The organism is Paraferrimonas haliotis (genome assembly GCF_002282895.1).
Classification (GTDB): Bacteria; Pseudomonadota; Gammaproteobacteria; order Enterobacterales; family Shewanellaceae; genus Paraferrimonas; species Paraferrimonas haliotis.
Genome location: NZ_NRRB01000001.1, coordinates 1 through 827,417, shown reverse-complemented (window position 1 = coordinate 827,417; position 827,417 = coordinate 1). Strand labels below are relative to the sequence as shown.

At 47.7% G+C, this 827,417-nt stretch carries 752 protein-coding genes, 15 tRNA genes, 2 rRNA genes, 1 other RNA gene, 2 pseudogenes and 1 riboswitch; of the genes and pseudogenes, 303 read left to right on the top strand and 469 right to left on the bottom strand.

The annotated features are described in order from the left end of the window. From CLC91_RS03840 to alaS, 5 genes are all read right to left on the bottom strand, one after another. Positions 1–77 (bottom strand) — tRNA-Arg (locus tag CLC91_RS03840). Between the two features lie 54 nt (positions 78–131). Beyond that, positions 132–208, bottom strand: a tRNA-Arg gene (locus tag CLC91_RS03835). Positions 209–213: 5 nt separating this feature from the next. Next, positions 214–306 (bottom strand) — tRNA-Ser (locus CLC91_RS03830). 177 nt (positions 307–483) lie between these two features. Beyond that, the gene (gene csrA, locus CLC91_RS03825) at positions 484–681 is read right to left on the bottom strand and encodes a carbon storage regulator CsrA (protein WP_095499652.1); all 198 of its coding nucleotides are present in this window, start codon (positions 679–681) and stop codon (positions 484–486) included. Positions 682–939: 258 nt separating this feature from the next. After that, positions 940–3,543 (bottom strand): alanine--tRNA ligase, encoded by a 2,604-nt coding sequence (gene alaS / locus CLC91_RS03820; protein WP_158220690.1) that lies wholly within the window; start codon positions 3,541–3,543, stop codon positions 940–942. A 305-nt stretch (positions 3,544–3,848) separates the two neighbouring features. Here alaS and CLC91_RS03815 point away from each other — a divergent pair, with 305 nt between their 5' ends. Together CLC91_RS03815 and CLC91_RS03810 are read left to right on the top strand one after the other, a co-directional pair. Then, on the top strand, positions 3,849–4,388 hold the full coding sequence (locus CLC91_RS03815; protein ID WP_095499651.1) for a DUF4136 domain-containing protein: 540 nt from the start codon (positions 3,849–3,851) through the stop codon (positions 4,386–4,388). A gap of 27 nt (positions 4,389–4,415) precedes the next feature. Continuing rightward, complete coding sequence (locus tag CLC91_RS03810) at positions 4,416–5,141, top strand: hypothetical protein (RefSeq protein ID WP_198950898.1); 726 nt, start codon at positions 4,416–4,418, stop codon at positions 5,139–5,141. Positions 5,142–5,159: 18 nt separating this feature from the next. On the opposite strand, the gene CLC91_RS03805 is transcribed toward CLC91_RS03810, so the two are convergent. Together CLC91_RS03805 and recA are read right to left on the bottom strand one after the other, a co-directional pair. After that, positions 5,160–5,756, bottom strand: coding sequence for a regulatory protein RecX (locus CLC91_RS03805; RefSeq protein WP_095499650.1), 597 nt, complete (start codon positions 5,754–5,756; stop codon positions 5,160–5,162). Between the two features lie 18 nt (positions 5,757–5,774). After that, on the bottom strand, positions 5,775–6,809 hold the full coding sequence (gene recA / locus CLC91_RS03800) for a recombinase RecA (RefSeq protein WP_095499649.1): 1,035 nt from the start codon (positions 6,807–6,809) through the stop codon (positions 5,775–5,777). A 218-nt stretch (positions 6,810–7,027) separates the two neighbouring features. Between recA and mutS the strand changes: the two genes are divergently transcribed. Then, positions 7,028–9,547, top strand: a complete 2,520-nt coding sequence (gene mutS, locus CLC91_RS03795) for a DNA mismatch repair protein MutS (protein WP_095499659.1) — start codon at positions 7,028–7,030, stop codon at positions 9,545–9,547. A gap of 168 nt (positions 9,548–9,715) precedes the next feature. Here the strand turns inward: mutS and hypD are convergent, their stop codons facing one another. The 29 genes from hypD to rlmD form a co-directional block, all read right to left on the bottom strand. Next, positions 9,716–10,822, bottom strand: a complete 1,107-nt coding sequence (gene hypD, locus CLC91_RS03790) for a hydrogenase formation protein HypD (RefSeq protein ID WP_095500017.1) — start codon at positions 10,820–10,822, stop codon at positions 9,716–9,718. Continuing rightward, a complete protein-coding gene (hypC, locus tag CLC91_RS03785) occupies positions 10,819–11,118 on the bottom strand; it encodes a HypC/HybG/HupF family hydrogenase formation chaperone (RefSeq protein ID WP_095500016.1) in 300 nt (99 codons plus the stop codon). Before hypC ends, hypD begins: the two co-directional genes overlap by 4 nt. Next, entirely contained in the window at positions 11,109–12,185 is a 1,077-nt protein-coding gene (gene hypB / locus CLC91_RS03780) for a hydrogenase nickel incorporation protein HypB (RefSeq protein ID WP_095499646.1), read from the bottom strand. The genes hypC and hypB overlap by 10 nt, the downstream gene beginning before the upstream one ends. A 2-nt stretch (positions 12,186–12,187) precedes the next feature. Further along, positions 12,188–12,523: a hydrogenase maturation nickel metallochaperone HypA gene (hypA, locus tag CLC91_RS03775; RefSeq protein ID WP_095499645.1), complete on the bottom strand. Its 336-nt coding sequence runs from the start codon at positions 12,521–12,523 to the stop codon at positions 12,188–12,190. A gap of 4 nt (positions 12,524–12,527) precedes the next feature. Next, a complete protein-coding gene (locus CLC91_RS03770) occupies positions 12,528–13,487 on the bottom strand; it encodes a hypothetical protein (protein ID WP_095500015.1) in 960 nt (319 codons plus the stop codon). After that, complete coding sequence (gene hypF, locus CLC91_RS03765; RefSeq protein WP_095499643.1) at positions 13,480–15,813, bottom strand: carbamoyltransferase HypF; 2,334 nt, start codon at positions 15,811–15,813, stop codon at positions 13,480–13,482. Before hypF ends, CLC91_RS03770 begins: the two co-directional genes overlap by 8 nt. Before the next feature lies 1 nt (position 15,814). Then, on the bottom strand, positions 15,815–16,057 hold the full coding sequence (locus tag CLC91_RS03760; protein ID WP_095499642.1) for a HypC/HybG/HupF family hydrogenase formation chaperone: 243 nt from the start codon (positions 16,055–16,057) through the stop codon (positions 15,815–15,817). Positions 16,058–16,066: 9 nt separating this feature from the next. After that, positions 16,067–17,788, bottom strand: coding sequence for a hypothetical protein (locus tag CLC91_RS03755; protein WP_095499641.1), 1,722 nt, complete (start codon positions 17,786–17,788; stop codon positions 16,067–16,069). A gap of 3 nt (positions 17,789–17,791) precedes the next feature. Further along, positions 17,792–18,328 (bottom strand): HyaD/HybD family hydrogenase maturation endopeptidase, encoded by a 537-nt coding sequence (locus CLC91_RS03750; RefSeq protein ID WP_095499640.1) that lies wholly within the window; start codon positions 18,326–18,328, stop codon positions 17,792–17,794. Between the two features lie 6 nt (positions 18,329–18,334). Further along, on the bottom strand, positions 18,335–19,009 hold the full coding sequence (gene cybH / locus CLC91_RS03745; RefSeq protein WP_095499639.1) for a Ni/Fe-hydrogenase, b-type cytochrome subunit: 675 nt from the start codon (positions 19,007–19,009) through the stop codon (positions 18,335–18,337). Between the two features lie 9 nt (positions 19,010–19,018). Continuing rightward, on the bottom strand, positions 19,019–20,719 hold the full coding sequence (locus CLC91_RS03740) for a nickel-dependent hydrogenase large subunit (RefSeq protein ID WP_095499638.1): 1,701 nt from the start codon (positions 20,717–20,719) through the stop codon (positions 19,019–19,021). After that, a complete protein-coding gene (locus CLC91_RS03735; protein WP_095499637.1) occupies positions 20,716–21,861 on the bottom strand; it encodes a hydrogenase small subunit in 1,146 nt (381 codons plus the stop codon). Before CLC91_RS03735 ends, CLC91_RS03740 begins: the two co-directional genes overlap by 4 nt. A gap of 35 nt (positions 21,862–21,896) precedes the next feature. Continuing rightward, on the bottom strand, positions 21,897–22,061 hold the full coding sequence (locus tag CLC91_RS14965; RefSeq protein ID WP_158220689.1) for a hypothetical protein: 165 nt from the start codon (positions 22,059–22,061) through the stop codon (positions 21,897–21,899). A gap of 19 nt (positions 22,062–22,080) precedes the next feature. Continuing rightward, positions 22,081–23,103 (bottom strand): hydrogenase expression/formation protein HypE, encoded by a 1,023-nt coding sequence (gene hypE, locus CLC91_RS03730; protein ID WP_095499636.1) that lies wholly within the window; start codon positions 23,101–23,103, stop codon positions 22,081–22,083. 283 nt (positions 23,104–23,386) lie between these two features. Beyond that, a complete protein-coding gene (locus tag CLC91_RS03725) occupies positions 23,387–24,598 on the bottom strand; it encodes an alginate export family protein (protein WP_095499635.1) in 1,212 nt (403 codons plus the stop codon). A 281-nt stretch (positions 24,599–24,879) separates the two neighbouring features. After that, positions 24,880–25,524 (bottom strand): MBL fold metallo-hydrolase, encoded by a 645-nt coding sequence (locus tag CLC91_RS03720; RefSeq protein WP_179287589.1) that lies wholly within the window; start codon positions 25,522–25,524, stop codon positions 24,880–24,882. A gap of 154 nt (positions 25,525–25,678) precedes the next feature. After that, positions 25,679–26,707, bottom strand: coding sequence for an RNA polymerase sigma factor RpoS (gene rpoS, locus CLC91_RS03715; protein WP_095499633.1), 1,029 nt, complete (start codon positions 26,705–26,707; stop codon positions 25,679–25,681). Positions 26,708–26,810: 103 nt separating this feature from the next. Then, the gene (locus CLC91_RS03710; protein WP_095499658.1) at positions 26,811–27,707 is read right to left on the bottom strand and encodes a peptidoglycan DD-metalloendopeptidase family protein; all 897 of its coding nucleotides are present in this window, start codon (positions 27,705–27,707) and stop codon (positions 26,811–26,813) included. A gap of 10 nt (positions 27,708–27,717) precedes the next feature. Next, positions 27,718–28,356, bottom strand: a complete 639-nt coding sequence (locus CLC91_RS03705; protein ID WP_095499632.1) for a protein-L-isoaspartate(D-aspartate) O-methyltransferase — start codon at positions 28,354–28,356, stop codon at positions 27,718–27,720. Continuing rightward, entirely contained in the window at positions 28,353–29,090 is a 738-nt protein-coding gene (surE, locus tag CLC91_RS03700; protein WP_095499631.1) for a 5'/3'-nucleotidase SurE, read from the bottom strand. Before surE ends, CLC91_RS03705 begins: the two co-directional genes overlap by 4 nt. Then, positions 29,071–30,150 carry a tRNA pseudouridine(13) synthase TruD gene (gene truD, locus CLC91_RS03695; protein ID WP_233132565.1) on the bottom strand — a complete coding sequence of 360 codons (1,080 nt, stop codon included), beginning with the start codon at positions 30,148–30,150 and terminating at the stop codon, positions 29,071–29,073. Before truD ends, surE begins: the two co-directional genes overlap by 20 nt. 1 nt (position 30,151) lies before the next feature. After that, entirely contained in the window at positions 30,152–30,640 is a 489-nt protein-coding gene (gene ispF, locus CLC91_RS03690; protein ID WP_095500014.1) for a 2-C-methyl-D-erythritol 2,4-cyclodiphosphate synthase, read from the bottom strand. Then, positions 30,640–31,374 (bottom strand): 2-C-methyl-D-erythritol 4-phosphate cytidylyltransferase, encoded by a 735-nt coding sequence (gene ispD / locus CLC91_RS03685; RefSeq protein WP_095499629.1) that lies wholly within the window; start codon positions 31,372–31,374, stop codon positions 30,640–30,642. Before ispD ends, ispF begins: the two co-directional genes overlap by 1 nt. Before the next feature lie 31 nt (positions 31,375–31,405). Beyond that, the gene (gene ftsB, locus CLC91_RS03680; protein WP_095499628.1) at positions 31,406–31,693 is read right to left on the bottom strand and encodes a cell division protein FtsB; all 288 of its coding nucleotides are present in this window, start codon (positions 31,691–31,693) and stop codon (positions 31,406–31,408) included. A gap of 275 nt (positions 31,694–31,968) precedes the next feature. Continuing rightward, the gene (eno, locus tag CLC91_RS03670; protein WP_095499626.1) at positions 31,969–33,261 is read right to left on the bottom strand and encodes a phosphopyruvate hydratase; all 1,293 of its coding nucleotides are present in this window, start codon (positions 33,259–33,261) and stop codon (positions 31,969–31,971) included. 99 nt (positions 33,262–33,360) lie between these two features. Then, a complete protein-coding gene (locus CLC91_RS03665; RefSeq protein WP_095499625.1) occupies positions 33,361–34,995 on the bottom strand; it encodes a CTP synthase in 1,635 nt (544 codons plus the stop codon). A 164-nt stretch (positions 34,996–35,159) separates the two neighbouring features. Further along, the gene (mazG, locus tag CLC91_RS03660) at positions 35,160–35,978 is read right to left on the bottom strand and encodes a nucleoside triphosphate pyrophosphohydrolase (protein ID WP_233132564.1); all 819 of its coding nucleotides are present in this window, start codon (positions 35,976–35,978) and stop codon (positions 35,160–35,162) included. Then, positions 35,978–38,194, bottom strand: a complete 2,217-nt coding sequence (gene relA, locus CLC91_RS03655; protein ID WP_095500013.1) for a GTP diphosphokinase — start codon at positions 38,192–38,194, stop codon at positions 35,978–35,980. Before relA ends, mazG begins: the two co-directional genes overlap by 1 nt. Positions 38,195–38,203: 9 nt before the next feature. After that, positions 38,204–39,547: a 23S rRNA (uracil(1939)-C(5))-methyltransferase RlmD gene (gene rlmD / locus CLC91_RS03650; RefSeq protein ID WP_095500012.1), complete on the bottom strand. Its 1,344-nt coding sequence runs from the start codon at positions 39,545–39,547 to the stop codon at positions 38,204–38,206. 106 nt (positions 39,548–39,653) lie between these two features. Here rlmD and barA point away from each other — a divergent pair, with 106 nt between their 5' ends. Beyond that, the gene (gene barA, locus CLC91_RS03645; protein ID WP_095499622.1) at positions 39,654–42,449 is read left to right on the top strand and encodes a two-component sensor histidine kinase BarA; all 2,796 of its coding nucleotides are present in this window, start codon (positions 39,654–39,656) and stop codon (positions 42,447–42,449) included. 2 nt (positions 42,450–42,451) lie between these two features. Next, positions 42,452–43,060, top strand: coding sequence for a DUF416 family protein (locus CLC91_RS03640; RefSeq protein ID WP_095499621.1), 609 nt, complete (start codon positions 42,452–42,454; stop codon positions 43,058–43,060). Between the two features lie 9 nt (positions 43,061–43,069). Here the strand turns inward: CLC91_RS03640 and CLC91_RS03635 are convergent, their stop codons facing one another. From CLC91_RS03635 to ettA, 10 genes are all read right to left on the bottom strand, one after another. Continuing rightward, positions 43,070–43,570 carry a phosphatidylglycerophosphatase A family protein gene (locus tag CLC91_RS03635; RefSeq protein ID WP_095500033.1) on the bottom strand — a complete coding sequence of 167 codons (501 nt, stop codon included), beginning with the start codon at positions 43,568–43,570 and terminating at the stop codon, positions 43,070–43,072. Beyond that, complete coding sequence (gene thiL, locus CLC91_RS03630; protein ID WP_095499620.1) at positions 43,554–44,516, bottom strand: thiamine-phosphate kinase; 963 nt, start codon at positions 44,514–44,516, stop codon at positions 43,554–43,556. Before thiL ends, CLC91_RS03635 begins: the two co-directional genes overlap by 17 nt. A 49-nt stretch (positions 44,517–44,565) precedes the next feature. Further along, on the bottom strand, positions 44,566–44,970 hold the full coding sequence (nusB, locus tag CLC91_RS03625; RefSeq protein ID WP_095499619.1) for a transcription antitermination factor NusB: 405 nt from the start codon (positions 44,968–44,970) through the stop codon (positions 44,566–44,568). Positions 44,971–44,972: 2 nt separating this feature from the next. Next, the gene (gene ribH, locus CLC91_RS03620; protein ID WP_095499618.1) at positions 44,973–45,449 is read right to left on the bottom strand and encodes a 6,7-dimethyl-8-ribityllumazine synthase; all 477 of its coding nucleotides are present in this window, start codon (positions 45,447–45,449) and stop codon (positions 44,973–44,975) included. Positions 45,450–45,554: 105 nt separating this feature from the next. Further along, positions 45,555–46,658, bottom strand: coding sequence for a bifunctional 3,4-dihydroxy-2-butanone-4-phosphate synthase/GTP cyclohydrolase II (gene ribBA / locus CLC91_RS03615; protein WP_095499617.1), 1,104 nt, complete (start codon positions 46,656–46,658; stop codon positions 45,555–45,557). Between the two features lie 31 nt (positions 46,659–46,689). After that, positions 46,690–47,343, bottom strand: a complete 654-nt coding sequence (locus tag CLC91_RS03610) for a riboflavin synthase (RefSeq protein WP_095499616.1) — start codon at positions 47,341–47,343, stop codon at positions 46,690–46,692. Continuing rightward, the gene (gene ribD / locus CLC91_RS03605) at positions 47,343–48,476 is read right to left on the bottom strand and encodes a bifunctional diaminohydroxyphosphoribosylaminopyrimidine deaminase/5-amino-6-(5-phosphoribosylamino)uracil reductase RibD (protein WP_095500011.1); all 1,134 of its coding nucleotides are present in this window, start codon (positions 48,474–48,476) and stop codon (positions 47,343–47,345) included. Before ribD ends, CLC91_RS03610 begins: the two co-directional genes overlap by 1 nt. Positions 48,477–48,514: 38 nt before the next feature. After that, complete coding sequence (gene nrdR / locus CLC91_RS03600) at positions 48,515–48,967, bottom strand: transcriptional regulator NrdR (protein ID WP_095499614.1); 453 nt, start codon at positions 48,965–48,967, stop codon at positions 48,515–48,517. 178 nt (positions 48,968–49,145) lie between these two features. Continuing rightward, entirely contained in the window at positions 49,146–50,402 is a 1,257-nt protein-coding gene (glyA, locus tag CLC91_RS03595) for a serine hydroxymethyltransferase (RefSeq protein ID WP_095500010.1), read from the bottom strand. 244 nt (positions 50,403–50,646) lie between these two features. Further along, positions 50,647–52,314, bottom strand: a complete 1,668-nt coding sequence (gene ettA / locus CLC91_RS03590; RefSeq protein ID WP_095500009.1) for an energy-dependent translational throttle protein EttA — start codon at positions 52,312–52,314, stop codon at positions 50,647–50,649. Positions 52,315–52,772: 458 nt separating this feature from the next. Between ettA and CLC91_RS03585 the strand changes: the two genes are divergently transcribed. From CLC91_RS03585 to CLC91_RS03555, 7 genes are all read left to right on the top strand, one after another. After that, complete coding sequence (locus CLC91_RS03585; protein WP_095500008.1) at positions 52,773–54,020, top strand: HlyD family efflux transporter periplasmic adaptor subunit; 1,248 nt, start codon at positions 52,773–52,775, stop codon at positions 54,018–54,020. Continuing rightward, entirely contained in the window at positions 54,020–56,275 is a 2,256-nt protein-coding gene (locus CLC91_RS03580) for a peptidase domain-containing ABC transporter (RefSeq protein WP_095500007.1), read from the top strand. The genes CLC91_RS03585 and CLC91_RS03580 overlap by 1 nt, the downstream gene beginning before the upstream one ends. A 291-nt stretch (positions 56,276–56,566) precedes the next feature. Continuing rightward, a complete protein-coding gene (locus CLC91_RS03575; RefSeq protein WP_095499609.1) occupies positions 56,567–56,785 on the top strand; it encodes a class IIb bacteriocin, lactobin A/cerein 7B family in 219 nt (72 codons plus the stop codon). Positions 56,786–56,815: 30 nt separating this feature from the next. Continuing rightward, the gene (locus CLC91_RS03570; protein WP_095500006.1) at positions 56,816–57,751 is read left to right on the top strand and encodes a peptidoglycan DD-metalloendopeptidase family protein; all 936 of its coding nucleotides are present in this window, start codon (positions 56,816–56,818) and stop codon (positions 57,749–57,751) included. Between the two features lie 126 nt (positions 57,752–57,877). After that, positions 57,878–59,305: a phosphohexomutase domain-containing protein gene (locus tag CLC91_RS03565; protein WP_233132563.1), complete on the top strand. Its 1,428-nt coding sequence runs from the start codon at positions 57,878–57,880 to the stop codon at positions 59,303–59,305. A gap of 129 nt (positions 59,306–59,434) precedes the next feature. Beyond that, positions 59,435–60,901, top strand: coding sequence for a capsule assembly Wzi family protein (locus CLC91_RS03560; RefSeq protein ID WP_095500005.1), 1,467 nt, complete (start codon positions 59,435–59,437; stop codon positions 60,899–60,901). 140 nt (positions 60,902–61,041) lie between these two features. Further along, positions 61,042–62,517: a capsule assembly Wzi family protein gene (locus CLC91_RS03555; RefSeq protein ID WP_233132562.1), complete on the top strand. Its 1,476-nt coding sequence runs from the start codon at positions 61,042–61,044 to the stop codon at positions 62,515–62,517. A gap of 74 nt (positions 62,518–62,591) precedes the next feature. On the opposite strand, the gene cysN is transcribed toward CLC91_RS03555, so the two are convergent. The 6 genes from cysN to CLC91_RS03525 are packed head-to-tail and all read right to left on the bottom strand — an operon-like array spanning position 62,592 to position 69,449. Further along, positions 62,592–64,001 (bottom strand): sulfate adenylyltransferase subunit CysN, encoded by a 1,410-nt coding sequence (gene cysN / locus CLC91_RS03550; protein WP_095500003.1) that lies wholly within the window; start codon positions 63,999–64,001, stop codon positions 62,592–62,594. After that, positions 63,991–64,974, bottom strand: coding sequence for an acetyltransferase (locus tag CLC91_RS03545; protein WP_095500002.1), 984 nt, complete (start codon positions 64,972–64,974; stop codon positions 63,991–63,993). The genes cysN and CLC91_RS03545 overlap by 11 nt, the downstream gene beginning before the upstream one ends. 1 nt (position 64,975) lies before the next feature. Then, positions 64,976–65,608 (bottom strand): adenylyl-sulfate kinase, encoded by a 633-nt coding sequence (gene cysC / locus CLC91_RS03540; RefSeq protein WP_095500001.1) that lies wholly within the window; start codon positions 65,606–65,608, stop codon positions 64,976–64,978. Then, a complete protein-coding gene (gene cysD / locus CLC91_RS03535) occupies positions 65,609–66,517 on the bottom strand; it encodes a sulfate adenylyltransferase subunit CysD (RefSeq protein ID WP_198950904.1) in 909 nt (302 codons plus the stop codon). It abuts the gene before it with no gap. Positions 66,518–66,540: 23 nt separating this feature from the next. Continuing rightward, positions 66,541–68,280: an SLC13 family permease gene (locus CLC91_RS03530; RefSeq protein ID WP_095499999.1), complete on the bottom strand. Its 1,740-nt coding sequence runs from the start codon at positions 68,278–68,280 to the stop codon at positions 66,541–66,543. Further along, positions 68,280–69,449, bottom strand: a complete 1,170-nt coding sequence (locus tag CLC91_RS03525; RefSeq protein ID WP_095499998.1) for a nucleotide sugar dehydrogenase — start codon at positions 69,447–69,449, stop codon at positions 68,280–68,282. The genes CLC91_RS03530 and CLC91_RS03525 overlap by 1 nt, the downstream gene beginning before the upstream one ends. Positions 69,450–69,681: 232 nt before the next feature. On the opposite strand from CLC91_RS03525, the gene wecA reads away from it, so the two are divergent. Continuing rightward, positions 69,682–70,737: a UDP-N-acetylglucosamine--undecaprenyl-phosphate N-acetylglucosaminephosphotransferase gene (wecA, locus tag CLC91_RS03520; protein ID WP_095499997.1), complete on the top strand. Its 1,056-nt coding sequence runs from the start codon at positions 69,682–69,684 to the stop codon at positions 70,735–70,737. A gap of 1 nt (position 70,738) precedes the next feature. On the opposite strand, the gene CLC91_RS03515 is transcribed toward wecA, so the two are convergent. The 17 genes and pseudogenes from CLC91_RS03515 to rfaH all read right to left on the bottom strand — a co-directional run bounded on the left by CLC91_RS03515 (position 70,739) and on the right by rfaH (position 89,060). Beyond that, the gene (locus CLC91_RS03515) at positions 70,739–71,959 is read right to left on the bottom strand and encodes a glycosyltransferase family 4 protein (RefSeq protein WP_095499996.1); all 1,221 of its coding nucleotides are present in this window, start codon (positions 71,957–71,959) and stop codon (positions 70,739–70,741) included. 155 nt (positions 71,960–72,114) lie between these two features. Beyond that, positions 72,115–73,146 (bottom strand): SDR family oxidoreductase, encoded by a 1,032-nt coding sequence (locus CLC91_RS03510; RefSeq protein WP_095499995.1) that lies wholly within the window; start codon positions 73,144–73,146, stop codon positions 72,115–72,117. 28 nt (positions 73,147–73,174) lie between these two features. Continuing rightward, the gene (gene tviB / locus CLC91_RS03505; RefSeq protein WP_095499994.1) at positions 73,175–74,455 is read right to left on the bottom strand and encodes a Vi polysaccharide biosynthesis UDP-N-acetylglucosamine C-6 dehydrogenase TviB; all 1,281 of its coding nucleotides are present in this window, start codon (positions 74,453–74,455) and stop codon (positions 73,175–73,177) included. 381 nt (positions 74,456–74,836) lie between these two features. Continuing rightward, positions 74,837–75,943, bottom strand: a complete 1,107-nt coding sequence (locus tag CLC91_RS03500) for a glycosyltransferase family 4 protein (RefSeq protein ID WP_095499993.1) — start codon at positions 75,941–75,943, stop codon at positions 74,837–74,839. Then, positions 75,940–76,107 (bottom strand): annotated as a pseudogene (locus tag CLC91_RS15215) (DapH/DapD/GlmU-related protein); the annotation flags it as partial. The pseudogene CLC91_RS15215 and the gene CLC91_RS03500, both read right to left, overlap by 4 nt. Positions 76,108–76,194: 87 nt before the next feature. Beyond that, positions 76,195–76,437: pseudogene (locus tag CLC91_RS15210) on the bottom strand (hypothetical protein); the annotation flags it as partial. Positions 76,438–76,517: 80 nt separating this feature from the next. Next, a complete protein-coding gene (locus tag CLC91_RS03490) occupies positions 76,518–77,684 on the bottom strand; it encodes a hypothetical protein (protein WP_095499991.1) in 1,167 nt (388 codons plus the stop codon). Next, positions 77,671–78,708, bottom strand: coding sequence for a glycosyltransferase (locus CLC91_RS03485; protein ID WP_095499990.1), 1,038 nt, complete (start codon positions 78,706–78,708; stop codon positions 77,671–77,673). The genes CLC91_RS03490 and CLC91_RS03485 overlap by 14 nt, the downstream gene beginning before the upstream one ends. 15 nt (positions 78,709–78,723) lie before the next feature. Next, entirely contained in the window at positions 78,724–79,980 is a 1,257-nt protein-coding gene (locus CLC91_RS03480; RefSeq protein ID WP_158220688.1) for an oligosaccharide flippase family protein, read from the bottom strand. Between the two features lie 75 nt (positions 79,981–80,055). Continuing rightward, on the bottom strand, positions 80,056–81,345 hold the full coding sequence (gene wecC / locus CLC91_RS03475; protein ID WP_095499988.1) for a UDP-N-acetyl-D-mannosamine dehydrogenase: 1,290 nt from the start codon (positions 81,343–81,345) through the stop codon (positions 80,056–80,058). A 17-nt stretch (positions 81,346–81,362) separates the two neighbouring features. Further along, positions 81,363–82,484 (bottom strand): non-hydrolyzing UDP-N-acetylglucosamine 2-epimerase, encoded by a 1,122-nt coding sequence (gene wecB / locus CLC91_RS03470; RefSeq protein WP_095499987.1) that lies wholly within the window; start codon positions 82,482–82,484, stop codon positions 81,363–81,365. A 15-nt stretch (positions 82,485–82,499) separates the two neighbouring features. After that, entirely contained in the window at positions 82,500–84,695 is a 2,196-nt protein-coding gene (locus CLC91_RS03465; protein WP_095499986.1) for a polysaccharide biosynthesis tyrosine autokinase, read from the bottom strand. 50 nt (positions 84,696–84,745) lie between these two features. After that, positions 84,746–85,189 carry an arsenate reductase/protein-tyrosine-phosphatase family protein gene (locus CLC91_RS03460; protein ID WP_095499985.1) on the bottom strand — a complete coding sequence of 148 codons (444 nt, stop codon included), beginning with the start codon at positions 85,187–85,189 and terminating at the stop codon, positions 84,746–84,748. Between the two features lie 14 nt (positions 85,190–85,203). Continuing rightward, entirely contained in the window at positions 85,204–86,343 is a 1,140-nt protein-coding gene (locus tag CLC91_RS03455; RefSeq protein ID WP_095499984.1) for a polysaccharide export protein, read from the bottom strand. Positions 86,344–86,556: 213 nt separating this feature from the next. Next, positions 86,557–87,390, bottom strand: a complete 834-nt coding sequence (locus CLC91_RS03450; protein ID WP_095497542.1) for an alpha/beta hydrolase family protein — start codon at positions 87,388–87,390, stop codon at positions 86,557–86,559. Positions 87,391–87,489: 99 nt separating this feature from the next. Beyond that, complete coding sequence (locus CLC91_RS03445; protein WP_158220687.1) at positions 87,490–88,299, bottom strand: AAA family ATPase; 810 nt, start codon at positions 88,297–88,299, stop codon at positions 87,490–87,492. A 263-nt stretch (positions 88,300–88,562) separates the two neighbouring features. Continuing rightward, positions 88,563–89,060 carry a transcription/translation regulatory transformer protein RfaH gene (gene rfaH, locus CLC91_RS03440; protein ID WP_158220686.1) on the bottom strand — a complete coding sequence of 166 codons (498 nt, stop codon included), beginning with the start codon at positions 89,058–89,060 and terminating at the stop codon, positions 88,563–88,565. A gap of 452 nt (positions 89,061–89,512) precedes the next feature. Here rfaH and CLC91_RS03435 point away from each other — a divergent pair, with 452 nt between their 5' ends. Then, positions 89,513–90,976, top strand: a complete 1,464-nt coding sequence (locus CLC91_RS03435) for a peptide MFS transporter (RefSeq protein ID WP_095499982.1) — start codon at positions 89,513–89,515, stop codon at positions 90,974–90,976. A 28-nt stretch (positions 90,977–91,004) separates the two neighbouring features. Here the strand turns inward: CLC91_RS03435 and CLC91_RS03430 are convergent, their stop codons facing one another. Next, the gene (locus CLC91_RS03430) at positions 91,005–91,640 is read right to left on the bottom strand and encodes a transposase (RefSeq protein WP_095497538.1); all 636 of its coding nucleotides are present in this window, start codon (positions 91,638–91,640) and stop codon (positions 91,005–91,007) included. Between the two features lie 358 nt (positions 91,641–91,998). On the opposite strand from CLC91_RS03430, the gene CLC91_RS03425 reads away from it, so the two are divergent. Further along, positions 91,999–93,141: a hypothetical protein gene (locus CLC91_RS03425; RefSeq protein ID WP_095497537.1), complete on the top strand. Its 1,143-nt coding sequence runs from the start codon at positions 91,999–92,001 to the stop codon at positions 93,139–93,141. 69 nt (positions 93,142–93,210) lie between these two features. On the opposite strand, the gene CLC91_RS03420 is transcribed toward CLC91_RS03425, so the two are convergent. Further along, positions 93,211–94,767, bottom strand: coding sequence for a sigma-54 interaction domain-containing protein (locus CLC91_RS03420; RefSeq protein WP_095497536.1), 1,557 nt, complete (start codon positions 94,765–94,767; stop codon positions 93,211–93,213). 301 nt (positions 94,768–95,068) lie between these two features. On the opposite strand from CLC91_RS03420, the gene CLC91_RS03415 reads away from it, so the two are divergent. The 3 genes from CLC91_RS03415 (at position 95,069) to CLC91_RS03405 (ending at position 98,801) form a co-directional block, all read left to right on the top strand. Continuing rightward, a complete protein-coding gene (locus CLC91_RS03415; RefSeq protein WP_095497535.1) occupies positions 95,069–96,715 on the top strand; it encodes an HAL/PAL/TAL family ammonia-lyase in 1,647 nt (548 codons plus the stop codon). Positions 96,716–96,823: 108 nt separating this feature from the next. Further along, positions 96,824–98,386, top strand: a complete 1,563-nt coding sequence (locus CLC91_RS03410; protein ID WP_095497534.1) for a flavocytochrome c — start codon at positions 96,824–96,826, stop codon at positions 98,384–98,386. Positions 98,387–98,408: 22 nt separating this feature from the next. Next, positions 98,409–98,801, top strand: a complete 393-nt coding sequence (locus tag CLC91_RS03405; RefSeq protein WP_095497533.1) for a cytochrome c3 family protein — start codon at positions 98,409–98,411, stop codon at positions 98,799–98,801. A gap of 92 nt (positions 98,802–98,893) precedes the next feature. Here CLC91_RS03405 and CLC91_RS03400 read toward each other — a convergent pair whose 3' ends face one another. The 6 genes from CLC91_RS03400 to CLC91_RS03375 form a co-directional block, all read right to left on the bottom strand. Continuing rightward, positions 98,894–100,198 carry an inosine/guanosine kinase gene (locus tag CLC91_RS03400; protein ID WP_095499981.1) on the bottom strand — a complete coding sequence of 435 codons (1,305 nt, stop codon included), beginning with the start codon at positions 100,196–100,198 and terminating at the stop codon, positions 98,894–98,896. Positions 100,199–100,328: 130 nt separating this feature from the next. Then, positions 100,329–101,324: a ferrochelatase gene (gene hemH / locus CLC91_RS03395; protein ID WP_095497531.1), complete on the bottom strand. Its 996-nt coding sequence runs from the start codon at positions 101,322–101,324 to the stop codon at positions 100,329–100,331. Between the two features lie 6 nt (positions 101,325–101,330). Next, the gene (gene adk / locus CLC91_RS03390; RefSeq protein WP_095497530.1) at positions 101,331–101,975 is read right to left on the bottom strand and encodes an adenylate kinase; all 645 of its coding nucleotides are present in this window, start codon (positions 101,973–101,975) and stop codon (positions 101,331–101,333) included. Between the two features lie 165 nt (positions 101,976–102,140). Beyond that, positions 102,141–102,734, bottom strand: coding sequence for a transposase (locus CLC91_RS03385; protein ID WP_095497529.1), 594 nt, complete (start codon positions 102,732–102,734; stop codon positions 102,141–102,143). 138 nt (positions 102,735–102,872) lie between these two features. Further along, on the bottom strand, positions 102,873–104,783 hold the full coding sequence (htpG, locus tag CLC91_RS03380; RefSeq protein ID WP_095497528.1) for a molecular chaperone HtpG: 1,911 nt from the start codon (positions 104,781–104,783) through the stop codon (positions 102,873–102,875). A 177-nt stretch (positions 104,784–104,960) separates the two neighbouring features. After that, positions 104,961–105,752: a DUF4344 domain-containing metallopeptidase gene (locus CLC91_RS03375; protein WP_158220685.1), complete on the bottom strand. Its 792-nt coding sequence runs from the start codon at positions 105,750–105,752 to the stop codon at positions 104,961–104,963. Positions 105,753–105,973: 221 nt separating this feature from the next. Between CLC91_RS03375 and CLC91_RS03370 the strand changes: the two genes are divergently transcribed. Beyond that, entirely contained in the window at positions 105,974–106,876 is a 903-nt protein-coding gene (locus tag CLC91_RS03370) for a glucosaminidase domain-containing protein (protein WP_095499979.1), read from the top strand. 75 nt (positions 106,877–106,951) lie between these two features. Here the strand turns inward: CLC91_RS03370 and CLC91_RS14955 are convergent, their stop codons facing one another. The 3 genes from CLC91_RS14955 to CLC91_RS14950 form a co-directional block, all read right to left on the bottom strand. Further along, positions 106,952–107,095 carry a hypothetical protein gene (locus CLC91_RS14955; RefSeq protein ID WP_158220684.1) on the bottom strand — a complete coding sequence of 48 codons (144 nt, stop codon included), beginning with the start codon at positions 107,093–107,095 and terminating at the stop codon, positions 106,952–106,954. A gap of 238 nt (positions 107,096–107,333) precedes the next feature. Beyond that, the gene (locus CLC91_RS03365) at positions 107,334–107,942 is read right to left on the bottom strand and encodes a lysozyme inhibitor LprI family protein (protein WP_095499978.1); all 609 of its coding nucleotides are present in this window, start codon (positions 107,940–107,942) and stop codon (positions 107,334–107,336) included. 3 nt (positions 107,943–107,945) lie between these two features. Further along, entirely contained in the window at positions 107,946–108,104 is a 159-nt protein-coding gene (locus CLC91_RS14950; protein ID WP_158220683.1) for a hypothetical protein, read from the bottom strand. Positions 108,105–108,242: 138 nt separating this feature from the next. On the opposite strand from CLC91_RS14950, the gene CLC91_RS03360 reads away from it, so the two are divergent. Both CLC91_RS03360 and CLC91_RS03355 read left to right on the top strand, forming a co-directional pair. Further along, entirely contained in the window at positions 108,243–109,241 is a 999-nt protein-coding gene (locus tag CLC91_RS03360; protein ID WP_095497524.1) for an HlyD family secretion protein, read from the top strand. A 3-nt stretch (positions 109,242–109,244) separates the two neighbouring features. Beyond that, on the top strand, positions 109,245–110,747 hold the full coding sequence (locus CLC91_RS03355; RefSeq protein WP_198950897.1) for a DHA2 family efflux MFS transporter permease subunit: 1,503 nt from the start codon (positions 109,245–109,247) through the stop codon (positions 110,745–110,747). An 8-nt stretch (positions 110,748–110,755) separates the two neighbouring features. Here CLC91_RS03355 and CLC91_RS03350 read toward each other — a convergent pair whose 3' ends face one another. The 7 genes from CLC91_RS03350 to purL form a co-directional block, all read right to left on the bottom strand. After that, the gene (locus CLC91_RS03350; protein WP_095497523.1) at positions 110,756–111,325 is read right to left on the bottom strand and encodes a MarC family protein; all 570 of its coding nucleotides are present in this window, start codon (positions 111,323–111,325) and stop codon (positions 110,756–110,758) included. 129 nt (positions 111,326–111,454) lie between these two features. Next, positions 111,455–112,744, bottom strand: coding sequence for a cation:proton antiporter (locus CLC91_RS03345; RefSeq protein ID WP_095497522.1), 1,290 nt, complete (start codon positions 112,742–112,744; stop codon positions 111,455–111,457). Positions 112,745–112,926: 182 nt separating this feature from the next. Next, positions 112,927–113,817 carry a cation transporter gene (locus tag CLC91_RS03340; protein WP_095497521.1) on the bottom strand — a complete coding sequence of 297 codons (891 nt, stop codon included), beginning with the start codon at positions 113,815–113,817 and terminating at the stop codon, positions 112,927–112,929. 202 nt (positions 113,818–114,019) lie between these two features. Continuing rightward, positions 114,020–114,904: a LysR family transcriptional regulator gene (locus tag CLC91_RS03335; protein ID WP_095497520.1), complete on the bottom strand. Its 885-nt coding sequence runs from the start codon at positions 114,902–114,904 to the stop codon at positions 114,020–114,022. A 73-nt stretch (positions 114,905–114,977) separates the two neighbouring features. Then, positions 114,978–115,499, bottom strand: a complete 522-nt coding sequence (locus CLC91_RS03330) for a lipocalin family protein (RefSeq protein ID WP_095497519.1) — start codon at positions 115,497–115,499, stop codon at positions 114,978–114,980. Positions 115,500–115,530: 31 nt separating this feature from the next. Then, positions 115,531–115,902, bottom strand: a complete 372-nt coding sequence (locus CLC91_RS03325; protein ID WP_095497518.1) for a VOC family protein — start codon at positions 115,900–115,902, stop codon at positions 115,531–115,533. Between the two features lie 509 nt (positions 115,903–116,411). After that, complete coding sequence (gene purL / locus CLC91_RS03315; protein ID WP_095497516.1) at positions 116,412–120,308, bottom strand: phosphoribosylformylglycinamidine synthase; 3,897 nt, start codon at positions 120,306–120,308, stop codon at positions 116,412–116,414. A 141-nt stretch (positions 120,309–120,449) separates the two neighbouring features. On the opposite strand from purL, the gene mltF reads away from it, so the two are divergent. Together mltF and CLC91_RS15160 are read left to right on the top strand one after the other, a co-directional pair. Continuing rightward, positions 120,450–121,859 (top strand): membrane-bound lytic murein transglycosylase MltF, encoded by a 1,410-nt coding sequence (mltF, locus tag CLC91_RS03310; RefSeq protein WP_095499977.1) that lies wholly within the window; start codon positions 120,450–120,452, stop codon positions 121,857–121,859. A 159-nt stretch (positions 121,860–122,018) separates the two neighbouring features. Next, positions 122,019–122,144 (top strand): hypothetical protein, encoded by a 126-nt coding sequence (locus CLC91_RS15160; RefSeq protein ID WP_269844418.1) that lies wholly within the window; start codon positions 122,019–122,021, stop codon positions 122,142–122,144. A 36-nt stretch (positions 122,145–122,180) separates the two neighbouring features. Here CLC91_RS15160 and tadA read toward each other — a convergent pair whose 3' ends face one another. The 3 genes from tadA to guaB form a co-directional block, all read right to left on the bottom strand. Further along, positions 122,181–122,708, bottom strand: a complete 528-nt coding sequence (gene tadA, locus CLC91_RS03305; RefSeq protein WP_095497514.1) for a tRNA adenosine(34) deaminase TadA — start codon at positions 122,706–122,708, stop codon at positions 122,181–122,183. Between the two features lie 51 nt (positions 122,709–122,759). Continuing rightward, positions 122,760–124,337 carry a glutamine-hydrolyzing GMP synthase gene (gene guaA, locus CLC91_RS03300; protein ID WP_095497513.1) on the bottom strand — a complete coding sequence of 526 codons (1,578 nt, stop codon included), beginning with the start codon at positions 124,335–124,337 and terminating at the stop codon, positions 122,760–122,762. Positions 124,338–124,417: 80 nt separating this feature from the next. Next, positions 124,418–125,881 carry an IMP dehydrogenase gene (gene guaB, locus CLC91_RS03295; protein WP_095497601.1) on the bottom strand — a complete coding sequence of 488 codons (1,464 nt, stop codon included), beginning with the start codon at positions 125,879–125,881 and terminating at the stop codon, positions 124,418–124,420. A 109-nt stretch (positions 125,882–125,990) separates the two neighbouring features. Here guaB and xseA point away from each other — a divergent pair, with 109 nt between their 5' ends. The 4 genes from xseA (at position 125,991) to CLC91_RS03275 (ending at position 129,432) form a co-directional block, all read left to right on the top strand. Then, positions 125,991–127,331, top strand: coding sequence for an exodeoxyribonuclease VII large subunit (gene xseA, locus CLC91_RS03290; protein WP_095499976.1), 1,341 nt, complete (start codon positions 125,991–125,993; stop codon positions 127,329–127,331). A gap of 66 nt (positions 127,332–127,397) precedes the next feature. Further along, a complete protein-coding gene (locus CLC91_RS03285) occupies positions 127,398–127,949 on the top strand; it encodes an RNA polymerase sigma factor (protein ID WP_408634189.1) in 552 nt (183 codons plus the stop codon). Further along, positions 127,946–128,455 carry a hypothetical protein gene (locus CLC91_RS03280; RefSeq protein ID WP_095497511.1) on the top strand — a complete coding sequence of 170 codons (510 nt, stop codon included), beginning with the start codon at positions 127,946–127,948 and terminating at the stop codon, positions 128,453–128,455. The genes CLC91_RS03285 and CLC91_RS03280 overlap by 4 nt, the downstream gene beginning before the upstream one ends. A 41-nt stretch (positions 128,456–128,496) precedes the next feature. Continuing rightward, positions 128,497–129,432 (top strand): DUF4097 family beta strand repeat-containing protein, encoded by a 936-nt coding sequence (locus tag CLC91_RS03275; protein WP_095497510.1) that lies wholly within the window; start codon positions 128,497–128,499, stop codon positions 129,430–129,432. A gap of 14 nt (positions 129,433–129,446) precedes the next feature. Here the strand turns inward: CLC91_RS03275 and CLC91_RS03270 are convergent, their stop codons facing one another. The 3 genes from CLC91_RS03270 to punC form a co-directional block, all read right to left on the bottom strand. After that, positions 129,447–130,073, bottom strand: coding sequence for a hypothetical protein (locus CLC91_RS03270; RefSeq protein WP_095497509.1), 627 nt, complete (start codon positions 130,071–130,073; stop codon positions 129,447–129,449). Between the two features lie 253 nt (positions 130,074–130,326). After that, positions 130,327–130,758, bottom strand: a complete 432-nt coding sequence (gene ndk / locus CLC91_RS03265; protein WP_095497508.1) for a nucleoside-diphosphate kinase — start codon at positions 130,756–130,758, stop codon at positions 130,327–130,329. Positions 130,759–130,974: 216 nt separating this feature from the next. Next, positions 130,975–132,183, bottom strand: a complete 1,209-nt coding sequence (gene punC / locus CLC91_RS03260) for a purine nucleoside transporter PunC (RefSeq protein WP_095497507.1) — start codon at positions 132,181–132,183, stop codon at positions 130,975–130,977. Between the two features lie 102 nt (positions 132,184–132,285). Here punC and punR point away from each other — a divergent pair, with 102 nt between their 5' ends. Next, complete coding sequence (gene punR / locus CLC91_RS03255) at positions 132,286–133,191, top strand: DNA-binding transcriptional activator PunR (protein ID WP_095497506.1); 906 nt, start codon at positions 132,286–132,288, stop codon at positions 133,189–133,191. Here punR and CLC91_RS03250 read toward each other — a convergent pair. Beyond that, the gene (locus CLC91_RS03250; RefSeq protein ID WP_095497505.1) at positions 133,186–133,545 is read right to left on the bottom strand and encodes a hypothetical protein; all 360 of its coding nucleotides are present in this window, start codon (positions 133,543–133,545) and stop codon (positions 133,186–133,188) included. The two genes, punR and CLC91_RS03250, sit on opposite strands and share 6 nt — an antisense overlap. Before the next feature lie 122 nt (positions 133,546–133,667). On the opposite strand from CLC91_RS03250, the gene CLC91_RS03245 reads away from it, so the two are divergent. Further along, positions 133,668–135,497, top strand: coding sequence for an ABC transporter ATP-binding protein (locus tag CLC91_RS03245; protein ID WP_095497504.1), 1,830 nt, complete (start codon positions 133,668–133,670; stop codon positions 135,495–135,497). Positions 135,498–135,557: 60 nt separating this feature from the next. Here CLC91_RS03245 and fdx read toward each other — a convergent pair whose 3' ends face one another. The 8 genes from fdx to trmJ all read right to left on the bottom strand — a co-directional run bounded on the left by fdx (position 135,558) and on the right by trmJ (position 141,846). After that, complete coding sequence (fdx, locus tag CLC91_RS03240; protein ID WP_095497503.1) at positions 135,558–135,896, bottom strand: ISC system 2Fe-2S type ferredoxin; 339 nt, start codon at positions 135,894–135,896, stop codon at positions 135,558–135,560. 2 nt (positions 135,897–135,898) lie between these two features. Further along, the gene (hscA, locus tag CLC91_RS03235) at positions 135,899–137,761 is read right to left on the bottom strand and encodes a Fe-S protein assembly chaperone HscA (RefSeq protein WP_095497502.1); all 1,863 of its coding nucleotides are present in this window, start codon (positions 137,759–137,761) and stop codon (positions 135,899–135,901) included. A 7-nt stretch (positions 137,762–137,768) separates the two neighbouring features. Then, entirely contained in the window at positions 137,769–138,296 is a 528-nt protein-coding gene (gene hscB / locus CLC91_RS03230; RefSeq protein ID WP_095499975.1) for a co-chaperone HscB, read from the bottom strand. A gap of 40 nt (positions 138,297–138,336) precedes the next feature. Next, positions 138,337–138,660 carry an iron-sulfur cluster assembly protein IscA gene (gene iscA, locus CLC91_RS03225; RefSeq protein ID WP_095497500.1) on the bottom strand — a complete coding sequence of 108 codons (324 nt, stop codon included), beginning with the start codon at positions 138,658–138,660 and terminating at the stop codon, positions 138,337–138,339. Between the two features lie 11 nt (positions 138,661–138,671). Next, a complete protein-coding gene (gene iscU / locus CLC91_RS03220) occupies positions 138,672–139,055 on the bottom strand; it encodes a Fe-S cluster assembly scaffold IscU (RefSeq protein WP_095497499.1) in 384 nt (127 codons plus the stop codon). Positions 139,056–139,095: 40 nt separating this feature from the next. Then, positions 139,096–140,310 (bottom strand): IscS subfamily cysteine desulfurase, encoded by a 1,215-nt coding sequence (locus CLC91_RS03215; protein ID WP_095497498.1) that lies wholly within the window; start codon positions 140,308–140,310, stop codon positions 139,096–139,098. Positions 140,311–140,406: 96 nt separating this feature from the next. Then, positions 140,407–140,874, bottom strand: a complete 468-nt coding sequence (gene iscR, locus CLC91_RS03210; RefSeq protein WP_095497497.1) for a Fe-S cluster assembly transcriptional regulator IscR — start codon at positions 140,872–140,874, stop codon at positions 140,407–140,409. Between the two features lie 231 nt (positions 140,875–141,105). Then, positions 141,106–141,846 (bottom strand): tRNA (cytosine(32)/uridine(32)-2'-O)-methyltransferase TrmJ, encoded by a 741-nt coding sequence (gene trmJ, locus CLC91_RS03205; protein ID WP_095497496.1) that lies wholly within the window; start codon positions 141,844–141,846, stop codon positions 141,106–141,108. A gap of 218 nt (positions 141,847–142,064) precedes the next feature. On the opposite strand from trmJ, the gene suhB reads away from it, so the two are divergent. Continuing rightward, positions 142,065–142,871: an inositol-1-monophosphatase gene (gene suhB, locus CLC91_RS03200; protein WP_095497495.1), complete on the top strand. Its 807-nt coding sequence runs from the start codon at positions 142,065–142,067 to the stop codon at positions 142,869–142,871. A gap of 87 nt (positions 142,872–142,958) precedes the next feature. Here suhB and CLC91_RS03195 read toward each other — a convergent pair whose 3' ends face one another. Together CLC91_RS03195 and CLC91_RS03190 are read right to left on the bottom strand one after the other, a co-directional pair. Beyond that, entirely contained in the window at positions 142,959–143,738 is a 780-nt protein-coding gene (locus CLC91_RS03195; protein WP_233132561.1) for a thiol:disulfide interchange protein DsbA/DsbL, read from the bottom strand. 153 nt (positions 143,739–143,891) lie between these two features. Further along, a complete protein-coding gene (locus tag CLC91_RS03190; protein WP_095497494.1) occupies positions 143,892–144,362 on the bottom strand; it encodes a CreA family protein in 471 nt (156 codons plus the stop codon). A gap of 153 nt (positions 144,363–144,515) precedes the next feature. On the opposite strand from CLC91_RS03190, the gene CLC91_RS03185 reads away from it, so the two are divergent. After that, on the top strand, positions 144,516–144,947 hold the full coding sequence (locus CLC91_RS03185; protein WP_095497493.1) for a phosphate-starvation-inducible protein PsiE: 432 nt from the start codon (positions 144,516–144,518) through the stop codon (positions 144,945–144,947). A 42-nt stretch (positions 144,948–144,989) separates the two neighbouring features. Here CLC91_RS03185 and CLC91_RS03180 read toward each other — a convergent pair whose 3' ends face one another. Then, on the bottom strand, positions 144,990–145,232 hold the full coding sequence (locus CLC91_RS03180; RefSeq protein ID WP_095497492.1) for a YecH family metal-binding protein: 243 nt from the start codon (positions 145,230–145,232) through the stop codon (positions 144,990–144,992). Positions 145,233–145,285: 53 nt separating this feature from the next. On the opposite strand from CLC91_RS03180, the gene CLC91_RS03175 reads away from it, so the two are divergent. The 3 genes from CLC91_RS03175 to CLC91_RS03165 are packed head-to-tail and all read left to right on the top strand — an operon-like array spanning position 145,286 to position 148,223. Beyond that, the gene (locus CLC91_RS03175) at positions 145,286–146,965 is read left to right on the top strand and encodes a sensor histidine kinase (RefSeq protein WP_095499974.1); all 1,680 of its coding nucleotides are present in this window, start codon (positions 145,286–145,288) and stop codon (positions 146,963–146,965) included. Next, positions 146,962–147,675, top strand: a complete 714-nt coding sequence (gene btsR / locus CLC91_RS03170) for a two-component system response regulator BtsR (RefSeq protein ID WP_095497490.1) — start codon at positions 146,962–146,964, stop codon at positions 147,673–147,675. The genes CLC91_RS03175 and btsR overlap by 4 nt, the downstream gene beginning before the upstream one ends. An 11-nt stretch (positions 147,676–147,686) precedes the next feature. Beyond that, a complete protein-coding gene (locus CLC91_RS03165) occupies positions 147,687–148,223 on the top strand; it encodes a YaeQ family protein (RefSeq protein WP_095497489.1) in 537 nt (178 codons plus the stop codon). Between the two features lie 56 nt (positions 148,224–148,279). Here the strand turns inward: CLC91_RS03165 and CLC91_RS03160 are convergent, their stop codons facing one another. The 16 genes from CLC91_RS03160 to CLC91_RS03085 form a co-directional block, all read right to left on the bottom strand. After that, complete coding sequence (locus tag CLC91_RS03160) at positions 148,280–149,746, bottom strand: carbon starvation CstA family protein (protein ID WP_095497488.1); 1,467 nt, start codon at positions 149,744–149,746, stop codon at positions 148,280–148,282. 130 nt (positions 149,747–149,876) lie between these two features. Further along, positions 149,877–150,854, bottom strand: a complete 978-nt coding sequence (locus tag CLC91_RS03155; protein ID WP_095499973.1) for a precorrin-2 dehydrogenase/sirohydrochlorin ferrochelatase family protein — start codon at positions 150,852–150,854, stop codon at positions 149,877–149,879. 9 nt (positions 150,855–150,863) lie between these two features. Then, a complete protein-coding gene (locus tag CLC91_RS03150; protein ID WP_095497486.1) occupies positions 150,864–151,178 on the bottom strand; it encodes a putative signal transducing protein in 315 nt (104 codons plus the stop codon). Positions 151,179–151,323: 145 nt separating this feature from the next. After that, positions 151,324–152,271 (bottom strand): protein translocase subunit SecF, encoded by a 948-nt coding sequence (secF, locus tag CLC91_RS03145; RefSeq protein WP_095497485.1) that lies wholly within the window; start codon positions 152,269–152,271, stop codon positions 151,324–151,326. A 12-nt stretch (positions 152,272–152,283) separates the two neighbouring features. Then, a complete protein-coding gene (gene secD / locus CLC91_RS03140) occupies positions 152,284–154,128 on the bottom strand; it encodes a protein translocase subunit SecD (protein ID WP_095497484.1) in 1,845 nt (614 codons plus the stop codon). An 18-nt stretch (positions 154,129–154,146) separates the two neighbouring features. Beyond that, positions 154,147–154,479 (bottom strand): preprotein translocase subunit YajC, encoded by a 333-nt coding sequence (yajC, locus tag CLC91_RS03135; protein ID WP_095497483.1) that lies wholly within the window; start codon positions 154,477–154,479, stop codon positions 154,147–154,149. 44 nt (positions 154,480–154,523) lie between these two features. Continuing rightward, a complete protein-coding gene (gene tgt, locus CLC91_RS03130; protein ID WP_095497482.1) occupies positions 154,524–155,654 on the bottom strand; it encodes a tRNA guanosine(34) transglycosylase Tgt in 1,131 nt (376 codons plus the stop codon). Between the two features lie 108 nt (positions 155,655–155,762). Beyond that, the gene (gene queA / locus CLC91_RS03125; RefSeq protein ID WP_095497481.1) at positions 155,763–156,800 is read right to left on the bottom strand and encodes a tRNA preQ1(34) S-adenosylmethionine ribosyltransferase-isomerase QueA; all 1,038 of its coding nucleotides are present in this window, start codon (positions 156,798–156,800) and stop codon (positions 155,763–155,765) included. 163 nt (positions 156,801–156,963) lie between these two features. After that, a complete protein-coding gene (gene aceA / locus CLC91_RS03120; RefSeq protein ID WP_095497480.1) occupies positions 156,964–158,268 on the bottom strand; it encodes an isocitrate lyase in 1,305 nt (434 codons plus the stop codon). 15 nt (positions 158,269–158,283) lie between these two features. Beyond that, positions 158,284–159,912, bottom strand: a complete 1,629-nt coding sequence (gene aceB / locus CLC91_RS03115; protein WP_095497479.1) for a malate synthase A — start codon at positions 159,910–159,912, stop codon at positions 158,284–158,286. A 643-nt stretch (positions 159,913–160,555) separates the two neighbouring features. Further along, a complete protein-coding gene (locus tag CLC91_RS03110) occupies positions 160,556–163,675 on the bottom strand; it encodes an efflux RND transporter permease subunit (RefSeq protein ID WP_095497478.1) in 3,120 nt (1,039 codons plus the stop codon). 12 nt (positions 163,676–163,687) lie between these two features. Then, complete coding sequence (locus CLC91_RS03105; protein ID WP_095497477.1) at positions 163,688–164,821, bottom strand: efflux RND transporter periplasmic adaptor subunit; 1,134 nt, start codon at positions 164,819–164,821, stop codon at positions 163,688–163,690. Positions 164,822–164,944: 123 nt separating this feature from the next. Then, entirely contained in the window at positions 164,945–165,643 is a 699-nt protein-coding gene (phoU, locus tag CLC91_RS03100; RefSeq protein ID WP_095497476.1) for a phosphate signaling complex protein PhoU, read from the bottom strand. Positions 165,644–165,655: 12 nt separating this feature from the next. Beyond that, positions 165,656–166,474, bottom strand: a complete 819-nt coding sequence (gene pstB, locus CLC91_RS03095) for a phosphate ABC transporter ATP-binding protein PstB (protein ID WP_095497475.1) — start codon at positions 166,472–166,474, stop codon at positions 165,656–165,658. A gap of 32 nt (positions 166,475–166,506) precedes the next feature. Beyond that, entirely contained in the window at positions 166,507–168,159 is a 1,653-nt protein-coding gene (gene pstA, locus CLC91_RS03090; protein WP_095497474.1) for a phosphate ABC transporter permease PstA, read from the bottom strand. 19 nt (positions 168,160–168,178) lie between these two features. Further along, entirely contained in the window at positions 168,179–170,437 is a 2,259-nt protein-coding gene (locus CLC91_RS03085) for an ABC transporter permease subunit (RefSeq protein WP_095497473.1), read from the bottom strand. Positions 170,438–170,534: 97 nt separating this feature from the next. On the opposite strand from CLC91_RS03085, the gene CLC91_RS03080 reads away from it, so the two are divergent. Genes CLC91_RS03080 through CLC91_RS03070 form a run of 3 tightly spaced genes read left to right on the top strand, consistent with a single transcriptional unit; the run spans position 170,535 to position 174,594 of the window. Further along, on the top strand, positions 170,535–171,032 hold the full coding sequence (locus CLC91_RS03080; RefSeq protein ID WP_095497472.1) for a glycine cleavage system protein R: 498 nt from the start codon (positions 170,535–170,537) through the stop codon (positions 171,030–171,032). Between the two features lie 18 nt (positions 171,033–171,050). Next, the gene (ppk1, locus tag CLC91_RS03075) at positions 171,051–173,141 is read left to right on the top strand and encodes a polyphosphate kinase 1 (protein ID WP_095497471.1); all 2,091 of its coding nucleotides are present in this window, start codon (positions 171,051–171,053) and stop codon (positions 173,139–173,141) included. Further along, a complete protein-coding gene (locus tag CLC91_RS03070) occupies positions 173,131–174,594 on the top strand; it encodes a Ppx/GppA phosphatase family protein (RefSeq protein WP_095497470.1) in 1,464 nt (487 codons plus the stop codon). The genes ppk1 and CLC91_RS03070 overlap by 11 nt, the downstream gene beginning before the upstream one ends. Here the strand turns inward: CLC91_RS03070 and CLC91_RS03065 are convergent. The 5 genes from CLC91_RS03065 to CLC91_RS03045 form a co-directional block, all read right to left on the bottom strand. After that, the gene (locus tag CLC91_RS03065; RefSeq protein WP_095497598.1) at positions 174,587–175,588 is read right to left on the bottom strand and encodes a PstS family phosphate ABC transporter substrate-binding protein; all 1,002 of its coding nucleotides are present in this window, start codon (positions 175,586–175,588) and stop codon (positions 174,587–174,589) included. The genes CLC91_RS03070 and CLC91_RS03065 overlap by 8 nt on opposite strands. A gap of 11 nt (positions 175,589–175,599) precedes the next feature. Further along, positions 175,600–176,928, bottom strand: coding sequence for a phosphate regulon sensor histidine kinase PhoR (gene phoR / locus CLC91_RS03060; RefSeq protein WP_095497469.1), 1,329 nt, complete (start codon positions 176,926–176,928; stop codon positions 175,600–175,602). Next, entirely contained in the window at positions 176,925–177,614 is a 690-nt protein-coding gene (gene phoB, locus CLC91_RS03055) for a phosphate regulon transcriptional regulator PhoB (protein ID WP_095497468.1), read from the bottom strand. The genes phoR and phoB overlap by 4 nt, the downstream gene beginning before the upstream one ends. 117 nt (positions 177,615–177,731) lie before the next feature. Beyond that, on the bottom strand, positions 177,732–177,938 hold the full coding sequence (locus CLC91_RS03050) for a hypothetical protein (RefSeq protein WP_233132560.1): 207 nt from the start codon (positions 177,936–177,938) through the stop codon (positions 177,732–177,734). 183 nt (positions 177,939–178,121) lie between these two features. Further along, positions 178,122–179,084 carry a porin gene (locus tag CLC91_RS03045; protein WP_095499972.1) on the bottom strand — a complete coding sequence of 321 codons (963 nt, stop codon included), beginning with the start codon at positions 179,082–179,084 and terminating at the stop codon, positions 178,122–178,124. 228 nt (positions 179,085–179,312) lie between these two features. Here CLC91_RS03045 and rdgC point away from each other — a divergent pair, with 228 nt between their 5' ends. Beyond that, positions 179,313–180,221 carry a recombination-associated protein RdgC gene (gene rdgC / locus CLC91_RS03040; protein WP_095500030.1) on the top strand — a complete coding sequence of 303 codons (909 nt, stop codon included), beginning with the start codon at positions 179,313–179,315 and terminating at the stop codon, positions 180,219–180,221. A gap of 99 nt (positions 180,222–180,320) precedes the next feature. Here the strand turns inward: rdgC and CLC91_RS03035 are convergent, their stop codons facing one another. Further along, on the bottom strand, positions 180,321–182,090 hold the full coding sequence (locus CLC91_RS03035) for a M61 family metallopeptidase (protein ID WP_095499971.1): 1,770 nt from the start codon (positions 182,088–182,090) through the stop codon (positions 180,321–180,323). A 171-nt stretch (positions 182,091–182,261) separates the two neighbouring features. Here CLC91_RS03035 and ppnN point away from each other — a divergent pair, with 171 nt between their 5' ends. The 3 genes from ppnN to CLC91_RS03020 are packed head-to-tail and all read left to right on the top strand — an operon-like array spanning position 182,262 to position 185,061. Further along, positions 182,262–183,605 carry a nucleotide 5'-monophosphate nucleosidase PpnN gene (ppnN, locus tag CLC91_RS03030; RefSeq protein ID WP_095497465.1) on the top strand — a complete coding sequence of 448 codons (1,344 nt, stop codon included), beginning with the start codon at positions 182,262–182,264 and terminating at the stop codon, positions 183,603–183,605. Continuing rightward, complete coding sequence (gene xni, locus CLC91_RS03025; RefSeq protein WP_095499970.1) at positions 183,605–184,372, top strand: flap endonuclease Xni; 768 nt, start codon at positions 183,605–183,607, stop codon at positions 184,370–184,372. Before ppnN ends, xni begins: the two co-directional genes overlap by 1 nt. Beyond that, on the top strand, positions 184,369–185,061 hold the full coding sequence (locus CLC91_RS03020; protein WP_095499969.1) for an SDR family oxidoreductase: 693 nt from the start codon (positions 184,369–184,371) through the stop codon (positions 185,059–185,061). The genes xni and CLC91_RS03020 overlap by 4 nt, the downstream gene beginning before the upstream one ends. 67 nt (positions 185,062–185,128) lie before the next feature. Here CLC91_RS03020 and CLC91_RS03015 read toward each other — a convergent pair whose 3' ends face one another. Together CLC91_RS03015 and CLC91_RS03010 are read right to left on the bottom strand one after the other, a co-directional pair. Beyond that, positions 185,129–185,479, bottom strand: a complete 351-nt coding sequence (locus tag CLC91_RS03015; RefSeq protein ID WP_095497462.1) for a putative quinol monooxygenase — start codon at positions 185,477–185,479, stop codon at positions 185,129–185,131. Positions 185,480–185,481: 2 nt separating this feature from the next. After that, positions 185,482–188,232, bottom strand: a complete 2,751-nt coding sequence (locus CLC91_RS03010) for a S9 family peptidase (RefSeq protein WP_233132559.1) — start codon at positions 188,230–188,232, stop codon at positions 185,482–185,484. 237 nt (positions 188,233–188,469) lie between these two features. Between CLC91_RS03010 and CLC91_RS03005 the strand changes: the two genes are divergently transcribed. Beyond that, the gene (locus CLC91_RS03005) at positions 188,470–189,477 is read left to right on the top strand and encodes an isocitrate dehydrogenase (RefSeq protein ID WP_095497461.1); all 1,008 of its coding nucleotides are present in this window, start codon (positions 188,470–188,472) and stop codon (positions 189,475–189,477) included. 62 nt (positions 189,478–189,539) lie between these two features. Here the strand turns inward: CLC91_RS03005 and rlmM are convergent, their stop codons facing one another. The 11 genes from rlmM to hemA form a co-directional block, all read right to left on the bottom strand. Then, on the bottom strand, positions 189,540–190,622 hold the full coding sequence (gene rlmM, locus CLC91_RS03000) for a 23S rRNA (cytidine(2498)-2'-O)-methyltransferase RlmM (RefSeq protein ID WP_095499968.1): 1,083 nt from the start codon (positions 190,620–190,622) through the stop codon (positions 189,540–189,542). Then, positions 190,619–191,005 (bottom strand): DUF423 domain-containing protein, encoded by a 387-nt coding sequence (locus tag CLC91_RS02995; protein WP_095497459.1) that lies wholly within the window; start codon positions 191,003–191,005, stop codon positions 190,619–190,621. The genes rlmM and CLC91_RS02995 overlap by 4 nt, the downstream gene beginning before the upstream one ends. Next, complete coding sequence (locus CLC91_RS02990) at positions 191,002–191,673, bottom strand: alpha/beta family hydrolase (protein WP_095497458.1); 672 nt, start codon at positions 191,671–191,673, stop codon at positions 191,002–191,004. Before CLC91_RS02990 ends, CLC91_RS02995 begins: the two co-directional genes overlap by 4 nt. Further along, on the bottom strand, positions 191,648–192,565 hold the full coding sequence (locus CLC91_RS02985; protein ID WP_095497457.1) for a transcriptional regulator GcvA: 918 nt from the start codon (positions 192,563–192,565) through the stop codon (positions 191,648–191,650). The genes CLC91_RS02990 and CLC91_RS02985 overlap by 26 nt, the downstream gene beginning before the upstream one ends. A gap of 131 nt (positions 192,566–192,696) precedes the next feature. After that, a complete protein-coding gene (gene kdsA, locus CLC91_RS02980) occupies positions 192,697–193,542 on the bottom strand; it encodes a 3-deoxy-8-phosphooctulonate synthase (protein ID WP_095499967.1) in 846 nt (281 codons plus the stop codon). A 10-nt stretch (positions 193,543–193,552) separates the two neighbouring features. Beyond that, entirely contained in the window at positions 193,553–194,824 is a 1,272-nt protein-coding gene (locus CLC91_RS02975) for a DUF819 family protein (protein WP_095497455.1), read from the bottom strand. A gap of 29 nt (positions 194,825–194,853) precedes the next feature. Continuing rightward, positions 194,854–195,651, bottom strand: a complete 798-nt coding sequence (locus CLC91_RS02970) for a transglutaminase family protein (protein ID WP_095497454.1) — start codon at positions 195,649–195,651, stop codon at positions 194,854–194,856. 29 nt (positions 195,652–195,680) lie between these two features. Further along, positions 195,681–196,076 (bottom strand): SirB2 family protein, encoded by a 396-nt coding sequence (locus CLC91_RS02965; RefSeq protein WP_095497453.1) that lies wholly within the window; start codon positions 196,074–196,076, stop codon positions 195,681–195,683. Positions 196,077–196,121: 45 nt separating this feature from the next. Beyond that, a complete protein-coding gene (gene prmC, locus CLC91_RS02960) occupies positions 196,122–196,991 on the bottom strand; it encodes a peptide chain release factor N(5)-glutamine methyltransferase (protein WP_095497452.1) in 870 nt (289 codons plus the stop codon). Further along, complete coding sequence (prfA, locus tag CLC91_RS02955) at positions 196,978–198,069, bottom strand: peptide chain release factor 1 (RefSeq protein WP_095497451.1); 1,092 nt, start codon at positions 198,067–198,069, stop codon at positions 196,978–196,980. Before prfA ends, prmC begins: the two co-directional genes overlap by 14 nt. 15 nt (positions 198,070–198,084) lie before the next feature. Further along, complete coding sequence (gene hemA / locus CLC91_RS02950; RefSeq protein ID WP_095497450.1) at positions 198,085–199,335, bottom strand: glutamyl-tRNA reductase; 1,251 nt, start codon at positions 199,333–199,335, stop codon at positions 198,085–198,087. A 159-nt stretch (positions 199,336–199,494) separates the two neighbouring features. On the opposite strand from hemA, the gene lolB reads away from it, so the two are divergent. The 6 genes from lolB to CLC91_RS02920 all read left to right on the top strand — a co-directional run bounded on the left by lolB (position 199,495) and on the right by CLC91_RS02920 (position 205,592). Beyond that, positions 199,495–200,091, top strand: coding sequence for a lipoprotein insertase outer membrane protein LolB (gene lolB, locus CLC91_RS02945; protein ID WP_158220682.1), 597 nt, complete (start codon positions 199,495–199,497; stop codon positions 200,089–200,091). A 4-nt stretch (positions 200,092–200,095) separates the two neighbouring features. Next, the gene (ispE, locus tag CLC91_RS02940) at positions 200,096–200,965 is read left to right on the top strand and encodes a 4-(cytidine 5'-diphospho)-2-C-methyl-D-erythritol kinase (RefSeq protein ID WP_095497448.1); all 870 of its coding nucleotides are present in this window, start codon (positions 200,096–200,098) and stop codon (positions 200,963–200,965) included. 150 nt (positions 200,966–201,115) lie between these two features. Continuing rightward, positions 201,116–202,063: a ribose-phosphate pyrophosphokinase gene (locus CLC91_RS02935; protein ID WP_095497447.1), complete on the top strand. Its 948-nt coding sequence runs from the start codon at positions 201,116–201,118 to the stop codon at positions 202,061–202,063. 138 nt (positions 202,064–202,201) lie between these two features. Continuing rightward, positions 202,202–203,497 (top strand): flippase, encoded by a 1,296-nt coding sequence (locus tag CLC91_RS02930; RefSeq protein ID WP_095499966.1) that lies wholly within the window; start codon positions 202,202–202,204, stop codon positions 203,495–203,497. A 161-nt stretch (positions 203,498–203,658) separates the two neighbouring features. Further along, positions 203,659–205,179, top strand: a complete 1,521-nt coding sequence (locus CLC91_RS02925) for a flavocytochrome c (protein ID WP_095497445.1) — start codon at positions 203,659–203,661, stop codon at positions 205,177–205,179. Between the two features lie 26 nt (positions 205,180–205,205). Continuing rightward, positions 205,206–205,592 (top strand): cytochrome c3 family protein, encoded by a 387-nt coding sequence (locus tag CLC91_RS02920; RefSeq protein WP_233132558.1) that lies wholly within the window; start codon positions 205,206–205,208, stop codon positions 205,590–205,592. A gap of 347 nt (positions 205,593–205,939) precedes the next feature. Here the strand turns inward: CLC91_RS02920 and CLC91_RS02915 are convergent, their stop codons facing one another. Further along, a complete protein-coding gene (locus CLC91_RS02915) occupies positions 205,940–206,803 on the bottom strand; it encodes a LysR family transcriptional regulator (RefSeq protein WP_095497594.1) in 864 nt (287 codons plus the stop codon). A 116-nt stretch (positions 206,804–206,919) separates the two neighbouring features. On the opposite strand from CLC91_RS02915, the gene CLC91_RS02910 reads away from it, so the two are divergent. Then, positions 206,920–207,558 carry a hypothetical protein gene (locus CLC91_RS02910; RefSeq protein WP_095497443.1) on the top strand — a complete coding sequence of 213 codons (639 nt, stop codon included), beginning with the start codon at positions 206,920–206,922 and terminating at the stop codon, positions 207,556–207,558. 54 nt (positions 207,559–207,612) lie between these two features. On the opposite strand, the gene CLC91_RS02905 is transcribed toward CLC91_RS02910, so the two are convergent. From CLC91_RS02905 to fdhF, 7 genes are all read right to left on the bottom strand, one after another. Further along, positions 207,613–207,687: transfer RNA gene (locus CLC91_RS02905), tRNA-Gln, on the bottom strand. A gap of 6 nt (positions 207,688–207,693) precedes the next feature. Then, positions 207,694–207,778: transfer RNA gene (locus CLC91_RS02900), tRNA-Leu, on the bottom strand. 33 nt (positions 207,779–207,811) lie between these two features. After that, positions 207,812–207,888 (bottom strand) — tRNA-Met (locus CLC91_RS02895). Between the two features lie 42 nt (positions 207,889–207,930). Then, a tRNA-Gln gene (locus tag CLC91_RS02890) sits at positions 207,931–208,005 on the bottom strand. 6 nt (positions 208,006–208,011) lie between these two features. Next, positions 208,012–208,096, bottom strand: a tRNA-Leu gene (locus CLC91_RS02885). 29 nt (positions 208,097–208,125) lie between these two features. Further along, positions 208,126–208,202 (bottom strand) — tRNA-Met (locus CLC91_RS02880). A 187-nt stretch (positions 208,203–208,389) separates the two neighbouring features. Next, on the bottom strand, positions 208,390–212,586 hold the full coding sequence (gene fdhF, locus CLC91_RS02875) for a formate dehydrogenase subunit alpha (protein ID WP_095499965.1): 4,197 nt from the start codon (positions 212,584–212,586) through the stop codon (positions 208,390–208,392). A gap of 316 nt (positions 212,587–212,902) precedes the next feature. Between fdhF and CLC91_RS02870 the strand changes: the two genes are divergently transcribed. Next, entirely contained in the window at positions 212,903–213,451 is a 549-nt protein-coding gene (locus tag CLC91_RS02870) for a hypothetical protein (RefSeq protein ID WP_095497441.1), read from the top strand. Between the two features lie 16 nt (positions 213,452–213,467). Here CLC91_RS02870 and cysK read toward each other — a convergent pair whose 3' ends face one another. After that, positions 213,468–214,451: a cysteine synthase A gene (gene cysK, locus CLC91_RS02865; protein WP_095499964.1), complete on the bottom strand. Its 984-nt coding sequence runs from the start codon at positions 214,449–214,451 to the stop codon at positions 213,468–213,470. Between the two features lie 171 nt (positions 214,452–214,622). On the opposite strand from cysK, the gene CLC91_RS02860 reads away from it, so the two are divergent. The 3 genes from CLC91_RS02860 to CLC91_RS02850 all read left to right on the top strand — a co-directional run bounded on the left by CLC91_RS02860 (position 214,623) and on the right by CLC91_RS02850 (position 218,072). Next, the gene (locus tag CLC91_RS02860) at positions 214,623–215,081 is read left to right on the top strand and encodes an Lrp/AsnC family transcriptional regulator (RefSeq protein ID WP_095500027.1); all 459 of its coding nucleotides are present in this window, start codon (positions 214,623–214,625) and stop codon (positions 215,079–215,081) included. 96 nt (positions 215,082–215,177) lie between these two features. Beyond that, complete coding sequence (locus CLC91_RS02855) at positions 215,178–215,882, top strand: peptidylprolyl isomerase (protein WP_095499963.1); 705 nt, start codon at positions 215,178–215,180, stop codon at positions 215,880–215,882. A 153-nt stretch (positions 215,883–216,035) separates the two neighbouring features. Then, positions 216,036–218,072, top strand: coding sequence for a M13 family metallopeptidase (locus CLC91_RS02850; RefSeq protein WP_095499962.1), 2,037 nt, complete (start codon positions 216,036–216,038; stop codon positions 218,070–218,072). 50 nt (positions 218,073–218,122) lie between these two features. On the opposite strand, the gene CLC91_RS02845 is transcribed toward CLC91_RS02850, so the two are convergent. Next, positions 218,123–218,407 (bottom strand): DUF1840 domain-containing protein, encoded by a 285-nt coding sequence (locus CLC91_RS02845; RefSeq protein WP_095497437.1) that lies wholly within the window; start codon positions 218,405–218,407, stop codon positions 218,123–218,125. A gap of 135 nt (positions 218,408–218,542) precedes the next feature. Between CLC91_RS02845 and CLC91_RS02840 the strand changes: the two genes are divergently transcribed. Both CLC91_RS02840 and CLC91_RS02835 read left to right on the top strand, forming a co-directional pair. Then, a complete protein-coding gene (locus tag CLC91_RS02840) occupies positions 218,543–219,160 on the top strand; it encodes an NAD(P)H-dependent oxidoreductase (protein ID WP_095497436.1) in 618 nt (205 codons plus the stop codon). Further along, positions 219,157–221,136, top strand: coding sequence for a monovalent cation:proton antiporter-2 (CPA2) family protein (locus CLC91_RS02835; RefSeq protein WP_095499961.1), 1,980 nt, complete (start codon positions 219,157–219,159; stop codon positions 221,134–221,136). The genes CLC91_RS02840 and CLC91_RS02835 overlap by 4 nt, the downstream gene beginning before the upstream one ends. On the opposite strand, the gene CLC91_RS02830 is transcribed toward CLC91_RS02835, so the two are convergent. After that, a complete protein-coding gene (locus tag CLC91_RS02830; RefSeq protein WP_095499960.1) occupies positions 221,079–221,981 on the bottom strand; it encodes a LysR family transcriptional regulator in 903 nt (300 codons plus the stop codon). The genes CLC91_RS02835 and CLC91_RS02830 overlap by 58 nt on opposite strands. A 148-nt stretch (positions 221,982–222,129) precedes the next feature. Here CLC91_RS02830 and CLC91_RS02825 point away from each other — a divergent pair, with 148 nt between their 5' ends. The 3 genes from CLC91_RS02825 to CLC91_RS02815 all read left to right on the top strand — a co-directional run bounded on the left by CLC91_RS02825 (position 222,130) and on the right by CLC91_RS02815 (position 224,833). Further along, positions 222,130–222,633 (top strand): lactoylglutathione lyase family protein, encoded by a 504-nt coding sequence (locus CLC91_RS02825; RefSeq protein ID WP_095497433.1) that lies wholly within the window; start codon positions 222,130–222,132, stop codon positions 222,631–222,633. 179 nt (positions 222,634–222,812) lie between these two features. Beyond that, entirely contained in the window at positions 222,813–224,114 is a 1,302-nt protein-coding gene (locus CLC91_RS02820; protein WP_095499959.1) for a L,D-transpeptidase family protein, read from the top strand. Between the two features lie 230 nt (positions 224,115–224,344). Continuing rightward, complete coding sequence (locus CLC91_RS02815) at positions 224,345–224,833, top strand: DUF882 domain-containing protein (RefSeq protein WP_095497592.1); 489 nt, start codon at positions 224,345–224,347, stop codon at positions 224,831–224,833. Positions 224,834–224,948: 115 nt separating this feature from the next. Here CLC91_RS02815 and CLC91_RS02810 read toward each other — a convergent pair whose 3' ends face one another. Then, positions 224,949–227,774 carry an FAD-binding and (Fe-S)-binding domain-containing protein gene (locus CLC91_RS02810; RefSeq protein WP_095499958.1) on the bottom strand — a complete coding sequence of 942 codons (2,826 nt, stop codon included), beginning with the start codon at positions 227,772–227,774 and terminating at the stop codon, positions 224,949–224,951. A 34-nt stretch (positions 227,775–227,808) separates the two neighbouring features. Beyond that, on the bottom strand, positions 227,809–229,485 hold the full coding sequence (locus CLC91_RS02805) for an L-lactate permease (protein WP_095499957.1): 1,677 nt from the start codon (positions 229,483–229,485) through the stop codon (positions 227,809–227,811). Between the two features lie 410 nt (positions 229,486–229,895). Here CLC91_RS02805 and CLC91_RS14945 point away from each other — a divergent pair, with 410 nt between their 5' ends. Then, the gene (locus tag CLC91_RS14945) at positions 229,896–230,054 is read left to right on the top strand and encodes a hypothetical protein (RefSeq protein WP_158220681.1); all 159 of its coding nucleotides are present in this window, start codon (positions 229,896–229,898) and stop codon (positions 230,052–230,054) included. A 6-nt stretch (positions 230,055–230,060) separates the two neighbouring features. On the opposite strand, the gene CLC91_RS02800 is transcribed toward CLC91_RS14945, so the two are convergent. Continuing rightward, a complete protein-coding gene (locus CLC91_RS02800) occupies positions 230,061–231,983 on the bottom strand; it encodes an alkaline phosphatase D family protein (RefSeq protein WP_095497428.1) in 1,923 nt (640 codons plus the stop codon). Positions 231,984–232,098: 115 nt separating this feature from the next. Here CLC91_RS02800 and CLC91_RS02795 point away from each other — a divergent pair, with 115 nt between their 5' ends. After that, positions 232,099–233,046: an aldo/keto reductase gene (locus CLC91_RS02795; RefSeq protein WP_095497427.1), complete on the top strand. Its 948-nt coding sequence runs from the start codon at positions 232,099–232,101 to the stop codon at positions 233,044–233,046. Positions 233,047–233,070: 24 nt separating this feature from the next. On the opposite strand, the gene mmuM is transcribed toward CLC91_RS02795, so the two are convergent. Next, positions 233,071–233,988: a homocysteine S-methyltransferase gene (mmuM, locus tag CLC91_RS02790; RefSeq protein WP_158220680.1), complete on the bottom strand. Its 918-nt coding sequence runs from the start codon at positions 233,986–233,988 to the stop codon at positions 233,071–233,073. Positions 233,989–234,208: 220 nt separating this feature from the next. Here mmuM and purE point away from each other — a divergent pair, with 220 nt between their 5' ends. Continuing rightward, entirely contained in the window at positions 234,209–234,691 is a 483-nt protein-coding gene (purE, locus tag CLC91_RS02780) for a 5-(carboxyamino)imidazole ribonucleotide mutase (protein WP_095497424.1), read from the top strand. After that, positions 234,691–235,785, top strand: a complete 1,095-nt coding sequence (locus tag CLC91_RS02775; RefSeq protein WP_095497423.1) for a 5-(carboxyamino)imidazole ribonucleotide synthase — start codon at positions 234,691–234,693, stop codon at positions 235,783–235,785. Before purE ends, CLC91_RS02775 begins: the two co-directional genes overlap by 1 nt. Before the next feature lie 69 nt (positions 235,786–235,854). Here the strand turns inward: CLC91_RS02775 and CLC91_RS02770 are convergent, their stop codons facing one another. Then, complete coding sequence (locus tag CLC91_RS02770; RefSeq protein ID WP_095497422.1) at positions 235,855–236,655, bottom strand: SDR family NAD(P)-dependent oxidoreductase; 801 nt, start codon at positions 236,653–236,655, stop codon at positions 235,855–235,857. Between the two features lie 240 nt (positions 236,656–236,895). Here CLC91_RS02770 and CLC91_RS02765 point away from each other — a divergent pair, with 240 nt between their 5' ends. The 3 genes from CLC91_RS02765 (at position 236,896) to yghU (ending at position 240,058) form a co-directional block, all read left to right on the top strand. Next, on the top strand, positions 236,896–238,002 hold the full coding sequence (locus tag CLC91_RS02765; RefSeq protein ID WP_233132557.1) for a BamA/TamA family outer membrane protein: 1,107 nt from the start codon (positions 236,896–236,898) through the stop codon (positions 238,000–238,002). Positions 238,003–238,201: 199 nt separating this feature from the next. Further along, a complete protein-coding gene (gene focA, locus CLC91_RS02760) occupies positions 238,202–239,098 on the top strand; it encodes a formate transporter FocA (RefSeq protein WP_095497420.1) in 897 nt (298 codons plus the stop codon). Positions 239,099–239,221: 123 nt separating this feature from the next. Next, complete coding sequence (gene yghU, locus CLC91_RS02755; RefSeq protein ID WP_095497419.1) at positions 239,222–240,058, top strand: glutathione-dependent disulfide-bond oxidoreductase; 837 nt, start codon at positions 239,222–239,224, stop codon at positions 240,056–240,058. A gap of 76 nt (positions 240,059–240,134) precedes the next feature. Here yghU and CLC91_RS02750 read toward each other — a convergent pair whose 3' ends face one another. The 6 genes from CLC91_RS02750 to CLC91_RS02725 all read right to left on the bottom strand — a co-directional run bounded on the left by CLC91_RS02750 (position 240,135) and on the right by CLC91_RS02725 (position 247,982). Beyond that, the gene (locus tag CLC91_RS02750; protein ID WP_095497418.1) at positions 240,135–241,391 is read right to left on the bottom strand and encodes a Kelch repeat-containing protein; all 1,257 of its coding nucleotides are present in this window, start codon (positions 241,389–241,391) and stop codon (positions 240,135–240,137) included. A 191-nt stretch (positions 241,392–241,582) separates the two neighbouring features. Then, on the bottom strand, positions 241,583–244,282 hold the full coding sequence (locus CLC91_RS02745; protein WP_095499956.1) for a PKD domain-containing protein: 2,700 nt from the start codon (positions 244,280–244,282) through the stop codon (positions 241,583–241,585). Positions 244,283–244,429: 147 nt separating this feature from the next. Then, positions 244,430–244,627 carry a DUF2061 domain-containing protein gene (locus CLC91_RS02740; protein WP_198950896.1) on the bottom strand — a complete coding sequence of 66 codons (198 nt, stop codon included), beginning with the start codon at positions 244,625–244,627 and terminating at the stop codon, positions 244,430–244,432. Positions 244,628–245,057: 430 nt separating this feature from the next. Then, positions 245,058–246,422, bottom strand: a complete 1,365-nt coding sequence (locus CLC91_RS02735) for a TrkH family potassium uptake protein (RefSeq protein ID WP_095497415.1) — start codon at positions 246,420–246,422, stop codon at positions 245,058–245,060. Between the two features lie 3 nt (positions 246,423–246,425). After that, entirely contained in the window at positions 246,426–247,079 is a 654-nt protein-coding gene (locus tag CLC91_RS02730; RefSeq protein WP_095497414.1) for a potassium channel family protein, read from the bottom strand. Between the two features lie 165 nt (positions 247,080–247,244). After that, a complete protein-coding gene (locus CLC91_RS02725) occupies positions 247,245–247,982 on the bottom strand; it encodes a class I SAM-dependent methyltransferase (RefSeq protein WP_095499955.1) in 738 nt (245 codons plus the stop codon). 257 nt (positions 247,983–248,239) lie between these two features. Between CLC91_RS02725 and CLC91_RS02720 the strand changes: the two genes are divergently transcribed. The 5 genes from CLC91_RS02720 (at position 248,240) to glpK (ending at position 255,978) form a co-directional block, all read left to right on the top strand. Further along, complete coding sequence (locus CLC91_RS02720; RefSeq protein WP_095497412.1) at positions 248,240–248,800, top strand: VC2662 family protein; 561 nt, start codon at positions 248,240–248,242, stop codon at positions 248,798–248,800. 121 nt (positions 248,801–248,921) lie between these two features. Further along, positions 248,922–248,999: riboswitch (cyclic di-GMP riboswitch) on the top strand. A 168-nt stretch (positions 249,000–249,167) separates the two neighbouring features. Next, a complete protein-coding gene (locus CLC91_RS02715) occupies positions 249,168–250,886 on the top strand; it encodes a type I secretion system permease/ATPase (protein ID WP_143812001.1) in 1,719 nt (572 codons plus the stop codon). Beyond that, positions 250,883–252,187, top strand: a complete 1,305-nt coding sequence (locus CLC91_RS02710) for an HlyD family type I secretion periplasmic adaptor subunit (protein ID WP_095499953.1) — start codon at positions 250,883–250,885, stop codon at positions 252,185–252,187. The genes CLC91_RS02715 and CLC91_RS02710 overlap by 4 nt, the downstream gene beginning before the upstream one ends. A 49-nt stretch (positions 252,188–252,236) precedes the next feature. After that, on the top strand, positions 252,237–254,378 hold the full coding sequence (locus CLC91_RS15155) for a calcium-binding protein (RefSeq protein ID WP_095499952.1): 2,142 nt from the start codon (positions 252,237–252,239) through the stop codon (positions 254,376–254,378). Positions 254,379–254,478: 100 nt separating this feature from the next. Further along, a complete protein-coding gene (gene glpK / locus CLC91_RS02700; RefSeq protein WP_095499951.1) occupies positions 254,479–255,978 on the top strand; it encodes a glycerol kinase GlpK in 1,500 nt (499 codons plus the stop codon). A gap of 73 nt (positions 255,979–256,051) precedes the next feature. Here the strand turns inward: glpK and CLC91_RS02695 are convergent, their stop codons facing one another. From CLC91_RS02695 to CLC91_RS02685, 3 genes are all read right to left on the bottom strand, one after another. Next, the gene (locus CLC91_RS02695; protein WP_095497407.1) at positions 256,052–256,246 is read right to left on the bottom strand and encodes a DUF1059 domain-containing protein; all 195 of its coding nucleotides are present in this window, start codon (positions 256,244–256,246) and stop codon (positions 256,052–256,054) included. A 69-nt stretch (positions 256,247–256,315) separates the two neighbouring features. Further along, the gene (locus CLC91_RS02690; protein ID WP_095499950.1) at positions 256,316–256,657 is read right to left on the bottom strand and encodes a hypothetical protein; all 342 of its coding nucleotides are present in this window, start codon (positions 256,655–256,657) and stop codon (positions 256,316–256,318) included. Positions 256,658–256,785: 128 nt separating this feature from the next. Beyond that, on the bottom strand, positions 256,786–257,571 hold the full coding sequence (locus CLC91_RS02685; protein WP_095499949.1) for a hypothetical protein: 786 nt from the start codon (positions 257,569–257,571) through the stop codon (positions 256,786–256,788). Positions 257,572–257,720: 149 nt separating this feature from the next. On the opposite strand from CLC91_RS02685, the gene CLC91_RS02680 reads away from it, so the two are divergent. Next, positions 257,721–258,206, top strand: a complete 486-nt coding sequence (locus CLC91_RS02680) for a Fur family transcriptional regulator (protein ID WP_095499948.1) — start codon at positions 257,721–257,723, stop codon at positions 258,204–258,206. Positions 258,207–258,225: 19 nt separating this feature from the next. Here the strand turns inward: CLC91_RS02680 and CLC91_RS02675 are convergent, their stop codons facing one another. The 7 genes from CLC91_RS02675 to CLC91_RS02640 form a co-directional block, all read right to left on the bottom strand. Further along, complete coding sequence (locus CLC91_RS02675; protein ID WP_095500025.1) at positions 258,226–260,337, bottom strand: TonB-dependent siderophore receptor; 2,112 nt, start codon at positions 260,335–260,337, stop codon at positions 258,226–258,228. A gap of 137 nt (positions 260,338–260,474) precedes the next feature. Beyond that, positions 260,475–260,963, bottom strand: coding sequence for an Sbal_3080 family lipoprotein (locus tag CLC91_RS02670; protein WP_095499947.1), 489 nt, complete (start codon positions 260,961–260,963; stop codon positions 260,475–260,477). A gap of 114 nt (positions 260,964–261,077) precedes the next feature. Further along, positions 261,078–262,304: a M28 family peptidase gene (locus tag CLC91_RS02665; RefSeq protein WP_198950895.1), complete on the bottom strand. Its 1,227-nt coding sequence runs from the start codon at positions 262,302–262,304 to the stop codon at positions 261,078–261,080. 1,677 nt (positions 262,305–263,981) lie between these two features. Continuing rightward, positions 263,982–265,427: a sigma-54-dependent transcriptional regulator gene (locus CLC91_RS02655; RefSeq protein ID WP_095499944.1), complete on the bottom strand. Its 1,446-nt coding sequence runs from the start codon at positions 265,425–265,427 to the stop codon at positions 263,982–263,984. A 2-nt stretch (positions 265,428–265,429) separates the two neighbouring features. Continuing rightward, positions 265,430–266,962 carry a phospholipase D-like domain-containing protein gene (locus CLC91_RS02650; protein WP_095499943.1) on the bottom strand — a complete coding sequence of 511 codons (1,533 nt, stop codon included), beginning with the start codon at positions 266,960–266,962 and terminating at the stop codon, positions 265,430–265,432. A gap of 12 nt (positions 266,963–266,974) precedes the next feature. After that, positions 266,975–268,084, bottom strand: a complete 1,110-nt coding sequence (locus CLC91_RS02645) for a hypothetical protein (protein WP_095499942.1) — start codon at positions 268,082–268,084, stop codon at positions 266,975–266,977. Continuing rightward, complete coding sequence (locus CLC91_RS02640) at positions 268,081–270,810, bottom strand: DEAD/DEAH box helicase family protein (RefSeq protein ID WP_095499941.1); 2,730 nt, start codon at positions 270,808–270,810, stop codon at positions 268,081–268,083. Before CLC91_RS02640 ends, CLC91_RS02645 begins: the two co-directional genes overlap by 4 nt. A 673-nt stretch (positions 270,811–271,483) precedes the next feature. Between CLC91_RS02640 and CLC91_RS02635 the strand changes: the two genes are divergently transcribed. After that, positions 271,484–272,074 (top strand): GIY-YIG nuclease family protein, encoded by a 591-nt coding sequence (locus CLC91_RS02635; protein WP_198950894.1) that lies wholly within the window; start codon positions 271,484–271,486, stop codon positions 272,072–272,074. A gap of 175 nt (positions 272,075–272,249) precedes the next feature. Here CLC91_RS02635 and gcvP read toward each other — a convergent pair whose 3' ends face one another. From gcvP to CLC91_RS02605, 6 genes are all read right to left on the bottom strand, one after another. Further along, positions 272,250–275,147 carry an aminomethyl-transferring glycine dehydrogenase gene (gene gcvP, locus CLC91_RS02630; protein ID WP_095497393.1) on the bottom strand — a complete coding sequence of 966 codons (2,898 nt, stop codon included), beginning with the start codon at positions 275,145–275,147 and terminating at the stop codon, positions 272,250–272,252. A 3-nt stretch (positions 275,148–275,150) separates the two neighbouring features. Next, positions 275,151–275,540: a glycine cleavage system protein GcvH gene (gene gcvH, locus CLC91_RS02625; protein WP_095497392.1), complete on the bottom strand. Its 390-nt coding sequence runs from the start codon at positions 275,538–275,540 to the stop codon at positions 275,151–275,153. Positions 275,541–275,570: 30 nt separating this feature from the next. After that, positions 275,571–276,665: a glycine cleavage system aminomethyltransferase GcvT gene (gcvT, locus tag CLC91_RS02620; RefSeq protein ID WP_095497591.1), complete on the bottom strand. Its 1,095-nt coding sequence runs from the start codon at positions 276,663–276,665 to the stop codon at positions 275,571–275,573. A 115-nt stretch (positions 276,666–276,780) separates the two neighbouring features. Continuing rightward, positions 276,781–278,001, bottom strand: coding sequence for an FAD-dependent monooxygenase (locus tag CLC91_RS02615; protein ID WP_095499940.1), 1,221 nt, complete (start codon positions 277,999–278,001; stop codon positions 276,781–276,783). Further along, positions 278,001–279,248: a 2-octaprenyl-6-methoxyphenyl hydroxylase gene (gene ubiH / locus CLC91_RS02610; protein ID WP_095499939.1), complete on the bottom strand. Its 1,248-nt coding sequence runs from the start codon at positions 279,246–279,248 to the stop codon at positions 278,001–278,003. The genes CLC91_RS02615 and ubiH overlap by 1 nt, the downstream gene beginning before the upstream one ends. 8 nt (positions 279,249–279,256) lie before the next feature. Continuing rightward, positions 279,257–279,829: a UPF0149 family protein gene (locus CLC91_RS02605; RefSeq protein WP_095499938.1), complete on the bottom strand. Its 573-nt coding sequence runs from the start codon at positions 279,827–279,829 to the stop codon at positions 279,257–279,259. A gap of 131 nt (positions 279,830–279,960) precedes the next feature. On the opposite strand from CLC91_RS02605, the gene CLC91_RS02600 reads away from it, so the two are divergent. The 8 genes from CLC91_RS02600 to CLC91_RS02565 all read left to right on the top strand — a co-directional run bounded on the left by CLC91_RS02600 (position 279,961) and on the right by CLC91_RS02565 (position 286,494). Then, a complete protein-coding gene (locus CLC91_RS02600) occupies positions 279,961–280,278 on the top strand; it encodes a cell division protein ZapA (RefSeq protein ID WP_233132571.1) in 318 nt (105 codons plus the stop codon). 7 nt (positions 280,279–280,285) lie between these two features. Beyond that, a non-coding RNA gene (gene ssrS / locus CLC91_RS02595) (6S RNA) lies at positions 280,286–280,467 on the top strand. A gap of 21 nt (positions 280,468–280,488) precedes the next feature. Beyond that, the gene (locus tag CLC91_RS02590; protein ID WP_095499937.1) at positions 280,489–281,058 is read left to right on the top strand and encodes a 5-formyltetrahydrofolate cyclo-ligase; all 570 of its coding nucleotides are present in this window, start codon (positions 280,489–280,491) and stop codon (positions 281,056–281,058) included. Positions 281,059–281,163: 105 nt separating this feature from the next. After that, the gene (gene rpiA / locus CLC91_RS02585) at positions 281,164–281,817 is read left to right on the top strand and encodes a ribose-5-phosphate isomerase RpiA (protein WP_095497387.1); all 654 of its coding nucleotides are present in this window, start codon (positions 281,164–281,166) and stop codon (positions 281,815–281,817) included. A gap of 10 nt (positions 281,818–281,827) precedes the next feature. Next, positions 281,828–283,612, top strand: a complete 1,785-nt coding sequence (locus CLC91_RS02580; RefSeq protein ID WP_095499936.1) for a glycerophosphodiester phosphodiesterase family protein — start codon at positions 281,828–281,830, stop codon at positions 283,610–283,612. Positions 283,613–283,738: 126 nt separating this feature from the next. Further along, positions 283,739–284,287, top strand: coding sequence for a glutathione peroxidase (locus tag CLC91_RS02575; RefSeq protein WP_095499935.1), 549 nt, complete (start codon positions 283,739–283,741; stop codon positions 284,285–284,287). Between the two features lie 159 nt (positions 284,288–284,446). Next, on the top strand, positions 284,447–285,880 hold the full coding sequence (locus CLC91_RS02570) for a coniferyl aldehyde dehydrogenase (protein WP_095499934.1): 1,434 nt from the start codon (positions 284,447–284,449) through the stop codon (positions 285,878–285,880). Between the two features lie 14 nt (positions 285,881–285,894). After that, a complete protein-coding gene (locus CLC91_RS02565; protein ID WP_158220678.1) occupies positions 285,895–286,494 on the top strand; it encodes a TetR/AcrR family transcriptional regulator in 600 nt (199 codons plus the stop codon). Positions 286,495–286,503: 9 nt separating this feature from the next. Here CLC91_RS02565 and CLC91_RS02560 read toward each other — a convergent pair whose 3' ends face one another. Together CLC91_RS02560 and CLC91_RS02555 are read right to left on the bottom strand one after the other, a co-directional pair. After that, positions 286,504–287,913, bottom strand: coding sequence for a BCCT family transporter (locus tag CLC91_RS02560; RefSeq protein WP_269844419.1), 1,410 nt, complete (start codon positions 287,911–287,913; stop codon positions 286,504–286,506). A gap of 139 nt (positions 287,914–288,052) precedes the next feature. Next, the gene (locus tag CLC91_RS02555) at positions 288,053–288,739 is read right to left on the bottom strand and encodes a response regulator transcription factor (protein ID WP_158220677.1); all 687 of its coding nucleotides are present in this window, start codon (positions 288,737–288,739) and stop codon (positions 288,053–288,055) included. A gap of 220 nt (positions 288,740–288,959) precedes the next feature. On the opposite strand from CLC91_RS02555, the gene serA reads away from it, so the two are divergent. From serA to CLC91_RS02515, 8 genes are all read left to right on the top strand, one after another. After that, complete coding sequence (gene serA / locus CLC91_RS02550) at positions 288,960–290,189, top strand: phosphoglycerate dehydrogenase (protein WP_095499932.1); 1,230 nt, start codon at positions 288,960–288,962, stop codon at positions 290,187–290,189. 60 nt (positions 290,190–290,249) lie between these two features. Next, entirely contained in the window at positions 290,250–291,116 is an 867-nt protein-coding gene (gene ygfZ / locus CLC91_RS02545; protein ID WP_095499931.1) for a CAF17-like 4Fe-4S cluster assembly/insertion protein YgfZ, read from the top strand. 107 nt (positions 291,117–291,223) lie between these two features. Beyond that, positions 291,224–291,952, top strand: coding sequence for an ABC transporter ATP-binding protein (locus CLC91_RS02540; RefSeq protein WP_095497378.1), 729 nt, complete (start codon positions 291,224–291,226; stop codon positions 291,950–291,952). A gap of 1 nt (position 291,953) precedes the next feature. Beyond that, positions 291,954–294,446: an FtsX-like permease family protein gene (locus CLC91_RS02535; protein WP_095499930.1), complete on the top strand. Its 2,493-nt coding sequence runs from the start codon at positions 291,954–291,956 to the stop codon at positions 294,444–294,446. Further along, positions 294,443–295,522, top strand: coding sequence for a lipocalin-like domain-containing protein (locus CLC91_RS02530; RefSeq protein WP_095499929.1), 1,080 nt, complete (start codon positions 294,443–294,445; stop codon positions 295,520–295,522). Before CLC91_RS02535 ends, CLC91_RS02530 begins: the two co-directional genes overlap by 4 nt. A 168-nt stretch (positions 295,523–295,690) precedes the next feature. After that, on the top strand, positions 295,691–295,942 hold the full coding sequence (locus tag CLC91_RS02525; protein WP_095497375.1) for a chaperone NapD: 252 nt from the start codon (positions 295,691–295,693) through the stop codon (positions 295,940–295,942). A gap of 10 nt (positions 295,943–295,952) precedes the next feature. Further along, complete coding sequence (napA, locus tag CLC91_RS02520; RefSeq protein WP_095499928.1) at positions 295,953–298,433, top strand: nitrate reductase catalytic subunit NapA; 2,481 nt, start codon at positions 295,953–295,955, stop codon at positions 298,431–298,433. A 14-nt stretch (positions 298,434–298,447) separates the two neighbouring features. Next, positions 298,448–298,867, top strand: coding sequence for a nitrate reductase cytochrome c-type subunit (locus tag CLC91_RS02515; protein WP_095497373.1), 420 nt, complete (start codon positions 298,448–298,450; stop codon positions 298,865–298,867). Between the two features lie 60 nt (positions 298,868–298,927). Here CLC91_RS02515 and CLC91_RS02510 read toward each other — a convergent pair whose 3' ends face one another. Both CLC91_RS02510 and CLC91_RS02505 read right to left on the bottom strand, forming a co-directional pair. After that, a complete protein-coding gene (locus tag CLC91_RS02510) occupies positions 298,928–299,479 on the bottom strand; it encodes a cytochrome P460 family protein (protein ID WP_158220676.1) in 552 nt (183 codons plus the stop codon). 39 nt (positions 299,480–299,518) lie between these two features. Further along, positions 299,519–300,256, bottom strand: a complete 738-nt coding sequence (locus CLC91_RS02505) for a ferredoxin--NADP reductase (protein ID WP_095497371.1) — start codon at positions 300,254–300,256, stop codon at positions 299,519–299,521. A 130-nt stretch (positions 300,257–300,386) separates the two neighbouring features. On the opposite strand from CLC91_RS02505, the gene CLC91_RS14890 reads away from it, so the two are divergent. Beyond that, entirely contained in the window at positions 300,387–301,166 is a 780-nt protein-coding gene (locus CLC91_RS14890; RefSeq protein WP_158220675.1) for a YbaY family lipoprotein, read from the top strand. A 14-nt stretch (positions 301,167–301,180) separates the two neighbouring features. Here the strand turns inward: CLC91_RS14890 and aroG are convergent, their stop codons facing one another. The 5 genes from aroG to prfB all read right to left on the bottom strand — a co-directional run bounded on the left by aroG (position 301,181) and on the right by prfB (position 307,645). Beyond that, positions 301,181–302,233 (bottom strand): 3-deoxy-7-phosphoheptulonate synthase AroG, encoded by a 1,053-nt coding sequence (gene aroG, locus CLC91_RS02495; protein ID WP_095499927.1) that lies wholly within the window; start codon positions 302,231–302,233, stop codon positions 301,181–301,183. A gap of 164 nt (positions 302,234–302,397) precedes the next feature. Continuing rightward, positions 302,398–303,645, bottom strand: a complete 1,248-nt coding sequence (locus CLC91_RS02490) for a dicarboxylate/amino acid:cation symporter (RefSeq protein ID WP_095497369.1) — start codon at positions 303,643–303,645, stop codon at positions 302,398–302,400. Positions 303,646–303,993: 348 nt separating this feature from the next. Next, complete coding sequence (locus tag CLC91_RS02485; protein WP_095497368.1) at positions 303,994–304,674, bottom strand: hypothetical protein; 681 nt, start codon at positions 304,672–304,674, stop codon at positions 303,994–303,996. A 354-nt stretch (positions 304,675–305,028) separates the two neighbouring features. Next, on the bottom strand, positions 305,029–306,513 hold the full coding sequence (lysS, locus tag CLC91_RS02480; RefSeq protein ID WP_095497367.1) for a lysine--tRNA ligase: 1,485 nt from the start codon (positions 306,511–306,513) through the stop codon (positions 305,029–305,031). 33 nt (positions 306,514–306,546) lie between these two features. Continuing rightward, positions 306,547–307,645, bottom strand: a protein-coding gene (prfB, locus tag CLC91_RS02475; RefSeq protein ID WP_179287518.1) for a peptide chain release factor 2 whose coding sequence is annotated in 2 segments (ribosomal slippage) — positions 306,547–307,569 and positions 307,571–307,645 — 1,098 coding nt in all. Because the reading frame shifts where the segments join, the coding sequence is not laid out codon by codon here. A 343-nt stretch (positions 307,646–307,988) separates the two neighbouring features. Here prfB and CLC91_RS02470 point away from each other — a divergent pair. Both CLC91_RS02470 and CLC91_RS02465 read left to right on the top strand, forming a co-directional pair. Beyond that, on the top strand, positions 307,989–309,776 hold the full coding sequence (locus tag CLC91_RS02470) for an aminopeptidase P family protein (RefSeq protein WP_095497366.1): 1,788 nt from the start codon (positions 307,989–307,991) through the stop codon (positions 309,774–309,776). Positions 309,777–309,906: 130 nt separating this feature from the next. Beyond that, positions 309,907–310,536 (top strand): energy transducer TonB, encoded by a 630-nt coding sequence (locus CLC91_RS02465; RefSeq protein ID WP_095497365.1) that lies wholly within the window; start codon positions 309,907–309,909, stop codon positions 310,534–310,536. 19 nt (positions 310,537–310,555) lie between these two features. Here CLC91_RS02465 and recJ read toward each other — a convergent pair whose 3' ends face one another. The 4 genes from recJ to brnQ all read right to left on the bottom strand — a co-directional run bounded on the left by recJ (position 310,556) and on the right by brnQ (position 315,384). Then, a complete protein-coding gene (gene recJ / locus CLC91_RS02460; protein ID WP_095497364.1) occupies positions 310,556–312,280 on the bottom strand; it encodes a single-stranded-DNA-specific exonuclease RecJ in 1,725 nt (574 codons plus the stop codon). A 14-nt stretch (positions 312,281–312,294) separates the two neighbouring features. Continuing rightward, positions 312,295–313,029, bottom strand: coding sequence for a bifunctional protein-disulfide isomerase/oxidoreductase DsbC (gene dsbC, locus CLC91_RS02455; protein ID WP_095497363.1), 735 nt, complete (start codon positions 313,027–313,029; stop codon positions 312,295–312,297). A 156-nt stretch (positions 313,030–313,185) separates the two neighbouring features. After that, positions 313,186–314,085 carry a site-specific tyrosine recombinase XerD gene (gene xerD / locus CLC91_RS02450; RefSeq protein ID WP_095499925.1) on the bottom strand — a complete coding sequence of 300 codons (900 nt, stop codon included), beginning with the start codon at positions 314,083–314,085 and terminating at the stop codon, positions 313,186–313,188. A 15-nt stretch (positions 314,086–314,100) separates the two neighbouring features. Beyond that, on the bottom strand, positions 314,101–315,384 hold the full coding sequence (brnQ, locus tag CLC91_RS02445; RefSeq protein ID WP_095497361.1) for a branched-chain amino acid transport system II carrier protein: 1,284 nt from the start codon (positions 315,382–315,384) through the stop codon (positions 314,101–314,103). A gap of 316 nt (positions 315,385–315,700) precedes the next feature. Between brnQ and CLC91_RS02440 the strand changes: the two genes are divergently transcribed. The 5 genes from CLC91_RS02440 (at position 315,701) to CLC91_RS02420 (ending at position 324,467) form a co-directional block, all read left to right on the top strand. Then, entirely contained in the window at positions 315,701–316,411 is a 711-nt protein-coding gene (locus CLC91_RS02440) for a tRNA1(Val) (adenine(37)-N6)-methyltransferase (protein WP_095497360.1), read from the top strand. Between the two features lie 41 nt (positions 316,412–316,452). Continuing rightward, on the top strand, positions 316,453–317,676 hold the full coding sequence (gene srmB / locus CLC91_RS02435; RefSeq protein ID WP_095497359.1) for an ATP-dependent RNA helicase SrmB: 1,224 nt from the start codon (positions 316,453–316,455) through the stop codon (positions 317,674–317,676). Between the two features lie 144 nt (positions 317,677–317,820). Beyond that, the gene (locus tag CLC91_RS02430; protein ID WP_095497358.1) at positions 317,821–319,014 is read left to right on the top strand and encodes an efflux RND transporter periplasmic adaptor subunit; all 1,194 of its coding nucleotides are present in this window, start codon (positions 317,821–317,823) and stop codon (positions 319,012–319,014) included. Position 319,015: 1 nt separating this feature from the next. After that, positions 319,016–322,153 (top strand): efflux RND transporter permease subunit, encoded by a 3,138-nt coding sequence (locus tag CLC91_RS02425; protein WP_095497357.1) that lies wholly within the window; start codon positions 319,016–319,018, stop codon positions 322,151–322,153. A gap of 115 nt (positions 322,154–322,268) precedes the next feature. Further along, positions 322,269–324,467 carry a PAS domain-containing protein gene (locus CLC91_RS02420; RefSeq protein WP_095497356.1) on the top strand — a complete coding sequence of 733 codons (2,199 nt, stop codon included), beginning with the start codon at positions 322,269–322,271 and terminating at the stop codon, positions 324,465–324,467. Between the two features lie 10 nt (positions 324,468–324,477). Here CLC91_RS02420 and CLC91_RS02415 read toward each other — a convergent pair whose 3' ends face one another. The 5 genes from CLC91_RS02415 to tkt all read right to left on the bottom strand — a co-directional run bounded on the left by CLC91_RS02415 (position 324,478) and on the right by tkt (position 330,826). Beyond that, positions 324,478–325,242: a DUF481 domain-containing protein gene (locus CLC91_RS02415; RefSeq protein ID WP_095497355.1), complete on the bottom strand. Its 765-nt coding sequence runs from the start codon at positions 325,240–325,242 to the stop codon at positions 324,478–324,480. A gap of 150 nt (positions 325,243–325,392) precedes the next feature. Beyond that, the gene (gene fba, locus CLC91_RS02410) at positions 325,393–326,460 is read right to left on the bottom strand and encodes a class II fructose-bisphosphate aldolase (protein ID WP_095497354.1); all 1,068 of its coding nucleotides are present in this window, start codon (positions 326,458–326,460) and stop codon (positions 325,393–325,395) included. A 139-nt stretch (positions 326,461–326,599) separates the two neighbouring features. After that, entirely contained in the window at positions 326,600–327,778 is a 1,179-nt protein-coding gene (locus tag CLC91_RS02405; RefSeq protein ID WP_095499924.1) for a phosphoglycerate kinase, read from the bottom strand. Between the two features lie 27 nt (positions 327,779–327,805). Then, a complete protein-coding gene (gene epd / locus CLC91_RS02400) occupies positions 327,806–328,828 on the bottom strand; it encodes an erythrose-4-phosphate dehydrogenase (RefSeq protein ID WP_095499923.1) in 1,023 nt (340 codons plus the stop codon). 3 nt (positions 328,829–328,831) lie between these two features. Beyond that, positions 328,832–330,826: a transketolase gene (tkt, locus tag CLC91_RS02395; protein WP_095499922.1), complete on the bottom strand. Its 1,995-nt coding sequence runs from the start codon at positions 330,824–330,826 to the stop codon at positions 328,832–328,834. Positions 330,827–331,105: 279 nt separating this feature from the next. Between tkt and metK the strand changes: the two genes are divergently transcribed. The 3 genes from metK (at position 331,106) to CLC91_RS02380 (ending at position 333,686) form a co-directional block, all read left to right on the top strand. Next, a complete protein-coding gene (gene metK, locus CLC91_RS02390; RefSeq protein WP_095499921.1) occupies positions 331,106–332,257 on the top strand; it encodes a methionine adenosyltransferase in 1,152 nt (383 codons plus the stop codon). Positions 332,258–332,371: 114 nt separating this feature from the next. After that, positions 332,372–333,184: a hypothetical protein gene (locus CLC91_RS02385; protein ID WP_095499920.1), complete on the top strand. Its 813-nt coding sequence runs from the start codon at positions 332,372–332,374 to the stop codon at positions 333,182–333,184. A gap of 61 nt (positions 333,185–333,245) precedes the next feature. Next, entirely contained in the window at positions 333,246–333,686 is a 441-nt protein-coding gene (locus CLC91_RS02380; RefSeq protein WP_095497348.1) for a DUF3010 family protein, read from the top strand. A gap of 3 nt (positions 333,687–333,689) precedes the next feature. On the opposite strand, the gene CLC91_RS02375 is transcribed toward CLC91_RS02380, so the two are convergent. Beyond that, complete coding sequence (locus CLC91_RS02375) at positions 333,690–334,142, bottom strand: YHS domain-containing (seleno)protein (protein WP_095497347.1); 453 nt, start codon at positions 334,140–334,142, stop codon at positions 333,690–333,692. Positions 334,143–334,237: 95 nt separating this feature from the next. Beyond that, the gene (locus CLC91_RS02370) at positions 334,238–334,570 is read right to left on the bottom strand and encodes a DUF2750 domain-containing protein (RefSeq protein ID WP_233132556.1); all 333 of its coding nucleotides are present in this window, start codon (positions 334,568–334,570) and stop codon (positions 334,238–334,240) included. A 197-nt stretch (positions 334,571–334,767) separates the two neighbouring features. On the opposite strand from CLC91_RS02370, the gene CLC91_RS02365 reads away from it, so the two are divergent. From CLC91_RS02365 to CLC91_RS02350, 4 genes are all read left to right on the top strand, one after another. Further along, complete coding sequence (locus tag CLC91_RS02365) at positions 334,768–335,613, top strand: HAD-IIB family hydrolase (RefSeq protein ID WP_095497345.1); 846 nt, start codon at positions 334,768–334,770, stop codon at positions 335,611–335,613. Positions 335,614–335,615: 2 nt separating this feature from the next. Further along, positions 335,616–336,857, top strand: a complete 1,242-nt coding sequence (locus CLC91_RS02360) for a glycosyltransferase family protein (protein WP_095497344.1) — start codon at positions 335,616–335,618, stop codon at positions 336,855–336,857. Further along, entirely contained in the window at positions 336,857–338,584 is a 1,728-nt protein-coding gene (locus tag CLC91_RS02355; RefSeq protein WP_095499919.1) for a sugar phosphorylase, read from the top strand. Before CLC91_RS02360 ends, CLC91_RS02355 begins: the two co-directional genes overlap by 1 nt. Positions 338,585–338,659: 75 nt before the next feature. Further along, positions 338,660–339,466, top strand: coding sequence for a LicD family protein (locus tag CLC91_RS02350; RefSeq protein WP_095499918.1), 807 nt, complete (start codon positions 338,660–338,662; stop codon positions 339,464–339,466). A 35-nt stretch (positions 339,467–339,501) separates the two neighbouring features. Here CLC91_RS02350 and CLC91_RS02345 read toward each other — a convergent pair whose 3' ends face one another. Then, positions 339,502–341,583 carry a M13 family metallopeptidase gene (locus CLC91_RS02345; protein ID WP_095497341.1) on the bottom strand — a complete coding sequence of 694 codons (2,082 nt, stop codon included), beginning with the start codon at positions 341,581–341,583 and terminating at the stop codon, positions 339,502–339,504. 214 nt (positions 341,584–341,797) lie between these two features. Between CLC91_RS02345 and CLC91_RS02340 the strand changes: the two genes are divergently transcribed. From CLC91_RS02340 to CLC91_RS02305, 8 genes are all read left to right on the top strand, one after another. Beyond that, positions 341,798–343,633: a GGDEF domain-containing protein gene (locus tag CLC91_RS02340; RefSeq protein ID WP_095497340.1), complete on the top strand. Its 1,836-nt coding sequence runs from the start codon at positions 341,798–341,800 to the stop codon at positions 343,631–343,633. Between the two features lie 71 nt (positions 343,634–343,704). Next, positions 343,705–344,868, top strand: a complete 1,164-nt coding sequence (locus CLC91_RS02335; protein WP_233132555.1) for a hypothetical protein — start codon at positions 343,705–343,707, stop codon at positions 344,866–344,868. Beyond that, complete coding sequence (locus tag CLC91_RS02330) at positions 344,858–345,352, top strand: SprT family zinc-dependent metalloprotease (protein ID WP_158220674.1); 495 nt, start codon at positions 344,858–344,860, stop codon at positions 345,350–345,352. The genes CLC91_RS02335 and CLC91_RS02330 overlap by 11 nt, the downstream gene beginning before the upstream one ends. 48 nt (positions 345,353–345,400) lie before the next feature. Then, positions 345,401–346,153 carry an endonuclease gene (locus CLC91_RS02325; protein WP_269844416.1) on the top strand — a complete coding sequence of 251 codons (753 nt, stop codon included), beginning with the start codon at positions 345,401–345,403 and terminating at the stop codon, positions 346,151–346,153. 49 nt (positions 346,154–346,202) lie between these two features. After that, positions 346,203–346,934 (top strand): 16S rRNA (uracil(1498)-N(3))-methyltransferase, encoded by a 732-nt coding sequence (gene rsmE, locus CLC91_RS02320; RefSeq protein ID WP_095497338.1) that lies wholly within the window; start codon positions 346,203–346,205, stop codon positions 346,932–346,934. Between the two features lie 10 nt (positions 346,935–346,944). After that, positions 346,945–347,898 carry a glutathione synthase gene (gene gshB, locus CLC91_RS02315; protein WP_095497337.1) on the top strand — a complete coding sequence of 318 codons (954 nt, stop codon included), beginning with the start codon at positions 346,945–346,947 and terminating at the stop codon, positions 347,896–347,898. After that, on the top strand, positions 347,895–349,289 hold the full coding sequence (locus tag CLC91_RS02310) for an alkaline phosphatase (RefSeq protein ID WP_095499917.1): 1,395 nt from the start codon (positions 347,895–347,897) through the stop codon (positions 349,287–349,289). Before gshB ends, CLC91_RS02310 begins: the two co-directional genes overlap by 4 nt. Continuing rightward, the gene (locus CLC91_RS02305) at positions 349,289–350,323 is read left to right on the top strand and encodes a class I SAM-dependent methyltransferase (protein ID WP_095499916.1); all 1,035 of its coding nucleotides are present in this window, start codon (positions 349,289–349,291) and stop codon (positions 350,321–350,323) included. Before CLC91_RS02310 ends, CLC91_RS02305 begins: the two co-directional genes overlap by 1 nt. On the opposite strand, the gene CLC91_RS02300 is transcribed toward CLC91_RS02305, so the two are convergent. Further along, on the bottom strand, positions 350,320–350,730 hold the full coding sequence (locus tag CLC91_RS02300) for a hypothetical protein (RefSeq protein WP_233132554.1): 411 nt from the start codon (positions 350,728–350,730) through the stop codon (positions 350,320–350,322). The two genes, CLC91_RS02305 and CLC91_RS02300, sit on opposite strands and share 4 nt — an antisense overlap. Positions 350,731–350,786: 56 nt before the next feature. Further along, positions 350,787–351,554 (bottom strand): glycosyltransferase family 25 protein, encoded by a 768-nt coding sequence (locus CLC91_RS02295; RefSeq protein ID WP_095497333.1) that lies wholly within the window; start codon positions 351,552–351,554, stop codon positions 350,787–350,789. A 177-nt stretch (positions 351,555–351,731) separates the two neighbouring features. Between CLC91_RS02295 and CLC91_RS02290 the strand changes: the two genes are divergently transcribed. Next, on the top strand, positions 351,732–352,922 hold the full coding sequence (locus tag CLC91_RS02290) for a DEAD/DEAH box helicase (RefSeq protein ID WP_095497332.1): 1,191 nt from the start codon (positions 351,732–351,734) through the stop codon (positions 352,920–352,922). A 4-nt stretch (positions 352,923–352,926) separates the two neighbouring features. Here the strand turns inward: CLC91_RS02290 and CLC91_RS02285 are convergent, their stop codons facing one another. After that, positions 352,927–354,021 carry a glycosyltransferase gene (locus CLC91_RS02285; protein ID WP_095497331.1) on the bottom strand — a complete coding sequence of 365 codons (1,095 nt, stop codon included), beginning with the start codon at positions 354,019–354,021 and terminating at the stop codon, positions 352,927–352,929. A 170-nt stretch (positions 354,022–354,191) separates the two neighbouring features. On the opposite strand from CLC91_RS02285, the gene yfcC reads away from it, so the two are divergent. Beyond that, positions 354,192–355,661 carry a putative basic amino acid antiporter YfcC gene (gene yfcC, locus CLC91_RS02280; RefSeq protein WP_198950893.1) on the top strand — a complete coding sequence of 490 codons (1,470 nt, stop codon included), beginning with the start codon at positions 354,192–354,194 and terminating at the stop codon, positions 355,659–355,661. 2 nt (positions 355,662–355,663) lie between these two features. On the opposite strand, the gene CLC91_RS02275 is transcribed toward yfcC, so the two are convergent. Both CLC91_RS02275 and CLC91_RS02270 read right to left on the bottom strand, forming a co-directional pair. Continuing rightward, on the bottom strand, positions 355,664–356,635 hold the full coding sequence (locus CLC91_RS02275; RefSeq protein WP_095497329.1) for a glutathione S-transferase family protein: 972 nt from the start codon (positions 356,633–356,635) through the stop codon (positions 355,664–355,666). A gap of 47 nt (positions 356,636–356,682) precedes the next feature. Next, positions 356,683–357,558 carry a pirin family protein gene (locus CLC91_RS02270; RefSeq protein WP_095499915.1) on the bottom strand — a complete coding sequence of 292 codons (876 nt, stop codon included), beginning with the start codon at positions 357,556–357,558 and terminating at the stop codon, positions 356,683–356,685. A 118-nt stretch (positions 357,559–357,676) separates the two neighbouring features. Here CLC91_RS02270 and CLC91_RS02265 point away from each other — a divergent pair, with 118 nt between their 5' ends. Beyond that, positions 357,677–358,579, top strand: coding sequence for a LysR family transcriptional regulator (locus tag CLC91_RS02265; RefSeq protein ID WP_095499914.1), 903 nt, complete (start codon positions 357,677–357,679; stop codon positions 358,577–358,579). Between the two features lie 66 nt (positions 358,580–358,645). Beyond that, positions 358,646–359,566 (top strand): manganese-dependent inorganic pyrophosphatase, encoded by a 921-nt coding sequence (locus CLC91_RS02260; RefSeq protein ID WP_095499913.1) that lies wholly within the window; start codon positions 358,646–358,648, stop codon positions 359,564–359,566. Between the two features lie 99 nt (positions 359,567–359,665). Here CLC91_RS02260 and CLC91_RS02255 read toward each other — a convergent pair. After that, positions 359,666–359,750: transfer RNA gene (locus tag CLC91_RS02255), tRNA-Leu, on the bottom strand. A gap of 211 nt (positions 359,751–359,961) precedes the next feature. Between CLC91_RS02255 and CLC91_RS02250 the strand changes: the two genes are divergently transcribed. From CLC91_RS02250 to CLC91_RS02240, 3 genes are read left to right on the top strand one after another with little or no spacing between them, the layout of a single operon-like run. Next, positions 359,962–360,468 (top strand): RDD family protein, encoded by a 507-nt coding sequence (locus CLC91_RS02250; protein WP_095497325.1) that lies wholly within the window; start codon positions 359,962–359,964, stop codon positions 360,466–360,468. Between the two features lie 3 nt (positions 360,469–360,471). Further along, positions 360,472–361,587, top strand: coding sequence for a non-hydrolyzing UDP-N-acetylglucosamine 2-epimerase (gene wecB / locus CLC91_RS02245; protein ID WP_095499912.1), 1,116 nt, complete (start codon positions 360,472–360,474; stop codon positions 361,585–361,587). Further along, positions 361,584–362,702 (top strand): glycosyltransferase family 4 protein, encoded by a 1,119-nt coding sequence (locus CLC91_RS02240; protein WP_095499911.1) that lies wholly within the window; start codon positions 361,584–361,586, stop codon positions 362,700–362,702. Before wecB (CLC91_RS02245) ends, CLC91_RS02240 begins: the two co-directional genes overlap by 4 nt. Here the strand turns inward: CLC91_RS02240 and lptG are convergent. Together lptG and lptF are read right to left on the bottom strand one after the other, a co-directional pair. Next, positions 362,699–363,757 (bottom strand): LPS export ABC transporter permease LptG, encoded by a 1,059-nt coding sequence (lptG, locus tag CLC91_RS02235; protein WP_095497587.1) that lies wholly within the window; start codon positions 363,755–363,757, stop codon positions 362,699–362,701. The two genes, CLC91_RS02240 and lptG, sit on opposite strands and share 4 nt — an antisense overlap. Further along, positions 363,757–364,899, bottom strand: coding sequence for an LPS export ABC transporter permease LptF (gene lptF / locus CLC91_RS02230; RefSeq protein ID WP_095499910.1), 1,143 nt, complete (start codon positions 364,897–364,899; stop codon positions 363,757–363,759). Before lptF ends, lptG begins: the two co-directional genes overlap by 1 nt. Before the next feature lie 234 nt (positions 364,900–365,133). Here lptF and pepA point away from each other — a divergent pair, with 234 nt between their 5' ends. Further along, positions 365,134–366,642 (top strand): leucyl aminopeptidase, encoded by a 1,509-nt coding sequence (gene pepA / locus CLC91_RS02225; RefSeq protein ID WP_095497321.1) that lies wholly within the window; start codon positions 365,134–365,136, stop codon positions 366,640–366,642. 105 nt (positions 366,643–366,747) lie between these two features. Here pepA and CLC91_RS02220 read toward each other — a convergent pair whose 3' ends face one another. Next, on the bottom strand, positions 366,748–368,025 hold the full coding sequence (locus tag CLC91_RS02220; protein WP_233132553.1) for a cytochrome-c peroxidase: 1,278 nt from the start codon (positions 368,023–368,025) through the stop codon (positions 366,748–366,750). A gap of 130 nt (positions 368,026–368,155) precedes the next feature. Further along, positions 368,156–369,088: a permease gene (locus CLC91_RS02215; protein WP_408634199.1), complete on the bottom strand. Its 933-nt coding sequence runs from the start codon at positions 369,086–369,088 to the stop codon at positions 368,156–368,158. A gap of 89 nt (positions 369,089–369,177) precedes the next feature. On the opposite strand from CLC91_RS02215, the gene CLC91_RS02210 reads away from it, so the two are divergent. The 5 genes from CLC91_RS02210 (at position 369,178) to CLC91_RS02190 (ending at position 374,298) form a co-directional block, all read left to right on the top strand. Continuing rightward, a complete protein-coding gene (locus tag CLC91_RS02210; RefSeq protein ID WP_095497320.1) occupies positions 369,178–369,471 on the top strand; it encodes an ArsR/SmtB family transcription factor in 294 nt (97 codons plus the stop codon). 97 nt (positions 369,472–369,568) lie between these two features. Further along, a complete protein-coding gene (locus CLC91_RS02205) occupies positions 369,569–372,424 on the top strand; it encodes a valine--tRNA ligase (RefSeq protein ID WP_095497319.1) in 2,856 nt (951 codons plus the stop codon). A gap of 255 nt (positions 372,425–372,679) precedes the next feature. Then, positions 372,680–372,979 carry a type II toxin-antitoxin system RelE/ParE family toxin gene (locus CLC91_RS02200; RefSeq protein ID WP_095497584.1) on the top strand — a complete coding sequence of 100 codons (300 nt, stop codon included), beginning with the start codon at positions 372,680–372,682 and terminating at the stop codon, positions 372,977–372,979. A gap of 2 nt (positions 372,980–372,981) precedes the next feature. Further along, a complete protein-coding gene (locus tag CLC91_RS02195; RefSeq protein ID WP_095497318.1) occupies positions 372,982–373,260 on the top strand; it encodes an addiction module antidote protein in 279 nt (92 codons plus the stop codon). Positions 373,261–373,569: 309 nt separating this feature from the next. After that, on the top strand, positions 373,570–374,298 hold the full coding sequence (locus tag CLC91_RS02190) for a lipid-binding SYLF domain-containing protein (RefSeq protein ID WP_095499909.1): 729 nt from the start codon (positions 373,570–373,572) through the stop codon (positions 374,296–374,298). A gap of 2 nt (positions 374,299–374,300) precedes the next feature. On the opposite strand, the gene CLC91_RS02185 is transcribed toward CLC91_RS02190, so the two are convergent. After that, a complete protein-coding gene (locus tag CLC91_RS02185) occupies positions 374,301–375,059 on the bottom strand; it encodes a glycosyltransferase family 25 protein (RefSeq protein WP_095497316.1) in 759 nt (252 codons plus the stop codon). Continuing rightward, positions 375,056–376,264 (bottom strand): tyrosine--tRNA ligase, encoded by a 1,209-nt coding sequence (gene tyrS, locus CLC91_RS02180; protein WP_095497315.1) that lies wholly within the window; start codon positions 376,262–376,264, stop codon positions 375,056–375,058. Before tyrS ends, CLC91_RS02185 begins: the two co-directional genes overlap by 4 nt. Before the next feature lie 130 nt (positions 376,265–376,394). Here tyrS and CLC91_RS02175 point away from each other — a divergent pair, with 130 nt between their 5' ends. From CLC91_RS02175 to CLC91_RS02165, 3 genes are read left to right on the top strand one after another with little or no spacing between them, the layout of a single operon-like run. Beyond that, positions 376,395–377,762: a peptidoglycan DD-metalloendopeptidase family protein gene (locus CLC91_RS02175; RefSeq protein ID WP_095497314.1), complete on the top strand. Its 1,368-nt coding sequence runs from the start codon at positions 376,395–376,397 to the stop codon at positions 377,760–377,762. After that, positions 377,759–378,877 (top strand): anhydro-N-acetylmuramic acid kinase, encoded by a 1,119-nt coding sequence (locus CLC91_RS02170; protein WP_095499908.1) that lies wholly within the window; start codon positions 377,759–377,761, stop codon positions 378,875–378,877. The genes CLC91_RS02175 and CLC91_RS02170 overlap by 4 nt, the downstream gene beginning before the upstream one ends. Before the next feature lie 54 nt (positions 378,878–378,931). Next, the gene (locus CLC91_RS02165; RefSeq protein WP_095499907.1) at positions 378,932–379,726 is read left to right on the top strand and encodes a class I SAM-dependent methyltransferase; all 795 of its coding nucleotides are present in this window, start codon (positions 378,932–378,934) and stop codon (positions 379,724–379,726) included. A 12-nt stretch (positions 379,727–379,738) separates the two neighbouring features. On the opposite strand, the gene CLC91_RS02160 is transcribed toward CLC91_RS02165, so the two are convergent. From CLC91_RS02160 to CLC91_RS02145, 4 genes are all read right to left on the bottom strand, one after another. Continuing rightward, entirely contained in the window at positions 379,739–382,867 is a 3,129-nt protein-coding gene (locus CLC91_RS02160; RefSeq protein ID WP_095499906.1) for an efflux RND transporter permease subunit, read from the bottom strand. 4 nt (positions 382,868–382,871) lie between these two features. After that, positions 382,872–383,972, bottom strand: a complete 1,101-nt coding sequence (locus CLC91_RS02155) for an efflux RND transporter periplasmic adaptor subunit (RefSeq protein ID WP_095497310.1) — start codon at positions 383,970–383,972, stop codon at positions 382,872–382,874. A gap of 159 nt (positions 383,973–384,131) precedes the next feature. Next, positions 384,132–384,482, bottom strand: a complete 351-nt coding sequence (erpA, locus tag CLC91_RS02150) for an iron-sulfur cluster insertion protein ErpA (protein WP_095497583.1) — start codon at positions 384,480–384,482, stop codon at positions 384,132–384,134. A 1-nt stretch (position 384,483) separates the two neighbouring features. Then, positions 384,484–385,254, bottom strand: coding sequence for a DUF6776 family protein (locus CLC91_RS02145; protein ID WP_125828469.1), 771 nt, complete (start codon positions 385,252–385,254; stop codon positions 384,484–384,486). Positions 385,255–385,340: 86 nt separating this feature from the next. Here CLC91_RS02145 and CLC91_RS02140 point away from each other — a divergent pair, with 86 nt between their 5' ends. The 5 genes from CLC91_RS02140 (at position 385,341) to CLC91_RS02120 (ending at position 390,067) form a co-directional block, all read left to right on the top strand. Continuing rightward, entirely contained in the window at positions 385,341–386,999 is a 1,659-nt protein-coding gene (locus CLC91_RS02140; protein WP_408634185.1) for a chloride channel protein, read from the top strand. A gap of 166 nt (positions 387,000–387,165) precedes the next feature. Next, a complete protein-coding gene (gene hemL, locus CLC91_RS02135) occupies positions 387,166–388,458 on the top strand; it encodes a glutamate-1-semialdehyde 2,1-aminomutase (RefSeq protein WP_095499905.1) in 1,293 nt (430 codons plus the stop codon). 366 nt (positions 388,459–388,824) lie between these two features. Further along, complete coding sequence (locus CLC91_RS02130; protein ID WP_095499904.1) at positions 388,825–389,271, top strand: hypothetical protein; 447 nt, start codon at positions 388,825–388,827, stop codon at positions 389,269–389,271. A 230-nt stretch (positions 389,272–389,501) separates the two neighbouring features. Further along, a complete protein-coding gene (locus CLC91_RS02125; protein WP_095500022.1) occupies positions 389,502–389,672 on the top strand; it encodes an acetyltransferase in 171 nt (56 codons plus the stop codon). Then, positions 389,672–390,067, top strand: coding sequence for a type II toxin-antitoxin system death-on-curing family toxin (locus CLC91_RS02120; RefSeq protein WP_095499903.1), 396 nt, complete (start codon positions 389,672–389,674; stop codon positions 390,065–390,067). Before CLC91_RS02125 ends, CLC91_RS02120 begins: the two co-directional genes overlap by 1 nt. A gap of 55 nt (positions 390,068–390,122) precedes the next feature. Here CLC91_RS02120 and CLC91_RS02115 read toward each other — a convergent pair whose 3' ends face one another. Further along, entirely contained in the window at positions 390,123–390,335 is a 213-nt protein-coding gene (locus CLC91_RS02115) for a helix-turn-helix transcriptional regulator (protein WP_095497302.1), read from the bottom strand. Further along, on the bottom strand, positions 390,335–390,760 hold the full coding sequence (locus CLC91_RS02110) for a hypothetical protein (RefSeq protein ID WP_095499902.1): 426 nt from the start codon (positions 390,758–390,760) through the stop codon (positions 390,335–390,337). The genes CLC91_RS02115 and CLC91_RS02110 overlap by 1 nt, the downstream gene beginning before the upstream one ends. 191 nt (positions 390,761–390,951) lie before the next feature. Between CLC91_RS02110 and CLC91_RS02105 the strand changes: the two genes are divergently transcribed. The 3 genes from CLC91_RS02105 (at position 390,952) to CLC91_RS02095 (ending at position 394,701) form a co-directional block, all read left to right on the top strand. Then, entirely contained in the window at positions 390,952–391,512 is a 561-nt protein-coding gene (locus CLC91_RS02105) for a dihydrofolate reductase family protein (RefSeq protein WP_095499901.1), read from the top strand. Between the two features lie 151 nt (positions 391,513–391,663). Beyond that, the gene (katG, locus tag CLC91_RS02100; protein WP_095499900.1) at positions 391,664–393,829 is read left to right on the top strand and encodes a catalase/peroxidase HPI; all 2,166 of its coding nucleotides are present in this window, start codon (positions 391,664–391,666) and stop codon (positions 393,827–393,829) included. 194 nt (positions 393,830–394,023) lie between these two features. Next, the gene (locus CLC91_RS02095) at positions 394,024–394,701 is read left to right on the top strand and encodes a type 1 glutamine amidotransferase domain-containing protein (RefSeq protein ID WP_095499899.1); all 678 of its coding nucleotides are present in this window, start codon (positions 394,024–394,026) and stop codon (positions 394,699–394,701) included. Positions 394,702–394,932: 231 nt separating this feature from the next. On the opposite strand, the gene mrcB is transcribed toward CLC91_RS02095, so the two are convergent. Continuing rightward, a complete protein-coding gene (gene mrcB / locus CLC91_RS02090; protein ID WP_095499898.1) occupies positions 394,933–397,248 on the bottom strand; it encodes a penicillin-binding protein 1B in 2,316 nt (771 codons plus the stop codon). A 65-nt stretch (positions 397,249–397,313) separates the two neighbouring features. Continuing rightward, positions 397,314–399,860, bottom strand: a complete 2,547-nt coding sequence (gene hrpB / locus CLC91_RS02085; protein ID WP_095499897.1) for an ATP-dependent helicase HrpB — start codon at positions 399,858–399,860, stop codon at positions 397,314–397,316. An 86-nt stretch (positions 399,861–399,946) separates the two neighbouring features. Here hrpB and sfsA point away from each other — a divergent pair, with 86 nt between their 5' ends. From sfsA to CLC91_RS02040, 9 genes are all read left to right on the top strand, one after another. Continuing rightward, on the top strand, positions 399,947–400,651 hold the full coding sequence (gene sfsA / locus CLC91_RS02080; RefSeq protein WP_095499896.1) for a DNA/RNA nuclease SfsA: 705 nt from the start codon (positions 399,947–399,949) through the stop codon (positions 400,649–400,651). Positions 400,652–400,827: 176 nt separating this feature from the next. Next, positions 400,828–401,271 carry an RNA polymerase-binding protein DksA gene (dksA, locus tag CLC91_RS02075; protein ID WP_095497294.1) on the top strand — a complete coding sequence of 148 codons (444 nt, stop codon included), beginning with the start codon at positions 400,828–400,830 and terminating at the stop codon, positions 401,269–401,271. Positions 401,272–401,295: 24 nt separating this feature from the next. Continuing rightward, on the top strand, positions 401,296–402,198 hold the full coding sequence (gluQRS, locus tag CLC91_RS02070) for a tRNA glutamyl-Q(34) synthetase GluQRS (protein WP_198950889.1): 903 nt from the start codon (positions 401,296–401,298) through the stop codon (positions 402,196–402,198). Between the two features lie 55 nt (positions 402,199–402,253). After that, complete coding sequence (gene pcnB, locus CLC91_RS02065) at positions 402,254–403,663, top strand: polynucleotide adenylyltransferase PcnB (protein ID WP_408634184.1); 1,410 nt, start codon at positions 402,254–402,256, stop codon at positions 403,661–403,663. 4 nt (positions 403,664–403,667) lie between these two features. Then, positions 403,668–404,153 (top strand): 2-amino-4-hydroxy-6-hydroxymethyldihydropteridine diphosphokinase, encoded by a 486-nt coding sequence (folK, locus tag CLC91_RS02060; RefSeq protein ID WP_095497292.1) that lies wholly within the window; start codon positions 403,668–403,670, stop codon positions 404,151–404,153. A 24-nt stretch (positions 404,154–404,177) separates the two neighbouring features. Then, a complete protein-coding gene (panB, locus tag CLC91_RS02055; protein WP_095497291.1) occupies positions 404,178–404,972 on the top strand; it encodes a 3-methyl-2-oxobutanoate hydroxymethyltransferase in 795 nt (264 codons plus the stop codon). 13 nt (positions 404,973–404,985) lie between these two features. Next, positions 404,986–405,831 (top strand): pantoate--beta-alanine ligase, encoded by an 846-nt coding sequence (gene panC, locus CLC91_RS02050; RefSeq protein ID WP_095497290.1) that lies wholly within the window; start codon positions 404,986–404,988, stop codon positions 405,829–405,831. Between the two features lie 78 nt (positions 405,832–405,909). After that, positions 405,910–406,290, top strand: a complete 381-nt coding sequence (gene panD, locus CLC91_RS02045) for an aspartate 1-decarboxylase (RefSeq protein WP_095497289.1) — start codon at positions 405,910–405,912, stop codon at positions 406,288–406,290. Positions 406,291–406,423: 133 nt separating this feature from the next. Beyond that, positions 406,424–406,963 carry a hypothetical protein gene (locus tag CLC91_RS02040; protein WP_095497288.1) on the top strand — a complete coding sequence of 180 codons (540 nt, stop codon included), beginning with the start codon at positions 406,424–406,426 and terminating at the stop codon, positions 406,961–406,963. Here the strand turns inward: CLC91_RS02040 and trmB are convergent. The 5 genes from trmB to mpl are packed head-to-tail and all read right to left on the bottom strand — an operon-like array spanning position 406,930 to position 411,348. Then, positions 406,930–407,595: a tRNA (guanine(46)-N(7))-methyltransferase TrmB gene (gene trmB, locus CLC91_RS02035; RefSeq protein WP_095497287.1), complete on the bottom strand. Its 666-nt coding sequence runs from the start codon at positions 407,593–407,595 to the stop codon at positions 406,930–406,932. The two genes, CLC91_RS02040 and trmB, sit on opposite strands and share 34 nt — an antisense overlap. A gap of 16 nt (positions 407,596–407,611) precedes the next feature. After that, the gene (locus CLC91_RS02030) at positions 407,612–408,382 is read right to left on the bottom strand and encodes an ABC transporter permease (RefSeq protein ID WP_095497286.1); all 771 of its coding nucleotides are present in this window, start codon (positions 408,380–408,382) and stop codon (positions 407,612–407,614) included. Beyond that, positions 408,379–409,317 (bottom strand): ABC transporter ATP-binding protein, encoded by a 939-nt coding sequence (locus CLC91_RS02025; RefSeq protein WP_095497285.1) that lies wholly within the window; start codon positions 409,315–409,317, stop codon positions 408,379–408,381. Before CLC91_RS02025 ends, CLC91_RS02030 begins: the two co-directional genes overlap by 4 nt. A 29-nt stretch (positions 409,318–409,346) precedes the next feature. After that, positions 409,347–409,997, bottom strand: a complete 651-nt coding sequence (locus CLC91_RS02020; protein WP_095497284.1) for a flavin prenyltransferase UbiX — start codon at positions 409,995–409,997, stop codon at positions 409,347–409,349. 1 nt (position 409,998) lies between these two features. Next, positions 409,999–411,348: a UDP-N-acetylmuramate:L-alanyl-gamma-D-glutamyl-meso-diaminopimelate ligase gene (gene mpl, locus CLC91_RS02015; RefSeq protein WP_095497283.1), complete on the bottom strand. Its 1,350-nt coding sequence runs from the start codon at positions 411,346–411,348 to the stop codon at positions 409,999–410,001. A gap of 199 nt (positions 411,349–411,547) precedes the next feature. Between mpl and CLC91_RS02010 the strand changes: the two genes are divergently transcribed. Both CLC91_RS02010 and CLC91_RS02005 read left to right on the top strand, forming a co-directional pair. Then, positions 411,548–412,867 carry a Na+/H+ antiporter NhaC family protein gene (locus CLC91_RS02010; RefSeq protein ID WP_233132552.1) on the top strand — a complete coding sequence of 440 codons (1,320 nt, stop codon included), beginning with the start codon at positions 411,548–411,550 and terminating at the stop codon, positions 412,865–412,867. 100 nt (positions 412,868–412,967) lie between these two features. Beyond that, entirely contained in the window at positions 412,968–413,930 is a 963-nt protein-coding gene (locus CLC91_RS02005; protein ID WP_095497281.1) for a class 1 fructose-bisphosphatase, read from the top strand. Positions 413,931–413,936: 6 nt separating this feature from the next. Here the strand turns inward: CLC91_RS02005 and CLC91_RS02000 are convergent, their stop codons facing one another. Further along, entirely contained in the window at positions 413,937–415,076 is a 1,140-nt protein-coding gene (locus CLC91_RS02000) for a tetratricopeptide repeat protein (protein WP_095497280.1), read from the bottom strand. A 165-nt stretch (positions 415,077–415,241) separates the two neighbouring features. Here CLC91_RS02000 and CLC91_RS01995 point away from each other — a divergent pair, with 165 nt between their 5' ends. Then, complete coding sequence (locus CLC91_RS01995) at positions 415,242–416,375, top strand: MFS transporter (RefSeq protein ID WP_095497579.1); 1,134 nt, start codon at positions 415,242–415,244, stop codon at positions 416,373–416,375. Between the two features lie 3 nt (positions 416,376–416,378). On the opposite strand, the gene CLC91_RS01990 is transcribed toward CLC91_RS01995, so the two are convergent. From CLC91_RS01990 to CLC91_RS01910, 17 genes are read right to left on the bottom strand one after another with little or no spacing between them, the layout of a single operon-like run. After that, complete coding sequence (locus CLC91_RS01990) at positions 416,379–417,608, bottom strand: beta-ketoacyl-ACP synthase (protein ID WP_095497279.1); 1,230 nt, start codon at positions 417,606–417,608, stop codon at positions 416,379–416,381. Continuing rightward, positions 417,608–418,333, bottom strand: coding sequence for a 3-ketoacyl-ACP reductase FabG2 (locus CLC91_RS01985; protein ID WP_095497278.1), 726 nt, complete (start codon positions 418,331–418,333; stop codon positions 417,608–417,610). The genes CLC91_RS01990 and CLC91_RS01985 overlap by 1 nt, the downstream gene beginning before the upstream one ends. A gap of 18 nt (positions 418,334–418,351) precedes the next feature. Further along, a complete protein-coding gene (locus CLC91_RS01980) occupies positions 418,352–418,816 on the bottom strand; it encodes an ApeP family dehydratase (protein ID WP_095497277.1) in 465 nt (154 codons plus the stop codon). After that, complete coding sequence (locus CLC91_RS01975; RefSeq protein WP_095497276.1) at positions 418,809–419,975, bottom strand: beta-ketoacyl-ACP synthase; 1,167 nt, start codon at positions 419,973–419,975, stop codon at positions 418,809–418,811. The genes CLC91_RS01980 and CLC91_RS01975 overlap by 8 nt, the downstream gene beginning before the upstream one ends. A 3-nt stretch (positions 419,976–419,978) precedes the next feature. Next, the gene (locus tag CLC91_RS01970; RefSeq protein WP_095497275.1) at positions 419,979–420,536 is read right to left on the bottom strand and encodes a DUF3261 domain-containing protein; all 558 of its coding nucleotides are present in this window, start codon (positions 420,534–420,536) and stop codon (positions 419,979–419,981) included. Then, on the bottom strand, positions 420,523–422,808 hold the full coding sequence (locus CLC91_RS01965; RefSeq protein WP_095497274.1) for an MMPL family transporter: 2,286 nt from the start codon (positions 422,806–422,808) through the stop codon (positions 420,523–420,525). The genes CLC91_RS01970 and CLC91_RS01965 overlap by 14 nt, the downstream gene beginning before the upstream one ends. Then, positions 422,795–423,421 carry a LolA family protein gene (locus CLC91_RS01960; protein ID WP_158220673.1) on the bottom strand — a complete coding sequence of 209 codons (627 nt, stop codon included), beginning with the start codon at positions 423,419–423,421 and terminating at the stop codon, positions 422,795–422,797. Before CLC91_RS01960 ends, CLC91_RS01965 begins: the two co-directional genes overlap by 14 nt. Further along, positions 423,400–423,837 carry an acyl-CoA thioesterase gene (locus CLC91_RS01955; RefSeq protein ID WP_095497272.1) on the bottom strand — a complete coding sequence of 146 codons (438 nt, stop codon included), beginning with the start codon at positions 423,835–423,837 and terminating at the stop codon, positions 423,400–423,402. Before CLC91_RS01955 ends, CLC91_RS01960 begins: the two co-directional genes overlap by 22 nt. After that, entirely contained in the window at positions 423,822–425,366 is a 1,545-nt protein-coding gene (locus tag CLC91_RS01950) for an HAL/PAL/TAL family ammonia-lyase (protein WP_095497271.1), read from the bottom strand. The genes CLC91_RS01955 and CLC91_RS01950 overlap by 16 nt, the downstream gene beginning before the upstream one ends. Then, positions 425,356–427,020, bottom strand: coding sequence for a glycosyltransferase family 2 protein (locus CLC91_RS01945; protein ID WP_095497270.1), 1,665 nt, complete (start codon positions 427,018–427,020; stop codon positions 425,356–425,358). The genes CLC91_RS01950 and CLC91_RS01945 overlap by 11 nt, the downstream gene beginning before the upstream one ends. Beyond that, on the bottom strand, positions 427,020–427,370 hold the full coding sequence (locus CLC91_RS01940; protein ID WP_095497269.1) for an ApeI family dehydratase: 351 nt from the start codon (positions 427,368–427,370) through the stop codon (positions 427,020–427,022). The genes CLC91_RS01945 and CLC91_RS01940 overlap by 1 nt, the downstream gene beginning before the upstream one ends. Then, positions 427,363–428,706, bottom strand: a complete 1,344-nt coding sequence (locus tag CLC91_RS01935) for an AMP-binding protein (protein WP_158220672.1) — start codon at positions 428,704–428,706, stop codon at positions 427,363–427,365. Before CLC91_RS01935 ends, CLC91_RS01940 begins: the two co-directional genes overlap by 8 nt. Then, entirely contained in the window at positions 428,703–429,251 is a 549-nt protein-coding gene (locus CLC91_RS01930; RefSeq protein ID WP_095497267.1) for a COG4648 family protein, read from the bottom strand. Before CLC91_RS01930 ends, CLC91_RS01935 begins: the two co-directional genes overlap by 4 nt. Further along, positions 429,251–429,499, bottom strand: coding sequence for an acyl carrier protein (locus CLC91_RS01925; protein WP_095497266.1), 249 nt, complete (start codon positions 429,497–429,499; stop codon positions 429,251–429,253). Before CLC91_RS01925 ends, CLC91_RS01930 begins: the two co-directional genes overlap by 1 nt. Then, a complete protein-coding gene (locus CLC91_RS01920; RefSeq protein ID WP_095497265.1) occupies positions 429,499–429,774 on the bottom strand; it encodes a phosphopantetheine-binding protein in 276 nt (91 codons plus the stop codon). The genes CLC91_RS01925 and CLC91_RS01920 overlap by 1 nt, the downstream gene beginning before the upstream one ends. Positions 429,775–429,791: 17 nt before the next feature. After that, positions 429,792–430,565: a lysophospholipid acyltransferase family protein gene (locus CLC91_RS01915; RefSeq protein ID WP_095497264.1), complete on the bottom strand. Its 774-nt coding sequence runs from the start codon at positions 430,563–430,565 to the stop codon at positions 429,792–429,794. Continuing rightward, positions 430,550–431,242, bottom strand: coding sequence for a beta-ketoacyl synthase chain length factor (locus tag CLC91_RS01910; RefSeq protein ID WP_158220671.1), 693 nt, complete (start codon positions 431,240–431,242; stop codon positions 430,550–430,552). Before CLC91_RS01910 ends, CLC91_RS01915 begins: the two co-directional genes overlap by 16 nt. A 146-nt stretch (positions 431,243–431,388) precedes the next feature. Between CLC91_RS01910 and CLC91_RS01905 the strand changes: the two genes are divergently transcribed. From CLC91_RS01905 to CLC91_RS01885, 5 genes are all read left to right on the top strand, one after another. Further along, on the top strand, positions 431,389–431,724 hold the full coding sequence (locus tag CLC91_RS01905; protein ID WP_095497262.1) for a hypothetical protein: 336 nt from the start codon (positions 431,389–431,391) through the stop codon (positions 431,722–431,724). A gap of 3 nt (positions 431,725–431,727) precedes the next feature. Next, positions 431,728–432,795: a methyltransferase gene (locus CLC91_RS01900; protein WP_095499894.1), complete on the top strand. Its 1,068-nt coding sequence runs from the start codon at positions 431,728–431,730 to the stop codon at positions 432,793–432,795. 3 nt (positions 432,796–432,798) lie between these two features. Further along, positions 432,799–433,317 carry a 4'-phosphopantetheinyl transferase family protein gene (locus CLC91_RS01895; RefSeq protein WP_095497260.1) on the top strand — a complete coding sequence of 173 codons (519 nt, stop codon included), beginning with the start codon at positions 432,799–432,801 and terminating at the stop codon, positions 433,315–433,317. Then, a complete protein-coding gene (locus CLC91_RS01890; RefSeq protein ID WP_095497259.1) occupies positions 433,314–433,850 on the top strand; it encodes an acyloxyacyl hydrolase in 537 nt (178 codons plus the stop codon). The genes CLC91_RS01895 and CLC91_RS01890 overlap by 4 nt, the downstream gene beginning before the upstream one ends. Positions 433,851–433,913: 63 nt before the next feature. Further along, the gene (locus CLC91_RS01885) at positions 433,914–434,441 is read left to right on the top strand and encodes an SRPBCC family protein (RefSeq protein ID WP_158220670.1); all 528 of its coding nucleotides are present in this window, start codon (positions 433,914–433,916) and stop codon (positions 434,439–434,441) included. 4 nt (positions 434,442–434,445) lie between these two features. Here the strand turns inward: CLC91_RS01885 and cobA are convergent, their stop codons facing one another. Beyond that, positions 434,446–435,273, bottom strand: a complete 828-nt coding sequence (gene cobA / locus CLC91_RS01880) for a uroporphyrinogen-III C-methyltransferase (RefSeq protein ID WP_095497257.1) — start codon at positions 435,271–435,273, stop codon at positions 434,446–434,448. 174 nt (positions 435,274–435,447) lie between these two features. On the opposite strand from cobA, the gene CLC91_RS01875 reads away from it, so the two are divergent. Together CLC91_RS01875 and CLC91_RS01870 are read left to right on the top strand one after the other, a co-directional pair. Continuing rightward, on the top strand, positions 435,448–436,335 hold the full coding sequence (locus CLC91_RS01875; RefSeq protein WP_095497256.1) for a phospholipase A: 888 nt from the start codon (positions 435,448–435,450) through the stop codon (positions 436,333–436,335). Beyond that, on the top strand, positions 436,322–436,843 hold the full coding sequence (locus tag CLC91_RS01870) for a L,D-transpeptidase family protein (RefSeq protein ID WP_095497255.1): 522 nt from the start codon (positions 436,322–436,324) through the stop codon (positions 436,841–436,843). The genes CLC91_RS01875 and CLC91_RS01870 overlap by 14 nt, the downstream gene beginning before the upstream one ends. Positions 436,844–436,853: 10 nt before the next feature. Here CLC91_RS01870 and CLC91_RS01865 read toward each other — a convergent pair whose 3' ends face one another. From CLC91_RS01865 to CLC91_RS01855, 3 genes are read right to left on the bottom strand one after another with little or no spacing between them, the layout of a single operon-like run. Continuing rightward, on the bottom strand, positions 436,854–437,609 hold the full coding sequence (locus CLC91_RS01865; protein WP_095497254.1) for a phosphoadenylyl-sulfate reductase: 756 nt from the start codon (positions 437,607–437,609) through the stop codon (positions 436,854–436,856). 10 nt (positions 437,610–437,619) lie between these two features. Further along, positions 437,620–439,314, bottom strand: a complete 1,695-nt coding sequence (cysI, locus tag CLC91_RS01860) for an assimilatory sulfite reductase (NADPH) hemoprotein subunit (protein WP_095497253.1) — start codon at positions 439,312–439,314, stop codon at positions 437,620–437,622. Next, entirely contained in the window at positions 439,314–441,152 is a 1,839-nt protein-coding gene (locus tag CLC91_RS01855; protein WP_095497252.1) for an assimilatory sulfite reductase (NADPH) flavoprotein subunit, read from the bottom strand. The genes cysI and CLC91_RS01855 overlap by 1 nt, the downstream gene beginning before the upstream one ends. A 360-nt stretch (positions 441,153–441,512) precedes the next feature. On the opposite strand from CLC91_RS01855, the gene CLC91_RS01850 reads away from it, so the two are divergent. From CLC91_RS01850 to CLC91_RS01835, 4 genes are all read left to right on the top strand, one after another. Continuing rightward, positions 441,513–442,676: a Re/Si-specific NAD(P)(+) transhydrogenase subunit alpha gene (locus tag CLC91_RS01850; protein ID WP_095497251.1), complete on the top strand. Its 1,164-nt coding sequence runs from the start codon at positions 441,513–441,515 to the stop codon at positions 442,674–442,676. Further along, the gene (locus CLC91_RS01845) at positions 442,676–442,954 is read left to right on the top strand and encodes an NAD(P) transhydrogenase subunit alpha (RefSeq protein ID WP_095497250.1); all 279 of its coding nucleotides are present in this window, start codon (positions 442,676–442,678) and stop codon (positions 442,952–442,954) included. Before CLC91_RS01850 ends, CLC91_RS01845 begins: the two co-directional genes overlap by 1 nt. Positions 442,955–442,960: 6 nt before the next feature. Further along, the gene (locus tag CLC91_RS01840; protein WP_095497249.1) at positions 442,961–444,337 is read left to right on the top strand and encodes an NAD(P)(+) transhydrogenase (Re/Si-specific) subunit beta; all 1,377 of its coding nucleotides are present in this window, start codon (positions 442,961–442,963) and stop codon (positions 444,335–444,337) included. Positions 444,338–444,585: 248 nt separating this feature from the next. Then, positions 444,586–445,005: a hypothetical protein gene (locus CLC91_RS01835; protein ID WP_095497248.1), complete on the top strand. Its 420-nt coding sequence runs from the start codon at positions 444,586–444,588 to the stop codon at positions 445,003–445,005. Positions 445,006–445,017: 12 nt separating this feature from the next. Here CLC91_RS01835 and CLC91_RS01830 read toward each other — a convergent pair whose 3' ends face one another. Further along, positions 445,018–445,863 (bottom strand): hypothetical protein, encoded by an 846-nt coding sequence (locus CLC91_RS01830; protein ID WP_095497247.1) that lies wholly within the window; start codon positions 445,861–445,863, stop codon positions 445,018–445,020. Further along, the gene (gene hldE / locus CLC91_RS01825; protein ID WP_158220669.1) at positions 445,864–447,291 is read right to left on the bottom strand and encodes a bifunctional D-glycero-beta-D-manno-heptose-7-phosphate kinase/D-glycero-beta-D-manno-heptose 1-phosphate adenylyltransferase HldE; all 1,428 of its coding nucleotides are present in this window, start codon (positions 447,289–447,291) and stop codon (positions 445,864–445,866) included. It lies immediately after the preceding gene. Between the two features lie 110 nt (positions 447,292–447,401). Between hldE and lpxL the strand changes: the two genes are divergently transcribed. Next, entirely contained in the window at positions 447,402–448,325 is a 924-nt protein-coding gene (lpxL, locus tag CLC91_RS01820) for an LpxL/LpxP family Kdo(2)-lipid IV(A) lauroyl/palmitoleoyl acyltransferase (protein ID WP_095497245.1), read from the top strand. 132 nt (positions 448,326–448,457) lie between these two features. Here lpxL and glnE read toward each other — a convergent pair whose 3' ends face one another. Continuing rightward, positions 448,458–451,316: a bifunctional [glutamate--ammonia ligase]-adenylyl-L-tyrosine phosphorylase/[glutamate--ammonia-ligase] adenylyltransferase gene (gene glnE, locus CLC91_RS01815; RefSeq protein ID WP_095497244.1), complete on the bottom strand. Its 2,859-nt coding sequence runs from the start codon at positions 451,314–451,316 to the stop codon at positions 448,458–448,460. Between the two features lie 79 nt (positions 451,317–451,395). Between glnE and CLC91_RS01810 the strand changes: the two genes are divergently transcribed. The 10 genes from CLC91_RS01810 to CLC91_RS01765 all read left to right on the top strand — a co-directional run bounded on the left by CLC91_RS01810 (position 451,396) and on the right by CLC91_RS01765 (position 461,368). After that, on the top strand, positions 451,396–452,325 hold the full coding sequence (locus CLC91_RS01810; protein ID WP_095497243.1) for a hypothetical protein: 930 nt from the start codon (positions 451,396–451,398) through the stop codon (positions 452,323–452,325). Positions 452,326–452,343: 18 nt separating this feature from the next. After that, positions 452,344–453,237 (top strand): DUF350 domain-containing protein, encoded by an 894-nt coding sequence (locus CLC91_RS01805; protein ID WP_095497242.1) that lies wholly within the window; start codon positions 452,344–452,346, stop codon positions 453,235–453,237. After that, entirely contained in the window at positions 453,234–454,937 is a 1,704-nt protein-coding gene (locus tag CLC91_RS01800) for a polyamine aminopropyltransferase (RefSeq protein ID WP_095497241.1), read from the top strand. Before CLC91_RS01805 ends, CLC91_RS01800 begins: the two co-directional genes overlap by 4 nt. Positions 454,938–455,000: 63 nt before the next feature. Beyond that, entirely contained in the window at positions 455,001–455,414 is a 414-nt protein-coding gene (locus tag CLC91_RS01795) for a YjfI family protein (RefSeq protein ID WP_095497240.1), read from the top strand. Positions 455,415–455,455: 41 nt separating this feature from the next. After that, the gene (locus tag CLC91_RS01790) at positions 455,456–456,151 is read left to right on the top strand and encodes a PspA/IM30 family protein (RefSeq protein ID WP_095497239.1); all 696 of its coding nucleotides are present in this window, start codon (positions 455,456–455,458) and stop codon (positions 456,149–456,151) included. Positions 456,152–456,154: 3 nt separating this feature from the next. Continuing rightward, a complete protein-coding gene (locus CLC91_RS01785) occupies positions 456,155–456,796 on the top strand; it encodes a hypothetical protein (RefSeq protein WP_095497238.1) in 642 nt (213 codons plus the stop codon). Next, positions 456,793–457,131 carry a hypothetical protein gene (locus tag CLC91_RS01780; RefSeq protein ID WP_095497237.1) on the top strand — a complete coding sequence of 113 codons (339 nt, stop codon included), beginning with the start codon at positions 456,793–456,795 and terminating at the stop codon, positions 457,129–457,131. The genes CLC91_RS01785 and CLC91_RS01780 overlap by 4 nt, the downstream gene beginning before the upstream one ends. A gap of 18 nt (positions 457,132–457,149) precedes the next feature. Further along, positions 457,150–457,974, top strand: coding sequence for an ion transporter (locus CLC91_RS01775; RefSeq protein ID WP_095497236.1), 825 nt, complete (start codon positions 457,150–457,152; stop codon positions 457,972–457,974). 64 nt (positions 457,975–458,038) lie between these two features. Continuing rightward, positions 458,039–460,447 carry an ATP-binding protein gene (locus CLC91_RS01770; protein ID WP_095499893.1) on the top strand — a complete coding sequence of 803 codons (2,409 nt, stop codon included), beginning with the start codon at positions 458,039–458,041 and terminating at the stop codon, positions 460,445–460,447. Next, a complete protein-coding gene (locus tag CLC91_RS01765) occupies positions 460,448–461,368 on the top strand; it encodes a mechanosensitive ion channel family protein (RefSeq protein ID WP_095497234.1) in 921 nt (306 codons plus the stop codon). It abuts the gene before it with no gap. Here the strand turns inward: CLC91_RS01765 and CLC91_RS01760 are convergent. From CLC91_RS01760 to CLC91_RS01750, 3 genes are all read right to left on the bottom strand, one after another. Then, a complete protein-coding gene (locus CLC91_RS01760) occupies positions 461,352–461,969 on the bottom strand; it encodes a TIGR04211 family SH3 domain-containing protein (RefSeq protein ID WP_095497233.1) in 618 nt (205 codons plus the stop codon). The genes CLC91_RS01765 and CLC91_RS01760 overlap by 17 nt on opposite strands. A gap of 109 nt (positions 461,970–462,078) precedes the next feature. Continuing rightward, positions 462,079–463,350 carry an inorganic phosphate transporter gene (locus CLC91_RS01755; RefSeq protein WP_095497232.1) on the bottom strand — a complete coding sequence of 424 codons (1,272 nt, stop codon included), beginning with the start codon at positions 463,348–463,350 and terminating at the stop codon, positions 462,079–462,081. Positions 463,351–463,380: 30 nt separating this feature from the next. After that, a complete protein-coding gene (locus CLC91_RS01750; RefSeq protein ID WP_095497231.1) occupies positions 463,381–464,061 on the bottom strand; it encodes a TIGR00153 family protein in 681 nt (226 codons plus the stop codon). 227 nt (positions 464,062–464,288) lie between these two features. On the opposite strand from CLC91_RS01750, the gene CLC91_RS01745 reads away from it, so the two are divergent. Beyond that, positions 464,289–465,755: a CYTH domain-containing protein gene (locus CLC91_RS01745; protein WP_095497230.1), complete on the top strand. Its 1,467-nt coding sequence runs from the start codon at positions 464,289–464,291 to the stop codon at positions 465,753–465,755. 16 nt (positions 465,756–465,771) lie between these two features. Here the strand turns inward: CLC91_RS01745 and CLC91_RS01740 are convergent, their stop codons facing one another. Beyond that, positions 465,772–466,254, bottom strand: coding sequence for a DUF2947 family protein (locus CLC91_RS01740; protein WP_095497229.1), 483 nt, complete (start codon positions 466,252–466,254; stop codon positions 465,772–465,774). Positions 466,255–466,257: 3 nt separating this feature from the next. Then, positions 466,258–467,271, bottom strand: coding sequence for a tRNA dihydrouridine(20/20a) synthase DusA (gene dusA / locus CLC91_RS01735; protein ID WP_198950888.1), 1,014 nt, complete (start codon positions 467,269–467,271; stop codon positions 466,258–466,260). 154 nt (positions 467,272–467,425) lie between these two features. Between dusA and CLC91_RS01730 the strand changes: the two genes are divergently transcribed. After that, a complete protein-coding gene (locus tag CLC91_RS01730; protein WP_095497227.1) occupies positions 467,426–468,526 on the top strand; it encodes a tyrosine-type recombinase/integrase in 1,101 nt (366 codons plus the stop codon). A 191-nt stretch (positions 468,527–468,717) separates the two neighbouring features. Here the strand turns inward: CLC91_RS01730 and CLC91_RS01725 are convergent, their stop codons facing one another. The 33 genes from CLC91_RS01725 to CLC91_RS01565 all read right to left on the bottom strand — a co-directional run bounded on the left by CLC91_RS01725 (position 468,718) and on the right by CLC91_RS01565 (position 492,333). After that, on the bottom strand, positions 468,718–469,416 hold the full coding sequence (locus tag CLC91_RS01725; RefSeq protein ID WP_095499891.1) for a hypothetical protein: 699 nt from the start codon (positions 469,414–469,416) through the stop codon (positions 468,718–468,720). 2 nt (positions 469,417–469,418) lie between these two features. Continuing rightward, on the bottom strand, positions 469,419–469,766 hold the full coding sequence (locus CLC91_RS01720) for a hypothetical protein (protein WP_095499890.1): 348 nt from the start codon (positions 469,764–469,766) through the stop codon (positions 469,419–469,421). Further along, positions 469,766–470,176 (bottom strand): hypothetical protein, encoded by a 411-nt coding sequence (locus CLC91_RS01715; RefSeq protein WP_095499889.1) that lies wholly within the window; start codon positions 470,174–470,176, stop codon positions 469,766–469,768. Before CLC91_RS01715 ends, CLC91_RS01720 begins: the two co-directional genes overlap by 1 nt. A gap of 8 nt (positions 470,177–470,184) precedes the next feature. After that, the gene (locus CLC91_RS01710; protein ID WP_095499888.1) at positions 470,185–473,775 is read right to left on the bottom strand and encodes a phage tail protein; all 3,591 of its coding nucleotides are present in this window, start codon (positions 473,773–473,775) and stop codon (positions 470,185–470,187) included. A 2-nt stretch (positions 473,776–473,777) separates the two neighbouring features. Further along, positions 473,778–474,323 carry a hypothetical protein gene (locus tag CLC91_RS01705; protein WP_095497223.1) on the bottom strand — a complete coding sequence of 182 codons (546 nt, stop codon included), beginning with the start codon at positions 474,321–474,323 and terminating at the stop codon, positions 473,778–473,780. Further along, a complete protein-coding gene (locus tag CLC91_RS01700; RefSeq protein WP_095497222.1) occupies positions 474,320–474,913 on the bottom strand; it encodes a hypothetical protein in 594 nt (197 codons plus the stop codon). The genes CLC91_RS01705 and CLC91_RS01700 overlap by 4 nt, the downstream gene beginning before the upstream one ends. Beyond that, on the bottom strand, positions 474,913–476,670 hold the full coding sequence (locus CLC91_RS01695; RefSeq protein WP_143811999.1) for a phage tail tape measure protein: 1,758 nt from the start codon (positions 476,668–476,670) through the stop codon (positions 474,913–474,915). Before CLC91_RS01695 ends, CLC91_RS01700 begins: the two co-directional genes overlap by 1 nt. A gap of 224 nt (positions 476,671–476,894) precedes the next feature. Further along, positions 476,895–477,236 (bottom strand): hypothetical protein, encoded by a 342-nt coding sequence (locus CLC91_RS01690; RefSeq protein ID WP_095497220.1) that lies wholly within the window; start codon positions 477,234–477,236, stop codon positions 476,895–476,897. A gap of 56 nt (positions 477,237–477,292) precedes the next feature. Continuing rightward, positions 477,293–477,805 (bottom strand): phage tail tube protein, encoded by a 513-nt coding sequence (locus CLC91_RS01685; RefSeq protein ID WP_095497219.1) that lies wholly within the window; start codon positions 477,803–477,805, stop codon positions 477,293–477,295. Continuing rightward, positions 477,795–478,172 carry a hypothetical protein gene (locus CLC91_RS01680; protein ID WP_095497218.1) on the bottom strand — a complete coding sequence of 126 codons (378 nt, stop codon included), beginning with the start codon at positions 478,170–478,172 and terminating at the stop codon, positions 477,795–477,797. Before CLC91_RS01680 ends, CLC91_RS01685 begins: the two co-directional genes overlap by 11 nt. Then, positions 478,169–478,573, bottom strand: a complete 405-nt coding sequence (locus CLC91_RS01675; RefSeq protein WP_095497217.1) for an HK97-gp10 family putative phage morphogenesis protein — start codon at positions 478,571–478,573, stop codon at positions 478,169–478,171. The genes CLC91_RS01680 and CLC91_RS01675 overlap by 4 nt, the downstream gene beginning before the upstream one ends. Further along, positions 478,566–478,895, bottom strand: a complete 330-nt coding sequence (locus CLC91_RS01670; RefSeq protein WP_095497216.1) for a phage head completion protein — start codon at positions 478,893–478,895, stop codon at positions 478,566–478,568. Before CLC91_RS01670 ends, CLC91_RS01675 begins: the two co-directional genes overlap by 8 nt. Positions 478,896–478,903: 8 nt before the next feature. Then, entirely contained in the window at positions 478,904–479,248 is a 345-nt protein-coding gene (locus CLC91_RS01665; RefSeq protein ID WP_095497215.1) for a head-tail connector protein, read from the bottom strand. Continuing rightward, entirely contained in the window at positions 479,229–479,564 is a 336-nt protein-coding gene (locus tag CLC91_RS01660) for a hypothetical protein (protein WP_095499885.1), read from the bottom strand. Before CLC91_RS01660 ends, CLC91_RS01665 begins: the two co-directional genes overlap by 20 nt. Positions 479,565–479,618: 54 nt before the next feature. Beyond that, positions 479,619–480,809, bottom strand: a complete 1,191-nt coding sequence (locus CLC91_RS01655; protein ID WP_095497213.1) for a phage major capsid protein — start codon at positions 480,807–480,809, stop codon at positions 479,619–479,621. A 71-nt stretch (positions 480,810–480,880) separates the two neighbouring features. Beyond that, positions 480,881–481,480 carry an HK97 family phage prohead protease gene (locus tag CLC91_RS01650; protein ID WP_095497212.1) on the bottom strand — a complete coding sequence of 200 codons (600 nt, stop codon included), beginning with the start codon at positions 481,478–481,480 and terminating at the stop codon, positions 480,881–480,883. Beyond that, positions 481,467–482,657 (bottom strand): phage portal protein, encoded by a 1,191-nt coding sequence (locus CLC91_RS01645; RefSeq protein WP_233132551.1) that lies wholly within the window; start codon positions 482,655–482,657, stop codon positions 481,467–481,469. Before CLC91_RS01645 ends, CLC91_RS01650 begins: the two co-directional genes overlap by 14 nt. Before the next feature lie 178 nt (positions 482,658–482,835). Continuing rightward, on the bottom strand, positions 482,836–484,566 hold the full coding sequence (locus CLC91_RS01640; RefSeq protein WP_095497210.1) for a terminase large subunit: 1,731 nt from the start codon (positions 484,564–484,566) through the stop codon (positions 482,836–482,838). Positions 484,567–484,568: 2 nt separating this feature from the next. Beyond that, positions 484,569–485,012, bottom strand: coding sequence for a phage terminase small subunit P27 family (locus tag CLC91_RS01635; protein WP_095497209.1), 444 nt, complete (start codon positions 485,010–485,012; stop codon positions 484,569–484,571). A gap of 141 nt (positions 485,013–485,153) precedes the next feature. Further along, positions 485,154–485,336, bottom strand: coding sequence for an HNH endonuclease (locus CLC91_RS15065; protein WP_233132569.1), 183 nt, complete (start codon positions 485,334–485,336; stop codon positions 485,154–485,156). A gap of 38 nt (positions 485,337–485,374) precedes the next feature. Further along, positions 485,375–485,548 (bottom strand): hypothetical protein, encoded by a 174-nt coding sequence (locus CLC91_RS15060; protein ID WP_233132574.1) that lies wholly within the window; start codon positions 485,546–485,548, stop codon positions 485,375–485,377. Between the two features lie 99 nt (positions 485,549–485,647). Beyond that, positions 485,648–485,902: a hypothetical protein gene (locus tag CLC91_RS01625; RefSeq protein ID WP_158220668.1), complete on the bottom strand. Its 255-nt coding sequence runs from the start codon at positions 485,900–485,902 to the stop codon at positions 485,648–485,650. A gap of 66 nt (positions 485,903–485,968) precedes the next feature. Then, entirely contained in the window at positions 485,969–486,292 is a 324-nt protein-coding gene (locus CLC91_RS01620) for a hypothetical protein (protein ID WP_095499883.1), read from the bottom strand. A gap of 10 nt (positions 486,293–486,302) precedes the next feature. Further along, a complete protein-coding gene (locus CLC91_RS01615; protein WP_095499882.1) occupies positions 486,303–486,704 on the bottom strand; it encodes a hypothetical protein in 402 nt (133 codons plus the stop codon). Beyond that, positions 486,694–486,921, bottom strand: a complete 228-nt coding sequence (locus CLC91_RS01610) for a hypothetical protein (protein ID WP_095499881.1) — start codon at positions 486,919–486,921, stop codon at positions 486,694–486,696. The genes CLC91_RS01615 and CLC91_RS01610 overlap by 11 nt, the downstream gene beginning before the upstream one ends. Before the next feature lie 569 nt (positions 486,922–487,490). Continuing rightward, positions 487,491–488,012: a hypothetical protein gene (locus CLC91_RS01600; protein WP_143811998.1), complete on the bottom strand. Its 522-nt coding sequence runs from the start codon at positions 488,010–488,012 to the stop codon at positions 487,491–487,493. Next, positions 488,002–488,217 carry a hypothetical protein gene (locus CLC91_RS01595; RefSeq protein ID WP_095499878.1) on the bottom strand — a complete coding sequence of 72 codons (216 nt, stop codon included), beginning with the start codon at positions 488,215–488,217 and terminating at the stop codon, positions 488,002–488,004. Before CLC91_RS01595 ends, CLC91_RS01600 begins: the two co-directional genes overlap by 11 nt. Before the next feature lie 395 nt (positions 488,218–488,612). After that, positions 488,613–489,161, bottom strand: coding sequence for an outer membrane beta-barrel protein (locus CLC91_RS01590; RefSeq protein WP_095499877.1), 549 nt, complete (start codon positions 489,159–489,161; stop codon positions 488,613–488,615). Positions 489,162–489,182: 21 nt separating this feature from the next. Next, entirely contained in the window at positions 489,183–490,154 is a 972-nt protein-coding gene (locus CLC91_RS01585; RefSeq protein ID WP_095499876.1) for a hypothetical protein, read from the bottom strand. A 166-nt stretch (positions 490,155–490,320) separates the two neighbouring features. Continuing rightward, positions 490,321–490,725: a hypothetical protein gene (locus tag CLC91_RS01580; protein ID WP_095499875.1), complete on the bottom strand. Its 405-nt coding sequence runs from the start codon at positions 490,723–490,725 to the stop codon at positions 490,321–490,323. 10 nt (positions 490,726–490,735) lie between these two features. Continuing rightward, a complete protein-coding gene (locus CLC91_RS01575) occupies positions 490,736–491,878 on the bottom strand; it encodes a tyrosine-type recombinase/integrase (protein WP_095499874.1) in 1,143 nt (380 codons plus the stop codon). Next, on the bottom strand, positions 491,875–492,084 hold the full coding sequence (locus CLC91_RS01570) for a hypothetical protein (RefSeq protein WP_095499873.1): 210 nt from the start codon (positions 492,082–492,084) through the stop codon (positions 491,875–491,877). The genes CLC91_RS01575 and CLC91_RS01570 overlap by 4 nt, the downstream gene beginning before the upstream one ends. 9 nt (positions 492,085–492,093) lie before the next feature. Beyond that, on the bottom strand, positions 492,094–492,333 hold the full coding sequence (locus CLC91_RS01565; RefSeq protein WP_143811997.1) for a hypothetical protein: 240 nt from the start codon (positions 492,331–492,333) through the stop codon (positions 492,094–492,096). A 235-nt stretch (positions 492,334–492,568) separates the two neighbouring features. Between CLC91_RS01565 and CLC91_RS14885 the strand changes: the two genes are divergently transcribed. Then, positions 492,569–492,736: a hypothetical protein gene (locus CLC91_RS14885; RefSeq protein ID WP_125828465.1), complete on the top strand. Its 168-nt coding sequence runs from the start codon at positions 492,569–492,571 to the stop codon at positions 492,734–492,736. Positions 492,737–493,034: 298 nt separating this feature from the next. Next, on the top strand, positions 493,035–494,201 hold the full coding sequence (locus tag CLC91_RS01560; RefSeq protein ID WP_095497194.1) for a polymorphic toxin type 44 domain-containing protein: 1,167 nt from the start codon (positions 493,035–493,037) through the stop codon (positions 494,199–494,201). A gap of 442 nt (positions 494,202–494,643) precedes the next feature. On the opposite strand, the gene CLC91_RS01555 is transcribed toward CLC91_RS01560, so the two are convergent. The 7 genes from CLC91_RS01555 to CLC91_RS01525 all read right to left on the bottom strand — a co-directional run bounded on the left by CLC91_RS01555 (position 494,644) and on the right by CLC91_RS01525 (position 498,584). After that, positions 494,644–495,426 carry a hypothetical protein gene (locus CLC91_RS01555; RefSeq protein WP_095497193.1) on the bottom strand — a complete coding sequence of 261 codons (783 nt, stop codon included), beginning with the start codon at positions 495,424–495,426 and terminating at the stop codon, positions 494,644–494,646. Between the two features lie 3 nt (positions 495,427–495,429). Further along, a complete protein-coding gene (locus tag CLC91_RS01550) occupies positions 495,430–495,633 on the bottom strand; it encodes a hypothetical protein (RefSeq protein WP_095497192.1) in 204 nt (67 codons plus the stop codon). A 554-nt stretch (positions 495,634–496,187) separates the two neighbouring features. Next, positions 496,188–497,114 carry a plasmid replication initiator RepA gene (gene repA / locus CLC91_RS01545; protein WP_095497191.1) on the bottom strand — a complete coding sequence of 309 codons (927 nt, stop codon included), beginning with the start codon at positions 497,112–497,114 and terminating at the stop codon, positions 496,188–496,190. 8 nt (positions 497,115–497,122) lie between these two features. Next, positions 497,123–497,437: a hypothetical protein gene (locus tag CLC91_RS01540; protein ID WP_095497190.1), complete on the bottom strand. Its 315-nt coding sequence runs from the start codon at positions 497,435–497,437 to the stop codon at positions 497,123–497,125. A gap of 177 nt (positions 497,438–497,614) precedes the next feature. Continuing rightward, the gene (locus CLC91_RS01535) at positions 497,615–497,941 is read right to left on the bottom strand and encodes a hypothetical protein (RefSeq protein ID WP_095497189.1); all 327 of its coding nucleotides are present in this window, start codon (positions 497,939–497,941) and stop codon (positions 497,615–497,617) included. Beyond that, positions 497,941–498,126 carry a hypothetical protein gene (locus tag CLC91_RS01530; protein WP_095497188.1) on the bottom strand — a complete coding sequence of 62 codons (186 nt, stop codon included), beginning with the start codon at positions 498,124–498,126 and terminating at the stop codon, positions 497,941–497,943. The genes CLC91_RS01535 and CLC91_RS01530 overlap by 1 nt, the downstream gene beginning before the upstream one ends. 134 nt (positions 498,127–498,260) lie before the next feature. Then, the gene (locus CLC91_RS01525; RefSeq protein ID WP_095497187.1) at positions 498,261–498,584 is read right to left on the bottom strand and encodes a helix-turn-helix domain-containing protein; all 324 of its coding nucleotides are present in this window, start codon (positions 498,582–498,584) and stop codon (positions 498,261–498,263) included. Between the two features lie 187 nt (positions 498,585–498,771). Here CLC91_RS01525 and CLC91_RS01520 point away from each other — a divergent pair, with 187 nt between their 5' ends. The 7 genes from CLC91_RS01520 (at position 498,772) to CLC91_RS01490 (ending at position 501,803) form a co-directional block, all read left to right on the top strand. Then, a complete protein-coding gene (locus CLC91_RS01520) occupies positions 498,772–499,350 on the top strand; it encodes a LexA family protein (RefSeq protein ID WP_095497186.1) in 579 nt (192 codons plus the stop codon). A 324-nt stretch (positions 499,351–499,674) separates the two neighbouring features. Continuing rightward, the gene (locus CLC91_RS01515) at positions 499,675–499,878 is read left to right on the top strand and encodes a hypothetical protein (protein WP_095497185.1); all 204 of its coding nucleotides are present in this window, start codon (positions 499,675–499,677) and stop codon (positions 499,876–499,878) included. A 4-nt stretch (positions 499,879–499,882) separates the two neighbouring features. Further along, positions 499,883–500,149 (top strand): PapB/FocB family fimbrial expression transcriptional regulator, encoded by a 267-nt coding sequence (locus CLC91_RS01510; RefSeq protein ID WP_095497184.1) that lies wholly within the window; start codon positions 499,883–499,885, stop codon positions 500,147–500,149. A gap of 16 nt (positions 500,150–500,165) precedes the next feature. Beyond that, positions 500,166–500,597 (top strand): YopX family protein, encoded by a 432-nt coding sequence (locus CLC91_RS01505; protein WP_095497183.1) that lies wholly within the window; start codon positions 500,166–500,168, stop codon positions 500,595–500,597. After that, positions 500,594–500,809, top strand: coding sequence for a hypothetical protein (locus tag CLC91_RS01500; RefSeq protein ID WP_095497182.1), 216 nt, complete (start codon positions 500,594–500,596; stop codon positions 500,807–500,809). The genes CLC91_RS01505 and CLC91_RS01500 overlap by 4 nt, the downstream gene beginning before the upstream one ends. Next, entirely contained in the window at positions 500,806–501,060 is a 255-nt protein-coding gene (locus tag CLC91_RS01495) for a pyocin activator PrtN family protein (RefSeq protein WP_095497181.1), read from the top strand. Before CLC91_RS01500 ends, CLC91_RS01495 begins: the two co-directional genes overlap by 4 nt. Before the next feature lie 305 nt (positions 501,061–501,365). Next, complete coding sequence (locus CLC91_RS01490; RefSeq protein ID WP_095497180.1) at positions 501,366–501,803, top strand: hypothetical protein; 438 nt, start codon at positions 501,366–501,368, stop codon at positions 501,801–501,803. A 51-nt stretch (positions 501,804–501,854) separates the two neighbouring features. Here the strand turns inward: CLC91_RS01490 and CLC91_RS01485 are convergent, their stop codons facing one another. The 7 genes from CLC91_RS01485 to CLC91_RS01455 form a co-directional block, all read right to left on the bottom strand. Next, on the bottom strand, positions 501,855–503,051 hold the full coding sequence (locus tag CLC91_RS01485; protein ID WP_095497179.1) for a helix-turn-helix domain-containing protein: 1,197 nt from the start codon (positions 503,049–503,051) through the stop codon (positions 501,855–501,857). A 3-nt stretch (positions 503,052–503,054) separates the two neighbouring features. Further along, positions 503,055–503,726, bottom strand: a complete 672-nt coding sequence (locus CLC91_RS01480; RefSeq protein WP_095497178.1) for a hypothetical protein — start codon at positions 503,724–503,726, stop codon at positions 503,055–503,057. A 412-nt stretch (positions 503,727–504,138) separates the two neighbouring features. Then, entirely contained in the window at positions 504,139–505,032 is an 894-nt protein-coding gene (locus CLC91_RS15015; RefSeq protein ID WP_179287505.1) for a hypothetical protein, read from the bottom strand. Between the two features lie 263 nt (positions 505,033–505,295). Then, positions 505,296–506,441 (bottom strand): tetratricopeptide repeat protein, encoded by a 1,146-nt coding sequence (locus CLC91_RS01470; protein ID WP_158220667.1) that lies wholly within the window; start codon positions 506,439–506,441, stop codon positions 505,296–505,298. A 153-nt stretch (positions 506,442–506,594) separates the two neighbouring features. After that, a complete protein-coding gene (locus CLC91_RS01465) occupies positions 506,595–507,041 on the bottom strand; it encodes a GNAT family N-acetyltransferase (protein WP_095497176.1) in 447 nt (148 codons plus the stop codon). Between the two features lie 12 nt (positions 507,042–507,053). Further along, on the bottom strand, positions 507,054–507,554 hold the full coding sequence (locus tag CLC91_RS01460) for a protein disulfide oxidoreductase (protein WP_095497175.1): 501 nt from the start codon (positions 507,552–507,554) through the stop codon (positions 507,054–507,056). 38 nt (positions 507,555–507,592) lie between these two features. Then, positions 507,593–508,474, bottom strand: a complete 882-nt coding sequence (locus CLC91_RS01455) for a LysR family transcriptional regulator (protein ID WP_095497174.1) — start codon at positions 508,472–508,474, stop codon at positions 507,593–507,595. Positions 508,475–508,592: 118 nt separating this feature from the next. Here CLC91_RS01455 and CLC91_RS01450 point away from each other — a divergent pair, with 118 nt between their 5' ends. Next, the gene (locus CLC91_RS01450; protein WP_095497173.1) at positions 508,593–509,588 is read left to right on the top strand and encodes a linear amide C-N hydrolase; all 996 of its coding nucleotides are present in this window, start codon (positions 508,593–508,595) and stop codon (positions 509,586–509,588) included. Between the two features lie 82 nt (positions 509,589–509,670). On the opposite strand, the gene CLC91_RS01445 is transcribed toward CLC91_RS01450, so the two are convergent. Further along, positions 509,671–510,753, bottom strand: coding sequence for an MBL fold metallo-hydrolase (locus CLC91_RS01445; RefSeq protein WP_095497172.1), 1,083 nt, complete (start codon positions 510,751–510,753; stop codon positions 509,671–509,673). Between the two features lie 148 nt (positions 510,754–510,901). On the opposite strand from CLC91_RS01445, the gene CLC91_RS01440 reads away from it, so the two are divergent. Then, the gene (locus CLC91_RS01440) at positions 510,902–511,504 is read left to right on the top strand and encodes a TetR/AcrR family transcriptional regulator (RefSeq protein ID WP_095497171.1); all 603 of its coding nucleotides are present in this window, start codon (positions 510,902–510,904) and stop codon (positions 511,502–511,504) included. A gap of 37 nt (positions 511,505–511,541) precedes the next feature. Here the strand turns inward: CLC91_RS01440 and efpL are convergent, their stop codons facing one another. Both efpL and CLC91_RS01430 read right to left on the bottom strand, forming a co-directional pair. Next, a complete protein-coding gene (efpL, locus tag CLC91_RS01435) occupies positions 511,542–512,108 on the bottom strand; it encodes an elongation factor P-like protein EfpL (protein ID WP_095497170.1) in 567 nt (188 codons plus the stop codon). A gap of 135 nt (positions 512,109–512,243) precedes the next feature. Further along, positions 512,244–513,119, bottom strand: coding sequence for a LysR family transcriptional regulator (locus tag CLC91_RS01430; protein WP_095499871.1), 876 nt, complete (start codon positions 513,117–513,119; stop codon positions 512,244–512,246). Positions 513,120–513,254: 135 nt separating this feature from the next. Here CLC91_RS01430 and CLC91_RS01425 point away from each other — a divergent pair, with 135 nt between their 5' ends. After that, positions 513,255–514,319: a linear amide C-N hydrolase gene (locus CLC91_RS01425; RefSeq protein ID WP_095497168.1), complete on the top strand. Its 1,065-nt coding sequence runs from the start codon at positions 513,255–513,257 to the stop codon at positions 514,317–514,319. Between the two features lie 142 nt (positions 514,320–514,461). Next, the gene (locus tag CLC91_RS01420; protein ID WP_095497167.1) at positions 514,462–515,259 is read left to right on the top strand and encodes an MBL fold metallo-hydrolase; all 798 of its coding nucleotides are present in this window, start codon (positions 514,462–514,464) and stop codon (positions 515,257–515,259) included. A gap of 68 nt (positions 515,260–515,327) precedes the next feature. Here CLC91_RS01420 and CLC91_RS01415 read toward each other — a convergent pair whose 3' ends face one another. Then, complete coding sequence (locus CLC91_RS01415) at positions 515,328–516,872, bottom strand: AbgT family transporter (RefSeq protein ID WP_095499870.1); 1,545 nt, start codon at positions 516,870–516,872, stop codon at positions 515,328–515,330. 246 nt (positions 516,873–517,118) lie between these two features. On the opposite strand from CLC91_RS01415, the gene napA (CLC91_RS01410) reads away from it, so the two are divergent. From napA (CLC91_RS01410) to CLC91_RS01375, 8 genes are all read left to right on the top strand, one after another. Continuing rightward, positions 517,119–519,608: a nitrate reductase catalytic subunit NapA gene (gene napA, locus CLC91_RS01410; RefSeq protein ID WP_095499869.1), complete on the top strand. Its 2,490-nt coding sequence runs from the start codon at positions 517,119–517,121 to the stop codon at positions 519,606–519,608. A gap of 69 nt (positions 519,609–519,677) precedes the next feature. Beyond that, on the top strand, positions 519,678–520,118 hold the full coding sequence (locus CLC91_RS01405) for a nitrate reductase cytochrome c-type subunit (RefSeq protein WP_095497578.1): 441 nt from the start codon (positions 519,678–519,680) through the stop codon (positions 520,116–520,118). Positions 520,119–520,137: 19 nt separating this feature from the next. Then, complete coding sequence (locus tag CLC91_RS01400; RefSeq protein ID WP_095497164.1) at positions 520,138–520,713, top strand: NapC/NirT family cytochrome c; 576 nt, start codon at positions 520,138–520,140, stop codon at positions 520,711–520,713. A gap of 17 nt (positions 520,714–520,730) precedes the next feature. Then, positions 520,731–520,856 carry a TIGR02808 family protein gene (locus CLC91_RS01395; protein ID WP_095497163.1) on the top strand — a complete coding sequence of 42 codons (126 nt, stop codon included), beginning with the start codon at positions 520,731–520,733 and terminating at the stop codon, positions 520,854–520,856. A gap of 305 nt (positions 520,857–521,161) precedes the next feature. Beyond that, positions 521,162–522,019, top strand: a complete 858-nt coding sequence (locus tag CLC91_RS01390; RefSeq protein ID WP_095499868.1) for a virulence protein — start codon at positions 521,162–521,164, stop codon at positions 522,017–522,019. A gap of 1 nt (position 522,020) precedes the next feature. Beyond that, complete coding sequence (locus tag CLC91_RS01385; protein WP_095499867.1) at positions 522,021–522,947, top strand: alpha/beta fold hydrolase; 927 nt, start codon at positions 522,021–522,023, stop codon at positions 522,945–522,947. Continuing rightward, entirely contained in the window at positions 522,940–524,247 is a 1,308-nt protein-coding gene (locus tag CLC91_RS01380) for a DUF4056 domain-containing protein (protein WP_095499866.1), read from the top strand. The genes CLC91_RS01385 and CLC91_RS01380 overlap by 8 nt, the downstream gene beginning before the upstream one ends. Continuing rightward, positions 524,244–525,398, top strand: coding sequence for a BamA/TamA family outer membrane protein (locus tag CLC91_RS01375; protein WP_095499865.1), 1,155 nt, complete (start codon positions 524,244–524,246; stop codon positions 525,396–525,398). The genes CLC91_RS01380 and CLC91_RS01375 overlap by 4 nt, the downstream gene beginning before the upstream one ends. Here the strand turns inward: CLC91_RS01375 and CLC91_RS01370 are convergent. Continuing rightward, the gene (locus tag CLC91_RS01370) at positions 525,395–525,673 is read right to left on the bottom strand and encodes a peptidylprolyl isomerase (protein WP_095497158.1); all 279 of its coding nucleotides are present in this window, start codon (positions 525,671–525,673) and stop codon (positions 525,395–525,397) included. The two genes, CLC91_RS01375 and CLC91_RS01370, sit on opposite strands and share 4 nt — an antisense overlap. A gap of 203 nt (positions 525,674–525,876) precedes the next feature. Here CLC91_RS01370 and CLC91_RS01365 point away from each other — a divergent pair, with 203 nt between their 5' ends. Further along, a complete protein-coding gene (locus CLC91_RS01365) occupies positions 525,877–527,229 on the top strand; it encodes an MATE family efflux transporter (protein WP_158220666.1) in 1,353 nt (450 codons plus the stop codon). Here CLC91_RS01365 and galU read toward each other — a convergent pair. The 4 genes from galU to dnaB form a co-directional block, all read right to left on the bottom strand. After that, positions 527,197–528,123 carry a UTP--glucose-1-phosphate uridylyltransferase GalU gene (gene galU, locus CLC91_RS01360; RefSeq protein ID WP_095499863.1) on the bottom strand — a complete coding sequence of 309 codons (927 nt, stop codon included), beginning with the start codon at positions 528,121–528,123 and terminating at the stop codon, positions 527,197–527,199. The genes CLC91_RS01365 and galU overlap by 33 nt on opposite strands. Before the next feature lie 47 nt (positions 528,124–528,170). Beyond that, positions 528,171–529,568 (bottom strand): undecaprenyl-phosphate glucose phosphotransferase, encoded by a 1,398-nt coding sequence (locus CLC91_RS01355; RefSeq protein WP_095497155.1) that lies wholly within the window; start codon positions 529,566–529,568, stop codon positions 528,171–528,173. Between the two features lie 280 nt (positions 529,569–529,848). Further along, positions 529,849–530,925 carry an alanine racemase gene (gene alr / locus CLC91_RS01350; RefSeq protein ID WP_095499862.1) on the bottom strand — a complete coding sequence of 359 codons (1,077 nt, stop codon included), beginning with the start codon at positions 530,923–530,925 and terminating at the stop codon, positions 529,849–529,851. A 21-nt stretch (positions 530,926–530,946) separates the two neighbouring features. Continuing rightward, positions 530,947–532,362 carry a replicative DNA helicase gene (dnaB, locus tag CLC91_RS01345; protein ID WP_095497153.1) on the bottom strand — a complete coding sequence of 472 codons (1,416 nt, stop codon included), beginning with the start codon at positions 532,360–532,362 and terminating at the stop codon, positions 530,947–530,949. Between the two features lie 83 nt (positions 532,363–532,445). Here dnaB and CLC91_RS01340 point away from each other — a divergent pair, with 83 nt between their 5' ends. The 3 genes from CLC91_RS01340 (at position 532,446) to CLC91_RS01330 (ending at position 536,012) form a co-directional block, all read left to right on the top strand. Beyond that, on the top strand, positions 532,446–534,641 hold the full coding sequence (locus tag CLC91_RS01340) for a S46 family peptidase (RefSeq protein ID WP_095499861.1): 2,196 nt from the start codon (positions 532,446–532,448) through the stop codon (positions 534,639–534,641). Positions 534,642–534,769: 128 nt separating this feature from the next. Then, the gene (locus tag CLC91_RS01335; RefSeq protein WP_095499860.1) at positions 534,770–535,585 is read left to right on the top strand and encodes a hypothetical protein; all 816 of its coding nucleotides are present in this window, start codon (positions 534,770–534,772) and stop codon (positions 535,583–535,585) included. A gap of 160 nt (positions 535,586–535,745) precedes the next feature. Further along, a complete protein-coding gene (locus tag CLC91_RS01330; RefSeq protein WP_095497150.1) occupies positions 535,746–536,012 on the top strand; it encodes an Lpp/OprI family alanine-zipper lipoprotein in 267 nt (88 codons plus the stop codon). A gap of 146 nt (positions 536,013–536,158) precedes the next feature. Here CLC91_RS01330 and CLC91_RS01325 read toward each other — a convergent pair whose 3' ends face one another. The 7 genes from CLC91_RS01325 to rpsF all read right to left on the bottom strand — a co-directional run bounded on the left by CLC91_RS01325 (position 536,159) and on the right by rpsF (position 546,322). After that, positions 536,159–540,487, bottom strand: coding sequence for an alpha-1,6-glucosidase domain-containing protein (locus tag CLC91_RS01325; RefSeq protein WP_095499859.1), 4,329 nt, complete (start codon positions 540,485–540,487; stop codon positions 536,159–536,161). 77 nt (positions 540,488–540,564) lie between these two features. Then, entirely contained in the window at positions 540,565–543,507 is a 2,943-nt protein-coding gene (locus tag CLC91_RS01320) for a TonB-dependent receptor (RefSeq protein ID WP_095497148.1), read from the bottom strand. Between the two features lie 305 nt (positions 543,508–543,812). Beyond that, positions 543,813–544,754, bottom strand: coding sequence for a L,D-transpeptidase family protein (locus CLC91_RS01315; RefSeq protein ID WP_332888998.1), 942 nt, complete (start codon positions 544,752–544,754; stop codon positions 543,813–543,815). A 126-nt stretch (positions 544,755–544,880) separates the two neighbouring features. Then, the gene (rplI, locus tag CLC91_RS01310; RefSeq protein ID WP_095497147.1) at positions 544,881–545,330 is read right to left on the bottom strand and encodes a 50S ribosomal protein L9; all 450 of its coding nucleotides are present in this window, start codon (positions 545,328–545,330) and stop codon (positions 544,881–544,883) included. 40 nt (positions 545,331–545,370) lie between these two features. Then, the gene (rpsR, locus tag CLC91_RS01305) at positions 545,371–545,598 is read right to left on the bottom strand and encodes a 30S ribosomal protein S18 (protein ID WP_095497146.1); all 228 of its coding nucleotides are present in this window, start codon (positions 545,596–545,598) and stop codon (positions 545,371–545,373) included. 11 nt (positions 545,599–545,609) lie between these two features. Beyond that, positions 545,610–545,918: a primosomal replication protein N gene (priB, locus tag CLC91_RS01300; protein ID WP_095497145.1), complete on the bottom strand. Its 309-nt coding sequence runs from the start codon at positions 545,916–545,918 to the stop codon at positions 545,610–545,612. Positions 545,919–545,926: 8 nt separating this feature from the next. Continuing rightward, positions 545,927–546,322 carry a 30S ribosomal protein S6 gene (gene rpsF, locus CLC91_RS01295; protein WP_095497144.1) on the bottom strand — a complete coding sequence of 132 codons (396 nt, stop codon included), beginning with the start codon at positions 546,320–546,322 and terminating at the stop codon, positions 545,927–545,929. Positions 546,323–546,569: 247 nt separating this feature from the next. Between rpsF and CLC91_RS01290 the strand changes: the two genes are divergently transcribed. Further along, a complete protein-coding gene (locus CLC91_RS01290; protein ID WP_095497143.1) occupies positions 546,570–547,313 on the top strand; it encodes a DUF481 domain-containing protein in 744 nt (247 codons plus the stop codon). A gap of 34 nt (positions 547,314–547,347) precedes the next feature. Here the strand turns inward: CLC91_RS01290 and rlmB are convergent, their stop codons facing one another. Both rlmB and rnr read right to left on the bottom strand, forming a co-directional pair. Beyond that, positions 547,348–548,085: a 23S rRNA (guanosine(2251)-2'-O)-methyltransferase RlmB gene (rlmB, locus tag CLC91_RS01285; protein WP_095499857.1), complete on the bottom strand. Its 738-nt coding sequence runs from the start codon at positions 548,083–548,085 to the stop codon at positions 547,348–547,350. 28 nt (positions 548,086–548,113) lie between these two features. Continuing rightward, positions 548,114–550,525, bottom strand: a complete 2,412-nt coding sequence (rnr, locus tag CLC91_RS01280; protein WP_095499856.1) for a ribonuclease R — start codon at positions 550,523–550,525, stop codon at positions 548,114–548,116. A gap of 147 nt (positions 550,526–550,672) precedes the next feature. Here rnr and CLC91_RS01275 point away from each other — a divergent pair, with 147 nt between their 5' ends. Next, positions 550,673–552,493: a DUF885 domain-containing protein gene (locus CLC91_RS01275; RefSeq protein ID WP_095499855.1), complete on the top strand. Its 1,821-nt coding sequence runs from the start codon at positions 550,673–550,675 to the stop codon at positions 552,491–552,493. A gap of 163 nt (positions 552,494–552,656) precedes the next feature. Here CLC91_RS01275 and CLC91_RS01270 read toward each other — a convergent pair whose 3' ends face one another. The 18 genes from CLC91_RS01270 to orn all read right to left on the bottom strand — a co-directional run bounded on the left by CLC91_RS01270 (position 552,657) and on the right by orn (position 566,434). Beyond that, complete coding sequence (locus CLC91_RS01270; RefSeq protein ID WP_095499854.1) at positions 552,657–553,955, bottom strand: adenylosuccinate synthase; 1,299 nt, start codon at positions 553,953–553,955, stop codon at positions 552,657–552,659. 66 nt (positions 553,956–554,021) lie between these two features. Then, positions 554,022–554,210: a DUF2065 domain-containing protein gene (locus CLC91_RS01265; protein WP_095499853.1), complete on the bottom strand. Its 189-nt coding sequence runs from the start codon at positions 554,208–554,210 to the stop codon at positions 554,022–554,024. 62 nt (positions 554,211–554,272) lie between these two features. Next, positions 554,273–555,166 carry a protease modulator HflC gene (gene hflC / locus CLC91_RS01260; protein WP_095497137.1) on the bottom strand — a complete coding sequence of 298 codons (894 nt, stop codon included), beginning with the start codon at positions 555,164–555,166 and terminating at the stop codon, positions 554,273–554,275. A 3-nt stretch (positions 555,167–555,169) separates the two neighbouring features. Continuing rightward, positions 555,170–556,327 carry an FtsH protease activity modulator HflK gene (gene hflK, locus CLC91_RS01255; RefSeq protein WP_095497136.1) on the bottom strand — a complete coding sequence of 386 codons (1,158 nt, stop codon included), beginning with the start codon at positions 556,325–556,327 and terminating at the stop codon, positions 555,170–555,172. A 40-nt stretch (positions 556,328–556,367) separates the two neighbouring features. Then, a complete protein-coding gene (hflX, locus tag CLC91_RS01250; RefSeq protein ID WP_095497135.1) occupies positions 556,368–557,678 on the bottom strand; it encodes a ribosome rescue GTPase HflX in 1,311 nt (436 codons plus the stop codon). A gap of 50 nt (positions 557,679–557,728) precedes the next feature. After that, positions 557,729–557,989, bottom strand: a complete 261-nt coding sequence (hfq, locus tag CLC91_RS01245; protein WP_095497134.1) for an RNA chaperone Hfq — start codon at positions 557,987–557,989, stop codon at positions 557,729–557,731. 77 nt (positions 557,990–558,066) lie between these two features. Further along, positions 558,067–558,987 carry a tRNA (adenosine(37)-N6)-dimethylallyltransferase MiaA gene (miaA, locus tag CLC91_RS01240; RefSeq protein ID WP_408634197.1) on the bottom strand — a complete coding sequence of 307 codons (921 nt, stop codon included), beginning with the start codon at positions 558,985–558,987 and terminating at the stop codon, positions 558,067–558,069. Next, complete coding sequence (gene mutL / locus CLC91_RS01235; RefSeq protein WP_095499851.1) at positions 558,987–560,780, bottom strand: DNA mismatch repair endonuclease MutL; 1,794 nt, start codon at positions 560,778–560,780, stop codon at positions 558,987–558,989. The genes miaA and mutL overlap by 1 nt, the downstream gene beginning before the upstream one ends. A gap of 4 nt (positions 560,781–560,784) precedes the next feature. Further along, positions 560,785–562,104, bottom strand: a complete 1,320-nt coding sequence (locus CLC91_RS01230; RefSeq protein ID WP_095497131.1) for an N-acetylmuramoyl-L-alanine amidase — start codon at positions 562,102–562,104, stop codon at positions 560,785–560,787. 1 nt (position 562,105) lies between these two features. After that, entirely contained in the window at positions 562,106–562,567 is a 462-nt protein-coding gene (gene tsaE / locus CLC91_RS01225) for a tRNA (adenosine(37)-N6)-threonylcarbamoyltransferase complex ATPase subunit type 1 TsaE (protein WP_095497130.1), read from the bottom strand. 4 nt (positions 562,568–562,571) lie between these two features. Further along, on the bottom strand, positions 562,572–564,068 hold the full coding sequence (locus tag CLC91_RS01220; protein WP_095499850.1) for an NAD(P)H-hydrate dehydratase: 1,497 nt from the start codon (positions 564,066–564,068) through the stop codon (positions 562,572–562,574). 95 nt (positions 564,069–564,163) lie between these two features. After that, positions 564,164–564,652, bottom strand: a complete 489-nt coding sequence (locus tag CLC91_RS01215) for a DUF4442 domain-containing protein (RefSeq protein ID WP_095497128.1) — start codon at positions 564,650–564,652, stop codon at positions 564,164–564,166. Between the two features lie 74 nt (positions 564,653–564,726). Further along, the gene (locus CLC91_RS01210; RefSeq protein WP_095497127.1) at positions 564,727–565,182 is read right to left on the bottom strand and encodes a hypothetical protein; all 456 of its coding nucleotides are present in this window, start codon (positions 565,180–565,182) and stop codon (positions 564,727–564,729) included. Between the two features lie 214 nt (positions 565,183–565,396). Then, positions 565,397–565,472, bottom strand: a tRNA-Gly gene (locus tag CLC91_RS01205). A 20-nt stretch (positions 565,473–565,492) separates the two neighbouring features. Beyond that, positions 565,493–565,568: transfer RNA gene (locus tag CLC91_RS01200), tRNA-Gly, on the bottom strand. Positions 565,569–565,596: 28 nt separating this feature from the next. After that, a tRNA-Gly gene (locus CLC91_RS01195) sits at positions 565,597–565,672 on the bottom strand. A gap of 29 nt (positions 565,673–565,701) precedes the next feature. Then, positions 565,702–565,777, bottom strand: a tRNA-Gly gene (locus tag CLC91_RS01190). Between the two features lie 111 nt (positions 565,778–565,888). Then, positions 565,889–566,434 carry an oligoribonuclease gene (gene orn, locus CLC91_RS01185; RefSeq protein ID WP_095497126.1) on the bottom strand — a complete coding sequence of 182 codons (546 nt, stop codon included), beginning with the start codon at positions 566,432–566,434 and terminating at the stop codon, positions 565,889–565,891. 90 nt (positions 566,435–566,524) lie between these two features. Between orn and rsgA the strand changes: the two genes are divergently transcribed. From rsgA to CLC91_RS01150, 7 genes are all read left to right on the top strand, one after another. After that, positions 566,525–567,562, top strand: coding sequence for a small ribosomal subunit biogenesis GTPase RsgA (rsgA, locus tag CLC91_RS01180; RefSeq protein ID WP_095497125.1), 1,038 nt, complete (start codon positions 566,525–566,527; stop codon positions 567,560–567,562). 11 nt (positions 567,563–567,573) lie between these two features. After that, complete coding sequence (gene asd, locus CLC91_RS01175) at positions 567,574–568,458, top strand: archaetidylserine decarboxylase (RefSeq protein WP_095497576.1); 885 nt, start codon at positions 567,574–567,576, stop codon at positions 568,456–568,458. Further along, positions 568,436–569,308 carry a DMT family transporter gene (locus CLC91_RS01170; protein ID WP_095497124.1) on the top strand — a complete coding sequence of 291 codons (873 nt, stop codon included), beginning with the start codon at positions 568,436–568,438 and terminating at the stop codon, positions 569,306–569,308. The genes asd and CLC91_RS01170 overlap by 23 nt, the downstream gene beginning before the upstream one ends. Positions 569,309–569,390: 82 nt before the next feature. Then, on the top strand, positions 569,391–572,612 hold the full coding sequence (locus CLC91_RS01165) for a mechanosensitive ion channel domain-containing protein (RefSeq protein WP_095497123.1): 3,222 nt from the start codon (positions 569,391–569,393) through the stop codon (positions 572,610–572,612). Positions 572,613–572,631: 19 nt separating this feature from the next. Continuing rightward, the gene (locus CLC91_RS01160) at positions 572,632–573,357 is read left to right on the top strand and encodes a glycerophosphodiester phosphodiesterase (protein ID WP_095497122.1); all 726 of its coding nucleotides are present in this window, start codon (positions 572,632–572,634) and stop codon (positions 573,355–573,357) included. A gap of 77 nt (positions 573,358–573,434) precedes the next feature. Beyond that, the gene (locus tag CLC91_RS01155; RefSeq protein WP_095497121.1) at positions 573,435–574,361 is read left to right on the top strand and encodes a D-2-hydroxyacid dehydrogenase; all 927 of its coding nucleotides are present in this window, start codon (positions 573,435–573,437) and stop codon (positions 574,359–574,361) included. Positions 574,362–574,525: 164 nt separating this feature from the next. After that, the gene (locus CLC91_RS01150; RefSeq protein ID WP_095497120.1) at positions 574,526–574,711 is read left to right on the top strand and encodes a ubiquitin family protein; all 186 of its coding nucleotides are present in this window, start codon (positions 574,526–574,528) and stop codon (positions 574,709–574,711) included. An 82-nt stretch (positions 574,712–574,793) separates the two neighbouring features. On the opposite strand, the gene groL is transcribed toward CLC91_RS01150, so the two are convergent. Next, positions 574,794–576,437, bottom strand: coding sequence for a chaperonin GroEL (gene groL / locus CLC91_RS01145; protein ID WP_095497119.1), 1,644 nt, complete (start codon positions 576,435–576,437; stop codon positions 574,794–574,796). A 28-nt stretch (positions 576,438–576,465) separates the two neighbouring features. Further along, a complete protein-coding gene (locus tag CLC91_RS01140; RefSeq protein ID WP_095497118.1) occupies positions 576,466–576,756 on the bottom strand; it encodes a co-chaperone GroES in 291 nt (96 codons plus the stop codon). 216 nt (positions 576,757–576,972) lie between these two features. Here CLC91_RS01140 and CLC91_RS01135 point away from each other — a divergent pair, with 216 nt between their 5' ends. Further along, positions 576,973–578,340: an MATE family efflux transporter gene (locus tag CLC91_RS01135; RefSeq protein WP_095497117.1), complete on the top strand. Its 1,368-nt coding sequence runs from the start codon at positions 576,973–576,975 to the stop codon at positions 578,338–578,340. A gap of 9 nt (positions 578,341–578,349) precedes the next feature. On the opposite strand, the gene CLC91_RS01130 is transcribed toward CLC91_RS01135, so the two are convergent. Continuing rightward, positions 578,350–578,823, bottom strand: a complete 474-nt coding sequence (locus CLC91_RS01130; protein WP_095497116.1) for an FxsA family protein — start codon at positions 578,821–578,823, stop codon at positions 578,350–578,352. Between the two features lie 339 nt (positions 578,824–579,162). Here CLC91_RS01130 and CLC91_RS01125 point away from each other — a divergent pair, with 339 nt between their 5' ends. Continuing rightward, positions 579,163–580,977, top strand: a complete 1,815-nt coding sequence (locus CLC91_RS01125; RefSeq protein ID WP_095499849.1) for a protein-disulfide reductase DsbD — start codon at positions 579,163–579,165, stop codon at positions 580,975–580,977. Between the two features lie 30 nt (positions 580,978–581,007). Further along, positions 581,008–581,511 (top strand): energy transducer TonB, encoded by a 504-nt coding sequence (locus CLC91_RS01120; protein ID WP_095499848.1) that lies wholly within the window; start codon positions 581,008–581,010, stop codon positions 581,509–581,511. Between the two features lie 87 nt (positions 581,512–581,598). Here the strand turns inward: CLC91_RS01120 and CLC91_RS01115 are convergent, their stop codons facing one another. After that, the gene (locus CLC91_RS01115) at positions 581,599–582,939 is read right to left on the bottom strand and encodes a YjiH family protein (protein WP_095499847.1); all 1,341 of its coding nucleotides are present in this window, start codon (positions 582,937–582,939) and stop codon (positions 581,599–581,601) included. A 411-nt stretch (positions 582,940–583,350) separates the two neighbouring features. Here CLC91_RS01115 and CLC91_RS01110 point away from each other — a divergent pair, with 411 nt between their 5' ends. Continuing rightward, on the top strand, positions 583,351–584,973 hold the full coding sequence (locus tag CLC91_RS01110) for a cation:proton antiporter family protein (protein ID WP_095499846.1): 1,623 nt from the start codon (positions 583,351–583,353) through the stop codon (positions 584,971–584,973). A 104-nt stretch (positions 584,974–585,077) separates the two neighbouring features. Next, on the top strand, positions 585,078–586,247 hold the full coding sequence (gene galK / locus CLC91_RS01105; protein ID WP_095499845.1) for a galactokinase: 1,170 nt from the start codon (positions 585,078–585,080) through the stop codon (positions 586,245–586,247). A 10-nt stretch (positions 586,248–586,257) separates the two neighbouring features. Here galK and CLC91_RS01100 read toward each other — a convergent pair whose 3' ends face one another. Both CLC91_RS01100 and CLC91_RS01095 read right to left on the bottom strand, forming a co-directional pair. Further along, positions 586,258–586,842 (bottom strand): LON peptidase substrate-binding domain-containing protein, encoded by a 585-nt coding sequence (locus CLC91_RS01100; protein ID WP_095499844.1) that lies wholly within the window; start codon positions 586,840–586,842, stop codon positions 586,258–586,260. Between the two features lie 73 nt (positions 586,843–586,915). Beyond that, the gene (locus CLC91_RS01095) at positions 586,916–587,971 is read right to left on the bottom strand and encodes a patatin-like phospholipase family protein (RefSeq protein ID WP_095499843.1); all 1,056 of its coding nucleotides are present in this window, start codon (positions 587,969–587,971) and stop codon (positions 586,916–586,918) included. A 105-nt stretch (positions 587,972–588,076) separates the two neighbouring features. On the opposite strand from CLC91_RS01095, the gene folE reads away from it, so the two are divergent. Then, positions 588,077–588,631, top strand: coding sequence for a GTP cyclohydrolase I FolE (gene folE / locus CLC91_RS01090; RefSeq protein ID WP_095499842.1), 555 nt, complete (start codon positions 588,077–588,079; stop codon positions 588,629–588,631). Between the two features lie 86 nt (positions 588,632–588,717). After that, positions 588,718–590,313 (top strand): ABC-F family ATPase, encoded by a 1,596-nt coding sequence (locus tag CLC91_RS01085; RefSeq protein WP_095499841.1) that lies wholly within the window; start codon positions 588,718–588,720, stop codon positions 590,311–590,313. Positions 590,314–590,406: 93 nt separating this feature from the next. On the opposite strand, the gene CLC91_RS01080 is transcribed toward CLC91_RS01085, so the two are convergent. Further along, positions 590,407–593,097, bottom strand: a complete 2,691-nt coding sequence (locus CLC91_RS01080) for a TonB-dependent receptor plug domain-containing protein (RefSeq protein ID WP_095499840.1) — start codon at positions 593,095–593,097, stop codon at positions 590,407–590,409. 577 nt (positions 593,098–593,674) lie between these two features. On the opposite strand from CLC91_RS01080, the gene CLC91_RS01075 reads away from it, so the two are divergent. Beyond that, the gene (locus CLC91_RS01075; RefSeq protein ID WP_095499839.1) at positions 593,675–594,526 is read left to right on the top strand and encodes a class I SAM-dependent methyltransferase; all 852 of its coding nucleotides are present in this window, start codon (positions 593,675–593,677) and stop codon (positions 594,524–594,526) included. Positions 594,527–594,584: 58 nt separating this feature from the next. On the opposite strand, the gene nrfA is transcribed toward CLC91_RS01075, so the two are convergent. Then, entirely contained in the window at positions 594,585–595,976 is a 1,392-nt protein-coding gene (gene nrfA, locus CLC91_RS01070) for an ammonia-forming nitrite reductase cytochrome c552 subunit (protein WP_095499838.1), read from the bottom strand. A 259-nt stretch (positions 595,977–596,235) separates the two neighbouring features. On the opposite strand from nrfA, the gene narQ reads away from it, so the two are divergent. After that, positions 596,236–597,927 carry a nitrate/nitrite two-component system sensor histidine kinase NarQ gene (gene narQ / locus CLC91_RS01065; protein WP_158220665.1) on the top strand — a complete coding sequence of 564 codons (1,692 nt, stop codon included), beginning with the start codon at positions 596,236–596,238 and terminating at the stop codon, positions 597,925–597,927. Beyond that, positions 597,924–598,553, top strand: coding sequence for a response regulator (locus tag CLC91_RS01060; protein ID WP_095499836.1), 630 nt, complete (start codon positions 597,924–597,926; stop codon positions 598,551–598,553). The genes narQ and CLC91_RS01060 overlap by 4 nt, the downstream gene beginning before the upstream one ends. Here the strand turns inward: CLC91_RS01060 and CLC91_RS01055 are convergent. Together CLC91_RS01055 and CLC91_RS01050 are read right to left on the bottom strand one after the other, a co-directional pair. After that, on the bottom strand, positions 598,547–598,909 hold the full coding sequence (locus CLC91_RS01055) for a YacL family protein (RefSeq protein WP_095497101.1): 363 nt from the start codon (positions 598,907–598,909) through the stop codon (positions 598,547–598,549). The genes CLC91_RS01060 and CLC91_RS01055 overlap by 7 nt on opposite strands. A 64-nt stretch (positions 598,910–598,973) precedes the next feature. Continuing rightward, positions 598,974–599,729, bottom strand: a complete 756-nt coding sequence (locus CLC91_RS01050; protein ID WP_095497100.1) for an FKBP-type peptidyl-prolyl cis-trans isomerase — start codon at positions 599,727–599,729, stop codon at positions 598,974–598,976. A gap of 188 nt (positions 599,730–599,917) precedes the next feature. Between CLC91_RS01050 and CLC91_RS01045 the strand changes: the two genes are divergently transcribed. Genes CLC91_RS01045 through lpoB form a run of 3 tightly spaced genes read left to right on the top strand, consistent with a single transcriptional unit; the run spans position 599,918 to position 602,104 of the window. Then, the gene (locus CLC91_RS01045; protein ID WP_233132550.1) at positions 599,918–600,136 is read left to right on the top strand and encodes a SlyX family protein; all 219 of its coding nucleotides are present in this window, start codon (positions 599,918–599,920) and stop codon (positions 600,134–600,136) included. 3 nt (positions 600,137–600,139) lie between these two features. Further along, entirely contained in the window at positions 600,140–601,492 is a 1,353-nt protein-coding gene (locus tag CLC91_RS01040) for a COG3014 family protein (RefSeq protein ID WP_095497099.1), read from the top strand. A gap of 18 nt (positions 601,493–601,510) precedes the next feature. Continuing rightward, a complete protein-coding gene (gene lpoB, locus CLC91_RS01035; RefSeq protein ID WP_095497098.1) occupies positions 601,511–602,104 on the top strand; it encodes a penicillin-binding protein activator LpoB in 594 nt (197 codons plus the stop codon). 49 nt (positions 602,105–602,153) lie between these two features. Here lpoB and CLC91_RS01030 read toward each other — a convergent pair whose 3' ends face one another. Beyond that, a complete protein-coding gene (locus CLC91_RS01030; RefSeq protein WP_095497097.1) occupies positions 602,154–602,348 on the bottom strand; it encodes a YheV family putative zinc ribbon protein in 195 nt (64 codons plus the stop codon). A gap of 72 nt (positions 602,349–602,420) precedes the next feature. Here CLC91_RS01030 and CLC91_RS01025 point away from each other — a divergent pair, with 72 nt between their 5' ends. Both CLC91_RS01025 and CLC91_RS01020 read left to right on the top strand, forming a co-directional pair. Further along, complete coding sequence (locus tag CLC91_RS01025; protein WP_095499835.1) at positions 602,421–604,322, top strand: ABC transporter ATP-binding protein; 1,902 nt, start codon at positions 602,421–602,423, stop codon at positions 604,320–604,322. After that, a complete protein-coding gene (locus CLC91_RS01020) occupies positions 604,309–604,725 on the top strand; it encodes a TIGR02444 family protein (protein ID WP_158220664.1) in 417 nt (138 codons plus the stop codon). Before CLC91_RS01025 ends, CLC91_RS01020 begins: the two co-directional genes overlap by 14 nt. On the opposite strand, the gene CLC91_RS01015 is transcribed toward CLC91_RS01020, so the two are convergent. Then, positions 604,708–606,300: a GMC family oxidoreductase gene (locus CLC91_RS01015; protein WP_095499833.1), complete on the bottom strand. Its 1,593-nt coding sequence runs from the start codon at positions 606,298–606,300 to the stop codon at positions 604,708–604,710. The two genes, CLC91_RS01020 and CLC91_RS01015, sit on opposite strands and share 18 nt — an antisense overlap. Continuing rightward, the gene (locus CLC91_RS01010) at positions 606,300–606,809 is read right to left on the bottom strand and encodes a TAT leader-containing periplasmic protein (RefSeq protein ID WP_095499832.1); all 510 of its coding nucleotides are present in this window, start codon (positions 606,807–606,809) and stop codon (positions 606,300–606,302) included. Before CLC91_RS01010 ends, CLC91_RS01015 begins: the two co-directional genes overlap by 1 nt. Positions 606,810–606,904: 95 nt before the next feature. Here CLC91_RS01010 and CLC91_RS01005 point away from each other — a divergent pair, with 95 nt between their 5' ends. The 5 genes from CLC91_RS01005 to CLC91_RS00985 are packed head-to-tail and all read left to right on the top strand — an operon-like array spanning position 606,905 to position 609,671. Then, a complete protein-coding gene (locus CLC91_RS01005) occupies positions 606,905–607,870 on the top strand; it encodes a hydrolase (RefSeq protein ID WP_095499831.1) in 966 nt (321 codons plus the stop codon). Positions 607,871–607,876: 6 nt separating this feature from the next. Continuing rightward, positions 607,877–608,116, top strand: a complete 240-nt coding sequence (locus CLC91_RS01000; RefSeq protein ID WP_095499830.1) for a YheU family protein — start codon at positions 607,877–607,879, stop codon at positions 608,114–608,116. A gap of 55 nt (positions 608,117–608,171) precedes the next feature. Further along, positions 608,172–609,056, top strand: a complete 885-nt coding sequence (locus tag CLC91_RS00995) for a phosphoribulokinase (protein ID WP_095497091.1) — start codon at positions 608,172–608,174, stop codon at positions 609,054–609,056. Between the two features lie 11 nt (positions 609,057–609,067). Next, a complete protein-coding gene (locus tag CLC91_RS00990) occupies positions 609,068–609,286 on the top strand; it encodes a DUF4177 domain-containing protein (protein ID WP_095499829.1) in 219 nt (72 codons plus the stop codon). Position 609,287: 1 nt separating this feature from the next. Beyond that, complete coding sequence (locus CLC91_RS00985) at positions 609,288–609,671, top strand: TM2 domain-containing protein (RefSeq protein ID WP_095499828.1); 384 nt, start codon at positions 609,288–609,290, stop codon at positions 609,669–609,671. Here CLC91_RS00985 and CLC91_RS00980 read toward each other — a convergent pair. Beyond that, positions 609,652–610,437 (bottom strand): tetratricopeptide repeat protein, encoded by a 786-nt coding sequence (locus tag CLC91_RS00980; RefSeq protein ID WP_095499827.1) that lies wholly within the window; start codon positions 610,435–610,437, stop codon positions 609,652–609,654. The genes CLC91_RS00985 and CLC91_RS00980 overlap by 20 nt on opposite strands. A 376-nt stretch (positions 610,438–610,813) precedes the next feature. Here CLC91_RS00980 and crp point away from each other — a divergent pair, with 376 nt between their 5' ends. The 3 genes from crp (at position 610,814) to CLC91_RS00965 (ending at position 616,349) form a co-directional block, all read left to right on the top strand. Then, complete coding sequence (gene crp, locus CLC91_RS00975; protein WP_095497088.1) at positions 610,814–611,449, top strand: cAMP-activated global transcriptional regulator CRP; 636 nt, start codon at positions 610,814–610,816, stop codon at positions 611,447–611,449. 382 nt (positions 611,450–611,831) lie between these two features. Continuing rightward, positions 611,832–614,012, top strand: a complete 2,181-nt coding sequence (locus CLC91_RS00970; RefSeq protein ID WP_095499826.1) for an OmcA/MtrC family decaheme c-type cytochrome — start codon at positions 611,832–611,834, stop codon at positions 614,010–614,012. A gap of 366 nt (positions 614,013–614,378) precedes the next feature. Next, entirely contained in the window at positions 614,379–616,349 is a 1,971-nt protein-coding gene (locus CLC91_RS00965; RefSeq protein WP_095499825.1) for a multiheme c-type cytochrome, read from the top strand. Positions 616,350–616,462: 113 nt separating this feature from the next. On the opposite strand, the gene CLC91_RS00960 is transcribed toward CLC91_RS00965, so the two are convergent. The 9 genes from CLC91_RS00960 to CLC91_RS00920 all read right to left on the bottom strand — a co-directional run bounded on the left by CLC91_RS00960 (position 616,463) and on the right by CLC91_RS00920 (position 629,301). Beyond that, positions 616,463–617,260: a DUF1338 domain-containing protein gene (locus CLC91_RS00960; protein WP_408634196.1), complete on the bottom strand. Its 798-nt coding sequence runs from the start codon at positions 617,258–617,260 to the stop codon at positions 616,463–616,465. 11 nt (positions 617,261–617,271) lie between these two features. Next, complete coding sequence (astD, locus tag CLC91_RS00955) at positions 617,272–618,732, bottom strand: succinylglutamate-semialdehyde dehydrogenase (protein WP_095499823.1); 1,461 nt, start codon at positions 618,730–618,732, stop codon at positions 617,272–617,274. A 10-nt stretch (positions 618,733–618,742) separates the two neighbouring features. After that, positions 618,743–619,765: an arginine N-succinyltransferase gene (gene astA, locus CLC91_RS00950; protein ID WP_095499822.1), complete on the bottom strand. Its 1,023-nt coding sequence runs from the start codon at positions 619,763–619,765 to the stop codon at positions 618,743–618,745. Between the two features lie 10 nt (positions 619,766–619,775). After that, on the bottom strand, positions 619,776–620,996 hold the full coding sequence (locus CLC91_RS00945; RefSeq protein WP_095499821.1) for an aspartate aminotransferase family protein: 1,221 nt from the start codon (positions 620,994–620,996) through the stop codon (positions 619,776–619,778). A 316-nt stretch (positions 620,997–621,312) separates the two neighbouring features. Beyond that, complete coding sequence (locus CLC91_RS00940; RefSeq protein WP_095499820.1) at positions 621,313–622,233, bottom strand: alpha/beta hydrolase; 921 nt, start codon at positions 622,231–622,233, stop codon at positions 621,313–621,315. Between the two features lie 63 nt (positions 622,234–622,296). Beyond that, entirely contained in the window at positions 622,297–624,771 is a 2,475-nt protein-coding gene (locus CLC91_RS00935) for a S9 family peptidase (RefSeq protein ID WP_095497080.1), read from the bottom strand. 53 nt (positions 624,772–624,824) lie between these two features. After that, entirely contained in the window at positions 624,825–625,433 is a 609-nt protein-coding gene (locus CLC91_RS00930) for an anthranilate synthase component II (protein ID WP_095497079.1), read from the bottom strand. 57 nt (positions 625,434–625,490) lie between these two features. Next, complete coding sequence (locus CLC91_RS00925) at positions 625,491–626,999, bottom strand: S10 family peptidase (protein ID WP_095497078.1); 1,509 nt, start codon at positions 626,997–626,999, stop codon at positions 625,491–625,493. 148 nt (positions 627,000–627,147) lie between these two features. After that, positions 627,148–629,301: a M3 family metallopeptidase gene (locus tag CLC91_RS00920; protein WP_095497077.1), complete on the bottom strand. Its 2,154-nt coding sequence runs from the start codon at positions 629,299–629,301 to the stop codon at positions 627,148–627,150. A gap of 271 nt (positions 629,302–629,572) precedes the next feature. Between CLC91_RS00920 and CLC91_RS00910 the strand changes: the two genes are divergently transcribed. The 3 genes from CLC91_RS00910 to CLC91_RS00900 all read left to right on the top strand — a co-directional run bounded on the left by CLC91_RS00910 (position 629,573) and on the right by CLC91_RS00900 (position 632,150). Beyond that, positions 629,573–629,974, top strand: coding sequence for a hypothetical protein (locus tag CLC91_RS00910; RefSeq protein ID WP_095497075.1), 402 nt, complete (start codon positions 629,573–629,575; stop codon positions 629,972–629,974). 81 nt (positions 629,975–630,055) lie between these two features. Next, the gene (locus CLC91_RS00905) at positions 630,056–631,192 is read left to right on the top strand and encodes a BamA/TamA family outer membrane protein (RefSeq protein WP_095497074.1); all 1,137 of its coding nucleotides are present in this window, start codon (positions 630,056–630,058) and stop codon (positions 631,190–631,192) included. 61 nt (positions 631,193–631,253) lie between these two features. Beyond that, positions 631,254–632,150 (top strand): LysR family transcriptional regulator, encoded by an 897-nt coding sequence (locus CLC91_RS00900; protein ID WP_095497073.1) that lies wholly within the window; start codon positions 631,254–631,256, stop codon positions 632,148–632,150. 79 nt (positions 632,151–632,229) lie between these two features. On the opposite strand, the gene CLC91_RS00895 is transcribed toward CLC91_RS00900, so the two are convergent. The 10 genes from CLC91_RS00895 to zapE form a co-directional block, all read right to left on the bottom strand. After that, a complete protein-coding gene (locus tag CLC91_RS00895; RefSeq protein WP_095500020.1) occupies positions 632,230–635,358 on the bottom strand; it encodes an efflux RND transporter permease subunit in 3,129 nt (1,042 codons plus the stop codon). Positions 635,359–635,361: 3 nt separating this feature from the next. Then, positions 635,362–636,432, bottom strand: coding sequence for an efflux RND transporter periplasmic adaptor subunit (locus tag CLC91_RS00890; RefSeq protein WP_158220663.1), 1,071 nt, complete (start codon positions 636,430–636,432; stop codon positions 635,362–635,364). 244 nt (positions 636,433–636,676) lie between these two features. After that, a complete protein-coding gene (locus tag CLC91_RS00885) occupies positions 636,677–637,144 on the bottom strand; it encodes a ClpXP protease specificity-enhancing factor (RefSeq protein ID WP_095497071.1) in 468 nt (155 codons plus the stop codon). 2 nt (positions 637,145–637,146) lie between these two features. After that, complete coding sequence (gene sspA / locus CLC91_RS00880) at positions 637,147–637,776, bottom strand: stringent starvation protein SspA (RefSeq protein ID WP_095497070.1); 630 nt, start codon at positions 637,774–637,776, stop codon at positions 637,147–637,149. 93 nt (positions 637,777–637,869) lie between these two features. After that, complete coding sequence (locus CLC91_RS00875) at positions 637,870–638,565, bottom strand: cytochrome c1 (RefSeq protein ID WP_095497069.1); 696 nt, start codon at positions 638,563–638,565, stop codon at positions 637,870–637,872. Further along, complete coding sequence (locus CLC91_RS00870; protein WP_095497068.1) at positions 638,565–639,776, bottom strand: cytochrome b; 1,212 nt, start codon at positions 639,774–639,776, stop codon at positions 638,565–638,567. Before CLC91_RS00870 ends, CLC91_RS00875 begins: the two co-directional genes overlap by 1 nt. Further along, entirely contained in the window at positions 639,776–640,369 is a 594-nt protein-coding gene (gene petA / locus CLC91_RS00865; protein WP_095497067.1) for a ubiquinol-cytochrome c reductase iron-sulfur subunit, read from the bottom strand. The genes CLC91_RS00870 and petA overlap by 1 nt, the downstream gene beginning before the upstream one ends. 309 nt (positions 640,370–640,678) lie before the next feature. Beyond that, the gene (gene rpsI, locus CLC91_RS00860; RefSeq protein WP_095497066.1) at positions 640,679–641,071 is read right to left on the bottom strand and encodes a 30S ribosomal protein S9; all 393 of its coding nucleotides are present in this window, start codon (positions 641,069–641,071) and stop codon (positions 640,679–640,681) included. 14 nt (positions 641,072–641,085) lie between these two features. After that, a complete protein-coding gene (gene rplM, locus CLC91_RS00855) occupies positions 641,086–641,514 on the bottom strand; it encodes a 50S ribosomal protein L13 (protein ID WP_095497065.1) in 429 nt (142 codons plus the stop codon). A 218-nt stretch (positions 641,515–641,732) separates the two neighbouring features. Then, positions 641,733–642,842, bottom strand: coding sequence for a cell division protein ZapE (gene zapE, locus CLC91_RS00850; protein WP_095497064.1), 1,110 nt, complete (start codon positions 642,840–642,842; stop codon positions 641,733–641,735). A gap of 102 nt (positions 642,843–642,944) precedes the next feature. On the opposite strand from zapE, the gene CLC91_RS00845 reads away from it, so the two are divergent. The 5 genes from CLC91_RS00845 (at position 642,945) to CLC91_RS00825 (ending at position 649,611) form a co-directional block, all read left to right on the top strand. Beyond that, positions 642,945–643,334, top strand: a complete 390-nt coding sequence (locus CLC91_RS00845) for a YhcB family protein (protein ID WP_095497063.1) — start codon at positions 642,945–642,947, stop codon at positions 643,332–643,334. Between the two features lie 179 nt (positions 643,335–643,513). Continuing rightward, positions 643,514–644,863 carry a Do family serine endopeptidase gene (locus tag CLC91_RS00840; protein WP_095499819.1) on the top strand — a complete coding sequence of 450 codons (1,350 nt, stop codon included), beginning with the start codon at positions 643,514–643,516 and terminating at the stop codon, positions 644,861–644,863. Between the two features lie 147 nt (positions 644,864–645,010). Further along, positions 645,011–646,072, top strand: coding sequence for an outer membrane-stress sensor serine endopeptidase DegS (degS, locus tag CLC91_RS00835; protein ID WP_095499818.1), 1,062 nt, complete (start codon positions 645,011–645,013; stop codon positions 646,070–646,072). Positions 646,073–646,254: 182 nt separating this feature from the next. Beyond that, a complete protein-coding gene (locus CLC91_RS00830) occupies positions 646,255–648,381 on the top strand; it encodes a TonB-dependent siderophore receptor (protein ID WP_095499817.1) in 2,127 nt (708 codons plus the stop codon). 15 nt (positions 648,382–648,396) lie between these two features. Continuing rightward, positions 648,397–649,611 carry a PepSY-associated TM helix domain-containing protein gene (locus tag CLC91_RS00825; RefSeq protein ID WP_095497059.1) on the top strand — a complete coding sequence of 405 codons (1,215 nt, stop codon included), beginning with the start codon at positions 648,397–648,399 and terminating at the stop codon, positions 649,609–649,611. A 41-nt stretch (positions 649,612–649,652) separates the two neighbouring features. Here CLC91_RS00825 and murA read toward each other — a convergent pair whose 3' ends face one another. From murA to mlaF, 7 genes are read right to left on the bottom strand one after another with little or no spacing between them, the layout of a single operon-like run. Beyond that, positions 649,653–650,909 (bottom strand): UDP-N-acetylglucosamine 1-carboxyvinyltransferase, encoded by a 1,257-nt coding sequence (gene murA / locus CLC91_RS00820; RefSeq protein ID WP_095497058.1) that lies wholly within the window; start codon positions 650,907–650,909, stop codon positions 649,653–649,655. 4 nt (positions 650,910–650,913) lie between these two features. Beyond that, positions 650,914–651,165: a BolA family protein gene (locus CLC91_RS00815; RefSeq protein WP_095497057.1), complete on the bottom strand. Its 252-nt coding sequence runs from the start codon at positions 651,163–651,165 to the stop codon at positions 650,914–650,916. 21 nt (positions 651,166–651,186) lie between these two features. Continuing rightward, entirely contained in the window at positions 651,187–651,489 is a 303-nt protein-coding gene (locus tag CLC91_RS00810) for an STAS domain-containing protein (protein WP_095497056.1), read from the bottom strand. Next, positions 651,489–652,157 (bottom strand): MlaC/ttg2D family ABC transporter substrate-binding protein, encoded by a 669-nt coding sequence (locus CLC91_RS00805; RefSeq protein WP_095497055.1) that lies wholly within the window; start codon positions 652,155–652,157, stop codon positions 651,489–651,491. The genes CLC91_RS00810 and CLC91_RS00805 overlap by 1 nt, the downstream gene beginning before the upstream one ends. Further along, a complete protein-coding gene (mlaD, locus tag CLC91_RS00800) occupies positions 652,157–652,630 on the bottom strand; it encodes an outer membrane lipid asymmetry maintenance protein MlaD (protein ID WP_095497054.1) in 474 nt (157 codons plus the stop codon). Before mlaD ends, CLC91_RS00805 begins: the two co-directional genes overlap by 1 nt. A 4-nt stretch (positions 652,631–652,634) precedes the next feature. Continuing rightward, the gene (gene mlaE, locus CLC91_RS00795) at positions 652,635–653,414 is read right to left on the bottom strand and encodes a lipid asymmetry maintenance ABC transporter permease subunit MlaE (RefSeq protein ID WP_095497053.1); all 780 of its coding nucleotides are present in this window, start codon (positions 653,412–653,414) and stop codon (positions 652,635–652,637) included. Next, positions 653,407–654,222 carry a phospholipid ABC transporter ATP-binding protein MlaF gene (mlaF, locus tag CLC91_RS00790; protein WP_233132549.1) on the bottom strand — a complete coding sequence of 272 codons (816 nt, stop codon included), beginning with the start codon at positions 654,220–654,222 and terminating at the stop codon, positions 653,407–653,409. The genes mlaE and mlaF overlap by 8 nt, the downstream gene beginning before the upstream one ends. 151 nt (positions 654,223–654,373) lie before the next feature. Here mlaF and CLC91_RS00785 point away from each other — a divergent pair, with 151 nt between their 5' ends. From CLC91_RS00785 to mgtE, 12 genes are all read left to right on the top strand, one after another. Continuing rightward, positions 654,374–655,351, top strand: coding sequence for a calcium/sodium antiporter (locus CLC91_RS00785; protein ID WP_095497051.1), 978 nt, complete (start codon positions 654,374–654,376; stop codon positions 655,349–655,351). Between the two features lie 25 nt (positions 655,352–655,376). Continuing rightward, positions 655,377–656,357: a KpsF/GutQ family sugar-phosphate isomerase gene (locus tag CLC91_RS00780; RefSeq protein ID WP_095497050.1), complete on the top strand. Its 981-nt coding sequence runs from the start codon at positions 655,377–655,379 to the stop codon at positions 656,355–656,357. Next, positions 656,357–656,908, top strand: coding sequence for a 3-deoxy-manno-octulosonate-8-phosphatase KdsC (gene kdsC / locus CLC91_RS00775; RefSeq protein ID WP_095497049.1), 552 nt, complete (start codon positions 656,357–656,359; stop codon positions 656,906–656,908). The genes CLC91_RS00780 and kdsC overlap by 1 nt, the downstream gene beginning before the upstream one ends. Continuing rightward, positions 656,905–657,465 carry an LPS export ABC transporter periplasmic protein LptC gene (lptC, locus tag CLC91_RS00770; RefSeq protein WP_095497048.1) on the top strand — a complete coding sequence of 187 codons (561 nt, stop codon included), beginning with the start codon at positions 656,905–656,907 and terminating at the stop codon, positions 657,463–657,465. The genes kdsC and lptC overlap by 4 nt, the downstream gene beginning before the upstream one ends. After that, entirely contained in the window at positions 657,455–658,006 is a 552-nt protein-coding gene (lptA, locus tag CLC91_RS00765; RefSeq protein ID WP_095497047.1) for a lipopolysaccharide transport periplasmic protein LptA, read from the top strand. Before lptC ends, lptA begins: the two co-directional genes overlap by 11 nt. Before the next feature lie 3 nt (positions 658,007–658,009). Continuing rightward, a complete protein-coding gene (gene lptB / locus CLC91_RS00760; protein WP_095497046.1) occupies positions 658,010–658,741 on the top strand; it encodes an LPS export ABC transporter ATP-binding protein in 732 nt (243 codons plus the stop codon). An 82-nt stretch (positions 658,742–658,823) separates the two neighbouring features. Next, positions 658,824–660,323 (top strand): RNA polymerase factor sigma-54, encoded by a 1,500-nt coding sequence (locus CLC91_RS00755; protein WP_095497045.1) that lies wholly within the window; start codon positions 658,824–658,826, stop codon positions 660,321–660,323. 23 nt (positions 660,324–660,346) lie between these two features. Further along, positions 660,347–660,634: a ribosome hibernation promoting factor gene (gene hpf, locus CLC91_RS00750; protein ID WP_095497044.1), complete on the top strand. Its 288-nt coding sequence runs from the start codon at positions 660,347–660,349 to the stop codon at positions 660,632–660,634. 1 nt (position 660,635) lies between these two features. After that, a complete protein-coding gene (gene ptsN / locus CLC91_RS00745) occupies positions 660,636–661,082 on the top strand; it encodes a PTS IIA-like nitrogen regulatory protein PtsN (RefSeq protein WP_095497043.1) in 447 nt (148 codons plus the stop codon). After that, entirely contained in the window at positions 661,079–661,921 is an 843-nt protein-coding gene (gene rapZ / locus CLC91_RS00740; protein ID WP_095497042.1) for an RNase adapter RapZ, read from the top strand. The genes ptsN and rapZ overlap by 4 nt, the downstream gene beginning before the upstream one ends. Next, positions 661,918–662,196 carry an HPr family phosphocarrier protein gene (locus tag CLC91_RS00735; RefSeq protein ID WP_095497041.1) on the top strand — a complete coding sequence of 93 codons (279 nt, stop codon included), beginning with the start codon at positions 661,918–661,920 and terminating at the stop codon, positions 662,194–662,196. The genes rapZ and CLC91_RS00735 overlap by 4 nt, the downstream gene beginning before the upstream one ends. 80 nt (positions 662,197–662,276) lie before the next feature. After that, a complete protein-coding gene (gene mgtE, locus CLC91_RS00730; protein ID WP_095497040.1) occupies positions 662,277–663,638 on the top strand; it encodes a magnesium transporter in 1,362 nt (453 codons plus the stop codon). A 16-nt stretch (positions 663,639–663,654) separates the two neighbouring features. On the opposite strand, the gene pmbA is transcribed toward mgtE, so the two are convergent. Further along, on the bottom strand, positions 663,655–664,989 hold the full coding sequence (gene pmbA, locus CLC91_RS00725) for a metalloprotease PmbA (protein ID WP_095497039.1): 1,335 nt from the start codon (positions 664,987–664,989) through the stop codon (positions 663,655–663,657). A gap of 130 nt (positions 664,990–665,119) precedes the next feature. On the opposite strand from pmbA, the gene yjgA reads away from it, so the two are divergent. The 5 genes from yjgA to accC all read left to right on the top strand — a co-directional run bounded on the left by yjgA (position 665,120) and on the right by accC (position 668,903). Then, positions 665,120–665,644: a ribosome biogenesis factor YjgA gene (gene yjgA / locus CLC91_RS00720; protein ID WP_095497038.1), complete on the top strand. Its 525-nt coding sequence runs from the start codon at positions 665,120–665,122 to the stop codon at positions 665,642–665,644. Between the two features lie 26 nt (positions 665,645–665,670). Beyond that, positions 665,671–666,447 carry a serine O-acetyltransferase gene (cysE, locus tag CLC91_RS00715; protein WP_198950901.1) on the top strand — a complete coding sequence of 259 codons (777 nt, stop codon included), beginning with the start codon at positions 665,671–665,673 and terminating at the stop codon, positions 666,445–666,447. 167 nt (positions 666,448–666,614) lie between these two features. Next, a complete protein-coding gene (gene aroQ, locus CLC91_RS00710; protein ID WP_095497036.1) occupies positions 666,615–667,073 on the top strand; it encodes a type II 3-dehydroquinate dehydratase in 459 nt (152 codons plus the stop codon). Positions 667,074–667,083: 10 nt separating this feature from the next. Next, entirely contained in the window at positions 667,084–667,539 is a 456-nt protein-coding gene (gene accB / locus CLC91_RS00705; RefSeq protein WP_095497035.1) for an acetyl-CoA carboxylase biotin carboxyl carrier protein, read from the top strand. A gap of 17 nt (positions 667,540–667,556) precedes the next feature. After that, positions 667,557–668,903, top strand: a complete 1,347-nt coding sequence (gene accC / locus CLC91_RS00700; RefSeq protein WP_095497034.1) for an acetyl-CoA carboxylase biotin carboxylase subunit — start codon at positions 667,557–667,559, stop codon at positions 668,901–668,903. Between the two features lie 89 nt (positions 668,904–668,992). On the opposite strand, the gene glk is transcribed toward accC, so the two are convergent. After that, positions 668,993–669,961: a glucokinase gene (glk, locus tag CLC91_RS00695; protein ID WP_095497033.1), complete on the bottom strand. Its 969-nt coding sequence runs from the start codon at positions 669,959–669,961 to the stop codon at positions 668,993–668,995. 83 nt (positions 669,962–670,044) lie between these two features. Here glk and CLC91_RS00690 point away from each other — a divergent pair, with 83 nt between their 5' ends. Then, positions 670,045–671,055: a LacI family DNA-binding transcriptional regulator gene (locus CLC91_RS00690; protein WP_095497032.1), complete on the top strand. Its 1,011-nt coding sequence runs from the start codon at positions 670,045–670,047 to the stop codon at positions 671,053–671,055. Here CLC91_RS00690 and CLC91_RS00685 read toward each other — a convergent pair. The 5 genes from CLC91_RS00685 to CLC91_RS00665 form a co-directional block, all read right to left on the bottom strand. Beyond that, complete coding sequence (locus CLC91_RS00685) at positions 671,052–672,698, bottom strand: alpha-amylase family glycosyl hydrolase (protein WP_095497031.1); 1,647 nt, start codon at positions 672,696–672,698, stop codon at positions 671,052–671,054. The genes CLC91_RS00690 and CLC91_RS00685 overlap by 4 nt on opposite strands. A 12-nt stretch (positions 672,699–672,710) precedes the next feature. Next, positions 672,711–674,207 carry an MFS transporter gene (locus CLC91_RS00680; protein ID WP_095497030.1) on the bottom strand — a complete coding sequence of 499 codons (1,497 nt, stop codon included), beginning with the start codon at positions 674,205–674,207 and terminating at the stop codon, positions 672,711–672,713. Positions 674,208–674,234: 27 nt separating this feature from the next. Further along, entirely contained in the window at positions 674,235–676,592 is a 2,358-nt protein-coding gene (locus tag CLC91_RS00675; protein ID WP_198950886.1) for a glycoside hydrolase family 31 protein, read from the bottom strand. Between the two features lie 10 nt (positions 676,593–676,602). Continuing rightward, entirely contained in the window at positions 676,603–678,471 is a 1,869-nt protein-coding gene (locus CLC91_RS00670; protein WP_095499815.1) for an alpha-amylase family protein, read from the bottom strand. 174 nt (positions 678,472–678,645) lie between these two features. After that, positions 678,646–681,438 carry a TonB-dependent receptor gene (locus CLC91_RS00665; protein WP_233132548.1) on the bottom strand — a complete coding sequence of 931 codons (2,793 nt, stop codon included), beginning with the start codon at positions 681,436–681,438 and terminating at the stop codon, positions 678,646–678,648. 532 nt (positions 681,439–681,970) lie between these two features. Here CLC91_RS00665 and CLC91_RS00660 point away from each other — a divergent pair. Beyond that, positions 681,971–683,599 carry an alpha-glucosidase family protein gene (locus CLC91_RS00660; protein WP_095497026.1) on the top strand — a complete coding sequence of 543 codons (1,629 nt, stop codon included), beginning with the start codon at positions 681,971–681,973 and terminating at the stop codon, positions 683,597–683,599. 18 nt (positions 683,600–683,617) lie between these two features. Here CLC91_RS00660 and CLC91_RS00655 read toward each other — a convergent pair whose 3' ends face one another. Beyond that, entirely contained in the window at positions 683,618–684,244 is a 627-nt protein-coding gene (locus CLC91_RS00655) for a glutathione S-transferase family protein (protein ID WP_095497025.1), read from the bottom strand. A gap of 580 nt (positions 684,245–684,824) precedes the next feature. On the opposite strand from CLC91_RS00655, the gene CLC91_RS15150 reads away from it, so the two are divergent. The 5 genes from CLC91_RS15150 (at position 684,825) to CLC91_RS00635 (ending at position 688,193) form a co-directional block, all read left to right on the top strand. Continuing rightward, positions 684,825–684,959: a hypothetical protein gene (locus tag CLC91_RS15150; protein WP_269844412.1), complete on the top strand. Its 135-nt coding sequence runs from the start codon at positions 684,825–684,827 to the stop codon at positions 684,957–684,959. Beyond that, positions 684,956–685,759: a hypothetical protein gene (locus CLC91_RS00650; RefSeq protein ID WP_095497024.1), complete on the top strand. Its 804-nt coding sequence runs from the start codon at positions 684,956–684,958 to the stop codon at positions 685,757–685,759. Before CLC91_RS15150 ends, CLC91_RS00650 begins: the two co-directional genes overlap by 4 nt. Positions 685,760–685,822: 63 nt before the next feature. Further along, on the top strand, positions 685,823–686,767 hold the full coding sequence (locus tag CLC91_RS00645) for a leucine-rich repeat domain-containing protein (RefSeq protein ID WP_095499813.1): 945 nt from the start codon (positions 685,823–685,825) through the stop codon (positions 686,765–686,767). Positions 686,768–686,908: 141 nt separating this feature from the next. After that, a complete protein-coding gene (locus CLC91_RS00640) occupies positions 686,909–687,871 on the top strand; it encodes an LbetaH domain-containing protein (protein WP_125828464.1) in 963 nt (320 codons plus the stop codon). Positions 687,872–687,899: 28 nt separating this feature from the next. Next, entirely contained in the window at positions 687,900–688,193 is a 294-nt protein-coding gene (locus tag CLC91_RS00635; protein WP_095497021.1) for a DnaJ family domain-containing protein, read from the top strand. Between the two features lie 14 nt (positions 688,194–688,207). Here the strand turns inward: CLC91_RS00635 and CLC91_RS15010 are convergent, their stop codons facing one another. After that, complete coding sequence (locus CLC91_RS15010) at positions 688,208–688,960, bottom strand: hypothetical protein (protein ID WP_095497020.1); 753 nt, start codon at positions 688,958–688,960, stop codon at positions 688,208–688,210. A gap of 51 nt (positions 688,961–689,011) precedes the next feature. Beyond that, a complete protein-coding gene (locus tag CLC91_RS00625; protein ID WP_095497019.1) occupies positions 689,012–689,740 on the bottom strand; it encodes an SDR family oxidoreductase in 729 nt (242 codons plus the stop codon). Positions 689,741–689,874: 134 nt separating this feature from the next. Here CLC91_RS00625 and CLC91_RS00620 point away from each other — a divergent pair, with 134 nt between their 5' ends. After that, positions 689,875–690,864: an NADP-dependent oxidoreductase gene (locus tag CLC91_RS00620; protein ID WP_095497018.1), complete on the top strand. Its 990-nt coding sequence runs from the start codon at positions 689,875–689,877 to the stop codon at positions 690,862–690,864. A gap of 92 nt (positions 690,865–690,956) precedes the next feature. Here CLC91_RS00620 and fusA read toward each other — a convergent pair whose 3' ends face one another. Beyond that, positions 690,957–693,041 (bottom strand): elongation factor G, encoded by a 2,085-nt coding sequence (gene fusA / locus CLC91_RS00615; RefSeq protein ID WP_095497017.1) that lies wholly within the window; start codon positions 693,039–693,041, stop codon positions 690,957–690,959. A 310-nt stretch (positions 693,042–693,351) separates the two neighbouring features. Here fusA and CLC91_RS00610 point away from each other — a divergent pair, with 310 nt between their 5' ends. From CLC91_RS00610 to CLC91_RS00595, 4 genes are all read left to right on the top strand, one after another. Further along, entirely contained in the window at positions 693,352–693,954 is a 603-nt protein-coding gene (locus tag CLC91_RS00610) for a DUF899 family protein (protein WP_095497016.1), read from the top strand. A 5-nt stretch (positions 693,955–693,959) separates the two neighbouring features. Continuing rightward, on the top strand, positions 693,960–694,469 hold the full coding sequence (locus tag CLC91_RS00605; RefSeq protein WP_095499812.1) for a GNAT family N-acetyltransferase: 510 nt from the start codon (positions 693,960–693,962) through the stop codon (positions 694,467–694,469). Between the two features lie 286 nt (positions 694,470–694,755). Continuing rightward, positions 694,756–695,343: a hypothetical protein gene (locus CLC91_RS00600; RefSeq protein ID WP_095497014.1), complete on the top strand. Its 588-nt coding sequence runs from the start codon at positions 694,756–694,758 to the stop codon at positions 695,341–695,343. Positions 695,344–695,376: 33 nt separating this feature from the next. Beyond that, positions 695,377–696,186 carry a hypothetical protein gene (locus CLC91_RS00595; RefSeq protein WP_095499811.1) on the top strand — a complete coding sequence of 270 codons (810 nt, stop codon included), beginning with the start codon at positions 695,377–695,379 and terminating at the stop codon, positions 696,184–696,186. Between the two features lie 47 nt (positions 696,187–696,233). Here CLC91_RS00595 and CLC91_RS00590 read toward each other — a convergent pair whose 3' ends face one another. The 3 genes from CLC91_RS00590 to CLC91_RS00580 are packed head-to-tail and all read right to left on the bottom strand — an operon-like array spanning position 696,234 to position 699,643. After that, on the bottom strand, positions 696,234–696,962 hold the full coding sequence (locus CLC91_RS00590; RefSeq protein WP_095499810.1) for a fumarate reductase iron-sulfur subunit: 729 nt from the start codon (positions 696,960–696,962) through the stop codon (positions 696,234–696,236). After that, entirely contained in the window at positions 696,959–698,932 is a 1,974-nt protein-coding gene (locus tag CLC91_RS00585) for a fumarate reductase flavoprotein subunit (RefSeq protein WP_095499809.1), read from the bottom strand. The genes CLC91_RS00590 and CLC91_RS00585 overlap by 4 nt, the downstream gene beginning before the upstream one ends. Before the next feature lie 12 nt (positions 698,933–698,944). After that, complete coding sequence (locus tag CLC91_RS00580) at positions 698,945–699,643, bottom strand: fumarate reductase cytochrome b subunit (RefSeq protein ID WP_233132547.1); 699 nt, start codon at positions 699,641–699,643, stop codon at positions 698,945–698,947. 258 nt (positions 699,644–699,901) lie between these two features. On the opposite strand from CLC91_RS00580, the gene prmA reads away from it, so the two are divergent. The 4 genes from prmA to CLC91_RS00560 all read left to right on the top strand — a co-directional run bounded on the left by prmA (position 699,902) and on the right by CLC91_RS00560 (position 702,861). Continuing rightward, complete coding sequence (gene prmA / locus CLC91_RS00575) at positions 699,902–700,786, top strand: 50S ribosomal protein L11 methyltransferase (protein WP_095499807.1); 885 nt, start codon at positions 699,902–699,904, stop codon at positions 700,784–700,786. A gap of 205 nt (positions 700,787–700,991) precedes the next feature. Beyond that, entirely contained in the window at positions 700,992–701,960 is a 969-nt protein-coding gene (gene dusB, locus CLC91_RS00570; protein WP_095499806.1) for a tRNA dihydrouridine synthase DusB, read from the top strand. Between the two features lie 19 nt (positions 701,961–701,979). Further along, a complete protein-coding gene (fis, locus tag CLC91_RS00565) occupies positions 701,980–702,282 on the top strand; it encodes a DNA-binding transcriptional regulator Fis (protein WP_095497007.1) in 303 nt (100 codons plus the stop codon). Positions 702,283–702,465: 183 nt separating this feature from the next. Continuing rightward, positions 702,466–702,861, top strand: a complete 396-nt coding sequence (locus CLC91_RS00560; protein WP_095499805.1) for a hypothetical protein — start codon at positions 702,466–702,468, stop codon at positions 702,859–702,861. A gap of 142 nt (positions 702,862–703,003) precedes the next feature. Here the strand turns inward: CLC91_RS00560 and CLC91_RS00555 are convergent, their stop codons facing one another. The 15 genes from CLC91_RS00555 to zntR all read right to left on the bottom strand — a co-directional run bounded on the left by CLC91_RS00555 (position 703,004) and on the right by zntR (position 716,453). Further along, the gene (locus tag CLC91_RS00555; protein ID WP_095499804.1) at positions 703,004–703,846 is read right to left on the bottom strand and encodes a DUF1566 domain-containing protein; all 843 of its coding nucleotides are present in this window, start codon (positions 703,844–703,846) and stop codon (positions 703,004–703,006) included. A 150-nt stretch (positions 703,847–703,996) separates the two neighbouring features. Further along, positions 703,997–704,191, bottom strand: coding sequence for a carbon storage regulator (locus CLC91_RS00550; RefSeq protein ID WP_095499803.1), 195 nt, complete (start codon positions 704,189–704,191; stop codon positions 703,997–703,999). Positions 704,192–704,488: 297 nt separating this feature from the next. Next, positions 704,489–706,915: a DUF3987 domain-containing protein gene (locus CLC91_RS00545; protein WP_095499802.1), complete on the bottom strand. Its 2,427-nt coding sequence runs from the start codon at positions 706,913–706,915 to the stop codon at positions 704,489–704,491. A gap of 74 nt (positions 706,916–706,989) precedes the next feature. Next, positions 706,990–707,445 (bottom strand): hypothetical protein, encoded by a 456-nt coding sequence (locus CLC91_RS00540; protein ID WP_095499801.1) that lies wholly within the window; start codon positions 707,443–707,445, stop codon positions 706,990–706,992. Beyond that, on the bottom strand, positions 707,442–707,636 hold the full coding sequence (locus tag CLC91_RS00535; RefSeq protein ID WP_095499800.1) for a helix-turn-helix transcriptional regulator: 195 nt from the start codon (positions 707,634–707,636) through the stop codon (positions 707,442–707,444). Before CLC91_RS00535 ends, CLC91_RS00540 begins: the two co-directional genes overlap by 4 nt. Positions 707,637–707,725: 89 nt before the next feature. Next, positions 707,726–708,250, bottom strand: coding sequence for a hypothetical protein (locus CLC91_RS00530; RefSeq protein WP_095499799.1), 525 nt, complete (start codon positions 708,248–708,250; stop codon positions 707,726–707,728). Beyond that, positions 708,240–709,436: a tyrosine-type recombinase/integrase gene (locus CLC91_RS00525; protein ID WP_095499798.1), complete on the bottom strand. Its 1,197-nt coding sequence runs from the start codon at positions 709,434–709,436 to the stop codon at positions 708,240–708,242. The genes CLC91_RS00530 and CLC91_RS00525 overlap by 11 nt, the downstream gene beginning before the upstream one ends. 959 nt (positions 709,437–710,395) lie before the next feature. Then, positions 710,396–710,908 (bottom strand): YgjV family protein, encoded by a 513-nt coding sequence (locus CLC91_RS00520; RefSeq protein WP_143811995.1) that lies wholly within the window; start codon positions 710,906–710,908, stop codon positions 710,396–710,398. Between the two features lie 271 nt (positions 710,909–711,179). Beyond that, positions 711,180–712,103, bottom strand: a complete 924-nt coding sequence (locus CLC91_RS00515; RefSeq protein WP_095499796.1) for an SPFH domain-containing protein — start codon at positions 712,101–712,103, stop codon at positions 711,180–711,182. Continuing rightward, complete coding sequence (locus CLC91_RS00510) at positions 712,100–713,017, bottom strand: SPFH domain-containing protein (protein WP_095497004.1); 918 nt, start codon at positions 713,015–713,017, stop codon at positions 712,100–712,102. The genes CLC91_RS00515 and CLC91_RS00510 overlap by 4 nt, the downstream gene beginning before the upstream one ends. A 42-nt stretch (positions 713,018–713,059) precedes the next feature. Beyond that, on the bottom strand, positions 713,060–713,512 hold the full coding sequence (locus CLC91_RS00505; RefSeq protein ID WP_095497003.1) for an NfeD family protein: 453 nt from the start codon (positions 713,510–713,512) through the stop codon (positions 713,060–713,062). A 97-nt stretch (positions 713,513–713,609) separates the two neighbouring features. Beyond that, positions 713,610–714,365: a uridine phosphorylase gene (gene udp, locus CLC91_RS00500; protein WP_095497002.1), complete on the bottom strand. Its 756-nt coding sequence runs from the start codon at positions 714,363–714,365 to the stop codon at positions 713,610–713,612. Between the two features lie 31 nt (positions 714,366–714,396). Beyond that, complete coding sequence (locus CLC91_RS00495) at positions 714,397–714,849, bottom strand: GNAT family N-acetyltransferase (RefSeq protein ID WP_095499795.1); 453 nt, start codon at positions 714,847–714,849, stop codon at positions 714,397–714,399. Positions 714,850–714,859: 10 nt separating this feature from the next. Further along, a complete protein-coding gene (locus tag CLC91_RS00490) occupies positions 714,860–716,047 on the bottom strand; it encodes an SO_0444 family Cu/Zn efflux transporter (protein WP_095499794.1) in 1,188 nt (395 codons plus the stop codon). Continuing rightward, complete coding sequence (gene zntR, locus CLC91_RS00485) at positions 716,034–716,453, bottom strand: Zn(2+)-responsive transcriptional regulator (RefSeq protein ID WP_095496999.1); 420 nt, start codon at positions 716,451–716,453, stop codon at positions 716,034–716,036. Before zntR ends, CLC91_RS00490 begins: the two co-directional genes overlap by 14 nt. 340 nt (positions 716,454–716,793) lie before the next feature. On the opposite strand from zntR, the gene purH reads away from it, so the two are divergent. The 3 genes from purH (at position 716,794) to CLC91_RS00470 (ending at position 720,711) form a co-directional block, all read left to right on the top strand. After that, the gene (gene purH, locus CLC91_RS00480) at positions 716,794–718,377 is read left to right on the top strand and encodes a bifunctional phosphoribosylaminoimidazolecarboxamide formyltransferase/IMP cyclohydrolase (protein ID WP_095496998.1); all 1,584 of its coding nucleotides are present in this window, start codon (positions 716,794–716,796) and stop codon (positions 718,375–718,377) included. Positions 718,378–718,394: 17 nt separating this feature from the next. Beyond that, entirely contained in the window at positions 718,395–719,684 is a 1,290-nt protein-coding gene (gene purD / locus CLC91_RS00475) for a phosphoribosylamine--glycine ligase (RefSeq protein WP_095499793.1), read from the top strand. 118 nt (positions 719,685–719,802) lie between these two features. Further along, positions 719,803–720,711, top strand: a complete 909-nt coding sequence (locus CLC91_RS00470) for an aldose epimerase family protein (protein WP_095499792.1) — start codon at positions 719,803–719,805, stop codon at positions 720,709–720,711. Here CLC91_RS00470 and cysQ read toward each other — a convergent pair whose 3' ends face one another. Together cysQ and nudE are read right to left on the bottom strand one after the other, a co-directional pair. Next, positions 720,712–721,530, bottom strand: coding sequence for a 3'(2'),5'-bisphosphate nucleotidase CysQ (gene cysQ, locus CLC91_RS00465; RefSeq protein ID WP_095499791.1), 819 nt, complete (start codon positions 721,528–721,530; stop codon positions 720,712–720,714). It lies immediately after the preceding gene. Between the two features lie 15 nt (positions 721,531–721,545). Further along, positions 721,546–722,100, bottom strand: coding sequence for an ADP compounds hydrolase NudE (gene nudE / locus CLC91_RS00460; protein ID WP_095499790.1), 555 nt, complete (start codon positions 722,098–722,100; stop codon positions 721,546–721,548). Between the two features lie 217 nt (positions 722,101–722,317). Between nudE and CLC91_RS00455 the strand changes: the two genes are divergently transcribed. Continuing rightward, positions 722,318–723,595, top strand: a complete 1,278-nt coding sequence (locus CLC91_RS00455) for a peptidoglycan DD-metalloendopeptidase family protein (protein WP_095496993.1) — start codon at positions 722,318–722,320, stop codon at positions 723,593–723,595. 45 nt (positions 723,596–723,640) lie between these two features. Here CLC91_RS00455 and CLC91_RS00450 read toward each other — a convergent pair whose 3' ends face one another. From CLC91_RS00450 to gspC, 14 genes are all read right to left on the bottom strand, one after another. Beyond that, complete coding sequence (locus CLC91_RS00450) at positions 723,641–724,213, bottom strand: outer membrane beta-barrel protein (RefSeq protein WP_095499789.1); 573 nt, start codon at positions 724,211–724,213, stop codon at positions 723,641–723,643. 408 nt (positions 724,214–724,621) lie between these two features. Further along, positions 724,622–725,038, bottom strand: a complete 417-nt coding sequence (locus CLC91_RS00445) for a hypothetical protein (RefSeq protein WP_095499788.1) — start codon at positions 725,036–725,038, stop codon at positions 724,622–724,624. Between the two features lie 160 nt (positions 725,039–725,198). Then, complete coding sequence (locus CLC91_RS00440) at positions 725,199–725,960, bottom strand: type II secretion system protein N (RefSeq protein ID WP_095496990.1); 762 nt, start codon at positions 725,958–725,960, stop codon at positions 725,199–725,201. Positions 725,961–725,971: 11 nt separating this feature from the next. Beyond that, on the bottom strand, positions 725,972–726,442 hold the full coding sequence (gspM, locus tag CLC91_RS00435; RefSeq protein ID WP_095496989.1) for a type II secretion system protein GspM: 471 nt from the start codon (positions 726,440–726,442) through the stop codon (positions 725,972–725,974). A gap of 2 nt (positions 726,443–726,444) precedes the next feature. Beyond that, on the bottom strand, positions 726,445–727,647 hold the full coding sequence (gene gspL, locus CLC91_RS00430) for a type II secretion system protein GspL (protein ID WP_095496988.1): 1,203 nt from the start codon (positions 727,645–727,647) through the stop codon (positions 726,445–726,447). Beyond that, a complete protein-coding gene (gene gspK / locus CLC91_RS00425) occupies positions 727,644–728,645 on the bottom strand; it encodes a type II secretion system minor pseudopilin GspK (protein ID WP_095496987.1) in 1,002 nt (333 codons plus the stop codon). The genes gspL and gspK overlap by 4 nt, the downstream gene beginning before the upstream one ends. Continuing rightward, positions 728,645–729,391, bottom strand: coding sequence for a type II secretion system minor pseudopilin GspJ (gspJ, locus tag CLC91_RS00420; protein WP_095499787.1), 747 nt, complete (start codon positions 729,389–729,391; stop codon positions 728,645–728,647). The genes gspK and gspJ overlap by 1 nt, the downstream gene beginning before the upstream one ends. Then, positions 729,372–729,740 (bottom strand): type II secretion system minor pseudopilin GspI, encoded by a 369-nt coding sequence (gene gspI / locus CLC91_RS00415; RefSeq protein ID WP_095496985.1) that lies wholly within the window; start codon positions 729,738–729,740, stop codon positions 729,372–729,374. Before gspI ends, gspJ begins: the two co-directional genes overlap by 20 nt. Further along, complete coding sequence (gspH, locus tag CLC91_RS00410) at positions 729,737–730,378, bottom strand: type II secretion system minor pseudopilin GspH (protein WP_095496984.1); 642 nt, start codon at positions 730,376–730,378, stop codon at positions 729,737–729,739. The genes gspI and gspH overlap by 4 nt, the downstream gene beginning before the upstream one ends. A 3-nt stretch (positions 730,379–730,381) precedes the next feature. Next, the gene (gspG, locus tag CLC91_RS00405) at positions 730,382–730,819 is read right to left on the bottom strand and encodes a type II secretion system major pseudopilin GspG (RefSeq protein WP_095496983.1); all 438 of its coding nucleotides are present in this window, start codon (positions 730,817–730,819) and stop codon (positions 730,382–730,384) included. A 28-nt stretch (positions 730,820–730,847) separates the two neighbouring features. After that, positions 730,848–732,068: a type II secretion system inner membrane protein GspF gene (gene gspF / locus CLC91_RS00400; protein WP_095496982.1), complete on the bottom strand. Its 1,221-nt coding sequence runs from the start codon at positions 732,066–732,068 to the stop codon at positions 730,848–730,850. 3 nt (positions 732,069–732,071) lie between these two features. After that, a complete protein-coding gene (gene gspE, locus CLC91_RS00395) occupies positions 732,072–733,673 on the bottom strand; it encodes a type II secretion system ATPase GspE (RefSeq protein WP_095499786.1) in 1,602 nt (533 codons plus the stop codon). Beyond that, the gene (gene gspD, locus CLC91_RS00390) at positions 733,666–735,789 is read right to left on the bottom strand and encodes a type II secretion system secretin GspD (RefSeq protein WP_408634194.1); all 2,124 of its coding nucleotides are present in this window, start codon (positions 735,787–735,789) and stop codon (positions 733,666–733,668) included. Before gspD ends, gspE begins: the two co-directional genes overlap by 8 nt. Before the next feature lie 60 nt (positions 735,790–735,849). Continuing rightward, positions 735,850–736,734 carry a type II secretion system protein GspC gene (gene gspC / locus CLC91_RS00385; RefSeq protein ID WP_095496979.1) on the bottom strand — a complete coding sequence of 295 codons (885 nt, stop codon included), beginning with the start codon at positions 736,732–736,734 and terminating at the stop codon, positions 735,850–735,852. Between the two features lie 198 nt (positions 736,735–736,932). On the opposite strand from gspC, the gene hslR reads away from it, so the two are divergent. The 4 genes from hslR (at position 736,933) to CLC91_RS00365 (ending at position 740,506) form a co-directional block, all read left to right on the top strand. Continuing rightward, on the top strand, positions 736,933–737,331 hold the full coding sequence (gene hslR / locus CLC91_RS00380) for a ribosome-associated heat shock protein Hsp15 (protein WP_095496978.1): 399 nt from the start codon (positions 736,933–736,935) through the stop codon (positions 737,329–737,331). Positions 737,332–737,347: 16 nt separating this feature from the next. After that, positions 737,348–738,208, top strand: a complete 861-nt coding sequence (gene hslO / locus CLC91_RS00375; RefSeq protein ID WP_095496977.1) for an Hsp33 family molecular chaperone HslO — start codon at positions 737,348–737,350, stop codon at positions 738,206–738,208. A 138-nt stretch (positions 738,209–738,346) separates the two neighbouring features. Then, complete coding sequence (locus tag CLC91_RS00370) at positions 738,347–739,891, top strand: phosphoenolpyruvate carboxykinase (RefSeq protein ID WP_095496976.1); 1,545 nt, start codon at positions 738,347–738,349, stop codon at positions 739,889–739,891. A 138-nt stretch (positions 739,892–740,029) separates the two neighbouring features. Further along, positions 740,030–740,506, top strand: coding sequence for a hypothetical protein (locus CLC91_RS00365; protein ID WP_095496975.1), 477 nt, complete (start codon positions 740,030–740,032; stop codon positions 740,504–740,506). Between the two features lie 5 nt (positions 740,507–740,511). Here the strand turns inward: CLC91_RS00365 and CLC91_RS00360 are convergent, their stop codons facing one another. The 7 genes from CLC91_RS00360 to greB all read right to left on the bottom strand — a co-directional run bounded on the left by CLC91_RS00360 (position 740,512) and on the right by greB (position 746,648). After that, positions 740,512–740,793 (bottom strand): GIY-YIG nuclease family protein, encoded by a 282-nt coding sequence (locus tag CLC91_RS00360; RefSeq protein WP_095496974.1) that lies wholly within the window; start codon positions 740,791–740,793, stop codon positions 740,512–740,514. Continuing rightward, positions 740,793–742,106 (bottom strand): sugar MFS transporter, encoded by a 1,314-nt coding sequence (locus CLC91_RS00355; RefSeq protein WP_095496973.1) that lies wholly within the window; start codon positions 742,104–742,106, stop codon positions 740,793–740,795. The genes CLC91_RS00360 and CLC91_RS00355 overlap by 1 nt, the downstream gene beginning before the upstream one ends. Before the next feature lie 136 nt (positions 742,107–742,242). After that, positions 742,243–743,094: a 23S rRNA (adenine(2030)-N(6))-methyltransferase RlmJ gene (locus CLC91_RS00350; RefSeq protein ID WP_095496972.1), complete on the bottom strand. Its 852-nt coding sequence runs from the start codon at positions 743,092–743,094 to the stop codon at positions 742,243–742,245. Positions 743,095–743,199: 105 nt separating this feature from the next. Continuing rightward, positions 743,200–743,937 (bottom strand): Yip1 family protein, encoded by a 738-nt coding sequence (locus CLC91_RS00345; RefSeq protein ID WP_158220662.1) that lies wholly within the window; start codon positions 743,935–743,937, stop codon positions 743,200–743,202. Between the two features lie 54 nt (positions 743,938–743,991). Continuing rightward, complete coding sequence (gene envZ / locus CLC91_RS00340; RefSeq protein WP_095496970.1) at positions 743,992–745,311, bottom strand: two-component system sensor histidine kinase EnvZ; 1,320 nt, start codon at positions 745,309–745,311, stop codon at positions 743,992–743,994. A gap of 9 nt (positions 745,312–745,320) precedes the next feature. After that, a complete protein-coding gene (gene ompR, locus CLC91_RS00335) occupies positions 745,321–746,043 on the bottom strand; it encodes an osmolarity response regulator transcription factor OmpR (RefSeq protein ID WP_095496969.1) in 723 nt (240 codons plus the stop codon). A gap of 116 nt (positions 746,044–746,159) precedes the next feature. Then, complete coding sequence (gene greB, locus CLC91_RS00330) at positions 746,160–746,648, bottom strand: transcription elongation factor GreB (protein WP_095496968.1); 489 nt, start codon at positions 746,646–746,648, stop codon at positions 746,160–746,162. Positions 746,649–746,798: 150 nt separating this feature from the next. Here greB and CLC91_RS00325 point away from each other — a divergent pair, with 150 nt between their 5' ends. Next, complete coding sequence (locus tag CLC91_RS00325; RefSeq protein WP_095496967.1) at positions 746,799–749,114, top strand: Tex family protein; 2,316 nt, start codon at positions 746,799–746,801, stop codon at positions 749,112–749,114. Here CLC91_RS00325 and bioH read toward each other — a convergent pair. Beyond that, positions 749,098–749,901, bottom strand: a complete 804-nt coding sequence (bioH, locus tag CLC91_RS00320) for a pimeloyl-ACP methyl ester esterase BioH (protein ID WP_095496966.1) — start codon at positions 749,899–749,901, stop codon at positions 749,098–749,100. The two genes, CLC91_RS00325 and bioH, sit on opposite strands and share 17 nt — an antisense overlap. Between bioH and CLC91_RS00315 the strand changes: the two genes are divergently transcribed. Beyond that, positions 749,900–750,682: a ComF family protein gene (locus CLC91_RS00315; protein ID WP_125828461.1), complete on the top strand. Its 783-nt coding sequence runs from the start codon at positions 749,900–749,902 to the stop codon at positions 750,680–750,682. The genes bioH and CLC91_RS00315 overlap by 2 nt on opposite strands. Here CLC91_RS00315 and CLC91_RS00310 read toward each other — a convergent pair. After that, positions 750,656–753,169: a M14 family zinc carboxypeptidase gene (locus CLC91_RS00310; RefSeq protein ID WP_095496964.1), complete on the bottom strand. Its 2,514-nt coding sequence runs from the start codon at positions 753,167–753,169 to the stop codon at positions 750,656–750,658. The genes CLC91_RS00315 and CLC91_RS00310 overlap by 27 nt on opposite strands. A gap of 241 nt (positions 753,170–753,410) precedes the next feature. Here CLC91_RS00310 and nfuA point away from each other — a divergent pair, with 241 nt between their 5' ends. Continuing rightward, a complete protein-coding gene (gene nfuA, locus CLC91_RS00305; RefSeq protein WP_095496963.1) occupies positions 753,411–753,989 on the top strand; it encodes a Fe-S biogenesis protein NfuA in 579 nt (192 codons plus the stop codon). A gap of 15 nt (positions 753,990–754,004) precedes the next feature. Here nfuA and CLC91_RS00300 read toward each other — a convergent pair whose 3' ends face one another. Together CLC91_RS00300 and CLC91_RS00295 are read right to left on the bottom strand one after the other, a co-directional pair. Beyond that, a complete protein-coding gene (locus CLC91_RS00300; RefSeq protein WP_233132546.1) occupies positions 754,005–754,865 on the bottom strand; it encodes a methylated-DNA--[protein]-cysteine S-methyltransferase in 861 nt (286 codons plus the stop codon). A gap of 74 nt (positions 754,866–754,939) precedes the next feature. Then, positions 754,940–756,286, bottom strand: coding sequence for an MATE family efflux transporter (locus CLC91_RS00295; RefSeq protein ID WP_095496961.1), 1,347 nt, complete (start codon positions 756,284–756,286; stop codon positions 754,940–754,942). Between the two features lie 40 nt (positions 756,287–756,326). On the opposite strand from CLC91_RS00295, the gene CLC91_RS00290 reads away from it, so the two are divergent. After that, positions 756,327–757,373, top strand: coding sequence for a polysaccharide deacetylase family protein (locus tag CLC91_RS00290; protein ID WP_233132545.1), 1,047 nt, complete (start codon positions 756,327–756,329; stop codon positions 757,371–757,373). A 2-nt stretch (positions 757,374–757,375) separates the two neighbouring features. Here CLC91_RS00290 and CLC91_RS00285 read toward each other — a convergent pair whose 3' ends face one another. The 5 genes from CLC91_RS00285 to CLC91_RS00265 are packed head-to-tail and all read right to left on the bottom strand — an operon-like array spanning position 757,376 to position 761,181. Then, positions 757,376–758,038, bottom strand: a complete 663-nt coding sequence (locus tag CLC91_RS00285; RefSeq protein ID WP_095496960.1) for an SCO family protein — start codon at positions 758,036–758,038, stop codon at positions 757,376–757,378. Further along, positions 758,035–758,949, bottom strand: a complete 915-nt coding sequence (gene cyoE, locus CLC91_RS00280; RefSeq protein WP_095496959.1) for a heme o synthase — start codon at positions 758,947–758,949, stop codon at positions 758,035–758,037. Before cyoE ends, CLC91_RS00285 begins: the two co-directional genes overlap by 4 nt. Before the next feature lie 12 nt (positions 758,950–758,961). Then, complete coding sequence (locus CLC91_RS00275) at positions 758,962–759,948, bottom strand: COX15/CtaA family protein (protein WP_095499785.1); 987 nt, start codon at positions 759,946–759,948, stop codon at positions 758,962–758,964. Further along, positions 759,949–760,491: a hypothetical protein gene (locus CLC91_RS00270; protein WP_095496957.1), complete on the bottom strand. Its 543-nt coding sequence runs from the start codon at positions 760,489–760,491 to the stop codon at positions 759,949–759,951. Positions 760,492–760,500: 9 nt separating this feature from the next. Continuing rightward, positions 760,501–761,181 (bottom strand): SURF1 family protein, encoded by a 681-nt coding sequence (locus CLC91_RS00265; RefSeq protein ID WP_158220661.1) that lies wholly within the window; start codon positions 761,179–761,181, stop codon positions 760,501–760,503. Between the two features lie 37 nt (positions 761,182–761,218). On the opposite strand from CLC91_RS00265, the gene CLC91_RS00260 reads away from it, so the two are divergent. Beyond that, positions 761,219–761,428: a DUF2909 domain-containing protein gene (locus CLC91_RS00260; RefSeq protein WP_095496955.1), complete on the top strand. Its 210-nt coding sequence runs from the start codon at positions 761,219–761,221 to the stop codon at positions 761,426–761,428. 6 nt (positions 761,429–761,434) lie between these two features. Here CLC91_RS00260 and CLC91_RS00255 read toward each other — a convergent pair whose 3' ends face one another. The 6 genes from CLC91_RS00255 to lexA all read right to left on the bottom strand — a co-directional run bounded on the left by CLC91_RS00255 (position 761,435) and on the right by lexA (position 767,401). Further along, positions 761,435–762,310 carry a cytochrome c oxidase subunit 3 gene (locus tag CLC91_RS00255; protein WP_095496954.1) on the bottom strand — a complete coding sequence of 292 codons (876 nt, stop codon included), beginning with the start codon at positions 762,308–762,310 and terminating at the stop codon, positions 761,435–761,437. Then, positions 762,303–762,869 carry a cytochrome c oxidase assembly protein gene (locus tag CLC91_RS00250; protein WP_095496953.1) on the bottom strand — a complete coding sequence of 189 codons (567 nt, stop codon included), beginning with the start codon at positions 762,867–762,869 and terminating at the stop codon, positions 762,303–762,305. Before CLC91_RS00250 ends, CLC91_RS00255 begins: the two co-directional genes overlap by 8 nt. 4 nt (positions 762,870–762,873) lie before the next feature. Continuing rightward, on the bottom strand, positions 762,874–764,478 hold the full coding sequence (gene ctaD, locus CLC91_RS00245) for a cytochrome c oxidase subunit I (RefSeq protein WP_095496952.1): 1,605 nt from the start codon (positions 764,476–764,478) through the stop codon (positions 762,874–762,876). A 12-nt stretch (positions 764,479–764,490) separates the two neighbouring features. After that, positions 764,491–766,011, bottom strand: a complete 1,521-nt coding sequence (coxB, locus tag CLC91_RS00240) for a cytochrome c oxidase subunit II (protein ID WP_095500019.1) — start codon at positions 766,009–766,011, stop codon at positions 764,491–764,493. Between the two features lie 257 nt (positions 766,012–766,268). Continuing rightward, positions 766,269–766,784, bottom strand: coding sequence for a SulA-like leucine-rich domain-containing protein (locus CLC91_RS00235; protein WP_158220660.1), 516 nt, complete (start codon positions 766,782–766,784; stop codon positions 766,269–766,271). Next, complete coding sequence (gene lexA, locus CLC91_RS00230) at positions 766,781–767,401, bottom strand: transcriptional repressor LexA (protein WP_095496950.1); 621 nt, start codon at positions 767,399–767,401, stop codon at positions 766,781–766,783. The genes CLC91_RS00235 and lexA overlap by 4 nt, the downstream gene beginning before the upstream one ends. 523 nt (positions 767,402–767,924) lie before the next feature. Between lexA and CLC91_RS00225 the strand changes: the two genes are divergently transcribed. Continuing rightward, positions 767,925–768,668, top strand: a complete 744-nt coding sequence (locus CLC91_RS00225) for an energy transducer TonB (protein WP_095499783.1) — start codon at positions 767,925–767,927, stop codon at positions 768,666–768,668. Positions 768,669–769,336: 668 nt separating this feature from the next. Here the strand turns inward: CLC91_RS00225 and CLC91_RS00220 are convergent. Then, positions 769,337–769,822, bottom strand: a complete 486-nt coding sequence (locus CLC91_RS00220) for a hypothetical protein (protein WP_095499782.1) — start codon at positions 769,820–769,822, stop codon at positions 769,337–769,339. 1,228 nt (positions 769,823–771,050) lie between these two features. Between CLC91_RS00220 and CLC91_RS00215 the strand changes: the two genes are divergently transcribed. Genes CLC91_RS00215 through CLC91_RS00205 form a run of 3 tightly spaced genes read left to right on the top strand, consistent with a single transcriptional unit; the run spans position 771,051 to position 777,960 of the window. Continuing rightward, positions 771,051–773,303: an McrB family protein gene (locus tag CLC91_RS00215; protein ID WP_095499781.1), complete on the top strand. Its 2,253-nt coding sequence runs from the start codon at positions 771,051–771,053 to the stop codon at positions 773,301–773,303. Further along, complete coding sequence (locus CLC91_RS00210; RefSeq protein WP_095499780.1) at positions 773,303–776,002, top strand: hypothetical protein; 2,700 nt, start codon at positions 773,303–773,305, stop codon at positions 776,000–776,002. The genes CLC91_RS00215 and CLC91_RS00210 overlap by 1 nt, the downstream gene beginning before the upstream one ends. 11 nt (positions 776,003–776,013) lie before the next feature. After that, a complete protein-coding gene (locus CLC91_RS00205; protein WP_095499779.1) occupies positions 776,014–777,960 on the top strand; it encodes a hypothetical protein in 1,947 nt (648 codons plus the stop codon). Here the strand turns inward: CLC91_RS00205 and CLC91_RS00200 are convergent. From CLC91_RS00200 to CLC91_RS00175, 6 genes are all read right to left on the bottom strand, one after another. Beyond that, positions 777,957–778,115, bottom strand: a complete 159-nt coding sequence (locus CLC91_RS00200; RefSeq protein WP_233132566.1) for a phage integrase N-terminal SAM-like domain-containing protein — start codon at positions 778,113–778,115, stop codon at positions 777,957–777,959. The two genes, CLC91_RS00205 and CLC91_RS00200, sit on opposite strands and share 4 nt — an antisense overlap. Then, entirely contained in the window at positions 778,109–778,747 is a 639-nt protein-coding gene (locus tag CLC91_RS00195; RefSeq protein WP_143811994.1) for a cytochrome c3 family protein, read from the bottom strand. Before CLC91_RS00195 ends, CLC91_RS00200 begins: the two co-directional genes overlap by 7 nt. Positions 778,748–778,922: 175 nt before the next feature. Next, a complete protein-coding gene (locus CLC91_RS00190) occupies positions 778,923–779,684 on the bottom strand; it encodes a sugar-binding protein (RefSeq protein ID WP_095499777.1) in 762 nt (253 codons plus the stop codon). Then, a complete protein-coding gene (locus tag CLC91_RS00185) occupies positions 779,681–780,211 on the bottom strand; it encodes a gluconokinase (RefSeq protein ID WP_095496947.1) in 531 nt (176 codons plus the stop codon). Before CLC91_RS00185 ends, CLC91_RS00190 begins: the two co-directional genes overlap by 4 nt. Then, positions 780,204–782,591 (bottom strand): GH36-type glycosyl hydrolase domain-containing protein, encoded by a 2,388-nt coding sequence (locus CLC91_RS00180; protein ID WP_095496946.1) that lies wholly within the window; start codon positions 782,589–782,591, stop codon positions 780,204–780,206. Before CLC91_RS00180 ends, CLC91_RS00185 begins: the two co-directional genes overlap by 8 nt. Continuing rightward, entirely contained in the window at positions 782,588–783,958 is a 1,371-nt protein-coding gene (locus CLC91_RS00175; protein ID WP_095499776.1) for an MFS transporter, read from the bottom strand. The genes CLC91_RS00180 and CLC91_RS00175 overlap by 4 nt, the downstream gene beginning before the upstream one ends. A 419-nt stretch (positions 783,959–784,377) precedes the next feature. Between CLC91_RS00175 and CLC91_RS00170 the strand changes: the two genes are divergently transcribed. From CLC91_RS00170 to CLC91_RS00160, 3 genes are all read left to right on the top strand, one after another. Next, positions 784,378–787,356: a TonB-dependent receptor gene (locus CLC91_RS00170; RefSeq protein ID WP_095496944.1), complete on the top strand. Its 2,979-nt coding sequence runs from the start codon at positions 784,378–784,380 to the stop codon at positions 787,354–787,356. A 141-nt stretch (positions 787,357–787,497) separates the two neighbouring features. After that, positions 787,498–789,051 carry a tryptophan halogenase family protein gene (locus CLC91_RS00165; protein WP_095496943.1) on the top strand — a complete coding sequence of 518 codons (1,554 nt, stop codon included), beginning with the start codon at positions 787,498–787,500 and terminating at the stop codon, positions 789,049–789,051. Beyond that, positions 789,048–790,535 (top strand): tryptophan halogenase family protein, encoded by a 1,488-nt coding sequence (locus tag CLC91_RS00160; RefSeq protein WP_095496942.1) that lies wholly within the window; start codon positions 789,048–789,050, stop codon positions 790,533–790,535. The genes CLC91_RS00165 and CLC91_RS00160 overlap by 4 nt, the downstream gene beginning before the upstream one ends. A gap of 18 nt (positions 790,536–790,553) precedes the next feature. On the opposite strand, the gene CLC91_RS00155 is transcribed toward CLC91_RS00160, so the two are convergent. Further along, positions 790,554–793,157 carry a glycoside hydrolase family 3 protein gene (locus CLC91_RS00155; RefSeq protein WP_095496941.1) on the bottom strand — a complete coding sequence of 868 codons (2,604 nt, stop codon included), beginning with the start codon at positions 793,155–793,157 and terminating at the stop codon, positions 790,554–790,556. A gap of 183 nt (positions 793,158–793,340) precedes the next feature. On the opposite strand from CLC91_RS00155, the gene CLC91_RS00150 reads away from it, so the two are divergent. From CLC91_RS00150 to CLC91_RS00115, 8 genes are all read left to right on the top strand, one after another. Continuing rightward, positions 793,341–794,675, top strand: coding sequence for a GH1 family beta-glucosidase (locus CLC91_RS00150; RefSeq protein WP_095496940.1), 1,335 nt, complete (start codon positions 793,341–793,343; stop codon positions 794,673–794,675). A gap of 10 nt (positions 794,676–794,685) precedes the next feature. Next, a complete protein-coding gene (locus CLC91_RS00145) occupies positions 794,686–796,014 on the top strand; it encodes a glycoside-pentoside-hexuronide (GPH):cation symporter (RefSeq protein ID WP_095496939.1) in 1,329 nt (442 codons plus the stop codon). A 56-nt stretch (positions 796,015–796,070) separates the two neighbouring features. Next, the gene (locus CLC91_RS00140) at positions 796,071–797,069 is read left to right on the top strand and encodes a LacI family DNA-binding transcriptional regulator (protein WP_095496938.1); all 999 of its coding nucleotides are present in this window, start codon (positions 796,071–796,073) and stop codon (positions 797,067–797,069) included. A 132-nt stretch (positions 797,070–797,201) separates the two neighbouring features. After that, positions 797,202–798,296 carry an alkene reductase gene (locus CLC91_RS00135; protein WP_095499775.1) on the top strand — a complete coding sequence of 365 codons (1,095 nt, stop codon included), beginning with the start codon at positions 797,202–797,204 and terminating at the stop codon, positions 798,294–798,296. 262 nt (positions 798,297–798,558) lie between these two features. After that, a complete protein-coding gene (gene plsB / locus CLC91_RS00130; protein ID WP_095499774.1) occupies positions 798,559–800,970 on the top strand; it encodes a glycerol-3-phosphate 1-O-acyltransferase PlsB in 2,412 nt (803 codons plus the stop codon). Between the two features lie 6 nt (positions 800,971–800,976). Next, the gene (gene mtr, locus CLC91_RS00125; RefSeq protein ID WP_095496935.1) at positions 800,977–802,230 is read left to right on the top strand and encodes a tryptophan permease; all 1,254 of its coding nucleotides are present in this window, start codon (positions 800,977–800,979) and stop codon (positions 802,228–802,230) included. Positions 802,231–802,430: 200 nt separating this feature from the next. After that, positions 802,431–803,180: a division plane positioning ATPase MipZ gene (locus CLC91_RS00120; RefSeq protein ID WP_095497569.1), complete on the top strand. Its 750-nt coding sequence runs from the start codon at positions 802,431–802,433 to the stop codon at positions 803,178–803,180. After that, positions 803,134–803,541, top strand: a complete 408-nt coding sequence (locus tag CLC91_RS00115; RefSeq protein WP_125828459.1) for a hypothetical protein — start codon at positions 803,134–803,136, stop codon at positions 803,539–803,541. The genes CLC91_RS00120 and CLC91_RS00115 overlap by 47 nt, the downstream gene beginning before the upstream one ends. Positions 803,542–803,565: 24 nt before the next feature. On the opposite strand, the gene CLC91_RS00110 is transcribed toward CLC91_RS00115, so the two are convergent. The 13 genes from CLC91_RS00110 to argC form a co-directional block, all read right to left on the bottom strand. Next, positions 803,566–806,700: an efflux RND transporter permease subunit gene (locus tag CLC91_RS00110; protein WP_095496933.1), complete on the bottom strand. Its 3,135-nt coding sequence runs from the start codon at positions 806,698–806,700 to the stop codon at positions 803,566–803,568. An 11-nt stretch (positions 806,701–806,711) separates the two neighbouring features. After that, positions 806,712–808,085, bottom strand: a complete 1,374-nt coding sequence (locus CLC91_RS00105) for an efflux RND transporter periplasmic adaptor subunit (protein ID WP_095496932.1) — start codon at positions 808,083–808,085, stop codon at positions 806,712–806,714. Positions 808,086–808,192: 107 nt separating this feature from the next. Then, the gene (locus tag CLC91_RS00100) at positions 808,193–808,591 is read right to left on the bottom strand and encodes a hypothetical protein (RefSeq protein ID WP_125828458.1); all 399 of its coding nucleotides are present in this window, start codon (positions 808,589–808,591) and stop codon (positions 808,193–808,195) included. A gap of 93 nt (positions 808,592–808,684) precedes the next feature. Beyond that, on the bottom strand, positions 808,685–809,245 hold the full coding sequence (locus CLC91_RS00095; RefSeq protein ID WP_158220659.1) for a chorismate--pyruvate lyase family protein: 561 nt from the start codon (positions 809,243–809,245) through the stop codon (positions 808,685–808,687). Between the two features lie 60 nt (positions 809,246–809,305). Continuing rightward, positions 809,306–810,157 (bottom strand): rhomboid family intramembrane serine protease GlpG, encoded by an 852-nt coding sequence (glpG, locus tag CLC91_RS00090; RefSeq protein WP_095496929.1) that lies wholly within the window; start codon positions 810,155–810,157, stop codon positions 809,306–809,308. A 1-nt stretch (position 810,158) separates the two neighbouring features. Beyond that, a complete protein-coding gene (glpE, locus tag CLC91_RS00085; RefSeq protein WP_095496928.1) occupies positions 810,159–810,464 on the bottom strand; it encodes a thiosulfate sulfurtransferase GlpE in 306 nt (101 codons plus the stop codon). Between the two features lie 83 nt (positions 810,465–810,547). Further along, on the bottom strand, positions 810,548–811,573 hold the full coding sequence (gene tdh / locus CLC91_RS00080) for an L-threonine 3-dehydrogenase (RefSeq protein ID WP_095496927.1): 1,026 nt from the start codon (positions 811,571–811,573) through the stop codon (positions 810,548–810,550). 10 nt (positions 811,574–811,583) lie between these two features. Further along, positions 811,584–812,780, bottom strand: coding sequence for a glycine C-acetyltransferase (locus CLC91_RS00075; RefSeq protein ID WP_095499773.1), 1,197 nt, complete (start codon positions 812,778–812,780; stop codon positions 811,584–811,586). 161 nt (positions 812,781–812,941) lie between these two features. Further along, positions 812,942–814,831: an argininosuccinate lyase gene (gene argH, locus CLC91_RS00070; RefSeq protein ID WP_095496925.1), complete on the bottom strand. Its 1,890-nt coding sequence runs from the start codon at positions 814,829–814,831 to the stop codon at positions 812,942–812,944. Position 814,832: 1 nt separating this feature from the next. Then, positions 814,833–816,041: an argininosuccinate synthase gene (locus CLC91_RS00065; RefSeq protein ID WP_095496924.1), complete on the bottom strand. Its 1,209-nt coding sequence runs from the start codon at positions 816,039–816,041 to the stop codon at positions 814,833–814,835. 10 nt (positions 816,042–816,051) lie between these two features. Next, positions 816,052–816,957 carry an ornithine carbamoyltransferase gene (locus CLC91_RS00060; RefSeq protein WP_095496923.1) on the bottom strand — a complete coding sequence of 302 codons (906 nt, stop codon included), beginning with the start codon at positions 816,955–816,957 and terminating at the stop codon, positions 816,052–816,054. Then, positions 816,957–817,745, bottom strand: a complete 789-nt coding sequence (argB, locus tag CLC91_RS00055; RefSeq protein ID WP_095496922.1) for an acetylglutamate kinase — start codon at positions 817,743–817,745, stop codon at positions 816,957–816,959. Before argB ends, CLC91_RS00060 begins: the two co-directional genes overlap by 1 nt. A 3-nt stretch (positions 817,746–817,748) precedes the next feature. After that, positions 817,749–818,756, bottom strand: coding sequence for an N-acetyl-gamma-glutamyl-phosphate reductase (argC, locus tag CLC91_RS00050; protein ID WP_095496921.1), 1,008 nt, complete (start codon positions 818,754–818,756; stop codon positions 817,749–817,751). Between the two features lie 243 nt (positions 818,757–818,999). Here argC and argE point away from each other — a divergent pair, with 243 nt between their 5' ends. The 3 genes from argE to CLC91_RS00035 are packed head-to-tail and all read left to right on the top strand — an operon-like array spanning position 819,000 to position 823,384. Continuing rightward, a complete protein-coding gene (gene argE, locus CLC91_RS00045; protein WP_095496920.1) occupies positions 819,000–820,157 on the top strand; it encodes an acetylornithine deacetylase in 1,158 nt (385 codons plus the stop codon). A 32-nt stretch (positions 820,158–820,189) separates the two neighbouring features. Beyond that, positions 820,190–822,826: a phosphoenolpyruvate carboxylase gene (ppc, locus tag CLC91_RS00040; protein ID WP_095496919.1), complete on the top strand. Its 2,637-nt coding sequence runs from the start codon at positions 820,190–820,192 to the stop codon at positions 822,824–822,826. 9 nt (positions 822,827–822,835) lie between these two features. Continuing rightward, on the top strand, positions 822,836–823,384 hold the full coding sequence (locus tag CLC91_RS00035) for a DUF1439 domain-containing protein (protein ID WP_095496918.1): 549 nt from the start codon (positions 822,836–822,838) through the stop codon (positions 823,382–823,384). A gap of 6 nt (positions 823,385–823,390) precedes the next feature. Here the strand turns inward: CLC91_RS00035 and CLC91_RS00030 are convergent, their stop codons facing one another. Further along, on the bottom strand, positions 823,391–824,662 hold the full coding sequence (locus tag CLC91_RS00030) for a competence/damage-inducible protein A (protein WP_095496917.1): 1,272 nt from the start codon (positions 824,660–824,662) through the stop codon (positions 823,391–823,393). Positions 824,663–824,970: 308 nt separating this feature from the next. Here CLC91_RS00030 and CLC91_RS00025 point away from each other — a divergent pair, with 308 nt between their 5' ends. From CLC91_RS00025 to CLC91_RS15005, 3 genes are all read left to right on the top strand, one after another. Next, complete coding sequence (locus tag CLC91_RS00025; protein ID WP_095496916.1) at positions 824,971–825,567, top strand: NapC/NirT family cytochrome c; 597 nt, start codon at positions 824,971–824,973, stop codon at positions 825,565–825,567. 211 nt (positions 825,568–825,778) lie between these two features. Further along, positions 825,779–825,928, top strand: a complete 150-nt coding sequence (locus CLC91_RS00020; protein ID WP_095496915.1) for a class IIb bacteriocin, lactobin A/cerein 7B family — start codon at positions 825,779–825,781, stop codon at positions 825,926–825,928. 10 nt (positions 825,929–825,938) lie between these two features. After that, entirely contained in the window at positions 825,939–826,097 is a 159-nt protein-coding gene (locus tag CLC91_RS15005) for a hypothetical protein (protein WP_179287506.1), read from the top strand. An 837-nt stretch (positions 826,098–826,934) separates the two neighbouring features. On the opposite strand, the gene rrf (CLC91_RS00015) is transcribed toward CLC91_RS15005, so the two are convergent. The 3 genes from rrf (CLC91_RS00015) to rrf (CLC91_RS00005) all read right to left on the bottom strand — a co-directional run. Continuing rightward, a 5S ribosomal RNA gene (gene rrf / locus CLC91_RS00015) occupies positions 826,935–827,050 on the bottom strand. A 136-nt stretch (positions 827,051–827,186) separates the two neighbouring features. Continuing rightward, positions 827,187–827,262 (bottom strand) — tRNA-Thr (locus CLC91_RS00010). Positions 827,263–827,308: 46 nt separating this feature from the next. Next, positions 827,309–827,417 (bottom strand): 5S ribosomal RNA (rrf, locus tag CLC91_RS00005); the annotation flags it as partial.

Genomic DNA, 827,417 nt, shown 5'->3' with positions numbered 1-827,417 from the left:
TGGCGCGTCCGGGAGGATTCGAACCTCCGACCGCCTGGTTCGTAGCCAGGTACTCTATCCAGCTGAGCTACGGACGCCCTGTTAAAATCATTACACCAACGTTTCGCCTTCGACAAAAGCCATTTAAAAAATGGCGCGTCCGGGAGGATTCGAACCTCCGACCGCCTGGTTCGTAGCCAGGTACTCTATCCAGCTGAGCTACGGACGCGTCGATGGCGGTGAAGGAGGGATTCGAACCCTCGATAGGGCTACAAACCCTATACTCCCTTAGCAGGGGAGCGCCTTCAGCCACTCGGCCACCTCACCGTCGATGTGGCGCACATATTACTGGCTGCAGAAAATATGTCAAACCCTTTTTGGGTAATTAAGTTTAGTTGTTTTGTTTTTAAGCGTTAAGTCGGGGTTTTAGCCAAAATCCATTAAATCGATACCCACTTCGCTCCCGCTTAAAACAAAAAAGCCAGCATTTCTGCTGGCTTTAGTTTACGAGTTTCCGCTTTGCGGTTCGTCGCTGGATTTCTCAGACTGGATGCGTTGATAAATCTCTTCGCGGTGTACTGATACTTCCTTGGGTGCATTTACACCAATTCTTACCTGGTTGCCTTTTACTCCAAGAACGGTGACGGTTACTTCATCTCCAATCATTAGAGTTTCGCCTACGCGGCGAGTTAAAATCAGCATTCGTTAGCTCCTCTTTTACGAATTTTGCCAGCCAGCCCATAATTACCCTGGTCAGGTTTTAACCTAGTATAAGGTTAGCTTAGTACAAAAGCACCGCTTTAAATGAAATAATCATGGAAAAACCCACACTTACCTACTTAAAGTACACAATTTAATAACCTAAGCCCACCAAAAAGAACAAAAACTGACGGCTTTCGTCGTTTGAAAACGATATTTCTCTAACCGTCTGTTCTTATTTATCTTTTCCTAAAGTAAACGCTACAATCGTTCCTCTAGCCAAGCACTCACTGAGGCTAAGGCCTTGGGCAAGTTTTCAGGCTGTGAACCACCTGCTTGAGCCATATCTGGCCGACCGCCACCTTTACCGCCAATTTGTGCTGCAACCATAGCGACCAATTCCCCGGCTTTTACTTTACCGACCAAGTCTTTGGTTACACCTGCGATCAAGCTTACCTTATCACCTTTACTTATCGCCAGAACAATAATGCCATTAGAGAGTTTTTGCTTCAGTTCATCAACCATGCCGCGAAGAGCTTTTGGGTCTCCACCTTTAAGCTCGTGCACCACAACGTTAACGCCGTTAATTTGCTGCGCCTTAGTGGCTAAATCGCTGCTTTCGGCAGCAGCCAACTTATCTTGCAGTTGTTGCAGTTGCTTCTCTAATTGTTTAGTACGCTCAACATGGCCTTCTAGTTTAGTAAGCACGTTAATTGAGTCGCCTTTTAGTAGAGTTGCGATGCGATTCAGCGTGGTTTGCTCTTCAGCTACCTTGTCCAGCGCTAACTGTCCAGTGACCGCTTCGACTCGACGAACGCCAGCGGCAATGCCACTTTCCGACGTAAACTTAAACAAACCAATGTCGCCTGTACGTTCGACATGACAACCACCGCACAGTTCCGTTGAAAAGTCGCCCATGGTAACCACACGAACCTGATCGTCGTATTTTTCACCGAATAAGGCCATGGCACCCGCTGCTTTCGCTTGCTCAAGCTCCATCAACTCAGTAGACACCGAGTGATTGCGACGTATCTGACGGTTAACTTCGTCCTCTACCTTTTGCAGCTGTGCTTTAGTCACGCCTTCAAAATGAGAGAAGTCAAAACGCAAGTACTCCGGTTTTACAATCGAACCTTTTTGAGTAACGTGCTCACCGAGTTCGTTTCTAAGAGCAGCGTGTAATAAGTGGGTAACCGAGTGGTTTAAAGCGGTACGGTGACGAGCCGGCTTATTGACTTGAGTGGTTAGACTCTGGCCAAGCTTAATTTGCCCAGAAGTAACACGACCGATGTGGCCAATGGCATTGCCGTACTTTTGAGTGTCGGCAACTTCAAAGGTTACCCCCTCAGCAATCAACAGCCCTTGGTCGCCCACCTGTCCACCGGACTCTGGATAAAATGCCGTAGAATCAAGAACAACAACCGCTTCACTACCCGCTTCCAAAGTTTGAACCGACTCAGCACCTTGGAATAGGTGTTGTACGAGGCCAGTCTGCTCTAACTTGCTATAACCACAGAATTCGCTGGCGCCATCTACTTTGATGGCTTCGTTATAGTCGGTACCAAACTGGTTGGCTGCTTGCGCTCTTGCTCGCTGTGCTGCCATATGACTTTCAAAGCCATCCTGATCGACTTTAATATTGCGCTCACGACAAACGTCGGCGGTTAAATCAACAGGGAAACCATAGGTGTCATAAAGCTTGAAAACAGTCTCGCCGTCTAGGGTGTCGCCCGCCAAGTTATCTAAAGCACCATTTAACAGGGCCATGCCGCGATCTAGAGTACGGGCAAACTGCTCTTCTTCTGCCTTAAGCGCTTTCTCGACGCTCGCTTGTTGCGGTGCTAACTCCTTCGCCGCACTGCCCATTACTTCAATAAGCTTACCGACAAGGGTATAGAAAAACGGAGCCTCAGCGCCGAGCTTATTGCCGTGTCGCACGGCTCGACGAATGATGCGTCGCAGCACATAGCCTCGCCCTTCATTAGACGGCAACACGCCATCACTGATCAAAAAGGCGCAAGAACGAATGTGATCGGCAATAACACGCAACGAAGCATGCTCTAAATCGGAAACATTAAGCTTATTCGCTATGTGCTTAATAAGGTCTTGAAACACATCGATTTCATAGTTGGAGTGTACACCTTGCAAAATGGCGGCAATACGCTCTAGCCCCATACCGGTGTCCACTGATGGCTTGGGTAAAGGCTCCATGCTGCCGTCACTTTGACGATTGAACTGCATAAACACCAAGTTCCAAATTTCGATGTAACGATCACCGTCTTCTTCTGGTGTCCCTGGAGGACCGCCCCAAATGTGTTCACCGTGGTCATAAAAAATTTCTGTGCAAGGACCACAAGGGCCTGTGTCACCCATCTGCCAGAAGTTATCTTTGGCACCAATGCGCGACAAACGCTCTGGGTTTACGCCAATTTTATTGATCCAGATATCCGCGGCTTCATCATCATCTTCAAACACGGTGACCCACAGCTTATCTTTAGGAAGTTGCAGCTCTTCGGTCAAAAAAGTCCAGGCAAAGTTAATGGCCTCTTCTTTGAAATAGTCACCAAAACTAAAGTTGCCCAACATTTCAAAAAAGGTATGGTGGCGCGCCGTATAACCCACATTGTCGAGGTCGTTGTGTTTACCGCCCGCTCGAACGCATCGTTGAGAAGTGGTCGCACGGGTATAACCGTTGTCTTGTTGCCCAAGAAACACATCTTTAAATTGATTCATTCCGGCGTTCGTAAAGAGTAACGTCGGATCGTTGTGTGGAACCAATGAGCTGGAATCAACTCGTTGGTGACCGTGTTGGCCAAAATAGCCCAAAAACGCTTCGCGAAGCTCGGCCGTGGTCATATTTCGCATGAAATCATCCTGAAGTAAACACTGAAAAACCGCCTCTGGTTGACCTTCAATAACTGAATCACAGGGCGACTGGTATACAAAACAGTTTATTATAAGGAGCGACACATCACTTCGCTAGCCCAAAAGTCAAGATTCACGACCAAATTTTGTCTCGACACCTTCAAACTCGCAAAAAGACATCGAATCTGAACCTTACCTTAACGATTTCTTAACCCTTGCTGAACCACCTTCCGATATCGCTAACTGGTTAGTTTCTTTATGATAATCTGCCTGCATCGAGATCAATCAAACCCGCAGGAGGTCCTATGTTCCGTCGAATTTTGTTAATTAGCTTCGCGCTACTCATGAGCGGATGCGCCACTAAATATACTGCTCAACAAGACTACAGTGACGATTTCGACTTTGAAGCCATTGAACGCTTTGCGTTTATTGATACAGAAGCATCTGTAAATGCTCAGCTTAGCGGTATGGACAGGGACCGGCTTAATACTGCGATAACCAGCGAACTCATAAGCAAAGGCAAGCAACCGGTTGCAGTTAATGAATCCGATGTGCTGGTCACTTATTTCTTGGTAACTAAAGATAAGACTAAGGTGACTTCAAGCAATACCGGTGGCTATCATGGCTACTACCGCAGAGGCCACTATATATACGGTGCTGGGGTTAACCACGTCCATACCAAAAACTACGTAGAAGGCACCTTAGTTATCGACTTCATCGATACTAAAACCAATAAAGCCGTATGGCGTAGCTCCTTGAAAAAACCATTAGAAAAGCTCGACACCCCGCAACAACGTCAACAAAGTATCGATGCGGCAGTAACCGAGCTCTTTAAAACCTTATAACCAAAGCCAATGAGTCTGGAGAATCTTATGAAAAAATTTGCTGCGATATTGTTGACCCTGTTTCCACTGCTAAGCGCATCCGCAGTCGCTGACGTGTTGGCATTAAGTGACGGTCAAACCATACATGGCAAGCTCATTTCTCAAAATGCTGACACAGTCGAATTTGAAGTCGCAGGGCAAACACTGTCGTTTGACAGCGCCCAAGTCGCCAGCATTTCCTTTGAGAACAAGGTTGCAGTAGCCGACTCTCAAGCATCCCCGGCCACCACCGAGTCAAACCTGCTACCCAGTGGAACGCCTATCACCGTAACCATGACCAGCGGCGTAAACACGCGTCAACACAGCGCTGGGCATCGCTTTACTGCAGTTCTTGAACACGACTTAAGCGCAGACGGCCAAACCATTGCCAAACGGGGCGACAAAGTGTTCGGCGTTGTGGCTGATGCAGGGCAATCTCGACGTGTTGCTGGCACATCCAATCTGACCATTGAATTTACCGAACTGCTCATCAATAACCAAATGCATTCGATATCGTCCACAGCAATCAGTGCCGTAACCGACAATACCGCAAAAGATACGGTGGGTCGCTCAGCACGCTTTGCGGCGGTAGGTGGATTAGCTAACGGCTCTAAAGGAGCCAAAGATGCGGCGAAAGTAGGTTTAGGTGTATCAGTATTAACCAGTGGCAATGGCATCAACATCCCTGAAGGTACATTGCTTGAGTTTCAACTCGCGGCGCCACTTGCACTGTAATGGCCGTAAAAATAGGTTTTAGTCTTGAGCATACTTAATTTGTTCATGGCTAAAACCTCGGCGACTTAGCCTTCCCCGAAGTTTTTGCTGCTGTTGAAATGAAAGCGTATTCGCCGCAAATTTTCTTCGCTCTTTTTGGTAACGGCTTTTACACAGCTCAAACCAATCACAGTCGCACTCGTCCATTCCCCACTGTATGTCGACATTCATTAATCGGTGTTGGGCACTAAGCTGCTGAGCAATATAACTTGGGCCATAGCCTTTAGCAGCCTTTGAACGAATAAACACCTCGGCGAAGCGACGCTGACTTTGCCAATTTTGCGCGTGACATTCGTCGATAGCCAGTTCGATGTCCGCTGGTTCATGACCTCGTTCTCGCAACTTGCGGCGCAGCTCAAATTGGCTGTGTTCTCGATAGCTAAGTAATTGCACACACGCCTTTAGGCAAGCTTTACGTTGCTTTTGTTGCAGTTCCTGCAGCAGTGCTTGAGATTCATTGTCTAGCGTTTGAGGTTGGTTATCTACGGAAGAAGAATCGCATTGTGCTGATTCAGAAACACAAAGACTGGTGCCGCTATCGACACCAGTCTTGTTTGAAGTATAGCTTCGATTCAAAAGTCGCGAGCGCCGAGCTTAAACGTGCTCGCCTTCGCTTTGTTCTTGTTGCTCTGCAGGTTTTGCTTTCAACAATAAGCGGTTGCGAATTTCGGTTTCAATTTCTTGAGCTACCGCCGGGTTCTCTTTAAGGTAGCGAATAACGTTGGCTTTACCCTGACCGATTTTATCACCTTGATAAGCATACCAAGCGCCCGCTTTATCAATGAGCTTTTCTTTTACACCAAGGTCGATTAACTCACCCTCTTTAGAAGTACCTTGGCCGTAATAGATTTGGAATTCCGCCTGCTTAAATGGTGGCGCTACTTTGTTTTTAACCACTTTGACTCGAGTCTCGTTACCAACGACCTCATCTCCGTCTTTAATGGCGCCAATTCGACGGATATCCAAACGAACAGAAGAATAGAATTTTAACGCGTTACCACCGGTAGTAGTTTCTGGCGAGCCAAACATGACGCCAATCTTCATCCGAATTTGGTTAATGAAAATGCAAAGCGTGTTCGATTTTTTAATATTAGCAGTAAGCTTTCGCAGGGCTTGAGACATCAAACGAGCCTGCAAGCCAACGTGGCTGTCACCCATTTCACCTTCAATTTCAGCTTTAGGCGTTAAGGCTGCTACCGAATCCACAATAACCACATCAACGGCGCCTGAACGCACCAACATGTCACAGATTTCTAAGGCTTGTTCACCCGTATCCGGTTGAGATACCAACAAGTCATTAATGTTAACGCCTAACGCTTCAGCATAAACAGGGTCTAAGGCGTGCTCTGCATCGACGAATGCACAAGTCTTACCAGCTTTTTGCGCTTCAGCAATCACCTGCAGTGTCATGGTGGTTTTACCGGAAGACTCTGGACCGTAAATTTCTACCACACGACCCATTGGAAGACCGCCAATGCCCAACGCGATGTCTAACGTCAGTGAACCCGTAGATACCGATTCAATGTCCAACGCAGAGGCATCGCCTAGCTTCATGATGGAGCCTTTACCAAACTGCTTTTCAATTTGACCTAACGCCGCACTAAGGGCGCGTTGCTTGTTATCGTTCATGAATGCTCTCCGCTTGAACTTTTTTAATTCGGTTTAGATGCTGATTAGTATACTGTACAATCATACAGTATCAACCCCTGTATAAAAATTTTTTCGACACCCTAATACTATTGGGTTAGTAAGCCCGTTAGAGTATCATTGACAGTTTCATCATCCATCACACCTTAGGAAGCCCTGTGAGCCCAAGCGCTAACGTTGACCTCGAAAAACAGACGCCCATGATGCGGCAGTACCTCAAAATAAAAGCCGAGCACCCCAACCAATTGTTGTTGTACCGAATGGGCGATTTTTATGAGCTGTTCTTTGACGATGCTAAAAAAGCAGCCAAGCTGTTAGACATCTCTCTGACTGCTCGAGGCAAAAGCGGCGGTAATGCCATTCCCATGGCTGGCGTTCCCTATCACGCTATCGAAGGCTACTTAGCTAAGCTTGTGCAACTTGGCGAATCCGCCGCTATTTGCGAGCAAATCGGCGACCCCGCCACATCCAAAGGCCCGGTGGAGCGAAAAGTAGTTCGCATTATTACCCCAGGAACCCTAACTGATGAGGCCCTGTTACCCGAACGCCAAGACAGCTTATTAGCGGCGGTTTATCAAGAGCAACAACATTTTGGCTACGCCACTTTAGATTTAAGCTCGGGACGCTTTGTGGTAAACGAGCTGGAAAGCGAAGAAGCGCTAGAGGCCGAGCTGCAACGCACCAATCCCGCTGAGTTGCTCTACAACGAAGACTTTCAAGCCAGCCATGTATTGCAGCGCTATCAAGGTAAGCGTCGCCGGCCGTTATGGGAGTTTGAGCTAAGCTCCGCTCGAAAGCAGCTAAACCAGCAATTTGGCACCAAGGATCTGCAAGGATTTGGGGTGGAAGAGCTGACTCTTGCGTTATCCGCAGCCGGCTGTTTGATTAACTACATCAAAGATACTCAGCGTACGGCGCTACCTCATATTCGTGCCATAATAGCCGAACCCCAATCTGATTTTGTTATCTTAGACGCTGCGACGCGCAGAAACCTCGAGTTAACGGTTAACCTATCGGGCAGCGAAAGCAATACACTGGCGAGTGTGCTGGATAAAACCACCACTGCAATGGGCAGTCGCTTGCTAAAGCGCTGGCTGCATCAGCCCCTAACCGATCGCAGTCGAATCAACCACAGACTCGATGCGGTTGACGATCTTATCCAAAATCAGCAAATACCTTTGTTTCATGCACCCCTTAGAAACATTGGTGATATGGAGCGCATCCTCGCTAGGGTCGCGTTACGCTCAGCACGACCAAGAGACATTGCACGGTTGCGACTGGCACTTGAAATGCTGCCGGAAATCCAATCTCTACTGAGTTTACAAAATAGCATCTTGATTAAGCGCTTAAGTGACGCCATTGGTGAGTTTCCAGAATTGGTGTCACTGCTGCAAAATGCCGTCATAGAAAATCCACCGGTTTTAATACGCGATGGAGGGGTTATTGCGCCCGGTTACAGTGCTGAATTGGATCAATGGCGGGATTTAGCTGAAGGGGCGACAGGTTACCTCAGTGAGTTGGAAAACCGCGAACGAGAAAGCACCGGAATTAGCACCTTAAAAGTGGGTTATAACAGAGTTCATGGTTACTTTATCGAAGTGTCTCGAGCTCAATCCGATCTGGTTCCGGCTCACTACCAGCGTCGCCAAACGCTCAAGAACATGGAACGCTACATCATACCTGAGCTGAAAGAGCACGAAGATAAGGTACTGTCGAGTCAAGGCAAAGCACTTGCACTTGAAAAGCAGCTGTGGGAGCAGCTGTTTGACAAACTGTTACCCCACATCGGTACTTTGCAAGCGTGTGCTTATGCGCTTGCCGAGCTCGATGTGTTGGTCAATTTTGCTGAGCGTGCTGAAAGCCTTAATTATCAACGTCCGCATTTGAGCGACAACATAGGCATTGATATTCAACAAGGCCGTCATCCTGTTGTCGAAAAGGTTACCAGCGAGCCGTTTATCGCTAACCCAACGCAACTGTCACCACAGCGCCGAATGCTGGTTGTTACAGGCCCCAATATGGGTGGTAAATCCACCTATATGCGACAGACCGCGCTGATCGTGTTAATGGCTCACATCGGATGCTTTATTCCTGCAGAGCACGCCACCATTGGCCCTATCGACCGCATATTTACTCGAATTGGAGCGTCAGATGATCTTGCCTCTGGTCGTTCAACCTTTATGGTGGAGATGACTGAAACCGCCAATATCTTACATAATGCCAGCAACAATTCGTTGGTGTTAATGGATGAAATAGGACGAGGAACCTCGACCTATGACGGTTTGAGCTTAGCATGGGCCGCGGCGGACTATTTAGCGAATAAGCTTAACAGCTTAACCCTCTTTGCAACGCACTATTTTGAGCTGACTCAAATGCCAGAAAGCAATCCAAATGTCGCCAATGTGCATTTGGATGCAATAGAGCATGGTGACAGCATCGCCTTTATGCACTCGGTGGAAGAAGGCCCTGCAAGTCGCAGCTACGGTTTGCAAGTGGCAGCGCTCGCGGGAGTACCTGCGAAAGTAATTAACAACGCAAAAGCGAAACTGCATCAACTAGAGTCGAGCTCATCAAGCAACCAAAGCCTCCCAATGGAGCCTAGCCAGCCAAGCTTGCTGCAAGAGTCGCAAGTAGAACAAGCGCTGGCCCAATTGGATCCAGATAACCTGACCCCAAAACAAGCGCATCAGCTGCTCTATCAGCTAAAAAGCCTCCTATAGGGGGGACGTACCCTTCTTCTCATGCGATAGGGGACGTACCCCTATTTTTCTGGGGACGTACCCTTAAAGCCTAACCGACTGAAAATATTAGAATTGTTGGGGTACGTCCCTTTTTAGGGGTACGTCCCCAATTTGGTGAGTTTGGGGTACGTCCCCAAAGCACGAAAGCTAGAGCTGGCGATACTGATAGTATGCCGAGCAAGCGCCTTCGCTGGAAACCATCAGCGCGCCTATGGGTTGCTGCGGTGTGCACTGGCTGCCAAACAGGGGGCAGTCGCCGGGTTTAGCTAGGCCTCTAAGCACATTGGCACAGGCACAGCCCTCTGGCTCTTCGATTTGCGCACTGACCAAGCCAAAGCGCAACTTGGCGTCAAAACTGCGAAATGCGCCATTAAGCTGCAAACCAGAGTGCTCTATAGCACCCAGGCCTCGCCAATCCTGACTGTCTGCCAATTCAAAAACCTGCTCCATCGCTTCCTGAGCAGCGGAATTACCGGCATCATTAACCGCGCGCTTATAAGCGTTTTCAACGCTCGGCTGACCAGAAGCGATTTGCTTAATAACACCAAGCAAGGCGGTTAAAAAGTCAATGGGCTCGAAGCCAGCGGTAACCACAGGCTTGTCGTAATCGTCGACAATAAACTGATAGATCTGCTGGCCAACAACCATAGAAACATGGCCCGGCGCAATCAAACCATCAAGACGGACTTGAGGGTCATCCAAAATCGCCTTAAGCGGAGGACCAATGGTAATGTGATGACAAATCACACTGAAATTTGCCACCTTAAGCGCTCGCGCTTGTAATAAGGTGATCGCAGTTGCCGGTGCCGTTGTCTCAAAGCCAATGGCAAAAAACACCACCTGCTTATCCGGATGCGCTTGCGCCAATTTAAGCGCATCCAGCGGCGAGTATACAATCCGCACATCAGCACCGTTGGCTTTCGCATCCAGCAAGCTCCCCCGCTCCCCTGGCACCCGAACCGCATCGCCATAACTGCACAAAATGGTGTCGCTATGGTTGGCAATGGTAATAGCCTCATCAATGCGCCCACGTGGCAAAACACACACAGGGCAACCGGGTCCATGAACAAATTCAATGGCTTGCGGTAAAAGCTTATCGAGTCCAAAACGGAAAATAGCATGGGTATGGCCACCACACACTTCCATAATTTGCAGAGGCTTTTTAGCATCGTCAACGGCAGTTAAGGCCGTCTCAATTTCACTAATTAACGCTCGAACGGCAGCTGGATCTCTAAATTCGTCAACGTACTTCACGAGTCCATCTCCTTGATGTTAGCGGCTTGATTAAGTCCCGCAAAATCCTCCATTTCATGCTCACTCGCACCCAACTCGGCCAACGCAGCTAACGTTTGCTGCGCTTCATCATCCGACAAAAGTGACATTGCAAAGCCAACATGTATCAGTGCCCAGCGTCCAACCAGGGCTTGAGGGTTTTCAGTCCAAACGCAACTGCCGTTAACTTCTCTCTTAATCCCATTAAGCGAGACCTGCAATGTGTGTAGCTCATTGTCAACCACTTCAATGATTTGTGCTGGCACCCCTAAACACATGCTAAACCTCGCTTAGCCATCCACTCGAACCAAAGATCCATGCCCTCTCCTGTGGTCGCCGACAAACATATAATTTCAATGTTCGGATTCACTTGACGGGCGGATTCAATGCAACGGTTTACATCAAAGTTCAAATGCGGCAATAGGTCCGTCTTGTTAAGAATCATTAATTCTGACGCAGCAAACATATCGGGATACTTCAACGGCTTATCTTCACCTTCAGTGACCGATAAAATCGCCACCTTAGCGCTTTCGCCTAAATCAAAACCGGCGGGACACACTAAATTACCCACGTTTTCAATGAACAAAACGCCGCCTTTTTCCATACCTAAACGATGATAAGCGGTATCCACCATGGCAGCGTCTAAATGGCATCCTTTACCAGTATTAACCTGAATCGCTTGAGCACCACTGTCTCTAATTCGCTGGGCATCGTTTGCGGTTTGCTGGTCGCCTTCGATAACCGCAACTGGAACCTTGCCGCCCAAACGCTCGATGGTTTGTGTAAGTAAGGTGGTTTTACCTGAGCCAGGACTTGATACCAAATTCAGAACTAATAGTTCATCTTGCTCAAAGTGACTGCGATTATGGCTGGCAATGGCGTCATTCTTAGCCAAAATACCCTGCTCAATTTGAACCATTTTTTGCTGACTCATCCCAGGCGCATGAGCATGGGCGGCACCCTTGCCATAATGCAAGTCATCGCCCTCAGATTGAGGCTCAAAAGCACGCTCGGCAACAGCCGATGAAGCATGGCTATGACTGTGACTGTGAGCATGGTCATGAGAATGCCTATGGGAATGGGAGTGTCCATGGGAGTGAGCGCGAGACTCGCTCGATTGACTTGAACCCGCCATATTAGGCACACTCACAGCAGCTGAACCGTGATAATGAACATGCACATCACCTTGATGATGGTAATGGTGATGAACAATCATTGTCGCCGGGGTCGCTTCACCATGATGACCATGACTGTGGCCATGGTCATGACTGTGCCCGTGATCATGACTGTGGTCATGACCTTCAATTTGAGTTTCCCCTTCCGCGCATCCGCAAACTGTACACATACCTACGCAATCTCCAAATATTTTACTTTCATTTGATCACCTTCAACCACGGTTAACTTGTGGCCATTGCAACGCTCACAGGCGTTACTGCGATCATGATGGGGCACTTGAGCGAGGCAGTCATAACAAAAGGCACTGCCCGGCACCCGTTCAATAATAAGTTCCGCTTTATCAGCAACACTGTCGCGTGTTACCACATCAAAGCAAAACGTTAACGATTCAATTTCAACACCGGCCAACTCGCCAATGCTCAGGGTTACCGACGTAACTTTATCGGTAGCGCTAACTTGTTCTTCAATAATTTGCAAAATGCCTTCTGCTAGCGACATTTCGTGCATAATTTTATCCTAATTTTGTGTTGCTATCCGTGACCTCAGACGACCATTGCACATTCACTTCCAGACAGGGCGAGTGCGACAACAACCATTGGTTTAGTAACAATTGGTTCGCAAACAGCGACGACCACTCCAGGCCCGATAACGAGTGACACAGACTTTGTAAAATGGACTTGGTGGGGATTTCAATCCGATAATCACTCACCTGTTGGCCAGCTTTAAGGCTGGCTTGGTTACGCCAGTGACCGCTGTGTTGCAATTGTCCACGCGCCGCCTTAACCAACCCCCTGACGGGATTAAGCTCGGGTAATACGCCGCTGTCGCACAGTGCTGCACTTGCTAACCAAGCTTCATCCCACAGGCTCGTTAAGCGAGCACTAAAGCTGCCATCAGCGCCGCCAACTCGCACCAGTGAGCCGGTTTCGTATCGAGCGACAGCCTCGAATTCAGGTTGAAATAAACCATTTAGTTGATCGGACTCGGATTGCTCTAATAGCGGCTGGTAAACCAACTCTCGCCATTGTTGTTGCCAGTCAAGCAAAGGCGCCAAGGAACACGCCTGGACCCGGTCATTAACCAGCCAACGCTTGTCTGGTAGGGCCTGCTTGCGAGACAGCAACTCCGCTCGCCAGCGACTCAGTAGCTGCATGCGCGCTTTATCCGGCCCCAACCAATCGTGCGCCAAGCGCCACATTTGCCAACTGTGTTCGCTGAGCCACTCTAATGCCAACGCTTGCTCTCGTACTCGATAAAGCTCAGGGGAACAGTCCCCAAGCGCCAATGAACTGGCGGCCCACGATTGCGCTTCTGGGCATTGACGATAGATTAAGTTCACTCGAGCAATCAATTGCGCTAACGACAAGCCATTAAAGGACTGAGCGATATCCGGCAAGCGCAGTTGATAGCGGGCTTCAACCAGACCACTGTTGTTGGTTAGGTTAAGTTGAGCACTGGGCAAACTAATCATGGTTATACTCACTTGCTGAGGTTTGAACCTCGGTCGAGACGTTTGCCCAAGCGATAACCGCTTGTCCCACGGCAAGTCCGCCATCATTGGCGGGAATATCGCTGTGCACGAGTACGTTAAAGCCCAATTGGCTCGCACCGCTCACCAGCAACTCATGCAACAGTCGGTTTTGCATCACTCCGCCGCTTAACACCACGTCACCTCGGCGATCACCGGCCTTGTCCAACAGCATCCCTAATAGCAAATTGGCTAAATTGCGGTGAAATCCGAGCGCTCGTTCAGCCTTTGACGATGAGCAACCGACCAAAGCTTGCCATAACCGCTTCATGGCAAGCCGTTGATCGAATTCCAATTCAAGCTCTAACTTTAGCTCCGCCGCGCTAGGTAACGCTTGCCAAGCCAAGCTTTCTAAAGCCATGGCCGCTTCACCTTCAAAACTTTGCCACTCAAAGCAATCCGTCAGCAGTGCCGCCGCCGCATCAAACAAACGACCACAACTTGAGGATTGAGGACAATTTATCTTCGATGTCAGCGCGCTGCGTAACAACGTTAGAGGCTTGGTTTGCAACAAAGAAATAGGCAAGCTGCTGCTGGACTGCTCCCAATTCTCGACATAGACGTCTAAGTAAACGAGCAAGTTACGCCAAGGCTCTTTGGCGGCCTTATCGCCCCCTAACAATGGCATTGGCGAAAGCCCGCCTAGGCGTTGGCACTGGTGGTAATTGCCAAAAAGTATCTCGGCGCCCCAAAAGTCATGTTCACTGGAGTCATCGCCCCATCCAATACCATCAAGCACTAAGGCAAACACCGGCTCATGATTAAGGGCTTTATCGTTGTCCACCAAGCAGGCGGCTAAATGGGCATGATGGTGTTGAATAGCCTCGACGGGATACCCATGCTTTTGGGCAAAAGCGTGGCTCAAGTAGCCAGGATGAGCATCGCAGCAACCCAATTGCGCTGTAAAGTCGTATAACTGCGAAAAATAGCCAATGTTTTCTTGATAGCTGTTAAACAAATCGGCATCCGCTAGGTCACCTAGGTGTGGTGACAACAAAGCCGCGCCATCTTTGAGCAGGCAAAAGGTATTTTTTAAATCAGCGCCAAAGGCCAGTACCCCATTCGCCGCCTCAAAACCGCTGGGCAGCGAAATGGGTGTGGGGACGTACCCCCGTGCTCTGCGAATAACCTGCACTCTCTCGCCATTGTGCTGGACAATGGAATCATCTACCCGATTATTGATATCACGATTATGAAGCAGCCAATCGTCAGCAATGTCCGCCAGCTCTTTCAGTGCTTGCTCATTGGTAATGCAGGGAGGACGGCCACTGGCATTACCTGAAGTCATGACTAAGGGAGTGTTAAGTCGCGACAGTAAGCAATGCTGCAACGGATTCGATGGCAACATAACGCCCACTCGATGTTGGCCTGGCGCCACACCCGGAGCAAGCCCGGAGCGCTGACGAGCAGTAAGCAACACAATGGGAGCCGCTTGGCTTGTTAATGCATCTTCCTGAGCAGTGTTTACTTGCGCTAAGTTGCACGCTTGCGCTGCATTGGCCACCATTAACGCAAAAGGCTTCGACGGCCGCTGTTTGCGTTCACGCAAGCGCTCCACCGCCTGAGCATTGCTGGCGTCCACCGCCAAATGAAAACCGCCCAGCGCTTTAATGGCAACAATGCGCCCTTGTGCTAACGCCTGCGCCGCAGCGGTTAACGCCTCATCTTCTTCAGCGGTTACACTGCCACCACTGTCAACAAATTGCAGCTTAGGACCACACTCGGGACAGGCATTAGGCTGAGCGTGAAAACGGCGGTTGGCCGGATGTTGGTATTCCTGTTGGCAATCATCGCACAAAGCAAATGGCGCCATCGTAGTCGCTTTGCGATCATAGGGTACCGATTTAATGATCGAAAAACGCGGTCCGCAATGGGTGCAGTTGATGAAGGGATACTGATATCGTCTATCGGTTGTGTCGAACAGTTCGGTTAAACAGGCGTCGCATGTTGCGCTGTCCGGCGCCACCCGCGTGTTGGTCACCCCAGCTTGCGACGCAGTAATCAAAAAGTCAGTCGGCAGTGTTGAAAAGTAAGCCTCGCTCACCGCAATCTCATCAATGGCGGCAAGCGGCGGTAACCGCTGTTGCATGACTTCTATAAAGGCATCAGCATCCACCGGACACAACAACTTAATCAAAACCCCATGGTTGTCGTTAAGCACCTCACCCAGACACTCCAGCTCTTTGGCTATTTGCCAAATAAAGGGGCGAAAGCCGACCCCTTGCACCTGCCCTTTGACTCGAATCGCAAGCGCCGCATAAGAAGCCATATTAAATCGCTCCCTGCTCCATTTTGGTCACGATTTCTTGATACAACTCTAAGCTGTCTAAGGCGCTTTGCTCATCGATGGTTTGCATGGCAAAACCGCTTTGCACCAAGACATAATCCCCCACAGCGACCTCGTCACCGAGCAAGTGAATACTGGTATGACGCTCTTGACCTAAGGTGTCGATGGTCGCGATTTGATTGTCGCTATCAATCGCAACAACTTTTGATGGAATCGAAAAGCACATAATCTTGACCTATGCTGCTGAAAATACACAATCGCTGCTTGCCAACTGAGGCACGTATAGCGCCCCCATAGCAATGCTAAGTTCGTCAAAATCTAAAGGCTCAGGCAAACGCAGCTTGGTGTTTTTACCTAATCTTAGACGCAAGCGCTCAAGCAATACATTGTTGTCAAACTCGTCGCCAGCAATTATTACTTCATCTAAGCCGATATCCATATCCAGCTGCTCAACCCAGTTACAAACAAAATCACAGAAACTGTCGATAAAGCCATAGCCTAAGGCAACTTGTTGCGATTCATCCGCTAAGGTATAACTCATCAGGGCTCTAAATGCGGCTCGATAATCCACTTGCAAATAGGCACTGCCTTGCTGTTCAAGTTTGTTCACCTTAAAGTCAATGCGCTGACTGACTTTGCCTTGATACTGCTCTACTGCGCTAATCATTTTTTGCGCCGCCAATTCTTCGCTATCACTCGGTGTTGCGATGCCCACAAGGTAACTGGCTTGCGCCAAAGCCTGACTGAACTGGCAAATACCATGAAAATCGCGCTCAAGGACGGTTGCACGTTCAGGATAGCGCTTACTGAAATTAGCCACCAACTTTGGTGCATTATGGTCCAATTGAGCAATGGCTTCGGCTACGGATAATTGCGCACCACCGTCTAAACCAGTGTGCGGCAGTTGTACCAACCAAGGGTATTGTCCTTGGTCGTCTTTGTATAATAATCCCGAGTAATGCTGGCGCGACAAATACAACACCGCACTGCGGCGCTGGAATCGGTCTAACTGACGAATCGCTTCTAAGGTGCAGGCCGCGCCCCAAGGCGCTAACGCTTGAGTGTCAGTCCGCAGATCTTGTTCGGCGGTCGCTGCGCTAAAGTGGATTTTACCCTCTACATAGCACGCCTGAACGCCAGAGTAAGTCGCCTTCGCATTAACTGGCTCAAAAGCCGCTAATGGTGCCGGCATTCGCTGCGGGCGTAACACTACCGGGCGCTCGCCAAATTGGCTTAATAGCATCGCCGGGCGAGCTTGAGAAATCGCAACGGCTGTAACGCCTGTTTTATACAAGGCTTTTGATAAGGCATAACCAATTTTGTCCGCAGCCAACTGCACAGGGTAGCGGCGATGTTCAATATTATGCTGGTTAGCAAAGGCCTCGCGCACACTCAATAATAGTGCTGGCTTTTCAATACTGCCCAAGGTTTTGATACCGTCGTTGCTAATGTGTAACGACTCATTAAGAGCCTTAGCATCACAAAAAAGTAGGCCGCTGCCTTGCAGCGCATCATTTGACAAATGCGACCAGGTCACCGCGCCATTAGCCGACTGATAACTAACGCTGCCTTGCTCGATAAAGGTTTGGGCAAGTGCATCAATGTCTTGTTCAACTTCAGCAGCCGAGCCGCAGTGCTTACAAGCAAGGCTTGCCTGTTCGACACAATGACGGCAATAAGGCAAGGCTAAAGAGTCCACCTCGAGCTCGGTAGCGCTGCCACTAAACGCCTCAATCGCTTCGATGTGACTGCCTTTAACAAAGCAAGACAACGGAAAAGCGCTGCCAATGAGCTCAGCTAAGTCAGATAAGGCTTGCTCATCGCCTTCCGCTTCTAAAAAATAGCCGTTATCGTCAAAACCGAACCCGAAAACCAGCGGATGAACCGCAAACTGGTTACACAAACGGGCATAAATGCCGATGGGCCTATCGCTAACAAAACTGAATTTAAGCTTCATGGTTCAGGACTCCTGACAGCAAGATTGCTGGGCAATCTCTAAAATATCCGGCGACGCTTGCTGCTTGCAGGTCAACCCGTGCTCGGTTAAGTGCTTAACCAATGCCTGTTCCATCAGGGGCACACCTTCAAGAATGGGATCGGTTAACTCAAAACTCATCGATTCCAATACCTGAGGAATAATGCCAAGAATAAAGGTTTGGGGTCTGTCCCCAACCATGTCCATCATATTAAGGGTATGCAGCATTTCGACTTCATGGGCGCTGCCTTGAAAATCGACATCACCTGGGGTTCTATCAAAGTCAAAAAAGTACACCGCCCCAACGCGGGCCTCGGTTGAGTGAACCGTATCCACTACAACAATTTGATCATACTCCGACATCATGGGTATCAGAGCATGAGCGAGTGTGCCACCATCGACGATATCAACTTGATGCTGGCCTGAAATCTTATATTTTTGCTGGAAATAATTGACAAAATGTACGCCGATACCTTCATCGGCGTACAGTACATTGCCAATTCCCAGGATGAGAATTTTCATCTAACGTTACTTTTCTTTTTTCAGTTTGTGGTAGTCGTAACCCGAAACAATGCTATCAACAGCATTGTGGCGGAAACGAACGCCACTGAAGATTGCCATGTACACATGAACCACCACAAAAATAACAAACACCCATGTTAAAAAGTGGTGCACTTCTCTAACCGGCGCTAACCCACCAAAGGCCACAACAACCCATTCTGCAAACGGATACAGCATTCCACCCATGCCTTCATGATAAACATGGGCATGAAGTGCTAATCCGGTCACACACATAACTATGATGACCATGGTCAACATGAAATAGGTGACGAACTGCAAAGGATTGTAGACCCCGGTTTGTTCTTTCTTCGAAATATAGGCGTAGGCCTTTAATACTTTTATCCACATTCGCGGACTAATAAGGTCTTTAAAGGATCGACGCTCAATATCGCTCTTCGAGAAAAAGAACAAATAGGCTCGTGCTAGGGTTATGGCTACCAAAATAAAGCCGAACACAAGGTGAGCAAAACGCACCCACCCTTGCATCAAGTTATCGGTACCACCGTAAGCCACTAAAAATGGCCAAGAGATGTAAAAGCCGGTGATCACCAGCATGACAATGGACAACGCCCGCAGCCAGTGAAAAACACGAATGGCGGTGCTAAATACGTAATCTCTTGAGTAAGAACTCGTATTAGACATAGCTCCTCCTTAGCAGGCTGCTTTCACTTCAAACTCGCCCAAATCTTGGCCTTTGAAGTCCATTACGTGAACCGCACAAGCCATACATGGGTCGAAGCTGTGAATAATTCGAATGATCTCCAGAGGTTGTTTCGGATCCTCTAATTTCACCCCAACCAAGGCTGCTTCGTATGGTCCTTTTTTACCATTAGCATCCACCGGACCGGCGTTCCAAGTTGTCGGCACCACGGCTTGGTAGTTTTCGACTTTACCGTCCTTAATGCGGATCCAGTGACTTAACAAGCCTCGAGGCGCTTCGATCATCGCGTGACCAACATACTCTTTGCTCGGATCGAGCACCGGCTCAACGAAGGTGTCGTCATGCACCACAATGTTTTTAACCAAAGCATCAAAGGTTTCTAGACCGGCTTCGGCAACAATCATGGTTTGCACTAAACGAGCCGCGGTACGTCCAAGGGTGGTAAATAAAGCTTCAACCGGCAAGCCCGTTGCGGCAAGCAAGTTGTCGATAGCCGCCACAACTTTTGGGTTACCTTGAGCGTAGTTCACCAACAAACTGGCAAGCGGCCCTACTTCCATAGGCTCACCGTCGTAACGAGGTGATTTCACCCAGCTGTACTTGCCATCACCGTCAACCGTTGGTAGTTCGCCATAAACGGTATCGCGCTCGGTAAAGCCAGTGTAGTTAGGCTTGGTCTCACCATCGTAGGGGTGCAGCGCATCGCCATCTTCATACCAAGCATGGGTAACGTCTTCTTTGAACAAGTCTGGGTTTACAGGCTCAACGTTCGCAAGATCGCCATTGCGAATCACGCCACCGCGGAACAAGTGCTGATTACGGCCAATCACGAAATCATCAGTAGCGAGGAAGTTTTTAACAGCCAAGCCCGCTAAAACCGATGGCTCTGCTTTATAGGCTTCAGCCGCCATTAACACGTCAGGCAAATAAGCGCGGTTAATAAAATCGTTAACTTGAGCGTGTTTTTGCTTCCACTCTTGCAAACGAGCCGGGCTGAGCATGTCGCGTACTGAGGTTACACCGCCCACCACAAGCGATTGCGGATGCGGCTGCTTACCACCGAAGATGGCTAACATTTCCGCCGCAACGCGCTGAATTTCCAACGCTTTTAGGTAGTGAGATACTGCAATCAAGTTTTGCTCAGGGCTTAGCTGATAAGTTTTAGCACCCCAATAAGCGTTAGCAAAAGGTCCAAGCTTACCGCTGTCTACCAATTTTTGAACACGCTCTTGTGTGGCTCTAAGCTCACCTTCACCAGCGGCAATCGGCTTGTCGCTGTACTTCATGGCAACCTGAGCAGCCGCAGCCGGATCAGCCGACAGTGCGGATACCACATCCACCCAGTCAAGCGCATGCAGGTGATAGAAATGAACAATGTGATCGTGCATGTACAGCGAGGTTTGCATTAAGCTTCGCAGATACTGGGCATTTAAAGGAATTTGCACACCCAGAGCGTTCTCTACCGCTTCGGTGGCGCAGCGATAATGAGAGTAAGTACACACGCCACAAATGCGTTGATTGATAAGGCCCGCGTCCATTGGACTGCGCCCTTTCATAATGACTTCGATACCACGCCAAAGCGTTGAAGAAGACCAAGCATTGGTAATGACATTATTCTCATCCACTTCCACTTCAATGCGCAGGTGACCTTCAATCCGAGTAATGGGATCGACTACGACACGTTTACTCATTCTTCAACTTCCTCAATGTTTTTGGCAAAAATACCTGCAACTGCGTGTGCTGTAATACCGACGGCTGTTGCACCTAATAACGCGCCACCTATGTAGTCAGCGGTCTTATCTAAGCTGTGTAATTCGCGGCGGCCCAATGGCTTTTCGAAATCCGCCATGGTGTCCCAGAAATCCGGCTCTGAGCAGCCAATACAGCCATGGCCGGCTAATACGGGCCAACTGGTGTGGTGATTAAAACGCTCGGTAGGACAGTTGTTGTATGCATACGGGCCTTTACAACCCACTTTATATAAGCAGTAACCTTCTTTAGCGCCGTGATCGCCAAAGGTTTCCACAAACTCACCCGCATCAAAACGGCCGCGGCGTTCACAATTGTCGTGAACTCGCGCACCGTAAGCCCATTTGGGTCGGTCGTACATATCAAGGGGTGGCAAATGGCCAAACATGATGAAGTACATAATGGTACCCACAATGTTCTTCTCACTTGGCGGGCAACCACCTAAGTTAACCACCGGCTGATTAATAACTTTATTAATACCCTTAGCACCGGTTGGGTTTGGCGCAGCAGCTTGTACTCCGCCAAATGCAGCGCACGTGCCGACAGCTACAATGGCAGCTGCATTGGCGGCGGTTTCTTCGATAATTTCAACACCGGTATGGCCTTTACAGCCAACCGTTAAGAAGTGTCCACCGTTGGCAGTAGGAATCGCTCCTTCAACCGCTAACAAATATTGGCCTTTATAGGCTTCCATAGCGTGTTCTAGATTCTCTTCCGCTTGCCAACCCGCTGCCGCCATCAAGGTCTCGTGGTATTCCAACGAAATGTGGTCGAATAATAGGGTATCGATGTTTGGTGTATCGGTACGAATAAGAGATTCCGAACAGCCGGTACATTCAGCCATATGCAACCAAATGAGTGGCACTCTATCGGCGAGTTCGGCCGCTTGCGCTACCATGGGTGCAAATTGCAGTGGCAGTGATAATGCGGTCGCTGTAACTGCACTCCATTGCATAAACTCACGGCGGCTAATGCCGCTATCTTCTAAGCGCTTTTCTAGCGAAGTGCTTTTGATTGCAGTTTGCTTAGAAAGCTCCTCCAATCGCTGCTCGCAGCGTTTCATTAGTGCTTGATGTTTAGACACGAGACGTTCTCCTTAACTGGACCTAAGTCTTATTTCTATTTTTTAAGTAATTTCCAACCGAGCCCTATCGCCAAACCCACCGCCGCCATGATAAGAAAATCGCTGGCGTGGAAGTGATAGTGGCCAAATGCGCCGTGACCTTCGTGAGCCATGGCAATGCCTGGAGTTGTTATGGCGACTAGTGTTAAAAGTTTTTTCATTGTGTGCTCCATAATTGAATTAACAAATTCGAGGTAATTGTTCGCCCACCGGCATTTGTAACTGACGATGAGTGCCATAAAGCCCTTCCACTACAACTTGAGGAGTCGTTGCGTCACTCACCTCGCCGATACATGCAGCTTGTTTGCCTAATGGGTGTGATTGCATGGCGGCCAACACAGCGTCGGCATTTTCAGCGGCAACGAAAGCCACTAATTTGCCTTCATTCGCCATAAGTAAGGGGTCAAGTCCAAGCATTTCCGATACCGCTCGAACTTCTTGATGAATGGGCAGTTGGGTTTCTTTTAAACAGATAGACAGTTGGCTGGATTCGCTGATCTCATTACAAACCGCAGCTACACCACCGCGTGTTGCATCACGCATTGCGTGCACCTTGCCAGCAACTTGCATGAGCTCTGTAAGTTCATTGAGCGCGGCGCAATCGCTGCTAATATCGCCCGATAAAGCGAGCTCTCCGCGGGCTTGCAATATGGCGGTGGCATGATCCCCTAAGGTCCCATTAACAAGGACTTTATCCCCCGCTTGCACTTGGGACACCCCCAAACAGCGATTTTCTGGAATTACGCCAATACCACTGGTATTAATAAACAGCTTGTCACAAGCCCCCTTATGCACCACTTTGGTATCGCCGGTAACAATACTGACGCCCGCTCGTTCAGCTTGTTGCGCCATGGATTTCACAATGAGCTCTAGAGTCGCCAAATCTAAGCCTTCTTCAATAATGAAGCCAGCGCTAAGATATTTGGGTATGGCACCGCCCACCGCTAGATCGTTAACGGTTCCGCATACAGCGAGTTTACCTATGTCTCCACCATTAAAGGTGATGGGGTCAATCACGAAGGAGTCGGTGGCAAATGCCAGTTTGTCGGTGCTGTTGGAAAAAGAAGCTAAAGAAAGCTGTGCCTGATCTTCCATCAAGCTAAGGTGCGGATTATTAAAGTACTTAACAAATAAGTCTTTAATCAGCTGTTGCATAGCGAGGCCACCACTGCCATGAGCTAAGGTTATTTTCGTGCCTGTCATAGGGTCACTTTTTATTTTGTGTTACGTCTTACTACCGAAATCTACAGTGACTATGTCACACCTCACCACCTCAAAAGTTGATCTAAATCATCGCTGTTACGTGTATAGCAACCGCCGCGACGGTTGCCGACAATATTGTGACAAAACTCTCATTTTTAAGCCTGTTTAGAGGGGGAATGAAGTGTTCCCGTTAACTAGTTTTGTTAAAAATTTACAGACTTGTTAACGCTAAAAAACAAAAAAGCCACTCAAACGAGTGGCTTTTGGTATCAGTAAAGTGCTTTTAGAAGGTTAGCCCTGCCCAAACCCAAACTTTATCAGTATCAACTTTACCAGCGCCTTTATCACCGGCCATGTAGGCCGCATATTTGATACCGCCGCTAAGGTTATCAGTAAACTTAGTGGTTAGTGAGGCGTTAATCTCTTTACCAAGATCTTTAACATCCATGGTTTCTTTGTCGGCACTGAAATCGTGGTAGGTTACCAACCAATTCACTTTCATAAACTGGCCTGAAACCGTGGCATACAGATCTTTAAGACCTTGCTTAGGCGTACCTAAGAATTGATCTGACCAACCGTTAAATTTATGCAAGGTGGCCAGCGGCGTCGAGAAGCCGTAGTTGCCGTCGTCCGAACCCAATACTTCGTAGCCAAGCGCTACCGAAACCGGCTTAAAGCCCGCTTTTGCCTCAAGGAAGTAGTAGTTTGCATCGTAGCTCATGGTGTCCATGGTCGACTTCTGTTGAGCATACTCTGCTTGGTATCCTAGCTTGAATGCATCCAAGTCTTGAGCACCGGCGAAGCGAACACCGTAGGTGTCGAGGCCATTCTTCATGGCTTTGTCTTCTTCCAGCAAGTAACCGTAACCGCTCACTTTACCAAACGGCGTATTGTACGACGCGTTCAATACGTGGTCTTTAGAATCCACATCTTTCACGTCAGCAAAAATACGATTGCGTTTAGTAATGTAGGCGTACTGTAGGCTTAGATCTTTAATGGGCGTCACCACTAGGTTTGCTGCATCAAAGGTTTGACGATCTTGACGCCAGCCCACATGACCAATAAACCGTTGATTGTCGATGGCCAGCACTTGACGACCTACGCGGCCAAGAAGCATGTCATTTTTGTACTGAACAAACGCTTGGTCGACTTCAGTAACCTTAGGATCGGCAATCACAGAATAGTGCGTATCACCATTAATGGTGTCGTTGTAATTGTTGACACCGAAGGCTGGGCGAGAATCTTCAAATTCAACCATTGCACTAAATCCGCTAAAGTCAGCGGTGGTGTAACCCAGTCGAGTACGAATCGTTAGAGCTTGTGCATCTTTAAGGTCATTGTCTTGAGAAACTCCTTCAAAGCGCAGACGTACATCGCCTTTTACCGAGCCTTGGGTCAAAGCTTCAGTAACGCTTGTTGCTTCCGCCAGGGTTGGCGCTGAAAAACCAACTAACGCGGCCGCGATGGTTAAGCTAATTGAAGATTGTTTTAGCATGTCATTATCCTATCAGGCTATGTGATTATTATATTGGGTTGCTTATTTGCAACATGTTGACAGCAATCCTATGAAAATCATTTACAAAAAATTTTGATTTAGATCACGTCAAACCCCAAATACCTACATAGGGTTACACACTTGTCACGATTGCGTCACAAAAGACGCTTCAACCAAAGCCTGAAACGTGACCCCGATCACGTTTAGATGGCGGGAGGACGCGTAAAAGCCGCTAAGAGGCGGCTTGGCTGAAGATTAGTGAAGAGAAGTACTGGCTTAACTTAGGAAAATAGTTGATCTGCCACAAACGGGTTATTTTTCCGTTCATTGGCAAACGTACCATTAGGACCATGCCCGGGTACAAAGGTAACGTCATCGCCAAGGGGCCACAACTGATGTCGAATCGAGTGAATCAAAGCTTGATGGTCTGACTGAGGAAAATCGGTGCGCCCAATAGAGCCACAAAACAGTACATCGCCTACCCACGCTATATTGGCTTGTTGATTGAATATCGCCATGTGACCAGGGGTGTGGCCCGGTACATGCACCACTTTAAACGTCAATTGTCCTAACGATAAAGTGTCACCATGCGCTAAGTAGCGCGTAGGAGTGAACGACTCTATGGTGTCAAAACCAAACATTTGGCTTTGCTGAGCCAAGCCATCCAACCAAAATTGGTCTTGTTTGCCAGGCCCAATGATATCAACCTTATATTGAGTTGCTATCGCGCTCGAGGCTCCAACATGGTCTAAATGACCGTGAGTTAACCAAATGGCGGCCAGTTGCACCCCTGTTTGACTAAGCGCTTCTTCGATGCGTTGAGGGTCACCACCCGGATCGACTAATGCGGCTTGATTGGTTACATCACACCAGATCAATGAACAATTTTGCTGAAAAGGGGTTACTGGAATAATTTTGTATTGCAATGCCATAACGAGGATGTCGCTCCAAATGCGTCTAGATTGACAGAATAGCGCCCAGCATAACCGAATTTGTGGGTTCATGCATAAAAAAAGCAAGGGCGAACCCTTGCTTATTGCGATGTTGCGATGTTGCGATGTTGCGATGTTGCGTCAATGACTATTGTTGACGAAACAGAGTTTCAACATTAAGCCCTTGCGAGCCAAGTGAATCTTTCAATCGACGTAAGGCCTCGACCTGAATTTGACGTACTCGCTCACGAGTTAACCCGATTTCTCGCCCGACATCTTCTAAGGTGGATGGCTCATACCCCATCAACCCGAATCGGCGCGCTAAAACTTCCCGTTGTTTGCTATTAAGCTCTTCCAACCAACGCACAACTGAGTTCTTAATATCTTGATCTTGCACACAATAATCTGGGCCAACCTTGTCGTCATCAGCAATAATGTCCAATAACGCTTTGTCCGATTCGCCGCCGATTGGCGTGTCCACCGAGGTGATTTTTTCATTCAGTTTAAGCATGCGACTCACGTCTTCAACCGGCTTATCCAATTTCTCAGCAATCTCTTCGGCGGTTGGTTCATGGTCTAATTGATGGGCTAATTCTCTCGCCGTACGCAGATAAACATTAAGCTCTTTAACCACATGAATGGGTAGCCGAATGGTACGGGTTTGGTTCATGATGGCCCGCTCAATGGTTTGTCGGATCCACCAAGTGGCGTAGGTAGAAAAGCGAAAGCCTCGCTCCGGATCAAACTTCTCTACCGCACGAATAAGTCCTAAGTTACCCTCTTCTATAAGATCCAGTAACGCCAATCCTCGATTGTTGTATCGACGCGCAATTTTAACCACCAATCTCAAATTACTCTCAATCATGCGGTTTCTTGACTTCTCGCACCCTTTCAATGCTTTGCGCGCAAAAAACTTTTCTTCGTCGGCGCTCAGCAGTGGCGAAAATCCAATTTCACTTAGATACATCTGGGTCGGATCTAGATTCTTTTGCAGATCTTCTTTGGTGCGCTTGTCGCTTGGCACCTTGGTGGTTGAGGTAGCTTTGGTTTGTTGTGCCGTTTTAGCAGCTTTACTGGCTTCAAGCTCCACTGCGGCTTCGATAACGGCTTGATCAAGTTGATCGGTATCTAGCGAGGTAGTTACGGCCTCCGCCGTATTAGTTGTAGTGTGACTCATGGTAAGTGTCTCCCGTACGCATTACCCAAATTTTCAATTGCACCTTTCGGCCTCCGTGTTCCTTTGCATAAAAAAGTTACCAAACAAATGTGACAAAATTCCTTCACTGCTTTGGTAAAAAGTTTAGGGGGTCCACTGATTGTCCGCGGTAACGGATTTCAAAGTGAAGCATGACCTGGTTTGTACCAGAGCTCCCCATATCGGCAATGCGTTGCCCTTGTTGCACGTTTTGCCGATCTTTAACCAAGATCCGATCATTGTGAGCGTAAGCACTGAGGTAATCGTCATTGTGTTTAATAATAATCAGATTACCGTACCCTCTTAGCGCGCTGCCGGCATACACTACTCTACCGTCCGCAGACGCCAAAACCGCGGAACCCCGCGTTGCAGAAATTTTTATTCCATTTCCACTTTGCTCACCAGAAGTATATCGTCCGACCAACTTGCCCTTAGCTGGCCAAATCCACGCACTGACTTTCTGTGTCTCTTTAGTCGGGCCAGTTTTGTGGATAACTTGATTAACATTTTGTTTACTTCTTGTCTCAACATACTCCCCGGAGCCATCCTTAGCAAGATCTTTTTTAGGAGTTGCTAATGTACTATTGTTACGGTTTGTGTTTTTGGCTTGGGAAGCGCTAGCGCCCGCTGTTACTGGAGCTGAGGTCACAACATGCTTTGGTGAAGATTTAGAATTTTTGCTCGAGTTTTGAGCTTTTCTGGTTTGACCAGAAAGAGCCAGTCGTTGACCCGGATGAATAATATAAGGTGGGGATAAGCTGTTGATTGTTGCTATTTGACGGTAGTCTTTACCGCTAGCAAAAGCAATGGAATACAAGGTGTCTCCCCGCTTAACCGTGTAGTGCGAACCACTATAACTGCCCCGTTCTTCGGCACGATATACTGCCGTGGGGTTGAGCTCGGTAACGGGCGCTGGTCGTTGCGCCTCGAATGCACAAGCCGTTAGCAAGAAACTCAGTCCAGTTAGCGCAATCAGTCGCATCATCGGCTGGCTATTCCAAATCACCATTAATCAGCGGCACGAACCTGACCGCTTCGATTTGAGCGCTGACAAAACTGTCTCCATGTCGCGTGATCACTTGCAGCGTTTGCTGCTCACTGCCCACAGGAATAATCAAACGCCCCCCTTCGGTTAATTGATGCAACAATTCTTGGGGTACGTGAGCCGCTGCTGCGGTCACCATTATCGCGTCAAAAGGTCCTTTGCTCGGCCAGCCATTCCAACCATCACCGTATTTAAAATTTACGTTGTGCAAATCAAGACTTTTCAATCGACGCCGGGCTAAAATTTGCAGGCTTTTGATGCGCTCTACCGTCGCTAACTTAGGAACAAGCTGAGCTAAAATAGCGGCTTGATATCCAGATCCAGTACCAATTTCCAACACTGATTGCGGCTCGCTTTTCAACAGTAGCTCGGTCATTCGAGCCACAATATAGGGCTGCGAGATGGTTTGCCCCTGACCGATTGGCAGAGCCGTATTTTCATACGCTTTCATGGCCAAAGCATCGTCAATAAACAAAGCTCGAGGCGTGGCGGCAATGGCATTAAGTACCCGCTCATCAACGATGCCAGATTGCGCCAACATAGCGGCTAGACGTTTACCTGCTGCAGAAGCGAGTCCTTTATTCATCGTTCAACCCAATCTGCAAGTGCCGACATGCGTTCGTAGGCGGTTAAGTCGACCCACAAAGGCGTGATGGATACATAGCCTTGAGCAACCGCTTCAAAATCGGTGCCCTCTCCTGCATCTTGTTGAGCCCCCGGTGGTCCAAGCCAAAATATCTCTCGACCTGCGGGGTCTTGAGTACGAACCATGCCTTCCGCTTTGTGACGGGCCCCCAAGCGGGTCACTCGGATCCCTTTAATTTGCTCATATGGAATATCGGGCACATTGACGTTGAGAATTTGGTCTTTGCCTAACGGCGCCGATTTGAGTTTCTCTACCAGCTGTTTGGCAACGATCGCCGCCGTCTCATAGTGCGTTTTCCCGACCAAGGAAATGGCCAACGCCGGTAAGCCAAGAAAGCGCCCTTCCATCGCAGCAGCAACGGTTCCTGAGTAGAGGGTGTCATCACCCAAATTTGCACCATCATTGATTCCAGACACTACAATTTCCGGCTCATCTTGATACAGTTCACGAATCGCTAAATGCACGCAATCCGTTGGCGTTCCATTGACTGAGATGTATCCATTTTCCAGCGTGTGAATGCGCAACGGATTGGTTAAAGTTAGCGAATTACTCGCCCCTGAACAGTTGCGATCCGGCGCCACCGTTAGCACTTCTCCAAGCTCGCTAAGCGCATCTGACAGCGCTTTGATTCCAACGGCGTTAACGCCATCATCATTACTGACCAGAATTTTCATTAGGTGCTTCATCCTGCTTTAACTGCTGCTCCATTGCTTGAGCATCTTGATAACCGGTGAGTTCTCTCACCACACTGGTCGCAAAAGCGCCACTCGGGAGCACGAACTCTAGGATAATGGTATTGTTTTTTGCATCAAGCTCGTAACGCAATTGCTGTGGTCGCAATAGCAATCCTTTGCGCTCTTGTTTGAGATCGTACGATTCAAGCCCTTGGCACAAATCGCTATGCTGTTGGCAAACAGACAACTCGAAGTCACGAGCTTGCCCCTGAGAAGCCAATTCGCCTTGCCCCCACAGAGGACCAGAAAAACCGATATCGTTCGTTTGTAATCGTTGCTCTAGGGTTTCATCCCAAGCGTCGGTTTTAAAGTAGCTGTTGCTGCCGGCTAGTATCATGGCATCGCCCGCAAGCGGTGCTAACCCGAATTGCTGCAAACGCTCACTTAAGCACAGATTGAATAAAAATGACCGTGCCGCCGATAGGTACATAGAGCGCTTGTGACGATCTTTCGCTTTTTTACCGGCAAACATCTGTATTGCTCTGTCAACGTTGGCGCCGCCATGACCAAAGCGTTGCTCGCCATAATAATTAGGTACGCCGGTTTTCTCGATTTTTGCGATACGCTCAACAATATCCTGACTGTCGCTAATGTCCCGTAGACAGAGTTTGAATTGATTGCCAAGCAAAGCCCCAGTTCGCAGTTTACGACGATGGCGTTTTACATCCAGTACCTGGATTTGGTCGGTATTGATGTCGGTCCAAGAAGGGGTTTCTTTACCCGGTAGTCGAACGCAAAACCATTGCTCTGTAACCGCGTGCCGGTCTTTTTGCCCGGCCACTGATACATCCCGTGGCGGTACACCGGCAAAACGCGCGATGACCTTAGCGACATAAGCGGTGTTTTGCCCTATTTTGCGAACGTACAAATAGAAATGCTCGCCCTCGCCGTCAAATTCGATGGGAAGCAATTCCGTGACCTGAAAATCTTCGGGTTTAGCTCTTAAAGTGGCTTGGCTTGAAGGTTTTCCATGCAAGTAGGTTAAGCTCGTCATATCCATATCAGCAGCACTCTCTGGTTTGACTTACCAAGACTACGGCTTCGCAGGCAATGCCTTCTTTACGGCCGGTAAAACCAAGCTTTTCGGTGGTGGTCGCCTTAACGTTAACTTGCGATACGTCGATGTTACAATCCGCCGCAATCACCGCTCGCATGGCGTCGATATGCGGTCGCATTTTAGGCGCTTGTGCAATGATGGTGCTATCTAAGTTATTAATCTTATAACCGTTATCCTTGACAAGTTTTACCGCATGGCGAAGCAGAGCTCTACTATCAGCTCCTTTCCATTGGGTATCGGTGTCAGGAAAGTGCAGCCCAATGTCGCCTTGCGCAATACTGCCTAGCAAAGCGTCCGTTAGCGCGTGCAACAACACATCACCATCGCTATGGGCGAGTAACCCGTGTTCATGCTCAATTGCAACGCCACCGATAATAATGGGGCCTTCACCACCAAACTTATGTACGTCGTAACCGTGACCGATTCGATTCATTATCGTGCCTTAATTATTAATTCCGCCAGCGCTAAATCTTGCGGATGGGTAATTTTTAAATTGCTCATTTGTCCTTCAACCAAACCAACGTATCCGCCAAAACCTTCTATCGCAGAAGCTTCATCGGTAATCGTAGCATCGCGTTCAAACGCTTGTTGCAAGGCTCGATAAAGCGTCATTAATGGGAAACACTGAGGCGTTAGAGCATGCCATAAATGTTGTCGTTCTTCCGTGTGGGACACCCAGTTTTGGCCGTTTTCAGTGCTTGCTCGCTTCATGGTATCTCGCACCGGCGTAGCTAAAATGGCGCCATGCCCCTGGTGCTGCACAAAATCAATGAGCGCATCGATATCCGCACCACTTAAACAGGGACGAGCGGCGTCGTGCACCATAACCCAAGTGCATTCAAGCTCAGCCTTTGGAAGATGGTTAGTCAGATAATGAAGGCAATTAAACACCGAGTCAGCCCGCTCAACACCGCCGTCTACGCGAGTAACCTGCTGATGATGCGCAAACACACTGTCGCCAAAATAACCATCGTCGGGACTGATGGCACATACGATTCGCTTAATGCGAGGGTGACTTTGTAATACCGACAAGGTGTGGTCTAGAATGCTTTTATTGTCGATGCTTAGGTATTGCTTGGGACAGGCCGCCTGCATTCTGGCGCCAACACCAGCCGCAGGAACAATGGCAATAAACTGTTGTGGATTGAATGAGGATTGTTGGGTCATAAACGAAACTCTGCTTTAGGAGATCAGTGGATTATTGTTGCCGCAACGGTCGATTTATCACTCGATAAAAAGATTCGTTTTTCTTAATCATGCCTAACTCATTGCGAGCTCGCTCTTCAAGCGCTTCAGAGCCCTCTTTCAAATCTTCAATCTCACTGTAGAGAACTTGATTGCGCTCCACCAGCTTATCATTGCTTAGCTGTTGAGCCTGAATTTGGCTTTGTAACTGGAAATATTGGGGCAAAGAGTTGTTACCAAACCACAATCGGTATTGGAGTAACCCCAAAAGTACCAACAAAATCACCAATAAGCGCTTCATGCCATTCTCGTTATTATTATCACTTCGCTATGATCACTCAATTCCAACAAAAAATAAAGCCCAAACCCAAGCTCCCAAGCTTATCCACAGGGGACGTACCCCTACCTTGGGGACGTACCCCTGCAGAAATTGCGACAAAATGGGTACATTTTTTAGGGGGGGTACGTCCCCAAAAAGCGGAGGGGTACGTCCCCAGCAGCGAAAAGCTGGAGGCTGAGCAGCAAAAAGCCCGCGCTAGGCGGGCTTCGATTGAGCGGGTAGCGCTGCGCTTAAGCCTACTGGCCTTTCACTTCCGCTAAGCCGCGAAACGGCGCTTCGCCGCCTAACTGCTCTTCGATGCGAAGCAGCTGGTTGTATTTAGCTACACGGTCGGAGCGACATAGTGAGCCGGTCTTGATCTGCCCAGCCGCGGTGCCTACCGCCAAGTCAGCAATGGTGGCGTCTTCTGTTTCACCTGAGCGATGTGAGATAACCGCAGTAAAACCAGCGTCTTTAGCCATTTTGATGGCATTCAACGTTTCTGTAAGCGAGCCAATCTGGTTGAACTTAATCAAGATAGAGTTAGCGATGTTATTCTCAATACCGCGTGACAAAATCTTAGTATTGGTTACGAACAGATCATCGCCTACCAGCTGAATTTTATCGCCAAGAATCTGAGTTTGATAGGCCCAGCCGTCCCAATCAGATTCGTCCAAACCGTCTTCAATGGACACAATCGGGTATTGCTCAGTCAATGCCGCAAGGTAATCAGAGAAACCATTAGCATCAAACGATTTGTCTTCGCCACTCAGCACATACTGGCCGTCCTTGTAAAACTCAGAGGCGGCACAATCCAGTGCTAAGGTTACGTCTTTACCTAACTCATAACCCGCGTTCGCCGTCGCTTCTTTAATGACGGCGAGCGCTTCAGCGTTTGATGCTAAGTTTGGCGCAAAACCGCCTTCATCACCGACCGAAGTGCTAAGGCCACGGGCACTCAATACCTTTTTCAATGAGTGGAAAATCTCAGCACCCATACGCAGTGCTTCACGGAAGTTTGCAGCGCCCACTGGCTGCACCATAAACTCTTGAATATCTACGTTGTTATCCGCGTGCTCGCCACCGTTCAAAATGTTCATCATAGGTAGTGGCATGGAGTATTGGCCAGCGGTTCCGTTCAGTTCGGCAATGTGAGCATACAAAGGCATGCCTTTTGCCGCTGCAGCCGCTTTGGCCGCGGCCAGTGACACAGCTAAAATCGCATTAGCACCGAGCTTTTCTTTATTTTCGGTGCCATCAAGATCAATCATGATTTGGTCCAACGCCGCTTGCTCAGTAGCGTTTTGACCCAGCAGCTCCGGTGCAATTAAATCGTTCACGTTGGCAACCGCAGTTAACACACCTTTACCTAAGTAGCGAGCTTTATCGCCATCACGTAACTCAAGCGCTTCACGAGTACCGGTTGAGGCACCACTTGGCGCACACGCCATACCAATAAAACCGCCTTCAAGATGAACTTCTGCTTCAACGGTTGGGTTGCCGCGGGAGTCCATGACTTCACGTCCTAACACTTTAACGATGTTTGCCATCTTGTTCTTAAACCTTTTAATAATTACTGTTCGATTGGTTGTTATTGAAAAATGCCGCCACAAATTCTAACTTGCGACGGCACTCTTGTTGATTGATATTTACTCATCATCTCCTGAACTGAAATGATTTGCTGCAGCAACAAATCCTTCAAACAGAGGATGTCCATCTCGCGGCGTCGAGGTAAATTCAGGGTGGAATTGGCCAGCAATAAACCACGGATGACCTGGTATTTCGATCATCTCAACCAATTTCTTGTCCGTCGATAACCCTGAGAATACCAAACCCGCTTTTTCTAACTGATCACGGTATGTGTTATTCACTTCATAACGATGACGATGACGTTCAACACAAGTATCGCCATAAATGTCATGGGCCTTAGTGCCTTTCACTAAGTGACATAATTGAGCACCAACTCGCATGGTGCCGCCTAAATCCGATGCCTCATCGCGCTTTTCAACATCACCGTCAGCATCTAACCACTCGGTAATTAAGCCAACCACAGGGTAAGGCGTATCCGCATTAAACTCGCTGGAGTGAGCACCTTCCATGTTAGCCACATTGCGGGCAAACTCAATCAAGGCTACCTGCATGCCCAGACAAATACCAAGATAAGGCACCTTGTTTTCACGAGCATAACGAGCAGCCATAATTTTGCCTTCAACACCGCGCTCACCAAACCCGCCAGGTACCAAAATGCCATCGAGTCCGGCCAACACTTCATCGCCTTTTGCTTCAACATCTTGAGAGTCTACATAGCGAATTTCTACCGAAACGCGATTCTTAAGTCCCGCATGCTTCAAAGCTTCGTTAACCGACTTATAAGCGTCCGGCAATTCAATGTATTTACCCACCATGCCAATCACAACTTCTTTGGTTGGATTGGCTTCTTCATAAATAACCGTTTCCCACTCTTTGAGATCGGCTTCTGGGCAATCTAAATGGAAGCGACGAACCACCAAGCTGTCGAGGTTTTGCGACTTTAATAAGGCAGGAATTTTGTAGATGCTATCCACATCTTTCATTGAGATAACCGCACGCTCTTCAACGTTGCAGAACAAAGCAATCTTGGCCCGCTCGTTAGAGGGCACAACGCGGTCACTGCGACAAATCAGAATGTCTGGCTGAATACCGATTGAGCGCAACTCTTTTACCGAGTGTTGAGTTGGCTTAGTTTTAACTTCACCGGCTGCACCCAAATACGGCACTAAGGTCAAATGCATGTACATGGCACGCTCGCGACCCAGCTCTACGCCCAATTGGCGAATCGCCTCTAAAAATGGCAAAGATTCGATGTCACCAACGGTACCGCCAATCTCAACAATGGCCACGTCGTTGCCTTCGCCACCGGCAATAACACGCTCTTTAATCGCGTTAGTAATGTGAGGAATGACTTGAATGGTAGCGCCAAGGTAGTCGCCACGACGCTCTTTACGCAAAACATCGGCGTAAATTGCTCCGGTGGTAAAGTTGTTACGACGGCTCATTTTGGTGCGAATAAAGCGCTCGTAATGCCCCAAGTCTAAGTCAGTCTCTGCACCGTCTTCGGTTACAAAAACTTCACCGTGCTGAGTTGGGCTCATGGTGCCCGGATCCACGTTAATGTATGGGTCCAATTTCATGATGGTGACTTTTAAGCCGCGAGCTTCGAGGATAGCCGCTAAGGATGCCGCCGCAATCCCTTTTCCTAATGATGAAACAACGCCACCAGTAACGAATATATATCGTGTAGTCATTTTGAACCTGAGAATCTAAGAGACATTGAGATGAGAGGCGCCACAAATAAAAAACCCGCCTCTCGGACGGGGAATTAGTATAACAAAAGCCGTTAATCGCCACAATTAGCAATTTACTAAAATGCGCTAAAAGTCATCGTACGTCAGTTGCTTAATAGCGCAAATTATTCTTGTTTTGCTCGCACCCAATAGGCTTCTAACTCATCTAAGCTGTGCTCATCAAAACCGCGCTGCGATTGAGCTACCTGAGTTTCTACTGAGCGAAAACGCTCACTAAACTTGCGATTAGCATGTCGCAACGCCTGTTCTGGGTTCACCTTAAGATGACGAGCGAGGTTAACCGTTGCAAACAACAAATCACCCATTTCATCCAATACTCTCTGGGAATCTACCTCTGTCTGCTCAACCTCGGCCATGACTTCTTCAATTTCTTCGTGAACTTTGGCGACCACCGGCGCTAATATTTGCCAATCAAAGCCAACGCTGGCCGCTCGCTTTTGGATCTTGTTCGCCCGAGTCAACGCAGGTAACGCCAGAGGAATATCGTCCATTAACGAATATTGCTGGCGCTTCTCACGCTCTTGTGTCTTTAACGCTTCCCACTGGCTTAATGCTTGCTCAGCGTTACGAGAATCCGGTGTCGTTAATCGGCTATCACCGTATATATGAGGGTGGCGCTGCTTCAGCTTAGTCACCAACTGCGTGGCCACAGAAGCAAAATTAAACTGCCCTTGCTCTGCCCCTAATTGACAGTAAAATACCACCTGAAACAACAAATCACCAAGCTCTCCGGGAAGCGCCTGCCATTGCTGCTGTTCAATGGTCTCAGCCACCTCGTAAGCTTCTTCTAAGGTGTGAGGTACAATGGACTCGAAACTTTGCGCCTTATCCCAAGGGCAGCCGTCAGGCCCTCTCAAGCGAGCCATCAGCTCCAACAGGTCTTCTAACGCCATAGCCGTTTGTTGCTTGTCCGGCATCGTCATTATTTTCGTATACTCTCTATGACCCCTGGAACCTGCTCAAGCTTATGCAAAATGCGAGATAAGCCGTCGATATTAGTGAACTCAAGCTCCAATTCAATTTTAGCCACTTGGCGTTTGCCATCTACTTTATGGCTCATGTTCAACACGTCTATTTTCTCATTAGCCAGCAGCAAGGTAACGTCTCGCAATAACCCCGCTCGTTCATTTGAAACAACCTGCACTCGGACTCTAAATCCGCCACTGCAGTTTTCCCCCCAAACCACATCCACCATGCGTTCTGGTGATTTTTCCAACAGCTCTTTTAACTGCGAGCAGTCTTGACGATGCACGCTGATGCCTCGCCCTTGGGTAATAAAGCCCTGAATGCTGTCTCCGGGAACCGGATGGCAACACTTAGCGATTTGGGTCATTAAATTACCAACGCCATCCACCTCAATCAGGCCTTTGTTCGGCTTCTTATTCGCCGGCGACGATTTTTTAAGTAAACGCTCAACCTGTTCCTGTTCGGGTTCAGGCTGCTCTTGTCGTAACCGACTTTGAACGTGATTAATAACCTGGTTAATGCGAACATCACCACCGCCAACTGCCGCCATTAAATCGTCTAAGCTGTGAACATTAAACCGCTCAATAGCGCTAGCAGCGTCCTTAAGGTGTAAGCCCACTTTACCAAGCTCTGTTTCTAAGATTTCCTTACCCGCAACTAAGTTCTTATCGCGATCTTGTTGCTTGAACCAATGGGATATCTTAGAGCGGCCGCGCTGCGAATTAATGTAGCCGAGATTGGGATTCAGCCAATCGCGCTTGGGGTTGGGTTGCTTAGAGGTAATGATTTCCACGCGCTCACCGGTGGCAACCTGATAAGTAAAGGGTACAATGCGGCCATCAACTTTGGCACCAATGGCTTTGTGCCCCACTTGCGAGTGAATGTAATAAGCAAAATCCAACACGGTTGAGCCCAAAGGCAAATCAACCACTTCACCGCCCGGGGTAAACACGTACACTCGGTCTTCAAAAACTTGTGAGCGGATTTCTTCCACCAAGTTACCGGATTCGGCCACGTCTTCTTGCCACTGCAAAATTTTGCGCAGCCAGTTAATGTTCTCTTCGTAGCCAGAAGGCTTACCGCCGCCACTGCCCTCTTTGTATTTCCAATGAGCCGCCACCCCTAATTCAGCATCTTGATGCATGGCATCGGTGCGAATTTGAATTTCTACGGTCTTTCCTTGTGGACCTAGCACCACGGTATGAATCGATTGATAACCGTTCGGCTTAGGGTTAGCCACGTAATCATCGAATTCTTGCGGTATGTGCTTAAAGAGTGAATGCACCACTCCTAATGAGGCGTAACAGTCTTGCAAGCGCTCGGTAACAATGCGCACCGCTCGCACATCAAACAACTCATCAAACTGCAGCTGTTTGTTTTGCATTTTTTTCCAAATGGAATAAATGTGCTTGGGGCGACCGTATACCTTGCCTTTCACCTTATCGGCATCCAGTTGCTGTTGGACACTCGCCACAAACGCTTCTATGTAATCTTCTCGGGCAATGCGCTTTTCGTCGAGCAGCTTGGCTATGCTTTTGTAGGTTTCTGGGTGCAAGTACCGAAAGGCCAGATCTTCCAGTTCCCACTTTAACTGACCGATACCTAAGCGATTCGCGAGCGGCGCAAATACGTCTGAAATCTCTCGAGCCAGCAACACCCGCTCCGTCTCTTCGAGATGTTTGGCTTCGCGCAGCAGCACCACTCGCTCGGCGAGCTTTATCACCACCGCACGCACGTCTTCCACCATGGCCAACAGCATTCGCCGCAAATTATCGATTTGTCCGGGGTTAGAAGAAGATTGTGATAAGTTCAACGTGCGGATAGCATCCATCGCCTGTACGCTCTGCACCAGCGTTGCCAGACTTTTGCCAAACTGCTCTTCAATGCCTGCTATGTCTATCCAGTCAGCTTCATGAGCAACAAACAATACCGACGCCTGCAAGGTTTCAAGATCCATGTTAAGCGGCGATAATATTTCAATGAGCTCGCGACTGTGGGCCGAGCAACGTTTAAGCTGTGCATCGTCACTGCTTTGTTTCTCAGCAATGGCCAGCACCCCTTTTATCGTTTCAAGCAAGGCTTGGCTCTGCTCTTCATCCGATGTATGCCGTTGTACCCATGACGTTAAATCAACATTAGGACCGGTAAAATGCGCCTCGCGTACTGCTACCATGTGCTTTCGCTATCCTTTTTTTTCCAGCAGAGCCATTGATTCTAAATGATGTGTTTGTGGAAACATATCCACCAAGCCCAATTTTTTCAGTCGATACCCTTGTTTGGCCAGAATTTGACAGTCTCGAGCCAAGCTTGCCGGGTTACACGATACGTAAACAATGGCCTTCGGCTCCATTTTCTTTAGCTGCTCCAGCACCTCGCCTGCGCCAGCTCGTGCCGGATCAAGCAAAAGCTTATCCACTTTTTGTAGCCACGGCCGCGAGCTCGCAAAGTCTGACAGATCTTCATGATAAAAGAAGCAGTTATCCACCCCATTAAGCTCGGCGTTGGCGCGCGCTTGCGCAACCATCTCAACAACGCCTTCAACCCCTATCACCTCACAATTCGGGGCTTGTTTTGCCAGCGCTAACGTAAAATTACCCACGCCACAAAACAAATCCAACACTCGTTCGCCGGCTTGTATGTCTAGCCACTGCAGCGCTTGCTCAACCATGCGTTGATTAACGGCTTCGTTCACTTGAATAAAGTGGTTGGGTGCAAAAGCTAAATTCAAATCATAACGGGGTAATGGATACGACAAACCGAACTGAGCCTGCGCAAGCCCATGGTGGCCACCTTGATTGTCTCTAAAAATCACGCCCACCTGAAACCGATCGGCCAGCTCAGCCAATAAAGCTTTGTCGCCACTGAGAAAAGGTTTCAATTGTCGCAATATCAATACGGTCTGCTCACCGGCTTGCAACAGCTCCACATGGCCAACCCGAGTGATGTCATCAAATTGCTCAAAGGTTTGTCTCAAGGGGGTAAGCATTGCCGCCAACGACGCGTCCATCACCGGGCACTCACTAATGTCGATGATGCGTTCAGACGCACTGGCTCTAAACCCTAAATGAAAGCCGGTAGCATCGCTAAACGGTTTTAATGACAGACGCGCTCGGCGTCGATAGCCCCAATCGCTGCCAGCAATAACCGGGCTTAACGGCACCTTTTCCATCTGCGAATACTTGTCCATTAAACTTTCGAGACTGGCTTGCTTGGCTTGTTGTTGCTGGTCGTTGTTTAGGTGTTGCATGTCGCAGCCGCCGCATTCTTGGTAATGGGGGCACAAAGGATTAATCCGATGCGAGCTGGCCTCAATCACGTTAAGTAATTGCCCTTTTGCGTATTTGCTCTTTACCTCGGTTAGGCTAATCTCAACCTTCTCTCCCACCAGCGCACCGGCGACAAACACCACTTTGCCTTGGTGTTGGGCGATTCCCGCGCCTTTATGATCTAATCGCTCGATCACAACTTTTAGTTTGCGTGACAAGCCTTTTCGAGACTTTGGTTTTGCTTTAAAAAATTGCGCCATGACAAGCCTTTATCGGATGATTACAACGCTTCAAGAGCGTGTTATTCTGGGTAAATAATTCTTACTAATGCGGCAATTTGCCTGAAACCCATGCAATTGTCACCTGATGATGATGAAAAGCAACTATAGCCTACGAACTTGGGTTCTACTACTTGCGTTAGCACCGTCCATTTTGCTAGGAGTAATGTTAGGCGGCTACTTCAGCAACGAGCGCATAGAAAACTTAGATCACGCGCTGAAAGTGCAAGCTATGAACATTATTGAGCCGCTGGCGCTCGCCAGTGAAGCCGGTTTTACCTATTCCAATCGTGAGCACATTAAGCGCATCATCAATATGGCTCACCAACGTCAAAGTGAGTTGGTTAAATCCATCGCCGTCTTCACCGAAAAGAACATTCTTCACGTAACTACCTCATACCACCGCGATTTTGAATTAATGCGACTGCCGGCGCCTGTGCGCACCTTAGATAAATCAGAGGTTCAGCACATCGGCACCACCATGATTGTGCGCAGCCCGATTTTTTCACCGGACTATGACCACAGCGGCCCGGCCAGAACTCAAGACATCATTGGCTATGTGTCGATGGATATGAACAAAGAACACGTGCTGTTGGAGCAACATAAACTTGCCATAACCACCTTCGTTATCATTTTGATAGGGATCCAACTGAACTTGTTCTTTTCGTTCAAATTAGTGCGAGGCATGACCCGCCCGATACAAGAGATGGTAACCCAGATGGACGCCATTCGCAGAGGCCAGTTAGCCAGCCGTGTTGAAGGCGAAACCATCGGTGAACTTGAAGAACTGCGACTGGGTATTAATGGCATGGCACAAACCCTTGGCGACTATCATCGAGAAGTACAAGCCTCGGTGGAACAGGCCACATCAGACATGCGACAAACCATTGAGCAGGTGGAAATCCAAAACATTGAGCTGGACATCGCCAAGCGCAAAGCTGAAACCGCCAGTCAAATAAAAACCGATTTTCTGGCTAACATGTCCCATGAACTTAGAACCCCGCTTAATGGCATTATTGGCTTTTCAAGACAACTGCAAAAATCACAGTTGCATCGCAGTCAGCGCGATTATTTACGTACCATTGAGCACAGTGCCTCTAGTTTGCTTAACATCATTAACGACATTCTCGACTTATCAAAACTTGAAGCCGACAAAATGGCCATCGAACACCTGCCCTTCTCTGTTTACGAGTGCGTTGAAGACTCCCTTACCTTGTTATCCACGGCAGCGGCGGACAAAGGCTTAGAATTAGTGGTGGACATCGACCCAAACATTCCAGAGAGTTTGTCTGGCGACGCCATGCGTTTAGGACAAATACTGTCTAATTTGGTGGCCAACGCCATTAAATTCACAGACGAAGGCGTAGTGCGCATTCAAGTTGAGCAGCTGGAGCAAAAAGGCGACCGACTGAGCATTAAAGCACAGGTACATGATTCCGGCATTGGCATCTCGGCGGCTCAACAAGAAAAGCTGTTCCAAGCCTTTAACCAAGCCGACTCTTCCATTAGCCGTAAATACGGAGGCACCGGCTTGGGCTTGGTCATCTGTCGCCGTTTGGTTAAAAAAATGGGGGGTGAGATTGGATTCAGCTCGAAACCAGATGTGGGCTCAACCTTCTGGTTTACTTTGCCGCTTACCACCAGCCCTTACGCCATTCGCGACTTAATGCCTACGGAGTTATTACAACATAAGAGCGTGCTTTTATATCAGCCGCTTGCGCAAACCCGTAAGGTCATGGAAAAGGCCTTAAACCACTATCAATTGGCCGTTACCTCTTGCCCAGATTTAGACAGTTTTTATGAACACATAAACAAGCAACAAAGCTACGACTTTATCATCAGCGCTTGCTGTGAAACCGCCATGGATAAAAAACAAGAGCCCTTGGCCATACAGCAGCTACAAGCCCTAACGCCGCGGTTAATCATCACCCATGGTAACCAAAACTTAGAAAGCATCGAGCCGTTAATGCGCAACAATGCTGATAACCTGTTGGCCATGCCTATTGTCCACAAACGCTTACTGCAGTGTCTGCTATACCCAAATGGCGAGCCGAGCGAGTCGCACGAAGCCAAATCGGCACCCCACGACGAACCTTCGTCCTTGTATCAAACCATGGCTGAACTAAGGCATGCGAAAGTATTGGCGGTGGACGATAACCCTTCAAATTTAAAGCTTATCAAAACCTTATTAGAAGAAAATGTTACCGAAGTAGTGTCGGTTAACTCTGGCACTCAGGCCATTAGAGAATGCCGAGAGCAAGCCTTCGACGTTATCTTCATGGACATACAAATGCCAGGCATTGACGGCTTAAGCGCTACTCGAATTATTCGCAGTAACGGTTTAAATCAGCGCACACCCATCATTGCCGTGACCGCTCACACCCTGTCAGAGGAGCGTCACAAGTACATGCAATCCGGTATGGACGGTTATTTAGCCAAGCCCATTATGGAAAATGAGTTGGTGGCCAGCTTGTCCACTTGGTTGGCAAAAGGCGAAACCGAATCCAAGCTGCAACTGCCCTGCATCGATTGGAAATTAGCCCTAAGTCAGGCCAATAATAACGCCGAGCTGGCCAAAGAAATGATCCAAATGATGCTGGATGACCTGCCCAACGCTCACACCAACATACGTCGAGCCATGACACACAATGATAACAGCTTGGCTCAGCAAAGCGTTCATAGGCTTCACGGTGCCGCCTGCTATGCCGGTGTAGTGTCTATGCAACGACAATGTGCCGACATCGAAACCCAACTGAAGCAAGGCGTTACCCTTGCGACTCTAGAGCCGGAAATACTGCAGTTACTTGACGAAATAAATAAGGTAGAATCGGCGGCTATTGAATTGCTACAAAGCCAACCTCAGCTAGAGAGTTCCAGGAGATAACCATGGCCAATGTCGCCGGCTTTTTTCAACGCGTTAAAGATCTGAGCTTCTCGCAAAAACAATTGTTTGCCATCGCCTTGTGTCAACGCATGCAACCTAACTTCAACTTCTTTTGGCGAGAAAAAGGTGGCGAACTCAGCGAAAAAGCACAGAAACAATTCGATATCACCTTAGGCCTGTTGTGGCAAAAACTCTACGACCGCAAATTAAAAGTCAATTACGAAGTGCACATTGAGCGTTTAGAAGCGGTTACGCCAGACATTGATAACGAAGACTTATACGCCGCTCGCCCTGCCATGGACGCTTGCGTAACCTTGGTGGTTATTCTAAATGCACTGGAAACCAAAAATGACGAAGAATTGATAAACGTCAGCCGCATTTCAAACTCTACCGTAATTACCTATTTAGAAGCCTTCGACGACAACGAGCTAAGCGGTGAGGCACTGACGAAACACATTATGTCGCACCCAATGTTGAACGACGAAAAGCAACTGCAAGCCAGCCTATTAGAATGGGCAGAACAGGCCAATCCAGCCGATGCAGAACAAACCAAAGCCTTGCGAGCCGAGTTGGTAGCCACCCCGGTCAGCAATTTAGGCATTGAGTTGTAACCGAGAAAACTAGCCGATTAAGCCGCTGTAGGCCAGCGCTTGTACGCAAGCAAGCGCGAAAAAGCCGGCAATAATATCATCCACCATAATGCCAAAACCACCATGAACTTTGGCGTCTAACCAGCGGATTGGCCACGGTTTTACTATGTCGAATAGACGAAACAGCGCAAACCCGATAAGCCACCAAATCCAGCCGCTTGGCAGCAAAATAAAGGTAATTAACAGCCCGGCAATTTCATCCCAAACAATGGCGCCGTGATCATGCACCCCCATGTCCTTAGAGGCTCTATCGCAAATGTATACCCCTGCCCCGCACACCAGCGCTGTGATGGCGAGATACCCGATCAGTGGCAAGTCCATCATCAAATAAAACAAAGGCAATGCTGCTAACGTGCCAAAGGTACCTGGCGCTTTTGGCGCAAGACCGCTGCCAAAGCCTAACGCCAAGAAATGGATGGGATTCTTCAATGACAATTTGTCGATAGGATTCGGCTTATTCAAAGTGCTGATACCCTTTTGCTTCAGAGTGCCAACGTTTGCCATCGAGCTCGTAGGTAAGCTCAGGCGACGACATCACCTGACCAATACAAGTGTAGCGAACGCCGGCTTCCGACATTGCCATATCCAGTGCTGCACTTTCTGAGCGTGGCACCGTGAACAACAATTCGTAATCCTCACCGCCGGCAAGCGCCATTTCGCGGGCGTTGTCTTCACCTACCGCCTTTACCAAGTTATCCGATAACGGCAAGGCACCCACATCAAGCAGCGCTCCCACTTTAGAGCTGCTCAGCAAGTGGCCTAAATCCGAGGCCAAACCATCGGAAATGTCCAAACAGGCTGACGCAATTCCTCGTAACAATTGCCCAGCATGAACGCGTGGGCTTGGGTAGTAGTGGGCTTTAATGGCTTGTGCGGTAACATCGGCATCAAACTCGTGCTCACCTAAAATGCACTGTAAGCCTAAAGCCGAATCGCCCAAGTTGCCGGTCACATAGATATTGTCACCAGGACGGGCACCGCTGCGAGTTAACGCGGTCCCGGTAGGCACGTAGCCTGCTATGGTAATACTCAAGGTAACTTGATCACCTTTACAGGTATCACCGCCAATTAGCTGCACATGATAATAATCACAGACGCTTTTAAGGCCGTTGCTAAACGGCTCTAACCACGCCTCATCGCCTTCTGGCATTACAATCGCAAGGGTTAACCAAGAGGGTATAGCGCCCATAGACGCCAAATCCGAAAGGTTAGCAACCACGGCTTTATGGGCCAATGCTTCGCCTGGCATGTCAGCAACAAAATGGGTGCCTTCAACTAAGGTATCGCAAGACACCACAATTTGATGTTCGATTCGAGATTGCACAATGGCGCAATCGTCGCCCACACCAAGAATCACATCTTTACGACGCGGACCTACGTTTTCGAAATAGCGATGGATGATGTCGAATTCTTTCACAAATAAAGCAAAGGCGACCCTGTGGTCGCCTTCCTCAAGTCAGTAGCAGTTAGCGAGAAGCAGCGAGTTTATCTAAAGCGCCATTAACGAACTTATGAGCATCTTCGGCTCCAAAAGCTTTAGCAAGCTCGATGGATTCGTTAATAACCACCTTATAAGGCACATCTTTACGATGAATTAACTCGAATGCACCCAGTCTAAGCACCGCTTTTGCTACCGGGTCTACCTCTTCAACGCTGCGATCCAACCATGGCTTAATGGCATCGTCTAGCTGGCTGGCGTTATTCGCCACCCCAACAAATAGCTCGCGAAAATAGTCGACGTCAACGCCTTTGGTTTCTTGCTCAGTTAAAATATTTAACTCAACATCAGCGATGGCGTTACCGCTTAGCTGCCATGAATAAATGGCTTGAACAGCAAGGCGACGAGCCTTACGGCGCTCAGATGGCTTCATAATTACAGTTGCTCTTCCAAATTCTGTAGCACGTTGATCATTTCTAGTGCGCCAAGGGCAGCTTCGCCACCTTTATTACCGGCTTTGGTGCCAGCGCGCTCAACGGCTTGTTCTATGGTATCGGTGGTCAGTACACCGAATGAAACAGGAGTATCAAACTCCAACATGACTTGCGCCAGTCCTTTGTTACATTCTCCAGCAACGAAATCGAAGTGAGGCGTACCGCCACGAATGACCGCACCCAATGCGATAATGGCGTCGTACTTACCCGATGCCGCCACACGGCGTGCTGCTAGTGGCAATTCGAAAGCGCCAGGAACACGGACAACGGTGATGTTTTCTTCGCTCATATCGCCAAAACGTACCAAGGTATCTTTAGCGCCTTCTAACAAGCTTTCAACGATAAAGCTGTTAAAGCGGGAAATTACAATCGCGACTTTCGCGTCTTTTGCGGCAATATTGCCTTCAATAACTTTCATTGTATGTCCTTTGTTGGTGGACTTGTTGAAACACAACAAGCCATTCCAAGTCAATGCGGCGCTATGATAGCAAAAATCTAAGCGCCCTGCGTAAATTTATTTAGCTTACTCTTCGACGTATTCAGTCACTTCAAGACCGAAGCCAGACAAGGCGTGATATACCTTAGGGGAGCTGAGTAAACGCATATTAGAAACACCCAAATCCGCCAAGATTTGTGAGCCAATACCAACGGTACGGCTAGTGCCTTGCCACTTCGCTGGGATTTGGGCCTCACCGCGGTCTTGAGCTTCAAAGGCTTTCAGCTTCTCAAGCAACTGCTCGGAGCGTTCTTCATTACCTAAGATGACCAATAATCCACCTTCATCGCCAATGCGTGCCAGCGCTTTGTCTAACGGCCAACTGCGAGACTGGTCGCGCTCCGAATAGAGCAAATCATTGAAGGTGTTTTGCAAGTGCACTCGCACCAGAGGATTATCGCCAAGTTCGCCTTTTTGCATCACGTAGTGCAATTGGTTGTCGATGGTATCGCGGTATGTAATGAGCTCAAACTCGCCATAGCGTGTTGGCATTTTGCACTGAGCTTCTTTAACCACAGTGGTTTCTTTGTGATTGCGATATTCAATTAAGTCGGCAATGGTGCCAATTTTAATGTCGTGTTCTTTGGCAAAGATCTCCAAGTCGGGACGACGCGCCATGGTGCCGTCTTCCTTTAGAATCTCAACAATAACACTGGCCGGTTGGTGACCCGCTAAACGCGCTAAGTCGCAACCCGCTTCGGTGTGCCCTGCACGAACCAGTACCCCGCCTTCTTGCGCCATAAGTGGGAAAATGTGTCCCGGCTGGACCAAATCCGCCGCCACTGCATTTTTGGCAACTGCCGCTTCAACGGTGCGGGCTCTGTCCTGCGCTGAAATACCCGTGGTTACGCCTTGTGCAGCTTCAATCGATACGGTGAAGTTGGTTGAGTATTGAGCATTATTGTTGGTCACCATCAGTGGCAAACTCAATTGTTCACAGCGCTCACGAGTTAACGTTAAGCAAATTAGACCGCGTCCGTATTTCGCCATAAAGTTAATCGCTTCCGGAGTCACTTTATCGGCGGCTAGAATCAAATCGCCTTCATTCTCTCGATCTTCATCGTCCATCAAGATGACCATCTTGCCAGCGGCCATGTCTTGGATCAGTTCTTCAATATTATTCAGTGCCATGGGGCATCCTTAACATCTTGGGTAATTTGAGTTAACGGGTGAAGCCTGCTTTGGCCAACGCGTCAAGTGATAATCCTTGGGGCTGAGTCGGCTGCTGTGCGCTCATCAGCTGCTCTAAGTAGCGAGCAATTAAATCCACTTCTAAATTCAGTTCATCATTAACTTGCAGGTGCTCTAAGGTGGTTTCGAGTGCCGTATGAGGGACAATGGTCAGTCTAAAGCTACCGGCTTTTAATTCGTTAACCGTGAGACTAACACCGTCTACGGTAACCGAGCCTTTATAGGGTATGTAGCGTGCTAATGCCGCCGGTGGTTGAATCCAAAACTCGATGGCGTCACCAACTTGGTTGCGCTCAATGCAGGTCGCTTTACCGTCCACATGACCCGAGACCATGTGCCCCCCTAAGCGGGTGTTTGGGGTGACCGCCCGCTCTAGATTTACTCGTTGGCCAATTTGGTAATCACTGAATCCGGTGAGTTTCACGGTTTCAGCGGAGACATACGCGCTAAAGCCTTGAGGGTGCAATTGGGTAACGGTTAGGCAAACGCCATTGGTGGCGATGGAGTCGCCAAGCTGGGTGCCTTCGAGAGGTAGTTTGCCGCTGTTCACTTGTAGCGCCAGCCCTTGTTGGTGACGCTGGATTTGACAAATCGTGCCTGTGGCCTCAATGATTCCTGTAAACATTAGTCTCGTTTCAATATTAAGCGGGTATCCACGCCAAATTGACGGGATTCGATGCATGTTAACAATGACACTTGTTCCATTCTGCTAAGCGCATCATGTTTTAGCAAGTCTCGACCGTCATTGCCTATCAATTTAGGCGCTTGATATAAAATCAATTCATCCACCAGCTGCTGTTGAACAAATGCCCCTGCAAGGGTAGCGCCAGCTTCCACAAGCACTTCGTTAATGCCTTGCTTAGCCAGTAATTCTAGCAGCTGCTTAAGGTCATCAGGATCCGATTGGCTTAATTGTTCAGTTTTGACCCAGTCGGGCCATTGGCAGCGATAATCTTGCTGTGATACCAGCAACAACGGCTGCTTATCCTGAGCCATCTGAATGCTCGGAGTGAGCTTGGCTTGCCTGTCGAGCACTACTCTCAATGGCGCTTGTAACTGGCTGAGCTGCTGCAGGTCGCGGCCATAGGCAGCCCATTGCTGCGGTCGAACGGTGAGCGAAGGGTTGTCACGCTGTACCGTGCCTCGCCCGGTAATCACGGCGCAGCTTAAAGCGCGCCAATCCTGCACATCTGTGCGCGCTTGCGGGCCGGTTATCCACTTAGATTCGCCATTGGCCAGCGCGGTTTTACCGTCTAGGGTAGCGGCGAGCTTAACCCGTACATAAGGAAGCCCGGTTTCCATGCGCTTGAAAAAGCCTGGATTGAGCGCCCGAGCTTGGGTTTGCAAGACTCCGGTGACGACCTCAATGCCCGCTTGCTGAAGCATAGCGATGCCCTTGCCGGCGACTTGTGGGTTGGGATCCACCATCGCCACCACCACTTTGCTCACCTTGGCGTCGATTAACGCTTGCGCGCATGGCGGAGTGCGACCAAAGTGACTGCAAGGCTCTAAGGTTACGTAAGCACAGGCGCCTTGCGCCTTATCGGCCGCTTGCGCTAGCGCGTGAACTTCGGCATGAGGACCGCCCGCTTTGATATGGTAGCCCTCTCCTACCACGTGTCCATTAGCAACAATGACACAGCCGACTTTGGGGTTGGGACGAGTGGAATAACGGCCCTTGCGCGCCAAACGAATAGCGCGCTGCATCATTTCGATATCTACAGAAGAAACATGGGGTGTAGCAAGATCTTGAGTCATTTAAGCGATCTCATTAACGCGTCGAGACAATGGCGCTATCAAATCTTTTCCAAGCTGGCGATGACCTCGCCGAACTGACTGACGTCTTCAAAAGCTCGATAAACACTGGCGAAGCGAATGTAAGCGACTTTGTCCAACTCCTTGAGCTGATCCATAACCAAGTTGCCTACCATGGAGCTGTCCACTTCTCGCTCGCCGGTAGCACGCAGTTCCGACTTGATGCGGCTAATGCTTTTTTCAATTTGCTCCATGGAGACAGGGCGCTTTTCAACAGCACGTTGAATGCCATTTCTAAGTTTATCTTCATCGAATGGCTGGCGCGAACCGTCGTGTTTAATGATGCGCGGCATCACAAGCTCCGCAGTTTCAAACGTGGTGAAGCGCTCGCTGCAAACATTACAACTGCGCCTTCTACGCACTTGGTGGCCATCAGCAACCAATCGCGAATCGATGACTTTCGTATCGTTAGCAGCACAAAAAGGACAATGCATAACTACCTAAACCTCTAAACTCGGGGACGTACCCTCTTAGCTGTTTGTCTATTGGGGACGTACCCTTTTAGCTGTTTGGCTATTGGGGACGTACCCTTTTCTACCTTCGGCTATAGGGGTACGTCCCCAAAGGCGCTGGGGTACGTCCCTTTTAGCGTTTAGTTGCGCAGAGGAGCTTTTATGCGTAAACGGGGAAGCGGCCACAAAGCTCGACCACTTGCCCTTTCACTTTTTCGATGACCGCTTGGTCACCCATACTCTCTAGAATGTCGCAAATCCAATTGGTAAGCAGCTTAGCTTCCGCTTCGCTAAAGCCTCTGCGTGTAATTGCTGGTGAGCCGATGCGCAAACCCGAAGTAACAAACGGCGAGCGCGGATCGTTAGGAACTGAGTTCTTGTTAACCGTTATGTTAGCCGCACCAAGAGCTGCATCCGCGTCTTTACCAGTGATGTCCTTATCAATAAGATCCAGCAGGAATAGATGGTTGTGAGTGCCACCGGAGACCACATTGAATCCTCGTTCGATAAAGGTAGCTGCCATCGCTTGAGCGTTTTTAACAACCTGAGCTTGGTAGGTCTTAAACTCTGGCTCTAGCGCTTCTTTAAAGGCAACGGCTTTAGCTGCGATAACGTGCATGAGTGGCCCGCCTTGGCCCCCTGGGAATACTGCTGAATTTAGCTTTTTATATAAAGTCTCATCGCCTTCCGCAGACAAAATCAATCCACCACGAGGACCCGCGAGTGTTTTATGCGTAGTTGTAGTCACGACGTGAGCATGCGGAACAGGATTTGGGTACACACCCGCTGCAATCAAGCCTGCAACGTGGGCCATATCAACGAATAAGTATGCGCCGGTAGCATCAGCAATTTCACGCATCTTTGCCCAATCAACAACGCCAGAATAAGCTGAAAAACCACCAATGATCATTTTTGGTTGATGCTCTTTTGCCAGCGCTAGAATCTCATCGTAATCCAATTCTCCGGTCTCAGAATCGATACCATATGGAATGGCGTTGTAGTGTTTTCCAGAGAAGTTCACCGGAGAACCATGAGTAAGATGCCCACCATGGTCAAGGCTCATACCTAAAACCGTGTCACCTGGCGAAATCAGTGCCATAAACACAGCCGCATTTGCCTGTGAGCCAGAATGCGGTTGTACGTTGGCATACTCTGAACCAAACAGTTCATTGGCGCGACTGATGGCTAATTGCTCAGCAATGTCGACGTACTCACAACCACCGTAATAACGTTTACCTGGATAACCTTCCGCGTATTTGTTTGTCAGCTGAGAACCTTGAGCCTCTAGCACTCTAGGGCTGGTATAGTTCTCTGAAGCAATTAACTCAATATGCTCTTCTTGACGGCGGGTCTCGTTAACAATCGCTTGGTGCAACTCGGGATCGAAATCGGCAATATTCATTGCTTTGTTCAGCATTCGTCTCTCCTGACGCAATTAAAGTTGTTTTGGGAAGATTAGGGGTTGGCCGCATTCTATCGAAAACTGTGAGCTAACACTAGCGATAACGCAAAAACCTAGGGGACGTACCCTTGTGGATAACTCCCATTTGGGGACGTACCCTTTTTTCGAAAAGAGCGAATGGGGACGTACCCCTGTGGATAACTAGCGAAAAGGGACGTACCCCTCCGGCAAACTGCCAAAAGGGTACGTCCCCAAGCTGTTACTTGCTCATGCGCTTGTACTTTAAGCGATGCGGCTCGATGGCTTCTTTACCTTGAGTTTCTTTCAACCAAGCGGTGTATTCGTTGTAGTTACCTTCGAAGAAGTTCACTTGGCCTTCATCGCGATAGTCCAAAATGTGAGTTGCAATGCGATCTAAGAACCAACGGTCATGCGAAATCACCATGGCACATCCAGGAAACTCTAACAACGCTTCTTCCAAAGCTCGTAAGGTTTCCACATCCAAGTCGTTGGTTGGCTCATCGAGCAATAACATGTTGCCGCCCGCTTTAAGCAATTTAGCCAAGTGCACGCGGTTGCGCTCACCGCCCGACAGCTCGCCGATGATCTTTTGCTGATCCGAACCGCGGAAGTTAAAACGGCCAACATAAGCGCGCGACGGGATCTCAGTTGCATTAATACGCAAAATATCCTGACCTTCGGAGATTTCTTGCCATACGGTATTGCTATCCACCATCGAATCGCGGAACTGATCCACCGACGCCAGCTGCACGGTATCCCCAAGCTCAATAGAGCCGCTATCCGGCTGCTCCGAGCCGCTCAGCAGTTTAAACAGCGTCGATTTACCGGCACCATTAGGGCCAACAATTCCTACAATCGCACCTTTGGGTATTGAAAAGCTCAAATCATCAATAAGCACTCGATCGCCAAAGGATTTAGTTAAGTTATTTACTTCCACCACTTTGTCGCCAAGACGCGGTCCTGGTGGAATGAACAGCTCATTGGTTTCATTACGCTTTTGACGGTCAGTATTGTTCAGCTCTTCAAAACGAGCCATACGCGCTTTCGACTTAGCCTGTCGACCCTTAGGATTCGAGCGAACCCACTCAAGCTCTTTCTCAATGGATTTCTGACGCGCCTTCTCTGAAGAAGCTTCCTGCGCCAAACGAGCGTCCTTTTGCTCCAGCCAGCTCGAGTAGTTACCTTCCCAAGGAATGCCTTCACCGCGGTCAAGCTCCAAAATCCAGCCAGCAACGTTATCTAAGAAATAGCGGTCGTGAGTAATGGCCACCACAGTTCCCGGATAATCATCCAAGAAGCGTTCAAGCCAGTTCACAGACTCAGCATCCAAGTGGTTCGTTGGCTCATCGAGCAGCAGCATGTCCGGCTTTTCAAGCAACAAGCGACACAAAGCCACCCTACGACGCTCACCACCAGACAGTACGCCAATTTGAGCATCCCACTCCGGCAGACGCAACGCATCGGCTGCTCGCTCCAACTGAGTCTCAATATTATGACCATCGTGTGCTTGAATAATGGCCTCAAGCTGCCCTTGCTCCTTAGCAAGCGCATCAAAATCCGCATCCGCCTCAGCATACAAGGCGTAAACTTCATCCAAGCGTTTCAGCGCATGGGTCACCTCGCCTAAGGCCTCTTCTACTGCTTCTCTCACGGTTTGCGATTCGTCTAACTGCGGCTCCTGCGGTAAATAGCCGATTTTAATGCCCGGCATAGGGCGCGCTTCACCTTCAATTTCGGTATCAAGCCCTGCCATAATTTTAAGCAGCGTCGACTTACCAGCACCGTTAAGACCCAGTACGCCGATCTTCGCACCAGGAAAAAAGCTAAGAGAAATATCTTTTAAGATTTGACGCTTAGGCGGGACTATCTTCCCAACCCTTAGCATCGAATAAACAAATTGCGCCATAACAAAGCACCGTTTCTGTGGTTACCAAAATTGGCGGCTATTTTGTCATATTGCACGGAAAAACTCACGACAGTTAACGCATTTCAACGCCAAGTTAATCAAAAATTCTTCGTTTTTGACGTTAATCACCACTTTAAATATAAGTTTTAGGAATACCTTATAACCAAAATTCTTAAATCATTTAAATTCATAAAGTTACCAAAATAACTCGCAAAATAAAGACGTCAGCTAAGCAATAAACCTATCAAAAAGTAGTAGTAAAACGCCAACAAACGAGCCCTAAATCAAGCCAAATAATTCCCTACATTTTACAAGGGAACTTGCCAAAATCAGAATCAACTTCTAACTTTCTCAGGGTGCCACGTAGGGAACAGGAATGCCGAACAGCAGCAGCTAATTTCAGCGGCTTTCTAAGGCTAAAAACGGATGCAAAAAAAACTACAGGGAGTAGTAACAACATGAATGGACTTTTCAGAAAGCAAGCGGTCACTCACCAGCAACAACGCTTAGAAGGCGAAGTTTGCTTACTACAACCGCTAGCACTCACCACCAGCATTGCCATCACCCTTGTCACCTTTCTAGCCATCGCGGTATTTGTTATCAGCCAAGATTACGCCCGAAAAGAAACCGTGTTTGGCTATTTGCGTCCTAACGCTGGCCTCATCAAAGTCTATCCGCCCCAAAACGGCACCCTAACCGAGTTGCTGGTTACAGAAGGCCAGCTGGTAGAAAAAGGCCAAGTGCTCGCCAAGCTCCAATTACACACCTCCGCCGCGAGCAATCCCGCCTTAGCCAAGCAAATAACCCAAGCGCTGCAACAACAATTGGCGCAACGTCAACAAGAGCGAACCCATTTACGCCAACTGCACAACCAACAGCTTCAGCGTGCACAACAACAGAAACAAGAGCTCACCCAAGCGCTAGAAACCCATCGCCACACCGGCCAACTGCTAGCGCAGCGCGCACAATTGCACAAAAGCCAACTTCAGCAACATCAAGCGCTTGCTCAACAAGGCTTTATTGCTAAAACCCAGATAACCGCTCAGCAAGATCAGCTATATCAGATCCGCCAAGAGCTGAGCCACAACCAAAGCCAACAGCTAAGCCTCGAACAACAAATCAGCCAGCTCAGCAGCGATATTCGCCAATTGCCCATTAGCCAAGCCATGACGCTGTCCAACAACCAACAGCAAATCTCAGAGCTCGAGCAGCGCCTATTGCACAATCATGCCCAGCTGCAAAGCACTATTACTGCCAGTGCCAGTGGCCGAGTTACCACCATTCGTAGCCACACCGGCCAATTTAGAACCAGCAATCAACCGCTACTGAGCATTTTACCCAGCGACAGCGAACTTATTGCTGAATTGCTATTACCTACCCGCAGTGCCGGCTTCATTGATAAAGGCCAACAAGCGCGGATTAGACTCGACGCTTTTCCCTATCAAAAATACGGCTTCATCGACACCGAAATCGTAGAGCTGGATCAGTCGCTGCTATTGCAAAATGAAAGCATGGGGCCGTATTCGTTATCTGAGCCGGTTTACCGAGTGCGAGCCAAACTCGAGCAACAAAGCATCAACGCCTTTGGCAACGAGTTTCCACTGCGCTCAGGCATGCTGTTTCAAGCCGACATTATTTTAGAGCAACAAAGCCTTTTGCAATGGCTGCTCAGCCCAATTAGCAGCTTGCGTGGGAGAGTAAGCTAATGACTAAGGCTGCCAATCAAAGCCAAACCTGGGTGTTGCCCAGTTGGCAGCACGCTTCTCCTGTTGAGGCGCACGCTGGGGAGTCAACCTCCTCTGCCTCGGCGAGTGCCGCAACGGGAGCTTTATCGCCACAGCAGCCGCAATCTCTGCTGCAAAAGCTTAACTTCAGTGGCAACAACCGTCTGCCAGTGATCCGTCAAGACGAAATCGCCGAGTGCGGACTGGCTTGCTTAGCCATGATAGCCAACTACCACGGTCATAAAATGGACCTAGCGGCCATTCGCCAACTCAGTAGCAGCTCGCTTTCAGGCACCAACTTAAAGCAGCTCATCGAATTAGGTGCGCAACTGCAGCTTAATTCTAGAGCGCTTAAGTGCCCGCTAGAGCAGTTACACCAATTGCAGCTACCCGCTATTTTGCATTGGGATCTCAACCACTTTGTGGTACTCGCTCAATGCAAAGCCCACAGCTTAGTGATTCACGATCCCGGCCGTGGCAAAGTCAAACTGACACTTGAGCAAGTAGCTAAACACTTTACCGGCATAGCATTAGAGCTATCACCCCAAAAGGACTTCAAAGCCAAACAGCAACGTCAGCAACTGCAATGGCGGCAACTGTGGCAGCAGCTGATTGGCTTTAAACGCGCTTTGGCTAAACTCATTGCGCTAAGCTTATTGCTGCAAGTCATCAGTTTACTCGGCCCCTATTACATGCAATGGGTGGTGGATGAAGTTTTAGTCAGTCACGACCAAGCGCTGTTAATGGTGCTTGCCATCGGCTTTGCGCTTATTAGCGTCTTTAAAGCCATTAGCCACTGGTTGCGCGGCTATTTAGTTTTGCGAGTAAGCGCTTTGTTTAATCTGAGCCTAGGCAGCAACTTACTCGGCCATTTGTTGCGTTTGCCAATGAACTACTTTATGACGCGCCACATTGGCGATGTGGTTAGCCGTTTTGGCTCTTTGCATCAAGTGCGTGAACGCCTAACCACAGGTCTTTCCGAAACCTTAGTCGATGGCATAATGTCCATTGCGGTGCTGGTATTCATGCTGATGTATTCAGCACAGCTTACGTTGGTCGTAGCCATTGCCATTGCCTTGTATAGCCTCATTCGCCTGTTAAGCTACTCAGCGCTGCACCAAGCTAATGAGCAGCAGATACACGCCAGCGCCAAAGAGCAAAGCCACCTGCTTGAATCCCTAAAAGCCATGCAAACCTTAAAGCTGTTTGCCCAAGAGCAGCGTCGGCACGCCACTTGGCAAAATCGATATGCCGATGTCATTAACGCCGACATTCGCGTAGGCAAGCTAAAAATAAGCCTTGATACCGCCAACAAGCTATTGTTTGGGTTGGAAAATGTTGTGGTTATTTATCTTGCAGCAATGGCTGTAATGGCCTCAGAGTTAAGCGTAGGTATGCTTTTGGCGTTTATGGCCTACAAAGCTCAGTTTATCGAGCGCATCAGTATGCTCATTGAGCAAGCCATTCAGTTTAAAATGCTGCGCCTTCACTTAAATCGCATCGGCGATATTGCCTTAAGCCCAACAGAATCAAACCTTAACGCGCAAATAGCTCAAGTTAATCAAGCACAAATGCGCTTGCAACTAGTAGACGTCTGCTTTAGCTACCCAAACGCCAAGCGTCCACTGCTCAACGGCATCAATTTAACCGTTAAACCAGGACAAAGTATTGCCATCGCCGGTGCTAGTGGCAGCGGTAAAACAACTCTGATGAAAATTCTTTTAGGACTGATTCGTCCCACCAGCGGCCAAGTGCTAGTGAACGGCCAAGACATCGAAGCCATTGGCCTTAGCCAGTACCGTCGCCAAGTGGGTGCGGTGATGCAAGACGACACCTTATTAAGCGGCAGCATTATCGACAATATCGCCGCCTTCGACCCACAACCGAATCTGTCTGCTATAACCGCCGCCGCACAAACCGCGCACATTCATCAAGACATTGAAGCCATGCCCATGGGTTACAACAGCCTAGTGGGCGACATGGGCAATCAGCTATCCGGCGGACAAATTCAGCGGCTCATGCTGGCCAGAGCTCTGTACCAGCAGCCCAAGTTACTGTTGCTCGACGAAGCCACCAGCCACCTCGACGCCAACAACGAAACCCTGATAAACGACCAAATAAAACGGCTCGATCTCACCCGGATCATCATAGCCCACCGAGCCACAACCATAGCGTCTGCAGACCAATGCTATCGCTTAGAGCACGGTCAATTGCACAAGGAGGGCAAACACAGTTAATGAATGTTCAGCTCAACAGAGAGTAACTACAGAAGCCCGAAGCAAAGTGATTTATTTTGGCCAAGCGACACGCACCATCGCAACGCCAATAAGGACAGCATACAGGAAGGCCGCTTAAGTCATCAGGGACGATGAGCCGTATTAAGCACGCCAAGCTTAGCAAGGACGCTGAGCGCTAGGGAAAGCACACACTTTGACGCGGTATTCGGACTTCTTTAGTTGCTTTTTGGCACCACCATAAGCAACACAGCGAGCTAATGGATAGCTCAATATTTTATAAGGAGATTAATTATGTACGAATTACAACAAAGTGAACTTGAACAGGTGAATGGTGGAATTGTACCGATTATCGCAGCTGGTATTGGCGCTGCGGGTGCAATTATCGCTGCGGTTATTGTCGTATCATCTGGTAGCGAATCAGCCTCCCACGAAGGCCCAGATGGAAGCAAGACAACCTGTGCTCCTGGACAGGATTTGACCGTTACCGCCGAAGCTGTCTCCTGTAATTAACGATATTTCCCTCTTTAAGGTGAGCATCAAATGAGAAACTTAAAGCTGTTAGCAAGTATCGCCGCTATTGCATTTGTAATGGTCTTTGGCACGCTTGTTTACGCATTTAATTTGTTCCCTACCGATAACGCCCCAAAGGGAGTTAAAGGTAAAAAAAATGAACAACTAGCCATTGGCTTTTCTCACGATCCCCTTAAAGGGGGCTTTTCAGCCAGCGCTACGAACTTAACGACACAACCGATGCAGCTGCAACTTGAGTTTGTCGAACCCACCTCTACCCACTATCAAATAAACTGGACCGAGCCCAGCAATCTAGGGTTAATATACATTGCGCCCAATCAGAACAAACAGCTCGCAACCCTAATAAGACAATCCACACCAGATAAAAAGTACAGTTTTAGAGTGCGCTCAAGCTTTGCCGCAAATACAGATAATGACTGGGTTAATCGATTTCCCTTACCCATTAAAAGCGAAGCGAAAGTTATTCAATCGCCATCAAAACCAAAATTCTCAATAACAAATTTCCGATATCGCAGTCACTCTGGCTTTAATCAAAATGCAATCGACTTCTTGGTTCCAACCGGCACGCCCGTATACAGCATTAGAAGTGGGCGCGTGGCGTACGTTAAAGAGGACTCTGACTTTGGCTGCCCCGATAAGTCCTGTGTAAAATGGGGCAACATTGTCTCCATATTGCACCACGATGGCACCTTAGCCAGCTACTCTCATCTCAAATTTAACTCAGTGATTCCAGTTGAAGGGCAAATCGTTGAACAAGGCGAGCTCATTGCCTTCAGTGGCGCAACCGGTGGTGGTGGTCTCCCTCACCTACACCTGCAACTTGAAGCCATTGAACATGCCGATAACGGCAAACAACAACTAATCACCGTTGAGCCGTTATTCATCGATCAAAACGGTAGCACCATTCCCATTGTTCAAGGAACCTGGCTCGCATCACGCCGTTAAAATTGCTCAATAATACCCAGGGCCCCAAAAATGCCAAAACCTCAAAAAGCAAACCGCAAAACTCCTGCTAAGATTAAAGTACAAAGGCAATTATATGTCGCTAATTCTATGATTTTGGGGAAAATCGTGCCGCATACTTCAGGAAAACTAACCTGCTTTAAGGCTTATGACATTCGGGGAAAATTAGGTGAGGAGCTTAATGAAGACATCGCCTATCGCATTGGTCGGGCTTTTGGGCAGCATTTAAGCCCTAAAACCGTGGTGCTTGGCGGCGATGTTCGCGAGTCGTCAGAGGCGCTTAAGCTGTCGTTAGCGCTGGGGCTACAAGACGCCGGCGTTAACGTGCTCGACATTGGCATGGTGGGCACCGAAGAAATCTATTTTGCCACCGCACATTTAAAGCTCGATGGCGGCATTGTGGTTACCGCATCTCACAATCCAATCGACTACAACGGCATGAAACTGGTGCGCGAGCAGAGCCGGCCCATCTCGGGAGACTCGGGGCTTTTCGATATTCAAGCACTGGCTGAGTCTAATCAGTTCAGCATAGTGTTGCCAGAGGAACGCGGTGTTTATCGAAAAACCGACATTCAACAGGCTTACGTTGATCACCTACTTAGCTATATTAATGTGTACGATTTAAAGCCGATGAAAGTTGTTGTCAATGCCGGCAATGGTGCAGCCGGTCACGTTATCGATGCCATAGAAAGTCTGTTCAACGACAAAAAAATTCCAATCCGATTTATCAAGGTGCATCACCAGCCCGATGCAACCTTCCCTAACGGCATCCCCAATCCGCTGCTGCCGGAAAATCGAGCCGATACCGCTAATGCTGTTATTAAGCATCAAGCTCACCTAGGTATCGCTTGGGATGGCGACTTTGATCGCTGCTTTTTGTTTGATGAAAACGGCGAATTCATTGAAGGCTACTACATTGTGGGTTTGCTGGCGGAAGCATTTTTGCAACAGCAACAGCAGCAAAAACAACAGCAACCAGAGCAAGCCTCACCCGCTAAAATCATCCACGACCCAAGACTCATTTGGAACACTCAAGACATAGTCCAACAAAATAACGGCCAAGCCATCATGAGTAAAACCGGTCACGCCTTCATCAAAGAGCGCATGCGCGAAGAAGACGCCATTTATGGCGGTGAAATGAGCGCTCATCATTACTTCAAGCGCTTTAATTATTGCGATTCCGGTATGATCCCATGGTTGCTGGTCATCGAGCTGCTTTCAAACAAAAACCAGCCCTTATCCGAGCTGGTCAAAGAGCGTATTCGCGCTTATCCAAGTTCCGGGGAAATCAATTCCACCTTGGCAGAACCCAAAAACAGCATAAATAAAGTGAGCGCCTACTACCAAAAAAGCGCCTGTCAAACCGATCATACCGATGGCCTATCAATGAGCTTTAATGAGCCGCAAGGCCAATGGCGCTTCAACTTGCGCAGCAGCAACACCGAGCCTGTGGTACGACTCAACGTTGAATCCATAAACAACGTTAAACTGATGCAACAAAAAACCGCTGAAATACTGGAGATATTACGTAGCTGATCTGTGCAAATACACTTTTATGCGCATAAAAATCCGCACAAACGCTTTGTGCTGCTACCTCAGCTGCTGCTAATATAGCCCCCCTAAATCAGCTCAAAAATAATACCCATATAGAAGTCGGGACCGTTTATGAAGTCGAAGCTGCTGTTAAGTGCTCTGTTGTTATCCAGTTTTTCCGTGAAAGCCGCTTGGTGGGTCGAGCCCACCGATTTGCCACTACGAGCCGACATCCAATTGTTGGCGGATAGCGGCATCATCACCCACCCGGTAACCACTTACCCGCTTATGTGGGCCCGCATTAAAAACGATCTCGACCAAGCTCAACAACAATCACTTACCACCAACCAGCAACTGGCTTATCAAAGGGTAGTAGCCGCTTACCAGCGCGACCATCAAGCCATTCACAGTAAAATCGAACTCAATGGCGCTACCGACCAAACCCGCTTTATTGGCTTTGGCCAAGACTATCGCGACAAAGCGGCCCTAACAGCCAACGTTGAAGTCACTCAAGACTGGTTTAGTGGACGCTTGGCCGCCAGTTATCATTACGACGCTCAAGATGGCAACCCCAGCCGCCTCGATAACAGCTTCGCTGCGGTCAAACTGGGCAACTGGATAGTAACCGGCGGTGCAGTACAAAAATACTGGGGGCCGGGCTGGGACTCTGGGCTCATTCAAACCACCAATGCCCGTCCCATGCCAGGCATCAGCTTCACAAGAAACGACTCCAGCGCCTTTGAAAGCCCTTGGCTTAACTGGATAGGCCCGTGGACATTCACCACCGCCTTTAGCCAAATGGAAAGTGGCCGTTACGTGCCAGACGCTAAACATTGGGGCGCTCGCGGTACCTTAAAACCCGTCAGCAAATTAGAAATTGGCTTTTCGTGGACCATGCAATGGGGTGGCGAAGGTTACGGCAACAGCCTTAAAGACTGGTGGAACGGCTTATTCAATGGCGGCGTCAGCGAGGGCGACGTTAAAAACGGTCAAGAAAACATGCTGGCAGGCTATGACTTTAGGTGGTCAGACACCGCCTGGGGCGTACCCTATGGCATATACTACGAGCGCATTCACGAAGACTTTCATAACGGCAAAAACCGCTTAATTAACTCAGCCAACATGGGCGGTATCGACGTCTATATAGCCCAGTTTAACACTCGAGTATTTGCCGAATATTCAGACACCGCAGTGGCCTGTGGCATCGACTCCAGTATTTATAACTGCTTGTACGAACATGGTTTTTATCGCGACGGTTATCGCTACTATGGCCGCAGTCTCGGCAGTACCTACGACAACGACTCTCGAGTGTTTGTGTTGGGAGCCATTACCCAGCTAAGCCACGGCCAAAGCATTACTAACAAGTTTCGCTGGGCCCGCTTAAACACCGACGGTAATGATAGAGGCGAGCCCGGTGGCAATCCGGTATCGCCCGGTCGCTACGAACGCTTATATCAAGTCGACAGCAGCTATCATAGGCCCTTTTATCACGGCAAGCTCAAGCTTGGTGGAACCTTGGGCTACAGCGAATACCCAATCACTGACCATAGCAGCCATTGGGACGCCACGGTATACGCCGGTTGGGAACGGCGCTTTTAAGCGCCCTTTTGCGGTAACAGGCTCATAAGATCTGCCGCAAGCACTGATTATCTGATAACATCAGGCTTACCAAAAAATAACATTGCGACGCACCTAAAAAGGATTGTGTGATGCTTCGAAGTTTGCGAACGGTTTGCCTTTTGGCTGTTACAAGTCATGCTTTTTTCACTGTACCCAAGGCTCACGCCGAGCCATGGATAGACACCAGCGATCAATTTTTACGCGCCGACATCCAGCGTTTGGCCGATGCGGGCGTAATCACAGTCCCCATAAACACTTATCCGCTCATGTGGTCTGGTATTACCAGAAACCTAAAGAGTGCGGATATCAGCGAGCTCAGTCCAGATATCGCCGAAGTGGTCGCTCGAGTAAACTACCGCTATCAGCAAACCCAAGAGCAACCTTTTAAAAGCGAAATTAAAGCGGCTGCCACCAGCAAAGACAAGCGCTTTACCAGCTTTGGTGAGCCCCATCGTGAGCGCGCCAGCCTTAGCGTATCAAACAGCGGCAGTAGCGATTACTTTGCCTATAAGGTTGCAGCTTCGGCGCACTACGACGCCTCCGACAACCACACTTATCGGCTGGACGATTCCTACGCAGCCTTGCTTTTAGGCAACTGGGTTGTGTCGGCTGGCTTGGTCAGCTCTTGGTGGGGCCCGGGTAACGATCAAAACCTCCACCGCACCAATAACGCACGCCCCCTTCCCGGCCTCACCCTTTCTCGAAACGACCCTCAAGCGTTCGAAACGCCATGGTTAAGCTGGCTGGGTGAGTGGAATTTTACCGGCAGCATGTCTCGCCTAGAGAGTGATCGCGCCATTGCCAATCCATACCTGTTACAAATGCGCGGTACCTTACGACCACTGCGGCAGTTAGAACTGGGGTTTAGTTTAACCAACCAAATGTGTGGCGAGGGCATTGATTGCAGTTTAAGTGACATTTGGGATTCACTGGTTGGCGGAGGTAATTGCACCGACGGCACCAATGATTGCGACAGCAGTACTAAAAGCCATAAAGGGAATAAGATAGCGGGGTTTGATGTTCGCTACAGCGATACCTGGTTCGGCCAGCCAATAGGTATTTACTTCGAAAGAACCTGCGAAGACAACGCCGGCCCCTACCCATGGCAAATTGCCGATTGCGGTCGTCAACTTGGAGTGGACACCTGGCTTAACATTGGTGATTCAGTGAACAAGGTTTACCTCGAAGCAAGCGATACCTTAGTGGCCTGCGGCACCAACGCAAATGTTTTTAACTGCTTTTATGAGCACTCAGAGTATTTGGGCGGATACCGTTATTACCAGCGTTCAATCGGCAGCAGTTACGACAGCGATGCCCGCACACTGGTGTTAGGCGTTATCAGCCAAACCCCAACCTACCAAGTTGAAACCAAAGTGCGCTGGTTACAGTTAAATAAAGACGGCGGTCATCGCAACCCCGACTACACCCCTTATCAGCCTAAAGAAAATTTGGTGAGTATCTCAAGTCAAGTCGGTCGAGAAACCTTTATGGGGCGAGTAAACCTCGGAGCCGAGGTGCGTCAAAGCGAAATAGCCGAAACGGCTAAGCGCAGTACCCAAGCCTTGATCTTTGCGGATCTAACTTACCCATTCTAAAGAATTACAAAGTACAGAAACGAGCAGAGGAGCCAATGACAAAAGTCGTCGCTCCTCTAAACAACATAGAACAACTAAACCTCGCTACAACCCCACTCCGGATAGTGCTTGCGTACATAAGCGTTGAGCTCGCGCTCGGCTTGGCTGTATTCCCGCACAACCTCAATGTCGTTAGCGGCAATGCTGCTCACCATACCCGCGCCAACGGTAACATTGGTATGACGGTCAATTACGACAAAGGCACCGGTTTGCGGCAGCGCTTGATAGGCATCCACTGCCACCTTGTCGTTAAGCGCCACTTGGATTAACGCAATTTCGTTAAGCTCTAGCGTGTCACTGTTGTGAGCATGCTCATCTAAGGTGTTTACGTTAATTTTATGGGGCAGCTCCACCACTTTGCCAAAGCACGATTTAGTGGCAAATTTAAAGGTGTATTCTTTGTGGGTGCGCAGCGGCGTTTCGCCCATCCAAACCAGGTGTGCGCTAAACTGATTAGACAACTCCGGCTCATGACCTGTGTGCACCAGCATGTCACCGCGAGACACGTCAATTTCGTCTTCAAGGGTTACGGTAATGGCTACACCCGGGCGTGCCGATTGCAGTTCACCGTCGTAGGTAAAAATCGACTTAACTCTCGAGGTTTTGCCCGATGGCAGCGCGGTCACTTCATCGCCCACTTGCAATATGCCAGAGGTTAAGGTGCCACAAAAACCACGGAAGTTTAGATTCGGGCGATTAACGTATTGCACCGGGAAGCGCATGTTTTCGGTATCGACGTCTTTATCGACTTTAACCGTTTCTAAGAGCTTCATTAAGGTGGCACCTGGGTACCAATCCATATTTTCACTCGGCGTCACCACGTTGTCGCCTTTTAGCGCCGAAATGGGCACGAAGCGAATGTCATCGATGTTAAAGTTCTTGGCCATCTCGCGGTATTCAACTTTAAGCTTTCTAAACACTTCGCGGTCATAGTCCATCAAATCCATTTTATTGATGGCAACAATGATGTGCTTAATACCTAATAGGCTGCAAATAAAGCTGTGGCGGCGGGTTTGATTTTGAATGCCATGGCGGGCATCCACCATCACAATGGCCAGCTCACAGGTAGAGGCGCCGGTCACCATATTACGGGTGTATTGCTCGTGCCCAGGAGTGTCGGCAATAATGAACTTACGCTTTTCGGTGGAAAAATAGCGATAGGCCACATCAATGGTAATGCCCTGCTCTCGCTCCGACTGCAAACCATCCACTAGCAGCGCCAAATCAAAGGTCTCGTCGGTGGTATTAAACTTTTGCGAATCTTTTTCAATGGCGGCCATTTGATCTTCGTAGATCAATTTCGAATCGAACAACAAACGACCAATTAAGGTTGATTTGCCATCGTCCACGTTGCCGCAGGTTAGGAAGCGTAACAAGTCCTTATTTTCATGAACCTTTAAATAGCCCTCAATATCGGTGGCGATGAGATCTGAGCTATGAGACATGATTTGCTCCTAAATGCTTATAATAGTTAGACAAAGCATCGATAAATGTCGACACTTCAGCCTTTGGTAATTGATTAATGCCGGCGGCCGCTTTGCGCCCCCCGCCTGTGGCAAACTGACAACACACGTCATCGGCGCCAATGCGATTATTAAGCGGTGCTCGAACGCTTACTGTGTAGTCATTACCGCTTGGGTTAAGGGTTATAACCCCATGGGCCAACTGCGCATTTTGATTGGCCAATTGATTGCCAAACACGCCGCTTATGCGCCGTGCCCACGCTTCACAAGGCAGCTCGTAAACTTGGCAAGCGTTGTCTTGGAAGCTGGGCTTAAGCTCGCCCACCAACTGACTGTCTTGCTTATAAGCGGCTTGCAGCTCAGTAAACGGAGACTCTTCAAGCGCCATCATGGCCAGTGGATCTGAATAGCTCAGCAGCTCTTCGAACAGCTGCGTCGGTTCAAAGGTTAAATCCGCCAACGACGCACCATAGCCGTTGTAATTAATTAAAGTACCCAGCTCCTTTAAGAACTCGATTTGCGCATTGCTTAACCCACACTGGTTCGCTAGTTGCTGTGCCGGCACCAAGAGATTATCGCCAAAAGCGCCGGCTATGGCCCAGTGGGCAAACTGTCCCTGCAAATGCTGGTTAATCAACAAGCTGGTGCAGGTTTCTGGGGCCAAATCAATGATGGCTTGTAGGTGTTCGCTTTTTGGAATGTCACCGCTGCGATGGTGGTCGCAATAAAACACCTCTATATCATTAGCCAGCAATTGCGCTAAAGCCGGCTGGTTTTTCTCCATAGAGATATCCAGCACAGTCACCGATTGAGCGTTTTCAATATCCACTTGCTGCAGCAATTGGATATCGCGCTTTACCCCACTGATTAGCGTGGACTCTCGTGGCTGGCTCAGTCGCAACTGAAGCAAGGCGCATATGCCATCTGCATCGCCATTAAATACGTCGTAATGCATGCTACTGAGCCTCTGAGTGTGCTTGCTCTGAGTGCGCTTGTTCTAAATAGCCCTGTTGAGCTAAATAGTCCACCACCTGCTGAGCACAACGCTCAACCGAATGCTCTGCGGTTTTCAGCCAAATATTAGGATTAACCGGTGCTTGGTAGTCGGAATCTATGCCCGTGAAATGCTTAATTTCGCCGGCACGAGCTTTTTTATAAAGCCCTTTAGGATCACGCGCTTCGCACACGTCAATGGGAGTATCAACGAAGACCTCAATAAACTGACCTTGCGCCAGCAATTGTTTTACCTGCTCGCGGTCGCTTAAAAAAGGCGAAATAAACGCGGTTAATACTAAACAACCCGAGTCCACAAACAGCTTGGCCACCTCGCCTATGCGACGAATGTTCTCAACTCTATCGGCGTCGGAAAAACCTAAGTCGTTGTTTAGGCCATGGCGAACGTTGTCACCATCCAACAAATAACTGTGCTTATGCAGTGTTAACAGCTTGAGCTCAACCGCGTTGGCAATGGTGGACTTGCCCGAACCGCTGAGTCCGGTAAACCAAAGTACGGCGGGCTTTTGCTGCTTAAGCGCGGCGCGCTGCCCAGGGTTAACCGAAGCCTTATGCCAAACAATGTTATCGTTCATTTAGAAATACCCTTCGCGCTTCTTTTTCTCCATAGAGCCTGAGCTATCGTGGTCAATGGCACGCCCTTGTCGCTCTGAGGTAGTAGTAAGCAGCATTTCTTGAATCACTTCTGGCAACGTAGTGGCTTGCGATTCCACCGCACCGGTGAGCGGATAACAACCTAAGGTTCTAAAGCGCACCATCTTCTCTTCAATCACTTCGCCATGTTTCAGCTCCATGCGCTCGTCATCCACCATAATCAGCATGCCATCACGCTCAACCACTGGTCGTTTCGCAGACAAATAAAGCGACGGAATTTCAATTTCTTCCAGATAAATGTATTGCCAAATATCAAGCTCAGTCCAGTTAGACAAAGGGAATACACGAATGCTTTCGCCTTTATTAACCTTACCGTTATAGATGTTCCAAAGCTCTGGGCGTTGATTTTTAGGGTCCCAACGGTGGTGTTCGTCTCTAAATGAGTACACTCGCTCTTTAGCGCGAGACTTCTCTTCGTCGCGACGGGCGCCACCAAAGGCGGCGTCAAAACCGTGCTTGTCCAGCGCCTGCTTTAAACCTTGAGTTTTCATGATGTCGGTATGCATGGCACTGCCATACACAAAGGGATTCATGCCCATTTTCAACCCTTCCGGGTTTTGATGCACAATCAGTTTCATGCCCAGTTTTTTGGCCATGTAATCGCGAAACGCGATCATTTCTTTGAACTTCCAGGTGGTGTCGACGTGCATAAGCGGGAATGGAGGAATACCAGGAGCGAAAGCTTTTCTGGCCAAATGCAGCATTACCGATGAGTCTTTACCCACGGAATACAGCATTACTGGGTTGTCAAACTCCGCCGCCACTTCGCGCATAATGTGAATTGATTCAGCTTCCAATTGCTTAAGGTGAGTCAAGCGTTCTAGCGAAATGGTCAAAGTTTACAACTCCTATATTATATTCCTATAAACAAGGGAATAGTGGCGATTACTATAGCTCCGTAAAGTAAGGCGATGGGCACCCCGACTTTAACAAAGTCTTTTAATTGGTATTGTCCGGCATTAAACACCATTAAGTTGGTTTGATAGCCATAGGGGCTAATAAAACTGGCACTGGCGCCAAACGCGACCGCCAATATATACGCGTGCGGGTTGGCACCTAAGCTCGATGCCAACTCTAACGCCAATGGGAACACTAAGGCCGCCGCAGCATTATTGGTTACCAACTCAGTGAGCAGCCATGATAGCAAATACACAATAACCAACCCAGCAAACGGAGTAATCAAATCGCTATATGATGTGCCAATATAATCTAACCAACGAAACACGCCACTGGCGTTAAGTGCTTGAGATAACACCAAAGCCGAGGAAATAATAAGCCAAATATTCACCGGCAATCGCTGCAACGCTTCATTAGGTTTCAGCGCCCCAGACAGCAACAACACGCACAAAAACAAGAATACGCTTTTGAACAATGTGGTCACTCCGATAGCCGCAAGCCCAATGGCTGCGACAAAACCAAATACCGCCAGCTTTTCTCGCCAACCGCCCAGTAAGTGTTCGGTTTTGACGTCGCTTAACATGAAAAAATTCTTAGTTAAATTATGACGTTGGTTAAAGTCGTTACCAATTGCCAGTGCTAAGTAGTCGCCCGAACGCAATTCAACATCACCTAACTTGCCCGAAATTGCCTCTCCATCACGCTTAATGGCCACCACAGCGGCATCAAATAAGGCTCGAAAGCCAGACTTTTTAAGGGTGCTGCCCACCAAACGACTTTCAGGGCGAATTACCACTTCTGATAAATTGCTCAGTGGTAAGCCGCTATCATCGGCAAACAAAGACAAACCTTGAAACTGCGCCAGCACGGTCACTTTTTTAATGTCACCACTAAAGAGCAAGCGATCATCGGCTTGAATAACCTGTTCCGGACTCACAGGCGAAATTAGCCGCCCATCTCGAATGATTTCCACCAAAAACAAGGATTCCAAGTTACGCAAGCCGTTTTCTTCAACGCTTTTGCCTACAAGCTCAGAATCTTTGGTGACTTTCGTGCCTATTAAATAAGCCTGAGGCTCTATGGGTATCGATTGCCCTTGAGGTAACAGTGAACTTAGAAAAAACAGCAAACCGCCACAGCCAAGCACCAAGCAAAGCCCTACGAGGGTGAAATCAAAGAAGTGTAAGCTTTCCATGCCGTTATCCAGCACTAAGCTATTCACAATAAGGTTGGTAGACGTACCCACAAGGGTTAAGGTGCCACCAAGAATAGCGGCATAGGACAAGGGTAATAGCAGCTTACTGGCGCTATGAAAGCGATTACTGCGAATGGGGGCTAGCATGGTAGACACTACTGCGGTGTTATTAAGCAAGCCTGAAAATATTGCGGTTAGGCCATATAATCTGAGCCAAGTGGCTTTGTAGCTTACGCCTATCACAAAGCTGGTGAGCGAGCGCAGCAAGCGTGTTTTTTCAATGGCCACCGAGCACAGCATCAACATCATTAAGGTGAGTAAGCCAGTGTTCGACACGCTGGCAATGAGTTGATCTGTACTCACTAACGCGCTTAAGTAAAGGGTAATGAGCAACAGCCCAAACACCTTTGTAGAATGGGCCTGATAGCGAATAAGCCCTGCAATGGTTAAAGCAAACAGCAGCAAAACAAAGGCTTGAGTGCCGCTGAAGCTTGCTTCCATTAACTGTCGCTACCAAACAAGTCGCGGGTATACACTTTATCGGCCACGTCTTTAATGTCATCGGTTAAGCGGTTGGCAATAATCACATCAGACTGTGCTTTAAACTCATTAAGATCGGTGATAACGCGGGAGTTAAAGAACTCTGGCTCTTTAAGCACAGGCTCATACACCACCACTTCAATGCCTTTTGCCTTAATGCGCTTCATAATGCCTTGAATAGACGAGCTTCTAAAGTTGTCAGAGCCGGCCTTCATAATAAGACGGTGCACTCCAACAACTTTAGGGTTGCGGCTAATAATACTATCGGCCACAAAGTCTTTGCGAGTGCGATTAGCATCCACAATGGCTTTAATCAGGTTATTAGGCACGTCTTCGTAGTTGGCCAGCATTTGCTTGGTGTCTTTAGGCAAGCAATAGCCGCCATAACCGAAAGACGGGTTGTTGTAGTGAGAGCCAATGCGAGGGTCTAGCCCGACCCCTTCAATAATCTGGCGGCTATCCAAGCCGTGAGACTCGGCGTAGCTATCCAATTCGTTAAAATAAGCCACACGCATGGCCAAGTAGGTGTTGGCAAACAGCTTAATGGCTTCTGCTTCGGTAGAGCCGGTAAGCAGTACATCAATGTTCTCTTTAATGGCGCCTTCTACCAGCAAATCCGCAAAGCGCTGTGCCCGCTCCGACACCTCGCCCACCACAATGCGCGACGGGTGCAAGTTGTCTTTAAGGGCCAAGCCTTCACGCAAAAACTCCGGCGAGAAGATAATGTTATTGGTGCCGTATTTCTCCCGCATATTGGCAGTAAAGCCCACAGGAACCGTTGATTTAATCACCATCACCGCATTGGGGTTAATAGCCTTTACGTCCTGAATCACCGCTTCAACGGAGCCGGTATTAAAGTAGTTGGTTTTTGGGTCGTAATCGGTTGGCGTAGCAACAATCACATAATCCGCCCCTTCGTAGGCCAAGTGCTTATCTAGGGTAGCGGTTAAATTAAGGGGCTTAGTGGCTAAATAGCTCTCAATTTCAGCATCCACAATAGGGGATTGCTTGTTGTTAATGAGCTCAACTTTTTCAGGAATAATATCCACCGCAACCACTTCATTATGTTGCGCGAGCAGAATGGAGTTCGATAGGCCTACGTAGCCGGTGCCGGAAACTGCGATTTTCATAATATTACCACTTAGAATAGAGTTCAATTTGCGAAGAATTATGCACTGTAGTCTTGATTTAGGCAAACAGGTCATAGCTAATGCGAAAAATTAGAAATCTAGTGCGCTTTTAACAAGACTTTTCAACTAATTTTTTGGTAGAATTTGGTCGCAAAATCAAATTTATCAATGAGCGCAATTGAGCTGAGTTGAGCTCAATTGGAATAAATTTCCGAAAAAACAAAATGAAACTATGACAACTAGCCTTCCCATACTACTGAGTTTTTTTGTCTCTCTGTCGTTAATCACCATTTTACAACCGCTAGCCCACTCTATTGGGTTAGTCGACAAGCCTAATCAACGCAAACAACATCAAGGACATATTCCACTGGTTGGCGGTCTTGCTATCTATACCAGCCTAATGGTGGGCATAGGTTTTATGCACCTATTTTTTGGTTTCGAGTTTACCCGAGCCATAGAAGCATTAATGGCAGGGTGTTTTTTCATTACATTAATTGGCGCCATCGATGATAAGTACGACTTATCAGTAAAAATTAGAATTGTAGCTCAAGTGGGCGCGGCTTTATTAATGGCTCTAGTCGCCAATAGACAAATCTCGGATCTCGGTAATTTATTTTGCCTGGGCGTCATAGAGTTAGGCGTTATTGCCGTGCCCTTTACCGTACTGGCGGTAATGGCGGCAATTAACGCTTATAACATGGTGGATGGTATTGATGGCTTAATTGGGGGAATGACGCTCAGTACCTTTACGGGCTTGGGCGTGCTTTTTTGGCTGAGCGATAGCCACCACTTTGCGATACTGTGCTTTGTGATTGTTTCCGTTGTATTGCCCTACCTACTGTTTAACTTGTCTGTGTTTGGCAATAAACGAAAAATCTTTATGGGAGATGCAGGCAGCATGCTCATTGGTTATTTAACCATTTGGCTGCTGTGCATTGGTGTAGACGCCAACGAACCGGTATTTCGCCCCGTGGTGGCATTATGGATTGTGGCACTGCCATTGGTGGATATGGTAGCCATTATGCTTAGACGCATAAAAAAAGGGCAAAGCCCTTTTAAACCGGATAGAGACCATTTACACCACATCTTCATGCGGGCTGGCTTATCCTCACGTCAAACCCTAGCCGTAATGACCATTGCCTCGTTTGTGATTACTGGATTGGGCGTTACCTTAGAGCTACTAAAGACCCCAGAGCCTGTGATACTGTTTATGTTTCTGGGGCTGTTTGCAAGCTATTACTTGGTGATTGCGAGGGTATGGCGAATTGTGAGCTGGTTAAAGCGGTAACTTATTTTAGCTTAATAAAAACCTTCTCCATATTCTCTGCCATCAAATCACGGCTGTATTGTGGCCCAGCAGCAATACTTGCTTGTCGTTTTTCTGCGTACAGTGTTTTATTTTGATACAGTTCTAACACCGCTTGCGAGATGGCTTCAACGTTTTCACTTTCAACCACTAAACCTGAGTCCGTGTCTTTTATGATGGCTGTCGCCTCGCCTTCTGGCACACTCATTATCGTCGGGATGCCCATCCCCATACATTCAAATATTTTGGATGGAATTACTGTTCTAAATAAATTGCTGTTGATCAAAGGCACTAGAGATACGTCGCACAGCGACCATAGTCGAGGCATCATTTCTTTAGGTTGACGGTTAATAAGCACTACATTGTTCAATTGTTTTTCTTGAACTAGATCAACAACCTTCTGCCTTGCTGCGCCGCCGCCCGCGAAAACAAATCGAATATCATCGTATTGTTGTAGCTTTTCTGCTACTGCAACAATGTGCTCTAACCCATGCGCCATGCCATGCGTACCAATGTAACCTGCGACAAATTTTCCTTCGAGGCTGTGTTGCTTTGCAAGTTCAGAATCTTTCTCTGCCACCGGTTCATATTTGCTTAAGTCTACACCGTTGAGCACCACTTCGATTTTGTCCCCATCAACTCCACGTTCAATCAATTCATTTTTAAATGCATGTGTCACAGACACGATAGAATCTGCTCTTCGATACAAAAACAACTCAATTTTTTCAAGAAGTGTGATCGCCCTGCTCTCTTTCATCGCTCCGACAGCTGTAATAGAGGCAGGCCAAATATCACGCAATTCAAAAACAAACGGTTTTCTTCGAACAGCAGATAAAGCCCATCCAGCACAAGCACAAAAAAACTGAGGTGAAGTAGCAACAATTACGTCAGGCTTTTTCTGAAATAGTCCTGCAAAAAAGCCGGAAATCATAAAAGATATGTAGTCTAAAATTCTTTTTACAAAGCCTTCATTGGCAGTAATGTATGTTTTGACACGAACCACTCGAATGCCATCAAGCTCTGACACGTCATAAAGCTTGTTTTTGAACCCTTCAAAAACCTTTCCTTCAGGAAAGTTAGGAGCACAGGTAATCACTGTCACTTTATGGCCCGCTTTCACCCATCGGGTAGCGTGTTCGTAAGTTCGGGTCGCAGGTGCGTTTCCCTCGGGAGGAAAGTTGTCTGTTAAAAATAGAATATGCATAATTAAAACCTAATCGACACCTCTAGATGCCCACTAACTACCGCTATTAGAAGTTATAATTTCCAACCTCCAAATATCGGATCAATCTTGCAGGTCAACTCCGACTTTCTACGCAAGGTCAATTTCAGTAGAACGACCTACGTAGCCAAATATTCTTAATCGTAGTTACTAAAAAACTCAATATACCAAGGCATAGCGATAGAAATACCCTCTCCTATGCAGTAAATACCAGTATACCCTAACTTTGATTTAGCCTTAGAGACATCCGCTTGTGAATGCCTGACATCTCCTACTCTGAAGTCACGATAATTTAAATTACCCTGAATTAAAACGCCGTGTTCGGTTAATGAGGAGTTAATCGTCTCATAAAGCTCGTTCAGGGTTGTTCTATCACCTACTGCCACGTTATAAACTTCATCTTTGGCTTCATCAGAGGCCGTTGCTGCTAAAATGTTCATCTCAACTACGTTGTCGATAAAGCAAAAATCTCGGCTAGTCTCTCCGTCTCCGTTAACAAAAACGTCCTCACCGTTTATCATTGCGGCAGTCCATTTGGGTATTACTGCTGCATAAGCGCCATTAGGATCTTGTCGTGGCCCAAAAACATTAAAATAGCGTAAACCAATGGCTTTAAAACCATAAGTTTTTGCGAATACACTTGCATAGAGTTCATTTACATACTTAGTTACAGCGTAAGGCGACAACGGATTACCAATGTTCTCTTCAACTTTAGGCAATGCTGGATGATCGCCATAGGTAGAGCTACTGGCGGCATAAGTGAAGCTTTTTACCCCTTGCTCTTTTGCAGCCATCAGCATATTGATAAACCCAGTAATATTAGCTGAGTTAGTAGTAATAGGATCAGCTATAGAGCGAGGAACACTGCCAAGTGCAGCTTGGTGAAGCACATAATCAACACCCGTTAATGCTTTTTCACAATCCCCATAATTTCGGATATCACCTTCAATGAAGGTAAAATTTTTCCAGCTCTCAGCTGTTACCTTGTCTTTAACCTCGTCCAGGTTATATTGATGTCCCGTAGCAAAATTTTCGAGGCCAATTACCTTCTGGTTCAGCTTTAACAATTTCTCTAATAAGTTTGAGCCAATAAATCCTGCCACACCAGTCACTAACCAAGTTTTTGGCTCTTGCGACAATTCTTGTTGAATTTGTTCAAATTTACTCATTATTCATCCCACATGATACTAACCAGTGTTATAAGCGCATATCTACGCTTTCTTTGTCCAACACATACTTCAAATCATAAAGCACATGATTTTCTTTACCGTATGAATGGATTTCATCGGCACCAGCTTGCTTAAATTCATCATGTGCAACAGCCAGAATGATGCCGTCATAATGACCTGACTTAGCAACTTTTTCGGCTGTTAAACCATACTCATGTTGAGCTTCTTCGTTCGAACACCATGGGTCAACTATATCAACATTGATATTGTACTCAGCTAATTCTGCAACGATATCAACAACACGAGTATTGCGCAGATCTGGGCAGTTTTCTTTGAAGGTTAATCCCATAACCAGTACATTTGCATCTTCAATCTGAATACGCTTTTTGAGCATCTTTTTCACAAGTTCAGAAACTACGTAGCGACCCATACCGTCATTCAGACGACGACCGGCAAGAATCATTTCCGGGTGATAACCGACGCTTTGCGCTTTGTGTGTTAGGTAGTATGGATCAACACCTATACAATGGCCGCCTACAAGGCCTGGACGGAATGGTAAGAAGTTCCATTTTGTACCAGCAGCTTCAAGTACCTCTAATGTATCAATGTCAAGCTTGTTAAAAATCAGAGACAACTCATTAATCAAAGCAATGTTTACATCACGCTGAGTGTTCTCGATCACTTTGGCCGCTTCTGCCACTTTAATTGATGAAGCCTTATGTGTACCAGCGACAATGATTTTCTTATAAAGTTGGTCTACAAATTCGGCCACTTCATCATTAGAACCACTCGTAACTTTCAAAATGTTAGTCACTCGATGCTCTTTATCACCTGGGTTAATTCGTTCGGGTGAATAACCAGCAAAGAAATCTTGATTAAAAGTTAGACCAGAGACCTTTTCTACAACTGGAATACACGTCTCTTCGGTCGCTCCCGGGTATACAGTAGATTCATAAATAATTACATCACCCTTCTTAACCACAGAGCCAAGCGCCTCCGATGCTTTTACAAGAGGGGTTAAGTCTGGCTGTTTGTGCTCATCAATAGGAGTAGGAACTGTTACGATATATACATTCGCAAGAGCTAAATCACTTAAGTTTGCCGTGTAAGAAAGATTGACCGCTTCTTGCAACTCCTCAGAGCTGCATTCAAGAGTGGAATCAACTCCATCTTTAAGTTCATTTACACGACCTTGGTTAATGTCAAAACCAATTGTTTCAAGTTTCTTACCGAACTCAACCGCAAGTGGTAGGCCAACATATCCCAAACCGATAATAGCAAGCCTTAGATTTTCATTGTTTAATCTCATATCTCTCTCTTATTTCGATGCGTGACCATAATCACAACTAAATAAACTAAATTTGCAAATACTAAAAGAACTACGCGCCTCCTCGCAATCGTTCCTATTTTAGGACGTATGCTTCAAAAGACGGCCCTTTCCAATTAATATTCTTAACACCCTAACGAATAAAGCAACTATTTCATAAAATACGTGCAACCCAACCTAAAAAACTATTACGAAACAAAAAAGCTGTTTGCACTAGCTATACACCCCAACCAATACTTGTCGAAGAAGGATAAGAGCGACATAAAAAAGCCAAATCCGACTAAAAAGATATTCAGTTACGAAAATAGTAACCTAAATTAGCTGAAGTTACCGAGGCTATTCGAGTATAGATTAATTGCAAATCTATTTATGCAACCCTACCATTGCCTCCAAATATTTTTTCGCTACTTCGCCCCAAGACAGCTTCGACAAATAATAATTTGCTATGCGTATGTTGTATGCACAGTCATAATTATTTAGAAAATGATACAAATCATCCTTCATACCTTTATAGTCGATTGCCTTATTAAATCTAACGCTTTTTGCCTCTAAATATCCATCAACTCCTTCTCCGGTAGTAGCTAAAATTGAACAACCTTGGCTTAAAGCTTCGAGATAAACCAAACCAAACGTTTCAGCATGTGAAGGCATAAAAAAGATTTTTGAATCTAGATATAACTTACGAATAACTTTTTTATCAGTGGTCCTTGGTATAATCTCAACCCAACCTGGAATAAATTCCAACCCTGTCAAGCGCAGAAACTGCTTGTGAGTGCCACCTAAAAGCTTTAATTCAAACTTTTCTCCATCATCAATCAATAGCTTTGACGCTCGATAAATTCCGTCAATATTCTTATTTTGGTCAAACTTCCCTACAAAACATACTTGATTTCGCTTCTCGACCACGTTTATTAATTTATTCTCTAACCAAAAATCAGAAATTGCGTTAGGGATAACGACAGAACGACAAATGTGAGCATAGGTATTAGGATACTGTTGACGAAATCTTCTTCGATGAGCATGGCTAACAAAAATGACTGAATCTGCATGCGCTAAAACACGAGACATTAAAATTCTGTAGTGAGGTAACCTAGGCAAAAAAACATTTATATCAGTATTACGTACAACTAAAGTATATTTAACACCAAAAATTTTTGATAATAAATATGCACAAACCCCGTCTGACCACATCGTATGAGCTAATAAGTACTTAGGCTTTCGGCCTTCTAATTCTTTAAAACACAAATACGTTATAAAAAAAACCTTAACTAAAGGGAAGTATTTTAAGACAACATTGCTAAATTTTAAATAAGAGATTTTACCGGCCAAAACACCTTCATCATATATCCCATATTGTTTGCTATCCCGGTAAGGAACCAAGACGATTTGCTCGAAGCTTTCTTCCAGTTTGGATATAAGGTTATAGTGAACTTTACTAACGACAAAATTATTACATATATGAGCGATCACCGAGCACCTCGTCGCTTAATAAATTTCGCTGGAGTACCACCTACAACGCAGTATTCTTCAACATCCTTTGTCACAACGGAATTAGCTGCAATGACAGCTCCTTTACCAATAGTAACACCTGCAAGAATAATGCAATTAAAGCCAATCCAAACATCATCGCCTATTACTATAGGAGCGTTCGCATACCCTTGATTATTAATAAAAACCTTTTCATTATCATAGTTATGACTTCTTGAAATCAAGCTAGTTCCCGCTGCAATTAGAACGCAATCGCCAATTATTACAGTTTCATCATATGCTACAACACATACACGATCTCCTAAAAAACAATTTTCGCCAATTTTAATATTATTACAGCCTCGTAAACTTACGCTACGCTCAATAATGGAACCATTTTCAATTTGAGCTCCAAGAAATTTATACGAAACTATTCTAGCATTATAAAAAAGATCACTTCTAAAAACTTTTAAATTTAACCATTTAAAGAAACACATGCCTATAGCAACAATCTGAACAGCTAAAAAAAACAATTTTTTACTCAATCAGAATCTCCATTTCCCTTGTTCATTCTACATTAACTGGACAACTCATCTACACCTAATTTATTAGTTGCAGATATTAAAAGTATGCAAAACCAGAGTATAGGATTAAATATATAGACTTTGCTAAGCAATAAAACGATCAGCATAACACCCGCGAACAAGTTAAGAGGCTTACAAATTACAAAAATAACAACTAAAAATAGAATCGAAAAAAAACCGAACTGAAAAAATAAGTTAAACGCCAAACCAACATCCTGTATTGATAAACATGAGTGACAATCATTCACCATAAAGCCCGAGCCCATAAAAAACCTTAGTGAATCCGAATTTATTAAAAAGTTAATGGCTTCAAACTTTAGATCTGTAGTGCTATCAGTCACACTGTCATTGAAAAACCTCCACTCTAAGTACTCTATAACACCGAAGTTAATCAATAAGAATACTAGCGCCACTGCAAAGAAAAGTAAGAGAATTACCTTCTTAACGTCAAAATTTACAATAAGATTCTTAGCTAGAATAGCGCCCAAAATCAGGCCAAAATAAATAATAGAACTAACGGAGAAAGTTAAAGGAAGGCTAACCAAACCAGCAATAGCTGTTATGCTCAACTTGCGCTCTAGGACTATTAATGTGAGTATCAATAGAGAAATCCAAGTACCATAGCTACCAGGCTCGTTGTAAGCTCCTGTGAGGCGTGGAATTCCAAGTGCTTTGATCAAATTCTGCTTTCCTTCAGAAAAGGGAAACAATACGGAATGAATATCAGTAATAATCCCAAATAAAAAAAACGATATTAGCTGGTACAGCAATAATATGACATTTAAAATAATTATTACTCTTATAACCCAAACTACTAATACTCGACAATCCTTTATCAGAAAAGAGTATTGCAAACCAATAACCATTGCAGAAACAAGTAGGAGCAAAGAAGAAAAAGACACAGTGTTAGAAATGCTTGACATACTAGTTGCCAACACTATAAATAAAATCAGCATTAACAAATCATTATAGTAAATATTAAATCTAGAGCCACCACCAAAGTAGATAACAAAGCCGACCAACGATATAATTAAAAAATTAATCGTCAACAAATATAACTTATTACCGTCCTGCACCTCGAAGGAAGTAAACGCTAGCACTGAAGCTATAAGAATAAAAATCTTCAGAAAAAAGCCATTAGGGAAGTTATAATGCGTCAAAATAAAGACTCTTTAACTTTTCAATTTGAGACTTACGAGAGTAATTTGAAATTGCATATCGCACTCTTTGCGACTTATATTTTCGGGCTATTGATATGCTTTCTATCTCTTTTTTTAGGACAACGTAAAGTTCTGATACATCAATCTTAGTTTTGGTAACAAGGTACGACTCCGAAAACTCTTTTGAATATGGCTTTATATCACTAATAATTGGTTTTACACCAAGAAATAATGCCTCAATCAGTGTAGTAGAAAAACCATCATAACTTGGAATGCTAATCATAAAGTCTGTGTCAGATAAGATTTCACACATTTCTAGCTTATCCGCTTTTATTTTTAATTGGTCTATCACATGCTTTTTGCTGTGCAAATACTCATGATCATGCAAGGTAGCCACAGTAAAATGTATCTCAAACCCTTCGCTCTTTAGCTTTTCAATAGCATCAATAATAATTTTTACGTTATATATTTCCTTAAAGCTCCTTGGAGAAAATATCTTTACTACACTGCTATCACTAACAACGTACTTTGTTTCCTCAAATATTTCATCAACTCCCCAGTTTATGACTTCAGACCATTTACCACTTAAGAATTTAACCCTATTTAACATATACCGAGATTTTACAGTGATAACATCAGAACGTTTCAGCAAAAATCTCGTAAATATCGAATATATACCCCTGTATCCTTGATTGATATCGGAACCTTGCGGCGTCGAAATAACCTTACCCTTATAGCCAATCAAAGAAAACGCTAATAATAATATAGAAACACCATGAAAGTGAATAATATTAGGCCTTATTTGCTTTATTGCTTTCCAAAAATAAAAAGGAGAAGACAAATGATATTTTGTATAACTCCCTTTTGTTTGCAATGTTAAGGGTTTCAAGTTTTGGTCTAACAGACTTAGATTTTTCCTATCAAAAAAATAGGAGGTAACACCTTTTACTTTTGAAATAAGATAAAATCGTTCTCTAGCAAGAGGACTATCACTATTCCCTACGAAAATCACTTTCAAACTCATTTTTAACAACCTAACCTAAAGCAAAGCTACTACAATCAACAGAGATGCCAACAGAATAAACCACACAATTTGATTTCTAATATCCGTAATTTTACTGAAGTGTACTATTAGCGCACTTGTACCAGCGCAAAAAATCGATGCCAACACTATTCCAAACAAAAAGCCCCGGTAATCAAAAGTCAACATTGAAAATAATAAAATAAGAATTGAAACCGTTCTCTTAAAAAACTCCGACTTAAGAAGAATTGATGCGTTGCCGCTAGATTTTAACAAAACTCTGTTCATTGCCTCTAACATTAAGAATGGGCCAGCTATAGCTATCAGCTTTAATGTGTCCGCAACCAAAGCCCAACCATCTCCTAAAATAATTCTTACAATAAATTCTGCATACCAATATATTACCAATGCGATAAACACACTAAAAAGCATAGAATAATTTAATATGGTATTTGCAGCGCACTCAAAATCTTTTCCTTTTTTTCTTGATAACAATGGAAAAGAAACCTTATCAATAGCAGAATAAGTAAGAGATGAATGTAAATTATTTATCTTCGATGCTTGTGAGAAAAAACCTACATTTGCCAAAGAACTAAAGTAACCTAATGCAATAGGTTGAATAGAAACGTAACCATTTGCCACCAATGAGGAAAGTGTTAATTTGTAACCGTAATTAAAATGCTTCTTATATGTCTCCAAATCAAAATAAAGCCGTAACTTATCTTTTGATAAAATAATATACAATGCTGTTGAGATAATACTTGTAAACACTAATTGCATTACAAAGGCCCAGATCCCAAAACCGCTTGAAACTAAGTAAAAAGTTAATAAGACCCCTAACAAACCACTAATCAAACCAACTTTAAATTGCTCTAGAAATCGACTTTCTTTAGTCAATTTCACAACCGAAGTAAGTGACAAGGAACGAATGATAATAACTAACGCGGCACACGACAAAAGTAACCATAAATTGTTATAACCATATAAACCCTCTACAATCGGAGAAGCTAAAAAAATGACAGTAAATATAAATACTGATGCAATTATATTTACTGTAAAAATCGTATTATAATCCCTTCTCTCTGACTCATGATAAATTAACGATCCTCCTAAACCCGAATCGACTAACACATATGAAATACTTATTATTGCATTAATGATTGCTAACACACCAAAGTCATCTGCTTCTAAATATCTAGAAAGAATAACAATATTCAAAAAGTTTGAACCTAAGAAAACTCCTCTTTCTAACAATACGACAATATACGACTTCACAGTATTAATCCAATTCACTCTTAATCACGAGCTTTTATCCTAAACAAACGTTTATAACTCAAAGTGAAAAAACAGTTAAATTTCAATACTCAATCTACCATTCACAATGCCTTTCGTATCAATGAGATAGTTAGAGCACTGAAAATTATCTTTAAACTCTCCATGGTCAACCAATATAACAGTAATATGCGCATTTCTAGATGCATAATTCATGTCAACTAATTTTATGTCTTGAAGCTCAATAGGTAATGTATCAATATTAGGTTCTATAGCAATAACGCTTCCGGGATGCATTTGCGATATGCGTTTAGTAATTACGACGGCAGGGCTCTCGCGTAAATCATCAATATCCGCTTTGAATGCAAGACCATAGCAAGCAACAACCACATCTTTGGCTGACTTAGTTGGATTATTTAAAAGATAGTCTGCTATCGCTCGTTTTACTTTTTCTATAACCCAAGATGGCTTATTATCATTTACGTATCTTGCGGTTTGGATGAGTTTAGCATCGTCAGGAGTTTTGGACACAATAAACCAAGGGTCGACAGCAATACAGTGTCCCCCCACGCCAGGACCTGGTTGCAAAATATTTATTCGAGGGTGACGATTTGCTAATGCTATGAGCTCCCAAACATTAATATCTAACTTTTCACAAATAATTGAAAGTTCATTAGCAAATGCTATTTGAATATCACGACAACTGTTCTCAGTTAACTTGGCCATCTCTGCGGTACGTGAATTTGTAATAACACACTCACCTGTAACGAAAGTAGTATAAAGTTCTGCGCTGCGGCTTGAGCATTTAGGGGTCATTCCACCAATGACACGATCATTCTCAACTAGCTCCTTAACAACCTTCCCCGGAAGAACACGTTCTGGACAATGTGCAACGTTCACGTCTGGTGTATCATCATTAGATTGGGGAAAAGAAAGATCTGAACGAGCATCAGCGAGCCAAGAAGCCAACTGCTCTGTCGCACCGACAGGTGAAGTAGATTCTAAAATCACTAGATCCCCTCTCTTAAGAACGGGAGCAATGGCGTCAGCTGCCGATTTTATATAACTTAAATCGGGTTCGGGTACTTCGCCTTCTTTAGTTGGTTTAAATGGTGTCGGCACCGCGATTAGGAATGCGTCTGCAGGCTCTGGCTTAGTAACCGCTTTTAAGTATCCCTGTTGAACCGCTGCACTAACGAGCATATCGAGGTCTGGCTCAACAATATGTATTCCGCCTTTATTAATGGTATCAACGGCGTGTTGATTCACATCTACACCGATAACTTTCTTTTTACGAGATGCAAACATGGCCGCGGTAGGTAAGCCAATATAGCCTAGGCCTATAACTGAGATAGTTTCGAATGACATAGATAATTCCTAAAAAATTATTTTGATATTTTTTTTATAATGCGCTGACAAGCTTCACCGTCACCATATGGGTTATGAGCAAAGCTCATTTGTTGATAGGCTTGTTCGTTCGTCAACAACTCGTTTAATTGAGTTGTAATCACGTCAACATCTGTGCCAACCAATCTAACTGTACCAGCAGCGACGGCTTCTGGCCGCTCTGTTGTATCACGCATGACCAATACGGGTTTGCCTAGAGACGGAGCTTCTTCCTGGATACCGCCTGAGTCCGTCAAAATGATGTTGGCTTTTGTCATTAAATAGACAAATGGAAGGTACTGTTGCGGCTCAATCAATAGCACGTTATCAACATCACTTAAAATTCGGTTGACTGGCTCTCGCACGTTAGGGTTAAGGTGCATTGGATAAACGATTTGCACTTTTGGATGCGCTTTTGCTGTTTCTGCCAATGCTTGGCAAATTCGTTCAAAACCACCACCGAAGCTTTCTCTTCTGTGACCAGTAACTAAAATCAATTTTTTAGAGTCATCTAAGAACTCAAATTGTTGAGCTAGTGTTGCGTTTAGCTCAGCATTATTTTCAATTTTATCTTTGATTAATAACAACGCATCAATGACGGTATTGCCTGTTACGACAATATGTTCAGGTTGAAAGTTCTCTTTAAGTAGGTTTTCTTTAGATGTATCTGTCGGAGCAAAGTGATAACGCGTTAATACACCGGTTAAACGACGGTTCGCTTCTTCCGGCCATGGCGAGTAAATGTTACCGGTCCGCAGACCTGCTTCTACGTGGCCTACATCTATCTGCTCATAATAGGCCGCAAGGCTTGCCGCAAAGGTAGTCGCTGTATCTCCATGCACAAGTACCACATCCGGTTTAAAGTCTTGTAGCACGGGTTTGAGTTCCTGGATTATTCTCGCAGTAACATCGTTAAGGGTTTGGCCTGCTTTCATCAGGTTTAAGTCGTAATCGGGAGTGATTTCGAACAGTTCTAATACCTGGTCCAGCATTTCGCGGTGTTGCGCTGTAACACAGCACCTAGCCTCAAAACGCTCGTCATTATCTAATGCATGGACCAATGGCGCCATTTTTATTGCTTCTGGACGTGTCCCAAAAACCGTGAGTACTTTTTTCTTCATTGAATTGCTTAAGCCTTACTTATACTCATAACTGTAGTAACCATATTCATCACCTTTACCTGCTGCGGTTTTTATCACGCCATTAAAGATAACGCCTTTAATTTCAACACCCGATTGCTCGAAGCGGCGCGCGGTCACTTCGATTTGTTTTATTGGGTTTACCCCAAATCGTGTCACGAGCAAGTTCGTGCCGCAATGCTTGCCTACAATGCCCGCATCGGTTACCGCTAAAATAGGTGGCGTATCAATGAGTACAATGTCGTATTGCTTGGATACGGTTTCCATAAACTCGGTAAAGTTTTTATGCATTAACAGCTCCGCAGGGTTCGGTGGCACTTGCCCACGACTAATAAAGTCGAGCCCTTCTACTTCGGTTTTCTTGATTACTTTATCTAAGCTTAAATCGCCGCATAAAAGGTCAGAAAGGCCGTCGTCCCAAGTTAGGCCAAACAGCTTTTGCATATAGCCTTTACGTAAGTCTGCATCTACGATCAGCACTTTTTGGCCGCTTTGCGCTAATGAGGTGGCTAAGTTAGCAGAAACAAATGACTTACCAATCTCTGGGCTGGGGCCCGAGAGCATAATCACGTTGTTGGTTGCGTCCATCATGGCAAAGTGCAACGAGGTTCTAAGGGAGCGAATGGCTTCAATGGCTAAGTCGGTTGGGTCGTAGTGCGCCAATAACAAACTTTGTGGCTTAGCGTTTTTACGTTTAGACGCCTTAAAACGCTTACCAAAGGATTCGGAATACGGAATAGAGGCGTATACGTTAAGGCCAATCTCTTCCAACTCTTCTGGGTTGGTAACGCCGCGATTAAAGGCTGCACGCAGCAGCACGAATGCCACCGACAGCATGCCACCTAGCATGGTGCCTAACACTGCAATCAAAGGCTTTTTCGGCTTAACCGGAAATTCAGCAAGCTCTGCGGTGTCAATAAGGCGCACGTTGCCTACAGTGCCGGCTTTGGCCACGTTAAGCTCTTGCACGTTATTAAGTAGCGCCAAGTAAATTTGTTGGTTTACTTCAACGTCACGGGTTAAGCGCAACACTTCTTGCTGAGTTTTTGGCAATGCATGAGTTTGGTCGGCTAAGCGATCGCGCTCTTCCAGTAACTCTTTTTGTTTGCGCTTAAAGGCAATGTAGTTCGGGTGCTCTGGGGTAAAACGCCTAGCAATGTCGGCCTCGGAAAAAGCAAGCTCAGAGATGCGCGATTCCAAATCCACCATTTGTTGCAGCATGGACTGGGTTTCTAAGGACAAGTCTACCGACTGATTGGCCAAGCGGTAATCGTTTAAGGCGTCTTCCGATGCATCTAGTTTTTGCTTTAGTTCGGGCAGTTGTTTCTTTAAGAAATCTAAGCTTTGTTGAGCTTGTGCCGAGGTGCGTTGCACGTTTTGCAGTACATAATGCTTAGCAACGCTGTTTAGTGTGGCAAGGGTTAACTGACGATCGGTGCCTTCTAGCGCTAGAGACAAAATTCCAGATTGCTTACCACGCTCAGAAACGGATAAATTATCCAGTAAGCTACGAATAGCAGCAATGCGAGCATTTTTGGTTATGCTAAATTCGCTGCCAGCGACGCCGCTAATGTCGGTAACTAGAATACTCACGCTGCCATCACCGCTTTTTAGCAGTTCGTGAGTGCTGCCGGATAAAATTAAGATATCATCATGATACAGCTTAAATTGATTGTTGCCTTGGTAAATCAGCTGCAGCGGCTCACCTAATAAAAAATTAGGTACTTCAAGCTTGGCAACTTTAATGACTCGTGCTTGCTCCGCGTTGTCTGTGCTTGCGCTATTGGCCGCAAAACTGGGCACCTGTTTGCGACGCTCTAAATATTTGCCAATTATTGGCCACACTTTAGGCTCAGCTTTAATGGTGAGGTTTAAGTCGTCCACCGCTTTGCCAAGGATGTTGCGCGACTTAATGAGCTCGATTTCCGTGGCTCCGGAACTGTCGCTGGCGAACATATCACCCAACTCACCCAAGCCAGGTAGTCCACCCTTTTTATCTTCGACTTGAATAAGGGCATCGGCTTTGTATACCGGCGTGGCGGTTATGGCATAAAACACCGCAATGGCTGCGAAAATGGCGGTGGTGATGATAATGGTCCAACGTCCGTCGATGAGTAATCCCAGCAATTTTCCTAAATCAATTACATCGGGATCGGTTTGGTTAACTTTGTTGGAGTTGTTAGTGGCAGTCATAGAGTTGGCTGTCTCTTTAAATTTGGTTAGTTAACAAGTGAGATGAGCAATTAAAGCTTTTCAGACCAAGCTTTGCAGTGTTTTTCGATTTCTTGGTAGGCGAAATCAAACGCTTCTTGGCTTTTTCGGTAGGGGTCGGGTACTTCGGCGTTGTTATCCCACTTGCCCAGCAGCATGGTTTTTCCGCTGGCTTGAGGGTAGCGCTGGTTTACCGCAGTTACGTGCCCTTGCTCCATTACTAAAATCAAATCCGCTTGACGAATGAGTTCGCTGCTGAGTTGCTGTGCGCTGTGCTCGGTATTGGCGTTGGGTTCTTTTTGCTGCAACAGGGCTAATGCGTTTTCTTCGATGCCCTTGCCGGTTAAGCCAGACTTTTTATTGGCAATGCCGGCGCTGAACACGTGCTTGTTAGGCAAATACAGCTGCAGCAACTTTTCGGCGGTTGGGCTTCGGCAAATGTTACCCACGCATACCACTAGAATGTTATTAAACATGCGCAAACCTCCCTTTAATTGCTGGTGCTGTAAATTTTATCAATGTCGCTAATATTCTTAAGCATGAGCGCTGTAGGCGCTAACTGGGTAATAATGCGATTCCAACGAGCGATTGGCGCGGCAGTTACGTACACCACGTCGTTTGGTTGCAGTTGGAACTTAGCGGCCAGTACCATGGCTACCGCATTTTGCGCATTGAGCTGATAAACGTCGGTGATGTCTTGCTCGCCGGCTCTAAGTACGAATATACCAGTTGCATCGGCGGTGCCTTCGTTGATGCCCCCCGCACTGCTTAGCGCTTGGGCTAGGCTCATGCCGTTACGGTTCATCACCAGTGTGTCTGGCTCTTTAATTTCACCCATAACAAATACATTTAACGCATCGTTACGCGCCACGTGAATTACGTCGTTATGACGCAACAGCGTGTTTTGGCTTAGTTCGCCTTTTTGATAGAGCGCATGCAAGTCTATGGTTTTATCTTCGCTGCCGTCGTTGCCGTAACGGGTTAAGGTGACGTTGCGCCAATCGGCGGTTTCGGTAAGGCCTCCGGCGTTGTTGATGGCGTCGAGCAATGTAAGGGGCACGTTCGTTATGGGTTGCACGCCACTTTGCTGTACTTCACCGGTCATGTATACCTTTTGGCTTTGAAACGCCGCTACGGATACGTCAACCTGAGGAGATTGAATGGTTTTGCTAAGCGCTTTGGTAAGCAGCAAGCGCACTTCGGGAGCGGTTTTGCCCACAACTTTTACGTTACCCGCATAGGGGTAGAAAATGGTACCGTTAGCGCGAACTGGATTACCGGTTGCAGCGGCGTCACGGAACTGACCTGCTGGGGTGGTGAGCTCTGGGTGATCCCACACAATGATACTTAACACATCACCCACGCCAATGCGATATTGGTAGCTTTCCAGTTGTTGTTCGAGTTTAACGCTGATGCGTTCGGGAGAGTTGGACTCGAATTGACCATTAAGCTGGGCAATGGTGTCGTTGGTAAGCGTGGTTATTTTAACCTTGTCCATGTTAATGGAGTCATCTCGCTCGCCTTTTACATGGCCGCCGGGCATGACTGTGCAACCGGCGAGTAAACTAAAGCCTACAGCAATCGCCAACCGTTTAGTTAACGATGAAAACTTTGCGTTGTTGTTATGCATTGATAGTAAAACCTGGATTTTAAAACCTGTTTGAATCTGTGCGCAAGATTGTGTGTGCACCGAGAACCTATGTATTTTGACACGCTTCCGCCCTTGGAACTCAATCCAAATGCCGCGGTATTTTATACTAATTTCCGGTGTAAGTATTGGCTAAATTCCGCTATTTGCAAAAAACTTACGCAGGTTTAGCTGGGTTATCGTTTTTCCGCAAACTTAGCCTGTGAGGGCTTGTTTTATGAGCGGCGTTATGCTTGCCAACACCTTTTTGTCATTCCAATAAGCGCTGTGGCTAAGGGGCGTCCAACCGGACAGTAAGTTTCCCACTTGCAAAGGCTTATCTTGCACCCATTCGAAGCTTGGCCCAAGTTGCTTTAATGGCCACCCTAAAACGTCGTCGGGGTCGTAAATATTAAGCCACTGGAAATCGGCATTTGGTTTATTAAAACAACGGCGTTCATCAAGCCCGGCGGTAAACAGCGGAATATTGCAGCCCAGCGTAACCAAGCCTATGGCAGACGACAGCTTTAAAAATTCGCACAGCTGCGGGTTGGCTTGACTGTAGGCGTCACATAAATAACGCTTGTGTTGCACGTCCCATAGGTAATTGGCCAACACTTGGCAGCCTAAGGAGTGGGCCACAAGAATAACGGGTTTATTTGGGTTAAGCGGTTTATCCGGCGACCTTAGCGTTTCAAAGGCTCGGGTGAGCGCTGCTACTATGGTTTCTTGCACCGCTAAGTATTTTTGCGGCTGGCGATGGGCGCTGTAGGCCAGCGAGCCGGCGTCACCTAGGCCGTATAGCAGGAACTCTCTAAGCGACTGGTAATCGAGATTGTTGCTTGGCTCTTGGAGCATGGCTTGCCACAGCGCATCTTGCGGTTGCTGCAAAATGGGTCCATAGGTGACTGGAATAAACTCCAGCTGTTGGGCTGTTCGTTGTCCTAGGGTATCGCTTACCTGTGCGGTGAGTGCCTGTTGGAAGGCTTGCTCGTACCCTTGGGTGTGATTACCCATTCCGTGCAGAGTAATAATGGCCAGCTTTTTCATCAACAATCCTTGTATGTATTTGCTATTGAGCCGTGCACAGTTTATCAACCTCTGCTTTAATTAGCTAAGAAAACTCAGTGAGTACCATCGAGTTAGCAACTAATTGCTGGATTGGTTTAGTACATACCCAAGGGAGCGGCTTTTTAACGCTCCAATTGTATTGCTGAGTGCTAATTTTGACCAAGCTCCAAAGTGTTGTTGATTAACCACCAGCACGTTGGCATCACAGGCGTCTACTATGGCTCGGTCATTGTCGCTGGTTGTTTTATTAAACGGTGCGGCGTCTACAATTACAAGATCGTAGGTTTGCGTTGCTTGCGCTAACCACTGTTGTTGATCGAATACCTCATTGCGCATTAGTCGATCGGCTATGGGATTTCCACGGGACAGGAAATCGAGGTTTTCTGCGCTTGTAGGCTGAATGGCGGTGCTGAGGTTTTGGTTGCTTGCTACTACCTCTGCTAAGCCCACATGGCGCTGTTTACCTACGTAGGTACGCAGCATGCATTTGTCTAAGTCGCCGTTAACAAGCAGTATTTTAAGATCGTATTTTGTGAGTTCGTTGGCCAGTAGCATGGCTATGGAACTGCGACCGGCTTTGTTTCCGACACCCGTTATGCACAATGATTGTAGCTGGTCGCTTAGGCTACCGTGTAGCTGTTGGGCAAGCTCGCTGATGGCGTTTGCCGTTGGCGCTTCTAACTGACAGTCATCGGTTATTAAGCCGTTGTATTGCATGCTATATTTTCGTGCACGGGTAGCATTGAAGTATTGTGCTGAGAATGGAATGCTGGTCAACACAGGTAAACGCAGTGTGTTTCGAACGGCGTTTAACGCGCTAATAGGCTTGCTTCTAGTTGTTCGATTTGAAGCGGCGTTCGAGCTTGTGTGGTTGGATGTAAATCCCATTAATACTGTCATTTTAATACTTCAATATTTCGTTAGCGTGGCTATGGAAAGGCGGTGAGTATACGCCTACGTGACGAGACAAATTGAGGGTGAGATCTCAATTTTGTAGCTGTGGGCAGATTTGGCGTCAGTGTTTCGAAGATATGCGGTATTCATCAACAAAATGCTAAAAGTGTGTTGAGCTTTTTGTGATCTGTGCAATTTTCGAGGGCTATAGCATTATAAATGGACTGAATCGACCGAAATCAAACTTACCACTACAACTAAGCCTTTCGAATGTGATCTTGTGCCAGTTCAATTCGATGTTGATTGCCCATCATCTCTAAGAGCACAAAGCACCGCTGCTCGCCACTTTCAATGTCGTAGATGGCGTTTAAGTGAGCAAATGGCCCTTCGGTGACTTCGACATTATCACCAGAATTGAATGTTTCAGCCGTCGAAACGAATTGTTGAGGTTGATCTAGAAGCTTACACTTGATGGCTTGAATTGCCTGTTCAGGCACCTGTTGAAGGCAACTACCAAATTGCACGACACTGGCAACACCGCGGGTGTTTTTAATAGTGCGTACTGAAAATTGTTCGGGGTCGAATCGAACAAACAGATAACCCGGGAATAGAGTTTCAGTGACTGATTTGGTTACACTCTTCAAGCGCTTTTTTCTGGTGAGCGTAGGTAAGTAAACTTCAAGCTGTTGGGCTTCTAGGTTTTCTTTGGCACGCTGCTCAGATTTTGGCTTGCTGTAAACGAGGTACCAATTCATAAAACTTCCTTCTATAGAACTGGGCGCTATTATATCAGCGCTGTTAGCTGTCAGCCATTGCTGTTTTTTGGCGCTCGCGTTTATTTTTGGGAGCACCGCGGGGCTGTTCAAACTGAAAGTATCTTGTAACATAATTCATCTCTTTCCGTTAGTTGAGCAAACCTGTTCAACGGTTAATCTTGGAGCGCAGGTTCTGTAAAGACTATGAATACTACCGATGAACAATTTATTTTTAAACGGCCATTCCATTTGCAATCCGCAGGCTGTTCAATAACGTTCCGCCTGCATTTTAGGCAGCCGCTTACCAAATGCCCCTAAGAGAAGACTGGTGCTACCACAGTTAAGCACTTCCTATTTGACTTTGTTGGCAACATACGAGTATATAATGTGTCGTTTATATAAAAGTGGCAGTTTATAAGCCGCTATCAATCAACAATTGAAGGTAATATTTGATGAATCCCCAAGCCCCTCAAGGCACTTTCATGGGTCATCCTAAAGGGTTGTTCTTACTCTTTACGACTGAGCTATGGGAACGTTTTTCTTACTACGCAATGCGTGCGATTTTGGTTCTGTATTTGGTTGGACAAGTACATAGCCAAGGTGGACACGGTCTTGGTTGGACCCAAGCTGAAGCGTTAAAACTCTATGGTATTTTTACTGGTCTGGTTTACTTAACGCCGCTGATTGGTGGTTGGTTAGCCGATAATTATTTAGGTCAACGTAAAGCCATTATTATTGGTGGCGCATTGATGGCCGCTGGTCAATTCTTATTAGGTACGCCGCATGCTTGGGTTCCTGGTATGGAAACCGAGGTGTTTTACTTAGGTCTGGCGGTATTGATTGCTGGTAACGGCCTGTTTAAGCCTAATATTTCTACTATGGTGGGCGATTTGTACGAAGATGGCGACCATCGTCGTGACGGCGCGTTCACCATTTTCTACATGGGTATCAACGTTGGTGCTTTCCTATCGGGTATTGTGGTTGGCTCTGTGGTAGCGGCCTACGATGGCAACTACCAAATGGGCTTTGTGTGTGCCGGTATCGGTATGGTTGCGTCGCTCATTATTCAATTCCTATTTGCGCAAAAGTATTTAGGCGATATTGGCCGTGTGCCAGCAGCTAAACTGTCTCAAGCGGCGAATCAAAATGTAACTAAAGAGCCCTTGACTCAAGTTGAGCGTGATCGCATTAAAGTGATTATGGTAATGGGTTTGTTCACCATTATTTTCTGGGCGGGCTTCGAGCAAGCCGGTGGTTTGATGAACTTGTTCACCAACGAATTTACCGATCGCATGATTGGTGGTTTTGAGGTACCGACCACTTGGTTCCAATCTTTGAACGCTATGTTCATTGTTATTTTTGCACCTGTGATTGCTTCGGTGTGGGTTCGCTTAGGCGACCGTGAGCCAAACTCTCCAGTGAAATTTGCCATGGGTCTTGTGCTATTGGCTGTTGGTTTCCTATTCATGATTGGTGCGGTTCTAGAAATGAACGGCGACCCTACGTCTAAGTCTTCTATGTGGTGGCTGGTTGGTGCTTACTTCTTCCACACCATGGGTGAGCTTTGCTTGTCTCCTATTGGCTTGTCTATGGTAACCAAGCTAGCGCCGCTGCGTATTGCTTCTTTGATGATGGGCGCGTGGTTCTTGTTTGTGGCTGCGGCGAACTACATTGGCGGCTTTGTTGGCTCCTTGATTGGCCACGGTGGCTCGCAAGAAGAGCAGTTGGCTAATGCGATGGGCATTTTCGCGGGTATTGCGATTACCGCTACGGTTTCTGGTGTGCTGCTGTACTTTATGGCGGATAAGCTGGTTGACTGGATGCATGGTGCCGAAGATGCGCATCATGGCGATGAAGATAAGGTGCTGCAAGAAGAGATTGCGGTAACTGGCGAGCACGAAGGCGTGCAGCGCTAAAAAAGGGGCCAGGCCCCTTTAATCGACATTAAAAGGGGGCCTGGCCCCCTTTTCCTTTCTTCGGCCTACCTATCGGCTGAACACTGTGAGTCATAATCCCCTGTAGCTCCGCATCGCTAAACTTTAAGCTCATTAGCGCTTGATAGGCTCGCTGCCGTTCTTTGTCGTCATTGCCCAAATCCTGGTAGCAAGCATGCTGCGTAATATTAGTGTTTGGGACTCCTAAGCCATTACAGTGATAGCTGCTCCAGGCGTATTCCTCCGGCAGTGCGGTAATGTTCGCCTTAACCGGATTAAACTCAATGTAGCGCATACAGCTTAAAAAGTAGCGTTCGTGCTCTATTGGTTTAGACGCAAAGCGACGCTCGAAAAATGCGCCTGTGCGATGGTATTTTCGATTGTAATATTGCGCATATCTTTGCCCTATCCCATGCATTGCAAGGCTTATGGAATACTGGGTCAATGGTGTCATCAATATATGGGTGTGATTCGGCATTAAGCAGTAGGCGTGTACTGCGCAACCAAACTTCTCGGCATATTCGGCCATCCAAGTCAAATAGTGCTTATAATCAGTAGCTTGGTGAAAACATGCTTGGCGGTTGTTGCCTCGATGAGTGATGTGGGCTGGTATATTAGGCTGCAAGTTTCGTTTGGCTCTTGGCATTTGGTCGCTCCCTGTTCGCTAAAGGGGGCCTGGCCCCTTTTCTGTTACGCTCCTCACGAAATCCTAATGCGCTCCTCCCATTTCCAACATCCCCCGATCAGGCGAAATTGCTTGAAAAAAGGGGGCCTGGCCCCGTTTTGGGGAGCAAACCGCTCCCAACCGTCACACCCCAAAAAACGCCTGAAATGCTTTTTGCGAAGTACGTCATGAAGCGCTCTGCGATCTCACATTCTTTTTTGTAAATCACACTTTGTGATCGGTTATCTAGCCGTAACGTGTCGCCATTGATTGAAACCGGTGCTTGTATTTGAACGAGTTGTCCAACGGCGCCGAGCAAAATATGTAGATAGGTAACGTTATGAAAACAGCAAACAAATTTATGTTGTCAATGGTGGCAACCGCAATAGCCCTTGCCAGCAGTGGCGCAGCAATGGCAGCCGATCAGCAACAAGACGGCATTAAAATCGGCGGCTCTGTGCGCGTCAACTATGGCATGGCGCTATACAACCAAGCTTCTAAAGATAAAGGCGGCGAACTTTCCTTTGATACTGCAACCATCACGGTAAACGGTAAAAAAGGAAACTGGGGTGTAGCCTCTGAATACCGTTTCACCAAGTCCACTAACTTTATTAAGTATGGCTACGCTTACTACGATTATAATCCAGATTGGCAAATTCAATTCGGTATCAACAAAGTGCCTTTTGGTAACCGTGATTTCATTTCCAACAGTTGGTGGTTCGGTATTCCTTACTACCTCGGTTTTGAAGACAATTACGACGTAGGTATTAAAGCGGTTCGCGAGCACAATGGCTGGCATACCGACCTCGGCTTCTATAAAAACCCTGAGTACGGCCCAACTGAAAATAAACGATACGGTGCGGATTTATACACAGGCACCATTGCGGTCAGTGGTGTTGAATACCACAACGAAGAAACCAACCAATTGAACCTCCGTCAAACCTATACCTTTGAACACGAAGGCGGTTCGACGACCATTGGTGCGTCGGCTCAGTACGGTCAAATCTTCAACAACAAGACCAATAATAACGGCGACCGCTACGCGGCTGCGGTGCACTTAGACAGCAAATACAATGGTTGGAATTTACAACTGCAGGCCATGCAGTATGAGTTTGATGCGGCGGATGCGGTTGATCCAAACAAAATCGCGGTGTCAGTGGTTGGTTGGCAATACGAAGTCGCCTCTAAAGGCCAAATCTACAACGCCAACTTCTCTAAAACCATTAAGACTGATTTTGGTAGCGTTAAGTTCTACAATGACTTTGGCGTGTTAACCCCGGATGTTGACGACAATGATTACGCCAACAGCTTCCAAAACGTCACCGGTTGCGCCATTTCAGCAGGCCCAACTTATACAATGATAGATTTCATTGTGGGTAAAAACATGACCTTCTCCACCGCCAATAACGACCACGTTGGTCTTCCAGAAGTTGGCAACGATTGGGACAAACGCATTAACGTAAACTTTGGATACTACTTCTAAGGTAAAGTTTAAGCAGTAATCATAAGCGGCAGCCTCAACTGCCGCTTTTTTTATAACTAGCTAGAACCGCTAACCAATATTCAGTTTCGTCATTCGACTACGTAAGGTATTCGGATGAATATCTAATAGCTCTGCAGCCCCACCCTCGCCGTTAATTTTGCCTTTGGTGAGATACAAAGCATGTTCAATGTACTTTTTGTTCATTAACTCCAGCGATATCAGCTTATTACCCGCTTTACTGACGTCAATAACGACCGATGGTTTGGCAAGCTCCTGTTCGGCGCCAGCAATTTCCGGCTCCGCAATCACCCCGCCTAAAAAGCGAAAGTCTAACTGGCCGTCGTTGCTTTGAATTAAAGCGCGCTCAACAACGTTCATCAATTCTCGAACATTACCTTTCCACGGATGATTTTGCAGTCGCAGTAGATCGTCATTAGAAACTTGCACCTTGTAAGGCAGCTCTAAAGTACGACTTAAGCTGTCGATAAAATGATAAACCAACAGTGGAATATCTTGCTGACGTTGCTGCAACGATGGAATGTGAATCGGAAAAATACTGATGCGATACCACAAATCCTCACGAAATTTGCCCTGTTCAACCATATCCGTTAAGTCTCTGTGGGTCGCCGCTATCACTCGAATATCAAGCTCTATCGATTTTACCGATCCCACTCTCACAATGGTTTTATTTTGCAACACTCTTAATAGACGCACCTGCGCCGATAGCGGCAACTCGCCTAATTCATCAAGAAAAATCGTACCACCGTTGGCTTGTTCAAAATAACCTTTAGTGGTTTTATCGGCGCCGGTAAACGAGCCCTTTTCATGACCGAACAGCTCAGAGTCAATCAAGGCATCGGGAATGGCACCGCAATTCACTTTAATAAAGGGCTTGTCGTGCCTTGGAGAGCGCGCATGAATCGCATTAGCAATGACCTCTTTACCCGTGCCGGTTTCTCCATTAATCAATACCGTCGTGTTCAGTTGTGCAATCGCACCTACTTGCTCCATAACCAACTTCAAGCCATTGCTCTCACCAACGACTTCGGTGTGCGCGCCTTGTGCTTCAATCGCGTGTTTTAGCGCTCGATTTTCCATTTGCAGGATTTGGTTGTCACGCAAAATATCTTGTCGCTGCAAGGCAAAAGCTGTCACTAAGGAGTACGGACCGGCCAACGCGCTTAATAGCTTTAATTGCTCTTTGCTAAAGTGATTGGATGAGCGGGAATAAACGCCCACGACACCCAGGTGAGTTTTGTCGATATCCAAGTTCACCAACATCACGCTGTTGGCAGCTATTGCCAGCTCAGACAATACAAATTCAGTAATCGGATCCTCGCTCACTTGGTCGATCAACATTGCAGACGAGCGAGTACCGTGTTTCAGCGACACCACTAAGTCATCCGCCAGTATCACATCATTCCCCGCCACTGCGGCCCCATTTCTATCGGCATGGGCAATGGGGTGAATTTCCTTAGTACCGGGCACGAAAACGTTTAAATAGATGCCATCAGCATCGAATTGCCGCTCAATAATGGCAAAGCTTGCAGCCAAGGCTTGCTCAATTTCTAAGCTGCTGGATAAGGAATCAGTAATCCTTTGATATAAAAGTGCTTCATCGCTCATATTTTGAATTTGGTTCCCACAAACTTTCAGTCAAATCACACAAGAACACACGCTGCAATTGATACAGTCTCGCCACAGTTAGCCAGTCGACTAACGACATTTCGTAGTAGACCACGACATATCGTGAATTTATGTGACGATATTTCGTTTTATGTGACCTGTTTCAGAAATATTCGCCCAAAAACGCTTTTTAAAAGTTGGCACAGATACTGCTGTCTATGGGCAAAGGTTATTTATTTTTTTGCCTACCCTTTTAGGCATATAACGAGACACATCCACTTGGATGTTTTTGGAGCTAAAGATGCAAACTATGACTCGTAAACTTACTCTTGGTGTAATGCTGGCGCTCAGTGCAAGTGCCGCTTATGCAAAAGACACCATTTATCTCGACGGCCAACACATGACCATTGACCAAGCTTGGCAAATTGCCGATGGCAAAGTAGATGTTGCCATTGCTAAAGACGCCGAAAGCCGCTTAAGTGCTGCCCACAATACTCTTATGAAAGCCGCTGCCAGTGGCAAACCTGTATACGGCCTAACCGTTGGTGTTGGCTTAAACAAAGACCACAAGCTATTTGACGCTTCTGGCAAAATGACTAAAGAAGCCATTCAAGCCTCCCGCGACTTCCAATACAACGCCCTGCGCGCTCACAGCTCAGCCATTGGCGACCCAATGGATCACGAAATGGTTCGCTTGGGCATGGTGGTTCGTCTTAACACTCTGTTGCACGGTCAAACCGGTGTTCAACCTGAAGTGGCTGACTTATACGTCGAATACCTAAACAACGACATTGTTCCAGTTATCCCTGAGCAAGGCACCGTTGGCGAAGCCGATATTCTTCAAGCATCCCACGTCGGTCTAGCCATGATTGGTGAATGGAAAGTGGACTATAAAGGCCACCGTGTTAGCTCTAAAGAAGCCATGAAAGACGCAGGCATTAAGCCGCTAAAACCTATCGGTAAAGACGCGCTATCGATTCTTTCAAACAACGCATTTACCACCGCTTACGTGATGCGCGGTTTACAACAAGCTCAACAAGTTATGGACGTAAGCCCAACGGTTTTCGGCCTATCGCTTGAAGCGCTTAACGGCAATGTGGCGCCTTACTTGCCACAAACTAACGAAGTTCGCCCGTTCCCTAACGTGCAAAGCATGTCAGAAACCATTTTGGATCAATTGGATGGCTCTTACTTATGGCAGCTAAATGACGAGCGTCCTTTACAAGATCCATTGTCGTTCCGTACCTCTGGTTACACCTTCGCTATTGCTCAAAAAGCAATGGACGACCTAACCGCGGCTGTTAAGGTTCAAATTAACTCGTCAGACGATAACCCAGCGGTTGTTATGAACCCATCTAAGAAGTACTTGCAACAACCGCAAGTGGCTAAGTACATGGTGGATGAAAACAGTGGCGTATTCCCAACCACTAACTTCAACCCGCTACCAGTGGTTATGGGCGTTCAACAGCTGAACATTGCATTGGCTCAAGTGTCTCACAACACCGCCATGCGCACCCTACGCTTGTCTGAAGATCACTTCACTCACTTAAGCCGCTTCTTAACCGCGCCTGGTAACAAAGGCCATGCATTTGGTGCTATCCAAAAAACCTTTGCTGACCTTAATACCCGCAACATGATGTTGGCTCAGCCAGTCAGCTTCGAAGGTATCGCCATCGCCGGTAACATTGAAGATACCTATACCAACATGCGTCTAGCGGCCGACAACTTGATTGAAATGACCCACAACCTATACGCGATGTACAGCGTCGAGCTTATGCACAGTGCCCAAGCCATTGACCTACGTCGCATGAAAAATCCAAACCTAAAACTGGGTAAAGCCACTGGTGAACTGTACAACGCCTACCGTGCGAAAGTTAAGTTCGTAAGCCAAGACCGCCCATACACCCCTGACTTTGCTGCGGGTACCAAGTTGATTGAGCAATACTAATCACTCGGTAACTTATTCCCTGCAACGGCGCCTTGGTTTGAATCAAGCTAAGGCGCCAACTCAGCAACAAAGTCCTAATGTGTTTTCCAGTTTATTAAGGAATTTATGATGGTCTACGACCCTAAAATCGTCTCCTCTCGTCGCGACATGTTGAAAAAATCAGCGGCGTTAGTAGCAGGCTCTGCAGCGCTAGTAGCCACAGGCCCTGCGTTAGCTTCCGAACAGTGCGCTTCAAAGCAGCCTAAGTTCGATGAAATTTATGATTTAATTATTGTTGGTTCTGGCTTTGCCGGTATGTCTTGTGCCAACCAAGCGGCTCAAGATGGCGCCAAAGTACTGGTAATCGATAAAATGCCAGTGTTTGGCGGTAACTCCACAATCAACGGCGGCGCTATGGCCGTGGCGGGCTCTGCCCTGCAAAAAAAGGCCGGTGTTGAAGATAGCGTTGAGCTTATGGTCAGCGATATGCTCAAAGCCGGTCGTGGTATGAACGACAAGCACATGCTCAAACTGGTTTGTGACGGCACAGCTGAATCGGCTAAGTGGCTTGAAGATCACGGTGTTGTGTGGAAACCCTTCGTACAGCACTTTGGTGGACACTCTGTGCCTAGAACGCTGCAAACTCGCGAAAGCTCTGGCTCTGGTATTGTTCGTCCTCTCATTGAGACCGCTAAAAAACACGGCGTTAAAATGTACGACAAAACCGAAATGCGTGGTTTTGTAGAAGACGATAATGGCCGCATTATTGGTATTAAGGTTCAATCTGGCTATTTTTGGCCAAAAACTAAAACCGGTACGCCGAAAGTATTCGGTGCCCGCAAAGGCGTTGTAATGGCGACCGGCGGTTTTGGTCGCGATATCCCATTCCGTCAAATCCAACAGCCAAAACTCACTGATGAGTTGGACTCAACCAACCAGCCAGGCGCCAATGCTGATGCCCTTAAGCAGATGATGCTTATTGGTGCTAACCCTGTGCATTTGGACCAAATTCAATTGGGTCCGTGGTCATCGCCCGATGAGAAAGGTTTTGGTACCGCGTCGCAGTTCAACACCATTGCCGTTTATCCAAAAGGCATTGTGGTTGATGTACGCACCGGTGAGCGTTTCTTTAACGAATTGGCTGACCGTAAGACCCGTTCAAACGCCATTTTGACACGTCGCGATGACCAAAATAAGCCAGTATATCCTGTTGGCTTTACCAACGCTGAGGGTGCCAAGCGCGCTCAGACTCTTGGTTGGGGACTTAAGTACGACGTGATTAAGAAAGCCGATACCTTAGATGAGCTCGCGAAGCTTTATGGCATGCCTGCCGACAAGCTTGAAAAGCAAGTGGCTCGCTTCAATGAGTTTGTGAAAAAAGGTCACGATGACGAGTTTAACCGCCCGTTAGAGACCGCCATTGAGATGAAAGAAGGCCCTTGGTATGCCGTACGTATGTGGCCAAAAGTCCACTATTGCATGGGCGGCGTTCGAGTTAACACCAACTCTCAAGTGTTGCGCCTAACCGATGATAAGCCAATTCCTGGCTTGTTTGCTGCAGGTGAAGCTACCGGCGGTATCCATGGTGCATCTCGCTTGGGCTCTTGCGCAGTAGCTGAGGGCGTTGTAACCGGCCGTAACGCAGCTAAGAACGCGGTAACACAGACCGCCGCTAAGCTTGAATTGGCGTAATTAGAGAATTTGGAGTAACACAATGTTCACTAGAAAACTGTTGATACTGGCTTGTATGCTAAGTGTATTCGGGGTTGCCAATGGCGCGCTTGCCGCCAAGATGCCACTGAAATCCTACCATCAGGAAATGTTCACCGACCACAATGGTAATGTTGACTGTGCCGCTTGTCATGGTGTCGATAAACCTAAGAGTCCACCAGCGACTGAAGATTGCCTGCAGTGTCACGACTTGAAAGATGTGGTTGCGGCGACCGAGCCACCGGCTAAGACCTCTGAGTTCGAGCCAAACCCGCATAACTCACCGCACTATGCACAGGACTTGGATTGCTCGTATTGCCACGCAGAGCATCGTAAACCTAAGGTTTACTGCAATAACTGCCACGAGTTTAAGTATCCAAACATGCCGCGCAAATAGGACGCAGCAAAAAGGGGGCCTGGCCCCCTTTCTTAAAAAAGTAAAAAAGGGGCCTGGCCCCTTTTTCTTTTTTGGTAGCGGGAATCCGCCAGTTAGCGCTCCCAGTATACTTCTTCTAGCGAATCTTCCCGCTCTGGAAGCCCTCGGCTAAGTCGCGGGCTGTCTTGGCTTAACACCTCAAACGCAACCCGGTTAGCGTATTTGCAGATTTGGCTGAACGACGAGTAGCACAGCGAAGCTTGATTGTGCTTCGACGAGCTCGGGATATTGAGCTTGTGATATTTCAGCGCCGCTAAGTCATGTAAAAGCGCTGACAAGGCTCCATCTCCTGCTCCGTTGGTGTTCCTGATGACTTCAGGGCCTCCCATGAACGGAGCAATATGCGCGTAAACTTTTGTCGGTTTGTGGCAATCAGCGTAACGCATCGGACGACTAAACTCGTGTTGGTTAAACTCCGGAATCGCGCCTGGTAACAGGGTTTGAGTGGTGTTGCGCAAGTATTCATGATCGCAAAATCCCGCCATATACAGCCCCACTGGGCCCGCGGTGCAAAGCACCATGTCGCACCACTGCAAGGATTGCTCGGCGGCTAGCAGAGGATCGGAAAAACCAGTCAACGCCTCTCCTTCGTCTTCATTCATCGCAAGAATCGTCACATTTTGCTTGATAAAGTCGCGCCAAAACTGCGGATCTTGCTCGATCAAAAAGCGTGTCCCCATGGTCAACACCACAGGAACATCAGCCGCCTTCGCGTAATCAATGGCTTTGGCGACAGAGTCGCGCATGCCAGCAGCTGGATCCGCCCGCAGCAAGTACGCGCTAATGACTAACGCGGCAGAGCTTTCAATAATACCACGGTCGATTGATTCCGGTTGCAGGTTATCCATATCGCCTTTGGAGATGGCGAAGGTGCGCTCACCACAGTCGCTAATCAGCGCAAAGCAGCGCCCCATAGCGCCCGGTACAGGCTGCAGCAGGTTCAGGTCCACTCGCGATGAGGTGTTACACAGGTAGCGATAGGCGTAGCTACCTACTTGAACGTTGTCGCACATAACGCCAAACAGCACCGAGCGGCTGTCGCTTAGAGTTGAGTAGTTATGCAGGGTATTGCCGATAGTGCCGCCAGCAAACTCCGAGCTAATCAGCTTGCCGCGCTGAAGCTCCTCATAAAGAGAGTGCGCTTTAGCATCGTCAATCAGCATCGAGTTGCCCTTCTTCAGCTCATAGCGTTCAAGCAGCTCGTCGCTTACTCGAGCTTCAATATCCACCAAGGTTTGGTCAATGCCGCAAATGTGAGTGCGTTGGCTCACCGTATAAGGCGCTATTCCTAAGCTAATTGGATCGTTCGATTTAACCGGGAAGTAGTGTTTTGAATTGCGCTGACCAGGAAACTTCATGTATGCGTACTCAATAATAATTAAGTCTAAAACCTATATTTAAGGCTTTGAATAAAAACAAAAAGACGCATCCAGCACTTGCTTGATACGTCCTTATAACCCTTGCTCCTTTAGATTTTTAGCCGCTAAGCTAGAAACCTTTGAGCTGTCCTAATACCAACTTAGCCATCATTTCGATGTGTCCATCATCGTCATTCAAGCAAGGGATGTAGCGATAGCTTTCACCGCCCGCCTCCATGAATTCATCTCGCACTTCCTCGGCGATTTCTTCGAGCGTTTCTAAGCAATCCGCTGAGAATGCAGGACATATGATATCGATGGATTTGATGCCTTGCTCAGGCATCGCTGACACGGTTTCGTCGGTGTAAGGCTGCAACCAGGGCTCTTTGCCAAATCGGCTTTGGAAGCACAGCTGCCACTGCTCTGGACTGAGCTCTAGCTTGTCTGCTAGGGCTTGGCCTGTCGCTAAGCATTGCTCCTGATACGGGTCGCCTTCATCGACATAGCGCTGTGGTACACCGTGGAAGCTCAGCACCAGCTTGTCCGCTTGGCCGTGCTCGGCCCAATGCTTGTTAACGCTCTCGGCTAAACAGGCAATATAGTGCTCGTCAGCATGATACTCTTTAATCATTCTAAGCTCTGGCACATTACGGCGAGAGAGCATGGCTTTGGCCAAGCCATCACTGACTGGCGCTACCGTGGAGCAGCTGTATTGCGGGTAAAGCGGGAGCACTACAATTTTATCGACACCCTGAGCTTCTAAACGCTTAACACCATCGTTGAGCGACGGGGTCCCATAGGTCATACCAAGCTCTACCGGGATATCCTCGCCGGTGAGCTCTTTGAGCTTCGAGGTTAACGCTTGGTGCTGAAGCTTAGATACGTTCATCAACGGCGAGCCTTGCTCAGTCCAAATCGACTGATAGGCCTTTGCCACTTTAGCGGGCCGCACATTAAGGATAATGCCGTATAAAATGGGCTTCCAAAGCAGTGGGTTAAGGTCAACCACCCGTGGATCGGATAGAAACTCTTTTAGAAAAGCTCTGACCCCAGCAGCGGTTGGAGCCTCGGGCGTGCCTAGGTTAACTAAAAGCACGCCATGTCGATTGTAGTTCGTTGTTGTCATGCTTTTTTAGCCAAGCTCGGTCGCTATTTGTTCGCTAACTTGAGCGACACTTTGTGTGCCATCAAACTTATTGTATTTGATGAGACCCTTAGCGGCATCGGCTCCGTAATAATCGATAAGAGGCTTGGTTTGAGTATGATAAATACTTAAACGATCGCGAACGGTTGCTTCTTCATCGTCTTTACGGATTTGCAAATCCTCACCCGTTACGTCATCTTTTCCTTCAACCTTTGGCGGGTTAAAAACGACGTGATATACGCGGCCCGAACCAGGGTGAACACGACGTCCACTCATGCGTTTTACGATTTCTTCATCCGGTACATCGATTTCTACTACATGATCGATGTCGATGTTATTGTCTTTCATGGCATCAGCTTGCGGCAGAGTGCGCGGGAATCCGTCTAATAGAAAACCTTTCTCGCAATCCGCTTGAGCAATGCGCTCCTTTACCAAACCAATGATGAGATCGTCAGAGACTAACTGTCCCGCGTCCATAACCTTTTTAGCTTCAATACCCAAAGGTGTTCCAGCCTTCACTGCAGCTCGTAACATGTCGCCAGTGGAAATTTGTGGAATGCCATACTTTTCCATTATGAATTGGGCTTGAGTACCTTTACCGGCACCTGGAGCACCCAATAGGATAATCCGCATGATTTTGCTTCCTCTTGAAAGGGATTCTAAATTCTAAAAGTGGCGCCAATTCTTGCATAATTTCGCCGCTTTTTAAAGGCCTGACCAGCTAAGCTTGTGGGTGGGGACGTACCCTTAGCCATTTCGCCCACCTGCCGGGGTCGTACCCCTGTGGATAACTTCAAATTACGGCCGCCAATGTACACAGACTTGTTCAATCTGCGTCGCTGATAGCGTTTGATTACACAATTTTGCGTACATTGACTGCCGCTCATCATCATCCCTACCCAGCTCTTTATAGAGAATGTGCTTGGTAAGTAGTCCATTGTCCTTATCCCCTAGCGCGTGATATCGATAACTTGACCAAACGTAATGCGATGGATGACTCACCATATTTGCGCGCATAGGGTTAAGTTCGATGTAGCGAAGACAGCATAGAAAGTAAGCATCATCTTCAACAATTCGCGAGTGATAGCGTCCCTGCCAAAAAGCGCCCGTCCGGTTGTAATAAGCGTTGTAGTATTGGGCATATTTTTGGTTCAAGGCCTTCATTGTTTTCCACAACGAGTCTTTGCCAATGGGAGTTAACAGCAAATGGACATGATTGGTCATCAGTACGTAGCCATGTACAAGGCAACCATGCTCCAGTGCATATGCTTTTAACCAGTCAAGGTAGAGGGTTCTATCGAAATGCCGGTGAAAGCATGTTTTCTTATCGACACAACGTTGGGTGATGTGCATTGGTAATCCTGGCGATACTTCTCTTGCTATTCTTGGCATGGGGCGCTCCTTTGCTTAGTGCTGCCATACCAGCATAGGGACGTACCCTACTTTTTTCCCTCCTACAAACGGTTGATTTTGCATTAAAAAAGGGACGCCCCTAAAAAGGGTACGTCCCCATCATGGTAGCTAAGACCGCTATTTAGCTAACTTCAGCCAAAGCTCGTTTAGCTGTTTAATAAAGCTCGACGGATCCTCTAAGCTCCCACGTTCGCTTAATTGCGCTTGTGATAGCAGCAACTCAATCCAGGCTGCGAACTCTTGCTCATCCTGCTCGCTATCCAGCTTTTGTACAATCGGATGCTCAGGGTTTAACTCGAAGACTCCTTTCGATTCCGGCACAGGCTGACCGGCAGCTTGCATAAGCTTAATCATTTGCGAAGACATTTCGTCATCCGCGGTCACTAAGCACGCTGGGGAATCGGTCAAACGCGTCGTAACTCTCACGTCTTTAACCTTGTCACCAAGGACATCTTTCACACGTTTTACCAAGTCTTCTGACTCTTTCTCAACTTTTTGTTGCTGCTCTTTGTCGGACTCGTCTTCCAGCTCACCCAAGTCCAAATCACCTCGAGACACATTAACCAAAGTTTTTCCATCGAACTCAGTCAGGTAGCTCATCATCCATTCATCGACGCGCTCGGACATAAGCAGAACTTCAATGCCTTTCTTGCGCAAAACTTCAAGGTGCGGGCTGTTCTTGGCTGCGGCATAAGAGTCTGCTGTTATGTAGTAAATCTTATCCTGACCTTCTACCATGCGAGACATATACGCTTCTAAAGAGACGGTCTCAGCCGGTGAATCATTGTACGTTGACGCAAAGCGAAGCAATTTGGCAATTTTCTCTTTGTTCGCCGCATCTTCCGCTGGGCCTTCCTTCAGAACAGCGCCAAACTCTTTCCAAAAGCCTGCGTAAGCTTCTTCATCATTGGCAAGTGCAGAAATCATGCTTAGTGAACGCTTAGTTAACGCGGTGCGCATCGCTTGGGTTACTTTATTGTCTTGTAGAATTTCTCGAGACACGTTCAGCGGTAAGTCGTTTGAGTCCAGTAAGCCCTTCATAAAGCGAAGATAATTAGGCATAAAGACTTCTGCATCATCCATAATGAAAACGCGCTGCACGTATAACTTTAAGCCATGCTTGTTGTCTCTGTTGAACATATCCCAAGGTGCCTTAGAAGGGATATAAAGCAATGACGTGTATTCGTGCTTACCTTCGACACGGTTGTGGCTCCACTTAAGCGGATCCGCGAAATCGTGCGAAACGTGCTTATAAAACTCTTTGTACTCTTCATCGGTGACGTCAGATTTTGAACGGGTCCATAACGCTTCCGCTTTGTTAACTGCGTTCCACTGTGCAGGCGTTGCTGGAATTTTTTCGCCGTCTGGACCTTCGCTCTCTTCAGTCGCTTCCGACAAAAATTCCACTGGAATCGAAATGTGATCCGAGTATTTGGTCACAATAGAGCGCAAACGCCAGTCATCGGCAAACTCTTTCTCTTCGTCGCGTAAATGAAGAATAATATCTGTGCCGCGAGATTCTTTTGCGATGTTTTCTAAGGTGAAACTGCCTTCGCCTTCTGAAACCCATTCAACACCTTGCTCTGAATCCGCACCAGCTGCGCGAGTACGCACCGTTACTTTATCAGCAACAATAAATGCTGAGTAAAAACCAACACCAAATTGGCCAATCAGCTGCGAGTCTTTAGCAGAATCGCCCGATAGGTTCTTGAAAAATTCAGCGGTGCCCGATTTGGCAATTGTGCCCAAGTTATCGATAACGTCCTGACGACTCATACCGATACCATTGTCAGAAATGGTTACTGTTCCGGCTTCCTTATCATGGCTAACTCTAACCCTCAGGCTGCCGTCTCCTTCGTAAAGGCTGTCATCTTCTAACGCTTTATAGCGCAGTTTATCCGCGGCGTCGGCGGCGTTGGAAACCAGCTCTCGCATAAAAATTTCTTTGTTGCTGTAGAGGCTGTGGATCATCAGTTGCAGTAATTGCTTTACTTCTGTTTGAAATCCGTGAACTTCTGGCTGAGACATCTTGGCTCCTTTCTAGAATGCGTTATTCAATGATGAAATCTCTATGGGTAGATAGATGGGAGCGCGTTTTGGCTTTTCAAGAGGAAGCGCAAAAAAAATTGCAAAAAGGGAAAAAAGTAAAAAGGGACGTACCCCTGTGGATAAGCAGGGTACGTCCCCTAGCGAGGGAGCTGGAAGCTATGGTTGCGAGAGTACATAGTCCTCGATTAAGCGCAGCCAAGCGCTGCGAACGCGCTGATAGTCTTCGGAGCAAGTGTCAAGCCGCTCTGGGCTAAAAAGCCCACTGGCTTCAAACTGCTGGGCATACTCTTCATCCGCTCCAGCGACTAGGCAATAGGTGCGATAAGCGCGCTGTGCATCTAAGCTGTGCTCGCCAGCTAACTGCTCTTCATCAATCTCGGTATAATCGCTACTTTCTAAGTCAAACAGATCCCCCGCATGAATCGCTTTTTGGGCACCGTCAGGGTACCATTCCAGCAGCAAAATGGTGGCCAGCGCATCCGCGGCATCTTCTTCTATACCGATAACCGGCACTTGATAGCGGTCGATAAGCGCATGGGCCATCTCGTGATAAACGGTGTGCAACAAAGCATCGAGCGCTGCTCTTCTCGCCTCATTCAAATTCAATCCGTCGTCGATAAAGCGCTGCTGCACTTCTGCATAAAAACCATAAGGAATGGTAATTAATGACTGTTCTGGGTCGTATTCGGGGCCATCGACCCCACCCAGTCGAACCAATAACGACTCTTTAAGTTGCCAATTCTCATTAAGTAATCGTATCGCTTGCTCTACGTTTGAACTTTCGCTGATGACTTGCTGCGCACGCTTATCACTTTCTGTTTTCGCCCCCCCGTATTGCAATGATAGTGCCGCTGCATTTTTGCCTGCCAACAGCAGTACACTCAATAAACTGATAACCAGCAACTGTCGCATTCTCCGCCCAGTAACCCCGCTCAATTGTAATACCATCCACTTCCCCTTAAAGGCCATATAACAACACTGAAAACTTCACCAAGTTATTGATATGGCTAATTTAGCAGCTTCTTGCATGGTTAAAACTTCACCACCCAATGCTTTTTTATTAAACTTTTTGCAACAATTGCATAACAGTTCCTGTTGTATACTTAATTATCCATGATACAACGACATGGTAATTCCCTACCAAGAACAAAACAAAAGGAATCAACAATATGATAGTAAACCTGATAAAACCTCTGAAGTTCGGTTTAGCCTCCTGTCTATTAGTCGCACCACTGTCGTTTGCCGGAATCGAAGTTTACGGTGATATAGACAAGCAAGTTCCTTTTTACTCCGCCTCGGAGTTAGCTCAGCAATTAGACCAACACGGACTCAAAACCGAGACGGTTCGTCACATGAGAGCTGTGCCACCGGTGTTTGTCGGCCACATTCCTAGCGACCTATCCACCTTAACCGTTGAGCAGAAAACGGATACCTTCATTCGCATAATTCTAACCAACATGGTGCAAGCGAATGAACGCATTCAAGCCGACCGCGACAAACTGATTGCTCTACACAGCGATCACCATCTGCAACGTCATGAATCACAATGGGTAGAAGAGCTCGCTCAGCATTATGGCTTTGGTGGCACTCCAACTAAAGAAGAGTTGCTAAAACGTGTTGATACCATTCCTGTATCACTTGCATTGGCACAAGCCATCGACGAGAGCGCTTGGGGAACATCACACTTCGCGGTGGAAGGTAACGCCCTATTTGGGGAACACTTGCCGCCTCATTCTAAATCGAAGAAATTCATTCAAGCCAGAGGAGCCGATGTTAAACTGGCGGCGTTCGATACCGTGCTTGAAACCTGCATGGAATACGTGCACAACCTAAATACCGGCGCGGCCTATGCGGATTTGCGCGAAATGCGCCATCAAGCAAGACAAAATAACCAGCACATTTCTGGCCATGAATTAGCCACAGCTTTAGTAAGTTACAGTGAGCGTGGTAACGATTATGTCGAGAATCTACAAAGCATTATTAATCACCGCAATTTAGGAGAGCTGGACAATACTCGTCTAATTCAAGAGCAACAAAGTGTGTTGCACATAAAAGCGGATGAAGAAGCCTAATGTCGCAATGCAGGCCATAAGATAGTCCTTAAAGCATTAAAAAAAGCTGAGCAATTAAGCTCAGCTTTTTTTCGCCTACAAAACGATACCTAAGACACGAACCCGCAAGCGCTTCTGGCACAATGGCAATGCCAGCGAAAGCAGATTAATGAAGGTTGACGAGAGCACAAGCTCTTTAAGTGAACTGTTTGCCCATGCGCCTTGCAAAGGATTAGTCATACAAAAATACCTAACTCCACGGTCTCTCAATACGGTTTTACCCACGCCTATCACAAAGTTAACATTAATTGCCAAGTAAACACATAATATTTAACGCAATTAGCTCGTTATTACCGGCAAAACGACATAATAAAGGGCTGTGACCCGGCGGGTTTACGCAGACATTGAGCCCATAGTGAACAAGGTAGCCGCCATCAACGTTTATGTCAGTGGCATTTTATCTAAGAATTGTGTTGTGCTATTGAGATGGTTTTTGAGTGCAATTCAGCGCTGTTTGTTGATAGTACCAAACCAGTTGCAGCGACCTATCGTTCTGAATGAGTTGCGCATCTTGCCCCACATAGCCTTTGCTTGAATCGGCGTTTTTATATAGCAATTTCATTTGATCGCCTCGCTCGATAATGGCGGTAGGGATGTCACTGTCGAAGTAGCGCACCACCAATTCGTTGCGAACATCAGTATTGCACTGATAAAACAACGGACCTTGCACGCTCACCAATTGATAACGAGCTTGCAATTCGGATAGGCGTGTTTGGTAGCTTAGCGCTACGCAATCGGCTTCGTTGATCGCTTTCCAACACTCGTTGCGGCCTTTTACCCAACCGCGTTGCTCAGCTTTCAATAATGAGCGTTCATTGGCGGCCTTGCTTAGCGCTTGTTGATACGCTTTGGCCAAATCCCGATCCAATTGGCTCAGTCTGTCTGATTGACACACCATAGCTTCGGTTGAATCAGCGCTGACTTGACTGCAGTCAAACGATGGTCCTTGGGATTTCGCATCAGCGGCAAAAAAGCACAGGGTTAGCAACAACAGCTTCAGCTGCAACGGATATTTCAAAAGCAACATGGTTTAAACACTCGCCTTTTTCGAAAAGAACACAAAAGGTATGGCCAACGGCCCAACCAACAAGCTGACAATTAGCCAAAAGCGACGGCTCGCGTTGCGCGCTTTCGCCACCTGATAGCAGATAACCATGCTCACCGCCGTCATAACGAACACCCAGATCATATGTCACTCCCTAACCTTGTACCTCATTGATTCTAGTTTGAATTAACATACAAAGCCACCGCCCAGCAACACTTACCCACCGGCCCTTTTGCACTAGACTTAGTGGCAGCTAATTGATTTTTCATATTGGAACCATCAATGACCAAACTGATTAAAACTACGGTTATTATTATCTTGCTTGGCGCACTGGGCATCGCCGGCTATAGCTATTGGAGCTATAGCAAACAACATCCGAGCACCAGTAATGCCTACGTACACGCCAACCTAGTGTCGGTAGCACCACAGGTTTCTGGAACCATTACCAAGCTGCACGTCAGTAATTTTGCTTACGTTAAAAAAGGCGACGCCTTAGTGAGCATCGATGCAACCGCTTATGCGTTAGCCGTTACCGAAGCCAAAGCCGCCTATCAAAGTGCTTTGCAGCTTAACGAATCGCAAAATTCCGCCATTGACGCAGCGATAGCGCAATTGAATGAAGCTAAGGCGGAGCTTAGCAATGCCCAAAAAAATGCCAAGCGCACTAAGTCTTTAGTTGAGCAACAACTGGTGCCGCAACAAGCGGCTGATGACGTCAACACCCAACTGGCGGATGCCCAAGCGCGCATGAGTGCTGCCCAAGCCAACGTTCAACAAGCGGTCGCGGTTCGTGGTGGCGATGCCAACAGCTCTGCTGCGGTTCAACAAGCCGCAGCCAAACTAGCCCAGGCAGAATTGAATTTAAGCTATACCGAAATCAGCGCCCCATTTGATGGCTACATCGGCAGCATTGAAATACACGATGGCTCGTTGGCGCAGCAAGGGCGAGCGCTGTTCCCCATTGTTAAGCAGTACAGCCAATGGATCAGAGCAAACTTTAAAGAATCGCAAATGACTAACATACAACAAGGTCAGCCAGTAACGGTTACCGTGGATATGTACCCCGATGAAGTTTGGCATGGCGTGGTGGATAGCCTCTCCCCTGCCAGCGGCTCGAGTTTCTCTTTGTTGCCTCCTGAAAACGCCACCGGCAATTGGGTAAAAGTGGGACAGCGCTTTCCGATTAAAATCCGCTTAACCGACGATCTCGCTAGTAAGCCGCAACTGCGGGTGGGCGCCAGCAGCGAAGTCACCATAGATACGACTGCAGCGTTGCAATAAACCGTGGAAAAGCTAACCCCTTTTAAACGATGGATGATCGTGATTGCGGTGATGACATCCGCCATCATGGTGCTGATCGATATGACCATCGCCATGGTGGCTATGCCGCAAATGCAAGGTGCGTTGGGAGCCACCTCCGATAGCATTACCTGGGTGCTTACGGCTTACACCATGGCGGAAGCCATCTTCATCCCCATGACCTCATTCTTTGCAGCCAAGCTTGGCGAGCGGCGCCTGCTGTTGTTTGCGGTGTCTGGATTCATGCTGGCCTCCATGTTGTGCGGTCAAGCTCAGTCCATTGAAACCATGGTATTTTTCAGAGTGATTCAAGGTGCTTTTGGTGCTGCGGTGATTCCTTTGTCGCAATCGATTCTTATCTCGATTTTTCCCGACAACCAACGCAACAAAGCCATGGCGATTTTTAGCATTGGCATTTTAGTAGGACCTATTTTAGGCCCAAGTCTGGGCGGGCTCATTACGGAGAATATGAATTGGCGCTGGGTGTTCTACGTGAATCTACCTGTTGGCTTATTTTGTTTAGCGATGATTTACGCTTTTGTGGATATGGCTAATAAGCGCAAAGCCGATATTCATTGGGGCGTTATCGCCTCTATGGCGCTGGGGGTGGGTTTGTTGCAAATGGTGTTAGACCAAGGCAATCAAAAAGATTGGTTCGAATCCGGATTTATTCAGATCAGTCTCGTTATCGCCCTGCTCTCCCTAGTGGCATTCGTTTATCAAAGCTTTAAAAGCCGCAGTCCCGCCGCCCCCATTTGGCTAATCCGCAATCGCAATTTAGCCCTTTCATCGATCATGATGGCCATTTTCGTCAGTGCCGTATTCGGGCTTACCTCGCAAGTACCCATGATGCTGGAGGGCATGCTCAATTATCCTGTCGACACAACGGGCTTCTTATTGGCCCCTCGTGGGGTAGCGGCCGGCATTACGCTTATTTTGACGGCCCGATTAATGACCAATGAACGACTGAAATGGGCGGTGTTTGTCGGGGTGAGTTTGTGTGCACTTTCCGGCTTAATGATGACCCAATACTCCCTTAACATTGATCCAAAATGGGTGGTACTACCTACCCTATTGCAAGGTTGTGGCATGGGGCTGGTGTTTTCGTCGCTTTCCAACATGGCGTATACCACGCTGGCTAAGGAACATCAGGTTGGCGGTGCCAGTATTTATAATTTGTTTAGAACCGTGGGCAGTTCATTTGGCATTTCCATTGTGACCACCTTTCAATTTCGCCAAGCACAAACCCAGTGGAACAGTTTAGGCGAAGGCATTAATCCATACAGTGTCAATTTGCAAAATTGGCTGGATTCCAATCAACTGCAATTAACCGATCCCAGCACCATAACCTTATTGCAGCAGCAATTGCATCAGCAATCTGAGATCGTTGCCTTCGTCCATACCTATGCTTTTGTTACGCTGTTATTCTTGTCGATCCTGCCCTTTTTATTCTTTATCAAGATCCCTAAAAGCCAACTTAACGACTGATAGGCTCACTAAATTGCGAAGTAAATCTTGATGCCTTCGAGAACATTGGCAACCGCCACTGACCCTAAAATAATGCCCATTACTCGGCTGATTAAGTTGGCTCCGCTCTTGCCTATAATGGTTTGAATACGTCCGGCCAATAACATAAATATCATTGCGATCAGCAGAACCGCGAGTATGACCAACAGGGTTTGAAACTGCTCGGTGACATTGTAAAGGCTGTTTTCTGTCATCATCACAGCCGCTAATATCGCGCCAGGACTCGCGATTGAAGGAATGGCCAGTGGGAAAATCGCCGCTTCAGTGCTTTGTTCGCACATTTTGCGCTCCTGCTCTATCTTGCCTTCACCAAAAATCATGGTCATAGCAAACAGAAATAACACGATGCCACCAGCAACTTGAAACGCAGGTAACGGGATAGCCATGGCACTTAGAAGCACTTCGCCGACAACAACAAAAAACACCAAAACCAATGCCGCCACTGCACTTGCTTTAATCGCAATGCGACGACGAATGGTTTGAGAATATTGCGAAGTAACGGCTAAAAAAACGGGGACGGTGCCTATCGGGTCGATCACTCACACCCCCTTGGCAAAATATTCCAGTGATAATGATAGCAAATTCGAGCTTACTCTAAGCTGAACCAAGCGAGTGGGCACAAAAAAACCGCTTGTAAAAAAGCGGTTTTAATTCGGTGTTATTGAGCACTACTGCTGCGATTTGGTTCTCGCATCCTCTTCATTACTCTTATTAATAAAGCCTGTCACCGTGCTGCCTTGCACCAGAATAGAAAACAGCACCACCGCATAGGTCATCACCATGATGAGCTCTCGCAAATCAATGTTAGCACTACCCCAAAGCATTACGCCTGTGGGTAAGCTCATGGCCATTGCAAATGCCAGTCCACCACGTAATCCACCCCACACCAAAATGCGCTCCGCATAGCTGTTGTATTTCTTAAAACGGCGGAAGAAGAAATAAGGGATATACACACCACAGGTACGACCCACCAGAACAATCGGCACGGCCAGTAGCATGAACCACCAAAGTTGCTTGTCAAATTCAACCAATAGCAACAATAAGCCTAAGAGTAAGAACAACAATGAATTTAGGAATGACTCTATTAATAGCCAAAAATGCTCAAAGACTTCTGAGCTGGTTTCGTCGGTCAGTTTAGGTACGACAAAGTTACCAACAATGATGCCAGCCGACACCATGGCCAAAGGCCCTGAAACACCGAGCATGTCTGCTAACACATAACCGGCGCTAGGCACTAATGCCGAAATCAATAAAAACTGGGTACTGTCATCGCACAATTTAAGTAACCGATATAGTCCATAGGCGAGCACACCACCAAACACAATGCCGCCTACCGCTTCTTGCATAAACAAACCAACCACTTCCATGGTTGTCAGCGGAGTTGTGGAGAAGGCCAGCTTAGACAATGAAACAAAAATCACCAAGCCAATACCGTCGTTGAACAGAGATTCACCTTCCACTTGAATCGAGACTTCATCCGGTGCGCCTAAGGACTTAATGATCGCCAGAACTGCAATTGGATCCGTTGGAGAGATGAGCGAGCCAAATAATAGACAGTAGATAAACGCCAACGGGTGGCCAATGAATTGAGCGACGTAATATACGATGCCACCAATAACAAAGGTGGATATTAGAGTGCCAACAAAGGCTAAAAAGAAAATTTCCCAGCGCTGCTTCTTTAGAATTGAAAAGTGAATTTGCAGAGCACCTGCGAACAGCAAAAAACCCAACATGCCGTCGAGCAAGAGCTCCTTAAACTCCAGTTGTTTTAAATCCACCACAAAGGTTGAGTACAAAGAGCCATGAAACACTTTACCAACCAAAAGAATAAACAAACTGATGAGCAAGGCAAGACCCGTAATGGCGATGGTCTCTTGCAGCCGTTTGAGACGATTGGCTACCAGCGAGGTACAAAGAGCCAATGCGGCGAGTAAACATAGAATTGCGTAGGTAGTCAAAAGCCATTCTCCTTTGGTTGGTAACGGATACCCAGTTCACTTTACAATCAATTTTGTATTCGTGCTAATGAGTATAGACAGCTGACTCAATAATTTATGTGTGATTTTTAGATAGTTAGGGACACTTTGTTGAATTCAATAGTGTTTCAATATGGCTTTGTTTGTTGACTCACCAGCGCCAATTAGAGCGCTAAATTAAGCTTGAGTTTGATGTCGAACGGTAGTTCTGACAAATCCGCTAACATGCTCTGCTTCATACGTTTCAGCTGCTTGGGCTTTAGTGCATCTTGATGATCGGCGTTAATATCGAGATTAACTTGAAGCTCTGGCCCAACTTTGACCACTGCAGCGAGTTTCACTTGCGCTGCCATTGGATGGCGCTTAATGCAGGCACTCACCTTGCTGACTAACTCCGGTTGGCTCGACATGCCAAGCAATTCGCGCATGGCGTCTCTGATCATGGCCAACGGCACGCTTACAAAGTAACCGGCAATCATAATCATCATTAACGGATCAGCGTAGTTAGCATAATGAGCCCACGGCGTCATGGTCATAAGCCAAGCGCATAAAAACCCCGCGGTAACCGCCACACTTAACCAGGTATCCATTTTCCACTGCTTAATTTCGGCTTCAATGAGACCGGTGGAATGAGCGTTGTTCATTTTAAGTAATAGCCACCACGCTATGCCGCAACCCAGAATATTAACCACTCCAAATAGCCCTGCAATGTCGAGTTGCATAGGACTTGGTCCCTGCATTAATGCGTTACAGGCTGACACAAAAGATATCGCCACCACCGTGAGAATAGCGACGCCTTTTATGGCGATTACCAGTGGCTCTAATACGGCTTTACCATTGGGGAATTGCTTATTTCTGTTGCCGCGAATGGCCTTAGCAGCAATGAGTGATAACAAGGTTAGGCCTAAACTGACCGACGAGTAAAAGCCGTCAAAGGCTATGACATACGAGCCCAACCACCAGCCAATAATAACGCCACCGACCGCAAACATGCCTGCTAATATGCAAGAAATCACTAGGGCGTTACGTTCGTGGGACTGCGTGGAGAGAGACATATAACCTCTTGTTATTTAGTAAGTTGCTAATCTACCGACAAGTAAGATTAGGGTTAACTTATATTGAGGTTGGTTTTACAAAATGACAACAGCCAAGACGGGGACGAGAAACGCCAGCAAACCAGCAACTCCAATTAAATCAATTTTATCAACTAGTTAGCTCAATATTGATCTGTCATTAAATTTGACACTGACTGATGCGTTAGAATGCGAATAAGTAGTCTTGCAACTGCTCAGCAAGCCAGTTCATGGCCAGATGCTCTGTGACTCCTGGAGTACTGAACATGCAATAATCTTCCTGAATAAGCCCGTAGGTATGTTTAATGACATTCAGTTTCTGCTGACGTAACAAAGAGCGAATGAGCGGTTCGGGCATAACCCCCCAAGCTTGTTCGGTTTGAATGCTACTGAGAATGTAATCGAAACTGGAAAAGCCAATGTAGTTTCTCGAAAAGGGTTGCAGCTCTGGATTGTCCTTTTCATTGAGATACACCATGGAAGCTTGCATGGTCTCTTGTAAATCCTGATCGCTGACTCGGCGTTTTTGAGCTAATGGATGCTCGGCATTGCAAACCGACATCATCCGAATTTTTCCTAATGGTTGAAAACTGACCCGAGCGGTTTGCTCTCTCTCATAGTCAACACCAAAAGCAAAATCGACTTGTTCGGTGGCCACTAAGTTGGCCAAGTCTCCGGTAGACGCCAGGATAAAGTTAAACGATGTGGCTGGAAATTGGCCGTTCAATTGGTGGGTTAACTCTTGCCATAACTGATCCGGTAGCGAGTCGTCACGAGCAATCCACACCTCCGCAGCGAACTCTCCTCGCACTTGTTTGCAAGTCAACCGTATCCGTTGCGCGGTATCCGACAAATTGCTGCAATCGCGAAGAATGGCTTTGCCCGCTTCAGCAAGTGACAATTTATTTCCACTTCGCTCAAACAAAGCAACACCAAGCTCCGCCTCCATGGCTTTGATGGCCATGGTTAGGGTAGTTCGATTGATACCGCTGTGGCGTGCTGCTTTTGATACCGACTGGTGTTCAGCCACCAAACAAAAGGCGTCAATCTGGCTAAAAGTTAACGCCATTCACAGGTCCTTGTAGAGAGCTTTATAGCCTTCCTTTGAACAGTTTCTAGGAAAGTTTCTTGAAAAATAGTAATCACGGTTGCGGGTGTTCAACGAAGATGATTTCTTCGGTATTAAAGCCTCGTTGCTTCGCTTCGTTTAGGAAGCGCTGCTTTAGCTGCTCGGACACCTGCGGAGTGCGCGCCAACAACCACAAATAGTCATGATTAGGCCCCGCAACAAACGCGTATTGGTAATCCTGTTTATCAAGCTCGAATACCACGTAAGATCCGTAGAATGGGCCGAAGAATGACACTTTTAAATACCCTGAGTCGGTACCCTCCACGAAGTAGGCTTTGCCTTCAGCTTCTTGCCATTGCTGTTCATTGGTTTTAAAGCCTCGATTCAACACCTTCACACCACCATCGTCGCGCATCGAATAGTTAGCAGTGACTTGATTCATGCCCCGTTCGAAGGAGTGATCCAGCCGTGCCACTTCATACCAAGTACCTAAATAGCGCGGTAATTCGAAGTTGCTTACCGGGCTAACTTTATCTGGCAAGCCCACGCATGCTGATAATAAAATGCTCATGAGTAATACCGTTACTGCCCGCATACTACTTTCCTTTATTATTGTTGTTTGGCCATCAACGATGTTGGTCAATTAAGATAGGATTACCATCCGGATCGAGTAACATTATGCTGCCCGGTCCCGTTGAATTTACCTCAAGCGTCTTAGTCAACTCAAGGCCATTGTCCAACAAATGCTGCTGTATTGAATTAATGCTATCGAATGGGTCAACTGCATTGGCATGCTGATCCCAACCAGGATTGAACGTCAACATATTGCGCTCAAACATCCCTTCAAAAAGGCCAATGACGCAATCTCCGCTGCGCATCATTAAATAATGATACTCGTCACTGCCACCAACGACACTAAACCCCAGTGTTTGGTAAAACGCTTTTGATTTAGCCAAGGACTTAACCGATAAACTGATTGAGTGAGCCCCAAGTTGCATAGTGATCTCCTTTGCTTGCTTTTATCAGTACAGCATAGCAACTCGACTCCGCCATCGTATGTTAGAGACAGCTAAAATAAGTGATTAAAATCATATAAATAGCAAAAACTTGATCCAGATCACTATGAAGATGAGCCAGACTGTTATTGTTACAGCGAGGTTAACAACTTGCTAGGAAAGATGATGGAATTGAAGAAAGACCCCAGATGCTACACCGATGTGTGCGTTAATGGGAAATGGTTTCACCATGACCATTTAACCAAGAGCGCTTATATGCTGAATGGCAGTCAATCAATAGCTATCGAATTAGTTAAGACTCCAGAAACGGAAGACGAATTGATTAATCTGCTCCAAGGATATTGTTAACCCGATTTACCCTTTGTTTTGTGTACTCCTGCGAACTTTGCGAAAAGCCTATTACGCTTTTCGCTTTTTTTTGCGCTCCAAAAAAGGGGGCCAGGCCCCCTTTCGCAAAAAAAGGGGCCTGGCCCCTTTTTTGGAAGCGGCGTTTAGCCGATTTGCTTGCGAGCGTTGCGGAACATGCGCATCCAAGCGCTGTCTTCGCCCCAGTCATCTGGGTGCCAAGAGTTAGCCACGGTGCGGAATACCCGCTCTGGATGCGGCATCATGATGGTAGCTCGCCCATCTAAGCTGCTGATCGCGGTAATACCATTCGGCGAACCGTTTGGATTCGCCGGATACTGCTGCTGGACTTCACCTTGAGCGTTAACGTATCGAAGCCCAATCGTGTTGGTTGCTTCGGCAGCAGCCAAGGCTTGAGGGTTGGCAAACTCTGCGCGTCCCTCTCCGTGAGACACGGCTATGGGCATTCTTGAGCCCGCCATACCGGCAAAGAACGCCGAATTGGATGGCTGAACTTCAACTAGGCTAAATCGAGCCTCAAAACGCTCCGACGCGTTGCGAACAAAATGCGGCCAATGCTCAGCACCAGGAATCAGCTGTTTTAAGTTAGACAACATTTGACAACCATTACAAACACCCAAGGTTAAGGTGTTATCGCGATTGAAAAAGTCGCTAAATTGCTGACGTGCACGCTCGTTAAATAGTATCGATTTAGCCCAACCTTCGCCGGCCCCTAAAACGTCACCATAACTAAAGCCACCACAGGCCACCAATGCTTGCATTTCATCCAGAGTCAAGCGACCAGAGAGGATGTCACTCATGTGAACATCTACGGCTTCAAAGCCTGCTCGATCGAATGCCGCCGCCATTTCCACATGGCTGTTCACGCCCTGCTCGCGTAAAATCGCGACCTTAGGTGCATTTCCTAAAGCAATATAAGGCGCTGCGATGTCTTCACTCGGTTCGAAACTCAGCTGAGCAACTAACCCTTGGTCATCCGAGACTTTTAGCGCCAGCTCTTGCTCAGCACACTCTGGGTTATCCCGCAGTTTTTGCATCGCAGTGGTGGTTTCAGCCCAAATACCACGGAGCTCTGTACGGCTTTCGTCGCTAATTACACGCTCACCTTCGCGAATGACAATGCGATCGCCTTGACGCAATTCGCCAATTACAGTGGCGATATCCGCCACTCCAGCTTCAGCGCACAAGGCCTGAAGGTGCGCCAAATCATCTTTTCGGATTTGAACCACGCCACCCAGCTCTTCGCTGAACAAGCGACGTACGTCGTCGCCGGCTAAGTCGGTAACATCAATGTCTAAGCCGACTTTGGCAGTAAATGCCATTTCGACCAAGGTTGTATACAAACCGCCATCGGAGCGGTCGTGATAGGCAATTAGCTTCTCCTCGGCCACCAACTGTTGCATCACATCGTAAAAACCACGCAGCAATTCGGGCTTATCTAGGTCTGGCGTAATCTGGCCAAGCTCTCCGTACACCTGTGCTAAACACGAACCGCCTAAACGATTTTGTCCCAACCCCAAATCAAGCAATACCAAACAGGTATCGCCTTTATCGGTACGCAGCTCTGGCGTTACCGTTTTACGAACATCTTCGACACGACCAAAAGCGGTAATGATCAACGACATAGGTGCAGTAACGCTCTTATCGGTACCGTCGTTATCTGTCCATGCGGTTTTCATGGACATGGAATCTTTGCCCACAGGAATGGTTAGATCTAAGGCTGGGCATAATTCCTCACCAATGGCTTTAACCGCTTCGTACAAGCCGGCGTCTTCACCTGGGTGACCCGCAGCTGACATCCAGTTCGCCGATAATTTGATGTGTTTCATTGAACCAATATTGGTCGCAGCTATGTTGGTGATGGATTCCGCTACCGCCATTCTTGCGGACGCCCCAAAGTTGAGTAACGCCAATGGGGTGCGTTCGCCCATCGACATGGCTTCACCGTGATAGCTATCGAAACTGGCCGCCGTTACCGCACAGTCAGCCACCGGAATTTGGTGGCGACCAACCATTTGGTCCCGCGCCACTAGGCCGGTAACCGAGCGATCACCAATGGTAATTAAAAACGTCTTTTCGGCAATGGTGGGCAGTCGTAATAAACGGTGAATGGCATCTTTAACATTCACATCTGCACTGGCAAACGCTTTACTGTCTGCTTGGGTCGTGGCCACATCTCGATGCATTTTAGGCGGCTTACCTAACAGCACTTCCAGTGGCATATCAATGGGCTTATTAGCAAAGTGCTCGTCCGTTAGGGTCAAATGACGCTCTTCGGTTGCGGTACCAACAACGGCATAAGGCGCACGTTCACGCTTACAAATTGCGTCAAAGTCGGCCAAACGCTCCGGCGCAACCGCCATTACATAGCGCTCTTGAGATTCGTTACACCAAATTTCTAACGGACTCATACCGCGCTCATCGCAAGGCACATTACGCAGTTCGAAATTGCCGCCGCGACCGCCATCATCTACTAATTCCGGGAAGGCATTGGATAAACCACCAGCGCCCACGTCGTGGATAAATAGGATTGGGTTATCGTCACCCAGTTGCCAGCAACGGTCGATCACTTCTTGGCAGCGGCGTTCGATTTCTGGGTTTTCACGCTGAACCGAGGCAAAATCCAAATCTTCGGAGGATTGCCCAGAGGCCATGGAAGAAGCAGCCCCGCCCCCTAGACCAATATTCATCGCCGGCCCACCTAATACAATCAGTTTTGCGCCGACGCTAATGTCACCTTTTTGTACGTGCTCGTCGCGAATGTTACCCAAACCACCGGCTAACATGATGGGCTTGTGGTAACCGCGCACTTCTATGCCATTGTGGCTCGATACCTGCTGTTCATAGGTACGGAAGTAACCCAGCAATGCAGGTCGGCCAAATTCATTGTTAAACGCAGCTCCGCCCAGTGGGCCTTCAATCATAATATCCAAAGCGGAAACAATACGGCCAGGCTTACCATAGTCACTTTCCCAAGGCTGAACCTTGCCGGGAATCTTTAAGTTAGAAACCGTGAAACCGGTTAAACCGGCTTTCGGCTTAGAGCCGCGACCGGTAGCGCCTTCATCTCGAATTTCTCCGCCGGATCCGGTCGCTGCGCCCGGATATGGGCTAATGGCCGTAGGGTGGTTGTGGGTTTCCACCTTCATTAAAATGTGCACCGGCTCGCTGTGATAGCGATAAACGCCATCACGAGCATCCGCAAAGAAACGTCCGGCGACGGAGCCTTCCATGACTGCCGCGTTATCTTTATAAGCAGACAAGACATGCTCTGGGGTGTGCTCGAAGGTATTCTTAATCATTTTAAACAGCGATTTAGGCTGTTCAACACCATCAATAGTCCAATCGGCGTTAAAAATCTTATGGCGACAATGCTCCGAGTTGGCTTGAGCAAACATCATTAGCTCAACATCATGGGGGTTGCGCCCTAACTTAACAAAGTTGTCTACCAAGTAATCAATCTCGTCATCCGCTAAGGCTAAGCCCAATTGACGATTCGCCTGTACTAAGGCTCTGCGCCCTTCACCTAAGATATTGACCGCTGCCAATTGGGCTGGATCCGTATCAAAGAATAAGGCTTTGGCGTCAGAAGCTTGGCTGAAGACGGTTTCCATCATGCGGTCGTGAAGCAAGGCCGCGACCTGTTGATATTCCGCTTCGTTAAGCTCTCGCTCAGCCGTTATGCAATAAGCAATGCCTCGTTCTAAACGCTTGATTTTAGTTAAGGCACAGTTGTGAGCAATATCGGTCGCTTTCGATGACCAAGGTGAAATGGTTCCCGGACGCGGGGTCACCAATACCAGTTGTCCTTGAGGTTCGTGAGATTCTATCGCCGGACCATAGGTTAAAATCTTATCCAACTGCTGTTGTTCATCGGCGTTTAGCGCTTCCGATAAATCAGCAAAATGAAGAAATTCAGCATAGATGTCTGTTACTGGCAATTGAGCTTGCTGGCACGATTTAACCAATTGAGTAACGCGAAACGCAGATAACGCTGGAGCACCACGAAGGATCTCAAACACGTCTATTCACCTTTTGAATTGTTTGGATGTGAAAGTTGCGCGATATTATAGTGATTTGACGCCAATAAATCATCAAAAATGAGAGCCATACTTTGATAAAATTATGTGGTATAAAGGTAAGAAAAATATGATCGATACGCTATGATTCGACGATTTTACATATTTGTTCTGGTCTTGATAGTAAGCGCATGTCAACCACACTCCTCTGCGCCTCGAAATGACCAAAAGAGGAGTGATGACAATACGCTAATTGTTGGCACCACCAATGGGCCTTCCACCTATTTAACCTTAGGCAAAAACACCACAGGTTTTGACTATGAGTTGGTGCAGAAATTTGCCGACTACAGTCATAGACAACTGCAGATTAAGGTGTATCAAAACCTTACCCCAATGCTGCAAGACCTTTCAGACGGCAAGCTCGATATTGTTGCCGCTGGCATGGGGTATACGCAACTTCGCAGCGACCGCTTCCTGTTTGGACCGCCACTCTACAATACCGATATTTTACTGGTCTATCGTTCCGGGGAATGGCGACCGCGCAACCTAGATGACATTCGCGGTGAGTTAGTCGTGGCCTCTCGCTCCTCCCACGCCGAGTTGCTGCGAGAGCTTAATCACCCTAATTTGCGTTGGACACTGAATAAAGATTACGATCCAGAAGAGTTGCTAAGCATGGTGGCAAACGGCGAGTACGACTATACCATCGCCGATGAGAGCATGCTGCGATTGAGTCGACGGCTGCACCCTCGCCTTAGAACTGCATTTACCATTAAAGAGCAACAGCCGATTGGCTGGATGTTCGCCCCTAACGGCTCCGACGAGTTGATCAGTGAGGTGCTCAATTTTTGGCAAAACCAACAGGTAACTTTAAAGCATTTACAGGAAAAATATTTTGGTCATACTCAGGGCTTCGACTTCGTCGACACTCGAGCCTTCATTCGTGCGTTAGACTCTCGATTACCCAAATACCAAGCCCTGTTCGAGAAATATTCCGGAGATTTGGACTGGCGAAAGATCGCAGCCATCAGCTATCAAGAAAGTCATTGGCGACCTCACGCAAAATCGCCCACCGGAGTTCGCGGTATGATGATGCTCACCCTACCCACCGCCAAACAAATGGGCGTGGATAATCGTTTGGATGCTGAGCAAAGCATTCGCGGCGGCTCCGCTTATATGAATCATTTAGTAGGCCGTATACCCGAATCGATTCCAGAGTCGGAACGGCTGTGGTTTGCTCTAGCAGCCTACAACATTGGCTTTGGGCACATGGAAGACGGTCGTGTATTAGCACAAAAACAAGGATTAAATCCGTCAGCTTGGGCCGATGTTAAAACCGTATTGCCTCTGCTTGAGAAACGGAAATACTACCAACACACTCGCCACGGTTACGCTCGCGGCAGTGAAGCGGTTCACTATGTGAACAACATTCGACGTTACTATGACACCTTAGTGTACTTGCAAAGTGCCCAAGAAAAGGAGCATGAGCAAGAGCAACACAGTCAGAGTATCGATCAAAACAGCGATCCGTCCGACACTTCTAACAAACTCTAAAACAAACGTTTAGTATGCTGCACAAGGGTCACAGTTTGACCCTTGTCATTATGTTGTAATGAACTTGTGCGACTTTTGTCACTCCAAATCAACAAGACCGAAACCGTTCGGCTATCGACGAGGAACCCAATTAATTATTAGCAAGTATAGGTAGTACTAATGAAAAGAAATCATTCAACCGCGAGACGTCGTGCCATCCGCAAACAAAGCCACTCAAAAACCATTAATCGCAGCAAATGGTTCTTACTCAATGAGAAGCAAGACAGTAAAATTAGCTTTCGCTAATTAGCCTTAACGGCAGGCGCTCAGAACAATTGTTAGCTAATCCTGTTGCTCAACCTTTTGTGCTTTTTTCAGTGCTTTTTGCTGTTGTCGGCGCAGTTTAAAGAATCCAGAAAGCTGCTCAGCACAGGCTTGCTCGAGCACACCTCCTACAACTTCGGCTTGATGATTCAGGCGCGAATCTTCAAGCAAGTTCATCACGCTGCCCGCCGCTCCGGTTTTGTAATCGTAGGCGCCAAACACCACCCGTTTGACTCGAGCATGTACGATGGCTCCGGCGCACATTGGACAGGGCTCAAGCGTTACGTAGAGCGTGGTGTCGATAAGCCGATAATTTTGTAGAGATTGACCGGCGGCCTGCAGGCACTGAATCTCTGCATGAGCACAGGCGTTGTGGTCGCAAATAGAGCGATTAATGCCCTGCGCCACCACAACCCCATCTTTTACTAAAATAGCGCCTACGGGCACTTCGCCTAATTCCTGTGCTGAATGCGCCAATTGCATGGCTTGCTGCATCCAATATTCGTCAGAATGTTCAACGGTTGAAGTGACCAATGATTTGCTCATTTGGTTTCGCTCATTTAGTTTCGCTCATTCAGTATCGCTCGCAATGGCCCACTATTCCCATTCAATTGTGGCCGGTGGTTTACCGGAGATATCGTAAACAACACGGCTAATGCCATCAATTTCATTAATGATTCGGTTAGATACCTTACCAAGGAAATCGTACGGCAAATGCGCCCAATGCGCCGTCATAAAGTCAATGGTTTCAACGGCACGAAGCGAAACGACCCAGTCGTACTTGCGACCGTCGCCCATAACGCCAACACTGCGAACCGGTAAAAACACAGTAAAGGCCTGGCTCACTTTGTTGTAGAGATCCGCGCCATGCAACTCTTCAATGAAAATGGCATCCGCTCGGCGCAGCAAGTCGCAATATTCTTTCTTAACTTCGCCCAATACACGAACACCTAGCCCAGGTCCTGGGAACGGATGGCGATACAGCATGTTGTAAGGCAGACCTAACTCCAAGCCGATTTTGCGAACTTCGTCTTTAAACAGCTCTTTGAGCGGTTCAACTAAGCCAAGCTCCATGTCTTCTGGCAAGCCACCCACATTGTGATGAGATTTAATTACGTGAGCTTTTCCGGTTTTGGAGCCAGCGGACTCAATCACATCCGGGTAAATTGTACCCTGTGCCAACCATTTAGCGTTCACCAACTTAGACGCTTCTTCATCGAAAATTTCAACAAACACATGGCCAATAATTTTACGCTTTGCCTCAGGATCCGCTTCGCCTTGTAAGCGCTCCAAGAAGCGGTTCTCAGCGTCTACATGAATGATGTTGAGACCAAAATGATCACCAAACATTTCCATCACCTGGGCGCCTTCGTTCAATCGCAACAGACCATTGTCGACAAACACACAGGTGAGCTTGTCACCAATGGCGCGGTGAAGCAGCATTGCCACCACCGACGAATCCACACCGCCGGACAACCCTAATACCACTTCGTCGTCACCAACTTGGGCTTTAATACGAGCCACCGCATCTTCGATGATGTTCGAAGATGTCCAGCTGGCCTCACAGCCACATATATCCAACACGAAATGCTCTAACATGCGCTTGCCTTGACGAGTGTGAGTCACTTCTGGGTGAAATTGAACCCCATAAAAGTGCTTGTCTTCGTTGGCCATAGCAGCAAATTGACAACTTTCGGTGGCAGCAACCTTAGTAAAGCCTGCTGGAATTTCAGAAACCTTGTCACCGTGACTCATCCATACGTCGAGCAGCGGATTACCATTGCCATTAATGGCGTCTTCTATGTTCGCGAACAAGCGGCTTTCAGCCAACACTTCCACCTGTGCATAGCCGAACTCGCCCTCGCCCACGCCTTGGATGACTTTACCGCCTAATTGCTCAGACATGGTTTGCATGCCATAGCAGATACCCAGAACAGGTACCCCAGCTTCAAACACATATTGCGGAGCACGGGGAGAGTTTTCAGCGGTTACGCTCTCTGGACCACCGGCTAAAACAATACCATTCGGGTTGAAGTCTTTAATGTCTTGCTCGGATACATCCCACGCCCACAGCTCACAGTAAACGCCAATTTCACGGATACGACGGGCGATTAGCTGGGTGTATTGAGAGCCAAAATCTAAAATAAGAATGCGTTGGTCATGAATGTTGCTCATTGACTGTCCTGTTATTGTTTAAGCGTTCAATTGAAAAGGTGTAAAAAAGGCAGCCAAGGCTGCCTTTATTGCGCTCGGACTTAGCCTAAGCGATAGTTTGGTGCTTCTTTGGTGATTTTCACGTCGTGCACGTGCGACTCACCCATACCCGCTGACGTCACTTTTACAAACTCAGCTTTGGTACGCAGCTCGTCGATGGTTGCACAGCCAGTAAGCCCCATACAGGAGCGTAACCCACCCATTTGTTGATGAATAATCTCTTTCAGTTTGCCTTTATAAGGTACTCGACCTTCAATGCCTTCTGGCACCAGTTTGTCGGCAGCATTATCGGTTTGGAAATAACGATCGGAGGAGCCTTGACTCATGGCTCCTAAGCTACCCATACCACGGTAAGACTTATAGGCACGACCTTGATACAGCACCGTCTCACCTGGGGCTTCGTCAGTACCTGCAAACATGGATCCCGCCATGATGCACGATGCTCCTGCAGCTAAGGCTTTGGCCAAATCGCCACTGAAACGAACACCACCATCGGCAATAACTGGAATGTCTAAATGAGCAACGGCTGCTACCGCATCTGAAACTGCGGTAATTTGCGGAACACCCACACCGGTAACAATGCGAGTGGTGCAAATTGAACCCGGTCCAATACCCACTTTAACTGCGTTAACGCCCGCTTCTACTAAGGCCAGTGCGCCTTCGCCGGTGGCCACATTGCCACCCACAATTTGCAAATCGGGGTACTTGGCGCGAGTGTCACGAATGCGCTGTAACACGCCTTCTGAATGACCGTGGGAGCTGTCGATAAGCAATACGTCAATGCCGGCTTTAACCAGCGCGTCGACTCGCTCTTCATTGCCGGCACCGGCTCCAACGGCACCACCAACTCGCAAGCGACCCAGTTCGTCTTTACATGCGTGAGGTTTACGTTCGGCCTTTTCAAAATCTTTAACCGTGATCATGCCCTTCAATTGATTGGCGTCGTTAATGACCAAGATTTTTTCAATGCGGTGTTGCTGCATAAGGCGGCGAGTTTCATCCAACGGCGCCCCTTCTTTGACCGTAACTAAGCGCTCTTTAGGCGTCATTACTTGTTGCACGGTTTGACTTAAATCGGTGACAAAACGAGTGTCACGACCGGTGATGATGCCAACGATTTCACCACTGTCGGTCACCACAGGATAACCGGCAAAGCCATTGGCTTCGGTTAATTGTTTTAACTCAAAAATGGTTAAATCGGGTTTGACCGTAATCGGGTCTTGCACAACGCCGGCTTCGTACTTTTTCACCTTGCGCACTTCAGCTACTTGCTCTTCAATGCTCATGTTTTTGTGAATAAAGCCAAGGCCACCTTCTTGCGCCATGGCAATAGCAAGGCGAGCTTCCGTCACGGTATCCATCGCTGCCGACACCATTGGTACGTTCAGTTCAATGCTTTGAGTCAGGCGTGTTTTTAGCGAGGCAGTATTAGGAAGAACGGTCGAGTGCGCTGGAACCAGCAGTACGTCATCAAAGGTTAAAGCTTCTTTTTTAAGTCTAAGCATGTGCAACATTCCACCTAAGTTGGTTTTGATCTAGTTGCGGGCGCATTCTACCTTGCAACTGTGCTAGAGTAAATCCCATTATCAGTAAATCATTGAATAGTTTTTTCAGATGGCAAAGGAACGTCCCCCTCTACTTTCAGTCTCGCAGCTTAATCGGCAAGTACGTCAGTTGCTTGAAGGGCAAATTGGCCGCATTTGGCTCACTGGCGAAATTTCCAATTTTGCTGCACCGGCCTCGGGTCATTGGTATTTCAGCTTAAAAGACAGCAAAGCCCAAGTTCGCTGCGCCATGTTTAAAGGACGCAATCAACGGGTTAGTTTTATCCCTAAAAACGGTCAGCAAGTGACCGTGCAAGCGGATCTCAGTTTGTATGAACCCAGAGGCGATTACCAATTAATTGTTGGTAACATGGTGGATTCTGGAGCCGGCGCTCTTAAACAGCAATTTGATGAGTTAAAAGCCAAGCTAGCAGCGCAAGGGCTGTTTTCCACAGAGCACAAACAAGCCCTCCCTCGCCCGAAACGATTAGGGGTGATTACGTCTCCATCCGGCGCTGCCATTCGCGACGTGTTGCACGTATTAGAGCGTCGAGCACCGGCCATGGAAGTGGTGATTTATCCCGCGCAGGTACAAGGAGAGCTTGCCGCTAAGCAATTGATTCATGCCATTGAGCGTGCGAATCAGCGTAACGAAGTGGATGCCTTATTGCTGACCCGAGGCGGTGGTTCACTGGAAGATTTATGGTGCTTTAATGACGAGCAGCTGGCCCATGCTATTTTTAATTCAGCGTTACCCGTGGTGTCGGCCGTAGGGCACGAAGTCGATGTCACCATAGCGGACTTTGTGGCGGATGTTCGGGCGCCAACGCCATCGGCGGGTGCTGAAATGCTGTCCGGCGACAGCTTAGCTCAACTGCAGCAATTAGCTTCGTTAGGGCAACGATTGCGCCAGAGTATGGCGGCGTTGCTGTACAGCAAACAACAACGATCGCAACAATATCGCTATCGTCTCGATAAGCACCACCCCAGCCGCCAACTGGACCTATTAAAACAACAATTCGATGAAACCGGTTTTCGCCTGCACACAAATCTGAGCAAGCAATTGCAAACCCGCCAGCAACATATAGAGCGACTTGGGCACCGATTATTCCAGGCCACCCCAGCGCAACGCGTCGCGCTGGATCTGGCCAAAACCGAGCAACTGCAAGGTCGCTTACACAACGCACTTAATACGGTACTCAATAACCATACTCAACGTTGGCAAAGCTTAGCGTCCCAACTAAACGCCATAAGTCCATTAGCGACGTTAGAGCGTGGTTACAGCATTTCTCGTAACGCCCAGCACACCATTGTGACCAAAGTTGATCAGGTGACTATTGACGAGCCAATGAGCGTTCAGGTCAGTGACGGTGTTATCAGCGCTACAGTTAATCAGATTGAAAAAAGTTGACAGCGGTTTAAACCTTTTTCGCTGTTGCCTGTGTCTTACTGTTAAATCAACAAGAGACTGAACATTGTGACTGTAACACAGCTAAAACCACACATTGACGCCAGCGAAGCTCAACAAGTCGAATGGGTGGCCCAAGCTCTGCGGGGCGATAGGAGCGCTTTTCAAGCCCTTTATCAAGCCAATCTTGGTCGCGTGTACGCCTTATGTTATCGCTTAAGTGGCGATCACGATTTGGCACAAGATTTCTGCCAAGAAGCCTTTGTTCGGATTTGGCAAAAGTTAGCCATGTTCAACGGCGACAGTCGCTTTAGCACTTGGGCGCATCGCTTAACCGTCAACTTATGCCTTAATAAACTCAAGCAACAAAAAACCTGGTGGCAACGTTTTATTCCGATGGACTCGGTCGCCGAATCCAGTGCCGTTGCCGCCCCGTCGAACTACCACGGCATCGATAAGCTGTTACCTAAGTTACCGCAACAAGCTCGATTGGTTTTCGTACTGCATGCCGTAGAGGGCTACAAACATACCGAGGTGGCGAGCATGCTCAACATTAAGAGCGGAACCTCTAAAGCCCAATACCACAGAGCCAAAAAATTATTACAGGAGATGCTGTCATGAATGAATCAAAAGCAGCACTGCAAAACGCCATTAATGACATGCCAAATCAACTGCAGCCGCAGACGGATTTATGGCCCGCTATTGAACGTCAATTAGTTACAGGCGCTGTGCAGCCAGAGCCCCAGCGCAGCAATACAGCTTGGCGCAACATCGCCATTGCCGCCAGTTTAGCCTTGGTGTCGGTATTGAGCTTTGTTGGTGGGCAACACATGAGTAAACCGGACAACAGTCAATCGTTGGCCTTGTTGCACTTGCTTGAACAGCAACATCAGCAACAGCTAGCCATGCAAACCCGAGTCGGTTTTAGTGCCAAGCTAACCGCCAGCGATAACGCTACTGCACTTAGCCAAGGCATCAACGAAGTGCGTCAAGGCGCCAAAACGGTATTGGCGCAATTGCAGCAAGACCCAAACAACCTAGAGCTGTTGCAACTTTGGTTGTGGTTGCAACAACGAGAACTGGAACTGGTGAATCAGGCTCAAAGCTCTGCATTCAACCGGATCTAACGTAAACGAATAAAAATTAGCCGTGCGCTTAAGGAAATACCATGAAACGACTGTCATTATTAACCGCGTTATTAATAAGTATCCCCAGTTGGGGGGCTGACAAGATTGACCAAAGCCTACCGCTGTCGAGCAACGCTCAGGTCACCATAGAAGTACCGCGAGGTGAACTTAATATCGTCAACGGCGCAGAGGATAGCATTCGCGTTGTCGGCACGCTGGATGAATTGGCCGAACGCTTAGTCTTTGAACAACAAGGCGCAGACATGGTGGTTAAAGTTGTCATGCCTCGTAAATGGAACGGTGATAACCGGTCCGGTTCCAAACTCACGGTTGAACTGCCTAAACAAGTTAATGTGGATGCTTCTGGTATTTCCACCAATATTAAAGCCAACAACTTTAACGGCGATTTCGATGTATCCAGTGTCAGCGGAGAACTTAAACTAAGTCAACTGTCCGGCAAGTTGAATTTCAATACCGTAAGCGGCGATCAAACCCTGATAAACAACGAGGGTAAGATGCGCATTGAAGCCGTGTCGGGAGAGATCGATGAGCGAGGCTCGAAAGGCACCATTACCATTCGCAACGTTAGTGGCGATATCGAAAGCAATAATTTCGCCACCGAAATCAACTTAGAAACCGTCTCTGGTGATGTAGAATTGGTTTCCAATGAGGCGGCAGAAATCGCCATGCGCAGTGTCAGTGGTGACATTGAGCTGGGCCTATTAGGCAGCGGCGACTATCAGTTCAACGGCGAGTCGGTATCGGGCGATTTGGAGCTAACCGTTACAAAAAGCCTACAGGGACACATTCGCTTATTTGCCAATGCTGGCGGTAAAATTAGCAACCGGGTTAGCGATGATAAGCCCAAAAAGCAAAAATACGGCCCATCATCGGAACTGGAATTCGACTTAGGTCAGGGTGACAGTAAAATCCGAATGACAACCCTAAGCGGCACCATGGAAATCGGATTCCAGTAATTGCCGGCTACTCACTAGCGGGCTTCAACGCGAACGCTACCAACGCCAACCTTGACTGACACGATAGAGTCGCCTTGGCCTTGGTAGCTAAACTCTTCACCAACCATATGGCGTGAACTGGTACCTGGGAACGCTCTGTCTACTCTAACATCGCCAACGCCAGCAACTAAATCCAGCTCAGAGTAATCCGAATGTTCAGCGTCAACACGAACCGTGCCCACGCCTAAATCCACTCGTAAATCATCTACGACTCCGCCTATTTCGGCTTCACCAACCCCCATTTCAACCGTTAATGACTGCGATTTAGGTAGGTACAGTGTCCATTGCTGTTTGATATCTTTTTGTTTGTTAAGCTCAAGTAATAGCCGCTGTTTGTGGGTTTTGCTTGTAAGTTCAAGATCCGATAAATCCGGGGTGCTTGCAAACAGACGCCAACCATCGGACTCAGGGTCCGCTTCCACCATCACGTCAAGGTGCACCTTGTCATCATCACTGGCTAGCACCTGCAATTGTCCAACAGAGATTTGCAATTCTATGGTATCGCCATGAGGCTCGATGGTTTGCTGAAAACGGCGAGCGTCTTGCGCTGTGACTGATGTACTGAGTAACAAGAGTGACGTAAGAAGTACTGGGATGTTCATGTTAAGTTCCTTTTCTTTTATTAGCAGAGCCAGTGCAGGAGTTGCTACTAGCAACGACCCTGAAAACCTATCAAGCATCGTGCCAAACACTGAAAGACTTATTTATCAATACGTTAGAGTTATGAACTAACTAAAAAGGGGAACTATGATTGGTATAATTGACCATTGTTTGGCCAAATGAGCTAATGAAATGGTCACTGATTGCCCATAAAAAAACCCACCTTATGGTGGGTTTTTCTGAAACACAGTCGAATTAACGAGTGCGTGGGCAGATCTCGTCTTCACCAAAGAAGTAAGCAATTTCGCGAGCAGCAGATTCAGGTGCATCTGAACCGTGACAAGCGTTTTCATCAATGCTGGTAGCAAAATCAGAACGCAAAGTACCGCGAGCCGCTTCGGCTGGGTTAGTAGCACCCATGATTTCACGGTTTGCTAGGATTGCGTTTTCACCTTCTAGCACTTGTACCATGATTGGACCTGAAGTCATGAAATCAACCAATGCGCCAAAGAATGGACGCTCTTTGTGTTCAGCGTAAAAACCTTCTGCTTTTTCACGGCTTAGGTGAACCATCTTAGAAGCAACGATTTTTAGTCCAGCAGACTCGAAACGAGCATAGATTGCGCCAATGTGGTTAGCTGCTACAGCGTCTGGCTTAACGATTGAAAAAGTGCGTTCAATTGCCATGGTATGATCCTTTGTTTGAATTAGGTTAATAAAATCGGCACGAAGTATAAAAGATAACGTCGCCAATTCCTATGCCTAGATCACAATAAGTGCTGCAATCTAGTGCTCTAAATCACTATTTTAGACGTTTTAAGCAAAAGTCTAAGTAAAGTAACCAAAAAACCGCAAAAACTGACGGTTTAACCCGCTTTAACAGCGTTAAAATTTACGCCTTGCTCACAAATCCGCTGTAAGCTTGGGTTCGCTTTGAGTTTTACGCGCCCAGCTATAACCGAGCTGAACCGTCAACGCCGCCAAGGTCATGGTTGCAGCCACAGCTATGGCTTGATGTTGCTCTACCCAGTTCGATACGAGCGCACTGGCTGCAAAGCACAACAAGGTTTGTAGAAAGTTGAGCAGCCCCGACGCGGTTGCACTAAAGTTCTTAAAAGGTTGTAAAGCTTTGTTGATGACCAGTGGGTATAGCGCACCATTGGCAATGGCCATGAAACAAAAGGGAATTAAAATCGGCACAATGCTTTGCGGCTTCAGCACCAGCGTAATAACAACAATGATTGCAACGCTAACCATAAACAGGGCCAGTCCCCATAAAATTAAGCGCTCGCTCGGGTGTCGTTTTAATAAGCTGCGACAACCAAATCCACCCACTAAAAACGCAATGGTTTGGGGGACAAAGCTCCAACCAATATCGGTAGCTTCATACCCCATACCCGCCATTACGAATGGAATGCCGGTTAGGTATGCGAAAAAGGCGGCGCTGCAGCCGGAAAACATCAGCATGTAACCAACGAACTGGCGTGAACTTAACAAGGCCCGATAGTTAGCGATTAAGCCAGCGCCGGCGGTTTTCGTCAGCGTGTGGCGTGGCGCGCTTTCGGTTTCGCGGCTGGTCATGAACAGCAGCACAATGGCGAATCCCACCAGCAATAGAAAAATGACCCGCCAACCAAACGCTTGTTGCAGATAGGCGCCTAGCAAAGGTGCTAATGCCGGAGATAACGCCACTAACGGCATTATGGTGGCGAAAATGCGTTCAGCGGCTTTGCCTTGGTAGCGATCGATGACAACCGCTTGCCAAATAACGGTGGCACTGCAAACCCCTAATGCTTGCAAAAAGCGAGCACAAATGAGCTGTTCTACCGTCTCAGCATACGCACAGCCTACGCTGGCAATTGCAAATACACTCAGTCCAAACGCCAGCACGCGTTTACGCCCAAAGCGATCCGATAACGGCCCGTAGACTAACTGCCCTGCCGCCATACCAAGCAAGAATACGCTTAACGTCAAGGCAATTAAGGCCTGGCTGGTTTCAAACTCCGCTTGTAATGCCTCAAATGCTGGCAAGTACATATCGGTCGCAATAAAACCCAACATACTCAACCCGGCAAACCAAAACATGGAAAAGCGCTTCACTGGCTGACTCATCAAAAATTCTCACATCGAAAAAAAGCGGCTCAGTTTAATTACTAGACAAACGGAAGTAAAACGTTAATATTTGACTCTACCTTTCAAAATTTTTGATGCACTATGTTTTCATATCAAGATTTGAGTTTGATAGTTTGCGTTGCTAAGCACGGCAGCTTTAGCCGCGCGGCGAAGGAACTGCATAAGGTACCAAGTGCCATTAGCTACTCAGTCAAAACCATTGAACAGGACGTTGGCACCAATCTTTTTAAACGATTGCCAAGGCGCGTAGAGCCTACCAGTGCTGGACTCTATTTCATTGAGCAGGCTCAACACTTGCTTGAGCAAATGGACGATACTCGAATTCAGTGCCAGCGTTTAGCCAATGGATGGACACAATCAGTCTCCTTAGCGTTGGATAACGTCGTTAAACAAGCCCCGGTTAACCAGTTGGTGAGAGATTTCTATCAGGCGTTTCCCGACGTGGAGTTAAGCATCAGTATGGAAGTGTTTAACGGGGTTTGGGATGCTTTACAAGATGGTCGTGCCGACATCGCCATTGGCGCGACCGCGGCAATACCGGTTGAAGGGCAATTTATTAATCGTCCAATGGGGGCCTTGAATTGGCGATTCGTCATGTCACCTTCTCACCCGTTGGCCAGCTTGCATGATCCTCTGGATAACGAACAGTTAGCGCATTACCCGTCGATTTGTCTCGAAGATACCTCCCGAAACATTGTGAAAAGGACGACTTGGCTATTGGACAATCAAAGGCGGTTGGTGGTGCCAAACTGGCATGCCGCAAGCGAGTGCCTGATTGATGGATTAGGCATTGGGGTGATGCCAGAACACATGGCCGTACCATTGATAGATAAAGGGTTGTTGGTCAGTCGCACGTTAGCGCAGCCCATGCCAAGTAGCCCTTGCTGTTTAGCATGGCGCCGCGAACAATCCTCGCCGGCGTTAGAGTGGATCATTAGCTATTTAGGTGACAGTGAGCAGCTGCGCCGCCATTGGCTCGAACTATGAGTCGCCTTGCTGTTCCTGTTGTTCTTGCTCATCTTCACTGAACGCCCAGTTACTCATAAACCACGCCATAACCGCCGTGCCAATTACCGAACTAGCGGTTATAAAGGGGGCCATTAATTGATTGCCTAGATGCGTAATCAGAGTATCAGGGCTGAAATAAAACAGGGATATTGGCAGCACTACCGCGCCAACATGATCGACGTGCAACAATGGCGTAACGGTAAGCAATGCAAAAACGGTGAAAATGCTGGGCTTAGTGAACGCTTTGGGTAGCAGTCGCCAAATAAGAACCAATAAATACATTAAAATGGCAACCGCAATAACCACGATTGCGGCAGTAATAACTTGTGGCATGTAAACTCTTCCTAGAATCCTGTTGACCAATAGTTTACTGTGATTTGTAGTAGAGATGCGAGTCTCTTTGCTGGGATTATCATCAAGCTCGCCAAAATAATTCGTTGTTAGGAATGCTCACTATGTACCAAAGGTTTGAACGGTTTGTCGATCCGATGCCCGAACAGGAGCCACAACAGCCTCCGCAAGGGCTATTGGCTTTCTGCCGCCACTACACCAAGGGCTTTGAGGTAGCGTTAATTGGCATGAGCCTATTGACGGCACTTACCGCCATACTGGAGGTGTCCCTGTTTGGCTTTATGGGGCAATTAGTGGATTGGCTTGTGGCTCGCTCACCAGAAACCTTACTTGAACAGGAAGGCCTTAAGCTTATTGGTATCGGTGCGCTTTTGGTTATCGGAATGCCTTTGCTGGTATGGCTGCATGCGTTAGTGGTTCATCAAACGCTGTTGGGCAATTACCCCATGTCAATAAGGTGGTTTGCCCATCGTTATTTACTTAAGCAGAGTGTGTCCTTCTACCAAAATGATTTCGCCGGGCGCATTGCCACAAAGGTGATGCAAACATCGTTGGCAATTCGTGAGTCGGTAATGAAGTTGCTGGATGTCATGATGTACGTATTGGTGTATTTCACCACCATGATAGTCATGATGGCGGCCGCAGATATTCGCATGATCATTCCAATGCTCATTTGGCTGGCCTGTTATGTTGGTTTGCAGCTGTATTTCATTCCTAAGCTTAAGAAGGTGTCGACAGAGCAAGCTGACGCTCGCTCAACCATGACCGGTCGCATCGTTGACAGCTATACCAATATCAATACCGTTAAATTATTCGCTCACACCCAACAAGAAGCAAGTTATGCAAAAGAGAGTATGGAAGGCTTTCTGGACACCGTCTATCGCCAAATGAGGTTAGCCACTGGCATTAACGTTGGCGTGCAAACCATTAACTACCTGCTTACGTTTACTATCGCCGCGTTGTCCATCTATTTATGGAAAGACGATGCAATCAGTATTGGTGCCATCGCGTTATCCATCAGCCTGGTGCTGAGATTAAACGGTATGGCTCAGTGGATCATGTGGGAGATTAGCTCATTGTTTGAGAACATTGGCACCGTAGCGGACGGCATGGCAACACTGTCCCAACCCACCGATATACAAGATAAGGCCGACGCCAAACCGCTATTGGTTAATCAGGGCAAAATCGACTTTAGTCATGTGAGCTTCCACTATGATCAAGACCAGCTCGGTGTCATCAACCAGTTACAACTGGCCATTGCCGCAGGTGAAAAAGTAGGCCTTGTTGGTCGAAGCGGCGCAGGAAAGTCTACCCTAGTCAATTTGCTGTTGAGATTCCATGATATCGAGAAAGGCCAAATCTGCATTGATAATCAGGACATCAGCCAAGTGACCCAAGATTCGCTGCGCTCGCAAATTGGTATGGTGACCCAAGATACCTCTTTGCTGCACCGCTCTATTCGAGAAAACATTTTATACGGCAACCCGCAAGCGAGCGAGGAAGAGCTGATTCAAGCAACCCAAAAAGCCCAAGCTCATGAGTTTATTCAAACCCTCAACGACAATCATGGTAATCACGGTTATGACGCTCAAGTTGGGGAGCGAGGCGTGAAGCTTTCTGGCGGTCAACGTCAACGCATCGCAATTGCTCGGGTATTGCTAAAAGATGCGCCAATATTGGTGCTCGATGAGGCCACCTCGGCATTAGATTCAGAAGTGGAAGCCGCCATTCAAGAAAGCTTGTATGAATTAATGGAAGGGAAAACCGTGATAGCTATCGCCCATCGACTGTCGACCATTGCCGCTATGGATCGCCTAATTGTGCTGGACAAAGGGCGTATCGTAGAGCAAGGGAAGCACGAAGAGCTCATTAATGGCAATGGCATCTATGCGCAGCTTTGGGCGCATCAAACCGGTGGCTTTCTAGGCACCTAAAAAAGGGGGCCTGGCCCCCTTTTGACAGAAAAGGGGCCTGGCCCCTTTTTTTACCCTTTTTTAATGCGCTTCGCTCACCATGTTAATGGTGTACTTTGGAATGTCGATAACCAAGTCTTCGTCGCCCACTTTCGCTTGACAGCTCAACCGACTTTCTGGCTCTAAGCCCCATGCTTTATCCAGCATATCGTCTTCCAGTTCGTCGCTTTCTTCCAGCGAATCAAACCCTTCTCGTACCACCACGTGACAGGTTGTACACGCACATGACTTTTCACAAGCATGTTCAATGTGAATCCCGATGCGAGCGGCAGCGTCGATAATGGTTTCGCCGGTTTGTGCTTCAACTACGGCGCCGTCAGGGCAATGTTCTTCGCTTGGCAAAAATACTAAATTTGGCATGCTTAAATCTCGTCTACTGAGTGACCGGTTAAGGCCTGTTTAATTGAGGTGTCCATACGCTTAGAAGCGAAATTCTGGGTCAGTTCATCCATAGCTTCAATCGCAGCTTTAATGGCGTCGCCGTCATCACCGTTTGCGGTTTCAACAAGCGCTTTTATAGAAGCTTTAATGGCGGTTAATTCATCTTCATTGAGCAACTGAGCATCCGCTTCCAATGCCGAGTTAATCGACTCAACGACTCGCGCAGCTTCCACTTTTTGTTCAGTAAGCATTCGAGCTTCAATGTCCGACTTGGCATGAGTCATCGACGCTTTGAGCATGTCGGCAATTTCGCTGTCGCTTAGACCAAATGATGGCTTGACTTGGATAGATGCTTGAACTTCAGATGATTTTTCCATAGCCGTTACGCTGAGCAGTCCATCGGCATCCACCTGAAAGGTAACTCGAATGTGGGCTGCGCCTGCCGCCATAGGAGGAATGCCTCTGAGCTCAAAGCGCGCTAGCGAGCGACAGTCAGCCACTAACTCACGCTCTCCTTGAACCACGTGGCAAGCCATTGCGGTTTGGCCGTCTTTAAAGGTAGTAAACTCTTGGGCTCGTGCGACGGGGATCGTGGTATTGCGCGGAATGATTTTTTCGGTCAGTCCACCCATGGTCTCGAGGCCTAGAGATAGTGGAATCACATCCAATAACAGCAGATCAGAATCCGGCTTATTGCCCACTAAAATATCAGCCTGAATGGCCGCTCCAATAGCAACCACTTGATCGGGATCGATAGAAGTTAGCGGTTCACGATTAAAGAAGCCGTGCACTTTTTCTCGCACCAAAGGTACTCGAGTTGAGCCGCCAACCATCACCACTTGCAAGACTTCATCCACTTCAACGTTTGCGTCTTTTAGCGCTCTTCTACACGCTGAAATGCTGCTGCGCACGAGTTTGCTGATTAAACCGTCGAAATGTTCTTTAGTAACCTCGAACGTCAGTTGTTCGCCGTTGCTCTGTTTGAACTGAGCAGTTACGCTGTCGTTTTCGGTAAGCGCTTCTTTAACACGACGAGCTTCGCTCAGCAACTGTCGTTTGCCTGAAGCATCCAGCTGCGGCAACTGCCAGTGTGAGGCGAGCGCTTCGGCTAAGGCTTCATCAAAATCATCACCGCCTAAGGCTGAATCACCACCGGTGGCCAGTACTTCAAAAACACCTTTGTTTAATCGCAACACAGAAATGTCAAAGGTACCGCCGCCCAAATCATAAACAGCGATAACCCCTTCTTGAGCGGAATCAAGACCATAAGCAATCGCCGCTGCAGTTGGCTCATTGAGTAAGCGTAAAACTTTAACGCCTAATAACTGCGCCGCATCTTTAGTTCCTTGACGCTGAGCGTCATCAAAATAGGCTGGAACCGTAATCACAACACCTTCTAGAGCCCCACCTAACGACGCTTCCGCAGTCGCGATTAAGGGCTTTAAAATTTGCGCCGATACTTGCACCGGGTTTTGCTTTCCAGCGACGGTTTCAAACACAGGTAAGCCGTGTTCACTGGCGCTGAGACGATAAGGGCTGTTTGGATAGCGAGCCTTTACATCAGCCAAGCTTCGACCCATAAAGCGCTTCACAGAACTGATGGTATTTTGAGGATCAGCAATGGCATTTGCGGCCGCTTGCGAGCCAACCTCGACCCCTGAATCCGTGTATCGTACCACTGATGGAATGCTGTGCTCGCCCTGAGCGTTTGCTAAGGTATCGGCTTGACCACTTCGAACCGATGCAACCAAGGAGTTGGTGGTACCTAAGTCGATACCCGCGGCGTGTTTTTGTTGATGAGGAGCGGCACTTTGCCCTGGCTCCGCAATTTGCAATAAGGCCATTTTCTATCTACTTATCTGAAAGCTTATCTTCTAAACGGCTAAGCTCATCTACGAGTTTAGCCATGAATTTTAATTTTCGAACCAGCATTGCAGAATGCTGGTTAGCCTCTGCATTGTTTTGCTGAAGAGCCGTCGCCAAATCTTTTGTCATTTGAGCTTGCTCTTTGGAAAAATCGTCGTACAGCGCATCGATGGCGTCAAACGGATCGCTGCCGTGCTCGGCATCTTCCATTGCTTCGCGCCAACTCATTTGCTGCATCAAGAAACTCATGTCTTTCATGGTTTCTGACTCATCAGCTAAGGTTACGCCAGACAAGACTAACAAATGCTCTGCACGGGCAATGGGGTTTTTGATGGTCTGATAACCATCGTTGATTTGAGCAGCCTTTTGAACCGACAAACGCTTCTCTTGTTCGGAAGCGTTTGCGAATTTATCGGGATGAACCGCTCGCTGCAGTTCGCGGTAGCTATCGGCTAGCTTAACCGCGTCCACATCGAAGCTTTGGGGAATATTAAAAAGCTCAAAATAATTCATTACTTCTCAAGTTCATTTGCTAAATATCTGTGGAGCAATGTTATACCACAAAGCTCTCACCACATCCGCATTCCCCTTTGGCATTTGGGTTATTGAACTTAAAACCTTCGTTCAAGCCTTCTTTTGCAAAGTCCATTTCAATACCTTGCAGATACACCAAACTCTTTGCATCAATGATGATGTTTAGACCATTAATGTCATACACATCATCATCTTCATTCAGCACATCTACAAACTCCATGACGTACGCCATGCCCGAGCAGCCCGAAGTTTTCACTCCTAGGCGTAACCCTAAGCCACGGCCGCGGTTATCCAAATACTGCTTAACCCTAGAGGCTGCTGCCTCCGTCATGGTAATCGCCATAACTACTCCGGCTATTTGTCTTGCTTAGTCTTGAAATCTTCTACTGCGGCTTTAATTGCATCTTCAGCCAAAATAGAGCAATGGATTTTCACTGGTGGTAGCGCGAGCTCTTCAGCAATGTCGGTATTCTTAATTTCAGCCGCTTCTTCAATGGTTTTGCCTTTAACCCACTCGGTTACCAATGAGCTTGAAGCAATTGCACTGCCGCAACCGTAAGTCTTGAACTTAGCGTCTTCAATGATGCCATTGTCGCTGATTTTAAGCTGCAGTTTCATTACGTCACCACAGGCCGGCGCGCCAACCATACCGGTTGCTACCGATGGGTCGTTCTTGTCAAATGACCCTACGTTGCGAGGGTTCTCATAATGATCGATTACTTTTTCACTATAGGCCATGATATATCTCCAAATTTGTTCCGTTATAGGTCAGTCGCGATTAGTGGTGCGCCCACTGCACTGAATTCAAGTCGATGCCATCTTTATGCATTTCCCAAAGAGGCGACATTTCCCGAAGTTTTCCGATGGATTCTTTAATGGTGTTAATGGCATAGTCCACTTCCGCTTCCGTGGTGAATCGACCAACCGAAAAACGAATTGAGCTATGAGCCAGCTCATCATTTAACCCAAGCGCGCGCAGCACGTAGCTCGGCTCTAGGCTAGCAGACGTACAAGCTGAACCCGACGATACCGCTAAATCTTTTAACGCCATCATTAACGACTCTCCTTCAACGAAAGCAAAGCTTACGTTTAGGTTACCGCCGTAACGAGCGTCAAAATCACCGTTTAAATAGACTTCGTCAATCTCTTTAATGCCGTCGTATAGACGATCCCTTAGATAACGGATGCGATCCGCTTCACTGTGCATTTCTTCTTTAGCAATGCGCGCCGCTTCACCAAAGCCAACGATTTGATGGGTCGCAAGGGTTCCTGAACGCATACCGCGCTCATGACCACCGCCATGCATTTGCGCTTCTAAGCGAACCCGTGGCTTGCGGCGAACATATAGGGCACCAATACCTTTCGGGCCATACATTTTATGCGCCGAAATGGAAATCAGATCCACTTTCATGCTTTGTACATCAAGAGGGATTTTGCCAGCGCTTTGGGCTGCATCAACATGGAATAAAATCTTACGCGAGCGCAGCATTTCACCAATTGCTGCGATGTCTTGAATCACGCCAATTTCGTTATTCACGTGCATTAAGCTCACTAGCACTGTGTCTTCACGAAGTTCCGCTTGCAGCGCTTCAACCGAAATCAGACCCTTGCTGTCAGGATCCATGTAAGTGACTTCGTAACCTTCGCGCTCCAGTTGACGGCAGGTGTCTAGTACCGCTTTGTGCTCGGTCTTACTGGTGATGATGTGTTTGCCTTTCTTGTCATAGAAGTGGGCAACGCCTTTGATCGCAAGGTTATTCGATTCGGTTGCACCTGAGGTGAATACGATTTCGCGCGGATCGGCATTAAGCAGCTCAGCAATTTGATTACGAGCGACATCCACCGCCTCTTCAGCCTGCCAGCCAAATCGGTGAGAACGAGACGCAGGGTTACCAAAATGACCGTCTAAGGTAAGGTATTTGGCCATTAATTCTGCCACTCTTGGGTCCATAGGACAGGTGGCTGCATAATCTAAATAGATAGGTAGATTCATTACCTTCTCCAGTTAGTGTCTATTGATATTAAGACACACTTCAACATGATATTGCTTGCTTACAATGATTGCCGACAAGCTCTATAAAATTCGTTACTAAGCCACGTGCGTTCGACGCTGGTGACGCTGAATATCGTCTTGTTTCACCGATATTTCTTGGACATCATTTTTGTCCATTAAATCCGCAAGGCTAATGCCATCGAGGAAGGTTGAGATGCGATTGCTCAAATCATCCCATAGCGAGTGCGTTAAACAACGCTCACCGCCTTGACAGTTGCCGCTGCCTTGACAGCGTGTCGCATCCACCGACTCATCAACCGCGTTAACGACCTGACCAATGGCAATGTCACTGGCTTCACTGCCCAATAGATAACCGCCGCCAGGTCCACGCACGCTGTTGACCAGCCCATTTTTACGTAATTTAGCAAACAGTTGTTCTAAATAAGAAAGAGAAATGCCTTGCCGCTCCGAAATATCGGCAAGTGGGACTGGGCCTGCCGTTGCGTGGATTGCAACATCGAGCATGGCTGTTACGGCGTAGCGCCCTTTTGACGTGAGTTTCATATATTCCATGGCTCCTTTTACTTCATGGAGCAATTGCACCATACCTGAGTAAAATGGTCAAGTATTTATCTGACTAATTTTGTCAGGTATTACCAAGTTCGGTGTCAGTGTCAACAATACCCCCTGAAACCGCTGGGGTATTTAACCCTTTTATTTAGTCAGATTCAACGACCTAAATCGAATATTTGACTCATTTACTGTGAAATGAGAGCAAAACCGAAATTTTGCGAGTCAGTCACTGGATTTTGGCAACTTGGCAACAATCTTGTTAACGGATGATAATATGCCTCGCAAAATGTTCATCTCCGCCGATTCGGGTCTGGCTCGGTTAAACAACCGCCGCAATTTCGCCATAATTTGGCCCGGATGTGCTTGCACGATAAAGCCTGTACTGGACAAGGTTTCTTGCAAGTGTTGATAAAAACGCTCCATATCATCGTTAGAGGGATAATCCACCTCGGTCGCGGGGCGTGAATTTACTGAATGGTTTAAGGAGGCCATTCTGACTTCGTAGCTTAAAATTTGCACCGCTTGGGCTAAGTTAAGACTGGAGTATTCAGAATTAGCGGGTATGGCTACGTGGAAGTTTGCCAATTGCAGCTCTGTGTTGGTGAGACCGCTGCGCTCTCGACCAAAGACAATCGCCACCGGCGCACTGTGCGCTTCAGCAATCAGCTTTTCGCCTGCTTCTCTGGGAGCCAGCATAGGCCAATCTAAACCTCGAATACGCGCACTGGTGGCCAAGACCAATTGGCAATCGTCGATCGCCTCTTCAAGGGTGCTTACGGTTCGAGCTTGATTGAGGATATCAGATGCGCCGGCTGCCAATGCCACCGCTTCCTTGTCGACTTCAGCTTCAGGGGCCACTAATACTAACTGGCTCAGTCCCATGGTTTTCATTGCTCTTGCGGCGGAACCTATGTTGCCTGGGTGAGTGGTTCCAACCAACACCACTTTTACCTTATCTAACATCCAAAACTCGCTCTTACGAAGGTGAAGCTCGGGATTCTATCACAGCCTAAAACGAACAACACACAGTCGATAATCTAATACTAAGCTATAGTCTTTATATCGATAACGGCAACGACTCGCTCACCTCAGTTAAAATTGCCTATTTCAACTGAGCGCAATTGCTGGTAGACTTGCCGCCGTTTTTTACACCGTTCTTTTACAGCCAAGGGTAATACTGTATGCATCCTATGATGACTATTGCAGTTCGTGCTGCGCGCAGCGCAGGAACTGTTATCACACGAGCTTATGCTCAAATGGACAAAGTGAAAGTTGAGGCAAAAGGCCAAAACGACTTCGTCACCAGTGTCGATAAAGATGCTGAAGCCGCTATCATTGCTGCGATTCACGCTTCCTATCCAGACCACAGCATCGTGGCGGAAGAAAGCGGTTCAAGCCAAGGTGCCGACACCGATTACCTTTGGATCATCGATCCCCTCGATGGCACCACCAATTTTGTTCAAGGCATTCCTCATTTCGCAGTATCTATTGCGCTGCAAATCAAAGGTAAAACCGAAGTTGCGGTCGTTTACGATCCCCTTCGTGATGAGCTGTTTAGCGCGATTCGCGGTAAAGGCGCACAAATGAATGGTTTTCGAGTTCGAGTACCGGCAAACAATGAACTGAGTGGCGGTATTGTTGCTACGGGATTGCCGTTTAAATCACGTCAGCACACCGACACCTACCTAAAAATCTTTGGTGAAATGTTTAATCATGTAGCGGACATGCGCCGCACCGGTTCTGCCGCTTTAGATTTGGCCTACACCGCTGCGGGTCGTACCGACGGCTACTTCGAACTGGCCCTAAAACCTTGGGACATCGCTGCAGGTGAATTGATTGCTCGCGAAGCCGGTGCCATGGTGACCGACTTTAACGGTGGTCATAACTACCTAAAATCTGGCCACATTGTGGCAGGTGGCCCTAAAGTTACTCAAGCCATGCTTAAATGCATGAGACCGTTACTATCTGAAGCGATAAAAGCAAGCTAAGCGCTTTTATTGGTTACTAAAAAGCGCCAGCTCCTAAACTAAGGGGCTGGCGCTTTTTTTGTGCGTGTGCTGGGCTTTTCGTTGAGCTTAGCTTTTGTGTAAAGCCAAGAAATTAATCAGCGCGGCAAATTCTTCTAGTGAACGTATCTCGCTCATATTAATGGCGTATTTTTCGTTTACTACGAACCCTGGAACACTGCGAATGCCAAAGGCTTTTTCTTGTTCGGCCCATTTTTTCATGGTGGCGTTGGTTTGGTCACTGTCGGCCATGGAGTCGTATTGAGTAACGTCGTAGCCTTTTGCCGCAAAGATGGCCTTTATGTCATCACGAGAATTCACTTTGATGTCCAGTGCGTCAGCATTGTCACCGTGATCGTGACCATGATGGTGACCGCCATCGTCATCTGCCTGAATGGTGGCAAACATGGTTGGCATCAATTCTGAGGTAATACCCATTTGTTGCATAACCGCCAGTGAGCGAATCACTTCGTAGCCAATTTCACTGCGCATGAAATCTACGTGAGCTGTTTTGAACTCAATGGATGGGTCAATGTGAGCTTTGATAAACGGCAAATATTGAGTTTCCATGTTGTAACAATTGTGGCAATAGAAAGAGAAAAACTCTGTGATTTGCGGAGTGGCGGTAGCCGACTTGTCACTTACTGTGAAGTAATGCTTGCCCTGTACAAATTGACCGGCTTCTTGAGGAGCAGGCGCTGGAGCCACATTTGCTTGAGGTTGAGCAGCCGGTGCAGTCGGTGCTGCGGGCGCTGCAGGTGCCGCTGGAGTTTCTGCTGGAGAGCAAGCGCCCAGCATTAATAGCGACGATACTGCAAATACCACTGCTAACATTTTGCTTTTAAACACGATTAGATATCCTTAAATAATAATTCTGTGCACAATAAACCTTGAAGTGGCGCTCAGGTCAAATACAAGCGCTTTGCGGTTAAAAGATTTATGAGGCAGTGCACAGCTTTTTTGACCCAATTGAACTTTTAGCCATTTCTGCACCAGCGGCGATTATTTCTGCACCACAGGTGACTCTTGATAAGCCGCAGTACCCCATAACGGCACCGTTGACAAACTGTGTTTGAAACTGCCGCTGGTTTCTTTGGTGGAGTATGACAAATACATGAGCGTTTGATTAGCTGGATCGTAGATTCTGCGAATTTTCATGGATTTAAAAAACACACTTTTTGACTTTTTAAAAACCACTTCACCGGACAAACTCTTGTCAATTTTCTCGATCATTGCGGCGGTTATTTCGCCCGTTTGACGACAAGAAATTGCACTATCACTGGGATCTGAAAGCGACAGATTGGCTTCAATAGAGGCAACATGGCAGGTTACTCCGGGGATGAGTGGGTCCACGAGCGTGTTAAGCTTAATGTCTTTTAGCGTAAACATTCCCAAAGAGACATCGCCCACTTCATTATCAGAGCATCCACTCAGCCCAAGACATAATCCGAGGAGCATTAACACCTTTCTCATTTTTAATCCTTATTTTGATGGTTCTGTTTTCAAAGCCCGTTGCACAAACCTTATTGTTTGAACAAGATCACAATTATATTGTATTACCACAGACGGAATTCAGTAAACTAATAACCATAAAAATAAACTTTGCATGAAGGGATTGAAACGCTAATGAACTTATATCAAAAATACGGCGTTACCAGTTTAAAAGTACTGGAACACGCGATTTTGATTATTATCACCATAGCCACCATCACGGCCATTGGCCAGGAAGTCATGCACGTCATCGACATGCGCCGCGTGTCGCTCGCCGATTTGCTACTGCTATTTATCTACTTAGAAGTATTAGCCATGGTCGCTAACTACGCTGAGAGCGGTAAATTGCCAGTACGAATGCCGATATACATTGCGATTGTGGCATTAGCGCGTTATTTGATTCTAGATATGAAAAGCATGGACGACTGGCGCATCATCGCCATTGCCGCCTCCACCTTGATGCTGGCATCAACCGTAATCATTATTCGAATTGGGCAGCTAAAATTTCCTTACCCAAAACTACCAAGCGAGAAAAAACGGCAGGCTAATGAGGCTGAGCCAGACTAATAACAGCAAAAAGACGCCCGTTGGCGTCTTTTTTAATGGCTATCAATGATTACAAATTTTATCCAGTGAAGTGGCGACACCTTCATCGGTGGTGATGAACTTACCGCGCCCTTCTAGAAAAGCTATAATCCCTTTGATATCCAACTCATTGGCACTGCAGGTGTGAAACCTTGCTTGTTCACCAAACTTGTCGGCTAACAGCTGAGCCAATTCGGTTTTTGATACAGGACGCCCAAGTTCGACCATGTACTGCATTACTTGATGGCCGTGTATTGATTCACTCATTATATACTCGCTATTGTCATTACTGGTTGGCTGCCAACGGAGATAAACCTTAAATGTTGCTTACCTTACTGTTGCTACAGCAAATGTGCGTATATTTGGTCATCGCTTACTTACTGAGTAAAACCTTACTCTTTAAGCCATTAGTAGAAGACTCTACGCGACTGCCACACAAGGTCATCATATACATAGTGTTTAGTCTTTTCTGTGTGCTAGGTACCTTTTATGGTGAACAGGTTAATGACGCCATTGCCAATACTCGTGCCATGGGCGCCATACTAGGCGGTTTGCTTGGCGGGCCGATAACCGGCCTTGCGGTTGGCTTAACCGGCGGAATTCATCGCTATAGCTTAGGTGGCTTTACCGATGTGGCTTGCGCCATTTCGACTACCCTAGAAGGACTTCTTGCAGGGCTATTAGCAGCCCATTTAAAGCGCCGAGGAAAAAGCGATTTGCGCTTTAATGCTGCCATTGTCATTGCTTTGGGAGTGACCGCTGAGGTCATTCAAATGGCGGTGATATTGATGGTCGCTAAACCTTATGAGCAAGCTTTAGAACTCGTGAAAGTTATCGCTCTGCCAATGATTGTGGTTAATGCGCTGGGCGCCGCCTTGTTCATGAGCATCATCCGCGATCGCAAAACCTTAGTCGATAAAGTCTCTTCGGTATTCTCTGCACAAGCGCTGACCATTGCCGAGCGAAGCATTGGTCTGTTTGCAAAGGGGTTTAACCAAGAAACCAGTGAAAAAGTGGCGCGCATCATTATTGAGGAAACTAAGGTCGGTGCGGTGGCCATTACCGATAGGGAAAAACTGTTAGCTTTTATTGGGCAAGGGGCGGATCACCACATACCGGGTTCAGTGATAACCTCGCAAATAACCTATGATGCCATTCGTGATAATCGCGTAGTGTTTGCCGACGGAGTTAACAGCCCCTATTGTTGTTCGATTGATGAAAAGTGTCCTTTAGGCTCAAGTTTAGTCATTCCACTGGGGGATACCCAAACCGTCATCGGCACCATTAAACTGTACGAGCCTAAGAAGAAACTGTTCTTAAACATTAACCGCACCATGGGCGAAGGCATCGCTCGATTGCTGTCCAATCAAATATTATATGGCCGCTATGAACAGCAAAAGAACTTGCTGGTTCAATCTGAGCTCAACCTTTTGCAAGCGCAAGTAAACCCTCACTTCCTATTTAATGCCCTGAATACCATCAGTGCCATAACCCGCAATGATGCAGAGAGCGCTCGACAATTGCTGCGCGACTTAGCTCAGTTCTTACGACAAAACCTAAAGCGCAATACCCCGCTGGTTACGCTAAAAGAAGAGTTGCAACACATTGACAGTTATCTACGCATCGAAAAAGCGCGTTTTCAGGAAAAGCTGCACGTATCCATCGACATCGATCCCCAGCTCGAACAAGCAATGATGCCCACCTTTACCTTACAACCATTAATTGAAAATGCGGTAAAACATGGCACCAGCCAATTGCTGGGGGTTGGCAACATCAAGGTAAGCGGCTACCGCCAAGATAACCTGCTGATACTGGAAGTTGTGGATAATGCCGGTTTATATCAAGGCCCCAGAGAGCAAGGTTTAGGGCTAAAAATTGTGGATAAACGACTGCGGGCTGAATTTGGTCAACAGGCCGGTATCGCAGTAGAATGCCAAGCTGACCAATATACTAAAGTCATTGTGACACTGAATTACCAAGAAAAAGTTGAAACCCGATGATTCACTGCCTACTAATTGACGACGAAGCCAACGCTCGCCATGAGCTAGAAGCCAGTTTGCGTCAATACCAAGATATTCAAGTGATTGCTCAGGCAAGTAACGCCTTTGAAGGCATTAAGCTGATAAATAAACATCGCCCAGATCTGGTATTTTTGGACATTCAGATGCCACGCATTTCAGGATTAGAAATGCTTAGCATGTTGGATGACAGTAACTTACCTCGAATCGTGTTTGTCACCGCCTTCGACGAATACGCCATTCAGGCCTTCGACGCCAATGCCATCGATTATTTACTCAAACCAATAAACTGTGAACGTTTACGTGAAAGTATAGAACGCGTTCGAAGTAATTTGACTCCACAAACCATCGAGCCTTTGCGCTCAACCCAGCTTGAGAGCATCCCCTGCTTTAACCACAATCGATTGCGCATGATAAAACCGCAGGACATCGATTACGTGTTTTCCGATATGAGTGGCATTCACGTAGTTTGCAATCAAGAGCAACACCACACTCAACTCACGCTTACCGTCATCGAGCAACGCACGCAATTAGTTCGTTGCCATCGGCAATATCTAGTGAATTTAGACAGGATTGCAGAAATTTCGGTAACCGAGGGTGGTGCCGGTGGGCAAGTGACCACCACCAATGGCGCACAGTTTCCAATCTCACGTCGCTACCAAAAAACCATTAAACAAGCCATGGGCTTTTAGGAATACACCAAATGGCACGCAAAGCCACCGTAGTAAAAGTAAAAATTAACGTCGCGAATATGGACGTTCATCACTACCAAGATCATGAATTTACCATCGCCATGCACCCCTCTGAAAATGAACGGCGGGTCATGGTTAGGCTTATTGCCTACTGTTTTAATGCCCACTTAAATGTGAGTTTAACCAAAGGCTTGTGCGCTGACGACGAGCCAGAACTGTGGGCTAAAGACGATGCCGGAGTAATAACTCACTGGATAGACTTAGGCCAATTGGATGAAAAATGGCTGCGTAAAGCCTCCTCGAAAGCTCAACACGCTAGCCTATATTGCTATGGTGGAGGAGCGGTTGCGCCTTGGTGGCAGCAAATAGCCACCAAACTCAGCCGATTCGATAACTTAAGTGTTTGGGAAATCGATGAACAACAGGCTAGCGACGCCCAATCCCTGTTCAGTCGCAACATGCAACTGAGCGCCAGCATTGACCAAAATAGCTTGTGCTTATCAAATCAAGAGCACAGTGTCTGGGTCACCCCGACGCGACTGAAGTAATTGACATTAAAAAAGGCTCCTTCACAGGAGCCTTTTTTCTGAGTAATTTCGACAGTTTACTTAGTTAACTCACTGTACTCAACACTGTCTTTACCTTCCCCTCTGCGAGTATTGAGAACGAGGAATGTAATCACTAACATCAACACGATGCCGGCGGCGGTCGCGATGGTCATTGGCAAACCAAAACCAAGGGTTGCGCTGTTTAGAATGAAGGTAATAACCACCGTTGTCATAAACATTGCTGGTACCGTGGTAATCCAGTGGAATTTACCATTGGTATTCAAGTACGCAGTCGCGGTCCACAACATCATTACCGCTGTGGTTTGGTTGGCAAAACCGAAATAGCGCCAAATGATTCCAAAATCCACTTGAGTTAAGATGCCACCGATAACAAACAAAGGCAGAGCCATTAGTAGACGTTTCGGCAACTCGGTTTGAGGCAACTTAAAGAACTCAGCTAAAATGAGGCGCGCAGAGCGGAACGCGGTATCACCAGACGTAATCGGTAGAATAACCACACCTAAGAAGGCCAGGAATCCACCCACAACGCCCATTAAACCAAACGCTGAATCGAATACTACTTTACCAGGACCACCCTCTTTAACCACTTCAGCCAATGAGTCTAAGCTGCCAAAGAAAGACAACGCAACGGCACACCAGATGATGGCGATGATGCCTTCACCAATCATGGCACCGTAGAATACAAAGCGACCGTTCTTTTCGTTCTCAACACAGCGAGCCATGAGCGGAGACTGAGTCGCGTGGAACCCTGAAATGGCACCACAAGCAATGGTGATGAACAAAGCAGGCCATAACGGCATGTCGTTAGGGTTCATGTTGGTAATAAAGTCTTTTGCTTCGAAACCTGGCAGCATCGCGTGATCGGCACTCACTCCCAAAGCCACAACCATACCTACTGACATGAAGATGAGCAGCGCCCCAAAGAAGGGATACAAACGGCCAATGATTTTGTCCACTGGAACAATGGTCGCAATTATGTAGTACAAGAAAATGATCGCAACGACCGCACTCAGTGCTACCGTGATTTCAGTTTTGCTGTTAATTAGGTTAGTTAACATGCTGGCTGGAGCAGATACAAACACAACACCCACAAGTACTAGAAGCACCAGTGCGAAAATGTTCATAAACAACTTGGCGCCATTGCCCAGATAACGGCCAACGATATTAGGAACCGAAGCACCACCGTTGCGCACTGAAAGCATGCCGGAGAAATAATCGTGAACGGCGCCGGCGAAAATACACCCAACCACGATCCACAACATGGCAGCAGGACCGTATAAGGCCCCCATAATGGGTCCAAAAATTGGGCCTACGCCGGCAATATTGAGCAGTTGAATCAGATAGACCTTGCCTTTCGACATCGGCACATAGTCAACACCGTCCTGTTGCGCGTAGGCAGGTGTTTGGCGCTTTTCTTGAATGCCAAAGACCTTCTCCACAAAAGTTCCGTAAATGAAATAGCCGCCAATAAGCAAAGCTATGCTGAGTAGAAAAAACGACATATTACTGCCTCCTAATATTCGGTTGGCGGCAGTATAACGACTAATCAAGAGTGAGTGAGTGGTAAACTAATTAAACGGTGTGTAATTTAGCGCCAGCGGTCGTATGCACCGCTAAGCGGTATATGCAAAGCTAACGGTGCAAAGTTTTTGGCATATTTGGGTGGTCACAGGGCAAGGCCGGGGTTCCGCCTTTAACAACCACCGCCGAGCTAAAATCAAGCGCTATCTCATTGATTTTAGTAGTGTCAGCAAAGCAGATGATGGACATGTTTTGATGATACAGCTCCCGTAAGCATTGAACATCAACCACCAATTGCCGCTCTGCGTCTCGACGGATATAGACTTCCAGTTGTTCTGGCAGGTCATTAGCACCCACCACTATGTCCACGTTCACCAGTTTTTCGAGCATCCACAATGGCAGCGAATGTGGGTCCTGTGCAATGTCCCAGAGATAAAGTTGCGCTTTGGCTTGTTTAAAGGAAGCACTGGCAAGCAACTCAGTAAAGGTCTGTTGAGTCGCGGCACTATAACCGCGACCATTCGCGGCAAAAAACCGTTGCCAAAACAACCGACGCTCACCAGCCGATAGTTGCTGCTGAATCGACGTTCGCTGCGAGGCGACAAATTCCATGAGCTGTGCACTTGAACTCGGTAGGCTTTGTTCTATTTGAGCTCTCAATTGCCCCGCCAAGACGGGTGCGGCTCCTGCAGTACTGATGGCGACCTGCAGTTTGCCTCGATCGACAATTGCGGGTGTTATAAAGTCACACCAACTCGGATCATCAACCACGTTTATCAAAGCGCTGCTGTTGCCGAGTTGTTTAGCCCAATAACGATTTAAGTCAGTGTCGTTAGTGGCCATGAAGACCATAGAAGTGCCGCTAGGTAACCAACTGGCATCATTATTTTGGCAAAGGCTTAGGCGTTGCCACTGAATACGAGTTTGATCATGTAGCTGAGCCAACTCAGGAGAAAGCGTTGGTGCGATAACGTGTATCTGTGCTTGGGTTCGCAGCAATAAACTGACTTTACGCGTAGCCACTTCACCACCGCCGACCACGACAACGGGCTTATTATCAAGGTCGATAAAAACTGGAAAATACTGCAACGGGCTATCCTAACGAGGCTTGCTGTGCTCGGAGCTACAATTCCAGCACAACTCAAAGTTACCTTCGTTCTCCTCGTTGCACTGAATGCAAGTCCAGCGCTCTTTTGGCACCTGCAGTGCGTCTAAATGCGCTCTGGCTTGTTGCAAATGAGCTTCATCAACCCAAACCTCTACCTGTTGCACATCCGCGGGTAATTCGCCGGTAGCACCCAGTAAGGTTTCGCCCCGAAGCTCTACCGGAATCCCTTGGTTTTCCAGCAACCCTTTCCAAGTATGGGCTTCCAATAAATTAGCGCTGACCACAAAGACGTTTTTTACTTCCATGAGCCTAGGTAACTCCATCAAGAATACAAAACTTGAGACCGCTCCCCTTTTACCTTAATTACGGATGTTATTCAAATGTTATCAAGCTGACGCATAAAAAAAGCCAGACAAAAATGTCTGGCTTTCATAGGTAACTAATTGACGCTTAAGGCATAAGAGCGTCTTGGTCAGCACCTTCTTTTTCAACTTCAACCGGTAGCATGTGCTCGCGACTTACGCCCAAACGAACCGCCAAATAACTGGCCACGTAAATGGACGAATAAGTACCAACAACAATACCCATCAGCAGCGCCGTAGCGAAACCATGGATCATCGCACCGCCTTTCATAAACAAAGCGACAACCACAATCAAGGTGGTACCGGTAGTAATGATGGTACGGCTCATGGTTTGGGTAATCGAGGTATTTACGATTTCCGATGGTCCTGACTTGCGGATCTTCAAGAAGTTTTCTCGAATTCGGTCAAATACTACGATGGTATCGTTCAGAGAATAACCGACAACCGTTAGTACCCCCGCCAGTACCGTCAAATCGAACTCCAGTTGGAACAGCGAGAAGATGCCCAAGGTTAGAATGACGTCGTGCGCCAATGCTGCAACTGAGCCCATCGCCAAACGCCATTCAAAGCGGAACGATACGTACATTAGAATACAGATTAACGCCACCAGTACCGCTAGGCCACCTTGCTCGGCAAGTTCTGCACCCACTTGAGGTCCTACGAACTCGACCCGTTTCGTCTCAACGTTAGCATCAACAATGGCCGCAGCGGCTTGAGTCGCTCGTACTTGTACGTCGCTTTTAAAGTCTTCTTTGACCGGCAAACGAATAATAACGTCGCGGCTGGTACCGAAGTTTTGCACCACCGCACCTTCCACCTCGGGGGCCACCAGCTGTTCTCTTAACGCCGTTAAGTCGGCAGCCTGGGAGAATTCCATTTCAACAACGGTACCGCCGGTGAAATCTAATCCCCAGTTAATGCCTTTAGTGGCCAAGGTCGCAATGGAGGCAATCACTAAGATTACCGACATGATACTCACGGGCACCGCATGCTTAAGGAAGTTAACCGTTTTCTTAAGTTCTAATATTTGAAACATGATTACGGCTCCTTAAATCGACAGTTTCTTCACGCGCTTGCCACCCCAAATGAGGTTAACCAGAGCGCGAGAGCCAACGATGGCAGTGAACATGGAGGTAGCAATACCAATCATCAAGGTAACCGCAAAGCCTTTAACCGCACCGGTACCTACAGCAAACAGAATCAAACTGGTAATGAAGGTGGTGATGTTGGCATCGGCGATGGTAGACAAGGCGTTACCGTATCCTTCGTGAATGGCTTGCTGAATGCTTCTGCCATTTCGAAGTTCTTCACGGATCCGCTCAAAGATCAGTACGTTGCCATCAACCGCCATACCAACGGTTAACACAATACCGGCAATGCCAGGCAGGGTTAGTGTCGCTCCAGGGATCATCGACATTATGCCCACAATCATCACTAGGTTCACCGACAGCGCAAGGTTGGCGATCAAACCAAAGGCGCGATAATAAACGGCCATAAAGATGATGACGACGATTAGGCCCCAAATCATAGCTTGCAAGCCGTTCTCAATATTTTGCTGACCTAGGCTTGGACCAATGGTGCGCTCTTCAACAATTTGCACCGGTGCTTTGAGTGCGCCAGCGCGCAGCAATAGTGCAAGGTTTTGCGCTTCAGCATGACCCAAACCAGTAATGCGGAAACTGCGACCTAAACGAGATTGAATGGTAGCGACCGACACCACTTCCTGAATTTTCTCAAGTTTAGTGCGACCGTTTTCATCTTTCTCATCGGTAGGTTTGTACTCGGTGAACAGCGTTGCCATTGGCATGCCGATAGCATCTTTGGTAGCAGACGCCATTTTGTCGCCGCCCTGAGCATCCAGATCAATGCTGACCTGAGGCTGACCATTTTCATCGAAAGCAGCACGGGCCCCGGTAATGTGATCCCCAGTAAGAATCACATCTTTAGTGAGAACAACCGAGCCACCGCCACGACGGTCAAACAACTCAGAAGACGCTGGCAAGCGCCCAACGGCTGCATCTCGTGCATCGGTTTTGGTATCTTGCATGCGAAACTCAAGGGTCGCCGTTGCACCGAGAATCTCTTTGGCGCGAGTCGGATCTTGAACACCTGGCAGTTGCACCACAATGCGCTCAGCGCCTTGACGTTGAACCACAGGCTCAGCGACACCCAACTCGTTAACACGATTACGAATAATGGTGATGTTTTGCGATACCGCTTCTTCGCGAATTTGGCGTAAATGCTCTTGCGTCATGGTAATGCGCAAGCTCAAATCGGCGTTAGAATCTGTTACTTGGTATTGGTTATAGCGCGAGCCAATAAAGTTCTCGGCTTTTACCATAGCGTCGGCATTTCTAAATTGAATGATAACCGCATCACCAACAGCGCGAATTCCCGAGTAACGGATGCGCTCAGAACGCAAGTCGCTGCGAAAATCCGTGGTCATTTGCGTCTGCGCTTTGCTGATGGCTTCGGCCATATCCACTTCCATCAAGAAGTGAATACCACCACGCAAATCCAAACCCAGTTTCATTGGTCCACCACCAATAGCTTCAAGCCATTCAGGTGTGGACGGTGCCAGGTTCATGGCTACAACGTAACTTTTTCCGAGTAAGTCGCTAATCACTTCACGGGCTTTCAGTTGGTCATCACCATTGGTGACTCGCACTTCAAGAACGTCTTGTTTTAGTTCGATGCGTTTGATTGCGATACTGGCTGTGTCTAATGCTGATTGAACTTGGCTCATGGTGTCGCTACTAACTGTATAGCCGCGAGTACCTTGAATTTGAACCGCGTTATCTTCACCAAACAAGTTTGGAAGCGCATACAGCGCACCAATGGCGATAATGAGCATCACCATCAGGTTTTTCCACATTGGATACTTATTTAACACGCGCTTGCCCTCTTGGCGTTATAGCGATTGAATGGAACCTTTTGGCAGCACAGCTGCAATGTAGTCTTTCTTAATGGTGACATTGGTTTCATCATTAAGGGCTAACAACACGTAGTCGTTTTCATCACTGATTTTAGCAATCTTGCCAATGATGCCGCCGTTGGTTAGCACTTCATCACCTTTACCTAAAGATGAAATCAATCCTTTGTGTTCTTTAACACGCTTGGCTTGTGGACGATAAATCATGAAATAAAAGATTAGGCCGAAAACCACCAGCATAAAAATTAATTCCATAGTACCGCCACCTTGTGGAGCACCTGCTGCATTTGCGTACGCGTTTGAAATAAACATAACTCTCTCTTAAGTAAAACTATCAGTAGTTAATTAAATGGGGGCTAACTTTCACTTTTCAATACAGGCACTTCACGTCCCTGCTTGCTATAAAATTCGCTAACGAATTGGTCTAAGGTACCTGCTTCAATGGCGCCTCGCAATCCTTCCATGAGGCGTTGATAATACCTTAAATTATGGATGGTGTTTAAGCGGGCACCTAAAATTTCGTTACAACGGTCTAAATGATACAAATAGGCGCGACTGTAATTCTTACAGGTATAGCAATCACACTCGCTATCCAATGGACTCGTGTCGTCACGATGACGGGCATTACGGATTTTGATAACCCCTTCATGGGTAAACAAATGACCATTACGAGCGTTTCGCGTTGGCATCACGCAGTCAAACATATCGACGCCACGGCGCACCCCTTCAACCAAGTCTTCTGGCTTACCAACGCCCATTAAGTAACGGGGTTTATCTTCAGGGATTTTAGGGCAAATGTGCTCGAGAATGCGGTGCATGTCTTCTTTAGGCTCACCCACGGCCAAGCCACCAACGGCGTAACCATCGAAGCCAATATTCACCAAGCCTTCTAAGCTTTCGTCGCGCAAATGTTCGTAAACACCGCCTTGAATGATGCCAAAGAGCGCATTGCTATTACCCAGACGATCGAATTCGTTTCGGCTTCTCTGCGCCCAACGCATAGACATCCGCATTGACACAGCCGCTTCATTTTCTGTGGCCGGGTACGGTGTGCACTCATCAAAGATCATGACGACATCAGAGCCTAAACTGTGTTGAATTTGCATCGATTTTTCTGGATCTAGAAAAATCTTTTCACCGTTAATTGGAGAACGGAAGTGAACACCTTCTTCGGTAATTTTGCGGATATGCCCCAAAGAAAACACCTGAAAGCCACCGGAGTCGGTCAGGATTGGACGTTGCCAGTTCATAAAATCATGCAGATCGCCGTGCTTGCGCATGATTTCTTCACCGGGACGAAGCCATAGGTGAAACGTATTGCCCAATAAGATATCAGCACCGGTTTCGCGAACCTCTTCCGGCGTCATACCCTTAACTGTGCCGTAGGTGCCTACCGGCATGAATGCGGGTGTTTCTACCACGCCCCGATCAAACACAAGGCGGCCACGACGTGCGCGACCTTGCGTGGTGATTAATTCGAATTTCATATTGTAACCTCGACGGAGTAACAATCCGACAGTCTTGTATTGCAACCTTGTTGCCAATACGGTTTAGATGATCCAGTTATTGTAGTGGCTTTACGCCATAACTCCGAATTATTTTGTCTTAGCCGTGACGAACATGGCATCACCATAGCTAAAGAAGCGGTATTTTTGCTCGACAGCATGCTGATAAGCAGCCATCACGTTATCGTATCCGGCGAACGCACTGACTAACATGATCAAGGTGGATTCTGGCAAATGGAAATTGGTCACCATCGCATCTACCAACTCAAACTGATACCCCGGATAAATGAAAATACTGGTGTCATCGAAAAACGGCTGCAGCTCAGCTTGCGATGCCTTCGCCGCACTTTCTAAGCTGCGCACACTGGTGGTTCCAACGGCAATAACACGCTTGCCAGCCGCCTTAGTTTGTTTGATTTTATCCACCACCTCGGCGGAGACTTCTGCATATTCCGAATGCATCTTGTGATCCAGAATGTTGTCCACTCGCACCGGTTGAAAGGTTCCGGCTCCCACGTGCAAGGTGACGTAGGCGACTTGAACGCCTTTGTCTTGAAGTTGTTGCAGCATTTCGTCGTCAAAATGCAGGCCCGCCGTAGGCGCGGCCACCGCTCCTGGCACTTCACTGTAAACAGTTTGATAACGTTCCCAGTCGCTGTCTTCATCGGGTCGGTCTATGTAAGGCGGCAGCGGCATGTGCCCTATGGCTTGTAACGCGTCGAGAACCGTACCCTCCCCTTCAAGTTGCAACTCGAACAGGGCGTCATGTCGAGCCAGCATTTGCATGACTCTGTCGCCTTCGAAGTGCAGCATGCTGCCCGCCTTTGGCGATTTCGACGAACGTACATGGGCTAAAAAGCGTTTGTCATCAAGCACTCTTTCTACCAAGACTTCGATTTTACCGCCACTCGCTTTCTTACCGAAAACGCGGGCGGGTATGACTCGGGTGTTGTTAAAGACCATTAGGTCACCCGCTTCGACCTGATCAAGCAAATCACAGAACTGACGGTCATCTAAGCGACCGCTATCGCCCTCTAAACACAGCAAGCGCGACGCATTACGCTGAGCCGTTGGATAACGAGCAATCAATTCATCAGGTAGATCAAAATTAAAATCTGAAACTTGCATAGCCTTGTTCACACTAAGAGTTCGGACAAAAGATTTGGGTGGGCTAGTCTATTGGGGATCCTGTCTCAAATCAAGGTGGGAAATGTGTGTAAAATTAAGTCGCGAAAAAACGCCGCCCCAAAAGTTAGTGGACGGCGTTTAAGGCAACCTGATGGGCTGAACGTTAGAATTGATCTTCTTCGGTCGAGCCGGTTAATGCGGTCACAGAGGATTGCCCACCTTGAATGACGTTGGTGACCTTGTCGAAATATCCGGTACCCACCTCTTGCTGATGCGCCACAAAGGTGTAGCCTCGTTCCGCCGCTGCGAATTCTGGCTGCTGCACTTTTTCTACGTAGTGTTTCATACCTTCACCCTGAGCATAGCTGTGGGCCAAATCGAACATGTTGTACCACATGTTGTGAATACCCGCTAAGGTGATGAATTGGTACTTGTAACCCATGTCAGATAACGCTTGCTGGAAGCGCGCAATGGTTGCATCGTCTAGATTCTTTCGCCAGTTAAACGACGGTGAGCAGTTATAGGCCAAAATTTGATCCGGGTATTTTTCGTGAATGGCATCGGCAAAGCGTTTTGCTTCATCCAAACACGGCGTTGCGGTTTCGCACCAAATCATATCGGCGTAAGGGGCATACGCTAAGCCTCGACTGATGGCTTGGTCCAACCCGGCTCTCACCTTATAAAAACCTTCAGACGTGCGCTCACCGGTAATAAAATCTTTATCGTACGGATCCACATCTGAGGTCAACAAATCAGCAGCGTTGGCATCGGTGCGTGCAATCACAAGCGTTGGAACACCAGCGACGTCGGCAGCGAAGCGAGCCGCCACCAATTTTTGAACCGCTTCTTGAGTTGGGACCAACACCTTACCACCCATATGTCCGCACTTCTTCACAGAGGCTAATTGGTCTTCAAAATGCACACCCGCTGCTCCGGCATTAATCATTGATTTCATCAATTCATAAGCATTTAGCACACCACCAAAACCCGCTTCAGCATCGGCAACAATGGGTAAGAAGTAATCTGTTGCACCTTCATCTTGTGGGCCTTTGCCTGTGCTCCATTGTATTTGGTCGGCTCTTGCAAACGAATTATTAATCCGCTCAACCACCGCAGGAACCGAGTTGGCAGGATACAGCGACTGATCCGGATACATGCTGGAAGCAAGGTTATTGTCTGCAGCCACCTGCCAGCCCGACAAGTACACCGCTTCGATGCCGGCCTTAGCTTGTTGCACCGCTTGGCCTCCTGTAAGTGCGCCTAAGCAGTTTACATAGCCTTTTTTGGCACTGCCGTTAATGAGCTGCCAAAGCTTATCGGCACCGCGACTGGCAATGGTATTCTCGGGCACAAACGACCCCCTTAAGTTCACCACTTCTTCAGCGCTGTAGGGGCGACGTACACCTTTCCAACGTGGATTCTCTGCCCAGTCCTTGGTTAATGCTTCAATTTGTTGTTGACGATTCATAATAGCTCTCCCTAATTAAGCTGCTTGAGTGGTTTGTTGTTGTTCGGTCAAAAGTTGGTAACCCGGTAAGGTGAGGAAATCCACCAGCTCTGTTGCGGTTGTAATGTGTGTTAAGAGCTTGGCGGCTTCATCAAATTTGCCATTTACAAAGCGCTCATCTCCGAGTTCTTTGCGAACCACGTCCATTTCTTCACTTAACATGGCGATAAATAAGTCGGCGGTAACCACCTGACCGTTGTCTAAGCTTTGACCATGCTTAATCCATTGCCATATGGTGGAGCGTGAAATCTCCGCGGTTGCAGCGTCTTCCATAAGCCCATAAATAGGCACGCAGCCGTTACCATTTATCCAGGCTTCGATGTACTGCAGCGACACACGTATGTTTAATCGCATTCCTTGCTCTGTTCGGGTTCCCTGACACGGCTCAAGTAGCTCGCTTGCGGTAATAGGAGCATCAACGTCTCTGCTGATGTGCAGCTGATTAGATTGGCCTTCACCAATGAAATTATCGAAAACGTCCATGGCAACGTCTGCAAGCCCCGGATGAGCCACCCAAGTGCCATCGTGACCGTTGCGAGCCTCTAGGCGCTTATCACCATAGACTTTGTCCAATACTTGCTGGTTCTCGGCGGGATCTTTTGAAGGAATAAAGGCTGCCATGCCTCCCATAGCTAACGCGCCGCGCTTGTGACAGGTTTTAATCAACAGTCGCGAGTAGGCGCTTAGGAAGGGTTTGTCCATAGTTACTTGCTGGCGATCCGGTAATACCCTATCACCGTGTTGACGTAGGGTTTTAATGTAGCTGAAGATGTAATCCCAGCGACCACAGTTAAGCGCCACTATATTGTCTTTCAGTGCATGCAGAATCTCATCCATTTCAAACACGGCAGGCAAGGTCTCAATAAGGCATGTGCACTTAATGGTACCCACCTGCAAACAATATTTTTGTTCTACGTGGGCGAACACCTTGGCCCACCATTGTGCCTCTTGATAGTGCTGCAATTTAGGAATGTAAAAATACGGTGCTGAGCCACGCTCCAGCAACGCCAGATAGTTGTGGTAAAAATACAGTGCGAAGTCCACTAAACATCCGGGAACAGGCTTGCCGTCGAACAACACGTGAACTTCGGGTAAATGAATACCTCGAACCCGAGCAATAAGCACCGCCGGATCGTCTTTTAAACGGTAGGCTTTACCTGTGTCACTGGCAACAAAGTCGATGTCACGCTTGTTGGCATCGCGAAGATTAATTTGACCTTGAACGACTTTCTCCCAACTTGGCGCCAGCGAATCTTCGAAATCCGCCATGAACACCTTAACGTTGGCGTTGAGTGCATTAATGATCATTTTACGCTCAACCGGACCTGTAATTTCGACTCGTCTGTCTTGCAGATCGGCGGGGATGCCCCGAATCGTCCAATCTTGCTCTCGGATTGCAGCGGTTTCTTTTAAAAAGTTTGGAAGTAAGCCGTTGTCGATTTGATGCTGCCGTTGTTGGCGGTGGGATAACAAGTCATCGACTTCATGAGCATACTCTCGGCAAAGCTCTTCTAGCAATGCCACAGCGCCTGGACTAAAAATTTGTTCGGCGCCGTCAACCGATGAGGGCGCAATGGATAATCTGTTGTTGTTCGAGTGCGTCATAAAGGCTTTTCCGTTTTTAGTAACTTTATGACTAAAACTTATGCAGCGATGCGTTAGCCTGCAACCACCAAAATTGGCATGACCATTGAACCAATTTTTACCAATCTGGCCAATTATTGGCCTTTACTCAAAACTAAAATTGCCTTCAAAGCCTTGATAAATAAGTATTCACTAAAGAATCAGAAGAGTATTTACTCTAATTTAATGGCGAACCTTCTGAGCGCCTATGCAATTTTCAATATTTTGCTTTAATTACTACAAGCAATTTGACTGTGTAACTATTTGTTTACAAATTAATGACCGGTATGACCAAATGCCCAATACCTTTAGCGTTTAAAAAATATACGAACAAGTATAATAATCCACATAAAAACATAGGTTTACCAATCACTCATGGGCTAATTCCTGTATAATGCTTACGTTTACGTAAAGTACCCTCTTAACTGCGATGCAGTAATGACGCTTTCCAGCAAAGAAATCCGATCAATCTGACCAAATAACTTTAAAATTTTGTAAAAAAAATGAAAACAACAGAGGTTATGTTGGATTTGTAGGGCCATTATCGAGTGATATGCTGCTAACGCCATAAAAAACGCCCAACAACCGAATGATTGTTGGGCGCTCGTTTAAACTCTATGAATAACTAAGCACTGAATTTAGCTTTAATACGCTCTCTTAACGATTGCAAAATCACATAGAAAACCGGCACGAGACAGGTACCGACAACCGTGGCTGCAATCATGCCGCCAAAGACCGAATAGCCAAGAGAGTTACGACTTGCAGCCCCCGCTCCTGCCGCGATGACTAACGGCAGCACACCAAGAATGAACGAAAATGCGGTCATTAGTACGGCTCTAAAGCGCATTTTTCCTGCGGTAACAGCGGCATCGGCAATACTTTTACCTTCGTCTTCTCGTTGCACTTTCGCAAATTCGACGATCAAGATGGCGTTTTTACTCGCCAAACCAATCAGCAACACCAATCCTATCTGCGAATACAAATTAAGATCAGAGCCGGCTAAGAAGATGTTTAAAAAGGCACCAAGAATGGCGACAGGCACCGCCAACATGACCGACAGCGGTACACTCCAACTTTCGTATTGAGCCACCAAGAACAAGTAGGTAAACAATAAGGCCAACCCAAATATGAGCGGTGCTAGATTACCGGCTCGTATTTCTTGGAACGTTTGCCCCGTCCAGGAGTAGCTGTATCCAGACGGTAAGGCTTCGTTGGCCGCTCGCTCCATCGCCGCAATGGCTTCACCTGAGCTGAACCCCGGTGCTGGAATGGCATTAATGGTGGTTGACGATAGTAGGTTGTATTGAGTTATCACCTCTGGCCCTAAGATTGGGCTGACCGTTACCAAGGTACTCAACGGAATCATCTCGCCGCTGCTGCTGCGCACATAGTAGCGGTTAATGTCCCGCTCCGAATTACGATACTCGCTCTCTGCCTGCACCATAACGCGGAATACTTTACCGTAGCGGTTAAAATCATTGACATACATTGAGCCAAGCATGGTCTGTAATGTGCTAAAGATTTCACTCAAGGGTATTCCCATGGCTTTAGCTTTTTGACGATCCACATCGACGTACATTTGCGGTACGTCACTTCTAAAGTTACTGAAGGCGACGGCAATCTCTGGCTGTTCGTTGGCTTTCATAATAAAGCCGCCCATAACCGCCGATAGCTCTTGCGGCGTTCGCCCTAGATTATCTTGCAAGACAAACTCGACGCCGCCCACACTGCCAATGCCGGGAATTGGTGGTAGCGAAAACGCCATCGCTTTTACCGCTGGGTTGGCGGCATACTTACCTTGCAATTTGCGCACAATAGCCGCTTCATGCATGTCGGGCGTATCCCGTTCATCCCACGTAGAAAGGGTTACAATCATCAAGCCACCGTTTGAGGCGATGGAGCCTGTTAAGATTGAAAAACCACTGGCATGAATGACGTTTTCGACACCGGGCTCAGCGAGAGTGAGCTCTACCAAATCACGCATCACCTCTTCAGTACGGTTAAGCGATGCGCCATCCGGAAGTTGAATGTCCACCATAAAGGCTTTTTTGTCTTCCGATGGTACGAACCCTGATGGAATTTGGGTTGCGAAAAAACCCGTTGCGATGATGAGGCCTAAATAAGCCACCGCTACCAAGCTTAGCTTTTTTACCAAGGAGCCAACAAAACCGGTGTAACGCCCGGTAATCTTTTCGAAGCCTTTATTGAAATGGTAATGGAAACCTTTGCTGTGGGTTTTAGGCACCCGCATCAAGCTGGCACATAGGGCTGGGCTTAAGGTCAAGGCGTTAATGGACGAAATCAGTACCGCAATACAAATGGTTATGGAGAATTGCGCATACATCATTCCCGTGATACCAGGCATTACCGCCGTTGGCGCAAATACCGCCAATAACACCAACGTAGTGGCGATTACTGGGCCGGTCACTTCTTTCATGGCTTTAGACGTCGCCGCTTTGGGATCTAAGCCCTCTTCCTGCATGATTCGGGTGACGTTTTCTACGACGATAATGGCGTCATCCACCACAATACCAATGGCCAAAATCAACGCGAACAAGGATACGGTGTTAATGTTCATACCCACTGCAAGCAAAAACGCAAAGGTACCAATTAAGGAAACCGGAATGGCAATGCCAGGGATCAGTGTTGAACGAAAATCTTGCAAGAACAAATACACCACAAAGATAACCAAGGCGATGGAGATAAACAGTGTCTCTACCACTTCGGCAATGGAGGTTTCCACGAATTCAGTGGTGTCATACAACACCTTAGACTCCAAATCCTGAGGAAAACGAGTCGAAAGCTCTTCCATTTTAGCTTTGATGTTGGCTGCAACCTCTAATGCATTAGCATCGGGCGATTGGTAGATGGAAATAATTGCACTGGGCTTATTATTCAATTTACCTTGAGCATCATAGGTTTGAGATCCTAGTTCGATGCGAGCCACGTCTTGCAAGAATACCTGACTGCCGTCGGCATGAGAACGCAACACAATGTCCGCAAACTCTTTCTCAGTTTTCAAACGACCTTGGGTTTGAAGGGTATATTGAAATTGCTGAGTTGGATCCACCGGTGCCGCGCCAATACGACCTGCCGCAACCTGAATGTTTTGCTCTTGCAGTGATTGCACAACGTCCATTGGGGTAATGGACAAACTGGCGAGTTTATCTGGGTCGAGCCATACCCGCATGGCGTAGTCCAGACCACCAATAATTTGTACTTTAGAAACGCCGTTAACACGAGCCAACTCATCTTTAATGTTGAGACCGGCATAGTTAGTAATAAATAGGCTATCAAAGGTCTCATTTGGCGATACTAAGTTCACCACCAACAAAATGTTGGGGCTTTGCTTTTCAACTTTAACCCCTTGCCGCTTAACTTCTTCCGGAAGTTTGGGCATGGCTTGTTGCACCCGGTTTTGAACCTTCACTTGAGCCATGTCAGCATCGGTTCCAACTTCAAACGTAACCGACAATGAGTAACTGCCATCGTTGGCACTCTTTGAAGACATATAAATCATGTCTTCAACCCCATTCACCTCAGCCTCAATCGGCTGGGCAATGACGTCGCGAATGATGTCTGCACTAGCCCCTGAATAACTGGTGGAAACGTTAACCTGTGGTGGCGCTAGATTCGGAAATTCGGAAACCGGTAATATCGGAATCGACAATAGCCCTGCAATGGTCAACACAATCGAGATGACGAAAGCAAACTTTGGCCGGTTAATAAAAAACTGGCTAATCATAATAAGCCTCCGTTAGCTAGCCGGCGTAAAAGGAGTGACATCGGCTTCGCTTGCGGTAACCGTTACTCCCGGGCGAATTTTTTGCAATCCGTCTAGAACAATTCGTTCGCCTAACTCAAGACCACTGTCCACTTCCCAATTGACTTCGATTCTGTCCCCTAATTGAACGATGCGCTTCTCTACCGTGTTGTCGGATTTAACCACCATAACGAAGCGACCTTGCTGGTCTTCTTGAACCGCGGCTTGAGGAATGACGATGGCATCTTCAGTATTGGGCGACTGTAAAATCACGGTCAAGAACATGCCGGGCAGCAAAATTTGGCTGGGATTATCAAAGGTGGCTCGTAAGCCGAGTGTGCCGGTGGCGCTGTCGATTCGATTTGAGACAAAGTCTAACACTCCGGTTTCGGCATAAATTTGTTCGTTAGGCAGTCGCAAAGACACCAATAACTCATGCATCCTTGGGAGATCTGCACGCCCATCTTGCATGATCATGTGGGCTTGGGTAGCAGCTCGCTCTGAGGCTTGGAAATTAACCCACATCGGATCCAATTGAACCAAGGTGGCCATTTCGGTTTGACTGGAGATCAAGTCTCCCAAGCTGACCAATGTTCGGCTAATACGGCCACTAATGGGTGCATAGATTTTGGTGTATTCAAGCTGCAAACTGGTGGACTCTAGTGCCGCTCTCGCCTGCACCACCGCCGCTTCGGTTTGCAGTTTATTGGTGGTCAATTCATCCATGTCTTTGCCCGAGATCATGCCATCGGGCGCCAGCTGCTTACCGCGCTTCCAGTTAATTTCAGCCACATCACGAGCCGCAATCGCTTGGGTAAGTTGCGCTTTACTCTGCTCTAACTTGGCTTCATAGGTGGCGGGATCGATTTCAAACAATAAAGCGCCCGCTTCAACAGCCTCGCCTTCGGTAAAGTGTCGCTTGAGCAAAGGGCCTTCGACACGGCTTTTAATGACCACATCTTCGCTGGCTTGTGCGCGTCCGACAAACTCGGCTTTGGGTTGGATTTGTTGAGTTTCTACCGTGTAAACGGTCACAGCCGGTGGGGGCGGCGGAGCGATTTCAGCTTGTTTCCCACAGCCGCTTAACACCACTGTTGTCGCCAATGCGAACAGAGCATTGATTCTCATAGTAATCCCTATCTCATTTATTATTTGAATTGGATCAAAGTTTATTATGAAAATGTCGATTTAGATAGGTAAAACCCCTGATAAGCCTTTATTTCTTTTGAGAAACCTATTTTTAGTGATGCATTAGTTGCTCATATCAGTGAGATCGGTATGTCGAACGTCCTTGCCTTTAACGAAATAGATAATATATTCCGCAATGTTTTTACAGCGATCACCAATGCGCTCCAAAGCGCGAGCGGCCCATAACACAGTGATAACATTGGGAATCATACGAGGGTCTTCCATCATATAGGTCATCAGTTGACGCAATAGGGCTTCGTAGGACTGATCTATCTCGCCGTCCTTTTTATGCACTCTAAATGCCGCATCAACGTCCATTCGAGCGAAAGAGTCCAGGGTTTGATGGAGCATGCGAATCGATTGTTGCCCCATGCCATCGAGATTGACCAGCATGGAACTGCTGGGATCCAGCTTTTTATCCAGCGCAATCGTGGCAATGCGCTCCGCACAGTCGCCGATGCGTTCAAGATCGGCAATGGTCTTTAAAATGGCCATGATCAGACGCAAATCGGAAGCGGCCGGCTGGCGTTTAGCTATGATTCGAGCACATTCCTCGTCAATACGCACTTCCATGCCGTTGACCTTTCTGTCGTCTTCGATGATTTTACGGGCCAATTCGACATCCGACTTCATCATCGCTGTTAGGCTGTCTTGTAATTGGCGTTCAACCAAGCCTCCCATCAACAATACTTGGTTTCTAACGTGCTCGAGCTCTGCGTTGAACTGCCCCGAAATGTGCCGATTTAATTTAATTTGATCCATGATAATTCCTGACTAGCCATAGCGGCCGGTGATATAGTCTTCCGTTTGACGGACGCTTGGCGTCGTGAATAAGGTATTAGTATCGGTATACTCCACCAGCTTCCCCATGTTCAGAAACGCCGTATTATCGGACACCCTCGCCGCTTGTTGCATATTGTGAGTCACTATGACCACAGTGTACTTTTGTTTAAGGTCGCTGATTAACTCTTCAATGGTCAAGGTTGAAATGGGATCTAACGCCGATGACGGCTCATCCAATAACAGGACCTGCGGCTCGATAGCAATCGCTCGCGCGATCACTAGTCGCTGCTGTTGACCACCGGATAAGTCAAACGCATTGTCGTTTAATCGGTCCTTGACTTCATCCCAAAGCGCCGCACCTTGCAACGCTTGCTCCACCGCTTCATCTAACACTCGGCGATCTTTAATACCTTGCAATCTCAGCCCGTAAACAACGTTTTCATATACGCTTTTTGGAAACGGATTGGGTTGCTGGAACACCATGCCCACAGTACGCCTGAGGGTTGCCACATCAACGCGTTTATCAAAGATACTTTCGTCACCGAGTAAAATATCGCCGCTGATTGTGCAGTCATCGATCAAATCGTTCATTCGATTAATGCATCGCAATAAAGTGGATTTACCGCAACCGGACGGACCAATCAGCGCAGTAACTTTGTGACGTTGAATTTTCATAGAAATATCGGATAACGCCTTTTTTTCTGCGTAAAATAGGCTGAGATCGCGAATATCCAATGCGGTTTGTTGCGCATCAAGTTGGCTCAGGTCAACTGAATTGTCGCTCAGCAAGTCTCTATCCAAGGAGAGCATTGTTTTTTATCCTCTTTAGCATCAGTGCGCTGTTATTGCTCCATCGCTCTAAACTTTTCACGAAGGTGATTTCGCACAGCAATCGCGGTCAAATTAAGCGAAACAATCACACTGACGAGTAAAAACGAAGTGGCGTAAACCAAAGGACGAGCCGCTTCAACATTAGGGCTTTGAAAACCCACGTCATAAATATGAAACCCCAAATGCATGAATTTTCTATCTAAATGCACAAAGGGAAAATGTCCATCAATAGGCAGACTTGGGGCCAATTTTACCACCCCTACTAACATCAACGGCGCCACCTCCCCAGCGGCGCGGGCTATTGCCAAGATCAAGCCGGTCATAATGGCTGGGCTGGCCATTGGCAAAACAATTTTGAACAAGGTCTCAGCACGAGTGGCGCCCAATGCCAAACTGGCTTGTCGCAATGAAGGCGGAATTCGAGATAAGCCTTCTTCCGTCGAAACAATCACAACCGGTAAGGTCAATATGGCTAAAGTCAGGGCCGACCACAAGATGCCAGGGGTGCCGAAGGTTGGACTGGGCATAGCATGGGAATAGAATAACGCATCGATGCTTCCCCCCAGCACATACACAAAGAACCCCAACCCAAACACACCATATACAATTGAAGGAACGCCAGCGAGATTGATAACCGCTACTCGAATCATTCGTGTAATGGGGCCTTTTTTGGCGTACTCATGCAAGTACACCGCCGCAATTACACCGAAAGGCGTAACCATCACGGCCATCAAAAGCACCATAAAAACGGTGCCAAAGATTGCGGGAAAAACACCGCCTTCAGTATTGGATTCGCGAGGCTCTTGGCTGATGAACTGAATCACTTGTTGCAACCACTGCTTCAACTTAGCAATGGTAGAAAGACGGTTATTGTAGGACACTCGAATGAGCTCTGATACCGGCAATCGCACTTCAACGCCACGCATGTCCTCAACGATTACCGCATCATCATTCAGTTGCTGTCGCAGGCCGGTGAGTTGCCTTTCTAAGGTTAAATAGCTGGTTTGCAATCCTTGTTTACGAGCATCAAATGATTGTTGCTGAGACTCGGTGAGCTCTCCTTTTAGTAGATAACGACGCTGCTCCAGTCGCAAACGTTCTAATGCCCAGTTCACCGAACCAATTTGATTGGATTGAATAAAATCAGCTTGAGCATTGATGTCGGCGGTTTTTTCTATGAGCTGTTGAATCCGCTGTTCGAGTTGGGACGACTCGATGCGTTGGCCGTCCTGGATTATGGCTTTGGGGTAGCCGTAAAAGTTACCGTGTTTGACTCGCTCAAAAACTGCTAAGTCTAGCGGCCGAGTTCTAGCGTCTATGTTCGTTGCCAATACCCACTGGAAATCCAGCGATTGCAATTCTCGATTACCGGTTTTAATCAAGAACCGCTCAATGTCATTCGGCGCTTGCTCATCGAATCGGTGACCTGCAGCAACTAACTGCTCCTTAGGAACACGCTCTCGGTCATACAGCTCTCCAATAACCACGCTTGTTTGATTGTCTGACGTGGTGACTTGCCACTGATAAATGTCCGCTGGCCAGAAATAACTTAAACCTCGCCAGGCAATCAACAGCAACAGTCCCAGCACTGAAATTAAGCTGATACTGACCGCCCCGGCGGTGAGCCAAACCCAAGGCGTTCCTGATGTGAGCCATTTATTCATCTACAATCATCTCTCTGCACTACATGGCACGGTATTTATCCCGCAGACGTTGACGAATCAGCTCCGCTACGGTGTTAAACAAAAAGGTCATCACCAGCAACGCCAGAGCCGCAAGGAATAGTACCCGGTAGTGGGTACTGCCAAGTTCCGATTCAGGCATCTCGATGGCAATATTCGCTGCCAGTGTTCGCATACCTTCCAAGATACTCCAATCCATTAATGGCGTATTACCGGTAGCCATTAAAACGATCATGGTTTCACCAATGGCTCGACCAACCCCCATCATAATGGCCGAAAAAATGCCCGGCGAAGCGGTGAGCAAAATTACTCGTGTTAGCGTTTGCCATTGGGTAGCACCCAGTGCAAGTGAGCCGTTTGACAAATGTTTAGGGACACTGAAAATCGCATCTTCAGCAATGGAGAAAATGGTGGGTATCACTGCAAACCCCATTGCAATACCAACCACGAGCGCGTTGCGCTGATCAAAACCTATGCCCCACTCATTGGTGATGTAACTCCGACTGTCGCCATTAAACAACCATAACTCCAACGTCGGACTCAATGACAATGATGAGTAGCCTACGATTAATAGCAAGGGTATCAGCAATAATTCACGATAATTCTCCGGTAAACGTGCTTTGATAGCCGCCGGCAGTATCCACCAAATCATGGCCGTTAGCAGTAAGCTGGAGGGTAAAAGAATTAACATCAACAAAAAACCGGAAAGGTGGGTTTCCACAATGGGTGCCAACCACAAACCCGCTAAAAATCCCAAAATAACCGTGGGTAAAGCCTCCATAATTTCGATGGTCGGCTTAACAATACGACGCACCCCAGCGGTCATAAAGTAGGCGGTATAAATTGCCCCGGCAACCGCTATCGGAATGGCAAACAACATGGCATACGCAGCGGCTTTTATGGTGCCGAACAACAGCGGTGTTAAGCTGAGTTTTGCTTCAAAGTCTTGGTTAGCTGAGGTGGATTGCCACACATAATCGGGCTCTTGATACCCCTCGTACCAAACTTTTTGCCAAAGCGCGCTCCAAGAGATTTCCGGATGTTCATTGACGATGGAAAATACTTGAATTACACCGTCGAGATCAATCAACAAACGATTGGCTCTCGGATTAAAAGCCGCCACCTTAGTGAACGCTTGAGCGGCGGTGAGGTTAACCAGCTCACGCTCAGAGGTGCTGTAGAACAATGTCATCTCACCCGCAGCGGAGTATGCGGCAAATCCTTTGCGATAATGCTCAGTCACCAGTGTTTGCACCGCAAAACCGGCATCAAAACTGCGCACATTTTGGTAGCCTCGACCAAATGGCTGATTTACTTCAAACCATTGAGTAATTGAGCCGTCTTCTCTGGCGATGAGTATTGAACTGGCGCCTGCAAGCAGCTTAATGTCGGTAACCCGAGCCTTGGTTTCGGAGAGGTCGATGACTTGTTGCAAACTGACCTTAGAAAGTTGGCTTATGTCATAAACGTAGACGCTGTCTTGGTTTTGTAACAGCAGTTGGCGCTGATCGGGCGTTATCAGCAATCGCTCCGGTTTCATGGGTAACTGCGCAATGGTTGCCGATTGTTGTTGCCACTGCGCCTCCCCCGTTATGACGTTGCGTTGACCAAGCTTTCGTCGCAGTTGCAACTGATGGTCAGCCAAGTAGGCGAAACTGAGTGTGTCATCACTGATGGCGCTGGCCAACAACTCGAGAGAACGGTGTTGCTCATCAACCTGAAACCATTGTCGTTTAAGAGGATAACGAAGAAGCGGAGAGATTTGACGAACATCGTTGGGATAGGTAATTCTGAAGCTTGGCTGCACCACCAGAACTTGCCCACGATCATTACCAAACACCTGCAATTGTTGCTGGGCATGGGTGGTACTGGTGTAACTCACCAACTCTCCTTCGCCTTGCGGTAATTCAAAGCGACGCACCATGCCACGGTTATTGGTGCTGGAGTCGAAATACTCAACCCGTCCAGAGTCGGTAACCCGGTAAATAAGCTGGGCTTGATCATCGGCACCAAGGGCTAAGGTGCGCTCACTTGAGGTATATTCAATAGCGTCAATGCTAGAGATGGTGGCACTATCAAACAATGGCTTTACTATGTAAGCCAGATAAATGAAGATGAGCACTAACGCAAACAAAACCGCAATGCCTCCAAGGCTAACACTGTATTGAGTTAGCTTATCTTTAATGCGACGACGTCCTTGTTGCGCAGCGAAGATACTTTTGGTTGACTGTGATTCGGCTTGACTAGCCTGTTGGTTCATTCCTACCCTCAAATTATGGAGTTGGCGCTCATTTTGATTGGCCAATATTATATTTCGATATTATGACACTAATGTTACAACAAACAGAGGCAAACCTATGCAACGATATTTGATAACGCTTCAGGTGCCCGACCGCCCGGGATTGGTAGAACAAATTGCACAACCACTTTCGCGCCTAGGAGGCAATTGGCTCGATTCCGAACTGCGCCATATCGATACCTTGTTCGCCGCTATCTTGGTGGTTGAGATAGCTCCTCAGCATTGGGACGAACTGAGAGACAGCCTAGAAGCCATCGATGGACTGACCCTAACCGGCCAAAAATTAGCTGACCCAACCCCGAGCTCGCCAACAGTAAACGTCCAAGTTGTTGGTAATGACCGCTCTGGATTTGTACATCAAATTTCCAATATGATTGCAGCAATGTCCATTAACATTGAGCGCTTTTCCAGTAGTAGAGAGTCGGCAAGCCACACTGGTTTGGCGCTATTTAAAGCCGAACTCACCTTAAGTCCGGTCGATGCTGAAGTCTACGAGCGATTACAACAAAAGTTGTTTGAAATTGGTGATGATGTTCAAGTTGATCTAATAAATTAACCACTCTCTGGAGGCAGCATGCAGTCTTTTGTCCCTCATTCAACCAAAACAACGACGCAGTTGGTTGAAAAAGAGATCAGTTGGTTGTCCTTTAACGAGCGAGTATTGCAAGAGGCTGCGGACCCATCGGTCCCTGTCATAGAGCGCGTCCGCTTTCTTGGTATTTTCTCAAATAACCTCGACGAGTTTTTTCGAGTGCGCGTTGCCAACGTGCATCGCAAAGTGCTTATCGAACAAGAGCGAGGCGTTGATCTCGGAGCCGCTGCCTTACTGGAACGTATCCAACAAAAAGTGCTGCTGTTGCAACAAGAGTTTGATGACATCTATGCAATTTGTTTACGGGATCTAGCCCGGCGCAATATCTTTTTGATTAATGAAAATCAAATGAGCGAAAACCAAGCGGCTTGGGCACAACAATATTTCAAGGATAAGATCAAACGCCACATCACCCCCATCGTGCTCGACGGTGTGCCCAATCTAACCGACGTCATTAGCGATGGACTGACCTACTTAATGGTGGCCCTGCATAAGAACGACACCGTTCAATACGCATTAATTGAAGTGCCCTCTCATCGTCTACCGCGTTTTTTACAGTTACCTCCTGAAAAGAGTAAGAAGCGAAAATCACTCATTTTGTTGGATAACGTTATTCGCTATTGCATTGAAGAGTTGTTTAAAGGCTTTTTCGAATTCGACTTCATTGAGTGCCATTCGATGAAGCTGACTCGAGACGCGGAATTCGACTTATCGGAAGATCTCGAGTTAAGTTTTACTGAAAAAATGTCTCACGGCTTAAAGCAACGACTGACAGCAGCTCCAGTACGCTTTGTTTATGATAGAGAAATGCCCAGCCATTGCTTGCAGCGACTCATTGATCAGCTCGGTATAAAACAAAGCTCGAGTCTGATTCCTGGAGGGCGCTACCACAACTTTCGAGATTTTATCAGTTTTCCCAATCCCAGTAGAAAATACCTAGAGCATCCAAAACTACCTGCCATCAAAACTAAGCAGTTCGAGAGTTTTAATACGGTTTTCGATGCTATTAGCCACAAAGATGTCTTGCTGTATTACCCTTACCATCGTTTTTCTTACCTGACTGAATTTTTACGTCAGGCGGCTTTTGACCCAGCGGTTAGTAAGATTTCCATTAATTTATATCGCGTTGCTAAAAACTCTCGAGTGATCGCTTCACTGATTGATGCAGCTCAAAACGGCAAGCAAGTTCAGGTGGTTGTAGAATTAAAAGCTCGTTTCGATGAAGAAGCCAATATTGACTGGTCTAAGCGCTTAAGTGAACACGGGATTCACGTTAGCTTTGGCATCAGCAGTTTAAAAGTGCACGCAAAACTGTGCTTAATTGAGCGCCAAGAGGCTTCCGGTTTGTGCCGATACGCGCATGTTGGCACCGGTAACTTTCACGAGAAAACAGCAAAAATCTACACCGACCTAGCCCTATTCACCAAAGATAAACGCATCACCCAGGAAGTTTCTCAGGTATTTGAATTTATTAGTAAACCCTATCAAGATCAGCATTTTGAACACCTGTTGGTTTCTCCAAATAAAGCCAAAACACGCTTGCTGCAGTTAATCGACGACGAAATCGAACAAGCAAAGTTGTCAAAACGCGCAGAGATTATATTTAAAATTAACAACTTGGTAGATAAAGAGGTCATTGAAAAGCTGTATCAAGCCTCAAGCGCCGGTGTGAGTATTCGCTTGATCATACGAGGCATGTGCGGACTTAAACCCGGCTTAACCGGACTATCGGATAACATTCGTGCCATTAGCATTGTCGACCGTTTTTTAGAGCATCCTCGAGTGCTCTATTTCTACGGAAAAGGCGAGAAAAAAGTCTACATTACTTCGGCGGACCTAATGCGGCGTAATCTCGAAATGCGCGTTGAGGTGGGTTGCCCTGTGTATGACCACGACCTTAAGCAAATCATCCTAGATACCTTAACTCTGCACTGGCAAGATACCACTAAAGCGAGGGCTATTGACGCGACCCAAGCCAATAGCTACATGGCTCGAGGTAACCGTCGTAAAATGCGTTCTCAGACGGAAATATACGAGTATTTACTTGCACGGGAACAAACCAATGGCCGCTGAAACAGATAAATTAGTTGCCGCCATCGACATGGGATCCAACAGCTTTCACTTTTGCGTTGCTCGAGAGGTGAAACAACAAATTCAACAAGTGTATTCGTTTAAACAACGAGTTCGACTTGCGCAAGGTATCGACGAGCACGGTAATTTAAGTGAAGATGCCATTGAGCGGGGACTGCAGTGTTTGGCGCAATTTGCCGATAAGCTGTCACAGCTTAACGTCAGTGAAGTGCGTGCGGTGGCCACCTTTGCCCTGCGCCAAGCGCCTAATCGAGCTCAATTCCTGACACCGGCTAACCGACTGTTACCCACCCCAGTTGAAGTGGTTGCCGGTGTTGAAGAAGCCCGTTTGATTTATCAAGGTGTGCGATTAGAACAACCCATTACCAATAACAGCCTCATCATCGACATAGGCGGCGGCAGTACCGAGGTTATTCTGGCCGGTGCTAAAACACCGAAAATGCTCCATAGCGAAGCCATGGGTTGCGTCAGCTTTCAACAGATCTATTTCTCTGAAGCGATAACCAAACGCCAATTTAAAAAAGCCAAATTAAGAGCGCAGCGACAACTGCACGGTATTGCCGCTCAATACAAACGTAACGGGTGGCAGAGCACTATTGGTACCAGCGGCACCGTCAAAGCCATTATGAATTTGTGTTTAGGGCAAGCCAGCGATGCAAGCCGCTTGACCGACGCTCACTTAAAGAAACTGCAACAACAGGTGATCGACAACCCGACTAAGCTGTTGGAGCAAGGCCTAGATGAACAGCGGCTTAAAGTACTCCCTGGCGGCTTAGCCATTTTGCGAGGCGTATTCGCGGTATTCGATATTGACTCCATGAGCTTTAGTCGAGGCGCGCTGCGCGAGGGTGTTATTAGCGAAATGCTGCATAGCAAACCGATAGCCTCCGTTGCCAATCAAACCATCAACAGCATCAGTAAGCTGTATCACGTGGATATCGCCCATGCTGACAATGTGTGTCGCAGCTTATCAATGCTCATTGCCCACTATGAGCTAACCCCACAACAGCGAAACTTGGTTCTATGGGCGGCACAGTTACATGAGATCGGTCTACAGATGAACGCCAAAGGTTTTCAACGCCATGGCCATTACATTTTATCGCAAAGCAATCTACCGGGGTTTACCATTGAACAGCAACAGGTACTGGCGTGGCTGGTGTTAAATCACCGTAAGAACTTAAAGTCGATGCAACCGCTAGCGGTAGAAATTGCCTCATCAACTCAGCTTATAAATGCTCTAGTCGCACTGCGCATCGCTTGTTTATTGCATTTAGGGCACAGCAATCAAAGTGTAGACGCCCGCTTGCATGTCGACGCAAACTCGTTTCAACTGCACATCGGCTTGGAGACACTGGGCAACGACTTACTGCAATCCGAATTAGAACGAGAGCAAGACTATTTGGCGGCCGCAGGAATCAAGTTGGAGATCATTTAGCGTCTATACCCAGCCGGGCTAAATCCCGCTCAACAATGGCGTTTGGTACCGCCACGTAGCCTTCTTTTTGAACCAAGCTTTGCCCTTGGGCAGACAAGATATAGCGTATGAATTCGCGCTCCATTGGCGAGAGCGGACGATTGGGGTGTTTATTGACGTATACGTATAAATAGCGCGCCAAGGGATACAGTCCTTGAGCGGCGTTTTCTTTGGTTGCGTCAATGTAGTGACCCTCTGCATTGGCCACCGCCACGCTTTTGACCCCAGCCGTTTGATAACCAATACCAGAATAGCCAATGGCATTCAAAGATCGCGAAACCGATTGAACAACCGATGCGGAACCGGGCTGCTCATTAACGGTGTTTTTAAAGTCACCTTTGCACAAGGCTCGTTCTTTAAAATAACCGTAGGTGCCAGAAACCGAGTTACGGCCATACAATTGGAAGTCGCGTTGACGCCAATCCCCTTGCCCGCCAATGTCTCCCCAGCGCTCAACTCGATCGCCGCCACAACGGCGAGTTACTGAAAACACACCGTCAATTTGCTCAAGGGTTAAGCCGTCAATCGGGTTGTCTTGATGAACAAAAATTGCCAACGCATCAATGGCCACTCGCACCGGAGTCGGTTGATAGCCAAACTGGTTCTCAAACGCCTCAATTTCATTGGGTTTCATAACTCGACTCATGGGACCAAATTGTGAGGTAGACTGAGTGAGCGCGGTTGGGGCGGTGGATGAGCCCGCCGCTTGAATCTGCACGTTGACACCAGGGTAAATGTATTTAAATGCCTGTGCCCACGCTGTCATCATATTGGCCAGGGTGTCGGATCCCACCGAAGATAGATTACCCGACACACCAATGACTTTTTGATAGTTTGGCAGCGCTTGCGCTGTGGCTTCTGAGCTAACCTGAGTCGCGGTTTGCAAGCTGGACTCGGCGAACGTTGCAAAGGGCAGCAATAGGCTAGCCAGCCCCACACCTTTTAAAAGTCGCATCGCCACCGCCATCACGTGTTTATAGCTCCAGGCGTCGAGCCCTCATCTTGAGAGGAGACACACACGTATTTGTTTGGAATAATGAAACTAAAACAGCTCCCCTTACCCAGCTCACTGGTTAAGGTAAGCTCAGCGTCATAGGCACTTAACGCGTGCTTGACGATAGCAAGCCCCAAGCCACTGCCACCGTTGTCTCGACTTCGCGCATCATCCACTCGGTAGAAGCGTTCTGTTAGACGATTAAAATGGCTGGTATCGATGCCAATACCTTGGTCCGATACTGAAAACTTAACCCCTAGCGCTACTTTTTGCCAGGAAACCTCAATTTGACCACCGTCTACAGAGTAGCGAATGGCGTTGCTTATTAAATTACTAAAAGCTGAGTGCAGCTGCATTTCACTGCCGTAGCAGCTGACTTGAGTATCGACATCAAACACCAATTGATGCGAAGGACTGGCCAGCCCCTGCGCTTCGTTTTTAACTTCCGCCATCAATGAAGCCAAATTTATAGGCTTATTCAACTCAATGGTGCTGGCAGACTCCATTCGAGATAGCTCTAACAACTGCTCCACCATGGCGTTCATGCGCGTTGCTTGTTGCTGCATTAGCGCAATCGCTTTTGCTTGATTGTCGGGGGCGCTCATGGCCATCATTTCTAAATAGCCATACAAAACCGTAAGTGGTGTTTTTAACTCATGGCTGACGTTACTGACAAAGTTGCGGCGCATACCTTCAAGTTGGCGGACCCGCTGCACGTCCCGTCCAATCAACAAATATTGTCCATCGCCGTAGCTAATGATTCGAATTTCGACCTTATGCCCTCGCGTTGGAATGGGCACCATTTCAAACGGCTCGGCAAATTCTCGTGCTGACAAATACTGTGTGAATTCTGGCATACGCAACAAGTTATCAATGCGCTGTGACTGGTCATTGGGCCATTGCAAACCCAAATGCAGTGTCGCCATTTTGTTGCACCAAATAATGGAGAAGTCGTTGTCTAACACCACTGCAGCATCGGGTAATGCTTCAGCCCCTTGACGAAATTGGCGCAGTAAGTGGGCTAGATGCCGTTGTTTACGACGATGCTGGCTTTGCATTCGATAAAGGCCGTTAAAGATTTCTTCCCAATAGCCCTGCCCTTTCGGAGGAAGCAGCTTATTGTCTCGCCAAAGCCAGTCGGACAATCGTTGTTGTTGCCGCAAATGCCACACTAAAGCGGCGAGCGTACCAAAGAAAAGGGTTTGCCAGACAGCGTTCAAAACCCACCCTAGTAACCCCAGTACGGCCAGTAAAAGCACTAAACGAACGCCGATTTGGCGCGAAGTTAAAGATTCAGTCATGAGCGCGTTGAGAATCGATAGCCAGCACCGCGTACCGTTTGAATCATGCGGTCGTGGCCTGAATGTTCAATGGCTTTACGCAGGCGACGAATGTGCACGTCAACGGTTCTATCTTCAACATACACATTGGTTCCCCAGACGTTATTTAACAGCTGCTCGCGGCTGTAAACTCGTTCTGGGTGAGTCATAAAGAAATGCAAAAGTCTAAATTCGGTAGGCCCCATGTCCAACATTTGCTCGTTAGCACTGACACGGTGACTGACAGGGTCAAGCACAAGCCCTTGAAAGTCAATGGGCTCATCAACTCGAGTAGGGGCGCTGCGCCTTAATACCGCTTTTATGCGCGCCATAAGCTCTTTTGGAGAAAAAGGTTTGGTAACAAAGTCATCGGCCCCGACTTCTAAGCCTTTTACTTTGTCTTCTTCTTCACCGCGAGCAGTCAGCATAATAATCGGGATGTGACGGGTGAACTCTTCTTGTTTAACATGTTTTGCAAGCGCGATGCCATTGCCCCCGGGCAACATCCAATCTAATAAAATCAGATCCGGATAAGGCTCGGCAATCTTAGCAATGCCGCTGGCGTAATCATCGGCAGTAACGACTAAATATCCGTGCTGCTCCAATACAAAGGTGAGCATGTCGCGGATCGCGGCTTCATCTTCAACAACAAGTATTCGGGCTGGCATCTATAAGAATTCCGTAATATGAGCTAATGGCCGCTATTATTAGCATTCTATATTACAGATTTATGACGTTTTTTCCCAAGCTTAAAAGTTATGGTTTGATCGCAACCGACAAACCGCTTAGCTTTCCTTAATGTCTTGTATCACTTTTTTAGAAGTGTGCCCCACCGCTTTTACCGCATCGCGAGAGCCGTGACCAATGGCGGTGGTCGCTTCTTTAGTAGCGTGGCCCACTTCTTTGCCCGTTTGCTTTAACTCAGCACAACCTGATAGCCCGGCCACTAGGGTGGCTGCCATCATTAAGCTCAATAAGTGTTTGGTTTGCATAACTGTCGCCTTGTCGTAAAGAATTACATTTCGCTGAGGGTAAAACAAAGCCAAAGTGTCTGCTGAGTGAGAGTTCAAACTTTACTCAAAGCTGCCACCAAAACGCGACGCTTTGCCACTTTAACCAAAGCAAAAGGCACAAAAAAAACCGCCCAGAGGGCGGCTTAGCAAGCACAAACTGTCTTAGAATTTATGTTCTAAACCAATGCCGAAGAAGGTGTCTTTATCGGTTGCTTCTTCAATATCGCGCTGGGTCGCAAAGGCAAATAACTTAGTCGGCTTAGATAATTTATAATCGGCACCAATCGAGGCTGCACTGCCTTGGTTGTCCATGTCTTGATACTGCGCCTTAAGCGTAATGGCATTAATGTCATAGGCCGCGCTAAGCAAGTAACCCTTGTCCGAGTCATAACTCTCGACCATGTCGGCATCGTCCAAGCCGTCATTTTTTTGTTGCGACTGGAACATACCACCCAGTTTAATACCCACCAGCTTGGTAGAGACCGTTGCTCGAAGAATGTCATACCCTTGAACGCTGGTATCGTATGCAACGGCGGCGTAGACCGGCTGTTTTTTCAAGCCAGAATCGCCATACATTAATGCCGCTGAAAAGCCGTTCACCGTCTCTTGTTTAACTTCGTCAATTTGCTTACTGGAGTTTTCGCCAACCCAAGTAACACCGGCTTTAAAACCAGCCAAACTTGGAGACACGTAAGTGGCGGTTTGTTCAGCGCGTACCTCACCTTTAAATAAGGTTTTTAAGTCACCGGATAGATCGTTAAATACGTCTACTTTTCCTTGGGACTTTTTAAGCATGGTGTCGTTGCGGCCAAGTGATACCTCACCAAATCCACCGCGCAACCCTACAAATTGGTTACGAGCTTTAAAGTTTTCTTTGTCTTTAGAACCGGTATCCACCTCATACTCAATGGTATAAAAAGCTTCTAGATTACTGCTTAGTTCGAATGCTCCTTTGACGCCTAGACGCGATGCGTTGGATTCAATAGCGGTGGTTCGATCCCCCTGAACATCTTCACTTTGCACTGTCACATTCAGTTTTCCATAAACGGTAATTGGATCTGCGGCTTGAACCGACATGGCCGTTAGTAAACTTGAGGAGAGCAATGCTTTAGTAAAAAGCTTCATTGTTTTTTCCTTTATTGAGTTAGTTACGTTAGTTGCGTTAGCTGAGTTCGCTAAACACGTTATTGCTTAACAAGATGTTGAGGGCATTTTGCCAAGGGATTGTTACAAAAATGCTACAAAACCAAGAAGGAAATAAGACAAAAGAACAACGCCCATACAGGTTTCTATTTATTGTTGTTGGCGTATGACATACACTTTCGCTTTCTTTTTGTGGCGGAGCCTTTTCACATGTGGTTTAAAAACCTACTCGTATTTAAATTCAAAAAACCTTTCCAACTTAGCGACGAACAATTGGAGCAAAAGCTGCAAGATTTCGCCTTTCAACCTTGTTCCAGTCAAGACATCAGCAAAATCGGTTTTAGCAATGCGTTAGGAAAGCACGGTAAAACATTGGTTCACTCGGCCGACGCCCAATTCTTGGTCAGCATTACCAAGGAAGAGAAAATCATTCCTGCCAGCGTTATCAAGGAATCACTTGAAGAGAAAGTAAATCAAGTCGAGCAAACCGAAGGACGCAGCTTGCATAAGAAAGAGAAAGACAGCCTCAAAGATGAGATTGTTCATACACTACTTCCCCGCGCCTTTAGCCGTCGTCAAACCACTCGCGCGGTGATTTTGGCAAAGCAGGATCTTATTTTGGTGGATGCCTCAAGTGCCACTAAAGCCGATGAAGTGCTGTCTTTACTCCGCAAAGCCGTTGGCTCATTGCCGTTAGTACCTGTGGCGTACACCAGCCCTATTCAAACCACGCTCACTCAATGGTTAACACAAGGTCACGCCCCGCATCCGTTTGCATTGCTGGATGAGGCCGAACTTAAATTAGAATCAGAAGCCGCCAGTACCGTTAAGTTTAAAAACCAAGGGCTGACCGAAGACGAAGTGTTAGCTCACATAGAGGCTGGAAAAGTGGTGCATAAACTTGCGCTCGACTACGCCGATTCTACTCGCTTTGTGGTGGATTTAGACGGTGCGATTAAACGTGTTAAATTCAGTGAAGAAATGAGAACCGAGCATCAAGACAGCGAAGATCCTGCGGCTCGCTTAGACGCCGACTTTAGCCTGATGTGCGCTGAGCTCAGTGCCCTGCTCGCTGCCCTGTTTGAGGTACTCGGTGAGCAAGCGGGCGCTGCAGAGTAATCTAAAACGTGTCATAAAAAGCAAAGGCACTAAAAAGCCAGTCTGTACTCGCGATAGCCTGGCTTTACTGTATTGGCACGAAGCTTTTACACACAGGTTTTAGCGACGACGTTTGTTGGCGCTCATTACCGCATCCCAGTTCACTCCTAACCAGGCTTCAAAGAAGGCTTTTTGTTCACGGGTAGGATTGGCTACCGGTTTAATACGCAGTGGTTTATCGTACTTAGCATCCAAAATGATCTGGCTGCTTTGCAATTGATCCCGCCTCACATAATCAAGCGTCAAGGTATCACCAACACGAAAGTCTTTTAGGCGGGCAGTGAAGTCTTTGGCTTTCACTCGAAAACCGTTAATCGCAATGATTTCATCGCCGCTGGTAAGCCCCGCACGCCATCCTGCGCCGTATTTATCAACCACATCAATAAGCGCATTGTGCTCGTTGGCTTTCAGCTTAAGACCCATGCTTGGCAATACCTTAGCGTCCGTTGGATGGCTTAAATCGAACCCCGCTTGCAGCAACATGGCTTTAAAGTCAAAGTTCATGGGTGACTCAATGTGCTGTTGCCACCAATCTTGATAGTCGCGACCATGTAAGCCATTCAATATCGTTAGTACATCTGCACTGTTAAAGGACTTAGGTACTTTAAAGTCTCTGTAGAGCTGTCTATGTACATCACGGTAACTGTTCGCCAATGCGCTGCTATTTAGGATTTCAAAATCCAAACCAAGCGAGGCTAAATAGCCTTGCGCATAAATGTTAACACTGTGATTGTGAGCATAGTCACCGTAGCGACGGATCCATTGGATTCGACTCGCCTCCGCAACGCTTTGTATTTTACGCCCCGGGGTATTGAGGTGGGTATCGATTCGTTTGGCTAAGTCTTTTGCAAACTCATCAAAATTGATGATCCCAGCCCGCAGCAACAGTTGTCGCTGAAAGTAGCTGGTGGAGCCTTCGGAAATCCACAGTAAATCTGTGATGGCTTCTTGCTGGTAGTCATATGGAACCAAACCTTCAGGGCGATAGGCTTTAACGTTCCAGGTGTGTATGAACTCATGACTGGCGGTGCTAATAAAAGCTACGTAATCTTCGCGAGCGCCAAATCGGAATCGAGGCCGTTGGATAATGGTGGAGTTTAAGTGCTCAGTTGCACCTCGAGCACCACTGGTAGCATGCACCATGTATACGTATCGCTGATAAGGGTAATCGTCCCAGATAGCCGTGGCTGTGGGCGATAACTTTTTAAGATCGGCGACCATTTGTGTCGCGTTGTAATTGCCCTCGCCCCATATCACTAGCTCATAATCGCGCCCATCTAACTGCCATTGATAGGACTGACTGAGTCCAGTTTCTATGGGTGAGTCCACCAGCACATCGTAGTTATCGGCAACAAAGCTATGAGGAGCTTCCCCAGAAGCCATGCCTGAGTGACTTTGCCATTGGCCCGGCACATTCAGTTGCACCGTGATCGGCTCATCTCGAAACTCAGGACTGTACATAAACACCCCTGAGGCATCTAAAAACGCATGACTGTCGTCTATGTGGCGCAAGCGATCGCCTAACTCATTAGCATGCAATTGATAGCGAACCTGTACTTTAGAGGGCTGGCTTAAAGACACTTGCCATTCACCCGAAGCGGTGCGCTTATAAGGTAGCGCCTGGCCTTTCTCATCGGTTACTTGCAGTTGTCGAATACCATCGGCAATGGGCATGATTACGTACTTGCCAGTACGCCAGCTGGGAATATTTAGCGTTAAGGTGTCGCTTTTAGACATGGGAAAGCTAGCGCTTACTTGCGCTAGATGTTGTGTTCCTTGGGTTAAGTCGATGTGATAATCGACCTGTGAAAATACGGGAAAACTCGCCATGGATAACGCTGATAGCGTGCACAAATAACTTGAGATTTTCAAAGCCCAAATCCTTTTTTTTGTTTTAATTTCGGACACTTGTTGAGGCGCAAGTATAGCAAGTTTGCAAGCGTGCACAAATCGACTAACATGGAGATTCTTGGGTAATCCCGCTGCAAATTGGAAGCGCTTATGATTGTTACCATTAGTCCCCGGGGAAGTATGGACCAGCTTTCCCAAATAGAAATAGAAAGTCTTAAGCTCAACTCACAAAGTCATTTATACCAGCTCTATCGTCGCTGCTCATTGGCGGTACTTGCCTCCGGCATTAACAGCGACGACGCCGACGATTTATTTGCTCGCTATCAAGATTTTGACATTCGACTGATTCGGCGAGAGCGTGGCATTCAACTTGAGCTTATTAACCCGCCCAAAGAAGCCTTTGTCGACGGCACCATCATGAAAGGCATTCAGGAGCATTTGTTTGCGGTATTGAGAGACATTTTGTTTGTCGCTGATAAATATCGCGACTTACCCAAAGATTCTCTGCACTTAACCAACGAAGTGTTTGATATTTTGCGCAACGCTCGCCAACTGAAACGCAACCAAGACCCAAACCTGGTGGTGTGTTGGGGCGGTCACAGCATTAACGATACTGAGTACAAATACACTAAGGAAGTGGGTTATCAACTTGGTTTGCGTGGCATGGACATTTGTACCGGTTGCGGTCCAGGTGCTATGAAAGGACCGATGAAAGGCGCTGCCATCGGACACGCCAAACAACGCATGAGTGGCTCGCGGTTTGTAGGACTCACTGAACCCTCCATCATTGCCGCTGAGCCGCCGAATCAAATCGTCAATGAACTCATCATTATGCCGGACATTGAAAAACGCTTGGAAGGGTTTGTTCGTCTTGGTCACGGTGTCATTATTTTCCCCGGCGGTGTAGGCACTGCCGAAGAATTTTTGTATCTATTGGGCATCAAGCTTCACCCTGAAAATCGAGGACTGCCCTTGCCGTTGATACTCACCGGGCCAGAGCAAAGCCGAGCTTACTTCGAAGAAATTGATGCCTTCATTTGCGCAACCCTTGGTGACAGCATTAAAAACCTGTATCAGATCATTATCGACGATCCAAAAGAAGTGGCTCGACAAATGCAGCAAGGCATCGACAATGTGCGTCAACATCGAAAGGCTATTGGCGACTCGTATCAGTTTAATTGGAGTCTTAAAATCGACAATGAGTTTCAACAGCCTTTTCAGCCCGATCACGACAACATGAAGCAACTGGTGCTTGATAAGTCGCTGGACAAAGCCGAACTTGCGGCGAACTTACGGCGAGTATTCAGTGGCATTGTTGCGGGCAATGTCAAAAGTGAAACCATACGCCTGATTAAGCAGCACGGGCCGTTTGAGCTTCATGGTGATGGCGAGATTATGAAACACATGGACGCCTTACTCGCGGCATTTGTTGCGCAACAACGCATGAAGCTGCCCGGCAGTGATTACTCCCCCTGTTATCGAGTGAACGCTTAATGGGTCAACCACACTTAGTAATTGTCGATGCCCTCAATTTAGTTAGGCGGATGCATGCGGCCTTACCGGAAGAGCCACCAGAGCACTTTTGCAATCGGGTTCAGCGCAACCTATTAAAGCTGCAGAGGGGGCTCAAAGCCAGCCACCTGATGCTCGTTTGGGATGGCGATAGAAACTCGTGGCGAAAGCAGCTTTATCCAAACTATAAAGCGGGCCGCTCACCCATGCCAGCGAGCTTATCGGATAACCTAACAGCACTGATAACCCATTGTGAGCAACACGGCTATCGTTCAATAACCGCCGACCAAGAAGCGGATGATGCCATTGCCAGTATTGCCCTTAAGATTCTAAACAATAACGTCATGGCCACCATTGTCTCTACCGATAAAGGCTTTTGTCAGTTGTTGGGCAGCGGCGTTCGCCTATGGGACCATTTCAATCAAAAGCCAATCGACGAAGATACGGTACTACTGCGTTTCGAGTTAGCCAGTAATCAACTTACCCAGTTGTGGGCATTAGCGGGAGACAGCGGCAATAAGATTCCAGGCGTAAAAGGCATTGGCAGCAAAACCGCGGTGGGGCTGTTACAACGCTATGGTTCGGTTAAAGCCATCTATCAGCACCTTGACGAATTGCCTACGGCACAACGCAATAAACTGGCGAACGATAAAGAAGCCGCTCGCATTAGCTATCAGCTGGCTAAATTAAAAACCAACAATCAATTTCAGTTGCGACTGAGTGACTTCAGAGTAAAGGACATGTCATGAAAACCGTTTTTATTACCGGCGTAAACCGGGGGATTGGCTTAGAATTTTGCCGACAGTATTTGGCTCAAGGGTGGCAAGTTATTGGCACCTGCCGCAACGCCAGTAACGCTATGGAATGCCAACAGTTGCTGGATGCCTACCCAAAACACATGCAACTGTTCGAACTGGACGTCTGCAATGAGCAACACCTGCAAGGGCTTAAGCAAACCATGCAAGGGGTTGGCATCGATGTATTCATTAACAATGCCGGCGTTTATGGCCCTAAAGGCGTGGTGCTTGGCGACGTGGAAGCCAGTGACATGGCAGAGGTCTTGCAAGTCAACACCATAGCGCCACTGATGATGGTGCAAACCCTACTTCCCAGCTTGGTACTTCGACAAGGAAAAATCGCCATTATTAGCTCTAAAATGGGCTCAATGGGCGACAATACCTCTGGCGGCGCTTACACCTATCGAGCGTCGAAAGCCGCTTTGAATGCCATTGGCTTATCGTTGGCGCAGGATCTGAAAGACGATGATATCGCCGTGGCCATTTTGCACCCCGGTTGGGTGCAAACCGATATGGGCGGCCCTAACGCTTGGATAACCACAGAGCAGTCGGTAAACGAAATGATCCAGCAGATTACCCGTTTAGACTTAAGCACAACAGGCGCGTTTATAAACTACGACGGCCAACCTTTGCCTTGGTAACACAAAAAAGCCGGCACCTGTGAAGTGCCGGCTTTATGCTTTTTTAAATGGCTTTTAACTGCCGAGACTAGCTCAGTTTAGGCGCATCGTAGTCCTGCGGCTCATCCGTGTATACGCACACATTCCACTTAGCTGCAGCCCCGCTTTCACTTTTACAGTGCTGTTCGAAAAATGCTTGGATTTCTCGGCGTTGGCAGTGGGCTTCAAAGGCTTGCATATTGACCCAAATCTCGTTAAACACAATGGGCATGGACTCGCCATCAGCAAAGGGCGACTCGAGCTTTCGCGTCACCGTGTACTGCAGACAGCCATCTTCCCGTAACGTATTCGGCTCCAATGATTGCAATACCTTAAACAGTTCTGCTTCGCGACCTGGTTTCGGTTGAAATTGGGCTATGCAATAAACTTTGCTCGACATGATTAATCCTTACGATATTGGTAAAAGGCTTCGCCGTTGGTCATCCATTCGGGTGCCGGCTTACCTAATAAGTAGTGATCGAAGTATTGCTTCATGCGAATGCTGTAATCCACTTTATTGGGATACTTTTTAAGGTGATGCGGCTCATCTTGATATTGCAGCATAATCACATCTTTGCCAGTACGACGCATCGCCATGTACAGCTCAATACCTTGCTCCCATGGCACCGCATCATCAACGTCACCGAACATGATCAGCATCGGTGTTTTAATGCGCTCTACATGGGCAATCGGCGAATTTTCCCAATATTTAAAGGGTTGCTTGTATAGCGTTGGACCAATGCGGCTTTGCCCCGCTTCATATTGGAACTGTCTGGCAAGTCCGGTGCCATGGCGAATGCCTGAATAGGCCGAGGTCATATTAGAGACCGGGGCACCGCTAACAGCCGCTTTAAAGATGTGGGTTTGAGTCACAGCAAAGGCGGTTTGATAGCCAGACCAACTGTGTCCATGGACACCGATTTTATCCGGATCAGCAATGCCCATTTCAATGATCTTTTGCACGCCGCTCACTAATGAGTCTACTGCGCTTTGCCCCGGATACCCCACTTCAAATCGAATGTCCGGCAAGAACACCGCGTAACCATTGGCGTTATACCAGGCAAAGTTAGGTCTGTGGTTAACGAACATCTTAGGAAACTCGGTCAGACGCTGGCTCATGAAACGGTAGTAATACACCATGACCGGTACTTTATCGCCTTTTTTGTAACCCGGCGGTAAAAATAAGGCGCCGTCCAATTCGCGGCCATCACCGTTCATCCAGCGCACAAGCTGCGGACTGCCCCAAGCGAACTTGGCGGTTTGCTTGCCCAGATCCGTCACCTTAGTCGCTTGAGCAATATTACCCTTGCTTGCTAAAAAGTAATCAGGAAAGGTTTGATAGTTCTCTTTGGTAAATAAAACCGTATCAACATCCTTAGCACGGATTACTTTGTCAATTTTATACGCGCCGGTGTCAACTTTAGCGAAACTGTTTGCCTGCTCGCTAAATTGATAGAAGCTATCGGTCTTATCGTCGTAATTAAAGCCTTTTAGCAATAATTGTTGAGGGTCTTGATACACACTTTGCTCAAAGTCATCTTCTTTGGCGGCCACCACTCGATAACTGATTTTAGCGTCGCGGCCATCGGTTAACTTTGTCGCCTGAGCGTTAATTAAATCGAATTGCCACACGTCATACTTGTCGTAAATAAGCACTTTAGAGCCATCTTCTAACCAAGGACCCAAACCATAACCAGGTGCCGAGCTTGGGTAGTCATGATCTTCGTTAGCAAAGACGCTGTTAAGGTCGGTGGTCAAGTTGCGCTTACGACCATTATTCAGATCCAGAGCAAACCAATCACCTTGCACATAGTACACCGCGAAGTTGGCGTTAGGAGAAAGCTTAGGGGGCTGATAAACAGACTGTTGCGGCACGATTAAGGTGCGTTCACCGGTTTGCACATTAACCAAATAGAAGTCTTGGTAAGCGCCGGCCCAGGTCATCATTTTTAGATAAGGAACATTAGAGCTAGCAAGCAGCCATTGAGCGTTATCGGTTACCTCAACCTCTGGTAAACTCTCATCCGCCAGTTGCACAATTTTCATCGGCTCTAAATGCAATACCGCCCAATAGGTCTTCGCCTGTTTTTTGCTGTATTGCTTGGCTTCATTGGGCTTGATGCGCGGATCGTCGCCATGCCAAACAATAAGGTCCCGTTGCTTGAGCAGCACATCGGTATCGGTGAGATCATCGGCCTTATCAATCTTTGCTCGAACCGGCGCTTCGCTAAACACTTTGCTGCGACCTACGAATAAGCGTTGTTCATCGCTGCTAAATTGTAATTGAGAGTTAACCGAATATTTCCACTGGGTTAAACCTTCAAATTTCTTATCTTGGGAGCCATCACTCTTTCTGACTTCCAACTGGTGTTGGCGCAATGCCCTAGGTTGACTTAACTCACCATAGGTAAAAGCGGTCCATAAAGCGTTGTCGGATATTGCCACCTGACCGATTTGCTGATCAGAAAAGCTTGCCAGAACCTGCTGACTAAAGTTATCGAGATTGATCACCACTACTTGGTGTTTTTTAGCCGCGGCATCGTTCATGGCAACAATGGCGAAATTGGCTTTTTCGGCCAATTGAAATGAGGTGACATTGGCGTAGGTTTGCTGGGCATTGTTGCTTAGATTCAGCAATTGCAGTGGTTGCCCAAGATCCGCTTTATCCAGCTCGGATTGTTGCGCTTTTTCGTCTTTTTTATCGGCTTTCAAATGCAGAGCTAACGCCGATGAACTGCGATTGAATTGCGCCTTTTCAACCTTGTTAAAAGCCGTTTGTTTGCCACTGGCTACATTCACCAACACGCGGTTGCTGTCTAAGCTTTTACGCTCTTTAGGCGACGCTTTCTCGTAATCGAGTAAGCTTGGGCCTTGCTCAAATAACACAAACTGACTGTTGTCACTGATAACCGCCTTGGTGCCTCGCTTAACCGACACTTGCGCGCCATTAGCGGCAACAATTCCGCGACCATCGCCTCTGTCCGGTTGCGCGGTATAGGCGATGACCTCGCCGTTTGCTGACACTTGCATGTTTTGAATGGTTTCGAAGACCATGACGTCTTCCAACGTCAGCTTGGCTTGAGCCGCAGCTGTACTGGTAAACAGCAGCGCAGCAGCGCCAAATACCAGTCGAGCTTTCTGCTTAGGATTCACAGCTATCCCCTTATCTATTTAATTATTATTTCACCAACATAGGCGTTGGTTGGTGGCTAATCTTTACAGAGTTTACATGGATTAATCATAGCTTTAAGCAAAAATATGACCAAGGTCACTAAAAACTACAAAAATTGCTTCAACACAGTTACAATAACGCACCTAATAAAAGCCCGTGCAAACAAAGCGGGCAATAAGCACATCAGCGCATTAGCGCCTACAAACTAAGGAACTCTGATGGGAACTCGCAAAATTACCGTTATCCCTGGTGACGGCATTGGCCCAAGCATTATTGATTCTGCCTTACAAATTTTAGATAAAGTTGGCTGCGATTTCGAATACGAATTCGCAGATGCCGGGTTAACCGCTCTTGAAAAGCACGGCGAATTGCTTCCTCAAAATACTTTAGATTTGATTGAAAAAAATCAAGTGACCTTAAAAGGCCCGCTGACCACGCCTGTTGGCGGTGGTTTTACGTCAATCAATGTGACCTTACGTAAACGCTTTAACTTATACGCCAATGTGCGCCCAGTATTGTCGTTTGCTGGCACACAAGCTCGCTATGAGAACATTGATATTATTACCATTCGTGAAAATACCGAAGGTATGTACTCTGGTGTTGGACAAAAGGTCTCTGAAGACGGCAGCGCCGCTGAAGCCATGAGTGTTATTACGCGTGAAGGTGCTGAGCGAATCGTTACTTTCGCCTACGAATTGGCCCGCAAAGAAGGTCGCAAGAAGGTGACCGCAGTTCATAAAGCCAACATCATGAAATCAACTTCAGGGTTATTCCTTGAAGTCGCGCGTGAAATCGCCAAACGCTACCCTGACATCGAATCCGATGAGATGATTGTTGATGCGACTTGCATGAAGCTTGTGATGAACCCTGAGCAATTCGATGTCATCGTAACCACCAACCTATTCGGCGACATTCTCTCAGATTTGTGTGCCGGCCTTGTCGGCGGCCTAGGCATGGCCCCGGGCGCTAACATTGGTAAAGAAGCCGCCATTTTCGAAGCGGTTCATGGCAGTGCTCCTGATATCGCCGGTAAGAACTTGGCCAACCCAACCTCAGTGATACTAGCATCCATTCAAATGCTGGAATATTTGGGCATGAGCGACAAAGCCGAAGCCATCCGCAGTGCCATTCAGCAAGTTATTGCTGAAGGCGATCGCACCACTCGCGATCTTGGCGGCAGCCACGGTACCACCGACTTTACCCAAGCCGTATTAGAACGCTTGTAATCGAGCCTACCCTAAGGCAAACGATAAAGGCCAAAGCAGTTTGCTTTGGCCTTTTTTATGCTCTATTTGCGCTTCATTGCCCGTAAATCAAGGTGCACGGTTACTTCATCGCGATCATGGTAAAGATGTTTACACTGAATTTGATAGCCGCTAAAGCCCTGCTCCTTGAACACCGCATCCATGGTTTCTAAAACTTGTGTGACTTCTTTATAGCGCGCTTTCATGGGCAATTTTAGATTGAAAATGGCTTCAATAAACCAGCCCGATAACGCCCACTCTTCTATCAATTGAGCCACCCGAGCCGGTTTATCCACCATATCGCACACGAGCCAATAAATGTTCTTGCGCGGCGGTTCGAAACGAAAGCCGTCTTCGGCGTAGTGTTTAACTTGGCCGGTCTCCATTAGGGTTTGTGCCATACTGCCATGATCAACCGCCGCCACCATCATGCCTCTGCGCACCAACTGATAGGTCCACCCGCCTGGGCAAGCCCCTAAATCAACACCGTTTAAGCCGCTGGTTAGACGGGTATCGTGCTCATCTTGTGGAATAAACACTTGAAACGCCTCTTCCAGTTTTAGACTGGAACGGCTAGGCGCATCCGAGGGTTGGCGCAATCGTAAAATGCCCATAGGATAAGGCGAGTTATTAGATGTGTAGGAATAGCCCACAAACGCTTGTCCAGAAGCAACGAACAATACGTGAATGACCGGCCGTTTGGGGTTTTCTTTATGAAGTAGTTGACCGCTTTTCTTGAGCGCTTGTCGCAACGGCACCGTGAATTTTCGACAAAACTTGGATAACTGTTTGGCGTCATCATTGTCTGGTGTTTCGACTCTTAGCTCGCCTGCCTTTTGAATGCTCGACAGCGCCTCAACGATAGGAGAGATTCGGTCTTGCTCGGGCAGTTGCTCAAGCAAGGGGCCGGTTACCATCATCTGCCGGGCAAATATCAGCCCAGATAAAGGCAGTTCTTTTGCCAGCCGATCCGCTTCTTCGGCTTGGTAACATTGATAGGTCACGTAGCCTTGTTGAGCTTTGGTTTGAACGAAACCAAATATTTGTCTATCGCTGGCTTGATCTTGAATTTCAGCAGCGCACTCTTTTTCATAACCTGGGCGGCACAATAACAGCAGTTGATTCATAGTGAGCGCTCCTCTCGATTGCCCACAATAATCGCAACACACATCAGTATCCAGCCCAGTATCAGTAAGCTGCCGCCTATAGGAGTTATCAACCCAAACGGTTTAACAGAGGTAATGGCATACACGTATAAGGTACCGCTAAATCCTGCCATACCCAGCACAAAGCTTAAACTGCTGGCCACCAATAACTTGTGGTGGGCAAACGGCCACAACAAGCCACAGCCCAACAAAGCAAAGCAGTGATAAAATTGATACTGCACCCCCAGATTAAACAGAGTCACCAAATGCTCTGGTGCAATGCGGGTTAAGCCGTGAGAGCCATAAGCGCCGAGAGCGACGGCGAACGCTCCTAGAATGGATGCCAGTATTAGAATGTATTTCATGGTTTACAACGCTCTTTAAGTGTATCGATAAGAAATTGTTTCGTTCGCAAAGCCGCCTCTTCCAGCAAAGACTGCTGGGTGTAGCCACTGCGCTTAAGCGGGGTTAAGTCGTGATCGGCACTGTTCAACCAATGTAATTGAGTGGTTGCCAGATCCCATTGAGCCACGCTGGCACGATTGCCAAACCCATCGCGCTCGCCTTGATGCACAAGCACAGGCCGAATCGCCTGTTGCAAGGGCGTTAATCTCGGCGCTTGTTTTGAGCGAGGCGGCAAAAACGGGTAACCGTATGCCAATGCCGCTATGGGTTGGTGTGACAAAGCGTTCAATGCCGTTTCACTTAGCTGACTGATGGCCACGCGGGCCCCCATAGATTTACCCGCCAGCAGCAAAGGCAAGCCGGTGGGCAAAGCGTCAATAATCTTAGCCAACTCCGCCACCAACAGCGGCAATTTTGGTGGCGGGCGTCGACGCCCAGTTTGTTCTATGGTCACCATGTATTCAAAATTGTAGCTGATGACATCAAAGCCTTGTTGTTGCAAACTCTGTGCTATGGCCACCATAGTGGTATGAGACTTTCCAGCACCCGCCCCGTGACACAACAACACTTGTGCAATCGCTTGGCCCTGCGCTAGGTAGTGTTCACTGTTGCAAGGGTAGTCGCTCAAGGCTCGCCTCTTCGTTAAACATGCTGATCATCCACTCTCTAAATGCGGCGATCTTGCCCAGCTCTGCTTGCGACTCTTCGCAAACGAGGTAGTAAGCGTTGCGACTTAATAATACTTCGTTAAACGGCATCACTAAGCGTCCCGCACTGATTTCAGGTTGCGCCAATACGCTGTAACCCAGCGCAACACCCTGACCGTGAGCTGCTGCCTGCAAAACCAAAGACGAATGGCTAAAAATTGGACCTTGGTTAACGTTAATATCTTTAAGACCTAGTTGTTGAAACCAAGCTCGCCAATCGTTACGGCTGAGATCGTGCAGGAGCGTATGATGGCGTAAGTCCTCGGGTGTCTTCAACGGTTTCGGACCGTTTAGCAACAACGGAGAGCACACCGGAATCATGACCTCATTTCGCAGTTTCTCTTGAAACACGCCAGGCCATTTACCTCGTCCGTAATAAATAGCGACGTCCACATCATCGCTCAATGAGCCATCGTCAGCATCCACCGCCTTAATGCGCACGTCGATGTCAGGATGAGATTCCGAAAACTTAGCCAGTCGAGGCACCAGCCACTGAATGGCAAAGCTTGGTGGCATGGCTACGGTCAAAGCCCCAATCGCCCCTCGAGCAAGCAAGCGCTCAGTGGCATCCGACAATTGGCTAAACAAATCTTTGATATCAAGAAAGTAGGCTTGGCCTTCTTCGGTCAACAGCAAGGCTCGATTTTTGCGGCGAAATAATTTGAGCCCGAGGTAGTCTTCTAATCCTTTGATTTGATGGCTGACCGCCGCTTGAGTGACGAACAGCTCTTCAGCGGCTCTGGTAAAACTTAAATGACGAGCCGCCGCTTCAAACGCTTTAACGGCATTAAGTGGAGGTAGACGCCGAGACATAACAACCCTTTCGCTGGTTTGATTAGTTTTTCTAATCCGGAGTATGTCATATCAAAAAAACAATTGGCAATAAAAAAGCCGAACCTTGGGCGCAGGCGCTCGATTCGGCTTCACAATTTAAACAATCGAGCTTAGTCGATGATCAGTGGCGTAAACCCTTTCACTAAATCGTCAACCGCTTTCATTTGCGCAAGATAAGGTTCAAGCTTGTCTAAAGGTAAGGCACACGGGCCATCACACTTGGCTTCGTTTGGATTAGGATGAGCTTCAATAAATAGTCCACCTAAGCCAAGTGCCATACCGCTTCTGGCAAGCTCAGTGGCTTGCTGACGACGACCACCGGCAGAGTCTTCTCGACCGCCAGGACGTTGCAGTGCGTGTGTGGCATCAAAGATCACTGGGTAACCGGAACGCTTCATTTCGTCCATGCCCAACATGTCCACCACTAAGTTGTTGTAGCCAAAACAACTGCCACGCTCACAAAGCATGACCTTATCGTTGCCCGCCTCGTTGAATTTGTTAATGATGTGCCGCATCTCGTGTGGCGCCAAAAACTGAGGCTTTTTGACGTTAATAACCGCATCGGTTTTCGCCATTGCCACCACTAAGTCTGTTTGCCGAGCAAGGAATGCCGGTAACTGAATCACATCCACTACCTCTGCAACCGGAGCCGCTTGATGGGGTTCGTGTACATCGGTAATGATGGGCACATAAAACTCGCGTTTAATGGCTTCAAAAATCTTCAATCCTTCCTCTAAACCAGGACCACGATAAGAAGCTACTGACGAGCGGTTAGCTTTGTCGAATGACGCCTTGAACACGTAAGGAATACCCAGCTTCGAAGTAACCTCGACATAGTGTTCGGCTATTTTCAGCGCCAAATCGCGAGATTCAAGTACGTTCATACCACCAAACAAGACAAACGGCTTGTCATTGTTTACTTCAATACCACTGACATTAATGGTTTTTTGAGTCATAACTTTTCTCTTACGGATTTACGATTTGTAATAATTGCCCACACAGCCACGCCATGTAAGTTCCTAAACCATAGCCTAAAACGGCTAACAACACACCCACAGGGGCCAAGGCCGGATGGAATGCCGAAGCCACCACTGGTGCCGATGCAGCACCACCAACATTAGCTTGGCTACCTACCGCCATATAAAAGAGTGGCGCCTTGATGAGCTTAGCCACCAACAACATGAGCCCAGCATGAACCAGCATCCAAACCAAACCCACAAGGAAGAACAGCGGTGCGTCAATGATTTGAGTGACGTCCATATGCAGACCTATGCTGGCCACTAGAATATACAAAAAGGCGGTACCCACTTTCGAGGCACCGGCGGCCTCTAGCTTACGCATTTTGGTGAATGACAGCGCAATACCAATGGTGGTCACAATTACCACCAACCAGAAAAACTTGGAGGTTAAACTGTATTGAGCGGTTTGTGGGTAGTTTGTCGCGAAAAACGGACCCAGAAAATCTGCGCATAAATGGGCAAAACCGGTCACCCCGAAACCCACCGCGCAAATCAACATAATGTCGGCTAATGTGGGGATTCGAGCGTGCTTAGCCTGATAAGATTCTACCTTTTCTTTAAGGCGTTCGATGGCGCTGGTATCCGCACCAGTAGCGGCATCTATCTGTTTAGCTCTGGAGGCTAAAAACAGCAGTACTGCAACCCAGATATTGGCGACGATAACGTCCACGGTAACCATCACCGAGAATATACTACCGCCTACCTCATAGATTTCTTTCATCGCCGCTTGGTTGGCGCCGCCGCCAATCCAACTCCCAGCTAAAGTGGTCATGCCTCGCCACACCGCATCGGGACCATTCCCACCGAGTAGCTCCGGAGCGATGGCGGATAAGGTGAGCAAAGCAATCGGCCCACCAATAACAATACCTAGGGTACCGGTTAAAAACATGATGACCGCTTTCGAGCCCAACCCCATAATGGCTTTAAGGTCGACACTCAAGGTCAACAAGACTAAACACGCCGGCAATAAATAACGAGAAGAAACGTAATAAAGGTTAGAGGCGTTGCCATCAACAATGTTGAAGGTATTGAGGAGCGAGGGTAAAAAATAGCAAAGCAGCAATGCCGGGACGAATTTATAAAACTTTTGCCAAAAAGGATGGCTACTTTGATGAGTGTAAAATACCGCCCCAAGCATAAGAGCCAACAGCCCAAGCACGGTGGCATCGTTGCTGATTAAGGCACTGCTTTGCGCCACATCCGTTACGGCTACAGCCATATTACTTCCTTATTATTAAATGACTTAGGCTAATGGTAGATTGCTTGTGCTTGTTGCAGTTCTTTAATTTGCATGCGCAACAATTCTGCTAACGCTTCATCTTTAGGGCTTTTATCCATAAAGGTTTGCAAATCCACTGCGGCGGCTTTATGGCAACCCAGTTGTTGCTCCATAAAGGCACGTTCGCGCACATATTGCAGTTGTTCAGGATAACGGCTCATCAGCAAATTACAGCAATGTAAGGCCAACTCAAACTTACCTTCCACCACAAAACCGGCTTTGATTTCATTGATCAGGCGCTTACTGATGATCTCGTTGGTCGCCCCCCGCAAATAATGCTCTTCTAACTGGGCGTGATTACCTAATTCCCCTCTAATTAGGCTGTGCATTTGATGCAACGTAAGGGGTTGTCCATCGAGCGGGTTCAAGTAATGACACTGGCCATTGTGCTCGAAACGAAGCACGCAATTGCCTGGCAACATCAAAATATCCAGTGTTAAATTTAACTGTTTGGCCAGTATTTTAAGAATGACAGCTAACGCGGTGGCATTGCCTTCTCGTGTTGTGAGCACACGACCAATGTCGGCGCTGGCCGCACTGAAATAGCCTTTTTCGGCAGCGGCAAAACCTTGGGTTTGATAAAACCACTCCAACAACGCCGCCAAGCGTTGCTGATGATCAATCAAATACTGACTGAGCACGGCACCTTTCAATTCCAAAAGTCGCCATTGGCTGGTCTTTATTTGACTGAGCCCTAACGTCTCACCCAATTCGAGTAAGGCGCTAGGCTCTTCTAGATCGGTATCGAAACACCACGTTAACTGCATATCTTATTTAACTTCCTAACTCTTATCTTTTATCCAAGCATCATTGCTTGTTTGGTCATCGCCACTTTAGCTGCGTATAGCACCCAAGCAATGGCACCCACTGCAGCGGTGATTTTAAACCAAGGTTTTCTGTCCGCTTTAATCGCGATAACCGCCAGCACAATATAGGCCACCACTGCAATTAGCTTTTCGGTTAACCATGGGCTATTTGACGGCGTAAAACCAATCGCCAGAGCAATGACCAATCCGCTTAACAACAAAAAGGTGTCAATCACGTGAGGCGATATTTTCACCCATTTCTGCCCCATGATGGGAGATTTAGTCATATGCCAATAAAAGCGAGTGATAAAAAATAACACGCTGATGGCTACGAGCATGGTGTGGAAGTGCTTAAGTTCTGTGTAGTAAACCGCAAGTTGATGCATAACAGGTCCTTGTTCGCCAAAGCTGGCAAGAAAGTAAAACGATCATCATACCTTAGCTGTTGGCGCTGGCCAATAACCCAGTGTAAATCGCGGCTGACCTGCTAAATCTCGACCAAAACTAACCTGTTGATAACCGATTTGTCGCAGTTTTTCGCAACAAACCTGTGCTTGTTGGTAACCATGCTCTAACACAAGCCAACCTCCGTCCTTCATATATATGGGGGCAGTTTCGGCAATTTCAAACAAATCAGCGTAACCGGAATCGTTGGCCACTAATGCTGACAAGGGTTCAAAGCGGACATCACCTTGTTGTAAGTGTGGATCTTGCTCATCGATATACGGAGGATTAGAAACAATTAAGTCGAAACTCGCATGCTCTGACAGTGGCTCAAACCAACTGCCTTGAAGAAACTCAACTCGCTCCAGTCCCAGCCTGCGGGCATTGTTCTTAGCTACGTGCAAAGCCCGCTCGCTTGCATCGATTGCCGTTACTGACCAGTTCGGTTGTTCGTGAGCCAACGCCAGCGCAATCGCGCCCGACCCGGTTCCTAAGTCAAGCACTCTCGCCGCCAGTGGCAGCGCTAACCCCAAACACGCTTCAACCACAGCTTCTGTATCCGGCCTAGGAATTAACGTATCGGCTGACACCGTCAACGGCAGCGACCAAAATTCACGCTCGCCGATGAGGTGTGCCACGGGGTGGCCTTCAATGCGTTGTTGCAATAACTGCTTGAATTGCTGAGATTGTGCGTCTGTGAGCTTGGCATCGGGCCAGCTGTATAGAAAGCTTCGAGGCTTTTGCAACACGTGCAAAAGTAGCACTTGAGCGTCCAGTTGAGCACTGTCGCTGTGGGGCAATAACGAGGTAGCCCAAGCAATGGCTTGGGCTACTGTAACTGTGCTAGCTTTGGTCATCAGCCAATGCGGCCAGCAAGTCTGCTTGATGCTCGTTTTGAATGGGTTGAATGAGGGCGCCTAAGTCGCCTTCCATCACTTCGTTCAACCGGTATAAGGTCAAATTAATTCGATGGTCACTCACCCGACCTTGTGGATAGTTGTAGGTACGAATGCGCTCAGAGCGATCGCCACTGCCCACCAAGTTTCGACGGGTCGACTCTTCTTCAAGGCGACGTTTTTCATCTTCGGCCGCTTGAATACGAGCAGACAACACTGCCATGGCTTTGGCTTTGTTCTTGTGCTGTGAGCGTTCGTCCTGACATTCCACCACGGTACCGGTTGGTAAGTGAGTAATGCGGATCGCGGAATCGGTTTTGTTGACGTGTTGACCACCGGCACCGGATGCACGGAAGGTGTCAATTTTTAGATCCGACGGATTAATTTCTATGGCTTCTGCTTCAGGCACTTCCGGCATCACAGCCACCGTACAGGCCGAGGTATGCACCCGACCTTGAGATTCCGTTTCAGGAACCCGTTGCACTCGATGGCCACCGGATTCGAACTTCATGACGCCATAAACGCCTTCACCGCTGATTTTGGCAATGACTTCTTTAAAGCCGCCATGCTCACCTTCGTTGGCACTCATCAGTTCAACGCGCCAGCTTTGCGCTTCGGCATAACGACTGTATAAACGGAATAAGTCTCCGGCGAAAATAGCCGCCTCATCGCCACCGGCGCCAGCACGAATTTCGACAAAACAGTTGTTGTCGTCGTTGGGATCTTTGGGCAACAGTAATATTTGCAGCTCGTCTTCGAGAGCGGCCAGGTTGGCTTTGGTCTCTTTAAGCTCTTCTTGAGCCATTTCTTTAAGTTCGGGATCGTCTTCGTTGAGCATTTCCATGGCGGTTTCAAGATCCTCTTGCCCTTGCAGGTAGCTTAAATAAGCTTTTACCACGTCTTCGAGCTGAGCGTATTCTTTGGAGAGTGCACGGAATTTTTCTTGATCGCCGATTACATCAGGATCGCCAAGGAGCGCTTGAACTTCTTCATAGCGCTCGTGCAAGCCTTCAAGCTTGCGTAATACAGATTCCTTCATTGGAATGCTTAACCTTTAGTCTTTATCGATTCCTAACGTCAGACGTAACTGTCTGAGCGCTTCAAGATCACCACCACGAGAGGCTTCGGTAAGCGCCTGCGTAGGTGAATGAATCAATCGATTAGTGAGCTTGTTGGCTAATTCTACTAGAACTTTGTCCGCATCGGCACCCTGTTGAAGACGTTTTGTTGCTCTTTCTAGCAATTCATCCTTAATGGCCATGCTGTTAGAACGATATTCGCGAATGTGATCCACGGATTCTAGCTGCTTTAACCAAGCCATAAACTGTTGTGCTTGATCTTTGGCAATCGCTTCGGCTTGCTCCGCTGCTTCTTGGCGAGAGGCAATGTTTTGCTCAACGATGCTTTGCAGGTCATCAACTGTGTAGAGATAGGCTTCATCGATGTCTGCAACTTCGGCTTCAATGTCACGGGGAACCGCGATGTCAACCAATAGCATTGGACGATGACGACGTTGTTTCAACGCATTCTCTACCATGCCTTTGCCCAAAATAGGCAACGGGCTGGCGGTTGAAGAAATAACAATGTCGGCATTAGGAAGATGCTCTGGAATGGCTTCGAGTGTTACCGCTTTGGCGTCAAACTCTTTAGCCACGGATTCGGCACGAGAGACTGTACGGTTCGCAACCACGACTTGGGTTACGCCTTGCTCTTTTAAGTGACGAGCCACCAACTCAACGGTCTCACCGGCTCCAACAAGCAATACATTGGTGCTGGCTAACGAAGAAAAGATTTGCTTCGCCATGCTAACCGCAGCAAAGGCAACCGATACCGCTGAAGAGCCAATTTCTGTCTCGGTACGCACTTTTTTCGCAACAGAGAAAGTACGTTGGAAGAGCTTGTCGATGGTCGCGCCCAAAGTACCCGCATCTTTAGCAGTACCAAAAGCTTGTTTGATTTGACCAAGGATCTGAGGCTCGCCTAACACTAAAGAGTCTAAACCGCAGGATACACGCATTAAATGCTGAACGGCGGCAACGCCTTCGTGGCGATACAAACATGGTTCTAACTCTGCACGGGGTAGACCATGGTATTTTTCCAACCAATCTATCAGCTGTTCCATTTCTGCGGTATTGGTGTAAAGCTCTGTACGGTTGCACGTAGAGAGAATGACAGCTTCACCGGTTTTGCTCTGATTAGCCAAGCTTTTTAACGCGTCAGCGATTTTGTCCGGCCCAAAGGCCAGCTTTTCGCGCAAGGCGACTGTCGCTGTTTTGTGGTTAATACCGATTGCTATAAGGCTCATTCGTTTCTCAGCAAAGTTATTTTAGCTAAATATGAGTCAATTCTAACCACTGCACCCAACGAAAAAAAGCAATCACTTATGAAAACCTGACAAAGGTTCAACTTTTGAAAGATTCCCCGTATCATGGGCACTCGATAATAAACCATTGGATTTTCACTGTTGACCAAGCTCACATTTCCTAAAATTAGCGGAGTTATACTTCTGCTTTTTTGGCTCAGCGGCTGTGCCTCTTCTCCTCAAACTTACCAAGTAAGCGACAGTCAGACGGTAGATGATTGGCAATTAAATGGCCGAATCGGGGTAGTAACGCCTGAGCGCAAATTCAGCGGCACCGTGTTTTGGCTGCATCAACCGCCACAGCAGCGATTGACTATAAATACCGTGCTGGGTATTTCGGTGTTACAGCTTAGCGCGGATAAACAAGGCGCCACACTGCTCGTCGATGGCAACACCTACCAAGACCGCAACGCCGAGCAACTCATCGCCTCGGTCACGGGTCTGCCGCTGCCCTTACAGGCGCTCAGCAGTTGGCTTAAGGGCATACCAACCCCTGCAGACAAGGTTGTCGACAGCGATTCTGAAGGGCGACCAAAAACCATGACTCGTCAGGTAGAGAATCAACAATGGACTGCTCACTATCGCAGTTGGCAATCGCAATCCGGTGCCACCATACCGCGCCTAATTGAAGTAAAAAGCGATTCAATCACCATTAAGCTGCAAATCAACCAATGGCTTGCTCTCGCCCCCGAAAGGTAACTCCATGACCGACTCTAGCATCAGCCGTAATTGGCCAGCACCGGCAAAATTGAATTTATTTCTGCACATTAATGGTCGCCGCGACGACGGTTATCATGAGTTGCAAACCCTGTTTCAAATTTTGGAATTTGGCGACAGTTTGGATTTTAGAGTCCGTAACGACAGCCACATCCACTTGCAAACGCCTATGGCTAATGTTGCCGAGGCCGATAACTTAGTAATACGAGCGGCCAAATTACTGCAAGCGCAAGGTAACGGCCAGCTTGGTGCTGATATTTGGCTTACCAAGCGACTGCCCATGGGGGGCGGCTTAGGCGGCGGCAGCAGTGATGCCGCCACCGTGCTGGTCGCCTTGAACGCGCTTTGGCAAACCAATCTGAGCGTCGATGAACTGGCCTCGTTAGGCTTACAGTTAGGAGCCGATGTACCGGTGTTTGTTCGTGGTCACGCCGCTTTTGCCGAGGGCGTTGGCGAACAATTACAAACGGTTAAGTTAGATACGCCGTGGTTTATGGTGATACACCCGAACGTAGAAGTAAGTACCGCTGAAATATTTACTCACCCGGATTTACCACGAAACACACCAAAAATATCTACAACCCCTGAAGAATGGGGCTTGCATCGCAATGACTGCCAACAACTGGTTTGCGATCTGTATCCGCAAGTTGCCAAGGCCTTAAACTGGCTGGTAAAATATGCGCCGTCTCGAATGACCGGCACCGGTGCATGCCTATTTGCCTCATTCGAAAACGAATGTGATGCCCTCGCCGCTTTCTCGAACAAAAGCGAACAAGTGACGGGGTTTGTTGCTAAAAGTTGTAATCGTTCACCGCTGTTAGAGCGTCTTGAACAATTCCATTTAAGCGGCAATTAAACGTGAAACACAACTAAGTTTTAAACAACTAAGTTTTAAACAACTAAGTTTTAAAAGACTAAGTTGTAAACGATTATGCTCTAAGACGAGCTAAACTCTACAAGGCCAATCTAGATTGGCCATTATTAACCACTGCCAGAGGTTTATACCGTGCCTGACATCAAGCTGTTTGCTGGAAACGCTACTCCCGATCTTGCTCAAAAAATTGCCGACCGCCTATTTTGTAAACTAGGCGACTGCGTCGTAGGTCGCTTTAGCGACGGTGAAATTAGTGTTCAGATCAACGAAAACGTTCGTGGTGCTGATGTATTTATTATTCAGTCTACTTGTGCGCCAACCAACGACAACTTGATGGAGTTGATCGTCATGGTGGATGCACTGCGTCGTGCTTCTGCTGGCCGTATTACCGCGGTAATTCCTTACTTTGGTTACGCTCGTCAAGATCGTCGCGTTCGCTCAGCTCGGGTACCAATTACCGCTAAGGTCGTTGCTGACTTCCTATCCAGTGTAGGTGTCGATAGAGTGTTGACCTGTGATTTGCACGCTGAGCAAATTCAAGGCTTCTTCGACGTACCGGTTGATAACGTATTCGGAAGCCCAGTGCTGCTTGAAGACATGCTGGCAAAAGAATTGCCTAACCCTGTCGTGGTTTCGCCAGACATTGGCGGCGTTGTTCGCGCCCGCGCAGTGGCTAAGCTGTTACACGATACCGATCTTGCCATCATCGATAAACGTCGTCCTAAAGCGAACGTTTCTCAAGTGATGCACATTATTGGTGACGTTGAAGGTCGCGATTGCATCATAGTCGATGACATGATTGATACCGGCGGTACCCTATGTAAGGCTGCGGAAGCGCTTAAAGAGCATGGTGCTAACCGCGTGTTCGCCTATGCAACTCACCCAGTATTCTCGGGTAATGCGCCGCAAAACATTCGCGAATCGGTTATTGACGAAGTGATTGTTACCGACACCATTCCATTGACTCAAGAGATTGCGTCTATTGGTAAAGTGTCGCAATTGACACTTTCTACAATGCTTGCTGAAGCCATCCGTCGCGTCAGCAATGAAGAATCCATTTCAGCGATGTTTAAACACTAAACCAATCGTTGTCATGCTAAGGCGCCTTTAGGCGCCTTTTTTATTACCCCGAATAAAATGGCGCAAACCCAGTTTATGAACTTTACTGTATGAATACTAAAGACAAAGTCTACTAGACCAGTAAATTTCAGGGATCCGATGAAAGCGCTGATTAATATTGCTTGGCTGTATTTAGACAGGATAATCAGTATGGCATTGGGCATCATATCCAATGCCATTGTGGCTCGCTATTTAGGCCCCGAGCAATATGGGGTTATCGCTTATGCTCTAGCCATCGCCAGTTTTCTTATGCCTTTGATTAACTTAGGCTCCGATACCATTTTATACGACTGCATAGCCCGTCGGCGTTCTGCCTATGTCATCGCCAACTCGTTTGTGCTGCGCGTCGTGGTCTCAATTTTGCTGTTACTGCTCAGCCTCATCTACCTTTTATACTCGGGTCACTCGGATGCCAATATTTGGATAGGTTTGTTCATAGTTGCTTCGGTAATGGTAAAAGCCTGTGATGTATTGCAGATATATTTCGACGCTAATCACGATTCTAAAATCAATTCAGTGGCGACGGTTAAGGCGAGCTCGTTAGCTCTGTTATTTAAATTGGCGGCAGTGGCCATGCTGCTGCCTTTGGTTTGGTTTGCCGCCGCCTATTTATTACAAGCCATACTGGTGTGGGTTTTCAAACTTCCGAAAGCCACTCACATTCACCTACTAAAACCCAGCTACATACGCTGGAAAGTCATTAAAGTATTGCTCAGTCGCGGTAAGTTTATGGCATTGGCGGCGCTATCGATTTTGCTCTACACCGCCATGGACAAAATCATGCTGGGTCAGATGCTTGGCACTGAGGCTGTAGGGATATACTCAGCAGCCTTATTGATATCCATTGGTTGGCTATTCTTGCCTGGCGCCATCACCTTAACTTTAATGAAGGGTATATCAAAAACCAAGAATCATCCCCAACACCATCACAGAGTACAACGCCTTTTTAGTATCATTTGGTTGGTAGCCCTTGTGGTAGGGCTTACGGTATTCGCTCTTAGTCAGCCGGTCATCCATCTCATCTTTGGAGAACAATTTGCAATGTCGGCTCAAGTTCTGCAAGTCTATGTATTTGGTTCCATCTTTGCAGCGATTGGCAGTGCAAGCTATCGCGTGCTGATTGTCCATGGATTGTATCGATTCTGTTTAATAAAAACTGCAATAGCGGCGGTTATCAATTTCTTGTTGAATTATTGGTTGATCCAAAAATACGGAGTACTAGGTGCAGCATACGCCACCGTTGCCTCCGAATTTTGTGCATCCATTGCACTGAATGCGTGTGTAACCAAACTGCCAATTTTAATTTTGCAAATTAAAGGGTTAATGGCAGTTCCCAGCTTTGCATTCACTGAATTTAAACGACATTGGCCTGCACTTAAAGCAAAAATACGCTAACACCTATCATTTTGGAATGCACTCCAAATCTAGAACACTACTTACCCTGCACTTTCGTTGTCAAACCGTCATAATCCACACTGTTTCACTGTTTGCTCGCAGTTTGGAACCGATTCCAAGGTTACGCTGACCTGGAGTTAAATAATTAAAAGGTCAGAGCAATGACAAACAACAATCTTATGAAGCGTCGTAACTTCATCAAAGGACTCGGAGCAGCTGGTTTAGCCGCTGCTGCGACTCCTGCATTAGCATTATCAAACAACTCCAAAGGCGTTCAATGGCATCGCAGCGTAGATATCGCCATTATTGGCTCAGGCTTCGCGGGTCTTGCCGCCGCGGTAGAGGCTAAGCGTTTAGGCGCCAAGGACGTCGAGATTTTCGAGAAAATGTCCGTCGTGGGTGGTAACTCCGCCATTAACGGCGGTCTCTTTGCCGCTCCTGATACGCCGATGCAACGCAAAGAAGGGCTAAAGGACAGCGTAGAAACTATGGTCGCTGACCAAGTTGCCGCTGGTCGTGGTATTGCTTATGAAGATTTATTACGTCACGTTGCTGAGCATGCCAACGAAGCCTTGCAAATGACCATAGATGCCGGTGCCGAATATCACCCCTACCTACAACAGCTGGGTGGACATTCGGTTGCCCGTACCTATCAAACAACCGTGAGTTGCGGTGCCGGTATTACTCAACCACTTTACAAAGAAACTAAAAAGTTAGGTGTTCCTACTCATACTCGCGCTAAGTTCGAAGGCTTTTTGGTCAACGACAATGGCGATGTCGAGGGCATCAAAATTCGTGAAAACTACTACTTTGGCCGCGATAATAACGGTGAGGTAGTTAACATCAAAGTCGCTAAAGGTGTAATTATGGCGACGGGTGGTTTTGCCCAAAACGTAGCGATGCGAATGGCTCAAGACCCAACCCTCACCTCAGAAGTAGGTTGTACTAACGCCAAAGGCGCCACCGGCGAAGGCATGTTCGAAATGTTCCGCCTCGGTGCAATTCCTGTGCATATGGCCCACATTCAATCAGGCCCTTGGGCATCTCCGGACGAAGGTGGATTTGGCTACGTTTCTAACTACTCCATTTTCAACTTCCCACACTCTATTGCTGTCAACCTAAAGTCTGGCCGTCGCTTCATGAACGAAATTGCCGACCGTAAGACGCGTGCTGACGCAGAGCTGGCCAACCGTGATGATGAAGGTAACCCAATGCCTCCAATCATGATCACCAGTTATGAGCACTCTAAAAAGCACCCAACCGCCAAAAAAGTTCTGAAATACGGTGTTGGTTGGAAGTTCGACTCGCTAGAGGAGTTGGCCAAGCACTTCAACATTCCATTGAAAGCGCTAGAGAAACAAATCGACGAATATAACGGTTACGTTAAAACAGGCGTCGACAAGCAATTTGGCAAGCCAATGGATAAAGCCATGGGCAAGTACCTAAAAGCGCCGTTTACTGTAGTGCGTTTATGGCCAAAAGTTCACTACTGCCAAGGTGGTGTGCAAATTACCACCAAAGCCGAAGTGGTGGATAGCTTCAGCGGCAAGCCGATCAAAGGACTGTACGCTGCTGGCGAAGTAACCGGTGGTATTCACGGTGTCAGCCGTCTGGGTAGTTGCTCGATTCCCGAGTGCATGGTGATGGGCATGACTGCATCTCGCAGCATCCTTAAAGCGTAACCTGGAATCGATAGGAGAAAAAAATCATGAAAAAATTATTAGGTATTGCTCTGGCGTTCGCACTTGGTGCAAGTCCAGCCATCGCTTTGGCGAACTCAACCTTAGTGGATCAAGGTGCCTTAGACGGTCGCAGCTATCACGAAAACATGTATAAGCGCGACAATTGCAAAATGTGCCACGGCGTAGATGCGCCAACGGATTATCCTGCGGATGAATCTTGCTTAAAATGTCACAACGTCGACAAGCTTGCACAAAAAACCGCCCGTGACGGTGAAGAGGAGTGGCAAAACCCACACAACAACCTGCACTGGGGCAAAGAAGTTCCGTGTGTAGAATGCCACGCTGAGCACCAAGAGAAACAACCTATGTGCGCGGATTGCCATACATTTGAGTATCCAAACCACAAGAAATAACTAATAGGAACTATCCTGCGATTTAACCTTGGGCACTATTTGCCACACATAGCCGGTAGTTAACGTACCGGCTTTTTTCGTTTACGAGAAGTGAGCTGTTGGAGAGCGCAAGGTTGATCGAAGCTTAAGAAAACGATCAAAATCAGGGATGAATTTGCGAGCGTATAGGGATGTATTCACAGCGTGTTACCAGAGCGGTGATTGCTGATGAGCGCAAGGTGTATTGAGCCTTAAGAAAACGATCAAATTCAGGGATGAATTTGCGAGCGTACAGGGATGTATTCACAGCGTTTTTCAAGAGGCTCAATACACCTTGCGCTCGTTCCTATCACCTCTCCAATACCGCCTTAGCGGCATTGGATGAGTTCTTCTTTGCTGGAGCGAATCAGTTGAATGAGTTGTTCGAGCTCTGGCGAGGTGCTGTTGGGGTTGCAATAGATGGATTCATTAAACATGGGTAACTTGGGCAGTTGATGTTGTTCTGGATCCAAGATTTGCATCTTGTTGGTTACCCGAAATTCAGCGATGGGGGCTACCACTAGATCATTTTCAACGGCCATACACAATGCCACTGGCGATGGCGACGAGAGCAGTACGCTAATGGGTTTCAAGGTTAAGCTGTGGTTGGCAAATACTTGCACGCGAATTGGGCAGTTTTCGGGGTATAAAGCAACGTCGTAAGCGGGTTTGTTTAGGAGTTGCGATTGGGCGGCAGCAACCCAAACAAAGCGTCGTTCAAACAGCAGCTCACCGTGTTCCGGCACTTGCCAGTTCGTGGCGACAATCACGTCAAACTCGTCATTATTAAGACGATTCAGCAGGTTACCGCTTACATCTGTGTCTATGTGCAACTGTATGTCGGTAAACTTTTTAATGAATTCCAGCAATTTAGAGTTTAGGTAACAGTTAATGTAGTCTGTGGGTACCCCTAACCGTATTTCTTTGCTGCTAACGTTGCCGTTAAGATCTTCAAGCGCTTCATTTGACAGCGCCAACATGCGTTTGGCATAGGCCAACAAGGTTTCCCCCGCTGGAGTGATTTGTACGCCCTTGTTATCCCGCAGTAACAGCTGTTGCCCTACGTTCTCTTCTAGCTTTTTAATTTGCAAACTTAAGGCCGACTGGCTTCTACAAACGATCTCCGCCGCTTTAGAAAAGTTACCTGTTTCGCAAACTGTGACAAATGTCTCGAGCAACTCTGTTTTTAACATGATGCAATCACTTTTGCTAATGATGCCATCATTATTACTCAATATCGGCACATTTTTAACAGTGTTACTCTTGAACTGTGAGGCTAGGCAGCCGTTTATTTTGCAAGGAGTTAACCATGAGCAGTTGGGAAAATCGAAGAGAGTTTCTAACTAAGTTAGCCAGGCGTTCTATTGTGGGAGAGCGGGAGTTCATTCTCAGGCGAAACCACCTTATGAAGGTCTGTCAGCTCTCTCGAGGCAGCATCTATAATCAGTTTCCCAATGAGGCGGATTTACAACTCTCTCTGGCCGCCGACGATTATCAGTATCGCTTAAGCACTGCCAAGCAACAATTTGAAGCCATCGACAATCCATTGCACGCCTATGCCATCCATCATTTTTCTTATTTACGCGGTCTGCAACTCGATAACCTGCACCCACTCGCTCGACTTAACGCCAGTGACAGTACGCTAGCCGGTGCCAGTGAAGCCTATCGTAATCTGTATTTAGAAGCCGAAGCGCAGTATAACGCTTGGAACGCTCAAATGATTGCTCAAATAGCACCACCGCAAGGCTACAATCGAGAAATGATTGTAAGTCACTTTATTACCGGCACTAAAATTAACTGGGCTAACGACAATCACCCTTTACAAGAGCAGCAATTTGATCACTTTTGCTACGCCTTATATCAGTTGCTCGGCGTGAAAAACTGCAGCAAACCTTTGTGGAGCGATTACCTTAAATTGGAGTCAAAAGAAGAGCGTTTGGTCGCTTAAGCGAGTAACGTAATTTAGGCATAAAAAAACCACCTAACAGGTGGTTTTTTTATGTGGCTGGGGTAACAGGATTTGAACCTGTGAATGCCGAGATCAAAACCCGGTGCCTTACCGCTTGGCGATACCCCAAGTATGTGGTGCGGGAGGAGAGACTTGAACTCTCACACCTTGCGGCGCCAGAACCTAAATCTGGTGCGTCTACCAATTCCGCCACTCCCGCAAATTGTCTGCTTGTTTTTACATCTTAGCAAGATGGTGGCTATGGCGGGACTTGAACCTGCGACCCCAGCATTATGAGTGCTGTGCTCTAACCAGCTGAGCTACATAGCCGCTATCGTCCGTAAATAGCCGTGATGCGTTGCATCAAGAATATGGCTGGGGTAACAGGATTTGAACCTGTGAATGCCGAGATCAAAACCCGGTGCCTTACCGCTTGGCGATACCCCAGTTGTATGGTGCGGGAGGAGAGACTTGAACTCTCACACCTTGCGGCGCCAGAACCTAAATCTGGTGCGTCTACCAATTCCGCCACTCCCGCACTGTTGTTTATTTTACATCTAAACAAGATGGTGGCTATGGCGGGACTTGAACCTGCGACCCCAGCATTATGAGTGCTGTGCTCTAACCAGCTGAGCTACATAGCCATCGACATTTCTGTCTGCTCCTCATTGGGAGCGGGGCGTATTATGCTAATTACACCTCTTTAGGTCAACGCTTTTTTTAAGTAATTTCGCGAATAGTGGATCATTCGCACTCTTTTTAATCAATTATGACTAACCCGAGTTCAGCGCCGAACGCTTCTTCGCCACATTGTGCAAATAAACAACACGCCTAACAAACTTCGAGTCGAACCGCACTCACTTTAAACTCTGGAATTTTAGCCACCGGATCCACTTCACTGTGAGTCAACACATTGGCCGCAGCCTCTGCAAAATGGAACGGCATAAAGACCACGCCCGGTTGAGCTCGTTTTGTAATAAAGGCTTTAGTTTCAATGCTACCTCGACGAGAGACCAAACGAACCGACTGTGAATTCGTTAGCCCTAAACGCTCCGCATCTTCCACCGACACCATCACCTGTGCCTGAGCAAGGGTATCGAGCCCCGGTGTCTTACGCGTCATGGTACCCGTATGGAACTGTTGTAACTGGCGGTGCGTCGACAGCATAAACGGATACTCAGCATCGGGCAGCTCCGCCGCCATTCTAAAGCTTACTGGGTGCAACTTAGCCTTTCCTCGAACCGCTCCGTTTTGATGCAAAATCGCAGTCCCTGGATGTGACTCGTCCTTACATGGCCATTGGATGCCTTGTGGACGATCACCGCCTGGACGCAGGCGTTGCCATGCAATGCCATGATATTGTGGGGTTACGTGGTTAATTTCTTCCCAAATAGCCCGTTCATTGGCATAGCTCCAATTCGCCCCCATGGCGTTAGCCACAAGTTGAATGATTTGCCAATCCGGCAGCGCCTGGCCTGGAGCATTCACCGCAGGCTGCAACGGTTGTACTCGACGTTCGGTGTTAGTGACGTGCCCTTCTTTCTCTGCAAAAGCAAACGCTGGTAGCACCACGTCAGCCAATTGAGCGGTTTCGGTTAGGAAAATATCCTGCACCACCAGCAGCTCAGCTTTGTTAAGGCCACTGATAACATGGGTTTGATCCGGGTCCGATAGCACCGGATTCTCGCCCATAACGTACAGCGCTTTTATTGAGCCATGATTCAAGCCGCTGACCACTTCGGTCACCGTTAACCCCTGAGTAGAATTGAGGTCAGTTTGCCAATGTTGCTCGAAACGCTCTATCACCTGTGGATTACTGACTTTTTGATAGCCTGGCAAGTAGTCTGGCAAACCACCCATGTCACACGCACCTTGCACGTTAGACTGCCCTCGAAGCGGCATAATGGCACTGCCGGGGCGGCCAAGGTTACCCGTTAAAATTTGCAGGTTAGCTATCGACAATACGTTATCGTGGCCAGTGGTGTGCTGAGTGATTCCCATGGCATACACCACACTGATGCGCTCAGCATTAGCGAACTCATCCGCCAGTTGTGTCAGCTGCGCTACCGACAGGCCGGTGCCCTTACTCACCGCCTCCAAGGAATAAGCGTCACTGCTCAGCTCTGCAAGGGTTGCGGTTAGGTTTTCAGCATGCTGCTCAAGGTATTGATGATCAAGCGCGTCGCGATTAATCAATTGCTGCATGAGGCCATTAAGCAGCAAGACATCGCTGCCGGGGGTATGTTGCAAAGCTAAGTGAGCATCTTGCTTAAGCTCAATCTTTTTGGGATCCGCTACCACAAGACGACTGTTATGGTGACGCACGGCATCACGTATCTTAGCGGCAATAATGGGGTGCGCAACCGTGGTATCAGAGCCAATGACGAAAATTAAATCAGCATTGTAGATATCGTCCATGTTATTGGTCATGGCACCAGAACCAAGGCTGTCGTATAACCCCGATACCGTACTGGCATGGCATAATCGGGCACAATGGTCGATGTTGTTGCTGCCAAGCTCCGCTCTTACCCACTTTTGAATCAAATAGTTATCTTCGTTGGTTGCTTTAGCAGAAGCGAATGCCGCAATGGACTCGCCACCGTGCTCGGCGCGAATTCTGGACAGGTTGCTGGCAACAACGTCGATGGCTTCGCCCCAAGACGCTGGCACCAGTTCGCCGTTTTTACGAACCAAAGGTTGGGTTAGCCGTTCTGGACTTGCGACAAAATCGAAACCATAGCGGCCTTTTACGCACAAGGAATGACGGTTAACACCGTTCACAACAGCGCCGTTAACTTTGGTAATGCGGTTGTTGTCTTTATCCACATGCAATTCAATTCGACAGCCAACGCCGCAATAGCTGCACACGGTTTCTGTTACCGAGTCAACAGCGGCTTGGCCTTGAGTGCGTTGCTGCGAGTCCACCAGCGCACCGGTTGGGCACACTTGAACACAGCTGCCGCATTGCACACAATCGCTATCCGCCATGGTGGCTTTAAATCCAGCTCGGGGAGCGCTGCGCTGTACCTGCGCTTGCGGCTCGGCACTGTAGCAATCTTTCTGGAAGCTAATGGCTTTATGTCCCGCTTGCTGATGGCACACCTGCACGCAAGCACCGCAACTGATGCAACGATTCGCATCAAAATCGATAAAGGCACTGGAGTGGTCTTCCACATGTTGACGTTGGTTGGTGGTATCTAACGCTTTCCAATCCACTTGATGAGACGTGGCGTAATCTCTTAGTGAACAATTTGAATTGACTTGGCAGGCACACTCCAAACACCTTTTCGCCTCGGCGCGAGCTTCCTCATCACCCACAAATCCCAGCTCAACCTCATTAAAGGTTTTAATGCGATTGGCTAAATTTAAATGGGGCATTTGCTCACGATTTTTTGGCGAAACACTGGCGTAGATTTCCGTCTTCAACTCGCTCAGCTTAGCCGCTTTACGACTGTTAAACGGCTGCTTATACAGTTCACACATCAAGCCTTCGGTGAGGTAACCATTAATGGCATCGGCGGCAACCCGACCATCGGCAACCGCTTCTACTGCAGTTGCAGGACCGCGCCGAGAATCACCAATCACGAACAATTTATCAATACCACTGGACATGGTTTGTTCGCAGCCAATAAAGGTTTGCCAGCGGCTCAACTCAAGTTTGCCCTGAGTAAGATGTTGACCTGGCTGATGAAGAAAATCTAAGTCTGTTTGTTGCGATACCGCAGCAATGACCGTATCAAACGCCTCAGTGAAGGTTTCGCCGGTCTTTTTAGGCGAACGTCGACCCGAATCATCAGGGGCGCCGAGTGCCATAATATCAAAGGTAATGCTTTTTACTCGGCCTTCAGCGTCGGCCTGGTTTTCAATGGGATTGGTGAGAAAGTGAAATTTAACCCCTTCTTGCTCTGCTTCTTCAATTTCATAGGGTTCAGCAGGCATGGCATCACGGTCGCGACGGTAAATTAAGGTTACGTCGGCACCCTCTCTAATGGCGGTGCGAGCACAATCAATGGCGGTATTTCCACCACCAATGACCGCTACTTTTTTACCTGTCTTCATGCGTTTTTCAGTAGCATGATCCCGCAGGTAATCAACCCCTAAATAACACCCTTCAAAATCACTGCCTGGATAATCTAAAGGCACCGCTTTTTGAGCGCCAACAGCGATACACACGGCATCGTTTTGCTCAAGTAAATCATTAAGGCTAACGTCTTTACCTAAACGCGTATTGGTTTTGATCTCCATGCCATTTTGGCACAACAAATCGATTTCTTTATCTAAGATGTCTTTCGGCAATCGATACTCAGGGATGCCGTAACGCAACCAGCCACCCGCCTTAGGCATGGACTCAATAATCTGTACTTGATAGCCCTGATTAGACAAATAATAGCCAGCGGTTAACCCAGCCGGCCCTGAGCCAATCACGGCAATGGATTTACCTTTATCCGCTTGTTTTGGTGGCACGTAGGACTGTACGTCATGCAAATCAATGTCTGCTGCGTGGCGTTTAAGTTGCCTAATGGCAATCGGCTCGTCCACAGCGCCACGACGACACTCGGCCTCACAAAAGGCAGGACACACACGACCTATGGACAACGGCAGTGGCAAGGTTTCCTTAATAACTTTTACCGCTTCTTTATGGTCACCTCGGCCAATATGATATAAATATGACTGCACATCGACACCCGCTGGACAGGCGCTTTTACAAGGTGCTTCGCAATCGGCAAAGTGGTCGCTCAAGACTTCTTTCAGCAGTTGTTGGCGATGCTGCTGTAATTCCGAGGTCTGACTCACGACCTCCATCCCATCCATCGCTTCGGTTTGACAGCCTCGTACTAGGCGGGATTCGCCATTATGGGTTAATAGCACCTGGGTTAAATCGCACACATGCTCTGTACCGGCAACTTGATCAAAGACGCCATGCTCACATAAGTGTGGAATGTCGATGCCATGACGACTGGCCGTTTCAACCAAACTCAATCCGGCTTGAACTTCAATCGTTTGTCCATTTATGGTTAACCTAGGCATATCTTATTCACCTGCTTTTCTAGTATGGGCTGCTGCTAGTTATTGGCTGCTACTGGATATAATTAGGTAAATTCTACCAGCTAGCGTTCCCACCTTTTGTGTCCTTTACCTCAATCAATGAGTAGAAAGGGATCCGGATCGAGTTTTTCTTGTCTGAGCCGACCAGTTACCTAGGAATTAACAACTGAAAACCAACCCAAAGGTTACAAAGTGATTACATTTAGGCGCTAAAATCACCTTTCTAGAGGAAGCACCTTGATTAGCCATTCACCTGTGCCCGATAATTCGCCACCTAATTTTGGTTTGGAAGTCTGCTATGAAGTTTGTAACCGCGATTGTTGTGATTATTGGCGCTACCCTCTCGACCTCAGCGATGGCGAACATGCCCACCAATATGCAAACGAGCACGACGAAACCGGACAAGCCCATGTTTATTGCTTTGATGGCGGATTACTATGCAGCGGAGCAAAAAATGTATGGGTTGACGATAGCGCCGCATCACTACGATTGGGATTATCCTAATTGGGGTTACTACTTAGGTTACGCTCAATCCAAACAAAATAAGTGGCAAGACGATGGCGTCAATTTTAAAAGGCAAGATAGGATGTGGCGCTTTGGTCTCAGCTACTCCATTACCGCCGGTTTAAGCGTATATGGTGGCGCAGCTTATCTGCAAGATATTACCCAAGAGCAAAGCCAAATCATGCCCATGATGGAGGGCGCTGAACCGCAATGGTTTAAGTCGACAGACGTAAAATGGGGTGCTGAAACTGGACTAAAATATGCATTTAGTCAAGGTTGGGTGATTGCGCTGGGCTACAACAGCGCAACCGAAAGCACCCTATTAAGCATTGGCATACACTAACGTAAGCCCCTGCAGCCTAGAAGTCGAACAGCTCGGTGCTAATGTAACGCTCAGCGTTGTCCGCCAAAATGGTTACGATGGACTTACCTTTACTGTCGAGTCTAGCCGCCACGCGCTTGCAAGCATTTAACGCGGCGCCAGAGCTAATTCCAACCGGCAATCCTTCCTGTTGAGCAATAACTCTTGCCTGCTCAAGGGCATCTTCATTGGTTACCGTCATAACTTCATCAATTAGGTCCAATCGCAAAATGTCTGGGATGTGACCAGAGCTCAGTCCTTGCAGTTTATGCACCCCACTGCGACCTTCTGAAATAACCGGACACGAAGCGGGTTCAACCGCCACCACATGCAAATTCGGGTTACGCTCCTTTAAGGTCGCGGCGATGCCAGAAATGGTACCACCGGTGCCAACACCCGCAATTAAAATATCCACTTTACCATGAGTATCGTGCCAGATTTCTTCGGCAGTACTATGGGCGTGCATGTTGGCGTTAGCGCTATTGCTGAACTGATCCAGCATCACAGCGTTTGGACGTTCAGCGATCATTTCTTTGCAACGATCAATAGCGCCTTTGGTTCCAAGCGCTTTTGGCGTCAGCTCTAGCTTGGCACCGTATAATTGAATCAGCTTACGTCGCTCGATAGACATATGCTCTGGAATAACAATGGTAAGAGGAATCTTTTTCATGGCACAGATCCAAGCGCACGCTACCCCGTTATTTCCCGACGTTGCTTCAATAATTTCTGTGTCAGGGCCAATAGTGCCGTTAGCGATCATCGCTTCAATCATTGCCATCGCTGGGCGATCTTTGATAGAGCCTGCCGGATTAAAGGATTCAATTTTTGCCAACACTTCGCCGTGCAACTGATGCGCTTTGGCAAATCGGCTCAACCGCACCAATGGTGTGCAGCCAATGGTTTGAGTGATGTCATCAAAAACTTTACCGCGACTTTGAACTTGAGGTTGATGCTGACTGGCTAAGGTTGGTAAAGCTGACATTTATGACTCCCGAATCGATAAAAATGACCAAAAAACTGTTAATTAAATATTGCCAGCATTTAATGAGAAGTAGTTTTCTTTATCGATAAAACTTCAGCTTACTATTGGAAAATTTTTTCGTCGTAGATATCATAATTAAAAATTATTACCTACAAGGGAAGGATGATGAAGATAGACAAGTACGATAAGCAGCTTATTAAACTATTACAAACCGACACCACTCAGTCGGTCAGCGAACTGGCAGCTCGAGTCGGACTCTCCTCCACCCCTTGTTGGCGTCGAATTCAGGCGTTAGAAAAAAACGGTGTGCTTACTCGTCGAGTGGCATTGGCAAACGCTGAAAAGCTGAACGTTGGTTTATGTGTGTTTGTAACCGTTAGAACCAATCAACATAACCCTGAATGGCTGGAGAAATTTGCCCGGTTTACCGAAGAAATGGACGAAGTCGTGGAGTTTTACCGGCTCAGCGGCAATGTGGATTACTTATTAAAAGTCATGATTCCAGACATGAAAGCCTATGACACCTTTTATAAACGATTAATCCAACAAGCGGACTTTTCCGACATCAGTTCAAGCTTCGCCATGGAACAAATAAAGTATACGACCGCGCTGCCAGTTGATTATTTGTAATAATCACGGTTTATTGTAAATTTGCCGTAGCGATTCACCCCGCGGGTATGTTAGCCTCCTGATTGAAATTTAGCGGTATTCAAACGGATAATAATAATGAAAAAATCACTCCTATGTTTGGCGGTACTTGTGCTTGCCGGTTGTGGCTCTGAAGATGACCCATTCGATCCAAATGCTTGTAATTACGCGCCATTGACCATTAACCCCAGTCAAGCAACCTTAGCCAGCCCTGATGCCGGTAGCTACTTTGACTCGTTAGGCTCTACCCCAATAAGCAAAGCGGACTTCAGTCAAGACATTTGCTACGATCTTGAAACCACGGCAGGCACCATCACCCTCGCTTTGGATCAAACCAATGCCCCGGTTACCACAGCAAACTTTCAAGGGTATGCCGACTCTTCATTCTATGAAGATACGCTGTTTCATCGCGTAATCAGCGACTTTATGATTCAAGGCGGCGGCTATATCAGCGGTTTAGAACGTAAACCAACGGATGCCCCCATTATTAACGAAGCCAGCAATGGTTTGAAAAACGAGCGCGGCACCATCGCCATGGCTCGCACCAGTGATCCTGACTCCGCCACCAGCCAGTTTTTCATTAATCACGTCGATAACCCTGATCTTGATTACATTGAAGGCGAAAGTCACGGTTATGCCGTTTTCGGTCAAGTGGTAGCAGGCATGGACATAGTAGACTCCATTGCTGGGCAGCGCACCTACGCTGTATGCGGTTTCAGAGACGTTCCGGTGACACCCGTCTTCATTAAAAGTGTCGAAGTGGTTAACTGTCCGGTGCCTTAGTTAGGTAACCCTTCAAGTATCATCAAAAAACCTAGCCTTTATGGGCTAGGTTTTTTTTGGCAAAAATTGTCTAAGTTGCTTTTTTTAAACTACTTTTAGTTCAGCAGCGCATCGCCTTAGCGCTCACATTAAAAGAGTAAAGGAGTAACAACAATGAACTATAAATGGTTATTGATTGGCTGTAGCTTGGCTTTGGCCAGTTGTCATCAAACCTCAACTAACACCGATACCGCCCAATCCTTAACCTCAGGTTTGCGCTTGCAGAACATGGATATCTCGATAAAGCCCGGTGACGACTTTAACGCTTATGTCAACGGCGCCTGGATTGAGAAAACCGAAATACCCGCAGATAAAAGCAGTTACGGCTCGTTCACTTTACTCCATGATCAGGCACAGGCCGATGTAAAAGCCATTATCGAGGAAGCGGCTAGCGGTAACGCGGTTCAAGGCAGCGACGAGCAAAAGGTGGGCGCCTTGTATGCTTCTTATGTGGATCAAGCTGGCCGCGATAAATTGGGATTGAAACCCATTCAAGACGCTCTGGCACGCATCGATGCCCTTCCTAATAACCAAGCACTCGCTCGCTATTTCGCAAAGGTCAATAAAATCGGCGTCGATGTGCCCTTGCAGCTAGGGCAATATACCGATTTCAAAGATCCTAACATTTACATGATGTATACCTGGCAAGGCGGTTTGGGGTTGCCAGACCGCGAGTATTACTTCAACGAAGATGAGACATCAGTAGAGGTTCGAGCAGCCTATCTCGACCACTTAAAATCGATTCTATCCATCATTGGTGTTAGCGATGCTAGAGCCTCCGCCGAAAAAGTGTTCGCACTAGAAAAACAACTGGCCGGCGAACACATGAAAAAAGAAAAAACCAGAGACATGGTGGCGCTTTATAACCGCATGACTTTGTCGCAATTAAGCGAAGCCATGCCTAATTTTGACTGGAATGGCTACCTAGAAGAGGCCGGTATTGCCGGTATCGAATACTTGGTGGTGCCTCAAGTGGACTACTCTAAGGCGCTGGACAAGATAATCACTGACGTACCTCTAAGTACTTGGAAAGATTATTTAAAATGGCGTTATGTAGCAGCCCATCGCAACTACCTCACCAGTGAAATCTACAAAGAGACCTTTGATTTTTACGGAAAAACCTTATGGGGCGTAGAACAGCCGCAAACACAATGGCGTCGCGGTGTAGACATTGTTAATCAACACCTTGGGGAGGTGGTGGGCAAAGTCTATGTGAAAAAACACTTTCCGCCGCAAGCGAAAGCTCGAATGGAGGTGCTGGTTGCTAATTTGATTAAAGCCTACGAGCTCTCGATAAAAGACTTGGATTGGATGGGGGAAGATACTCGAGCTCAAGCCTTAGACAAACTGTCGAAATTTACACCTAAAATTGGCTATCCCGATAAATGGCGTGATTACTCTAACGTTGAAATGGCCAGCGATACCCTAGTAGCCAACATTCACTCTGCCAAGCTAGCCGATTATCAGCGCCAAATTGAGCGTCGAAACGATAAGGTCGATAAAAGTGAATGGGCAATGACTCCGCAAACCGTTAATGCTTATTACAATCCCCCGCTCAATGAAATTGTGTTTCCCGCCGCTATTTTACAACCGCCATTTTTCGACTTAAATGCTGATGACGCGGTCAATTACGGTGGCATTGGAGCCGTTATCGGCCATGAAATTGGTCATGGTTTTGATGATGCAGGCTCCACCTTTGATGGCGATGGTGTGCTTAGAGATTGGTGGACTAAAACCGATAGAGCAGAGTTTAAGAACCGCACCGCTATGCTTATCGAACAATATAACGGCTTCTACTTATTTGATGATTTACACGTTAACGGTGAATTTACGTTAGGAGAAAACATTGGTGATCTTGGTGGATTAAGCATTACTTTAAAAGCTTACTTGCTGTCGTTAAAAGGGCAAAGCGCACCGGTTATGGATGGCTTCACCGGCATTCAGCGGGTATTCTTGGGCTATGGACAAGTATGGGCAAATAAATCCCGAGAAGAATACTTACGTAACTTGGTGGCGTCCGATCCTCACTCGCCCCCGCAATACCGAGTCAACGGTATTGTTCGCAATGTTCCTGAATTTTATCAAGCATTTAACGTAACTGAGTCGCAGAAATTATACCTGTCACCAGAGCAACGCGTGAAAATTTGGTAGTAATGACCTCTTAGCTAAGCCCCGAAGCATCGGGGCTTTTAATGCCCACGTTATTTCCACATTACGTATTCATCATTTGCTAACGCCGAGTCCATTAACTGCAATAGAGGTAGCGCTCGCGTCGACAAACCGATGCTTGGTTGCTCGTCACTGCCGTCTAGCTCTTCATTCAAGTGAGCTAACCCATCCGTCAGCGCTTGTTTTGCTTGCAACACTTGTTCCGGTTTTAACGCTCCAGGGACAGTCGCCGATAGATTGGCCATTTTCAATAGCTGCCTACCCACCTCGTCAAACATCATGATGTCAGCATGGTATTTGCTAGAAAACGTAATCATATTTCACCTCTTACTGAAAAGTAGAACGGTATTTTTTGCTAAAATTTAAGCCACCGGTTAAGTCGTAGCAAAAAATTAACAAAACTGCTTAAATTTCCGATAATCTTAGAGTAATCGCATTTGTCTGGGTTTACTATGAAAAACAATAAGGTGTTGATCCTATTTGCACATCCGGCGCAAAGCCGCTCCGAAGTCAATTTACCCTTGTTTAGAGCAAGCCAACGCATTAAAGGGGTTACCTGCGTTGACTTATACGCTGAATATCCTCGATTCCGCATTGATATCAAACGAGAACAACAGCGCCTGCTCGACCACGACGTGGTGATTTTTATGTTTCCGTTATTTTGGTATTCAACACCCTCTATTTTAAAAGAGTGGCAAGATCTGGTGTTGGAATATGGCTTTGCTTATGGCTCTGAAGGGAATGCTTTACACGGAAAAACTCTGATGTGCGCCATCAGTGCTGGCGGTGCTCAAGAGGCGTACCAAAGAGGCGGCATTAATCACTATCATATCGACGAGCTACTCACACCGATTGAGCGCACTGCTGCCCTCATTGGAATGAACTATTTGCCACCCTATGTTTTGTTTCATGCTCGCACCGCCGCCGACGAGCAACGCCTGACACCGCATATTGAACAGTGGCAAAGCATAGTCTCCACCCTGCAAAGTAATGAATTGGACTGCAATGCGCTTAAGGCACTTCCGATGTTTCAGGAGTTGCAAAACATCGCTAAGGGAGTAACCCAATGACCGGCTATTTACTGCAAGCTTTCATCTATTTAGTGGCAGCGGTTATCGCTGTTCCCATAGCCAAACGATTAGGCTTAGGCTCGGTACTCGGCTACTTGATGGCCGGCATCATTATTGGACCGATTATTGGTTTGGTTGGCTCAGAGACCGCTACCATTCAGCATTTTGCGGAATTCGGCGTGGTCATGATGTTGTTTTTAGTGGGCTTAGAATTAGAGCCCAAAATGCTGTGGGGCATGCGCCATAAGCTGCTGGGGCTAGGTGGCTTACAACTGGGGTTAACCGCCATTGCGGTTTTTGCCATTTGCTTGCTGTTAGGCTTGCATTGGAGCGTCGCCTTAACCTTAGGCTTATTGCTGTCGCTATCTTCAACCGCCATTGTGCTGCAAACTTTCAATGAGAAAGGCCTTTCTAAAACGGAAGGCGGCCGTAACGCGTTCTCGGTATTGCTGTTTCAAGACATTGCCGTAATCCCCATGTTAGCGCTTATTCCACTATTGGCTGTACCTGAGTTAATGGCCAGCAGTGAAGCTCTGGCCAACGCGGCAGAGCATCACCCCGAGCTGTCATTAGTTGCTCACCTACCCACGTGGGCCTATACCTTAGTTATTATCGCTTCCATCGTGGCTGTGGTCGTGGGCGGCCACTATTTATCGCGGCCACTGTTTGCCTTTGTCGCAGCGGCAGGCATGCGTGAAGTGTTTACCGCAACGGCGCTAATGCTGGTGATTGGTATTGCCGCGTTAATGGGGCTAGTGGGCTTGTCTGCAGCGTTAGGTACCTTTTTAGCCGGAGTCGTGCTGGCTAACAGTGAGTTTCGACACGAGCTTGAGGCCAGTATCGAGCCCTTTAAAGGCTTATTGCTGGGGCTGTTTTTCATTACCGTTGGCGCTGGCATCGATTTTAACGTGTTCGCCGAGTATTGGTGGATGGTCATTGCCGCAACGCTTGGCTTAATATTATTAAAAGCAGCGGTATTGTTCCTTTTAAGTGTTATTTTCAAAATTAAAGGAAGCGATCGCTGGCTGTTTGCTTTAAGTCTTGCTCAAGCCGGCGAATTTGGCTTCGTGCTGCTTGGCTTTAGCCAACAAAATGCGGTGCTATCAGCTGAAATAGCAGCACCTGTGGCGTTAATTGTGGCGCTTTCTATGCTGCTAACCCCTGGGTTATTTATCTTGTTCGAAAAAGTGATTTTGCCAAGATATCAAAATCAAGAGAACCAGCAACCGAACGATACCATCGACATCACAGGAACCGTTATCGTCGCCGGCATTGGCCGTTTTGGGCAAATTGTCAATCGCCTGTTGGTGGCCAATGGCGTAGAAACCGTAGTTTTAGATAGCCAGTTCAGCCAAGTGGAATTATCACGCCGATTCGAAGTGCGCAGCTATTTTGGTGATGCCAGTCAACCTGATCTATTGCACACGGCAGGTATCGAACACGCCAGCATGATTGTGATTGCCATTGACGACCAAGAGCGGGCCGTCGAAATTTGTAAGATGGTAAAGCGCAACCACCCTCACGTAAAAGTACTCACTCGCGCCTTTGACCGTGGTCATGGTTATCGTCTCCATCAGGCTGGAGCCGATTTCATCATCTCCGAAACCTATCAGTCGGCGTTGGAGCTAGGTCGAGAAGCGTTGCAACAGCTTGGCATGCATCCATTCTCAAGCCATCACATCAAGGCGACCTTTGAAGATATGGAGCAACAGCACCACAAAGAACTGTACCGCGCTTGGGAGAAAGTCACCGAGGACGACAAGTATGTTGCGGATTTCAGAGAGCTATATATTCAATTAAATTCGCGCATCAGCGAAGCCTTTGCAAAGGATAACCACAGTGGCCACGACATTGAGGATCGCGGCTGGACACCGCCACCTAAAGACTACACCGAAGAGCTAGAAGTCATTGACCCTACTCAAGTAAACATAGATGTAGACCCGGATAAAGTCGACGAAGTTAAGGCTGATAGGTAGTCCATAAACCACACGTACCGCTTGGGCAAGGATTGCCCTTTGCGGCGGGTTAGATAGCGAGGTTCCACCACCTTACTTGGCAGCTCAAGTACGGTAATAAGCTGTGCTTGATGAAAATGGCGCAACGCACTGACAGGTAACACCGTAAAGCCGATGCCCTGTGCAACGGGCTCCAATATTTGCCCCATCTGATTAACGTAGCCTTTAACCGGAATATCCTCGGTTCCGATTTCAAAGTTAGCCTGCAACACTTGCTCTAAATAATAACCACCATCGGGGTGATCGATAAACCCGATTGATTGCAGGTTTTCAAGCGTTGGTTGTGGCTCGGCCGTTTTAGGGATAATAACCACCAGCGGCTCCGGCTCTAGCTCAGTTTGTACAAGTTTAACCTTGTCAGAACGACGGCTCATCACGCCCACATCAATATCAACGGAAAGCAGCTGTTGTTCGATTAGAGTATTAGGTGCCGCCTCCAACGCCAACATGAGCTCTGGGTGTTGGCGTTGGTAAACCAGCCAGTCTGGATAGCAAAAATAAGCGAGCGCACCAGACATGGCAATTCGACACTCACCCACACCCACTTCATCTTGTTGTAACTGGCTTAAAAGCAATTGCTGCTGTTGTTGCATCCTCAGTCCGTAGCGATGCAGCTTTTTGCCAGCCGCGGTTAATTCCAGTGGCTTAGCTTCCCTGTCCATCAATTCCACACCCAACTGTTGTTCGAGCTTGGCTAAATGTTGGCTGACACCGGGCTGAGTCATGTGAAGCGCTATTGCGGTTTTGCCAAAGTGACGGATCTGAGCCAGTGCTACAAACGTGGTTAGCCATTTTTGATTAATCATGATGCCTGCGCCCTTGTGGCTTAATTAATTCGATTTACCTTTACTTAAATAATAACGTTAATTTATCAAAACAATCAAAAACAATAATTTTTTATTTTAATTATTACTGTCTACACTGTAACCATCAACTGAACCAAAGGACATTACAATGACTCAAACTTATCCAAGAAACTTTTCTCATATTGGCATTTCGGTTCCGGATTTAGAGGCGGCCGTTAAATTCTATACCGAGGTACTGGGCTGGTATCTCATCATGGAGCCCACCGAAATCGTCGAGGATGATAGCGCCATCGGTGAAATGTGTACCGATGTATTTGGCAGTAATTGGAAGTCGTTTCGCATCGCCCATTTATCCACCGGCGATCGCATTGGCGTAGAGCTGTTTGAATTCAACAATCAGCAAAATCCAGAAGACAATTTCGAATACTGGAAAACCGGCGTGTTTCACTTTTGCGTGCAAGATCCGGATGTTGAAGGATTGGCAGAGAAAATCGTTGCGGCCGGTGGTAAGAAGCGTATGAAAGCTCCTCGTTATTATTACCCCGGCGAGAAACCGTATCGCATGATCTACATGGAAGACCCGTTTGGCAATATCCTAGAGATCTATTCCCACAGCTATGAGCTTACCTACTCCGACGGAGCCTACCAGTAGAAACCCAGTGGGGACGTACCCCTGTTTTTTTAAAAGCTAACTATCAATGAGTTAGCAACATAGGGTACGTCCCCAAGCTAGTAGCCAGTGGCGGCGTACCTCTATTTTTCGGGAGAAATTTGCAAGATGGTTAATCCCAGCCATACTCATTAAACAACCCATGTGCGCATGAGTGTCTAATGTGTCCACTGCAACTCCGCTTTGCATTGGCCGGACTCTGTATACTGTCGCAGAGTGCGTTGCTTGTTGCACAAGCGAATGAGAGTCTCACCACCGAGCAACAACGTTTGGTGATGACATCCGCTTGGCAAAACCTCAATGAGCCTTTGTATGACAGTAACTTTTCTATTGCTGAGTTTTGGCAAAGCTTTGATGGTCAACTAATGCTTCCTGAGCTTTCTCATTCCGCTGAAGTTGCTAACATAGCTGACGCATTTTTAAACGACCCAAATCGAAACGCAGTGGTCAATCGTTTACAACACCTGAATCGACTGAGCGATGAAGATTGGCCCGAACTAGCATTCGTAGCTAACCACCGTTTACACAGTCGCCATAGCCAAATCAGCCTGATAAAACAACGCTTAGTACTACTGGGGGATCTTGCTCAACAAGATGAGCTCAACGACCTATACGATGATGCGTTGCTAAGCGCTCTAAAAGGATTTCAACAACGCCACGGCTTAGTCTCTGACGGCGTGATCGGGCACCAAACCCTAGCCCAGCTAAATCGCTCTCCAAATGAAAGGCGACAGCGCTTAGCTAGAGATTATCTGTCGCGCATCTATTTACAGGCCCATTTACCGGCAAATTACGTGTTGGTCAATATTGCGGATTATTCCATAGCACTCTCCCTTGAAGGAGAAATCAAATTTCAAGGTAAAACCGTGGTTGGCAAACCTCAACGCCCAACTCCGTTAATGCAAACCAGCATCAAAAGCCTTATTTACAATCCAACCTGGACCGTACCTGGCAAACTAGTTTCACGCGACATATTGCCTAAGGCTATGCAAGACAATCGATATTTAGAGCAACAAGGGTTTCAAATACGCGATGCAAAGGGAAATTTACTGGAGAGTAGCGCTATTGACTGGACTGACGTCACGGATTTAGACCTACCCCTTAGATTCACCCAACAACCGGGACCTAACAATGCCCTTGGCAAGGTTAAATTCTTCTTAAATAACGAGCGTGCAATTTACTTGCACGACACCCCCAATCAGCACCACTTTAAACACCCACAACGCGCCTATTCTTCTGGGTGTGTTCGTGTAGAGAATGCCCAACAACTTGCCTCTATCATAGGCGCCAGCGATTTTGTGAATGCCGCCGAATACTCTGAGGTCCACCACTCTGATAAGGCCAATCATTGGCTTGCATTATCCACACCACTGCCTCTGTACACAGTGTATTTGACCAGTTCCGTGGAAAGGGGCTCCTTGCCTCGATTTCAACCGGACATTTACAACTTCTATACAAATTAACTACATAATTGAATCAGGCCTGACTTTTTTGTATAAAATTTAATCAAAGCATTGCTTAAGTAAAACAGTACGTTGCGATTAATTGTGTGGTTTTTGTTCGATTTGGTGCGTTGATTCTATTGTATGATTTGATAAATTGCCTCTTCATTTTTTGTGGAGAAGCTATTTTGAGTGTTATTAGTCGTCGCCAATTTGTTCGTGGGATCGCAAGCGCTGCAACCCTTGCAGCCATGCCTAAAGCATTTGCTCTAGGATCGAATGAAATAGCAAACCATGCCCCCAAAACCTTATCCATGTACAATCGTCATACCAATGAACACCTAACCAGTGTATTTGAGTTCGAAGGGCAATGGGTAGCCGAAGGCATTAATAAATTCAATAATTTACTTCGTGACCATCGGCAACACATTGCTGGCCACATGGACCCTAACTTATTTAATCTAATTTGGCAGTTACAAAACCGCTTAGGCAATCACGATGAAATTCACATCATCAGCGGCTATCGTTCTCCTAAAACCAATGCCATGCTCGCCGCTCGCTCAAGCAAGGTCGCCAAAAAGAGCTACCACATGAAGGGAATGGCTATCGATTTAGCCATGCCAAACGTACCGTTAAAAGAAGTACGAGATGCAGCAATTGAATTAAAGCTTGGCGGGGTAGGCTATTACGAGCGTCACGGCTTCGTTCATGTTGATACCGGTCCTGTCCGTCGTTGGTAACAAAACCTTTTCTTTCAATCAATAAAAAACCCCCAATCTTGGCTGTCCAAGGATTGGGGGTTGTTTCATAGGTTGCGCTTTTTTATCAGCTTTAAGAAGTTACTTACAACACGGGTTAGCGAGTAGTTTCTTCAAGCAAGTAAGCAACGTGGCGGTATGGAATACCAGATTGCTCAGTTAAGCCAACTTCACAAGTACGGTTAGCGTAGTAGCCTTCAGAAACGTCAGCTGGCAATAACTTCTTAATGTTACGAAGCGCGCTTACTTTAATTTCTGGTTTGTACAAGCCTTTTTCACCAGCATAACCACAACAATCAATGTTTGCTGGGCGCATTACGCTTTCAGCACAAGCATTGGTTACAGCAATCAATTTTCCGTCTAGGCCGCCAGTTTTGGCAGAACAACCAACGTGAAGAGCAACGTGCGCTTTCTTGTTGATGGTTAGCTTATCAAGCATGTTGTCGTGCATGAACTCAACGAAATCAACGATGTTGATCTTGTCGGTTAATGACTTATCAGCTTTCAAGGTACGCTTAGTACAAGACAAGGCATCAACGATAACAGTTAGCTTACCGCCTTCGGTTAAGCTTGCTACGTTTTCAATGAGCTCTTTGCGTTTCGCATCAGCGTTCGGGAAGTCACCTTTAGATTCCCACAATTGGCCACAGCATAGGTCACGAGCATTAGCTGGGGTAACTACGTTGTAACCTGCACGCTCAAGTAGCGTTACCACTACTTCAGGTAGGCTGCGCTTGTCAGTATCGATTGGCGTTGGACCGAAGGTACGGCCACCACACGCTGGGAAGTAAACTACGGTTTCGCGGTTTTCTTTCAACGGTGGAAGCTTAGGCATTGCACCACCTTTAGGGAAGTCTTTATTCCAGTATGGAACTTCCTTGGTGATCATGCGCGCCGCTTTCATGATGCCACCAGTAACCGTGGTGCCGGTTAATTTATGGATAGTACCAAGTACGTTAAAGCCAGTGCTTAATACAACGTTCACTTTACCCCAGTGCTTCGCTTGTAAGTCAAGGAAAGCTTGCTCGGTTTTAGTGATGTACGGAGTACGTAGGTTACGTACTAATTGACCCATGTTGTTGTTAACTGGGCAAGCAATGGTACATAACTGACATGCCGCACAGGTATCAACTACGTCGTACTTAGAGTCGGCACGAAGCTTATCAGCTTGCTCTTGTTGACCTTCTTTCTCTAAACGAGCGATTTCACGAAGAGTCGCAATACGTTGACGAGGTGTTAGGTTAAGCGCGCTGGTGGGACAGGTTTTCTCACAGAAACCACACTCAATACAACGGTCAACGTAACCATCAACCACAGGAGCTGATTTAATGTTCTTAACGTGAATTTTCTTGTCATCGTTAAGAATTACGCCAGGGTTAAGAATGTTTTGTGGATCGAAGATGGCTTTAATGCGCTTCATCATAGTGTAAGCGTCAGCACCCCATTCCATTTCCACAAACGGCGCAACCGCACGACCGGTACCGTGCTCAGCCTTCATTGAGCCGTCGTACTTGTCGATAACCATCACCGCGACGTCATCCATAAAGGCTTCGAAACGATCAATGTCTTCTTGAGTCTCAAACTTCGGTGTAATAATGAAGTGGAAGTTACCGTCTAACGCGTGACCGTAAATCACACCTTCTGGGTAGCCATGTTCGTGGAACAGTTCGGTTAGGTCGGCTGCAGCGCCCGCTAAGTGCTCAGCTTCAAAAGCCACGTCTTCGATAATAACTGAAGTGCCTGGTTCACGCTCACCACCAATGATTGGGAATAAGCCAGAACGCATTGCCCAGTACTCACCAAATACCGCTGGATCAGAGCTGAACTCAACAGGACGTTCGGTTTCGAATACTGACAACTTCTCAATAACGTCTTTGGTGTAAGCCGCTAAGGTGTCGTGGTCATTCGCACGGCTTTCGATCAATAGAATCGCAGCGCCTTCTTGCAATTGGTCTAACCAAGTTGGCATACCTGGCTTGCCGGTAACGGCCTTAATTGAGGCCCAGTCAAGCAACTCAGCAGCGGCAACGCTTTCGCCTTTAATAATAGGGATTGCACGTGCTGCATCAACCATGTTGAAGAATACCGCCATTGCCGAAGCTTTAAAGCGAGACTCATCAACGGTTAGGTAAGTTACTTCGTCAATGAAGGCTAGTGTACCTTCAGAGCCAACCATCAAGTGGTTAATCAATTCAAATGGGTCTTCAAAGTCAACCAAGGCATTCAAGCTATAGCCAGTGGTGTTCTTGATAGAGAACTTCTTACGAATGCGATCCGCAAGTACTTGGTTGTTTTTAGTCAGCTTAGCCAACTCAACCAAATCACTTAGAAGTTGTGGATGGCTTTCACTAAAGGCTGCTTTTGACTTTTCACAACCAGTATCCAACTCGGTGCCGTCTGCAAATACGATTTTACAAGAAGCAATGGTCTGGTAACTGTTTTGATGAGTACCACAGCACATACCAGAAGCGTTGTTGGCAACAATGCCGGAAATCATAGCAGAGGCAAGAGTTGCTGGATCTGGACCAATTTTCTTATCAAGCGGTTTTAGAGCAGCGTTGGCGTCAGAGCCAATAACCGCTGCGCCTAAGGTGATTTTGCTGTGGTCTTCGCTGATTTCCAATTTGCGGAATCCATCGTGGCCCAAAATCAACAAGATGCCTTCACCAACGGCTTGTCCCGATAAGCTGGTACCTGCTGCTCGGGAGGTCACTGGCGCTCCAAATTCACGGGCTACTTCTAAAGTCGCCTTGGCTTGCTCTACATCGTCAGCGTGTACAACAACTTCAGGTACAATGCGGAAATAACTGGCATCCGTCGACCATGCGAAACGGCGTACGTAATCGTCTGTTACTCGCTCATTACCTAGACGTTCACGTAATTTCGCAACGACCTGGCTATAGTCAATATTACTTTTACTCATCATAGAACTCTTTAATTTATAAATTCAAAAACGCTTAAGCGAAGCCGCCCCAGAAGAATGCGATAGTACCCGCAACCATGGCGTAGCCCAGCGCTACTGGCATTGTTTTACGAATAATTTCCGATTCTCTACCGGCCATACCGACAACAGTAGCCGCGGCAACAACGTTCATTACACACATCATGTTACCGGCGTTAGCGCCGATACCTTGTAGACCTAATATCAAGGCGTGATTAAGTCCTGCACTGTCTGCAACACTGTATTGAAGACCTGAGAACATCATGTTGGAGAAAGTAGCAGAGCCGGACAAGAATGCACCGAAGATACCGACAACTGGCGCCATCCACTCCCAGATGCTGCCTAAGCTGCCTGCTAACGAGTTGGCCAATGCTACTGGCATTGACTCTAAGCCTGCTCCGTTGTGACCTGAGTTAAGGAAGATTTTCACCATTGGCACCGATGCACCCAAAGAGATGATGGTAGGAACCATGGATTTACAAGAAGTTGATACGCTGTTTTTAATGGCGGTATTGTTCATCTTGAACAAGAAGAAACCAATAACACACACGACCACAAAGAAAATGCCAGGCGCGTAAAGGGTTGCAAAGCCCGCCTTAAGACCGGTTCCGAATAACAAGTCCATACCAAAGAAGTTGGTAAAGTCGATGTTAAAGCTAACCAACCAAGATTTAAGCGGCGCAACAACGCGTGATAGCACCAACAAGGCAGCCATGATTAAGTAAGGAGACCATGCCGCTACTTGTGAAATTTCAAGCTTTTGCTCAGATCTAACTTCAGTGGTTTTGTCTTGCTCAGTACCTTCTTGGTGGGCAAAGTCGTGCCACACTTGCTTAGGCAATAAGAAACCTTTCTTAGCCACTGGAATAACCAACGCCATGCCTACTAGGGCACCAATAACTGATGGGAATTCAGGACCCGCGACGTAGTTAATTAACCATGCTGGAATGGTGAATGCGAATCCGGCAAACAATGCGAATTTCCAAACACCCAAACCTTCTTTAAAGGATTTGTTCTTACCAAAAAAGCCCGTTAATACACACACAATGACCAATGGCAGCAGCGAACCGGTAATTAAGTCGATGGTGATCATGTGCATGGCGATGTACTGGGCATAAGATGCGAAGTCACCAAATTGTGCGATTTGCGCTGCAGCCATGCTTTGGCCACCTTCCATTAAGCCTTGCTCCATACCGAACAGAACCGGAAGACCAATGGCTCCAAAAGACACAGAAGTGGAGTCAGCAATTAGGGCAACAACGGCCGCCGCTACCGGTGGAACACCAAGCAGAACAAGAAGTGGCGCACCAATAGCCGCTGGCGTACCGAAACCAGCAGAGCCTTCGATGAAGCTACCAAACAACCAACAAATGATAATGACCTGAACTCGAGCATCACCGTTAATGTTTGTGAAACCCGCACGAATGGTGTCCATTGCGCCGGAAAACTTTAAGGTATTCAGTAAGAATACAGCACCAAAAATAATGGTCAGTGGCGTAATTGCGGCCAATAAGCCCTCAACGACAGAAGCACCAAGAATGGTGCCGTCCATGTTCCAAATGAAGAAAGCAGCCAACGCCGTTACAACAGCGGAAATAGGCATCGCTTTAGATGCTGGCATGCGCAGCAATACTAAAAATAGCAATACGGCAATGATTGGCGATAAACTCGCAATAGTCTGCAAGAAGGTCATGTGATCCTCAGTTCTTTATGCTTTTGTGAATAGATTCGGGGCATACTAAACTGCATATTCAGAAAGAAAAACTTGATCAATCTCATGCAACATACAATGAAAATCAAAGCAATCAGTACTCTGTGAGACAGATCCCGAGAATCTATCTCGATGGCTACTTTTTAAACCGATCCACTTTTGCTTATAAGCCCACCACTTATCACGTTTCAACAAGTTCTTAACAATAAAAGTAAAGTATAAGAACACCAACTTATGCATAAAAATTGTGGAATATGTGAACCGACAAATGCTGGTTGACGTTTCAAGAGTGCAAGCCACGATTATTTAATCGTAATTAGAGAAAATTAAATCTTGCAAATGCAAATGATAATAACTATCATTACCACCATTAAGGATTTGAGGAAGTATGTATGACCCTATTAATATCAGCCATCGCTCTGCTGGCCATTGCATTGCATTATTGCGCCGCTGGGAACCCTAGCTCACTTACCTGGTTGAACCGAGTAGCAGGACTTACCGTATTCTGTGGCGTGGTAGAGCTGGCGCTCAATTACAACGTCTTGATCTAGCCTTAGCTAATCCCAGTGGCTTTGTTCATCCAAAGCTTGAAACTGGACCTCTTGGCCGTTGGAGCATAATTGGGTAATCTTGCTCGGCCTACCCTGCTCGTCAAAACTCACCAAACCAATACCAGAGGCATTTAACAATCGTTCTCCCTTAGCGGCATCCGCAGGTTTATGAGGTGTCACCTTCATCCGTCTGCGTTTATTAAACCAATTCAGTGGCGATTGCGGCGCGTACAACCATCGATTCAACCGATCCAAAATATCCAGCAATGTCTTAGGGAAGGTGTTTTTAATACCAGAGCTGGTAATTTGCCAAATATCAGGCCCCCCGCTTTGCCCCCGTAATGTGACTTTAAAAACAAAAGAATAATGAACATCGCCAGAAAGAATGGTGAAATGCTGCGGCGTTTTGGGATGGCTAAACATATTCAGCATGGTGTTGGCAGAGCCCGAGTGAGCCATCCAGTTTTCAGCGTCAATGACTAAAGGCTGACCTAGTTTGGTGAATAACGATTGTATGATTTCAATAAGTTTTACCCCAAAAACCGGAGCCGGCGAAACCATAATCACCGACTCTTTTCCCATGAGCGTGAGTTGTAATTCGGTTAAGGACTCCCAATCCATTAAACCAGATGGCGCCGCTAATTTGCGCTCCGAACGCCAGCGATTCGTGCGCGTATCTAACACCACCAACGCCGGTTCAAGATCCCACTGAAAGTGCCAATGTCTGAACCGAAATAGGCGCTCAATCAGTTGTTGATGCGCATCAGAACCGGGCGTTAACAACGCTGACTGAAGCGGCGATAGCACTTCTTTAAATACCTCTGGCGCGTTTCCCCAGCCTTGATTAATAGCATATGCAACTAAGGCATTACCTATGATTCGCTTCGAGAATGGATGACTATAGGACGCTTGCTCCCACGCTGCCGACAAGTTCCAGTCATCAGTCACATCGTGATCATCAAAAATCATTGCCGTGGGCACATTAGCCAGTAGTCGTTGAACCTTATCTAAACCACGGCGAAATTGATCAAGCATCTGCTGCTGTTGCTGATACTCAAGCAGTTGTTTAGGCGACAACCCCGCTAACTCAACCGGTTTGATATTGCTCCATAATGCGGGCGACCACACCAGTAGATACATCACCAGCACTTCTGCTAACGACACTAAATGATTATGAGCACTGGAAGAGGTGAAGATGGGTTTTCGAACGCCTTTAAACAAGGTTTTCAGCGGACCACTGGCGCTGGATAATTGAGGCAACAAGGATTGCCGGTTTTGATAATAAGGTTCGCTGGTATGTAAGCGACTCGATAGCGCAACCACCGACTCGCAAAATGGCTCCTCAGGTAATTCCAACTGAGCAATCGCTTGATGAATCGCCACCAGCATTGGGGTTGCTACGTCATCAGCGTATATTTGATCGCCACTTAATAACAATAAGCTTGGCCACTCCTGCTCGGGTAACTGAGCTAACCAGTTATCCGCCCGAACCAACCCATCTGCGCTCTCGTGATGAGGTTTTCGACAAGAGCCGTGCAAAATATTGTCTACTTTTGGCTTGATAATAAAGCCAGGTGAATCGCGATTGGGGTAACAAATATAGGGAGCCCATTGGCGATAGTCTAACGCTTGAGAGGAGCCTTTTGGGGTCAAATGAAATTGGTACCCAATCCAGGTATTGAGCGGTAATTCCTGTTTTAACGGCAAGTCTACTAATAGGTAGTGCAGATTGTCAGATCCGGTGAGCCAGCAACAATGTTGCTCGATATCCCCTAAATCAACTTCGGTTGATCCACTAGGTAGCAAGCTTAACGCCACCTTAGGGCGCTGCGACAATGCCATCCAAAAGGTTAACCGCTTTGAGGTCATTCTGCGTAAAATAGGCCCGGCCAAAACCAAAGGCAGTGATTTGTATTGCTCTTCGTCCATGACATTGCCTCACGCATAAAAAGGTTTCCTTAGAAATATACCATCAAATGCTAGACTTAACCTTCAAATAACCGCAGCATTAAGCCTTACCCTCACGATAACAAAAGGACTTGGTATGAATGACAGCCACAACAAGCTTATTTTTGGTTGCATGGGCCTTGGAGGGGATTGGCAAAATCCTCACATCAGCGATGACGATAGGCGGTTGGCAAACTCAGCAATTGATGCGGCATTGGATGCTGGCATTCGTTGTTTTGATCACGCCGATATCTACACCCAAGGTAAAGCCGAACAACTATTTGGGGAAATACTAAAGGCCCGACCGAATTTACGCAAAGAGATTAATATTCAATCTAAATGCGGCATCCGATTTGCCGATGACAACGCTCCGGCCCGTTACGATTTTTCATTGGACTGGATTACCTCATCGGTGGACGGAATATTAACTCGCTTAGGCATTGAGCAATTAGACGTACTGATGTTGCACCGCCCTGATCCACTCATGGAACCAGAACAGGTGGCCCACGCCTTTGATACCTTGCTGCAACAAGGAAAAGTGAAGCAGTTTGGCGTATCCAACATGAACGCAACTCAAATGCAATTTTTGCAGCATTATTTATCGCAACCTCTTGTGGTTAATCAAGTGGAGTTGAGTTTGGCCCACCGTGCTTTTATTGAAGACGGTATCAGCAGCGGCAACTCGGCCATGGCACCGGTAAACTACGGCACTGGCACTCTGGAGTACTGTCGTTTAAATAAGGTGCAGCTGCAAGCTTGGGGAAGCTTAGCCAAAGGTCAGTTCAGTGGAGCAGCCGGCGACGCATCTAATCCCGCAGTTAGAGCTACGGCTAAGCTAGTTGAGCAGCTGGCGCATGAGCATCAAACGTCTGCCGAGGCCATTGTTCTTGCTTGGCTGATGCGCCATCCGGCCGACATTCGCCCCATCATTGGCACCACCAACAGCCAACGCATTCGCGATTGCGCGAAAGCACACAAGGTAACGCTCTCAAGGGAAGAATGGTATGGGCTGTGGGTATCCGCTCGAGGACAAGGCATGCCTTAATAGCTTGCGAAGTAACCGACTATTTTACTGGTTAATATGTTGGCTCAGTCGCTTGATGTCGTCAGCATCGATTTGGCAGCAGCCACCCACGGCTAACACGCCTTGTTGTACCCATTGTTGCGCATAGTGGTGTAAAGGTTTGCTGGTTTGCGGCGCTATCCACGCCTTAGTGGTGGCATCGTAACGAGCTCCGGAATTCGGATACACCAAAATGGGTTTATTGCACTGCGACTGAATGCGACTGATAAGCTCACTAATGGTCTCAATGGCACTGCAATTAATGGCTATTGCCTGAGTATTACTCGATTGCTCAACGGCGCGCGCTACCTGCTCAATCTCACCGCCATCATTAAGGTGCTGACCATCTTGGCAGCTTAAGCTTAGCCAGTTGGGCATGGCACACTCCTCACCTAACGCGATCACTATTTGCGCCTCTTGCCAGCTTGGAATGGTTTCAAAGGCTATAATATCGGTGCTGTGCACATTCAACAGTTGGAGTCTTTGTCGGTGAAATTCATACAGTTGCTCATCGCTTAAGCCGTAGCGACCATGATATTCGGCGCCATTGGCGAGTATTGCGCCGTAGGGGCCTACACTTGCGGCGACCAGTGGCCGCTCACCTCTGTGTTGATCGTTTACGAATTGCGTTACCGCTTGATTAGCTAGCTTGCTGGCAAGCCCCATGGCACGCACAGCCTCTGAGTCAACCAATCCCATCTTTTGGAAGCCAGCAAGCGATGCTTGGTAACTGGCACTAATGATGCACTGCGCTCCGGCATTCAAATAATTCAAATGAGCTTGCACGATGGCCTCGGGCGCTTTTACTAAAAGCTTTGCAGACCAAAGCTCATGATTAAGCTTGTACCCCAGACGTTCAAGCTCGGTCGCAAGCCCACCATCAAGGATAATGGGACTGGAAAACCGAGCTAATGGCGACGTCATCATGAATCTATTTACCGCTTTATCATTGCACTTTAGTCTTCATAATAATGACAAAGTTGAGCGAATAGCAAAGCCTCAACAAGCACAGTTGCGATCTATCGAAATTTTCTCGTTTATTTGCCCCCTAAAGCTTTGGTATAGTGCTCTGCCTAATCAAAGTGATCGCCATCAACTATGGTGACAATAACAATACGCATTTGATATCTGATAAAGGAAACTTATGTCCACCTCTTTAAAAGTTGCCATCATCATGGGTTCCAAGTCTGACTGGCCAGTCATGCAAAAAGCCACCGAAGTTCTAGAGCAACTTGGTATCGCCTATGATGCCAAAGTTGTGTCAGCCCATCGCACACCCGAGCGCCTTATGGAGTTCGCAAAAAATGCCGATAAAGAGTATCAAGTGATTATTGCTGGCGCAGGTGGCGCGGCGCACCTGCCGGGCATGGCTGCTTCAATGACCTGGTTGCCGGTAATTGGCGTTCCAGTAACCAGCAAAGCACTTAAAGGAATGGACAGCCTGTTGTCGATTGTGCAAATGCCAAAAGGCGTTGCTGTGGCGACTCAAGCCATTGGTGAAGCGGGTGCATTTAATGCTGGACTCATTGCTGCTCAAATGCTTGCCATCCACGATCCTGAACTACAAACCAAACTAAAAGCTTGGCGCAAGAACCAAACCGAAAGCGTTGGCTGGGAGGTAGAGTAATGAAAGTAGCCATTGTTGGTTGCGGTCAGCTTTCTCGGATGATGGCGTTAGCTGGCATCCCTTTAGGTGTTGAATTTTGCTTTATTAAAGACGACTTGTCGCAAGATAACCGCTGCATCAATGAACTAGGCAGCATCCATGACATTCCTCAAAACTGGCAAGACGCGCAACAGCTGCAGCAATGGTGGCAAAGCCTAGGCAATCCCGATGTGATTACTGTGGAAAAAGAGCAGGTAGACATAGCGTTTATTCGTGCGCTTAATCAGCTTTGCCCTGTTTATCCAAACCCTGATGCCATTGCCGTGTGTCAAAATCGCCATAATGAAAAGAAGACCTTGGCCCATCTAGGCATTGACAGTGCCGCTTTCGTTTTCGAACAAAGCGCTGCGGTTGTTGAAACGCAAATTGGGTTACCTATGGTTGCTAAGTCTTGTACCGAAGGCTATGACGGTAAAAATCAATGGGTGTTGCGCAATAATGCTGATGTAGAAGCATTCGATGCCAGTGAGCACAGCAATTTTATTATCGAAGCCTTCATTCCATTCCAGCGGGAAGTATCGCAAGTATCGGCTCGTGATAAGCAAGGCAATATAAAGCACTATCCGATTACTGAAAACGTGCACCAAAACGGAATTCTAAAACGCAGCATTGCGCCTGCGCCAGGCATTAGCCAAGCGCTGACCAAAGCCGCTCAAGAGGCAATGGAAAAATTACTGGTTGAGATGGATTACGTTGGCGTGCTAGCCATTGAATTCTTTGACGTTAATGGCCGTTTGATGGTGAATGAATTGGCTCCACGGGTTCACAACAGTGGCCACTGGACACAGTTGGGCAGTTTGACCTGCCAATTTGAAAACCACGTACGCGCCATCACTGGACAAGCCTTGGGCGATGTAGGGATATTAGGCAAAGCAGGCATGTTTAATCTAATTGGTAACCCACTACCGGATACCCATAGTTTATCGGCAGCAGCCAAACTTAATTGGTACAACAAAACCGTTAAGCCCAATCGAAAGCTGGGGCACATCAACTGCATTGCCGACAGCTATGAACGCTTAAACAGTTTATTGGATGATATCGATAGCAAAGTTTAAGAGGGCCTAGTGGCCCTTGTTTGCTCGGTTTTGGTGAGTTAACGGTTGCTGTTTAGGCAACCGTTTTTATTAGTGACGTTGGATAATACTCTCTATCGCAGCCACCACGGCGTTGCATTTATCGTCGCTAAGACTATCGGGATGGGCATTGGCAAAGCGACCGCTGTCGTTGTCGAAATACAAACCATGTGCAGATGCAAACTCTTCGGATGTGGCCGCTTTTACTAAGATATCAGCCCCCACATTCATGTCACCGCCGGCAATACCAAAATTCTCCTTAACCATTTTACTTCCAAGTAAAGAGCCAGGATTGACCGAAACCAGCATGTGCGATTGTTGTTCATGCTCTGGCGCTATGGCTCGAGTCCACATAGTCAGTGCCAGCTTACTTTGCGCATACGCTTCTCCTGCAGACAAAGCACGCTCTCCGTTAAGAGCGGCCAAATCCACCGGCGCTTGCGCCGCAGATGACAAATTAATAACACGGCAACCAGGATTCATAATGGGCTGTAGGCGTTCGGTCAAAATATAAGGTGCCACGGTATTAACCGCAAAGCGTACATCCAAACCATCGACCGTTGTGGTGTCGCCGCCAGAGTAGATACCGGCATTATTAATTAACACATCCAATTCACCGTGCAACATAGAGACTTGGTCCGCAAGACGCATGGTTTCACCAATAGAGGACAAATCCGCATTATAGCCAAGCACAGGCTTGCCAAACTTGTCACTAAGCTGCAGTTTAACTTGTTCAAGCTTGCTGGGATTACGACCATGAACAATCACCTTGTGCCCAAGCTCTAGCAGTTTGCTTGCGGTTAACAGTCCGATTCCATCCGTTGACCCGGTGATCAATATCATCTTTGTCATGCTCTAAAGCCTCACTTGCTCATTGGTTTGGTTAAAAGGGGAGCTAATCATTTACTAAATTAACATGCTGCAGGTCAATATAACGCCTAATTTTGCAATGTACATCACTATTTTTAGGTCAAATGTGGCTTGTTATCGGTATACTGTGTTTTCAATGTCTTAATTAAACGCTACCAATCGGTGGCAAAAACAAAGGAATGCACTGATTTGAAGCCTCGGAAAGGAATCACAATTTCATTATTGAGTGTTGCATTTTTTAGCGCCTCAACAACTGCCAGCATTATGGAACAGTTGAAAGATCCCCTCGATGGCCGCTTTGATGCCAGCGAATGGATCCTTGAAAACGCGGTTGGCTTTATGCCGGTCCCCATTATTATTACCGAACCGGCGGTTGGCGTTGGCGGCGGTGCCGCATTGCTGTTCTTTCATGAAACCGAAGCTCAACGCCAGTGGCGAAAAGACAACCCCAACCAGGTGAATCCCGAGTTACCAGCGGTTACGGGGGTGGTTGCTGCTGCGACCGAAAACGGCAGTAAATTGGGCGGACTGTTTCACTCCAACAGCTGGAAAGATGACAGTTTACGCTACCTTGGTGCGTTATTTGGCGCCGATTTAAATCTCAAATTTTACCCCATAGAAAACGGCCCTGCTTTCGGCTTTAACATCAAAGGCGAATATCTATTGCAAGAATTAGAATATCGACTTGGACAAAGCAACGTGTTCTTAGGTGCCGGCTATTCCTTAATGCAATCTGAGGTGGATTTTGGGCTCGTCACCAACCTACCGGATCTCGGGTTACCGGCGCTAAACAGCAAAGACGGTGCCCTTAATATCAAGATAACCTACGATTCACTGGACAATCGTTTCAGTGCCAGTTCCGGTATCAAAGCCGGAATTAGCGCTAAATTCCACCATGAAAATTTGGGTGGCGACTATCAATACCAAGATTACCACGCCTACGTAAATGCCTATCAGCCGATTAACTCGAAATGGACCATAGCACTGAGAGGCGATGGTAAATACATTACCGATGGCTCTCCTTTTTATGCCCGTCCCTTCGTAGACTTGCGTGGCATATCGGCAATGCGTTATCAAGGTGATCGAGTGGTGCTCGCAGAAGCGGAGCTGCGTCATCACTTGGACAGCCGCTGGACAGTACTGGGTTTCGTAGGCAGTGGTCAGGCAGATAACTTCAATAACTCGGTAGCTGACTCCAGTTGGCAAACCGCATTTGGCGGTGGTTTCCGTTATTTGGTGGCGCGCCAACTTGGCTTAACCAGTGGTATTGATATTGCTCGAGGACCTAATGAAACCGCCTTTTATATTCAAACCGGCGGTGCCTGGTAAGCATCACATATCACGCCAGCCTGGTTTTGACGCCCTCAACAGTTGAGCCGGATATTGAAGCCAGCTCAAAAAATTGACAATCGAGTTGTGAAATATCGGTTTCAATTTTGCAAGCCGTTTAATGGCTGGTTATGCTTGTGTCCCTACATAGGTATATTAGAAGTACCTTAATGCGGGTTTATATAGTAAGAGGATCCCCATGCATAGCCGTCCTGAAGAGCAATCCGCTCCTCATTCCCCAAAGCTCATGATGCAGCGTGCTGAATTGTTCGCGTTGAATAAAACCACTAAAAGCATCGCTAATACGGTTTACTTGGCTATGATGGCTGGCGTGTTTATTGGGCTGGCGTTTGTCTTTTATGTCACTGTGGTAACGGGCAGCGATAGCAGTTGGGGCATAACCCGTCTAGTGGGAGGCCTTGCCTTCAGTACAGGGCTAATTCTCACTGTACTTTGTGGCGCTGAGCTCTTCACCAGTACCGTTTTGTCCATTATCGCTTGGGCTAATAAACAGCTGGCCACGAACAAGATGCTTAAGCTTTGGGGGCTTGTTTATGCCGGTAACTTTCTTGGAGCGGTGCTTTTAGCAGTGCTTATCATGGGTGCTGGAATGCACCAACTTGACCACGGCCAGTGGGGACTGAGTGCCCTACAACTTGCCCAACACAAGATACACCACTCCTTTCTACAGGCATTCTGCCTTGGGGTGCTGTGTAACCTTTTGGTTTGCTTAGCGGTTTGGTTGACGTTTAGCACTACCAACGCCTTATCTAAAGCCTTATTGGTGGTTCTACCGGTCGCTCTATTTGTGAGTAGCGGATTTGAGCACTGCGTCGCCAACATGTTTATGGTGCCGCTGGCAATTATGATTCACTCAGGTGCCCCCGACGCATTTTGGCTGCAAATAGGGGTGGATGCCAGTCAATTTGCCGATCTCACCTGGGCGAACTTTATTAGCGCTAATCTGATTCCGGTCACCTTAGGTAACATCGTTGGTGGGGCCTTGTTGGTAGGATTGTATAACTGGAACATATACTCTAAGCCGCTCCCGAAGGTGGATCTGAAAAAGAAAGTGACTGTTGAAAAGAAAGACTGAAAAACCAGACAGCAATTGTTAGAGATTATTTTTCGAAACTAAAAATCCGAAACCGCTTGTTGTGCGTATCCTTAGCCTGTAAAACTAACTTCAATTAAACAGAGCTTAGTAAGGAACTCATACATGACCGATAATTATGTACCACCTAAAGTTTGGACGTGGGACTCTGCAAGCGGCGGTAAATTTGCCAGCATCAACCGCCCCATTTCTGGCGCGACTCACGAAAAAGACCTCCCCATAGGCAAGCACCCGTTACAGCTATATTCGTTAGCAACCCCCAATGGCGTTAAGGTCACCATTTTGCTTGAAGAATTGTTAGCTGCAGGTGTTAAGGAAGCCGAATACGACGCGTGGATAATCAACATTACCGAGGGTGAACAGTTCTCATCCGGGTTTGTTGAGGTTAATCCAAACTCTAAGATTCCCGCATTGGCTGATCACTCTCAAAAACCGGCTAACCGAGTGTTTGAATCCGGAGCAATTATGCTTTATTTGGCGGAAAAATTTGGCAAATTTATTCCCAAAGATGCGGCCTTACGAGCAGAGTGCCTATCGTGGTTGTTCTGGCAAATTGGTAGCGGCCCATTTGTTGGGGGCGGGTTTGGCCACTTTTACGCTTATGCTCCCGAGAAATTCGAATACCCAATTAATCGCTACGCGATGGAAACCAAGCGCTTGCTGGATGTATTGGATAAACATTTGGCTGATTTCGACTTCCTCTGTGGTAGTGAATATACCATTGCCGACATGGCCAATTACGCTTGGTTCGGTGCCTTAGTTGAAGGCCGCCTGTACGAAGCCGCTAAGTTCTTGGATGTTGCCAGCTACACCAATGTGCAGCGCTGGGCCAAAGAAATCAGCGCTCGTCAAGCCGTTCAACGTGGCCTGCGAGTAAATAAAGTATGGGGCGAGGAAAGCGAACAGCTGGCTGAGCGTCATGACGCCAGCGATTTAGATTAGCCCGCGGTTATCCACAAGGGACGTACCCCAACGGTATTTGCCGTAAGGGTACGTCCCTATCATAGTTTACTAACCACTACTGTGGCGGTTGAAAACGCCAAACGTCATTATCCACTCGCTGTACATTAATGTCTGCCGGTAAGTTAAAACGCTCTCTATCACCGCCAAAGCTATACACGACTTGTTTTAAGCCCCAACGTCCTTCCCGCACTACAAGTGCGTCAAAGTCGTATTTAACGTCGTTCAGCCCAAATGGATTGGTTGGCGATGGTGCAGGGTTAGGATCGACGTTCCAAGGAGCGTCGCTCACTTGTTGCCAGTTAGCGCCATTTCGGCTGACCCAAACGTCACTTGGGTTTTGCAATAAGCCGAAACCGCCAAAACACATTAGGTTGCCATATACCGCAACACATTGATGCCCTGGTCTCGCCGGCCATGCAGCTGACGCTGTCATTTGCTGCCAGTCTTTGCCATTTTTAGAACGCCACACGTCGTTAAAATAAGGCGGTGTGCAAAACGGCAACGGCTCACAGGTAAATCCATCTTCTCCGCCAATCATGTACAAATAGCCGCCCTTACTCACTAAAACGCCACCGGCGCGAGCAGCCCAAGGGGCGTTATCGGTTACCTGTTTCCAATCGCGACCGTTATAGGACTTCCACACGTCGTTGAAATACTCTCGAGGCTGAGGACCCGCTACTACCGCCGAGTCATCATTTCGCGAACCACCTGCCACGTATAACGCGCCGCGATGCACAGCCGCCGACAAACCGGCCCGCTCAGTCCAGCCTGCGTTTGCGGTAAGTTGCTTCCAGTTAACACCGTCGCGACTCGACCATACGTCGTTAAAGAAATCTGATTGAGATACGAAAGGCGGACACTCGGGCACAAAAGGCGGGCAATTATTAGGGATCACTTTAAAGTTTTGTCCACCAAGAATGTACATGCGACTGCCCCGCTGTAATGCTTGGAAATAAGCTCTCGCAGGCCAGTGCTGACTGTCGTCGGTTTCTAAAATCTGCCGCCAACTCACGCCTTTATCGGTACTTTTCCAAACATCGCCGTGTATGATGCTGTCACCGAATATTGCCGATTCCACCGGGGTACGTCCCCCCATAAGGTAAAACGCACCGCGTTTTTCCACCACTTGCAACCCTGCTCGGGCTTGCCAATCTGCAGCTAAGGTCTGAGGTTGCCAAATCCAATCTTGAAAAACCGAGGCCGGTGTAAACCACCATTGCTGAGCTGCAAACTGATAATAACTTTTGGCCATGGTTGCGGGTATTAGCGTCATATACAAGCAAACGCACAGTAACAAATATTTTAGTTTCATTAGTTGTCCCTTGTTAATCATGAATAAAAGCTTGCGGTATTAATCGGCAAGACGCGCTGTTATTCATAATGGAAAGATATTTAGAAGCCTAGTCAATCATTTAAGGGTTTGCAGGCAATTTTGTTGTGGCGAATAAAAAAGCCGCCTCGAAAGGCGACTTTGATTACTGATGACTTGCTAACCCGATTGAACTAAGGGGTTGGCGAGCCAAACAAATGGGTTAATACCGAATTTGGATCACCCGTAACTCGAGTGACGCCGGTTTCCTTTAGAAACTGTTCTGTCGGCGGCCTTTGTTTATCCGCTGCTGTTTCTGGTCTACACGCGGTTTCAATGCCGTATTTGTTACACCAGAACTTAGGGATATTGCCCGCTTCTCGGCCAAGGATAATCTGCACAAAGTACGGAATATTGTTCGGTAAGAAGGTGGTTTGCTCATCATTACCCAAGTGCAAATAACCAAATGAGTGGGTCAACTCGTGGAAGACCAGTGGCGCAAATCCATTAATTTCACTGTTGGCACTCACCATGTTCTCTTCCACCGCCAGGTTAAGGCCTATGACACCGTAAGCGAAACCGGTTCTATCGGAGGACAGTACAAAGCTAAAGTCTTTTTCGGTTTCTATGTACTGATTGACATAACTCTTAAACTGGGCAAATGAGCCGGGGAAGGCAACACCCGGGAATGCCGGCGAACTGGCGTCAATCGCAAATTTTTGGTCGAGCAAGTTAGCGTGGCGGTCAAACGATTGCTGGAACTCTTGGGTGTTGGCACCAAACACAATACGACCGTACATTTTCTTAAAGCGAGTTTTAGTCGCTTCGCTCCAATTAGTCGGGTTATTAAAGCGTCCCGCAATTGGGTCGGTCGGCGCTTTAAACCAGCTGTCTTTTAGCTCAGGGACGTTCTTAAACAATCTATCGTTATTATTTAGAACAAAATCCACCTCTTGCGGATGATTTTGAGCAAGGTAGGCGGCATCGGCAGCATCTAACCCCAGCCCCATGAGCTGCTGCTGTTTAGAAGGCGCATTAACCGGTGCTTTTGCACCAATCACTACCGTATCGGGAGCGCTATCCACTTGGCCGTCGTTTACCACTAACTCGATAACATATTGCCCTTCCACATCCGGGGTAAAGTCAAACGCATTAGCGGTACTGGTCACTGTGGCGGTACTGCTATTAGGCTTAGATTTTAGCGACCATTGATAAGTGAGAGTATCGCCATCGGCATCGGTACTGGCGCTGGCAATATGAACCGCGCTGCCGGTCACTACGTTTAGCTTATCATCTCCGGCATTCGCAACCGGCTGGGTATTGGTGTTTACTGGGTTGACGCTCACCACCATTTGCGTGGAGTCCGATAGCTCTCCGTCAGAGACCGTCAATTTAACCTTATAATCCCCGGGAACATCGCCCACAAAGGTCACCGATGATAAGTTAACGTAAGACGCTTTTGGATTGGCTGGCGGATTATCTGCAAAGGTAGCGCTACTGCCGGAAGGTTTACTTACAAAACTCCAGCTAAAGGTAATAGGTTGCGCATCGGGATCAGAACTTCGAGTACCATCGAGTACCACTGTCATGCCTTGCGCTATGCTAAAGTTTACCGGCACAACCGCTGATGGCGGATTATTCACCATAGCCGGTGGATTGGCGGCAATGTTAATGGTAGCAGTGCTGTGCGCACTGTCTTTCTGGCCATCATTAACGATAAGTTCCACAACATACTGACCGGCGACATCCGGTATAAAGGATACTGCTGGGTCGTTTGGTAACACCGAGTTTAAAGCACTGCCCGCCGGCGGCCTTAAATGCCAACTGTAGCTTAGCGCATCGCCATCAGGGTCACTGCTTGCAGAGCCGTCCAGTTGAATCGGGTTTGCACCAAGCGGAGCGTTTGCCGGCGCACTAATTTGAGCGACTGGCGCGTGATCCATGTCCTTAGCGAGAATCGACACTTGATCAGCGGTACTATCGACCGTGCCATCATTAACCACCAGCTCAAACACATATACACCCGCAACATCTGGGGTAAAGGTAGGAACGATGCCCGTGGCACTGCTAATAGTTGCGATGGAGCCATCTGGAGCACTTATTTCAGACCATTGGTAGGTTAAATTATCCATGGAGTCAGGATCGTTACTCGCCGAGGCGTCGAGTTGCGCAACTTGTCCTACTAACACATTAATGTCGCTACCCGCGTGCGCGATAGGTGCCGAGTTAGTATCAGCCATTGCCACAGAAGCGACGATTTCAGCTCGGGCGGAATCGCCAGCACTGTCGCTCACCGTGAGCTCGAATGAATAGGCGCCGGCGACATCAGGTACAAAGCTCGCAGTCATTTGGTCGGCGTTTTGAATGGCAGATTGACTGTTGTCCGGCTTATTATCTACAACCCACTGATAGCTTAAACTAGCACTGCGGCTAGCGTCTGTAGAGTGGCTGCCGTCAAGCACAATGGCTTCACCCACTTTGACACTTTGATTAGTGCCAGCGGAGGCAAAAATACCCGTCACTCGTATTTCCACAACGTCTGGTAAGCTATCCAGACCGTCTTCCTTGACTAGTAGCTCTACCACATAAACACCAGGCTTATCGGCTTTGAAACTTGCCATTTGCATGTCAGCATCTTGAATTTGAACATCGCTGCCATCCGGTTGCGTTAACACTCTCCAATCGTAAATTAAAGTCTGCTCCCCATCGCTACTGTTACTTGCTGAGCCGTCCAGCATGATGGTGTCTTTAATATAATACTGAGCGTCATCACCAGCATTCGCCGTGGGTATCCCTAGCTCTTCTTTTACATCGTCACTATTACAGCCAACGGCTAAGCTCATTAAGACAAACATTGCTGCCGCTTTAGCCTTGCGAGATATTTCAATATTCATAGCTACTCCATTTAACCGCTTCTGAACTTGAATTCAGCCTTTATCTTGAGAGATAAACCACCGAAGCTTGTCTCTCAATACTCGGTGTAACGACCTTCTCTGTCAACAATCTATCTACAGAACATTTACAGCTTAGCTACAACCCAATTAACTCGGTTGCACGGCGTGTGCGTGTTTTTGATGGAACCTCTCCCAAATCTTTTCATGAAAGAAATACCCCACACTGTTTATCGCAGGTTCGATCAGGGCCACGGCTCCCCCAACCATAATGTCGCCGGTCATTAAATAAACAACACCAAAAGCAATCGTGAAATGCATCATAGTGAAAGTAAGTGATTTAGCCATAAGCGTATCCTCAATGTTTGCCTTACTCAAATAATAATGATTATCATTTGCATGTAAAGGCAAATTAATCGATCCCGAGCTTTAGCATTTTAGAACTTAGCTGTTAATTGGGGGGGGGACGTACCCCAGCATATTGGCTAAAAGCTGAGGGGACGTACCCCTGTGGATAAATTGGACGCAAAAAAAATGGCCTCAACAAGTGAGGCCTAAAAAATCTAATTCACATTAGCAAGGGAGATTGGGTGGGTGACCAACTCGTCACCCGATGAATTTAGTTTCTCTTAGACTCGTAAAGTTTGATGTGTGAAGACCCAACCCGTATGTGTGTAATTAGCGTGAATAGGAGCGAGGGGACGTACCCCTGTGGATAACCGGGGTACGTCCCCAATGCGGTTGGGGTACGTCCCCAATGCGGTTGCAGCCGTTGCCACTAACCTATGGTTAGGCGGGTTTCTGGGTGGCGCAGTTTTTTGCTTCGTGGCGATGCTAAGAAGTACGCTAATGTGAGCGGTCCAAGGCGGCCAATAAACATCAGTGCAATGATGATGAATTCACCTATGCTGGACAGTTCAGAGGTTAATCCACGAGACAAGCCCACGGTTCCGAACGCTGATACCGCTTCAAATACAACATCGATAAATGGCGCGTCCTCGCTAAGCAGTAAGGCGAACATCGCCATCCAAGTTGCGCCCACTGAGATCATGGTCAACGCCAAGGCTTTTGAAACCGTTTCACGTGCAATTTCGCGATTAAATAAGGTAATGGCTTTATCTCGTCGCAAATAACTGTAGGTCGCCAAAATTAACACTATGAAGGTAACCACTTTAATACCACTGGCGGTACTCACCGAGCCGCCACCAATAAACATCAACAACATCATGATGGCGGTAGTCGCATCTTCAAGGTGCTCGATTGAGAGGGTATTAAATCCGGCGGTTCGAGGCGTCACGGCTTGAAACCAGGAAGCCAGCCATTTACTGCCTTCTGATAGGGGGCCAAGCGTATGAGGGTTATTGTGCTCTATGAGATAAATTGCCAACAACGCAACCACGTTAATGATCATCGTACCCAGTATCATTGCTTTACTGTAGGGCGTTAGGCCACTCCATGAACGGTTCTTAGTAACATCGATCCAAACCGTAAAGCCGAGCCCACCAAGAATAAACAAGCCTGATATAGTCAACGACACAACCGGATCGGAAACATAACCCATTAGATTGTTAGGCGATAATGAGAAACCTGCATTATTAAAAGCACTGATGGTATAAAAGAAAGCATGGAACAGCCCGGTTTCCCATCCCAATGGTTTTATCCAATACAGTGACAGTATTAAAAAACCAATAAACTCAATCACCAACGAGTAAATCATTACTGACTTAGCCACACTGAGCAGCGTAGAAGTATCGGTGTGGTTGAACGCTTCTTTCGCCACCACCCGTTGCAGCAGGCCAATCTTTCGCCCAAGCGACAACAAGGTCACGACTGCAAAGGTCATTAAGCCAAACCCACCGCACTGGATTAAAATCGCAATTACCGATTTACCAAAAATGGTGAAACTGGTGCCGGTATCCACCACCGATAAGCCCGTCACCGTCACCGCAGACGTGGCTGTGAACAGCGCCTGCTCCCAACCAATATCAATCTCTGTGGCAAAGGGTAACTTAAGCAGAAGTGTGCCCGTGACAATCAAGAACAAAAAACTGAACGCCAAAATAGCAGGCGGCGCAGCATTAATCTTAAAGCCGGTACCAACTTTACGTTCTAAGCGAGCTTGATGAGGATGCCACAAAGTCATGGATTAGCTTAACCGCGGCGCTATTCGAGTTAACGCGCTGCGCTTACCGCTCAGCAACAACCGATCGTTGGTTTGAAGAACAAAATCCAACTCTAAGTTTCTTAGAATTTCACCATCTCGTTTAACCAGCAGCGGCTCAATAATTTGTTGATTGTCGTCACACACCTCGGCCAAGGTGCGCCCTTCTAAACGGGTTTTCACAATAATTTGGACAACGTAGAAGCCATCTCCAAGCCCAATAAAATCGGTAACCATCGGGTAGTTAAGCGCTTGAGCCACCCGCGCTCCCATGTCTTCCTCTGGGTGAATGATTCGGGCCACTCCGAGCTTAGAAACGATGGTATGATGAGCTCTGGTATTGGCTTTTACCCAAATATCTTTTAGACCTAAGGTTTTAAGCGCTAAGGTACAAAGAAGGCTGGCTTGCATGTCTTCGCCAATGGCCACCAACACCGTATCCGAACCGGTCAAACCCAACTCCATAAGTGCGTTTTCATCGGTCGCATCGCACACCACCACTTGCGTTAAGTGATTAACATACTTATCAGCTACTTTTGGATCATTATCCACCCCAGTAACTGTATGCCCTAAGTGAATCAACTCTTGAGCAGCCGCTAATCCAAATCGTCCAAGTCCGATAATGGTAAAATGAGACACCGCGCCCTCCAACTACTAAAAAGACAGTAAAATCGATAAGTTAATAGCAATGCTATGCCATACCATTACCACATGGTATGGCACAATCCCAATGAAATGTGTGAGTTTTTACTCAGCAAGGGTGACGCGGCATGGCCCAAACCGAGTAAAATCCGCTCTTAAAAACTAGCGCTTCTTGATGATAAACATTTGGTAGCCAAACTGGTGCAATTGGCTTTTATAAAGCTCAACTTCAGTGGCTATGTCAGCCAACGCTTGCGAATTCGGCATGCTCGGTCGCAGCGCATTAACTCGCTCATCAAGCGGTAGATAATAATTTTTCCAAGCTTGTTCACTTAAGGTGAAGTGATCAACAAGCTCATAGCCTGCCTGTTCAATCTGTTGCAGACGCGTTGTTATTGACGTCATATCTGCGTATTCATTTTTCCAGAAGGCGACCACGTCATCGCTGGGCTCATCGGTTAGCCACACCAAATCGCTGAACACCATCAAACCATTGGAGGTTAATAGTCGGCGCCATTGTGTTAAAGCGTTTGCAACCCCCATGATATACGCTGAACCTTCTGACCAAATGAGATCGGCGCTGTCATCATCGAACGGCAACTCCGTCATACTGGCGCATACGGGTTTTATTTGGTGCGCATAACCATGTTCATTAGCAAGTTCCGCCAGCTTTTCTATGGCCGAAGGCTCATTGTCGACCGCCGTTATTTCGGCATTGGTTTGAGCGGCTAACTCGAGTGTGGCTAACCCTTTGCCACTGCCGATTTCGATGATTTTGCTCGGCTCAACAGGTAGCATGTTAAGCGCTTTAAGCGTTTCATCTGCACTACCCGGCCCCCAGCGTATTAAGGTTTCAAAAACCTTCATGAAATCGTTCATATACGGATCATTGTCATTCATATTGCGAACATACCTCTACAAAAAACTAAGACAGAACCAAAGAACTGGTTAAAACTGTATCGATTGAACTAATGTTATTCCTAAATTTACAAAAAAACCGCGCCAAAACGTCAACAGCTCCCTAATAAAGTGTGACATAACGCGCTTTTCAGCATAAAGTAGCGATTAGCGCAACATTGAAACCCAGCCAGCGCTGTTGGCTGCGTATCCAGCGGTTTTGTTTTACTCTCAATAAAGTTAAATAAAGGATGATATTAATGAAAAAAGCACTACCTATGCTAGCTCTTGCTGCAGCAATAGCCTCCCCCGTAGCGTTGGCGGATTCAACACCTGTTATGTTTTCTTCAGTGAATGGCTTTAACGCCCCCGACGCTGACCGAGTAGGAGGCGTTCGATTGGCCGCCTTACACGGTAAAGTTAACGAAGTTAATGGCTTAGATATCGCCGTAATCGGTATGTCAGAAACCAATCGCACCAAAGGGGTAAACATTGGCTTTTTTGGCGCGAATAAAGTTAACCAAGAGTTCGTCGGTGCCTCATTTGGCCTGTTTAACTGGCATACCGGCTTAACTAAAGGTGCGAATATTGGCGCGGTTAACATTGCCAATGACGTTCATGGTGCCAACGTAAGTTGGGTGAACTACTCAAAAGGCCACACCATGGTTGATGTAGGTGCGGTAAGCATCTCTGAAACCTCAGATGTGCAAGTGGGTATTTTTAACAAAACAAAGAAAATCGACAAGTTCCAAATCGGCATTATTAACTGTGCTGACAATGGTTTCTTCCCGTGTTTCCCTATTATCAACTTTGCTAAATAGTTAGTCTTTACAAGTAATTATTTTTGCCATTTCAAATAAAGGAGCACTATCGCTCCTTTATTTTTTACATAAATTTGACACATTAATAAGCATCTACTAATTTAGCCATTTCAAAAAGAAGTACCACTTAAGGCATACTCACTGTGAAGTGGGGGCGCAAAGTGACAGTACAAGTATACTTGTAGGCTGCATTGCTGAGTGATTAACCGTAAGAGCGAGTTTAGGTTAAGCGCACGACTCAAGAATGTAGCCATGTTATGAGCCCCGCCCTGCCCATTCTCCCTCTACTATAAAAAATAACTATGTATTAGCGATTCAAATACAGTGGCTCCCACTGGATGTTATTTGAATATTTGGGAAAAAATTTTTGAATAACAATGATACCGGCGCATCTGTAACAAGGACGCTTGTCAACTGGTTGATTTCGATTGCTCAACGCAAAGAAATCGAACTGATTTTAATATTTTCGATTGCTATCAATGCGCTGCATCTGGTGATACCTATATTTACCTTGCAGTTGTTTGATCGCGTATTAATGTCGGAAAGCATCGACACCTTAATATGGCTGACTTGCATCGCGTTGTTTTTACTGGTTATGCAAGCAAGTCTCGACTGGATACGCTCGCAGTTGATGCTGAGAAAAGCGTTAGCCTATGAAGCAAAACACAACGCAAGCGCCTTCAGCAATGCCATAAACGATACCATCAGCAAGCGAAAAAGCAGCGCACAAGCCATTAACGACGTATCTCAAGTCCGAGATGTGCTCGCTTCACCGAGTATTTTTGGCCTATTCGACGCCCCCTTTTCACCACTGTTTTTATTCGTTCTGTATTTATTGCACCCAATGCTGGGGCTCTACGCGTCCATTTCCGCGTTGCTACTAATGGCTCTGGCTGAGCTCACCCGACGAAAAACCAAGCAACTGGAGCAGTCGACTAAGCCGGCGAACCAAACCTTTAATAACTTAACTCAAGACTGGATTAACAGCGCCGATATCGTGCAAACTTCTGGATTTACTTCGGTGCTCGCCAACAAGTGGCAACAAGAGCGAAGCGGCATCGCGTCAACCACTGGTTACTTTCAAAGCCGTATCCGCAGCCTCGCATCCCTTTCAAAGTTCACTCGTTTTGTTTTGCAAACCGGCTTACTCGTGGTGTGTATTATTCTCGTACTTAATAATCAAATTAGCGCGGGAGTGCTGATTGCCGCGTCGATGCTAATGGCTCGAGTGCTAGCCCCCATCGACCAAGCGATTAATCATTGGAGCCATTGGAAACAGGGCCGCCAAGCCCACCAGCGCGTCACCAATCGCGCAATTCAAGTCTCTGAATCTCCGTTGCCACTGCCGCCATTGAGCGGCGAAATCCAAGCACTTGATGTGGTACTTAACCCGACCCCATCCATGCCACCACTTATTAACAAGTCCAGCTTTCACATAAAGCCTGGCGAAATTGTCGGCATTATTGGTGAAACCGGCAGCGGCAAAACGGAGTTAGCGAAAGCCCTCATAGGTTTAACCTCTATCAGTGAAGGTGAAATCACTCTCGATAATGCCTGCATTAATCAATGGGCTAACAAGCCACTCGGTCAACAAATTGGCTATTTACCTCAAGATGCCTGTCTTCTCGCAGGAACCGTCACTCAGAATATTTGTCGTTTCGATGGCTTTGATGATGCTAAGCACGTTGTTGAAGCGGCGAAGTGCGCTGACGCTCACAACATGATTCTCAGTTTGCCACAAGGTTATCAAACCGTGGTTGGCGATGTTGGCCATACGCTCTCAAAAGGGCAACAACAAAAAATTGCGTTAGCTCGCACCCTATACAAGGCACCTAAATTGTTGGTTTTAGATGAACCTGATAATGGCTTGGATCATAAAGGCTTAATAAAGCTCTACCAATTGCTTGAACGAAATCGGGTTAATAAAACCACCATGATTATTGTCTCCCACAAGGGTTCCATACTCAGTAAAACTGATAGCGTATTGGCCATACAAGCTGATCGAAGCGTTATCAAACGTTCGACCGCTCAATACCTAAATACGGACCGTTTGACCAAACCGTCAGTTGGAGGAAGCGCTTCATGAAGGAACAAGCAACAACTGCCAAGCCATTTAGTTTAAATCCTCTTCCGTGGCTGCTTCTTGGCCTATTCATCTTTATTTTTGGCTTCGTCGGTAGCCTGACTTGGGCTGCTTTAGCGCCGTTAGCATCAGCCTCCGTCGCTCCTGGTAAGCTGGTTACAGAAATAGATACCCAGGCGGTACAGCACCAAAACGGCGGAGTGGTAAACAACATATTGGTGGAGAATGGTACTCAGGTAGAAAAAGGTGAAGTGCTATTAACCTTGTCTGATCCGGTATTAAATAGCCAGTTACTGCAGCTGAAAACCGTAGAGTTTGCCTTGCAAGCTAAACTTTCTCGGATTCACGCACAGCTCTCTGAGCGCTCGATTCAATGGAACCAACTGCCTGATAATTTGACCTTAGCACAGCAAAACACACTCAAAGGCGAGCAAGAGCTGCTTGAGCAGATCCGCAATGCTCACAAGCAAACCTTAACCTCTTATGAGCAACAAATAAACCAAGTTAGCAACGACATGGACAGCTACCAGTCTTGGGTTGTGAGTGACGATAATTCACTGGCTTTGCTAAGAGAGCAAATTAAAGCGACCGAGTTCTTACTTCAAAAAGGATACGCCTCAAAAGTCGATCATCTCGAACTGCAACGGCATGAATCCAGTTTGTCTGGCCGATTAGCGGAGCATAAAGCCAACATACTAAGAGCGACCAATAAAATCAGTGAGTTAACTGCTAATATTAACGCAGAAAAAACCTTGTATAGGCAAAAAGCACAGGAACAAAAACACCAAGCAATCCAAGAGCTGGATGGTGTAACTAAGCAAATTGAAGCCTTAACCGTACTCACCGATAGAATTGAGATCAAAGCACCGGTGACCGGCTCGGTGATTAATCTAAATGTTCACACTAAAGGCGGAGTGATTTCCCCTGGTAGCGTCATTATGGAAATCGTCCCCAACCAATCGCGCATTATCGCGCAAGTAAACATTAACCCTAAAGACATCGAATCTGTGCACATCGGCTTAACTGCCAAGGTGCGCTTACTTTCTTATAGCTTTAGGAAAGTGCCAGCAATTAGCGGTGAGCTGATCAACCTATCCGCCGACAGCATAGTCGATCCTAATACGGGCCAAGGTTATTACCAAGGTGAAGTGGTTCTAAACAGCAATGAACTCAAACGCGCCGGAGTCCAGCTTATTCCAGGTATGCCAGTACAAACGCAAATTGTACTGGAGCCTAGAACCGTATTTGACTATTTACTCTCGCCTATTACTCATAGTCTCGAACGAGGTATGAAAGAAGTGTAATACAGCGACACTCTATTGATTTATCACAAAAAAAGCGAGGAACTTGAAAATGGCTGAAGAAACTATCGTGGGGACCAGTGACGCTGATCTTGTTGCCACTACCGATGCCGATACACACGTAAAGGGAAAGCAAGGGGATGACGTTATTGACGGCGGCTCTGGCAATGATGTGCTAGAAGGCAATCGTGGCGACGACGTTATCGATGGCGGCAGTGGTGATGACCTCTTATTTGGTGGGGTTGGCAATGACACGCTTACCGGTGGTGAAGGTGATGACACCTTTGCAATGCGCATCACGCATGGCGGCATTAATACCATCACTGACTTCGAGGTTGGCGGTGATGCGTTGCAATTTTTATTGGATCGCAAGCACTTTTTACTGGCCAACGACCTAACCAAAAACGACAACCAGGAAGCCCGTGTCGACGACAAACTGGATAGCAAAGTAGACCGCCTTGATGACCGTTTTTTGGGTGAGTCATTAGGATTAGATGACGATGCATCAGGTCTTGAAAAAGCCGACGCTTTTGTGGTGGCCGCCGTTGAAAATAAGCTGGATATAAGCGTTGATGGCGACGACTTAGTGTTAACCTTTTTCGCCGACGTAGGCAACGGTAACAAAGGCACCACCATTAACCTAACAGGCTTAGCGACGGATGAACATATCGCTCGAATTTTAAATAGTGGCGACGATGAGGCCACTAAGAAAGCGGCCATCGTTGAAATGCTCACTAAGGGCTACTTACACGGCACGAGTGATGATGACGTCATCAACGGCAGTGAAGACGACGATGTGTTTATTAGCAGCGATGGTCATGACCACTTTCACGGTGGCGACGGCATGGATACCGCCATGTTCACTGGCTCAGTGCTCGAATATAACTTCCAAAGCTATAAAGGCTTACGCGTGATCGATACCGTAGACGGTCGAGACGGCATAAGCGAGTTACACGATGTCGAAAAGGTAACGTTCAATGATGGTACCTTTGTGCTCAAAAAAGGCCATAACGCCTACGACAAGCTGGTGGCCGATGATGGCGTTGATACCTTGTTAGTCGGTCTGCATGGCAGCGACGACATTTATGGCGGTACCGGTAACGATGTGTTGTTTGGCGACAATGGCGTTAATTTCCACTACAAAGGTGGCGATGATTACCTTGACGGTGGTGCCGGTAATGACATTTTAATTGGTGGCGCCGGTAACGACACTCTAAAAGGTGGTGAAGGTGAAGATACCGCGGTATTTAGCGGCTCAGTCTTCAATTATGCGTTCCAAACCTATCAAGGCATTCGCGTCACCGATCAAATCGGTAAAGATGGCGTCGATGAGCTGTTTGATATTGAATACGTCACCTTTGACGAGGGAACCTACTTACTTAAACGCGGCCACAATGCCGGCGATGTAATGACTGCTGAAGATGGTGTGGACACCATGCTCGTTGGTATGCATGGCGATGACACCCTCACCGGTGGAACCGGAAATGATGTACTCATTGGCGACAATGGCGCTAACTTTACCTACAACCCCGGAAACGACACACTCGACGGTGGTGCAGGTAACGACATCATGATAGCCGGTGCCGGCGATGACATGATCTACGCGGACCAAAAAGCGCCCGCTCATTTAGCAGTCAATGCCGAAAGTGACATCATTGACGGTGGCGATGGCGTTGATGAGCTGACATACAACGATACCTATTTAAATGCTGACTCTTTGAACGTATCTGTGGTCGATGGCAACACCTTTGAGGTTAACACCATGGACGGCGACACGGTTACCTCAACGGATGTGGTGGCCAACGTTGAAATTCTAAACGGTACCCGAGGCGATGACGTCATCGACTTCAGTGGCCTTGGCCATGGTATGACCTACAACGACAAATGGACCGGTGCCGGCAATGATATGGTTACCGGAACCGACTTCAACGACACCATCAATCTTATGCATGGTGACGATACCGTTTACGCCAGTGGCGGCCAAGATTATTACAACGGCGGCGGTGGTGACGACACCTTAGTGTTTGATGCGGGTACTGAAATTGTCGTCGAAGTGCACGGCCCGGCTTACAAAGGTGAATACAAAGTCAGTGTGGTGGGTAGTGATGACTATACCATCGTCAAGGACGTTGAGTTTATTCAAGTTGGCGATGAAACCGAGTCACTTGAAGAACTGCTTGGCGACGCAGCTTAGTTAACGCTGTTCTTTGAAAGAATGCCATCTAAATCCGTTTAGGTGGCATTTTTTATGGCAAAATAACCTCAAAACCACAGCTAATCAGTTGAAAAGTGCCATGACATCAGCTCAATACATCATAGCCTTAGATCAAGGCACCACCAGCTCTCGTTCGGTGTTGTTTGACAGTAACGCTCAAATTGTAGACGTCACTCAAAAGGAGTTTAGTCAATATTACCCACAATCCGGCTGGGTTGAGCACGATCCGATGGAAATCTTAAACAGTCAGCTTAGCACCTTGCACAGGCTCATAACCCGCCACGGACTCACCACTGACAACATCGCCAGCCTTGGCATTACCAATCAACGAGAAACCACCATTGTTTGGCACAAAGACACGGGCAAGCCCATTTATAATGCCATTGTTTGGCAGTGTCGCCGCACCAGTGATTTGTGCGAACAACTCAAGCAAGAAGGCTGGCATGACCCAATTCAACAATCCACGGGGCTGATACTGGACCCGTATTTTTCGGCGACTAAGGTGGCTTGGATATTAGATAACGTTGACGGCGCTCGCGCGCTAGCTGAACAAGGTAAGCTATTGTTTGGAACTGTCGATACTTGGCTGATTTGGCATCTCACCCAAGGTAAGGTTCACGCTACGGATTTCACCAATGCCTCCCGCACCATGATGTTTAACATTAATACCCTTGAGTGGGATGATAAAATCCTTAAGCGCCTTAATATTCCAAAATCTATGCTGCCCCAAGTACAGGATTCCGCCAGTTATTTCGGGCGAGCTATTCTCGATACCGACACCCCAATGCAGTTAGCCATTAGCGGCGTTGCTGGCGATCAGCAAGCGGCCTTGTTTGGTCATCAGTGCGTATCCGCTGGGCAAACCAAGAACACCTACGGCACCGGCTGCTTTTTGCTAATGAATACCGGCCAAGAACGGGTTAACTCGAGTCACGGCTTGCTTACCACGCTGGCCATTAACGCCCAAGGTAAGCCTTGCTACGCGCTCGAAGGTGCGGTGTTTATGGCGGGCGCCTCCATTCAATGGCTGAGAGATGAGCTTAGGTTGCTGTCGGAAGCGAAAGACTCAGAGTACTTTGCCAATAAAGTGGACTCTTCTAATGGTGTTTATGTGGTGCCGGCCTTCACCGGTTTGGGCGCGCCCTACTGGAACCCATACGCTCGAGGTACCATTGTAGGTTTAAGCCGAGGCACCAGTGCCGAGCACATTGTCCGAGCAACTTTAGAAAGCATAGCCTATCAAACCTGTGATGTGATTAACGCCATGCAGGCCGATGCCAATATAACTTTGCAGGAACTCAAAGTTGATGGCGGCGCTGCAAGCAACAACTTTCTCATGCAATTTCAAGCAGACGTGCTCAACACTCAGGTTTTAAGACCACAAATGACCGAAGTCACCGCCATCGGCGCTGCATTTCTGAGTGGGCTAGCAAGCGGATTTTGGAATGAGCTAAGCAATTTAAAGCCATCATCAAGCGCCGATGACTGCTTTACCCCAGACGGCAATAACGACAAACGACACACTCGCTACCAAGGTTGGCAGCGAGCGATCAAGGCCGCCCAAGCTTGGTCTGAGTAGCCCTTTCACCGGCGCGCACTGAACACAAAAAAACGCTCGAATCTGGATTCGAGCGTTTCAAGTCAGAGAATGATTACAACGGCGGAGTTCCTTGCTTAAATTCCGACATTATGGTGTCTCTAAATTCTTGCGTATCTTCGTATCCATGGACTTTAGTGCCATGCTCAACAACCGCAGCAAGCAATTCTTCCTTTGAATCTGCGCTTAACGCCACTGAACACTTAACGTCACCTGGGTAATCCCGACAATCGATGTAATAACGACTCATGATCAACCTCCTGGCCTGTTTGAGCATTTTTGCTCAACCATTAAGTATAGCTCAGCATTGCCAGCTTTATTAATGGCGCTCCATGCAGCTTTTATGCACTTCTTTTAAGATGTAATCTTTGTCGATGACAACGCCGCCCGCTCGCTGCCCAGCTACTCGATAAATATAGCTCGTGGTGTATTGCAAAAAGGTTTGATCGGAGCCATCAAACGAAGACTCGAAGACCTTATGAAGCGCATCTTCTTGGGACAGACCCTGAGCGCGTAAGTCATAAATAAGCTCTGATTTGGCCGTTAGTGCATCGCAGTTTTCTGCTTTATGGGCAAGGCTGGCTTTCAAGGCCGTCATGGCGACATAGCTTAGCGCTAATAATACGGCGATTGCGATGAGTATTTTTACTGGTTTTGTCATAACGTGTTCTATTAGTGTTCTATTAGTATTAGCAGTGATTAGCCGGTTATTGTCGTATGTTTTCGCTTGTTTTCCCAATCGCAATTCAGAAACTTTGCGCAAGCATCAAGTTTGGCGATTATATCCAATCAGTTGATCAACGAAAAATCATGGCTGTAAGACAACACCAGCTTTTTATCCGTACCGTAGTCATTGTCTGAATAAATCGCCAGTAGCGACAACGAATCTCGCTTGGTGAGCTTAAAAGCACTGCCGGCTCCCAACCAATAGCCCGAATAATCATTCGACCCTTTCGAGGCGCCAGCAAACGCCATAACGGTCACTTTTTCATGTACAGGCTTCAAAGAAAACGCGCCAATATAACCGCCAGTAGAGTTAGTCGGGTGCAGTACATAGGGATTATCGGGGTCAAAGTCAGGCTCCCACTCACCTAACGGGCGTTCACCGTCGGTATAGTTAAACCCAGCCATAGGAAATATTTGCCAACCGCCGGGCTCAAACCCAAACACAGACAAGGGTACAAAGGTACCAACACTGTAATTGTTGTAATTGGCGCCATCGTCATATTCACTTTTTCCGAAATTGAAGTTGACGATACCAAAGTCAAACAGCCAAGAGCCGCCCAATTTCCACTCCCCCGTATCAGGGTGAAAACGCATATTGACCTTCTGCGCTTCACTTAACCCTATGGAGCCAGATACCGAATAACCGCTTTTGCTGGACTGAAAGTTATGATCAATTGCGACACCTAACTTGGTGTTTATGCGGGTGGGATCTTGGCTGTCTTTCGCCTCATCGTCGTAGATGTTGGCTCGAGCATTGGAGTCCGGCTCATTGGTTTCGTCGGTGTTGGCAACGACGCTGAAGCTAGACAGCGATATTAGGGTAAAAGTGAGATAACAACGGATATTCATTACAGTCATGGTCGTAAAATTTAACGGCTATCTTACATTAGCAATGAGATATTCGCCTGAATATGGGCTTAACAACTTGGGTAAATATTTACAAAGAAGGTATGACAAGAAATAATAGTGGGCCAATCTAAAAATGACCGAATAGCACTATGTCAGCCTCTAGGCCAAACTCTAAGCGCAGCACCATTTTACGAAAAGCCGAACAACTGTGTGAGCAACATGGCGTGAAGCTAACCTTGAAAAGAAAAAACGTGTTGTGTGTTTTGCTCGATTCTACAACACCGCTATCGGCCTACGAAATCGCGAATGCTTATCAGCAAACTTACCAAGAGTCTCTAGCCCCCATGTCGGTTTACCGCATGCTTGATACCCTTGCAAGCTTGTCATTGGTGCACAAGCTGTCTTCTGAAAACAAGTACCTCGCCTGCTCTCACATCAGTTGCGACCATGCCCACCAAGTGCCACAGTTTTTGATTTGCAAGAGTTGCGGGAAGGTGGCAGAAAAAGGCATTCAAGACAGCGTTGTTCAAGCGTTACAACAAAGCATTGAACAAGCCGACTTTCAATTATTGAACTCTCAAATTGAGCTGCAGTGTTTATGCAATGAGTGCGCAAGCGCTAACCAAAACGATTAACGCTAGCACCCACAGTCGGTTAGAACTGGTATTTAACGCTTGCACTGAAGTTGATTGGCTCTCCTGGCATGGTCCAAAGCTTATGGTAAGAGCTAACGAAGTACTTTTCGTTAAACAGATTGTTCACGTCTAGCATAACGCTAAAGCGCTGAGTAACATCCATAGAAGCCGATAAATTGACCAGAGTATAAGCTGGTAAAATGTAGTCCGGATCCGTTGTTTCGCCAAGCCGATCACCCACATAGTTTACCGTTGTACCAAAGTAAGCATCCTTACCCATAATGTCGGTGTAGTGCCTTAGGGATACATGGCCCACATGCTTTGCAATGTTGATAAGGCGCGAACCTTTTGGGATTGGCACTCCCCAATCGTTATCAATCAAGTCTTTAGCCGTTTTTGCATCGGTGTAAGCGTAGGCAAATTCCAAACTGGTGTCATTGGTCAACAAGGTTGTTAGCTGAAATTCAACTCCCTGACTTTCCACTTCTCCAAGGGTTGCTGACAAGCCCGTATCAGGCTCCGCGGTGAGCATGTTGGTTTTACTGGCATCAAATAACGCCAAACTGCCAGAGAAGCGTTCGGCGATGTCTTGCCATTTAAGGCCAAGCTCAAACGACTTGGTTTTTTCAGGCTCAAACGGATTTCTATCGGAGTCGAGCCCTGGGTTTGGTCGAAAACCTTCAGCATAACTGGCGTAAGTATTGAAATTAGGGGCTAACTCGTAAACAAAACCAAAACGAGATGACACTTCAGTTTGGTCTTGCTGTTGGCGCTCATTGTCCACCTTGTTAAGAATGCTTTGCTCAAATTTATCGATACGAACACCCAGCATGAGCTTGGCTTTATCGGTAAGCTCTATCAGATCTTGCGCATAGAGCCCTAAGCCGTTTTGCTTTTCTGACGTTAGCGTTGTGGGTGACGTAGCCGGTCGTGCGAGCGTGTAGTCTGGATTGTTGGGGTCAATGGCGTAGGTAGGATCGCCAGATCCCCAAGCCGTTCTCCAAACACGATAGTCGGTATCCAGTTGGAAATTATAATAGTCCAAACCAATGAGCAGATTGTTATTAACCCCTGCTAACTCGGTTGCACCACTGAGTTCCAGTCTGGCGGAAAAGTCACTTGCCTGATAGTCACGCTCACGGCGTTGTCGAGACAGCAAATTCGGGTTGGTATAAATTAATTGGCGACCATCAGACAGCTCGGTATCGGAGGATTGCCCCTTAAAGGAAGAGTCGCGATAGGCGAGCCCAGTCAACACATGCCATTGCTGACTCAACTGATGATTTAACATCAATTGATGCCCTAATGCCTTCACTTGATGCGCTCCGTCTCGTATATCGCCATAAAATGCTGAGGTATCTACCGAGTCAAAATCGTTGTTAAGTACGTATACTCCGCGCTCTAAAGGCTTTCGTTGATCGAGTATTTCCATTTCATAGCTCATGCTGGTGGTTGCTGAAATGTTCCACAACAGCGATGGACTTAAGTGAAAACTTTCGACATCAACATGATCACGATAAGTCTCAGAATCTTCATAAAAACCGTTAATTCGATACGCGACATCATCAGTCAGTCCTTTGGTATGGTCGAATTCAATTTGCTTCTTATTAAAATTACCGAACGTGCCTTGAACATAACCTTTTTCGTCAAACTCAGGCTTTTTGGTGATGATGTTAATGGTACCGCCGGGCTCCCCTTGCCCGTATAAAGCCGAGCCTGGCCCTTTCATTACTTCGATGGTTTCAATGTTAGCGGTATTACGATTGCCATTGTAACCGCGGGAGTTAAATCCATTAACCAAATAGCCGGTTGGGTTGTTCTCGTCACCAGAAAAACCGCGTATGGCAAAACTGTCAAACAGTCCACCGGAGTTATTTTGACGCACAATACTTGGGGAGAAATCTAACGCCTCCATAAAGCGAGTAATGCCTTCGCTTTGCAACGTATCTGCGTTAATGCGATCCAGTGCTTGCGGGGTTTCAATCAAGGGCACGTTGCCTCGGTAAGGCTGCCATTGACGCTTAACTTCAATGCGTTCGATGTCGTTATTTACTTCATCTTCCGCCGCTTGGGCTTGCGCCATAGCGCCGCTTGAAATAACGATAAACGAGTATAAAAAGTGTTTTTTCACAGCGTGACTCAATGTCTGTTCTACTAATAATCGCGCAATGTTATAACATAACATTTTATAAGGCCAGTGAAACATCTGCAGATGTCTGATAACAAAAAGGGAAGCCTGTTGGCTTCCCTTGGTATGTAGCGCCTTGTTTACACGTCTGTTTGGTCTTGGGGTAAATTAATCACTTTAGTGGCTTCTTGAGAGCTCAGCTTTCCAAATAGTACATCCATCATGTAATCGATGCGCGTTTCAGCGTCACTGAACTTGTTTCCATTAAAATTGTTGGGCGCTTTATATTCGACATAAGCAGCGCGCTGTCCGTCAGTAAAAGCTTCAATTCTTGCATCATTTAGAAACAAGGCTAAATCCCAGCGCCATCGACCAACGTATTCTAGCGAAATATTATCAGGCTTAAATTTACTGCCAGCATCAACGACTTCATACCGATAGCCATTGTCTGTTAACCAATCCGTCATGGCGGTTAGAAAACCTGCTCGGGTGTCCGGCGATTTAATGATAGTGATCATTTGATTAGAGGTTTCCGCTGCTAAAGCGTGACCACGATAGTGAGGACTGCTGCAGGCTGATAATACTAGGCAGCTTAACGCTACTGCCAAAATCGACAATTGTTTCAACATAATAAACTCGCCTTTCAATTGAACAAATTTATAGCTCTGGCAACAGGAAATTAAGCGAATGCATCGTTAATTTCCTATTTATCCAAAGACTCACCAAAACAGATGCAAACTGACTTACAGCTGATCAAGCCTTACATGGCTGTTTTTCAAATCGTCGCGACTCACGCCTTTACCGTCGTTCAGCTGGTTAAAATGGCGCAGCAACTCGGTTATGGCGTGAATCGAGCCAAGCAAATCACCGGTATGAGCCGACTCCGAGCCGGTGTGCATGTTGCGAATCGGATAACCAATGCTTATAGCCGCACTGTCCACGCCCGCAAGTGCTGCCGCCATGCCGTCGGTACCCATGTCGCGACCGGAAAAGTCCAGTTGATACGGAATTTCGTGCTCACGACAAACCGCTTCAAACACGCTCACAAGATACTCCGAGGTTACTGAGCCACGACCAATGGTAAAGCCATCACCCATTTTCAACGGATTCATTTTACGAGCGCCAATGCCAGGCGCTGCTTCGTAGTCGTGATTCACGTCGGTAGCAATCAGCACATCGGGCTTAAGCTCGCCCACCAACTGAGTAGAGCCAAAGCGACCAATCTCTTCGTGAGTGGCTACCGTGTATAACACCCGCACGTTATCAAGGCCCTCGTTGGCCAGCATGCGGGCAATCTCGGTTACCGAAAAACAGCCCAGACCGTTATCCAAGTAAGCGCCATAAAAAGTATCTGGCGACACACCGCGCTTAATGGGGCGATCCAGTAAAATAGGGTCACCTACACGAATGCCCAAGGCTTCCACCTGAGCTTTGCGATCGTCGCCGTGAGTATGCAGCTCAAGATAAATGGACTCAGGCTTAATACCCTGATCGCCACTGCGCTGACCCGGCGTAGAGAAATGAATGGCACCTAAGGCTTCCACTGTGCAGTTTTGAATCACCTTGTACTTGCCGGTGTTGTTTGGATCTTGGCAAAACAGCTGCACTTCGTGACCTATTAGCGTGGTGGGTAAAAACGAGTCGGTGTTGATCCACACCTTGCCGTCGCTGTCGATTTTGCGCACTTGCATACGAATTTTGTCGGCATGACCAACAATCATAACGCTGACTAAATCGTCACGACCCGGATGGGAGTCAAACACAAGCCCGGCATTGCCTTTAAACTGGTGAACCGCCCAGCCTTCTGGCATGAATGATTCAAACTCTGGCTTAATCACGCCATAGGTCATCGCCGCTTCAAAGCCAATAGGAGAAGGTGCGGCCAGCACTTTTTTCATGAATTCGAATTGCTCACTACCCATGGTAGTTTTCCAAGCTGGGGAAGGTTTTGATTCGCTTGTTACGGTCATTTTATTCGCTCTTCTGTTAAGAATACTGCAGTTAATGATTCTGCTGTCAATAATTGAGCGACGTTAGCGCGTATATGAAAGGGCGACAAGGGCACAACAGCGCATTTCAGTTAATTTGCACATGTTGGCGAGACGATAGCACACAAAATTGAGGCTTCGATGCGAAACGCTCCAATTGCGAGGTTTTTGGGGTTTGCTGTTGGCCATTACTTGCTAAATTCAACAAGTCTACTAGATTTTCTAACTAACGCGCTGACTCCAAATCGACACCACTCACGCAGGAGCATTACCTCTCATGCAAAACAACTCGAAATACCGCCGCTGCCCTGAATGCAATGAACTAGGCGTCGAGTTTACTCAGCTTAACTTTGGCACCCATTGTATTTATTGCAAAAGCCTTATCGAGGTAGAGTTGAAATACAGTCTGGCGGCATCTGCAGGGTTGTGCGCATTATGCGTTGTGTTTTTTGATAGCCCATTTAAAGTGTTGGGATGGGTTACTCTCTTCATTTTGCTCGTTTTTAGCAGCAATTACCGCTATTGGACAAATCGGTATTTTCCGTTGAGGTGTTACGGTTAACTACAGAGCTTTTGTCAGCGAATAACGATTCAAATTCTGTAACGAAATTTTTGTACGCATAAAAAAGTCCGGTGCTACTACTAGCACCGGACAGTTCAATGTCTCAAGGAGTAAATGAGGTTCAGGAATGAAGTTGGTTATCGCTTCGACCAGCTACCAAGAGCCCAAAACCACTTTTCCTGAATGGGAGTTGGTTAATTTTGGCAAAACAACTCCTTTCCAGAACGTTAGTTCTAGAATGAAGTTGGTTATCTGGCATGCTAAACCAGAAGGTGCTAGTTGTAGCTGGCACCAATCACTAGTATCAGTATAGTCTTGCTTAAATAATTAAGGCCGTAAAACAAGCGCTTTTGTAGTTTGAGAATATTTGGGGAGCTACGATTTGGAGGTGTACTCAGATTACTTCCATTTGACTTCAGCAATTTACTCACTAAAAGTAACTAATCAATCTGAAGTTTCACATATGGTGGTTAGGGGTAACTGAGGTATTAAAACTGAACAGGAAGACGGTAGATTCGAGTACTATTATCTCAACCCTTAAGAAAGGAAACCCTAAGTCATATCACAGAATTATTTCAAATTAGAACAATGAGTTAAGTAACAGTTGCAGCTCTTCAATATCCCAAGTGACCGGCAATTTTCGAAAAAATTCGTCTCGGACTATGTTTCCATAGCGGCATACCAGCCCTTATTCACATAAGTTGCAACTATTGCTGAGTACGCGAAAACTATATGCTCTTTTGTTTCGGTTATCAACTAAATCAGCATAGTTCGTCGTTCTAACTACAGGTAGCCTTGATAGTCCTGTGCACTTTCTAAATGCCCAGAGCACTGAGCATGCCCACAAGAGAATTAACGTCACGATTAGAATGTAAGCTCTTGGCCCACCCATTGAATGGAGATTGTGGCTGCGAGACTCAAATTGACCCTTTGTACACCTAATTAGCTTTTGAGTGTTCCGTTTCGGAAAGGTTCCGGCTGACTCATTTTTTAAACAGAAATCAGTTAGAGATGAATAATCCAAATAGTGCAATTAGGATAAGCTGGATTTTTGCGAAAAACAGATCCAAATGCAAACAATGACACACCAAAATAACTCAATTATGTCTCATATATTTTTGCAGAGTTTTTTGATCCACCTTCAATGCTTCTGCGGCTTTAACCCATGTTCCAAATTGCTTTTTGGCCGCTGTTGCAAATTCCTTATGGAACACTTTCGTTAACTCATCCTTAGTTGTCTTGGATAAATCACCAAATGCAAACCTTGTGTCAGGACTACCCCCCTGGATAGCAGGCTCGCCCAACGAAGCTAATGAGCTAGAGATTGCCGAGTCTGTAGTTTGGGAGCTCAAAAACGCACAAGTCATGTATGCCAGCTTTTTTAGGTCACGTAAGTTACCTAGTAAATATGCAGAGTTAAAAAACTGGATTAATTCATTTGATACTGGAGCTTCCACAGGCAGATTGGGGTTAACATTGACTTCCTGCCAGATTCTTTGCCAATCCGACAAAATATCTTCTCTGCATGCCCGAAGTGGAGGTATTGTTATAGTGAGCATGGATACACGATCAAAGAAATCAGCATCGAGTATCGTTGCCAATTGCTCAAGTGATTTATTACTCGCACAAACTAGCTCAAAGTCAGATGTTTCCTCAGTGTCACTTCCAACGGGGCGAAAACTGTGATGGTTATCTTGAAGCACTCGAACCAGCTTTCGCTGAACCGAAGTTGGTAAATCTTGTATCTCATCCAAGAACAATACTTTTCCATTTGCTTCTTTCAAAAGCCCATTGCGATCCTTTTCTGCCCCAGTGAACGCACCTTTTACGTGGCCAAACAACATACTATCAACCACTTGAGAGTCTAACCCTCCACATGCAAGTGTAACCACCTTCTTTTGCTTCACCTTACCAACAACGGTTTCAATTAACCTCGTTTTCCCAGTACCACGTTCACCCAGTACAAGTAATGGAGCTTTGGGAACGCAAGAGAACTGCTTTAACATTTGTAATGCATCCAGCCTTGCTCTTGATTTAGGGTCTAAATCGTAAAGGGCGTAACCGCCCTCTGAACTTGAAATAGCAGAGATCTCTGCCAAATACGTATTTACGCTGAAATCAACTTTTGCAATGCTGGTTCTTTTGGTGTCTGGGTTATATTGTGATGACCAGAGGATTGTTTCGTGTGGGAAACGCCCCCGGGCATGAAGAATCAGCCAAACCGCATGCATAGCCGGAGTTCCCGGCGAAACATTAATATGAAGATGCTGCTCAAGCTTTAGGTCTGGAATAACCTCAGATTCTATTGTGTGATAAATTTCGTTGTGATCAGCAGGATTCTCAACACCTACAGTTCGAAAGCTAATCTGAATATCGCCAAATTCATGCTCTTTGTACAGACTGTTATCCTCTGCTGACTGAGTAAGCACGATTACTTTTCCAATATAAACTTTACGATTCTTAAGCCGCTTTAACGCTTCGTCTAATACCTCAATCCCAGCTCTTTTTGAGTGCCAACAAAGCAGCGTGTTTTTGTTATCCAAAGTTACGCCTCCAATACAATTCGGGCGTTTGGCAATTCACTTTGCTTCAGCCTTTTTGCCATAGCAAATTCGGACTCTTGACAAACTGTAATAGCTAACTGTTTTTTTGTCAGTCGAACAACCTTTGGCTCATAACTTTTTCTAGGCGATCCTGAATCCTTCTTTTTAGATGTTTCATCCTTAGCCGTTAAAGGTTTGAAATACTCTTGACTGGCGTTAGTGATAACGGGCGGCTCTATGCGCCATTTATACTCAATCTTTTGCGAGGTGTTTTCCCGCCAGTTTGCATTGGGTATCTTTGGTTGCTTATCCATATCAGACAAACAATCTGCTTTTATAGCCGATAACTCAACAACACCCACTTCTCTGACTGAGTATCCCTTGAATGCATTATTTTCCCAAGCTTCAAACCCACCAGAAATCATCCCTAGACTCATATCTATGTTCAATTCATTGTGGCTATTAGTTAAAAACACATCTAAGCAGTTCATCAGTTCTTTTACCTGAATGCCGGTGAGTTTCACGCCTAATTCAAAGCCTTGATCCATGCCATGCGCTTGAAAATTGGCTGACATCACCATCGCATGTACTCCATCCGCTACAACTGCTTTTGCATGCAGCCATTTAAAACACTTCACAGATGCACCGGCCTGCTTCATAGCCAATAGCGCTGGCATGGCAGCGGGTCTTTGGCGGGATAGAACGGTGACTTTTACTCCCAATTTCGCACGCTCACATATTGCCTTTACAAGCTGATGGTCCTCTTGCCACCCAAAACTCGATATGATGAGTTCTTTATCTGCTTTATTGATCAGGGCTAATACATGCTCCCTAATTTGGGTATCTTCACTAGATGTGACTAGTATTTCATTTAATTCTCTTGGATATCCGACGTTACCCGGCGACTTGTATGCTGAGAATTCACCACGCCTTGTCATATGGTGCTGCGCACTCTCGAAGATTGCCCATCGAAAGACTTTCACGATCTCATCTATTTGATGGCGTGAAAGCGAGACACCCAACTCTTCATTACGTTTAAGTGCTTCTTCTGTAAGGTTTGCCGTTAATAGTAACCCTTTCGCATTACCGGTTTCATGTAATGCGTCTATGACAACAGCCTTTGCGTGGAAATGTGGTGCAGATGCAAAATGAACATGTCCAGACAATTTATTTAACATTTGCTGATGCTGCTCAAGACACTTTTTACCAAAGTCATCATCAGGCACATCGCCATCAAGACGAGTCTCACATGCCAATAGTATGTACACACGAACTTTGCGCTTTGCTGCATTTAAGACCGCTGATTCGACATTATCATCAGCAAGCAAAAACGTACTAAGAATAACTGAATGTTTAGCACTATCGATTAATTCAACAACCCTTGATTGCAGCTCATTGCAAAACACAGAGCTATTAATAGGTTTCGGCTCAGATACATGTTTAGGTAATACAGGTAACAGCACAGGAGGCAGCTTGGTATTTGATTGATTAACAACCTTGGTTTCTGTTTTAGTAAACTTTTCAATTAGACTCATCACTAATATTCCTTATAGGTTCCAATCATGGGCAGCAATTACATGCCAGGTATGCTGATTTTGCAGGTCTTCATCAACCCAAAACTGATTTGCCAGTTCAGCCCTATCAGGTAGTGTGAAATTCCAACCTTTAAAAGGTTCGAGTGCTTTTTCTCTCCAAACTTGGTACTTACTATTAGTGGCATACATATTGATATTTTTCTCTAATCTCCATTCAGCCCACTTTTTAGCATCCAATTCAGTCAATGCTGATATTGATATATTGTGTAACTTCATCGCATCAAACGAGCCCAACTTACGAACAAATGGTCTTTTTACGCTTACTGAGCGTTTCATATTGATTCGCTCAGATTCAGTTGTATTTTCAAAAACCACTGACAAGATTTCCATTTGCTCATCCCATTGTTCAAATAAGCCTTCACTATGCAGAAGTACTTTCAAAACTTGCTGACGACTGATTGGCTCAATCCGACGTGAAAATATATGATCTTTTCCTCGCTTCACATCGACATTGCCATTAGTTACATTCCACTCGATGTAATACGGTTTTTCTTGAGGTGAGATGCGTTCACCTTTAAGTTCAATTTTGTCCACACGCACTTCCGAACCACCACCTATTGGTTGTTCTTGTAAACCAACTAGGTCTTTAAGGGATTGAGGTATCTTCAATAACTTATCAGCCCGTGCTTTTAGGTCGTGACGGTTCTTCCTCAACCCGGTTGACGCAGCGCTTGGCTCTGTATGCGCCTCACTTGTCAAAAGTGAATGGGGTAATAAAGGCTCATCACAAATACATAACTTCCAGCAACCATCTGTCGGTATTAAAACTTGGTCTTTTTTTAGCGCTGTTTTTCCTGCTTCAGTCAATTTATATTTGCCTCGAATTGATTCTGCTAGTCCATATAACCGACAAAGATTCAATAACCTTTCAGCGACGACACGGCGACCGATTTTGTCTCCAAATAAGTGTTCGGAGCACTCGACAGAATTCGCACTCGGATAGTCGTGGAGGAATTGCAGAACGCAGTTAATTTCTGGGCGGCTGTCTGCCAGTGCAATTTCACCCTGTATGAGCCACGTCTCTGTCTTAATTTCTCGCTTTATAATGATATCCTGGCTCATATTGCCTCCTGTGATTCAATCTCGATTGTTGTGGACCAGTAAGAATTACTAGCAAAAGCACCTAACACACCCGATGCCTTCTGCATTGCTGAGCGGTTTCCATACACAATAAGCTGATGCTTGGCCCTCGTAATTGCCACATTCAAGCGATTTGGGCTTTCGAGAAAACTCGTGGGATGATTATTTGCGAAGCTAAGCATGACAAAGTCAGCCTCATGTCCCTGAAAACGGTCTACAGTACATATCTGAATATCAATATACGGTGAGGATTTCTCACCTCGATAGAAATGCCTTACTCCGTGATGATTTCCCGTCCACTTTCTTAAAGCTCGACGAATGGCTCGCTCTTGCGCCCGATAGAAAGCCAAAACAGCAACCTCCCATGGCTTATGTTGGTTTTTATCAACATTCGGATTTGATTTTGCCCAAGAATCAAATCGCTCTAATTCTTTCAAGATTTTTTCTACTTCAGCAGTGATTTCACCTTCTTTGCCTTTTCGACCTTTAACATCGTGCCATATACAACGATGTGAGCCGTTTCGGTAACCCCAGTCCCGCTTTTCAGCCTGTCCATCAGGGCTTTGCAGTGCTTTTTCATGATATATGTGTACTCGGGGAAACTCGGCAATATCTGGATGCATTCTATGCTGGTAACTAAGCCGTATTTGTCGTTGATTCAAAACACTGGCTGGAAGTCCATCCGACAGAGCTGTTCCTTGTTTCTGATACTCAGTACGTTCAAATCCAACTTGCAGAGATTCAAGAATGGAAGGGAGTGCGATCCTACGCACCCTGCCTATTGCAGTGAACGTATCTTTTTCTGAGCCAAATGGTAGTAGTGCTTTGATATCCTCCTCTAACTTGTTAGCTATTTTAGAACTTCCGTTAGATTCTGTATTTAGGCGCTGTTCGTACATACGAGCCAGGCGCCACGCTAACTGAGACTCCCAACTATCGGACTCGCTTTTGATTTTTGTATGAGTTAATCTCGAATGCGCTGCAAGTCGCATTTCTAACTTTTTCGGTAACGTCGGCAGCCCCCTTATGGTAGTCAAATCTAAGGGAAGGTGATTAGCATTCTGAGTGATGAACGCTGACGAACCGAGGACTACAGAAGCGTAAGGGACATCTGTCTTCGGTCCTTTCGATGAAGCAACCAATACATTCTTGGCCTTTGCTTGCTGATGATAAAATTCAATTGTCTTTTCATCGTCAGTGCAAACCAAGGATACTTCTCGCTTCTGAACATTGATTTGTCGAGCAGAGAAAACATCTGCGCATGCTTCTCGTTGATACCTATCCGGTAAACACGGCTGCAAATTTACTTCAGTAGCTTCATCATCAACATAAGGTGAAAGCTGTTTGGGGTCTCCCACCATGATCCAACGCTTGGCAAGTACCGCTGGCACCAAAAACTCTTGAAACGTTGTTTTTGATGCTTCATCAATAATCATCACATCAAAGATTGGCGATGTTGATTGTTTGTTTTTGATGTCAGGATGCTGAAGCAAGCCAATAGTCGTCCCGCAAACTAGATTCGCCGCCTCAAGAACAAGACGTTCAACAATATGTTTACCTTCACCAACCTTGCTTTTGAGTAACTTCTGACTAACTGAAATGTTCGGTTGCTGCTGAAGATGTTTCAGCAATCTCGTGCGTTCAGTTTTAACAAACTCTTCCAATTGCCATGGCTTTGCCTTTTGAGAAACACTGGATTTATCTCCAATCCGCACAGGTAACACCATGTCGCGATGAATATTTTCCTCAGACATCATTCGCTCAAGAACATTGTCTACAGCAACGTGAGTTGATGCACAAAGTAAGATCCGCTTCCCTCGCTTTATGAATTGAAGGATCAGTTCGCAAATTGCTGTAGTTTTGCCCGATCCAGGAGGGCCCTCAAGGAAGGCAAAGTCTGGTGTATTGAGTGCAATATTTACAAACTCACGCTGCTGAGATGTTCCCTCTCTTGCACCATCAGTAAGAACGTAGTAGTCATTGCTAAATAAGTGCTCATCATAAGGAACACTCGGCCATTTAGCATGCTCCTTACCTTCAAACAGCCTTAATAGCGGAAGATGGTGAATAGAGGGGGTGTCTTGTAAGCTTTGTAATGCATTAATCTGACACTTTAACTGGTATGTGTTTGGGCGAATAACCAAATAGTCGTGGTCAGGTAAACGATCCAATAACAAGCTGTCATTTTCTACATTTCTGTCCAGAACTGAAATTGCGTTGGATTTATTGAATCCCACGTTGCCTTGCGATTTGCCAGTCAAATGCCAACCGTAACCGTCTGGACACTCATATGACGACAGCCCATTGCCTAATTCACTCGCAATTTCGTCCGCGTGCTCCTCTGTCACATAAGCCATTTTAGGCTTACCGTGACTTCTACAATTCGGGCATTCCCTAGCAGCACTACCTACGGCCTTCCATCTTGCGGGGCTTGCTTCGTATACAGTGTCGATACTTTCATCTAAAAAGAGCTTTAAGTTCTTTTCGAAATCACCACAGTTATCAGCAGGCTCAACTAATTGTATCCATACTCCACTTTGAGCTTCGTCCAGCTTTTCCCAAGCTATCGCTTTAACAGCCTTCGTACTTTCTAGGTATTTTCGAGTGGTGTCTAAATACTTATAAAAGTCACCAAGACCACTCACTGCTTTACTAAGCAGGATGTCTGGCCGGTGAATTCCTAGGTTAGCGTATCTCAATAAAGCCATGTTTCGTCCTCTGCTCCAATAAGTTGTTCCTCCTAGATATCAAGCATCATGCCAACAACCCAAAGGATTAAAAAACCCTTTATTTTCAACATGCAGACAAAATAAAGCAAATTTAATAATGTAGAATATTACACCCATAGGTGTATTTTGTAACCTAATGCGGTTTATTTCTACATTTCTCAGATCTATTAGTTTTGCAAAGCAAAGGGGGAAAGAGTCAAGCCAACTGGTCATCCTTGTAATTGAAATGCTATAGCAAATTGAGTGCTGATAAGTTGTGTGAGCTATACGTGTTTGTAATTCTCTCGCTAAAGTAAGTTGCCTCTTTTTTGTTACTTTTGCGGTATCCTACGGATTAGATTTTATATTGTGAAATGCAGCTTTTTGAGGTTGTTCAAGTAGATCTGCTAAATGAATTTGGGGCAAAAGTGAGTTAGAGATGATTGACCCTACTTATTTATTGATTGAGAAGTCACAATAGTGGACTTCCCAGACTTTGCTAGCCACTTTCAAGCGTTTAATGAACTTCAATGAAAGGTGTTGATGAGAAAAGGAAAAAGCTATATCCAAGAGTTAGAATACAGAAGCTGTTAAGTAGGTCGCTGATCGCGGTTACTCGGTTCATGAAGGGATGTTCTTCATCCTTCATGGTGTGACTTGCTATGTTTCCGATATGGAAGAACGTACAAAAACCAAAGGTAAGGTAAATGCTCGACTACACCTGATTTTTGAAAACGGTACTGAGTCTGACATGTTATTGCGCTCTCTTGCGACAGAGTTATACAAAGATGAAACTGGTCGCCGTATTTTGGATAAATCTGATAAAGCACTAGATGAACTGCTCAACATTACCCGAGATGACCAAAAATCTGGATACATCTACATCCTAAAATCATTAAGCTCTGAACCAGAAATAAGAGAGGTCAATAACCTCTTCAAAATTGGCTATTCAACTACGCCAGTTAAGCAGCGTATCGCGAATGCTGAAAACGAACCAACTTACTTAATGGCTGCTGTTCAATTAGTCTCAGAGTTTGAGTGTTACAATATGAAGGCAAACAAGTTCGAAGGGTTATTACATACTTTCTTCGGTAACTCATGTTTGGATGTGAAAGTCGCTGACCACAACGGAATTGCTCATACTCCAAGGGAATGGTTTATCGCTCCATTACCTTGTATCAAACAAGCAATCCCAATGCTGATTACTGGAGATATCGTTAATTATCGTTTCGATGCTGTTACTCAGGATATTGTTGAGAGGTAAGCAACTTTTAACTTTCGCTGGGTGTTACCCCCCTCTAGCAATATGCTCTAGAAAGAAAAAAGCGAACCAATTGGTTCGCTTTTTCAATCTTAATCTCAGAAATTAACCAACTTCATTAAGATAACCATCTTAATTAAATCGTTAACCAACTTAATTAATCATCCTCAGTAAAAACCTACTCCCCCGAATAGCTCTCCAACGGCGGGCAGCTACAGAACAAGTTGCGGTCGCCGTAGACGTCGTCGATGCGATTAACGGTTGGCCAGAACTTGTCGAGCTTGCAGCTTTCCACTGGGTAGGCGGCTACTTGACGGTCGTATGGGCGGGCGTCAAACGCTGGGTCAACAATGTCAGCTAAGGTATGCGGTGCGTTAACCAGCGGGTTGTTGTCCGCTGGCCAGTCGCCGGATTCCACCTTAGTGATTTCGGCTTTAATGCTGATCATGGCTTCTACGAAGCGATCAATCTCGAACTTAGACTCCGACTCGGTTGGCTCTACCATTAAGGTGCCCGCAACCGGGAAGCTCATGGTTGGCGAGTGGAAGCCGTAGTCCATTAAGCGCTTGGCGATGTCCATTTCCGACACGCCTGAGGCGTCTTTTATTGGGCGCAAGTCGACGATGCACTCGTGGGCAACGCGATCGTTACGACCTGTGTATAAAATCGGATAATGTTCGCTTAACTTCTTGGTTAGGTAGTTAGCATTAAGCATGGCTACTTGGGTGGATTGGGTTAAGCCCTTGGTGCCCAGCATGGCAATATAACCCCAAGAAATTGGCAAAATACCGGCAGAACCAAAAGGTGCTGCTGAAACCGCGCCGTTGTCTTGCGAGGCGTTGCCATCTTTCACCAAGCTGTGACCGGCAACAAAGGGAGCCAAGTGCGCTTTCACGCCAATGGGTCCCATGCCTGGACCGCCGCCACCGTGAGGAATGGCGAAGGTTTTGTGCAGGTTCAAGTGGGATACGTCCGAGCCAATAAAGCCTGGCGAGGTAAGCCCCACTTGAGCATTCATGTTGGCGCCGTCCATGTATACCTGTCCACCGTGCTGGTGCACAACCTCGCAAATCTCGCGCACTTGCTCTTCGTACACGCCGTGGGTTGATGGGTAGGTAATCATAATGCACGACAGGTTATCGGCAAGCTCTGAAGCTTTTGCACGCAAGTCGTCCATGTCCACGTTACCGGATTTATCACAGGCAACCACCACCACTTTCAACGACGCCATTTGCGCCGATGCGGGGTTGGTACCGTGGGCCGATTGTGGGATCAAGCAAATGTTACGATGCCCTTCTCCGCGAGACTCGTGATATTTTTTAATGGCCAATAGGCCTGCGTATTCACCCTGCGCGCCTGAGTTTGGCTGCATGCACACCGCATCGTAGCCGGTAATGTTCACCAGCCAATCACTGAGCTGGTTAATCATGGCGCTGTAGCCTTGGGCTTGGTCAGCTGGGCAAAACGGATGCATGTTGGCAAATTCAGGCCAGCTCACCGGAATCATTTCACTGCCGGCGTTAAGCTTCATGGTGCAAGAGCCCAGCGAAATCATCGAGTGATTGAGCGCTAAATCCTTGTTCTCTAAACGCTTAATGTAGCGCATCATCTCGGTTTCACTCTGATACGAGTTAAACACCGGATGGGTTAAAATGTCTTCGTCGCGAATCAGCTCCGCTGGAATCGAGTTAGAGCCTTGTTCGGCAAGCTCAGCGTCAATGCTGGCAACCTCAAGGCCATGGCCTTCGCCCAATATCACATCAAACAACACCGCCACATCGTCACGAGTGGTGGTTTCATCGATGCTTACGCCTAAGCTGCCTTCGCTATCAAGGCGCAGGTTCACCTGTGCCGCAACCGAGCGCTTAACAATGGCGTCTTTGTCGTCACTGGTAAAGGTTAGGGTATCGAACCAGCTGTTGTTCGCCAGCGCCACGCCTTTCGCTTTCAAGCCATGAGCCACAATATCGGTAAGACGATTAATGCGCTCGGCAATCATGCGCAGTCCATGAGGACCATGGAACACCGCATAGAAGCTGGCCATGTTCGCCAGCAATACTTGCGCGGTACAAATGTTGGAGTTGGCTTTTTCGCGGCGAATGTGCTGCTCACGGGTTTGCATGGCCATGCGCAGCGCTTTGTTGCCGCGGGTGTCTTTAGAGACACCGATAATGCGACCCGGCATAGAGCGCTTATAGGCATCGCGGGTTACAAAGAAGGCCGCGTGCGGGCCACCAAAGCCCATGGGTACGCCAAAGCGTTGTGCCGAGCCCAGCACCACGTCAGCGCCTAAGCTACCCGGAGATTTTAGCAACACCAGCGCCATGATATCCGCAGCCACAGCCACCACCGCTTTGTTGGCTTTAAGCTCAGCGATTAAACCGCTGTGATCGCTGATTTCGCCAAATCGGTTCGGGTATTGCAGCAAAGCGCCAAAAATGTCGTGGTTTTTAGCGTCTTCCGCCGGCCCTACTTTGACCTCGAAGCCAAAGTGTTCGGCGCGGTTAATCACCACGTCGCGGGTTTGCTCGAATACGTCATCGGCAATGTAATACAGGTTGCACTTTTTGTTCTTAGAAACGCGCTTAGCCAAAGCCATGGCTTCCGCCGCTGCGGTGGCTTCGTCTAGTAAAGACGCTGAGGCTAAATCAAGGCCCGACAAGTCCATAGACAATTGCTGGAAGTTTAGAATGGCTTCTAAGCGACCTTGAGCAATCTCTGGCTGATACGGGGTGTACGCTGTGTACCAACCGGGATTTTCTAACACGTTACGCAAAATCACCGACGGTACTTCGGTACCGTAGTAACCACTGCCGATGTAACTTTTAAAGACCTGATTTTGATCCGCCATGGCTTTCAGGGTTGCCAGCGCTTCCGCCTCCCCTTTCGACTCTCCCACGGTTAACGGCGTCGGTAAGCGAATGCCTTCCGGGACAATTTGTTGAGTCAGATCATCAAGTGATTCGGCACCAACGTAGTCAAGCATTTGCGCTTGCTCTGCGTCGGATGGGCCAATGTGGCGACGCAGGAACAGCTCATGCTGTTCCAGTTCCAAAAGGCTAACCTGCTTTGTCATAACTTACTCTTCGTCAATTACTTCTTGATAGCCTTCGGCGTCCAATAGTGAATCTAATTCGGATACGTCCGATGGCATGATGCGGAATAACCAGCCATCGCCAAAGGCATCAGAGTTCACCAACTCTGGCGAATCTTCTAGCTCTTCGTTCACAGCAACAATTTCACCGGAAAGGGGCGCGTAAATGTCAGAGGCCGCTTTAACCGACTCGGCAACGGCAACGTCATCACCGGCGCTTACGTTGTCTTCCACTTCTGGCAATTCAACAAACACCATGTCACCCAATAACTCTTGAGCGTGCTCGGTAATACCAACCGTGTAGCTGCCGTCTTCTTCTTTACGAACCCATTCGTGTGAATTGGCGTACTTTAACTCGTTAGGAATGTTGCTCATTAGGATTTCCCCTAGCTTGTTCAATCAATATTAAAATGCTTTTTTGCCGTTACGCACGAAGCTTGGCTTAATGACTTCTACCGCCACTCGCTTCTTACGCATTGCCACTTCGGCGCTGTCACCAATGCTGCGCGGAACTCGCGCCATGGCAATGGCATGGCCTAATGTTGGCGAAAATGTACCCGAGGTAATGACCCCTTGCTGCTCGACACCCTCGGCATCGGTGAAATGAACCGTAAGGCCAGCACGAAGCACGCCTTTTTCAGTCATCACCAAGCCCACTAATTTTTCAGTGCCTTGCGCTTTAATCTGTTGCAATGCTTGGCGGCCGTTAAAATCACGATCTTCCGGCTCCCAAGCAATGGTCCAGCCCATGTTAGCCGCCAGCGGATTAACGCTTTCGTCCATGTCTTGGCCGTATAAGTTCATGCCCGCTTCAAGGCGCAAGGTGTCCCGCGCGCCCAAGCCGCAGGGTACCACACCGGCGTCAAGCAGCGATTGCCACAACTGCGGTGCTTGCGCTTGCGGTACCACAATCTCGTAACCCGCTTCTCCGGTATAACCCGTGGTGGCGATAAAAAGATCACCCGCTTGCACGCCAAAAAACGGCTTCATGCCAGCAACGGCTTCGCGCTGCTCATCACTGAACACGGCATCGGCTTTGGCTTTGGCATTCGGGCCTTGAACCGCGATCATGGCTAATTCAGGGCGCTCAGTAACGGTTACTGAGAAATCTTGAGCTTGCTCGTTTATCCACGCCAAGTCTTTTTCGCGAGTGGCTGAGTTCACTACTAAGCGATAGTGCTCATCGGATAAATAATAGGTAATGAGATCGTCAATCACGCCGCCTTCATGGTTAAGCATGCCGCCGTATAAGGCTTTGCCAGCCACCGTGAGTTTGGCCACATCGTTGGCCAGCAGCTTTTGTAAGAAAGGTTTTACTTGGGTGCCAGTGATATCGACAACCGTCATGTGGGAAACATCAAACATGCCCGCGTCGGTGCGCACTGCATGATGCTCTTCGATTTGAGAGCCGTAATTGATTGGCATTTCCCAGCCGTGAAAGTCCACCATTTTGGCGTTAGATTCGAGGTGTTTATCAAAAAGAACGGTTTTATTCGACATTTCATCAACCATTTTATTTGTTAGGGACCATTCCTAATTTTTAGAAGGAATGTGATGCGCCGCAAATTATACTCGCAGCAAATTATTTGTATACAAAAAAAGCCCTCTAAAGCGATTATTGACACCAACGAGGCAAATTTCGTCCTAAGCCCATGGCTTTTGCCACCAAACGGTCTTTAACCGGGGCCGCTTTATTAACCAGGTTCATGCCTAAATCTCTTAACCCTTGTTTTAGCGGGTGATTCCCAGCATACAAGCGTTTAAAGGCTTCCATGGTGGCGATCATTTCTATGGCTTCACTGTTACGCCAACGCTGATACTCCACCAAATAGCTGCGACGTCCGTAATCGGCTTCTTTTTGCTGCCATTGGTCCACCTTTTCCAGCAAAACAGCGCAGTCTAATAGGCCTAAATTAACCCCTTGCCCCGCCAGTGGGTGAATGGTGTGGGCTGCGTCGCCCATCAATACAATGCGCTCCTTAACGAAGTCATTAGCCAAGCGCATGGTTAACGGAAAATAAGGTCGAGCCGATTGCACGTTGCACAAGCCTAAGGTGCTGTCGAAGGCTGCGGTGATTTGACGATCAAATTGCTCTGGTGAGCATTCGCTTAGCTGCTTCACGTTATCCGGCGACGTAGACCACACAATGGAGCTTAGATGTGGATTGCCTAGCGGCAAGAAGGCCAAAGGCCCGTCTTTTAAAAAGACCTGGCGAGCAACCCCTAGGTGAGGCCGTTCGGTGTGAACCGTGGCCACCAAACCATAATGACCGTAATCTTGAAACTTGATGCCAATATTGGCCAACGAGCGCACCTTAGAATGGGCACCATCAGCACCAACAATAAGCTTCGCCGACACCATTTGCTGCGACTCGGTGGCCAACCAAGCGGCATCATCAGCAACGCTCAAACTGGCAATTTTGTCAGACACTCGCACCACATTAGGGTAGCCACTAAGGGCTTGTTCTAAACCGATTTGAACCGCTTGGTTTTCAATGATGTGGCCAATATCGCTGTGACCCAAGCGCTGTCCATCTAGGTGAATGCGTCCTATGCCATCTTTATCCCAAACTTCCATGCTTTGATAAGGGGCTTTTCTGGGAATGTGATGCCATGCGCCTAAGCGGGTTAGTAAGCGCTGACTGGCGTAATTAATTGCTGAGACTCGCAGTTGATAGTCATCACTGAGTTGCAGAGATTCTTCCGGCGCAACTATGGCCACTGACAGCCCTTGTTGTGCAAAACCTAGAGCGCTGGCAAGCCCTACCATGCCCGCCCCAACAACGGCGATATCAACTTGAATGGGCGGCGTTATCGATGTGGCCTGTGTTGCCATTAACTCATGTTTCCTTTATCAAAAGAGTGATGCCAGCCCATGGCCTGTCGAGCAACCCCTGCTCGCAATGGACTGATCCAATTAAGCAGTTTTAAAGCGATGTTGCGCCCCACAACCAAAGGCAGGTGATTGTTAGAAAAGCCCCGCACCAGCAACTCAATGGACTCAATCATTAATTGTCGGTCGACTTGGCGAGCCTCAAGGTAGGCGTGGCACAATGCATTATCGCCGCAATCGTTAGCCGTGGATAAATGAGTGCGCAAACAGGTGACTAAGGTGGCCACATCCCGAAGCCCTAAGTTAAAGCCTTGGCCGGCAATGGGGTGCAGAGTTTGCGCAGCGTTGCCAACCAGTACGGTGCGATGATGAATAACGCGAGGCAAATAGGTCAGCTTCAGTGGGTAGCCCGAACGCTTGCCGGTCTCGGTGATGCGCCCTAAGCGGTAACCAAAGGCCTGTTGCAGCGCTTTGATAAAGGCCTCATCGTCTTTGGCCAATACCTGTTTTTGGGCGTCACTGTCCATCGCCCAAACCAAACTCATTCGTTGCTCAGACATTGGCAATAGCGCAATGGGACCGTGCTCAGTGAAACGCTCAAAGGCTCTGCCCTGATGTGGCTGCTCACAGCGAATGTTGGCAATGATGGCACTTTGCCCAAAGTCTTCTAGGGTTGGGCTTAATTGCCAATGCTGTCTCACCATAGAGTTAAGCCCATCAGCGCCCACCAGCAAGTTACAGCGCAGTTGGCTGTTGTCGCTTAATTCAAGCACATGGCCCTCTGCACTCGAATCAATGCGATTAACCGCAAGCGGGCAAAACAGCTGCACGGGGCTGGACTCAAGTAAACGATGTAACAAAGGGCCTACGCTTTCAAGCTCCACCACTTGCCCAAGGGCATCCACATGGTAATCATCAGCGTGTAAATCTGTGGTGCCGAGGTGGTAGCGATCGCTGACATGAATGTCGTGAATAGGCGTCCCTAGGGGGGCTATGTCAGACCACAGGCCCCACAATTGCAGCTGCTTAACGGTACCGGCATTTAAGGCAATGGCACGAGCGTCGAATCCGGGGTGAGCGTCTCCTGGGGGCTTGGCTTCAATCAGCGCAATCTTGAGCCTTTCACCGTCCGCCTTAACCAACTTTGCCGCAGCCAAAGCCAAACAAGCCCCCGCCATGGCACCACCGACAATGGCAATGTCGTACTCATTTGTGGCTGACTTAGCTGTGGCTGAGTTTGACGAGCTCATAACCGCTCCTAGTGAAGCGTCGGTTTGGATTTAGGCTCCAAATTACCGCTGGAATATTCGGTAAAACAACTTACCACCACCAGTTTTACGTATTCAGTTAGCTCAACATACGCTTGCTCGTTATCATCATTGTCGTCAACGTTGGCTTCAACCTGAGCGATGGCGCCCAAATCGTCTATCATCTCTTTTAGGTCCCGAGGTGCTTTATTCAGATTTGGCTGCACCATGGCCACCGCGGTTAAAAACGCTTGCGTCCATAACGACAAGGCTTCTAAGCGTTGGGTCAAGCTTGCATCGTCGTCTTCCGGCAATAACAATTCAAACTTAAAATCCCCTTCTGCCAGTTTCGCCGCACTTTCGCGATACAAGCGCTGCGCTTGTCGATAAATGGCTTCGGGCAGTTTTTGACCGTCATTCACCAGTTCATAAAAAGGCGTTCGCCAGCCTCGCTCATCGAGGCGTACACCGCCGGCAATAATTCCGGCAATAATGGCTTGTAGCTCCACCGGATCTAAGCCAATCTCGGCGTCTCTAAGGGCTTGTTGAATTTTTTCGAGTAGTAATGTGGCAGGCAACGACATAACCGCATCCTTGGATTGATAATAGCGTTAATCCTACAACAATTAACGCTATTGCTAAAGCCGTGAGCCACCTGCTTGCACTTTTTGTGTGGTATGGCTATAGTCGCCCAAAATGGGTCATTGTCTTGGAAGTGCTAAAGGTGTCGGTAAATCGCATTAGTATCAACTTGCTCGGAAGAGTATTCACCGTCAGCTGTCCTGAAGGTGAAGAAGCAAACTTGCAAGCGGTCGCGGCTAATTTAGACGACATCATGCAGCAAATTCGACAGCGAACCCACATACACAATCGCGAAGAGCTGGCGGTAATGGCCGCATTGCAACTGGGTTACGAGTTGTCAAAAGAGAAAAATCGAAACGAATCGCTTCAAAATGAGATGGAACAGCGAATTTTGCTGTTACAAAACACTTTAGAGCAAGCTTTGGTTGAGCATACGCGAAAAGCAGAATAAAATACGACTTTCCCTGGGGTGTTGGCTAGCATGGTTATGTCCCTGGCCGATGCTATTAACTTAGGGTTAGGAACTAACGGATGGTGTGCAAACTCAGCCTGTACTGAGGAGCCTGACTCTGTTACGACTATCCCGCCTTGAAACTACGGTTTCAAGGGCTATACCGAGCGGCGGCATCCTGGGGTCTCCATTCTTTAACTTGGTGCGTGTATGGACACTCGACAAGCGTTAAGAAATCAAATGCGGCAACAACGCCGCCAACTTTCCCAACTGCAACAACAGCAAGCTGCCGATAAAGCAGCTCAGCGGCTAATCAACTACTGCCATGAACAGTCAATAAAATCCATTGCTCTGTATTTAAGTTTCGATGGCGAGTTGTCGACAAAAACGGCTATACAAAGGCTTTGGCAGCAGCACATTAACGTGTGCGTACCGGTTATTCACCCATTTTCGAAGCATCATTTGGTGTTTATTGAGTACACGCCCACCAGTGCAATGCAGCTGAACAAATTCGGCATTGAGGAGCCTGTACTTGAGTGTCATAAAATCGTTCCAAAAAATGAGTTAGATGTCATTGTTACGCCGTTAGTGGCGTTCGACCGTCAAGGTAATCGATTGGGCATGGGCGGAGGATTTTACGACCGCTTACTGGCCAGCGACGATGCCCCGACCGCCATAGGATACGCTCACGATGTTCAGCGGCTAGAATCACTGCCCGTGGCCAGCTGGGACATGCCGCTACCCTGCATCATAACCCCATCGCACACTTACCGCTTTTAAGTTGGAGTCTGTTGCCACAAGTCTCTATAATAATGGCACTTTATTACGCCCTGCAGTTGATAACGGTTCGCGGGCACGATCCATTTGCCATAAGGATGGTCTTAAATGACTCAAGATGAAAAGAAAAAAGCAGCCGGTTGGGCAGCACTCGAGTACGTTCAAAGCGACAGCATTGTGGGCGTAGGCACAGGCTCAACGGTTAATCACTTCATTGACGCCTTAGCGAGCATAAAGCACAAAATTAAAGGAGCGGTATCCAGCTCAACCGCTTCTACCGAAAAAATGCAGCAACTGGGCATTGATGTATTTGATCTTAACGAAGTGGATGCCTTGTCGGTATACGTAGACGGCGCCGATGAAATTAACCCGTCTAATCACATGATTAAAGGCGGGGGCGCGGCACTGACTCGGGAAAAAATTGTGGCAGCGGTGGCGGATAAATTCATCTGCATTGTTGATGACACCAAGGAAGTCGACGTTTTAGGCGAGTTTCCACTGCCGGTTGAGGTTATCCCAATGGCGCGCTCCTACGTGGCCCGTGAGTTGGTAAAACTTGGCGGCGATCCGGTTTATCGCGAAGGCGTTATTACCGACAATGGCTGCGTCATTTTAGATGTGCACAATCTTAAAATTACCGATGCCGTTGCCTTAGAAACACAAATCAACGCCATTGTTGGTGTTGTGACAAACGGCCTGTTTGCTGCCCGAGGTGCCGATGCACTGCTGATTGGCAGCGAATCCGGCGTCATTAAAAAGTAGCTAGGCTAGTTTGCAAGCGCTTCGCGACATATTAGGGGCCATAGCACAAGTTCGACGAAGTGCTGTGGCCCTTTTACGTTTCCAGCTTGTATTCAAAGCCTTGCTGCTTGTGGTACTGATTCCATTGGCCGCCAGTCTTGGTGGCATTGGGCTTAGCTTGGTGAACGCCAATGACTTAGCTAACCTCAAGCTGGTGAGCTTTTTAATCTCGCCCGTGGGCTTTATCTCCATCTTTCTGCTGATCAGTGCGTTTTTGCTCTACTACTATCTTGAGCAAGCCGGCATGTTGTTTTTACTGGCCACCGACAAAGGTAATCAATGGCAACATTCGTTTCGGCTGATGACCCGCCACGCCTACCCAATTCTTAGAATTTCTGCGCTTCAATCCGGCGCTGCCATGATGTTGCTTATCCCGCTCATACTAATTGGATTGGGCTTGTATCATTGGCTGCTCAGCGAATACGACATCAATTACTACCTAAATGAACTGCCGGCGGAATTTATTGTGGCGGTTAGTCTGTTGGGCTTAGCCGGGGCCGCAGCCATTGTGGCGCTGGGCATTTGGATGCTCAATTGGCAACTGGCGCTGCCGCTGATGTTGTTTGAAAAGATGCCGGTGAAACAAGCCTTATTAGAAAGCAAGTTGCGCCTACACGGTGATCGGCACAAGTTTTTCATCTATCTGTTAATTTGGTTTGGGCTGCGTTTGGCCTTCGCGATCCCTTTGCTGGCCGCACTCAGTTGGAGCATAGATGCGCTGGTGCCCATGCTGCCGCAAGATTTTGACAGCGCCCTGCCATGGCTAGTGGGCATTTTGCTGTTCACCACCTTGTCGCTTATTTTCATTTCCGGCATCGACAGTCTGCTGTTTGCTATGGTGACCACCCGCATTTATTTGCGAACACCGAATACCAGTCTGCAGCTTAATTGCGATACCCCCAAACAGTTGCCTTTGTGGTTTAAAACCGCTTTTATCTCCATTTTGCTGTTGTTAATTGCTGATAACTACTACCTTGCCAGCGACTTTTTCCCGAAACAAAAGGTACAAATTACCGCCCACAGAGCTGGCGGTTTTGCTGAAATTGAAAACACCCTTACCGGGTTGCGCAGCGCCATCAAACAAGGGGCTGATCTTGCCGAAATCGATGTGCAACTGAGTGGCGATGGACAACTCATTGTTATGCACGACCGCGATCTGATGCGACTGGCTGGTAACGACGTTAGCATTTTCGACGACGCATCCAGCCTGTTGCAAGTGCCTTTAACGCCCAGCGCTCAGCAGCAGCCGGCAACATTGTCACGGCTTAACGACTTTTTAATGGAAGCAAAAGACAAGATTCGATTGAACATTGAGCTTAAGTTTTACGGTCAATTACCTCCGCAACTCGTGCCTAAAACGCTTGCTTTGATCGACCAATATCAAATGGCGGATCAAGTCGTGCTTAGCTCATTGTCGATTGCGGCGTTAAACCAAGCGGCGCAGTTAAACGCGCCAATGCCCCTCGGTTTGATTGTATCAGCGACTTTAGGGGGGCAAGATTTTAGTGGCTACGACTTTGTTGCTGTGAATCAAGGCCAACTCTCCAGCAGCGACATGGTTCATTACCGCCAGCACAAGTTGCAAGTTCATGCTTGGACGGTAAACACCCAAGTCGCTGCAGAGCGGGCTATGCTGTTAGGGGCCGATAACCTAATTACCGATGAAGTCGCATTAATTAAACCCAAGGTTGAGGCGTTTAATCAACTCTCTCAAGCGGAAATCATTCTGCGACGATTGCACTTATTGCTGCGCTAAAGCCATTAACAGCAATTGTACTGCAACAAAATTTTTAAAAAACATGTGATCTCCTTTCAAACAGTGCTCGTTATCTAAGGCACTCAGTGATAATTTAATAAAGATATTGTTAACAGGGATTTCACAATGAACTCAATCAAACTCATCGCCGCTTCCTTTGCTTTGTTCACGGCACCCGCCATGGCATCAGAATGCGCAACTGTCTTTAATGAAAGTTATCCGAAACTTCACTCAAACAAAACCGTAGACATGTGTGCGGAAACCGCCGGCAAAGCCGTTTTGGTTGTAAACACCGCCAGCCACTGTGGCTTTACTTCGCAGTTCAAACAACTACAGGCTGTTTACGACAAGTACAAAGATAAAGGTTTAACCGTGGTGGGCTTCCCGTCAAACGACTTCTTCCAAGAAGACGATGACCAAGCCAAAACGGCCGAAGTGTGCTACATCAATTACGGCGTTAAATTCGCAATGACGCAACCTGTGGCGGTTCGTGGTAGTGATGCCATCCCTTTATTCAAGAATTTAGCCGACCAAGCGGACGACGCGCCAAATTGGAACTTCCATAAATATTTGGTGAACCAAAAAGGCGAAGTCGTGGGCTCGTGGGGCTCTCGAACCAAGCCAGACTCTGATGAAATTGTCGGTGCTATCGAGAAAACCATAGCGCTGCCGTAAGACAAAACTGTTTCATGCTCTTCCCTAGCTATCCTTAGATGTGTCCTTGCCATGCCCTTGCATGGCTTTTTTTTGGCCAAAATTTGCTTGCAGTTCCATTAACGATCTTCCATACTGACTGACTAGTCAGTTTCGTTCAGCTTTTAGAGGATTGTTACGATGAACCAAACCGCCACGCCGTTACCTCTGTCGATAGATGACCAGCTTAATGCGCTATTGCACGCGCAAAAAAAAGCTTTTTTAGCAAAACCTTACCCAAGCTTAGAACAACGTGTTGCCGATCTTGACCGCTTTAAAGCCAGCTTTAGCAAATACCAAGCTCAGTTAATCAGCGCCATGAGCGATGACTTTGGTCACCGAGCAAACAATGACAGCGTGCTTGGCGACATACTGCCAACCTTTGGTTGTCTCAAGTACACCAAAAAGCGCCTAAAAAGTTGGATGAAACCACAAAAACGCCACAGCGGTTTGCTGCTTGCTCCTGCAAGTGTGCGAGTTGAATATCAGCCCTTAGGTGTCGTTGGTATCATTGTCCCGTGGAATTTCCCCATCATGCTCGGATTGGTGCCTATGATTACCGCACTGGCCGCAGGTAATCGGGTCATGTTAAAGCAATCCGAGTTTACCCCGAAAACTAACGCCGTCATAAAGCAATGCTTAGCCGAAGTATTTGATGAAACTCAAGTGGTGGTTGTAGAGGGTGAAGCTGATGTTGCCGCCGCTTTTTCGCAGTTGCCTTTTGATCACCTGTTATTCACCGGCTCCACCGAAGTAGGCAAACACGTCATGCGCGCGGCAGCGAACAACTTGACCCCAGTGACCTTAGAGCTTGGTGGAAAATCGCCGGCCATCATCGCGCCGGATATCGATTTAGAAACCGCAGTTAAGCGTTTGATTTTTGGTAAATGCATGAACTCAGGCCAAATTTGCGTAAGCCCTGACTATGTCCTAATTCCCAAAGAAAAAGTACAAATGTTCATCGACCTGTACTGTAGAAAATTCAGAGCCATGTACCCCGACTTTTTAAACAATAAAGACTACACTCACGTGGTCAACGAGCGCCAATTCAGTCGCATTCAAAGTTGGCTGGACGATGCTCGACAAAAAGGCGCCAGCATCACGCCAGCGATCGCTGATGGCATTGATGTTGAACGCCGTAAAATGGCCACCCAGTTAATCACGCAAGTGAGCGATGACATGACCTTAGCTCAACAAGAAATATTTGGCCCTATCTTGCCCATAATTCCTTACGACTCGCTTGAGCAAGCCATTAAATACATTCAAGACAGACCACGCCCGCTGGCACTGTATATCATGAGTTTCGACAAACAAACTCAGCAACAAATCATCCAGCGAACTCACTCTGGCGGTGTGGCGATTAATGACACAGTGATGCAGGTAGCGGCTGAAGATGCGCCTTTTGGTGGCGTCGGTCCATCCGGTATGGGGCATTATCACGGCATTGAAGGATTTAAAACCTTCTCAAAAGCAAAAACCGTATTTTCTCAAGGAAAAATTTATACCGCTGGTTTGGTTCAACCACCATACAAAGGTCTGGTGCAATCCTTGATTAAAAAGCTGTTTGTACGCTAGTGAGCGAGGTAAAAGTGGCCAATTCAAAGAAACAGCAATTGTTATTCGCTGCCTTAGAATTGTTTGTGAAGCAAGGTATCAGCAACACCTCTACCGCATCCATTGCCCAAGCAGCGGGCGTGGCCAGTGGTACCTTGTTTCATCACTTCACCAACAAACAAGGGCTCATCGACGCGCTTTATCGTTGGGTTAAAGAAGGCATGAGCGATGGCTTGGTGACCTCGTTAAACCTGTTAAAACAGAACTCCGATGCTCTGGATCATCAGACCTACCAAGAGGCGTTGTTTAGGTTGTGGTTTGAGTCTATGAATTGGGCGGTCACGCACCCACTGCACACTCGCTTTTTCTATCGATATTATCAAAACCAACAAGTAACGCCTTCGCTGCAATCTAATCTCGAAAATAGAATGCTGCAGCAATTAGAAGAAGTATTAATGCTGGGCGCAAAAAACGGTTGGCTGTTGGATATGCCAATGGATTTACTGCGCCACCATTGCTATCAGATGTATTTGTCCACCAGCCAGTTCTTCTTAGAGCAACCTCATTTATGGCAAAACCCTAATTACCAGCAATCGGCGTTTAAGTGTTTCTTACAAAGCATCGAGCGCGCTTAATAGCCACGGTTACCTAGAGTTAACCTGGGTTACCATGTCTTTTAGCATCATGATGAGTTGACCAACCAGCACCAAGGTAAACGGCAGTGCACCGGCAATGGCTATTTGTTTATTTAAATCCACATCGTTAATGCCCACCAGCGCCATCGATAACGCCAACAGCAAAAGCCCCCACAGCAATTTATTTAGCAAGTGATTTTCACCTTCCAACAGGCCGCACACCAATACCGCTGAATCGGCGCTGGTAATAACAAAAGTTATCAGCAAAATTATCGCCGCAAAGGACAACACCTGCGTTAAAGGAAAACCATCAAAAAATAGAAACAGGCCTTGAGTATAATCTTGACTCACGGCATCGCTAATGGCAGCAGTTGCGCCACCAATCAAAGCGTTACCGCCGAATATGCTGAACCATAAAATTGATGCGACCGTCGGTACGACAATGGCGCAGGCTAAAAACTGGCGAACAGTTCGACCTTTGGATATGCGAGCAATGAAAGGGCCTACAAACGGTGCCCACGCCACCCACCAAACAAGGTAGATCACGGTCCACCCAATACTCCACTGTTTCGATTCCGGCGCAATCGAAAAAGAGACTTGAGGCAACAGCTTTAGGTATTCAACACTTGATGTAAGCGCTATCCATAATGAGTTGAGGGAACCGCTGAGCATCAAGACTACCAAAGCTAGGGTAATCATCAATATGAGATTAAACTGGGAAACGTATTTGATGCCTCGGTTAAGGCCCGTTAATGAAGAAGCCATAAATAACAACCCAATCAAGACTAATAGCCCATAGCGAAACGCCGAGTCTTCGAAGGTTATGCTGGTAGACTGCTCGACCCCGGTTTGCACCAAGGCGATTGTATTTGCGAAGGTGCCCGCGACCCCAAACAAGATAGCGATGATGGCCAACCAATCGAGAATCACCCAAGCACCAGGACGCGGTTTGCCGCTAAAGCTTGCGGATATTCGCAACTCACGGCCGCGATTAAAGCCAAACCAGGCAACCGCCAAACCCGCCAAGGCGTATATCGCCCAGGCGTGCAGCCCCCAATGAAAATAGGTTAATGCAAGCGCCGTATCCTTTAGATCTTGGCTATCAGCAACAAACGCGGGCGGGTTTGCAAAATGACTGATGGGCTCAGCGACACCCCAAAATATCAAACCCGATCCCATTCCTGCAGCAAACAACATAGCTAACCAGCTGAATAAGCCAAACTCGGGTTGAGCGCCCTCACCTCCAAGCTTGATGCGCCCTAGCGGAGACACGGCAATGGCTGAACAAACAATGATGATACCGCTGCTTAAGCACAATAGCGCTAACCCAAAGGTATCCAACGCCCATTGAATCGCCTGTGACATGAGCAAAATACTGTACTCAGGGTAGCTTATGAGCAACGCCATGAATCCAGCCAAAACAATAAAACGTACCAAACGAGGCAACAGCGAATTATCGGCGTGTGCCGAAGTTAGGAATGAGGGGCGCAAAAGAATTTCTCTGATTATAATTTGGCAACCATCATACCCTAAATATTCTTGTCGTAGGTAACCTCCATTAGCTCGCTGTAGTCAATAGCGCCTGATGTTGAGAAGCCCATCGGTGCAGCGCTACACGGTTGCGCACTTGAGTTTTTCGGTAAATAGCCGAAATGTGCGACTTCACCGTATGCTCGCTGATATAAAGCTGTCGAGCGATTTCCTTATTGCGAGCGCCTGAGCACACCAAAGTGATGACTTTACGCTCTTTCAGTGTGAGTGAATCCACCAATTGCAGTTGTTGCGGATCCACTTGGTTTCGCGCTTGCTCGAAAATCAACTGCTGACACAGCTGCCCCACAACACTGCTGCTGAACCACAACTCCCCCGCCAACATTTTAGCTAAACCAATGAGCAACCTATCCAACGGATGATGGTCATAGTACACGCCTTGCAACCCCATAAGCATTGCCAAGCTTTCATTAACCTCACCGGTTGGTGCCTGATACAAGGCCACGCGAATGCGAGATTGCGAAAAACCGCTCACCAGCAACTGATTAACCACATCGGGAATGCCTTGGGTCGCGCTTTGAACTTCGCGACAGCTCACCATATAAATGATTTGACCAGACAGCTTATTAGGATTTGGAAAGTGTTGCGGATCATCCTCTATGACGACACGATAGCCAGCCCTTTGCGCAATCGCCGATAAGGTGCAGGCTTGTTTTTGAGGTTGTAGCAACAGTAGATGTTTTTCTTCAGACATAGCAACTCCTTTGCTTGTAATCGAACGAACGTCATCTATGGGTATAGCGCACATTTTGGAAGTCAGCAAAAAGGACGACGGCGATCTCGCTCAAAGGTATGACACCTCCCATCCCACTAATTGAAAATAAATCCGCTGCAAGCGTGTCTTTACCCCTTGCAACCATGCGTTTTTTTGATAGTTTTAAGGGCTCTCGCTCTTCGAATTTTAAGGAAACGATATGACCCAGCATTCATTGGATAAAGGCAAAATAAATGTCTTGTTGTTAGAAGGTGTTCATCAAAGCGCCATCGATACCATGCAGCGTATGGGGTATTCCAACATTGAGTCGATATCTTCCTCGTTAACCGGCGACGAATTAACCGAGAAAATTGCTAACGCGCACTTTGTTGGCATTCGTTCTCGAACCCAACTCACACAAGCAGTGCTTGAGAAAGCGAACAAGCTTGTAGCCATTGGCTGCTTTTGCATCGGCACCAATCAGGTTGACCTTAAAGCCGCTGAGCTTAAAGGCGTGCCTGTGTTTAATGCGCCTTTTAGCAACACACGCAGTGTGGCTGAATTAGTGCTCGCTGAAATCATTATGTTAAGTCGAGGGATTCCGCAACGTAACGCCCAATGCCACCGAGGCGGTTGGGCCAAAAGCGCCAAGGGCTCAACCGAAGTTCGCGGTAAAACCTTAGGCATTATTGGTTATGGACACATTGGTACCCAACTGGGCATTTTGGCTGAAACCTTAGGTATGCGAGTAGAATTCTTTGATATCGAAGATAAACTGCCTTTAGGGAATGCCCACCAAGTGCACGATTTAACCACCTTGCTGGGTCAGTCTGATTTCGTGTCTTTGCATGTACCAGAGACCCCAGCAACCAAAAACATGTTCTCAACCGAAGAGTTTGCGGCCATGAAAACCGGTGCCAAGTTCATTAATGCTTCTCGAGGCACGGTAGTCGACATTGAAGCGCTTAAGGTTGCAGTAGAGTCGAATCAGGTGGGCGGTGCCGCGGTCGACGTATTCCCGGTTGAGCCTAAGTCGAATCAGGACGAATTTGTCAGTCCTCTGCGCGGATTAGACAACGTGATATTAACCCCTCATATTGGCGGTAGCACCCAAGAAGCTCAGCAAAATATCGGCATTGAAGTCGCTGGTAAACTGGTCAAATATTCCGACAATGGCTCTACGCTATCGGCAGTCAACTTTCCTGAAGTGTCGTTGCCTGGACACCAAGGAACCAGCCGCTTATTGCATATTCACCGTAACCAACCCGGTGTATTGCAACAAATTAACCAAGCATTTGCGCAAGAGCACATCAACATTGCCTCGCAATACCTACAAACCACTGCAGATATTGGTTACGTGGTGATGGATATTAACAGCGACGATGCTGAGCGAGCCTTATCGCAATTAAGGCAAATTGATGGCACCATCCGTGCTCGAGTGCTGCGCTGATGAGTAATTTGGATTACAATCTGGCTACTTGCAGCACCTATTTAGTTTGGGAACCCCACTATGAATAACGCTTATCAATGTCATACCGTTAAGCACCTAGCCGTAATTCGAGCGAGCGGTGACGACACCGTTAGCTTTTTACAAAGCCAAATAACCTGCGATTTGGTTGCTTTGCAAAACAACGACAGCAGCTGGGGCGGCCATTGCGACCCAAAAGGTAAATTGTTAGCCGCGTTTCGAATGATTCGACAAAGCTCTGGTGTATTACTAATTTTGCCAAAAGAAATTGCGCAGCAGGATTTAGCGCAAATTCAAAAATACGCCGTGTTTAATAAAGTTGCGTTTGAGGACATCACCGATACCTTATTCTGTTATGCCATTACCGGCGACAGCAATGCCTTTATTGAGCAACACTTTAGTCCATTTGAAGGCGATAGCGCCGAGTTTAACGGCACGACTTTGCTGCGACAACCCCATGGTTTGTTAGTCTTCTCTGCAACTGAGTTGGCGCTAGAGACCAGCAAAGGCTTTTGGGTTAACGAAATCCAAGCGGGGCTGCCTTTGTTTGGCGAGCAGCACATGGGCCAATATATTCCGCAAATGTTTAATCTGCAGGCATTGTCCGGAATAAGCTTTGAAAAAGGCTGTTATTTAGGTCAAGAAACCGTGGCTAGAATCCACTATCGCGGTGGTCTTAAACGCCGACTATTTTGTTTGTCAGGACAAGCGAAAGCGGACGTCGCTGCGGGTACTGGGTTAACGGTAGACGGACGTCGCAGCGGTGAAATTATAGCAGCCGCTCAAAAAGGCGAGCAGTTGGATGTGTTGGCCATAATGAGCATCGATGCCGATGAGAACGCCAGCTACCAAGTCGCCGACATCGACAGTGACCTTAAAGTGCAACCCCTAAGTTACACACTGGACTGATCATACGCTTGATGAGTAAGCGCCTCGCTCATTGCGGGGCGTTTTGTTTTGGGCTGATCTTCTCTTATGCTTAATCCGTAAAGGATGTAAGGAATAAAGGAGGTCCTATGCCCAACTCTATCGTTACCATTGAATCCATGTCCAAAGCATTTACCATGGGCAATCAAGTTAGCCAAGTCTTATCGGACGTCGATCTCAAGGTTGCTGACGCAGAGCAAATTGCCCTTATGGGAGCAAGCGGCAGCGGCAAAAGTACACTGCTTAACATTATTGCCGCTTATCAAACTCCTGACTCGGGCCTCGCTCGCTTTCAACAGCGCGACATCCATCTAATGAGCGATAACGAGTTGGCGCAATGGCGACGCAAAGAGTTAGGCGTTGTTTTTCAAAACTATAATTTGCTCGCCCCATTGACCGCTCGCCAGAACATCGACTTTTGCTTAAGCCTTGCAGGTAAACGTTGGGACGATTGGAGCGACTATTTATGTCAGCAATTGCAGGTAAGCGAGCTGTTAGACAAATACCCCCACCAGCTTTCCGGCGGTCAACAGCAACGCATTGCCATTGCTCGAGCCATCGCTCATAAACCGCTGTTGTTGCTGGCTGACGAGCCCACCGGCAACTTAGATCAACAAGCCTCTGAGCAAGTGATGCAATTGTTGGTAGAACTCAGCCGAGTGGCCAACAGCGCTATTATTATGGTGACACACAGCCGCGAAGCCGCCAATTATTTACAAAAAACCTACACCCTCATTCAAGGAAAACTGCAGCTCACTCGAGACAAAAACAGCGAGCAAGAGAACAAAATCACTCCGCTAATTAGTGCGGGGAAATAACATGCTTAATGACAGCTTAAAAATACTCGCCATCATGGCGCGTCATTACCGCCAGCACCCCATTCAATTGTTGGGAGCGCTGGTGGGCCTCATTTTAGCGGTGAGCCTGCTTATTGGTGTAAAAGCCATTAATGAACGGGCTAAAGACAGCTATCAAAACGCCAGTGAAGTGCTGGCTCAACCAGCTAAATGGCTGATACAAAGCCAAACTGACAATGCGTTTATCGACGACAGCGTCTATCGAACTCTTAAGCGTGAAGGCATAGAGCCCATCGCACCGTATTTAAGTGGCTGGCTGACGGCCAAGAACGGGCAGTACATTAAAATCCAAGGCCTCGACTTTATTAGTGCCTTTTCCCAGTTTGACTCCAACAACGCTCAATCTCAAAGTACCCAAACCAATGACAATCAGGCTTTGCGTCAATCGGTATCGCTGGCGCAACTTCTGCAGGCCCCGTTTATTGGGCTGGTAAGCCAAGAATTCGCCAGCCAATTGGACTTGCCTAAAGATAACCGCCTGCGCTTTAGTAACGGCCAAGCCATTCAAATTATTGCCATTGATGACGATCGCCTTGGTAACGGTATTGTGGTGGACATCGCCGCCGCTCAACAGCTGCTCGAGCAGCCCGGAAAGTTGGGCTACATCGCCATTTTTGATGACGCCGTTACCGACCGAATTCGACCACTACTTCCAGCAAACGCTCGTTTGCAAGCGCAGGACAAATCCATGGACATGGCCTCGCTAACGGCGTCGTTCCATTTAAATCTAAGCGCTATTAGCTACCTTGCTTTTGTGGTGGGTGGGTTCATCGCTTACAACGCTATTCGCTTCAGTTTATTGCAAAGGCAAGCGTTGATATTACGTTTGCGACAATTGGGCATGTCACAACGGGCGCTGTCTGTCGCTTTGATCATTGAGCAACTGCTGTTGTGTGCAGTGGGTGTGAGCATTGGACTGTGGTTGGGCTTACAATTAGCCCACTGGTTGCAACCCATGGTATCGGTGACTCTTGAGCGGCTCTACCAGGTTAACTTGTTGCCGGGCGACTGGCGAATGAGTTGGTGGTGGCAAGCGTGGGGTGTCTCACTGATTGCCTCGGCCTTTGCCTTGTACCCGAGTTTGAAAGAATTGGCCAGCAAGCAATTAATTGCCCGCTCGCAACTCACCGGTAACCTTGGTCAATTCGACTCATTACAAAGTAAACTGGCGCTCATTGGTCTATTAATTACCTTGGTGGCCTGCAATATTTTATGGTTTAGCCAAGATTATCGGTTATCGCTGTTAGCCACAGGCATGATCACCTTAGCCATGCCCATGATGCTGCCTTGGTCACTGCAAGCTTGTTTGTCATTGATAGCCAAAAAAGTGCCTAGAGGCTTGAGCCAGTGGTTTGTCGCCGACGCTCGGCAACTGGCTCAGGGGTTAAGTCTGGCGATGATGGCAATGTTGTTGGCGCTGAGTGCCAACGTTGCCATGACCACCTTGGTCACCAGTTTTGATGCCAGTTTGCAGCGCTTCCTGTCGCAACGATTAAACGCCGACATTTATCTGCGCCCGAACCCTAATCAACTAGAAGCCATTGACGGCTTTTTGCAACAGCATGCCTCGGTGGCTCGGCTCAGTCATTACTATCAATCCGGACTCAGATTTAACAACCGCCCTATTCTCGTGAGCAGCAGTGAGACGATTCACCTGCAACAAGCGCTGGCTATGAAACAGCAACAACCCCAGTTATGGCAGGCATTTGATAACGGCGGCGTATTGCTGATGAGCGAGCCGATGGCTCTTAGAAATGGCCTAACAGTGGGACAGGTTATTGAGCTAGACGGCATCGGTCGCTTTAGCATTGGGGCCATTTATTACGATTACGGTAACCCAAGAGGACAAGTATTTATCAGTGAGTCCGACTATCTGGTTAAATTTAATGAAGCCGATCCCATTTCCATTGGGGTGAAACTAACCGATTCAGCGGCGCCCTTAACTCTGTTTAATCAATTGCTGCAGCGTTATCGACTCACTGACCAAGAAATCATTGACCAAAAAACCTTACGAGAAACGGCCCAAGGTATGTTTGAACAAACCTTTGCCATTACCCTAACCCTCAACAGCTTAACTTTAATTGTTGCCAGTTTAGGCTTGTTCAGTGCGATATTGAGCTTAACTCAAGGCCGACTTGCCGCCTTCGCTCTGCTGAGCAGCCTAGGGCTTACTCAGCGGCAACTGCTGGCGTTAGCGCTGGCTCAAAATCTGGCGTTATTGCTGCTGAGCGGCTTGCTGGCGCTTCCCATGAGCGCTCTACTCGCTTGGGCGCTTATCGACAAAGTAACCCTGTACAGCTTCGGCTGGACCGTGGCCATGAATTGGCAGTGGGGTGATTTCTGGCAACTGCTCGGGATAGCCGCTATTGCTACCTTGCTAGCAAGCTTCGCCGCCATTCAGTGGCAGCTTAAACAACCGCTATTAACACGCTTGCAAGAGGAGCAAGGACAATGAAGTACCTAATTGCACTGACACTCTTAATAGCCATGAGCGCCTGTTCTGATTCTCAACCAACGTCATCGCAGAATGCGACAACGCGCTTGAGTCAATCCTTGCAAAATGGCGGTGAAGAATTCGCCGCCGTTGTTAAAGGGCAACCGCTGCAGTTTCCACAGGATCACGCTGCCCATCCAGAATTTCGACAAGAATGGTGGTACCTAACCGCCAATCTTAAAAATGAGCAGGGGCAAGATATTGGTTTACAGTGGACCCAGTTTCGAGTGTCTTTAGACAACAAGCTCACCCCCCAGCATGGTTGGCAAACGGGGCAACTGTTTATGGCTCATGCGGCCGTCACCAGCGAGTCGCAACATGAAGTGGCGGAGCGTTGGGAGCGTCAGCATCCGGAGTTGGCGGACGTTGCCAACTCACCACTGCAAGTATTTCTTCACAATTGGCGCTGGCAAAGCCAAAGCGACCAGTTGCTGCCGGCCACGTTAACGGTGAAAGACGATAAATTTGAGTATCAATTATCCCTGTCCAGCGATGCCCCGATACACAAACAAGGACAACAGGGTTACTCACAAAAGCACGCCACACAACCCATAGCCAGTTACTACTATTCTCAACCTTTTATCAAAATTTCTGGAAAAGTACGCATCAATGACACTTGGAATATGGTGCAAGGTGAAGGTTGGTTGGACAGAGAATGGTCGTCGCAGTTTTTAGACAAGTCTCAAGCCGGCTGGGACTGGTTTGCCCTCACCATTAATCCCGATGAAAAGCTGATGGTGTATCGTCTGCGGGGAAATCCAGATTATGTGTACGCCAACATAATGAATCGCGACGGCAGCCAGCAACAATTTAATAACACAAATGTAACACTGAAAGTCACAGAGACCTTTTCAAAAGCTGGGCACAATTATCCCATTGGTTGGCAGTTATCCATTAGCGATACGCCCATCGATTTGGAGGTTAAGGCCATCAATAGCAACAGTGAAATGGCCCTTAGTCTCCCTTACTGGGAAGGCCCGGTAACCGTAACTGGCAGTCATCAAGGTATTGGTTATCTGGAAATGACTGGCTATTAAAGCGCACGCAATTAAAAACGTTTGATTGAAAAAACTTGATATCCGTCAGGGTTTAGCCTCAATATCACTTGTGAGGTATATCACGCATTGATGTGAAGTTTAGACTAAAGCAGTCTAAACTTTCGATTATTTAGAATTTATTATCATTTTATATGCAGGCAAATCGCTATGGCCGAAGAGTACCAAGTCACCAGTTTGGTGGTTCATTGCAAGCCCGAATTGGAAACGCAAGTCAGTGACTCGCTCACTAACATTGCCGGTGTTGAAATTCACGCGTCCGACAACAATGGCAAAATGGTTGTAACCGTGGAAAGTCACTCACAGTCCGCATTGCTCGATGGCGTTGAAGCCATTAACAAAACTCAAGGTGTGTTATCAGCCACCTTGGTGTATCACCAAATTGAACCCGTAGAAGAATAGAGAGGAAACCATGAGCATCAGTCGTCGTCAGTTCCTAAAGAGCAACGCCGTGGCCGCTGCTGCTACCGCTGCTGGAGTGAGTATTCCAGTGAAGGTACTAGCAGAGACCGACAGCCAAGACATCAAGTGGGATAAAGCCCCTTGTCGTTTTTGTGGTGTAGGTTGTAGTGTTCTTGTAGGTACTAAAAATGGCAAGGTGGTCGCAACTCAAGGCGATCATGAAAGCCCGGTTAACCATGGCTTGAACTGTATTAAAGGTTACTTCCTCGCCAAGATTATGTATGGCAAGGATCGCCTAGATTCACCGCTACTTCGCATGAAAGATGGCAAGTACGATAAAAACGGTGACTTTACCCCAGTATCTTGGGACACAGCCCTAGACACCATGGCCGCTAAGTGGAAAGAGTCTCTCGCTAAGAAAGGCCCAACGTCAGTAGGTATGTTTGGCTCTGGCCAATGGACTGTGTTTGAAGGCTACGCCGCTTCTAAGCTGCACAAAGCCGGCTTCTTGACCAACAACATTGACCCGAACGCTCGCCACTGTATGGCGTCGGCTGTGGGTGGTTTCATGCGTACCTTCGGTATCGATGAGCCTATGGGTTGTTATGATGACTTTGAAGCTGCGGATCATTTCGTGCTGTGGGGTTCAAACATGGCGGAAATGCACCCAATTTTGTGGGCGCGCCTGTCAGACCGTCGTCTAACCAACGATAAAAGCCGCGTGCACGTGCTTTCTACCTATGAGCACCGCTCCTTTGATCTGGCCGACAACGGCATGATCTTCAAGCCGCAAACCGACTTGATCATCCTAAACTTTATCGCCAATTACATCATCTCTAAGGGTGCGGTAAACGATGATTTCGTTAAGAATCACGTTAACTTTGCCGAAGGTACCACGGATATTGGTTACGGCTTGCGTCCGGATCACCCGCTTGAAAAGAAAGCAAAGAACCCAGGCAATGGTAAGAGCCAGAAAATTGATTTCGAACGTTACAAAGAATTCGTTAAGCCGTACACCCTAGAGTACGCTGCAAAAGAATCTGGTGTTCCTGCCGAGAAGCTCGAAGCACTGGCCAAAGCCTACGCCGATCCAAACATCAAGGTCATGAGCTTGTGGACCATGGGCATCAACCAACACGTTCGCGGCGTGTGGGCAAATAACATGCTTTACAACCTGCACTTGCTCACCGGTAAGATTTCAACCCCAGGCAACAGCCCATTCTCGCTAACGGGCCAACCATCGGCTTGTGGTACTGCTCGTGAAGTGGGTACCTTTGCTCACCGTTTACCTGCGGATATGGTGGTTGCGAATCCTAAGCACCGTGCTAAGACTGAGAAGCTGTGGCAACTACCAGAAGGGACTATCCCGCCAAAACCAGGTTATCACGCCGTTCTGCAAAGCCGTATGCTGAAAGATGGCAAGCTTAACTGTTATTGGACCATGTGTACCAACAACATGCAGGCCGGTCCAAACATCAACGACGAAATTCTACCGGGCTTCCGTAACCCTGAGAACTTTATTGTGGTGTCTGACCCATACCCAACGGTTACCGCCATGGCCGCCGACCTTATTTTACCAACCGCAATGTGGGTTGAGAAAGAAGGTGCTTATGGTAACGCTGAACGTCGTACTCAAATGTGGCATCAGCAAGTTAAGCCTGCTAAAGGCGCTCGCTCCGACTTATGGCAATTAGTTGAATTCTCCAAGCGCTTTAAAGTCAGCGAAGTTTGGCCTGCGGAGCTTGTAGCCAAGAAGCCTGAATACGCCGACAAGACCCTATACGACGTCCTGTTTGCCAACGGTGTTGTTGATAAATACCCAAGCAGCGACTGTAAAGGCGAAATGAATGATGAAGCGGATGCATTCGGCTTCTACCTACAAAAAGGTCTGTACGAAGAGTACGCCGAATTTGGCCGTGGTCATGGTCACGATTTAGCACCGTTTGACCGCTACCATGAAGTGCGTGGTTTGCGTTGGCCAGTAGTTGATGGTCAAGAAACCCAGTGGCGCTTTAAAGAAGGTTCGGATCCATACGCTAAGAAAGGCTCTGGCTGGGATTTCTACGGAAAACCAGACGGTAAAGCGGTTATCTTCGCGCTACCTTTTGAGCCAGCGGCAGAAGAGCCAAACGCCGAATACGATTTGTGGATGAGCACAGGCCGCGTATTGGAACACTGGCACACAGGTACCATGACCGCGCGTGTACCTCAATTGCACAAAGCGTATCCAGACGCACAAGTCTTTATGCATCCTCAAGATGCTAAAGATCGTGGCTTGGCCAATGGCGATGAAGTCTTAGTTGCATCACCTCGTGGTGAAGTGCGCACTCGCGTTGAAACCAAAGGCCGTAACAAGCCGCCTCAAGGCGTGGTATTTATGCCATTCTTTGATGCTCGCCAGCTGGTCAACAAGCTGTTACTCGACTGCACCGACCCGTTGTCGAAAGAAACCGACTTTAAGAAGTGCCCAGTTAAAATCAGTAAGGTTTAAGGCGGAGATATCACATGAAAAAACTAATGAGTGTAGTAGCAGTCGCCTTATTCCTAGGAGCCTGCTCTGGTCAATCGGCGCAAACCACTGCTGAGCCGGTAAACGTTAAATCGATTCACGGTGACTTAGCCATTTCTGAGTCACGTCCGGCTGAGCCTTTGGCCACCTTTCCTAAGCGCGGCAAAGCGATGGAGCGTGAATTTGTTCACCAACCGCCTTTGATGCCGCACAAGGAATACAGCATTACTGCGAAGAAAAACTCGTGTTTAAGCTGTCATGGTCCAGGCAAGAAAATGGCGCCAACGGTTCACGAAACTCACTTGAAGTCACCGACTGAGTTAAACATGCATTGGTACAACTGTAACCAATGTCACGTTCATCAGGCCGACAACAAAACAGAGTTGGTTGGTGGTAACACATACTCGTCTAACTAGATAAGTAAACGCCCACTAACGTAAAAAGCACTCCAAGGAGTGCTTTTTTTATGGCGAGCGTTATTGCTTGGGTACATTGATCAATTTGGGATATTGCTCTAAGTGCAGCCACTGCCAGTCTTTACGAGGCTCATGGCACGCTTGGCAAAATTGGCGATTGTCACTGATGTTGTCACCAGGCTCAGCATCAAACATGGCCCAGCCCCAACCTTCCCCCCAGTGAGGGTTGCCCGCAAAGCGACCTTTATTGTCTTTAATCATCACAAAGAAGACGTCATTGCCTTGTTGATGGTACACCAAGCCCGTTGTCATGGGTTGTTTTTCAACAAACTTAATGTCTTTGAAAAACACCGTGCCATCAAGCCACTCACCGGTTTTATTGAAGTGCTCAATGCTGAGCTTTTGAGTGTAAATGCCATTGAGGTTTTGTAACTGCTTACCATCGGCGAACACCGCTGTTGTCCCAAGGTGCACCAGGTCGGTCTGAAAATGAGTGGGAAAGCTAATGTTACCCTTATCATCAACGAGTTGAGCGTAACTTTGTTTAGGATCGCTAATGTCCATTGCATAACAAGGCATTGACAGCAACAGTAATGCGGCAAGTAATTTCATGTCTATCTCCATTCTTCACTGGCCGCATACGAGCGTAGCTTACCAATACTTTTCTACAGTAATCTGCCCCGGTTTGCGACGAAGGTTTTTCTCAAGTCCCATGGACTTTAGTAATTCGACGGTTTCGCTGATCATATCAGGGTTACCGCACAGCATCACTTGGCTGTTCAAAGGCGAAATGCTGCAGTTCAATTGTTGCTGTAATGTCTCACTGGCTAACGCCTGTGGAATACGCTGCTGAATGTTGCCATTAAAGTTCTCTCGAGTAATTAACGGCTGCCACGCAAATTGCTCGCTATGATGAGCGGCAATTTCATCTAGGTGGGCTTTGTAAGCTAGATCCTCTTGAAAACGAGCGCCATAGGCCAAACGGATATTTTTGTACTTACGCCAAACTTCTTGCCCCAACAGCATGGATATAAATGGCCCAACGGCAGTGCCGGTAGCAAGCATCCACAAATTGTCCGCTGCGGGTACCTCATCCAGTACCAAGAAGCCGGCGGCCTTGCTGCTCACTTCTATTTCGTCACCGCTTTCTAGACGATGCAATTGCGGCGACAACTGGCCATCTTCAACGGTAACCGCCAGCACTTCTAAATGGCGAGCATTCTCGGCATTAACCAGCGAGTAAGCTCTGGCCACTCGCTTGTCATTGGCATATTGGCTGAGCTTTATAAACTGGCCCGCTTTAAAGTCTCCAATATCGGCGTCAATGACTAAGGTGAAGAGTTTCTCGTTCCAATCGATTCGTTTTATTATTTTTCCGGTGACCCACATAAGATTTCCTCGCGTTTGTTACTTCCAGCATACTGCGAAAGATTCATTTTGCGAACTTCTTTGTCGGTTAAGGGTCGAAATCAACAACGAAAACCAAAACCTAATGATGTCCCTTTATCAAGGAGTTAGCATGAAAGCAGGCCTTGTGGCTCGCCTTACCGCGGTATTTGTAACTGTATTCGCCCTAAGCGCTTGTTCTAATGGAGAACAGGCCTCTGAAGGAGAGTCTGCCAGCCAAACGGTCAAAGGCGAGGTCTGGTATCGCGAGAAAATCGCACTTCCTGACGATGCTCTGGTGCACGTTTATTTGGAAGACGTCTCGCTTGCCGACGCACCTGCAGAGGTTATCGCGCAGAAACTGATTAGCGCCTCCAAAGCACCGCCGTATTCATTCGAATTTGTTGTACCTAAAGAGCAGTTCAAGCCCAATCACCGCTATGCATTGCGAGCTCGGATCGAGCATAAAGGTAAACTGCTGTTCACCAACGATGAGTTCATCGACGCATTATCTTCAGACGATGGCCATCGAAACGTATTAGTCAAAAAAGTGGTTCGTGCTCAGCCTAAGTTGCAAAACACTCGCTGGAAACTGGTTCACGTTGCCGGTGAGAAACTGCAACTGGGGGAACAAGAACGACCCGCTTATTTTTCTCTAAATGAAGAAAACGCGTCGGTTTCCGGATTTAATGGCTGCAATGGTTTTAACTCTACATACACCCTTAAAGGTACTGATATTCAATTTGGGATGTTTGCAGCGACCATGAAAATGTGCGCCCAAGGCAGCGATTTAGAAGCTCAAATGATGTCGATTCTTGGTAATGCTAAACGCTATCAAATAAAAGGCCCACAGTTGAGCTTGCTGAACGAGCAAGGTCAAACCATAGGCCGATTTGTAGCGGTTAGTCCATAAATAACGGGTGGCGGTTATTTTCTGCGTTGACTAACCGCTTCTGCCAACTGTGCCAGTACCGCTTCGGTATCTGGCCAACCAATGCACGCATCTGTGACACTTTGGCCGTATGCTAAGTGCTGGCCTTCAACAAGATCTTGACGACCTTCTTCAAGGTTACTTTCAATCATGACACCAAATATGTTGTCCTCGCCCTGTTGCAGTTGCTGGCATACATTGTCGGCAACCGTGAGTTGCTTCTTGAATTTCTTTTCGCTGTTAGCATGACTGAAGTCAATCATGATGTTGGGCGTAAGCTTCGCGTCGGTTAACTGAGCCGATATCTCTTGTACGTGCTCGCCACTGTAGTTCGGTGATTGGCCGCCGCGTAAAATGATGTGGCAATGCTCATTCCCCTTTGTCGCAACAATCGCGGAATGTCCGTACTTGGTCACCGATAAGAAGTGGTGAGGTGCACTGGCCGAGCCGATGGCGTCGATGGCAATTTTTATGGTGCCATCGGTGCCATTTTTAAAGCCAACTGGGCAAGATAATCCTGAGGCGAGTTCGCGGTGAACCTGAGACTCGGTTGTGCGTGCGCCAATGGCTCCCCAACACATGAAGTCCGCCACGTATTGTGGGGTTATCATGTCTAAAAACTCACCCGCTGTTGGTAGACCGCGATCGTTAATGTCCAGCAACAGCTTACGAGCAATGCGCAAACCGTCATTCAATTGAAAGCTATTATCCATGTAAGGGTCATTAATAAGCCCTTTCCAACCGACGGTAGTGCGAGGCTTTTCAAAATACACTCGCATGACAATTTCTAATTGCTCTTTGTGCTGCTCACGCAGCTTCACCAGCCGATTCGCGTATTCGAGCGCCGCTTGTGGATCGTGGATTGAACAGGGTCCAATGACCACCAATAGGCGGTCATCTTCTCGAGCTAGAATCTTTTGAATCGCGTCGCGGGATCCAAGAACCGTGTTTACTGCTTGCTCGGTGGCTGGAAATTTTTCCGTTACCGCTATGGGCGGCAACAATTCTTTAATTCGGTCGATGCGTATATCGTGAGTCTTGGCTGGCATGACGAGTCTTCTTGTGTGTTATTAATGCGAATGATTCAATTTACTTACAATCGCAACACTGTGCAAATACAAACAAGATCTAGTTGAAAGATTTTACGTAAAAATACTAGCTTAAAGTAAAAAGCGGCCATAAAGGCCGCTTTTCATATGTTTTCAGCTCGGATTCAACTGAGGTTAGAAGAAGTCTGAGCCAGAGCTTCCTCACTGCGATCTACAATGGTGACCACCGCACTATCGCCAACAACGTTTGCGGAGGTAACGAACATATCAATAATGCGATCCAGTGCTGCAACCAAAGCAAAAGCTTCAATCGGTAGACCCATTTGGTGAATCAAGACACCAATCATAACCATACCGCCACCTGGAACACCACCAGCGCCCACTGACAATAGGAATACAAAGAAGGCCAATGACGCTAAATGCTCAAAACCAATGGGTGCTCCAAAGGCGTTTCCACAAAAGACCGCAGCAATCGTAATGTAAATAGACACTCCGCCCATATTCATAGTGGCGCCCAACGGCACCCCAAATCCGGCAACAGCGGGCTTTACGTTGAGTTTATCGGTTAAAGTTCTCATGGTAACTGGAATGGTCGCATTTGAGCTGGCGGTGGACAGTGAAAATAGGAACTGCTCGCGCGTTTTACGTCGGAATTCACTCGCGCTAACGTTTGTCATTGCGCCCACTACACTTGGGTACACCACAAAAATCCAAAGTATCAATAAGCTAATAATGAGCCCAATGTACCCCAGCACGCTGGCGTAGGTTGACGAATCTAGGGTAGCGCCTAAGTTCACCATCAAGGCAAATACGCCAATCGGTGCAAGGTACATGACTACAGTGATCATCTTAATCATGATCATGTTGCCTTGAGAGAAAAACTTTTTGGCAGGCTCACCATGTTCACCGAGTGACTTAATGACACCACCGGTTAACAAGGACATAAAAATGATTTGCAGCATATTTCCTTGCGCAAAGGCCTCAACCGGGTTGTCTGGAATAATACCAACAATAAGCTGGATGATATTAGGCAGCTCGGTTGCAGCGATTTCGGTGGAAGCCATCGCGGTCAGATCCAAACCTCGACCCGGTTGCAGTACCATGGCAATGATCAACGCTACGGTTATCGCAATCAGAGTGTTGATGATGTAAAAAGCAAAGGTTTTAGTGCCAAGTCGGCCAAAGGCTGATAGGTCTTTTAATTGGCAAATTCCGCTCACAATACTGAAGAAGACCAAAGGCACAACCAACAGCTTAATAAGCGAAACAAACATGGTGCCAACGGCATTGGCAATGTCCACTAAGGTACCGCTAAAGAAGCCAATGTCTGCTAGTAGGTATTGAATCACCGTGCCGATTAATAAGCCGGCAAATAACCCGGTGAAGATTTTACTCGATAAGGATTTAAACATGTCTTGCCTTAATGTGTGAATGGGGAAATGCTTCTTTATTGAAGTCTTTGAGTGGTAATCATACTGAGCCAGCTGTCATAAAAACTCAACTCGGAAGTTTTGATCTGATTCACATTAAAGTCTAGACAAAATGAGATCTAGATCTCATAAAACACTGTGTTAACAGGCCTAACCAAAGCCTTTATACAAATTATGAACATTTCATCAATAATAGCATTATTAAGTCCAGTAACACACAAACATACCTCATCTAATCGCGCCCAGCAGCAAGAGTATAATGAATCAGTGTTATTTTTTACCCATTAAAAAGCCCCACATTAGCGGGGCTAACACACGCGCGAGTGGCGGTTACTTAATCCAATAACTCAAACCAAACAGCGCTTTATCTTCTGGCTTATTACCGGCAACAAGGCCGGCATCGGTTGTATGCATCATCCGCACGAAAGGCGTTAATCCTGTGCCCGTATTTAAGTTCACTTGAAACTCAGCACTGTTCCAATGACGACGGTTTTCTCTAGCCGCTATTACATCATTGTCTTGCTGATGAGCGAAAACGTCATAACTCACTGAAATCATGCCAAAATCGTACCCAGCACCAATGCGTGCGCGTTGCACCTCATCAAACTTATGATTCATCTTCTTCGTCGATGCGCTGTAAGGTTCCGCCAATTCCTGCTCTTTCGAGCCAGAAGTATAGCGATACTCAGCACGGACAAAGGCGTTATCTAGAAAGCTGTATTTGGCTCCCAACTGAGCGCGACCTTTATCATCGCCCCCGTTTACCGCGCCAATAAACGCAGCGTGAGGCGTAATGCTTAAGCCTGGAATTAAAACATCTTCAAAACTATAGCCTGCACCAATTTCATGATAACCAATATCAGAATCGGTCTCGTAATAAACATTGGCATTGCCAAAGCTCTTTCCAACAAGCAATTCCGCTGCCTTGAAGTTTTGGTCGCCCGAGTTTTGAGCCTGCGCGTTCATCGCACCTAGGCTAGCGAGAAGTGCTAACGCCATTAACTTTTTCATGTGAGTCTCAACTTTATCTATTCCGTGTAATCAGCCCTCTGCTGATTAACATGGCATTAGTTTAAAGAAAGAAGACTGTATAGCCTTTGAATTCCCTTCCTCAGACACACTTCATCCAGTCACCCACCAATAAGCGTAACAAACTGAGTTAATTGACTTTTTAAAGCAAGACCAGATATCAAAGAGGAACAATAATGAACAGCTGCCGTGCAAAGAGTTATCCACAGCTTCCCGCCATGGGGACGTACCCTTTTTGGTGGGGACGTACCCCACCTGCAAAAGGGTACGTCCCCTGTGGATAACTGCTACAAAAAAGCCGGCAATGATGCCGGCTTTGTCTGGGTGCGAGAATGCTTAGCTTTGTTGCGGGCGCATCGCTGGGAACAGGATAACGTCGCGAATGGTATGGCTGTTAGTGAACAGCATCACTAAGCGGTCGATGCCAATACCTTGACCCGCTGTTGGTGGCAATCCGTGCTCAAGCGCTGTGATGTAATCACCGTCGTAGAACATGGCTTCATCGTCACCGGCATCTTTTTGCTCCACTTGCTCTTTAAAGCGGTTGTCCTGATCTTCGGCGTCATTAAGCTCCGAGAAACCGTTAGCGATTTCACGACCACCCACAAAGAACTCGAATCGATCCGTGATGAATGGGTTATCATCGTTACGGCGAGCCAGCGGTGAGACTTCCGCGGGATATTCGGTAATAAAGGTTGGTTGCATCAGTTTGTGTTCAACCGTCTCTTCAAAGATTTCAGTGATGACTTTACCTAAGCCCCATGACTTTTCAACTTCAATGCCAAGCCCCTTAGCTACTTCGCTGGCCGCTTCTAGCGTTTCCAGCTGGGCCGCGTCAACACTTGGGTTGTATTGCAGTACCGAGTCTTTCATCGAAATGCGGGCATACTTAGCGCCAAAGTCGAACTGCTCTTCACCGTAATCTAAAACGCTGGCACCCAGTACTTCTTCGGTAATGGTTTTTAGCATTTCTTCGGTAAGGTCCATCAAATCGTTGTAATCGGCATAGGCCCAGTAGAATTCCATCATGGTGAATTCTGGGTTATGGCGTGGCGATAAACCTTCGTTACGGAAGTTGCGGTTAATTTCGAAAACGCGTTCGAAGCCACCAACAACCAAGCGCTTCAAATACAACTCAGGGGCGATACGCAAAAACATCTCTTGATCCAGCGCATTATGATGAGTCACAAATGGACGCGCTGAGGCACCGCCAGGAATAACTTGCATCATAGGCGTTTCCACTTCCATAAAGTCGCGGTTCGCCATGAAATTACGGATTGCGTTTACAATCTTAGAGCGCACTTTAAAGGTGTTGCGACTGTCTTCGTTCATGATCAAATCGACGTAACGTTGACGATAACGCTGCTCTTGGTCAGTTAGCCCATGAAACTTCTCAGGCAAAGGGCGCAGTGCCTTTGTTAGCAATTGATGATTGTCCATATTCACGTACAAATCACCTTTACCTGACTTACACAGCTCCCCGGCCACTCCGATGATGTCACCAATGTCGAGACCGCCAATGGTTTTCAGCTCTTTTTGAACTTCTTTAGGCGCATACGCCTGAATGCGACCACTGCCGTCTTGTAAAACCAAAAATGGCCCGCGCTTGGCCATAATACGACCGGCAACGCTCACTTGGTTGTTTTGCTCCACCAATTCTTCTTTAGTGAATTGGCCGAACTCTTGTTGCAAATCGTCGGCTAAATGCTCTCGTTTAAAGTCATTTGGATGGCCATTGGCTTTACAGGTTTGGCGAATCTTTTCTAACTTACTGCGGCGTTCAGCAATGAGTTTGTTTTCGTCTTGAATTTGGTCTGTCATGTTGCTCTCTTTAAAGTTGCGACTGTAAAACGCTTATAGCCCAGATTTCAGGCTGGCCTCGATGAATCGGTCTAAATCGCCATCAAGCACCGCAGTAGTATTGCGATTCTCAACGCCGGTTCGTAAATCTTTTATACGGCTGTCATCCAGCACATAGGAACGAATCTGACTGCCCCAGCCAATGTCTGACTTAGCATCTTCAGAGGCCTGTTTTTCTTCGTTCTGTTTTTGAATTTCTAATTCGTACAACTTAGCTTTAAGTTGTTTCATTGCGGTGTCTTTGTTCTTATGCTGCGAACGATCGTTTTGACACTGCACAACGGTATTTGTGGGTAAGTGCGTAATACGTACCGCTGACTCGGTTTTATTCACGTGCTGACCACCAGCACCTGAGGCGCGGTAAACGTCGATTCGCAAATCCGCCGGATTAATATCCACTTCAATGGAGTCATCAATTTCTGGAAACACGAATACCGAGGCAAACGAGGTATGACGACGGCCACCAGAATCAAACGGTGACTTACGCACTAAGCGATGCACCCCGGTTTCGGTTCTTAACCAACCAAAGCCGTATTCGCCGCTGAACTTGATGGTGGCGCTCTTAATTCCTGCCACGTCACCGTCTGAGACTTCCATGAGCTCAGTCTTAAAGTCGTGTGCCTCGCCCCAACGCAAGTACATGCGCAGCAGCATGCTGGCCCAGTCTTGCGCTTCGGTACCGCCAGAGCCGGCTTGAATGTCTAAGTAACAATCGTTGCCGTCTTGCGCTCCGGAAAACATACGACGAAACTCTAATTCCGCCAACCGCCCTTCCAGAGTTTGCAGCTCCTGCTCGGCGTCGGCGAATGTTTCTTCATCCGACTCTTCCACAGCAAGCTCTAGTAAGCCTTCAACGTCTTCGAGGCCTGAATCCATGTCGTCAATGGTCTTAACCACGGCCTCAAGAGCACTGCGCTCTTTGCCTAAAGCTTGTGCTCTATCGGGCTCATTCCAGATTTCAGGTTGTTCAAGTTCTCGGGAAACCTCTTCTAAACGCTCACTTTTGGCGTCGTAGTCAAAGGTACCCCCGAAGAAGCCCGGTGCGTTCCGACAGCTCCTTAATCTTGTTTACGACTGGATTTACTTCAAACATGGACTCAGCTTTCTCTTACTTGGTTGGCAATCCGTTTTTAGACGATTGCACGTTGCCATTCATTCAAACCGGACATTTTACATTATGTAACGCTATAAACCTATAGCCCGTGATTGAAATGTGGGCCATCTCTATGAATTGTAACGGGCTTGTGTGCTTGAAATTATTCGATTTTGTTTGGTGGCGCAAGGTGAAGCTAAAAGAGTCACCTTAGAACACAGCTTGCACCTTGCTATTTTCTAAAACCAGCGCTAGATTGAGGCGATTACTCGATACCTTATTTGACTTTCAACGTGTTAATTCTAATACCCGCCACCAACCGTTACCCTGTTAAGGAATTATGATGTCACACACTATTGCCAATCGATTAGCTGCCATTCGTGAAGTCATGGCGCAGCAGCAAATCGACGCCTTTATCATCCCTAGAGCCGACGAATATTTGGGTGAATATGTGCCTGAGCACAACGAGCGATTGTTGTGGATAAGCGATTTTACCGGCTCTGCCGGGCACGTTGTGGTTTTGGCCGAAGACGCGGCCATATTTGTTGATGGCCGTTATACCGTGCAAGTTCGTCAACAAGTAGACGGTGACCTTTTTAGCTATCAATCCTTGACCGACGACCCGTTAGCTCCTTGGCTGGCAGACAAACTCGCCCAAGGCGCTAAAGTGGGTTTTGATGCTCGCCTGCACACGCTTGCTTGGCAGCAAGCCACGTCTGCACAGCTGGCTAAATCAGGCATTCAATTAACGCAAACCGCGGTTAACCCCGTCGACCAGGTATGGCAACAACGACCGGCGGCTCCCAGCCAACCTATCTTTTGCTTTAGCGACGAACTCGCGGGTGCCACCAGCCTTGCTAAGCGCCGCCAAATAGCCACAATAGTGGCGGATAACAACGCCGATATGGCGCTCATTACAGCGTTGGATTCCATTGCTTGGCTGTTAAACCTTCGCAGCCGCAACATACCACGACTACCGGCTCTATTAGGCAGTGCATTGCTAAGCAGCGACGGCTCTATGCAAGTATTTTTAGATGTGAGTCTACTGGAAGACGGCGTAGCCGAGCACGTTGGAGACGGCGTTGAATTCAAGCCTGAGGCAGATTTTGCCCAAGCGCTACAACAGCTCAATGGGGTACGACTATTAGCCGACTCAAATACCAGCAACGCCTGGAGTCAGCTCACTGCACGCGAAGCCGGAGCTGAACTGGTTGAAGGTAGCGATCCGGTTGCCATACCCAAAGCACAGAAAAATGCTGTGGAGCTTGAAGGCATGCGCCAAGCCCATCTTCGTGACGGGGCCGCCGTCAGTCGTTTCTTAGCATGGTTAGATGAGCAAGTGGAGGCCGGTCAACTCCATGATGAAGGTCAGCTCGCGGACAAATTGGCCAGCTTTCGCGAACCTTTACCACACTATCAAGAGCCCAGCTTCGACACCATTTCTGCCGCCGGTTCCAATGCCGCCATGTGTCACTACAATCACCTAAACGGTACACCAGCCACCCTCCCCATGAACAGCTTGTACTTAGTGGATTCCGGTGGTCAATATCTGGATGGCACCACCGACGTGACCCGCACGGTTGCTATCGGTCAGGTCAGCGCTGAGCAAAAACAGCGTGTGACCCTAGTGCTTAAAGGCCACATCGCGTTAGATCAAGCCAAGTTCCCACGGGGCACCAGTGGTCAACAGTTAGACGCTTTGGCGCGTATGCCGTTGTGGCAACAAGGTTTGGACTATGACCACGGCACAGGCCATGGCGTGGGCCACTTTTTAAGTGTCCACGAAGGACCGCAACGAATTGCCAAAAACGCCAACTCGGTGCCGCTGCTTGAAGGAATGGTGGTGTCCAACGAACCGGGCTATTATCAAGATGGCGATTATGGTATCCGTCTAGAAAACCTAGTAGCGGTGCGTAAGGCTCGATCGTTAGCCAACAGCGAGCGCAACATGCTGGAGTTTGAAGCCCTTACCTTAATTCCGTTCGATGTTCGCTTAATTGAAGTAAGCATGCTGACCGATAGCGAGCGACAATGGCTAAATAGCTACCACCAATTGGTGTTGGAAAAAATCGGCCCGCAGCTGCAAGGCAGCGACTTAGCCTGGCTTAAACAAGCTACCCGTCCCATTTAATGAGTCCCTCTATTTAATCAACACGTAACTAATGAGGCTTAACTGACTGTTCGCAGTTAAGCCTTTAGCGCTCGACTATAGTTCCCCTCTACTATACTTTAGCTACTTATAGCTGGCTGAGGTGGTTAGTGTGCGAATCGTCATTTCGTTATTGATAGCGACCATCATTACCTTTGCCTTGTTTGTGTTCATGGCCAGCCTCATTAGCGGTGGTGCTAAGCGAGCTGCGTTGAAACAAGGTATCTCCCCAACCATCATCATCTCAATGGAGCTTAAGGATAGCGAAACCCAATTCAAGCACCGCCAAAAACTACCACCGCCAAAGCCATTAAAGTCACCGTCTCGTCCAGAAATAGAGGTGCCTGCCGTTACCATCGATCCCATTTCCAGCCCAACGATAATTGCCATGAGCAACGACCTAGGTCGAGACATCAGTCATCGTCTAGGGGGATTAAAAGCCGATACCTACTATCACGGCAATAGTCATGCGACGCCACTGGTACGAATAGAGCCTCGTTACCCCATACCGGCGGCAAGAGAGAAGATTCAAGGCTGGGTGCAATTAGGATTTAGCATCGATATTGACGGCAGCGTGAGTGACATTTTCGTGGTGGCTGCAGAGCCGCAAGGGGTGTTTGAACAGGCCGCCATAAGCGCCTTACAGAAATGGCGCTATCAGCCTGAATACTCAGACGGTAAAGCCATTAAACAAAAGGGCAAAGTGGTGCAATTAGATTTTCGGCTCAGCAGTCGCTGGTAATATCGCGAAGCACAGGTAACTAGAGTTTTTCCAATTGCTGAACCATCATTTGCACGCTTTGATGACCGCGAAACTCATTGACGTCTAAACGATAAACGACCCGCACCTGCGACACTCGAGCGTCTGGCCAGTGTTCAACATCTATGTTAAAGGCAATACCATCCACATCGAGTTGGCCGCAATGGCTTCGCAATACCAGTTTGAGGTGACGCTCGCCAACGATGCGTTGACTGACTATGTAAAACTCGCCATCGAATACCGGCTCTGGGAACGCCTGCCCCCAAGGACCGCATTCACGAATCGCTTGGGCATTAGCAAGCGTAATGTCAGCAGCGCTAAGCTCACCATCACTTAAGATCTCACCGGTAAGTATTGACTCGTCAATGTTGTCTTGTATGCCGGTTAAGTAGGCTTGTTGAAATTGAGCCAAATCGTGCTTGGCGATGGTTAACCCTGCAGCCATGGCATGGCCACCAAACTTAATCAGCATGCCAGGGTGACGGCTATTAATCAGCTCGAGCAAGTCGCGCATATGCAAACCAGGAATCGAGCGCGCCGAGCCCTTAATAGTGTGCTCATCGCCATCGGCAAAAGCGATAACAGGGCGGTGGTAGCGCTCTTTTAATCGAGACGCGAGGATGCCAATAACACCTTGGTGCCAACTGTCATCGTATAAGGCTAATCCCCACGGCAAATTGTCATCCCCAAATTGCAGCGAGTGTAAATGAGCCAGAGCATCCTGTTGCATGTCTTGCTCCAGTGCTCGACGCTCTTGATTGAGCAAGTCGAGCTGCGCCGCCATGCGTTTTGCTTGATGCGCATCGTCACACAACAGCAACTCAACCCCTAGGGCCATTTCATCCAGTCGTCCAGCGGCATTCAGCCGAGGTGCTACCGCGAAAGCAAAGTCGCTGGCCACCGTTGCTTGAGGTCGGCGTTTGCCTAGGGTTAATAGTTCCAATATGCCCGGACGACAGCGACCGCTGCGCACTCGCGCCAACCCCGCTTTGACCAAAATGCGATTATTGGAGTCTAAACTCACTAAATCCGCAACCGTGCCCAAAGCAACAATATCCAGCAGTTCAGCCAAGTTAGGCATGGGTTGTTGCATGGTAAACCAGCCACTTTGCTTAAGCTTTGCTCGAATCGCAGACATTAAATAGAAAGCCACACCGCATCCCGCCAATGCTTTGCTGGCAAACGGGCAACCGTGTTGATTAGGGTTAACGATGGCGTTGGCTTGCGGCAAGGCATCTCCCGGCAAATGGTGGTCGGTAACTACCACATCAATGCCGAGCGCCCGAGCGGCAGCAACACCCGAAATGGACGAAATGCCATTATCTACGGTAATCAGCAATTGCGCGTGCTGCTGGTGCGCCAAAGTAACCAACTCTGGGCTTAAACCGTAGCCATAGTCGAATCGATTGGGAATCAAAAAGTCGACATTGTTCGCCCCCATGCGCTTCAGTGCCAGCATACAAACCGCGGTAGAGGTGGCGCCATCGGCGTCAAAATCGCCAACAATTAGAATACGTTTTTGCTGAACAATAGCCTCAGTAACAATGGCTGCGGCCTCAGACAGCCCCAGCATGGTATGCGGCGACAGCAGGTTTGCCAACGCCAAGCTTTCATCCTCACTGGTGACCCCTCTGCGGGCCAACAACTGGCGAATAAGCGCATTAGGCTGAGCAAGATGGCCGTCGTCCACGTGCGGGCGACGGCGTATGGCGTGAAGTTGGGCCACAGGCTTAGCTGAACTTAAAGATTGCGAGATTTAAGGGTGTTCAATAGACGTTGCGGTGGAATGTAGCCTGGAACCATTTGCCCATTAGCTAATACCATCGCTGGTGTTCCAGTAACCCCGAAGGTTTGACCCAGTTGATACTGACCAGCAATATCTGCCTTACAGGTTGCGCGGTTAACATCAACGCCAGCTTTTGCCTTGGTCATGGCTTCTTTTTGATCAGCGGAGCACCAAACATCTCGAAGTTTATCGAAGCTGTCAGAATTGAGTCCACCGCGAGGAAAGGCCAAGTACTGAATCGTTATGCCTAAATCGTTGTATTCCGCAATTTGATTGTGCAATTTACGACAGTAGCCACAGGTAATATCGGTAAATACTGTGATGACGTATTGCTCGTCTTTGGCTTTAAAAACAATCATGTCGTCTTTAAATGACGCCAGTTTATCCAGTCGAATTTTCGACATGGTTTGTTCAGTAAGGTTAGTCATATCGGACAACTGATACACTTGCCCAAAAAACATTTTAGAACCGTCTTTAGTGACGTATAAAATACCGCGATCGGTGACCGCTTCTAAAAGCTCATCGGTGGGACCTTGCGAAACCGAGTCAACCGACACCTGCAACTTGTCTTGCAGCAGTTTTTTAATCGCCTGTTGACTGTCGGTAGCTTGCGCAGCCATGCTTGAGGCGGCCATAAACGGTGCGATCAGCAAAGTAACTGCGGCTAACCAAGAACTTCTTCTAAACATCCTACTTCCTATTTAACGTTTTTTGAGGCTTGCAAGGGCTGCGAGGGCCTCTCATGTCATCGTACGATACGCTGAACTATGGTGTTTGGTTTAACTTTGGCAATAGAACTTAACCACAAGTTCCCGTTAAAGCAAATGCCAATGAACTTTTTTTAGCTAACCTCGCGGATGGTGTTGCTGGTGCAAGGCTTGTAAACGCGCTTTGGCAACGTGTGTGTAAATTTGGGTGGTGGATAAATCACTGTGACCAAGCAGCATCTGCACCACCCGCAGATCGGCGCCATGATTCAGTAAATGAGTCGCGAACGCATGGCGTAACGTGTGTGGCGACAAATGACAGCGAATGCCTGCTCGCTCCGCGTAAAGCTTGATTCGATGCCAAAAGGTTTGTCGTGTCATGTATTGGCCGCGTTGCGACGGAAACACCGCATCACTGACTTTAGTACCCAGTAGCACTGCTCTTGAACCCGCCAAATAATCGGTAATCGCCTGTTGGGCTGCTTCACCAATGGGCACTAACCGTTCTTTGTCGCCTTTACCCGTTACTCGCACCAAGCCCTGCCGTAAACTTAATTGTTCCAAGCTCAGGTTCACCAACTCCGAAACCCGTAAACCACTGGCGTATAGCAGTTCCAGCATGGCTTGGTCTCTGTGCTCTATTGGGAGCTCAATATCGGGCTCTGCCAACAGCTGTTCCACTTGCGATTGAGACAAACTGTCTGGCAGCTTGCGTTGTAATTTAGGTGCTTGAATCAGTGCGGTGGGGTTATAAGACATAGCCCCTAAACTCACTTGATAGCCATAATAGCGCTTAAGGGCACTGATGGCTCGGGCGGTAGAGTTTGCTTTTAATTGCTGCTGATGCCTGAAGTTGAGGTAGTCTTGCAGCCACTCGCTTTGGGCGTTTTGCAAGCTACCTCGGTGGGCAATGAATTGAGCGAAGTGGGTTAAATCACGACGATAGGCCGCGGTGGTGTTTTCGCTCAGCCCTTGCTGCAACCAAAGATGTTGAATGAATTGCTCGATGTAAATTCTAGAGTCATCAATGGTTGCCAAATCAAGGTACCGAACTTATTGCTGTGGCTTTTGTTTTAACAGCGTGAACACAAATACAACGATTAAGGTCGGGATAACCCAGCCCATGGATACGTCGCTGAGGTGCTGTACAAACGACATATCAACGCCAGCCGCTTTCAAACCATCAATCGCGCCGTAACATAAGGCGAAACTGAATACGACGCGGTGAGCGGTTTTCGGATCCGCAAACTTGTCGCGCATCAAGGTCACGATAACCAAGGCTACCGCCACGGGATATACCGACACTAAAATAGGCACACTGATAGCAATCAATTGGGTTAAGCCAACGTTAGCGACGATGGCGCAAATGACCGAGAAAACCACCACAAGGGTTTTGTATTGCAACTTTTCAAAGGTACTAGAAAAATAATCAGAACAGGCACTAATAAGACCCACAGCCGTGGTTAAACAGGCCAAGGTCACCACCGCTGCCAACATGATGGAGCCGGTCGACCCGAAAACGTGTTCAACGTAGGCACTTAAGATAATGCCACCGTTTTCAGCGCCTGGAGCCAATAAAGCCGCTTTAGAGCCCAGCACAAATAAAGGCACATAAACCGCAGCTAATCCAATGGCAGCGATAATCGCCGCAATCACCAGATAATGGTTTTGCTGTTTTACTTCAGTAATGCCTTTTTTGCGCAATACGTCGATGATCAAGATACCAAAGACCATAGAAGCCAGTGCGTCCATGGTGTTATAACCTTCAAGCACACCAGCAACCATGGCGTTGTCCGCCCAGCTGCCTGTTGGCGCTAGAGGCGCTGCACCATCAAAGGTTGCAACCGAAAGTGACAAGGTAATGAGCAGTAAAATAAGCAGTGGCGTGAGCACTTTACCCACAGTATCCAGCAACTTGCCAGGGTACAGTGACAACACCATAGCAACCACAAAAAATGCCGAGGTGTACAGCGCTTGCGTCGTGGCATTGGTTTCACCAAAGAAAGGCTTAAAGCCAATCTCATAAGCCACTAAGCTGGTTCTTGGCGCAGCGAATGCTGGCCCAATAATGATGAAAATGGCGGAGGTTACGATAATCGCAATGGTGGTTGGCAGTAGGCCCATTAAGGTGCCGTTGCCTTTAGCTACCGCGAACAGAGTCACCAAAGGCAAGCCCACTGCGGTAAGCAAAAAGCCCAACATGGCTAACGGCATGGCTTCACCACTGAGCAAACCCGCTAACGGTGGAAAAATAAGGTTACCGGCGCCTAAGAAGAAGGCGAATGTCATAAAACCTAACCCTAGAGTATCGGTTAACGAAAGTTGGTTCTGCTGCAAAATAAGCTCCGCTTGAGGATCATCGCACCGCTCACTTGCAAGTCTTGTATCGGCGGCGGTCTTTAAATTAAATGTTTAACGCTCAGAAATAACAAAGTTAGCCGCCTTATTCAAGCTTCAAGGAGGCAGCGAGTGCGAATCAAGCAAGGTTTCAACGTTACGTTAACGCGCAATTTACTCGTTAACCTTGCCATTACACAACGCAGACCTCTTGCTTGATATATAGCTCCGAAAATGAGTCTGCAAACTGAACGGTATATCCGCGACGACTTTGATATGATCCAATCTTCAATGTCGCTTGCAACGAGGAGAGCCGGTGGGTTTTCAATTCAAACAATTCACTATCGACGATAAAGGCTGCGGCATGCCGGTTTCTACCGACGGTGTGTTACTGGGGGCATGGGCCGACGTCAGCCAAGCTCAACGCGTATTAGACTTAGGTTGTGGCAGTGGGCTGTTGTCGCTGATGTGCGCCCAGCGCAGTAACGCGGAGATCCAAGCCATCGACATTGACCAAGGCGCCATCAACGCCACCACCGCCAATATTAGCGCTAGCCCTTGGCCCGAGCGGGTTCAATGTCAGCTTATTTCGGCGCAGTCCTTAGCTGCTACCCATCAGTCGTTTGACCACATTATTTGCAATCCACCCTATTTCCAAAGCGGCCTTAAAAGCCAACAATCGGCTCGAGCTACGGCCCGTCACAGCGACAGCTTGCCCTTTGCAGAGCTTGCCAAGGCCATCAGTCAATTGCTGGCGCAAACGGGAAAAGTCAGTGTGATCGTTCCTACCGATGCACAGCCTCACTTAACAAAGCATTTTTCAACAGTGGGGTTACAACTTACGGCTCAAGTGGCCGTGTCCAGTGTTACGACCAAAAACCCACAACGACAGCTGCTGCAATTTATGCATAAAGCGTCATCAGCCCTCACTCAACCGCTCAAAAGCGAGCTGACTATCACGGATCCGTCAGGAAATTACACTTTAGACTTCATTAAGTTAACCAAATCCTTCTACCTCAAGTTATAATTGGCGAATTAATGTCATTATTGCTTATTGGAAACCACTAAATGTCTTTTGATCATTTGCTATTAGACCAACGCTTGTTGGCATCGCTAAAAAGAATGGAACACGAAAAGCCGACCACAATTCAAGAGTCGGTGTTGCCGTTAGCGATGGATCAGCGCGACATTCTAGCCTCGGCTCCAACTGGTACGGGTAAAACAGCGGCGTTTTTGCTTCCCATGATCCAGCACTTGCTGGACTTTCCAAGGCGCGCACCAGGGCCCGCACGGGCCTTAATCCTAACCCCTACCCGCGAATTGGCAGCGCAAATTCATCAATACGCTAGCCACTTAGCAACCGATTGCGATCTTAACATTGGCATTATCACCGGCGGGCAAGACTATATTCCGCAGTTAGCCAAACTGAAAAAGAACATGGACATACTGGTGGCTACGCCGGGTCGCTTGGTTGAGTACATAGCCAATGAAGACTTCGTGCTGGACAAGCTGGAATTACTGGTTATTGACGAAGCCGATCGCATGCTGGACATGGGCTTTAGAAATACCGTCATCGACATAGCTACCGCCGCTCTTAATCGCCAACAAACCATGCTGTTTTCAGCAACCTTAGACAGCCCTGGCGTTGAAGCCTTTGCCGACAAAGTGCTTAACGAGCCGGAGCGCTTACAAGCCAAGCCCCCTCGCAGAGAAAGCCAAAAAATTCACCAGTGGGTCCACATTGCTGATGACGCTCAACACAAGTTCAAGCTATTGCTTCATTGGTTGCAACAACCCGAAGTGAGCCGAGCCATTGTCTTCGTTAAAAAGCGTGAAACCGTTGCAGAATTAGAAGGCAAGCTACAATCACAAGGCATAACCGCGGCTTTTTTACGCGGCGATATGGAACAAAGAGATCGATTCCGTGCCTTGTCTCGTTTAGTGAAGGGCGAAGTTAACGTGCTCATAGCTACAGACGTTGCAGCTCGTGGGATTGATGTTGATGACGTCAGCCACGTGATCAACTACGACATGCCTCGCAAGGCCGATATCTATGTACATCGTATCGGTCGTACAGGGCGTGCAGGAGCGAAAGGCACCGCCATTTCTTTGGTGGAAGCGCACGACGTTGCAGTACTGCCTAAAATTGAGCGATTTACCGAACAACAGCTGAAGCGACGCATCATTAAAGAGCTTCGTCCTAAGCACAAAGAAGCAAAGCCGCCAACAAAGAAAAAGGTTAAGAAGAAAGGCTCGAAAAAGCCGAAAGCCAAAACAAAGGCTAAAAAATAATACAAACGCTCACGCTTGATTACAGACATTGAGCACGGTGTTGGCGCTACAGTTTCTTACAAAATAACACAAATAAACTGAGGAAATAGCGCCATCATCTGATACAGTATTTGGCGTACTCAGATAGGAATTACGAGACCGGATATGCCACTACTCATAAGAAGAAGTCTGCCCTTTATCATTGTTATCGTGTTCTTCGCTTTGGCCGCTGTTTTAGTGGCCTCCAAAGAACAGCCTAAGGTTGAACCTAAAGTTGCAACCGTACCCATCATTGAGGTCGCCGAAGTTAAGCTGCGGAATATTCATTTTAATATCAACAGCTACGGTACCGTAAAACCTAAAATCCAAACCCAATTAGTTGCCGAAGTCAGTGGCCGCTTAGTAGAAGTGTCGGACAACTTTGTTGCGGGTGCTATGGTTCAAAAAGGCGATATTCTGGCCCGGCTAGAACCGGCAGATTATCAAGCAGACCTAATGCAAGCGCAGGCGTCTCTAGCTCAAGCGAAAGCGCGCCTAGAAGAGGAAATTGCGCAAGGACAAGTGGCCAAGGAAAACTGGCGCGGTGTGACCTCTCAGGTGCCCACCGAATTGGCGTTGCGCAAACCACAACTTAAACAAGAACAAGCCAACGTTAAGTTCGCCGAAGCTGCTCTAGCCCGAGCACAGCGCAACCTTGAGCGCACCATCATTCGCGCACCATTCGACGGTTTGGTGAAAGCCCGCTCTGTGGATCTGGGCCAGTTCATTAACACAGGTGTTAACTTAGGTCGTCTGTATGACACCCGCATTGCTGAAATTCGTTTGCCGCTAACCAGCGACGAGTTAGCCTACCTAGAGTCCATGTCTAACCCAGACACCAGCGTTACCTTAACCACAGAGTTGGCTGGCCTCGAGCGCCAATGGAATGCCAAAATTACGCGCAGTGAAGGCGTTATCGATGAAGAGAATCGCATGGTGTACTTGGTGGCTGATTTGCAAGACCCGTATTTACGCCTAAACCCGAATAGCCACGAAGCACCACTTAAGTTTGGCAGTTTTGTCACAGCCCAAATTAAGGGGCGTCCGCTTAACAACGTAGCCATCGTGCCTCGTCACTTGGTGAAAAAAGGTCGAATTGCCACCATTAACGGCAACAACGAAGTAGAATTTAAAAACGTACGAGTTGCTCGAGCGGATCTGGATAGCATATACATCGATGAAGGCCTACAAAACGGCGACCGCATCGCCAAGACGGTGTTAAACGTCATGGAAGATGGCATGAAGGTAGAAGTGCTTGGAGAATCACAACCCGAAGCGCAATCTAAGTCCACTCAGATAGCCGCCAAAGGAACTCAGTAACATGGATACCAATAAGGGCATTATTGCTTGGTTTGCGCGTAACAGCGTTGCCGCTAACCTGTTAATGATCATCCTGTTGGTGGGTGGGCTGTTTGGTGCTCTCACCATCAATAAAGAAGTCTTCCCAAGCTTTGAGCTGAACCTTGTTAGAGTATCAGTGGCTTATCCTGGCGCTGCGCCACAGGAGATCGAAGAAGGCATTACCATTAAAATCGAAGAGCAAATTAAAGACATAGAAGGCATCAAAAAGATAACTTCAGTCGCTCAAGAAGGTTTCGGTAGTGTCACCGTTGAAGTTGAAAATGAGTACACGCCTAAAGATGTACTCGATGAAATGAAGCTGCGAATTGACGCCATTTCTACCTTCCCAGACAGCATTGAAAAGCCTCGCATATTTCAAATAAAACCTAAGTCCAACGTAATGTGGATGTCGGTTTACGGCGATTTGTCGCGCCCGGAAATGAAAGAGTTGGCCAAACAACTTAGAGACGAGGTTACCTCGCTTCCCGGTGTTACCAACACCGATTTATGGGGTGCTCGTCCGTATGAAATTGCCATCGAAGTTTCGGAAGACCGTCTTAGAGAATACAACATAAGCTTCGAGCAAGTGGCTCAGGCTGTGCGTAAGAGTTCGCTGGATTTGCCCGGTGGCTCAATCAAAGCTCAAGCTGGCGATATTTTATTGCGCACTAAAGGACAAGCCTATTACGGCGAAGATTTCGAATCGATAGTGGTAAAAACACGGCCAGACGGCAGTCGCATTATGCTTACCGACTTGGCTACAGTGCGCGATGACTTTGAAGAGGGTTTGGCATACACCCGCTTTAACGGTAAGCCTGCGGTTACCATACAAATTAACAGCGTTGATGATCAAAACGCATTAGAGATCAGTCGCCAGGTTAATGCGTTCATTGAAAAGCGCCGAGATACCCTACCCACCGGAGCTCAGTTAGATATTTGGTTAGACTTAACCCACTACCTGTCCGGTCGACTTAACATGATGTTGTCGAATATGGCCGGAGGGGCACTGCTGGTGTTTTGCGTATTGGCCTTATTCCTTCAAGTACGCTTGGCATTTTGGGTGATGGTGGGATTGCCGGTGTGTTTCTTAGGGGCGGTGTTCTTGATGCCCACCTCGTTCATTGGCCTGTCAATTAACCTACTCAGCTTATTCGGCTTCATTCTAGTGCTGGGTATCGTGGTGGACGATGCCATTGTTATTGGCGAGAGTGCCTACACCTCAATAGAACGAGAAGGCCACTCGGTAGACAGTGTTGTGCGTGGCGCTCAACGCGTGGCTATGCCCGCTACCTTTGGGGTTTTAACCACCATAGCTGCCTTCTTGCCAATGATCATGGTTTCCGGCCCTATGGGCAACATTTGGAAGTCCATCGGCATGGTGGTGATCCTCTGCCTCATATTCTCCATCATTGAATCCAAATTAATATTACCGGCTCACCTTGCTCACATGAAGGTGCCAAAGAAAAAGCCAATCGAGCAACAAAACTGGTTTGTGCGGAAGAAGATAGCCTTTAACGCCGGCTTCCAAACGTTCGTTCAAACACGCTATCGCAGTTTCATCGACCTGTGTTTGCGCTATCGCTATATCTGCTTGTCACTGTTTATCGGTGTACTGATTTTGTCCATTGGCCTGATTCAAAGCGGCAAAGTGCGTTGGGTATTTTTCCCCGACATCCCACAAGATTTCATTCAAGTGGAATTGGAAATGGATGAAGGCAGTTCAGAAGACAACACCTTGGTAGCCGTTAAGCAGGTTGAGCAAGCACTGTTTCGTATGAACGAAAAGTTAGGGCAACAGCTCCCTAATGATCCGGTGAAACACACCATGATCGACATGTCTTCTCGCACCAGTGCCTTCATGTTTGTCGAATTGTACAAAATGGAAGACTTAGGCATTACCGGTACAGACGTTGCTAATGCGTGGCGAGATGAGTTGCCAGATATTGCCGGGCTCAAGAAAATCAATATTCGCAGCAGCGGCAACGATAACGGTGGTGCCATTTCGTTTAGATTGGTGTCGCAAGATCCAGAACAGTTAGCCCGCGCTTCCGATGAGTTAAAGCAACGCCTGCGCGACTATACTGGCGTGTTTGACGTATCCGACAACTACTCATCGGGCTCCGATGAAATTCGCTTAAATATTCTGCCTCAGGGCGAGGCATTGGGTATTACCTTAAGCGATTTAGCCCAGCAAGTAAGGTATGCCTTCTACGGGTACGAAGCTCAGCGTATTTTGCGAAATAAAGAAGAAGTGAAAGTCATGGTGCGCTACCCCATTGAGCAGCGCCGCACCATTGGTCACCTTGAGAACATGCGCATTCGAACGCCCCAAGGTCAACTGGTACCGTTTTCCTATGTGGCCGAAATTGAACAATCCGAGTCATTAGCCGCCATTATCCGAGTGGATGGTCAACGCGCCATTACCATTAACGCTAATGCCGACAAGGCGGTGGTAGAGCCGGGTAAAGTCACTTCTGACGTTCTTAAGAATATTATTCCGCAGTTGCAACAAAAGTACCCGGCGGTTAACACCCAACTCGACGGCAGCAGTGCTGATGAACAAGATGCCATGGTGTCCTTGCTTCAAGGCGCGTTCTTCGCCCTGTTTACCATTTATGCCTTGATGGCCATTCCGCTGAAGTCCTACAGTCAGCCGCTGATCATTATGTCGGTGATCCCGTTTGGAATCATTGGCGCGGTGGTAGGCCATTTAGTGCTGGGATTGGATATCAGCATTCTTAGCCTCATGGGCATTGTGGCACTCGCTGGAGTGGTAGTGAACGACTCCTTGATATTGGTCGACTTTGTCAATAAGGCGCGCCTTGAGGGCCTGTCCATTAAAGATGCAGCGATTAATTCCGGATGTGAGCGTTTTCGTGCGATTGTGCTGACCTCGTTAACCACCTTCTTTGGCTTATTGCCCATCATGTTCGAAACCAGCCTTCAGGCTCAAATCGTCATCCCGATGGCAACCTCATTAGCCTTCGGTATTTTGTTCTCGACGGTTGTGACTCTGATTCTAATTCCAATTCTGTACTTGGCATTAGATGATGTTAAGCGGCTGCTGAGATGGTGGTGGCAACCCAGTTCCTATCGGGAAGCGCAAAAAAATAGCTAAAACGAAGCGGGGATGTGCCCCGCTTCGCTTTTTTGAGCAATAGTTTTTTATAAATTTTCAGCCCGTGTTAGCCTATTGACCCGTTGTAAACGCAGTCTAAAAAAGCTCAATAAGCATGTTCACATCACGCGGCATCAATACCAAAGACTTCAACTCACTGCATACCGTGTTGCAGCCTTTGTATTGGGGTAAAGCCCGCATCGCTCTCATTGTTGTTTTAACTTTGTCCGTCATTTGTGGCGTGTTCTTTGGCGCCCATCGCATTTCTGAAAGCCATAAACAGCACTACGTCCAACAATGGGCACAGCAAGCGTACAATAAACTGCAATCCATCGCGGTATTAACTACTGCCGAAATGAAGCGCCAAGTGGTTCGAACTGAGCTGTTTGCCAAGGCCAAAGATTTCGAGGTTTATTTAGCCTCTCCTGAGAAAAAAAATGCTTCCTTACTAAGAGGCAAATGGCGAGGTTACACCAGAAAGCTCGATTCCATGTTAGGCCTCGCCTTCTATGACGCTGAGGGTAAAGTTTTGTTGCGCAGCAACAGCAAAGCCATGCCTGAGTACATGCCAGATTTAGCCGAGAAAGGTTACGATCTCGAAGACCCAACCACCTACTTTGCCTCTGACTTCAAAATTCGCTTAGTTGATGGCAAGTTCATTCCGACTTTTTACTTGATCAATGCCATTGAATCTCGTCCAGGAAAAATAGCGGGCTACTTTGCTCATTACGTGTCCGCAGAGCGTATTTTTAACCTGACTGCCCCCACCTTGAGTCTCAGTCAAACACCGGTTATCGCGTTGGACTCGATGGGTACCATGTTCTTTCATCGCGGCCTTAACCAATCAAGCCAACTGGTATCCACCATAGGCGATAATCTAGCGGTTTCTTCGCCTTATCTGTGGCACGAAGTGAAAGAGCAAGGCTTCGGTCAATTTAAAGACGAGAACGCAACCTATGTATTTATCAGAGCCGATTTATCCAATAGCTCAGAAGCCTTCAAGCAAAATTACTATTTGGTCACCGAGCTCACCAAGAACGATGTCGATCGCTTGTTAGCCCTCCACACTCGGATTATCTTCGGCATCGCTGCCTTCATCTGCTTACTCTTACTTGCTCTAGTGATTAGCACCGTATTACTGAGGAACGAACGCAGCAATCGCGGTTATAGCCATAACTTAGCTAATGGGCTATTTGGCAATAGTCTACCCTGCTTAATCGTGTCTTCAAATTACCGGGTGTTGTTTGCCAACGATGCCGCAAGAGAGTTCTTTACCTATTCGCAGCAGCTTGAAGACGCCAGTTTAACCAGTATTTTGGAGCAAACCGAGCAGGCGACAAAGCAAATGCTGGCCGATGCTTCGTCTACAGGCAGCATTCAATCCATTACCTTTAAAGGCAAGCCAATTCGCATTGAGCTTAGACCAATAGCGGCCTTCGTGGTGGGCGGTGAATCCGTCAATCAATTTTTACTGACCCTTTTCGACGATAGTACCTTGCACGCTTTGCGTGATGAAATAACGCTGCAACGCAAACAACTGGACGTAGCCAGCATCAGCATTCTAAGTGACGCCCATGGCGTTATTTTAAAAGCAAACGCGGCCTACTATCAGTTCTTGCAGCAATATCACTTGGAATTGGCCGGTGAGAATTTGGAGCAACTCCTTAATGAACAATCTGAGCAAGCTTGGCAACGCATTCTTCACCAATGCAAGCATCATCAGTTGTCTAACACCCAAATCGACTTTGTGTCTGATACGCAAGACCCTGTCACCTTGCACATCAGTGGCCGAGGACACTTCTCAGAAGATGGCCAACTGGCAACCATTGCCTTTATCGCCCGCATCGATAAACCAATAGTGGAGGCAGCCAGCCTCGATTTGCAGTCCACCAGCCAACAGCAGCTAACCGCATACTTTGACGGGCTTTCTAAACCGCAACGCGCGCTGTTGAATGTGATGTTGTTTGATGTGAGCCCAATCAATGCCTTTGCGCTGGGCCAAGATCAAGAGTTAGAGCAAGAATTACAAGAGCAGTTAAGATTGCAACTGCCAAGTGCGTGGAAAATTATGCCATGGTTTAACGGCCAAACCTTGGTTGTAACGGCTGATAGTGAAGCACAGCAGCTTTATCACAAAGCCACACAAGTCATGCAATCTATCACTCGATATGACCGTGAAGAGCGTATCAGTGTCGCTATCAGTGGAAACCCTAAAGCTGCGGAGTTAACTCAATTGCTTAGCCAACTGGAAGTAGCGTTAGGGCGAGCTAAGCAAATGTCCGGTATGAAAATTTGCTTAGCTTTTTCGAAGTAACCTACCGAGCTTAGAACTTATAAAGCAAGGTTACGTTGGTTTCGGTATCTGTGTTTTTGAAGGTAGGCTCGGGATCGGAGTTGTACTTCACCACCACAGCCACTTTCATCGCTAGAGAGCCGACTAACGACGCTGAAATCGACGTTTCCGAACGAGCGTCTACACGGTTGCCTGCATCCACAATGAACAATTGTTTAAAGGTGGCTGAGTCACTGATATCGGTGCTGAAGTTCAATTTACCGTGCGCAACCCACTCTTGGTCACGACGCGACTCAATAAACGGATTGTCTGCAGTACCATCGCCTTTAGCTGGGTATTGGGTAGTAACATAACCCGGACCGATTTCAACATCTAAAATGGTGGAGCCATTTTCATAAAAGCGGTGACCGTAACCCGCAGAGCCTTTACCACGCCAGTCATAACCACCAAACTCATCCACTTCATAGGTACCGTTGATGAATAGATAATTGGTTTCAGTAAAGCGATAGTTTCCTTGCACTAGGGCACGGTAGTTCTCAGCGGTTTTTACGCGCTGCTCAACGTCGTTCTCGTCTTTTTGAGTATCGTCTTTATACAGACCTTCAAGCAGATATTGGTTGTCCCAATTGCTGATGTGATGATTAACGTCAATCTTACCTTTCACCGAAGTGGTTTTGGTGTTTCCTGAGGTAATGGTCGCACCAAGTTCGGCTTCGCCACTAAAGCTTGGTTTTACCTCTTCGGCCATCGCCATAGCTGGCACCATCAGCGCCGCTGCAATCAAAGTTCGCTTCATTATCTACCCCTAAATGATGATGTTATCTTTTAGTAACTTTATTGTGTCTGCAGTTTAACACTACCCAGGTCACAAAAAAACGCCTTTTTTGTGGTAAAGACCGCATAAAAAAAGCGCCTTTGAAGGCGCTTTTTATTCAATTGCTTAATTTTACAACTTAACCTGAGGGTTAAGCTCACCGGTTTGATAGGCTTTGTACATTGCTTGCAAGCTTTTTGGTTTGATTTTAGAGCCCTGACCTGCAGTACCAAACGCTTCATAGCGGTCAATACAAATTTGAGTCATGGCTTCTTGAGACGCTTTCAAGAACTTACGAGGATCAAATTCAGACGGGTTCTCTGCCAAGAACTTACGAACTGCTCCCGTTGACGCTAAACGCAGGTCGGTATCAATATTCACTTTACGAACACCGTACTTAATGCCTTCAACAATTTCCTCAACCGGTACACCGTATGTTTCTGGAATTTCGCCACCGTATTGGTTGATGATCTCCAGCCACTCTTGAGGTACAGAAGAAGAACCGTGCATCACTAAGTGGGTGTTTGGAATGCGTTCGTGAATCTCTTTGATGCGGTCAATACGCAACACATCACCGCTCGGTTTCTTCGAGAACTTGTAAGCACCGTGGCTGGTACCAATGGCAATGGCTAAGGCATCAACGTGAGTATCCGCAACGAACTGCGCGGCTTCTTCAGGGCTGGTAAGCATTTGGTCCATGCTCAAAGTACCCTCGGCACCAATGCCATCTTCTTCACCCGCTTGACCGGTTTCCAAGCTGCCAAGACAACCGATTTCACCTTCTACTGAAACCCCACAGGCGTGTGCAAAAGCTACGGTGCGGCGAGTTACATCGACGTTGTACTCGTAGTCCGCTGGTGTCTTGCCATCGGCCATTAACGATCCATCCATCATCACTGACGACATACCTAACTGAATCGAACGTTGGCAAACGTCAGGGTGAGTACCGTGATCTTGATGAATACACACTGGGATATCTGGGTATTGCTCCAGTGCGGCTTCCATTAAGTATTTCAAGAACTGTGGACGGGCGTATTTACGCGCGCCCGCAGAGGCCTGAACAATGACCGGGCTGTTGGTGAGCTCGGCAGCGTGCATGATAGCGCGCATTTGCTCTAAGTTATTTACGTTAAACGCTGGCACACCGTAGTTGTGCTCAGCAGCGTGGTCTAACAGTTGGCGTAAAGAAATTAATGCCATGGTATCGAAACTCCAATTTCGTAAGTGAGGCAACTCACTACGTGATTACTCGAATGATATTGCTAACTTTTAACGGACTTTATATCGCTTCTAATGCACACCATAAGCATGGAATAAAAGCAAAAAATCGCAAATCTAATTATTTGGCTGCACGCTGTTCTAAGATTTCAACCGCCGGCAATTTCTTGCCTTCTAAAAACTCTAAAAAGGCGCCACCGCCAGTGGATATGTAGGAAACCTTGTCGGCAATCTGGTACTTGTCCACTGCGGCTAGGGTGTCGCCACCGCCTGCAATGGAGAAAGCATCGCTTGCCGCTATCGCTTGGGCAATGCGCTGCGTTCCAGCACCAAATTGGTCGAATTCAAACACCCCAACTGGACCATTCCAAACAATGGTGCCAGCACTTTCTAGCACGTTGGCGAGGGCTTCTGCACTGTCTGGCCCAATATCGAAAATCATGTCGTCTTGGCTAACATCGGTTACCGGTTTAAGTGTGGCTTCAGCTTCTGAGCTAAATACGGTGCCACAAACAACGTCAGTTGGCACCGGAATATCGCCGCCTCTGGCTTGAGCGTTGGCGGTGAGCTTTTTAGCTTCATCAACCAAGTCCGCTTCATACAGAGATTTACCAACGCTGTGTCCTTGCGCTGCAATAAATGTATTGGCAATACCGCCACCCACAACCAGCTGGTCGACGATGTTACTTAAGCTCTCTAACACTGTAAGCTTAGTAGATACTTTAGAGCCACCAACAATGGCAACCAAAGGTCGCTTAGGGTTATCGAGCGCTTTTCCTAACGCATCCAACTCGCCTTTTAGCAAAGGTCCGGCGCAGGCAACAGGGGCATATTTTGCAACACCATGGGTAGAGGCCTGAGCTCGATGGGCGGTGCCAAAGGCGTCCATCACAAACACATCGCACAAGCCGGCAAGTTGTTTAGCTAAGGCGTCATCATTTTTCTTTTCGCCTGGATTAAAACGGACGTTTTCAAACACCAATACTTTGTCAGCGCTTGGTGAAACGCCTTGTAAATAATCACTCACTAACTCCACCTGTTGAGGCAAAGCTTCGTTGAGGTAATCCACCACAGGTTGTAAGCTAAATTCTGGGTTAAATTCACCTTCGGTTGGACGCCCTAAATGCGACATCACCATAACGCTGGCGCCTTTATCTAAAGCCAATTGAATACTGGGCAAGGCTGCTCGAAGTCGCGCATCACTGGTCACTTTACCGTTGGCAACCGGCACATTGAGATCTTCTCGAATAAGTACGCGTTTACCCTGTAAATCTAACTCTGCCATGGTTAACACAGACATGATGTTTCCTTTTCTATAGGTAGATAATTAAATTGTTCTTCTTAAACGGGCCATGGTAATTGCTGTATCCAGCATCCGGTTGGCAAATCCCCACTCGTTATCGCACCACAGCAGCATCTTAACCAAGTGATTTGCACTGACGCGAGTTTGAGTGCCATCCACCACACAAGAACGCGGATCGTGATTGAAATCGGCGGACACGAGCGGTTCCATGGTGAACCCTAATATCCCACTGAACTGCTCATCGGAGGCTTTGGCAAGGGTTTGGTTGATCAACTCAATATCAACCGCGTCAGTTAGGGTTAAGGTGACATCCATTGCGGTAACGTTAACCGTTGGTACGCGCACAGAAATGGCCTCAAACTTATTGGCTAGGTGAGGCAATATGCGTTCAATGCCCACCGCCAACTTGGTGTCTACCGGAATGATAGACTGGCCAGCGGCTCGGGTGCGTCGCAAATCATCATGATAAGCATCGATGACTTGTTGATCATTCATCGCCGAATGAATGGTTGTGATGGCGCCGCTTTCGACACCGAATGCCTTGTCTAACACGCTAATGACTGGAACGCTGCAATTGGTGGTGCAAGACGCGTTCGAGACAATGGTTTCATGACCGGTTAGGGTGTGTTCATTCACCCCATATACTATGGTGGCATCCACGTCTTGACTGGCGGGATGACTAATAAGTACCTGTTTCGCCCCTGCGTCAATGTGGGCTTGGCAAGCTTGGCGTGTATTCAAAGTACCACTTGCTTCAATGACCACATCAATATCCAGTTGCTGCCAAGGCAGCAAAGCCGCATCATTGATGCTCAACAGCTGAATGTCGTCGTGACCAATGAGCAAATGATCGTCACCAGCCAGCGCAACCTCTAACCCAAAACGACCGTGGGTGGTATCGTATTTTGTTAAATGGGCAATGGCTTTGGAGTCGGCCAGCTCGTTAATGGCAACAATTTGCACTAACGAGCGTTGCCCGAGTTCATACAGGGCGCGCAATACTGAGCGCCCAATACGACCATAGCCATTGATTGCAACCCGAATCATGGATTACAGCAAGCTGTTGGCGGTGGCTACGATGTTGTCGCTGGTGAAGCCAAACATCTTAAACAACTCACCGGCTGGCGCTGATTCACCGAAGGTGGTCATGCCAATGATTTTGCCGCCAAAACCAACGTACTTGTACCAGAAGTCTGCAATACCGGCTTCAATAGCAACCCGTTTAGTGACCGAAGCTGGCAACACCGATTCTTGGTAGTCAGCGCTTTGCTGATCAAACACATTGGTATTTGGCATCGACACAACTCGAACCTTACGGCCTTGAGCGGTTAATTCTGTTGCCGCTTCCACGGTAATACCTACCTCTGAGCCGGTGGCAATTAGAATCACATCCGGCGTGCCTTGGCAATCAACCAAAACGTAGCCGCCTTTGGCTGCATTGGCCAATTGCGCCGCATCTCTTGGTTGTTGGGTTAGGTTTTGTCTTGAGAAAATCAAAGAGGTTGGACCGTCTTTGCGTTCAATCGCTGCTTTCCAAGCAATGGCCGATTCTACTTGGTCGCAAGGACGCCAAGTACTCATATTCGGCGTTTGACGCAAAGAAGCGATTTGCTCTACCGGTTGGTGAGTTGGGCCATCTTCACCCAAGCCAATGGAGTCGTGAGTGTAGACAAAAATAGAGCGTTGCTTCATAAGCGCCGCCATACGCACAGCGTTACGAGCATACTCCATAAACATTAGGAAGGTTGCACCGTAAGGAACAAAGCCTTTGTGCAGCGCTATACCGTTCATGATGGCGCTCATACCAAACTCACGAACACCGTAAAATACGTAGTTACCGCTAGCGTCTTTTGCTTCTAGACCTTTAGAGCCTGACCATAGAGTTAGGTTAGAGCCTGCTAAGTCGGCGGAGCCACCCATAAACTCTGGTAGCATAGGGCCAAAGGCTTCGATGGCGTTTTGTGACGCTTTACGTGACGCAATATTGGCAGGGCTCGCTTGCAACTCTTGGATAATGGCGTCGGTCTTCTCAGCCCACTCAGCTGGAAGCTCACCGGCTTGACGACGAGCAAATTCCGCTGCTAGCTCTGGGTGCGCCGTTTTGTAAGCGTCCATTTTAGCGTTCCAAGCCGACTCTGCTTGTTGCCCTTTGTCGTTGCAATCCCACGCCTGTTGAATATCGGTAGGAATTTCAAAAGCAGGTTTATCCCAGCCTAGGAATTCGCGAGACGCTTGAATCTCAGCATCACCAAGCGGTGCACCGTGACAATCGTGACTTCCAGACTTATTCGGAGAACCATAACCAATGATGGTCTTGGTACAAATCAATGTCGGCTGGTTGGTGTTCGCTTTCGCCTCTGCAATCGCCGCACTAATTGCGGCTGCATCGTGGCCATCAACATCAGCGATAACGTGCCAGCCATAAGATTCAAAACGTTTTGGCGTATCGTCAGAGAACCAACCTTCAACTTCACCGTCGATGGAAATGCCGTTGTCGTCCCAAAACGCAACCAACTTGCCTAAGCCTAGTGTGCCCGCTAAAGAACAAGCTTCGTGAGAAATGCCTTCCATCAAACAGCCATCACCCATGAACACGTAGGTGAAGTGATCGACAATGTCGTGGCCCGGACGATTAAATTGAGCAGCTAACGCTTTCTCAGCAATGGCCATGCCGACCGCATTGGTAATGCCTTGACCCAGTGGGCCAGTGGTCGTTTCAACACCGGGGGCATAACCGAACTCGGGGTGGCCTGGTGTGCGTGAGTGCAATTGACGGAAATTTTTCAAATCGTCAATGCTTAAATCGTATCCGGACAAGTGCAGCAGAGAATAGAGCAACATAGAACCGTGACCATTGGATAAGATAAAGCGATCTCGGTCGGCCCAATCTGGGTTACTTGGGTTGTGCTTTAAAAAGTCACGCCATAAAACTTCGGCTATATCAGCCATACCCATTGGGGCACCTGGGTGGCCAGAATTAGCTTTTTGAACGGCATCCATACTCAGTACTCGGATGGCATTGGCGAGGTCTTTACGAGAAGACATAGTCTCTCCTGCTATAGTCAATTTAAGTGAGAAATTAAGGGGCGCTATATTTTCCCAGAGGCACCGACAAGACGCAAATGAATTTGAGAGTTAGTTCAACAATATTCACAATTATTTGTGACTCAAGGCAACCATTTGAACATTTCTTCCGTATTCTGCTTTAATTAATTGAAATTTTTCACTAGCATCCCTGTCAGAAAGTTTTATTATAGACGTCTAGAAGTAGAAACCTCTATACGTATTTACGGATAACTCTTTACAAGAGATGAGAAGATAACCATGGCAAAACAACTATTTACTTCAGAATCAGTATCTGAAGGTCATCCGGATAAAATTGCGGATCAAATTTCCGACGCCGTACTTGACGCGATTATTGCCCAAGATCCTAAGGCTCGTGTCGCCTGCGAAACCTACGTAAAAACAGGCATGGTCATGGTGGGTGGCGAAATCACCACCAGCGCTTGGGTCGACATTGAAGAATTAACCCGAAAAACGGTTCGAGAAATCGGTTACACCCATTCTGATATGGGGTTTGACGCCGACTCTTGTGCTATTTTGAACACCATTGGCAAACAGTCTCCTGACATCAACCAAGGCGTGGACCGTGCAGATCCTCGCGAGCAAGGCGCTGGAGACCAGGGGTTAATGTTCGGATACGCATCTAACGAAACCGACGTATTGATGCCTGCCCCAATTACCTACTCACACCGTTTGGTTAAGCGCCAAGCTGAAGTGCGTAAAAGCGGTGCGCTGCCTTGGCTACGCCCAGATGCAAAAAGCCAAGTAACCTTCGCCTACGAAGATAACCAAATTGTTGGTATCGACGCGGTGGTATTGTCAACTCAGCACGCCCCTGACGTGGCGCAAAACGATTTAGTAGAAGCGGTGATGGAAACCATCATTAAGCCAGAACTGCCTGCCCAGTGGCTCAATAAAGACACCAAGTTCTTTATCAACCCAACCGGCCGTTTTGTAATCGGTGGACCTATGGGTGATTGTGGCTTAACCGGCCGTAAAATCATTGTGGATACCTATGGTGGTATGGCGCGTCACGGCGGTGGAGCCTTCTCTGGTAAAGATCCATCAAAAGTAGACCGCAGTGCAGCTTACGCTGCTCGTTACGTTGCTAAAAACATCGTAGCAGCAGGTGTTGCCGATCGTTGTGAAATTCAAGTGTCTTACGCCATTGGTGTGGCAGAGCCAACCTCCATCAGCGTTGAAACCTTTGGTACTTCTAAGATTCCACAGGAAAAATTGGTTGACTTAATTCGCCGTCATTTCGATTTACGTCCGTATGGCCTAATTGAAATGCTCGATTTAAATCGCCCTATTTACCAACCTACCGCAGCCTACGGTCACTTTGGGCGCGAAGAGTTCCCTTGGGAGCGCACCGACAAGGCCGAAGCCATTAAGGCGGATGCAGGCTTATAAGCGAGCCAACATCGTCAGCGACGTGCGCTCATAAGTAGAACAAGGATTTTACTTGAGTGAGCGCTTATCGCTGCACTACACTGGCTCCAAAGCTATTGCTGAGGAGCCTTTTTTATGCACCGATGTTACCTGTTACTGTGTGCTTTGCTGATGTGCGCACCCTCATGGTCTGCCGATGGTTTTTATGCCAATGAATCGGTTCAACAACAACTGCCCAGTGCTTTTGCTTTGCAAAAGGATTCGTTGCCCTTTTTACAACAAGCGCAACTCTATACCCAAAGCCAAGCCCGAGATTTGGTAAGACAAATCAGACGATCCGCTCCCCTAAAAGAAGCCATAGAAGACTGGCCTAAGTTAAGCTTTGAACAGCAACAGCCGTACCTTCAACAAGTGTTTGCTCTGCAATGTCGAATACTGGGTGTCGCTCCACCCACCTTATTAATCGATGCGGATAGCTATCCCGATAAACTGGCCTATTTTGATTTCGATGTGGATGATCCAGAAAGCGGCATCGTGTATCTAAACAGCAGTAAGTTCACCAGCAACGACCCCTACTTATCGCTGTTGCTATTAGTTCATGAAACTCGACACGCTTATCAGCTGCAACGAACAAAACCTGGTCCGCTTCAGCAAGGTTTTTTGGCCGCTTTTACCGCTCAAAAAACGTTAAAGTCGATGTCTTATTTGGACTTTATGACACTGAACAACGAGTACGAAGCGTTTCAGTTCGCTAATTTCGCGGTGGGTCTGTTAACGAACTTTAGTTACCAAAATCCCAAACTCGGCAGCTACGCCAGCCAATACGATGAACAAGGAATACTTAACGTCGATTTGGTCGCGCTGCACGCTCAGCATCCGAAGTTCGATGTTATCAATGAGTTTAATCGATTGTCTCAGGCGCAAAAAATACGCTTAGCGGACGACTAAACACATAAAGTGCGTTCACTTAAGGTATAATCTCGCAAAATCAATTCAGTAGGATTAAACAATGAAAGTCTGTGGCGTAGAGCTTAAAAGTAATGAGGCGGTGGTGACTTTGCTGTCGTTTTCCGGTGGCTTATTCGATTTGCCGCCTTTTCGAGTTCGCCGAATCACCTTGCTTAACAGCGAAGACGGTGAATCATTGCGTAAGTTTCAGTTCGACTTTAACAAACTGATGAGCGACTATCAGGTGGATAAAGTTGTAATTCGCCAACGTCCAACCAAAGGCCGTTTCGCCGGCAGCGCCGTTGGCTTTAAAATGGAAGCGGCGATTCAACTGATTGATGGACTCGATGTCGAGCTGATTAGTAGCAACGCGGTGAAAACCTCACTGTCGCACACCCCATTGCCCATCGATTTTCGCGAAACCGGCTTAAAGGCCTTTCAAGAAGCGGCGTTCACCACCGCGTTTGCTTACTGTAACTTACCCGACATAAACGCCGACTAAGGGTTATTGTTCAGCGGTTTTCTCGAGCCAATTAGCGTTCGCTTTCTCGATATAACCTGGTTTATCTTTAAGCCAGGTCTCCCTTACGCCCAATGAATAGTTTAAATAAAGCTTACCGTTTTCAATTGCAAACGCTTGCGGGTCGGTACTCACGACAAAGCCTTTAGACATCGCGTAAGCACAATAACCACCGTATTGAGGAGCATACTGTTGTGGAGCATTGTTAAACATTTCAAGATGTTCGGCCGATGCAAAACGCCACTCTACGCCGTTATAGCGAGTACTAAACTGCTCGCTACCTAGCTGAGCTTCATTGTCGGTAAAGTAAGACACCACGTCATAACCGCGATTGGCCAATCCTTCCTCTTCGAAAACAGGTTGCTTTGAGACACTGGCACAGGAAGCTAGTACAAAACTCGCCACAAGCAATACACAAAATTTAGTTAACGCTTTCATGAGATCTCCATTACCCACATTCGATAATCACTAAGACCTATGCTCATCTGGATTTCTTTCAAGAAAAGTTAATATTTTTTAGATAGCGACCTTCATTAGCGCTTTGAAAGCTCAAAATCAAATTCCATGGCATCGACAACAACGCCCATACCATCGTTATCAGGGTGCACTACTACGGCTAAATCGTCTTGCTCTAAACCTCTACTCCAACGACTGCGCCAATCACTTAATTTGATGGCCTTCGCTTGGCAATGTTGCCACTCCTCCACGGCGAAAGCTTGTGCATCTTGTTGGCTTGACCACACCGGCACGCAGTCTTCATCGTCACTGTTAAGCATAACGCAACCGTGCTCATCCACTAAGATCCACACCTGCTTAGCTTGCTTGATTGCATTAATGGTTTGCTTAAAGCGATTGTCTGCTGTCATGAGATTTCCTCTGTCCATGCGCACCGTTTTGGTGCAGATTTTTGTAAGCTGTTAATTCGGTGCACTAAAAGCAACCATAGGCTCCACCAGCGCCATCGCCAAATCATTATTTATGCATTAAAAACAGCCGGTTACAAAAATGGAATGAGTATTGCTGAGTCACTGTCACTCATTAACTGATGTAACCGGGTAGCTTTATGAATCGTTATTGCGCTGACCATACCATGATTGCCACGGATCTTGATGGCACTTTGCTCGACCATTATAGCTATTCTTATGTGCCAGCCCAGCCCGCGTTGTCATTTTGCCAACATCACACCATCCCCATTATCGTCAATACCAGTAAAACACGACTAGAGTCCATGGTCATTCGTAAATCTCTGGGATTGAGTGACCCTTTTATCGTCGAAAATGGATCCGCTGTTTGCATACCTAAACCCTGGATGGCACGACTGCACTGCGAATCTGAACAATTGCTGCAAACCTCTGATCATTGGGTGCTGCCACTCGGAACCTCTCGTCATCGGATATTGGCTAAACTCGAAAAATTACGGGCGCTAGGCTTCCGATTCCAAGGGTTCAGTGAAATGCCCTTAAGCCACTTAATGGAGGCAACCGGATTAAGCGCAACCGATGCCGAACTAGCCAATCAAAGAGAATATTCCGAACCCATTATTTGGCAAGACAGTGACGCCGAGCTAGAGCGGTTTAAAGAGTGTCTAAAACAAGAGCAGTTGACGTTATTAAAAGGCGGCCGGTTTTATCATGTATTAGGAGCGACCTCTAAAGGCCGAGCTCTGCGCTGGCTTAAACAGGCGTATCAGCAAAAGAATCGAGCGCTTACCACTGTAGTGGGTTTGGGCGACAGCGCCAACGACATTGAAATGTTAAACGAAGCCGACATCGCCATTTGGGTTCGTTCTCCTATTCACGGCGTTCCGAGCATTCCTAATCACCCCATGAGCTTTGCCACACAAGCTAAAGGTCCCGCAGGTTGGAACGAAGCGATAGCCTCCCTATTTGGAATTGAAACAAGGAGTTAACCATGGCTGATTTCTATCAAAATGGCATTATTACCACGTTACATAACATCAATCGACGCCCGCTTAGTGAGTTAGAAGCTGATCTTTGCCGATTTTCGAAACAACGTCCGTTGGGCTTGGTATTGCCCTCACTCTACTCCGAATTAGAAACCAAAGCCCTACCCAACATCGTCAAGCACTTACAAAAAGTCCCTTACCTATCACAGGTAATTATTGGTCTGGATAGAGCCAACTTGGACGAATATCAAAAGGCGTTAGCGTTTTTTTCCCAACTTCCTCAACAGCCTAAAGTGCTTTGGAACGACGGCCCACGCCTAAAAGCTTTGGATCGCGAACTAAAGCAACGCGGATTGGCACCGGAGCAACTGGGTAAAGGACGCAATGTTTGGTATTGCTTTGGCTACGCCTTGGCCACACAAAAGGTACAAGCACTGGCATTACACGATTGCGATATATTGACCTATGACCGCGAGCTCTTAGCTCGGCTTATCTATCCGGTGGCGCATCCTTCGTTTCAATATAAGTTTTGCAAAGGCTACTACGCTCGAGCCGCAAACGGCAGTCTCAATGGCCGAGTAAGTAGGTTGTTGGTTACCCCCTTAATTCGCGCGCTAAAAAAGATAGTACCCGATAGCGAATATTTAGAATACCTAGACAGCTACCGTTACCCATTGGCAGGCGAGTTTAGTTTTCGTCTAGATGTCCTCAGTGATCTACGGATCCCCAGCGACTGGGGGCTTGAAATCGGCGTGCTGGCAGAGATGAAGCGCAACTACGCCAGCAACCGTCTGTGCCAAGTTGATATTTGCGACGTCTACGACCACAAGCATCAAGATCTGTCCATTGATGATGAGCAAACTGGGCTGTCTCGCATGTCCATCGATATTTCTAAAGCCTTGTTTAGAAAATTAGCGACTCAAGGCACCGTTTTTAACGATGGCGTGCTGCGCTCTCTTAAGGCCACCTACTATCGTATGGCGCTGGATTTTATCGAATCCTATCGCAACGATGCCCTAATAAACGGCCTTAATTTAGACATTCATAAAGAAGAAGCAGCGGTCGAATTATTTGCGCAGAACATCATTAAAGCCGGTAACCATTTTCTCAATCACTCCATGGAGACCCCATTCATTCCTAGCTGGGACAGAGTGGTGGCTGCCATGCCCGATGTTTTCGAGCGTTTAGTAGCGGCGGTTGAACAGGATATGCAGGACTATTCTTGCCCAATTAAGCGAGCAGTCTAGTGGTTGTAAACGAGTCTCTGCATCATACGGTACAAACCTACTTACGTACCTTGTACCCTGACCATGATCCAACTGAGTTGGCGCATAAGGTTTTGAAAGTTATGCGCCTTGAAAACACTCATCAAGCGCCTCGACCCCACCAAAACCACTGGACGGAAAAAGATTGTGTGCTTATTAGCTATGGCGATTCGATAATTGAGCGCAACCGTAAACCCCTCGCCACTTTGTTAGACTTTGTCCAACAACATCTGGGCAATAACGTCAGTGTGGTGCATCTATTGCCCTACTTTCCTTATACCTCGGATGATGGTTTTGCCGTTTTAGATTACTACCAAGTCAATGACAGCTTGGGCGACTGGCAAGACATCGAAGCCTTTGGCAACCACTACCGTTTAATGTCGGATTTAGTCATCAATCATTGTTCAAGTCGCAGCGGCTGGTTTAACAATTTTCGTCAAGGCCTATCACCCGGTAAAGACTATTTCATCGAAATCGACAGCGACTGGGATCTTTCCAAGGTCATTCGCCCTAGAACCAACGCACTTAGTCAGACGTATCGCTGCAACGATGGAGAGCGTCAGGTTTGGTGTACCTTCAGTCGCGATCAAGTGGATTTTAATTTCGCCAACCCAGAAGTACTTCTCGAATTTATCAGCATTATTCGATTCTACCTAGACAAACAAACCAGCGTTTTTCGCCTCGATGCCATCGCATTTTTGTGGAAGACTCCCGGAACCAATTGTTTAAATTTGACCAATACGCACCGCATCATTCGGTTACTGCGGCTGTTGATTGAGCATGCCAATCCCGCAGCGTGGGTTATCACCGAAACCAACATTCCTAACCGCGAGAACTTAAGCTATTTTGGAAATGCCAATGAGGCCCACGGCATATACAACTTTGCCTTACCACCACTGTTATTGCATACCTTATTGAGCCAAGACTGCTCCCATTTGCGTAATTGGTCAATGTCGATGCCGCCGGCTCAAAACGGTACCTTCTTTCTCAATTTCATCGCTTCTCATGACGGTATTGGATTGCGTCCAGTGGAGCATATTTTCTCCGCTACAGAAGTCGATGAGCTCATTGAGACAGTGCAACAAAGCGGTGGATTAGTCTCATGGCGAAATTTAACCCAAGACCAAGTTAAACCTTATGAAATTAACGTAAGTTTATTTGATGCGCTCGCTCGAACCCACCACAGCGAAGACAGCTACCAACGGCAACGCTTTTTATGTGCCCACACCATTATGCTGTCTTTAGAAGGCATTCCAGCCATCTATATTCACAGCTTTTTAGGCACACAAAACGATTACGACAAGGTACAACACAGTAACCATAATCGCAGTATTAACCGCCACCGCTGGCAACTTAGCCGCTTACAAAGTCTCCTGCAACATAAAGAGGCTCATCATGGTGATATTCTCGCTCAAATAAACGCGCTAATTAGCATCCGCCGGCAACAAAGTGCTTTTCATCCTAACGCCACTCAATTTACCTTGCAGCTAGGTAATCATGTATTTGGGGTTTGGAGACAAAGCATTGATCGCAAGCAAAGCATTTTTTGCGTCAGCAACGTTACCAGCAAACCACAGCGGCTATCTTTGTCTGAACTTAACCTCATCGAAACCAACCTCTGGCACGACTTGTTATCGCAACAGGATTTAAATGCTGACAATGGCGTTATCAATCTCGCCCCCTATCAATCCCTATGGCTCAGCAACTAGCGGGCTAGATTTCTAGCCAACTTATAAGCAAGGCTATATAATTCGCGGCAACTGATTCTTTCAATAGCTAATTTAATGTCGACCGTAGATACCCCTCGAGTTCAACAAACCGCGTTAACCATTCTCAAAGAGGTGGTTCAACTGTGCGATCAAGAAAATCTCTGCTACTGGCTTGATGCCGGTACTTTGCTTGGTGCTAAACGCCACCAAGGTTTTATTCCGTGGGACGATGATATTGACATTGCCATGCCCAGGGAAGATTTCGAGCGGTTTCTAAAGATTGCTCAAGACAAGCTTCCTGAGCATTTATTTGTGCAATGCATGGCAAGCGACCCGCACTACCCAGGCGCGCGCCACATGCCCTGCAAAATTCGGCTAAATAATACCTTTGTGCGAGAGCACATTGAAGAAAGTTGGCGTGCGGATCACCCACCGTTTCATCAAGGACTTGCCATTGACATCTTTCCTATGGATGTCATTAAAAAACGTCCTCATCAAAGTTTTAGCAGGAAAGAAACCCTTTTTAAGCGCATTTGTATAAAGAAAGATAAGGCCCAAGTTAAAAAGGGATTGGACTACGCCATCTATCGATTAATCAGCGATCGCTGGATTCAAAAAACTCTGCAACAATTGTGCTCTGAAAATCAGGGTACAGATATGGTGATTTACGGTTTTGAAATGCCTTTTTTGAAGTCATGGAATTATGAAACCGTCTTTCCATTAGGTACCATTGAGTTTGAAGGCTTAACCTTCAGTGCTCCTAATGATGTTCATGACTACTTAAGCAACTATTACGGCGATTACATGCAGTTGCCGCCGGTTGAAGAGCGCCGTACACACTTGTCTAAAGCCGTATTTGATGTGGCAACAGAAAAGGCCTAGCGAAATCGCTAGGCCTTAAATTGCGTATTAACCGATTACCAGATCTTTACGCGTTTTTCAGGCGGCAAATACATAGCATCACCTTCTTTTACATCGAACGCTTTATAGAACTCAGGTGTGTTAGAGAGTGACCCTAACGCTCTAAATTCACCCGGTGAATGAGGGTCTGTCGCCACTCGATTACGCAGAGCTTGTTCTTGGTACATGCCACGCCAAATTTGAGTAAATCCAATAAAGAAACGTTGGTCACCGGTTAAACCGTCGATAACCGGCGCTTCTTTACCGTTTAAGCTCATTTTGTAGGCTTTATACGCGATAGTGATGCCCGACAAGTCACCAATGTTTTCGCCAAGGGTTAGCTCACCGTTAACGTGCAAATCATCAAACACATAGTAGCCGTTAAACTGATCCACCAACTGTTTAGTACGTTTACCAAAGGCTTTCAAATCGTCTTCGGTCCACCAGTTTTTAAGGTTACCATCGCCATCATAACGCGCTCCTTGGTCGTCAAAACCATGGCCCATTTCATGACCGATAACCGCCCCAATACCACCATAGTTTACCGCGTCATCCGCTGCCATATTAAAGAATGGAGGCTGTAAAATCGCAGCCGGGAATACAATTTCGTTCATGGTTGGGTTGTAGTAAGCATTAACCGTTTGCGGGTTCATATGCCATTCCCATTTGCGAATAGGACCGGCCAATTTCTCGAGTTCTTTGGCGTGCTGTACGCGAGAGGCCGCCATAGTATTGGCAACCAAGGCGTCGGCTTTAATGGTGAGATCTGAGTAATCTTCCCAGCGATCCGGGTAACCAATTTTTGGAGTAAACGCCGCTAGTTTAGCCTTTGCTTTGCCCTTAGTTTCATCGCCCATCCAATCTAAATCATCAATGCTGGCTCCGTAAGCATTGCGCAAGTTTTCCACCAGCTCACTCATACGAGCTTTCGCTTCGGGCTTAAAGTGTTTGCTCACGTAGATTTTACCAACCACTTCGCCCAAGACCGAGTTAACCCGATCCACGCCGCGTTTCCAACGAGGTTTTTGCTCTTGTTGGCCATTTAAGGTGCGGGCGAAAAAGTCAAAGTTCTCATCCGCTAAGTCGGCATTCAGTAACGATGCGTAAGCGGTTAAGGTGTGCCAGGTTGCATAGGTTTTCCAGTCGTCTATCGAAACGGTTTTCAATAGATTGTTGAAGCCTTCGATATAGCTTGGCTGGTTAATGATAATGTCCGGCTGATCCGCCACCCCAAGGGCCGCTAAATAAGCTTGCCAATTCACTTGATCAGCCAGTTGAGGCAAATCATTAACTTGATACTTGTTGTAACGTTTTTGCGAATCTCGAGATTCAACACGGGTCCAATGTGCTTTGGCCAGCCCAGTTTCAATGTTCATGACGGTTTGCGCCGCCTGTTTTGCATTAGCTAAGCCTGCCAAGCTGAACATTTTTTCGATGTGGGCAAGATAAGCGCTGCGAATATTAACAAATCGCTCATCTTCGTTTAGGTAGTAATCACGATCAGGAAGGCTTAAACCGTACTGCCAAATGTGAGTAGCGTAACGGCTCGAGTCTTTGGCATCCACTTCAATATAAAACGCCAATGGTGTGCCCGCTCCAGCGATTTGAGATTCGGCAAAAAATTGCATCAAATCGTCATCGTTTTTGATTTGATCAATTTCATTCAACATGGGTTTAATTGGCGTTAAGCCAAGCTTTTCGATGGTATCGGTGTCCATGTACGAACGGTACAAATCCGCCACTTTTTGCTCGTCACTGCCCGCGGCTAGATTATCGGTAGCAGCCAACTCTTCGATAATGGCTTTAACGTCTTCTTGAGACTCTTCACGCAGATCGTAAAAGGCACCAATGGAAGTTTTATCGGCCGGCATTGTTGTATTTTTCAACCAAGTACCGTTTACGTAACGATAAAAGTTATCCTGTGGACGAACCGACTTATCAAAGTTAGCAAAGTCGATACCTGATGATAAGGCTTGGTTCACTGCAACAGCAGTTTGCGCTGGTTTTGCCGTTTCAGTTTGTGGTGGTTGCGGAGTTTCGCTACAACCGCTCACCGCCAAAATAGATGCGCACACACCCGATAGAAAAATACGCTTCATTAGTTGATCACCTTAAGAGAGTTATTGTTGTTCAAAAAAAGAATGTTAGTTACGTCGATGCCTAACAAGGTAAACTTTGTTAATCAATGTTTCAAATTAACACAATTTTCACATAAGCTCTCAAATCCTGTCTAAAATTAACAGTAACTCACGTGAAAACGGTAAAGGCTGATTGGGCCATCAATGTGATCCGTCAAGGACGAACCATTAACTAATGAACAATTCGACAGAAACAGCTTGTGATAGTAAAACGTCAACTTCGACCTGTTTGTGGGTTTTGTTGGTGTGTTTGTGTGCAAGTTTATTTGTCAGTGCAAAAGCGAGCGCCCTTGATGCCATTGATTCACAGCTGTTACTCGCCGAAAAAGTGGTCTCTTCAGATAGCCAACAGTTTCAACGATTCATACGCACTATTGAAAGTAACCGCGACAGCTTAAACCAGAAACAAACCACCCAGCTCAACCTGTTGAAAGCTCGACACACCTTGTTCGAAGGTGACCACATAAGGGCGCAACAGCAACTGCACCAATTGTTGGGTGTGACTCAAGACCCCACACATACCTTTGAGGCCCGCTCGCAACTGGTACTGAGTTTTGGGCTAACTCGGCAATGGTTGCAAGGACTCCAATATGCCGAAAAAGCGATGCAGGATTTACCTCAGGTCAACGACAATCGAATCAAAAATCGTGGCATGGCCATACTTGGTCTGTTTTTCAATCAACTTGGCTTGTACTACCTAGGCACGGACTACGCCGATAAAATTTTGGCCAACTCGCCGAACGCTCGTCAAATCTGTACCGCAAAAGCGTTAAAAGCAGAAGCCGGTGCATATCAGCAGTCGTTAGCCCCAGACGCCCCGCTTATGACTCAGGCCATAAGCGCCTGTCAAGCGACCAATGAGAACATAGTACTCACTGGTTTGTTTCTCATTCAAGCCAATCAATTCATCGCCAGAGAACAGCCAGAATTGGCATTGCAAATCTTGAACCGCCATCGTCAACAATTGTCTCAGGTCAGCTATCCCGATATGTTGGTCGATTTTTATCACACCTTATCGCAAGCTTATTTTCGTCTCGGTTTTTTAAATCAAGCGCGCTCCGCGGCCAATCGCGCCGTTACTATTGGCAGCGACTTAGTTCATGCCAACCATGCCTTTAAACAATCTTTTTATACGCTCTATCAAATCGAACTGATGGCGCAAAATAAATTGTTAGCTTTAGAGCATTTGCAACGCTATACCGACACTGAAACCACGACCGAATTAACCGATGCCGAAAAGCAACTAGCACTCGCCTTAGGCCAATTCAGTAACAGCGAAAAGTCGACTCAAATCGAACACCTCAATCAGCAAAACGAACTGCTGAAACTGCAACAGCAACTGTCCGCTAAGCAAGCGTGGAACAACCGCATCTTTAGCATCATCTTCGCCAGCGTAACCCTTGTGCTAATTATCGGTTTATATCGCCTAAGTGCCGCCCATAAAAAAGCCAGCTTAGCAGCAATCACCGATCCGCTAACGGCTTGCTATAACCGCCGTTTCATTGTGACCCAAGGTCGAGGCTTGCTTAAACTCAATAGAAAGCGGCAAACCCCCATGGCGATCATCCTATTGGATATTGACCATTTTAAGAAAATTAACGACGTACACGGTCACCCCATTGGCGATAGAGTGTTAATCGAAGTCGCTAACGCCTGCAAAAAAGTGGCGAGAAGCAACGATTTATTTGGCCGAATGGGGGGCGAAGAATTTGCACTCGTGCTTGCCGGTTGCTCTGAAGGGCAAGCCTTGCAAATTGCGGAATTGTGCCGCCAAGCGATCACTCGCGTGGCACTCATGGCCAACGAGCCAGAAGTGGCGGTGACCGCAAGTCTGGGGGTAGCAACCACAGCCAACGGCGGCTACGATTTTGACAGTTTGCTGGCAGCGGCCGATAAAGCCATGTATTTGGCAAAAACGCGTGGGCGAAATCAGGTACAGGGCTTTAAACCCCCACAGCACAAAGATGGCACCAGCATTTTACCCGAACAGATCACATCTCAAGCCCACTAGCTATTGAGACTAAGCTTAGGTTGTAATACTCTGAGTTAAAACAATAAAAGTTTACTCAAAGGATTGCCCCCATGTTTGCTGTCGCGAGAATTGTCGCTTTAGGCGCCGCGCTGTGTTTGCCCGTAACCGTTCAATCAGCCTCTTTGCCGCTGGATGTTGAAGAAGCTCGCATCTCAACGGCTCAAAGCCAAATGCCTACAGTGGTTGAACGCTACCAGCCCATGCTCAACATCAGCATTCAACGCTACCAAGAAAGTCGCGGTGAATTGCCCGTAACTAAAGTGGTGGCGCGAGAAGGGGAACGCCTATGGCAACAAGCGGTGCGCGATGTTCAATCCGGCCACTGGGACGATCGCGCCTTATACTGGGGCCGTTTACAGTTACGCCAAGCCATCAAGCAAAACAATCCAGACTTCTCCATTGCTAACTGGCAAAAAGACATCGCGCTCAAGGCGGTAGAAACCAATTCTCGAGGCATGGCTAATATCAAGTTCAGCGACGATACCGACATTGCCATTCTCGTGAGTGGCTTCGACCCTTTCTTTTTAGATAAAAACATTTCTCAAAGCAACCCCTCCGGTTTAGCTGCACTTTGGTTAGACGGTAAAACCTGGCAAGCTAACGGCCTCAAAGTTGAAGTGCAGTCGGTCATCATGCCAGTGCGCTTCGCCGACTTTGATGATGGCATTGTTGAGTCTTGGCTGGCTCCCATATTTAGAACCAGCAAAGTGTCTATGGTCGCGACCATTTCAATGGGAAGGGATCATTTCGATCTGGAACGCTTTCCAGGCTTAAATCGCAGTGCCGCAGCGGTGGATAACCTTAATCAATTAACCGGCGCAACGGCAACCAACCCTTTACTGCCAAAATTCGACAACCGCGACCTAAACGGCCCAGAATTTGTTGAGTTTTCTTTGCCTGTGACGGCCATGCAATCGGTTAAAGGGCCTTGGCAGGTTATTGATAATCATAAGGTAAGTACCTTAGAAAACGGCACGTTTAACGCGTCGAGTTTAACAGAACTGCAAAGACAGACGTCGGTTGAGGGCAGTGGCGGTGGCTACCTGTCTAACGAAATCAGTTATCGCAGCATTCTTCAGCGGGACCGCTTTGACAGCACAATTGCGGTAGGACATATTCATACGCCACGGGTTTCCGGGTATGATGAAGCCACTGAAAAAGCCATCGTTGAACAAATAGATGCCATGCTCAAACAGGCAGCCCTTGCCTTGTAATACAGACTTAACGCCACAGCAAGCTTTGCTTTTAGAACGAGTTGAAGCTTGCTATCGGCAACTGGACAGTCACTATAAAACCCAATTTACCCGACCGCAGGTTAGTTTTAAGCTTCGTGGTCGCAGCGCTGGCACCGCTCATTTATCGGAAAACCGGTTGCGGTTTAACCCCAAGCTTATGCAAGATAATCTTGAGGCGTTTTTAACGGATGTTGTGCCTCATGAGGTTGCCCATTTGATTTGTTTTCAACGTCACGGTCGGGTGCGCCCTCACGGCAAAGAATGGCAACAAATCATGCGCCACGTATTTCAGTGTGAGCCCAAAACCACACACAACTTTGATGTGTCAAAGGTATCGGGGCCTGAATTCACATATCAATGCCAATGCGGTCCTGTACAACTGACCTTAAGACGGCATAACAAAGTGTTACGTGGAGCGCAGTATCTGTGTCGACGTTGCCACCAGCAATTAGTTAAAGTTTAGGCTTATTGATTCGAAGTCACTTAACCTCAGTTAAGTAGGAATGATGCAGTGAAACCAACTCAGTTCTTTTGGCTATTGCTTTTCAGCATTGGCTTCCACGCTAACGCCACACCTACCTTTCCCAGTAGTTTTAGCAACGCTAAGAAAGTAGCCATGACGCTCTATTCGCAAGAGTTACCCATGCAAAGTTTTTATTGCGGTTGTCCGATTATTATTAATCAAAAAAAGTGGCAACCGGATCTAGAAGCCTGCGGTTACCAAGCTCGAAAGCAACCGAAAAGGGCAAGTAGAATTGAGTGGGAGCACATTGTATCGGCATGGGAGTTAGGCCATCAAAGCCAATGCTGGCAGCAGGGTGGACGCAGCCACTGCCGTAAAACCGATGCCAACTTTAAGCGTATGGAGGCGGACTTACACAACCTAGTACCGGCCATTGGTGAGGTAAATGGTGATCGCAGCAATTATCGCTTCAGTGCTCTACCGAATAACGCATCACAATATGGTGCTTGTCAAATGGTGGTGGATTTTAAGGCCAGAAAAGCTTCGCCTCCTCAACAAGCTAGGGGCGCCATTGCTCGCACCTATTGGTATATGCAACAACAATACGGCCTGACCATTTCCGCAGCACAACAACAGCTTTTTGAAGCTTGGAATAATCAATATCCCGTGTCGGATATAGAGTGCCGACGTAACCACTTAATCCGCTCAATTCAAGGTACTGAAAATCTGTTTGTATCCCAAGCTTGCGCCGCTCACAATAAAAATATGGCCACGAGAGAGCGTACAAAAGCAACGCTTTAGGTTACACTTATCAACAAATTAGCACTTTGACCTTAAAAGAAATCAGTACATGAGAACGCCACGGATACATCATCCAGACTCAATCCCTCTCGATACCGCGATAAGCTTATCGGATGATGCGACCAATCATGTTGCCCGGGTGATGCGCATGAGTGTCGGCCAACGCTTGGACTTATTTAATGGCGATGGTCACTTTTATCATGCCACGATTATAGAGCTCACCAAAAAGCGAGTAGCGGTTACTGTTCAAGAAAAAACCTTGGTCAGCAATGAATCGCCACTGAACATCCATTTAGGGCAAGTTATCTCTCGTGGTGATCGCATGGATTTTACGTTGCAAAAGTCAGTGGAATTAGGCGTTAACACCATTACCCCGCTTTTTTCGGAGCGCTGTGGTGTTAAGTTGACCGGCGAACGATTACAAAAACGACTACAGCAATGGCAAAAAATTGTCATTTCGGCCTGTGAACAATCCGGCCGAGCCGTGGTCCCCGAAGTACGACCCGCCATGGAGCTTGAGCAGTGGTGCGCTGAAAACAGTGAAGCCACCAAGCTAAACCTGCACCCTCGAGCAAGTCATGGCATTAACGGCCTTAGCTTAACGGCCCAGCGAGTCCGGCTATTAATTGGGCCAGAAGGGGGATTGAGTCCAGAGGAAATAGCCTTAACTCAAACCCATGACTTTGTAGATATTTTAATAGGCCCGCGGGTATTAAGAACCGAAACGGCAGCATTGACCGTAATCAGTGCATTGCAATTACGATTTGGCGATTTGGGATAGGAATTTATACATGTTGAAACTCGGAATCGTGATGGACCCCATAAGCTCCATCAACATCAAGAAAGACTCTAGCTTTGCCATGTTGCTAGAAGCTCAACGACGCGGCTACCAACTGTTTTACATGGAGATGCAAGATTTGCATCTGCGTGATGGCCAAACCTACGCCACCATGAAGCCTTTGTCGGTAAAACAAGATCCGCAAGACTGGTACCACCTAGAAGACACCGTCAGCCAACCTTTGGCGGAGCTCGATGCGGTGCTTATGCGCAAAGATCCTCCTTTTGATACTGAGTTTGTGTACGCCACTTATCTTCTGGAGCGCGCCGAAGAGCAAGGCACCCTGATTGTTAATAAACCGCAAAGTTTGCGCGACGCCAACGAGAAACTGTTTACCGCGTGGTTTAGTCAATTTACTCCCACGACCTTAGTGACCCGCTCCGATAAGCAATTACGCGATTTTATTAGCGAATTTTCCGACGTTATTTTAAAGCCGCTCGACGGCATGGGCGGTGCGTCCATATTCCGCGTAACCGACCGTGATCCTAACATTGGGGTGATCATAGAAACCTTAACCGAACATCAAAGCCGCTACGCTATGGCTCAACAGTTTGTGCCTCAAATTGACGCCGGTGATAAACGAATATTAGTGGTGGACGGAGAGCCTATGCCTTACTGCCTCGCTCGAATCCCTGCCAAAGGAGAAACCCGAGGCAATATTGCCGCAGGCGGTCGCGGAGTTGCTCAACCTTTGAGTGAGTCGGACTGGGAAATCGCCAATGCCATCGGTCCTGAACTGAAAAAACGAGGACTTATCTTCGTCGGCCTTGATGTTATCGGCGCTAAATTAACAGAAATTAATGTTACAAGCCCAACCTGTATTGTCGAGATTGAAAAAGAATTTGGCATCAGCATCACAGGTAAGCTCATGGATGCCATTGAGTCACGCGTTAAGGAAAGCCAATGAAACGCTCTATCATTTTTAGCCTAACTGCGGCGCTGTTTGCCTGCACCGCATTCGCATCAACGCCGCAGTTAGCGGGGCCTAAAGCCCCCGACGAACAGCAACAAGCGCCCCATAGCATAATCATTATGATTGGAGATGGCATGGGTCCTGCCGTGGTCAGCGGCTATCGCTACTACAAAGACAACCCTGACACCTTAGAAGTGGAAGAGACGGTTTTCGACCGCTTACTCACAGGCACCGCTCGCACTCATCCGGCGCCAGTCAGTGGCTATGTCACCGATTCGGCAGCGTCAGCAACCGCACTTGCCACCGGCGTAAAAACTTATAACGGTGCCATTTCAGTTGATGAAAATAAGCAACCGGTTACCACCATCATGGAGATGGCTCGAGAGCGCGGTATGGCGACCGGTGTTGCTGTAACCTCACAGATTAATCATGCCACGCCAGCCGCTTTCCTTGCTCATAATGAAAGTCGTCGCAACTACGATGAGCTCGCCGCGTCTTATGTCGAGTCACCCGCTGACGTCATGCTTGGAGGCGGCCAAAAATACTTTAGCCAAGACATGTTAGCTACTCTTAAGCAAAAAGGGTTTAGCCACATTGAGCGTTATCAAGACCTAGAGGGCGTTCAACACATGCCTGTTATTGGTTTGTTCGGTGAGGTTGGCTTACCCGCCGCATTAGACGATGACACACCCAACAGATTGGCACTACTGACCGAGCATGCATTAAGGTTACTGTCTGCTCATCCAAAAGGGTTTGTATTAATGGTTGAAGGCAGCCAAATCGATTGGGCCGGTCATGACAATGATATTGCCGGAGTAATGCATGAGACCGAGGATTTTGCGAATGCCATTGAGGTGGTTGAACAATACGTTCGAGCTAATCCTAATGCCACCATGGTGGTTACAGCCGATCACGCAACCGGCGGCCTCACCTTGGCAAAAGATGGCGAATACGTTTGGAAGCCAAAAATGATTGCTGACATTAAGCAAGGCTCTAGAACACTGGCAGAGGCCACCTATAAAAATGATAATTGGCAAGCGCTCGTCGCCGATGCGTTAGCGCTACAACCGACAGAAGATGAACTTGCGAGCCTGCAAAAAGCACGCGATGCGGTTGACAAGAAAATCATGGCAAAAGCAATTAGAGCCATTGTTGATGATCGTACTAATACCGGCTGGACCACGGGAGGACACACGGCCGTAGACGTTCCGGTATTGGCCTTTGGAAGAGGCTCTGAGCTGTTTAACGGTCATCAAGATAATATTGAGATTGCGACTCAACTGATGAGCTTATTACCACCAAAAGCCGGCAGCCCAATGCCAGAAGCCAGTGGCGTTGTTGTCAATGATGCCCCCGCGGCCGCCATTAAAGAGAACAACGACTAATGCTTTGTCCTACTTCGTTAGTCCTAGAACGAAATTTCGACGAATTTGACTCGGTTAACACCTTATTGATTAACCATGAGTCGGACTCGTTGGCTTCGTTGTTTTCTCAACAAGTCGCCGCCTGTCACGCCTTGTCATTAGACTACCAACACTTTACAACGCTCAAGCAGCAAGCGAGCGAACGGTTACAGTGCCACTTCGGAGTCAATCTGCCCAAAGAGGCGCCTCAACAGTACGAGCAGGTGATACTGTATTATCCAAAAGCGAAGCCGTTGGCGCGCTATTTATTTGCCTTAGCCCAAAGTCATTTAACCGAAAATGGCATTTTATGGGTCGTGGGTGAAAACAAAAGCGGTGTTAAAACGTTGGCCAAGCAACTGCCAGACGGCTTTTCAGCCCCCATCAAACAAGATAATGCGCGCCATTGCTTGCTGTTCAGCAGTGTTTGTCACACGCCGACACCCATGCCACCGTTACAACAGTGGTTATCCCACTATCCGATTGAAGTTGATGGCGAAACCCTGCAAATTAGCATGCTCCCCGGCGTATTTAGCGATAAACGCTTAGATAAAGGCAGCGAGCTGTTTCTAAAACATATGCCGGAATTGAAAGGGCGAGTGTTGGACTTCGGCTGTGGTTGCGGTGTTATTGGCCTAGTCGCGGCAAAGCGTTATCCCGATATTAAGCTGGAGTGCATAGATATCAATGCCATGGCGCTCGCCAGCACTGAACTGACCTTGGCCAGTAACCAAGTTAACGCCAAGGTTTACCCAAGTGACGGATTACAAGAGGTTGAGTACGGTTTGAAAGCGATACTGTCTAACCCGCCGTTTCACGATGGCCTGCAAACCTCCACATCGGTCGCGATGGAGTTTATTCGCCAATCGAAGAAAAAGCTAAAACGGCGCAGTGTTTGGCAAATCGTTGCCAATGGTCACCTACCCTATTCCGACGCAATCGCGACGCATTTTGGGCCGGTGAACATCATTGACAACGATGGTCGTTTCAAGATTTATCGACAGTCGATAGGCTAGAACTGATAGCGCACGCCTAAGGTGCCTTCAAGTTGCACGGAGGCACCGTTAACGACATAAAAAATAGGCTTGGCCTCAGCAAAGAATACGAAGTCTTCAACCTTAGTCGCGGCTCCAAACACAGCTCGAGCACCCAGTTTTCTGTTGCTATGATCCTGCCACTTTACGCCGCCACCCCAGTAGAAATAAGGGCTGTTGTTGAAGTAGTAGGTTTTATCCAAAGCAATTGAAGCATCGTTTATTCCCACTTCCACTTGATAACCGTGATGACGGATGGAGACTCCGTTGTCACTGCCTACCATAATGCCTACCTGAGGTCCCGCCACAGCCGACGTCGTTATTAACAATGAACCTAGCACTACAATGCTCATTAAATATTTCACTTGCTCTCTCCAATTCGTTCGCATGATGCGACTCGATAATTTTTTGAACGGCGGATACTAGCAGAGGTTTGAATGAAATATCAGCGTAATTCTTGTTGTTTTACAACCAGTAAACGCGTGTTTGACCAAGCTGTAACCTTGCGCTCTAGTGATTGCAAAAAACAGCGGGCATAATTTACAGAAGCGGTTTGTTGAGCCGAGGCTTCGACACTCTGTGCGCCGTCAAATACATAGGGTGCTAAACCCAACACCTCGATGCCTAAATCCCAATGACTACGCAAGTCATAAACCAGCGGCCGGGCGATGGTTTTACTGTTGTCCAGCAAGCGTTGCGCGCCTCTTGCAGAAATGGCCTGAGCCGACGCTTGTAAAGGAATGGTCTTGTAGGTCAGCAGCTCCATTTGAGCCAGCTTACGTCGATAGATGGCTTTACCCTTGTTGAGTTGGCTGTCAGCAAGCATGACATAATCCCATTCGAATTTGGTGCGTTGCTTGTGCAATGCTTGTAAGGCGTCCAACAACGGCGACAAAGAACCGCTTAGGGTTACCTTGCTATCTAATACCAAGGCGTAATCCAACTGCTGGTCAATAATTTGTTGCCAAACGAGTTGATGCGTTTGGTATTGAAGCTGCTCTTGCTCGCTGATATCGCGATAAAAGCGCCGCGTTTGTTGCTCATTAGAAGCCAACAACGACGGAGGACGATCGTCGGCTTCGCTTTCTTGCGTCAGCGGTGCGATGAACTGGCACGAAACGTTAACGCCTTCAAACGCTTGAACAAGCGCTTCGTTAGCAACCGATGAGGGATCGTTGCCAATTAAAAAGACGCTGATAGTTGCAGGTGTCATTAGTCTTATTATTACCTATATCACGTAACAGAGCCCCATTTTGCCCAGAGCGCAAGCTATCTACAAGCGAATAAGTACAGGTTGGGAGTCGATCCCCATCAAGTTAACGGTTATTAAACCAGCCAAGATCTGCAAAAACAGGTAAACTACTGCCAGCAAATCAGAAAGAGTTCCGTCATGACATTTTCTTCACTTGGGCTATCAAACAATATTGACAGTGCCGTCAGTGAGCTTGGCTTTAGTAAACCCACTCACATTCAACAGCAAGCCATTCCAATTATCTTAGCGGGTCACAACTTGATTGCCGCCGCGCAAACCGGTACTGGCAAAACCGCCGCCTTTGCTCTGCCCATCTTAGAGCAGCTAAGCGGGTCTCAAACGCTTCGCAAAAAGCGCGCGCGTGCCCTAATTTTGGTGCCCACCCGAGAGTTGGCGAACCAAGTAAACAGCGATTTACAGGCCTTTGCTAAACACTCCGAACTGCGAAGCGCTGCAATTTATGGCGGCGTTGAGTATGGTCCTCAAAAACAAGCCTTAATTGATGGTTTAGATGTATTGGTGGCCACCCCTGGCCGCTTAATTGATTTGTTCGACCAAAAAGCCATACGCTTTGACGAACTGCAAACCTTAGTGTTGGATGAAGCCGATAGAATGCTGGACATGGGCTTCATTGACGACATCAATAAAGTGTTCGATCGCATCGAGCAGTCGGTGCAATGCTTGCTGTTTTCAGCAACACTCTCTAACCCAGTACGAGCATTAGCTCGCAACGCCATTGAGTCGCCGAAAGAAATCAGCATCACCAAGCACAGCGCCTCTAAAGCGCAAATTAGCCAATGGTTAGTGACCGTAGACAAGGACACCAAATCTGCGCTACTGAGTCACTTACTGAAGAGCCATGACTGGCAAAAAGTGCTCATTTTCATAGAAACCAAACAAGGCGCCGCCAAACTGGTAAGCCAGCTGGAAAAACGCGGCATTATGGCAGATTGCATTCATAGCGGCCGCAATCAAGCCGCTCGAGAGCGAGTATTAGATACCTTCGTAAACGGTGACCTGCCTTATTTGGTGGCAACGGGAGTTGCAGCCCGCGGCATCGACATCGAAGGGCTGCCTTGTGTGATTAACTACGACTTACCCTACCCGGCCGACAATTATGTTCATCGAATCGGCAGAACCGGTCGTGCAGAGCAAACCGGTGAGGCGGTCAGTTTGTTATCTAAAGACGACTTTAAGAATTTGTGCATGATTGAAAGCCGCCTTGGGCACTTGATTGAACGGCGGGTGATCGAAGGGTTCGAACCTAGAAAACCGGTGCCCATTTCGATTCTAAATTATGTTCCTAAGAGCAAGCGCTCTGCAAAATAACCGCTTATGAATCCGCTAAGGTCAGGTACTGCTGCGCTACCACCTGACCTTGAGTAGCCTTCAGTACAGCGGCATTGGATACGTCCACTGGGTTGCTTAAGGCATGCTCTACGTAGCGATGTAATTCATGGCGCTTATCCATAGGAACCAGATTTTGACGTAACTCATCGAGTAAAATTTCACTTGGTCCATGTTGGCAATCTGCGCTAACGACTTGGGTACCCAATGCTAACGACTCAATCAACACGGTTGGAAAGCCTTCGAAATCAGACGCCAGTACCATCGCCTCGGCGTTGGCAATCCATGGGTACGGATTCGGGTCAAACCCCGGAGCTATGACCTTATGCTCAACCCCATATTGCTTGGCTAAGGCATTCACCCGCTTGGGTTTCGAACACAAACACACCAGTTTTACGTCGCTTTTTAGTTGGCTCATCATGTTCATCAGTAGGTCGTGGCGCTTGGTTCTTGCAAAACGCCCCACATGAATAATGTATTGGCCCAATTCCGTTGACGGATGCTGAGTCTCTAACTCATCAATTAAAGCCTGTTGGTTGAGCGGGTTATAAATGGTTCGCACACTGCTCGGCGAAATTGCCTGCCAGTTGCGAACGTCCTCTTCAACGCCTTTTGAAACACAAATTAAGTGTTGTCCATCCATGCGCTTTTTCTTGGACTTTAACTTGAGGTATTTCAAAGGGCGACGGCGCTCTTGGTGTAACTCTCGCGATATGGTGTTGTGAACCACCATGTATACATTCTTTAACCCCAAACCGCTTAGTAAGGCGTTAGCGTCTTCTAGATTTCCCAGAATTAAATCAAATGGTTTCCCATGAGCAAGGGTATTAATGGCCTGAAGCAGTCGCTTTCTAGAGTCGCGGCGACGATACCAACGCCACAAACTGCGGCTGGATTTTTCTGGAAATGTAATCAATTCGATTTTGTCTGAAACCGGATAGTCTTGCCCCTGAGACAAACTGATCATGGCCACTCTTTGACCCAGCGCAAGCATTTCGTCAGCAAGCCGCAACATGCACTTTTCAGCACCGCCGCCGCTCAAGCTATCTATGACGATTAAAACAGATTTTGCCGCTCTCACACCACAAATCCTTTTTGCCGATATTCAAATAACAAATCGGCTTTAACATAGCACAAATGGCTTGATGAATTTTAATCAAATGCGCGATCCTTCTAACAATATTGACAAGCTGTCGAATCCACCAAAATTTATTGTTAGACTGCCGTCACAACAAACAACAAAAACGCCCTATGTCCCAACAGTCTATGCCTTCATCAACATCCGCCAAAGCCATGCCGGATGCCTTTATTATCTTATTTTTTGTCGTTCTAGTCGCCGCTATTGCTACTCATTTTGTGCCGGCGGGTTTCTTTGAAGTGGCTCTTAACCCAGATACCAACAAAAAAGAATTGGTGGCGGGCAGTTTTCAGTTCGCCAACGACTATCAAGGAGTGCCATTATTTGCGGAACACGGCGGGGTTGGCTTTTTAAACTTCGCCTTTGAGGGCATGGTATCGGGAAGCAAGTGGGGCTCAGCCATTGGGGTGATGATGTTCATCATTCTCACCGGCGGTGCCTTTGGCATCATCATGCAAACCAAAGCCATTGATAATGGCATTTTGAGCCTCATCGATAAAACCAAACAGCTGGAATTACTGTTTATTCCGCTATTGTTCTTGCTGTTTTCAGCTGGGGGCGCCATTTTTGGCATGGGCGAGGAGTCCATTGCCTTTTGCATTGTCTTACTGCCACTGATGCGAGCGCTGGGCTACGACGGCGTGGTCACCGTATTGGTCACCTATGTGTCCACTCAAATCGGTTTTGCGGCGTCGTGGATGAACCCATTCAGCGTCGCCATTGCTCAAGGCATTGCTGATATTCCCATCATGTCTGGCATGAACTTTCGAATCATCATGTGGGTACTCTTTACCGCTGTGGGCATTATTTTTACCATGCACTATGCCGCTAAAATTAAGCGCGACCCTAAGCTGTCTGTATGCCCAGACAGCTCACCCATCGCCGATGTTAGCACCCTAGAAAAAATTCAATTTAACCGAACCGACGCAGTGGTGTTAAGCGCATTCTTGCTTGGCATTATTTGGGTGGTTTGGGGCGTTATTGCGCGCGGCTACTACATACCCGAGCTGGCCAGTCAATTCTTCACCATAGGCGTGGTGGTGGGCATTATTGCCATTGTCAGTAAGCGCCTAACCATCAATCAAGTGGCGGATGCTTTTAAAAAAGGCGCTCAGGAGCTGTTACCGGCGGCCATGATTGTGGGCATGGCCAAAGGCATTGTCATCATTCTCGGCGGAGATCAGGCGGATCAGGCCTCGGTGCTTAATACCTTGCTTTATTACACCGGCAATGTGCTTGGGGATTTGCCGGAAACCGTATCCGCGGTATGCATGTATTTGTTCCAGTCGGTGTTTAACTTCTTTATCGCCTCAGGCTCTGGGCAAGCGGCGCTGACCATGCCAATTATGGCGCCTTTGTCGGACATTTTAGGCTTGCCTCGCCAAATCGCGGTGTTGGCCTTCCAGCTGGGTGACGGTTTCACCAATATCATTATTCCCACCTCGGCAGCGCTTATTGGCTGCCTCGGTGTGTGCAAAGTCGATTGGTTCGTTTGGGCTAAGTTTATTTGGCGTTTTATGCTGCTATTAACCGCCCTATCCATCGCCACCATTATTTTAGCTGTGATGATTAACTTCAGTTAGCACTAACCTCTTCCGTGGGGCTCGTTAAAATCAATAACGGGCCCTGCAGGGATCACCCGCGTAGGGTTAATGGTGTCATGGCTGGCGTAGTAATGGGTTTTAATGTATTGCATCGCCACAGTCTCGCCAATGCCATTGATTTGATACAAGTCTTTTAAATAGCCCCAGACATTGGGATAATCCACTATTCTGCGCAGATTGCATTTAAAGTGTCCAACGTACACGGCGTCGAAGCGCACTAAGGTAGTGAACAAGCGCCAGTCGGCTTCAGTAATTTGATTGCCGGTTAAATAGCGTTGATTCGACAAGCGCTGCTCCAGCGTATCCAATGCGTTAAACACATCTTGCACTGCGTCGTCATATGCATCTTGGGTGGTGGCAAAACCCGCTCGATAAACGCCGTTATTAATGTTGGGATAAATAAACTCATTAAGCTCATCAATTTGAGCACGCAACGCCTGCGGATATAAATCCAGCGGTTTAGCACCCACTTCATCAAAAGCTTGGTTAAACATACGGATGATTTCGGAGGATTCGTTGCTAACAATGGTGTTGGTGTGCTTATCCCACAGTACCGGCACCGTCACTCGACCGGTATAGCTTGGATCCGCCGCGGTATACACTTGATGCATAAATTCAGCGTTGTGAATGGGGTCCGCCACCACACCGTCACCCGGCTCAAACGTCCAGCCATTTTCGGCCATGTAAGCATTAACAACCGACATGGAAATCATGTCTTCAAGCCCTTTAAGCTTGCGATAAATGATGGCTCGATGCGCCCACGGACACGCCAGCGATACATACAGGTGATAGCGATTCGCCTCGGCTTTAAAGCCGCCTTTACCTGAAGGCCCTGCACTGCCATCTTTAGTAACCCAATTCCTAAAGCTCGAGGCTTTGCGTTCAAACTTACCACCGCTGGATTTGGTGTCATACCAAGTATCATGCCACTGGCCGTCGATGAGTAATCCCATGTTGTTCTCTCCTATGCTAAGTTTTTCTTGAAGTCAGTGTTGACTGATTAATTAAAATGTCCAGACTGAAAATCGTGATACGCTTGCAGCAACTCTTGGCGGGTGTTCATGACAAACGGGCCTGCTCGCTCCACCGGCTCATTAAGGGGCTGTCCCGCCAGCAATAAAAAGCGCGCACTATCGGTTGCACTCACCAACAAGCGCTCTCCTGGGCTTAGAAGCGCCACCTGTTTCGCGCTAACGGCGGTAGTTTTGCCGGTGTGGTCATACACTAACGCTTCACCGTCAATCACGTACAAAAACGCGTTATGCTGCAGCGGTAGCCTTTGTTCAAACTCCTGATGCTTCGCCAGCGACACGTCCATAAAGGTTGGTTTGGTGTATGGGTTTACAATAGGGCCTTGGGTGCCCAAATCCGTTTTACCGGCAATCACTCGCACCACGCTGCCATCAGCGCGGGTTTCCAAAGGCGTTACTGCAGGCGGATATTCTTGATACGTCGGCTCAATCATTTTTGCGGACTTAGGTAAATTCACCCACAACTGATAGCCTTTTAGCAACCCGTTGTCTTGCTCCGGCATTTCAGAATGCAACACCCCTTTACCCGCAGTCATCCATTGCACGCCACCCGGCTCTACCACACCTTCATGGCCGGCACTGTCTTTATGACGCATTTTGCCATTTAATAAATACGTGACGGTCTCAAAACCGCGATGAGGATGAGTTGGAAAGCCACCGATGTAATCCGCAGCGTCATCGCTTTCAAAACAATCCAACAGCAAAAACGGATCCAGCATATCCAGCTTAGTGGTGCCAATGATGCGGGTGAGCTTTACGCCATCTCCGTCGGATGTGGCGATGCCCGAATGGATTTCAGTGACCTCTCGAAGGGCGTTTATCGGCTGTTGTTGTAGGGTTGTCATAGATCCTCACTTAATCGTTTCAATCAACCATACACCCATGCTATTAGTTGACAATAAATTGATAAACACCAAGAATGGCAAATCATTATTCTTAATTTGAGAACAATAAGGTGGCAAGATGGGGCAACTGGAAAACATGGCGCTGTTTATTGCCGTTGTTGAAAGCGGCAGCATCACTAAAGCTTCAGAACGCTTAAACCTAGCCAAGTCAGCGGTAAGTAAACGATTGCAGGAGCTTGAGCAAAATTTAGGGGTTACCCTGATTAATCGCACCACCCGCAGCTCTAGCTTAACCGAAGCCGGACAGCGCTATTTTAAACAAGCGCAATTAATTACCGACGAAGTAGCCGAGCTTAACGCCCAAATGACGCGCTCTCAATCCAAGCTCAGTGGCCACCTGCGGGTATCGGCGCCGTTATCTTTTAGCCTGCACCATTTAACGCCTGTTATCGACCAGTTCTGTAAGCGCCACCCCGAGTTAACATTAGAGCTAGACCTGTCTGACGCCAAAGTGAACCTTGTAGAAGACGGTATTGATCTGGCGTTGCGCATAGGTGAGCTCGCCGACTCATCGTTGCAGGCCAAGCGAATTACTCAAATTAGCCACGTCTTGTGTGTAAGTCCCGACTATGTATCAGAGCATGGCGCACCCATAACGCCGGACGAACTGAGTCAGCATCGATTGCTAAAATACAGCCAACAGGCATCCACTTCGATAACCCTGACCGATAGCGCCGGCGTGGTTCACACGCCAAACTTAACACCCCATGTCATTGCCAATAATGGTGATGTCTTGGCGCAAATGGCCATTGCAGGGCATGGCATCACCTTGTTGCCGCGCTTTATTGCTTGGCAAGCCATTAACGATGGTCGCTTAAGCGTACTTTTGCCTAACTATCGCTTGAATCAGTTTGGTGCTTATGTTGTCTATCCGGCCACCCGCTACCTTCCTCAAAAAAGCCGTTTGTTCATCGACTTCTTAATGGAGTATTTTGGTGACAAGCCGTATTGGGAGCGTTAGCAGCGTCGGTTTGGTTCGTTTCCAATTTCTTGGTAGAATCGCTGCAAATTTAAAGGAGCATATTCAATGACAATGTACGTTGTGGGTCACAAGATCCCAGATTCCGATTCCATTTGCGGTGCCATTGCACTGGCTTACCTGAAAAACCAAATTGGCGAAGCTGCGGTGGCCACTCGTTTAGGTGAGTTATCGCCTGAAACGGATTTTATTTTAAACAAGTTCGGCTTTGAAGCTCCGGCGCTGAAAGAAAGCTACGCCGGTGAGCAAGTCTATATTGTGGATCACTCTGAAGTCACCCAAGCGCCGGATGACATTGCTCAAGCCACCATTGTTGGCATCGTCGATCACCACAAATTAGGTGACTTAACCACCTCTACCCCGCTGGAATGCTGGATCCGCCCAGTAGGGTGCAGTAATACCGTTATTAAAATGATGTACGATTTCTATCAAGTGGAAATCCCAGCCAACATTGCTGGCATCATGATGTGTGCCATTTTAAGCGATACCGTTATCTTTAAGTCACCCACCTGCACCACCGCTGATATTCGCTGTGTTGAAGCCTTAGCAGAAATCGCCGGCATTGAAGATTTCAAAGCGCTGGGCATGGACATGTTTAAAGTGAAATCTGCGGTCGACGGCACCCCAGCCCGCGATCTGGTACTGCGCGACTTTAAAGATTTCGATATGAACGGCAATTTAGTGGGCATTGGCCAGCTCGAAGTGATTGACCTGTCGGTATTTGACGCCATTAAGAGCGACCTCGAAGCAGACATTGCCGCCCTCAAAGCAGAAGGCAATCGCCACAGCGTTATTTTGCTGCTCACCGACATTATGAAAGAAGGCTCTGAGCTGTTGGTGGTTTCTGACGACGCAGAGCTTACCGCCAAAGCGTACGACAAAGCCAGCGTTGATGGCCGAGTATGGCTTGACGGCGTATTAAGCCGTAAGAAGCAAGTGGTGCCTGCACTGCAACAGGTTTTCGCCTAAGTCTTATATCGCTTAGAAGTGCCGTCGCGCTTCTGAGCGGTTGTCGGCATTTAGATACAAAAAAGCCCCGACGTTAGTCGAGGCTTTTCTGTTTTAATATGGTACCGGTGGGCGGACTTGAACCGCCACGCCCGAAGGCAACGGATTTTGAATCCGTCGTGTATACCAATTTCACCACACCGGCAATGTTTACTGCAGGACACTGCAAAAACAATGGGGAGCATTATATCCACTGGCTTCGGATTAGCAAGTAGCAATTGAGCTGATCGGATAAAAAATGTGCCATTCATTATTTTTTCAGCACTACCCTGTGTAAATGCGCTAAATTTCCCGCTCCATCTCGGTTTCTGTTAAACTTAGCCACATTCTCAAGCTGTCATAAAAATTAACCCATAATGAGCAATTTCGAACACGCGAATTTTCCTCGAGCATCTTTCATGCGCCGCTTCGGCGCCATCATCTACGACTTTCTAATAGCAGTTGCGGTTTATATGTTTGCCGGTGCCATCGGCTTTGCTATCGCCGCTGTTTTGTCTAGCGTAGGCGTTATCGATGTTGGCGAGGGCGATTTAGCTGCCGCCATTAGTGAGCAAGCTTGGCTCAGCAACCTTTATCAAGCCTGGATAGCATTTTGGGTGGTTGGGTTTTATGTGTGGTTTTGGAGCCGAGGTGGGCAAACTTTGGGCATGCGTGCATGGCGCTTAAAAGTGCAGCACGTTAACGGCCAGTGCATCAGTTTACCAAGAGCCATTACCCGCTTTTTCGCCTCACTGCTTGGTTTAGGTAACCTATTTATTTTGCTCAATAAAGACAAACGCGCTTTGCAAGACACCCTAAGTGAAACCGAAGTGGTGGTGTTATCCATGCAAGCTAACCAGCTCAAGAACTGGAACGGGGTTTAATTGATGAAAGTATTAGTTGTTTTTGGCACCCGACCCGAAGCCATTAAAATGTGCCCTTTGGTTAATCAGCTGAACAACACCCAAGGCGTCGACGTTCGCGTTTGCGTTACCGGACAGCACCGTGAAATGCTGGATCAGGTGTTATCCATATTCAACATCACTCCAGATTACGACTTAAACCTAATGAAACCGGGCCAAACACTGCAATGGATTACGTCGCAAGTGCTAGACGGAGTCAGCGAGGTTATCGACCAATGCCAGCCTCAGGTCGTGCTGGTGCACGGCGACACCACCACCTGTTTTGCGGCCTCACTGGCGGCCTATTATAAGCAAGTGGCGGTTGGTCACGTTGAAGCGGGATTACGAACTCACGATATCTACAGCCCGTTCCCCGAAGAGGCCAACAGAAAGCTAACGGGTGCCTTGGCGCAATTTCATTTTGCCCCGACGCAAACGGCGGCAGACAACCTCACCAGAGAAGGCGTAGATTCCAAGCGCATATTCGTTACCGGTAACACAGTAATTGACGCCCTTTTACAAACGGTAAAAACGGTTAATAGTCGTTCCGACTTAATCAGTGAATCGACCCAAGCGCTTATTCAGTTAAGCCGACAAAAGCGTGTGGTATTAGTAACCTGTCACCGACGAGAGAACTTTGGTGCGCCTTTTGCCAGCATTTGCCAAGCTCTCATCGAAATCAGTGAGCTCCCAAACACCTTAGTGGTGTTTCCGGTGCACCCTAACCCTAACATCACCAAAATCACTCAAGAGTCATTAACTGAGCATGCCAACATCAAGCTGATTAAGCCGTTAGACTACGCCGATTTCGTGGCTTTGATGGATTCAGCGGCGGTAATATTGACCGACTCCGGCGGTATTCAAGAGGAAGCGCCCTCGCTTAATAAGCCGGTATTCGTGTTACGCGATAAAACCGAACGTCCGGAAGCCATTGAAGCTGGTACCGTTTCTCTGGTTGGTACTCATACACAAACCATTGTCACTCAAGTGGGTCAAGCATTAGCTGACACCGCGTCAGCGCAAAAGGCCATAGAAAACCCCTACGGCGATGGCAAGGCGTGTCAACGCATTGTTGCCATTTTGCAGGACCAACTACCATGAGCAAAGTGTTCATTATCCAGCGCAATTTGTTTGATAAAAACGGCCATTTAGTTGGCTTTGGTGGCATTGAAAAGTACATTTTAGATCTGGCTCAAGTATTAACTGAGCAAGCTTATCAAGTGTGCTTTATACAATCGGCCAAGGAAGACTTTGAGTTTGAAAAAGACGGTTATCAAGTCATCGGTGTTCACAGCCGCTGGCTAAGGGGAAATCTTAGAAAATACGCACTGGTAAAACAGGCCAAAGCCCTAGCAAGCGCCGGTGATATTATTATCTTTGCCAGCGACTCCTATGCAATACCGGTCAAAGGCATAGCCACCATTGCTATCCAACATGGTGTGTCTTGGGACAAACCCCACCGCGCTTCGATTAAGATGTGGCAGTACTTTAACGCCATTAAACGCAGCTTAAGCTATTTAAACAAAGCACAGCAGGCCGATACCTTAATATGCGTTGATCATAACTTCGTTAACTGGCATCGCACCTGGGCTAATTTGTCTGGCGAGGTTGAGGTCATTTACAACTATTATGACCAGGCCATAACCGAAGCGGCCTTTGAGAAAAAGTGGGCAAAAACCAACCCTCTTAAAGTAATTATTGCTCGACGATTCGTAGATTATCGCGGCGTAGGCGACGTAGCGCCGGCGCTTCATAGACTGCTAGCGCGCTACCCAAACATTGAACTTACGCTGGCAGGAAATGGCCCTCAATTGCCGCAATTGCAACAGCTGTTTGCGTCAAACTCGCGGGTAAGCTTTACGACCTATGAGCCGCAGCAAAGCTTTGATGTTCATCAACAGCATCACATCGCTATTGTGCCAACACTCGGCTCGGAAGGTACTTCGCTGGCGCTCATCGAAGCCATGGCGGCAGGGTGCTGCGTGGTGTGCTCGAATGTCGGCGGACTGTCAAACATAGTGGTGGATAACTTTAACGGCAAAATGCTGGTACCCAGCGCTGACAATTTTGAAACCGCCTTAGCCCATTTATTTGAGACGCCAAAAGATGCACAAAACCTTGCCATCAAGGGGTTGCAAACGGTTCAAATGGCGTGCTCGAAAGCGCGTTGGGGACAATCTTGGTTAACGGTAATCGAAAAAGCCAAGGCCCGCTAGCGCCGTAGCAGCCACATAGCAACGCCGACAAATAACACGCTCGGCGTAATCGCTCCAACCGCCGCCGGTAGCTGATAAACCAAGCTCACCGTGCCAAGCACTTCGCTGGACACGTAATAAGTGAAACCGGCCACTACGCCAATGAGCACTCGTGCCCCCATGGTGGAAGTTCGAATGGGGCTGAACACAAACGACAAGGCCATCAGCATCATTACCGCCACCGTAAACGGCTGCATCAGTTTGCGCCAGAGCGCTAATTCGTAGCGACTTGGGTCTTGCTTATTCACTTTTAAGTAATCTAAATAGCCCACCAGCCCTTTAATAGAAAGCGCTTCAGGCTTAACCGATACCACACTCAATTTATCTGGGGTAAGGGTCGACTGCCAATTCTGAGTTTCGTTGTGATTAAGGGTGACTTTGGTGTCGGTTAAGCGTGTCACTGTGACGTCGTGCATTTTCCAAATGCCGTCGCTAAAGTCGGCTTTCGCTGCCGAAATCACCGCGATAAGGTGCTGATTATCGTCAAATTGATACTGAGTAATGCCTTTCAGTAAGGTGGCTTTTTCCACCTCGGCAATGTTTACAAACAAATCACCGTCTTTAGCCCAAGTACTGCGCTTGCCTTTAAACATTTTACCGCCAGACACCTTGTGGGCTTGCAGTTGCCGTCCGGTTTGCTCACTAACTGGGGCTACCCACTCGCCGATGGCCATCACCAGAAGCATCAAAGGAATGGCGGTTTTCATAACGGATTTAATGATGTCTAAGCGCGACCAGCCAGATGCTTGCATTACCACCAGCTCTGAGCTTTGCGCCATCATGCCTAAGCCAATTAAGGCACCCAGTAACACCGCCATTGGAAAAAACATCTCGATGTCACGAGGAATAAGATAAAGCACATAAATAAGGGCGTCGCTCATATCGTAGGTGCCGCGCCCCACCATACGCAATTGGTCGACCCATTTAATGATGCCGGACAAACCGGTTAAAATCAGCAAGGTCAGGGCCGAGGTGGACACCAGAATGCGAGCAATGTACCAATCGAGAATTTTCATCATGACTGTGCTTCCTGCTTACCATCTCGATTCAATCGACCACTGAGTAACCCCATAAACTTAAGCCCTATGGGGCGTTCTTTGGCAATCATAATAATGGCAATTATCAAACCAAATAGGTGTACCCACCACAATCCCAATTGCTCAGGTAACACGCCGTCTTCGAGGGAACGTCGTCCCGCCACTAACATACCAAAGTAACCTAAATACAAGAGGATGGCCGGGCCAATTTTGGCAAATTTTCCCTGACGGGTGTTTACGCGCGACAAGGGCACCGCCATCAGCACCATAATCGGCAACGCCAAAGGTATTGCCAGTCGCCAATGAAACTCGGCATTGGCCTCAGCAGTATCCATGGCCCGCAACTCATTAAGAGGCAAGGCCGATAAACGCCTACGGCGCTCTTCAGCGGCTTGCTCTTTTATCTGCATTTGATAATCACCAAATTCGGTGATTTGGTAATCCACTCGGCCAACGCCGCCTTGATAACGAACACCATCATCTAATTTTAAGCGTTGACCGCCGCTGCGATCTTCGATGATTTGACCGCTATTAGCCACCACCACAGACGGCGCTTCTGGCTCTTCACCTTCAGCCACGTCTTTCGGTAAATGCGCCACAAACACCCGCTCTAAGGTGGCGTTTTTATCCAATTTTTCAACGAAAATAACCGCTTGGCCGTTTGCCGCTTGTTGAAAACGCCCTTGCACTAAGGCGGCTAAGCCCGCTTCTGAGCGTGCTTTTTCGAGGATTTGCGCTTCTTTTTCTTGTGCCCACGGCGCAATGTACAGCGACAAGGCTCCAGCAATAACCATATTAAAGACCGCTAACAACAAGGTCACCCGGGCAACGTACCACTCCGATACGCCCACCGCATGCATCACCGTCATTTCGCTTTCTGCGTACATGCGACCATGAGCCAACAGTACGCCTAAAAACAAGCTCAAGGGCACAATGAGCGCCGATAACCAAGGGAGGTTTAATGCCATGATGGTGGCCACAAGCCCTGCAGGAAATTGTCCCTCAGAGGCATCGGCCAAAACTCGCACAAAGTTTTGGCTTATAAATATGGTAAGCAGCACAAACAGCACCGCTGCTTGCGCTTTCAAAACCTCTTTTATCAAGTATCTAAATAGGATCACTACTTTATCCGACCACTTAACTTTGTTTTTTGCTGGAAACAGCCTATCTTTTATGTAAACTAACTACTTTCGATAGTTTTCTATCTTAAACGTCACCCAGTTCGGACTCACATCCGAAGAATCATACAAACGATAGTAACAACAGAGTCTAAGGGCATTAAACTGAAAATTGCGTCGTAAACCGACATTATCTAACAATAAACAGTCGATGTCTTTAACTATCTAGGAGTGCTCATGGAGTTTAATGTTAAGAGCGGTAGTCCAGAAAAACAACGTTCTGCCTGTATTGTTGTCGGTGTTTATGAACCCCGTCGTTTATCTGGCATAGCTGAACAACTGGATAAAATCAGTGAAGGCTATATCAGCAACCTTTTACGTCGCGGCGACCTTGAAGGCAAACCGGGGCAAATGTTACTGCTTCACCATGTGCCCAATGTATTAAGCGAGCGGGTATTGCTCGTAGGTTGCGGTAAAGAGCGTGAGCTCGATGAGCGCCAATACAAACAAATCATCGCCAAAACCATTAACACCTTAAACGAGACAGGCTCCATGGAAGCCGTTTGCTTTTTAAGCGAACTGCATGTGAAAGGTCGTGACACTTACTGGAAGGTTCGCCAAGCGGTAGAAACCACCGCCGATACCTTGTACACCTTCGACACCCTAAAAAGCAAAAAAGGCGAAACCCGCCGTCCATTGCGTAAAATGGTGTTTAACGTGTCCACCCGTCGTGAATTACCCGTGGGCGAGCGCGCCATTAATCATGGCTTAGCCATTTCAGAAGGCATGAAGCTGTGTCGTGATGTGGCCAACATGCCGCCAAACATTTGTAATCCAGCCTACCTAGCTTCTCAAGCACGCCAGTTGGGTGAAAACTGCGATGCCCTTACCGTTACCACGTTGGGCGAAGAGCAAATGGCCGAGCTGGACATGCAGTCCTACTTAGCGGTTGGTCGAGGCTCAGAAAACGAGTCAATTATGACGGTAATGAACTACCAAGGCGCGCCAGATGCCAGTGCCCGACCTATCGTTATTATCGGCAAAGGGCTTACCTTTGACTCAGGCGGTATTTCACTCAAGCCTGGCGAAGGCATGGACGAAATGAAATACGACATGGGCGGTGCTGCCGGTGTCATTGGCATGATGAAGTCTGTGGTTGAGCTTAATCTACCGATTAACGTTATCGCCATTCTTGCCGGTTGTGAGAATATGCCCGATGGCAAAGCCTATCGCCCGGGCGATATCATTACCACCATGAGTGGCCAAACGGTTGAAGTGCTGAATACCGATGCTGAAGGTCGTATGGTGCTGTGTGACGTGCTGACCTACGTTGAGCGCTTTGACCCAGAAACCGTGGTGGATACCGCCACCTTAACCGGTGCCTGTGTGATTGCTCTGGGCAAACACGCCAGTGGCCTACTGTCGAACCATAATCCATTGGCCCACGAGCTCTTAAACGCCGGCGAGCAATCCGGTGACCGCGCTTGGCGCTTGCCGTTGTGGGACGAGTATCAAGAGCAAATTGAAAGCCCATTTGCTGACATGCAAAACATTGGCGGCCGCCCTGCTGGCACCATTACCGCGGCTTGTTTCTTGTCTCGCTTTGCCAAGAAATATCAATGGGCTCACATTGACTGCGCAGGTACTGCGTGGAACTCAGGTAAGAACAAAGGTTCTACCGGCCGCCCAGTGCCAATTTTGACTCAGTATCTGATGAACAAAGCCGAGATTGACCAAGGCGAATAAGCCGCGCTAACTTTGGCGCTAATACAATCGCCCAAATAAGTGAGAGTCAACCGCGAAGGCAAACACAAAGGGAAGCTTACTAAGCTTCCCTTTTTTATTGCGATATTATTGAAATGGGTCACTGAATTTTTCATCCGCCATCATGTCGTAGTCGGTTAAGGTGTGTAAAAACGCCACCAGCGCGGCTTTCTCTGCGTCAGTGAAGTTAAAACGCACAGGCTCACCATTGGCTGCTCGTAAAATCGGGGACAAATTAGGGTGAGGCTGTATGGCGGTGCTGTAATGCTCCACCACCTCCTCGAGCGTCGCAAAACGCCCATCGTGCATATAAGGCGGTGTTACGCCGACATTTTTTAACGAAGGCACTTTAAACTTGCCTTGATCGTTAGTATTACCACTGCTCTCGAACACACCATGATCGACACTGCTATCAATATCTAGACCATTGTTGGTAGCGCTGGTAGTGCCTCGAAGTGGCATTGATGCGGCGCCCACAAAGGCTTCACTGATGTGGCAACCGGCGCAGTTGGTGCTTTGACCATCGGCCAGTTGCCGCGGCAAAAAGAATAAGCGTTTGCCTAAGTTTTCCTGAGCGGTAAACCCAGGAAAGTCTTGCGCCGCGTTATCCACTTCTACGCGCGCTTGATCGTATTTCGCACTGATGCTCACCATGGCGCGAATAAACTGCGCCAACGCCTTGGCAATTCGCTCAGACGTAACCTGTGCATCTCCAAACGCACGTTCAAAAAGCGGCCCATAGTAACTCTGGGCCATGACTCGTTGATTGAGTTCTTCCAGCGACAAGCCCATTTCTACCGGATCTTGAAACGGCATCAGTACCTGCGCTTCTAGCGTTTCTGCTCGCTCGTCCCAGAAAAATTTACCGGACTGATAAAACACCGCATTGGCAAGGCCCATAGAGTGACGGCGGGTATCTTCGCCGTCAAAGCCTTCACTTAAACGGTTAGCATCGGAAAAACCATGATCACTTTGATGACAAGAGGCACAAGCGATGCTGCCATTAGCACTTAAGCGGCGATCATAAAACAACACTCGACCTAAAGTAGCTCCGTGATCCGTTATCGGATTATCAACCGGTGTGTTATCAAGCTCAATGGCTGCCCGCTGCAATTGCGCCCCAGCGGCAAAGGTATTCACTCGGTAATGCTGAGGCAGCTCAATTACAGCGTAATTAAACGGCTGCTCAGGCAAGCTTGGTATGGCTTGCTCTGTAACACTATCGCCGCCTTGCAGTTGTGAGTCAGCCGATGATTCGGGCTGCGATTCCGATGAGCAGCCTACCATACTCAACAGCGTTATAATTAGCGCTGCGCTGGTTACGATAGCTGACACGCCTACCTCAATCCGTTTAATGCGTTTCATATACACTTCCATCCACTCCTTTCCAGTCCCATCCACTGAAAGTACAAGCCTTCATTGGTCCGAGATTGTTATGCTAAAGTGTTCGCCGTCAAGCAGCGTCAAGGCTGTGTAATCTTATGTAAAGATTTCGTTAAAATAGCCATCCGTATAAATAGCCCGCACTTATTGCCATGGTGACAATAACCCCCACAAACGCATAAATCATGGGCGTTTTGAAAATGGACTTAAGCAAAATTACCTCAGTCAAACTTGCCCCAGCGCTGCCAATAATAAGGGCCATCACCGCGCCTAAGCTCATTCCTTTGGCGGCAAGCGCAGCGCTAAGCGGAATCACCGCTTCTGCTCGAATATAAAGCGGAATGCCAATCACAGCAGCAACCACCACAGCAAACGGGTTGTCTTCACTGGCGTAGTGGGTGATAAGCTCTGTGGGCATAAAGCCGTAAATCAATGCACCAATGGCAATACCGCCAAACAAGTAAGGCGTCACCTTAACAAAGTCTTGCCAGGTGGCACGCCAAATCTTGCGCCATTTACTCTCCTCAGCAACCGCTTTGTTAGTTGCACCACAGCAAGACTTTGGCTTTGGCTCGCTGTAAGCGTCGGCTTTTACGTAACGCTCAAAGCCAAGCTTTTCAAGCACCACACCCGCAATAAGCGACACCCCCATGGCTATCACAAAATAAAAAGCGGTCACTTTAATACCAAAAGTCACGGCAAACAGGCCAATTATGATGGGGTTTAATAAAGGACTTGCGAACAGGAATACCATCATGGTGCCAAAACCCGCTCGCGCTCGCAGTAAGCCTTTTAAAAAAGGAATGGTTGAACAGCTACAAAACGGCGTAATAGCGCCAAGTAAGGCGGCAACAACGTAACCTTTACCGTTTTTACTGCTCAGAACCGCCTGAATTTTCTGGGGTGGCAGGTAGGTTTGTAATACCCCTACCCCATAACTTATTAACAAAAACAGCAGAGTGAGCTCCACCGCTAAAAAGGCAAACATCGACAACGCATCTACTAGGGCTTGATAATTCATCACTATGACCAATAATTTCCACATTTCCAGATTAGTCGAAATATAAAGAGTGCCGGTTTTCATGTCAAGATATTTCTAGTAATATCGAAATAATGATACAGGAAGGAGATCACATGCAACTTGAACAAGCCGCAAAGGCTCTAAAAGAGCTTGGCCACCCGACTCGACTGGCCATCTACAAACGATTGGTGCAATCTGGCAGCAAAGGGATAGCGGTGGGCGACGTACAACAACAACTTAACGTACCAGGCTCTACCCTGTCCCATCATTTATCGAGTTTGGCCTCGGCGGGTCTTATTCAACAACGACGAGAGGGACGTACCCTATTTTGCACCGCCGAATTTGAGCAACTGAACGCCGTCATCGAATTCTTGCAAGACCAATGCTGCGCAGACGAACTTGCTTGAGTTAGGTCACTGTTTGTTGCTAGCTAAGCCCGTTGAAATACGGCATAATACGCTGTTTTCCGTTTAACTAACTACCGCTAGAGATTGACCGAATTTTATGGATACTACCTACAATCCGCAAAGCCTAGAACAAGCACTGTATAAGGCTTGGGAAGAGAAAGGTTACTTTAAGCCATCCGGTGACCAAAGCCTTGGCAACTACTGCATCATGATCCCGCCACCAAACGTTACCGGTAGCCTTCACATGGGACATGCATTCCAAGATACCATTATGGACACCCTAACCCGTTATCAGCGGATGAAAGGCAAAAACACCTTATGGCAAGTGGGCACAGACCACGCCGGTATCGCCACCCAAATGCTGGTAGAGCGCAAGTTAGAAGCGGAAGAAGGAAAAACGCGCCACGACATAGGCCGTGATGCCTTTATGGAAAAAGTGTGGGACTGGAAGAACCATTCCGGTGGCACCATTACTCAGCAATTGCGTCGTTTAGGCGCCTCTGTGGACTGGGAGCGTGAACGCTTCACCATGGACGAAGGTTTATCCAAAGCGGTGCAAGAAGTATTCGTACGCTTGTACCAAGACGACCTTATCTATCGCGGTAAGCGCTTGGTTAACTGGGACCCTAAGCTGCACACCGCCATTTCCGATCTGGAAGTTGAAAACAAAGAAAAGAACGGCCATATGTGGCACTTCCGCTACCCATTAGCGGACGCCAACCTAACTAAAGATGGCAAAGACTATTTAGTGGTTGCCACTACTCGCCCAGAAACCATGTTGGGTGACTCCGCCGTTGCAGTAAACCCGAACGACGAGCGCTACAACGACTTAATTGGCAAAGAGATCATCTTACCCATTGTGAATCGCCGCATTGTGATTGTGGGCGACGAACACGCCGACATGGAAAAAGGCACGGGTTGCGTGAAAATCACCCCAGCTCACGACTTCAACGACTACGAAGTGGGCAAACGCCATGGTTTGACCATGGTCAACATTTTCACTCCAAATGCTGAAGTTCGCCGCGACGCTGAAGTTATTAACAGCGACGGCACAGTCAATAACGACATTCACATCAGCTTGCCAGAGGCTTATGTCGGTCTTGAGCGCTTTGCTGCTCGTAAAGCGGTAGTTGCTGAGTTTGAAGCCTTAGGCCTACTTGAAAAAATTGACGACCACAGCTTAATGGTGCCTTACGGCGACCGTTCCGGCGTGGTGATTGAGCCTCTGCTTACCGACCAATGGTATGTGGCGGTAGCGCCCATGGCAAAAACCGCTCAAGAAGCCGTAGCTAACGGCGACATTAAGTTTGTACCGCAGCAATACGAAAACATGTACAACGCTTGGATGAACGACATTCAAGACTGGTGCATTTCACGACAGCTGTGGTGGGGACATCGCATTCCCGCTTGGTACGACGAAAGCGGCAAGGTTTACGTTGGTCGCAGCGAACAAGAAGTTCGTGAGCAAAACCAATTGCCGGCCGATGTGGTACTTCGCCAAGACGATGACGTGCTCGACACCTGGTTTAGCTCGGCGCTGTGGACATTCTCTACCCTAGGTTGGCCAGAAGACACCGACGCCTTGCGTACCTTCCACCCAACCGATGTACTGGTTACCGGCTTTGACATCATTTTCTTCTGGGTTGCGCGGATGATCATGATGACCATGCACTTCTGCAAAGACGAAAATGGTAAGCCGCAGGTGCCATTTAAAACGGTTTACGTAACCGGCCTTATTCGTGACGAACAAGGCAACAAGATGTCGAAATCTAAGGGTAACGTGCTGGACCCATTAGACATGATTGACGGCATTGACTTAGAAAGCTTGGTGGCTAAGCGTTGTGGCAACATGATGCAGCCACAATTGGCGAAGAAGATTGAAAAGTCGACTCGTAAAGAATTCGCCGACGGCATTAACGCTCACGGTACCGACGCCCTACGCTTCACCCTTGCAGCCATGGCGTCAACCGGTCGCGACATTAACTGGGACATGAGCCGTTTAGAAGGTTACCGCAACTTCTGCAACAAGCTGTGGAACGCCTCGCGCTACGTGCTCATGAACACCGAAGAGCACGACTGCGGCATTAACGGTGGCGACATGGAGCTTAGTCTTGCCGATCGCTGGATCCTAGGCCAATTCAACCAAACCGTCGCTCAAGTAACCGAGTCCATCGATAACTACCGTTTCGACATGGCGGCCAATGCGCTTTATGAGTTTACTTGGAACCAATTCTGCGACTGGTATTTAGAGCTCACCAAACCGGTACTCGCCAATGGCAGCGAAGCGCAACAACGCGCCACTCGCCACACCTTGATTACCGTATTGGAAGCCCTGCTGCGCCTAATGCACCCTGTTATGCCGTTTATTACCGAAAGCATTTGGGATCGAGTGAAACCGGTGGCCGGAGTAGAAGGCGATTCCATCATGCTGGCCGCATACCCTCAGTTCAATGGCGAGCAAGTAAACGAGCAAGCCATGGCGGAATTGGAATGGCTTAAGCAGGTTATTGTTGCGGTTCGAAACGTCCGTGGCGAGCTTAACATTGCCCCATCGAAACCACTTAACGCATTGGTTCGCAGCATTAACGATGACGAGCGAGCCCGCTTAAACGCCAACGAAACCTTCCTGTTCCGCTTGGCCAACCTAGAAAGCATCAGCGAACTTGGCGAAGGCGAAAAAGCACCGATGTCGGCCACACAATTAGTGGGCAACATGGAGCTGCTGATCCCAATGGCCGGCTTAATCGATGTCGAGGCGGAAGTGGCACGTATCGATAAGCAGATTGAAAAAATCAATCAAGATATGCAGCGCACCGCTGGCAAGCTTAATAACGCGAACTTTGTTGCCAAAGCACCGGCTGCGGTTATCGACAAAGAGCGCGCTAAGCTTGAAGAGATGCAAACCAACATCGCAAAACTCAACGAGCAAAAAGCGGAACTGCAGTCGCTGTAAATAGAGCCTGACGGACTACAGCGAAACCGATAAGCTCTGCTCTCATGATAATGCCACTCGTTTCTTAAGCGAGTGGCATTTTTTAAACTTGATTCCTATGTACATCGTTAGCTTTTAGTGTAAATGATGATGTCACCCAAATTACTTATGCTCGGTTAAGTCGCCGTTGCCCCCTTGGCGCTTCACCATTTTCATTAAAAATCTACGCTGGATATCATGTGGCTTTAATGTAGCCTACGAGCTACAATGTGTTTTATGAAATATGAAGTATTACAAACGGACACGTTTAAGAAATGGCTTGGTAAGTTAAAAGATCGCCAGGCCATTAAAGCAATTGCACTAAGACTAACGCGAGCAGTGAACGGTAACTTAGGCGATGTAAAAGCGATTAACGGTCCATTAAGTGAAATGCGGATATTTGTCGGTAAAGGTTATCGCTTATATTTCACGATACGTAATGGTCAGGTGGTTATACTGCTTTGTGGTGGCGATAAATCATGCCAAAGCCGTGATATTGAAAGAGCCAAACAATTACTGTCTAAGTTGGAGAATTGAATATGACTGAGCAATTAACGGAATTTAATCCATTTGAATTTATGGAAACTCAAGACGAAATTAATGCGTTTTTACTTGAGTGTTATCAAGATGAAGACCCTAATACTTTTGTTACGGCATTAGGCCAGTTAGTAAAACTGCACGGCGTAAGCAGTGTAGCCGAACAAGCGGGCTTAAACCGCGAAAGTATGTATAAAACCTTTAACGGTAAAACGCAGCCCAAGTGGGATACTATTGTTCGCGTAATGAAAACCTTGCACGTGAATATGTCGTTTGCATAAGTTGCAAAGCTAACGCTGAAAATAGCGATAGGCAGCATTGCAATAGCAGCGCCGGAAATCCGTTTCATAGCTAACTCCAAAATACGGTCATCTTCAAATCAGTGTCGTCGTTTGCAGAGGCACAATTATCAGCGCCTACCAAAAAGTTATCAGGTTATTGATAGCTGTGCAAAATAACAGCAACACCCTCAGCTTCTAGAAGCGCTCGCTTTTCATTTCTGCACCGCTTTTTAACGAATTCAAACCAAGCGAGATTTTTGCTAGCGCCATGATTACTATGTACGCCTTGTTAATGAGCGAGGTGTAATTATGCAGTGTCGTCATCAATTGTTTGGCTGGCTATTGGCTGCCGTTTTCATGTGCAGCGGTTGCGCATCAAGCTCCATTCAATCTGCTGATACCAAGCAAGCGCTCAGCGGCAACGACGCGCATCAATTAACTCAGCTGAGCTTGCAAAACCTACAAACCTTTATGACCCAAGAGCACTGGTCTTCGGTTAAAAACCTCTCCGGCTCAGCCAAAGCCATTGTTATTATTCCTAGCGGCCGTCAGGCGGGCTTTATTGTGGGCGGACAATGGGGGCGCGGTATTTTGCTGGTGCGCCACCACCAAGATTGGAGCGATCCCATTTTTATTAAGCTTAACAGCGTTCAAGTCGGCTTATTGGCCGGTGCTCAACAGGTGAATGGCATTGGTGCCATTTTAAGCAACCAAGCGTTAGAGCGGGTATTTGAAGGCAAGTATCGCTTTGGTGCCGCCGGTGACACCACCTTAGGCCCCGGCTTTAGTGGCAAAGCTGCCGGCTCAACCCATGGCATTGAGGTACTCATGGTGTCGTCTAACCAAGGGGCGTATTTAGGCGGTTCGTTCGAAGGGTTAAAGCTATCGCTGGATATGGAATACAACCGCCAAGCCTACGGCGACGATTTTAGCGTGAAGGCGGTACTGGCTAATCGCAAAGGCGGCAATTACCCAGCCGCGGCTCACATTCAACAACAGTTGTCGCAAGCCGCGTATGAGTCAGTTTATGGCGACTAAACTCAGCGTTTAGCTTGATAACTCGGCAAGGCTGGCAGCCGCTTACGATGCTGCCAAAGCTTAAGGTTATAGTCGATGTTCAAGCTTAGCTTGTGCCAAAGTGAGTGTTTTACTTTGGCTCGCACCGACGAGTTATCGATATCGCTATCAAACCCGCCCATAAGCACTGGAATAGGCTTCACTACAAAGCAGCGCAAATCCTTTTCAAACCAATACTGCAGATCTTTATCCACTGGTCGGCGGATCGGCAACGCTGTGTCGATAAGCTTTTTAGCCCCCTCAGCTGACACGAATTGTCCTGTGGTGGTGGAAGACAACTTAAGTCCTTGATGCAAATGAATGCCGTCACCCAAATCAATGCCTTGCTGAACCGCCGGGATGTTACTACCGGTTGACAGTTTTAAGTAATCCCAATCACGGCTTAACTTAGGCACTTTGCTTAACAACAGTCCCAGTTCATCGGTGAGCTTAGAATCGTCTTCCAAAATCAAAGCGTAGTCTAAGCCTTCATCGACAATTTTTTTCCAGCAGAAATAATGGCTTAAGTAACAACCTATCTCGCCAGCATTCAGCTGTTTAAAGTAATGGCGACGATTCACTTCGGCATCGTAGTACTGCGCCATTTCATCGTCGCTTAAGTCACTGCCACGGGTTGCAGAAACGCGTTCAAACTCAATGCCCAAACGCTGACACTCTTGGCTCACTTTATCTAAGCGCTCGGTGCTTGAATCTAAGTTGATTACGAAAACGCGCCAGTTCATTTTAGGGTCACTCGAGCAAATTTGCGTTTGCCAACCTGATACACCTTAGTGCTTGCTTCGCTTAACTGTAGGCGACTGTCGGTGACTTTCTCGCCATCGATTTTTACCGCACCTTGCTTAATCATACGCATGGCATCCGAGGTGGAGTTAACCAGCCCGGCGTCTTTCAGTAAGTTGGCTATGCCCAGGCCATCGCCAATCGCTAACTCAAATTCAGGCATCTCATCGGGAATGGCGCCTTTTTGGAAGCGGGCAATGAAATTGGCTTCGGCTTGCGTGGCCGCGGCGTCATCGTGGAAGCGAGCAATGATTTCTTTGGCCAGCAAAATTTTAGTATCGCGAGGATTGCTGCCGCCAGCAACTTCGGCTTTAAGCGCCGCCACTTCGCTAAGCGGACGGAAGCTTAACAGCTCATAGTAGTCCCACATCAGCTCATCGCTAATGGACATGATCTTGCCAAACATCTCATCCGGCGCATCACTCACACCAATGTAGTTGTTTTGCGACTTAGACATTTTCTTAACGCCATCAAGCCCAACCAACAGTGGCATCATGATCACCGATTGCGGCTTTTGCCCTTCGCCTTTTTGCAGCTCGCGACCCATCAACAAATTGAACTTTTGATCGGTACCACCCAGCTCGACATCGGCAGTTAACGCCACCGAATCATAGCCTTGCAATAAGGGGTATAAAAACTCGTGGATGGCAATGGCGGTACCTGAGGCGTAACGCTTTTTAAAGTCGTCGCGCTCAAGCATGCGGGCTACGGTTTGCTGCGCCGCCAGCTTAATCATGCCACCCGCGCCAAGCTCTTCGAGCCAGCTGGAGTTAAACTCAATGCGGGTTTTAGCTGGATCCAGAATTTTGAACACCTGCTCTTTGTAGGTTTCAGCATTGCGCAGCACGTCTTCGCGGGTTAGCGGCGGGCGGGTGCTGTTTTTACCGGACGGGTCACCCACCATAGCGGTGAAATCACCAATCAAGAAAATGACTTCGTGACCCAACTGTTGGAACTGACGCAACTTGTTAAGAATAACCGTGTGGCCAAGGTGAATATCGGGAGCAGTTGGATCGGCACCCAACTTGATGCGTAAAGGACGCTTTTCTTTCAACTTTTCCAATAATTCAGACTCCACCAATATTTCATCGGTGCCACGTCTGATCTCCGCCATAACGGTTTCTAAATCCGCCTCAAAATGCGCCATAGTCTCGCTCGCTCCTAATTAGGGCCATAAATCTAAAAATGGGCTTAATGTTACTTGTTAGCCACTATAATTGAAAGTGTGTACACTAGGGCTTGATGATTAAAGCCGTGCTCAAGACTCTCGAATATTCATGCGTAAACTGATTACCTTTTACAAATCTTTGCCAAAAAAGCATCAATCCATTTTAGCCGCCGTGACCTTACTTGTGGTGGTTGTGCTGTTACTGCCAACAGATGATGCCGCTGCTTCCCGCGATTACGACGACAGCAAATCTAATCAACGTATTGATTTACAACTGGATTTATCCAGTGATTCGGCGCAACGCCAACCCAACACCCTAACCCCAGTTAGAGCCAACATTAGCGCATCTAAAGCCACATCAGAGGTGCAAGCGCCGACGCAAACGGAAACTAAAATCACGGAAACCAGTTACACCGTAGAATCCGGAGATTCCCTCGGCAAACTCTTCAGCCGTGCGGGTTTGAGCCCAAGAGACACCTACGATGTGACCCAGCTTGCAAAAGCTAAAAAATCCCTAATTAAAATTATGCCCGGTGAGCACATTCTCATTCGAACCAATGAAAACGGTCAATTTGCCGGCTTAACCTACGACATTTCCAAGACCAAATACCTAGTGGTCAACAAAGATGACAAGGGCTTATCGGAATCGGTTTTTGAACGTCCGGTAGAAATGGTGGAGCAATTTGCCGGCGCCACCATCACCAGCAACTTTTGGAACGCAGGCATCACCGCGGGGCTAACGCCGGCTCAAATCATGAATTTGGCGGAGATCTTTGGCTGGAACGTGGATTTTGCCTTGGACATTCGCAAGGGCGACCACTTTAGTGTGCTCTACGAAAAGAAATACATCGACGGAGAAGCGGTTGGTAACGGCAACATTATTGCCGCGCGCTTTAGCAACCAAGGCGAGAGTTTCGATGCCATTCGCTACAGCGACGGCCAGTATTACAACAGCGAAGGACGCGCCATGAAAGGGGCTTTCTTACGCTCCCCTGTCGACTTTACTCGGGTAAGCTCCAACTTTAACCCACGAAGACTGCATCCGGTTACCGGCAACGTTCGCCCCCACAATGGTGTGGATTACGTCGCTCCGGTGGGAACGCCCATTAAAGCCGCCGGTAATGGCCGAGTGGTGGCGTCTACCTACAATAATCTCAATGGTAACTATGTGTTCATTAAACACAGCGATACCTACACCACTAAATACTTGCACTTAAGCAAACGACGGGTAAAGAAAGGCGACTATGTTAAACAAGGCCAAATCATTGGTAACTTGGGGGCAACCGGGCGCGTTACCGGCGCGCATTTGCATTATGAATTCATCGTTAACGGCGTGCACCGCAATCCGCGTACGGTTAAATTGCCAAAGTCTGAGCCGATTAAAGCCTCAGAAAGAGAAAAATTCCTAGCGCTGGCGAAACCCACAATTGCCCGACTTGAACAACAACAGCAACTGCGAATGGCGTCATCACAATGATAAAGGACTATTTCATCGGGCTTATGTCCGGCACCAGCATGGACAGTGTCGACGCGGCACTGGTGGGCTTTGACGAGCAGGGTAAACCGCATCTGGTGAGCAAACACAGTGAAACCATCCCCGCTCCGCTGCTGCAAAAGCTGCACGGCATCACCACCCCTGGCCACGATGAAATTAATCGGCTAGGACAGTTAGACCGAGAAGTCGGTCGCTTATTTGCCAAGGCTACGCTAGCGGTTATTGAGCACAGCTCGGTGGCTCCAAAAGACATCACCGCCATTGGCAGTCACGGCCAAACCATTCGCCACATGCCCGAGCTCGAACAAGGCTTTAGTTTGCAAATTGGCGATCCTAACACCATAGCCCTCAACACCAACATAGACGTCATCGCCGATTTTAGACGCAAAGACATAGCTCTCGGTGGCCAAGGCGCTCCATTGGTTCCGGCGTTTCATCAAGCGGTGTTTAGCGCAACCGAGCAGCCCACTTTGGTTATCAACATTGGTGGTATCGCTAACGTCACCTATTTACCAGCAAAGGGCTCGCAACAGCCGGTAGTGGGGTTTGATACCGGCCCGGGCAACACCTTAATGGACGCTTGGTGCCGCCAATCGCTTAATCAAGCTTTTGATACCAACGGCACGATAGCCGCCAGTGGTACCACAGAGCCGCAACTGCTGAAGGCTCTACTCAGTCACCCCTATTTTGCCCAACCCTATCCCAAAAGCACCGGCCGCGAGCTTTATAATCAAGCCTGGCTGTCACAGCAGCTTAGCGATTACATCAACTTAAGCGACGCCGATGTGTTATCGACACTGCTGGACTTAACCTGCGACAGCATCACCGACCAATGCTTAAAGCTGGCCAATAAAGGCCAAATTATGGTGTGTGGGGGAGGCGCATTAAACCCAGAGCTCATGAAACGCCTGCAGCACAAAATGCCTCGATTTGAAGTCACCACCACCGACAGTCAAGGCATCGAAGCACAATGGGTTGAAGCCATTGCGTTTGCCTGGCTTGCTAAGCAATTCATGGCTAATAAAACCTCGAATCTGCCCGCGGTTACCGGCGCCTCACGCGCAGCCGTGTTAGGCGCTTTTTTTCCGGCAAACTGAACTCATTAAGCCATTTGTGTTCTAAGCTATACATCTGAACCGCAGGTGGCTTTTATGACAACAACCGACAAATACTTGCGTGTAAACACCGACAGTTGGGATGCACGCACCAAAGATCATTTAAATTCCAATTTCTATAATGTGGCTGGGTTTCTGAAAGGTGAAACCTCGTTGCAAGAAATTGAATTGGCTGAATTGCCCGAGGTTAAGGGTAAGCGGGTGCTTCATCTGCAATGCCACTTCGGTATGGATACGCTGTCGTTGGCTCGCATGGGCGCCAGTCGAGTGGTTGGGGTGGACATTTCACCGGTGGCCATAGATGCCGCTAAACAGCTGGCGCATCAAACTCATCTTGATCATGTGGAGTTCATTTGCTGCGACGTATTGAGCTTGCAGCAACACCTTCAAGCCCCGCTAGAATTTGACCTGGTATTTGTCTCCTATGGCGCCCTATGTTGGCTAGCGGATCTAAACGCCTGGGCCCAGCTCATTCATCACTATTTAGCCCCCCAAGGTCAGCTTTATTTGGCCGAGTTTCACCCTTGCTATACCTTGGTATATGACAAAGCCAGCTATTTTTTCCAATCACAGCCAGATCATTTCGAAGAGCAAAGCTATGTGGAGGGGCACCAACAAAGCCAGCCTTTTTATTGTTGGTCTCATTCCATTGCTGAGGTGGTGTCAGCATTAATCGATGCCGGGCTTAAGCTGCAAATGCTGCATGAATTTGATTTCAGCCCCTACGATTGTTTTGAACAGTTAGAAGAGCGCCAGCCGGGTCGATATTACCCCGCCGGCATTCCTCATAATGTGCCTATGGTGTTCTCGCTGCTGGCGCAAAAAGCTTAAGCAGCCATTACTTTAAGCAGCAATGTCTTGCTGGTTATCAGCGGCTAAGCGCACTGGCGCTGCCTTGCGCTTAGGCCGGTCTCTTAGGTTGATCAAGCAAGGCGTTAAAATTAACGTCAGCAGGGTAGCAAACGCCAAGCCTCCCGCCACCGCCGTCGCTAATTGCGACCACCACTGGGTCGATGGCGCGCCAAAGAGCACTTCGCGGTTAACCAAGTCCACGTTCATTTTAAGCACCATGGGCAATAAGCCTAAAATGGTGGTAATGGTGGTCAGCATTACTGGACGCAAGCGTTGCGCACCGGTGCGCAAAATGGCTTCTTCGGTGGACATGCCTTGGCGTTTAAGCACGTTGTAAGTGTCAATCAACACAATGTTGTTATTCACCACAATGCCCGCCAGTGCAATCACTCCGATACCGGACATTACCACCCCAAAGGCCGACCCAGTAATGAGCAACCCTAAGAATACCCCCACCGTAGAAAACAGCACCGCGGTTAAAATCAGCCCAGCTTGATAGAAGCTGTTAAACTGGGTCACCAAAATAATCGCCATCACAAACAAAGCCACAAACAGCGCATTGAGCAAGAAGGCTTGCGATTCGTTTTGCTCTTCATTCTCACCGCGCACTTTAATGTTCACCCTAGGATCGATGCCCATGTCTGGCAACATGGCCTGCAGGCGTGGCAAGTGCACCCCTAGCTGCTCCCCCGGTGCCATGTCGGCTTGTACCGTCAGCACACGACGACCATCAACACGGCGAATCGAGTCAACTTTGGCATCGGGTCTGCGCTCAACGAAGTTGGAAATCGGCACTTGGCCGTATTGGGTTTTCACCCGCAACTCGTCCAATCGCAAAATGTTGCGCTTGTCTTGTGGGAAGCGAACCCGTATGTCTAACTCATCATCGGCGTCGTCGGGGCGATATTCGCCAATTTTAAGGCCGTTGGTCACGAATTGAACCGTGCTGCCCACAAGGCTGGCATCGGCACCAAAGCGCGCCGCTTTTTGTCTGTCCACAATCAGCTGCCATTCAATACCGTCTTTAGCGCTGTTATCGTCAACGTTCACAAACGCCGCGTCGGCTTCTAAAATGCCTTTAATTTTTCGGGCAGTTTCATTAAGCAATTCCGGGAATCGCGAGCTAAGCTCTAGTTTCAGATCTTTACCGCCACCGGGGCCTGCCTGATCTTTACGAACCTCCACTTCAATACCGCCTAAATCGGCGACCGCCGCGTTCACATCGGCCACTACGGTATCGGCCTTAGGTCGAATCTTCCAATCCACTAGGTTCATGCGTAACGAGCCAACCCGATCGTTACCACCCACTCGACTGTATAAGGTTTCTAAGCCTTCAATGGGTAACAGGCGTTGCTCCACCTTATGCATGATGTCGTCTTTTTCATCAATGGATAAATCCCCCACCGAACGCACCGTTACGTTAAGCCCTGCAGGCTCAATGGTTGGGAAGAACTCCACCCCAAGCCCTGAACGAGCAAAGGCGAAAATGATTGAAAACGCGAGCAAAAAGGTAGCCAGTAGAATTTTCCAAGGGTTGCGAATGGCGCCCCGCAGCATTCTGGCGTAAACCCCAGAGGCCCCCTTTAGCTGGGTCACATCGCCGCTTTCTGCAATCTTAATTTGGTGCTGTTGAGCGTCGCTGATAAGCCGTGGCTTACCAAACAAGCTGCCCAGCACCGGCACAAACAGCAGCGCCATGACCAAAGACGCCGACAAGGTCGCTATCAAGGTCAGTGGCAAATAGCGCATAAACTCGCCCATGGTATCCGGCCAAAACAGCAAGGGCCCAAAGGCTGCGAGCGTAGTGGCGGTTGACGCGATAATGGGCCAGGCCATGCGCTTAGCTGCTTCGGCGTAGGCTTCTTTTCTAGGCGCTCCTTCCATCATGCGACGGTCGGCATACTCGGTCACAACAATGGCACCGTCCACCAGCATGCCCACCGCCATAATCAAGGCAAACAGCACCATCATGTTGATGGTTAAGCCGCCAACAGCCAACACCAAAATGCCGGTAAGAAACGAGCCGGGAATGGCGATGCCCACCAAAGAAGCACTGCGCCAACCTAGGGCGGCAATAATAACGATCACCACCAGAATAATGGCCGACAGTACGTTATTTTGCAGATCCGTCAGCATCTCTTTAACGTCTTTCGAGGCGTCACCGCTGTAGTCGATGCGCAAATTAGGCGGCAAAAATTCCTTTTGCTCATCCATCAGTTGCTTAACCAAGTTAACCGTATCTATGATGTTCTCACCGGGACGTTTTTTGACTTCTAGGGAGACCGCCATTTCACCGTTTAGGCGGGCGTAACTGGTGGCGTCTTTATAAGAGCGTCGAATAGAGGCCACGTCGGAAAAGGTAATGACTCTATCGCCATCCACTTTAATAGGCATGTCGAGCACGTCTTTAATGCTCTCGAACACCGACGGCACCTTCACCGCAAAACGCCCTTTGCCGGTGTCCATGGTACCTGCCGCAACCAAGCGGTTATTTCGGGAAATCAGATTGAAAATATCACCTTGGTCGAGCTGATAGCTTTCCAACAACAAGGGGTCGACAATGATCTCTAGAATGTCTTCACGGTTGCCGCCAATGTCCACTTCCAAAATTTCACGGTTAGCCTCGAGCTTGTCGCGCAAATCGCGGGCGAGCTGAATTAAGGTGCGCTCGGGCACTGTGCCAGATAGCGTCACAGTAATAACCGCTTTTTGATTGGCCATGGTCACTTCGTTAACCGTGGGCTCTTCGGTATCGTCGGGTAATTTGGCTTTGGCAATGGTTACCCTATCGCGCACATCCGCCAGCGCTTCTTTAGGATCAAAGCCTGCGATGAACTCAAGCACCACGCTGGCGTGGCCTTCCGAGGCGGTGGAGCGAATTTCTTTAATGCCTTCGAGCGAGCGCAGCTCTTGCTCCATGGGCCGCACCAACATACGCTCAGCATCTTCCGGGGAAATGCCATCGTGGGTAACCGACACGTATATAATAGGAATGGTGATATCCGGCTCAGCTTCTTTCGGAATGCCGTTAAAGGTCACCACCCCGGCAATCAAAATAAGCACCAACAGCATGCACATAGTGCGGGCTCGCGACAAGGCGGCGCCAATTAATGCCAACATAGTATTAGCCCCCGCTTTGCTCTCGAACGATTTCGACTTGATCGCCGGCGCGAACAAAACCTTGACCTAATGAAATCACATCAATTTCATCACCAACGCCACTGGTCCACACCTCATCGCCATCGGCTTTAACCAGCTGAATGGGATGAAACTCAACCGTGTTGTCGCTATTAACGCCTTTAATGCCCAAATTGCCCTGCTCGTCTAAAGCTAACAAAGCAGGCGAAATTTTAATGGCCTTTTGGGTTTCTAACGGAATCGACAGCTCGGCGCTGCGGCCGGCCCTTAAAATGCCCTGCTCATTATCAATTGCCAACTCCACTTTAAAGGTATTGGTGTTGGGGTTTGATACGGTAGAGATAAAACGAATGGTGCCGTTGGCAACGGTGTTATCCACAAAGGTCGCCGAGGCGGGACTGCCTTTCTGCAAATAGCTGACATCGGCTTCGGTAACATCGGCGCGCACAATCAGTGGATTTAAATCGGTTACTGTACCGACTCGATCGCCTATGCCCACGTATTGCCCCACTTCTACGTGGCGCTCGTTAAACACGCCATCAAACGGCGCTCGAATCACGGTTTTTTCTAGCTCTAATTCAATTTTACGAACCTGAGCGCGGGCATTATCCAGCGCCGCTTGGGTGGTGGCCAGGGTGAGCTCACCTTGCAAGCCTTGCTGCTTAAGCGCTTGAATGCCTTCAAACTCAATGCGACGCTGCTCGAGATCGGCTTTGGCCGTGGCTAACTGCAGTGCTCGCGCTTCTGGCGCAATGCGCAATAACGGCTGGCCTTTGCTAACTTTGCTGCCGCGCTTAGCGATGACTTCAATAATGGCGCCTTTGGCTTCGGCTTTCAGCTCCACCTGACGATTAGGCTCGGTACGACCGTACAGAGTTAAATTTTTGCTGACGTTTTGGGCCTTAATGTGGCGAACTTGCACCTTAGCTAGCAGCAATTGCGGTTGTTCGCTGGCACTTTTAGATTGAATGGGCTCTTTATCGGAAAAGGCGCCTGAAGCGACCCACAGAACCACAGCAACGAATACGATAATGGCGAGAATGAATGGCTTGCGCTCTAACAAGGAGCCAGACTTGGATGCAGACATACAGCAAGTGTTCCAATTATTATTATGACTGCAAAGAATTATGCCAGAAATCGCGGCCGAGGGTGAATTGAAATGTTAACGATTGTTACATTGTATACACAAACGAGCGATGCCATTATTAATGACATCGCTTCGCGTTTAAGCTGAGATGGGAAGTCGCTAGACTGAGAAGCTCGCACCACAGCCGCAGGTGGTGGTGGCATTGGGGTTATTCACAAAAAAGCGGGAACCTTCAAGACCCGAAGTGTAGTCTACGGTGCCGCCCATTAAATATTGCAAGCTCATAGGGTCTACCACTAACTGGACCCCTTCTTTCTCAACGGTAAAGTCACCTTCGTTAACTTTTTCATCAAAGGTAAAGCCATATTGAAAGCCTGAGCAGCCACCGCCAGTTACGTAAACCCGCAGTTTTAATTGCTCATTGCCTTCTTCTTCCAGCAAGGTTTTAACCTTACTCGCCGCATCATCGGTAAAATAAATCGGCATTGCTGCTTCGGCTTGTTCGCTCATGTTAATCATTCTCTACTACATTAGGCTTGGCGGGATTATCTATTACCCGAGTATCTTGTTCAAGTATTGCTTGTCCATCTTCTGCGCCAATTAACACTTCTTGGTAGTCAAATTTAGCGGTGGTGGTGGCTGCTTTAGTACTGCCTCGCGCTGAAACCCGCACCACCACTTCGACCCGTTGCGGTTCAAACCCTTCAGGCAACACATAACTTCCGGTAATAAATTGGAAATACTGGAAGTTAAATTGCTTATTTATGTCATTGACGGCCATATCTGAAAGCCGAAAACGCTGGGTCTTGCCATTTTGTACGCCAAAAAAGGTAACATCGACCACACCGCGCACCGAGGTTTTGCGTTTTTTCAGTTGCGCAAGTACGAGGCGAAAATCGTATTTGTTAGGCAGCGCGCCCGAGCGAATTTCCATATCACTGGCGTACACCCCTTCTGCCGCCATTTCCGGAGCCATGACCGAGCGGTAAAAATCCAGCTCTTCAGTTACTTTGGTTAGGCGACCTTGCAAGGTATTAAAGTCCACCTGCATTTGTTTTAAGGTTTGCTTTTCAATGCTTAAATCGAGCTTAGAGGTGGACAGTTGTTGACGAGCGTCGGTAAGCGCTTGCTGTTGTTGTTGGTATTGTTGCTGCCAATAGTCACGCTGTACATCCGCTTGGTGCCACAAGCCGTATTTGGCTAACCAACCAGCAAAATAAGCCAGTACCACCATGGCGATGATTGAGCCGAGCCTTGGATGTAAGCTCCTCTCCCAATTCAAAAATTTCCGCCATTTGGATTTTATTCCTTGCATTCACTCGGTTCCTGTTTGATAGACTAAAGCGATACGGTTAAAAAGGAATCACTTTGGAAAAACTGAGAGATACTTTGGCACAGGCGAACACCAGTATCCAGCTAAATGCGTTAGCTTTAGTGTTTGCTGTGATCTGTTCCATAGTCATCATTGTTTTCCGGTTAGCGGTTGAGCTGATTCAAGGGCTGTTGGCCATATCAGACGCCGACTACAGTGTATTAGGGGTCGACTGGCGGGTGCTGCTGCCGGTCATAGGCGCGCTGCTGATTTGGCTGATCATTTATCGAACCCAACCCAATAACCGTCGCATGGGCATTGCTTATGTGCTGCATCGTATCAAGCTGTTTTCTGGGCACATTCCGACTCAAACCCTCACCGGTCAATTTGTTCACGCGCTGATTGCCTTGGTGTGCGGCTTTTCGGTAGGGCGCGAAGGCCCGTCGATTCACTTAGGGGCAACCACTGCCAGCACCTTGTCGCAACAATTGCGATTGCCGGACAATGCCATGCGCATTCTCGCCTCCAGTGGCGTTGCCGCTGGTATTGCCGCCACCTTTAATACGCCGCTGGCGGCGGTTATTTTCGTGTTCGAGGTGATCTTGCGAGAATACCGGATGCAATATTTGTTTCCTATTATTATTGCGGCCATTTGCGGCGCTTTAGCCAGCCACTTAGCCTTTGGCAATGTGCATGAGTTCGACAGTATAGCGGTGCTGGCTCTGCCCATTAGCCAATACCCGATTTTGATTTTTGCCGGGGTACTGTTTGGCGTGTTGGCGGCGGCGTTTAACTACTCCTTAGTGACCGTGACCCGCCAATCAGCACCTTGGCCTCTGGGCGTGCGCATGGTGCTGGCGGGGGTAATAACCGCGCTGGTTGGCTTTGCTTTTCCGCAAGCTCTAGGTACCGGTGAATCGGCCATCTTACTGGCGGTGAGCGACTCTCCAGCAATTATCTTATTGTGTTTGGTGCTCATTGCTAAAGTGATTGCCACCGTCGCCGCCATTGGTCTTGGCATACCGGGGGGGCTAATAGGGCCCATGTACGGCATCGGCGCGCTACTAGGCGCAATTGTAGCCTGGATCAGCGCCAGCATTTGGCCAGAAGTCGGCCCCTATGTTGGCTTATATACCGTAATTGGCATGTCGGTGATGTTTTCCGTGGGCCTCGGTGCCCCCTTAGCAGCCTTGGTGGCTTTGGTGGAGCTCACCGGTGATGTGTCGGTGATATTGCCCGCCATGTTTGTCACCATTCCCGCCTTTTTAATTTGTTATCAGGGATTTGGGGTGCGCTCGATTTTGCTGCAGCAGCTGGACATCAGTGGTCTCGATTATCGCTCTCCGCCCATGGAGCAAGCGCTGCAAAAATACGGCGTTCGTCAGATCATGGATCGACGGCTGGTGATTGTGCAACACGACCGAGAGCTGTTGTTAGAAGTGCTTAAGCGCGCTCAGGGACGTTCGGTATTATTGCGCCAACCGGACGACAGTATTCACATGATTGAATTGCAAATGCAGTCGTTCGACAACGAAGAAAGCTTAAAAATGCACGCCATTGAAGGGCTACCGGATACCGCAAGCCTCGATAAAGCCTATCAAATACTAGCACCACAAGGCTCTGGAGAGGTCTACATACACGACCAAAACGGCCATCCTGTCGGTGTTATCAGTTGGTCCCATTTAACCCAACTGCTGAAACAAAAAGTGATGTAATTCGGCGTGTAAAAAGTCGGAAACACACTGCCTCTCGTATGTTAACTCGCAACATTTAATCGACTATGTGATCCCTGCTATTGCAAATTCTCTAGGACACCGCAAAATAACCGGATCTTTCATTGCGTTTATAAGCAATAACCGAAAAGGTAATCAAGGAATTCACATGACCCGTTCACAAGAACTTTTTGAACAAGCAAAACAAACTATCCCTGGTGGCGTTAACTCGCCGGTTCGTGCCTTTAACGGCGTTGGCGGCACTCCTCGCTTTATCGAAAAAGCTGACGGCGCTTACATCACCGATGCCGATGGCCAGCAGTACATCGACTACGTGGGTTCTTGGGGCCCGATGATCCTTGGCCACAACCACCCTGCCATCTTAAACGCTGTGGTTGAAACCGCTAAAAACGGCTTATCTTTTGGTGCGCCGACTTCTTTGGAAGTTGAAATGGCGGAGCGCGTGTGCAACTGGCTACCAGCGGTAGACCAAGTGCGCATGGTGTCATCCGGCACCGAAGCCACCATGAGCGCCATTCGCTTGGCCCGTGGCTACACCAACCGCGATAAAATCTTGAAGTTTGAAGGCAACTACCACGGTCACGCTGACTGCTTGTTGGTAAAAGCCGGCTCGGGTTTGTTGACCTTTGGCCAACCAAATTCTCCAGGCATTCCAGCAGACTTTGCTAAGCACACCTTAACGGCGGTTTATAACGACCTTGATTCCGTTAAGGCGATGTTTGAAGAAGTGGGCAGCGAGATTGCGTGTATCATTTTAGAGCCGGTTGCGGGCAACATGAACTGCATTCCTCCGGTTGAAGGCTTCTTGGAAGGCTTGCGTGAAATTTGTGACCAATACGGTGCGCTGCTTATTATCGACGAAGTAATGACGGGCTTCCGCGTTGCTAAAGGCTGTGCTCACGGCCACTACGGTGTTAAGCCGGACTTAGTGACCCTAGGTAAAGTGATTGGCGGCGGCATGCCTGTGGGTGCCTTTGGTGGCAGCAAAGAGGTAATGCAGCACATTTCTCCGGTTGGCGGCGTTTACCAAGCGGGCACGCTTTCCGGTAACCCTGTTGCCATGGCGGCGGGTTTGGCTCAGCTAAACGAGCTGGACAAAGACGGTGTGTACGAAGCCCTATCGGCCAAAACCGAAACCGTAGCGAAGGGCTTTAAAGCGGCAGCTGATAAGCACGGCATTCCAATGAGCATTAACTACGTTGGCGGCATGTTCGGATTCTTCTTCACTGAGCTTGAAAAAGTAACTCGCTTTGACCAAGTAACCGAATGCGACATGGACACCTTCAAGGCGTTCTACCACGGTATGCTAGAAGCAGGCATCTACCTAGCGCCAAGCGCGTTTGAAGCCAGCTTCCTAAGCCTTGCCCACTCAGACGACGACATTGCTCGCACCCTCGAAGTGGCCGACAAGGTGCTAGCGGAAATCGCGGCTAACAAGTAGTTGGCTTAGCGGTTTGCAGACAGCGGTTTTGGAAGGAAGGTGATTAGCTTTGCCTTCGAAAATCGCTGTCAATACTTCCCTGTACGCTCGGCAATTCATCCCTGAATTGGATGTTTTCTACGGCTAAAGCTCATCACCTTCTTTTTAACCGCTGGTCGGCTCATTTCTAACAGCTCTTTTTTAGCGCTTTTGGCGCTCTTAACAAAAACAAACACGGAATCCGGATGCTTGATTATCATCAAGGAATCTTGCTTAGTTGTATGGTTTTATAGGAGATTCTAAGTGGTTGCTAAGGTGTTAGCCACTCTATAAAAAACACTCAAAATAATACCTTGTTAATTGTCATGCTTAGTAAAGGAAAACTTCATGAAGCTCAAAACAGGCTTACTTCTATCGCTAGCACTTATTCTGAATACAACGTATGCATGCAACTTTGAGACAGGTGAGCGGGAACAAGTCGTTCAAATCTCTATCGACGGTAGCGCGAGTGAGGGTTTCCTTACACTTGACGAGCTTTCTAAGAAAAAATTCAAACTCAGTGACGGTGCAAATATAACCGTGTCAATAACGCCAGCGACTGATGAAGAATATCAACAGGTCTTGTCTAAACTAAATGCTTGGAAATACACCGCTGAGCTCGTTAACTTATCTGTATCAGGGGTAACAGGCTCTGGAGCTAAAATTGCGATGAGCTCATTTGCAGGCGCAAACTCCCTTCAAACGTTACAATCGATTGGTGATTCAAAACAAAAAGTCGAAATATTACTCTTAAAGCAGGTCTGTGTCGGACCATCTAAAGAGAAAAACAACTAATCAGTGATGGGGCTCTAATCAGTCGGTTTTAGGCGAATTGCAGGATCAGCATTTACTGCACTATCGATTCGAAATCCTTTCCATATGCCCCGACAAATCCTTACCCATTGTACAGTAGTTATATTCACTCGCGATAGTATAAGATTCAGGGTTTAAAACTAGCAACCTACCGGTCGTTATACTTTAGATCCAAGATGGCCTATACTGCGTCAAGATTGAAGAGGCAAACTATGAACGAAAAAATCCAAAAGTATGGTGTTCAACCTGTTAGTAGACCTAAAATACGTGCCACTAAAAAGCTTGATCTTTCAGGAGCCTATGGTCAGCAAATTGTTCGTTCTGAAACAAAGCTAGTAATACGCACGCACAAAAATACATTTACTAAGTTGGCTGATATGTAATGGAGTTGATTTTCTTTCCCTTTGAAAGGGTTGTAGAAATAAACACATACATACTAGAACACGAACCTGGAATGAAAGGTCGTGTAGATATATCCAAATTGCAAGGCGCTTTAGGACGTATTGATAACGCAATCGCTTACTCCGGCCTCGATGATATTTTCGAAATTGCAGCTAAGTATGCTATCAGCATTGCTGTATCTCATTCATTACCTGACGCCAACAAACGAACAGGTTTAGCTATTGCGTTGGAGTATTTGTCGCTTAATGATTTCGAGCTTACCGCTGACAATGATTTATTCGCTAACGCAATGAGAGACGCAGTACTTGGAGAGCTTTCTGAAAATGATCTGGCAGATTTATTCTATGCTCAATATATTAAAGAGAATAATAGATAACCATATTAAGAAAAAGCTTTGCTCACCAAGTTAACCGCAACCAGCAAGCTCCCCTTTACTCGTTCCAATAAAACACCGCATTAATATCAGTCTCAAATAGTCTGGCTAACCGAAATGCGGTTTCAAGGGACGGCGAGTAGCGACACTGCTCTATTGCTGCGACGGTTTGGCGGGTAACGCCAATCGCCTCGCCGAGTTCAGACTGGGTTAATCCGGCATTTTCTCGCAACGTTTTCACTCGATTAGCGATTGGGAATGTCTTAGCCATTAAATAAAAACTCTTCTATTAAACACGATTTGCAGAATGTACTCGACTAAATGGCTAGCGATTAGGCTTGCAAAACAAGCGTAAAACAGTGCGCTGCCGTTTCCTGTCACTAAAAATGACCCGAGAGATACAAGCACGCCAGTCCCCAAAACGTAGGAAGCCCAGTGCCCTGCTTTTTGGCTAATTAAGCGCTCGCGTTCGTCGCTAGCGGCATTGGCTTCTTTGGGACTGAGTGCGGCCATCACGATATGCCCGATAATCGCAATCACTACGGTAACGCCGGCTAAGGTTAATAGACCTGGTACATTGGGCGACGGCAGTGCGCCGACCTCGGTTGCAACGCTGATTACGTTAACGGCATACAGTATGGCGGCAAGCGACAGTGCAACGAGCATGGTCCAGGCTGATTTTTCTTGAAACGACATAGCAGGCTCCAACTTTAATGTTAAAAAACTTATATGTTAAAAAAACTTAACACGAACTATAGAATTGCGCTCACCCAATGTCAAATATTATTAACATTGCAACGATGAGCCTGCGTTTTTTGTTCTTGAATTTGTTGCGGCCTGCGATTATTGCTAAAACAAATATGAAGCCCCTTAAGGAAAGCTAAAGTATGAAATGTTCAGTATTTATCGCCACCAGCGTCGACGGATACATCGCTACTGACGATGGTGGTGTCGATTGGTTACACACGGCGGGCAATTCTCAGGCAGACATGAGCGAGAATCCCGATATGGGATTTAGCCAGTTTATGGCGTCAGTGGATTGCATGGTGATGGGGAGAAAATGCATGGAAACCATTGCCAGCATGAACCTAACACCCGAGCAGTGGCCCTATGGAACAACCCACATTGTGGTACTGAGTAGCACGCTAACCCAACCTCCTAAGAGCTTGCAAGGCAAGGTTGAGATGTTTAACGGCAGCATAACCGATCTAATCGCGTCGTTAACCCGCAAAGGCTTCAAGCACGCTTATATCGACGGCGGTACCACCATAACTTCGTTTTTAAATCTTAAGCTCATCGATGACATCACCATTACCCAAGCACCCATTGTATTAGGGAGCGGAATTCCTCTGTTTGGCAAACTGCAGCAGCCAGTAAAGCTTACCAGCACTACGACAACTCGCTTTGCTAATGACTTTGTTCAAATAACCTATCAGGTGAGCTATTGATTGAAGAAGAAATGAGAAATTATGGTCAGTTTTTAGGTAGTTAGGATTTTTCGATTAGATTAATCGGGGTTTTTTGATTTAAGTCAACAATGATAATTATTATCATTTGCTATCTTTAGTGTGGTTTTAACCTATTTCAAAGGAAGTTCCTATGAGCGACTCTAATAACTCTAACGGCTGCCCATTTCACCATGGCGGCGCCAGTGCGCCCGCTAATGCCAACCATGCTTGGTGGCCTAAGTCTTTAAACCTCGACATTTTGCATCAACACGACCAAAAAACTTCCCCGCTTGCCTCCAACTTTGATTATCGTGAAGCGGTAAAGCAGTTAAATGTTGAAGCCCTTAAGAGCGACCTTAAGCTGCTCATGCAAGACAGCCAAGATTGGTGGCCGGCGGATTGGGGCCATTACGGTGGCTTGATGATCCGCATGGCATGGCACTCGGCGGGCACTTACCGCATTAGCGACGGCCGTGGTGGCAGCGCAACCGGTAACCAGCGCTTCGCTCCGCTAAATTCGTGGCCTGATAACGGCAACCTCGATAAAGCGCGACGCTTATTGTGGCCCATCAAACGCAAATACGGCAATCAAGTCAGCTGGGCCGATTTAATGATTCTGGCGGGCAATATGGCTTACGAGTCAATGGGCCTAAAAACCTTTGGCTTTGCTTTTGGCCGCGAAGACATTTGGCATCCTGAAAAAGACATTTATTGGGGATCTGAAACCGATTGGTTGGCGCCAAGTGACAACGATAACTCCCGCTACTCCGGCGAGCGCGATCTTGAAAACCCGTTAGCGGCGGTAATGATGGGGCTTATTTACGTTAACCCTGAGGGAGTTGATGGTAAGCCAGATCCGTTGAAAACTGCACAAGATATGCGTGTGACGTTTGCTCGTATGGCCATGAATGACGAGGAAACCGTTGCCTTAACGGCGGGCGGTCATACGGTTGGTAAGGCGCACGGTAATGGTGATGCAGCTAATCTCGGTGCCGAGCCCGAGGGAGCTGAAATCGAAGAGCAAGGCCTGGGTTGGAACAATCATAAGTCTCGCGGCGTCGGCCGTGATACCGTAACCAGTGGCATTGAAGGGGCATGGACTTCCAACCCAACTCAGTGGGACAACGGTTACTTTGAGATGCTGTTCAAGCACGATTGGTGGCTGCAAAAAAGCCCTGCTGGTGCTTGGCAATGGGAGCCGGTACACATTGAAGAGCAAGATAAGCCTGTGGATGTAGAAGACAGCTCTATTCGCCACAACCCCATTATGACCGATGCCGACATGGCGTTGCGATTTGATCCAGAGTATCGAAAGATTTCCGAGAAGTTCCATCAAGATCCGGCTTATTTTGAAGAAGTCTTTTCCCGTGCTTGGTTTAAGCTTACCCATCGCGATTTAGGCCCTAAGAGCCGCTATTTAGGTCCTGACGCCCCAGCTGAGGACTTAATTTGGCAAGACCCAATCCCTGCCGGTAGCAGCGACTACGACGTGGCAGCGGTTAACCAAGCCATTGCGGCTTCGGGTCTTTCTAACCAAGAAATGATCGCCACCGCTTGGGACAGTGCCCGCACCTTCCGCGGTTCCGATAAGCGCGGTGGCGCTAATGGCGCTCGCATTGCGTTAGCCCCTCAAAATCAGTGGCAAGGGAACGAGCCAGAGCGGTTAAACCAAGTGCTGTCTGTGTTAGCGCCAATCGCTGAGGCTCATAACGCAAGCCTTGCAGATACCATTGTATTAGCGGGTAATCTTGGCTTAGCCAATTCGATAAAAGCAGCTGGCTTTGATGTCGATGTGCCATTTTTACCGGGCCGTGGCGATGCCAGCGCTGAACAAACCGATGTTGAATCGTTTGCGGTGTTGGAGCCGGTTGCCGATGGCTTTAGAAACTGGCAAAAACAGCACTTTGCGGTTAAACCGGAAGAGCTGCTGCTGGACCGCGCTCAGCTAATGGGACTCAGCGCTCCTGAAATGACCGTGCTGATTGGTGGCATGCGAGTGCTTAATGTGAACCACGACGGGCAAGCTCATGGGGTCTTTACCGACCGCCCAGGTTTGCTAACCAACGACTTCTTCGTAAACCTAACTGACATGGCCAACACCTGGGAGCCGAAAGGTCGTAACTTGTACCACATTAACGACCGAAAAACCGGCGCAACTAAATGGTCGGCGACACGAGTTGACTTGGTATTTGGCTCCAACTCTATTTTGCGCAGCTATGCTGAGTTTTATGCTCAAGACGATAACCAACAACAGTTCGTTATCGACTTTGTGGCCGCTTGGAATAAAGTCATGAACGCTGATCGATTTGACGTTTAGACGTTTGGTTTAAGCTTTAGCTTAAACCTGCTGTAACCAAAAGCGCCAGCGGATTGCTCTGTTGGCGCTTTTGTAGCCCACCAATCAAATAGAAGCGGCATAAAGCCTTACCCTATGAGTGATACGCCTATTTACTATTACCGTAATATTGGGGTTAGAATAACCCTCTCTTACAAGTAGCAAGGAAAGATTTTATGAACGTGTTGATAGTACTCACCTCTCACGATGAATTAGGTGACACTGGCGAGAAAACTGGATTTTGGCTGGAAGAGTTTGCCAGCCCTTATTATCAATTTAAAGACGCAGGGGCGACCGTAACCCTTGCATCCCCCAAAGGCGGTCAGCCGCCCCTCGACCCAAAAAGTCACGAGCCTGATTATCAAACCGACGCGACACGCCGCTTCGATAATGACACTGCTGCCCAAGCAGACTTAGCAACCACAGTAAAGCTAAGCGATGTAAAGCAAGATGACTTTGATGCGGTATTTTACCCAGGTGGGCATGGGCCGCTGTGGGACCTGTATGAAGACCTCGACTCCATCGCCTTAATCGAAAGCTTCATTGGCGCTGGAAAGCAGGTAGCGAGCGTTTGTCATGCCCCAGCGGTGTTATTGAAAGCTAAAAACGCCGATGGTGAACCTTTGGTTAAAGGCAAGCGGGTCACCGGCTTTACCAATGGTGAAGAAGAAGCCGTAGGCTTAACCAATGTCGTTCCTTATCTATTGGAAGATCAGCTGATATCGTTAGGTGCTACCTATCAAAAAGGCGAAGATTGGCATCCATTGCTGGTTGAAGACGGCTTGCTGATTACCGGACAAAATCCTGGCTCATCCGAGATTGTTGCTCAAGCACTCATAAAAGCCATTAGTTAGCCGGAGTTGACCAACATTCGAAAAGGGTGATGAGAGTTACCGAAGAAAACGTCTAATTCAAGGATGAATTAGCGAGCTTACAAGGATGTATTCATAGCGATTTTCGAAGGTAACCCTCATCACCCTTGATTTGTTCACTCATACCTTCGGCTAAAGGGGACGTACCCTTTTAGACCTTTGGCTATTGGGGTACGTCCCCAGCTAGTACCTTTGGGGGATGGGGTACGTCCCCTATTCGAACAGCGAGTTCCACCAGCTTTTGCTGCCGTGGGAGCAATTGGCGGTTGGTTGCCATGAGCTTTTCATGGCGGGGCGCGCTATGGTGGCGTTGCATTCTTTTTGCTGGGCTTGCCCGGTTGCGGGGTCGAAGTAGCCGGTTACTATGCCTTGTGGTGGCGTGGAGCGCAGTGACATAGGGCGGCGGTTTTTGAGGAAGCTTTGGTAGACCCCCATTGCGCCGCTGCTGCCGTATAGGCCGGTTGTGTCATTGTTGTCTAAGCCTACCCAAACCGCGGCTACGTTGTTTTGATCGTAGCCTGCAAACCAAGAGTCGCGATTATCGTTGCTGGTACCGGTTTTCCCAGCCAGCACATAGCTTGGGAAGTTCGCGCCAAGGGCTTTAGCGGTTCCCCGCTTAACCACTTCTTTTAAGGCATATTCAACCAGATAAGCCGTTTGTGGGTCGATGGCTTGAGTCGCTCGGCGATGGTCTGCTTCGATAAGCTGATTGTCGTTATCAAGCACTGCGGTAATCGAGGTCAACGGCCGGTAACGACCGCCATCGGCTAGAGTGTGAAATATCTGTGCCGCCATCATAGGTGAGCCGTCAATAGCGCCCAGCAGCATCGACGGGTATATGGATACATCTTGACGCCAGCCCGATTGGTGCAAGGTCGCCGCCACCGAGTTCAAGCCCACTTCCATGCCTAAATTGACCGTGGGGACGTTACGCGACCCAACTAAGGCGTCCAGCAAGGGCACCTGCCCTTTAAACTGCTTATCGACGTTTTTCGGCTGCCATGTTTTACCTTGACCGTTAGACAGTGAAATCGCTTCGTCTTTCAGCGGTGTCGCTAAGTTATAACTTGGGTTAGACAGCGCCGTAGCGTAAACAAACGGCTTTACCAGCGAGCCTATGGGACGACGAATATCTAAGGCTCGGTTAAAGCCTGCGAAATTCGGGTTGGCGTCGCCAATCATCGCCGCAACCCCACCTTGATAACGGTCAGTTACTACTATACCCACTTGCAAGTCGCTTTTTTTAGTCCGCGCTTTGATACGCGCCATTTCTGCCACTACCGCTTGTTCTGCAGCCTTTTGAGCCAAGGGATCTAACGTAGTGTACACCTTAATTCCAGAGGCATTAGCTAAGCGGTTACCATAACGAGCGCTCAGTTCTTGTCGAACCAAGCTGAAAAACGCCGGCAAGCTTTGACGCACACGTCGGTCTCTATCGCGCAGCTGCAACGGCTGATTAACCGCCAGCTTGTACTCTTCGGTGGTGAGCTTATCGTGCTCAAGCAGCACTCGCAGTACCAGATCACGGCGCGACGCAGCTCGCTCACCATAGCGCCATGGATTGTAGTAACTGGGTCCCTTAATCAACGCAATCAGCAACGCTTGTTGCGAAGTGGTTAGCTCCGTCAACGGCCGACCAAAATAGAACTGCGCCGCCAATCCCATTCCATGAACCCCACGGGCGCGATCCTGCCCCATATAAACTTCGTTTAAATAGGCTTCCAAAATGGCTTCTTTGGAATAGCGAAAATCAATAATGAGCGCCATATAGGCTTCTCGAACTTTGCGCCACAACGATCGCTCAGACGATAAGAAAAAGTTCTTCGCCAGTTGCTGGGTAATAGTGGAGCCACCTTGCACGGTGCGCCCTGCTTTTACGTTAACCACGGCGGCGCGAGCAATGGCCGACGGGTTAACGCCATGGTGCTGGTAAAAGTCACGATCTTCGATAAGTAACAAAGCCTCCACCAGCGGTTGCGGTATGCGCTCTCGCGGTACGAACACCCTATCTTCTCTATCTTGCGTCACCATGCGATCCAGCAATACAGGCTCTAAGTAGGCAATGGCCAACTGCCGGTTATCCGACAGTCGCTGCACCTCGGCGACACCTCGAGCGTCAAAACTGATCAGCAATCGTTGTTCATGTTGCCAGCCATTGGCGTTTTGAAATCCCCGCCGCCAAACTTCAACCTTATCTTGCGAAGCGCTGTATTCGCCGACACGGCGCGGATTGGCCACTTTGCGATAGCCCAGCATATTAAGCTCAGCAATGGTTTGGCCATGACTCACCGGTGCATCGGGATAAAGCGCCAAAGAGCGACTGAACACCTGCGCCGGCAAATGCCACTGCTGCCCGCTGAATTTTTGCGCAATTTGCGAGTCCAGGTAGATCCCCCACGCTACCAATATCGCCACCCCTATTAGGGATAACTTCAACAGCAGCGATAACAGCGACTTTCCCCAGTGACGCTTGGTCGACTTTGCTTTGGACTTTTTAGATGGGCGTTTTTTGGTGATGTTCTTGGTCATTTTTATTGGTTTTTTCTATCGCATCGGCGCTGGCAAGGATTATAAAGCCAGACCCTAGTGCACACCTAATGCTTTCTTTTAATTGAACGCCCGGGCTTTTCGGTCAACGGCTCTTCAGGCCAACGGTGTTTGGGGTATCGGCCGCGCATATCCTTGGCGACCTCCACATAACTGCCCTGCCAAAACTGACCTAAATCGCTGGTGGTCTGAATGGGGCGACGTGCTGGAGACAACAGCTCAAAGCACAAATTAACCTGACCAAAAGCCAGCTTGGGTGATTGCAATTCGCCAAACAGCTCTTGCAGTTGCACCGATACTTTAGGGCCTGTATCTAGGTCATATTCAATGTCAATCCGCTTGCCTGATGGTGCCAGATAATGACTCGGCGCCTGATGATCCAGCTCATTAAGTAACTGATAGTCTATACGGGCTTTGAGCAGAGACAACACATCAAGGGTTTGCAACTGCTTCAAACTGCACAAGGATGGATGATAATCAAGCAGCCACGATGCGATATCATCTATCAAGACTTGCTCACTAAAACCTGTGAATCTAGGGTCGTACTGTGCTAACCAACGCACTCGAGTCAACCAGGATTTACCCTTAGCTGATAAGCCTAACAGCGCTAAACCATGCTCTTTTAAAAACAGAGGTAACGCCTCAGCAAACTGCTCAGCTGTAAGGGTTCGCTTGGTTTGCTGTGACAGGCTTATTTTTCCGATAAAGGCAGTGACAGTGGCGCCAATGGTCTCTCGCGAGGCATAATAAACATAGCTCGCCTGCTCCGTTTGCAAATGCTGATAATGGCTCATGACCTGCTCTTTGCTCAACGCTTGCGCTAGATAAATGCGACCGCCTTGGTTTTGCCCATCAGCGTCCGCAACCACTAACCAGTCCGTGCCGCATAAGGGGTCATCGTCAGCCAACTGCACCCCCTTACCGGTGAATAAGGTAAAGTCTGGCTTACCTGCATGCCTTAACTTCGCCAGTCTGTCGGGATAGGCCTGCAACAATAGTTCACCAATATCTTGTTGTAATTGAGCCATAGAACTCGGCGCTTGTGGCTTAATATCAAGGCGCTTCGCCCATTGACTGGCATTGCGCTTCACCGCACTAAAGGGTGCTTGGTTCACTGAAAAATCGTGAGGCTCATGCCAAGCCATAACTCGCAAACCCAGCTCAGCACCCTGCCCTACTAACATGTCCCGCTCAGATAATATGGCCGCCAATTGGCAAGCGAGCCAACCTTGTCCTTGGCTTTGGGCCCTAATCACCATAGCGCCGAGGCGCGGCTCCATACCCAGCGCTGCCACCTTACGCCCAATGGGCGTTACGCGATCCGTGTCGTCAATCAGCTTAAGCATCAGCAGCACTCGTTTAGCCGCCTCATAATGAATCGGATTCGGCGCGCTTAACCAAGGCACCTGCTGGTATTGGGTAAGCCCCCATAAATGCAAGTCCAACACAGTCGCGGTTAGGTCTTCTAAGCAAATTTGCTCGACTTGGTAAGAGGCTAAACTGGCCTGCTCAGAAGCGCGCCACAACCGATAACACTGGCCAGCTTGAGTTCGCCCAGCACGCCCCTTACGCTGCTCCGCCGATGCTTTCGATATCCATAGAGTTTGCAAGCGAGTTAAGCCGGTTTTCGGGTCATAGCTGTTTTGTCGCTCTAACCCCGAGTCAATCACACTCGTAATGCCCTCAATGGTTAAGCTGGTTTCGGCAATGTTAGTGGCTAATATGACTTTACGAACCCCAGAGACCGGACCACTGATGGCGCGCTGCTGCTGCTCGAATGGGAGACTTCCGTAGAGCGGCAGCACCTGTATGCTGTTGCCAAGCGAGTCGCTCGATACGGCCTGACTCAGTTGCCGTTGTGCTCGGCGAATGTCTCCAGCGCCGGGTAAAAACACCAACACATCGCCCTGGTCATGCTGTAACGCCTTCACCACCGCATTGGCCACCGCAACATCCAGTCGCTGCGCTTTTTGAGTCAGGTAATGCTCCGCCACTTCAAAACTGCGCCCTGGGCATTCAATAACAGGGGCTTGCAGCAGGTAACGAGCAATTTGCTCAGTGTCTATGGTGGCCGACATTACCAACAGCCTAAGATCATCTCGCAACCCTTGTTGAGCCTCTAAACAAAACATCAAACCTAAGTCACTGTGAATCGAGCGTTCGTGAAACTCGTCAAAAATGACCAAGCCAACCCCTGTTAGCTCAGGATCGGATTGCAAGCGACGGGTTAAAATACCTTCAGTGACAATTTCCAATTGAGTATTGGCTGAGATTTTACGCTCGTGACGCACTTGATAACCCACGCGCTGCCCCACTGTCTCACCAAGCTGCGCTGCTAAATAGGTCGCCAGCGATTTGGCCGCCAGTCGACGTGGCTCGAGCATCAAAATGCGCTGCCCTTGTAACCAGCTTGAACCCAATAAATGCAAGGGCACTTGAGTGGATTTACCGGCACCGGGTTGGGCTTGCAACACAAGGTTACTATGAGCCTCAAGCTGCTCAGAGATGGCGGTTAAATGGGCGCTAATGGGAAGAGGTGAGGTCACAGAGTTACAGATTAACAAGGCGTTTGATGCTACTTTACCAGAAAACATAGTCGACGAAAGCTAAACTCGAGTCTACGCAGCGTCTAAAAAACTGGTAAGCTGCTTTTTTGACGCCAACAATCACAGTAATAATCATGGAATTTTCATCCCCGCTCATTAAAGGCCGCTTACTCAAACGTTACAAACGCTTCTTGGCGGACATTGAGCTTGCCGATGGCTCTGTAATCACCGCCCATTGCCCCAATACCGGCTCCATGAAGCACTGCTTGTTTCCCGGGCACACGGTGTGGCTGAGCGAGTCCGATAACCCGAAACGCAAGTACCCGCATACCTGGGAATTAGGCCAAGACGACAATGGCCATATGTTCTCGGTGAACACCGGGCGTGCTAATGCGCTCGCTGTGGAAGCCATTAATCGTGAGCTCATTAGGGAACTAAACGGCTACAGTCGAATCCAAACAGAGGTAGCCTACGGCGAGGAAAAGAGCCGAATTGACCTGCTACTCAGTGGTAACAACAAGCCAGATTGCTTCGTGGAAATTAAAAGCGTTACCTTGCATATGGGTGACGGCGAAGGCGCTTTTCCCGACTCGGTATCAACTCGAGGCCAAAAACATCTGCGTGAACTCATGCACATGCAGAGCTTAGGCCACAGAGCGGTATTATTATTCGTGGTCGCACACTCTGGCATCGACCGAGTCAGAGCCGCAAAAGAAATTGATGAAAAATATGCAGGCTTGTTAAAAGAAGCGCAACAAAATGGCGTAGAAGTGCTTGCATATTGCTGCGAATTCAATGACAACACAGTGTGTATAAGTAAGCAGGTAGCGGTATTGTAGAAAAATCAGCACTCACGATTGCAGTGCTCAAATTTTGTGTAACTTAAGTGTTTCCACAAAGTAAAATTAGTGATTATCTTGACAAAAAATTTGCCAGATTAAGGCGCGTCTGATATATGTATGCGCCCTAAAATAATATCAGTTTATTTGCGCGCGTTAGAAATAGGAGAAGCAGGATGCCAGCAGGCACAAAGAAAATTGGCGTAATGGCCATTGCCGGTGTCGAACCATACCAACCTAAAGATGGTGAAGAGTACATGAGCGAGCAACAACACGCTCACTTTCGCACCATTTTAGATGCTTGGCGCACCCAACTACGTCTAGAGGTTGACCGCACGGTTAACCACATGCAAGACGAAGCGGCAAACTTCCCGGATCCGGTTGATCGTGCCGCTCAAGAAGAAGAGTTCAGTATTGAGCTGCGTACTCGTGACCGCGAGCGCAAACTGATCAAGAAAATCGAAAAGACGCTGCAGAAAATCGAAGAAGACGATTTTGGTTTTTGCGACGCTTGCGGTATCGAGATTGGTATTCGCCGCCTTGAGGCACGCCCAACCGCGGACTTATGCATCGATTGCAAAACGCTAGCCGAAATTAAAGAAAAGCAGATGGCTGGTTAAGCAATAACAATCAAAGGGGCTAGTATGGCCCCTTTTTTGATTTCGATAGCCATGACGTACCTAGGTCGTTTCGCCCCCTCCCCTTCAGGCCCATTGCATATGGGGTCACTGGTAGCTGCCCTTGGCAGTTATCTCAGAGCCAAATCTCAGTCTGGAAAATGGCTGGTTCGAATCGACGACCTCGATCCTCCAAGAGAAGTCGCAGGCAGTGCCGATGCTATTTTGCGCAGCTTAGAAGCTCATGGTCTGCATTGGGATGACTCAATTTTTTATCAATCCAGCCGCTTTCAAGACTATCAAGAGCAATTGCAATCCTTGCTGTCGTCCAAGGTAGCCTATGCATGCGACTGTCCCCGTAAACGCATTCAAGCACTGGGCGGCTTTTACGACGGCCAATGCCGCGACCGCCAGCTGGCCACTCACCAACAAGGCATTCGTTTACGCAATCAATTCCCCTGTTATCAGTTTATGGATGAGCTGAAAGGACAAATCACCCTAGAGCCTCACTGGGCGGAGGAAGATTTTTTGCTGAAAAGGCGCGATGGCTATTTTGCCTACCAGCTTGCGGTGGTGTTAGACGATCACGCTCAAGGCATTACCGAAGTGGTTAGAGGCGCAGATTTGCTGGAAACCAGCGGCCGTCACATCAGTCTGTATCAAACCCTCGGCCTGACACCTCCTAAATGGGCTCATTTGCCGCTTGCCGTCATGGCAAATGGCCAAAAGCTGTCGAAGCAAAATCATGCTCCGCAATTATCGCAGCAACAGGTAATCAGTAACTTGCTGCAGGCCTTGACCATACTGAACCAGCCCCTACCAGAAAACGCGACTCACGCCTCACCGGATGAAGTTATCCAATTTGCCATCAACCACTTTGATTGGCAGGCAATTCCTAAGTCCAATCAGCTAATTGAGTCACAAGTTTAAGGATTACTCAAAGGCGCAATTCTGCTATAGTATGGCGCTTATCAACATAAGACACTTGAGGTGTAATATTTTCGGTCGAATTAGCGCCCTCTACAAAAAGTGGTTTGGTGACCAACCGAGCACTACCACTGAGGCGGGCTTACAACTGCAGATTATTTCGCGAGATAAACACAACATATCTCGTAAACAGATCAGTCCCAATGCCATTAAGGTGTTATATCGCTTACACAAAGCCGGCTATAAAAGCTACTTAGTGGGCGGCGGCGTACGCGATATTTTGTTAGGACTCGACCCTAAAGACTTTGATGTCGCAACTGACGCGACCCCAGAGCAAGTAAAAAAGCTGTTTAGAAACAGCCGTCTAGTAGGCCGAAGATTTCGATTAGCGCATATTCTATTTGGCCGTGAAATCATTGAAGTGGCCACCTTAAGAGGCCACCACGTAGAAGACAATGCCAAACAGTCGAAAACCAACACCTCTGGACGACTGTTGCGAGATAATGTTTACGGTTCCATTGACCAAGATGCCGAACGCCGCGATTTCAGCATTAACGCAATGTATTATGACATTAGCGACTTTAGCATTCGCGCCTATGGCGGCGCCTTACAAGATTTAGAAGCGGGCCGTTTAAAGCTGCTTGGTGACCCCGAAACCCGTTATCGCGAAGACCCGGTACGCATGCTCAGAGCTGTGCGCTTTTCAACCAAGTTAGATTTGCATATTGACGAGTCAACCAAAGTGCCAATTAACCGCTTAGCGCCGCTGCTGAAAGACATTCCGGCAGCCCGTATGTACGACGAAGCGCTCAAGTTGTTTTTTAATGGCAAAGCCGTTGCTAACTTCGACATGATGCAACAATTCGACTTGTTTGAGCCCCTGTTCCCAACCCTCGGGCAAGCCATTGCCGATGCCCCAAATGGCAGTGCCGATCGCATGGCACAACTGGTGATGAAAGCCACCGATACCCGCGTCATGCAAGATAAGCCGGTAACTCCCTCGTTCTTTTATGCTGCTCTGCTTTGGTATCCATTGTCAGAGCGGGCCCATGAAATTGCCAACGAAGCCGGTTTGAACATCTACGACGCTCACTTTGCTGCGATGGGCGATATTTTAGAGCAGCAATGCCAACGAATTAGCATTCCAAGACGCCACTCAACCCCAACCAAAGACATTTGGCAGTTGCAGTTGCGCTTAGAACGTAATCAAGGCGGGCGTGCCCTCAAGCTGCTTGAGCATCCTAAATTTAGAGCGGGCTACGATTTGCTGTTGCTCCGTGGCGAAATTGAAGGTGGCCGTGTTGAATCGCTGGCGAACTGGTGGACCGAGCTGGTAGAGGCCGACGAAGGGCAGCGACGCAAGCTGGTGCGCAAACAGCAACCCGGGCGTAAGCCGCAAAATCGGCGCAGACGCAAGCCGCGCAGTAACGACAGCAAAACCAAAACTGAATCCAAGGCACGAGGTTAATGTTTTGCAGCGGTGTTTCATTGGTCTGGGCGCTAATTTAGAGCAGCCGATACAGCAGCTGCAACAAGCATTGCAGGCGCTCGCAAAAATACCGCGCTCGCAATTGGTTACCTGTTCACAGATGTATCATTCTAAGCCTATGGGCAGTGTCGCTCAGCCGGATTACGTTAATGCCGTTGCCGAGCTGAGCACAGATCTTGAGCCGCTGGAACTGCTTGATGCGATGCAAGCCATTGAGAATCAGCAAGGCCGAGTTCGTGAACAACGCTGGGGACCGCGCACCCTGGATTTAGACTTACTGTTGTACGGTCAGCAAGTAATCGAATTACCGCGATTAACCGTACCCCATTACGGTTTGCAGCAACGACGATTCGTACTGCAACCCCTAGTAGAAATAGCCCCTCAACTGCGCCTCCCTGATGGCTCTTTGGTTGAGGACTGGTTGCAGAGCAACAACGACCCGGCACTGGTGCCGGTTGCAACGAACTAAGGTTCAACAAAAGAGCACTTTGTTATGGCAAAAATTACCACAGCCTCATTGCTAAAAATGAAACAGCAGGGCAATAAATTTTCCGCACTTACGGCCTACGATGCCAGTTTCGCCAGCGCATTCGACGCCCAAGGTATCGAGGTTCTTTTGATTGGTGACTCGCTGGGCATGGTATTACAAGGCCAAGACGACACCTTGCCGGTCACCGTCGCCGATATTGCCTACCACACCCGCAGCGTACGCAAAGGCGCTAAAAACGCCTTAGTGATGGCCGACATGCCCTTCATGAGCTACGCCACCACAGAGTTAGCCATGACTAACGCCGCCGAGCTCATGCGAGCCGGTGCCAGCATGGTTAAACTAGAGGGCGGCCAATGGCTTTTAGAAACGGTAAGCGCGTTAACACAGCGAGGCATTCCGGTTTGTGGTCATCTTGGCCTAACCCCGCAATCGGTGCATTTATTTGGTGGTTTTAAAATACAAGGGCGTCAGGCCGAACAAGCACAAGCCATGATAAAAGACGCCCAAGCGTTGGAGCAGGCCGGCGCACAATTACTGGTCATCGAATGCGTACCGGCGTCCCTTGCAAAAGCCATTACCGAGGCTGTAAGCATTCCTGTGATAGGCATTGGGGCTGGCAAAGACACCGACGGTCAGATTTTGGTAATGCACGACTTGCTGGGCATCTCCACCGGCTACATCCCTAAGTTTTCCAAGAATTTCTTAGCGGAAACCGGTGATATTCATTTGGCCATCCAACGCTACAAAGCGCAAGTAGCGGCACAAGAGTTTCCAGCCGACGAGCACACCTTTAATTAAGCCAATATCGATTATGAAACACATCAGCGACATCGCCGAACTCAGAAGTACCATTACACAATGGCGTCAGCAAGGGCAAAGCATTGCTTTTGTTCCCACCATGGGCAATCTCCATCAAGGTCACTTAAGCTTGATTGATGCGGCTGCAGAGCGCGCCGATAAAGTGGTTGCTTCTATTTTTGTTAACCCGATGCAATTTGGCGCCAACGAAGATCTGGACAGTTATCCTCGCACGTTAAAAGCAGACGCAAAGGCACTTGAAGCGCACGGCACTGCGTTGTTGTTTACCCCCAGCGCCGACATCATTTATCCTAAAGGGCTGGCGGCACAAACCTTTGTTGAAGTGCCCGGAATCACCGATTGCTTATGCGGCGCCTCTCGACCAGGGCATTTTCGCGGTGTAACCACCATAGTGAATAAGCTGTTTAATTTGGTGCAGCCTGACATTGCTTGCTTTGGGGTAAAAGACTTTCAGCAACTGCAGGTAATAAAAACCATGGTTAGCGACTTAGCCATGCCCATCGACATCGTTGAGGTTGCCACCGGTCGCCACCAAGACGGGCTCGCCATGAGCTCCCGTAACGGCTACTTAACCGAGGCTGAACGCCAAATCGCACCGCAGCTCTACCAAACATTGCAACGGATGGCACAACAGCTAAAAGGTGGTGAAAACATCGAACGCTGTGTAAAAAATGCACAACAACACTTAACCCAAGCAGGATTTAAGGTAGACTATTTAGAAGTCAGGCGACCCCAAGATCTCGCTCTAGCCAACGATAAAGACCAAAGTTTGGTCATTTTCGCTGCGGCCTATTTAGGAAAACCTCGACTGATCGATAACTTAGCGGTTGAGTTGTAATAACCCTAGGGTTTGATATATAGTTCACCCTGATTTTTTTAAGCCAGAATTCATTGCAAAACCGAGGAAATTAGCTGTATGCAACGCACTATGCTAATTGGCAAACTGCACCAAGCTCGTGTTACTCACGCCGAGCTAGAGTACGAAGGCTCGTGTGCCATTGACCAAGATTTACTCGAAGCTGCCAACATTCTAGAGAATGAGCAGATTCAGATATACAACATTGATAACGGTAAGCGTTTTACCACCTACGCCATTTCAGCGGAACGTGGTTCACACATTATTTCCGTAAACGGTGCCGCCGCTCACCAAGCGTCACCGGGTGATCGCGTGATCATTTGTGCCTATGGCGTGTATGACGCTCAAGAAGCGCAAACCCATAAGCCTAGCTTGGTGTACTTAAACCAAGACAATGAAATGGTTCGCACCTCCAACGCGATTCCGGTCCAAGTGGCCTAAGTTATTGTTCAGGTTTCAATTTTAAAGCCCCTAGTTAGGGGCTTTTTTATTGCGCTATGCAAACGGCGCAAATGCTGGTTAAATAGTTGTTATACCCAAATACCAATTCACGTTCGAAAGAGGTGGCCAGCGGATGGCAAAACTCACAATCGTCCCGTTCCTATCCTTATTGCTACTGAGCGCCCAAGCCAGTGCTCAGGTTTATAAGTGCATAAAGGACGATAAAATCGTCTTCAGCCAAACCTCATGCCCTAAAGATTATCGTGAACGTGAAATTACCTTTGCTAAGGGGCTTACCTTTGAAACCTCAAACGACAAGAGTCAGAAAGATAAGCTGGTGTCTTTGGTGGATTTTCTGAAAAGCCAAAACATGGGCAAAGAGAAAATGTTGGAAATGATTTCCACCGAGATATCTCGCATTCAACAAGAAAACGATTATTTTGACTTGCTTAAAGACAGCGATTTGAAACGTCTCGAGCGCCATCGTTATTGGCAAGAAGAAAACCAAAGCGACGCCGCCTACGCCAAAGCTCAGCTAGGCATTAAGCAGCATTATAACGGCTTGGTGTCGGACAATTTATTAATGATAGTGCGCCTTGAAAACTACCGTGACGAGCTACTCGCTCACTCGATCCCATCTCAAGATTCGGCGTCCAACGCACAACGCAACTGATAGAGCGCCTGACCCGAGGCCTGGTACTTACGCTCAAATGGCGTCAACGGTTGCTCTACGGTGAGCTCAGTCAACTCGCTCGCGTGCCCAGCGAGCTCTAACGCCCGCTGAAACTCTTGCAGGTATACCGGCCAATTACTACGAAGCTCAAGCGCTCCCCCCAATGCAAGCAAGCTTGGAAACACCGCTGCACCGTGCCAACGTCGTTGCAGATGCTTAGACTTCGGCCACGGATTAGGGTACAGCAAGAAGTGCTTGTGCACTTGCCAGTTTGCCGCCACCGCTAATCGCCAAAAATCATTCAGATCAACCCGAGCCAATAAATACTCGCCGTCTTCGCCTTGATACTCGTGATGTTTACCAATTCGATAAGCGGACTTGTCTAAGCCAATGACTAAGGCCTGAGGGTGCAAGCGAGCGATGTTAGCCGTGCTCTCCCCCACCCCACAGCAGGAGTCTACTATCAGAGGGCGCTCACTGGCTTGGACAATGGCGTTAATGCGCTCAAATTCATCCAGCGTGTGCTGAGCGTAGGGCTTTTGAAATGGGTGTTGAAGATGCTTCAACACCACCTCATCCAGCTGTTCGTGCAAGCCCTGCTGGTTAGAAACAATAATGCGACTGTCGGCCATTAGCTTGTTTGCATCCTTAGCTGCGCAACCCTTTACCGTGTTTAATGAGGTAATGAGCAACGCCATAGAATACCGCGATAAAGGCACTGATCACTGCAAATGAGGTCACCACACTGATGTCGTGGATCCCCAAAAAGCCATAGCGAAACGCATTAATTACGTAAACCACTGGGTTCAGTGCCGAGACCCCTTGCCAGAAGTCCGGCAACAAACTCAATGAATAAAACACGCCGCCTAAATAGGTTAATGGTGTTAATACAAAGGTGGGCACTATCGAAATGTCATCGTAACTGTTGGCAAATACCGCGTTAATGAGACCAGCCAAAGCAAACAGCACGCTGGTCATGATGACCGTTGCCACTATGATAAATAAGCTGTGCACTTGCATAGGAATAAAGAATAAGGCCACACAACTGACCATGGCGCCAACCAGCAAGCCCCGAGCTACGCCACCGCCTACGTAGCCGGCAATAATCACATAATTGGGCACCGGCGCCACCAACAGCTCTTCGAGGTTGCGCTGAAACTTAGCACTAAAGAAGCTCGACGCCACGTTAGAAAAGGAGTTGGTAATAATGGCCATCATGATTAGGCCGGGCGCAATAAATTCCATATAACTCACGCCACCCATTTCACCAATTCGACGGCCAATCAAGTTACCAAATATCAAGAAATACAGAGTCATGGTAATGGCTGACGGTAAAATGGTTTGCACCCAAATCCGCGTAAACCGGGTGACTTCTTTGGTTATGATGCTTTTAAACGCAATCCAATAGCTGGCTCTCATGCCTCATTCCCCTTACCTGCTTCCACTAAACGCACAAACAACTCTTCTAAACGGTTGGCTTTGTTTCGCATCGACAATACTTGCACACCTTGTTCGGTTAGCTGCTGGAATACAGGGTTGAGCCCAGATTCTTTTTCCACATCCACTTCAATAGTGACCTCATCAAGTTGACGCCAAGTAAAGCCGGATAAGTCAAACTGAGGCGGCTGCGCTTGCAAGTCTAAAACGAAGGTTTCAATGGTCAATTTGTTAAGCAGTGACTTCATGCTGGTGCACTCAACCAAGCTGCCGTGGTCAATAATGCCAATGTTGCGACACAGCATTTCCGCTTCTTCAAGATAATGGGTAGTCAAAATAATGGTGACCCCTTCTTGGTTTATCTTGCGCAAAAATTCCCACATACTGCGTCGCAGCTCAATGTCTACTCCCGCAGTAGGCTCATCTAAAATGAGCAGCTTAGGTTGGTGCATTAAGGCTCTGGCTATCATCAAACGGCGTTTCATACCGCCTGAGAGCTCGCGAGCTCGAGCATGACGCTTTTCCCACAAGTCGAGCTGGCTTAAATAGGTTTTTGCGCGCTCATGCGCCAGCGCCCGAGGCACTCCGTAATAACCGGCTTGGTTAACCACGATCTGTTGCACGGTTTCAAACTGATTAAAGTTAAACTCCTGCGGTACCAGACCGATGCAGCGTTTGGCATCTTCAAGGTGAGTACTGATGTCATAGCCAAACACCTTAACGCTGCCGCTGCTGCGATGAACCAAAGAGCTTATGATGCCAATGCTGGTGGATTTTCCGGCACCGTTTGGGCCAAGCAAGGCAAAAAAGTCGCCTTGGCTGACGCTTAAGTCTATGCCTTTAAGCGCTTTTACTCCGCCACTGTAGGTTTTGGTTAAGCCTTGAATATCAAGCGCTAATACTGATTCTGTTGTCATCGATTTTGCTGTCACTGTTAATTAATAGGTTACGATTTGGAGTCATCATCCAAAGGTTTGTTAGCGTAGCCCCACGGTGCCATCAATTGTTGGCTAATGCCCAGATGGTCCATGATGCGTGCCACCATAAAGTCGATTAGATCCTCAATACGCTTAGGCTGATGATAAAAACCCGGTGCCGCCGGCATAATAACTGCCCCTAATTGGCTGAGAGTCAGCATGTGTTGCAGATGAATAGCGTGAAACGGCGTTTCTCGCGGCACTAAAATCAGCTGTCCGCGTTCTTTTAGCACCACATCAGCAGCTCGTTCAATAAGGTTGTTGCTCATGCCGGTGGCCACGGCTGCGAGCGAACCGGCGCTGCACGGGCAAATGATCATCTTTTTAGGGGCGGATGAGCCTGACGCAACCGGCGAAAACCAGTCTTCTTTGGCAAACACCTGCAGCAGTCCCGGCTCAGTGCCAAAATATTGATTCAATTGTTCGGTCATTTTTTCAGGATTGGCCGACAAGCCTAACTGTTCTTCCGTTTTTAGCACCACCCGAGCGGCACTGGACACCATTAAATAAACCGGATGCCCTAGAAGCAAAAGTTGTTGCACTAAGCGCAAGCCATAACCCGCACCGGATGCGCCGGTATACGCTACGGTAATGGGCTCTGGCGAGTGTGACTGGGTCATGCTATTGCTCCAAACGCGTTAATAATTTTTGATGCAGTCCGTCAAAGCCGCCGTTACTCATAATGACGATGCTGTCGGTTGGGTTGGCCGCTTGTGCGACTTGCTCCACTAAGGTATCAACGTCTTGGCACACTTGAGTGGGTGGACGAGCATCGGCCATGGCCTGGCTTAAATCCCACCCCAAGCCTGGCGGCTGATACACAAAGGTCAAGTCAGCATCGTTCACCGATTGCGCCAAGGTGTGCTGATGCACGCCACGCTTCATGGTGGCAGAGCGTGGCTCAAGTACGGCAATAACCCGCTTATCCCCCACTTTCGCCCGCATACCGGCTAAAGTGGTGGCAATGGCGGTTGGGTGGTGAGCAAAGTCATCGTACACCTTAATGTCGGCTGGCTCTCCTAGCAGCTCTAGGCGACGCTTAGGTGGCGCAAAGTCGGCTAACGCTTGGCAAGCTGACGCCACCTCAACACCAACATGACGGGCGGCCAAAATCGCCATTAAGGCATTATCGGCATTGTGTTGGCCGATTTGTTGCCAATGCAACTCACCTTGCAAAGCATCATGGTGGTAAATCGCCAGCTTACTGCCCTCCTCGTTCAGCAGTCGACAATGCCAACCTTTGGCTGAAATGGCTTGTTGTTCGCTCCAGCAGCCCATGTCGATAACCTGCTCAATGGCTTCGCTATTACCCGGATAAATGACTTGACCGAGTTCAGGGATCATACGCAGCAAATGATGGAATTGTTTTTGAATGGCGCCTAAATCGTCAAAAATATCGGCGTGGTCGAATTCCAAATTATTAATCACCAGAGTCTTGGGGCGATAGTGCACAAATTTGGACCGTTTATCGAAAAAGGCGCTATCGTATTCGTCCGCTTCCACCACAAAAAAATCCGACTCACCCAATCGAGCAGAAACCCCAAAGTTTTGCGGAACACCACCAATCAGAAAGCCCGGTTTGTAACCACTACTTTCCAAAATCCAGGCGAGCATGCTGGCGGTGGTGGTTTTGCCATGGGTGCCAGAGACGGCTAATACCCAGCGATTTTGCAACACATGACGGGATAGGAACTCTGGGCCACTGGTGTAGGCGAGGCCGCGATTGAGCACAGCTTCTACGCACGGGTTACCTCGGCTCATGGCGTTACCAATCACCACCAAATCGGGGTTGCTATCAAGCTGACTGGGCTCAAAGCCTTGTATGAGCTCTATTCCTTGCTGTTGCAGCTGAGTGCTCATTGGCGGGTACACATTGGCATCGCTGCCGGTTACTTTATGTCCCATGTTTCGGGCTAATATTGCCAAACCGCCCATAAAGGTTCCGCAAATTCCAAGTATGTGTATGTGCATTAAGCCTCATCCAACTGCATAAAAGGTGAAATTGTTGGCTATTGTACCTAGGAATTGCCTTTACTATCCAGCAAAGTAATGCGGCAAAACAATTTAGAAGCAAAAACGTCTGGACGTCTAGATTGACAAACTAGCAAGAACTCTTATAATCTTGCCAACTTAATTAGCCAAACATTAACTGCATGAAAGCGAGATAATTGTGAGCCAATCTCAACAACCTACTCCTAAGGCGCTGGCCTTATTGCCTTTGGGCGTTTTTCTAACTCTGTTTATTGGTGCAGGGCTTTACTTTCAAAGCCAGGGCGTGGACTTCGCTTTTTATCAGCTGCCCAGTGTTGTAGCGATATTGCCCGCAATATTACTGGCGATCATTCTCAGCAAACAAAAGCTCAATAATGCCATTGCCACCTTTGTTGATGGCATAGGTCACAACAACATCATCACCATGTGTTTGATTTACTTGCTGGCGGGTGCTTTCGCCGCGGTTGGTAAAGCAACCGGCGGTGTCGACGCTACCGTAGCTCTGGGTCTTAGCTTGATTCCAGCAGCGTTTTTATTACCGGGCTTCTTTATCATTGCCGCTTTCATTTCCACCTCTATGGGTACCTCGATGGGAACCCTAGCGGCGGTTGCGCCCATTGCACTGGGCGTTGCTCAACAAGCGGGGATTGAGCCCGCTTTGATGGCCGGTGCCATTTTATCTGGCGCCATGTTTGGGGATAACTTGTCCATTATTAGCGACACCACCATCGCCTCGACTCGCACCCAAGGCTGCGACATGCGCGATAAATTCCGTGAAAACCTAATTTTTGCGGTACCGGCAGCGCTTATCACCCTGCTTATTTTCAGCTTTGCCAGCGCTGGTGAGGCGGTGATTGAGCCGCAGCAATATGACCTATTAAGCGTTTTGCCTTACATCGCCATTTTGATTTTAGCGGTAGCAGGTGTGAACGTATTTGTGGTGCTCACCGCAGGGATTTTGTTTGCGGGCCTGAGCGCCATCGCCACCACAGACTATGGTGTCATTCAGTTTGGCCAAGATGTATACGCCGGTTTTGGCAACATGCAGGAAATCTTCATTTTGTCCATGCTGGTTGGCGGACTTGCGGCATTAATGCAGCAACAAGGCGGTCTGGCATTTGTATCCAACATCATTGAAAAGCTCATTGCTCGCTTTTCTAAAAAGCAAGGTGAGGCCTCTACTCGTGCAGCAGAGCTTGGTATGGCGGGCTTAGTGTCGTTCACCAACACCTGTGTTGCGAATAACACGGTGTCAATCATTGTGGCGGGCGATCTTGCTAAGCAATTGGCGACCCAGCATCAAGTGGCCCCTAAGCGCGCCGCCAGTATTTTGGATATTTTCGCCTGTATCGTGCAAGGTCTGCTGCCCTATGGCGCTCAGGCTTTATTGCTCTCATCAGCGTTTTTGATTTCGCCTCTGGCTGCCGTAAGCCAAGCATTCTATTGCATGATTCTTGCGGTGGTTGCCATTGTGGTGGTGCTGATACGCAAACGCTAACCGCGACACATTTATAGGCCTGCTCAGTTGTCGGGCAGGCCTAGGTTACGCTATCATTAGCCGCGCACCATTCACCTACTGACGGCCACAGGAATTCGCAATGCAATCCTTGCAAACTGCCTTACAAAACCAACAAACCGATCCCGAACTTTCCCAATTACTCGAGTTATTAGCCGATATTTGCTGTGAAATCAGTAATGACGTGCGCCGCGGCGCTTTGGCCGGCGTGTTAGGCGTGGCAAGCTCTGAAAACGTGCAAGGGGAAACCCAGAAGAAATTGGACATCATTGCCAATGACCTTATCAAACGCCGCTTAGCAGAATTACCTAGCGTTAAAGGGATTGCTTCTGAGGAAGAAGATGACGTGGTCAGCTTACACAGCGACGGTCGTTTTTTAGTGAGCTTTGACCCGCTCGATGGCTCGTCTAACATCGACATTAACAGCTTAGTTGGCACTATATTTTCGGTGTTACCGGCACCGGAAGGTACGCTTACCCAAGCCAGCTTTTTGCAAAGCGGCCGCAATCAATTAGCGGCGGGTTATGCCCTTTATGGTCCTTCCACTCTTATGGCACTGTCCACCGGTCAGGGGACTCAAATGTACACCCTAGACCCAAACAGCCAAACCTTCTTGCAGCTTGAAGCACAGGTGCAAATACCAGCCACAACTCAGGAGTTTGCCATTAACATGTCGAACCAACGATTCTGGCAAGCGCCGATGCAAGGCTACATTAATGACTTACTCGAAGGGGCTAATGGGGTAAGAGAAAAGAACTTTAACATGCGTTGGATTGCTGCCATGGTGGGCGATGTGCATCGGGTATTAAGTCGTGGCGGTATCTTTACTTACCCGGCTGACCACAAGAACCCAGATAAGCCCTTTAAGCTGCGTTTAATGTACGAAGCCAACCCAATGGCCATGTTGGTTGAGCAAGCCAATGGCTTAGCGTCTACCGGTTATGAAAACATTCTCGATATTGAACCGAGCGGTATCCACCAGCGGGTCGCCGTTATCTTAGGCTCTCGCGATGAAGTAAGCCATTGCCTAAGCTACCACGCTTAATTGATGCTATTGTCGCGATGCAAACGCTGCCAGTTTCGACTGGTAGCGTTTTTTATTATCCACATCCTGAGACAGTGACAAGGCTTTAGCGAGGTTGTCTTTTGCCTTTAAATGGTCCCCCGTTTGGGCATAGGATTTGGCCAGTCCAAAGTAAAACTCATGGCGGTAATCCGCTTTATCTAACGCCTTGTTGTAATAATAGATAGCGCGCTGATAATCATTATTTGCAAACGCTAGCTCCGCTTGGTCAAAAAAGTGATAGGGATTTCGCAAACGACTCAGCTCTACCCGCTTATGGATAGCGGCCCATTCGGTTAAGCGACCTTGATCCGCCAGTAACACCGAATAGTTGTTGAGCGATGTTAAGTCATCTTGGTTTAATGACAAGGCTCTCTGATACAGAAATTCAGCTTGCTCTTCCAGACCACTGCGACGATAAACCAATGCAAGGGTATTCATTGCCTGAGTCGAGTGCTCATCATAACTGAGCGCCTCTTTCGCCATCCAATAGGCCGGTCGAATATTGCCATCAATCAAATTCTCCGCCGCCAAATTATTGAACAACATCGACAGCACTTGGTCTTCCGTTACAAAGTTGACCCGGTAACCGGCGATGGCACGAGTGGGTAAAAAGTCCACCACAAACGTATCGCGACTGGTGGTATAGGTGGTTGGCATAAAGCCCGGCATCAATCCGATGTTAATGTGGTCGTTAATGAGCAGGTAACCCGAGTCTCGATCCCAAATCGGATCCACCTTTACTTCTCGGTAGCGCACTTTAATGCCCAACTCTTTCGCCATGGCCGCGGTTAACAACACCAGTGACAAACAATTGCCGACACGAACCTCATAGGTGCTAGCAGGCAATTCTGAAACCCGTTCTTGATATTGGAAATGGCCCTTTTGAGCGGACAGTTGCTCGGCTAGCCACTGGTGCGCTAACAACTCGCCACCGTGGCGATTAAACTGCAGTTTAAGATCGTTGGCTTGCGCTTTATCTAAACGAGTGGCTTGATGGCGGTTCGCCACGTCCAGCTTGGGAAAAAATGCAGAATCTTCAAAAGGAATGGGCGCCCTAGCGGCATTATCTGGAGCGGTGGCGCATCCTGAAAGCAGACCAATGAGCAATAACGTTCGAATAATCATACCGTTTCTCCCCATATTTTTGTCAGTTTAATGCCAGTCTTTAGGTACAGTGCGTTAAATTAAGCTTAGCTTAAGTAGACACGGTTTGACCAATTCAGGTTAATATGGAGCTCTAACCAACTAAAGTGAGCCATTGTGAAACAACAAAAACAGCTGCTCCTGCTTATGATTTTCGTCATGTCATTGGTGTTTTCCGTATGGCAAGTGTTGCTCAACAACTTTGTTATCGAGCGGGCCGCCTTTAGTGGTGAAGAAATTGGCATGCTGCAAAGCTTGCGCGAAGTGCCGGGCTTTTTAGCCTTCACTGCGGTGTTTGTTTTGTTGGTATTAAAAGAGCAAACCTTTGCCTTTTTGGCGTTAGGCTTAACCTGCATCGGGGTGGCCATTACCGGTTATTTTCCCAGCGTTATTGGTCTTTATTTAACCACGGTACTGATGAGCATTGGCTTTCACTACTTTGAAACCGTCAACCAATCGCTGACTTTACAGTGGCTTGATAAAAATGAAACCGCCACTTTTTTAGGGCAAGCCCTGGCTTGGAAAGCCGCTGCAGCCCTAAGTGCCTATGCCAGCATTTGGCTGTTAATGTCTTGGTTGCAGGTGGATTATCAACTCACCTATGCCTTAATTGGCGGGTTTGGGGTCATACTGACCCTAGCACTGTGGTTCTATTTTCCGCGCTTTCCAAGCACCACCAATCAACAACAAAAGCTGATTCTGCGCAAGCAATACTGGTTGTACTATGCGTTGGTGTTTTTCTCTGGCGCTCGGCGCCAAATATTCATGGTGTTTGCCGGGTTTATGATGGTGGAAAAATTCGGCTACTCCGTCAGTCAAATTACAGCGCTGTTTTTAATTAACTATGTGTTTAATTTATTGTTTGCCAAGCGCATTGGACGTTTCATCGGGCGCATCGGTGAGCAACGAGCGCTCACCATTGAATACCTGGGGTTGATTGCAGTCTTCGTCAGTTACGCTTTGGTGGATACCGCCATTATTGCCGCAGCATTGTACGTAATTGATCACTTGTTGTTTGCCATGGCACTGGCGATAAAAACCTACTTTCAGAAAATTGCTAAGCGTGAGGACATTGCAGCCACTGCTGGTATTAGCTTTACCATCAACCACATTGCGGCGGTGATCATTCCGGTATTGCTGGGGATGGTTTGGATAGTATCACCTGCGGCGGTGTTCTACGTGGGTGCTGGTTTTGCGTTATGCTCTTTGATGTTAGCGCGGCTAATTCCAGCCAATCCTGAGCAAGGTATGGAGACTCGCTGGCAACCGAGTCTCCGTTAGCGATTAGTCCAGTCTTTTAAAGATGAGTGATGTATTAATGCCGCCAAAGGCAAAGTTATTGCTCATCACATACTCGACGTCCATGGCTTTGCCTGCAGCCGTGATGTAATCCAGCTCCCCGCAACGGGGATCGATATTGTCCAAATTTACCGTCGGCGCAAACCAACCGCGACGCATCATTTCTATGGTCAGCCAAGCTTCTATGGCGCCGCAAGCCCCTAAAGTATGGCCAAAATAACTCTTAAGGCTTGAAATGGGCATGGCGTTGCCAAATACCGCTGAAGTCGCTTGAGTTTCGGCGATGTCGCCCAACTCGGTAGCGGTGCCATGGCCATTTACATAACCAATGGCTGATGCGGGCAAATTTGCATTGGCTAACGCCATTTCGATGCATTTTTGCATGGTCTCAGCGCGAGGTTGAGTCACGTGGGCCGCGTCGCAATTGGTGGCAAAGCCAACCAGCTCAGCAATAGGTTTAGCACCGCGCGCTAAGGCGAAATCAAGATTTTCTAATACGAAACTGCCAGCACCCTCGCCAATAACTAAGCCGTCACGATCCGCGTCGTAAGGCCGCGGCGTCAAGCTCGGTGAATCGTTTTTTTGACTGGTGGCAAATAGAGTATCGAATACCGCCGATTGGGTTGGGCACAGCTCCTCGGCGCCACCGCACACCATGGCCAACTGCTGGCCGTATTTAATGGCTTCATAGCCGTAGCCAATGCCTTGGGAGCTGGAGGTACAGGCCGATGAAGTGGGAATCACTCGCCCTCGTAAACCAAAGAACAGCCCGGCATTAACCGCGGCACTGTGAGACATCATCTTGACGTACGTATTGGCGTCCATTTCACGGGTGCTGTGATCCCGCAACAAGGTGGTAAAGGCGTTGCCTTCTGTGGTGCTGCCGCTGCAACTGCCGTAGGAAATTCCGGTTGAGCCGTCGGTGAGTGCCGCTTCGTCCAGCAAGCCGTTGGCGCTAAGGGCCAGCTCGGTGGCGCGTGTAGCCAGTTTCGAAACTCGGCTCATTGAACGAATTTTCTTGCGGGTATAATGACTGGGCAAACTGAAGTCGTTAATGGGTGCTGCCAACTGGGTTTTAAGGCCATCGTAAATGCGCCAGTCTTGCATGCGCTGAACAGCGTTTTGTCGGCTTTTCAAAGCGCTAAACACCTGCTCGACGTCGGTACCTAAAGAGGTAATCCCCGCCATTGAGGTTACCACAACGCGATGAGTCATTAATGCAACCCTCCGTTAATTCCAATCACCTGTCGATTAATATAGCCGGCATTAGGGCTTAACAAGAACGCCACCAACGCCGCCACTTCTTTAGCCGTGCCCATTCGCTGCAGTGGAATGGCCGGCAGCACATGCTGTTTAACGTGCTCTTCAACCATACCGGTATCAATTAATCCCGGCGCAACGCAGTTAACCGTAATCGCCCGTCGCTTACTGGCCAGTTCGGTGGCCAAGGCTTTGGTGGCCCCAATAATGCCGGCCTTCGAGGCGGAATAATTCACTTGGCCGCGATTACCCACTTGCCCCGACAGAGAAGCCATGGCAATGATCCGACCTTGTCGGTTAGCAACCATAGGCATAACGGTCGGATGAATCACGTTATAAAAGCTGTCAAGGTTGGTGTGAATCACATCGTCCCAATCTTCTCCAGTCATGGCTGGAAAGGCGGTATCGCGAGTAATTCCAGCGTTGGAAACCACCCCAAAATAAGCGCCATGCTCGGCAATATCGGCATCAATGACTTGCTTACACTGAGCTCTATCGGAAACATCGAATTGCAAAATGCGACAATGACCACCGTCGGCTTGAATTTGCGCTTGAGTCTGTTCAGCACCCGCTTTATCGCGGCCATAATGAGCCACTACCAAAAAACCTTGGCCGGCGAGCTCAATGGCAATGGCTTGACCTAAGCCTTTGCTAGCACCTGTGATTAACACTTGCTTCATAGCACTTCCTAGTTACGATTACGCTGGTGTTTTGAGCGTTTCCAGCATTTGCTGTGATGGCCGGTAGGTATTTAACTGAGCACTGGCCACCACCTCTCCTTGATATTCGATGCGACACTGATAAACACCCATGTGCTCATCAAGCATCACCTGTTTGGCGTAGACCTTTAGCACCGCGCCAAGCGGGTATACTTTACCTTGATCTTGGTAGCGTCGGCCGCCCAGCAGCAGTCCAACCTGAATGGGCTTATCGGTCGACAGAGCTTTTATTCCAGCAGCGGCGCCTATTGCCTGCGCCATAAACTCTATACCCACGTGCGCGGCAACCCCTTGCTTGTGGACATCGTAAAATACCCCTTGCTCGCTTATGGTAACACCGCAGCATATTTCCTGCTCATTGCAGTCCAACACTTCATCCAGCAAAATCATGGGTGCACTGTGTGGCAATAAGGCTTCAATGGGGGGATAGTTAGCTTCAGTCACGAGTTACTCCAAAAATCAGCGCCGCATTATTGCCACCAAAGGCAAACGAGTTTGAGATGACGAAGTTGTCCGTAAGCGCCTGCTCAGATTTCACTAAGTTGATTGGACTGCACTCTGGGTCAAGTTCGCTGGACCGGGGAAATTGCTGCGGCAGCGTTTGGTGTTCTAGACTCCAGCAGCAAATGGCGGCTTCAATAGCCGCAGCCGCCCCTAAACAATGCCCGGTGAGCGCTTTCGTTGAGCTCACTGGGGTATCACCCAACAGCTCTGAAATTGCTTTCGACTCCATAGCATCGTTCAGTTGTGTGGCGGTACCGTGGGCGTTTACATAGCCAATATCAGCGGCGCTTAGATTGGCCATGGTCAATGCTTGCTGCATCGCTTGCTGAGCACCTTCACCGCTTGGCAACGGAGCCGACATATGATGCCCTTCGGCTGATTCGCCCCAGCCAGCCAAATACAAGGCCGCTGGCTCACGAGTGCATAAAAACAAGGCCCCAGCCTCGCCGATGTTAATGCCACGGCGTTCGCTTGAAAACGGCATACAAGGATCGCTAGAGACTTGCTCAAGCGCATCGAAACCATTGACGGTCAGGTCGCAATAACTGTCGACACCGCCGCAAATGACCGCATCACACACACCGGTTTGCAGTAATTTTTGCGCCGAGATAAAGGTTCTGGCAGCGGAAGAGCAAGCGGTAGAAATAGAAAATCGTGGTCCGTCAACTTGAGCAAGCTTTGCTATAAAGTCGGCACTGTTGCCAATGTCTTGGTGACTGAACTGGAAATCATCGGGTAATTGTCGATGTTGTTGAAAGTGGCGAATGGCTTTTTCGCCTTCGGCAATACCGCAGGTGCTGGTGCCGATCACGACCCCAATTCGATGAGCACCCATCGAGCTTATCGCTCGCTCAACACCTTGCTGAATTTGCTCAAAGCACGCCGCAGCTATGCGATTGTTGCGATTATCCCAATGACGGAATGACGTGGGCACCGGCGGTAACTCTTCAACAATACTGGCCACACAGCCAAATCGGCCACTGTAAAGCGGCTCGCCTAAGCGAGCCATGCCCTTGCTTTCACCTGAAGCTAAGGCATCTAGGGTTGCTTGTTTGCCACGGCCTAATGCACTGATGGCGCCAATTTGCTCGATGTACATAAATTACTGCTGCCATTCGATGGTCGTTAAGGTTAACTCTGTTTGGAAACGCTTATCGATAATGCGTATCTGACCACCGTTTTGTCGTGGTTGCTGATAAAGCACGGTCAGCTGTTGTTGACCGTCGCCCTTGCTCACCACTCGCGAATCTGATGTGGTTATCATAGTGAGCTTAGCGCTACTAAGCAATGCATCGAGCTCTGTTGGCGGCCATAGCGCCAACAACAAGCTTTCCAGCACCAGCGCATCGTTCGGCCCTTGCTCCGATTTTGGCAGCAGGCTGTGACTGGTGAGCACTGTGCCATCCCAGCTGAGGTCGAACAGCTTTACGCCCATTATCGATAGGCCTACCAGGCGTACCTGTTTAGCATTGATTTCGGTAACGGCGATGAATTGATACTGTTGCTCACCTCGTTTAAGTTGCGCTTGCTGCTGAATATAAGCCTCGCCACCATAACTTCCTGGACTTGGCCAGGCATCTCGGCCGCGATTTTGCTCGGTAGTGGCACACCCTGTTGCCAGCAACACCAAACCAATAACGAACACTCTAAGGTGCAACATGCTTCATCCTTTGTGGTTGTGGCGCGAGCACCCAGGCGGCAAAGATGCCGCAGGCAATCGTTAGACCGAAGCTGGCAATGGCGTTATTACTGGAAAAGGCCATAATCCCAAACGCCAGTAAGGTGGTAATGCCCGCCAAAATCACCGTCAGTAAACCATGCCCCTGATTGCGATGGCCGTTTAAAATTAAACTGTAGTCCACTCCAACCCCAAACACGATCAGTAAACCAAGCAGGCTAAACAGGTTGGCTTGTAATCCAGCTATTGCTGGCAAAGCGATGGCAAAGCCACAAGCAAGCACCGGCGCCAGTAACAGCCGGGCACCTTGCAACAAACCATAGCGACTAGCTAGCAACGTAAACACCGCCAGCAAGGCCACCAGCAGTAATTCTAAAACACTGTTGCGATAATCGCTTAACAGGGTACTGATTTCATCGGCTCGCGCGACATAGCTAACGCTTACCTGCGCGCTTTGCTGCTGCAGCGCTTCAATTGCAGCGATATCCTGTACCCCTTGCAGGGTCACCACCACATAGCTTCGGCCATCACTGAGGCTGCCAAATAAGAATGGCAAATCGGCTTTTAAGTAAGAAAAGACTTCCCAAGTAAGTAATTTAAATGGCGGCAGTTGTGGGGTTGTTGAGAGACCAAGTTGAGCCGCTAACTGCTCCCCCGAACTTGCTAGCAAGTACTGACTCAGTCGGTAATTTTGCTGTTGTTGAGCTTGCGAAGGCAGCAACTGTCCTAAGCTAACAAAGCGACTTAACACGCCTTGCTGTTGCAGCGCTTGCAGTTGTGGCATTAATTGTTCTTGGGTGGTGAGCGCTTGCTCTTGGGTATCGGCAACAATCACCAACCATTGTTGACTTGGGCTAACACCCGTGGCGTTAGCAATGAGCGTTTCTTCTTGTTTCAATTGCGAAGACAAAGACTGCATGGCGCGCACGTCGTCGTTAAAACTTACCAAGGTTAGGCCATAACCGGAAATAACCACTACAAGCAGCCAAGCCAAGCGGCTTATCACGCTGCGGCGATAGTTGTTGCAGCCATTAACCAGGGTGTCTCCTAATGCGCTTAAATCGGTCTTAGCTGCTGTTTCAGTGAACAAGGGATACAGCAACAACACGCTTGCCAATGCGCCAGCTAAGCCGACGCTGCAGAATACAGCGACTTGCTTAAGCCCGGGAAATCCTCCCCAGATCATGACCGCAAACGCAAAGCAAGACGACAGCATGCCCAAAAGCAGAACCGGCTGCATGTGCTTTAACGCTGTTTTCGGGTGCCAATGAGCCCCGGCGCAACTGCGATAACAAATATAGTGGAAGGCATAGTCCACCGAGATACCAATTAAGCTCGCCCCAACCACCAAGGTAAATCCATGAATTTGTCCAAACCACAACCAGGTGACAGCGGCTGCCATGGTGATGGCACTGTAAATCGTGAGTAGACATAAGGCGAGCGGTTGAGGGCTGCGAAAAAGCAACAACATGATAATGACAATGGCCACTAATGAACCGCCGCCAATAATCGCCACTTCAAATTGTGCCGACGAAGCGGCATCTGTGACGTAAAAAGCAGCACCCTGTCGCCAAACATCCACTCCATACTGTTGTGCGATGTCGTCAACACGCTGGTTGAGTTGAGCTATTAACTGCTGCTGTTCTCTTTGATAAGGGCTCGCCATGAGCTGTGCTTGCAGTAAAATTTGCACTTGCGAACCACTGTGACGCACCAAGTAGCCTTGTTCGGCGCTAAAGCGAGGCTCTGCAAACGCGTGCGTTAAATAATGGCGGAACAGCAGGAAAGGATCCTTATCCAATTCGGCAAAAGAAACGCCGGCAAACGGACTATAAATCTGGGTGATGGCACGCTGCGCAATCTCTGGCGCACCGTCATTTTGAAGGCCATTGCGGGTGTCGTTATCAAGTAATTGATAGCGGTAATCGAACAAGCTTTTGCCAATTTTAGACTGAATATCATCGACATCGGTGACCATCAACTCCAAAGATTGGCTAAGCTCTTGGCTCAACTCATCGGTGGCCGCTTTTACCTGAGTAAAGTCATCACCGTTGACCACCAGAATTAACTTTGTTTCAACGTCCTCACTCACCTCATCAAGTACCTGCTGCACCCAAGGACGTTGCTGGTCTTTAGGCAGTAAATCGAGGAAGTTGTTATTCGGCTGGCCGCCCTGGTATATCCAAACGGCTAACATGACGCTAGCAAATGCCACTAACGCCGCATACACAAAGGCTAGGCTATTTCGATTCACGGTTATCCAGCCCCTTAAGCAATTCGGGAACCTGAGTCAGTGGGCTGGTTTGGATAAAACGCGTCTCGGTGTGATCACCACTGTTTTCCATCACTTTCAGTGTCAACACATCCCCTTGGTTTCCGCTGACCTCAATGTTGGCCAGCACTTTGGCAAACATTCCGCCTTTAGGGGTAAGCTGCAGTTGCCATAGCGGCCACTGGGGTTCGGTATTAAGGCGCACATCAAACAACTCACTCTGTCGCTTCAAGTCGCCCGACATCAGCGCCAATACCGTTTGGCTAATGGACTGCGACAGCTTTGCTTGCTGCGAGCTTTGCGGCTGTTTTACGTGGTTTGTATAAACATCGATGCCACTTTGGCTCATGAGCGTTTGCTGTTCAAACGGAACGCTTTGCTGCCAAAGCAGCGCTTGGTTTTTGATTAAATAAAAGTCACCACTGGAGGTTAGCGGTCGTGACAGCCCGGCAATAAAGCGTTGTTGCTGATATTGCCCTTGCAGCTGTTGATTCGCGGCCAACGCCTGCTCTATCGTTTGCAAGTTAGCCGGGGTTTGTCCCCACCCGCTAAAACTGATCAGCAACGTCAGGACTAGGATTGAGATTCTTGCCATACCTGTACCTTCGATAATAAGCATTGTGGCGAAGCAAAACGCATTTGGCCATCCTCCAAGCCCACTGCACAGTGAATGGTGTGAGCTTTAATGCAAGTAGCTCCATCGCTATCGCGAGTGATTCGATAACTGATTTTTAACCGATTTTCCCACTCATCCAAGCGGCTTTGAATGGTCAGAGCATCGCCGTAGACTGCCGAGGCGACAAATTTCATGCGCGTATCCACCACCGGAAAGGCATAGCCTTGGCGCTCCATTTCCCGATAATCGAAATCCAGTTCGGCTAACAGCGCTTCTCGCCCTAACTCCAAATAGCGAAAATAATTACCGTGCCACACCACCCGCATGGGGTCGCAGTCTTGAAACGGTACCCGCACCTGTGCATTGGCAACAAGCGTCATTAGTACAAGGTCCATAACTGCAGTCGCACCGCATTCAAGCCTTCTCTTAATTCAGCTTCAAGCGGGCGGTCGCTGTCTAAAAATGGGCTAATCGCACGTATTTCGGTAATGCTTTTTTGAATGCTTTGGCTAAGTTCCGTGGCATCAAGTTGTTGTTGCCGTTGCCTTAATTCGATGGCCTGTACGGAAGCGAAAGCACAAGCTACCGCAACCTGCTCGGTTAACTCAATGACCCGCCGGCAATCGCGAGCGGCAATGGTGCCCATGCTCACCTTATCTTGATTATGGCTTTCGGTTGAGCGACTGAAGACTGAAGCAGGCATGGTGTTTTTAAGGGCCTCAGCGGTCCACGCCGACACCCCAATTTGCACCGCTTTAAAACCGTGATTAATGGGCAGCACATCGGCCTTGGCACCGCTTAAGTTATAGGGCAAACCGTTATTGAATTTATAGTCACATAGCTGCGCCAATTGTCTGTCCAACAGGTCGGCGACATTGGCCACCGCCGCTTTGAGACTATCCATAACCATGGCAATATGGCCACCATAAAAATGGCCACCATGAAGCACACGCTCTTCTTCGCCGTCGATGATGGGGTTGTCGTTAGCCGAATTAAGCTCTATTTCAATAACGCCGCGAGCCCACTCTAAGGTATCCTGCAGCACCCCGATTACATGAGGAGCACAGCGCAATGAGTAGCGGTCTTGCAATCGATCTGAGTTTCGAGGGGCTCGTTGCGAATCCAAATCTTGGCGCACTCGCTGAGCACATAGCACTTGGCCGGGGTGTGGTTTAACCGCATGCAAGGCTTCGCCAAAATGAAACGCGTTGCCTTGCATACCAATGCTGACCATTGCGGTAATCCGGGTAGCCAACTGACACAAATAATCGGCGCGTTTCCATGTTAAGCAAGCAATGGCGGTCATTACCGCGGTTCCGTTCATCATTGCTAAGCCTTCTTTGGGTTTAAGCTGTATCGGCTTGATGCCGGCATTTTGAAGCGCAACCGCAGCGCTGGTGACCTGCCCTTTATACACCACATCCCGCTCACCTATAAGAGCGGCGGCAATGTAAGAAAGCGGGGTTAAGTCGCCCGACGCCCCCACCGAGCCTTCTTCAGGAATGCGAGGTAAAATGTCGTTCTCAAGCAAACCCACCAAGTTTTCAAGCAGCTCCATGCTTACCCCAGATACGCCACGGCTTAATGAAGCGAGGCGTGTCGCTATGATGGCCCGGGTTTCACTGGTGTCGAAGTGTTTGCCTAAGCCACAACCATGAAAACGAGTGAGTTGATGTGGCAATTCTTCCACTAAATTGGCCGGAATCGACACAGTACAACTGTCTCCGTAACCCGTGGTAACGCCATAAATAATACCTTCTTCTTTCCAAAGCTTATCGAGAAAGTCGGCGCCTTTTTCGATGCGTTTGGCGAATTGTGGTTGCTCGCTTAAGCTCACGCCACGACCTTTAAAGGCAACGTCGACGATGTCTTCTATGTTCAAATTGCGGTCGCCAAAAACGACCTTAGAGGCATTAACTGTCATGTTCACAAGTCCAAAAATCAAAAAAGTTATACCACTGCAGCGGATAACGCAGCGCATAGTGCTCGAGCCGCTGCGCGTACTTGGCCACTAACTGCTGAAGCGCTTGTTGCCGCTGCCCTCTTGGCAGGCTCGGATGTTGCTCAAAGGGCTCGAAAAAGATGTCATAACGGTCGTTATTGGCGAAACCGAACATGGTGTATACAGGGTGTTTTAACAGCCCTGCCAACATAAAAGGCCCCTGTGGGAAAGGCGCTGGCGTCCCTAAAAACGACTGCCACACCACCCGTTTGTGTTGCGTCACAGAGGTTCTATCACCAACGATAACCACCCACTCTCCCTGACTCAGCTTCTGCTCTAACAAAATGGCGGTATCAGGCCCTAACTCAGTAACCTGTATCAAATTAAGATTGCTGTTTGGGTTTACTTGCTTCATAACGCTATTAAACGTCTCGGCATGTTCGGTAAACACCAACGCGTTAATGGTTAACTCGGTGTATTTGCCAGACAAGGCGCGACACAGCTCTATGTTTCCTAGGTGGCTGGCTAATATTACCGCCCCCTCATTGCTGTTTATCACGCTTTGCAGCAAAGCCTCATCGCTAAAATCCAACGAATCAAGGCCAATGTGGCCTCCCCATGCCGCCAGCTTATCCAGCATGTTTTGCCCAAAGCTGTATATGTGGCGGTAGCTGCTCAGTGTTGGCAACGAATGACTGCGGCTTTTTGCAAATTCCGTCAGCTTTTGTCGGTATTGGGTAGAGGTTGCACGGGCGTTCGCGTCGGTAAGGTAATAAAAGGCAATCACAGGGTGAAGCATCAAAGAAAACGCTTTGCGCCCAAAAAGCTGATAGCTTTTGAGCAAAATCATGATGCCTAAATAGCTGCCCCGCTCTCTATGCTTCGACCAATGATTGTTTTGAGAAGCGCTGAAATGACGACGAATAAGGGTCGGGCTCTTAAACAACATTTGAGTGATCAGGCGAGTATGGAGCCAACTGATTTTAACATTGTCCCACAGAGCGTCGAAATGACTCACGCCGTCTTCTGGGTAGTGCACCGCGATCGGAAGAAACTGTATATCAAGCCCTTGCCAGTAGAGCCTGACTAAGATTTCAATATCGAAATCCATGCGCCGACCAAGTTTAACAGTAGAAATTAATTCATAGGTAGCCGCCAATGGATAAATTCGAAAGCCACACATGGAATCTCGGATTTGTAGTGACAAAGTTTCAATCCAAACCGATACATGGGTTGCATAGCGTCCGTACAAACGCCCCTTAGGAACATCATCGCCATAGATTGGCTGGCCTGATATTACCGCCTTTGGGTTATCGCTTGCCAAGGCAATCAGATTCGGAATTTTGGCGAGATCGTGTTGGCCATCAGCGTCCACCTGGAGTCCATGGCTGTATCCTTGCTGATAAGCCCATGTCATCCCTGCCATCACCGCTCCACCCTTACCTTGATTGGTTTCCAGCTCAAGCAAAAATACATCGTTATCGTTTTTAAGTTGTCGCAGCGCCGCGGTGGTTTCGGCGTTACTACCATCATTGACCAATACCATAACCAGTTCGTGCTGACGCAACTGTTGCACCACTGCAGCGACGGTATTGCCGTGGTTATAGCAAGGAATGATGGCGACGATATTAAGCATTAGCGCTGACTCTTTAACTTGCCGGTGGCATGGTTGCCTAAATCACTGTGGTAACTGAAGGTCAATTTTTGTCGGGCCTCATCCCAATCCAGCTGCAACTGCAGTTGCATATCTGGCTTTATGGGCTGCTGATACTTAATGACATCGGCGCCTGCAAAACGAAAATCTGGAACCATCAGCTGCTTGGCGTAGTGAATCGCCCAATCCATTTGCACCACACCGGGCAGAATCGGCGTGCCTTCGAAATGGCCTTTAAAAAACAGCAGCTGGGCCGGAATGTGTAAACTCAAACAAGCGCTGGTAGCACTCACCTGCTTGGCTAATACTTGAGGGTAGCGTGGTTCAGTCATGGAACAACTCCTTAATCGCTGCCAGGTCTAATTTAAACTGACTGTTTCGAGGAATGAACCCCACCACCTTGATTTTGCGTGGCAAAGCAACCGGCTCTAGCAGGCCAGATAAGCATTTGCGCAATTCCCGCCACAACCATGAGTGCCCCTGGCTGGCATAGTGCTGCTTCCCTTCTTCGGACAACGCCACCGCGCACACAATGCGCAGCTGTTTTCCTTGGGTAACGGCTAACGCCGCGCAGTCATCAACCAAACTCGATTGTTTTAGAGCAAGCTCGATTTCATCCAAAGAAACTCGTTTTTCAGCGATTTTAACAATGCGATCTTGTCGACCAACCAAACTGAATAAGTTGCTATCCTGAAGTTCAACCTGGTCCTTAGTCGCAAAATAAGCCGCTTCAATATAGGGAGAACGCACCACTAAACATTGATTATGAATGGCCAATTCGACGCACGAAAACGCTTGCCAAGGCTGGTTCGCGTGTTGTCGCTGCCGAAATGCGATACCGCCCGTTTCAGTACTGCCATAAACCTCAATGGGACGGCACTGCAAGCGTTTTGAACAGCTTTCTACGGCTTCGAATGACAAAGGACCTCCGGAGCTGAATACGCTATGACACTGCCCTTGAAGTTGTTCCATTTGCCCTAAGCGCTCTAAAAATGCAGGACTGGCAACAAATAACGTTTGTTTGGTGAGTTGCAACATTAATGCTTCTTCGTGCTCAATCAAGCCGCAGTCAAAGGGGCGGTTTGCCAGCAAAGGCCACACCACGCGAAACAACAAGCCATAAATGTGATTGTGAGCCACTGAGGCTGTTACTCGAGTCACCGGTTCATCACTGCAAAACTGCTGCTGCAGCTCTTGAGCTTCTCGCTCAAGCAATTGCAGGGTTTTGCTAATTTGAGTAGGTTCACCGCTGCTGCCCGAAGTAAACAAAGACAACCCACAGGCGCTGCCGTCCAAGGGGCTAAAGTCCACTTCAAGCGCTTGTTTTGAGCCAATTTCCACTGCAACGTCATTGTGGTGCAATGCGGCATCGATATTACTGATAAGTGGCCACTTAAGCCGATAGCTAGGCCAGTTTTTAGGTTGCAGATTACTTGGAAGGATGGCGTGTTTATCGGCCTGATGACAGCTGAGTAGCGCCACCAGCATCGACCAAGGTTCGTCGCATACTATCGCAAAGTCTCTCGCTTGGTGAGCTTTCAAACGGGTAACCAAATGCGCACAGTCTGTTTGTAACTGCCGCAAAGTGAGCGGTGTCGCCGAACGGTAAGCGATAACGCGCTGGCCATTGTGCTCGCATAATAGGTTGTGCAATAGCGAGTGTTTCATACCTTTAACACCCATTTCCGATAAAGCCATTCCCCACCAAGCAAAGTGCCAATGAGAAGGTAGCTGATCAATCCGTTGTACAAAGTCCAAAGGTTCAGTGACATAAAAGTAGTGGCGCAGGCAATGCTGGCGTTTATGACAAAGAACACAAGCCACAGTTTAGTCAGTGTGGCGGTGTAGTGTCGGCCGCGTTCATCCAGGTTTGGATCCTGTAATAACGCCAGTTGAGTTATCACCGGCGACTTTGCACGCAGACTGATGTAAAAGCCGGTGGCCAATACTAAGTTAATGGCCACCGGATAATACAAAAACCAATGCTGTTGCTTTAACAGCATGCCGAGCGCCACTAGCACCACGCCAATGGCGGCTCCAAACCGCAGCAGTTTGGCCATCGCTGTTATGGCTTTGCTAAACACCACCCGATAACACAAAACCGCAAAAATTAAGCCGAAGACCCACACCCCATGGTCGTGGGAAAGCCCCATGAAAACCAGTAACGGGTATAAAGCAACTAAAATGCCGCCTAATACCGATACCAGTTTCATTAAGCGTTAGCTGCTAAATCAACAACCGCGACCACCACATCATCGACGGTTTTGACCGACTTAAAAGTCTCGGCTTCAAATTTATCGCCGGTCTTGTTTTGCAAGAACACCACTAAGTCCACAGCATCAATACTATCCAGATCTAAATCATCCGCCAATAATGCCTCTGGCGTTACTTGCGAAGGCTCTAATTCAAACAGCTCCACCATGGCTTCTTTGATCAGTGCAAATACCTCTTCATAACTCATCAGACGGCTCCTTGAGTGCTCTGAGAAGAAATATAATCCGCCAATGTGGTGACACTTTGAAAGTGTTCACGTACAGCCGGATCGTCACCATTAATGACGATATTAAAGGTTTTCTTAATCGCAAGCCCGAGTTCCAAGGCATCGATAGAGTCTAAGTTGAGACCATCGCCATCACCAAACAAAGGTTCGTCACTGTCAATATCGCTTACTTGCAAGTCTTCGAGATTCAGTGAATTAATTATCAGCTGCTTAAGCTGTACATCCAAATCGTTCACAACACTGTTCCTTTGATTTAAGGCGCTTGATTAAGCACCTCATTAAAATATCGAGTCAATTTGCGCGCCGCCGTTGACGGAGATGGCGCGTTATCGGTAAACCGTTCGATGCTCTCAATCTCACCCACATTAATTGAAAAATGCATCGGGGATGCGGGCATATTATACCAAGGGCACCCTTTATATAAGGCCAACGGTTGGCATTGGATCACCACAGGCTGTATCGAGGCATTGCTGCGAACCGCCAATTGAGCGGCGCCTCTTTGGCAATTAACCGCTTGTCCCACCGGGGTTCTTGAGCCTTCTGGGAAAATCAATACCGTGCGTCCTTGGCTCAGCCGTTGCTCAACCTGTTCAATAATACCCTCGGATTGATTGGGAATATAGCCAGCCATGCTAACCACATGCTTTATAAACGGATTGTGCCACAGGTCCGCCTTCACAATACAGTCGCACTGGCGTAAATACCCCATTAATATCACGACGTCTATCAAGGTTGGATGGCTGGCGATGATGATTCGCCCCGGTTGTTGTTGCAAGCCTTGTAAATTTTTAACGTCGATGGTCAGTATGTTTAATGCCGCCATAAACTGGGTAAAAAAGCGAAACGTACGACTAATGCTCGCTTGACAGTATAGTTGCCGCTGAGTTTCATCTCTGGTTTTTAAGGCAATGAGGGGAAACCAAACATAAGATAAAAACAGCCCGCCAATGCCAAACACAACAAACGACACGCCAGAGCAAGCCCCTCTGATGATTTTGCTTAGCCGAGTTACTAGTTTAGACGCCATGTAAGCTCACTTCCAAAGAGACTGCTATTAAAGCTCGAGGGCGTTTGTAGCGCCTTTAAAAATGCTTCTAGCTCAAATGGATTGTTGCCAGCATTAGGACCCACATTAATTTGCCACGGCCCTTGGGTCCATAGGCGTAATACGATTAAATTGTCTTCTCGAGAGCGTTGGCTGTGGGCATGATAAATTGGCGGTAACGCTTCGTCGGCCACCATCAAGATGAGGTTGTTATAGCGACCGCTCGCCAGAGTCACCAGACTCTCAAGCAGCGCTGCTTCAAAGGTATTCTCGGCGGCACTGATGGTGGTGAAGGGAATGGCTTTGTTGGCGGCAATGGTGAGTAAACCCGGAGCAGTACTGACCACCGACTGCGCAAACGCCATGGGAGACAGTTCCTCCTCATCCGCGAGCTGAAACAACAATTTGAGCGTACGCTGAATTTCACCGCTTTGACTGGCAAACACGATGAACTCGCAGTCATCTTGTTGCAATAGGCTAAGACCGCTGGCCACCACGTTTTTTGATAAAGCACTGGCACGACGTTTCATGCCTGCGGGCACTTTAGCTAATTCTGGAAACGCTGAACTGCCGGCGGCGATGGCTTGTAAACCTTGATCGTTGCTAAGGTGCCACGCATCACACCCAATGGAAAGCTTCATGTTGCTGGTAATTTTCATCGCAAATCTTGCATTTATGCTAACATGACCCATCGTTATTCTAAATGCCCATAAATCGTAAAATAACAATGAGGCCCAAAATGTTACGAACAATCACAGTCCTATTTTTAACCCTGTGTATCTCAGCTTGCATCGTAAAACCACCGATGAAATTTGAAGATCGACCTGTGCCTGCGAACTTAACTGAAGTTCAAGTGCAAACCGCTATCGAGAAAGCCAGTTTTAAACGGGGCTGGATAATGCAGCTCAAAGCCCCAGGTATGATGGAAGCCAAATTAACCTTACGCACCCACGAAGTAACCGTAGACATTCCATTTACCACAGAGGGATATGCCATACGTTATGTCGACTCCGTCAATATGAACTATAAAAATGGCAAAATTCACACCAAATACAATACTTGGGTAACCAACTTGGATCGTGATATTCAGGAATCTTTATACGATGTTTACCGTCAGCAGGCCGGCAAGAGTGAGCAATAGTTTATGAACTTTTACAGTGACGACAAGCTCACACCGCTTGAAGCCAAAGAGCAAGCGCAACGCCTAGCCTTTGCCCCAGTCAGTTTTCAAACGGCGCAAGCCCTGAGGAAGCTTGGCATTTTATCGGCGCTAACTAACTACCAGGAGCGCGGTGCCAGTGCAGCTGAGTTAGCCCTAGATACTGGGGTCAGTGAATACGGCGTAGCGGTGCTGCTCGATATGGCCTTGTCTATTGGACTGGTCACGTGGCAAGCACCGAACTACCAGCTGACTAAGCTAGGGCACTTTGTCGATCACGATGCTATGACCATAGCCAACATAGATTTCGTGGCAGACATTTGCTATCAAGGCATGGACAAGCTCACCGAGTCGATACAACAAGCGAAACCGGTTGGGTTGCAATACCTTGGCGACTGGGAAACCTTGTATCCGGGTTTATCGCAACTGACGGAGCAACAAAAGAACAGTTGGTTTAACTTTGATCATTATTATTCCGATCGCAGTTTCGGCACCTTATTAGAAAAGGTGTTTGCTACGCCAACCACCAGTTTATGTGATATTGGCGCCAACACGGGTAAGTGGACCCTGCAATGCTGCCAACACGACAGCCAAGTTCAAGTGACCATGGTTGACTTGCCGCCGCAGTTGCAAGTGGCATTAGAAAACATGGTCACCCACGGTTTCCAGCAACGGGTTCAAGCCCAAGCCTGCGATTTGTTAAACCCGCAAAACGCCCTGCCTGAAGGTAAAGACGTGTATTGGATGAGCCAGTTCCTCGATTGCTTTTCAAAGGAACAAATTGTCTCTATTTTGACTCGAGTGACCCAGGCCATGCGTCCCGATTCGCGAGTGTATATTTTGGAGTTATTCCCAGATTGTCAGCCTTACGAATCGGCAAGCCATGCGCTGAATGCCACCAGCTTATATTTTACAGCGATAGCCAATGGCAACAGCCGCTTTTACATGAGCCACGAGTTTTTGCCGTTAATCGAACAAGCCGGTCTCACCATTGTCAGCCAAACCGATAACATTGGCTTGGGGCACACCTTAATCGAATGCCATAAGGCGTAAATCGTGCAAGCGCCCTTGGTTGCCCTTAGCAGCTTCGATAAAACGCTATCGAGACCGCAACAACAAATGCAGGGCAACCAGCTGTTAGCCACATTGCTTGAACGGCATTGGCAACGAGCGGTTAGTCCTGATTCCATTGGTCGGAACCAACATGGAGCCCCCACCTTAGATGACGGCAATCTTCACCTAAGCCTTTCCCACAGCGGCGAGCACCTGGTGGCAGCGGTTTACCATCAACCGCTGGGCGTAGACATCGAATTCATGAATCCTAATCGAAATCATCAAGGCATTTGGGATTACATTCGCCACCCGCAAGAGCCACAAGCAATTACCGATATTGCTCAGTTTTATCGCTACTGGACCACCAAAGAAGCCGCTTGGAAGTGCGCTCACTGCCAGTCGCCATCTCGGTTATCACTGCTTGGTGTGTGTGACGATGCGTTGGCGCTTGATTGCGGTTTAACAGTTCAACCGTTAGCGGCACCCAACGAGTACGCCATGACCTTGGTGTATCAACCATGAACCGTCTATTTCACCTTACAATAGGGCTTGTCTTACTTTGTGTAAGCGCCTTGGCAAGTGCTGCTGAATGGTCCATGTCTTATGGCAACAGCCCGCAACCGGGCGGCGCTCAAGACAATCAAATGATCGCTGCCGACTTGTTAATTCAAGAGTGGCAACGCAGCGATGTACAGCGACTCAGCTGGGGAGCGAGTATTACACACCTAAAAACCAACGCCATTGAGGGCAATAGCAACATTACCGCGTTGTCATTATTTCCCGAGTTGAAATTATTGCAGCCCATTGGTAAACAGCTGTATTACTTTCAAGTACGCGCCCTTGGCCCAACTTGGTTAAGTGAAAAACAATTGGGTGACCGCTACCAAGCCAGTCAATTTGCTCTGCTCGCTCAGGTGGGGGCAGGTATGTACTTTGGACCCGAGCGCAACTCCTCAATCGGTTTTTTCTACCGCCACTTCAGCAATGCCAATATTGACCAACCTAACGATGGTTTAGACGTCTTGTTTAACCTCTCTTTTGGTCATCGATTCTAACCAACATCCATGACAGGAAAGCCTGAACTATACTAACGATGACGATTGTTAGGGAGTAGTATTTTGAAGTGGTTGATTCGCGTGTGCGCAGGGCTTTTAGTCGCCTTTGCATTGGGAGGCGTAGCCTTACCTAATCATTATCAGGTAGTACAACAGATAGAAATAAATGCCGATAAAGCCGAGATCTATCCTTGGATTGCTGATTTAAAGCGCTGGCCACAGTGGACCTCGTGGCACAACAATAACCCAAAGCTGCAAATTGTGCTTGGCGATCCCAGTTTTGGTGATGATGCCTATCAACGTTGGGTGGACGAACAGGGGCGAGAAAAAGGCAACTTAATCTTTAATACTGCCCATCCGGATCACGGCGTTAGCTACACCATGTCGGTTGGGGACAATTACGCAACCGGAGACATTGCATTGCGTACACTGAAAAATCGCGTGACAGTTATACGCTGGCAAATGAAGGGAGAGTTTGATCGTTTTTTAATCGGTCCATACATGGCGTTATTCAGTCGTTATTTCATCGACCACAACTTTAAAAAAGGGCTCACTCGCCTAAAAACCGCCATAGAATCTAACAACGTGTAAAGGATTAACCGAGACTATGATGACGCTTTATAATGCCTTGATGGGGCGAGGTAAGTTCGGCCTTTGGGCGCCAGTCCATCTGTCCCGCTAAGCCAACTACTTCGCCAATAATCACCAAACCGGGACCATGCCCTTTAGCCTCGGTTGCTAACGATGCCAATTGAGACAAGCGGCCTAGTCGCCGTACTTGCTCCGCTCGTCCAGCGTTACTGACTACCGCCACGGGGGTGCTAGAGGCACGCCCCGCCGCTAGCAAGCTGTCTTGGATATGGGCTGCCGATTGCAACCCCATGTAAATCACTAAGGTATGGTTGGCTTGAGCAAACTCGCGCCATTGAGCTGGGTCTCCCTGCGCCATACAGTGGCCGGTTACTAAACTCACCGAGGTACTAATGCCCCGGTGCGTTAATGGGATACCTGCGTAGGCACTGGCAACGTTGGCGGCACTGACCCCTGGCACCACTTCAAACCGGACACCGGCTTTCGAGAGGCTCAGCAGCTCTTCGCCTCCTCGCCCAAAAACAAACGGGTCGCCACCCTTAAGACGCACCACAATACGATGATTTTGGTGGGCTTTGGTTACCAACAATTGATTAATGTCGGCTTGTGAAGCGCTGTGCTGACCAGCCCGTTTGCCTACGGCAATTTTCTCCGCCCTTGGGTTGATGAGATCGAGAATTTGTTGGCTCACCAAGGCGTCATAAAGTACGCAATCAGCCCTTTCAAGCAATCGATAGGCTTTCATTGTTAATAAGTCGGCGTCGCCCGCTCCGGCACCTACTAAGTAGACGGTAGCGGCGCCGTTGTTGCCTGTTAATTCATGCAATGACATAGCGTTTCGATGTTGTTGATAGGTACAGCAACTATACCTGTCTACTTATTCCGTAAAAAATATCAAAAATCGATTTAATATAACGATTAAGCATATAGAGAGACTCTGCATTTACGGCTACCCACACCACGCCTCCCCTGTTAGAATGACACAAAAAAATTACAAGGGACCAACATGTCGTTTAAGTTTTGGTTGCTCATTCTCGCTTTGGGACTGGTAGCATCCGCGCAGGCCGAGGACTCTCTCCTTCAAGAACGCTTAGAAACTGAAGCCGAGCAGCTCGGCGAAGCCTATGTGTTGACCACCCACCGAGTAAACTATTTACTACCAGTGAGTTACATGTCTCGCCCTAATAAGAAGCCCAGTCGCGACAACGTACCGGGCACTCAAGAGGTGGGACTGGACAACCTAGAAGCGAAGTTTCAAATCAGTTTTAAACTGCCCATAGCGACCAATTTTATTAATGACAACGGCTACCTGTTTGTGGCTTATACCAATCAATCCTATTGGCAAGTCTATAACAAAGAAATTTCATCGCCGTTTAGAGAAACCAACCACGAACCAGAAGCCTTTGTACTGTTTAGAAATGACCAAGAACTGTTTGGTTTGCGCAATTCGTTTTGGGGATTTGGTTTAAGTCATCAATCCAACGGCCAATCCCAACCTCTTTCCCGCTCTTGGAATCGAATTTACGGTCAAGCGGTGTTTGATCGCGGTAATTTCGCCATGATGGCGAAGGCTTGGTACCGATTGCCAGAAGAAGAAAAAGAAGATCCATTGGATCCCAAAGGCGACGACAATCCAGATATTGAACATTTCTTAGGGAACATGGAACTGCACTTCGCCTATGGCTTAGATAACCAAAGATACTCCATGATCGTTCGCAACAATTTGGATTTCAGCGATAACAAAGGTTCTCTGCAATTTAACTGGAGCTACCCAATTAAAGGCAACCTGCGTTTCTACGTACAGTATTTTAATGGGTATGGTGAGAGCATGATTGACTACAATCATCACAACCAACGGCTAGGCATTGGGGTATCGGTGAATGACCTCATTTAATCAATGCCACTGTCACCGAGGTTATCTACTGCTGGCATTTATCATCCTTGCTTTGAGTGTTAGCTCCTTTGGTGCACAGGCATCTAAAGTGGATTTGGTGCATGTGGATAAATCGATTCGCATGATGTACCTAAAGTCTGGCGACACCATTGTCAGTGAATATCGGATTGCCCTTGGTGACAATCCCAAAGGCCACAAGCGTCAGGAAGGCGATCAGCGCACCCCAGAAGGCTTGTATACGCTTAATTACAAAAATGAACATTCTCATTATTATCGAGCCTTTCACATTGATTACCCCAACGAGAAAGATCGCCGCATCGCCAAAGCCTTAGGCATCAACCCAGGTGGGCAAATCATGATCCATGGCCAAAAGCCACTGAACGCAGGTTACTCGCCACTGGACCAAAACTTCGATTGGACCAATGGCTGTATTGCCGTTACCAATGAACAGATGAACGAGATCATGAGCTTGGTGAGCGAAGGCACCCCCATCCACATTGAATGGTAGTTACCTCGAGCTAAATATCGAAATGCAATCCACACTCGCGCTTTAATCCAAAAAAGCGCGTGTCTTGCTCTAATTCACCGGGCTCGAGTGGCTTAGACGTATGAGTATCTCCAACCGACACATAACCTTTTTGCCATAACGGGTGATACGGCAATTGGTGATCGGTGAGATATTGATGCACTTGTTGATTATCCCAATCCACAATCGGCAGCAATTTATAGCGGCCATTTTGCACCGATAAAATGGGCAGTTGCTGTCGCGTATCCGACTGAACTCGGCGCAAACCGGCAATCCATACGCTGGTGTTAAGCTCTGCAAGCGCTCTATTCATCGGTTCCACTTTATTCATCTTGTTATATTGCTCTAGACCATCGAGCCCTTTTAGCCACAGTTGACCATAGCGCGCCTCTTGCCAAGCGGGACTGAGTCTAGAGCGATACACATGCAAATTAAGTCCAAATCGTTGAGTTAACTCATCCACAAATTGATACGTTTCATCGAACAAGTAACCGGTATCGGTCAAAATAACCGGTATGTCCGCCTGAACATTCACACTCATGTGCAGCAATAGCGCTGACTGAATACCAAAGCTTGAAGACAAGGCTTTGTTGCCTGGCAGCGAATTAACAGCCCAGGCCATGCGTTGTTGTGGAGTCCAGTTAGCAAGAAGTTCATTAAGCTCTTGCAGCGCCTGTTGTTGACCGGCTTTATCCAGCGCGGTTAACGTTTCAAGAGACGGAATCGCGACATCAAATTCAGAGTGCATAATAAACCTCTTACGCGTGAAAATCGGTGGCCGAGTGATACACAGGAGCGACTGCACCACTGCGCACCACAAAATCACCAAATGACTCGTTCTCGTCACGCTCGTTGGCAAACTTGGCAAACAAGGGATCGAGATGCGCCAATATTTGGGCTTCGGTAACGTTCTCTAACACCATTTTGTTTAAACGAGTACCCACATGAGACGCACCAAGGTACAGGTTGTAGCGACCGGTTGATTTGCCCACTAAGGCTATCTCGGCGGCGAACGGACGCGCACAGCCATTAGGACAGCCGGTAATTCGCACAACAATGGGCACATCGGCAATTCGGTGTTGCTGCTGGAGCGCTTCGACTTTGGACAAAAAGTCGCCCAAATACCGTTCAGCTTCCGCCATTGCCAGTGGGCAAGTAGGCAGTGCCACACAGGCCATAGACTGCCCTCGTGTGGCGGATACGAGTTCGCCGTATAAACCGTATTGTCGGGCAATGTCTTCAATGACTTGCTTATCTTCTTGCGCCACATTGGCAACGATTAAATTTTGGGTGGCGGTCATGCGAAAATCGCCTTTGTGGACGTTAGCAATGGCTCTTAGTCCTGAACGCATGGGACGATTTTCTTTGTCCACTATTCGTCCGTTCTCTAAATACAAAGTAAGGTGCCAACTGTCATCCACCCCTTTGTGCCAACCGAAGCGATCACCACGGCTGTCAAACTGCACCGGTCTGGCGGGTTTAAACTGGATACCGGAGCGTTTTTCCACTTCAGCTTTAAACGCCTCAAGACCACGGTCATCTATTGTGTATTTAAGACGGGCGCGTTTGCGATCAACCCGATTACCCCAATCTCGTTGAGTGGTAATGACCGCCTCAGCGACTTTAAGACTGTGTTGCGGCTCAATAAAACCTAAAACATCCGCCAGCCTAGGGTAAGTGTTGATATCACCGTGAGTTGAACCCATGCCTCCCCCAACACTGACGTTAAACCCTTGCAGCTCGTCACCGGTAGCAATGGCAATAAAACCCAAATCGTTGGTGTATACATCCACATCGTTGTGAGGTGGAATGGCTACCGCTGTCTTGAATTTGCGAGGCAAATAGGTATTGCCATACATAGGCTCGACGGTGGTTTCGGTGGTGAGCAGTTTTTCCTTATCTAGCCAGATTTCGGCATAGGCTTGCGTTTTCGGCAACAGATCCTCAGACAGTTTTACCGCAAACGGGTATACCTGTTGATGCAAGCTCGACTGAACGGGATTAGGGTTGCACATAACGTTACGGTTAACATCACCACAGGCTGCAATGGAATCAAGCCCCGCTTTATCCAACCCTTGAATCAACGCCTTCACATTGCGCTTAGCGATGCCATGATATTGAAACGTTTGGCGGGTGGTAAGCCGAATACTGTGGTAGCTGGTTAAGTTGGCAGCAATGTCATCGAGCGCCAACCATTGCTCCGGTGTACAAATACCTCCAGGCACCCGCGCTCGCAACATAAAGCTATGTAAAGGTTCGAGTTTTTGCTCGGCTCGCTCTTGACGTATGTCTCGATTATCTTGCTGATAAAAGCCGTGAAACTTAATCAGTTGCTGGTCACCCTCGGCGAAAGCGCCGGTGACTTGATCGGCCAGACCTTGCTCGATACTGCCACGTAAATAGTCGCTATCGGTTTTCAAATACTCGTTAACCGCCAGTTTTTGCTTGCTCATTAGTAAACGTCCTTTTGATAGCGATGATTGCTACGCAATGATTCTAAATAGTCCTGCGCCTGTTGATGGGTCATTTGCCCTTGCTGAGCAATGAGGGTGAGTAGCGCCTTTTCGACGTCTTTTGCCATGCGTTCGGCGTCGCCACAAACGTAAATGGCCGCACCTTGCTGTAACCATTGCCACACCGCAGGCGCTTGCTGCAGTAACCGGTCTTGGACGTACACTTTCTCAACCTGATCGCGCGAAAATGCTAAATCGATTTTTTCTAACACCCCTTGCTTCAAATAGCTTTGCCACTCGGTTTGATACAAGAAGTCTTGTTCAAAATTGGGATTACCAAAGAACAGCCAAGTGTTGCCTTTCAAGCCTTGCGCTTCTCGCGCTTGCATAAAACTTCTAAAAGGAGCAATGCCAGTTCCTGGGCCAATCATAATCAGCGGCGTTTGGGCATCGCTACTGGGCTTAAAGTGACTGTTGCTTTCAACAAACACAGACACTGTTTGTCCTTCTTCAATGCGATCCGCCAAATAATTGGAGGCCAGGCCGTAGTGGGTTCCAAGGCGGTTGTCTCGTTTCACTTGTGCCACTGTTAGATGCACCTCCTCTTCCACCAGCTGTTGACTGGATGCAATGGAATACAACCGAGGACTGAGCGCTCGCAGACTGTCCACCAGCTGCTGTGCTGTGACGCTGGCTGGAAACTCTCGGAACACCTGCAACCAATCACGCTGGGCAATGTAGGCTCTCAGGTGCTGCTTCTCAGCGATGCGCACCGTGAGTTCGGTAGCAGCACTCAGTTGCGCCCACTTTTGCAATTGCGGCGGGGTTATCAATGTGAGCTCAAGCCGTTTGGTTAAGGCCTCGCGCAATGACAGGGTTGCACCTTTAAGTTGCACAGGCTCGTCGCCATCGAGGCTAAGTGCCTCTAGCACCGATGACACCGTATCTGCCCGATTGTCGGCCCACACCCCAAGACTGTCGCCCTCTTGGTAACGAATGCCTTCAGGCAAGGCTAATTCAATGTGATAAATGTCTTTAATGGAGTCGCGTCCGGTAATGCTCTGCACCGATAACACTTCCGCTTCTACCGGTGCTTTGGCGCTGTAGCCTTGTTCCGTTTGCACGGCGTTACTTAAACTGGGGTTAATACTGACCACCTGTGCCGTGCTCGACGCATTTGGAAGAGACTCTAACCACTGTTTAACTGTGTTTTGTTGCCACTGTTCAGCCTCGCCTTCATAGTCGAGATCGCAATCTTGGCGAGGAGCTAAACGCTTAGCTCCCAATTGCTCCAAGCGCTCATCAATGTCTTTACCAGTTTGACAAAAATGCTCATAGCTGGAGTCGCCCAAGGCCAATACCGAATATTTGAGCTGGCTTAACTGTGGCGCTCTTTTGCTGTTTAAGAATTTATAGAAGCCGATGGCGTCATCCGGTGGATCCCCCTCTCCATGAGTCGATACCAACACCAACAAACCCTGCTCATCCTTTAGTTTACGAGGGTTAAACTCAGCCATTGAAACCAGCTCGCTTGTGACACCCTGCTGTTGGGTCTGCTGGAATAAGGTTTGTGCTAACGCCTTACAGTTACCGGTTTGACTGCCATATAAAATGGTCAACGTTGGTTGAGCGGCGGTGGTTGGTGCGCTGGTGTCAGTGTTTGCTGTAGTTGCCTCAGCATAGGTGGTCGCTTGCAGTGCCGCCGACGCTGAGGCGGCGAGGTAACCGCTCACCCACGCTTGCTGCAATGGGCTTAATTGTTGCGTTAATTGCGTTAACGACTGAATCTGGTTTTCTTCTAGTGGCGAAGCCAGCGCCGACAACTCTTTACCAACCATGTGTAATTCCAAGCTAAAACCTAGGGCATTCCCTAGTGTGAGTGATGCCCCCACTCTACCTAGGCGTTAAATAATTAAAAAAGAATAAAAGATGATTTTTTATTCCTTTTTGGAATATTGTTGGCGTGCTATGCTCGGCCGCTGTGTTGCTGCAGGTCACATTTCTTGAGGATAATTGACCTAAATCCAGCACTTCGGACGTATTTGAGGTTGAGATCCAGCTCAAAAAAAGCAGAATAAAAGGGCTTTAAAGGTACTAAGCTTACGCTGTGGCCAAAAGTAACTTCTGTAAAAATAAGCAAAACGTTCCTAAAGACAAGACGAGTTATTACCTTACCATTCCACTAGAGGATAACCTCCGTGAAAATCGGTTTACTAAAAGAAATCAATGCGGGTGAAAAACGGGTAGCGCTATTGCCTGTAAACGTCGCTAAATTGGTTAAAAAAGGACTTAATGTAACGGTTGAAGCAAGCGCTGGAAGCGCCTCTGGCTTTAGCGACCAAGACTACCAAGATGCGGGCGCCAGCATTGCTGAGCGAGACCAAGTTATGGCGGATGCGCAGGTGATCATTTGCGTCTCATGTAAAGACCAACAAGCCGAACAAGTTAATAGCCAATTACGTAAAGATCAGTGGTTAATTGCCACCATGGATCCATTAGCCAGAGCGCAGCAAGTCGCTGAGTACGCCAACACAGGCGTTACTGCATTGGCGTTAGAGCTCGTGCCGCGCATTACCCGCGCTCAAAGCATGGACGTGCTGTCATCCATGGCCACCATCGCAGGCTACAAAGCGGTACTGATTGCCGCCGAGAAAGCGCCGCGTTTGTTCCCTATGATGATGACTGCAGCCGGTACCCTAAAGCCTGCTCGAGTATTTATCATGGGTGTAGGTGTTGCTGGGTTGCAAGCCTGTGCCACGGCTAAACGGCTAGGCGCTGTGGTTGAAGCCTATGACATTCGACCAGCCGCTCGCGAACAAATTATTTCTGTAGGGGCTCGTCCGGTTGAGTTGAATTTGGAAGACAGCGCCACAGAAACCAAAGGCGGTTATGCCACCGAACAAACCGATGACTTTATAGCCCGCCAACAAGCGGCGATGGCCGACGTATTGGCTCAGCAAGATGTGGTGATTACCACTGCGGCAATCCCAGGTCGTCCAGCGCCTAAGTTGATTACCGCGGCCATGGTCGAAAAAATGAAACCGGGTACTGTCATTGTCGATTTGGCGGCTGAAACCGGCGGAAACTGCGAATTAACTGAGCTTGACCAAGTCATTGAAAGCAACGGAGTCACTATTATCGGGCCATCCAATATGGCCAGTATGGCCGCGACTCATGCCAGTCAAATGTTCGCGACCAACATTGAGAATTTACTCAACTTGATGATTGAAGACTCAAGTTTAACCCTTGATTTTGAAGATGAAATCATCAAAGAAACCACAGTCAGTCATCAAGGCGAGATTATAAGTCCGCGTTTACGGGACGTACTAGGCCTTAATAGCAATAACGAGGTATCACGCTAATGGAACTGTTAATACTGCTTACCTTATTCGTTGTGGCCATTTTTCTTGGGGTTGAGCTCATCACCAAGGTGCCACCAACATTGCACACCCCCCTCATGTCCGGCAGTAACGCCATTTCTGGTATTACCTTGGTTGGCGCATTACTGGCTGCAGGTTCCGGCGCTCCGGACCCACTGGTCAACATTTTTGGATTCATCGCTGTTGTACTCGCCACCATTAACGTAATTGGCGGTTATATGGTGACAAACCGCATGCTTGCCATGTTCAAAAGGAAGTAAGCCACCATGCAAACTGAATTCATTTATTTAGCTTATTTGGTCGCCGCCGTACTGTTCATTCTTGGTATCAAAGGCCTCACCAAACCTCGAACTGCGGTAAAAGGTAACCAGTTATCTGCGTTGGGTATGCTGATTGCTGTTGTGGTGACCTTGTTCGACCAAAACATCTTAAGTTTCCAATGGATCATTGCCGGCGTCATTATTGGTGGCGTGATTGGTGCGACCATGGCGACGAAAGTACAAATGACCGCGATGCCGCAAATGGTAGCGGTACTGAACGGTTTTGGTGGCGGCGCATCCTTGGCGGTTGCCTTGGCTAATTTCTACGGTTTAAACCATGATTTGGTGCCCATGATATCCATCTCGGCAACTGTACTCATTGGCGCCGTCACCCTATCGGGCTCCTTCGTGGCGTACGCAAAGTTACAAGAGCTTATTTCTGGTAACCCGATTGCGGTTCCCGGCAACAAGGTGTTGAATGCCGTGCTGTTGATTGCAGCCATTGGTTTGAGCATAGCCATTGTTAACGAGCCAACGAATACCGCCCTAATGGTGGCCTTAGTGGCGGTTGCTATCGTGTTAGGTTTGGTATTGGTGATTCCCATTGGTGGCGCTGATATGCCGGTGGTTATTGCCCTGTTAAACTCATACTCGGGTATTGCCGCCGCGACCGCTGGCTTTATCACCAACAATACGGTGTTAATCGTTTCCGGTTCACTGGTGGGGGCCTCCGGTCTGATCTTAACAAGCATTATGTGTAAAGCCATGAATCGTAGCCTGACCAATGTGCTATTTGGGGTTATGGGTGAAGTAGGTGAAACCGTTGATGCCGATGAAGTGTATGCCGGTAAAGTGAAATCCTCCTCACCGGAAGAAGTGGCCATGCTGCTTGAAACCGCCGAACGCGTGGTTATCGTACCGGGCTACGGTCTGGCGATGGCGCAAGCACAACACGCCGTTCGCGATCTTGCCAACGTGTTGGAAGAGCGCGGTACCGAGGTTCAATACGCCATTCACCCGGTTGCGGGGCGTATGCCTGGGCACATGAACGTGTTGCTTGCTGAAGCCGAAGTGCCTTACGAGCAGCTGGTTGAGATGGACACCATCAACCCTCAATTCGAGCAAACCGATGTGGCTATTGTGATTGGCGCTAATGACGTGACCAACCCAATGGCAAGAGAAGACAAAGGCTCGCCAATCTACGGCATGCCCATTCTAAACGTGGATAAAGCCAAAACCGTGGTGGTGGTGAAACGTTCTCTAAGCCCTGGTTTTGCTGGATTACCAAACCCGCTGTTTGCTAAAGATAACGCCCTAATGCTATTTGGCGACGGCAAGAAAGCCATTGTTGATTTGTCAGCCAGTCTAAAAGAAGCCGATTAACAGCTGAGTAAACTTTTTTACTCTTTAGAAACCGAAGCTTAACGCTTCGGTTTTTTATTTGTTAACAGATGGTGAGGATTTCTAGACCAAGAACACTCTTTTAACCACTTTTCGATATCATTCACAAAACAGCACATTCACAAGCGCTCAAACTTCCATTTGCCCAGCAAATTAGGCAGAATCGCCGCTCCTTACAAGGGGTAGTAGGCACATAGATGCCTTTTTATATTATAAATAAGTGAGTCCTTATGACAGCCATTGTAAAAAGAGAGCTGAGCAAAGGCATTTGGTCCATCGTAGTTGAGCACTGCCAAGTCTCTGAATTTGAGCTGCGCAAGCAGTTGCACAAGGAAGGCTTTAACATTTTGTCGAGTACTTTCGACAATGACAATAATCTAATCATGGTAGCCAATACCACTCGTCCTCCGGAAGGTGACTTCACAAAGATTGAGTTGGGTAATGGTAACGTTGCGGTAATCTTAGACTTAGAGCAAGCGCTAGCAATAGACGCTCGCACCTTAGTTGAAGAACAAGGCCTAAAAGTACTTTCGGCCACGCTGGACAATACTAATCAGACAATGATTATGATTGCCTGCGCACGCGCACAGCAACCCATCAGTCTTGGATTAACGCCAGACGTTACTCGCCTTGCCGCGAGTATGGCCTAATCATCAAGCCGTTTAAAAATACCGCAATTGAGTCCACTTAGTTGCGGTTTTTTTTCCCATCAATTCCACCAAAGTCGGTTCAACATAGGTGCCAAACTGCGCCCGTCGCCACGAAAGGTAGCGTTTATTGCTAGGCGTGGTAGCGCCATCACTAAACTCGCGCCGAAATAAATACAGCAACTCTAGCAACTCAGACTTATCAATTGGTTTAACCAGAGTAAGTGCTAACTTAGAAAACTCTGGGTAATCCAGTTGGGCCACTTGCTTTGGGTCGATGCTTAACAGCGGAAGTAACCAAGGAACGCTCCAATGGTTAACGTCGCTATCACGCTTCATCATGGCTAAATTGCGACGATGTATTTGCTGGTTTAACAATGGCCAATCTTGGTGCTGAACCGCAATCCGCCAAGCCACATACAGATCCGCTAAGATTTCCTGTTGGTATAAGGCAACATTAAGGCCCAGTTCACCATCCACTTCAGGAAGCTCAGGCAGTGCGCTAATTTGATTGCGCGCATACACATGGCCTAATTCATGCCAGCGCACCAATTGAGCTTCATCTGCCGCTTCATAGGTGTACCAATCGCTGCCTAACCATTGTTGATACACTTGGTTTCGGTGTGGATTGGCAAGCAGTATCATACCGGCAACGTGTTCGTTATCAAAGACATAGCTTACCGCCTGGCGGTAACCTATGTCCTGCGGCCAGTTGGGGTAGCGCTGCAACAAGTTATGCGCCAATTCATCGGGCAGCAGTTGAACGCATTGCTCAGCGTTTTGAATATTGCATTCAATAACGCGGCGATCATCAATATAGCTAAGATGCATTAAGCCCGCTAACACCGCTAAACTGATCAATTAACGCCCTTGCTCAATTTGTTTGATAATGGCGGTGGTGGAGCAACCGTCTTCAAACCCGAGCACTTTAACCTCTCCACCATTGGCAATGACTTCTTCACCGCCGGCGATTTCTTGGGGTTGATAATCACCGCCTTTAACCAATATATTCGGCAACAATTCTGCAATGACTCGCTGAGGCGTGTCCTCGCTAAACGGGATCACCCAATCAACAGCACCCAGTCCTTCGAGGACCGCCATACGGCGATTAACTGGATTCACCGGCCTGCCCTCGCCTTTTAAGCGCTTCACCGAATCGTCATCATTAACCGCAACAATCAGTCGATCACCTAAGGCTTTGGCTTGCTGCAAATAACTTACATGGCCGGCGTGGAGAATATCGAAACAGCCATTGGTCATGACAACAGTTTCGCCGCGAGCTTGAGCGGCTCGAATGCTTTTAAGCATTTGGCTTTGTGACAGCACCCCTAAATCGGAGCCAGGATTGGCCTGTAAAACCGCGTCTGCAAGTTCCACATCACTCACCGTTGACGTACCCACTTTTGCCACTACGACACCTGCAGCGACGTTGGCCAACATGCAGGCGTCTTTAAGGCTGGAGCCGGCCGCGAGCGACGACGCTAACGTAGCCACTACCGTATCTCCGGCACCGGTGACGTCGTACACTTCCTTGGCCTGTGTTGGAATGTGGTAACTGTCTTGGCCTTGTTGCAGCAAAGTCATGCCATGCTCACTGCGGGTGATTAACAGCGCGCTGAGCTGCAGCTGCTCCATTAATCGCTCGCCTTTTTCGATGAGATCCTGTTCATCGATCACTTTGCCTACGACCCCTTCAAATTCGCTCATATTTGGGGTGAGTACGGTCGCTCCTTGGTAGCGGCTAAAATCGTGACCTTTTGGGTCCACAACCACAGCCACTTGCTGGGATTTAGCCGCCGCAATGAGCGCTTGAGGAGCGGCTAGAGTACCTTTGGCATAATCCGACAACACCAGAACCTTTACGTCGGTCAGCTTATCAGCCCAATGGGCCATCAGTGCTTGCGAGTCTTGCTCAACAAACTCTTGTTCAAAGTCCAGCCGCAGCAGTTGCTGATTACGGGACAACACCCTAAGCTTGGTAATCGTCGGTGCCGAGTCCACCGCCATCAGCGCGGTATTTACGCCAAGCGCTTCAATACCCACCGCCAAGGCTTTGGCGGCATCGTCTTTACCCACCAGTCCCGCCAAGTTGGCTTGACCGCCAAGTGTTGCCACGTTAAAGGCCACGTTTGCCGCACCACCAGGGCGATCATCGAGCTGCTCTACCTTAACAACAGGCACGGGCGCTTCAGGAGAAATTCGAGACGTAGGACCGACCCAATATCGATCCAGCATTACGTCACCAAGAACAAGGACCTTGGCGGTTTCAAAGGCTGGCAATTCAAGCATAATTAACTCGACTTAAAACTTTTTAATAAGTGTGATTAGATTGATTGTACCTAAAAGCCTAATCGATTTAAGCTATAGCAGCTGAAATTTACCAACAGAGTTTAGATAACGTGATAACGAAAGCGCAATTTAGCGCCCAACTGCTGCATCCAAAATACTGGTTAATCTGGTTTTTCGCCGGATTGTTGTGGTTAACCACCCGTTTACCATTACCCATTCAAATGAAAATGGGTGCAGGATTGGGTCGTTTAGTACACCGTTTTTTGAAAAAGCGCGTTCATACCGCCCAGCGCAACTTAGAGCTGTGCTTCCCCGAAATGAGCGAGCAGGAACGACAGCATCTGGTAAAACGCAATTTCGAAGAAACCGGCAAAGCCATTTTTGATTCGGTCAATGCTTGGTGGTGGTCAGACAAACGGGTTCGTCAGCACATGGACATGACCGGCGTTGAGCACATAGAGCAAACACTAAACGACGGCAACGGCGTCGTCCTGTTTGCCGTACACGCACTGTGCTTAGAAATGGGTCCTCGAGTACTCACCCAAGAAAGCGGCGGTTACGGTGTGTTTCGACCCAACGATAATCCGCTATTGGAGTATCTGCAAACCCGAGGTCGGCTCAAATCCGCTAAGGGCATGATCCCGAAGAAAGGCGCTGTACGCGGCATGCTTGAAACCCTGCACATGCCAGACTTAATCTGGTACACCGCCGATCAAGACTTTGGCCCAAGACGCGCCGTTTTCGCACCTTGGTTTGGCGTAGAACAGGCCGCCACCATTACCGCCGCCACCATGCTCGCTAAACAAGGAAACGCTAAAATATTACCTTTTTTTGTGGAGCGCACTGACGGCGATAAAGGCTACCGCGTAGTCATCAGCCCACCGCTAGAGAACTTCCCTGGCGATAACGAGCTGGAAGACGCCAAAACCTGCAACAAAGTGGTGGAGTCCATTATTAGCCAAAACAAAGCCCAATACATGTGGCTGCACCGACGCTTCAAAACTCGCCCAGATGGCCAAGGCTCCCTGTATTAGCGAGTTAGGTTTTAGCTGAAAAGCGGTTGTATAGTCTTCCTTCGAAAAACGCTGTGAATACCTCCTTGTACGCTCGCAAATTCATCCCTGAATTTGAACGTTTTCTGCGGCAGATTATACAACCGCTTTTCTCTAACTAACCTCGAATAACTGGTTCCAAATCGCCTCTACATTGGCCATGGCGTGGTTGACCGAAGGTTCTGATGGAGTTTCGGGAACCGATAGAGTTTTGCGATGGCTAGCGTTGCGCAAGGTACAGTATGCGTTAATCAAGAGTTGCGCTTGCTCAAAGGGTATGATTTCCGTCTCGGCTAGCTGTTCGAAAATACGCACATTGTCTGACCAACGACACAAGCTTAGGTGTGCAGGTGCGTGCGCCAGCACTAAATATTGCGCAATAAACTCGATGTCGGTAATCCCACCCACACCTTGTTTTAGATCAATATCATCGGCGCTGTTTAACAGGTGGTCACGCATTTTTTTGCGCATATCGCGCACTTCTTGTTTTAGCTTTTCCGGCTCAATGCCTTTAGACAGCACTGCAGAGCGAATTCGACTGTAGCGGCCCGCCAGTTCTGGCGCGCCATAAACCACTCGGGAACGAATTAATGCCTGATGCTCCCATACCCAAGCTTCGTTTTGTTGGTAATCGGCAAAGCTATCCAGCTCACTGACCAGTAGGCCTGAGGCACCTGATGGTCGCAAGCGCATATCCACTTCATAAAGAATTCCAGAGGGCGTGCGGGTTGAGAACAAATGCAGAATTCGCTGCGCCAGCTTTAAATAAAAATGCTTCGCATCAATGCTGCGGTCGCTGCCTTGAGTTTGCCCGTCCAACGACTGATGCAAGAAAACCAAATCCAAATCAGAGCCATACCCAAGCTCAATGCCACCGGCTTTGCCGTATGCCGCCACCACAAAACCGGTTTCTCCTTTAGCCAACCCCGGTGGGGTACCGTGGCGCTCGGTAACTTGCTGCCAAGCTTGATTCACCACCTGTTCAATAACCGCTTCGGCTAAAAAGGTTAAGTGATCAGACACTTCCATTAACGGCAAGACGCCGGTTACATCCGCTGCTGCAATTTTCAATTGCTGAGCCAGCTTAAATTGACGCAGCGCTTCCATCTGTCCTTCTAAATCGTCTTCACCAATGCGCAATAGATACTGACGCAACTCACTGGAATACTCATTCAGCGGTGTCGGATTGTACAGCAACACCGGATCAATAAGCTCGTCGAGCAAGAGTGGAAAGCGCGCCAACTGCTCGGTGATCCACGGACTGGCCTGACACAAGCGGAGCAACTGCGCTCGGGCGCCTGGATTTTCCAGCAAAAGCTCTAGGTAAGTCGTGCGGGTTAGAATTTTGTCAAGCACCTGAGTAACCCGTTGCAACACCAAATGCGGCTGTTTATAACTACTGCAGTCTTCGATGATGCACGGCATCAGTTTGTCCAACGTCTCGCGCCCGCGAGCGCCTGTACGACGCTTACTGCTCATGGTTCGCCATTGGCTTAATTGCGCCACAAACGCTTCGCTGTGAGCCAGCACTTCGCTAGCAATGGCTAAGGCCACATCCTCTTGATACGACTGCCAAAGCGACTGACACCAACTGGGTTGTTGTGTGTCGTCGTTGTCATCACCAATGGTGTCTAAGAACACCTGATGAATTTGCTCCATGGCATGATTAATGGCCTTGCGTAACGCTTGACTGTCGTCATAACCGCAACCAATGCACAATCGCGCCCAATCCAGCTCGTTATCTGGCAAGGTTTGAGTTTGCTGGTCGTTAATGGCCTGTAGCAGGTTTTCAACTCGCCGCAGTAAATCGTAATTGTCTTGCAGTTGCTGCTTTTGCAAAGCACTAATTTGCCCCAACTGATGCAGTTGTTGCAGCCCTTTATACAAGCTTTGTGTTCGTAGACTTGGCTCGCGCCCGCCGCGAATGAGTTGCAGGCTTTGCACCGCAAACTCCACTTCGCGAATGCCGCCTTGACCCAGTTTTATGTTATCCGTGAGCTGACGCCGACGAACTTCTTGAGCAATCATTTGCTTCATTTTGCGAAGTGACTCGACGGCGGAAAAATCCAAATAGCGACGATACACAAAGGGTCGCATGAGTTCACTCAGCTCTACTACCGCTTGGTTACGTTCCCCTAACACGCGGCCTTTCACCATGGCATAGCGTTCCCATTCACGCCCTTGCTCTTGATAATAGTCTTCCATGGCTTGAAAACTCACCACTAACGGCCCGGAATCGCCAAACGGCCGAAGGCGCATGTCGACCCGATAACAAAAACCATCCACCGTGACTTGGTGCAATAAATTAACCAGCCGTTGGCCGAGGCGAATAAAGTAGGCTTGGTTTTCGAGGCTGCGTCGCCCTCCTTGGGTATGGCCGTGTTCACCGAAGCAAAAAATCAGGTCAATGTCTGACGAGTAATTGAGTTCGCGACCACCCAGCTTTCCCATTCCGATCACTAATAATTGCTGTTCCACTCCGTGCTCATCCATGGGAATGCCATTAGCCGCCATCATAGTTTTGGTTAACCAGTCGCGGCTTTCTAAAATAATGGCTTGGGCAAGCTCTGAAAGGTGAACAAGACTCTCCCGTAAAGGCGCTAGAGCGCAGAAGTCACGCCACGCAATCAGCACCATTTCTCGATTTCTAAACCGGCGTAGAATCTGCTTAGCTTGATCGTCGTTGCCACAATCGCGAAGTTGGTGGCTTAGCCGCTGTCGATAGTCGAGGTGGCGCTGCGGTTTGAACAGTTCGCCGTCAATCAACATGGCTTCAATCCACTCAGGACGGCGTATCAGTTGATTGGCAACAAAGTCGCTGCAACTTAAGATTTGTTCCAATAATTGGCATTGGGAAGCGCTTAATACTTGCTCTGGAGCTTGCCATTTTTCAGTAAGTTGCTGCCAATACTGTTGTTTTACCTTAGTAACAATCTGTAATTGTTGCTTGTTGCCGGCGGCATCAATGGCCATAATAACGTCCTAAGAATAAAGCTTGGTTATACTTTAACGACCCAAAGTGTCCAAATACTTTACCATTAATGGAGCAGGCATGGCAGCGAAGCTAGCACGAGTTTTTGTCATCATCAGCGCGCTATTGATCAGTGGCTGTGGCGACGATAGACCTGAAAAAATAAGCCATTATCAACAGCAATCGGAACAACGCATCGCCCGCTTGGGGCAAATGATTGACAAAGGCGAAATACGCAACGCCATGTTGCTCAATCAATACAGCCAAGTACTGGCCCAAAGCCGTCCAGAGCTGGCACCGCTGTTAAGCCAGCTGCAATTAGACGCCACCACCCAAGGGCCTCTATTTCAGCAACTAGTAACCCGCTATCAAGAGTTGGGCGATTCGGCAAACTTTATCGACTTAGATGAGCAACTTGCCGAAGCCTACGAATTAACATTGGCGGCGGACCCGAACAGTTATAATGATTTACTGTCGGACCCAGTTAATGTAATTGCCGATATGTCTAATGGCGCACTCGCACGTGTTAATTCGGTCAGCAAAGCCGCCAGTATGGCCGCTAATGGCGCCGAAGATTTTGGTGCCGGCAGTCAGTTGGTCGGAAACCCAGCTTATGGTTCGTGGGAAAGCGGCTCTAATGGCATGTCATTTTGGCAATGGTACGGCATGTACGCCATGTTCTCTAATTTAACCAACCCTGTGCGCTACGATCGCTGGAGTCGTAACCGCGATTACAGCTATTACGGCGACTATGGCCGTAAACGTTACAGCTCGCCAAAACAAGTGCGAACGCAACAGAAAACGTTTTCACGAGACAAGAATTTTGGCAGCCCTTACGCTCGCACCAAAACCGGAAGCAGCGGTTTATCGCGCTCTAGCCAAGTAGCTCAACAAACCAAAAATCGTCCAAGCAGCGCCTCTAAGTTTCGCTCTAATTATGCCAAAGGCAGCAGCAACGGTTTTCGTAACAGTAATAAAAGAACAACTCGCAGCACTCGCCGCGGTAAATAACAGAAAGGATTTCAAATTATGTTGAATCACATGGGTATCTCATCTGACCTGGCGGTGATTTTGGTAATCGACCTTATCGTGGCCATTGCTCTACTGACCTTGATGCGATTTCTACAAGGTTGGTATAGCCGCGTTAACAGCACCAAAGAATTAGCAGAGAAAGACAACTTCGCCTTTGGTATCAGTACCGCCGGCGCAGTGCTGGCATTAAGTATTGTGCTTACAGGCGCAATTAGCGGTGAAGCGGCCGAGTCGTTTGTAATAGAGTTCATCGGCATGAGCATCTACGGCATTTGTGGCCTGTTGCTGATTAAAATGGGACGCTGGTTACACGACAAAGTAGCGCTCAACAAGATCGATAAACCGGGCCTTATTATCGAGGGCAACAAAGCCGTCGCCATTGTCGATGCTTGCGTAGCCATAGCCACCGCCATCATTATTCGCGCTAACTTAATTTGGGCAGAAGGGCTTGATGTTAATACCTTTATTGCCATTTTCACCGGTTTTATTGTGACCCAGCTGATGTTGGTTACCATGACCCGAGTGCGGGATTATCAGTATCAACGTCGTAATCCAAACGGCAGCTTGCAACACGCCTTAGAACAGGGGCAAATTGCGCTGGCTATCCGTCATGGTGGCTACCTCATTGCGCTCGCCATTACCTTTAATTCTGCAAGCTACTTTGTTGAGTTTAACCCCTATAGCTATCTGTCGAACATTGCCGGTTGGTTTAGCTATTCGCTCATCATGTTGGTCATTCTTTTACTGGTGCTGCCGGTTGCTAAACGTTTGGTGCTCGCCGGAATTAATCTGACTCAAGAAGTGGATCAACAGGAAAACATTGGTGTTGCCGCTATTGAATTATCCATTAGCATTGGTATTGCCCTTATTTTGGCTGCCTTAATGGTATGACCCAGCGCCATTTAGGAAAACTTGATGATGCCCTATTGTTGGGCATCATGACCATTCTCGCCGGCTGCGGCCTCATCTACGAATACCTCCTCTCCCATTATGCGGGTCGCATTTTGGGCGCTATGGAGGCGGCCATTTTCACCATGATTGGCTTAATGATTGTGTCGATGGGGTTAGGAGCGTTTGCTGCGCGCAAGGTGCGTTGTGCCTTTAGCGGTTTTGCGGTGTTGGAATTGTCGGTGGCCATTTTAGGCTCAATCGCCATTTTACTTACCGCCGCCATCATCGGCGCAACCCAAATCTTGCCAAGCCTAATTGCCGACACCTATGGGCTTCCACAAGAAATGGCGCCCAGCGGTGGCTTATTAGCGACGGCGCAAAAGTGGGCGCAATATTTGCCCTATGTGTGGGGGGTAATTCTTGGTTGGCTGATTGGTATGGAAATTCCGCTGATTGCTAGAGTCCGCCAAGATCTGGCCAGCGAGCATCTTAAGCATAATGCGGGCACCATTTATGGCGCCGACTACATAGGCGCCGGTATCGGAGCGGCTATTTGGGTTATCTGGATGCTGACCATTGATACCCAAACCGCTGCCGCCATGACTGCAACCGTGAACTTGATTGCCGGCTTGGTCTTTTTATGGCGTTATTGGAGCTACATTCGTCGTCCTAGATTGCTACTGCTGGGGCATGGCTTAGCCGCGATATTGCTGGCTACTCTTGCGCTGCAAGGCCCAGATTGGCAACGTCAATTTAATAATCTGCTGTATCAAGACAAAGTGGTGTTCCAACAAGCCACCCGCTTTCAACAAATGGTGCTCACCGAGCGTCAAATGGGCGCCCAAACCAACACCGTCTATTCGCTTTATTTAAACGGAAGGCTGCAGTTTAGTAGCCAAGACGAGCACGTATATCACAGCTTTTTAGTGCACCCAGCCATGGCTGCAAGCCCCCGTCACGACAACATATTGATCATTGGTGGAGGCGACGGCTTAGCCTTAAAGCAAGTGCTGAAATGGCAACCTAAGCAAGTCACTTTGATGGATCTTGACCAACAGTTAGTGAACACCTTTGCCCACCCCGAACGTTATTTTTCTATAGGTGTAGCCAAAGCTATTACCCACTTAACCGGCGATGCCCTTAACGATCCGAGAGCAAAAGTAATATACGCCGATGCCTTTAACGGCGCCGACGACTTAATTCGACAACAACGCTTTTACGACACCATCATTGTGGATCTGCCGGATCCAAGCCACCCAGACATTAACAAAGTGTATAGCGACCAGTTTTACGCCAAGCTTAAACATCTGCTCAATGCCGATGGGGTTATCGCGGTGCAATCCACATCGCCCTACCATGCTCGCAAAGCGTTTATTTCTGTAGCGAAGACGCTTGATGCTGCTGGGTTTAGCGCGGTTCAACAATACCACCATAATGTGCCTAGCTTTGGAGAGTGGGGATGGAGCATAGCCACCAAAACCGGTCCATCGCCACAACAACGGTTATCGGCACTTTCTGAGTGGCCTAAAATAAATGAAGCGTGGCTGACACTTGATATGGTTCACGCCTCATTTGCCTTTCCTGGCGATTTTTACTGGGATAAACAAGCAATTAAAGTGAACCATTTTGGATCAAACCAACTCTATCAATATCATCAGCAAGCCTGGGCAAAAGGCCAAGGATTAAATTTCAACGAATAGATGCTTGACATATTATGTCGCGCTGCTATTGTTACTAGACATAATATGTCAGAGAGGACACTTATGAACATTCATACGATCGCCAACCACCTTAATCAACTGGGTGATAACAGCCATACCGGTTTTCAATTTGACTGTTATCCCATTGATGGCGAAGTCGAAGTATTACAAGTCAATGTGGTAGGGCGTGAAGAGTTACCTGTATTTGTGTCGGTTACCGATGATCAAGTGCTATGCATCAGCTACTTATGGGATGAGCAAGAAGTGGATCAAAGCAAACGTACGGACATGTTGCAAACCATGCTCGAGCTGAACATTCCCATGCCATTATCGTCGTTTGCCAAAGTGGACAATAAATACGTCGTGTTTGGGGCTTTATCGTCCTCATCTAGCATGGAAGACATTGAACACGAATTGGCTTTGCTATCCGACAACTGCCTAGAAGTTATCGATGAAATGGCTGGCTACTTGAAGTAATTAAACCGTTGTAACGAATTTATAGAGAGGGGAAAACCCAAATGAGTATCTTAAACAAATTAATGACAGCCCTTCGAGGCGGCGCTCGTGAAGTTGGTGAGCAAATTGTAGATGCCAACTCTACCCGAATTTTTGAGCAAGAAATTAAAGACGCTGAGAACCACCTGACCAAGGCCAAACGAGAACTGACCGATGTCATGGCTAAAGAAATGCAAGCCAACCGCGAAGTGGATCGCATCAAGCGCAGCATTACCGAACACGAAGGTTACGCGACGCAAGCGCTGCAACAAGGCAACGAAGCCTTAGCACTGGAAGTGGCTGAGAAAATCGCTTCTCTTGAAGCCGAACTGGCTGAGCAACAATCGGCACTGGATAGCTTCAGCGCTCACGCTCAACGCTTAAAAGAGTTGGTGAAGAAAACCGAACGCCAACTTGCGGACTATCAGCGTCAACTGAGCATGGTAAAAACCACAGAAAGCGTGCAAAAAGCTACGGCCACCATTACCGACTCTTTCGCCAGCAGTAACTCGAAACTGATGAACGCCAAAGATTCATTAGAGCGCATTAAACAGCGCCAACAGAACTTTGATGATAAACTTAAAGCGTCAGAGCAGTTGCAAGAAGAAAACAGCGAAAAGAGCTTAATGGATAAATTGTCCGCTGCAGGAATTGGCGAGCAAAAAACCAGTGCCAACTCTGTGTTGGATCGCTTAAAAGCTAAAAATGGTGCAGAATAAGCTATGAGCTTTTTTAAAAAGCTGTTTGGTGGCAAAGATGAGCCGGCGCCTCGCCAGCTCAACCACCCCTCGGCACTCAATCAGGGCGATATGATTGTCCTTGATGACAGTTTTGCGTTACCGCCGCAACTGCGTGGTCAACAGCTCAAGGTGGAAGCGGTGCATTGTTATGAATACAAGCATCAGCGTTCACCAGAGTGGTTACTGCGCGGTAGCGGCACCCATCTAATTTTTCTCGGCGTCGAAAATGATGACCAAGAATATTTGACCCTCTCCATTAAACTAACCCGAGCTGAAGTGGAATCCTTGTTCGACATGGAAGCCTTTGCCGACGTATTTGAAGAAGACGTTAGGGCGGAATTGCAACCCGAGTCATCGGATCCCGAGTTAAGCGGTTGGTTTGCTGGACATTATCGCAAAACTGATCACGCGGACTTTGGCTATTTCCACCGCCAAGACTATCGTCAGTCTCCGCCGCCACAAGACAGTAACCTGAATCATGGCGAAGCGTTTGAAGGCTACCAGTTGGTTAACGATGAAGACACTCATGCCATTGACATCGAAGTTTATGAGAATGGCGAAACCGACGTATTGCTGACTTTGTATCGCCCCGTTTCTGACATTCGTGAGTATTGGCCATCATGAGCAAACCCGATAAGCCTAAAAGCGATTTACCGGAAAAATGGCAGGCAGGACAGCGTGCAGCAAAAGCGACTCAGGTCGCTTTTGATCTTGATGAACAGTTTCAGCATCATATTCGCCGCGAAGCCCTTGATGCCGGCTTAAGCCCTTCCGATCAAATTCGCTCAATACTTGGCTTAAGCGTTAACCGACGCCCGAAACGCCCTCGCCTAACGTTAACCCTAAACCCTGGTGACTATGAAGAGCTGGCAAAAAAGTATCAGCTCGACCCTAATGATCAATTAGAAATAAAGAAACAAGTGCTGGCGGATCTGATACGCTATGTTGAAAAGAACTAGTTAAGTGAATACAAGTCCATGGCAGGCACGCAACACCCCAAGGTAGAATTTCAGCTAACCCCAGTCGAAATCGCTATGATGGTTTTATCCGTCATTGCAGTCGTCGTCGTTTGGACCATGACCTTTCACGACATCGGCGTCGAAACCTATCGCTTGCTGTTTTACATCGACACCGGCATTTGCATTATCTTTCAAGCCAAGTTCTTTGGTGGTCTCTTTCGCAGCTCCGATAAAATGACCTATATCAAACGCAATTGGATAGATTGTGTGGCCAGTATACCCGCCATTGAGCAACTTCGATTTGCTCGAATATTCCAAATATTGCGCGTTATTCGTCTTATTCGTATGAGTCGTTCAATATTAGTACCACTGATTCGCCAACGCGCCCAAACCAGTATCATGGGGTTAATGCTAGCCACCCTCGTACTGGTGAGTTTCAGCTCAATATTGATTTTATTAATTGAAGGCGGCAATCCTGCATCGAATATTAATACCGCCGAAGAAGCCTTGTGGTGGGCATTTGTGACCATATCCACCGTTGGCTATGGCGACTACTACCCTTCCACAAGTGCTGGGCGCATCCTCGGCGGCTTGGTGATTATTGGCGGTGTTGGCTTTTTTGGTGTGGTATCGGGTTACGTTGCCTCCTTGTTTGTTCACCCCGATCAGGAAGAAAGTATTAATGCGTACGAAGAACGCACCAATGCCAAATTGCAAAGCTTGTTAGAAGAGTTGCAAACGAATCAGCAAGCCATGCAACAAAATCAAACCAACATGGAAAGCAACCAGGCTGACATTCAAGCCCAACTCAATGAAATAAAACAATTATTACAACGCAAATAATTTGGACAGTGTGGGCTGGTTACATTATCGTTATTAACTAAGCAGTAACAATGGATTAAATGCGATGAACTCGAGCGTCCACACCAGTTCGGCACCATCCTCGGTAATCAATAGGTGGCTAACCCCTCTGTTAGCCCTGCAGGCTTTGTTGTTCAGCGTTTGTGTTGCTGCAGAGATTGATTGGAGCGACTATGACAGCCAAACACTTTCGACCCAAAGCATTGAAGTAAAAGAGAAAATAGATTCGCTGCCAGAGCCTCATTTAGCCAGCAAGCGCGACCTTTCCCACGCCGCTAACTTACTCAGCTATACCTTCAGCCAAGTTGCTAGCCAGCGCGGTGAATTGTCAGAATCGCTGAAAAGTTACCATCAACTACCTTCCGAGCAAAAACAATCCGCTTGGGAGCAAATCGAAACCCAAAAACTCAGCCTAGACAGCTTAAATCACAGTAAGGCATGGCTGCTTAAATACGTGAGCAGCGATGTAAACAATCGCTATACCGGATTTGGCCCCGATGGCGTGCGTCAACTCTGGCAAGAAGCCGCCGTAACTCAAACCATTGTTCGATACCAGTTTATCGCCCAGCTAAGAAACCTAATTACCTTTGCTCAAGACTTGCGCGTATCTCCTGTGCCGGCCATTTTGGTGGTAATAAAGATTCTGCTGGTGTTTGGAGTTTTGAAATTTTGGCTGAAAGCGGGACACAACTTCGTTATTTCTCGATTAGAGTTGGCCAAGCAGCACCCAAGGCGCAAAGAAAGCTTAAGCACCACTTTTTGGCGTTATGCCAATCGGATCCACAAACCATTGGCGTGGTTGATTGCGATACACATTGTACTGCTGATTTTACTGGAACTGCCTGGCTTTAGCGGTCTCAGTTACGTCGATATTATTGTGCGTTGGAGTTTCACGGCTGTTATTGTCATTAAGCTGGTCACCGAATTTGCCTCGTTCCACAGTCACAGTAATAACATCAGCGGCATTGTACAGCTTAGAATGAGTACCATTAAGCTTTGGGTTTGGACCGGCGTTTTTGTTGGCATTATCTTAACCTCTACCAAGCTCAGCGTTAACGAGGGCACCATATATTCTTGGGTCCAATCCAGCATGCTGTTGATATTTTTGGTCATACTCGTAAAAACCTTAGTCAGTTGGCGCAGCGTCGTTTTCCAGCAAGTGAATAAGATGGAAGACGCCCCCCCTTATATCCATTGGGCCATCGACCACCAAAAGCATTGGTTACTAAGCCCGGTAGCCACCGCGATAGGCATGGTGGTGCTGATTCGGCAACGACTGTTCTTTGAGCTCTACCAAAACCTGTCCCAGTACCAGATGTTCAAGCACGCTTTGGCTTACTTATTTAGAGTGGAAGTGGCCAAGCAAAGCCAAATCGCTGAAGAAAGCCAACACATGAAACGCATAAAAGGCGACGAGGCGTTTAACTACATTGCCCCCGGTCATCAAGACAGCACTTTGGTCGAAGACTATGGCAAAGAGCAGTTGAACGAATTGTCACGCTACGTATTGGCCAATATTCCCGCCATGGTAATGGTATGCAGCGAGCGCGGTTTAGGACTCACCACTTTCTTAAAGCGCTTGTTGTACCGCAGCAAGTCAGAACACGGCTATTACATTAACTGCCCTCACGGCGGCTTTAATGAGCTACTCAAAGCAATTAAAGCCGAACTAGGGATGCCTGAAGACGCCACCGAAATCGAGTTGGTGAAACATCTGCGCAAGGCAGAGCATCGCATTTTGTTGTGTATCGATAATTCGCAACGACTGGTTAGCCCAAAAGTCGGCGGTTTAAGCGAGTTAATGAAGTTTACCAAGCTGGTTCGCCGTGGCAGAAACAATCACGGTGTAGTGCTGGGTATCGACCAATCCACCTGGCGCTTTATTGACCGAGCGCGAGGCGAGCGTCTGCTGTTTGATAAGGTGTTAGCCTTACCCCGTTGGAGCGAGCAACAAATTGCTGACTTACTGCAAACCCGCATCGCCAAAGAAGGCGAGCACGCCATTAGCTTCGCCGGACTCAAGCTACCTAAACAGTGGGACGAGCAAGATTTAACCGAAGAAGAGCGCGCGGAAATGGGGTTTTATCGCATTCTATGGGATTACTCCGACGGCAATCCAACCGTAGCATTACGCTTTTTTAGAATGTCACTGCATCGCGACAAAACCGATGATCAGGTTTATGTACGCATCTTCAAAGCGCCGGATGCAAAAGAGCTGGAAACCATGCCTAAGCCAATGTTGGCGGTGCTAAGGGCGATTGTCCAGCTGGAAGTCGCCTCCGCTGAAGAGTTATCGGATTGTACTCAGCTGAGTTTTTCAGAAGTGCTTAATACCCTGCGTTACTTCCAAAATCGCGGCTTCATTGAACTGCTAGATGACAAAGCGAAAATATCATCCCACTGGTTTAGGTACATTACCGACACCTTGCATAACCAACATCTTTTGGTGAAATAAATGACGCGAATAGTTTGGCTTATTAGTGCAGCAATACTCGTAAGTGCAAGTCCTTCTGCATATGCCGAAGATGGCGGAGCAAACCTTGATAACCTGGCAGAAATCGCCAATCTCATTCGTTGGAGTGGCGTTGCTACCTCCATGTTGGTGGTGCTCATTGCTTGGGGGTTACTCAAGTTTACCCAGAACATCGTAGACAATATTGGCAGTCAGTTCGCACAACGACGAATGTTAGCCCAAAAGCTGCAATCTTTTTTCCAGTTTTTTGTGTACATGACCGCGGGCATTACGGTGTTCATGTTGAGCTTTCGAGTCGACGATAGAGTTCTGGCGCTGATTGGCGGTACCTTAGCGGTTTCGGTAGGCTTCGCTATGAAAGATCTCGCCGCATCCTTTATTGCCGGCCTTACGGTAATGATTGACCGCCCCTTTCAAGTGGGCGATAGAGTCACTTTTGAAGGGCACTACGGCGACATCACCTCCATTGGTCTGCGCTCTGTTCGAATGCGCACCTTAACCGACGACATTATTACCATACCTAACAGTAAATTTTTAAGTGATGTGGTGGTGAGTGGCAACTATGGCGCCCTAGACATGCAGGTATCCATTCCGTTTCATGTGGCGTTAGATCAAGACCTTACATTGGCGCGAGACATTATTCGAGAAGCAGCGGCATCGAGTCGTTATATTCATTTACCCAAACCCATTGTGGTATTAGTTAAGCAAGAAATCAGCGATACCTATTTCGGCATCAAGCTCACGCTCAAAGCCTATGTGCTGGATACCAAATATGAGAAATTATTTGAAACCGACATCACCCTAAGAGTGATGTCGGAATTTAAGAAACAGGGCATTATGGCTCCAAGCATTAACCAAACCACTCAGCTGGTTAATGGCGAAGGCATTACATCCAAGGATTAGCGCCGCTGCGCTTTCTTGGCTTTGGCAAGTAAGCAATAATAAGGCCGAGTATGATACCCACGCCGGCTATCATGCCGCCTTCGCGCCACATGGCGAACTCTTCGTCATTGCGCACATCCGCCAGAGCCTTTTCAGCCACCTGTTGCGATTCAAGTGCCGCCGCTAACGACCGTTTGGTTTTGGCTAATTCAGCCTTAGTTTGTGACAACTCGCTGTCTAGATCCGATTTAACCGTTTGCAATTCATTGAGCGCTTGCTGGGCTTGCTGCGCTTTAGCGTCGGCAGCTTCTTTGGCACTATTGGCATTACTTACTTGATAACGAAAGCTCTCGCTATTGCTCACGTATTCACTGGGCAGCCAACCTTCACGGCCTTTGTGATCTCTTATTTTTACGTAATCGTTTTGAGTTTCGTTTAAGAGCGTAATCTTTTGCCCAGTTTCAATGGTGCCTAAGATTCGATATTGATTAGAAGGGCCAGCTTGCAAATACACATAGACGTTGTCAGAGATGTAAGCATCTGCAGCAACAGCGCTCATAGAGGTGAGTGAGGCACTGCCAATAAACATCAGCGCTAATGCGGTTTTTCGAGTTAGTTTCACGTTCTTTAGACTCTCAAACTAATGGATGAGCCCATGCTAGGCAGTTCGACGCCAATATGCAAGAGGGGAGCCGTTTTGGCTCCCCTCTTTTGAAGTGGATCAACACTGATTAACTGAAGATGCCTTTAATCATGAAGAAGAACATGATTGACAGGCCAGCACCCGCTGGCAGCGTAATAACCCAAGACACTACGATGTTACGCACCACACCTAAATTCAGTGCCGCAATACCGCGTGCCATACCAACACCTAATACCGCGCCTACCAAGGTTTGCGTGGTAGAAATCGGTAGACCGGTACCAGAGGCAATCACCACAGTGCTCGCTGCAGCAAGCTCTGCCGCAAAACCACGGCTTGGGGTTAGGTGAGTAATGTTCTTACCAATGGTTTCAATCACGCGCTTGCCGAAAATAGCCAAGCCCATAACGATACCAACAGCACCTAAAGGTAAAATCCAAGGCGCAAGCTGCGCTTTAGCACTGATGTCATGGTTCGGGTCGTTAACAATCGATACCACAGCTGCCAAAGGACCAATGGCATTGGCCACGTCGTTTGAACCGTGGGCAAACGCCATACAACAGGCGGTAATAACCATTAAGATCGCAAAGATTTTCTCTACGTTATGGTAATGATCATCACGGGTGGCTTCCATGTTTACCTTAACTCGGCTAATAAAGTACTTACCAATGCCCGCAACGATTAGACCAATTAAGATGGATAGCGTAAAGGCTTCGAAGTTGGAGAACTTAATACCAACGTGCTTAAGACCCTTGGTGATGGTTACCAGCGACATAATAAAGCCGGCAAACATCATGTAAATAGGCACGTATTTCTTAGCCGCTGCAAACGGATCTTCTTTATCAAAAATCAAATTCTGTGCGGTTTGGAATATCAGATAAGCAATGATGCCCGATATGGCTGGGGTCACCACCCAAGAGCCAACAATACCGCCCACTTTGCCCCATTCAACTGCTTCAGTACCAACACCTACAGCGGCAAAACCAACAATGGCGCCAATAATGGAGTGAGTGGTTGATACCGGCCAACCTAAATATGAGGCTAATACTAACCACAAACCTGCCGCAAGCAAGGCCGAAATCATACCAAAGACAAGCAGTTCAGGTGTTTCTACGAAGTAACCCGAGTCAATAATGCCTTTACGAATGGTGCTGGTTACTTCACCGCCCGCGAGATAAGCGCCCGCGAACTCAAAGATCATTGCAATTATAATGGCTTGCTTGATTGTAATTGCTTTTGAACCAACGGAGGTACCCATTGCATTAGCAACGTCATTGGCACCAATACCCCACGCCATTAAAAAACCAAACAGCGCTGCAAATCCGATTAACCAGTAACCGTGGGTGGCTAAAACATCTACCATGTTAATTTACCTATTATCTTCGGTTAAGGATTAAGCTCGAGCCAACATCAGCTCAAGACGAGAACCTACGCGCTCAGCCAAATCGGCTAAGTCGCCCGTCCACTCAATGATTTTATAAAGCACAATGACATCCACAGGATTCATGTCTTTTTCGATTTCAAAGAGGCTTCGACGCAACTGAATTTGCATGGCGTCGGTGTCGTCTTCAATGCGATCAAGGCGTTGGATCATCTTAGCGACCAACTCAACTTCACGGCCTCTAAAGCCTGACTCTAGCAACTCGTCCAGCTCGTTAATGGCTTCGTGCGCTTGCTCTACTGCATCGATACAACGCTTGGTATAGGCCAAGAAGTCATTTTCTAGACCTGCCGGAATCTCAAGTTCGCGACCAATCATTCGACCTGCGATGTCTTTCGCTTTGTTGGCAATTTTGTCTTGGTGGGTTAATACTTCCAAGATATCGCCTCGCTCAACCGGCATAAATAAGCCACCAGGAAGTGACATACGCAGGTCGCGCTTAATAACGTCAGCATCTTTTTCAAGTTTGCTTACTTTATCGCGATACTTGTTTGCAGCCGCCCAATCCTTAGCAATAACTGCTTCTAAAAAAGGGATTAAGGTGTTGGTGCACTCTTTTACCGTATTTATATGTTCTTGGAGCGGTTTAATAGGTGACTTTGCAAAGACACCTAAAATAGAGTTTACTGGCATAGCCGTTACCTATTTAGTGATTAAATTTCATTTCCCATCGGAAATTTTGGCGCAAGTTAACACAAGCGATTACTAAATAAAACCGATTAAATTGTTAAATGCAAGTTAATGAAATGGCGCGATAAGGTAAGAACTGCTGAAACTCTTGCTGTATGCAGGATTGCTAAGATTACTAACAAATGAAACCTGCATGATGCTTTTATGACATTATCGAGAAATTGTGACAAATGAGCCAAACCGAAGTTGAACTAAAGCTACTTATAAACAAAAAACACAGGCAAAAACTCAAGGATCAGGTACCTCAACTCGGGGTGACTGTCGATGAGAAAGTACTTCATTTGCGCAACACCTACTTCGACACCGACGCACTGCAGCTTCGACAGTGGCACATGGGTCTTAGAGTTCGAAATGGCGAAGGCATCAACGAGCAAACCATTAAAACCGCCGGCCAGGTAAGTGGTGGGCTGCACAGTCGCCCAGAATACAACGTACCCATTGCCGGTGAGTTACCCGATTTAGCTCAATTTGACAGCAGCATTTGGCCTAAAAACGCCGATATCGCGCAGTTGCAACAGCAACTAACACCTCTATTTAATACCGATTTCACCCGCCATTTGTGGCGCCTTCAGGTTGAGCAACAGCAGCTGGAGGTGTGCTTGGATAGCGGCGCGATAACCTGTAATAACACCGAGTTACCCATTAGCGAGGTGGAACTTGAACTGATTGATGATGACCCAGCTGTTTTATTTAACTGCGCAACAATGCTTGCTGAGCGGGTGCCATTGCGTTTGGGGCAAGAAAGCAAAGCTAAGCGCGGTTATCAACTCGCGGCGCAAGCGTTCGATGCCTATCTTACCGACTTGGACTTTATTCAACTCAGTGACGACCTATCACCCGCGCAAGCGTTTAAAAAGCTGGTCATGGCCGGTTTAGAGCGCTGGCAACAATTGGAGCTCATGCTTGAGTCCTATCCTAGTCCGAGCCTATGGCAAGACTTACGACAAACGCTACGCATGTTAAAGCTGGTACTGACGCAATTTCAGCAACTCGATGAGCAAGCGAGGCAGCTGTTTGCTTGGTTTGAAGGGCAACTTAGTTTTGTAGACAAAGCGAGCGCCCTCACCTATGCATTAGATATCAACAGCAAAAGCCTGCGCAAAAAGCTGGACCCTGAGCAGCTTAATGCGGCCATGAGCCAGGCGCTGGCTAACTTGCAACTGGAGCAGCGATTAGCGGGGTTGCTTGAGGCGCTTCAGTACGGGCAATTACAGCTGCAATTATTGAAACTGGCCAGTATTGCTCAAATAGAGACCGACAGTTCGGATTTACGCCAGCATGCCACCCGCTTTCAGGCGGACTCTTGGCAAAAAGTACAACAGTTGATGCCCATCGACACGGATTTAGATAAAGACGATTATCTGGCATTTGCCGCGCCGCTAGAAAAAAGCTTGTTGGTTGGCGTGAGTTACGGCGAATTGTACGGACACGCCGGGCGCGACGAATTTCGCTTACCTTGGAATGACATGGCCAAAGGCATTAATGAGCTGGCCTGTTACCAAGCCATTCGAGAGCAGGCGCAAGCCATTGGTGTGGATATTGAAGCCTGGCTGTCGCGCAAAGAAGCGTCTTTGGTGTTTGCCATGGAGCAGTCGCGTCGCAGCGCCTTAGTGCAAACGCCTTATTGGCAAGCCTAGTGCTTTTGCTGGCCTATTAGAGCGCGCTGCGAACGCCAATTTGAAAGGTGCCGTTGGACAAAAACTGCACCGCTTGTTGGCGTTTTTTGCCCACCAGTAAGCTGCCATCGTCCATGAACAAAAAGGCTTTCCAGCAGCGTTTAAAGACCGCCCATTGGGTTTCGATAACGGTTTTCTGGTCCACGCAATAGTACACCACGGTGTTTTCATCCCAGTCGAGATGCTCCAATATCTGTTCAGGCAAAGACGCGTGTTCGCTATCGAACAAAGCTTCCCAATCACCGCTTTCCTGCCAGTTGGTGACATTAAAGGGCCAGTCCCCCTTTTTGAAAAAGTCGGGGTGATCCACCTGTTTGCTGATGAGCTGTTTCCACAATTGGGTGGCACGAAACTCGGTCATAGGCTTAATAAGTGCTTTATCGTCGCCACTCACGCCAACATCGTTGCGGTTAAACATCCAAGCATTTTTAAAATCCGCCAGCGCCAAGTAATTGCTCATCGACTAACTTCCTTGTTCCGAATTTTGCTGCTGAAGCTTAGACACATGCTGTGCGGTGTCTTGCATCAGCTTAAGTGCTTGCGTAAGCACCTCGATACCGGCATCGGCTTTGTGTGCATTTTCGCTAAGGTGACGACGCCACTGACGACCACCCGCCTGCCCTTGAAACAGACCAATCATATGCCGAGCAATGTGATTCAGACGACCACCGGCTGCTAAGTGTTGCTCTATGTATGGAATCATCTGCTCAACCACGTCAATGCGAGACATCACGGCTGCGCTGTCACCAAACAGCTCAGAATCCACTTGCGCCAGCATATAAGGATTAGAATAGGCTTCGCGCCCCACCATCACGCCATCCACATGCTCAAGGTGCGCGTGCGCCGCTTCAAAGCTGGTAATGCCGCCATTAATGGCAAGGGTGAGATGAGGAAAATCCCGCTTTAACTGGTACACCCGAGGATAATCCAACGGCGGTATTTCGCGATTTTGCTTAGGGCTTAACCCTTGCAACCAAGCTTTACGAGCGTGAACCGTAACCTGCTCCACGCCAGCGTCCGCCACAGTGCCGATAAAGTCGGTTAAAAATTGATAAGAATCTTGCTCGTCAATGCCAATGCGACACTTAACCGTTACCGGAATGTCCACCACGTCCTGCATGGCTTGAGTGCACTCAGCCACCAGCGCCGGCTCCGCCATTAAGCAAGCTCCAAAGCGACCGTTTTGAACCCGATCCGACGGGCAACCCACATTCAAATTAAGCTCATCATAGCCACGCTGCTGAGCAATGCGAGCACACTGAGCCAACGCTTGCGGATCTGAGCCCCCAAGCTGCAACGAAACCGGATGCTCCTGCTCGTTAAACTGCAAATAGTCGCCCTTGCCAAACAAAATAGCGCCGGTGGTCACCATTTCGGTGTACAGCAACGCCTGCTTAGACATGATGCGCGCCATGAAGCGGTAATGGCGGTCGGTCCAATCGAGCATTGGCGCCACGGAGAAACGGTGGTGGTGCATTATTCGTGGTTTTCTTTGATTTCCGAGGGTTTGAGGGAGATCGCTATCTGTCATATTCAAGTTTATTTAGTACCGTTTTTGTGTATTTTTGCTATATTGGTTCCCCAATAGTCCCCCTCCGATATGGGGAACTTTGTTTGTGTAAGGAACCCAAATGGCATCATTCCACATTGAAAAACGACCACGTTCAGATGGCTCCGTGCGCTATCGATGCAAAGTGGTCGTAAAAGCGAATAACAAGATTATACATCGCTCAAGTAAAACTTTCAGCAAGCATGCACACGCCAAAACATGGGGTAAACGCATGCTGGATGAAATCGAATTAAATGGGTTGCCAGGTTACACAAAAGAAACACCAACTCTTGGGGAACTCATTCAAGCCTATCTTACCGATCCTAACTTGTCGCAAAAGATTGGTAGAACCAAAAAATATGTTTTGGAAATGGTCGTCGATTGCGACATCGCTTCAATAAAAGCGGACGAGCTTACCACTCAGGATTTCATCGCGCATTGTCGTTTTCGTGCCGCGGCAAACACCGCACCAAAGCCAGCAACAATCTACCACGATGTAACTTATATCAAGAGTGTGCTAAAGGTTGCGAAACCGTTGTGGGGGTACGACGTAACTTATCAAGTCGTTGAAGATGTCCTTCCGACATTATTTAAACTGGGTTTAGTCGCTAGAAGTGAAAGGCGAACGAGAAGACAAACCCCAGAAGAAGAGTTATTAATATCTGAAGGTTTAGCCGAACGTGAAGCTACAGCTAAACGATTGGGTGCAAGAGTAAAGAATCCCATACCTTTTAATGATATTTATCAGTTTTCATTACTCACTTGCATGAGGTTATCGGAAGTTACTTCAATAACTTGGGAGGACTTGGAGCAAGATAAGAGGCTAGTTATGATCCGAAACCGTAAGGACCCAAGAAAAAAAGCAGGGAACCATATGTGGTGCCCGTTACTTGGAGATTCTTTCGATATCGTAATGCGACAAACGAAGGTTCCTGGAGACAACCGAATATTCCCGTTTAACTCTAAGTCGGTCGCAGCTGGCTTTCAAAGAGTAAGAAACAAATTAGGCATTAAAGGTTTGCAATATAGAGATCTAAGGCGAGAAGGAGCGAGTAGACTTTTTGAGCTTGGCTACTCTATCGAAGAGGTCGCTCAGGTCACTGGACATAGAGACTTGAACGTTTTATGGAACATATATACTCAGCTCCAAGCGCATCGGATCCACGATAAAAAGACGCGATAGAGCTATTAATTAAGGTGCATATAAGCGGCGGGTTCGAGCCCCGCCGCCTCCACCAACTCAAGAGCCACTAAAGGCCAACAAAACAAAGGGTTAGCGACTGGCGACCGACAGCTAAACCACCGGAAACCGTCGCACAATTCGCACCATTTTCGCACCATTTGAGAAAGCTCCTTGATTAGGAGCTTTTTTGTCTACAGTATTCCACCCGCTTGCAAGGTGGCGTCGATGGACTTTAAGAAAACTAAATTAGAGGTTGATAGCGTTAACCCATCAGGCAAGTAAGCGATGTCTATTCTTAGCGTCGCTTTTTCCTCACTGTTAACTGGGCTCCTTGCTCGTTTTACAGCGTAAGTATTATCCACAATACTACCCGTTGCTGTTGCACCAAGACGCCACACATTAAGCGTCGCAACATTGCCCGCCGAATTATAGACGGTAGAGCCACTGATTTTTACCACCCGGTAATACATTTGCCCAGTATCGATAGCGCTGGGCGTTAGCCAGTTACCAGCAGCAAGCCATGAGCCCGGTGAAGGCAAGCCAGTCGATAAACCTCGAATGTGTATGCTCGAGCTGCCTAGCGTATCGGCGGCAGTAATAAGCCTAAAGATTCTGATTTGGGCTTCGAGATCAACATTATCCGCAACGTTAATGTCAGTGGCCGCAATGGAATCTGTGCTACCTGCTAGAGCATCGCCGTATACGTAATGCCAGCGAAGCCCCTGCATGTCACTTGGTGGCTGATATTCGCTGCTTATGACATCAGCGGTATCTTTATAGGCAAACACTTTGCCAATACTCTCCAGTGCAGAGCCGCCGGTTTTAACACCTTGGATTGGGCCAATCGATTCAAAGTTTGAACCACCTACTTTCACCCCTTGTATCGGCATGATTAACTACCAAGCCGCAAGATGTTTGTTTTAAAGTGGTCGAGCGCAATGTTTTGTGCGTCACGCACATCGTCAGCATCATAGGTCAGCGTAAACGTCGAGTTTCGGTTGCCATCGACATAAATTAATGGAATGGCTCGAGAGTTTTTGGCTTCGACATTAACCCAGTATTGTACCTGGTACTCCATCTCATAACGCTGGTCATCTAATCGAACAACATCGTCTTGAATTTCATCGTATTGCGTTAGGTTCGTCGTTACGTCATTTTTTGAGACATAAGCTAAGCCAACAATGGCAGCTTCAAAGGCCAGCCCGTGGTTGTCAGTGAACGCTAAAGTTTCTGTATACATTATAAATTTTCCTCGACTATGATCGCCATATTGCCACTGTTACTGGTATCCGCTACCTCTCTAATTTCGAGCAAGTGGATGCCCGGCCATAGATAAATAGAACTTAAACCGGTCCATAGGCCGTTATTAATTCGCCGCTCGAATAAGCCCGTTGAAACGGAAGCGCTTACCCATGCCCTGCTCTGCGTTCCGCCATCTTCGTAGAACGTAATGTTTTGGTTACCAAACTCGACTATAGCTTGGTCACCAAACTCAACGCGTAATGTTACGGTTCCGCTCAATATTACTTGAGGTGGTCCTGTTACACGCTGCCAAAACGTAACCCCATTAAGCTGAAGCGTGTTGATTTCAACACCATTACGCTGTGGGTTGCTAACATCAGAGCCGTTGAGTTGAAGTATGTTTGCCACATTAACTCCTACGTTGTAATGATGTTGAGCGTTTTGGTTGAGCTGTTCCAAGAGAGCTTAACGCCACCTCGCACTGAGCTCGTTGGCGCAGGTAAACGAGCGCCGTTAAACGTGCCACTCGTGATTTTTGATGCCGCTAAGTTAGGTATCCGGCCAGTTGAAAACGTACCGGTTGTGATATCGCTCGCACTGAGTGTTACATTGCCACTGCCATCGGGTGAAACTCCGTTAACAGTTTGAACGCCACCGCCGACGGCTGATACCGTTCCTGGTTGCATCCAAGCATCGCCTTCTTTTGGTGACGTTGGTGCGGTGTCTTGGATGAATCGTCCAACGGACTCGCCGGTCGGTTTATTGTTTGGCGAATATACTCGCTCACCTTGCTCCGTTAACTCGCCTAAAGTATTAAAGTCACCAGTAAACGTCACCTCCCCAGACGAGCTTTGCCAAAAACCCAATGATGGATCGGACTCAAAATGAAGAGACGGATACGCTTGCGAGCCCTCATTTAAACCTACAGGCCCTCGAGTGGTTCGATATAACTTACAACCGCCGTAGTAGCAAAGCCCTTGTGAAGCATCTGCGCGATTAAGAAGTAAGCGAACTCTGACGTATTTCACGCCACTGCCATCTGAGCCATCGTATGGTGTGTGAGATGTTGGAATGACTATTTGGCCAGTATCTTTGCGCCAGGTGGTCTCTGAAAACTTATTGCTCGCCACAAAATATGTGGTTCCATTATTGGTCGCGATAGGCTTTTTGTCTTTATCGAAACGCTCTATTCCAAAGTAATATCGATTGGCTCCATCACCTTTAACCCACATTTCACCAAATAGCCTTTCGCCAGGTTCAACCTCTAAGAAATCTGAATAGTGAGTTTGGTATGTGGTAACCCCTAATGCTTTCCCTCCAGCAAACCCAGAACCTATATCCGGCGTTACCGCCTTATTGTAGTTCGATCCACTTTCGCCATCACTTAAGTGCTCAGACTTATACTCAACCAAGTCTTGCCAATCCCAAATAACGTTGCCGCGATTTTCATTAACGCGAACAGGGACTGAGTTATTTGAGAGGATTCGTCCAAATGCCACGGTGCGACTTGAATAGTCTCCATAGTTGTCATCAACCCACTCGCGGCTCGCTATTTGATACCAAGCACTAGGGTCGTCATTGTAAAGGCTTCTGTGGTACAAAGCTTGACCGCCAGCGCTGTTCGTGTGCATGAACTGGAAAACTCTAACGTTCGATAATTTAAACGTCACCACAGTGCCATACCCTATCGGGTAATCGGAGTTCGCGCCACCAACGCTGGATATTGAAACACCATTCGGCCAAAGTGACGCGCTGTCAGCGGCTGAAATGTTGCTCGCGATGGCTGGCGTGTATTCTTCTTGAGAATGAGTGTGCTGCTCTTGAGCTGCTCCAACATCCTGATAATCGATATCAACGTTACCATTGGCGTCTGGTTGCTTGTTGTTAACTGATTCGACGGTACCGCCACCTGCGCCTCCAACAGCGCCTGGCTTCATCCACACATCGCCCTCAACTGGGCTGTCAGGCATCGCATCTTGAATAAACCGACCTGCTTCCGCGCCAGTATGCCCATGCTCTTTATTCGCCGCACCAAAGTCACCTGCATTTGGCGCCCTAAGCGTCGTCACATCATCACTAACAGCAGCTGATTCACCCGCCCGATTGACTGCAGTGATCCAATAGTAATATTTGGTTGATGGTTTTAAATCAGTTGCAACGGCATTCACGCCTCGAGCAAACGGGTTAGCTGGTTGCTGAGCAGTTTCACTAATGTAAAACTGAAGCGATTCATCCACACTCCAGCCATGGCTTAAGCTTGCTGAGAGTTCAATGGAGTTATGAGTGACTTTTGGAATGGGTGTGATTGGGCTGTCAGGCTCGTAAATGGAAATTGTTGATGTGTGAGAGCCTGCGGCATTTCTGCCATTGGCAACGCCGGTTATCACCAGCTCATAAGTGCCTTTTTCAAGACCGGTCACCACAATCTGATTCGAGCCTGTGGTTCCGGTGAATGAGGTTTCTTCAGCGTCTGAATCAACATACACCTCAAAGCTCACATCGGCATTCGCTTCGTATTCCCACGATACCGTTGCGCTTAAATCAGGATGCACAATGTATTGCACATCGGTAATAGTACACACTATCGCGCCAGGTATACGAGAGTAGCTTTCATCCTCTACGGTTCGGTTGGTGTCAAATGGGTAAATCGCTGAGTCATACGCTCGAAGCTTAAGCTTAACCGTTCCCTTTTTGTCATCCGGCTTACGTGACTCAACCATGAATTCATGCTTGTTCAGGTTGTAATAGTCGTGAGTTATCTGGACAACATCAAATACCTCGAGCAAGGTCGCCTGCCCCATTACTTCGCACTCAAGCATCCGACCAAAGCGAGAGCGTTTCGCAAATATCTCTAGCTGCTGTGCAATCTGGTCTTTGTTGCTGATGCAATCAAACGTGACTTCGGTTTGGCTGATGCGGCCATCTTCGGCGTACCAGGCTTCCCATAAGTCTCTGTCTTCAGGCAAACGAGGGTATACAAAAATAGCCTCTTCACCTGAAAAGGAATCCGGCTTATAGCGCGCGACAATGCGGTTGTACTTATTAGACGCTTCAGGCAATTGAAGGTTAATTGCCCCAACGATGTTTGAGGAGTCCAGCTCAAAGACCGGGTTAATTTCACGCTCAACAACCAGGGCTATACGGCCATCCCTATCAACCAACGCACACCGGCTTTGCGACAACATTTTATTTAAATTGTCTTTAAACTCATCGCCTGTGGACAACGCGACGTTGAACTCAAGATAAGGGCCGGTGTAGTTGCTCGAGGTGATTTGCGTATCAAAGTAATCGCGCACCGCTTGAAAGCTCGAAGCATCGAGCAGCGCTGGATCAAAACCTGCACCGTAAAACGTGTCGGTTAGGTAGTCATAGATACAATCGGCTGGATTGTTTGACTGGCTAACGTCTTCAATCAGCAGCTTATCGATGTTGGGATAACTTTCATCTTTGAATAAATCCCAACCGGTATAAACCGCTTCGAATTCTAAGTAACCAACATTTTTACCAATGGCGCCCCCATCCCATGGTACCGGCACGCCAAAGCGCGCGCCAGGTGCACACGCTGCTGATACGTAATCAGGTACTGTAGTTTGCCGCCCAGTGCCCACGTTATAATTGAATTTTTTGCGGCCGTACTTATCACCACGAAACTCATTGGCGATGTCATTAAAGCCCCGAAGCTCATCGAACACAATGTCACGAACGGCGTAGCTGCGGCTGGTTCCCGCCGTTGCAAACGCAAACATTGAAACCAAAGTTGAGTATTTATGCGTTGAGCGGTGATACCACTTCTCACGCTTAGACCATTGTCGCGATGCGGCAAACACGCGAACCGGCTCAACCCACGCTTTACCGTAGACAACCGAAAGCGCCTTCGATGTATCATCAATCTTAACGCGACGCGCCCAGGCATCATCAAGTGATGAAATAATCGAGGCGTCCATGCTGCCGGTGGTGTCACCTAAGGTTGATGGCACAAAGACCTGGTCAATGGTTTTAGTGTTCATGGTTATTCAGTCTCTGCAAACTCATCGTGAACGAACTTGAAAAATGTGTCGTTAACATCATCAACTGCGGTGCGATGCGTCGTATTGTTAGCTGCGCACAAACGCACACCGGCAAACGTGTCCCACTTAGACGATACGGTTATGCCAATGGTGGGCTGTCGGTTATCGGTGTATTTCACTTTGGAGATGTTGCCAAAGTTCACTGGTAACGGGTCGCCAACACTTAACCCAGTATCAGGATCGTAATACACCGCAAACTCTTCAACTCTATCGCCAATGGTGCGCGTGTCAGTGTATGCATCAACTGTGTCATTGGTTGCGCCTGACAAACTTAAATCACGAGTTTGTGGGTTAACCGTGCCGTCTTCTTTAACGTTACTAAGCCCAAGTAGCACGCCATTACTTAAGAAAGTGGAGGCATCGTATTCAATATCAAACGGCGCGTCGGTGTAGGCATGAATGCCCGACCAACCCAGAACGCGCACCAGTGCATACGTTGGCCAACCTTGTTCAATCGCGCTGATTTGCTCAGGGGTGCGGTTTTTCATAGTCGCTCCAACAACTTTAAATCCATCGCAAGCAACTCACCTGTCTTGGCTTTGCGTTTTAGGGTGATGGGATCTTTCTCCAGGCACACTTGAAACGCGACCCCTTGAAACACCGCGGTTTCAGTTGGTCTTAAAGTCTCATAAAGTCCGGTATGCAAACGAATGGTTGTTTCACCTTGCCCGTTAGAGTTCGCACTCTCTACAACCAGGTATACTTTCGAATGGTCGAAGGTTACGAAGTCGCCTGCCGTGATAATGTTTGACACATTCGCGGGCAGGCCTTCTAGTGGAATTGACGTGGAACCCGATGCAACCGACGCTCGCACCTTTGCATCCGTTAGGCTTTCATTTTGCGGATAGGAGTATCTTGGGATCACTTGACTAAAAGAGCCGTAACGCCCAAGTAACGCAGTAAGCTGAGCATACAAAGGTCGATGCTCATGCTCATACAACACGCGAGTTTTAATACGCAAAACCCATCGATGCCCTAATCCGCGCCTAACAATTTGCTTCATGTTCTTAGCTTCTGTTAGTTGCGTATTAGTCTCTGAAGTAATATCAACCTCAGCAATAAATTCCGGTGCAATCATTAAAACTCCATGGCTAAATCTCGGATTAATGTCCGCTCATTGAGTAATAAGTCACGCACTCCTTCAGCGTCGGTCGCGGTAATGTTAATAGTGACATCATTACTTTGAGTTTTTTGAAGGTTGCCGGCTCGATACTCTTGCGCTTCTTGTTTCTTAAGCACCGCTTCATCTTTTTGCAGTAAGTACGTACCTTCACTAGGAACACGAGGCAAACCACTGTGCGCGATACCTTTAATGCTCTTAATGCTGTTGTAGGCGGCGAAGCCTTGAAGCGTTGCCCACGCTACCGCTGGAATACCCATAGGAAATCCGAGCTTCACACCTTCAGAGATACCTTGAAAAGTGTTAGTCAATGCGGTTCGTAAAGCGCCCTCTTTATTCAGTCCAACACGCTTTAAGATTTCTTCTTTGTAGTTTTTGGATGTGGCTTTGTTAACGCGCTCTTCCGCTTTGCCACCGACTTGCGCGGCCAAATTTCGGGCTTCAGCAGACTTAGCCGCCTGCTCCTGAATGGCCTCATAGCCTGCAGTGAAGTTCTCAACCATGTTATCCACAGCCGTTACCGTCATCTCTCCCCAAGTGGCCACGGTGCCTTCTTGAAGTAATGTCAGCTCCTGCGCTGCTTCATTTGCTCGCTCAGCCATTTGTGTTGCAAAGTCTGGTGGGATCACATCATCAACCGACACCGGATCAAACTCGAAGTTGATTGTGTCTTTTCCGACCAGCTCCAGAACGTTATTAATTCTCGCTACTACGAACCCAATCGCGTTAGAGACGATGTCTCTAAACGAGGTGACAATGCCGACAATGCCACGAAGCAACGGCGTACCGACCTCAAGAATGGAATAGAAAGAACGTTTGGTGGATAGCCAAAACGTTTGAATTGAGGTTAACGCAGGCGCCAGAATATCGTTAACAATATAGCGGAAGGTTGAACCAAACCACGCTGAGACATTGCTAAGGATCGTACTAAAGCCGCCCAAGCGTTGGACCGTACCCACAATCCATTCGTTGAACATTTGCAGTGCCGGCGCAATGCCAACCAGGATCATATTCTTAAGACCGCCCAGCATTTGCACCGTATTATCAATACTGTCATTAGCCATTTCTGCTAATGCCGCATCGGTTCGAGTTAACACCAAACCCAAATCTTGAGCTCGCTGTGCGGCCTCTTCCATAGCGCCAGCACCACCGCGAAGAACGTTGATCATTGCAACGCCTTCGGAGTCAAAAAGCTGGGCCGCTAAACGAACTTTATCCGTCTCATTAGAAACGCCTTCCATTGCATCAGCGATGGCTGCCAGTTGCTTATCTGGACTCAACGCATTCAACTTAACTGCATCAAGGCCAAGCTCTTTCATTGCATTTTGTGCCGCACCGGTGCCAATGGCCGCTTCACTGATCCGCCGAGTTGAACGCTGCAGGGCTGTATTAAATTGCCCTTGCGCCATTCCCGCTTGACCAGCCGCGTACTGATACTCCTGCAGTTTTTCTATGGGTATCGCAATTCTGTCGGCAAACTTTGCCGTCTCATCAATACCGCTTGCCATGGTTGCAAATGCGGCATTCACACCCGCCAGAGACAGCACGGCACCAGCGGCCATGCCGGCAATGGTTTTAGCAACCACTTTGGTGGCCGACGCGATATTCTTAGACCACCGAACGGAAAGGGATGTCGTCTTTCTGAATGCCTGTGATAGTTTTGATGAATCGGCTTGGATGGCGACCACCAATCTACCGACGACACTTGTTGACATTTAACCTCCTCCCAATATTCGCATCACATCCCGCATTTTCTCGGATTCGGGTTTGCTCTCAAGCTCGCGCTTCATTGCCATCTGCTCTGCACGCTCTGGGGTGTACCCATAGAACGCTATCCAAAAATCGAGTACTTCCGGTTCAAGCTCAGTCAGTTCGAACGGGTTCTTTACCCCTAAGTCCTGACCCAGCTTGAACAGAAATAGAATGAATGGCGTTTGGTCTAAGACTTTCCCGCCGCATCGGCCGCATCCATGTTGTTACCCAAAACAACTTGTACCGCATCACCAATGGCATCCGCCGGGGCCATGCTCATTAGGGAGTCAACGGAGAGTTCAGAAAGTGAGCCGTCCTCATCCACCAGAGCGAGTAAAATCAGCTCACACGACTTGCGCATGATTGCTTCCGTATCTGGCTCAGGGCGCTTAGCCAACCGCTCGAAATCAATTAAATGTTGCACCGGTAATCGGCGACATTTGAACGTTTCACCGAGTAATTTAAGCTCCAGTGGAGGGGTTAAACCATCCAGTAGTTTTTGAGCAAGTGTTCTCTTTTTCTTAGTCATTTTGGTTATCCCATAAAAAAGCCCGCATTAAGCGGGCATAAGTAAGTGGTGTGTTGTTAGCTGCTTGCCTTCGGTTTCCACATAGTGTCCGTTCGCTTCTTGGCAGGGATCATTGAGCTTATGACTTCCGTCAAGCTAAGCTCTGCGACTTTAAAGCCGCCCAGCTGCACGCCGTAATAACACACGCGACCATTAGGTAGCATTACTCCAATCGAGCCAACTTCTTTTGCTTTAGCGGCCATCACCAGTTTTTCATAGTTTGCACCGTCGGTTTCATCAGTAACATCAACGAAGCCAAACTCTAAATCTTCAGATTCTTGCTGACCTGGAACCGATTGCGCGCGAGTATCTGCAAGCACTGAAGCGTCTGCCCAGTTCGTCACAACATCACCCAGCTCGCCGATGGACTTAAATTCAGGAACTTCAACCCAGTCGGTCGTCGTATCGGGCGGCAACGTCCCCGCATCCGGCGTGTCGCTAAAGTTCGGTGCGGTAGACGCCGTTGCTGGCAACCAAAATACGCGAGTACCGCCAGGCAATAACGCGTGCTTTGCAACCTTATTTTCCATAAAGCTTTCCTCTTAAAGTAATAATGAAGTCATACGAAAGTTGGTATTCGCGACTTTCTGTCAGATAGTTTTCGAAGTACCCGGCAAACGACACATAGTCCACTGGCATATCCCCTACCGTGCTGTTGCGTTTATCAAGCAATGCAACTAACAACTCGCCAATTGCTTTGGCGTCGAGAATGCGCCGGTGATAGATTTGCACCCGAAATTTCACGCGGTGATGAGTAAGCTTTGCCAACCCAACATCGCTTTCGGTTAAATCCATTTGATTGAAGACGATGCAGTCATTAACGCTCGGTGGCGCCGGCCAATAAAACACCGGCAGACCTAAAGGCTCGAGCTCTTTTTTCAATTCAACATCAATCAAAACAGTGCCTTTTTCAGCGATGAGTCAATGTTTTTAACGACCTGCTCAGCGTTGCGCTCAAGGGCTGGAAGAATAAAAGGAATGGCTATCTGGCCGCGCTTTTGACCATACTCTTGCGCAATCGCTTTTTGCTTATGCCCTTTTCTTGGGCCAATAATCGCAACAGCCGCAGTATCTCTACGGGAACGACTACCAGGTTTCCTGACTGCTCGTGAAATCTGGTCAGCCATGTGAGGCTCGGTAACGTTACTTTCATTGAAGTTGGCATTGGCCGCCATGTCGTTTTGAATCAACTTGGCTCCTTCATTAATGGCGGTTCTTAAGGTCTTCCAGCCTGCCTCCACTTCAAGCTCCAATAACGCTTTCTCAAGCTCTTCAATTCCAATAACGTCTTTAGCCATTTGGATAAACCTCGATATGGCAATGGGCAACCAACGCATGTCGACCGCGCGGCGTTATGCCATCCACTATCATTTGCTGTCCCTCATGCTCAAACACAAGCCCTTCAACAAATAGCGAACGTCGTCTGAGCGTAACTTGAGTATTTCCCGAATACGAGAGCTGATCCGCTTCGCGCTTGCGGTCAACGTTTAGGTACTCGACTTTCCCCCACGCTTTGCCAATTTCCAACAGCGTAACGTTCGGTTGACCAATCGCGTCAGTACCTTCTTCACGCTGGTAGATAGTTAAACGGTCACACAGCTCACCTGCTCGAATGCGCATAGTTACCTCTACACGTTGATGATTCGATATGGATTTAGCAACGCCTTAAAACCTTGCGGTACTTCGCTTGTAATGGTTCCAACAACAACCGATTCACGATTAGCAAACCAATGAGCAATCACTAGCAAGCCAGCAAGCTCGCAAGGCTCGTTCGCGTCCATCCAATGCTCAGGGCGCAAGCTCTCTTCAGGCTTTATATCTTCCGGCCAATAAACCGTCCGATTAAGATAATCGGCAACATGCTTCTTTGCCGCTGAGATGTAAACACCGAGCAATACGTCATGCTCGGTGTCATCATCTTCGATGTGAACCTGTTTTTTGACCGTTTCAAGGTTAATCATGAGCTTTTGCATGCCCGCGTTCGATAAGTCGTTCAGCCGTGGCTGCAGTGCACGGATAGTGATCATCTGGTTTAAAACTGCCAAGCTCGGTATCGACTAGCGAAATACCAAGCACTACAACCCGCTCGCGCTCATTATCAATCACCGACTCTGCCCCGATCTCCGTCGGCTCGGTTTCAACGACGGACTCTTGCCCAGTTTCAATCGGCGTGGTTTCCACATTCTCAGTTTCAACTACCGGCGTTGGTGCAATGTCCGTCGGCTCAGTTTCAACCTCTGGCGCTTGCTCAACAGGCGTAGGTGTTGCCGTCTTGTTTTTCTTTGCCATGTCCAAAACTCCTAAAATGCCCAGTCAAGGTGTTGATGACTGGGCTTGTGATTGTTAGCTAGCAGCGTGGCTTAGTTTCGCAACAGCCGCGACATCTTCAAGCAACACATCAAAACGATGGAAACCAATGAAGCCCGTTTGGTCGTAATCCGCATAACGCTCCACAAGGCGACGCAGTGCCATGTAGTTAACGCGACGAAGAACGATGCCATTCATGTCGCCGTACATAGCAGATGTCGAGCTGGCTTGAGCATTAGATAAAGCTTGCTCAATGGTGAACTGATCACCATCAATGGTTGAAGGCGCAACCCCCGCAATGGCCGGTAACCACAGTGGCCGATTTTGGCTGTCTTTCAAAAGCTTCAAGCTCTTGAACGTGTCGTCATTGAACAAGAATCGACACATGCCGCCCATACGGTAGGCAGGGTCAACCTTATGCTTAAGCTCAACCAAATCTTCATAGGTCACCGCTGATACCGCGTTCGCGGTGTGAGACTGTTGGATTTGATTGACCACGCCATTAACGTTATTACCAGTGCCATCACCACTGATAATCTGCAATGCTTCAACGCGACCGAGTCGAGAAGCTACTCGTCGAGAAAGCATTCCAGCGATATCAACACCGCTGTCCTGCAGCAACTCGTTTGAGATGCGAATGATCTTAGACGTTGCCTTTTTTGCACCCAACGACACGTTAGCGGTATCTGGTGATTCTTCGCCGGATTGAGCATTTTCACCAATCATTTCACCAACATCGGCACGGCCATCAAACACCGGCCATTCCATCGGTTGTCCGTCCGACGTGTTGAGAACCTGGCACACATTGGCTAAGCCACCATACAACGCCATCGATTCAACCACTTTGTCGCGGAAGTTTGTTGGAACAGTGAAACCACCCTTAGTGTCTTGTCCGACACCCATCGCACGAAACTCCGCGCGCTCTTCGGTGGTCAAATCAGATAATCCGTTGCGAACAACTTTCTCAAAAAGCTGTGCATGGCGAGCTTCTGTGGTGTCGGTACCAAGGTCAATACTGCGCTCTTGCGACTCTTGATCATCAAGGTTGCGCAGCTTTTCCTCACGCTCAATCGAGTCGGATAGCTGTTCATGTTCGAGCGTCATGTCTCCCCAACGCTTGTTTTCGTCATCCGTAAAGCCGCGCTTTTCGTCTTTGGCTTTATCATTAAGCTCTCGCATTTGCTTAGCGATGTTATTTCGCTTCTGCAACATTTCATGTAATTTCATAGAGTATTTCCCATAAAAAAAGCCGCAGAAGCGGCCGGTTGATTGATGTGTAAAATTAACGTGTTAGTGAACTAAAGGGTCTGCAACTGTCGATCTCGGTGAGACTGTTCTTGAAGCATTCGCAACTCAGCATCGTTATGGTTCTCCACCTGACTGCGCTTATACGCCTCAAGTGAGCGTGCAGCTGCTTCAGTATCGTTGTAAGCTGGGTACGTCACCGGACTTACATCAAGCAACTTAGAGATGCGAGTAATAGTGCGCACGTAAACACCGTCATCGGCTTCATCCCATCGATAGCCATCGCTGGGTAGTCGGAACGCAAATGAGCTTTGGTCAATATCGCCACGCTCCATGGGTGCAATAACTAAGTCGTTAATAGTCTGCGTATCGGGCGGTGTGATTTCATAACGCAATCCAATCTCATCAATGAATAACGATAACGTACCTGCTGAGTTTCGTCCCAAGACATACAAAGGACTGTGATTGAAAAGTGCTCGAACATCATCATCAAGCACACCATCAAATGCGCCTTCTTCAATGACTTCGACAAAGCCTCCAAGGTTATTGGAGCGAGTATTAAACTTTGCGGCGTAACCTACGATTTTTCGCTCTTCCCCCTCGCCTTCCATTCGAACTTGATGAGAAAATCCCATGCGGTTAACGTTTTTCATTTTTGTCTCCAACAACTTTCGGTTGTAAATCAGCTGACATCAAGAACTTATCAAGCCCATCTGCTTGGTTCATTTCTTCGAGTTCCCGCACTTCGTTGCGAGTCATCCAACCATCTCGGATGGCTTTGGTGTAAAACTCAGCGCGATCTTTAGATGTTCCTCGAAGCAGTCCGTTTAAATTAAATTTCACATAATAGCCGGCACGACGTTCAGCCTGAGTGAACAGCTTTCGGTTCATTTCCTGCTCAAATTTAACAACCCAGGGGATCATAGTGTGGCGAACAAACTGAATGGCTTGCTCCGAGATATTGGAAAAAGTAGCCTTATCCAAATCGTTGATCATGTGTGAGGGAACGTTATAAATGCCCGCAATTTCTGACCGGTTAAATTTTCGAGTTTCTAAAAACTGTGCATCTTCTGGTGCGATGGTGAGCTGGTTGTAGTCAAGCTCCGCTGGAAGCATGAGCGTATTATTGTCTTCATCTCTTAATGCGCGCTTTGCTTGCTTCCAAGCTGTTTTCAATATGTTCCAGCTTTCTTTGTTCAGCTGCCCTTTGGCACTCACAATGGCTGCAGGTCGACCGCCGCCACCAAAGAACCGATTGCCGTATCGCTGAGAGGCTTGACCAAGCGCAAATGTTTCGGCGCACTGAAGAATTGGACTGCGCCCGATGAGACCATTAGAGCCAATGGCTTTGAAGTGAAGCATGTCGTCCGGGTTTACTGATTTAAGCGGTAACTCATCACTACTCACTGAATAAACCCAACGATTTGATGAGCTTCTAAAAAGTGATGACTCCCACGGCCTCAGTAAATCCAGCCCCACCACAGTGCCATGTCGGTCTCGCTCAATAGGGGAATAACCGTTACCCCAACCATTAACGTGAACCATAATGGTTTCGCGCCAATCGTAACTTGTTTGCATCGAGTTAGGCTCGTCGTGCAACAGATAATAAACCGGATGATCCGTTGCGCGAGTTACCTTTCCATCAACTTTTCTAAGGACATGCAATGGCAGTTGGCCAAGTGATCGACCAAGAACGCCAATGCACGAATAAACAGCAGCCAACTTGCCGGCGGTATTCTCGTTGACACTCTCACCACTAGCTGACCAGTTCGCCTCTTCACTTAAGTCTAGTGGCTTATCTGGATTCTCCAGGTTGCGCGTTTCAATCATCCAATCCAGCATCATTGCCCCCGAGCGACTTGTCGCTTAACAAGTGATAGCGCACGAATTGAAAAAACAAGAACTGCTCCGCCGCCCAGCATTAGCGTGATAGCTAATCCAAACTGCAAAAAAACGCCAGCAACCACCGAAGTGAAAGCCAGCAAACCAATTACATTCAATAGAATAATCACAAGACATAATCCTCGGCGTCAAAATCCTCTAACGGGTTGTAGCTTTCTACAGCAACCATCGCACGCCCAATCGCCATAATAAGTGCAACAGCACCATCAATTTTGTTCGTCGGCTTTTGCTTAATCGGTCTAACAATGTCATCGTTACCTGGTAAATACTTCCCAACCACATTACCCACGCACCAGGTCATGATTGGGTGACCGTCATGATGAAAGCGCCCTGCTAATATCGCCGCCTCCAACTCCTTCATTGGGTCCGACATGTTGGTGTAATTTTGAGTGATTGTGATGGGTGTTAACCCTTCGTCAGCCAACTGGTGCGAGAGATTAGTTGCACCGTGTGGATCTATCGCGCTTTCGTTTACCGGTGTTTCAAGATGAACGTCTTTGGCATGCTCTAAGATTTCGCGGTAATCAACCTCAGCACCATCGGTTGCATCTAGGCACCCAACGTTTACCCACTTCTGAAAGAGTTCTGCAAGGCGCCTATCGTCGTTATCAAGCTGCTCTTCTGGCACCCAAAACTTAGGAGCAATTGAGTAGTAATGCCGTTGCCCGTCAACGGTTCTCGTAAATAGGCGCGCTTTTGAGTTCATATCCAGCTTTCGTGCCAGGTCGAATCCAAGATAACAATCGTCAGTAGTAAACTGTTCAATACACAACGATTGATCTTCGCATCGCTTCCAGGCTTCCATATCAAAGAAAGCTTCTTTGCCTGCAACCCAGATATTTAAGTGCTTTGTCTTAAATGCGTTTACGTAGCGAGCACGCTTCAAGGCTCGCAGCTGTTGCGAGCGAAGATACTCCCCCGACACAGAAACACCATAGTTCGGGTTAGCCATTTTCAGCGCTTCTTCACTCTTCCAATCAACGTCTTCATCAATGGTGTAGATGATGCCAAACAGCTCTGGATCATCGAGCTCGGGATGTTCAAACCCATCAAGCATTTGAATAACGCGATCACGCATGTCGTAGCATGGGCCATCGATGTTAAAGCCCGCCGTTGTAATTCCCCACATGAGTGGCTGTTCACGAGAACCCATACCGGTAATAAGCGTGTCGTACTGACTTGAGTCTGGATGCTCGTGATATTCATCAACAATGCCGGCGTTAGGACTTGAGCCATCGCCGGGATCACCAATGACCGGTTCAAACTTAGAGCCATCAGGAAGCGTTAGTTTTTTCGCCCAAACGGCAATATCAAATCGCGCTCTCAAATCCGGTAGCATCTTCGCCATTAAGCGCGCGGGGTTAAAAACCTCAAGCGCTTGCTTTTCGGTCGTTGCACCACAATACACTTCGGCACCGTACTCGTTATCGGCGGTCAGCATATAAAGCCCAAATCCAGCACTCTTAGCCGATTTGCCATTCTTTCGTGGCACTTCATTGTAAGCTTCTCGGAATCGACGCAAGCCGCTCTTCTTATGCACCCAGCCAAACACGCAACAGAAAATGAATAGTTGCCAGGGCTCTAGCTTAAGCTTTGCGTTCTCACCTGTTAATCGAGCCCACTTCCCTTTGGTGTGCCTTAGCTTTTGGATAAATCGACAAACCCGCTCAGCCTTGGTTTTGTCAAAGCGGTATGGGTAGTCGGGGTTAGAGCTTCGCTTTAAATCAAAGAGGTGACGCTCACACGCTCGCCTTACAAAGCGACACGCTAGAATTTTTCCTGCAACCACATCCCGCGCATACTTGCTTGCAGCGTTTACGTTCGGAAACTTGGCCATAGTTAAAACTCATCGAACTCGTTCCCTTGCTGTCCTTCTTTGGGACCAGATGTGCCAAGCACTCGACCTCGAGACAAAGGATCTAACCCGAGGAGACTGCCCAATGATTTCATCTGTGCAATCGCTTCTTTTCGAATATTCACGGCAGGATGTGTCTTCAGTCCACCTTGAGCCGTTTCGGAATAAAAGCCTCGCTGAGCAATCTCTGAGTCTGCCTCAAGCATGATTGAGAAATTGTTGCAGTATGCCATCAGCAACGGTAAGTCTTCTCTCGCCAATGTGCCTCTAGCTATCATTAACTTGCTTTGTTGCTTCCAAATAACGACCGCATTTTCATCACGCAACTGATCCGGCGGGTTAACCCGTTGGATCGATTGATCACCAACTCCGACAAGGGATTGCTTAGACTTTCGACCGCCTCCAGAAGCGCGAACTGAAGCACTCATCGCACCTCCAAAAAAGATTTCTTATTTTAAACACGTAAAAATATGACTTCGGCGGCGGTCATTCAGGCGCACCACTGCAGCGATTTAAGGGAGGGGGGCCTTAAATCGGTCGATGTGACTTTGAAAAGTTATTTTAGGTACCTAGGTACCTCGTTGGGATGAGCTGCTTCTGCGGCTTCTGAGGCGCTCTGCTGCTGTCTTAGCTTTATGACATTTATCACACAAAGCTTGCAAGTTCTCCATGTGATCAGTTCCACCATGCGCCTTAGCTACAATGTGATCAACCGTAACGGCCGGAGTAACCACGCCTGTGTTCAAGCACATACGACACAAATGAGAATCACGCTCAAGAACTTGCCTTCTTAGCCTGCGCCAACTTGCGCCATAACCACGCTGTGTTGATGTTCGCCCATTAGCATGACGATTCCAACCTTCACCAACATGCTTATCACAGTAGCCTTCGCGACTAGTGGTAGTATAGCGACATCCTCGATGTCTGCAAGCTCTCGGTGTCCTTGGCGGCATATTGTTTCCAAGCTAAGGTGCCGCCCCTCAATCTAATAATCCCGAAGGTTAGCTGCGTTGATGGTGTTGGGGCGGCGTAATCAGTAAAAAATATCTAAATCTTTTCGAGCTCAGCCTTTAGCGTTGCGAGCTTCCTGGCACTCTCGGCATCCATGCAGACTCCTCCGTCCGCAAGCCGAATCACATTCAGTGAGTGTGGCCAGCTCGGCGAAGGTTGCTGATGATTGGCGCAGCTGGCCATGACCAGCAATGAAGCGAACAGGGTCAGCCAGCGCACGTTCTCGCTTAGTTTCATTAACCTGCTTCCGAATCAAATTGAATATGATGACCAACACTTCGAGCAACTTAGTTAATTTCGTCATCATATTGAATTTCACTCAGGTATAAAAAAAGCCCCTTTCGGGGCTACGTCTAGACACACTATGGAAACTTTACCTTCGCTTATCGAGCGGAGAGTCTAAATTCTGGGACTTGCCAAAGTTGCCAGCTAAAAACTCCAAAGCCATAACAACAAACTTTGGTGCCCTTGCTAGCAGCTCTGGCGATAATGTCGCTCTTAGCATAGTCCAGGAATAACCAATAATACTGATCACTGCAATAATTAACGCAGCGGTGGACTCGCTAAACAGTGTTGCTAGCGCGCTTCTGGTTGCATCTTCAATCAACACCTCAGCAAACGCAGCTGGCACAAATAAGAACGCCACTAGTGCAAACAATATAGAGCCTGCGATGAACGAACTGGTTAACCACTTCATAAAATCTCCTTTAACTATAGGACCAACCTGCGAAACTGCCCCGCAGATCAACGTGAAAAAAATTCATTGCACTACCTACAGCCCAAAACCCGTTGTTCATTAAATAAAAAAGCGCCTTAGAGCGCTCCTTGCTGTGTCGAATGCGAATATCAAAAGCAACGCCTGCATTATGCTGCCCAGGGTTTTGCTTTCTTGCTTCTTCCGGATGCTCGGTACACCGATAAGCTGAGCTCAGCGGCATCACTACACCCGACTCAATACGGGCTTTCTCAAGTGCTAATAATGCCGAACGCTTAATTTTATGTGGCTTTTTCTTCTTACAATTGTTGCAACCGCAGCGCAGCTCATGGATTGAAAAATGCTTTGTGTATAGCTCTCTGGTTGTTTCAACCACTAAAATTTCAGCGCTCATGCTTTAACCCTCGCCAAATTGCTACACCCAAACCACAGATACTTAGAAAAATACCGAGTAGCGTTGTTATATCTGCGGTATGCCATGTAAAGTGCCCAGCAACAACCTCGCTCAACGATGCTTGCAAAAAGCTTTGTTCAATTGCTACTGACTTAGTAATGCTCGCAGGCAACGACATGCCAGAGCCGACAACGATTGCTCCAGTCTCTGGTTTCATACAACTCCTAAACTCCAGGCATAAAAAAGCCCCCAAGAAACTTGGAGGCTACCGGTCAAGCGCAAGAACCTGACCATAGCTGAAGTTGACCACATTCCGTCGCGACAATCAAACGTCTATTGATCATCTACTAAAAACGTGAAGGTTTATGACGCAGGAACTTATCAGAATAGTGATAACTTTTCGCGTAAATTTAGGCTAAATATCTTCCCCTTTGGGGTTCGACTGTACGTTTTGAGGCCTTGAGTTGATAAGGTATTTGCCCTTTTCGTCTCGGTTTGATCTCGAATAAATTCATGGTTTTTAATCTACGACTTAAGCGTATTGAACCCGGGCACAGTTACCATAAAAATGAACCTTTGGATCGTGAGTGAGTAGAGTAGCAATGACAAACGACAGCCATACCAAGCGCGTGGTAATTGATTCTTCTCAATATCGACAAGAACTGTGGGCAGAACAAAGAAACGGGATACAGTCGAGAAAACTATTTGGTAACGAGCGAGTGGAAAGAGGGAAATACAAGATAATTCTGATAGCAAAGGAGCATCAAATTATTCCTAGCTAGCCAACTAAACTCCTTTTGCTACTGAGCTCACAAAAGCAGCTGGAGTGTTGATGTCACCAATGCGCTGCATTTTAATCTCATCTCTAAAAACGATAGACATGAGTGTGATAATCACAAGGTAACCAAGAACAATTGTTACTATAGATAAAAGAATTGTGGAGGCAGAAATCAATGGATTACTAAAAAACTGGGTTTTGAACCACAGTCTCATCAATTCATTGTCAGCATCACTAAGCTCTTTGCTTTTCTTGTTTGTAACTGCTTGACGAAGAGTCACAACAAGCAAGCCAATCGGCAAAACAATTAACATGAGAATAGCGAATAATGTGCTTCGAGAGTGTTTCAATCTGGAAAGTGCATTATCCTTATCAGAGTCAGATGCGTCTGATCTTAAATACTCTTCTGTCTTAGTGAAAAGCTCATTAAAAACGCTCATGGACGCCTTTTGCGCTCCTCGCAGATAAAGGAATCCTACCATCGCCATGGATAACGAAATGATCATCACTATGAAATCGCTAAACATCATTTTTCCCAGACTTTAATGAACCAACCAACTTCGAAGTCACGGCGTTATTTTTGAAAGCTGATACTGCATGAAAGAGCAAGAGTATAAACATAAATACCACCGCAAAGGCTACAAACTGATTGTCTTCCCTAATCGTTGAATATAAATACGTCACAGAATCAATAGATTCAGAAAGCCAGTTTCCGCATTCTTTTGGTAAGGCCATACTAACTCGATGATGTGATTTTGGCGCGTATAATACTTACCTACCGCATCGGAGACAAGTTGCCAACATCTCAAAGTACACAAATATTAACCTCACCCCAAACAAACCTTATCACATAACTGATAATAAATATCAAAAAATAGGCTAATAGACTTTCTTCGGCCATCTAGCCACCCTACCACACTCTTCTAGCCAAAAGTGTTCTCACAGCCTTCAGAATACAACGTAGGCTATCGGTTGGCGATACTAGCAAGAGCTAGTGTATTGTTCATGCACGCACCTAGGAGCACGACTTTTTAATGCGCAGCTCTATTGATAAAAAAGAGAACATTGAACAAAAAAACATAAAAAAGCAGCGCCTGAAGTGCTGCTTTCATTTCAACAGTCCACTCTACTCAGAAATTATAGCCAAAGATCGCTGACAGGCCTAAGTTCTGTGATGGCTGATACTTGTCATAAGATAATATCCAGTTCATCTCTATGTTTGAACGGAATTTAACTCGCAGCCCAGTCGCAATATACGCACCTTGACCACTGTCATTCCACCCATTGTCTTGCCAGTCCGATTTTAAGCTTGCACTAAGCAAATATTGAGCATATCCGGCTTTAAGCACCCAACGGTTTAATTCTGAAATGTACCATTGATACTCGCCGCCAACTTTAACGGCAGAAGGCGCCATAGCTGTCTTTGCACCAGCAAAAACCCCTGCATTAAAGCCTTCTAAATATCGCGCCTCTAGTGACCAATTGTCATTTATCGAAAATCTGTATCCAGCTCCCATTCGAAAATAACTATCACCCTGTCGGCTAGAGTCCGCATCTGAAGCTCTTGGCTCTGTACTCGCTAAGCCGAACTCTGCTCCAACATTGATATTATGCTTTGTCTGAGCTTGTCCAATTATTGGTACCACGCAGAGCATAACAATCAAAATACTTCGCAACATATCTTTTCCTCAATTAAACTATTAATAGTCGGGTTGACCGCCACTTCCATTCCAAACACAGTTTTGATTAATATCTCTACCAATTCTCATATATGCCCGATTCGATACATTTACTTCTGCTATAGCTTCATACCAAGACATGAGATTGGGCTCGACACAAAAATGAGCTTTAGGGGATTGTACTAGCGGGAAATCATTGGCAACGATATGGATAAATTCTCCATCTAACATATTGTCTAGGTGCTCAATTATTTCCTTGCCAAAATCAACGCCATTATAAACGTACTCGTTTACTGGAATGACATTTTCCAAAGCAAGTGCTGTAACTGTTCCGTCCAAAGTTGTTAACGCGTCTCCAATAGGATCATCAAAATAGAAATTAAACGCAATTGTAAAAATATTGCTAAATCCAGGGAGTAGATAATCAATCGACGAATCAAGATCTATGCTATAGTTGCTTAACAATTGCATATTGCTAAGCTCACCAGTATAAATATCTAACTCAGCGACAAATTCCGCTGATGGCATATTCATTGTCGCGTAAACGTTCAACCACCAACTATTTTCCGCTTTTACTCTCGCATAAACACTAAACTTGCTTAAATTTACTTGAATTTTATTATTTCCAAGTCCTGTCAGCTTAACCTCAATAGGCCCTGTAATACTAAAGCGAAGCCAACTATAATGCAGAAAGTTATCCTCGAAAAAGTCTTTAATTTCATTCTCAAGATCATGTCTGATATCACGTAAATCAGTGTATAACTGAATGATTTCTTGGTGAGATTTTCGAATATTTCCGTTTAGCACACTGTCAGAAACTTTCAAACTAGGGCTATAGCTCCCATTATCTGATAGATCTGCCGAATAATATGTGCCTGTTATATAAGCATCGTACTTGTTATTTAACTGAGCAACATCTGCCTTGCTTGAAAAGGCAGCAAAACATAAAACTATAGAAAATATATAACTTACTAACGTTTTCGAGTTTGTCATAACATCATCCTTGTTATTGGTTGTTTTACTCACCACAAAACTTAACAAACCACTCAACTTTGATGTATAAAAAATCCGCAAAACCCTTTGAACGAAATAAAATCCTATAAAAAAATTACATTCAGAATTAGTGACTGCAAGAAAAACAGCTTATTAACAATTAGCGCTACATTGTGGCAACATTAGCTTGTGCATCCAACCACCCCGCCACATACCCCTTAGCCTGACACAACAGTTTCCATATCTTGTCTTTACTCATTTCGCCAAGCGCCCAACCATCGTTTAGTGCGCTCTTTGGGTGAGCTTTAATAAATGCAGCAATCTCAGCATAAGAGCATTGATGCATGTAGTATTGTTTAAGGAGCCACACCAGAGAGTGGTCGCCAGCCCAGCGAGACACATTGAGGTTGGCAATCGCCGCATCCACTCGCATTGCGGTATCGATGTCTTGAGCCGTGAGTGAGGTGCCTCTTGGTAGTTTCACTTCGAGAGCACAACGGTATTCAGTACCGGTTTTATCACTCGCCCATCGCCCCCAAATACGTAACTTACCCTCAATCGACTCTTGCATCTATACCTCTCTATCGTGCTGACGGCGACGTTTTAAAGCCGCTATCAATTAGATGCTGATGCCAGCGCTCAAGCGTTTCTCGCATCAGCTTAAGTTGGTTTGGATGAATGTATGCCTGGTCTAATTTACTCTTGGCATGATTAAGAATGCGCTCCGAGGTAAAGTAATCCTCTCCCAGGTCCGCAAGCGAGCTTCTCATCATCTTTCGAATGTGGTGAGATGACCAATCGCCCTGGCTAATCTCTCTCACTCGACGACTGGCCACATCCGCGCAAATACAACCTTTACCATCGGCATTAGGAAACAGGTAGACGCTTAAATTCCCAACCCAGTTGTGGCGATACCAGTTAAGAACGTCAATGGCCAAGTCACTCAGTGGAAGCGTAAGCGCTTGAGACGTCTTCACATCCTCTGCCTGCAATCGCCAAAGCCCTTTATCCAAATCAAAATGAGCCCACTTGGCTTTCCTGGTTTCACCAATGCGTGTGCCAAACATCACCATCAGCGCTAACATGACAAAGGTTGCCGGCGGTGCGGTTGAATGCACTTGAAGCCAATCCGACAGATGATGTGGCAGCAGCTGCGTGCCAGCAGGCTTAACCGATGAAGCTGAAAAATCCCTAAACATCATGTCAGACAGCGGATTAATCGTGATGATGTTTAGCCGATACGCCCTAGCAAAGCTTGCTTTTAAATCTTTAAAGGCACGCTCAATGGTGCTTAGTGCATACCCTGACGACATCATTGGCATAAACAACAAGCCATCAATGTCCGCTTTAGTGATGCGCTTTACCTCGAGGTGACCAAGACGCCCAATTAAAGACGTAATCGTGTAACGCTTATTCGCCCGGGTTTTATCCGATAAGCTGATATCTTGCTGGTTACGCTCAAGCGCCCAGGTTAGCACCTGCCCAACGTTCATGTTGCTCGAACTCACATAAGCCCAGTGCGCAATGGCATTTTTAGCTGATGTTTCTGGCCAGCGGCCAACTTTGCGCCACACGCTATTAACCACCTGAAACCAACTACCGCCGGTTCGGGTAAAGCGAAACACCAACCGAGGGTAGCGACGGTCAACCACCTCGCGAGCACCTGCCTTTTGCAAGCGCCTAAGCTCAGCGTCGCTATAACTGGCAATATGACGTTTTATCATCCAGTAACCCAGTAGCTGGGGCGCTCATCTCCATGCTGCACCTCAAAGTCATACTGCTCACCAGAGATGCTATGAGATATCCACCGGTTTTCGCCAACGACTTTAGCCACAGCTTCATGAGGTGATGACTCTAATACCAGGTGTAAACGAAAGACCAGCAAACTTGGATGGGGACGACAATCACGCACAACGTATAACTTTTTCACTAACACACCTTATGGACAACTGATTAATGGAGTACTGCTAAGCGCCATTAGCTTTAATGGCAACTCTTCACCGTCCATGGCCAAGCGAGAGCTGGTATTGCTCGAGTAGATTTTTCGAGGAGCAACTGGCTCTCGACAAGCGTGACACTTTTCAGTTTGCAAAAAGCCATAAGGCGATATCTTTACGACATTGCCACACTCGCATTGAAACTCAATACGGTCACGCCGACTGGTATAACGCCCAAGCATTTTTGCTCCAGGCCTTTTACGCTTTAACTCGCAAATAAATTGCTCTGTTCGGTTAATCAAACTTGTCTTAGAACAACGCTGTGACATAACACCTAACCCCCATAAAAAGCTAACTAACCCAATGAATTAATTTGATTTTATTGTTGGTTAATTCTACCACAGACAATGAGATTTGAATAAGTTTTAAAGCAGTTATAAACTAGTTTTTTACTATAAAAATAACGAAGAGAAAGTCATGGAAGCTAACAAGCAAAAAGGCGGTCGCCCAAAGAAAAGTGAGCAGCAAAAACGCGCTCACAGAGTGATGCTATATTTTAATGATAAGGAGTTGTCGCAGGTCAAAGCGCTGGCCGGTGATGAAGCGCTTGCCTCCTGGATAAGACGCAAAGCTTTGGGTAAGTGAATGTTGAAAAAACCTCAATTGAACAGTACCTGCACAATTTGACAGCAATAACCACATAAAATATAGTGGCTTTTGTTAACGGTTTTGTTAACAAGTTGCGAACAAATGGATTTGGAAATGAAATATTTATTAATGTTGCTGTTCATTTCATGTTGTCAGTCCTCTAATACTAGCATCTCTAAGTGCCGACTACGTTCAAACGCATCAATACTATTAGACACTGATCTGTTTGCCGGAAAAGTAGTTAGGTTGTTACTTTGATTGCAGCAATTAATAATAATTGAAATAAGGAAATTAAATGAAATTCTCTCACTTTCTCGTGACAGTGTGCTCGATAGTATTATTATCTTTCAACTCAGCTAATGCAGCAGACAACCTAGACTGTATTCCAGTAGATATTTCTGGAGCAGGAGAACACGATCTTAAAGAGTCTCAGTCTTTTGAAAACTGCTACATATTCGATGATATCCCAGAAAATACCGATGTAAAAATCGCTATAGCTAGCGTAGATAATGTACGCAGCAAAGTAAGGCTCTGGGATATGAATAAACCTTCTGGTCAACGATATATAACTGATTACCATTCTAACTCCCAAGGTACGCTTGGAGTATTGGTAAATAGCTCTAATCGTAAGTTGGCATTTTCAATTTCACCATTAAACTATCTAAATGAAAACAAGCACATAAGAATTAGCCAGACTAAGCTAGATGATAGCATTATTGTGGTTATTCACCTCACTAATATTAAAGAAGAATCAGAACCAACTCCTCCGCCTGTAGGCGGGGGAGGCACGTGCAATAACGGAATTTGTCAGGATGAGAGGTCTCTCTTCGTTGCGCCGTTAGCTATGCAATGTACGAGTAACGAACAAAGTCCAGGTACCCCATCCAACTTCAACATAAACAGAAACATAAAATTTTTCGAACGCCTTAGTGAAGCCTTAAATACTATTGACAGCTCCTCAGTATCAAATGGGGCTGCAATTATAGGGTCTGCATTTTGTTCCGGGTGTGAGTTTGATTTGAAAAATAACCCGCAATATAATGCAGATGAAGCATTTGGAAATTGGTTTTTTGGAGCCGTAGCCGCTACTCTCGGTTTTTCTAAAGATGAAGCAGTTCGTTTAGCTGCGATGGCGCAGTCTTACCAAGACAACGGCTGGAGCTCTCAAATGATCTACAACTACTTAAATAGTTCAGGTGATAACTCTGGTGATCCAGAACTGGTTATACGTGGTTATGACTACAAAACGAACATCTACGACGCTGACCCTGATAATGAAACTAACTCAGACTCTTGCTCACCGCAAAGTTCTAATCCTAGCAACTCAGGCCTTGGTGGCGGTTACAGTGTTGGCGGAGGTTGGAACCTTGGAATTTGGATTGGTTTTGGTGGCTGCATTGGTGACTGCGAAATCCCTACAGGACGGGTAACCATAACGGACCTTGCTACAGACCCTCGATAACACCAAAGTCACGCTCTAAGCAATGACTAATTCTCACCCCCAAAAACGTAAAAGATAAAGAAATAGTGGAACAAATAAAATTTTGTATTGCCATCAATTTTGTATCCATACTTTTGTGCATTGCATCATGGCTTATAGACGCAAGTGCTTACCTTGGGGGTGAGCAAAAGCTGAGTCTGCTCATTCTCCTAACCTTCGTCATTTCTTTTTGTACTAGTTGCATAAGTCTTGTTTGGATTATTTTTTTAGGAATAGACAGGGCATTTTCATACATCGTCATGAAAAACTCTTCACCTGCCAATGAATTCATTGTAGTTAGTCTATACACAATTACCGTTATTCTATGTTGCCTATATTATTTTAGCCATTATTAGCTACCCTACACTTTCTAGAGTAAGTCCCTTTCTTTGGCGGTTTCAGTTAAGTGATAAGGCTTATTCCTCTATGCTTTAGATATAGTTCCTTTACTATGCTTTGACGGGTCCGATTCTAATTCAATAAACCGCTTATGATCCTCAAAGTTGTGCAAGTGTCCATGAACAATGTCTTTTAGAGGTAACGAAACGCTGTACTTGTTTAGAGTATAGTTTTCATCTTTTTCATGTTTCTCTTTATACAGTGTTACATATGGGGTAACCGGGATGAATTTAAGCGTTTCTTTACAACGATAACCGCTAACAAGCGGGATAATTTTGACATCGTTATAATCTGATGTAGGCACACCAAAGACATACCCAATGTAAACTTTTCTATCCGAGAGCGTAAATAATATAGGCAACCCAAATTCGTTTGAGTCATTAATAAGCTCTAAGAATTCCGGCGATTCTGAATCGTTAAGTAATGCCTTCACCTTAGCTTTTTTTCTATCCGAGGCTTTCTTTGGAATAAAAACCAAAGCAATGACACAGCTGAGCACTGCGACCTCAGCAAAGGTGCCTATCCAGCTTGGGATGGCAGCTGTTGGATACGCCTTTTCGAAAAGTGCGTCAAAAGGTCGCCAGCTAACGCAAAATGCCCATTCGGCGAACAAATGCGCACCTTTTCCAAACGGCAAATATAACAATGTACCTAGTAAAACTAGGCACATGCCGGTTAATGCACATAAGAAGAAGGATTGGTAGCCAGATAGCTTAGCTAAAGTGCGATAACCCGCCGGGTGAAAGAATAGAGCAAAGAAACCAACAACGCAGATAATTAGAATAATTAAAATGTAGGGACTTACCATGCCTTAAGAATCACTCGCCTTAGCCGGTTTCAGTCCAAACTCCTCTTCAATGGCTGCGAATTGTTTTTGAACCTCCTTGCTTTTCCAAAGAGACTTCTCATCAAAAACAATTTTGTTGTTTGTCACTTCCAGTATCTTAATTTCGTATTTATCAAGATTTACTTCACGGGTTCCAGCCGATAGAAGTTTCGATAGAAAGTTAGTCATACCGAATTCCTTTGTTGAATAACAACCCTACTTTGGAGTTGTTTATTATATAGACTTCTTTGCTGATAATGAGTTCATCCTACCGTAAACAAGTTCGCTTTTCCAACTCCCTGCTAGACAGTCGCGCAGCGACAAGCCCCGCAGGGTTGCTCACTACCAGTCTCCAACAACGGGCTAAAGGCCGTAGGCAAAAGAGACCATCAGCATCTAGTAGTTGCCCCCTAGCGTAAGCTAGGCAATGGGCAACCTTAACCCAAGCACCACGGCGGCCAGCTTGCTGGCCTGCAAGTGGGCTCATCATATTCACACACAGCGTGAACGATATAAGTAATTCTTTGAATTATTAATAGGCAGATAATATTGCACATTATTCTCAGCAAATAGCACCTTGTTCAAAACCCGCTTGCACATTCTTGTGTATAACTCACAACGCGCCCTGGTAAAGTGACGCAACTCATCTTAAAGCGTGCTGAATATGCTAAAAAACGGGCACAAAAAAGGCCGCAATTAGCGACCGTGCAGGGGTTATCGCCCAAGCCATGCTTGGGTATTGGTTAGTTTAATCGTTCGTTAGGTGGGCGCTCTACGCCGGTGAACGAGCGCAATGATGCCACTTCTTTGTTCACCATATCGGTAAAGGCGTCTTTGGATACGGTGCCAAGCTTATCGCCAAGGGTGGCCATCACTTGTTTAACGGCCACATGACGTTGCTCTTGTGCGGTTTTAACGCGCATTTGACGAGTAAGTTTCTTCTTATCGCGAAGGCTTGCGTTGCGCTCAAAGGCTTTGCGGCGCCAGCGAAGCTTGCCGTCTGCTTTTATCTGGCTAATGCTCATCTTGCCTACTTGCTCAGGCGTAAGCCCACTGTTAAGCCCTTGGCTTTTTAACAGCCCTAGCCGCTTATTACGCTGACGCTCGACGCGCTCAAAGGTAATGCCAAGCGCATCAAAAAAGACCGGTGTCACCTCGTAATACTTATCAACCCACACGCCGCTGTGCTTATCCCACACTTGCCAGGAACGGTCGGCTCTTATCCAACCCATCTCAACCATGTCTCTAAATGCACGACTGGCACGAGAGATTGAATACTTTGCTTGATACAAATCATCCTCAGCCACGCGCTCAGCTTCACCCTTTGAGAGTGTGGCCAAGCCGGCCATGTGAGCCGCGGTTGATAATGACAGCTCAACTTGGTGAGTGACCAGGTTAATGTGACGACAAAAAACAGTAGCCAGAGCCCGGATGGCTTTCTGGCGATCAGGGTAAAACGCTTTGCGGCGACCGTTCATCCACCGCGCATGATAGGCCGAATCGCTTTTCGTCATATCAACCAGCTGCGACTTGGTTACTAAGTCTTTAATGAATGCCGGTGGGTTTTTGTAATGGGTAGGCTCAACATACTTAGGAGCGCTATTCTTCACCTTAGTGCAGTGCTCTCCGCGAGTGCGCTGTGATTGAACAACTTCCTGAGCCAACATCATCACCTGCCCTACCTTGCTAAATGCGTATAGCCACGCGGCGCAGCTGCTTGCAACACCGAAGCGTTTAGGGTGATTTCAAAACGGCATTGCTCGCTAATGTCTTTAAGCGATGTCGCTGTGAATATGTAGTGGTGACGCTTTAACAAAATAAGTCCTTTTCTTATCCATTTACTTTCAGTGCAGGCAAAGGTTGCCAAACCTGAAATCGATGTGTAGCTCACACCGTTTACATCCGCTTCCACACTCAAGCCAATGAGGGTGAGTTTCATGACGCCGCTGTTGCATATTGCGGCTTTGGCCAGCTCTTCAAAGTGGCGACTCAAGCGAACTCCTTAATAACACCAGGTGGAAAAAAATGGGCGCCAACAACGCACGCCCGAGCCGTCCCTGGTAAGTGCTAACAAGCTTATGATGTGCACGGTTTTGATAACCCAGACCATGCAAACTGGAGCATGCACCGTTTCCCGACGACACAAAGCTGGTTAATAACGCCCCAAGGGTTACAAGTTGTTCCGCTTGAAGTACCCAACATCTCGTCTAATAACGGCATCCATAAGATCCAAAAAAGCTTTCGATGGCACACTGATAATATCGATCTCCATGCCATTATTAGCCCCTGCTTTAGTAGGTAACCAGTCAGCATTAAAAGGCCTAACTTGAAAAGTTTCGTGTGCTTGTTTGGCTTCAATGAGTTTCTGCTCTATTTTCTTTGCATCTTCTGCCATCTGAGGAGGAAGACGAAGCATTTCTCCATGAAGCGAATCAGCCAACGCAGTAAGCGCCCTCATTTCATGATTTACTTTTATTTCAAAGACACACTTGGCCATTACGCCACCTCGCGACGATTGTCTTTAAGCGTTCTGGCAAGCTCGGCTTTGCGAACTTCAATTGCGTTGCGCGCGCCAGTGGCGTTTAGCTCAAAGCCTTTCCAACAGTACTGGCCGTTCTTGAGTGTGATGGGTGATTTGCCGGCTCCGGCAAAACAGCGGGTCGATAGGGGGGAGCGGTTCATAGCAACACCTCCGCAGTGCTGCAAACCTTGTGTGTAATTCGTACATTTGTCATAATGACCTCCGGTAGAACCCCTAGAGTTGCCGCTCTATGATGGGGTTTTATTGTCGCTGGGGTGGCTTGCCGCCCCGGTTTTTAATTCTTTTTCGTGTATTGTCTAGTTTCTGATTCTTCGAGTATTTTCTTTATAGCTGGATAAAATTGAATCCCAAGCACACATACTGCATCAAATGCCATTGCGGCAGTCACAGGGCTTGAATCTGCCCCATACACCTCTTTTTTTAAATCATCTAGCCTGTCGGTGGCAAAGTGAAGGCAATAAAATGCTGCATCTTTAGGTAGCTTACGTTGACCTCGCTCTATAGAGGACAAGTTGCCTTGGTTATAGACGCCTATACGCTTCGCAAACTCTCCTTGCGTGAGCTTTTTACTTTTTCTTATCTCTTTTACTACCGACATAAACCACCTTTCAAACTCTTGAACGGGATAATTACATATGGAAATAATTATTTCAAATATATATTTTTAGAAAATCTGTAAAACATTGAATACGTAACAATCGATTGCGACTGAATATTTCGAGGAGTAATATAAACAGCTAAACAAGTTACAACTGAAACACATTGATGCAACAAGAGGTTTACTTATGGCGTGGTACGATGAAGCAACTCGTCTTATCGAGCTAAAGAAGCGAGATGAATCTCGGAAGATAACCCAAAAAGAAATCGCTGGTGCTTTAGGTGTTAGTCAAGGAGCTCTGAGCGCGAGACTATCTGGTAAGCAAAAAGCTGATGATGCATTTAAGGAAAAGCTGGCAAGCTGGCTTAACGTTAGCAGGCTTGCTCTAGAGCACGGAGGCGCCAAAAGCCCTATTTACTCAGTATCTGACGCCATAAATATATTTAACGGCGAAGAAGCAACGCCTATTGACAGAGCAACTATACCACCCGGCCTAAAAGGTATAGCGTTCGAGGTTACTACAGATAATTTAGGTGCAATGCTCGCTGATGGCGGTTGGATCTTAATTGATCCAAATGCTGAACTTGTAGACGGTAAGCCCGTTTTAGTTTCTGTTGACGGAGAGGCGCCCACTTTTATGTTTCTTAAGCTTCTCCCTGGGAAAGCAGCACTGTTCACGCAAGATAGGAATATCGATCCTATTTATGTAAATCTCGATGAGCTCACATTTATCGCACCGATGATACATGCAGGCTGGAAGGACTAACCTGTAAAGACCTGACTCAAACCCAATACCTTTCATAGTAAAATCTCTCTCACTTAATCCGCTATATGCGGATTTTTTGTATCGTTTGAAAAGCAATCTACTCATTTTTGTAAATAAATCTTTGGTTTTTGTCGCATTTCACTATTTTTAAATTTCTGTTTGAAATATTTATTTATTTTATTTATATTCCAAATAGAAATAATATTAGGTGTTAGAAATGAAAAAACTCAAAGACGCATTCACACTCGCCGTCGCCATCAGCGTCTACCTGCTGTGCATTTACGCCTTTGATGTGGTGTATGCCTAATAGCTTCAGGAGACGATATGACACAAACAACAGAACAAACAGTCGAGCTTGAGGCTCACTACCTCGACCTTGAAAGCTGGGTGTACGCTTTAGCAAAAGGGCATCCAGCCAGAACCGAGTACGAACAAATGAAACAACGCCTAGCAGACATCGATACAGCAGATAAAGAAGCAAAGACAGAGTATCCGTGCCCCTGTCGATTCAAGAAACTTGGAGAGTAACCGCATGAACCCACACACAATACTAGTACCAGGTGCAGAAACCGAAGAGCGCGTTAAGTTGCTTATCTCGCTAACCAATATTCGCAGCGACAAGGTCATTGATGCACTTATCGACCATCTAAGCCGTGGCCATGCCACCGCTCAAGCTGCTGCACTTAATCAAGTGGAGTTGCCTAACTTCTGTCGCGCCAAAGCTAGCTTAATCATAGCGAACGGCATCGTCGAAAAAATTAAAGAAATCGACTGGCCAGAGTTATCAGAAAACCGATAAGTGGTAAGGAGTCATTATGAATCAGGTTACTCAACGAGAAGTTAAGTTTGAAGTAATGCTTAGGCGCTACAAAGACACCTTTAAAACGGAAGTGTTGAAGCACTACACCACGCTAAACCGCCTAATAAATAAGAAAGACCCGCTTGACTATGACATGGTGGACATCATTGCCAAGCGTCAGCTAGCAGGAATAGTTAACGATGTTGAAGTCTATGAAGGCGACATTGTCCTTTCGGCTTGGATCGCACCAGACGAAACCTACCCGTCTCATGGCTGGGTAGGTTGGTGTCATCACCGACTGCAGTTTGTTGTGCATGACAACTTTGGCGAAAGTGATTCGCTCGGTGAGCATTGGTGTGACTGCACTGTCATCGGCAACATCTATGAAAATCCAGAGCTTTTAGAAGAAATAATACTAAAGCCGGCAAACTCTAAGGAGTCATTATGAGCAAGTCACAATTGCAGCCAGGTGCTATGTACGGCTTTTGGTATGACTTTAAGAGTGCTCGATGCAGAATATTTATAAATTTTCTAAGTCTGGGGCTTTCACAACAATTTCGAGATGACGCCATTAAAGACGGTCAAAACCCAAGCGAGATTTTTGTGATATGTGAAGAAGCGATGAGAGCACGGTCGCTTAATGGTGAAGGTAAATCATGAATACAGTCTTTCTACTGATGGCCGAATATGAAAAAGCCGTGCTGCCTCTGGATGAAATTTGCGAGTCCTATTTTGGCTGCACGCCAAAAGTAGCTGCACGAAAAGCTGCAAGTTGCGAGTTGCCTATTCCAGCATTTCGCCAGGGCAATACACAAAAAAGCAAATGGGCAGTACACGTTCACGACTTGGCTGCGTTCATCGACACCCAGCGTCAGGTGGCGTCGAGCAATTGGCAGCGGGTGAATGGCTAGAATGAAACAGCATCAAAAACAACAAAAGCTGCTCGAAGCAGCTTTTTGTATTAGGTCGGAACGGCGCCCGCAGTGCCAAATAACTTGGATCCACTGAACAGAACAGCATCTGTACCACGTTCGGCACGTCTAGGGTAACTGTGCCTTTACTCCAATGTCTAACCTTCTCTGGTTACCTCAGGTTGACAAATCGTCTTTAAACGACCTAGAGCCAAGACTAACGGAATCCGGCTATGGTGTCAAATAAGTAGGGCTGTTAAACTTCTCACCCAACAAGGACAAAATACTATCCTCTTTGAGGCATCATGCCAACCGATACCTTCACCGTCACCGGAAACAACAAGTACGACTATTGGCTGGTTAACGGCCGGCGAGACTGGGCTGTCATCCCATCCGGAACAATAACAGGATTCGATGAGGACCTTCCAATAAGACTTCAAGTAGGCCATGCCGGCTTTGGCCAAATTCACATCGAAAAGAGACATAGACATTGGCTTCGAAAGATAAACAAGTCACTGCAGGAAGTGTTAGCACTTAAGCTTGCGCAACCAGGGACAATTTACTCTACTGAAGAAGATCGAAAAATTAAAATAGCAATGAGATTATCACCAGATGCCTTGCTGATATTACGCTTGACTCCGCATCGATACGGCAACTTTTTAACCGTTGTTAGTCTATACATCAGAAACGGCAAACTGGACGGTGATATTTTAGGGCGTTATTGCTCATCGTTTAAGAACTAACAAAGTATATGCTTGAAAGGGCCGTAAAGACCCATTTCAAGGTAATAAAAGTTACGCTTTGCTTTTCTCAAAAGGCAGAACCTTAGCAGCAGCCTTTTTAGAACTACCTCCCGAAATAGCCCCTCTAAACTGTATTAAATTACCAGGATCATTTAAGTTGTTTTCAAAGTAGTTTTCTTCAAGTCCGCATAATGCCTCAAGGGTATTAGCCGAAAAACCAAGCTTGTCCAATAAATCCTGCTTGGAAATTCCTCCACTATCTACAAGCATCTGGATAGCTCTATTAAGTAGTCTAGGACGTTCGATTGGTATTTTATTATCATATGGCTCAAGCGTTCTCCATCCCTTCGCTGAAATTCGCTTAAACAAATTAGTTTTAACCCGCTCGTCAATAATATCCAGCTGGTGACAGCGCATTACCATTGCCGAGACAGAGACTTTCCAACGAGGCTTTAACGCTACAAGGCTCTCAAGGTTTGGATGTGACAACTCACGCGCAAAACTAGTAGCAGGCAGCAAAAATGCGCTAGCAAAATAATTTGCCTGTCGCTCTATTTCGGCAATATTTTTTTTATCAAGCTGTTCCACAAACCTGTGCATGACTACATGCCCAAGCTCGTGAGCAGCGTCAAATCGACTGCGAATACCATTTGCTTTGTCGTTTGCTAAAAAAACATACGGACGATTATCACGCGAGTTCCACCGTGAAACACCGTCCATTTTCGCATAGCCTATGTCTCCACGGCTGCAGATAATACCGTTATTCTCCATCGATAGAACCACGTTAGATACGGGTCCTTCACCGAGCCCCATCGCCATCCTTGTCGCCATCGCGAGTTCTTCAATATCTTCATCTTCTAGTAGATGATATGGGGTAGTTACTATAGGCAGATTTACTTGAGTCCAATCCAACCAATGCTGCAGTAAATCAGAAATCTCGAACATCCATTCGAGCTTCACTTTACTTACACCTTGTGCTGCTTTTGAAGTTGACGCCAAAGTTCTAAAAAACGATGGGGTATCACCATACTTTTCTATTGGCCGAAGAAACCAATGTGTAGGAACATTTACTGCACTGCTTAAGGTTTCTAGCTTCGCCGCCTCTGGCGACTGTTTGCCTGATTCCCAGTTCGTGATAGTCGCCGGAGACACGCCGACGATCGTTGCTAAAGCAACCTTAGTAATAGCTAACGATTCACGAACCTGAGTCAAACGTTCACCACAAAATTCGTTTACACCAGCTCTCATTGTTTAACCTTCATCTTTTCGCTTTTCTCGTTCAAGCATATCTGTTTTCAATGTTGGCCATGCACCATCATGAATATCATCATCGACATCGCTGGACTTGTCGTACATATTAATTAATAAACTCAGTGGAACAATCAGATGGTAATCCTCCCAATCAGAGAAAGGGACGCAAATGTTCATTGCCTCAGGTATCCCTTGATTAGAACTACTGGCTTCCGGGTGAACGGTAATCAAAACTAGGTGCAGCATTTCGTCGAGCTCAAGAGGAGCGTTGTCGAACATATCTATTGTACTACCTTCTAGGCTAGCATTTTTAGCGGCCATTCTACTACGGTGAAGTGCTTTTCTCACACGCCCACTGCCCGTTAGCTCTACATGACTAAGAGTAACGCGACCAAACTGTAGCTCTGTGTAAAATTCCCCTTTAGGCGTAGTATTTTTAATCGTCGAACTTGGATCCGGCGAAGAATCAGCAAAAGCATCGTCAATAAGATAACGGCGCATCTGAGCGCGCAGGCGAGGTTTAGGGATATGTTGAACAGAAGCATCCACGAATTCATCTACATTGCTGTACTTCAGTCGAACATTTTCATTTATATCGACAAACGTTTCCTTAGAAATTTGCGACATCACAAATGACAAAATCCTCTCCTGAAGCTCACTTAATTCAATCATCACTCACCCTATTGCAAATATTTAGTTAACGGGATTATACGCTAATTTTTTTTAGTTTTAAAGGAATGTCTATATCAGTTACGATAATTAAGTTGCTACAGCGTAAAAAGTCAGAGTGATGCGAAAGCAAGAACGATTAAACTCAATAATAGACTAAAATAAGAATAAAGCCCCCAATAGTCCCCCAAGCAAAATTAAGAATGCAATAACCTACTGATAATTAATAACTTTAACCTTCAATCAGCCCAATCGAGCATTGGCGCCACAGAAAAGCGGTGGTGGTGATAGCGGTCGGTCACAGTGCTAAGAGTACCTTTGGTTAGCGGGGTGGAGGTAATGGCGGGATTATAGCACTCTGAAGCGGAAATAGGTTAGCTCAAGACATGAGTTTGGATCTCATTCATCAAACACCTTATAACTCAGACAGCGACCTAGCTAGACCCTCGCTGGCTTTCCTCAGCCTATCAACTCCTTGGTATTGTTTTTTAGAGTACCGTTTGAAGCCTAAGCATGAAGCGATCGTTTGTCTAACTTTACTTAGCACTCCATTGGGGTAGATCATCTTGTTACATTCACTGCCAATCAATAAATAGTCTTTAGTCAGCTTAGCCATCACTAAACTTTGTTTTTCAAGTGTTGCAACCTCCGCTGTTAATTGTGGCAAACGTGATTGTAGTTTATCCAATTCAGAGATCACCTCAGCCTTTTTGGAGTGAGTTTTTGCTAGTTTCCGATGAAAGCCGAAAACCATTGTTAGCCAAGTAATAACTATTAGAGCTAGCGTAAGAATAAACTTGCCTCCTGCCATTCCGAAACCACCTGCGGCTAATGAACCTAAACCAAACCACGCTAAGGTTGCGTTAAAAGCTGCTATTCCAGAAAGTCCTGAAATTGCAGCTCCAGTAGAAGCCGTTCCAAATGCACCCACCGTTAGCCAAGCACCAGTAAGTGTTCCGACTCCTACTCCAGCCCCAGCAGCGACGTTAGTATGAAGGTTGTATTTGGAGTTAAAAGCTTTGAGCAGCAGAGTCGGTTCTTGTTTCGTTATAACAAATTTCTCAATATGCCATCCTTTTCCAATAATGTTCCGGTGCCTTTTTTTGAAAGAATTCAACAAAGCTACATTGGAAGAAATTGAGTCATATAGCTTATTTAATTCTTGGATTAATCGCGTAGCAGAATCATGAGTAGATTCATAGCGCTCATAAATAGTCGAGTATTCCTTTGCGAGTTTTAGATACCTAGAGAAAATACCGAAAGTGATTAGATTTTTTACGATAAAAGGGATGTTCTTTAATGCAGACATTAGTAACTGAAAATAGTAAAATTTATCGACGCACTATACCCAATGAGTGAGCTATATACATATAGTTTAAAGCGTTTATTAATAGCTAATTTGACAGACATCTCGCAACTCAAAAAAACGAGCCTGCTCTCCATTCTTTTGAAATGCCTCAATATTTAATGAATAGTTGAACAAGTACGGCAGATAAATGTTTACACCTTCTTTCAGTTTATTTTACTTAGTTAAAAACCTGACTAAATACCACAAAATTAATTAAAAAATTATCACCCCTCTGATCCTCTATCACTATTTACCAGCGACTCCGCTAAAGCCGCTCGTAACCGCTCCAAATACTGACTATCGACGATCAAATCGTCTTCAAACCCGTGGCGCTTATCTAGCTCAACGGCTTTTTCGAGCCATCTTATTGCTTCTTCATAGTCGCCATACCACTCGGCAATTTCGCCAAGCGAGTAATAGCTCGCGTTTAAACTTCGCCACTGCTGTTCGGCCTCAAATTCAGTAGCCGCTTTGTCTTGAGCGTAGAAAGCGTTTTGTAAGGCATCATAATAAACGTCGACATTGTCGGTGTAAGCCGCTTCCAGTTGATAGGTTTTAGCCAGTGCGCTCCACAGATAGCCCACGTCAAACAGCGCTAGGATTTGAAACCTGTCGAGTTCGTTAAGTGATAACGCTTCGTTATATTGCTCTCGCGCCTCCCAAAGCAGCTCGGGTTTCTGTTCAACTTGAGATAACAGATGCTCGCCATATGCGGCTCTGATGTTAATTTCTAGAGGCCAGGCAAAAAGCGAATCTTGAACCTGCTCTAAGGCGAGCTGATAATGCTGTGCCGCCTTTTCATTTTGGCCAAATTCATGTGCCTTAAGTGCTTGTTCATAGTTTCGCATTGTTGCGGTGCTAGCTACTATTGTGAGAATCAGCATGGGCGTACACAGTGTCGCAAACGCGGCATTCCAAGCGGTAAAACGTCTATCGACCCCTTGTTTTGGATAATTCTTGGCATTAATTTTGGCTAAGGCAATATTAGCGGGAATCAAACCAATGAATGATAACAGTGCGACCAACTCATAAAGGTTTAAAACCCGAGTTAAGAAAGGGGTAAAAAAGTAAATGCAAAACCCGACAAATGGATAGATAGCAGCCTTTACTTGAGCGTTTGTTGCGCTGCGTTGAATGGTCTTCAGCAAGCTGTGGCTGAAAAACGGCGCGAACACACCTCGCAGCTTAGGTAAAATGCCAGGACGCTGTGTTTTTTCAATTGCCTGCCAGTTTTTGTAGCACCAATAATAACTAAACAAACCCAAGGTTAATAAAGAGACGACGCAGAATTTTAGCGTTGAGGTGCTGTAGTATTCTGGCTGTCTGTTTGGCGCCTCTGAGCTCTGCGGTTGCGGTTGCGGGCACGGCATAGCATGCTCCTCGGGCGTGTTTGTTAGCTGGTTATCCATTGCTTGGTGCCTTGTTATTATTGTGCAAATCACTTGCTCTTTTAAGCCGCATTTTGACACAAATAATCAAACGATAATCAAGCAGTAAGGCGTTCTGTGATCTAAGCCAGTGAACTATAAATGCTCGTTTAACGATTTAGTAAAGCATATTTTACTGGTGTCAGGTGTCCCCTTGTCGATGTATCCGCTAATCTGGTAACCACTGTCTATCAACAACTGCAACATCGCTGGAAAACGATTCATCGATTTCACACTAATGCATCGATAACCTTGCTCTTGTACCCAGATCTCTTGTTCTTGTCGTAACAAGGTGGCAATACCGCGCTTGCGATGACTTGGAATTACCCCACCTAACCAACTGTAAAATTCTTGATTAGACAATGGGTAGCCTACTTTATAGGCCACCGGTGTATCAGCGTCAAAGGCAATCAATATCAAGTGCGATTTATCGGCTAACCGCTCAGCTAATTTTGTGTAAGTCCCGACCTGTTCAAACTCTGGAATTTGAGCTTCTACAGCAATGGCTTGTTCAATATTGCCAATGGCTATCTTAATGGTCATAAAAACAATCCGTTAAGCTAAGGTGAGCCGCAACAACAAACCGGGCAACGAGGTTACGCCAATGGTAAAGCTACTGACTTCTCCGTTTTTTATAATAAATAGTGTCGGCGCTATCGATACACCCCAAGCTCGCGTGAGTTCGCTGCTGTCATCGTTCACCACAGTAAAATCATAGTCTTGCTCGGCCATGTAGCGGTTTATCTCTTCATCGCTACCCGACGCCATGGCAATACTGGTAACGTCATAATACGACGCTAACTTATTGACTTGAGGGCTCACAATACGGCAGGCGGGACACCAGCTGCCCCAAAAATAAACCAGCTGTGGCGTTTCATAAGAAGCCGCCATGATATCGACCTTTTGGCCGTGTGTATCCATGACTACCTGTTGAGGAATCGCCTGCTTGGGAAAGTCTCGGCCGCGATATTGATCCAGCGCCCATAAAACACCGACCACCACCACAAACCAAATCGCGGCTTCTTTGCTGTATTTGACCAACTTACGTTTCGTCACGAATTGTGTTGCCTCATGAGATGAAGACTTACGTCTAATTACAGTTTATCCGGTATGGCTTTAGCCTTGTCGATAAACAGTTGCATCGCCGCATCTGGACGACGACTGGATAAGTAGACCACTTCTCCCCACCATAATTCCGTGCGACCATCGTCAATTTTAAACATTTGCAGTTCGTCTTTATGGCTTGACTGATTCGCTAAGAAAACCGGTAAGCGCGCCCAACCTAAGCCTGATTTCACCATCTCCATGATTTCAATGGTGTTATTGGCCACTATGACTCGATGGCTTTCGCGGTGAGCGCTTTCTAACCCTACGTCTTTCATAAAGCTGTGAATGATTTGCGGCATGGATCTGAGCTGCTGACGCGTTAGCGAACCGTCAATAACCTTGTAATCTGTTGAGACCACATTGGTCAACTCAAACGCAAAGCTTCGAGACATGCTCATGTCCATTGGGGTTTGAATGCCCGTCGGACAAAAACCGACATCCACTCGACCAGAACGCAACCAGCTGTGTATCTGCATAACGTCGCCGGTTAACACGGTCAAGTTAATGCTGGGAAAACGCTTAAGCACGCTCTTGTAGCAGTCAATGACGTCGTTGCAGCGCAAAGCGGGGTCAATGGCCACGGTAAAGTCGGTGGGCGCTTTGGCAATAACCGAGTCCGCCTTGTCTTGAAAAAACTCGGCTTCTCGAAGCACCGGCTTGGCGAATTCCAGTAGCTCTTTGCCAGCTTCAGTTAAGGAAATGCTGCGCCGACTGCGCTCAAACAATTCCACACCAATATCGATTTCCAAATTAGCCACCAGCTCGCCAATGGTCGACGAGTGTTTGCCTATGGTAAGTGCCGCGCCACGGAAACTTCCGCTGTTAGCGGTTTCAACGAATGCTCTTAATTGCTCTAGGCTATAGGCCATCCTAAACCCTATAAAGGGGAAACCCCTTACTCAGTAATTACTATTTAAGGATATTACCATACATAATAGCCCCATCAAGTGAAGACCACTTTAAACCGAAACAACGCCGAGGTTCATTATGAAAAAGTCAATTATTGCTCTAGCTACTGCCACTGTTCTTACCGCCGGTATCGCAACCGTTGCAAATGCCTGCACTACTTTAGTTTACAACAACGATAAGGCTGCCGTTAGCATGCGCACCATGGACTGGGTTGGTCACGACGATGCTAAAGTCGTTGGCGATGGTAAAGGTATGGAGCGTCAATACGCCAATACTAAAGATGCCGTAACCACCACCTCTAAGTTTGCAGCGCTTAAAATTTCAAGCTTCTTACCAGGTATCGTTGCTGAAGCGATGAATGAAGAAGGTCTAGAAGCACGCATCCTTTATTTAGGCAGTGACTACACTCAATTTGGCCAGCCAACTGATGCCAAGCCTGATGTTGATGCCTTAATGATTCCACAATGGGCAGCGGACAACTTCTCTACGGTTAAGGAAGTCGTGGCTAATTTACACAAGATTGATGTAATCGATAACGGCGTTTGTGGTTTGCCTCCACATGACGACATGACTCACTGTAAAGAGAACGCGCCGGTTCATTATCAATTTGCTGACCGCTCTGGCGACACCGCCGTAGTTGAATTCATTAACGGTGAAATGAAAGTGTATCAAGAAGATGGCAGCGCCTACATGTCTAACGACCCTGAGTTCAGCTTCCACTTATTGCTGGACAAAGAGCAAACTGAAGCGGGTGCGAGCATTAGAGCTTATGACCGTCGCTTACGTGGCAAGGCGGTATTGGAAGACATGTACAAGCGCAATGTTACCGACATCAACGCGGTTAAAGTTGCAATGAAAGCCGCTGCTAACACAGTATTCTCAGGCTACGAGCAAGAAGACCCGTATGTCGGTGGTGTATTCCCAACCTTATGGACTGTGCACACTGACCGTAACGCTGGCGAGTGGGTACTAGACCGTCACGACACGTGGGAAATCGAAACGTACAACTTTAGCCAATTCGATACCAACAAAGCTGAGCGCCAAGTACTTGGTGCGCATCCAAAAGCTAAGTAATCGATAAGCTTGGAAGGTAAATTGCTAAAAAGTCACTCGCTTGTAGGCGAGTGACTTTTTTGTTTGTAGGACGGCTCAAGGACTATCGAGCAGCAACTGGGGCTAGGTTTTTCGCCTTTGCCGTCTCGATTGCTTCTTGGTTAGACAGCTTAACCTCTCGCCACCAAGCGCTTTGCACACGCTCATCAATGGCCAGCACCGAAACCGGCTCTCCAAACAAGCTGGTGACCAGCGTGACCTGCTGTTCTTGTGCGGCTTGATGGGCCCGCTCCAACGGCTCATACCAATTGTGTAACGCCAAATCGAAGGTGCTGTTGTGAATGGGCATCATGGCGCGACCTTGAAGATCAATGTTCGCCTGCACGCTTTGCTCCGGCATCATGTGAATGTCGCTCCATGCTTCGTTATAAGCGCCGGTCTCAATTAAAGTTAAATCAAACGGACCGTAAGTGTCGCCAATGGCTTTAAAGCCAGGGAAGTAACCGGAATCGCCGCTAAAGAAGATATTTGCCTGTTGGCCTTTTATCACCCAGCTGGCCCATAAGCGTTTGTTGGTGTCTAAAAGCCCGCGTCCAGAAAAATGCTGAGTGGGGGTTGCCGCAAATAACAGCGAATCGATGCGCGTTTCTTGCCACCAGTCCAGTTCGCGAATGGTGTCCGCTGCCACACCCCAGTCTTGTAGCAATTCACCAATGCCTAAGGGCACTATGAACGCTTTGGTCTTGGGGGCGAGCGCTTTGATGCTGGCTTTGTCTAGATGATCGTAATGATCGTGACTGATTACCACCACATCAATGTCGGGCAATTCCGTAAGCTCAATGGCGGCTGCTTGAAAGCGTTTTGGCCCGATAAACTGAACCGGTGAGGCGCGCTCACTGAACACCGGGTCGGTTAGGATGAGTTTGCCATCGAGCTTAATAAGCGTTGAGCTGTGGCCTAAGCGAGTAACGCTGGCATCGGGTAATTGCTGCACCGATTGGTGGGTCATGGCTACTACTGGTAACGGTTGAGTAGGCGCAGGCTCGGTGCGTTTACTGTTCCAATAGGCTTTAGCCGCATCCCACAAAGATGATGCCGAGGCACTGTATTGCACATCCGTGTTTTGATATTTTCCATCGATATTAACCGCCGCTGAATGCTCCGCGGCTAGTGAAGAAGATGTCATTAGCAAAGCTCCTACAAGTACAGGTTTCATATTTACGCTCAAATCTACAGTCAAAAGTAAACTAGTCGGTGTAGTTTACATTGATATTGCAAAAAGTAAACTGCTTAGTGTACTATTTGCGTTAATTATTGAATTTGACGAGTTACCAATGAACCTAAGTCGTAGCCAAATGAAACGCCGAGCCATTGTTGAAGCAGCAAAAAATGCGTTTCTAAGTCAAGGGGTTGATGGCACCAGTATGGACATGCTGGCTAAGCTTGCGAATGTGTCTAAGCGTACTGTGTACAACCATTTCTCCAGTAAAGATGAGTTGGTCATTGAATTGGTCAAAGGACTTTGGGAAGAAGCCAGTGCCGCTGCAAAAGTGGATTTTCAAGCTGACCAGCCGCTAGTTAAGCAGTTGCAACGTCTATTGAGCGCCGAATTAACCATTAGTTGCGATGCTGACTATCTGGCGTTGGCGAGAGTAGCGTTTGACTATTACTTCCATTCACCGGCCGAGCTTAGGGAACAGGTTCAAAAAATATCCAAAAAAGACAGTGCAATCGGACATTGGGCTGAAGCGGCTTTGCGTGAAGGGCGACTGAAGGAGTGCGATGCGTTGCGGTTTAGCGAGCACGCTTACGCGCTTATCAAAGGCCATTATTTTTGGCCGATGGTAATGGGGATGCGCGATGCGCCATCGGATGCTGAAAAAAAACAGTTCACTAAGCAGATTAGTGAACTGTTATTAGCTCGGTATGCGGCTTAAGGGCTAAGATTTAGGGCTAAGATTTAGGGCTTAGCGCTTAAGCGCGGCTCATAAATTTCTTTTCTTCGACGTTAACTTTGACTACATCACCGGTGGCAATGTATTCCGGCACCTGCACGGTTACGCCAGTGGACAATACTGCGGGCTTGGTGCGAGAAGTTGCCGACGCGCCTTTAATGGATGGGTCGGTTTCCACCACTTCTAAATCCACACTGGTTGGCATATCCAGTGCTACTGGAGCATCGTTAACAATGACTATTTGCATGCCTTCTGTGGCTTCGTTGAAAAACGGAATCTCGTCGGCGATGGCGTCCTTATTAAGGTGATAAGGGGTGTAATCTTCATTGTCCATGAATACATACTCATCGCCATCAACGTAAGAAAATGCTGATGGTCTGCGGCGTAAATCCGCTAAATCCAACATTTCTGAATCTTTAAACGTTTCATCGACTTTGGCACCGGTGACAATGTCGTACATGCGCATCCGATATAGGCTTCCGCCAGCGCGGCCTTGAGGCACAGAGCGCTCGATGTCGCGTACAATGTAGGTTTTCCCATTAAATTCAATGGCGGCGTTTTTCTTGATATCACTAGCCTTTGGCATAGTCCAAATTCCTATCTTTGATTCAATTAGCTCAATGGCGCAAGTTAGCATACTCAGCGGTTTGGGGAAACCTAGCTCCCCAAAAAGGGGGCCAGGCCCCCTTTCCTAAAACAATAAAAGGGGCCTGGCCCCTTTTTAGCGATCCTCGAACTCCAACGCACCATCGATAAACTGCTGCATCGCAGGATTTATAGCTTTAGTAGCTTGCCACGCAATATCGACTGGCCACTCAGCAAATACTTCCCGAGCACCTTTAAACGTTTGTACCGCTTTTCGCTCTACGGCAGCACCACAAATAAAAGCCGGTAAATGCCCCCACCCGACACCTTGTTCTATTAAATTCAGCATTTGCTGAGCATTATTACAGCGCAAAAAACGATGGCTAAACACATCAGCATCTGCAAACCCTATGTCCTCAATGAACGACAAGCTCAATTGCAATCGATCCGCCAGCCAGCGCTGATTGTCATCTTTAGGCAGCTTCCAATTGCTAGGTAATACCCGAGTCACCTCGAACTTATAGGCGGTTGTGTATTGCAGGTGTTGCGGAACGTTGATAATACCTATCATGAAGCCAATATCTACTTCTCCCCTCAACAGCCAATCTCGCACCTGAATCGTGTCACCTTGTAATACCTGCATCGACATATACGGAAAGCTATCGAGAATATCTGCTATCAAGCGATCCAGCTCTTTGCTCATCACGCTGGCATCAATACCAATGACTAAGCTATCCGGTACGCCTTCTAGTAAGCTACTAACCTTAGCCTGAAAATGGCCAGATTCTTTTAACAAAGATTTGGCATAGGTATACAACTGCTCGCCTTCCGCCGTCACCTTCAACGATTTTGGTAAGCGCTCAAACAAAGTAAGGCCCGTATCAAGTTCTAAGTTATTCACTTGCTCTCGCAGCGTAGATACGTGTTTTCCAAGATGTCTCGCAGCGGCGGCCATCCCCTTTTGCTCAACAGTCGCAACGTATGCTTGTAACTGCTCTAACGAATAAGCCATAAAACCCACCTTTTTAGACTACCTAAATACCCTACCCTAAGCAGCTTTTAGAATCCAATATTTAGTGGATAATTAACTCAAACCAACGAGATGCAATGTTTAGCCCATCGGCTTAAATTTAACGAGGAAATTATCATGACTATTACTAAGAATACTTTATCAGCCTTACTTATCGCTGCAGCCTCAATAACCGCGTTAACGCCAGTCGCTGAAGCGTGCTCACGTTTCACGCTAGAAACTCCGCACGGCGTAGCGACTGTCCGTTCATTGGATTGGGGGCAACAGTTGGGAAATGTAGCTCAGGTGAATCCGGTCGGAATTCAACGCAACAGCGAAGCCCCGAGCTACGCCAACGCGATGCAGTGGACAACCAAGTACCACAGTATTGCTCAAATGGAATATGAAGTGTTCCATGGTGTCGCTTCAGACGCCATCAACGAGAAAGGTCTAGCGGCATCATTGCTTTATATGGCTGATTCACAAGAGTTTATTAAAGACTATAAGGATAACGGTGCTCCAGCAGTAAGCTTCTTAGATCTCGTAGCCTATATCACCGAAACCTATGCGACGACTGAAGAAGCGGTCCGCGCCTTTAACAACAAACAGTGGCAAATTGCTTGGGTCGACGGATTACACGGAACTCAGCACGGCTTGCATGTGTCGATACAAGACAGCAAAGGTGATATCGCGCTATTTCAACTTAACGAAGGTGGCGAAATGGTGGTATATCGGGGCGACAGCAACAGCGACCTGCGTGTAATGGCCAATGCTCCACTGCAACAATACCATCGTGACAACGCTGAAAAAGTGAACTTCGATGATTTGACTGCTAAAGACTTGCCGAGCTCAATTAGCTCCAAAGATCGTCACTTACGCGGCCTATTTAATACTCAGCACGTTAGCTTCGATGAAGGTAAAAACTGGGCACAAACTCGCGGTAAACTGCTTAGTACTTTCAATGCTGGTAACTTAGTTCCTCAGGATTTAATAGACCCAGTTAATGGCGAAACCTACGCGACCTGGACGCAATTTGTCTACAACCACAGTAATGGTGACTTCCTGTTTACCAACTACGACACTCGCGCTCAAATTGGTTACAACTTTAATGACACCTTAGAGTTCACCAAACCTATGTGTGCAGATACCGTTAAGCAAGCCGAGCAAGGCTTAACTAAGGCGGTTTTCTCCGAATGTAAGTAACCCGCTGGCCGCTCTCCAAAAAGGGGGCCTGGCCCCCTTTTCTTGATGCTATAAAAAAGGGGGCCTGGCCCCTTTTTTTGGTTGCTAAGAGCTATAGGTTGCCCAATAATGATTTAAAAACACCACCGTGAGAATTAGGGCAATGAAAATACACCACTTACGCAGTGCAACTTTCGTCATAGAAACTCAGCAAGCCGTTATTATTGTGGACCCCATGCTCAGCGATAAAGGAGCCCTTCCACCTTTTTCAGTAGTGCGCTTTAAAGCACAAAAGAACCCGACGGTTGCTCTACCAGAAGGCTGTGCAGAACTACTTAGCAAAGTCACTCACGCGTTAATTACTCACAGCCAAACCTTCGGTTTTAAACCGCTACAGCATGCAGATCATTTAGATCCCGCAGGCGAAGCTTTTCTAAGCCAAAACGACATTCCTGTCACCACCTTCGCTAAAGACAAAGCTTATTTGGAAAAGTACGGTATGAAAGTAAGCCACGGTTTAAATCCTTGGCAACCAACCGAATTCCTAGATGGCTCCATTACTGCAGTACCAGCACAACATGGGCATGGCTGGATCCATAAGGTCATGGCTAACGGGTGTGGCTTTTTTATAAAATTACCCGGTGAACCCAGCTTATACATAAGCGGTGATACCGTGCTAACCGATGACGTAAGACGGGCGCTTGACGAACTTAAACCGGACATTACGGTTGTCGCAGCAGGACAAGCTCAAATGGATGTTGGTCAATCGCTCTTAATGCCCACCGCAGAGGTAATAGATTTCATAAAGCTCAGTCCAAAACAGGTAATAGCCAATCACATGGAAGCTCTCAACCATTGCCCGGTTGACCGAAAGACCCTAGCCAATTCATTACAACAGCATGGACTTCTTGAAAAAGTATGGATACCCACCGACGGCGAATCTCGCCAATTTAGCGCCTAAAAAAAGGGGGCCTGGCCCCCTTTCTGGAAGCTTAAAAAAGGGGCCTGGCCCCTTTTTTTGCGATTAACCTAAAACCCGAGCGGTATTCCAAAGGCAAAGAAAGCAATCAGCATGGTGGTCCACGCAATCAAGAACACCACAGAATACGGCAGCATCATTAGGATCATGTCACCAAAGCTTAAGTCAGGCTTGTATTTGCGCATAAACGCCAAAATCACACCGGCGTAGCTCATCATCGGAGTAATGATGTTGGTGGACGAGTCCGCCACTCGATAAGCCGCGGTCACCAAATCTGGCGTCATATTAGGGTTAACGGCGTACAACATCGGGATAAAAATAGGCCCCAACAGCATCCATTTAGAGGTAAGCCCACCTACGAATAAGTTAATAACCGCGGTGGTGAATACGAATCCAATAATCAACAGTATTGGAAATTCTTGCAGCCCAAGTGATTGCAAAAACGTCGCCCCCACAAAGGTGACATAGGTACCGAGCCCCGAGTAACTGAGCAAGCCCAAAAAGTTGTAGCAGAAAAAGGTTAGCACCAAAATGTAGCCCATGGTGTTCATCTGCCCCACCATAGCGTTAATCACATCCATCAGCTTAGTAAACTTCTTGGAAGCGAAACCAAACGCGGCACCAATGATGATGAACACCATAGCAATCAATAAGATGACGTTATTCAGTAGAGGTGAAACCGTGCGCCCAGTTTCATCAGTAAACTCAGCCAACGGCCCCATCCCCAGCGCCACAATAATGCCTAACGCACCAATTAAACCCCACAACGACGCCTTAAGACCGCGCTTTTCGTCGTCACTGATATTAAAATCTTCGAGGTGCATATCTTCAGGCACCACGTAGTCCATTTTTTCAAGCTTGGGTGCTACAAACTTTGCTGTAACCCAGGCGCCAAGCGCCGCCAGCAAGAAGGTGGATGCAAAAATAAAGTAGTAATGCATGGTCGCCGGCGTTAACGCGGTGCCATTTGCTCGCTCAAAAGGCACGCCTTGAGATTCGGCAAATACCTGTGCGTTCATTCCCAAAATGACATCAATGGGCGTAGCCGGAATCAAGTTAGCACTAAAGCCTGCAGATACCCCAGCAAACGCCGCCGCCATGCCAATCAACGGGTTTTTGCCAAGACCGGCGTATAGCAAACCCGCCAGCGGAACCAACACCAAGTATCCGGCGTCGGTGGCAATGGAGCTCATGATGCCAAGAAATACCAAGGCCGGCGCTAGCAATTTATCCGGCAACCGGGTACCCAGCTTTTTAATAACAGCGGTCAACAAACCTGAATGCTCAGCAACACCAACACCCAGCATCACGATCAAAATAACGCCCAGAACACCATTACCAAAGGCCAACCAATTTTGCAGCAACGCGTTATCAAACAGCCAGCGCACGTTTTCCGCTTCGGTCATGTTCTTAATAACGTGGGTCGTTACGCCACCACCAGGGTTTTGCGTATCAAACGTTAACCCGCCTACAACCGCAGTCAGCAAGAAGCAAAAGGTCAACAAAGACATGAAAATCACGATGGGGTCAGGTATTTTTTTTCCAATTTTCTCCACCAGAGATAAGGTGGTATCAGTGGCTTGGTGGTTCGCCATGTTACATGGTCTCCTAGTTATTGAGCGCAAGCGGCGAAGTGTATCACGAAAAACTCAAATTGAGCTCGATTAGGCGATTTCCAGCCAAGACTTCCGTCACCAAGTAACCACTGTAAAAAAATGGTTAAATTCATTGATTAAGCCCAACATCCTGTTAACTTATTACTTAAGAGATGTATCAGTTTCAAGCAATAGCTGGCAGTTTAATTGTCGGTTGAATACTAAAAAGTAGGTCGAGGATTCTCTATGAAATGGACACGCCGACAATTTGTAAAAGCAAACGCCATTAGCGCTGCAGCAACGCTCGCAGGCATTAATTTACCAGCAAACGCCACCAACTTAATTACCTCATCCAGCGATACTAAAGTCACCTGGGACAAAGCCCCCTGTCGTTTCTGCGGAACCGGTTGCAGCGTGTTAGTGGGTACTCGCAAAGGCAAGGTAGTGGCCACTCAAGGAGACCCAGAGTCGCCGGTTAACAAGGGCCTAAACTGCATTAAAGGCTATTTTCTATCTAAGGTTATGTACGGCAAAGATCGCTTAACCACGCCTCTGCTGCGTATGACCGACGGCAAGTTTGATAAAAACGGTGAATTTACCCCCATCAGTTGGGATCAAGCCTTCGATATCATGGCGCAAAAATGGAAGGAAGCGCTGGCTAAAAAAGGGCCGACTTCGGTAGGTATGTTCGGCTCAGGCCAGTGGACCGTATGGGAAGGTTACGCCGCTTCTAAGTTGCATAAAGCCGGCTTTAGAACCAACAACATTGACCCTAACGCACGTCATTGCATGGCTTCAGCTGTAGGCGGCTTTATGCGAGCCTTTGGCATCGATGAGCCCATGGGGTGTTATGACGATCTCGAAGCCGCCGACGCCTTTGTTCTGTGGGGCTCCAACATGGCGGAGATGCACCCCATTTTGTGGTCACGCCTAACCGACCGCCGTTTGTCCTCGCCGCACGTTAAAGTTCACGTGCTGTCTACCTTTGAGCATCGCAGTTTCGAACTGGCGGACAATGGCATTGTATTCACGCCACAAACCGATTTAGCCATTTTGAACTTCATCGCTCATTACATTATTGAAAACGACCGAGTCAATTGGGATTTCGTAAACAAGCATACCCACTTTAAACGCGGCACCACCGACATTGGCTACGGTTTACGTCCTGAACATCCTTTGCAAAAACGCGCCAAAAATCCAGACTCCGGCAAAATGACCGACATGAGTTTCGATGAATATCGCGAGTTTCTCAAAGACTATGATTTAAAAACCGTGGCCAAATTATCCGGCGTGCCGGAGCACAAATTAGTTGAATTAGCCGAAACCTACGCCAACCCAAACATCAAAGTTACCTCGTTTTGGACCATGGGTTTTAATCAGCACACCCGCGGCGTATGGGCGAACAACTCGTGCTACAACATTCACTTGTTAACCGGAAAAATTTCAGAGGCCGGTAACAGCCCATTCTCATTAACCGGACAGCCGTCAGCTTGTGGAACCGCCCGTGAAGTGGGTACCTTCTCGCACCGTCTCCCGGCTGATATGGTGGTTAACAACCCTAAACACCGCGCTCACGCCGAAGAGCTATGGCAACTGCCAGAAGGCACTATCCCACCAAAACCGGGTTACCATGCGGTACTGCAAAACCGCATGCTTAAAGACGGCAAGCTCAATGCGTATTGGGTGATGTGTAACAACAACATGCAAGCCGCGCCCAACCTAAATGAAGAAGGCTTACCCGGCTATCGTAACCCTGAAAACTTCATTGTGGTTTCTGACCCATATCCTACCGTTACCGCACAGGCGGCGGATTTAATTCTGCCTACCGCCATGTGGGTCGAGAAAGAAGGTGCTTACGGCAACGCAGAACGACGCACCCAATTTTGGCACCAACAAGTAAGCGCTCCAGGCGATGCTAAGTCGGATTTGTGGCAGCTGTTGGAGTTCTCAAAACGCTTCCAAGTAGAAGACGTATGGCCGGAAGAGCTATTAGCCAAGAAACCAGAATACCGAGACAAATCGCTGTACGAGGTGCTTTATCGCAACGGCAAAGTTGACGCCTTTGGCCAAGATGAAATCAAAGCGTCCTTAAACGACGAAGCCAAGCACTTTGGCTACTACGTGCAAAAAGGCTTGTTCGAAGAATACGCTTCCTTTGGTCGTGGCCACGGTCACGATTTAGCCCCGTTTGACCGCTACCACGAAGAGCGCGGCCTACGCTGGCCTGTGGTTGATGGCAAAGAAACTCGCTGGCGCTTCAGAGAAGGCTCCGACCCATACGTTAAAGCCGGTAACGGCGTTGAGTTTTACGGCAAGCCCGATGGCAAAGCGCTCATCATCGCCACCCCGTATGAACGACCACCAGAAATGCCCGACGCCGATTACGATCTGTGGCTCAGTACTGGCCGCGTGTTGGAGCATTGGCATTCTGGCACCATGACCCGTCGGGTTCCCGAACTCTACAAAGCATTCCCAGATGCGGTGATCTTCATTCACCCCGAAGATGCTCGCGAGCGTAAGTTAAAGCGTGGCGATGAGGTCATAGTGAAAAGCCGACGCGGTGAGCTTAAGAGCCGCATTGAAACCCGAGGCCGTAATCGCCCACCGAAGGGGTTGGTATTTATGCCTTGGTTCGATGCTAAACAGCTAACCAACAAGTTAACCCTTGACGCGACGGACCCATTATCTAAAGAAACCGACTTTAAAAAGTGCGCCGTTAAGATCATGAAGGCCTAACCCATTTATCGAAAGCCGGCTGAAATAGCCGGCCAATCTCGCGGGACGCGAGAGGAGAGTAATATGAACATGAAACCATCAATCGTATTGGCGAGTTTAGCCTTGGTTTTGTCACTGCCCGCAAGCGCCAACAACGGCGGAGTTAACTCTCTGCGCGGCAATACTGAGTTGAACCAACAGGCCCAAGCAGAGCAGTTAAAAAAGGTTGTCGAGCAAGACAAACCCTATGCCAGCAGCTATGTGTATCAGCCACCATTAATTCCGCATAAAACTCGTCATTACGAGATGAGTTTAAATGCCAACAAGTGCTTATCTTGCCACAGTTGGAAGAACGCTCGAGACAGTGGCGCCACAAAAATCAGTGTGACCCACTATCAAGCCCGAGAAGGTGAAGTATTGGCCGACATGTCGCCACGACGCTACTTTTGTTTGCAGTGTCACGTGACTCAAGCCGATGCTCAGCCTCTTGTGGAAAACCAATTCCAAGCAGTGGATTCATTGCGCCAGTAGTCGAGCATTGAGGTAGAAAATGAAATTTATTAAAGACTTTTGGCAACGCCTTAAAACCCCCAGTAAAGTTGCTGTGGGCGCGGTTCTGGGTATGGGGTTCGCCGGCGGTATCATGTTTTGGGGCGCTTTTAACACCGTAATGGAAGCCACCAACAGCGAAGCGTTTTGCGGCGGCTGCCACGAACCACTAACGGTTGAAATACAAGAAACCATTCACTTTTCTAATCGCTCTGGGGTGCGGGCGATTTGTTCAGATTGTCATGTACCTCATACCTGGACCGAAAAAATCGTTCGCAAGGTGCAAGCCAGTAAAGAAGTGTTCGCCTTCGTAATGGGGACAATTGATACCCCAGAGAAATTCGAAGCACGACGACTGCACCTCGCCGAGCGCGAGTGGGCACGAATGAAAAAGAACGACTCACGGGAATGTCGAAATTGCCATGAATTCGAATACATGGACTTTTCCGAACAGCGCCCTCGAAGCGTTGCCATGCATTCAACGGCTCTGGCCAACGGTGATAAAACCTGCGTTGATTGTCATAAAGGCATTGCTCATCGCTTACCTGATATGAAAGGCGTAGAGGGATGGCAGTAGCCTAAGGAGAGTTAATTATGAGCACGTTAGAATCAATTATTTGGCACATTCTCGGTTACGCCGCCATGCCAAGCATCTTTATTGTTGGCTTTATTGCGGTTGCTGTTGTGTCCATGGCAATTTTAAAACGTATGGAAAAATAGCTTAGGCTTTCTTCCAGCCGCCAACGTCTTAAGGCTCGTCATCCCCATTGGCGAGCCTTTTTTACATTTGCAGCGCAACTAACATACATCTCAACAAACAACCGCAATCAAATTCATTGCAACCTTTTTACAGTTTAAAAAATGAACGATATCTTGATCACAAAGCCCCATTAGAGTTTTTGCTCACTAAGGGCCGCCCCCTATACTTTCCACGCTTATCGCACTAATCACATTATTAAATCGCCGGCGCTATGAACGCTGGCACCTAAGACGCGTGCAGTGCCTCTTAGGGCAAGGATACAACAATGAAACACTATATCAGTACAGCTATGGCGCTCGTCGTCATGCTTGGCATCGGCGTAGCTAATGCCCAAGAGAATGCTCAAAATACCGGTCGATATGACCGTATATTCCCTATTTGGGCTCAAGAAGCCATGGATCTTGGTCATGAGCTGCCCAAGCCATACGGCCTCACCTTTAACTACATGTCCATGGATCAACCCCTTATTATTGACGCAATCCAATTGTCGGGGCTCGGCGGGCTGGACGATACCATTTCCATCGTTGGCGACGAGGCCGATCAAACCTCAGAAACCATCACCTTGCGCGGCGATGTATGGCTGCTGCCTTTTCTTAATGCTTACGGGGTTATCGGTCACACCAAAGGTTCAAGTAAAGCTCGAGTTTCGGTATCCGTAGACATGTTACCTGTGCCCATTCCAGTACCGTTCGATCTGGAATTCAAAGGCACGACTTATGGTGCTGGCACCACCTTAGTTGGGGGAATTGGTAATTGGTTCGCCTTGGTCGACGTGAATTACACCAAAACCAACCTCGATATTTTAAAAGGTGAAATTGACACCCTAGTGGCATCACCAAGAGTCGGCTATCGCACGCAATTTTTTGGTAACAACGCCCAAATTTGGGTAGGCGCCATGTATCAAAAAGTGGAACAACGTTTTAGTGGCTACCTCAATGACGTTATCGACTTAGGCATTCCGCTGCCCAGTGATGCCATGTTTCACGTCGAGCAACATCTCGCCGACCGCTGGAATGGTCTGTTTGGCGCCCAAGTTGAAATGGGCAATGGCTTTGACCTGTTAGTTGAAGGTGGCTTTGGTACTCGAAAAAGCTTAATGGTTGGTCTGGGGTATCGTTTCTAACATGACTCGCTTTCTGTTAACCCTGTGCCTCATGATTACCTTAAGCGGGTGCTCTTCGGTGCAGCGAGTCGAAGACATGCAAGCTCGCCAATGGCAGCAGCTTGGCTTTACTGAGCAGCAACTGGCTCTGCCTAACCACCAAGGGCAATTACACTACTTCGTTGGTGAACATTCTGATAAACCGGCTTTGCTGCTGATTCATGGTATTGGAGGCACAGCCATCAACACTTGGAGCGAGGTCATTCCTCGTATCAATGAACATTTTTACGTAATTGCGGTGGACCTGCTGTGGTTTGGTGACTCCTTTAGTAACCAAGAAGCAACCCTGCCAGCACAAACTCAAGCCATGTCGGCACTACTGGATCATTTGAACATCACTGAGGTTGCGGTGGTGGGGCTGTCCTATGGCGGCTTTGTTACCCTAGACATGATGATCCACGAACCTAGGGTTAACAAGGCCATCATGATCTCAAGCCCTGGGCTCAGCCTCTCCGATAAAGAAATAGCCGCCTTAAACCAAAGGTTTAACAAATCCAGCAGCAGTGACATTTTCGTCCCCAAGGATCACCATGGTGTGCGCTTGTTGTTAGATAATTCGTTTGCCGATTTTCCTTGGTATCCCAGTTTTATTGATGAACAAATCAATCAGCTGTACTTTGCGCCTAACCCATCGCAAAAGCGGGCCTTAATTGATTCTTTACCCAGTTATCGAGACCAGTTGCTCGAGCAAAATGTAACCCAGAATTTGCCGCCATCATTGCTGTTGTGGGGCGCCAAAGATAAAATTTTTCCTTTGCATTTAGGCATGGAGTTCGCCCGTTTATTATCAAGCCCTATTGTCATAGTGGCAAACGGCTCTCATGTACTGAGCAGTGACGCTCCTGATGTCGTTGGTGACGTCATTAACGAGTTCCTCGCCAATGATTAACCGCTCAACAATAACCACCATGATTATCTTGCTGTTGGCGATGGTTGCAAGCGGGTGCACAAGCAGCGACTGGAGCATGAGTGCCGCACCATCAACGCTGGCCACTCAGCAAGCACTCAGCGACACGCCGGATCCAACGCTTACTAAAGAGGTGCATTTTAGCGAGCAATCCGTCTTCGAATTGCCCACCAATGTGCGCCCTTGTTGCGCCTTTGGCCATAATCAAAAAGTCGCTATTTATACCTTGCCGGTGCCGCTCTTTCGCTTGTCGAATAGCGTCGACTTAGAGACGATTGGCGCCCATGGCTACGGTGCCGGTAGCTTTAGTTACCAGCGTCCGGCACCCAATCAGTCCAGACGCACCGAGAATAACGGCTTGATATACACCCAACGGGGCGGCTTTATCGATTTAGCGCATGTGCGAGATACCGCCGATTTAACGGTGGCGCTGTTTTATCGAATTCATCCAAACTTAGGCAAGCCACATCGCATCGACCTGCCACCTGAGCTCGGTCCTCGTCACATTGAACTGAGCAACTTCTCGGTCGACGGCTTGTCCGCCGAGCAACGCTGGCAATTAGCCGCCTCGTTATCGGCACGACTGGCCTATTTTATGGCGGAAGCCCATGAAATCGCACAAGGGCATGGCTATCGAAGTTTCGCCCCTTGGAGCGAAGCCGTGTCCGCCTATTCGGTGGAAGATTTGTATTCCAATATGCTGGGAGCCAAGCTGGCATTGGCCATTTTAAATAATCATCAAGCAGCGACTCGGCAGCAGTTCAATTTTCATATGACTCAATGGTTAAACGCCAGTTTATTAGAGCTTGAGGCGGTACCAATTAAGCAAACCAACGCCTTGCTGGATGCGGTTGATGGGTATTGGTGGAACTCAAACGAGCCGTTACCGAATAAGTTCACCTTGTTATTGCGCCACTACCAACTTGGCGACCGCCAATCGCCCTATTTGGTCGCCTCCCAATTAGCGCAACGAAGTGAACATTGGCCTCTCTTGCAAAGCTTATACCACGGCGATGTAAACCCGCTTAATTTATCTTTGCAAAGCGAGCTCTTTGGTATTCAGTTCGATCGTGTTGCCAAGCTGTGGTTGTCTGTCGAGCAGCGCTACGCCGACAGTTTTGCCCACATACCAGAACCGGTTTGGGGCGATGGCTTTAATCATACCCAGTTTGCAACCATTGCCCAGTTCGATGAACGGCTGGATAAACAGCAGCTAAGCCTTTATCTTGAGACTAACCCGCACCTTGCTGGACCTAAATTATTTGAGAGAAATCAACCATGATAGCGACGCTGCGCCATTGCCTGATAATTGGACTGATACTGACCAGTGTCAGCGCAGCAGCCAGTCATAACGCACCTGAGCCGCTATCAAACGAACCCAGTTGGCTTGATGAGTTTCTCGATAAACTTGGCGCCGATGGCGAGTTTGATGCCGATAAACTGATTGATTTTAGTTTTCTTCCTGGGCCCTTTTATAACCCGGAAATGCAGCTGGGTGTGGGCATGTCCGCTGTTGGGCTGTATCAGGTGGACGATAACCCTAACACGCAACTGTCATCACTGGTGATCAACGCCTTAGCGTCAACCAATGGTGCTTTGGGTGTTTCCATGAACAACAAAACCTTTCTCAATGAAGACCAACAACGCTTCTACCTAACCATGGAGTTGTTTGACGTACCCGATGTTTATTACGGCGTAGGCTATGACAGCAATCACCAGCCCAACAACCGAGTGGACTTTGACAGTCGTTCTGCTCGATTAAATCCTATGTGGTTACAGCGTTTGTTCCAATACAGCTTTGTTGGTATTGGCTTTGATGTGGATTACGAACAAGGCCGAAATGTAACAGCAATAAACCCTGACATTGACGGTTCACTTGTTACTGAGTCGTCCACCAGCGTAGGCGTGGACTTACTGATTAACTACGACAGCCGAGACAATGTGCTTAACCCTCAACAAGGGCGTATCGCACAACTGGAACTGGGTATCTATCGCACCGCACTGGGCAGTGATAATAATTTTAATATCATTGACTTACAGTACAGCCGCTACATAGGACTGCGGGAGCAAGACGTATTAGCTTGGCAGGTACGCGGTCGTTTTAGCAGTGGCGACGTCCCTTGGAACCAGCTGTCAAAGCTGGGGGGTGGCCACTTGCTTCGAGGTTATACCTCTGGCCGTTATCGTGATCAGCAAATGCTGCTGATGCAAGCGGAATACCGCCATCATTTAAAAGGGCGCCACGGCATGGTGTATTGGCTTGGGGGTGGGGTATTAGCCGATGAAGTGCACCATCTAACCGACAGTAAGGTGCTGCCTAGCGTTGGCCTAGGTTACCGTTTCGAAGTAAAGCCTCGGGTTAATTTGCGACTGGATCTCGCCTTTGGTGACGGTGATAGCGGCTTCTACTTTAATGTAAACGAAGCCTTTTAGGTTCGATAAAGCACTTTAACAACGTGCCAACCAAAGCGCGTCTTTACCAGTTGCGGGGTTATCAACTCCCCTTGGAAACAGGCTTTATCGAACTGAGGCACCATTTGCCCTTTGCGAAACTCGCCCAAGTCGCCCCCTTTTTTAGCCGATGGACACTTGGAATACTTTTTAGCAAGCGCTTGAAATTTAGCGCCTTTTTCGAGCTGCTTAAGCACATCGAGCGCCTGATCTTTGTGTTTCACTAAGATGTGTAAGGCGTGGGCTGTTGTTGCCATGGCGGTGTTCCTGATGTCGTTAATAAAGGCCGTTTCTGAGTGTCATTGTAACGAACGCACCCAAGCAATTGCAGTCTGATGCAAGGAATTGAGGCGTTAGCGCATAGTATCTAATTAGCAGATACATACTAACTTTATCCATTTCAATTTTAGAGGATAATAGTCCCACTCTTTCCACAACCGCTCGCAAACGGATGACCGATATGACGCTCGCTACTTCTCCTTCCATTGCATCTCAATTTTGGCGCAACGCGATTCCTGCAATTACCGCTATGCTGGTCAGTGGTATTTACATCATTACCGATGGCATCTTCCTTGGCCAATATGTGGGCCACCAAGCCTTGGCAGCGGTCAATTTTGCCTACCCTGTCTTAAGCGTATTCTTTGGCTTGGGGTTAATGCTCGGCATGGGCAGTGGCTCGCTCATATCCATTGCCCGCGGTAAACAGCAACTGCAAGCAGCTGGCCATGCGCTGTACGCCACATTAGTACTCACATTATTACTGGCACTGCTCGGTGCTATCGCCGTGTATTGGGGGGCGGAATTCATTATCACCGCACAAGGAGCCGATAGCGCCACCACGGCCCTGGCGTTGCAGTACATCAACATTTTTGCAATCGCTGCCATCGCGCCCATGGCCTCCATAGCTCTGCCAATGCTGATTCGCAACGACGATAGCCCTAATGTGGCAACGCTTATCATGATATTTGGTGCTCTGTTTAATGTTGCTCTGAATTATCTGCTCATCGTCAAACTTGAGTTGGGTTTAGAAGGCGCCGCCTTTGCTACGGTTGCGGCCAATACGGCCGTCATCGCTTTCAGTCTTTTGTATTATCGCTCAGCACTTGCACTGGTAAAACCGATGCGAACCCGTCCATCGGCTCTGGTTAAGCTAATGGGACAAAGCTTAATGCTGGGCAGCTCGCTGTTGGTTATGCACCTGTACAGCGGCTTCATTATTGCCTTGCACAATCGCTTGTTTATCGAGCACGGTGGGGTAACCGCGGTCTCCGCGTTCGCCATCGTCGGCTATTTAATGACACTCTATTACCTCTTTGCGCAGGGTTTGAGCGAAGGCATGCAACCGTTGGTGAGCTTTTTCCATGGTGCCGCACGTGTAAGCGACAAGCGCAAGGTGGTGGCCCTCGCCAGCAAGCTGGTAATAGTCAGTGGCCTTGTTTGGTATGGGCTGCTTAACCTATCGCCCCAATACGGTATATCACTGTTTAATACCGAAACCGAGGTGATTAACAGTGCCAGCGATGGCTTGCTATTTCACCTCAGTGGTATGTTTCTAGACGGTATGATTGCGTTAATGGCGGTGTATTATATGGCGACTCAGCAAGGCCTTAAGGCGCTGGCGGTATCCATAAGCAACATGCTGGTGCAATTGCCATTTTTATGGATACTGCCTAAGCTTTTCGGAATTTTAGGCGTGTGGTTGGCACTGCCATTATCCAACCTATTGCTTATCATGATACTTGCGCCAATGTTCTACCGCGATCTTTATGGCTCAAAGCCATCAGGCTCGTTTGAGGTAGCTCACTGTCGTTAGGGTCAGCTGGTGTTTTAGGTATTGAGTCACGTCATCACCTAGCTGGGGATCGTGCATGGCGTAACTCAAATTGGCTTTCAAGTAACCAAGTTTATCACCACAATCGTGACTGTGGCCTTCTATGTGATAAGCCTCTACCGAATGCCGATCCAGCAAGGTAGCAATGGCATCGGTAAGCTGAATTTCACCGCCAACGCCCGCAGGAGTGCTGGCCAACAAGGGCCAAATTTCAGAGGTAAACACGTAGCGACCGACAATGGCTAGATTGGAAGGCGCATCCTCTTTAGCCGGCTTCTCTATAATGGAATAAATGGGAGCAATGCTGCCAGGGAATAACTCTGTGCCTTTGCAATCGGCGATGCCGTATTTACTCACGTCATCCTCGGCCACTGGCTCCACCATAATTTGCGTCACACCGCTGGTTTCAAAGCGTTCAACCATGGCCGCTAAGTTATCCTGCTCAAGCTGGCAGCTGTATTCATCCAGCACCACATCCGGCAATACCACAGCAAACGGCTCGTCACCAATCACCGCATGAGCACAGTTAATGGCGTGCCCTAACCCCTTCGCCTCACCTTGACGCACGCTAATAATGGTAACGCCTTTGGGGCAGATGCTTTGCACTTCTTCTAACAGTTGCCGCTTAACTCGGTTTTCTAAAGTCACTTCCAGCTCGAAGCTGGTGTCGAAATGGTTTTCTATGGCGTTTTTGGAGGCGTGGGTCACCAACACAATTTCGTTAAGTCCTGCACATACGCATTCATTAACTATGTGCTGAATGAGGGGCTTATCTACCAAAGGCAGCATCTCCTTTGGAATGGCTTTGGTTGCCGGCAACATTCGGGTTCCTAAGCCGGCGACAGGGATCACGACTTTCTTCACAGTATTATTCATAGGCACATCTCTTTAGCGCAGTTAAGCGACCATTAATCCGTCGGCTTTTAGTAAGCGGTATTACCGGTAAAGCCTTTGATTGCGGTCATGGCAATTATTTTTATGTCCATCCATAACGACCAATCATTGATGTACTTCAAGTCGTATTCTACTCGACGTTCCATTTTGTCGAGGGTATCGGTCTCACCGCGAAAACCGTTTATTTGGGCGAGGCCAGTAATGCCTGGTTTCACTTTATGGCGCAGCATGTAGCGATCGACAATGCTGCGATACTGTTCATTATGAGCCACCGCATGAGGTCGTGGACCAACAATGGACATATCACCTTGCAAGGTATTAAAAAACTGAGGTAATTCATCCAACGAAGTGCGACGGATAAAGGCACCAAAGCGGGTGACACGTGGATCATTGCGCGTAGCTTGAGTGACGTGATCACCATTTTCACTGGTGGTCATGGAGCGAAATTTCCACACTTTTATGCGACGGCCATCCAGCCCGTAGCGATCTTGCTTAAACAATATGTCTCCCGGCGACGACAGTTTTACACCAATCGCTACCAGCAACATCAGTGGGCTTAACACCAATAACGCAAGGCATGAAATCACAATGTCTTCCGCTCGTTTTACCCACGAAGACAAGCCGTAAAAGGGCGTATCAAAAACACTGAAGGTTTGCACATCGCCGACATTATTCCAGCGAGAGTGCATGAGGTTGTAAGTGAAAAAATCCGGCACAATATAGGTGTTGGCGGTGGTATCGCTAAACTCTTTTAAATAAAAGGCAATGCGATCTTTCGCCGACAATGGCATGGCAATGTACACTTGGTCGATATCAGAATTTTTAGCTCGCTCTAACGCTTGCGCTACCGAGCCATCGCAATGCATGCCGGTTTTGTTGCACACGCGTTGGTCATTGCGATCGTCATAATAGCCGTCGAGCACTATCCCTAAATCTTTTTGTTTCTCTAGCTCCTTACCGAGCCGAATGCCGTTTTCGGTAAGCCCAATAATGGCGGCTCGGCGGCTATTAAAACCGTGGGAGCGCATCTGCCCTTTGGTTTTTTGGATCAACAACCGCCAACTTAAAATGAGTGCTGGCGCTAACAGAAACCAGCTACCAATCACCAGCCGAGAATATATCTCACTGGTTTTGGTGAAGTAAGCGCACACTAACAAAATGGCTGCTGCCACCACCCAACTGACTAAGACCACACCGGCTTGGCGGCGAAAGTTGTTCATGCGCCACGAGCGATAGAGGTCGCCGCTTTCAGCACAAATTAAGAAACTCAGGCAAGCAATGGCCGCACAAAAACCGTAGAAGTTTACGAAACTCACACTGACTATCTGGATGCATAACCATAAACTGATCATGATGATGAAGAGATCCGCTAACCGAAAGAATAGCGCAAACCCAAGGTCGTGATCTCTTATAAGACCTCTATTCATGCAAACTGCCTTTTTTATTTTCGCCTGTTGAGATAGGCGGATTTGTTATCTTCTGCTTTACAGCAGCTCCCCAGATATTCCCTCTAGAATCGAGCCAAATATCGGTTGTTTTCACTAACTAAAATGAATTGGTAAAGGAAAGCTTAGTAGAGATTAAACAGTGATCAAGGCAAATAAGTTGTTTTTTACCAGTACGTTATCCTGTTTATTTAAAATAAACAGGATAACCATCTAATGCTTGGCGTTTGGTAAGCGCTGTCAATCTAGCGGAAAAATGCGTTTAAGCGAAGGTGACCGCTACCCGCGGTGTCAGTTTGGTGACTAACTCATAAGAAATGGTGCCGATTTTCTTGGCAACACGCTCCACCGGCAGCTGCTCTCCCCACATGATAACTTCGTCGCCGGCTTTATCTTGGCAGGACAAACCTAAATCAATGGTAAGCATGTCCATAGAAACCCGTCCAACAATGGGGCATTCTCGACCATTGACCCACACAGGGGTGCCAATGGGCGCGTTTCTTGGATAGCCGTCGCCATAACCAATGGCCACAACGCCTAACCTTGTGTCGTGGGGCGCTTGCCACGTACCGCCATAACCAACGGCCTCCCCTTGCTTGTGGGGGCGAACCGCGATTAAGCGAGACACTAAGGTCATGGCGGGCTTGAGGCCACAGCGCTCGGCTAAATCATCATCGCTGGGGCTAACCCCGTATAACGCTAAGCCGGTGCGGATCCAGTCTTGTTGAGCTTGCGGGAAGCTCAATGCCCCCGCCGAATTGGCAATGGTGCGCTCGCCGGGTAGCCCGTGAGTTAACCGCTCAAATAAGGCTAATTGCGCTAATGAAGACGGGTTGGACGGATCGTCGGCACTGGCAAAATGGCTCATTAAATTAATGGGTTTAGCCACTTTATCGTTGGCCATTAGCCGTTGATAGATCTCTAAAAACTGCTCTGGACGAATGCCTAAACGGTGCATTCCCGTATCAATTTTTAGCCAAACCTTAACCGCCTGTTGAATGGAGGCGGCCTCTAGCATCTCAACTTGGCTGATGTCGTGAATAACCGTGTCAATGTTATGCGCCACCAGCTTTTGGTAATCACTGCTGCGAAATACGCCTTCAAGCAATAACAAACGCGCGCTGACTTGGTGTTCTCGAAGCTCTAACGCCTCTTCTAAACGCGCCAGACCAAAGCCGTCGGCCATGCTTAAACAGCGGCATACTTCAACTAAATTGTGGCCATAGGCGTTGGCTTTGACCACCGCCATGATTTTACTGGAGGGCGCCAACGCCTTTAGCCGTTGCAAATTGTGCAACAAGGCTTGGCGATTAATATCGGCGCGAGGAAAAGGCTTCAAATGCTTGCTCTTCTAGATAGATTATTCGTCGAATTCGCGGTGACCCGCGTAGTTGTCAAAGCGAGAAAAATGCCCCAAAAAGGTTAACGGCACTCGACCAATTGGGCCGTTACGCTGCTTGCCAATAATGATTTCTGCCATGCCTTTATCCGGTGAGTCATCGTTATACACCTCATCGCGATAAATAAACATGATTAAGTCGGCATCTTGCTCAATAGAGCCGGATTCACGCAAGTCTGAGTTCACAGGGCGTTTGTCAGCTCGCTGCTCCAAAGAACGGTTAAGCTGTGATAGCGCCACCACAGGTACCTGCAACTCCTTCGCCAGCGCCTTAAGCGAGCGGGAGATTTCGGCAATTTCTAAGGTACGATTATCGGACAATCCCGGCACCTGCATTAATTGCAGGTAATCGATCATAATCATGCTCAAGCCGCCGTGTTCACGGGCCACTCGTCGAGCGCGGCTGCGCACTTCGGTCGGAGTTAGGCCCGACGAGTCATCGATGTGCATTTTGGCTTTTTCTAGCATCAAGCCCATGGTTGACGATACCCGCGCCCAATCTTCATCATTGAGCTGGCCGGTGCGTATGTTGGTTTGGTTAACCCGACCCACCGAGGCCAACATCCGCATCATAATTTGTTCTGAAGGCATCTCCAGACTGAAAATAAGCACCGGCTTGTCTTCGTTCATTGCGGCGTATTCGCACAGGTTCATGGCAAAGGTGGTTTTACCCATGGACGGACGCGCAGCAACAATCACCAAATCGGATTTTTGCAAACCTGCAGTCATTTTATCCAAGTCCGCGTAGCCGGTAGAAACTCCAGTAACACCACCGTTATTTGGGTTATTAAACAACTCTTCAATGCGATCGACGGTTTTATTTAAGATGCTTTTAACGTCTTCAGGGCCTTCATTATCTTTGCCTCGAGATTCGGCGATCTTAAATACTTTGCTTTCAGCCAAGTCCAATAACTCAGCAGAGTTGCGTCCTTCGGGGTTAAACCCGGCATCGGCAATGTCACTGGCCACACGAATCATGTCTCGCACAACGGCGCGTTCACGAACAATTTCCGCGTACGATTGAATGTTGCTGGCACTGGGAGTGTTCTTGGCAATTTCGCCTAAATAGGCAAAGCCACCGGCATCTTCCAGTTGCTGATGAAGCTCTAAGCGCTCGGAAACGGTGATCATATCCAGCGGGTGGCCGCCTTCAATAAGCTCTTGCATGGCCTCAAAAATAAGCTGATGAGCACGGGCGTAAAAGTCGTCTTTGGTGATGTGCTCCGAGACTCTATCCCAAGCCTCTGCATCTAACATTAAACCACCTAATACCGACTGCTCTGCTTCTAGCGAGTGCGGAGGCACTTTCAGCTGTGCCACTTGCGCGTCTGGCTTTTGATTGCGCTTATTTTTGTTAAATTGACCTTGCTGTGTCATGAAACGCTCTTCTACTGGCCCAATTGGGGCAAAAATGTGGTTAAATGTCGGTCCATAAAAAACGACAACGATAAGGACCCGTTATGCGCAAAGCGCTTTGTTTCGCTTCACTGTTATTGGTCGCAACCTCGGCCCACGCCAACGAAGGTCAGTGGCAGCCGCATCAAATGCCTGAAATTGCAGACCAATTAAAGCAATCCGGCATCCGCATTGCAGCCAATGATTTAGCCGATTTAAGTCAGTACCCAATGAATGCGGTTGTAGGCTTGGGCTATTGTACCGCCAGTTTTGTTTCACCTAAAGGCTTGGTTGTCACCAATCACCATTGCGCTTACCGTGCCATTCAATACAACTCGCGCCAGCAGCACAATTACATTCAAGACGGCTTTTTGGCCAACACCTTAGCCGACGAGGTACACGCCGGCCCTAGCGAGCGCTTATACATCACCGAATCTGTTACCGATGTTAGCAAACAAGTGACCGAGAATCTGCCCAGCGAGCCACTAAAACGCTACTACGCCATTCAAGATAATCGCAAAGCGCTGATTAAGGAATGCGAATCCGACGAAAACTACCGCTGTGCGGTGTCCAGTTTTCATTCGGGCCTAGAATACTACTTAATTAAGCAACTGATCATTCGTGATGTACGCTTAGTGTACGCTCCGCCGATGGGTGTTGGCGCATTTGGTGGCGACATCGACAACTACGAGTACCCGCGTCACGCTGGCGACTTTACCTTCCTACGCGCTTATGTGGGCAAAGATGGCAAGCCTGCAGCGTACGCTGAAGATAACGTCCCCTACACCCCAAAAAGCTTTCTTAAAATCAACGCCAAGGGTGTGAAAGCCGGTGACGGCGTCTTAGTGGCGGGATACCCAGGTGCAACCCAACGATACCGCCGAGCCAGTGAGCTTAAGTTCGCCAAAGAGTGGTTATACCCGCAGCAAGCCAATCACTATCAAAAGCAGTTAGACATTATTGATCGCATGAGCTTTGACAACGAAGCTCTGGCCATTAAATACGCCGGCCAAGTGGCCAGTACCGCTAACCGCATGAAAAAGCTAAACGGCTTAATGGACGGCTTTAAGGCCACTGACATTGTCGGCATCAAAGAGCAACAGCAGCAAGCCTTTAGCGACTGGGCCAAAACCAATGCGCCTGCGGTGCTGGATGACGTGGCTCAACTAGAAAAGCTGCTGGCCGACAAACGCGAACGCCAGCAAACCAACTTGTTTTTCGATAACGCCCAAAACAGCGCCATGCTAAAAACCGCCGCCAATTTATACCGCTGGGCCATTGAGCAACAAAAACCCGATGCCGAGCGTGAGCCTGGCTTCCAACAGCGGGACGAGAAAATGTTTGTCGCCCGCTTAAAAAGGCTGGACACCAGTTATGACGCGTCGATGGACAAAGCCCTGTGGCTCATGGAGCTGGAAGCCTATCAGAACCAACCGCACCGCGTAGCCGAGCTCGACGCCATGCTAGCGGAAGGGGACGACAAGCCGCTTGAAGAGCGATTGCAGGCCATGTACACCCTTACCAGACTGTCGGACAGCAACACTCGCTTAGACTGGATGAACAAACCGGTACAAGCGTTTCAACAAAGCGCCGATCCTTTCATTCGTTTAGCCGTCGCCTTGTATCCGGTGACCAATGAGCAAGAGAAGCGCGAAAAAACCGTGTGGGGCGAATTGTCGAAAGCGCGCCCCGCATACATGCAAGCTATTATCGCCTTCAACAAAGAAAACAATAAACCTGTGTATCCAGACGCCAATCGCACCTTGCGCATATCCTACGGCACGGTAGACGGCTACATGTCGGCGGATGCTCTGTATAAACAGCCCTTTACCAAGCTTGAAGGGATCCTTGCTAAAAACACCGATGTGGAGCCGTTTAACGCGCCTAAAAAGCTACTGGATGCAATTAAAGCCAAAGACTATGGTGAGCACATGGTCAGCGAGCTATACCCGCAAAAACAAAGCTTTTTATGCCGTTTCATAAGCTGTGATAGCCAGCAACCGCCCTTTAATTCGGTACCGGTTAACTTCTTAAGCAGTGTCGATACCACCGGCGGCAATTCAGGCTCGCCCATTCTTAACGGCGACGGTGAGTTGGTGGGTCTTAACTTCGACTCCACCTACGAAGCCATTACCAAAGATTGGTACTTCAATGAAGAAATTACCCGCGCCATTCACGTCGATATTCGCTATGTGTTGTGGATGATGGATAAGGTGGATAACGCCCAAAACCTGATTGACGAGCTTGAGCTGGTTAAATAGCTCAACCTCCTCAGAAATCAAAGCCAATCGAAAAAAAATCGATTGGCTTTTTTGTTGCTAATGTCCCTACAAGCCTCTGTGCTTCAACTACACTTATCCAACAACCCTCTCAACGACCGAGAATCATCATGAAGTTATGGCTGATACCTTTGACACTGGCGCTTACATTGCTTGGCTGCAGTAAAAGCGATGACGACAGTACCACCCCACCTCCCCCGGGCGATGATGTTGTTGCTCATGTTGCTAATATCACCTTAATCAACAGCGCCAGAAGCGACACCAATACCGGTTACAGTGGCAGTATTAACTTAGGCGGCAGTGTGGTGTCCGATGCCGCCAGTCAAAATTTAGATGGGTTAATTACCAATGTTGAATTTATGGGGGTCACTCAAGCCAATGTGAATTGGAATCAATTGGCGGCCAATAAAGACGACCCATCAAGGCTTAATGTATCCATAGTAGACAGTAACGGTGGCGATGAGCTGGCCAGCTTAAGCGATACTCTTAACAACGGTGAAGCTAAGCAAGTCATCTTGTTAAGTCATCAAGACTTTAGTTTGAGTGCCGCCATTTTCGAGGCGCCCAATCTGGATGAGCTTGACCAGCCGCTACAAAGCGACCAGTTTGCCATCAGCGTAGTTCATGCCTATGGGCCGGGCGAAAATTTGGTGGTGGATGCTTATTTCGTGCACGGCATTCGCAGTAAAATTGGCGACCAACTGACCTTTGGTAACCGCGGCTATTTGACCCGAGTAACCGCCGACCCAGGTAATGACGCCATCATAGTAACGGATCACAGTTTGGCTCCGGATTTTGCCAATCCAGAAAACAATTTAGCCAATTTCGACGCCCAAAACCTGATGCCGGGTAAGCATTATCAAATCATAGTAACTGAAAACGAAAGCGGTGATGGCGCCCATTTGACCACGATTAGCCACGATTAATGTCGAAAATGGCGCCCTTAACAACAGAATTTGACGAAAATCGCTATTTTTCTGTATTTAAATGATGAAGTTATTAAAATTTATGACATACTTAAACGGTTATTCCGCTTTTTAGCGAGAATAATTGCTGAGCATAATATATTGCATAAAGGATATTCGCATGAACAAAAAACTAATCACTGTTGCAGGCGTTGCCATGGCCGCCATGCTAACCGGTTGTGCTAACACCCAAAACCTAGAGTCAAGCGTAGCTAGCTTGAACGACAAAGTTGACGCTCTAACTTCAGAAGTAAACGCGCTTAAATCTGAGCACGCGTCTCTACGCTCTGACGTTAATGCAGCAAAATCTGCTGCAATGGAAGCTCAGCAAGAAGCTGCCCGCGCCAACGAGCGTGTTGATAACGTTGCTAGCGGTTACAAAAAGTAATCCATTCGCGACCCATCGCGAACACAGTTAACGGAATAAAGGCGTAGCCACAAGGTTACGCCTTTATTTTTGGGTTCAGTTTAAGCGCGAGCTACCCATAAAAAAATACCGTCCAATTAGGACGGTATTTTTTGGTTAAGAGTCTACTACAGTTTGGTTACTGTCAGTTTCACCGCACTTGGATCCGGTCCGCTTACACTGAAGCGATAAGTTCCAGCCTCGGCCCCCATTATCTTCAAGTTGGCACCGGCACCGGCGAGCATTTGTGAGCTCCCCAGTTGTACTTCTTCTTCACCAGTGAGCGCTCCGAGATCCACCGTCGACCAATCGCCAGTGGCGATTTTAAACTCGTGGTCGCCCGCCGCCAGATCAATCTCAACCTCATAGGTAGACAGACCTTGGTAGCTGAGCAAGTCCACCTCGCCCCAACCGTTCATGCTGCCACGTATGTAAACCATATTCGCGCCAAACATTTCTGATGGGTAAATGGCTAACGTTGGCTCATTGAGGTTAGAGGCGTCAAAGATGAAGGCATAGCTGCGTTCTTCGCTGGCAGTGAAGGTCATGTTAGCCCCTGACACAGCCAGCAGCTCTGGTAACCCTTGCTCAACAGCAGCGTCGGATTCACCGGAACCAAAGTCCACCGTAGACCAATCTTCCGATGCAACCTTAAACTCATAGTCACCCGCGGCCAGCATAACATCAACCCGGTACATGCCGCCGCCTATGTAGCTAAGCTCATCGGCTGTACCCCAGCCATTCAAGCTACCGCGCAGGTATACCGCGGTGCCAACAAACGGCTCTTCGTTATAGATGCGTAATACCGGTTGTGAGGTATCGCTGGCGTCCAGTGAGAACACATAGGTAGCGTCCATACTGGCGGTGAAGGTCATATTCGCGCCAGAGCGGGCAAGCATTTCTTCTACGCCTTCATCAACCATGGCCACATCGGCTGACAGCGCACCAAAATCAACCGTACTCCAATCCGCGGAGGCCACTTTAAACTCGTAATCACCCGCCGCTAAGGTAATGGCAATACGGTATTCGCCGCCGCCCACGTAGGTCATCACATCGCTCTCGCCCCAACCGTTCATGGAGCCACGAACCAGTACCTCGGTACTACCAAAGGGCACCACATCCGGCGCGCCAACGGTGGCATTGGCCGACAGGCCTTCACCTTGGTCGCCCATTTGCGGTTTAACAAATACGGCGGTTGTCAGCGCTGGCACCACAAAGGTTCCCTCGCCTTCACCGTCGCTAAAGCTTGCCAAGCGAACCCGATTGTCCAAAGAGTTGGCGAGCAGCGAGTGCAATTCAAAACCCATGGCCGTAGGTACGGTATGGCTTTGCTCTTGATGGCTGGCATTAACCACAACCACCATGGCGTCAACCATAGGATCGAGGTCTTGTAAGCCCAAGCCGTCATCAAGGCTCATCACAATCAGCCCTTGGGTTTGGCGCTTACCTACGTTGTGGAATCCTAAACGGTCTATGATTTGCTGCTCATCTGCTAGGCGCAATAACGGGCTATCACGGCGAATGCTTAAGATTTCTTGGAACAGTGTAGACACCCACTCAATCTCGCTCATGGATGCCGCGGCTAGCGGGTTCGCTGAGATGCCGCTGATTTGATCCCACTTGCTCTGATTATCTTGAGCTAGGGGTAAACCCACATTCCAGTTGTTGCTGTTTTTAGTAAAGTCGACATAGTTAAACCAGTCGCCGGAGTCGTAGCTGTTGCGATCCATCGACTTAGAGCGCATCAAGTCGCCACCCATTTGCAAGAACGGGATGCCTTGGCTTAACAGCGGCAAGGTAGCAGCCACATGCTGAATGCGAACGCGATCTTCTAAACTGCGGCCAACCGGGTGGCTGTAGCTTAATTGATCCCACAAAGTTTCATTGTCGTGCTTAGACACGTAGTTAATGGAGTCGGCCGGATCCAGCGCATAAGCAGTTGGCTGGCTATTCCAGCTAAAGCTTGAGCCGCTGGCGGAATTGCCATTTACGTCTTTTAACACGTAGTTGGCCAGGTTGCCCGCCATCGACAAGCGCAAGGTATCTTGGTCACGCAAGCGTCCGTCAGACTCTTCCTCCGCAAATAAGTTACCTTGGCGTACCGCTTCACGGATGCGGTCGTTGAAGGTACCCACTTCGCTGCCAGCCATGTTGGCTTGAGTCGCTTGCTCAAACAAACGGTTATCAGCTACTTCACCAAAGTTCCAGCCTTCACCGTAGAAATAGTTATCTGGATCAACCGCTTGAACAGCGTCGCGAGCGGCCAATATGGTGGACTTAGGCATGTGCCCCATGACGTCGAAGCGAAAACCATCGAAGCCGTATTGCTGCGCCAAAATCACCATAGAGTCGGCGACGAATCTGTCCATCATGCGATGCTCTGTCGCTGTATTTTCACAACAAGTTGAGCGCTCAATATCACCGCTTTCTTCGTTATATCTGTGGTAGTAGCCCGGTACCAATTTATCCAACACCGAGTTATCCCATAAACCGGATGAGCTGGTGTGGTTATACACAACATCCAACACCACTCGTAAGCCCATTTCATGCAAGGCTTGGTTCATGGCACGCAATTCGATAATGCGCTCAACACCGTCGGCATTGGTGGCATAACTGCCCTCTGGCGCTATGAAGTGTTGCGGATCGTAGCCCCAATTGAAACTATCCATGCCACGCATCGCATTCACTAGCTCTTGGGCGTCTTTCGAACCCGGCAGCGCTTGCTCAAGAATGCTGATAATGCTGGCGCTTTTATCTTGTGTGATACAAGCCGCTGCATTGTCGTCAATCATGTCGCACAGCTTGCCTAGGTTGTCTTGAATATCGACACGCTCATCAGCCATTTCATTGACCGTGGCCATATCGGTCACTGGCAATACGTGGAAATGGGTCAAACCGGCAGCGGCAAGTTGTTGTAGGTGCATTACCGGTGCGCTATCGGACTGAGTAAAGGCCATATACTTGCCACGATATTCGCCCATGGTGCTTTCATCTCGAGCACTGAAATCGCGAACGTGTCCCTCGTAAATAACCGCGTCTTCCGCCTTGGCGATGGTAGGCACCATGTGCCCATCCCAACCTTCCGGCTTCAAATCGTCATCATCAAGGTTAACGAACTGACTGTAGCGACCGTTGGCCGATACGTTTAGCGAGTATGGGTCGGTGGCTTCAATCACTTCAATGCTGTCGGTCACTGGATGATAGACGGTGACTTCAAAGCGATAGTATTGACGATCAAGACTGGCAGTGCCGCTGTAACTCCATATACCGGTGGCGGTATCTTCCGTCATGGCTTGGCTGCTGGTTTCATTTTTATCAGCGTCATACACTTTCAAGTTAACGCTTTGAGCCGTAGGCGCCCAAACCGACACATGAATGTTATCGCCATCATATACAACCCCTAACGGCGCTTCGTCGGCATCGGCTTCGCCGCTGGTGTATAAATGATCCAGCGCTTTAGCGTGTTGCACACGGGTCGCCGCTACGGGCATGTTCTCGCCATCGTAAGCCGCAACCACCAATTGTGATTTGGCGACCTTCTTGGCTTGCTCGTGAGCCAGTCCAGTGGAGTAAGCTTTCCAGTGGCCAATGTGAGGCACCCGCGCTTTTTGCTCATCGGTTAACTCCACCGCCATTAAGCTGACGGATTCGCCGTTTACAATGCGATCCGGCTCGGTTTCCACTTCAAGATCGGCGGCCATCGAGTAGTGTAATTTCACTTCACTAATGCCACTGTCGTCTTGATCCCACAGCAGGGTATCGGCATCTAACCAATGCGCTGCGCTGCCGCTAATGGACAGAGGTTGCGCACCAAGATTTAAAATTGGGTATTCGAAAACCGACGGCTCACCATGAAGGGTAAAGTTCATACGAACGAAGGTTTCGTCGTCTTGCATCAGTGGCATCTTCAAGTCCACATCACCTAAGGCTTTACCTGAGCCCTCAGTACCAATGTGAATAATGAAGTTAGCACAATCGCTGTAACCGTCTTTTAGATCCAAAATCCAATAAGCGCCATAGTTTGGATCAATACCATCGAACTGATGACCGTTAGCCCAATCGGTGGCATCAAAAGGTGGCGCGTATGCATCACAGCTTTCGTCGTTCCAGGTGTGCAAACGGTAGCCGTCGTAGACTGGATCGCTCGGAGAGTTACTGGCGTCCATTGGGCGATTATAATAAAGCACCGCTTGGCCGTCGGCTGGCGTAAATACAGGGTCCGGCAAGGTTGGGTCGGCACCCACAATGCATTGTTCGTTCTTTTCATCCGGTACCGTTGGCGCCGGACAACTAATAGGCTCTGGCGCTACACACATGGTACCGCTGGCATCGGGCACCATAGGTACCGCACAGGTTAACAGTTGTTCTCCAGGCTCCGAAGAGTCGCCACAACCGCTGATGGCGGCGAGGCCTAGGGCGATAAACGCCAATTTGCTAGTGTGAGATAGGCTCGTCATGAGTCGTTCTCCTAATTAATGGATTAGCGCGCAATTAAGATTTGTAAAGTTATTGTTTTTCATAGTTTTTATAACCTTTACAAATTAACTGTCACACCAAGAAAATATTCTCTACCAAAGTACTGCAAGGTACCGGTGCGGGATGGATTACCAAAATAACTCTTAGTGGGTTCATCGGTTAGGTTATTAACCTGGAACAACACGCCTAGGTAATCGGTGATTTGATAAGACGATTGGAAATCCACTACGGTTTCACCATCAAAGTTCACTACCTGCTCGTTTACCGCAACCTGCTCTGACACAAAGTCATCGCGATAGCGTGCACTGACTCGGGCGTCAAACCCAGCGTAGTTATAGAATAAGGTTGCGCTGGCTACGTTTTCAGAAAGTCCAGGTAGCGACTGGGTAACCGTTTCACCACCGAGGTCGGTCTTAGACTCTACTTCCGATTGAGTGAACGAGTAGTTGGCGTTAAAACCAAGCCCCGAGAACGCGCCAGGCAAGCCTGTAAACACCTGCGTATAAGCCAATTCTACGCCGCGAATGTAACCGCCTTCTGCGTTGTTCACGGCCGTGGTATAGACACCGTTGGTGGTTTCAATTTGCTCACCACTGGTGGGGTCTACAATGTAATCTGGTACGTTGAATCCATTGCCTTTAAAGTCGAATCCATCAATGGCAATGGTGTCGATGAATGAATCAATGTTCTTGTAGAACACCGCGGCAACCACAATGCCATCTTCCATGTAGTATTCGTACGACAAATCAAATTGATCGGCGTAGAAAGGCTTCAGGAATGGGTTATTGGTACTGGAACCATTAATCTTACCGTCGTCACTTACGGTAGCGCTGGCGTCACCGGCTAACCGGTTAATAGGTGGTCGTGACATCACTTTAGCCGCAGCAAAACGCACTTGGCTGTTTTCGGTTACGCCAAGGTTTAAGTTAACCGACGGTAAATAGTCGGTGTACTTGTCACCTTTGATGGTAGGAGCGTACAAGTCATTGATAATGCCAATTTCATCGACAATGTATTGCGCGCCAAGGGTGGCATCGCCGCCGACGTTTTCCAATAAGGTAGCCGATTGGTCAGTATCGACGCGGCGCACCCCAAAGTTACCGGTAAGCGGCAGTGAGCCCAATTCGGCATTAATGTTAAACATTAAATAAGCCGACAATACTTTTTCGTACACTTCACCACTTTGCAATACCGACCAGGAATAGTTGGTGGTATAACCTTGTGGGTCAGTTACGCCATCGGCGTTACCCCAAGTTTGCACAGGTTGTGGCACCCCATTGGGGAACCAGGCATTAAGTGCCGAGTTTAAGTCAATGGCTAAGTAAGATGGGAAATAGCCAAAATCGCCTTCCCAATCCACCACGGTGGCCATATCATCAGTGAGTCGTAATGGAGGCTCGCTGCTCGAGAAAGCGCCATCGTTGCCGTATTCGAACACTGAGCGGTCGTTCGAGTAGGTGCGGTCGGAATAACGAGCACCAAACTCAACTGAGCTTAAGAAACCAAAATCCAATTCATAAGCAAAGTCGAGACGATAAGCTTTAACTTCGTCTTCGTTGACGTACGGATAAATACCGTATTTACTGACCATTACCCGGTCTATGTCTGAGAACGCGGCGGCTTGGTTAAAGCCTACGTCGGGTAAATCTAAGCCATTCAGCAAATAGTTAATCGAGACATTGGTATCAAACACAGGATTATCGATGGTGGCGTCTTCTGCGACGTTAGACCAAAGTAAGCCGTTTCGAAAATCACTTTTAGCCTTCGATAACGACACGTCGGCATTAACAGTTAAGCGATCGGTCACATGCCAATTGGCGTTAACGCCATAGCTGTCCACTTCATCGTAATCGCGGTTGTCGTCGTTAACGATTTCGACCCGAGTAAAGCTTTGACTGGTGCGGTTAAAGTTACCGCCAATAACCGCATTACCATCAATCACCGGATTAGAAACGGCGGCTGACGGTCCGCCAAGTTTGACCCGAAAGCCTCGGGCAAAGGCTTCCGAGTCAAAGCGGGAGACAAACGCATCGGCTTTAAGAACGAAGTTATCCACTGGCGCCCATTCAATGGCACCCATGTAACCGTTTCGCTCTTCTTTACCGCCTAAGTGCTGAAGTTCAAAGCCTTCACTGATGTACTCATTGGCGGGGTTATCGGCTGGGCCATCGGTGTCGTTTGGCTTGCCATCAACGTCTTTATTGCCGTTGTAATATAAACCAATAAATTGAGTCGCTACACTGGGTTGGTCTAGTCGAGCGTAACCCACAGCAACCCCTAGGGTATCTTCTAAGTATTTACCTTGATAAGAGAAGCTAACTCGAGAGCCATATTCATCGGCACCATAAACTTCTCCAGCGCGATCGTTATACATGCCGCGAACGTTAGCGGTAAAGGTGTGGGCTTTATCATTGGCGAGGGGGCTGGCGGTTTTAAGTTCAACCGTACCGGCCACACCGCCTTCAATCAACGACGCTTTTGGTGACTTATATACCGCACCTGAGGTAATGAGTTCAGTAGGGTATTGATCGAATTCAATGCTGCGGCTGCCACTGGTGGATACCTGTTCACGGCCATTTAAAGTAGAGAAAACAAAGCCACCGGACATACCTCGAATGTTAATTTCAGCCGCCTGACCGCCGGTTCGAACCGCCGAAATACCAGGCAAACGCGTAAGTGCATCGGCAATGGACACATCAGGAAGAGAGCCTAAGTCATCGGCGCTGAGTTGCTCCGATACCGTATCTTCATAGCGCTTAGCGTTAATGGAATCGATAAGGCTTCGGCTGTACCCTTTCACCTCAATTCGTTCAATGGAGTCATCTGCTTCGGTAGGCTGCTGCTCCACTTCTTCTACGACATTTTGTTGCTGAACCTGAGTTTGCTCTTGTTCTTGTTGGTCTTGTTGGTCTTGTGCAAAGGCGCTATTCGAGACAAACGCCCCACCTAAGCCTGCAGCTGCGAGAGCTATGGCTAGGACGCTGGGTTTGAATTGTGGCATCCTTATCCCCTTGTGTAGTTACCGCTTTTTTTAGTAACCCAAAAACCACTTATACAACCAAATTAACCGATTTCGTGGGTTTGTTATTTTATCTATGTTAAGCACGGTTGTTTTTTTGCCACAACTTTATGCATACGTATTCACAACAATGCATTAACATATTGAGCGATAAATAGCCTTGCAAAACATCGCTAAAACGACGCTATAGCGGGCTTTTTAGGGTATTAGAAGGAATTCTAAAAGGAGAGATAAAAACGCCGAGCTGCAATGGGCTCGGCGAGTAAAAATGGCTTAGCAGTCTCGTATTAGTGAGCGTTAGCCTCTACGGCGGACAGTTGGGCGCGAATATTAAGCCTCACCGGTATACCCAATTGCGCTTCAAGCTCTTGCTTGAGCTGACGGGAATCCACATCCGACTCTGCAAGTAGCGAGCGAACTTTAGGGCTGAAGTCGATTTTACGACTGACGCTATCGCCTTCCTGCTCGGTGAGCGGCGAGTGCACTTCAATAATGAGTTTGCCATCGGGCTCTCGTGCCGCCTTAACGGTTTGATTGATCACGCGAACCGGTGTTCCCTTGCGAACTTTATCAAAAATCCACTCAATATCGGCAGGATTCATACGTATGCATCCGGAGCTTACCCGCATACCAATGCCAAAGTCTTTATTCGTGCCGTGAATTAAATAGCTGCCATCGCCATAAGCAAGCTTTAGCGCGTATAAGCCCAATGGATTATCAGGAGAGCCGCCCGCGACCATAGGAGGCAGAACCTCACCGGTACGCTCTAGATGATCGGCTCGAATGCCTTTGGTAGGCGTCCAAGACGGGTTTGGAATGCGCATTGAAATGGTGGTAGCCATTTCAGGGGTTTCGCGACCCACTCGACCGATACCAATCGGGAATATGTGCACCTTGTTGGTTTTAGGCTCGAAGAAATACAGCCTTAACTCGGCTAAATTGATAACAATGCCTTTGTGGGCCACATCCGGCAACAAGGCCTGCGTTGGAATGGTCAGCATGGTGCCCGCTTTTGGCAAAAACGGATCCACACCCGGATTGGCTTCCATTAACGCAATCAGCCCAACATTATACATGTTGCCAATTTGAGCAAGATGCTGACCATGGATCACTTGGTGATACTGCAAACGCCCAACCAAGCGACTGCCATCGTCCGGCAGAGGATATGGATTAGCCTGCACACTGCTGGTTATCATCAGCAGGGCAATAAATAGCACTCTAAACGTCAATTGACTGACCTCACGTATCTTTAATGGGCTAATTTTACCCTAAGCCAACGCCACAACAAAGTGAGCGATATCCATAAAAAAACACCGCCTTACGGCGGTGTCTTTTTACTGTCATTAAAATCGTTATTATTCAGCTACAATGCTTACTTTAACAACGGCTTTAACTTCAGTGTGCAATTGGACGTCAACTTCGAACTCACCAACGTTGCGTAGAGCACCGTTTGGTAGACGAACTTCAGACTTAGCCAATTCTTCACCAGCAGCAGAAACTGCTTCAGCGATATCGCGAGTACCGATAGAGCCGAATAGTTTGCCTTCGTCACCAGCTTTAGAAGCGATTGAAACGCCTTCTAGAGCAGCTAACTTAGCCGCACGAGCTTCAGCAGCAGCTAATTCTTCAGCCATTTTGGCTTCTAATTCAGCGCGACGAGCTTCGAATACTTCTACGTTAGCTTTGGTAGCAACTACCGCTTTGCCTTGTGGCAAAAGGAAGTTACGAGCGTAGCCAGCTTTTACAGAAACTTGGTCACCTAGGCCACCAAGGTTTGCGATTTTATCAAGCAAAATAATGTTCATTACTTTTCCTCTTAAATTCAGTTATGAATTGCTTACCGGCTTACTTATGTAAGTCAGTGTAAGGCAACAGAGCTAAGTAACGAGCACGCTTGATTGCAGTGGCTAGCTGGCGCTGGTATTTAGCGCTAGTACCAGTGATACGACTCGGTACGATTTTACCGCTCTCTGTGATGTAGTTCTTCAAAGTAGCGATGTCTTTGTAATCGATCTGAGTAACACCTTCAGCGGTGAAACGACAGAACTTGCGACGACGAAAATAACGTGCCATGGGTTAGTCTCCTAACTTATCAATTCTATAGAATCTGCGTGTAACATGAGTTTGCCATTGCCATCTCGAGCTTGTTGCCAAGCGAGAAAACCTTGCACCTTCACATTACAGCCTGATGTCAGTTTTGCGCAGGCACCTTGTAGATGCTTGCCGCTTACCACTACTCTAATCGGACAAAAAACCTGTCGATTCAAGCCTGCTTGTTGTTGCTCACTGCGATGCTCAAGTTGCAACACTGTGTGGGGAATTCCCGCTGCACTGGTTACTTGCCTTGGGGCTGACGCTATGGTGCCGACAATAAGCAGATGATTAGTGGTCACGTAAAAACTTACTCAGCGCTCGCTTCTTCAGTGGTTGCTGCAGGCTTGTCTTGCTGTGGAGCAGGACGGCGGCTTTCACGCTCTTCTTTGGCTTTAGCCATAGGAGAAGCTTCAGTTACTGCGTCTTTTGCACGGATAACCATGTTGCGCAATACTGCATCGTTGAAACGGAAAGCAGTTTCCAATTCAGCGATAGATTCTGAAGTTGCTTCTGCGTTAAGCAGAACGTAGTGGGCCTTGTGCAGCTTGTCGATAGGATAAGCCAGTTGGCGACGACCCCAGTCTTCCAAGCGATGGATAGTACCGCCAGCTTCAGTGATGATGCCGGTGTAACGCTCGATCATGCCAGGTACTTGTTCACTCTGGTCAGGGTGAACCATAAATACGATTTCGTAATGACGCATTTAAAAGCTCCTTACGGGTTAATCAGCCTCGTTCTGGGTTCAGTCAGACCGCTAAGAGGCAAGGAACAAAAGATGTGTGACTGATTCAAGCGGCGAATAGTACAGAAAAGCGCCAGCAAGTTCAAGCGCTATTCACGCAGATTTAGCGGTTAATTTCCCACTGGTTGGCGTTTTACTTTGGTGTTGAGTGAAGTATTATAGCCAGCTGTCTTAAACCTGATACATCAGTGAATACTAAAGCTAATAAATGAAACTGCGTTGCCTGTTACCTTTAATCCTTGTTGCCACTCCAGCGTGGGCTATCGTGCCCCCTGAATATGAGGATCCAGAAACTCCTTTCAGTGCCGAGGTTGAGTTTGGCTTGCAGGTCACATCGGGTAACACCACCGCATCATCGGTCAATGGTCGCACCAAGCTCATTTATGAAACCGACGACAACAAGCAAGAAGGCAACTTGCGAGCCTACTTTGCCTCGGACTCAGAAAAAACCACCGCTGAACAGTATCAGGTTCAATTTCAGTCGGATCACAAGTTTTCCGATGGCGACTATTTGTATGGTCGTGGCGATCTAAGTTGGGATACCTTCGGCTCGTTTACCAAACAATACATTGTATCGACCGGTTACGGTTTTGACGCCATTAAGACCCGCAAATCAAAACTGAGCTTTGAAGCCGGTCCCGGTTATCGTTACTCTTTGCCAAATGTGAGTACCGAAGTGCCGGATCCACACCCGACCCGAGAAATCATTTTCCGTGCGGCGTCTAAGTTTGAGCAAAAGCTGCAACAATACACCACCTTAAACGCCGACCTAACCACTGAGGTGGGTCAGGAAAACACCGTAACCACGCTCGATTTGAGCTATAAAAACTTGTTCTTTAGAGACTGGGCATTAAAAGTGGGACTATTCGTCAGACACAATAAGGTGGTTCCAGCGGACAGTAAAAGAACCGACACCGTCACCACCATTAATTTGTTGTATACCTTTGAATAACTCGCGTTCAGTAAATCGCGTTGAGTAACTGGCTCTAGCGTCGTTGTCGCAGCGCTTCAAACAAACAAATACCGGTTGCCACGGACACGTTTAAGCTCGACACGCTGCCCAGCATAGGAATGGACACTAAAGTGTCACAGCTTTCTCGAGAAAGACGGCGCAGTCCTTTACCTTCAGCACCCATAGCAATGGCCAATGGCCCTTTTAGGTCGGCTTGATATAGATCGCAATCGGCTTCTCCAGCGGCCCCCACAATCCACACGCCTTGCTGTTGCAAGTGGCGCATGGTTCTCGCTAAGTTAGTCACCGCCACCAGCGGCACCACTTCAGCAGCACCCACCGCCACTTTGCGAACCGTTGGCGTAATGCCTACCGATTTGTCTTTTGGCACTATAACCGCAGCGACGCCCGCGGCGTCGGCATTGCGTAAACAAGCGCCAAGATTATGGGGATCGGTTACGCCATCTAGAATCAGTAACAGCGGCTTATCGGTTTGCTTGATGATGAGGTCTAGGTCGTTCTCATTAAGTGGCTTGGCTTCTTTTATTCGAGCGATAACGCCCTGATGCTGGCTTGAGCCTGCTTTATCATCCAAGGTTTTTCGAGCCGCTTGTTGCATGGGAATGCCAAATTGGCTGGCTAAGTCGATGAGCTGGTTTACTCGTTCGTCTTGGCGTCCTTTTAAGCACCATAGCTCTATCACTTGCTCGGGCTGTCTTTCTAAAATCGCTTGAATTGCATGAAGACCAAATACCCATTGTTGCTTACTCATAACTGTTTAACTCTTTTATTTACGTCGCTTATTTGCGCCGTTTAGATGACTTAGATTTAGAGGACTTAGATTTAGAGGGCTTAGCCGGCTTTGAGGCGGACTTATAGCTGCCTTTTCCCGTCGAGCTGCGACGTTTCTTTGTTGAACTGCTGGATTTGCCAAAATTGCCTTTTCGCAGTTGCGCTCGAATTGAGCCGGTTTTGTTACCGGTGTTGCTGGTTCGGCCCTTGCTCGCCTTAGCTTTGGCGTTGTCGGTGAGCACCATGTCGATTTGCTTATCGTCTAGGTTGACCGCAGCGATTTTCACCGACACAGTATCACCAATGCGATAACTGCGGGCCTGGCTTTCACCCACCAACATTTGTCGACCAGAATCGAATCGGTAGTAATCGTTGGCCAAACTGGAGACGTGCACCAGCCCGTCAATGAATAAGCCTTTAAGGCGAGCAAAAAAGCCAAAGCTGGTGACCGAGGCTATCACCGCCTCAAACTCATCCCCTATGTGGGCTTGCATATACTCACACTTTAGCCAATCTGAGACTTCGCGAGTGGCGTCATCGGCACGGCGTTCTGTGGTTGAACATTGCAAACCTAACTCGTCGAGCTCTTCGATTTGATACAGGTAGCCGCCGTCTCTCGTCCAGTTTTCAGTGAGCGCTTTACCGGCTTTCTGAGCGGCTTCTCGGTTAACCAAATAGCGAATGGTTCTGTGCAGCTGCAAATCAGGATAACGCCTAATGGGTGAGGTAAAGTGGGCATATTGCTCCAGTGCCAAACCAAAGTGGCCGTCATTGTCGGCCGAGTATATGGCTTGACTCATGCTGCGTAACAGCATGATTTGGATAAGCTCGGCATCGTCGCGGCCCTTAATGCGCTCAAGCAATTCAGAATAATCGGCCGGAGTTGGCTCTTCACCGCCACCCAAATTAAGGCCGCGCTCGTTAACGAACTCTCTAAAGCTGCTGAGCTTAGTTTCTGAAGGCGGCTGATGGACTCGATATAAGGTTTCCGCTTTATGGCGTTTAACAAAGCGCGCAGCTGCGACGTTTGCGACAATCATGCACTCTTCAATGATTTTATGAGCTTGATTGCGACTGCGGGGCACAATGGCTTCAATTTTGCGCTCGTCATTAAAAATAAACTGGGTTTCTTCAGTTTCAAAGGCGATTGCGCCGCGCTCTTCCCGAGCAGTCACCAAGGCAAGATACAGGTCTTGCAGTACATGTAAATGTGGCAAAACGGCTTGCAGGTCTTGGTTTGTGCTGCCCTCGGTGAGCGCCTGCGCAACTTGCTCGTATATCAGCCGCGCATGGGAATGAATGACCGCGGGGTAGAACTTAAAGCCCGACAGTTTGCCTTGAGCGGTAATGGTCATTTCACACACCATCGCCAGCCGGTCCACTTTAGGTTTCAGCGAGCATAAGCCATTGGATAATTTTTCCGGCAGCATTGGAATCACTTGCGATGGGAAATACACCGAATTGCCGCGGGCTATGGCTTCCTCATCCAGCGCTGAGCCTTTTTTAACGTAGTGGCTGACATCGGCAATGGCGACCCACAAGCGCCAACCGCTGCGCTTTTTCTCGGCATAAACCGCGTCATCGAAATCGCGAGCATCGCTGCCGTCGATGGTGACAAACGGCAAATGACGCAGGTCTTGGCGATTGCCTTTATCGGTTTCGCTGACCTCGTCGCCAAGCTTTCGTAGTTGGCGGTCAATGCGGGTATTCCATTGATGCGGCAGATCGAAATTACGCAGGGCAATGTCAATTTCCATGCCCGGTGCATTTTGTTGCCCAAGCACCTCAACTACTTCGCCTTTGGCTGCCATAAAGTGGGTTGGCCGCTCTCGAATTTCCACCACGCAAATGTCACCGGGGTTAGCGCCGTTTGCCGCCCCTTTCTCGATAATAATATCTTGCGGAATGCGCTTATCTTGCGGCGTGATAAAGGCGATGCTGCCCTGAGTGTGGTAGCGCCCCACGATGGCGGCTTTTCTGGGCTCAAGCAGCCTGACCAAGCGAACTTCTTGGCGGCCGCGTTTATCATGGCCAATGGGTTGCGCCATGACCTTGTCGCCGTGAAAGTACTTAGCCATGCAGCGGTTCGATATGAATAAGTCTTGGCCGTCTTCTTCGGGACGCAAAAAGCCGAAGCCGTCTTTATGACCCAGCACTGTGCCTATGATCATATCCATCCGCTCCGGCAGCGCATAGCTTTTGGCGCGGGTAAATATCAGCTGACCATCTCGCTCCATAGCGCGCAAGCGACGTCGCAACCCTTCCCACTGCTCTTCGTCGGTAAGCGCTAACGAGATACCGATTTGCTCACGGTTCATCGGCGCGGATTGGCTGCGAAGAAGATCGAGAATGAATTCTCGGCTAGGAATGGGGTTTTGATACTTTTGTTGCTCACGATCGAAATGGGGATCTTTGCTCATATGCTCTCGGCTTAGCGGGTAGGAAAGCTCAATTATAAGGCAAAAGAGGCAGTTAGTGATATGACGGCGGCGATTTTTTGCTGATTGACCTGTGAAATAGGCTCGCTATAGTAATGAGCGGATTACAAAAATAACAAAGGAATAACCATGAAAGCCCTTCTCGCCCCGGTTGCGTTGGCCGTTATCTGCCAGTTTGGTAGCGTTCACGCCGCTGAAGTCGTTTCGGCCAGCACCGCCGCACAAGAACAATCCCAGCTATCAGAGAGCCAAAAACTTAACCAGCTGTTTGCTGATCACGAAGCTGATACCCTCGAGCTCAACCCAATTGTTGCCACCATGCGTGGCGATATGCGTTTTAACGATCAATGGGGCGATGCCGGTACCAAGGAGCATGACGCCAAAGTTGAGGCCATGAACCTCAAATACTTGGCCGCGATTCAAGCCATCGATGAAAGCAAGCTTTCTGGCCAAGATAAAATCAGCTATCAAATCTTTTCTTATAACATGCAGATGTGGAAAGAAGGGCAAGATTCCGGCGCTAATGCTACCCAAGAATTAATGCCGCTGACCCAGTTTGGCGGTGGTCCTATGTACCTGCCACAAATGAGCAACGGCATGTTGGGGCAACCTTTTGCAACAGTGGAAGATTATGACAACTGGAACAAGCGAATCTCCGGCTTTGCCCCTTATGTTGACCGTGTTATCGCTAAGATGCGTGAGGGTGCCAATAGCGGCGCGGTGCTGCCTACCGTGCTTGCCCAAAAACTGCTGCCACAGGTGCAAACTTTAGCCGCTGATTCCGCTGAAACCAGCTTGTTTTGGGGCCCTATTACTAAGCTGCCGGAATCCTTTAGCGATGCCGATAAAAAACGCTTAACCGACAGCTATAAAGCTATTATCGAGCAGCAAGTGTTACCTGCTTATGCCCGTTTAGCCGAGTTTATCGAGAAAGACTACTTACCTAAAACTCGCGATACCGACGGCATTGGTGCCATTCCAAATGGCAAAGACTTGTATCGCTACTTGGTTAAGCAAAATACCACTACCGATTTAACCGCTGAAGAAATTCATGAAATTGGCTTAAAAGAAGCGCAACGGTTATTCAACGAAATGAAGAAGGTCAAAGCCCAAGTTAAGTTCGACGGCGACATGCCAGCCTTTTTCGAATACTTAGAAACCGACCCGAAATTCTATTGGGATACGCCTGAAGAAATGATTGCGGGCTACGAGGCGCTTCGAGATAAAATCGACCCCACCTTAGACAAGTTGTTTAACGTTCAACCTAAAACCAACTACGTCATCAAAGCGATTGAGCCGTTTCGCGAGCAATCTTCCGCGGCGGCTCAGTATTACCGAGGCTCTCCAGATGGGAAGCGCCCAGGTGTATTCTACGCCAACACCTATGATCTGAAGTCACGACCTAAGTGGTTCATGGAAACCTTATCGATTCACGAAGCCTCTCCCGGCCATCACTTCCAAGTATCCATAAACCAAGAAGCGGGTAACTTGCCGGCATTTAGACGCTACGGTGGTTATACCGCTTACATTGAAGGTTGGGGCTTATATGCAGAAACGCTTGGCCTCGAGCTTGGCATGTACACCGACCCCTACCAATACTTCGGCATGCTGTATGCGCAAATTTGGCGGGCAAACCGGCTAGTGGTGGATACCGGCTTACACGCAAAGGGCTGGACGCGCGAACAAGCGATTGAGTTCATGCAATCGAACTCACCCATATCCGAGACCGACGTGGTGGCAGAGGTTGAGCGTTACATGGCAATCCCAGGACAGGCGCTTGGTTACATGATTGGCCGCATCTCATTGCAAAAGATGCGCGAAAACGCACAGCAGCAATTGGGTGATAAGTTTGACGTGCGCGAGTTCCACCGCCAAATCTTGGTGGATGGCGCCATGCCTCTAAAAATCCTAGAAGCCAAAATGCAAGCTTGGGTCGATAGCCAAAAGTAGCAAAGGGACGTACCCCAATATACTTTCAGCTAAAAGGGTACGTCCCCGCTGAACAGGGGTACGTCCCCGATATACTTTCGGGTAGTGGGGTACGTCCCCAATGGAAGCTTGGGTAATAAAAAAGGAGAACGTAAGTTCTCCTTTTTTGGTTCGAGCTGTTTGCTTAGCTTGCGAATGGGTGGCGCAATATCATGGTTTCAACGCGATCGGGGCCGGTTGAGATGATGTCTACTGGAGTTTCCAGTAGCTCTTCGATGCGCTTAATGTAGTCACGCGCTTGCTGCGGCAATGCGTCAAACTCGGTAACACCGAAGGTGTTTTCACTCCAGCCCGGCATGTACTCATATACAGGTTCAACCTGCTCATAGCCTTCTGCGGCCATTGGCGGTACGGTTGCTACTGAGCCATCTGGGTACTTGTAGCCTACGCAGATGCCCACTTGCTCTAAGCCGTCCAATACGTCCAGTTTGGTCAAACAGAAGCCGGATATGCTGTTAATTTGCACGGCGCGGCGCATGGCCACGGCATCTAACCAGCCTGGACGGCGCTTACGGCCGGTGGTGGCGCCAAACTCATGGCCTTTAACACCCAAGTGCTCGCCAATTTCATTATCCAGCTCGGTCGGAAACGGTCCTGCGCCAACACGCGTGGTGTAGGCTTTAATAATACCTAAAACGTAATCCAGATGACGTGGGCCAAAGCCTGAGCCTGTGGCTACACCACCAGCGGTGGTATTCGACGAGGTAACGTAGGGGTACGTACCGTGATCAATATCCAATAACGTGCCTTGAGCACCTTCAAACATGATGGCATCACCATTACGGCGAGCTTGATCAAGCAATTCAGTGACATCGGCAACCATAGCTTTGAGTGTGTCGGCAATGGCCAATGCGTCATCCAAAGTCTTTTGATAATCCACCGCTTCTTCGCCATGGAATTCAGTCAGCATAAAGTTATGATAGGTCATCACTTCTTTAAGCTTTTCTGCAAATAACTCGGGGTTGAATAGATCGCCTACGCGCAAACCGCGACGACTGACTTTGTCTTCGTATGCTGGTCCAATACCACGTCCAGTGGTGCCAATGGCTTTGTTACCACGGGCACGTTCTCTGGCCATATCAATGGCAACGTGAAATGGCAGAATTAACGGACAGGCTTCAGAAATAAGCAAACGCTCTTCAACCGGTACACCACGCTCTTTAAGCATGGCAATTTCTTTAAGTAAGGCTTCTGGAGACAATACAACACCGTTGCCGATGATGCATTTTACGTTGGAACGAAGAATACCTGATGGAATTAAGTGAAGTACGGTTTTCTCACCTTCAATCACTAAGGTGTGTCCCGCATTATGGCCGCCTTGATAACGAACCACATACTTTGCTTGATCGGTTAACAGATCAACTACTTTTCCTTTACCCTCGTCACCCCATTGGGTACCGAGCACCACTACATTTTTGCCCATTTTTCGCTGCACGCTAGGAATTAAAACGGGAGTTTAGCAGAAGAAAGCGAGTTTTTTCCACCGCTTTTAGGAAAAAATGAACAATATACAGGCGCCACTAACCACCAAAACGCCACCAAAACGACGTAGGCCGTTGGTATCCATTTCCGCGATTTGTTGAATCATGCCACGCCACTTGTTTGGAAACAACATGGGGCCAATTCCTTCAATGATGAGCACCAGCCCAGTGGCGAGTATCCAATAATTTTGAGCCATGATTTTACCTCAATAAAAAAGCCCGGACGGTTAAGTTCCGGGCTTTGATTCGCTATTCGCAATTACTTGTTAGATGACAGACTACCATCGCTGTTCTTCATAAAGCGGAAGAAGTCGCCTTCAGGAGAAACCAACATCACATCCTGCTTACTGTTGAAGGACTCTTGGTAAGCGTCCATTGAGCGTAAGAAAGCAAAGAACTCTTGGTCTTTCTGATAAGCACTTGCATAAATGTTGGCAGATTCCGCATCCCCTTGACCGCGGGTGGTTAAGGCTTGTCGTTGTGCATCTGCAATCATTACGGTAATGCGAGCGTCGATTTCAGCACGAATCACTTCGGCTTTCTCTTTACCTTGAGAGCGATGCTCCTTCGCCACTGCTTGGCGCTCAGCACGCATCCGCTGGAAGATCGAGTTACTAACTTCACGAGGTAAGTTAATTTGCTTAACCCGCACATCCACAACTTCAATTCCCAAGTCGGTGGCACTTTCAGAGGCCGAGCTTAGCGCTTCCTCTTGAAGCTCGTCACGGCTACCAGAAACGATGTCTTTAATGGTGCGTGAACCAAACTCACTGCGAAGTCCGTTATTGATCTTACTTTGCAACAGGGCTTCAGCTGTTAGCTTGTTACCGCCGTTGGTGGATAAGTAGAACTGACGGAAATCACGAATGCGCCACTTTACAAACGAGTCGACGATTAAGTCTTTTTTCTCGCTCGTGACAAAGCGGTCTGGCTGACCATCTAGCGTTTGAATGCGCGCATCCATAATACGCACGTGGTCGATCGCTGGAATCTTAAAATGGATTCCCGGTGTGTAAACTCGAGCACCGTCTTGATCTTCAATTAACTTGGAGAAACGGGTCACAACCGCGCGTTCACCTTCATTAACCACGAACAACGAGTTCAGACCAAGCCCAAGTATGATAGCGATGATAATAATTCTTGCTGGATTCATAACTTAGTTTCTCCCCTGACGATCACCGCGCATACCACGTGTGCTGGTGCTGTTCACGGTCGAGTTTTGGCCAACATTGCTGACAGGCTGTTGCACGTTGCCCATATTCGGCATCATTTGCATGGTCGACTGTTGATTATTCATCATTTTATCGAGCGGTAAGTACATTAGGTTGCCGCCAGCGCCTTCGCTGTTATCAAGCAAGACTTTGCTGGTGTTACCATATACTTTCGCCATCGCTTCAATGTACAAACGATCGCGAGTTACCTTTGGTGCCGCTTGATATTCAGGCAGTAGCTTCTCAAAGCGTGCCACCTTACCTTCAGCTTCCAAAATCACCCGTTGTTTGTAAGCATTGGCTTCTTGCTCCATACGCTTCACGGTACCACGAGCTTTCGGCTCGCGCTCACGAGCATAAGCTTCCGCTTCACGAACAAAACGCTCTTCATCTTCTTGTGCTGCAATGGCGTCATCGAACGCGTCTTTCACTTCTTCCGGTGGACGAGCCGCCTTAAAGTTGACGTCGGTTACGGTTAAACCAAGGTTATAAGGTTCAATGATGCGCTCAAGTTCAGTTCGGGTATCTTGGCGAACCTTTTCACGACCGGTGGTGAGAATGTCATCCATCTCGGTATGACCAATCACGTATCTCAGCGCCGAATCCAAGGCTTCGCTCAAACTTTCGTTGGCGTCGGTAACGCTAAACAGATAACGATAGGCATCGGTGATTCGGTATTGAACTTCCATTTCAACCCGCACTACGTTTTCGTCTTCGGTCAGCATGCTGCCGTTGGCCGGAATACTGGCTACTCGACTGACGTTCACAGGAATGACTTCATCAACAAAGGTTGGACGCCAACCGAGACCTGGCCCAGTTTCCTCGATGTATTGACCGAAGCGAAGAACCACGCCGCGCTCTGCTTCTTGGATGGTGTAGAAACCTGAAGCACCCCAAATAACCGCGGCGAGAACAAACAGCACCACCACGCCAAGGCCGCCAATGTTGCTGCCGGAATTGCGGCCCGAGCCGCCTTTACCGCCACCAAATTTTTTGGCTAAGTTTCGAAAAATATCGTCTAAATCCGGTGGTCCTTGATTCTTATTACCACCGCCGCTTCCCCAAGGGTCATTTCCCTTGTTGCCGGGCTCATTCCAAGCCATTCAATACTCCAATACGTGGAAATGTGAAATTTATAAATTATCAATCAGTTACTTTATCAGTCTCAGAGGTCTGGATAAAGTCTTGTAGCATTCCATCACTTTGCTTTAGCAATCGTTGCCACTCCATGTCTGGCAAACGAATCGTCACCGAACAGTTCCCTTGTTCATCATAGTTCTGTTGTTGAACGATATCCAAATTCATGAATCGTCCAATAACCTGACTGTGTGACGGAGGCACCAGCAATTCGATGGTTTTGATTGCTTGCCCTAGCCGCTCAGTTAATGCCTGCTCGATCAGCTCTAAGCCTAATCCTTGTTGAGCCGAAACCCAAACCCGGATTGGTAAACCTTGATCGTCATAATCAATTTTAGGCTTAACTTCATCCATTAGGTCAATTTTATTGCAAATTAACAGTTGCGGTATCTCTTCTGCATCTAACTCTTCAAGCACCACTTGAACAGAATGCATGTTCTCGCCCATGTTGGCATCGGCAGCATCAATAACATGCAATAAGATGTCTGCTTCCCGAGTTTCCAACAATGTCGCCTTAAATGCCGCCACCAAATCGTGGGGCAAATGACGAATGAATCCAACCGTATCCGCCAAAATACACGGACCTACGTCCTCAAGCTCCACCCGTCTTAAGGTAGGGTCGAGCGTCGCAAACAATTGGTCTGCGGCGTACACCTCACTGTTGGTGATGGCATTAAACAAAGTCGACTTGCCGGCATTGGTATAGCCCACCAGAGACAAGGTTGGAATTTCCTTACGTTGTCTGGCGCGACGGCTTTGTCCTCGTTGTTTAGATACTTTATCTAAGCGCTTTTGGATCGATTTAATTCGCTCTCGCAGCAAACGTCTGTCGGTTTCAAGCTGGGTTTCTCCGGGCCCACGCAGACCAATACCGCCTTTTTGGCGCTCCAAGTGAGTCCAGCCTCGAACCAGTCGAGTGGACAAATGGCGTAACTGAGCCAGTTCAACTTGCAGCTTACCTTCGTGGGTGCGCGCACGTTGAGCAAAAATATCCAAAATGAGTGTCGTACGATCCAACACCCTGCAATGACACACGCTCTCAAGATTACGTTCTTGAGCTGGACTGAGCGCATGATTAAATATCACCACATCGGCATCAGTTGCTTTTACCGTTGCCGCGATTTCTTCAGCTTTACCAGATCCAACGTAGTATTTCGGGTGAGGTGATTTTCTACTGCCACCAACGACACTCACCGCAGTAACGCCTGCGGATTGAACTAATAATTCCAGTTCTTTGAGATCTTCGCGGTCGCTTTCGTCAGAAAAGTCGATATGAACAAGGACGGCATTTTCGCCGCCCTCATGACGATCAAACAAGCGTTTTCGCTCCTAATAGTTTGGGCTAAAAACGTTCCGTGTTTATCAGATTAGTGGTTTCCGTTAGATTCGTCAGCACCTTGACCAGCTGGCTGGCTTTGGACGCTAAACGGACGAGCTGGCACCACAGTAGAAATTGCGTGCTTATAAACCATTTGACTAACGGTGTTTTTCAGCAAAATAACGAATTGGTCGAACGATTCGATTTGTCCCTGAAGTTTAATTCCGTTTACTAGATAGATAGAAACAGGAACTCGTTCGCGACGCAAAGCGTTTAAAAACGGGTCTTGTAGAGATTGCCCTTTTGCCATTTTCTTAGTTCCTTAAATAACAAGTTCTTTTTCTTAAAAGTATTTTGATTCAGTATGATACAGCACAAAGTAATATGCTAGCCCAATCCTTTCAAAATTTTATCAAGATTGGCGTCTTTGTTTGAATCAAGTTCTACTAAATCTTTCCAACCCCTTAACCAAGTAATTTGCCGCTTCGCCAATTGGCGCGTTGCAGCAACGCCTTTATCGACCATAGTTTGGTAATCATCTTGACCTTCAAGATACTGCCAAACTTGCCGATATCCCACACACCGTATGGATGGTAAGTCAGGGTGTAAATCACCACGAGCCATCAAAGTCTGCACTTCTTCAACAAATCCCTGCACTAGCATTTGTTCAAAACGCAGCTTAATTAATCGATGTAATTCTGCTCGTTGAGGCGGCATGATAGCATATTGTAAAAAATTATACGGCAATACCTCGGATTTTATTTGGGTAAGCTCGGTTAAACTCTTACCTGTTACCCGAAAAACTTCCAACGCCCGTGACAATCGTTGCGGATCATTTGGATGAATGCGAGCTGCCGAGGTTGGGTCAACTTGCTCTAATTGCTGATGCAAGTATTGCCAACCATGCTGCTCCGATTCATGCTGTATTTGCGCCCGAACCTCTGTATTTGCAGGGGGCAAAGGACTCAAGCCTTCTAGTAGAGCTTTAAAATACATCATAGTTCCACCCACCAGCAAAGGAATCCGTCCTTTGCTTAATATTGATTCAATTTCTTGAACCGCATCACGGCGAAACTCGGCAGCGGAGTAACTTTCCTTTGGATCGATGATGTCAATTAAGCGGTGCGGCGCCTGTGCCAGTTCTTCAGCAGTGGGCTTGGCGGTGCCAATGTCCATTTGCCGGTATATCATGGCAGAATCCACCGATACAATATCGGCGGGCAACTGTTGCGTAATGCGCATCGCCAAATCGGTTTTACCCGATGCCGTTGGCCCCATCAAGCAAATGACTGAGTTGGATTGAGCCATCATTGTTGTTCCTGTTTTAGCGTCGTTAACCATTGTTCCCAAGGGCAAACAAGAGCGTTTTGCGAGAGGCGCTTGCGAACCCCTTCTGGTGCGGCTTGGTATTGCGCCCACAATGCCTGAGGGTTACCTTTAAACGTCGCGGGCTCTATTAATAACGCCAGTAACGAAGCAATTTCTAGATCATCTGCCGCTAACGCATCAAGCAATCTCGGCATGACATCCGCCAATTCGCGGTGACGCAAAAACGCGCCCACTTTCTTCACCACCACTTTGCTGGCATGACGCTTTAGCTCTATCCCCAATTGGGTCAGCCTAGGATGCACAGGTTCCAACAAGCTTTGCCATTGTGGTTGCCAAACAAGGCTCATGGGCAACAACAGAGGTTGTGCGGTCAACGACTCGCCATCATTGAGTTGCTCAGCCAGTTGTGTAATTTGTAGTTGCCGTGCTACTTCAGACACTGGCAATAAGGACAACTCACGCCCTTCAGCACTCACCCAATAGGCATTATCCAGTATAGGGGGCATGCCGACATCTTGCGCCGTCTCGGCCATCGCTGATCCAGTCATCAGGGTTTGGTAGTTATTGAACGCTCGAGGATCTTGGCTTGTAGCTTGACGGTTACCACCGGCAGAAGCCCCAACGCGAGAGTAAGCACCCACTGACTGACTAGAACTTAATTGGCTTGGTTTTAATTGATTAGGATACGGTTGCTCAGCAGTATGGTAATCCGGCTGCACTGTTGGCTCTTGAAAGGCGCTTGCGGGTGCTTGAGGCTGACTGTCCAATGGCAGGGCTTGGCCTTGATTTATCGCTGACACCAAAGCTTGCACAATGAAATCGTGCACCAATCGACTTTGGTGAAACCGCACCTCGTGTTTGGCTGGATGCACATTGACATCCACTTGACCGGGGTCAATGCTTAACATGAGCACAAAGCCGCCGGGTTGATGCTGTGCGCTTTCCACAAACGCTTGCCTTACCGCATGATTGATCAGTCGATCACGCACTAACCGACCGTTCACGTAAAAGTATTGAACCGGTTGCGCCAACGCTTCGCTACTCACTTGCAAATGACCGCTTAGCGCCATCTGTTGATGCTCGCAACTAATGGCGAGCGCCTGTTCAACAAACGCTTTGCCGCATACTTGGGTTAGCCGATTAAGATAGCTTTTGTCGTCTTTGGCTGGGCGGAAACTGCGAATCAGCTTTCCGTTGTGACTTAAGCTAAAATGAATATCGGGGCGCGCCAATGCCGCTCGTTTCAACCATTCATCAATGTGGCCAATCTCGGTTTTATCGCTCTTTAAAAACCGCCTTCTCGCCGGTGTATTAAAAAACAAATCCGCCACTTCAATGCTGGTGCCAACAGGATGCGCCGCAGGCTTCACTTGCACCTGCATGTCGCGTCCTTCAGCGAAGGCTTGCCATGCTTCACTTTGCTCCTTGGTGCGAGAAATTATGGTTAAGCGCGACACCGAGCTCACACTGGCTAACGCCTCACCGCGAAAGCCAAAACTGCGAATGGCATCTAAATCTTCGAGGCTTGCCAGCTTACTGGTGGCATGGCGCTCTAGCGCTAAGGTCAGTTGAGCTTTAGCGATGCCATGGCCATTATCTCGAATTCTAATCAGGCGTGCGCCGCCACCCTGAATTTCAATGTCAACCCGAGTTGCATTGGCATCTAAGCTGTTTTCCACCAGCTCTTTAACTACTGAGGCGGGGCGTTCCACCACTTCCCCAGCGGCAATTTGGTTAGCCAATTGTGGCGGCAATACCTGGATTTCGGTCATTGATTTATCGCCTTGGTATCATCAAGGTTTGCCCAATCCGGATGTTACTGCTGCTGAGCTTATTAATTTTCTTGATTTCCGATACTTTCACCCCATGAACCTGAGCAATGGCGGATAGGCTGTCACCGGAGCGAACCTTGTAGCGCACGGTTGCTCCTCGTTGGGCAAATAACGTTTGCTCGGGTGGATTGTTGTAAAAGTGCGACAACAGACCTTTGTGTATGGCGGTTACCAACTTCTCTTGATGGCTGCGGGTTTTCAGCATTTTTTCTTCTTGCGGATTGGATAAAAAGCCCGTTTCAATAAGTAATGACGGTATGTCCGTGGCTTTGAGCACCGCTAAGCTTTTGTATTCGACTTTGGGACGGTGCATGCGGGTAACTCTGTCCATCTCTTTATAAATTTGCTGGCCAGCGGTACGGGCTTGCTCCAATGAACGAACACTGTTGAGCTCTACCAACCATTGCGCCACGTCTTCGCCGCCTTCGGCATTTTTAATGGCTTCGCCGGCTCCGACCAGCTCGGTATATTTATCTTCTGAGCGCAACAACTTATTGGTTTCTCGAGTGTAGCGATTATCCGAAAGAACGAATACCCCGGCACCGCGAGGCTGTGGCGTTCGAAAGGCGTCGGCGTGAATCGACAGCAAGATATCGGCTTTGGCACGGCGAGCTCGCTCCGAACGCTCGGTCAGATCAACGTAGGAGTCATTGCTGCGTATCAACACCGCTCGCATGCCTGACGTTGCGTTAATTTTTTTAGCAAGACGCTTTGAGATCTCCAGAGTTAGCGCTTTTTCCTTAGTGCCGGCCGGCCCAATGGAGCCAGGATCTCGGCCACCATGGCCGGCATCTACAGCAACCACCACGTCGCGTTGAGCCGCGGGTGCGGTAGTAGCAACAGTTTGCTTAATAGGTTGGTCAACCGCTAAATCCACCACCAGCCGGTAGCCGTAGGGCGGCACTGGCGCTAACGTGAAATGCTTAAAACTGGCTTTTTGCGACAAATCGAGAACAAAACGATGGTCACTGCTTTTCGGAGGTTTGCTGTTGCGCACTTTCTTAATTAAGCGCCCAGGGCTTTGCAACTTGTTAACCGAGACCTCTGAACGGGTAGACGCAAGATCTATCACCAATCGATCGGGTGACTTTAAGGAAAACACGTTGTAGCTAGGTTTGCTGGATAAATCAAACACCACCCGCGTGTTTCCGTCTTTACCGGAAAAGCGAATGTTTTCGACTTTATTAGCGAGAGCGGGTGTAGCCGCAAAGATAAAGCTTGCCAATAAACTGAGCTTTATCCAAATCAATGTCCATTGTTTCATGTTACGACAATTTTTCTATTATTCCTTTGGCCTTATCTGAATGGGCTTCAATAGTGAACTGCCGCCCTTCTTCAAAGTACCTTATTTTTATTATTAAATCAGCAGCCTCAATACAACCAAAGCCACGCTCCGGCCATTCAATGAGACAAATGCTGCCATCATTAAAGTAGTCTCGGATACCCATAAATTCTAATTCTTCGGGATCACTTAAACGATACAAATCGAAATGATACAGGGTTAACTTGGGCAGCTCGTATGGCTCCACCAGAGTATAGGTAGGGCTTTTTACCGCGCCTTTATGCCCTAACCCTTGAATAATACCGCGACTAAAAGTGGTCTTGCCTGCGCCTAAAGGGCCGTCCAGATAAACCACAAAGGGTGCCGTCAGTTGTTGCGATAATTGCTGGCCTAAACGGGTGCTTTGCGCTTCATCGGCGACGTTAAATTCTTTTATTAGTGTCATTATTTTAGGGATTAACCATTGTTCGAATATAAGGCAATAAGTCGCTGGGTAGCATACCACGCTGGCCTTTTTCTGCAGCAACGTCTGCAGCGCTGCCATGAATAAGCGCCGCTGCAACGGTTGAGTCAAAGGCACTCAGTCCCTGGGCCCATATTGCAGCAATAATACCCGATAATAAGTCGCCACTGCCCGCCACCGCAAGCCCTGGATTGCCAACATCGGCAACCACCAGTTGTTGGCCATCGTATATCAAGGTACCCGGACCTTTTAGTAAGACCACGCCGCCAAACTTTTGTTGCAAGGCTTGCACCGCTTGTAAGCGATTATTTTCTATCTCAGTAACGTTGCATTGTAAAAGTCGAGCAGCTTCAGCGGAATGGGGCGTTAGAATCCAATTGTCATTGCGCGACGGCTCAATAGCCAGCATGTTAAGCCCATCGGCATCTAACACCAACGGCTTCTCGCTCAATATACACGCTTTAAACAAGTTGTAGCCCCATTCTTGTTGTCCTAGGCCCGGTCCAAGCAGCAGAACATTGGCCCAACCGAGTCTCGAATAAACCTCCATATCCACCAATTCGCAGCGACAAAACATGAGTTCCGGTCGATTTTGCAAAATGGCGGCCTGATGTTGTTCATGAGACACCACAGTAACCAAACCGGTGCCGGCTCGCAACGCCGCTTCGGCCGCCAGCTTAACCGACCCTGGCATGCCCAAATCACCGCCAATCACGGTTAATTTGCCGTGTTGCCCCTTATGCGCGGTGGCTTGCCGAGGCTTGATGAATGTAGCGATATCACGGGCGTCACAACGCTGACCTAAGTGCTGGCTGTAGCGCTCAAACTGATCGCCAATGCCTAAGTCCGCTAACAACAATTGCCCTCGATAAAGTCGCGCTTGCCCGGTTAGCAACCCAAGTTTATAAGCGCCAAAGGTGACGGTGATGTTGGCATTAACCGCGCCGTTGATGGCCACGCCGGTGTCGGCGTGTAAACCAGAGGGTATGTCGACACTGACAACATCTGCCGAGTGCTGATTAATACTGCGAAACAGCGCACTCAGCGCTGCATTGGCCTCACTGCGACAACGATTACCGAGAATGGCATCGACGATTAACTGGCAATCCTCAGCAATAGGCAATTGGGCTTCGTGTTCAATAGGCTGAATCGCAACGCCTGTGGCTTTTAGGTTTGAGCGGGCAACGTGAGCATCACCACTGACCGCTTTATGCGGTGCCCATTGTAGCACTTGTACCGCTCGACCCGCTTGATGGCAAAGGTGGGCTAACTCGTAACCGTCGCCGCCGTTGTTACCCGGTCCGCAAACAATACAAATTTTACCCTGGGGATAGCGGCTTTCGATAACATCAAACACGGCTTGAGCGGCTTGTTGCATTAGTCGATAACCGCTGATTAAACCGCTATCGATAACACCTTCTTCCGTCACACGGATGTGCTCGGCGCGATAAAAATAATTGTGTTGTAATTGAGACAAGGGCATGGCTGCAGCAGATTCCTAAAAAGCACCAATACCGATGAATTTTAGACGCTTGCAGCATCACCTGCTAGCGACCCATGCAACAACTGAGAGGTTGATTAACGTTTTGTTATCCAAGCCCATTCCATCTTGGCAATAACCGGCTCAATGGCGACGGCGTCGGTGATGGTCACCTCCACCCAAAAACTGCCTTTTTCTTCGTTTTCCATGGCGGCAATTTGCTCTGGAGTAATACTGGCCACGGCGCTAATGTCTCCGCTTGCACGTTTTACAAAGGCCACGTCCATGTTCTTTATCAAAGGAAGTTTGTCGTCCGGCAAGAACCAAGCCATGGCCGCCCCAGAGGCGGTTTCAGCCGCTAAAACCATGGCTGCGGCATGGGGTGTTTTAATGTGGTTTTGCACTTTTTTGCGATTTTTGAGGAAAATTTCGACGCCGGTGTGATCCCAACGCACAAACTTTTGCCCTGCTGTGCGCGAAAACGGCACCAAACGGTTAAACGCAAAACTGCTAACAAAGGAAAATAGCCAACTGGGCAGCTTGTGTAGTGGCTGGATTTGGCGAACAACGCGGTTAGGTTTAGTCATAAAAAAAGCACTCCCTGCAACTGGTCAGACCAAGTTACTGGCAAAGTGCTTTTAGTGCAACCTAAGAATGACGATTAAATGTCATCCATTCTCATCGTCGAGTGAACCAGTCGCTTCTGACGATTCTTCTCTACTAAGATCAACTGCTCCAACGCTTGTTTGGCGGCCTTAGTTCCTAAGCGAGCAGCGTTCTCTTCTAATAAGCCAATGAGCTTATTTTCCAATGATAAATGCAAATCCAAGATTTGCTCTTCGCTGATGTCGGCTGGAATTTCAATTTTTTCACAGTTGCTCTTAAAGTCTTCGAATAGGAAATCTTTAAGCCAAGCCTGCAAAACCGTATCCGGCGCATCTGCGACGTACTCCAACAGTTTTTCAGACACTTCGTTTTCGTGAGTCACTAAATATTCAAGCATTAAGGTCACTCGTGACGAGTCAGCCTGTTGCGCTAAACGTTGATACAGTGACGCCATGTCCTTTCGGCATGCAGCTACATACTCAATGAGTTCTTGCAGTTGTTGGATCCGCATATAATTATCCCAATAATTAAAAAACAAAATGTAAATTTGATGTTGGAATTATCAGAGTAAATTTAGTTAATTTTGGTGAGCAGGATCATAAAAAGGTCTGACTTTACCCAAACTAGCGGATAAAAAAACGCAAAAGCAGAGCTGGATCACACACCAACACAAAATCTTTGTGATTCAAAAGTGCATTTAACTGAGTGTGGGAAAAAATAGAAATTGGAGCGAGTAACGAGGTTCGAACTCGTGACCTCAACCTTGGCAAGGTTGCGCTCTACCAGCTGAGCTATACTCGCGTCCTTGGGGATAAGCAATTTGGAGCGAGTAACGAGGTTCGAACTCGTGACCTCGACCTTGGCAAGGTCGCGCTCTACCAGCTGAGCTATACTCGCGCCCATTTTTATCTCTAAAAAGTTGAATTGGAGCGAGTAACGAGGTTCGAACTCGTGACCTCGACCTTGGCAAGGTCGCGCTCTACCAGCTGAGCTATACTCGCACACCATTTTTATCACTGAAAAGTTGAATTGGAGCGAGTAACGAGGTTCGAACTCGTGACCTCGACCTTGGCAAGGTCGCGCTCTACCAGCTGAGCTATACTCGCATCAACTTTTCATTCTCTCAGTATAACGGAAGCCATCCCGTTTGAGAGAGCCGCATTATAGGCGATTTTATCCGCCATGCAACCCCCGATTGCGTTTTTTGGCGCGTTTGCTTAAATTTTGAATACGTGCTCACGGTAGAATCGCAATTCTTGCACTGACTCACGAATGTCATCGAGCGCCTGATGGGTATTCTTCTTGCTAAAGTTTTTAAGCACTTGCGGCGCCCAACGACGAGTAACTTCTTTTATCGAGCTCACGTCTAAGTTGCGATAGTGAAAATAATTTTCAAGCTCCGGCATGTACGCGTTTAAAAAGCGTCGATCTTGGCCAATGCTGTTACCGCACATGGGCGATTTGCCCGGCGGCACGTGCAACCTTAAAAACTCAATGGTTTGGGCGATGGCATCGGCTTCGGTTATTTGGCTTTGCTTGACTCGTTCAATCAAACCCGACTGGCCGTGGTGCTTCTGATTCCAGTCGTCCATAAGCGCCAACTGCTGGTCACTTTGATGAATGGCTAACACCGGCCCTTCTGCCACCAAATTCAACTCTTTATCGGTCACTATGGTAGCAATTTCAATGATTCGATCGACTTTTGGGTCTAAGCCCGTCATTTCTAAATCAACCCAGATGAGATTTTGCGCGTCTTGAGCCATGCCCTGTGACACTCCTTATTTAGAGTTTTTGATGAGAAAGTAGTATGATACCGCCTTGTTTCAGCTTCAACTATTATATGAGCTTGATTAGTGACTAAGCGTAAAAAACTGAGTAAAGGTCAGTTACGGCGAATAAAAGCCAACCGTTCTAAGAAATTGCAGCAGACCCAAACCGTCATCCCCGATGACGACACTCTAGGGCCCGAGCTGCAAGCGCGAGTGATCAGTCGCTATGGTCAGCACGCAGAAGTAGAAACGGACGACGGCGTGCGCTTAAAAGCTCAATTGCGACGCAACATCGATAGCTTAGTCAGTGGTGACAACGTCATTTTACGTTGCTCAACCACAGACGACGGTGGCGTTGTGGAAGCGGTTCATCCGCGTCGCAGTCAATTAACCCGACCCGATTATTACGACGGCGTTAAGGTCATTGCTGCCAACATTGACCACATTTTTATCGTTTCTAGCGTGGTGCCGGCGTTCTCCAGCCAAATCATCGACCGTTATTTAGTTGCTGCAGAAGATACCGGCATCGATGCTAGCATTGTGCTGAATAAAACCGACTTGTTAGACGAAGCTGAGATGGCCCAGCTCGACAACGCCTTACAACCCTATCGAGCGCTTGGCTACCCAGTGATTTTAGCCAGTGCAAAAGCGGAAAATGGTGTTGATGAGCTGGCAAACAACATGCAAGCTCAGGTCAATATACTGGTGGGGCAATCCGGTGTGGGCAAATCGTCGCTGGTGAATGCGTTAATGCCACAAGCGGACTTGCTTGAAGGCGAGGTTTCGGAAAACTCCGGATTAGGCCAGCACACCACCACAACCGCTAAACTGCTTCATTTGCAAGGCGGAGGAGCGCTTATCGACTCCCCTGGAGTTCGCGAATTTGGTCTGTGGCATATGGAGCGGGAACGGGTGACCTGGTGCTTTAAAGAGTTCAGAGATTACCTTGGTGCTTGCAAATTCAGAGATTGTAAACATAATGACGACCCCGGCTGTGCGATCGTTGAGGCGCTCGAACTGGGTAAAATAGACCCTGACCGATATCAAAACTATTTACGAATTATTGAAAGCATGGGCGAACAGAAAGATTCGCGCCATATTAAGCAAACCTCTATAGATTAATGGATAAGACCTTGGATAAGTTCCTAATTTTAATTCAATACGCGACGCCTAAGCATTTGTTATCTCGCTTGGTGGGCGCGTTTGCGGCGTCTAAATCTGGCTGGCTAACCACAGCGTTCATCAATTGGTTCGCCAAGAAATATCAGGTGAACATGAGCGAAGCGGCCATCGAAGATACCCAGTCTTTTCGCACCTTCAATGAGTTCTTTACTCGAGAACTAAAACCCGGTCTTCGTCCGATTGTCCAAGATACTAATACGCTTGCCCACCCAGTCGACGGTTGCGTAAGTCAATGCGGAGCCATTGAACAAGGACGCATTTTTCAAGCTAAAGGCCATCACTTTAGCGCTCAAGAGCTATTGGCCTGCGGTGCCGATCACGCTGCTCAATTTGCCAATGGCCAGTTTGCCACCATTTACTTATCGCCGCGGGACTACCACCGCATTCACATGCCCATTGCCGGCACTCTGCGCAGCATGACCTACGTACCCGGTGACTTGTTCTCGGTGAACCCATTAACAGCTCGCAACGTGCCTGGACTGTTTGCCCGCAACGAACGAGTTGTTGCCACCTTTGATACGGAAATTGGCCCAATGGCCATGGTATTAGTAGGCGCTACTATTGTTGCCAGTATTGAAACCGTGTGGGCCGGCACCGTAACCCCACCTGCGGGTAAGAGCGTATTTAATTGGGACTACGACGCGTTAAACAATCCGATTACCTTAGAAAAAGGTGAAGAGATGGGTCGCTTCAAACTCGGAAGCACTGTTGTACTTTTGTTTGGCGAAAACGCGATTAACCGCTTTGCCGATGGTGTCGAGCCGTCGCAGCCCACGGTAATGGGTACGCCATTCGCCCACATTAAAGGCCAAGATGAAAGCGCTACTGCAGAATAACAGCCTGTTTCAACTTCACACTGCGGTGCTGCTATTTGGCGGCACCGCTTTGTTTTCAAAGCTCATTCCTTTACCCGCTTTAGACATTACCTTTTGGCGATGCCTGCTTGCCGCTGCAGTACTAGCCGTTTGGCTTAAGGTAAACGGTCAAGCCATCGCTCTTAAGCACGCCAAAGATTATTTATGGGGTACCGTGCTTGGAGTAGTGATTTGCTTGCATTGGGTGACCTACTTTGCATCAATGCAACTGTCGACGGTGGCTATTGGCGTGATCTCCTTTTTCAGCTACCCGGTGATGGTGACACTGGCTGAGCCCTACCTAAACAAGCAAAAGATAGCCCTGGTTGACGTGGTTGCATCGATTGTGGTGTTTTTCGGTGTGGCGCTGATGATGCCGAGCTTTGACTTAAGCAACCAAGTAACCCAAGGCGTGATTTTAGGCGTGATTTCAGCCGCTTTATTTACCGCACGAAACCTACTGTATAAGCGCCACTTCAGTCAGTATTCTGGGCAGCATTCAATGTTGGTACAAAGCGTGGTGGCGTGCGTTATTTTGCTGCCGTTTTTAGGCAATGAACATTGGCAAATGAGCGGCGCTGATTGGAGCACGTTAGCCTTATTGGCTGTGGTGTTCACCGCACTACCGCACGCACTATTTAATGCCGCATTAGGACAGCTGCCGGCTAAGAGCGTAAGCTTTATTAACTGCTTGCAACCACTGTACGCCACTTCTTTAGCGCTGTTGATACTTGGGGAGGTGCCAAGCTCCTCTACCCTTCTCGGTGGTTTTTTGGTGGTTACAACCGCCATGTATGAGACCTTGAAAACTCACAAAAACCGAACTAAATAAAGCGCTTACTGGACAATTGTGCCATAGTGAAGATAATGACTTGAATTGCCCATTGGCTTGATTCTGTGATATCAATTTAGCTATGAAAACGCTGTTGCGCTGCCTAATATTGTGCTTGTCTTGCTTAAGTTTACTGGCGAGCGCAAACTCGAGTTTGCTTCCGGGGCAACGTTTCGCCCTTGATCCCAGCAAAACCGCCACCACCAACATTGACGCCCAGCTTAATGAATTGGCTTTATCCATTGAGCGATTGCAACAACGCCAGCAAGATCTGCGCGAGCAGGCGGACGATTTTGAAAGCAATACGCAACAACTGCAGCAACAGATTGCTCAAGCGGCGACCATGCAATACCCAAGCAATGAACCGGTTGACCAGCAATTAGATAAAGCGCATTCCCGATTAACTCAACTTAAGCAAGACGAAGTTCAATTGAACTATGAGCTAACCCAGCTCAGCAGCTACATTGACGCCCTACCGAAACTGATTAACGAGGCGCAAGCCAATTTGCAGCAAGTTGGGGCCACCATTGTCGATCTCAGTGCCACCAACAAAGAGTCGCAACTTAACCGGTTAAAAAGCGATTACCTCAATCAGTCACTGGCCACCTTACAAGATGAACTGGCTCATTCCGAGCAGTCACTGCAACTCAAGCAGCTGCGGCTAACCCTATTGCGAACCAAGATTCAAACTCAGGATAGCTTGCTGGAGCAGCTTAACCGTTTGAGTCAAAAACAACGCAGCAGCACCAGCGAGCGTGCCATGCAGCTGGTGAGAAATCAGCGCGACAAATTGCAAGATGAGTCGCTACGACCTTTGGTCGAGCAGAACTTACGGATGGCCTACCAATTAGAATTGCTGTCGCAAGCCACCGACCAAGCCCAGCAAGAACAACAGCAAATGGAGTTGCGCTATCAACGCCAATCCTTGCAGCTGGCGAAAGTAAACGAACAGCTGCAATTAATGGACATAAGCGCCTCTTATGGCGACACCTTGTTGCAGCATTTGTGGCAGCTGGAAAACCCGCCGAGCACAGCGCAATTAGAAGCTAAAGTAAGCGATGCCCGTTTATATCAATTTCAATACCAGCAACAAAACGGGCAATTACAACGTCGCCTTGAACAAGGCAAATTTAGCTCAGATGAACAGCGAGCCTTATTAACGCTTCAAGGGGAGCTGCTGACCGAGCTGATTGACCAATATAAAGCCCATTTAACTGAACTAGCGCGACTGCGCTTGATATACGATCAATTGGCGCATCAATACGACACCATTGAAAACCTGCTCAATGAACATTTGTTTTGGGTACCTAACGCCATGCCGATTAACTCATTTTGGTTGGCAAACTTAGCGTCATCCATTAATTGGGCGGTGAGCGCCAGCCAGTGGCAAGAGCTATTCGAGTCGCCTAAACAACAATCCACTTATTGGTCGTGGTGGCTGATTGTCTCGGTATTGTTTTTAGTTATCCACGACATCAGTAAAGCTCGCTACCAAAAGCTGTTAGACGACCACATTCAATACGTAGGTAACGTCAGTCAAGACAGCTTTGGTGACACCTTTAAAGTGTTTATTGGCTCGTTCGCTTACTCGGCGCTGCTGCCTGCGCCGGTGATGTTTGCGGGGGTTATTTATACCTTAAGCCCCAGCAATTTTGTGCAAGCGGTGGGTGTGGGCATTAGCGCTGTCGGCTTTTCGTTCTTCCTGTATCGGCTTGCGGCACAACTGTCGGCCGAAAAAGGCCTGCTGATTGGCCACTTTCGACGCAACCCGGAGTTGGTGCAGCAAGGGCTGCGGTTGTTTTTCCGCTTTACCGTTATCGCCTTACCTATGGTGGGGATCATTGGTTTCACCGAATCCTCAGACAACTCGTTGCTGCGCAATAGCTTAGGTCGCGGCGTATTCATATTATTTTCGGTCACCGTGTGGTGGTTTTACTTGCGCTGCTTCCGCTTGGTGCGCAGCTATCATGTGGAAAAACGACCCGACAAGAATCAAAAACTGCTGCAACGCATGCTGTGGGCGCTGTTGCTGGTGTTCCCACCGGTGTGCGCCGTTATGGCGGCTAACGGCTATTTCTACACCGCTAGCCAGTTATTAATGCAACTGCAAATGTCGATAGTGTTGGCGTTAAGCTTCTTAATGGCCTTTATGCTGATCAAGCGCTGGATGCTCATTGAACAGCGTAAAATCGCCTTCGAGCGCGCTAAAGCTAAGCGTGCCGACCAATTAGCGCAACGTGAAAACCAGAACGACAACAGCACCGATGGCATAGTGGACAGCTTCAGTGAAGCCACTGACGAGCAAATATTGGACTTAGATACCATCTCAAGCCAGTCACTTGGTTTAGTGCGCACCTTATTCGTGGTGGCGTTTTTGGTGGCCTTCGTTGGCTTGTGGACCCAAACCCAAGCGGCCTTTGTATCCATGCTCGACGGCGTTACCCTGTGGAACACCACCTCCATGGTTAATGGCTTGGAGCAGTCGATTCCCATTACCTTGAAGTCGGTGTTAGTGGCCATCATCATTGTGTCTTTGGCGTGGGTGATTGCCGCCAACCTACCGGGGATGATGGAGCTGGTTATTTTATCGCGGCTTGAGCTATCGCCAGGAACAGGGTTTGCCATCGCTACGGTGAGTCGCTACACGGTAATGATGCTGGGGCTGTTCATCGCCTTTGGCTCAATTGGTGTGGAATGGTCTAAATTGCAATGGCTCATTGCCGCTTTGTCGGTTGGTTTGGGTTTTGGATTGCAAGAGATTTTCGCTAACTTCATTTCCGGTCTTATCATCTTAATGGAAAAACCGGTGCGCATTGGTGATACCGTGACCATTCGCGAGCTCACCGGCACCGTTTCTAAGATTCAAATTCGCGCCACCACCATTGTCGACTGGGATCGCAAAGAAATCATTGTGCCCAACAAGGCCTTTATTACCGAGCAATTGATTAACTGGTCGCTGTCGGACCCGATCACTCGGGTTATCCTGAATGTGTCGGTGGCCCGAGATTCGGATCCATCGCTGGTTGAAGCCCTGCTCTACCAAGCGGTTAAAGAGTCTGACTTCGCCTTAGATCTGCCCGAGCCTGAAGTGTGGTTCGCCGGATTTGGGCAACACACGCAAGACTTTGAAGTGCGCGCCTACGCTAAAGAAATGGGTTCCCGTTGGCCATTGCGTCACGACCTGCACAAGAAGATTGTGCGCCGCTTACGCGACAACAAGGTTGAATTGGCCTACCCACAACTGGAAGTGCATGTGGTGGGCAAAGGCGGCAACACCATGACCGAAAGCATTTTGAAGTCTTAACAGCAGCTAAGTAGAGATTATGAAAATCATCGCTCATCGCGGCGCCAGTGGCCTTGCGCCCGAAAACACGCTCAAAGCTATAGACCAAGCGCTTATCAGTGAAGCATGCGCCATTGAAATCGATGTCTATCGCAGTGGCGACAGTTTAATGGTGATTCACGATCGCTGGTTGCACCGTCGCACCAACGGCACTGGCCAAATTAAGAGCACCAGCGTGCAGCAACTGCAAGCGTTAGATGCCGGCGAAGGCGAGCGCATTCCCACCCTTGAACAAGTTATGGAGCGCATTAATGGCCGATGCGATCTCAATATTGAGCTTAAAGGACCAGATACCTTAATGCTCGCCCATGCGGCCATTGACTATGCTTGCCGGCATTATAATTTTAGCCACGACCAATTTTTGCTGTCTTCGTTTAATCATCAACTGCTTAACGAAAGCTACCGCTTGCGTCCTGAGCTTAAAATTGGCGCGCTCACCTCGTGCTTACCGTTGGATTTGGCCTATTTTGCGCAGCAGCTTAATGCTTATTCGGTGAATTGCGACGTCGATTTCTTGAATCAAGCCATGGTCGACGATGCTCATCAACGGGGGCTTAAGGTGTTTGTTTATACCGTCGACGAAGAAGAAGACATTGAACTCCTTAGCCAGTGGGGTGTTGACGGCATCTTTAGCAACTTTCCGTGTCAGGCCCGTAAAAAAGCTCGCTCTAAGGTCACCCAAGCAAAACACGTTTGGGCCGATTAGCGTAACCCTAATCCTTTGACTACACTGGGGAATACAATCAATAACAATGACCAGCAAGAGCAACCCGTTTTCAGGCTATGAAACATAAACTGTTAGTATTAACGCGAGACAACTCGGCTTATTACGAGGCCATCCGGCGTCACAACTTACCCGACCTAGAAGTGTTGGACGACAGCCCGAATTCGGTATTCGAAGCGGATGTGTGGCTAGCTGAGCCTAAACTGGCAGCGCCATTGTTGGCCCATGCCAGCCAGCTCGCGTGGGTTCAGTCGACGTTTGCCGGGGTTGATGCCTTGACCAAATCGCGTCGTCATCATCATTACCAACTCACTAACATCAAAAATCTGTTTGGCCCCATGATGAGCGAGTACGTTTTTGGGCATATTTTGGCCTTGTATCGCCACCATACAAAATACTCACAGTTGCAGCGTAACAGTCATTGGCAAGCCTTGCCGCTGCGTCAACTGCGGGGTAAACGCATGGTGCTGCTGGGCACCGGCGATATTGGCCAACACATTTGCCAAACCGCCCATCAGTTTGGCATTGAAGTGATTGGCGTTAACCGCTCCGGCACCCCTAAAGCACCGTTTGACATGACCTTAAGTATTCAGCAACTGGATAGCGCTTTGCCTGGGGCAGATTTGGTGGTGTGTGTATTACCTTCTACCGATGAAACGGTGAACCTGTTCGATAAGCATCGGCTACAGCTGTTAAAGCCGGGCACCATATTTGTTAATGTGGGCCGTGGCGATTTAGTGGATGAACAAGCGTTAATACTGCATTTGTCGCTCAACCCAACCAGTCACGCGGTGTTGGACGTGTATCGACAAGAACCATTGCCGGAAGATAACCCGCTGTGGAAATGCCAGAACGCCATACTCACACCGCACGTTGCTGCGCCTAGTACCACAGAAGATGTGGTGCGCCAATTTGCCGACAACTACCTTAGATTCATTGCGAATCAACCGCTTAATAACCAAATTGACTTTGCGTTGGGGTATTAAATCAACGGGCGTTGTCCCACTGTCGTCGCTTATGTATATGCGCCATGTTGATCACAGTTTTATCCTTAATCAAGCGAATGTTCCTGGGTATTCAGCCTAGGTTCATCTACCCTCCCCTAAGCTTTCACCATCTTAGTTTGTGCACCCATTGAGGATGGTTACCGATGCAATTTTCTAGTAAATACGTATGGATTCACCGCCTAGGCACCGTGGCCATGGTGGCGATTTTGGTGTACGCATTTTTTTCGGTGGATGATTTCTTTGAGCCGCCTAATAGCCTGTGTCCGCAAGGTCAGGTTATTGAAGGCCACGACATTGAGTTGGTTGAGATACGGGGCTGTATTCGCTGATGGGCAATTAGCCAGCAACAACCGACAAAAAAGCCTGTAAGCTTTCACTTACAGGCTTTTTATGCAATAAACGAGATTGGGCTTACATCATGCCGCCCATGCCGCCCATTCCGCCCATGCCACCCATATCAGGTGCCATTGGTGCCGCTTCTTGAGGGATTTCGGTAACCATGCACTCGGTGGTGATCATAAGACCAGCAACCGATGAAGCGAACTGAAGCGCGCTGCGGGTTACTTTGGTTGGATCCAAGATACCCATTTCTAGCATGTCGCCGTAGCTGTCGTTACCAGCGTTGTAACCGTAGTTACCTTCGCCTTGTTTAACGTTGTTAGCAACCACTGACGCTTCTTCGCCAGCGTTAGTAGCGATTTGGCGAAGCGGAGCTTCCATAGCGCGCAGTGCAATATTAACACCGTGTGCTTGGTCTTCGTTAGCCGTTTCAACCGACAAAGTGCTTGCGGCGCGAACCAAAGCAACACCACCACCAGCAACGACGCCTTCTTCTACCGCGGCGCGGGTTGCGTGCAGTGCATCTTCAACGCGAGCTTTCTTCTCTTTCATTTCCACTTCGGTTGCGGCACCGACTTTAATAACCGCAACACCGCCAGCTAATTTCGCCATGCGCTCTTGCAGTTTTTCGCGGTCGTAATCAGAAGTGGTTTCTTCGATTTGCTGTTTGATTTGGGTAACGCGGCCTTCGATGTTGGTCGCATCGCCTTCGCCATCAATGATGGTGCTGTTATCTTTAGTGATGATAACGCGCTTAGCGGTACCTAGGTTTTCTAGGGTCGCTTTCTCTAGCTCTAGACCGATTTCTTCAGAAATCACATCACCGCCAGTTAGAATCGCGATGTCTTGCAACATGGCTTTACGACGATCACCAAAGCCTGGTGCTTTAACCGCAGCTACTTTAACGATGCCGCGCATGTTATTCACAACCAAGGTGGCTAGGGCTTCGCCTTCCACGTCTTCCGCAACAATGAACAGCGGCTTACCGGTTTTCGCCAAACCTTCTAGGATTGGCAACAATTCGCGGATGTTAGAGATTTTCTTGTCAACCAACAAGATGAACGGGCTGTCTAGCTCAACGCTGCCGTTGTCTTGGTTGTTGATGAAATACGGAGATAGGTAACCGCGGTCAAACTGCATGCCTTCAACCACATCCAGCTCGTTTTCAAGGGCTTGGCCTTCTTCAACCGTGATAACGCCTTCTTTACCCACACGCTCCATGGCGGTGGCAATGATGTCGCCGATAGACTCATCAGAGTTGGCAGAAATGGTACCTACTTGAGCAATGGCTTTGTTGTCTGAACACGGGGTAGACAGTTCTTTTAGCTCAGCAACCGCGGCGATAACCGCTTTGTCGATACCGCGCTTGAGATCCATTGGGTTCATGCCCGCCGCAACGGCTTTTAGACCTTCGGTAACAATGGCTTGCGCTAATACGGTGGCGGTAGTGGTGCCGTCACCCGCGGCGTCGTTGGCTTTAGAAGCAACTTCTTTCACCATTTGCGCGCCCATGTTTTCAAACTTATCTTCTAGCTCAATTTCTTTAGCAACCGATACACCGTCTTTAGTGATGGTGGGTGCGCCAAAGCTTTTGTCTAGAACCACGTTACGACCTTTAGGACCTAGGGTGGTTTTCACGGCGTTGGCCAGAACGTTAACGCCCGCTAGCATTTTAACGCGAGCGTCGTTTCCAAATTTTACTTCTTTTGCAGACATTTCAATATCCTCTTAAATTCGTTTGCGATTATTCTACAACGGCCATGATGTCCGCTTCGGACATGATCAAATACTCTTCGCCGTCAATTTTTTCAGACTTAACGCCATAACCTTCATTGAAAATAACGGTATCGCCAACTTGTACATCCAAGGCTTGCACTGAACCGTTTTCTAAAATGCGGCCTTTGCCCGTTGCAACGACTTCGCCACGAGTTGACTTTTCAGCGGCACTTCCAGTTAACACAATGCCACCGGCAGAGGTAGATTCTACTTCTGTGCGCTTGACGATTACTCGGTCATGTAGGGGACGAATGTTCATTAACGAATTCTCCTATAACTTGCTTTAGCAAAAGGTTTGTTAGTGTGTAAGCCGGTAAAACCGACTGATGCCACTTTATATGGGGCCGCTCGATACTTTTTAAAGGGCTTGTTCAAAAAAAATTATCTTTTTTTAGATATCGACTGCAGAGCTGTTAGGATTAGCGCCACCTAATATTCGTACACTTTGCCCTAGCCCCATGTTGTTGGTTTGTCGATGATGCTTCGCTCCAAAGGATTACTGTCCGGCTCTATTACTGCAATCTTATTGCGCACCAGTTGGCCTAACATTATTGGCTTTTTGGCGCTGATGGGAACCGCGCTAGTAGACACTTATTTTGTCAGCCTAATTTCTACCCAAGCTTTGCTTGCCCTAAGCTTTTCGATACCCGTGTGGCTTGTGATCAGTGCCTTTGGTAAAGGTTTAGGGAATGCACTTTCCGCTCACTATGGCGTGCATTTGGGCAAAGCCGAATATGCTCACGCACGGCGTTTGTTTGCTAACACGATCCAACTCACCTTGGTGGTAGCGTTGGCGTTAGCCGGACTGGGATGGCTATTGCTCACCCCCACCTTTACCCTGCTTGGTGCCAGCAGCGATGTGATGCCACTCATCGCTCAATACATGAGCATTTGGTACGCCGCGATTCCACTGTTGCTGTTAATGGTGGTGGGTAACAAAGCGCTGCGGTGTCATGGTGACGCCTTAAGTCCCGCCAAAATTATGTTGTGGGCCTCGTTTACCAATTTTATTCTAGACCCGATTCTCATTTTTGGCTGGGGCCCCATTGTGGCCATGGGCATTGAAGGCGCTGCGCTGGCTACCGCCATTAGCTGGTTGGTTGGACTTGGGTTATCCATGTTGGCTTGGAAGCAACACATTGGCTGGCGCTTAACAAGGTTGTGGCATTGGCGAAACGATGCTCCCATACGCGAAGCGCTTAAGCCTATGCTCATAAATGTTCGCAAAATAATGGCCATAGCAACTCCGGCTACCCTAAATTCACTGCTCCACCCTATTGCCAATAGCCTAATTATTGCCATTCTCGCTCGCTTAGATGAAGCCGCCGTAGCTGCCTTTGGTGCAGCCATGCGCATTGAGACGTTTTTACTGATCATTGTTAACGGACTTGCCACCGCCTTAGCGCCGTTTATTGCCGCTAACCTAGGCTCAGGTCAACACAGCCGAGCATATAAAGGGCTAAAGATATCGCTGCTTGCGACCTTTTTTATTCAAACTCTGATGGCGTTACCGCTCATTCTGTTCAGTGGAAACATCGCAGGACTCTTTAGTAATCATGCGAACGTACTGACTTGGCTAGATTTTTATTTGAGCTATGTGCCGTTAGCCTACGGCTTTCTTGGCGTTGTCATTGTAACGGGACAATCATTGAACGCTTACCGCAAACCCGTGGCAAGCCTAGGACTAAACCTAATTCGGGTGGCTGTATTAATGCTGCCGCTGGTGATTATTGGGCAGCATTATTATCAGGTGGCCGGCGCTTTTATCGCCTTACCTGTGGCCAATATGATGGCGGCCATGATAGCGCTCATCATGGTCTACCAGCTGCGACATTATCGCTGAAAATAGCAACTAGTCTTTGCGCTCGAATTCGCCGTCAATGGTATCGCCTTGTTGTTTGTCGAAAGAATCGTTTGATGCATGCGGATTGGCTCCAGCATAAGGGTTGGCGCTGGCATGGTTGACCATTTGCACTTGCATGCGCGCTAACAGCCAATGGGCCAGCAGTTGTCGTGTGGGCGGCAGCAATAAGGTAAAACCCACCAAATCGGTGACAAACCCTGGGGTAACTAACAACACACCTGCCACCGCTAATAAAATGCCTTCAACGATCTGTAACCCAGGTAATTCACCACGGTTTAAACGCGACTGCACACTGAACAGCGTTTTCAAGCCTTGATCGCGCACCAAAGACGCGCCAATGATTGCCGTGATGACCATAAATGCGATGGTTGCAGGCGCGCCTAACCAGCCGCCCACTTGAATAATGACTGCAATTTCAATAATCGGAACAAGAATAAACGCCAGTACTAATACACCGAGCATGATGACCTCTTTATCGTTTGGGTAATTTAATTAATGAGGGCGTAACTGCGATTTTTCAAGGTTAGCTCTAGCTTTTGTGACTTGAAAGGTGCGAGCGTCTTACAAAAACAGTAAAGTATTACCCTGATTATTGAAACGAGTAACCTTTTATCTTGGATAAAAGGCGCAATGCCAACAATCTTACGTTCCATTGCAACTAAAAACCCATTCATCGGGTCTTACTCAAGTGCAAACCGAAATCGAGGTGCTTTATTGCGATAAAGTACCTGAAATTATTAGCATAACTATTATGCCTTGTAATGCCGCTTATGAAGTGCGGTTGGAAGCTAGCTTAGACTTATGAAAAAACTATTTTCAGCGCTCATTGCCGTCAGCCTATTGATGGTCACGCAAGTACACGCAAACACGCTTATGGCCTCTTCTGCCTTTGGATTTTTGAAATCCGAGCCGGAATTAATGCCAGTAAACCAAGCGTTTCAAGAGGATTTCTCGCAAACGGGCGCGGTACTTACCGTCAGCTTTGACATCGCCGATGGCTATTACTTATACCGTGATAAGTTGCAATTCAGTGCCAGTGATGCCGACATTGGAGAAGCCGCTTTACCTGAAGGCAAAATGCACCACGACGAATATTTTGGTGAGCAAGAGGTTTACTACAATCAAGTCAGCTTTCAAATCCCCATCCAGCAAGCAGGCAGCGCCGCCGAACTCGAATTAACCTTTATGGGTTGCGCCGAGGGCAAACTTTGCTTTCCGCCGACCAAAATTGCCATTCCACTGCTGACGGTTGATGCCGCCGATGGCGTGGCCAGCATTGCCTCAAGCGACACCAGCGGCACAGCAGCCAACACGCCCCCCCAAACCCAACAAGCGGGTTTGGCGGCTATGCTGGAAAATGACAGCTTTTGGCTCACCTTATTGGTGTTCTTTGGATTGGGGATAGGCTTGGCCTTAACCCCCTGCGTGTTCCCCATGTACCCGATTTTATCTGGCATCATTGTAGGTCAAGGTAAAAAACTGTCGCTAGGACGCGCGTTCACCTTATCCATGGCCTATGTGCAGGGTATGGCGGTTACCTACTCGCTGTTGGGGTTAATTGTGGCCAGCGCCGGCATGAAGTATCAAGCGGCACTGCAACACCCAGCGGTACTGATTACCATCGCTGTTTTCTTTGTCATTTTGAGTTTGTCCATGTTTGGCTTGTACGAATTGCAGCTGCCAAGCAAGTGGCAAGAAAAGCTTAACAACATCAGCAATAACCAAAAAGGCGGCACCTTAATGGGTGTGGTCATGATGGGCGTACTCTCTGGTTTGGTGGCCTCACCTTGTACCACGGCTCCGTTATCCGGCGCCTTAATTTACGTAGCTCAAAGCGGTGATTTACTGCTGGGCTTCTTAGCATTGTACGCACTGAGCATGGGGATGGGCGTTCCGCTTCTGATTATTGGCACCACCGGCGGTAAATTATTGCCTCGTGCCGGTGCCTGGATGGAAATCATCAAAACCATCTTTGGTTTCTTGTTGATAGCGGTTGCTATCATCATGCTTGAGCGTATTTGGCCAGGATTGTGGATGGAGATGCTGTGGACCGTGTGGGCCATAAGCTTCATTGGTTATTTAATGCACCAGAACAAGCTGACCCAATTTAACTGGAAGCAATCGGCTCGCTCTGTGGTGTTGATCCTCATGCTCATGGCCAGCTTCAGTTACGGCTTTCACCACCTAATGGCTGAATTACACCCACAAGGCGCAAGCCAAGCTCAGGCAAAGCACGCCACCTTTGAGCGCATTAAGTCACTGGCGGATTTAGAAGAAGCACTGGCTCAAGCAAAAGCCGACGGCAAGCCAGTGATGCTGGATTTGTACGCCGATTGGTGTGTCGCCTGTAAAGAGTTTGAAAGCAAAACCTTTGTTGCTCCGAACGTGGACGAGCGCTTAAAACAATACGTGTTGTTGCAAGCGGACGTTACCAACGGTGATGATCTAGATAATGAGCTGCTTGAGCACTTTGGCGTGTTAGGTCTGCCAACCATTTTGTTCTTTGACCAGCAAGGTGAGCTGCAGGATTCTCTAACGGTAACCGGCTTTATGAGTGCACAACCATTTGCCGACCATCTGGACATTATTCTAGAGCCAGAACAAGAAGAAAAATAAAACACACAAGCTAATTTATAGAGGAAATCCATGGACGGAATCAAGACCAAAGCCCCTTATTACAAGGGGCTACTCGCCCTACTCGCCACAGTGTTTATCAGTGGCTGCGAGAGTACCCCAAAACCCAATGAGCTTGAGGACAACTACCCAGACGTAACGATTGCTCCAGCGTTATTGGCGCAAAAAGACTTCCAGCGAGTGGTTCGCCACCCTCCTCGCTATCCAAGAGCAATGGCCGAGTCCGGCACCATGGGCTGTGCTTCGGTGGAGTTGGTACTATCCCCTGACTATCGCTTATTGCAGTTGCGTGTTATTGAGCAATCAACACCTGAGTTCGGTCAAGCGGCGTACGACTCGGTGCGACGTTGGCATTGGGGCAGCGTTACTGAAGGCTTATTAAGCGAAACCACCAAAACCGTTACCCGCATGAACTTTTGCTTAGAAGATGGCAGCGGGCGTTGTCCACAGGCGATCTCTGACAACTGCCCCGGCAGCGACGTGCTCAATTCCATTGGCTATAAAATTCGAGGCTAATGGCGGAAAAGGTTATCTTTGAACCATAAAAAACGGCGCTTAATAGCGCCGTTTTTGTTGAGTCGATTAAAGGCTTTTAAACGCTGCTTAGAAGAACAAATTGGCCATTAATACGATGATTGGCAAGGTTACCAGCGTACGTAAAATGAATACGATAAACAGTTGGGTTAGGGTCACTGGAATCTTACTGCCCAGAAGCAATGCACCCACTTCCGACATAAAGATAAGCTGAGTGACCGACAGCGCCGCAATAATAAAACGGGTCATATCGCTTTCAATGCTGGCCGCAAGAATAGACGGCACAAACATGTCGGCAAAACCCACCACCATGGTTTTAGAAGCCGCTACCGCTTCTGGTACTTGCATTAGCTCAAGTAGAGGTACGAAGGGTGCACCAAGCCAGTTAAATACCGGCGTAAACTCGGCAATCATGGTAGCAATGGTGCCTACCGCCATAACGACCGGCAAAATGGCAAACAGCATCTCAATGGCATTCTTAAAACCATCGTTGACCAACTTACCGAAGCTCGGCGCTTTGGCGGCGCGCTCCATGGCCATTTCCACACCATAGCCAACCAAGTTTTTTCCAGCTGGAATGACTTCCACGTCTTTGGTTGGCTCTGAGCCATCAATGTAAGTATTAGGAATATTGCGCAGCGGTGGCAGTCTCGGCACGATAATGGCCGCTAAGATACCGGCTACACACACCGTTAGGTAAAACGCCGCAAACATGTGCTCTAATTTTACTTGGCTAATAATCACTAAGGTGAAGGTAATGGATACCAACGAAAAGTTGGTACCAATAATGGCGGCTTCTCGTTTGGTGAAGATCTTTTGTTCGTACTGCTTACTGGTCATTAAGATACCGACACTGCCATCACCTAACCAAGAGGCGATGCTGCTGACCGCACTTCGACCTGGCAAGTTAAACAGCGGGCGCATAACCTTTGTGAGCATTACGCCAATGAACTCCAGCAAACCGAAGTTAAGCAATAAGGGCATCAGCAAACCGGCTAATATGAACACCGCAAATAAGGTGGGCATTAAGTCAAACAACACCAAACCACCGGTGGAGTCTGCCCATGCCGCCTCAGGGCCCACTTTATAGAACGCCAATGTGGCAAATAAAGCCCCTAACATGCGAGTAACGAACCAAGCGTTGCTGACGTACAGCAAATCACTTAGAAACGGTGAGCGATTCACCACATCGGGTTTAACAACTTTTGCAATTATGGTGGTTAGCGCGGTTACCCAAATCACCGCCACAATAACATCAAAGATGTAGTCCCCAAGCCCTTGTTTAATCAGGCCTGCCATTGCCGCAATCGGAATGGTAACCGCACCGTCGATGCTGACTGGCGTCATAAACAGCAAAATGCCTATGAATGAAGGGATGAGGAAAAGGAGTAAGTTTTTAGTTTTTGACATGTCGCCCTGCTATAAGATTGTTTGCGCGCAAATGGGTTAAATTACACCGTTTTGCGAGACTGGCGACTGCTGGCAACAGCCGCTTTAAAAGTCATTTCATTTATTTGGAAATCAGACTACTCGCTTTTAGTGCGCTTGTAAATTGCATAAATGACCGCTTAAGCATGGATATTTATTCACTATCAACAAAAAGCCAACAGCCTTCAACAAGCAAATGAAATTATTAGTTATTTTTAGTTCGCGCAAAAAATATCACTCTGTTAACAAGGCTTAAAACAGCTAACGTTTATGACACATTTGCTACAATTTTGCCTAGAATCTCAATATATTTGCCTAAATACTCAGTAAAAGCTAAAGTTCTACCATAACAATAGCCCTATCTCTTTTGCTTTTTATCAGACTCGGAGCCCCATGGAACCCGCCATTATCGTTATAGCACTGGTTTGCGGATTCATCTGCAATCGACTTGGTTTACCTTCGCTACTCGGCTATCTAGCCGCAGGCTTTGTGTTATACAGCTTAGGAATGGCGGATACCCACTTGCCTTTGCTGCAACAACTGGCGGATCTCGGGGTGTTGTTGTTATTGTTCGCGATTGGCTTGAAGCTGGACATTCGCAGCCTTGCCAAAGCGCAAGTATGGGGAGGAGCCAGCGCGCATGTATTGCTTTCGGTAACCCTATTTGTGCCATTTTTAAAGGTACTAGGATGGCTAGGATTGTCGCAACTGCAAGCATTGGATACTTGGCAATTGTTGCTGTTAAGTTTCGCTCTGTCGTTTTCAAGTACCGTATTTGCCGTTAAAACGCTAGAAGAAAAAGGTGAAATGGCGTCCTTGTATGGCCAAATAGCCATTGGTGTGCTGATCATGCAAGACGTGTTCGCGGTCATCTTTTTAACCGTATCTAAAGGCGAATTCCCCAGTTATTGGGCGCTGGCACTGTTAGCCTTGCCTTTGCTTAGACCGCTCTTTTCGATGGCCCTCGACAAAGTTGGCCGTGGCGACGTGCTGGTGCTGTTCGGTTTAGCCATGGCCTTAGTGTTTGGCGCTGCCTTATTCGAAATGGTGGGATTAAAGCCGGATCTAGGCGCCTTGATCATGGGCATTATGCTAGCCAATCACAAACGGGCATCGGAGCTGGCGAAGTCTTTGTTCGAGTTGAAAGAGTTATTGCTGGTGGCGTTTTTCTTAACCGTTGGCCTTAATGGTTTACCAAGCCTGCAAGACTTCAGTTTAGCGTTGTTATTACTGCTGTTGTTGCCGGTTAAAATGGCCATGTTTTTCGTGCTGTTCACTCGCTTTTCACTGCGTGCCCGTACCGGGCTTTTAGCGGCATTAAGCCTAACTAACTTCAGTGAGTTCGGGTTAATTGTAGCGGCGGTTGCAAGCTTTAAAGGGTGGCTACCAGCGCAGTTTGTGGTGGTGTTAGCCATTGCCCTTTCCATTAGCTTTCTAATTGCAGCGCCACTGAATACCCATTCCGAACGCATCTATCAAACCTGGCAAAGTTTTTGGCATCGTTTTCAAAAATCTCACCTCTCGGTGGTGGACCAGCCCATTAATTTAGGCAGCCCTCGCTTCCTTATTCTGGGAATGGGCCGCATTGGTAGTGGTGCCTATGATGAATTGGTGACGCGCTATGGCAACTGTGTAGTAGGTATCGACCACAAACCCGATATTATTGATTTGCATAGAGAGCAAGGGCGCAACGTGATTTTAGGCGATGCCGTAGACACCGATTTTTGGCATAAAATTGATCCCTCCGCCGGCATTGAGATGGTGTTACTCGCCATGCCACATCACCAAGGTAACTTGTTTGCCCTAGGGCAATTAAATCACAGTGCCTACAAAGGCCAAGTCAGCGCTATTGTTCAATTTGAAGAGGAAGTCGAAGAGCTCAAAGAGTTAGGTGTTGCCGCGGTATATAACGTATTTGAGGCTGCAGGAGCCGGTTTTGCCGAGCAAATAGCCTATGAGCTCATGCCGGAACCGCAAACTCAATACAGCACCGATGGCAAAAATAATCCGCTCTAGCTTAACGATTCTCATTAATATCTGTTAATAGACGCTGGCACTTAGCCACAGTTATGTTAGCTTAAGGGGGTGTTTCTGAATTTTGGCAGTATCGGAGTTCAACAATGTCCACCCCCGCTCAAGCAGCACAAGCGCTGTTTGAACTAACCTATGACACTGTGCCTACAGCAATGTTTAAGGCACCGGGACGCGTTAATCTTATTGGCGGTCACACCGACTATAATGAAGGCTTGGTGTTACCAGCAGCCATCAACTTCCACACGGTTATTGCAGTTAGCCCGAATTCCGATAATTGCATTAATGCCGTAAGCGCGCGTTTTGGTGCAGAGGTCCAATCGTGGCAAATAAGCAGCGAAGAACAGCAAGACAATGATAACGCCCCCTGGTTTAACTATTTAATCGGTTTGTGTCGTTCGTTTTTGCTAACGGGCCTCGATATAAAAGGCATGAACGTTGCCATAGCATCTAATGTGCCTCTTAATGCGGGACTGGCCTCATCAGCGGCACTAGAGATTGCCTTTGCCATGGCTCTCAGCGAACAAAACCAACTGCATTTATCCAATTTAGCTTTAGCGCAGCTGGCACAACGCAGTGAATATCAGTACGTAGGCTTTGAGTGCGGCTTAATGGATCAAATGATCAGCGCTTGCGCGCGGGAAGATCACGCCATGATGATAGACTGCATGGACATGAGTGCTAAGCCCATTGAAATTCCAGATAACCTCAGTTTACTCATCTTTATGCCCACTCAACCCCTTAAACGCAGTGCCGATGATTACCATCTACGACAGCACGAATGCGCGCAAGCAGCACAGCACTTTGGCGTAGAAAGTTTACGCGAGCTTACCTTGTCTCAGCTAGAACAAGGCAAGGCCAGTTTATCCCCTACCTTGTACAAGCGAGCATTGCATGTGCTTGGAGAAAATGCTCGCGTCTACAGCGCTGGCAAGGCGTTACAAAGAGGGCAACTGGCTAAATTCTCGCAGATCATGGCACAAGCGCATGAGTCCATGCGGGATAACTTTGAACTGAGTGTGCCGCAAATTGATCAATTAGTGGATTCGATTAATCAAGTGGTCGGTGATAAAGGTGGTGTTAGAATTACTGGAGGTGGCGTTGGCGGTTGCGTTGTGGCGTTAATTGATCACGACTACACCGAAGCGGTTTTCTCCGCCGTCGAAGGTGAATTCAGTAAACAAACCGGCGTTGATGTAACGACCTTTATTTGTCATCCATCCGATGGCGTTCATCAATTGTCTATCGAGCAAGCTTAAGCTCTTGCGGCTACTGCTGCTTTTCAATGATCAGCTTTAAAACGAAGCTCATGGCCTGTTGGCAGTTTGGTTGGCTGAGCAGGGCCTGTTTATCTTGATCAATAATGGGTAACACCTCAAGCCAACGTTGACTTACCCAGTTAGCATCATCCAATTGTGCATCTGGGTATAACTCCAATAAATCTGGGTTCTCTTGGTAAAAATACTTTAGTGCTGTGGAAAGCAATTCAAACTCGGAAGCCAAAGGATAAGCCGGCCAGTTTGGCAGTCGAATGACTTGTGCTTTCCAAAGACTCTCTGATACTGAGTAAGTACTTACTACCCGCAACCGATTTATCCCCTCAAAGACAAACGAGGTGCTGTTGTCATCCAGTTGAAAAAAGTCGATGATGCGACACGCGGTAGCGTAGCGTAAGCAAGGTAAGCTATTGGCGTTGGCCTCTTCGTTGATAACCCCTAACGCAATGGGCGTTTCATGTTTATAGTGGTCCACCACCAACTGCATTACCTCGGGTTGGGTAATGCGCAGCTCTAACCGTCCTTGGGGGAGTATCCATTGTTCCAATATGATCAGGTTAGTCCGCTCGGTTCGCATGGGGTTGTCCTTGGCTAAGCACCTAAATACAGTTTAGCACTTAACCATTAAGACCGATTATTTCCCCGTTAACTTACAACGCCTCTATCAGTAGCGGACTTTCACCGCTGCACAATTGCCGAAATTCTAGGGCTAACGCTTCGCTTAGCGCCGCTGCTTGATGCCAATTATGCTTGCGTTGCGCATCGGGTATTTTGCCAAAGTCTGAGCGATCCGGCAGTTTCTTTAAAGGCAATTGCTCAATGAATGCTTGGGTTGGACTTAGCAGCAGCGTATGGCTGAAGTTCGCTGGTTTTTTGCGACTTGGGAAAAACTTATCGAACCATCCAGCATAAGCACCATTGATAAAGTGCGGGTAAATAGTGAGCTTTTTAGGCTCAGGTGCAATGTCGAAGTGGTAGTCGGAAATACCACCGTCGAAATAATACCCTTTTGGCGCATTGGCGATATTGGTTACCGGCGCCGATAGCAAGGGTATGGAGCCGGTCGCCACTAACACATCTTCCAAATTGTGCTCGGTTAACGCAGCAAATTGCGTTGGCAGATCGGTAAGGGTGGCATAGGGGCTGTCATCAACCACACCAAAGATGACGCGACGATAATGCCAATCTAAACTGCGCCGACTCACGCTATTTGTAGCAGCTGCAAGCATTAACGCGGTTGCGATTCTCGCTTTATGGGTGGAAGCGCCTAAACGCCGTGCTTGAGACGCCACTAAGTTGGTTTGCCAAGCGCCATTGTTTAGCACCTCATGAGTACCACTGCGGCTTAGCGACTGTCGAATTAACTGACGAATTTGCTGTTCAATTTGCGGTTGTGTTGGTCGAGCATCGGCATCAAAGCTAATGTAGGCCTGTTGCAATCGACGATGCGCCGCATCCCCGTCAACACAGGCCAACGCGGTAGTTCGCCAGCCTCCGCTTGAAGCGCCAATGGCGTCCATTCGATGCCGACCGGCCTTGTGCCACTGACGCCATATCTCGCGGTCCAATTCCGCGATGGCTAACCACTTGGGGCCTCCGGATGCGGCTTGAAACCGCTCAAAGTCAGCCAGCCTTAGCCCGTGTTGTTCTAGATGGCGTTTAGCATAAGGCCCTGCAGCGAGCTGCAACAGCGGTTTAGCGCCCATAGTTAATCCTTTTTAAAACAATTCCCGTATAGGTTATCAGGTTGATATTTGTTAACCAATTCATCACACTGTAACTCATAAAGAAAATAACTTACCGAGGCCATTTTGACTAAGCCACTAACGAATCTATACAGCAAAATTTTAACTGAAATTGGCGAAGATCCTAAACGGAACGGCTTACTAGACACTCCTCAACGAGCCGCCAAAGCTATGAAATTCCTTACTCAAGGATATCATCAGGAACTCAACGACATCGTAAATAACGCGGTGTTTGACTCTGATACCGATGAAATGGTGATTGTGCAAAATATTGAGCTGTATAGCATGTGTGAACATCATATGCTGCCATTTATTGGCCAATGCCACATCGCCTATTTACCGCGAGGCAAAGTACTTGGCTTGTCAAAATTTGCACGCATAGTCGATATGTTTGCAAGACGACTGCAAATTCAAGAGAACTTAACCAAGCAAATTGCAGAAGCCGTACAAGAGGTAACCGACGCAGCCGGTGTCGCCGTGCTTGTGGAAGCTAAGCACATGTGCATGATGATGCGCGGCGTTGAAAAGCAAAACTCGAAGATGAAGTCGTCAGTAATGCTCGGCGCGTTTCGCAATGATGTGAAAACTCGCAACGAATTTTTGATGTTGCTCGGCAGATAGCCGAAAAAATGCTCGACCCAACGCCACTATTTCCCTATAGTGGCGCACTTCATTCGTCCAAATCCCCTCGATAAAGAGATTAACCTGTGATTACGACTGCTAACGTCACCATGCAATTTGGTGCTAAACCGCTATTCGAAAACATTTCTGTAAAATTTGGTAACGGCAACCGCTACGGCTTAATTGGCGCAAACGGCTGCGGTAAATCCACTTTTATGAAGATCTTAGATGGCTCGTTAACGCCATCATCGGGCTCGGTTTCGGTGGCGCCGAATGAGCGCGTGGGCAAGTTGCATCAAGACCAGTTTGCTTTTGAGCAATACACAGTTATTGATACCGTTATTATGGGTCACAGCGAATTGTGGGCGGTAAAACAAGAACGAGACCGCATTTATTCCCTTGCGGAAATGTCTGAAGAAGAAGGCATGCTAGTCGCCGACTTAGAGGTTCAGTTTGCTGAGATGGACGGCTATAGTGCAGAAAGCCGTGCCGGAGAAATTTTGCTAGCAGCAGGTATTGAGGAATCGCTTCACTTTGGTTTAATGAGTGAAGTCGCGCCGGGTTGGAAACTACGGGTTCTGCTGGCTCAAGCCTTGTTCTCGGATCCCGATATTTTGTTGCTCGACGAGCCTACCAACAACCTCGACATTGATACCATTCGCTGGCTAGAGGAAGTGCTCAATAGCCGCCGCTCTACCATGATCATCATTTCCCACGATCGTCATTTCCTTAACGCGGTCTGTACCCATATGGCGGACATTGACTACGGAGAACTTCGCGTTTATCCGGGCAACTACGATGACTTTATGTTTGCCTCTACTCAGGCCCGCGAACGCTTACAAGCTGAAAATGCTAAAAAATCGGCACAAATAGCTGAGCTACAGCAATTTGTGAGTCGCTTCTCTGCCAATGCGTCAAAGGCGAAACAGGCTACCAGCCGAGCGAAGCAGATCGAGAAAATAAAACTTGATGACATTAAGGCCTCCAGCCGAGTTAACCCGTTTATTCGTTTCACCCAAGAAAAGAAGCTGCACCGAAATGCACTGATTATAGAGCAGCTGGGTCACGGTTTTGATGGTGAAACCTTATTTGAAGGGGGTGAGTTTATTCTAGAGGCCGGCACTAAGCTTGCGATTTTAGGTGAGAACGGTGTTGGAAAGTCCACCCTGCTGCGGTGCTTGATGAGCGAACTCGATGCCAACAGCGGTACCATTCAGTGGTCCGAAAACGCCGCCTTAGGTTACTGTCCTCAAGACACTAACCGCGAGTTTCAACAAGACATTACGTTGTTTGATTGGATGAGCCAATGGCGCAAACCTGGTCACGATGACCAAATCGTGCGCAGCACCTTAGGCCGATTGCTCTTTTCTGCTCATGATTTCACTAAAAAAGTTGCGGTATGCAGTGGTGGCGAAAAGAACCGACTGTTATTCGGTAAGCTTATCATGCAAGCACCAAATGTTTTGATTTTAGATGAGCCTACCAACCACTTAGACATGGAGTCGATTGAGTCGTTAAACCTAGCACTGGAAATGTATGAAGGGACATTAATTTTTGTGAGTCACGACCGTGAATTTGTGTCGTCTTTAGCGAACCGCATTATCGAGATCAAAGATAAGCAACTGGTGGATTTCCAAGGTACCTACGAGGAGCTGTTAGCTAAGCAACTCGCTGAAAAATAATACTCTCATAAGTAACAAAAACTAAAAAGGCCATCGATTAACATCGATGGCCTTTTCTATTTAAACTAAACTATCAAGCGTTCTAAAACTTCCTTAGAAAGTTTGAGTGTAACGCAAGTAGTAGGCACGACCCACTGGGCTGTATAGATACAAGTCATAACCTGGGTGACCATAGTAGTCGTGGTTTAACTCTGGATCTTTATCAGTTAGGTTACGAACACCTACGCTGACTTTACCATCCCAAGGTGCATTATAAGCAAACTGAATGTCGTGAGTAATGTGAGCGTCTACGTTGTAAACGGTACCACTAATCTCTGACTCTTGTTTGTCAATGTAGTAAGAGTTCCAAGCAACAGAGAAATCTGAAACCATATAGGTAAGACCTACGTTACCACGCATCTTAGGTTGACCCATTTCACCGATGTAATCAATCTCATCAGCAGTAGCGTCGACTTTCTCAGCCCACTCTAAGATGTAGTTCCAGTCAATCTTGAAGTTGAAATCACCAGCACCGGTTTCTACGAAGTAATTGGTGTTGAAATCAATACCGCTGGTATTAAGCGTACCCAAGTTTTGTGAAGTCAATTTCAAGTAATCCACTTCACCAGTGTTAGTACGGAATACCAAACCACCTTGGCCAGCTGCTTCTAGGTCAAATGCTTTTTGAGCAGAAATAGTACCAATAGTATCTTCGATTTCGATTTTGTAGTAACCCAATTCTACGTCCCAAGAATCGGTAATGTTAACTACTGTACCAAAGGTCAATGACTCTGACTGCTCAGCGTCTAGAGCTTCGTTACCACCATAGAATGCGCGATATTGTGCAGAGCTACAAACTGGGTCACTTGGGTCACCAGCGTTAGCACAAGCAGTTGTGTCAATTGCTGATGGGAAAGACTCTGATTGGTTACCGTACAAATCATCAAATGCTGGTGCACGGAAGCCTTTACCCCAAGAACCACGCAGTAACCAAGAATCAAACGGACGGTAAGTCACACCAACTTTAGGGTTAGTAGTGTTACCGAAGTCAGAGTAGTTATCGTAGCGTAGAGATAAGTTGACATCTAAACCATCAATAACTGGAACAATGGTTTCTGCAGATGCAGAGAAGATATCACGACTCTTACCATAAATGTTGTCACCACCAGAAGTACCGGCAAGCTCTAAACGGTTAGAGTTAGGATCATTCTCTTGCATGAAGCTGGTAGAGTTATACTCCAAACCTAAAGCTAAAGGTACTGCGCCAGCTGGTAGTTCAAACATGTCAAAGCTCAAAGAAGCATCAGCTGCGAATGTTTGAGTACGGCCACGGTATACTCCCCAGTCGTTAAACTTAGCCATTACCGTTTCTGCTTCACCTGGTGTGTACTTAACTTCTGTTCCATCGGCTCTCATGTAATCTAAGCCAAAGAAGTTCAGTTCACCGGAGTCTAGGGCGTTTTGAATCGCAACTTTGTTCGCGAGGTTTTTGTTAATACCCGTTACTTCAGAACGGATGAACTGAGTACCAACTTCCCAGTTTGAACCACCTAAAATATCAACTGAACCACGAAGACCTGCTAGAAGGTTCATTTCGAAATCTTCTACTTCTGAGTCACGGTTACCGTTAGGTACTGTGCGCATCAGTAGTAAAACATTTTGATTTAGCATATTACCGTCTGCATCAGGAGTTTGGCCATCAAACCCATATTTTTTAGCCGCAGTGTCATACAAATCAGCATTAGCATCGGTACGAGTGAAAATTGGATACGGCTGAGTAACTGGAGCTGCTGCAAAGCGCCCTTCAGTCCATACGCGAGATACCATTGCGCGGCTGAAAAAATCCACATCGTCGTTGATGGTGTGATTGACGTTAATGTAAGTTGAGAAACGTTGTTGCGCCGCCATGGTGGCTGAGTCTGCTGCGTAGTTGTAGTTACAGCGACCATTTGCACCAATGTAAGAGTTAGGGAAGTCCGCCGAGTCACCAATATTAGTTGGGCAGCGAGCATCGATAAACTCAGAACCTGGTTTTGCATCCGGGTCAGCTGGCTTACCTGCCCAACTTGGAATACCACCACCTGGCCAACCAAATGAAGTACCAGTACCTACGGCACTGTAAGGACGTTGCGCGTCGTACAAAGCTTCACGCTTGTAGTATTCCATAGAAGCAACGACGTTGGTTTTATCATTCGAAGCACCGAAGGTCATTCGAGCACTGTTTTCATCAGCGCCTTCTTCTTGAGGACGACCAAATTCTACCTCAATGTTGCCACCGTTGTAGTCTTTCTCGGTAATTACGTTAATTACACCGGCAATCGCATCTGAACCGTAAACGGCTGAAGCGCCATCACGAAGAATTTCAACACGCTTAACCGCAGCCATTGGAATAGTGTTCAAGTTCTGAGTCGAGCCACCAAACGCTGCAGAATAACCAGTACGACGTCCGTCAATAAGTACTAAGGTGCGCTGTGGACCAAGGCCACGAAGGTCTACTGTTGACTGAGACGCTTGACCAGAACCAAAGCCTGACGCGTCACGGAATGAACCGAACGAGTTCTGTGCTAGGTTACGAACAAAGTCGGAAACTGTTGGCATACCAGACGCTTCGATCGTGGCACGATCAATAACGGTAACCGGTGAAGAAGTTTCTAGGTCCGCTCGTTGAATTCGAGAACCGGTAACTTCGATACGTTCTACTTCTTCATCCGCTGCAATTGCTGTTGGCACAGTAAACACTGAAGCTACTGCTCCGAAAGCAAGAGCTGTACGAACTGACTTCGCCAATATGCTATTGGAATGCATTATTATCTCTCCCATTAGATTTTATTTTTATAAACCGCTTTCAATGGCAGTTTTGGTAAATCCCACTTTATTCGGTTAACAATTTGTTACTCGAATGCGAGGGTTGCAACAATAAAACCACAGCAAAAGCAAAAAGGCAACACATTTAATAACATTAAAATAACACTTATTTTTAACGGCACCCTACTATTGGCAAGAGTTGCTCTAGCAAGCGCCATCTATATGGTAATTAAGGAAATTCTTATGATGGTTCGGGCAAAAATAAAGGCTTGATGTTCAGAAATTAAAGCGGTTAAAAAACAAACAAATATAATCAATAAATCACTTGAAATCTGTTTCTCATTATCCTGGGTGCATAACTATTCACAAAAAACGACTTAATAACACTTCATTACATTCCGATATAAAAATGATTGGAAATATTGTTTATCTCTTTTTATTCTCTCGCTACTTATATAAATAGTAGGTGTCACAGTGACTGCACATTGGAATAATTATTGGGCGCAAGGAAATACCTCTTCATTTGCTAATGAGGTGGATAATGAATTTCAAGAACAAATTGATCGGATTTGGCTAGATGCCGTGGCGGGGTTACCCCCCCCAAGACCAAATGCTCGATATTGCTACTGGAAATGGCACCATCCCCCTGCAACTTATAAAGCACACCAGCAAGCTTCCTCAAACCATTGTTGTGTGCGATTTAGCAAAGATTGATGGTCAATTCGCTCTAAAACAAGCTTCTGAAATCGCACCAGAAATTCAATTAGTGTTCGATTCCGAAATAAATTGTGAAGCACTTCCTTATGAAGACCAAAGGTTCCAGCTGGTTTGCAGTCAATTTGGGATTGAATACAGCCAACTCGAGCTGTCCCTTCAGCAAGTATTCCGAGTGTTATCCGCCAAAGGCACAGCGCAGTTTATTTGCCACCATCAAGATTCATTTATACTCAAACAAAACCGACATACCTTAGCGTTATTAGAAAGCCAAGAATTTACTGAATTGTTAAAAGGGGCTCATCAACTTAATGGAGCTTATGGCGACATATCCAGTCGAGTTAAGCTCCGTCGCGCACTGGCTAGTGATGCTGTAAAATCAGCAAATCAAAACATATCATCAATCAGTAATCGCCTAATTGAGGCCTACCAAGATGAATTGGCTAGCACCGGTGCCTTAGAGCAAATACAAGATGTGTTTAGCCGCTTTATTCAAGAGCCTATCGATTCGAGAGCCTCTCGTTTAGATGAAGTTGAACAGGTTTATAAGTTGCATACGCAACGCCTTAAAGACTTACGCTCAGCCGCATTATCGGCCACGCAAATGTCCAACTTAGAAGCCAAGGCAACACAGTTAGGTTTCGTTTCCACCAGCAGTCAGCCCGTCTATTGCGGTCAACGATTGCTTGGTTGGCATGTAAAACTATTAAAGTGAACCTATTTCCAAAAAAAAGCCCTCGTTTATCGAGGGCTCTCTATACCGTAACCGCCAATTACTTCATTTTGGCCTCACGAGCAGCGGCTTTCTTATCCCACTCTTTAACCGTTGTTTTAAGAAATTCTTGCTTATCTGCGTTCATCTTCTTCATATCCATGCCTAAGGCCGCTTGTGCTTTGGCTTTAGTGGAAATGTCAGGCAACTTAACAGGGCCTGCTTGGCCTTTGCTCGCTAATAAGTGAGCAAGTTTAACCCGCGCGTCGGCGGCTTTACTTACCGCGGTACCTAAGATGCGCAATGCTTCATCTGGCGCGTGAGCCGATACGCCGTGCGAGGCAATGGCATAATCCCAACGCCATTGAGAATGACGAATTAGGGTTAAAATGTCTTTCATTTCCACGTCAGTAGCGCCTGCTTTCCAAGCCGCAGCCGCTTCAAAGTGCGCTGCCACTAATTGCTTTTCAGCCTTAAGCTTAATCTCGGTTACCGCATCGTGGCGAGCTTGCATCACACCTTCTAGCATTTCTTTGCTTTGGTCGTGGCAACGAGCACAGGTAAACTCGAACTGATCAAACGGGTTACCCACTTTATGATCCGTGTATTTTTTACCGTTTTCATCGGTAACACGAGGCATGTGGCAATCAGTACAACTTACGTTGTTTTTGCCGTGGATACCGTCTCTCCAAGTTTCGAAACCAGGATGCTGCGCTTTTAACATCGGTGCTTTTGACAATCCATGAGTCCAGTCAGCAAATTGCAATGCATCGTAGTAAGCTTCCATGGCTTCAACGGTCGTACCGCCATCCCATGGGAACTTAACAAAGCCTTTTTTATCGGCGGTTTTCTCAAAGTAGTATTCTACGTGACACTGAGAACACACCATGGTTTGTTTGTCTTTGCGTGACGCTTTTGCAAACGGCATGTCGATGGCTTCGAAAGCTCGGTCTGCATAGGGACGCGAAATACGCAGTTTAGGTGAGCCTTTGTCGTGACAGTCGCCGCAACCAATGGTGTTCACAATTTCAGAGCCACCTTTAGCCCATTTACCAGTGAAGTATGCTTTTTCACCGTTTTCTTCAATATAACGAGGAACGTCAGGGCTTTTACAGCTCCAACATGCCATTGGCATCGGACCATCTTCAGCAGTTTTTGGGGCTCCGGTTCGCAATGTTTCGCGCAAGTCGGTGACCGCATACATATGGCCACGGGCTTTGTTGTAGTCCTTGGCAAAACCATAACCGGCCCAAAGGATCACGAGATTAGGATCGCCTTCAAGCGCATCCACAATTTCTTCACTTTCTGCGGTTGCTTTCCAACTGTTGTACTGTTTAGGAAATTTCTTCTCATACATTTCGTTGCGAGGCTCTGTGCCCGGCTTGGCACTGACACCGGCAGCAAAAATCACTGCTGATAATAATGCCGACATGGTTAGCTGCAATGTTTTCATAAACGTTCTCTCATTATTATTAATACTCTTCCTGCTGGTGATTATGCTCCACCATGCATGCAACAAATGTATTACACGCAATAACAAAGTGTATACCTAATTAGTCATAAGCATCACTTTTTTTGCGACAGATCAATTTAATTGAGTGATACAGATCACAGTAAACATTGGTACCCGTAAAAATGGTGACAGCCGGTTCTTCTTCAGGACTATTGAAGCGCTTGATATTTTCGGTATCCTGTCGACTATGAAATCTAAAATGACCACTACCCTGCTACGACTGATGCTCATTTACATCGTCATTAGCGCAGGCTTATCCACCTTTTCTATTGTTAACCTCGCCTACAGTTTAGGGGATGCTCGGGTTATCAACGCCTCAGGCTCGCTGCGAATGCAAAGCTATCGGTTGTTGTTCTTTGCGAATTCAGGCAGTCAGCAAGCCCTGCAAAAGATCAATGAATTTGAACAAACCTTATATTCGGATGCGCTGGCCAATCACGGTGGATTCTTCACCCCTAAGGAAATTGAAGATCAGTATCAAATGGTGGTGGATAAGTGGCAAAACATGAAGCAATACATATTGTTAGAGGATTCACGATCCTACGCCGCTAAACTGATTCCATTCGTTGATATGATTGATCACATGGTGCTGCTAATGGAGCAACACGCCAAACGCAAGTTGATCATGTTGGCGGTAAGTCTTGCGGTGGGGTTATTGATCATGCTGTCGATGGCGTTTTGGGCGATTCGTTTTGCAAAACGCAACCTTACTACGCCCTTAGATGATTTGGTTGTTGCTTCTCAGCGCATTCGAAACCGAGAATTTGAATTACAACTGGGACAATATCATTTTGCAGAGTTAACCGAAGTGGCCGGCGCTTTTCAGCAAAGCGCCAACGACATGGAAGAGCTCTACCGCGACTTGCAATCTCGTGTTGACCAAAAAACCGAAGCGTTATCGAAGGCTAACCAAGAGCTGGTTATCGCCAACAAAGTCATGACGGATCTTAGGGGCAATCAGAATATCCACATCCGCCTAAGCGCCGCGCTCACCACCATCACCGAACTCGAATACGTGCAATACGCTCGCATTCATCTTGACGACCTAATGGCGCAAGACATCGAAGCTCACAATGGCTGGCCTAAGGCTGTTGAACCGAGTCTAATATTGCCCCTGAGTCACGACAACAGCGATGTAGGGGAGTTGCACCTATACGGGCAATGCAGCCTGTCGAAGCCCTTGTTTGAACAACTCGCCAACATGATCTCTCGAACCCTGCTGATTCAAAAGTCCGAAGACGAGCGCCAACAATATGCACTGTTAGACGAGCGCGCCACCATTGCGCGGGAGCTGCACGACTCGCTGGGTCAGGTGCTGGCCTTTTTGAAAATTCAAACCAATTTGCTGCGCAAAGGCTTTAAAGACGACCCTATTCCGCAAAAAGCGCAAACACCGCTTGTGGCCATCGAGGAAGGTGTGTCCACCGCTTATCGCCAATTGCGAGAATTACTCACCACCTTTAGGTTAACCATTAATGAGCCGGATTTGCACAGCGCCTTGGTTAGCATGGTGGAGCATTTACAAAAAGACTGCACCGCCCCCATTACCTTGCAGGACGAAATTCCGCGTCACTACTTGCAGCCCGCTCAACACATCCACATTCTGCAAGTAGCCCGAGAAGCGTGTATTAATGCGATAAAACACGCCAACCCAACTAAAATAATCATTGGTTGCCGAGTGGTTTCACCTGAGCTTGTGTCCATTACCATCAGCGATGACGGTGTTGGCATGCCAGACATTAACCACAAAGAAGGCCATTTCGGCTTAGGAATTATGCAAGAACGCGCTGCTCGACTAGACGGCCAGATTAATATTGAAACTAGTGCTGGTCATGGCACCACAATCGGTTTAACATTTCCCGCATCAGCAGTTGCTAAGGAGCGCACATGACACTCGCTTACTCAGTATTGGTCGTAGATGATCACCCGTTATTACGCAATGGCATTTGCCAACTTCTGCAAGCAGAAGATGAATTTGAACTATTCGGAGAAGTTGGCGCGGGCATTGATGCCCTAGCAGCAATGCGCGGAGATGAACCTGACATCGTGTTACTCGACCTTAATATGAAGGGCATGAGTGGACTTGACACCCTTAATGCGATTAGAGCCGACGGCATTACCTCAAAAGTGGTCATATTAACGGTATCGGACAACAAGCAAGACGTGATTCGCTTGCTTCGCGCCGGAGCCGATGGTTATTTGCTTAAAGATTCGGATCCGGATGAACTCATCGCTCAGCTTAAGCAAATTATGCTTGGCGAAACCATCATCAGCGAGCAATTACGCCCTTACCTGCAGGATCTTAACCAACCGGATTCCGATACCAGCTGGATAATGGAGTTAACCCCTCGCGAGTTGCAAATATTACAGCTCGTTGCCGAAGGCATGAGTAACCGAGCGATATCCGACAGCCTGCACATTAGTGAAGGCACGGTTAAAGTTCACATTAAGAATTTGCTGCGCAAAGCCGAAGCCAAATCACGAACTGAAATGGCGGTACGCTACCTCAATCAATAACCGTTTTTAAAAGCGAACCAAGCGTTGAGGACTTTGATAAAGTCCTCAACGCCCAATTGCGTTTGCGACTCTTCAGTATATAAGCTTAAACCGGCGTCATACTCTTCACTGTCTTCACCCACTGTGCCGTTTACCCATACAAACACGTCACCGTCATCAATTTGAATGCTTATCTCTCGGCCAATGTACTGCCAATCCGATAGCGCACTCAAGTCGTCTATGCGTAATAGCTGTTGTTGCAGCGATGCGTTTAGCGCCAGTTCATCGTTAAACCAATGACCCAGCACTTGCTGTTCCATTGACAACTGGGTCATCACACGACCATCGATGGGGTCTTGTCTAAACTGATAGTCCATACATCCTCGTAGCAATAAAAAAAGAGCCGAACGTCGGCTCTTTTTTCAGGTAACCGCTAGACGCTTATTCAGCAGTCGCGGCTTTCTCGATTGAAATAAGTTCTACTTCGAATACCAAGGTCGCGTATGGAGGGATTTTTCCGCCCGGCTGAACATTGGCGCCGTAGGCCAGCTCCTGAGGAATAACGAAGCGGTATTTTGAACCCACTGACATCAACTGAACACCTTCGGTCCAGCCTTTAATAACGCGATTTAGCGGGAATTTAGCCGTTTCACCGCGACCGTATGAGCTGTCAAATTCAGTACCATCGATCAAGGTACCGCGATAATGCACTTCAACCGTATCTTCAGCCGTTGGCTTTTCACCGTCAGCAGCGGTTAGCACTTCGTATTGCAGTCCAGAGTCTGTAACCTGAACGCCTTCTTTTGCCTTGTTGGCTTCTAAATAATCGATGCCCGCTTGCTTAGCTTCTTCAGCCGCTTTGTTTTCTTTGGCCGCTTGCAGCTCATTCACTTTGGTTGAAAACTCGCGCATCACGCTTTGTAGCTCTTCTTCCGTCAACTGACCGTTACCCGCTAAGGTTTCGGCAAAGCCTTGAGTAACAGCTTCTTGATCTACTTCAACGCCCAACTCTTTAAGATCTTTAAGACTGAGTTGCTCAGCCATTACTACGCCCAACGCATAGGATTCTTTTTGAGCAGTCGTGGTGATCTTTGCCGCAGCAACGGCTGCGTTATCTGCCGATTTAGATTGATCGTTACAGGCGCTCACACCAGCAATCGCTAACGCGAGTAGCGACACTTTCAATACAGATTTCATTAAGATTCCTTAAATAAGTGCAGTTTCCACAATGACTGTGGCTTTTTAGAGGTTGGCAATACTCTACATTATGTAATTTAAAACGCCAAGTAATCTGCACTCCTCACGTAATTAGTGGCGTAAAAGCTTTCGGTTTAATGGCATAAGTGGCTACAATAGCGAGAGGAATCCAACATTAAGGTGTATGTGTGGAACAAACATCGGTTCAACTATTGGCGGAAAAGCTCGAAAGCCGCCAAGCTTTTCAAGACGAATTAATTGACTCTTTAAACCAAGAAGTTATACGGTTAAGCGAGCAGGTCCAAAAGCAACAGGTGCAAATTGAGTACCTAGCCAAACGACTCGCTGCGCATGCGCCATCTAACTTGGCGTCGGAACAAGACGAAACGCCACCACCACATTATTAAGCCATGAGCCAATTGCTAAGAAACATCAGCTACCTCGTTTTCGCCTTGCTACTCACAGGGTGTGCGACCAACAGTTTGTTTATGCCCTATCCTGCGCAACTGCAAGGCTACCAACAACAGCTGAGCCAAGGGCAAAGCAAACCGCCTACGGACTTATCCGCCAAAATAAACGGCGAAGACGGCATTTTATACGCTCAAGAAGCCGGTCGGATCGCCCAGCTCAATGGCGATTTTGAGCAAAGTAAAGGCTATTATGCAGCCGCTATCCGGGCCTACAACAGCGCCGACTTCGACGCCACTATCAGCGCTTCTAACCTCACCGCCAATGCCTCGAGCGTTCTGCTTAACGACAACGCTCTACCCTATCGTGGCCCGGGCTTTGAGCGAATTTTAGTGCATCAATATCAGGCCTTTAACTATCTCATGTTGGGAGATATGGAAGGCGCTTTAGTGGAAGTCAGACGCGCCAACGAATTGCAACAAATGGAGCAAGCTCGCTACCGAAAAAACAACGCTGAGCTGCAGGCAATGGAAAACGGTGCGGTCACCGCTGAGATGAATCGATTGTCGAAATCGTCAAAGGCCACCAGCTCTTTCCTAAACGCCTACAGCTATTACACCACCGGCTTGCTACACGAACTAAGCGGTGAGCCCAACGACGCCTACATTGACTATCGTAAAGCCGCCCAAATTTACCCCAATCGCTACGTTGAACAAGAGTTAGTTCGCTTAGCCAGATCACTCGGTATGCAGCAATACGAGGAGTTTAAACAAAAGTGGGGTGAAGCGAAGACCATGCAAGCGGGTCAAGGCCGCATGGTGGTAATTTACGAGACTGGCTTTGTACCGGCTAAAAAAGAGTTTTCGGTGCCGTTTCGAATCGACGGTATGTGGCAGACGGCTTCCATGCCTACCTACGCTAACCGAAACAAACACGCAGCCTCTGCCAACATCGCCCTTGGCAGCAACACCCGCCTGCAAGCACAGCCTATCAGTGACATTGACGATTTAGCGGTCAATGCGCTGGTTGAAGAAATGCCGGCCATTTTGGTGCGACAGGCGGCCAGAGTTTACGCAAAAGCCGAAACCAATCAATGGGCTCAACGCAAGAACGATTCTTGGGGTGGAGTGGCGATGGAAATATTCAACATCATTAGCGAGCGCGCCGATTTGCGCAGCTGGTTAACCTTACCAAGCCAAGCTCAAATCGCACAAGGTTACGTAGAAGCCGGTTCATACCCCTTGCAAATCAATGCTAAACTGGCAGAAACTATTGAAATTAAATCCGGTCAAACGACTCTCGTTTGGGCGATTCAAACCGGCTCGCATCTTCGAGTTTTCAGTAAAACGTTATAACAAGCAGACAGGTAATTTATGAAAAAGATGAAGTATTTATTGTTAATTGTGATTGGTCTTGGCTTGAGTGCTTGTCAGTCAAAGGTTGAATACGGTGACGCCGGTGAAGTGGAAACAGTCAATGAAAACTTTGGCTCCACTGATCTACAAGCCATCGCGGCTAAAATGGTGGACAGCATGCTGACGTTCCCGCCAGTAATGGAAATGACCGCCAACGATCGCCCCATTATTTTCGTGGATCGTATCAAGAACAAAACCTCGGAACACATTGATACTGAGTCCATCACCGACAGCATCAGCACTAAGTTACTGCGTTCAGGTAAGTTCCGCTTTGTAGACATGACCAAAGTCGATGCGGTTCGCAAGCAATTAGATTACCAAAACAGCTCAGGTATGGTGGACCCTTCCACAGCCATCAGCTTTGGTCGTCAGGTGGGCGCTCAGTACATGCTGTACGGCAACCTATCTAGCATCGTTAAGCAACAAAGTTCAACCCGCGATGTGTACTACAAAATGACCATGCGTTTAATGGATCTAGAAACCGGCTTGATTGAGTGGCAAGACGAGAAAGAAATTCGTAAAACTAAGTCCAAATCCTTTTTGGGCATGTAATCTCAGTCGAGATCAAATCACAAAGCCGACCGCAAGGTCGGCTTTTTAGCTATTCCGGTTTAAACAAGCCAATCATATCGCCAGATTTAGATTGTTGCTCGCTTTCTAGTTGCTGCTGAGTATGACCGCAATCGGCGCATTCAATGGTTTCTATGCCTTCTAGAATAAACAACATGATGCTGTCTTTGGCTTGGCATTTTGGGCAAACCGCCCCCGCTATAAAGCGTTTTTTTCTTTTGCTCATGTGAATTTAGAATACCCAAGACAAACTATTTGGTATTCTATGCTCCTAATCTTTTATTTGTAATTTGTCGCTATGATAACCCTAAATCAAGCTCAACTCATCCGCGGTGGGCGAGTTTTGCTTAACCACGCCAGCTTCACCATTTACCCCGGCCACAAAGTAGGCCTAGTGGGTGCTAATGGCTGCGGAAAGTCTTCGCTATTCGCCTTGTTAAAAGGGGAGATTCAGCTTGATAGCGGCGATTGCGATTTCCCTAAAGGGTGGCAGGTGGCCAGCGTTGCTCAAGAAACGCCGGCACTCAGTCGCTCTGCCATCGACTACGTGATTGATGGCGATATCGAATATCGGACACTGCAACAGCAATTAAGCGATGCAGAGCTTGCCGGTAATGGTGAAGCCATTGCCCTGCTTCACGGGCAACTGGATGCCATTGGTGGCTACGCCATCAACGCCAGAGCGGCAGAGTTGCTGGCGGGTTTAGGGTTCAGCGAAGCCATGCAGCAACAAAGCGTAAAGTCATTCTCCGGTGGTTGGCGAATGCGTTTAAACCTGGCTCAAGCCTTGTTGTGTCGCTCCGACTTACTGCTGCTCGATGAACCCACCAACCACCTCGATTTAGATACCCTGTTTTGGCTTGAAGGCTGGTTAAAGCAGTATCAAGGCACCTTAGTACTGATTAGCCACGACCGCGATTTTCTCGACAACGTCATTGGCGAGATCATTCACATCGAAAACAATGAATGCGTTAGCTACCAGGGTAACTATTCTCGTTTTGAACGAACGCGAGCAGAACGCAAAGCTCAGCAAACCTCCCAATTTGAAAAGCAGCAAAAACAAAAAGCCCACATGCAAGCGTATGTGGATCGGTTTCGTTACAAAGCTTCAAAAGCTCGTCAAGCGCAAAGCCGACTCAAGGCTTTAGAAAAAATGGCTGAGCTAGCTCCGGCGCAAGCGGATAACCCCTTTAAAATGCGCTTTTTGAAACCCGCTGCGCTGCCGACGCCATTAGTTAAAATGGATCAGGTGCAAGTGGGTTACGGTGACACCCCTATTTTAGATAAGGTGCAGCTGAATTTGGTGGCGGGCGCTCGCATCGGCTTGCTGGGACGCAACGGGGCTGGTAAGTCGACCCTTATTAAGCTGTTAAGTGGTGAGCTTCACCCCATGCAAGGAGAGTTTGAGCCAAGCCAAGGGTTAAGCATTGGCTACTTTGCCCAGCATCAGTTGGAGCTGTTGTCACTGCAAGACAGCCCTTTAACGCATTTACAACGACTTGCTGAGAATCAAACCGAGCAAGAGTTGCGCGATTATTTAGGGGGATTCGGATTCAGCGGTGACAAAGCCCTACAAGCGGTAGCGCCTTTTTCTGGCGGTGAAAAAGCGAGACTGGTGTTGGCTTTACTCGTATGGCAAAAGCCGAACCTATTGTTGTTGGACGAACCCACCAACCATTTGGATCTGGATATGCGCTCGGCACTGACCATGGCCTTGCAAGATTTCGACGGCGCAATGATTATTGTGTCCCACGATCGCCATTTGCTGAAGGTCAGTTGCAGCGACTATTACCTAGTGGATCAAGGTCAAGTGCAGCCATTTAATGGCGACTTAGACGACTATCATCAGTGGCTGCTTAACCAAAGTCGCGAACTGGCCAGTAACGCCCGAGCTCAGAGCGACAAGCCAAGCGTTGATCGAAAAGCGCAAAAACGCCAACAAGCGCAACTTCGACAGAAGCTATCGCCGCTGACGCAAAAGGCGAAGAAGCTTGAGACGCATCAGGCTCAGTTGCAGACGAAATTGGCCGACATCGAGCAACAGCTATCGGATTCAGAACTCTATTCAGCAGCCAACAAAAGCAAACTCACCGAACTGCTGAAACAACAAGGCGAGTTTAAACTAGCGCTAGAAGAAAGCGAATTGGAGTGGTTTGATATACAAGAGCAAATTGAAGAGATTCAAAGTGCTGCCGATTGATTGGCGAAAGGTGGAGCGCAATTACGCCCAAGTTCAGTGCAAACAGGCTTTGTTGGGTTTGCAAGATGAACACGAAGTCGACGTAAACTTAGCCTTGCTGGCGTTGTATTGTGACCAACAACGTCTGACCATTAACCCAAACTGCTGGCCAAAACTGCTGGCAACATCGGCGCTTTGGCAGCAACAGTTGGCACCGTTGCGAGCCATTCGTCGAAGGGCAAAAAGTGGCAACCCTGGTTATTATCAACGCTTGTTGGCCATCGAGTTGATGCTGGAGCGCCAGTTGCAACAACAACTCACACCGTTGCTGCAATTGAGCAAGTCCGCTGGAGACAATCTTGGCTGTTTAGGTCAGCACTATGGCGTAACAAGCCTTGTTCCCGCTTTACACCCGTTCGTGTAATTCCTTAATCAAGGTTTCGCAGTTTTTGCGGGTAATTGCGTAAATACTCAGCTGAGGATTGGCTCCTAAACTGGTGGGGAAAATAGAGCCATCCATCACAGTGAGGTTTTTGTAGTAATGGCTTTTGCCCTGAGAAGAAACCCAAGCCATGGTGGGATCTTCTCCCATGGCACAGCCTCCCATAACATGCGCCGACGCCACCACTGTGGTTAACTCTTCGAAATTGGTTTTGGCGATGACTTTACTGGCATGCTGCCAAGATTCAAACATCGGCATGTTGTCATGAATCGGCAACACCGCTTTAGCCCCAGCGGCAAATTGCATTTGTGCCATTGCCATAAAGGCTCTTTTAGCCGCCTCCCAAAACCCTTTCGAAAGCGGGTAATTTAAATGGGCATGGCCTTGCTCATCTAACACCACCTGACCGGCGCCATGTAGACTGTCAAAACCATCCCGCACCAGCGCAATGGAGGCGTGCAGATAATTAAACTGCTTCATAAGATCGGCATGTTGACGACCAAAGCCGAAGCTTTTGCTTGCCAACAGCATTGGGTGTAAAGGGGCCGCTTCTATCTTAAACCCCATTCGCCCTTGCACCCCGTTTTTCCAAACAAATTCATCAGAATAATAGCTTTGCGGAGCGCCAGAGTGGGCTTTGATAGGCTCATCGAAAATGGCGGCGGAAATAAGGCTTGGATGTAAGGTGGTATTGCGTCCTAAAACACGGTGTGGATCCTGTGCATTGGAGCGCATTAATAAAGCCGGGGTATTAATGGCGCCACCAGCCAGAATGACGTGCTTCGCTTTTACGCTAAACTGACGACTTAAGCTGCGATCCGCTTCATCAATGGCACGCACCAAGAGTTCATTAACTCGCTCGCCATCAAAGCTCATTTGCCACACCTGCGCCTGCGTTATCAAACGCGCACCATGGCTAAGTGCCGTAGGGATGCTGGTGACTAACATGGATTGTTTAGCGTTAATAGGACAGCCCATGCCACAATAGCCAAGGTTCCAGCAGCCTTTGACGTTGCGGTTAATTTTAGTGTATTGCCAGCCCAATGCTCGACAACCATCGGCGATAACTTGATTGTTTGGGTTGGCGTCCGCCGTCCAGGTAGTGATTCCTAAACGCTGTTCTGCCGCTTCAAAATACGGCGCGAGCGATTGAGCATCCAACCCCTCAACACGTTTGTCCGATTGCCAAAAAGACAACGTTTTGTCGGGAGTTCGAATGGACGTGGTCCAATTGACCGTAGTGGAACCGCCCACTGCACGCCCTTGCATAATGCCGATGGATTGTTGCTGATTAAGCATAGCGGCGCTTTGTTGATACAACTCCGGGTAGGCACGCCGCTCTTCCATAACAAAGTCTTTGGAGCGTTTAAGGGGCCCCGCCTCTAATATCAATACCTTAAAGCCAGCCAGCGCCAGCATTTCAGCCGCGGTAGCACCGCCGGCGCCAGAGCCCACTATAACCACATCGGTTTTCAATTGCTCTGCATTGGCTATATCGGTTGCTTGTTGTACGTTCCAGCCACTGGCGATTCCAGCTTCAAAAGGATCCGGGGTCATTAACTGGCTCCAGGTATGTTGGGTTTATGGTAACCAAGCGTTGGCCAAACGTCGGGATCGGAGTAGTAACTGGCAATGATGAGATTTCTAAGCCCTAAATACGCCTGTTGCAGCATCTCAATGAAGCTGTTTCGCCACGATTCAAGCACTTGCTGAATTTGTGCCGGCGATTGCAAAGCCAACGGCGTGATGCTGCCCACCAGCAACAAGTTCCCAAACTGTGCTTCAAGTGATTGCAACAGCTCTTGCATCTGTTCTGCTTGGTGCTCCGGTAACAGCGATATGGTGGTCAAACAGTTGTCGATACAGCGGTTAATTGCGCGCTGTCGCGGTTGAGTCACTTCGGGAAGAATGCCGTCGAGCAACACAGGAACCAAGGCCGCCAACAGCACCCGATGATGTTCATCATAATTGCTGTCGTCAAACGCTTTATCAGAGTACAGTTTGACTCCGAAAGCCATTGCCGCGGTGCTAGCGATACCTATGGTTAAAAAAGTGCGCCTACGCATCTGGCCTCCCTAGCCACTTTTCCGTTACTCTTAAGTTAGCAATGTAGCAAGCGCATTTACTGCGATGCAACTAAGATCAGCCAAAAGGCCAAAAAATGAGCTCTGGATTTACACCGGCGTGGTGGGCCAAAAGCCCGCACACCCAAACCATCATTCCATTACTGACCCAACCCAAGCCGATACCCCTTAAACAACAACGCTTGGAAACCGATGACGGCGATTTCATCGACCTTGAATGGTTGGCAACGCCGACAGCAAACAAACCGATTGTGTTAATTTTGCATGGGTTAGAGGGCAGTGCTCGCAGTCATTACGCCAAACGCTTGCTGCTCGATTGTCAAAAGCAAAACATAAGCGCGGTGGTGCATCATCACCGCAACTGCTCATTAGAGCCTAACCGCTTAGCCAGAAGCTATCATAGCGGCGATACCCAAGACTTGGCGTTCACGATCGCAAACCTTAACGCACGTTTCCCTAATAACCCCATTTTGGCGGTTGGCTATAGCTTGGGGGCTAATGTACTCGTTAAATACTTAGGCGAACGGCCCCATAACAGCGGCATTAAAAGAGCCGTAGCCGTCTCTGCTCCGCTGCAATTAAGTGCGTGTGCTAAACGACTTGAAAAGGGATTTTCTAAGGTTTATCAAAGCTATCTCATAAAACAGCTGCAGCAGCGGGTTCGGCAAAAATTAGCCCAGCCTCACCTAGTGGACAAAATGCCGCTGTCGTTGCAGCAAGTCGACCAGCTTAAAACCTTTTATCAGTTCGATGATCAAGTGACAGCCCCGCTGCACGGATTTAAAGACGTTCACGATTATTATCAACAAGCGTCTGGCCTGCCCTATTTAAAGTCCATTGAAATACCCACTTTGGTGCTGCATGCTCAAGACGACCCCTTCATGAATCAAGACGTCATTCCAACCCGTGCTCAGCTGTCTCAGCAAGTACAGTATCAACTCTGCAGCCATGGTGGTCATGTTGGATTTATTGAAGGAGGCAAACCCTGGGCGCCAAAATTTTTTCTAGAACGCCGCATTCTTCACTTTTTAAAAGGCAGTTAATCAACCATGTTAATTCCCTATGAATCGTTGCAAGCCCTCGACCCTGATACTCTGGAAAACCTAATCAAAGAGTTCATTTATCGGCAAGTTGAAGATCTCAATATCAGTCAACTCGACGATGCTAAAATGACCGAAGCAATAGCGCTGTGCAAACGGCGTTTAGCCAAAGGCGAATTGATGGTGGAATACTCTGAGGACGACGAATCGGTTGCCATTAAAGACAAAGAACAATTGCTGAAACCTTGACCTAAGACCTTGTTGAGGCATATAAAAGACAGTTCGCCTATAAGGAATTTAGACCATGTCCATTAAACACCCGATTATTGCGGTAACCGGTTCTTCTGGTGCCGGGACGACAACCACCACCAATGCGTTTAAGCACATCTTTCGGTTGTTGGGCTTAAAAGCGGCCATTGTTGAAGGCGACAGTTTCCACAGCCACACTCGCGCCGAAATGGAAATGGTGGTTCGTAAAGCCAAAGAAGCGGGCCGTGATGTCAGCTATTTTGGGCCCGAGGCGAACGATTTTAAGCGACTAGAGCGCTTTTTCTCTGAATACGCGGCAACGGGCTCTGGCGAAATAAGAAAATACCTGCACACCTTCGACGATGCAGTACCCTTTAACCAAATGCCGGGCACCTTTACCCCTTGGACTCCCCTGCCGGAAGATACCGACCTGCTCTATTACGAAGGATTGCACGGCGGCGCGGTAACGCCTGACGTGGACATAGCCTCTCATGTGGATTTGCTCATCGGTATGGTGCCCATTGTTAACCTAGAGTGGATTCAAAAGATTGTTCGAGACACCAATGACCGTGGCCACAGTCGCGAAAAGGTTATGAGCTCGATTGTGCGTTCAATGGATGACTATGTGAATCACATGACGCCGCAATTTTCTCGGACTCACATTAACTTTCAGCGAGTCCCTACGGTGGACACCTCAAACCCGTTCAGCGCCAAAGACATACCAAGCAGCGACGAAAGCTTTGTTGTAATTCGCTTTCGCGGCATGCGCCAAGTGGACTTCACCTACTATTTGCGCATGATTCAAGGCAGCTTTATGTCGCGTCGTAATACCTTGGTGGTGCCTGGGGGAAAAATGGGCTTAGCCATGGAATTATTGTTAACCCCACTGATTCAAGATTTAATTGATAGAAAGAAAAGCTTAACCACCAGAGATGATTAAGGAGTCACTGCATGGTCACTAAATACCAACAATACAAAGTGCTGCAAGTTGCCGAAGGCGCTTTGGGCACCTTGTTTCTAGGTGCGTCAGGTATGCCTTTAGAAAAGCTTGAAGCCACCCTCAATGAAGAAGCCGCTCAGGGCTGGCAATTGGTTTTTCAAGTGATTGAGAAGCGTCGCTTTTGGCTGTTCTGGAGCCGTGAAACTGTCATCATTACCTTAGGCCGCTAACATGCTAACCCTTGATGAGTGTCAACGTGAAAAAGACGAGTTGCAGCGTCAACTGAACCAACTTACCGATGAAACCCGCACTCGCATCTATGGTAAGTTGAAACGACAGCTGAAGGACCCTGATACCTATGCGGTGTTGAACTATCTGTTTATCGCAGGAATGCATCACTTCTACTTAGGTAAGATCAACCGAGGATTCATCAACCTATGCTGTTTTTTATTGGGGTTGGTGTGGTTGATTATGGGCTCGGTGTGGGGGCTGGTGCCGTTGATTATAATCACCTTAATCGAGCTAAAAGCACTGTTCCAATCGCAGCGAATTGTGGCTAATTACAATCTCAATGTAATGAAACAATTAATGGGCGTTAGCGTGGCAGAGCAATAGTCTCCCGATACGGCTGACTGGCGAGATAGTTATCAAGGCGCGATTCCAGCTCCTCAATTAACTGCGAGTCTTGAGTTGGTGCTTGCTGCGCAAACTCAATCGCTCGCCGCTGGGTTAGCACGGCATTGCTAAAATCCCCCACCTCAGCGTAAGCCGCTGCTAAATTATCCAATCCGGTGGCATTATCGCCGTTTTCAGCCAGCAATGCCTTGCCTAAGGCAACTGCGCGCTCTCCATCGCGATGTTTCGCTTCGGGGCAGGTTGCCAGTAGCCACACCAGATTATTTTGGGCGGCTGGGTTTTCTACTCGTGAAAAATAATCAATGGCCTTGCCGCAATTCCGTTCAACACCAATACCGCCCGAGGCAAAAATAAACCCGAGTTGAAAACTGGCCCACTGCGGCTCCGTTGCCAACAATTTATGATACCAATGCTGCGCTTTGGCGAGATCACGAGGTAAATACTCGCCGTTAAATAAGAAGTCAGCCAAGGTGTGAATGGCTTTGGAATAGTCAGCGTTAGCGGCAAATTCTAACTTTGATAAAGCGGCTTGTTCATCTTTTGGTAAATAACGCCCAGAGAGTTGCATAACCCCCAGCAAATAGTGCGCTCTTGGGTCACCTTGACTCACTTGATAGCGCAGTAAGGCGATTCGCGACTGAATGATCTCTGCTTGCGGTTGAGGCGTAGTAAAAGCATTCGCTGGCGATTGAATAACAAGGGCCAATAATACAAGCAGGTAAAAAGGCGAACGAGATGCAATCATATTCATTCTCTTGCGGTGACTTACCATGAGTTAACGCCACAAATCGGCATTTGTCCAGTCTATTGGACTAAAGCCCAATCGTGAAATTTGTGTGATTTAGTTAAGTTTCTGGTGTTATTTGCCGATTCTGCTCGCAAATTGCTCAATAAATTAGTGTGGAATCACGAGAAAAGTGTGAGTGAGTTGTCAGTAATGAATAATAGATCCGCTTAATTCTGGTGGAAAGTTGACATAATTTAGCAAAGTACGAAAATGGAACGACTCAATAAGTGACGTTGTTCACAGCCCAGATTTTTTAAGACGCGCTGACAGTACTCATAGAAGCCGCGTCTTTTTAGTTTTTTGACATTTATATATTGAAACAGAGGATCCCATTATGGCTCTAATCGGAAAACCAAAACCCGATCCAACCTTAGAATGGTTTTTGTCGCATTGTCACATTCACAAATACCCAGCGAAAAGCACCCTTATTCATGCGGGCGAAGAATCGGATACGCTTTACTACATTGTAAAGGGATCAGTTGCGGTACTGATTAAAGATGAAGAAGGCAAAGAAATGATTTTGTCTTACCTAAACCAAGGTGACTTCATTGGTGAGCTAGGCCTGTTTGAAGATCAATCCGAGCGTACCGCTTGGGTTCGTGCTAAAGCGCCTTGTGAAATTGCAGAAATTTCTTACAAGAAATTCATGCAACTTATTCAAGTGAACCCTGACATTCTAATGAAGCTGTCGGCTCAAATGGCGCACCGCTTACAAAGCACCAGCCAAAAAGTGGGCGATTTAGCTTTCTTAGACGTTGCTGGTCGTATCGCGCAAACCCTGTTGCACCTAGCCAAACAGCCGGATGCAATGACTCACCCAGACGGCATGCAAATTAAGATCACTCGCCAAGAGATTGGCCAGATTGTTGGTTGTTCTCGCGAAACCGTTGGTCGTATTTTGAAAATGCTGGAAGAGCAAAACTTAATCCAAGCCCATGGTAAAACCATTGTGGTCTACGGGACTCGCTAATTTTCTAATTTAGTGAAGATAGCTCACAAAAGCCAACCTTAGCGGTTGGCTTTTTTTGTGTGTTAATTACATTAGCAATTGCTCACCTAAGCGCAACCTCGCCAATTGTTAAACTTTACAAAAAATTTTCAAATCATTATCAATCACAAAATTATCTTCACTTGATGAGCAAAATTTGCAGCAATCAACACTTCTAAAATCCGCCGCAGAGCTGGATCACACCCTACCAACATTTGCACAAAATCCAGTCACCTATTTGCTAGATTATCGGTGAGATTTTTAGGCGACGTTTCACGTAACTCTGTAACTCTGTTTACAGCTATTGATTACAACCATAAAGAAACGCGCCGGACTCATAATCACAATTACGCAGGAGTAATATATGTCTTTTAAGCAAAAGGCGTTAGCCACTACCGTTGCCATGGCCCTATTTGGTTTAGGTGCCTGCGGTAGCGATGGAAAAGACGGCCCTCAAGGACCACAAGGTCCAGAAGGCCCACAAGGTCCAGGTGCCCCAGAAGTACCTAATCACGCAACTTCAGCTGAGTCTCTAAACCTAGAGTACTTGGAAGCTGGTATCGATGCCGATGGCATTCGCACTACAACCTTCAAGTTGACCAACGAACAAGGTCAAACCGTAGTCGGTTTACCGCGCGTTCGTTTCCTATCTTCACAATTGGCTATGACCGATGCCGGTTACAGCGAGCGTCAAAGCTTTGGTTACCCACGTTGTGAAACTGGCGAAGACGGCTGCTTGGTTGACCACGGCGACGGTACCTATACTGTTACCGCAACACCAGAAAACGCCGACAAGTACGATGCTAGCCTACCGCAACGTTTTATGGTTCGCGTAGAATCTAACATTGGTATTCCAGGCATTGGCCCTGTGCCAGACATCATGCCTGAATACGACTTCATGGTTGATGGGTCTGACCTTACTGCCACCCGCGCAATGGTGGCTACCGAGTCTTGTAACGCTTGTCACACCGACATTGCCTACGCTCGCTACGATACCTATGACCGCTCTCCGCACTATGCCAACAACGTAGAAGCTTGTTCTACCTGTCACTCTCCTGACGGACAAGAGCGTCGTGGTATCTTTGTACAACGTGCTCACCGTTGGCACTCTGGTCTACCGACCAACACTCACGTAACCGCGGCCTACGACTGTACTTCTTGTCACGTAACTGACGCTACAGAAGAGCTGCCAAACGGCGCTGAGTGGTTAGCCCCTACTGCTAACATTCAATCGTGCCTAGGTTGTCACGGTGATGGCGATACCTATCCACGCACCGAGTACACTCACAGCTTTGGTTCTACCATGACTGATAGCTGTACTAACTGTCACAGCACTGCTCAACAAGATCACGTTGATCGCGTTGCTGCGCGCACCAATGCTCGCAACGCCTTTAGCGTAAACGTTACTGATGTAGCAGTTGCGCCAATGACCTCTGATCGTGGTGGCAACAGCTACAATACTGCCGAAGTAACCGTAACCTTAACTATCCTAGATAGCGAAGGCATGCCAGTTACTCAAGCACCAAACGAGTCGCAACTGTTCAACGCGATGCGTATCACTGCTGCTTGGGATGCAGATGCGGGCTACCGTATGCTAACCACTGAAACCAAAGCAGATGGCTCACTTGGCCGTTTAGCGGATCACTCAGTGAACTACCGTGTAGAAGGCATTGCCCCGACCACTTCTGTTCCTGCAGAAGGTAAGTACACCTACGTTATCTCTGGTCAACTTGAAGATGACAACACTAAAAACAACACTGGCCTAATCATTCCAAGCAATACTGATATGGCTGTTGGTGTATTAGCGGTTGAAGCACAAGTTAAGGCTGATGAAAAGACTGGTGTTCCAGCAATGGACGGCAAGCTAGTTGAGCGTATTCGTTCTACTACCGCCTTCTTTGACATGAACGGCCTAGTTGACGACAGCATGAAGCGTCGCCAAGTAGTTTCTAACGAAAACTGTGCCTCTTGTCATGGTGATCAAGCCTACGGCATGCACACTCGTCGTAACGACTTAGAGCAACAATGTGTCGCTTGTCATAACGTTAACATGGCTCAGTGGGATAAAACCTTCAAAGCTAAAGGCGTTGCTCCAGAAGACACTGTAGTTGATCACTTCGCATGGAACACTTATGTTCACGCTCTTCACGCTCAAAACCGTGCAGAACAGAACTTAGATGAAACTGAAGCGAAGCGCGTATTCAAGTACCCAGCTCGTCTAAACGACTGTGCACAATGTCACGTTGACGGTTCTGTGAACCTAGTTGCTATCGAGACTACCGGTGCCTTGATCACTCGTCATGACATGACTGCTGATTCAGACTTCTTTGCAACCAGCCCAGCTGCTGCGACTTGTTACTCTTGTCACAACGGTGAAGCGGCTAAAGCACACATGATTCACAGTGGTGCTGCAACGTTCGAGAAAATGATTGACGCGACCAACGCTACCTTCGACGGTGACGTAGTGGTTGATGCCAAACTGCCTCGCGAAAGCTGCTCTGTATGTCACAGTGAAGCAAACATTGCTGAAAAACACAGCTTCTAAGAACTTTTAAACTTATTGATAATACCCTGCAAACCACTATCAATAAGAAAAGAAGTTTACAGTAAGTTGCAAAAAAGACGCCTTTATGGCGTCTTTTTTTATTCCCCAGAGCCTTAACAAACTCATTAACACAATGTTAGGTAACTGTATCTAACCGCGCCCAAAGCTAGATCTAACTCACAATTTAGTCGGCAGATAAGTTCCAAAAATCAATCCAGTACTGACAATCGACAACAAGTTTTTATTAAACCGCCAAACGGCATTAAAGCGCCTTTTTTGGGAAATTTCGCCTGCCTATAATCGGCTCAGGTCAAGCCAAATTGACCGATATAACAACAATGACAAACTCATTTGCAGGAGTAATACATGTCTTTAACCAGAAAAACCGTTCTAGCCACTATGCTAGGCGCCATGTTCACACTTGGTGCTTGCAGCGATGGTAAAGATGGCGCCCAAGGTCCACAAGGCCCTGAAGGCCCACAGGGACCCGAAGCACCAAAACCACCTTTAGTCATTACCTCGGCTCAAGCTCAAGTGCTTGAGTGGACCTACGGTGACGGTACCGTAAACGTTACCTTCGCCATTCAAAACCAAGACGGCGAAAACATTGAAACCTTAGATCGCGTCCAATTAATGTCTACCGTTACCGACGAAAACGGTATGCTAGCAGACACCATAGACGTTACTTATCAAGCCGGTTCTGACTCCTCTGTGGGTACCTTAGAACACACGGGCGATGGCGTATATAGTCTCGTTGTTCCACAAGACGGGGTTACTGCTGACTCTACCGGTATCGGTTATGTTCGTCCTGGTTGGCGTAGTGCTAATGACGGCGTTCCTCGTACCAAGCGCATTATGTTCAACGACTCTGACAACCTAGCAAAGGTTCAAACCACTGATGATGCCAAATGTGTGGCTTGTCACGGTGAATTTGATGCCGCATCAGGCAACGCGACTTGGGGCTGGCACCAGCACCACCATGCACTAGACAACGACCAAAATGTGGTAGTGGTTGAAGCCTGTTTGGTATGTCACACCGACGTTCAAAAAGAGAATGGCGGTTGGGCTAATAACACCATGGCGATGTTCGGCCACGGTAAGAAGTTCGATGCTGACAATGGCATGGTCTCTTCTGGCCACTCTGCCCTATGGAGCAACTACTCCATGGACATGAAGCGTTGTTCAACCTGTCACATGGATGACGTGGTATTTACCGCCACCATCAATGGCTGTGCCACCTGTCACACCAACCTTCAAGATCCAAACAACGGTCTAGGGGTTGACCACAGCGGCTTTACCGACGCGAACTGTACCTCTTGTCATAATGCTGACGGCGGTTTCTACTACGACCACAACAACGGCAAAGCTCGAGACGAAGCATTGAATCGTTATAGCTTCGACGTGTTATCTGTTGCTCGTAGCGACGACAAAGCCAACATCTTAGTCACCGTAAAAGCCATGGACGCTGACGGTAATGCGGTTGATGTGACAGCGATTGACCCAATGGATGCAACGCCTCGCGGTTGGGCGACCGTTATGAAAAACGGTGAAGCCATGCTTCCAGGTCGCGATGCCGGCCACGTAGCTCGCTCTACCGGCGTTGTCGCTGGTAGCGAAGCCGACACTTACGTATACACCATTGAGCATGCCCTGCCGTACATGGATGGCGAAGTGCTACTTGGCGGCGTTGATGGACGTATATTCCACAACAAAGATGGCGCTTCGCCTCGCGCTCCTATTACCGTATCTAACGTTAAAGACGTTCGTCGCACCAGCTCAGACGGTCTGAAATGTCTGAACTGCCACACCGAAGGTCTTGACGGTCACGGTTCTCAACGCGGTGGTTTTGACCTAGGCGGCGACGCTTGTGTTCAATGTCACAGTGCTTACAACTGGGAGCACGACAAACAAGATAAAGACCACCCAATGGCGTGGGGCCCATTCGTTCACAACATGCACTTTGGTGCGTACAACGAAGAGCGTGACCTAGGTAAGATGCCTACCGTTGACCGCAACAAGAAAGTTGAGTGTGTTGCTTGCCATACGGGTGACATCGACCTCGCCAACGTTGCACCGGCACTGGTACTTAATGGCATGGATCAAGATAACGTTTACGGTATCACGCCAATTGCAGCCAACTGCGCGACTTGCCACACCGGTGCAGCAGCCAAAGCACACATGGAACAAAATGGTGGTGACTTTAATGTTGCAGTAACCCCTGCAGGTACTCACATGGGTGAAAGCGACAGCTTCAATGTGTTTGACCCTGAGCCAGTTGTAGAGTCTTGCTCAGTGTGTCACAGCCCTGCGAAGATGGCTGAGTACCACAACTACTAATCGGCAAAAAAAGGGCCTGCTTACCCTGCACACGCGCAGCGCCCTTTTTATTGTAGGTATTAGATAAAAAAAGACGCCTTGATGGCGTCTTTTTGATGGATAACTGCTGTCAGCTAGTTAGCGTTGGTGCTCTCAAAAATTTTATCCGCCGACGCGGCAACAAAACCCTGATAGAGCCTTCCATCAGCGTCTTCGTGGCGCAGCGCAAATTCGTAAAAGCAACTTGGGATATCAAGCTTGGCATCCGTTAACTGCACCAGTTGCGAATCAGCCATAGTGGACGACTGCTCGAGTAATACTGCTTTCGAGCCTTTAATTTCACCACCGGAAGCATTCAGAGTAAAGCCGCCATCTTTAAGGGCTTGATTCACCTGTTCAAGGGTCTCAAACCCTGGCAACTCATTCACCGACACCGTAAAGTGATTGGCTCGATAGCCCCACACCGACATCCAAGCGGCGTACTCACTGCGCTGGGCAAGCAGCTGATACTCGTCCTTGGAGACTTGCCAGTGGGTTCCACTGTACAAGAACTCCGGCTTGGACACGTCCGCTGGATTCACGTTGGCAACCATGCGCTTGATGATGGTCTGCACCTCGGTAGGCATTTCTTCTACTAATAATTCAGAAATGAACACCTTAGGGTAGTGTGAATTGGCGTGCTGAAAGTGTTTAGCTTTAAGCTTCTTTGCCTCAAAGTCATACTGACCCGCTTCAAAATAACCCAAATCTAAAAAATGCTGGGCTAAAGCGTCCACGGTTACCGGCCCTATATTAAAGGTTCGCAACGCAATGTGGTCGTTAATGATATCAGCACCGCCGCCCAGTAACTCGTGTATCGGTTGAGCGCTGGGGGTATGGCTTAAATAATCTTGCCAAAGCCCGTCAAATAATTGTTCTACCGTAAGCATGATGGAGTATCCTTTTACAACTCGATTCCAGGACTAAAGGTGGCGGGTAACGCCAACGCATCCGCTTCTACTGAGGCCACCGGATAGGCACAATAATCAGCTGCATAATAAGCACTGGCTCGATGGTTACCGGAAGCACCAATACCACCGAACGGTGCCGCGCCAGAGGCTCCTGTGGTTTGTTTGTTCCAATTAACAATGCCCGCTCGAATTCGAGCTAGGAAGTATTGATAATCCGCTACGCTGTCTGCCAAAAGACCCGCTGATAAACCGTATTTGGTGTTGTTGGCCAGCTCAATGGCTTGGTCAAAGGTTTGATAACGAATCACCGAAAGTAACGGCCCAAAATACTCTTCATCGTCAAGCTTGGTTACCGCGGTTACATCAATCAAACCAGGGCTGATAAGGCCTGTGTTGGCTTGCAGCAATTCCATGGTCACCAATGGCTCGGCACCGGCTTCTACCAGTTTTTGCTGAACCGCAAGCATGCCATTGGCCGCTTGATGAGAAATCATGCTGCCGGCAAACGGCTGTGGCTCGGCATTCCAAGGGGCTACTCGAATGGCTTTAACCGCTTTGACCAGCTCGGCAAGCAGCGCGTCGCCCTGCTCGCCTTGTTGCACATACAAACGACGGGCACAGGTACAGCGTTGTCCGGTAGAAATGTAGGCCGACTGAATGATTTCATAAACCGCCGCTTTGATATCACTGACATCTTTCACAACCAAAGGGTTATTACCGCCCATTTCCAGGGCTAAAATGCGTCCAGGATCGCCAGCAAACTGCTGATGCAATAAGTGCCCAGTGCGGGAGCTTCCAGTAAAGAACAAGCCATCGATTTGCGGAGAGTTAGCCAAGGCTTTACCGGTTTCAACCGTGCCTTGAACCAGGTTAATAACCCCCTCTGGCAAACCGGCCTGTTGCCATAACTTCAGCATAAACTCCGCCACCGCAGGGGTTAATTCCGACGGCTTAAAGACCACGGTATTCCCCGCTAACAAGGCAGGTACTATGTGACCATTGGGCAAGTGTCCCGGGAAGTTATAAGGGCCAAACACGGCAACCACACCATGAGGCTTGTGACGCAACACAGCGGTGGCCCCCGGGATGTCATTGCGTTTCTCGCCAGTGCGCTCTTGGTACGATTGCATCGACAGGCCAATCTTGCCGATCATGGCCGCCGCTTCCGTGGCGGTTTCCCACAATGGCTTACCCGTCTCTTGAGCAATCAGCTCTGCCATTTGTTGCTTATGCTCGGTAAGTTGCGCCTTATATTGCTCAACCACAGCAACGCGCCCTTCATAACCCAACATGAACCAGTCAAACTGAGCTTGGCGAGCTGCGCTTAAGGCCGCATCAACTTGTTCGGGTGTGGCGCTATGCCCTTGCCATAAAGTTTCATTATTAGCAGGGTTTACCGATGTCATGGCCTCGCCGTTGCCGGCCAGCCACTGTCCTTTAATAAAATGAGTCATAAAAACTTCCTTAGCTTAGCAACAGACGCAGCGTATCGCCCTGTTGCACTTTTAACGCTGCCGCTTGTTTGTGGGTGATATACACCACCCCATCCTGGGCTTCACTATGTACCGTCACTTGGGCCGCTCGATAGTCCTGAGTCTTGTCATTGGCCGCCAGCAGTTTCACGCCTTCTTCAGGCAGCGCATCAACAATGACAACTTGGTAGTTGTCGCTGTTTCTAACGCTTGCGATATCACCCAATAGGCATTCAACCGTTGGACCGGCATCGAAGATATCAACGTAGCCACGACAGCGCAGCCCTTCGGCTTCTAAGAGCTTAAGGGCTGGGCGTGTGTTGGGGTGCACTCTGCCAATCACTTGCTGCGCTTCAGTGGGCAGCAAACAGGTATAAATGGGATTACGGGGCATCAACTCCGCCATAAATGACTTTTCACCCATACCACTCAAGTAGTCGGCATAAGGAAAGTCGATGGTAAAGAAGTGCTTTTGCAGCCAATCGAAAAACGGCGACTGGCCTTGGTCATCACTCACCCCTCGCATTTCGGCAATCACACGCTCACCAAATCGGTGCGGATGTTGCGCCATGAACAAAAAGCGATGCTTTGATAGCAAGCGACCGTTGCCGCTATGGCGATAGTCTTTCTTCAAAAACAAAGTACATAGCTCGGCTGCACCTGTGTAGTCGTGGCACATGGTCAAGGTTTCAACCTCGTTACGTACCGACAGCTTTTCACTGTGATAGACTTCGGTACCAAGGCGATAATGATAAAACGCGTCCACCAGCCCAACCGCCGCTTCGATACCACTGGTACCCACCACTTCGCCGGTCTCTGTGTCTTCTAACACCATCAGATAACCTTCATCGTGGGGGCCTGCTACCTCAGCGCTGAACGAGGCTTCGCTGCGCTTGATTTTACGTTCCAGCAAGTCGCGATTAAGCGGCAACGATGTGAAGCCGTGTCCAGAGGCTTCAGCAATGGTCATAAGCGCATCAATATCAGCCGTTTCAATAGGTCTGACAATAACCATTTATCGCTCCTTAGCTTGCGTTTACAACCGCCGCAACCGCGGCTTCAAATCGCTCTAGGCCCAAGGCAATGTCTTCATCTGGAATTACCAAAGACGGCGTGAATCGCACCACGTTAGCGCCTGCGATAAGACACATGAGCCCTTGCTCAACTGCAGCGACCATAAAGTCTCGAGCTTTGCCTTGATAGTCTTGATTCATCACGGCTCCGATGAGTAAGCCTTCTCCACGCACACACTCGAATACTTTGTATTTAGCGTTAATGGCATTCAAGCCATTTTTAATCAGCTCATGCTTGGCTTTAACACCCGCCAATACCGGCGCTTGATTCACCACGTCCATCACCGCTTCACCAATTGCACAAGCCAGCGGGTTGCCGCCGTAGGTAGAGCCGTGGCTGCCGATTTTCAAGCTTACGGCGATTTCATCTGTAGTGAGCATAGCGGCGATTGGGAATCCACCGCCCAGCGCTTTTGCTGTGGTTAGGATGTCCGGTACCACATCGGTACCCATATAAGCATACAGCTCGCCAGTACGGCCCATGCCGGTTTGCACTTCATCAAAAATAAGCAAGGCATTGTGTTGGTCACACAGAGCACGCACCTGACGCAAAAACTCAGGCTCGGCTTTGATGATGCCACCTTCACCTTGTAACGGTTCCATCATCACCGCACAGGTGTTGTCGCTGATAAGCGCTTTAAAGGCTTCAATGTCGTTGTAATTGATGTGGTCGATGGCGCCAGGCTTAGGTCCGAAACCGTCGGAGTAGATGGCTTGGCCACCCACTGATACCGTAAAGAAGGTGCGACCATGGAAACCTTGGTTAAACGCAATAATTTGATTTTTATGCTCACCGTGTTTTTCTAGAGCGTGGCGACGGGCTAACTTCAACGCCGCTTCGTTGGCTTCGGCGCCAGAGTTGGCAAAGTAGACTTTATCAGCAAAGGTGGCATCTACTAGCTTAGATGCCAAACGCAGCGCTGGCTCGTTGGTCATGACATTAGATAAGTGCCAAAGCTTTTGCCCTTGTTCAGTAAGCGCCGTTACCAATGCGGGGTGGCAATGACCGAGACAGTTGACCGCAATTCCGCCGGCAAAATCAACATACTCTTTGCCTTGCTGATCCCAGACACGGCTGCCTTCACCTTTTACAGGTATTACAGCTGAAGGTGCATAGTTAGGCACCATAACGTCATTAAAAGTGTCACGAGAAACGGATAGTGGGTTAGTCATTGAACTCTTCCTTTATTTTTATTTGGGAGGCTAAAACTCATGATTAAGCGCTTTATACTGCAGGTTGCAAACTTGTTAAACGCGCTCGAGGCTCAGCCTCTTTCTTAAAATTCAGACCATTATTAGCCGATCTGAGTGCTAATTGCTAGTTATGAGCATTTACACTTGCGAAACACTCTGTTTGAAGTGAATAAACATGAACTAACAGGTGACTAAAACCTCGTATAAATCGCTTATTCGAGAAATAAATAGTCAAAAATAATCATTACGATTAATGCAAAGCCAGTATTATGCATTTATTGTGCATAATGACGCATTAATCAAACTGAGATAGCAACCACTCATTGCACAACTTGATGGCTTTTTCTGATTCAGGTAACCAATCAAACAGCGGGAATACGTGGGGCATGTCGTCCCAAAGCCTAAATCGAACCGGTCGTTGCGCTTGTTGCAGTTTTTTAGCCAGTCGACACGAGTCATCTCGTAGCAACTCTCTTTCACCAGCTATCAATAGAGTATTAGGCACCATGCTTAAATCTGCCAGTAACGGCGACAACATCGGATGACTTGGGTTATGCCCGTCAAGATAGGCACTGCGCAGCCGTAACATGCCTTCTAAAGTGAAAAACGGATCATCAACGTCCAATATGGCTTCTGCATCCCCGGTCATGGCCAAATCGGTAGCGGGCGATAGCAGCATTAACCCCTTCGGAATCGGCAACTGTTGTTGCTCACATGCAATCATCAGCGCCAACGCCAAATGACCACCCGCTGAATCACCCCCGACAATGATTTGCTGACTATCAATGCCTCTATCGAGCAAGGACTTATAACTGCTAATTACGTCATTGATTGCTGCTGGAAAGGGGTGCTCTGGTGCCAGTCGATAATCGGGAACCCAGGCTTGCACTTTTGCTTCTTTACAAAAATGGCGAATTAAATGAGCGTGGGTATTGGGCGTTCTAAAGCAAAATCCTCCGCCTCGAAGATAAAGAAGATGGCGGTCGACTGAAGACTCTCGATGGCGATAGCGCCATAAACGACAATTCGGCAGCTCAGTAAAGGTGGCATTAAGCGATTTAGGAATATCGACAAAACGGGCATCTAATGCTTCTAGCTTCTCTCGAATATCGCTTAGGCTGGCGGTGAGTCGCCCTTTAGGCCCCAGTTGACTCATCCCGGGTCGTGCGATCATGGACATGATGCTATTGAGCACCTGACTTTGCCAACTGGCCATGAAACCTCCTATAAAGAAAAAGGCCCAAAGTGACGAACTGAGGGCCTTGTTACTCGCTGATAATTATTTTAGCTCTTCTTCAAACATCTTAAAGATTCGACGATACTCGTCAAGCCAGCTCGACGGTTGACGGAAACCATGGGGCTCCACTGGATAAATCGCCGTTTCAAAGTTTTCTTTCTCCAGCTCAATTAAGCGTTGCACTAAGCGCACACTGTCTTGGAAGAAGACGTTGTCGTCCAACACGCCGCTCATGATCAACAGGCGCTTATTAAGGCCTTCGGCATGTTCAATCGGGCTTGAGCGATTATAAGCAATGGGGTCAACCTCAGGCGTATTCAAAATGTTTGAGGTGTACGGGGCATTGTAGTGGGCCCAGTCGGTAACCGGACGCAATGCCGCACCAGCTTGGAAAAGCTCTGGCTCGGTAAATAAGGCCATAAAGGTCAAGAAGCCGCCGTATGAGCCGCCGTAATGACCCACGCGTCCTTTATCAACACTGGCGTTAGCGCTCATCCAATTGACCGCATCCACCATGTCTTCAACTTCGGTGCGCCCCATATCGCGATAAACCGCGGTACGCCAATCTCGGCCATAGCCTTTAGAACCGCGATAATCGATATCGAGCACAACATAGCCATTCTGTGCAAGAAGGTTGTGGAACATGAATTCGCGGTAATAGCTTGACCAACCGTAGTGAGCATTTTGCAAGTAGCCTGCACCATGGCTGAATATGACCGCTGGGTATTGCTGAGTCTCATCATAGCCTTGAGGCAGATACACGCGAGCGTAAACCGGCTTGGCTTGATGGCTTGATGGAATCGCTACGATTTGCCCTGCTTGCCAAGGATAATCGGCAAAGGCTTTGCTTTGGCTTTGGGTCAGCTGTTTAGCCTGCTCGCTACCCACGCTTTGCACAAACAATTCAGGCAGCGAGGTGTTGGTTGAAGCGGTTAACAGCAATTTGTTGCCATCAGGGCTCAAGCTGTAGTCAAGGTTACCCTCAAACTGAGTCATACGCTCAGGTGCAGAGCCATTGAGCGCTACCCGATACACGTCGTACTTACCTGGATGACGCGGATTGGCACGGTAATACAGGTACTGGTTATCCGGCGACAGTGTCACTGAATTAACCACAAACTCACCTTGAGTTAGCGCTTTTGCCTTGCCACCGAGCGTCTGTAGGTAAAGCTGAGAATACCCAGTTTGCTCTGATAAGAAGTAGAATTGCTGTGAGTTACCAACCCAACCAAAATCATTATGAGTGTAGTTAATCCAGGCTTGGTCGCTTAATCTGTGTTGAGTATTGAATCTGCCCTTGTCGAGATCAACCGAGGCAATCCAACGATCTTTGTTATCGGTAGCTTCAAGCATTACCAACAACTGGTCGTTTTGCGGGTGCCATTGAATGGGGCTTTGGCTCCAAGTCCAGTCCAGCATTAAGCGTATTGTACGAGTAGCCTTTTCACTCTTATAGGTTTCGCCTTTTGCTTTGGCATTTTCCTGCTTCACTGAAGCTAATACGTCCTCATCGAAACCGGTTAAGCCTTCAATGGTAATGTCTTTTTGAGTGCCTTTCTCTAAATCCAGAATCACAAAGCGTTGCGCCACCGGCTTGGCTTCCGCTACTCGAGCGCGAACATTAACCGCATCAACGTAACCGTCTTTGCCCAAGTAGTTCGGCATGATGTCGTGCTTGTCACGCCAACTAGCGTCTTTGTCTTGGGCGACCACCAGCAAGTAACGACCGGAATTGGATAAACTCAAATTGGTGAGTCGCTCTTTACCACCCAAGTAAAACGGCTTGGCCGCAAGAGTGTTGTCTAGGCGCTGTAAATCCTTATTAAACTGCTGAGTTTGCTTGGCATTTTGATGTTGCTTGGCAACGTATTGAATCAATCGGTGTTGCTGCTCTGCCAAAAATCCGTTGGGCTCTTTAACACCGCTTGGCGCTTTTTCAAATCGCACGTCGGCAATTTGGGTGGTCATACCGCTGTTAAGATCCAATCGATAAAGCGCCGCATCTTGCCAATAGGCGACACTGCCATCATTAAGAAACTTAACGCCGGACAATTGGGTGTTGAATCGGGTGTATTGGCGTATTTCGCCACTGCTCAGTTGCTTAACGAACACGTTGCCTTGATACAAATACACCTTAAATTTGCCATCACGGCTAAGATCACCGCCTTGCTGAGGCAACTTATGATAATCGGCAATGCTCACCTGTGTGGCTTCGCTTTGCTCAATACCTTGGCGATAATAGCTCGTTAAGGTATCGAGAAAACCTTTGCGCTGGAAAATCACTTCACCGCTGTCATCAGCCCAATAAGCATTAGAAGGCGAAATACCCATCCAAGCAGGATCCGCCATAATTTGCTTCATGGTTAATGGGGTGTCTGCGCTTGGAAGGTTAGCGGTTTGCAGAGGCGTCGCCATTGGGGCCGCTTTTGGCTCAATAGCGGTGGTGCTCGCAGCACAGCCACTGAGTAAGATTAGACATAAGCTACTGGCCGCAGCTTTCAATCTCCGTTGGGTCATAACTTTGATCTCTTATTTTTGTTTTGTTTGACTAATGCGTTAGCTGAGGCTTGTTATACCATGAAGTCGCCTGCAGCACACCCTTTGAGGTGGCTAAGGTTTAGGAAGTTTTGTAAGAGTTGATGACCTTGCTCGGTCATAATGGACTCTGGGTGAAATTGAACCCCGTATAGCTGTAATTGCGGTTGGCTCATGGCCATAACAAGGCGCCCGTATTGCGGGTCGTCCAAGTAGGCGTCTAGTTGAAAGCCGTCAGGAATATCATCCACAATTAACGAATGATAGCGAGTAACCTGAAGCGGGTTGTTTAACCCGGCAAAAAGGCCCTCGCCGGTATGACTAATTAGGCTGGTTTTACCGTGCATGACTTGAGGAGCCCGCACCACCTTAGCGCCGTAAACCTGGGCTAAGGTTTGATGACCTAAACAAACCCCAAGTATGGGTACCTTGCTCGCAAACGCTTCCACTAAAGCTAAGGAAACTCCAGCCTGATCTGGGCTACATGGCCCAGGAGAGACTACGATACACGAGGGGTTGAGCGCTTGTATGTCAGCAATGCTCATTTGATCGTTTCTCACCACTGCAACCTGTTGTCCTAACTCTTGAAAGTATTGCACCAGGTTGTAAGTAAACGAATCGTAGTTATCGAGCATTAACAGCATAAATCAAGCGCCCTGTTGGTATCATAAACGGCAAATTAGCAAAGCGCCGATTTTACCTTAGTCATAGAAAGCGCGCATGTCTTTTACCAACTTCTGCAACGATTGTGGCTCGACATACATCATGTGCCCTGCAGGATAGTAAGCCATGGTGACCCGGCTATTGTCGATGCCATTATCGGCGAAGGTATTCTCAGTGGCGAAAAACGGTGTTGCAAAATCGAAGTAGCCGTTGGCAACAAACACCTTTAGACCGCTGTTTTCGCGCATGGCTCGGCCTAAATACGGTGCCACATTCACAAAGTGCATTTGCTTGCCGGAGACGTTCCAATTCCAACCACGGTTTACGTCAACGGATAACACCTGAAACTTGCGTTTGGTATCCACTTTTAGCACACGGAATAAATAATCTTGAATGGCCGCGGTATACGCACCAGAAATACCGTATCCGGATGGATCGTTGTCTATGTATTCGCCGCCGCTATCGTAGTCTACGCCGGTGTAGCGACTGTCTAATCGGCCAACAGTGAGGTCTTGGTCGCGCAGCAATTGCTTAGTGTAGCGATGTGCAGAAACCCGCAGATTGACTCTGTCTAAGTAGCTTTCTGACAAGCCGGTAAAGCGAGCTAAGCTCGCTCGAGTTTGCTGATATTGCTGCTCCGTTAACCGATTGCCGAGCAGCAGCGCGGAAGCGTATTCACCAATAGCAAACGCACGCGACTCTTCAATGAATCCTTCTAAACCTAACGCTTTATCCTGTGGCGATACTTTGTCGTGATAAAAAGCGGTAGCCGCCATGGTGGGTAAAAAACCAATATAGGGTTGATGGTTACCCGGCTGATAGCGAGCGTGGGTGAAATCCAGAATAGAGGAAATGAGTAAAACGCCATTAAGGGAAACGTTGGTCCAGCCGCCTTGCAGCTCTTGGGTCACAGCGGCCGCTCGAGTAGTTCCGTAGCTTTCACCGGCGAGATATTTAGCCGCATTCCAACGTCCGTATTCCGTTAACCATAGGCGAATAAAGTCAGCGATAGAGCGTGCGTCTTCTTTCACGCCCCAAAAGTCACTGCCTTGTTTATCCCCTAGCGCTCGGCTTAGACCGGTCCCCACCGGATCAATAAACACCAAATCGGTTTGATCAAGCATAGAATATTGATTGTCGACCATTTGATAAGGAGGCGCACCATCGTCTTTAGCATCACCAGGCACCACCACTCGTTGTGGTCCAAACAAGCCTAAGTGCAACCAAATGGAAGCCGAGCCTGGGCCACCATTAAATACAAAGGTCACCGGTCGGGTCGGGTCGTTTTTGATGTCGGTCCGCAAATAACTGACCGAGTGAATACTGGCGGTCGGATTGTCCTTGTCATCGTATAAGAAGGTTTCTCCGGCTATCGCTTGATATTTTATGCGATCACCATTAATTCGAACTTGATGCTCAGTAATAGAACGCAGCGGTTGCTGAGCTTCACTGACTTTGGCTTCTTTTGCGTGAACTGGTAACCCATGGACACTCAAACTGGTGACTGAGCATAGTACGACCATGCTGATTAACTGTCGAAAACTCATCCCTTATTCCTTCTAACTCGTATTATTGTTTTGCCAACACGCTAACAAGGAAGCGATTAAATAGCCAGCATGCAACGCCTTTCTGCCATTTTTTAGGCATAAAAAAGCCGAGCATCACTGCTCGGCTTTTGTTGGCGTGGTGTTAACTCTAGTTAATACCGCGACGTTTCAACAAGGCGTCAGTCGTTGGCTCTTGACCACGGAAGGCTTTGTAGCTTTCCATTGGTGGACGAGTGTTACCCACTGACAAAATGTTTTTACGGTAGTTGTCACCGTTCTCGCGAGTTAAGCCACCGGTGGTTTGCATGTAAGCAAACGCATCCGCTGCCAAGATTTCACTCCACAAGTAAGCGTAATAGCTCGCTGAGTAGCCACCGGCAAAGATGTGAGAGAAGTAAGTAGACTTATAACGTGGTGGAATGGCTGGTACCGCAACACCGTTTTTCTCTAACGCTTTTTGCTCAAAGCCTTTCACGTCAGTGATTAAGGTATCGTCTTCCAACGAGTGCCACTCTAGATCGACTAACGCTGCTGCCATGTACTCAAGGGTATCGTAACCTTGGTTGAAGCTACGAGATTTGATGATCTTGTCCAAAAGCGCTTTTGGAATGGCTTCACCGGTTTTGTAGTGCTTAGCGTAGTTAGCTAGTACTTCTGGATTTTGCGCCCAATCTTCTTCAAAGGTTGATGGGAATTCTACGTAGTCGCGAGATACAGCGGTACCTGCTAGGCTGCGATAATTCACATCAGAGAACATGCCGTGAAGCGCGTGACCCATTTCGTGGAACATGGTGGTCACGTTGTCATAGCTTACTAGCGTAGGCTGACCTTCGGCACCCTTTGGAATGTTCATTACGTTAACGATCACTGGGGTCGTGCCGTCAAACTTAGATTGGCGAACAAACGAGTTCATCCAGGCGCCACCGCGCTTACCGGTACGAGCAAAGTAATCACCGTAGAAAATGGCAATGCTGGTGCCGTCGGCGTCAAAGACTTCATAAGCTTTAACGTCTGGGTGATAAACCGGTAGGTCTGGACGAGCTTTGAAGGTAATGCCATAAAGCTTGTTCATGGTGAAGAATACACCCTTCTCGAGCACGCTGTTAAACTCGAAGTATTGTTTTACTTCGGCTTCATCAATTGCGTATTCCTTTTGACGAACTTTTTCAGCGTAGTAAGCCCAATCCCAAGGCTGAAGCGCATGCTCAGTGCCTTCAGACTTCATCATTTTCTTGATGGCTTCAGCTTCTTTAGTGGCATTTTTAACAACCGCAGGCACCATGCTTGCAAGCATGTTACGGACGTTTTCAGGCTTCTGTGCCATGGCATTGTTCATGCGGTACTCGGCCCAGTTATTAAAGCCTAATAGCTTGGCTTTTTTAACGCGAAGCTGTGCAAGCTTAGCAGCGATGCTGGCTGTTTCGTTCTCGCCTTCAAGACCACGGTAAGCAGACGCTTCCCAGATACGCTGACGCAATTCGCGATCTTCGATGCTGGCCATAATGTCTTGGCGAGTGGTGTTCACTAGCGGAATAAGGTACTTACCGTCATGACCGGCGTCGCTCGCGCGTTTAGCTAGGCTGCCGATTTGTGCGTCGGACAAGCCTTTTAGCTCGGCAACGTCATCAACCAATACCGCACGTTCGCCACCTAAGGCTAATACGCGTTGTGCAAATTCGTTGGTTAGCTTAGCTTCTTGGGCGTTTAGCTCGCGAATTTGAGCTTTTTGCTCTGCAGTTAGCTTAGCGCCCGCTTGCACAAAACGCTTGTAATACACTTCAACCAAACGCTTAGACTCACTGTCCAAGTCAGACTGCCCAAGCCCCTCGTAAACGCTTTTCACGCGTTGGAACAGTTTGTCGTTCAAATAGATGTCGTCATTGTGTGCTGATAGCTTAGGTGCCATTTCACCTTGAATGGCTCGAATCTCGTCGTCGCTGTTACTGCCCGACAAGTTAAAGAATACGCTGGATACACGGCCTAATAATTTACCGGACTTTTCCATTGCAAGGACGGTGTTATCGAAGGTGGCAGCATCGCTTTGTTCAGCAATAGCATTGATTTCAGCTAGATGCTCTTGCATGCCCACTTCAAAGGCTGGCTTAAAGTGTTCTTTTTTAATGACGGTGAAGTCTGGAGCTTGATATTGCAAGCTGCTGTCTTTAGCAAATGGATTAGAAGCTGCCAAGGCGGTTGCGCTTACGCTGTCTGTCGCTTGCTGACTGGCGTCGTCAGAAGAATTACTGCTACAGGCGCTTAGTGCGAATGCCACACTCAAGGCAAGGGCTGTTTTCAGGTACATAATTTTTCCTGTTGTTTTGAGATCACTACGTTAGAGTTATTAGGCCCATCTGCGCGGGCTAACCTCCTTTAATACACAATCGCAGGATGTTTGTACATGCTTTGTAGCGTGTTTGTGGGGCCAAATTCCAAGAAAAGTGTAACTTTTACCATCCATTAACATCCGAACGCTTCTGAACAGCTGCTGTGCATAATTTTTATCGTTCATAAACGGTTCAGGTTCGCCCGCTAAACTGCAGCCACTTTTTAAATAAATCACGATAGGTAAATCCATGAAAGCTCCAATTTTAGTCGCTGTATCCATGTTTATGAGCGCCTCATCCATGGCTTACGACTGCAACAACGAACTGGGCGAGACCATCGCGGGCGGCGTCGAAGGTGCCGTAGCGGGCGCCATTGTTGGTGGCATTGTCGATGGTAAGGAAGGCGCTAAACGCGGTGCAGCGATTGGCGCCGGTGTGGGTGCGATTAACGGCATGGTTGAAGGCGCCATTCAAGACGACCGCTGCCGCGACGCTCGATACCTTGAAGATCGCATTGTAGCGGATGCGCTGGTTGAAGACGCCATTGTCGATCGCGTCATCGAAGACGAGCTTATCGATCGTGCCATAGAAGATGAAGTAACGGACCGCATCATCGAAGAAGAAATTTACAGTGATGTATGGGATGACTAACTCCCTGTCACGATAGAAGCGAGCGCTCTCGGGCGCTTTTTAAACGCCCTTAATTTAGAGTAATAGCTCCAGGCAGTCATTATGAAACTCAAACAACTCATTACATCAGTCGCAATTTCCGCGCTATTTAGCGGCTCAGTATTAGCAACCGAAGTACCGGTTTCGGAACAAGACATTGCCAAACCTCAACGCACCGCAGAGCCGTCCAATTTTATTGGCGACGACGGCAAACTGGATGTGTCCAATTGGCTAAGCCAAGCCTACGGCTTTTTGCCCGTACCGATAATGGTTACCGAGCCTGCTGTGGGCTATGGTGGTGGCTTAGCGGTGGTCTTTTTAAGCGACTCTTTAGTCGCCGAAACCCCGCCGGACATCAGCGGTATTTTTTCCATTGCCACTGAAAATGGCTCAAAAGTAAACGGCGGTTTTTACCAAGGCTACTGGAAGAATGACAGCATTCGCTATGAAGGTATGGCGGTACTACCTGAGATAAACTTGGCTTACTATGGCGATTCCACCGCACCGTTATTTGACTACAAATTAAAAGGTGCCTTTTTGGATCAAACCATACTGTTCCGCGTTAACGAGTCACCTTTGTTCCTAGGTGCCTCCATGACCTATTTTGACGGTGACAATAGCATTCGCGGCGAAGCGCAAGGTCCTATTCCAAGCTTTGGCTATCAAAATCGCGTATTAAGCGGTGCCGTTGAGTTGTTGTACGATACCCATGACAACCACTTTTCGCCGAAAAATGGCTACAAAATAGAAGCGTCGTTGGCACACTTTGAAGGGCGAGAAGCCGATAGCAATTACAACTATCAAAAAGCCGAAGTGAAACACGTGCAGTTTTGGGAATTGCAACAATGGGTGCTTGGCTTAAAAGTCAGTGCCGATGTGGTCGACGGGCAAGTCCCTTTTTACGCACGGCCGTTCATATCGCTTCGCGGGATCCCGGCCATGCGTTATCAAGGCGACCAGGTTGTTGCTTCTGAATTTGAAGCACGCCGCTACCTCGACTCTCGCTGGTCGGTGCTGGGTTTTGCTGGTGCCGGCAGTGCTGCCGATAAAGCCCAAGACCTGTTCAAGGAAACCCAAGTCGCCGGTGGCGCCGGTTTCCGCTACTTAATTGCCGATAAATACGGTATGGAAGTGGGCATGGACTTGGCCCGAGGCCCTGAAGAAACCACTGTCCACATTCAATTCGGCTCTAGTTGGTGATCTAACCGTTAAATTCCTGTTATCCTTAGCCTAACAAGATTAGGCTAAGGATTTCTTACATATGGCGATCGACAGCTTTGCCATTCGCGCATTCATAACCATCGCGAAATCGGGCTCTATGTCCAAAGCAGCCACCCAGCTTGGAAGCTCCCACCCCACATTAAGCCGAACCATCGCAGCGATGGAAGACGAACTTGGCTATCAGCTTTTTACTCGCGAAGGCGCGGGCAAAAGCGTGGTGCTATCCCCCCGTGGTCAGCGACTGCTCCATCAAGCGAAGCTCACCATTGAAACCATCGATGTATTTAATGACATCGCGGAACAACTATTTGATGACACCACCCCTAAAGTGCTGCGATTGGCCATACCGGATTTGATCAGCGATGAAAAAATGGCTGGAATTGTTGCTAACATATACAAGCACTGGCCCAGTATCGAAATCGAACTCAGTCAGCCAAGCATTTTTGAAGGCTATGGTTTGCTGCTGGCGAAGAAAGTCGATGGCTTATTAGCCATGCGAGAAGACGCTCTATTGAAAGGCATTGTTATCGAGCCGGTGGGTAACATTAGCATGAGTATGTATGTGCACCCGCAACACCCGCTGGCTCTTAAAGACAAGGTGCAAACCTCTGACTACACACCTCACCGCCTATTTTGGCCGAAAACCGGGGCCAATGACACCAGCCGTTTGCAATGGGAAACTTGGTCGTTGAAAACCAGCTACACCCAAAACTTTAGGCAGGCGGCGGCATGCGCAATGCAAGGGCTTGGCGTGGCACCACTGCCGGATCACATTGGTCGACCATTGGCTGAGGCCAATCAACTAAAGTTGATTTCGCTGGGCACCCAAAATCAAGAGTCACCAGCCATTTTAGAATGGATGTCGCTGGAAAGTTATGCCCACCGAGGCTTAATGAATTTCATTGCAGCACAAATGGTTGAAGCGTGTTCCAACTAAAGCCACCAAAAAGCCGGTAATCGAAATTACCGGCTTTTGGAGGGAGTACCACAAACGGGAAGGTAACCCTAATGGCAGCCTATACGGCTTGTGGGGAAGCCACTGCCTGTCTCGCTTTTAGCGAAAACTTCTCACGCACGCCTTGGAAGAATACAAAGGCTGCTGGGACTAACAAACAACCGACAAAGGTGGCGCTGCAAATACCGCCAAAGGCGGCCCAACCAATGGCTTGCTGAGCTCCTGCTCCAGCGCTCGCAGCAAACATCAAGGGGATTTGGCCGATGGCAAATGACAAGGCCGTCATTAAGATTGCTCGTAACCGCAATCGAGTCGCTTGAGTCGCAGCTTTCACCAAGCTCACCCCTTGCTCTTCTCTCAACTGCTTTGCAAACTCAACGATTAAGATTGAGTTGCGGGCAGTCATGCCGATCAGCAGTACTAAAGCGATTTGAGTGTATAAGCTAATGCTCGCACCCACCGCGAAGCAGGATAAGAAGGTACCTAGGGCGGCTGTGGGAACCGGTAGCAAAATAGCCAAGGGGGTTAACCAAGACTCGTATTGGGCAACCAACAGCAAATAGACGATGACGAGCGCCGCAGCAAAGGCGATGGCGGCAGCGTTGCCCGCTTCTTTCTCTTGGCGAGAGAGCCCAGACCACTCGTAGCTATAGCCATCGGGTAAGCTTTCGGCCTCGGCTTCCATAGCCGCCATGACCTCGCCCGAGGAAAAACCTGGGGCCGCTAGACCATTGATTAACGCCGAGCCGTTGATGTTGTAGCGCACTAACGTAGCGGGTGTGAACTCGATGTGACTGTCAACTAAGTTACCCACGCGAATCATATCACCATGGTCGTTTCGAACAAACAATCGATCTAATGCCGTTTCGTTGTCACGCTCGCTGGCCTTAGCTTGTACCTGCACCATGAAATTTCGCCCGTCTAAAGTGAAATCATTAATGTAGGTACCGCCGAACTGGGTATTAATGGTGTTTACCAGTGACTCAAATGCCACCCCTTTCATTGCGGCGCGTTCCTCATTAATGTCCAACTTAATGTTAGGCGTAGCCACGCTATAGGTTGAAAAAGCGGCCGCTATTTCTGGGCGATCGTTAACCCGGGCCAAGAACTCGTTTAAGACACTTTCTACCTCCTGAGGAGAGCGCCCTTTTTGATCAAGCAGCATAAATTCGACGCCATCAACAAAGCCTAATTCCGGTACCGCCGGCAGCCCAAATGCCATGCCTAAGCCCTCAGGCATTTCGTCTATGGCTTGCTGGATTTGTGCTGTGATGATGTCTTGATGTAACTCGGCCCCTCGTTGTTGCCAGTGACTTAACTTAGTAACAATAAGGGCGGAGTTCGATTGAGTCGCTTCGTTTAATAGATTGTATCCAGGTACGGTAACAATACTTTCCACTCCCGCTAGCGCCATGACTTTGTCAGATACTGTCTTTACAGCCTTTCGGGTGCGATCAAGCGATGCCGCTTCTGGAAGGTCAACCATAGAAAACACCACGCCTTGATCTTCTCCAGGGAACAAAGCGCTGGCCAAGTTGCCATTAATGGCTACAATGCTGGCGCATAATGCCCCGATCAGCACAAATGTTAAGCCAATGCGTTTGGTTAAGAAGCTCACGCCCAACCCAAAGCGGTTGCTAAAAGTATCGAGGGATTTATCAAATCGCTGCAACAGTTTCGGCTTTTCCTCAACTTTCATCAGCATCGCTGAAAGTGCCGGTGTTAGGGTGACAGCCACCAGCGTCGAGATAACCACCGCAATCACTAAGGTTTGCCCAAACTGGCTGTAAATAATGCCAACCATGCCTTCCATCATTAACGTCGGCGCAAAAACAGCGACCAAAACCGCTGCAGAGGCAATCAAAGGGCCAAGCACGGTTTTCATAGCGACCAAGGTGGCCTCTTTAGCATCTTGCATCCCTTCATGCATTAAACGCTCAACGGTCTCCACTACAATAATGGCGGCATCCACCACAATGCCTATAGCCAAGATCATGCCAAATAGGCTAATGGTGTTAATGGTCATATCCAGCGCTTGCATCAAGGCAAAGGTAGCTACCAACGAAACCGGTATGGCACTGCACACAATAACCGTTGCACGCCACGTACCAAGAAACAACCAAGTAATGAAAGTCACCAGTAATACCGCGATGACCAAGGTTTCGATGGCGGCATCAATGGTTACTTGAATATTGTCAGTAGCGTCATAGGCTAAGGTGTAGTCCATACCTGTTGGAAAATCGCTCGCCAAGCGCTGCAATTGCTCTCTCACCTTGCTTGCCACGTCCACAGCATTGGCACTTGGGTCTTGATATATTGCCAAGGTAACGGCCTGATGGCCATTTTGAAAGGCATCGTATAGGTATTGGTTAGCGCCGAGTTCAACATCGGCAACGTCCCCAATACGCACAATAGAGCCATCGCTTAAAGTGCGTAAACGAATGTCGGCAAATTCGTCAGCGTTTTTCAAACGCCCCCGCACCGTTACCGTGTAGGTCCACTGATCATCACCCACCACGGGCTCCGAGCCTAAACTGCCGGCACTGCGGGTTTGGTTTTGCGCAGCCACCGCATTGATAACGTCTTCAGCGGTTAGGTCATAGCTTAATAAGCGCTCTGGTTTTACCCAGATGCGCATGGCGTACTCTTTCTCACCCAGAATCTCGACTTTAGAAACCCCTTCGACACGAGCGATGGTTTCTTTTAAGTACTTAGAGGCGTAATTCGAAATGGTAATACCATCAAGGCTATCATCCGGAGTATATAAACTCGCCAGCATCAGCATAGAGGGCGACACTTTTTCAACGAAAACCCCCTCTCGCTTAACACCGTCTGGCAATAACGGCATTGCCGCATTCACTCGGTTTTGCACTAAAGTGGCTGCGCGGTCAACGTCCATCCCAGTTTTGAAAAACACATTCAGTGAGTATTGGCCTGAATTACTTGAATTAGAGCGCATATAAATCATGTTCTCTACGCCATTCACTTGCTTTTCAATGACCGCTGCAACCGTGTCGTTCACTACCTGAGCGTTGGCACCGCGAAAGTTAGCAAACACATTAACGGTTGGCGGTGCCACACTCGGATACAACCCAACAGGCATTTTCACGGCTGCGGCGGCACCAATAAGGATTAATAATATTGAGAAAACGATGGCAAATTTGGGTCGTTCGAGAAAAAAACGGATCATCACTTAACCCTCGATTTGGACGGGTTCGCCCACACTCAAACGAGAATGGCCATGGGTAATAACTTGAGCACCTTCAGCCACGCCAAATACCACTCGCTTGTCTTTTAGTGCTGTGCCCGTTGTTACGTCTTGTCGAGCAACCTTGCCCTCAACCACGGTATACACATAGTTGCCATCCGGTGCATTAATGATGGCTTGTTGCGGCAGAAGCATGGAGTCGGCGCTTCTCACTACCAATAACTGAGCGTATTGACCGGAATACAGTTGCCCCTGGTTAGTAAATTGTACCTTGATGGCAAGGCTGCCGGTGTTAGGGTTGACCTTATTGTCTATGCTGCTTACTTGGCCTTCTTCCGACAAAGTTGTGCCGTCTATGAGCTGCAGTCTTGCCGAGAAGTCGGCATTGCCTTGACGGAGGTCATCAATGATGGCCAGCAGCTTTTTTTCGTCCAGATTAAGAATCACCTCAACCTGCTCATCGTTAACAATGTCGTTAAGCACTTGACCGGCGTTAATCAAGGCACCCTCATCGAAACTGCGCTCGCCTATGACACCATTAATCGGAGCTCTAATTTTGGTGCGGCTGATGTCTAACTGAACACGGTCAATTTGTCGTTCCAACAGCGCGACTTGGCCTTGTGCTAGTTTAAAATTGGTTTCCACTTCATCAAGTTCTTGCAGTGACAAACTTTCTTTAAGTTGTTGTGCCCGTGCGTATTCTCTTTGTGCCATTTGCAGATGAGTATTGGCGATGGCGAGTTGTGAATCCAACTCGGCTTTGCTGATTTCATAATCCACCGCATCCAATTCGTATAACAACTGCCCTTTCTTGACCGAATCGCCCGCTTTGGCATGAGTCTTAATCAAGTAGCCTTGGGTGCGACTGATCACCTCCACCTGCTCCGCAGGCTGAATTAGGCTGGAGTGACTTTCTATAAACTGTTGCGTCTTGGATTGCGCAATCACCGTGTTCACCGTGACGGTTGCCGAACCCATTTCCGCCACCGTACCCACGTCGCTGTTGCAACCACATAGCAGTGACAGCAACGTAAGTGATATTAAAGATTTTTTCATCTGGTACTCCCGTTCATTACCGGATTCGTCGCTTCGGACCCACTTCTCACCAGCGCCGATGAATGTGTACAAATGAATTGGTGTGAGAACAGTTAACCGATACCAAGTCATCAACAAGCATCTTGGCGACTAAAATACCTAATTAGGGAGGGGATCAGGTATTCAGCTCCAGTTCAGATCTGAACACCCTAAGAGTTGAGGCATAAAAAAAGGACCTTACGGTCCTTTCTACGAGCGTTAGCGCTTACTTAATGACGCGCAAATGATTTCTCGATTTACTCGATGACTTTTTAGGTTCATCGTCTGAGGAGTCAGACGCCGTCACTAATTCTGGTTTGCTATCGGCGCCATCTAATTCTTGCGTCAGCTCCTGATCTTCTTCGCGCTCAAAGGCTTCTTCATCATCAAACACCGTGCCCGCTCCGTTTTCACGAGCATATATCGCGATGATCGATGCCATGGGCAAAATCACTTTCTGCGGCTGACCGGCGAAGCGAGCATTAAAACTCACTTCGTCGTTAGTCATTTGCAACCCCACCACCGCACTGTTCAATATGTTCAGTACGATTTGTCCATCCTTGACGAATTGTTGAGGTACTTGGGTACCCGCCACCGTTGCATCCACAACCAGATGCGGTGTCAATTGGTTATCACTGAGCCACTCATAGTAAGCACGCAGCAAATAAGGACGACTCGGAGTTAGCGTAGCCATAATTAAATGCTCATTCTCATTTCGCGTTCGATTTCGGTGAGCGATGCTTTGAAGCTCTCACGTTCGAATACGCGTTTCATGTAAGCTTTAATTTCTTTACCGGCTTCACCTTCTACAGAAATGCCCAGTACCGGCAAACGCCACAAGAGTGGTGCTACGTAGCAATCCATTAAGCTGAATTCTTCACTCATGAAGTAAGTGTATTCAGCGAATAGCGGCGCTAAGCTTAAAATGCTGTCTTGCAATTGACGGCGGCTGGCATCGGCGTTGACACCTTTAGTGATGTTGTCCACTAACTGATACCAATCGTTTTCAATGCGGTGCATCATTAAGCGGCTTGAACCACGAGATACCGGGTAAACTGGCATCAAAGGTGGGTGTGGGAAGCGCTCGTCTAAGTACTCCATGATGATACGAGATTGGTATAACACCAATTCGCGATCTACCAAGGTTGGTACTGTGTTGTATGGGTTTAGCTCAACCAATTCTTCTGGAAGATGGTTGGGATCCACTTGAGTGACATCGACGCTGACACCTTTTTCAGCCAGCACAATGCGTGTCTGGTGGCTATACAAATCACTGGCGCCCGAATATAGGGTCATAACAGAGCGTTTATTGGCAGCAACGGCCATGGCTACCCTCCAAATTATAGGTTTACAAACACAGCAACGAGGGGCTTAAGCCCCTCGAACAACTAAACAGCGCATTTTACCTGTTAATGGCAATTAATGCACATCTTTCCAGTATTCTTTCTTCAACAAATAGCTGACGATCAAGAATATGAATAAGAAGCCAAGCACCCATTTACCTAGGCGTTCACGCTCTAGCCTGATGGGCTCTGCGCTGTACACCATAAATCCGGTAATGTCTCGGACTAACTGATCATACTCTTCAGCCGTCATACTGCCGCCTTCAGCAACAATGGTACCGTCTTCTTGCAACACAGGAACACCTTGATAATGCTCGAGTACGTGTGGCATACCCACTAATGGGAATACGGTATTGTTAGAACCAAATGGACGGCTTTCGTCTTTGTAGAAAGATTTTAGGTAACTGTATACCCAGTCTTCACCACGCACACGAGCGGCCAAGGTTAGATCTGGTGGCGCAGCACCAAACCATTTGGCTGCATCTTCCGGATCGATAGAGTTTTCCATCAACTCGCCAATTTTGGCACCGGTAGAGATGTACTCATTACGCATCACATCAACAGGAATATCCAAGTCTTCTGCAACACGACCATAACGCTGGTACTTAGTGCTGTGACAGGCAAAGCAGTTTTCCATAAAAGCTTTTGCACCGCGCTGCAATGATTCAGTGTCATGCAAGTCGATGTTGGCTTTAAATGGAACCGGAGCTCCCCCCGCTGCAAGCGCTAGGCTAGGTATTAGGGCAATAATGGCGATTAATAATTTTTTCATTATTTGGTTACCCTCTCTGGCACTGGCTTACATTTTTCATTCTTACTGTATAACCACAGGAAGCCGAAGAATCCGAAGTACAACAAAGTGAAAATTTGAGACATAAGCGTTTTAACAGGATCCGCAGGTAGCGCACCTAAAACACCCAGCACGATGAAGCTAACGCTCAGTTGTGCAATGTTCAACTTATGCAGATTACTGCGGTAACGAATCGATTTCACTTTGCAACGGTCTAACCAAGGCAATAGGAACAAGATAACAATTGCCGCACCCATTACAATCACACCACCCAGCTTGTCAGGTACCGCTCGCAACATGGCGTAGAATGGCGTGAAGTACCAAACTGGAGCAATGTGCTCAGGCGTTTTCAGCGGGTTAGCGGCTTCAAAGTTTGGCTTCTCTAAGAAGTAACCACCGCCTTCTGGCATGAAGAAAATTACATAGCAGAAGAAGATTAAGAAACCAGCGACACCAAAGATGTCTTTCACTGTGTAATAAGGATGGAAAGGAATGCCGTCTACTGGCCATCCGTTTTCATCTTTATTCTTCTTAATTTCTACACCGTCAGGGTTATTAGAACCCACTTCGTGCAGTGCAATAATGTGCAGGAATACCAACACAACCAATACCAATGGCAATGCAATAACGTGCAAAGCAAAGAAGCGGTTTAGGGTTGCTCCTGATACGACGTAATCACCGCGGATCCACAGGGTGAGATCATCGCCTATCACAGGAATCGCACCAAACAGTGAAATAATTACCTGAGCACCCCAATAAGACATTTGTCCCCAAGGCAGCAGGTAACCCATGAAGGCTTCGGCCATCAGTATCAAGAAGATCAACATGCCAAAAATCCACAGCAATTCACGAGGCTTTTGATACGAACCGTAAATTAAGCCGCGGAACATGTGCAAATAGATAACCACGAAGAAGGCGGAAGCGCCGGTTGAGTGCATGTATCGTAGCAACCAACCGTACTCAACATCACGCATGATGTATTCAATCGATGCGAACGCACCTTCGGCGGTTGGTACGTAGTTCATGGTCAACCAAATACCGGTTAATAGCTGGTTTACCAGCACTAACATGGCTAAAGAGCCAAAAAAGTACCAAAAGTTGAAGTTCTTTGGTGCTGGGTATTGACCAATATGCTTGTTATAGGTTGCCGTCATCGGAATGCGAGCATTGACCCAATCCAGTAACTTGTCCATTACGCATTACCCTCCTGGTCGACACCCACAATAACCGTGGTGTCGTTAACATACTGGTGCGGCGGTACTACTAAGTTCAATGGCGCCGGTACGCTTTGGAACACGCGCCCAGCCATATCAAACTTGGAACCGTGACACGGGCAGAAGAAGCCCGAAGGCACGCCCTGTACTTGCTCACCAAAGGTATCGGGAAGATACGTTGGCGAACAGCCAAGGTGCGTACAAATACCCACCGCAATAAAGAACTCGTCTTTAATTGCACGCGTTGGGTTAGTTGCATAACTTGGTTGTTGTGGCTCTTCTGAATTAGGATCCCGTAACTGGCCATCCAATTCTTTTAACTTACTTAACACTTCAGGTGTACGACGCACAACCCATACAGGTTTGCCTCGCCATTCAACCCGGATCAGTTGTCCAGGCTCTACCTTACTTAGATCAATTTCGACCGGAGCACCGGCAGCTTTCGCTTTGGCGCTTGGATTCCAAGATTTAATGAAAGGTACTGCTACTCCAACAGCACCAACACCACCAATTACAGCGGTGGTTGCAGTCAGGAATCGGCGGCGTCCATTATCGACAGGCGCATTGCTCATCCAATTATCTCCCATGAGGGTGTAGGAATCTTATAGTTATATTATTCGAGAGGTGACTCCCGCTTTTGCCTAGTTTGCAAAAGCGCGCTCATTATAACGAAAAATTAGACAAGGATCATAGTTACTTTGGCAACTTATGTAGTGCGTTTGATGCTTTTTTCTCAGGTTTGTCGATAAAAGGCTATTAAACTGCTGTTTTGTTGATGTCGACCGCCTGTCAATCGGCTAAAAATTACTCTCTGAAGATTTAAATCCAATAAAAAACCCGACCAAAAGGCCGGGTCTTTTCGCCATCCTGTAAGCGTAAAATTAACGCTTAGAGAATTGTGGTTTACGACGTGCTTTACGTAGACCAACTTTCTTACGCTCAACTTGACGTGCGTCACGAGTAACGAAGCCAGCTTTACGTAGAGATGGGCGTAGTGACTCATCGTACTGCATAAGAGCGCGAGTAATACCGTGGCGGATTGCACCCGCTTGACCAGTAGTACCACCACCTTTAACAGTAGCGTTGATGTCTAATTTTTCTAGTAGTTCAACTAGCTCTAGAGGTTGACGAACAACCATACGAGCAGTTTCACGACCGAAGTAAACATCCAAAGAACGGTTGTTTACTGTGATGTTGCCGCTACCAGCTTTAACGAATACGCGAGCGGTAGAGCTTTTGCGACGGCCAGTGCCGTAGTACTGATTTTCAGCCATTTGCCTAATCCCGTTTAGATATCAAGAACTTGTGGTTGCTGTGCAGCATGGTTGTGCTCAGCGCCTGCGTAAACTTTCAGTTTGCGGAACATTGCGCGTCCAAGAGGACCTTTTGGCAACATACCTTTAACTGCTTTCTCGATGATCATTTCAGGCTTCTTGTCGATCAGCTTTTCGAAGCTAATTTCCTTGATGCCGCCTGGGAAACCAGTGTGCGAGTAGTACATTTTACCCTTCGCTTTGTTACCAGTTACGGTAACTTTGTCAGCATTGATAACTACAATGTAGTCACCAGTGTCAACGTGCGGAGTGTATTCTGGCTTGTGCTTACCGCGTAGGCGAGTAGCAATTTCAGTAGCCAAACGACCTAAAGTTTTGCCGTTTGCGTCAACAACATACCAGTCGCGTTTTACGGTTTCTGGTTTAGCAGTAAAAGTTTTCATTTAACTTTAACCCAATAAATAAATTTCTGTCACACAGTTAGAAAAAGATTAACTCTTTGAACTAACTAATAAATTTGCCGTATTCGGGCACCCCTTCGAGAGCCTTTCTCGGCGAAAATCACCATTTTTCAATGGCTATAACGTGGGCAGGCCGCGAATTATAGACAAATGCGGTTTAAAAATCACCCTTTTTTTACTCTTAGCAACAGAAGTGAGTACTAAGGCAGGTGGGGCTGTGCTAAGTAGTCGTGAGATTGCATTTCGATTAACCGCGAAACACAACGTTTGAACTCAAATTCGAGCCCGCCACCACGGTATAGTTGGTTAAGTTCCACTTCGGCGGACATGATTAACTTAACATTGCGATCGTAAAATTCATCCACCAAGGCGAGAAAACGGCGAGCAATGTCGTCGCCGCCCTGTAAGCTTCCCATTTGTTCAACATTACTCAGCAATACCGTATGGTATATGCGGGCGATTTCCATGTAGTCGCGCTGACTGCGGGGGCCATCGCACATGGCTAAGAAATCCACCAGCAGTACGCCATCGGCTTGACGAATCGTGTCGATGTTGCGTCCTTCAATGGCAATGCTCTGGCCTTGGGTGCCAAGCTCAGGTGCCAACTGTTCGAAATAACTGTGCAACTGCTGATGAGCGATGTCGTCCAGTGGCCAGTGATAAATTTCGGCCTGCTTGAGCGTGCGCAACCGATAATCGATACCGGAATCTAACTCCATGACCTGACAATGGCGTTTAATTAAATCGATACAGGGTAAAAAACGAGCCCGTTGCAAGCCGTTGCGATAAAGGTTGTCCGGCTCAATATTCGACGTGGCAACTAAAATGACACCGCGCTCAAATAAGGCTTCGAACAAGGTTGCTAGGATCATGGCGTCAGTGATGTCGGTGACGTAAAACTCATCGAAGCAAATGATTTGATATTGTTTCGCCAGTTCATCGGCCACTTTTATTAACGGATCCACTTCACCTTTGTTAGCTTCCAACGCTTGATGAACACGGTGCATAAATCGGTGGAAATGAGCCCGCAATTTCTGAGTACCAGGTAAGGCGTGATAAAACATATCCACCAGATACGTCTTACCTCGACCCACGCCTCCCCAAAAATACAAACCTTGAATGCTGCCTGCCTGCTTGCCCATAAGCTTGCCCGTCAAAGAAGCAAACCAACTGGTCGAATTAGCCTTTGTGGTAAGTTCGTCATACAATCGTTGTAAAGCTTCTACGGCTTTTTGCTGGGCCGCATCCGGATGAAAATCGGGACGTTGTAAATCAGACTGATACTGTTGCAGCGGCGACTTGGTTTGCACTTGGGTAGTTCTCTTCCTTGTAGGCTTGTGGCAGGCAATAGTACCATGTCACAAAGTTGCACGGTATAGTGAGCGAAAGCGCTATTTTTTTAAGGAGTAAATATGGATTGGGCATTAGTGATTGCCGCATTTATTGTTGGTTGCGTTGGCGGCTATGTGGCTCGTTCACTTATGAGTAAAACCGGCAGTGAGTCGAGCTCACAGTTGGATCAGGCGAGATTTGCACTAGAGCAACAAAAGCAAGAAGTGAGCGACCACTTCGATCAAACCCATGAGATATTGGAACAGATAACCGACCAAATCAATCGCCTTAACAGCCATTGGAACGAATCGGCTAAAAACATGCTTGGCAGCGAGCCTGAAAAACAATTAGTTACATTTACTCCAGCCAGCATAGAAGATGGTCAAGATCCCGCTAAGTTACCCCCCAAGGATTACGTTCAAGGATCTCAACAAATCATTGCCCCCCCTGGTCTGCGGGAAGTTAAATAATATAAAAAGCCGCTCTTCGCGGCTTTTTTTTGGCTAAAATTTAAAGGCTTGCTCTACTGGCCATTGAAATTGTCCAGGGGTGGCCACATAGCTAAAGGGAACTAATCGATTTAAGGTGAGTCTCAACTTAACAACTCCTTGTTAATCATAATAATTGCCGTATTGGAGAAAAGCCGTATATGAAAAAACGCGTACTGTTAGCAAGTGCAGCTATCTTATCAACGACTGTCAGCTTAGCTTCGCTACCCGCTAGCGCCGCCCTTCCAATGGCGGTGGATGGCCAGCAATTACCGAGCTTAGCGCCCATGTTGGAAAACGTTACCCCGGCCGTGGTATCCATCAGTGTAAATGGCACTCAAGTATCACGCCAACGCGTTCCAGAAATGTTCCGCTACTTCTTTGGCCCCAATGCGCCTGAAGAACAAGTGCGCGAACGCCCATTTCGAGGATTAGGCTCTGGTGTCATTATTGACGCCGATAAAGGCTATATTGTTACCAACCACCACGTCATTGATGGTGCAGATACCATCAAAGTTGGTCTGAACGATGGTCGAGAATTTGAAGCTAAGCTCATTGGTTCCGACTCCGATTCCGACGTGGCGTTGCTACAAATTGAAGCCAAGCGCCTTACCCAAGTACACAAAGCTAACTCAGACAAGGTTCGAGTGGGTGACTTTACGGTGGCGATTGGTAACCCCTTTGGCCTTGGTCAAACCGTGACATCGGGCATCGTGAGCGCTTTAGGCCGCAGTGGACTGGGCATTGAAAGCCTTGAAAACTTCATTCAAACCGACGCCGCCATTAATAGCGGAAACTCCGGTGGCGCCTTAGTGAATCTAAGAGGCGAGTTGGTGGGTATTAACACGGCTATTGTTGCCCCAGGTGGCGGCAACGTAGGTATTGGCTTTGCCATCCCAATTAATATGGTGGACAACCTGGTTGACCAAATCCTTGAATTTGGCGAAGTTCGTCGCGGCGTTCTGGGCGTGCTCGGACGCGAGCTCGACAATGAGTTGGCACAAGCGTTTGGCTTAGAAACTAAACACGGCGCCTTCGTAAGCCAAGTAATGGAAGACAGCGCTGCAGCTGAAGCCGGGCTAGAAGCCGGCGACATCATTGTCAGCATCAATGGTAACCCTATTAAATCTTTCCAAGCGCTGCGAGCTAAAGTGGGTACCTACGGTGCCGGAGCAAAAGTCACCTTAGGGGTGATTCGTGATGGCAAAAAGAAAAACTTTAAGGTAACCCTAGCGCAAGCCGACATGGAAACCGCCAGTGCCGAAAACATGCACCCAAGCTTAACCGGTGCCACCTTAGCCAATGGCGATAATTCGGTGATCATTCGAGAAGTCGCTCCGAACAGTCCTGCTGCTGCGGTAGGGCTTAAGAAAGGAGACGAAATTCTTGGCGTCAACCGAACTCGTATCAAAGGCTTGAAATCGCTTCGCGATACCTTAGACGACACCCAAGGCGCCATTGCTTTAAATGTTAAACGCGATAACTCACAACTGTATATCGTACTAAGATAATGCGAACACGCATGCTTACAAAAAACCGGCCTGTGCCGGTTTTTTGTATTTTGAACTAACCCACTATTTTGTTAATTTGTGTGCTAATAAGGTGATAACATAGATGTTATACGCCTCCTGTTTGCGCAAGCCTAAGTGACCAACACCATGAAAATTAAAGGCATTATTCTCTATATTGTTAAAGCCGTTGCTATGGGACTTTCAATTGCAGCCATCATATTGGTGGTGGTGCCTTTAATAAATAAGCAGCCTTTACCCTTTAGCTTTAACCTTGCTTCCCAAAGCAAAGAGCTGTCATTTGCTAACGCGGTTCGTCAAGCGGCGCCCGCCGTCGTAAACATTTACAGTCTTCGTAAGACTCGCGCCTTAGCTCGCCCTCAGCTGCAAGGGTTGGGCAGTGGTGTCATTATGAGCTCTAAGGGCTTTATCTTAACCAACTACCACGTGGTCTCTCAGGCAGACCAAATTCTCGTCGCTTTACAAGATGGTCGTCAGTTTGTGTCCGATGTGGTAGGCACCGACCCGCTCACGGATTTAGCGGTATTGCGTATCGAAGGAGAAGACTTGCCTGTGGTGCCCTATTCCCTAGACGCTACCACTCAAGTAGGTGACGTAGTGCTGGCGATTGGTAACCCGTATAATCTTGGCCAAACCATTACTCAGGGCATCATCAGTGCCACGGGCCGTGTGGGTATGAGTGTGACCGGCCAACAAGATTTTTTGCAAACGGACGCAGCGATTAACGCAGGTAACAGTGGCGGTGCGTTGATCGACACCAACGGCCAGCTTGTGGGTATTAACACCGCCGCCTTCCAAATCGCAGCTGAAGGCGGTGGCCATGGCATCAACTTCGCCATTCCGTTGCAGCTGGCCAACGACATTATGCGCAAGCTCATTGCAAACGGTCGTGTTATTCGTGGTGAAATTGGCATCCAAGGGGGCCCTATCGACCCGCGCTGGCGACAAATGCTCAATCTACCTAACCTTCAAGGTATCCAAGTAACCGCTGTTGATCCCAATGGTCCTGCCGCGGCGGCTGGCATTCGTCCAGATGACATCATCACTGGATACGCAGATAAGCGCGTTACCAATGCCCCTGCATTAAAAGACTATATTGCTGAAAGCGCGCCAGGTAGTGAATTAGAGCTCACCATTAATCGAGCCGGCAAGCTGTATTCTGTAACCGTGATTATTGCTGAGTTGAAATAATGGCTTCTAAGCGGCACAAACTCTGTCTAAAAGTTAACCACAACCACTAAAACTTGTGACCTAACTCGCAAATGCAAATGATAATAATTATCATTTGTTGATCTATTCTCGCATATCTATACATTGCTGTTCAAACCAATGAGTCTCATTGACAAGAGACAGATTAGCAGTGGATGTAGATAATGAATAAAACGTGCATTTCCTTGGCTGTATTAGCAAGCCTAAGCAACATCAGTTTCGCCGAAGAACAAGCGGCCACCCCTTCTGGGCAGGTTGACGAAGTGATCCAAGTTAAAGGGCGTACCTTTGTCGACTACAACCCTGACAGTGCTTCAGGGGCAATGCGATCCCCTATGGAGATATTAGATACACCACAGTCTATTTCAGTCATTCCAGAAATCGTTATGGACGAACAGCTCACCAGCACCCTAGGTGATGTACTGCTGAATGACTCCAGTGTCAGTGCCGGCTCAACCAAGTGGAATCGCCAAGTGTTCAATTTACGTGGCTTTGAAGCGTCTTCCGGTAGCGGTTACCTAAAAGATGGGCAGCAGGTTTGGTCTCATTTTGTTCACCCCATTGAAATATTGGAAAGGGTAGAAGTATTAAAAGGCCCATCTAGCATGCTCTATGGCCAATCCGCGCCAGGTGGCTTAATTAATATGGTCACCAAAAAGCCCACTTACCATACTGTTGCTAACCTAGGCTTTGACACCGATGAATACGGTAGCACTCGCTTTCAAGGTGACTTTGGCGGCGCACTCAACGAGTCCGGAACTTTGCGCGGGCGAGCGGTTATCGTAAAGCAAGACACTAACTCTTGGCGTCAATACCAAGACGGTTCAGACAATTCTAGAGACCGCGCCTTGGGTTCCTTCCAGTTAGAAGGCGATCTTGGTAACTGGGGTATGCTCAATGTTCATTATGACATCACCAAAGATAAAGCCGGAATCGACTCTGGTGGTTGGCTCGACGACGATGGTAACCTTATTGGCGGCAAAGACCGAGTTTGGGATATGCCATGGGCCTACACAGATAACGAAATCCAAAACTACGGTGCGGATCTCACCATTTATCTTGGCTCCGATTTTCAACTAAAAATGGGCGCTAACCATCAACTGTTTTATCGACAACGTTTCGATTCACTCCCGAGTGCCAGTTCCTACAATGTCGATCCAAACACGGGGGTAGAAACCTACACCATTAGCCCATTCGACCGTGAAGATGATTGGCAATACAAAACCTTTTATGTTGATTTAACCGGCGAGGCGCAAGCTTTTGGTGTTGACCATAACCTACTGGTTGGTTTCAACGGCGTAGATTATTTTTACCAAACCCGTCGCGACCGTGGCGCTGCCATGACCATTACCCCAGGTCAGCCTTTACCACCGGCACCGGATTTAGACTTTAACACGGTGGACAAAGGGGTGCCTTCAGAATACATCTACTACGGTGTCTACTTTCAAGACTTAATGACTCTGAATGAACATTGGCAAGTGCTCATAGGCGGCCGTTTCGACCAGTATCGCCAAGACATTAACGAAAGCGGCGATGGCTTAGGCGACAGCGACACTTTCTTGCCCCGTTTTGGATTGATTTATCATCCCAGTGAAAACTCTTCCATTTACGCCAACTATTCTGAAAGCTTCGAACCGAATACCATTGTGACGGATCAAGACGATTTGAACTTTGGTAAAAACTTGGATCCAGAGCTGTCTAAGTCCATTGAATTGGGTGCCAAAGTCGAATTGTTCAACGGTGGATTAATGCTAACCGCGGCGGCTTTTGATATTCGCAAAACCAACATCGTATTGACCTTGGATACCGAAAACCCAACCAAGCCCGAAGAAACCATTACCCTTCAAGATGGTGAACAAAGACATCGCGGTTTTGAAGCCTCTGCTGCCGGTCGCCTTTCAGAAAAGTGGTTTTTGATGGCCTCTGCCATGACCCTTGACGCCAAATACGTTGAGCACAACCTGTATCAAGATAATACCCCAATCGATGCGCCCAAGTTCAGCGCTAACGCCTGGGCTCGTTACTTGATGAGTGACAATCTGGCCTTTAATTTGGGTATGGTGCACGTTGGTGAGCGCTACGCCAACCTTGAAAACACCATCACTAAAGATGCTTACACGCGCTTTGATGCTGGCGCCTCATACCAATGGAAAATAAACGATTACCAAATGGATTTTCGAGTCAATGTAGAGAACCTTTTAGATGTTGATTATTTAGACGGCGGCTCATACAGCGATGTAACTGCAGGACAGGGGCGCTACTTCAAAGCCTCTGTATCCATGGCGTTTTAAAGGCTAATTGCATCAATGAAACTTAATGCAAAACAGTGGTTTAACTTTCATCACTATTTCGGATTCGTTTTCTCGATTTTACTGGCGTGGGTGTGCTTTACCGGCACCCTAGCCACCGTAAGCTACGAGCTACAATATATCTGGGACAGTAAGTATCGCGGCGTCAGCTCAGAGCCTTTTGAAAAAGTTAACTGGGTAGCGGCGGAAAACAATCTTCGTCAACAGTATCCCGGCTGGCAAATTCACGGGGGTAGAGTAAGGCCTCAAAGCTACCTCGCCGGTGAAATCTATTTGATAAAAGATGGCAAGACTCTTTACGTCTATTTTGATCAAGCGACCGGCGAATTAACCGGCGAAGGCAGTCCGTCACGAATTGCGAGCTTTTTGAAGCGCTTGCACGCCAATTTATCCATCCCCAAATGGGGCTCGATTATTGTTACGGCTACCTCAATCTGTCTACTAGGTTTGCTGATTACAGCCCCTTTTGTGTATCGAAAATGGTGGCAAGGGTTTACCAAACTGCCCAAACAAAAGCTTAACGCCAAGCGCTCTAGTTGGGCGGATTGGCACAAATGGCTTGGGTTAACCAGCTTTTGGTTCGTACTGATAATGGCATTGTCGGGCCTCTGGTACTTTTACGATGCCGTATCAAAGTTTGGACAAACTAAGGGACCTCGTGGTGGTTCTGCGCAAATAGAGCAGCCGGCAGAACAAGCTTCTCTGTTGTACCTCGATACAATACTAACCCGCGTTGAAGAAGCACGACCCGAGCTTGCGGTGACCCGTTTTTTCTATCCAAGAAACAGCAAGGCACGTTTTGTCGCGTGGGGGCAAGATGGCACAATATTGATTCGTGAACGGGCCAACACCGTTAACGTCGACGTTGAAACCGGTGAGGTTACCCGAGTCATCAAAGCCCAAGAGTTGCCGTTTTGGGATCGTCTAGACCACACCATGGACCCCCTGCATTATGGCAACTTTGGCGGATTAGAGGTAAAACTGATTTGGGTGGCTTTTGGACTCATTCTGACGTTCCTCTGCTTAAGCGGTATGCGCATGTGCTACCAACGCATTCAAAGGCACAATAACGGTCGTTTTGGCTGGCTTGGTTTGTGGGGCTGGGTATCGCTTGCCATCGTACTGGCGAGCATTTACTTAACTCTGCAATCGACAATGACGGAACGAAAAGCGACGCCGCCATACTCTCCCGTATTGACTGCGCCGCAATAATTGTTAAGGCCTCTTGCCCGCTTGGGTAAGAGGCTTTTTTGCTAACTCACTCGAACGACTTTAGCACCCAATCCTTGGAACTTGTCTTCGATGTGCTCATAGCCTCGATCTAAATGGTAAATGCGATCAACTATGGTGTTACCTTCTGCCATCAAGCCTGCAATAACCAAACTGGCGGACGCCCGCAGGTCGGTTGCCATCACTTGAGCCGCATTGAGTTTTTGTTGCCCTTCAATGATACAAGTTGACCCTTCTAAGCTCATTTTTGCACCCATACGACCTAATTCTGGCACGTGCATAAAACGGTTCTCAAAGATGTTTTCGGTAATGGTACCGCTGCCTTGAGCTAAACAATTCAACACACAAAATTGTGCCTGCATATCGGTGGGAAAGGCTGGATAAGGTGCGGTTTTAATGCTCACCGCTTGCGGCTGCTGCCCTTTCATATCCAATTCAATCCAATCGTCACCACAGCTGATCTCGGCACCGGCTTCTTCAAGCTTCGCCAAAACTGCATCCAACGACTTTGGATCGGCATGAGTACAGCGAATGGCACCTCGAGTTATGGCCGCAGCCACCAAAAAGGTTCCGGTTTCAATGCGATCCGGCATCACTCGGTAATTCACACCACTGAGTTTTTCTACGCCTTGAACGCGAATGGTGTCGGTACCTGCGCCGCTGATGTTGGCACCCATTGCCATCAGGCAGTTGGCTAAATCCACCACTTCTGGCTCGCGAGCGGCGTTTTCAATCACAGTCTCGCCATCGGCTAATACCGCTGCCATCAATAAGTTTTCGGTACCGGTCACACTCACCATGTCCATAAAGATATTGGCGCCTTTCAAGCGACCATCTACCCGCGCTTTAATGTAACCGTCTTCCACTTCAATATCGGCACCCATGGCTTTAAGGCCTTGGATGTGCAAATCAACCGGACGCGCGCCAATAGCGCAGCCCCCAGGAAGCGACACGTCAGCTTGACCAAAGCGAGCCAATAACGGCCCTAAAATGAGAATCGACGCTCGCATGGTGCGCACTAAATCGTAGGGCGCACAAAACTCGGTAATGCCTTGCGGTTTAATGCTGACTTGGTGGCCAGATTGCTGAACTTGAGCACCTAAACACTCAAGCAATTTGCAAGTCGTTGCAACGTCTCGAAGCTCCGGCACATTGCTTAATACGAAGTCATCTTCGGCTAACACCCCCGCCATTAAAATAGGAAGTGCAGCATTTTTTGCACCAGAAATTCTCACCGCCCCTTTTAATGGGCCGCTGGCGCTAATTTGTAATTTATCCAAAGTTCTATCCGTTAAAAATCTTTTCGCGCTTCCACTGAGCAGACGTAAAGGCTTTGATTGTAATAGCGTGTAACGTACCGTCTTGAATTTTCTCCATCAACGGAGCGTACACGGTTTGTTGTTGTTTAACTCGACTCATGCCGTCAAATTGGTCATCAACAACGATGATTTTGTAGTGAGTGCCTTCTTGTTTTACAACAATCTCTTCAGCCGTAATGGCGTCAGTTAAGATGGCTTTAACCTGTTCGCAATCCATTTAGCGATCCTATCGTTTCAATTATTGGTCAGCCGAGGCTGGATTAAAGGGCTCAGCTGAAAAAATGGGTAAGTCATAAAGGTTAGCAAGATCAATGAGCTGAGAGCTCACGCCGGTGAATGTTAACGCACCGCCTTGTTGTCCATACCAGTGCACCAGCAGCGCCACTCCGGCGCTATCAATAAAACTAACCTGACTGAGGTCGATACAGTCTACCGCGTTATCTAAGCGATAGTCATCCGTTTGCGCAAGTTTTGCTACCTGGCTCTGATTCAGCTCGCCCATTATCCGCAAACAGGTATCGTGTCGTTCGGTGGATATCATCAATTGGCCTTGCGCGTTTGTTTCGGGCGAATGTCGATATCACCTTTACTGGCAAGCTCTTCAATAACCTTGTCGATGCCTTCGCGACGAATCATCGCACCGATCTCGGACTGTCTTGAGGCCAGTAAACTGACGCCTTCTGCCACCATATCGAACGCTCTCCATTCACCGTTTTTTAAACGACGCGCTTTAAATTGCAGCTTAATGTCAGGACGCCCACTTTCCACAATATTGACCCCAACCGACACGATTTTTTGTTGGCTGAAATCCTGTGCTGGGGCAAAGGTTACCCGTTGGTTGGTATATTCAGTAAATGCTTGAGCATAGGTGGTAATCATGTAGTCACTGAAGGCTTCAACAAAGGCGTCTCGCTGAGGCTTAGTGGTTTGTCGTAAATAACGGCCAAGCACTTTGTAGGAAGCGTATGGGCCATCGACATAGGGCATCATCTCTTCGCGTACAATGACTTTCAGATGGTTAGGATCTTCTTTAATCAAAGCTTGGTCTTGATGAAAACGCTCAAAGGTTAGCTCTGACACTTGTTTCATCATTTCATAAGGGTCGTTGCGATTGACCTCGTCCGCCATTGCGTTTGAGCAAATAAGCGAGGCACACACAATCAAAACAAAGCTAAGGAAAGAATGTTGGTAACGGGAAAAATAGCTCATTAGTTTTTATCCGACTTCATGCTGTATAAAAATTGCCCTATCAAATCTTCAAGGACTATGGCTGATCGGGTGTCATGAATGGTATCGCCGTCTGTTAATAATTCGGTATCTTCATCAATAAAACCCGGCTCTAGGCCAACGTACTGTTCGCCCAACAATCCAGACGTCAAAATAGACACGCTGGAGTTTTCTGAAAAATCTCGGTAGCGGCCATCAAGACGCAAGGTGACTTTGGGAGACAACAATTGCCGGTCTAATTCAATGGCGCTTACTCGACCAACAACCACACCGCCCACTTTAACCGGAGAGCGGACCTTTAAACTGCCAATATTGTCAAACACCGCCTCAACCGAGTAACTGTCTTTCGATTGGCTCAGGTCGACATTGGCTACCTTAATGGTCAGCACCAAGAGTGCCCCGATACCTGCTAAGATAAAACCACCGACCAAAAGTTCCATTTGTTGTTTCGACATCTTGTTATTTCCCAAACATAATTGCGGTTAAGACGAAGTCTAGGGCTAACACCGCCAACGAAGAATGCACCACCGTTGCCGTTGTTGCCCGACTGATTCCTTCTGGGTTCGGTGTGGCGTCATAGCCCTTGTAAACCGAAATCCAGGTCACGACAAAAGCAAACACCGTACTTTTGATGATGCAATTCACAATATCTTGGCGCCACTCAACCGACGCCTGCAAAATGCTCCAAAAGGCACCACTGTCGATGCCTTTCCAATCCACCCCAACCAACTGACCGCCCCAAATACCAACGGCGGTAAACATTAAGGCTAGCAAGGGCATGCTGATCACTCCAGCCCAAAATCGCGGAGCAATTACTTGTCGCAGCGGGTCTACCGCCATCATTTCCATGCTGGATAGCTGCTCAGTCGCCTTCATTAAGCCGATTTCTGCGGTGAGTGCAGAGCCCGCTCGCCCGGCAAACAGCAGCGCCGTGACCACCGGGCCTAACTCTCTCAACAACGACAGTGCCACCATAGGCCCTAAACTTTCTTCGGCGCCAAAACCGACCAATATGGTATAGCCTTGTAGGCCAATGACCATGCCAATAAAGAGACCCGAAATCACGATTATGGAAACCGACTGCACTCCTAGTACGTACAGCTGTCGCACCAACAGGGGAAAGCTCTTTTTAGGCGTCGGTTTGGCGATGAGTGCCGACAGTAACATTAAGGTTGCTCGGCCAAGACTTGCAACCCAAGCTAAGGTGTTAACCCCTACTTTACGAATCCATTCAATCACCCTGTAGCTCCTTCATGTAGTCCTGTGCTTGCATGTGAAAAGGAACCGGACCATCGGCGCGCCCACGTAAAAACTGAACCAACTCTGGGTCCTGCCGTTGCTGCAATTGCTTGGGCGTTCCTTCGGCGATGATGCGTTTATCTGCAATTACGTAGACAAAATCGGCAATGGACAATACCTCATCAACATCGTGCGACACCACCACAGAGGTCAGCGAGAGCGCTTGAGTCAAATCTTTAATGAGTTTGACCAACACTCCCATGGAAATCGGATCTTGCCCAGTAAACGGCTCGTCAAACAGCACCAACTCTGGCTCTAAGGCAATGGCTCTCGCCAGCGCAGCTCGTCGTTGCATGCCGCCGGAAAGCTCTGAGGGCATGAGCTTGCTGGCACCACGAAGGCCAACCGCTTGCAGCTTCATTAGCACCAACTTTTCTATCAATTCGTCGGGAAGATTACTGTGCTCTCGCAACGGAAAGGCGACGTTGTCAAACACGTTCATGTCGGTGAACAGCGCCCCGCTTTGAAACAGCATGCTCATTCTACGTCGCACTTGGTAAAGCGTTTTACGATTTAGCTTATTTATGTCGTGGCCATCAAACCGCACTTCCCCCCTATCCGGAGCTAACTGACCACCCAGCAACTTCAATAAGGTAGTTTTACCAATACCTGAAGGCCCCATGATGGCGGTTACTTTGCCTTTAGGAATGGTCAGCGAGATGTCATCAAAGATGACCCGATCACCACGACTAAATCGTAACTGATTAACTTCAATTAATGGTGTTCCTTGACCCATTTTATTTCTCATTATGGCGGCCTAATAGCCGCATTCTAAAGCGGCAAACAGTGTATAAGTTTACGCTTTTTGCTAAGCGCGACACAAGTTTAGCGCTTCGATACTTCCAATTGTTTACTGAAACAGCGAAAATAGCCGATTCGATCATTTTGAACGGTTAATAATGTTAATTAACGTAGCTTTACTGATTGGCGGATTGCTGGCCCTCATTTGGAGTGCTGACCGATTTGTTTATGGCGCATCCGCGTTCGCTCGTAATCTTGGATTGCCGCCGCTACTTATCGGCCTAACCATTGTTGCCATGGGATCTTCCGCGCCGGAAATGTTTGTCGCGGCGACGGCTTCGCTTGATGGACGGCCAGACACCGCCATTGGCAACGTTATTGGCTCCAACATTGCTAACATCACTCTTATCTTAGGCGTTACGGCAGCGGTAAGAGCGGTCGCGGTAGACTCACGCACTTTGATGCGAGAGATTCCAATGATGCTTGGTGCCAGTTTACTCGCCGCATGGTGCATTTGGGACGGTTTCCTTACGTTTATTGAAGCAGGGGTGTTATTAGCCGGCTTTTTGCTGCTCATGAGCTACTTGATTTGGCATGCCTTTAGACAGCGAGAACATGCACCGGATGCTTTTGCTCAAGAAGCGGACGACGAAATTCCTGCCGACGTATCCACCAAGACGGCGGTATTTTGGTTGCTCATTGGTATCGTAATTCTGCCGTTGAGCTCTGACTGGCTCGTCACTGGAGCAGTGGGTATCGCCCATCATTTTGGCATGTCGGACTTAATGATTGGCTTAACCATTATCGCCGTTGGTACCAGTTTGCCGGAATTGGCCGCCAGCATTGCCAGCTTAATGAAAAAAGAAGACGATTTAGCAGTGGGCAACGTGGTTGGCTCAAATATTTTCAATATTCTAGCGGTATTGGCCATTCCTGGATTGATTGCGCCTAGCCAAATGGATGCCAATGCATCCGGTAGAGATTTGTACGTAATGCTCGCCACCAGCGGCTTATTAGCCGTATTACTTATTATGGGTGGCAAGCCGTTTAAGTTAAGACGTTGGCATGGCATATTGCTGTTGTCGTTATTCGTTGGCTATCAAACCCTTATATTTACCAGCCAATATTCAAGTTAATAAATCAGTTGGAGAGCATCGACCTATGGCGTTGCAGGACAAACAATTTACCGATTGGGGCAAACAGGTTGTCGATATCGAAAAGACCGCCTTGGATAACCTTTATCAATACATAGAATCCAGCGAGTTTGTAGCGGCCTGTAAAGCCATCTTAAAGGCTAACGGCAAAGTTATCGTGATGGGAATGGGTAAGTCCGGCCATATCGGCAATAAGATTGCAGCAACCTTGGCCAGCACCGGGACACCTTCCTTTTTCGTGCACCCTGGAGAGGCCGCTCACGGCGATTTAGGTATGCTGTCGGCAAACGACGTGGTCATCGCCATCAGTAACTCTGGCGAAGCCCATGAAATTCAAACCTTGATGCCGGTGATTAAACGCATGGGTTTGACCCTGATCGCGATGACTGGGCGTCCCAGTTCCAGTCTAGCCAGCATTGCCGACATTCACCTGTGCATTGAAGTCCCGCAAGAAGCCTGCCCGCTTGGTTTAGCCCCCACATCAAGCACCACTGCTACGCTGGTCATGGGCGACGCTCTGGCGGTTGCTCTGTTACAAGCTCGCGGTTTCACCGCTGACGATTTTGCGCTCTCACATCCTGGCGGCTCACTGGGGCGTAAACTGCTGTTAAAAGTGTCCGATATTATGCACAAAGGGGATGGCCTACCGCGAGTAACCCCAGACCAGTCCATTGCCACCAGCCTGCTAGAAATTAGTGCTAAAGGCTTGGGCATGACCGCCATCGTGAATGACCAACAGCAACTGCTGGGCTTATTTACCGATGGCGATTTACGCCGTGTTATTGACGCTGGTGTGGATTTGCGCAACACCCCAATTTCTGATGTGATGACCACCGACTGCGTTACCTTAAACGGCGACGTTTTGGCCGCTCAAGCACTAAACTTAATGGAGCAACACAACATCAATGGTTTGTTGCTAGTGGATGAAGAGCGGCGTCCGATTGGCGCATTAAACATGTTGGATCTGGTTAGAGCAGGAGTTATTTAATGAGTAAAAATACCTTATATGGCCCTGTAACTGACGAGGTTTGGAATGCCGCAAGCCAAGTTAAACTGCTAATATGCGATGTCGACGGCGTGTTTTCCGATGGCCGTATTTATCTAGGCAACAGCGGTGAAGAGCTAAAAGCCTTTCACACTCGCGACGGCTATGGGGTAAAAGCCCTGCAATCGGCCAATATCATCGTCGCGGTGATCACAGGGCGTAAATCAACACTTGTACAGCAGCGCATGACAGCCCTTGGGATTGAACACATTTACCAAGGTATTGAAGACAAGATTTCGGTTTACCAAAACTTAATCAGCGAGCTTAAATTACGCCGCGAACAAGTGGCTTATATTGGCGATGACTTAGTGGATTTACCGGTCATGCAAGAAGTCGGCTTAAGCGTCGCGGTAAACGATGCACACCCGATTGTGCGCCAACACTGTTTATTCACCACCAGCATTAATGGCGGTCATGGCGCAGTGCGCGAACTGGCCGATTTGATATTGCTCAGTCAAAATAAACTCGACGACGCCAAAGGATTAAGCATATGAGCCGAGTCACCATCATTACCTTACTCATGTTTGCCATTGCCACCGGTTTGTATTGGCAGGTGCAACAAAAACGGGCAGCGGATCAATCATCCGCCGATGATGGCACTTACCAACCGGATTTTGTTGCCACCGAGCTGAACTCTCGAGTTTACGACGAAGCGGGCAACCTAAGCAGTCGTGTTCACGCCGACAGCATGGAGCATTATCAAGCACTTAACTTAACCATTTTTGGCGCCCCTCGCTATAATGTGTTTCCAAATGAGGGCGGCTCGCAGTGGCAATTAAGCGCTAAAACCGGCACCTTAAATAACGACACTCAAAACGTTCTGCTTGAAGAGGGCGTGCTTATTGAGGCCATAAGCCCTAACGAGCCCATCAAGAACATTACCACCAGCTACTTGGAAGTTGACTTAAACAGTATGATAATGACTTCCAATAAAGCATTGTTTGTTGAGGGCGACGACTTCGACCTCACCGGAGTCGGTTTATTCGCCGACCTAAACGAAAATAAGGTCAATTTGCTCAAGCAAGTTGAAGGAACCTATCATGTTGAATGAGATTAAAAGAGCCGTTGTTTTTGCCGTGGCTTTTGGGCTATCGATACCGGCATTAGCCACTAGCGCAGATTACTTGCAAGAAGTAAAAATTCGTTCCAACACCCAAAGCGCCGACATCAATAAAAGTTTGATCATTTTTGATGGAGATGTAGTCGTTAAACAAGGCAGCATGGAAATTAAAGCGAATCGCCTCACGGCACAAACCAACGAAGATAAAACCGCTAAAGTACTTATTGCCACTGGGCAACCGGCCACCTACACTCAAATGATGGAAAACGGCCTACCGGCCAATGCTTCTGCCAATGAAATTCGCTACGATATTGCCAGCAACACCTTGGTGATGGAAGGCGAAGCAACCTTAGAGCAAACCGGTAACAAGGTTACTGGGCATCAAATTCGCTACAATATGGAAACCCAACGCATCATTGCTGAAGGCTCTGAGAACAGCGATGAGCGGGTTATTACCATATTGCAGCCTCAGCAGCTGGATCATGGCGATAAAACCCCACCTCAAGAACAGCAGCAGTCTGAGGAAAAGTAATTCATGAAAGTATCGACACTTACCGTAAGCAATGTTGCTAAGTCTTACAAAAGCCGCCAAGTGGTTAAAGATGTAAGCTTGCAGGTAAAAACTGGCCAAGTCATTGGATTGTTAGGTCCCAACGGCGCCGGTAAAACCACCACCTTTTACATGGTGGTGGGTTTGGTTAAAAGCGATAAAGGCCGCATCGTCATCGATGAAGAAGATCTAACGCTCGCGCCCATGCACGAACGTTCGCGCAAAGGCATAGGTTACCTGCCTCAAGAAGCGAGCATTTTTCGCAAACTGACCGTAGTTGATAACATTATGGCGGTGTTGGAAACTCGCAAAGAGCTGACTAAAAAGCAACGCCAAGATGAGCTGGAATATCTTCTGGAAGAGTTTCATATTACCCACATTCGCGACAACACCGGCATGAGTTTGTCCGGCGGTGAGCGACGTCGGGTCGAGATTGCTCGCGCGTTAGCGGCAAACCCCAAATTCGTGCTGCTTGACGAACCCTTTGCCGGTGTCGATCCGATCTCAGTTATCGATATTAAGAAAATCATCGAGCAGTTGAAATCTCGAGGGCTTGGGGTACTTATTACCGACCACAATGTCCGTGAAACCTTGGATGTATGCGAGCGAGCATACATTGTTAGTCATGGCGCTTTAATTGCCGAAGGGGCCCCTGAGGACATCTTGAACAACCAACAGGTTCGGGCTGTATACTTAGGCGAACAATTCAGGCTATAGTTAAAGGGTATGGGCAATTAGTTCCTACCCACAAATCCATGTTCATGACCCAGTAACGATAACAAGGATAACCGTTAGCAGCATGAAAGCGTCTCTCCAGCTAAAGCTGGGTCAGCAATTGACAATGACCCCACAATTACAACAAGCCATTCGCTTATTGCAATTGTCTTCTTTAGAGCTACAGCAAGAAATTCAAGAAGCGCTCGACGCTAACCCACTATTGGAGCAAGCAGACTCTCAAGAGAGCGTCGTCGATAGCCAAGATGACTCGGTAACACCGGTGAACAGCGCTAAGGACGAACCGCAACCCCTAGAGAGTGCTAGCAGCGCCCAAGCAACCGCTGACACCAGCACCGTAGAAACTAACGAAGCCCTCAATCAAGACTCCATCGCCGATGAGTTGCCAATGGATACCACTTGGGATGAAATGTATTCGGCATCCAGCGCGCCATCGTCGGCGCTCCCCCGTGACGACGACAAAGTATTCCAAGGCAGTACCAGCGACAGCTTAGATGCGCACCTCCTCTGGCAAATGCAATTAACGCCCTTTAGCGATCTTGACCTAGCCATTGCTACCGCCATTATTGACGCCATTGATGACAAGGGTTATCTAACCCAAAGCATCGACGATTTAGTTGAAGCGGTTGGCGATAGCGATGTGGAAGCCGAAGAGGTCGCAGCGGTCTTAAAGCGTATTCAGCATTTCGATCCCATTGGCGTGGCAGCTCGCTCATTGCAAGAATGCTTGCAAATTCAATTGAACCAATTCGCCAATGACACGCCCTCCCTCGATGCCGCCAAGCTATTAGTTTCAGAGTACATGGAATTGTTGGCCACTCGCGATTTTCGGCAACTGATGCGTAAAACCAAGCTCAAAGAAAACGAGCTTAAGCAGGCGCTTGATCTAATAAAAACTCTGAACCCTAATCCAGGTGCTATGATTCAAGCAGGAGACGATCAATACGTGGTACCGGACGTATCGGTTTCCAAAAAGAACGGTCGTTGGGTGGTGGAGTTGAATCCTGATAGCATGCCTAAAATTGGTGTTAACCAGCAATATGCGGCCATGGCCAACTCGGCTACAAGCAAATCCGACAGTCAATTTATTAAAGGCCATTTGCAAGAAGCCCGCTGGTTTATAAAAAGTTTAGAAAGTCGCAACGAAACCTTATTAAAAGTGTCCAATTGTATTGTTAAGTTCCAACAAGGTTTTTTTGAATATGGCGAAGAAGCCATGAAACCCATGGTACTGAACGATATAGCCGAGGCGGTTGATATGCATGAGTCAACCATTTCTCGGGTAACCACGCAAAAATACATGCATACCCCGAGGGGAATTTTTGAGCTTAAGTACTTTTTCTCCAGTCATGTTGGAACCGACGATGGAGGCGAATGCTCTTCGACGGCCATTCGGGCACTGATTAAAAAATTAGTAGCCGCGGAGAACCCGAAGAAGCCACTTAGCGACAGCAAAATGGCACAGATTCTAGCAGAGCAAGGCATTAAAGTTGCTCGACGTACCATAGCAAAGTATCGCGAAGCTTTATTAATTCCACCTTCAAACCAACGAAAAAGTTTGTAACGTCAGCATCAAGGAGTTGTTTTATGCAAATCAATTTAACTGGCCACCACGTTGAAATCACAGATTCTTTAAGAGATTATGTGGAAACTAAGTTTGCCAAGCTGGAGCGTCACTTTGACCAAATCAACAACGTTCATGTCGTGTTGAATGTGGAAAAAATGCAGCAAAAAGCAGAAGCCAATGTGCACTTACCCGGTGGTGAAGTTTTTGCAACGTCCGAACATTCCGATATGTACGCCGCAATCGATTCCTTAATTGATAAACTTGATCGACAAGTCATCAAGCATAAAGAGAAGTTAACTAGACACTAAGATGGAAATTAAGACCATATTGGTACCGGGGTGCGCACATTGCGCCACCCCAGGTAGCAAAAAGAAGGTGCTGCAACTCATCAGCGAACTTGCCGCCGAGCAAGCGCCAGAGCTAACACCTCAAGAAATTTTTGAAGCGCTACTAGCCCGAGAAAAAATGGGCAGCACCGGCATAGGGAACGGCATTGCCATTCCCCACGGAAAGCTTACCAACATCGACAAACCCATTGCGGTATTGGTGAAGTGCGAAGAACCTATTCAATATGACGCCATCGATAACCAACCGGTGGATCTACTGTTTGCTCTATTCGTTCCCAACGATGATGCTCAATTGCATTTAAAAACCTTGTCGCAAATGGCTGCAACCCTTACCGATAAACGCATCTGCAAACAATTACGACGCAGTCATACCGACGCCGAACTATATGAGGTGGTTTGCGAGCAATGAAATTGGTTATTGTGTCGGGTCGCAGTGGCTCTGGAAAATCATACGCTCTGAAAGTGCTGGAAGATTTAGGCTACTATTGCGTAGACAATTTGCCGCTGTCATTGATGCCAGCGCTACTGGAAGAACTTGATGGCCGTTGTGACAGCGTTGCAATTAGCATTGATGTGCGCAACCTCTCTATTAATTCCGACCAATTAGAATACCGACTCAATACCCTTAAACAGCAGTACGATGTCACCAGCTTCTACTTACACTCTGAAGATGAGGTTTTGCTGAAACGGTATTCCGAAACTCGGCGCCTGCATCCGCTTAACAAATACCAGTCGTCACTGATGAAAGCCATTAAGGACGAAAAATCCTTGTTGGCGCCCCTGGCGAATATTGCCGATCATTACGTTGATACCAGCAACCTAACCATTTACGACTTAAGTGACACCATTAGAGAAAACTTGTTTGGGGCGGTACCCAAAGAGTTAGTACTTACTTTCCTTTCGTTTGGCTTTAAGCATGGCTTACCTAGGGAGGCCGATTACGTTATTGATGTGCGTTTTTTACCCAACCCTCATTGGTTACCAGAGCTGCGCCCCCATACTGGCCTTGAGCAGCCGGTTATCGATTACCTCGATGAGCAACAAACCGTGCAAAAGCTGTATCAGCAAATGCAGGAGTTTATCCAAACTTGGTTACCTCAGTTGGAGCAAAATAACCGCAGTTACGTAACCTTTGCCTTTGGTTGCACCGGCGGCAAACATCGTTCGGTCTATTTAGCAGAAAAAGTCGCAAGCTTCTTTCAAGCCGGCAATCATAAAGTTGAAGTGCGCCATCGAGAACTAGAATGAGCGACCGACTGAGCGCTAAAGTCACCATATGCAATAAGCTGGGATTACACGCGCGCGCCGCTACCTTGCTGGCGAAATTAGCGGTTCAATACGACGCCAACGTTACCCTTAAGCAAGGCAATAAAACCGCATCGGCAGACAGTGTACTTGGCTTGCTCATGCTCGAAAGCGGTTTAGGTAAAGAAGTGGAGGTTATTGCCACGGGACCTCAAGCTCAACAAGCGCTTACCGACGTATGTCAGTTAATACAAGCCCGTTTCGACGAAGCCGAATAACCCTCAGTTATCCACATCCGACCTGATATTTCATTTTATTTAAGATAGACTTAGCCAAGCATAGGCAAAGGCGAAAGTTGATGGCACTCGACGTACTCGATACACAAACCAGCGAAGAACAACTGCTTCAGGTCAACCAAGCCTTAAGCAGCGGTATGTTCGTGCACGTACGCCAAATGCTGCACCACATGGCCTGTGCCGACGTCGCTTTTTTGTTGGAATCGTCCCCAACCAAGACCCGTATGGTGCTTTGGCAAATGGTGGATCATGACCAACAAGGTGAAATTCTTGAAGAGCTGCCAGAAGACGTTAAAGACAGCTTAATCAGCCAAATGAGCGCCGAAAGCTTAGCGTCTGCGACCGCCGGCATGGACACCGATGACTTGGCTTATATCCTGAGAAGTTTGCCCGATTCTGTGTATCAAGAAGTGCTGCAATCCATGGACACTCAAGATAGACACCGGGTTGAGCAAGCGCTGTCTTATCCTGATGACACCGCCGGCAGTCTCATGAATACCGACACCGTGGCCATTCGTCCAGACATCAGTGTGGATGTCATTTTGCGGTATCTGCGCATACGCGGCGAACTGCCAGAAGCTACCGATACCTTGTACGTTGTGGACAAGCGAGACAAGCTATTAGGGGGAGTCGCCATTACCACCCTGCTCACCTGTGACCCCAACATCACCATCAAAAAATTGATGAACCAAGAGCTTGAAGCCATCCCGGTGGATATGGAAGACAGTAAGGTTTCCATGCTGTTTGAGCGTCATGATTGGGTATCGGCACCGGTCATTGATAACGACGGTAAGTTGCTTGGGCGAATTACCATTGACGATGTGGTGGATGTTATTCGTGAAGATGCGGAACACTCCATGTTGAGTATGGCGGGTATGGAAGACGACGTGGATACCTTTGGGCCTGTGTTCAAAAGTACCCTGCGCCGCAGCTTGTGGCTTACGGTCAATCTATTCGCTGCTTTGTTAGCCGCCTCGGTAAGCAGCATGTTTGAAGGCACCCTAGAGCAATTCGCCACCATCGCTATTTTGATGACCATTGTGCCGTCAATGGGCGGCGTTGCCGGTAACCAAACCCTCGCTCTGGTGATCCGCGGTTTGGCGCTAGGCCACATTGGCGATTCCAACGCCCGTTGGCTCATCGGCAAAGAGCTGGCCATTGGGTTTCTAAACGGCCTTATTTGGGCCTTGCTCATTTTTGTGGTGGTTTGGCTATGGAAAGGCGAAGTGTCGTTTGCCATCCTTATCAGCGGCGCCATGCTGGTGAACTTAACCGTGGCAGGATTAGCCGGTGCTGCCATTCCGCTGTTACTGAAAAAGCTGAATATCGACCCAGCCCTCGCCGGTGGAATGGCGCTCACCACCATCACCGACGTTATCGGTTTATTTGCCTTTTTAGGGCTGGCGACCTTAGTGCTGTTGTAACTCCGTCTTTTGTAAACTAGTTACCGGCAATTTTCATTGACTCAACTAACACCGCACCGGTGCCAATGGCTGAGCGAGTCTCTCGCTCATTATCAATAGCCACAATGTTGGCGAACATGTCTTTCAAGTTAGCGGCAATGGTGAACTCTTCCACTGGGTATTGAATCTCACCGTTTTCCACATAGAAACCAGCGGCACCGCGCGAGTAATCGCCGTTCACTGTGTTTACGCCCTGCCCCATGACTTCGGTGACTAATATGCCTTTATCCATTTGTTTTAAGATTTGCTGAAAATCAACGCCAGTATCTTGAATGTGCCAGTTATAAATACCACCAGCATGACCTGTGGTCTGCATGCCCATGCGACGCGCTGAGTAACTGGTAAGCAAATATTGAGCGAGTACGCCGTCAGTGATGATATCGGCTGGCTTAGTGGCCACTCCTTCACTGTCATAGGCCGCACTGCCTAAGCCGCCTTTTATCCATGGATTCTCATGAATGTTAAACCAGCTAGGAAAAACAACTTCCCCAAGTTTATCCAATAAAAAGCTCGATTTACGGTATAGAGCCCCACCACTGATGGCGTGAACCAAATGACCAATTAAGCCAGTGGCCACTTCTTTTTGAAACAGCACAGGCAAGGTTTGCGTCTCTAACTTGCGCGCGCCCAAATGTGATAACACTTTTTCAGCGGCTCCTTGACCCACTTGCTCTGGGGTCCACAGCTCATCAAAGCGACGGGCTGACGTGTAGTCATAATCCCGTTGCATCTTGCCGTCTTGCTCAGCAATGGCAACCATGCTGATGCCATAACGGCTGGTAAGCTTGCCGTGCAAAAAGCCATGGCTATTACCATACACTTTAAGGCCGGTATGTGCCGATGCATGGGCACCGTCTGAATGCTCAATACCAGCATCCATCGCCGCACTTTCTGCTCTAATGGCTAATGCTTGCAGTTGCTCCGGCGTAAAATCTTGCGGATGGCATAAATCCAGATCTTTCGGGTCCGTTGCCATGAGCTCGCTATCAGCTAGGCCGTTGGCCTCGTCAGCTTGCGTGTATTTAGCAATACTAAATGCCGCTTTAACCGCTTGTTCTATCGCTTCAGGACTTAGATCCGATGTGGAAGAAGTGCCTTTGCAGCCATTTAGGTACAAACTAATGCCCAGCGCACCGTCTTGATTAAATTCAACCGTTTCCACTTCTTTCATGCGGGTACCCACCGACAACCCCTGTTGTCGGCTAATGGCCACTTCCGCCTGATCGGCGCCAAGAGTGGTCGCTTGCTCTACGGCAACCGCGACGGCCTGCTTTAGGCGCTCCAATTCACTGTCCAACTTTTGCTGAGTCACAGCTTATCTCCAATAGCAATTTGCGATAAGCATAACAGAAGTAACGCGTTTCTTTTCACCTAACACGCAAAATACCGTTATAAACTGTTAATATAAGCAAACTGTTCTATTAGTTATTGAGAAATTTATCATGAAGCCTTTTTCGGATAAGCCGGAACAAGAGCAAGAGCCTGAGTTTGTCAGCAAATCACAGCTTAAGCGTGAATCAGAAGCCTTGCAGAAAATCGGCTTAAAGCTGGTTAACTTAGCGCCGGCTAAACTGGCGAAAGTACCGCTAGAGCCCATTCTTGCAGAGGCCATCGAATTGGCGCATCGTCTTGAGAAAAAGCACGAAGCGAAACGGCGCCATATGCAGTACATTGGCAAAATCATGCGCAATATTGAAATCGAACCGATAAAACAGGCGCTTTATGAGATAGAAAACGAGCACGCCATTAACAATGCGAAGTTTCACGCCATTGAGCAGCAGCGAGATACATTGATCGCTGAGGGCAATTCCGCCGTTGAACAATTGCTCAGTGAACATCCTGAATTAGATAGACAGCGATTGCGTAACTGGGTTCGCCAAGCCAATAAAGAGGCAAGCACCAACAAACCGCCCAAAGCGAGTCGTGAACTGTTTAAATACCTACGCGAGCAGTTACTGCAAGAATAAGTTGATGGAGAACCAAAGTGGTTAACATTAAAGACGTCTGGCAAGAAATTAAGAGCCAAGTAGTATTACAGTCGGAAAAAGAGCCCTTTCTGGCGAGTTACTTTCACTCCAGTATTATTGGCCACGACGACTTAGGCGCCGCCTTAAGCTATATGCTGGCAAATCAATTGGGTGACAGCAACATGCCGGCCATTACCTTAAGAGAAGTCATTCAAACCGCTTATGCAAAACATCCTAAGTTGGTTGAATGCGCTGGCTTCGATATTTGTGCAGTGAAAGAGCGTGACCCGGCCATTGACCAATGCGCCACTGTGCTGCTGTACCTAAAGGGCTATAAAGCGTTACAAGCCCATCGCATCAGCCATTGTTTGTGGAAAAACGATCGTCGAGCCCTCGCCTTATATTTGCAAAGCCGTGTATCAGAAACCTACGGCGTCGATATTCACCCAGCCGCAACCATTGGCAAAGGGGTTATGTTTGACCACGCCTCCGGCATCGTCGTCGGTGAAACCTGTGTCATCGAAGATAATGTATCGATTTTGCAATCGGTAACCTTAGGGGGTACCGGCAACGAAAACGGTGATCGCCACCCTAAAATTCGACAAGGCGTTATGATTGGTGCCGGTGCGAAAGTACTTGGCAACATTGAAATTGGCGAAGGTGCTAAAATTGGTTCGGGTTCTGTGGTACTGAGTCCAGTTGCCCCCCACACCACGGTCGTCGGCATTCCAGCAAGGGTTGTCGGCTCGCCATCAAGCTCAATGCCTGCGCTCGATATGGAGCAAAACGTCCTCAAAGACTAAAATTCTCGGTCATTAGACCAGTATTTTGCTGCGATTGTCGTCGAAAACTCTATAATGGTGCAAATGTGCGCGTTAGTTCACAAGCTAACGCGCATTTGCTTATGGACTATACGTGCTTTGCACGTTAGCATCATGTTAGCCAACGAGTTGCCGAGGATAGCTACAAAATGTCGAACAATCAGCAAGTTCTGCTTCTTAATGGTCCTAATCTAAACCTATTAGGAACTCGAGAACCGCAACATTACGGAACGCTAACCCTAGACCGCATTGTGAGCGACGCTCAAGCCAAAGCCGACAGCTTAGGTTTATCGTTAACTCATGTTCAAGCTAACGCCGAGCATCAACTCATTGAAGCAATACACAACAGCGACGCCGATTTTATTGTGATAAATCCGGCGGCGTATACCCACACCAGTGTCGCCCTGAGAGACGCGCTCACCGGTGTTGGAATACCTTTTATCGAAGTGCACCTATCTAATGTTCACGCCCGCGAACCGTTTCGCCAACATTCCTATTTTTCGGATAAGGCCGTCGGCGTAATTTGCGGGCTGGGTGCGCAAGGTTATCAATTTGCCCTAGTGGCTGCAGCGCAATATTTGCAGTCAGCTAACAACCAACAAGACTGAGAGAATCGTTATGGATATTCGTAAAATTAAGAAACTGATTGAATTAGTTCAAGAGTCCGGCATTGCCGAGCTGGAAATCACCGAAGGCGAAGAGGCGGTACGTATTTGCCGTCACGGTCAAGCGGCTCCTGCTACCCAAGTCATCCAGGCACCGGCGGCAGCCCCTGCAGTAGCTCCTGCTCCAGCAGCCGTTGCAGCAGCGCCAGCAGAAGCTGCGCCAGCTGCAGTATCGGGACATACCTTGAAATCGCCAATGGTTGGTACTTTTTATCGCGCCGCAACCCCAGGCTCTGCACCCTTTGTAGAAGTTGGCCAAAAAGTGAATGTTGGTGACACCTTGTGCATCATTGAAGCCATGAAAATGATGAATCAAATTGAAGCCGACAAAGCCGGTGTTGTTAAAGAAGTTCTTATTGACAATGGCGAGCCAGTAGAGTTTGACGAACCTTTGTTCATCATCGAATAAATAAGAAGGCTAGCCATATGTTAGATAAAGTAGTCATAGCAAACCGAGGCGAAATTGCGCTACGGATTTTGCGTGCCTGTAAAGAGTTAGGCATCAAAACCGTTGCGGTTCACTCGAAGGCAGACAAAGACTTAAAGCACGTATTATTGGCTGACGAAACCGTTTGTATCGGCAACGCACCAGCCTTAGAAAGCTACCTTAATATCCCGGCGCTGATCGCCGCAGCGGAAATTAGTGACGCCATTGCCATTCACCCAGGTTATGGCTTTTTAGCGGAAAGCGCCGACTTTGCCGAGCAAGTTGCTAAAAGCGGATACATATTCATTGGCCCATCGGCGGATGTCATTCGCTTAATGGGCGATAAAGTATCGGCTATTGAAGCGATGAAACGCGCTGGCGTTCCTACCGTGCCCGGCTCAGATGGCGAGCTCAATGAAGACAGCGAGCGCAACATTCGCCTTGCTCGACGCATTGGCTATCCCGTCATCATTAAAGCGTCTGGCGGTGGCGGCGGTCGCGGTATGCGAGTTGTACGCAACGAAGGTGAGCTCATTGATTCCATTGAGCTTACTAAAGCGGAAGCCGGTGCGGCGTTTAACAACCCAGCGGTTTACATGGAAAAATACCTTGAAAACCCTCGCCACGTAGAAATTCAGGTAATGGCCGACAGCCATGGCAATGCCATTCACTTAGGTGAGCGTGATTGCTCTATGCAACGCCGCCACCAAAAAGTGGTTGAAGAAGCGCCAGCACCCGGTATTACCGAAGAAATGCGTAAGTTCATTGGCGAGCGCTGTGCCCGAGCTTGTGTGGAAATTGGTTACTGTGGCGCCGGTACGTTTGAGTTCCTATACGAAAACGGTGAGTTCTACTTCATTGAAATGAACACCCGTATTCAAGTAGAACACCCTGTCACCGAAATGGTTACTGGTGTGGATTTGATTAAGGAGCAATTGCGCGTTGCCGCAGGCCAACCTTTGTCGTTAACTCAAGACGATGTTGTTATTCGTGGCCACGCCATTGAATGTCGAATTAACGCCGAAGATGCGCAAACCTTTATCCCAAGCCCAGGCGAAATTACTCGCTTCCACCCGCCTGGTGGAATGGGTATCCGCTGGGATTCGCACATCTATGCAGGCTATAGAGTGCCGCCTTACTACGATTCAATGATCGGTAAGCTTATCACTTACGGTGAAAACCGCGGTATCGCCATTGCTCGCATGCAAAATGCGCTGCGGGAACTCGTGGTTGATGGCATTAAAACCAACACCGCCTTGCAAATGCGCATTATGGACGATGAGAACTTCCAAAACGGTGGCTCAAACATCCATTACTTAGAGAAGAAGCTCGAACAGGAAGGCTAGCGTTAAATCCTTTGTTATCGAGTAGAAGTACAACGCCCCGTCGCTAACGATGGGGCATTGTTGTTTTAGGGGAGGTTAAAAAGGCAGAACTAGCTGTCTCGGTTATCAAAATACCAAGCCGCCGCGCCCATCAATGCGGTATCGCTTTTCAGCGCTAAAGACACGGGGATGGGCTCTAGATACTCCGCCATTTTGCCTTTTTGACCAAAAGCGCGGGTAAAGTCACTGTGCTGCAAAAACTCGGAGATGCGCGGTAAAATTCCGCCCCCTAAATAGGCGCCGCCCCGTGCACCCTGCACCAATACCATATCGGCAGTAACGCTGCCTAACCAGCGGCAAAATTCATCTAAGGTTTCCCAGGCAAGAGGGCTACGAGCATCCGCCGCAGCGGTAATTTCAGCAGGCGTGGTTAAGGGGGTTGGTGCGTCTAAGAAGGTGCCCATGGCTTTGTACAAGTTAACCAGTCCTTGGCCACATAAAATGGTTTCAACACTCACGTGGGAATGACGTCTGGCTAAGATTTCCACCAACGCTGCTTGGCGCGCATTGGTAGAGGCGAGGCTGATGTGGCCTCCTTCACAGGCAATGGCGTGCCAGCGGTCATTCATAGGCACCAGTGAAGCCACCCCAAATCCCGTGCCCGGCCCTAACACAACCCGTGGTGAACATTTCATAGCGTCCCCCGGTTTCACCGACTGCAATTGGTTTTCCGGCAGTAAAGGGATGGAATAAGCATAGGCGACAAAATCGTTAATGACTTTTAGGTGCTTGAGTTGCAAATGGCGGCGAAGCTCATCAACGTTATTGTGCCAACCCAAATTGGTTACCGTTACCGAGTATTTATCGATGGGACCCGCCACCGCTAAACAGGCACTGTCGGGTGTGATTCCCTCGGGCAAACTGCTCATGTACTCACGCACAACCGCTTCTAGGCTGATGTAATTCTTAGACGGATAAAAGCGCACTTCTTGGGTGTGCACGCCTTCTTCGGTTTGGCTAGCTAATGCAAATCGCGCGTTAGTACCGCCTATATCTGCGACAATTGTGTATTGTGTCATTATTGGTTTCTCTGGTTTTGCCAACTAAATTCATCTGTTATATTGATGAAGCAACGAACAATAATAAGAGCCTGTTACCCCCTATGAAAGGCAAAGCCACCTCATTTGATATCGCTCATCTTGCCGGTGTTTCTCAGTCCACGGTCTCTCGTGCCTTGCGCGATTCGCCCTTGGTCAAACAAGAAACCATCGACAAAGTGAAAGCCATTGCTCACCAACTTAACTATAAGGTTGATAAGCACGCCAGCAGTTTGCGATCTCAGCAAAGCCACACCTTGGCCTTATTATTTTTCGAAGATCCCACCACCGACGACTCACTGATTAACCCGTTTTTCTTTGCCATGCTCGCGTCCATAACCCAAGCCTGTGCTAAGCAAGGTTACGACTTATTAGTGTCGTTTCAGCAGCTGTCCAACGATTGGCACGCTGACTACGAGGACAGCCACAAAGCCGATGGCATTATTCTTCTAGGTTACGGAGATGATATCGAATCGCAACCAAAATTAGCTCAACTAAAACAGCAAGGCACCCGTTTTATAAGATGGGGACCAGAATCAGACACCGGACTTTCCATTAGCTGTGATAATCGTTTAGGCGGTTATCAAGCCACCTCTCACCTTATTGAACGCGGTCATCAGCGCATAGCGTTCGTTGGCAATGCTTCCAAACATTACCCTGAATTTTTTGACCGTTACCAAGGCTATGTCTCGGCACTGCTTGAACACCAATTAGCGGTCGAGCCGGCTTTACAACAAGATGCCATTACCACCGAAGATGCCGGTTATCAAAGCACCAAGCAATTACTGCAAGGCGACGCCGAGTTCACCGCGCTGTTTGCCGCCAGCGATTTAATCGCCATTGGCGCCATTAAAGCCATTAAAGAAGCGGGCCTCAAGGTTCCCGGTGATATCGCCGTTATAGGCTTTGACGACATTCCTATTGCCAGCTACACCTCGCCTGCCTTATCCACCATTCGCCAAGATACTAAGCTTGCTGGTGAAGTGTTAGTGACCACCCTGCTCTCCCTCATCAAAGAAGAGCCAGTCGAGTCCATTACCATTGCCACCAACATAGTAGTTAGAAGCAGCACCTAGTTCTGGGTTAACGCACTAATAAAGTCAGCATCGGTTACGGGCTCGCTCATTACCAGCACCTTAACCGCATGAGGGGCTACTTCAGTGATCAAGGCTTGGTTAGCCGCCACCGTTTGAGTTTGTTTGGTTTGGGCGTCAGTCCAGGTGCCCGCCTGCAAGTATTGGCTAATCTCAAAGCGCTGCGCTTTATCGCCTTTATTGAGCAGCACTAAGGCGGTTTGGCTTTGCTCACCGTCTTGATAAACGCGATAAAAACTGGCTCTATCCCCTTTAAACTCAAGATTGAATTGCAGTCCCCGTTGCAGCGCTACATTTTGCGCCCGCACCATAGCGATGTCCGCAAGTTTGGCTCGAATCGGGTGCTGCTTAGCCTGTTCGATACGCTCTTGACCGAAGTAATTACGATTGCCTTTGTGCTCCGCCTTTCCCCGCTCAAAGCCGATTTCAGAGCCATAGTAAATAACCGGAATGCCGCGGGCGGTGAACAACCAATTGTGGGCGTTAATAAAGCCGTTATCGTCGGCGTTCATACGCGGCATATCGTGGTTATCGTAAAAGATGGTCAATTCATAGGGATTGGCATAGGGACCGTCCTTTAAATGCAATGTCGGCAATAGTGTTTCGAACCCTTTGTTCTGTTCAAACATCTCCCCCAGCGCTTGCTTCATTGGAAAATCAAGTACACTCATGCCGCCGTTGTCCGGGTGGGTATACTGGGCAATTTCCTCTGCATCAAACGAATACACTTCGCCAAACATGAACAATTGCGGGTATTTAGCACGGATGCGCTGACTAAACTCACCCCAAGCTTCGGTGGGCACGTGTTTAACCGTATCAATCCGAAAAGCACCCGCTCCTTGGTCGAGCCATTGCAGATAAGCGTTAACGAAGTAGTCCATCACCTCAGGATTGGATACATTCATGTCCGCAAGCTCTGCTAAATCGGGCTGCTGATTGAAAAAACGGTGCAGTGGTTCGTTGTCGGGATCCAATTGCGCCGGTGCAAGGTTCATATGATCCGCCACTAAGCTGCCGTCTTTGTCATACAATTTGCCATAATCAGGCAACACGGTCTCCATGGTATAGGCAGGGGAGCCATGGTTAATAACCACATCTAATACCGTTTTCAGTCCTTTTTCAGAAAGGGCCTGATTCAATTGGGCATAGTCCAAATCGGCCGAGGGCAAATGCTTATCTAACTTATAAAAATTGACTCCCCAATAGCCGTGATAAGCGGCCTTGCCTTTATCCATAGCAAAGCCATGGGCCTGAATTCGCTTGCCACCATTAAACGCATCCGCCGGATTTTGCACAATGGGGGTCATCCAAATAGCGCTAAACCCCATGTCTTTAATGTAATCGGCATTGTTAAGCAGTCCTTTAAAGTCTCCCCCCATAAAGCCCACATTACCCTCATCACCGTTGTCCCAAACCAGCGGCAGATTCCAGCCAGAATCGGATTCATAGTTATTGGTTTTATCGCCGTCTACGAAGCGATCGGTCAACACAAAATAAACCGACTCGCTGGCAAAGGGGTGGTCAGTACCGGAAAGCTTAGTCAGTGGTTTAGCGGGTGCACTGGCATTAGAGCAGGCCGCCAGTGATAAACTTAAGGCGATTAACGTAATCGTGGGTTTTAACATGACGGTTTTCCCTTATTGTTGAGTCGGTTGTATTGATACTCGCAACGCGAACGCTCCGGCGATGGCCAGGCTGAGCGCGCCAATTAATAAGGCGTAAACCGGCTCTGCAGCGAATAGGTACTTTAAAATGAGTCCTAACAAGGTGGCCGCTAACAACTGAGGTATGACAATGAAGAAATTAAATATACCCATGTACACCCCCATTTTCTTAGCCGGCAAGCAACCGGCTAACATGGCGTAGGGCAGTGACAAAATAGAGGCCCACGCAAAGCCTACGCCCACCATAGCCACCAGCAAATAGTTAGGGTCGCGAATAATGAGGAAGGAAGCCAAACCCGCAGCACCCATCAAGAGGTTGGCAAGGTGCGCCTTGCGTAAACCGAATCGACTCACCATGGCTGGAATAACTAAAGCGGCGATGGCGGCAAAGCCGTTGTATGCAGCAAACAACACCCCAACCCAGTTCGCCCCTTCGTTGTAGGCCGCGGAGGTGGGATCGGAAGAGCCGAAATGCACCTGAGTGACCGCTGCAGTGGTATAGATCCACATCGCAAACAAGGCAAACCATGAGAAAAATTGCACAACGGCCAGTTGTTTCATTACGGTTGGCATGTTGAATAAGTCGTCCATTACCGTATCGAAACCATTACCTTGGCCATTCCCTTGGCGACGCATGCCTACGTAGAACTGAGCTAGACCAAATAGCGCGACCCCAATCGACAGAATGTAGAGCTGCTTATCAAGGCCCATGAAATAAACCAATGCCGCACCCATAACGCCCGGCAATAACCAAAATAAAGCGCCTTTGTTGTATGCATCGGCAGAACGTTGCTGCGCAGATTCCTGCCTATGCTGTTGCTGCTCTTCAAATGAAGCCAACTGCTCTGGGGAGTATTCTTTGGTGGATACCACAGTCCACCCCACCGCCACAAACAGCACCACCGCACCAAAATAGAAGGAATATTTAACGGTATCGGGTATCTCTCCAGGGCCAGCTTCGTTACTGACACCCATGCCTGCCAACAGAAACGGCAACATAGAAGCTATCACCGCACCTACGCCAATGAAGAAGCTTTGCATGGCATAACCTTTGGGCTGCTGGCGTTTCGGTAAATTATCGCCAACAAAGGCTCGAAACGGTTCCATCGACACGTTAATGGCGGCATCCATAATCCAAAGCATACCCGCCGCCATCCACAGAGCACTGGAGTTTGGCATGGCCACCAGCGCTAAACTGGTAAACAAGGCGCCGTAAAGAAAATAAGGACGACGTCTACCTAAGCGATTCCAAGTGCGGTCGCTGAAGTATCCCACAATCGGCTGCACCAACAAGCCAGTCACCGGCCCCGCTATCCACAGCAAGGGAATGGTCTCCATATCGGCGCCCAAGGTTTGGAAAATACGACTGACGTTGGCGTTTTGCAGAGCAAACCCAAATTGAATGCCTAAAAAGCCAAAGCACATATTCCATATTTGCCAAAAACTTAAATTGGGTTTTTCGTTAACCATGGAGCGTCCTCTTCTCGTTGTTATTAGTTAGCGGATGCTAATGACCTGCTCAGCCTGGTTCCAAGGCAAAGTGAACATTAACTTACCTTGCTCAATGCGGCTGTCTAAGGTTTTACCAGACAGGGTCACTTGAGCTTGTTGTTTGTTCCAGTTGTGAATCGTTACCGTGACTTGGCGAGATTTTGGAGCGCCCATGTAGTCGCCATTTTGGTGCAAATGTAAGGTCAGTAACTGATGGGCATAATCCGCCTTAAACTCTAAAAGCTGATATTGCCCCTGCGCGATGGCTTTAGGGTTAACGCCATCGTCTTCATACATGAAGTCATAGGCTTTGCGGACACTGTCGTCGTGGTAATAGTGCAGCTCTAAATTGGCGCTGGTGTAATCCTTGGTGTTGTGTTGCACCGCCACCATGGGAATAAAGCTGCCCGCCTTTACCAATACCGGAATGGTGTCAATGCTAACCGGCATATCAATGGCTTGACCGCCGTTAAAGCGTACGTTGGTAAAAAAGTCAAACCACACCCCCTTTGGCAAATCGATGGCAACCGATTTAGCGCCGGCTTCAACCACAGGTGCCACTAAAAATGCATCACCCCAAAAATAGGCGTCTTTGTTATCCACTAAGCTTAAATCTGTTTCATCGCTGAACATCAAAGGGCGCATCAACGGCATGCCCGAGGTGCTGTTTTCATAGGCTAAGGTGTACAGATAAGGCATTAATTGGTAACGCAAATTGACGTAGCGACGAACAATGTCTTTGGTTTGTTGATCGTGAAACACCGGCTCTGGAGCGATGTTGTCTTGAGCGTGTGGGCGATAAACCGGCTGAAACACGCCGTATTGCATCCAGCGGGTGTACATTTCAGCGTCGAATTGTTCGCCACCGGCAAAGCCACCGAGGTCGCTGTGTGTATAGCCCAAGCCCAACAGCCCCATTTGCAAAGCCAATTCTACTTGCGGTTTTAAGCCATCCCAACTGCGGCTGACATCGCCGGTCCAAGGGATCATGCCGTAGCGCTGAGAGCCAATAAAGCCAGAGCGCATCATGATCATTGGCCGTTTGTCCGGTTGCGCTTGTTGCAAGCCTTCAAACACCAATTTGGCCCATTGGTGGCCGTAGGCATTGTGGATTTCATCGGCGCTGCCAAGAGCGTGAATAGCATCGTGCGGATGCACTTCAGGCTCCCCTAAGTCACCCCACCAGCCGGCCACACCGTCTTTCAAGAGCTCCTGATAGATTCCCCAAAACCACTCTTGCCCAGACTGGCTGAAGACATCGATTAAGCCGGTGTTACCAAAATAGAAATCGAAGGTTTTAGGCTTTCCAGCAAAGTCGTGCGCCAACGCTTTAGCGTCTACCGCTTGCTGCCAACGCTTGGAGCTGGTGAGCACAAACGGCTCAGTAATCAGCACGGTATTAATGCCAAGGTCACTAAAGTCTCTTATCATTTTGCGCGGATTCGGCCACGCTTTGCGATCCCAGGCGAGGTTGCCCATGTGCCCTTTAATATCTGCACCAAACCAATACAAATCCAGCACAATGGCATCTAACGGGAAGTCTTCTTCAATGAACTTGGCAACGGTTTCACGGGCTTGCTGTTCGCTGCGATAACCGAAACGAGAAGCGTAGTTGCCCAGCGCCCAGCGTGGTGGCAAAGGTTGGCGACCGGTGGCCTCGGTGAGGTTTTCAATTAAGCTGGGGTAGTTATGCCCCGCAGCGACCAAATAAGCGGTACGCCCGCCTTTGGCTTCAAATTGCAAAATGTTGGCTTCGGTTTTACCCAAATCCATCCAGCCACTGGCGGAGTTATCAAACACCAAGGCGTACTTATTGGTGGACATTACCGCTGACAGACCAAAATACATTTGTTCCGCATGAGTGGTGTAGCCGTAAGACGCTTTGTTATAAAGCGGTAGGCGCATGCCTCGACGGTCCATGCCAACCACTCGCTGACCACCGCCAATGAGCTTTTCTTCATCATTAAGAGCGAATCGAAAACCCCGCACCGAATCGTGAGACACCAAACCGGCTTCTTCTGCGACTAACAGCTTGTCGTTTTGATAAAAGCGAAACTGCAACGGCGACTTTTGAATTTCAGCGCGAATTTCGGCAAGTCGGTAATGAAGCACGTCGCCATCATCGCTTAATTCACCCTGCACAATGGGCGCCTGCTCATCAATGGCAAAGGATGGCAGTTGTTTAACCCCTTTAGGTTGATAATGAACAGCCATCGCTCCATTGCCGTATCCACTGACCAATACTGGGCCATTGTCGGTTTCAATGAGCAATTGCTCATCTACCAGTTTGTGGCTTACAACCTGTGTCGCAAGTGCAGAGCCGCTGCCTACTAAACAAACGAATGCAAAAATCCACTGGCGCATGGCGGCTTCCTTACTGAGGTTGAATTTGAAGAATGCGAGATTGCATGGGTTGCAGCGATAAAGGTAACGACCCCTTACCATTGCTCACGGTTAACCAATGCTCACTCTCATCAAGTTGGTCTATCAGCCGATAGCGACCGTCGCTAAGCTCAAAATTAGCCACTTGCGATGGCGGTACAATAAAAGGTAAATCCGTCACGGCTCGCTGTTCGAAGTTAGCGATAATTAGCAACTGCTCATCGCTACTCCAGCGCGCAAAACTAAACAGGCGCTGATGATAGTTGCTGTTACGACTGTTCACCGTATGCAGCTCGGCATATTGCCCCATTAACGCCGAGCTGTTGCGGGTAAATTGCATCAGGCGCACGTAGTAATCCCGCAGCGCTTGCTCGCGCTCTGTCAGTTGGCCGCCATCGAAACGGCCGTCGTTCATCCAGCGTTGATGTGCGCTTACGCCCCAGTAGTCGAAAATGGTGGTGCGGCTGGCTTTACCAAAACCGGCATCGTGCTCGGCTCGCTCCCCCACATCTTGACCGAAATACAACATAGTAGGCGAGGTGCTTAAGGTGGCGGACACCACCATGGCTGGCAGGCCATGTTCAGGCTCGGTGGCAAAATCTGGGGTGGCGATGCGCTGTTCATCGTGATTTTCCAAAAAATGCAACATGTTGTGTTCAATGTCTTGCTTGCCTTTTTGAATGGCCACCAGTGCAGCGGTTTGTTGCTGACCACGAATGATGTGCTTAAGGGTGTCGTACAATTCCACCTTATCGTACAAGTAATCCATCTTACCTTTATGCAAGTAGTCACGATACAAGCTCGGTTGGTACACCTCTGCCAGCAAAAAGGCCTGCGGATTGCGATGCTTAATGTGGCTGTTTAAATAGCTCCAAAACTCCACCGGAACCATTTCCGCCATGTCGTATCGAAAGCCATCCACTCCGAATTCGAGCCAAAAGCTAACAATGTCTTTAAACTTAACCCAAGAGTCTGGCACGTCTTTGCCTTGCCAAAACTCATAATGCTGTTGTACGTCTTTTTTGGCGTATCCCAATGGCAGCGTCGGAAAATCAAAACCGCCGTCGGGGTTGACGCCGTAGTTAACCTTAACCGTCTCATACCAGTCGAGCATGCTTGGTTTCGCGCTGCGAGCACCATTGCCGGTCCACTTAGCTGGGCTTTCATCAAACTGGTGGTCCACCTGCGGGTGCTGCTCGCCCCCGAGCACTTGATAATCATCTTGCCAATCCGGCACTTCAAAATCTTGGCCCACCACGTAGTAGAAGTTATTGTCGCGAGCATACTCGACCGTAACATCATCGTTTGCACCAAAGTCTTTAACCCCTGCAGGCTTACCTAACGATTGATAATTTCGGGCAATGTGGTTGGGCACAATGTCTATCAGCACTTTCATGCCGTGGCGGTGGGTGCGCTCAACCAAAGCTTTAAACTCTTGCATGCGTTGGCTGGGATCAACGGCTAAATCGGGATTAACACTGTAGTAATCTTTAACCGCATAAGGTGAGCCGGCACGCCCTTTAATAACGTCGGGATCGTCATTGCTGATGCCGTATTCGCTGTAGTCAGCCACCAGTGCATGATGCAACACGCCGGTATACCAAATGTGGCTCACGCCCAATTCTTTAATGCCGTTAAGCGCATCGTCGTTAATGTCGTTAAACTTGCCAACACCGTTTTGCTCAAGGGTACCCCAAGGCTCATTGGTGGTGTTCTTGTTGCCAAACAAACGAGTGAACATTTGATAGACCACCACTTTTTGCGGTGAGGCTGCCGTGGCCGCTGGCTGAGGGTCAGGGCTTTTACAGGAGCCAAGTCCAGCCAGCATGGCCAGACTCAATAATAAGGCATTGCGTTTCATTAATTATTTCTCTTTATTATTACGCATCGCAGGGACTGTGTGTCCGAGTCTACACTTGATGGTACTCATAGCAGTCCCACCAGCGCAAAGAATTGCATACGTATTCAAGCATAAAAAAGCACCTCGGTCAGCAATGAGCGAGGTGCTTTGTTAGCCTCTTAGAACCTTATGAGCTTAGAAGGTATAGCTAAAGCCTGCCATGTAATTGCGGCCATAGGTCTGGTGATCTTTCACTTGGCGCGGATCGCCATTCTCGTAGGTTACAAACTCTTGGTCCGTTAAATTGGTCACTTGGAACAGAATCGATAACCCGTACAAGGCTTCAATGGAAGACTCAGAGAAGTCGTACCCAATTTGCGCATCCACCACGGTTTCTTCTAATACGTAGCGCTTATCACGGGCAAAGGAAACACCGGTAACCTCACCCAAGAAGTCGCTGCGATAACGAGCCGAGATACGCGCTTGAAAACCATGATCTTCGTAATAGAAAGTGGCATTGGCGGTTTTCTCTGACAGCCCTGGCAAGGTGGTTGGGTCGCTGTCTTTGGTTTCACGAACCTCTGAGTCATTTAGCGCACCGTTAATGATTAAGCCAAACGGAGCGAGCGAATCACTAAGCCACTTACCGGTAATGTGCGCCGACGCTTCAATACCGCGAATGTAACCCCCTTCACCATTAGCAAAGCTGTTTAAATAGCCTTGGGTCAGTTTGGGTTGCGGATCGGGAACGCTGATGTCAGAAAAGTCACCAATGATGGTTTCTTCATAAACGTAGTTTTCCAAGTCTTTATAAAAGGCGCCAATGGCGAAGGCGTTACCATCAACATAAACCTCGTAACTCACATCGTACTGCCAAGCCATCCAAGGTTTTAGCTCTGGGTTACCACCGCCACCACTCCAAGGCGAGTCATCAATATCGGTGCTGTCGGCTTTAGAAGCGTCGTAGCTGTAATTGTAACCGGCGTTCATTTGGTCCATACGCGGGCGAGCCAAGGTGCGTGCCGCAGCAAATCGAACTTGCTGGCTGTCGGCTACTGCCCAACTCAAGTTTAAGCTCGGCAGTACTTCGGTATAGGTTGTTCCACCGCTGGATGGTTGGGTGCTCACCATACCGTTGGCGTCGGTTTGCGCTGCTAATCCGGTTGAGCTTTGGTCGGTGTGCACCACCTGCAAACCCACATTACCCCGCAAGCCTTTATCAAACAGCTCTGTGTCGATATCGGCCATAACAAAGCCTGTGGTGACTTTCTCGTCTACGCCCCAGTTGGCGGTGGCTCTATCTTGCACCGTATCACTTTGCGCAAACATGTCGTAATAGCCATCACGCAGCAACGCCATTGAGTCATAAGCAATCACGCTGTTAAAGCCAATAAAGCCCATATTGACTGACGGCAACAAATACTGTGGCGGAATGCTGGTCATGGAATCAGGGTTACCGGCTTCATATGAGGCAAGACGCAAATAAAAACCTTCATCTTCACGATCTTTGCTGCGCTCGCTGTAGTTTACTCCAAAACGGACGCTAGAAATGGCACCGTGATGGAAGCTGCGTGTGGCACTGACACGAATCGCCGCCAACTCGTCCTTAATGTTAGCGATATTCAAGAAGCCGTCTTGGCCGTCAGTGCCCACTACACTGTTGCCCCAAGGAAACTGTCCGCCTAAACGAATGTTGGTTGGATCGGCATAGTCAATGCCCGGGGTAAAGATGGGTCCTTGCGGTCCCATCACAAAATGCATGTCTTGGCAGACGTTTGGACGCGGGTCGCCAGTAACCGGATCATCACAGCCGGCTTGGCCATTACGACTGGTTCCAGCGTAGTTTTCGTACCCCCAGCTTTCGCGATCCGCTTTCGAGTAGGATAAATCCAACTCGCCGCTCCAATTTTCAGAGAGCTGATAGCTGTTGTTCCAGCCAACCGACACTACGTCGGCGTCCATTTCATTGATGTCGTTACGAATAAGCACTTTTTGATTTTTCAAAATGCCTTCTGTCACCAAGCCGTTTTCGGTGTTAATGACTTCAAAACCGCTGTTACCCGAGCCGTTACCCCAATGAGCGCCAGGAATTTCAACGCCTCGTAGAATTTGCTTGTCGTTAAATTTGCTGTAGTACAGATCAAGCACCGAGTGGAACTTATCGTTCGGTTGGTATTCAATCACACCCATAACCCCATCACGTTCTAACGTGCTCGAACGAACATAAGGTTTGGCACCACCAAAGATAAGCGAGTTATCGGTATCAGATACTTCAGGGTAACCCCAAATGTGCATCCGTTCTTCTTGGTTTGGCGAGCTCATTTTCGCGTAACCAAAAGCGATACCAAGGGTATCGTTAGCGAATTGGTCAATGTAAGACAACGATGCTCGATAGCCTTTATCGTCGCCGTCTGGGTTCAGCTTGCCAATATCGTTCATCTCGCCTCGGGCAATCACCACAATGGCTTGTTCGCCGTGAGCTAAAGGGCGCACCGTGCGCATATCCACAGTTCCGCCAATGGCTTGAGACATAACGCTTGCATCGGGCGTTTTGTAGACCACCACACCGCTCATGAGCTCTGACGGGTATTGATCAAACTCAACGCCGCGGTTATCAGAAATGGTGACCTGTTCGCGGCCATTTAACGTAGCGGTGGTGAAATCCGGCGACAAGCCACGAATGGATACTACGTTGGCGCGACCGTCTAACCGCTGAGTGGCTATTCCAGGCAAACGCGCTAACGATTCAGCAATGGATACGTCTGGGAGCTTGCCAATGTCTTCTGCCGACACCGCTTCAACAATGGAGGAATTTTCCATTTTGAGTGCTTGCGAAGCTTCAATAGAGCGGCGAATACCTTTTACTTGCAACACTTCAATCTTACTGGCTTGTGAGTCTATTGCTACGGTTTCATCAGCGGCGTACAGCGATGTGCAATAGCCAGCTGCAACCAAAGCTAATGTGACCACACTAGGCTTAAACGACATAACGACCTTCCCCTTGGAATACATGTGTTTTAATTGTTATTAGTCTGCTTATTTTTTAGCAGTTGATTCGGATAGTAATCAGCTATGCCGGCTTGAACAAACAAATGCATACGTATTCAAACAGAAATTTGGCCCGTCTGTCATAAAAACGTTACCTAACCCCGCTACAACAAGACTATGCACGAGCCACGGCTAGCAAAGAGTTTACTGCAAATTCATTGTTTCAACCCTATTAAGATGCACGAACTGTTAAAAACGACCCAACCTTTTAACGAGATTGCAACAACCCAGCTTACCCACAGTCAACCGCAGGAACTATAAAACCTCAAAATAAGCTAACGTTATGAGTGATATAACAATTCATTAAATTTTATGGTGTAAAAATGCGCCACTTGAACTACCGTTATTCGGCTGCATACGTATGCACCGTGACCTAGAGCACTGGAACCTTTAGGGTTGTACAAAAGCAAGAGAATTTAACTGCGATAATTGAGCAATTGCGACGCAGTAAAAATCCAAGAAAGGACACACAATGAGTTCAACACAGTGGTGGCGTGGCGCGGTTATCTATCAAATTTACCCACGCAGTTTTGCCGACACCAATAACGACGGTGTCGGCGATTTAGCGGGCATTTATAACAAGCTCGATTACATCGCCAGCTTAGGCGTAGACGCCATTTGGATATCGCCATTCTTTAAATCTCCCATGGCGGATTTTGGCTACGACATCAGTGATTACCGCGATGTGGATCCCTTATTTGGCAACTTAGACGACTTCGATAGAGTATTGGCCAAAGCCCATAACTTGGGCATTAAAGTGATGATCGATCAAGTCTTAAGTCACACCTCCAATCAACATCAATGGTTCATTGAATCGCGCCAAGACACCACCAACGACAAAGCTGATTGGTACGTTTGGGCCGACCCAAAGCCCGATGGCACAGCGCCTAACAATTGGCTTTCGATTTTTGGCGGTTGCGGTTGGGAGTGGGAGCCCCGTCGTCAACAGTACTATTTACACAACTTTTTAAGCAGCCAACCGGATTTAAACTTTCATAACCCACAGGTTCAGCAAGCGGTATTGGATAACGTAGAGTTTTGGCTCAAGCGAGGCGTTGACGGCTTGCGGTTGGATGCCATTAACTTTTGTTTCCACGACCAACAATTGCGAGATAACCCAGCTAAACCGCCTCACGCTCGAGTTGGCCGTGGCTTTTCAGCGGATAACCCGTACGCCTATCAGTACCACTATTACAACAATACCCAACCCGAAAACCTGCCCTTCTTAGAGCAGTTGCGAGCACTGATGGACCGCTACCCCGGTACCGCAGCCTTAGGCGAAATATCCGCCGAAGACTCGCTGGCCACCACCGCCGAATACACCGAAGCGGGTAGGTTGCACATGGGTTACAGTTTCGAGTTACTCACCGATGACTACAGTGCCGGTTATATTCGCCAAACCGTGGAAAACCTCGAGAAGCAAGTGACCCAAGGTTGGCCCTGTTGGTCGGTGAGTAATCACGACGTGATTCGAGTGGCCAGCCGTTGGAGCGAAGTGCCCGGTACCACCAACGCTGAGCAATGCAAAATGCTCGCAGCGCTGATCACTGCATTGCGGGGCAGCGTGTGCATTTTCCAAGGAGAAGAGCTTGGTCTTGGCGAGGCCGACATTCCCTTTGAACAACTGCAAGACCCATACGGCATTACCTTTTGGCCCACCTTTAAAGGGCGAGACGGATGTCGTACCCCCATGCCGTGGGATGCCAATGAAGATAATGCCGGCTTTAGTAAGCATCGGCCTTGGTTGCCGGTGAGTGAAACTCATCAGTCGCTCGCCGTGGCAACTCAAGAACGCGATCCGCAATCAATATTAAACAGTTTCAAATGCATAACCGACTGGCGCAAACAATGGCCAGCGCTGCAATACGGTGATATCGAGTTTATTGATGCGCCAGAGCCTGTGTTGATGTTCATTCGCCATTATCAAAGGCAACGACTCTTGTGCGCTTTTAATTTATCGAGACACGCTGTAACCACTGAGCTTGAACAAGGCGACTTATTACAACCAATAACCCCATCGAGTTTGGTCGCTGGGGAGCATGACAACGGCGTATTGTCGTTGCCAGGCTATGGCTGTTTTGTGGTGCAGCTTAGCCAGTAACTCGCTATTGCTGAACAGCTATTGTTGAAAAGCTGGGCGACTGGCGACGGTATCGAACCAGGCTTTTAACGCCGGATACTGCTGCCATTCAACCTCGAGGGCGCTGCACATTCTCAAGAAAATAAAGGCGGTAATGTCGGCGCAACTAAAGCGGTCGCACCCGACATAGGCGCTTTCTTGCAAGCGCGCTTCTAATCGCGGTAAAAACTCGCTCACTCTAAGCTTAGATTCTTCGCCCCAAGCACTGACACAGCGTTCGCGATCTTTGTAAATGGCGGTGATGTTTCTAAACGCCTGAAACGCCGGTATTAAGGCCTGCCATTCCAGTACCCGATTCCACATATCCACCTGAGCACGAGATAAGGTATCAAAACCGAATAAGCCCAACTCATCCGGTTCGCGTTCATCGATGTAGCGGCAAATGCTCAAGGATTCCGATAAATACTGGCCATTTTCAAGCTTAAGTAGGGGAATAAGGCCGTTAATGCTTTTTTGTTTAAAATCATCCGCAAGGTTGTCGCCTTGGCGAACATTAATTTCTTGGGTTGCTATCTCTAATCCTTTTTCGGCGAGAAACAAACTCACCCGCATCGAGCTTGGGGTGACCGATGTGGTGATTAAGGTAAGATCCGTCAGTGTTTTCATGCAAGCTCCAATAAGTTAACGACAAGTTACTCTAGTCTGCGCTGCCTCAGCGGTCAATATCAGCACACTTTATATAGAATTTTTTGAAATTAAAAATTTAATTGTAATTCCTAGTAGTTATATCAAAGCGCTGATTAACGACACCTTTAATAGGAATTTTAAATCCTTAAAAATATCGTATTTGATTAATAAATGACGAACGCGCAGGTAAAACAAAAAATTGGCAAGATCTGACTACCTTTGCCCTCCGCAAAAAGTGAGTAAATTTTGGTTATAAAAAGCGCTAAAACAAGTTCATCAAAAAAGATTAGCAAATACTAATGAAGGCTTTTTTAATGGAATTATCATTCCCACCCATTATCGCCCTACTCCTTTGTAGGTGTGTTCAAATTAACCGCTTTATTAAGCCGCCTGTTTTTTACGCAAAATTCCACTTTTAACCTTCAATATCGAACCACTATTGTCAGGCTTTGTCGTCGATTGTGGCTTTTCCACACTATTGACGCGGTTAATTGTTGACCATATGTTAATAACTGCAGCGCTGCTACAAGGAAAATAATTAACTTAAGGACATGAACTAATGAAAAAAACAACATTAGCGGCAATTATCGGCGTTTGCACCTCACTAAGCGCCAATGCCAACACCACAGATGAACAACTGAACAGCTCAACAGCTCAACAGCTCAACAGCTCAACAGCTCAACAGCTCAGATGATAGAGCAACCTCCAGAGATTGAGCAAACAGTTGTTGGCGGAGCCACAGTCTCGTGGGTTGCAGGCCTAGTAGTACAAGCGGCAGCAAGCGCCATTAAAAATGGTGTGAAAAACGTTATTTCCGGTGCGGTATTTGGTAGTGGCGATCCACAAGTCGTTAATCTCAGTGCAGAGAGTCTCGCTCAAATAGAAAACATTGTTGCCGCCGGTTTCGACGAACATGAAAAAGGCGAATTACTATCTAGCCTTGAAGCGTTACAAATCGTTATGAAGGATTTCTACATAGAAATGGAAAATGGAACTCGCAATGAGTTTTATGCTCAACAAATGTATTCAAGAAGCACCGACGTCATTACGCACACGGCATTTGACAGTAAAAAACCTTATTACGCCGAGCTAACCAATCAATACGCAATGGCTGCTTCAATGCGGTATGCCGTATACGCCGATCTAGCTGCAAATCAGGACTATGCCAGTGCGGAGCTAGAAAGTCGTGGTAATGAAATGGCTGACGAATTGGAATTACGCGGTACGCAAGCCAATATTTTAGTCAACGGTCAAGTTACCATCACCCCTCAAACCACCACCAATTGTACCATTAGAGCAATGACCACCTGCACAAATTACTTTGTAACGGATGCGTATACTGGCAGCACCTACCGCTACTTCTTTGCCGACTATGGGCCCGGTAACGCAACCTTTGCCTACAACAAACTTGAGCAACTTCGAGACGATTATAAAGCCTTAATCAAAGGCGAAGAGTACCAAAACATAGTCGATCAACTGCGCACCAAGTATTAAAGCATCTCAACGATTGGGCCGAGTCACACGTGGCTCGGCTCTTAAAACAAGGAGCATTACGCCATGGAACTGTTAAACAATAAGCGTGCATTCATAGCCGCACTGGTCATGACAATAACTTTAGGAGCAACTGGCTGTGGCAGCAGTGACGATACGGTTGAACCACCGAGATCCATTCTTGACTCCATTGATCTTGGCTCCGATGCCGCCAATGACTGCCTTTTAAAATACAGCGAGGCTTATGGTTGGTATGAGCCTGAAGACGTGTTGCATTTTTATTGCAACGGGGTAGACGTAACGGCAGTCAATAACTTAAGCAAATTAGTTTCACTTAAAACACTGCAAATTATTGATAGCAGTATTCAATCACTTGATTTAACCAATCTTTCCCGTCTAGAAGAATTGTTTCTTTCGAGAAACAGCTCGCTTGAAACCATTCGTTTTTCTGGTAACGAAAATTTGCAACAAATCTATCTTTCAAACTCTTACCGAGAGTCGAAACTAAAAGAGCTAACCATTGCTGACATGCCGGAACTAAGAGAAATCGAAGTTCGTAGCGACGATAGCCTCGCCTCATTTCATGGGAGTAACCTCCCAGCTCTTAAATCCCTGCTAATTCGCTCTCAGTCTTTAAGCCAGTTTAGCCTCTCACAAGCAGAGCAACTGTATGCTTTGATTCTCAATAACAACCAATTATCAGAGTTAACACTGAACGAGTTTTTAAATTTGAAACACTTACGCATTGGCCAAAGCTTAATTCAACATATTGACCTAAGCGCAAACACAGCCGTTCAATACGTCACAATAGAGAATAGTCCAATCACAGAAATTGACCTCAGTAATAACGTTGAACTTACCAACCTATACCTGCGCAACAACCAGCTCAAGCAGATCCGCTTCACCAACAATTCGGCACTGAAAAAAGCCCTACTCGAAGGCAACGACTTTGATGCCGACACCTTAAGCTACTTAGGCAACATCGACTGGATAGCCGAGCTGAGTTACTAGTCCATATCGCCACCACGATAAAGCTCTTACAAAACCTTGTGAGAGCTTTCCCTCGCTTTAGTCACTGAAAGTTGCACTCTTGAGCGGGTTTTATATGATGAAGGGATACTCACTCTAAAAAATCACATGCGCGAGAAACCTATGCAACGTCCATTATTGTTAATGGTGATGCTATTAGCACTAGCCAATACCGCTCAGGCCGCAACCTCGGCAAGCTGTCCCGGCGAAGAGGGCTACATTTACACCAATAACCGCGATCGAAATCCTGCCCCTGGTGGCTTTGTTGGCCATGGCGCTTTTGTTGGCGAACGGGTCTTTATTGCGCCCACCGCTGCGGTTTGCCAATCCGCCACGGTGGAAGGTTATGCTCGCATTCAAGGCAACGCCATTATTCGCGGCAATGCCAGCGTTGCCGATAAGGCTCGTATATCTGGAAATGCTGTCATTGAAGGCGATGCGATTGTTGAAGGTAATGCTCGAGTGTCCGGTGACGCATTGGTAACAGGCGATGCGCTGCTCAGTGGTAACGTTAACGTTAGAGGCTATTCATCGCTTAATAGCGGCCGTCATACTTCTGGTGTTATCGCCTCACAACAACCGAATCAGCAAGCGCAGCAACGGCAATTAGCTCGCGACGGTGCTAAAGCCATGGCGCAACTGCCCGGGCTGCTGGAAAAATACTTTAGTTATCGGATTAATTGGACAACAAGTCCCGAGCACCTTGATGTGAACATGCGCCATTACGCCCGCTCAATGATTTACTCGGGCGACATCAGTAACTGCAAAATGAAAGTCAACTACAGTTACAGTCACGAAACCAGTTTCTACAGCTTCAATTTGGATCAAAATATAACGGATCGCACCAGTCGCAGCTCGGAAGGAACCCTCGACTTTAGCCGCGCTAATGTCGTTTTTTATCAAGATAACACCTATCCCGGTAGGTGGTATTTAACCGACGGCAACACCGAAATTAGATTAGGTGATTACGACGCCAGTGACGCTGAAATTCACACTTGGCATAACAAGGTTGAGCTTACTGGCGATAAGCAACTTGCCTCGGAAATAGGTAGCATGACTCGCGCCATCAGCGCTGCGTGTCGCTAAGTTTTATTACAAACCCTTAGAGTACGACATGGCCGACTTTCTTGATGCACACATCGCTCGCAGTTTAAAAAAGCTTGAGCAAGCTGGCGGGTTAGATAATAACCCGCACAAAGCTAAGCCCTTAGAGCTTGATGGCTATTTTAGAGCGCCCAAAGAAACTCGGGCGGTGAACCGTTTTTTAGCGGATGCCGGTTTTATCCCGCCGAAAGTGGAGTTGCTTGCCAAAATTCACGACAAGCAACAAGAGTACGATTTAAACCCTACCGCCGAACTAAGAAAAGAGCTTATTGAGCTTAGGCTCAAGTACGATACCTTAAAGTAAGCTCTTAAAATAAGCTAAGGGCATTGAGCATGCCACACAGTGTCACTCCCTAACGCGAGCAAGCAAACCTCTGCTGCACTCATTCCTGCATCGGGTATATCAATACCGCATTGGCGCTTATAAGATTGCGTTAATGAGTCGGAATGATAGTAAAGCTGACAATCACCTGCACCAACACCCGCTCTCAGATGCCACTCAGAAGCGACGCAGCGAGGGTCGCCATCACAAGCGCTTCGACACATGTCATTTTCCGAGATTTGGAAAACCTGCGAGCTGGAAATAAAACCGTTATCCAATGACCAAAAAGCGATGTTGCCCTCAACCGATATCGATAAATCGCTGCAGGTTTGATAAGCGCCATCAAATTGACTTGGGATCATGGCTGTTAAGGTGCCGGTTGGGGTGGTGTGCGAGTCTGACGGGCAACCTTGAGGGAATTGACCTAGATTGGCAAACGCCTCACAAAAATGTTGGAAGTTATACTGAGCATCCGGATGTTGTTCACCTGCATTGGTAATACGACAATCAAATACATTCCACAACCCATCTTTATTGATGTCTTCCTCAGGGTCGTTTATGCCATTTTGATTGGTATCCCAGCAATGTATGCCAGCTTCTCCAGCCGGCCCTGGCGCGCCTGCGGGTCCGGCAGGACCTTGAGCGCCCGCCGGTCCTTGGGCTCCATTAGCACCGTCATTACCGTCAATGGGGCACCCAGCCAATAGGCTTGATAACGCCAACACTGCTGCTATTTTGATGAATTTCATAACGACGTCCTTATACTGGCGAACTGTTCATTTATTTAGTGCTAAAGGTGGCTAGGCATCTTGCATGGTGTCGGTAATAACGATTTCTCGCAATAACACACTTTGTGGCAATTCGTAGGAAAACTTTATGGTTCGAGCGACATCCTCGGCGGTAATGTTTACCGCACCCACGGCGTTTTTCCATTGGTTATAACCGTCAATAATGTTCTTATCTGTAGTATGACCCAACAGTTCAGTAGTTACTGCACCCGGCTCTACGGCTATTACGCGAACATTATGAGGGCTCATTTCCATGCGAGCGGTTTGGGTTAATCCGCGTACACCATATTTACTGGCGCAATAGGCAGCGTGGTTTCCAAAAGGCTGAATTCCGGCGATGGAGGACAAATTAATAATGGTACCGGATTTACGTTCGCGCATGTCCGCCATCACGATCTGCATGCCATTCATAACCCCCATGACATTCACATCCAGCATGGTTTTCCACTCGGCACTGTCTTGGCTGGCAATATCGCCTAGAAGCATCACCCCAGCATTATTGACCAATAAGTCGGTTTTACCATACTGCGCTTCCGCTTCTCGTACCGCCGCTTCAAATCCTGCTTTATCGGTGACATCTACTTCGCGACACAATGCATTAGGTAAATTTAATGCCTGCATTTTGTCGACACGCCGTGCTAACAGCAGCAAGGGGTAACCGTCTTTAGAAAATTCCTGCGCCATTGCCATTCCAAAACCAGAGCTTGCGCCGGTAATGACAACCAGTTTTTTATTGGTCATAAGTCGTCCTTTTTATGCATTAATGAACTTAAAAACTAGCACAAAAGCATACCAATTAGCGAATTGCGTATTTACCTGAGACAAGGCAAACAGTAGGCTATAAAACGCACGTTTGAATTAACAAGGAATCTTTCATGAGCTATCAAGCCATTGTGTTAAAAGCGTATCCCGAAGCCCACATTAACCAAGACACCTTTGAGGTGGTTTCTCGCCCTGAAGAGCCGCTTAAAAGCGACGAATTTCGTATTGCCGTTAGTCATTTATCGTTAGATCCTGCAATGCGAGGCTGGGTATCACCGGATCCAAACAGCTACATTCCACCGGTGCAAATTGGCGAAGTCATGCGCGCCATTGGCGTAGGCACGGTCACCGAATCGAATCACCCTAAGTTTCCTGTGGGTGCGCGAGTGACCGGCATTACTGGCTGGACCGAGCAACTGCTGAGTAATGGTACCGGTATGACTGTGCTACCAGAAGGCGTGAGCGCAGAGTTAGCTTTGTCAGCGTTAGGCATGCCAGGCATGACCGCCTACATTGGTTATAAAGACATTCTCGAAGCCAAGCCGAATCAGACCATTGTGGTCACCGGTGCCGCCGGTGCCGTTGGCTCTGTGGTGGTGCAAATGGCGGTGGCCGACGGCCTTAACGTGGTGGGTGTTGCCGGTAGCGATGATAAATGCGACTGGCTAACACAGCTGGGCTGTCAGGGCGTTATTAACTACAAAACCGATAACGTCGCGGAAAAGTTGCTGGCATTAACCCCTAATGGCGTCGATTTGATGTTTGAAAACACCGGAGGTGAAGTGCAGCATCATGTGATTGAGCGCATTAATCCCCATGGTCGTGTAGCCGTGTGTGGTCTTATTGCCGATTATCACTCAGCAACGCCAGCACCCGCGCCAAGTTGGATAAACCTGATTAAGCGTCGTGCTCGCATTGAAGGCTTTACCATTACCGATCACTATCATCGTGGTGCTGAAATCACCCAAGGCTTATTGGGTTACCTGCAGCAAGGTAAGCTGGAGCACAAGGTGCACACCTTAAACGGCTTAGAAAGTGCCATTGACGGTGTGAACCTACTGTTTAGTGGTGCGAATACAGGTAAGCTCATCGTTGAGCTGTAGCCACTGAGTTATAGTCGCAGAGCTTTAGCCACTAACTCGAGCCCATAAAAAAACGCCGCAAAAGCGGCGTTTTTTATTGAGAGCTAAAAAGCTTACTTGTTAGCTTGCTTTTCTTTCTCAGCAGCAATGACTTGCTCTGCAACGTTAGCAGGACATGGTGCGTAGTGGCTGAACTCCATAGAGAACTGACCACGACCAGAAGTCATAGTACGCAGGTGACCAATGTATCCGAACATTTCAGATAGTGGTACGTCACCCTTAATACGAACACCTGTTGCGCCCGCTTCTTGACCAGAGATCATGCCGCGACGACGGTTCAAGTCACCGATTACGTCACCAACGTGGTCTTCTGGAGTGAACACGTCAACTTTCATGATTGGCTCAAGAAGTTGTGCGCCAGCTTTTGGAATCGATTGACGGAATGCGCCTTTAGCAGCGATTTCGAACGCGATAGCTGACGAGTCAACTGCGTGGAAAGCACCGTCGTATAGCTCAACTTCAACGTCTAGTACTGGGAAGCCAGCTAGAACACCGTTTTCCATCATGGCTGCAAAACCTTTCTCAACGGCAGGCCAGAATTCTTTCGGTACGTTACCACCAACAACTGAAGAGCTGAACTTGAAGCCTGAGCCTTGCTCGCCTGGCTTGATGCGGTAATCGATCTTACCGAATTGACCAGAACCACCAGACTGCTTCTTGTGCGTGTAGCTGTCTTCAACTTGTTGAGTAATAGTTTCACGGTAGGCTACTTGTGGCTTACCAACTACTAGCTCAACGCCGTAGGTACGCTTCAAGATGTCTACTTTAATGTCTAGGTGAAGTTCACCCATACCTTTAAGGATGGTTTCGCCAGAATCTTCGTCAGTTTCAACAACGAACGATGGATCTTCTGCAACCATCTTACCGATAGCGATACCCATTTTCTCAACAGAACCTTTGTCCTTAGGCGCAACAGCAATCGAGATTACTGGCTCAGGGAAGATCATTGGCTCTAGAGTACAAGGCGCATCGGTAGCACATAAAGTGTGACCGGTTTGAACGTTCTTCATACCAACAACAGCGATGATGTCACCGGCTTGGGCACGAGTCAGTTCAGTACGCTCGTCTGCGTGCATTTCAACCATACGGCCGATACGCTCAGTTTTACCTGTGTAAGAGTTAAGTACGGTCATACCTTTCTCCATTACACCTGAGTAGATGCGGATAAAGGTCAAGGCACCGAAACGGTCGTCCATGATCTTAAATGCCAAGGCACGTAATGGCTCATCGGCAGAAACAATAGCGTGTTCGCCAGTTTCTTGGCCTTCTTCGTCAGTAAGAGGCTGAGGATCAACTTCAGTTGGGCTTGGTAGGTAATCAATAACCGCGTCAAGAACCAATTGAACACCTTTGTTTTTAAAGGCAGAACCACAGTAAGTTGGGAAGAAGTGCATGGTACGAGTACCTTCACGGATACAACGCTTAATGTCTTCCAAAGAAGGCTCTTCGCCGTCCATGTAAGCCATCATTAGGTCGTCGTCCAACTCTACTGCAGACTCGATGAGTGCTTCACGGTATTCCGCAGCTTTCTCAACCATGTCGGCAGGAATGTCTTGTACTTCGAAGTTTTCTGGAAGGCCAGAGTCATCCCATACGTAAGCTTTTTGGCTTAGTACGTCAACAACACCTGTGAAATCGTCTTCGATACCGATTGGTAGAGTCATTACCAATGGGTTCGCGCCAAGTACGTTTTTAACTTGGTCTACAACGCGGTAGAAGTCTGCACCCATACGGTCTAATTTGTTTACGAAAATTAGACGAGCAACTTCAGATTCGTTTGCATAGCGCCAGTTGGTTTCTGATTGCGGCTCAACACCACCAGAACCACAGAATACACCTACACCACCGTCTAGTACTTTAAGAGAACGGTATACTTCAACAGTGAAGTCAACGTGTCCTGGAGTATCGATGATGTTCATGCGATGGTCTTTCCAGAAACAAGTGGTCGCGGCCGACTGAATAGTAATACCGCGCTCAGCTTCCTGTTCCATGAAGTCGGTAGTTGATTCGCCATCATGCACTTCACCGGTTTTGTGAATTTTACCGGTCAGTTTAAGGATACGCTCAGTCGTGGTTGTTTTACCCGCATCAACGTGCGCGAAAATACCGATATTTCTGTATTTTGATAAGTCAGTCATTTGGTTAATCTACTTGTTAGGTTCAAAATTTGCGGCGCTAGTATACTGGTTTCTTTGACGCATTTATAGCCTCTTTATCAATTCTCGCCATTGATGTGTGAAAACGTGACATTAACGCGGTTATAAAAAAGCAGAAAAAACAGTACAAAGCAGCTATTAGAGGGCATTTTGCTCGCTGAGTTCCCCTACTTTTGCCAGCTAATTTTAGCAGCAGTATCGCTACTCTGCCTGTTTGCCTTGATTGACCACACCGCTTTACTTATTGACGCTAAGCAACCATCTTAGGGTAATAACAAACAAGGGGTCGCTTATGTCTATTGCTCAAATTGAACAGCTAGAACAAGAAATTTTGGAGAAGGTCACCCAGCTCAATCAAATGCGGCAAGCGATTAGCGGTGAGCCAATTGCCGATTATCGCTTGCAGACCTTATCCGGCGAGGTGGCTTTATCTGAGCTGTTTGCCGGAAAAACCAAATTATTGATGATCCATAATATGGGTGAAGCCTGTCGTTACTGCACACTTTGGGGCGATGGTATTAACGGTATTCTGCCCCATTTGGAGTCTGCCCTGTCGGTGGTTTTAGTTTCGAAAAACGACATTCACACCATGCGAACATTCGCTAACAGTCGCAACTGGGGTTTTCGATTGGCCTCCCACGGTGGCGGTGATTACATGAAGCAACAAGTGGCCCAGCAGGGTTACGACAATATGCCCGGTGCGGTTGTTTATGAGCTTCGCGACGGCGTTATTTATCGCACCAACCATTGCGCCTTTGGCCCTGGCGATCTGTATTGTGCCGCCTGGCCTTTGTTGGGACTGGCGGGTATTGGTGAAGCCCAGTGGACTCCTCAATTTAATTACTGGATTAAGCCTCGCAAGCTGGAAGACGGTGACGACAACGTATTGGAGTAGTAAAAATGGAAGTCCCAGAGATATTAATCGACACCCCAAGGCTGCAAATGCGTCACTTTTGCATTGACGACGTTGACGCCGTATTCGCGTTTTCAACCAACCCAGAAGTGTGCCGTTACACCGGCGATGCCGGTACGGTTAAAACCCGTCAAGACGCCATGAAACTAATCACCGACTTATGGCAAGAAGAGTACCAACGTTATGGCTACGCTCGTTATGCGCTGATCCATAAAGGCGATAACAAGGTCATTGGTTTTTGTGGGGTAAAATATTTGGACGACGAGCAGCGACCAGACATTGGCTATCGCATGCTACCTCAATATTGGGGGCAAGGCCTAGCCTATGAAGCGGCACAAGCAACCATGGATTACGCCCGCAATGAATTAGGGTTAACCAATATTATGGCGGAAGCCGTGGTTGAAAACATTGCCTCCAACAAAATCTTATTGAAGCTGGGCCTAACGCTGGTCGACAATTACCAGCGCTATGGCTTTAACGTTAATCGCTACGAGTGAGCGTGAGTTTTATAGGGCTTTATTGGGTCTGTATTCGGGGCAAATATCTTAGCAGTCTAATTAGCTCATGCAGCCAAGTATACCGTCTTGATTACTGATAATGTTCACTCCATGACTCAGTAAAACCACTTTGCATTTTAACATTTTTGCAATAAACTGTTTTTTGCTCAGCTAGAGTAAAGTGCAAGGATTGCACGCTGATCGATGTGAATGGCTCATCAATGATCACTGTCGGCAATCCCCCCATAAAATCAACAACAACTATAAAGTACCCTAAGGTAACCTTATGAAAAACTTACTAACCGCTGTGCTAGTAATGACTAGCTTTGGCGTATCAGCCGAACTTGAACAGCAAGTATCTGTCAGTTATTTATACAGCAAGACAAAATCAGACTGGGCTTCATCCCTTAACGGAGTGGGGATAACCTATCAGTTGGGGGTTGGCCGCTTTGCAGCTGATCTTCGCCATCAATATTCCAAAGGAGATGGTAAATTTTTAGGCGTAACACCCATCACAGAGTCTCAGCAAGATACAATAGCATATATCGGTTATGACGCTTTCCAAACGGACATCTTTCGATTCACTAGTTTTATTGGCTACCGTTGGGAAAAAGATGAGCTTTCCAATGTTTCCCCGAACTTCTCGGCGCAGTCTCCCGCGATAAAGGTTTCAGCTGCAGCAGAACTCTTGCCTAAAGTGGACGCAACACTCGACTATGAGAGAATATTTTTAGACGGTTACTATACGCCTTACAACATCTACTCCACTGCTATTTACTACAAAATTAACGATACCCTAAGTGCTAATATTGGCTACCTACGAGAACAGGATAGGCTCACTCAATATCAGTTAGGTATTAACTATTCTTTTTAACTTATAAATTTTAATTGGCTTAAAGGCTGCAAAATGAAACAATCAAACAATCAAACAATCAAACAATCAAACAATCAAACAATCAAACAATCAAACAATCAAACAATCAAACAATCAAACAATCAAACAATCAAACAATCAAACAATCAATTTAGCATTTTCACCCTATTTTTCATTTCTATATTATTTACCTCCTCCACCTTAGCCTCTTCTTTACATACGATTAGATATGAGCTTGATGATCTCAAATGTAAGTATCAGCCTCAAACTCTCTATGTTGACTATAACGCTGTAATTGTTTTGAGCGAAGATGGAACCACAGACGATGTTTTCAAAATACCAGACACAATACACCACGGTGGTTTAACTAGAGAGTTAGCGATGATTTATACCCCATATGGGTATGTTCCTGATTGCTCTTCTATCACTGGACAATCTCGCACAATAACCTCTGAGAACTACACGCCTTCGGTTTCAATAAGTGTGGTTGAAGAAAATAGCTGGCTAGGTGGGACTAACAGAGTCACTGTTACCGCCAATGCTAATGATGTGGACGGCCAGATTACTTCTTATGAATGGTGGATTGGCGATGAGAATGGCGCTAATTTACAAAAACAAAACTCAACGTCTAACAAACTGATTTTCTATTCGTCCACTGGTGGTAAAAAAAGCATCAAAATTAGGGTCAATGATAACGGGGTTGTCGAATACGATTCATTTGGAACCAATGCCACAGGACTCCCCATAAACTCTGGTACACCGTACCATTTCCAAAGTATTACCAAAACTATCGTTGTGGACATACTTCCTTGGTCATGTCATAGCAACTGCCAGCTTCATTAGTAAAAATGCCCGTTCCTATACGAACGGGCATTTTTTCACTCTGAACCCTAAATAATTCGTGTCATTTTACGGCGCAAATAAGCGATTTGCGTTTGGTGCGGCAGTTGTTTCGGGCAATTGTCTTGGCAGCCTAGCAAGGTCATGCAGCCAAACACGCCGTCTTGATTGCCGATAACGTGGTAGAAATCGCTATCTTCACGAGCGTCACGGCTGTCTTTGGCAAACCGCGCCAGTTTCATAAGCCCCACCGCCCCCACAAAGTGGTCGTTCATTTGCTTGGTGGCACAGGCCGATACGCAGCAGCCGCATTCAATGCAGCGCTCCAGCTCATACAACTCATCCGCTAACTCCGGCTCCATCGGTGCTTCAATGGAATGAATGTCATTTTCTTGTTGGGTTGGGGTTAGCCACAGCTGCAGTCGCTCGGACAATTGACGCATGAACTTACCGGTATTCACCGACAAATCGCCAATAAGCTCAAACCCCGGCAACGGCATTAGGGTGATTTCAGCGTCGGCATAATTCGCGGTAAGGGTTCGACAAGCCAGCGTTGGCACGCCATTAATGACCATGGCACAACTTCCGCAAATGCCGGCTCGACATACAAAGTCAAACTGCAACGATGGGTCTTGCTGCTCGCGAATCATATTCAAGGCAATGAACACCGTCATACCCGGCGCTTCGGTTATTTGATAACGTTCAGTGCTCGGCTGACAGTCCGGTTGTTGCGGATCGTAGCGAAAAATATTGAAGGTTAAGGTACGGCCTTGGCTCATGATTCACTGTCCTCGAGTCGTTGGTTTGCCGGTTTAAACTGGCTGGGTAACTGAAATGGCATGATGGCATCTTGGCGCTGTTGGGCTGTGGCGCTGTTGCCAAGCTGCTCGCGAATGTCAGCCAATTGCGCGTTGCGTTTTTCGGTGTCGGGATGGGCAATGGCGTTATCATCGCCGTAACCGCGATAACCTGGGGGTAGCTCCATGGCCATCACATCCAGCGCCTCGTAGCTCAGTGTTGGCTCTAAAGCTTGGGCATTGGGCCAGCTTGCTAAGGTGCGATTAAGCCAATTGGCGTCGTCGCGCTTAGGGTAATCTTCCCGCGCATGGGCTCCACGGGATTCGGTGCGCGCTAAGGCGCCGGTGGCCACGGTTTGCGCCACCCGCAACATGCGTTTTAGCCGCAGCGCATCCACCAGCTCTGGATTGGCGTGACGCTTTTTGCAGGTAAGCTTGAGCTTTTGACTGCGTTGCATCAGCTGTTTCAGTGTCGACACTGCTTTTTCAAGCTCATCACCGTTTCTAAAAATGCCCACGTAGTCCATCATTACTTGCTGCATTTCGTTGCGCAGCTGATAGACGTTTTCACCTTCTTCTTGGCTCAATAGCTGACTCACTTCACCGTTCAGCTCGTCAAGCTTAGCGTGGATTAAATCGGTATCGATATGCAGGGCGTTAGCGTCACAAAAATCAGCAACGTATTCACCAATGATCATGCCGGCTACCACGGTTTCCGCCAAGCTGTTGCCGCCAAGGCGGTTAAAGCCGTGCATGTCCCAACACGCGGCTTCACCAACGGCAAATAAGCCTTTGAGCTGCGGACTTTCACCATTGGCTTTGGTACGCACACCGCCCATCGAGTAATGCTGCGTCGGTCGCACTGGGATCCAATCTTTGGCAGGGTCTATGCCCAAGAAGTTCTCACAAATTTCCTTCACTTCACGCAGGTTTTTATCAATGTGCTCTTTGCCAAGTAAGGTAATGTCGAGCCATAAATGCGGGCCGTATGGACTATCAACCCCCTTACCTTTGCGCATGTGTTCCGTCATGCGCCGTGACACCACATCGCGACTGGCCAATTCTTTTTTCTCTGGTTCGTAGTCGGGCATAAACCGATGACCGTCTTTATCTCTAAGCAAGCCGCCGTCACCGCGGCAACCTTCGGTGGTTAAAATGCCTACCGGCACAATCGCGGTTGGGTGAAACTGCACCGCTTCCATGTTGCCCAAGGTGGCCACCCCGGTATCCAACGCCAACGCGGCGCCAATGCCTTCGCAAATAATGGCATTGGTGGACACAGAGTATAGGCGTCCATAACCGCCGGTGGCGATGGTGGTGGCTTTGGCCACATAAGCGCTAATTTCGCCGCTGACCAAGTCACGAACAATGGCTCCATGACAACGCTCACCGTCGTGAATTAACGACAACGCTTCTACCCGCTCTATGACCGGAATGTCTAACGAGATGGCTTTATTATCCACCGCGTATAACAGCGAGTGGCCGGTGCCATCGGCGGTGTAGCAGGTACGCCATTTTTTGGTGCCGCCAAAATCTCGGGCGTTAATGAGACCGTGCGCTTTTTGCGCTTCTTCAAGGGTGACTTTTTCGGCGTTGACCACCACTTGCCTTGGCCCTGCTTTTACTCGAGTCCATGGCACGCCCCAATTGGCCAGTTCGCGAACCGCTTTAGGAGCCGTGTGAGCAAACATACGAGCCACTTGTTGATCGCAGCCCCAGTCGGAGCCTTTTACGGTATCGTGAAAATGCACATCTTCGTTGTCGCCTTGGCCTTTTAATGCATTAGCAAGGCTTGCTTGCATGCCCCCTTGGGCCGCTGCTGAGTGAGAACGTTTGGCCGGAATCAGCGACAACACCAAAGTATCGAGCCCGCGCTGTTTGCTGGCGATTGCTACTCGCAAACCCGCCAGTCCTGCGCCAATAACTAAAGAATCTGTGTAGATGATTTTCATGTTTTTGCGCTCCTAGTGTGCCGGCCCAAAGGGTTCAAAATTCAATGGTAAATCCAGCCCTATGGCTACGTAGCCTAGTAAACTGGCCAGCCCCATTAGCATTAAGTAAGCGCACATAAACAAGGCTACCTTTTTAGCGCGAGAGCGATTGGCCACCACGCCCCACTTCAGCGCCACTCGATACAATCCAATCATGGCGTGAAACACCACCGCGGGCAGTAGCAGCAGATACAGTAGCCAGGCATGCTCATGCACCACCCGTGCCGCACTGTAATGGGGGCCAATTTCTGGATTAAGCAACATGGTGAACAAGTGAACCGATACTAAGAAAAACAGCAGGAATCCGGTCAGCATCTGCCAAAACCACAGTTGTGTGTCGCCGTGCTTTACTACGCTCATTTGTTGGCGCAATGCTTTCCAATGACGATAGCGGGTTGGAAAACGCCTAAGTGCGGCAGCCGCGTGTGCGATGAACAGCAGCAGCATAAAGCCGCTGAAGACTCTGGTAACCCACATTCGGCCCAAACCGTCATCGGTAAACAAGCCCCCTTCGAGGATCTGCACCACGGCGAAAAAGGCATCTTTGCCCAGTAAAATGCTGGACTCAAAGTGAATGTGCACAATCAAAAACAGCGCCATCAAAGCGCCGGTAACGCTTTGAAGCAGGTCGATGCGGGCCTGATTAGGGCCAACGGGAAGCTGAGGTTTCATGGCGAGCATTCCTAGATATCGGTTGGTTGAGTTCTTAGTTGAGCATGTAGCTGAGCACGTAGTTAGCCATCAGCATAGAGCAGCTTTTTTGACGAAACCCGAATCTAAGTCAATATTTGTGAACTTTAGTCACTGGTTAGACCGGACAACCTGCGCTGCTTCACATTTGCGCATTTCGCGGGAAAACCGGAAAGACTCGCAAAGCCAAGAAATTGGTTTACAATTAGCGCCAACTATTTTTTGAGGCAGTAACAACCCATGGCTTGGATTCAAATACGAATTGACGCAACCAATGAAACCGCAGACGCAATTAGCGATGCGTTAACTGAAACCGGTGCTTTATCCGTCACCTATATGGACGCCAAAGACGATCCAGTGTTTGAACCGCTGCCTGGTGAAACAAGGTTGTGGGGCGAGACCATTGTTATTGGCCTTTTTGATGCCCTAACCGACATGGACGCTGTGGTTGAGCAGCTTAAACTGTGGCCGAGCATGCCAGCAGATTTTGCTTATAAAGTAGAGGCGCTCGAAGATAAAGACTGGGAGCGGGAGTGGATGGATAACTTCCACCCCATGCAGTTTGGCCGGCGTCTGTGGATTTGCCCGAGCTGGCGAGAAGCGCCTGAGCCGGATGCGGTTAATGTGCTGTTAGACCCAGGCTTGGCTTTTGGCACCGGTACTCACCCAACCACAGCCTTGTGCTTAGAGTGGCTCGATAGTCTTGAGTTAGCCAATCGCCAAGTGGTGGATTTTGGTTGCGGCTCGGGCATTTTAGCCATTGCCGCGCTTAAGCTTGGCGCAGCCCATGTAACCGGCATCGACATTGACCCTCAAGCCATTGAAGCCAGCCAAGAAAACGCTCGTCGTAATGGTGTCGAGCGAAAGCTGTCGCTGTATTTGCCCAATGACCAACCGGACGAGCTGAAAGCTGAGGTGCTGGTTGCAAACATTCTTGCTGGGCCGTTGAAAGAGCTTGCGCCGTTAATTGCCGAGCGCGTGCAAAGCGGTGGTTTGTTGGCATTATCAGGCTTACTTCAAGAGCAAGCTGACGAATTGCGTGAGCATTATAGCCAATGGTTCGAAATGGATGAGCCTGCTCACAAAGAAGACTGGTCACGCTTGACAGGCGTGCGAAAAGGCTAATGAATTTTAGGGCTGCATCCCTTGGTAGCCCTCGTTTTTCTCTCCTAAAATTAGCAAGTTATTAACAACTTGCTTAAGCTTGTGCGCTTGGTCAAATGTCAAGCAAAAAACTTGTAAAAAGCTTAATTTTTAATCTTTTCTCGGCTCAAAAAAAGACGTAATATAGCGCCCCTTTGTTGAGCAAGGGTACTGCGAGGTGCAACCAATGCGAATAGGCGATTATCAATTAGATAACCCCCTAATCTTAGCACCCATGGCTGGTGTTACCGATCAGCCATTTCGTAAATTGTGCCTGCGATACGGCGCCGCTTTAGCGGTTTCAGAAATGCTGTCTTCCAACCCAGAGGTTTGGGATAGCGAAAAAAGCCGACAACGCATGGACCACAGTGGCGAACACGGTATCCGCTCAGTACAAATAGCAGGCTCAGACCCACAGCAAATGGCTTATGCTGCTCAGTTCAACGTTTCGAACGGTGCGCAGATCATCGACATTAATATGGGCTGCCCTGCAAAAAAGGTAAACAAAAAGCTCGCCGGCTCAGCCTTGTTAAAAGACCCTGAATTGGTGGAGCAGATTCTATTGGCGGTTGTTGGTGCGGTAAAGGTACCGGTAACCCTAAAGATTCGTACTGGCTGGGACCCCGATAATCGTAACGGCGTCGAAATAGCCCGCATCGCGCAAGAGTCCGGTATTCAAGCGTTGGCCGTTCACGGTCGAACTCGAAAAGACATGTACAAAGGCGAAGCGGAATTCGACACCATTAAAGCTATTAAGCGAGCGATTTCGATTCCAGTCATTGCAAATGGTGATATCGACAGTCCGGAGAAAGCACAGGCCGTGCTGGATTATACAGGCGTCGATGCGCTTATGATTGGCCGTGGAGCCCAAGGAAGACCTTGGATTTTTCAGGAAATTTTGCACTACCTGAAAACAGGTACAAAAGCACAACCGATTGCAGACAGTGAACAGCAGCAAGTGATGCTGTCACATCTTGATATGCTGCATCAGTTTTATGGTGAGTTTAAAGGGGTGCGCTTTGCCCGTAAACACATCGGTTGGTACCTAAATTCAGGAGAGCAAAAAGAGTTCCGCGCGGTCTTTAATCGATTGGAAAGTGCTCAAGAGCAACGCGAGTCATTAACGCGTTATTTTGGGCAAGTTTTTACACTTTAATTTAAGAGCAAAACAAAGCATGTTTGATCAACCTACTCATAACGAAGCTCAACTTACCGTTGGAAAAATTGAAACCGCAAGCGGCGCTATTAAGCCACAACTATTGCGTGATTCAGTAAAGCGCGCAGTACAAAACTACTTCGCTAACCTTGAAGGCCAAGAAGCCCAAGAAGTTTACGAAATGGTACTTTGCGAAGTTGAAGCTCCTCTTCTAGACATCATCATGCAGCACACTCGCGGCAACCAAACTCGCGCAGCCAACATGCTGGGCATCAACCGCGGCACCTTGCGCAAGAAGCTTAAAAAATACGGCATGAACTAAGCAGCTAACAGTAAAGACAAAATAAACAAAGGGTTAGATTTTTCTAGCCCTTTTTTTTCTGCTTTTTACCCACGAATTTACCCACTTCCTGTTTCGTAAATGCGAGAAAAATCATGCTTAGCATTGTATAAAGTAATATGATGATTGTTGAAAAGTTATCTAGACATTTATAAGGATATAGATATGCGAGCATTCATTTTACTAATCATTGTTGTGGGGTTATGGCAATTGTTGCCAGATAAAGAAAGTTCTACGCAATCTCCTCGAGCAAAAGAAACCAAGACCGCACAAGAAGTCGCTGCAGAAAAGCAGCTACGAGAAATCACTCAACAAATGAGAACAAACTGCAGGCTGGCAGTAAAAGATCGTTTAAAATTCCCAAACGAATCAAAATTCAAGCAAATAAACACTTTCAAAGGCACAACGATTGATACCCCTGATGGTGAACAGCAAGTTTACGTCGTAAAAGGTAGCATAGAAGCCCCAAATAAGCTTGGTAAAACAGTACAGTCTAGTTTTAGCTGTATATTTAATGAACGAGAAGGAAAGGTTACTCGCACGTCAATAACGATAGATTAGCTATCCTATAAGAAGTTTGTGCAAAGTGGCTGCGAGTTTATTTGAGATACTATCCTCATAAACTCGCTAGTCCAAAAATCATGAGTCTGTAACTAATTGTACTTATTAGGATTATAATTATTCTTTTCAATTATTTCTTTGGTTATGAATTATCTTTCACTAACCGAACTGCGACCGCAACAGGTTCATTCGCTGAAATATTACTATTCCCATCCAAAAACCCTACTTGCCGAAAGAAAAGTTGATTAACTCCTTGAACGTGCCAACGAGTACTGGTTCTATAAACTGAGTAGGAACCCACCATTGGAAAGACTGGCTCATAAATTTTCCAGTCGTCCTTGTCTGAGCTATCACAGCTTTCTTCAACCTCAGTTAGAAAATAAGAAGGCACGCCTGTCGGGCAATACACTAGCCCCATTAATTCATCTCTTGTTGGAAGTCGCCAACCACCCTCTGTTGCTATAAGATATTTCATTGCATCAACGTGAGTCATTAACGTTAAATCTCCTTCACAAGTATTATCCAACTCGTTCCAGCTTTGCCCAATACCACATCTTGCCCAAATCAACCGGTCTGCTAAATCCAACACGACTGCTCCATTTGGTTCGTACCGAGCTACAACTTCTTCAATCTCGCTTGCCTCACTTTCTCTCTCACCATCAACCGCAACGAGCCTAATGAAATACACTTCTTTAAGGTTCTGAGGAGTATAACGATAAGGGCTTGAAACGTTCTTTATCCACTCCGAGTTTTCGAATGAATTGTAGTTCTCAAAATCAAAATTCTTATCCGTTGAAATATAAAGATCGTAAGACAAGCCCTTATGCGCTTCCCAATTAACAATAATATTTCCGTGTTCAGTTTCAATACTAACGCCACTTGGCTTCATAACCGGAGGGAGTGGTTGCTCTTTCTCTGTATTGTTATTCCCACCACATCCTACTAACGCTCCAATTAGTACTATAACGGTTAACATTTTTTCCATTTTTTCTTCTTTTAATCATTTGCAGGAAGGTTGCTAAAAACAGATATAAAACAACAAATAAAGAAATCTAATCCTTAACGTTATTTAGTTATATTTCATATCAAAAATTTTAGGTGTACTTCTCCTTTTATATCGTCCAGAAACGAATGTTTAGCCTGCGCTGTCTATTTTGTTCAGTTCGTCACGAACTATCGTGATACTTTGATCTGCGTGAAACCCTATTTTTGCTTGGTGACCATCATTAGCAAGTAAGACAACGGTTATAGGAGGCAACGCATTCCCTTCCTTATCGTAAACGTTTGAAAGGGTAATTGATTGTTGAGGTTTGCGGGTTAGTATTAACATAAGCACAGTCCTTTGTATTAGTTTATGGTTTTAGCATAGTCAAAAATCGCTCACTTTCTACTCTTTTTTATAGAGTGCAGAAACGCGCGGTTATTCGAAAAGGCTAGCTCTCAGATATCCGATATCGCTTTATTAATCATTGCGATAACAGATATTACCCCACAGCCAAAAGCCTCCAAAAGTGCTAAGCTTTTTTTGCGAGAGCTGTACCCCTTTACCCCTCGAACCCCTGATTATGTGCAAATAATCAATAATGAGGGTTAAAAGGGGTTCAGGGGTATAGCTCTAACAATTCCTCTAGCCGCAAAAATTAGGGTGGGAGTGGTAGTGAATGGTATCTCTCCCCTTTGGGTTTTTGATTGCTACCTCCTTAATATAGCCTGCATCCAAGAGCTGCTTAAGTGCCGTATCTCGCCGCTCTGGGCAGCCAAGACCTGCCCACCCTTTATCCTTTAATTGCACCTTTGTAAAAGGGTTAGGCAACTGATCTAGCCTATCAAGTAGCGTTGTTGTTGGCTTTATTTGCGCCTCATGCCGCCAGTAGCTAGTTATTCGGTCGTTGTGAGCCTCTAGGTACTCGCTCCATTTAATAGCCACCTCCAACGAGCGCAGGCTAATAACGTCCGTAAACTGCGCTTGGTTAGCGCCTGCTGCTCCAGCCTGCTCCAGCAAATGAATCACTAGGGATATTTTAGCTATCATTGCAGGATACTTGCCTAACACGGCTCCTTTTGCATCATCTACAGCGTTTAGCCTATTAGATATAGACTGACTTACTTCAGAAAATCTAACCTGCGCTGTTTTGTCAAAACTGCAAATTAAGGGTTTGCCGCCTTTCCCAACTCTTAGCAAGGACACGAAAGCGTTTTCAGCCTGCGTTTTTGCAAAAGGATTGCCTGCCTCGTCAGTGTATTGGGGCGTTTTGGCATCTGGCATTACTGCTAATTGAAGCCTTTCCAATAACCCGTCATCACCTGCACCTGTATCTCTGTCTATTAACACCCCTCTAAGTTTGCTTGGCTGGATACCTCCTAGAACAAACCCGATAGCCGATTCTATTTCCACAGGCTTTCGAGAAACCCTCTCAACCGAATAGCTCCCACCGTTAAACATTTCAAGGTAGAACGCCCGCTCATGCCGTCTGTTTGGCTGTTCCATAGTTTGGATCCATCCGCTCAACTCGTCACGCAAAACCAGCGTTCCCAGCGGATTCTGCTGCATCCTGATTTGAATAGCTTCTACAGTGGAGTCATTGATCATTATCCTGCGTTTTTGGGGCTTTATTATTTTAGCTCTTTCTCCCTCTATCGCTTCAGCTAGCTTAGCGGCTCCGTCGATGTCTCCCTCAGCAATCGCCACAGAATACTGCTCTTCTTTCGCTTGTATTTGCGCCTCAGCAATATCATTACTTACTTTGCGTTCTTTTAGCGCCTCTGAATTATCTTTAGCTAGCACTGATTCACAATGCCTGATCAACTCTACCCCTGCATTTATCGTGGGAGTTTTCTTGCTGCTAGGGCGTCCTACACATGCCCCCCAAAGAATTGGGTATTCAGTCCATGCAGCCCTAGCTTTAGGCTTTACCTTAGCTTGTCCACCTATCACAGCTGCAGCGCAGACTAACAGCGTAACCGCTACAAAGTCGTTGGGCGCTTGGTCTAGGTTGTGAGAAGAATCAACGCAGTATGCTCTCAGGCATTCTGGCAGCAATTTTGTATCGAACTCAGGAACTGGAGGCAGGTTAACTTTTAAAGTTTTAGGCTCATCCCAATTTAAATCATGGGACTGACTAGCCTGCGCTGTGTGTGTGCTTGAAAACTCTCTTTGTTGCTTTTCTTGTGCTGCTCTGACGCTTGGGTGTCGCTCCGCCAGCCTTTGCACTGCCTTTCCAGGGTTGCCGCCATGCTCCCAGTGGGCGTATACGTCTAAAGGATCTTTTGGCATCCCCCCGTTTAGTGGGTCGCTTGTATGGTGTGACACATATTTGCCTTGGCTCGTAATCTCAACGCCTGCTCTCCCGCTGTCACTGTTTGGGTAAAGCCATTTCTCACCCCTTCTTTGGTAACCATAGTCCGCCAGCAAATTCTCCATACTTAACACAGCATTTGCAGCGTCAAACACTGGGTTAGTTTGTGTGTGTACTGTCGGCTCGGCTATCGCTGTCGGCTGGTATAGGGCTGCTATGGTGTGACCATCTAACAAATCTCCTTGATAAGACTTTCCTTCGTAACTTGCCGTTTGTACGGGTTCAAAAATAATTTGCTGCACTCGAGCGCTACACTCGTCAGCCCCAACGCTTTCTAAACGCTCTTGTAACGCTCTTTGAGCTTTTTCCCACTCATCACAAGGCATAGGCTTAGCTAGCGGAATCAATACCCTGTAGCGGTTTCCTTTGCCATCCTGCTGGTGGCTAGCGGTTGTGTGAATGAACATCAAGCATTTGCCTGTAATGCCGTCCACTTGAGCATGCACATCACCAGCACAGGCTAGGGGGCTGTCGTCCAAATCAAGCCAAAGCATGGTCATCTGATTGTGAGCCTTTACCGCTTCTTTCGTTTTACTTTCGCAGGAGTGGGGAGCAATAGCTTTAGCCTGCGCTTTTTGTTCTTGTGTGGGATTCTTTACCGCATCAGCAAGCCACTCAATTGGTGCATGTTTACCTCGTTTCTCTGTGATGCTATTAAATACAGTGCAGCGCCAATTCTGAAAAGTTTCTCTTTTCATGTTATATTCTCCATGGGAAGGCTAGCGGCACTTCTTATCTATACGACCGCTAGCACCGAGATGAAAGCCGCAACCTATTGGTTGCGGTTTTTTATTTGATTAGTTAAATCTTTGATTTCAGCAATAAGCTTGTCAAAAGCTGTATCACCTATATTTTTTCGCAATTTGACTACCGTCTGAACATCTCTGGTGTGCTTTTTGGAAAGGTATTGGCTTTTTACCTCCTGCCTTTGCGCATCTCGGTCATATTTAAAACGTTCAATTTCCTGCGGGGTTATATACCAATTGGAAGGCTGGATTCGTTCACAATAAACAGGCGTAAACCATTTATTTCGTATGTGATCTATCACTTGCGTAGAGTCTTGAGCTGTCAGATAGTAGATTTCATCTTTTGTTAGTCGATAACCAAGTAACATTAGCTCTCTGATTAAATACGCAGCATCGTCCCTTGTTTTTGCGTTAACCCCCAGCTCACGCTTTCCAGAACGAAAACCGATTAACTGAATGACTGCTTTATTTAATGTGTTCATTCCCCGCCCTCCTGTTCAGAAGCGCCATTAACCCAGTTGTTATATGTTGATTCTGACCAGCCCAAAGTTTTCCCTCTGAGCATTATAGGTTTGGGGAAGTCACCATTTTTTACCCAATCCCATAAAGTCTTGCGGTTTTTTTGAACGAGTTGGCACACGTCAGTTATTGAAAGTATCTTTTGTGGTTTCATTGTCGCTCCTGTTTATTTAGATTTCAGGAACCACTATGACAGACGAGTTTTGCAAAATAGGCTATCGTGCAAAACTAATTTGAGAAAACTTAGTTACGGTTTATTTGTTTTGCCCAGCGCCTAACCGTACTCGAACTTGGTTTGACTTCATCCCTTAAGTCGGGCTGTTGTTCCCATTCATTTAGAACGCTATCGATTGCAGCACTCAAAGAGTAAGGTGATGATGTATTTTTTGTTCTTTCTACCTTATGAAGCGCTAACTTAGCCGCTATTGTTTGATAATCCACCAATGGTTGCTTTTTTCTTCTCTCCTGTGCTTTTCTTGCATCATCTTCATTTCTATAAGCATTTAGTTCGTTAGCCACCTCTTGCAACTTCTCAGATAAATGTTCGTACCCTAAATGCCAGAGTAACTCGCTAGCATTAAGAACAGTGTCTTCAGGCTGCATACTAGCGCTATCTAGCTTCGTGGATACTGCAATAGACTTAACAAGCTTTGGGGCGTCTTTAGGGTGCACTTGTACGACATCTAATAAATTAGAGTTTGTACCTCTAAATGCCTCTGCACTTCTCTTTAATTGCTCTCTTCGAATTTTTTTATCATCACTCAGCACCGTTAGCGCTCCTTAATACAAAAACATTGTCACTAGCACCGCTCAATAATCGTTCCCATCGTCTATAAACTCTGCGCTTTTGCTCTAGCCGTGGTGCTTTATCGTAATGCGCAGCAACTCCACCTATCGAGTGCCCCAAGAGCATTTCAATAATAAAAGTATCCTCCTCAGCTTCATTTAAAAAAGTGCTAAAGCTCCTTCTAATATCATGCCAATTCCATTTGGAGTGACCTAGCCTTTTATTTAAACTTGACGCATACGTGCTAACAGCCTCTGGTCGCTTCAGTTCCCCAAGTAAGTACCTTGGATTATCAGCTAGTAGGAATTTAATTAACGGGATAATTTCGCAAGGTATTGGTCGAGTAATGACTTTATTATTTTTACTGTGAGATCTAGGAACCGTCCAAACCTTAGCCTCTAAATCCCATTCCTTAGACTCTGAGAGCCTCACTTCCTGAGTCCTAGCCCCCGTGTAAATTAATAGAACGGCTAGCCATTGATAGTAAGACGACAATTTATAGTCCTTTGCCCAAGCAAGAATGTCCCTAAGTTCAACTAGCGATAAAACTCTATCTTTCGGGGTCTGGCTTTTAGCAACGTCACTAATATTTAATTCATCTAAAGCATTGCTGTACGCATATTTTCTATTCTTACAATACTTTAGGGCTTGCTTGGACGCTTGAAAGGCATAGCCTGCACCAACTGGGGACTTCTCCGCATATTCTTCGAAAACAACAATCCAATGCCTAGTTTCGCATTGTTCGACTGGCAAGTTACCTATCTTTGGATATATATAAGCTTTAAATTGTTGTTGAGTCTTTGCCCAATTTTTCCTTTTGGTTTTGGCGTACTTATCTATCCAGTATTCAAGAGCGCATTCAACCGTAACTGGGGTTAGTTTTTGCTCCGAAACTAGCTTAATTTGGGTAACTGGATTATGCCCTTCTTCAAGCCATTTCTTACATACTTCCGCTTTCTTCCTCGCAACTTTTAGAGAGAGCAGCGGGTAAGTCCCTAGTTTAAGTTGCTGTCCTTTTCCGTGAAATCTAAATCTAAAATAGAATGAAAGCTTTCCTTTTGGAGACCAGTAAATGGTTAATCCATCTCTATCACTGAGCTTTTTCGCACAAGTCCCAGCATGAGTTTTTCCCAGTAAAGATTTTAGCTTTGTATCAGATAAAGACATTTTTTACCCACAAATTTACCCACAAATCATTCCAGAAAGAATAAGACAAAACGTAACAAAGGTAAACAAAGATACCTAAAAGTCATTGATTTAAATGCACTAAACAATTCCGCTGTACAAATTTGAGGTTTTATGGGGACGTATATTAGTAAATACGGCATGAACTAAGCAGTTAGCTGCAGTTCATCAAAAAGCGGGATGCCAGCAATGGCATCCCGCTTTTTGCTTTTGGGGACGTACCCCGCTTATCCACAGGGGTACGTCCCTTTTATCTGGGGCAGCGCTGTTCTCCACACAAATGCATCGAGCAAGCACACATCGCTTTTCACAAGCTTGGGCAATACTAAAGTCATCGGGTAACGAGATGGTTACCCATCAAATCTCCCTTGCTAATGTGATTAGATACTTTTAGGCCTCACCTGTTGAGGCCATTTTTTTGCCTTTTAACCAATACCAATTCATCTAATTTTGGTCCTTTCCTTGTTTAATCGACTACAGTGTATTCTTGATAACCATTAAGCAGCGGAATTGAATCAAAAGGTACTCTAAAATGAATAAGACCAAAGTTGCTTGGCTAATATTAATTATCATGACCAGTGTTATCGGTACTTCTGCTTCCTATCTATCGTTTTGGGAAGTCGCTATTTTGCCAATTATTCTCGCAACCATTTCGGCAGCTTCATACCTTTATCTAAGCAAGTAAGTTAACGACTAATAGACCACAAATTTTTTAATAAACCACACATCGCTTTTCACAAGCTTGGGCGATACTAAAGTCATCGGGTAACGAGTTGGTTACCCACCAAATCTCCCTTGCTAATGTGATTAGATATTTTTAGGCCTCACTTGTTGAGGCCATTTTTTTGCCTGCAGAAAACGCGCGATGACAGCTTGGAGTTATCCACAGGGGTACGTCCCCACGCTTTTGGCGAAGGGCTTTGGGGTACGTCCCCATTGGGTTACTGGTGTTGGAGCTGGGAGCTGTTGAACTCGCTTTTTAGGAGGCGATAAGCGAGGGTTACTAGGGTGCCGCTGCAATATAAGATAGTGGACCACGACATCACGCCAACGGCGTTAATCAAGTTCAAGCCGTTGCAAAGTAATAAGCTTTCTCTTAAGCGCTTTCCTCGGGTTACGAAAACCGCCCAGCTTGAAATCATTGAAGCGACAATGGCGAACCACTCATACCAATATTGCGCAAGTGCCAAGCCTTGCAACAGCGCGCCGCCAACAAACAGCCAAACCCAAGGTTTTCGCCTTGATTTTAAGCTTATTGCAAAGCGTAGGCCGCTTAATAGCATTATGGTTGCCAGCACCATAGAGTCCAGCAATGCAAAATGCAGGGAAGCAATCAATGCGGAGGCCAAATTGAAGCTAATAAAGCCCAGATCATCGCGACGGCTAACGGCATACCAACCGATCCCCATCGAAATAAATCCCAGTGCTTGCGCTAGCCAATCTATCGTCGCCACAGTGTTGATACTCGCTCAAATTAAGAGCGAGCATTTTGAACAAAACTTCCAGTAAATACTGTGGCAAACATCGCTACAACGCGCTTTTAGTTACTTTCTTAGAGAGCTCTCACACTATCGCACCATCCATTTTTGTAAATTTCACACAAAAATGCGTAAGCGTTACAGCCAAGTTACACCGAGAAACTGTTGGTTAACTTTTGAGCACAAAAAAAGTCAGCACCTAGATCTAAGTGCTGACTTTCTTCAACGGATGTCGCTAATCAGTATCTTACTTTTGCTTAATCCCTTTCATCCAAGCGGCGTAATCCAGCATGTTACCCGGCAAAATCACCTTATTGTTGTCGCCTTGAATGCCTTTAATTTGCTTCAAATAGCGGCTGCCTAACTGCATTTCTAGCGATTGCTTACCGCCCGGCGCATTAATGGCCTCAGCCAACTTATTGATGGATTCAGCCGTCGCTGCGGCAATTGAGAGAATCTCCTGAGCTTTACCTTCTGCCTCATTAATGCGTTTTTGCATTTCACCTTCAGAGACATTAATCATTTCTGATTTTATCCCTTCTGAACGATTAATTTGGCTTTGCTTCTCACCTTCGCTCTTGGCCAGCAAGGCTCGTTTTTCTCGCTCCGCATTCACCTGCATTTCCATGGCATTTTTGACCGTCTCCGGCGGACTGATGTTCTTAATCTCATAGCGGTGAACTTTAATCCCCCAAATGTGGCCGGCTTTGTCCAATACATCCACCACTTTGGCACTGATCAAATCCCGCTCTTCGAAAGTTCTATCCAGCTCTAAGGTACCAATAACCGAACGCGTGGTGGTTTGAGCCAACTGCATGGCGGCGTAGCGATAATCTGTGATGCCATAGCTCGCTTTCACAGGATCCATAACCGAAATGTAGATCACCCCATCAACTTCCACGTTTACTTCATCTTTCGAGAAGCACTCTTGTGGCGGAACATCGATGGTTTCCTCTTTAAGATCATGCACGTATGCAACTTTATCGATGAACGGAATGAGGGCGTGAAAGCCCGCTTCCAAAGTGCCATGGTATTTGCCGAGACGCTCAACGACATAGGCTGATTTGGTAGGCACCAAGCGAATAGAACGAATCAGCTGAACCATAAAGATGAGGAACAAAATGCCCCATATCGCCATGGCCAGCATATTTAAATCTACTGGTGCGTTCATGCCTTACCTCCTTTTAAGCTATCGCCCACTTGGTTGATGCCTTCGAACATGCCCTGAATCCTGGCCAAGTCATTGGGGACCACCGACACTTCGGTGTTTTGAAGTACCTCGCCCATTTGGTCGATAAACTCTTCTTGCAGTTGCATTTGCATGGCGTCATCACCGCCGGGTTTAGCAATGGCGGCGCTCACAAGGTTCATACCTTGCGCCTTCGCATCTGCAATAATCTCAATTTCTTTGGCGGTACCTAAGGCTTCATTAATACGCTTTTGCTTCTCGCCTTCTGAGATATTAATAGCGTATTGCCGCTCACCTTCGGAAAGGTTAATCATGGCCTCTTTGTGTGCCCGCGCCGTAGTAATTTCGGCACGTTTAGAACGCTCAGCTTCCATTTGCTTTTCAAGGGTATGAATCACATGGCGGCTTGGGGTAATGTTTTTGATCTCATAACGAAGCACCTTAATGCCCCAAGGGTCCGATGCAATATCAATTTCGCGAACTATCGATTCATTCAACGCTTCCCGCTCAGAAAACGTCTGGCTCAACGACAGCTTACCAATTTCAGAGCGCATGGTTGTTTGCGCCAAATTAATAGAAGCCAAACGATAATCTTCGATACCGTAACTGGCCTTATGACCGTCGATAACTTTTATGTAAACCAAGCCATCCACTTCAATTTGAATGTTGTCCTTTGAGATACAACTTTGAGGTGGGACATCGAGCACTTCTTCACGGGTGTCATGACGATAAGCCACTCGATCAAAAAACGGAATTAGGATATGAAATCCCGGCTGCAACACCGCACGAAACTTACCTAAACGCTCAATCACGTTCACTTCGCGCATGGGTACAACAAGCATCAACTTCCACAAAATAAACAGCAGAAGCAAGATGATTAAGGTAAATCCGAACATAACGACTCCCTCTTATTCGGTAATGTTGGTATAGATAGTTGCTCAGGCGGTTTTCGGCTCCACAAGTAAGCCAATATTCTCGCGACAAACCACCACCACTTCTTCGCCGACCGCTATCTCTCGGCCATCAGAAACCGCGGTCCAAGTGGTTCCTTGAAAGCGCACTCGACCTTGACTTTGACCAGGGCCTATGGGCTCTATAACATCGGCAGTTTGCCCATGAAGGCTAAACTCTTCATCGGTATTTTGGTGGCTTATGTCACCACCGAAGTGCTTTTGAACCAGTTGTCGAAGTGACAGTGTTAGAACAATCGACAGAATGAACCAAACGGTAACCGCGATTACCCAACTGCTAATTAGGCCAAGACCTATGAGGCCGCCGACGAGCAGCGCCGATAACCCAAGGAAGAAGATAACGCCACCGGGAATAATCAACTCCGCGAGCATCATAAGAATGCCAACGACTACCCACACAACTGCAGGATTAGACCACATAGACAAACCTCACTTAGTTATTCTTAACCTGGGTATAACTGTGAACCGATTGACATAATATGTCAAATATTACGGTAAACTAAATTACTCAATTAATTTAAATCAATAAGTTAGCTGCCGCTACCACGGTTGAAATGGCGCGATCTTCCGCTAATGCAATGGTGGCTTGATCCGGAATTTCACCACCGGCACGATTAATTAATACCCCTGCCACGCAGGCTGCCTTTAAGCCCAAGGCGTTACACTGAGTAAACAAAGTGGCGGATTCCATCTCATAGTTTAGTACGCCCAGTTGCTGCCATTGCTTCATGCTACCCTGCAGCGAGTCGACCACATAACCCGAGTGGGTGTCGTAGCGTTCTTGCCCCGGATAAAAGGTATCGCTCGAAGCGGTAATGCCTACGTGGTAAGTAAGTTGCTGTTGTTGCGCCGCATTAACCATGGCTTGAGTGGCAAAGAAATCCGCGCTCGCCGGATAGCTTAGCGGGGCAAAGTGCAAGCTAGCGCCATCCAGTCGAACGGAAGCTTGGGTTATGATGAGATCGCCAACATTGACTTGCGGTTGAATGGCGCCTGTGGTGCCCACTCGCAAAAAGGTGGTTATGCCCATTTGCGCCAACTCTTCCACTGCTATAGACGTCGACGGGCCACCGATTCCGGTTGAGCATACAACCAGTGGCTTGCCATTTAGCTCGCCCCGATACAAACAGAATTCGCGCTGACTGGCTAAAAAAACCGGGTTATCAAGACTTGCAGCAATTTTTTCTACCCGCTCTGGAGCGCCGGGCAAAATGGCCAATTGCGCACCGTTTAATTGGTCGGCACTAACGCCTAAATGGAATGCTTTTGTCATTAATCTGTCCTTAAAATGAGTGAACCGGCCGTTAGCGCTTTAACAACATGTCCACATGAGGAATACCGTCTTCAAGGTATTCGGGTGAATCGACTTCAAAACCAAAGGCGCCATACAAAGCTTTAAGGTGGGCTTGAGCGCCGATTTTAATGTCTTGGTGGGGCCATTGGGTTTGGCATAGCTCGATGCCTTGCAGAATTAAGTTTTTCCCAAGCTCTAATCCACGCATGCTGGGATCCACAACAATGCGGCCAATGCTTACTTGGGGGTAGGAAACGCCATGAGGCAAGGCTCGCAGGTAGGCGTGTAACTGACCGTCATCGCCAAAGCCCAATAAATGAACCACACCCACTTGAGTGTCTTTACCGTCGAGATCGTTGTATACGCAGTCCTGCTCCACAACAAAAACACGACTGCGCAATTGCATGACTTGATACAATTGCGCCACCGATAGCTCATCAAAGCTCAACGCTAACCACTGCATGGATTTCTCCCTAATTTGAAGTGGTTAGCTTGGAATCATTTTGCCGATATTGCAAGAGTTTGTTAATGGCCACACGCGCCATAAGTATGGCCAATATCACAGATGTAGAAATCGTTAACCACATCGGCAACAGTCGATGCTCATGACCCACTTGTGGCTGCACTTGAATACCCAATTGTGAGACGGCAAAGTTAGTCAATAAGCCAAATAAAATGGCGCAGCCTAAGACACCACCGAGGTAACCGAACAGGGCGCGCTTGCCAAGCTCTTTGGTTATCACTCCAAGTGTTGCAATATTGGTGGCCGGACCCGCCAGCATGAACACCAACACCGCCCCTGGACTTACGCCTGCAAGCAATAAACCCGCGGCAATTGGCGTTGAGGCCGTTGCGCAAATGTACATAGGTACCGATACCAGCACCATCACCAGCATGGCCAACAAGCCGTTACCCCATTTGGCTAAAAAGTCTGCCGGCACATAAGTGGTGACCAAAGCTGCGAAGAACAAGCCCACCAGCAACCACATGCTGGTATCGCGCACTAAATCGGTTGCCGCGAATTTCAGGCCTTCGGTCAGCTTAGCTAACAGCGAAGCTTGCGGCTTTACGGCTACATCTTGCTTACTCGAACAGCAACCACTAGCTTTTGCCACGGGCTCCGATTTACTCGAACAGCAGCCACTAGCTTTTGTCACCGGCTCTGATTTGCTCGAACAGCAGCCGCTTGCTTTTACCACCGGCTCCGATTTGCTCGAACAGCAACCGCTCGCCGCAGGCTTGGCTGCTGCAGTTTCTGTTGCCGCATCGTCATCCCGTCCAACCAACAGGCCCGCTACAATCGCGCTGGTGATAGCGGCGATGGGCCGCACGATGGCCAAAAAAGGCCCCAACAACACCACAGAAACCGAAACCGAATCGACCCCAGTTTCCGGCGTCGCCACCATAAAAGCTGTGGTTGCGCTTTTAGAAGCACCCGCTCGGCGCAAACCAACAGCAGCGGGAATCACACCGCAGGAACACAGTGGCAATGGCGCACCTAATAATGCCGCTTTGAAGGTGGGTTTAAAGCCATTGCCGCCCAATTGCTTTTGCATCCATGCCATGGGCACAAACACTTTAATGATTCCGGCAAGCACCAAACCAAGTAACAGCCAGGGCGCTGAGTCTAAGAATAAGTCGATGAAATTATTCAGTAGCATTTTGAGACTCCAAGGCTTCTAAAATGGAGCAGTATTCGGCGCTATCAGGCCCGCCACAGCAAGCATCCGATAAACTTTTTAGTGAGCTTCGAAAACGATTAAGCTCCGCCAGTTTGGCTTCGATTTGCGACAGTTTAGTGTCGACCATGTTCTTGACATCGGCACAGGCCCAATTGGATTTATCCAGCTCAATGGACAATAGATCTTGGATGTCCGCTAAACTAAAGCCAACCGCTTTTGCCCGCATAATAAAGCTTAAGCGCTGAATATCGTCGCTGTTATATAACCGATAGCCCGACTGGCTTCTGCCAGAAGCTCCGACAAGGCCATTTTTTTCGTAAAACCTTAACGTATCGGCCTTTACATTGAACTGCTTCGCAACCTCACCAATTTTCATTAATGTCATGCGTACGCTTCCTAACCAATAAACAATGGTTGCAGTATAAACCTTAGACTTAAATCAAAGGTCAACACTTTAATCATCATTGAACGAGAAATGTTAGCTGGATCTAATATTAAGCCCTATCTAGGTCAAAAACGCTCGATGTTATTGGCCGCCATCCAAGCCTTTGGAATTGCTAAAATACAAACATGTTGTAAGTGTTTTGTCGGAAGACGGTACGAGTCATTTACAAAAAAGTTAATGAACAGCAAAAAAGGGGAAAAATCCGACAATTATCACACTTTTTAGTGTTAGAATAGCCGCGCGAAAAAATACTAACCCTTCAAGCTAGGAATAAAGATTGATGGACACCCCACGCCCTATTCGCCGCGCGCTGCTTAGCGTTTCAGATAAAACCGGAATTGTAGAATTTGCCCAAGCGCTTGCCGCTCACGGCGTCGATCTACTTTCTACTGGCGGCACCGCTAAACTGTTAGCCGAAAACGGCCTAACTGTGACCGAAGTATCCAACTATACAGGTCACCCGGAAATAATGGACGGTCGGGTTAAAACCCTGCACCCAAAGGTTCACGGAGGCATTCTGGCTCGCCGTGGTACCGACGAAGCCGTACTTGAGCAAAATAACATCGACACCATCGACCTGGTTGTGGTGAACCTATACCCCTTTGCCGATACCGTCGCTAAGCCCGGTTGCACGCTTGAAGATGCCATTGAAAACATCGACATCGGTGGCCCAACCATGGTCAGAGCGGCGGCCAAAAATCACAAAGACGTTACCATAGTGGTTAACGCCAACGATTACCCTCGAGTGTTAGCCGAGTTACAAGAAAATAACGGCTCAACTCGCCACCAAACTCGATTCGATTTGGCCATTGCCGCGTTTGAGCATACCGCCCAGTACGATGGCATGATCGCCAACCATTTTGGCACGCAGGTGCCAAGCCACCATCAAGGCGAGAGCGACTCCAAATTCCCGCGCACATTCAATACTCAGCTCACCAAAAAACAAGACTTGCGTTACGGTGAGAATAGCCATCAGCAAGCGGCGTTTTACGTCGATAACAGTGTAGATGAGGCCTCAGTTGCCAGTGCCACTCAAATTCAAGGAAAGGCGCTGTCTTATAACAACATCGCCGATACCGACGCAGCCCTAGAGTGTGTGAAAGAATTTGAGCAACCTGCCTGTGTTATCGTCAAACACGCCAACCCATGTGGTGTTGCGATTGGCAGCGACATTCTTAACGCTTATGAGCGGGCGTTTAAAACCGACCCAACCTCAGCGTTTGGCGGCATTATTGCGTTCAACCGTGAGCTGGATGCCGCGACTGCAAGCGCCATTGTTGAACGTCAGTTTGTTGAAGTCATCATTGCCCCTAAGGTTTCCGATGACGCCAAGCAAGTGGTTTCAGCTAAAGCCAATGTACGCTTATTAGAGTGTGGCCAGTGGCATAACCAAACCCAAGGACTTGACTACAAGCGAGTAAACGGCGGCCTGCTAGTGCAAGATCGCGACCAAGGCATGGTAGAAGCTTCGCAACTGACCGTGGTATCAAAGCGCCAGCCAACTGAAGCACAATTGAAAGACTTACTGTTTTGCTGGAAAGTGGCGAAATTCGTAAAATCCAATGCCATTGTCTATGCCAACGATGGTATGACCATTGGCGTTGGTGCCGGTCAAATGAGCCGAGTGTACTCAGCCAAAATCGCCGGAATCAAAGCCGCTGATGAAGGCTTAGAAGTCGCAGGCTCGGTCATGGCCTCCGACGCTTTCTTCCCGTTTCGCGATGGTATTGATGCCGCAGCCGCTGCCGGAATTACCTGCGTGATTCAGCCAGGCGGCTCAATTCGCGACGAAGAAATTATCGCCGCTGCCGATGAGCACGATATGGCGATGGTCTTTACCGGAATGCGTCATTTCCGTCACTAATTGCACAAGGACTCGATATGAAAGTATTAGTAATCGGCGGCGGTGGCCGCGAGCATGCGCTAGCTTGGAAAGCGGCACAAAACCCTAAGGTCGACACGGTATTTGTGGCCCCTGGCAATGCCGGTACCGCAACCGAGCCTAAATTAGAAAACGTAAACATCGACGTTTGCGATATAGACCAACTGCAAGATTTCGCGCAAGAAAATGGGGTAGAGCTGACCATTGTTGGCCCAGAAGCCCCGTTAGTAGAAGGCGTTGTCGACGCCTTTATGGAAGTGGGTCAAACCATTTTTGGGCCTTCGCAAGCCGCGGCGCAATTAGAAGGCTCCAAAGCCTTCTCTAAAGACTTTTTGGCTCGACACAAGATTCCAACCGCGGCCTACGGTAACTTTACCGAGATTGAAGCGGCTAAGGATTATGTTCGTCAACAAGGTTGCCCAATTGTCATTAAAGCCGATGGCTTAGCCGCTGGCAAAGGGGTCATCATCGCCGAAAATGAAGCTCAAGCATTCGCCGCCATCGACGACATGCTGGCGGACAATAAGTTTGGTGACGCCGGTAGCCGTGTCGTTATCGAAGAATTCTTAGTGGGCGAAGAAGCCTCTTTCATCGTGATGGTGGACGGCAAAAACATATTGCCAATGGCCACCAGTCAGGACCATAAAGCCCGTGATAATGCCGACCAAGGCCCTAACACCGGCGGCATGGGCGCCTACTCGCCAGCACCGGTTGTAACGCCTGACGTGCATGACTGGGTAATGGATAAAGTGATTCGCCCAACCGTTGATGGCATGGCTGCAGAGGGTAACACCTATACCGGTTTCCTGTATGCCGGACTTATGGTAGCAAAAGACGGTACTGCCAAGGTATTGGAGTTTAATTGTCGCTTTGGCGACCCTGAAACCCAGCCTATCATGATGCGCTTAAAGTCGGATCTGGTTGAGCTTTGCATGGCGGCTTGCGTTGGCAAACTCGATACCGTTACTGCAGATTACGATCCTCGTGCAGCGGTTGGCGTGGTATTGGCTGCCGGCGGTTACCCAGAAAGTTACAACAAAGGTGACGTAATAGACGGCTTGCAAGGAGCTGACTCTGATTCCGCTAAAGTGTTCCATGCCGGTACCTCAATCAACAATGGGCAAGTTGTGACCAACGGAGGCCGTGTTTTATGTGCCACGGCGTTAGGTGATAGCGTGGCGCAAGCACAGGCCGATGCCTATAAGTTGGTTGACAAAATCCACTGGGACGACGTCTACTTTAGAACCGACATTGGTTACCGAGCCATTGCTCGAGAGCAAGGCAAATAGCCTTGCCAAAGCCCTATCTAAAAAGCAGCGCAAGCTGCTTTTTTTAGGCCTGTATGAAAAAATCGGGTTTGAATTAAGCCCACTTTTTACGCAGTATTAACATCAAACCTAACCCGCCATGAGCCCACAAAAGAACATGACCTTAACTCGCTATGCAATTCAAGCCGGTGATATCAGTGCCACCATTTTAAATTTCGGGGGCATCATCCAATCATTTGAATATAACGGACATCCATTGACCTTAAGCTACCCGAACCTAAATGACTACCTAGACGATCCCTTTTATATTGGTGCCATAGCTGGGCGTTACGCTAATCGGATTGAGCGCGGATTTACAAGCGATTCTGGCTGGCATGCTTTAGCGTGCAATGAAAATGACAATTGCCTGCACGGTGGTTTTGAAGGACTCAATAAACAACATTGGCATTGCATTGAGCACACTTCCAACAGCGTAACCCTATCTTGCACCTTAGCCGATGGCCATCAAGGCTTTCCTGGGGAATTGGCGGTAACGGTTCGCTATGAGATTAAGGAAAATGCGAGCTTAACCATAGACATTAGCGCCACTACGACCAAAACCACGCCGGTGAGCATTACCCAACACAGCTACTTTAATCTTGGAGAGGATCAGCAAATCACCCTCGAGGGTGATGCTGTGCTGGTTAACAACCAAAATAATCTACCCAATGGCGAGCGGGTGAGCATTGCACAAGCTCTCGCGTGGCCGCACGATATCGACAACCACATCATTACCAACAAGCATAGCGGATTGTGGAAAATGGCAACGATTCAATCAAAAGCTCAGCAGTTGAGTTTGCAAGTATGGAGCGATAAGCCCGGCTATCAATATTATCAGGGGCGATATTTAGCCGAACCTTTCAAGCCTTATCAAGGGCTGTGTATTGAGCCACAGCACGTGCCTAATGGGCCCAATCAAAGCCAATTCAACACTGGACTTCTGCAGCCAAATCAAAAATACCGGCATCGCATTGAATACCGCTTAAGCAAACACTCGCTGCAAAGATAGCTAGTTAGGGTTGATGAGAATTTTGCCCCAATCCAGTCTTGGCTCGCCAATCACCACAAAATCCGGGTTCTCAAACCCTTCTCGCTGATTATAGCTAAGGGGCTGTAGCCGGGTTGACAAAATGGCGCCCCCTGCTTCTTCGATTATGCATTGAGTGGCGCCAGTGTCCCATTCGCCAGTGGGACCTATGCGAACGTAACAATCGGCTCCCCCCTCGGCCACGAGGCAACTTTTAAGGGCTGCACTTCCTAGAGGTTGCATTGGGTAGTTTAGGTCTGGCGTTAATTGAGCCAGTAGCTTTTCCGTTTTCTGGCGACGACTGATGGCTAAGCGCAGTTCGCTCAACTGCTGAGGGTCAATGGACTTGGTGCTGATAGCAACCTCAGTCCCTTGTTGGGTTCGTTTATAGGCGCCTTGCCCCTTAATTGCGTAGTAGCAGTCATGGGTCATGGGTGAATACACCACCCCAACGTGGGGCTGATTGTGTTCAATTAACGCAATAATGACCGCGAAGTCTCCACTTCCGGCAATGAACTCCTGAGTGCCATCGAGTGGATCCACTAACCAGTAACGACTCCAGTGTTTGCGTAAAGACAAGGGCGTATTAGCGTCTTCTTCTGACAAGATGGGAATATCGGGCGTAAGCTTAGCAAGCGCCGCAATAATGTATTCGTGAGCCGCCAGATCGGCACTGGTGACTGGGGTTTCATCGGATTTGGTGAGCTGCTGGTAGTGGCCGTTTTCATAGATATCTCGAATTAATTGCCCAGCGTATTTGGCAATGTCGATAACGTCATCAATGAGGGCTTTAGGCTGCATAAATACTCCCGCCTGTTAACTAAGTCCTAAGTGTTGCTGAGCTAGAAACAGAGCAGCAACCGAACGCGATTCGGTAAAATCTTTTCTGGCCAATAATTGCTGCCAATCATCGCAGGGTACTTGCTGCACCACAATGGGCTCCGGCTCATCGCCCTCTAACCAATTTTCATGCAAATCTTGAGCTAAGAAGATGTGCATCTTACTGGCGAAATAACCGGGAGCCAATGCCAGTGATTTTAATTCCACTAAGCGATTGGCAGCAAAACCTAGCTCTTCTTGCAGCTCTCGATTGGCCGCTTGCTCTGGCGTTTCACCCGGATCGATTAAGCCTTTGGGAAATCCCCATTCATAGCTGTCGGTTCCGGCGCAATATTCCTGTGCAAGGAGCAAATGGCCATCATTAGAAACCGGTACTATCATGACCGCGCCACTTTGATTACCACGCATTCTCTCGTACAGCCGCTCTTGGCCATTAGAAAAGCGCAGGTGCACCTGCTCTATTTTAAACAGGCGACTTTCCGCCACCAGTTCTGCTTTTAAAATTTCAGGCTTATCGCGCTGTTCGGCCATGGCCTTCTCTCTTTATTATCGTCGCCTTAACCCTACTTTATATCAGCTAACGCCGCCTTGAATAGCATTATGAAAATTTTTTAAACCTAAAACCCAGTGAAAATGTTGTGATCTCGTCGAAAAAATAAGCATTGCAACCACCTTTATCACTGCAAATACCCTTTATATTAGTGGAACCTGCTTTATAGTATGCCCTCGACAACGTTTGAGAGGTATTATGTCGCAGCTGCAACGATTAAAAATTCAGCCTAAATTCCCCCCAATTTCTCGCAAGCAACTGGCAGCAGGGGCAAGTGTGTTAATGATGGCTGCAGTACTCATGATCAGCCAAAATTCAGCGTATACGCCTCAGCAGCGTATCGATATTGCTTTGGATGTGAATGGCCCCATTGGACGTCTCGCTGCCGATACTTGGGAGCCGGCGCCTATCAATACGCCACAGTGGCAAACCATCATCAAAGAGGGCGATAACTTAAGCGCCCTATTTCAGCAAGCTGGATTATCGACTCATGACTTACTTAACGTACTGGACGCTGATCTTTCGGTTTTAGCGCTAGATACTCTGCGACCCGGTCATGAGCTTAAACTTTGGAAAACCGACGATGGCCACTTGGCTAAACTGGAACTGGTGTTTAATGCGGCTCATCAAGTGATATTTGAGCGAGCTAGCAGTGGTGAGTTTAGTTACCGCGAAGTCAAACGAGAAGGTAATTGGCAACCACAAATCATTTCCGGCGAAATAAGCAATTCCTTCTATAATGCCGCAAGAGCAAGCGGTTTATCCGCCAGTGACGCGGTATTCATTGGCACATTATTTCGAGATAAAATCGACTTCACCCGCAGCATTCGTAAAGGCGATACCTTTCAAGTTTTAAGAAAAAATCAATACATTGATGGCGCTGCCACTGGTGAGCACAAAATTATGGCGGTCAGGTTTCAACGAGGCAATACCCGATTTGAAGTGTTCCGCAACAACGACGGTCACTTTTATGACGAAAATGCCAATGGCTTAAGCCAAGGTTTTTTAGAGCGGCCTTATCGTGGCAAGTTTCGCATCAGCTCCCGATTCGACCCCAAACGCAAGCACCCGGTGACTGGCCTTATTCGACCTCATAATGGTGTGGACTTTGCTACCCCAGTAGGAACGCCGGTGTTAGCCCCAGCTGATGGTGTGGTGCGCACCGTTACCAACCACAGATTTGCCGGTCGTTACGTGGTGATTCAACATGGCGACAGATACCGCACCCGTTTTCTTCATTTATCCAGAGCGTTAGTATCGCCGGGTCAAACCGTGCGTCAAGGTCAGGTGATTGCGCGTTCCGGCGCTACAGGACGCATAACAGGGCCGCATCTGCACTACGAATTACACGTTAATGGTCGTCCTGTGGATCCGCTTAAAGTGCATTTGCCCCGCTCCGAAAAACTGGCGAAGTCGCAACAGCCGCAGTACTTTAAATTGGTTAAGCAACGACAACTCATGTTGGACTTAAGCTAACAAAAACGCCCGCTAAACAGCGGGCGTTTTTGTTATAAAGTTCGATTAGAACTTGAACGAAGCACCTAGGTTGATGCGTTGGTCGTTAGCGAAACGAATTTCGTCTTTTTTACCAGTGTGGCGCAAGTATTGGTAGCCTAACTCCATTTCGAAGTTCTTACCTAGGTCAAATTTGAAACCGGTTTGCGCACCGTAAGCTAAGTTGTTAACGGCGTCGTCAGTGTTCTTCTTAGAAGAAGCCAACTCAGGACCTACGCGCTCAGAGATGCGAGTAACACCGGCAGTCGCACCAACGAACCAGTTAATGGTGTTTGCTTGGTTCAAGCCAACAAGGTAATCGGCAGACACTAATAGGCTGCGAGATTTAATGTGATCGCCTTTTTTGCCATCTTGCTCACCACGGTAAGTAATGTAAGTACGCACTTGGTCTTGGTCGCCAAAGTATTTACCAGCCTTGATGCCAAACTCAGCGCGGCGGTCGTCTTTAGTTGCGCCTTTTTTAAGAGCGTCGGTGCTCACACCGGCTTCGGCACCAATGAACCATTGGTTATTGTCAGCGGCCATGGCTGGTGCAGCTAATACAGATACGGCTAGTAGGGCTAAGATTTGCTTTTTCATGAGTAAACTCCGTTTGTTAAGTTTTCAAAGTTAAAGTAAGTCAGTCGTTAGTGACTGGTTCGTTTCAAGTTGATGGCAAGTTTACGGAGAAAAATAAAAACTCAAATTTCACGGTGATAAATTTTAATTATAACGATAAGAGCAGTCAAAAATAGCTTTAGGAACTATTGTTTGGTATTGGATATTTTACATCAATAAAATACAATAAGTTAAAGGTGTGTCGTGGTTAAATTTAAGTATATAAACGGAAGGTGACCGCGAATATTTAGATAGAAAATTAATCGTAAAATAATTATTTTTTATTATAGATGGGCATTTTTTAAGCCGTTACTTATGTGTTAACCGCTCTTTTGGGCATAAAAAAGCCAGCAAATAAGCTGGCGATTTATGGCACGTCAATGGTTGGCGCTAAGCATCCAAAGATAAGGTGCGTCGTTTATTGCGGTACTTAACTTGAACGACTTTGTTTTTTGCGCTGCGACATTGGTTGCGTCCCAGTGGCGCTGGCTCCTCTTCTACCACTGCATTAAATTGCATTGGCATCTTGTGCCCTGGTTTCGCAACCTTGTTAAACTGATGGTCCTGCCATTGGCTATTATGAGGTTTACTTTTATGAGCCTGAGATTTAGCCTGCGCTGACTTAACTTTGGCCTTGGACGCTGCTGCGGTCTGCTTAGGCGCTTGCTCGGCAACAAGTTCAGGTTTTGAATCGCTGGTGTCGAACATTTCCGGCTTCACCGGTTCAAAGGTTTCGAGCTGCTGCTCTTCAATGTCGACTTCTACAGGGGCAAAAGTAAAAACGAAGCGTTCGCTGTTTGTTCTCATAATAAATTCCATTGACGTTGTGCTATGGAATTACTTTAGCCAAGCTGTATAAAATACTATGTGTTGTAGCCCCTTAAGAAAGTGTTGTTCCGGTTTCTCAGAATAAAAAAGCGCCATTATAGGCGCTTTATCAATAACTAAGGATGCTTTATCGCGCTCATTAGAAGCCAGGAATTTTTCCTGAGAACTCGAGTGGGTAACGACCTTTCGCATCGGGTTTCCCCAGAAACGACAATGCTTTTTGCAATTGCTCAGGCTGACTGTCGACTTTACGAATGCTCGCGGACAACTGATACACACCGCCCTCATCGAGGCTAAACTGCCCCTGAGCCCCAAGCTGATTGGCGTCTTCGCTGGCGGTAGCCAGCAGTTTTCCGTTGTCGCAACTCAGGTCTAAGCGAATGTCTCCCAGCGGAAATTCCCCAAATTGATTATTCACATCTAAGGTTAAGGCTTCGACTTGGCCTTGCATGGACTCGCAATAAGGCTGTCCTTGCTGATAGTTGGCAATAAAGACTTCGACTTGACCGGTGGCCTTAGACCGCAGCGGTAACATAGTCGACGGTGCCCAATAGGAAATATCGCCAATCACTTTAAGTTGCGAAATACGTAACCCGGATAAACCATAGCCAATATCACCGTGACCACGAAGCGAAGAACGACTTTTTCCTACAGTAAAAGACAGCGCAGCTTCTCCGGTAAACAGTTGCCATGGATGCATCTCCCAAGCCAGCTGGTCAATGTGGTATCGCCCTACAACCAATTGCCCAACCTTACCCTGCCACAGTGAACCGGACACCTGATTGAGCTGCACATGATTTGGCAAAGGCGCCAACTTCACGGCAAACCGTGCTGGAAATAATGCCACCATAAAAACCAGATATAGGAGTATGGAGGCAATAATGATTTTTAATTTCGACACAAAATTTCCTACTACTTAGCCAACGTAAGTCGACGAATGCGAACGACACCAGGGATATCGGTTTCGGTCACTTCCACATTATCGATAACCACACCATACTGATTAACCAGCACGGCCAACCAATTGGCTAGGTTATCAAAGGGCGCGTCGTCCATGCTTAATTGCAACTTATTGTTGCTCGGGTTAAACCGAGTGATGGATAACTGATAGCTGGGTGCGGTGCGACTGGCAATGCTTTGCAAGCTGCCACTGCGAGTGCCCTGGTTACCACCAGAAGCTCGAATGCTGGCAATTTGATTAGCGGTCTGCTGCACATGCTCGAGCAAGCGTTGTTGAGAGTTGTAGCGAGTTTCCGCCGCCTCTCGACCGTTAGCTACCGGTTGCCAAACGCCCCAGTATAGAACACCAATGGCTACGAATATTGCCGCGACAATGGCCAGTTTTCGCTCTCGTAGATCGAGATTATTCCACCATTCTTTCATGTCTAAAATTCCTTAATGGTGATGGTGCCGGTTATCAGTTCATCGCTGTTATTCATTGAACCGGTGCTCACTTGAAAATCTTCTTTAGCCAGCTGCTCAAACTGCTCAACCTGACTAAAGTTTGGAGCCTTAATGCTGAGGCGCAACTCACCACGATTGGCATCGTAACGAATTCCAGTCAGTTTAAGCTGAGGCACTTTGTCAAACGCGGGATCTAAGGTATCCATAATTGCAAATACCTGACTGCCGCCTTGACCGCCTTGCAACTCTCTTAGCTTTGAGTCGATTTGGGTTCTTAACAGTCCAGCACGCGGGGTGCTGTTAAACATCTTCTTATAAATATCAATTGACTGCTGTTGGGTTTGCTGCGCTTGTTGGCTATAGCGATACCACTGAATACCGTTATTAATGACCCCAAGCACAAAGCAAACTACGAGGACCGCAGCTACTTTTTTCCAAACCTGAATGTGCTTAAAGTATTCCCGTTTAGGCGCAAACTCACCCACCAATAAATTCATGGGTGCCGAAGCTGCGCCTTTTGCAAGGGTCAGCATGGGCAGCTCAAGGGTTTGCTGTTGAACGTCCATCATGGGCAGATCTAGGGGGGAATAAGCGGCAACTACCGGTGTGTCCACTTCCTGCTCAGCGCAATGTGCAACGGTTTTGGCAGCAATCATGGTTAACCACGATTTATCTACGGCCAAGGCAATGGCTTGTTGTTGACGAATCAACCATTGACCATCCATTTCCACCATAGACCATTGCTGGGGCTGCCATGGCAACGCTAATGCGTCGACTACGATCCGGCGAGCGCTAATTTCGGCATCCGCAAGCCAAGCCAACCAGCCCGCCATTAATTGCTTCGCCACCACAGCGACGCTGGCTTGGTTACCCTCAATGGGACCCACCACAAAGTGAAGCTGCTCAACATCTTGCGCCAGCTCTTCTTCTAACATAAACGGCAGCGCTTTGAGCGCTTGTCGGTGACCTTTTTCTGGTAGCGTCACTGTAGTCAAGGTTAGCGAACTGGCGGGCACCAACACATCCACCGTTTTGCCAGCGCAGCGTTCCGTTAATTGGTTCAGCTCTTCGGCGTTGGCGATTTCTCCGGATGCAATGACTTCGTCTTCTGTGCTCGAGTACACCAGCCATTGTATCGGCTGATCGTAATCTCTGCCCAGCCTAATCGTTACTTGTTCGCTCATCGTTGCCCTCCAAACTGGCGGGTTAGTACTTGCATTTGATTGTTTCCACCCTTTTTCATCACGCTGGACAGTCTGAAAATGCTCTCGTCGACCTTTGCCGCCGACTGCACATCAAAGTAGCTGCTCGTGATGACAAAGCTACTTTTAATGCTGTCGGACACGGTTAATGACCGAACAGCTGACTCTTCCCAAAACTCTTCTATTTTTTCCCAACCAGAGGCGGGTCTTTGATTAATTAAACTTTGTGCGTCACTTAGGCTTATCTCACCCTGAAGCATCCCCACCATCAGTTCGGCGTTCTCCGGCTTTATGGTGTTCACATTGAGCACCTGCGAGTCCTCGCCTGGAATCGCACAAACCAAGTCTTGTAATCTTTGATACAAAGCTTGATTGTAGCCAATAACCGCTCGCAACTCACTGCGGTGATTCATTAATGTGTTCGCTGCACGGTAGGGCACCTTACGACTTTCGTAATCCGCATCTTCAGCGCCATAGGGACTCATCTCTGTATCACTGTCAACGTAGTCAACTAAGGTATGGGTGAGCCGCTCTGCCCCATAACTATCAATCTCTAACGCCTCTAACATGGCTTGGTACTGTTTCGCGGCTAATGATAAGGTAAAACCTTGTGCTTGCTGTTGTTCTTGCTCGGTTGGCTTAACGCTTAACGCATTGAGGTTAAAGCAAGAGCGCATATCGGTAATTTGGCCCGCTATTTGGCCATCATCCACAGGAAAGACAATGTTGGGACTGGCCCAGTATTGTTGTAAATGAACACGCCCTTCGCTGTCATCCAAGTCTTGTTTCAATACTTTCTTTGCCAGCTCCTCTGCCGACATGGCATACCAATAAGCTTGATCGTATTGCGCCAGGTTGAGGGTTCTTTGCAAAGCAACTTGAGTGCGACCGCTGATTTTAACCGCTAAAGCTGCGATGATGGCTACCACCATCATCACCACTAACAACGCCATGCCTCGCTGTTTGCGCGCAGTCACCATTACGGCCCCTCCTCCGGCTCACCTGAATCCGAGCCAGAGCCCGAGCCAGAACCATTGTTATTGCCACCGCTATTGTTACCACTACCACCGTTGTTGCCGTTTTCGTTTGAGCCATCATCGTCATTGTTTGAGCTGGCAATAGCCCCGGCGGGCACCAAAAACTTGCGCATGGCTCGAACGTTGTCTTCGAACTCCAGTTCAATGGCAATTCCTTTCGGCAACGCATCGTTCTTTACTGTCTTGCTCCAGCTGCCTTCATAATAGAATGAATATCTCACTTCTACGACATCGCTGGCCAAGGTCACTATGTTTGGCTCATCATCAATAATTGGGTCTGGGTAAGGAAAGCTCAGTCGCTCAAGTTTACCCTCGAACAGGCGGTAAGCTACGCTTTGAATGCTACCTCGCGGCAAAATACCGTCTGGATTTAACCACCCAATGCGATGAAAAATAAGTGTTTCGCCTTCCGAATCCAACAGATTATTGTCTTTAATGATAACTGCGCTGCCGTGCTCTTCGTCACCACGAAAAGTGCGAGCCACCAACTGCGACAAGTCCCTTTCTATCACACCCATGCCCTGCTGCAGATCCCTTAAGTGATCAGAATACACTTGAGTTAAATCGTTTTGATTAATGGTGGTTTGCAGTACGGCATTACTGGCTAAGCCAATCATGGCAAAAATGGCGATTGCAATGAGCATTTCAAGCAGGGTGAATCCGCGAGCGTTAATCGAGCTTCGCAACATAAGTGCTTACCTCCATTATCACCCGTTCGAATCGATCATCGTCACTGACTTCCACGGTCACTTTGCGAAATTTATCATCGCTGGTTTTAACGACTTTTCGTTTCCAATACCAAGTTTGCTCATACAATTCGGTATCACCGCGCTTCTCACCTAACTCGGGAAACGGTTCACTTAAACGGGTTTCTACCATTTGATTATCAGCTACCCACTGCGCTAAGGTGCGCTCTTTAAGCACCGGTAGGTTGCTCACCTGATCCGTCAAACTCTTAGACATGGAAACCGCAGCAATGGCAAACACCGCCAAGGCAACCATGACTTCTAATAGCGTCATTCCACCTTGGCGTCTCATTGCTCATCCTCAGGCTCTTCGCCAACAATGTGCATACGACCAAGGGGGTCACCGATTACTTCTACAATAACGTCTTCACCTTTATCATTTTTAGAGGCGAATATCAGTTCAAAGGCGGTCATCTCTCCGGAGGGAAACAATAACAGTTGCGGCTCTGGGTGCTTATTGGCATTAGTGGCTTCAATAAAATCATCATCAAACCATGATTCGCCACCGTCCTCTTCTTGGTCCAACGGCAGGCCGTCAATGGTGAGCTCAAGGTCAATGCCTTGCGCCATTGTTTGCCGCTCAAAACCACGACGCCCGCTCAGGGCTAGCCATTTAGGAAGATTGCTTTGATTAAGACGGCGCTGTTTTTTTTGCTCATCGGTTTCGGTTGCGCGGCGAACTTCATCGTCGTAAACCAAAAACGAGTAACTGTTATCTTCAACTAAAATGCCGGCAAAGCGTCCGGATAACGTCGCTTCTTGCAATGCAATTTCAGTTACCGCCATAAACTTTTGAGCTTGCTTCTTCAGCTCATCTTCCACCGAGTTGGTGGACATACTGAGCACCACGGCAGCGGCACTCATACCGATTAGCAACACCACCAGCATAACTTCTAATAAGGTAAAGCCGGACTGGCGGCGTCTAATCATAGGTTATTGATGCTCGTTTAGGTTCCAGTTACCGATGTCATCGTCGGTTCCTGGCTCCATGTCTGGGCCCATTGAAAACACGTCTACGCGACCAAACTCACCTGGGCTGACTAACAGGTACTCATTGCCCCAAGGATCCGTTGGCAAACGCTTAATGAATCCACCATCTGGGTAATTACGCGGCTCTGGTGAAATGGTTGGACGATTCACCAAAGCATCCAAACCTTGTTCAGTGGTTGGGTAGCGGTTGTTGTTCAAACGGTACATATCTAAGGCACTTTCAAGCGCTACAATATCGGACACCGCTTTTTGGCGGTCCGCTTGCTCCTTGTTACCCATTAGGTTAGGTACCACTAATGAAGCCAAAATACCCAAAATAACAATAACAACCATTACTTCGAGTAGGGTAAAACCGGTTTGGCGCTTGCTTTGTCTGTTCATGCGTTTCTCTCTTTAAGATTGGGCTATATTAGCCAATCATATTATTCAATTCTAAAATCGGTTGCAGGATGGCCATCACAATAAACAACACTACTGCCGCCATACTAACCACCAACATGGGTTCAAAGACACCTAAAGCTAAATTAACTTGCCCTTCAAACTCACGATCTTGGTTATCGGCAGCCCGCTCTAGCATTTGTTCCAGCTGACCGGATTTTTCACCGGACGCTATCATATAGAGCATCATTGGCGGAAAAAGTTTGGTATTTTGTAAAGCGGCTCGCAAACTGGTTCCTTCACGAACTCGAGACGTCGCCTCTGCCACCGCATCTTTCACCTTACGATTGAGCAATACATCGGAGGCAATGCGCATCGCCTCTAATAAGGGCACAGCACTGGCAGTTAAAATACTGAGTGTACGGGCAAAACGAGCGGTGTTCAGGCCTTTGGCTACTTTTCCGATTACCGGCACATTCAAAATCCACGAATCGTAGCGCAGGCGAATAGCTGGTCGCAGCAACAACTGTCGCCAAACGGTAACACCAATAACAATAAGACCTAGGATCCATAAGCCGTACCCGCGAACAAAGTCCGATGCGGCAATTAAAAATTGAGTGGTCGCGGGTAAGTCTTGCCCCATATGCTCGAATTGGCTAATCACCTGAGGCACAACTGCCGATAACAAAATGGCGATAACGGATATGGCGACTAAGGTCAGCATGACCGGATAGATCATGGCTTGAGTCATCTTTGATTTTAACTGCTGGCGGCGCTCGGTGTAATCGGCCAAGCGATTGAGCACCACCTCTAGGTGACCGGATTTTTCGCCGGAAGCCACCATGGCAACAAACAGCTCATCAAACACATGGGGAAACTCTGCCAAGGAATCCGCCATTGAGTACCCCTCAACAACCCGTGAGCGCACCGCCATGATCATCGATGACAAGCGCGCTTTTTCGGTTTGTTGAGCAACCGCCTTTAGCGATTCTTCAATCGGCATGCCGGACGCCACCAGCGTTGCTATTTGACGCGTCAACAGCGCCAATTCGTCGGCAGAAATACGCTTTTTGAACAGCTGTGTTTTAACTTTGCGTTGTTTTTTCTCTTTTTCTGCAACCGGCTCAACCGAGGTTGGCATTAAGCCTTGGTCGCGCAATAAACCACGAGCTTGGCGAGCGGTATCGGCCTCGATAACGCCGTTGGCTTTTTTTCCAGCCTTAGTAAATGCTTGATACTCAAATGCCGGCATAGTTTATTCCTCGCGGGTAACCCGCATAACCTCTTCTAGGGTAGTCTTCCCTGCAAGCACTTTCTCTATGCCGTCTTGGCGAATGCTTGGGTTATGGGCTCGCAAATAACGCTCGATGGCAAGCTCGCCTTTACCGTTATGGATGAGCTCACGAATGTCGTCATCAACCACCAACAATTCATGAATACCGGTACGTCCACGATAACCATTGAAGTTGCAATGCTCACAGCCAACCGCATGGTAAATAACGCCGTTAAACTTGTCGTCTAACCCCATTAAATCGCGCTCGCGAGGCTCAGGGGTATGCGCTTGTTTACAATCGGGACATAAGGTTCGAATGAGTCGTTGCGCCAAGACGCCCAGCAAACTGGAAGACACCAAAAATGGCTCAATGCCCATATCTTGCAAACGAGTAATGGCGCCGGATGCTGTGTTTGTGTGCAGCGTAGATAAAACCAAGTGGCCGGTAAGCGAGGCTTGCACACCAATTTGTCCCGTAACCAAGTCTCGAATCTCACCCACCATCACCACATCGGGATCTTGTCGCAAAATGGCGCGCAGTCCACGAGCAAACGTCATGTCGACTTTGGTGTTTACTTGAGTTTGACCAATGCCTTCTAATTCGTATTCAATAGGATCTTCAACGGTTAAGATGTTACGGTCGCGTGAGTTAATTTCATTCAAGCCCGCATAAAGCGTGGTGGATTTACCTGAGCCGGTTGGACCGGTCACCAAAATAATGCCGTGGGGTTTTCGAATTAACCCATCAAACTTTTCACGAACGCTTGGGGTCATGCCCAATTGGGCCAAATCAAGGCGTCCGGCATTCTTATCTAAAAGACGCAACACCACACGCTCACCATGACTGGAAGGCATGGTTGAAACCCGCACGTCTACGGCTCGACCACCAATTCTTAAGGAAATACGACCGTCTTGAGGAACTCGCTTTTCCGCAATATCCAATCGCGCCATTACTTTGATACGCGATACCAATAGCGACGATAATTTACGGTTGGGTTTAAGCACTTCTTTAAGCACGCCATCAACACGAAAACGCACCACCAATTGCTTCTCATAGGTCTCAATGTGGATATCCGACGCTTCTTCTTTAATGGCTTCGGATAACAGTGCGTTAATCAACTTAATGATCGGCGCATCGTCTTCGGTTTCTAATAAATCTTCGGTTTGAGGCAATTCTTCGGCAAGGGTGAACAAGTCCATCTCGTTGCCGATGTCTTCCATCATTTGCTGTGCTTCTGACGAATCTTGCTGATAAGCCATCGTTAACATTTCATCGAAGGCTTTATCGTCTAACTTCACTAAAGGTAAGTTAGCACCGGCTACACGGCACGCCTCTAGCATAGAGGATAACTGAGTGTTCTCAGTATGAAACAATACCAATTCTGATTCCGGCGATTCCTCTTTATGATGAATCACCAATTCGTTTCGTTTAGCAAAGGCAAAGGGCAGACGCCAAGGGAGCGATAACTCTTGCTCCTCGATGTCGTCTAGCGTTTGAGCCTCTTCGGCATCCAAGGCCTGAGGCTCAGCAGCAAGCGGGTGCTGCTCATCAACCTCCGCTGCGGGTTGCTTTTGCTCAGTCATCTTGACCTTCCGTGCTTTCGGCCTGCTGTTCTTGCTCAGCCTGTTTTTGCTTGTCTTTATCTTTCGACTCTTGCAACGCTCGTAAGGTGCTGTCGGTTTCTCGCATTGGCGTAGTCAACCCTTCACCGCTGCGATACTGATCCAAAATCTTATTCACTTCATCAGGCAGGTAGGCTTCTTGGTCCCAATCTTCCAATACTGGAACGTCAGTATTCGGCATTAAGTTAACGCCCTTGTCTTGTTGCTCTAACTGCAAGGCCCGGAAGTAATTGTATTTGCGGCCAGTAACGCCCGTCATGGTTAACCCATCGCGAATAATGGTGGGTTTAATGAATACCATAAGATTGGTTTTACGGGTCGCTGAGTTCGACGACTTGAACAAGTGTCCAATAATTGGAATATCACCCAAGAACGGTACTTTTTGTACGCTCTCTTGCACTTGCTCGTTAAGCAATCCACCAAGCACCACTATTTGACCAGAATCTGCCATAACCGTGGTGGTCAGGCGACGCGTCGCAAAAGTAACGTCAACCGCGGTTTGGCCGTTTACGTTCGAAACTTCTTGCTCAATGGTTAGTTTAACTGACTTGCCTTCGTTAATTTGTGGGACAACTTTAAGCTTCACACCCACTTCTTTACGCTCTACGGTAGAGAACGGGTTGTCATTGTTAGAGCCGGCTGTAGAGCCGGTAAGAATAGGCACTTCATCACCCACGATGAAGGAGGCTTCTTGGTTATCTAGGGTGGTAATTGATGGCGTTGCTAGAACGTTAGAGTTGGTGTCCGATGACACGGCTTGAACAATGGCACCAAAGTCACCAAAGGCAATGCCCCAGGCCATACCATTCACTTTACCTAAAGCTTGTGCCAACAAGGTAATGTCACCGCGTTTCTCAGGATTCTCGGTACAGGTGCCATTTTCGGTACAAACGGTGGTTCCGTCTTCCGGTTGTGCTTGCCAAATACCGGCACCAATCTCACCGATGGTTGGGCCTAGGTTATTAAACTGAGTACCACCACCGGCGGCAGTAGCCCATTGCACACCAAAACCAACGTTGTCACCTTCAGCCACTTCAACAATGATGGCTTCAACCAACACTTGTGCGCGACGAATGTCGAGCTGGCGAATCACCGTATCTAAGGTACGCATTTGGTCCGGTTCTGCGTTAATAACCAAGGCGTTGGTATCGTTGTGCGCCATGATGGTAATTTTACTGCGGCGATCATTACCGCGAGCATTAGATGAACTGCCGCTGGCGGCGTCACTTTGCGCTTGTAAGGTTTCGGCAAAGCCTGACAACACTTGCACCAAGTCTTCAGCTTTGGCGTGCTTAAGGTACACCACCTTAGTGTTACCAGTGCTTTCCAATTCACCGTCAAGACGCTTAATTAACTCCACCACCCGCTCGCGACTTTTCTCGTCACCACTGATGATGACCGAGTTCGTACGTTCATCGGCGACGACTTTTGGGGCCTTACCGGCACTGCTGCCCTGCCCTTGAGCGCGATATAAGGTTTCAACAATACGCACCAATTCGCCAGCAGAAGCGTACTTAAGCTTCACCACTTTCATGGCGGTATCACCCTGACGGTCTACACGTTTAACGACTTCCACGAGTTTGTTTACAACCGCTGCACGGCCGGTAATCATCAATACATTGGACGGATCGTAGTTAACCACGTTACCGCCACCGGCGTTGTCGTTTAACTGACGCAATAAAGGCGCTAATTGCTTCGCTTCAACGTTATACAAAGGCACGATTCGGGTGACCATTTCGTCACCAACGCCCGGCGAGTCATCGTCGGCAACTCGAATGTTGGCTACTTTGGCGTCTTTATCTTTAATGACCTTGATGATGTTGTTGTCCATCTCAATGATGGCATAACCGTAGACCTGCAATACGTTTAAGAAGAATTGATAATATTGTTCATCGGTAAGCATGTCATAAGAGCGCACATTGACTTTGCCACGAACGGTTGGGTCTACAATAATAGTGCGATTCAGGTTCTTACCAACAATGTTGATGAATTCCTGAATATCGGTTCCCTTAAAGTTGGCTGCGTACAGTGCTTCCTCGGCAATGGTGGTGCTGCTCATCGCGCAGGTGGCCGCCATTAAAGACGCCAACAACCCCATTTTTACCCTTTTAATAATCATACTTTCCTCTAAGCCCGTCTATTGCGGTACGCTAAGATTAACTTCTACTAACTGTCCATCACGTTCAACCATAACCGAGACATCGCTCAGTTCGGCCAGTTGTGACATCAACTCCATGGCTTGCATGGCGTCGGTCAAATCGTATCCATTAATGGATTTTGCTAAATCGTTTGGTTTAAGCCCTGCATCACGAAACAACTTGCCATCGCGACCTGGGTTGAGTCGATACCCTAAGGTTTCGCCAGAGCGAGTTACGGGGGTTATCGATACTATATCTGTTAGTTTGCTTGGGTCTTTTAAAAGCTCTTTACGGTCAATGGCGACACTGCGGCTATTGGAACGGCTTGTGGGCGCGGCTCTAGGTTTCACCGGTTGACTTGGCTGGCTGGTGTATTTTATGCCATCCAACATCAATGTTTCGTAGCGACCACGGTTAGTGATGATAATACGATCAGCATACACTTCTTTGATGGATGCAGACTGGCCTTTAATGGTGTCACCAATGCCGTAGGTTTCTTGGCTGCCACCGGCCTCAATAATGGCCAATCCTCGAGTTTGTTCAGTGGACGCCACCACCCCAGTGAGCAACAAGCTCAAACTGGTTTTAGGGGCATCAATGACCTGCTCGACAACCACTTCTTTCGGTTTCTCAGCAGTCTCTTTGTCGTACTCACCAAATAAGTGACTATCAACGAGTTTAGACACCGATACTGAAGTGGATTTAGCTGACGACGTTATCTGCGGAGACCAGTTGCTCGCAGGAGCCGGCGTATCGATTAAACTCCAACTGATTTGAGCTACTAAATAGATGGCGATTATCAGCAAGATCGCAAAAGCGCCACTAGCAATGGGGGCTTGTGGAATAGACTTTATCTGATTTAGCGTTTTTTCTAATACATCCATAGTTTTTAGCCACTTTATTAAGCAGCTTCAATGCGCCTAATCTATTGTAATTATATGTTATAGCCAATAAGGGTCTATGTTACCCCGTATTTCTCAGAGCAAGCAAGCATCCATATTGACCAAAGCGCTATATGCTAACGGCACTGCGTTTTGTACAATGTGAGCCAAGCCAGTATTTTCACACGTAAAAGGTAAGTTTTGTCCGATTCTGATAAGCAACTCAAAGTTCGTCTCGACAAATGGTTGTGGTCTGCTCGATTATACAAAACACGAAGTCTAGCCCAAGAGATGATCAGCGGCGGTAAAGTCCACTACAATGGCCAGCGTTGTAAGCCTAGCCGACCGGTAGAATGTGACGCCACTATTACACTCAGACAAGGGTTCGATGAAAAAGTAATTGTAGTCGATAAACTGATCGATAAGCGCGTTAATGCCAGCATTGCCGCAACTGTTTATCATGAAACTGAAGAAAGTATTAGCAAAAGAGAAGTGAACGCGGCCAATCGAAAATTATTGGCGAGCAACAATCCACAACCACGAACTAAGCCGGACAAAAAACAGCGTCGGCAAATAATTCGTTTTAAATCTACCGATTAAAGAATTCGAGAACAGCATGAGCCAAGATAAATTAAATCGCTACTTATTTGAGGAAGCTGACGTTAGAGGCCAATTAGTGCAGCTTCAGCAAAGCTACCAACGCATGTTGCAAGGACACGACTACCCGAAGGCGCTGCAACAACTTATGGGTGAACTGCTCGCGGCAACCAGCCTGCTAGCGGCCACCATCAAATTTGAAGGAGACATTGCAGTGCAATTGCAAGGCGATGGTCCGGTATCGCTGGCAGTCGTAAACGGTGACCAAAATCTAAATATGCGCGGGGTGGCTCACCATCAGGGCCACATCGACGATGATGCGAGTTTAGTGGACTTAATAGGCAAAGGCCACATGGTAATTACCATCACCCCTGACAAAGGTGAGCGCTATCAGGGCGTTGTGGCCTTGGACAAGGACACCATCAGCGCCTGTTTGGAGGGTTACTTTGAACGCTCCGAGCAATTACCAACCAAAATTTGGCTCTTCGCCGACGGCAATAATGCTGCGGGTATGCTGTTGCAAGTACTGCCTGGAGAAGACGCGGATTTGGCAGAATTCGATCATTTGCAACAACTCACCCATACTATAAAGTCGGATGAGCTCTTTTCTCTCGACGCACAAGAAGTTTTGCACCGCTTGTATCATCAAGAGAAAGTTCGAGTATTTGATCCAACAGACGTCAATTTTAAATGCCGCTGCTCTCGCGAACGAAGTGCGTCCGCGATTCTCACTATTGATCGTGCAGAAGTTGAAAGCATTGTCGCCGATATGGGCCACATATCTTTAGACTGCGATTATTGTGGAAGCAAGTATGAGTTTGACTCAATTGATGTCGCAGCGCTTTTCGATGGCAACTTGAGCGATAACCATCAGCATTAAAAAGATCTCAAAATAGAGACAAGCGAGCGCTGGAAGACAGGAGAGCAAGCTAAGGCACTTGTTCTCCGATATAACAATCATAAATAACACAGAAGCCAGTCAACTGGCTCGTATTAACTATCCACGAGGAGACCTTAAATGGTGGATACTCAATCGCGCATTTTGCACGACTTAAGTCGCGCAGAACTCATCGAGCATGCCCTACAAAATAACGAGGGGCACTTAGCGAATAACGGAGCACTGGTTGCCTATACTGGCGAGCGTACCGGACGTTCCCCGAAAGACCGCTTCATCGTTGCCGAATCAAGTACCGAGAGTCAAATTGACTGGGGCAAGGTGAACCGACCATTTTCTCAGGATAAATTCGAGGCACTTTGGCAAAAGGTGTCCGAGTATTTATCACGCCGTAACCGTTATCAATCGCAATTGCATGTGGGTGCCTCCAATGAGCATTATTTGCCATTGCGCGTGACCACAGAGCTGGCTTGGCATCATTTGTTTGCCAATAACTTGTTCATACGACCAGACTCCTACAACCCCTCCGACAAGCCCATTTGGCAGATAATGAATGCTCCTAGCTTCAAGTGCCAACCAGAGCAAGATGGCACCCACAGCGATGGTGTGGTGATCATCAACTTTGCCGAAAAGAAAGTATTACTTGCTGGCATGCGTTACGCAGGGGAAATGAAAAAAGCGATGTTTTCAGTGCAAAACTTTTTGCTTCCCGACAAAAACGTATTGCCCATGCACTGCAGCGCCAACGTAGGTGAAAGCGGTGATACCGTGCTATTTTTCGGGCTATCGGGTACCGGAAAGACAACCCTTTCGGCGGATCCGAAGCGCTTCTTAATAGGTGATGACGAACACGGTTGGGGCAATGGCGAAGTGTTCAATATTGAAGGCGGTTGTTACGCCAAATGCATTGACCTTAGCCAGAAAAACGAACCGGTCATTTGGGATGCCATTAAGTTTGGAGCCGTACTTGAAAATGTGGTGCTCGATGGACATCGTGTTCCTGATTACCACGACACCAGCTTGACGGAGAATTCTCGAGCCGGATACCCGTTGTCTCACATTGGTAAGCGAGTTGAGCAAAACAAGGGACAAGAGCCCCACGCTGTAGTGTTTTTAACCTGCGATGTATCTGGGGTGTTACCGCCGGTGTCATTGCTGAACAAGGAACAAGCAGCCTATCACTTTTTGTCCGGTTATACCGCAAAAGTGGGCTCCACCGAAATGGGCTCGAATGCGGCTATTGAGTCCACTTTTTCAACCTGCTTTGGTGCACCCTTCTTTCCACGACCGGCGTCGGTGTACGCACAACTGCTAATGGAACGAATTGAAGCATTCGACACTCAAGTGTATTTAGTAAACACTGGCTGGACCGGCGGCCCTTACGGGGTTGGTCGTCGCTTCGATATTCCCACCACCCGAGCCATTATTGATGCCATCGTTAATGGTTCTTTAAAAGGCGGTGCTACCGAACACTTGCCGGTGCTAAATCTTGAGGTTCCAACTCAGGTTGAAGGCGTTGATAGTCAATTATTAATTCCTCAAAACACCTGGCAAGACTCTGATGCCTATCAACAAGCCGCGAACCGATTGGCCAAGCAGTTTGTCGACAACTTCAGTCAATACGAGGTTGCTCAGTCCATCATTGATGCGGGCCCTCAACTAAAATAACCCTCTAATATCCCGAGGCTTTTTGCCTCGGGTTACCCTCAATGATCCTTATCACACATTCTCCGCGTTAAAAGTTACAGTCATCATTGTTAGTGGCTTGTAACTTATCAGTTAACAAGTCAAGGGGATGTGTAAGCCATGAAATCATTAACTGTCGAATCGTTAGTAACCACTGTCGTTATCGCGGCCTTATTTTCTTTGTGGTCAGCATTGGTCATGCCTAGCCTCAGCTTTGGTCAAGCAGAAGCTAGAGTCAAACCGGCCGCCACTAACTACGCCAGTGAATTATCTCATCCGGAATTGTTTGAGCTTGCTAATGAGTTGTCCAGTCAACCCGCGATAGCTATTCACGAACATGGCTTAGCCATGCACTACGTGGTCTCAGACCCGTTTCTCGTGACTCAGTTTGGTTTGACTCAAGAGTTGACAAATAACGGCTGGTACATTTTGCAATCTGAAACCAATGGCTTTGGAAACTACAGCGAAGGCACTATCCAAGCTCGCAAAGGCAACCATTATGCAACGCTTTACATGGACCAAGATAATGCCAACACCTTAGTCGCTCTATGTTTATGGCCAACCCAACCGCAGGATCAAAGCTGTCAAACTCGATAGTGCGGTTACTCGCTTGAGAGCAGTGAAGACAAGGATAAAGCTCCGCTAATCAGCGCGAGCTTTTGTTTTTTGGAAAGCTTTTTAACTTGATACTCTAACTTAGAGGCTCGCGAGCGATCGCCCACGGCTTGACTGAATTCTAGGCGTAACGGACCTCGGCCTTTCAAAGCTTTTGCCGCCAACGGTGTATGGCAATGCTCGTTAAAACGGCGCTTTACATCGGTCGTAATACCGGTATAAAGCGCCCCATCATTGCGGCGAATCAGATAAAGGTAATATTCACTCATTACCAACTGCGCAGTTTGTGTCCCTTAACCGCGTAATACAATATGAACAAGTAACAAGGCAGCAAAATAGCGTAAGACAACTGCGAATTACCGCTGCTTTCCGCCAACCAGCCATAGATAAATGGCAATATCGCTCCCCCTGAAATCCCCATAATAAGTAAGGCGGCGCCTGTACTGGTGTGCTTACCTAAACCGTCCAGCGCCAACGGCCAAACCGCTGGCCATACCAAGGCATTAGCAAAGCCAAGTAGTGCTAAAAACAGAACCGTATTGGGGATGGTTGGGATGCCTACTAAAGCAATGGTTGCATCGGCAATTGAACTGGAGTCAGCGGCGCTGAACATAATACCAGCACTGAATAAAATTCCAGCCACCGCTGAGCCTAGTAGCGCCGTTTCTTGTTTGATAAAACGAGGAATTGTCAAGGTACCAATAATGTAGCCTAAGACCATAAAGGCCATGGTATAACTGGTCAACATACCAAAATGACTGACGCCCGATTGACGCCCATAAACACCGATGGTATCACCAGCGATGACTTCCACACCAACGTATAGAAATAAGGTGATGGCCCCTAGAATGAGCTGTGGATACTGCAAAATGCCGCGGTTGTCGCCCACTTGACCCTCATCGTCCAGCTCAAGCTCCGGTAACGGTGAAAACTTAATTGCTGCAGCCAACACCATAAGCACACCGGCCATGTAGAGATAAGGTTCAACTAAGCGATTCGACAGGTCTGACAATGCTTGCTCTTTAGCTAGGCTATCAAGCAGCGCCATTTTTTCTTCTGAGAACTGGTCCATTCCCGATAACATGAGTGCCGTGAATAAAATCGGAGCAACAATGCCGGCTCCTTTGTTCAACAGGCCCATGATGCTAATACGAACCGCCGCACTCTCTTTAGGTCCTAAATGAACAATGTAAGGGTTCGACGCCGTTTGCAAAATGGTGAGGCCTGAGCCCATGACGAACAATGCAAACAAGAAAACGCCATAGTTACGGGATTGCGCTGCAGGAATAAACAGCAAAGAGCCCACCGCAATAATAATCAGGCCAAGCATCATGCCATTCTTGTAACCCGTGCGTTTTAATATGGCCGACATGGGTAAGGCCATCACTGTGTAGGCAATGTAGAAAGCCATGGTGACCAAATAAGCTTCCATTTGATTGAGTTCGCAAACGATTTCCAAAAAGGGAATCAGTGAACCGTTCAACCAAGTAACGAAGCCGAAAATAAAAAACAGCGCACCAATGATGCTCATTGGTATCAGCTGACTTTTTTGCGGAGATGTTTTGTCGATTGCAGCATCCATAATCAGAGTCTTTTCCGTTATTTTTGTTGTAAACACTGTCGCACTTGTTCATAAAAAGCACAAATGACAGCGGTGTCATTTCGTATAACTTACGTCACTTTTTGTTCAATTGCCAACTTCTTTTTCGCTTAATCGGCTAGCCCGGCTGCACTATCCAACGTACGCTTTGCTCGCCATTTTGTTGTGGATCCAAGTGCTGATGCAGCTTACTCAGCAGGGCCTGCAACTGAGTATCCAGTTGATAGGGCGCGTTAATAATGGCCATCCCGGAGCCATGCATGCCAAAGTCTTGTGCTTGTGGCTCAACACTAAGTTCTGCTACCAGCAGGTTTTTAGGCGCGAGCGCTTCTAATTGCGATAACAGCCATTGGCTGTGATCTCGCTCTGCTGCCAACATCGGATACCAGACGGCATAGACCCCAGTATTCCAGCGTTTAATGGATTGTTTGACGGATTTAACCACCGCCGCATAATCTTGTTTAAGCTCATAAGATGGGTCGATTAACGCCAAGCCTCGCTTAACCGGTAAAGGTAAGATGCCCGGCAAACCTTCAAAACCATTGCGATGGTGAATGCCTACTCGTTCATCCCCACCTAGGTTGTTGCGTAAGTTCTCAATTTCAGTGTTATGCAACTCCATAAGCTGCAGACTATCGTGGTCGCGAAGAAGCAGTCGAGCGATTTCTGGTGAGCCCGGATAATACCGCAGTTGGTCGTCACTGTTGTGATGGGCAATGGCCTCAAAATAGCCTGTTAGCTCAGGGTAATCCTGGCGGTGTTGATACAGCTTTTGAATGCCGTGTATGTATTCACCCGTTTTTTGGGCAGTCTCATCGTGCAAATCATAAAGTCCGCCACCGGAATGGGAGTCTAGATAGCAGAAAGGCTTGGCCTTTTGCTTAAACTTCTCCAACAGCAAAGACAAAGTGGCGTGTTTTAAGACGTCGGCATGATTGCCGGCATGAAAACTGTGACGATAACTGAGCACGAGCACAAATCCTTGGAAAATTTGTGCTCAGAGTAGCACATTTCCAGCTGTTTTTGCTGACAAAAAAGACGCCGAACTGGCGCCTTTTTGGGCTTAATAAACGTGTTAGAGCCCCGCTGAACCCACTGCGAATGCAATGATCACTATCGGCACCACAATAATAAGCACCGATAAGACAAAGTTGGCGATGGCTCTCCAGATGCTAAAGTTCTGCACTTCTGAAATGCCCACCACCATGAGAATAAGCCCCCAGATGCTCACCACTAGGCTGACCAATCCCCAAGCGGCAACTAATAGAGTAACAATCAAGCCTGGATGAGTTTCAAAGTACTTAGGGTCGAAATAGCCATTGCCCATGATGACCAAAAACAGCAACAAGAACGGCAGATTGATCAGCGAAGGTAAACTCGACCAACTAAACACATCCCGCAAACGTGCATAACTGGCGGAACCGCCTAACAACTTACCGGTGAACTTGAACAAGAACGACGACAGATAAACGCCGATAATACCGCCGATACTGCCCCCTACGAGCGCGGAAAACAACAGCACCATAATGCTATTAAATTGGCCATCTTCCTGCATAAAACCGCTGGCCAATACTTGTACGACCCCAGCTAGTGCAGCGATGGTCAAGTTAAGTTTAGGCAGCGGGTGTTGTGCGAGCGCTCGATACGCCTCTCGTGGGTAGAACCAAATTTCCGTGAGCGGATGGCGTAACTGTTCTTGAGTCTGCTCGTGGGTCTGTTCTTGATCTTGGGCAAGGCTTGAATCTTGCGCATTGGTCATTTCTGACGATTCACTTTGTGGGTTTAGGTCGAGCTTTGATTGTTCGTCTTTCATGGTCATCCTTGCCAATAGTAAAAATCACTGACTTAAGTTTGTACAATTTTTCATCTAATTGCTAGTGGTTCGGGAAAAAGGCAAGCGTACCGTTGCGCTAAGTCCTCCCTCCTGTCGATTGGTTAACGACACATGCCCGCCGTGCGAAACGACAATGCGTCTTACAATGGCTAATCCCAACCCAGAGCCTACGCTGCCGCGGGCGGTATCACCTTGAGTAAAGGGCTGAAACAGCTCTTCGAGTTTATTTGAATCAATGCCAGGACCGTTATCGCTGATTTGCACAAAGCTGAAATCGCCATCGTCCCATACTCGAATGGCTATCCAACCCTTGCCGTAGCGATGCGCGTTTTCAACCAGATTCGCAATAACGCGTTTGATGGCAACCGGGTTCGCCAGTACCGGCTGCTCTGAGTCAATCGTTAGCTCTAATTCTTCGATGCGATGAGCCTCGGCTTTGGCAATTTCTCGAGTTAACTCGGCTAAGGTGCACTGCACCAAGTTGTCGTGATGATCGGTACGAATAAAGGCGATAAACTGGTTGATGATTTCGTCCATATCTTCAATATCATGGGCGATACCTTGTTGCAAATACTCATCTTGCTCACTCATCATTTCACTGGCCAGACGAATTCGTGTGAGCGGCGTGCGTAAATCGTGGCTAATACCCGCCATCAGCAAGGCTCTGTCTTGCTCTAACTGCTTCATGCTCGATGACATTTTATTAAAGGCTTTGGTCACCTCTTCCACTTCGGCGCTGCCTTGAAGCGGCAAAGGGTTGGGATAGTTACCTCGGGACACGTCCATGGCGGCTTTTTGTAAGCGACGCAACGGCCGAGATTGTTGGCGAGCAAACAACCAGCCCCCAGCGACACTCAAAACCCCAATGACTAACAAGTACAAGGTAAGTGGAGAGATGTTCGAATCGGACATACCAGGCAGCGGAATCCGAATCCAAATACTGGGTGCTTGTGGTGGTCGAACCCACACCCAATATTGCACCCCTGAGGTAATGCGAACATCGGCCTCACCACCTAATTGAATGGACATTTGATCGGATAAAAAACCGTAATAAGTCGCTTGTTCAACCCCTAAATCTCGCGCTTGTTGCAGGGTATAAATTTGTAATTCATCGTCCCGAGTTTTAGCTCTGAGCGCTTCCACTACCGTCGGTCTATCCGGCGCAAACTCTAGACCATCAACAAACAATTGATTAATTTGCCGGCCCATTAACTCGTTAAGCTGCAGAGTGGTGGGCTTAATCACGTATACCGCCACGGTTACATAACTCACCAGCTGGTTGATCAATAACACGCTTCCAATTAGCAATGCCAATTGGCCAAAAGCGCTTCTAGGCAGTAATTTTCGCAGCATACCAGCGAACTAGCGGCTGGCGCCATCAGGAATGAAAACGTAGCCGAGTCCCCATACCGTTTGGATATAACGCGGGTTGGTTGCATCGACTTCAATTAAGCGTCTTAATCTTGAAACTTGCACATCGATGGAGCGTTCCAATGCCGAGTAATCACGACCGCGAGCTAAGTTCATCAGTTTGTCTCGAGACATGGGCTCACGAGGATGGGAAACCAGCACTTTTAACACCGCAAACTCACCACTGGTTAGAGCAATAGGCTGATCCCCTTTCATCATTTCTCGAGTGGCAAGGTTTAAATTGAACTCTCCGAAGCTCACCAACTCTTCTTGCTGCGATGGCGCACCGGGCGCATCGACGCTTTGTCGTCGCAATACCGCTTTTATGCGAGCTAAGAGCTCTCTGGGATTAAAAGGCTTGGGTAAGTAGTCATCGGCACCCAGCTCTAAACCAATAATGCGATCCACCTCATCGCCTTTAGCGGTAAGCATAACGATGGGTAATTGATCGTCTTTTTGTCTTAAACGACGACAGATAGACAGGCCGTCCTCGCCTGGAAGCATGAGGTCCAATACCATTAAGTGAAAATTTTCACGCTCTAAAAGGCGGTCCATTTGCTCGGCATTAGCGGCGGCTCGTACTTGATAACCTTGCTCAACCAAGTAGCGCTCTAGCAGCGCTCTAAGTCGCATGTCATCATCCACAACTAAGATTTTCGAAGTCTCTTGTCCCATGAGCAATTTCCTTAGCGGCAACGTTTATATGACGAGTCTACACTAGTGTTTAACTAAATGACTGATAAGACGCTTTAAAAAATAAGTTTTCTTAGAAAAAAGTGTTAACAAGCGTTTCATGTTGGCGTTTCAAAGCCTGGGTAATTGATACGATTAACGTACCAAACTTTGTCACCGTTTGGTGTCGCCACCACAGCTTCATCGTCTACTGATTTCTTAAGCAGAGCCCTAGCCATGGGCGAATCAATGGATATGGCCTCTTTTTGGCCATAAATTTCATCCGGCCCCACAATTCGAAACTCCAGCGTGTTGCCTTGTTCATCTTCGATTTCAACCTGAGCACCAAAAAATACTTTACCCAATTGCTGAGCCGAGGGCGCCACTACTTTTAAATGTTCAATACGCTTTCGTAAAAAACGAACTCGGCTGTCGATTTGCCTCAATAATCGCTTGTTCTCTTTATAGTCAGCGTTTTCACTGCGATCACCAAGGCTGGCTGCCCAGGTAACTTTCTTAGTAATTTCAGGGCGGTACTCAAGCCACAAGTAATCGAGCTCTTTTTTAAGTTTTTCGAAGCCTTCGGGTGTGATGAGATTGGTGGCCAAGTCGCAATCCTCAGTTCTGCTAAAAAACCTATACTAACAATAATTGAGCAACTGGAAAAAGCGTGGGCTCGATTGTATGTGACCGTGGCGCAATTATGCTAATGTGTTGAGCCTCGCACTATTACAAGCACGATTGGAAGCAAAAACTATATGTCGACCATCAGTCAACTAATCGCCTCTGAATTGGCCATTGCCCCGACTCAAGTTCAAGCCTGCATTGAGCTCATTGACAGCGGCGCAACCATTCCCTTTATCGCTCGCTATCGCAAAGAAAAAACCGGTGGCTTAGACGATACTCAATTACGCCAATTAGCCAGTCGTCTTAATTATTTGACCGAATTAAACGAGCGCCGCAAAGTGATTTTGGCCAGCATCGACGCCCAGGGAAAACTCACCGATAAACTCGCCAATGCCATTAATAGCTGTGACTCAAAGAGCCTGTTGGAAGACTTGTATTTACCTTATAAGCCCAAACGCCGAACCAAAGGGCAAATGGCCATCGAAGCAGGGCTTGAGCCGTTAGCCGATAGTTTGTTGATCCACCGCGATCAGCAGCCGCTAGAAAAAGCTCAAGCCTACTTAAACCCAGAAGCCGGAATCAATGACGCTCAAGCGGCCCTAGATGGTGCCAGTTTTATATTAATAGAACGCTTCGCCGAAGACGCTCAGCTGTTGCAAAAAGTGCGGAGCTTTTTGCAGAAAAACGCTCAACTCAAAGCCCAAGTTGTGAAAGGACAAGAAAAAACAGGGGCTAAATATCGAGATTATTTTGACCACAGCGAAGCCCTTGCCAAAGCGCCCAGTCATCGTGTTTTAGCCATGCTGCGAGGGCGTAACGAAGGCGTGCTGTCATTGGGGTTGGAAATACCCCCTAGCGACGGCGATAGCCGCCATCCTGGCGAGCAAATTGTCCATGACCATTTGCGCTTGGGGTTTGCTGGGCAAGCTGGCGACGCTTGGCTAAACCGAGTCGTTCAGCTTTGCTGGAAGCTGAAAGTGGCGGCGCATTTAGAAACCGAATTACTCACACAGCTGCGCAAAAATTCGGAAACAGAAGCCATTAAAGTGTTCGCTCGCAATTTGGGCGATTTGCTAATGGCACCTGCGGCTGGCGCGAAGGTCACTATTGGCTTAGATCCAGGCCTTAGGACCGGCGTTAAAATTGCTGTGGTGGACGCTACCGGTAAATACTTGACCCACAGTGTCATTTACCCTCACCCGCCCCAAAATGCCTGGGATAAGTCGCGCCGCACCTTAGCCAATTTGGTTAAAATGCATAAGGTGGAGCTGATCGCTATTGGCAATGGCACCGGCTCAAGGGAAACCGACAAGCTGGTAGCCGAAATGCTCGCCGATATGGAATCCCCTAAGCCTAAGAAAATCATGGTTTCCGAGGCTGGTGCCTCGGTTTATTCAGCATCGGAGTTTGCCTCTCTAGAATTGCCGGATCTGGACGTCACCATTCGGGGGGCTATGTCCATTGCAAGACGTTTACAAGATCCGCTTGCCGAGCTGGTAAAAATTGAGCCGAAGGCCATTGGTGTAGGCCAATATCAACACGATGTTAGCCAAAGCCAGTTAGCTCAAAGTCTGGATGATGTGGTGGAAGATTGCGTAAATGCCGTGGGTGTTGACGTGAATACCGCCTCCGCCGCGTTACTGGCTCGCGTTGCCGGTCTTAGCAAAGCGATTGCTCAAAACATCGTCGCTCATCGCGATGAATTTGGACCTTTTAGCGAACGCAAACAACTGTTAAAGGTACCTCGTTTAGGGCCTAAAGCTTACCAGCAATGTGCCGGTTTCATGCGCATCATCAATGGCGACAACCCGCTGGATATGTCGGCGGTTCACCCTGAGGCCTATCCGGTGGTCGAGCGTATTGCCAAGGCCAATGAGCTCGCCAGTGCCGATTTAATTGGCCGCAGCGACTTGCTCAGCAAACTGTCCCCTCAAGACTTTATCGATTCGCAATTTGGTTTACCTACGGTCACCGACATCATTACGGAACTCACAAAACCTGGGCGAGATCCCCGCGGCGAGTTTAAAACCGCCAACTTTAAGGAAGGCGTCGAAAGCTTAACGGATCTGAAACCGGAAATGATTTTGCAGGGCGTCATCACCAACGTCACCAACTTTGGTGCTTTTGTTGATGTGGGTGTTCATCAAGATGGCTTGGTACACATTTCATCGCTGGCAAACGACTACGTGGATGACCCGCATAAAGTGGTTAAAACCGGCGACTTTGTAAAAGTGAAAGTGTTGGATGTGGACGTGGCTCGAAAGCGAGTGAGTTTAACCATGCGCTTAGATGAAAAAGCCGCCCCCGCTAAACCTAAGTCCAACAAAGCCAGCGCCAAAGGTAAGCCTGCTCGGCGCGCTGCGTCGCCTCGCAGTAAACCGGCACCAGCCACCAACGCCGCCATGGGCAATGCGTTCGCCGAGGCATTTGCTAAGGCGAAGAAGTAGCCCCGTTCATCCACTGACGCAGGCCTTGATAAAACGTCTGAGGGTGGGAAATAAAAGGGGCATGGCTGGCCTTAGCAATCACCCAGTCTTGACCACTCAGGTGCTGCAATCGCTCTTTTTGCGCGATGGGCGTTAGCCCATCAAGCTTGCCCCATACTCTCAGCCAAGGCATATTGATGTGCGCCAGTGCCTCACGCAGATCCAACTGCTCCAGCAGTGTTAAACCAAACTCCAGCGCTTTAGGGTGCGGCTCTGGCTGGGATAAAACTAACTGCTTTAAACGCTTGATGTCTTGCCTTGCGTCTGGGCTGCCCATAGCTTGTAACGCTAAGAAGCGCTCTTGGGTAAGCTTTGGATTTTGCTGCAACTGCTGCTGAAAAGTGGCTAACACATTGGCCTTAGTGCCCGGCCAAGCATCGTCTGCTACAAACTTGGGCGATGCCGCAACGCTGATTAATCCAGCCAGCTTGTTTGGGTATTTAAGCGCGATGGCCATTGCCAACATGCCCCCTAATGACCACCCCAGCAAAATACTTTGTTGCGGTATCTGAGCGGCAATGTGATCAACCCAGGCCTCATAGTCAATATTTACTAGCGGGCTTGCGCCATGCCCGGGTAGCGCTATGGTAATAAATCTTTGCTTATTCTGCTCAGCATGGCGTTCTAACTCACTAAACACACTGGGATTCATACCCCAACCGTGAACACACACCAAAGGAAATTCACTTAAATTAGTCCCTTGGTATGATGGCAGACCGTAATCGCTATTGGCTAAGCTTAAACTCATGAGATTGTTAACTTCTTTTGGGGTGACAGCACGCGCTTGGACAACTCGTGTTGGCTATTGCATAACAAGATTGCTAGCCAGTTTACCGAAGCGTTGTTTGCTGTGCCAGCACTGGCTGACCAATAATGAAGATGCTTGGTGTGACTATTGTTTTAGCCAGTATGCTGGCCCATGGCGGGCTTGCCTTGGTTGCGATGGTGCCCTACCCATTCAACCACCAATACGCTGTCATACTTGCCGACAAACGGAACAACTGATGGTTGTGGCTGCCTGTTATTATGCCTGTCATGCCGGCAAAGGCATTAACCAACTGAAACACGGTGGTCAACTGGTTTGGGTAGCGCCGTTGGCGAAATTGCTGTTGTTGCGACTTAACGTGCTTTGGAACAATGGCCTTATTGAGCCGGTTCAGGCCATCGTACCGGTTCCTCAGGCGCTTACCAGCCGCTTAACACGTGGCTTTAATCAGGCAGAGGTTATCGCCCATGAGCTTTCAAGACATTGCGGCATTCCGGTTATCGAGCTATTTGTCGCCCGCTCAAAAACGCCCCAACAAGGATTAAATCGCCAACAACGGCTCAACAATTTACGGCAGGTGTTTGAGCTAAAGGAGTCCCCAACTCTAAAACACATCGCCATTATCGACGATGTGTATACCACTGGCGCTACCAGCCAAGCATTGGCAAATCTACTTAAGCCATATGCGGTAGAGTGTCAAGTCTGGGTGCTGGCGAGAACCCAAACTAAAAGCGCGTTACAGGAACATTCCCGGTGCGAATAGTACGCTGTTGGCTAAGATTTTCTCTGTACCCAGCCAGATGTTTCGAAATACTAAATTGTCGGCAGCGATGACCACCTTGCCAGCGCCGTAGTTCTCAATCATTAGTGCATTTTGCTCAGCAAAGGCCTGTTGATATTCCTTAGCCAAGTAGCCGCTTAACAACGGGGATTTGGCGTAGCTGGCGACACTTAAAAACGGCTGTTTGGGTGCGGAAAAGGTAATGGCTCGATTCTTCATAACCGCCAAATTATCGCCTTGGGTACCAAACATCAGTGGGTGTGTGTTGTCCGTATTTAACTGCAAAATAGCACCGCCCACTGCTTTTTTGGCATTAAAGGCACTGCGATCGGCGTAACCTAGACCGCTGCTATCAAACAAGGGCGCAAAATCTTTGCGCTGACTCACCGTTACGCTCACCAAGCCTTGTTGTGCAGCCCACGCAGAAGCGCCTTGCAGCGCGATTAGAATGCCTCCGTTTCTTACAAACTCTTTAATATGGCCAACCTGAGCAGGCGTTAAATCGTTGTAACGACCATCGGTAAGAACAAGATGGCTGTATTGCTTTAGCACCTGGCTGGTTACCCGGTGCTTGTCCATAATCGTGGTTGGCAAATCCATGGTTCTGTCTAAATAATACCAAGCTTGACCAAAGCTCAACTGATTAACCCCTGCGCCACCTAGTAAGGCTAAGCTTACCGGTTTTATAGGACGATACTCAGGGCTGCCTAAGTCCGAACCACTGGCCGCTGCACCACTGCTGATGGCGATGGGTTCAAGTTGATATCGATTCACCCAAGGTTGCCCCAGCTCCACTAATTGTTCTGGCGAAAACTGTGGTTGGTCGGTTGGCACAAGTAAGAAGCCAGCGCCCAAAGACACGGTATTACCTGCTTGCTTTAGGGTCACCGGTTTATTGGCGAACTTAACGATAACGCCGCGATTTACCAAAGCCTGCGCGAGGGCTGGCGCTTTGCCGTGACGATAATCGAACAGCCAAAAATTAGCCGTATCATCCAGTACCAGTTGCAAACTGGGTGCGGTATCGGTCAACTTTTTGCTTGAAACGTTAACGTCTTCACCAAGATCCATGTCAAAAGCACGACCAATGTGCCAACTGGATATGTCGTAGAAAACGTTTTCGGCGAACTCGGTTCGGCTATCGAATAGGCTGTGCAGCAGAGGCGCTTGCGCTTGTTGATGCGGTAAGTACAGCGCGCCTTGCGGAGTGTATTGCACGCCTTTATGGGTGACCGTTTCCTTGAGGTATTTAAACTCAACATTGTGCTGCTTTAATATGCGGGCCAACTCATCTCGACGATAGTCATCGCCCTTAGCTTCAATCAAATAGCCGCGGCTATCGCCACTGGCTAATGCTTCTTTGTAGAACTTAGATTGATAGTCCTTTAATTGTGAAGATAAGGCTTGTGTCGCTTGAATGGTGGAAATGGACGTAAGCCATTGATTTCGAATGGCGCGTTGTAATGTGAGTACGCCATTATCTGAGTTTTGTGCATGGCCTCGGGCAGAGGCTTGCTCGAACAAGATACCCACCGACCCGTTAATATCAGGATAGGTAGAACCTTTCCCATAAAAGAAGTCATCAAATCGTTCACGGCTGAAGTAAGCCTGACGAACGCCGTCTAACGCGCGCTGATGGAACTGAGCAATGTCAGCGGTTAACTTTTGGTTCATTGCCGGCGTCAGTGGATTGGTTCGACTCGGAACACCCGGCTGAAAGAAGTAGGTGGAGTTATGCCCCATTTCATGAAAGTCACCGACGACGTGCGGTAACCATTGCTGAAATAATTTAACTCGGCCTTGAGACTCGGGGTGACGTAGGAATAACCAATCTCGGTTAAGGTCTTGCATGTAATGATTCACACGCCCTGAAGGCCAAGGTTCTTTATGTTCACGATGGTGATGATCCACCACAATGTTTTCACCCTTATGAGCATTGGCCCAGTTAGCAAAGCGATCCATGCCGTCGGGGTTTTGGCTCGGCGTGATAAGCACCACCGTATCTTGAAGCAGTTTATTAACCCACTGTTCGTTACTGGCGGCTAAATAGTAACTCATGAGCATACCGACATGAGCGCCGCTCGCCTCATTGCCATGAATGGAATAGGCCAACCAAACAACCGTAGGACCAGACTGCTGGTTGCCCTTACGGACGTCTGCACGTTGCTGCATGAGTTTATCGATATTGGCAATATTTTCAGGCGAGCCAATCGCTAGGCTTCGTTGTTGGCGCATTTCAAAACTGTGGCCGCTTTCAAGCAGCGCAACCCGGTTGCTTTGTTGAGCCAATAGTTGAATGTAACCGTTCAGCTGGTCGTGACGCAGGTGCCACTCGCCCACTGGGTATCCAAGGTAGTCAGTAGGGTGGGTAACTTGTTGCTGATACTCGACGTCCGGCAACACTGGATTTGCTATTGCCACCGGAACAAAAAAACAGCACAGAAGTGCTAGCATGCTTCTGATTTTCATGAGGTTTACATCGCCTTGTTGTTATAATTTTTTCCGTTAAAAAACCGATAGCCCATCAGTTTCTGTGAGCAACTTAACACTTTATCAGCCCCCCTGCCACGCTGATGTTGTTGCTGAATGTGTTTTAGCTCGCAATTGCTGTGGGTGTTTTTCGATTAACACTACCGCTTCTCGAATTGTAGGAGTATGATTAAGCCAAATCAGACTAATTTACTCAGATACTGCTATTGGAGCTGTTGTAATGATCGCTATTTCCGAATCGGCCCAAGGCCATTTTGCCAAGCTGTTGGCTGATCAACCTGAAGGCACTCACATTCGAGTGTTTGTTATCAATCCCGGTACTGCTACCGCAGAGTGTGGCGTTTCCTATTGCCCACCGGACGCAGTAGAAGCAGATGATATTCAATTGGAGTTTACTGGCTTTAAGGCCATGGTGGATGAGAAAAGCGCACCGTTTTTAGAGGATGCCGAAATCGACTATGTGGCTGACCAACTTGGGTCTCAATTAACCCTGAAGGCGCCCAACGCAAAAATGCGCAAAGTGGCCGATGACGCGCCTTTATTAGAACGTCTCGATTACGTGATTCAAGCTGAAATTAACCCGCAATTGGCCAGCCATGGCGGCCACATTGTGTTGACTGAGCTGACCGACGACGGCGTGGCCGTCATTCAATTCGGTGGCGGTTGTAACGGTTGCTCAATGGTTGATGTAACCTTAAAAGACGGCATTGAAACCCAACTACTAGAGCGTTTTGCCGGCGAGATTACCGGTGTGCGCGATGCCACCGAGCACGAGCATGGTGACCACTCTTACCAATAAGCCTGTTTAAGCGTCTTATTGGACCGGCTGATGACAGGCTTCCCAAGCCTGCATCAGCCGTTTTCGTTCAACCCCCCAGCGATACTGTCCAAGTTCGCCATTGGCTCTAATGACTCGATGACACGGTATTAAATAAGCGATGCTGTTCGAAGCCATAGCGCTTCCTACCGCTCGACTAGCTTTGGCGTTACCCGCCAGTTGCGCCAGATGTCCGTAAGAGACCAAATCGCCCGGCTTAATGCGTAACAATGCCTGCCAAATCTGCAATTGGAAAGGACTGCCTTTTAGCAGCAGCTTTATTGAGCTCGGTTGTTCGGAAAAAATTCGATTAGCCCAATCTTGCGCCATGTCGTTATCACCAAGCAACTGTGCATTTGGCCATTGCTGCTGTATGTGTTGCGTGGTTAAGTTTTGTTCAAACGCAAGGTAACACAAACCGCGAGCACACCACGCCAACGTGGCCTTACCAAACACAGTATCCGCTTGCCCATATTCAATGGTAACGCCTTTGCCCCCGGCCTTGACTTCTCCAGGCGTGAGCGCTTCTGTGGTCACCAGCAAATCGTGCAATCGGCTGCTGCTCGATAAGCCTAGCTGCAAGCTGGTTTGCTCAACGCTGCACTGCTGTTTAAGCGCCACCAACGCCCTTTCTTTGGTTAAATACTGCAGGAACTGTTTTGGAGAGACACCGGCCCACTCTCTAAACACGCGTTGAAAATGGTGTTCACTTAAATTAACCGCTGCCGCTATTTCAGCCAGTTTGGGTTGCGAGGTCAAATGCCCTTCAATGTATCGAATGGCCTCAGCCACTATCTGATAATGGCGATGCATGGGAGCAGGATTGGTCATGGTTAATAGAAAAACATAGTGAAACAATAGCCTCAGCTTACCTTAAGTGAAACCAAGCAAACCACCCGAATCTTGCGCTTATGCACTTACAACGACGCTCTTCAAATTGATTGCGCGGCATTGTTGATAAACCTGCGCCGGGCAATGCTCCAAGAATAATGACCGGATAAGGTTAACCCTCTTGCCACCATGAACGCGGAAAGCGCCGCCCATAAAGCGGTGTTGGTCAGCCCAAAAGAATGCAATATCCACCACATCGGAAAAAAGACGGCTAAGGCCGAAACCATCATGGAATTGCGCATAACCGCGCCTTTCGCAGCACCAATATAAACACCGTCCATCAAGTAGCACAGAAAACTCAACAAGGGTAACGCAATGACCCACATTAGGTACTCTTTGGCGTATTCTTGGACCTCGGCAATGCCGGTCATTAATGCAATAAGGTGCTCACCGAACAGTAAGAACGCTAAGCTAAAACATAAACCGCTAAACGCTCCCCACAAAAGATTGAGCTTGACTAAAAAGTGAAGTCGCTCAGGCTTATTTTGGCCATAGGCCTGCCCTACTTGTGCTTCTGCTGAGTATGCGAAACCATCCAGCGCATAACTAATGAGCATTAGGAAATTAAGCAAGATGGCGTTAGCTGCTAAAGGAATATCACCCAATCGAGCGCCTTGAAAAGTGATAAAGGAAAACACGGCTTGCAGGCAGGCACTGCGAATAAAGATATCACGCTTGAGCGCCAACAGCGCCCCCAGACCATTAATCGCTAAGTGACGTTTTAGGGCAACCACAACACTTAAGCCCATGCTCGTCAGCTGCCTATTGGCGAACACTAATAACAGCACCATGCTGCAGCTTTCTGCCAGTAAGGAAGCCCACGCAACGCCCTGCACACCCCAGCCCAGCCCAATAACAAACCATAAATCCAAGGATAAATTGACGCAGTTGGTCACAATGACCGCCACCATCGCCAACTTTGCTTGTTGTCGACCTAACAGCCACCCCATAAGCACTAAATTGGTCAAGGCCATTGGCGTGGCCCAAATACGGACCGAATAATAGGATTGTGCTTGGGCACTGACTTCGGCCGATGCACCGGCTAACCATAGCGCCAACGATTTAATGGGATGTTGCAAGACGAGAATCAACAGGCTAATGGCTAACGCAATACACAGCCCCTGAATCAACAGCTTAGCTTGGGCATTAACCTGCTCTCGACCAAAGGCTTGAGCCACCATCCCTGTGGTGGCCATGCGTAAAAATCCCATTAACCAGAAAATTAGGGTTATAATCATAGAGCCTACGGCAACACCGCCCAAATAATAAGGCTCATCCATATGACCAATAACCGCGGTATCCACCAGCCCTAACAACGGCGACGTGACGTTGGAAAGAATCATAGGAAGCGCCAACACTAATACGGCTTTATGTTGGGCAATGGACATAAACGATTTCAGATTATCACTCCTTTTCGTGAGGTAGCTTGTGACTCGAATTTTACTGCTTTTAACCACGTTATTGGCTTGCCAGCTGGCTCAAGCCGCTGTCATTTTACAATACCATCATGTATCGGATCACGCTCCGAAATCCACAACAACCAGCATTGATCGCTTCAACGAGCATATGGCCTATATTAAAGAGCATGAGTTCAATGTGATTCCCATGTCAAAATTGGTTGAGATGCTTAACAAGGGTCAAGAGCCAGCGCCAAAAACGGTTGTGATTACCTTCGACGATGGCTATCAAGACAATTTTGATAATGCCCACCCCATTCTAAAACAATACGGATTTCCTTATACCGTGTTCGTTGCAACCGACCCCTTAGATAAAGGCTTCCACCAAATGATGTCCTGGGAAACCATTGGCAAAATGGTGGCTGACGGTGTCGAAATTGCAAACCACACCTCAAGTCATCTTCATCTAGTGCAAAAGCTTGAGGGAGAAAATAATTCTCAGTGGCTGGCTCGCATTCAAAAAGACATTGAGAACGCCGAAGCAAAAATTAAGCAAAATACCGGATACAATTTTAAGATGCTGGCCTACCCTTATGGCGAGTATGATGATCAAGTAACCGCTCTGCTGGAACAGCTGGGTTACATTGGCATTGGCCAGCAATCAGGTGCGGTGGGGTTAACGACTGATCTGCGCGCCATTCCGCGCTTTCCAATGGCGAACACCTACTCCAGCATGCCGAGCTTCAAGGTAAAGATTAACAGCATGCCATTTACCTTGCTGGAAGTTACGCCCACCGACCCTACCTTAGCTCACGACAATACACGTCCCGAGCTTCGGGTGAAAATGGACGTCACGGATGTCCGCACTAAAGAACTGATGTGTTACGTGCAAGGCCAAGGTGCTGTGAAGCCGGTTTGGGTTTCCGACAATGAGTTTGTGATTTCCCCAGAAGGGGATGTGCCCGTTGGTCGCTCTCGCTACAACTGCACCGCGCCCAGCAAAACCAAAAGCGGCTACTTTTGGTTCTCACAACCTTGGTTGCGTGCTAAAGCCGATGGCACTTACCCTAAGGGTTAACGCTACAAATTAGCGGCTCTGCCTGAAATGATCAAAGCCACATCTTGAGCAACATCATCGCCGCGAACCATGGCAATTTTCCCGGGTTGCTGCGGCTTTGGTTTAAGCAAGGCCGCTAATTGCCCTTGAGGGTTAATCAAGGCAACCGCTGCACTGTGATCGACCAGATAATTATCTGGATCATCGCCACTCATTGAGTATACCAGCCCCAATTGTTGAGTGAGCGGATACAGCTGCGGATGGTCACCACGAATGGCACTAAAGCTCGGGTTAAAATAATCAATGTACTGCTTGAGCTTTTGCTGATGGTCGCGCTTTGGATCGACCGACACCAATACCACTTGTAAGTCATCGCCCATGGCCAACTGTTTGTGAGCGCTCTTTAACTGAATAAGAGTGGTTGGGCACACATCTGGGCAACTGGTGTAACCGGCAAACAACAAACTCCATTTTCCTTTGAGGCTTTCTGGGGTAAAGCGCTGACCGTGTTGGTCAGTCAATTCAAAGCCGGTTAGCTGCCTCGGCGTTGGATAAACCAGCGCAGAAATTGGCGCTTGCTTATCCAAAGATGGCTCAGGATTGATAATGCTTTGATTAACAAACATGCCCGCAAGCAGCGCCAATATCGCCACTCCAGCCAGTGGCAACCCATGCTTTAGGTTCATAACGCCCCCAAATAGTGATCCAGCAATAACACAATAAACAACAACATTAGATGAACGATTGAGAACTTAAATAAGCCCATGGCATGCTGTGGCTCGTCGCTGTATTTCAGCAGCCACGCTTTATAAATAAAACCCATGCTCAGCACGCTGGAACCAATCAAATAGAGGGTGGAACACATGCCCAACACGACGGGCAATAAACACACAACCCCAAGTAAAAACGAATACAACAAGATGGCTGTCTTGGTAAATTCAACGCCGTGAGTTACCGGCAACATCGGCATACCGACTTTGGCGTAGTCATCGCGACGATGAATGGCTAAGGCCCAAAAGTGCGGTGGCGTCCAAACGAAAATAATCATCACCAGTAACCACGCATGGCCATGCCAATCGCCTGTGACGGAGGTCCAGCCTAACAAGGGCGGCATGGCACCGGCTAAGCCTCCAATCACAATATTTTGTGGCGTGGCACGTTTTAAGTACGCGGTGTAAATCAGGGCGTAGCCAATTAAACTGGCAAAGGTCAACCACGCGGTTAGCGGGTTAACCAGCTCATGCAAAACCACGAAACCCAGCACGCTCAAACCAATGGCAAACATCAGAGCTCGTTTGGGAGACACTTTGCCCTCGGGCAACGGTCGTTTATGGGTTCTGGCCATCACCGCATCAATGCGTCGATCAATGAGGTGGTTAAAGGCTGCCGCAGCTCCCGACATGGCACCAATGCCAAATAATCCGAACAGCAACTTATCCAATGGTACAGCCCCGGGAACCGCCAAGCACATGCCCACCACCACGGTGAGCAACATCAGTGCCACCACCTTAGGCTTGGTCATTTCTAAGTAGTCTCGCCAGTTCAATTGAATCGGCGACGACCCAGAGTGTATTTGAGTATCAATTGTCTTAGCCATGCTGACTCCTTGCTAGGCCCTACGCCAACTTAAGAAATTTATAAATACCAGACTCAGAAGCAACAGCGCTGCTCCACCATTGTGAGCCACGGCTACGGGAAGCGGTAGCTGCCAAACCACATTGCTGATGCCTAACAAAACCTGTAAGCCAAGTAGGCTCAACATAATCCAACCGGCTTTTCGTACTAGCGGCTGTTGACTCTTGTTGATGAGCAACCACCCAAGCAACACCAACACCGCACTGACAACCACAGCGCCCAGCCGGTGGCTAACGTGTACCGTCATCCGAGCCGCATAATCCATAACGCCAAATTCATAGCTGTTGTGATGCCCCTCCGGCAGCGAAAATGCGCCGTTAATATCAAGTCGTGATAGCCAATCGCCTTCACACCACGGCAATTCAGTGCAGGCAGTTGCTGCGTAGTTTGCCGACGTCCAGCCACCCAGCATTATCTGGCCAATGAGCAAGGTAAGCGCAAACGCCGCTAGCGGTGCATATTTACGAGCAACATCGTCTACCGTCACGCCGTTCAATGTGCGCCGCAGCCACCACAAAAACAGCAAGGACAGCACAGTAAACCCGCCGAGCAAATGCGCCATGACCACTTGCGGAAGTAACTTCATGGTTACCGTCCAAGCGCCCAAAGCCCCTTGAAAACAAACAAGAAAAAACAACCCTGTCGCCAGTTTTGGTTGACTTAATAACCCGTGTTTATGGTGTCGCCAAGCAAACACCATAAGCAATAGAATGGTGAAGCCCAGTAACGAAGCTATGTAGCGATGAATCATTTCTAGCCAGGCTTTATGAGGCTCTACTGGGCGTTCAGGAAAGGCCGCTTCAGCTTGCTCAATATGAGCTTGTTCCATAGGGACGCCGACAAAACCATAGCAACCGGGCCAGTCTGGGCAGCCTAAACCGGCGTTTTCCAAGCGGGTGTATGCCCCCATTAAAATGACGCAAATGGCCAACCCTATGGAAAATGCTAATGCTTTATTCATTTATCCCACCTTCGACATTTTCAGAAGCTTTTTAACGTCTAGTAATCGGTCACGACTGGTTTGAATTTGCTCTTGAGCAATTAACCGTTGTTGATAGCTCAGCACCCAATTGCCCAAGGGGTCGGCAATCGCACTTGCGCCGGTTGTTATAGGCAGTTGGCTATTCGCGGTTTGAATTAAAAAACCAGACGCCTTTAATTGTTGTTGTACAGCCTCTGACACTTCTGGTTTCACCAAGATGACCGGCTCTACTCGGTCTTGCTTTCTACCCAGCGCAGTAACGCTATTTTTAAGCAGTTCAATGTCTTTTTGGCAAGCCGCCATGCAATCTTTCGGCATGGCGTAAACGAGTTGCCATTTACCAGGAGCCGGATTTTCAATCGCCAGCGATTGGTAGTTGGTTTCAACAGGCAATAACTGACCTCGATTGGTCACGCCGCCTTCATACCAATTCAATGCTAAGAACAGCTTGGCCACCACCACGGGTAACGCGAATAATGCGATGACAATAATCATCGGCTTTCGGTTGGGTTGCTGAGTCATGGTTACTCCTTAACTGCGAAACCAAGTTCGGTAAATAAAAGACAGAGCGACGATAACCAGCACCGCCGACATGGCAAACCATTGCACCGCATAACCGGTATGCTTGTGCGGCGGCATGACCTGAGCTTTCCAATTGGGTTGCAGATCCATCGCTTGTATTTGCTTAAGCTGCACCACGTATGGTGACAATTCGGACAAGCCCAACAGTTTGGCAATGGCGGATAAATCGAGGCTTTGAATGCGTTTTGGGAATCCCGGCTCAGCCGCCAACGCCGAATTAAATTGATTAACACCAGGGCGGTATAAGTTTCCTGTCACCGTTTGCTCGGTTGCTATTTGAGGCAGCGCCGGCAACTGTTCACGAGAAACCGGCGCCGCGACAAAGCCCAAATCAAGTAAGATGGCTTGGGTTGCAGCTTCAGTCGAATACAACGCCATTAACCAACGGTAGCCAACTCGCCCTTCAAAGGTTTGGTTATCTAATAAAAGAGATTGTTGCGACACGATGCCTGATAGTGCAATTTGATAACCGTCTAAGGCTTGTTGGTTGGCCAATTGCTGCCAACCTTCGAGCACTTCTGTGCCCCGCTGTTGCAGATTGTCGAGATTGAGCTGGGCTTGCTCGGCACGAGCTAACTGCCAAAATCCTAGCTTGACCATAATGGCAAACAAAGCGACAGTAGTTATCACAAACAACCACAGCGATTTGCTTTTATAAGGCGCTTTTATGCTCGTATTTAAACTGGTCATCATCGGGTTACTACTCGTAATTGTTTTCAGCCTTGGCAGTGCGTTATTTGCCATGATCAAGGGAAACAGCAACAATTCCATGACGCGCTATTTAGGACGTCGAGTGGCCTTTTCGGCTCTGGTTATTTTGTTGTTATTAGTAGCCATGGCATTGGGCTTAGTACAGCCCAACCCACGACCTTATTAAATCGTTCTATAAAACGTACACAAACACGAACAAACACAACCACACGACATCCACAAAGTGCCAATACCAGCTGCCCGCTTGGAATGCGAAATGATTGTCCGGTGAGAAATGCCCTTTAAGTACCCTAAAGAACAGAATAATTAAAATAATGGTCCCTAAGGTAACGTGCATTCCATGAAAGCCCGTGAGCAAATAGAAAGTATTACCGTAGATTCCAGACGCTAACGTTAGCCCCATTTCACGATAGGCGAATACGTATTCTTCTGCTTGTAAAAACAAGAAGCCAATCCCCAACAGAATGGTAATCGCCAGCCAAACAATGAGGGCTTTACGTTGATTTTTTTCCAAACCCACATGACTGAAGTGCAGCGTTACCGAACTGATCACCAGAATAATGGTGTTGTATAGCGGCAAACCTTGCCACCCCATGGCTTCGGTTGTGGTGCCATCGGGCGTTGTCACCAAAGGCCACACCGCTTCAAAAGTGGGCCATAGCACCTCATGCGTCATGGCGTTATTACTGGCGCCACCGAGCCATGGCACCGCTATCATGCGGGCGTAAAATAAGGCGCCGAAAAAAGCCACGAAAAACATCACTTCAGAGAAAATGAACCAACTCATGCCCTGTCTAAAGGAACGGTCCATTTGCGCTGAATACAGACCGGCAATGGATTCATCAATCACATTACGAAACCAACCCACCAACATAAAAATAATGGTGGCGATTCCCGCCAGTAAAATGTAACCACCAAAACCGCCTGGTTGGTTCAATTGTTGAACGTAGGTACCCGCTCCGTACGCAATTAAAAACAGTCCAATAGCACCTACAATGGGCCAAGGGCTTTGCGCCGGAACATAATAAACTTCTGTTTTGTTACTCATAGTGAGCTCCATTTGCCGCTGTTACGGTCAATTGATCACTGATGTTATAGAGGGTGTAAGACAAGGTGAGGGTATTTATTTCTTCCGGAAGCTCCGGGTCGACAAAAAAGATCAGTGGCAACTCGGCACGAGCCCCCGCTGCTAATTGTTGTTGATTGAAACAAAAACACTCAGTCTTATTTAAGTACAGAGCAGCTTGCCCTGGGCTAACCGACGGTATGGCTTGGCCTAACGTTGCATCACCCGCTTCACTAATTACTTCAAAGGAGACGCGCTTAAGGTCACCGGGGTGTACCTGCATACGTTTTACTATGGGTGCAAATTGCCATGGCATCTCTGGAGACACATGAGCAATAAACTCCACGGTAACCAAACGCTCTTTGTTTACCTCGCCCGCCTGATAGACCACCGCTTCATCTCGTGTTTTGCCGTTAATACCTGTGATTTCGCAAAACACGTCGTAAAGCGGCACTAAAGCGTAGCCGAAGCCAAACATGCCAAACGCAATCAGCACTAATGACAGAGTCAGCTTTTTATTGGTTTTCGGCTGTGTGGTCATGGGCTTACTTCACCTCTGGTGGTGTCGTGAAACTGTGATAAGGGGCTGGACTGGCTATAGTCCACTCTAACCCTTCAGCACCTTCCCAAGGTTTCGACGGTGCTTTTTCGCCGCCCTTAATGCACTTCAACAGCACCGCAAGAAATATCAACTGCGATAAACCGAAGGCAAAACCACCGATGGAAACGATTTGGTTAATGTCGGCAAATTGCAACGCATAATCTGGAATACGACGCGGCATTCCCGCTAATCCCAAAAAGTGCATAGGGAAGAACAGTACATTTACCGAAATCAACGAGCACCAAAAATGCCATTTAGCCAAGGTTTCGTTGTACATATTACCGGTCCATTTAGGCAACCAATAATAGGCAGCAGCCATAATGGAGAACACAGCACCGGTTACCAATACGTAGTGGAAGTGTGCCACCACAAAATAGGTATCGTGATATTGGAAATCCACCGGCGTAATCGCCAGCATTAGCCCTGAGAAACCGCCAATGGTGAACAAAATGATAAAGGCCAACGAAAACAACATAGGCACTTCAAAGGTCATTGAGCCACGCCACATGGTGGCAACCCAGTTAAATACCTTAACCCCAGTGGGCACCGCGATTAACATGGTGCAATACATGAAGAACAGCTCGGCAAATACCGGCATACCGGTTGTAAACATATGGTGCGCCCAAACTAAGAACGACAACACAGCAATACTCGCGGTTGCGTAGACCATAGAGGCATAGCCAAACAAAGGCTTACGCGCAAACGCCGGCACAATGGCACTGATGATGCCAAAACTTGGCAAAATCATGATGTAAACTTCTGGGTGACCAAAGAACCAAAATATGTGTTGGAACAGCACTGGGTCACCGCCGCCAGCCGCATCGAAGAAGCTGGTACCGAAGAATTTATCGGTAAGCACCATGGTGACTACGCCCGCCAGAACCGGCATGACAGCAATCAATAGGAAGGCGGTGATTAACCATGTCCATACGAACAAAGGTAACTTCATCCAAGTCATGCCTGGCGCGCGCATATTAACGATGGTCACGATGACGTTAATGGCGCCCATAATGGAGCTTATCCCCATGATGTGTACTGAAAACACAAATAAAGCGGTACTGTCGGGGCTAAAGTGAGTAGACAGCGGCGCGTAAAACGTCCAACCAAAGTTAGGGCCGCCACCTTCCATAAACAACGACGCCAGTAGGATTGCGAACGCAAAAGGCAAGATCCAAAAGCTCCAGTTATTCATGCGAGGCAGCGCCATATCCGGCGCACCAATCATCATGGGTATCATCCAGTTGGCAAGCCCGGTAAAGGCTGGCATAACCGCACCAAACACCATAATAAGACCATGAACAGTCGTCATTTGGTTAAAGAAGTTCGGGTCAACCAATTGCAAACCCGGCTCAAATAACTCGGCACGGATGACCATCGCCATGGCACCGCCGGTTAAAAACATGATGAAACTAAACCACAAGTAGAGCGAACCAATGTCTTTGTGGTTAGTGGTTAACACCCAACGCATAAGCCCTTTGGCAGGACCGTGGTGGGCGTCATGATGATCGTCGTGACCAATCTCGTGTTGGTCTTGAGTAACTGCACTCATGATTATTTCTCCTTACTGCCCACTTTTCGCTGCATGCACTTGTGATGGCTGCACCGCATCACCTGTGTTATTACCCCAAGCGTTTCGCTCGTAAGTAACCACAGCCGCAATTTCAGTAGCCGTTAACATTTGGCCATATCCCATCATCGCGCTACCCGGTTTACCCTTAACTACGATATCGATATGAGCCGCTACATCACCGACAGTAATTGGACTTCCAACAAGCGATGGGAAAGCGGGTGGCATGCCTTGACCTGTAGGCTGGTGACAAGCCACGCATTGGGCCATGTACACTTGTTCACCTTTGCTCATGAGCTCGTCCATGGACAAGTCCGACAGTTGCTCTTCCACTTCTTCAACCACATCTTCTACGGTTACCACTACCGCTTCGGTTACTGGTTTTAGATTCGTGGCAGGCTGTTCTTGTGGCGCACTTTCCTCAGCACCGCTACCGCCAGCAACATCCGCCGCTTGCACTAAATCACCGGTGTCATTGCCCCACGCATTTCGCTCATAGGTCACAACCGCAGCAATTTCTTTAGCGGTAAGCTGACCGGAAAACGCCTGCATAGCCGTTCCCGCTTGACCGTTAACCACGATATCGATGTGAGCAGCGACATCGCCTAGGATGTAAGGAGACTTTTTCAAGCTCGGGAATACGCCAGGTAGGCCGGCACCATTTGGCTGATGGCACGCCGCACAGCGTGCAATATAGACTTGTTCACCCAGAGTCATCGACTCTTCCATCGTCAGTGTTTGGTTTAAGCTCGCCGCAGCTTCAGCCGCAGCATCCGCCGCCGCTTGTTGTTGCTCGGCTACCCAAACATCAAACGCTTCAGGCGTTACTACCTCAACCACAATCGGCATGAATCCATGGTCTTTACCACACAATTCTGCACACTGACCGCGATAGGTACCTGGCTCATCAACTATGGTCCAGGCTTCGTTAATAAAGCCAGGATTGGCGTCTTTCTTCACCGCGAAAGCCGGTACCCACCAAGAGTGGATAACGTCATCAGAGGTCATCAAGAAACGCACCTTTTTACCGGTAGGAATCACGAGCGGCTTATCCACTTCAAGCAGGTAGTGTTCGCCTTTCGCTTCGGCACCGGCTATTTGCTCTTGGGTTGTGGAAAGTAGACTAAAAAATTCGATGTCTTGATCGAAGTATTTGTAATGCCATTTCCATTGCGACCCGGTCACTTGAATGGTGATGTCGGAATTGGAAGGATCTTCCATCGCAATAAGAGTTTTAGTGGCGGGGATCGCCATGCCAATTAAGATTAAGAACGGAATGAGGGTCCATAGGATCTCAACCTTAGTACTTTCATGAAATGTGGCAGCAACCGCACCTTTTGATTTGCGGTGGGCCAACATCGAATAAAACATGGCCCCAAAAACAATTACACCAATAGCACAACAAATATAAAATATGGTCATATGCAAATCATAGACTTGCTGACTGATTTCCGTTGCACCCGGTGTTAGGTTCAATGGCACTTCATTCGCCATTGTTGACGGTACGACTAACATCGCCGCCAACCAACACAAGATTCGCGTCACAAGTTGACTCCTTTCAATTAGCGCAAAGCGCAAAGCGAGCAAAAATACTCGCAAAGAGTTCAAGAATGCCTCATGACTAAATCATGTACTGCGCACCTACATCTGAATGTTAATTATTTGTAATTCCCTTTCTAACCTAACCACGAATGTGATCTGAATCAAGGTTTGAATTGGATAAAAATTACAGTGGTCGTTTTAACAAACCGACCACTGCTAGGCGATAACGCTTAATGGAGAGGTGAAACTTTAGAAGTGCTATGAGACATAACCACTGATTTGTCTTGGCCGTCTGGTAAGTGAGTATTTACATTTTGATGAGCTTGCATTAAAAACGCGGGTGCCGAGGCATTGCGTGTTGCCAGTTGCAGACGCTTAATATCACGACTTGGCAGAGCATCTGTCCAAGCAACAACCGCACTGCACGTGCCACAGGTGAGTGCTTGCTCAACCGCCCACAGTGCATCAACTTCATCTTTAGGGTGAACCAGCAGGACATTTCCCATTGCGACACCGGCTTCCAGCAGCATCTGTTTGTACTGCCAGCTTGGCGGCGCAACCAACACCAACCACTGACCACTTATACTCAAATTCGCCAACGACGGCGCAAGCTGTTTAAATTCTGCGATGCCTTCTTGACTCACGGACACCGGATTAATTATTGGTTGCTGTCTGACCGTCGCTTCATTGCTGGTGATTTGCCAAAGCCCTGGATGGCGCGACGCCTGTCCTAATACATTACTCATAACCATTCTCCATTACGAATAACGCCAACCGCAAGCCCCTCAATCGCAAAGTGTTGACAGGTTAAATCAACTTTAATAGGACTTAACTCGTCATTCTCTGGATGGAGCAATACCGTACTACCTTGGCGCTCAAAGCGTTTAACTGTGACATCTTCATCAACTCGAGCAACGACCACCTGACCATTATTAGCCGTTTGCATTTTATGCACGGCCAGTAAGTCACCATCGAGAATGCCGATGTTTTTCATACTGTCTCCGCTGACTTTTAATAGAAAATCAGCGCTTGGGCGGAACATACTTGGGTCAACTTTGTAATGACTCTCAACATGCTCTTGCGCCAAGATAGGCTCACCGGCGGCCACTCGACCAATCAGCGGTAACCCCAACTCGTCGTTGGCACTTTCTTCTTGGCTTAAGCGGATGCCGCGAGAGGTGCCAGGCATGATTTCAATGAAACCTTTTTTTGCCAACGCCTTTAAGTGCTCTTCCGCTGCGTTCGCACTACGAAAACCCAGTGTTCTGGCGATCTCGGCTCTCGTTGGCGGCATTCCAGTATCTTGGATTGCGGTTTTTATCAGCTCCAGAATTTCAGCTTGTCTTGGCGTTAACGGTCTCATGATTAGCCCTGTTTTTTTATACAGTGACTGTCAGTATATACAGTAATTATGATTGGTCAACCCTTGATCGATTTAGGTTAATTAACTGTGGGGTCCAGTTTCATTTGAAATTTTGTCCAATAGGGTGAAACTGTTCGACAATTGCCGCTAAGGAACTTTTAGCATTAAAATCAAAAGGTAAGGGTTTCAATTACAACTCTAGAACTTCAAGGTTTGGGGGTGTTTTCTAGAAAATTGCTGGAAACCACCAAAATCTGACCGCCAAAAACCTCGTCTTCACACTGATTCGAAGAGGCTACCAAGAACCTCTTTTGCAGCCAAAAACGACCTAAAAACCGAGAACTTTGCTTACGCTTGAACCAGTAGATTGGCATCTAGAATACGGCGACTAACGGCAAATAGGGGTTGAAGATGATCGGTTTTGGATGCAAATTAACAGCCCTATATAGCAGCAACCTCGTCACGAACTTTTAACTAATCTTACCACCGCAATCAACACTAATTGAGTCGCAAGGATGCTTTCATGAAACCACTTTGGCTAGTGCTTCTTCTTTCTTCAGCCACTTGCAACGGCGTAGCCATTGCACAAAACGTACCGCATACTGAGCCGGTCGTTAGAATCGAACCGCGATACCCGATGAAAGCTGCACGAAAAGGCGCTGAAGGTTTTGTTAAGCTCGGTTTCAGTATTGATATACGAGGCGGGGTGCAAGACATTGTTGTTCTTGACTCAAAACCTGCAAACCTCTTTGAGAAAGAAGCGATAAGAGCCCTTAAAAAGTGGAAGTTCGCTCCAGCCAAAAAGAATGGACGCGCGTATACACCAGCAGTTCTAGTAGAGGTAATCAAATTCAAGCTTAATGATGATGAAGATGATAGCAGCGAAGACAAGCAACTCGCCGCCCGAAAAGCCCTAGAAGCTAGCGAACAGCGCGCATTGCTTGAATCTCAATACTGTGACTACTTACAGAGAGTGAAAGGAAACTGGCTAGAAAGAAGAACCAGCAAATATCAGCCAGGAGACACGATCTGCACCTTCTACAACAGCTATGGGTTCGTAGAACAAGATTTAGGCGACAGGGCCAAGGTTATACTTTTGGGCAAGCTCGGAGACCAATACGAATCTGGCTTTTTCTTTGGGGGCACTCCATTTGAGCACTTTAAAAACTATGGTGAAAAAGTCGTAATCAGTTCCAAGAGTGAGCAAAAAACGACTTGGGTTGATAAGGACCAAATAGCGACTTGCTCCTTTCAAGAACGAATATAAACCTCTCCTACCGCACGTAAATCAACAAAGCCCGCCAAGATTGGCGGGCGCTCATCATTCGATAGCTATCGTTTTCTAACAGCAATCAGCGTCGGAATTTGTTCAGCAGTCCTCTCCAACTGCTAAGGACTGGCAGACCGTCATTACTTGCGGCCTAACTTCTACTTTTAACTTCGGTTAAAAATGGGAGGATTACCGTTGGAATACACCCGCTTTGGATGTAAATTCACAATTTACTTAGTTTACGAAATCCGCGACATCGGTTAGCAACAAGTAGTCAGTTTCGATTGTTGTAGCTGGGATTCTTTGAAATTCTGGGAAAAGCAGTCGCAAAGCAAAACTAAGTAAGGAAGCTAACAAGGTCATCGATATAGGCGGCCTTTGTTGTATCAGGCGCTGGCAATGCTCTTAGTTCAAACTCAGCTACGCTGGAATTGCTCTCAATAGCGTATCGACGACAATAGCGGTGAGCCTTTTCCCCGGATCGTGCCAGTGATTGTCTCTAGTGCTGAAAATGCTTTTGGGGATATCCCACAGAGTTCCTTTCCTTCACCGTGATTGTTAATCGCTCGAATGTTCGGAAACTGATCCCAAGCATCATCTTTGGAAATGCGGTTGTTGACTGGCCCTTGGCTGCCGGCGTTTAAATCTTCCTTTAAGGCCGCGTATCAAACCAGTTCGTTGATCTCTTCTGTGGAGAAGTGATAGTCGCACAATTTTATGCGAAGTAAATTTTCTAGCTTTGTCCGCTGTTTTAACTCTGCTCGCAATTCGTCTAATGGCGTGTCGACTAGTTGTCCTTCGGCATCTTCGAACATCTGAACCGCATCCCTATAATGCTTTGACAGTCTAAATAGCTCAGAAGAGAATTCCGTAAAAGAGCCGTAAAGGGCCTGAAAGGTATATTGGTGGTCGTCCTGCCAATACAGGCAGTGGCCGAACACAAGTCGGTTGTACTCGGTTTTTGCTAACTGAAATTCGAGTTTCAACCGCTCACTGGTGATATCATCACCGTTGAATTCCAGCTTGACAGATTGGCCAAAGCTGTTGCCGGTCCAGAGAGTTCTGATAACAAAGGTGCTGCCTTCGAAATTCGTACCTTGATTGGAGCAAGTGACTTCTACAAGTGTGAAGTGCAGAGCAGCAAGTGACATGATGTTTTCCGTTTTTTTGGAAAGAGTAATTCTGCGGCGAAGGTGTAGCAATTGGTATTTTGAAAAAATGAGACGTATGCGCGTGTCAAAAGTTAACCAAACATCATTTGCGCTCAGTAGGCTGACACCGAATTATGAACTCCGGGTGTTTTGCGTACACTCAACCACCGCACTGTAAGACAGTAAATATGCGTGTTTATTTGGCCCTTTCAGGTCGAAGAACTTTCGTTTGAAAAGCTTTCCAGAAAATCTCTTTGGTAGTACAACGTAACCATACTCAACATTCGTACTCCGTCAGTGCAGCTGACAACTCTGGTAAATATCGCTTCAACACCAGTTAATATTTCGGAACAAACTCATCGCTTAGCCTCTCGAACTAATCAAATCGAAAGGGACGCACTCAAACAAAATTGGACTACTACCTGTGGAAAAACTCACAATTCCTGTGAGAATTTTAAGGAATCTGTGAGTGCTCGAATATTTAAGCAGCTGCCACCCTTCGTGCTTATTCTTGAGAAGCTACAACAGAGCAGCGGGATTACCTTCATTTCAACGATACATAAGGACACAAAAAGGAGAATTTGCTGTACCTATTCTTGGATGGTAGCCACAAACAGTAGAGTTAAATCTAAAGTCCTATGTTGTTAATCGCGTAAACGTTGCTCTAGAAAGGCTTAGAGTGGCTGAGTGTTTAAAAAAACGCGATTTTTGAGGTTTTCTCAGCGATTTGAGGTTGCTTAAATTCTGAAGCAAATCTAGATGTCAGTGTGTCAGCAAGAAAAAAGCACCAAGCCAGGAAGTAAGCTGCCAGTCAAGAGCGACCGACTAGAAAACCTCTTCTCATAGGTATCTAGCGCCTAGATGAGATCAATAACCGGCCATACTTTTAGAGACTAGACCAGCGATAACTGCCACTAGTGTTAGCCGTAAATCACCTGTAGATAGAACTTTTTAGTGACAGAAAGAGCACGAATGCATAGCAGCATTAGCCTATTTTTTTTGCTAAGATAACTCAAATTTTCGAATGAAAGATACCTCTTCTAAAAGATAGCTTTCCTACCCACATTGAGTTAACTAATGTTTGAACAGACGTTTAAGAATATTGATGACATCTTGCACAAGGAAGCGGGCTGCTCTAGTGAGCTAGGCTACACCGAACAAACCTCATGGATGTTGTTCCTGAAATACCAGGATGATTTATGAGTAATGGGGCAATTTGGTGGGTGAAATGACAATATACGAGAAAGATCAGCTAAAGATGCTTTCTGACCCTGAGCTAATGGAGGTTCTCAGGGAAAGCTGGGGGTATGATAAGTCAGCGCCAATAGAGGTTATAGGTGTCATAAAAAAGGTCAAAACTGAAGATTCTTACTTTTATTTTTTAGAGCGAATTCTGCATGTAAAAACGGGCAAACCCCTCAATTACCCCTTATCAGATAGAGATATAAAACGCAGTGTTAAAGCCTTTTTTAACTGGACTGATGCAAAGGGAATACTCAATAGTCCGCTAATAGGCACTCATGTTAAGGCGCAACTGACTTTAAGTCCGAAATCCGAACGAGAAAAACACAAAAACCCGATAGAGGTCTGTGTTAAAGAGGGAAGTGGTTCTTTGCTGATGGCTGTTCCTAATGATTGGAATCGCGATGCCTTTCAAGATGATGAAAACTCATTCATTGAACAATGGGTTATCGATCACTACTTTGAAAAAAATAAGAAAAAAATAGAGAAAGATAGGCAATCTCGGATAGCTGCGCTAGAGCGAGATAAGGAAATCTTAGAGAATAAGAAAGTTGCGCTAGAGCGAGAAATTGAAGAGATAAATAGTGCCCAACAGCTCGATCGTCAGCAATTACAGGTAGATATCGACAAAAAAAATACTGAATTGTCTCAAATAGAGCAGCGTATAGTAGCTAACCAAAAAAAACACAAAAAATTGATCGAAGAGCAGAAAAGAGTCGGCCTAGCGATAAAAGAGCAAACGCTAGAACTTCAGCGTCATAAAAATTCATATCAAGAGAGAATGAAAGAAATGGAAAGTAAACTTGAGCGCTTAAAAGAGTTTATCCAGGAAAAGAGTCAAACTTTAATTAACCTAGGGCTCCTTGATGAAAAGGAGTTTATGAAGCTAATCGGTCAGGCGCAAAAGAACACACTAGATGTTGGTTATGACTTTGATGAAGATTTAGGAGGAGACTATAAAAAAGCTGCTGCCTACATTCAGGCTTATATGAGGGATAAATCGATTTACTATCACCGAAGCGTAATCGAAGATTTTTTCGCACTACTAAGGACTAACGACCTGATCATATTAGCGGGAGACTCAGGTTGCGGTAAAACCAATTTGGTAAAATCGTTCGCCGATTCTATTGGTGGAAAGTCTTTCATCATACCAGTAAAACCTAATTGGACTAGCGCAGAGGATTTACTCGGCTACTATAACCCTTTAGAAAAAAAATATGTTATCACCTCCTTTTTAACAGCGCTAATTGAAGCTGAATCAGATCCAGAAACGCCTTACCTGATTTGCTTAGATGAAATGAACCTTGCTCGTGTTGAGTATTACTTCGCAGATTTCTTAAGTTTACTGGAAGAGCGAAAGCAGCAACCTGAAATATACCTCTATTCTGATGATGAAGCAGCACATGCTTTGGAGGAATATCAAACGTTTTTGCGTTTAGTAGACAAGGTAAAAGCGGATTCCGATGGAAAACAATTAAATGACTTTGTCGACTTTTTGCAGGATGAGGAAGTAAATGCTCAACTGCACAAATTATGTGGTTTTCATGAAGGGGACTCACTACTTAATTACCATGGCAAGCTAAGACGTATTTTAAGTGGATTTATCAATACACCCTCATCCATCAAACTTCCTCCTAATGTAAGAATTATTGGTGCGATTAATGTCGACGATACAACACACTACCTTTCGCCTAAAATACTCGACAGAGCTCATGTAATGAAATTTAGGAATCCTTTTTTAATGGATTTGAAAGTAATTACATCTGAAGTTGAAGCATTTGACGACTTAGATTTATCGCGACCACTCAATATAAAAAATGATCAGTTGGGTGTTAGAAGGCAATACCCGGAATTAGATGACCAAGATGAATTAGAAGAAGTTCTAAAGCGACTAGGAAGGGAGTTTTTAAGCAAGCTTGGCGTCGAGTTTGGGTTCAGAACTGTGCGCCAGGCAAAAAATTATGCAAATGAGTTGTCGCTTTTCTCAACTAAACGTCAAGTTGCTCTTAACAACTTTATTCTTCATAAGGTGTTACCAAAATTAATGTTTGAAGGGGAGCAGAAAGTAGGAAATGGTAAGCAGAAAAAGGAAGTATTGATAGACATGCTTGCTTTTCTAAAAGAAAATCTAAACGGATTGGTTAAAGAAGATTGTGTAGACAATTGCCTTGAGGAGCTTGAGGAGCTTAGAGCAAAAGCAGAGGCAAATGATTGGCTAGTCAATTATTGGGTTAAGTAATGATTGATAGTGTTGAATTTCGATATTTAGACGTTTCGTGGAGTGATCCCGAAACGGTTAAATCTTTAGAAATTAGCCGAAACCCTATCCCTGTTGAGGAATTGGAGAACGGCAGCTATCTCATTGAAGGGATGACCTACCAAAAATATCTGCCTCGCATTGCTGTTCATATTATTTCCGAAAAACAACTTCACATACCTTACGTTAAAGATGGTGAAGGGAATAAAGTTCAATTAATTCCTGTAAAAGATCCTAAAACACAAAAAGATTGGTGGATTCATAGTGACGGCTGGGATGCCAATTCTAAGCATTATCTTACTGAATTATACAGAACTGTTGGGGTTGTCGAACTCGTTATTCAGAACACTCCTGTCACGTTAAAGAATAACGCTTCAAACCTAACCGTAGATGATTTAGAGGAATACCTTCAGGATTTTAAAGATGGTTTATGGCAAATAATTCTAAACCTGCAAAGTTCGGTAAAAGGTACAGTTTCAAAAAGTAGCAACATGCTTTCTGAAGAAGCAATCAGTTTGTTCCGGGACTTTGCAGACTCATTAGAAGCGATGATGAAAAAGCCTGTTGTTGAGTTGAAAGAAGTTCAAGAAAAAAAGGCATTTAAGCAGGTTAGGCCAGTCAATCTGACCTTTAGAGAGATTGCGACAAAAGGAATACGAAAGCAGTTAACTAGCCGCAGTTATAATGAAACTTTTGATACACCGGAAAACCGTTATCTTCATTCTTGTGCGTATAGGGTTTTCTATATTGCAAAGCAGTTATGTTCAGTTTTGACAAAGCAAGAGCAACACTTGCTACGTATGATTGACAACAACAAAAGGAATATTGATAGCAATAATTCGAGAAAAACAAAAACAATTGACCAAGGAATTTTTGATGATGAAACAAGGGTCATAGAACGAGATTACAGACTGCAAAGAGAAACTCTTTCACAGGCGCTGAGGAATCAACCCCCATTACCCAATAATATTTTAAATATCGATTCTGGTAGTTATAGACTTTCTGTGACAAAAGTTTTTAAGAAATATTCAGGATACTTTTTTATAAGTCAGATTAATGGTGAACGAGTTAAGGGTAACCCTAAGTTTAAACGTTCTTATGCTGTTGTAGGGATGCAACAGTCGATTTTCGATTGGGTTTTGTCACAAAGAGGGGATGATAACTACTTAAGTTTAACAATCAAAGGAATGGTGCAAAAAGGTAGAGATTATTCAAATCCTGAAAAGCCTTTTTATTACATCTACTTTCATCATGTTGAAGATGTTGTTTTACCTAAACATAAAAAGATACAAGACGAATTGGCTGACCGGACAAGGCGGCGGCAAATTTACGAAAGTAAAGGCTGGGAGGTGCCACTTAATTCAAACGAAATAAAAGAGCTCAAGCGGGAATCTTCATTCATAGCCAAAAAAAATGATCTGCTCGAGAGTAGTAAGCGTTCTCGCCACAATATCCTACATCAAATTGAACCAATTTTTGTAAGGTTGAGAAAGATAAATAGCTTTTTCAAAGAACACAAAATAAAACGCAGTGCGGTCTTTCCCAATACAATGTCCTTTGTACAAAACCCCGTATATTCAAAGGCAAAGTCCTATTTTTCAAAAATAAATGCACTTGATGGTATGGATGGTGATTTGTTCAATTCTCTTTCTGAGTTTGATGAGATCGGCATTGTTAATATTCCACTCCTTTATGAGCGCTGGTGTTTATTGCAGATCATTAAACTATGCTCAGAAGTGTATGGCTATGAAATGGCTGGAGATTGGCAAAGCCGGTTAATCCGAGCGGCAACTAACAATGAATATAACGTTGAGTTTGATTTTCATAATCCGATAAATAACAGGCGACTTTATCTGGGTTATGAAAAGGAGCTAGTAAAGAGGGGGCGTCGACCAGACTTTGTTTTGGATATGGAGTATCAGGGATACGTTTTTAATAAAACATCACCGACAACCTCCCCATTTTCTCAGTATGAAGGGACAACATCTCCTGACCCTGTTCCATACGAGCAATATCAAGAAAGACATCGTAACCTGGATTCTGAAAAAAGTGTTTACGACAATTGGCAGCAAGGCAATGTACAGCGTAAACGCTTGGTTCTCGATGCAAAGTTTAAAGATAATCTATTTCAAAGTGGCTTTGAGGGTATTTTAAATGATTTGACCGAAAACAAAGACTATGATGAGGACGGAAAAAATCAGGTCTTTTTGCTGCACCCTAAAAATGATGCAGTACAGGAAAAGACGTCTCCTTTAGATTGGGGGAAACATTCAGATTACGGTCAGAATTTAAAACATAAAAAAGGCTTTATTTTCCTTTTACCATCTTCTAAATATGGAAACACTCTCGATAACTTGCAACGTTTGCTTGGGATGTTTATCCAGTCAGCTTCTTATTTTTTGGATTATGGTGGCGGGGCTCACAATTTTTGGTTTGATACCACATGCGTTTCGTGCGGAACAAGCTCTTACGATGATTTTATATGCAAAAAAAAGAAAACAGAGGGTGGAAATAACAGTTGGCGAATAACATGTAAAAAGTGTAATCACTTGACAGTCAAAACAGTATGTTATGTTTGCCATCGGGATTTGTACAAAAATCAGTTTAACTTTACCTATCATCGAACTAAGGCGGAACAAGTTTCAAACATAGTCTGCCCATCTTGCCAAGTTTTCCTATAGTAGAGAGATTTATGAAATATACCCTATTTATTGATGAGTCAGGTGATTTTGAAAGTAACAGAGGTCAATGGCTTATATCAGGTTTTTTATGTAATGCGGACTATGAGACAAGTAGCAAGGCCCTTGACAGAGCTTGTAATAGCCTCCCTTCAACACTCGGTGTAAAGTCAATCCGCGATTTCCATCTAACTGAATTTCGGAAGGATTTTGGGCATAAAGAAGCTTTAAACAAAGCGCAAACCTTTATCGAAACATTGACTAAAGTCCCATTTGATTACCATTTTTTATCGACAATCAATGAGTCAAAAGTAAAGATAACGAATCGAGAAAAAACCTATCGGGTAATGCTCTTTGACTTGCTGTCCTTGTTTGAGTCGGCTTTGCCCGAGGGACAAGTTATTGAGCAGCTAGATATTGTTGTTGCAACTAGGACGATAGACGGTGTCAGGCAAACCAAAGTCAGCGATATTGAAGATGATGTGATTCGTAAGCTGCCGCAAGCGCTTGAAGTTGATCTTGCTACCAAAGGGCTTGTTGACATCATTGGCAGCAAAATAAAGATACACTTAGATTATGCCAATAACCTTTGGGGGTTAGTTGCAGCAGACTTTTTGGCGAACATCAATTATCACAATAAACGCCAATTTGAAGCACAGATCCTTAATGATTTGACAAGAAAAGGCTTATTTACCGGATTCAAGACTTTCAGTCGGTATCAAGAACGAAGAGCATTTGTAGCCGAACGAGATCAAGATTATGCACTTGCATCTGTGCGTTGGTTGCTGATGTTGGAAACAGAAGGTACTGATGCTGCAATAAGTGGGCTAAATAGAACATTAACAGCCTTGTTTACTAAGTTGGGTGTAGCAGGTGCTCGTACTGCATTTGAAGCTGTGTTGGATAGGCTGTGGCGGTTGTGTAAGCCGGGATGGGAGTACGAACGATTTATCAAGCTATTAAGCACCCTTAAAGACGCTGTTGATGAGGTGAGCTCCTCTGAAGTGAACAACTTAGAGGTGTTTGCGTATAGAACGAACGTCTTTTTACTCAAAATTATCAACCATATAGGTAATACCCAGTTAGCTTTGCAGTTGCTGGAAGAGCAAAAGATTTTAGTGGATCGTGTTATTTACAACCCTGATAATTTGTCTTTAATCATGGATGGCTTGCTGGTTGAGTCTGAGGTTTTTTATAACGACTTAGATTTTGATCAAGCTTTTGTACGGGCAAAGAAAAGCTATGAGTTAGCTGAGAATTACAGTTCTCTATCGGCCATTATTCTAGAAAGTGAGGAGAATTGTGATTCCAGTAACTCTATTATCTTTTTAAAGGCTAAGATGAATTACCTCCGGCATGCTATACGCAAAGAAGAAGGTGCTGAAAGCTTGTCGAACTTACTGTCAGCATTACTAGAGTTATACCCATTTTTGCCTGCGAGTGATTTTAGCCGGTTTAGAATATTGAAAGCTCAATTGCTCCTAAAAATGCAAAGTTATGACGAAGCGATTTCTGTGACTTTAGCACTTTTTGATGAACCAAATCATGCATACAATAATTTTGATAAGCTTGCCTATCTGAAAGCCGTAAACGGCTCTTTGATCACCGGAGCACCTGTTGCAGAGCAAGTTAAAAGTATTGTTGAGGGCTTTGCTAATGAGCACGAGCAAAAGGCGGTTCACCCAATTGAACTTCTGTATCGTGAGTTGGCAATTTTTTATTATTTAAATGATAACTTGAAGCTTGCTAACAAATTTATTCGCAAAAGTGCAAATGCCATTTCAGCAAACAATGCGAAAATAAGTGACTATCTGCATGAGGAAAATTCTTTCTTGCAGGATTTAATTAAAGGTAAGTTGGATTATAAAAAAGGTTATTTATCAAGCTTCCCATTAGCATTAAATAAGCGATCAGATAAAAGAGAGCTAATTCAGATTCTTGCGTCTTACTCTCCTCTCTAAACATGGAGCCCACACCGGTATAGTTTGATTGTACTCCAAGAGACTTGCCCAATCATGTAGCTGAAATACCGACGTAGGTCTTTGATAGTTAAATTATCCGGAAAGCGATCAAAGTATTCAGTGATCCGTCGAAGTGCTAAACAATAAGCTAAGATAGCTTTATCACGTATACCTTGAAGCTTGAGTAGCGTGAGGCTTTGTTGATATAGGGTGAATAGACCATTTGCTCATTAGTCATTGGGTGCGAAGAACGCTTGTTAATATCGCCTTTTTGCTTTAAGTGGCAACTGGTACATGCGGCAACTTGATTTGAACGATCCAATACCGCATCGTTTGCAGTGTGGATGCTGTGACAGCTCACGCAGCTTACTTCTTCAAGCTTGTGCAGAGAATAACTCCAGTGAGCTTGGGTGCCTTGGTGGCAACCTAAACAAACACTGTTTTGCATGTCAGCGGTTAGAGCAGAGTCCTTGCCAAAACTCAGCATTGGTTCATTTTTGCCGCGGTGTTTCCCTTGAGGGCCATGACACGCTTCGCACTGTAAACCGGCCATTGGGCCATTGTCAGTTTTGCCATGAGCGCTTACAAAAATGTCTGCAACGCCTTCATCGCGACGATGACACATCATACAACCATCCGCACCACGACTGGAGTAACTGCCTTGCTGGAACTTGTCGACCAAGATATCAAGGTCGTTAGACTCATTGGCTACCAGCGGTCCACTAACGGCTAATGCCCCTACTAAGGTTACCAATGTAGCCATTGGTTTTATTAAAGTTTTCATCATGTGATCACATTCGAAGTTTTTTGTTGGAATACATATGTTCGAATGCAAGACTACTTAAGCTTTTAGTAACAATCGCTAGGAGTTTTTACAGCTTTTCGAAAACAGTGATCGATAACACATAGCAATTGGTTAATATATGTCCCCCTTCATTTAACTGCTGGTTAAATTAATTTAGTTATTCTTTGTTAAGCCGATACCGCTGAAACACATCGGCGTTCTTATAACCTAGATTTTTATCTCCATTGATTGGCTTAATCGCCACGGAGCCTATGAAGTGCTCTCTCTCATCACTGCCATCGTTATCGCAATACGCGAGCATAAAACCAAGCTCATGCCCTTGAGAAAGCACCATAGGGGGATGATTACTGTCGGGTTTAAAGTCATCATCGAAAACAAAAACCATCAACTCCCAAGTAAGCAGCCCGTGCTCGTCGCGACGCCAGCGGTTATTCACGTGGTCGTTTAACAAAATAAATGGCTCTTGGTGAGTCTCTGTTTGCTCACCAATATCCGCCACCTGGCCATCCAAACCAACATGATAGGCGAAGGCATTAAAATTAAACTGGTGATCGCCCCCTGACGCATCGGCATCAACAAAAACCTCAAGGCAGTCATCGTCCCAATAACGAAGCAAAGGGTTGGCGTGTTGGTCGAACAATACGTCGTCGCTGATTTCCACCAACAAGTAAAGCCCTTCTTCTTTCCAGGCGAGCTTAAATCGACCGCTAAAGTCACGCTCCGATAATGGCGTGTCACCTAAAATTATGTGATTAATGGCTTGCCAAGGCTGTGTTGACCAGACGGCTTCTGAGGCATAACCGTCAATCGTCATTGCCTCATGACTCTTAGCGATGGTGGCCCCCTTAGGAGCGGCATTTACGCTCGCTGCCATGCTCATCAATAATACTGAGGTAATTAGGCCTTGCATGCGTTTCATGGCGATGTCCTATTCTGTTGACGCTGCTGCCAACAATGAATCATCGCGGCTAAATTCTGCTCTAAACTTTGAGCAATATCGATGGGTATGATCCATTGCAGCTCGGAAGTCTTTACAGCTTGCAAAGCCGCTAGTTGGCTATCCAGCAGTTCAATACCCGCAAAATGACGTTGGCGTTCAGTCAAGCGCTGACGAATCAGGGAATCATCGCCGTTTAAAAAGAAGCCAGTGACTTTATCGGCACGTTGCGCCAATTGATTACGATGCAATTGTTTAAGCCCTGAAAAAGCCATTACCACCGGTGTCTCGTTACTTAACAGGCTGTCCACTTGAGTTAACAGCCGTTTAAACCAGCGGTTTCGCATGTCTTCATCAATCCCCTGACCTTTAGCCATTAACGCTTTTGCTTGGTCGCTATGAAAATCATCAGCCTCAACAAAAACACCTCCTACGCTGTTGGCAAACGCTTTTGCTAAGGTGCTTTTACCGGTACCGCTAATGCCCATAATGACCACTAATTCACTCAAAGGGCACCTCAATGTTCAGTTGGTAACGCCTACCCGATTGAATGTCGCTGATCTGTTGACCTGAAATTGCTAAGCCATCCATGGTGAGCGAGACCGACTGCACGCTACTGCGGTTGATAGTGAAGTTGAACGTGGCTCCAGCAAACTGGCGCTTACCCGACAGCTGGTTCACGCTCGCGGGCAGTTTCGGAGAAACTACAAGCCGCCCCCGAAAGCCTTTCAAACCACATAATTCCTCTATCAGCATCCGGTACACCCAGGCACAGGTGCCGGTGTTAACCAAGTGACTGGAGCGCCCCGCGTAATCTGGGTTTTGGTAGTAGGCACCTCGATAATAGTTTGGAATGAAATTAGGTAACTGGCCGCGAATTAAGGCATCAGCGCCTTTCGGTAACATTCGCTTAAGCGCTTGATAAGCATGTTGATGTTCACCCACTTGATACAATGCATAGGCATAAAACGCCGAAGCATGGTTGTATACCGAGCCATTTTCGGCCACTCCGGGGTATTTTTGCGTTAACCGACCAATGTCTTCAACCATTGAGGTATAGGCTGGAGAGAGCATCATGGTTCCATAAGGCGTATTGAGGCGTCGCTCCACCTCGTAAAGCAAATTAAAACATTTAGCCGAACTGGCGGCGCCACTGAGCATCGCCCACGACTGCGGATTTAAATACATTTGCCCTTCAGGCTCACTGGCCACGCCGAAAAGCCGCCCATTGTCGGTGATGCCTCTTGCATACCAACTGCCATTCCAAAAATGCTGATTAACCGCCTCGTTAATTTGACCGTACAAACGATGACACTCATTGAGTTTAAGTGGACTGTAGTCCTCGAGATAGTGTTCGACGATGTAACACCAAGATTTAAGCGCGCAAGCGGTGGCCATGGTTAACCAGCTGGATACGCCTTTGCCTTTTGGGCCAACCATGTTCATTGGGTCGCACCAATCACCTTGCTGAATATAGCTCAACCCCCGCTCATCTCGCTGAGATAACAAATGCTCAATGGCCAATTCCAAGTGCCGCCAAAACGGCTGTTTAGTGGAGCTGTCGCTAAACACCAGCATCTCATTGAGCAGAGCAACGTCGTTGGTTTCATCTAGATAAGCTTGGCACCAAAGCAATGGCCACACGCTGTGATCGCCATGGGGAACCTGATTGATGTATTTCAGCTCAGCGCTGTCGGTCAACAATATGCCATCGGGCATTTCCCCATTGCAGCGCTGTTGCTGCATGGCCATGACCATTTGCCGCTTGGCTTTGTCTGGGTCGATATAAACCAACCCTAATACATCTTGCACCAGATTGCGGGTTTGCGGATCCGTGGTTAAGCGATTGGTATCAGTAAGATAGCGAATTTGGCGGCTTCCCCAACAATTCGCATAGGCTTCAATGTCGGCATCGAGCCCACTGAGCTCAAAGCGAGATTCGATATCAGCGCCACAGGAAGCAATGCTTGGCTCGTTTTCCAAATAGGCCTGCCTAATTTTATCCAGTTCAGCCACTGAAGTTGTTGCGCCAAATAACCAACGATTACTAAAGTTGGATTTAGGTGCTAGCTCCAATTTAAATTGCATAGCAGCGACTGGCGTTTCATAACAAGCAAGGTCGTTATTAAGTGTGGCTTGGTTGCATTGCTGAGGTGCTGATATATGCCCATCGCCTTCAAAGGCTTGTTGGTTGGCGCACCAAGATGTGGGCGGCTTTTCGCTTAAACAAAAGGTGATGTCTTTGAGTTGTCCGTCAGGTTTGTAGTCTTGCAAGCGCTGATAGGGAGTGATGGCTTTGCACACCAATGCTTGTGAATCGTCATCATAGAAGCCTGATTGATACATCCAAGAGCGGTAACCTACTGAAAAATAGCTGATCAAGCTTAATTGCAGGGGCTGTTCAGTGTCGTTGACGATATCCAGTTGCCAAACTTCCAAGGTGTCCTTGTCAGCCAGTGCCACCGTTAAATCGAAGCTCGCTCCCCAATGATTAACGTGCCAGCTCAGTCGCTGCTGTTGCTGGCTAAAGGTCAGCACCTCGGGCATCACTTTACACGGTGCAAACGGTAGTGAGATAAGCTCGCCAGTCGCTAAGTTTTTTAGATAGAAAAAGCGCCCAGGATAATGCGCATAGTATTGCGTTTCAGGTTGAATAAAAGTCTGAGCCTCAAGATTGGGCGCAGTGCTGTACTTGCTTGGCTCTGGGTCCATGAACATCACTGATGCATAACCTTGACAGTTCATCTGCAAGCTCATTTGGTCATTCCAAAGATAGCCACTGGCCTGAGGCATGCGAGTGATTTCGTGCAGATCGATGCGATAGGATTTAGATTGTTCGACTTCCAACTCGACCACATGCGTGTAGGGTTGCTGTTGACTGTGATTCATTTCACCCCCAGCGAGGTCTTCGATGTTAGTTTCTCAGCAGCCAATTGTTGTTGGATAGATTTCAGTCGCGCCTCGCTAAGCGGATAAGGAATGATGATCAGTACGGCTATCACAGCAAACAATGCCGGAATTAAGCTCATCAACAGCACAATCGCCCATTGAGAAGCGTCGCTTTGAACCAAATTCGCTTGGTAACCATAGTATGCCAAGAGCCAACCTATCATGGCTCCCGCCAAAGCGCCGCCGAGCTTTTGAGAAAAGGCCGCGGCCGAAAAAACCATAGCCGTTGCTCGCCTTTTGTGTTTCCACTCCGAAAAATCAGCGGTATCGGCGTACATAGAAAAAACCAAAGGCGATTTGGGACCGAGCATTAAGCCGATGGCAATTTGGCCAATGAACATCAGCTCAATATCGTCATGATCAATCCAATAAAACAATGCACAGCACAAAGCGACGCCCGTCATAAGCCAGGCCAGCAAGCGTCGTTTGTCGATATAACGCGTCAATATTGGGGTCAATGCGGCACCCACGCCGAGCGCTAACAAATACACCAACGAAAAGCTGCCAATCAAATCGGGTCGCTGAGCATAATACTTAATGTAGAAAGTACCGCTCGATGCTCGCAGGCTGATGGTTATCATCACCACCATTGCTAACCCAAACAAAATCAACCAAGGCTTGTTTTTCAATAGATCTTTAAGGTCTCTCATCACAGGTGTGGGCTGTGACTGCATTGGCAGCACTCGCTCTTTGGTACTTAAGAAAGTAACAACAAATAAAGCACCTGCGACCACGCCATACAGCACCATGGTCAGTCGCCAGCCAACCGCTTCATTACCTTGACCAAACCATTGCACCAACTCAGGAGTTAAATAGGCAACTAAGCTACCGCCTGAAAAAGCACCGATAAATCGAAAGCTGGTTAAGGTAGTGCGGTTTTGCGAGTCAGAGGTCATGACCCCTAATAAGGCACCGTAAGGTACGTTAATGAAGGTGTAGCTGAGCATCATAAATATGTAAGTGGCGTAGGCCCACACCACTTTGCCTGAATCCGATAATTCCGGCGAACTAAAGGTGAGCACGCCGCTAGCAGCAATGGGAAGCACACCCCACAACAAATAAGGGCGAAACTTACCAAAACGGGTTTGAGTTCTATCGGCAAGAGCGCCCATCATAGGATCGCTGAAAGCGTCTATCAGGCGAGTCACGAGCATCATGGTACCAACAACAGCCGCCGGTAATCCAAACACGTCGGTATAGAAAATGAACAGAAACACATCAAACACACGCCAGTAGATGTTGCTTGCTACGTCACCACAGGCATAGCCTAACTTCTCTTTCATGGTCAACGATTGTTGCGATTCCATGGCGTAGTCACCTCATGTTGTTAGCGGCATAAACGCTGTTTTTATTATTAAAACTCTGCGACCTGCGCGACAACCTGAAAGCGCTTTCATAAAAATATAGAGATCAACGGGATTCTCTGCAACATTTTTTTATCACCAATGAACCGCTAACGTTAAACGCGCACAAGCCAATGATTAACATACAAACCTATAGCTAATAGGATTCCGTGCGATTAGGAGCAATGGCATGCTAACCCAGCATTGTTGCAATATTGTAAAAAACTAATTGACTGATTACTAATATTGCTCTAGGTTTAATGAAAGCGCTTCCATCTTTATGGAGAGATAGCTGTATGTTCTCTGCGAATGTTGTCGATGATGGTGCCTTGCGTTTTCAAAATGACAAATAACAAAAAGACAAAGCAGCTAGGGAGCAGACAATGTCGAATAAGCCATTTGCTAAAACCAAATTGGCAGCAAGCCTATCACTGGTTTTGGGTGTACCAATGGGCCTACCAGCATTCGCTGAAGAGGCCGCAGTAACTGAAGATATCGAAGTCGTCCAAGTTAAAGGCGTGCGCAGCAGTATTAAAGAATCCACGCGTCTAAAGCGAGATGCAGTGGGTGTCGTTGATGCCATATCCGCCGAAGACATCGGTAAATTTCCAGACACTAACTTAGCGGAAGCGTTACAACGTATTACCGGTGTGTCCATCGACCGTTCCAATGGCGAGGGATCCAAGGTAACCGTGCGTGGATTTGGCCCCGATTACAACATGGTTACGGTAAACGGTCGTACCATGCCGGCATCGTCTCTGCCAGCGGGCGGTGGTACTCCTAATTCACGTTCATTTGACTTCTCTAACCTGTCTGGCGACAGTGTTAGAACCGTCGAAGTGTACAAAACCAGTAAGGCCAACATCGCATCCGGCGGTATCGGCTCCACCATCGACATCACTACGGCACGTCCATTGGACATTGCCGGCCCTGGCTTCCAAGGCTCTGTTGCAGCGAAAGCCTTATACGACACCACCAACCGTGTTGGTGACGACGTCACGCCCGAGTTATCAGGTATTGCCAGCTGGGTTAACAATGACGCAAGCTTAGGCGCAACCGTTAGCTTAAACTACCAAAAGCGTGATAGCTCTGCTGCGGGGGCTTATGTGAACCAATGGCGTACGAGCCCATTTGACGGAACCATTCCTCAAGCGGCTGACGACATTAACCTCACTAACCCGCCGGCCATGGGGCAGCTGTACTCCATGCCTTCGGATTTACGATATACCATCGCGGATCGCGAGCGTGAGAGAACCAATGCGTTGGTCTCTTTGCAATTTGCACCGACTAACGACTTAGTCGCAACCCTCGAGTACATGCACTCTCAACAAGATCTATTCGAAGCCCGGGCTGAGCAATCCATTTGGATGGATACCTATAAAAGCGACTTAACCTTTGACGATAATGCCGTTAAGACCCCGATCCATTATCGCGAAGAGCGTCGAGAACAGCTGCCTCGTGATATCGGCCTTGCATTGCAAGAGCTGAATCAAACCAATAAAAACGACTCGTTTGGTTTGAACATCACTTACCAGTTAACCGACAGCTTCTCGATGATGTTCGATGCACACAACTCGAAAGCCGTTAGTGAGCCCGACGCGCCTTATGGCAGTTGGTTGAACGCCGGTTTAGGTGCCAACATTGTTAATGCCCAAGAAGTAGATTTCACCCGCGACTTGCCTGGCATGTTCATTGATTTCGATGATTGCCGTCGGACCAACTTAAACTGTAACGGTATTTTGGATCAGGATGATGTTGGTACGTCAATTCTGGACGCAAACTTCGCGCGCCAAGAATCCGAAATTACCCAATTTAGATTGGAAGGTAGCTATGAACTTGATAGCGGCTCCATTGATTTTGGTATCGAATCCCGTTCAATGGAAAGCCACTCGCTGCAGTCGCTAACTCGAAATACCATGGGTAACTGGGGTATTGAAAACCCAGGCGAATTGCCCGATGGCTTCCTCACCCCAACCAACTTCTTAAATGAATTTGACGACTTCGATACCACGGGTTCGTTCGACCAAGCCTTTACCGGCAGCGCGTCACAGGTGGGTGAATGGGCAGCAGGAGCCTACGGTTTCGACTTCGCAGCAGACGGCGCCTTTGCAACCAACCGAACCATTAAAGAAGACATTTACTCGGGTTTTGCTCAGTTTAACTGGTCTAACGAACTGTTTGACCGTCCTTACAACTTAGTGGTTGGCTTGCGTTACGAGAAGACTGACATCACCTCTACCGCCAACATTGATTTGCCCAACGCCGTGGCTTGGGAAGGTAACAACGACTTTAACGTCCGCTACGGTACCCAAAAAGAAGATTTCAGTTTATCGGCTGATTACGATCACTGGTTACCAAACATTGATTTCGATATTGAAATCATCGACAACGTCATTACTCGAGCCTCATACAGTACCACCATTGGTCGCCCAACTTACGACCAACTGAGCTCAGCGGCTACGGTTTCGGGTCCAGGTGCTCCGACCTTAATTCCAGGGGCTGCGCCAGCAACTGCGTCTACCGGTAACCCTGCGTTGATACCACTGGAATCGGATAACTTCGACGTATCGGCAGAGTGGTACTTTGACGACACCAGTTATGTGTCTGCGGGTTACTACTTGAAGAAAGTCAGTAACTTTATTGGTATCGCTCCGCAAACCCAAAACTTTTACGATTTAAGGGATGCAACCGCCGGCCCACGAGCTCAGGCGGCGTTAGCTGAGCTGCAAGCCCGTGGTTTGCCAATTACCGATTCCAACCTGTTCCAAATGACCGCTGCAATGGAGAACAACGTCGACTTTGATTCCATGTCTTATGAAGAATTTGAAGCCATGTACGACATTCTTCCAGACAGCAGCGATCCGTTAATGGACTTCTTAGCTCAAGTGCCTACCAACAACAAGAAGGCCACCATTGATGGCTTCGAGTTTGCGGTTCAGCATTTCTTTGGCGAGACAGGCTTTGGTTTCCAAGCAAACTACACCACGGTTGATGGCGACGTAGACTTTGATGTCAATGCAGATCCTGGTACCACTCAGTTTGCACTGGTGGGACTGAGCGATACCGCTAACGTGATTCTCATGTATGAAATTGAGTCGTTTTCAGCCCGTATCGCTTATAACTGGCGTGACAAGTTCTTAAACAGTCCTGCTCGTTATAACAATGAGCCAAGCTTTACCGAAGCTTATCAACAGTTCGACTTCAACGTTGCTTATAACTTCAATGAAAGTCTATCGATTTTCCTAGAAGGCATTAACGTAACCGAAGAGAACAGCCGCCAACACGGTCGCTATGCCGCGCAATTGTGGCAAGTTGAAGAGCTTGGTGCTCGTTACCACCTAGGAGCCCGATACAGCTTCTAAACACTCCCTTACACGGGTCATCCAGTATCGGGTGGCCCGTTTTTTTTTACGCTCACTTAAGCCCAACCAGACCCAGACTTGAACAATAGCTAAGCGATTGTTAGCTTGGTTATTAACCAACTAAAGAACAATAAAAAACCTATGATAAAGCGATCGTTGCAACACATAGTAGTACTGGGCGGTGGCAGCGCTGGCTGGCTAACGGCTGGATTAATTGCAGCAGAACACCCCAACTTAACCGTCACTCTTATTGAGTCTCCCAACATTGCAACCATAGGTGTTGGAGAAGGCACTTGGCCTTCAATGCGCAATACCTTAAAGCGAATCGGTATCAACGAGCTCGAGTTTCTTAAACGCTGTGACGCCAGCTTTAAGCAGGGTTCTAAATTCATTGGTTGGCGAACAGCTGAAGTTAACGACAGCTATTACCATCCTTTTATGGTTCCTGAGGGCTATGTTCAAACCAATCTGCATTACGCTTGGCAAACCCTTGCGAAGGAGCAACCCTTCGCAGCGGCGGTGAACGTTCAAGCGTCGGTATGCGATAAGCAACTCGCCCCTAAGCAAGCCTCTACCCCAGAGTACGCAGCTGTCACCAATTATGGCTACCATTTGGATGCCGCAAAGTTTGCCGAGCTTTTGGCACAACATTGCTGCACATCACTAGGGGTGAATCGTGTGCTGGATGAAGTGGTAAATGTGACCAGTAGCGATAATGGCGACATTAAAGCGCTCACCACTCAAGAGCATGGCGATATTGACGGTGACTTGTTCATTGATTGTTCCGGCATACGCAGCCGTTTGCTCGGAGAACACTATCAAGTGCCGATGCAACCGAAAGCCGATGTTTTGGCCAATGACCGAGCATTAGGTGTCCAGATTGCGGTTACCGACCCCATGTCAGAGATTGAGTCCACCACCTTAGCAACCGCCCAACGAGCAGGATGGATTTGGCAAATAGGACTTCCGAACCGACTGGGCATTGGCTACACCTACGCTAGTCAATACGAAACCGAAGCATCGGCGCGCCAAGTTCTAGAAAACTACTTAAGCCAGTCGCACAACTTAAGCGCACAAGCCATAGCCGAGCTGATGATTCGACCGTTGTCATTCACACCCGGCTATCGCCAACAGTTCTGGAAGAATAATTGCGTTGCCGTAGGAATGGCTGCCGGTTTTATAGAGCCGTTAGAGGCCTCAGCGCTTGCTATGGTTGAGTTAAGCGCCTCAATGCTCAGTGAGCAGATGCCGGTCGACCGCGATCACATGCAGGCGTTAGCGCAACGCTTTAACAGTCGCTTTCAATATCGATGGGAGCGAGTGATAGAGTTTTTAAAGTTGCATTATGTGCTGTCTCAGCGCAACGAGCCCTATTGGCTAGCACAGCGAGCCCGTGAAAGCATTCCACCTCGTTTGCTGCAGCAGTTACAATTGTGGCAATACCAGCCGCCATCGCGATTTGACTTCGTTGAAAATGAAGAGATCTTTTCTTCCGCCAGTTATCAGTACGTATTGTATGGTATGGGTTTTAATACCTTGGTAGATGCCAGCAGCGCACTTAATCACCCACAGGCGGCACAGCATTTTATCGCCTTAAACAAAAAGAAAATGGCCAGTTTCAATGCGGGCTTACCCAGTAACCGCGACTTGCTGCGAACCCTTTTAAAGACAAAAACTAAAGAGACCAACTTATGAGTTCGTTATCTCCTGTAAAGCATGTGGTCATCGCCGGCGGTGGTACTGCCGGATGGATGGCGTGTGCCGCCATCGCCAAATTAGTTGGCAAGCAAGTAAAAGTGACCTTAATCGAGTCAGATGACATAGGAACCGTCGGTGTGGGTGAAGCCACTATCCCGCCCATTCGAACCTTTCACAAACTCTTGGGTATCAACGAGCAAAGCTTTATGAGGCGCACCAGTGCAACTTTTAAACTGGGCATCCAATTTAAGCACTGGGGTCAAACAGATAGCGATTACATTCACTCTTTTGGGGCTACTGGACGAGAATGCTGGGCTGGCGAGTTTCATCATTTTTGGATGCAAGGACTGCAACAGGGCATAGAAGGCGACTTTGGCAGCTACTGCTACGAATTGCAGGCAGCTAAAGCCGGTAAGTTTGGTTTTAGTAAACAAAACCCAATTAACTATGCTTATCACCTAGACGCTACTCGCTACGCCATGTTTTTGCGAGAATTTGCCACCGAGCTTGGTGCTAAACGGCAAGAGGGTAAAATTGTTGCGGTCAATAAGCGCACGAATGACGGATACATCGAATCCATTACCTTAGCCAACGGCAACATAATAATCGCCGACTTTTTTATAGACTGCACCGGCTTTTCCGGATTGCTGATTGAAAAAGCCTTGCATACCGGTTACGACGATTGGTCCCATATGCTGCCATGCGACAGCGCGGTGGCCATGCAAACGGAAGCGACTGACCACACCGTTTTGCCGTATACCATAGCAACCGCACACGACAGCGGTTGGCAATGGCGCATTCCGTTGCAACATCGCGTTGGCAACGGTCTGGTTTATTGCAGTCAGTACCAAGCTGATCAACAAGCCATTGATACGCTTACGGGCTCAGTGGCGGGCACAGCAATTAATGAGCCGAGAGTGATTAAATTTAAAACCGGACGTCGCCGTAAGGGCTGGAACAAAAACTGCCTAGCCTTAGGCTTGGCCAGTGGTTTCGTAGAGCCTTTAGAGTCCACCAGCATTCACTTGATTATGTCAGGCATAGTGCGCTTTTTGCGACTCTTCCCGTTTCAAGGTATCACCCACCAAGCCATCGATGAGTACAATAAACAGTTACAGTCTGAAATTGAGAACATTCGCGACTTCATTGTATTGCACTATAAAGTGACTCAACGCCAAGATAGCGCGTTTTGGCGCCACTGCAGCGCCATGGAAGTACCAGAGAGTTTGCAGCATAAAATCGATCTGTTTAAAGAAACCGGTCGGGTGTTTTTAGACGACGGTGACATATTCCGAGTGGATTCCTGGACCCAGGTAATGCTTGGGCAAGGGCTAATGCCAAAGCAGCATCACCTGATCGCGGATATGCTCTCTGAACAGGAGCTAGAAAAACTGCTCAACGGCATTAAGCGCCAAATACAACAGCGATTAGAGACCTTGCCAGCGCACCATCAGTTCATTGAGCAATACTGCGCCAGCTAGGAACTCAGTGCCGTCTCGCTACTCTATACCTGAGCAACGGATGTCGGCCGTCAAAGCCTTTTGAGGCTGAATCGTGACGTCGGCAAGTGCTAATTCTAGGGTACCTTGGGTTTCGAGCGAGAATGGCGATACGGTATTAGCCAGTTGCATGCCGGCTTCTTTAAAGCAACCCATATCCACCGCCAAAGTTTGCCACTCACCTAATTTCGCTTGCGACAATTGCTCGGTAATGTCTAAGCCGCCTTGGCATTGGGGAGCAGGCCCCGATTGGTTCTCTTCTGCTTCACAGTACATCATAAGGGCAACTGACTCGGATGGTTTCGTATCGACTCGATAACCGAACACTAAGGCTGACTCTTGAATCAACTGCACTCGCAAATCTTCCCTAAAATTGCTCTTAGAAATCATGCTAACCGCTGCTTTCGAGCCGCCACTAAAGGCAACTTTAAACGCATCCTCTTGAATTTCTTTATCGATGGTTCGATACCCAACAGAGCCTAATTGAGCGCTATTAGCTTGTACTTGTAACTTTTGCTGTTCGTCAGTTAACCACAGTAACCAAGGTTTTTGCATGGTGCCATTAAACAACGGCATCGGTGCTAATTCGTTTTTAGCAAAGTGATAGGTTTCGTCTAAGTCATCTCCCAAGACGTTGTCATCTTGATAGGTTAAACCAAAACCATAGGGCAATAACGGCTGATAGTCTTCATCTTGCCAGTTAACCGTTTGCGTCGCTGTTTTAGGCCACGAAAACGACAGTTTACCAACGAAATCATATTGCACTTGTTGATTGGTATCCCTGAAAAGCACCTGTGCTATAGCGTCTCCTTCGCTACCGGGAAGCCATACCGCCACGAACGCATCGGAAGCATTGAGTTCTGCATTAACCCATAACGGCCGCCCAGAAATAAACAGCGATATAACCGGTATCCCTTGCGCCTTTAACTTTTGCAGTAACGCTAAATCGCGTTTATCGCCAATCTGATAATCAACATTAGGGCGATCTCCGTGACCTTCAGCATAGGGCGATTCCCCAAAGACTACGATTGCGACATCTGGCTTTTGCTGAAAGCTGCCATCTTCACTAAGCGTCGCGGTTCCGCCTCCTTTGGTCACTTGCTGAACAATGCCATCATAAATGGATGTTGCCCCAGGAAAATCAGCATTGGTGTTACCGGTTCCCTGCCAAGTAATTGTCCAACCACCGCTTTGTTTGCCAATGTTATTCGCACCATCGCCGGCCACCAATACCGATAAATTGCTTGGCAAGGGCAATATGCCTCGCTGATTTTTTAACAGCACTAAAGATTCTCGTACTGCTTGTTTGGCAACCTGGCGATGATCGGCATGCCCAATAAGCTCTACTTGTCCTGAAATGGCTCTGTTGGCTGGGCTAGGTTTCTCGAACAACCCCGCTCGCAACTTCACCCGTAAGATACGCGCTACAGCATCGTCGATACGACTCATAGGAATGATGTCTTGCTGAGCTTGTTCCAGAGTGTTGTAGTACAAGGGCTTCCAAGATGGGGTGGGCGCCATAAACATATCCAGCCCTGCATTAATGGCTTTTGCGCAGGATTCGTTGCTGCAACCGGCAACCTGACCATGGCCGTTCCAATCCCCCACAACAAAGCCATCAAAGCCCATGCGCTCTTTCAATACATCGTTTAACAAGTACTTGTGACCGTGAATTTTTTCACCGTGCCAAGAGTTAAACGATGCCATGACGCTTTGAGCGCCGGCACTCAAGCCACCAACGTAACCCTGAGCATGTAACTCAACCAACTCTTTTTCCGAGGCAATGTTGTTTCCCTGATCGTCCCCCTCAACGGTGCCACCGTCGCCGACAAAGTGCTTCACCGTACTGATGACGCGGTCATCGCCGAGAAAATCCTTATCTGCGCGGCCTTGCAGCCCTTTTACAATGGCTGCACTGTATGAACGCACAATGTCTGGATGCTCTGAGTAGCCTTCATAAGTTCGCCCCCAGCGGTCGTCTCTGACGACCGCCACGGTAGGAGCAAAAACCCAATCAATGCCAGTTACCATGACTTCGGTCGCCGTTATCTCGGCAATCTTTTCTATCAATTCGGGATTGTTCATCGCCCCTAGGCCAATATTATGCGGGAACAGCGTCGCTCCGATAACGTTGTTGTGACCGTGTACCGCATCCGTCCCCCACATGGTTGGTATGGCAATACCATCAAGCGAGTCATCCATCGATGCTTGATACATGGCTTCGGCCAAATCGATCCAGTCTGCCGGGGTGGCTTGCTTATTTCCTGAGGGAAAAGACCCGCCGCCGTTTAAGTAGGAGCCAAAGCCGTATTTCCGCATATCTTCAACACTAATATCGCGAATTTCAGGCTGAATCATTTGCGCTATTTTCTGCTCTAAAGTCATTTTAGCGAGTATTTCGGTGACTTTAGCTTCGATTGCTGGGTCGCTGGCGACTTCACTGCTTAGCTTAGGCCAAAGGTCAATATTGTACCCTTTGTCAGTCGTAGCCTGAGCAGGCGAGTTGGTGGCTGTAGGCTCCGGCTTTTGTGCATTTTGTTCAGCACAGGCTAATAAAACCGTGGTGCAGAGGATTCCCAACGTACCACTTATCCATGGATTCATGACTGACTCTCCTATCGACCCTTGATTTAGCATTAACAAAATACTAACATACATCATAAATGAAAGCGCTTTCAAGGCTGAAGTAAAACAATATAAGCCGTTTCTAATGTTAAATGTAAGCGTTTTCAAAACTTAGGTGTGGGCAGTAAAACTCAATAACTAACCAATGGAAGATCGTTAAGGATGAAGCAACAATTAAAGCTACCCGCTAACAGCCCCATGCTTGATAAAGATTTCATCTACGGCGTTGCCACTGCTTCGTTCCAAATTGAAGGGGGCATCGAGCACCGCCTGCCGTGTATTTGGGATACCTTTTGCGCTACCCCAGGCAAGATTGCCGACCATTCCAATGGCGCTGTGGCTTGTAACCATTATCAACTCTGGCAACAGGATATTGATCTCATCGAGTCATTAGGAGTTGATGCTTACCGACTTTCAATCTCATGGCCAAGGTTGATTGACGAAGATGGTGAACTTCGCCGAGAAGGAGCCAACTACTACGTTAACTTGCTTAAGCGTCTTCAACAAAAAGGCATCAAAGCCTTTGTTACGCTTTACCATTGGGACCTACCACAATATTTAGAAGATCAAGGTGGTTGGTTAAACCGAGATACCGCTTATCAGTTTGAACGTTACGCGACACAAGTCGCCCAGCTTTTTGGAACCTTGGTACACAGCTACGCCACCTTAAACGAGCCTTTTTGCAGCGCCTACTTAGGCTACGAGGCTGGTATACACGCGCCGGGCAAAACCGGCCAAGCCAATGGCCGAAAAGCGGCTCATCATTTATTGTTAGCTCATGGCTTGGCCTTGCAAGCGTTGCAGCAACATGCCCCTCATGCAATGAATGGCATAGTACTTAACTTCACCCCTTGTTACAGCGCAAGCGAAGACCCAAAAGACCAAGAAGCCACCGCTTTCGCTGACGGCTATCATAACGATTGGTACCTTCGCCCGATAATGGAAGGCAAATATCCGGACGTTATAGAACAATTAGACGCATCATGTCGACCCGATATTCTAGAAGGTGATATGGCCACCATCGCTCAGCCGCTGGACTTTTTAGGCGTCAACTTTTACACAAGAGCCATCTATCGAGCAGACGAACAGCAACCTTTTGTGCAACTTCCGCCACCCCAACCGTTAACCGATATTGGCTGGGAAATCTATCCGAGTGCGTTAACCGATTTGTTGGTAGGAATGAACAAAACGTATACCTTACCGCCGATATACATTACCGAAAACGGAGCCGCCATTGACGACCAAGTAAACGCCGGTAAAGTTGCTGATTCGCGCCGAATCGACTATTACCAACGTCATTTAAACGCGGTCAATGACGCCATGGTTCAAGGTGTCAATGTGAACGGTTATTTTGCCTGGAGTTTAATGGACAATTTTGAATGGGCAGAGGGCTACAGCAAACGTTTTGGCATCGTATACGTCGATTATTCATCCCAGACCCGAACGCTAAAAGATAGTGCCATCGCCTATCGCCAATTAATAACAACACGATATTGAGCTTAAGACTATGTTATCAGTTCGAGAGAAAGTGGCTTATGGCCTAGGCGACACCGCAAGTAACATTATTTTCCAAACCGTCATGATGTTCTTAATGCTCTACTACACCGATGTAGTTGGATTGGATGCCGCAGTGGTTGGCACTATGTTCTTGGTGGTTCGTATTTTCGATGCGGTTACCGATCCTATCATGGGCGCTATTGCAGATCGCACTCAATCTCGCTGGGGACATTTTCGCCCCTATTTGTTGTGGCTGGCGCTACCGTTTGCACTGATCAGTATTCTGGCCTTTACCAAACCGGAGCTAGAAGGCAGCGCCAAAATAATTTATGCCTTCACCACTTATAGCTTGCTCATGATCGCCTACACCCTAATCAATATTCCCTATTGTGCGCTAGGGGGCGTTCTAACCTCTGACGCTAAAGAGCGTGTGAGCGTGCAGTCGTACCGATTCGTATTTGGCATGCTCGGCGGCGTTATTGTTGCCGGGTGTACCATGCCTATGGTGGATTTCTTTGGTGAAGGTGATAAAGCACTCGGTTACCAGTACACCATGATCGTCATGAGTATCATTGGCTTTATCCTATTTTTACTGTGTTTTGCTGGTACCAAAGAGCGCATTGCGCAACCTAAAGAGCAGCAAGTCAGCTACCGCAAAACCTTATCCACTTTGTGGCAAAACGACCAATGGCGAATTCTGAGTATTGCGGTTACATTCTTGCTAACCGGCCAAGTCCTTCGTTTTACCTTAGCCGTCTACTATGTAAAGTACTTCTTAGGACGAGAGGATTTAATTACCCAGTTCATGACCCTTGGTGTCATTGCGTCAATGATTGGTTGCGCTCTTTCTCAACCGTTAGCAGCAAGAGTCTGTAAAATTCGCGCTTATATTAGCCTGCAGCTAATTGCGGCAGCTATTTGTATGGCCAGTTACTTCATAGGTTCGGATCAAATAGCGCTCGCCATGGCGGCTTTTATTGCTTGGAAGTTTTTCTTAGATATGGGAACGCCGCTATTATGGGCCAAAATGGCAGACACCATTGACTACGGCCACCATAAAAGCGGCATTCGTGTTACCGGTTTAGTGTATTCCGGCATCATTTTCTTCATTAAAATTGGAGTGGCGCTTGGCGGCGCTATCGCTGGCTGGCTGTTAGCCTACTACGGTTATCAAGCTGATACCGAGCAAACCGATGCGACCCTTCATGGCTTACTGATGTCCTTTACCATTTATCCTGCCATCGGCTCGATTTTAGCCGCCATTGTCATGACTCAATACCGACTCACTAACAATAAGATTGCTGAACTGCAAAAAGGCTTGCGCTTAAATGCTAGTTAAAACACATGGAGTCAGTTATTATTTTTCAACTTAATTGCTCATACTAACAATAACCTATGGCCACAATTTACGAAGTAGCAAAAACAGCTGGCGTGTCACTGACTACCGTTTCTCGAGTAATCAATGGTAATAGCAAGGTGCGGGAGTCAACTCGCACAAAAGTGTTAGATGCAATGCAGCAGTTAGACTACCGTCCGAACGCCATCGCCCAATCGCTTGCTTCTAATCGAACCAACAGCATAGGTATTATGGTATCTGAGCTTGATGGGCCATTTTTCGGACTGATGATGGCCGCGATAGAGCAAGAGTTACGCAAAGCCGGTAAACACGTAATCATTACCACGGGTCACAGTGATCAAACCCGAGAAAAAGAAGGCATCGATTTTTTGATCAGTAGGAAATGTGACGCCATTATTGCCCACGTTGAAGCCGTAAGCGACGAGTATTTAATCGAGATTAACCAAGGCAAAACCCCAGTATATCTTATTAGCCGTTATGTTGAGGCGATTGCCGACAAATGCGTAAGCCTAGACAACAAAATGGGTGGCTATTTAGCGACCAAAAACCTGATTGAGAACAATCATAGAGACATAGCCTACGTTTCAGGCCCTATGTTTAAAGCCGACGCGGTTGATAGGTTAACAGGCCACAAGCGCGCCCTTGCCGAATTTGATATTCCGTTTAACGAAGAACTATTTTTTGTTGGGGACTTTAAAGAGACCGGTGGCCAACAAGCACTCAAACATTTCTTAAGCACCAACCGCTCGTTTACTGCCATAGTATGTTCCAATGATGAAATGGCCTCAGGCGCAATGAAATACGCCCGTGAACATTCAATTTCCATTCCACAAGAGCTTTCGATTATTGGTTACGATAATGTCATCTTTGCCAATTACTTATACCCTCGCTTGACAACGATCACTAACCCAGTAGATAAAATGGGGAGCATGGCGGCTCGGCTGGTATTGCAGGATTGCTATCAGTTACCTACTCTCGCGGTAGAGCATTTATTTACCCCCAGTTTAAAGGTCCGTGACTCCGTCTATCCTATCTAGTGGTTATCGACTTTTTGTGTCGGATCTCACAAATATCATTGCTTTTGTCACATGAGGATCACCTTTCGTGATCTATCCTATTGGAAAATAAATTGAGCCATCTCGCTCGAATATGCCGAAATAGGACATACCATGACTTCACTATTTAAGCCCCTTACACTTGGAAAACTCACCCTCAAGAACCGTATTGTCATGCCTCCTATGACGCGCTCTCGAGCCACCCAACCTGGAAACTCTGCCAACGACATGATGGCAACCTATTACGCACAAAGAGCTTCAGCGGGTCTGATAGTCTCTGAAGGCACGCAAATTTCAGCTATGGGCCAAGGGTATGCATGGACACCGGGTATTTACACTGCCGAGCAAATTGCCGGTTGGCGCAAAGTAACCGATGCGGTACATCAACAAGGTGGCGCAATTTTCGCACAAGTTTGGCACGTTGGACGTGTGACTCACCCAGATAATATTGGCGGTGAACAACCGATTTCATCATCGGCTCTAAAAGCTGAAAACGTGAAAGTATTCATCGATAACGGAAATGACGAACCCGGTTTCGTAGACGTTGTTGAACCTAGAACCATGACCAAAGAAGACATTAAGCAGGTGGTTGAAGAATATCGCCAAGCGGCTTTAAACGCGGTTGAGGCGGGCTTTGATGGGGTGGAATTGCACGCTGCCAATGGTTATTTGATCAATCAATTCATTGATTCACAAGCCAACCAACGTACCGACGAATACGGCGGCTCTATCGAAAATCGGTTACGCTTTATGGCTGAGGTTGTTAGCGCCATGAGCGAAGCCATTGGTGCCGATAAAGTAGGTGTGCGCCTTGCGCCCTTTACCTCGCTAAACGGCACGGTTGATGACACACCACAGGCTACCTATGAAGCCGCTGCTAAGCTTCTCAATGAGCTGAACGTGGTGTACATCCACTTTGCTGAAGTGGATTGGGACGATGCTCCAGAAACGCCCACCAGCTTCAAAAGAGCCGTGCGCGCGGCATACGATGGCGTGCTTATTTGGGCTGGGCGCTACGACGCTGATAAAGCAGAGCAAGCGCTACAAGACGGCTATGCCGATATGATTGGGTTTGGTCGCCCCTTTATTGCCAACCCAGATTTGGTGTCGCGGATACAAAACGGCTATCCGTTAGCGCAGCACAATCCCGATACCCTATTTGGTGGCGCTGAAGCGGGACTGACCGACTACCCAAGCTACCAAAAATAATGGCTACAATCTGCTAAGAAGGCCACCTTTTGAGGTGGCCTTCTTACATTAATTTTTAGAGTAATTACGTAAACTTATCTCGATTTAGAGAGGCAAATGAAACCTTTGCCGTCAACGCTTTCGTCTTATAGATAAACAAGGACAGCCCCGTTGTTGAAGCAGTTCGCAAATTGACAGAAAGTCGTGCAAACAAACACAGCCTTTTTCAACAGATTTTGCTATTCTGTGCCGCAATATAGCTATCAAGGTTTCACGAATTAGTATGTCTGACAGTAAAAAGCCAGTTTGGTTAACTCTAGTGAGCTGGGCTCAAAAGCTCTTAGTTAGAAGTAAAATCATACTGACTAATCCTATGGATGAATTAGGCATTGATAACCATCAAGCCATCGCCTACGTTCTTAAAACTGACTCCTTTAGCGATAAGATTGCCCTATCGAACGTCTGTGGCAAACTTGGCCTGCCCGATCCTTTTTCACCTTTCGTCGTTGAGGGAATGACAGCGCCTCGGTTTGTGGTTACTGAGGGCAGCAAGCCGTTGGTGGGCAAACGCGAAGATAATGAAAATTCACTCGAAAGTTTTCGCAAACTGCTGGCGTTACATAGGCAAAATCCTGAGTTAGACGTTAAGCTGATTCCCGTTGGTTTATTTTGGGGGCGAAAACCCGGTAAGTCTGGCGACAATATGTCGTCAGCCATGATTGAGCGTGAATCACCTAGCTGGCTCCGCAAATTTTTTATGCTGCTGTTTTTGGGACGCCGAAACTTCATTCAATTTTCGCCGCCAGTATCGCTGCGTTACATGGCTGATCAGCACGGCAGCGATGAGCATTTAGCGCACAAACTAAGCCGTGTCGCACGCGTGCATTTTGGCCGCCAACGACGCGTGCTTACCGGTCCTGACTTACCTCGCAGAGAGTTAATTATTGATGCGTTGATGAAGTCGGAGAACATTCAAAAGGCCATCAAAGAAGAAGCTCAAAGCAAGAACATTAGCGAAGAGAAAGCCCGTCAAAAGGCATACGCCTGCTTAGACGAGGTGGCTGCAGGTTACTCAGACAATTTGGTACGGGTTGCCGACCACATTCTCACCTGGTTGTGGAACAAACTGTACCGTGGCGTCAATATTACCGGAGCAGGCCGTGTCCGCCAGCTGTCTCACGACGGTCACGAGATTGTGTACGTTCCTTGTCACCGCAGCCATATGGACTATTTACTCTTGTCCTATCTGTTGTATTACCAAGGGATGATTCCACCGCATATTGCCGCTGGTATTAATCTCAACTTCTGGCCAGCGGGCCCGATTTTCCGTAAAGGGGGCGCCTTTTTTATTCGTCGCAGCTTTGCTGGCGATAAGTTGTATACCGCCATTTTTAAAGAGTACTTAGATACCCTGTTTAGCAAAGGTTATTCGGTAGAGTATTTCTGTGAAGGCGGACGCAGCCGTACCGGTCGCTTGCTCGCGCCTAAAACGGGCATGATAGCTATGACAGTACAAAGCATGATGCGAGGCATTGAGCGCCCAATCACGTTTGTGCCGGTATACCTTGGCTACGATCACGTTATGGAAGTGGCCACTTACCATAAAGAGCTTAGAGGTAAGAAAAAAGAAAAAGAGTCGGTGTGGCAGGTATTTGGTGCTATCCGCAAATTACGCAATTACGGCCAATGTTATGTCAATTTTGGCGAGCCCATTACCATTCACCAATTCCTCAACCAACAGGTGCCCGATTGGCGTCAGCAACTCGAGAAAAGTGATGAGCAAAAGCCGGCCTGGTTAACCCCAGTGGTCAACAAATTGGCCAACCAGATCATGCGCCACATTAACGATGCGGCGGCCATTAGCCCTGCACCGTTAACTAGCTTGGCCTTGCTTTCTACACCGCAAAACGCCATGGAGCGCAAACAGCTAGAGTCTCAACTAGACTGCTATTTGCAATTGTTGCGTATCGCGCCTTACAGCAAAACCGCCACCGTGCCAGATATGGATGGCAAACAATTGCTTCAAGAAGCCTTAGATTTAGATAAGTTTTCGGTAAGTAAAGATAATATTGGCGAGATCGTATCACTGTCGGAGCAAACCGCGATCACCATGACCTATTACCGCAACAACATTTTGCATATGTTGTTAATACCAGCGCTTATTGCAAAAACTTGCTACCGCTGCGGTCCTGTGTCTCGTGATACCTTGATAGCGAAAGTGCAAATGTTTGTTCCTATGATGCGAGCTGAGCTGTTCTTTAATACCGAGTTCGCCGATGACTACATCAATCGCACCATCGACGCCATGATTGAGCTTGATTTGCTCCATGACAACGAGCAAATCTCAGAGAATCCAAAAGCCTTACTTAAACTTCGCAATATCGCTGCGGTGTCTCAAGAGAGCCTGCAGCGCTATGGCATTCTGTTCAATATTTTACTGGAGAAGCCTGACATTGACCGAGCTTCGCTTGAGAAGAAAAGCCAAGTGATAGCTAAGCGTCTTGGCAGCCTAAACGGCATTACAGCCCCAGAGTTCTTTGATAAGAAGTTATACGGCAACTTGGTCATCCGGCTGAAAGAATTCGGCTTTTTCGATGAAGGCAGCACCCAAGTAGCTGACACCGCTATGACCATCAACGAACTGCTTAGCGCTTCCGTAAAACAAAACATTCGCCAAAGCTTCGAGCAGGATTAATCAACAATGGCTAAACATTTAAACGCCGGACAATCAACTAACCAACCGTCGCTGTTAGGTGGCGCAATGATCATTGCTGGTACCACAGTCGGTGCCGGGATGTTCTCTCTGCCCGTGGTTTCGGCAGGTATGTGGTTTGGTTATTCAAGTCTCATGCTTCTAGTAATGTGGGCCTTCATGTTTGTGTCTGGCCTGTTACTGCTAGAAACCAACCTACATTTTAAAGAAGGGGCCAGTTTCGATACCTTGACTAAGTCGACCCTGGGTCAAGCTTGGCGAATCATAAATGGCCTCGCCATAGCCTTTGTTTTGTACATTTTGACCTACGCTTACGTGAGCGGAGGCAGCTCCATGGTGGCGTTATCCGCTCAAGGGTTAGGCGTGAATTTGCCACAGCCTCTGGCGGGTCTGATTTTTGCTGCCGTGCTGGCGAGTGTGGTGTTTGTTAGTACCAAAGCGGTGGATCGCATCACCAGTATTATGCTGGGCGCGATGATAATTACCTTCTTATTGTCCATTGGCAACATGCTCGGCAATGTCGAAGCCCAATACCTATGGCAACCGGATGGCGCTCCAACATTTGCCCCTTATATTCTGGCGGCGCTGCCCTTTGCTCTGGCCAGTTTTGGCTACCATGGTAACGTTCCAAGCCTGGTTAAGTACTATGGTAAAAACCCATCAAAAGTAGCGGCTGCCATTGCAATCGGTACCCTAATCGCGCTTGCTATTTATATGTGTTGGCAATTGGCGGCCATGGGTAATCTTGCCCGTACTGAGTTTGATGGCATCATCGCTCAAGGTGGCAACATGGGAGCTTTAGTCGGTGCCTTAAGTCAGGTGGTGAACAGTGACTGGCTCGGTAAAAGCCTGCAAGTATTTGCCAACCTTGCGGTGGCATCATCGTTTCTCGGAGTAACGCTTGGCTTGTTTGACTATATTGCCGATTTGTTCGATTTCGACGATGGCCGCAGCGGTCGCTTTAAAACCGCTTTGGTAACCTTTGTTCCCCCTACCTTGTTGGCGTTGTTATTTCCTAATGGTTTCATTGTCGCCATTGGATTTGCGGCGCTCGCAGCGACGGTGTGGACTTTGATTGTGCCGGCACTGATGGCCAAAAAAGCCCGCCAGCAATTTCCCAATGCAGCGTTTAAGGTTCCTGGTGGCAACCTAGTGCTGTACGCGGTATTAACTCTTGGCGTTGTCATTGGCGCTTGTCACTTGTTGGCTATGGCCAACTACCTACCGGTTTATCCACATTAGTTGTTAAGCGACGACAATTTATTGACCATGTGAGCGATTACCGTCGCTCACGGTTTTTTGTCGGTGTTTTGACGGGGTTTAATATAACAATAACTTATAAAAACCAGTTTTTATAAAAACTTTGTCTATAAACAATGCCGCACGATGTTCATCACTTCTTATAATTGAAGGTACAACAAGAAACACTATGGATGGGCATTATGATTTTACTTATCGGGGGCGAAAAAGGCGGAAGTGGTAAAAGCTGCCTAGCTCAAAATACGGCGGTTTACCTTGCCAAAGAATGCGGTGCTTCAGTGATGTTAGTCGACTGCGATCCTCAAAGGACCAGCGCAGACTGGGCACAAACTCGCGGCAACAACAGCAAGTTAACCAAAATCAACTGCGTTCAAATGTACGGCAAAATCCGGAATGATTTACTCAGCCTACAAAAAGCCTACGACATCATCATTGTCGATTGCGGCGGTCAGGACAGTTTGGCTTTGCGAGCAACCTTATCGGTCGCGAACTACGCCATGTTACCGCTACGACCCAAACGTCGCGACTTAAAAACCGTCTCCCACATGGATGAGTTACTCGCCACTTGCCAAATGATCAACCCTGATTTGAAAGCGCACTTTGTTATAACTCAATGTCCGTCTCTTCCTAATCAAGCAAAACGTATTTGGGAGGCCAAAGAGGTCTGCAAAACATGGGGCATCCCGGTTTTAGAAGGTGTGACCTATCACCGCAATGTATATGACGATAGCGAAGAGTCAGGGCTGTCAGTGATAGAACAAGACAGTGAAGGTAAAGCCTCTGACGAAATTCGTAGCTTGGTTAACGAGCTTATGGAAGTCAGCAATACTGAAGAATTAGCCACCCGTTTTCGTGAACAACGTGAGCAGTTAGGACGAGGAACTTATGCCATTAGCGGATCTAAAGAAAAAGCGGCCTACGCCATCGCATAAGCCCTTGTCCGTCGACGATTTTATCGACGGAGCTTTGGACTATGCTTCGGGTCGTCAAACGCCCATGGCAGCGAATACTGTCACGCGAAAATCTTCCGCCAAGGTCACTCAGTTGCGCCCTCAACAGATGACCTTAATCGAAGATAGAGCGCCACAAAAAAAGCCAGTTGACGTTGAAGACAAGAGCAAGTTTATTCATGTCAGCTATACCATAACCAGTTCGGCACTGGCGCAATTGAATGCGAACTCCCAACGTCATTCAATGGCCAAGTCACGGTTATTGCGCGTCTTACTGCAACACTTTGATTCACTCCCTCCCATAAAGCAGTCTCAGTTGTTGCAGGCCAATGCAGTGCGCTAATGCGCACTGTTTTTTTATCTGCGGCTAAGACTTCAATAACGGTCGGCGATAAATTAAGTAGTAAATTGCTGGAATTACAAACAAGCTTAACAGCGGCGCTGTTATCATGCCTCCGACCATGGGTGCTGCGATTTTTTGCATCACATCGTTACCACTGCCAACGCCCCACATAATGGGCAACAAGCCAAAGAATATGGTCGCTACGGTCATGGCTTTTGGACGTATGCGCAACACCGCACCTTCAACAAGCGCTTGTTTTAATTGCTCCCTACTTTGTAGTTGGCTTGTTTGCTGGCGCGCTTTAATGGCGTTATTTAAATACACTTGCATGACGACCCCAAATTCTGCCGCCACCCCGGCTAGCGCTATCATACCAACTGCTACGGCCACCGACAGGTCGTAGTTCAGCAGGTATAAAAGCCAGGCACTGCCCACCAATGCAAACGGCAAGCTAAGCATGATGACCGATGCTTGAATCAGCGAACCAAATGTCATCATTAGCAACAAGAAAATAACCGCCAACATCAGTGGTACCACCAATTCCATTTTCTCGGCAACCCGTTGCATGTATTCGTATTGCCCTGCAAAGCTGTAGTTGTATCGCGCCGGTAACACCAACTGTTCTTGCAAGGCAGCCTGGGCCTGACTGATGTACTCACCGATGCTGACGTCGTTAATGTCCACAAATACCCAGCTGATTAAACGGCCATTTTCCGAAGCAAGCATGGGTGGCCCATCGTTGATACTGAGGCTTGCCAAACTGCTAAGCGGGACGTACTTGCCGGTTTTAGTGAGCACAGGCAGCGAACGTAATTTCTCGATGTCGTCTCGAAGCTCTCGAGGGTAGCGAATGTTGATTGGGTAGCGTTCTCGGCCCTGAATCGACTCGCCAACTTGCATGCCGCCAATGGCCATTTGCACCACATCTTGAACATCGCTTAACGTCATTCCGTAACGGGCGGCGGCCGGTAAGTTAGGCTCTATGTCCAAATATCGCCCGCCTTCAGTTCGCTGGGCGAATGCTGAGGCCGTATTCGGTAACCGCGATAAAATTGCCTCAACTTCTGCACCAATGCTTTGTAACTGAGTTACATCAGAGCCGGATATCTTAATGCCAACGGGGGTTCTAACACCCGTTGACAACATGTCGATGCGAGTTTTGATTGGCTGAACCCAGGCATTGGTTATACCCGGTACTTTTACGGTCCGCTGCAACTCATCAATGATGTCTTTCAGGGTGTATCCTTGCCGCCATTGGTCTCTAGGTTGCAAACGAATGGTCGTTTCCAGCATGGTCAATGGTGCAGGGTCCGTGGCGGTTTCTGCTCTACCCACCTTGCCAAATACACTTTTCACCTCTGGGATGGTTTTTATCAGTCTATCGGTTTGCTGTAGGATTTCCGCCGCCTTTCCGGCACTAATACCCGGAAGGGTTGTTGGCATATAAAGCAAGTCGCCTTCATCCAGCTCAGGCATGAATTCCGAGCCCATTCGTGACAACGGCACGACGGCAGAGCACAGCGCAATAACCGCAACAAACAAGGTCACAACAGGAAAGCGTAATACCAGCCTCAATGTTGGTTTATAAATAGCAATTAAAAAACGGCTTAACGGATTGTTGCTTTCTCGAGGAATACGCCCGCGAACAAAATAGCCCATCAATACTGGAATTAAGGTGACCGCCAACAGTGCTGAAGCCGCCATAGCAAACGTTTTCGTATAAGCCAACGGGTGAAACAATCGCCCCTCTTGAGCTTCTAAGGCGAACACAGGAATAAAGCTCAAGGTGATGATCAACAAACTGAAAAACAAAGCTGGCCCAACTTCTATGGACGCATCTATAATGGTCCGCCAATGTTCGCTACCGGTTGCCGGATGGCCCTGTTGCTGCTCATATTTATCCAGGTGTTTGTGTGCATTCTCTACCATCACAATGGCCGCATCTACCAGTGCCCCAATGGCAATCGCAATGCCTCCAAGGCTCATGATATTCGCATTCACACCCATAAATTTCATGATGATAAAACTTATCAGAATCGACATTGGTAAACTGATGACCGCCACTAGCGTCGAGCGAACATGCAATAAAAAGACAAAGCAGATTAGAGCAACCACCAACATTTCTTCAATCACTTTGTCTTTGAGGTTGTTCACTGAATTGAGAATCAACTGCGACCTATCATAGGTAATGACCAGCTCGACGCCTTGGGGCAGCCCTTGTTCAATTTCAACAATTTTTTCTCGAACTTTGTCTATGGTTTGCAAAGCGTTTTCGCCATAGCGCATCACTACGATGCCCCCCACCACTTCGCCTTTTCCATCAAGTTCAGCGATGCCGCGTCGGGCGCTAGGGCCGGTTCGAATCTGTGCCACGTCTTTCATTAACACCGGTGTTCCCGACTCCGATACCACTCCCAGCGGTATTTCCCGGAAATCATCCAAGTTTTGGCGATACCCGGAAGCGGTGATCATGTACTCCGCTTCGCCCATTTCAAGTACAGAGCCACCTACCGAGTTATTGGATTGTTCTAACGCTCGGCGAATACTCATGAGATCTAACTGATAAAGCGCTAATTTATGGGGGTCGACCACAATCTGGTAAGACTGTTCCATGCCGCCAACGGTGGCAACCTCAGAGACCCCTGCAACGCTTTGCAACTCCAGTTTTAAAAACCAGTCTTGCAAACTTCGTAGCTGGGCAAGGTCATGTTTGCCCGTTTTATCCACCAGCGCATATTGAAATACCCAACCTACCCCAGAAGCGTCCGGTCCCAAACTTGGAATAACGCCCTGAGGGAGTTGAGACTGAACCTGCGATAAGTATTCTAGAACCCTTGAGCGGGCCCAATAAATATCGGTACCGTCTTCAAAAATCACATAAACATAAGAGTCGCCGAACATGGAGAAACCACGCACGGTTTTAGCACCGGGTACGGCCAACATGGCGGTCGATAACGGGTAGGTTACTTGGTCTTCTACCAGCTGTGGTGATTGTCCTGGGTAACTTGTCTTAACAATCACTTGTACGTCAGACAAATCCGGCAACGCGTCCAATGGCGTTGAGTGCATGGCTTGATAACCAACAACGGCGATAATAGCACTGAGCAATAGCACCAAAGCTCGCTGTTTGACTGAGGCTTCAATTAACTTAGCTAACATATTAACCTCAATTAATGGTGGCTGTGATCGTGATGAGAGCCATCGGGTGAAGGCTGGCTTAGGCGCTGAAGACTTCCTTGAATACTGGCCTCAGAATCGATCAGGAACTGCCCAGAGACCACCACGTTATCCCCTGCCTGCAAGCCATCAAGCACTTCCGCTTGGCCTTTTACCATAATTCCGAGCTTAACAGTGACCGAGCTAAAAGTTGTGTCACTGAGTTGCACGACCACCCGATTTTCACGACCGGTCTGAATTAAGGCTTCCATGGGAATAATCAATAAATCGCGCTTAGGCCCCCCATAAAGCTCCACATCGACTAATGTTCCGGGACGCAATTTCTTGTCGGGATTTGCAAGTCGAATTCTAACCTGCATAGCCCGCGTAACCGGGTCTAACTCTGGGTAAATGTAATCGATACTGCCTTCCAACCCAAACAGTCCCTGCGCTGCTGCGGTCACATCGGCGGGTCGTCCTTGCTCTAACCACGACTGTTCATTTTCGAACACGTCAGCGATCACCCAAACATGACTTAAATTAACCAATTCAAACAAAGTATCACCCGGCTGAATATACATGCCATCGCGCACGCTCAAATCGCTAACGTAGCCGTCTTGAGGCGCGTAAAAAGGTACCCGATATAAGCTTTGTTTAGAGGCTTCTATTTGCTTAATGGTTTTTTCGGAAATGCCCAGCAACTCCAAACGAAGCCTAGCTTTACGAAGCAGCTCCGCAGACATTCGATCTGAGCTACTGCTGTAGTCTAATGCTTGTAAAAAATCATCTTGAGCAGACACCAGTTCAGGCGAGTAAAGCTCAAACATAAAGTCGCCCTTTTTAACGCTTTGACCAACATTGTTGATGGCCATTTTTTCTATCCATCCGGTTGCGCGAGCGTGTAGATGAAAAATACTGTCTTGGTCGTATTGCACGGTTCCTAAGGTCTTCACGTAGCGCCATAATGTTCCCTTCTCAACCGTTTGAGTGCGCATACCTAAGGCTTGCTGCATACCTCCTGCGACTTCGATTTCTATGGTTTGAGATGCGCCCCCTACTTCTACTTTTTCAAGATTCATTCCACAAATAGGACAGGTTCCTTCACTATCAGAAACAATTTGAGGGTGCATTGGACAAACGTATTTGGTTTGCGCCTGTGTTTCTTGCTCAATAGGCTCTAAGTACATATTACAAATTGGGCATCGTTCCCCCTCTTCACCCGTTTGTTGCGGGTGCATAGGGCAGGCATAGCCGCTAGTGTGTTGATGCTGGTGTTGAGCAGTAGTGTCGACGCTGGTTGCCATCGCCACATTGAAAAAGGATAGACTGACGACAAATGTTACTACCAACAGCGTTAATAGTGATAGGGATGGGAATCGCTCACCCATGGTAATCTCCAAATATTGCACTGCACTTGCAGCGTCTTCATCAATAGCTAACGCATTGTGTTCTAGAAAAGCACAAAGCGCTTTAAATTATTTATAAAGAATAGCGATTAACACCTTGGAGGCGGTGATTTCTTGAAAAGCAGCAAGGAATACGGCGCTTCGTCGAAACCGTTTCCTTCGGAAGAGGATTTAACGCCCGTATTAACGTTCGTAATGGGAATAGCCGCAGCAGTCACCACAACCGACGAGCATTGACCGCACTGCTCTGAACAGCTCCCATCTTCGCTAGCCAAACACTGGTGCTGTGCTGAGTCGCTGTCGCAGCAATCATGAGATTGAGTCGACTGAGCGGTTCCAGTGCTGTGGCAGTCCATTGCGTCCTGGGTTTGCGAAATCTCACTGGTTGTAGGCATTGCTGTCTGAGTGGTTGGGCCTTTGGCACTAACAACTAGGCTTTGTCCAAGCAAAGCCATCATCATGAATAGGGTGCCGAAGATTCTTAACACGTAGTGTTCCACTGCTGTTATTTTGAGTTCAAGGGAAGCTTAACCAAGCCCTTCGCGCTTTGTCAAACTCGCGCTTGGGTATTACTGCAAAGATTACAGAGATTGTAAGTAGGCACACGCGGCTGGTAGAAAGGTTTCAGCAACGGTTAGTGTCTTTTGTTGATGGTGAAACGGACGGCGCCGACCCCATAACGCACCAGACCATACATTATCTTTAGCAAATGCTTGAAAAACCGGTGTATCACAAGCGTGTTCGGCAAATGTTAACGGCCCCTGCTCAAAGGGCGTGGTGTTAAATAGCACTTCCCCTAACGGCCGGTTTCCTAACTGCTTAAAGTCGATATTTGAAATGGCAAGCAGGGACTGGGGAATGACTGTTCGAGCAAAAATCCAAGGCTGATTGTCTAGATGCAATAAGACTTCACGAACCCAATAGACTTCATCACTGGTGGACGTTTTCTCGTTGTCACAAAGCATCATGGCTTGCTCACCTAAGACTTCCACTTCAAAGCCTAAATCTAATGCTTTTAAGCGTTCTGTTAAGCTGTCTTGGCTTTGCAACCATTGCGACAATATACCGTAAGGCTGACAACGCAGTTGTGAGAACTTCTGCCAATTTGCATAACCGCCATAGGGAAAACTCAACCGTTCCATATTAATGCGCGTAGACTCCAATGACATTGCTGAACTTACAATGCTTTACTGTTTGCGCCATCAAGATTCACCACCACGGTTGAGCCGATGACTGTCAATAAATGCTTGCCCTACACCAACCAGCAGGCCGCCTAAATGAGCGCCATTGGCAACGGGGATACCCAAGACATCCATAAACCCGAGTGCCAGCCAAAACAACATAAAGCCGGCATAGGCCGGAGCAAGATATAATCCCGACTGAGGCGCGCGCCGCCCCATGATCCAACAATAGCCCATTAGAGCATAAACCACCCCAGACAAGCCGCCAAAATTTGGGCCCGTCATAAAATACTGGAGTAAATTAGGCAGCAAGGCGGCCACCAGCAAAATCAATAGAAGCTTGCTTAACCCTAAGTTTTTCTCCACTTGTCCGCCGAGCATCCACCACCACAACCCATTAAATGCTAGATGTACGATGGAAAAGTGCAGCAGCACTGGGGTAAACCAGCGCCAAAACTCTGCAAAATTGGCCTGTTGTAAGTTTGCAAAGAAAAAAAGCGGCGTATAGATCGCTTCAGCTAAGCCCATTACCGCGAGTAAGTATATTGCGACACAGATAGAGAGAATAGTTAGCGTTAAAGGACCTGCACCTTGTTTTAGTTGATGGAAGAAGCTTGGCCCTTTCTGATAATTGAATCGCACCTTAGCGTCACCGTCGCTCCAGGAAGCGGCATAATACTTAGGATCATTGGGCGACTGTAAAAAACGCTCAAACTCAATTTGAGCACGCTCTAAATCGGCTTCATCTCTTATTTCAATTGCAAAGTTACCCGATTCAGCGGGTCGTATTCGTGCTGGCACTCCCTGGCTTTTAAGGTAATCAGCCAACGCTTGTGCAGCTCGACTGTTGGGCAGTTCACCGACTATTATCATATTAACCGAATGCCTGTCCCCAAGCCTGATAGCCGCCATCTAGGCTGTAAACCTGATTGAGCCCTTGCTCGACAAGGTATTGGGCCGCTTGTTGGCTACTGATGCCATGATAGCAAACCACGATAACCGTCTCATCTTCTTCGGTTTCATCGAGTATTTGTTGCACGTTATCGTTGTTTAACGGTAACGAACCTGGAATGTGTCCTTGTGAAAAGCTTTGCGGGTCACGGATATCGAGTACTTTAGCCGCCTGTTTCTCTAGCAATTCACTGGCTTGTATTACGGAAATTCGTTGAAAGCTAGTCATTGTAATGCCTTAGTCTTAGCTGTTGACTCTATCTTACGTAAAATGGCGCTAAAAAGCGCCATTAGTGTGGGTTAAATTTACAATCATTCCCAGTTAAGGATAACTTTACCGGATTGACCTGAGCCCATCACATCAAAGCCTTTTTGAAAGTCTTCCACATCAAAATGATGGGTAATAATAGGAGTGATATCCAGACCTGACTGAATTAAGCTGGCCATTTTGTACCAAGTTTCAAACATTTCACGTCCATAGATACCTTTAATAATCAGTCCTTTGAAAATAACTTGTGACCAATCGATCGCCATTTCTCCGCCAGGAATTCCTAGCATAGCGACCTTGCCGCCGTGATTCATGGTGTCTAACATAGAGTGAAACGCTGATGGAACACCTGACATTTCCAAGCCGACATCAAACCCCTCGGTCATTCCAAGCTCAGCCATCACCTCGTGCAAGTCTTCCTTGGCGACATTTACAGCGCGGGTCGCTCCCATTTTTTGGGCTAGCTCAAGGCGATATTCATTTACGTCGGTAACCACCACGTGGCGAGCACCTACGTGCTTGCACACGGCCGCTGCCATAATACCTATGGGTCCAGCTCCGGTAATGAGTACATCTTCACCGACTAGATCGAAGCTTAAGGCGGTGTGGACGGCATTTCCGAACGGATCGAAAATCGACGCTAAATCATCGGATATGTCCTCTGGGATCTTAAATGCATTGAACGCTGGAATAACCAAGTATTCTGCAAAGCACCCTTGTCGGTTTACCCCAACACCAAAGGTATTGCGGCACAAATGAGTGCGGCCAGCTCGACAGTTTCGGCAATGACCACAGGTAATATGACCTTCACCTGAAACCCTATCGCCCACTTCAAAACCGCGAACTTCGGTACCAACTTCTACCACTTCGCCTACGTATTCATGGCCCACAATCATGGGAACAGGGATGGTGTTTTGTGACCATTCATCCCAATTATAAATGTGCATGTCGGTACCACAAATCGCGGTTTTGCGGATCTTGATCAATAAGTCGTTGTGACCTAATTGCGGTTTTTCCGACTCAACCATCCAAATGCCAGGTTGAGCTTTTAATTTACTGAGTGCTTTCATCAAACTGCTCCTAGATGATTGCCATTTCTTTGCCGATGCGAATAAAGGCTTCAATCGCTTTATCTAATTGCGCATCAGTATGAGCTGCAGACATTTGAGTACGAATTCTCGCTTGGCCTTTCGGTACCACAGGGAAGCTAAACCCGACGACGTAGATGCCTTCAGCCAACAACTTATCGGCAAAGTCAGCGGCAAGCTTAGCGTCACCTATCATAACGGGAACAATGGCATGATCCGCGCCTGCACAGGTAAAACCAGCCGCTTCCATTTCGCCTCTAAAGCGTTGACTGTTATCCATTAGACGCTGACGCAAGGCTTGGCCATCCTTCAGCATTTCTAAAACTTTCAATGAAGCACTGACAATCGCCGGTGCAAGTGAGTTAGAGAATAGATAGGGGCGGCTGCGTTGACGAAGCCAATCGATAACCTCTTGCTTAGCGGAAGTAAAACCGCCAGATGCGCCCCCCATGGCCTTTCCTAACGTACCGGTAATAATATCGACCCGATCCATTACTTGGCAGTATTCGTGGGTTCCGCGGCCATTGTCTCCGACGAACCCAACGGCATGGGAGTCGTCAACCATTACCAATGCGTTGTACTTATCGGCAAGATCACATACGGCTTGCAGGTTCGCGATAACCCCATCCATCGAGAATACACCATCGGTCGCAATCAATTTGTGTCGAGCTCCGGCTTCATCGGCGGCCTTAAGGCAAGCTTCCAGTTCCGCCATATCGTTGTTGGCATAACGAAAACGCTTTGCTTTACACAAACGAACCCCATCAATGATGGAGGCATGGTTCAAGGAGTCTGAAATAATTGCGTCATCGGCGGTGAGCAAGGTCTCAAATAAACCGGCATTTGCATCAAAGCACGACGAATAAAGAATGGTGTCTTCCATTCCTAAAAAATCACTCAGCTCAGCTTCTAGTTTTTTATGAATGTCTTGAGTTCCACAAATAAAACGCACCGACGCCATACCAAAGCCATGGCTATCGAGCCCTGCTTTAGCGGCATTAATTAAGTCAGGATGGTTAGCTAAACCTAAGTAATTATTGGCGCAAAAATTAATCACATCATCGCCGCTGGCTACGCTAATGCCGGGCTGTTGGGCGGTGGTAATAACACGTTCTGATTTGTATAAACCTTCCGCTTTAACATCCACAAGTTGCTGTTGTATTTGACTATAGAAAGAAGCTGATGACATGAGCACTCCTAAAAGGAATTGAGCTGGAAAAATCGATTGGCGGCATTGTAGCCATAAACTTAGCAGTTCGCAGCTTTTTTGTGATGTTAACACCCCCGACCACTGAGGCAACCAAAAAAACAGCCTCAAAATGAGGCTGTTTTGGCCGTTGTTTCTAACCCCTAAGGATTTACGATGAACTCCATCGCTATCTCGTCACAAGCGTCTTGCCGCGGACACAGTTCGCAATCTTTCATCACTTTCTCGGGTAAGCTGTCCTTATCGGTATCAACAAAGCCCATTTTGGCGAAAAACTCTGGTGCACGCGTAAGAACAATGAGGCGGTTGAGCTCCAACTCACGAGCTTTGTTAAGCATGTAGTCTACGAGAGCCTTACCTTGTCCTCGGCCTTGATGTTCCTCGTCAATGCCCACGGAGCGCAACTCAGCGAGCCCGGTTCCGTATATATAAAGACTGGCGCAGCCCACCACTTTATTGCCATTATCGGCTACGGCGAAGTCTAAAATGTCACGCAAAACATCGTCTCTACTGCGAGGTAAGGTCTCACCGAGATCGGTCCAATGGCTCACGATGCGGGTAATGTCGTTGACATCAGACAGCCTAGCCGGGCGTACGTTGAGCATTTCGGCTTTATGAGCGTTCAATCGCAGTTGAGTTTTATCTAATGAATGTTGCACCTGCTCTATCGGCTTGTCTTGACGCACCAAGGCTTCTTTCACTTGCTTGATTGACGTACCACCAAGAACATCTCGTTTGTCCAATATGGACTCAATGGTTAAGTGTTGATAAACATCGGATTGAATGATGTTTGAAAAACCTTGCAACTCTTCCAGTGTAAAATCTTCAAGCGCTTTGTTCGCCGCAATAGCGCCCACTACCGCTTCACCAACAATGTGGTGCGCTTCTCTAAACGGAATGCCTTTTGATACTAAGTAGTCCGCCAGCTCAGTAGCGTTTGCATAGCCCTGCTGTGCCGCCGATAAGGCTCTGGCACGGTTTACTTTTAAGTCTTTCATGACCAATGTCGCCATTTTCAGACAAATCTGCCACGTATCAACAACATCAAACAGACCTTCTTTGTCTTCTTGCATGTCTTTGTTGTAGGCCATAGGCAGGCCTTTCATTGTGGTTAAGATCCCCATCAAGGCACCGTATACCCGGCCCGTTTTACCACGGATTAACTCCAAAGCATCTGGGTTTTTCTTTTGAGGCATCAAGCTCGAACCAGAGGTCACCTGATCCGCAAGCTCAATAAAACCGGCTTCGCCAGAATTAAAGAAGATGAGATCTTCAGCCATTCTCGACAAATGCATCATGCTGATAGCCGCACTATTACAAAGCTCAATTACGTGGTCACGATCGGATACGCCATCGAGGCTATTCATGGTCGCGGTTTTAAAACCTAAGGAGACTGCCAACTCATGACGGTCAATGGGATAGGCCGTCCCAGCCAGCGCTCCAGAGCCTAAAGGACAAACGTCCAATCGAGTCAAGCCATCTTGCAGACGTGTCACGTCTCTTTCTAGCATTTCTAGATACGCCAAGCACCAATGACCAAAAGTGATGGGCTGGGCACGTTGCAAATGGGTATAACCTGGAATAACCGCGTCAGATTCACGTTCCGCCAAATGAATAAGCGACTGTTGCATTTTTATCAACAAGGCGAGTACGGCTTCACCTTCTTGTTTGCACCAAAGCTTTAGATCCGTCGCCACTTGGTCGTTACGGCTGCGGCCTGTGTGCAACTTTTTACCCAGATCGCCAACTTTAAGAATAAGCTGTTGCTCTACGAAGCTGTGAATATCTTCAGCTCCGCTTGCGACCACTAATTGGGGTTGGCCGTCGAACTCTGCTAACACTTCCAACAAGGCTACTTGTAATCGCTGCGCCTCTTCTGGACTGAGTACATCAACCTTTGCCAGCGCATGAGCCCAGGCAATTGATCCTTCTATGTCTTGTTTAAGCAAGCGACAATCAACAACTAACGAGTCGTTAAACTGTTTGAATAAATCGCTGCTGGCTTCGCTGAACCGCCCACCCCATAACGCCATATTATTTCTCCTGCTGCTTCAGAGCGGAAATTCTGGAAGATAGGCTGAATAACCGAATAAAACCTTCCGCGTGTTTTTGGTTGTATACTTCATCTTCGTCAAACGTGGCAAACGCTTCGGAATACAAGCTATTAGCGGATTGACGCTGAGCGACCGTTGCTTGTCCTTTATAGAGTTTAATCACCACCTCTCCACTCACCAGTTGTGCCAATGAATGCGCTGCTGCCAACTGAGCTTGGGCGACTGGAGTGAACCAACGGCCATCATATAACAAGTGACTAAACTCTAGACCAATTTGCTCTCTAAAGTGGTGAGCCGACTTATCTAGCACTAACGCTTCTACGCCCCGCAACGCTTCCATCATCACAGTGCCTCCAGGAGTTTCGTAGCAGCCACGAGATTTCATGCCCACTAACCGGTTTTCGACGATGTCGATACGACCTACGCCATGGGCTGCGGCGAGTGAGTTTAAGGTTTCCAGCGCTGCAAAGGGGGATAACGCTGTACCATTTACCGCGACCACTTCGCCTTTTTCTACCTTCACCGTGATGTACTCTGGCTCATTCGGTGCTTGCTCAGGCGACACCGTCCAAGTCCACACTTTCTCTGTTGGCTCACACCAAGGATCCTCTAGCTCTCCGCCTTCGTGAGAAATGTGCCAAGCGTTGGCGTCGCGGCTATAGATTTTCTCAGCCGATGCGGTGGTAGGAATGTTTTTCTCGGCCAAATAATTCAGTAAATCAGGACGAGAGCGCATACTCCATTCACGCCATGGCGCGATAACTTCAAGCTGAGGAGCTAACGCCGCATAGGTGCTCTCAAAACGCACCTGATCGTTACCTTTACCAGTACAACCGTGAGCAACGCCATCGGCGCCAAGCTTCAGGGCGAGCTCAACCTGCGCTTTAGCAATAATAGGCCTCGCCATTGAAGTGCCTAGCAAGTACTTACCTTCGTATACGGCACCGGTCTTTAGGATCGGGTAAATGTAGTCACTTACAAACTCATCTTTTAAATCAACCACATAACAACTGCTTGCGCCAGAGGCTAGTGCTTTTTCTTCTACACCCTCGAGTTCGGCAGCGCCTTGCCCTACATCGGCAACAAACGCTACGACTTCACAACCGTATTCTTCCTTTAAATAAGGAATGATCGCTGATGTATCCAAACCACCGCTATAAGCTAATACGACCTTGCTTACTTTAGACATGAAATTTCTCCTAACCTAGTAACTTGAGTAATACGGCGTTTTGCGCATGCATGCGGTTTTCGGCCTGCTGTAAAATTACGGATTGCTCTCCATCGACCACCTCGGCACTAGCCTCTTGGCCTCGGTATGCTGGTAGACAGTGCATAAATAACTGAGCATTTGTTTGTTGCATTAATTGAGTATTAACCTGAAATGGCATGAATTTCTGCTTAATTTCAGCCAACTCAACGGTATCTCCCATGGAGATCCAGGTATCGGTATAGATTGCTGATACGTTTTCTAAAGCGCTGAGTTTTTCACTCAAGACAATATCACCACCGTGTTTTTGAGCGAGCGCTTGTGCTTCGAGCACCAACATTGCATCTGGGAAGTGCCCTGGTGGGCATACAATGGTCATCTTCGCGCCGGCTAGCGCTGCGCCAAACATAAGTGAATGGGTCACATTGTTGCCATCACCCACATAAGCTAAATGGACTTGAGTCAAATCAACGAAGTGCTCTTTTAAGGTTAACCAGTCCGCAAGCCCTTGGCAGGGGTGGTATAAGTCTGATAATGCGTTGACCACTGGAACTGAGCCGTGTTCAGCCAGCTCTTCAATTGTTTGCTGAGTAAAGGTACGAGCTACGATGGCGTCGACCCAGCATGACAAATTAGAGGCAAAATCAGAGACAGGCTCACGAACCCCAAGAGCGCCGTTCTGCTGATCCAAATACACGGCATGGCCGCCGAGTTTGTTAATGCCTATATCAAAGCTCACTCGAGTTCTAAGTGAAGGCTTTTCAAACAGCATCGCCACGCTTTTTCCCGCCAAAGCCTGCGAATATTGTTGAGGATTGGCTTTTATTGACTGAGCCGAGGATAGTAATTCCAAAAAGGCTTCTTGCGTTAAGGTTTTTAGGGTAAGTAGGTGGTTCATTAACACGGCTCCTTAGCATCGCCCAATACTTGTGTTCCAAAATGACTGCCTTGAACGAACTTTAGCAGTGCTTGTGGCTCACTCCAGGAGCCCACGATGACGGCGCTGCCAATTTGTTCAGCCAGCTGCTGCGCCGCCTTTACCTTCACAAGCATGCCATCTTTGATAACTTGCTCGTCAATTAACTGGTTGGCTAACTTAGTATCAAGAACGTCTAGTAGTTGTCCGTTTTTACCCAGAACACCCGCCACATTGGAGAGTAAAATAAGCTGTCCGTTTACCAAGGATGCTACTGCACTGGCGGCTTGATCGGCATTGATGTTCAACAAAGTGCCACTTTTATCGACAGCAATTGAACTGATGATGGTTAACCAACCCTTATTAAAGGCGACTTCTAGTAAACTTGCATCATTGCCGGTCACTTCACCAACACATCCTAGCATTGGGTCTTTAATGGAGGCATTGACTAAGTTAGCGTCGGCTAGGCTAATAGCAATATTGTTTATACCTGCTGCGGTAGCGGCGGCCTGCAATGTTTTATTAGCGGTACCTGCAAGCGCACCAACGACAACAGGCATGTGAGAAGCGGGTGAAATCCGCAAGCCAAAGTGTTTATCGCTGCTGTAGCCATTAGCGGCTAATTGCTCATCGACTAAGTCGCCACCACCATGAACCAACACCACATTGGTTGACTGCATTAGCGTGGCAATCGTATCCATTAACTGTGAGGTTAGGGAAGCATCGGCTAGCAGCGCACCGCCTACTTTAATAACGAGTGTTTTTTTCATGATTTACGCGCCCTTAACCAAACCAGCATTCTTGCCTAACTGATAATGAATGTTTATGCACTGCAAGGCTTGGCTCGCGGCGCCTTTCATCAAGTTGTCAATCGCACTGCTCACGATCAGCTGTTGACGCGGTTGATCGTATTGCCAACCAAGATGACAGCGCGGCGTGTTCACCACGTCGTCAAGCTTGGGCATAACCCCCTGAGCAACCGTTACCAGTGGATTGTCGCTAAAACACTGATAGGCCTGCTCAATCTGATACACACTCACGTTTGCTTTAAGCTTCACAGAAATAGTGGCCAAAATACCGCGCTTGAAGTTGCCCAAGTGCGGAGTAAAGACCACATCTTGCCCTAAGTATTTAGCGATTTCCGGCTGATGACGATGATTGAGCACCCCGTAAGCGTTTAAGCTGACTTCACAATATGATGAGGTAAGCGAAGCCTTGCGACCTGCTCCGCTTACTCCACTAACTGCGTTAATTACTGGCAATTGTTCATCGATGAGGTGCTGAATGGGCTTAAGTGCCGTTAGGCTGGCCGTTGGGTAACAGCCTGGTACGGCTATTAGAGTAGCGTCGACAATGTCATTCTCAGAGAAGTCGGCCAGCCCGTAACAAGCCGCATTAAGCAACTGTGTTTGTTGGTGTTCAAAACCGTACCACTGTGGATATTCGTTACTGTCTAAGCGATAGGCGCCACTTAAATCAAAAACGCTTAGGCCAGCCTCTATAAATTGTGCTGCAAGCGTTACGCTGACTTCGTGGGCTGTGCATAAGGCCACAGCATCGGCTTGCGCAATAATGGCGTCCATCGCCGTTTGCTCAAGAGGCTGCAAAGGCAATTCAATATCGCTGTAAGCTGGGTAAAGTTGATTGAGAGGCTTGTGGGCATCGAGGCTTGCTGCGGAAACATACAGGCCTTGTAATGCTAATAAAGAATGATTGTGGATCAACTGCGCGAGTTGAGCGCCTGTGTAGCCGCTTGCGCCTACAATTGCGATATTTTTCATCTTACCTATCCGAATTATGTGTTACTTTTTTAATGAGTCAAAACAGCGAGTTGTCATCAGACCGAATCAACTTATTAAAAGTCGACGGTCTGTTAGATTCGTCGTCGTAATCCTAGTAGTGCAATATCGGTTTTCATAGGCGATTTAATACTGTGTTGCAATTGCGTCGTTGGTTAGTTGATTGCTAGACTAACTGCTTAAATTTTTTTATGCAATAAAAATGAATAAGTATTTTTTAAATTTATGAAAAATTTACCCTCGTTAAAACAAAATTTCAGCAAGTTGATTGAAACGGCATCAATCAGCTCGTTAGATGCAAGCTTAGACATCAACAATGGACCGGTACTCGACCTGATAGAAGCTTGGTTTACTGAGCTGGGCTTCACCTGCCAACGACAAGCGGTTGCAGGGACTCGAGATAAATACAATTTAATTGCTCAATACGGTCAAGGAAAAGGCGGTTTGTTGTTTGCTGGCCATACCGACACAGTACCATTCGATGACAGAGGCTGGCAGTCCGATCCGTTCACGCTAACCGAAAAGGACAATAAGTGGTATGGCTTAGGCAGTTGTGACATGAAAGGTTTTTTCGCCTTGGTCATCGAGGCGCTGCGAGACTTGCCGCTCGATAAGCTACAACAACCCATCTACATTGTGGCAAGCGCAGATGAAGAAACCACCATGGCTGGAGCAAAAGCACTGGCGGCGCAACCCATGATATCGCCACATTTTGCCATCATTGGCGAGCCGACGGGGTTGCAGCCGGTTTATTTGCATAAAGGGCACATGGCTACGGGGATCCGTGTGCATGGAAAAAGTGGCCATTCTTCGGATCCTGCCAATGGCATTAACGCCATCGAAATTATGCATAAAGCCATCGCGCAATTGCTCAAGCTGCAACAGTATTTATCGGAAAACTATCGAACCGATGCGTTTAGCGTAGGCTACCCAACCTTAAATTTTGGCCATATTAATGGGGGGGACGCCGCCAATCGCATTTGTGGCTGCTGCGAGTTGCACATCGATATTCGACCGCTTCCTGGTTTGGCTTTAGCAGAGCTCAATGCTTTAGTGGAACAATTTTTGTCGCCTTTGCATCAACAGCACCCTAATTGCATTGAAGTTAAGGAGTTATACCCAGGGGCCGAACCTTTTAAAGGAAATAACGACTCAGCCTTTAGTGACTTGGTTGCCAAGGTCAGTGGTCAAAAACCGATGGCGGTTAACTATGCTACGGAAGCCCCTTATATTCAAAGCCTTGGCTGCCAGACTTTAGTGCTTGGTCCCGGAAGCATTGCTCAGGCGCACCAACCCAATGAATATTTGGCCATGGACCAACTGCAACCCAGTATCGATTTATTCAAGCAGTTGGTCTTGCAATGCTGTGCTAAAAGCGAATAATCAAACAATTAATAAGACCATGGAGTTGAACAATGGCTGACATGTATGCCTCGTTAAAATCAAACGTAAGTTTTCTCGGGCAAGTCTTAGGTGACACCATCCAAGAAAGCGAAGGCAAGCAGTTCCTCGAAAAAGTAGAAACCATTCGGCAACTGGCTAAAGCATCTCGCAATGGTGATATTGACGCCGGCGAACAAATGTTAGCGACCCTCACAGCGCTTCCTGATGATGAGCTCGTGCCCTTTGCTAAAGCCTTTAATCAATTCCTAAACTTAGCCAACACCGCTGAACAATTTCACACCATTTCTCGTAACTGCGACGAATTGGTCTGCGTACCGGATCCAGTAGAGCAGCTTTTAGGGCGCCTGCTTAATGGAAAAATGGAACACAATCAGGTCCAGCAATGTTTAACGGAACTGAATATTGATCTAGTGCTCACAGCACACCCAACCGAGGTTTCTCGACAAACCTTAATTCATAAGTACGATGCACTTGTAGACGCCCTCTCAGAAATGGAAAATCCACAGCTAACGGATGTGGAGCAAACCCAGCTAAGACTGAGAATTCGTCAACTCATTGCGCAAATGTGGCACACCAATGAAATCCGTCAAACGCGCCCTACCCCAGTTGATGAAGCCAGTTGGGGAGTTGCCGTTATCGAATCCTCTTTGTGGCAAGCCGTCCCAGATTATTTGCGCCGTTTTAACGACAAACTGGTGGAGCATACCGGCCAAGAGTTACCGGTGGAGCTGGCTCCTATACGTTTCTCAAGTTGGATGGGTGGCGATCGCGATGGTAACCCATTTGTAACCGCGAAAGTCACTCGGGAAGTACTGCTGCGCAATAAGATGGCGGCAACACGCCTATTGTTTAGAGACGTTGAAGCCTTAATTGACGAACTTTCCATGAACAATGCCAGCGATGAACTGTTGGCTCAAGTTACCGATACCAGTGAACCTTATCGAGAAGTGTTACGCGCCTTGCGTGAACGGCTGCGGGGCAGCTGGGAACACTATAAGCTGGAACTGGCAGGCAAACAGGGGCATTTTAACGATGGCCTAATTCGCTCGGCCAAAGAGGTGTTTGACCCCATCCACTTGTGCTATCGCAGCCTTTACGACAGCGGTATGCGGTTAATAGCCAATGGTTTACTGTTAGACGTTATACGTCGCATCGCGTGCTTTGGTATTTGCCTGACTCGCTTGGACATTCGTCAAGATGCGGCTCGCCATGCCTCTGCCATCGCTGAGCTAACTGAATACCTTGGCATGGGGGACTATAATCAATGGAGTGAAACGCAAAAACAGTCCTTCTTGCTAACAGAGTTAAGCAACAAACGCCCCCTCATTTCTAATGCCTGGCAACCTTCAAAAGACACTCAAGAGGTGTTGGATACCTGTCGTTTGATTGGCGAAACCAGCCAAGAGTCTTTAGGCTCTTACGTTATCTCCATGGCGAGTCAGCCTTCGGATGTGTTGGCGGTTTTATTGTTACTTAAAGAGTGTGATTGCAGCCATAGCATGCGCATAGTGCCGTTATTCGAAACCTTAGATGATCTCAACCATGCATCGACGGCTATTGAGTCGCTGTTAGCGGTCGATTGGTATAAGAATTACTGTCAGGGTCACCAAGAAGTGATGATTGGCTATTCGGACTCCGCTAAAGATGCTGGGGTAATGGCAGCAGCTTGGGGGCAATATCGAGCGCAGGAAGAGCTGGTCGAAGTATGTAAAAAAGCCGGTGTTAAACTTACGCTATTTCACGGTCGAGGCGGCACAATTGGTCGCGGTGGTGGCCCTGCTCACCAAGCAATTTTGTCACAACCTCCAGGATCAGTTGATGGCCGTATTCGCGTCACCGAACAGGGCGAAATGATTCGATTTAAATTCGGTCTGCCCAAATTGGCGGTGCAAAGTTTAGCGCTCTATACGTCAGCGGTTATGGAGGCGACTCTGTTGCCACCACCGGCACCGAAACAAAGCTGGCGCGATTGCGTGGCGGCAATGGCTGAACATTCGGTAGAGTGCTATCGAAACGTAGTGCGCCACGACCCTAATTTTGTACCTTATTTCAGAGCGGCAACGCCAGAAGTTGAACTGAGTATGTTGCCACTAGGCAGTCGTCCAGCAAAGCGCAATCCTCAAGGGGGCGTTGAGAGTTTGCGAGCCATTCCATGGATTTTTGCATGGAGCCAAAATCGGATGATGTTACCCGCATGGCTTGGCGCCGGAGAAGCCTTGCAGCAAGCCATTGATTCTGGCAAAACCGAATTGTTGCAAGAGATGATCAATTCTTGGCCGTTTTTCCAAGCGCGAATTTCAATGCTTGAGATGGTGCTCGCTAAAACTGAGCCAAACCTATCTCGCTATTATGAAAACACTCTAGTAGAAAAAGCACTGCACCCGGTAGGTAATGACATTCGAACTAAGCTGCAACAAGGTATTAATACCATTCTCGATTTAACCGGAGAACAGCGATTAATGGACCACACTCCATGGAATCGAGAATCGGTTGAGTTGCGAAACCCCTACATTGATCCACTGAACTTTTTACAAGCTGAGTTGTTAGGTCGTATTCGCGATCAAGACACCGTTGGTAAAGATCACGTAGAACAGGCATTGCTGCTTACGATTGCGGGCGTCGCTGCAGGTATGCGTAACACAGGTTGAGGAAATAGTTTGAGACGGTTTAAGCAGGCGCTGATAATAACGATTGCAATCTTGGCACAAGGTTGCGCCAGCAAATACTCTGTAAGCGAAGGCGAACTAGAAGGGTACATACAAGAGCACGTTGGCTATGAAACGAAAACTGTAAGTACCCCCGTTTTTCGTACCGAAGTCAGTTTAAACGACATTTCGGTGACCTTAGGGCACAAACAAGACACCATGAAAGTGTCTGCTCAATCGAAAATTAAGGTCTCCAATCCGTTATTTCCGCTTTCTGCTTCTGTATTCGTAGAGTTCGAAGCCAAACCCTACTACAACGCTGAACAACAAGCTTTGTACCTGCGCGAATTACAGTTGGTAAGCATGAAAAGCGACCCGCCTCAATTAAATGAGGCGCTATCCTATATTACGCCCCAAACAATACAGTTTTTGCGCTATTTTTTAGAAAGTCAGCCAGTATATCGGCTTGATCAAAAGCAATGGAGCCAAGCGGTCCTTGCTAAATTTACCAAAGGCGTTGAAGTGACCCCTGGATACATCAATTTCTCTTTCACTGACTAATTCTGGTCAGCTGATGCGCTTTAGCATGGGATAGTCGGCAATAGGGAACTGACCTGCGATCGCCCGTCGTAACATGTCGTAGGCCACCGCACAGCTCATATTTCTGATCCAGGTCCGAGAACGATTGCCGAATTGAAGCCGTTGAGTGAACACCTGGTTTCGGGTCGATAAACCAATGCAAACCGTGCCAACGGGTTTATCGTCTGAACCACCTTCAGGCCCTGCAATACCGGTCACCGACAAACCATAATCTGTATCCATAATTTGTCTAACGCCAAGGGCCATCTCAGCAGCCGTTTGTTTTGATACCGCACCATGTAGTTCCAGCGTATCGCTACTAACGCCAAGCAGCGTTTTTTTAGCTTGATTGCTGTAACTTACAATGCTGGATTGCAAATATCGACTGCTGCCGGGAAAAGCGACTAACTGACTCGCGAGTAAGCCTCCAGTGCAGGACTCAGCTGCGGCAATAGTCACACCTGACTTGATAAGCTGCTTATGAATGCATTCGGCTAGGGTGTGTCCACCTTCCCCAAAGAAGGACTCTCCTATTTGCTGCTTAACTTTTTTAGTGGTCTCATCCAGTTTCGCGATTGCTGCGTCTGTTCTTGCAAAGATCTTTACTTCTAGCTGTGGCGAAGAAGCTCTGTAGCCTATGTCTATGCCGTCGCTTAAAGTCACCGAGTCTAATCGGCTTGCCAGTTGAGATTCTCCTTCTCCAAAGGTCATCAGTTTCGCTAACTTTACAGGGGTACGACTTGAGCGTTGAGATCGGACAAAAGGCAGCAAGTGATCATGAATCATGCGTTTGAATTCATGAGGCACACCGGGTGTGAATAAAAGCCAAGCATTATTGAGCTTGATTCTAAAGCCGCAGGCGGTTCCTACTGGATTCTCTATCATAACCGCCCCTTCGGGTAACATTGCTTGCTTTTTGTTGTTAGCCGCCATAACGCGCCCTGAGCGAGCAAACCACTGGCTCATTAACTCTAACCATGGCTCATTAACAACAAGCGGGACACCACAAGCTTGCGCCGCAGCTTGTGCGGATAGGTCATCCTCAGTAGGCCCTAAGCCGCCATTAACTACAATGACATCGGCAGTTTTACTGCGCTCTTGAAAAACTGAAATCAAATCTTCCATTCGATCGCCAACCGTTGTCTTTCGAGATAACTCAAAGCCATTATCCAGCAAACAGTTAGCAAACCAGCTTGCGTTTGTATCTACGATTTGCCCTGAAAGTACTTCTTCACCTGTACAGATAAGTTCTATTTTCATCGAGAGTAGTTAAAGTCGAATGCGGGTTAGCCGAGATTATCACATGACTCATGGATTTGCAGAACCAATCAATACTGGTTATGTTTTAATCGTACTTGATTTAGATCAAAGGCCCAAAAGCGAAGAACCTTGAGCTGACTTTGTTTTTTCGAAAAAATTCAACGACAATAACAAAAGTTTGATCCAGCTCACGCTATCAGTTTTCACCTCTACAAGGCCAATGACTTATACTGAGCACATTCAGCAAGTGGACTATAGTTATTTAAGTCCCTGCTAAAGAGACAAATTTTAATATCTAGGAGATGGCCATGAACTGGCGTGCACTATTCAAACCGAGTACTAAATACTCAATTTTCGCTTTGTTAGTTGTTGGTATTATTATTGGTGCTGTTGGTTTCTTTGCTTCGCAAAAAACCTTGCATGCAACCAGTACTGACGAGTTTTGTATGACTTGTCACAGCAACCACTCACTGAAAGACGAAGTATTAACTTCGGTTCATGGCGGTAATAAACACGGTATCGTTGTAGAGTGTCAGCAGTGTCATATTGCACAAGACTCTTTCGGTTATCTGAAAAAGAAAATTATCGTGTCTAAAGATCTTTGGGGTTACATGACCATTAAAGATTTCAACACTCAAAAATGGTTAGACGAAAATCGTGCAGAACAGGCTGAATTGGCTGCTGGTTACTTCCGTCAAATTGACTCTTCTACTTGTCAAAAATGTCATAGCCGCATCTACGAAGATCAGCCAGAAACTATGAGCAAAATGGCTCAAAGAATGCACAGCAGAAACTTCGAGAAGAAAGGCGAAGACGGTTACAAGACTTGTATCGACTGTCACGAAGGTGTTGCTCACCCATTCCCACGTGAAGGCAAGTCTCCAAAGTTCCGCGCTGCTAAATAATACGTAGCACGTTAACAACTTTGAAAGCCGGTTAGCTTAGCTAACCGGCTTTTTTATTTGCCAAGAATACGACTAAAGAACGAATTCTCTCTTGCCTGTTTGCGGTATCCAAAACTGTGTACTAAATTTTTATCGTGACCACTACTGCGTATCGTTGTAGTGATTGCACGTTCACACAAGCATCATCATTCTCATTGAAAAGGATATTCAAATGACTCAATTAGAAACACATCAGCTAGAACAAGTTAATGGAGGGGTTGCTCCTTTGATTATTGCGGCACTTACTGTAGACGCATGGGCAATCGGGTTTACCTCTGGTTTTTTAGTTGGCTATTTAACCGTTCAGAATCTAATGGAATAGGAGTGTCGTTATGCAAGAACTTAATTTAAACGATCAAGAGCTAGTACAAGGTGGTGTTATTCCTTTGATTGCTGGTGCAGTCGCAGTATCTAAAGCTCTCGGAGCAGGCTTTGCTCTTGGTATGGCTGCTGGAGCAGTCGTCGCATTTGCAACCTATACGTCTGATTAGAATATAGCTAAAAAGGCTAGGTAGACAAACCTAGCCTTTTGGGGGTTTGGCAACTATGGAACAAGAAATAGCTAAATGGCTATTAAAATTAAGTGCATTAATTATCTTCTTGCTCTCTATATTCTTATTTAGTCGCGCAGGATTCTCTTACGTTGGTACTGTATTAGTCTGTTTCTCGGTCTACTTCTATTGCTATGCATCGAACTATATTAAACAGAGTACAGTAGTATATTTATTACTTATGTCGTTATTTTCGCTTAGTTTAGTTATCGAATTTGGCAACAACAAAGCCACCTATTTTGTAATCACTGTAGTCTTCGCTTCTTTTTACTACATAAACTATAAATTAGTAGATTAGTGCCGTAGCTAAGTTAGCTCACTTAGGAGTATTCTTGTTAAAAGGGGGCTAATAGCAACAAATATTCGAACCCAAGCTGTGTCCACTCTAGTTTACTCTTATCATTCTGCCGGGTTGCTCTTTGAGCTACAAACTCGTGCGTTCAATACTTCTCCCTAAATTTATACACATAGGCAGAAACCATTTCTTACTACTCCATGAGAGAGTAAATCATCGATCACTCTTTAACGAAAAAGGGCCTCCCTTTCGGGAAGCCCTTTTTTGTTATTTGAAGCCTGGCGGTGTCCAGGACAACATCATAGATGTTGTCCGTTCCGACCTGAGATTGCTCAGCCGCAATCTCCGAGCGGTCTCCACCCTACTATCACATGATATGTGGCGCCTACGGCGCACTATTTATTTTCCCATGTGAGAGCACATCATCAAATTTGAAGCATAAAAAAACCCCCGTCAAAGACGGGGGCATTTTTATATTTAAAGCCTGGCGGTGACCTACTCTCACATGGGGAAGCCCCACACTACCATCGGCGCTATTGCGTTTCACTGCTGAGTTCGGAATGGGATCAGGTGGGTCCACAACGCTATGGCCGCCAAGCAAAACTTCGTTCGGAATAAACAAGCCGTAACCTACCGTGTTTGAGTAGGTTAGAGTCAACTACAAATAGGTAGTTGATAAGGTTCATTCCTTATCGACTTCGTCTAATGCATTGAGCTGCGAAGCGATTACTATCTGGTGCTAATAGGCAGATTCGAACTGCCGGCCTCACCCTTACCAAGGGTGCGCTCTACCAACTGAGCTATATCAGCGAAAATAAAACCCCTGTCGTTAGACAGGGGCTGTTTCGTATTTGAAGCCTGGCGGTGACCTACTCTCACATGGGGAAGCCCCACACTACCATCGGCGCTATTGCGTTTCACTGCTGAGTTCGGAATGGGATCAGGTGGGTCCACAACGCTATGGC

Excerpts from the sequence above, each read along its gene's own strand:
- csrA (WP_095499652.1), bottom strand. The coding sequence starts at position 681 with ATGCTGATTTTAACTCGCCGCGTAGGCGAAACTCTAATGATTGGAGAT.
- alaS (WP_158220690.1), bottom strand. The coding sequence starts at position 3,543 with ATGCGAAATATGACCACGGCCGAGCTTCGCGAAGCGTTTTTGGGCTAT.
- CLC91_RS03815 (WP_095499651.1), top strand. The coding sequence starts at position 3,849 with ATGTTCCGTCGAATTTTGTTAATTAGCTTCGCGCTACTCATGAGCGGA.
- CLC91_RS03810 (WP_198950898.1), top strand. The coding sequence starts at position 4,416 with ATGAAAAAATTTGCTGCGATATTGTTGACCCTGTTTCCACTGCTAAGC.
- recA (WP_095499649.1), bottom strand. The coding sequence starts at position 6,809 with ATGAACGATAACAAGCAACGCGCCCTTAGTGCGGCGTTAGGTCAAATT.
- mutS (WP_095499659.1), top strand. The coding sequence starts at position 7,028 with ATGATGCGGCAGTACCTCAAAATAAAAGCCGAGCACCCCAACCAATTG.
- hypC (WP_095500016.1), bottom strand. The coding sequence starts at position 11,118 with ATGTGTTTAGGGGTGCCAGCACAAATCATTGAAGTGGTTGACAATGAG.
- hypB (WP_095499646.1), bottom strand. The coding sequence starts at position 12,185 with ATGTGTACAGTTTGCGGATGCGCGGAAGGGGAAACTCAAATTGAAGGT.
- hypA (WP_095499645.1), bottom strand. The coding sequence starts at position 12,523 with ATGCACGAAATGTCGCTAGCAGAAGGCATTTTGCAAATTATTGAAGAA.
- CLC91_RS03770 (WP_095500015.1), bottom strand. The coding sequence starts at position 13,487 with ATGATTAGTTTGCCCAGTGCTCAACTTAACCTAACCAACAACAGTGGT.
- hypF (WP_095499643.1), bottom strand. The coding sequence starts at position 15,813 with ATGGCTTCTTATGCGGCGCTTGCGATTCGAGTCAAAGGGCAGGTGCAA.
- CLC91_RS03760 (WP_095499642.1), bottom strand. The coding sequence starts at position 16,057 with ATGTGCTTTTCGATTCCATCAAAAGTTGTTGCGATTGATAGCGACAAT.
- CLC91_RS03755 (WP_095499641.1), bottom strand. The coding sequence starts at position 17,788 with ATGAAGCTTAAATTCAGTTTTGTTAGCGATAGGCCCATCGGCATTTAT.
- CLC91_RS03750 (WP_095499640.1), bottom strand. The coding sequence starts at position 18,328 with ATGAAAATTCTCATCCTGGGAATTGGCAATGTACTGTACGCCGATGAA.
- cybH (WP_095499639.1), bottom strand. The coding sequence starts at position 19,009 with ATGTCTAATACGAGTTCTTACTCAAGAGATTACGTATTTAGCACCGCC.
- CLC91_RS03740 (WP_095499638.1), bottom strand. The coding sequence starts at position 20,719 with ATGAGTAAACGTGTCGTAGTCGATCCCATTACTCGGATTGAAGGTCAC.
- CLC91_RS14965 (WP_158220689.1), bottom strand. The coding sequence starts at position 22,061 with ATGAAAAAACTTTTAACACTAGTCGCCATAACAACTCCAGGCATTGCC.
- hypE (WP_095499636.1), bottom strand. The coding sequence starts at position 23,103 with ATGACAGGCACGAAAATAACCTTAGCTCATGGCAGTGGTGGCCTCGCT.
- CLC91_RS03725 (WP_095499635.1), bottom strand. The coding sequence starts at position 24,598 with ATGCTAAAACAATCTTCAATTAGCTTAACCATCGCGGCCGCGTTAGTT.
- rpoS (WP_095499633.1), bottom strand. The coding sequence starts at position 26,707 with ATGAGTCACACTACAACTAATACGGCGGAGGCCGTAACTACCTCGCTA.
- CLC91_RS03710 (WP_095499658.1), bottom strand. The coding sequence starts at position 27,707 with ATGCGACTGATTGCGCTAACTGGACTGAGTTTCTTGCTAACGGCTTGT.
- CLC91_RS03705 (WP_095499632.1), bottom strand. The coding sequence starts at position 28,356 with ATGAATAAAGGACTCGCTTCTGCAGCAGGTAAACGTCTAGCCGCTATG.
- surE (WP_095499631.1), bottom strand. The coding sequence starts at position 29,090 with ATGAAAATTCTGGTCAGTAATGATGATGGCGTTAACGCCGTTGGAATC.
- truD (WP_233132565.1), bottom strand. The coding sequence starts at position 30,150 with ATGGATATGACGAGCTTAACCTACTTGCATGGAAAACCTTCAAGCCAA.
- ispF (WP_095500014.1), bottom strand. The coding sequence starts at position 30,640 with ATGAATCGAATCGGTCACGGTTACGACGTACATAAGTTTGGTGGTGAA.
- ispD (WP_095499629.1), bottom strand. The coding sequence starts at position 31,374 with ATGACCCAACAATCCTCATTCAATCCACAACAGTTTATTGCCATTGTT.
- ftsB (WP_095499628.1), bottom strand. The coding sequence starts at position 31,693 with ATGAAGCGCTTATTGGTGATTTTGTTGGTACTTTTGGGGTTACTCCAA.
- eno (WP_095499626.1), bottom strand. The coding sequence starts at position 33,261 with ATGGCAAACATCGTTAAAGTGTTAGGACGTGAAGTCATGGACTCCCGC.
- CLC91_RS03665 (WP_095499625.1), bottom strand. The coding sequence starts at position 34,995 with ATGACTACACGATATATATTCGTTACTGGTGGCGTTGTTTCATCATTA.
- mazG (WP_233132564.1), bottom strand. The coding sequence starts at position 35,978 with ATGACGATGCCGGACAAGCAACAAACGGCTATGGCGTTAGAAGACCTG.
- relA (WP_095500013.1), bottom strand. The coding sequence starts at position 38,194 with ATGGTAGCAGTACGCGAGGCGCATTTTACCGGTCCTAATGTTGATTTA.
- rlmD (WP_095500012.1), bottom strand. The coding sequence starts at position 39,547 with ATGGCGCAATTTTTTAAAGCAAAACCAAAGTCTCGAAAAGGCTTGTCA.
- barA (WP_095499622.1), top strand. The coding sequence starts at position 39,654 with ATGATGATGAAAAGCAACTATAGCCTACGAACTTGGGTTCTACTACTT.
- CLC91_RS03640 (WP_095499621.1), top strand. The coding sequence starts at position 42,452 with ATGGCCAATGTCGCCGGCTTTTTTCAACGCGTTAAAGATCTGAGCTTC.
- nusB (WP_095499619.1), bottom strand. The coding sequence starts at position 44,970 with ATGAAGCCATCTGAGCGCCGTAAGGCTCGTCGCCTTGCTGTTCAAGCC.
- ribH (WP_095499618.1), bottom strand. The coding sequence starts at position 45,449 with ATGAAAGTTATTGAAGGCAATATTGCCGCAAAAGACGCGAAAGTCGCG.
- ribBA (WP_095499617.1), bottom strand. The coding sequence starts at position 46,658 with ATGGCACTGAATAATATTGAAGAACTGATCCAAGACATGGCCGCTGGC.
- CLC91_RS03610 (WP_095499616.1), bottom strand. The coding sequence starts at position 47,343 with ATGTTTACAGGAATCATTGAGGCCACAGGCACGATTTGTCAAATCCAG.
- ribD (WP_095500011.1), bottom strand. The coding sequence starts at position 48,476 with ATGACTCAAGATCTTGCTACACCCCATGTTTCTTCTGTAGATATCGAA.
- nrdR (WP_095499614.1), bottom strand. The coding sequence starts at position 48,967 with ATGCATTGTCCTTTTTGTGCTGCTAACGATACGAAAGTCATCGATTCG.
- glyA (WP_095500010.1), bottom strand. The coding sequence starts at position 50,402 with ATGCTGAACAAAGCAATGAATATTGCCGATTTCGATCCCGAGTTGCAC.
- ettA (WP_095500009.1), bottom strand. The coding sequence starts at position 52,314 with ATGGCGCAATTTGTTTATTCGATGCTAAGGGTTGGGAAGATAGTCCCG.
- CLC91_RS03585 (WP_095500008.1), top strand. The coding sequence starts at position 52,773 with ATGAATGGACTTTTCAGAAAGCAAGCGGTCACTCACCAGCAACAACGC.
- CLC91_RS03580 (WP_095500007.1), top strand. The coding sequence starts at position 54,020 with ATGACTAAGGCTGCCAATCAAAGCCAAACCTGGGTGTTGCCCAGTTGG.
- CLC91_RS03575 (WP_095499609.1), top strand. The coding sequence starts at position 56,567 with ATGTACGAATTACAACAAAGTGAACTTGAACAGGTGAATGGTGGAATT.
- CLC91_RS03570 (WP_095500006.1), top strand. The coding sequence starts at position 56,816 with ATGAGAAACTTAAAGCTGTTAGCAAGTATCGCCGCTATTGCATTTGTA.
- CLC91_RS03560 (WP_095500005.1), top strand. The coding sequence starts at position 59,435 with ATGAAGTCGAAGCTGCTGTTAAGTGCTCTGTTGTTATCCAGTTTTTCC.
- cysN (WP_095500003.1), bottom strand. The coding sequence starts at position 64,001 with ATGTCTCATAGCTCAGATCTCATCGCCACCGATATTGAGGGCTATTTA.
- CLC91_RS03545 (WP_095500002.1), bottom strand. The coding sequence starts at position 64,974 with ATGCATTACGACGTATTTAATGGCGATGCAGATGGCATATGCGCCTTG.
- cysC (WP_095500001.1), bottom strand. The coding sequence starts at position 65,608 with ATGAACGATAACATTGTTTGGCATAAGGCTTCGGTTAACCCTGGGCAG.
- CLC91_RS03530 (WP_095499999.1), bottom strand. The coding sequence starts at position 68,280 with ATGGAAGCAAGCTTCAGCGGCACTCAAGCCTTTGTTTTGCTGCTGTTT.
- CLC91_RS03525 (WP_095499998.1), bottom strand. The coding sequence starts at position 69,449 with ATGAAAATCGCAGTTTCCGGCACCGGCTACGTAGGCCTATCGAACTCC.
- wecA (WP_095499997.1), top strand. The coding sequence starts at position 69,682 with ATGACAACTAGCCTTCCCATACTACTGAGTTTTTTTGTCTCTCTGTCG.
- CLC91_RS03515 (WP_095499996.1), bottom strand. The coding sequence starts at position 71,959 with ATGCATATTCTATTTTTAACAGACAACTTTCCTCCCGAGGGAAACGCA.
- CLC91_RS03510 (WP_095499995.1), bottom strand. The coding sequence starts at position 73,146 with ATGAGTAAATTTGAACAAATTCAACAAGAATTGTCGCAAGAGCCAAAA.
- tviB (WP_095499994.1), bottom strand. The coding sequence starts at position 74,455 with ATGAGATTAAACAATGAAAATCTAAGGCTTGCTATTATCGGTTTGGGA.
- CLC91_RS03485 (WP_095499990.1), bottom strand. The coding sequence starts at position 78,708 with ATGAGTTTGAAAGTGATTTTCGTAGGGAATAGTGATAGTCCTCTTGCT.
- wecC (WP_095499988.1), bottom strand. The coding sequence starts at position 81,345 with ATGTCATTCGAAACTATCTCAGTTATAGGCCTAGGCTATATTGGCTTA.
- wecB (WP_095499987.1), bottom strand. The coding sequence starts at position 82,484 with ATGAAGAAAAAAGTACTCACGGTTTTTGGGACACGTCCAGAAGCAATA.
- CLC91_RS03465 (WP_095499986.1), bottom strand. The coding sequence starts at position 84,695 with ATGACTGCCACTAACAACTCCAACAAAGTTAACCAAACCGATCCCGAT.
- CLC91_RS03460 (WP_095499985.1), bottom strand. The coding sequence starts at position 85,189 with ATGTTTAATAACATTCTAGTGGTATGCGTGGGTAACATTTGCCGAAGC.
- CLC91_RS03455 (WP_095499984.1), bottom strand. The coding sequence starts at position 86,343 with ATGCATAACAACAACGCAAAGTTTTCATCGTTAACTAAACGGTTGGCG.
- CLC91_RS03450 (WP_095497542.1), bottom strand. The coding sequence starts at position 87,390 with ATGAAAAAGCTGGCCATTATTACTCTGCACGGAATGGGTAATCACACC.
- CLC91_RS03445 (WP_158220687.1), bottom strand. The coding sequence starts at position 88,299 with ATGGGATTTACATCCAACCACACAAGCTCGAACGCCGCTTCAAATCGA.
- rfaH (WP_158220686.1), bottom strand. The coding sequence starts at position 89,060 with ATGAATTGGTACCTCGTTTACAGCAAGCCAAAATCTGAGCAGCGTGCC.
- CLC91_RS03435 (WP_095499982.1), top strand. The coding sequence starts at position 89,513 with ATGAATCCCCAAGCCCCTCAAGGCACTTTCATGGGTCATCCTAAAGGG.
- CLC91_RS03430 (WP_095497538.1), bottom strand. The coding sequence starts at position 91,640 with ATGCCAAGAGCCAAACGAAACTTGCAGCCTAATATACCAGCCCACATC.
- CLC91_RS03425 (WP_095497537.1), top strand. The coding sequence starts at position 91,999 with ATGAAAACAGCAAACAAATTTATGTTGTCAATGGTGGCAACCGCAATA.
- CLC91_RS03420 (WP_095497536.1), bottom strand. The coding sequence starts at position 94,767 with ATGAGCGATGAAGCACTTTTATATCAAAGGATTACTGATTCCTTATCC.
- CLC91_RS03415 (WP_095497535.1), top strand. The coding sequence starts at position 95,069 with ATGCAAACTATGACTCGTAAACTTACTCTTGGTGTAATGCTGGCGCTC.
- CLC91_RS03410 (WP_095497534.1), top strand. The coding sequence starts at position 96,824 with ATGGTCTACGACCCTAAAATCGTCTCCTCTCGTCGCGACATGTTGAAA.
- CLC91_RS03405 (WP_095497533.1), top strand. The coding sequence starts at position 98,409 with ATGTTCACTAGAAAACTGTTGATACTGGCTTGTATGCTAAGTGTATTC.
- CLC91_RS03400 (WP_095499981.1), bottom strand. The coding sequence starts at position 100,198 with ATGAAGTTTCCTGGTCAGCGCAATTCAAAACACTACTTCCCGGTTAAA.
- hemH (WP_095497531.1), bottom strand. The coding sequence starts at position 101,324 with ATGACAACAACGAACTACAATCGACATGGCGTGCTTTTAGTTAACCTA.
- adk (WP_095497530.1), bottom strand. The coding sequence starts at position 101,975 with ATGCGGATTATCCTATTGGGTGCTCCAGGTGCCGGTAAAGGTACTCAA.
- CLC91_RS03385 (WP_095497529.1), bottom strand. The coding sequence starts at position 102,734 with ATGCCAAGAATAGCAAGAGAAGTATCGCCAGGATTACCAATGCACATC.
- htpG (WP_095497528.1), bottom strand. The coding sequence starts at position 104,783 with ATGTCTCAGCCAGAAGTTCACGGATTTCAAACAGAAGTAAAGCAATTA.
- CLC91_RS03375 (WP_158220685.1), bottom strand. The coding sequence starts at position 105,752 with ATGGTATTACAATTGAGCGGGGTTACTGGGCGGAGAATGCGACAGTTG.
- CLC91_RS03370 (WP_095499979.1), top strand. The coding sequence starts at position 105,974 with ATGATAGTAAACCTGATAAAACCTCTGAAGTTCGGTTTAGCCTCCTGT.
- CLC91_RS14955 (WP_158220684.1), bottom strand. The coding sequence starts at position 107,095 with ATGACTAATCCTTTGCAAGGCGCATGGGCAAACAGTTCACTTAAAGAG.
- CLC91_RS03365 (WP_095499978.1), bottom strand. The coding sequence starts at position 107,942 with ATGTTGCTTTTGAAATATCCGTTGCAGCTGAAGCTGTTGTTGCTAACC.
- CLC91_RS14950 (WP_158220683.1), bottom strand. The coding sequence starts at position 108,104 with ATGATCTGGGTGTTCGTTATGACGGCGGTGAGCATGGTTATCTGCTAT.
- CLC91_RS03360 (WP_095497524.1), top strand. The coding sequence starts at position 108,243 with ATGACCAAACTGATTAAAACTACGGTTATTATTATCTTGCTTGGCGCA.
- CLC91_RS03340 (WP_095497521.1), bottom strand. The coding sequence starts at position 113,817 with ATGTCTCTCTCCACGCAGTCCCACGAACGTAACGCCCTAGTGATTTCT.
- CLC91_RS03335 (WP_095497520.1), bottom strand. The coding sequence starts at position 114,904 with ATGGCGTTAACTTTTAGCCAGATTGACGCCTTTTGTTTGGTGGCTGAA.
- CLC91_RS03330 (WP_095497519.1), bottom strand. The coding sequence starts at position 115,499 with ATGCGGGCAGTAACGGTATTACTCATGAGCATTTTATTATCAGCATGC.
- CLC91_RS03325 (WP_095497518.1), bottom strand. The coding sequence starts at position 115,902 with ATGCAACTTGGGGCTCACTCAATCAGTTTATCGGTTAAGTCCTTGGCT.
- mltF (WP_095499977.1), top strand. The coding sequence starts at position 120,450 with ATGATTCGACGATTTTACATATTTGTTCTGGTCTTGATAGTAAGCGCA.
- CLC91_RS15160 (WP_269844418.1), top strand. The coding sequence starts at position 122,019 with ATGAAAAGAAATCATTCAACCGCGAGACGTCGTGCCATCCGCAAACAA.
- tadA (WP_095497514.1), bottom strand. The coding sequence starts at position 122,708 with ATGAGCAAATCATTGGTCACTTCAACCGTTGAACATTCTGACGAATAT.
- guaA (WP_095497513.1), bottom strand. The coding sequence starts at position 124,337 with ATGAGCAACATTCATGACCAACGCATTCTTATTTTAGATTTTGGCTCT.
- guaB (WP_095497601.1), bottom strand. The coding sequence starts at position 125,881 with ATGCTTAGACTTAAAAAAGAAGCTTTAACCTTTGATGACGTACTGCTG.
- xseA (WP_095499976.1), top strand. The coding sequence starts at position 125,991 with ATGGCAAAGGAACGTCCCCCTCTACTTTCAGTCTCGCAGCTTAATCGG.
- CLC91_RS03280 (WP_095497511.1), top strand. The coding sequence starts at position 127,946 with ATGAATGAATCAAAAGCAGCACTGCAAAACGCCATTAATGACATGCCA.
- CLC91_RS03275 (WP_095497510.1), top strand. The coding sequence starts at position 128,497 with ATGAAACGACTGTCATTATTAACCGCGTTATTAATAAGTATCCCCAGT.
- CLC91_RS03270 (WP_095497509.1), bottom strand. The coding sequence starts at position 130,073 with ATGAACATCCCAGTACTTCTTACGTCACTCTTGTTACTCAGTACATCA.
- ndk (WP_095497508.1), bottom strand. The coding sequence starts at position 130,758 with ATGGCAATTGAACGCACTTTTTCAATCGTTAAGCCAGACGCTGTAGCA.
- punC (WP_095497507.1), bottom strand. The coding sequence starts at position 132,183 with ATGAGTCAGCCAGTGAAGCGCTTTTCCATGTTTTGGTTTGCCGGGTTG.
- punR (WP_095497506.1), top strand. The coding sequence starts at position 132,286 with ATGTTTTCATATCAAGATTTGAGTTTGATAGTTTGCGTTGCTAAGCAC.
- CLC91_RS03250 (WP_095497505.1), bottom strand. The coding sequence starts at position 133,545 with ATGCCACAAGTTATTACTGCCGCAATCGTGGTTATTGCGGTTGCCATT.
- CLC91_RS03245 (WP_095497504.1), top strand. The coding sequence starts at position 133,668 with ATGTACCAAAGGTTTGAACGGTTTGTCGATCCGATGCCCGAACAGGAG.
- fdx (WP_095497503.1), bottom strand. The coding sequence starts at position 135,896 with ATGCCAAATTTAGTATTTTTGCCAAGCGAAGAACATTGCCCTGACGGC.
- hscA (WP_095497502.1), bottom strand. The coding sequence starts at position 137,761 with ATGGCCTTATTGCAAATTGCGGAGCCAGGGCAAAGTGCCGCTCCTCAT.
- hscB (WP_095499975.1), bottom strand. The coding sequence starts at position 138,296 with ATGAATTATTTTGAGCTTTTTAATATTCCCCAAAGCTTCGATGTGGAC.
- iscA (WP_095497500.1), bottom strand. The coding sequence starts at position 138,660 with ATGGCGATTACCATGACGGAGGCAGCAGCCTCTAGGGTTAAGCAGTAT.
- iscU (WP_095497499.1), bottom strand. The coding sequence starts at position 139,055 with ATGGCCTATAGTGAAAAAGTAATCGATCATTATGAGAACCCTCGCAAC.
- CLC91_RS03215 (WP_095497498.1), bottom strand. The coding sequence starts at position 140,310 with ATGAATCTACCTATCTATTTAGATTATGCAGCCACCTGTCCTATGGAC.
- iscR (WP_095497497.1), bottom strand. The coding sequence starts at position 140,874 with ATGAAACTCACGTCAAAAGGGCGCTACGCCGTAACAGCCATGCTCGAT.
- trmJ (WP_095497496.1), bottom strand. The coding sequence starts at position 141,846 with ATGTTAGATAAGGTAAAAGTGGTGTTGGTTGGAACCACTCACCCAGGC.
- suhB (WP_095497495.1), top strand. The coding sequence starts at position 142,065 with ATGCATCCTATGATGACTATTGCAGTTCGTGCTGCGCGCAGCGCAGGA.
- CLC91_RS03190 (WP_095497494.1), bottom strand. The coding sequence starts at position 144,362 with ATGAGAAAGGTGTTAATGCTCCTCGGATTATGTCTTGGGCTGAGTGGA.
- CLC91_RS03185 (WP_095497493.1), top strand. The coding sequence starts at position 144,516 with ATGAACTTATATCAAAAATACGGCGTTACCAGTTTAAAAGTACTGGAA.
- CLC91_RS03180 (WP_095497492.1), bottom strand. The coding sequence starts at position 145,232 with ATGAGTGAATCAATACACGGCCATCAAGTAATGCAGTACATGGTCGAA.
- CLC91_RS03175 (WP_095499974.1), top strand. The coding sequence starts at position 145,286 with ATGTTGCTTACCTTACTGTTGCTACAGCAAATGTGCGTATATTTGGTC.
- btsR (WP_095497490.1), top strand. The coding sequence starts at position 146,962 with ATGATTCACTGCCTACTAATTGACGACGAAGCCAACGCTCGCCATGAG.
- CLC91_RS03165 (WP_095497489.1), top strand. The coding sequence starts at position 147,687 with ATGGCACGCAAAGCCACCGTAGTAAAAGTAAAAATTAACGTCGCGAAT.
- CLC91_RS03160 (WP_095497488.1), bottom strand. The coding sequence starts at position 149,746 with ATGTCGTTTTTTCTACTCAGCATAGCTTTGCTTATTGGCGGCTATTTC.
- CLC91_RS03150 (WP_095497486.1), bottom strand. The coding sequence starts at position 151,178 with ATGGAAGTAAAAAACGTCTTTGTGGTCAGCGCTAATTTATTGGAAGCC.
- secF (WP_095497485.1), bottom strand. The coding sequence starts at position 152,271 with ATGTTTCAAATATTAGAACTTAAGAAAACGGTTAACTTCCTTAAGCAT.
- yajC (WP_095497483.1), bottom strand. The coding sequence starts at position 154,479 with ATGTTTATTTCAAACGCGTACGCAAATGCAGCAGGTGCTCCACAAGGT.
- tgt (WP_095497482.1), bottom strand. The coding sequence starts at position 155,654 with ATGAAATTCGAATTAATCACCACGCAAGGTCGCGCACGTCGTGGCCGC.
- queA (WP_095497481.1), bottom strand. The coding sequence starts at position 156,800 with ATGCAAGTTTCAGATTTTAATTTTGATCTACCTGATGAATTGATTGCT.
- aceA (WP_095497480.1), bottom strand. The coding sequence starts at position 158,268 with ATGAATCGTCAACAACAAATTGAAGCATTAACCAAGGACTGGGCAGAG.
- aceB (WP_095497479.1), bottom strand. The coding sequence starts at position 159,912 with ATGACGCACTCGAACAACAACAGATTATCCATTGCGCCCTCATCGGTT.
- CLC91_RS03110 (WP_095497478.1), bottom strand. The coding sequence starts at position 163,675 with ATGATTAGCCAGTTTTTTATTAACCGGCCAAAGTTTGCTTTCGTCATC.
- CLC91_RS03105 (WP_095497477.1), bottom strand. The coding sequence starts at position 164,821 with ATGAGAATCAATGCTCTGTTCGCATTGGCGACAACAGTGGTGTTAAGC.
- phoU (WP_095497476.1), bottom strand. The coding sequence starts at position 165,643 with ATGGATCAAATTAAATTAAATCGGCACATTTCGGGGCAGTTCAACGCA.
- pstB (WP_095497475.1), bottom strand. The coding sequence starts at position 166,474 with ATGCTCTCCTTGGATAGAGACTTGCTGAGCGACAATTCAGTTGACCTG.
- pstA (WP_095497474.1), bottom strand. The coding sequence starts at position 168,159 with ATGAATAAATGGCTCACATCAGGAACGCCTTGGGTTTGGCTCACCGCC.
- CLC91_RS03085 (WP_095497473.1), bottom strand. The coding sequence starts at position 170,437 with ATGAACCAACAGGCTAGTCAAGCCGAATCACAGTCAACCAAAAGTATC.
- CLC91_RS03080 (WP_095497472.1), top strand. The coding sequence starts at position 170,535 with ATGCAACGATATTTGATAACGCTTCAGGTGCCCGACCGCCCGGGATTG.
- ppk1 (WP_095497471.1), top strand. The coding sequence starts at position 171,051 with ATGCAGTCTTTTGTCCCTCATTCAACCAAAACAACGACGCAGTTGGTT.
- CLC91_RS03070 (WP_095497470.1), top strand. The coding sequence starts at position 173,131 with ATGGCCGCTGAAACAGATAAATTAGTTGCCGCCATCGACATGGGATCC.
- CLC91_RS03065 (WP_095497598.1), bottom strand. The coding sequence starts at position 175,588 with ATGCGACTTTTAAAAGGTGTGGGGCTGGCTAGCCTATTGCTGCCCTTT.
- phoR (WP_095497469.1), bottom strand. The coding sequence starts at position 176,928 with ATGACTGAATCTTTAACTTCGCGCCAAATCGGCGTTCGTTTAGTGCTT.
- phoB (WP_095497468.1), bottom strand. The coding sequence starts at position 177,614 with ATGCCAGCCCGAATACTTGTTGTTGAAGATGAAGCCGCGATCCGCGAC.
- CLC91_RS03050 (WP_233132560.1), bottom strand. The coding sequence starts at position 177,938 with ATGCAAACCAAACACTTATTGAGCTTAATGATGGCAGCCACCCTAGTG.
- CLC91_RS03045 (WP_095499972.1), bottom strand. The coding sequence starts at position 179,084 with ATGAAGCTTTTTACTAAAGCATTGCTCTCCTCAAGTTTACTAACGGCC.
- rdgC (WP_095500030.1), top strand. The coding sequence starts at position 179,313 with ATGTGGTTTAAAAACCTACTCGTATTTAAATTCAAAAAACCTTTCCAA.
- CLC91_RS03035 (WP_095499971.1), bottom strand. The coding sequence starts at position 182,090 with ATGGCGAGTTTTCCCGTATTTTCACAGGTCGATTATCACATCGACTTA.
- ppnN (WP_095497465.1), top strand. The coding sequence starts at position 182,262 with ATGATTGTTACCATTAGTCCCCGGGGAAGTATGGACCAGCTTTCCCAA.
- xni (WP_095499970.1), top strand. The coding sequence starts at position 183,605 with ATGGGTCAACCACACTTAGTAATTGTCGATGCCCTCAATTTAGTTAGG.
- CLC91_RS03020 (WP_095499969.1), top strand. The coding sequence starts at position 184,369 with ATGAAAACCGTTTTTATTACCGGCGTAAACCGGGGGATTGGCTTAGAA.
- CLC91_RS03015 (WP_095497462.1), bottom strand. The coding sequence starts at position 185,479 with ATGTCGAGCAAAGTTTATTGCATAGCCCAATTTCAACCGAAACCAGGT.
- CLC91_RS03005 (WP_095497461.1), top strand. The coding sequence starts at position 188,470 with ATGGGAACTCGCAAAATTACCGTTATCCCTGGTGACGGCATTGGCCCA.
- rlmM (WP_095499968.1), bottom strand. The coding sequence starts at position 190,622 with ATGAATCAACTGCTGTTATTGTGCCGCCCAGGTTATGAAAAAGAGTGC.
- CLC91_RS02995 (WP_095497459.1), bottom strand. The coding sequence starts at position 191,005 with ATGAAATACATTCTAATACTGGCATCCATTCTAGGAGCGTTCGCCGTC.
- CLC91_RS02985 (WP_095497457.1), bottom strand. The coding sequence starts at position 192,565 with ATGTCTCGGCGTCTACCTCCACTTAATGCCGTTAAAGCGTTTGAAGCG.
- kdsA (WP_095499967.1), bottom strand. The coding sequence starts at position 193,542 with ATGACTCAAAAAACCATTAATGTCAGTGGTATTGAAGTAAACAATGAC.
- CLC91_RS02975 (WP_095497455.1), bottom strand. The coding sequence starts at position 194,824 with ATGGCTGTAGCCGTAACGGATGTGGCGCAAAGCAGTGCCTTAATCAGC.
- CLC91_RS02970 (WP_095497454.1), bottom strand. The coding sequence starts at position 195,651 with ATGCAGTTAACGTGGTGTTTCGATACCGATCTAGAAGAGCCTAGCGCC.
- CLC91_RS02965 (WP_095497453.1), bottom strand. The coding sequence starts at position 196,076 with ATGCATCAACTTGCGGTTTACTACACAGAACTTAAGCACTTCCACACC.
- prmC (WP_095497452.1), bottom strand. The coding sequence starts at position 196,991 with ATGACCAAAGCTAGCACAGTTACAGTAGCCCAAGCCATTGCTTGGGCT.
- prfA (WP_095497451.1), bottom strand. The coding sequence starts at position 198,069 with ATGAAGGAATCTGTATTACGCAAGCTTGAAGGCTTGCACGAGCGCTAT.
- hemA (WP_095497450.1), bottom strand. The coding sequence starts at position 199,335 with ATGAGCCTTATAGCAATCGGTATTAACCACAAAACAGCGACAGTCGCC.
- ispE (WP_095497448.1), top strand. The coding sequence starts at position 200,096 with ATGACCGACTCTAGCATCAGCCGTAATTGGCCAGCACCGGCAAAATTG.
- CLC91_RS02930 (WP_095499966.1), top strand. The coding sequence starts at position 202,202 with ATGAAAGCGCTGATTAATATTGCTTGGCTGTATTTAGACAGGATAATC.
- CLC91_RS02925 (WP_095497445.1), top strand. The coding sequence starts at position 203,659 with ATGACAAACAACAATCTTATGAAGCGTCGTAACTTCATCAAAGGACTC.
- CLC91_RS02920 (WP_233132558.1), top strand. The coding sequence starts at position 205,206 with ATGAAAAAATTATTAGGTATTGCTCTGGCGTTCGCACTTGGTGCAAGT.
- CLC91_RS02915 (WP_095497594.1), bottom strand. The coding sequence starts at position 206,803 with ATGTTAAAAACAGAGTTGCTCGAGACATTTGTCACAGTTTGCGAAACA.
- CLC91_RS02910 (WP_095497443.1), top strand. The coding sequence starts at position 206,920 with ATGAGCAGTTGGGAAAATCGAAGAGAGTTTCTAACTAAGTTAGCCAGG.
- fdhF (WP_095499965.1), bottom strand. The coding sequence starts at position 212,586 with ATGCCTAGGTTAACCATAAATGGACAAACGATTGAAGTTCAAGCCGGA.
- CLC91_RS02870 (WP_095497441.1), top strand. The coding sequence starts at position 212,903 with ATGAAGTTTGTAACCGCGATTGTTGTGATTATTGGCGCTACCCTCTCG.
- cysK (WP_095499964.1), bottom strand. The coding sequence starts at position 214,451 with ATGTCAGCTTTACCAACCTTAGCCAGTCAGCATCAACCTCAAGTTCAA.
- CLC91_RS02855 (WP_095499963.1), top strand. The coding sequence starts at position 215,178 with ATGAAAAAATCACTCCTATGTTTGGCGGTACTTGTGCTTGCCGGTTGT.
- CLC91_RS02850 (WP_095499962.1), top strand. The coding sequence starts at position 216,036 with ATGAACTATAAATGGTTATTGATTGGCTGTAGCTTGGCTTTGGCCAGT.
- CLC91_RS02845 (WP_095497437.1), bottom strand. The coding sequence starts at position 218,407 with ATGATTACGTTTTCTAGCAAATACCATGCTGACATCATGATGTTTGAC.
- CLC91_RS02840 (WP_095497436.1), top strand. The coding sequence starts at position 218,543 with ATGAAAAACAATAAGGTGTTGATCCTATTTGCACATCCGGCGCAAAGC.
- CLC91_RS02835 (WP_095499961.1), top strand. The coding sequence starts at position 219,157 with ATGACCGGCTATTTACTGCAAGCTTTCATCTATTTAGTGGCAGCGGTT.
- CLC91_RS02830 (WP_095499960.1), bottom strand. The coding sequence starts at position 221,981 with ATGATTAATCAAAAATGGCTAACCACGTTTGTAGCACTGGCTCAGATC.
- CLC91_RS02825 (WP_095497433.1), top strand. The coding sequence starts at position 222,130 with ATGACTCAAACTTATCCAAGAAACTTTTCTCATATTGGCATTTCGGTT.
- CLC91_RS02820 (WP_095499959.1), top strand. The coding sequence starts at position 222,813 with ATGTGTCCACTGCAACTCCGCTTTGCATTGGCCGGACTCTGTATACTG.
- CLC91_RS02815 (WP_095497592.1), top strand. The coding sequence starts at position 224,345 with ATGCCTAAAGCATTTGCTCTAGGATCGAATGAAATAGCAAACCATGCC.
- CLC91_RS02810 (WP_095499958.1), bottom strand. The coding sequence starts at position 227,774 with ATGAGTAAAAGTAATATTGACTATAGCCAGGTCGTTGCGAAATTACGT.
- CLC91_RS02805 (WP_095499957.1), bottom strand. The coding sequence starts at position 229,485 with ATGACCTTCTTGCAGACTATTGCGAGTTTATCGCCAATCATTGCCGTA.
- CLC91_RS14945 (WP_158220681.1), top strand. The coding sequence starts at position 229,896 with ATGACCCTATTAATATCAGCCATCGCTCTGCTGGCCATTGCATTGCAT.
- CLC91_RS02800 (WP_095497428.1), bottom strand. The coding sequence starts at position 231,983 with ATGGACGAAGAGCAATACAAATCACTGCCTTTGGTTTTGGCCGGGCCT.
- CLC91_RS02795 (WP_095497427.1), top strand. The coding sequence starts at position 232,099 with ATGAATGACAGCCACAACAAGCTTATTTTTGGTTGCATGGGCCTTGGA.
- mmuM (WP_158220680.1), bottom strand. The coding sequence starts at position 233,988 with ATGACGTCGCCATTAGCTCGGTTTTCCAGTCCCATTATCCTTGATGGT.
- purE (WP_095497424.1), top strand. The coding sequence starts at position 234,209 with ATGTCCACCTCTTTAAAAGTTGCCATCATCATGGGTTCCAAGTCTGAC.
- CLC91_RS02775 (WP_095497423.1), top strand. The coding sequence starts at position 234,691 with ATGAAAGTAGCCATTGTTGGTTGCGGTCAGCTTTCTCGGATGATGGCG.
- CLC91_RS02770 (WP_095497422.1), bottom strand. The coding sequence starts at position 236,655 with ATGACAAAGATGATATTGATCACCGGGTCAACGGATGGAATCGGACTG.
- focA (WP_095497420.1), top strand. The coding sequence starts at position 238,202 with ATGCATAGCCGTCCTGAAGAGCAATCCGCTCCTCATTCCCCAAAGCTC.
- yghU (WP_095497419.1), top strand. The coding sequence starts at position 239,222 with ATGACCGATAATTATGTACCACCTAAAGTTTGGACGTGGGACTCTGCA.
- CLC91_RS02750 (WP_095497418.1), bottom strand. The coding sequence starts at position 241,391 with ATGAAACTAAAATATTTGTTACTGTGCGTTTGCTTGTATATGACGCTA.
- CLC91_RS02745 (WP_095499956.1), bottom strand. The coding sequence starts at position 244,282 with ATGAATATTGAAATATCTCGCAAGGCTAAAGCGGCAGCAATGTTTGTC.
- CLC91_RS02740 (WP_198950896.1), bottom strand. The coding sequence starts at position 244,627 with ATGGCTAAATCACTTACTTTCACTATGATGCATTTCACGATTGCTTTT.
- CLC91_RS02735 (WP_095497415.1), bottom strand. The coding sequence starts at position 246,422 with ATGACTTTGTGGCATCCTCATCAAGCTCGCTTAGAACGTAAAGTTGGT.
- CLC91_RS02725 (WP_095499955.1), bottom strand. The coding sequence starts at position 247,982 with ATGAATGACAATGATCCGTATATGAACGATTTCATGAAGGTTTTTGAA.
- CLC91_RS02720 (WP_095497412.1), top strand. The coding sequence starts at position 248,240 with ATGAAAAAAGCACTACCTATGCTAGCTCTTGCTGCAGCAATAGCCTCC.
- CLC91_RS02710 (WP_095499953.1), top strand. The coding sequence starts at position 250,883 with ATGAAGGAACAAGCAACAACTGCCAAGCCATTTAGTTTAAATCCTCTT.
- CLC91_RS15155 (WP_095499952.1), top strand. The coding sequence starts at position 252,237 with ATGGCTGAAGAAACTATCGTGGGGACCAGTGACGCTGATCTTGTTGCC.
- glpK (WP_095499951.1), top strand. The coding sequence starts at position 254,479 with ATGACATCAGCTCAATACATCATAGCCTTAGATCAAGGCACCACCAGC.
- CLC91_RS02695 (WP_095497407.1), bottom strand. The coding sequence starts at position 256,246 with ATGAGTCGTTATTACATCGATTGTCGGGATTACCCAGGTGACGTTAAG.
- CLC91_RS02690 (WP_095499950.1), bottom strand. The coding sequence starts at position 256,657 with ATGACAAAACCAGTAAAAATACTCATCGCAATCGCCGTATTATTAGCG.
- CLC91_RS02685 (WP_095499949.1), bottom strand. The coding sequence starts at position 257,571 with ATGAATATCCGTTGTTATCTCACTTTTACCCTAATATCGCTGTCTAGC.
- CLC91_RS02680 (WP_095499948.1), top strand. The coding sequence starts at position 257,721 with ATGTCAGCCTCTAGGCCAAACTCTAAGCGCAGCACCATTTTACGAAAA.
- CLC91_RS02670 (WP_095499947.1), bottom strand. The coding sequence starts at position 260,963 with ATGTTGAAACAATTGTCGATTTTGGCAGTAGCGTTAAGCTGCCTAGTA.
- CLC91_RS02665 (WP_198950895.1), bottom strand. The coding sequence starts at position 262,304 with ATGACCGTAACAAGCGAATCAAAACCTTCCCCAGCTTGGAAAACTACC.
- CLC91_RS02650 (WP_095499943.1), bottom strand. The coding sequence starts at position 266,962 with ATGAGTCTAATTGAAAAGTTTACTAAAACAGAAACCAAGGTTGTTAAT.
- CLC91_RS02645 (WP_095499942.1), bottom strand. The coding sequence starts at position 268,084 with ATGAGCCAGGATATCATTATAAAGCGAGAAATTAAGACAGAGACGTGG.
- CLC91_RS02640 (WP_095499941.1), bottom strand. The coding sequence starts at position 270,810 with ATGGCTTTATTGAGATACGCTAACCTAGGAATTCACCGGCCAGACATC.
- CLC91_RS02635 (WP_198950894.1), top strand. The coding sequence starts at position 271,484 with ATGGAAGAACGTACAAAAACCAAAGGTAAGGTAAATGCTCGACTACAC.
- gcvP (WP_095497393.1), bottom strand. The coding sequence starts at position 275,147 with ATGACAAAGCAGGTTAGCCTTTTGGAACTGGAACAGCATGAGCTGTTC.
- gcvH (WP_095497392.1), bottom strand. The coding sequence starts at position 275,540 with ATGAGCAACATTCCTAACGAGTTAAAGTACGCCAATTCACACGAATGG.
- gcvT (WP_095497591.1), bottom strand. The coding sequence starts at position 276,665 with ATGTCGAATAAAACCGTTCTTTTTGATAAACACCTCGAATCTAACGCC.
- CLC91_RS02615 (WP_095499940.1), bottom strand. The coding sequence starts at position 278,001 with ATGGCAACACAGGCCACATCGATAACGCCGCCCATTCAAGTTGATATC.
- ubiH (WP_095499939.1), bottom strand. The coding sequence starts at position 279,248 with ATGAGCTCGTCAAACTCAGCCACAGCTAAGTCAGCCACAAATGAGTAC.
- CLC91_RS02605 (WP_095499938.1), bottom strand. The coding sequence starts at position 279,829 with ATGTCGTTGCCTGCCACATTACTACTCGAAAAAATTCAACAAGCCCTT.
- CLC91_RS02590 (WP_095499937.1), top strand. The coding sequence starts at position 280,489 with ATGGACACTCGACAAGCGTTAAGAAATCAAATGCGGCAACAACGCCGC.
- rpiA (WP_095497387.1), top strand. The coding sequence starts at position 281,164 with ATGACTCAAGATGAAAAGAAAAAAGCAGCCGGTTGGGCAGCACTCGAG.
- CLC91_RS02575 (WP_095499935.1), top strand. The coding sequence starts at position 283,739 with ATGAACTCAATCAAACTCATCGCCGCTTCCTTTGCTTTGTTCACGGCA.
- CLC91_RS02570 (WP_095499934.1), top strand. The coding sequence starts at position 284,447 with ATGAACCAAACCGCCACGCCGTTACCTCTGTCGATAGATGACCAGCTT.
- CLC91_RS02555 (WP_158220677.1), bottom strand. The coding sequence starts at position 288,739 with ATGTCTGAAGAAAAACATCTACTGTTGCTACAACCTCAAAAACAAGCC.
- serA (WP_095499932.1), top strand. The coding sequence starts at position 288,960 with ATGACCCAGCATTCATTGGATAAAGGCAAAATAAATGTCTTGTTGTTA.
- ygfZ (WP_095499931.1), top strand. The coding sequence starts at position 290,250 with ATGAATAACGCTTATCAATGTCATACCGTTAAGCACCTAGCCGTAATT.
- CLC91_RS02540 (WP_095497378.1), top strand. The coding sequence starts at position 291,224 with ATGCCCAACTCTATCGTTACCATTGAATCCATGTCCAAAGCATTTACC.
- CLC91_RS02535 (WP_095499930.1), top strand. The coding sequence starts at position 291,954 with ATGCTTAATGACAGCTTAAAAATACTCGCCATCATGGCGCGTCATTAC.
- CLC91_RS02530 (WP_095499929.1), top strand. The coding sequence starts at position 294,443 with ATGAAGTACCTAATTGCACTGACACTCTTAATAGCCATGAGCGCCTGT.
- CLC91_RS02525 (WP_095497375.1), top strand. The coding sequence starts at position 295,691 with ATGGCCGAAGAGTACCAAGTCACCAGTTTGGTGGTTCATTGCAAGCCC.
- napA (WP_095499928.1), top strand. The coding sequence starts at position 295,953 with ATGAGCATCAGTCGTCGTCAGTTCCTAAAGAGCAACGCCGTGGCCGCT.
- CLC91_RS02515 (WP_095497373.1), top strand. The coding sequence starts at position 298,448 with ATGAAAAAACTAATGAGTGTAGTAGCAGTCGCCTTATTCCTAGGAGCC.
- CLC91_RS02510 (WP_158220676.1), bottom strand. The coding sequence starts at position 299,479 with ATGAAATTACTTGCCGCATTACTGTTGCTGTCAATGCCTTGTTATGCA.
- CLC91_RS02505 (WP_095497371.1), bottom strand. The coding sequence starts at position 300,256 with ATGTGGGTCACCGGAAAAATAATAAAACGAATCGATTGGAACGAGAAA.
- CLC91_RS14890 (WP_158220675.1), top strand. The coding sequence starts at position 300,387 with ATGAAAGCAGGCCTTGTGGCTCGCCTTACCGCGGTATTTGTAACTGTA.
- aroG (WP_095499927.1), bottom strand. The coding sequence starts at position 302,233 with ATGCCAGCCAAGACTCACGATATACGCATCGACCGAATTAAAGAATTG.
- CLC91_RS02490 (WP_095497369.1), bottom strand. The coding sequence starts at position 303,645 with ATGTTTAAATCCTTATCGAGTAAAATCTTCACCGGGTTATTTGCCGGC.
- CLC91_RS02485 (WP_095497368.1), bottom strand. The coding sequence starts at position 304,674 with ATGAAAAAGTTAATGGCGTTAGCACTTCTCGCTAGCCTAGGTGCGATG.
- lysS (WP_095497367.1), bottom strand. The coding sequence starts at position 306,513 with ATGACAGACCAAATTCAAGACGAAAACAAACTCATTGCTGAACGCCGC.
- CLC91_RS02470 (WP_095497366.1), top strand. The coding sequence starts at position 307,989 with ATGTCACACACTATTGCCAATCGATTAGCTGCCATTCGTGAAGTCATG.
- dsbC (WP_095497363.1), bottom strand. The coding sequence starts at position 313,029 with ATGTTTAGAAGAAGTTCTTGGTTAGCCGCAGTTACTTTGCTGATCGCA.
- srmB (WP_095497359.1), top strand. The coding sequence starts at position 316,453 with ATGTCTTTTGATCATTTGCTATTAGACCAACGCTTGTTGGCATCGCTA.
- CLC91_RS02430 (WP_095497358.1), top strand. The coding sequence starts at position 317,821 with ATGCCACTACTCATAAGAAGAAGTCTGCCCTTTATCATTGTTATCGTG.
- CLC91_RS02425 (WP_095497357.1), top strand. The coding sequence starts at position 319,016 with ATGGATACCAATAAGGGCATTATTGCTTGGTTTGCGCGTAACAGCGTT.
- CLC91_RS02420 (WP_095497356.1), top strand. The coding sequence starts at position 322,269 with ATGTTCACATCACGCGGCATCAATACCAAAGACTTCAACTCACTGCAT.
- CLC91_RS02415 (WP_095497355.1), bottom strand. The coding sequence starts at position 325,242 with ATGAAGCGAACTTTGATTGCAGCGGCGCTGATGGTGCCAGCTATGGCG.
- fba (WP_095497354.1), bottom strand. The coding sequence starts at position 326,460 with ATGGCATTAATTTCTTTACGCCAACTGTTAGACCACGCTGCTGAGCAC.
- CLC91_RS02405 (WP_095499924.1), bottom strand. The coding sequence starts at position 327,778 with ATGTCTGTGTTAACCATGGCAGAGTTAGATTTACAGGGTAAACGCGTA.
- epd (WP_095499923.1), bottom strand. The coding sequence starts at position 328,828 with ATGATTCGGGTTGCAATCAATGGCTATGGTCGTATTGGGCGCTCAGTA.
- tkt (WP_095499922.1), bottom strand. The coding sequence starts at position 330,826 with ATGTCTTCTCGTAAAGACCTCGCCAATGCCATCCGAGTACTGAGTATG.
- metK (WP_095499921.1), top strand. The coding sequence starts at position 331,106 with ATGGCAAAACAACTATTTACTTCAGAATCAGTATCTGAAGGTCATCCG.
- CLC91_RS02385 (WP_095499920.1), top strand. The coding sequence starts at position 332,372 with ATGCACCGATGTTACCTGTTACTGTGTGCTTTGCTGATGTGCGCACCC.
- CLC91_RS02380 (WP_095497348.1), top strand. The coding sequence starts at position 333,246 with ATGAAAGTCTGTGGCGTAGAGCTTAAAAGTAATGAGGCGGTGGTGACT.
- CLC91_RS02375 (WP_095497347.1), bottom strand. The coding sequence starts at position 334,142 with ATGAAAGCGTTAACTAAATTTTGTGTATTGCTTGTGGCGAGTTTTGTA.
- CLC91_RS02370 (WP_233132556.1), bottom strand. The coding sequence starts at position 334,570 with ATGACAGCAGACAATCGCTTTAAGCAAACCATTAATGCAATCAAGCAA.
- CLC91_RS02365 (WP_095497345.1), top strand. The coding sequence starts at position 334,768 with ATGAATCGTTATTGCGCTGACCATACCATGATTGCCACGGATCTTGAT.
- CLC91_RS02360 (WP_095497344.1), top strand. The coding sequence starts at position 335,616 with ATGGCTGATTTCTATCAAAATGGCATTATTACCACGTTACATAACATC.
- CLC91_RS02350 (WP_095499918.1), top strand. The coding sequence starts at position 338,660 with ATGTCGACCGTAGATACCCCTCGAGTTCAACAAACCGCGTTAACCATT.
- CLC91_RS02345 (WP_095497341.1), bottom strand. The coding sequence starts at position 341,583 with ATGAAGCGTATTTTTCTATCGGGTGTGTGCGCATCTATTTTGGCGGTG.
- CLC91_RS02340 (WP_095497340.1), top strand. The coding sequence starts at position 341,798 with ATGAACAATTCGACAGAAACAGCTTGTGATAGTAAAACGTCAACTTCG.
- CLC91_RS02335 (WP_233132555.1), top strand. The coding sequence starts at position 343,705 with ATGTTTGCTGTCGCGAGAATTGTCGCTTTAGGCGCCGCGCTGTGTTTG.
- rsmE (WP_095497338.1), top strand. The coding sequence starts at position 346,203 with ATGAGAACGCCACGGATACATCATCCAGACTCAATCCCTCTCGATACC.
- gshB (WP_095497337.1), top strand. The coding sequence starts at position 346,945 with ATGTTGAAACTCGGAATCGTGATGGACCCCATAAGCTCCATCAACATC.
- CLC91_RS02310 (WP_095499917.1), top strand. The coding sequence starts at position 347,895 with ATGAAACGCTCTATCATTTTTAGCCTAACTGCGGCGCTGTTTGCCTGC.
- CLC91_RS02305 (WP_095499916.1), top strand. The coding sequence starts at position 349,289 with ATGCTTTGTCCTACTTCGTTAGTCCTAGAACGAAATTTCGACGAATTT.
- CLC91_RS02300 (WP_233132554.1), bottom strand. The coding sequence starts at position 350,730 with ATGCGAACGAATTGGAGAGAGCAAGTGAAATATTTAATGAGCATTGTA.
- CLC91_RS02295 (WP_095497333.1), bottom strand. The coding sequence starts at position 351,554 with ATGACACCTGCAACTATCAGCGTCTTTTTAATTGGCAACGATCCCTCA.
- CLC91_RS02290 (WP_095497332.1), top strand. The coding sequence starts at position 351,732 with ATGACATTTTCTTCACTTGGGCTATCAAACAATATTGACAGTGCCGTC.
- yfcC (WP_198950893.1), top strand. The coding sequence starts at position 354,192 with ATGTCCCAACAGTCTATGCCTTCATCAACATCCGCCAAAGCCATGCCG.
- CLC91_RS02275 (WP_095497329.1), bottom strand. The coding sequence starts at position 356,635 with ATGGGATTACTCATCGACGGCCAGTGGCATGATACTTGGTATGACACC.
- CLC91_RS02270 (WP_095499915.1), bottom strand. The coding sequence starts at position 357,558 with ATGACAACCCTACAACAACAGCCGATAAACGCCCTTCGAGAGGTCACT.
- CLC91_RS02265 (WP_095499914.1), top strand. The coding sequence starts at position 357,677 with ATGGGGCAACTGGAAAACATGGCGCTGTTTATTGCCGTTGTTGAAAGC.
- CLC91_RS02260 (WP_095499913.1), top strand. The coding sequence starts at position 358,646 with ATGACAATGTACGTTGTGGGTCACAAGATCCCAGATTCCGATTCCATT.
- CLC91_RS02250 (WP_095497325.1), top strand. The coding sequence starts at position 359,962 with ATGAGCAATTTCGAACACGCGAATTTTCCTCGAGCATCTTTCATGCGC.
- wecB (WP_095499912.1), top strand. The coding sequence starts at position 360,472 with ATGAAAGTATTAGTTGTTTTTGGCACCCGACCCGAAGCCATTAAAATG.
- CLC91_RS02240 (WP_095499911.1), top strand. The coding sequence starts at position 361,584 with ATGAGCAAAGTGTTCATTATCCAGCGCAATTTGTTTGATAAAAACGGC.
- lptG (WP_095497587.1), bottom strand. The coding sequence starts at position 363,757 with ATGAAAATTCTCGATTGGTACATTGCTCGCATTCTGGTGTCCACCTCG.
- pepA (WP_095497321.1), top strand. The coding sequence starts at position 365,134 with ATGGAGTTTAATGTTAAGAGCGGTAGTCCAGAAAAACAACGTTCTGCC.
- CLC91_RS02220 (WP_233132553.1), bottom strand. The coding sequence starts at position 368,025 with ATGAAACGCATTAAACGGATTGAGGTAGGCGTGTCAGCTATCGTAACC.
- CLC91_RS02215 (WP_408634199.1), bottom strand. The coding sequence starts at position 369,088 with ATGTGGAAATTATTGGTCATAGTGATGAATTATCAAGCCCTAGTAGAT.
- CLC91_RS02210 (WP_095497320.1), top strand. The coding sequence starts at position 369,178 with ATGCAACTTGAACAAGCCGCAAAGGCTCTAAAAGAGCTTGGCCACCCG.
- CLC91_RS02205 (WP_095497319.1), top strand. The coding sequence starts at position 369,569 with ATGGATACTACCTACAATCCGCAAAGCCTAGAACAAGCACTGTATAAG.
- CLC91_RS02200 (WP_095497584.1), top strand. The coding sequence starts at position 372,680 with ATGAAATATGAAGTATTACAAACGGACACGTTTAAGAAATGGCTTGGT.
- CLC91_RS02195 (WP_095497318.1), top strand. The coding sequence starts at position 372,982 with ATGACTGAGCAATTAACGGAATTTAATCCATTTGAATTTATGGAAACT.
- CLC91_RS02190 (WP_095499909.1), top strand. The coding sequence starts at position 373,570 with ATGCAGTGTCGTCATCAATTGTTTGGCTGGCTATTGGCTGCCGTTTTC.
- CLC91_RS02185 (WP_095497316.1), bottom strand. The coding sequence starts at position 375,059 with ATGAACTGGCGCGTTTTCGTAATCAACTTAGATTCAAGCACCGAGCGC.
- tyrS (WP_095497315.1), bottom strand. The coding sequence starts at position 376,264 with ATGGCGCATTTTGAGGCGGATTTAGAAACCGTTATGGCGGAGATCAGA.
- CLC91_RS02175 (WP_095497314.1), top strand. The coding sequence starts at position 376,395 with ATGCGTAAACTGATTACCTTTTACAAATCTTTGCCAAAAAAGCATCAA.
- CLC91_RS02170 (WP_095499908.1), top strand. The coding sequence starts at position 377,759 with ATGATAAAGGACTATTTCATCGGGCTTATGTCCGGCACCAGCATGGAC.
- CLC91_RS02165 (WP_095499907.1), top strand. The coding sequence starts at position 378,932 with ATGACAACAACCGACAAATACTTGCGTGTAAACACCGACAGTTGGGAT.
- CLC91_RS02160 (WP_095499906.1), bottom strand. The coding sequence starts at position 382,867 with ATGTTGGCATTAATTGGCGCCGCCTTGTCGCGAGCCCGCACTATGTGC.
- CLC91_RS02155 (WP_095497310.1), bottom strand. The coding sequence starts at position 383,972 with ATGTCTGCATCCAAGTCTGGCTCCTTGTTAGAGCGCAAGCCATTCATT.
- erpA (WP_095497583.1), bottom strand. The coding sequence starts at position 384,482 with ATGAGCGAACAAGCCGAAGCAGCAATGCCGATTTATTTTACCGATGAT.
- hemL (WP_095499905.1), top strand. The coding sequence starts at position 387,166 with ATGACCCGTTCACAAGAACTTTTTGAACAAGCAAAACAAACTATCCCT.
- CLC91_RS02130 (WP_095499904.1), top strand. The coding sequence starts at position 388,825 with ATGAAGCTCAAAACAGGCTTACTTCTATCGCTAGCACTTATTCTGAAT.
- CLC91_RS02125 (WP_095500022.1), top strand. The coding sequence starts at position 389,502 with ATGAACGAAAAAATCCAAAAGTATGGTGTTCAACCTGTTAGTAGACCT.
- CLC91_RS02120 (WP_095499903.1), top strand. The coding sequence starts at position 389,672 with ATGGAGTTGATTTTCTTTCCCTTTGAAAGGGTTGTAGAAATAAACACA.
- CLC91_RS02115 (WP_095497302.1), bottom strand. The coding sequence starts at position 390,335 with ATGGCTAAGACATTCCCAATCGCTAATCGAGTGAAAACGTTGCGAGAA.
- CLC91_RS02110 (WP_095499902.1), bottom strand. The coding sequence starts at position 390,760 with ATGTCGTTTCAAGAAAAATCAGCCTGGACCATGCTCGTTGCACTGTCG.
- CLC91_RS02105 (WP_095499901.1), top strand. The coding sequence starts at position 390,952 with ATGAAATGTTCAGTATTTATCGCCACCAGCGTCGACGGATACATCGCT.
- katG (WP_095499900.1), top strand. The coding sequence starts at position 391,664 with ATGAGCGACTCTAATAACTCTAACGGCTGCCCATTTCACCATGGCGGC.
- CLC91_RS02095 (WP_095499899.1), top strand. The coding sequence starts at position 394,024 with ATGAACGTGTTGATAGTACTCACCTCTCACGATGAATTAGGTGACACT.
- mrcB (WP_095499898.1), bottom strand. The coding sequence starts at position 397,248 with ATGACCAAGAACATCACCAAAAAACGCCCATCTAAAAAGTCCAAAGCA.
- hrpB (WP_095499897.1), bottom strand. The coding sequence starts at position 399,860 with ATGTTTTCTGGTAAAGTAGCATCAAACGCCTTGTTAATCTGTAACTCT.
- sfsA (WP_095499896.1), top strand. The coding sequence starts at position 399,947 with ATGGAATTTTCATCCCCGCTCATTAAAGGCCGCTTACTCAAACGTTAC.
- dksA (WP_095497294.1), top strand. The coding sequence starts at position 400,828 with ATGCCAGCAGGCACAAAGAAAATTGGCGTAATGGCCATTGCCGGTGTC.
- gluQRS (WP_198950889.1), top strand. The coding sequence starts at position 401,296 with ATGGCCCCTTTTTTGATTTCGATAGCCATGACGTACCTAGGTCGTTTC.
- panB (WP_095497291.1), top strand. The coding sequence starts at position 404,178 with ATGGCAAAAATTACCACAGCCTCATTGCTAAAAATGAAACAGCAGGGC.
- panC (WP_095497290.1), top strand. The coding sequence starts at position 404,986 with ATGAAACACATCAGCGACATCGCCGAACTCAGAAGTACCATTACACAA.
- panD (WP_095497289.1), top strand. The coding sequence starts at position 405,910 with ATGCAACGCACTATGCTAATTGGCAAACTGCACCAAGCTCGTGTTACT.
- CLC91_RS02040 (WP_095497288.1), top strand. The coding sequence starts at position 406,424 with ATGGCAAAACTCACAATCGTCCCGTTCCTATCCTTATTGCTACTGAGC.
- trmB (WP_095497287.1), bottom strand. The coding sequence starts at position 407,595 with ATGGCCGACAGTCGCATTATTGTTTCTAACCAGCAGGGCTTGCACGAA.
- CLC91_RS02030 (WP_095497286.1), bottom strand. The coding sequence starts at position 408,382 with ATGAGAGCCAGCTATTGGATTGCGTTTAAAAGCATCATAACCAAAGAA.
- CLC91_RS02025 (WP_095497285.1), bottom strand. The coding sequence starts at position 409,317 with ATGACAACAGAATCAGTATTAGCGCTTGATATTCAAGGCTTAACCAAA.
- CLC91_RS02020 (WP_095497284.1), bottom strand. The coding sequence starts at position 409,997 with ATGACCCAGTCACACTCGCCAGAGCCCATTACCGTAGCGTATACCGGC.
- mpl (WP_095497283.1), bottom strand. The coding sequence starts at position 411,348 with ATGCACATACACATACTTGGAATTTGCGGAACCTTTATGGGCGGTTTG.
- CLC91_RS02005 (WP_095497281.1), top strand. The coding sequence starts at position 412,968 with ATGCAATCCTTGCAAACTGCCTTACAAAACCAACAAACCGATCCCGAA.
- CLC91_RS02000 (WP_095497280.1), bottom strand. The coding sequence starts at position 415,076 with ATGATTATTCGAACGTTATTGCTCATTGGTCTGCTTTCAGGATGCGCC.
- CLC91_RS01995 (WP_095497579.1), top strand. The coding sequence starts at position 415,242 with ATGATTTTCGTCATGTCATTGGTGTTTTCCGTATGGCAAGTGTTGCTC.
- CLC91_RS01990 (WP_095497279.1), bottom strand. The coding sequence starts at position 417,608 with ATGACTCATCGCGTTGTGGTAACCTCAATGGCGGGGATTACCTCTTTA.
- CLC91_RS01985 (WP_095497278.1), bottom strand. The coding sequence starts at position 418,333 with ATGAAGCAAGTGTTAATCACAGGTGCTAGCAAAGGCTTAGGTCAAGCC.
- CLC91_RS01975 (WP_095497276.1), bottom strand. The coding sequence starts at position 419,975 with ATGTACATCGAGCAAATTGGCGCCATCAGTGCATTAGGCCGTGGCAAA.
- CLC91_RS01970 (WP_095497275.1), bottom strand. The coding sequence starts at position 420,536 with ATGTTGCACCTTAGAGTGTTCGTTATTGGTTTGGTGTTGCTGGCAACA.
- CLC91_RS01960 (WP_158220673.1), bottom strand. The coding sequence starts at position 423,421 with ATGGCAAGAATCTCAATCCTAGTCCTGACGTTGCTGATCAGTTTTAGC.
- CLC91_RS01955 (WP_095497272.1), bottom strand. The coding sequence starts at position 423,837 with ATGGACCTTGTACTAATGACGCTTGTTGCCAATGCACAGGTGCGGGTA.
- CLC91_RS01950 (WP_095497271.1), bottom strand. The coding sequence starts at position 425,366 with ATGACAGTTAATGCCTCTAAGGTCGTTTTTGGCGACCGCAATTTGAAC.
- CLC91_RS01945 (WP_095497270.1), bottom strand. The coding sequence starts at position 427,020 with ATGCTTAATATCGTCGCCATCATTCCTTGCTATAACCACGGCAATACC.
- CLC91_RS01940 (WP_095497269.1), bottom strand. The coding sequence starts at position 427,370 with ATGACTGAACCACGCTACCCTCAAGTATTAGCCAAGCAGGTGAGTGCT.
- CLC91_RS01935 (WP_158220672.1), bottom strand. The coding sequence starts at position 428,706 with ATGAAACACTCGCTATTGCACAACCTATTATGCGAGCACAATGGCCAG.
- CLC91_RS01930 (WP_095497267.1), bottom strand. The coding sequence starts at position 429,251 with ATGAAACTGGTATCGGTATTAGGCGGCATTTTAGTTGCTTTATACCCG.
- CLC91_RS01925 (WP_095497266.1), bottom strand. The coding sequence starts at position 429,499 with ATGAGTTATGAAGAGGTATTTGCACTGATCAAAGAAGCCATGGTGGAG.
- CLC91_RS01915 (WP_095497264.1), bottom strand. The coding sequence starts at position 430,565 with ATGGCGTCTAAACTAGTAACTCGGCTAAGCAAAATCATCAGAGGGGCT.
- CLC91_RS01910 (WP_158220671.1), bottom strand. The coding sequence starts at position 431,242 with ATGAAAATTACCAGCAACATGAAGCTTTCCATTGGGTGTGATGCGTGG.
- CLC91_RS01905 (WP_095497262.1), top strand. The coding sequence starts at position 431,389 with ATGAAATTTGAAGATCGACCTGTGCCTGCGAACTTAACTGAAGTTCAA.
- CLC91_RS01900 (WP_095499894.1), top strand. The coding sequence starts at position 431,728 with ATGAACTTTTACAGTGACGACAAGCTCACACCGCTTGAAGCCAAAGAG.
- CLC91_RS01890 (WP_095497259.1), top strand. The coding sequence starts at position 433,314 with ATGAACCGTCTATTTCACCTTACAATAGGGCTTGTCTTACTTTGTGTA.
- cobA (WP_095497257.1), bottom strand. The coding sequence starts at position 435,273 with ATGTCATTGCATGAATTAACAGGCAACAACGGCGCCGCTACCGTCTAC.
- CLC91_RS01875 (WP_095497256.1), top strand. The coding sequence starts at position 435,448 with ATGTCGTTTAAGTTTTGGTTGCTCATTCTCGCTTTGGGACTGGTAGCA.
- CLC91_RS01870 (WP_095497255.1), top strand. The coding sequence starts at position 436,322 with ATGACCTCATTTAATCAATGCCACTGTCACCGAGGTTATCTACTGCTG.
- CLC91_RS01865 (WP_095497254.1), bottom strand. The coding sequence starts at position 437,609 with ATGCACTCTGAATTTGATGTCGCGATTCCGTCTCTTGAAACGTTAACC.
- cysI (WP_095497253.1), bottom strand. The coding sequence starts at position 439,314 with ATGAGCAAGCAAAAACTGGCGGTTAACGAGTATTTGAAAACCGATAGC.
- CLC91_RS01855 (WP_095497252.1), bottom strand. The coding sequence starts at position 441,152 with ATGGTTGGTAAAGAGTTGTCGGCGCTGGCTTCGCCACTAGAAGAAAAC.
- CLC91_RS01845 (WP_095497250.1), top strand. The coding sequence starts at position 442,676 with ATGGAACTGTTAATACTGCTTACCTTATTCGTTGTGGCCATTTTTCTT.
- CLC91_RS01840 (WP_095497249.1), top strand. The coding sequence starts at position 442,961 with ATGCAAACTGAATTCATTTATTTAGCTTATTTGGTCGCCGCCGTACTG.
- CLC91_RS01835 (WP_095497248.1), top strand. The coding sequence starts at position 444,586 with ATGACAGCCATTGTAAAAAGAGAGCTGAGCAAAGGCATTTGGTCCATC.
- hldE (WP_158220669.1), bottom strand. The coding sequence starts at position 447,291 with ATGCTTGAATTGCCAGCCTTTGAAACCGCCAAGGTCCTTGTTCTTGGT.
- glnE (WP_095497244.1), bottom strand. The coding sequence starts at position 451,316 with ATGGCCATTGATGCCGCCGGCAACAAGCAACAATTACAGATTGTTACT.
- CLC91_RS01810 (WP_095497243.1), top strand. The coding sequence starts at position 451,396 with ATGGCAGCGAAGCTAGCACGAGTTTTTGTCATCATCAGCGCGCTATTG.
- CLC91_RS01805 (WP_095497242.1), top strand. The coding sequence starts at position 452,344 with ATGTTGAATCACATGGGTATCTCATCTGACCTGGCGGTGATTTTGGTA.
- CLC91_RS01800 (WP_095497241.1), top strand. The coding sequence starts at position 453,234 with ATGACCCAGCGCCATTTAGGAAAACTTGATGATGCCCTATTGTTGGGC.
- CLC91_RS01795 (WP_095497240.1), top strand. The coding sequence starts at position 455,001 with ATGAACATTCATACGATCGCCAACCACCTTAATCAACTGGGTGATAAC.
- CLC91_RS01790 (WP_095497239.1), top strand. The coding sequence starts at position 455,456 with ATGAGTATCTTAAACAAATTAATGACAGCCCTTCGAGGCGGCGCTCGT.
- CLC91_RS01785 (WP_095497238.1), top strand. The coding sequence starts at position 456,155 with ATGAGCTTTTTTAAAAAGCTGTTTGGTGGCAAAGATGAGCCGGCGCCT.
- CLC91_RS01780 (WP_095497237.1), top strand. The coding sequence starts at position 456,793 with ATGAGCAAACCCGATAAGCCTAAAAGCGATTTACCGGAAAAATGGCAG.
- CLC91_RS01775 (WP_095497236.1), top strand. The coding sequence starts at position 457,150 with ATGGCAGGCACGCAACACCCCAAGGTAGAATTTCAGCTAACCCCAGTC.
- CLC91_RS01770 (WP_095499893.1), top strand. The coding sequence starts at position 458,039 with ATGAACTCGAGCGTCCACACCAGTTCGGCACCATCCTCGGTAATCAAT.
- CLC91_RS01765 (WP_095497234.1), top strand. The coding sequence starts at position 460,448 with ATGACGCGAATAGTTTGGCTTATTAGTGCAGCAATACTCGTAAGTGCA.
- CLC91_RS01755 (WP_095497232.1), bottom strand. The coding sequence starts at position 463,350 with ATGGTAGATGTTTTAGCCACCCACGGTTACTGGTTAATCGGATTTGCA.
- CLC91_RS01750 (WP_095497231.1), bottom strand. The coding sequence starts at position 464,061 with ATGCCAGTAAACTCTATTTTAGGTGTCTTTGCAAAGTCACCTATTAAA.
- CLC91_RS01745 (WP_095497230.1), top strand. The coding sequence starts at position 464,289 with ATGAGCCAAACCGAAGTTGAACTAAAGCTACTTATAAACAAAAAACAC.
- CLC91_RS01740 (WP_095497229.1), bottom strand. The coding sequence starts at position 466,254 with ATGAGCAATTACTTGGCGCTGGCGGATTTTAAAAATGCTTGGATGTTT.
- dusA (WP_198950888.1), bottom strand. The coding sequence starts at position 467,271 with ATGCACCACCACCGTTTCTCCGTGGCGCCAATGCTCGATTGGACCGAC.
- CLC91_RS01730 (WP_095497227.1), top strand. The coding sequence starts at position 467,426 with ATGGCATCATTCCACATTGAAAAACGACCACGTTCAGATGGCTCCGTG.
- CLC91_RS01725 (WP_095499891.1), bottom strand. The coding sequence starts at position 469,416 with ATGCCGATACAAGGGGTGAAAGTAGGTGGTTCAAACTTTGAATCGATT.
- CLC91_RS01720 (WP_095499890.1), bottom strand. The coding sequence starts at position 469,766 with ATGTATACAGAAACTTTAGCGTTCACTGACAACCACGGGCTGGCCTTT.
- CLC91_RS01710 (WP_095499888.1), bottom strand. The coding sequence starts at position 473,775 with ATGAACACTAAAACCATTGACCAGGTCTTTGTGCCATCAACCTTAGGT.
- CLC91_RS01705 (WP_095497223.1), bottom strand. The coding sequence starts at position 474,323 with ATGAAAAACCGCACCCCTGAGCAAATCAGCGCGATTGAACAAGGTTGG.
- CLC91_RS01700 (WP_095497222.1), bottom strand. The coding sequence starts at position 474,913 with ATGATTGCACCGGAATTTATTGCTGAGGTTGATATTACTTCAGAGACT.
- CLC91_RS01695 (WP_143811999.1), bottom strand. The coding sequence starts at position 476,670 with ATGTCAACAAGTGTCGTCGGTAGATTGGTGGTCGCCATCCAAGCCGAT.
- CLC91_RS01690 (WP_095497220.1), bottom strand. The coding sequence starts at position 477,236 with ATGACTAAGAAAAAGAGAACACTTGCTCAAAAACTACTGGATGGTTTA.
- CLC91_RS01685 (WP_095497219.1), bottom strand. The coding sequence starts at position 477,805 with ATGGAAAATAAGGTTGCAAAGCACGCGTTATTGCCTGGCGGTACTCGC.
- CLC91_RS01675 (WP_095497217.1), bottom strand. The coding sequence starts at position 478,573 with ATGGCTAAAGACGTTATTGGAATTGAAGAGCTTGAGAAAGCGTTATTG.
- CLC91_RS01670 (WP_095497216.1), bottom strand. The coding sequence starts at position 478,895 with ATGCGCATTCGAGCAGGTGAGCTGTGTGACCGTTTAACTATCTACCAG.
- CLC91_RS01665 (WP_095497215.1), bottom strand. The coding sequence starts at position 479,248 with ATGCAAAAGCTCATGATTAACCTTGAAACGGTCAAAAAACAGGTTCAC.
- CLC91_RS01660 (WP_095499885.1), bottom strand. The coding sequence starts at position 479,564 with ATGGCAAAGAAAAACAAGACGGCAACACCTACGCCTGTTGAGCAAGCG.
- CLC91_RS01655 (WP_095497213.1), bottom strand. The coding sequence starts at position 480,809 with ATGAAATTACATGAAATGTTGCAGAAGCGAAATAACATCGCTAAGCAA.
- CLC91_RS01650 (WP_095497212.1), bottom strand. The coding sequence starts at position 481,480 with ATGAAAAACGTTAACCGCATGGGATTTTCTCATCAAGTTCGAATGGAA.
- CLC91_RS01645 (WP_233132551.1), bottom strand. The coding sequence starts at position 482,657 with ATGATTGAAACGCGCAACCTGGAGAATCCAGATAAGCCACTAGACTTA.
- CLC91_RS01640 (WP_095497210.1), bottom strand. The coding sequence starts at position 484,566 with ATGGCCAAGTTTCCGAACGTAAACGCTGCAAGCAAGTATGCGCGGGAT.
- CLC91_RS01635 (WP_095497209.1), bottom strand. The coding sequence starts at position 485,012 with ATGAGTGCTTCAGTTCGCGCTTCTGGAGGCGGTCGAAAGTCTAAGCAA.
- CLC91_RS15065 (WP_233132569.1), bottom strand. The coding sequence starts at position 485,336 with ATGTGCTTGAACACAGGCGTGGTTACTCCGGCCGTTACGGTTGATCAC.
- CLC91_RS01625 (WP_158220668.1), bottom strand. The coding sequence starts at position 485,902 with ATGATGACGAAATTAACTAAGTTGCTCGAAGTGTTGGTCATCATATTC.
- CLC91_RS01620 (WP_095499883.1), bottom strand. The coding sequence starts at position 486,292 with ATGAAGTGGTTAACCAGTTCGTTCATCGCAGGCTCTATATTGTTTGCA.
- CLC91_RS01615 (WP_095499882.1), bottom strand. The coding sequence starts at position 486,704 with ATGAGCGCTGAAATTTTAGTGGTTGAAACAACCAGAGAGCTATACACA.
- CLC91_RS01610 (WP_095499881.1), bottom strand. The coding sequence starts at position 486,921 with ATGAAACCAGAGACTGGAGCAATCGTTGTCGGCTCTGGCATGTCGTTG.
- CLC91_RS01600 (WP_143811998.1), bottom strand. The coding sequence starts at position 488,012 with ATGATGTTTAGCGATTTCATAGTGATGATCATTTCGTTATCCATGGCG.
- CLC91_RS01595 (WP_095499878.1), bottom strand. The coding sequence starts at position 488,217 with ATGGCCTTACCAAAAGAATGCGGAAACTGGCTTTCTGAATCTATTGAT.
- CLC91_RS01590 (WP_095499877.1), bottom strand. The coding sequence starts at position 489,161 with ATGTTGCGAAGTATTTTGATTGTTATGCTCTGCGTGGTACCAATAATT.
- CLC91_RS01585 (WP_095499876.1), bottom strand. The coding sequence starts at position 490,154 with ATGACAAACTCGAAAACGTTAGTAAGTTATATATTTTCTATAGTTTTA.
- CLC91_RS01580 (WP_095499875.1), bottom strand. The coding sequence starts at position 490,725 with ATGCAAGAGTCGATTGAGGGTAAGTTACGTATTTGGGGGCGATGGGCG.
- CLC91_RS01575 (WP_095499874.1), bottom strand. The coding sequence starts at position 491,878 with ATGATAAAACGTCATATTGCCAGTTATAGCGACGCTGAGCTTAGGCGC.
- CLC91_RS01565 (WP_143811997.1), bottom strand. The coding sequence starts at position 492,333 with ATGCTTGGGCGTTATACCAGTCGGCGTGACCGTATTGAGTTTCAATGC.
- CLC91_RS14885 (WP_125828465.1), top strand. The coding sequence starts at position 492,569 with ATGGAAGCTAACAAGCAAAAAGGCGGTCGCCCAAAGAAAAGTGAGCAG.
- CLC91_RS01560 (WP_095497194.1), top strand. The coding sequence starts at position 493,035 with ATGAAATTCTCTCACTTTCTCGTGACAGTGTGCTCGATAGTATTATTA.
- CLC91_RS01555 (WP_095497193.1), bottom strand. The coding sequence starts at position 495,426 with ATGGTAAGTCCCTACATTTTAATTATTCTAATTATCTGCGTTGTTGGT.
- CLC91_RS01550 (WP_095497192.1), bottom strand. The coding sequence starts at position 495,633 with ATGACTAACTTTCTATCGAAACTTCTATCGGCTGGAACCCGTGAAGTA.
- repA (WP_095497191.1), bottom strand. The coding sequence starts at position 497,114 with ATGATGTTGGCTCAGGAAGTTGTTCAATCACAGCGCACTCGCGGAGAG.
- CLC91_RS01535 (WP_095497189.1), bottom strand. The coding sequence starts at position 497,941 with ATGGCCAAGTGTGTCTTTGAAATAAAAGTAAATCATGAAATGAGGGCG.
- CLC91_RS01530 (WP_095497188.1), bottom strand. The coding sequence starts at position 498,126 with ATGAACCGCTCCCCCCTATCGACCCGCTGTTTTGCCGGAGCCGGCAAA.
- CLC91_RS01525 (WP_095497187.1), bottom strand. The coding sequence starts at position 498,584 with ATGTCGGTAGTAAAAGAGATAAGAAAAAGTAAAAAGCTCACGCAAGGA.
- CLC91_RS01520 (WP_095497186.1), top strand. The coding sequence starts at position 498,772 with ATGGCGTGGTACGATGAAGCAACTCGTCTTATCGAGCTAAAGAAGCGA.
- CLC91_RS01515 (WP_095497185.1), top strand. The coding sequence starts at position 499,675 with ATGACACAAACAACAGAACAAACAGTCGAGCTTGAGGCTCACTACCTC.
- CLC91_RS01510 (WP_095497184.1), top strand. The coding sequence starts at position 499,883 with ATGAACCCACACACAATACTAGTACCAGGTGCAGAAACCGAAGAGCGC.
- CLC91_RS01505 (WP_095497183.1), top strand. The coding sequence starts at position 500,166 with ATGAATCAGGTTACTCAACGAGAAGTTAAGTTTGAAGTAATGCTTAGG.
- CLC91_RS01500 (WP_095497182.1), top strand. The coding sequence starts at position 500,594 with ATGAGCAAGTCACAATTGCAGCCAGGTGCTATGTACGGCTTTTGGTAT.
- CLC91_RS01495 (WP_095497181.1), top strand. The coding sequence starts at position 500,806 with ATGAATACAGTCTTTCTACTGATGGCCGAATATGAAAAAGCCGTGCTG.
- CLC91_RS01490 (WP_095497180.1), top strand. The coding sequence starts at position 501,366 with ATGCCAACCGATACCTTCACCGTCACCGGAAACAACAAGTACGACTAT.
- CLC91_RS01485 (WP_095497179.1), bottom strand. The coding sequence starts at position 503,051 with ATGAGAGCTGGTGTAAACGAATTTTGTGGTGAACGTTTGACTCAGGTT.
- CLC91_RS01480 (WP_095497178.1), bottom strand. The coding sequence starts at position 503,726 with ATGATTGAATTAAGTGAGCTTCAGGAGAGGATTTTGTCATTTGTGATG.
- CLC91_RS15015 (WP_179287505.1), bottom strand. The coding sequence starts at position 505,032 with ATGTCTGCATTAAAGAACATCCCTTTTATCGTAAAAAATCTAATCACT.
- CLC91_RS01470 (WP_158220667.1), bottom strand. The coding sequence starts at position 506,441 with ATGCCGTGCCCGCAACCGCAACCGCAGAGCTCAGAGGCGCCAAACAGA.
- CLC91_RS01465 (WP_095497176.1), bottom strand. The coding sequence starts at position 507,041 with ATGACCATTAAGATAGCCATTGGCAATATTGAACAAGCCATTGCTGTA.
- CLC91_RS01455 (WP_095497174.1), bottom strand. The coding sequence starts at position 508,474 with ATGGCCTATAGCCTAGAGCAATTAAGAGCATTCGTTGAAACCGCTAAC.
- CLC91_RS01450 (WP_095497173.1), top strand. The coding sequence starts at position 508,593 with ATGAAAAAGTCAATTATTGCTCTAGCTACTGCCACTGTTCTTACCGCC.
- CLC91_RS01445 (WP_095497172.1), bottom strand. The coding sequence starts at position 510,753 with ATGACATCTTCTTCACTAGCCGCGGAGCATTCAGCGGCGGTTAATATC.
- CLC91_RS01440 (WP_095497171.1), top strand. The coding sequence starts at position 510,902 with ATGAACCTAAGTCGTAGCCAAATGAAACGCCGAGCCATTGTTGAAGCA.
- efpL (WP_095497170.1), bottom strand. The coding sequence starts at position 512,108 with ATGCCAAAGGCTAGTGATATCAAGAAAAACGCCGCCATTGAATTTAAT.
- CLC91_RS01430 (WP_095499871.1), bottom strand. The coding sequence starts at position 513,119 with ATGGCTTATTCGTTAGAGCAGTTACAAGCATACGTTGCGACTGTTGAG.
- CLC91_RS01425 (WP_095497168.1), top strand. The coding sequence starts at position 513,255 with ATGACTATTACTAAGAATACTTTATCAGCCTTACTTATCGCTGCAGCC.
- CLC91_RS01420 (WP_095497167.1), top strand. The coding sequence starts at position 514,462 with ATGAAAATACACCACTTACGCAGTGCAACTTTCGTCATAGAAACTCAG.
- CLC91_RS01415 (WP_095499870.1), bottom strand. The coding sequence starts at position 516,872 with ATGGCGAACCACCAAGCCACTGATACCACCTTATCTCTGGTGGAGAAA.
- napA (WP_095499869.1), top strand. The coding sequence starts at position 517,119 with ATGAAATGGACACGCCGACAATTTGTAAAAGCAAACGCCATTAGCGCT.
- CLC91_RS01405 (WP_095497578.1), top strand. The coding sequence starts at position 519,678 with ATGAAACCATCAATCGTATTGGCGAGTTTAGCCTTGGTTTTGTCACTG.
- CLC91_RS01400 (WP_095497164.1), top strand. The coding sequence starts at position 520,138 with ATGAAATTTATTAAAGACTTTTGGCAACGCCTTAAAACCCCCAGTAAA.
- CLC91_RS01395 (WP_095497163.1), top strand. The coding sequence starts at position 520,731 with ATGAGCACGTTAGAATCAATTATTTGGCACATTCTCGGTTACGCCGCC.
- CLC91_RS01390 (WP_095499868.1), top strand. The coding sequence starts at position 521,162 with ATGAAACACTATATCAGTACAGCTATGGCGCTCGTCGTCATGCTTGGC.
- CLC91_RS01385 (WP_095499867.1), top strand. The coding sequence starts at position 522,021 with ATGACTCGCTTTCTGTTAACCCTGTGCCTCATGATTACCTTAAGCGGG.
- CLC91_RS01380 (WP_095499866.1), top strand. The coding sequence starts at position 522,940 with ATGATTAACCGCTCAACAATAACCACCATGATTATCTTGCTGTTGGCG.
- CLC91_RS01375 (WP_095499865.1), top strand. The coding sequence starts at position 524,244 with ATGATAGCGACGCTGCGCCATTGCCTGATAATTGGACTGATACTGACC.
- CLC91_RS01370 (WP_095497158.1), bottom strand. The coding sequence starts at position 525,673 with ATGGCAACAACAGCCCACGCCTTACACATCTTAGTGAAACACAAAGAT.
- CLC91_RS01365 (WP_158220666.1), top strand. The coding sequence starts at position 525,877 with ATGACGCTCGCTACTTCTCCTTCCATTGCATCTCAATTTTGGCGCAAC.
- galU (WP_095499863.1), bottom strand. The coding sequence starts at position 528,123 with ATGAATAATACTGTGAAGAAAGTCGTGATCCCTGTCGCCGGCTTAGGA.
- CLC91_RS01355 (WP_095497155.1), bottom strand. The coding sequence starts at position 529,568 with ATGAATAGAGGTCTTATAAGAGATCACGACCTTGGGTTTGCGCTATTC.
- dnaB (WP_095497153.1), bottom strand. The coding sequence starts at position 532,362 with ATGACACAGCAAGGTCAATTTAACAAAAATAAGCGCAATCAAAAGCCA.
- CLC91_RS01340 (WP_095499861.1), top strand. The coding sequence starts at position 532,446 with ATGCGCAAAGCGCTTTGTTTCGCTTCACTGTTATTGGTCGCAACCTCG.
- CLC91_RS01335 (WP_095499860.1), top strand. The coding sequence starts at position 534,770 with ATGAAGTTATGGCTGATACCTTTGACACTGGCGCTTACATTGCTTGGC.
- CLC91_RS01330 (WP_095497150.1), top strand. The coding sequence starts at position 535,746 with ATGAACAAAAAACTAATCACTGTTGCAGGCGTTGCCATGGCCGCCATG.
- CLC91_RS01325 (WP_095499859.1), bottom strand. The coding sequence starts at position 540,487 with ATGACGAGCCTATCTCACACTAGCAAATTGGCGTTTATCGCCCTAGGC.
- CLC91_RS01320 (WP_095497148.1), bottom strand. The coding sequence starts at position 543,507 with ATGCCACAATTCAAACCCAGCGTCCTAGCCATAGCTCTCGCAGCTGCA.
- rplI (WP_095497147.1), bottom strand. The coding sequence starts at position 545,330 with ATGAACATTATTTTGCTTGATAAAATCGCAAACCTTGGTGGCCTAGGT.
- rpsR (WP_095497146.1), bottom strand. The coding sequence starts at position 545,598 with ATGGCACGTTATTTTCGTCGTCGCAAGTTCTGTCGTTTCACCGCTGAA.
- rpsF (WP_095497144.1), bottom strand. The coding sequence starts at position 546,322 with ATGCGTCATTACGAAATCGTATTTATGGTTCACCCTGACCAGAGTGAA.
- CLC91_RS01290 (WP_095497143.1), top strand. The coding sequence starts at position 546,570 with ATGAAACTGCGTTGCCTGTTACCTTTAATCCTTGTTGCCACTCCAGCG.
- rlmB (WP_095499857.1), bottom strand. The coding sequence starts at position 548,085 with ATGAGTAAGCAACAATGGGTATTTGGTCTTCATGCAATTCAAGCGATT.
- rnr (WP_095499856.1), bottom strand. The coding sequence starts at position 550,525 with ATGAGCAAAGATCCCCATTTCGATCGTGAGCAACAAAAGTATCAAAAC.
- CLC91_RS01275 (WP_095499855.1), top strand. The coding sequence starts at position 550,673 with ATGAAAGCCCTTCTCGCCCCGGTTGCGTTGGCCGTTATCTGCCAGTTT.
- CLC91_RS01270 (WP_095499854.1), bottom strand. The coding sequence starts at position 553,955 with ATGGGCAAAAATGTAGTGGTGCTCGGTACCCAATGGGGTGACGAGGGT.
- CLC91_RS01265 (WP_095499853.1), bottom strand. The coding sequence starts at position 554,210 with ATGGCTCAAAATTATTGGATACTCGCCACTGGGCTGGTGCTCATCATT.
- hflC (WP_095497137.1), bottom strand. The coding sequence starts at position 555,166 with ATGAATCCAGCAAGAATTATTATCATCGCTATCATACTTGGGCTTGGT.
- hflK (WP_095497136.1), bottom strand. The coding sequence starts at position 556,327 with ATGGCTTGGAATGAGCCCGGCAACAAGGGAAATGACCCTTGGGGAAGC.
- hfq (WP_095497134.1), bottom strand. The coding sequence starts at position 557,989 with ATGGCAAAAGGGCAATCTCTACAAGACCCGTTTTTAAACGCTTTGCGT.
- miaA (WP_408634197.1), bottom strand. The coding sequence starts at position 558,987 with ATGGCTCAATCCAACTCAGTCATTTGCTTGATGGGGCCAACGGCATCG.
- mutL (WP_095499851.1), bottom strand. The coding sequence starts at position 560,780 with ATGACCGAAATCCAGGTATTGCCGCCACAATTGGCTAACCAAATTGCC.
- CLC91_RS01230 (WP_095497131.1), bottom strand. The coding sequence starts at position 562,104 with ATGAAACAATGGACATTGATTTGGATAAAGCTCAGTTTATTGGCAAGC.
- tsaE (WP_095497130.1), bottom strand. The coding sequence starts at position 562,567 with ATGACACTAATAAAAGAATTTAACGTCGCCGATGAAGCGCAAAGCACC.
- CLC91_RS01220 (WP_095499850.1), bottom strand. The coding sequence starts at position 564,068 with ATGCCCTTGTCTCAATTACAACACAATTATTTTTATCGCGCCGAGCAC.
- CLC91_RS01215 (WP_095497128.1), bottom strand. The coding sequence starts at position 564,652 with ATGACTAAACCTAACCGCGTTGTTCGCCAAATCCAGCCACTACACAAG.
- CLC91_RS01210 (WP_095497127.1), bottom strand. The coding sequence starts at position 565,182 with ATGCGGATCCAACAACTGCAAGAACTCATTGAGTATGTAGCTGCATGC.
- orn (WP_095497126.1), bottom strand. The coding sequence starts at position 566,434 with ATGGCTCAAGACGCGCAAAATCTCATCTGGGTTGATTTAGAAATGACG.
- CLC91_RS01170 (WP_095497124.1), top strand. The coding sequence starts at position 568,436 with ATGAAAGCGCTACTGCAGAATAACAGCCTGTTTCAACTTCACACTGCG.
- CLC91_RS01165 (WP_095497123.1), top strand. The coding sequence starts at position 569,391 with ATGAAAACGCTGTTGCGCTGCCTAATATTGTGCTTGTCTTGCTTAAGT.
- CLC91_RS01160 (WP_095497122.1), top strand. The coding sequence starts at position 572,632 with ATGAAAATCATCGCTCATCGCGGCGCCAGTGGCCTTGCGCCCGAAAAC.
- CLC91_RS01155 (WP_095497121.1), top strand. The coding sequence starts at position 573,435 with ATGAAACATAAACTGTTAGTATTAACGCGAGACAACTCGGCTTATTAC.
- CLC91_RS01150 (WP_095497120.1), top strand. The coding sequence starts at position 574,526 with ATGCAATTTTCTAGTAAATACGTATGGATTCACCGCCTAGGCACCGTG.
- groL (WP_095497119.1), bottom strand. The coding sequence starts at position 576,437 with ATGTCTGCAAAAGAAGTAAAATTTGGAAACGACGCTCGCGTTAAAATG.
- CLC91_RS01140 (WP_095497118.1), bottom strand. The coding sequence starts at position 576,756 with ATGAACATTCGTCCCCTACATGACCGAGTAATCGTCAAGCGCACAGAA.
- CLC91_RS01135 (WP_095497117.1), top strand. The coding sequence starts at position 576,973 with ATGATGCTTCGCTCCAAAGGATTACTGTCCGGCTCTATTACTGCAATC.
- CLC91_RS01130 (WP_095497116.1), bottom strand. The coding sequence starts at position 578,823 with ATGCTCGGTGTATTAGTACTGGCGTTTATTCTTGTTCCGATTATTGAA.
- CLC91_RS01125 (WP_095499849.1), top strand. The coding sequence starts at position 579,163 with ATGAAAAAACTATTTTCAGCGCTCATTGCCGTCAGCCTATTGATGGTC.
- CLC91_RS01120 (WP_095499848.1), top strand. The coding sequence starts at position 581,008 with ATGGACGGAATCAAGACCAAAGCCCCTTATTACAAGGGGCTACTCGCC.
- CLC91_RS01115 (WP_095499847.1), bottom strand. The coding sequence starts at position 582,939 with ATGTCAAAAACTAAAAACTTACTCCTTTTCCTCATCCCTTCATTCATA.
- CLC91_RS01110 (WP_095499846.1), top strand. The coding sequence starts at position 583,351 with ATGGAACCCGCCATTATCGTTATAGCACTGGTTTGCGGATTCATCTGC.
- galK (WP_095499845.1), top strand. The coding sequence starts at position 585,078 with ATGTCCACCCCCGCTCAAGCAGCACAAGCGCTGTTTGAACTAACCTAT.
- CLC91_RS01100 (WP_095499844.1), bottom strand. The coding sequence starts at position 586,842 with ATGCGAACCGAGCGGACTAACCTGATCATATTGGAACAATGGATACTC.
- CLC91_RS01095 (WP_095499843.1), bottom strand. The coding sequence starts at position 587,971 with ATGGGCGCTAAACCGCTGTTGCAGCTCGCTGCAGGGCCTTATGCTAAA.
- CLC91_RS01080 (WP_095499840.1), bottom strand. The coding sequence starts at position 593,097 with ATGCATTCCAATAGCATATTGGCGAAGTCAGTTCGTACAGCTCTTGCT.
- CLC91_RS01075 (WP_095499839.1), top strand. The coding sequence starts at position 593,675 with ATGCCGTGGCGGGGTTACCCCCCCCAAGACCAAATGCTCGATATTGCT.
- nrfA (WP_095499838.1), bottom strand. The coding sequence starts at position 595,976 with ATGAAAACATTGCAGCTAACCATGTCGGCATTATTATCAGCAGTGATT.
- narQ (WP_158220665.1), top strand. The coding sequence starts at position 596,236 with ATGACCACTACCCTGCTACGACTGATGCTCATTTACATCGTCATTAGC.
- CLC91_RS01060 (WP_095499836.1), top strand. The coding sequence starts at position 597,924 with ATGACACTCGCTTACTCAGTATTGGTCGTAGATGATCACCCGTTATTA.
- CLC91_RS01055 (WP_095497101.1), bottom strand. The coding sequence starts at position 598,909 with ATGGACTATCAGTTTAGACAAGACCCCATCGATGGTCGTGTGATGACC.
- CLC91_RS01050 (WP_095497100.1), bottom strand. The coding sequence starts at position 599,729 with ATGAAATCTGTATTGAAAGTGTCGCTACTCGCGTTAGCGATTGCTGGT.
- CLC91_RS01040 (WP_095497099.1), top strand. The coding sequence starts at position 600,140 with ATGAGCCAATTGCTAAGAAACATCAGCTACCTCGTTTTCGCCTTGCTA.
- lpoB (WP_095497098.1), top strand. The coding sequence starts at position 601,511 with ATGAAAAAGATGAAGTATTTATTGTTAATTGTGATTGGTCTTGGCTTG.
- CLC91_RS01030 (WP_095497097.1), bottom strand. The coding sequence starts at position 602,348 with ATGAGCAAAAGAAAAAAACGCTTTATAGCGGGGGCGGTTTGCCCAAAA.
- CLC91_RS01025 (WP_095499835.1), top strand. The coding sequence starts at position 602,421 with ATGATAACCCTAAATCAAGCTCAACTCATCCGCGGTGGGCGAGTTTTG.
- CLC91_RS01015 (WP_095499833.1), bottom strand. The coding sequence starts at position 606,300 with ATGACCCCGGATCCTTTTGAAGCTGGAATCGCCAGTGGCTGGAACGTA.
- CLC91_RS01010 (WP_095499832.1), bottom strand. The coding sequence starts at position 606,809 with ATGCGTAGGCGCACTTTTTTAACCATAGGTATCGCTAGCACCGCGGCA.
- CLC91_RS01005 (WP_095499831.1), top strand. The coding sequence starts at position 606,905 with ATGAGCTCTGGATTTACACCGGCGTGGTGGGCCAAAAGCCCGCACACC.
- CLC91_RS01000 (WP_095499830.1), top strand. The coding sequence starts at position 607,877 with ATGTTAATTCCCTATGAATCGTTGCAAGCCCTCGACCCTGATACTCTG.
- CLC91_RS00995 (WP_095497091.1), top strand. The coding sequence starts at position 608,172 with ATGTCCATTAAACACCCGATTATTGCGGTAACCGGTTCTTCTGGTGCC.
- CLC91_RS00990 (WP_095499829.1), top strand. The coding sequence starts at position 609,068 with ATGGTCACTAAATACCAACAATACAAAGTGCTGCAAGTTGCCGAAGGC.
- CLC91_RS00985 (WP_095499828.1), top strand. The coding sequence starts at position 609,288 with ATGCTAACCCTTGATGAGTGTCAACGTGAAAAAGACGAGTTGCAGCGT.
- CLC91_RS00980 (WP_095499827.1), bottom strand. The coding sequence starts at position 610,437 with ATGATTGCATCTCGTTCGCCTTTTTACCTGCTTGTATTATTGGCCCTT.
- crp (WP_095497088.1), top strand. The coding sequence starts at position 610,814 with ATGGCTCTAATCGGAAAACCAAAACCCGATCCAACCTTAGAATGGTTT.
- CLC91_RS00970 (WP_095499826.1), top strand. The coding sequence starts at position 611,832 with ATGTCTTTTAAGCAAAAGGCGTTAGCCACTACCGTTGCCATGGCCCTA.
- CLC91_RS00965 (WP_095499825.1), top strand. The coding sequence starts at position 614,379 with ATGTCTTTAACCAGAAAAACCGTTCTAGCCACTATGCTAGGCGCCATG.
- astD (WP_095499823.1), bottom strand. The coding sequence starts at position 618,732 with ATGACTCATTTTATTAAAGGACAGTGGCTGGCCGGCAACGGCGAGGCC.
- astA (WP_095499822.1), bottom strand. The coding sequence starts at position 619,765 with ATGGTTATTGTCAGACCTATTGAAACGGCTGATATTGATGCGCTTATG.
- CLC91_RS00945 (WP_095499821.1), bottom strand. The coding sequence starts at position 620,996 with ATGACTAACCCACTATCCGTTTCTCGTGACACTTTTAATGACGTTATG.
- CLC91_RS00940 (WP_095499820.1), bottom strand. The coding sequence starts at position 622,233 with ATGGCCAGTTGGCAAAGTCAGGTGCTCAATAGCATCATGTCCATGATC.
- CLC91_RS00935 (WP_095497080.1), bottom strand. The coding sequence starts at position 624,771 with ATGACCCAACGGAGATTGAAAGCTGCGGCCAGTAGCTTATGTCTAATC.
- CLC91_RS00930 (WP_095497079.1), bottom strand. The coding sequence starts at position 625,433 with ATGCTGTTAATGCTCGATAACTACGATTCGTTTACTTACAACCTGGTG.
- CLC91_RS00925 (WP_095497078.1), bottom strand. The coding sequence starts at position 626,999 with ATGAGTTTTCGACAGTTAATCAGCATGGTCGTACTATGCTCAGTCACC.
- CLC91_RS00920 (WP_095497077.1), bottom strand. The coding sequence starts at position 629,301 with ATGTACCTGAAAACAGCCCTTGCCTTGAGTGTGGCATTCGCACTAAGC.
- CLC91_RS00910 (WP_095497075.1), top strand. The coding sequence starts at position 629,573 with ATGAAAGCTCCAATTTTAGTCGCTGTATCCATGTTTATGAGCGCCTCA.
- CLC91_RS00905 (WP_095497074.1), top strand. The coding sequence starts at position 630,056 with ATGAAACTCAAACAACTCATTACATCAGTCGCAATTTCCGCGCTATTT.
- CLC91_RS00900 (WP_095497073.1), top strand. The coding sequence starts at position 631,254 with ATGGCGATCGACAGCTTTGCCATTCGCGCATTCATAACCATCGCGAAA.
- CLC91_RS00895 (WP_095500020.1), bottom strand. The coding sequence starts at position 635,358 with ATGATCCGTTTTTTTCTCGAACGACCCAAATTTGCCATCGTTTTCTCA.
- CLC91_RS00890 (WP_158220663.1), bottom strand. The coding sequence starts at position 636,432 with ATGAAAAAATCTTTAATATCACTTACGTTGCTGTCACTGCTATGTGGT.
- CLC91_RS00885 (WP_095497071.1), bottom strand. The coding sequence starts at position 637,144 with ATGGCTACGCTAACTCCGAGTCGTCCTTATTTGCTGCGTGCTTACTAT.
- sspA (WP_095497070.1), bottom strand. The coding sequence starts at position 637,776 with ATGGCCGTTGCTGCCAATAAACGCTCTGTTATGACCCTATATTCGGGC.
- CLC91_RS00875 (WP_095497069.1), bottom strand. The coding sequence starts at position 638,565 with ATGAAAAAATTATTAATCGCCATTATTGCCCTAATACCTAGCCTAGCG.
- CLC91_RS00870 (WP_095497068.1), bottom strand. The coding sequence starts at position 639,776 with ATGGACAAGTTACTGGATTGGGTCAATGCTCGCATTCCGATGACGGCA.
- petA (WP_095497067.1), bottom strand. The coding sequence starts at position 640,369 with ATGAGCAATGCGCCTGTCGATAATGGACGCCGCCGATTCCTGACTGCA.
- rpsI (WP_095497066.1), bottom strand. The coding sequence starts at position 641,071 with ATGGCTGAAAATCAGTACTACGGCACTGGCCGTCGCAAAAGCTCTACC.
- rplM (WP_095497065.1), bottom strand. The coding sequence starts at position 641,514 with ATGAAAACTTTTACTGCTAAACCAGAAACCGTAAAACGCGACTGGTAT.
- CLC91_RS00845 (WP_095497063.1), top strand. The coding sequence starts at position 642,945 with ATGGATTGGGCATTAGTGATTGCCGCATTTATTGTTGGTTGCGTTGGC.
- CLC91_RS00840 (WP_095499819.1), top strand. The coding sequence starts at position 643,514 with ATGAAAAAACGCGTACTGTTAGCAAGTGCAGCTATCTTATCAACGACT.
- degS (WP_095499818.1), top strand. The coding sequence starts at position 645,011 with ATGAAAATTAAAGGCATTATTCTCTATATTGTTAAAGCCGTTGCTATG.
- CLC91_RS00830 (WP_095499817.1), top strand. The coding sequence starts at position 646,255 with ATGAATAAAACGTGCATTTCCTTGGCTGTATTAGCAAGCCTAAGCAAC.
- CLC91_RS00825 (WP_095497059.1), top strand. The coding sequence starts at position 648,397 with ATGAAACTTAATGCAAAACAGTGGTTTAACTTTCATCACTATTTCGGA.
- CLC91_RS00815 (WP_095497057.1), bottom strand. The coding sequence starts at position 651,165 with ATGGATTGCGAACAGGTTAAAGCCATCTTAACTGACGCCATTACGGCT.
- CLC91_RS00810 (WP_095497056.1), bottom strand. The coding sequence starts at position 651,489 with ATGATATCCACCGAACGACACGATACCTGTTTGCGGATAATGGGCGAG.
- CLC91_RS00805 (WP_095497055.1), bottom strand. The coding sequence starts at position 652,157 with ATGAGCTATTTTTCCCGTTACCAACATTCTTTCCTTAGCTTTGTTTTG.
- mlaD (WP_095497054.1), bottom strand. The coding sequence starts at position 652,630 with ATGTCGAAACAACAAATGGAACTTTTGGTCGGTGGTTTTATCTTAGCA.
- mlaF (WP_233132549.1), bottom strand. The coding sequence starts at position 654,222 with ATGAGAAATAAAATGGGTCAAGGAACACCATTAATTGAAGTTAATCAG.
- CLC91_RS00785 (WP_095497051.1), top strand. The coding sequence starts at position 654,374 with ATGTTAATTAACGTAGCTTTACTGATTGGCGGATTGCTGGCCCTCATT.
- CLC91_RS00780 (WP_095497050.1), top strand. The coding sequence starts at position 655,377 with ATGGCGTTGCAGGACAAACAATTTACCGATTGGGGCAAACAGGTTGTC.
- kdsC (WP_095497049.1), top strand. The coding sequence starts at position 656,357 with ATGAGTAAAAATACCTTATATGGCCCTGTAACTGACGAGGTTTGGAAT.
- lptC (WP_095497048.1), top strand. The coding sequence starts at position 656,905 with ATGAGCCGAGTCACCATCATTACCTTACTCATGTTTGCCATTGCCACC.
- lptA (WP_095497047.1), top strand. The coding sequence starts at position 657,455 with ATGTTGAATGAGATTAAAAGAGCCGTTGTTTTTGCCGTGGCTTTTGGG.
- lptB (WP_095497046.1), top strand. The coding sequence starts at position 658,010 with ATGAAAGTATCGACACTTACCGTAAGCAATGTTGCTAAGTCTTACAAA.
- CLC91_RS00755 (WP_095497045.1), top strand. The coding sequence starts at position 658,824 with ATGAAAGCGTCTCTCCAGCTAAAGCTGGGTCAGCAATTGACAATGACC.
- hpf (WP_095497044.1), top strand. The coding sequence starts at position 660,347 with ATGCAAATCAATTTAACTGGCCACCACGTTGAAATCACAGATTCTTTA.
- ptsN (WP_095497043.1), top strand. The coding sequence starts at position 660,636 with ATGGAAATTAAGACCATATTGGTACCGGGGTGCGCACATTGCGCCACC.
- rapZ (WP_095497042.1), top strand. The coding sequence starts at position 661,079 with ATGAAATTGGTTATTGTGTCGGGTCGCAGTGGCTCTGGAAAATCATAC.
- CLC91_RS00735 (WP_095497041.1), top strand. The coding sequence starts at position 661,918 with ATGAGCGACCGACTGAGCGCTAAAGTCACCATATGCAATAAGCTGGGA.
- mgtE (WP_095497040.1), top strand. The coding sequence starts at position 662,277 with ATGGCACTCGACGTACTCGATACACAAACCAGCGAAGAACAACTGCTT.
- yjgA (WP_095497038.1), top strand. The coding sequence starts at position 665,120 with ATGAAGCCTTTTTCGGATAAGCCGGAACAAGAGCAAGAGCCTGAGTTT.
- aroQ (WP_095497036.1), top strand. The coding sequence starts at position 666,615 with ATGTCGAACAATCAGCAAGTTCTGCTTCTTAATGGTCCTAATCTAAAC.
- accB (WP_095497035.1), top strand. The coding sequence starts at position 667,084 with ATGGATATTCGTAAAATTAAGAAACTGATTGAATTAGTTCAAGAGTCC.
- accC (WP_095497034.1), top strand. The coding sequence starts at position 667,557 with ATGTTAGATAAAGTAGTCATAGCAAACCGAGGCGAAATTGCGCTACGG.
- glk (WP_095497033.1), bottom strand. The coding sequence starts at position 669,961 with ATGACACAATACACAATTGTCGCAGATATAGGCGGTACTAACGCGCGA.
- CLC91_RS00690 (WP_095497032.1), top strand. The coding sequence starts at position 670,045 with ATGAAAGGCAAAGCCACCTCATTTGATATCGCTCATCTTGCCGGTGTT.
- CLC91_RS00685 (WP_095497031.1), bottom strand. The coding sequence starts at position 672,698 with ATGTTAAAACCCACGATTACGTTAATCGCCTTAAGTTTATCACTGGCG.
- CLC91_RS00680 (WP_095497030.1), bottom strand. The coding sequence starts at position 674,207 with ATGGTTAACGAAAAACCCAATTTAAGTTTTTGGCAAATATGGAATATG.
- CLC91_RS00675 (WP_198950886.1), bottom strand. The coding sequence starts at position 676,592 with ATGCGCCAGTGGATTTTTGCATTCGTTTGTTTAGTAGGCAGCGGCTCT.
- CLC91_RS00670 (WP_095499815.1), bottom strand. The coding sequence starts at position 678,471 with ATGAAACGCAATGCCTTATTATTGAGTCTGGCCATGCTGGCTGGACTT.
- CLC91_RS00665 (WP_233132548.1), bottom strand. The coding sequence starts at position 681,438 with ATGTCGTTTAAGCCTAGTGTGGTCACATTAGCTTTGGTTGCAGCTGGC.
- CLC91_RS00660 (WP_095497026.1), top strand. The coding sequence starts at position 681,971 with ATGAGTTCAACACAGTGGTGGCGTGGCGCGGTTATCTATCAAATTTAC.
- CLC91_RS00655 (WP_095497025.1), bottom strand. The coding sequence starts at position 684,244 with ATGAAAACACTGACGGATCTTACCTTAATCACCACATCGGTCACCCCA.
- CLC91_RS15150 (WP_269844412.1), top strand. The coding sequence starts at position 684,825 with ATGAAAAAAACAACATTAGCGGCAATTATCGGCGTTTGCACCTCACTA.
- CLC91_RS00650 (WP_095497024.1), top strand. The coding sequence starts at position 684,956 with ATGATAGAGCAACCTCCAGAGATTGAGCAAACAGTTGTTGGCGGAGCC.
- CLC91_RS00645 (WP_095499813.1), top strand. The coding sequence starts at position 685,823 with ATGGAACTGTTAAACAATAAGCGTGCATTCATAGCCGCACTGGTCATG.
- CLC91_RS00640 (WP_125828464.1), top strand. The coding sequence starts at position 686,909 with ATGCAACGTCCATTATTGTTAATGGTGATGCTATTAGCACTAGCCAAT.
- CLC91_RS00635 (WP_095497021.1), top strand. The coding sequence starts at position 687,900 with ATGGCCGACTTTCTTGATGCACACATCGCTCGCAGTTTAAAAAAGCTT.
- CLC91_RS15010 (WP_095497020.1), bottom strand. The coding sequence starts at position 688,960 with ATGAAATTCATCAAAATAGCAGCAGTGTTGGCGTTATCAAGCCTATTG.
- CLC91_RS00625 (WP_095497019.1), bottom strand. The coding sequence starts at position 689,740 with ATGACCAATAAAAAACTGGTTGTCATTACCGGCGCAAGCTCTGGTTTT.
- CLC91_RS00620 (WP_095497018.1), top strand. The coding sequence starts at position 689,875 with ATGAGCTATCAAGCCATTGTGTTAAAAGCGTATCCCGAAGCCCACATT.
- fusA (WP_095497017.1), bottom strand. The coding sequence starts at position 693,041 with ATGACTGACTTATCAAAATACAGAAATATCGGTATTTTCGCGCACGTT.
- CLC91_RS00610 (WP_095497016.1), top strand. The coding sequence starts at position 693,352 with ATGTCTATTGCTCAAATTGAACAGCTAGAACAAGAAATTTTGGAGAAG.
- CLC91_RS00605 (WP_095499812.1), top strand. The coding sequence starts at position 693,960 with ATGGAAGTCCCAGAGATATTAATCGACACCCCAAGGCTGCAAATGCGT.
- CLC91_RS00600 (WP_095497014.1), top strand. The coding sequence starts at position 694,756 with ATGAAAAACTTACTAACCGCTGTGCTAGTAATGACTAGCTTTGGCGTA.
- CLC91_RS00595 (WP_095499811.1), top strand. The coding sequence starts at position 695,377 with ATGAAACAATCAAACAATCAAACAATCAAACAATCAAACAATCAAACA.
- CLC91_RS00590 (WP_095499810.1), bottom strand. The coding sequence starts at position 696,962 with ATGAGCCAAGGCCGTACCTTAACCTTCAATATTTTTCGCTACGATCCG.
- CLC91_RS00585 (WP_095499809.1), bottom strand. The coding sequence starts at position 698,932 with ATGAAAATCATCTACACAGATTCTTTAGTTATTGGCGCAGGACTGGCG.
- CLC91_RS00580 (WP_233132547.1), bottom strand. The coding sequence starts at position 699,643 with ATGAAACCTCAGCTTCCCGTTGGCCCTAATCAGGCCCGCATCGACCTG.
- prmA (WP_095499807.1), top strand. The coding sequence starts at position 699,902 with ATGGCTTGGATTCAAATACGAATTGACGCAACCAATGAAACCGCAGAC.
- dusB (WP_095499806.1), top strand. The coding sequence starts at position 700,992 with ATGCGAATAGGCGATTATCAATTAGATAACCCCCTAATCTTAGCACCC.
- fis (WP_095497007.1), top strand. The coding sequence starts at position 701,980 with ATGTTTGATCAACCTACTCATAACGAAGCTCAACTTACCGTTGGAAAA.
- CLC91_RS00560 (WP_095499805.1), top strand. The coding sequence starts at position 702,466 with ATGCGAGCATTCATTTTACTAATCATTGTTGTGGGGTTATGGCAATTG.
- CLC91_RS00555 (WP_095499804.1), bottom strand. The coding sequence starts at position 703,846 with ATGGAAAAAATGTTAACCGTTATAGTACTAATTGGAGCGTTAGTAGGA.
- CLC91_RS00550 (WP_095499803.1), bottom strand. The coding sequence starts at position 704,191 with ATGTTAATACTAACCCGCAAACCTCAACAATCAATTACCCTTTCAAAC.
- CLC91_RS00545 (WP_095499802.1), bottom strand. The coding sequence starts at position 706,915 with ATGAAAAGAGAAACTTTTCAGAATTGGCGCTGCACTGTATTTAATAGC.
- CLC91_RS00540 (WP_095499801.1), bottom strand. The coding sequence starts at position 707,445 with ATGAACACATTAAATAAAGCAGTCATTCAGTTAATCGGTTTTCGTTCT.
- CLC91_RS00535 (WP_095499800.1), bottom strand. The coding sequence starts at position 707,636 with ATGAAACCACAAAAGATACTTTCAATAACTGACGTGTGCCAACTCGTT.
- CLC91_RS00525 (WP_095499798.1), bottom strand. The coding sequence starts at position 709,436 with ATGTCTTTATCTGATACAAAGCTAAAATCTTTACTGGGAAAAACTCAT.
- CLC91_RS00515 (WP_095499796.1), bottom strand. The coding sequence starts at position 712,103 with ATGAACGCACCAGTAGATTTAAATATGCTGGCCATGGCGATATGGGGC.
- CLC91_RS00510 (WP_095497004.1), bottom strand. The coding sequence starts at position 713,017 with ATGTTCGGATTTACCTTAATCATCTTGCTTCTGCTGTTTATTTTGTGG.
- CLC91_RS00505 (WP_095497003.1), bottom strand. The coding sequence starts at position 713,512 with ATGTGGTCTAATCCTGCAGTTGTGTGGGTAGTCGTTGGCATTCTTATG.
- udp (WP_095497002.1), bottom strand. The coding sequence starts at position 714,365 with ATGACAAAAGCATTCCATTTAGGCGTTAGTGCCGACCAATTAAACGGT.
- CLC91_RS00495 (WP_095499795.1), bottom strand. The coding sequence starts at position 714,849 with ATGCAGTGGTTAGCGTTGAGCTTTGATGAGCTATCGGTGGCGCAATTG.
- CLC91_RS00490 (WP_095499794.1), bottom strand. The coding sequence starts at position 716,047 with ATGCTACTGAATAATTTCATCGACTTATTCTTAGACTCAGCGCCCTGG.
- zntR (WP_095496999.1), bottom strand. The coding sequence starts at position 716,453 with ATGACATTAATGAAAATTGGTGAGGTTGCGAAGCAGTTCAATGTAAAG.
- purH (WP_095496998.1), top strand. The coding sequence starts at position 716,794 with ATGGACACCCCACGCCCTATTCGCCGCGCGCTGCTTAGCGTTTCAGAT.
- purD (WP_095499793.1), top strand. The coding sequence starts at position 718,395 with ATGAAAGTATTAGTAATCGGCGGCGGTGGCCGCGAGCATGCGCTAGCT.
- CLC91_RS00470 (WP_095499792.1), top strand. The coding sequence starts at position 719,803 with ATGAGCCCACAAAAGAACATGACCTTAACTCGCTATGCAATTCAAGCC.
- cysQ (WP_095499791.1), bottom strand. The coding sequence starts at position 721,530 with ATGCAGCCTAAAGCCCTCATTGATGACGTTATCGACATTGCCAAATAC.
- nudE (WP_095499790.1), bottom strand. The coding sequence starts at position 722,100 with ATGGCCGAACAGCGCGATAAGCCTGAAATTTTAAAAGCAGAACTGGTG.
- CLC91_RS00455 (WP_095496993.1), top strand. The coding sequence starts at position 722,318 with ATGTCGCAGCTGCAACGATTAAAAATTCAGCCTAAATTCCCCCCAATT.
- CLC91_RS00450 (WP_095499789.1), bottom strand. The coding sequence starts at position 724,213 with ATGAAAAAGCAAATCTTAGCCCTACTAGCCGTATCTGTATTAGCTGCA.
- CLC91_RS00445 (WP_095499788.1), bottom strand. The coding sequence starts at position 725,038 with ATGAGAACAAACAGCGAACGCTTCGTTTTTACTTTTGCCCCTGTAGAA.
- gspM (WP_095496989.1), bottom strand. The coding sequence starts at position 726,442 with ATGAAAGAATGGTGGAATAATCTCGATCTACGAGAGCGAAAACTGGCC.
- gspL (WP_095496988.1), bottom strand. The coding sequence starts at position 727,647 with ATGAGCGAACAAGTAACGATTAGGCTGGGCAGAGATTACGATCAGCCG.
- gspK (WP_095496987.1), bottom strand. The coding sequence starts at position 728,645 with ATGGTGACTGCGCGCAAACAGCGAGGCATGGCGTTGTTAGTGGTGATG.
- gspJ (WP_095499787.1), bottom strand. The coding sequence starts at position 729,391 with ATGTTGCGAAGCTCGATTAACGCTCGCGGATTCACCCTGCTTGAAATG.
- gspI (WP_095496985.1), bottom strand. The coding sequence starts at position 729,740 with ATGAGACGCCAAGGTGGAATGACGCTATTAGAAGTCATGGTTGCCTTG.
- gspH (WP_095496984.1), bottom strand. The coding sequence starts at position 730,378 with ATGATTAGACGCCGCCAGTCCGGCTTTACCTTATTAGAAGTTATGCTG.
- gspG (WP_095496983.1), bottom strand. The coding sequence starts at position 730,819 with ATGAACAGACAAAGCAAGCGCCAAACCGGTTTTACCCTACTCGAAGTA.
- gspF (WP_095496982.1), bottom strand. The coding sequence starts at position 732,068 with ATGCCGGCATTTGAGTATCAAGCATTTACTAAGGCTGGAAAAAAAGCC.
- gspE (WP_095499786.1), bottom strand. The coding sequence starts at position 733,673 with ATGACTGAGCAAAAGCAACCCGCAGCGGAGGTTGATGAGCAGCACCCG.
- gspD (WP_408634194.1), bottom strand. The coding sequence starts at position 735,789 with ATGGCGGCCACCTGCGCGATGAGCAGCACCACCATTGCCGAGGAAGCA.
- gspC (WP_095496979.1), bottom strand. The coding sequence starts at position 736,734 with ATGGATGTATTAGAAAAAACGCTAAATCAGATAAAGTCTATTCCACAA.
- hslO (WP_095496977.1), top strand. The coding sequence starts at position 737,348 with ATGAGCCAAGATAAATTAAATCGCTACTTATTTGAGGAAGCTGACGTT.
- CLC91_RS00370 (WP_095496976.1), top strand. The coding sequence starts at position 738,347 with ATGGTGGATACTCAATCGCGCATTTTGCACGACTTAAGTCGCGCAGAA.
- CLC91_RS00365 (WP_095496975.1), top strand. The coding sequence starts at position 740,030 with ATGAAATCATTAACTGTCGAATCGTTAGTAACCACTGTCGTTATCGCG.
- CLC91_RS00360 (WP_095496974.1), bottom strand. The coding sequence starts at position 740,793 with ATGAGTGAATATTACCTTTATCTGATTCGCCGCAATGATGGGGCGCTT.
- CLC91_RS00355 (WP_095496973.1), bottom strand. The coding sequence starts at position 742,106 with ATGGATGCTGCAATCGACAAAACATCTCCGCAAAAAAGTCAGCTGATA.
- CLC91_RS00345 (WP_158220662.1), bottom strand. The coding sequence starts at position 743,937 with ATGAAAGACGAACAATCAAAGCTCGACCTAAACCCACAAAGTGAATCG.
- envZ (WP_095496970.1), bottom strand. The coding sequence starts at position 745,311 with ATGCTGCGAAAATTACTGCCTAGAAGCGCTTTTGGCCAATTGGCATTG.
- ompR (WP_095496969.1), bottom strand. The coding sequence starts at position 746,043 with ATGGGACAAGAGACTTCGAAAATCTTAGTTGTGGATGATGACATGCGA.
- CLC91_RS00325 (WP_095496967.1), top strand. The coding sequence starts at position 746,799 with ATGTCGACCATCAGTCAACTAATCGCCTCTGAATTGGCCATTGCCCCG.
- CLC91_RS00315 (WP_125828461.1), top strand. The coding sequence starts at position 749,900 with ATGAGATTGTTAACTTCTTTTGGGGTGACAGCACGCGCTTGGACAACT.
- bioH (WP_095496966.1), bottom strand. The coding sequence starts at position 749,901 with ATGAGTTTAAGCTTAGCCAATAGCGATTACGGTCTGCCATCATACCAA.
- CLC91_RS00310 (WP_095496964.1), bottom strand. The coding sequence starts at position 753,169 with ATGAAAATCAGAAGCATGCTAGCACTTCTGTGCTGTTTTTTTGTTCCG.
- nfuA (WP_095496963.1), top strand. The coding sequence starts at position 753,411 with ATGATCGCTATTTCCGAATCGGCCCAAGGCCATTTTGCCAAGCTGTTG.
- CLC91_RS00295 (WP_095496961.1), bottom strand. The coding sequence starts at position 756,286 with ATGTCCATTGCCCAACATAAAGCCGTATTAGTGTTGGCGCTTCCTATG.
- CLC91_RS00285 (WP_095496960.1), bottom strand. The coding sequence starts at position 758,038 with ATGAACCTAAAGCATGGGTTGCCACTGGCTGGAGTGGCGATATTGGCG.
- cyoE (WP_095496959.1), bottom strand. The coding sequence starts at position 758,949 with ATGGCTAAGACAATTGATACTCAAATACACTCTGGGTCGTCGCCGATT.
- CLC91_RS00275 (WP_095499785.1), bottom strand. The coding sequence starts at position 759,948 with ATGAATAAAGCATTAGCATTTTCCATAGGGTTGGCCATTTGCGTCATT.
- CLC91_RS00270 (WP_095496957.1), bottom strand. The coding sequence starts at position 760,491 with ATGACTCAGCAACCCAACCGAAAGCCGATGATTATTGTCATCGCATTA.
- CLC91_RS00260 (WP_095496955.1), top strand. The coding sequence starts at position 761,219 with ATGCTCGTATTTAAACTGGTCATCATCGGGTTACTACTCGTAATTGTT.
- CLC91_RS00255 (WP_095496954.1), bottom strand. The coding sequence starts at position 762,310 with ATGAGTAACAAAACAGAAGTTTATTATGTTCCGGCGCAAAGCCCTTGG.
- CLC91_RS00250 (WP_095496953.1), bottom strand. The coding sequence starts at position 762,869 with ATGACCACACAGCCGAAAACCAATAAAAAGCTGACTCTGTCATTAGTG.
- ctaD (WP_095496952.1), bottom strand. The coding sequence starts at position 764,478 with ATGAGTGCAGTTACTCAAGACCAACACGAGATTGGTCACGACGATCAT.
- coxB (WP_095500019.1), bottom strand. The coding sequence starts at position 766,011 with ATGTTAGTCGTACCGTCAACAATGGCGAATGAAGTGCCATTGAACCTA.
- CLC91_RS00235 (WP_158220660.1), bottom strand. The coding sequence starts at position 766,784 with ATGAGTAATGTATTAGGACAGGCGTCGCGCCATCCAGGGCTTTGGCAA.
- lexA (WP_095496950.1), bottom strand. The coding sequence starts at position 767,401 with ATGAGACCGTTAACGCCAAGACAAGCTGAAATTCTGGAGCTGATAAAA.
- CLC91_RS00225 (WP_095499783.1), top strand. The coding sequence starts at position 767,925 with ATGAAACCACTTTGGCTAGTGCTTCTTCTTTCTTCAGCCACTTGCAAC.
- CLC91_RS00220 (WP_095499782.1), bottom strand. The coding sequence starts at position 769,822 with ATGTCACTTGCTGCTCTGCACTTCACACTTGTAGAAGTCACTTGCTCC.
- CLC91_RS00215 (WP_095499781.1), top strand. The coding sequence starts at position 771,051 with ATGACAATATACGAGAAAGATCAGCTAAAGATGCTTTCTGACCCTGAG.
- CLC91_RS00210 (WP_095499780.1), top strand. The coding sequence starts at position 773,303 with ATGATTGATAGTGTTGAATTTCGATATTTAGACGTTTCGTGGAGTGAT.
- CLC91_RS00205 (WP_095499779.1), top strand. The coding sequence starts at position 776,014 with ATGAAATATACCCTATTTATTGATGAGTCAGGTGATTTTGAAAGTAAC.
- CLC91_RS00195 (WP_143811994.1), bottom strand. The coding sequence starts at position 778,747 with ATGATGAAAACTTTAATAAAACCAATGGCTACATTGGTAACCTTAGTA.
- CLC91_RS00190 (WP_095499777.1), bottom strand. The coding sequence starts at position 779,684 with ATGAAACGCATGCAAGGCCTAATTACCTCAGTATTATTGATGAGCATG.
- CLC91_RS00180 (WP_095496946.1), bottom strand. The coding sequence starts at position 782,591 with ATGAATCACAGTCAACAGCAACCCTACACGCATGTGGTCGAGTTGGAA.
- CLC91_RS00175 (WP_095499776.1), bottom strand. The coding sequence starts at position 783,958 with ATGGAATCGCAACAATCGTTGACCATGAAAGAGAAGTTAGGCTATGCC.
- CLC91_RS00170 (WP_095496944.1), top strand. The coding sequence starts at position 784,378 with ATGTCGAATAAGCCATTTGCTAAAACCAAATTGGCAGCAAGCCTATCA.
- CLC91_RS00165 (WP_095496943.1), top strand. The coding sequence starts at position 787,498 with ATGATAAAGCGATCGTTGCAACACATAGTAGTACTGGGCGGTGGCAGC.
- CLC91_RS00160 (WP_095496942.1), top strand. The coding sequence starts at position 789,048 with ATGAGTTCGTTATCTCCTGTAAAGCATGTGGTCATCGCCGGCGGTGGT.
- CLC91_RS00155 (WP_095496941.1), bottom strand. The coding sequence starts at position 793,157 with ATGAATCCATGGATAAGTGGTACGTTGGGAATCCTCTGCACCACGGTT.
- CLC91_RS00150 (WP_095496940.1), top strand. The coding sequence starts at position 793,341 with ATGAAGCAACAATTAAAGCTACCCGCTAACAGCCCCATGCTTGATAAA.
- CLC91_RS00145 (WP_095496939.1), top strand. The coding sequence starts at position 794,686 with ATGTTATCAGTTCGAGAGAAAGTGGCTTATGGCCTAGGCGACACCGCA.
- CLC91_RS00140 (WP_095496938.1), top strand. The coding sequence starts at position 796,071 with ATGGCCACAATTTACGAAGTAGCAAAAACAGCTGGCGTGTCACTGACT.
- CLC91_RS00135 (WP_095499775.1), top strand. The coding sequence starts at position 797,202 with ATGACTTCACTATTTAAGCCCCTTACACTTGGAAAACTCACCCTCAAG.
- plsB (WP_095499774.1), top strand. The coding sequence starts at position 798,559 with ATGTCTGACAGTAAAAAGCCAGTTTGGTTAACTCTAGTGAGCTGGGCT.
- mtr (WP_095496935.1), top strand. The coding sequence starts at position 800,977 with ATGGCTAAACATTTAAACGCCGGACAATCAACTAACCAACCGTCGCTG.
- CLC91_RS00120 (WP_095497569.1), top strand. The coding sequence starts at position 802,431 with ATGATTTTACTTATCGGGGGCGAAAAAGGCGGAAGTGGTAAAAGCTGC.
- CLC91_RS00115 (WP_125828459.1), top strand. The coding sequence starts at position 803,134 with ATGCCATTAGCGGATCTAAAGAAAAAGCGGCCTACGCCATCGCATAAG.
- CLC91_RS00110 (WP_095496933.1), bottom strand. The coding sequence starts at position 806,700 with ATGTTAGCTAAGTTAATTGAAGCCTCAGTCAAACAGCGAGCTTTGGTG.
- CLC91_RS00105 (WP_095496932.1), bottom strand. The coding sequence starts at position 808,085 with ATGGGTGAGCGATTCCCATCCCTATCACTATTAACGCTGTTGGTAGTA.
- CLC91_RS00095 (WP_158220659.1), bottom strand. The coding sequence starts at position 809,245 with ATGGAACGGTTGAGTTTTCCCTATGGCGGTTATGCAAATTGGCAGAAG.
- glpG (WP_095496929.1), bottom strand. The coding sequence starts at position 810,157 with ATGATAATAGTCGGTGAACTGCCCAACAGTCGAGCTGCACAAGCGTTG.
- glpE (WP_095496928.1), bottom strand. The coding sequence starts at position 810,464 with ATGACTAGCTTTCAACGAATTTCCGTAATACAAGCCAGTGAATTGCTA.
- tdh (WP_095496927.1), bottom strand. The coding sequence starts at position 811,573 with ATGAAAGCACTCAGTAAATTAAAAGCTCAACCTGGCATTTGGATGGTT.
- CLC91_RS00075 (WP_095499773.1), bottom strand. The coding sequence starts at position 812,780 with ATGTCATCAGCTTCTTTCTATAGTCAAATACAACAGCAACTTGTGGAT.
- argH (WP_095496925.1), bottom strand. The coding sequence starts at position 814,831 with ATGGCGTTATGGGGTGGGCGGTTCAGCGAAGCCAGCAGCGATTTATTC.
- CLC91_RS00065 (WP_095496924.1), bottom strand. The coding sequence starts at position 816,041 with ATGTCTAAAGTAAGCAAGGTCGTATTAGCTTATAGCGGTGGTTTGGAT.
- CLC91_RS00060 (WP_095496923.1), bottom strand. The coding sequence starts at position 816,957 with ATGAACCACCTACTTACCCTAAAAACCTTAACGCAAGAAGCCTTTTTG.
- argB (WP_095496922.1), bottom strand. The coding sequence starts at position 817,745 with ATGAAAAAAACACTCGTTATTAAAGTAGGCGGTGCGCTGCTAGCCGAT.
- argC (WP_095496921.1), bottom strand. The coding sequence starts at position 818,756 with ATGAAAAATATCGCAATTGTAGGCGCAAGCGGCTACACAGGCGCTCAA.
- argE (WP_095496920.1), top strand. The coding sequence starts at position 819,000 with ATGAAAAATTTACCCTCGTTAAAACAAAATTTCAGCAAGTTGATTGAA.
- ppc (WP_095496919.1), top strand. The coding sequence starts at position 820,190 with ATGGCTGACATGTATGCCTCGTTAAAATCAAACGTAAGTTTTCTCGGG.
- CLC91_RS00030 (WP_095496917.1), bottom strand. The coding sequence starts at position 824,662 with ATGAAAATAGAACTTATCTGTACAGGTGAAGAAGTACTTTCAGGGCAA.
- CLC91_RS00025 (WP_095496916.1), top strand. The coding sequence starts at position 824,971 with ATGAACTGGCGTGCACTATTCAAACCGAGTACTAAATACTCAATTTTC.
- CLC91_RS00020 (WP_095496915.1), top strand. The coding sequence starts at position 825,779 with ATGACTCAATTAGAAACACATCAGCTAGAACAAGTTAATGGAGGGGTT.
- CLC91_RS15005 (WP_179287506.1), top strand. The coding sequence starts at position 825,939 with ATGCAAGAACTTAATTTAAACGATCAAGAGCTAGTACAAGGTGGTGTT.